Annotated in this window: 915 protein-coding genes, 21 tRNA genes, 1 other RNA gene and 7 pseudogenes (1 of these 944 running past the window's edge); 473 read left to right on the top strand and 471 right to left on the bottom strand. The window is 66.4% G+C overall.

Going from position 1 to position 884657, the window contains the following annotated elements; translation table 11 throughout:
* Positions 1 to 1235 precede the first annotated feature (1235 nt).
* Positions 1236 to 1727, top strand: a complete 492-nt coding sequence (locus EOHIBHHM_RS05635; RefSeq protein ID WP_497255440.1) for an ERCC4 domain-containing protein — start codon at positions 1236 to 1238, stop codon at positions 1725 to 1727.
* 48 nt (positions 1728 to 1775) lie between these two features.
* Here EOHIBHHM_RS05635 and EOHIBHHM_RS05630 read toward each other — a convergent pair whose 3' ends face one another.
* The 11 genes from EOHIBHHM_RS05630 to EOHIBHHM_RS05580 all read right to left on the bottom strand — a co-directional run bounded on the left by EOHIBHHM_RS05630 (position 1776) and on the right by EOHIBHHM_RS05580 (position 16352).
* The gene (locus EOHIBHHM_RS05630) at positions 1776 to 2153 is read right to left on the bottom strand and encodes a MarR family transcriptional regulator (protein WP_497255438.1); all 378 of its coding nucleotides are present in this window, start codon (positions 2151 to 2153) and stop codon (positions 1776 to 1778) included.
* Positions 2154 to 2301: 148 nt separating this feature from the next.
* Positions 2302 to 2976 carry a hypothetical protein gene (locus EOHIBHHM_RS05625; protein WP_497255436.1) on the bottom strand — a complete coding sequence of 225 codons (675 nt, stop codon included), beginning with the start codon at positions 2974 to 2976 and terminating at the stop codon, positions 2302 to 2304.
* 218 nt (positions 2977 to 3194) lie between these two features.
* On the bottom strand, positions 3195 to 4094 hold the full coding sequence (locus EOHIBHHM_RS05620) for a phage NrS-1 polymerase family protein (RefSeq protein ID WP_497255434.1): 900 nt from the start codon (positions 4092 to 4094) through the stop codon (positions 3195 to 3197).
* A complete protein-coding gene (locus tag EOHIBHHM_RS05615; RefSeq protein WP_497255432.1) occupies positions 4091 to 4627 on the bottom strand; it encodes a hypothetical protein in 537 nt (178 codons plus the stop codon). Before EOHIBHHM_RS05615 ends, EOHIBHHM_RS05620 begins: the two co-directional genes overlap by 4 nt.
* 712 nt (positions 4628 to 5339) lie before the next feature.
* On the bottom strand, positions 5340 to 6137 hold the full coding sequence (locus tag EOHIBHHM_RS05610) for a hypothetical protein (protein WP_497255430.1): 798 nt from the start codon (positions 6135 to 6137) through the stop codon (positions 5340 to 5342).
* Positions 6138 to 7185: 1048 nt separating this feature from the next.
* Positions 7186 to 7584, bottom strand: a complete 399-nt coding sequence (locus tag EOHIBHHM_RS05605) for a DUF8076 family protein (protein WP_497255428.1) — start codon at positions 7582 to 7584, stop codon at positions 7186 to 7188.
* 69 nt (positions 7585 to 7653) lie between these two features.
* Positions 7654 to 10329: a DUF1156 domain-containing protein gene (locus EOHIBHHM_RS05600; protein ID WP_497255426.1), complete on the bottom strand. Its 2676-nt coding sequence runs from the start codon at positions 10327 to 10329 to the stop codon at positions 7654 to 7656.
* A gap of 2 nt (positions 10330 to 10331) precedes the next feature.
* Positions 10332 to 11222, bottom strand: a complete 891-nt coding sequence (locus EOHIBHHM_RS05595) for an alkaline phosphatase (protein WP_497255424.1) — start codon at positions 11220 to 11222, stop codon at positions 10332 to 10334.
* Positions 11206 to 13728: a DUF499 family protein gene (locus tag EOHIBHHM_RS05590; RefSeq protein ID WP_497255422.1), complete on the bottom strand. Its 2523-nt coding sequence runs from the start codon at positions 13726 to 13728 to the stop codon at positions 11206 to 11208. Before EOHIBHHM_RS05590 ends, EOHIBHHM_RS05595 begins: the two co-directional genes overlap by 17 nt.
* Before the next feature lie 870 nt (positions 13729 to 14598).
* The gene (locus EOHIBHHM_RS05585) at positions 14599 to 15075 is read right to left on the bottom strand and encodes a cupin domain-containing protein (protein ID WP_497255419.1); all 477 of its coding nucleotides are present in this window, start codon (positions 15073 to 15075) and stop codon (positions 14599 to 14601) included.
* 89 nt (positions 15076 to 15164) lie between these two features.
* Positions 15165 to 16352, bottom strand: a complete 1188-nt coding sequence (locus EOHIBHHM_RS05580) for a M50 family metallopeptidase (protein ID WP_497255417.1) — start codon at positions 16350 to 16352, stop codon at positions 15165 to 15167.
* 96 nt (positions 16353 to 16448) lie between these two features.
* Here EOHIBHHM_RS05580 and EOHIBHHM_RS05575 point away from each other — a divergent pair, with 96 nt between their 5' ends.
* Positions 16449 to 16829, top strand: coding sequence for a cupin domain-containing protein (locus EOHIBHHM_RS05575; protein WP_497255415.1), 381 nt, complete (start codon positions 16449 to 16451; stop codon positions 16827 to 16829).
* Here EOHIBHHM_RS05575 and EOHIBHHM_RS05570 read toward each other — a convergent pair whose 3' ends face one another.
* Positions 16830 to 17033, bottom strand: a complete 204-nt coding sequence (locus EOHIBHHM_RS05570; RefSeq protein WP_497255413.1) for a DUF8106 domain-containing protein — start codon at positions 17031 to 17033, stop codon at positions 16830 to 16832.
* Between the two features lie 189 nt (positions 17034 to 17222).
* Between EOHIBHHM_RS05570 and EOHIBHHM_RS05565 the strand changes: the two genes are divergently transcribed.
* From EOHIBHHM_RS05565 to EOHIBHHM_RS05545, 5 genes are all read left to right on the top strand, one after another.
* Complete coding sequence (locus tag EOHIBHHM_RS05565) at positions 17223 to 19334, top strand: DEAD/DEAH box helicase (RefSeq protein ID WP_497255411.1); 2112 nt, start codon at positions 17223 to 17225, stop codon at positions 19332 to 19334.
* A 119-nt stretch (positions 19335 to 19453) separates the two neighbouring features.
* Positions 19454 to 20968, top strand: coding sequence for an aldehyde dehydrogenase family protein (locus EOHIBHHM_RS05560; RefSeq protein ID WP_497255408.1), 1515 nt, complete (start codon positions 19454 to 19456; stop codon positions 20966 to 20968).
* Between the two features lie 139 nt (positions 20969 to 21107).
* Positions 21108 to 22961, top strand: coding sequence for an SLC13 family permease (locus tag EOHIBHHM_RS05555; protein ID WP_497256920.1), 1854 nt, complete (start codon positions 21108 to 21110; stop codon positions 22959 to 22961).
* 57 nt (positions 22962 to 23018) lie between these two features.
* A tRNA-Pro gene (locus EOHIBHHM_RS05550) sits at positions 23019 to 23091 on the top strand.
* A gap of 217 nt (positions 23092 to 23308) precedes the next feature.
* Positions 23309 to 24811 (top strand): glycosyltransferase family 2 protein, encoded by a 1503-nt coding sequence (locus EOHIBHHM_RS05545; RefSeq protein WP_497255406.1) that lies wholly within the window; start codon positions 23309 to 23311, stop codon positions 24809 to 24811.
* On the opposite strand, the gene EOHIBHHM_RS05540 is transcribed toward EOHIBHHM_RS05545, so the two are convergent.
* Both EOHIBHHM_RS05540 and EOHIBHHM_RS05535 read right to left on the bottom strand, forming a co-directional pair.
* Positions 24812 to 25591 carry a hypothetical protein gene (locus EOHIBHHM_RS05540; protein WP_497255405.1) on the bottom strand — a complete coding sequence of 260 codons (780 nt, stop codon included), beginning with the start codon at positions 25589 to 25591 and terminating at the stop codon, positions 24812 to 24814.
* A 137-nt stretch (positions 25592 to 25728) separates the two neighbouring features.
* Complete coding sequence (locus EOHIBHHM_RS05535; protein WP_497255403.1) at positions 25729 to 26562, bottom strand: CHRD domain-containing protein; 834 nt, start codon at positions 26560 to 26562, stop codon at positions 25729 to 25731.
* Positions 26563 to 26896: 334 nt separating this feature from the next.
* Between EOHIBHHM_RS05535 and EOHIBHHM_RS05530 the strand changes: the two genes are divergently transcribed.
* The 7 genes from EOHIBHHM_RS05530 (at position 26897) to EOHIBHHM_RS05500 (ending at position 34431) form a co-directional block, all read left to right on the top strand.
* Positions 26897 to 30586 carry an LAGLIDADG family homing endonuclease gene (locus EOHIBHHM_RS05530; protein WP_497255401.1) on the top strand — a complete coding sequence of 1230 codons (3690 nt, stop codon included), beginning with the start codon at positions 26897 to 26899 and terminating at the stop codon, positions 30584 to 30586.
* 8 nt (positions 30587 to 30594) lie between these two features.
* Positions 30595 to 30873 (top strand): DUF7854 family protein, encoded by a 279-nt coding sequence (locus EOHIBHHM_RS05525; RefSeq protein WP_497255399.1) that lies wholly within the window; start codon positions 30595 to 30597, stop codon positions 30871 to 30873.
* A gap of 99 nt (positions 30874 to 30972) precedes the next feature.
* Complete coding sequence (locus EOHIBHHM_RS05520) at positions 30973 to 31593, top strand: DUF7504 family protein (RefSeq protein ID WP_497255397.1); 621 nt, start codon at positions 30973 to 30975, stop codon at positions 31591 to 31593.
* A gap of 41 nt (positions 31594 to 31634) precedes the next feature.
* Entirely contained in the window at positions 31635 to 31973 is a 339-nt protein-coding gene (locus EOHIBHHM_RS05515; RefSeq protein ID WP_497255395.1) for a DUF7855 family protein, read from the top strand.
* A complete protein-coding gene (locus EOHIBHHM_RS05510) occupies positions 31970 to 32860 on the top strand; it encodes a DUF7856 family protein (RefSeq protein WP_497255392.1) in 891 nt (296 codons plus the stop codon). Before EOHIBHHM_RS05515 ends, EOHIBHHM_RS05510 begins: the two co-directional genes overlap by 4 nt.
* A gap of 30 nt (positions 32861 to 32890) precedes the next feature.
* Positions 32891 to 33751: a DUF7857 domain-containing protein gene (locus tag EOHIBHHM_RS05505; RefSeq protein WP_497255390.1), complete on the top strand. Its 861-nt coding sequence runs from the start codon at positions 32891 to 32893 to the stop codon at positions 33749 to 33751.
* On the top strand, positions 33748 to 34431 hold the full coding sequence (locus EOHIBHHM_RS05500; protein ID WP_497255388.1) for a MinD/ParA family ATP-binding protein: 684 nt from the start codon (positions 33748 to 33750) through the stop codon (positions 34429 to 34431). The genes EOHIBHHM_RS05505 and EOHIBHHM_RS05500 overlap by 4 nt, the downstream gene beginning before the upstream one ends.
* On the opposite strand, the gene EOHIBHHM_RS05495 is transcribed toward EOHIBHHM_RS05500, so the two are convergent.
* Entirely contained in the window at positions 34410 to 35273 is an 864-nt protein-coding gene (locus EOHIBHHM_RS05495; protein ID WP_497255386.1) for a transcription initiation factor IIB, read from the bottom strand. The two genes, EOHIBHHM_RS05500 and EOHIBHHM_RS05495, sit on opposite strands and share 22 nt — an antisense overlap.
* A 171-nt stretch (positions 35274 to 35444) precedes the next feature.
* On the opposite strand from EOHIBHHM_RS05495, the gene EOHIBHHM_RS05490 reads away from it, so the two are divergent.
* A complete protein-coding gene (locus EOHIBHHM_RS05490) occupies positions 35445 to 35960 on the top strand; it encodes a DUF7858 family protein (protein ID WP_497255384.1) in 516 nt (171 codons plus the stop codon).
* 144 nt (positions 35961 to 36104) lie between these two features.
* On the opposite strand, the gene EOHIBHHM_RS05485 is transcribed toward EOHIBHHM_RS05490, so the two are convergent.
* The 4 genes from EOHIBHHM_RS05485 to EOHIBHHM_RS05470 form a co-directional block, all read right to left on the bottom strand.
* Complete coding sequence (locus tag EOHIBHHM_RS05485) at positions 36105 to 36857, bottom strand: AAA family ATPase (protein WP_497255382.1); 753 nt, start codon at positions 36855 to 36857, stop codon at positions 36105 to 36107.
* A 53-nt stretch (positions 36858 to 36910) separates the two neighbouring features.
* Positions 36911 to 37333 carry an HIT family protein gene (locus tag EOHIBHHM_RS05480; RefSeq protein ID WP_497255380.1) on the bottom strand — a complete coding sequence of 141 codons (423 nt, stop codon included), beginning with the start codon at positions 37331 to 37333 and terminating at the stop codon, positions 36911 to 36913.
* A gap of 114 nt (positions 37334 to 37447) precedes the next feature.
* The gene (locus EOHIBHHM_RS05475; RefSeq protein WP_497255378.1) at positions 37448 to 38095 is read right to left on the bottom strand and encodes a uracil-DNA glycosylase; all 648 of its coding nucleotides are present in this window, start codon (positions 38093 to 38095) and stop codon (positions 37448 to 37450) included.
* Between the two features lie 14 nt (positions 38096 to 38109).
* The gene (locus EOHIBHHM_RS05470) at positions 38110 to 38340 is read right to left on the bottom strand and encodes a DUF7860 family protein (protein WP_497255376.1); all 231 of its coding nucleotides are present in this window, start codon (positions 38338 to 38340) and stop codon (positions 38110 to 38112) included.
* A gap of 79 nt (positions 38341 to 38419) precedes the next feature.
* Between EOHIBHHM_RS05470 and EOHIBHHM_RS05465 the strand changes: the two genes are divergently transcribed.
* On the top strand, positions 38420 to 38677 hold the full coding sequence (locus EOHIBHHM_RS05465; RefSeq protein ID WP_497255374.1) for a DUF8151 family protein: 258 nt from the start codon (positions 38420 to 38422) through the stop codon (positions 38675 to 38677).
* A gap of 32 nt (positions 38678 to 38709) precedes the next feature.
* On the opposite strand, the gene EOHIBHHM_RS05460 is transcribed toward EOHIBHHM_RS05465, so the two are convergent.
* The 4 genes from EOHIBHHM_RS05460 to EOHIBHHM_RS05445 all read right to left on the bottom strand — a co-directional run bounded on the left by EOHIBHHM_RS05460 (position 38710) and on the right by EOHIBHHM_RS05445 (position 41254).
* Positions 38710 to 38937 carry a DUF7860 family protein gene (locus EOHIBHHM_RS05460; RefSeq protein WP_497255371.1) on the bottom strand — a complete coding sequence of 76 codons (228 nt, stop codon included), beginning with the start codon at positions 38935 to 38937 and terminating at the stop codon, positions 38710 to 38712.
* Between the two features lie 58 nt (positions 38938 to 38995).
* Positions 38996 to 39856 carry a ribose-phosphate diphosphokinase gene (gene prs / locus EOHIBHHM_RS05455; RefSeq protein WP_497255368.1) on the bottom strand — a complete coding sequence of 287 codons (861 nt, stop codon included), beginning with the start codon at positions 39854 to 39856 and terminating at the stop codon, positions 38996 to 38998.
* Between the two features lie 60 nt (positions 39857 to 39916).
* On the bottom strand, positions 39917 to 40828 hold the full coding sequence (locus tag EOHIBHHM_RS05450; RefSeq protein ID WP_497255365.1) for an HVO_0234 family beta-propeller protein: 912 nt from the start codon (positions 40826 to 40828) through the stop codon (positions 39917 to 39919).
* Between the two features lie 72 nt (positions 40829 to 40900).
* A complete protein-coding gene (locus EOHIBHHM_RS05445) occupies positions 40901 to 41254 on the bottom strand; it encodes a hypothetical protein (RefSeq protein WP_497255363.1) in 354 nt (117 codons plus the stop codon).
* Between the two features lie 123 nt (positions 41255 to 41377).
* On the opposite strand from EOHIBHHM_RS05445, the gene EOHIBHHM_RS05440 reads away from it, so the two are divergent.
* The 3 genes from EOHIBHHM_RS05440 (at position 41378) to EOHIBHHM_RS05430 (ending at position 44744) form a co-directional block, all read left to right on the top strand.
* A complete protein-coding gene (locus EOHIBHHM_RS05440) occupies positions 41378 to 42505 on the top strand; it encodes a tRNA (guanine(26)-N(2))-dimethyltransferase (RefSeq protein ID WP_497255361.1) in 1128 nt (375 codons plus the stop codon).
* Positions 42506 to 42589: 84 nt separating this feature from the next.
* The gene (locus EOHIBHHM_RS05435; protein ID WP_497256918.1) at positions 42590 to 43831 is read left to right on the top strand and encodes a YihY/virulence factor BrkB family protein; all 1242 of its coding nucleotides are present in this window, start codon (positions 42590 to 42592) and stop codon (positions 43829 to 43831) included.
* Between the two features lie 22 nt (positions 43832 to 43853).
* Positions 43854 to 44744 (top strand): phosphatase PAP2 family protein, encoded by an 891-nt coding sequence (locus tag EOHIBHHM_RS05430; protein ID WP_497255359.1) that lies wholly within the window; start codon positions 43854 to 43856, stop codon positions 44742 to 44744.
* A gap of 29 nt (positions 44745 to 44773) precedes the next feature.
* Here EOHIBHHM_RS05430 and glnA read toward each other — a convergent pair whose 3' ends face one another.
* Positions 44774 to 46138, bottom strand: a complete 1365-nt coding sequence (glnA, locus tag EOHIBHHM_RS05425) for a type I glutamate--ammonia ligase (RefSeq protein WP_497255357.1) — start codon at positions 46136 to 46138, stop codon at positions 44774 to 44776.
* 126 nt (positions 46139 to 46264) lie between these two features.
* On the opposite strand from glnA, the gene lrp reads away from it, so the two are divergent.
* Positions 46265 to 46723 carry an HTH-type transcriptional regulator Lrp gene (gene lrp / locus EOHIBHHM_RS05420; RefSeq protein ID WP_497255355.1) on the top strand — a complete coding sequence of 153 codons (459 nt, stop codon included), beginning with the start codon at positions 46265 to 46267 and terminating at the stop codon, positions 46721 to 46723.
* Positions 46724 to 46765: 42 nt separating this feature from the next.
* Here lrp and EOHIBHHM_RS05415 read toward each other — a convergent pair whose 3' ends face one another.
* Entirely contained in the window at positions 46766 to 46918 is a 153-nt protein-coding gene (locus tag EOHIBHHM_RS05415; RefSeq protein ID WP_497255353.1) for a hypothetical protein, read from the bottom strand.
* A gap of 89 nt (positions 46919 to 47007) precedes the next feature.
* On the opposite strand from EOHIBHHM_RS05415, the gene EOHIBHHM_RS05410 reads away from it, so the two are divergent.
* Entirely contained in the window at positions 47008 to 47457 is a 450-nt protein-coding gene (locus EOHIBHHM_RS05410) for a hypothetical protein (protein WP_497255351.1), read from the top strand.
* A gap of 15 nt (positions 47458 to 47472) precedes the next feature.
* On the opposite strand, the gene EOHIBHHM_RS05405 is transcribed toward EOHIBHHM_RS05410, so the two are convergent.
* Positions 47473 to 48558, bottom strand: coding sequence for an aminopeptidase (locus EOHIBHHM_RS05405; protein WP_497255349.1), 1086 nt, complete (start codon positions 48556 to 48558; stop codon positions 47473 to 47475).
* Positions 48559 to 48681: 123 nt separating this feature from the next.
* On the opposite strand from EOHIBHHM_RS05405, the gene EOHIBHHM_RS05400 reads away from it, so the two are divergent.
* The gene (locus EOHIBHHM_RS05400) at positions 48682 to 49557 is read left to right on the top strand and encodes a DUF3267 domain-containing protein (RefSeq protein ID WP_497256916.1); all 876 of its coding nucleotides are present in this window, start codon (positions 48682 to 48684) and stop codon (positions 49555 to 49557) included.
* Positions 49558 to 49621: 64 nt separating this feature from the next.
* On the top strand, positions 49622 to 50641 hold the full coding sequence (gene ltaE, locus EOHIBHHM_RS05395) for a low-specificity L-threonine aldolase (protein ID WP_497255347.1): 1020 nt from the start codon (positions 49622 to 49624) through the stop codon (positions 50639 to 50641).
* Between the two features lie 15 nt (positions 50642 to 50656).
* On the opposite strand, the gene EOHIBHHM_RS05390 is transcribed toward ltaE, so the two are convergent.
* Both EOHIBHHM_RS05390 and EOHIBHHM_RS05385 read right to left on the bottom strand, forming a co-directional pair.
* A complete protein-coding gene (locus tag EOHIBHHM_RS05390) occupies positions 50657 to 51169 on the bottom strand; it encodes a TspO/MBR family protein (RefSeq protein WP_497255345.1) in 513 nt (170 codons plus the stop codon).
* Positions 51170 to 51210: 41 nt separating this feature from the next.
* Positions 51211 to 53067, bottom strand: a complete 1857-nt coding sequence (locus tag EOHIBHHM_RS05385) for an ATP-binding protein (RefSeq protein WP_497255343.1) — start codon at positions 53065 to 53067, stop codon at positions 51211 to 51213.
* A gap of 131 nt (positions 53068 to 53198) precedes the next feature.
* Between EOHIBHHM_RS05385 and alaS the strand changes: the two genes are divergently transcribed.
* The 6 genes from alaS (at position 53199) to EOHIBHHM_RS05355 (ending at position 60148) form a co-directional block, all read left to right on the top strand.
* Positions 53199 to 55967 carry an alanine--tRNA ligase gene (gene alaS, locus EOHIBHHM_RS05380; protein WP_497255341.1) on the top strand — a complete coding sequence of 923 codons (2769 nt, stop codon included), beginning with the start codon at positions 53199 to 53201 and terminating at the stop codon, positions 55965 to 55967.
* Between the two features lie 220 nt (positions 55968 to 56187).
* Positions 56188 to 56733, top strand: coding sequence for a DoxX family membrane protein (locus EOHIBHHM_RS05375; protein WP_497255339.1), 546 nt, complete (start codon positions 56188 to 56190; stop codon positions 56731 to 56733).
* Between the two features lie 78 nt (positions 56734 to 56811).
* Complete coding sequence (locus tag EOHIBHHM_RS05370; RefSeq protein WP_497255337.1) at positions 56812 to 57588, top strand: alpha/beta fold hydrolase; 777 nt, start codon at positions 56812 to 56814, stop codon at positions 57586 to 57588.
* A 121-nt stretch (positions 57589 to 57709) separates the two neighbouring features.
* On the top strand, positions 57710 to 58414 hold the full coding sequence (locus EOHIBHHM_RS05365; protein WP_497255335.1) for a type 1 glutamine amidotransferase: 705 nt from the start codon (positions 57710 to 57712) through the stop codon (positions 58412 to 58414).
* A gap of 52 nt (positions 58415 to 58466) precedes the next feature.
* Positions 58467 to 59630, top strand: a complete 1164-nt coding sequence (locus EOHIBHHM_RS05360) for an acyl-CoA dehydrogenase family protein (RefSeq protein WP_497255333.1) — start codon at positions 58467 to 58469, stop codon at positions 59628 to 59630.
* 230 nt (positions 59631 to 59860) lie between these two features.
* Complete coding sequence (locus tag EOHIBHHM_RS05355) at positions 59861 to 60148, top strand: DUF7853 family protein (protein WP_497255331.1); 288 nt, start codon at positions 59861 to 59863, stop codon at positions 60146 to 60148.
* Between the two features lie 28 nt (positions 60149 to 60176).
* On the opposite strand, the gene EOHIBHHM_RS05350 is transcribed toward EOHIBHHM_RS05355, so the two are convergent.
* Both EOHIBHHM_RS05350 and EOHIBHHM_RS05345 read right to left on the bottom strand, forming a co-directional pair.
* Positions 60177 to 60575 carry a thiol-disulfide oxidoreductase DCC family protein gene (locus EOHIBHHM_RS05350; RefSeq protein WP_497255329.1) on the bottom strand — a complete coding sequence of 133 codons (399 nt, stop codon included), beginning with the start codon at positions 60573 to 60575 and terminating at the stop codon, positions 60177 to 60179.
* A gap of 49 nt (positions 60576 to 60624) precedes the next feature.
* Positions 60625 to 61107: a cupin domain-containing protein gene (locus EOHIBHHM_RS05345; RefSeq protein WP_497255327.1), complete on the bottom strand. Its 483-nt coding sequence runs from the start codon at positions 61105 to 61107 to the stop codon at positions 60625 to 60627.
* A 92-nt stretch (positions 61108 to 61199) separates the two neighbouring features.
* Between EOHIBHHM_RS05345 and EOHIBHHM_RS05340 the strand changes: the two genes are divergently transcribed.
* The 3 genes from EOHIBHHM_RS05340 (at position 61200) to EOHIBHHM_RS05330 (ending at position 62668) form a co-directional block, all read left to right on the top strand.
* Entirely contained in the window at positions 61200 to 61517 is a 318-nt protein-coding gene (locus EOHIBHHM_RS05340) for a 4Fe-4S dicluster domain-containing protein (protein WP_089822401.1), read from the top strand.
* A 92-nt stretch (positions 61518 to 61609) separates the two neighbouring features.
* The gene (locus EOHIBHHM_RS05335; protein WP_497255325.1) at positions 61610 to 62119 is read left to right on the top strand and encodes a hypothetical protein; all 510 of its coding nucleotides are present in this window, start codon (positions 61610 to 61612) and stop codon (positions 62117 to 62119) included.
* Positions 62120 to 62212: 93 nt separating this feature from the next.
* Positions 62213 to 62668, top strand: a complete 456-nt coding sequence (locus tag EOHIBHHM_RS05330; RefSeq protein ID WP_497255323.1) for a ferritin-like domain-containing protein — start codon at positions 62213 to 62215, stop codon at positions 62666 to 62668.
* Between the two features lie 60 nt (positions 62669 to 62728).
* Here EOHIBHHM_RS05330 and EOHIBHHM_RS05325 read toward each other — a convergent pair whose 3' ends face one another.
* From EOHIBHHM_RS05325 to EOHIBHHM_RS05310, 4 genes are all read right to left on the bottom strand, one after another.
* On the bottom strand, positions 62729 to 64894 hold the full coding sequence (locus EOHIBHHM_RS05325) for a heterodisulfide reductase-related iron-sulfur binding cluster (protein WP_497255321.1): 2166 nt from the start codon (positions 64892 to 64894) through the stop codon (positions 62729 to 62731).
* A gap of 84 nt (positions 64895 to 64978) precedes the next feature.
* Positions 64979 to 65683 carry an energy-coupling factor transporter transmembrane component T family protein gene (locus EOHIBHHM_RS05320; protein WP_497255319.1) on the bottom strand — a complete coding sequence of 235 codons (705 nt, stop codon included), beginning with the start codon at positions 65681 to 65683 and terminating at the stop codon, positions 64979 to 64981.
* Positions 65684 to 65692: 9 nt separating this feature from the next.
* On the bottom strand, positions 65693 to 66442 hold the full coding sequence (locus EOHIBHHM_RS05315) for an energy-coupling factor ABC transporter ATP-binding protein (protein ID WP_497255317.1): 750 nt from the start codon (positions 66440 to 66442) through the stop codon (positions 65693 to 65695).
* Between the two features lie 26 nt (positions 66443 to 66468).
* Entirely contained in the window at positions 66469 to 67050 is a 582-nt protein-coding gene (locus EOHIBHHM_RS05310) for a biotin transporter BioY (protein WP_497255315.1), read from the bottom strand.
* A gap of 113 nt (positions 67051 to 67163) precedes the next feature.
* On the opposite strand from EOHIBHHM_RS05310, the gene EOHIBHHM_RS05305 reads away from it, so the two are divergent.
* Complete coding sequence (locus EOHIBHHM_RS05305) at positions 67164 to 67763, top strand: conditioned medium-induced protein 4 (RefSeq protein ID WP_497255313.1); 600 nt, start codon at positions 67164 to 67166, stop codon at positions 67761 to 67763.
* A 114-nt stretch (positions 67764 to 67877) separates the two neighbouring features.
* Positions 67878 to 68552 (top strand): CRISPR-associated protein Cas4, encoded by a 675-nt coding sequence (locus EOHIBHHM_RS05300; RefSeq protein ID WP_497255311.1) that lies wholly within the window; start codon positions 67878 to 67880, stop codon positions 68550 to 68552.
* A gap of 39 nt (positions 68553 to 68591) precedes the next feature.
* On the opposite strand, the gene EOHIBHHM_RS05295 is transcribed toward EOHIBHHM_RS05300, so the two are convergent.
* The 3 genes from EOHIBHHM_RS05295 to EOHIBHHM_RS05285 are packed head-to-tail and all read right to left on the bottom strand — an operon-like array spanning position 68592 to position 69999.
* Positions 68592 to 69179, bottom strand: coding sequence for an L-threonylcarbamoyladenylate synthase (locus EOHIBHHM_RS05295; protein WP_497255309.1), 588 nt, complete (start codon positions 69177 to 69179; stop codon positions 68592 to 68594).
* A gap of 47 nt (positions 69180 to 69226) precedes the next feature.
* On the bottom strand, positions 69227 to 69736 hold the full coding sequence (locus EOHIBHHM_RS05290) for a redoxin domain-containing protein (RefSeq protein WP_497255307.1): 510 nt from the start codon (positions 69734 to 69736) through the stop codon (positions 69227 to 69229).
* Positions 69736 to 69999, bottom strand: a complete 264-nt coding sequence (locus EOHIBHHM_RS05285) for a glutathione S-transferase N-terminal domain-containing protein (RefSeq protein ID WP_497255305.1) — start codon at positions 69997 to 69999, stop codon at positions 69736 to 69738. Before EOHIBHHM_RS05285 ends, EOHIBHHM_RS05290 begins: the two co-directional genes overlap by 1 nt.
* A gap of 138 nt (positions 70000 to 70137) precedes the next feature.
* Between EOHIBHHM_RS05285 and EOHIBHHM_RS05280 the strand changes: the two are divergent.
* Positions 70138 to 71519 (top strand): annotated as a pseudogene (locus EOHIBHHM_RS05280) (hemolysin family protein).
* A gap of 205 nt (positions 71520 to 71724) precedes the next feature.
* Here EOHIBHHM_RS05280 and EOHIBHHM_RS05275 read toward each other — a convergent pair.
* Entirely contained in the window at positions 71725 to 72918 is a 1194-nt protein-coding gene (locus EOHIBHHM_RS05275) for an inorganic phosphate transporter (RefSeq protein ID WP_497255303.1), read from the bottom strand.
* A 66-nt stretch (positions 72919 to 72984) separates the two neighbouring features.
* On the bottom strand, positions 72985 to 73152 hold the full coding sequence (locus EOHIBHHM_RS05270; protein ID WP_497255301.1) for a DUF7859 family protein: 168 nt from the start codon (positions 73150 to 73152) through the stop codon (positions 72985 to 72987).
* 83 nt (positions 73153 to 73235) lie between these two features.
* Here EOHIBHHM_RS05270 and EOHIBHHM_RS05265 point away from each other — a divergent pair, with 83 nt between their 5' ends.
* Entirely contained in the window at positions 73236 to 74174 is a 939-nt protein-coding gene (locus EOHIBHHM_RS05265; RefSeq protein WP_497255299.1) for an ArsR/SmtB family transcription factor, read from the top strand.
* A gap of 266 nt (positions 74175 to 74440) precedes the next feature.
* On the opposite strand, the gene EOHIBHHM_RS05260 is transcribed toward EOHIBHHM_RS05265, so the two are convergent.
* A complete protein-coding gene (locus EOHIBHHM_RS05260) occupies positions 74441 to 74956 on the bottom strand; it encodes a metallophosphoesterase (RefSeq protein WP_497255297.1) in 516 nt (171 codons plus the stop codon).
* Positions 74957 to 75069: 113 nt separating this feature from the next.
* Between EOHIBHHM_RS05260 and EOHIBHHM_RS05255 the strand changes: the two genes are divergently transcribed.
* Positions 75070 to 76035, top strand: a complete 966-nt coding sequence (locus EOHIBHHM_RS05255) for a cation diffusion facilitator family transporter (RefSeq protein WP_497255295.1) — start codon at positions 75070 to 75072, stop codon at positions 76033 to 76035.
* 104 nt (positions 76036 to 76139) lie between these two features.
* Here EOHIBHHM_RS05255 and EOHIBHHM_RS05250 read toward each other — a convergent pair whose 3' ends face one another.
* Entirely contained in the window at positions 76140 to 76517 is a 378-nt protein-coding gene (locus EOHIBHHM_RS05250) for a hypothetical protein (protein ID WP_497255293.1), read from the bottom strand.
* A 51-nt stretch (positions 76518 to 76568) separates the two neighbouring features.
* Positions 76569 to 77540 (bottom strand): replication factor C small subunit, encoded by a 972-nt coding sequence (locus tag EOHIBHHM_RS05245; protein ID WP_497255291.1) that lies wholly within the window; start codon positions 77538 to 77540, stop codon positions 76569 to 76571.
* Between the two features lie 126 nt (positions 77541 to 77666).
* On the opposite strand from EOHIBHHM_RS05245, the gene samp2 reads away from it, so the two are divergent.
* Both samp2 and EOHIBHHM_RS05235 read left to right on the top strand, forming a co-directional pair.
* Positions 77667 to 77906, top strand: a complete 240-nt coding sequence (gene samp2, locus EOHIBHHM_RS05240) for a ubiquitin-like small modifier protein SAMP2 (protein WP_497255289.1) — start codon at positions 77667 to 77669, stop codon at positions 77904 to 77906.
* The gene (locus EOHIBHHM_RS05235) at positions 77906 to 78340 is read left to right on the top strand and encodes a GNAT family N-acetyltransferase (RefSeq protein ID WP_497255287.1); all 435 of its coding nucleotides are present in this window, start codon (positions 77906 to 77908) and stop codon (positions 78338 to 78340) included. Before samp2 ends, EOHIBHHM_RS05235 begins: the two co-directional genes overlap by 1 nt.
* Here EOHIBHHM_RS05235 and EOHIBHHM_RS05230 read toward each other — a convergent pair.
* A complete protein-coding gene (locus EOHIBHHM_RS05230) occupies positions 78324 to 79697 on the bottom strand; it encodes a phosphoglucomutase/phosphomannomutase family protein (RefSeq protein ID WP_497255285.1) in 1374 nt (457 codons plus the stop codon). The two genes, EOHIBHHM_RS05235 and EOHIBHHM_RS05230, sit on opposite strands and share 17 nt — an antisense overlap.
* A 118-nt stretch (positions 79698 to 79815) precedes the next feature.
* On the opposite strand from EOHIBHHM_RS05230, the gene EOHIBHHM_RS05225 reads away from it, so the two are divergent.
* Entirely contained in the window at positions 79816 to 80376 is a 561-nt protein-coding gene (locus tag EOHIBHHM_RS05225) for an NADPH-dependent FMN reductase (RefSeq protein WP_497255283.1), read from the top strand.
* 37 nt (positions 80377 to 80413) lie between these two features.
* Here EOHIBHHM_RS05225 and EOHIBHHM_RS05220 read toward each other — a convergent pair whose 3' ends face one another.
* The 3 genes from EOHIBHHM_RS05220 to larB all read right to left on the bottom strand — a co-directional run bounded on the left by EOHIBHHM_RS05220 (position 80414) and on the right by larB (position 81895).
* Positions 80414 to 80668: a GIY-YIG nuclease family protein gene (locus EOHIBHHM_RS05220; protein WP_497255281.1), complete on the bottom strand. Its 255-nt coding sequence runs from the start codon at positions 80666 to 80668 to the stop codon at positions 80414 to 80416.
* Between the two features lie 114 nt (positions 80669 to 80782).
* Positions 80783 to 80929 (bottom strand): DUF7563 family protein, encoded by a 147-nt coding sequence (locus EOHIBHHM_RS05215; protein WP_009366865.1) that lies wholly within the window; start codon positions 80927 to 80929, stop codon positions 80783 to 80785.
* A 204-nt stretch (positions 80930 to 81133) separates the two neighbouring features.
* A complete protein-coding gene (gene larB / locus EOHIBHHM_RS05210; protein ID WP_497255279.1) occupies positions 81134 to 81895 on the bottom strand; it encodes a nickel pincer cofactor biosynthesis protein LarB in 762 nt (253 codons plus the stop codon).
* Positions 81896 to 82166: 271 nt separating this feature from the next.
* Here larB and EOHIBHHM_RS05205 point away from each other — a divergent pair, with 271 nt between their 5' ends.
* Complete coding sequence (locus EOHIBHHM_RS05205; protein WP_089822357.1) at positions 82167 to 82334, top strand: DUF1931 family protein; 168 nt, start codon at positions 82167 to 82169, stop codon at positions 82332 to 82334.
* A gap of 46 nt (positions 82335 to 82380) precedes the next feature.
* Here the strand turns inward: EOHIBHHM_RS05205 and rpiA are convergent, their stop codons facing one another.
* A complete protein-coding gene (gene rpiA, locus EOHIBHHM_RS05200; protein ID WP_497255277.1) occupies positions 82381 to 83070 on the bottom strand; it encodes a ribose-5-phosphate isomerase RpiA in 690 nt (229 codons plus the stop codon).
* A gap of 154 nt (positions 83071 to 83224) precedes the next feature.
* On the opposite strand from rpiA, the gene EOHIBHHM_RS05195 reads away from it, so the two are divergent.
* From EOHIBHHM_RS05195 to EOHIBHHM_RS05185, 3 genes are read left to right on the top strand one after another with little or no spacing between them, the layout of a single operon-like run.
* Complete coding sequence (locus tag EOHIBHHM_RS05195) at positions 83225 to 83671, top strand: hypothetical protein (RefSeq protein WP_497255275.1); 447 nt, start codon at positions 83225 to 83227, stop codon at positions 83669 to 83671.
* A complete protein-coding gene (locus EOHIBHHM_RS05190) occupies positions 83664 to 84269 on the top strand; it encodes a DUF7965 family protein (protein WP_497255273.1) in 606 nt (201 codons plus the stop codon). The genes EOHIBHHM_RS05195 and EOHIBHHM_RS05190 overlap by 8 nt, the downstream gene beginning before the upstream one ends.
* Before the next feature lie 49 nt (positions 84270 to 84318).
* Positions 84319 to 85008: an SDR family NAD(P)-dependent oxidoreductase gene (locus EOHIBHHM_RS05185; protein WP_497255271.1), complete on the top strand. Its 690-nt coding sequence runs from the start codon at positions 84319 to 84321 to the stop codon at positions 85006 to 85008.
* Positions 85009 to 85021: 13 nt separating this feature from the next.
* Here EOHIBHHM_RS05185 and EOHIBHHM_RS05180 read toward each other — a convergent pair whose 3' ends face one another.
* The 3 genes from EOHIBHHM_RS05180 to EOHIBHHM_RS05170 all read right to left on the bottom strand — a co-directional run bounded on the left by EOHIBHHM_RS05180 (position 85022) and on the right by EOHIBHHM_RS05170 (position 87735).
* Entirely contained in the window at positions 85022 to 86146 is a 1125-nt protein-coding gene (locus tag EOHIBHHM_RS05180; protein ID WP_497255269.1) for an ORC1-type DNA replication protein, read from the bottom strand.
* Between the two features lie 127 nt (positions 86147 to 86273).
* Positions 86274 to 86432: a DUF1059 domain-containing protein gene (locus EOHIBHHM_RS05175; protein ID WP_497255267.1), complete on the bottom strand. Its 159-nt coding sequence runs from the start codon at positions 86430 to 86432 to the stop codon at positions 86274 to 86276.
* 307 nt (positions 86433 to 86739) lie between these two features.
* Complete coding sequence (locus EOHIBHHM_RS05170) at positions 86740 to 87735, bottom strand: radical SAM protein (protein ID WP_497255265.1); 996 nt, start codon at positions 87733 to 87735, stop codon at positions 86740 to 86742.
* Between the two features lie 172 nt (positions 87736 to 87907).
* Between EOHIBHHM_RS05170 and EOHIBHHM_RS05165 the strand changes: the two genes are divergently transcribed.
* Positions 87908 to 89059: a DUF373 family protein gene (locus EOHIBHHM_RS05165; protein ID WP_497255263.1), complete on the top strand. Its 1152-nt coding sequence runs from the start codon at positions 87908 to 87910 to the stop codon at positions 89057 to 89059.
* Positions 89060 to 89390: 331 nt separating this feature from the next.
* Positions 89391 to 89858 (top strand): GNAT family N-acetyltransferase, encoded by a 468-nt coding sequence (locus EOHIBHHM_RS05160; protein WP_497255261.1) that lies wholly within the window; start codon positions 89391 to 89393, stop codon positions 89856 to 89858.
* Between the two features lie 46 nt (positions 89859 to 89904).
* Here EOHIBHHM_RS05160 and EOHIBHHM_RS05155 read toward each other — a convergent pair whose 3' ends face one another.
* Positions 89905 to 90747: a polyprenyl synthetase family protein gene (locus tag EOHIBHHM_RS05155; protein ID WP_497255259.1), complete on the bottom strand. Its 843-nt coding sequence runs from the start codon at positions 90745 to 90747 to the stop codon at positions 89905 to 89907.
* Positions 90748 to 90936: 189 nt separating this feature from the next.
* On the opposite strand from EOHIBHHM_RS05155, the gene EOHIBHHM_RS05150 reads away from it, so the two are divergent.
* Positions 90937 to 91911 (top strand): WD40/YVTN/BNR-like repeat-containing protein, encoded by a 975-nt coding sequence (locus tag EOHIBHHM_RS05150; protein ID WP_497255257.1) that lies wholly within the window; start codon positions 90937 to 90939, stop codon positions 91909 to 91911.
* A gap of 290 nt (positions 91912 to 92201) precedes the next feature.
* On the opposite strand, the gene EOHIBHHM_RS05145 is transcribed toward EOHIBHHM_RS05150, so the two are convergent.
* The 3 genes from EOHIBHHM_RS05145 to EOHIBHHM_RS05135 form a co-directional block, all read right to left on the bottom strand.
* Positions 92202 to 93155 carry an electron transfer flavoprotein subunit alpha/FixB family protein gene (locus EOHIBHHM_RS05145; protein WP_497255255.1) on the bottom strand — a complete coding sequence of 318 codons (954 nt, stop codon included), beginning with the start codon at positions 93153 to 93155 and terminating at the stop codon, positions 92202 to 92204.
* Positions 93152 to 93952 carry an electron transfer flavoprotein subunit beta/FixA family protein gene (locus tag EOHIBHHM_RS05140; protein ID WP_497255253.1) on the bottom strand — a complete coding sequence of 267 codons (801 nt, stop codon included), beginning with the start codon at positions 93950 to 93952 and terminating at the stop codon, positions 93152 to 93154. Before EOHIBHHM_RS05140 ends, EOHIBHHM_RS05145 begins: the two co-directional genes overlap by 4 nt.
* A gap of 87 nt (positions 93953 to 94039) precedes the next feature.
* Positions 94040 to 95167 (bottom strand): DUF7345 domain-containing protein, encoded by a 1128-nt coding sequence (locus EOHIBHHM_RS05135; RefSeq protein WP_497255251.1) that lies wholly within the window; start codon positions 95165 to 95167, stop codon positions 94040 to 94042.
* Between the two features lie 141 nt (positions 95168 to 95308).
* Between EOHIBHHM_RS05135 and EOHIBHHM_RS05130 the strand changes: the two genes are divergently transcribed.
* Both EOHIBHHM_RS05130 and EOHIBHHM_RS05125 read left to right on the top strand, forming a co-directional pair.
* Positions 95309 to 96667: a DUF7096 domain-containing protein gene (locus EOHIBHHM_RS05130; RefSeq protein ID WP_497255249.1), complete on the top strand. Its 1359-nt coding sequence runs from the start codon at positions 95309 to 95311 to the stop codon at positions 96665 to 96667.
* A 66-nt stretch (positions 96668 to 96733) separates the two neighbouring features.
* Positions 96734 to 97204 (top strand): archaellin/type IV pilin N-terminal domain-containing protein, encoded by a 471-nt coding sequence (locus tag EOHIBHHM_RS05125; protein ID WP_497255247.1) that lies wholly within the window; start codon positions 96734 to 96736, stop codon positions 97202 to 97204.
* A gap of 25 nt (positions 97205 to 97229) precedes the next feature.
* Here the strand turns inward: EOHIBHHM_RS05125 and EOHIBHHM_RS05120 are convergent, their stop codons facing one another.
* Both EOHIBHHM_RS05120 and EOHIBHHM_RS05115 read right to left on the bottom strand, forming a co-directional pair.
* Positions 97230 to 97853, bottom strand: a complete 624-nt coding sequence (locus EOHIBHHM_RS05120; RefSeq protein WP_497255245.1) for a methyltransferase domain-containing protein — start codon at positions 97851 to 97853, stop codon at positions 97230 to 97232.
* A gap of 64 nt (positions 97854 to 97917) precedes the next feature.
* Positions 97918 to 98721, bottom strand: a complete 804-nt coding sequence (locus EOHIBHHM_RS05115; RefSeq protein WP_497255243.1) for a helix-turn-helix transcriptional regulator — start codon at positions 98719 to 98721, stop codon at positions 97918 to 97920.
* A 145-nt stretch (positions 98722 to 98866) separates the two neighbouring features.
* Between EOHIBHHM_RS05115 and ahaH the strand changes: the two genes are divergently transcribed.
* The 12 genes from ahaH to EOHIBHHM_RS05055 all read left to right on the top strand — a co-directional run bounded on the left by ahaH (position 98867) and on the right by EOHIBHHM_RS05055 (position 108939).
* Positions 98867 to 99199: an ATP synthase archaeal subunit H gene (ahaH, locus tag EOHIBHHM_RS05110; protein ID WP_497255241.1), complete on the top strand. Its 333-nt coding sequence runs from the start codon at positions 98867 to 98869 to the stop codon at positions 99197 to 99199.
* Positions 99186 to 101348 (top strand): V-type ATP synthase subunit I, encoded by a 2163-nt coding sequence (locus EOHIBHHM_RS05105; protein ID WP_497255239.1) that lies wholly within the window; start codon positions 99186 to 99188, stop codon positions 101346 to 101348. Before ahaH ends, EOHIBHHM_RS05105 begins: the two co-directional genes overlap by 14 nt.
* A gap of 199 nt (positions 101349 to 101547) precedes the next feature.
* On the top strand, positions 101548 to 101799 hold the full coding sequence (locus EOHIBHHM_RS05100) for an ATP synthase subunit C-like protein (protein ID WP_089822319.1): 252 nt from the start codon (positions 101548 to 101550) through the stop codon (positions 101797 to 101799).
* A gap of 22 nt (positions 101800 to 101821) precedes the next feature.
* Positions 101822 to 102403 (top strand): V-type ATP synthase subunit E, encoded by a 582-nt coding sequence (locus tag EOHIBHHM_RS05095; RefSeq protein WP_497255237.1) that lies wholly within the window; start codon positions 101822 to 101824, stop codon positions 102401 to 102403.
* On the top strand, positions 102400 to 103446 hold the full coding sequence (locus tag EOHIBHHM_RS05090) for a V-type ATP synthase subunit C (RefSeq protein WP_497255235.1): 1047 nt from the start codon (positions 102400 to 102402) through the stop codon (positions 103444 to 103446). Before EOHIBHHM_RS05095 ends, EOHIBHHM_RS05090 begins: the two co-directional genes overlap by 4 nt.
* Positions 103443 to 103763 carry a V-type ATP synthase subunit F gene (locus EOHIBHHM_RS05085; protein ID WP_497255233.1) on the top strand — a complete coding sequence of 107 codons (321 nt, stop codon included), beginning with the start codon at positions 103443 to 103445 and terminating at the stop codon, positions 103761 to 103763. Before EOHIBHHM_RS05090 ends, EOHIBHHM_RS05085 begins: the two co-directional genes overlap by 4 nt.
* Before the next feature lie 2 nt (positions 103764 to 103765).
* Positions 103766 to 105529, top strand: a complete 1764-nt coding sequence (locus EOHIBHHM_RS05080; RefSeq protein WP_497255231.1) for an ATP synthase subunit A — start codon at positions 103766 to 103768, stop codon at positions 105527 to 105529.
* Positions 105529 to 106941, top strand: a complete 1413-nt coding sequence (locus tag EOHIBHHM_RS05075) for an ATP synthase subunit B (protein ID WP_497255229.1) — start codon at positions 105529 to 105531, stop codon at positions 106939 to 106941. The genes EOHIBHHM_RS05080 and EOHIBHHM_RS05075 overlap by 1 nt, the downstream gene beginning before the upstream one ends.
* Before the next feature lie 29 nt (positions 106942 to 106970).
* Positions 106971 to 107666 (top strand): V-type ATP synthase subunit D, encoded by a 696-nt coding sequence (locus EOHIBHHM_RS05070; RefSeq protein WP_497255227.1) that lies wholly within the window; start codon positions 106971 to 106973, stop codon positions 107664 to 107666.
* A 21-nt stretch (positions 107667 to 107687) separates the two neighbouring features.
* Complete coding sequence (locus tag EOHIBHHM_RS05065; RefSeq protein WP_497255225.1) at positions 107688 to 108074, top strand: DUF6276 family protein; 387 nt, start codon at positions 107688 to 107690, stop codon at positions 108072 to 108074.
* Positions 108075 to 108182: 108 nt separating this feature from the next.
* Positions 108183 to 108725 carry a DUF7344 domain-containing protein gene (locus EOHIBHHM_RS05060; protein WP_497255223.1) on the top strand — a complete coding sequence of 181 codons (543 nt, stop codon included), beginning with the start codon at positions 108183 to 108185 and terminating at the stop codon, positions 108723 to 108725.
* 64 nt (positions 108726 to 108789) lie between these two features.
* On the top strand, positions 108790 to 108939 hold the full coding sequence (locus EOHIBHHM_RS05055; protein ID WP_497255221.1) for a hypothetical protein: 150 nt from the start codon (positions 108790 to 108792) through the stop codon (positions 108937 to 108939).
* A 23-nt stretch (positions 108940 to 108962) separates the two neighbouring features.
* Here EOHIBHHM_RS05055 and prf1 read toward each other — a convergent pair whose 3' ends face one another.
* Positions 108963 to 110213, bottom strand: a complete 1251-nt coding sequence (prf1, locus tag EOHIBHHM_RS05050; protein ID WP_497255219.1) for a peptide chain release factor aRF-1 — start codon at positions 110211 to 110213, stop codon at positions 108963 to 108965.
* Positions 110214 to 110383: 170 nt separating this feature from the next.
* Between prf1 and EOHIBHHM_RS05045 the strand changes: the two genes are divergently transcribed.
* Complete coding sequence (locus EOHIBHHM_RS05045; RefSeq protein ID WP_497255217.1) at positions 110384 to 111661, top strand: nucleotide-binding protein; 1278 nt, start codon at positions 110384 to 110386, stop codon at positions 111659 to 111661.
* A 194-nt stretch (positions 111662 to 111855) separates the two neighbouring features.
* Here EOHIBHHM_RS05045 and argS read toward each other — a convergent pair whose 3' ends face one another.
* Positions 111856 to 113616, bottom strand: a complete 1761-nt coding sequence (gene argS / locus EOHIBHHM_RS05040) for an arginine--tRNA ligase (RefSeq protein ID WP_497255215.1) — start codon at positions 113614 to 113616, stop codon at positions 111856 to 111858.
* Between the two features lie 284 nt (positions 113617 to 113900).
* Between argS and EOHIBHHM_RS05035 the strand changes: the two genes are divergently transcribed.
* A complete protein-coding gene (locus EOHIBHHM_RS05035) occupies positions 113901 to 114611 on the top strand; it encodes a DUF120 domain-containing protein (RefSeq protein WP_497255213.1) in 711 nt (236 codons plus the stop codon).
* A complete protein-coding gene (gene ribB, locus EOHIBHHM_RS05030; RefSeq protein ID WP_497255211.1) occupies positions 114608 to 115315 on the top strand; it encodes a 3,4-dihydroxy-2-butanone-4-phosphate synthase in 708 nt (235 codons plus the stop codon). Before EOHIBHHM_RS05035 ends, ribB begins: the two co-directional genes overlap by 4 nt.
* 3 nt (positions 115316 to 115318) lie before the next feature.
* On the opposite strand, the gene EOHIBHHM_RS05025 is transcribed toward ribB, so the two are convergent.
* Both EOHIBHHM_RS05025 and EOHIBHHM_RS05020 read right to left on the bottom strand, forming a co-directional pair.
* Positions 115319 to 115570, bottom strand: coding sequence for an AN1-type zinc finger domain-containing protein (locus EOHIBHHM_RS05025; protein ID WP_497255209.1), 252 nt, complete (start codon positions 115568 to 115570; stop codon positions 115319 to 115321).
* A 48-nt stretch (positions 115571 to 115618) separates the two neighbouring features.
* Complete coding sequence (locus tag EOHIBHHM_RS05020; protein WP_497255207.1) at positions 115619 to 116527, bottom strand: NAD-dependent epimerase/dehydratase family protein; 909 nt, start codon at positions 116525 to 116527, stop codon at positions 115619 to 115621.
* A gap of 90 nt (positions 116528 to 116617) precedes the next feature.
* Between EOHIBHHM_RS05020 and EOHIBHHM_RS05015 the strand changes: the two genes are divergently transcribed.
* Positions 116618 to 117541 carry a branched-chain amino acid transaminase gene (locus EOHIBHHM_RS05015; protein ID WP_497255205.1) on the top strand — a complete coding sequence of 308 codons (924 nt, stop codon included), beginning with the start codon at positions 116618 to 116620 and terminating at the stop codon, positions 117539 to 117541.
* Between the two features lie 162 nt (positions 117542 to 117703).
* Here the strand turns inward: EOHIBHHM_RS05015 and EOHIBHHM_RS05010 are convergent, their stop codons facing one another.
* Both EOHIBHHM_RS05010 and EOHIBHHM_RS05005 read right to left on the bottom strand, forming a co-directional pair.
* Entirely contained in the window at positions 117704 to 118342 is a 639-nt protein-coding gene (locus EOHIBHHM_RS05010) for a DUF502 domain-containing protein (RefSeq protein ID WP_497255203.1), read from the bottom strand.
* Between the two features lie 139 nt (positions 118343 to 118481).
* Positions 118482 to 119321: a proline dehydrogenase family protein gene (locus tag EOHIBHHM_RS05005; protein ID WP_497255201.1), complete on the bottom strand. Its 840-nt coding sequence runs from the start codon at positions 119319 to 119321 to the stop codon at positions 118482 to 118484.
* 185 nt (positions 119322 to 119506) lie between these two features.
* On the opposite strand from EOHIBHHM_RS05005, the gene EOHIBHHM_RS05000 reads away from it, so the two are divergent.
* The 7 genes from EOHIBHHM_RS05000 (at position 119507) to EOHIBHHM_RS04970 (ending at position 126783) form a co-directional block, all read left to right on the top strand.
* Positions 119507 to 120049: a CDP-2,3-bis-(O-geranylgeranyl)-sn-glycerol synthase gene (locus EOHIBHHM_RS05000; protein WP_497255199.1), complete on the top strand. Its 543-nt coding sequence runs from the start codon at positions 119507 to 119509 to the stop codon at positions 120047 to 120049.
* A 387-nt stretch (positions 120050 to 120436) separates the two neighbouring features.
* A complete protein-coding gene (pyrE, locus tag EOHIBHHM_RS04995) occupies positions 120437 to 120958 on the top strand; it encodes an orotate phosphoribosyltransferase (protein ID WP_497255197.1) in 522 nt (173 codons plus the stop codon).
* Positions 120959 to 121109: 151 nt separating this feature from the next.
* Positions 121110 to 121835 carry a phosphoribosyltransferase family protein gene (locus EOHIBHHM_RS04990; protein ID WP_089822281.1) on the top strand — a complete coding sequence of 242 codons (726 nt, stop codon included), beginning with the start codon at positions 121110 to 121112 and terminating at the stop codon, positions 121833 to 121835.
* A 95-nt stretch (positions 121836 to 121930) separates the two neighbouring features.
* Positions 121931 to 123349, top strand: coding sequence for an NCS2 family permease (locus EOHIBHHM_RS04985; protein ID WP_497255195.1), 1419 nt, complete (start codon positions 121931 to 121933; stop codon positions 123347 to 123349).
* 158 nt (positions 123350 to 123507) lie between these two features.
* Complete coding sequence (locus EOHIBHHM_RS04980; RefSeq protein ID WP_497255193.1) at positions 123508 to 124902, top strand: NCS2 family permease; 1395 nt, start codon at positions 123508 to 123510, stop codon at positions 124900 to 124902.
* Positions 124903 to 124965: 63 nt separating this feature from the next.
* Positions 124966 to 126357, top strand: a complete 1392-nt coding sequence (locus tag EOHIBHHM_RS04975; protein ID WP_497255191.1) for an aryl-sulfate sulfotransferase — start codon at positions 124966 to 124968, stop codon at positions 126355 to 126357.
* Between the two features lie 168 nt (positions 126358 to 126525).
* A complete protein-coding gene (locus EOHIBHHM_RS04970; protein ID WP_497255189.1) occupies positions 126526 to 126783 on the top strand; it encodes a glutathione S-transferase N-terminal domain-containing protein in 258 nt (85 codons plus the stop codon).
* Between the two features lie 8 nt (positions 126784 to 126791).
* Here EOHIBHHM_RS04970 and EOHIBHHM_RS04965 read toward each other — a convergent pair whose 3' ends face one another.
* Together EOHIBHHM_RS04965 and EOHIBHHM_RS04960 are read right to left on the bottom strand one after the other, a co-directional pair.
* On the bottom strand, positions 126792 to 127121 hold the full coding sequence (locus EOHIBHHM_RS04965) for a hypothetical protein (RefSeq protein WP_497255187.1): 330 nt from the start codon (positions 127119 to 127121) through the stop codon (positions 126792 to 126794).
* 37 nt (positions 127122 to 127158) lie between these two features.
* Entirely contained in the window at positions 127159 to 128130 is a 972-nt protein-coding gene (locus EOHIBHHM_RS04960) for a transcriptional regulator (RefSeq protein WP_497255185.1), read from the bottom strand.
* Positions 128131 to 128277: 147 nt separating this feature from the next.
* Between EOHIBHHM_RS04960 and EOHIBHHM_RS04955 the strand changes: the two genes are divergently transcribed.
* Positions 128278 to 129567 carry a TiaS agmantine-binding domain-containing protein gene (locus EOHIBHHM_RS04955; RefSeq protein ID WP_497255183.1) on the top strand — a complete coding sequence of 430 codons (1290 nt, stop codon included), beginning with the start codon at positions 128278 to 128280 and terminating at the stop codon, positions 129565 to 129567.
* 250 nt (positions 129568 to 129817) lie between these two features.
* Positions 129818 to 130039, top strand: coding sequence for a DUF7511 domain-containing protein (locus tag EOHIBHHM_RS04950; RefSeq protein ID WP_089822268.1), 222 nt, complete (start codon positions 129818 to 129820; stop codon positions 130037 to 130039).
* A gap of 154 nt (positions 130040 to 130193) precedes the next feature.
* On the opposite strand, the gene EOHIBHHM_RS04945 is transcribed toward EOHIBHHM_RS04950, so the two are convergent.
* The 3 genes from EOHIBHHM_RS04945 to EOHIBHHM_RS04935 all read right to left on the bottom strand — a co-directional run bounded on the left by EOHIBHHM_RS04945 (position 130194) and on the right by EOHIBHHM_RS04935 (position 133064).
* Positions 130194 to 131270 (bottom strand): pyridoxal-phosphate dependent enzyme, encoded by a 1077-nt coding sequence (locus tag EOHIBHHM_RS04945; protein WP_497255181.1) that lies wholly within the window; start codon positions 131268 to 131270, stop codon positions 130194 to 130196.
* A gap of 77 nt (positions 131271 to 131347) precedes the next feature.
* Positions 131348 to 132040 (bottom strand): DNA methyltransferase, encoded by a 693-nt coding sequence (locus tag EOHIBHHM_RS04940; protein WP_497255179.1) that lies wholly within the window; start codon positions 132038 to 132040, stop codon positions 131348 to 131350.
* A gap of 67 nt (positions 132041 to 132107) precedes the next feature.
* The gene (locus EOHIBHHM_RS04935) at positions 132108 to 133064 is read right to left on the bottom strand and encodes a succinylglutamate desuccinylase/aspartoacylase family protein (RefSeq protein ID WP_497255177.1); all 957 of its coding nucleotides are present in this window, start codon (positions 133062 to 133064) and stop codon (positions 132108 to 132110) included.
* 196 nt (positions 133065 to 133260) lie between these two features.
* On the opposite strand from EOHIBHHM_RS04935, the gene EOHIBHHM_RS04930 reads away from it, so the two are divergent.
* Positions 133261 to 135381: a caspase family protein gene (locus tag EOHIBHHM_RS04930; protein WP_497255175.1), complete on the top strand. Its 2121-nt coding sequence runs from the start codon at positions 133261 to 133263 to the stop codon at positions 135379 to 135381.
* Here the strand turns inward: EOHIBHHM_RS04930 and EOHIBHHM_RS04925 are convergent.
* On the bottom strand, positions 135378 to 135509 hold the full coding sequence (locus EOHIBHHM_RS04925; RefSeq protein ID WP_280141159.1) for a DUF7503 family protein: 132 nt from the start codon (positions 135507 to 135509) through the stop codon (positions 135378 to 135380). The two genes, EOHIBHHM_RS04930 and EOHIBHHM_RS04925, sit on opposite strands and share 4 nt — an antisense overlap.
* Before the next feature lie 179 nt (positions 135510 to 135688).
* Here EOHIBHHM_RS04925 and EOHIBHHM_RS04920 point away from each other — a divergent pair, with 179 nt between their 5' ends.
* Positions 135689 to 137008, top strand: a complete 1320-nt coding sequence (locus EOHIBHHM_RS04920) for an MFS transporter (RefSeq protein ID WP_497255173.1) — start codon at positions 135689 to 135691, stop codon at positions 137006 to 137008.
* Between the two features lie 520 nt (positions 137009 to 137528).
* Here the strand turns inward: EOHIBHHM_RS04920 and EOHIBHHM_RS04915 are convergent.
* Positions 137529 to 138047, bottom strand: a complete 519-nt coding sequence (locus tag EOHIBHHM_RS04915) for a monooxygenase family protein (RefSeq protein ID WP_497255171.1) — start codon at positions 138045 to 138047, stop codon at positions 137529 to 137531.
* Between the two features lie 177 nt (positions 138048 to 138224).
* On the opposite strand from EOHIBHHM_RS04915, the gene EOHIBHHM_RS04910 reads away from it, so the two are divergent.
* A complete protein-coding gene (locus EOHIBHHM_RS04910) occupies positions 138225 to 138515 on the top strand; it encodes a DUF7536 family protein (protein WP_497255169.1) in 291 nt (96 codons plus the stop codon).
* Positions 138516 to 138521: 6 nt separating this feature from the next.
* Here EOHIBHHM_RS04910 and EOHIBHHM_RS04905 read toward each other — a convergent pair whose 3' ends face one another.
* Entirely contained in the window at positions 138522 to 139730 is a 1209-nt protein-coding gene (locus EOHIBHHM_RS04905) for a potassium channel family protein (protein ID WP_497255167.1), read from the bottom strand.
* 188 nt (positions 139731 to 139918) lie between these two features.
* Between EOHIBHHM_RS04905 and citZ the strand changes: the two genes are divergently transcribed.
* A complete protein-coding gene (citZ, locus tag EOHIBHHM_RS04900) occupies positions 139919 to 141058 on the top strand; it encodes a citrate synthase (protein WP_497255165.1) in 1140 nt (379 codons plus the stop codon).
* A gap of 119 nt (positions 141059 to 141177) precedes the next feature.
* Complete coding sequence (locus EOHIBHHM_RS04895; RefSeq protein ID WP_497255163.1) at positions 141178 to 141504, top strand: hypothetical protein; 327 nt, start codon at positions 141178 to 141180, stop codon at positions 141502 to 141504.
* Positions 141505 to 141561: 57 nt separating this feature from the next.
* Here EOHIBHHM_RS04895 and EOHIBHHM_RS04890 read toward each other — a convergent pair whose 3' ends face one another.
* Positions 141562 to 142893, bottom strand: a complete 1332-nt coding sequence (locus tag EOHIBHHM_RS04890; RefSeq protein ID WP_497256914.1) for an MATE family efflux transporter — start codon at positions 142891 to 142893, stop codon at positions 141562 to 141564.
* A gap of 203 nt (positions 142894 to 143096) precedes the next feature.
* Between EOHIBHHM_RS04890 and EOHIBHHM_RS04885 the strand changes: the two genes are divergently transcribed.
* The gene (locus EOHIBHHM_RS04885; RefSeq protein ID WP_497255161.1) at positions 143097 to 143504 is read left to right on the top strand and encodes a gamma-glutamylcyclotransferase; all 408 of its coding nucleotides are present in this window, start codon (positions 143097 to 143099) and stop codon (positions 143502 to 143504) included.
* A gap of 239 nt (positions 143505 to 143743) precedes the next feature.
* On the top strand, positions 143744 to 144955 hold the full coding sequence (gene ilvA / locus EOHIBHHM_RS04880) for a threonine ammonia-lyase (RefSeq protein WP_497255159.1): 1212 nt from the start codon (positions 143744 to 143746) through the stop codon (positions 144953 to 144955).
* 6 nt (positions 144956 to 144961) lie between these two features.
* On the opposite strand, the gene EOHIBHHM_RS04875 is transcribed toward ilvA, so the two are convergent.
* Complete coding sequence (locus EOHIBHHM_RS04875; RefSeq protein ID WP_497255157.1) at positions 144962 to 145981, bottom strand: patatin-like phospholipase family protein; 1020 nt, start codon at positions 145979 to 145981, stop codon at positions 144962 to 144964.
* Positions 145982 to 146129: 148 nt separating this feature from the next.
* Between EOHIBHHM_RS04875 and EOHIBHHM_RS04870 the strand changes: the two genes are divergently transcribed.
* The 7 genes from EOHIBHHM_RS04870 (at position 146130) to thsB (ending at position 149983) form a co-directional block, all read left to right on the top strand.
* Complete coding sequence (locus EOHIBHHM_RS04870) at positions 146130 to 146510, top strand: Rid family detoxifying hydrolase (protein ID WP_497255155.1); 381 nt, start codon at positions 146130 to 146132, stop codon at positions 146508 to 146510.
* Positions 146511 to 146516: 6 nt separating this feature from the next.
* Complete coding sequence (locus EOHIBHHM_RS04865) at positions 146517 to 146723, top strand: DUF7981 family protein (protein ID WP_497255153.1); 207 nt, start codon at positions 146517 to 146519, stop codon at positions 146721 to 146723.
* A gap of 29 nt (positions 146724 to 146752) precedes the next feature.
* Positions 146753 to 146833 (top strand) — tRNA-Ser (locus tag EOHIBHHM_RS04860).
* Positions 146834 to 147167: 334 nt separating this feature from the next.
* Positions 147168 to 147350: a hypothetical protein gene (locus tag EOHIBHHM_RS04855; protein ID WP_497255151.1), complete on the top strand. Its 183-nt coding sequence runs from the start codon at positions 147168 to 147170 to the stop codon at positions 147348 to 147350.
* Between the two features lie 63 nt (positions 147351 to 147413).
* Positions 147414 to 147806, top strand: a complete 393-nt coding sequence (locus EOHIBHHM_RS04850) for a DUF7383 domain-containing protein (protein WP_497255149.1) — start codon at positions 147414 to 147416, stop codon at positions 147804 to 147806.
* A gap of 65 nt (positions 147807 to 147871) precedes the next feature.
* The gene (locus EOHIBHHM_RS04845) at positions 147872 to 148018 is read left to right on the top strand and encodes a hypothetical protein (RefSeq protein WP_497255147.1); all 147 of its coding nucleotides are present in this window, start codon (positions 147872 to 147874) and stop codon (positions 148016 to 148018) included.
* A gap of 327 nt (positions 148019 to 148345) precedes the next feature.
* Complete coding sequence (gene thsB / locus EOHIBHHM_RS04840) at positions 148346 to 149983, top strand: thermosome subunit beta (RefSeq protein WP_497256912.1); 1638 nt, start codon at positions 148346 to 148348, stop codon at positions 149981 to 149983.
* 190 nt (positions 149984 to 150173) lie between these two features.
* Here thsB and EOHIBHHM_RS04835 read toward each other — a convergent pair whose 3' ends face one another.
* A complete protein-coding gene (locus EOHIBHHM_RS04835) occupies positions 150174 to 150992 on the bottom strand; it encodes a cupredoxin domain-containing protein (RefSeq protein WP_497255145.1) in 819 nt (272 codons plus the stop codon).
* 159 nt (positions 150993 to 151151) lie between these two features.
* Here EOHIBHHM_RS04835 and EOHIBHHM_RS04830 point away from each other — a divergent pair, with 159 nt between their 5' ends.
* Positions 151152 to 152144: an ornithine cyclodeaminase family protein gene (locus EOHIBHHM_RS04830; RefSeq protein ID WP_497255143.1), complete on the top strand. Its 993-nt coding sequence runs from the start codon at positions 151152 to 151154 to the stop codon at positions 152142 to 152144.
* Positions 152145 to 152168: 24 nt separating this feature from the next.
* Here the strand turns inward: EOHIBHHM_RS04830 and EOHIBHHM_RS04825 are convergent, their stop codons facing one another.
* Both EOHIBHHM_RS04825 and leuS read right to left on the bottom strand, forming a co-directional pair.
* Entirely contained in the window at positions 152169 to 152399 is a 231-nt protein-coding gene (locus tag EOHIBHHM_RS04825; RefSeq protein ID WP_497255141.1) for a DUF7535 family protein, read from the bottom strand.
* An 81-nt stretch (positions 152400 to 152480) separates the two neighbouring features.
* Positions 152481 to 155420 (bottom strand): leucine--tRNA ligase, encoded by a 2940-nt coding sequence (gene leuS / locus EOHIBHHM_RS04820; protein WP_497255139.1) that lies wholly within the window; start codon positions 155418 to 155420, stop codon positions 152481 to 152483.
* 149 nt (positions 155421 to 155569) lie between these two features.
* On the opposite strand from leuS, the gene EOHIBHHM_RS04815 reads away from it, so the two are divergent.
* On the top strand, positions 155570 to 156028 hold the full coding sequence (locus EOHIBHHM_RS04815; RefSeq protein ID WP_497255137.1) for a hypothetical protein: 459 nt from the start codon (positions 155570 to 155572) through the stop codon (positions 156026 to 156028).
* Positions 156029 to 156078: 50 nt separating this feature from the next.
* Here the strand turns inward: EOHIBHHM_RS04815 and EOHIBHHM_RS04810 are convergent, their stop codons facing one another.
* The 5 genes from EOHIBHHM_RS04810 to hisH all read right to left on the bottom strand — a co-directional run bounded on the left by EOHIBHHM_RS04810 (position 156079) and on the right by hisH (position 159948).
* Complete coding sequence (locus tag EOHIBHHM_RS04810; protein WP_497255135.1) at positions 156079 to 156555, bottom strand: Hsp20/alpha crystallin family protein; 477 nt, start codon at positions 156553 to 156555, stop codon at positions 156079 to 156081.
* A 177-nt stretch (positions 156556 to 156732) separates the two neighbouring features.
* Entirely contained in the window at positions 156733 to 157143 is a 411-nt protein-coding gene (locus EOHIBHHM_RS04805) for an Hsp20/alpha crystallin family protein (protein ID WP_497255133.1), read from the bottom strand.
* A gap of 98 nt (positions 157144 to 157241) precedes the next feature.
* Positions 157242 to 158048 (bottom strand): prephenate dehydratase, encoded by an 807-nt coding sequence (gene pheA / locus EOHIBHHM_RS04800; protein ID WP_497255131.1) that lies wholly within the window; start codon positions 158046 to 158048, stop codon positions 157242 to 157244.
* 140 nt (positions 158049 to 158188) lie between these two features.
* Entirely contained in the window at positions 158189 to 159055 is an 867-nt protein-coding gene (locus tag EOHIBHHM_RS04795) for a winged helix-turn-helix domain-containing protein (RefSeq protein WP_497255129.1), read from the bottom strand.
* A 233-nt stretch (positions 159056 to 159288) separates the two neighbouring features.
* Positions 159289 to 159948 carry an imidazole glycerol phosphate synthase subunit HisH gene (gene hisH, locus EOHIBHHM_RS04790; protein ID WP_497255127.1) on the bottom strand — a complete coding sequence of 220 codons (660 nt, stop codon included), beginning with the start codon at positions 159946 to 159948 and terminating at the stop codon, positions 159289 to 159291.
* Between the two features lie 217 nt (positions 159949 to 160165).
* Here hisH and phnD point away from each other — a divergent pair, with 217 nt between their 5' ends.
* From phnD to phnE, 3 genes are all read left to right on the top strand, one after another.
* Positions 160166 to 161209, top strand: coding sequence for a phosphate/phosphite/phosphonate ABC transporter substrate-binding protein (gene phnD / locus EOHIBHHM_RS04785; protein ID WP_497255126.1), 1044 nt, complete (start codon positions 160166 to 160168; stop codon positions 161207 to 161209).
* An 87-nt stretch (positions 161210 to 161296) separates the two neighbouring features.
* A complete protein-coding gene (phnC, locus tag EOHIBHHM_RS04780) occupies positions 161297 to 162094 on the top strand; it encodes a phosphonate ABC transporter ATP-binding protein (protein ID WP_497255124.1) in 798 nt (265 codons plus the stop codon).
* A complete protein-coding gene (gene phnE / locus EOHIBHHM_RS04775; RefSeq protein WP_497255122.1) occupies positions 162084 to 163049 on the top strand; it encodes a phosphonate ABC transporter, permease protein PhnE in 966 nt (321 codons plus the stop codon). Before phnC ends, phnE begins: the two co-directional genes overlap by 11 nt.
* Before the next feature lie 41 nt (positions 163050 to 163090).
* Here the strand turns inward: phnE and EOHIBHHM_RS04770 are convergent, their stop codons facing one another.
* The 3 genes from EOHIBHHM_RS04770 to EOHIBHHM_RS04760 are packed head-to-tail and all read right to left on the bottom strand — an operon-like array spanning position 163091 to position 164473.
* Positions 163091 to 163687, bottom strand: a complete 597-nt coding sequence (locus tag EOHIBHHM_RS04770; protein WP_497255120.1) for a uracil-DNA glycosylase — start codon at positions 163685 to 163687, stop codon at positions 163091 to 163093.
* Between the two features lie 24 nt (positions 163688 to 163711).
* Entirely contained in the window at positions 163712 to 164287 is a 576-nt protein-coding gene (locus EOHIBHHM_RS04765; RefSeq protein WP_497255118.1) for an endonuclease dU, read from the bottom strand.
* Positions 164288 to 164473, bottom strand: a complete 186-nt coding sequence (locus EOHIBHHM_RS04760; RefSeq protein ID WP_497255116.1) for a DUF5786 family protein — start codon at positions 164471 to 164473, stop codon at positions 164288 to 164290.
* A 118-nt stretch (positions 164474 to 164591) separates the two neighbouring features.
* On the opposite strand from EOHIBHHM_RS04760, the gene EOHIBHHM_RS04755 reads away from it, so the two are divergent.
* Together EOHIBHHM_RS04755 and EOHIBHHM_RS04750 are read left to right on the top strand one after the other, a co-directional pair.
* Positions 164592 to 165218, top strand: coding sequence for an MBL fold metallo-hydrolase (locus EOHIBHHM_RS04755; protein WP_497255114.1), 627 nt, complete (start codon positions 164592 to 164594; stop codon positions 165216 to 165218).
* Between the two features lie 49 nt (positions 165219 to 165267).
* Positions 165268 to 165660, top strand: coding sequence for a DUF7475 family protein (locus EOHIBHHM_RS04750; protein ID WP_497255112.1), 393 nt, complete (start codon positions 165268 to 165270; stop codon positions 165658 to 165660).
* 6 nt (positions 165661 to 165666) lie between these two features.
* Here EOHIBHHM_RS04750 and EOHIBHHM_RS04745 read toward each other — a convergent pair whose 3' ends face one another.
* The 4 genes from EOHIBHHM_RS04745 to EOHIBHHM_RS04730 all read right to left on the bottom strand — a co-directional run bounded on the left by EOHIBHHM_RS04745 (position 165667) and on the right by EOHIBHHM_RS04730 (position 167623).
* A complete protein-coding gene (locus EOHIBHHM_RS04745; RefSeq protein ID WP_089822200.1) occupies positions 165667 to 165816 on the bottom strand; it encodes a 50S ribosomal protein L40e in 150 nt (49 codons plus the stop codon).
* Positions 165817 to 165892: 76 nt separating this feature from the next.
* The gene (hisE, locus tag EOHIBHHM_RS04740; protein ID WP_497255110.1) at positions 165893 to 166192 is read right to left on the bottom strand and encodes a phosphoribosyl-ATP diphosphatase; all 300 of its coding nucleotides are present in this window, start codon (positions 166190 to 166192) and stop codon (positions 165893 to 165895) included.
* A 519-nt stretch (positions 166193 to 166711) separates the two neighbouring features.
* A complete protein-coding gene (gene pdxT, locus EOHIBHHM_RS04735) occupies positions 166712 to 167314 on the bottom strand; it encodes a pyridoxal 5'-phosphate synthase glutaminase subunit PdxT (RefSeq protein ID WP_497255108.1) in 603 nt (200 codons plus the stop codon).
* A 144-nt stretch (positions 167315 to 167458) separates the two neighbouring features.
* Complete coding sequence (locus EOHIBHHM_RS04730) at positions 167459 to 167623, bottom strand: preprotein translocase subunit Sec61beta (RefSeq protein WP_497255106.1); 165 nt, start codon at positions 167621 to 167623, stop codon at positions 167459 to 167461.
* A gap of 163 nt (positions 167624 to 167786) precedes the next feature.
* Here EOHIBHHM_RS04730 and EOHIBHHM_RS04725 point away from each other — a divergent pair, with 163 nt between their 5' ends.
* Positions 167787 to 168053, top strand: coding sequence for a thioredoxin family protein (locus EOHIBHHM_RS04725; protein ID WP_089822192.1), 267 nt, complete (start codon positions 167787 to 167789; stop codon positions 168051 to 168053).
* A 3-nt stretch (positions 168054 to 168056) separates the two neighbouring features.
* Here EOHIBHHM_RS04725 and EOHIBHHM_RS04720 read toward each other — a convergent pair whose 3' ends face one another.
* Positions 168057 to 168491, bottom strand: coding sequence for a hypothetical protein (locus EOHIBHHM_RS04720; RefSeq protein WP_497255104.1), 435 nt, complete (start codon positions 168489 to 168491; stop codon positions 168057 to 168059).
* A gap of 24 nt (positions 168492 to 168515) precedes the next feature.
* Positions 168516 to 169184 carry an NADPH-dependent F420 reductase gene (npdG, locus tag EOHIBHHM_RS04715; RefSeq protein WP_497255102.1) on the bottom strand — a complete coding sequence of 223 codons (669 nt, stop codon included), beginning with the start codon at positions 169182 to 169184 and terminating at the stop codon, positions 168516 to 168518.
* Between the two features lie 182 nt (positions 169185 to 169366).
* Between npdG and EOHIBHHM_RS04710 the strand changes: the two genes are divergently transcribed.
* Positions 169367 to 169852: a hypothetical protein gene (locus EOHIBHHM_RS04710; protein WP_497255100.1), complete on the top strand. Its 486-nt coding sequence runs from the start codon at positions 169367 to 169369 to the stop codon at positions 169850 to 169852.
* Positions 169853 to 169868: 16 nt separating this feature from the next.
* Here EOHIBHHM_RS04710 and EOHIBHHM_RS04705 read toward each other — a convergent pair whose 3' ends face one another.
* Genes EOHIBHHM_RS04705 through EOHIBHHM_RS04695 form a run of 3 tightly spaced genes read right to left on the bottom strand, consistent with a single transcriptional unit; the run spans position 169869 to position 171406 of the window.
* A complete protein-coding gene (locus tag EOHIBHHM_RS04705) occupies positions 169869 to 170102 on the bottom strand; it encodes a DUF7534 family protein (protein WP_497255098.1) in 234 nt (77 codons plus the stop codon).
* Positions 170099 to 170962 (bottom strand): TIGR01548 family HAD-type hydrolase, encoded by an 864-nt coding sequence (locus EOHIBHHM_RS04700; protein WP_497255096.1) that lies wholly within the window; start codon positions 170960 to 170962, stop codon positions 170099 to 170101. Before EOHIBHHM_RS04700 ends, EOHIBHHM_RS04705 begins: the two co-directional genes overlap by 4 nt.
* A gap of 39 nt (positions 170963 to 171001) precedes the next feature.
* Complete coding sequence (locus EOHIBHHM_RS04695; protein WP_497255094.1) at positions 171002 to 171406, bottom strand: UPF0146 family protein; 405 nt, start codon at positions 171404 to 171406, stop codon at positions 171002 to 171004.
* Between the two features lie 39 nt (positions 171407 to 171445).
* On the opposite strand from EOHIBHHM_RS04695, the gene EOHIBHHM_RS04690 reads away from it, so the two are divergent.
* From EOHIBHHM_RS04690 to EOHIBHHM_RS04680, 3 genes are all read left to right on the top strand, one after another.
* Entirely contained in the window at positions 171446 to 171967 is a 522-nt protein-coding gene (locus tag EOHIBHHM_RS04690; RefSeq protein ID WP_497255092.1) for an archaemetzincin family Zn-dependent metalloprotease, read from the top strand.
* A gap of 108 nt (positions 171968 to 172075) precedes the next feature.
* Complete coding sequence (locus tag EOHIBHHM_RS04685) at positions 172076 to 173254, top strand: CBS domain-containing protein (RefSeq protein WP_497255090.1); 1179 nt, start codon at positions 172076 to 172078, stop codon at positions 173252 to 173254.
* A 152-nt stretch (positions 173255 to 173406) separates the two neighbouring features.
* Positions 173407 to 173862: a universal stress protein gene (locus EOHIBHHM_RS04680; protein ID WP_497255088.1), complete on the top strand. Its 456-nt coding sequence runs from the start codon at positions 173407 to 173409 to the stop codon at positions 173860 to 173862.
* Between the two features lie 9 nt (positions 173863 to 173871).
* On the opposite strand, the gene EOHIBHHM_RS04675 is transcribed toward EOHIBHHM_RS04680, so the two are convergent.
* The 4 genes from EOHIBHHM_RS04675 to EOHIBHHM_RS04660 form a co-directional block, all read right to left on the bottom strand.
* The gene (locus tag EOHIBHHM_RS04675; protein WP_497256910.1) at positions 173872 to 174519 is read right to left on the bottom strand and encodes a dienelactone hydrolase family protein; all 648 of its coding nucleotides are present in this window, start codon (positions 174517 to 174519) and stop codon (positions 173872 to 173874) included.
* 94 nt (positions 174520 to 174613) lie between these two features.
* Positions 174614 to 175603, bottom strand: a complete 990-nt coding sequence (locus EOHIBHHM_RS04670; protein WP_497255086.1) for a DUF7972 family membrane protein — start codon at positions 175601 to 175603, stop codon at positions 174614 to 174616.
* A gap of 88 nt (positions 175604 to 175691) precedes the next feature.
* Entirely contained in the window at positions 175692 to 177512 is a 1821-nt protein-coding gene (locus EOHIBHHM_RS04665) for a ribosome biogenesis/translation initiation ATPase RLI (protein WP_497255084.1), read from the bottom strand.
* A gap of 1 nt (position 177513) precedes the next feature.
* The gene (locus EOHIBHHM_RS04660) at positions 177514 to 177828 is read right to left on the bottom strand and encodes an EMC6-like membrane protein (protein WP_089822163.1); all 315 of its coding nucleotides are present in this window, start codon (positions 177826 to 177828) and stop codon (positions 177514 to 177516) included.
* A gap of 231 nt (positions 177829 to 178059) precedes the next feature.
* Here EOHIBHHM_RS04660 and EOHIBHHM_RS04655 point away from each other — a divergent pair, with 231 nt between their 5' ends.
* Positions 178060 to 178335: a MarR family transcriptional regulator gene (locus EOHIBHHM_RS04655; RefSeq protein ID WP_089822161.1), complete on the top strand. Its 276-nt coding sequence runs from the start codon at positions 178060 to 178062 to the stop codon at positions 178333 to 178335.
* 141 nt (positions 178336 to 178476) lie between these two features.
* Here the strand turns inward: EOHIBHHM_RS04655 and EOHIBHHM_RS04650 are convergent, their stop codons facing one another.
* A complete protein-coding gene (locus EOHIBHHM_RS04650; protein ID WP_497255082.1) occupies positions 178477 to 179118 on the bottom strand; it encodes a helix-hairpin-helix domain-containing protein in 642 nt (213 codons plus the stop codon).
* A 183-nt stretch (positions 179119 to 179301) separates the two neighbouring features.
* Here EOHIBHHM_RS04650 and EOHIBHHM_RS04645 point away from each other — a divergent pair, with 183 nt between their 5' ends.
* On the top strand, positions 179302 to 180054 hold the full coding sequence (locus tag EOHIBHHM_RS04645) for a 2-phosphosulfolactate phosphatase (RefSeq protein ID WP_497255080.1): 753 nt from the start codon (positions 179302 to 179304) through the stop codon (positions 180052 to 180054).
* A 774-nt stretch (positions 180055 to 180828) separates the two neighbouring features.
* On the opposite strand, the gene EOHIBHHM_RS04640 is transcribed toward EOHIBHHM_RS04645, so the two are convergent.
* Positions 180829 to 181827 carry an IS110 family RNA-guided transposase gene (locus tag EOHIBHHM_RS04640; protein ID WP_497250541.1) on the bottom strand — a complete coding sequence of 333 codons (999 nt, stop codon included), beginning with the start codon at positions 181825 to 181827 and terminating at the stop codon, positions 180829 to 180831.
* A gap of 373 nt (positions 181828 to 182200) precedes the next feature.
* Between EOHIBHHM_RS04640 and EOHIBHHM_RS04635 the strand changes: the two genes are divergently transcribed.
* Positions 182201 to 182431 carry an AbrB/MazE/SpoVT family DNA-binding domain-containing protein gene (locus EOHIBHHM_RS04635; RefSeq protein WP_497255078.1) on the top strand — a complete coding sequence of 77 codons (231 nt, stop codon included), beginning with the start codon at positions 182201 to 182203 and terminating at the stop codon, positions 182429 to 182431.
* A complete protein-coding gene (locus EOHIBHHM_RS04630; protein ID WP_497255076.1) occupies positions 182432 to 182806 on the top strand; it encodes a PIN domain-containing protein in 375 nt (124 codons plus the stop codon).
* A gap of 457 nt (positions 182807 to 183263) precedes the next feature.
* Here EOHIBHHM_RS04630 and EOHIBHHM_RS04625 read toward each other — a convergent pair whose 3' ends face one another.
* Positions 183264 to 185144, bottom strand: coding sequence for a PINc/VapC family ATPase (locus tag EOHIBHHM_RS04625; RefSeq protein ID WP_497255074.1), 1881 nt, complete (start codon positions 185142 to 185144; stop codon positions 183264 to 183266).
* A 57-nt stretch (positions 185145 to 185201) separates the two neighbouring features.
* Positions 185202 to 186269, bottom strand: coding sequence for a PAS domain S-box protein (locus tag EOHIBHHM_RS04620; protein WP_497255072.1), 1068 nt, complete (start codon positions 186267 to 186269; stop codon positions 185202 to 185204).
* A gap of 107 nt (positions 186270 to 186376) precedes the next feature.
* Here EOHIBHHM_RS04620 and EOHIBHHM_RS04615 point away from each other — a divergent pair, with 107 nt between their 5' ends.
* From EOHIBHHM_RS04615 to EOHIBHHM_RS04605, 3 genes are all read left to right on the top strand, one after another.
* Positions 186377 to 187507 carry a M20 family metallopeptidase gene (locus tag EOHIBHHM_RS04615; RefSeq protein WP_497255070.1) on the top strand — a complete coding sequence of 377 codons (1131 nt, stop codon included), beginning with the start codon at positions 186377 to 186379 and terminating at the stop codon, positions 187505 to 187507.
* Entirely contained in the window at positions 187500 to 188123 is a 624-nt protein-coding gene (locus tag EOHIBHHM_RS04610) for an NUDIX hydrolase (protein ID WP_497255068.1), read from the top strand. Before EOHIBHHM_RS04615 ends, EOHIBHHM_RS04610 begins: the two co-directional genes overlap by 8 nt.
* A gap of 72 nt (positions 188124 to 188195) precedes the next feature.
* On the top strand, positions 188196 to 189722 hold the full coding sequence (locus EOHIBHHM_RS04605) for a carboxypeptidase M32 (protein ID WP_497255066.1): 1527 nt from the start codon (positions 188196 to 188198) through the stop codon (positions 189720 to 189722).
* A gap of 15 nt (positions 189723 to 189737) precedes the next feature.
* On the opposite strand, the gene EOHIBHHM_RS04600 is transcribed toward EOHIBHHM_RS04605, so the two are convergent.
* Positions 189738 to 190181, bottom strand: a complete 444-nt coding sequence (locus tag EOHIBHHM_RS04600; protein WP_497255064.1) for a pyridoxamine 5'-phosphate oxidase family protein — start codon at positions 190179 to 190181, stop codon at positions 189738 to 189740.
* Positions 190182 to 190328: 147 nt separating this feature from the next.
* On the opposite strand from EOHIBHHM_RS04600, the gene EOHIBHHM_RS04595 reads away from it, so the two are divergent.
* The 4 genes from EOHIBHHM_RS04595 (at position 190329) to EOHIBHHM_RS04580 (ending at position 193818) form a co-directional block, all read left to right on the top strand.
* Positions 190329 to 190511, top strand: coding sequence for an HVO_0416 family zinc finger protein (locus tag EOHIBHHM_RS04595; protein ID WP_497255062.1), 183 nt, complete (start codon positions 190329 to 190331; stop codon positions 190509 to 190511).
* Positions 190512 to 190591: 80 nt separating this feature from the next.
* Entirely contained in the window at positions 190592 to 190750 is a 159-nt protein-coding gene (locus EOHIBHHM_RS04590) for a DUF7563 family protein (RefSeq protein WP_497255060.1), read from the top strand.
* A 109-nt stretch (positions 190751 to 190859) separates the two neighbouring features.
* Positions 190860 to 192704 carry a UvrD-helicase domain-containing protein gene (locus EOHIBHHM_RS04585; protein ID WP_497255058.1) on the top strand — a complete coding sequence of 615 codons (1845 nt, stop codon included), beginning with the start codon at positions 190860 to 190862 and terminating at the stop codon, positions 192702 to 192704.
* 7 nt (positions 192705 to 192711) lie between these two features.
* Positions 192712 to 193818: a M24 family metallopeptidase gene (locus tag EOHIBHHM_RS04580; protein ID WP_497255056.1), complete on the top strand. Its 1107-nt coding sequence runs from the start codon at positions 192712 to 192714 to the stop codon at positions 193816 to 193818.
* Here the strand turns inward: EOHIBHHM_RS04580 and EOHIBHHM_RS04575 are convergent.
* Positions 193815 to 194066, bottom strand: coding sequence for a DUF7533 family protein (locus tag EOHIBHHM_RS04575; RefSeq protein WP_497255054.1), 252 nt, complete (start codon positions 194064 to 194066; stop codon positions 193815 to 193817). The two genes, EOHIBHHM_RS04580 and EOHIBHHM_RS04575, sit on opposite strands and share 4 nt — an antisense overlap.
* Before the next feature lie 120 nt (positions 194067 to 194186).
* Between EOHIBHHM_RS04575 and EOHIBHHM_RS04570 the strand changes: the two genes are divergently transcribed.
* Positions 194187 to 196055 carry an SLC13 family permease gene (locus EOHIBHHM_RS04570; RefSeq protein ID WP_497255052.1) on the top strand — a complete coding sequence of 623 codons (1869 nt, stop codon included), beginning with the start codon at positions 194187 to 194189 and terminating at the stop codon, positions 196053 to 196055.
* A 28-nt stretch (positions 196056 to 196083) separates the two neighbouring features.
* Here the strand turns inward: EOHIBHHM_RS04570 and EOHIBHHM_RS04565 are convergent, their stop codons facing one another.
* Positions 196084 to 196725 carry a DUF502 domain-containing protein gene (locus EOHIBHHM_RS04565; RefSeq protein ID WP_497255050.1) on the bottom strand — a complete coding sequence of 214 codons (642 nt, stop codon included), beginning with the start codon at positions 196723 to 196725 and terminating at the stop codon, positions 196084 to 196086.
* A 97-nt stretch (positions 196726 to 196822) separates the two neighbouring features.
* Between EOHIBHHM_RS04565 and EOHIBHHM_RS04560 the strand changes: the two genes are divergently transcribed.
* The 4 genes from EOHIBHHM_RS04560 to EOHIBHHM_RS04545 all read left to right on the top strand — a co-directional run bounded on the left by EOHIBHHM_RS04560 (position 196823) and on the right by EOHIBHHM_RS04545 (position 199475).
* Positions 196823 to 197410, top strand: a complete 588-nt coding sequence (locus tag EOHIBHHM_RS04560; RefSeq protein WP_497255048.1) for a riboflavin synthase — start codon at positions 196823 to 196825, stop codon at positions 197408 to 197410.
* A gap of 303 nt (positions 197411 to 197713) precedes the next feature.
* On the top strand, positions 197714 to 198982 hold the full coding sequence (tuf, locus tag EOHIBHHM_RS04555) for a translation elongation factor EF-1 subunit alpha (RefSeq protein ID WP_497255046.1): 1269 nt from the start codon (positions 197714 to 197716) through the stop codon (positions 198980 to 198982).
* Entirely contained in the window at positions 198979 to 199290 is a 312-nt protein-coding gene (gene rpsJ / locus EOHIBHHM_RS04550) for a 30S ribosomal protein S10 (protein WP_394327959.1), read from the top strand. Before tuf ends, rpsJ begins: the two co-directional genes overlap by 4 nt.
* A 113-nt stretch (positions 199291 to 199403) precedes the next feature.
* Positions 199404 to 199475: transfer RNA gene (locus EOHIBHHM_RS04545), tRNA-Ala, on the top strand.
* A gap of 41 nt (positions 199476 to 199516) precedes the next feature.
* Here EOHIBHHM_RS04545 and EOHIBHHM_RS04540 read toward each other — a convergent pair.
* From EOHIBHHM_RS04540 to EOHIBHHM_RS04520, 5 genes are all read right to left on the bottom strand, one after another.
* Positions 199517 to 199987 (bottom strand): YbaK/EbsC family protein, encoded by a 471-nt coding sequence (locus tag EOHIBHHM_RS04540; protein WP_497255045.1) that lies wholly within the window; start codon positions 199985 to 199987, stop codon positions 199517 to 199519.
* A 56-nt stretch (positions 199988 to 200043) separates the two neighbouring features.
* Entirely contained in the window at positions 200044 to 201414 is a 1371-nt protein-coding gene (locus EOHIBHHM_RS04535; RefSeq protein ID WP_497255043.1) for a serpin family protein, read from the bottom strand.
* A 183-nt stretch (positions 201415 to 201597) separates the two neighbouring features.
* A complete protein-coding gene (locus tag EOHIBHHM_RS04530; protein WP_497255041.1) occupies positions 201598 to 202917 on the bottom strand; it encodes an RNB domain-containing ribonuclease in 1320 nt (439 codons plus the stop codon).
* A 45-nt stretch (positions 202918 to 202962) separates the two neighbouring features.
* Positions 202963 to 203778: a GIDE domain-containing protein gene (locus EOHIBHHM_RS04525; protein WP_497255039.1), complete on the bottom strand. Its 816-nt coding sequence runs from the start codon at positions 203776 to 203778 to the stop codon at positions 202963 to 202965.
* 39 nt (positions 203779 to 203817) lie between these two features.
* The gene (locus EOHIBHHM_RS04520; RefSeq protein WP_497255037.1) at positions 203818 to 204126 is read right to left on the bottom strand and encodes a DUF7562 family protein; all 309 of its coding nucleotides are present in this window, start codon (positions 204124 to 204126) and stop codon (positions 203818 to 203820) included.
* A 137-nt stretch (positions 204127 to 204263) separates the two neighbouring features.
* Between EOHIBHHM_RS04520 and EOHIBHHM_RS04515 the strand changes: the two genes are divergently transcribed.
* Complete coding sequence (locus EOHIBHHM_RS04515) at positions 204264 to 204743, top strand: RNA-binding protein (protein ID WP_497255036.1); 480 nt, start codon at positions 204264 to 204266, stop codon at positions 204741 to 204743.
* Between the two features lie 38 nt (positions 204744 to 204781).
* Here the strand turns inward: EOHIBHHM_RS04515 and EOHIBHHM_RS04510 are convergent, their stop codons facing one another.
* Positions 204782 to 205465 (bottom strand): DUF1028 domain-containing protein, encoded by a 684-nt coding sequence (locus EOHIBHHM_RS04510; RefSeq protein WP_497255033.1) that lies wholly within the window; start codon positions 205463 to 205465, stop codon positions 204782 to 204784.
* A 137-nt stretch (positions 205466 to 205602) separates the two neighbouring features.
* Between EOHIBHHM_RS04510 and EOHIBHHM_RS04505 the strand changes: the two genes are divergently transcribed.
* From EOHIBHHM_RS04505 to EOHIBHHM_RS04485, 5 genes are all read left to right on the top strand, one after another.
* Positions 205603 to 205956, top strand: a complete 354-nt coding sequence (locus EOHIBHHM_RS04505) for a cell division protein SepF (protein WP_497255031.1) — start codon at positions 205603 to 205605, stop codon at positions 205954 to 205956.
* 152 nt (positions 205957 to 206108) lie between these two features.
* Positions 206109 to 209069 carry an excinuclease ABC subunit UvrA gene (gene uvrA / locus EOHIBHHM_RS04500; protein WP_497255030.1) on the top strand — a complete coding sequence of 987 codons (2961 nt, stop codon included), beginning with the start codon at positions 206109 to 206111 and terminating at the stop codon, positions 209067 to 209069.
* A 51-nt stretch (positions 209070 to 209120) separates the two neighbouring features.
* A complete protein-coding gene (locus tag EOHIBHHM_RS04495; RefSeq protein ID WP_497255028.1) occupies positions 209121 to 210128 on the top strand; it encodes a WD40/YVTN/BNR-like repeat-containing protein in 1008 nt (335 codons plus the stop codon).
* Positions 210129 to 210331: 203 nt separating this feature from the next.
* Positions 210332 to 215038, top strand: a complete 4707-nt coding sequence (locus tag EOHIBHHM_RS04490; protein WP_497255026.1) for a multicopper oxidase domain-containing protein — start codon at positions 210332 to 210334, stop codon at positions 215036 to 215038.
* Positions 215039 to 215162: 124 nt separating this feature from the next.
* Positions 215163 to 216248: a geranylgeranyl reductase family protein gene (locus EOHIBHHM_RS04485; RefSeq protein ID WP_497255024.1), complete on the top strand. Its 1086-nt coding sequence runs from the start codon at positions 215163 to 215165 to the stop codon at positions 216246 to 216248.
* A gap of 40 nt (positions 216249 to 216288) precedes the next feature.
* On the opposite strand, the gene ygfZ is transcribed toward EOHIBHHM_RS04485, so the two are convergent.
* Both ygfZ and EOHIBHHM_RS04475 read right to left on the bottom strand, forming a co-directional pair.
* On the bottom strand, positions 216289 to 217377 hold the full coding sequence (ygfZ, locus tag EOHIBHHM_RS04480) for a CAF17-like 4Fe-4S cluster assembly/insertion protein YgfZ (RefSeq protein WP_497255022.1): 1089 nt from the start codon (positions 217375 to 217377) through the stop codon (positions 216289 to 216291).
* A gap of 89 nt (positions 217378 to 217466) precedes the next feature.
* Positions 217467 to 217766, bottom strand: a complete 300-nt coding sequence (locus EOHIBHHM_RS04475) for a DUF6432 family protein (protein WP_497255020.1) — start codon at positions 217764 to 217766, stop codon at positions 217467 to 217469.
* Positions 217767 to 217894: 128 nt separating this feature from the next.
* Here EOHIBHHM_RS04475 and EOHIBHHM_RS04470 point away from each other — a divergent pair, with 128 nt between their 5' ends.
* Both EOHIBHHM_RS04470 and EOHIBHHM_RS04465 read left to right on the top strand, forming a co-directional pair.
* Complete coding sequence (locus EOHIBHHM_RS04470) at positions 217895 to 218815, top strand: DUF7093 family protein (protein ID WP_497255018.1); 921 nt, start codon at positions 217895 to 217897, stop codon at positions 218813 to 218815.
* Positions 218816 to 218973: 158 nt separating this feature from the next.
* The gene (locus EOHIBHHM_RS04465; RefSeq protein ID WP_089822088.1) at positions 218974 to 219357 is read left to right on the top strand and encodes a DUF5611 family protein; all 384 of its coding nucleotides are present in this window, start codon (positions 218974 to 218976) and stop codon (positions 219355 to 219357) included.
* A gap of 163 nt (positions 219358 to 219520) precedes the next feature.
* Here EOHIBHHM_RS04465 and EOHIBHHM_RS04460 read toward each other — a convergent pair whose 3' ends face one another.
* Entirely contained in the window at positions 219521 to 220261 is a 741-nt protein-coding gene (locus EOHIBHHM_RS04460) for an SDR family NAD(P)-dependent oxidoreductase (RefSeq protein ID WP_497255016.1), read from the bottom strand.
* 169 nt (positions 220262 to 220430) lie between these two features.
* On the opposite strand from EOHIBHHM_RS04460, the gene EOHIBHHM_RS04455 reads away from it, so the two are divergent.
* The gene (locus tag EOHIBHHM_RS04455) at positions 220431 to 220889 is read left to right on the top strand and encodes a universal stress protein (protein WP_497255014.1); all 459 of its coding nucleotides are present in this window, start codon (positions 220431 to 220433) and stop codon (positions 220887 to 220889) included.
* A 13-nt stretch (positions 220890 to 220902) separates the two neighbouring features.
* Here EOHIBHHM_RS04455 and EOHIBHHM_RS04450 read toward each other — a convergent pair whose 3' ends face one another.
* On the bottom strand, positions 220903 to 221301 hold the full coding sequence (locus EOHIBHHM_RS04450) for a hypothetical protein (RefSeq protein ID WP_497255012.1): 399 nt from the start codon (positions 221299 to 221301) through the stop codon (positions 220903 to 220905).
* A gap of 87 nt (positions 221302 to 221388) precedes the next feature.
* Here EOHIBHHM_RS04450 and EOHIBHHM_RS04445 point away from each other — a divergent pair, with 87 nt between their 5' ends.
* The 6 genes from EOHIBHHM_RS04445 to EOHIBHHM_RS04420 all read left to right on the top strand — a co-directional run bounded on the left by EOHIBHHM_RS04445 (position 221389) and on the right by EOHIBHHM_RS04420 (position 226606).
* Positions 221389 to 222072, top strand: a complete 684-nt coding sequence (locus tag EOHIBHHM_RS04445; protein ID WP_497255010.1) for a TIGR00266 family protein — start codon at positions 221389 to 221391, stop codon at positions 222070 to 222072.
* 108 nt (positions 222073 to 222180) lie between these two features.
* Positions 222181 to 223149, top strand: a complete 969-nt coding sequence (locus EOHIBHHM_RS04440; RefSeq protein ID WP_497255008.1) for an ROK family protein — start codon at positions 222181 to 222183, stop codon at positions 223147 to 223149.
* A 193-nt stretch (positions 223150 to 223342) separates the two neighbouring features.
* On the top strand, positions 223343 to 224779 hold the full coding sequence (locus tag EOHIBHHM_RS04435) for an LVIVD repeat-containing protein (RefSeq protein ID WP_497255006.1): 1437 nt from the start codon (positions 223343 to 223345) through the stop codon (positions 224777 to 224779).
* Positions 224780 to 224871: 92 nt separating this feature from the next.
* Entirely contained in the window at positions 224872 to 225201 is a 330-nt protein-coding gene (locus tag EOHIBHHM_RS04430; protein WP_497255004.1) for a NifU family protein, read from the top strand.
* Between the two features lie 207 nt (positions 225202 to 225408).
* The gene (locus tag EOHIBHHM_RS04425) at positions 225409 to 226035 is read left to right on the top strand and encodes an ABC transporter permease (RefSeq protein ID WP_497255002.1); all 627 of its coding nucleotides are present in this window, start codon (positions 225409 to 225411) and stop codon (positions 226033 to 226035) included.
* A gap of 49 nt (positions 226036 to 226084) precedes the next feature.
* Positions 226085 to 226606 (top strand): hypothetical protein, encoded by a 522-nt coding sequence (locus tag EOHIBHHM_RS04420; RefSeq protein WP_497255000.1) that lies wholly within the window; start codon positions 226085 to 226087, stop codon positions 226604 to 226606.
* A 34-nt stretch (positions 226607 to 226640) separates the two neighbouring features.
* Here the strand turns inward: EOHIBHHM_RS04420 and EOHIBHHM_RS04415 are convergent, their stop codons facing one another.
* The gene (locus EOHIBHHM_RS04415) at positions 226641 to 228053 is read right to left on the bottom strand and encodes a ribonuclease FAU-1 family protein (protein WP_497254998.1); all 1413 of its coding nucleotides are present in this window, start codon (positions 228051 to 228053) and stop codon (positions 226641 to 226643) included.
* The gene (locus EOHIBHHM_RS04410) at positions 228050 to 228424 is read right to left on the bottom strand and encodes a DUF7532 family protein (protein WP_497254996.1); all 375 of its coding nucleotides are present in this window, start codon (positions 228422 to 228424) and stop codon (positions 228050 to 228052) included. The genes EOHIBHHM_RS04415 and EOHIBHHM_RS04410 overlap by 4 nt, the downstream gene beginning before the upstream one ends.
* A gap of 166 nt (positions 228425 to 228590) precedes the next feature.
* Between EOHIBHHM_RS04410 and EOHIBHHM_RS04405 the strand changes: the two genes are divergently transcribed.
* On the top strand, positions 228591 to 229595 hold the full coding sequence (locus tag EOHIBHHM_RS04405; RefSeq protein WP_497254994.1) for a PrsW family intramembrane metalloprotease: 1005 nt from the start codon (positions 228591 to 228593) through the stop codon (positions 229593 to 229595).
* Positions 229596 to 229621: 26 nt separating this feature from the next.
* On the opposite strand, the gene EOHIBHHM_RS04400 is transcribed toward EOHIBHHM_RS04405, so the two are convergent.
* On the bottom strand, positions 229622 to 230569 hold the full coding sequence (locus EOHIBHHM_RS04400) for a homoserine dehydrogenase (RefSeq protein ID WP_497254992.1): 948 nt from the start codon (positions 230567 to 230569) through the stop codon (positions 229622 to 229624).
* The gene (locus EOHIBHHM_RS04395) at positions 230566 to 231126 is read right to left on the bottom strand and encodes an amino acid-binding protein (protein ID WP_497254990.1); all 561 of its coding nucleotides are present in this window, start codon (positions 231124 to 231126) and stop codon (positions 230566 to 230568) included. The genes EOHIBHHM_RS04400 and EOHIBHHM_RS04395 overlap by 4 nt, the downstream gene beginning before the upstream one ends.
* Positions 231127 to 231453: 327 nt before the next feature.
* Here EOHIBHHM_RS04395 and EOHIBHHM_RS04390 point away from each other — a divergent pair, with 327 nt between their 5' ends.
* Together EOHIBHHM_RS04390 and EOHIBHHM_RS04385 are read left to right on the top strand one after the other, a co-directional pair.
* Positions 231454 to 232245 carry an NAD-dependent epimerase/dehydratase family protein gene (locus EOHIBHHM_RS04390; protein ID WP_497254988.1) on the top strand — a complete coding sequence of 264 codons (792 nt, stop codon included), beginning with the start codon at positions 231454 to 231456 and terminating at the stop codon, positions 232243 to 232245.
* A 169-nt stretch (positions 232246 to 232414) separates the two neighbouring features.
* The gene (locus EOHIBHHM_RS04385) at positions 232415 to 234466 is read left to right on the top strand and encodes a glycoside hydrolase family 15 protein (RefSeq protein ID WP_497254986.1); all 2052 of its coding nucleotides are present in this window, start codon (positions 232415 to 232417) and stop codon (positions 234464 to 234466) included.
* Between the two features lie 106 nt (positions 234467 to 234572).
* On the opposite strand, the gene EOHIBHHM_RS04380 is transcribed toward EOHIBHHM_RS04385, so the two are convergent.
* Positions 234573 to 236756, bottom strand: a complete 2184-nt coding sequence (locus EOHIBHHM_RS04380; protein WP_497254984.1) for an elongation factor EF-2 — start codon at positions 236754 to 236756, stop codon at positions 234573 to 234575.
* Between the two features lie 161 nt (positions 236757 to 236917).
* Between EOHIBHHM_RS04380 and EOHIBHHM_RS04375 the strand changes: the two genes are divergently transcribed.
* Complete coding sequence (locus EOHIBHHM_RS04375; protein WP_497254982.1) at positions 236918 to 237679, top strand: DUF5781 family protein; 762 nt, start codon at positions 236918 to 236920, stop codon at positions 237677 to 237679.
* Here the strand turns inward: EOHIBHHM_RS04375 and EOHIBHHM_RS04370 are convergent.
* The 10 genes from EOHIBHHM_RS04370 to EOHIBHHM_RS04325 all read right to left on the bottom strand — a co-directional run bounded on the left by EOHIBHHM_RS04370 (position 237649) and on the right by EOHIBHHM_RS04325 (position 248997).
* Positions 237649 to 238908, bottom strand: a complete 1260-nt coding sequence (locus EOHIBHHM_RS04370) for an MFS transporter (RefSeq protein WP_497254980.1) — start codon at positions 238906 to 238908, stop codon at positions 237649 to 237651. The two genes, EOHIBHHM_RS04375 and EOHIBHHM_RS04370, sit on opposite strands and share 31 nt — an antisense overlap.
* 98 nt (positions 238909 to 239006) lie before the next feature.
* Entirely contained in the window at positions 239007 to 239621 is a 615-nt protein-coding gene (locus EOHIBHHM_RS04365; protein WP_497254978.1) for a 30S ribosomal protein S7, read from the bottom strand.
* Positions 239621 to 240049: a 30S ribosomal protein S12 gene (locus EOHIBHHM_RS04360; protein WP_089693839.1), complete on the bottom strand. Its 429-nt coding sequence runs from the start codon at positions 240047 to 240049 to the stop codon at positions 239621 to 239623. The genes EOHIBHHM_RS04365 and EOHIBHHM_RS04360 overlap by 1 nt, the downstream gene beginning before the upstream one ends.
* Positions 240050 to 240374: 325 nt before the next feature.
* The gene (locus EOHIBHHM_RS04355; RefSeq protein WP_170864726.1) at positions 240375 to 240545 is read right to left on the bottom strand and encodes a hypothetical protein; all 171 of its coding nucleotides are present in this window, start codon (positions 240543 to 240545) and stop codon (positions 240375 to 240377) included.
* Between the two features lie 195 nt (positions 240546 to 240740).
* A complete protein-coding gene (locus EOHIBHHM_RS04350) occupies positions 240741 to 241160 on the bottom strand; it encodes a NusA-like transcription termination signal-binding factor (RefSeq protein ID WP_497254975.1) in 420 nt (139 codons plus the stop codon).
* A complete protein-coding gene (rpoA2, locus tag EOHIBHHM_RS04345) occupies positions 241161 to 242429 on the bottom strand; it encodes a DNA-directed RNA polymerase subunit A'' (RefSeq protein ID WP_497254973.1) in 1269 nt (422 codons plus the stop codon). It abuts the gene before it with no gap.
* Positions 242422 to 245349, bottom strand: a complete 2928-nt coding sequence (locus tag EOHIBHHM_RS04340; RefSeq protein ID WP_497256908.1) for a DNA-directed RNA polymerase subunit A' — start codon at positions 245347 to 245349, stop codon at positions 242422 to 242424. The genes rpoA2 and EOHIBHHM_RS04340 overlap by 8 nt, the downstream gene beginning before the upstream one ends.
* A gap of 21 nt (positions 245350 to 245370) precedes the next feature.
* Positions 245371 to 247197, bottom strand: coding sequence for a DNA-directed RNA polymerase subunit B (gene rpoB, locus EOHIBHHM_RS04335; protein WP_497254971.1), 1827 nt, complete (start codon positions 247195 to 247197; stop codon positions 245371 to 245373).
* A 1-nt stretch (position 247198) separates the two neighbouring features.
* Positions 247199 to 248764 (bottom strand): DNA-directed RNA polymerase subunit B'', encoded by a 1566-nt coding sequence (locus EOHIBHHM_RS04330; protein ID WP_497254969.1) that lies wholly within the window; start codon positions 248762 to 248764, stop codon positions 247199 to 247201.
* The gene (locus EOHIBHHM_RS04325) at positions 248764 to 248997 is read right to left on the bottom strand and encodes a DNA-directed RNA polymerase subunit H (RefSeq protein WP_089822041.1); all 234 of its coding nucleotides are present in this window, start codon (positions 248995 to 248997) and stop codon (positions 248764 to 248766) included. The genes EOHIBHHM_RS04330 and EOHIBHHM_RS04325 overlap by 1 nt, the downstream gene beginning before the upstream one ends.
* A 259-nt stretch (positions 248998 to 249256) precedes the next feature.
* Here EOHIBHHM_RS04325 and EOHIBHHM_RS04320 point away from each other — a divergent pair.
* The 4 genes from EOHIBHHM_RS04320 to EOHIBHHM_RS04305 all read left to right on the top strand — a co-directional run bounded on the left by EOHIBHHM_RS04320 (position 249257) and on the right by EOHIBHHM_RS04305 (position 250316).
* Positions 249257 to 249329, top strand: a tRNA-Asp gene (locus EOHIBHHM_RS04320).
* Between the two features lie 284 nt (positions 249330 to 249613).
* Positions 249614 to 250027 (top strand): group I intron-associated PD-(D/E)XK endonuclease, encoded by a 414-nt coding sequence (locus EOHIBHHM_RS04315; RefSeq protein WP_497254967.1) that lies wholly within the window; start codon positions 249614 to 249616, stop codon positions 250025 to 250027.
* A gap of 98 nt (positions 250028 to 250125) precedes the next feature.
* Positions 250126 to 250198, top strand: a tRNA-Asp gene (locus EOHIBHHM_RS04310).
* Between the two features lie 45 nt (positions 250199 to 250243).
* Positions 250244 to 250316: transfer RNA gene (locus EOHIBHHM_RS04305), tRNA-Asp, on the top strand.
* Positions 250317 to 250373: 57 nt separating this feature from the next.
* On the opposite strand, the gene EOHIBHHM_RS04300 is transcribed toward EOHIBHHM_RS04305, so the two are convergent.
* Positions 250374 to 251450 carry an ATP-binding protein gene (locus EOHIBHHM_RS04300; protein WP_497254965.1) on the bottom strand — a complete coding sequence of 359 codons (1077 nt, stop codon included), beginning with the start codon at positions 251448 to 251450 and terminating at the stop codon, positions 250374 to 250376.
* Positions 251451 to 251555: 105 nt separating this feature from the next.
* On the opposite strand from EOHIBHHM_RS04300, the gene EOHIBHHM_RS04295 reads away from it, so the two are divergent.
* Positions 251556 to 252026: a carboxypeptidase-like regulatory domain-containing protein gene (locus tag EOHIBHHM_RS04295; protein ID WP_497254963.1), complete on the top strand. Its 471-nt coding sequence runs from the start codon at positions 251556 to 251558 to the stop codon at positions 252024 to 252026.
* 27 nt (positions 252027 to 252053) lie between these two features.
* On the opposite strand, the gene EOHIBHHM_RS04290 is transcribed toward EOHIBHHM_RS04295, so the two are convergent.
* The 4 genes from EOHIBHHM_RS04290 to EOHIBHHM_RS04275 all read right to left on the bottom strand — a co-directional run bounded on the left by EOHIBHHM_RS04290 (position 252054) and on the right by EOHIBHHM_RS04275 (position 255274).
* Complete coding sequence (locus tag EOHIBHHM_RS04290) at positions 252054 to 252818, bottom strand: protein-L-isoaspartate O-methyltransferase family protein (protein ID WP_497254961.1); 765 nt, start codon at positions 252816 to 252818, stop codon at positions 252054 to 252056.
* An 84-nt stretch (positions 252819 to 252902) separates the two neighbouring features.
* On the bottom strand, positions 252903 to 253886 hold the full coding sequence (locus tag EOHIBHHM_RS04285; protein ID WP_497254959.1) for a methyltransferase domain-containing protein: 984 nt from the start codon (positions 253884 to 253886) through the stop codon (positions 252903 to 252905).
* Positions 253887 to 253934: 48 nt separating this feature from the next.
* Positions 253935 to 254600: a protein-L-isoaspartate(D-aspartate) O-methyltransferase gene (locus EOHIBHHM_RS04280; RefSeq protein ID WP_497254957.1), complete on the bottom strand. Its 666-nt coding sequence runs from the start codon at positions 254598 to 254600 to the stop codon at positions 253935 to 253937.
* A gap of 11 nt (positions 254601 to 254611) precedes the next feature.
* Positions 254612 to 255274, bottom strand: a complete 663-nt coding sequence (locus EOHIBHHM_RS04275; protein ID WP_497254955.1) for an HVO_0476 family zinc finger protein — start codon at positions 255272 to 255274, stop codon at positions 254612 to 254614.
* Between the two features lie 127 nt (positions 255275 to 255401).
* Between EOHIBHHM_RS04275 and EOHIBHHM_RS04270 the strand changes: the two genes are divergently transcribed.
* On the top strand, positions 255402 to 255608 hold the full coding sequence (locus EOHIBHHM_RS04270) for a hypothetical protein (RefSeq protein ID WP_497254953.1): 207 nt from the start codon (positions 255402 to 255404) through the stop codon (positions 255606 to 255608).
* 79 nt (positions 255609 to 255687) lie between these two features.
* Here EOHIBHHM_RS04270 and EOHIBHHM_RS04265 read toward each other — a convergent pair whose 3' ends face one another.
* Positions 255688 to 256656: an aminopeptidase gene (locus EOHIBHHM_RS04265; RefSeq protein ID WP_497254951.1), complete on the bottom strand. Its 969-nt coding sequence runs from the start codon at positions 256654 to 256656 to the stop codon at positions 255688 to 255690.
* 192 nt (positions 256657 to 256848) lie between these two features.
* Here EOHIBHHM_RS04265 and EOHIBHHM_RS04260 point away from each other — a divergent pair, with 192 nt between their 5' ends.
* Positions 256849 to 257928, top strand: coding sequence for a type II glyceraldehyde-3-phosphate dehydrogenase (locus EOHIBHHM_RS04260; RefSeq protein WP_497254949.1), 1080 nt, complete (start codon positions 256849 to 256851; stop codon positions 257926 to 257928).
* Between the two features lie 59 nt (positions 257929 to 257987).
* On the opposite strand, the gene EOHIBHHM_RS04255 is transcribed toward EOHIBHHM_RS04260, so the two are convergent.
* The 3 genes from EOHIBHHM_RS04255 to gap form a co-directional block, all read right to left on the bottom strand.
* Positions 257988 to 258479, bottom strand: a complete 492-nt coding sequence (locus tag EOHIBHHM_RS04255; protein WP_497254947.1) for a metallophosphoesterase — start codon at positions 258477 to 258479, stop codon at positions 257988 to 257990.
* 125 nt (positions 258480 to 258604) lie between these two features.
* Entirely contained in the window at positions 258605 to 259813 is a 1209-nt protein-coding gene (locus tag EOHIBHHM_RS04250; RefSeq protein ID WP_497254945.1) for a phosphoglycerate kinase, read from the bottom strand.
* 144 nt (positions 259814 to 259957) lie between these two features.
* Entirely contained in the window at positions 259958 to 261007 is a 1050-nt protein-coding gene (gap, locus tag EOHIBHHM_RS04245) for a type I glyceraldehyde-3-phosphate dehydrogenase (protein ID WP_497254943.1), read from the bottom strand.
* A 252-nt stretch (positions 261008 to 261259) separates the two neighbouring features.
* Here gap and EOHIBHHM_RS04240 point away from each other — a divergent pair, with 252 nt between their 5' ends.
* A complete protein-coding gene (locus EOHIBHHM_RS04240; protein WP_089827408.1) occupies positions 261260 to 261631 on the top strand; it encodes an Hsp20/alpha crystallin family protein in 372 nt (123 codons plus the stop codon).
* Between the two features lie 65 nt (positions 261632 to 261696).
* On the opposite strand, the gene EOHIBHHM_RS04235 is transcribed toward EOHIBHHM_RS04240, so the two are convergent.
* Positions 261697 to 262572, bottom strand: a complete 876-nt coding sequence (locus EOHIBHHM_RS04235; RefSeq protein ID WP_497254941.1) for an ATP-grasp domain-containing protein — start codon at positions 262570 to 262572, stop codon at positions 261697 to 261699.
* A gap of 46 nt (positions 262573 to 262618) precedes the next feature.
* Positions 262619 to 263149, bottom strand: a complete 531-nt coding sequence (locus EOHIBHHM_RS04230) for a 50S ribosomal protein L16 (protein ID WP_089827410.1) — start codon at positions 263147 to 263149, stop codon at positions 262619 to 262621.
* Positions 263150 to 263417: 268 nt separating this feature from the next.
* Here EOHIBHHM_RS04230 and EOHIBHHM_RS04225 point away from each other — a divergent pair, with 268 nt between their 5' ends.
* Positions 263418 to 264065, top strand: a complete 648-nt coding sequence (locus EOHIBHHM_RS04225) for a type 1 glutamine amidotransferase (RefSeq protein WP_497256906.1) — start codon at positions 263418 to 263420, stop codon at positions 264063 to 264065.
* Here EOHIBHHM_RS04225 and nucS read toward each other — a convergent pair.
* Positions 264054 to 264863 carry an endonuclease NucS gene (gene nucS, locus EOHIBHHM_RS04220; RefSeq protein WP_497254939.1) on the bottom strand — a complete coding sequence of 270 codons (810 nt, stop codon included), beginning with the start codon at positions 264861 to 264863 and terminating at the stop codon, positions 264054 to 264056. The two genes, EOHIBHHM_RS04225 and nucS, sit on opposite strands and share 12 nt — an antisense overlap.
* A 230-nt stretch (positions 264864 to 265093) precedes the next feature.
* On the opposite strand from nucS, the gene EOHIBHHM_RS04215 reads away from it, so the two are divergent.
* The 3 genes from EOHIBHHM_RS04215 to EOHIBHHM_RS04205 all read left to right on the top strand — a co-directional run bounded on the left by EOHIBHHM_RS04215 (position 265094) and on the right by EOHIBHHM_RS04205 (position 267092).
* Positions 265094 to 265546, top strand: a complete 453-nt coding sequence (locus tag EOHIBHHM_RS04215; RefSeq protein ID WP_497254937.1) for a pyridoxamine 5'-phosphate oxidase family protein — start codon at positions 265094 to 265096, stop codon at positions 265544 to 265546.
* A gap of 64 nt (positions 265547 to 265610) precedes the next feature.
* Complete coding sequence (locus tag EOHIBHHM_RS04210; protein WP_497254935.1) at positions 265611 to 266276, top strand: VOC family protein; 666 nt, start codon at positions 265611 to 265613, stop codon at positions 266274 to 266276.
* 462 nt (positions 266277 to 266738) lie between these two features.
* Complete coding sequence (locus tag EOHIBHHM_RS04205; protein ID WP_497254933.1) at positions 266739 to 267092, top strand: YgaP family membrane protein; 354 nt, start codon at positions 266739 to 266741, stop codon at positions 267090 to 267092.
* A gap of 76 nt (positions 267093 to 267168) precedes the next feature.
* Here EOHIBHHM_RS04205 and EOHIBHHM_RS04200 read toward each other — a convergent pair.
* Together EOHIBHHM_RS04200 and EOHIBHHM_RS04195 are read right to left on the bottom strand one after the other, a co-directional pair.
* A tRNA-Phe gene (locus tag EOHIBHHM_RS04200) sits at positions 267169 to 267242 on the bottom strand.
* 59 nt (positions 267243 to 267301) lie between these two features.
* Positions 267302 to 267868 (bottom strand): hypothetical protein, encoded by a 567-nt coding sequence (locus EOHIBHHM_RS04195; protein WP_497254931.1) that lies wholly within the window; start codon positions 267866 to 267868, stop codon positions 267302 to 267304.
* 312 nt (positions 267869 to 268180) lie between these two features.
* On the opposite strand from EOHIBHHM_RS04195, the gene EOHIBHHM_RS04190 reads away from it, so the two are divergent.
* The 3 genes from EOHIBHHM_RS04190 to arsM all read left to right on the top strand — a co-directional run bounded on the left by EOHIBHHM_RS04190 (position 268181) and on the right by arsM (position 270101).
* Positions 268181 to 268615, top strand: coding sequence for a CBS domain-containing protein (locus EOHIBHHM_RS04190; RefSeq protein ID WP_497254929.1), 435 nt, complete (start codon positions 268181 to 268183; stop codon positions 268613 to 268615).
* Positions 268616 to 268924: 309 nt separating this feature from the next.
* Positions 268925 to 269287 (top strand): ArsR/SmtB family transcription factor, encoded by a 363-nt coding sequence (locus tag EOHIBHHM_RS04185; RefSeq protein ID WP_497254927.1) that lies wholly within the window; start codon positions 268925 to 268927, stop codon positions 269285 to 269287.
* Positions 269280 to 270101 carry an arsenite methyltransferase gene (arsM, locus tag EOHIBHHM_RS04180; protein WP_497254925.1) on the top strand — a complete coding sequence of 274 codons (822 nt, stop codon included), beginning with the start codon at positions 269280 to 269282 and terminating at the stop codon, positions 270099 to 270101. Before EOHIBHHM_RS04185 ends, arsM begins: the two co-directional genes overlap by 8 nt.
* Before the next feature lie 219 nt (positions 270102 to 270320).
* Here the strand turns inward: arsM and EOHIBHHM_RS04175 are convergent.
* From EOHIBHHM_RS04175 to EOHIBHHM_RS04165, 3 genes are all read right to left on the bottom strand, one after another.
* A tRNA-Ile gene (locus tag EOHIBHHM_RS04175) sits at positions 270321 to 270395 on the bottom strand.
* A 103-nt stretch (positions 270396 to 270498) separates the two neighbouring features.
* Positions 270499 to 270571, bottom strand: a tRNA-Asn gene (locus EOHIBHHM_RS04170).
* A 212-nt stretch (positions 270572 to 270783) separates the two neighbouring features.
* A tRNA-Asn gene (locus EOHIBHHM_RS04165) sits at positions 270784 to 270856 on the bottom strand.
* A 124-nt stretch (positions 270857 to 270980) separates the two neighbouring features.
* Here EOHIBHHM_RS04165 and cca point away from each other — a divergent pair.
* On the top strand, positions 270981 to 272378 hold the full coding sequence (cca, locus tag EOHIBHHM_RS04160) for a CCA tRNA nucleotidyltransferase (protein WP_497254923.1): 1398 nt from the start codon (positions 270981 to 270983) through the stop codon (positions 272376 to 272378).
* On the opposite strand, the gene EOHIBHHM_RS04155 is transcribed toward cca, so the two are convergent.
* From EOHIBHHM_RS04155 to EOHIBHHM_RS04140, 4 genes are all read right to left on the bottom strand, one after another.
* Positions 272357 to 273370 carry a histone deacetylase family protein gene (locus EOHIBHHM_RS04155; protein WP_497254921.1) on the bottom strand — a complete coding sequence of 338 codons (1014 nt, stop codon included), beginning with the start codon at positions 273368 to 273370 and terminating at the stop codon, positions 272357 to 272359. The two genes, cca and EOHIBHHM_RS04155, sit on opposite strands and share 22 nt — an antisense overlap.
* Positions 273370 to 273801, bottom strand: a complete 432-nt coding sequence (locus tag EOHIBHHM_RS04150; protein WP_497254919.1) for a histone — start codon at positions 273799 to 273801, stop codon at positions 273370 to 273372. The genes EOHIBHHM_RS04155 and EOHIBHHM_RS04150 overlap by 1 nt, the downstream gene beginning before the upstream one ends.
* Positions 273802 to 273921: 120 nt before the next feature.
* Entirely contained in the window at positions 273922 to 275403 is a 1482-nt protein-coding gene (locus tag EOHIBHHM_RS04145; RefSeq protein WP_497254917.1) for a single-stranded DNA binding protein, read from the bottom strand.
* A 200-nt stretch (positions 275404 to 275603) separates the two neighbouring features.
* Positions 275604 to 276203, bottom strand: a complete 600-nt coding sequence (locus tag EOHIBHHM_RS04140; protein WP_497254915.1) for a hypothetical protein — start codon at positions 276201 to 276203, stop codon at positions 275604 to 275606.
* Positions 276204 to 276437: 234 nt separating this feature from the next.
* On the opposite strand from EOHIBHHM_RS04140, the gene EOHIBHHM_RS04135 reads away from it, so the two are divergent.
* Positions 276438 to 276510, top strand: a tRNA-Arg gene (locus tag EOHIBHHM_RS04135).
* A 298-nt stretch (positions 276511 to 276808) separates the two neighbouring features.
* Here EOHIBHHM_RS04135 and EOHIBHHM_RS04130 read toward each other — a convergent pair.
* Entirely contained in the window at positions 276809 to 277054 is a 246-nt protein-coding gene (locus EOHIBHHM_RS04130; protein WP_497254913.1) for a DUF7564 family protein, read from the bottom strand.
* Between the two features lie 174 nt (positions 277055 to 277228).
* Here EOHIBHHM_RS04130 and EOHIBHHM_RS04125 point away from each other — a divergent pair, with 174 nt between their 5' ends.
* Positions 277229 to 277843 carry a DUF309 domain-containing protein gene (locus EOHIBHHM_RS04125; protein ID WP_497254911.1) on the top strand — a complete coding sequence of 205 codons (615 nt, stop codon included), beginning with the start codon at positions 277229 to 277231 and terminating at the stop codon, positions 277841 to 277843.
* 4 nt (positions 277844 to 277847) lie between these two features.
* Here EOHIBHHM_RS04125 and azf read toward each other — a convergent pair whose 3' ends face one another.
* Positions 277848 to 278627, bottom strand: coding sequence for an NAD-dependent glucose-6-phosphate dehydrogenase Azf (gene azf, locus EOHIBHHM_RS04120; protein WP_497254910.1), 780 nt, complete (start codon positions 278625 to 278627; stop codon positions 277848 to 277850).
* A gap of 93 nt (positions 278628 to 278720) precedes the next feature.
* Here azf and EOHIBHHM_RS04115 point away from each other — a divergent pair, with 93 nt between their 5' ends.
* Together EOHIBHHM_RS04115 and EOHIBHHM_RS04110 are read left to right on the top strand one after the other, a co-directional pair.
* Positions 278721 to 279065 carry a dihydroneopterin aldolase family protein gene (locus tag EOHIBHHM_RS04115; RefSeq protein WP_497254909.1) on the top strand — a complete coding sequence of 115 codons (345 nt, stop codon included), beginning with the start codon at positions 278721 to 278723 and terminating at the stop codon, positions 279063 to 279065.
* 95 nt (positions 279066 to 279160) lie between these two features.
* Positions 279161 to 279706: a DUF5790 family protein gene (locus tag EOHIBHHM_RS04110; protein ID WP_497254908.1), complete on the top strand. Its 546-nt coding sequence runs from the start codon at positions 279161 to 279163 to the stop codon at positions 279704 to 279706.
* A gap of 6 nt (positions 279707 to 279712) precedes the next feature.
* Here the strand turns inward: EOHIBHHM_RS04110 and EOHIBHHM_RS04105 are convergent, their stop codons facing one another.
* Positions 279713 to 280450, bottom strand: coding sequence for a creatininase family protein (locus tag EOHIBHHM_RS04105; protein WP_497254907.1), 738 nt, complete (start codon positions 280448 to 280450; stop codon positions 279713 to 279715).
* 89 nt (positions 280451 to 280539) lie between these two features.
* Here EOHIBHHM_RS04105 and EOHIBHHM_RS04100 point away from each other — a divergent pair, with 89 nt between their 5' ends.
* On the top strand, positions 280540 to 280869 hold the full coding sequence (locus EOHIBHHM_RS04100; protein WP_497254905.1) for a DUF5789 family protein: 330 nt from the start codon (positions 280540 to 280542) through the stop codon (positions 280867 to 280869).
* 159 nt (positions 280870 to 281028) lie between these two features.
* Here the strand turns inward: EOHIBHHM_RS04100 and EOHIBHHM_RS04095 are convergent, their stop codons facing one another.
* From EOHIBHHM_RS04095 to EOHIBHHM_RS04080, 4 genes are all read right to left on the bottom strand, one after another.
* A complete protein-coding gene (locus EOHIBHHM_RS04095) occupies positions 281029 to 282972 on the bottom strand; it encodes an ABC transporter ATP-binding protein (protein WP_497254903.1) in 1944 nt (647 codons plus the stop codon).
* 134 nt (positions 282973 to 283106) lie between these two features.
* Positions 283107 to 283256, bottom strand: a complete 150-nt coding sequence (locus EOHIBHHM_RS04090) for a hypothetical protein (protein ID WP_497254901.1) — start codon at positions 283254 to 283256, stop codon at positions 283107 to 283109.
* 140 nt (positions 283257 to 283396) lie between these two features.
* Entirely contained in the window at positions 283397 to 283663 is a 267-nt protein-coding gene (locus EOHIBHHM_RS04085; RefSeq protein WP_497254899.1) for a DUF7538 family protein, read from the bottom strand.
* 42 nt (positions 283664 to 283705) lie between these two features.
* Positions 283706 to 284188, bottom strand: a complete 483-nt coding sequence (locus EOHIBHHM_RS04080; RefSeq protein WP_497254897.1) for a DUF192 domain-containing protein — start codon at positions 284186 to 284188, stop codon at positions 283706 to 283708.
* A gap of 84 nt (positions 284189 to 284272) precedes the next feature.
* Here EOHIBHHM_RS04080 and EOHIBHHM_RS04075 point away from each other — a divergent pair.
* Positions 284273 to 284346: transfer RNA gene (locus EOHIBHHM_RS04075), tRNA-Val, on the top strand.
* A 486-nt stretch (positions 284347 to 284832) separates the two neighbouring features.
* On the opposite strand, the gene EOHIBHHM_RS04070 is transcribed toward EOHIBHHM_RS04075, so the two are convergent.
* The 3 genes from EOHIBHHM_RS04070 to EOHIBHHM_RS04060 form a co-directional block, all read right to left on the bottom strand.
* On the bottom strand, positions 284833 to 285027 hold the full coding sequence (locus EOHIBHHM_RS04070) for a cold-shock protein (RefSeq protein WP_497254895.1): 195 nt from the start codon (positions 285025 to 285027) through the stop codon (positions 284833 to 284835).
* A 228-nt stretch (positions 285028 to 285255) separates the two neighbouring features.
* The gene (locus EOHIBHHM_RS04065; protein ID WP_497254893.1) at positions 285256 to 285681 is read right to left on the bottom strand and encodes an arsenate-mycothiol transferase ArsC; all 426 of its coding nucleotides are present in this window, start codon (positions 285679 to 285681) and stop codon (positions 285256 to 285258) included.
* A gap of 151 nt (positions 285682 to 285832) precedes the next feature.
* Positions 285833 to 286186, bottom strand: a complete 354-nt coding sequence (locus EOHIBHHM_RS04060) for an SHOCT domain-containing protein (RefSeq protein WP_497254891.1) — start codon at positions 286184 to 286186, stop codon at positions 285833 to 285835.
* A gap of 219 nt (positions 286187 to 286405) precedes the next feature.
* On the opposite strand from EOHIBHHM_RS04060, the gene EOHIBHHM_RS04055 reads away from it, so the two are divergent.
* Positions 286406 to 286669 carry a hypothetical protein gene (locus EOHIBHHM_RS04055; protein WP_497254889.1) on the top strand — a complete coding sequence of 88 codons (264 nt, stop codon included), beginning with the start codon at positions 286406 to 286408 and terminating at the stop codon, positions 286667 to 286669.
* Positions 286670 to 286698: 29 nt separating this feature from the next.
* Here the strand turns inward: EOHIBHHM_RS04055 and EOHIBHHM_RS04050 are convergent, their stop codons facing one another.
* The 4 genes from EOHIBHHM_RS04050 to EOHIBHHM_RS04035 form a co-directional block, all read right to left on the bottom strand.
* Positions 286699 to 287427, bottom strand: coding sequence for a DUF8116 family protein (locus EOHIBHHM_RS04050; RefSeq protein ID WP_497254887.1), 729 nt, complete (start codon positions 287425 to 287427; stop codon positions 286699 to 286701).
* Positions 287428 to 287507: 80 nt separating this feature from the next.
* Positions 287508 to 288704 carry an AI-2E family transporter gene (locus tag EOHIBHHM_RS04045; RefSeq protein ID WP_497254885.1) on the bottom strand — a complete coding sequence of 399 codons (1197 nt, stop codon included), beginning with the start codon at positions 288702 to 288704 and terminating at the stop codon, positions 287508 to 287510.
* A complete protein-coding gene (locus EOHIBHHM_RS04040) occupies positions 288701 to 289258 on the bottom strand; it encodes a DUF8054 family protein (protein WP_497254883.1) in 558 nt (185 codons plus the stop codon). The genes EOHIBHHM_RS04045 and EOHIBHHM_RS04040 overlap by 4 nt, the downstream gene beginning before the upstream one ends.
* Positions 289255 to 290028 (bottom strand): nucleotide-binding protein, encoded by a 774-nt coding sequence (locus EOHIBHHM_RS04035; RefSeq protein ID WP_497254881.1) that lies wholly within the window; start codon positions 290026 to 290028, stop codon positions 289255 to 289257. The genes EOHIBHHM_RS04040 and EOHIBHHM_RS04035 overlap by 4 nt, the downstream gene beginning before the upstream one ends.
* Before the next feature lie 104 nt (positions 290029 to 290132).
* On the opposite strand from EOHIBHHM_RS04035, the gene EOHIBHHM_RS04030 reads away from it, so the two are divergent.
* From EOHIBHHM_RS04030 to fdhF (EOHIBHHM_RS04020), 3 genes are all read left to right on the top strand, one after another.
* Complete coding sequence (locus EOHIBHHM_RS04030; protein ID WP_497254879.1) at positions 290133 to 290291, top strand: hypothetical protein; 159 nt, start codon at positions 290133 to 290135, stop codon at positions 290289 to 290291.
* Between the two features lie 103 nt (positions 290292 to 290394).
* Entirely contained in the window at positions 290395 to 291999 is a 1605-nt protein-coding gene (locus EOHIBHHM_RS04025) for an NADH-ubiquinone oxidoreductase-F iron-sulfur binding region domain-containing protein (protein WP_497254877.1), read from the top strand.
* A 1-nt stretch (position 292000) separates the two neighbouring features.
* Positions 292001 to 295303: a formate dehydrogenase subunit alpha gene (gene fdhF, locus EOHIBHHM_RS04020; RefSeq protein ID WP_497254875.1), complete on the top strand. Its 3303-nt coding sequence runs from the start codon at positions 292001 to 292003 to the stop codon at positions 295301 to 295303.
* Between the two features lie 86 nt (positions 295304 to 295389).
* Here the strand turns inward: fdhF (EOHIBHHM_RS04020) and fdhF (EOHIBHHM_RS04015) are convergent, their stop codons facing one another.
* Positions 295390 to 297474, bottom strand: coding sequence for a formate dehydrogenase subunit alpha (gene fdhF, locus EOHIBHHM_RS04015; protein WP_497254873.1), 2085 nt, complete (start codon positions 297472 to 297474; stop codon positions 295390 to 295392).
* Between the two features lie 282 nt (positions 297475 to 297756).
* Here fdhF (EOHIBHHM_RS04015) and EOHIBHHM_RS04010 point away from each other — a divergent pair, with 282 nt between their 5' ends.
* The 3 genes from EOHIBHHM_RS04010 to mobA all read left to right on the top strand — a co-directional run bounded on the left by EOHIBHHM_RS04010 (position 297757) and on the right by mobA (position 299828).
* Entirely contained in the window at positions 297757 to 298323 is a 567-nt protein-coding gene (locus tag EOHIBHHM_RS04010) for a hypothetical protein (protein WP_497254871.1), read from the top strand.
* 89 nt (positions 298324 to 298412) lie between these two features.
* The gene (locus EOHIBHHM_RS04005) at positions 298413 to 299174 is read left to right on the top strand and encodes a class I SAM-dependent methyltransferase (RefSeq protein ID WP_497254869.1); all 762 of its coding nucleotides are present in this window, start codon (positions 298413 to 298415) and stop codon (positions 299172 to 299174) included.
* A gap of 39 nt (positions 299175 to 299213) precedes the next feature.
* A complete protein-coding gene (gene mobA / locus EOHIBHHM_RS04000; RefSeq protein WP_497254867.1) occupies positions 299214 to 299828 on the top strand; it encodes a molybdenum cofactor guanylyltransferase in 615 nt (204 codons plus the stop codon).
* 23 nt (positions 299829 to 299851) lie between these two features.
* On the opposite strand, the gene EOHIBHHM_RS03995 is transcribed toward mobA, so the two are convergent.
* The 3 genes from EOHIBHHM_RS03995 to EOHIBHHM_RS03985 form a co-directional block, all read right to left on the bottom strand.
* Positions 299852 to 299992 carry a hypothetical protein gene (locus EOHIBHHM_RS03995; RefSeq protein ID WP_497254865.1) on the bottom strand — a complete coding sequence of 47 codons (141 nt, stop codon included), beginning with the start codon at positions 299990 to 299992 and terminating at the stop codon, positions 299852 to 299854.
* A 112-nt stretch (positions 299993 to 300104) separates the two neighbouring features.
* The gene (gene yqeC / locus EOHIBHHM_RS03990; protein WP_497254863.1) at positions 300105 to 300833 is read right to left on the bottom strand and encodes a selenium cofactor biosynthesis protein YqeC; all 729 of its coding nucleotides are present in this window, start codon (positions 300831 to 300833) and stop codon (positions 300105 to 300107) included.
* Positions 300834 to 300914: 81 nt separating this feature from the next.
* Positions 300915 to 302606, bottom strand: a complete 1692-nt coding sequence (locus tag EOHIBHHM_RS03985; protein WP_497254861.1) for a cobyric acid synthase — start codon at positions 302604 to 302606, stop codon at positions 300915 to 300917.
* A 104-nt stretch (positions 302607 to 302710) separates the two neighbouring features.
* Here EOHIBHHM_RS03985 and EOHIBHHM_RS03980 point away from each other — a divergent pair, with 104 nt between their 5' ends.
* Complete coding sequence (locus EOHIBHHM_RS03980) at positions 302711 to 303442, top strand: GNAT family N-acetyltransferase (protein WP_497254859.1); 732 nt, start codon at positions 302711 to 302713, stop codon at positions 303440 to 303442.
* 1 nt (position 303443) lies between these two features.
* Here the strand turns inward: EOHIBHHM_RS03980 and EOHIBHHM_RS03975 are convergent, their stop codons facing one another.
* Genes EOHIBHHM_RS03975 through EOHIBHHM_RS03925 form a run of 11 tightly spaced genes read right to left on the bottom strand, consistent with a single transcriptional unit; the run spans position 303444 to position 313689 of the window.
* Positions 303444 to 304169, bottom strand: a complete 726-nt coding sequence (locus EOHIBHHM_RS03975; RefSeq protein ID WP_497254857.1) for a cob(I)yrinic acid a,c-diamide adenosyltransferase — start codon at positions 304167 to 304169, stop codon at positions 303444 to 303446.
* Positions 304162 to 305424: an amylo-alpha-1,6-glucosidase gene (locus EOHIBHHM_RS03970; protein WP_497254855.1), complete on the bottom strand. Its 1263-nt coding sequence runs from the start codon at positions 305422 to 305424 to the stop codon at positions 304162 to 304164. The genes EOHIBHHM_RS03975 and EOHIBHHM_RS03970 overlap by 8 nt, the downstream gene beginning before the upstream one ends.
* A gap of 49 nt (positions 305425 to 305473) precedes the next feature.
* Positions 305474 to 306919, bottom strand: a complete 1446-nt coding sequence (locus EOHIBHHM_RS03965) for a cobyrinic acid a,c-diamide synthase CobB (RefSeq protein ID WP_497254853.1) — start codon at positions 306917 to 306919, stop codon at positions 305474 to 305476.
* 46 nt (positions 306920 to 306965) lie between these two features.
* A complete protein-coding gene (locus EOHIBHHM_RS03960; RefSeq protein ID WP_497254851.1) occupies positions 306966 to 307691 on the bottom strand; it encodes an adenosylcobinamide amidohydrolase in 726 nt (241 codons plus the stop codon).
* 5 nt (positions 307692 to 307696) lie between these two features.
* Positions 307697 to 308707, bottom strand: coding sequence for a threonine-phosphate decarboxylase CobD (cobD, locus tag EOHIBHHM_RS03955; protein ID WP_497254849.1), 1011 nt, complete (start codon positions 308705 to 308707; stop codon positions 307697 to 307699).
* Positions 308697 to 309689: a nicotinate-nucleotide--dimethylbenzimidazole phosphoribosyltransferase gene (locus tag EOHIBHHM_RS03950; protein WP_497254847.1), complete on the bottom strand. Its 993-nt coding sequence runs from the start codon at positions 309687 to 309689 to the stop codon at positions 308697 to 308699. The genes cobD and EOHIBHHM_RS03950 overlap by 11 nt, the downstream gene beginning before the upstream one ends.
* Positions 309680 to 310285, bottom strand: coding sequence for an NTP transferase domain-containing protein (locus EOHIBHHM_RS03945; RefSeq protein ID WP_497254845.1), 606 nt, complete (start codon positions 310283 to 310285; stop codon positions 309680 to 309682). The genes EOHIBHHM_RS03950 and EOHIBHHM_RS03945 overlap by 10 nt, the downstream gene beginning before the upstream one ends.
* A complete protein-coding gene (gene cobS, locus EOHIBHHM_RS03940) occupies positions 310270 to 311067 on the bottom strand; it encodes an adenosylcobinamide-GDP ribazoletransferase (protein ID WP_497254843.1) in 798 nt (265 codons plus the stop codon). Before cobS ends, EOHIBHHM_RS03945 begins: the two co-directional genes overlap by 16 nt.
* Positions 311058 to 311960: an adenosylcobinamide-phosphate synthase CbiB gene (gene cbiB, locus EOHIBHHM_RS03935; protein WP_497256904.1), complete on the bottom strand. Its 903-nt coding sequence runs from the start codon at positions 311958 to 311960 to the stop codon at positions 311058 to 311060. The genes cobS and cbiB overlap by 10 nt, the downstream gene beginning before the upstream one ends.
* Positions 311951 to 312586 (bottom strand): HAD family hydrolase, encoded by a 636-nt coding sequence (locus tag EOHIBHHM_RS03930; protein WP_497254841.1) that lies wholly within the window; start codon positions 312584 to 312586, stop codon positions 311951 to 311953. Before EOHIBHHM_RS03930 ends, cbiB begins: the two co-directional genes overlap by 10 nt.
* 50 nt (positions 312587 to 312636) lie before the next feature.
* Complete coding sequence (locus tag EOHIBHHM_RS03925; protein WP_497254839.1) at positions 312637 to 313689, bottom strand: dipeptidase; 1053 nt, start codon at positions 313687 to 313689, stop codon at positions 312637 to 312639.
* Between the two features lie 250 nt (positions 313690 to 313939).
* Here EOHIBHHM_RS03925 and EOHIBHHM_RS03920 point away from each other — a divergent pair, with 250 nt between their 5' ends.
* Complete coding sequence (locus EOHIBHHM_RS03920; protein ID WP_497254837.1) at positions 313940 to 315076, top strand: polysaccharide deacetylase family protein; 1137 nt, start codon at positions 313940 to 313942, stop codon at positions 315074 to 315076.
* A 196-nt stretch (positions 315077 to 315272) separates the two neighbouring features.
* Here the strand turns inward: EOHIBHHM_RS03920 and EOHIBHHM_RS03915 are convergent, their stop codons facing one another.
* Positions 315273 to 315686 carry a DUF5789 family protein gene (locus tag EOHIBHHM_RS03915; protein WP_497254835.1) on the bottom strand — a complete coding sequence of 138 codons (414 nt, stop codon included), beginning with the start codon at positions 315684 to 315686 and terminating at the stop codon, positions 315273 to 315275.
* 128 nt (positions 315687 to 315814) lie between these two features.
* Positions 315815 to 316423: a translation initiation factor IF-2 subunit beta gene (locus EOHIBHHM_RS03910; protein ID WP_497254833.1), complete on the bottom strand. Its 609-nt coding sequence runs from the start codon at positions 316421 to 316423 to the stop codon at positions 315815 to 315817.
* A gap of 178 nt (positions 316424 to 316601) precedes the next feature.
* On the opposite strand from EOHIBHHM_RS03910, the gene EOHIBHHM_RS03905 reads away from it, so the two are divergent.
* Positions 316602 to 318218 (top strand): polysaccharide deacetylase family protein, encoded by a 1617-nt coding sequence (locus EOHIBHHM_RS03905; RefSeq protein ID WP_497254831.1) that lies wholly within the window; start codon positions 316602 to 316604, stop codon positions 318216 to 318218.
* Between the two features lie 92 nt (positions 318219 to 318310).
* Here EOHIBHHM_RS03905 and EOHIBHHM_RS03900 read toward each other — a convergent pair whose 3' ends face one another.
* Positions 318311 to 319300, bottom strand: coding sequence for an aldo/keto reductase (locus tag EOHIBHHM_RS03900; RefSeq protein WP_497254829.1), 990 nt, complete (start codon positions 319298 to 319300; stop codon positions 318311 to 318313).
* A 241-nt stretch (positions 319301 to 319541) separates the two neighbouring features.
* Positions 319542 to 319615 (bottom strand) — tRNA-Tyr (locus EOHIBHHM_RS03895).
* Positions 319616 to 319735: 120 nt separating this feature from the next.
* Here EOHIBHHM_RS03895 and EOHIBHHM_RS03890 point away from each other — a divergent pair.
* From EOHIBHHM_RS03890 to EOHIBHHM_RS03875, 4 genes are all read left to right on the top strand, one after another.
* Complete coding sequence (locus EOHIBHHM_RS03890; protein WP_497254827.1) at positions 319736 to 320284, top strand: double zinc ribbon domain-containing protein; 549 nt, start codon at positions 319736 to 319738, stop codon at positions 320282 to 320284.
* Between the two features lie 213 nt (positions 320285 to 320497).
* Complete coding sequence (cdrS, locus tag EOHIBHHM_RS03885) at positions 320498 to 320686, top strand: transcriptional regulator CdrS (RefSeq protein ID WP_089821953.1); 189 nt, start codon at positions 320498 to 320500, stop codon at positions 320684 to 320686.
* Between the two features lie 2 nt (positions 320687 to 320688).
* Positions 320689 to 321858, top strand: coding sequence for a cell division protein FtsZ (gene ftsZ / locus EOHIBHHM_RS03880; RefSeq protein ID WP_497254825.1), 1170 nt, complete (start codon positions 320689 to 320691; stop codon positions 321856 to 321858).
* A 199-nt stretch (positions 321859 to 322057) separates the two neighbouring features.
* Entirely contained in the window at positions 322058 to 322660 is a 603-nt protein-coding gene (locus tag EOHIBHHM_RS03875) for a class I SAM-dependent DNA methyltransferase (protein WP_497254823.1), read from the top strand.
* Between the two features lie 52 nt (positions 322661 to 322712).
* Here the strand turns inward: EOHIBHHM_RS03875 and ncsA are convergent, their stop codons facing one another.
* Complete coding sequence (gene ncsA, locus EOHIBHHM_RS03870) at positions 322713 to 323681, bottom strand: tRNA 2-thiolation protein NcsA (protein WP_497256902.1); 969 nt, start codon at positions 323679 to 323681, stop codon at positions 322713 to 322715.
* Positions 323682 to 323813: 132 nt separating this feature from the next.
* Between ncsA and EOHIBHHM_RS03865 the strand changes: the two genes are divergently transcribed.
* A complete protein-coding gene (locus EOHIBHHM_RS03865) occupies positions 323814 to 324464 on the top strand; it encodes a DUF7095 family protein (protein WP_497254821.1) in 651 nt (216 codons plus the stop codon).
* A 25-nt stretch (positions 324465 to 324489) separates the two neighbouring features.
* Here EOHIBHHM_RS03865 and EOHIBHHM_RS03860 read toward each other — a convergent pair whose 3' ends face one another.
* The 7 genes from EOHIBHHM_RS03860 to EOHIBHHM_RS03830 form a co-directional block, all read right to left on the bottom strand.
* On the bottom strand, positions 324490 to 325725 hold the full coding sequence (locus EOHIBHHM_RS03860) for an orc1/cdc6 family replication initiation protein (protein ID WP_497254819.1): 1236 nt from the start codon (positions 325723 to 325725) through the stop codon (positions 324490 to 324492).
* Positions 325726 to 326568: 843 nt separating this feature from the next.
* Positions 326569 to 327366, bottom strand: coding sequence for a class I SAM-dependent methyltransferase (locus tag EOHIBHHM_RS03855; RefSeq protein ID WP_497254817.1), 798 nt, complete (start codon positions 327364 to 327366; stop codon positions 326569 to 326571).
* A 5-nt stretch (positions 327367 to 327371) separates the two neighbouring features.
* Entirely contained in the window at positions 327372 to 328835 is a 1464-nt protein-coding gene (locus EOHIBHHM_RS03850; RefSeq protein WP_497254815.1) for an endonuclease/exonuclease/phosphatase family protein, read from the bottom strand.
* Positions 328836 to 329090: 255 nt separating this feature from the next.
* The gene (locus EOHIBHHM_RS03845) at positions 329091 to 330755 is read right to left on the bottom strand and encodes a bacterio-opsin activator domain-containing protein (protein ID WP_497254813.1); all 1665 of its coding nucleotides are present in this window, start codon (positions 330753 to 330755) and stop codon (positions 329091 to 329093) included.
* A 159-nt stretch (positions 330756 to 330914) separates the two neighbouring features.
* Positions 330915 to 331826, bottom strand: a complete 912-nt coding sequence (locus EOHIBHHM_RS03840) for a metal ABC transporter permease (RefSeq protein ID WP_497254811.1) — start codon at positions 331824 to 331826, stop codon at positions 330915 to 330917.
* The gene (locus tag EOHIBHHM_RS03835) at positions 331819 to 332622 is read right to left on the bottom strand and encodes a metal ABC transporter ATP-binding protein (RefSeq protein ID WP_497254809.1); all 804 of its coding nucleotides are present in this window, start codon (positions 332620 to 332622) and stop codon (positions 331819 to 331821) included. Before EOHIBHHM_RS03835 ends, EOHIBHHM_RS03840 begins: the two co-directional genes overlap by 8 nt.
* Positions 332619 to 333680 (bottom strand): metal ABC transporter substrate-binding protein, encoded by a 1062-nt coding sequence (locus tag EOHIBHHM_RS03830; RefSeq protein WP_497254807.1) that lies wholly within the window; start codon positions 333678 to 333680, stop codon positions 332619 to 332621. The genes EOHIBHHM_RS03835 and EOHIBHHM_RS03830 overlap by 4 nt, the downstream gene beginning before the upstream one ends.
* A gap of 110 nt (positions 333681 to 333790) precedes the next feature.
* On the opposite strand from EOHIBHHM_RS03830, the gene EOHIBHHM_RS03825 reads away from it, so the two are divergent.
* The 6 genes from EOHIBHHM_RS03825 to EOHIBHHM_RS03800 all read left to right on the top strand — a co-directional run bounded on the left by EOHIBHHM_RS03825 (position 333791) and on the right by EOHIBHHM_RS03800 (position 341588).
* Positions 333791 to 334606 carry a lipoate--protein ligase family protein gene (locus tag EOHIBHHM_RS03825; RefSeq protein WP_497254805.1) on the top strand — a complete coding sequence of 272 codons (816 nt, stop codon included), beginning with the start codon at positions 333791 to 333793 and terminating at the stop codon, positions 334604 to 334606.
* A gap of 77 nt (positions 334607 to 334683) precedes the next feature.
* A complete protein-coding gene (locus EOHIBHHM_RS03820; RefSeq protein ID WP_497254803.1) occupies positions 334684 to 335553 on the top strand; it encodes a deoxyribonuclease IV in 870 nt (289 codons plus the stop codon).
* Between the two features lie 245 nt (positions 335554 to 335798).
* Positions 335799 to 337142 (top strand): polysaccharide deacetylase family protein, encoded by a 1344-nt coding sequence (locus tag EOHIBHHM_RS03815; protein WP_497254801.1) that lies wholly within the window; start codon positions 335799 to 335801, stop codon positions 337140 to 337142.
* A gap of 60 nt (positions 337143 to 337202) precedes the next feature.
* Positions 337203 to 337793, top strand: coding sequence for a GNAT family N-acetyltransferase (locus tag EOHIBHHM_RS03810; RefSeq protein WP_497254799.1), 591 nt, complete (start codon positions 337203 to 337205; stop codon positions 337791 to 337793).
* Between the two features lie 217 nt (positions 337794 to 338010).
* Entirely contained in the window at positions 338011 to 338925 is a 915-nt protein-coding gene (locus EOHIBHHM_RS03805; protein ID WP_497254797.1) for a serine/threonine-protein kinase RIO2, read from the top strand.
* A gap of 290 nt (positions 338926 to 339215) precedes the next feature.
* Positions 339216 to 341588, top strand: a complete 2373-nt coding sequence (locus EOHIBHHM_RS03800; protein WP_497254795.1) for a hypothetical protein — start codon at positions 339216 to 339218, stop codon at positions 341586 to 341588.
* Between the two features lie 330 nt (positions 341589 to 341918).
* Here EOHIBHHM_RS03800 and EOHIBHHM_RS03795 read toward each other — a convergent pair whose 3' ends face one another.
* A complete protein-coding gene (locus EOHIBHHM_RS03795; RefSeq protein ID WP_497254793.1) occupies positions 341919 to 343040 on the bottom strand; it encodes a TrmB family transcriptional regulator in 1122 nt (373 codons plus the stop codon).
* Positions 343041 to 343215: 175 nt separating this feature from the next.
* Here EOHIBHHM_RS03795 and EOHIBHHM_RS03790 point away from each other — a divergent pair, with 175 nt between their 5' ends.
* On the top strand, positions 343216 to 345396 hold the full coding sequence (locus EOHIBHHM_RS03790) for a DUF7997 domain-containing protein (protein WP_497254791.1): 2181 nt from the start codon (positions 343216 to 343218) through the stop codon (positions 345394 to 345396).
* A gap of 141 nt (positions 345397 to 345537) precedes the next feature.
* Here EOHIBHHM_RS03790 and EOHIBHHM_RS03785 read toward each other — a convergent pair whose 3' ends face one another.
* The gene (locus EOHIBHHM_RS03785; protein ID WP_497254789.1) at positions 345538 to 346668 is read right to left on the bottom strand and encodes an ABC transporter ATP-binding protein; all 1131 of its coding nucleotides are present in this window, start codon (positions 346666 to 346668) and stop codon (positions 345538 to 345540) included.
* Between the two features lie 261 nt (positions 346669 to 346929).
* Between EOHIBHHM_RS03785 and EOHIBHHM_RS03780 the strand changes: the two genes are divergently transcribed.
* Genes EOHIBHHM_RS03780 through EOHIBHHM_RS03770 form a run of 3 tightly spaced genes read left to right on the top strand, consistent with a single transcriptional unit; the run spans position 346930 to position 350402 of the window.
* Entirely contained in the window at positions 346930 to 348225 is a 1296-nt protein-coding gene (locus tag EOHIBHHM_RS03780) for an extracellular solute-binding protein (RefSeq protein ID WP_497254787.1), read from the top strand.
* Between the two features lie 12 nt (positions 348226 to 348237).
* Complete coding sequence (locus tag EOHIBHHM_RS03775; RefSeq protein ID WP_497254785.1) at positions 348238 to 349257, top strand: carbohydrate ABC transporter permease; 1020 nt, start codon at positions 348238 to 348240, stop codon at positions 349255 to 349257.
* Entirely contained in the window at positions 349254 to 350402 is a 1149-nt protein-coding gene (locus EOHIBHHM_RS03770; protein WP_497254783.1) for a sugar ABC transporter permease, read from the top strand. The genes EOHIBHHM_RS03775 and EOHIBHHM_RS03770 overlap by 4 nt, the downstream gene beginning before the upstream one ends.
* 26 nt (positions 350403 to 350428) lie before the next feature.
* Here the strand turns inward: EOHIBHHM_RS03770 and EOHIBHHM_RS03765 are convergent, their stop codons facing one another.
* Positions 350429 to 351358: a DUF7351 domain-containing protein gene (locus EOHIBHHM_RS03765; RefSeq protein ID WP_497254781.1), complete on the bottom strand. Its 930-nt coding sequence runs from the start codon at positions 351356 to 351358 to the stop codon at positions 350429 to 350431.
* A 215-nt stretch (positions 351359 to 351573) separates the two neighbouring features.
* Between EOHIBHHM_RS03765 and EOHIBHHM_RS03760 the strand changes: the two genes are divergently transcribed.
* Positions 351574 to 353664 (top strand): alpha-amylase family glycosyl hydrolase, encoded by a 2091-nt coding sequence (locus EOHIBHHM_RS03760; protein WP_497254779.1) that lies wholly within the window; start codon positions 351574 to 351576, stop codon positions 353662 to 353664.
* On the opposite strand, the gene EOHIBHHM_RS03755 is transcribed toward EOHIBHHM_RS03760, so the two are convergent.
* A complete protein-coding gene (locus EOHIBHHM_RS03755; protein WP_497254777.1) occupies positions 353661 to 354476 on the bottom strand; it encodes an alpha/beta hydrolase in 816 nt (271 codons plus the stop codon). The genes EOHIBHHM_RS03760 and EOHIBHHM_RS03755 overlap by 4 nt on opposite strands.
* Positions 354477 to 354592: 116 nt before the next feature.
* Here EOHIBHHM_RS03755 and sp36 point away from each other — a divergent pair, with 116 nt between their 5' ends.
* The 3 genes from sp36 to EOHIBHHM_RS03740 all read left to right on the top strand — a co-directional run bounded on the left by sp36 (position 354593) and on the right by EOHIBHHM_RS03740 (position 356686).
* On the top strand, positions 354593 to 354793 hold the full coding sequence (sp36, locus tag EOHIBHHM_RS03750) for a Sp36 family protein (RefSeq protein WP_497254775.1): 201 nt from the start codon (positions 354593 to 354595) through the stop codon (positions 354791 to 354793).
* A gap of 8 nt (positions 354794 to 354801) precedes the next feature.
* Positions 354802 to 355866 (top strand): DUF7972 family membrane protein, encoded by a 1065-nt coding sequence (locus tag EOHIBHHM_RS03745; protein WP_497254773.1) that lies wholly within the window; start codon positions 354802 to 354804, stop codon positions 355864 to 355866.
* Between the two features lie 229 nt (positions 355867 to 356095).
* Complete coding sequence (locus EOHIBHHM_RS03740; RefSeq protein WP_497254771.1) at positions 356096 to 356686, top strand: 50S ribosomal protein L15e; 591 nt, start codon at positions 356096 to 356098, stop codon at positions 356684 to 356686.
* Positions 356687 to 356811: 125 nt separating this feature from the next.
* On the opposite strand, the gene EOHIBHHM_RS03735 is transcribed toward EOHIBHHM_RS03740, so the two are convergent.
* Together EOHIBHHM_RS03735 and EOHIBHHM_RS03730 are read right to left on the bottom strand one after the other, a co-directional pair.
* On the bottom strand, positions 356812 to 357255 hold the full coding sequence (locus EOHIBHHM_RS03735; protein WP_497254769.1) for a DoxX family membrane protein: 444 nt from the start codon (positions 357253 to 357255) through the stop codon (positions 356812 to 356814).
* 97 nt (positions 357256 to 357352) lie between these two features.
* Entirely contained in the window at positions 357353 to 357676 is a 324-nt protein-coding gene (locus EOHIBHHM_RS03730) for a rhodanese-like domain-containing protein (RefSeq protein WP_497254767.1), read from the bottom strand.
* A gap of 119 nt (positions 357677 to 357795) precedes the next feature.
* Between EOHIBHHM_RS03730 and EOHIBHHM_RS03725 the strand changes: the two genes are divergently transcribed.
* The gene (locus tag EOHIBHHM_RS03725; protein ID WP_497254765.1) at positions 357796 to 358407 is read left to right on the top strand and encodes a GNAT family N-acetyltransferase; all 612 of its coding nucleotides are present in this window, start codon (positions 357796 to 357798) and stop codon (positions 358405 to 358407) included.
* A gap of 9 nt (positions 358408 to 358416) precedes the next feature.
* On the opposite strand, the gene EOHIBHHM_RS03720 is transcribed toward EOHIBHHM_RS03725, so the two are convergent.
* The 3 genes from EOHIBHHM_RS03720 to EOHIBHHM_RS03710 form a co-directional block, all read right to left on the bottom strand.
* Positions 358417 to 358740 carry a rhodanese-like domain-containing protein gene (locus EOHIBHHM_RS03720; protein ID WP_497254763.1) on the bottom strand — a complete coding sequence of 108 codons (324 nt, stop codon included), beginning with the start codon at positions 358738 to 358740 and terminating at the stop codon, positions 358417 to 358419.
* Between the two features lie 2 nt (positions 358741 to 358742).
* Positions 358743 to 359042: a sulfurtransferase TusA family protein gene (locus EOHIBHHM_RS03715; protein ID WP_497254761.1), complete on the bottom strand. Its 300-nt coding sequence runs from the start codon at positions 359040 to 359042 to the stop codon at positions 358743 to 358745.
* 78 nt (positions 359043 to 359120) lie between these two features.
* On the bottom strand, positions 359121 to 360296 hold the full coding sequence (locus tag EOHIBHHM_RS03710; protein WP_497254759.1) for a YeeE/YedE family protein: 1176 nt from the start codon (positions 360294 to 360296) through the stop codon (positions 359121 to 359123).
* Between the two features lie 237 nt (positions 360297 to 360533).
* On the opposite strand from EOHIBHHM_RS03710, the gene ubaA reads away from it, so the two are divergent.
* On the top strand, positions 360534 to 361343 hold the full coding sequence (gene ubaA, locus EOHIBHHM_RS03705) for an SAMP-activating enzyme E1 (protein ID WP_497254757.1): 810 nt from the start codon (positions 360534 to 360536) through the stop codon (positions 361341 to 361343).
* A 102-nt stretch (positions 361344 to 361445) separates the two neighbouring features.
* Entirely contained in the window at positions 361446 to 362081 is a 636-nt protein-coding gene (locus EOHIBHHM_RS03700; RefSeq protein WP_497254755.1) for an MBL fold metallo-hydrolase, read from the top strand.
* Positions 362082 to 362126: 45 nt separating this feature from the next.
* Here EOHIBHHM_RS03700 and EOHIBHHM_RS03695 read toward each other — a convergent pair whose 3' ends face one another.
* Positions 362127 to 363488, bottom strand: a complete 1362-nt coding sequence (locus EOHIBHHM_RS03695) for a GntP family permease (protein WP_497254753.1) — start codon at positions 363486 to 363488, stop codon at positions 362127 to 362129.
* A gap of 197 nt (positions 363489 to 363685) precedes the next feature.
* On the opposite strand from EOHIBHHM_RS03695, the gene EOHIBHHM_RS03690 reads away from it, so the two are divergent.
* The 5 genes from EOHIBHHM_RS03690 (at position 363686) to EOHIBHHM_RS03670 (ending at position 372736) form a co-directional block, all read left to right on the top strand.
* A complete protein-coding gene (locus EOHIBHHM_RS03690) occupies positions 363686 to 364135 on the top strand; it encodes a PaaI family thioesterase (protein ID WP_497254751.1) in 450 nt (149 codons plus the stop codon).
* Between the two features lie 67 nt (positions 364136 to 364202).
* Positions 364203 to 364556, top strand: coding sequence for a winged helix-turn-helix transcriptional regulator (locus EOHIBHHM_RS03685; RefSeq protein ID WP_497254749.1), 354 nt, complete (start codon positions 364203 to 364205; stop codon positions 364554 to 364556).
* A gap of 385 nt (positions 364557 to 364941) precedes the next feature.
* Complete coding sequence (locus EOHIBHHM_RS03680; RefSeq protein WP_497254747.1) at positions 364942 to 365628, top strand: HNH endonuclease; 687 nt, start codon at positions 364942 to 364944, stop codon at positions 365626 to 365628.
* A gap of 93 nt (positions 365629 to 365721) precedes the next feature.
* The gene (locus EOHIBHHM_RS03675; protein ID WP_497254745.1) at positions 365722 to 369024 is read left to right on the top strand and encodes a PD-(D/E)XK nuclease family protein; all 3303 of its coding nucleotides are present in this window, start codon (positions 365722 to 365724) and stop codon (positions 369022 to 369024) included.
* 1 nt (position 369025) lies between these two features.
* Positions 369026 to 372736 carry a UvrD-helicase domain-containing protein gene (locus EOHIBHHM_RS03670; RefSeq protein ID WP_497254743.1) on the top strand — a complete coding sequence of 1237 codons (3711 nt, stop codon included), beginning with the start codon at positions 369026 to 369028 and terminating at the stop codon, positions 372734 to 372736.
* A 54-nt stretch (positions 372737 to 372790) separates the two neighbouring features.
* Here the strand turns inward: EOHIBHHM_RS03670 and EOHIBHHM_RS03665 are convergent.
* The 3 pseudogenes from EOHIBHHM_RS03665 to EOHIBHHM_RS03655 form a co-directional block, all read right to left on the bottom strand.
* A pseudogene (locus EOHIBHHM_RS03665) lies at positions 372791 to 373210 on the bottom strand (DsbA family oxidoreductase); the annotation flags it as partial.
* 32 nt (positions 373211 to 373242) lie between these two features.
* A pseudogene (locus EOHIBHHM_RS03660) lies at positions 373243 to 374073 on the bottom strand (IS5 family transposase).
* Between the two features lie 76 nt (positions 374074 to 374149).
* A pseudogene (locus tag EOHIBHHM_RS03655) lies at positions 374150 to 374371 on the bottom strand (DsbA family oxidoreductase); the annotation flags it as partial.
* Between the two features lie 190 nt (positions 374372 to 374561).
* Between EOHIBHHM_RS03655 and EOHIBHHM_RS03650 the strand changes: the two are divergent.
* Complete coding sequence (locus EOHIBHHM_RS03650; RefSeq protein WP_497254741.1) at positions 374562 to 375167, top strand: MaoC family dehydratase; 606 nt, start codon at positions 374562 to 374564, stop codon at positions 375165 to 375167.
* Positions 375168 to 375197: 30 nt separating this feature from the next.
* Here the strand turns inward: EOHIBHHM_RS03650 and EOHIBHHM_RS03645 are convergent, their stop codons facing one another.
* Together EOHIBHHM_RS03645 and EOHIBHHM_RS03640 are read right to left on the bottom strand one after the other, a co-directional pair.
* Positions 375198 to 376955: a cbb3-type cytochrome c oxidase subunit I gene (locus tag EOHIBHHM_RS03645; RefSeq protein WP_497254739.1), complete on the bottom strand. Its 1758-nt coding sequence runs from the start codon at positions 376953 to 376955 to the stop codon at positions 375198 to 375200.
* A gap of 84 nt (positions 376956 to 377039) precedes the next feature.
* The gene (locus EOHIBHHM_RS03640; protein WP_497254737.1) at positions 377040 to 377561 is read right to left on the bottom strand and encodes a DUF6789 family protein; all 522 of its coding nucleotides are present in this window, start codon (positions 377559 to 377561) and stop codon (positions 377040 to 377042) included.
* 151 nt (positions 377562 to 377712) lie between these two features.
* On the opposite strand from EOHIBHHM_RS03640, the gene EOHIBHHM_RS03635 reads away from it, so the two are divergent.
* The 9 genes from EOHIBHHM_RS03635 to mutL all read left to right on the top strand — a co-directional run bounded on the left by EOHIBHHM_RS03635 (position 377713) and on the right by mutL (position 390292).
* Complete coding sequence (locus EOHIBHHM_RS03635; protein ID WP_497254735.1) at positions 377713 to 378753, top strand: AIR synthase family protein; 1041 nt, start codon at positions 377713 to 377715, stop codon at positions 378751 to 378753.
* On the top strand, positions 378753 to 380162 hold the full coding sequence (thiD, locus tag EOHIBHHM_RS03630) for a bifunctional hydroxymethylpyrimidine kinase/phosphomethylpyrimidine kinase (RefSeq protein WP_497254733.1): 1410 nt from the start codon (positions 378753 to 378755) through the stop codon (positions 380160 to 380162). Before EOHIBHHM_RS03635 ends, thiD begins: the two co-directional genes overlap by 1 nt.
* A 66-nt stretch (positions 380163 to 380228) precedes the next feature.
* Positions 380229 to 380894: a hypothetical protein gene (locus tag EOHIBHHM_RS03625; RefSeq protein WP_497254731.1), complete on the top strand. Its 666-nt coding sequence runs from the start codon at positions 380229 to 380231 to the stop codon at positions 380892 to 380894.
* Positions 380895 to 381079: 185 nt separating this feature from the next.
* Positions 381080 to 383770 carry a DNA mismatch repair protein MutS gene (gene mutS, locus EOHIBHHM_RS03620; RefSeq protein WP_497254729.1) on the top strand — a complete coding sequence of 897 codons (2691 nt, stop codon included), beginning with the start codon at positions 381080 to 381082 and terminating at the stop codon, positions 383768 to 383770.
* 194 nt (positions 383771 to 383964) lie between these two features.
* Positions 383965 to 384153, top strand: a complete 189-nt coding sequence (locus EOHIBHHM_RS03615; RefSeq protein WP_497254727.1) for a hypothetical protein — start codon at positions 383965 to 383967, stop codon at positions 384151 to 384153.
* Between the two features lie 486 nt (positions 384154 to 384639).
* A complete protein-coding gene (locus EOHIBHHM_RS03610) occupies positions 384640 to 386829 on the top strand; it encodes a glycoside hydrolase family 3 N-terminal domain-containing protein (RefSeq protein ID WP_497254725.1) in 2190 nt (729 codons plus the stop codon).
* A gap of 258 nt (positions 386830 to 387087) precedes the next feature.
* On the top strand, positions 387088 to 387504 hold the full coding sequence (locus EOHIBHHM_RS03605) for an NUDIX hydrolase (protein ID WP_497254723.1): 417 nt from the start codon (positions 387088 to 387090) through the stop codon (positions 387502 to 387504).
* Positions 387501 to 387905, top strand: coding sequence for an NUDIX hydrolase (locus EOHIBHHM_RS03600; RefSeq protein ID WP_497254721.1), 405 nt, complete (start codon positions 387501 to 387503; stop codon positions 387903 to 387905). Before EOHIBHHM_RS03605 ends, EOHIBHHM_RS03600 begins: the two co-directional genes overlap by 4 nt.
* The gene (gene mutL / locus EOHIBHHM_RS03595) at positions 387902 to 390292 is read left to right on the top strand and encodes a DNA mismatch repair endonuclease MutL (RefSeq protein ID WP_497254719.1); all 2391 of its coding nucleotides are present in this window, start codon (positions 387902 to 387904) and stop codon (positions 390290 to 390292) included. The genes EOHIBHHM_RS03600 and mutL overlap by 4 nt, the downstream gene beginning before the upstream one ends.
* Positions 390293 to 390315: 23 nt before the next feature.
* Here the strand turns inward: mutL and EOHIBHHM_RS03590 are convergent, their stop codons facing one another.
* The 3 genes from EOHIBHHM_RS03590 to EOHIBHHM_RS03580 all read right to left on the bottom strand — a co-directional run bounded on the left by EOHIBHHM_RS03590 (position 390316) and on the right by EOHIBHHM_RS03580 (position 393098).
* Positions 390316 to 390684, bottom strand: a complete 369-nt coding sequence (locus EOHIBHHM_RS03590; RefSeq protein WP_497254717.1) for a response regulator — start codon at positions 390682 to 390684, stop codon at positions 390316 to 390318.
* Positions 390677 to 392173, bottom strand: coding sequence for an ATPase domain-containing protein (locus EOHIBHHM_RS03585; protein WP_497254715.1), 1497 nt, complete (start codon positions 392171 to 392173; stop codon positions 390677 to 390679). Before EOHIBHHM_RS03585 ends, EOHIBHHM_RS03590 begins: the two co-directional genes overlap by 8 nt.
* Before the next feature lie 142 nt (positions 392174 to 392315).
* Positions 392316 to 393098, bottom strand: coding sequence for a winged helix-turn-helix transcriptional regulator (locus EOHIBHHM_RS03580; protein ID WP_497254713.1), 783 nt, complete (start codon positions 393096 to 393098; stop codon positions 392316 to 392318).
* A 251-nt stretch (positions 393099 to 393349) separates the two neighbouring features.
* Here EOHIBHHM_RS03580 and kdgK1 point away from each other — a divergent pair, with 251 nt between their 5' ends.
* From kdgK1 to arcD, 6 genes are all read left to right on the top strand, one after another.
* Entirely contained in the window at positions 393350 to 394309 is a 960-nt protein-coding gene (gene kdgK1 / locus EOHIBHHM_RS03575; RefSeq protein ID WP_497254711.1) for a bifunctional 2-dehydro-3-deoxygluconokinase/2-dehydro-3-deoxygalactonokinase, read from the top strand.
* A gap of 118 nt (positions 394310 to 394427) precedes the next feature.
* The gene (locus tag EOHIBHHM_RS03570) at positions 394428 to 395651 is read left to right on the top strand and encodes a PGF-CTERM sorting domain-containing protein (protein ID WP_497254709.1); all 1224 of its coding nucleotides are present in this window, start codon (positions 394428 to 394430) and stop codon (positions 395649 to 395651) included.
* A 101-nt stretch (positions 395652 to 395752) separates the two neighbouring features.
* Positions 395753 to 397186, top strand: coding sequence for a dihydrolipoyl dehydrogenase family protein (locus EOHIBHHM_RS03565; protein ID WP_497254707.1), 1434 nt, complete (start codon positions 395753 to 395755; stop codon positions 397184 to 397186).
* A gap of 76 nt (positions 397187 to 397262) precedes the next feature.
* The gene (locus tag EOHIBHHM_RS03560; protein ID WP_497254705.1) at positions 397263 to 397796 is read left to right on the top strand and encodes a VIT1/CCC1 transporter family protein; all 534 of its coding nucleotides are present in this window, start codon (positions 397263 to 397265) and stop codon (positions 397794 to 397796) included.
* Between the two features lie 57 nt (positions 397797 to 397853).
* On the top strand, positions 397854 to 398732 hold the full coding sequence (locus tag EOHIBHHM_RS03555; RefSeq protein WP_497254703.1) for a universal stress protein: 879 nt from the start codon (positions 397854 to 397856) through the stop codon (positions 398730 to 398732).
* Positions 398733 to 398832: 100 nt separating this feature from the next.
* A complete protein-coding gene (gene arcD / locus EOHIBHHM_RS03550) occupies positions 398833 to 400338 on the top strand; it encodes an arginine/ornithine antiporter ArcD (RefSeq protein WP_497254701.1) in 1506 nt (501 codons plus the stop codon).
* A gap of 113 nt (positions 400339 to 400451) precedes the next feature.
* On the opposite strand, the gene EOHIBHHM_RS03545 is transcribed toward arcD, so the two are convergent.
* Positions 400452 to 401774, bottom strand: coding sequence for a hemolysin family protein (locus tag EOHIBHHM_RS03545; RefSeq protein WP_497254699.1), 1323 nt, complete (start codon positions 401772 to 401774; stop codon positions 400452 to 400454).
* 92 nt (positions 401775 to 401866) lie between these two features.
* Between EOHIBHHM_RS03545 and EOHIBHHM_RS03540 the strand changes: the two genes are divergently transcribed.
* From EOHIBHHM_RS03540 to EOHIBHHM_RS03530, 3 genes are all read left to right on the top strand, one after another.
* Entirely contained in the window at positions 401867 to 402481 is a 615-nt protein-coding gene (locus tag EOHIBHHM_RS03540; protein ID WP_497254697.1) for a DUF6663 family protein, read from the top strand.
* A 160-nt stretch (positions 402482 to 402641) separates the two neighbouring features.
* Positions 402642 to 403001: a DUF7344 domain-containing protein gene (locus EOHIBHHM_RS03535; RefSeq protein WP_497254695.1), complete on the top strand. Its 360-nt coding sequence runs from the start codon at positions 402642 to 402644 to the stop codon at positions 402999 to 403001.
* Positions 403002 to 403195: 194 nt separating this feature from the next.
* Entirely contained in the window at positions 403196 to 404635 is a 1440-nt protein-coding gene (locus EOHIBHHM_RS03530) for a short-chain fatty acid transporter (RefSeq protein ID WP_497254693.1), read from the top strand.
* On the opposite strand, the gene EOHIBHHM_RS03525 is transcribed toward EOHIBHHM_RS03530, so the two are convergent.
* A complete protein-coding gene (locus tag EOHIBHHM_RS03525; RefSeq protein ID WP_497254691.1) occupies positions 404636 to 405505 on the bottom strand; it encodes an SDR family oxidoreductase in 870 nt (289 codons plus the stop codon).
* Positions 405506 to 405611: 106 nt separating this feature from the next.
* Between EOHIBHHM_RS03525 and EOHIBHHM_RS03520 the strand changes: the two genes are divergently transcribed.
* Positions 405612 to 406337: a helix-turn-helix domain-containing protein gene (locus EOHIBHHM_RS03520; protein WP_497254689.1), complete on the top strand. Its 726-nt coding sequence runs from the start codon at positions 405612 to 405614 to the stop codon at positions 406335 to 406337.
* A gap of 5 nt (positions 406338 to 406342) precedes the next feature.
* Here EOHIBHHM_RS03520 and EOHIBHHM_RS03515 read toward each other — a convergent pair whose 3' ends face one another.
* The 8 genes from EOHIBHHM_RS03515 to EOHIBHHM_RS03480 all read right to left on the bottom strand — a co-directional run bounded on the left by EOHIBHHM_RS03515 (position 406343) and on the right by EOHIBHHM_RS03480 (position 412370).
* On the bottom strand, positions 406343 to 406660 hold the full coding sequence (locus EOHIBHHM_RS03515) for a DUF7521 family protein (protein ID WP_497254687.1): 318 nt from the start codon (positions 406658 to 406660) through the stop codon (positions 406343 to 406345).
* 1 nt (position 406661) lies between these two features.
* Positions 406662 to 407033 (bottom strand): ArsR/SmtB family transcription factor, encoded by a 372-nt coding sequence (locus EOHIBHHM_RS03510; protein ID WP_497254685.1) that lies wholly within the window; start codon positions 407031 to 407033, stop codon positions 406662 to 406664.
* A gap of 303 nt (positions 407034 to 407336) precedes the next feature.
* Positions 407337 to 408524, bottom strand: coding sequence for a LolA family protein (locus EOHIBHHM_RS03505; RefSeq protein ID WP_497254683.1), 1188 nt, complete (start codon positions 408522 to 408524; stop codon positions 407337 to 407339).
* A gap of 226 nt (positions 408525 to 408750) precedes the next feature.
* Positions 408751 to 408906 (bottom strand): hypothetical protein, encoded by a 156-nt coding sequence (locus EOHIBHHM_RS03500; protein WP_497254681.1) that lies wholly within the window; start codon positions 408904 to 408906, stop codon positions 408751 to 408753.
* Between the two features lie 107 nt (positions 408907 to 409013).
* Positions 409014 to 409460 (bottom strand): hypothetical protein, encoded by a 447-nt coding sequence (locus tag EOHIBHHM_RS03495; RefSeq protein ID WP_497254679.1) that lies wholly within the window; start codon positions 409458 to 409460, stop codon positions 409014 to 409016.
* Positions 409460 to 411022, bottom strand: coding sequence for a sodium:solute symporter family transporter (locus tag EOHIBHHM_RS03490; RefSeq protein ID WP_497254677.1), 1563 nt, complete (start codon positions 411020 to 411022; stop codon positions 409460 to 409462). Before EOHIBHHM_RS03490 ends, EOHIBHHM_RS03495 begins: the two co-directional genes overlap by 1 nt.
* Positions 411019 to 411510, bottom strand: a complete 492-nt coding sequence (locus EOHIBHHM_RS03485; RefSeq protein WP_497254675.1) for a hypothetical protein — start codon at positions 411508 to 411510, stop codon at positions 411019 to 411021. The genes EOHIBHHM_RS03490 and EOHIBHHM_RS03485 overlap by 4 nt, the downstream gene beginning before the upstream one ends.
* A gap of 95 nt (positions 411511 to 411605) precedes the next feature.
* Positions 411606 to 412370 carry a sugar phosphate isomerase/epimerase family protein gene (locus tag EOHIBHHM_RS03480; RefSeq protein ID WP_497254673.1) on the bottom strand — a complete coding sequence of 255 codons (765 nt, stop codon included), beginning with the start codon at positions 412368 to 412370 and terminating at the stop codon, positions 411606 to 411608.
* A 244-nt stretch (positions 412371 to 412614) separates the two neighbouring features.
* On the opposite strand from EOHIBHHM_RS03480, the gene EOHIBHHM_RS03475 reads away from it, so the two are divergent.
* The 5 genes from EOHIBHHM_RS03475 (at position 412615) to EOHIBHHM_RS03455 (ending at position 416490) form a co-directional block, all read left to right on the top strand.
* Positions 412615 to 413121 (top strand): hypothetical protein, encoded by a 507-nt coding sequence (locus tag EOHIBHHM_RS03475; protein WP_497254671.1) that lies wholly within the window; start codon positions 412615 to 412617, stop codon positions 413119 to 413121.
* A gap of 141 nt (positions 413122 to 413262) precedes the next feature.
* Positions 413263 to 414348 carry a metal ABC transporter substrate-binding protein gene (locus EOHIBHHM_RS03470; protein WP_497254669.1) on the top strand — a complete coding sequence of 362 codons (1086 nt, stop codon included), beginning with the start codon at positions 413263 to 413265 and terminating at the stop codon, positions 414346 to 414348.
* The gene (locus EOHIBHHM_RS03465; protein WP_497254667.1) at positions 414345 to 415127 is read left to right on the top strand and encodes a metal ABC transporter ATP-binding protein; all 783 of its coding nucleotides are present in this window, start codon (positions 414345 to 414347) and stop codon (positions 415125 to 415127) included. Before EOHIBHHM_RS03470 ends, EOHIBHHM_RS03465 begins: the two co-directional genes overlap by 4 nt.
* Positions 415124 to 416134, top strand: coding sequence for a metal ABC transporter permease (locus EOHIBHHM_RS03460; RefSeq protein WP_497254665.1), 1011 nt, complete (start codon positions 415124 to 415126; stop codon positions 416132 to 416134). The genes EOHIBHHM_RS03465 and EOHIBHHM_RS03460 overlap by 4 nt, the downstream gene beginning before the upstream one ends.
* Positions 416134 to 416490: a metal-dependent transcriptional regulator gene (locus EOHIBHHM_RS03455; protein WP_497254663.1), complete on the top strand. Its 357-nt coding sequence runs from the start codon at positions 416134 to 416136 to the stop codon at positions 416488 to 416490. The genes EOHIBHHM_RS03460 and EOHIBHHM_RS03455 overlap by 1 nt, the downstream gene beginning before the upstream one ends.
* A gap of 91 nt (positions 416491 to 416581) precedes the next feature.
* Here the strand turns inward: EOHIBHHM_RS03455 and EOHIBHHM_RS03450 are convergent, their stop codons facing one another.
* Positions 416582 to 417535 (bottom strand): DMT family transporter, encoded by a 954-nt coding sequence (locus EOHIBHHM_RS03450; protein ID WP_497254661.1) that lies wholly within the window; start codon positions 417533 to 417535, stop codon positions 416582 to 416584.
* A 215-nt stretch (positions 417536 to 417750) separates the two neighbouring features.
* On the opposite strand from EOHIBHHM_RS03450, the gene EOHIBHHM_RS03445 reads away from it, so the two are divergent.
* The 5 genes from EOHIBHHM_RS03445 to EOHIBHHM_RS03425 all read left to right on the top strand — a co-directional run bounded on the left by EOHIBHHM_RS03445 (position 417751) and on the right by EOHIBHHM_RS03425 (position 421369).
* Positions 417751 to 418539, top strand: a complete 789-nt coding sequence (locus tag EOHIBHHM_RS03445; RefSeq protein WP_497254659.1) for a helix-turn-helix transcriptional regulator — start codon at positions 417751 to 417753, stop codon at positions 418537 to 418539.
* A 150-nt stretch (positions 418540 to 418689) separates the two neighbouring features.
* On the top strand, positions 418690 to 419025 hold the full coding sequence (locus EOHIBHHM_RS03440) for a HalOD1 output domain-containing protein (protein ID WP_497254657.1): 336 nt from the start codon (positions 418690 to 418692) through the stop codon (positions 419023 to 419025).
* A gap of 54 nt (positions 419026 to 419079) precedes the next feature.
* Positions 419080 to 419229 (top strand): hypothetical protein, encoded by a 150-nt coding sequence (locus EOHIBHHM_RS03435; RefSeq protein ID WP_497254655.1) that lies wholly within the window; start codon positions 419080 to 419082, stop codon positions 419227 to 419229.
* Positions 419230 to 419328: 99 nt separating this feature from the next.
* A complete protein-coding gene (locus EOHIBHHM_RS03430; RefSeq protein WP_497254653.1) occupies positions 419329 to 419541 on the top strand; it encodes a hypothetical protein in 213 nt (70 codons plus the stop codon).
* Between the two features lie 223 nt (positions 419542 to 419764).
* A complete protein-coding gene (locus EOHIBHHM_RS03425) occupies positions 419765 to 421369 on the top strand; it encodes a Na+/H+ antiporter NhaC family protein (RefSeq protein ID WP_497254651.1) in 1605 nt (534 codons plus the stop codon).
* Between the two features lie 71 nt (positions 421370 to 421440).
* On the opposite strand, the gene EOHIBHHM_RS03420 is transcribed toward EOHIBHHM_RS03425, so the two are convergent.
* From EOHIBHHM_RS03420 to EOHIBHHM_RS03385, 8 genes are all read right to left on the bottom strand, one after another.
* Positions 421441 to 421986, bottom strand: a complete 546-nt coding sequence (locus EOHIBHHM_RS03420; protein ID WP_497254649.1) for a DUF7261 family protein — start codon at positions 421984 to 421986, stop codon at positions 421441 to 421443.
* The gene (locus EOHIBHHM_RS03415) at positions 421983 to 422393 is read right to left on the bottom strand and encodes a DUF7262 family protein (protein WP_497254647.1); all 411 of its coding nucleotides are present in this window, start codon (positions 422391 to 422393) and stop codon (positions 421983 to 421985) included. The genes EOHIBHHM_RS03420 and EOHIBHHM_RS03415 overlap by 4 nt, the downstream gene beginning before the upstream one ends.
* Positions 422386 to 423087: a DUF7263 family protein gene (locus tag EOHIBHHM_RS03410; RefSeq protein WP_497254645.1), complete on the bottom strand. Its 702-nt coding sequence runs from the start codon at positions 423085 to 423087 to the stop codon at positions 422386 to 422388. The genes EOHIBHHM_RS03415 and EOHIBHHM_RS03410 overlap by 8 nt, the downstream gene beginning before the upstream one ends.
* Entirely contained in the window at positions 423084 to 423548 is a 465-nt protein-coding gene (locus EOHIBHHM_RS03405; protein WP_497254643.1) for a DUF7266 family protein, read from the bottom strand. Before EOHIBHHM_RS03405 ends, EOHIBHHM_RS03410 begins: the two co-directional genes overlap by 4 nt.
* A complete protein-coding gene (locus tag EOHIBHHM_RS03400) occupies positions 423541 to 424272 on the bottom strand; it encodes a DUF7289 family protein (RefSeq protein WP_497254641.1) in 732 nt (243 codons plus the stop codon). Before EOHIBHHM_RS03400 ends, EOHIBHHM_RS03405 begins: the two co-directional genes overlap by 8 nt.
* Positions 424269 to 426221 carry a type II secretion system F family protein gene (locus EOHIBHHM_RS03395; protein WP_497254639.1) on the bottom strand — a complete coding sequence of 651 codons (1953 nt, stop codon included), beginning with the start codon at positions 426219 to 426221 and terminating at the stop codon, positions 424269 to 424271. Before EOHIBHHM_RS03395 ends, EOHIBHHM_RS03400 begins: the two co-directional genes overlap by 4 nt.
* Positions 426218 to 428518 carry a type II/IV secretion system ATPase subunit gene (locus EOHIBHHM_RS03390; protein ID WP_497254637.1) on the bottom strand — a complete coding sequence of 767 codons (2301 nt, stop codon included), beginning with the start codon at positions 428516 to 428518 and terminating at the stop codon, positions 426218 to 426220. The genes EOHIBHHM_RS03395 and EOHIBHHM_RS03390 overlap by 4 nt, the downstream gene beginning before the upstream one ends.
* 242 nt (positions 428519 to 428760) lie before the next feature.
* Positions 428761 to 429300 carry an NTPase gene (locus tag EOHIBHHM_RS03385; protein WP_497254635.1) on the bottom strand — a complete coding sequence of 180 codons (540 nt, stop codon included), beginning with the start codon at positions 429298 to 429300 and terminating at the stop codon, positions 428761 to 428763.
* A gap of 94 nt (positions 429301 to 429394) precedes the next feature.
* Between EOHIBHHM_RS03385 and EOHIBHHM_RS03380 the strand changes: the two genes are divergently transcribed.
* From EOHIBHHM_RS03380 to EOHIBHHM_RS03365, 4 genes are read left to right on the top strand one after another with little or no spacing between them, the layout of a single operon-like run.
* Positions 429395 to 430408 carry a DUF4129 domain-containing protein gene (locus tag EOHIBHHM_RS03380; RefSeq protein WP_497254633.1) on the top strand — a complete coding sequence of 338 codons (1014 nt, stop codon included), beginning with the start codon at positions 429395 to 429397 and terminating at the stop codon, positions 430406 to 430408.
* Positions 430405 to 430968, top strand: coding sequence for a DUF7269 family protein (locus EOHIBHHM_RS03375; protein ID WP_497254631.1), 564 nt, complete (start codon positions 430405 to 430407; stop codon positions 430966 to 430968). Before EOHIBHHM_RS03380 ends, EOHIBHHM_RS03375 begins: the two co-directional genes overlap by 4 nt.
* Positions 430965 to 432371, top strand: a complete 1407-nt coding sequence (locus EOHIBHHM_RS03370) for a DUF58 domain-containing protein (RefSeq protein WP_497254629.1) — start codon at positions 430965 to 430967, stop codon at positions 432369 to 432371. The genes EOHIBHHM_RS03375 and EOHIBHHM_RS03370 overlap by 4 nt, the downstream gene beginning before the upstream one ends.
* Positions 432368 to 432865, top strand: a complete 498-nt coding sequence (locus tag EOHIBHHM_RS03365; protein WP_497254627.1) for a DUF7519 family protein — start codon at positions 432368 to 432370, stop codon at positions 432863 to 432865. Before EOHIBHHM_RS03370 ends, EOHIBHHM_RS03365 begins: the two co-directional genes overlap by 4 nt.
* A gap of 261 nt (positions 432866 to 433126) precedes the next feature.
* Here EOHIBHHM_RS03365 and EOHIBHHM_RS03360 read toward each other — a convergent pair whose 3' ends face one another.
* A complete protein-coding gene (locus EOHIBHHM_RS03360) occupies positions 433127 to 434077 on the bottom strand; it encodes an AAA family ATPase (RefSeq protein ID WP_497254625.1) in 951 nt (316 codons plus the stop codon).
* A 120-nt stretch (positions 434078 to 434197) separates the two neighbouring features.
* Between EOHIBHHM_RS03360 and EOHIBHHM_RS03355 the strand changes: the two genes are divergently transcribed.
* Positions 434198 to 434283, top strand: a tRNA-Ser gene (locus EOHIBHHM_RS03355).
* A gap of 161 nt (positions 434284 to 434444) precedes the next feature.
* The gene (locus EOHIBHHM_RS03350; RefSeq protein ID WP_497254623.1) at positions 434445 to 434627 is read left to right on the top strand and encodes a hypothetical protein; all 183 of its coding nucleotides are present in this window, start codon (positions 434445 to 434447) and stop codon (positions 434625 to 434627) included.
* An 11-nt stretch (positions 434628 to 434638) separates the two neighbouring features.
* On the opposite strand, the gene EOHIBHHM_RS03345 is transcribed toward EOHIBHHM_RS03350, so the two are convergent.
* The 5 genes from EOHIBHHM_RS03345 to EOHIBHHM_RS03325 all read right to left on the bottom strand — a co-directional run bounded on the left by EOHIBHHM_RS03345 (position 434639) and on the right by EOHIBHHM_RS03325 (position 441077).
* Positions 434639 to 434959 (bottom strand): DUF8081 domain-containing protein, encoded by a 321-nt coding sequence (locus EOHIBHHM_RS03345; RefSeq protein WP_497254621.1) that lies wholly within the window; start codon positions 434957 to 434959, stop codon positions 434639 to 434641.
* Between the two features lie 222 nt (positions 434960 to 435181).
* The gene (locus tag EOHIBHHM_RS03340) at positions 435182 to 436717 is read right to left on the bottom strand and encodes a (R)-citramalate synthase (RefSeq protein WP_497254619.1); all 1536 of its coding nucleotides are present in this window, start codon (positions 436715 to 436717) and stop codon (positions 435182 to 435184) included.
* Positions 436718 to 436900: 183 nt separating this feature from the next.
* The gene (locus EOHIBHHM_RS03335; protein ID WP_497254617.1) at positions 436901 to 437260 is read right to left on the bottom strand and encodes a DUF192 domain-containing protein; all 360 of its coding nucleotides are present in this window, start codon (positions 437258 to 437260) and stop codon (positions 436901 to 436903) included.
* Between the two features lie 58 nt (positions 437261 to 437318).
* Positions 437319 to 440063, bottom strand: coding sequence for a PEP/pyruvate-binding domain-containing protein (locus EOHIBHHM_RS03330; RefSeq protein WP_497254615.1), 2745 nt, complete (start codon positions 440061 to 440063; stop codon positions 437319 to 437321).
* A 144-nt stretch (positions 440064 to 440207) separates the two neighbouring features.
* Complete coding sequence (locus EOHIBHHM_RS03325; protein WP_497254613.1) at positions 440208 to 441077, bottom strand: DUF5995 family protein; 870 nt, start codon at positions 441075 to 441077, stop codon at positions 440208 to 440210.
* An 81-nt stretch (positions 441078 to 441158) separates the two neighbouring features.
* On the opposite strand from EOHIBHHM_RS03325, the gene EOHIBHHM_RS03320 reads away from it, so the two are divergent.
* From EOHIBHHM_RS03320 to EOHIBHHM_RS03310, 3 genes are all read left to right on the top strand, one after another.
* Entirely contained in the window at positions 441159 to 441686 is a 528-nt protein-coding gene (locus EOHIBHHM_RS03320) for a DUF7097 family protein (RefSeq protein ID WP_497254611.1), read from the top strand.
* 122 nt (positions 441687 to 441808) lie between these two features.
* A complete protein-coding gene (locus tag EOHIBHHM_RS03315; protein WP_497254609.1) occupies positions 441809 to 442360 on the top strand; it encodes a GMP synthase subunit A in 552 nt (183 codons plus the stop codon).
* Positions 442361 to 442506: 146 nt separating this feature from the next.
* Positions 442507 to 444504, top strand: a complete 1998-nt coding sequence (locus EOHIBHHM_RS03310; protein WP_497254607.1) for a DUF2070 family protein — start codon at positions 442507 to 442509, stop codon at positions 444502 to 444504.
* A gap of 66 nt (positions 444505 to 444570) precedes the next feature.
* Here the strand turns inward: EOHIBHHM_RS03310 and EOHIBHHM_RS03305 are convergent, their stop codons facing one another.
* The 7 genes from EOHIBHHM_RS03305 to EOHIBHHM_RS03275 all read right to left on the bottom strand — a co-directional run bounded on the left by EOHIBHHM_RS03305 (position 444571) and on the right by EOHIBHHM_RS03275 (position 446899).
* Positions 444571 to 444774: an HVO_0649 family zinc finger protein gene (locus EOHIBHHM_RS03305; RefSeq protein WP_497254605.1), complete on the bottom strand. Its 204-nt coding sequence runs from the start codon at positions 444772 to 444774 to the stop codon at positions 444571 to 444573.
* A 70-nt stretch (positions 444775 to 444844) separates the two neighbouring features.
* On the bottom strand, positions 444845 to 445093 hold the full coding sequence (locus tag EOHIBHHM_RS03300; protein WP_497254603.1) for a DUF3194 domain-containing protein: 249 nt from the start codon (positions 445091 to 445093) through the stop codon (positions 444845 to 444847).
* Positions 445094 to 445106: 13 nt separating this feature from the next.
* Positions 445107 to 445496 carry a prefoldin subunit beta gene (locus tag EOHIBHHM_RS03295; protein ID WP_497254601.1) on the bottom strand — a complete coding sequence of 130 codons (390 nt, stop codon included), beginning with the start codon at positions 445494 to 445496 and terminating at the stop codon, positions 445107 to 445109.
* A 211-nt stretch (positions 445497 to 445707) separates the two neighbouring features.
* A complete protein-coding gene (locus tag EOHIBHHM_RS03290) occupies positions 445708 to 446172 on the bottom strand; it encodes a halocyanin domain-containing protein (RefSeq protein WP_497254599.1) in 465 nt (154 codons plus the stop codon).
* A 7-nt stretch (positions 446173 to 446179) separates the two neighbouring features.
* Positions 446180 to 446491, bottom strand: coding sequence for a KEOPS complex subunit Pcc1 (locus tag EOHIBHHM_RS03285; protein ID WP_497254597.1), 312 nt, complete (start codon positions 446489 to 446491; stop codon positions 446180 to 446182).
* Between the two features lie 4 nt (positions 446492 to 446495).
* Entirely contained in the window at positions 446496 to 446630 is a 135-nt protein-coding gene (locus EOHIBHHM_RS03280) for a DNA-directed RNA polymerase subunit P (RefSeq protein WP_089821766.1), read from the bottom strand.
* Positions 446630 to 446899: a 50S ribosomal protein L37ae gene (locus tag EOHIBHHM_RS03275; protein WP_497254595.1), complete on the bottom strand. Its 270-nt coding sequence runs from the start codon at positions 446897 to 446899 to the stop codon at positions 446630 to 446632. The genes EOHIBHHM_RS03280 and EOHIBHHM_RS03275 overlap by 1 nt, the downstream gene beginning before the upstream one ends.
* 162 nt (positions 446900 to 447061) lie before the next feature.
* Here EOHIBHHM_RS03275 and EOHIBHHM_RS03270 point away from each other — a divergent pair, with 162 nt between their 5' ends.
* On the top strand, positions 447062 to 447742 hold the full coding sequence (locus tag EOHIBHHM_RS03270; protein ID WP_497254593.1) for a helix-turn-helix domain-containing protein: 681 nt from the start codon (positions 447062 to 447064) through the stop codon (positions 447740 to 447742).
* Between the two features lie 4 nt (positions 447743 to 447746).
* On the opposite strand, the gene EOHIBHHM_RS03265 is transcribed toward EOHIBHHM_RS03270, so the two are convergent.
* Complete coding sequence (locus tag EOHIBHHM_RS03265) at positions 447747 to 448502, bottom strand: DUF2103 domain-containing protein (protein WP_497254591.1); 756 nt, start codon at positions 448500 to 448502, stop codon at positions 447747 to 447749.
* Positions 448503 to 448617: 115 nt separating this feature from the next.
* On the opposite strand from EOHIBHHM_RS03265, the gene EOHIBHHM_RS03260 reads away from it, so the two are divergent.
* A complete protein-coding gene (locus EOHIBHHM_RS03260; protein WP_497254589.1) occupies positions 448618 to 450021 on the top strand; it encodes a hypothetical protein in 1404 nt (467 codons plus the stop codon).
* Between the two features lie 14 nt (positions 450022 to 450035).
* On the opposite strand, the gene truD is transcribed toward EOHIBHHM_RS03260, so the two are convergent.
* Positions 450036 to 451376, bottom strand: a complete 1341-nt coding sequence (truD, locus tag EOHIBHHM_RS03255; RefSeq protein WP_497254587.1) for a tRNA pseudouridine(13) synthase TruD — start codon at positions 451374 to 451376, stop codon at positions 450036 to 450038.
* Positions 451377 to 451518: 142 nt separating this feature from the next.
* Between truD and EOHIBHHM_RS03250 the strand changes: the two genes are divergently transcribed.
* The gene (locus EOHIBHHM_RS03250) at positions 451519 to 451905 is read left to right on the top strand and encodes a DUF8048 family protein (RefSeq protein ID WP_497254585.1); all 387 of its coding nucleotides are present in this window, start codon (positions 451519 to 451521) and stop codon (positions 451903 to 451905) included.
* Positions 451906 to 451911: 6 nt separating this feature from the next.
* Here EOHIBHHM_RS03250 and pth2 read toward each other — a convergent pair whose 3' ends face one another.
* Positions 451912 to 452250: a peptidyl-tRNA hydrolase Pth2 gene (gene pth2, locus EOHIBHHM_RS03245; protein ID WP_089821754.1), complete on the bottom strand. Its 339-nt coding sequence runs from the start codon at positions 452248 to 452250 to the stop codon at positions 451912 to 451914.
* A gap of 378 nt (positions 452251 to 452628) precedes the next feature.
* Here pth2 and dcd point away from each other — a divergent pair, with 378 nt between their 5' ends.
* Genes dcd through EOHIBHHM_RS03225 form a run of 4 tightly spaced genes read left to right on the top strand, consistent with a single transcriptional unit; the run spans position 452629 to position 455742 of the window.
* Positions 452629 to 453210 (top strand): dCTP deaminase, encoded by a 582-nt coding sequence (gene dcd / locus EOHIBHHM_RS03240; protein WP_089821752.1) that lies wholly within the window; start codon positions 452629 to 452631, stop codon positions 453208 to 453210.
* Complete coding sequence (locus tag EOHIBHHM_RS03235) at positions 453207 to 454109, top strand: thiamine-phosphate synthase family protein (protein WP_497254582.1); 903 nt, start codon at positions 453207 to 453209, stop codon at positions 454107 to 454109. Before dcd ends, EOHIBHHM_RS03235 begins: the two co-directional genes overlap by 4 nt.
* 6 nt (positions 454110 to 454115) lie before the next feature.
* Entirely contained in the window at positions 454116 to 454796 is a 681-nt protein-coding gene (locus EOHIBHHM_RS03230) for a class I SAM-dependent methyltransferase (RefSeq protein ID WP_497254580.1), read from the top strand.
* Between the two features lie 52 nt (positions 454797 to 454848).
* Positions 454849 to 455742, top strand: a complete 894-nt coding sequence (locus EOHIBHHM_RS03225; RefSeq protein ID WP_497254578.1) for an SDR family oxidoreductase — start codon at positions 454849 to 454851, stop codon at positions 455740 to 455742.
* A gap of 35 nt (positions 455743 to 455777) precedes the next feature.
* On the opposite strand, the gene EOHIBHHM_RS03220 is transcribed toward EOHIBHHM_RS03225, so the two are convergent.
* Positions 455778 to 456704 (bottom strand): sulfide-dependent adenosine diphosphate thiazole synthase, encoded by a 927-nt coding sequence (locus EOHIBHHM_RS03220; protein ID WP_497254576.1) that lies wholly within the window; start codon positions 456702 to 456704, stop codon positions 455778 to 455780.
* Positions 456705 to 456795: 91 nt separating this feature from the next.
* Here EOHIBHHM_RS03220 and EOHIBHHM_RS03215 point away from each other — a divergent pair, with 91 nt between their 5' ends.
* Positions 456796 to 458601, top strand: coding sequence for a 2-oxo acid dehydrogenase subunit E2 (locus EOHIBHHM_RS03215; RefSeq protein ID WP_497254574.1), 1806 nt, complete (start codon positions 456796 to 456798; stop codon positions 458599 to 458601).
* Positions 458602 to 458664: 63 nt separating this feature from the next.
* On the opposite strand, the gene EOHIBHHM_RS03210 is transcribed toward EOHIBHHM_RS03215, so the two are convergent.
* From EOHIBHHM_RS03210 to EOHIBHHM_RS03195, 4 genes are all read right to left on the bottom strand, one after another.
* Positions 458665 to 458928, bottom strand: a complete 264-nt coding sequence (locus EOHIBHHM_RS03210) for a hypothetical protein (RefSeq protein ID WP_497254572.1) — start codon at positions 458926 to 458928, stop codon at positions 458665 to 458667.
* Positions 458929 to 459111: 183 nt separating this feature from the next.
* Positions 459112 to 460152, bottom strand: coding sequence for an NAD(+)/NADH kinase (locus tag EOHIBHHM_RS03205; RefSeq protein ID WP_497254570.1), 1041 nt, complete (start codon positions 460150 to 460152; stop codon positions 459112 to 459114).
* Entirely contained in the window at positions 460149 to 461159 is a 1011-nt protein-coding gene (locus EOHIBHHM_RS03200; protein ID WP_497254568.1) for an alpha-ketoacid dehydrogenase subunit beta, read from the bottom strand. Before EOHIBHHM_RS03200 ends, EOHIBHHM_RS03205 begins: the two co-directional genes overlap by 4 nt.
* Positions 461156 to 462190 (bottom strand): thiamine pyrophosphate-dependent dehydrogenase E1 component subunit alpha, encoded by a 1035-nt coding sequence (locus tag EOHIBHHM_RS03195; protein WP_497254566.1) that lies wholly within the window; start codon positions 462188 to 462190, stop codon positions 461156 to 461158. Before EOHIBHHM_RS03195 ends, EOHIBHHM_RS03200 begins: the two co-directional genes overlap by 4 nt.
* Positions 462191 to 462370: 180 nt before the next feature.
* On the opposite strand from EOHIBHHM_RS03195, the gene EOHIBHHM_RS03190 reads away from it, so the two are divergent.
* The gene (locus EOHIBHHM_RS03190) at positions 462371 to 463342 is read left to right on the top strand and encodes a glutathione S-transferase family protein (RefSeq protein ID WP_497254564.1); all 972 of its coding nucleotides are present in this window, start codon (positions 462371 to 462373) and stop codon (positions 463340 to 463342) included.
* A gap of 21 nt (positions 463343 to 463363) precedes the next feature.
* Here the strand turns inward: EOHIBHHM_RS03190 and EOHIBHHM_RS03185 are convergent, their stop codons facing one another.
* On the bottom strand, positions 463364 to 463891 hold the full coding sequence (locus EOHIBHHM_RS03185; protein ID WP_497254562.1) for a hypothetical protein: 528 nt from the start codon (positions 463889 to 463891) through the stop codon (positions 463364 to 463366).
* Between the two features lie 120 nt (positions 463892 to 464011).
* Between EOHIBHHM_RS03185 and EOHIBHHM_RS03180 the strand changes: the two genes are divergently transcribed.
* Positions 464012 to 464677 (top strand): hypothetical protein, encoded by a 666-nt coding sequence (locus EOHIBHHM_RS03180; RefSeq protein WP_497254560.1) that lies wholly within the window; start codon positions 464012 to 464014, stop codon positions 464675 to 464677.
* Positions 464678 to 464746: 69 nt separating this feature from the next.
* The gene (locus EOHIBHHM_RS03175; protein ID WP_497254558.1) at positions 464747 to 465832 is read left to right on the top strand and encodes a molybdopterin-dependent oxidoreductase; all 1086 of its coding nucleotides are present in this window, start codon (positions 464747 to 464749) and stop codon (positions 465830 to 465832) included.
* A 6-nt stretch (positions 465833 to 465838) separates the two neighbouring features.
* On the opposite strand, the gene EOHIBHHM_RS03170 is transcribed toward EOHIBHHM_RS03175, so the two are convergent.
* The 5 genes from EOHIBHHM_RS03170 to aspS all read right to left on the bottom strand — a co-directional run bounded on the left by EOHIBHHM_RS03170 (position 465839) and on the right by aspS (position 470135).
* The gene (locus tag EOHIBHHM_RS03170; RefSeq protein ID WP_497254556.1) at positions 465839 to 466594 is read right to left on the bottom strand and encodes a 4-phosphopantoate--beta-alanine ligase; all 756 of its coding nucleotides are present in this window, start codon (positions 466592 to 466594) and stop codon (positions 465839 to 465841) included.
* A gap of 55 nt (positions 466595 to 466649) precedes the next feature.
* Positions 466650 to 467480, bottom strand: coding sequence for a pantoate kinase (locus EOHIBHHM_RS03165; RefSeq protein ID WP_497254554.1), 831 nt, complete (start codon positions 467478 to 467480; stop codon positions 466650 to 466652).
* Between the two features lie 113 nt (positions 467481 to 467593).
* Complete coding sequence (locus EOHIBHHM_RS03160; RefSeq protein ID WP_497254552.1) at positions 467594 to 468178, bottom strand: hypothetical protein; 585 nt, start codon at positions 468176 to 468178, stop codon at positions 467594 to 467596.
* A 74-nt stretch (positions 468179 to 468252) separates the two neighbouring features.
* Positions 468253 to 468672 carry an SHOCT domain-containing protein gene (locus EOHIBHHM_RS03155; protein ID WP_497254550.1) on the bottom strand — a complete coding sequence of 140 codons (420 nt, stop codon included), beginning with the start codon at positions 468670 to 468672 and terminating at the stop codon, positions 468253 to 468255.
* Positions 468673 to 468830: 158 nt separating this feature from the next.
* On the bottom strand, positions 468831 to 470135 hold the full coding sequence (gene aspS / locus EOHIBHHM_RS03150) for an aspartate--tRNA(Asn) ligase (RefSeq protein ID WP_497254548.1): 1305 nt from the start codon (positions 470133 to 470135) through the stop codon (positions 468831 to 468833).
* Between the two features lie 258 nt (positions 470136 to 470393).
* On the opposite strand from aspS, the gene EOHIBHHM_RS03145 reads away from it, so the two are divergent.
* Both EOHIBHHM_RS03145 and EOHIBHHM_RS03140 read left to right on the top strand, forming a co-directional pair.
* Positions 470394 to 472619: an amino acid permease gene (locus tag EOHIBHHM_RS03145; protein ID WP_497254546.1), complete on the top strand. Its 2226-nt coding sequence runs from the start codon at positions 470394 to 470396 to the stop codon at positions 472617 to 472619.
* A gap of 41 nt (positions 472620 to 472660) precedes the next feature.
* A complete protein-coding gene (locus tag EOHIBHHM_RS03140) occupies positions 472661 to 473182 on the top strand; it encodes an Lrp/AsnC family transcriptional regulator (protein WP_497254544.1) in 522 nt (173 codons plus the stop codon).
* 70 nt (positions 473183 to 473252) lie between these two features.
* Here EOHIBHHM_RS03140 and EOHIBHHM_RS03135 read toward each other — a convergent pair whose 3' ends face one another.
* The 4 genes from EOHIBHHM_RS03135 to EOHIBHHM_RS03120 all read right to left on the bottom strand — a co-directional run bounded on the left by EOHIBHHM_RS03135 (position 473253) and on the right by EOHIBHHM_RS03120 (position 477814).
* Positions 473253 to 473975 carry a phosphoglycerol geranylgeranyltransferase gene (locus tag EOHIBHHM_RS03135; protein WP_497254542.1) on the bottom strand — a complete coding sequence of 241 codons (723 nt, stop codon included), beginning with the start codon at positions 473973 to 473975 and terminating at the stop codon, positions 473253 to 473255.
* Positions 473976 to 474040: 65 nt separating this feature from the next.
* Positions 474041 to 474463 (bottom strand): HNH endonuclease, encoded by a 423-nt coding sequence (locus EOHIBHHM_RS03130; RefSeq protein ID WP_497254540.1) that lies wholly within the window; start codon positions 474461 to 474463, stop codon positions 474041 to 474043.
* A complete protein-coding gene (locus EOHIBHHM_RS03125) occupies positions 474460 to 475050 on the bottom strand; it encodes a hypothetical protein (RefSeq protein ID WP_497254538.1) in 591 nt (196 codons plus the stop codon). The genes EOHIBHHM_RS03130 and EOHIBHHM_RS03125 overlap by 4 nt, the downstream gene beginning before the upstream one ends.
* 265 nt (positions 475051 to 475315) lie before the next feature.
* A complete protein-coding gene (locus EOHIBHHM_RS03120) occupies positions 475316 to 477814 on the bottom strand; it encodes a DNA topoisomerase I (RefSeq protein WP_497254536.1) in 2499 nt (832 codons plus the stop codon).
* A 194-nt stretch (positions 477815 to 478008) separates the two neighbouring features.
* Between EOHIBHHM_RS03120 and EOHIBHHM_RS03115 the strand changes: the two genes are divergently transcribed.
* Positions 478009 to 478941 (top strand): diacylglycerol/lipid kinase family protein, encoded by a 933-nt coding sequence (locus EOHIBHHM_RS03115; protein ID WP_497254534.1) that lies wholly within the window; start codon positions 478009 to 478011, stop codon positions 478939 to 478941.
* 38 nt (positions 478942 to 478979) lie between these two features.
* On the opposite strand, the gene EOHIBHHM_RS03110 is transcribed toward EOHIBHHM_RS03115, so the two are convergent.
* Positions 478980 to 479264 carry a hypothetical protein gene (locus EOHIBHHM_RS03110; protein WP_497254532.1) on the bottom strand — a complete coding sequence of 95 codons (285 nt, stop codon included), beginning with the start codon at positions 479262 to 479264 and terminating at the stop codon, positions 478980 to 478982.
* A 103-nt stretch (positions 479265 to 479367) separates the two neighbouring features.
* On the opposite strand from EOHIBHHM_RS03110, the gene EOHIBHHM_RS03105 reads away from it, so the two are divergent.
* Positions 479368 to 479556 (top strand): hypothetical protein, encoded by a 189-nt coding sequence (locus EOHIBHHM_RS03105; protein WP_497254530.1) that lies wholly within the window; start codon positions 479368 to 479370, stop codon positions 479554 to 479556.
* A gap of 27 nt (positions 479557 to 479583) precedes the next feature.
* Here the strand turns inward: EOHIBHHM_RS03105 and gatB are convergent, their stop codons facing one another.
* Entirely contained in the window at positions 479584 to 481074 is a 1491-nt protein-coding gene (gene gatB, locus EOHIBHHM_RS03100; protein WP_497254528.1) for an Asp-tRNA(Asn)/Glu-tRNA(Gln) amidotransferase subunit GatB, read from the bottom strand.
* Positions 481075 to 481175: 101 nt separating this feature from the next.
* Between gatB and EOHIBHHM_RS03095 the strand changes: the two genes are divergently transcribed.
* The 5 genes from EOHIBHHM_RS03095 to EOHIBHHM_RS03075 all read left to right on the top strand — a co-directional run bounded on the left by EOHIBHHM_RS03095 (position 481176) and on the right by EOHIBHHM_RS03075 (position 486949).
* Entirely contained in the window at positions 481176 to 481463 is a 288-nt protein-coding gene (locus EOHIBHHM_RS03095) for a DUF211 domain-containing protein (RefSeq protein WP_497254526.1), read from the top strand.
* A gap of 7 nt (positions 481464 to 481470) precedes the next feature.
* Positions 481471 to 482052 carry a VIT1/CCC1 transporter family protein gene (locus tag EOHIBHHM_RS03090; protein ID WP_497254524.1) on the top strand — a complete coding sequence of 194 codons (582 nt, stop codon included), beginning with the start codon at positions 481471 to 481473 and terminating at the stop codon, positions 482050 to 482052.
* A gap of 105 nt (positions 482053 to 482157) precedes the next feature.
* Positions 482158 to 482418: a DUF7518 family protein gene (locus EOHIBHHM_RS03085; RefSeq protein ID WP_497254522.1), complete on the top strand. Its 261-nt coding sequence runs from the start codon at positions 482158 to 482160 to the stop codon at positions 482416 to 482418.
* Positions 482419 to 482448: 30 nt separating this feature from the next.
* Entirely contained in the window at positions 482449 to 486027 is a 3579-nt protein-coding gene (gene smc / locus EOHIBHHM_RS03080; RefSeq protein WP_497254520.1) for a chromosome segregation protein SMC, read from the top strand.
* Positions 486020 to 486949, top strand: a complete 930-nt coding sequence (locus EOHIBHHM_RS03075) for a segregation/condensation protein A (protein WP_497254518.1) — start codon at positions 486020 to 486022, stop codon at positions 486947 to 486949. Before smc ends, EOHIBHHM_RS03075 begins: the two co-directional genes overlap by 8 nt.
* A gap of 27 nt (positions 486950 to 486976) precedes the next feature.
* Here EOHIBHHM_RS03075 and EOHIBHHM_RS03070 read toward each other — a convergent pair whose 3' ends face one another.
* Both EOHIBHHM_RS03070 and mtnP read right to left on the bottom strand, forming a co-directional pair.
* Positions 486977 to 487696 carry a DUF7504 family protein gene (locus EOHIBHHM_RS03070; protein WP_497254516.1) on the bottom strand — a complete coding sequence of 240 codons (720 nt, stop codon included), beginning with the start codon at positions 487694 to 487696 and terminating at the stop codon, positions 486977 to 486979.
* Positions 487697 to 487901: 205 nt separating this feature from the next.
* Positions 487902 to 488765 (bottom strand): S-methyl-5'-thioadenosine phosphorylase, encoded by an 864-nt coding sequence (mtnP, locus tag EOHIBHHM_RS03065; RefSeq protein ID WP_497254514.1) that lies wholly within the window; start codon positions 488763 to 488765, stop codon positions 487902 to 487904.
* A 209-nt stretch (positions 488766 to 488974) separates the two neighbouring features.
* Here mtnP and EOHIBHHM_RS03060 point away from each other — a divergent pair, with 209 nt between their 5' ends.
* Both EOHIBHHM_RS03060 and EOHIBHHM_RS03055 read left to right on the top strand, forming a co-directional pair.
* The gene (locus EOHIBHHM_RS03060) at positions 488975 to 490369 is read left to right on the top strand and encodes an MATE family efflux transporter (RefSeq protein ID WP_497256900.1); all 1395 of its coding nucleotides are present in this window, start codon (positions 488975 to 488977) and stop codon (positions 490367 to 490369) included.
* A 108-nt stretch (positions 490370 to 490477) separates the two neighbouring features.
* Complete coding sequence (locus EOHIBHHM_RS03055) at positions 490478 to 490657, top strand: AN1-type zinc finger domain-containing protein (protein ID WP_497254512.1); 180 nt, start codon at positions 490478 to 490480, stop codon at positions 490655 to 490657.
* Here the strand turns inward: EOHIBHHM_RS03055 and EOHIBHHM_RS03050 are convergent.
* From EOHIBHHM_RS03050 to EOHIBHHM_RS03040, 3 genes are all read right to left on the bottom strand, one after another.
* The gene (locus tag EOHIBHHM_RS03050; RefSeq protein WP_497254510.1) at positions 490654 to 491610 is read right to left on the bottom strand and encodes an AEC family transporter; all 957 of its coding nucleotides are present in this window, start codon (positions 491608 to 491610) and stop codon (positions 490654 to 490656) included. The two genes, EOHIBHHM_RS03055 and EOHIBHHM_RS03050, sit on opposite strands and share 4 nt — an antisense overlap.
* A gap of 53 nt (positions 491611 to 491663) precedes the next feature.
* Complete coding sequence (locus EOHIBHHM_RS03045; protein ID WP_497254508.1) at positions 491664 to 492377, bottom strand: phosphoribosyltransferase; 714 nt, start codon at positions 492375 to 492377, stop codon at positions 491664 to 491666.
* 98 nt (positions 492378 to 492475) lie between these two features.
* On the bottom strand, positions 492476 to 493801 hold the full coding sequence (locus EOHIBHHM_RS03040; RefSeq protein ID WP_497254506.1) for an MFS transporter: 1326 nt from the start codon (positions 493799 to 493801) through the stop codon (positions 492476 to 492478).
* A gap of 453 nt (positions 493802 to 494254) precedes the next feature.
* On the opposite strand from EOHIBHHM_RS03040, the gene EOHIBHHM_RS03035 reads away from it, so the two are divergent.
* From EOHIBHHM_RS03035 to metG, 8 genes are all read left to right on the top strand, one after another.
* A complete protein-coding gene (locus EOHIBHHM_RS03035; protein WP_497254504.1) occupies positions 494255 to 494725 on the top strand; it encodes a nucleoside deaminase in 471 nt (156 codons plus the stop codon).
* 49 nt (positions 494726 to 494774) lie between these two features.
* A complete protein-coding gene (locus EOHIBHHM_RS03030) occupies positions 494775 to 495734 on the top strand; it encodes a PhzF family phenazine biosynthesis protein (protein ID WP_497254502.1) in 960 nt (319 codons plus the stop codon).
* A gap of 114 nt (positions 495735 to 495848) precedes the next feature.
* Entirely contained in the window at positions 495849 to 498146 is a 2298-nt protein-coding gene (gene ppsA, locus EOHIBHHM_RS03025) for a phosphoenolpyruvate synthase (protein ID WP_497254500.1), read from the top strand.
* 87 nt (positions 498147 to 498233) lie between these two features.
* Entirely contained in the window at positions 498234 to 498983 is a 750-nt protein-coding gene (locus tag EOHIBHHM_RS03020; protein ID WP_497254498.1) for a CPBP family intramembrane glutamic endopeptidase, read from the top strand.
* A gap of 104 nt (positions 498984 to 499087) precedes the next feature.
* The gene (gene mfnA, locus EOHIBHHM_RS03015) at positions 499088 to 500173 is read left to right on the top strand and encodes a tyrosine decarboxylase MfnA (protein WP_497254496.1); all 1086 of its coding nucleotides are present in this window, start codon (positions 499088 to 499090) and stop codon (positions 500171 to 500173) included.
* A gap of 97 nt (positions 500174 to 500270) precedes the next feature.
* A complete protein-coding gene (locus EOHIBHHM_RS03010) occupies positions 500271 to 500819 on the top strand; it encodes a YqaA family protein (protein ID WP_497256898.1) in 549 nt (182 codons plus the stop codon).
* 66 nt (positions 500820 to 500885) lie between these two features.
* The gene (locus tag EOHIBHHM_RS03005) at positions 500886 to 501563 is read left to right on the top strand and encodes a LiaF transmembrane domain-containing protein (RefSeq protein WP_497254494.1); all 678 of its coding nucleotides are present in this window, start codon (positions 500886 to 500888) and stop codon (positions 501561 to 501563) included.
* A 256-nt stretch (positions 501564 to 501819) separates the two neighbouring features.
* Positions 501820 to 503916 (top strand): methionine--tRNA ligase, encoded by a 2097-nt coding sequence (metG, locus tag EOHIBHHM_RS03000; protein WP_497254492.1) that lies wholly within the window; start codon positions 501820 to 501822, stop codon positions 503914 to 503916.
* A 36-nt stretch (positions 503917 to 503952) separates the two neighbouring features.
* Here metG and EOHIBHHM_RS02995 read toward each other — a convergent pair whose 3' ends face one another.
* A complete protein-coding gene (locus tag EOHIBHHM_RS02995; protein WP_497254490.1) occupies positions 503953 to 504336 on the bottom strand; it encodes a DUF2267 domain-containing protein in 384 nt (127 codons plus the stop codon).
* 64 nt (positions 504337 to 504400) lie between these two features.
* The gene (locus tag EOHIBHHM_RS02990; protein ID WP_497254488.1) at positions 504401 to 504631 is read right to left on the bottom strand and encodes a DUF8593 domain-containing protein; all 231 of its coding nucleotides are present in this window, start codon (positions 504629 to 504631) and stop codon (positions 504401 to 504403) included.
* A 178-nt stretch (positions 504632 to 504809) separates the two neighbouring features.
* On the opposite strand from EOHIBHHM_RS02990, the gene pyk reads away from it, so the two are divergent.
* The 6 genes from pyk to EOHIBHHM_RS02960 all read left to right on the top strand — a co-directional run bounded on the left by pyk (position 504810) and on the right by EOHIBHHM_RS02960 (position 510527).
* Positions 504810 to 506564, top strand: coding sequence for a pyruvate kinase (gene pyk, locus EOHIBHHM_RS02985; protein WP_497254486.1), 1755 nt, complete (start codon positions 504810 to 504812; stop codon positions 506562 to 506564).
* Positions 506565 to 506642: 78 nt separating this feature from the next.
* The gene (locus tag EOHIBHHM_RS02980; protein WP_497254484.1) at positions 506643 to 506840 is read left to right on the top strand and encodes a DUF7312 domain-containing protein; all 198 of its coding nucleotides are present in this window, start codon (positions 506643 to 506645) and stop codon (positions 506838 to 506840) included.
* Between the two features lie 41 nt (positions 506841 to 506881).
* A complete protein-coding gene (locus tag EOHIBHHM_RS02975) occupies positions 506882 to 507469 on the top strand; it encodes an NfeD family protein (RefSeq protein WP_497256896.1) in 588 nt (195 codons plus the stop codon).
* A 92-nt stretch (positions 507470 to 507561) separates the two neighbouring features.
* Positions 507562 to 508767, top strand: coding sequence for an SPFH domain-containing protein (locus tag EOHIBHHM_RS02970; protein WP_497254482.1), 1206 nt, complete (start codon positions 507562 to 507564; stop codon positions 508765 to 508767).
* 53 nt (positions 508768 to 508820) lie between these two features.
* A complete protein-coding gene (locus EOHIBHHM_RS02965; protein WP_497254480.1) occupies positions 508821 to 509429 on the top strand; it encodes a winged helix-turn-helix transcriptional regulator in 609 nt (202 codons plus the stop codon).
* A 51-nt stretch (positions 509430 to 509480) separates the two neighbouring features.
* Complete coding sequence (locus EOHIBHHM_RS02960; protein WP_497254478.1) at positions 509481 to 510527, top strand: NAD-dependent epimerase/dehydratase family protein; 1047 nt, start codon at positions 509481 to 509483, stop codon at positions 510525 to 510527.
* Here the strand turns inward: EOHIBHHM_RS02960 and EOHIBHHM_RS02955 are convergent.
* Complete coding sequence (locus EOHIBHHM_RS02955; RefSeq protein ID WP_497254476.1) at positions 510524 to 510760, bottom strand: DUF7123 family protein; 237 nt, start codon at positions 510758 to 510760, stop codon at positions 510524 to 510526. The two genes, EOHIBHHM_RS02960 and EOHIBHHM_RS02955, sit on opposite strands and share 4 nt — an antisense overlap.
* A gap of 277 nt (positions 510761 to 511037) precedes the next feature.
* Here EOHIBHHM_RS02955 and EOHIBHHM_RS02950 point away from each other — a divergent pair, with 277 nt between their 5' ends.
* Complete coding sequence (locus tag EOHIBHHM_RS02950) at positions 511038 to 512915, top strand: flippase-like domain-containing protein (protein ID WP_497254474.1); 1878 nt, start codon at positions 511038 to 511040, stop codon at positions 512913 to 512915.
* 74 nt (positions 512916 to 512989) lie between these two features.
* Here the strand turns inward: EOHIBHHM_RS02950 and yjjX are convergent, their stop codons facing one another.
* Together yjjX and EOHIBHHM_RS02940 are read right to left on the bottom strand one after the other, a co-directional pair.
* Positions 512990 to 513508 carry an inosine/xanthosine triphosphatase gene (yjjX, locus tag EOHIBHHM_RS02945; protein WP_497254472.1) on the bottom strand — a complete coding sequence of 173 codons (519 nt, stop codon included), beginning with the start codon at positions 513506 to 513508 and terminating at the stop codon, positions 512990 to 512992.
* Positions 513509 to 513530: 22 nt separating this feature from the next.
* A complete protein-coding gene (locus EOHIBHHM_RS02940) occupies positions 513531 to 514217 on the bottom strand; it encodes a helical backbone metal receptor (RefSeq protein ID WP_497256894.1) in 687 nt (228 codons plus the stop codon).
* 277 nt (positions 514218 to 514494) lie between these two features.
* Between EOHIBHHM_RS02940 and EOHIBHHM_RS02935 the strand changes: the two genes are divergently transcribed.
* The 4 genes from EOHIBHHM_RS02935 to EOHIBHHM_RS02920 all read left to right on the top strand — a co-directional run bounded on the left by EOHIBHHM_RS02935 (position 514495) and on the right by EOHIBHHM_RS02920 (position 517928).
* On the top strand, positions 514495 to 515454 hold the full coding sequence (locus EOHIBHHM_RS02935) for a transcription initiation factor IIB (protein ID WP_497254470.1): 960 nt from the start codon (positions 514495 to 514497) through the stop codon (positions 515452 to 515454).
* A 97-nt stretch (positions 515455 to 515551) separates the two neighbouring features.
* Positions 515552 to 516727 (top strand): DNA-methyltransferase, encoded by a 1176-nt coding sequence (locus EOHIBHHM_RS02930; protein ID WP_497256892.1) that lies wholly within the window; start codon positions 515552 to 515554, stop codon positions 516725 to 516727.
* Between the two features lie 49 nt (positions 516728 to 516776).
* A complete protein-coding gene (locus tag EOHIBHHM_RS02925) occupies positions 516777 to 517475 on the top strand; it encodes a type I 3-dehydroquinate dehydratase (protein WP_497254468.1) in 699 nt (232 codons plus the stop codon).
* A gap of 30 nt (positions 517476 to 517505) precedes the next feature.
* Positions 517506 to 517928: a DUF7575 domain-containing protein gene (locus tag EOHIBHHM_RS02920; RefSeq protein ID WP_497254466.1), complete on the top strand. Its 423-nt coding sequence runs from the start codon at positions 517506 to 517508 to the stop codon at positions 517926 to 517928.
* A 196-nt stretch (positions 517929 to 518124) separates the two neighbouring features.
* On the opposite strand, the gene EOHIBHHM_RS02915 is transcribed toward EOHIBHHM_RS02920, so the two are convergent.
* The 8 genes from EOHIBHHM_RS02915 to trpC form a co-directional block, all read right to left on the bottom strand.
* Positions 518125 to 519117, bottom strand: a complete 993-nt coding sequence (locus EOHIBHHM_RS02915; protein WP_497254464.1) for a DUF7972 family membrane protein — start codon at positions 519115 to 519117, stop codon at positions 518125 to 518127.
* Between the two features lie 391 nt (positions 519118 to 519508).
* Positions 519509 to 520705 (bottom strand): 3-dehydroquinate synthase II, encoded by a 1197-nt coding sequence (locus EOHIBHHM_RS02910; protein WP_497254462.1) that lies wholly within the window; start codon positions 520703 to 520705, stop codon positions 519509 to 519511.
* Positions 520706 to 520824: 119 nt separating this feature from the next.
* The gene (locus EOHIBHHM_RS02905; protein ID WP_497254460.1) at positions 520825 to 520974 is read right to left on the bottom strand and encodes a hypothetical protein; all 150 of its coding nucleotides are present in this window, start codon (positions 520972 to 520974) and stop codon (positions 520825 to 520827) included.
* A gap of 3 nt (positions 520975 to 520977) precedes the next feature.
* Complete coding sequence (locus EOHIBHHM_RS02900; protein ID WP_497254458.1) at positions 520978 to 521460, bottom strand: DUF2243 domain-containing protein; 483 nt, start codon at positions 521458 to 521460, stop codon at positions 520978 to 520980.
* 71 nt (positions 521461 to 521531) lie between these two features.
* The gene (locus EOHIBHHM_RS02895; protein WP_497254456.1) at positions 521532 to 522326 is read right to left on the bottom strand and encodes a 2-amino-3,7-dideoxy-D-threo-hept-6-ulosonate synthase; all 795 of its coding nucleotides are present in this window, start codon (positions 522324 to 522326) and stop codon (positions 521532 to 521534) included.
* Between the two features lie 32 nt (positions 522327 to 522358).
* Entirely contained in the window at positions 522359 to 523195 is an 837-nt protein-coding gene (gene trpA / locus EOHIBHHM_RS02890) for a tryptophan synthase subunit alpha (RefSeq protein WP_497254454.1), read from the bottom strand.
* Positions 523196 to 524440, bottom strand: coding sequence for a tryptophan synthase subunit beta (gene trpB / locus EOHIBHHM_RS02885; RefSeq protein WP_497254452.1), 1245 nt, complete (start codon positions 524438 to 524440; stop codon positions 523196 to 523198). It abuts the gene before it with no gap.
* Positions 524437 to 525207 (bottom strand): indole-3-glycerol phosphate synthase, encoded by a 771-nt coding sequence (gene trpC, locus EOHIBHHM_RS02880; RefSeq protein ID WP_497256890.1) that lies wholly within the window; start codon positions 525205 to 525207, stop codon positions 524437 to 524439. The genes trpB and trpC overlap by 4 nt, the downstream gene beginning before the upstream one ends.
* An 84-nt stretch (positions 525208 to 525291) precedes the next feature.
* On the opposite strand from trpC, the gene EOHIBHHM_RS02875 reads away from it, so the two are divergent.
* Positions 525292 to 525744: a methylated-DNA--[protein]-cysteine S-methyltransferase gene (locus EOHIBHHM_RS02875; RefSeq protein WP_497254450.1), complete on the top strand. Its 453-nt coding sequence runs from the start codon at positions 525292 to 525294 to the stop codon at positions 525742 to 525744.
* A 21-nt stretch (positions 525745 to 525765) separates the two neighbouring features.
* Here the strand turns inward: EOHIBHHM_RS02875 and EOHIBHHM_RS02870 are convergent, their stop codons facing one another.
* From EOHIBHHM_RS02870 to lonB, 4 genes are read right to left on the bottom strand one after another with little or no spacing between them, the layout of a single operon-like run.
* The gene (locus EOHIBHHM_RS02870) at positions 525766 to 526107 is read right to left on the bottom strand and encodes a hypothetical protein (protein WP_497254448.1); all 342 of its coding nucleotides are present in this window, start codon (positions 526105 to 526107) and stop codon (positions 525766 to 525768) included.
* A 44-nt stretch (positions 526108 to 526151) separates the two neighbouring features.
* Entirely contained in the window at positions 526152 to 526544 is a 393-nt protein-coding gene (locus EOHIBHHM_RS02865) for a hypothetical protein (RefSeq protein ID WP_497254446.1), read from the bottom strand.
* Positions 526545 to 526575: 31 nt separating this feature from the next.
* A complete protein-coding gene (locus EOHIBHHM_RS02860) occupies positions 526576 to 527460 on the bottom strand; it encodes a CPBP family intramembrane glutamic endopeptidase (protein WP_497254444.1) in 885 nt (294 codons plus the stop codon).
* Positions 527461 to 529593, bottom strand: a complete 2133-nt coding sequence (gene lonB, locus EOHIBHHM_RS02855; RefSeq protein WP_497254442.1) for an ATP-dependent protease LonB — start codon at positions 529591 to 529593, stop codon at positions 527461 to 527463.
* A gap of 166 nt (positions 529594 to 529759) precedes the next feature.
* Between lonB and EOHIBHHM_RS02850 the strand changes: the two genes are divergently transcribed.
* The 4 genes from EOHIBHHM_RS02850 to EOHIBHHM_RS02835 are packed head-to-tail and all read left to right on the top strand — an operon-like array spanning position 529760 to position 532265.
* Complete coding sequence (locus tag EOHIBHHM_RS02850) at positions 529760 to 530293, top strand: nicotinamide-nucleotide adenylyltransferase (protein WP_497254440.1); 534 nt, start codon at positions 529760 to 529762, stop codon at positions 530291 to 530293.
* 6 nt (positions 530294 to 530299) lie between these two features.
* Positions 530300 to 531091, top strand: coding sequence for an SAM hydrolase/SAM-dependent halogenase family protein (locus tag EOHIBHHM_RS02845; protein WP_497254438.1), 792 nt, complete (start codon positions 530300 to 530302; stop codon positions 531089 to 531091).
* Positions 531091 to 531696, top strand: a complete 606-nt coding sequence (locus EOHIBHHM_RS02840) for a trimeric intracellular cation channel family protein (protein ID WP_497254436.1) — start codon at positions 531091 to 531093, stop codon at positions 531694 to 531696. Before EOHIBHHM_RS02845 ends, EOHIBHHM_RS02840 begins: the two co-directional genes overlap by 1 nt.
* A 41-nt stretch (positions 531697 to 531737) precedes the next feature.
* Positions 531738 to 532265, top strand: coding sequence for a 2'-5' RNA ligase family protein (locus EOHIBHHM_RS02835; protein ID WP_497254434.1), 528 nt, complete (start codon positions 531738 to 531740; stop codon positions 532263 to 532265).
* Between the two features lie 99 nt (positions 532266 to 532364).
* Here the strand turns inward: EOHIBHHM_RS02835 and thsA are convergent, their stop codons facing one another.
* Positions 532365 to 533924, bottom strand: coding sequence for a thermosome subunit alpha (thsA, locus tag EOHIBHHM_RS02830; protein WP_497256888.1), 1560 nt, complete (start codon positions 533922 to 533924; stop codon positions 532365 to 532367).
* Positions 533925 to 534098: 174 nt separating this feature from the next.
* On the opposite strand from thsA, the gene EOHIBHHM_RS02825 reads away from it, so the two are divergent.
* Positions 534099 to 534926 carry an amidohydrolase family protein gene (locus EOHIBHHM_RS02825; RefSeq protein ID WP_497254432.1) on the top strand — a complete coding sequence of 276 codons (828 nt, stop codon included), beginning with the start codon at positions 534099 to 534101 and terminating at the stop codon, positions 534924 to 534926.
* A gap of 4 nt (positions 534927 to 534930) precedes the next feature.
* Here EOHIBHHM_RS02825 and EOHIBHHM_RS02820 read toward each other — a convergent pair whose 3' ends face one another.
* The 3 genes from EOHIBHHM_RS02820 to EOHIBHHM_RS02810 all read right to left on the bottom strand — a co-directional run bounded on the left by EOHIBHHM_RS02820 (position 534931) and on the right by EOHIBHHM_RS02810 (position 536614).
* Positions 534931 to 535833 (bottom strand): glycosyltransferase family 2 protein, encoded by a 903-nt coding sequence (locus EOHIBHHM_RS02820; RefSeq protein WP_497254430.1) that lies wholly within the window; start codon positions 535831 to 535833, stop codon positions 534931 to 534933.
* A 147-nt stretch (positions 535834 to 535980) separates the two neighbouring features.
* A complete protein-coding gene (locus EOHIBHHM_RS02815) occupies positions 535981 to 536253 on the bottom strand; it encodes a winged helix-turn-helix domain-containing protein (protein WP_089821606.1) in 273 nt (90 codons plus the stop codon).
* A gap of 196 nt (positions 536254 to 536449) precedes the next feature.
* Positions 536450 to 536614, bottom strand: coding sequence for a hypothetical protein (locus EOHIBHHM_RS02810; RefSeq protein ID WP_497254428.1), 165 nt, complete (start codon positions 536612 to 536614; stop codon positions 536450 to 536452).
* A 94-nt stretch (positions 536615 to 536708) separates the two neighbouring features.
* Between EOHIBHHM_RS02810 and EOHIBHHM_RS02805 the strand changes: the two genes are divergently transcribed.
* Positions 536709 to 537416, top strand: a complete 708-nt coding sequence (locus tag EOHIBHHM_RS02805; RefSeq protein WP_497254426.1) for a class I SAM-dependent methyltransferase — start codon at positions 536709 to 536711, stop codon at positions 537414 to 537416.
* 121 nt (positions 537417 to 537537) lie between these two features.
* Here EOHIBHHM_RS02805 and EOHIBHHM_RS02800 read toward each other — a convergent pair whose 3' ends face one another.
* The 5 genes from EOHIBHHM_RS02800 to EOHIBHHM_RS02780 all read right to left on the bottom strand — a co-directional run bounded on the left by EOHIBHHM_RS02800 (position 537538) and on the right by EOHIBHHM_RS02780 (position 542386).
* Positions 537538 to 537933 (bottom strand): TRAM domain-containing protein, encoded by a 396-nt coding sequence (locus tag EOHIBHHM_RS02800; RefSeq protein WP_497254424.1) that lies wholly within the window; start codon positions 537931 to 537933, stop codon positions 537538 to 537540.
* Between the two features lie 106 nt (positions 537934 to 538039).
* Positions 538040 to 538750, bottom strand: a complete 711-nt coding sequence (locus tag EOHIBHHM_RS02795) for a YkgJ family cysteine cluster protein (protein WP_497254422.1) — start codon at positions 538748 to 538750, stop codon at positions 538040 to 538042.
* A gap of 47 nt (positions 538751 to 538797) precedes the next feature.
* Positions 538798 to 539646 (bottom strand): MBL fold metallo-hydrolase, encoded by an 849-nt coding sequence (locus EOHIBHHM_RS02790; RefSeq protein ID WP_497254420.1) that lies wholly within the window; start codon positions 539644 to 539646, stop codon positions 538798 to 538800.
* Positions 539647 to 539695: 49 nt separating this feature from the next.
* Positions 539696 to 541405 (bottom strand): radical SAM protein, encoded by a 1710-nt coding sequence (locus tag EOHIBHHM_RS02785; protein WP_497254418.1) that lies wholly within the window; start codon positions 541403 to 541405, stop codon positions 539696 to 539698.
* 90 nt (positions 541406 to 541495) lie between these two features.
* Positions 541496 to 542386 (bottom strand): DUF429 domain-containing protein, encoded by an 891-nt coding sequence (locus EOHIBHHM_RS02780; RefSeq protein WP_497254416.1) that lies wholly within the window; start codon positions 542384 to 542386, stop codon positions 541496 to 541498.
* A gap of 90 nt (positions 542387 to 542476) precedes the next feature.
* Here EOHIBHHM_RS02780 and EOHIBHHM_RS02775 point away from each other — a divergent pair, with 90 nt between their 5' ends.
* Both EOHIBHHM_RS02775 and EOHIBHHM_RS02770 read left to right on the top strand, forming a co-directional pair.
* Entirely contained in the window at positions 542477 to 542635 is a 159-nt protein-coding gene (locus EOHIBHHM_RS02775; RefSeq protein WP_497254414.1) for a DUF7559 family protein, read from the top strand.
* Positions 542632 to 543177 carry an Hsp20/alpha crystallin family protein gene (locus EOHIBHHM_RS02770; protein WP_497254412.1) on the top strand — a complete coding sequence of 182 codons (546 nt, stop codon included), beginning with the start codon at positions 542632 to 542634 and terminating at the stop codon, positions 543175 to 543177. Before EOHIBHHM_RS02775 ends, EOHIBHHM_RS02770 begins: the two co-directional genes overlap by 4 nt.
* Positions 543178 to 543228: 51 nt before the next feature.
* Here the strand turns inward: EOHIBHHM_RS02770 and EOHIBHHM_RS02765 are convergent, their stop codons facing one another.
* Positions 543229 to 544338, bottom strand: a complete 1110-nt coding sequence (locus EOHIBHHM_RS02765) for an NAD(P)/FAD-dependent oxidoreductase (protein ID WP_497254410.1) — start codon at positions 544336 to 544338, stop codon at positions 543229 to 543231.
* 118 nt (positions 544339 to 544456) lie between these two features.
* Positions 544457 to 545239 (bottom strand): DUF7388 family protein, encoded by a 783-nt coding sequence (locus tag EOHIBHHM_RS02760; RefSeq protein ID WP_497254408.1) that lies wholly within the window; start codon positions 545237 to 545239, stop codon positions 544457 to 544459.
* Positions 545240 to 545422: 183 nt separating this feature from the next.
* Between EOHIBHHM_RS02760 and EOHIBHHM_RS02755 the strand changes: the two genes are divergently transcribed.
* Positions 545423 to 545626 (top strand): hypothetical protein, encoded by a 204-nt coding sequence (locus EOHIBHHM_RS02755; protein ID WP_497254406.1) that lies wholly within the window; start codon positions 545423 to 545425, stop codon positions 545624 to 545626.
* A 419-nt stretch (positions 545627 to 546045) separates the two neighbouring features.
* Here EOHIBHHM_RS02755 and EOHIBHHM_RS02750 read toward each other — a convergent pair whose 3' ends face one another.
* The 4 genes from EOHIBHHM_RS02750 to EOHIBHHM_RS02735 form a co-directional block, all read right to left on the bottom strand.
* Complete coding sequence (locus EOHIBHHM_RS02750; RefSeq protein WP_497256886.1) at positions 546046 to 546645, bottom strand: NUDIX hydrolase; 600 nt, start codon at positions 546643 to 546645, stop codon at positions 546046 to 546048.
* A 5-nt stretch (positions 546646 to 546650) separates the two neighbouring features.
* On the bottom strand, positions 546651 to 547166 hold the full coding sequence (locus tag EOHIBHHM_RS02745) for a DUF7109 family protein (RefSeq protein WP_497254404.1): 516 nt from the start codon (positions 547164 to 547166) through the stop codon (positions 546651 to 546653).
* Positions 547163 to 548254 carry a glycosyltransferase family protein gene (locus EOHIBHHM_RS02740; protein WP_497254402.1) on the bottom strand — a complete coding sequence of 364 codons (1092 nt, stop codon included), beginning with the start codon at positions 548252 to 548254 and terminating at the stop codon, positions 547163 to 547165. Before EOHIBHHM_RS02740 ends, EOHIBHHM_RS02745 begins: the two co-directional genes overlap by 4 nt.
* Before the next feature lie 88 nt (positions 548255 to 548342).
* Complete coding sequence (locus tag EOHIBHHM_RS02735) at positions 548343 to 549500, bottom strand: MFS transporter (RefSeq protein WP_497254400.1); 1158 nt, start codon at positions 549498 to 549500, stop codon at positions 548343 to 548345.
* Positions 549501 to 549625: 125 nt separating this feature from the next.
* Between EOHIBHHM_RS02735 and EOHIBHHM_RS02730 the strand changes: the two genes are divergently transcribed.
* Positions 549626 to 549796, top strand: coding sequence for an HVO_0758 family zinc finger protein (locus tag EOHIBHHM_RS02730; protein ID WP_497254398.1), 171 nt, complete (start codon positions 549626 to 549628; stop codon positions 549794 to 549796).
* Position 549797: 1 nt separating this feature from the next.
* On the opposite strand, the gene EOHIBHHM_RS02725 is transcribed toward EOHIBHHM_RS02730, so the two are convergent.
* The 12 genes from EOHIBHHM_RS02725 to EOHIBHHM_RS02670 all read right to left on the bottom strand — a co-directional run bounded on the left by EOHIBHHM_RS02725 (position 549798) and on the right by EOHIBHHM_RS02670 (position 563382).
* Positions 549798 to 550886, bottom strand: a complete 1089-nt coding sequence (locus tag EOHIBHHM_RS02725) for an aldo/keto reductase (RefSeq protein WP_497254396.1) — start codon at positions 550884 to 550886, stop codon at positions 549798 to 549800.
* 72 nt (positions 550887 to 550958) lie between these two features.
* Positions 550959 to 552137, bottom strand: coding sequence for a DHH family phosphoesterase (locus EOHIBHHM_RS02720; RefSeq protein ID WP_497254394.1), 1179 nt, complete (start codon positions 552135 to 552137; stop codon positions 550959 to 550961).
* A gap of 85 nt (positions 552138 to 552222) precedes the next feature.
* Complete coding sequence (locus EOHIBHHM_RS02715; RefSeq protein WP_497254392.1) at positions 552223 to 553122, bottom strand: SDR family oxidoreductase; 900 nt, start codon at positions 553120 to 553122, stop codon at positions 552223 to 552225.
* Positions 553122 to 553553 (bottom strand): DUF5791 family protein, encoded by a 432-nt coding sequence (locus EOHIBHHM_RS02710; RefSeq protein WP_497254390.1) that lies wholly within the window; start codon positions 553551 to 553553, stop codon positions 553122 to 553124. Before EOHIBHHM_RS02710 ends, EOHIBHHM_RS02715 begins: the two co-directional genes overlap by 1 nt.
* 77 nt (positions 553554 to 553630) lie before the next feature.
* Complete coding sequence (locus tag EOHIBHHM_RS02705; protein ID WP_497254388.1) at positions 553631 to 556777, bottom strand: DUF7286 family protein; 3147 nt, start codon at positions 556775 to 556777, stop codon at positions 553631 to 553633.
* Positions 556774 to 557685, bottom strand: a complete 912-nt coding sequence (locus EOHIBHHM_RS02700) for a DUF7284 family protein (protein WP_497254386.1) — start codon at positions 557683 to 557685, stop codon at positions 556774 to 556776. Before EOHIBHHM_RS02700 ends, EOHIBHHM_RS02705 begins: the two co-directional genes overlap by 4 nt.
* On the bottom strand, positions 557682 to 558173 hold the full coding sequence (locus EOHIBHHM_RS02695) for a DUF7285 family protein (RefSeq protein WP_497254384.1): 492 nt from the start codon (positions 558171 to 558173) through the stop codon (positions 557682 to 557684). The genes EOHIBHHM_RS02700 and EOHIBHHM_RS02695 overlap by 4 nt, the downstream gene beginning before the upstream one ends.
* Positions 558151 to 558621 (bottom strand): DUF7283 family protein, encoded by a 471-nt coding sequence (locus EOHIBHHM_RS02690; protein ID WP_497254382.1) that lies wholly within the window; start codon positions 558619 to 558621, stop codon positions 558151 to 558153. Before EOHIBHHM_RS02690 ends, EOHIBHHM_RS02695 begins: the two co-directional genes overlap by 23 nt.
* A 52-nt stretch (positions 558622 to 558673) precedes the next feature.
* Positions 558674 to 560455: a type II secretion system protein gene (locus tag EOHIBHHM_RS02685; protein WP_497254380.1), complete on the bottom strand. Its 1782-nt coding sequence runs from the start codon at positions 560453 to 560455 to the stop codon at positions 558674 to 558676.
* Positions 560455 to 562434, bottom strand: a complete 1980-nt coding sequence (locus EOHIBHHM_RS02680) for an ATPase, T2SS/T4P/T4SS family (RefSeq protein ID WP_497254378.1) — start codon at positions 562432 to 562434, stop codon at positions 560455 to 560457. The genes EOHIBHHM_RS02685 and EOHIBHHM_RS02680 overlap by 1 nt, the downstream gene beginning before the upstream one ends.
* 73 nt (positions 562435 to 562507) lie before the next feature.
* Entirely contained in the window at positions 562508 to 562972 is a 465-nt protein-coding gene (locus EOHIBHHM_RS02675) for a DUF7311 family protein (RefSeq protein WP_497254376.1), read from the bottom strand.
* Positions 562969 to 563382 carry a DUF7310 family coiled-coil domain-containing protein gene (locus tag EOHIBHHM_RS02670; RefSeq protein ID WP_497254374.1) on the bottom strand — a complete coding sequence of 138 codons (414 nt, stop codon included), beginning with the start codon at positions 563380 to 563382 and terminating at the stop codon, positions 562969 to 562971. The genes EOHIBHHM_RS02675 and EOHIBHHM_RS02670 overlap by 4 nt, the downstream gene beginning before the upstream one ends.
* Positions 563383 to 563459: 77 nt before the next feature.
* Here EOHIBHHM_RS02670 and EOHIBHHM_RS02665 point away from each other — a divergent pair, with 77 nt between their 5' ends.
* On the top strand, positions 563460 to 564545 hold the full coding sequence (locus tag EOHIBHHM_RS02665; RefSeq protein WP_497254372.1) for a tubulin/FtsZ family protein: 1086 nt from the start codon (positions 563460 to 563462) through the stop codon (positions 564543 to 564545).
* Between the two features lie 71 nt (positions 564546 to 564616).
* Here the strand turns inward: EOHIBHHM_RS02665 and EOHIBHHM_RS02660 are convergent, their stop codons facing one another.
* Positions 564617 to 565966 (bottom strand): alkaline phosphatase family protein, encoded by a 1350-nt coding sequence (locus EOHIBHHM_RS02660; protein ID WP_497254370.1) that lies wholly within the window; start codon positions 565964 to 565966, stop codon positions 564617 to 564619.
* A 591-nt stretch (positions 565967 to 566557) separates the two neighbouring features.
* Here EOHIBHHM_RS02660 and EOHIBHHM_RS02655 point away from each other — a divergent pair.
* The 3 genes from EOHIBHHM_RS02655 to EOHIBHHM_RS02645 are packed head-to-tail and all read left to right on the top strand — an operon-like array spanning position 566558 to position 569222.
* Positions 566558 to 566995, top strand: a complete 438-nt coding sequence (locus tag EOHIBHHM_RS02655; protein WP_497254368.1) for a DUF5788 family protein — start codon at positions 566558 to 566560, stop codon at positions 566993 to 566995.
* The gene (gene polX, locus EOHIBHHM_RS02650; protein ID WP_497254366.1) at positions 566992 to 568743 is read left to right on the top strand and encodes a DNA polymerase/3'-5' exonuclease PolX; all 1752 of its coding nucleotides are present in this window, start codon (positions 566992 to 566994) and stop codon (positions 568741 to 568743) included. The genes EOHIBHHM_RS02655 and polX overlap by 4 nt, the downstream gene beginning before the upstream one ends.
* Complete coding sequence (locus EOHIBHHM_RS02645) at positions 568743 to 569222, top strand: Mut7-C RNAse domain-containing protein (protein ID WP_497254364.1); 480 nt, start codon at positions 568743 to 568745, stop codon at positions 569220 to 569222. The genes polX and EOHIBHHM_RS02645 overlap by 1 nt, the downstream gene beginning before the upstream one ends.
* A gap of 7 nt (positions 569223 to 569229) precedes the next feature.
* Here EOHIBHHM_RS02645 and EOHIBHHM_RS02640 read toward each other — a convergent pair whose 3' ends face one another.
* Positions 569230 to 570132: a cell division protein CdpA domain-containing protein gene (locus EOHIBHHM_RS02640; RefSeq protein ID WP_497254362.1), complete on the bottom strand. Its 903-nt coding sequence runs from the start codon at positions 570130 to 570132 to the stop codon at positions 569230 to 569232.
* A gap of 125 nt (positions 570133 to 570257) precedes the next feature.
* Between EOHIBHHM_RS02640 and EOHIBHHM_RS02635 the strand changes: the two genes are divergently transcribed.
* Together EOHIBHHM_RS02635 and EOHIBHHM_RS02630 are read left to right on the top strand one after the other, a co-directional pair.
* Positions 570258 to 570545: a DUF5789 family protein gene (locus EOHIBHHM_RS02635; RefSeq protein ID WP_497254360.1), complete on the top strand. Its 288-nt coding sequence runs from the start codon at positions 570258 to 570260 to the stop codon at positions 570543 to 570545.
* A 93-nt stretch (positions 570546 to 570638) separates the two neighbouring features.
* Complete coding sequence (locus tag EOHIBHHM_RS02630) at positions 570639 to 571091, top strand: DUF302 domain-containing protein (RefSeq protein ID WP_497254358.1); 453 nt, start codon at positions 570639 to 570641, stop codon at positions 571089 to 571091.
* Between the two features lie 45 nt (positions 571092 to 571136).
* Here EOHIBHHM_RS02630 and nreA read toward each other — a convergent pair whose 3' ends face one another.
* On the bottom strand, positions 571137 to 572411 hold the full coding sequence (gene nreA, locus EOHIBHHM_RS02625) for a DNA repair protein NreA (protein WP_497254356.1): 1275 nt from the start codon (positions 572409 to 572411) through the stop codon (positions 571137 to 571139).
* Positions 572412 to 572625: 214 nt separating this feature from the next.
* Positions 572626 to 573603: a transcription initiation factor IIB gene (locus tag EOHIBHHM_RS02620; protein WP_497254354.1), complete on the bottom strand. Its 978-nt coding sequence runs from the start codon at positions 573601 to 573603 to the stop codon at positions 572626 to 572628.
* A gap of 101 nt (positions 573604 to 573704) precedes the next feature.
* Here EOHIBHHM_RS02620 and rnhA point away from each other — a divergent pair, with 101 nt between their 5' ends.
* Together rnhA and EOHIBHHM_RS02610 are read left to right on the top strand one after the other, a co-directional pair.
* Positions 573705 to 574301 carry a ribonuclease HI gene (rnhA, locus tag EOHIBHHM_RS02615; protein ID WP_497254352.1) on the top strand — a complete coding sequence of 199 codons (597 nt, stop codon included), beginning with the start codon at positions 573705 to 573707 and terminating at the stop codon, positions 574299 to 574301.
* Positions 574294 to 574860, top strand: coding sequence for a DUF7108 domain-containing protein (locus EOHIBHHM_RS02610; protein ID WP_497254350.1), 567 nt, complete (start codon positions 574294 to 574296; stop codon positions 574858 to 574860). Before rnhA ends, EOHIBHHM_RS02610 begins: the two co-directional genes overlap by 8 nt.
* A gap of 15 nt (positions 574861 to 574875) precedes the next feature.
* Here the strand turns inward: EOHIBHHM_RS02610 and EOHIBHHM_RS02605 are convergent, their stop codons facing one another.
* Positions 574876 to 575235 carry a PadR family transcriptional regulator gene (locus tag EOHIBHHM_RS02605; protein WP_497254348.1) on the bottom strand — a complete coding sequence of 120 codons (360 nt, stop codon included), beginning with the start codon at positions 575233 to 575235 and terminating at the stop codon, positions 574876 to 574878.
* A 322-nt stretch (positions 575236 to 575557) separates the two neighbouring features.
* On the opposite strand from EOHIBHHM_RS02605, the gene EOHIBHHM_RS02600 reads away from it, so the two are divergent.
* The 4 genes from EOHIBHHM_RS02600 to EOHIBHHM_RS02585 all read left to right on the top strand — a co-directional run bounded on the left by EOHIBHHM_RS02600 (position 575558) and on the right by EOHIBHHM_RS02585 (position 579153).
* Entirely contained in the window at positions 575558 to 576091 is a 534-nt protein-coding gene (locus tag EOHIBHHM_RS02600) for an inorganic diphosphatase (protein WP_497254346.1), read from the top strand.
* Positions 576092 to 576589: 498 nt separating this feature from the next.
* On the top strand, positions 576590 to 577492 hold the full coding sequence (locus EOHIBHHM_RS02595; RefSeq protein WP_497254344.1) for a rhomboid family intramembrane serine protease: 903 nt from the start codon (positions 576590 to 576592) through the stop codon (positions 577490 to 577492).
* The gene (locus tag EOHIBHHM_RS02590; RefSeq protein ID WP_497254342.1) at positions 577492 to 578280 is read left to right on the top strand and encodes an endonuclease V; all 789 of its coding nucleotides are present in this window, start codon (positions 577492 to 577494) and stop codon (positions 578278 to 578280) included. The genes EOHIBHHM_RS02595 and EOHIBHHM_RS02590 overlap by 1 nt, the downstream gene beginning before the upstream one ends.
* A 24-nt stretch (positions 578281 to 578304) precedes the next feature.
* Positions 578305 to 579153 (top strand): SDR family oxidoreductase, encoded by an 849-nt coding sequence (locus EOHIBHHM_RS02585; RefSeq protein ID WP_497254340.1) that lies wholly within the window; start codon positions 578305 to 578307, stop codon positions 579151 to 579153.
* 9 nt (positions 579154 to 579162) lie between these two features.
* On the opposite strand, the gene EOHIBHHM_RS02580 is transcribed toward EOHIBHHM_RS02585, so the two are convergent.
* Positions 579163 to 580302: an ArsA family ATPase gene (locus EOHIBHHM_RS02580; RefSeq protein ID WP_497254338.1), complete on the bottom strand. Its 1140-nt coding sequence runs from the start codon at positions 580300 to 580302 to the stop codon at positions 579163 to 579165.
* 58 nt (positions 580303 to 580360) lie between these two features.
* Positions 580361 to 581458, bottom strand: coding sequence for a pyridoxal phosphate-dependent aminotransferase (locus EOHIBHHM_RS02575; RefSeq protein WP_497254336.1), 1098 nt, complete (start codon positions 581456 to 581458; stop codon positions 580361 to 580363).
* A 124-nt stretch (positions 581459 to 581582) separates the two neighbouring features.
* Between EOHIBHHM_RS02575 and EOHIBHHM_RS02570 the strand changes: the two genes are divergently transcribed.
* Together EOHIBHHM_RS02570 and EOHIBHHM_RS02565 are read left to right on the top strand one after the other, a co-directional pair.
* A complete protein-coding gene (locus EOHIBHHM_RS02570) occupies positions 581583 to 582104 on the top strand; it encodes a CinA family protein (RefSeq protein WP_497254334.1) in 522 nt (173 codons plus the stop codon).
* A 72-nt stretch (positions 582105 to 582176) separates the two neighbouring features.
* Positions 582177 to 582671 carry a metal-dependent hydrolase gene (locus tag EOHIBHHM_RS02565; protein ID WP_497254332.1) on the top strand — a complete coding sequence of 165 codons (495 nt, stop codon included), beginning with the start codon at positions 582177 to 582179 and terminating at the stop codon, positions 582669 to 582671.
* 3 nt (positions 582672 to 582674) lie between these two features.
* Here the strand turns inward: EOHIBHHM_RS02565 and EOHIBHHM_RS02560 are convergent, their stop codons facing one another.
* Complete coding sequence (locus tag EOHIBHHM_RS02560) at positions 582675 to 583409, bottom strand: PHP-associated domain-containing protein (RefSeq protein ID WP_497256884.1); 735 nt, start codon at positions 583407 to 583409, stop codon at positions 582675 to 582677.
* Between the two features lie 129 nt (positions 583410 to 583538).
* On the opposite strand from EOHIBHHM_RS02560, the gene EOHIBHHM_RS02555 reads away from it, so the two are divergent.
* Both EOHIBHHM_RS02555 and EOHIBHHM_RS02550 read left to right on the top strand, forming a co-directional pair.
* On the top strand, positions 583539 to 583841 hold the full coding sequence (locus tag EOHIBHHM_RS02555) for a DUF7565 family protein (protein ID WP_497254330.1): 303 nt from the start codon (positions 583539 to 583541) through the stop codon (positions 583839 to 583841).
* 144 nt (positions 583842 to 583985) lie between these two features.
* Positions 583986 to 584249 (top strand): hypothetical protein, encoded by a 264-nt coding sequence (locus tag EOHIBHHM_RS02550; protein ID WP_497254328.1) that lies wholly within the window; start codon positions 583986 to 583988, stop codon positions 584247 to 584249.
* A gap of 88 nt (positions 584250 to 584337) precedes the next feature.
* On the opposite strand, the gene EOHIBHHM_RS02545 is transcribed toward EOHIBHHM_RS02550, so the two are convergent.
* The 5 genes from EOHIBHHM_RS02545 to EOHIBHHM_RS02525 all read right to left on the bottom strand — a co-directional run bounded on the left by EOHIBHHM_RS02545 (position 584338) and on the right by EOHIBHHM_RS02525 (position 589198).
* Positions 584338 to 584775, bottom strand: a complete 438-nt coding sequence (locus tag EOHIBHHM_RS02545; RefSeq protein WP_497254326.1) for a transcription elongation factor Spt5 — start codon at positions 584773 to 584775, stop codon at positions 584338 to 584340.
* 4 nt (positions 584776 to 584779) lie between these two features.
* On the bottom strand, positions 584780 to 584956 hold the full coding sequence (locus tag EOHIBHHM_RS02540; RefSeq protein WP_497254324.1) for a protein translocase SEC61 complex subunit gamma: 177 nt from the start codon (positions 584954 to 584956) through the stop codon (positions 584780 to 584782).
* A gap of 147 nt (positions 584957 to 585103) precedes the next feature.
* Entirely contained in the window at positions 585104 to 586258 is a 1155-nt protein-coding gene (ftsZ, locus tag EOHIBHHM_RS02535; RefSeq protein ID WP_497254322.1) for a cell division protein FtsZ, read from the bottom strand.
* A gap of 174 nt (positions 586259 to 586432) precedes the next feature.
* Positions 586433 to 587782 carry a D-aminoacyl-tRNA deacylase gene (locus EOHIBHHM_RS02530; protein ID WP_497254320.1) on the bottom strand — a complete coding sequence of 450 codons (1350 nt, stop codon included), beginning with the start codon at positions 587780 to 587782 and terminating at the stop codon, positions 586433 to 586435.
* A 78-nt stretch (positions 587783 to 587860) separates the two neighbouring features.
* Positions 587861 to 589198, bottom strand: a complete 1338-nt coding sequence (locus EOHIBHHM_RS02525) for a calcium:cation antiporter family protein (RefSeq protein ID WP_497254318.1) — start codon at positions 589196 to 589198, stop codon at positions 587861 to 587863.
* A gap of 159 nt (positions 589199 to 589357) precedes the next feature.
* Between EOHIBHHM_RS02525 and EOHIBHHM_RS02520 the strand changes: the two genes are divergently transcribed.
* The 6 genes from EOHIBHHM_RS02520 to EOHIBHHM_RS02495 all read left to right on the top strand — a co-directional run bounded on the left by EOHIBHHM_RS02520 (position 589358) and on the right by EOHIBHHM_RS02495 (position 594881).
* Positions 589358 to 590194: a shikimate dehydrogenase gene (locus EOHIBHHM_RS02520; RefSeq protein ID WP_497254316.1), complete on the top strand. Its 837-nt coding sequence runs from the start codon at positions 589358 to 589360 to the stop codon at positions 590192 to 590194.
* 45 nt (positions 590195 to 590239) lie between these two features.
* The gene (locus tag EOHIBHHM_RS02515; protein WP_497254314.1) at positions 590240 to 591250 is read left to right on the top strand and encodes a helix-hairpin-helix domain-containing protein; all 1011 of its coding nucleotides are present in this window, start codon (positions 590240 to 590242) and stop codon (positions 591248 to 591250) included.
* An 85-nt stretch (positions 591251 to 591335) separates the two neighbouring features.
* The gene (gene pabB, locus EOHIBHHM_RS02510; protein ID WP_497254312.1) at positions 591336 to 592889 is read left to right on the top strand and encodes an aminodeoxychorismate synthase, component I; all 1554 of its coding nucleotides are present in this window, start codon (positions 591336 to 591338) and stop codon (positions 592887 to 592889) included.
* Positions 592886 to 593473 carry an anthranilate synthase component II gene (locus EOHIBHHM_RS02505; protein ID WP_497254310.1) on the top strand — a complete coding sequence of 196 codons (588 nt, stop codon included), beginning with the start codon at positions 592886 to 592888 and terminating at the stop codon, positions 593471 to 593473. Before pabB ends, EOHIBHHM_RS02505 begins: the two co-directional genes overlap by 4 nt.
* 75 nt (positions 593474 to 593548) lie before the next feature.
* Positions 593549 to 594406 carry an aminotransferase class IV gene (locus EOHIBHHM_RS02500; protein ID WP_497254308.1) on the top strand — a complete coding sequence of 286 codons (858 nt, stop codon included), beginning with the start codon at positions 593549 to 593551 and terminating at the stop codon, positions 594404 to 594406.
* Between the two features lie 49 nt (positions 594407 to 594455).
* A complete protein-coding gene (locus EOHIBHHM_RS02495; RefSeq protein WP_497254306.1) occupies positions 594456 to 594881 on the top strand; it encodes a Rieske (2Fe-2S) protein in 426 nt (141 codons plus the stop codon).
* Between the two features lie 9 nt (positions 594882 to 594890).
* Here EOHIBHHM_RS02495 and EOHIBHHM_RS02490 read toward each other — a convergent pair whose 3' ends face one another.
* Positions 594891 to 595055, bottom strand: a complete 165-nt coding sequence (locus EOHIBHHM_RS02490; RefSeq protein ID WP_497254304.1) for a hypothetical protein — start codon at positions 595053 to 595055, stop codon at positions 594891 to 594893.
* A gap of 102 nt (positions 595056 to 595157) precedes the next feature.
* On the opposite strand from EOHIBHHM_RS02490, the gene EOHIBHHM_RS02485 reads away from it, so the two are divergent.
* From EOHIBHHM_RS02485 to EOHIBHHM_RS02470, 4 genes are all read left to right on the top strand, one after another.
* A complete protein-coding gene (locus tag EOHIBHHM_RS02485) occupies positions 595158 to 596177 on the top strand; it encodes a hypothetical protein (RefSeq protein ID WP_497254302.1) in 1020 nt (339 codons plus the stop codon).
* Complete coding sequence (locus tag EOHIBHHM_RS02480; RefSeq protein ID WP_497254300.1) at positions 596171 to 597010, top strand: mechanosensitive ion channel family protein; 840 nt, start codon at positions 596171 to 596173, stop codon at positions 597008 to 597010. The genes EOHIBHHM_RS02485 and EOHIBHHM_RS02480 overlap by 7 nt, the downstream gene beginning before the upstream one ends.
* Before the next feature lie 280 nt (positions 597011 to 597290).
* On the top strand, positions 597291 to 597716 hold the full coding sequence (locus tag EOHIBHHM_RS02475; protein ID WP_497254298.1) for a plastocyanin/azurin family copper-binding protein: 426 nt from the start codon (positions 597291 to 597293) through the stop codon (positions 597714 to 597716).
* Between the two features lie 58 nt (positions 597717 to 597774).
* Positions 597775 to 598824: a hypothetical protein gene (locus EOHIBHHM_RS02470; RefSeq protein WP_497254296.1), complete on the top strand. Its 1050-nt coding sequence runs from the start codon at positions 597775 to 597777 to the stop codon at positions 598822 to 598824.
* Between the two features lie 442 nt (positions 598825 to 599266).
* On the opposite strand, the gene EOHIBHHM_RS02465 is transcribed toward EOHIBHHM_RS02470, so the two are convergent.
* The 3 genes from EOHIBHHM_RS02465 to EOHIBHHM_RS02455 form a co-directional block, all read right to left on the bottom strand.
* Positions 599267 to 599341: transfer RNA gene (locus tag EOHIBHHM_RS02465), tRNA-Met, on the bottom strand.
* Between the two features lie 80 nt (positions 599342 to 599421).
* A complete protein-coding gene (locus EOHIBHHM_RS02460; protein ID WP_497254294.1) occupies positions 599422 to 599868 on the bottom strand; it encodes a GtrA family protein in 447 nt (148 codons plus the stop codon).
* Entirely contained in the window at positions 599861 to 600646 is a 786-nt protein-coding gene (locus EOHIBHHM_RS02455) for a glycosyltransferase (RefSeq protein ID WP_497254292.1), read from the bottom strand. Before EOHIBHHM_RS02455 ends, EOHIBHHM_RS02460 begins: the two co-directional genes overlap by 8 nt.
* 119 nt (positions 600647 to 600765) lie before the next feature.
* On the opposite strand from EOHIBHHM_RS02455, the gene EOHIBHHM_RS02450 reads away from it, so the two are divergent.
* Entirely contained in the window at positions 600766 to 603120 is a 2355-nt protein-coding gene (locus tag EOHIBHHM_RS02450) for a DUF2298 domain-containing protein (protein ID WP_497254290.1), read from the top strand.
* 37 nt (positions 603121 to 603157) lie between these two features.
* On the opposite strand, the gene EOHIBHHM_RS02445 is transcribed toward EOHIBHHM_RS02450, so the two are convergent.
* The gene (locus EOHIBHHM_RS02445; protein ID WP_497254288.1) at positions 603158 to 603424 is read right to left on the bottom strand and encodes an HAH_0734 family protein; all 267 of its coding nucleotides are present in this window, start codon (positions 603422 to 603424) and stop codon (positions 603158 to 603160) included.
* Positions 603425 to 603697: 273 nt separating this feature from the next.
* Here EOHIBHHM_RS02445 and EOHIBHHM_RS02440 point away from each other — a divergent pair, with 273 nt between their 5' ends.
* From EOHIBHHM_RS02440 to EOHIBHHM_RS02415, 6 genes are all read left to right on the top strand, one after another.
* Entirely contained in the window at positions 603698 to 603979 is a 282-nt protein-coding gene (locus tag EOHIBHHM_RS02440) for a 50S ribosomal protein L44e (protein ID WP_089821490.1), read from the top strand.
* A gap of 4 nt (positions 603980 to 603983) precedes the next feature.
* Entirely contained in the window at positions 603984 to 604157 is a 174-nt protein-coding gene (locus EOHIBHHM_RS02435; protein WP_497254286.1) for a 30S ribosomal protein S27e, read from the top strand.
* An 18-nt stretch (positions 604158 to 604175) separates the two neighbouring features.
* Positions 604176 to 604976 carry a translation initiation factor IF-2 subunit alpha gene (locus tag EOHIBHHM_RS02430; protein WP_497254284.1) on the top strand — a complete coding sequence of 267 codons (801 nt, stop codon included), beginning with the start codon at positions 604176 to 604178 and terminating at the stop codon, positions 604974 to 604976.
* Complete coding sequence (locus EOHIBHHM_RS02425; protein WP_497254282.1) at positions 604977 to 605162, top strand: RNA-protein complex protein Nop10; 186 nt, start codon at positions 604977 to 604979, stop codon at positions 605160 to 605162.
* A gap of 124 nt (positions 605163 to 605286) precedes the next feature.
* The gene (locus tag EOHIBHHM_RS02420) at positions 605287 to 606045 is read left to right on the top strand and encodes a proteasome assembly chaperone family protein (RefSeq protein WP_497254280.1); all 759 of its coding nucleotides are present in this window, start codon (positions 605287 to 605289) and stop codon (positions 606043 to 606045) included.
* A 75-nt stretch (positions 606046 to 606120) separates the two neighbouring features.
* Positions 606121 to 607032, top strand: coding sequence for a mechanosensitive ion channel family protein (locus tag EOHIBHHM_RS02415; RefSeq protein ID WP_497254278.1), 912 nt, complete (start codon positions 606121 to 606123; stop codon positions 607030 to 607032).
* 145 nt (positions 607033 to 607177) lie between these two features.
* On the opposite strand, the gene EOHIBHHM_RS02410 is transcribed toward EOHIBHHM_RS02415, so the two are convergent.
* On the bottom strand, positions 607178 to 607774 hold the full coding sequence (locus tag EOHIBHHM_RS02410; protein WP_497254276.1) for a DUF420 domain-containing protein: 597 nt from the start codon (positions 607772 to 607774) through the stop codon (positions 607178 to 607180).
* Positions 607775 to 607894: 120 nt separating this feature from the next.
* Here EOHIBHHM_RS02410 and EOHIBHHM_RS02405 point away from each other — a divergent pair, with 120 nt between their 5' ends.
* The 7 genes from EOHIBHHM_RS02405 (at position 607895) to EOHIBHHM_RS02375 (ending at position 614534) form a co-directional block, all read left to right on the top strand.
* Entirely contained in the window at positions 607895 to 609079 is a 1185-nt protein-coding gene (locus EOHIBHHM_RS02405) for a threonine synthase (protein ID WP_497254274.1), read from the top strand.
* A 242-nt stretch (positions 609080 to 609321) separates the two neighbouring features.
* Positions 609322 to 609837, top strand: a complete 516-nt coding sequence (locus EOHIBHHM_RS02400; protein ID WP_497254272.1) for an Lrp/AsnC family transcriptional regulator — start codon at positions 609322 to 609324, stop codon at positions 609835 to 609837.
* Between the two features lie 1170 nt (positions 609838 to 611007).
* A complete protein-coding gene (locus EOHIBHHM_RS02395) occupies positions 611008 to 611709 on the top strand; it encodes a metal-dependent transcriptional regulator (RefSeq protein ID WP_497254270.1) in 702 nt (233 codons plus the stop codon).
* On the top strand, positions 611706 to 612416 hold the full coding sequence (locus EOHIBHHM_RS02390) for a TMEM165/GDT1 family protein (RefSeq protein ID WP_497254268.1): 711 nt from the start codon (positions 611706 to 611708) through the stop codon (positions 612414 to 612416). Before EOHIBHHM_RS02395 ends, EOHIBHHM_RS02390 begins: the two co-directional genes overlap by 4 nt.
* 58 nt (positions 612417 to 612474) lie before the next feature.
* Complete coding sequence (locus tag EOHIBHHM_RS02385) at positions 612475 to 613179, top strand: LysE family translocator (RefSeq protein ID WP_497254266.1); 705 nt, start codon at positions 612475 to 612477, stop codon at positions 613177 to 613179.
* Between the two features lie 41 nt (positions 613180 to 613220).
* A complete protein-coding gene (locus tag EOHIBHHM_RS02380) occupies positions 613221 to 613343 on the top strand; it encodes a hypothetical protein (RefSeq protein ID WP_280141155.1) in 123 nt (40 codons plus the stop codon).
* Between the two features lie 138 nt (positions 613344 to 613481).
* The gene (locus tag EOHIBHHM_RS02375; RefSeq protein ID WP_497254264.1) at positions 613482 to 614534 is read left to right on the top strand and encodes an NAD(P)-dependent glycerol-1-phosphate dehydrogenase; all 1053 of its coding nucleotides are present in this window, start codon (positions 613482 to 613484) and stop codon (positions 614532 to 614534) included.
* Positions 614535 to 614543: 9 nt separating this feature from the next.
* Here the strand turns inward: EOHIBHHM_RS02375 and EOHIBHHM_RS02370 are convergent, their stop codons facing one another.
* Both EOHIBHHM_RS02370 and EOHIBHHM_RS02365 read right to left on the bottom strand, forming a co-directional pair.
* On the bottom strand, positions 614544 to 615092 hold the full coding sequence (locus EOHIBHHM_RS02370; protein WP_497254262.1) for an NUDIX hydrolase: 549 nt from the start codon (positions 615090 to 615092) through the stop codon (positions 614544 to 614546).
* A gap of 24 nt (positions 615093 to 615116) precedes the next feature.
* Positions 615117 to 615824: a M48 family metallopeptidase gene (locus EOHIBHHM_RS02365; RefSeq protein ID WP_497254260.1), complete on the bottom strand. Its 708-nt coding sequence runs from the start codon at positions 615822 to 615824 to the stop codon at positions 615117 to 615119.
* Between the two features lie 127 nt (positions 615825 to 615951).
* On the opposite strand from EOHIBHHM_RS02365, the gene EOHIBHHM_RS02360 reads away from it, so the two are divergent.
* On the top strand, positions 615952 to 617229 hold the full coding sequence (locus tag EOHIBHHM_RS02360) for an NAD(P)/FAD-dependent oxidoreductase (protein WP_497254258.1): 1278 nt from the start codon (positions 615952 to 615954) through the stop codon (positions 617227 to 617229).
* On the opposite strand, the gene EOHIBHHM_RS02355 is transcribed toward EOHIBHHM_RS02360, so the two are convergent.
* The gene (locus tag EOHIBHHM_RS02355) at positions 617213 to 617989 is read right to left on the bottom strand and encodes a YihY/virulence factor BrkB family protein (protein WP_497254256.1); all 777 of its coding nucleotides are present in this window, start codon (positions 617987 to 617989) and stop codon (positions 617213 to 617215) included. The genes EOHIBHHM_RS02360 and EOHIBHHM_RS02355 overlap by 17 nt on opposite strands.
* A gap of 143 nt (positions 617990 to 618132) precedes the next feature.
* On the opposite strand from EOHIBHHM_RS02355, the gene EOHIBHHM_RS02350 reads away from it, so the two are divergent.
* Both EOHIBHHM_RS02350 and EOHIBHHM_RS02345 read left to right on the top strand, forming a co-directional pair.
* Positions 618133 to 619311, top strand: a complete 1179-nt coding sequence (locus EOHIBHHM_RS02350; RefSeq protein ID WP_497254254.1) for an ABC transporter substrate-binding protein — start codon at positions 618133 to 618135, stop codon at positions 619309 to 619311.
* A 1-nt stretch (position 619312) separates the two neighbouring features.
* On the top strand, positions 619313 to 620302 hold the full coding sequence (locus EOHIBHHM_RS02345) for an FAD-dependent monooxygenase (RefSeq protein WP_497254252.1): 990 nt from the start codon (positions 619313 to 619315) through the stop codon (positions 620300 to 620302).
* Positions 620303 to 620307: 5 nt separating this feature from the next.
* On the opposite strand, the gene pdhA is transcribed toward EOHIBHHM_RS02345, so the two are convergent.
* Both pdhA and EOHIBHHM_RS02335 read right to left on the bottom strand, forming a co-directional pair.
* On the bottom strand, positions 620308 to 621399 hold the full coding sequence (pdhA, locus tag EOHIBHHM_RS02340; RefSeq protein ID WP_497254250.1) for a pyruvate dehydrogenase (acetyl-transferring) E1 component subunit alpha: 1092 nt from the start codon (positions 621397 to 621399) through the stop codon (positions 620308 to 620310).
* A 96-nt stretch (positions 621400 to 621495) separates the two neighbouring features.
* Positions 621496 to 622536 (bottom strand): NAD(P)-dependent alcohol dehydrogenase, encoded by a 1041-nt coding sequence (locus EOHIBHHM_RS02335; RefSeq protein ID WP_497254248.1) that lies wholly within the window; start codon positions 622534 to 622536, stop codon positions 621496 to 621498.
* 104 nt (positions 622537 to 622640) lie between these two features.
* Between EOHIBHHM_RS02335 and EOHIBHHM_RS02330 the strand changes: the two genes are divergently transcribed.
* A complete protein-coding gene (locus EOHIBHHM_RS02330; RefSeq protein ID WP_497254246.1) occupies positions 622641 to 623702 on the top strand; it encodes an amidohydrolase family protein in 1062 nt (353 codons plus the stop codon).
* Positions 623702 to 624529: a metal-sulfur cluster assembly factor gene (locus tag EOHIBHHM_RS02325; RefSeq protein ID WP_497254244.1), complete on the top strand. Its 828-nt coding sequence runs from the start codon at positions 623702 to 623704 to the stop codon at positions 624527 to 624529. Before EOHIBHHM_RS02330 ends, EOHIBHHM_RS02325 begins: the two co-directional genes overlap by 1 nt.
* Positions 624530 to 624596: 67 nt before the next feature.
* Here EOHIBHHM_RS02325 and EOHIBHHM_RS02320 read toward each other — a convergent pair whose 3' ends face one another.
* Together EOHIBHHM_RS02320 and EOHIBHHM_RS02315 are read right to left on the bottom strand one after the other, a co-directional pair.
* Complete coding sequence (locus EOHIBHHM_RS02320) at positions 624597 to 627869, bottom strand: nitric-oxide reductase large subunit (RefSeq protein WP_497254242.1); 3273 nt, start codon at positions 627867 to 627869, stop codon at positions 624597 to 624599.
* Positions 627870 to 627956: 87 nt separating this feature from the next.
* Positions 627957 to 628649, bottom strand: a complete 693-nt coding sequence (locus EOHIBHHM_RS02315; protein ID WP_497254240.1) for a metallophosphoesterase — start codon at positions 628647 to 628649, stop codon at positions 627957 to 627959.
* Between the two features lie 77 nt (positions 628650 to 628726).
* Between EOHIBHHM_RS02315 and EOHIBHHM_RS02310 the strand changes: the two genes are divergently transcribed.
* Complete coding sequence (locus EOHIBHHM_RS02310) at positions 628727 to 629506, top strand: DUF7839 domain-containing protein (RefSeq protein ID WP_497254238.1); 780 nt, start codon at positions 628727 to 628729, stop codon at positions 629504 to 629506.
* On the opposite strand, the gene EOHIBHHM_RS02305 is transcribed toward EOHIBHHM_RS02310, so the two are convergent.
* Together EOHIBHHM_RS02305 and EOHIBHHM_RS02300 are read right to left on the bottom strand one after the other, a co-directional pair.
* Positions 629503 to 630105: a J domain-containing protein gene (locus EOHIBHHM_RS02305; RefSeq protein ID WP_497254236.1), complete on the bottom strand. Its 603-nt coding sequence runs from the start codon at positions 630103 to 630105 to the stop codon at positions 629503 to 629505. The genes EOHIBHHM_RS02310 and EOHIBHHM_RS02305 overlap by 4 nt on opposite strands.
* Positions 630106 to 630225: 120 nt before the next feature.
* Positions 630226 to 630489: an MTH865 family protein gene (locus EOHIBHHM_RS02300; protein ID WP_497254234.1), complete on the bottom strand. Its 264-nt coding sequence runs from the start codon at positions 630487 to 630489 to the stop codon at positions 630226 to 630228.
* Between the two features lie 114 nt (positions 630490 to 630603).
* On the opposite strand from EOHIBHHM_RS02300, the gene EOHIBHHM_RS02295 reads away from it, so the two are divergent.
* Both EOHIBHHM_RS02295 and EOHIBHHM_RS02290 read left to right on the top strand, forming a co-directional pair.
* Positions 630604 to 631650: a M42 family metallopeptidase gene (locus EOHIBHHM_RS02295; RefSeq protein WP_497254232.1), complete on the top strand. Its 1047-nt coding sequence runs from the start codon at positions 630604 to 630606 to the stop codon at positions 631648 to 631650.
* Between the two features lie 113 nt (positions 631651 to 631763).
* Positions 631764 to 632510: a plastocyanin/azurin family copper-binding protein gene (locus EOHIBHHM_RS02290; RefSeq protein ID WP_497254230.1), complete on the top strand. Its 747-nt coding sequence runs from the start codon at positions 631764 to 631766 to the stop codon at positions 632508 to 632510.
* A 90-nt stretch (positions 632511 to 632600) separates the two neighbouring features.
* On the opposite strand, the gene EOHIBHHM_RS02285 is transcribed toward EOHIBHHM_RS02290, so the two are convergent.
* Positions 632601 to 633656: a glycosyltransferase gene (locus EOHIBHHM_RS02285; protein WP_497254228.1), complete on the bottom strand. Its 1056-nt coding sequence runs from the start codon at positions 633654 to 633656 to the stop codon at positions 632601 to 632603.
* A 167-nt stretch (positions 633657 to 633823) separates the two neighbouring features.
* Here EOHIBHHM_RS02285 and EOHIBHHM_RS02280 point away from each other — a divergent pair, with 167 nt between their 5' ends.
* Both EOHIBHHM_RS02280 and EOHIBHHM_RS02275 read left to right on the top strand, forming a co-directional pair.
* Positions 633824 to 635626 (top strand): S9 family peptidase, encoded by a 1803-nt coding sequence (locus EOHIBHHM_RS02280; RefSeq protein ID WP_497254226.1) that lies wholly within the window; start codon positions 633824 to 633826, stop codon positions 635624 to 635626.
* A gap of 65 nt (positions 635627 to 635691) precedes the next feature.
* Positions 635692 to 636114 carry a universal stress protein gene (locus EOHIBHHM_RS02275; RefSeq protein WP_497254224.1) on the top strand — a complete coding sequence of 141 codons (423 nt, stop codon included), beginning with the start codon at positions 635692 to 635694 and terminating at the stop codon, positions 636112 to 636114.
* A 24-nt stretch (positions 636115 to 636138) separates the two neighbouring features.
* Here the strand turns inward: EOHIBHHM_RS02275 and EOHIBHHM_RS02270 are convergent, their stop codons facing one another.
* Entirely contained in the window at positions 636139 to 637746 is a 1608-nt protein-coding gene (locus EOHIBHHM_RS02270; protein ID WP_497254222.1) for a hypothetical protein, read from the bottom strand.
* Positions 637747 to 637953: 207 nt separating this feature from the next.
* Here EOHIBHHM_RS02270 and EOHIBHHM_RS02265 point away from each other — a divergent pair, with 207 nt between their 5' ends.
* The 3 genes from EOHIBHHM_RS02265 to EOHIBHHM_RS02255 all read left to right on the top strand — a co-directional run bounded on the left by EOHIBHHM_RS02265 (position 637954) and on the right by EOHIBHHM_RS02255 (position 640599).
* A complete protein-coding gene (locus EOHIBHHM_RS02265; RefSeq protein ID WP_497254220.1) occupies positions 637954 to 638373 on the top strand; it encodes a cobalamin B12-binding domain-containing protein in 420 nt (139 codons plus the stop codon).
* Between the two features lie 160 nt (positions 638374 to 638533).
* Entirely contained in the window at positions 638534 to 639589 is a 1056-nt protein-coding gene (meaB, locus tag EOHIBHHM_RS02260) for a methylmalonyl Co-A mutase-associated GTPase MeaB (RefSeq protein ID WP_497254218.1), read from the top strand.
* Between the two features lie 77 nt (positions 639590 to 639666).
* The gene (locus EOHIBHHM_RS02255) at positions 639667 to 640599 is read left to right on the top strand and encodes an alpha/beta fold hydrolase (RefSeq protein ID WP_497254216.1); all 933 of its coding nucleotides are present in this window, start codon (positions 639667 to 639669) and stop codon (positions 640597 to 640599) included.
* A 549-nt stretch (positions 640600 to 641148) separates the two neighbouring features.
* Here the strand turns inward: EOHIBHHM_RS02255 and EOHIBHHM_RS02250 are convergent.
* Both EOHIBHHM_RS02250 and EOHIBHHM_RS02245 read right to left on the bottom strand, forming a co-directional pair.
* Positions 641149 to 641523 (bottom strand): Zn-ribbon domain-containing OB-fold protein, encoded by a 375-nt coding sequence (locus tag EOHIBHHM_RS02250; protein WP_497254214.1) that lies wholly within the window; start codon positions 641521 to 641523, stop codon positions 641149 to 641151.
* A complete protein-coding gene (locus EOHIBHHM_RS02245; RefSeq protein WP_497254212.1) occupies positions 641520 to 642686 on the bottom strand; it encodes a thiolase domain-containing protein in 1167 nt (388 codons plus the stop codon). The genes EOHIBHHM_RS02250 and EOHIBHHM_RS02245 overlap by 4 nt, the downstream gene beginning before the upstream one ends.
* 129 nt (positions 642687 to 642815) lie before the next feature.
* Between EOHIBHHM_RS02245 and minD the strand changes: the two genes are divergently transcribed.
* Complete coding sequence (gene minD, locus EOHIBHHM_RS02240; RefSeq protein ID WP_497254210.1) at positions 642816 to 644021, top strand: cell division ATPase MinD; 1206 nt, start codon at positions 642816 to 642818, stop codon at positions 644019 to 644021.
* 1 nt (position 644022) lies between these two features.
* On the opposite strand, the gene EOHIBHHM_RS02235 is transcribed toward minD, so the two are convergent.
* Positions 644023 to 645633, bottom strand: a complete 1611-nt coding sequence (locus EOHIBHHM_RS02235) for a long-chain-fatty-acid--CoA ligase (protein WP_497254208.1) — start codon at positions 645631 to 645633, stop codon at positions 644023 to 644025.
* 180 nt (positions 645634 to 645813) lie between these two features.
* Here EOHIBHHM_RS02235 and EOHIBHHM_RS02230 point away from each other — a divergent pair, with 180 nt between their 5' ends.
* Both EOHIBHHM_RS02230 and EOHIBHHM_RS02225 read left to right on the top strand, forming a co-directional pair.
* On the top strand, positions 645814 to 646062 hold the full coding sequence (locus EOHIBHHM_RS02230; RefSeq protein ID WP_497254206.1) for a DUF7576 family protein: 249 nt from the start codon (positions 645814 to 645816) through the stop codon (positions 646060 to 646062).
* 80 nt (positions 646063 to 646142) lie between these two features.
* Positions 646143 to 647678, top strand: a complete 1536-nt coding sequence (locus EOHIBHHM_RS02225) for a sodium:solute symporter family transporter (protein WP_497254204.1) — start codon at positions 646143 to 646145, stop codon at positions 647676 to 647678.
* A 19-nt stretch (positions 647679 to 647697) separates the two neighbouring features.
* Here EOHIBHHM_RS02225 and acs read toward each other — a convergent pair whose 3' ends face one another.
* The 3 genes from acs to EOHIBHHM_RS02210 form a co-directional block, all read right to left on the bottom strand.
* The gene (gene acs, locus EOHIBHHM_RS02220; RefSeq protein WP_497254202.1) at positions 647698 to 649683 is read right to left on the bottom strand and encodes an acetate--CoA ligase; all 1986 of its coding nucleotides are present in this window, start codon (positions 649681 to 649683) and stop codon (positions 647698 to 647700) included.
* A gap of 93 nt (positions 649684 to 649776) precedes the next feature.
* On the bottom strand, positions 649777 to 651477 hold the full coding sequence (locus tag EOHIBHHM_RS02215; RefSeq protein ID WP_497254200.1) for a methylmalonyl-CoA mutase family protein: 1701 nt from the start codon (positions 651475 to 651477) through the stop codon (positions 649777 to 649779).
* Positions 651478 to 651587: 110 nt separating this feature from the next.
* Entirely contained in the window at positions 651588 to 652535 is a 948-nt protein-coding gene (locus EOHIBHHM_RS02210; RefSeq protein ID WP_497254198.1) for a hypothetical protein, read from the bottom strand.
* Between the two features lie 146 nt (positions 652536 to 652681).
* On the opposite strand from EOHIBHHM_RS02210, the gene EOHIBHHM_RS02205 reads away from it, so the two are divergent.
* Positions 652682 to 653791 (top strand): hypothetical protein, encoded by a 1110-nt coding sequence (locus EOHIBHHM_RS02205; protein WP_497254196.1) that lies wholly within the window; start codon positions 652682 to 652684, stop codon positions 653789 to 653791.
* A 3-nt stretch (positions 653792 to 653794) separates the two neighbouring features.
* On the opposite strand, the gene EOHIBHHM_RS02200 is transcribed toward EOHIBHHM_RS02205, so the two are convergent.
* Positions 653795 to 654433 carry an FAD-dependent oxidoreductase gene (locus EOHIBHHM_RS02200; RefSeq protein WP_497254194.1) on the bottom strand — a complete coding sequence of 213 codons (639 nt, stop codon included), beginning with the start codon at positions 654431 to 654433 and terminating at the stop codon, positions 653795 to 653797.
* A 161-nt stretch (positions 654434 to 654594) separates the two neighbouring features.
* Here EOHIBHHM_RS02200 and EOHIBHHM_RS02195 point away from each other — a divergent pair, with 161 nt between their 5' ends.
* Positions 654595 to 656340, top strand: a complete 1746-nt coding sequence (locus tag EOHIBHHM_RS02195; protein WP_497254192.1) for a 2-oxoacid:acceptor oxidoreductase subunit alpha — start codon at positions 654595 to 654597, stop codon at positions 656338 to 656340.
* Complete coding sequence (locus tag EOHIBHHM_RS02190) at positions 656337 to 657200, top strand: 2-oxoacid:ferredoxin oxidoreductase subunit beta (RefSeq protein WP_089821403.1); 864 nt, start codon at positions 656337 to 656339, stop codon at positions 657198 to 657200. The genes EOHIBHHM_RS02195 and EOHIBHHM_RS02190 overlap by 4 nt, the downstream gene beginning before the upstream one ends.
* Positions 657201 to 657526: 326 nt before the next feature.
* Here EOHIBHHM_RS02190 and EOHIBHHM_RS02185 read toward each other — a convergent pair whose 3' ends face one another.
* Together EOHIBHHM_RS02185 and EOHIBHHM_RS02180 are read right to left on the bottom strand one after the other, a co-directional pair.
* Positions 657527 to 657853, bottom strand: a complete 327-nt coding sequence (locus EOHIBHHM_RS02185; protein WP_497254190.1) for a hypothetical protein — start codon at positions 657851 to 657853, stop codon at positions 657527 to 657529.
* Between the two features lie 19 nt (positions 657854 to 657872).
* Positions 657873 to 658067 (bottom strand): hypothetical protein, encoded by a 195-nt coding sequence (locus EOHIBHHM_RS02180; protein WP_497254188.1) that lies wholly within the window; start codon positions 658065 to 658067, stop codon positions 657873 to 657875.
* Positions 658068 to 658467: 400 nt separating this feature from the next.
* Between EOHIBHHM_RS02180 and EOHIBHHM_RS02175 the strand changes: the two genes are divergently transcribed.
* Positions 658468 to 659838, top strand: coding sequence for a S8 family peptidase (locus EOHIBHHM_RS02175; RefSeq protein WP_497254186.1), 1371 nt, complete (start codon positions 658468 to 658470; stop codon positions 659836 to 659838).
* Between the two features lie 96 nt (positions 659839 to 659934).
* Here EOHIBHHM_RS02175 and EOHIBHHM_RS02170 read toward each other — a convergent pair whose 3' ends face one another.
* Positions 659935 to 660132 (bottom strand): hypothetical protein, encoded by a 198-nt coding sequence (locus tag EOHIBHHM_RS02170; RefSeq protein WP_497254184.1) that lies wholly within the window; start codon positions 660130 to 660132, stop codon positions 659935 to 659937.
* A gap of 60 nt (positions 660133 to 660192) precedes the next feature.
* Complete coding sequence (locus tag EOHIBHHM_RS02165) at positions 660193 to 660396, bottom strand: DUF8027 family protein (protein WP_497254182.1); 204 nt, start codon at positions 660394 to 660396, stop codon at positions 660193 to 660195.
* A gap of 244 nt (positions 660397 to 660640) precedes the next feature.
* On the opposite strand from EOHIBHHM_RS02165, the gene EOHIBHHM_RS02160 reads away from it, so the two are divergent.
* The gene (locus EOHIBHHM_RS02160; protein WP_497254180.1) at positions 660641 to 661105 is read left to right on the top strand and encodes a hypothetical protein; all 465 of its coding nucleotides are present in this window, start codon (positions 660641 to 660643) and stop codon (positions 661103 to 661105) included.
* A gap of 71 nt (positions 661106 to 661176) precedes the next feature.
* On the opposite strand, the gene EOHIBHHM_RS02155 is transcribed toward EOHIBHHM_RS02160, so the two are convergent.
* Positions 661177 to 661500: an ASCH domain-containing protein gene (locus EOHIBHHM_RS02155; RefSeq protein WP_497254178.1), complete on the bottom strand. Its 324-nt coding sequence runs from the start codon at positions 661498 to 661500 to the stop codon at positions 661177 to 661179.
* 164 nt (positions 661501 to 661664) lie between these two features.
* Between EOHIBHHM_RS02155 and EOHIBHHM_RS02150 the strand changes: the two genes are divergently transcribed.
* Positions 661665 to 662138 (top strand): redoxin domain-containing protein, encoded by a 474-nt coding sequence (locus EOHIBHHM_RS02150; protein ID WP_497254176.1) that lies wholly within the window; start codon positions 661665 to 661667, stop codon positions 662136 to 662138.
* Between the two features lie 183 nt (positions 662139 to 662321).
* Here EOHIBHHM_RS02150 and EOHIBHHM_RS02145 read toward each other — a convergent pair whose 3' ends face one another.
* A complete protein-coding gene (locus EOHIBHHM_RS02145) occupies positions 662322 to 662744 on the bottom strand; it encodes a CoA-binding protein (RefSeq protein WP_497256882.1) in 423 nt (140 codons plus the stop codon).
* A gap of 230 nt (positions 662745 to 662974) precedes the next feature.
* Here EOHIBHHM_RS02145 and EOHIBHHM_RS02140 point away from each other — a divergent pair, with 230 nt between their 5' ends.
* From EOHIBHHM_RS02140 to EOHIBHHM_RS02130, 3 genes are all read left to right on the top strand, one after another.
* A complete protein-coding gene (locus EOHIBHHM_RS02140; protein ID WP_497254174.1) occupies positions 662975 to 663805 on the top strand; it encodes an aldo/keto reductase in 831 nt (276 codons plus the stop codon).
* An 81-nt stretch (positions 663806 to 663886) separates the two neighbouring features.
* The gene (locus EOHIBHHM_RS02135; RefSeq protein ID WP_497254172.1) at positions 663887 to 664627 is read left to right on the top strand and encodes a hypothetical protein; all 741 of its coding nucleotides are present in this window, start codon (positions 663887 to 663889) and stop codon (positions 664625 to 664627) included.
* Positions 664628 to 664701: 74 nt separating this feature from the next.
* On the top strand, positions 664702 to 664806 hold the full coding sequence (locus EOHIBHHM_RS02130) for a DUF7333 family protein (RefSeq protein WP_497254170.1): 105 nt from the start codon (positions 664702 to 664704) through the stop codon (positions 664804 to 664806).
* 29 nt (positions 664807 to 664835) lie between these two features.
* On the opposite strand, the gene EOHIBHHM_RS02125 is transcribed toward EOHIBHHM_RS02130, so the two are convergent.
* The 4 genes from EOHIBHHM_RS02125 to EOHIBHHM_RS02110 form a co-directional block, all read right to left on the bottom strand.
* Positions 664836 to 665312 (bottom strand): hypothetical protein, encoded by a 477-nt coding sequence (locus tag EOHIBHHM_RS02125; protein WP_497254168.1) that lies wholly within the window; start codon positions 665310 to 665312, stop codon positions 664836 to 664838.
* 54 nt (positions 665313 to 665366) lie between these two features.
* On the bottom strand, positions 665367 to 666476 hold the full coding sequence (locus EOHIBHHM_RS02120) for a DUF373 family protein (protein ID WP_497254166.1): 1110 nt from the start codon (positions 666474 to 666476) through the stop codon (positions 665367 to 665369).
* A gap of 43 nt (positions 666477 to 666519) precedes the next feature.
* A complete protein-coding gene (gene sppA, locus EOHIBHHM_RS02115; RefSeq protein ID WP_497254164.1) occupies positions 666520 to 667518 on the bottom strand; it encodes a signal peptide peptidase SppA in 999 nt (332 codons plus the stop codon).
* A gap of 81 nt (positions 667519 to 667599) precedes the next feature.
* Positions 667600 to 668511 (bottom strand): coiled-coil protein, encoded by a 912-nt coding sequence (locus tag EOHIBHHM_RS02110; protein WP_497254162.1) that lies wholly within the window; start codon positions 668509 to 668511, stop codon positions 667600 to 667602.
* A gap of 326 nt (positions 668512 to 668837) precedes the next feature.
* On the opposite strand from EOHIBHHM_RS02110, the gene EOHIBHHM_RS02105 reads away from it, so the two are divergent.
* On the top strand, positions 668838 to 669251 hold the full coding sequence (locus EOHIBHHM_RS02105) for a DUF371 domain-containing protein (protein WP_497254160.1): 414 nt from the start codon (positions 668838 to 668840) through the stop codon (positions 669249 to 669251).
* A 58-nt stretch (positions 669252 to 669309) separates the two neighbouring features.
* The gene (locus EOHIBHHM_RS02100; RefSeq protein WP_497254158.1) at positions 669310 to 670107 is read left to right on the top strand and encodes an endonuclease III domain-containing protein; all 798 of its coding nucleotides are present in this window, start codon (positions 669310 to 669312) and stop codon (positions 670105 to 670107) included.
* A 6-nt stretch (positions 670108 to 670113) separates the two neighbouring features.
* Here the strand turns inward: EOHIBHHM_RS02100 and mgsA are convergent, their stop codons facing one another.
* The 4 genes from mgsA to EOHIBHHM_RS02080 form a co-directional block, all read right to left on the bottom strand.
* On the bottom strand, positions 670114 to 670479 hold the full coding sequence (mgsA, locus tag EOHIBHHM_RS02095) for a methylglyoxal synthase (protein ID WP_497254156.1): 366 nt from the start codon (positions 670477 to 670479) through the stop codon (positions 670114 to 670116).
* A 73-nt stretch (positions 670480 to 670552) separates the two neighbouring features.
* Positions 670553 to 670711, bottom strand: a complete 159-nt coding sequence (locus EOHIBHHM_RS02090; RefSeq protein WP_497254154.1) for a DUF7563 family protein — start codon at positions 670709 to 670711, stop codon at positions 670553 to 670555.
* Positions 670712 to 671161 (bottom strand): hypothetical protein, encoded by a 450-nt coding sequence (locus tag EOHIBHHM_RS02085; protein ID WP_497254152.1) that lies wholly within the window; start codon positions 671159 to 671161, stop codon positions 670712 to 670714.
* 159 nt (positions 671162 to 671320) lie between these two features.
* Positions 671321 to 672040 carry a winged helix-turn-helix transcriptional regulator gene (locus tag EOHIBHHM_RS02080; protein ID WP_497254150.1) on the bottom strand — a complete coding sequence of 240 codons (720 nt, stop codon included), beginning with the start codon at positions 672038 to 672040 and terminating at the stop codon, positions 671321 to 671323.
* Positions 672041 to 672224: 184 nt separating this feature from the next.
* On the opposite strand from EOHIBHHM_RS02080, the gene EOHIBHHM_RS02075 reads away from it, so the two are divergent.
* Positions 672225 to 672545: a hypothetical protein gene (locus tag EOHIBHHM_RS02075; RefSeq protein ID WP_497254148.1), complete on the top strand. Its 321-nt coding sequence runs from the start codon at positions 672225 to 672227 to the stop codon at positions 672543 to 672545.
* Positions 672546 to 672588: 43 nt separating this feature from the next.
* Here EOHIBHHM_RS02075 and EOHIBHHM_RS02070 read toward each other — a convergent pair whose 3' ends face one another.
* Positions 672589 to 674514, bottom strand: coding sequence for a beta-CASP ribonuclease aCPSF1 (locus tag EOHIBHHM_RS02070; protein ID WP_497254146.1), 1926 nt, complete (start codon positions 674512 to 674514; stop codon positions 672589 to 672591).
* Positions 674515 to 674772: 258 nt separating this feature from the next.
* On the opposite strand from EOHIBHHM_RS02070, the gene EOHIBHHM_RS02065 reads away from it, so the two are divergent.
* Positions 674773 to 675309 (top strand): DUF7984 family protein, encoded by a 537-nt coding sequence (locus EOHIBHHM_RS02065; RefSeq protein ID WP_497254144.1) that lies wholly within the window; start codon positions 674773 to 674775, stop codon positions 675307 to 675309.
* Here the strand turns inward: EOHIBHHM_RS02065 and EOHIBHHM_RS02060 are convergent.
* Positions 675242 to 675799 (bottom strand): HTH domain-containing protein, encoded by a 558-nt coding sequence (locus tag EOHIBHHM_RS02060; protein WP_497254142.1) that lies wholly within the window; start codon positions 675797 to 675799, stop codon positions 675242 to 675244. The two genes, EOHIBHHM_RS02065 and EOHIBHHM_RS02060, sit on opposite strands and share 68 nt — an antisense overlap.
* 151 nt (positions 675800 to 675950) lie before the next feature.
* Between EOHIBHHM_RS02060 and proS the strand changes: the two genes are divergently transcribed.
* The 9 genes from proS to EOHIBHHM_RS02015 all read left to right on the top strand — a co-directional run bounded on the left by proS (position 675951) and on the right by EOHIBHHM_RS02015 (position 690422).
* Complete coding sequence (gene proS, locus EOHIBHHM_RS02055; protein ID WP_497254140.1) at positions 675951 to 677429, top strand: proline--tRNA ligase; 1479 nt, start codon at positions 675951 to 675953, stop codon at positions 677427 to 677429.
* A gap of 206 nt (positions 677430 to 677635) precedes the next feature.
* Complete coding sequence (gene gltB / locus EOHIBHHM_RS02050) at positions 677636 to 682177, top strand: glutamate synthase large subunit (RefSeq protein WP_497254138.1); 4542 nt, start codon at positions 677636 to 677638, stop codon at positions 682175 to 682177.
* A gap of 199 nt (positions 682178 to 682376) precedes the next feature.
* On the top strand, positions 682377 to 683180 hold the full coding sequence (locus EOHIBHHM_RS02045) for a ZIP family metal transporter (RefSeq protein WP_497254136.1): 804 nt from the start codon (positions 682377 to 682379) through the stop codon (positions 683178 to 683180).
* Positions 683181 to 683371: 191 nt separating this feature from the next.
* Positions 683372 to 683647, top strand: a complete 276-nt coding sequence (locus tag EOHIBHHM_RS02040; protein ID WP_497254134.1) for a hypothetical protein — start codon at positions 683372 to 683374, stop codon at positions 683645 to 683647.
* Positions 683648 to 683764: 117 nt separating this feature from the next.
* Positions 683765 to 685717: an asparagine synthase-related protein gene (locus EOHIBHHM_RS02035; RefSeq protein WP_497254132.1), complete on the top strand. Its 1953-nt coding sequence runs from the start codon at positions 683765 to 683767 to the stop codon at positions 685715 to 685717.
* A 180-nt stretch (positions 685718 to 685897) separates the two neighbouring features.
* The gene (locus EOHIBHHM_RS02030; RefSeq protein ID WP_497254130.1) at positions 685898 to 687781 is read left to right on the top strand and encodes an asparagine synthase-related protein; all 1884 of its coding nucleotides are present in this window, start codon (positions 685898 to 685900) and stop codon (positions 687779 to 687781) included.
* Positions 687782 to 687870: 89 nt separating this feature from the next.
* The gene (locus tag EOHIBHHM_RS02025) at positions 687871 to 689175 is read left to right on the top strand and encodes a M28 family peptidase (RefSeq protein ID WP_497254128.1); all 1305 of its coding nucleotides are present in this window, start codon (positions 687871 to 687873) and stop codon (positions 689173 to 689175) included.
* Positions 689176 to 689248: 73 nt separating this feature from the next.
* On the top strand, positions 689249 to 689938 hold the full coding sequence (locus EOHIBHHM_RS02020) for an NAD(+)/NADH kinase (RefSeq protein WP_497254126.1): 690 nt from the start codon (positions 689249 to 689251) through the stop codon (positions 689936 to 689938).
* Positions 689939 to 689978: 40 nt separating this feature from the next.
* Positions 689979 to 690422: a DUF7313 family protein gene (locus EOHIBHHM_RS02015; RefSeq protein ID WP_497254124.1), complete on the top strand. Its 444-nt coding sequence runs from the start codon at positions 689979 to 689981 to the stop codon at positions 690420 to 690422.
* Between the two features lie 552 nt (positions 690423 to 690974).
* Here EOHIBHHM_RS02015 and EOHIBHHM_RS02010 read toward each other — a convergent pair.
* From EOHIBHHM_RS02010 to EOHIBHHM_RS01980, 7 genes are all read right to left on the bottom strand, one after another.
* On the bottom strand, positions 690975 to 691247 hold the full coding sequence (locus EOHIBHHM_RS02010; protein ID WP_497254122.1) for a DUF7314 family protein: 273 nt from the start codon (positions 691245 to 691247) through the stop codon (positions 690975 to 690977).
* Positions 691240 to 691683 (bottom strand): DUF7315 family membrane protein, encoded by a 444-nt coding sequence (locus EOHIBHHM_RS02005; protein ID WP_497254120.1) that lies wholly within the window; start codon positions 691681 to 691683, stop codon positions 691240 to 691242. Before EOHIBHHM_RS02005 ends, EOHIBHHM_RS02010 begins: the two co-directional genes overlap by 8 nt.
* A gap of 19 nt (positions 691684 to 691702) precedes the next feature.
* Positions 691703 to 692470 (bottom strand): cytochrome bc complex cytochrome b subunit, encoded by a 768-nt coding sequence (locus EOHIBHHM_RS02000; protein ID WP_497254118.1) that lies wholly within the window; start codon positions 692468 to 692470, stop codon positions 691703 to 691705.
* A 4-nt stretch (positions 692471 to 692474) separates the two neighbouring features.
* Positions 692475 to 693275, bottom strand: coding sequence for a cytochrome b (locus EOHIBHHM_RS01995; protein WP_089821326.1), 801 nt, complete (start codon positions 693273 to 693275; stop codon positions 692475 to 692477).
* A 3-nt stretch (positions 693276 to 693278) separates the two neighbouring features.
* Positions 693279 to 693668 (bottom strand): DUF7318 family protein, encoded by a 390-nt coding sequence (locus tag EOHIBHHM_RS01990; protein WP_497254116.1) that lies wholly within the window; start codon positions 693666 to 693668, stop codon positions 693279 to 693281.
* Positions 693669 to 694259: a plastocyanin/azurin family copper-binding protein gene (locus EOHIBHHM_RS01985; RefSeq protein WP_497254114.1), complete on the bottom strand. Its 591-nt coding sequence runs from the start codon at positions 694257 to 694259 to the stop codon at positions 693669 to 693671.
* 84 nt (positions 694260 to 694343) lie between these two features.
* Positions 694344 to 695135: a DUF7319 domain-containing protein gene (locus EOHIBHHM_RS01980; protein ID WP_497254112.1), complete on the bottom strand. Its 792-nt coding sequence runs from the start codon at positions 695133 to 695135 to the stop codon at positions 694344 to 694346.
* Between the two features lie 104 nt (positions 695136 to 695239).
* Here EOHIBHHM_RS01980 and EOHIBHHM_RS01975 point away from each other — a divergent pair, with 104 nt between their 5' ends.
* Positions 695240 to 695719, top strand: coding sequence for a DUF7321 family protein (locus EOHIBHHM_RS01975; protein ID WP_497254110.1), 480 nt, complete (start codon positions 695240 to 695242; stop codon positions 695717 to 695719).
* A gap of 32 nt (positions 695720 to 695751) precedes the next feature.
* On the opposite strand, the gene EOHIBHHM_RS01970 is transcribed toward EOHIBHHM_RS01975, so the two are convergent.
* Positions 695752 to 695985, bottom strand: coding sequence for a hypothetical protein (locus EOHIBHHM_RS01970; RefSeq protein ID WP_497254108.1), 234 nt, complete (start codon positions 695983 to 695985; stop codon positions 695752 to 695754).
* 70 nt (positions 695986 to 696055) lie between these two features.
* Positions 696056 to 696742, bottom strand: a complete 687-nt coding sequence (gene nth, locus EOHIBHHM_RS01965; RefSeq protein ID WP_497254106.1) for an endonuclease III — start codon at positions 696740 to 696742, stop codon at positions 696056 to 696058.
* 289 nt (positions 696743 to 697031) lie between these two features.
* Between nth and EOHIBHHM_RS01960 the strand changes: the two genes are divergently transcribed.
* The gene (locus EOHIBHHM_RS01960; protein ID WP_497254104.1) at positions 697032 to 697169 is read left to right on the top strand and encodes a hypothetical protein; all 138 of its coding nucleotides are present in this window, start codon (positions 697032 to 697034) and stop codon (positions 697167 to 697169) included.
* A gap of 57 nt (positions 697170 to 697226) precedes the next feature.
* Here the strand turns inward: EOHIBHHM_RS01960 and pan1 are convergent, their stop codons facing one another.
* Entirely contained in the window at positions 697227 to 698444 is a 1218-nt protein-coding gene (gene pan1, locus EOHIBHHM_RS01955; protein ID WP_497254102.1) for a proteasome-activating nucleotidase Pan1, read from the bottom strand.
* A gap of 139 nt (positions 698445 to 698583) precedes the next feature.
* Here pan1 and EOHIBHHM_RS01950 point away from each other — a divergent pair, with 139 nt between their 5' ends.
* From EOHIBHHM_RS01950 to rad50, 4 genes are all read left to right on the top strand, one after another.
* Positions 698584 to 698844 (top strand): MarR family transcriptional regulator, encoded by a 261-nt coding sequence (locus tag EOHIBHHM_RS01950; RefSeq protein ID WP_089821311.1) that lies wholly within the window; start codon positions 698584 to 698586, stop codon positions 698842 to 698844.
* Positions 698845 to 698967: 123 nt separating this feature from the next.
* Complete coding sequence (locus EOHIBHHM_RS01945; protein ID WP_497254099.1) at positions 698968 to 699315, top strand: DUF7966 family protein; 348 nt, start codon at positions 698968 to 698970, stop codon at positions 699313 to 699315.
* Positions 699312 to 700673: a DNA double-strand break repair protein Mre11 gene (mre11, locus tag EOHIBHHM_RS01940; protein WP_497254097.1), complete on the top strand. Its 1362-nt coding sequence runs from the start codon at positions 699312 to 699314 to the stop codon at positions 700671 to 700673. The genes EOHIBHHM_RS01945 and mre11 overlap by 4 nt, the downstream gene beginning before the upstream one ends.
* Entirely contained in the window at positions 700670 to 703366 is a 2697-nt protein-coding gene (gene rad50, locus EOHIBHHM_RS01935) for a DNA double-strand break repair ATPase Rad50 (protein ID WP_497254095.1), read from the top strand. Before mre11 ends, rad50 begins: the two co-directional genes overlap by 4 nt.
* A gap of 24 nt (positions 703367 to 703390) precedes the next feature.
* Here rad50 and EOHIBHHM_RS01930 read toward each other — a convergent pair whose 3' ends face one another.
* From EOHIBHHM_RS01930 to EOHIBHHM_RS01915, 4 genes are all read right to left on the bottom strand, one after another.
* Positions 703391 to 703813 (bottom strand): DUF7346 family protein, encoded by a 423-nt coding sequence (locus EOHIBHHM_RS01930; protein ID WP_497254093.1) that lies wholly within the window; start codon positions 703811 to 703813, stop codon positions 703391 to 703393.
* Positions 703814 to 703838: 25 nt separating this feature from the next.
* Positions 703839 to 704375 (bottom strand): DUF7322 domain-containing protein, encoded by a 537-nt coding sequence (locus EOHIBHHM_RS01925; protein WP_497254091.1) that lies wholly within the window; start codon positions 704373 to 704375, stop codon positions 703839 to 703841.
* A gap of 48 nt (positions 704376 to 704423) precedes the next feature.
* Positions 704424 to 704609 (bottom strand): DUF7331 family protein, encoded by a 186-nt coding sequence (locus EOHIBHHM_RS01920; RefSeq protein WP_497254089.1) that lies wholly within the window; start codon positions 704607 to 704609, stop codon positions 704424 to 704426.
* 61 nt (positions 704610 to 704670) lie between these two features.
* Positions 704671 to 705345 carry a helix-turn-helix domain-containing protein gene (locus EOHIBHHM_RS01915; RefSeq protein WP_497254087.1) on the bottom strand — a complete coding sequence of 225 codons (675 nt, stop codon included), beginning with the start codon at positions 705343 to 705345 and terminating at the stop codon, positions 704671 to 704673.
* A gap of 144 nt (positions 705346 to 705489) precedes the next feature.
* On the opposite strand from EOHIBHHM_RS01915, the gene EOHIBHHM_RS01910 reads away from it, so the two are divergent.
* The 4 genes from EOHIBHHM_RS01910 to sufD all read left to right on the top strand — a co-directional run bounded on the left by EOHIBHHM_RS01910 (position 705490) and on the right by sufD (position 711951).
* Positions 705490 to 708180: a DNA-directed DNA polymerase gene (locus EOHIBHHM_RS01910; RefSeq protein WP_497254085.1), complete on the top strand. Its 2691-nt coding sequence runs from the start codon at positions 705490 to 705492 to the stop codon at positions 708178 to 708180.
* A 183-nt stretch (positions 708181 to 708363) separates the two neighbouring features.
* A complete protein-coding gene (locus EOHIBHHM_RS01905; RefSeq protein WP_497254083.1) occupies positions 708364 to 709278 on the top strand; it encodes an ABC transporter ATP-binding protein in 915 nt (304 codons plus the stop codon).
* A 26-nt stretch (positions 709279 to 709304) separates the two neighbouring features.
* Positions 709305 to 710735 carry a Fe-S cluster assembly protein SufB gene (gene sufB, locus EOHIBHHM_RS01900; RefSeq protein ID WP_497254081.1) on the top strand — a complete coding sequence of 477 codons (1431 nt, stop codon included), beginning with the start codon at positions 709305 to 709307 and terminating at the stop codon, positions 710733 to 710735.
* Position 710736: 1 nt separating this feature from the next.
* Positions 710737 to 711951 carry a Fe-S cluster assembly protein SufD gene (gene sufD, locus EOHIBHHM_RS01895; protein ID WP_497254079.1) on the top strand — a complete coding sequence of 405 codons (1215 nt, stop codon included), beginning with the start codon at positions 710737 to 710739 and terminating at the stop codon, positions 711949 to 711951.
* Between the two features lie 76 nt (positions 711952 to 712027).
* Here sufD and EOHIBHHM_RS01890 read toward each other — a convergent pair whose 3' ends face one another.
* Entirely contained in the window at positions 712028 to 712420 is a 393-nt protein-coding gene (locus EOHIBHHM_RS01890; RefSeq protein ID WP_497254077.1) for a DUF7979 domain-containing protein, read from the bottom strand.
* 276 nt (positions 712421 to 712696) lie between these two features.
* On the opposite strand from EOHIBHHM_RS01890, the gene EOHIBHHM_RS01885 reads away from it, so the two are divergent.
* From EOHIBHHM_RS01885 to EOHIBHHM_RS01870, 4 genes are all read left to right on the top strand, one after another.
* Positions 712697 to 713194 carry a ferritin-like domain-containing protein gene (locus tag EOHIBHHM_RS01885; protein ID WP_497256880.1) on the top strand — a complete coding sequence of 166 codons (498 nt, stop codon included), beginning with the start codon at positions 712697 to 712699 and terminating at the stop codon, positions 713192 to 713194.
* Between the two features lie 13 nt (positions 713195 to 713207).
* Positions 713208 to 713642 (top strand): metal-dependent transcriptional regulator, encoded by a 435-nt coding sequence (locus EOHIBHHM_RS01880; RefSeq protein WP_497254075.1) that lies wholly within the window; start codon positions 713208 to 713210, stop codon positions 713640 to 713642.
* A gap of 54 nt (positions 713643 to 713696) precedes the next feature.
* Positions 713697 to 713861 carry a hypothetical protein gene (locus EOHIBHHM_RS01875; RefSeq protein ID WP_497254073.1) on the top strand — a complete coding sequence of 55 codons (165 nt, stop codon included), beginning with the start codon at positions 713697 to 713699 and terminating at the stop codon, positions 713859 to 713861.
* Positions 713862 to 714247: 386 nt separating this feature from the next.
* Positions 714248 to 714320 (top strand) — tRNA-Gln (locus EOHIBHHM_RS01870).
* A 215-nt stretch (positions 714321 to 714535) separates the two neighbouring features.
* Here the strand turns inward: EOHIBHHM_RS01870 and EOHIBHHM_RS01865 are convergent.
* Entirely contained in the window at positions 714536 to 714844 is a 309-nt protein-coding gene (locus EOHIBHHM_RS01865; protein WP_497254071.1) for a non-histone chromosomal MC1 family protein, read from the bottom strand.
* Positions 714845 to 714951: 107 nt separating this feature from the next.
* Between EOHIBHHM_RS01865 and EOHIBHHM_RS01860 the strand changes: the two genes are divergently transcribed.
* Entirely contained in the window at positions 714952 to 715737 is a 786-nt protein-coding gene (locus EOHIBHHM_RS01860) for an FkbM family methyltransferase (protein WP_497254069.1), read from the top strand.
* A 247-nt stretch (positions 715738 to 715984) separates the two neighbouring features.
* A complete protein-coding gene (locus EOHIBHHM_RS01855) occupies positions 715985 to 716674 on the top strand; it encodes an HD domain-containing protein (RefSeq protein ID WP_497254067.1) in 690 nt (229 codons plus the stop codon).
* 45 nt (positions 716675 to 716719) lie between these two features.
* Here the strand turns inward: EOHIBHHM_RS01855 and EOHIBHHM_RS01850 are convergent, their stop codons facing one another.
* From EOHIBHHM_RS01850 to EOHIBHHM_RS01835, 4 genes are all read right to left on the bottom strand, one after another.
* Positions 716720 to 717709 (bottom strand): NAD-dependent epimerase/dehydratase family protein, encoded by a 990-nt coding sequence (locus EOHIBHHM_RS01850; protein ID WP_497254065.1) that lies wholly within the window; start codon positions 717707 to 717709, stop codon positions 716720 to 716722.
* A 111-nt stretch (positions 717710 to 717820) separates the two neighbouring features.
* Positions 717821 to 718573, bottom strand: coding sequence for a GNAT family N-acetyltransferase (locus EOHIBHHM_RS01845; RefSeq protein ID WP_497254063.1), 753 nt, complete (start codon positions 718571 to 718573; stop codon positions 717821 to 717823).
* Between the two features lie 127 nt (positions 718574 to 718700).
* The gene (locus EOHIBHHM_RS01840; protein WP_497254061.1) at positions 718701 to 719102 is read right to left on the bottom strand and encodes a universal stress protein; all 402 of its coding nucleotides are present in this window, start codon (positions 719100 to 719102) and stop codon (positions 718701 to 718703) included.
* A 25-nt stretch (positions 719103 to 719127) separates the two neighbouring features.
* The gene (locus tag EOHIBHHM_RS01835) at positions 719128 to 719403 is read right to left on the bottom strand and encodes a DUF7520 family protein (RefSeq protein WP_497254059.1); all 276 of its coding nucleotides are present in this window, start codon (positions 719401 to 719403) and stop codon (positions 719128 to 719130) included.
* A gap of 42 nt (positions 719404 to 719445) precedes the next feature.
* On the opposite strand from EOHIBHHM_RS01835, the gene EOHIBHHM_RS01830 reads away from it, so the two are divergent.
* Entirely contained in the window at positions 719446 to 719604 is a 159-nt protein-coding gene (locus tag EOHIBHHM_RS01830; RefSeq protein WP_497254057.1) for a hypothetical protein, read from the top strand.
* A gap of 301 nt (positions 719605 to 719905) precedes the next feature.
* Here EOHIBHHM_RS01830 and EOHIBHHM_RS01825 read toward each other — a convergent pair whose 3' ends face one another.
* The 4 genes from EOHIBHHM_RS01825 to EOHIBHHM_RS01810 form a co-directional block, all read right to left on the bottom strand.
* Positions 719906 to 721648, bottom strand: coding sequence for a cbb3-type cytochrome c oxidase subunit I (locus EOHIBHHM_RS01825; protein ID WP_497254055.1), 1743 nt, complete (start codon positions 721646 to 721648; stop codon positions 719906 to 719908).
* A gap of 48 nt (positions 721649 to 721696) precedes the next feature.
* A complete protein-coding gene (locus EOHIBHHM_RS01820; RefSeq protein WP_497254053.1) occupies positions 721697 to 722080 on the bottom strand; it encodes a DUF6684 family protein in 384 nt (127 codons plus the stop codon).
* 98 nt (positions 722081 to 722178) lie between these two features.
* Complete coding sequence (locus tag EOHIBHHM_RS01815) at positions 722179 to 722562, bottom strand: DUF7541 family protein (RefSeq protein ID WP_497254051.1); 384 nt, start codon at positions 722560 to 722562, stop codon at positions 722179 to 722181.
* 54 nt (positions 722563 to 722616) lie between these two features.
* Complete coding sequence (locus EOHIBHHM_RS01810) at positions 722617 to 722820, bottom strand: VNG_1110C family protein (protein WP_497254049.1); 204 nt, start codon at positions 722818 to 722820, stop codon at positions 722617 to 722619.
* Between the two features lie 142 nt (positions 722821 to 722962).
* On the opposite strand from EOHIBHHM_RS01810, the gene EOHIBHHM_RS01805 reads away from it, so the two are divergent.
* Both EOHIBHHM_RS01805 and EOHIBHHM_RS01800 read left to right on the top strand, forming a co-directional pair.
* Entirely contained in the window at positions 722963 to 724072 is a 1110-nt protein-coding gene (locus EOHIBHHM_RS01805; protein WP_497254047.1) for an OBG GTPase family GTP-binding protein, read from the top strand.
* The gene (locus EOHIBHHM_RS01800; protein ID WP_497254045.1) at positions 724069 to 724587 is read left to right on the top strand and encodes a TIGR04206 family protein; all 519 of its coding nucleotides are present in this window, start codon (positions 724069 to 724071) and stop codon (positions 724585 to 724587) included. Before EOHIBHHM_RS01805 ends, EOHIBHHM_RS01800 begins: the two co-directional genes overlap by 4 nt.
* Before the next feature lie 69 nt (positions 724588 to 724656).
* On the opposite strand, the gene EOHIBHHM_RS01795 is transcribed toward EOHIBHHM_RS01800, so the two are convergent.
* A complete protein-coding gene (locus EOHIBHHM_RS01795; protein WP_497254043.1) occupies positions 724657 to 726093 on the bottom strand; it encodes an MATE family efflux transporter in 1437 nt (478 codons plus the stop codon).
* Positions 726094 to 726218: 125 nt separating this feature from the next.
* Here EOHIBHHM_RS01795 and EOHIBHHM_RS01790 point away from each other — a divergent pair, with 125 nt between their 5' ends.
* Positions 726219 to 727013 carry a VOC family protein gene (locus EOHIBHHM_RS01790; RefSeq protein WP_497254041.1) on the top strand — a complete coding sequence of 265 codons (795 nt, stop codon included), beginning with the start codon at positions 726219 to 726221 and terminating at the stop codon, positions 727011 to 727013.
* Positions 727014 to 728134: 1121 nt separating this feature from the next.
* Entirely contained in the window at positions 728135 to 730231 is a 2097-nt protein-coding gene (locus EOHIBHHM_RS01785; protein WP_497254039.1) for a BGTF surface domain-containing protein, read from the top strand.
* A gap of 211 nt (positions 730232 to 730442) precedes the next feature.
* Here the strand turns inward: EOHIBHHM_RS01785 and EOHIBHHM_RS01780 are convergent, their stop codons facing one another.
* Entirely contained in the window at positions 730443 to 730622 is a 180-nt protein-coding gene (locus EOHIBHHM_RS01780; protein ID WP_497254037.1) for a hypothetical protein, read from the bottom strand.
* A 211-nt stretch (positions 730623 to 730833) separates the two neighbouring features.
* Here EOHIBHHM_RS01780 and EOHIBHHM_RS01775 point away from each other — a divergent pair, with 211 nt between their 5' ends.
* From EOHIBHHM_RS01775 to artA, 5 genes are all read left to right on the top strand, one after another.
* Positions 730834 to 730989 carry a hypothetical protein gene (locus EOHIBHHM_RS01775; protein ID WP_497254035.1) on the top strand — a complete coding sequence of 52 codons (156 nt, stop codon included), beginning with the start codon at positions 730834 to 730836 and terminating at the stop codon, positions 730987 to 730989.
* Positions 730986 to 731846, top strand: coding sequence for a hypothetical protein (locus tag EOHIBHHM_RS01770; protein ID WP_497254033.1), 861 nt, complete (start codon positions 730986 to 730988; stop codon positions 731844 to 731846). The genes EOHIBHHM_RS01775 and EOHIBHHM_RS01770 overlap by 4 nt, the downstream gene beginning before the upstream one ends.
* On the top strand, positions 731843 to 732583 hold the full coding sequence (locus EOHIBHHM_RS01765) for a DUF8168 family protein (protein WP_497254031.1): 741 nt from the start codon (positions 731843 to 731845) through the stop codon (positions 732581 to 732583). The genes EOHIBHHM_RS01770 and EOHIBHHM_RS01765 overlap by 4 nt, the downstream gene beginning before the upstream one ends.
* Positions 732580 to 733482: a hypothetical protein gene (locus EOHIBHHM_RS01760; protein ID WP_497254029.1), complete on the top strand. Its 903-nt coding sequence runs from the start codon at positions 732580 to 732582 to the stop codon at positions 733480 to 733482. Before EOHIBHHM_RS01765 ends, EOHIBHHM_RS01760 begins: the two co-directional genes overlap by 4 nt.
* A gap of 139 nt (positions 733483 to 733621) precedes the next feature.
* On the top strand, positions 733622 to 734584 hold the full coding sequence (artA, locus tag EOHIBHHM_RS01755) for an archaeosortase A (protein ID WP_497254027.1): 963 nt from the start codon (positions 733622 to 733624) through the stop codon (positions 734582 to 734584).
* A gap of 186 nt (positions 734585 to 734770) precedes the next feature.
* On the opposite strand, the gene dph5 is transcribed toward artA, so the two are convergent.
* On the bottom strand, positions 734771 to 735544 hold the full coding sequence (dph5, locus tag EOHIBHHM_RS01750; protein ID WP_497254025.1) for a diphthine synthase: 774 nt from the start codon (positions 735542 to 735544) through the stop codon (positions 734771 to 734773).
* Between the two features lie 113 nt (positions 735545 to 735657).
* Between dph5 and EOHIBHHM_RS01745 the strand changes: the two genes are divergently transcribed.
* The gene (locus EOHIBHHM_RS01745) at positions 735658 to 736401 is read left to right on the top strand and encodes a hypothetical protein (protein ID WP_497254023.1); all 744 of its coding nucleotides are present in this window, start codon (positions 735658 to 735660) and stop codon (positions 736399 to 736401) included.
* 610 nt (positions 736402 to 737011) lie between these two features.
* On the opposite strand, the gene EOHIBHHM_RS01740 is transcribed toward EOHIBHHM_RS01745, so the two are convergent.
* Together EOHIBHHM_RS01740 and EOHIBHHM_RS01735 are read right to left on the bottom strand one after the other, a co-directional pair.
* On the bottom strand, positions 737012 to 737236 hold the full coding sequence (locus EOHIBHHM_RS01740; RefSeq protein WP_497254021.1) for a hypothetical protein: 225 nt from the start codon (positions 737234 to 737236) through the stop codon (positions 737012 to 737014).
* A gap of 75 nt (positions 737237 to 737311) precedes the next feature.
* Positions 737312 to 737443: a hypothetical protein gene (locus tag EOHIBHHM_RS01735; protein WP_497254019.1), complete on the bottom strand. Its 132-nt coding sequence runs from the start codon at positions 737441 to 737443 to the stop codon at positions 737312 to 737314.
* 174 nt (positions 737444 to 737617) lie between these two features.
* Here EOHIBHHM_RS01735 and EOHIBHHM_RS01730 point away from each other — a divergent pair, with 174 nt between their 5' ends.
* The 3 genes from EOHIBHHM_RS01730 to EOHIBHHM_RS01720 all read left to right on the top strand — a co-directional run bounded on the left by EOHIBHHM_RS01730 (position 737618) and on the right by EOHIBHHM_RS01720 (position 739192).
* Positions 737618 to 738010, top strand: a complete 393-nt coding sequence (locus tag EOHIBHHM_RS01730) for a fluoride efflux transporter FluC (protein ID WP_497254017.1) — start codon at positions 737618 to 737620, stop codon at positions 738008 to 738010.
* Complete coding sequence (gene crcB, locus EOHIBHHM_RS01725; protein WP_497254015.1) at positions 738010 to 738372, top strand: fluoride efflux transporter CrcB; 363 nt, start codon at positions 738010 to 738012, stop codon at positions 738370 to 738372. The genes EOHIBHHM_RS01730 and crcB overlap by 1 nt, the downstream gene beginning before the upstream one ends.
* A 142-nt stretch (positions 738373 to 738514) precedes the next feature.
* Entirely contained in the window at positions 738515 to 739192 is a 678-nt protein-coding gene (locus EOHIBHHM_RS01720) for a helix-turn-helix domain-containing protein (RefSeq protein WP_497254013.1), read from the top strand.
* A gap of 485 nt (positions 739193 to 739677) precedes the next feature.
* Here the strand turns inward: EOHIBHHM_RS01720 and EOHIBHHM_RS01715 are convergent.
* The 6 genes from EOHIBHHM_RS01715 to btuC form a co-directional block, all read right to left on the bottom strand.
* Positions 739678 to 739750, bottom strand: a tRNA-Thr gene (locus tag EOHIBHHM_RS01715).
* Between the two features lie 96 nt (positions 739751 to 739846).
* The gene (locus EOHIBHHM_RS01710; protein WP_497254011.1) at positions 739847 to 740833 is read right to left on the bottom strand and encodes a class I SAM-dependent methyltransferase; all 987 of its coding nucleotides are present in this window, start codon (positions 740831 to 740833) and stop codon (positions 739847 to 739849) included.
* Positions 740834 to 740880: 47 nt separating this feature from the next.
* Entirely contained in the window at positions 740881 to 741414 is a 534-nt protein-coding gene (locus tag EOHIBHHM_RS01705) for a DUF7344 domain-containing protein (protein ID WP_497254009.1), read from the bottom strand.
* A gap of 135 nt (positions 741415 to 741549) precedes the next feature.
* A complete protein-coding gene (locus tag EOHIBHHM_RS01700; RefSeq protein WP_497254007.1) occupies positions 741550 to 742809 on the bottom strand; it encodes an FtsZ/tubulin family protein in 1260 nt (419 codons plus the stop codon).
* 204 nt (positions 742810 to 743013) lie between these two features.
* Positions 743014 to 744309 carry a heme ABC transporter ATP-binding protein gene (locus tag EOHIBHHM_RS01695; protein ID WP_497254005.1) on the bottom strand — a complete coding sequence of 432 codons (1296 nt, stop codon included), beginning with the start codon at positions 744307 to 744309 and terminating at the stop codon, positions 743014 to 743016.
* Positions 744306 to 745412 carry a vitamin B12 ABC transporter permease BtuC gene (gene btuC, locus EOHIBHHM_RS01690; RefSeq protein WP_497254003.1) on the bottom strand — a complete coding sequence of 369 codons (1107 nt, stop codon included), beginning with the start codon at positions 745410 to 745412 and terminating at the stop codon, positions 744306 to 744308. The genes EOHIBHHM_RS01695 and btuC overlap by 4 nt, the downstream gene beginning before the upstream one ends.
* A 59-nt stretch (positions 745413 to 745471) precedes the next feature.
* Between btuC and EOHIBHHM_RS01685 the strand changes: the two genes are divergently transcribed.
* The 5 genes from EOHIBHHM_RS01685 (at position 745472) to EOHIBHHM_RS01665 (ending at position 749261) form a co-directional block, all read left to right on the top strand.
* Positions 745472 to 746644: a PGF-CTERM-anchored ABC transporter substrate-binding protein gene (locus tag EOHIBHHM_RS01685; protein ID WP_497254001.1), complete on the top strand. Its 1173-nt coding sequence runs from the start codon at positions 745472 to 745474 to the stop codon at positions 746642 to 746644.
* Positions 746645 to 746757: 113 nt separating this feature from the next.
* Entirely contained in the window at positions 746758 to 747036 is a 279-nt protein-coding gene (srp19, locus tag EOHIBHHM_RS01680) for a signal recognition particle subunit SRP19 (protein ID WP_497253999.1), read from the top strand.
* Positions 747036 to 747263 (top strand): H/ACA ribonucleoprotein complex subunit GAR1, encoded by a 228-nt coding sequence (locus EOHIBHHM_RS01675; protein WP_497253997.1) that lies wholly within the window; start codon positions 747036 to 747038, stop codon positions 747261 to 747263. The genes srp19 and EOHIBHHM_RS01675 overlap by 1 nt, the downstream gene beginning before the upstream one ends.
* A gap of 132 nt (positions 747264 to 747395) precedes the next feature.
* Positions 747396 to 748082 (top strand): helix-turn-helix domain-containing protein, encoded by a 687-nt coding sequence (locus EOHIBHHM_RS01670; RefSeq protein WP_497253995.1) that lies wholly within the window; start codon positions 747396 to 747398, stop codon positions 748080 to 748082.
* A gap of 99 nt (positions 748083 to 748181) precedes the next feature.
* A complete protein-coding gene (locus tag EOHIBHHM_RS01665) occupies positions 748182 to 749261 on the top strand; it encodes a presenilin family intramembrane aspartyl protease PSH (protein WP_497253993.1) in 1080 nt (359 codons plus the stop codon).
* Between the two features lie 42 nt (positions 749262 to 749303).
* Here EOHIBHHM_RS01665 and EOHIBHHM_RS01660 read toward each other — a convergent pair whose 3' ends face one another.
* The 3 genes from EOHIBHHM_RS01660 to EOHIBHHM_RS01650 all read right to left on the bottom strand — a co-directional run bounded on the left by EOHIBHHM_RS01660 (position 749304) and on the right by EOHIBHHM_RS01650 (position 751062).
* Positions 749304 to 749912 carry a hypothetical protein gene (locus tag EOHIBHHM_RS01660; RefSeq protein ID WP_497253991.1) on the bottom strand — a complete coding sequence of 203 codons (609 nt, stop codon included), beginning with the start codon at positions 749910 to 749912 and terminating at the stop codon, positions 749304 to 749306.
* An 86-nt stretch (positions 749913 to 749998) separates the two neighbouring features.
* Positions 749999 to 750472, bottom strand: coding sequence for a PUA domain-containing protein (locus EOHIBHHM_RS01655; RefSeq protein WP_497253989.1), 474 nt, complete (start codon positions 750470 to 750472; stop codon positions 749999 to 750001).
* Positions 750473 to 750564: 92 nt separating this feature from the next.
* Positions 750565 to 751062 (bottom strand): LabA-like NYN domain-containing protein, encoded by a 498-nt coding sequence (locus EOHIBHHM_RS01650; RefSeq protein ID WP_497256878.1) that lies wholly within the window; start codon positions 751060 to 751062, stop codon positions 750565 to 750567.
* A 342-nt stretch (positions 751063 to 751404) separates the two neighbouring features.
* On the opposite strand from EOHIBHHM_RS01650, the gene EOHIBHHM_RS01645 reads away from it, so the two are divergent.
* From EOHIBHHM_RS01645 to EOHIBHHM_RS01615, 7 genes are all read left to right on the top strand, one after another.
* Complete coding sequence (locus EOHIBHHM_RS01645; protein ID WP_497253987.1) at positions 751405 to 752610, top strand: PKD domain-containing protein; 1206 nt, start codon at positions 751405 to 751407, stop codon at positions 752608 to 752610.
* A gap of 330 nt (positions 752611 to 752940) precedes the next feature.
* Entirely contained in the window at positions 752941 to 753852 is a 912-nt protein-coding gene (gene dapA / locus EOHIBHHM_RS01640) for a 4-hydroxy-tetrahydrodipicolinate synthase (RefSeq protein WP_497253985.1), read from the top strand.
* A complete protein-coding gene (gene dapB / locus EOHIBHHM_RS01635; RefSeq protein ID WP_497253983.1) occupies positions 753849 to 754613 on the top strand; it encodes a 4-hydroxy-tetrahydrodipicolinate reductase in 765 nt (254 codons plus the stop codon). The genes dapA and dapB overlap by 4 nt, the downstream gene beginning before the upstream one ends.
* Before the next feature lie 21 nt (positions 754614 to 754634).
* Positions 754635 to 755480, top strand: coding sequence for a 2,3,4,5-tetrahydropyridine-2,6-dicarboxylate N-succinyltransferase (locus tag EOHIBHHM_RS01630; RefSeq protein ID WP_497253981.1), 846 nt, complete (start codon positions 754635 to 754637; stop codon positions 755478 to 755480).
* Positions 755481 to 755486: 6 nt separating this feature from the next.
* Positions 755487 to 756716 carry a diaminopimelate decarboxylase gene (lysA, locus tag EOHIBHHM_RS01625; RefSeq protein WP_497253979.1) on the top strand — a complete coding sequence of 410 codons (1230 nt, stop codon included), beginning with the start codon at positions 755487 to 755489 and terminating at the stop codon, positions 756714 to 756716.
* The gene (gene dapF, locus EOHIBHHM_RS01620) at positions 756713 to 757606 is read left to right on the top strand and encodes a diaminopimelate epimerase (RefSeq protein WP_497253977.1); all 894 of its coding nucleotides are present in this window, start codon (positions 756713 to 756715) and stop codon (positions 757604 to 757606) included. Before lysA ends, dapF begins: the two co-directional genes overlap by 4 nt.
* The gene (locus EOHIBHHM_RS01615) at positions 757603 to 758703 is read left to right on the top strand and encodes a M20 family metallopeptidase (RefSeq protein WP_497253975.1); all 1101 of its coding nucleotides are present in this window, start codon (positions 757603 to 757605) and stop codon (positions 758701 to 758703) included. The genes dapF and EOHIBHHM_RS01615 overlap by 4 nt, the downstream gene beginning before the upstream one ends.
* 16 nt (positions 758704 to 758719) lie before the next feature.
* Here the strand turns inward: EOHIBHHM_RS01615 and EOHIBHHM_RS01610 are convergent, their stop codons facing one another.
* The 7 genes from EOHIBHHM_RS01610 to EOHIBHHM_RS01580 form a co-directional block, all read right to left on the bottom strand.
* Entirely contained in the window at positions 758720 to 758965 is a 246-nt protein-coding gene (locus EOHIBHHM_RS01610; protein ID WP_497253973.1) for a zinc ribbon domain-containing protein, read from the bottom strand.
* A 43-nt stretch (positions 758966 to 759008) separates the two neighbouring features.
* Positions 759009 to 759152, bottom strand: coding sequence for a DUF7563 family protein (locus EOHIBHHM_RS01605; protein ID WP_497253971.1), 144 nt, complete (start codon positions 759150 to 759152; stop codon positions 759009 to 759011).
* Positions 759153 to 759374: 222 nt separating this feature from the next.
* Positions 759375 to 760166 (bottom strand): helix-turn-helix transcriptional regulator, encoded by a 792-nt coding sequence (locus EOHIBHHM_RS01600; protein WP_497253969.1) that lies wholly within the window; start codon positions 760164 to 760166, stop codon positions 759375 to 759377.
* A 75-nt stretch (positions 760167 to 760241) separates the two neighbouring features.
* Positions 760242 to 761315, bottom strand: coding sequence for a halocyanin domain-containing protein (locus tag EOHIBHHM_RS01595; RefSeq protein WP_497253967.1), 1074 nt, complete (start codon positions 761313 to 761315; stop codon positions 760242 to 760244).
* The gene (locus EOHIBHHM_RS01590) at positions 761312 to 762463 is read right to left on the bottom strand and encodes a multicopper oxidase domain-containing protein (protein ID WP_497253965.1); all 1152 of its coding nucleotides are present in this window, start codon (positions 762461 to 762463) and stop codon (positions 761312 to 761314) included. Before EOHIBHHM_RS01590 ends, EOHIBHHM_RS01595 begins: the two co-directional genes overlap by 4 nt.
* 192 nt (positions 762464 to 762655) lie before the next feature.
* Positions 762656 to 764044 (bottom strand): adenylosuccinate lyase, encoded by a 1389-nt coding sequence (gene purB, locus EOHIBHHM_RS01585; RefSeq protein ID WP_497253963.1) that lies wholly within the window; start codon positions 764042 to 764044, stop codon positions 762656 to 762658.
* A 163-nt stretch (positions 764045 to 764207) separates the two neighbouring features.
* Positions 764208 to 764375: a hypothetical protein gene (locus tag EOHIBHHM_RS01580; protein WP_497253961.1), complete on the bottom strand. Its 168-nt coding sequence runs from the start codon at positions 764373 to 764375 to the stop codon at positions 764208 to 764210.
* Positions 764376 to 764432: 57 nt separating this feature from the next.
* Here EOHIBHHM_RS01580 and EOHIBHHM_RS01575 point away from each other — a divergent pair, with 57 nt between their 5' ends.
* From EOHIBHHM_RS01575 to EOHIBHHM_RS01565, 3 genes are read left to right on the top strand one after another with little or no spacing between them, the layout of a single operon-like run.
* The gene (locus EOHIBHHM_RS01575; RefSeq protein WP_497253959.1) at positions 764433 to 764606 is read left to right on the top strand and encodes a hypothetical protein; all 174 of its coding nucleotides are present in this window, start codon (positions 764433 to 764435) and stop codon (positions 764604 to 764606) included.
* Positions 764607 to 764834: a hypothetical protein gene (locus EOHIBHHM_RS01570; RefSeq protein ID WP_497253957.1), complete on the top strand. Its 228-nt coding sequence runs from the start codon at positions 764607 to 764609 to the stop codon at positions 764832 to 764834.
* A complete protein-coding gene (locus EOHIBHHM_RS01565) occupies positions 764795 to 765331 on the top strand; it encodes a hypothetical protein (RefSeq protein WP_497253955.1) in 537 nt (178 codons plus the stop codon). Before EOHIBHHM_RS01570 ends, EOHIBHHM_RS01565 begins: the two co-directional genes overlap by 40 nt.
* Before the next feature lie 79 nt (positions 765332 to 765410).
* Here the strand turns inward: EOHIBHHM_RS01565 and EOHIBHHM_RS01560 are convergent, their stop codons facing one another.
* The 3 genes from EOHIBHHM_RS01560 to EOHIBHHM_RS01550 form a co-directional block, all read right to left on the bottom strand.
* Entirely contained in the window at positions 765411 to 766457 is a 1047-nt protein-coding gene (locus tag EOHIBHHM_RS01560) for a signal peptidase I (protein ID WP_497253953.1), read from the bottom strand.
* On the bottom strand, positions 766454 to 766639 hold the full coding sequence (locus tag EOHIBHHM_RS01555; RefSeq protein ID WP_497253951.1) for a hypothetical protein: 186 nt from the start codon (positions 766637 to 766639) through the stop codon (positions 766454 to 766456). The genes EOHIBHHM_RS01560 and EOHIBHHM_RS01555 overlap by 4 nt, the downstream gene beginning before the upstream one ends.
* A gap of 117 nt (positions 766640 to 766756) precedes the next feature.
* Positions 766757 to 767635 carry a SipW-dependent-type signal peptide-containing protein gene (locus EOHIBHHM_RS01550; protein WP_497253949.1) on the bottom strand — a complete coding sequence of 293 codons (879 nt, stop codon included), beginning with the start codon at positions 767633 to 767635 and terminating at the stop codon, positions 766757 to 766759.
* Positions 767636 to 767950: 315 nt separating this feature from the next.
* Here EOHIBHHM_RS01550 and EOHIBHHM_RS01545 point away from each other — a divergent pair, with 315 nt between their 5' ends.
* The 3 genes from EOHIBHHM_RS01545 (at position 767951) to purH (ending at position 771144) form a co-directional block, all read left to right on the top strand.
* Positions 767951 to 768481, top strand: coding sequence for a DUF7344 domain-containing protein (locus tag EOHIBHHM_RS01545; protein ID WP_497253947.1), 531 nt, complete (start codon positions 767951 to 767953; stop codon positions 768479 to 768481).
* A 65-nt stretch (positions 768482 to 768546) separates the two neighbouring features.
* Entirely contained in the window at positions 768547 to 769371 is an 825-nt protein-coding gene (locus EOHIBHHM_RS01540; protein WP_497256876.1) for an IS5 family transposase, read from the top strand.
* A gap of 186 nt (positions 769372 to 769557) precedes the next feature.
* Positions 769558 to 771144, top strand: coding sequence for a bifunctional phosphoribosylaminoimidazolecarboxamide formyltransferase/IMP cyclohydrolase (purH, locus tag EOHIBHHM_RS01535; RefSeq protein WP_497253945.1), 1587 nt, complete (start codon positions 769558 to 769560; stop codon positions 771142 to 771144).
* Between the two features lie 255 nt (positions 771145 to 771399).
* Here the strand turns inward: purH and EOHIBHHM_RS01530 are convergent, their stop codons facing one another.
* Together EOHIBHHM_RS01530 and EOHIBHHM_RS01525 are read right to left on the bottom strand one after the other, a co-directional pair.
* Positions 771400 to 771732: a hypothetical protein gene (locus tag EOHIBHHM_RS01530; protein ID WP_497253943.1), complete on the bottom strand. Its 333-nt coding sequence runs from the start codon at positions 771730 to 771732 to the stop codon at positions 771400 to 771402.
* Between the two features lie 85 nt (positions 771733 to 771817).
* Positions 771818 to 772033 carry a hypothetical protein gene (locus EOHIBHHM_RS01525; protein WP_497253941.1) on the bottom strand — a complete coding sequence of 72 codons (216 nt, stop codon included), beginning with the start codon at positions 772031 to 772033 and terminating at the stop codon, positions 771818 to 771820.
* Between the two features lie 115 nt (positions 772034 to 772148).
* Between EOHIBHHM_RS01525 and EOHIBHHM_RS01520 the strand changes: the two genes are divergently transcribed.
* From EOHIBHHM_RS01520 to folP, 3 genes are read left to right on the top strand one after another with little or no spacing between them, the layout of a single operon-like run.
* Positions 772149 to 772595, top strand: a complete 447-nt coding sequence (locus EOHIBHHM_RS01520) for a VOC family protein (RefSeq protein ID WP_497253939.1) — start codon at positions 772149 to 772151, stop codon at positions 772593 to 772595.
* 52 nt (positions 772596 to 772647) lie between these two features.
* Complete coding sequence (locus EOHIBHHM_RS01515; protein ID WP_497253937.1) at positions 772648 to 773478, top strand: trypsin-like peptidase domain-containing protein; 831 nt, start codon at positions 772648 to 772650, stop codon at positions 773476 to 773478.
* A 54-nt stretch (positions 773479 to 773532) separates the two neighbouring features.
* Positions 773533 to 775983 carry a dihydropteroate synthase gene (gene folP / locus EOHIBHHM_RS01510; RefSeq protein ID WP_497253935.1) on the top strand — a complete coding sequence of 817 codons (2451 nt, stop codon included), beginning with the start codon at positions 773533 to 773535 and terminating at the stop codon, positions 775981 to 775983.
* Positions 775984 to 776005: 22 nt separating this feature from the next.
* Here the strand turns inward: folP and EOHIBHHM_RS01505 are convergent, their stop codons facing one another.
* The 17 genes and pseudogenes from EOHIBHHM_RS01505 to EOHIBHHM_RS01425 all read right to left on the bottom strand — a co-directional run bounded on the left by EOHIBHHM_RS01505 (position 776006) and on the right by EOHIBHHM_RS01425 (position 793974).
* Positions 776006 to 776689, bottom strand: coding sequence for a type 1 glutamine amidotransferase domain-containing protein (locus EOHIBHHM_RS01505; protein WP_497253933.1), 684 nt, complete (start codon positions 776687 to 776689; stop codon positions 776006 to 776008).
* 179 nt (positions 776690 to 776868) lie between these two features.
* Positions 776869 to 777438 carry a hypoxanthine/guanine phosphoribosyltransferase gene (gene hpt / locus EOHIBHHM_RS01500; RefSeq protein ID WP_497253931.1) on the bottom strand — a complete coding sequence of 190 codons (570 nt, stop codon included), beginning with the start codon at positions 777436 to 777438 and terminating at the stop codon, positions 776869 to 776871.
* Between the two features lie 111 nt (positions 777439 to 777549).
* Positions 777550 to 779310, bottom strand: a complete 1761-nt coding sequence (locus EOHIBHHM_RS01495) for a Na(+)/H(+) antiporter subunit D (RefSeq protein WP_497253929.1) — start codon at positions 779308 to 779310, stop codon at positions 777550 to 777552.
* On the bottom strand, positions 779310 to 781160 hold the full coding sequence (locus EOHIBHHM_RS01490; protein ID WP_497253927.1) for a proton-conducting transporter transmembrane domain-containing protein: 1851 nt from the start codon (positions 781158 to 781160) through the stop codon (positions 779310 to 779312). The genes EOHIBHHM_RS01495 and EOHIBHHM_RS01490 overlap by 1 nt, the downstream gene beginning before the upstream one ends.
* Positions 781157 to 782698 (bottom strand): monovalent cation/H+ antiporter subunit D family protein, encoded by a 1542-nt coding sequence (locus EOHIBHHM_RS01485; RefSeq protein WP_497253925.1) that lies wholly within the window; start codon positions 782696 to 782698, stop codon positions 781157 to 781159. Before EOHIBHHM_RS01485 ends, EOHIBHHM_RS01490 begins: the two co-directional genes overlap by 4 nt.
* Entirely contained in the window at positions 782691 to 783059 is a 369-nt protein-coding gene (locus tag EOHIBHHM_RS01480) for a cation:proton antiporter subunit C (RefSeq protein ID WP_497253923.1), read from the bottom strand. Before EOHIBHHM_RS01480 ends, EOHIBHHM_RS01485 begins: the two co-directional genes overlap by 8 nt.
* Positions 783056 to 783577 (bottom strand): MnhB domain-containing protein, encoded by a 522-nt coding sequence (locus tag EOHIBHHM_RS01475; protein ID WP_497253921.1) that lies wholly within the window; start codon positions 783575 to 783577, stop codon positions 783056 to 783058. The genes EOHIBHHM_RS01480 and EOHIBHHM_RS01475 overlap by 4 nt, the downstream gene beginning before the upstream one ends.
* Positions 783574 to 784107, bottom strand: coding sequence for a DUF4040 domain-containing protein (locus EOHIBHHM_RS01470; protein WP_497253919.1), 534 nt, complete (start codon positions 784105 to 784107; stop codon positions 783574 to 783576). Before EOHIBHHM_RS01470 ends, EOHIBHHM_RS01475 begins: the two co-directional genes overlap by 4 nt.
* 101 nt (positions 784108 to 784208) lie before the next feature.
* A pseudogene (gene mnhG, locus EOHIBHHM_RS01465) lies at positions 784209 to 784517 on the bottom strand (monovalent cation/H(+) antiporter subunit G); the annotation flags it as partial.
* On the bottom strand, positions 784514 to 784807 hold the full coding sequence (locus EOHIBHHM_RS01460; protein WP_497253917.1) for a cation:proton antiporter: 294 nt from the start codon (positions 784805 to 784807) through the stop codon (positions 784514 to 784516). The gene EOHIBHHM_RS01460 and the pseudogene mnhG, both read right to left, overlap by 4 nt.
* On the bottom strand, positions 784804 to 785934 hold the full coding sequence (locus tag EOHIBHHM_RS01455) for a monovalent cation/H+ antiporter subunit E (RefSeq protein WP_497253915.1): 1131 nt from the start codon (positions 785932 to 785934) through the stop codon (positions 784804 to 784806). Before EOHIBHHM_RS01455 ends, EOHIBHHM_RS01460 begins: the two co-directional genes overlap by 4 nt.
* A 326-nt stretch (positions 785935 to 786260) precedes the next feature.
* Positions 786261 to 787478: a bifunctional phosphopantothenoylcysteine decarboxylase/phosphopantothenate--cysteine ligase CoaBC gene (gene coaBC / locus EOHIBHHM_RS01450; RefSeq protein WP_497256874.1), complete on the bottom strand. Its 1218-nt coding sequence runs from the start codon at positions 787476 to 787478 to the stop codon at positions 786261 to 786263.
* Between the two features lie 142 nt (positions 787479 to 787620).
* Positions 787621 to 788880 (bottom strand): Cdc6/Cdc18 family protein, encoded by a 1260-nt coding sequence (locus EOHIBHHM_RS01445; protein WP_497253913.1) that lies wholly within the window; start codon positions 788878 to 788880, stop codon positions 787621 to 787623.
* Between the two features lie 712 nt (positions 788881 to 789592).
* Complete coding sequence (locus EOHIBHHM_RS01440; protein WP_497253911.1) at positions 789593 to 790474, bottom strand: FAD-binding protein; 882 nt, start codon at positions 790472 to 790474, stop codon at positions 789593 to 789595.
* A 164-nt stretch (positions 790475 to 790638) separates the two neighbouring features.
* On the bottom strand, positions 790639 to 791514 hold the full coding sequence (locus EOHIBHHM_RS01435; RefSeq protein ID WP_497253909.1) for an ABC transporter ATP-binding protein: 876 nt from the start codon (positions 791512 to 791514) through the stop codon (positions 790639 to 790641).
* Positions 791511 to 792668 (bottom strand): FecCD family ABC transporter permease, encoded by a 1158-nt coding sequence (locus EOHIBHHM_RS01430; RefSeq protein WP_497253907.1) that lies wholly within the window; start codon positions 792666 to 792668, stop codon positions 791511 to 791513. The genes EOHIBHHM_RS01435 and EOHIBHHM_RS01430 overlap by 4 nt, the downstream gene beginning before the upstream one ends.
* 139 nt (positions 792669 to 792807) lie before the next feature.
* Positions 792808 to 793974, bottom strand: coding sequence for an ABC transporter substrate-binding protein (locus tag EOHIBHHM_RS01425; protein ID WP_497253905.1), 1167 nt, complete (start codon positions 793972 to 793974; stop codon positions 792808 to 792810).
* A 236-nt stretch (positions 793975 to 794210) separates the two neighbouring features.
* On the opposite strand from EOHIBHHM_RS01425, the pseudogene EOHIBHHM_RS01420 reads away from it, so the two are divergent.
* Positions 794211 to 794758: pseudogene (locus EOHIBHHM_RS01420) on the top strand (type II toxin-antitoxin system RatA family toxin).
* A 58-nt stretch (positions 794759 to 794816) separates the two neighbouring features.
* Here EOHIBHHM_RS01420 and tnpA read toward each other — a convergent pair.
* Positions 794817 to 795231 (bottom strand): annotated as a pseudogene (gene tnpA, locus EOHIBHHM_RS01415) (IS200/IS605 family transposase).
* Positions 795232 to 795274: 43 nt separating this feature from the next.
* Between tnpA and EOHIBHHM_RS01410 the strand changes: the two are divergent.
* The 3 genes from EOHIBHHM_RS01410 (at position 795275) to EOHIBHHM_RS01400 (ending at position 799811) form a co-directional block, all read left to right on the top strand.
* Positions 795275 to 796591, top strand: coding sequence for an RNA-guided endonuclease TnpB family protein (locus EOHIBHHM_RS01410; RefSeq protein WP_497253903.1), 1317 nt, complete (start codon positions 795275 to 795277; stop codon positions 796589 to 796591).
* 165 nt (positions 796592 to 796756) lie between these two features.
* Positions 796757 to 798094 carry a Trk system potassium transporter TrkA gene (gene trkA / locus EOHIBHHM_RS01405; protein WP_497253901.1) on the top strand — a complete coding sequence of 446 codons (1338 nt, stop codon included), beginning with the start codon at positions 796757 to 796759 and terminating at the stop codon, positions 798092 to 798094.
* Between the two features lie 112 nt (positions 798095 to 798206).
* Positions 798207 to 799811, top strand: a complete 1605-nt coding sequence (locus EOHIBHHM_RS01400) for a TrkH family potassium uptake protein (RefSeq protein WP_497253899.1) — start codon at positions 798207 to 798209, stop codon at positions 799809 to 799811.
* 95 nt (positions 799812 to 799906) lie between these two features.
* On the opposite strand, the gene EOHIBHHM_RS01395 is transcribed toward EOHIBHHM_RS01400, so the two are convergent.
* From EOHIBHHM_RS01395 to gatC, 3 genes are all read right to left on the bottom strand, one after another.
* Positions 799907 to 801451, bottom strand: coding sequence for a TrkH family potassium uptake protein (locus tag EOHIBHHM_RS01395; protein WP_497253897.1), 1545 nt, complete (start codon positions 801449 to 801451; stop codon positions 799907 to 799909).
* Between the two features lie 435 nt (positions 801452 to 801886).
* Positions 801887 to 803161 (bottom strand): Asp-tRNA(Asn)/Glu-tRNA(Gln) amidotransferase subunit GatA, encoded by a 1275-nt coding sequence (gene gatA, locus EOHIBHHM_RS01390; RefSeq protein WP_497253895.1) that lies wholly within the window; start codon positions 803159 to 803161, stop codon positions 801887 to 801889.
* Complete coding sequence (gene gatC, locus EOHIBHHM_RS01385; protein WP_497253893.1) at positions 803158 to 803436, bottom strand: Asp-tRNA(Asn)/Glu-tRNA(Gln) amidotransferase subunit GatC; 279 nt, start codon at positions 803434 to 803436, stop codon at positions 803158 to 803160. Before gatC ends, gatA begins: the two co-directional genes overlap by 4 nt.
* A gap of 266 nt (positions 803437 to 803702) precedes the next feature.
* Between gatC and EOHIBHHM_RS01380 the strand changes: the two genes are divergently transcribed.
* On the top strand, positions 803703 to 804686 hold the full coding sequence (locus EOHIBHHM_RS01380) for a transcription initiation factor IIB (RefSeq protein WP_497253891.1): 984 nt from the start codon (positions 803703 to 803705) through the stop codon (positions 804684 to 804686).
* Between the two features lie 129 nt (positions 804687 to 804815).
* Positions 804816 to 805295: an NUDIX hydrolase gene (locus tag EOHIBHHM_RS01375; RefSeq protein WP_497253889.1), complete on the top strand. Its 480-nt coding sequence runs from the start codon at positions 804816 to 804818 to the stop codon at positions 805293 to 805295.
* Positions 805296 to 805441: 146 nt separating this feature from the next.
* On the opposite strand, the gene EOHIBHHM_RS01370 is transcribed toward EOHIBHHM_RS01375, so the two are convergent.
* The 3 genes from EOHIBHHM_RS01370 to EOHIBHHM_RS01360 all read right to left on the bottom strand — a co-directional run bounded on the left by EOHIBHHM_RS01370 (position 805442) and on the right by EOHIBHHM_RS01360 (position 807521).
* Complete coding sequence (locus tag EOHIBHHM_RS01370) at positions 805442 to 806518, bottom strand: asparagine synthase C-terminal domain-containing protein (protein WP_497253887.1); 1077 nt, start codon at positions 806516 to 806518, stop codon at positions 805442 to 805444.
* Positions 806518 to 807201, bottom strand: a complete 684-nt coding sequence (locus EOHIBHHM_RS01365; RefSeq protein WP_497253885.1) for a PHP domain-containing protein — start codon at positions 807199 to 807201, stop codon at positions 806518 to 806520. The genes EOHIBHHM_RS01370 and EOHIBHHM_RS01365 overlap by 1 nt, the downstream gene beginning before the upstream one ends.
* Before the next feature lie 122 nt (positions 807202 to 807323).
* Positions 807324 to 807521, bottom strand: a complete 198-nt coding sequence (locus EOHIBHHM_RS01360; RefSeq protein ID WP_497253883.1) for a hypothetical protein — start codon at positions 807519 to 807521, stop codon at positions 807324 to 807326.
* 179 nt (positions 807522 to 807700) lie between these two features.
* Between EOHIBHHM_RS01360 and purL the strand changes: the two genes are divergently transcribed.
* Positions 807701 to 809824: a phosphoribosylformylglycinamidine synthase subunit PurL gene (purL, locus tag EOHIBHHM_RS01355; protein ID WP_497253881.1), complete on the top strand. Its 2124-nt coding sequence runs from the start codon at positions 807701 to 807703 to the stop codon at positions 809822 to 809824.
* 79 nt (positions 809825 to 809903) lie between these two features.
* Here the strand turns inward: purL and EOHIBHHM_RS01350 are convergent, their stop codons facing one another.
* Entirely contained in the window at positions 809904 to 810074 is a 171-nt protein-coding gene (locus EOHIBHHM_RS01350; RefSeq protein ID WP_497253879.1) for a DUF7550 family protein, read from the bottom strand.
* A 63-nt stretch (positions 810075 to 810137) separates the two neighbouring features.
* On the opposite strand from EOHIBHHM_RS01350, the gene EOHIBHHM_RS01345 reads away from it, so the two are divergent.
* The 4 genes from EOHIBHHM_RS01345 to EOHIBHHM_RS01330 all read left to right on the top strand — a co-directional run bounded on the left by EOHIBHHM_RS01345 (position 810138) and on the right by EOHIBHHM_RS01330 (position 815690).
* On the top strand, positions 810138 to 811913 hold the full coding sequence (locus tag EOHIBHHM_RS01345; protein WP_497253877.1) for a glycoside hydrolase family 13 protein: 1776 nt from the start codon (positions 810138 to 810140) through the stop codon (positions 811911 to 811913).
* Between the two features lie 86 nt (positions 811914 to 811999).
* On the top strand, positions 812000 to 813730 hold the full coding sequence (locus EOHIBHHM_RS01340; RefSeq protein ID WP_497253875.1) for a glycoside hydrolase family 13 protein: 1731 nt from the start codon (positions 812000 to 812002) through the stop codon (positions 813728 to 813730).
* Between the two features lie 517 nt (positions 813731 to 814247).
* Positions 814248 to 815060, top strand: coding sequence for an imidazole glycerol phosphate synthase subunit HisF (gene hisF / locus EOHIBHHM_RS01335; protein ID WP_497253873.1), 813 nt, complete (start codon positions 814248 to 814250; stop codon positions 815058 to 815060).
* 75 nt (positions 815061 to 815135) lie between these two features.
* A complete protein-coding gene (locus EOHIBHHM_RS01330) occupies positions 815136 to 815690 on the top strand; it encodes a DUF1684 domain-containing protein (protein ID WP_497253871.1) in 555 nt (184 codons plus the stop codon).
* 60 nt (positions 815691 to 815750) lie between these two features.
* On the opposite strand, the gene EOHIBHHM_RS01325 is transcribed toward EOHIBHHM_RS01330, so the two are convergent.
* The 3 genes from EOHIBHHM_RS01325 to EOHIBHHM_RS01315 all read right to left on the bottom strand — a co-directional run bounded on the left by EOHIBHHM_RS01325 (position 815751) and on the right by EOHIBHHM_RS01315 (position 817543).
* Complete coding sequence (locus EOHIBHHM_RS01325; protein ID WP_497253869.1) at positions 815751 to 816770, bottom strand: lysylphosphatidylglycerol synthase transmembrane domain-containing protein; 1020 nt, start codon at positions 816768 to 816770, stop codon at positions 815751 to 815753.
* Between the two features lie 110 nt (positions 816771 to 816880).
* Positions 816881 to 817162: a DNA-directed RNA polymerase subunit L gene (locus tag EOHIBHHM_RS01320; protein WP_497253867.1), complete on the bottom strand. Its 282-nt coding sequence runs from the start codon at positions 817160 to 817162 to the stop codon at positions 816881 to 816883.
* A gap of 96 nt (positions 817163 to 817258) precedes the next feature.
* Positions 817259 to 817543 (bottom strand): transcriptional regulator, encoded by a 285-nt coding sequence (locus EOHIBHHM_RS01315; protein WP_497253865.1) that lies wholly within the window; start codon positions 817541 to 817543, stop codon positions 817259 to 817261.
* A gap of 103 nt (positions 817544 to 817646) precedes the next feature.
* Here EOHIBHHM_RS01315 and EOHIBHHM_RS01310 point away from each other — a divergent pair, with 103 nt between their 5' ends.
* Positions 817647 to 818618 carry a nucleotidyltransferase family protein gene (locus EOHIBHHM_RS01310; protein ID WP_497253863.1) on the top strand — a complete coding sequence of 324 codons (972 nt, stop codon included), beginning with the start codon at positions 817647 to 817649 and terminating at the stop codon, positions 818616 to 818618.
* Between the two features lie 91 nt (positions 818619 to 818709).
* Here EOHIBHHM_RS01310 and EOHIBHHM_RS01305 read toward each other — a convergent pair whose 3' ends face one another.
* The 7 genes from EOHIBHHM_RS01305 to EOHIBHHM_RS01275 all read right to left on the bottom strand — a co-directional run bounded on the left by EOHIBHHM_RS01305 (position 818710) and on the right by EOHIBHHM_RS01275 (position 824803).
* On the bottom strand, positions 818710 to 819420 hold the full coding sequence (locus EOHIBHHM_RS01305) for a diphthine--ammonia ligase (RefSeq protein WP_497253861.1): 711 nt from the start codon (positions 819418 to 819420) through the stop codon (positions 818710 to 818712).
* A gap of 356 nt (positions 819421 to 819776) precedes the next feature.
* On the bottom strand, positions 819777 to 820727 hold the full coding sequence (locus EOHIBHHM_RS01300) for a phosphoadenosine phosphosulfate reductase family protein (protein ID WP_497253859.1): 951 nt from the start codon (positions 820725 to 820727) through the stop codon (positions 819777 to 819779).
* Positions 820728 to 820847: 120 nt separating this feature from the next.
* Positions 820848 to 821819 carry a phosphoadenosine phosphosulfate reductase family protein gene (locus EOHIBHHM_RS01295; RefSeq protein ID WP_497253857.1) on the bottom strand — a complete coding sequence of 324 codons (972 nt, stop codon included), beginning with the start codon at positions 821817 to 821819 and terminating at the stop codon, positions 820848 to 820850.
* A 162-nt stretch (positions 821820 to 821981) separates the two neighbouring features.
* On the bottom strand, positions 821982 to 822548 hold the full coding sequence (locus tag EOHIBHHM_RS01290) for a DUF7110 family protein (protein WP_497253855.1): 567 nt from the start codon (positions 822546 to 822548) through the stop codon (positions 821982 to 821984).
* A 123-nt stretch (positions 822549 to 822671) separates the two neighbouring features.
* The gene (locus EOHIBHHM_RS01285) at positions 822672 to 823016 is read right to left on the bottom strand and encodes a glutaredoxin family protein (protein WP_497253853.1); all 345 of its coding nucleotides are present in this window, start codon (positions 823014 to 823016) and stop codon (positions 822672 to 822674) included.
* Between the two features lie 73 nt (positions 823017 to 823089).
* Complete coding sequence (gene gfcR, locus EOHIBHHM_RS01280) at positions 823090 to 823740, bottom strand: transcriptional regulator GfcR (RefSeq protein ID WP_497253851.1); 651 nt, start codon at positions 823738 to 823740, stop codon at positions 823090 to 823092.
* Positions 823727 to 824803, bottom strand: coding sequence for a glucose 1-dehydrogenase (locus tag EOHIBHHM_RS01275; RefSeq protein ID WP_497253849.1), 1077 nt, complete (start codon positions 824801 to 824803; stop codon positions 823727 to 823729). The genes gfcR and EOHIBHHM_RS01275 overlap by 14 nt, the downstream gene beginning before the upstream one ends.
* Positions 824804 to 825055: 252 nt before the next feature.
* Between EOHIBHHM_RS01275 and EOHIBHHM_RS01270 the strand changes: the two genes are divergently transcribed.
* The 4 genes from EOHIBHHM_RS01270 to psmA are packed head-to-tail and all read left to right on the top strand — an operon-like array spanning position 825056 to position 827659.
* Complete coding sequence (locus EOHIBHHM_RS01270) at positions 825056 to 825748, top strand: RNase P subunit p30 family protein (RefSeq protein ID WP_497253847.1); 693 nt, start codon at positions 825056 to 825058, stop codon at positions 825746 to 825748.
* Positions 825732 to 826406 carry a class I SAM-dependent methyltransferase gene (locus EOHIBHHM_RS01265; RefSeq protein WP_497253845.1) on the top strand — a complete coding sequence of 225 codons (675 nt, stop codon included), beginning with the start codon at positions 825732 to 825734 and terminating at the stop codon, positions 826404 to 826406. The genes EOHIBHHM_RS01270 and EOHIBHHM_RS01265 overlap by 17 nt, the downstream gene beginning before the upstream one ends.
* Complete coding sequence (locus tag EOHIBHHM_RS01260; RefSeq protein WP_497253843.1) at positions 826403 to 826882, top strand: Rpp14/Pop5 family protein; 480 nt, start codon at positions 826403 to 826405, stop codon at positions 826880 to 826882. Before EOHIBHHM_RS01265 ends, EOHIBHHM_RS01260 begins: the two co-directional genes overlap by 4 nt.
* Positions 826883 to 826888: 6 nt before the next feature.
* The gene (gene psmA, locus EOHIBHHM_RS01255; protein WP_497253841.1) at positions 826889 to 827659 is read left to right on the top strand and encodes an archaeal proteasome endopeptidase complex subunit alpha; all 771 of its coding nucleotides are present in this window, start codon (positions 826889 to 826891) and stop codon (positions 827657 to 827659) included.
* A 611-nt stretch (positions 827660 to 828270) separates the two neighbouring features.
* Here the strand turns inward: psmA and EOHIBHHM_RS01250 are convergent.
* The 5 genes from EOHIBHHM_RS01250 to gvpA form a co-directional block, all read right to left on the bottom strand.
* A complete protein-coding gene (locus tag EOHIBHHM_RS01250) occupies positions 828271 to 828624 on the bottom strand; it encodes a helix-turn-helix transcriptional regulator (RefSeq protein ID WP_497253839.1) in 354 nt (117 codons plus the stop codon).
* 57 nt (positions 828625 to 828681) lie between these two features.
* A complete protein-coding gene (locus EOHIBHHM_RS01245; RefSeq protein WP_497253837.1) occupies positions 828682 to 829434 on the bottom strand; it encodes an NRDE family protein in 753 nt (250 codons plus the stop codon).
* Between the two features lie 76 nt (positions 829435 to 829510).
* Complete coding sequence (locus EOHIBHHM_RS01240) at positions 829511 to 830491, bottom strand: MBL fold metallo-hydrolase (RefSeq protein ID WP_497253835.1); 981 nt, start codon at positions 830489 to 830491, stop codon at positions 829511 to 829513.
* 72 nt (positions 830492 to 830563) lie between these two features.
* Positions 830564 to 831205, bottom strand: coding sequence for a gas vesicle protein GvpO (gene gvpO / locus EOHIBHHM_RS01235; protein ID WP_497253833.1), 642 nt, complete (start codon positions 831203 to 831205; stop codon positions 830564 to 830566).
* Positions 831206 to 831248: 43 nt separating this feature from the next.
* A complete protein-coding gene (gvpA, locus tag EOHIBHHM_RS01230) occupies positions 831249 to 831563 on the bottom strand; it encodes a gas vesicle protein GvpA (protein ID WP_497253831.1) in 315 nt (104 codons plus the stop codon).
* A 118-nt stretch (positions 831564 to 831681) separates the two neighbouring features.
* Here gvpA and EOHIBHHM_RS01225 point away from each other — a divergent pair, with 118 nt between their 5' ends.
* The 11 genes from EOHIBHHM_RS01225 to EOHIBHHM_RS01175 all read left to right on the top strand — a co-directional run bounded on the left by EOHIBHHM_RS01225 (position 831682) and on the right by EOHIBHHM_RS01175 (position 838871).
* Positions 831682 to 832308, top strand: coding sequence for a GvpL/GvpF family gas vesicle protein (locus EOHIBHHM_RS01225; RefSeq protein WP_497253829.1), 627 nt, complete (start codon positions 831682 to 831684; stop codon positions 832306 to 832308).
* Position 832309: 1 nt separating this feature from the next.
* The gene (gene gvpG, locus EOHIBHHM_RS01220; RefSeq protein ID WP_089821087.1) at positions 832310 to 832561 is read left to right on the top strand and encodes a gas vesicle protein GvpG; all 252 of its coding nucleotides are present in this window, start codon (positions 832310 to 832312) and stop codon (positions 832559 to 832561) included.
* Positions 832558 to 833034 (top strand): gas vesicle protein GvpH, encoded by a 477-nt coding sequence (gvpH, locus tag EOHIBHHM_RS01215; protein ID WP_497253827.1) that lies wholly within the window; start codon positions 832558 to 832560, stop codon positions 833032 to 833034. Before gvpG ends, gvpH begins: the two co-directional genes overlap by 4 nt.
* Positions 833027 to 834214: a hypothetical protein gene (locus tag EOHIBHHM_RS01210; protein WP_497253825.1), complete on the top strand. Its 1188-nt coding sequence runs from the start codon at positions 833027 to 833029 to the stop codon at positions 834212 to 834214. The genes gvpH and EOHIBHHM_RS01210 overlap by 8 nt, the downstream gene beginning before the upstream one ends.
* On the top strand, positions 834207 to 834728 hold the full coding sequence (gene gvpJ / locus EOHIBHHM_RS01205) for a gas vesicle protein GvpJ (protein WP_497253823.1): 522 nt from the start codon (positions 834207 to 834209) through the stop codon (positions 834726 to 834728). Before EOHIBHHM_RS01210 ends, gvpJ begins: the two co-directional genes overlap by 8 nt.
* Positions 834725 to 835051 carry a gas vesicle protein GvpK gene (gene gvpK / locus EOHIBHHM_RS01200; protein ID WP_497253821.1) on the top strand — a complete coding sequence of 109 codons (327 nt, stop codon included), beginning with the start codon at positions 834725 to 834727 and terminating at the stop codon, positions 835049 to 835051. The genes gvpJ and gvpK overlap by 4 nt, the downstream gene beginning before the upstream one ends.
* Positions 835044 to 835874 carry a gas vesicle protein GvpL gene (gene gvpL, locus EOHIBHHM_RS01195; RefSeq protein ID WP_497253819.1) on the top strand — a complete coding sequence of 277 codons (831 nt, stop codon included), beginning with the start codon at positions 835044 to 835046 and terminating at the stop codon, positions 835872 to 835874. Before gvpK ends, gvpL begins: the two co-directional genes overlap by 8 nt.
* Positions 835855 to 836094: a gas vesicle protein GvpM gene (gene gvpM, locus EOHIBHHM_RS01190; RefSeq protein ID WP_089821081.1), complete on the top strand. Its 240-nt coding sequence runs from the start codon at positions 835855 to 835857 to the stop codon at positions 836092 to 836094. Before gvpL ends, gvpM begins: the two co-directional genes overlap by 20 nt.
* Positions 836095 to 836259: 165 nt before the next feature.
* Positions 836260 to 837264, top strand: a complete 1005-nt coding sequence (locus tag EOHIBHHM_RS01185; RefSeq protein WP_497253817.1) for a DnaJ domain-containing protein — start codon at positions 836260 to 836262, stop codon at positions 837262 to 837264.
* Positions 837265 to 837297: 33 nt separating this feature from the next.
* Entirely contained in the window at positions 837298 to 837963 is a 666-nt protein-coding gene (locus tag EOHIBHHM_RS01180) for an MBL fold metallo-hydrolase (RefSeq protein WP_497253815.1), read from the top strand.
* A gap of 62 nt (positions 837964 to 838025) precedes the next feature.
* Positions 838026 to 838871 (top strand): DUF4097 family beta strand repeat-containing protein, encoded by an 846-nt coding sequence (locus tag EOHIBHHM_RS01175; RefSeq protein ID WP_497253813.1) that lies wholly within the window; start codon positions 838026 to 838028, stop codon positions 838869 to 838871.
* Positions 838872 to 838881: 10 nt separating this feature from the next.
* Here the strand turns inward: EOHIBHHM_RS01175 and EOHIBHHM_RS01170 are convergent, their stop codons facing one another.
* Positions 838882 to 840795, bottom strand: coding sequence for an ABC transporter ATP-binding protein (locus EOHIBHHM_RS01170; protein WP_497253811.1), 1914 nt, complete (start codon positions 840793 to 840795; stop codon positions 838882 to 838884).
* Positions 840796 to 840880: 85 nt separating this feature from the next.
* Here EOHIBHHM_RS01170 and EOHIBHHM_RS01165 point away from each other — a divergent pair, with 85 nt between their 5' ends.
* Positions 840881 to 842548, top strand: a complete 1668-nt coding sequence (locus EOHIBHHM_RS01165) for an acetate--CoA ligase (protein WP_497253809.1) — start codon at positions 840881 to 840883, stop codon at positions 842546 to 842548.
* A gap of 358 nt (positions 842549 to 842906) precedes the next feature.
* On the opposite strand, the gene EOHIBHHM_RS01160 is transcribed toward EOHIBHHM_RS01165, so the two are convergent.
* Together EOHIBHHM_RS01160 and EOHIBHHM_RS01155 are read right to left on the bottom strand one after the other, a co-directional pair.
* Positions 842907 to 843539: a uracil-DNA glycosylase family protein gene (locus EOHIBHHM_RS01160; protein WP_497253807.1), complete on the bottom strand. Its 633-nt coding sequence runs from the start codon at positions 843537 to 843539 to the stop codon at positions 842907 to 842909.
* A gap of 79 nt (positions 843540 to 843618) precedes the next feature.
* A complete protein-coding gene (locus EOHIBHHM_RS01155) occupies positions 843619 to 844092 on the bottom strand; it encodes a DUF5793 family protein (protein ID WP_497253805.1) in 474 nt (157 codons plus the stop codon).
* Between the two features lie 203 nt (positions 844093 to 844295).
* Between EOHIBHHM_RS01155 and EOHIBHHM_RS01150 the strand changes: the two genes are divergently transcribed.
* The 8 genes from EOHIBHHM_RS01150 (at position 844296) to EOHIBHHM_RS01115 (ending at position 852981) form a co-directional block, all read left to right on the top strand.
* On the top strand, positions 844296 to 845951 hold the full coding sequence (locus EOHIBHHM_RS01150; protein ID WP_497253803.1) for a type II/IV secretion system ATPase subunit: 1656 nt from the start codon (positions 844296 to 844298) through the stop codon (positions 845949 to 845951).
* On the top strand, positions 845951 to 848050 hold the full coding sequence (locus tag EOHIBHHM_RS01145) for a type II secretion system F family protein (protein WP_497253801.1): 2100 nt from the start codon (positions 845951 to 845953) through the stop codon (positions 848048 to 848050). Before EOHIBHHM_RS01150 ends, EOHIBHHM_RS01145 begins: the two co-directional genes overlap by 1 nt.
* A gap of 53 nt (positions 848051 to 848103) precedes the next feature.
* On the top strand, positions 848104 to 848736 hold the full coding sequence (locus EOHIBHHM_RS01140; protein ID WP_497253799.1) for a class I SAM-dependent methyltransferase: 633 nt from the start codon (positions 848104 to 848106) through the stop codon (positions 848734 to 848736).
* Positions 848737 to 848904: 168 nt separating this feature from the next.
* Positions 848905 to 849132, top strand: coding sequence for a class I SAM-dependent methyltransferase (locus EOHIBHHM_RS01135; RefSeq protein WP_497256872.1), 228 nt, complete (start codon positions 848905 to 848907; stop codon positions 849130 to 849132).
* A gap of 40 nt (positions 849133 to 849172) precedes the next feature.
* Complete coding sequence (locus tag EOHIBHHM_RS01130; RefSeq protein ID WP_497253797.1) at positions 849173 to 849445, top strand: hypothetical protein; 273 nt, start codon at positions 849173 to 849175, stop codon at positions 849443 to 849445.
* Between the two features lie 1447 nt (positions 849446 to 850892).
* Positions 850893 to 851921, top strand: a complete 1029-nt coding sequence (locus tag EOHIBHHM_RS01125) for an NAD(P)/FAD-dependent oxidoreductase (protein WP_497253795.1) — start codon at positions 850893 to 850895, stop codon at positions 851919 to 851921.
* Between the two features lie 51 nt (positions 851922 to 851972).
* Positions 851973 to 852043: transfer RNA gene (locus EOHIBHHM_RS01120), tRNA-Gly, on the top strand.
* Between the two features lie 176 nt (positions 852044 to 852219).
* Positions 852220 to 852981, top strand: coding sequence for an SDR family oxidoreductase (locus EOHIBHHM_RS01115; protein WP_497253793.1), 762 nt, complete (start codon positions 852220 to 852222; stop codon positions 852979 to 852981).
* A gap of 366 nt (positions 852982 to 853347) precedes the next feature.
* Here EOHIBHHM_RS01115 and EOHIBHHM_RS01110 read toward each other — a convergent pair whose 3' ends face one another.
* Complete coding sequence (locus tag EOHIBHHM_RS01110) at positions 853348 to 853782, bottom strand: DUF488 family protein, N3 subclade (RefSeq protein WP_497253791.1); 435 nt, start codon at positions 853780 to 853782, stop codon at positions 853348 to 853350.
* Positions 853783 to 853937: 155 nt separating this feature from the next.
* Here EOHIBHHM_RS01110 and EOHIBHHM_RS01105 point away from each other — a divergent pair, with 155 nt between their 5' ends.
* Positions 853938 to 854240, top strand: a complete 303-nt coding sequence (locus EOHIBHHM_RS01105) for a Sec-independent protein translocase subunit TatA/TatB (protein WP_497253789.1) — start codon at positions 853938 to 853940, stop codon at positions 854238 to 854240.
* A 22-nt stretch (positions 854241 to 854262) separates the two neighbouring features.
* On the opposite strand, the gene EOHIBHHM_RS01100 is transcribed toward EOHIBHHM_RS01105, so the two are convergent.
* From EOHIBHHM_RS01100 to EOHIBHHM_RS01090, 3 genes are all read right to left on the bottom strand, one after another.
* Entirely contained in the window at positions 854263 to 855558 is a 1296-nt protein-coding gene (locus tag EOHIBHHM_RS01100; RefSeq protein WP_497253787.1) for an MFS transporter, read from the bottom strand.
* Between the two features lie 107 nt (positions 855559 to 855665).
* Positions 855666 to 856496, bottom strand: a complete 831-nt coding sequence (locus EOHIBHHM_RS01095; RefSeq protein ID WP_497253785.1) for an HD domain-containing protein — start codon at positions 856494 to 856496, stop codon at positions 855666 to 855668.
* 45 nt (positions 856497 to 856541) lie between these two features.
* Positions 856542 to 857042, bottom strand: coding sequence for a redoxin domain-containing protein (locus EOHIBHHM_RS01090; protein WP_497253783.1), 501 nt, complete (start codon positions 857040 to 857042; stop codon positions 856542 to 856544).
* A gap of 160 nt (positions 857043 to 857202) precedes the next feature.
* On the opposite strand from EOHIBHHM_RS01090, the gene EOHIBHHM_RS01085 reads away from it, so the two are divergent.
* From EOHIBHHM_RS01085 to EOHIBHHM_RS01045, 9 genes are all read left to right on the top strand, one after another.
* Positions 857203 to 857538: a Sec-independent protein translocase subunit TatA/TatB gene (locus EOHIBHHM_RS01085; RefSeq protein ID WP_497253781.1), complete on the top strand. Its 336-nt coding sequence runs from the start codon at positions 857203 to 857205 to the stop codon at positions 857536 to 857538.
* Between the two features lie 82 nt (positions 857539 to 857620).
* Positions 857621 to 857693, top strand: a tRNA-Arg gene (locus EOHIBHHM_RS01080).
* Positions 857694 to 858124: 431 nt separating this feature from the next.
* On the top strand, positions 858125 to 861058 hold the full coding sequence (locus EOHIBHHM_RS01075; protein ID WP_497253779.1) for a type II/IV secretion system ATPase subunit: 2934 nt from the start codon (positions 858125 to 858127) through the stop codon (positions 861056 to 861058).
* Positions 861055 to 863097: a type II secretion system F family protein gene (locus EOHIBHHM_RS01070; RefSeq protein ID WP_497253777.1), complete on the top strand. Its 2043-nt coding sequence runs from the start codon at positions 861055 to 861057 to the stop codon at positions 863095 to 863097. The genes EOHIBHHM_RS01075 and EOHIBHHM_RS01070 overlap by 4 nt, the downstream gene beginning before the upstream one ends.
* Positions 863094 to 863663, top strand: coding sequence for a DUF7287 family protein (locus EOHIBHHM_RS01065; RefSeq protein WP_497253775.1), 570 nt, complete (start codon positions 863094 to 863096; stop codon positions 863661 to 863663). The genes EOHIBHHM_RS01070 and EOHIBHHM_RS01065 overlap by 4 nt, the downstream gene beginning before the upstream one ends.
* A gap of 73 nt (positions 863664 to 863736) precedes the next feature.
* Positions 863737 to 864369 carry a DUF7288 family protein gene (locus EOHIBHHM_RS01060; protein ID WP_497253773.1) on the top strand — a complete coding sequence of 211 codons (633 nt, stop codon included), beginning with the start codon at positions 863737 to 863739 and terminating at the stop codon, positions 864367 to 864369.
* Positions 864357 to 865328: a DUF7261 family protein gene (locus EOHIBHHM_RS01055; protein WP_497253771.1), complete on the top strand. Its 972-nt coding sequence runs from the start codon at positions 864357 to 864359 to the stop codon at positions 865326 to 865328. The genes EOHIBHHM_RS01060 and EOHIBHHM_RS01055 overlap by 13 nt, the downstream gene beginning before the upstream one ends.
* Positions 865321 to 865791 (top strand): DUF7266 family protein, encoded by a 471-nt coding sequence (locus EOHIBHHM_RS01050; protein WP_497253769.1) that lies wholly within the window; start codon positions 865321 to 865323, stop codon positions 865789 to 865791. Before EOHIBHHM_RS01055 ends, EOHIBHHM_RS01050 begins: the two co-directional genes overlap by 8 nt.
* Positions 865784 to 866623 (top strand): DUF7289 family protein, encoded by an 840-nt coding sequence (locus EOHIBHHM_RS01045; protein WP_497253767.1) that lies wholly within the window; start codon positions 865784 to 865786, stop codon positions 866621 to 866623. Before EOHIBHHM_RS01050 ends, EOHIBHHM_RS01045 begins: the two co-directional genes overlap by 8 nt.
* A 22-nt stretch (positions 866624 to 866645) precedes the next feature.
* On the opposite strand, the gene EOHIBHHM_RS01040 is transcribed toward EOHIBHHM_RS01045, so the two are convergent.
* On the bottom strand, positions 866646 to 868211 hold the full coding sequence (locus tag EOHIBHHM_RS01040; RefSeq protein ID WP_497253765.1) for a DUF7289 family protein: 1566 nt from the start codon (positions 868209 to 868211) through the stop codon (positions 866646 to 866648).
* A gap of 256 nt (positions 868212 to 868467) precedes the next feature.
* Positions 868468 to 868539 (bottom strand) — tRNA-Ala (locus tag EOHIBHHM_RS01035).
* A gap of 140 nt (positions 868540 to 868679) precedes the next feature.
* Here EOHIBHHM_RS01035 and EOHIBHHM_RS01030 point away from each other — a divergent pair.
* Both EOHIBHHM_RS01030 and eif1A read left to right on the top strand, forming a co-directional pair.
* Positions 868680 to 869081 carry a GNAT family N-acetyltransferase gene (locus EOHIBHHM_RS01030; protein WP_497253763.1) on the top strand — a complete coding sequence of 134 codons (402 nt, stop codon included), beginning with the start codon at positions 868680 to 868682 and terminating at the stop codon, positions 869079 to 869081.
* A gap of 84 nt (positions 869082 to 869165) precedes the next feature.
* A complete protein-coding gene (eif1A, locus tag EOHIBHHM_RS01025; RefSeq protein ID WP_089694995.1) occupies positions 869166 to 869453 on the top strand; it encodes a translation initiation factor eIF-1A in 288 nt (95 codons plus the stop codon).
* Between the two features lie 75 nt (positions 869454 to 869528).
* On the opposite strand, the gene EOHIBHHM_RS01020 is transcribed toward eif1A, so the two are convergent.
* Complete coding sequence (locus tag EOHIBHHM_RS01020; protein WP_497253761.1) at positions 869529 to 870437, bottom strand: HNH endonuclease; 909 nt, start codon at positions 870435 to 870437, stop codon at positions 869529 to 869531.
* A 265-nt stretch (positions 870438 to 870702) separates the two neighbouring features.
* A tRNA-Ala gene (locus tag EOHIBHHM_RS01015) sits at positions 870703 to 870774 on the bottom strand.
* Positions 870775 to 870997: 223 nt separating this feature from the next.
* On the opposite strand from EOHIBHHM_RS01015, the gene EOHIBHHM_RS01010 reads away from it, so the two are divergent.
* Genes EOHIBHHM_RS01010 through EOHIBHHM_RS00995 form a run of 4 tightly spaced genes read left to right on the top strand, consistent with a single transcriptional unit; the run spans position 870998 to position 873536 of the window.
* The gene (locus EOHIBHHM_RS01010) at positions 870998 to 871462 is read left to right on the top strand and encodes a 30S ribosomal protein S15 (RefSeq protein WP_497253759.1); all 465 of its coding nucleotides are present in this window, start codon (positions 870998 to 871000) and stop codon (positions 871460 to 871462) included.
* A 9-nt stretch (positions 871463 to 871471) separates the two neighbouring features.
* Positions 871472 to 872659 (top strand): exonuclease RecJ, encoded by a 1188-nt coding sequence (locus tag EOHIBHHM_RS01005; RefSeq protein WP_497253757.1) that lies wholly within the window; start codon positions 871472 to 871474, stop codon positions 872657 to 872659.
* A complete protein-coding gene (locus EOHIBHHM_RS01000; RefSeq protein WP_497253755.1) occupies positions 872656 to 872886 on the top strand; it encodes a KEOPS complex subunit Pcc1 in 231 nt (76 codons plus the stop codon). The genes EOHIBHHM_RS01005 and EOHIBHHM_RS01000 overlap by 4 nt, the downstream gene beginning before the upstream one ends.
* Positions 872883 to 873536: a 30S ribosomal protein S3ae gene (locus EOHIBHHM_RS00995; protein WP_497253753.1), complete on the top strand. Its 654-nt coding sequence runs from the start codon at positions 872883 to 872885 to the stop codon at positions 873534 to 873536. Before EOHIBHHM_RS01000 ends, EOHIBHHM_RS00995 begins: the two co-directional genes overlap by 4 nt.
* A 44-nt stretch (positions 873537 to 873580) precedes the next feature.
* Here EOHIBHHM_RS00995 and EOHIBHHM_RS00990 read toward each other — a convergent pair whose 3' ends face one another.
* Positions 873581 to 873988 carry a cupredoxin domain-containing protein gene (locus tag EOHIBHHM_RS00990; RefSeq protein ID WP_497253752.1) on the bottom strand — a complete coding sequence of 136 codons (408 nt, stop codon included), beginning with the start codon at positions 873986 to 873988 and terminating at the stop codon, positions 873581 to 873583.
* A gap of 137 nt (positions 873989 to 874125) precedes the next feature.
* Between EOHIBHHM_RS00990 and EOHIBHHM_RS00985 the strand changes: the two genes are divergently transcribed.
* Positions 874126 to 874800 (top strand): protein sorting system archaetidylserine synthase, encoded by a 675-nt coding sequence (locus EOHIBHHM_RS00985; protein ID WP_497253750.1) that lies wholly within the window; start codon positions 874126 to 874128, stop codon positions 874798 to 874800.
* A 434-nt stretch (positions 874801 to 875234) separates the two neighbouring features.
* Here EOHIBHHM_RS00985 and EOHIBHHM_RS00980 read toward each other — a convergent pair whose 3' ends face one another.
* The 3 genes from EOHIBHHM_RS00980 to EOHIBHHM_RS00970 form a co-directional block, all read right to left on the bottom strand.
* Entirely contained in the window at positions 875235 to 875516 is a 282-nt protein-coding gene (locus EOHIBHHM_RS00980; RefSeq protein WP_497253748.1) for a DUF7111 family protein, read from the bottom strand.
* 54 nt (positions 875517 to 875570) lie between these two features.
* Positions 875571 to 875885: signal recognition particle sRNA (gene ffs / locus EOHIBHHM_RS00975), an RNA gene on the bottom strand.
* A gap of 91 nt (positions 875886 to 875976) precedes the next feature.
* The gene (locus tag EOHIBHHM_RS00970; RefSeq protein ID WP_497253746.1) at positions 875977 to 876396 is read right to left on the bottom strand and encodes a DUF7548 family protein; all 420 of its coding nucleotides are present in this window, start codon (positions 876394 to 876396) and stop codon (positions 875977 to 875979) included.
* 95 nt (positions 876397 to 876491) lie between these two features.
* On the opposite strand from EOHIBHHM_RS00970, the gene EOHIBHHM_RS00965 reads away from it, so the two are divergent.
* Positions 876492 to 877643 (top strand): thiolase family protein, encoded by a 1152-nt coding sequence (locus EOHIBHHM_RS00965; RefSeq protein WP_497253744.1) that lies wholly within the window; start codon positions 876492 to 876494, stop codon positions 877641 to 877643.
* Complete coding sequence (locus EOHIBHHM_RS00960) at positions 877643 to 878017, top strand: OB-fold domain-containing protein (protein ID WP_497253742.1); 375 nt, start codon at positions 877643 to 877645, stop codon at positions 878015 to 878017. The genes EOHIBHHM_RS00965 and EOHIBHHM_RS00960 overlap by 1 nt, the downstream gene beginning before the upstream one ends.
* 243 nt (positions 878018 to 878260) lie before the next feature.
* Here the strand turns inward: EOHIBHHM_RS00960 and EOHIBHHM_RS00955 are convergent, their stop codons facing one another.
* A complete protein-coding gene (locus EOHIBHHM_RS00955; protein WP_497253740.1) occupies positions 878261 to 878971 on the bottom strand; it encodes a DUF7547 family protein in 711 nt (236 codons plus the stop codon).
* Between the two features lie 50 nt (positions 878972 to 879021).
* The gene (locus tag EOHIBHHM_RS00950; RefSeq protein ID WP_497253738.1) at positions 879022 to 880104 is read right to left on the bottom strand and encodes an NADH:flavin oxidoreductase/NADH oxidase; all 1083 of its coding nucleotides are present in this window, start codon (positions 880102 to 880104) and stop codon (positions 879022 to 879024) included.
* Positions 880105 to 880232: 128 nt separating this feature from the next.
* On the opposite strand from EOHIBHHM_RS00950, the gene EOHIBHHM_RS00945 reads away from it, so the two are divergent.
* Positions 880233 to 880916: a DUF7504 family protein gene (locus EOHIBHHM_RS00945; RefSeq protein WP_497253736.1), complete on the top strand. Its 684-nt coding sequence runs from the start codon at positions 880233 to 880235 to the stop codon at positions 880914 to 880916.
* An 86-nt stretch (positions 880917 to 881002) separates the two neighbouring features.
* Positions 881003 to 881176 (top strand): hypothetical protein, encoded by a 174-nt coding sequence (locus EOHIBHHM_RS00940; protein WP_497253734.1) that lies wholly within the window; start codon positions 881003 to 881005, stop codon positions 881174 to 881176.
* 78 nt (positions 881177 to 881254) lie between these two features.
* Here the strand turns inward: EOHIBHHM_RS00940 and dpsA are convergent, their stop codons facing one another.
* Together dpsA and EOHIBHHM_RS00930 are read right to left on the bottom strand one after the other, a co-directional pair.
* Positions 881255 to 881803, bottom strand: coding sequence for a DNA starvation/stationary phase protection protein DpsA (dpsA, locus tag EOHIBHHM_RS00935; RefSeq protein WP_497253732.1), 549 nt, complete (start codon positions 881801 to 881803; stop codon positions 881255 to 881257).
* Between the two features lie 191 nt (positions 881804 to 881994).
* Positions 881995 to 882768 (bottom strand): carbon-nitrogen hydrolase family protein, encoded by a 774-nt coding sequence (locus EOHIBHHM_RS00930; protein ID WP_497253730.1) that lies wholly within the window; start codon positions 882766 to 882768, stop codon positions 881995 to 881997.
* A 241-nt stretch (positions 882769 to 883009) separates the two neighbouring features.
* Here EOHIBHHM_RS00930 and EOHIBHHM_RS00925 point away from each other — a divergent pair, with 241 nt between their 5' ends.
* Both EOHIBHHM_RS00925 and EOHIBHHM_RS00920 read left to right on the top strand, forming a co-directional pair.
* Complete coding sequence (locus tag EOHIBHHM_RS00925; protein ID WP_497253728.1) at positions 883010 to 884284, top strand: HEAT repeat domain-containing protein; 1275 nt, start codon at positions 883010 to 883012, stop codon at positions 884282 to 884284.
* A 96-nt stretch (positions 884285 to 884380) separates the two neighbouring features.
* Positions 884381 to 884657, top strand: partial view of a phospholipase D-like domain-containing protein gene (locus tag EOHIBHHM_RS00920; RefSeq protein WP_497253726.1) — the beginning only. Its footprint extends 1454 nt past the window's final position; the window shows 277 of its 1731 coding nt (coding positions 1–277); the start codon lies at positions 884381 to 884383; the stop codon falls past the right edge of the window.

Here is an 884657-nt window from a genome sequence, read left to right as displayed (position 1 = left end):
GTAAGCGGGTTGGCATGGTCGATGTCGACCAGGATCTCACGTGCTCTACAGAGCAAATGCGCGATCTACTCGGGCTCTAATTGAAAAACTCGTTGAGAGATTTTTTCAAGAATCCATTCTTACGATATTACTGGCGTACGCCACAGCGGTACCCACAGGTGGGGGGAAATTATAACCATTCCAAGCCATTGACTAACCTGACTTATAATAGATGTTGTCAAAAGAATTCAGACAGTTACTCTTTCTACTCTCAGCGGGTTGTCAGAAGCGTCGTGCAACATACAGAGGGTGAGTTTGGCAAACAGTTCACTCACGAGGCACAGGCCAACTCCCACAAATAGAAATTGTCATAGTATGAAAATCATGAATTCAGAGGCAAGAATCGTGGTAAGGCCAATAGTAGCAAAAGATTGAAAGATTTTCGACCAAGAGCGGTTTGCAAATAGATATCCGAGTGTCCCAGATATCAGAAATATCAGGCCCAATGTTGGGTAATCGAAGGGGAAGATTAGCCGATTGAGGATTCCAAGGACGATCCCGAAAACTAAACCTGTCTGGACTGGTGATTCTGTGAATTCAAATCGACGCTCCTCAGATGTAGTCGCCCCCATGAATTCTGAGATACATTGGCTATTTAAAAATAACCCGGTACTAAAAGAACCAATGAAAATAATATGTTTTGACTCTGACCGACTTGCGCCCTCTATTCAGCACGTCGATTTCAGCAGATCGGAAACATGTGACGTTGAAGTGTACGAAGACTTCCGCTAATCGCTAAATAACACGCACTCATCATTCATTATTGTAATTGGGGTAATTCTTGAGATCGAAGGCATAGTCGGGCCACTTCTCACTATCCTCTTTTCCGTACCGCTCATTCATGTGCTCCGTTGCTCGGTGAAGTCTATGTGCCTGTGAGAGACGCTCGTCATCACCAGTGACTGCCCAGTACGGTTCCTTGTGTCGAACGAGGTCACGCTCGTTCAATCGCGACAGAAGAGGTTCGATGTCCTCTCGTACGACATCGGTCTAAAACTCGAGAAACTCAGTCGCATAGAACCATCCATAGCCGAGTGAGTATCTATGGTTGCCCAAACCCAATTAATGCATGAACGTGCTTAGAAAAGCTTATTTACGTGATACTATTACAAGAAATTAATCACTATAGGCCAACAGCTCGCCTTTCTTCGACTGACGGTGTACCGTCTCAAAATCTCAGTTCTATCTGTCTAACTATGTGCGAAACTAACTCCGAAACCGACGCCGACGAACGCCAACCCGACTTCGATGACCGTCCCATGGTCGTCGACACGCGTGAACAGAAACCCTACACATTCGACTCGTACGACGTCAACGTCGTGTCCGACACGCTCGAGACTGGCGACTATTCGATTCGCGGGTACGAAGATGCGTTCGCAGTCGAACGCAAATCGCCACACGACTTCCTCAACTCAATCGGTCGCGATCGTGACCGATTCAAGCGAGAAGTGCAGCGTGCTGAATCGTTTGACATCCCGATGGCAATCGTCATCGAAGCACCGCGATCAGAGCTAGAAAACGGCTTCGACGGACGCGACGTCGGATCGAACCAAATCGAGGGAACTATCGATGCATGGGAACGCCGATACAACATCGACTGGTACTTCGCAGATGACCGCAGTGACGCAGAACAACTGACGCACGATCTTCTACGGATCCGTCGCTCGATAATGAGACTCGAGGAGTAGGTTACGAACTAAAACGGCAGTCAACGCCGTTCAACCTCTCTCTGCACATCAACCTGCGTCCTTGGTCGGATGTGGTTCGTCAGGTGTGTGTGCAGCCCACTCATCTCTGTCTTCAGTCCCGTATTGCTCGTTCAACCGTTCAGTTGCTCGATGGAGCATATACGCCTGAGAAAGCCGTTCAGTGTCACCCGTGATCGCCCAGTAAGGTTCCTTGTGTCGAACGAGACCACGTTCCTCCAACCGTGACAGGACAGCGTCAACTCGCTCTTGTCCCACCTCTGTCTCGTTTGCAATACGGGTTGTTGTGTATGCGTGGTCATCGTTCGCGGAAAGGAAGTCCACCACCCATTCTACGTCGGTACGGTTTTGAAACGCGTCGTCGTCGTCGGCTCGCTCGAAGGTGTCGATGTCAATTGAATCGTGCATGTGTCTGCCACGCGATCAAGCATGTTAACAGTAGAGATGCGGACGAAAGGACACTACTCAACAATGCGCCCCGATTTGGGGCACGTCAATCGGTACAAGTGACTCTCATGAATCAAGCGTCACAGCGATACCCACAGGTGGGGGGAGATTACAACCACTCGAATTGATCTCGCAGTGACCGCTTAATATTCGAGAGGCCCTTCTTCGAGAGTTCGTATTGCTCAAGTTGCTCGGTGAGCCGCTCAGACTTCTTTTCCTTCACCTCCATCCATTCCTCTCTTTCCTTATCCCTACATTCGTCTGACAAATGCGACCAGTCCATCGGTCTTTCATCACGCTGTAGAATAAGAGACGCCAATCCGATTGCTACCTCTTCGATGCTATACGCGTTGAGCGCGCCATCAGTGAAGTCAACGGATGCGATCAAGCCAACGACAGTCTCCCTTTGATTCCGATTGACGAGATCTTTGACTACGGCATCGGCAACACGGAGCTTGAACTCGAATTGTCTCTCTTTTTTATTTTGATCGGAGATTACACGTGATTGATGGGGGACATGATAGTCGTTCTGATGCTTGTAGAGACGGTCGTAGAACTTCTCTTGGTACGTGTGTGATTTTCTAAAAGTTATGCCGTTGGCGTCTCGTGCTTTAAAGTAAGTAGCGGGGCTATACGGTGACAGATCGAATGGTGTCCATCCAGGCGTCTGCTCGGGGAATTTCGTTGCAGTCTCTGTAGAGTGACAATCTTGTTGACTCAGAGAACCGCATCCTGGTCGACAACGAAGGTGGGACGATTCGGGGCGATATTCAGAGGGTGTCATTTAAATAGGGGGGTGTGGGGATATTATTATTAATGAAGGGACATGGTGAGACGACCGCATCGAGTTACTCGAGTAGTTCTCGATCGGGTGAGCCTGCTTCGCGGGCCTGCAGTCGATCTCGTGATTTGGGGCGTCTCCCCCGACGGAAACACCACAGCGTTAACCACAGGTGGTGGGGGGACACTAACCCACAAGCAGACCGAAGCCAGCACCGACCGTTACTCGGTGCTTCCCTCATAATTTGGGTCGTACAGGTTCTCGTTCTTCTTGATTGCATTCTTGATTGTCATGTCACCGTACGTTTGGTCGCCTCGGAGACTGTCCCATTTTGGTCGCATCCGTTTCGATTTTCGAAATATTCGATCGATGCGTGATTTGTCCTCTCTCGTCCAATAGGCAAGCATGGCACAGAGAGCCATGTCCGCTTCACTCGGACTTGGATGACCAACATCTGCACCGTTCCATAGTCGCGTGAACTTCTCGCCGTTGGCTGCGTTTTTCGCCTTTTCAATCAGCTCCTCATCCGAGAGTCCGACTCTATCGTCCGAGGTTTGCCTCTGTTTTTGTGGCTTCGCTGTTTCGGAACCGTCTCGGTCGTTTGCTGCGAGATACTCATCGTAGATGGAACGGACTTCTTCCGCTCTTGTCTCCACAGTCTTTGGTGTTCCTTCGACGTGCTTGCCAGTGACCGTCACATAGCCGTTGGAATCATACACTTCAATTCCACCGCCACGGCAGCGAGAGCCTGGTTTCTCACCGAAGACAGGCAGGTGAAAACCATTGTCAGATGGGCTGTACTCCGTGTAGGAATCGAGTCTGTCAATGAGTGCTTGCTCAGAGGCGTCGACAGTTCCATCCTCTCTTACGCAGTCGTCGAAATCGAATACAGTGAGGCAATCGCTATCAGAGAGAACGATGCCGAGTCCATCTGCCGACATCTCGTCTCCGCTGTACGCATCGTAGGCGGTCTGAAAATCGGTTCCGACATTCGGGTCGGTTGGATCGACCTTTCTTCCCGTACGTGAGTCACATGGCGGTTTCTTGCCCTCTACCTCCTCCCAACAGATCCATCGGTTGATATCTTTGAGCGATTGCGGGATGTCGTCGGGACTGATCATTCGAGTCTCTCCTCCCAATCGGCGAGGAACTCGGCTGTAGAATCGAGTTGGGTGTTTTTCACTTCGCTTGCTACTTCATTCACTAGTGGGAGGTGCAGATTTCCGACGAGCTTGAACGTCACACTATCGAAGAGAGACGTTTGTTCTTCCGTGCGTGCGACTTCATCCGCAACTATCTCGTGGGGACAGCTTTTGTCCCCACGCATGTATTTGACAGCATCTTCGTTGTCGCAGTAGACCATCACCGACTGCATTTCAGGGAATCTAGCGTACTCTGACAGCCGTATCGACCCCTTCCGAATTGCATGAAGTGTTGCCATTGAGCTGATGCCTCTCTTCGCCCGCCCACCGACCATCTCGATTCGTCCTCCGTACTCTGCGGACCGCGAAAATAGTCGCTTGTCGTGTGCGTCGGGGAGCGTTATGCTGAAACAGTAGTTTCCGTTCCTGCTCGTGCAACGCAGCTCTAAGTCGTGCTCCTTGTCCGTCTTCGGCGGGATTCTCATCGCCGCCTCGTCTTCTGTTTCTGTCATGCTGCACCCAAGCATTCAGACCGATCTGAATTAATTCTTATGGCCAAACTAGACAAACAAATTATTCCTCGCCAAATTACTGTGGAATAATGCCTAAATTTGGCTCAGAGGTTGAAAATTTGGATAAAATTGCAGGGGTGGTTGGGGTCGTGCCGTTTGAGGCCCAAAATCAGAGCCAATGAGGGAAACCAAGACCTATCGTATCATTTGTACCTTGCTTTTGGGTAGAATAGCTACGTGGCAAAAAAGGTGTTCATAGGGGGTGTACTGCCCATTGTACGGGATTAGTGCTCCGAGACAAAACGTTCAACTTTTTGGTATATTTGTTCATGTCTGATTTATGATTTGTGATACTTGGGGTGTTGGTGGTACTGTATTTGCAAATTATTACTATCGGTTATGGGTGGATAGAGCATGAGGTTGAATTATTATTTGACGTATGTGCCGTATTGTATGGTAATTATACAATATGTGAGTAGCATATTGAACAGGCTTTGCAGATTTGGGGTGATTTTGACTAGAACATAGGGTATCTACCAAAAATAGGTCTGTATTCACGAAAATAAGCAAATTTCACGTGAATCGACTCTGCGGGAGGAGTGAGTGAATAGTAGGGGTCCGCAAAAGGATTCGGACAGTCGTTCTGTCTACTCTCGAAGTCTTGTCAGAATCGGCGTGCTGAATAGAGAGAATAGATTTGGTGATCGACGATTCAGTCTGAATCTGGGTCCACTTCACTGTATAATGCTACAAGCACCATGAGTCCGCCCCAAATGTATGGAATTGCTGAAAGCACAGAGTGAGGCGTTATAATGGGAAGTTCGAATAGTAAAAGACCATAATAGACCGCGAAAACAGGACCAGAGAGTACCACAAAGAACGCGCCCATGGTAAACGAAGTCACAAACCAATCATTTAGCACACTACCGAGGTCGTCAGTTGGAATTGATTCGTGCGCCCATAGCGAATATTCCACTTTATATATGAGAATTGCCGCCATAAAGTAAAAATACCATTTTGGATGTAATCCACTTTTGAAAATCCACCAGCTAAATAGAACACTGAGTTCATCTTGTAACCAATTTATTGGTGAAACATATATCATGGACGTCAATATCAGTGGTATTCCCACAGAAGAAGCTCTTCTCAAGGCTATGAGAAATCCATTAATAATACTAGTATCGGAACTTGAAACCACGGAAATACGGATATGCATTGCTAATACTGATAGTGCTAGAAACGGCAAACCACCAAAGATCAGTAATGCTGCAATCTGAGTCATCCTATTATCCAACGTGAGAGTCATTTGAATTCCTATTCCCATTCCTCCGATCAAAATAGCGCTAAATCCAAGGAATAAAATCTGTATTTCTACCGGTATATCTCTACTTTCCTGAAGATCATCTATACCTCCATGGAATCTAATTAGAAGTTCAATGAGTATCGCTAACGCAGGAGTGATTAGCCCGACAAATTGTATGAGTTGTAATAAAGTAGATTGTTGGACCATCTGTGAGTTTATCTCTAACTATTAGTTTTAATTGATTGGGATATCGATCTCGATATCTATCCCGTAGATACTCGCTCCGAGTTCAGCACGTAAATTTCGGCAGGTAGGAAACGTCTGACGTTGAAAAGTATGGAGACCTCCGCTAATCGCTATAAGATTCGCCTAATACTTATCTCATAACAAGATGTATCCATTATTGACAGACATGGATGGCCAAGGGAATTCTGAGCAGAATATTGTTAAATCACTTGAAAACATTCACAGTCTCGAATTAGAAGCCCTACGTCGGGCTGGTGTCGCTAAAGAAAAACGAGAAGGACTTCGGATCGAATCGACTGAAGCTCTCCGCCTATTCCGTGAGGCAACTGGCTACCTCCTTCGATTACGTGAACTGCGCAGAGATATGGAATACGATCTGCATGGCGATAATACACCTCATCCTGAGCGAACAATTGGATATCTTGATGACTACAACCGAATCCTTAGAGACATTCGCAAGAACCAGTCGTTCGAGGCTTGTGTAGGAAGTTTTAATGAAATCACATATGACCAATTCAGTGGTCAGAACATGGGATACCGCGTGTTCATCGAGGATCGGACGGAGAGAATAACGCGTACTTCATCAAGAGGCTTCGGCTCTAACTCCTCCGTAACCAAGGACTTTGTTCTTCCTCGCGTATCGCGACTCACGAAAGACGTTGAGAACTCTCTGATAGGTCGATGTGCCTCAGGAAAGAGACCCTAAAGCAGGCAGTATTCATCTGTGGCGACTTGAATCGGCCAGTTCCTTGTAGGTCGAAAATGAGGTTGCTGCCCAACCGCTTGAGAGATCAGTTAATCTCTCATCCGATACTACATAGTACCGTCTCACACACGGGATTTTCTCGCAAAAATGTAGCACTCCAACTCCGACCGAGTCTCTAATTACTCTTTAAAAAATGGGAGCGCAGCCATCGCACCGAAAGTCTCACGTATTCGAATTACTGGTATGAAGTCCTTGAGCCAACAGTTCAGGCTGAGTGACGTAGTTGGCAGATGCCGTCCTTTACTATGAGGTCACATTCAGATTGCTTGAGAACCATCCTGCTCCCTCTTGGTCAAGTCCTCCATTGAAAATCGTATTTAAACGAATTCGGCCGTCGTCATCAAGGAGAACTGGTTCACCCCAATACTCCAAATCGTGGACGACAAACTGAACGATCAGGTTCCTGTTCACCAAGTAGTTCACTCGCTCGGAGAGAATTTGGTGGATATATTGACAGACAAGCTCGGGTTCCTCAGCACCACGCAGATAACTGTCTAACCCATAGACAGTAACGTCGTATGGGATCTCTTCCATGCTTTCGACGCGACGGAGGAACTCGACGATGCTCATCTCGTCGCTAAACATTTCTCCTTCTTTTAGGGCATCGCGAGAGACGACGTGGTAGCCAAAGCCGAAGTTCATTCTGTCATCCTATACTGTGTCGTCATTTGACTTAAACTTCAGCGAGCTGGCTTGTGATTTCCTACTTCATTAGCTGAAGTCTCCGAGATCGAGTTGTGTATCGGAGCGTTCTTCGACGTAGTTTGCGATGTCAGCGTAGTCCTCTTCGTTCTCAATCTCGGCTAGTCGGCGGAGTGCAGCAACTGACCCCGCATCAGTCCATTTGCCGAACTTCTGAGCGAGTTGGTCAGTCTCGAACAGATAGTAGAGGTAGTGGGCGTTGTCGATAGCGATCGAGTCACGCTTCCCCTCGATTCGCTCAGCACGCTTGAGCGGTCCGAGAACGTGTAATTGGTCTCCCTCCCGTTCGAGGAGGCCTTCTTGGATTAACTCTGTGACGTCGACACCTCGGGTCTGTAGCTCTTTGTTGAGCGTATTGAATGCGATGCTGTCGCCGCGACCAAGAACATACGTCAAATAGATAGCGCTGAGAGTGTCCATCTCGTCGCTCATGATCTGAACACGCTCGGCCATCAACTGTTCGTCGACAATGTCACGAATTGTCTCAAGTGCCTCATCTACTGACACCTTTCCGTCCTCGCCAGTAACATTCGGGTAGTGCTCGGAGTAGACCTCAAGGCACTTCCCCATCGTGACGGCGAAGATGTCTCCTTGCGTGAGACGCGAGCCGCTCTCCTCAAGGCGATTGATCTCTTCGCTGGCACGGAAGTAGATGTCATCCTCGAGCGACCGCCAGCTGACATTCTCGGGGTCCTCATCACGGTCTCGGCAGACTACAATCATGTCGTACTCAATGTTCGCCTTATCGTGGATGTGGGTACTTCCCCGCATCTCGCCGCGAATCGGATAGAGTGCGGTGACGTAGAATCCTGCCTCGAGAACTGACTTGAGTACCGTACTCCATCCCGATGTCTCCTTGTGATGGAAGGTGAAGGCCATGATACCGCTGTCCTTGAGTTTCTGATTTGCTTGGTCAAAGACGTTCGTCAGTCCCGTTACGAAGTGATCCTCGTCACGGTAGGTGTCGACGTTCTTTGCAGGGTCACTGACGACTTCACTGACCTTCGGGGTTAGCTCAGCGGTGAAGTGTTCATATTCGTCTTCGAGTATCTGCTTGAGCCAAACGTAGAAGAAGTCCGCTGTCTCAGCGTACATCACGTTGTCGAAGTATGGTGGATCTGTGATGACGGCGTCTACGCTATCGTCCTTGACAGGGAGGTATTCAGACGTACCACAGCGAAGGTAGACATTTCCGCTCTGTCCCAATTCTGAGGGTTCATCGACGATATGTCCCTCGATTTTCCCGATCCCGTCCTTCTGTTTCGTCTCTCCGTCCTCGACATATTTCTCGTACGGGTTCTGACAGAACTCCTTGCCCGCTCGCATCTTGTCGAACTCACCCGAGAACGTCCCTCGACCATACTTCGTACCCCATATATTGTTCTCGATTGGTTGATGTCTCGAGAGTATCGTATGTCGCTTGTAGACTCCTTCAAGCTTGTTTGCCGTGCGGTTGTACTCACACAGCATGTTGTTGAACTCTGTCGCGCTTGAGAACGCCAGTAGAGCGAACTCCTTCACATTCTGATTGTCAATTTCGTCGATAACGTTGAGTAGTTTGGAGAGACACAGGAGTTGACGTGAGTTGAACATCTGATGGTAGAACTCGTAACCATGATTACGAGCACGATCGGAACTACCTCGATATCGCTCCTGCTGAGGGATGGGGAGATCATCCCACATCTCTTCGAGTTCTTCTTCCGCCTGTTTGACTAATTCGTGGTCAAAATCCTCAGCGCTCTTGTATCCCTTTTCATCCGACTTCGGGCAGTAGTACTCAACCGCAAAGAGTTCCTCATCGGGCTTACCGAATCGTTCGACACTCTCGATGATATTCATCTCAGGGTGCTCATCACAATGGGGACAGGTATACGACTTACCTGAGACGTGGCCTGTATCGTACGGGATGAACTCGCAATTACAGTCAGGGCACTCTGTATCCGACCGATAGTCGTCGGTTGGGAAGATGTTCCAACAGTCAGGACAGACGACGTTGTAGTAACTGTCCTTCGACGAGCGGGAACTTGCCAAGCGATAGTCCTTAAATAGGGGAACGTCCTCTCCACAATTCCGACACGGGAGCTTCTTAATCCAAAAATGGTACATTGAGTCCGCGTGGTGGTCATCACAGTGCGGACACTCTGTTCGGTAGTACTCTTGTATCTCTTGACCGACTTTCTCCTCTATTTCCTCGAATGCAGCATCAAGGTCGTCCAAGTCCACTGGTTCGACTTCCTTCTTCTCGACGAACCAAGCAACGGGATTCAACTCGCTCCCGATGGCGTTACAGCCCATACGAAGTGATTCTACGATACTCGTACCTCCGCCTGCGAAGGGATCAAGGACGGTCTTGCCTCCGAAATCGACATCCTCGAGGTAGTACTCCCATAGTGCATCGGGGTTGTCCCAATCGATTTCGGGAAGTCCCTCGTTCTCGCCGAACGTCGACTGGCGCTCACCGTCAATAGACATCTCCTCGTCAGCTAGTGAGTAGAGTATCATCGTACGGAAGACCGATCCCAGGCGACGTGCCCACCACTTGTGCATCGTATAGACAGGACGGTAGTACCGTTTCGCGTGGGCCTCCTTTTCTGCGATTTCGTTCACCTGATCGATCGGGAACGAGATTTCAATCGGTCGGCGTCGCTGGCTGTCTTCACTCGGTGTTGAGAATTCTTCGGACATCGTTAGAGAGTTACCTCGATTCGGGGGGTGATGCACTCAGGGAGACTGAGGCCGCCGTGTTGGAACGTCGAATATTTCCCGCGTGCGGGCCACGTGTAGCGACCGATGGGCATGTAGTACCCGTCAGCCTCTACGACCAATCCATCATCGACTAAGTCGTCGGCGTTCACGTCACCGACGCTCTCGAAGCGCCCACTGAAGGTCTGTTGGAGGCGCTTCTTGTCGTTGTCTGAGGTGTGGAACGTATGACCCGAATCTAATCGGGCGTAGCCGTGATCAGACCCGATGACGACGCGTTCAGCATCAAGTTGGTCAAGAACACGAAAGAACGTGGTCTCTGTCTTCTCGTACATCTCTTCGATGGACGAGAGCTTTGTCTTGCCCTCTTGGATGTTCTCGACCAGGGCATCGGGGAAGCGACACCAGACAAGATGCTCGTCGCCGTCGAGTGACGGCTCCTGACTCTTGACGTTCGCGGTCTTGTATTCTTTTTTCAGATCGTTGTAGCCCACTCGCTCGCGGTAGGGTGTCGTCTCTGAGGGAACGGTGGAGAACGAATAACCGACAGCGGGATCATATCCGCCTTCTTTGAGTTGATCAACAAACAACGCGGCTTCACGGACGCTCATTCCGTCCATAACGACGAACGCACCATCGTCGGGAATCTCGATGGAAGCATCGTTGACGCACCGATTTGGGAGCACCTCGGTGTAGAACTCGCTGTAGACCTCGAGGAGCAACTGCTCATAATTGACCAACTGCTTCTCGCGATTGTAGTGCGAGGTAACGTCGTCTGCCGAGGGGGACCAAATTCCCCATATTGCATCCCAAACAGTGTCGACAGGATTCTCGTCGTCCACCAGCCGTGTTAGCACTTCATTCTCGAACTTCACGTTCCATCACCACCGTTGCTTCAATGTGGTTTCCGCTCGGGAGTTGTTCGAGGAACTCAATCAGCTCATCCTTGGAGAGGTCGTCGACGTCGTACGAGAGGTCGATGTGCGTCACCGTATCTGTGTCCCCGTTCACGCGAGCCTCAGCATTGCTTCGCAAGACACGGGCCGCGGGACCCTCCAACGTAACTGTCTTCGTCTCGGTTTGCGTTGCGGTTGTCCCACCTCCTCCACTATTCGGCGGGTTCGTTGTGGTGCTCCCGTTTCCACCACCGCCGTTGCTGGTGGTTATGTCATCCCCCCCACCTGTGGTTATTGCTGTGCTGTCGTTGGGGTCACTCACCTCCACAGTAGTCGATTTCGTCTTGGTATAGACGGACTCGTCGAGGTTGCTCGGATGGTGAATCGTCAGTTCTCCTTCTAGTTCGGGAAGAGCATCTCCCTTCTGTTTGGCGTAGAATTTCGCACGATCGCTCTCAAGAACAACTTTTTTGTCCCGATATAGCTGGCCTAGTGCAGAGTAGAATACGCTCTCGTCGAGAAGAACGGGCATCCGACGGAACTGGCGGAAGTCGTTAAGCATCGAGGCGACTGTGATACCATTCTGTGCCTCTTTTACCTCGTCGACAATTCTCTCGCCGACGTAGTTCTTGTCACGTCCGACCTTCGACTTCACATCTTCGACGTCAGCGATAACTGTCTTCTTCCGCATCCGAACGCCACCGCTCGGATCTTCGCTCCATTTCACCCAACTTCCGTATCGGTTCGCTAATTCGTTCCGAAGTTCCCTCCGCTCGTCGCGGATAATATTCTCGAGTTCACCTTGTTCATCGTCAACCTTTCCGCGCAAGTTTTCCGCGCCAAGCACGCGAGCGGTCTTCTTGATGACATCGTCGTCTTCTCGAACCTTCTGCTTCGGCGTGACGATTAGGACCGTGTTCTGATAGGTCCGTCCCTCGAAGAAGTCGTTGAGTTTTGCTGTCAACGCCCCATTTGAGAGATTATCAAGCGTTACCACCACCGAGAGGTCCTTTGAGTCGCTTACTTCCTCATCGGGATACACAGAGACGTCGCCGTCCCAAACATCGTCGCGAACAACCTCAACGAGTTTTGACTCGATGGCTGTATGGTCTCCGTTGAGCACTCGCTCTTGTTCCCGAGTGACGAGTGCCGTAAGCTTGGGATCCTCGGTAATGTAGTAGTTCTCTTTCTGTGCGTCACGGTCGAGATAGTGGGCGGTCCCGTACAGACTACCCAAAGACATGTCCAATTTCGACACAGACGTCTTCTTTGGTTTGTAAGTGCCGAGAAGACACTGCGTGACTGAAGCCATCTGCGACCGTTCGTCAAGCGTATAGAGGAGGATCGTTTTGAGAAGACTCTCTCCATATTCGATATCCTTGACGGCGTCTGTATCAGAAACGTAGCGGTTGAACAGCGTCTGATTGATGCCACGGAACGCCGCTGCTTCGATGTCAGAGGTGATAATGAGATCTGTCTCGTCGTAGAGCCGACGTACTGTATCTGCGAGAACGTTCATCGCACCTCGAACACTCTGTCGCTCCCGTCCCCCTTCGTAGAGACTGTCGAGAAGGTCAAGCAATTCAGGATGGAATGGATAGGTTTCCACCATTCGGTTCTCGAAGCGTTTCTCCTCATCAATCTCGATGGGGTAGGTGTAATTATCTACGTATCTCTTTACGATCTCTCGCACCGCGTTTTCATCAAGCTCATCCCGTGAAGTCTCGAACAAGCGATGGAGGATGATCTGTTCACGATCTCCTGTCGAGTTAAGATCGACCGCGTAGGGATTCGTTCGGTTCAGGATACGCTTGAGGTCTTGACTCTTGTCGAGGAGTGTAATGAAAACGAATAGTTGTTCATCGGGATCATTTGCGACCTCTAGCAGATTCTGAATAAAGAACTCGTTACGGTTGAGCAGCTCTTCGTCAGCCTCGTCATCGAAAGATTCCCACCACGTCTCGATTTCGTCGAAGAAGATGGCAGCAGGTTCGTTATCGACGAGTTCTTCGATGTGGTCAGTCGTTGGATAGCGTTCGACGTCATCGAGAATTTCTCCCTTGCCAAGCTCGTTGAAAATCGGTTCCCAAATGAAGTCAGCGTCAGTCTTACTCGTAGAAAGGATGGATGCACGGGCCGAGTCAGGAAGGTTGAGAGGGATTTCCCACTCATTGAGCCAGTCTTGCGCAATGTCGGGCCTATTGAACAGATGGTACAGAGTGAGCAGCCCGTGAGATTTACCCGCCCCGTATGGCCCTGACAGCATGATACCGCCTTGACTGTCACGACCTTGGAGCTTGTTGTCGACGTGTTCGAACCCCGTTCGTAGTGCGTTAGAAGGATACGTCGTTGAGAGTAACCGACGTGGATCGTTCTCAAGCCGATCATTGGACGAAGAATCACCAACTTTGTGAGCCTGAAGAACTCCTTGGAATTTCCCCTCAATCACCTCTCCCCGTGGCGTGAGGAGATTCGAGATAGTCATGATGTCCCTCTGCGTAGGTGACATACTTCAGAGTTTCCACGACGTCGTGCAGGGCCGCTGACCACCCCAACCTGTGGTTATCAATAACATCCAACCCCGTCCAATTGCATAACAATTGTCAGATTGTTCTCTCATGTTCCTTGTGTCGGGCGTACGCACGTAACCCCACAAAAAGATGAATCCGTGGGAAGAATGTTGCCTCGGGGAAAATGTCATCTGTAACGCATAGCCGTCACATTCTGTCCACCTTGTCTTCATCCGATGTTACACTGAACATGCGATGCCCTATGGGGCTGACACACGAGGACTTATACTGGTCGCCCCACGTAATCTGTGGTAGAGCGAGTGAAAATCGGTTCAGCGCAATTCGTCGGCGGTTGGGGTAGTGGACCATCCTTCAGCCTTGTGGAGGCTGAGACGCGGGTTCGATTCTCGCACCTGGACCTTCTTCCGAACGTCACACAGTGAGCGTGTGCTCGCGGTAGCGAGCACCGCAAGTAGACAGCAAGTGAGGAGAAGTCCATACTAAGAGAATTGAAGTAGACCGAGGTTCTTCGCGAACGCAGGTTCTCGGACGTAGTTCGATTCTCGTAGCGTGACGTTCCAGAGACTACTCTCTCCTTCGATCGTTCTACGTCTGTTCTCCACCGGTTGTCACCGTTGAAGACGGATGAACAACACGACTATGCCGAGCATACATCCGGCGAAGACCAGTGGCAGTAGCGATTCAAATCCGACAATGACCGTATCTGCGGAACTCACACCCCTGTCGATGTGGTTACGTGGTATAAGCACGACCCAGCAGCCGTGCACGGAGTCCAGTTGAGAGTACTGTCATCTTCGGTTCTCGCGCCTGCTCGTCTCTCGATGTCACCACTCCTCCCGTGGCGGCGGGTTCTCTAGTAGACGGCCACACTCCGGACACCGGAGGTTGTCACCCTCGTCACCGGCGACGACGCGCATCTCTCTGTGGTCACATTTCGGACACTCCTTTGGGACGCGGATGTCGGTGGTCCCCCGTGGCGCGCCTACCGCGAACAGGACGACGTCGTCGTCCGAAGCGTTCTTTCCCGACTGGAACTCACCGGGAGCGAACCGAATCGCTCCGCCGTCGTCGACGACGACGTCTCCAGTCTCCGTCTCGAAGGTGAGTTCGCCGTCGACGACGACGAACACCTCCTCTTGGTCGGCATGGGCGTGCAGCCCGGTCGAGAGCCGCTGCCCGGGTGCGAGTCGATAGCGGTTGAGTGCGAACCCGGTCGTTCCCAGCGGGTCGGACAAGCCGCGTCGGTCGAGGTCGGTCTCGAACGAGGTCGAGGGAACGTCGTCGATAGCGATCTTCTTCACGTCCACCCGGTCGTCCGAGGAGAACAAATGCGTTCGGCCGCTGTCACCGCGAACAAGAGCGGAAGACGAGTTCGCTACCCCAGTCGCTTCTACCGCGCTTCGAACGGCGACGACCGTTCGCCCACGCCGTCGGTCGCGCGAGTCGCGTTCAGCGCCCCGGTCGTCTGGATGATGTTCAGCGCGGTCATCAGGTCGGTTCGGGAGACGAGTCCGACGAGCTCGCCGTCGACGTCGACGACGGGGAGGCGGCCGACGTTGTGTTGCTGCATCGTCGACAACGCCTCCATCGCCCCGGCGTCGGGAGTGATGCTGGTGACGTCGTCGGCCATCACGTCCTCGACGCGGTAGGCGTCGCGTTCGACCTCGTTGACGCCGCGGGCGTCGTTGAGCGTCACCATCCCGACGAGCGCGCCGTTGCGCATCACCGGGTAGCCGGTGTGGCGCTCGCGGAACATCCGCTCCATCAGTTCGGCGACGGTGGTCTGTTCGGTGACCGTGTGGAGGTCCTCGCGACCGGTCATGATGTCGCGGACGACGACGTTCTCGAAGGCGGCCTTCATCACCGTCTGTTGGGCCTCGCTGGAGGCTCCGATGTAGATGAAGAACGCCAGGGCGACGAGAAACAGGTTCGCGAACAGGCCGAAGATGCCGAGCATGAAGGCGAACGCTTTGCCGACCTCGGCGGCGATCTGGGTCGCTCTCGCGTGAGGGCGGTTACGTGCCAGGAGCGCCCGGAGGACGCGGCCACCGTCCATCGGGAAGCCCGGAAGCATGTTGAAGACGGCGAGCGCGACGTTCGTCATCGCGAGATAGCCGAGCACGAACTTGACGGCCGCCTGGCTCTCCGGAACCGCGAGGAAGCCGACGTAGGAGACGACGCCGACGAGGACGCTGACGATGGGGCCGGCGACGGCGATGTAGAACTCCTGTTTCCAGTCTTCGGGTATCTCGACGAAGCGGGCGACGCCGCCGAACAGCCAGAGCGTGATCGACTCGATCTCGAAGCCGAACTTCCGAGCGACGAGCGAGTGGCCGAACTCGTGGAGGAGGACGCCGAGGAACAGCCCGAGGGCGGCGGCGACGCCGACGATCCACGACATCGACCCGCTCGTGAGCGGACCGACGGCGATGCTGGTGCCGAAGAGGTCGTTCATCACCCCGGTGAGGTTGGCGACGTCCGCCCCGATGAGGTAGGCGAAGAACGGCAACACCAGGAGGAACGTGAAGTCGAGTTTGATGGGAATGCCGAACGCGCTCCCGATCCGAATGCCTCGCATACCTCCCTCTAGTCGGGGCGGACTCTTAAGTTCGGGCACGACAGCGACGGTTCCGTCGGGGACAACGCTTACCCGACCGACCCCGTAGACGACTCTATGAGCGATCCGACTCCTCATCCGGTCGTCAAGCGCGCGAGCGACGTCGAGTACGAGACGGTCGGTGCGGCCGACGGGATGCAGAAGGGCGTCCTCCTCGACGACTCCGACGGCGCACCACAGTTCGCGATCCGGCGGTTCACACTCGCGCCGGGCGCGTCGGTGCCGAAACACACCAACGAGGTCGAACACGAACAGTACGTGCTCGCTGGTGAGTACACGGTCGGAATGGGCGACGAGGAGTACACCGTCGCCGCGGGCGACTCGCTTCTCATCCCGGCGGGGACGGTCCACTGGTATCGAAACGAGAGTGAACTGGAGGGCGCGTTCCTGTGTGCCGTCCCGAACGGCGACGACAGTATCGACCTCGTAGAGGACTGACTACTCTCCGAGACCGGACGTCGGTCGCCGCGTCACGACCGACGAACAGCGCGGACAGACGTACGCCGTCGACGTCGCTGACTCGTCTTCTCGCGTCTCGAGTCTCCAGTCGCCGGACAGTGGACTCTCGTGGCCGCAGGAGGGGCAGATGAGAACCGTCTTCGGTGGACGGGCGGTCGGGGTTCGTTCGTCAATGCTCGACATTCGATTCGTCGTCCGGGACAAAAGCGTAAATAGTTGACTATCTAATGGATTTTGTGTATCGTTCGTGTTGGTACTGGTTGGTTTGGCACGTGGTTCCACAGAACTCGGGCTCGTCGACGGTCCGTGTCCGACTCGGCGTGTGCCGACGCTACCGTGTCCCTGAAATACCCCGTGCTCGTAACGTAACTCGTGTCTCAGCAGGTCGCACAGGTGGACACCCTGTTCCTCCACGAACTCGGCGATAGATTCCAGGTCGTGGTCACCCGCGACGGCGAGCGCGTCTTCCGTGGCGTGCTCGAACTGAAGGAGACGAACGCGGGTCCCCGTCCGGGCAAGTTCCGGAAGAAAGACGGTTCGAGCGAGAAGCCGCGCAGCCCCGACGAGTTCGTCGAACTCGCACGGAACGCCAAGCGAATCCGTATCTCCGATCACACCTCTCAGACGGGCCGCGACGAGCTCCGCGAGATGCTCGACGGCTACCAGCTGGAGGCGCTCGTCGTCCGGACCTGTCGGTACTGCGCCGGCAGCGGCCGATACTCGCCGATCACCGAGGACACCGCGATCAAGGCCGACCGCGACTACATCTGTCCCGACTGTGCGACCCGCGAACTCGAACGCGAACTGTCGTTCAAGGGTGGACTCACTGGGGCTGCCCAGGACCGATTGGAGGACCTGCTACTCGACGTGCAGGATCTCGACCGTATCACGAACCTCCTGAAGGGCGACCTCGACCCCGACCTGACGAAGTTCGACGAGATCGGCGCAACCGTCGACGACGTGAACCCCGTCCGGACTGCAGACCTCGATCTCCACCCGAAGCTCCAGCAGCAGGTGGAAAGCAGGTTCGAGACGCTGCTGCCCGTCCAGAGCCTCTCGGTCCGAAACGGTCTGTTCGAGAGCGTAGAACGGAGTTCTACGGACGACGCGAGCGGGCGAAGCCCGCGAGCGGGTGGCGACGACCAACTCGTCGTGAGTGCGACGGCGACCGGGAAGACGCTGGTCGGCGAACTCGCCGGCGTCGACCGCGCGCTGAAGGGCAACGGGAAGCTCCTGTTTCTGGTTCCGCTCGTCGCGCTCGCCAACCAGAAACACGAGGACTTCAAAGAGCGGTACAGCGACCTCGGCTTGAACGTCACCATCCGCGTCGGCGCGAGTCGTATCAACGACGACGGCAATCGGTTCGACCCCAACGCCGACATCATCGTCGGCACCTACGAGGGTATCGACCACGCCCTGCGGACGGGGAAAGATCTCGGCGACGTCGGCACCGTCGTCATCGACGAGGTCCACACGCTGAAGGAGGACGAACGCGGCCACCGCCTCGACGGGATGATCTCCCGGCTGAAGTACTACTGCGAGGAGCGCGCGAAGCGGCGCGACAGCTACGACGGCGCACAGTACATCTACCTCTCGGCGACCGTCGGCAACCCCGAGTGGCTGGCCAAGCGCCTGCGGGCGACGCTCATCGAGTTCGAGGAGCGGCCCGTCCCCATCGAACGTCACCTCACCTTCGTCGACGGCCAGGAGAAAGCCCGCATCGAGAACCGACTGGTCAAACGGGAGTTCGACCGCAAGTCGTCGAAGGATTTCAGGGGACAGACGATCATCTTCACCAACTCCCGGCGACGCTGCCACGAGATCTCCCGCAAACTGGAGTACTCCTCTGCTCCCTACCACGCCGGGCTCGACTACGGTCGCCGGAAGCAGGTCGAGCGACAGTTCGGCGACCAGGAACTCGCCGCCGTCGTCACCACCGCCGCCCTCGCCGCCGGGGTCGACTTCCCGGCCTCGCAGGTCGTCTTCGACTCGCTGGCGATGGGGATCGAGTGGCTCTCCGTCCAGGAGTTCAGCCAGATGCTCGGCCGCGCCGGCCGTCCCGACTTCCACGACCGCGGTATCGTCTACATGCTCGTCGAACCCGACTGCCGCTACCACGGCAGTATGGACATGACCGAAGACGAGGTAGCGATCAAACTCTTGAAGGGCGAGATGGAGGACGTCCTGACGCGCTACACGGAGTCGGCCGCCGTCGAGGAGACGCTCGCGAACATCACCGTCGCGGGCAAACGCGCCAAGCGACTCAACGACCGGATGCTCGGCGAGATCGACACGAAGCGGGCGCTCGGCCGCCTCCTGGAGTGGAAGTTCATCGACGGCTTCCAGCCGACGCCGCTGGGTCGCGTCGTCACCCGACACTTCCTCTCGCCGAAGGACGCGTTCCGCATCCTCGACGGCATCCGGTCGGGGTTAGAGCCGTACGACATCGTCGCCGAGATGGAGCTGGCCGACGAAGAGGACTAGAGGGCGCCTCGGCCCGAAGGCACTTCACCGGTCGTTCGACGGCCAAAAACCGCACGTTCACCCTCCGAATCACCGTCTCCAGACGCCTCTTCTTTCCGACTCCCCAACCACGAAGTACGATGTCCGAACACTCCGAGTCGACGGTCGCACTCGACCCCGAGGACGACTGGACGACGCTCTACGTCGACGGCGAACGCGACGCCGACAGCGAGACGATCCCGGTCGCGAACCCGGCGACCCGCGAGGCGTTCGCCGAGGTCCCGCGGGGGACGACCGAGGACGTCGACGAGGCGTACGAGACGGCCGCCGAGGCGCAGGCGGCGTGGGCCGATCGGTCGCCGGCGGAACGGACAGCGGTGATCTCGGCGGCGGTAGACGTGATGCGCGAGCACCGCGAGGAGATCCTCGACCTCTTGGCCGTCGAAGCGGGCAGCAGCCAGCTGAAAGGACAGATCGAGTTCCAGTCCGCCGTCGGCATCACGAGCGAGGCGGCGAGCTTCCCGGCCCGGATGGGTGGCGACTACAAGGATTCGAACGTCGCGGGGAAGGAGAACCTCGTCAAGCGCGAACCGATGGGCGTCGTCGGCGTCATCTCGCCGTGGAACTTCCCGCTGCATCTGTCGATCCGGGCGGTCGCGCCCGCGCTAGCGACCGGCAACTCGGTCGTCCTCAAACCCGCCTCGAACACGCCCATCACCGGGGGGCTACTCCTCGCCCGGCTCTTCGAGGCCGCGGGACTCCCCGAGGGCGTCCTGAACGTCGTCACCGGCGAGGGGTCGGAGATCGGCGACCGGATGGCCGGCCATCCCGAGGCGAGCGTCGTCGCGTTCACCGGGTCGACGCCGGTCGGCCGACGGGTCGCCAAACAGGCCGTCGACAACCTCGCGCTCCCGGCGATGGAACTGGGCGGCAACGGTCCACACGTCGTCCTCGAGGACGCCGACGTCGAGCAGGCGGTCGCAGCCGGCGCGTTCGGGACGTTCCTCCACCAGGGGCAGATCTGTATCTCCATCAACCGCCACCTCGTCCACGAGTCGATCTACGACGAGTACGTCGAGCAGTTGGCCGAGAAGGCGGCGTCGCTGCCGATCGGCGACCCCCGCGACGAGGAGACGGTCGTCGGGCCCATCATCGACGAGTCGCAGCGCGACGAGATGCTGGAGTACGTCGCGGAGACGGTCGACGCGGGTGCGACGCTCGAGACGGGCGGCGAGTCGGTCGTCCCCGACGGTGTCGACGTCGATGACGCCGACAGCCTGTTCGTCGAACCGACGGTGCTCTCGGGGGCGACCAACGAGATGGCCGCCGCGTGCAACGAACATTTCGGCCCGATCGCGCCCGTCATCCCCTTTTCGGACGACGAGGAGGCCGTCGAACTGGCCAACGACACCGAATACGGGCTGGCGGCGTCGGTGTTCTCGGAGAGCCGCGAACGGGCCGAGACGGTCGCCGACGGCGTCGACGCCGGGATGGTCCACCTGAACGACATGCCGGTGAACGACGAACCGCACGTCCCGTTCGGCGGAACGAAGGCCTCGGGTATCGGCCGGTTCAACGGCGAACACGTGCTGGAGGAGTTCACGCAGCCGAAGTGGATCGGCGTCCAGCGCGACCCCCGAGAGTACCCGTTCTGACCGCTCGCGTCCACACCGAATCCCCTCTCGCCGACCCGACCACCGACCCGACCGTCGAGTGACGGTTTCGACGCCGATTTCCCACATCCTTTTGCCGACCGGTGCCGTCGCAGACGACGTGGTCGCGATAACGCCGGGGATGGTCGTCGTCTTCGCCATCATCCTCCTCGCACTGTTGTTCTTCGCGACGGAACCCGTCCCGGTCGACATCACCGCCATCGGCGTGATGGTTGCGCTCATGCTCGTTCCGCCCGTCTCGGAACTGCTGGTGTCGGTCGGTCTCCTCGGAGCGCCGATCGAGACGATCACGCCCGAACAGGGGATCTCGGGGTTCTCGAGTGCGGCGACGATCACCGTCCTCGCGATGTTCATCCTCAGTGAGGGCGTCCAGCGAACCGGCGTCATCCAGATCCTCGGCGCGAAGGTCTCGTCGCTGACGGGCGACGACGAGTCGAAACAGCTCGGAGCGATAATCGGTCTCGTCGCCCCAATCTCGGGGTTCATCAACAACACCGCCGCTGTCGCCATCCTCCTGCCGATGGTGACGGACCTCGCCGAGCGCGGGAAGACGTCGCCGTCGAAGCTGCTGATGCCGCTGTCGTTCGCGTCGATGTTCGGCGGGATGCTCACACTCATCGGCACGTCGACGAACATCCTCGCCTCCCAGCTCTCGGAGCGACTCGGGCAGGAGTATCCCGGAACGGGCCTCGACGCCTTCTCGATGTTCGAGTTCACCCAACTGGGGCTCGTCGTCTCGCTGGTCGGGACGGTGTATCTCCTCACCGTCGGCCGGTATCTCCTCCCCGAGCGAATCAAACCGCAGATCGACCTGACCGAGGAGTTCGAGATGGCGGAGTATCTCACCGAGGTGACCGTCCGCGAAGACTCCCCGCTCGTCGGCCAGCAGGTCCAGACGGCGCTCGTGGAGACGGAGTTCGACGTCGACCTGATCCAACTCGTCCGCGACGAGGAAGTGTTTCTCGAACCGCTCGGGCCGAAACAGATCCAGGTCGGCGACGTCTTCGCCCTCCGGACGGACCGCGACACGCTCGTCGAACTCCTGGACGTCGAAGGGCTCGACCTCGTGCCGGAGGTCGTCGTCGACGAGGCGGAGTTGGAAGCCGCCGCCGGCGGGCAGAACCTCGTCGAGGTCGTCGTCGCTCCCGGCTCGTCACTCGTCGGCGAGTCGCTCGCCTCGGCGTCGTTCCGCCAGCGCTACGACGCGACCGTCCTCGCACTCCGACGCGGCGGCGAACTCATTCGGCGGCGGATGGACAACATCCCGCTGCGCGTCGGCGACACGCTGCTCGTGCAGGCGACGACCCAGAGCATCGAACGACTCGACCAGAACCGCGATTTCATCGTCGCCCAGGAGATCGAACGCCACGACTACCGCGAGTCGAAGATCGTCGTCGCCGTCGGTATCGTCGCCGTCGTCGTCGGCCTCGCCGCACTCGACTTCGTCCCCATCGTCGTCTCGGCGCTCGCCGGTGCGCTGGCGATGGTCGCGACCGGGTGTCTGAAACCGACAGAGGTGTACGACGCGGTCCAGTGGGACGTCGTCTTCCTCCTCGCGGGCGTCATCCCCCTCGGCATCGCCATGGAACAGACGGGCGCGGCCGCGCTGCTGGCGGCGTTCGTCGTGATGACCGGAGAGTTCCTCCCCCTGCTGGCGGTGCTCGGCGTGTTCTACGTCGTCACGGCGCTCCTGACGAACGTCATCAGCAACAACGCGAGCGTCGTGTTGATGATCCCCGTCGCCTTCGAGGCGGCACGAACGCTCGGCGCGAACGCCTTCGCGTTCATCCTCGCCGTCACGTTCGCGGCGAGCACGGCGTTCATGACGCCCGTCGGCTACCAGACGAACCTGTTCGTCTACGGTCCCGGCGGCTACCGGTTCACGGACTACATGCGCGTCGGCGCGCCGCTCCAACTGCTGTTCGCCGTCGTGACGACGCTCGGCATCGCGTTCTTCTTCGGACTCCGGCCCTGAGCGTGATGAACTGGGGAACGAAACGCTTTACAAGCGGTCGGGTATTGATGTACATGCGGGACCGTGGGTTAGCCTGGTATACTTCGGGCCTTGGGTGCCCGTGACCCCGGTTCAAATCCGGGCGGTCCCATCCGTACTAATCTTCACGAGTCGCCAATCAGTCAGATAGCGGGATCTACAGCTGTCGATAACTCGCCCTGAGTGATCGTCGCGACGATCCGGAAGAAGCGGCCGACGCGACGAGCGAGTCGCTCGGGCCACTCGGAGACGACGTGGCGTTTCGAAACTGAGCGGGACTGGAATCACACCCCCATCTCTTTAACTGTCGACGAGTAATAGATAGTTCAGTGACACCTTCGAGTCCGCTGCTTCGCCCGCGGGCACACGTCGCCGTCATCAGTTGCGTCTGGGTACTCCTGGTGGTCGTCGAGTGGTGGCTCGTCGCCCCGAGTACGGTGGTCGACTACGGCTACTACGGACTCGCAGCGGTTGCGTTCCTCCCGTTCGCGCTGCTCCTCACGAACTTCGTCTACCACTTCGCGTATTCGGGCGAGACGCTTCCCAGGGAGTCCGTCGGCGACGATCGCCCCCGGGTCGCCGTCCTCTATACGACGTACAACGACGTGATTCCGTTGTGCGTCGAGCGGACCGAGGAGGCGGTGAGTTACCCCGTCGATCTCTGGATCCTCTCGGACAGCGACGACCCGGACGCCATCGCCGCGGAGCGGAACTTCGAGGAGTGGCGGCACTACACGCGTGACACCTCGCGCGGCGGGAAGTCGGGGATCGTCAACGACTGGCTCACCGACTACGGAGACGAGTACGAGTCCTTTCTCACGCTCGACGCCGACACGATGCTCGCTCCGGGAAACGTGACGCGCCTCGTGGAGCACGCCGAACACCCCGAGAACGACGACATCGGTATCTTCCAGCTACTCAAAGAGGTCCACCCGGAGCTGGCGACGACGCCGTTCGCGCGGATCGTCGGTCGCGGCGTGAAGTGGTCGACGCGCATCTCGCCTCCGGTGATGAAACTCGTCTACGGACAGAATACCTACTGGGGGTCGGGCGGGTTGATCCGCACGGACGCAGTTCGTGACGCCGGCGGGTACGACGAACAGCTGATCTGCGAGGATTTCGTGCTCACGGTGAAGTTCGACAAGGCGGGTTGGCGATCGGTCGTCGTGGACGAGCTCTCGTACGAGGGCTTCCCACTGGACCTCCACGCACTGCGGGTTCGGACCATGCGGTGGGTGCGAGCGAACCGGCAGATGCTCCCGCTGTTGGCCGACCCCGACGTCTCCACGGGAACGCGACTGAACTGCCTCATCCCGATCATGTTCTACACGGTGACGCCGATCCTCCTGAGTATGGTGCTGCTCGCGGCCGTGGAGTCGCGGGTCGCCGCCGCCGCCGTTCCCAACGTCGCCTTCGCGGCCGCGGTCTTCGCCTTCATCTTCCTTCACCGGAGCGTCGTCGCCTACCGGGAGATCGGTCGCTTCCTCGTCACTGCGGTCTTGGAGACGCTCGTCGTCCTCGGGATGAGCCTCCGGGTTACGGTCGCGCTCCTGTTCGGCGCGATGGTCTGGACTCCCTCCCGGAAGACGGCCCGGGAGTTCGGCTGGCGCGAGAGCGTCACCGAGACGCTTCCGGAGATCGGTGTGGGACTCTTCCTCGTCGGCTCGCTCGTCTTCCACCGCAACGGCCCGAGCGTCGGCTTGCTCGTCGGGCTGTGGGCGGTGTCGTTTCTCTCGACGCCGTTCATTCTCCGGTACACGTCGACGGTCACCGACGGATCATCTCCCAGAAAGACTTCCCACGAGCCGAGTCCGGAAGCCGGCGGCGATTAACTACCGCCCGGGGTCGACCAACGACGTTTCTGGCGGACGAATCACTCGGTCCCCGGTCGGTCCCCAGAAGTCGAGGTAGCCGGGCGTGACTCCGTAGTCGAACTCGGTGCTCGTAACGCGCCATCCCGCGGTCGCAAAGACCGAACTCACGGCCGCCGCCGCTTCGTCGAACTCGCCTCCGACGTGGTCGGTGACGGTACCGATGTCCGTGTGCGCTTGTGCAGCGACGCCGACGAGGTCGCCGTCGCTGTAGACCGGCCAGAGATAGAGATGGTAGCCGATCCGCGGACCGAGAGGATCGAGCAGCTTCCGATAGTTACCGACCGGCGGAACGAGTCGCCTCGACTCCCTGCACCAGACTTCGGCCGGTTTCGCGTCCTTGGTCGGCCAGAACTCACCGATGGCTGCGACGACCTGCGTCCACCCGTCGCCGACGCCGATGCCGTTCTGTACGTCCGTCAGATCGTACGCCGAGTCGGCGAGATCGAAGCGGAGGTTCACCGGCATCGTGACGTCGTACTCGCCGGTGCGGTTATTGTAGGTCACCAGGGGAAACAGGGTCGCCTCGTCCCGTTCGGTCACGACGGGTGGTACACTCCCATCGCGGACCTCGGAGGTCGTCTCGGCGGCGGCTTCGACGTCCTGTTCGGCCGGGGTGCGAAGCCCGTGCTCTCGGACGCGTCCACCGACCACGCCGGCCGTGACGACCGCGCCGCCCGTGACGACAGCGCCGAGACCCACGAGAAGTTCGCGACGTCCGTACTCCGATCGTTCTGGCACGCTATCTCAACTACGGTGAGAAGTGAGATAACGACGCCGCTCGGGCCGGGTCGGAAATCTCCACAGAAGCGACACAGAGGACTCTAGGGAAGCATCGTGGACTCGCTATCAGCGACTCGAGACGACGCCGAACAGTCCTACGACGGGTTACCGCTCCCGCTGTCGTCGTCCGTCTCCGGCGGCTCGGACGTCTCCGGCGGCTCGGACGTCTCCGGCGGTTCCGTCGTCTCGAGCGGTTCAGGGGTCTCCGGTGGCTCTGGCGTGTCGTCCGTCCCGGACGTCTCCGTCGTCTGTTGTCCGTCCCCGACGCCAGTCCTGCTCTGCTCGCTGACCCGGATGGTCGCGACCCGTCTTGCGGCGACGCCGATCCCCTCGCCCGCCTCGATCCGTTCGGTCTCGGTCAGCTCGATGGTGACCTGACTCACCCGGCCGAGTTGGCCGCGGATCTCTCCGCTCGGCACCGCCTCGGTGTGGACGTTCACGTAGGTGTTCCCGTTGTCCATCTCGTCGACGAGATCCGCGAGCGACGCCCCCGCGAGCGGTCCGACGAGGTCGTCGGCCGTGACGGTTCCCTCCGCGAGCACGCCGTTCTCGGTGACGCCCTGTTCCAGTGCCTCGACCGGGGTTCCGTCTTCGTCTTCGCGGCCGAAGAGGAACGCCACGACCGGCCCGTTCTCGTCCGCTGCTCCGAGGTGGATGTGTGCCTGCGTGACGTCCTCGATGCGAGCGACGAGGAGGACGTAGTGGAGCGCCTCGCCGTCGTCGCTCACGCGGACCAACGTCGCTCCCGTCCCTTTGGTCTCGACCGGTGGCACTTCCGCGTCGCCGCCGAGCGTCCCCGCGCTGTAGAACCGCGGCGACCGCTGTGAACCGGCGCTGTCGTCGACCTGTAGTGTTCCTGCGGCGGAGCCGACCCCCGCGAGGACAGCCATTCCCGCGCCGAGCCTGAGTACGTCGCGCCTGCGTGTCATACCCTGAAACTGTCCACGTATCGACCGATAGGTACTCGTCAACTAACCTGCGACTGTCGGGATTTGTTCTCTGTTTATCGAACAGTACCAGCCACCTCGACGGCGTCACAAGCCGACGACCGGACGCCCTCGTCGGCGACGTCCTCGGGAAACAGTACCTCGCGACGGACTCTCTCCCGATCGGCAGCTCCCACCCGACTACGACGGTCCTCTTCGTCCACGGCGGACAGACGTGACGCTGCGGCGTCACGACGGCTCCGGGTGGCGGTTTCCGCCAGACCACTTCCGCTCCAAGGCGACAGTTCTTACACGATGAGGCCATAACTCCGCCTCAATGGCTCAGGCACAGAACCAAGAGCTGACCGAGCGGTTCATCCAGTTCTACCGCAACTACTATCGGGACGCCATCGGTCAACTCGCTCAGAACTACCCCAACGAGCAGCGGTCGCTCTACGTCGACTACGAGGACCTCTATCGGTTCGACACGGACCTCGCGGACGACTATCTCAACCAGCCCGACCAGCTGCGCGAGTACGCCGAGGAGGCCCTCCGACTCTACGACCTCCCGGCCGACGTCAAACTCGGGAAGGCACACGTCCGACTCCGCAACATCGACCGCAACGTCGACATCCGATCGATCCGCGTCCACGACGACCACATCGGGAAACTGATCTCGGTGTCGGGGATCGTCCGGAAGGCGACCGACGTCCGCCCGAAGATCACGGAAGCGGCCTTCGAGTGCCAACGCTGCGGGACGATGACCTACATCCCCCAGAGCGACGGCAACTTCCAGGAACCACACGAGTGTCAGGGGTGCGAGCGACAGGGACCGTTCCGGGTCAACTTCGACCAGTCGGAGTTCATCGACTCCCAGAAGATTCGCGTCCAAGAGAGCCCCGAGGGACTCCGCGGCGGCGAGACCCCCCAGTCCATCGACGTGAACATGGAAGACGACGTCACGGGCAAGGTGACTGCCGGCGACCACGTCACCGTCACGGGCGTCCTCCACATCGAACAGCAGCAGAGCGGCCAGGAGAAGTCCGCCATCTTCGATCTCTACATGGACGGTGTCGCCATCGACATCGAAGACGAGGAGTTCGAGGACATGGAGATCACCAAGGAGGACAAACAGCAGATCGTCGAACTCTCCGAGCGCGACACCATCTACGAGGACATGGTCGCCTCCGTCGCGCCGGCCATCTACGGCTACGACCAGGAGAAACTCGCGATGATCCTCCAGCTCTTTTCCGGCGTGACCAAACATCTCCCCGACGGATCGCGGATCCGTGGCGACCTCCACATGCTCCTGATCGGGGACCCCGGTACGGGGAAGTGTGTCGACGGCGACACGCTCGTCACCCTCGCTGACGGGTCGGAAGTACCGATCCGAAAACTCGTCGAGGAGAATCTCGACGACCCGAAACCCGTCGACGACGGCGTCTGGGACGACGTCGACTTCGCGGTTCCGTCGCTCACAGCTGACGGGTCGTTAGTCAAGCAACGCGCGACGAAGGTGTGGAAACGCGAAACGCCCGAATCGATGTATCGGATCGAAACAGCCAGCGGAACGGAAATCACGGTTACGCCGTCGCATCCACTGTTCGTCCAATCCGAAGGACGGTTCGACGCAGTTCGAGCGGACGAACTCAGCGACGGGCAGTTCGTCGCCGTCCCGCAGCGCGTTCCTACAGAGTCGTACGACGCGATCGACGTTCGATTCCGGCAGTCGAAGTCCTACAACGCCGTGAGGCTGGAGCTCCCCGACGAGTGGACGGCGTCGCTCGCTCGGCTGGTCGGATACATCATCGGGGAAGGGTACGTCGAACAACGTCCCGATAACACGGGATACGTCTCCGTCACGAACGACGACCGTGAGATCCTCGACGACGTGGCCGAGGCGCTCTCTGAACTCGGTCTGAACTACACGGAACGTGCATCGCACGAGGGGAAGTCCGCAAAAGAGATTTACTCTGGGTCCGGGGAGTTCGTCGACTTCCTTGCCAACCTCGAACCCGCGATACTAGATGCGTCGGCGGACCAACGCGTTCCGAGCGCGATATTCCGGGCTGGACCTCGCATCCGCGCCGAGTTCGTCCGCGCGTACGTCGACAGTGAAGTCCACGTCTCGACTACGGAACGTGAGCTGACGATTTCGTCGATGAGTCCCGAACTACTCCGTGGCGTCAGAAGCCTCCTCCTCTCGCTCGGAATCCGGTCTCAGTTCATGCCGAAAGAGCCCGACGAGTATCGTCTCCGTCTCTCTGGTGAGAACTTCGTCCGGTACGTCAAGCGTGTGGGTTTCATCACAGACAGAAAGACGACGGCGGCCAGAGAGTTCGAGAGCGTAGCGCGAAACACGAACGTCGAAGTCGTCCCCGACGTCGGGACAGAACTTCGACGACTTCGTGAAGCACTCGGTCTGACGCAGGTCGACTGCAACGTTCCGCGCACGACCTATCAGCACTACGAGCGGGGGGACCGTAACCCGAGCAGGAAGAACTTCCACAGAGTATTGTCAGCGTTCGAGGACCGGATCGAGGAGCTTCAACGCCTCAAATCGAGGATCGAAGAGGGGAGCTGGTCGGCGGTCGTCGATGCGCGTGAGGCGCTCGGCATCTCCCAGCACGATCTCGCAGAAGGAATGGACGTCACCCAAACAGCGGTCAGTTATTACGAGCGCGAAGAAGTCGTTCCGGACGGGGGGAAAGTCGACGACGCCTCGGACGTGATCCTCGATCGCCTCGGAGAGGGAATCGCGGCACGGAAAGACGTTGAGGCACTACGATCGCTCGCTACTGACGATATTGCATGGGATCGGATCGAATCCATCGAACTCGCCGAGCCGACCGAGGAGTGGGTTTACGATCTCGAGGTCGAAGGGACGCACAACTACCTGACGAACGGAGTCATCTCTCACAACTCTCAGATGATTTCGTACATTCAGAATATTGCACCAAGGTCTGTCTATACTTCGGGAAAGGGTTCGTCCTCGGCCGGTCTGACTGCGGCCGCCGTTCGCGACGACTTCGGCGACGGCCAGCAGTGGACGCTCGAAGCGGGGGCGCTCGTCCTCGCCGACAAGGGAATCGCCGCGGTCGACGAATTAGATAAGATGCGCTCGGAAGATCGGTCGGCCATGCACGAGGCGCTCGAACAGCAGAAGATCTCTATCTCGAAAGCCGGCATCAACGCGACGCTGAAGTCCCGCTGTTCGCTGCTCGGCGCGGCCAACCCCAAATACGGGCGATTCGACCAGTACGAACCGATCGGCGAGCAGATCGACCTCGAACCCGCGCTCATCTCGCGGTTCGACCTCATCTTCACCGTCACCGACCAGCCGGACCCCGAACACGACGGGAAACTCGCAGACCACATCCTCAAAACCAACTACGCGGGCGAGTTGAACACCCAGCGGACGCGCGTGCCGACGTCGAACTTCACCGAGGAGGAGGTCGACTCCGTCACCGAGGAGGTCGCCCCCGAGATCGACGCCGAACTCCTCCGGAAGTACATCGCCTTCTCGAAGCGCAACTGCTTCCCGACGATGACCGAGGACGCGAAGCAGGCGATCCGCGAGTTCTACGTCGACCTGCGGGCGAAGGGGGCCGACGAGGACGCCCCCGTCCCGGTCACCGCCCGGAAACTCGAGGCGCTCGTCCGACTGGCCGAGGCGAGCGCGCGGGTTCGCCTCTCCGACGAGGTGTCCGCCGAGGACGCCAACCGCGTCATCGAGATCGTCCGGTCGTGTCTCCAGGATATCGGCGTCGACCCCGAGACGGGGCAGTTCGACGCCGACGTCGTCGAGACCGGTACCTCGAAGAGCCAGCGCGACCGCATCAAGACGCTCAAACAGCTGATCAGCGAGATCGAAGAGGAGTTCGAGGAGGGCGCACCCATCGACGAGGTGCTCGACCGCGCCGACGAGATCGGGATGGGGCGCGACAAGGCCGACGGAGAGATCGAGAAACTCCGCCGGAAGGGCGAAGTGTACGAACCGAAGACCGACCACCTCCGGACCACGTAACTCCAGCGATGGACCGAATCTCCGCGCTCAGAAACGTCGAAGACGCGCTCAGAGCGTTCGAAGACGGCGAGACGGACCTCGCGACGACCGAACGACGCGTGGCGACGGTGCTGCGGACGTACGCCACCGAGTTCGACGACGACCCACGGACGACGTACCGGGCGACCGGCGACGACGCGGTCGACGGGACGGTCGTCGTCGCGAGCACCGAACCGGAGGCTCGCGAGCGCGTTCGCGCGTTCCGAGACGTCGACGACGTCTCGTTCGACCTCGAACGCCTCGGGTGACCGCTGCCGACCGCGATCCACTCGCCGAAATCCGTGGAAGGTAAACGCTTTTGTCGACAGACCGAGAAGTATCGACAACCAGCGGTGGGGTGATCCAGGGTGACAGCTAACAGACGACAGTTCACTGGTGTCGACGCCCTCGAGGAGGCGTCGAGCGTGCTCCTCCTCTCGCCGTCGCTCTCGGACGACGAGGAAGCGTGCTGTACCGACCTGCTCCGCCCGACCGACGATCCCCCGGGGAACCTCCTCTGGGTGGCGTACACCCGCTCTCCGGACAGTCGGCTCCGACGGTGGCGGACGCACAGTCACGGCCGACCGGCGAACCTCGGGATCGTGAGCGTCGGCGAGTCGCCTCGGTCTGCGACGGCCGCTCGCCCGCAGAAGAGTCGACCGTCCGGCCCGATCGAGACGGTCGCCAACCCGACCGACCTCACCGGGCTCGGCATCCGCATCAACGACTACCTCCGACGGTGGGACGACAACGACTACCCGACGACCGTCTGTCTCGACTCGCTGACGGCGATGCTCCAGTACGTCGACGTCGAGACCGTCTACCAGTTCCTCCACGTCCTCTCGGGGAGATTCTACGCCGCCGGTGCGCGGGCGCACTTCCACCTCGACCCGGGTGTCCACGACGAACAGACGGTCGAACGACTCGTCTCGCTGTGCGACGTAGCGGTCGACCTCTCGGACGAGGAGTGGACCGTCCGCTCTCGGTAGCTGACGATAGATTTAATTCAATTAACTCGATAGCAGATTGCGTGCTGTTGGTCGTCACGTACTCGCAGGCCGCCCGTGGCACGCTCCGCAACGTCTGTCGCACCCACGAGGAGACGGTCGTCCGGCGGTTCGGTCGCGCAGCACTGTTCGAGGAGACGGGGTTCGGCGCGTTCTTGGCGCTCCGACTCCGGGCGAAACACGGCGGCGACGTGCAGATCGAGCGAACCGAGCCGTTCAACGAGTTCGCGGCCGTCGACGACGAGGTCCGCGAGGCCGCCGTCGCGTACGAGAACCGCGACACGCCGAGCACGCCCTACGACAAGTTCGCTGCCGGTACCCACCACCCCGACCCGACGACGCTGCGCGACCGCGAGCTATGAGCGTCGTCGTCGAAACCACAGACGCGGTGTACGAGGGACCCGCAGTCGACCTGCGTGAGACGCCGCTGTCGGCCGAGACGGTCGTCGCTGCGGTTCGAACCGAGAACGTTCGCGACGGCGGCGTCCGTCGCTCTCCCGACGAGTGCGACGTGAGGGTGAACTGTCCGCCGGCGACGTCGCCGCACGACGTGCTCGGACACGTCGACGACGGCGAGCGGTCGCTCCGTGCGTCTCTCGCCGCGGCGGCGCGATCCCGGGGGCGGACGGCCCCACAGCGGCCACGGTACGACGCCGTCGTCGAGCGGTTGGCGGAGCTGGACGTCCCGCAGGTGGACGTCGAGACGGCCCGGAGACGGGTCGCCGACGCGGGGGCCGAGGAGGACCGACTCCGCGAGCGGATGGCGACGCTGCGCGGGCGACTGGCCGCACGCCGCGAGACGGGTGCCGAGACGGACGCCGTCGCGAGCGACCTCGCCGAGACCGCCGAACGACTCTCGGAGGTCGAGACCGAGCGGATCGCGGCCGAGCAGGCGCTCGACCGACGCGAACGTCGCGCCGCCGAGGCCCGGGAGACGAGAGAGCGCCGACTCGAACTGGAGGACTGCGCGGCCAACCTCGAACGCCGGATGCGGGCGTCGTTGGCCGAGGCGGTCTACCCGGCGTTCGTCGACGCGCTGGACGCGCTAGATGCGCTGGATGAACCGGGCACGACCGCCGCTGTGTCTCCCGGCGCGAAACCGAGCGACTTCGCCGGCGACGGCCTGACGGCACGGCTCGGTGCCGTCCGCCTCGCCGACCTCGACGCGCCCGTCGTGGTGTCGGCTTCGGTGTTCGAGTCCGCGACGGCGGCGGCGCGGCGACTCGACGCCGACGTGCTCCTGCTGTGATTTAAATCCGAATCCGCGGCCAGACGGCGTGTGCAACTCGACTACGAGACGACGTCGCTCGACGCGGTGACGCTGGTCGCCGCACGCCTCGCCAACGACGCCCCGGTCGCCCGCCGCGTGCGACTGCGGAACCGCCTCGACGGACCGGTGCTCCCGCCGCGAACGGCGGGCGTCCCCGAAGCGGGGTGGGACGAAACGGGGTACGAGACAGTCGTCCCCGCGGAGTCGACTGTCGCCGTCGGCTACGCCTGTCCGGCCCCGGAGTGTGACCCCCCACTCGCCGTCGTCGTCGACGAGCGAGCGACCGAGAACCGCGGAGAGCGAGCGGGGCGAACGGAACGAGCGAGCCGAGCCGGCCGAGCGGGGCAGTTCGACCCCCCGTCTCCCGAGTCGGTCGTCCGTCGACTGGGTCGGTCGGAACCGCCTCGCGACGCCGTCCCGACCGGTGGCGACGACTTCGGCACTGACCGTTCGAGAGAGATAACGTCGTCGTGTGGTCTCTTCCGTTCGGAAGCCGCCGAAGACGGCACAGACGAGTCGGCCGTCGCGTCGGCGTCGACTGGAGAACCGTCGGCCGAGGAGCCGTCGACCGAGGAGCCGCCGGCCCGGAGCGCGTCGACTCCCGGAGTCGGCCTCTCGGACTCGCTCGCCGATCGGCTCCGAGAGGCGGAGCGGCGAATCGACCGCGCGGAGCGGCTGACCGACCCCTCGGTGTCGACGGCGACGACGGTGCTCGCCGAGCTCGGTGGGTTGGACGCCGTCGACGGGTTACAGTCGGCGGTCGACGCCGACGCCGAACGGCTTCGGATCCTCGCGGACCGAGCGGAGACGCTCGCCGACCGCGCCGAGGCGACGGACGTCTCGCTGGCGGCGCTGCGGAGGCTGGCGTGATCGTCGCCGTCACCGGCGGGAAGGGTGGCGTCGGGAAGTCGACGGTCGCCTACAACCTCGGTGCGGCGCTCGACGCGGTCGTCGTCGACGCCGACCTCGGGATGGCCGACCTCCCCTCCCACCGCGGCCCGGACCTCCACGACGTGCTGGCTGGGCGTGCCGACCCCTCGGAGGCGGTTCGGCCAGTTCCGTCGGCCGCCGGCGGCTCGACCGTCAGGCTGCTGCCCTGCGGGCGGTCGCTCGCGGGTGCGCGGGCCGCCGACGTGACCGAACTGGCCGGCGCCCTTCGGAGCGTCGACCGAGCGTTCGGCGACGTCGTCGTCGACTGTCCGGCCGGGATGCGCGCCGACGCGGGTGTGCCGCTCGCCGTCGCCGACTGTGCAGTCCTCGTCGCCTCTCCCCGTCCGTTCGCGCTCGCCGACGCGGTGCGGACGCGAGCACTCGCCCGCGAACTCGACGCGCCGCTGGCCGGCGTGGTGGTCAACCGCGTCGTCGAGGACCCACCGACGGAGTCGATCGCGGAGACGCTGGGTGCGCCCGTGACGACGATTCCGGCGGACCCGCGGGTCGGCGAGTCGATCGCAGAGAACAGGCCGGTCGTCGACGCGGCGGCCGGGAGTCGGGCGGCAGCGGGAATCGGCGAACTCGCGGCGGCGGTTCAGTCCTGTAAGTCGGTGTAGGTATTTCGAAGCGTCACGGGCGTGACGCCCGCGACGTCGGCGGCCTCGTGCTGGGTGAGCTCCTCGTCGGCCTCGCGGGCGGCCGTGTAGAGACAGGCGGCGGCGACGCCGCTCGGGTTGCGTCCCGTCGAGATTCCCTCCTCTCGCGCCCGTTCGGCGAGTGCTCGTGCGCGGCGCTCGGCGGTCGACTCGACGTCGAGCTTGCTCGCGAACCGCGGGATGTACTCCACCGGGTCGATGGGGCCGACCGGCAGACCGAGTTCGCGGTTGAGCGCGTCGTAGGCCGCCTGCTGTTCGTCGGCGTCGGCGCGGGCGACCGCGGTCACCTCGTCGACGGTGCGGGAGACGCCGGCGACGCGGCAGGCGGCGTACACCGACGCGGCGGCGAACCCCTCGAGCGACCGTCCGCGGACGATGTCCTCGCTCTGCGCGGAGCGGACGAGCGAACAGGCGTGGTCGCGAACCTGCTCGGGCAGCGAGAGCCGGCTCACGAGCCGTCGGATCTCGGTGAAGGCGTAGACCTGGTTGCGCTCGCGCTTCGAGGAGATGCGGGCGCGGTTGTGCTGGCGGCGGAGTCGCGCCATCTGCCGCCGCTTCCGTCCCTTCAGTCGCGTCGACCGGCCGATCTCGGTCGACAGGCCGCGGTCGTGTCGCGAGCGGGTCAGCGGTGCGCCGGTGCGTTCGGGGTTGGTGTCGTCGTCCGCGAAGGAGCGCCACTCGGGGCCGTGGTCGATGCGGTCCTCGGCGACGACGAGTCCGCACTCGCCGCAGACCGTCTCGTCGCCGTGGGCGTTCAGTCGTCCATCACATTCCGGACAGTTCGGAGAGCGTGCGTGGCTCATCACATCTCGAACTTGGTCCCGATGGGACATTTAAAGACGGGAGAGATCGACGAGGATCGGCCGACTACGGCGGGTCGAGCGTACCGGTGACCGGTACGCTCTCCGCTGGTCGGAGTTCGGAACTGTCCACATCCAGTAATCTTTAGTTAGATGAGGTTTCAAACGCGTGTCATGGGATTGGAGGAGATCGCGGCAGGAATCGAGGTGACGACCGAGCAGTGCGACCGCGGGTTGGCGACCGTCGACGACACCGACGCCGAGCTAGTCACGCGCTTCGAGCCGCACGCCGAGGTGTTCCCGTGTACCCCCGAGGCGGCGGCGACGGTCGTCGAGACGCACACGACCGGTACGAGCGTCGGCGAGAGCGCCCGCGAGGCGGGCGTCGCGCCGATGACGGCCGCGAAGGTGTTGCACCGCTGCGGCGTCGCGGGCGTCACCCCGTTGTCGCCGATGGCCCGAGAGGTGCTCAGAGACTGGCTGGCCGGAGAACTCTCGCGTGCGGACGCGCTCGCGTTGACCGACGCGACACCCGCCGAGTTCGCGCTGGCGACGTACGTCGAGACGCACGACGCCGTCCCGGCGCTGGAGGAGGCCGTCGAGGGGTCGCTCGCGCCGGAGACGAACGCGACGGTGGCGAAGCGCGACGCGTTGGGCGAGACGATGAGCGATTCGGGGTCGCTCCGGTGACGTCGGTCGGCGCATCTGCTATAGTAACGAGTGCACGTCATCACACACCCGACTGGCCGCTGTCGTGCGGTCGGGTGTGCAGACAGTTGCACGAGCTACTATAGATTCGCCAGTCGCGACCCGACGTCGCTTCGCTGACGACGCTCAGCCTCGCCGCTCGGCGACGTACGACTCGACGGTCTCCAATAGCGTTCCGTCCTCGAACGTCAGCGACAGCGTCTCGTCGACGGCGACTTCGGCCGCCGCAGCGACGGCGGCGGCGAACTCGCCGTCCGCGTCGAGACACGCGGGTGCGTCGTCGGGCGCGACCACGTCGCTCTCGGGGACGACGGCGTCGGCGTCGACTATCTCTCCGCGCGTCGACAGCGTCGCGTCCGCGGCGACACCGACGTCGCGGAGACGGGCGCGCAGTCGCTGGAGCGCGTCGGCCCCGCGCTGCGTTCCCGGCGTGACGGGAACCACGCGGTCGACGGCGGTGACGGCGGCGACCGACTGGTTCGCCGCGACCGGCGGCGTGTCGACGAACACGTGGTCGAACGTCTCGGCGGCCTCGTCGATGCGGTCTTCCAGTCGCTGGGCGGCCTCGGGCGTCTTCGCGCGGGCCAACCGTTCGAACGGTGCGGCCGCCGGACAGCAGGCGACGCGGCCGTCGACGTCCGAGAGGTCGAGGTCGACGAGACCAGCGTCGAGCGAGTCCTCGCAGTCGGTGACGAGCGTCGTCAGGTCGGGGTCGAGTCGACCGTCGACGTACTGGGACAGTCCCTGTGTCGCGTAGGCGGCGTCGAGGACGGCGACGTCGCGACCGTCGCGTGCGAGCGTGGCCGCGAGTTCGACCGCCGTACGGGTCACACCCGTGCCGCCGGTCGCGCCGACGAGCGCAGTAGTCGTTCCGGACATGGGGTGAGATGCCCCGCTCTTGGGATTAAAATTCTTCGTCGAGCGACGGAATCTTACGACCCGGCGATGGCCGCCTCGATCTCGTCTAACTCCTCGTCGCTCAGGTCGGGGCGGTCGCCCGCGACGGCGTGGATGGGGTGGCCGCCGTCGCCGTCGAACCGCGGGACGATGTGGGCGTGGACGTGCGGCACCTCCTGTCCCGCAGCCTCGCCGTCGTTGATGCCGACGGTCGTCGCGTCGGCGTCGACGGCGTCCTCGACGCGCGAGACGAGGTCGTGGACGTCGCCGAACAGGTCGGCGGCGACGTCGTCCGGCAGGTCGTCGAGTCGCGCGTGGTGGTCCTTCGGGATGACGAGCGTGTGCCCCGGCGCGAGCGGGTTGGCGTCGAGGAAGGCGAGCGTCGTCTCCGTCTCGCGGACGATCCGACCGGGGATGTCGCCGTCGACGATGGCACAGAAGATGCAGTCTTCGGACATGGGTCGAGCGTCGGCCGCGACCGGTAAGAAGATTTCCCGCGTCCGCGAGGGCTCACGCGCTCGCGACGGTCGTCCGAACGCTCGCGACGGTCGTGATCGCCACCGAGCGCACCGTCACGGCAAGCGGGCGGCGACGGCGTCGCGGTACTCCTCGGCGGTGTAGCCGAGTCGCGAGAGCCACACCTCCTGATACGAGGGGTGGAGGATCGGCAGGAGCGTCACGCCGAGCGACGGGCAGTCGACCGGGTCGAGGACGGTGTCCAGAAAGCCCTCGACTTCCCTCCCCTCGAAGGCGAGCATCGTCTCGGTGGCGTGCTTGCCGGTGGCGACGACGACCGCCGGGTCGACCTGCGCGAGCTCGGTCTCGAGGTGACGACGGCAGCTGTCGAGTTCCTCGCGTGTCGGCTCCCGGTTCGACCCCTCGCCGTCGCTCGGGAAGCACTTCACCGCGTTCGTGTAGTACGTCCGGTCGTCGTAGCCCACCGCCTCGAACAGCGAGCGGACGCGACGGCCGGAGTGCCGCGACGTGTAGGCGAGTCCCGTGTGGTTGCCGCCCTTCCACGTCTCCGCGTCGGGGTCGCCCGCGCCGGGTGCCTCACCGACGACCACGACGTCCGCCGCTTCCGGCGGCAGCGGCTCGCCACCGTCGTCGACGGGGAGCGTCCCCCACGAGATGCACGTCCGAGACTCGACGAGCGCCGGACAGCGGGCACAGCCCGGTTCGAGCGCGTTGCGCGCCTCCGGTGGTGGATGCCGTGGCATGGAAAGGGCGGGGACTACTCCGTCAGCGGCAGCACGATGCCGAAGACGATCGGCGAGAAGAACGCGATGAGGAGGCCGAGTATCTCCATGTCGGTCAGGAGCACCGACTCCCAGCCCGGGAGCGGGCCGAAGAACGCGCTGCCGGCGAGGTGGCCGAGCGCGCCGAGTGCGAACAGCGCGACGCCGAACGCGAAACTGGTCTTCGTCAGTCGGGGGTAGTCGAGGTTGCCGTAGCGGCCTGCCATGCTCGGTAGTAGTTCGGCGGTGGCTGAAACCACTTTCGAGAGCGAAAGACTCACAACTCAGTACCGGGCTGTTCGGTGTATGTACGAACTGCTGGTCGAGACGGTGCCGGAATTCGCCGCCATCCTGTTTTTCGCCGTCGGGTCGAGTGCGCTCTCGACGCTCGGCGTCTACCTCGAAGAACTCGCACTGCAGACGCTCGCGACCGGCGAGACGTTCCTCGCGCTCTGGTTCGCCGCGTTCGGGCTGCTGGCCTTCTACTTCGGGCTGTATCTGTTCGGGTACTCCGAACTGCTCCCCCGTCTGAGCAGCTATCTGGGCTCCGAGACGGCGCAGTAGCCGACGGCCCCCTCTCTCAGTTCTCGACGACGCTACTCCGTGAGCGGCAGTACGATGCCGAAGACGAACGGGGCGGCGAAGGCGATGGCGACGCCGACCAGTTCGACGTCGACCAGCAGGGTCTCCCACCCCGTCAGTTCGCCGAACACCGCCTCGACGACGACCCTGCCGACGGCCGCGACGACGAAGAGCGCGACGCCGAAGGCGACGCTCCGCTTCGTCAGCCGGTGGTAGTCGACGTCGCCGTAGCGACCGGACATGTTCCGTCCTGTGGTCCTTCGTTCGAGGACAAAACGGTTGTGGGTGTGGGAACGTCGCCTACAGCTCCGCCGCGAGGGCGTCGGCGACGCTGACCGCCGAGACGTCGCGTTCGATGGTGTCGGTGCCGTAGATGGCTTCGACGCCCGCCGCCGCGAGCTTCGTTCGGGCGTTGGCCGCCAAGAGCGGGTGGACGCACGTGACGTACACGCCGCCGACGCCCCGGTCGTGGAGCACGCCGATCGACTCGCTCATCGTCGACCCGGTGGCGACGATGTCGTCGACGAGCACGACGTCTCTGTCCGCGACGGCGGCGTCGCTCGGACTGACCTCGACGTCGCCGGTGTCGTAGTCGCGTTCCTTCTCGAAGTAGTCGACGTCGCCCGCGCCGTAGGCGTCGCGGACGGTTTCGGCGAGGTCGATGGCTCCCGAGTCCGGCGAGAGGAACAGCGGGTCGGCGAGCCCCGCGGGGAGCGGGTCGGCGAGCGCGGGCGCGGCGTCGACAGTCTCACAGGGGACGTCGAAGAACGCCGCGATCGCCTCCTCGTGGGGGTTGACCAGCAGCACGCGGTCGGTTCCGCTGCTCACGGCCTTGGCGATAGCACGGGCGGAGACGGGTTGGCCGGGTTTGAACGCCGAGTCCTGCCGGGCGTACCCCATGTACGGGATAACTGTGACGACCTCGTCGACGCCGGCCTCGCGGGCGGCGTCCTGCAGTTGGAGCAGTTCGAGGTGGGCGTCGCTCGTGGTCGTCGAGGCGACGACGACGGCTCGCTCGGGGGTCTCCTCGGCGAGCGCGTCGGCCGTGAGGAGCCGTTCGCCGTCCGGGAACGTTCGGTAGTCGACGGTCGCGAGCGGTTCGCCCGTGACGTCTGCCAGCGTCGCCGCGAGCGCCTGTGAGGTGGAGCCGGGCAGTATCATATGCGAGGCCACTACGTTCGGCGTTAAACCGGTTTTCGTTGGGTTCGGGTGCGCGGACGACTACCGCACGGCCAGCCCGGCCACGCCGCGGACGCCCAGCTCCTGGCTCTGCCAGCCGTCGCCGGCGTCGACGAGGAGGGTCCCGGCCTCGGTGACGGCGAAGACGGCGTCGGTCGCGTACGCGACGCCGACGACCGGGTCGGAGGTCGGGAGGTCGACCACCTGCCACTCGCCGTCGGCAGAGTCCGACGAGCCGCCACTCGCGTCACTCGCGGAGACGCCGGCCTCGCGGGCGTAGAGCGTCGTCGCCGCGACAGCGTGGGCACGGGCCGCGCCGTCGCCGGTGACCGCCCGGAAGTTCCCCTCCAGGACGTCGATCCAGCCGTTGCCCAGACTGTACAGCGCTTCGCCGGTCGCCGCCAGCGGGACGCCGCGCCCGACCACGTCGCGGACGTCGTCGAGCCCCGTGTGGGTCACCCCGTCCTCGTCGATGCGGTAGACGCCGTCGGCGGCGGCGACGAGCGGGCCGTCGATCGCTCGGACGGTGTCGATGCGACCCAGCGTCTTCCAGGCCAGCGTCTCGGCGACGTCGGCGTCCGCCGCGTCGAGCTCGGTCAGGTCGACGTCGCCCTCGGCGGCGTCGGGGTCGTAGCGGGCGATCCAGCCGTCCTCGTTGGCGGCGACGAGTTGGCCGTCCCAGAAGCCGATGGCGACGGCCGGGCCGAACCCGGTCGGTTCGAACTCGGTGTCACCGACCGCGAGATCGATGTCCTCGTCGGTGGCGACGGCGACCTGCTCGCCCGCGGCCGCGACGTCGCGGGCGGTACAGCGGTGGTCGAGGCCGAACTCGCCGACCCGGTCGCCGGAGACGTCGACGGCGACGACTCCGAGTTCGGTGGCGACGAACACCTCCACCTTGCCCGCTCGGTCGCTGTAGACGCGTTTCTCCTCGATGCTGTCGTCCGTACTCATCTCAGCGTACGGTTCTCGCGGTCGGTGCGAAAGTGTTGCGGGAGGAGCGCACGTCGAGGCGGTCGCCGGAGCCTACAGGAACTCCCGAACCTCGGAGTACCACATGTCGTGGTGGTCCACCTCGTCGAGCGCCTCGGCGATGTCGACGGCGAGCACGTGCCAGCAGCGCTGGTCGGGGTCTTCGGGGTCCAGGTTGTACGAGCTGTCTTTGCAGGTACAGCCGCCGTCCTCGACGACGTACTCGTCGTCGTAACCGACGACGACGGTGAAGTCGCGGTACTGTTTCACGCGGTGCTCCGAGACGGCCTCGATGGCGCGCAGGCCGCGGTCGCCGTGGGTCGAGACGATGGTCTCGGCTACCGACGCGGTGAGTCGCCCCGCGTCTTCGAGCGCCGCTCGCCAGTCTGCGCCCTCCTCGTCGCTCACGTCTCGTGCTTTCGGGGGGCCGGACAAAACAGGTTCGATGCGCTGTACGGCGACGCTGACCGAACCGACCGACCACAGCGACTAATCGGGCGACTTTTCGCCGTCGCCGTCCGACGCCGTCACATGGATATCAGCGAGGGTGGCGTCGACGTGGAGGTCCAATCCTCCCGCGACGGAGCCAGCGAGGGCGCAGGCGACGGGGTGTTCTTCAACCCCACACAGGAACTGAACCGCGACGTGACCGTCGCGGCGCTCCGTGCCTACGAAGAGCGCGAACCGCGCGTCGAGACGTATCTGGACGCGATGGCCGCGAGCGGAGTCCGCGGCGTCCGCGCCGCCGCCGAGGGCTACGACGTCACCTGCGCGGACATCGACGCCGACGCCGTCTCCCTGGCCGAGTCGAACCTCGCGCGCAACGACCTCCCCGGCCGCGCGGTTCGGAAAGACGCCAACGTGCTCGTGCACGAGGAACTGTTCGACGTCATCGACATCGACCCGTTCGGCACGCCGATGCCGTTCGCCGACGCCGCCCTCGCCAACGCCCGCAACCTCGTCTGCGTCACCGCCACCGACACCGCGCCGCTCTGCGGGGCGCACCAGAAGAGCGGCATTCGCAAGTACTCGACCGTTCCACAGAACACCGACTACCACGCCGAGATGGGGCTCAGAGTGCTCGTCTCCGCGCTCGTCCGCACCGCCGCCCGCCACGACGTCGCCGCGGTCCCCATCCTCTCGCACGTCTCGCGTCACTACGCCCGGACGTACCTCGAACTCGACCACCGGGCGACCCGCGCCGACGCCGCCATCGAGCAGCTGGGCCACGTCTACCACTGCGAGGACTGTCTCTTCCGCGACCACGAGTTCGGCCTCCACTCTCGTCCCCTCGACAGCTGTCCGAACTGCGACGGCAGCCGGATGCTGACGGCCGGGCCGATCTGGCTCGGTCCGATCGCCGACTCGGCGTTCGCACGCGCCGTCCGCGAGCAGGTGACCGACGACATGGGCGAGGCGAAGAAGGCTCGAAGACTGCTCGACACCGTCGCCGACGAACTCGACACGCCGACCCACTACGACCAACACCGCCTGTGCAAGCAGTGGAACGTCCCCGCGAACGCGATGGACGAATTCCTCGCGGATCTCCGAGATGCGGGCTACGAGGCCAGCCACGCCCACTACACCGGGACGTCGTTCAAGACCGACGCGGACGTCGCCGAGATCCGCGAAGCGGCCGAACCCGAAACGGACAGCTAACCCGTCGAGAGTGCCGTCGGTTACTTATAACAACCGTCCGAACGCTCTGGCGTGTCATCAGTAGCCGTCTCAGGACCGGGAGACCTGGTTACCGTCGGACGGAGCGTGCTCCAGACGATCAAGGAGCGCGACGTGACGTTCATGGCGGCCAGCATCTCCTACTACGCCTTCGTATCGCTGATTCCACTGTTAGTGCTCGCCATCGTCGTCGCGCTCTTTCTCGGAGGAGATCCCCTGCGACAGGACATTCTCACCTTCGCCGAGACGAACCTCCCGGAGGCGAGCTTCGGACTCATCGAGGACACGCTCGAGGCGGAGAACGCCCAGAGCGGTCTCGGCGTCGTGAGTTTCGTGCTCACCCTCTGGGGGGCGCTGAAGATCTTCCGCGGCGTCGACGTCGCGTTCTCGCGCATCTACGGCTCCGAGGCCGGCGGCCTGCTCGACCAGGTACGCGACGGGCTCGTCGTCCTCGTCGCCATCGGGCTGGGCGTCGTCGGCATCGGCGCGGTCACGTCGGTGATGACGCTCGTGCAGCTCCCCTTCATCGGCCTCATCAGTCCGCTCGTACTGCTCGCGACGCTCTGTGCGGCGTTCTTCCCGTTCTACTACGTCCTGCCGGACGTCGACGCCAGCCCGCGGGAGGCGCTCCCCGGGACGCTGTTCGCCGCCGTCGGCTGGACCATCCTCGGTGCCGGGTTCGGTATCTACGCGAGTGCGTCGACCTCCGACGGCTCCGGCGGCGCGGCCGCCGTCGGCGCTATCCTCCTGCTTCTCACCTACTTCTACTTCTCCGGGATGTTACTCCTCACGGGCGCAGTCGTCAACGCCGTGATGAGTGGACGGGTGACGGACCGGCAGCTACAACAGCCCGCGGGCCGACAGTTCGCCCAGACGGACATGAGCGAGGACCGAACAGACGAGACGACGCGCCGAAGCGTCGAGCCGGCGGGGGCACCGGACATCAACGAACTCGAAGACCGCGTCGAGGAACTCCGTGCCGACCTGGACTCCTTCGAGCACGACGTCGACGAACGGACGGTGAAGAAGCCCGAACTCGAACGGGAGATGAAGCGGTACGTCCGCGCGAAGATGCGCCGCGGCCACGCCCGCGGCTGGGGGCCGTACCTCGTGCTCCTCTACGGGACGGTGCTGACGCTGGGCGCGTTCTTCACGTTCGAGAGCGGCCTGCTCGCCATCGCCGCGATGCTCATCATCTTCCTCTCGACGCTCGGGCTCTACGCGCTGTTCGTGATGGTCGGGCTGAGCTTCAACCTCCTCAGCGTCCCGGCGAAGGCCGCCGGGAAGGTCCGCGAGAAGCGACAGTAACCGGCCCGATGAGACGATGGTGATGCGTGGCTTCGGACTCTCCGAACTCGTCGCGACGGCCGCCGAAAGCGTGCTGTTCCTGTTCGCCGTCCTCACCCAACTCGGCGACGTCTGGTTCCTGCTCGTCTCGGTGACGCTGCTCTACTGGCTCGGCAGCGAGCGCCTCGCCGACGATCCTCGACGGACGGGCGCGTTCCTCGTCGCGCTCGCGCTCGGCGGGTTCGTGCTGACGATCGGTCTCAAGAGCAGTTTCGCGCTCTCGCGACCGCCGGGTGCGGCGTCTGCGACGCCCCCGACGTGGCTCCCGGCGGTCGCCGTCCCCGTCTTCCGCAACATCGCCACCGGGACGGGGTTCGGCTTCCCGAGCGGCCACGCCATCGCGACGGCCGTCGTCTACGGCGCTCTCGCGGCGCTGCTCGACGTCTGGACCCGTCGACGGCGAGCGCTCGTGGCGGCCGCGCTCGTCGCCCTCGTGAGTTTCGCGCGGATCGCGCTGGGCGTCCACTATCTCGTCGACGTCACCGTCGGCGCCGTCGTCGGCCTCACCTTCCTCGCGGTCGTGCTCCGCGTCGCCGACGGCCGGCCGCTCCGGGCGTTCGCCATCACCACTGTGGTCGCCGCGCTCTCGGCCGTCGCCGCCGCCGTCGGCGGCCACCCGATCGAACTCCGCGAGTCGCTCGCGGGGCTGAGTGCGTCGGTCGGCGGCCTCCTCGCGTGGCACCGCGTCGGCGTCACCGACGCGCCCGTCTCGCCGCCGCTGGCCGCCGTCGGCCTCGTGGTCGCCGGCGGGCTCTGGGTCGGCGCACGGCAGGCGACTGCCGTCTTCCCGTCGGCCGCGACGCTCGTCGTCTACGCGGGAGCGGCCGCGCTCATCGTCGCGTACCCGCGGCTCGTCGCGGCAGTTCGGCGATAAAGAGAGAGTCGGACCGGTGACCGGCCGAGTTAGAACTTCTCGAGGTACTGGTCGAGTTCCCACTGGGAGACGTCGATGCGGTACTCGTCGTACTCCTGGGTCTTCGCCTCGACGAACTTCTCGTAGACGTGCTCGCCGAGTGCGTCTTGGACGACTTCGTCCTCTTCGAGCGCCTCGATGGCCTCGCCGAGGTTCGACGGCAGCGTCTCGATACCGTACTCTTCGCGCTTCTCTTCGTCGAACTCGTAGATGTTCTCGCGGACCGGGTCGGGCGCTTCCAGATCCTTCTCGATGCCGTCGAGACCGGCGTGGATGAGCACTGCGAGTCCGAGGTACGGGTTACACGACGGGTCGGGGAAGCGTGCCTCGATACGGCTCGCGGCCGGGACGCGGGCGGCCGGCTTGCGGATGAGCGCCGAGCGGTTGCGGTCGGACCACGCGATGTAGACCGGTGCCTCGTAGCCGGGCACCAGCCGTTTGTAGCTGTTGACGGTCGGGTTGTTGACGGCGGCGAGGGCGGGGGCGTGTTCGAGGATGCCCGCGAGGAAGGAGTGGGCCGTCTCCGACAGGTTGAACTCGTCGTCGTCGTCGTGGAACGCGTTCTCGCCGTCCTCGGTGAAGAGCGAGATGTGAGTGTGCATCCCCGAGCCGTTGACGCGCGGGATGGGTTTGGGCATGAACGTCGCGTGCAGGTCGTGCTGGGCGGCGATCGCGCGGACGACCGTGCGGAAGGTTCCGACGTTGTCGGCCGTGGTCAGCGCGTCGTCGTATTCGAAGTTGATCTCGTGTTGCCCTTCGGCGACCTCGTGGTGGGAGGCTTCGATCTCGAAGTCCATCTGTTCGAGGCCGTAGATGATGTCACGACGGACGTCGGAGGCGAGGTCCTTCGGCGCGAGGTCGAAGTAGCCACCGACGTCGTTGGTCTTCGTGGTCGCGCGACCCTCCTCGTCCTCCTCGAAGAGGAAGAACTCGGGTTCGGGGGCGGCGTTGACCATGTACCCCATCTCGTGGGCGCGGTCGATAGCCTGCTTCAGGATGGTCCGCGGGTCGCCCTCGAACGGCTCGCCCGTCGAGGTGTTGACGACGTCACAGATGAGACGCGCGGAGCGGCCGTCGCGCCACGGCAGGATCGCGAACGTCGAGGGGTCGGGCGTCAGGCGCATGTCCGACTCCTGGATGCGCACGAAGCCTTCGATAGACGACCCGTCGAAGTAGATCCCCTCGGCGAACGCCTTCTCGGCCTGCGAGGCCGGAACGGCGACGTTCTTGACGGTGCCGAGGATGTCGGTAAACTGGAGGCGGAGGAAGTCGACTTCTTTGTCTTCGATCTCGTCGACGACGGCCTGGGCTTCCGCTGTCAAGCCGCCATCGGGCGTGGTGTTTTCGTCCGTCATGTTCTGGACACTCGTTACCGAATACACCCAGTATAAAGATTTTATCGGCTGGTGCAAACGTGGTCGCTCCAGACTAGAACTGGATATTCGTAAAATTCTAATGCCCCCAGGGAGACCGTTGGTGTAATGACGTACGAAAACCTCGACGCGAAACTCATCAATGCACTGCTCGGCGACGGTCGCGCGAGTCTCCGAAGCCTCGCGGAGGAACTCGACGTCTCGGTGACGACCGTCTCGAATCACCTCCGCGACCTCGAAGACGAGGGCGTCATCGAGGGGTACACGCCGAAGGTCAACTACGAGGCGCTGGGATACGACGTGACGGCCGTCCTCCAGCTGAAGGTGGAGGGGAGCAAACTCCCGGACATCACCGAACGACTCAAACAGGAGAAACAGATGATCTCGGTCTACGAGGTCACCGGCGACTACGACGTCATCGCCATCGGCAAGTTCAGAGACACCGACGGGATGAACCGTCAGATCAAGACGCTGCTCACGGACTCGGACATCCGCGAGTCCAACACGAGCGTCGTGCTCAACGCCGTCGTCGAGAACCAGCAGTTCGAACTCGACATCGACCAGTAGTCCGCCGTTCTCACACCCTTTTCCGCTCGTCCCGAGCGACGACTACGCCAAGTGCTCGGCGACGTTCTCCACGTCGGTCCGACAGAACGGACACCGGTATCGCGTGCTGAAGCCGCCGGACTGCGCGGTCGTCTTCGCCTGCAGTTCGTGCATCCCGATCTCTCGACCGCAGTCCGGACAGTGCAGTTTGGGCATACTATATACGAGACGAACTCCGAATTAAATCCTTCGACGAATCATATGAGAAGATATATTCTCGTCTCGGTCGAGAGTGTCTCTCGTACGTGGACCCCCGGACTCGCTCGGTCGTCGTCGCCGGCGGTGGACTCTGCTCCAGCCTCGCTGCGGCCGTGTACAGTTGGCAGACGCTCTCGACAGCGACGGCGGGACCGCGGGGCGACGGTTTCGTCGCGGGTCTCCTCGCCGCGTTCGGCCTCGCGCTCGGACTCTCGGCGGTCGTCGTCGCGGTCGACGCCGTCGCGCTCGCCGCGTGCGAACGCTTCGCCCGACTCGGCGCGCGCCAGCGACTCCTCTTGCAGGTCGGGTGCGGGCTGGCCACGCTCGGACACGCGGTGCTCGCTCTCCCGTGGGGGTCGTTGGAGTACGACCTCGTCCTGTACGAGTACGGGGGGTGGCTCGGACTCGTCGCGCTGGGGACGACGCTCACGCTCGTCGGCGGACTGTGGGTCGTCGCGGGCGCGACGAGACGCCGGTCACTCGCAAAACGCGGATGAAAAGCCCGCAGACAGCTACTCGAAGTCGTCCTCGAAGACGAACGTCCCATTGCGCTGGACGACTTCACCGTCGACTTCGATGACGGAGTCCTCGGACATGTCGACGATCATGTCGACGTGTTCGGCCGACTCGTTGGTCTCGTTCTCCTCGCCGACCGTCTCGCCGTAGGCGCTGCCGACGGCCATGTGGACGGTGTCGCCCATCTTCTCGTCGAACAGCATGTTGTAGGTGAACTGGTCGATGGCGCGGTTCATCCCGATGCCGAGTTCGCCGAGGTAGCGCGCGCCCTCGTCGGTGTCGAGGATGCCCGTCAAGAGCTCCTCGTTGCGCTCGGCGCTGTGGGCGACGACCTTTCCCTCCTCGAAGGTGAGGCGGACACCCTCGATCTCGCGTCCGTAGCGGTACAGCGGCATGTCGAAGTAGACCTCGCCCTCGACGCTGTCCTTGACGGGCGCGGTGAACACCTCGCCGCCGGGGAGGTTCTTCTCGCCGTAGTCGTTGAGCGTCGAGTTGCCCGCGACCGACATCGTCAGGTCGGTCTCGTCGCCGCTCACGATGTGGACCTCGTCGGCGTCGTCGAGGATCTCGACCATCTGCGACTGGAACTCGCGCTGTTCGTCCCAGTCCTTGTTGACGGCGTCCCAGACGAAGTTCTCGTAGCCCTCGGTGCTCATCCCCGCCAACTGGGCGTACCCCCCGGTGGGGAACTGCGTGAGACACCAGCGCGTCGAGAGTCGCTCCTTCTGGACCGGCTGGTAGGCGCGACGCCACGCGGCGTTGGTCTCCGGGGCGACGTCGCTCTTCTCGGAGGGGTTCGGCCCCGCGCGGGCGAGGATGACGACGTCGGCCTCCTCGTACATCGCCAGGTGGTGACTCGGCGTGTCGAAGTCGTCTTCGCGTGCGCGGAGGAACGCACGGTCGGCGCGGTCCGAGTAGTTCAGATAGAGCGGGTTGGCACCACGGTCGCCGATGAGCTCGTGGAGCGCGACGCCGAGGTCCTCGGCCTCCGACGGCAGGTAGACGACGACGTTGTCGCCCGCCTGGACGTCCGTCGAGTGGTCGACGATGATCTCTGCGTGCTCACGGATTCGTGCATCCATACCGATTGTTCATACAGCTGTCGGATACCCCTTTCGGGTTTCTCGCGACGTCCGTGGCTGTCGGGAGAGGACACTGCTCACAGTAGGATTATCTCTCGAGCGAACGACAGCTCTCCTGTGGCAATGTCTTCGCGTTCCCGTACACCCCTCACCACGTTCACCGTCTCCCGGCAGACCGCCGTCGAGTGGACCGGTCTCGGGACGGCCGGGTTCGTCGTCGCGCTGTTCGTCCTCGGTGGCCTCTACACGGCGGTCACGGGCCGACTCGACCTCGCCGTCTCGGTCGACGCCGAGAGACTCGGCAGCGCCGCCGTCGGTGGACTGGTCGTGCTCCTGCTGTCGGCTGGCACCATCGTCGTCCACGAACTCCTCCACGGCGTCGCGATGAAGCGCTACGGCGGGGACCCACGCTACGGCGCAGGCGTCGCCCACTTCGTCCTCCCGTACGCCTACGCGACGACCGACACCGAGTTCACGCGCAACCAGTTCATCGTGATCGCGCTGACGCCGCTCGTCGTCATCACGGCCGTCGGCGTCCCGCTCATGCTGCTCTTCGGCCTCCCCGCGCTCGTCGTCCCGCTCGCGCTGAACGTCGGCGGTGCCGTCGGCGACCTCTGGATGGTGCGCCTCCTGCTCCGCTACCCGGCGGACGTCACCGTCGTCGACGACGTGACCGGCCTCCGGGTCTTCGGCGACGCCGAGCACGCGCCCGTCGACAGCCCCCGCACCGTCCTCCGCAGCAGTCTCGTCGGCTTCGGCGTCGCCGTCGGCCTCTGTTTCCTCGCGGCGATGCTCGCGCCGATGGTCCTCGACATCGCCGGCGTGACGTCGCTGACGCTCGGCCCGGCAGGGACCCCGTGGAACATCCTGCAGTTCGAGAGCGGTCCCGACGGCTTCTCCAGCTCCATCGGTCTCGGCGGGATACTCGGGCTGAGCGCCGTCGTCGGGCTGGCGTACGGGCTGCTCACCGGTGGCCGTGACCGCAGTCGCACCGCCTGAACGCCCCTCCTCTTTCTCCGCCGGGACCACGAGTTCTTTCACCCCGCCACCGCATCGAGTGGGTATGATCGACCTTCGCAGCGACACCGTCACCCGCCCGAGCGACGCCATGCGCGAGGCCGCCCGCGACGCCGACGTCGGCGACGACGTCTACGGCGACGATCCGACCGTGAACGAACTCGAACGCCGCGCGGCCGACCTCGTCGGGATGGAGGCGGCGCTCTACGTCCCGACCGGGACGATGGGCAACCAGATCGCCGCCCGAACGCACACCGACCGAGGCCAAGAGATCCTCGTCGACGACCAGGCGCACGTCGTCAAGTGGGAACTCGGCGGGCTCGCGCAACTGTCGGGACTGCAGGTCCGCACCGTCGACTGCGGCGAGCGCGCGGTGCCGACGGCCGAGCAGGTCCGGGCGAACCTGGTCGACGAGGACCTCCACCGCCCCGGGACGGGGCTGCTCTCGCTGGAGAACACGCACAACAGTCGCGGTGGCGTGGCGGTCCCGGTCGCCCACGTCGAAACCGCCGCCGAGGCTGCCCGCGACCACGACGTTTCGGTCCACCTCGACGGTGCACGCGTGTTCAACGCTGCGGTCGCCCTCGACGTCGACCCGGCCGACCTCGTCGCGCCCGTCGACAGCGTCATGTTCTGTCTCTCGAAGGGACTCGGCGCACCGGTCGGGTCGATGCTCGCGGGGTCCGAGGAGTTCGTCGCCCGCGCGCGCCGCACGCGAAAGCTCCTCGGCGGCGGGATGCGACAGGCCGGAATGATCGCCGCACCCGGCCTCTGCGCGCTCGACAACGTCGACCGCCTCGCCGACGACCACGCCAACGCCCGGGCGCTCGCCGACGGACTGGACGGGATAGGGGGGCTCTCGGTGCCGACGCCCGACACGAACGTCGTCGTCGTCGACAGTCGCGAGGCGGGGCTCACCGGCGACGAGTTCGCCGACCGCTGTACCGACGTGGGCGTCGGCTGTGGCGCGTTCGGCGCGTACACCACGCGCTTCTGTACGAACTGGGACGTCTCGCGCGACGACGTCGACGAGGCCGTCGACCGCATCGCGTCGGTCGTCGAGTAGTCAGTAGCGCCTCTCTCAGAACAGTGCGTACCCGTTCAGCTGGACGATAGTGTAGTTCAACACCGCCGCGAAACAGCCCCACAGCAGGTAGGGGACGAGCAGCGCGGCGGCTCGTCGGTCGACGCGAGCGAAGGCGACGATGGTGCCGACGACGGCGACGACGAGCGCGACGATGATCCAGAACGCGGCGGCCGGTCGCTGGAGCGCGAAGAACACCGGCGTCCACGCCACGTTGAAGGCGAACTGGAGGGCGAACGCGCCGAACGCGAGGCGCACACCTCCGTGGTCGGTGCCGCGACGCCAGACCAGCCACAGCGCGACGCCCATCAGCGTGAACAACAGCGTCCAGACGATGCCGAACGTCGCCGGCGGCGGGTAGAACCACGGCTTCTGCAACGCCGCGAACCACGCGCTGTTCGGCCCGCCGAGCACCGCCGGCACCGCGCCGACGACGTTGACCAGGACGACGAAGCCGACGAGCGCCACCCAGTCGCGCCGCTCTCTCGGTGCGTTTCGTGTGAGTTCCATAACCTACTCTTCGGCCGCCGAGGGCCTGAACGTTCCGCCGGTCACAGCGAGAACTCGAAGCGCGCGCCCCCGTCGACGCCGTCGGTCACGGCGACGCGCCAGCCGTGAGCCTCGGCGATTCGCCGGACGATGGCGAGTCCGAACCCGGTGCCGTCGTCGTCGGTGGTGTACCCGATCTCGAACACCGACTCGCGGTCCGCCTCGGCGATGCCGGGACCGTCGTCTTCGACGGCGAATCCGTCGTCGGTGGTCTCGACGCGGACAGTCGTCACTTCGTCGTCGGACTTCGTCCGACTGCTCGTGGAGCCATGCTCCACGCTGTTCCGAAACAGGTTCTCCAGCAGGTCGACCAGTCGGTCGTGGTCGGCGTCGACCGTCTCGTCCGCCGGGAGCGACAGCACCAACTCGACGTCCGCCGTCTCGACGTTCCCCCACGCCTCCGTCGCGACCGCTCGCAGGTCGACCGGCGTCGTCTCGCCGACGATCCGTCCCTTGCGGGCGAGTCGGAGGAGGTTCTCGACGAGTCGCTCCATCCGGCCGAGTGCGGCGTCGACCTTCTCGAGGTTCGGGTCGTCGTCCGCCTCGCGAGCGAGATCGAGGTAGCCGTTGGCGACGGTCAACGGGTTGCGCAGGTCGTGTGAGACGACGCTCGCGAACTCGTCGAGTCGTTCGTTCTGCCGGCGGAGTTCACGCTCGCGCTGCTTCTGGTCGGTGACGTCCGTGTAGATGGCGTAGCCGCCCCCGTTCGCCTCGTCGAGTCGGATCGGAACGACGTGCAGGAGGAAGTCCCGGACGCCGGTCGCCGTCGCCCGCTGGACCTCCGCCCGGAGGTTCGTCCCCGCCTGCAGTTTCTCGTTGAACGCCGCGGCCTCCGCGTCGTGTTCCGGCGGGACGACGAACTCGTCGACGTTCTCGCCGACGACGTCGGCGACCGCGTAGCCGAACACCTGTTCGAACGCCGAGTTGACCCGCTGCACGACGGGTCGGCCGTCGTCGAACTCGAAGGCGATGGCGGCGTCGGGGACGTTCTCGAACAGCGCGTCGAGGCGGTCGCGCTCGTCGCGCAGTCGCGACTCGGCGTCGAGACGCTTCAGCGCCGCCGTCACGTGCGAGACGAGCAACTCGGCGAGTTCGAGGTCGGTCTCGTCGAACCCGTCGGGACGGCGCGCGACCGCCTGGAAGACCCCGTACTCACCGATGGCGACGCTGATGCCCGAGCGGTACTCCGGCCGGGCGGGGTTCGCCTCGGCGTCGGTGACGCGACGCACCAGCTGGGACGTCCCCGTTCGGTACGTCTTCCCGGCGATTCCCTCGTCGACGTGCATCCGCCGTGCACCGTCGGCGGGCGAGTCGGCCGAGACGGCCTTCGGCACGATCTCCTCGCCCTCGACGACGCCGACGTAACAGATGTCGAACGAGAGGACGTCGTCCGCGACGTCGACGGTCGATCGATACAGCTCGTCGCGCGTCTTGGCGACGAACAGTCGCGTCGCGGCGTCGTGGAGCGCCGTGACTCGGTCGGTGCTGTGACGGAGTTGCTGGCGGGTCTCCTGGCTCGTCACCCAGACGAGCTCGTCGACCAGTCGGCGAGCGGGGTCGTCGCCGTCGTCGCTGCGGACGTAGCCGGCGACCCACTCCCGTGTGACGAGCGTCTCGATCGCGGCGTCGGTGTAGGCGACGACCGGGACGCCCCGACGGTCGACTGCGTCGACGGTCGCCGGATCGAGGTCGTCGAGGTCGTCGACGAGGAGGCAGTCGGGGTCGAGGGCGACGAGTGCGGCCGACAGCTCTGCAGGGGACCGTTCGACGACCGTGACGGCGTCGCTGTCGGCGAGGAGCTCCGAGACCGTCGGTCCGTCGGCGACGACGAGCACGTGGAGGGGAGCTGACGTGGTCATCTGGCGACGTACCCGAATACCGGACAGTTGCCAACAGCAGCCAAAAACGTTGTGGTGAAGGCGACTGTCGGCGGTCTCGGAACTGGGTGTTGCGGAACTGTTTTACCCGGGCATCGGCCAGATAACAGGTAATGAGCGAACTCGAGTCGGAGTATCGCCTCGATTACTTCGAGGAGAACGACTTCGTGCGAAAGGAGTGTCCTTCCTGCGGGGCGCACTTCTGGACGCGCGACCACGATCGAGAGACGTGCGGTGAGCCACCGTGTGACGACTACAGCTTCATCGACGACCCCGGGTTCGACGAGGCCTACACGATGGAGGAGATGCGGGAGGCGTTCCTCTCCTTCTTCGAGGACAACGACCACGCCCGGATCGACCCGTACCCGGTCGCCGCCAACCGCTGGCGCGACGACGTGCTCCTGACGCAGGCGTCGATCTACGACTTCCAGCCGCTCGTCACCTCGGGCGAGACGCCGCCGCCGGCGAACCCCCTCTGTATCTCTCAGCCGTGCATCCGGATGCAGGACATCGATAACGTCGGCCGGACGGGCCGACACACGATGGCGTTCGAGATGATGGCCCACCACGCGTTCAACGCCCGCGAGGAGGCCGAAGACGAGTACGCCTACTCCGGCGAGGTCTACTGGAAGAACGACACCGTCCGCTACTGCGACGAACTGTTCCAGTCGATGGGAGCGAACCTCGACGAGATCGTCTACATCGAGGACCCGTGGGTCGGCGGCGGCAACGCCGGTCCCGCCATCGAGGTCATCTACAAGGGTGCCGAGTTGGCGACGCTCGTCTTCATGTCGCTGAAGCAGGACCCCGACGGCGAGTACGAACTGAAGGACGGCAACCGCTACTCGCCGATGGACACGTACATCGTCGACACCGGCTACGGGCTGGAACGCTGGACGTGGATGAGCCAGGGGACGCCGACCGTCTACGAGGCGGTCTACCCCGAGATGATCGCCTTCCTCAAGGAGAACGCCGGTATCGAGCACTCCGAGGAGGAAGAGCGACTCATCCATCGCGCCGCGAAACTCGCCGGCCACATGGACATCGACGAGGCCGAGGACATGGACGTCGCCCGCGACAACATCGCGGACAAACTCGACGTCAACGTCTCCGAGCTGACGACGCTGATGCGGCCGCTGGAGGACATCTACGCCATCGCGGACCACTGCCGTGCGCTCGCGTACATGTTCGGCGACGGCATCGTCCCGTCGAACGTGGGTACGGGCTATCTCGCCCGGATGGTGCTGCGCCGGACGAAGCGCCTCGTCGACAACGTCGGCATCGACGCGCCGCTTGACGAACTCGTCGACATGCAGGCGAAGCGCCTCGACTACGACAACCGCGACACGATCCGCGACATCGTCCGCACCGAGGAGGCGAAGTACCGCAAGACGCTCGAACGCGGCAGTCGCCGCATCGAGCAACTCGCCGACGAGTACGCCGGGACCGGCGAGACCATCCCCACTGACGAACTGCTCGAACTGTACGACTCCCACGGCATCCAGCCGGACATGGTCAAGGAGATCGCCGAGGAGCGCGGGGCCGAGGTCGACGTCCCCGACGACTTCTACTCGCTCGTGGCCGCCCGCCACGACACCGAGCAGGCGTTCAAGGACAAAGACGAGCGCGACGACCGGCTCTCGGAGCTTCCGGACACGGAGAAGCTCTACTACGAGGACCAACAGCGCACGGAGTTCGAGGCGGTCGTCCTCGACGTCTTCGAACGCGAAGAGGGGTACGACGTCGTCCTCGACCAGACGATGTTCTACCCCGAGGGTGGTGGCCAGCCGGCCGACAAGGGGACGCTGACCAGCGATGATCTGACGGCCGAGGTCACGGACGTCCAGATCCGCGACGGTGTCGTCCTCCACCGGACGGACCGCGACCCCGGCAAGGGCGAGTTCGTCCGCGGGCAGGTCGACGTGAAGCGTCGTCGTCGGCTGATGCGACACCACACGGCGACACACGTCGTCGGCTACGCCGCCCGGCAGGTGCTCGGCGACCACATCCGACAGGCCGGCGCACAGAAGGGGACCACCAGCTCTCGCTTCGACATCACCCACTACGAGCGCATCACGCGCGAGGAGGTCAAGGAGATCGAGCGCGTCGCCAACGAGATCGTGATGGAGAACCATCCGGTCAAACAGGAGTGGCCCCACCGCCACCAGGCCGAGGAGAAGCACGGCTTCGACCTCTACCAAGGTGGGATCCCGCCGGGGACCAACATCCGACTCATCCACGTCGCCGACGACGTGCAGGCCTGCGGCGGCACCCACGTCAAGCGGACGGGCGACATCGGCTGTGTCAAGATCCTGACTACCGAACCCGTTCAGGACGGCATCGAACGCATCGTCTTCGCCGCAGGCGACGCCGCCATCTCGGCGACCCAGCGCACCGAGGACGCGCTGTACGACGCCGCCGAGGTGCTCGACGTGACGCCGCAGGAGGTACCGGACACCGCCGAGCGCTTCTTCACCGAGTGGAAGGAGCGCGGCAAGACGATCGACCGCCTCAAGAGCGAACTCGCCGAGGCGCGCGCGGCGGCTGGCGGCGACGAGCTCGACATCGACGGCACGCCCGTCGTCGTCCAGCGACTCGACGGCGACACCGACGAACTCCGGAAGATGGCCAACGCCTTCGTCGACGAGGGGAAGGTGGCCGTCCTCGGCAGCGCGGCGGGCGGCAGCGCCACGTTCGTCGTCGGCGTCCCCGACGACGTCGACGTCAACGCGGGCGACCTCGTCGGCCAGTTGGCCCAGAAGGTCGGCGGCGGCGGCGGCGGTCCGCCGGACTTCGCACAGGGCGGCGGTCCCGACGTCGACAAACTCGACGACGCGCTCGACGAGGCGCCAGATCTGTTGAAGAGCGTGTTGAACGCGTAGGCCCGGAGCGACGTCACACGGGCGACCCTCCGTGGTCGCCGACGTGCTGTCGCGGAGGTGCGGCCTGAGACGGCGTCGTCTGCGCGACCCTCCGTGGTCGCGGACGCGCCGTCTCGACCTCGCTCCCCTCTCACCGTCTTGCGTTCGTTTTCAGTCACTGGGAACCGCGTTCCCGTTATACGTGGTCGGCGGTACGACGTTTACGTGTGAGGTGACCACGATGGCGACAACACAGACGACGACGGAGGCGACGACTGAGTGGTTCGGTGACGCGGTCGAGTTCGACTACGCGGAGGGTGTCGCCGGGTACGTGACGGTGCTCGTCCGTCTCCTGACCGGCTGGTGGTTCTTCCACGCCGGGTTCGGCAAACTGACGGGGGCGGAGCCGTTCGACGCCGCCGGGTGGCTGGTTCAGGGGACGCAGGGCGCGCCCATCCACGGCTTCCTCGCGTGGGTCGGTCAGACGCCGTTGCTCCTGGAGTTCACGAACGTCGCGGTACCGGTCGGTGAACTGCTCATCGGCCTCGGGCTGCTGGTCGGTGCGCTCACCCGACTCGCCGCGTTCTTCGGCGGCGTCCTGATGGTGTTCTTCTACCTGGGGAACGCCGATTGGGCCAACGGCTACGTCAACGGCGACCTGTTCGGACTGCTGATGTTCGTGGTCGTCGGCGTCTTCGCCGCGGGCCGCATCTTCGGGGTCGACGGCTACCTGGAGGAGACCGAGTTCGTCCAGAACCGGCCGAGACTCCGATATCTGCTCGGCTGACTCCCCGGCGCTCTCTCCGCGTTCGACGGAATCCGTCGAATCGGTGGGTTGAACCGATTTCTTCGAGTACGTTCTCCCATGCCAACTGCACGCAACGGCGACGTCTCGCTCTTCTACGACACCGACGGCGAGGGCGAGACCGTCGCGTTCGTCGGCGACGTCGGCTACGGGGCCTGGCAGTGGGGGTGGCAACACGCCGCCGTCGCCGGGCCGTACGAGAGTCTCGTGATGGATCTCCGGGGGACCGGGCAGTCCGACGCGCCCGACGGCCCGTACACGGTCGGCGAACTCGTCCGGGACCTCGACGTCGTCCTCGCGGACCACGGCGTCCGCAAGGCGCACCTCGTCGGTGCCGGCCTCGGCGGGATGGTTGCGCTTCAGACGGCACTCTCCTCGTCGCGGGCGAAGAGCCTCACGCTCCTCGGTACTGCGGCCTCCGGCGACGGCCTCGACCTCTCGCCGCTCTACGCCGTGCCGACGAATCCGCCGGAACTCCGTGCCTCGCTCGACGCAGCCCTCTCGCGAGCGTTCTTCGAGGAGCAACCGGACGTCGTCGACCAGATCGTCGCGTGGCGGCGCGAGGAGGACGCCACGCGGCCCGCGTGGGAGGCACAGGTCGCCGCCGTCGAGCGGTTCGACGTCACCGACCGGCTGTACGAGGTGACGACGCCGGCGCTCGTACTCCACGGCTCGGACGACGCCGTCTGGCCGGTCAAACGCGGCCGCGAACTGGCCGAGGGACTCCCACGAGGGTCGTTCAGCCTCGTCGACGGCGCGGGACATCTCGCCCACGTCGAGCACTCGCGGGTCGTCAACGACCTGCTGCTCGACTTCCTCGCCGCGCAGAGCGAGTGACGGCGGGCGAAGCGACCAGCGACAGACGGTCGTCACCGGAGCAGACCGACGGGTCGCAGAGACCGGCAGAACCCCGCGCCGAACGTAAGGCCTTTTCCCACCCATCTCCTGTCGGGAGACAATGAGACGACTGCGGGTGGCCTTTCTCGACGCCTCACACGACGAACCGACCACGAGACGGAACTTCCGACGCGAACTCGACGCCGACCTCGTCGAGTTCGACGCCAGCGGTGGACAGCTCCCCGACCACTACGACTTCGACGCCGTCGTCGTCAGCGGGTCGAGTTCCTCGGTCTACTGGGACGACGAGTGGATCACCGACCTCGTCGACTGGGTCGCCGAGGCGACCGACCGAGACCTGCCCATCCTGGGCGTCTGTTTCGGTCATCAGGTGGTGGCGGCGGCGCTCGGCGGCACCGTCGAACCGATGGGGTCGTTCGAACTCGGCTACAGCGAGGTCGAACACACCGGCGACGACCCGTTGTTCGAGGGCGTCGGCGACCGTTTCACCGTCTTCACGAGCCACGGCGACGCCGTAACCGAACTCCCGCCGGGCGCTCACCCCATCGCCGAGAACGAGTACGGCAACCACGGGTTCCGCAAGGGCCACTGTTTCGGCGTCCAGTTCCACCCCGAGTACGACACGGAGACCGCCGAGAAGATCGCCAAGAGCAAGGGAGAGTTCCTCGGCGACGACCGTATCCAGTCGGTGCTGGAGGGCATCACGCCGGCGAACTACGAGGCGGCCTGCGAGGCGAAACAGCTGTTCGAGAACTTCGTGCGGTACGCAGCGCAGGTCCGAGACGAGTCGAAGGCGGCGGCGTAGAAGCAGCTAACGCTTGCGAACGCTTTTCACCGAACCGTGCCGAGAGTCTGTCATGCTCGATTACGTAGAACTGGAGGCCGACCTCGACGCCGAAGAGCGACTGATTCGCGACACCGCCCGCGAGTTCGTCGCAGAGGAGGTTCGCCCGGAGATCGGCGACCACTACCTGGAGGGGACGTTCCCGACGGAACTCATCCCGCAGATGGGTGAACTGGGCTTCTACGCGCCGAATCTCGACGGCTACGGGCTCCCGAACGTCAGCGAGACGGCCTACGGCCTCCTGATGCAGGAGTTGGAGGCCTGCGACTCGGGGCTGCGTTCGATGGCGAGCGTGCAGGGTGCGCTCGTGATGTACCCCATCCACGCCTTCGGGAGCGACGAACAGAAGGAGGAGTGGCTGCCGAAACTCGGGGCCGGCGAGGCGGTGGGCTGTTTCGGCCTGACGGAGCCGGAGCACGGATCTGACCCCTCGTCGATGGAGACCCGCGCGGAGCGCGACGGCGACAGCTACGTCCTCAACGGGTCGAAGACGTGGATTACCAACTCACCCATCGCCGACGTCGCGGTCGTCTGGGCGCGCGACGCGTCGACCGAGGGGACGCCAGTCCGGGGGTTCCTCGTCGAGACCGACCGCGACGGCGTCTCGACGAACGAGATCCACGAGAAGCTCTCTCTTCGCGCCTCCATCACGGGCGAGATCGGTCTCGACGACGTCGTCGTCCCGAAGGAGAACGTCCTCCCCGGCGTCACCGGGATGAAGGGACCGCTCTCGTGTCTCACGCAGGCTCGGTTCGGCATCGCGTGGGGTGCCGTCGGTGCCGCCCGCGACTGCTTCGAGACGGCCCGCGACTACGCGACCGACCGCGAGCAGTTCGGCGGCCCGATCGCTCGGTTCCAGCTCCAACAGGAGAAACTCGCGGAGATGGCCACCCAGATCACGACCGCCCAACTGCTCGCGCACCGACTCGCCGACCTGAAGGAGCGCGGCGACCTCCGCCCGCAGCAGGTGTCGATGGCCAAGCGCAACAACGTCCGGATGGCCCGCGACCAAGCCCGCGTCGCCCGCGAGATACTCGGCGGCAACGGTATCACCGTCGACTACCCGCCGATGCGCCACCTCTCGAACATGGAGACCGTCTACACCTACGAGGGCACCCACGACATCCACACGTTGGTGTTGGGGCAGGATCTGACCGGGTTCTCCGCGTTCGAGTGAGAGAGAGAGTGTGAAACCGGAGAACGCGGTCAGCGAGCGGGTTCTCCGCGTTCGAGTAAGGCTCGAGTGAGAGAGAGTGAGACCGGAGAACGCGGTCAGCGAGCAGGTTCTCCGCGTTCGAGTGAGGCTTTCGAAGACGAGTGGAGAATCCGGTGTTGTGCGTGTCGAATGCCAGCGAGAAACATCGTTAAAGGCGTACCGTTCGTACGTGTAACTGGAGTCACAATAACATGACCGAAACGGCCCACGGCGACCCTGTGACCCTCGACCTCTCGCCCGAAGAGGCGTGGGTGGTACACGCGGCCGTCCTCGCTGCCGTCGAACGCGCGGTCGAGGACGACCAGCGTGTCGACTGTACGTCGAACCTCCTCGAGACGGTGGAAGGGGAGCGAGTGTTCACGCCGGACGAACTGCGGTTGCTCCGTGATGCGCTGCGGCACTACTTCGACGGGGCACCCGCCCGGGACCGCGAGCGGGTCGTCTCGGTGCTCGACGCCGTCGACGCCGCGCTCGGGTGACGCGGGTCGTTCGCCGTCGGAATCGCCTTCAGAGGGAGTCGCATCGGACGACCTTCCCCCACAGCGCGCGCCGGTCGGCCACCCAGCGGTAGGCTCGCTCCCGTCGCTTCGCGTACCCCGGCACTCCCCGGAGGAGTTCGAACGTCTGCCGCGCCGTCGGGTCGAGTCGCGCCAGGACCTGTTCTGTCGCCTCGCCGCAGGAGTACACGTCGCCGTCGACGAGGAGATGCGCACAGCTCTCGTAGTTCGCCGGAAGCCGGACCTTCTCGGCTCGCGTCAACTCCGAGAACCCGACGAGTTCGAACTCGCCGTGGCGGTCTGCGAAGGCCGCAGCCCACGTACAGAACCCACAATCGTCGTCGTAGACGATGCGTGGAGTCGTCTCTGCAGCGTCTCCTCGCTCCCCGTCGGTCGCCTGACGCGTCATGGCCGACCGTTGGGACCGACCGGGGAAAAGCCCCGCTCTTCGGTGGCCCTCACTCCTCGCCGTCCCAGTAGTCGACGTCGTCGTCGAGGCGGTAGTAACCCTGAAGCGTCCGCGGGTCGTCGCTCCCCGGCGGCGACCCCGCGAAGACGCCGAACTTTCCGGAGTCGGGGTAGACCGACACGTCCGGTTCGCTCATCGTCGAGACGGCGAGATACCGCAACGTCCCCTCACCGTCGTTGACGACGCGGTGACCGCCCTCCTCGCCGACGGGGAGCGCGACGAAGTCGCCGGCGCGGAGCGGCTGTGTCCCGTCGTCGGCTCGGAGCGTCCCCTCGCCGTCGAGCACGTAGAGCGCCTCCTCGTTGCCGGTGTGGTAGTGGTACGGCCACGACTTCGCATCCGACGGGAGTTCGTAGAGGCTACAGCCGAGTCGCTCGCTCCCGGCGGCCGCACCCAGTTTCTTCCGTCGGAACCGCGTCTCGCCGTGGTCGGTCTCGCTCCACTCGAGGTCGGACTCGTTCGTCTTCGACATGACGGCACGTCGACGCCATCCGTCTTGAACGCTCCGTCGACCCGTCGCCCGCTTTCGATTCTTTTTACCGCATCCTCGCTGGAGAGTCTCCAATGGCTATCGACCCGAACTTCGAGCAGAGCCGCGAGCAGGTGGGCGAAGAGAACGGCGTCACGGTCTGGGGACCCGTCGACCCGCCGGAGCAGTTGGGTATCCACGGCACGCACGTCGCCGTCGACTACGACATCTGCATCGCCGACGGCGTCTGTCTGGAGAACTGCCCGGTCGACGTGTTCACGTGGGTCGACACGCCCGACCACCCCGAGAGCGACCGGAAGGTCGAACCGACCCGCGAGGACCAGTGTATCGACTGTATGCTCTGTGTCGACGTCTGCCCGGTCGACGCCATCGACGTCGACGCGAGCCGGTAGTCTCCTCGACCTGCCGTCGTCACCCGTTTCGAGAGTTGTTTTCGACGACTGCGCCAGACGGACTTTGTCCGACCGAGGAGTGCGCACACGTGGTGACCCGAACACCACAGTCTCTGACGACACGAAGCGGGCGGCGAACGTTTCTGCAGGCTCTCGGTGGTCTCGCCGCTCTCGGCGGAGCCACGTCCGCCTTCGCCGGTACCGCGGCCGCTCACTTCCCGTCTGATCTCGACGTCGACGTCGCACCGTCTCGCGACGACCGACCGCTCCCCCGACACGACCGCGGACAGATCCGCGTCGCCGTCACCAACGTCGACGCCGTCGACGCGACCGCCGACGCGACGCGTTACCGGTTCGGCGCACCCGACGTCGTCGCCGACGGTGGCGGTGCCGAGGCGACGCGAGCGCGCCGCGTCCGCGACGTCGACGACGACGGACGCGACGACCTCGTGCTCCGGTTCCGCCTCGCCGACGCCGGTTTCTCGGACGAGGAGGAGCAGGCCGAACTCCGGTGGGACCGCGACGAGAGTCGGGAGCACGGCCTCTCCGGGGTCGACGACGTCTCGTTCCGCCGTCGACACGGCGAACGGCGATGCGACTGACGGGGCGACACGTCGCTCCGAGCGCTCGATCACCGCGCCACGTCTTGCTCCGGCGGTTACCTTCTTGTCCGTGGCGAGAGAAGTACAGATGCAATGACCTCTCAGGAAGTCACCGATCTGCTGAAGAAGGCGTACGGCGACGAGATCGAGACCGTCATGAACTACATGACGAACTCCATCGTCCTCGACGGCATCCACGCCGAGGAGATCAAAGAGTCCCTGCAGGCGGACATTCAGGAGGAACTCGACCACGCTCAGATGATCGGCCAGCGCCTGAAGCAACTCGACGAGCGCCCGCCGGGGTCGGCCGACTTCACCGCCCACCAGGACAGCCTCCAGCCGCCGGAGGACACGACTGACGTGCTCTCGGTGATCGACGGCGTGCTCGACGCCGAGGAAGACGCCATCGAGACCTACCGTTCGCTCGTCGACGCAGCCGAAGAGGCGGGCGACCCCGTCACCGAGGACCTCGCGGTGACCATCCTCGCGGACGAGGAAGCCCACCGCACGGAGTTCCGCGGGTTCAAGAAAGAGTACGACGACAGCTAACTCGGCTTCCCCTCGACGCTCGGTTCTTCATTTTTCGGCCGTCGCCGTCCGACTCTCGACTCAGTCGTCCGCAGTCGCGGGTCCGCCGCTGCCGACCTCGTCCGGGTTCGAATCACTCGTCCCGGTACGAGCCCGGGCGTCTCTCGCTTCGAACGCTTCGACGAGCAGTTCGGTGACGTCGACGATTTCGACGTCGTCCTCGAAGTCGCCGGTCTTCCGTCCGTCCTCGTACATCGTCCCGCACATCGGACAGGCGACGACGAACTTCTCGACTGCGGCACCCGCATCGGTGTCCTCCAGCGCCTCGCGGAGTCGCTCCTCGCTGGGTTTCGACTCCTCTTCGAGATCCATCCAGAGGCCGCCGCCGCCGCCGCCACAGCAGAACGAGTCGTCGCGGTTCCGCGGCATCTCCGCGAGGTCGACGCCCGTCGCGCGGATGACCTCGCGCGGCGCCTCGTACTCACCGTTGTACCGCCCGAGATGACACGGGTCGTGGTAGGTGACGCTGTAGTCGAGTTCGGTGCCGTCGAGCCCCAACCGTCCGGCGTTCACCAGCTCTTCGACCACCTGCGTGTAGTGGTACACCGGGTAGTCGAAGTCGTCGACCATCTCGGGATACTCGTTCGTGAACGTGTTGTACGAGTGAGGGTCCGTACAGACGATCTTCTCGAACTCGCACTGCTCGAAGGCGGCGGCGTTGTCCTCGACGAGCATCTCGTAGAGGCCCTCCTCGCCGACCCGGCGGACGTCGTTGCCGTCGTGTTTCTCGTCCTCGTAGAGGATGCCGTAGGAGACGTTCGCCTCGTGGAGGACGCGGGCCATCGAGCGGGCGACGCGCTGGTTGCGCTCGTCGTACGAGGGGTAGTCGCCGACGTACCAGAGGAACTCCACCGCCTCCTCGCGGGCGTCGGGCACCTCGAACTCCAGTTCGTCGGTCCAGTCGCCGCGTTTGCGCTCGGGTTCGCCGAACGTGTTGCCGTTCTGGAAGACGTTCATCATCGTCTCCTGGACAGACTCCTTCATCTGACCGGTCTCGGTCAGCCGGCGGTTCATCTCCGTGAAGTGGTTCAAGTGCTCGATCTCGACCGGACAGGCGTCCATACAGGCCATACAGGCCATACAGGACTCCATCGTCTCCGAGTCGACGACCGACGTCCCGCCGTCGGCGACGATGTCGATCGACTCGGTGCGGCCGGCGTCGCGGTCGTCGCGGTACTGTTTCAGGTCGAGGATGACGTCCCGCGGGTCGAGCGGGCGACCCGAGGCCTTCGCCGGACAGACGGCCGAACACCGGCCACACTTCGTGCAGGCGTCCATGTCGAGCATCTGCTTCCACGAGAAGTCCTCGACGGACGTGTAGCCGATGTCGTCGGGTGCGAGATCGGCCGGGACGCCCGGGAGGCGCTGACCGGCCTTCTCGTCGCGGGTGACGACGTTGGCGAACGAGGAGATCATGTGGAACGGTTTGGCGTAGGGGACGAGCGCGACGAACCCGAGCGCGAGCAGGGCGTGGGACCACCAGCCCCACCAGTAGAGCGTCTCGGCCTGCCCGGCGGACATCCCGGCGGCGTCGAAGACGAGCGCGCCGAAGTAGCCGACGAAGCTCACCGTCTCGAAGGAGGGGAAGCCGGTGCCGACGATGCGGAGCGCCTCGATCACGTAGCCGCCGACGCCGAGCAGGAACAGCGTCCAGATGAACGCGTCGTCCTCCAGCGACGTGTGTTTGCCCCACAGCCGGTGGTTACGGACGACGTAGCGGCGGTAGATCGCCATGCCGACGCCGACGACGAACAGCAACCCCATCGCGTCCATCACCAGCGAGTAGGAGAGATAGAAGTCGCCGACGAAGAACGACTGCTCCTCGCCGGTCAAAAGCGCCGTGAGGAGCCGGTAGCCGTCGATGTCGACGGCGAGGATGGTCGTCCCGATGAGCAGAGTGAGAAAGCCCCAGAGGACGAACGCGTGCATGATTCCTCCATACAGATCCCGGTCGAACTGCTTCTCGTTCGAGAGCACGATCCTCGCCGAGGAGACGATCCGAGTGCCGACGTCGTCGAGTCGCTCGAACCAGTCGTCGGTCCCCCTCGTGTACCGGGCGAACCGCTCGTAGACGCCGTAGAGGAAGACGAGGACGGCGGCGGCCGCGAGGAAGTAGAACGCGGCCTTGCCGACCGGACCGATAGTCCAGAACGTTTCCCGCGTGACTGTCGATTGCAGGAATATCATACTCAATCACCCGAATAGTGGACGGTTAAATCTTGTCACCGGAGGCGGGTCGTCTCGGCCGCTCGCCCCCTCGCCGCCCTGGATTCAGAGCAGCGCGCCGGCCGCAAGAACTGCCGCCAGCGCAATCGCCGGCGCGTCGAGTCGCGAGAACCGTAACTCCGGAAGCGTCGGGTTCCACGCGAGACAGCGCGCCTGCAGCGCGAGTGCGAGCGTGTCGGCGCGGCGGAACGCGCGGTTCAACCCCGCGGTCGCGACCAACTGCATCCGCTCTCGCACCGGTCGTTCGTCGCCGAGACGGGCGGCCATCGCCTCGCGAATCCGGCCGAGGTCCGACTGGAGTACCGGCAGAAAGCGGAAGACGAGCGCGACGCCCATCCCGAGGAACTGTCCCGCTCTCCCTGGTATCGTGCGTTGGATGGCCGCCCGCGACTCACGCGGCGACGTCGTCCGGACGTAGACGGCGCTGACGAGCAGCGCGAGGACGACCCGGTAGCTCGCGAGCGCCGTCTCCACCGCCTCGCTCACGACGAACCACGGCGCGCCGAGCGTCGCCCCGGCGACGAGCGGCCCGGCGACGAGCAGCGGCAGCGCGTAGCGGAACTCCCAGAGCGTCGTCCGCAGCGAGACTCGCGAGAGCGCGAGCATCCCCCCGGTCAGGAGGGTGAGCACGGCGAGACCGCGCGGCGTCGTGTGGGCGAACGCGGCCCCGACGAAGGCGATCTGGAGGAGGAGCTTCGTCCGCGGGTCGAGGCGGTGTGCGAGCGAATCACCGGGTGTGTAAGTCAGCATGTGGACGAGTCAGTCGAGGCCGGGTTCTGAGTCGACTGCGTCGCCGACGGAGGCGACCGACTCGGGGACGCGGACGTTCAGTCCGGCCAAGTCGTCGAGTGCGCGTCCGGGGTCGGCGTCGACGGCGACGCGGCCGTCGGCCATCGCCACGACTCGGTCGGCGAGCGCGACGACGTCCCGCAGGTCGTGTGTGACGACGACGACGCCCGTCCCCGCGGCGTGGAGTGCTTCGAGGCGGTCGAGCACCGAGCGACGGGCCGGTTCGTCGAGGCCGGTGAACGGTTCGTCGAGCACGAGGTGGTCCGGTTCCATCGCCAGCGCACCGGCGACGGCGACGCGCTCGCGTTCGCCGCCGGAGAGTTCGTGGACGCTCTCGCCCGCCCGACCGTCGAGGTTGACCGCGGTCAACGCCGCCGAGACGCGGCGGTCGATCTCCTCGCGGGGAAGCCCGAGGTTCTCCGGGCCGAAGGCGACGTCGCCGCCGACGGTGGCGGCGACGAGCTGGTCGCGCGGGTCCTGAAACACCATCCCGACTGCGGTCCGGGCGGCGACGAGGTCGTCGCCGACGGGGACGCCGTTGACGAACACGTCGCCCGCGTCGGGGTCGAGCAGGCCGTTGAAGTGGCGGACGAGCGTCGTCTTCCCGGAGCCGTTGGCCCCGACGAGGACGAGGAACTCGCCGTCGGGAACCGTCAGCGAGACGTCGTCGACGGCGACCGTCTCGCCGTAGCGGTGGGTGAGGTTGCGGGTTCGGATCATCGTCTCCTCCTCGTCGTTTCCAGCATCTACGCCGCCGCGATGGCGTCCGAGCGGACGATGCCGACGGCGGCGGCGATCTTGAACGCCTCGGCGGGGATGAACGCGGCCGCCCCGGCCATGAACGCCTCGACGGGGCCGAGTCCCAGCACCGCCATCAGTCCGGCGATGCCGAGCGCGTAGATGACGACCGTGCCGAGCACCATCGCCGCGACGAGCACCGGGACGCTGGTGTCACGGTAGTCGCCGAGCGACCCGCGGTGGACGACGAGTCCGACGACGGCGGCGGCGACGGGGTACGACCAGAGGTAGCCCAGCGTCGGTTCCGCGAGGAGGACGCCGAGTCCCGCCGCTCCGCCGGCGAAGACGGGCGCACCGACGGCACCCGCGGCCAGATAGAGCGACAGCGCGGCAGCGCCCCACAGCGGGCCGAGCATGATGCCCGCGAGGAAGACGCCCAGTACCTGCAGGGTTATCGGGGCCGGTGAGACGGGGTTCGGGAAGGAGACGAAGGCGAACGCGCCCATCAACGCGGCGAACAGCACCGCCCGAGCGAGGTTGCCGACGGCTTCGTCGCCGACCAGTTCCACGGAGTCGGTCGAGGTTTCCATACCCCTCCTCGTGTGTAAACTGTGTTGAACGCTTTGGTTGACGAGGACCCTCTCGCCGCCCCCGCTATTTTGGGAACAGGCTTTAGTACGTCCACGGAGTGTAATCCGTACCAATGGACGAGAAGACTGCCGAACTCCGTGATATCTTCATCGACACCACGGGGTCAGACACGGTGACCGAGAGCCAAGAAGAGGCTCGCGGGTCGCTCACCGAGACCGGCGGACAGACCGACGCACGGGTCACCGAGATCGTCGGGACGATGCGCGAGAAGTACACGTTCGTCTCGGGGCTCGACGACGACGACCTCCGTACGGTCGTCGAGCACTTCTACGAGGACGAGTCGGACGCCGACATCGCTGCGGCAGTCGGCGTCGACGAGGACACCGTCTTCGACGCGCGGATGGACCTCCACCTCGTACGCGAAACCGACCGCGATGCCCCCTTCGACCTCGACGAGCTCCGCCGACTACTCGTCGACGAGACGCCGATCGAGGAGCGGGCCGCCACCCTCGACACCGACGAGAGGGTCGTCGCCCACTACAGCGAAGTCGTCGAGGCCGACCTCGAGTCCACGCGGGCAAACGACCGCTTCCGCGACGAGTTCGAGGAACTGTTCACCGACTCGGCGCTCACGAACCGCATGGCGAGCGACGCCCGCGAGGACGGCCTCCGTGAGGCGACCGAGGACCTCGAGACCGACGTCTCGTTCTGACTCCATTCTTTCGACGTCTCGGTCCCCGTGAGCGACGCGTCTCTCTGTCGACGGGAGGTCGATCCCTGCAGTCGGTCCGACGGTTCAAGTGCGATGCCACGACCACTCCGTCCCGTGTCTTCACACGTACCGTTCAGCGACCTCGCCCGCGCGGCGTACTGTCCGCGACAGCTCTACTACGCTCGACGGGACGACGACCGAGGCCCCCCGGCCGACGTCGCCGAACGTCGCTCGCTCGCCTTCCGCTACCGCGAACTCCGGGACGCCGACGACGCGACGCTCTCGGGGCTCCCCGTCGACGTCAGTCCCGAGGAGTACCGGACGGCGATCGACCGACTCGCCGTCCGCGACGACTTCGACGCGCTCTGTGACCCCGCCGAGCGTGACGTGCTCCTCACCGGGAAGGACTGTCGCGGCGTCGTCCACAAACTGCTCGGGGGCGACGCGGAGCAGCCACCGACGCCGGTGCTCGTCTCGCCCGGCGACCCGCCCGACCGAGGCGTCTGGGAGCCGCAGGCGGTGCGAGCCGTCGCGGCGGCGAAGGCGCTGTCGTGGGTGCACGAACGCGAGGTTCCGCGAGCAGTCGTCGAGTACCCCACCCACGGCGTCGTCCGGACGGTCCGACTGACGACGCGGAAGAAGGCGGTCTACCGCGCGGCGCTCCGGACGGTCCGTGGGTTGGACGGGCCGCCGCCGCGACTCCGGGGAAGCGACAAGTGCGACAGCTGTGAGTACCGCGGTCGGTGCGGGGTGAAGACCCGCTCGTTGCGGTCGCTGCTGGGGTTGTAGCTCTCGGCGACCCCGAGACGAGACGCCCGCTGGCTGCGTTCAGGCGCGATCGGTCAACCACGCCTCGATCTCGTCGGCCCGCGCGCCGCGGCGGTGGATCACGCCGGACCCGGGGTCGACGACGGTGCTCTCGGTGCCGGGCGTCTCGCCCCCGTCGACGACGGCCCCGACGCCGTCGCGGATGCGCTCGTCGAGGTCGGCAAGTCGGGTGACGCTCGGCGACCCGCTGACGTTGGCGCTCGTCGCCGTCAGCGGGCCGGTCCCCGAGAGCAGCTCGCGGGCGATCTCGTGGTCGGGGACGCGGACGCCGACGCGACGCTTCCCGGAGGTCAGTACGTCGGGGACCTGCTCGCCACGTTCGACGACGACCGTGACGGGGCCCGGGAGGAACTCGCGCATGAACGCCTCCTCGCTCGGCGTCGGGTAGGTGTACTGGAGCGCGGTGTCGACGTCGGCGACGCCGAGCGAGAGCGGCTTGTCGTGGCTCCGTCGCTTCAGTTCGAAGACGCGCTCGATCGCGTCGGCGTCGAGTGCGTCCGCTCCGAGTCCGTACACCGTCTCCGTCGGGTAGACGACCGCTTCGCCGCGTGCCACGGCGTCGACGGCCGCGCTGACGTCTGCTCGCATAGTTGTCTGTGGGTGCCGTCCCCTCGAAAAGGCTCTGAATCCGTGGTCTACGCCCGCGACCGGACGGCCTCTTCGACCTCGTCGTAGTCGGGGAACTCCGGCCACTCGCTTGCGACCCAGGCGTACTCGACGGTTCGGTCCTCGTCGAGGAGGAAGATCGCCGGTCGAGGTTCGCTGATGCCCGCCATCCCGTCGAGTTCGTGGTCGATGCCGTACTCGCGGGCGATCTCGGCGCTCGGGTCCGAGAAGAGTCGGTAGCTCATCTCTCGCTCGCCGATGAACCGCTTGTGCGTGTAGGGGTCGGAGATCGAACAGCCGACGACGGTGACGTGTTCACCCAACTCCCGGTCGCGGAGTTCGTTCCAGATGTACGTCGAAGGGAACGCCCCGTCCATCGGGTGGAAGACGAGCAGTACCGGTCCCTCGTCCGTGAGTTCCGAGAGCGCGACGTTCTGCCAGTACTCGCCGTTGACGAGCGGGCGGACGAAGTCGGGGGCGGTCTCGCCGACGTCCACGTGGTCGGCCTCCTCGAGTTCGACCACGTCGAAGTCGACCATCAGGCGACCCCCCCGTAGGTCTTCTCGAGGTAGTCGACGATGTTGGCCGACTCCGACATCGTCACGCCGGTGTTCTCGTCGACGATGGCGGGGACGCTCCGTTTGCCACTGAGACGCTTGACGACGTTACGGTCGGAGTGCATCGGTTCGACGAACCGCGAGCGGTAGTCGAGGTCGTACTCCTGTAGTTTCCGCACGACGCGTTCGCAGTAGGGACACGCCTGAAGCCGGTAGAGCGTGATCGGTGGCTGGTCGTCCGACATGGACGACTCTTGGGTCGTTTCCCGCCTAAGCCCTTCGCTCGCGGGGATCCGTGTCGGGGGTCGACGACCGCTCGTTCCGCTCGAGCGGGTCTCTGAGGGTAACTCTTAATCCGTGCCCCCGTCAAGATGAGGTGTTACATGGGTTTGCCGCTGCCAGTCATCACTCTCGCCGCCTCCGGACTTGTCGCGCAACTGCTGCAGGCGTTGCCGACCGACGACCGCTCTATCACGATCGCTGGCGTCCTCGCCATCGCCATCCTCATCGGTCTCTCGGCGTTCTTCTCCTCGTCGGAGATTGCGATGTTCTCCCTCGCGAAGCATCGCGTCGACTCGCTGGTCAACGAGGGTGTCCCCGGTGCCGAGGCGGTCAAAGACCTGAAAGAGGACCCGCACCGACTGCTCGTCACCATCCTCGTCGGCAACAACATCGTCAACATCGCGATGTCGGCGCTGGCGACGGGGCTGCTCGCGGTGCTCGACTTCTCGCCGGGACAGTCCGTGCTCATCTCCACGCTGGGCATCACGACGCTCGTCCTGCTGTTCGGCGAGAGCGCGCCGAAGTCCTACGCGGTCGAGAACACCGAGTCGTGGGCGCTGCGGATCGCCCGCCCGCTGAAGATCTCCGAGTACGTCCTCCTGCCGCTCGTCGTCGTCTTCGACTACCTCACCCGCGTCATCAACAAGGTGACCGGCGGCCGGTCGGCGATCGAGACGTCGTACGTCACCCGCGACGAGATCCAGAACATGATTCAGACGGGCGAGCGCGAGGGGGTCATCGAGGAAGACGAACGCGAGATGCTCCAGCGCATCTTCCGGTTCAACTCCACCATCGCCAAGGAGGTGATGACGCCGCGTCTCGACATGACCGCCGTCCCGAAGGACGCCACTATCGACGAGGCCATCGAGACCTGCGTCCAGTCGGACCACGAGCGCATCCCCGTCTACGACGGCAACCTCGACAACATCATCGGCATCGTCAACGTCCGCGACCTCGTCCGCCAGAAGTACTACGGCGAGGGCGAGGGGACGCTCGTCGACACCGTCCAACCGACGCTACACGTCCCCGAGTCGAAGAACGTCGACGAACTGCTGACCGAGATTCAGGACAACCGGATGCAGATGGTCATCGTCATCGACGAGTTCGGGACGACGAGGGTCTCATCACGCTCGAAGACATGGTCGAGGAGATCGTCGGCGACATCCTCGAGGGCGACGAGGAAGAGCCGTTCGAACTCGTCGACGACGACACCACGCTCGTCCGCGGCGAGGTCAACATCGACGAAGTCAACGAGATGCTCGGACTCGACCTTCCGGAGGGCGAGGAGTTCGAGACGCTCGCGGGGTTCATCTTCAACCGCGCGGGCCGCCTCGTCGAGGAGGGCGAAGAGATCTCCTACGACAACGTCGTCATCCGCATCGAACAGGTCGACAACACTCGCATCATGAAAGCTCGCATCACGAAACAGGAGATCGAGGACGTCGACGAGGAACCCGAAGCGGAAGTCGAGAGCGGGAACTGACGCGCCGAACACGACTCTGGCCGACGGCACCGATCACTCTGTCCGTCGACTCCTCTAATAACGAGTGTCCGTCATCACACACTCGACCGGCCGCTGTCGTCCGGTCGGCTGGGGAGACAGCTGCACGAGCTCCTATAGATCCGATGCCATCGAACGGAGAGCGACCGCGCCCGCTCGGTGCCGGGTACCGGCGTGACGGCCGCAGTCAGACGAGCGAGTCGACGCCCGTGAACACCGCGTAGCTCACCCCGAGCGCGAGCGCCAGTGAACCGACCCACGCGAGCACCGTGTAGAGCATCTTCTGTCGGCTGACGCCCGCGCCGCCGGCGGCGTACCCGCTGCCGACGATGGCCGAGACGATGATCTCGTTGAACGAGACGGGGACGCCGAGAGCGACCGCCGCCTGTGCGATGGCGAAAGAGGGGATGAGCGCCGCGATCGAGCGGCGGGGGCCGAGCGAGGAGTAGTCCTGCGCCAGCGCCTTGATCATCCGTGGGGCACCCGTCCACGACCCGACGAGCAGGCCGACGCCACCGCCGACGAGCAGCGCCGTGAGCGGGACGGTGACCTCCTCCAGCAGCGGGACGAGCGGACCGATGGCGAGGCCGACCTGGCTCCCGCCAGCGGAGAAGGCGACGAGTCCCCCGAGCGCGAGCAGGAAGCGCCGTTGCCCGCGGGCCTCGTCCCGCCGCATCTCGTAGGCCAACGCGCCGGCCGCGAGCGAGGCGAGGAGCAGCATCGCGACGATGGGGCCGGCGTCGACGCCGGCGACGACCGGGAGCGGGATCCGGGCACCGACGACCTGCGCGATGGAACGCGGACCCGCTGGCCCGCCGAGCAGTGCGAACTGGATCGTCGCCACGAGCACGCCGACGACGCCGGCGAGCAGCGGGACGGCCACCCGTTCCGGGACGCGCTGGCTCCGGAGCGTCCGGGCCGTCGCGTAGGCGATGCCGCCGCCGACGAAGGGGGTGAGCACCCACAGCGTCGCGATCTGCTGGTACTTCGCCCACGCGGGGTCGCCGCCGAGCGCCAACCCGACGCCGACGACGGCCCCCGTGACGGTGAACGCGGTGGCGATGGGGTAGCCGGTGAAGACGCCGATCGCGACGAGTCCGGCCGCGGTGAGCAACCCGACGACGGCCGCCGTCGCCGTCAGCGACTGGCCGACGATGAGTTCGGTGCCGACGGCGTTGGTGACGTTCTGTCCCTGCAGGACGGCCCCGAAGAAGCCGAGGAGGCCGACGACGAAGCCGGCCCGCATCACCGAGATGGCGTTCGCACCGACCGCGGGGGCGAACGGCGTCGACCCCGAGGAGCCGGCACCGATGGCCCACGCCATGAACAGACTGGCGAGCGCGGCGACGCCGAACGTGCCGAGCGTGACGGCGTCGACCATCAGTGTCCCCCTCGCTTCCCGAGTCGCCCGTTCGGCGTCGTCGACACGGTCCGTCGCATCCGCACGTCAGTTCCCACGACGACCCCGGTCGTACCCCTCGCGGAGTCCCGTCAACGTCCGTCTGACGAACAGATACGAGAAGAAGACGAACACCAACATGACGACCAGGAGACCGGTGAAGACGGGGTTCTGGGCGAGAAAGTCGACAACCCCCTGCAGCACGAGCGAAGACATATCCGCCCTTTCCGGCGGACGCTCCAAAGCCGTTTCGGCGAGAGGGGGAACACTCATACTGCCACGTCGGAAATCCGCGACCGATGGCCGATCTGCTGCCCTCCACGTCCGACGCCGCGGGCCCCGGTAGCGACGACCCGCGCGTCGTCGGCCTCGACAGCGACGACGCCGACGACCTGCTGTCTGCGCTCTCCTCTCGGACCGCCCGCCGTATCCTCGCGGAACTCCACGAGGAGCCGGCCTCGCCTTCGGCGCTCGCGGACCGTATCGACTCCTCGCTGCAGAACACCCAGTACCACCTCGAGCGACTCGAAGACGCCGGCCTCGTCGAGGTCGGCGACACCGTCTACTCCGAGAAGGGCCGCGAGATGAAGGTGTACGTCCCGGCGGACCGCGCGCTCGTCGTCGTCGCCGGCCGCGAGGAGGAGACGACGGGGTTGAAGGCGACGCTCCGCCGACTGCTCGGCGGGGTGGGCGTGCTCGGCGTCGCCAGTCTCGTCGTCGACCGCGTGCTCGGCGGGCCGACGACGCGACTGTTCGCGACCGGCGGTGCCGACGGCGGTGGCGCAGGTGGCGCGGGTGGGGGGACGGACGGCGGCGCGGCACCCACGAGCGGCGGCGACGCCGGCAGCGGGTCCGGTGGGAACGCGAGCGGCGACGCGGGCGGCACACCGGCGGCCGACGTCGACTACCAGAGTGGGGACGCGGGGAACGCGACGGTCACCGAGGACGCCGTCGAGACGACCCGTGTGGCGGGAGACGCCGCGTCGACCGCGGAACCGACCGCCGTCCCGACGTCGACGCAGGTGGCCGAGTCGACCGAGACGGCCGCCGACGGCGTCGCTTCGACGTCCACGCCGACGCTGGACGCGGAGACGACCCGCACGGCGACGGAGACCGCCGTCGACGCCGCCGACCCGACGATGGTGGACGCGGTGGCGGCGTCGCCCGGCCTCCTCTTCTTCCTCGGGGGGTTGACGGTGCTGCTGTTCGTGCTCGCGGTGCGGTCGGCTAGTAGGTAAAACAGCTCTTTGAGCCTACCAAGTGTATTTGATAGCAGGCGACGTAGCTACGGCTGCGACCGCCCGCTTCGGCCCTCCCACACGCTTCGACGACTGCACTCCGTCGGAGGCGACTCCCCGTCTCGACCACCTCGTCGGTCTGCGACCACCCCTCGTTCGGAGCGGGCGGCGTGTCCCTCCCGTCGCTCCCGCTGCGTTCGGCCCTCCACCGTACCCGACCGTTCCACGAGCACGGCGACGGCCCCCGCGCACCCTCTTCTCCGCGCTCACTCTCGCTTTCGGATCGTGAACTCCTCGAACACCTCGCCGTCGGGCGTGCAGAGCCGTCCCCGGAGGCCGCCCGTCGTCTCCTCCAGTTCGGCGTGTGCCGCCCGGTAACCGCGTGGCTGTGCGTGGCTCCCGGGGTTCAACAGCGCGAGCGGTCCCGTCGCGTCGAACGTCGGGCGGTGGCTGTGGCCGAAGACGACCGCGTCGGCGTCGCGCTCGCGCCCGAACAGCGTCAGCGCCGTCGCCCCACCGCTGCGGGTGTGGGTGACCGCGAGGCGGACGCCGCCGTACTCGACGGTTCTGACCTCGGGGATCCGACTGCGGATCGCGGCGTCGTCGTTGTTGCCGAAGACGGCCCGGAGTGTGTCGGCCTCGTCGTAGAACGCGTCCAACACCGACTCCGTCATGAAGTCGCCGGCGTGGACGACCAGCTCCGCCTCGCGGACGGCCTCCAGCGTTCGACCGGTGAGTCGGTGACCCGCGGTGCTGTGCGTGTCGGAGACGACGGTGAGCATACGCCCCGTTCGGCCGGGAGGTACAGAAACCTGCCGTCGTATCGGCCGACGGCGACCCGATTCGAGCGAGCGGGGCGGAATCGTTAACCGGCCCCCTCGTGAACCGGACGTTCATGGCTGGTAGCAAGTCGGTCGTCATCGCGGCGCTCATCGCCAACGGGGCGATTGCGGTGTTGAAGTTCTTCGCGTTCCTCTTGACCGGCAGTCCCTCGATGCTCTCGGAGACGTACCACTCGATCTCGGACACGGGCAACCAGGTGTTCCTCCTCGTCGGCATTCGGTACAGCGGGAAGGATCCCGACCGCTCGCACCCGTTCGGCTACGGGAAGGCGCAGTTCTTCTACAGCTTCCTCGTCTCGGTGCTGCTGTTCGGTATCGCCGGCTGGGAGTCGCTGAAACACGGCTACGACAAGCTGGTCCACGGTGGCCACGCCGGGTCGACGGACCAGGCGGTCGAGTTCCTCGGGGTCACCTTCGACCCGAACCTCCCGTTCGACCCCATCTGGGTCAGCGTCGCCGTGCTGCTCGGTGCCATCGCCTTCGAGACGTACGCGTTCGTGAAAGCGAACGCCGAACTCCAGCGACAGATCGGCGAGTACGGCTGGTCGGGCATCCCCGAGGCGTTCCGTAAGACGAGCGACGTGACGACGCTCACCGCGTTCACCGAGGACGCGATCGCCCTCGGCGGGGCGGCGATCGCCCTCGGCGGCATCCTCCTCTCGCGGTTCCTCGACAACCCGGCGTACGACGCGGCGGCCGCGATGCTCATCGGGCTCTTGCTGATGGGGTTCGCGCTGGCGCTGGCGTGGGAGAACAAGCGACTCATCCTCGGCGAGAGCTTCGCCGCCGACGTCGAGACCGAACTCCGCGAGGTCATCCGCGACCACCCCGGCGTCACTCACGTCGACGGCTTTCGGACGATGTTCATCGGGCCGGGGAAGGCGCTGGTCGCCGCCGACGTCAGTTTCGACAAGGAGCTCGTCACCGGCGACATCGACGCGGACATCAGACAGATCGAAGAGAAGCTCAAACGGGCCGACAGCCGGGTGAAGACGATTTACATCGAACCGGAGCTGTGAGCCCGTAAGCGCGTTTCTCGGCACCTACTCCGTCCTCTCGACGACAACACCGCCGCTCGTGTCGAGTACGTAGCCACCCTTGGTGGGTCGTTCGTCGTCACTGTTCAGTCGATGTGTTGTCGTCGCTGATAGACGTAGTAGCTGAGTGCTGGAATCGAGACCAAGTACGTCATCCAGAGAACGACCCCGAAGAGGTGCAAGAGTCCAGCGAACCCGTACACGAACGTGTTTGGTGCCCACTCTCCGCTCTTCCTGAGCGCACGAGCGTCGAGGGCAACCGTGGCCAGAACAACCAGTGCGAAGATGACTGCGACCCATTGACTGAGGACACTCAAGACGAACCCAGCGAGAAAGCTCCACAACTCCTCGTTCATCGCCGAGAGCATCGTTCTCGACCCGACGTACGAGGCGACCGTCAGCAGCGGGACGAGCGGAAACGCGTAGACGCCGTAGCGCCACGAGGAGTTGGAGGGCGTGGACACACCGCGGGAGTCAGTCGCCGCCGAAATATGTCTGTCGGGTCGCCGACAGGCTCACTCGTCCAGCGCCAGCGACGCCAGAAGCGCCTCCAACTGCACCTGTTCGTTCGCGCCCTCCGTGATCCGATAGTCGGCCTCGCCGATGCGTTCCATCAGGCGGACCGTCGCCCGCTGGTCGATGTCGAACTCCCAGACGCTGCGGTGGAGTTGGTCGATGATGTCGCCGCCGGCCATTCCCGTGTCGGTGAGGAGGGTGTCGAGCGTCGAGCGGGCCTGCGCGAAGTCGCCGTCGATGGCGGCGGTCACCATCGACTCGATCTCCTCGGGACGGGCGGTGCTCGTGATCAGGTAGACCGCCTCCTCGTCGACGACCTCGCCCGTCGTCGCGGCGGCCTGCAGCGAGTTGATCGCGCGGCGCATGTCGCCGTCGGCGGCGTAGACCAGCGCGTCGAGTCCCTCGTCCGTGATCTCGATCCCCTCCTCGTCGGCGATCTTTCGGATCTGTCCGGCGACCGCGTCGTCCGAGAGCGGCGCGAAGCGGAACACCGCACACCGCGACTGGATGGGGTCGATGATCTTCGAGGAGTAGTTACACGAGAGGATGAAGCGCGTGTTGTCGGAGAACTGCTCCATCGTCCGGCGGAGCGCCGACTGCGCATCGGAGGTCAGCGAGTCGGCCTCGTCGAGGAAGATGATCCGATAGTCGTGGCCGCCGAAGGAGGCACGTGCGAAGTTCTTGATGCGGTCGCGGACGACGTCGATCCCGCGTTCGTCGGAGGCGTTGAGTTCGAGGAAGTTGCCGCGCCAGTCGTCGCCGTAGACCTCGCGGGCGATGGCGGTGGCGCAGGTGGTCTTGCCGATGCCCGCCGGTCCCGCAAAGAGGAGGTGGGGGAGGTCGTGCTGGGCGATGTAGCTCTCCAGCCGGTCGACGATGTCCTCCTGCCCGTAGACGTCGTCGAGCGTCTGCGGTCGGTACTTCTCGATCCAGATCTCTCGGCCCGGCGACGAACTCTCGGCCTCGCTCATACCCGTTGTAGGTGCGGGTCTCCTGATAAACTCCCCGAGAGCGAGCGGTCGGCGGGTCGAGATCGACCCCGGCGAATCGTCACCGGGGACGGCAACGCTGAAACGCACGCGGCACCGACGGCGGGTATGGACGTCACCGTCGAAGTCGTCGGCGAGCAGCGCCACGAGGTCAGCGTCGACCCGGAGGGGACCTACGCCGACCTCGTGGCCGCGGTCGGACTCAGCCCTCACCAGGTGTCGGTGCTCGTCGACGGCCGCCCCGTCCCCGAGGATCAGCCCGTCGAGACGGACCACGTGAAGGTGCTTCGACTCATCAAAGGCGGTCGACGGGAGTCGACGAGCGCCCCCGCCGCCGACCGCGAGTGATGGACGCGAACCACGGCTTCGACGTCCGACCCGCCACCGCGGACGACCTCGTCGCGGTCATGCGCCTGCTCGACGCGGCGGTGCTCGAAGCCGACGCAGCAGTCGTGAGCGACCGCATCGACGAGGGTGCCGTCCTCGTCGCCGACGGCGACGGTCGCGTCGTCGGTGCGCTCGTCCTCGACGCCGACGTCGACACCGCCCACGTCGACGCCGTCGCCGTCCAGACGGAGCGTCGCGGACGCGGCGTCGGGAGCGCGCTCGTCGAGGCCGCCGCCGCGAGCGTCGACGGCGACCTCACGGCCGAGTTCGACGAGCGCGTCCGACCGTTCTACGAGTCGCTGGGGTTCGAGCTCTCCGTGGTGGACGAGCACGTCGAGAACGGCGAAAACAGCGACCGGACGCGGCTCCGCGGCCGACTCAGAGGAAGCCGCTGACGAGTTTGCGACCGTCTTCCAGCAACGCCTCGACTCGCTCTTCGCTGCTCGCCTCGGCGTAGACGCGCATCGCGGGTTCCGTCCCCGAGGGACGGACGAGCAGCCACGACCCGTCGTCCAAGAGGAGCTTGAACCCGTCGAGCGTGACGACCTTCGCCACCTCGCGGCCGGCGACCGTGTCGGGGATCTCGCTCTCCAACTCCGAGAGCACGGCCGACTTCTTCTCGTCGGGACACTCCAGGCTGATCTTGTCGGCGACGATGTCGCCGTGTTCCGCGAGCAGACGGTCGACGCGGTCGTCGATCGCCTCCTCGCTCGCCGCCGCGCCGGCGACGAGCGACATCAGGACGCCGTCCTTCTCGCGGATGTGCCCGCGGACGGAGAAGCCGCCGGACTCCTCGCCGCCTATCAGCGCGTCGTGCTCGCCCATCCCCTGGGCGACCCACTTGAAGCCGACGGGGGTCTCGAACACCTCTTCGCCGTGCGCTTCGGCGATGCGGTCGATGAGGAACGTCGTCGACACGGTGCGGACCGCGGGGCCGCTGTCGGACTCGAGCAGGTAGTCGTAGACGGCGGCGAAGAAGAGGTTCTCGTCGAGGAAGCCGCGGTCGGGCGTGACGAGCGCGAGACGGTCGGCGTCGCCGTCGTTGGCGACGCCGAAGTCGGCGTCCCGCTCGCGGACCGTCTCGATCAGCTCTCGGAGGTTCTCGGCGCTCGGTTCCGGCGAGGAGCCGCCGAAGGTGGGGTCGCGGTCGGTCCGGAGGGTGACGACCTCCGCGCCGGCGGACTCGAGCAGTTCGTCGGTCACGCCGCGGCCGCTGCCGTGCATCGCGTCGTAGACGACGGTGAGTCCCGAGAGGTCGGCGTCGGCGAGGTCTCGCGCGTGGTCGGCGTGGTCGGCGACGAGGTCGACGCGTTCGACGGACCCCCGTTCGCCCTCCGGTCGGAACTGGGGCTCTCGGAGGTTCGCTTCGATCTGTTCTGTCACCTCGGGGAGCGCGGGTGCGCCGTCCTCGGGGATGAACTTCACGCCGTTGTACTCCGGCGGGTTGTGCGAGGCCGTCACCATGAGCGCACCGGCACACTCGCGGGAGACGATCGCCCACGCGGCGACGGGCGTCGGGCAGTCACGCTCGGGGAGAATCACGTCGAACCCGTTGCCGGCCAGCACTTCTGCGAGGCTCTCGGCGAACCCCTCGGAGGTGTCGCGGGCGTCGTAGCCGACGACGACCGGTTCGTCGTGGCCCTCTTCGTGGAGATAGTCGGCGACGGCCTGGCCGACGATGCGGACGCGGTCGTCGGTGAACGTGTCGAGCGTCGCGCGCCAGCCGTCGGTTCCGAAGGAGATCTGGTCCATACCCGTCTCTCCCGCTCTCGTCTCAAAAAACCACTCCCCGCCGCTGATCGTGTCGGGTGGATTCCGACTCCCACGCCGATGCGACGAGTTTTACCCCGTCGGTCCCCGAGCACGACCGATGACAACCGTCGTCGCAGTCTGTGGCAGCCGTCGCGACGGCAGCCACACCAAGACCGCACTCGAACACGTCCTCGCGGCGGCCGAACGCGCCGGTGCCGACACCGACCTTATCGACCTCGGCGCGGTCGACCTCCCGCTGTACCACCCCGACGAGGACGCACAGGGCGACTCCGCCGCCCTCGTCCGCCGCGTCCGCGAGGCCGACGGTGTCGTCCTCGGCTCGCCAGTCTACCACGGGTCGTACTCCTCGACGCTGAAGAACTTCCACGACTACTGCTCCGGCGACGACTACGAGAGCACCGTCGTCGGACTGCTCGCCGTCGCCGGCGGTGCCTCCTACGGCGCGACGCTGGAACACATGCGCAGCACCGCTCGGAACGTCCACGGGTGGGTGCTCCCGCAGCAGCTAGGCATCCCCCGCGTCTCCAGTCAGTTCGAGGACGGCGAGTTCGTCGACGACGACCTACGGGAACGGGCCGAGACGCTCGGTCGCCTGGTCGCCGACCACGCCGCCGCGATGGGCGAACGACAGACGCCGATGGCCGCCTGCGACGACTGACTCGCGGACGGCACCGACTCTCCCACGCCGACCGGCCTCACGCAGTCGCCGACCCGTCGTCGACCAGCTGTTCTTTCTCCCGGCGCGTCAGCTGTTTGATGGCGTACTCGCGGCTCATCGCCGTTGACTTCGAGTCGAACGACTCCGTGTAGACGAGGTCGACCGGCGTCCGACCGCGCGTGTACTTCGCACCCGTCCCGTCGTTGTGTTCGGAGACGCGTCGCTCGACGTCGGTGGTGTAGCCGGTGTAGTAGCTCCCGTCGTGACACTCGACGATGTAGACGTAGTGCACGGCCGGAAGAGGGGTGTGACGCTCATAAGGCGTCCGGAACCCTCGGCCGTACAGCGGTGGATCGAGTTTGGCTTCGCGTGGTGGTCGTGTACGTTGCGTTACCTGACTCAGTGATTATGCGCGTGCACGCTGTCGAGCGACTTCCGCGATACCCGCGTTCGCCGAGCAGTTTGGACAGGCGAAGACTCGCCCCGTCGCGTCGGCAAACACGCGTGCGAACCGCTCTGATACGTGCGACCCGCAGTGGTCGCAACTTGGCATAGTTGTCCGGCATCCACCGTTGCCGGTGTCCTCGTCTATGGGTCGCATCCCCATAATGGTTGCCCACGCGCGCACACGTATGCGCGCGGAAGGGGTCTAATCGGGACTAATCGGGACGAACCTATCGGGACTAATCGGGACTAATCGGGACGAACATCGTGGTGGCGTGTCGCGGTCGCCGACGACGGTCTCGGGGCGTGGCGGTCACTCGGAGCGAGCGTCGTCGACCGCGCGGGCGACGAGTCCCGCCTGCGCGCCGGCAACGAACCCCGCGCCGATGTTGACCACCGAGAGAATCGTACACGACTGGAGCATCCCGTCGAGCGCCGCCTCCCCTCTGCCACCCGCGCCGTACCCCGTCGGGACGGGCAGTCCGACGACCGGCGTGTCGACGAGTCCCGCGACGACGGTCGGCAACGCGCCCTCGCGGCCGGCCGCGACGACGAGGACGTCCGCCTCCCGGAGCGTGTCGAGGTGGTCGAGGACTCGCCCGAGGTGAGCGACGCCGACGTCCTCGACGAACTCGACGGTCGCACCCATCTCGCGGGCGATGACCGCCGCCTCGCCGCCGACGGCGGCGTCGGAGGTGCCGCCGGTGACGACGCCGACCGTGGCGTCGAGCGTCGGCGGGTCGAACGCCTCCCCGTGGACGGTGACGGTCTTCGCCCGGTGGTCGTGGTCGACCGTCGCCGGGGTGTCGCCGAACTCGTCGGAGATCGCGGCGACGACGTCGGCGTCGACCCGCGTGACGACCGCTCGTCCCGTCGTCTCGACTGCCGTCGCGGCGAGGTCCGCGACCTCGGTCGGCGTCTTCTCGTCGGCGAGGATCGCCTCGGGGACGCCGCGACGCTGTTCGCGGGCGGCGTCGAACCGTCCGGCGTCTGTCGTCGCGTAGCCGCGTAGCTGTACCTCCGCCTCGGCGGGTGAGAGGTCGCCGGCGGCGACCCGATCCAGTATCTCGCGCATGGACATCTACTCGCTCCCGCGGCTACTCGTAGATGTCGTTTCCGTCCGTCGCCATCGCCGTCTCGGCGAGGCGTCGACGAGACTCCACCATCGTTTCCGATACATCATCGACGCGAAACGACCGCCGACAGCGCCTTTCTCGGCCGAGTGGGCCTTCAGAACGGCCGCACGTATATATTCGTTGGCTGTAAAAGGCGATATTGTACTGCCAGAGCGTCTTACGGTACGATTCAGGAAATCTTATTAATAAGGCCTCGGTAGACGAGGCTGCATGGCAGACCTCATTGTCAAAGCAGCAGTCAAGGAGTACCTCGACGACAAGAACGTTGCGTCCGACTTCTACGACGCACTCGACGAGGAAGTCAAGGAACTGCTCGAGGACGCTGCACGTCGCGCAGAAGAGAACGACCGCAAGACGGTCCAGCCGCGCGACCTGTAAACTCGGCTTCCAACACTTCTCTCTTTATTCGCCCGCCGAGCGACGGCTACGGCAGTTCGCGGACGGTGACGCCGTCGTCGGTGCCGACGTGGACCTCGTCTGCGACGCCGACGAACAGGCCGTGCTCGACGACGCCCGGCGTCTCCGAGAGCGTCGCTGCGAGCGCCGACGGCGCGTCGATGGGGCCGAACTCGCAGTCGAGCACGAGGTTGCCGTTGTCGGTGACGACGGGGCCGTCCTTGCGTTCGGCGCGCCGGAGCGTCGGGTCGCCACCCGCCGAGCGGACGGCGGCGGCGACCGTCTCGCGGGCCGCGGGCAGCACCTCGACCGGGATGGCGCGGTCGAGTCGGTCGGCCTCCTTCGAGGGGTCGGCGACGACGACGAACCGGTCGGCCGCGACGTCGACGATCTTCTCCCGTGCGTGCGCCGCGCCGCCTCCCTTGACCAGGTCGCCGTCGGCGATCTGGTCCGCCCCGTCGATCGCGAGGTCGATGCCGTTCACTTCGTCGAGGTCGGCGAGCGGAATCCCGGCCTCACGTGCGAGCTGCCGCGAGGCGAAGGAGGTCGCCACGCCGCTGACGTCGAGACCGCCGTCGACGGCCCGCCCGATGGCTCGGATGGCGTGGGCGGCGGTGCTCCCCGTCCCGAGGCCGACGACCATCCCGTCGGTCACGAGGTCGGCGGCGCTCTCCCCGGCGTTGCGCTTCGCGGCGTCACTTCCGCCTGTCGTCTTCATACTCGTGTCTCCCCGTCGGAGGGCAAAAACCGCCCGGTGCCGGACGCGGCGCTGTCTCGACTTCCCGTCCGGCGTCGACGCCGCGTCACCGACGACATCGCCTGTCGCTCCCGACAGCGCGTGTCGTTTTGGGGGTGACGGGCGAACGGTCGGTATGGTCCTCCCGCTTTCGGCCCTCTCGCAGCTCGCCGTCCGCTGGCTCCACGTCCTCGGGATGGCGGTGACGGTGGGCGGGGCGCTCTTCGCGTGGGTACTGCTCCGAGACGACACTCCGTCGACGACGGCGCTCGTCGTCGCGGCGGCCTACGAACGGCTGTTCTGGGGGGCGATGGGACTGCTCGTGATGACGGGCGTCGGCAACCTCGGCGCGCTCGCGCCGTCGGTTCCGGGCGGGACGTGGGGGACGGCGCTGTCGGCGAAGCTCCTCCTCGTCGCACTGCTGCTGTTCGGATCGCTCCTCCGCAGTCTGCTCGTCGTCGACGCCCGCCGTCGGCCGGACGCCGAGGCTGTCGGAACCGCCGCGCTCCGGGTCGGTTACGCCGCGACGGCGCTCGTACTCGGGGGAGTCGTCGTCTTCGCGGAGGTGCTCGCGCATGGCTGAGACGTCGACGCGTTCGGCCGCCGACTCGGTCGGTGACTCCGACTCGGCCGCTGACCCCGACGCGACCGACGGGTCGGATTCGGCCGACGACGGGACTCGAATCGGCGATCCGGACCCGCTGCTCGGCTGGTGTCTCGCGGCGTACCACACCGCGCTCTTCACGCTCGTCCCCGTCGTCGGTCTCCACTGGACGGGAGCGCTCGGCGACCTGCTCGGCGGCCTCTCGACGACCGTCGGTCTCGCGCTCTATCTCCTGCTGTGGGCGACGACGTGGTGGACGAACCGACGACTGCTCGCGACGACGCCGTTCGAGCGCTCGGCGTGGCGGGAGATCCTGACGGGCGGTGCGAAGTGGGGCGGCGTGACGGGGAGCTGCTTCCTCCTCGAACTCGTCGTCGTCGCCGTCGCGCAGGTCGCCGTCGACGGCGGCCTCGGAGTTCCGGACGTCGCGTCGGTGCTCCCGCTGCTGCTGTTTCTCGCACTCGGCGTGGCGGTCGCGTTCGTCGTCGGCGGACTCGTCGGCGTGGTGCAGGCCGTCCTCGACCTCCTCGCTCTCGGCGTCGCCGACGCGGTGGCGAGATCGGAGCCGGGCGACTGAACGTCCGACTCGGATCAACCGTTATCCGTCTCCCCGCCGACGACCGGGTATGCCACGAACCGCAGTCGTCGCCGGCGTCGGTCCGGGACTCGGTGCCTCGATCGCCCGCAAACTCGCCAGCGAAGGGTGTCGGGTCGCGCTCTTGGCCCGCTCGGAGAGCTATCTCGAGGAACTCGCCGCGGAGTTGGGCGAGAACGGACTCGCCGTGCCGACGGACCTCGCCGACCCCGACCAGATCGCCGACGCGTTCGAGACCGTCCGCGAGACGCTCGGCCCGGTCGACGTCCTCGTCAACCACGCCAGCGGGGCGACGTGGAAGGGACTCCGGGAGCTCTCGGTCGAGGAGTTCCAGGAGTCGTGGACGGTCGCCGCCCGCGGCGGGTTCTGTTGCTCGAAAGAGGCCGTCACGGACATGCTCGACGGCGACGGCGGGACGATCATCTTCACCGGTGCAACCTCGTCCGTCCGGGGTCGCGACGGGGCGCTCGGCTTCTCGAGTGCGAAGTTCGCGGTGCGCGGGATGGCCCAGTCGATGGCGCGGGAACTCGGCCCCGAGGGCGTCCACGTCGCCCACGCAGTGCTCGACGGTGGCATCCTGCCGCCGGACCGAGACGTCGAGAACCCCGAGGAGTATCTCGACCCCGACGCCATCGCCGAGAGCTACTGGCAGCTGATCGAACAGGACGAGAGTGCGTGGACGCTCGAACTCGATCTGCGGCCACACGTCGAGGAGTTCTGAACCGCTTCGGGTCCTACAGCCGCGTCAACACGGCTTCGGGGTCGTAGGCCAGAGAGAGCGAACGCGAGCGGCCGCGTCCGCCGACGTCGGTGTAGTCGGCTTCGATGACGCCGAGCTGGTCGAGTTTGTTGACGATCTCGGAGTAGCGCGTGTAGCCGAGGCCGGTCTCCTCGTGGAAGACGTCGTAGACGGCGCCGGCCTGCTCGCCGTCGTGTTCGGCGATCACCCGGACGAGCGCCTGCTCGGAGTCCGAGAGCCCCCGGAGGCTGCGCGAGAGGTGGACGTACTTCGACTTGTCGTAGGCCTCCTCGACGTCGTCGACGCTGACCGTCCGACTGGCGCGCATCTCGGCGTTCAGCCCGGCACGTCGGAGCAGGTCGATCCCGACCCGCAGGTCGCCTTTCTCGGCGGTCAACTCGGCGACGCGGTCGAGTTCGGGCGCGCCGACGACGTCCTCGTGGAACCCGCGTTTGACCCGCTCGCGGAGGATGTCGACGATGTCGCTCTCGTCGTACACCGGGAAGTACACCTCCTCGGGTCGGAACACGCTCTGGACGCGCGTGTCGAGTTCGTCGATGACGTCCAAGGAGAGATCCGAGGAGACGACGATGACGCCGATGCGAGCACCGGAGTGAGCCTCGTGTGCCCGCAACAGCGAGTAGAGCGTGTCGGAGGCCTCGTTCTCGTAGAACAGGTAGTTCACGTCGTCGAGCGCGACGACGAGCACCTCGTCGTCCTCGACGAGACGGTCGGTGATCTGGCCGAACAGTTTCTTGAACGAGATCCCCGACGACGGCGGTTCGTAGTCGAAGATCCCCTGGAAGATCCGCGAGAAGACGGCGTAGCGCGTCGAGTCGACCTGACAGTTGACTCGGACGGTTCGGACGTCGGTCTGGGCGGTGAGTTCCCCGAAGAGTTTCTGGACGGCGGTCGTCTTGCCCGTCCCGGGTGGGCCGCTGACGATGGTGTTGAGGGGGCGAGAGCCGCGCACCGCGGGGCGAAGTGCGTACTTGAGACTCTGCATCTGGCTCTCGCGATGCTTGAACGTCTCCGGGACGTAGTCGATCTCGAAGACGTGCTCGTCACGGAACACCGACTCGTCCCACGACAGCATCCCCTCTTCGGGGTCGTCTGGCATCACTTTCACCACGCCCCGGCGACTACTTAACCGTTTGCCACGGGTGAAGCGAAACTGAAACGCGTCGCTTCAGGGGTGTGGTGACCGGAAAAAGTCGGGTCGTCGTCGACAGCGCAGACGCGGCCTCTCAGGCGGTGGCCATCCCCTTGCGGACGTCCTTGTCGCTGATGGACATCCCGTGTTTGTCCTGGGCGTGCTCGCGGACGATGTGGATGACTTCACCCTCGTCGTTGGCCCGTATCATGAAGTCACAGTCTTCCATGGTGCACTCGAACTGTTTTGCCATATCAAATCACCGCCTACTAGAACGACCTCCGACAGCATAATAGTCGTGCTGAGTCCTCCGAATTCGAGAGTCTCGGGCGACACAGAACGTGTCGCTCCCGGCGACTCAAGCCAGCGGCGTCCGCTCGACGACGGTGCCGTCTACCGTCGGATACTGTTCGGACGCGACGTTTTACGCTGCGTTCGGTCGCGTCGACAGCGCACGCGCTGTCTCGCTCTCTCACTCGGTAAAACGTCGATCAAAAGCCAGCGTCGACCCCGTCGGGGTCTCCTCGGCCCGCTCGCTCCGTACCGTCGCTCCCGACGACTCAAGCCAGCGGCGTCCGCTCGACGACGGTGCCGTCTACCGTCGGATACTGCTCGACGATCTCCCCCTTCTCGACGTCGCCTTCGGTGACCATCTCCTCCAGCAGCCACCACGCGAGTTCGACGTGTTCGGACTTGACCGTGTAGAACTCCTCGGGGACGCCCAGCTCCTGCAGGCGACGCTCGGTCACCCAGGTCTTCCCGTAGACGATGGTGCCGTCGTCGGTGATGTCGTCGAACTCCCGGCGGATGTTCCGAGCCATGCGTTTCAGGCGGTTGCGATGCTGGGCGGCGTCCTTGAACACGCTCGTACAGAAGTAGACGCGCTCGTGGTCCCCCATCGCGTCGAGGATGGCTTCTTTCGATCCGTCGACGGCCGACATGTGTCCCTCCTGCAGTTCGTAGCCCTCCTCTTGCATCCGCCGGTAGTTGCCGTCCGACATCTCGAACTCGTTGATGTTACAGAAGTCGGCGGCCCCCTCGTCGAGGAAGTCGAGGAACTCCTGTTCGGCGCGGATGCCCGGAATCTCGAACGCCGGCGTGAGTCCCTCCTCGCGGGCGATGTAGAGGATCTCCTCCCACTCGGTGCCGTGCATGTCGCCCCACAGTTCGTACGGCGGGTGGAAACGGATCTCGTCGAGACCGGCCTCCGAGAGGCGGCGCATGTTCTCGCGCCCGCCCGTGATGCCCGTGTAGAGGTGGGTGTGGTGGTCCTCGCCGAACTCCTCTTTCAGGAGCGAGAGGTAGCGACAGGTCTTGTCCATCGCCTCCTGCGGTTCGCCACCGGTGATGGAGGTGCCGAGCGCGTCCATCCGCTTGGCCTCGGCGACGACGTCCTCGTCGGACTCGACGAGGCGCTCGTTGGCGTAGACGTCGGTGACGTTCTTTCGGTTCTCACCGAGGGGGCAGTAGAAGCAGTCCCGCTGGTCGCAGTAGCCGTAGACGAACAGGACCATCTTGCCTCCCATGGCGCACTGTTCACAACCCTTCGAAATCATTCGTTGTCTCTTCTCTACTGGGAGCAGACCCAAAAGCAGTACGACTTGCGATACGGTCAGTGCGGGTCGCTCACAGTGCTTCCGAGACGGCGACGACGGCGGTGCCGTCGTCCGGTCGTCGACCCCCCGCGCTCCCGAAAACAAATATAGCCCGACGTCATAGGTTCGCCCGATGCTCCTGGTCCTCTGTGTCGACCTCGACGACGACCTCGGCCGCAAGACGGGGATGCGGACGCCCGTCCTCGGTCGAGACGACGTCGAGGAGGCTGCGGTCGCTCTCGCCACCGCCGACCCGGAGGACTCGGACGTGAACGTGCTCTTCCAGGGGATCAACGTCTACGAGGAGATCGCCGCGGAGGGCGGCGAGGAGGTCGAGGTCGCGGCCGTCACCGGCGTCAACGGCAGCGACGTCAAGGCCAACCGCGTCGTCGGCGAGGAGGTCGACACCGTCCTCGCCAGCCTCCAGACCGGCGAGAACGTCCGCGCAATCGTCATCACCGACGGCGCGCAGGACGAGTCGGTGCTCCCCGTCATCCGCTCTCGCGTCCCCATCGACGGCGTCCGGCGGGTCGTCGTCCGGCAGGCACAGGACTTAGAGTCGATCTACTACACGATGAAGCAGGTGCTCGCGGACCCCGAGACCAGAGGGACGATCCTCGTCCCGCTCGGCATCCTGCTTCTCATCTACCCGTTCGTCGTCGTCGCCAGCCTGTTTCAGGTGCCGGGGACGACGGTGCTGGGGCTCATCTCGGCTCTCTTGGGTCTCTACACGCTCTTTCGCGGCCTCGGGTTGGAGTCCGTCGTCGACGACACCGCCGACCACCTGCGGAACGTGCTCTACGCCGGTCGGGTGACGCTCATCACCTACATCGTCGCCGCGGCGCTGCTCGTCGTCGGCGGGTTACAGGGGCTGGAGACGCTGCGTGCGGTACAGGCCGCGCTCGGCGGTGAGTTGCCGCCCGGCATCGTGCTCGCGTCGCTGGTCCACGGCGCAGTCCAGTGGTTCGCCGTCGCCGGCATCACGAGCAGCCTCGGGCAGGTGACCGACGAGTACCTCGCCGATCGGTTCAAGTGGCGCTATCTGAACGCGCCGTTCTACGTCGTCGCCATCGCGCTCGTGCTCTACGCCGTCTCCGGGTTCTTCCTCTCGGACGTGGTCGGCCTCGGGTCGATGCAGACCGGCGAGGTGACGGTTCGCGCCATCGGGCTGACCGACCTGGCCGTCGCGCTGACCGTCGGAACGCTGCTGGGCGTATTCAGCACGGTCGCCTTCGCGATCGCGGAGTCGCGGTTTCCCACGGGGATAGAGGCAGACGCGGCGTGAGTCGCGAACCCACGGGCCTTTTCGAGCGACCGATAGTAGCTCGTGCAACTGTCCACTCGCCCGCACGCTGTCGTGCGGTCGGGTGAGTGATGACTTGCACTCGTTACTATAGACGGCGTTCCAGTCACCGACCACACTCGAACTGTCCGGTCGATGCGACGCCGCCTCCGACGAACCGCTCGGTGGAGAGGTGCCGTCTCTCGGCCAGGCGGTGACGGCGAACGGACGTGTAGCCAACCCGTCCCCGGTTTATCGCCGTCCGAGCCACAGCGTGTGACAGCGTACAACACACCGGGCGAAGCCTCAATAGCAAGTGCCGGGGAGTCCCCGTATGGAACTCGTCGAAGCCACCGCTGACGACCTCGACGCGCTTCTCGACCGCTGGTACGCGCTCGCAACGACGATGGAGGACTACTCCGAGCTGAACGAACTCGCCTCCGCGGACGTCGACGAGGTTTCCGTCGACGGTTTCCGCGCTCATCTCGACGACGAGCACGTCACCGACTACCTCGTCGTCCACGAAGGCGAGACGATCGGCTTCGTCACGCTCCGCGAGGGCCACCACCCGTCCCGGAAGTACTCGCAGTATCTTCGCATCGTGAACCTCGCAATCGACGACGCCCACCGAGGGCGGGGCCACGGCACAGAGGTCGTCGAACGGGTGAAAAGACGGGCTCGCGAGCGGGGGTGCGACCACCTCAAGGTCTCCTGTGAGTGGGAAAACGAGGACGCACGCCGGTTCTACCGCGACACGAACTTCCGGCCGAAGCAGGTCGACTACGCACAGCCACTGAAGTAAGCCACACGCCGCTGTGAACGTTCGGGGGTCGCCGAAGCGCGACCGTCTACCGCTCGCGGACGACGACGAACTCAGCGAGGTCGCGGAGATACTCCCGTGCCTCCGAGTCGTCGACGTTCGCCGCGTCGAGCGCCGCCAACGCCTGGTCGGCCTGGTCGCGGGCGCGCTGGTTGGCCTCCTCGGACGTGAGGTTCGTCACCTGCACGAGCGACGGGCGATCCATCTCGGCGTCCTGGCCGGTCGGTTTGCCCAGCGCGTCGGCGTCGGCAGTCGCGTCGAGCACGTCGTCGCGGATCTGGAAGGCGACGCCGACGCGCTCTGCGTACTCGCCGAACGACTCGATGGTGAAGGCGTCGGCACCGGCGGCGATCGCACCCAGCTCGGCGGCCGCGCGGAACAGCGCGCCCGTCTTCCGGCGGGCGAGCTCCATGTACTCCTCTTCGTTCGTCGGGCGAGCGACCAGTTCCGTCGCCTCGCCCTCGCCGAGTTCGACCATCGACTCGGCGACCACCTGCATCGCCTGTTCGTTCGCCGAGAAGAGCGCGAACGCCTCCCCGAGCAGGCCGTCACTGGCGACGATCGCCGGCCCGTAGCCGTACTCGGCCCAGGCGCTCTCGGTGCCGCGGCGGATGTCCGAGCGGTCGATGATGTCGTCGATGACGAGCGAGGCGTTGTGGACGAGTTCGATGCCGACCGCGAAGTCGACCGCGTCGTCGGGCGTACCGCCGGCCGCTTCACAGGAGAGAATCGTCACTGCGGGGCGGACGCGCTTGCCACCGGCGAGCGCGACGTGCGCGAGTTCGTCGGATAGCTCGTCGGGTTCGACTGCCTCGACGACGGCCTCGAGGCGGTCGTTCACGAGGGCGACCCGGCGCTCCAGATACTCCATTGTCGGTGTCGTAGGGGCGGTCAGGGAAGTACGTACCGGAATACCGGGAAAAGCGAACGACCGGACGACACCCTCTCGCCCCACGGGACGGTCGTCTCCGACGCTCCCGCCGCCCGGCGGCCACGCGAGAGCGCCGCCGAAACTGTCGGGCTGCCAACTGCTAAGTGGCTCGTGTTCGAGTGTCCACGTATGCTCATCGCAGGCAGCGACGACGGCGTGTACACCGTTACCGGCGTCGGCGAACCGGACGCGACGACGGAGAAGGTGCTCGACGCGGGGCGAGTGTTTCGGCTCGAGCAGTTCGACGCGCTCCCCGGACTGTTCGCGGCGTCGACGACCGGACTGTACCACTCGCCCGACGGCACCGACTGGACGGCGGTTCCGCTCCCGGTCGAGGAAGCCTACGCGGTCGCCGCCGACCCGGCGGGCAGTCGACTCTACGTCGGCACGCGCCCGTCGCGACTGTTCGTCGCCGACTGCGACACCGGCGTTCCCACCGTCGAGCGAGCGTGGCGACCGCTCTCGGCGTTCGACGACCTGCGCGAGGAGAGCGACTGGGGGCTCCCCCGTCACGACGGCGTCTCGCAGATCCGGAGCGTCTGTACGCACTCCGCCGCCCCCGACCGCCTCGCCCTCGGCGTCGAGGTCGGCGGCGTCCACGTCAGCGACGACCGCGGGCGGACGTGGACCGACCGGTCGATTCGCGGCTTCGACGCCCCCCACACCGACGACGTCCACCACCTCACGCTGGCGGACGGCGAGACGCTCGTCGCCTCGACCGGCAGCGGCCTGTACCGCTCGCCGGACCTCGGAGAGACGTGGACCCGACTGGACACGGACCACAGTCAGCGCTACTTCCGCGAGGCGCTCGCGCACGACGACGTCGTGTACGCCGGGGGCGCGCCGGGTCCCTCGCCGACGTGGGACGACGGCGGTCACGCACTGTTCGAGTGTCACGACGGCGAGACGCTCGACGCGGTGCCGTCGCCGACGCCGGACGAACACGCCGTCGGCTGGTGTGCAACCGACGAGGACGTTCTCGCCGTGACGCACCGAGGGACGCTGCTGCGACGCCGACGCGGGGACTGGAAGACGGTCGGGGCGGTGCCGACGCCCGGCGACCTCCGAGGTCGGTATCTACCGCTGATGTGGGACGAGCGCTGAGCGGTGTCGCTACTGGTCGTCTTCGAGCGGTTCGGACAGGGTACTGTACCGCGAGCGAGACCGAAGGAGGAGTGAGCGGGCCGACGAACGGGTGGAAGCGCGGCTCGTCGCGCTGAAACGCGTGATGAGTGCTTTTCGTGAACGTTTTGCCGAGGGCGGCCGCAGGCCGCCCGCAGAGCAAAAGGTTCTACTCGAACTGCTCGATGAGCGCCGGCACCACCTGCGACCACCTTTTTCCCGACCTCGCTCCGCTCGGCCGGCAAAAATCTGGACCAAAAAGGTCCGAAGAGCTACTCGAACTGCTCGATGAGCGCCGGCACTACCTCGAACAGGTCGCCGACGATACCGTAGTCGGCGATGTCGAAGATGGGGGCGTTCGGGTCGGTGTTGATGGCGATGATCGTCTCGGCGCCTTTCATCCCGGCGACGTGCTGGACGGCCCCCGAGATCCCGACCGCGAGGTAGATCTTCGGCGTGACGACCTTCCCGGACTGGCCGACCTGCCGGTTCTTCGGCAGCCAGCCGGCGTCGACGATGGGACGCGAGGAGGACAGCGTCGCACCGAGAGCGTCGGCGAGTCGCTCGACGAGTTCGAGGTTCTCCTCCTCTTCGATCCCGCGACCGACCGAGACGAGCACCTCGGCCTCGGAGATGTCGACGTCGCCGGAGCCGACCTCCTCGAAGCCGGTGACGCGGGAGCGGACCGCTCCCTCGTCGACGTCGACGTCGAACGCGGAGACGTCGGCGTCGCCGATCTCCTCTGGGACGGGCCACTCGCCGCCGCGGATCGTGACGGCGACGCGCTCGGCGTCGACCTCGACGGTCGTCTCGACCTTCGAACCGTACATCTCGCGGGTCGCCGTCAGTGCGCCGTCCCACTCGAAGGCGACGGCGTCGGTGACCAGCGGCAGGCCGAGCCCGTTGGCGACGGCGGGGGCGTAGTCGAGTCCGTTGACGCTGTTCGGCATGAGGAGGACGGACGGCGAGAGGTCGTCGTACAGCGCCTCGACGACCTGTGCGTACACGTCGTGGTTGAACTCCTCGCCGTAGTCGACGGTGTGGATGTGGTCGACGCCCTCGCGGTTGAGCTCCTCGGCGAAGTCGTCGACGTCGCCGGAGATGATCGCCAGATGCAGGTCGCCGCCGGTCGCGTCGGCCAGTTCGCGGCCCGCGGAGACAAGCTCGAAGCTCACGTCGCGGAGGTCGCCGCGACGGTGCTCGGCGACTGCTAGAATATCAGTCATTCTGCCCCCACCCCCTTCTCACGGAGGACCTGCGCAAGCTGTCCGGCGGTCTCCTCGGCGCCCCCCTCGAAGATCGTCGCGTCGGACTCGCTCTCCGGTTCGTACATCTCCGTCAACACGAGTTGGGACTCGACGGCTTCGGCGCCAACGCCGAGGTCGTCGAGGCTCTGTTCGTCGATCTCTTTCGACTGTGCCTGCCGGATGCCGCGGAGACTCGCGTAGCGCGGTTCGTTGATACCGGTCTGGATGGTGAGGACGGCCGGGAGGTCGACCTCGGTGAGTTCCTCGACGCCGCCCTCCAGTTCGCGGTGGACGTTCGCGACGTTCTCGGCGAGGAGCGCGTCGACGTCCAGCGCGTTGACGACGGCGGCCCACTCGTAGCCGATCGCGTCGGCCAGCGAGACGCCGGTCGCGCCGAAACTGTCGTCGTTCGCCTGCACGCCCGTGAGGACGAGATCCGGCTCCTCGGCCTCGACGACCGCCTGCAGGATGCGGGTCTTGGCGGCGACGTCCAGCAGTTCGGCGTCCTCGAGCGTCTCGTCCCAGACGCGGATGGCGCGGTCGACTCCCTTCGCCAACGCCATCCGGATCGTCTCCTCGCTCCGCTCGGGGCCGACGGTGACGCTGACGACCTCGACCTCCTCGCCGGCCTCCTGGATCTGGACGGCCTCTTCGACGGCGTAGTCGTCCCACTCGTTGAGGTCGTACTCGAGGAACTGCTCGGCGATCGCTGTTCCCTCGATCTCGAAGTCGTCTTCGACTTCGGCTACCTCTTTGACGGTCACGAGAACCTTCATGATTGACCACTACTTCTAGGCGGCTGTAAACGTTTTCGGAAGAAGTCCCGTCGAGACTCGCCGCTCCAGCAGTTCGACCCGCGTCGACTACTCGTCGCCGTTCGTCTCGTGACCCTCGTTCGGCAACGAGATGAGGTTCTCGCGGCCGATACGGAGCTTGTTCACGCGTCCCTCGTCGGCCATCGCCGACAGGAGCTGTGAGACCTTCGCGTCGGACCACCCGGTCTGCTTGACGATGTCCGCCTGTCGCATCCGGCCACCCCGCTGTTCGAGGAGATACTCCACCCGCTCCTCGTCCGAGAGCAGCGAGAGGTCGACGTCGTCGCCGTCGTCGGGATCGCCGCCGTCGCCACCGTCGGGACCGTCGCCGCCGCGGTCGTCGGGCGACCGGTCGACGACCGCTCCGCTCGCGGGTCCGGTGTCGGACTGTGGGACGGTCTCCTCCTGTTGGCGGAGGTACAGCACGCCGGCGACGACGAGCAGCAACATCGCTCCGACGCCGGCGACGAGCTCCAGCGACAGCGGGTCGGGCGGCTCCGGCCCCGGCGTCGCCTCGTAGACGACGTAGATCGGCTGCTCACGGAGGTCCATCGGCCCCGTCGCGACGACGGAGCCCTCTCTGATCCCGCTGAAACTGTTCTGGACTTCGTGGCTCGGCGGCGTCTCGATGACGAGCTGTTGGCCCTCGGCGAGCCACGGGAACCACGTCCCGCCGTCGGGTGTGGTGAAGGCGTCGCCGACGCGGAGTCCGCCGTCGTCGGTGCGTTCGGCGAAGTTGGTCCACGTGAACGACATCGTCAGTACGCCCGTCGTTCCGTCGTCGGTGACTGTCCCGTTGTAGCTCACGTCGACGATCTCCATCTCTCGCCCGGTGGACTCGGCGGCGAGTTCCGCGTAGTTGCGGAACATCCCCTCGTCGAGGCTGCTGTTGGCCTCGCCGCGCTGCAGTTCGTCGACGAGCTGCTCGAACGCGCGGGCGTCCTCGCTGGACTGGAGTGTGTGTCGCGTGCGTACCTTCCAGGTCGCGTTTGTGTCCGAGTGGACGTCGACGACGATGGTCGTCCGCGCCGAATCGTCCTGAGCGAGTTGGGCGGTCTGCGCCGTGGGGACAGCGAGCCCAGCCGCTGTGTCCGCGCCGGCGTCAGCCACGACCGGTGGGGCGAATCCACCGACTACGAGGATGAGGAGGGCAAGTACGATGGCGGCGTACCGCATATGCTGTCTGAGTCACTTTCTGGACTGAAAACGCTTTCCATCGGGCGACAAATCGGCCGTTTCGGCCGCCTCAGCGCCTGAATCTGTGGTCTCGACTCCCCTCCGACCACTTTTAGTACGTGGATGCAGAAGGTCGCGCTGATGAGACCCCGCGCCGTGCTGCTCGCAGTACTCCTCCTCGTCTCGTCGGTCACGGGGACGGCGACGCTCCCCGGACTCGCCGCCTCTCCGACCGACGTCGACGACGTCGTCGACGGCTCTACCGACGACGTCTCCTCGACCGTCGTCGCACAGAACCGGACGCAGACGAACGTGCTGACGCTCGCGGAGAGCGACGTCCGACGGACGAACTTCAGCCAGCCGGGGCCGAACGCGAGCGCGGCGCTCGCCGTCCGCGACACTCGCCTCTCCCGACAGCTCGCGAGCGAACGGACCGAGACGCGACTCGCCGCGCTCGAGACCGACGCGGAGAAGCAGGCGTACATCCGCCGTGCGCTGACCGAAGTCGAGATCCGGACGAGCGAACTCCGTCAGCAGGAGCGCGACGCGTTCGTCCGCCACAGCACCGGTGGGCTCAGTACGACCGGGTTGGTCGTCCAACTCGCTCGCATCCACACCGCCTCCGAACAGCTCTCGCAGAACGCGACGCGGCTGGGTCGCGCCGCCGAGGAGATCGACGGGTTCAGCGTCCAGACCCGGATCGACGCGATCCAGCTCGAACTCCAGACGCTTCGGGGACCGGTCCGCGACCACGCGAACGGGGTCCTCCGGGGGGAGGCTCCTCCGACCCGGATGTACGTCGAGACCACGACGACCGGCGTCTCCCTGTCGACGATCGCCGACGACACCTACGTCAGGGAGGTGTACGACGGGTCGCGTCGCGTGCCGACGTCGAACTCACAGCTCACCCCCGAGGAGGTCGACGCGCTGGTTCGGGAGAGCTACCCGTCGCTCTGGGAGCGCTGGGACTCCCAAGGGGGGTCGGCCCGCGAGAGCGACGTCTGGATCTCGACGATCCAGTACCGCCGGGGAGACCTCACGGCCTTCATCGACAAGGACAAGCCGGGAAGCGTCTTCAAAGAGCAGCGCACCCTGCGGCTCAACCGGACGCCACCGACCCAACGGCTGAACAGCAGTCGCGTCGGGCTCCGGCTCTCGGTCTACCCCTCCCACCCCGGCGGGCCGATGCTCGTCACCGTCGAGAACGCTCGGACGGGTGAGCCGGTCCGCGCCGACGTGAGCCTCATCACTCCGCCACAGAGCAACAGCGAACCGGTTCAGGTGGGGACGACGAACAGCACGGGCGCGCTGTGGGTCGTCTCCCCGGAGGAGAACTTCACCGTCCAGGCGATCAAGGTCGGCACGCAGTCCGTCGTCGACATGCGCGTCGAACCGACCGAACCGAGACGGGTCGGCGAAGCGAACAACTCGACGACCGGATCGGGGGAGACGGAGTCGGTGTCGGCGTCGCTCGCCGGACCGCCAGCCCGCGGCTTCTGACGACCGCCGTCGTTCGTCCCCTCCTCGTCCTGAACTTTTTATCGAAGACCGTACCCACTTCGGCGCGTGCCGGACCGTGCCGTCTCCTCCACTGTCGGCCTCGCGCTGCTCCTGCTCGTGACCGTCGCGCTCGCGGCGACCGTCGGGAGCGTCGCGCTCGCGTCGGTACCGGCGGAGACGGCGACGCCGACCCCGGTCGCACTCGCGGTGTCGGCGTCCGACGCGGACGACCGACTGACGTTCACCCACCGAGCGGGGCCGACGCTCGCCGTCGACGGGCTCGCGGTCCGCGTCAGCGTCGACGGGACGCCGCTGGACCACCAGCCGCCGGTGCCGTTCTTCTCGGCGACGGGGTTCCGCCCGGGGCCGACGGGCCCGTTCAACGTCGCCAGCGACGGACAGTGGTCGGCGGGTGAGACGACGAGTCTCCGCCTCGCGTCGACGAACGGCCCCGCACTCGAACCCGGTGCTCGGGTGACCGTCCGGGTCGCGGTCGACGGGACCGTGGTCACACAGCTCTCGACGACGGTTTCGTGACAGAGAGAAGTGCGGATTGGGAGACTTACTCTTCGGGCGCTCGAGCGACCGTCGTGATGGCGCGAGGGCTGCCCGGACTCCGCTGTTGGATGTGGTGTTCGACGTCGACGAAGCCGGCCGCCTCGAACATCCGCTGGGCCTCCTCCTCGTCGTAGAACAGCATGATCGCGTCGGCGACCTTCTGGAAGACGCTCGAGTTGGGGTAGTCGGGACCGACGACGAGCACCTGGTGGCCGGGTTTGACGACGCGGCGGAACTCTTCGAGCGCGTCGACGGGGTTCGGCCAGTACTCGATCGACCCCGATGACCAGATGACGTCGAACGAGTCGTCTCTGAACGGGAGTCGCTCGGCGTCGCCGCGGTAGAACCGCACCTGATCGTGTTTGCCGAGCTTCTCCCACGCCTTCTCCATCTGGTGGACGCTCTGGTCGAGGCCGTGGACGTCCTCGGAGTACTGCAGGAGCCCCTCGGTGCCGAACCCGGTGCCGCAGCCGACGTCGAGCACGCGGTCGTCGCGCTGGATATCCAGCAGTTCGAGGGCCTCGTCGCGCATCTCCTCGTTCCAGATGAACGGGTTGACCTGGTCGTACACCTTCGAGAGGTACTTGTAGAACAGCCGCGCCCGTGCTTTGTTCTCGAGGACTCCCATTTCCTCGCGCTTCGGCGTCGGGGGGCATAACGGTGCGGATTCCGTGCGACGAGCGGGCGACGCGCTACCCGCCTCGACCGAAGGGGAGGCCGGAAGTGGGGTCGACCCGCGTGCTCGACGAGCGATAGCGGTCGTACGTCGTCTCCGCCCACGCGACGAACTCGGGGTCGTCGCCCGAGACGCAGGCTCGGAGTTGCCCGTCGTCGTCGTAGGCGTTGACGACCGCCCAGTCGTCGCCGAGCGTGAGTCCCAGGGCGACGTCGTCGGGGTAGCGGTAGAGTCGGAAGCCGTCGACGCGGAGGACGAACGCGAACTCGATGGGGTTCAGCGAGCGGGCCGTCTCGACGGTCTCCGCAGCGAGGACGAGGTCGGTGTCGACGCCCCGGAGGACGTGGTCGGCGTGGACGCGGTGGAACTGTCGGCTGAGGACGGGCGAGAGCATCCGGATGCGACTGCTCGACCGCGAGTCGAGCACGTCGAGATAGTGGTCGACGGCCGCCTGCGGGTACGTCGCCGTCGCCACCGTCCCGTCGACGTCGCAGAGCAACTCCGGGTCGGGGGTGTGGTCGGCGTCGGGGAGGTGGCCGAAGAACTGTTCGTACTCACAGAGCGTGTCGAGGGTGTCGAGGTAGGCGGCGTGACGCTCGGCGACCAGTTCCCCGACCGTCGTCAGCGCGTAGACGCCGCGACGTTTCTCGGCGAGGCCGCGGTCGACGAGTTCCGCGAGGTTCCGCTGGACGCTCCGGTGGGAGCTGTCGAGTGCGTCGGCGACGTCGCTCGGCGTGCCCGGCCTCGTCCGGAGTCGGGCGAGCAGCCGCCTCCGGTCCGGAGAGCCGGCGAGGAACCGTGCCAACTCGTCTGCGTCCATCGCCACGCCGGTTCACGGGGCGGCAAGTTAACTCTCACTCTCGTCGCCGACTCCCCGCGGTGAGGCGGTTCGAGCGACGATTCGCTGAGAGCGTTCCGCAAACACCTTATACGCCGCTTACGCTACTTCCCAGTGATTAGTGAGTATGCCGAGACCAGAGGTTCTCGAACGGATTAAAACGGCCGAGGAAGAGGCCGACGAGATTATCGAATCCGCCAAAGCGGAGCGCGAAGAGCGCATCGCCGAGGCGCGAGAGGAGGCGGACCAGATCCGCGAGGAGGCCCGCCAGGAGGCCGACGAGTTAGAGGAGAAACGCCTCGCGGAGGCGGAGACGGAGACCGAAGCCCGCCGCGAGGAGATCCTCGAAGAGGGTATCCGGGCCCGCGAGGAACTGGTCGCACAGGCCGAGTCCAACGTCGACTCGGCGGTCGACTACGTCTTGACACAGTTCGAGGAGGCGGTGGATGCTCAGACCTGAACAGATGAGCAAGGTCTCGGTGACGGGGTCCAAGCAGTTCATGGACGACGTCATCGAGACGGTCCACGACCTCCACCTGCTGGACGTCACCGATTACGACGGCAGTTGGGAGCAGTTCCAGCCGGGCGACCCGATGGAGGGCGCAGAGACGGCCTCCGACAAACTCGTCACGGTGCGCTCCATCGAGAGCATCCTCGACGTCAACGCCGACGACGCGGGTCCGTCCCGCATCGTCACCGACGACGCGCTCGAGGAGGAACTCGAAGACGTCCGCGCCCGTGTGAACGAACTCGACGACCGGCGCGACGAACTCCGGACAGAGATCCGCGAGGTCGACGAGCGCATCGACGCGATGTCGCCGTTCGCCGCGCTCGGCATCGACCTCGATCTCCTCTCCGGCTACGACACCCTACAGGTCGAGGTCGGCCGCGGCAAGCGCGACGCCGTCGACGCGGCGCTGGCTCGCGCCGACGAGATCGAGCAGTACGAGCTCTTCGGCGAGGGGAACGTCATCGCGGTCTTCGCCCGCCCCGCCGACAGCGCCGACGAGGACGCCCTCGCGGACGCGCTCGTCGGCACCGAGTTCGCCACGCTCGAGGTGCCGGAGGCCGACACCTCCCCAGAGGAGTACGTCGACGAACTCCGACACCGCAAACAGCAGCTCCGCTCGGAGCTCGATTCGGTCGAGGACGACCTCGAGGAGCTGAAACTCGACGCCGCGGGCTTCCTGCTGGCCGCCGAGGAGAAGCTCTCGATCGACGTCCAGAAGACGGAGGCGCCGCTCTCCTTCGCGACGACCGAGAACGCGTTCGTCGCCGAGGGGTGGATCCCCACCACGAAGTTCGGCGAGTTCGCGAGCGCGCTCGACTCGGAGGTCGGCAGCCACGTCGAGGTCGAGGAGCTCGAACGCGCGAGCTTCAAGAGCACGGGTCACGAGTCCGTCCGCGAACCGGTCGGCGACACCGGTTCGGGCGTCGCCGCCGACGGTGGGACGGACGTCGTGATGCAGAAAGACGACCCGCCGGTCGTCCAGAACAACCCGGGCGTCATCAAGCCGTTCGAGGTGCTCGTCAACGCGGTCGGTCGACCCAACTACCGCGAGTTCGACCCCTCGATCGTCCTGTTTCTGACGTTCCCGGCGTTCTTCGGGTTCATGATCGGTGACCTCGGCTACGGACTCATCTACGCCGCCATCGGCTACTTCCTCTACGCGAACTTCGACAGTCAGGGGATCAAGAGCATGGGCGGCGTCACCATCTTCGCCGGCATCTTCACCGCGCTGTTCGGGATCCTCTACGGCGAGATCTTCGGCTTGCACCTCATCTCGACGTACTTCTGGGAAGGCGCGCTGGGGATGTCGCACGCGCCGATGTTGAAGGGGCTCGCGCCCGCAGAGAAGGACTGGGCGCTCGGCTGGCTCACCGTGAGCGTGCTGCTCGGCATCCTCCACCTGAACGTCGGGTGGATCTTCGACTTCGTCGAGAACCTCGAACTGCACGACTTCAAGCACGCCATGTACGAGAGCGCCTCGTGGCTCCTGATGATGAACGGCCTGTGGGTGTGGATCCTCAGCGACGTCACGAAGGGGACCGCCCCGCAGTTCCTGTTCACGACGTTCTCCGCGGAGGGCGTCATCCCGCTGGGCTTCAACGGGTTCCCGGCTATCGTCGGCTGGGCGGGACTGGCCGTCTTCTTCGTCGGCCTCGGCCTGCTGGCCGTCGGTGAACCGGCGGAGCTCCCCGAGTTCCTGAACGTGCTCGTCAACGTGCTGTCGTACACCCGGATCGCCGCGGTGCTGCTGGCGAAGGCGGGGATGGCGTTCACCGTCAACCTGCTGTTCTTCGGGGCATACAGCCACGACGGCGAGTTCCACTTCATGCTCGACCACGGTCCGCAGTGGGTCATCGACCACTACGGCGCAGAGGCCATCATGTTCGGCGGGCTCATGCACGGCGGTGCGGCGAGCATCGTCGGCGGCCTGCTCGTGTTGGTGCTCGGCCACCTCCTCGTGCTCGTGCTCGGCGTGACGAGCGCCGGCCTGCAGACGGTGCGTCTCGAGTACGTGGAGTTCTTCGGCAAGTTCTACGACGGTGGCGGTCGCGAGTACACGCCGTTCGGCTACGACCGGCGGTACACGACCGAAGACTGAGCGGTATCCGACACCACCTCGTCTCTCTCGGTTTTTTCAACTCGACGAGCGGTTGCACCGAGTTCACACACCGCTCGTTGCGGCCATATTCGCCTCTGTCGACCTGCTTCCCGTCAAACGCTTTGGGAAGCTTTATGACTTCCCTGTGGACACATACGAACGTTCGGAGACGACCAATACGGCTATAGAGGACCTAACAATGTACGAACTCGCCAACATCGTCATGCAGGAAAGTGCAGCAAGTGGACCGGCTATCGGCGCACCCGCCGCCGCGGCGCTCGCCGTCGGTGCCGCCGCCCTCGGTGCAGGATACGCTGAGCGTGGAATCGGTGCCGCGGCCGTCGGCGCCGTCGCCGAGAACGAGGACCTCTTCGTGCGTGGACTGATTCTGACAGTCCTCCCGGAGACGCTCGTCATTCTCGCGCTCGTCGTCGTGTTCCTGGTCGGTTAAACGTCTTCTCTCCCCTTTCACAATGAGTTTGGATACTGTCGTTGAGGACATTCGAGACGAAGCCCGCGCGCGTGCGGAAGAGATTCGCAGCGAGGGTGAGGCCCGCGCCGAGGAGATCATCGCGGACGCCGAAGCGGACGCCGAGCGCATCGTCGAAGAGCGCGAGACGGCCGTCGAGAAGCAGATCGCCCAGGAGCGCGAACAGACGCTCTCCTCGGCGAAGCTCGAGGCCAAACAGCAGCGTCTGGAGGCACGTCGCGACGTGCTCCAGCAGGTGCGCGAGCAGGCCGAAGCGGAACTCGCTGCGTTGAGCGGTCAGAAGCGCGAAGCCCTCACCCGGAGTCTGCTCGACGCCGCCAGCGAGGAGTTCGACGAGGGCGCGACGGTACAGGTGTACGGTCGCGCCACCGACGAGACGCTCCTCACGAAGATCCTCGCCGACTACGACGGGTACAGCTTCGCCGGCGAGTACGACTGTCTCGGCGGCGTCGTCGTCGAGAGTACGTCCTCGCGCGTCCGTGTGAACAACACCTTCGACTCCGTCCTCGAAGACGTCTGGGAGGAGAACCTGAAGGAACTGAGCACCCGACTGTTCGACCAATGAGTACGTCCGGAAGCGCGAACCCGGAGTACGTCAACGCCCGCGTCCGTGCACGACGCGGCGCCCTGTTCAGCGACGAGGAGTACCGCAAGCTGACCCGCATGGGTCCGGCCGAGATCGCCCGCTTCATGGAGGAGTCGGAGTACGAAGAGGAGATCAACGCGCTCGGGAGCAGATACTCCGGCGTCGACCTCATCGAGTACGCGCTGAACCGCAACCTCGCGAAGCAGTTCGACGACATCCTCGACTGGGCAGAGGGTCGGCTGTACGACCTCATCGCTCGGTACCTCCGGAAGTTCGACGCGTGGAACGTCAAGACGATCATCCGTGGCATCTACGCCGACATCGACCGCGAGTCGATCGACGTGGACCTGATCCGCGCCGGCGAGTTCGACGACCGCTTCCTCGAACGCCTGCTCGATGCGAGCACCATCGAGGAGGTCGTCACGATGCTGCAGGGGACGATCTTCGGCGACCTACTGTCGGACGCCTACGAGGACTACGAGGAGACGGACGTGCTCGTCCCCCTCGAGAACGCCGTCGACCGCGCGTTCTACGAGCGACTGCTCGAAGGGCTCGTCGTCGACGAGGCGACACAGCAGTACCGCGAGTTCCTCGAAGCGGAGATCGACTTCCGGAACGCACGGAACGCGCTCCGACTCGCTCGCAGCGGTGCCGACATCGACCCCTCGGAGTACTACATCGAGGGTGGCAAACTGTTCAGCGCGACCGAACTGTCGCAGCTCGCGGCCAACCCCGACGAGCTGGTGACGCGCATCCGAGAGAGTACGTACGGCGACGAACTGTCCGTCGCGCTCAACGAACTCGAGGAGGCAGACAGCCTCATCGGCTTCGAACGCGCCCTCGAAGCGGCGTTGTTGGAGTACTCCGACACGCTCGGTTCTATCTTCCCGCTGTCGATCGGGCCGATCATCTCGTATATCCTCGCCAAGGAGCGTGAGGTAGAGAACATCCGTGCGATCGCCCGTGGCCGCGAGGCCGGGCTCGACGAGAACGAGATCGAACAGGAGCTGGTGATACTATGAGTCAGGAGATCGCCGTCATCGGCAGCCCCGACTTCACCACCGGGTTCCGCCTCGCGGGCGTTCGGAAGTTCGAGAACGTCCCCGAGGAGGAGAAAGACGAGCAGCTCGACGACGCCGTCGAGCGAACGCTCGCGAACGAGGACGTCGGCATCGTCGTGATGCAGGCGTCGGATCTCGACCATCTCTCCCGGACGGTCCGGAAGTCGGTCGAGACGAGTATCGAGCCGACGCTCGTCACCCTCGGCGGTGACGCGGGCAGCAGCGGCCTGCGCGAGCAGATCAAGCGAGCAATCGGTATCGACCTAATGGACGAATAACTATGAGTCAGGCAACACAGCAAGAGACCGTTCGTGAGGACGGTGTCATTCAGAGTGTGAGTGGTCCGGTCGTGACCGCCCGCGACCTTGACGCCCGGATGAACGACGTCGTGTACGTCGGTGACGAAGGGCTGATGGGCGAGGTCATCGAGATCGAGGGCGACCTCACGACCATTCAGGTGTACGAGGAGACTTCCGGCGTCGGCCCCAGCGAACCCGTCGAGAACACGGGCGAACCGCTGACGGTCGACCTCGGTCCCGGACTGCTGGACAGCATCTACGACGGTGTCCAGCGCCCGCTGGACGTGCTGGAAGAGAAGATGAACAGTCCGTATCTCGACCGCGGTGTCGACGCACCCGGCATCGAGATGGACAAGCAGTGGGAGTTCGTCCCCACCGTCGAGGAGGGCGACGAGGTCGCCCCCGGTGACGTCATCGGCACCGTTCCGGAGACGGTCACCATCGAGCACAAGGTGCTCGTCCCGCCGACGTTCGAAGGCGGCGAGATCACCTCCATCGAGGCAGGCGAGTTCACCGTCAAAGAGGTCGTCGCGGAACTCGACACCGGCGAAGAGATCACGATGCACCAGGAGTGGCCGGTGCGCGAGGCGCGTCCGTCGGAGACGAAGATGACGCCCCGCGAACCGCTCGTCTCCGGGCAGCGCATCCTCGACGGGCTGTTCCCCATCGCGAAGGGCGGGACGGCCGCCATCCCCGGTCCGTTCGGGTCGGGCAAGACCGTTACGCAGCACCAGCTCGCGAAGTACGCCGACGCCGACATCATCGTCTACGTCGGCTGTGGTGAGCGTGGCAACGAGATGACCGAGGTCATCGAGGACTTCCCGGAACTCGAAGACCCGACGACCGGCAACCCGCTGATGGCCCGGACGTCGCTCATCGCCAACACGTCGAACATGCCCGTCGCCGCCCGCGAGTCCTGTATCTACACGGGGATCACCATCGCGGAGTACTACCGCGACATGGGCTACGACGTCGCACTGATGGCCGACTCCACCTCGCGGTGGGCAGAGGCCATGCGCGAGATCTCCTCGCGTCTCGAAGAGATGCCCGGCGAGGAGGGCTACCCCGCCTACCTCTCGGCACGTCTCTCCGAGTTCTACGAGCGCGCCGGCTACTTCGAGAACATCAACGGGACCGAGGGGTCGGTCTCCGCGATCGGTGCCGTGTCGCCGCCGGGCGGCGACTTCTCGGAGCCGGTCACCCAGAACACGCTGCGCATCGTCAAGACGTTCTGGGCGCTCGACGCCGACCTCGCAGAGCGTCGGCACTTCCCGGCGATCAACTGGAACGAGTCGTACTCGCTCTACCGGAACCAACTCGACCCGTGGTTCATCGAGAACGTCCGCGACGACTGGCCCGAGGAGCGCCAGTGGGCGGTCGACATCCTCGACGAGGAGGACGAACTGCAGGAGATCGTCCAGCTCGTCGGGAAGGACGCCCTGCCGGAGGACCAGCAGCTCACCCTCGAGGTGGCCCGCTACCTCCGTGAGGCGTACCTCCAGCAGAACGCGTTCCACCCGACGGACACCTTCTGTCCGCCGGAGAAGACGTACCTCATCCTGACGGCGATCCACACGTTCAACGACGAGGCGAAGAAGGCACTCGACGCGGGCGTCCCCGTCGAGGAGCTCATCGCCATCGAGGCCGCGCCGCGGCTGAACCGTATCGGCGTCCAGGAGGACTACGAGGCGTACGTCGCGGAACTCAAAGACGAGATCACCGAGCAGCTTCGGGAGCTCTACTAATGAAAGAGTACCAGACCATCACCGAGATCAGCGGTCCGCTGGTGTTCGCCGAAGTCGACGAGGCGATCGGTTACGACGAGATCGTCGAAATCGAGACGCCGAACGGCGAGACCAAGCGTGGCCAGGTGCTCGAATCCTCGGAGGGCGTCGTCGCCATCCAGGTGTTCGAGGGCACCACCGGTATCGACCGAAACGCGTCCGTCAAGTTCCTTGGCGAGACGCTGAAGATGCCCGTCACCGAGGACCTCCTCGGGCGGGTCCTCGACGGGTCGGGTCAGCCGATCGACGGCGGCCCGGAGATCGTCCCCGACGAACGACACGACATCGTCGGCGCCGCGATCAACCCGTACTCCCGAGAGTACCCCGAGGAGTTCATCCAGACGGGCGTCTCGGCCATCGACGGCATGAACACGCTCGTTCGCGGACAGAAACTGCCGATCTTCTCGGCGTCGGGGCTCCCGCACAACGATCTGGCACTTCAGGTCGCCCGTCAGGCGACGGTGCCGGAGGACGAGAAGGGTGACGACGACGAGGACAGCGAGTTCGCCGTCATCTTCGGCGCGATGGGGATCACGGCCGAAGAGGCGAACGAGTTCATGGAGGACTTCGAACGCACCGGTGCACTCGAGCGCTCTGTCGTCTTCATGAACCTCGCGGACGACCCCGCAGTCGAGCGGACTGTCACGCCGCGTCTCGCGCTCACCACGGCCGAGTACCTCGCCTTCGAGAAGGACTACCACGTGCTCGTCATCCTGACGGACATGACCAACTACTGTGAGGCGCTCCGCGAGATCGGTGCCGCACGTGAGGAGGTGCCGGGTCGTCGTGGCTACCCCGGCTACATGTACACCGACCTGGCACAGCTCTACGAGCGCGCCGGTCGTATCGAGGGACGTGAGGGCTCTGTCACGCAGATCCCCATCCTCACCATGCCCGGTGACGACGACACCCACCCGATCCCCGACCTGACGGGGTACATCACCGAGGGGCAGATCTACATCGACCGCGCACTCAACAGCCAGGGGATCGAACCTCCGATCAACCCGCTGCCCAGCCTCTCGCGGCTGATGGACGACGGGATCGGCGAGGGGCTCACCCGCGAGGACCACGCCGACGTCTCCGACCAGATGTACGCCGCGTACGCAGAGGGTGAGGACCTCCGCGACCTGGTGAACATCGTCGGTCGCGAAGCACTCAGCGAGCGTGACAACATCTACCTCGACTTCGCCGAGCGCTTCGAGGAAGAGTTCGTCGACCAGGGGTTCGACACGGACCGGACCATCGACGAGACGCTCGACATCGGCTGGGAACTACTCTCGATGTTCCCGAAGTCGGAGCTCAACCGCGTCGACGAGGAGCTCATCGAGAAGTACTACCACGAGGAGAAAGAGACGGTCGAGGCGGAGGCTTAAACGCCTTCGCCCACTAGGAGGACCAAAGCATGGCCAAAGACGTCAAACCAACCCGCAAGGAACTGATGGAGATCGAGGATCGTATCGACCTCTCCGAGCGGGGCCACGACACGCTCGAACAGAAGCGTGACGGCCTCATTATGGAGTTCATGGACATCCTCGACCAGGCACAGGACGTGCGGGCGGGGCTGAGTCAGAACTACGAGGAGGCCCAGCGGACGCTCAACATGGCACGCGCCATGGAGGGTGACGTCGCGGTCCGCGGTGCTGCCGCCGCGCTCAAGGAGCATCCGGAGATCACGACGCAGTCGAAGAACATCATGGGCGTCGTCGTGCCGGAGATCGAGTCCAGCCGGGTCAGAAAGAGCCTCGACCAGCGTGGCTACGGGCTGCTCGGAACGAGCGCACGCATCGACGAGGCCGCCGAAGCCTACGAGGAACTGCTGGAGAGCATCATCCTCGCGGCGGAGGTCGAGACGGCGATGAAGAAGATGCTCGAGGAGATCGAGACGACGAAGCGTCGTGTCAACGCCCTCGAGTTCAAGCTCCTGCCCGAGCTGTACGAGAACCAGGAGTACATCGAGCAGAAGCTCGAAGAGCAGGAACGCGAGGAGATCTTCCGGCTGAAGAAGATCAAAGCGAAGAAGGAAGAAGAGGAGAAGGCCGACAAAGAGGCCGAAGCAGCCGAGACGGCGGACGTCGAAGCCGTCACGGCCGACGACTAGTCGCTTCACTCGCTTTTGGCGATGCACTGTCCCCACTGTTCTGTCGAGACTGTCGCGTTCGCCGTTCCGCCGTCGCTCCGCGAGTACGCCCCAGAGACGTCTCCCGCGGCGACCGTCTGTCCGCGCTGTCTCCGAGTCACGGCCGCCGAGACGGGTCCGGCGGACCCATCGTTCGACGCGCTCTCGCCGTCGTTCCCGAGCGGCGACGCCGGGGTCGCACTCGCGCTCCTCTGCGGGTTGCTCGACTCGCTGGCGCTCAACCGACGGGCCATCGAGGCGGTCGCCGAGGAGGCCGAACGGCACGGTGCCGACGTGTTCCTGACGCTCGATCGGCTCTCCGGAACCGTTCCGGAGCCGTACGTCGACCTCGACCGACGGCGCGACCAGCTCTCTCAGCTCCTCGAGTGAGCGACGGTCTTGTTAATCTAGAAATACTTTTACCGGAGCGGTCACCTTCTGAGCCACCCGTTCAGGCGTCGACGTAATGGTAGTCAGCGACGCAGACGGAGACAGGAGATGTCGACCGTCACGACCCGTTCCGACACGCTCGAGCGTACAGAGATCCACGACATCCTTCGCAACGACCGCCGCCGCCACGTCATCGAATCGCTGTGTGACCAGGGCGAACCGCTGTCGGTCCGTGACCTCTCGGAGACCATCGCGACCGCCGAGACGGGCGAACGGCCCGCGCCGCGGAACGTCCGTCAGAGCGTCTACGTCTCGCTCCACCAGACGCACCTCCCGAAGTTGGAGGAGTTGGGCGTCGTCGACTACGACGACGAGACGAAGGAGATCAGTCTGGCGGCGGCCGTCGACGACGTCACCGTCTACATGGAGGTGGTCCCGGAGAACGACATCTCGTGGGCGGAGTTCTATCTCGGACTCGGTGTGCTCGGCCTGTTGCTCGTCGTCGCGCACTCGCTGGGCGTTCCGACGGTCAGTGCGGTCGACGCCGCGGTCTGGACGACGGCCGTCCTCGTCGCGTTCGTCGTCTCGGCGACCTACCACCTCGCGACCCAGTCATCCGCGTTCACCGAGCGACTCTCGCAACTGCGGTGACGATCTCGTCGAACGTCGAGATTAATCGGCAATTAGCTTAGGCACCGTTCCCCGTATCGGAGGTATGGTTCGCACACGACCGCGCTGGACAGCCATCTCAGTTCCGCTCTGCCGGTACGTTCCCGGCCTGTACGTCGGGACGCCGAGACGGAACACGCTGGTCACGCTGGCGTATCTCGTGGCGCTCCTGACGGTTCTCTCTGCTCTCCTGTAGCGTCAGGCGAGCGATCGGCGGCTTTAGACGCCGGTCGAGTACCGGAGGATCCCCGCGATGCCACCGAAGGCGTCCATCAGCTGTTCGCCCTTCTCGAAGTCCGTGCTGATGAACTTCGTCTCGGTACCGCGCTGTTCGGCGATGCTCATCAGATGTTCGATCACGTCCTCGCGTTCGCGCATCTCGGTCGGTTCGCCGCACTCCGAACAGGTGTGGTCCGGCGTCTTGTGGCGGCTGTCGACGACCTCGAACTCCTCGTGCCCGTTCGGACAGTCGTAGACGACGACGTCGCTTCGCAGGTCCTCCGAGAGCAAGAGCCGGTCGACAGAGCCCATGACGAGGTTCTTCCGGGTCGGCTCGAACCCGTAGGTGGCCTCGTTGCCCTGGTGGAGCTTCTCGAAGAACTCCTCCATCTGGGATTTGTCCTTCATCACCTCCTGGTCGGCGAGCACCTCCTGTGCGGCGTCGACGAGGTCGTAGAGCCCGGACTCGTCGGTGTAGGAGATGTCGAACTTGCCGACGACCTTGTCTTGGAGCTCGTGGTGGAGATAGCCGCCGTCGAGGAACTCGTCTTTCGTCGGCGACGGGCCGCCGACGAGGATGCCGTCGAGTTCGTGGCGCTTCGCGACCATCAGGTCGTCGGCCATCTCGGCGACCTCCTGATAGAAGTTGTCGATGGCCTCCAGTCGCAGACGGGCGAAACGCTGGGCGGACTGACCACCTTTCCGCTGTTTGCCGGGGACGAGCGACGAGGCCGACTTGACGGGCTCGACGCGCTTGCCCTTCAGCCACCCGACGTTTGCCTCGCGGCGGTCGAGGACGATGAGGCCGAACAGTCCCTTGTCGGCCAGCATCTCCTCGAGCGGCTCCGTGAGGAACGCCGAGTCACAGTGATATCGGAACGACTCGACGGGCTGTGGCGGACTCTCCATCGTCCTCGTCACCATCTCGGTCTGCCCGCCGCCGCTGTCGACGGCACCGGAGAAGATGATGATGCCGTTCTCGGGGGGGAACGTGTCGTAGTAGCGGAGACGGTCTTTGATGCTCGTCAGTGCGTCCTGGACGTTCGTCCTCGTCTGTTTGGACTTGATGTTCGCCGCCTCGCTGTGCTCTTGGGTCACGTGGGCGACGACGTCGGAGATCTGTTTGTCCTCGGGGATGTAGATGGTGACGAGCTGGGTGCCGGAGCCCTCGTACTCCTGCAACTCCTCGATGACCTTCCGGAACTCGTACTTCCGTCGGTCCTCGCCCGCATCCTCGGCGTCACTACTCATTGTCGATACTAGCCCGGCCAGTGGCTAAGTAACCTTTGACTGTCGTCGCTCGTGACGGTGAAGCGCGCCGACCGCACCAAATCATCTCTCGAAGAGACTTTCTTTGTATCATGTCACTCTGTAAAAACTACATTTATATGCACGTCGTGGGACTCACAGATAACTCAACTATGGCTCGGGTAATCGCAGTCGCCAGCGCGAAAGGTGGCGTCGGCAAGACGACGACGACGGCGGCGCTCGGAACGACGCTCGCGGCGGCGGGGTACGACGTCGTCGCCGTCGACACGGATCTCGGGATGGCGAACCTCGGAGCGACGCTCGGTGTCGACGCCGACGGGGCGACCGTCCACGACCTCCTCGCGGGACGGGCGGACGCCGCGGCGGCGACCGTCGAGGGACCCGCCGGGCTCTCGGTCGTCCCCGGCGACACCGATCTGACGGCGTTTCCCGACGCCGACCTCGCGAGGCTCCGCACCGTCCTCGAGGCGTTCGCGGACGCCGACTACGTGCTGTTGGATACGGGTGCCGGACTGAGCCACGACACGGTGCTCCCGCTCGGTCTCGCGGACGACGTGCTCTTGGTCACCGACACGACGCCGAACGCCGTCGGCGACACGGAGAAGACGCGTCAGGTCGTCGACCGCCTCGACGGCTCCGTCGTCGGCCTCGTGGTCACGCAGGTCGACGCCGACGTCCCGGACGCCGATCTCCCGACAGACGGCGTCGACGCACCCCTGCTCGCGACGGTGCCGACCAGTCCGGTCGTCGCCGAGGCGACCGCGACCGGCGACGCGCTCGTCGAGAGCGACCCGGCGAGCCCGGTCGCGGCGGCGTACCGACGACTCGCTCGCGCAGTGACCGACGAACCGATCCCCGAACCGGACGTCGAGTCGCCCGAGACGACCGAGACGGACGTGGTCGACGAATCGGCGACCGGCGGCTCGGCGGTCGACGCAGGAGGCGCAGTCGACCGCGTGGAGACCGACACCGGTAGCGAGGCGGAGACCGCCGTTGCCGACGACGCGGCGGCCGGCGTGGACGGCGACGTTCCCGAGTCGGACGCCACAGAGGTCGGCGACGTTCCCGAGTCGGACGCCGATACGGTCGACTCCGCGGGAACCGACGAGAGCGAGGACGACTCGGACGTCGAAGCCGTCCCGTTCGCGGACGACGGCGACGCGGCGGACGACGAGGAGACGCTCGTCCCCGACGCCGAGGACGGGTCGTCGCCGACGGTGGACGGCGAGGCCGACGCCCCCGACGACGGTGTCTACACGACGTCGCTCGTCGACGAGGCGGAGGCGTCTTCGACCGAGGCGACCGACGAGGGAGCGGACGAGGTGACGGTCGAAGCGGAGTCTGAGGAGGCGGCGGCCGACGAGACGGGATCGGACGAAGACGAGGGCGACGACGACCGCTCGGGCTTCTTGGGTCGCCTGCTGGGGTGAACTCGCTCGCGCTCCCGCGTGCTGAAACGGGAAGTTCTTTTAGCCGTGTGGTCGGATTGCCGGTATGGCTAACAACGAATCGGTCTCGTTCTGGTGGATCGCACTGTTTCTGCTGCTCGCGCTCGGACTCGGTGCCGCCATGGTCTACGCCGTCGGCGGGAGCCTCATCGTCGCGTAGTCCGGACGAGCCGTTCTCACATCGAGTCGGGCGCTGCCACGCCGAGTAGCGACAGCGCGTTGGCGACGGTGTGCCGCGACGCGTCGACGAGTGCGAGGCGGGCACGCTTGGTGGCCTCGTCGTCGGCGTTCAGGACGGAGCACTCGCGGTAGAAGCCGTTGAACGCCTCGGCGAACTCCCGGGTGTAGGTGGCGACGGTGTGCGGTTCGAGATCGTCGGCGGCCCCCTCGACGACGGCGGGGAAGCGCGCGATGGTCCGCAGCAGCTCCTCCTCGGCCTCCGTCGACAGCACCGCGGGGTCGACGTCGGTCGGTTCGACGCCCGCCGCCTCGGCCTCGTCGAGGATGCCGCAACAGCGGGCGTGGACGTACTGGACGTACGGCGCGGACTGCGCCTCGAAGTCGAGCGCGCGGTCCCACTCGAAGGTGATCGCCTTCGTCGGCTGTTTGGAGACGATGTCGTACCGAACCGCGCCGATCCCGACCTGGTGGGCGATGCGCTCGATGTCGTCTTCGTCCAACTCGTCGTCGCGGATGCGCGAGTCGAGGCGTTTCTCCACCTCGTCGCGGGCGCGGTCGACCGCCTCGTCGAGCAGGTCGTCGAGGTCGACGCCCGTCCCCGCGCGGGTCGACATCTTCCCCTCCGGGAGGTTGACGTACGAGTAGATGGCGTGGTCGAGCTTGTCGACGTCGTTGCCGAGGATCTCGAGGGCGGCTTTGAGCTGTTCGGCCTGCAGTTTGTGGTCCTCGCCCAGTACGGTCACCGCCCGGTCGAAGTTCTCGAACTTCCACTCGTGGTGGGCGAGGTCACGCGTCGTATAGAGGGAGGTACCGTCAGAGCGCAGGAAGACGAGCTTCTTCTCGATGTCCCACTCGTCGAGTTCGAGCTGCCACGCCTCCTCCTCGAGGACGGCGTACTCGCTGTCTTTCAGGCGCTGAGCCACCTCCTGGGTGGAGCCGTCGAACATGAACGTCGTCTCCTTCACGAACTCGTCGAACTCGGCGGGGAGACGGGCGAGACACTCCTTCATCCCCGAGAGCACCTGATCGACGACGGTCTCGACGCGGGCGTACGTCTCCTCGTCGCCCTCCTCGAGCCCCTGGAGGATCTCGGCGATCTCGGCCTCGGCGGCCTCGACCTCCTCGGGGTCGCCCTCCTCCAGTACCTGATTCCCCTTGCGGTAGTAGCGCACGAGGTCGTATTCGACGCGGTCGCGCTCGGGTTCCGAGTCGAGGTCCTCCTCGTCGAAGGTCTCGTAGGCCCACGTGAAGACGGCCATCTGACGGCCGGCGTCGTTGACGTAGTAGTGGCGTTCGACGTCGTAGCCGGCGAAGTCGACGACGTTGGCGACGGCGTCGCCCAGGATCGGGTTGCGCGCGCGGCCGACGTGAACCGGACCAGTGGGGTTGGCGCTGGTGTGTTCGACGACGACGGACTCCCCCTTGTCGGGGAGTCGGCCGTACTCGTCGTCGCCGGCGGCGGCGAGCGTGTCGGCCAGATACTTCTCCGTGGTGTGGAAGTTGACGTACGGCCCGCCGGTGTCGACGTGGTCGATGTAGTCGTACTCCGCGACGGAGACGTGGTCGGCGATGTCGACGGCGATCTTCGGCGGCGGTGCGCCGACCTCGCTGGCGAGGCGGAACGCCACGCTGGATGCGAGTGTCGCCGGGACGTCTTCTGGCGGCTCCTCCACGCCGAGGTCGTCGGTCGGCAGCTCCATCGCCGACAGCGCGTCGGCGAGGGCGGCCTCGACCTCGTTACGGAACGCTCTGAACATGGAGTGTGCTTTTCGAGCGTCGGGTAAATGGGTTTCTAAGGGCTGTTGGTTCGTGTCACGGCGTGGCGAACCCGACGAGTCGTGGACCGCATCCCACGAACGAGCCGACCGCCGCGACCGACGCACTTAGATGGGAGACGGCCATAGCGGAGTTACCAACCGCGTCGTCGCCGTCCCGCTGGTCACGTCGACCGTCTCCCTCCTCTCCCCTCCCTCCCCATCTCATTTCTGTTACGCGTCTCAGTTCCGGTATGCTTATCACGAGCGGGGACGACGTGTCGCGTATGGCAGAAACGGCAGCAGCGACAGCCGTCGGACACGACGAACTCGCCGCCCTGAAGCTCGTCGCCCTCGACGGCGGACTCGCCGGTCCGGTGAAAGTCTCCTGTTCGACCCTTGCCGAGCGCCTCGACGCCTCCAGTCAGACCGCCTCGCGTCGCCTCCAACGACTCGACGAGGCGGGTTACGTCGAGCGCGACATCGTCAGCGACGGCCAGTGGGTCGACGTCACCGACGCGGGCGAGGCCGCGCTCCGCAAGGAGTACGCCGACTACCGGCGCATCTTCGAGGAGGAGGCCTCCGTCACGCTCACCGGCACCGTCACCGGCGGGATGGGCGAGGGCCGTCACTACATCTCGCTTCCGGGCTACATGGAGCAGTTCGTCGAGCGACTCGGCTACGAACCGTTCCCGGGGACGCTGAACGTCGATCTCACCGAGGAGAGCGTCCGCGCCCGCGCCGGGATGAGTTCGCTCGACGCCGTCCCCATCGACGGCTGGGAGGACGAGGAACGGACGTTCGGTCCCGCGTCGTGCTACGCGGCGACCGTCGAGTACGACGGCGCATCCTACGAGACAGCCCACATCATCGTCCCCGAGCGCACCCACCACGACGAGACGCAGTTGGAGATCATCGCACCGGATCGCCTGCGCGACCAACTCGGTCTCGAGGACGGCGACACCGTCTCCGTCCGCGTCGAGGAGGTTTCGCGATGAGCGGCCGGACGGGTGACCTCGCCGGAAGCGACGAGGAGCGAGAAGACGACGCCGTCGACCGCGCGCTCGCGGCGTTCCGGGACGGTCTCCCCGTGCTCGTCCACGACTTCGACGACCGCGAGGGCGAGACCGACATCGTCTACCCGGCCGGTGCAGTCACGGCCGACGCGGTCGCCCGTCTCCGGAACGACGCCGGCGGACTGGTCTGTACCGCGCTCTCGCACGACGCGGCGACGGCGATGGAGCTGCCGTTCCTCGACGACACCATCGACCACCCGAGCGCCGGCAGCCACGAACTCGGCTACGACGACCGCTCGTCGTTCTCGCTTCCTGTGAACCACCGCGACACGTTCACCGGCATCCCGGACGACGACCGGGCGCTGACCATCACGGAACTCGCTTCCGCGGCAGAGGCGGCCGTCGCCGGCGACTACGACGCCGCGGACTTCGCCGCCGACTTCCGCTCGCCCGGTCACGTCAACGTGCTCCGCGCCGCCCCCGGCCTCCTCGCGGACCGACAGGGTCACACCGAACTCGGCCTCGCGCTCGCCGCCGAGGCGGGACTTCCCCCCGCAGTCGTCGTCTGCGAGATGCTCGACGACGAGACGGGACGGGCGCTCTCGAAGGCGGCCGCCCGCGACTACGCGACCCGTCACGGCTTCGTCTTCGTCGACGGCGACCGACTCGTCGAACGCTTGGGCTAACCGTCACCCGAACAGTGACTTGATCGCCCGGACCGGGCGTCTGACAGTCCGACGCAGGCGCGTGGTGAGATTCGGCCTCTTCGACGACGAGTCGCTGTCGTCTCTCGTCTCCTGTCCGAACCGAATTCGGTCGGACGCGAGGCCCGGACACTGGTGCGCTTCGGGGAGGCGGTGATCACTGCAGAGTTTCTGCCCGCACTCGTTACAGGTGAACGGGAGGTCCTGCTGTGCGCCGCACATCTCACACTGAGCCATTTCGACCCTCGTACGCTCCAGAACTGCAAAACTCGTCCGGCCGTCACCTCACCTCGCCGATTCGTCCCGCCAACTTCGTTCCGCTTCCCACCCCACCCGTTCTCGCGCCTTCGTCGTGTCGACCAGGCTCTCGTAGCCGTCGAACCCCCCCGTTTCCACTCGAACGTCGACGTCGGGGTACTCTTCGGCGACGAGCTCCGCGGTCGGCAGGTCGACTGTCGTGTCGGGCGCGGCGGCCCAGAACGTCTCGTGGCCCTCGAAGTCGGCCTCGAGACATCGCCGAAAGAGTTCGGCGAGATCGGCGAGGTGGACGTAGGCGAACAGCGTGTTTCGGACGGAGTGGTAGTACGGAGCCTCGCGAATCGCGTCGAGCGAACGGTCGGCGTCGACGAGCGTCTCCGAAACCCACTCGTCGTCGACGACGATGGGGAAGCGGAGCGTGCTCACGGTCGGCCCGCCGTTCCGTCGCCCGACGCCCTCTGCGGTGACCTCCAGGACGCGCTTGCCGAGCGCGTAGGGGTCCCGCGGGTCGCTCGGATGCTCCTCGTCGACCGGGAGGTAGTCGAGTCGGACGGGGTCGGGGTCGTACCCCGCGCCGAGCGCGCTCATGCTGGAGGCGACCGCGACGCTGTCGATACCGAGGTTCTCGACGGCTTCCAACACGTGGTAGGTCGTCATCACGTTGCTCTCGAAGGTGACGTGACCGGGGCTGCCCTCGGGGTTGGGGACCATCCCGAGGTGGACGACGGCGTCGGCGTCGCAGGCGGCCAGCGATCCGTACACCTCGCCCGCGTCGAGCAGGTCGGTCCGGCGGTAGCCGTCGGCGACGTCCTCGCGTCGACTGCTGCGCGAGAGGTTGACCGTTCGGTAGCCGTGGTCGGCGAGTTCGCGGAGGACGCCGCGGCCGACCTGTCCGTTGCCGCCGGTGACGGCGACCGTGGTTCGTGGCGATGACATGGTTCTCCCGTCGTGGCCTCCGTTCAAAAAGCCGCACACGACCGAGTCGTTCCTCATGAATTTATAGCGGTCCCCGCCGATGGCCCGACTATGGGATTTGACGACATGGACGTCGACACCATCTGGATGGACGGCGAGTTCGTGGACTGGCAGGATGCACAGATCCACGTCCTGACCCACGGACTCCACTACGGTACCGGCGTCTTCGAGGGCGTCCGCTGCTACGACACCGAGAACGGTCCGGCCATCTTCCGCTGGGAGGAGCACCTCGAACGGTTCTACAACTCCACGAAACCCTACGACATGGAGATCCCGTTCGAACCGGACGAGTTGACCGAGGCGACGCTGGAACTCGTCGAGCGACAGGACCTCGAATCCTGCTACATCCGCCCCATCGCCTTCTACGGCTACGACACGCTCGGCGTCTCGCCCGGCGACTGTCCGACGAAGGTCGCCATCGCCGCGTGGCCGTGGGGCACCTACCTCGGCGAGGACGCCCTCGAGAACGGCATCAAGGTGATGGTCTCCTCGTGGCGCAAGCACGCTTCCAGTCAGATTCCGACGAACGCCAAGACGACCGGGCTCTACGTGAACTCCATGCTCGCCGGCGAGGAAGCCCGCCGCAACGGTTACCGCGAGGCGATCGTGCTCAACAAGGAGGGGAACGTCGCCGAGGGTCCCGGCGAGAACATCTTCCTCGTCCGCGACGGCGAGATCTTCACGCCCGGCCTCTCGGAGAGCATCCTCGACGGCATCACGCGCAACACGGTCATCACGCTGGCCGAGGAACGCGGCTACGAGGTCCACGACGACGTCTCCATCAGCCGCGGTGAACTCCACACCGCCGACGAACTGTTCTTCACCGGCAGCGCCGCGGAGGTCACGCCTATCCGGCAGGTCGACAACGTCGAGGTCGGCGAGCGCGGTCCGGTGACCGAGGAACTCCAACAGGCGTTCTTCGATCTCGTCGAACGACGCACCGAGGACCACGACGAGTGGTTCACCTACGTCTGAGCGGTCCGCTGAGCGGTTGAGACGCGCTGCTGTCTCACTCTCTCTCTCTCTCCTCGATCCCGTTCTCTCCGACATCCCCCGATCACCCCTTCGACCGACGACACCGACGCTCGGACGGAGTGGCGTGTCGTCGCGGTCGGCGACGGACGAACGGACCGACTGTCAGTTCATCCGGCCGAGGTCCTCGATCCCGCTCTCGTCGGTGACGTCGATGTCGACGCCCTCGTTGGTCTCGGCGAACCCGGCCGAGAGGATGCGCGTCAGCGCCTCTTCGACCTTCTCGTTCGTCTCCTCGATGCGGTGCGGTTCGACCTCCATCACGAACCCGGTGGTGATGTTGGGTGCCGTCGGCATGAAGAGCACCACACGGCCGTCGGAGGTGGTTTTGCCCGTCTTGAACGCGGTCATCCGGATGCCGGTCCACACTTCGAGTTGCACGGGTTTCTGGAGGTCCTCGGTCCCCGTCAACGCCGTCTCGACGGCGAGTTTGGAGGCGTTGTAGACGACCCGGACGACCGGGACGCGGTTGATGACGTTGTCGATGGCACCCTCCCCGAGTCGACCGATGGTGGTCCGCATCAGGTAGCCCACGGCCAGCGTCAGCATCGCGAAGACGACGAGGACGATGAGCACTCGGACGACCGGGACGTAGTCGGCGGGAACGTAGTCCGGGAGACCGATTTTGTCCATGAACGGCAGGGCGACGAGCTTCTGGTAGAGCCAGCTGACGACGAACGCGAGGACGACGAGAGGGATGAGGACGACGAGACCGCTCGCGATGTCGCGTTTCCACGTAGACATTCGTTGTCGGGGTATGCGAGGGCCGCCCTTATCAGCGCTTCTACCTCGCGCGCCGTTGTGTTTTCTGAGAGTGGGGTGAAGGAAATTCTGAGAGTGGGGTGAAGGAAACGCTCGGACGGTCCGTCGCCCGGCGCTCCGGCTACTGACCGACGACGGCCCGGAGCGCGAACAGCGCGTTCTCCTTCCGTTCGCGAACGCGCCGGGAGAAGTAGGAGAACCACTTGCCACCGTAGGGGGCGTACTGCCAGACCTCGTAGCCGTCGGCCGCCAACTCGCGTTGGGCGTCCTCGCGAACCCCCATCAGCATCTGGATCTCGAAGTCGGTGCCGTACTCCTCGTGGAGGTCGACGGCGAGATCGATCATCTCGGGGTCGTGGCTGCCGACGGCGATGCCGCCGTCGAACTGTTCGAACATGTACTCGAGGTACTCGCGGTACGCGGCGTTGACTTTCGACTTCTCCTTGTAGGCGACCTCGCGTGGTTCGTCGTAGGCTCCCTTCACCAGTCGAATCTTCCCGGGGACGTCGGCGAGGCGTTCGAGATCCTCTTTCGTCCGCTTGAGGTTCGCCTGCACGCAGAGGCCGACGCCGCCCTCGAACTCGCGGGCGAACTCCTCGAAGGCGTCGAGCGTGACGTCGGTCGTCGTGTAGTCCTCCATGTCGCACCAGACGAACACGTCGTGGTGGTCGCCCGCCTCGACGACGGCACGGAAGTTCTCGCGGAACACGTCGTCGCCGGCGTCCAGCCCGATCTGGGAGGGTTTCACCGAGACGCAGGCGTCGAGGTCGGTGCCGCCGATGTCCCGGATCAGTTGGACGTAGGTCGCTGTGTCCTGGTCTGCCTCGGCGCGGTTGTCGTAGTGTTCGCCGAGGAGGTTGAGAATGACCTTCACGCCGTCCTCGTTCGTCTGTCGGACGTGGTCGAACGCCGCCGCCGGCGTCTCACCCGCGACGAACCGACTGGCGATGGGGGGGATCATACGACGGAACTTCCGGTCCGGTATTTAAATCCGTTATCGTTCTCGCCTCACACGTCGTGGACGCAGTCGTCGTGCCGTCGTTCGTCGACGGACGTCTGTCGCGACCCTCGTCTCACCGCGGGTCGTCCAACCGCGCAGTCGACCGAAACGCAGGGGATTATATCCTCCCCCCGACACCTCCCCCTATGTTGCGTACACTCGTCCTACAGGCGTTCTGGACGATGCTCCCGGCGTACGTCCCGAACAACGTCGCGGTGCTCGCCGGCGGCGACAAGCCGATCGACGGCGGACTGACGTGGAACGGCAACCGACTGCTCGGCGACGGGAAGACCTGGCGCGGGACCCTCGTGGGGACGCTCGCCGGCGTGGTTCTGGCGCTCCTCCTCGACGTGGCTCGCGAGTCGATCGAGACGCGACTGGACGTGACGCTGCCAGTCTTCTCGGTGAAGTCGGCGTTCGCGCTCTCCTTCGGCGCGATGCTCGGCGACATCGGTGCGTCGTTCGTCAAGCGCCGCAGCGGTCGCGAGCGCGGGGCGGCGTTCCCCGGCCTCGATCAACTCGACTTCGTCGTCGGCTCGCTCGGCCTGACGGCCGCCGTCGCGCCGACGTGGTTCCGGACGGTGTTTCGGATTCCCGTGCTCGTGGTCGTCGTCGTGATGACGCCCGTGCTGCACGTCGTGACGAACATGGTCGCGTACGTGTTGGGGTTGAAGGACGAACCCTGGTAGCTCCGTTTTAGACCGGGTCCTGTTGCTCTCCGGGTTCGGGACCGACAGCACTCGACGACGGCTCGAACGACCCGGTGGAAAAGATCAGGCTCCCCGGAGACGGGTCAACTTCGACAGGCTGGACAGTTTCCGTCTCGGATATACTCTGCGAGCGCACGGTTGCCACAGTGCGGGCACTGCTCGTATCGGTGCTTCGATCGTCTGGGTTTCGGTGACGTCTCGACCACGTCGAGTCAACTCCGTTCCAACCGTTGTCAACAACTACCAAACAGGTCGTGGTTGTTATGACGCCCTCTTTATCAACGAGCTGAGCTCGCTCGGGAGCGTCTCCGTTCCATCGACGGCCAACCACCCCGTTTATACCCTTCCACCGTTCCACAACGAGTAATGGCGAACCAGGAACTCATCCAGGCGCTGCGCGACGCCGACGCCGTCCAGTTCGGCGAGTTCGAACTCTCCCACGGCGGCACCAGCGAGTACTACGTCGACAAGTACCTCTTCGAGACCGACCCCCACTGTCTCGAACTGATCGCCGAGGCGTTCGCCGAGCGACTCGACGACACCAAACTCGCCGGTGTCGCTCTCGGTGCGGTCCCGCTCGTCGCCGTCACGAGCGTCGAGACGGGCAACCCCTACGTCATCGCCCGGAAGAAAGCCAAGGAGTACGGGACGGCCAAGCGTATCGAAGGGCGACTGGAGGAAGGCGAGGAGGTCGTCATCCTGGAAGACATCGCGACGACCGGTCAGAGCGCCGTCGACGCCGCGGAGGCGCTCCGCGACGCCGGTGCGAACGTCTCCCGCGTGATCGTCGTCGTCGACCGCCAGGAGGGGGCCGACGAACTGCTGGCGGAACACGACCTCGAACTCGACTCGCTGCTCTCGGCCTCGGAGCTGCTGGCCGATCGATAGCCGCTCGTCTCTCTGTTCTCGCCCGTCGCCGAGTCGTCTCCCTCGCTCCCCCGTACCGCCGCCGTGTGATGCAGTCCCACACAACTGTGTGTATCTCAGCACTCCTCTGATATCGAAGTGTTCATGCTTGCGCAAACGCGAGTACTACGGCATGAACCGAGCAGAGAAGGCCGCCCTGCAGTTGCAGGCGGTCGCCGTCCTGCGGATGCTCAAAGAGACGCGGACCTACGACGAACTCTCGGAGGTGACAGGCCTCCCGGCGGGGGACCTCAACCGCTACGTCAACGGTCACGTCCTCCCCGGCACCGACCGCGCCCGCGAAGTCGTGGAGGGGATCGGTCGCGACGCGCTCTCGACCGAACTGGAGGCGCGCGTCGAGTTCGACGACGAGGGCTACGTCGACAACTCCGGCGTCGTCTTCGACCAGTCGTTCCTCGACCTGGTCGCTCCCATCGCCGCCAACGCCTTCGGTTTCGAACGTCCCGACGTGGTGTTGACCGCGGCGACCGACGGGATCACCCTCGGGGCGGCGATGGCCAGCTACTTCGACGCCCGTCTCGCCTACGCCAAGAAGTCCAAGGAGACGGCCGTCGAGGAGTTCATCGAGTCCCGTCAGCGACTCGCCTCGGGCATCGAACTCACCTACTACCTCCCGGCGAGTGCGCTCACCTCGGGGCAGCGCGTGCTCGTCGTCGACGACCTCATCCGCTCGGGCGAGACGCAGGAACTGCTCCTCGACATCGCCCTGCAGGCCGACGCCGACGTCACCGGCGTCTTCACGCTCATCGCCGTCGGCGACGAGGGCACCTCGCGCGCCGAGGAGATCACCGACGCCCCCGTCGGGGCGCTGACGACGTTCGAGTCGTCGACTCGCTGAAGAAACGCGCCGACTGCGTGGCGGTGTTTCGCACACGACTCCCGAATCGGCGGGCTTAAGCGACTGTTTCTGTTCCCCGAGAGAGGAACCAGTACATGGGAGTTCGCGACTTCTTCGACCTCGACGCCCACGGAACAGACGTCCGAACGGAGGCGCTCGCCGGGCTGACCACCTTCCTGACGATGAGTTACATCGTCGTGGTCAACCCGGCCATCCTCGCGGCGGTGCCCGGCGAGGACGGCAAACCGGGTATCGCCGTCGCGAACGCAGCACCTGGCGAGGTGTTGCAGATGCTCGCGGTCGTGACTATCCTCGCCGCGGCGACGGGGACGCTCGTCATGGCGCTGTACGCCAACCTCCCGTTCGGCCAAGCGCCCGGGATGGGACTGAACGCCTTCTTCGCGTTCACCGTCGTCGGCGCGCTCGGCGTCTCGTGGCAGACGGCGCTCGCCGCCGTCGTCGCCGAGGGAGTCCTGTTCGTCCTGCTCACGGCTATCGGTGCGCGCGAGTACGTCATCCGACTCTTCCCCGAACCGGTGAAGTTCGCCGTCGGCTCCGGTATCGGGCTCTTTCTCGCCATCGTCGGTCTCCAGGAGATGCGGCTCGTCGTCGCCGACTCCGCGACGTTGGTCACGCTCGGCGACGTCGCATCCGACCCGGTGGCGATGCTCTCCGTGGTCGGCCTGTTTCTCACTTTCGCGCTCTACGCCCGTGGGATCCGCGGCTCTATCGTCGTCGGCATCCTCGCGACGACGCTGCTCGGCGGTCTCGCGACGTACCTCGGTCTCGTCGACTCCGGCGTGCTCGCGATCGACGCGGTCAGAGAGGGTACTATCGCGCTCTCCGAACTCCCCGGTGTAACCTACGACGTCTCGCCGCTGGCGTTCGCGTTCGTCGACGGTCTCTCCCGCGTCGATCCGGCGACGTTCGCGCTCGTCGTCTTCATGCTGTTCTTCGTTGACTTCTTCAACACCGCGGGCGCGCTCGTCGGCGTCGGACAGGTCGGCGACTTCCTCGACGACGACGGCAACTTCCCCGACGTCGACAAGCCACTGATGGCCGACGCCGTCGGCACGACGGTCGGCGGAATGCTCGGGACGTCGACAGTCACCACCTACATCGAGTCCGCGACCGGTGTCGAGGAGGGCGGTCGAACCGGTCTGACGGCCCTCGTCGTCGCCGGACTGTTCCTCGCCGCACTCCTCGTCGTTCCGCTGGCGGCGGCGATTCCGCTCTACGCTTCCCACATCGCTGTCGTCGTCATCGGTGTCGTCATGCTCCAGAACGTCGTCGACATCGACTGGAACGACATCACCCACGCCATCCCCGCGGGCCTCACGATCCTCGTGATGCCGTTCACCTACTCCATCGCCTACGGTATCGCCGCGGGTATCGTCTCCTACCCGCTCGTGAAGGCTGCCGCCGGCGACTACGACGACCTCCGGGCGGGCCACCTCGTGCTCGCGGGGACGTTCGTCGTCTACTTCGCCGTCCGGATGAGTGCTGTCAGCTGACGGCGACGGCGGCCGAGCCCGCTCCAGCCGTATGTGTGCACACCCATGCCATATACGGATTTTCGACCGGCGTCTATACGAAGAAAATATGCATCTATGTGCACACATGCCTGCCGCCGATAACAACGCTTAAATGCATAATCACGGCTATGCACTATATGGGGCTCACAGAGTACTTCGACCTCGACGCACACGACACGACTGTGCGGACCGAGGTCATCGCAGGCATCACCACGTTCCTGACGATGAGTTACATCGTCGTGGTCAACCCGGCCATCCTCGCCGGCATCCCGGGGACGAAACCGGGCATCGTCATCGACGGTTTCTCGCCGACGCAGGTCCGGTCGATGCTCGCGGTCGTGACCATCGTCGCCGCGGCGACGGCGACGACCATCATGGCGTTCTACGCGAACCGCCCGTTCGCGCAAGCGCCCGGGCTCGGACTGAACGCCTTCTTCGCGTTCACCGTCGTCGGCGCGCTCGGCATCCCGTGGCAGACCGCGCTCGCCGCCGTCGTCGTCGAGGGCGTACTGTTCATCCTGCTCACCGCCGTCGGCGCTCGCGAGTACGTCATCAAACTGTTCCCGAAACCCGTGAAGTTCGCCGTCGGCACCGGTATCGGGCTGTTCCTCGCCATCATCGGCCTCCAAGAGATGGGGATCGTCGTCGCCGACAGCGCGACGCTCGTCACGATGGGGCAGGTCGCCTCGAACCCCGTCGCCGTCCTCTCGGTGGTCGGTCTCTTCCTGACGTTCGTCCTCTACGCCCGCGGTATCAAGGGTGCGATCATCCTCGGCGTCCTCGTCACGACGGTGCTGGGGTGGCTGGTCACACAGGCCGGACTGGTCGCTCCCGACGCCGGTCTCGTCGCCGAGTCGACCAGCGCGACCTACGACATCACGCCGCTCGCCGGCTCCTTCCTCGAGAGGCTCGGAGACATCGAGGGGTTCGCCTTCGCGCTCGTCGTCTTCACGTTCTTCTTCGTCGACTTCTTCGACACCGCCGGCACGCTGGTCGGAGTCGGACAGGCGGGTGACTTCCTCGACGACGAGGGGAACCTCCCGGACGTCGACAAGCCGCTGATGGCCGACGCCGTCGGCACGACGGTCGGCGGGATGCTCGGCACCTCGACGGTCACGACCTACATCGAATCCGCGACGGGCGTCGAGGAGGGCGGTCGGACCGGCCTCACGGCACTCGTCACCGCCGGGCTGTTCCTCGCCTCGCTCGCGCTCGTCCCGCTGGCGGCGGCGATCCCGCTGTACGCCTCCCACATCGCGCTCGTCGTCATCGGCGTCGTGATGCTCAGCAACGTCGTCGACATCGACTGGAACGACATCACGCAGACCGTCCCGGCCGGGATGACCATCCTCGTGATGCCCTTTACCTACTCGATCGCCTACGGCATCGCCGCGGGCATCATCTCCTACCCGCTCGTGAAGGTCGCCGCCGGCGAGTACACCGACCTCCGGGCGGGCCACCTCGCGCTCGCGGGCGCGTTCGTCGTCTACTTCTTCGTCCGGACGAGCGGGCTGCTGGCCAGTTCGGTCTGAGCGACGGCTCCGCCGCGCCGCCGACCACAAAGCGTTTCAACACCCGCTACACCTGCTTCTACTGTGAACGACGCCCTCCCATCCCGGCGATGGCTCGCACGTGGGGCCGTGATACTCGTCGTCCTCTCGCTCCTCGCGCCAGCAGGCATCGCCGCGGTCACCGGAACCGACGACAGCACAGATCTCGCCAGCGGAACGGTGACCGACCCGGCCAACGGATCGACGGTCGTCGGCATCCAGGGGTTCCACTTCAAGGACCGGGGTGCCGAGAAGAAACCCGCGCGGCTCGTCTCGGCCGACGAGAACGCCGACACCGAGTGGGTTCACACGGGCATCGAGGACGACGTCTCGTGGTTCTACGACGTCGACCCGCTGGACAACGGCAACCTGCTCGTCGTCTCGACGAAACCCGCACACACGCTCGTCTACGAGTTCGACCCCGACACCGAGGAAGCCGTCTGGGTCGAACGACTCGACACCGACGACACCCACGACGTCGACATGATGGAGAACGGCGACCTCGTCGTCGCCGACATGCGCAACTGGGAGAACGGCACCACCGAGGACCGTATCTTCATCTACAACCGGACCACAGACGAGATCACGTGGGAGTGGCAGTTCAAGAACCACTACCCCGAGAACACCGACGGCGGCTACAACGAGGACTGGACGCACGTCAACGACGTCGACGTCATCGACGAGCATCGCCTGCTGCTCTCGCCGCGGAACTTCGACCAGGTCGTCGTCCTGAACCGGACGACCGGCCAGATCGAGGACCGCCTCGGCAGCGACGGCGACCACGACACGCTGTTCGAGCAGCACAATCCCGACTATCTGGAGTCGGAGAACGGCACGCCCACCATCCTCGTCGCCGACAGCGAGAACGACCGCATCGTCGAGTACGCCAAACAGGGTAGCAACTGGACGCTGACGTGGGAACTCGGCGGCCCGGGACAGCTCAACTGGCCGCGTGACGCCGACCGCCTCCCCAACGGCAACACGCTCGTCACCGACTCGCTGAACCACCGCGTCATCGAGGTGACGCCCGAGGGCGAGATCGTCTGGGAGTACTACGCGACGTGGGGGCCGTACGACGCCGAGCGCGTCGCCCACGGCGGGTCGTCGAACGGGCCGACCATCGCCGACATGAACGCCAGCGGGAGCTACGACGTCACCGGCAGCGCCGGCCTCCAACCTGGAACGGGCGAGGGGAAGACGTTCGCGGCGCAAGTCGAGTCGACGTTCGCCAGCACCCCGCTGGCCGACTCCGCCTCGGAGTTCGCCGCGACGTGGTCGCACGTCACTCCGTGGGTCCGTCCGACCTGGATGTCCGGGTGGGACCTCTTCTTCACCGCTCTCGCCGCGCTGGCGCTTCTTGGCTGGGGAATCGCCGAGATCGTCTATCAGCGCCGCCGCATCGTCGGTCGCGCTCGGTCGCTGACCGGCAGTCGCTGACCGACGTCACTCGAACACGGTCTGTCCTTCTCTCCGCTCTCTGGCCCCGTCTTCCACGCCTGACTCCGTGTGGCGTTTCGGGGACACACCTCCACGCCCGACTGCGTGTGGCGTTTCGGGAACACACCACCACCGTGTTCTTAAGTCCCCGTTTCTAACGTGGAGTCGATGGCAAACCTCGAACTCTACGAACTCGAAGGCTGTCCGTACTGCGCGAAGGTCAAGAACAAGCTCGCCGACCTCGGCCTCGAGTACGAGTCACATCTGGTGCCGCGCTCGCACTCGGAGCGAACCGAAGTGAAGGAGGTCAGCGGACAGACCGGCGTGCCGGTGCTCGTCGACGAGGAACACGGCGTCGAGGGGATGCCCGAGAGCGACGACATCATCGAGTATCTGGAGGAGACGTACGGCTCCAGCGCGAGCTGATCGTCGACTCACACCGCGGCAGCGTCGTAGCTCTTTCTCACGGCTGGAAACAGCGTGTCGACGTCGTCGGCCGTCACCGCCACCGTCGTCCACGAGGCGACGGCGCGCCCGTTCGCGACGAACGGCGACACCCGGTGTGTCGCCGCCAGCCGTCGGCGGTCCTCGTCCGGGAGTCGCGTCAACGAGACTCCCTGGTCGCTCACGACGGCGAAGAGTTCGCTCTCGACGAGATACGACGGCCAGCCGAACGTCGTGTGACTCGACACGGCCGGCCACGTCAACACCTCTCGCTCGAACGCCGCTCGGAGCGACGAGAACGACTCGGAGAACTTGTCCACCCTCGTGGTAGGCCCGACAGAGAGATAACGTCGCCGTCTAGCTCTCGGCGGGTTCGCGGGCCCGTTCGCGGAGGAGGTCGCGGATCTCGTCGGGGTCGTCGATCGACGCGAGCTCCTCGCAGCTGACGATGGCGGTTCCGTCGACCGACTCGCGCTTCGAGCGCTCCTCGGTGAAGTAGACCGAACGGGTGCGGGTCACCTCCCCGATGGAGGACATGATGCGGGCGCGCTTCTCGGCGCTTCTCGTGAACGCCGAGTGCCCCGTCAACATGTTCCCCTCGCGGTGGTCGCTGTCCTCGCTGACCGCCTTGAACGGTGCGCGAGCGGTCGGGTGGACGGTAAAGCCCGCGCGGGTCAACACGGAGAGTACGTGCTCGTCGTCGGGGTCGACCTGCGGGTCTTCGGGCGTCGGGTCGGCGTCGCGCACCTCCTCGGCACCCTCCATCACGTTGACGGGGCTGCTGAACGGCTTGCCGAACAGCTCCTCGAGTTGGATCGCCACCTCGACGCTCGCGTTCATGCCGTCTTCGTACTTCGAGACGGTGCGGCGGGAGACGCCGAGTTCGGTCGCGAGCCGTCCGAGACTCCAGCCGCGACGCTCGCGTTCGTCGGCGATGACGTTGCCGTCGATGTTGACGTACAGCCCGCCCGGTGCTGCGTAGATGAGCGGCGGCACCTCCTCGACGAACAGATCCATCGCCGTGTCGGGGTTGAGTACCGGGACGCCGTGGCGGAAGTACACCACGCCGGGTTTCAGATCCTCGTCGCGGGTGCGAAGCCCGATGACCATCGGCGTCGCGTCCAGATAGGTGCCGAGTCGTCGCATCTCCGCGCCCGTCTCTGCGTCGAACGCGTCGATGTTGCCCAGAATCTTCACGAGGACGAGGTCCTCACCTCGCCGGGCCGCGAGGTCGAAACTCTTCGGTCGGATCGCACAGCGGTCGCTCACGACGAATCCGGCGTCGTGGAGCATCGCCGTGAGGTTGTCGACCAAAACTGCCCGGGACATAGGGGGGAATAGGAGATTCTCGACATATAACGGTTGTGTCCCTCACCCGTCCCCCGTCTTTCGATTCACTCCCGGTCTTTCCGGTGCAATTATATAGCAGTTCACGACGCGAAAACGGCTTTACCGTCCTCTGATTACGCCTCTGCGATGACCGTCATCGGCCTCGACGACACCGACTCCCGCGAACAGGGGATGTGTACGACCTACCTCGCGGCGCTCGTCGCCGACGCTATCGAGGCGGCCGGTGGCACCGTCTTCGAGCGCCTTCTCGTCCGACTCAACCCCGCCGTGAAGCACAAGACACGGGGCAACGCCGCGCTCGCGCTCCACACCGACGTCGACGTCGCCACCGCCACCGCCGTCGTTCGCGACCGTCTCGACCCGCTGGCCGTCGTCGACGACCCGCGGACGAGTCCCGGCCTCGTCGTCGCCCCGGGCGACCCGGCCGACGTCCCGGACCGCGTCGCCGAGTTCGCCCGCGACGCGCTCCGAGACCACCACGCCATCGCCGACGCCGTCGCCCTCGCCGACGAGGTGGGCTACCACCACGAGGGGTGGAAGGAGGGCCGCGGCCGGATCGGCGCGCTCGCGGCGGTGGGCGCACACGCCGCCTTCGACGAGTGGACCTACGAACACGTCTCCTACCGGGCGTTCGACCGCTGTGGGACGCCCCGCGAGGTCGACGACGACTCGGTGTTCGCCGCCGCCGACGCGGGCTATCCCGCCGTCTGGGACACCGTCGACCGCGAGGAGGGAGGGGCCGTCTGCGTCCCGCACGCGCCCGGCCCCATCCTCTACGGGATCCGCGGCGACGACCCCGCGGCCGTCCGCGACGTCGCCGCCCGGATCGACGGCGAACGCGTCGACCGGACGGCGCTGTTCCGGACGAACCAGGGGACCGACGCCCACCTTCGATCGGGAGACGGAGACCTCCCGGACGACGACCTCGCAGACGGCGCGGCCTACCGACTCGACGGCGCGGTGGTCTCGTCGCCGGAGACGCGACCGGGCGGCCACGTGTTCTTCGACCTCGAACGCGAGCGCGACGACGGCCGAACGCTCCCGTGTGTGGCGTTCGAACCGACGAAGCGGTTTCGCGACCGAGTGCGCGCTCTCCGAGTCGGCGACCGACTGACGGTCTGTGGCGAACTGTCGGACGGGACGCTCAAACTCGAGAAGTTCGCCGTCCGCGGGTTGCTCCGAACCGAACGCGTCACGCCCGACTGCCCCGACTGCGGGCGGTCGATGAAGAGCGCGGGGCGGAACCAGGGGTATCGCTGCCGGGACTGTGGGACGACCGAACCCGGAAAGGTGACCGTTCCGCTCGCCCGCGACCTGGAGACGGGGTGGTACGAGGTGCCTCCCTGCGCCCGAAGACACGTCGCAAAGCCGCTCGTCCGCGGCGGGTTCGACGCTCAGGTCCACCCAGAGCGGTGAGACGGCGACCGGAAACCACCGGTTTCGGAAGTGTGCGACCCCACTGCCGCCCACCTCGATCAGACACCGTCCGCCGCCGGTTTGCCACGTGCTAACCGTCGGTTTCTCGGAACAAACGTGTGCTTAGACTGGAAATAAGCCAGCCTGTGGCTCGTTTAACCGGGCCATAGCAAAGGGGGTCTCGGACGAAGGAGAGAGTGTAGCGCAGCGCCCCCAGGTGGTCTCCACCGGGGCAGACAGGAGCAATCACATGAGCACTCCCGACAACTCCACCGAGGCTGAATCGTCCGCACCGCGTCGTGCCGGGCTCAACCGGTGGCCCGTCTTCGACGTCGAGTACGTCATCGAATCGAGCGAGACCGGCCACGATCAGTGCACCCTCTATCCACGAGAGGTCGACGACGACGACATCGTCGGCGCGTGGATCGCCGCAGACGAGGGTTCCTACGTCAGCCTCGCGGAGACGCGCTGACGACGTCGCCCGCTGTCTTCCCCCGATCCTCGTTCGACGTTCACGCGTGAGGCGTCTCCCGGACGCACTCCACGCGTTCTTCCCCCTCGAAACCGAACTGCCGAGTGACCACGCCGCTCCGCACGTTCGAGTGTCCAACGCCGCCAGTTCCCGCTCAGCCTTTCAGTCCGCTGCCGGTCAGCGGGACCACGACGTCGCTGTCGGCGTCGAGCACTCCCCGTTCTCGATACGCCCGAAGCGCGGCGGGCGCGACTGCACACGTCGGTTCGGTGTAGAAGCCTCGTTCGTGCAACCGTTCGAGTTCCCGCTCGACGGCGTCCGCGTCGAGCGCGATGGCGTCGCCGTCGGTCTCGACGACCGCCTCCAGTATCTCTTCGCGGCGCACCGGGTCGCGGATCTGGATGCCGTCGGCGACGTCGTTCGTCCCCTCCGACGCCCCGTGTAGCTCCTCGGCGATCGGCGCGTAGCCGTTGGCCTGTGCGCCGAGCAGTCGCGGCATCCGGTCGGTCCACCCCGCCTCCAGCAGCGCGCGGAACCCCCGATACGCGCCGAGGAAGAGCGTCCCGTGTCCGAGCGGCGTCACGACGGCGTCCGGTACCTGCCAGTCGCGTTGGCGGGCGATCTCGTAGGCGACGGTGGCGGTGCCGGCGAAGAACGCGGGGTTCCACGCGTGGCTGGCGTACCAGCCGTCGCCCGACGAGACGGCGTCGAGACAGGCGTCGGTGACGTCCTCGCGGGAGCCTTCGACGCGGACCGGCGTCGCGCCCGCCCGCTCGATGGCCCGGAGTTTCGACGCCTTCACCGACGCGGGAACGTAGATGTCGGCGTCGATGTCCGCACGGGCGGCGTACGTGGCGATGGCGGCACCCGCGTTGCCCGAAGAGTCTTCGACGACTTTCTCGACGCCCAACTCGGCCGCTCGCGACAGCGTCGTCGTCGCGCCGCGGTCCTTGAAACTCCCTGTCGGGAAGACGTACTCCAGTTTGAACTGTGCGTCCCACTCGGGAGCGTCGACGAGCGGTGTCGCCCCCTCGCCGAGCGTCACCTCGCGGTCGACGGGGAGGAACTCCGCGAACGACCAGAGACCGCGTCGGCCGTCGAACGCCGCGGGATCCGGTGCGGGGCCGTCCGGGAGCGGCGTCTCGGCGAACTCCAGCGGGTGGCCGCACTCACAGCGCCAGCGGTCGGGGTAGCCGGTCCCGCAGTCGGGACAGACGAGAGCGGATGGCATGGTCGGGTGGACGGAGGGCGGCGACCAGTAGCTGACGGTTCCCGCGTCGTCGCCGATGTATGAGTGTGCGACGCCGTTCACCGCGCTCCGCCGGCGACGTCGTAGACGAGACAGTAGCTGTGGTCGTAGCCGTGGCCGTACGCGTCGGTTCGGTCGTCCGACTCCTCGTGCTCCCACACGACCACCGTCTCGCCGCGGAACTCGGCCCGGTCGACACGCTCCGTGATCCGTCGACCGACGTCCCACGCGAGGGTGAACGTCCCCTGGTCGTTCTTCAGGTTCGCGACGTCGACGACGAGCGTCGAGTCGGCCGCCATCCACCCCGTGATCCGGCCGAAGAGCCGTTCGACGTCGTCGAGGTAGCGCTCGTAGTTCGTCCGGCTCTCGACGTCGTAGCTCCGGAACGGGTCGACGCCCTCTTCCCAGGCGATGAAGGGCGGGGAGGTGTGACACAGGTCGAGAGGAGGGAACTCGCTCCCGTCGAGTTCGAAGACGTCACCGTGGACGACGTGGTCGTCGTGGCTCACGCGCTCGCGGACGAACGCGGCGCGCTCCGCGTCGAGTTCGACGCCGTAAGGGGTCCGGTCCAATCGTTCGGCGACGGCGAGGGTCGTTCCGAACCCCGCGAAGGGGTCGAGCACCGTCTCACCGGGGTCGGTGTACGTCTCGACGACGCGCTCGACGAGCGTCTCCGGCGTCCAGTCGTCGCCTTCGATGTCGTCCGGGATGGCGTCGGGTCGCTCGTAGGGAACGGTGAGGTACGTCTGCACGGCCGACTGCACAGGCGAGCGGCGGAAAAGTGTTCGTGTGGTGGGACCCGCGGCGACGAACGACGGCTCAGTACGTGTCGACGTTCGTCCCGACCGAACAGACGTACTCGCCGGTCGCGACCTGTGGAAGTCGGCGCGAACGCCAGAAGATGCCGCTGTTGTCGGCGGTGACGCGGGCCTTCAGCTTGCCGAAGACGTCTGTCACCTCGAACAGCGTGTCGCCGGGGCTGACGCGGGTGCCGAGGTCCTTCTCGAAGCTCACGAGGCCGCCGGCGGGCGACCCGTACTGATCGAAGCTCTTCGCGCGGGTCTGTCGCTGTAGGTCGGCGTCGTCGTCGAGGAAGTCGTAGTGGCGGAGAACGTTGAAGACGCCGCGGACGCCGAGTCGGATGCTCTCGTCGTCCCAGCCGACACAGCCGCCGAGTTCGGGGTCGATGGTGGGGACACCCTCGTCGGGGCCGGCGCGGGCGAGTTGGCCGTCGGGTCCCTTCTGGTCGAGCACGTAGCCGATGCCGAACGCCTTGGCGAGTTCGAGACACTCGCGGTGCAGCCGGTGCCGGCGGCCACAGCGGACGCGGACCTCGTTTATCATCCGACTGGTCGACCCCTGGTGGAGGTCGAGGATCAGGTCGGCCCGACGGGCGACGTCGAACGTGGCGGCGGCGATGCGCTCGCTCGACGTCCCGTTCTCGTCGCCCGGGTAGGCACGGTTCATCTTCGTGTCGTCGACCGGGTTCCGGTGTTGAGCGATCTGGAACGCGTGGTAGTTGACGATGCCGACCACGAGAATCGTTCCGCTCAACTCTGCCGGGTCGAGTTGCGGGACGACCTGTTGGATGACGCCGACGCCGTTGAGTTCGTCGCCGTCGCTCGCAGCCTGCATGTAGAGCGTCTGTCCGTCGCGTGCGCCGTTGATGACGGCGACCGGAAGGCCGACCGTACTGCCGTCGCGGGTCTCTCCGACTTCGAGCCGCCCGGTGTCGAACTCGCCGGGGGCCGCGCTCGCGGTGCCGAGCGTGGTCATTGTCCGATGGTGGGTCGCACCACTCTTTAGGGGTTCGGTCCGTCGGAGCGTCGCTGGGTGACGGTTCCGTAGTCACACCGCTCCGATTCCCGCGAAACGTTTATTCCACCCTGTCAGGAACAAAACGTGCAATGCGAAGCGGGGAACCCGACCGTCGCTGCGACGGCCGACCGGTGTCCGTCGGGAGGCGTCCGTCGTGACGCTCCGGTTCGAGTCGACCGGCCCGACGACGTTCCGCGTCGTCGACGACATCGAACACAGCCAGTTCGAACTCCGCACGCCCGCCCCGGTCTCGCCCCGGGAGGCTCCGTCGGATCGGTTTCGGTTCCCCGTCGACGGGGCGGTCGCCGTCGAGACGGCGACGCTCCGACTGCCGAAGCTCACCGGGATGGTCGTCCGCGGTCCCGACGGACGGACCGTCGCCCAGTCGTCGAACCGCGACGGCCTGTCGCTGCCGCACGACCGGTACGACCTCGAGGTGACGACCGCTCCGATGAAACTGTACGTCGCCGTCGAGTCGTCGCTCACCGTCTCGTACGGTGCCGGCGAGACGCGCCTCTCGTTCGGGTCGACTACCGACGTGGCGGTCGGTGCACGGTCGTTCCACGAACGTCCGGCGGGGACGGTGACGACGACCGGTGAACCCGAGATGATGATGCAGGCGATCGCCACGCTGGGGTCGTCGCTCCAGACGTACTCGCCCGAGCGGTCGTTCCCGACGCTTCGGGGCCACCCACCGTTCCTCGAACTGGGCGAAGAGTTCGCCGTTCCGGCCACCGTCGACCCGCCCGACACCGGGTTGACGCTCGTCCTCCCGCCGGAGTTGCCAGCGGTGTTCACGGCGGCCCCGCTCGCCTACTACCTCGGCGCGGACGTCGTCCCTGACTGTGACCCCCGTCTCGAGGGCGACGGCTGGTCGCACTCGCTGACGGTTGACGACTGTCTCGAGACCGGTCTCGCACGGACGCTTCGGCAGGTGTTCTTCCTCGACTGCCTGACGCGCACCGAGGGCTTCTACCCCGTCGACCTCCACGAACGACGCACCGTCGAGTCCGCGCTCGAGCTCGACTTCCCCGCGCTCTACGAGCTCCCGCTCGACGAGCAGGTCGGTGCCTACCTCGACGTCCCCTTCGACGACCTCGAACCGTACCTGCCGACGTGGACGCTGACGACCGACATCCAGCCGCGAGCGAGCAACGTCGAGATGTTGCCGTTCGTCGCGAACGACCTCTCGCTCGTACGGTGTCCGACGGCGACGTGCACCGAGACGGTCAGCGCCGAGCGCGACGCCGTCTCGGACTTCTTCCGCAACGACCCGCTGCCCGCGGGCGAGTTCGTCCGCGGGGGGACGGCCGCCGAGGGTGCGTCGGGGCAGCCTCGCGGGTCGTCGTCGTCGACGGAGATCGTCGAACCGGACCCGGTCGACACCGTCGAACACGCCTGGGTGGGCGACGGCTACCCGCTCGGCGCGAGCAAGGCGACGCCGACCGCCTACCGGCGACGACTCGACCGCGACGCCGTCGAGCGCACCAGCATCGAGATCACCGTCGTCTGCAACGACGACGAGATGCGCGAGGAGGACGTCGTCGCGGACCTCTACGGCCTCCGCGACCTGCTGCAGTTCGACATCGAGGTCCGCTACGACCTCACGCGGGACCGACTCGTGGAGGTGTTGCGGTCGCCGACGAACTTCCTCCACTACATCGGTCACGTCGACGAACGTGGCCTCCAGTGTGCCGACGGCTTCCTCGACGTGACGACGCTCGACGGGGAGGTGGCCGTCGAGTCGTTCCTGCTGAACGCCTGCAGTTCTTACGAGCAGGGCGAGGCGCTCATCGACCGCGGGAGCTACGGCGGCGTCGTCACGCTCTCGGAGGTGCCCAACCGCGCCGCCACCGAGTTCGGCCGGACGCTGGCGCGACTGCTCAACTGCGGGTTCACGCTTCGGTCGGCGCTGTCGATCGCGCAAGACGACTTGGTCGTCGGCTATCGGTACATCGCGATGGGTGATGGAGGGATGACGCTGTGTCAGGCGGAGAGTGGAACACCTATGTTGGGCCGTATCTCAGACACTGCCACTCCTGACGAAATTGAGATCGAACTCGATTATTATCCATCTCCTAGCTATGGGGTTGGTTCAATCATCATTCCATACATCAATGACGAATCCATCTACTATCTATCAGGAGATACAATAGACACGTTCTATGTCTCTGTGGACGAATTATTCTCGTTCCTCGAATTAGAGACAATTCCAGTTATCGTTGACGACTGTCTGCGATGGAGCGACGAACTGGATCGGTGTTTCTTCGATTAAGGGCCGTTGATTGCACCAGAGTTGTTCGCCAACGCCGTCCCCGCCTGCGACAACAGCAGGAGCATCGTGAACAGGACGCCGGTCATTCGTGGGTGCTGCTTCAGGTAGGCTGCCATCGTTTCGTTCATCTACACTCGATTAATTCCGAGGATGCGAAAAGAAATTAATTAATGAAATTTGGCAACTCAATCATGGATTTTTCTTGACCTATCGACGAGTATGCCCACAATACTGCTTCGTTGAACACTGACGTGCAGCTTTGGCGTTTCTCCAGTACGATTTTGTCGGCTCCCTTCCACGGTCCGATATGAACGACGAGGACGTCGGCGCGTTCACCACGTTCAGGCGGTTCTTCGCGCTCCAGGGCGACGTGCTCGTGCTCTCCGTGGCGATGTTCGCGTTCAGCCTCGGCTTTCAGATGACCGGGCGGTACATGCCGCGGTACATGAGCGTTCTCGGTGCCGGGAGCGTCGCCATCGGGCTGTACGGGAGCTTCGGCAACCTCGTCAGCGCCGTCTACCCCTACCCTGGCGGCGCGCTGTCGGACCGCATCGGGTCGCGGACGGCGCTGACACTGTTCGGGTTGGCCTCGACGGTCGGGTTCGTCGTCTGGCTGTTCGCACCCGCCTTCGGCTTTCTGACGCTCCCGAGCGTCCAGTTCGGCCCGCTGGCGATCGAGGCGGTCACCCTGCCGGTCGGCATCTTCCTCGGTCTCCTGCTTTCGCAGGCGTGGAAGTCGTTCGGGCTCGGGGCGACGTTCGCCATCGTCAAGCAGAGCGTCCCGCCCGAGCGCCTCGCCAGCGGGTTCGCCAGTACGGAGACGTTTCGCCGGACGGCGTTCCTCCTCGGGCCGCTCCTGGCCGCTGGCTTACTCGCGGCCTACGAGTTCCAGATCGGCTTCCGGTACGTGCTCGTCCTCGCAGCCGGGTTCGGACTCGTCGCGACCGTCCTCCAGCACTGGCTCTACGACGCCGCCGAGGACTCGCTGGGCAAGTCCTTCGCGGGGCTGCGCGCCGTCGTCGACGACGTCCGCCAGATGCCCGACCCGTTGCGCCCGCTGCTCGTCGGCGACACGCTCGTCCGGTTCGCCAACGGGATGGTGTACGCCTTCTTCGTCATCGTCGTCGTCGAGTTTCTCGGAGTCGGCGCGACGCTCCCCGTCGTCGGCCGCGTCAACCCCGACGCCTACTTCGGAGTGCTCCTCGCGATCGAGATGGCCGTCGCGCTGCTCGTGATGGCTCCCGTCGCGGCGCTGGCGCGTCGTGTGGGACTCAAACCGGTCGTCGCGCTGGGGTTCGCCGTCTACGCCGTCTTCCCGCTGCTTCTCATCACCGCGCCGCCGAACGCGCTCGTGTTGGCACTCCTGTTTGCGTTCTCCGGCCTGCGGTTCGCCGGGTTGCCGGCACACAAGGCGCTCATCGTCGGCCCCGCCGGGGAGAATACGGGCGGAAGAGTCGTCGGGACGTACTACCTCCTGCGGAACGTCGTCGTCATCCCGAGCGCTGCACTCGGTGGCTGGCTCTACTCCTCGTCGCCGGAAGTCGCGTTCGGCGTGGCGACCGTGGTGGGTGGAGTCGGGACGGCGTACTTCCTCGTCTTCGGCGAGGAGTTCGAGGCGTACGCGTAAGTTACCCATGACTGAAGTCATGTGCTTTCCCCCGCAAGGGGTTTCGGCCCACATGGTTCGGAAGACGCACCGCGTCTTCCGTCATCACGAGACGGCGACGCTGTCTCGGACGACTCCGTCCGCCGTCACAGGCGAGCTACACGGCAGAAGGTCGGTCACACGGAGGGGTTTCCTGCGTGGTTTTCCGACCTGTGGTCTGCGTCCGAATCTGCCTCACACCCTTTAATTATCGGTGGACTCCCATCGCGTCATGGTCAGGGAATCCGACCAGAGAGGCGCTGTGTCATCTGTCCCCGATTTCAGGGCGTACCTACGGACGCCCCTCCACAGTCAACACATTTGGCTGACTGGGAGTGTACTACAAATATGTAACTATTGACACGTAACTCCTCGGGTGGCGAAACCAGCCGTGCTATCGATGGTGAGTTACGAGAAATAGTCGGGTTCCTCCCACAACTAAAGTCGTGGGCTTCCACCTCGAACTATGGGAAACGGCACCAGCGTCGGGACGGCGTCAGGTCTAACTCTCGGCGGACTCTTCGGTAGCAGTTGCGCTCCGGGTGCTCCCATCGGGTGAGAGTCCCAGTCGTCGCTCGTGTTCGTCCATCGGAACCATCTTCGCGAACTTCCCAACTCCGATCGGTGGGACGTTCCGGAAGAACGTCTCGAAAGAGTCGCCGTCTACGACGTACAGCTCCGCCCAGAACCCGAGCCCTCCGTCGGGGTCGACGGTCTCGTTGTACCACTTCCAAGCCGAGAGGTGAGAGCCGTTCGAATCGGTTGCAAACCGCTGGAGGTCTTCGAGTGACCGCCAATACTGCATCGCCGCCCCCTTCCGGAGTCCGAGGAAGATGGGTGTGTAGCCGAGGAACCCGCTGTCGGGGTCTGCCTCCAACTCTCTGAACATCTTCGCGACCTTCCAGTTGGCCAACAACCAGTGTGGGAGCGCTCGCAACTTGTTGAGCCGCATCCCGTTGATGTAGATCACGAACCCGTCGTCCATCTCCGCGGCCATCCGCTCTCTGAATATCGGTGCCATCGGGCAGTTTCTACGCGACCGGAGATATTAAGCCAGTCAGACGTTTTGGCGACGAAGTCCGGTCGTACCCTCTGCAACCACGACCGGGGTCGTCTTTCGCGAGAGTCGATACCCTTCGACCACTCGTCACACCACAGAGACGACGAGGCTTTGTCCCCCCACTTCTCAGGTACACGCGTGAGCGACGACGCCCCCGAACGGCCGCCCTCGGGCGGACTCGTGCAGGCACTAAACGTCCCCCGGAACGCCAAAGCTGGCGTCGCCGTGGGACTTCTGTTGGCCGTCTCCGTCTACCTCGTCCGCGTGTTCGAACTTCTCGGCCCCGTCCTCGGCACGCGCGAGTATCCGTTTCTCGGTCCGGAGGGGTGGTTCCTCTTTCTCGCCTTCGTGCTCGCGACGACGAGTGCGATGCTCGTCACGGCGCTTTTGACATTCGTCTCGGCGTACAGACTGGCGCGAGAACTGTAACTGTAGTCAGTCGTCGAACTCCTGTGGGTCGCCCGCGAGTTCGCTCAGCTGTTCGGCGGCCGCACGGGTTCCCTTCGCGATGATGACGTCGCCCGGCGTGAGCTTCGTCGTCGGGCCGGGCGAGACCACCCACTCGCCACCGTCCGGTCGACGGACGGCGATGACGCGCATCCCCGTCTCCGTCCGAACCATCGTGTCGCCCAGCGTCGCGTTCGCGAGGTGGCTCCCCGGACCGACGGTGAACCGGACGATGATCTCGTCGGACTCCTCGACGGCGGCGGCGACGACGGGGTGGGTATCTAATCCTCGGAGGACGCCCTCGCTGATCTCGAGGGCGGCGTCGCTGATCACTTCCGTCGCGCCAGCGAGATGCATCAGCCCGCGCAGCGAGATGGGGTCGTCGACGCGACTCGCCGCCCGGAGCGTCCACGCCTCGAACCGCGACTCCAGGGCGTCGACCTCGGCTTCGAGCTCCGACACCTCCTCTGCGACGCCCTCGCTGTCGAACAGCACCGACCCGTAGGCGAGGTCGACGGCGAGTTCGCTCATGTTCTTCATCAGCACGATGGAGTCGACCGCGCGTTCGAGGTCTTCGATGGTGGGTTCGGGGACCGTCGGCGGTTCGTACGGTGCGCCCGTCAGCTCCCGCGAGACGGTTCTGAGCCCGTCGTCCAGCCCGCGGAGCAGCACCACGTCCTCGGCCTCGAGCGTCGTCTCGTGGTCGGGGTTGGTGATCCAGTCGCCCTGTCGGCGGATGGCGATGACCCGAACGCCCGTCTCGGTCTCCATGTTGATGTCGGCGAGCGTCCGGCCCACGTAGGAGGAGTCGGGGATGACGACGCTGCGGACGACCGTCTCGACCGCCTCGGGGAGCGCTGCGCGCATCGCGTCGGGGAGGCCGATGTCTTCGAGGACGATCTTCGCGATGTCGCCGGCGGCGTCGGAGATCTTCTCGGCCGCGCCGACGACCCCCAACACGGGTGCGAGCGCCTCGGCGTCGTCCGGCGTGCGTGCGGCCATGAGCAGGCTCATCCGTGCCCGCAGTTGGAGGACGTCCATCCGCTCTTCGAGCGCGAGCACCTCCTCTGCGATGTCGTCGCTGCCGTGGAGTACCGCCGAGTACGAGAGGTCGATGAGCAGCTCTGCGGTGTCTTTCATCTCCGCGAGCACCGCCTTCACACTGACTGGTTCGTACTCGACGTCCCCGGGATCCATACCCGGCCGTTTACCCCCCGACCGGAAAAGGGTTGCTCGCCTCCCGTCGCCTCCGCAGGCACGAGGAGTCGGAGACGGCGACGTGTTCATCGCCGTCGCCGTGACCGTCCGTCGACTCGTGTGGGTCGTGGTGGCACGAAACGAGCAAACGATAACGCTTTTTTGAGACGGTCGGGAACCATTGGGGTATGTCAGACGATCTGAAGCGGGGGCTGGAAGGCGTGCTCGTCGCCGAATCCGAACTCAGCTACATCGATGGCGACGCCGGCAGGCTCATCTACCGAGGCTACCCCATCGAGGACCTCGCGCGCGACGCGAGCTACGAGGAGGTCGTCTACCTCCTCTGGCACGGCGAGTTGCCGACACGGGAGCAACTCGAGTCGTTCCGCGAGCGGATGGCCGCCGAGCGAGAACTCGAAGACGGCGTCCACGAGACGGTCCGCGAACTCGCCGAGACCGACGAGAACCCGATGGCGGCGCTTCGGACCGTCGTCTCGAACCTCTCGGCGTACGACGAGGACGCGGGGTTCGACGACGTCACCGACCACGAGGCGAACGTCCGGAAGGGCTGTCGCATCACCGCGAAGATCCCCACCGCGCTGGCCGCGTTCCAGCGTATCCGGCAGGGTGACGACCCGGTCACGCCACGCGAGGACCTGAGCCACGCCGCGAACTTCCTCTACATGCTCAACGACGAGGAACCCGACGACGTGCTCGCCGAGACGTTCGACATGGCGCTCGTCCTCCACGCCGACCACGGGCTGAACGCCTCGACGTTCTCGGCGATGGTGACCTCTTCGACGCTGTCGGACCTCCACAGCGCCATCACCAGCGCCGTCGGCACGCTCGCTGGTGGCCTCCACGGTGGGGCCAACCAGAACGTGATGAAGATGCTCGAGGAGGTCGACGACGCCGATATGGAACCCACCGAGTGGGTCGTGAAGGCGCTCGACGAGGGTCGCCGCGTCCCCGGCTTCGGCCACCGCGTCTACAACGTCAAAGATCCGCGGGCGAAGATCCTCGGCGAGAAGTCCGAGGAGCTCGGCGAGGCCGCAGGCGACACGAAGTGGTACGAGATGAGCGTCGCCATCGAGGAGTACATCATGGAGGAGAAAGGCCTCGCGCCCAACGTCGACTTCTACTCCGCGTCGACGTACTACCAGATGGGCATCCCCATCGACATCTACACGCCCATCTTCGCGATGTCGCGCGTCGGCGGCTGGATCGCCCACGTCCTCGAACAGTACGAGGACAACCGCCTCATCCGTCCGCGCGCCCGCTACGTCGGCCCCGAGGACCAGACGTTCGTCCCGCTCGACGAGCGGTAACCCCGCTCGCCGGTCGCCGGTCGCTCCGTCCGGTCGGGTCGGCTCCTCGCTCGCCAGACCGGTGGCTCACCCGTCGAGCCCGACGCTAACCTTTTGCTGACAGCCATCCATAGTATGGTATGGCACCGTATGGCCTCCGACGACCGAGTGGCGACGACGTCAACGCTCTCAAAGAGATCCCTGCACAGCGAATCCGCGAACGATACCCCGGCAGCGAGCGGTACGCGCGCCGCGTCAGTGAGATGATGCGCGACGCGGCGATGACCGCCCGCGAGTCCGACGAGTACCACCACCTCGGCGACGTGATGCTCGACTCGATGGCGCGGTACTTCCCCGAAGAGTACCAGGCGCGCCGGCGCAGTCTCATGATGAAGTCGTTCGCCGCGGGCGCCGCCGCGGGCGGCATCGCCGTCGGCTACCTCGCGCGCCGTCTCTGGTCGAACTGAGTCGGCCCCACCCCCGTTTTTTGACCTCCGACCGTTTCCCGGAGAGCGTCGCCGCCGTCACTCGACCGCGGTCCCGCGTTCGGCCATCATCGACGCCGCGCGCGTCGCCCAGTCGCTCCGCCAGAAACTCACGGCGACGACGCCGGCCATCCAGACGTACGAGAGCGCGATCCCGGCGTACGCGCCGACGACACCGTAGTCGAGGACGACGCCGACGAGGTAGGTGAAGCCGACCATGAACCCGAACAGGCCGGTGGTGCGTGCGAGGAAGGGGAGTCGCGTCTCGCTTGCGCCGCGGAGCGCACCCTGCAGCACCGTGAAGGCCACGAGGAACGCCGCCGTCACGCCGTAGATGCGGGCGAAGTCGACCGCGTAGCGGGCCGTCTCGGGATCCTCGGTGAACGCTCGAACGAACGGGTCGGCGACGACGACGAGCAGCAGACCGACCACGCCGACGGTCGCGAGCCCGAGACCGACGGTCGCCCATCCGTCGTACCGTGCACTCGCCGGGTCGCCGTCGCCGAGCGCCTGCCCGACGACGATGCTCGCCGCGACGTTGTAGCCGCGCGAGAGCGGTCCCGTCACCTGCTGGTAGATGCGTCGGCCGATCTGGAACGCCGCGTTCACCTCGGTGCCGAAGCCGAGCAGGATGCTGTTGAGCGGGAACTCCGCGAGCGTCGAGGCGAGCCCCTCCGCGACGGAGGGGGCACTGACGAGGACGAGCTGTTTGGCCACGACGGGATCGGTCGGTCGGACCAGCGAGGCGTCGGTCCACTCGCTGCGGAGCGCCGCGAGGAGCGCGAGCGCCGTGACGACGTTCGCGACCGCGGTGGCGACACCGACGCCGACGACGCCCGTGACGGTGACGCCGAACAGTTCGACTCCGGCCGTCCCGAGCAGTCCGAGACCGAGCACGACGCTGCCGACGATGTTGAGCAGGTTGGCGACGACGTTGACGTACATCGGCGTCTCGGTGTCGCCCGTCCCCTGTAGCGACCGGGCCGCGACGAGCGCGACCTGTCTGGCCGGAGCCGTCGCGAAGACGACGCCGAGATAGAGCCCACCGACGTCGGCGACGGCGGCGGGTGCACCGAGGAGGGCGATGGCGTCGCGGCCGAACAGGAGGCCGAAGGCGGCGAAGGGGACGCCGAGCAGCGCGCCGAGGAGGACGGCGATGCTGATCGCCTGATCGCGGTTGGCGTCGGCACCGCTGCCCGTGTCCTGACTGGAGAGGGCGATGGCCCCGCCGCCGGTGCCGAGGCCGACCCAGAGCGGGAACCGCGCGTAGAGGTCCGCGAGGCCGATCGCGGCGACCGCCACCGGCGAGATGGTCGCCGTGACGAGGATGTCGGTCGTCCGCATCAGCGTCCGGAAGGTCTGTTCGGCCATCACCGGCCACGCGAGTCCGAAGATCCGTTTCCAGACGCCGAGGAGTCGTCCGTCGCGCACAGTCTCTCTCCGGAGCCCTCGACTTTCACCGTACCGGAATCTGAGGGGGTGGCCGATCTGTGGCCGTCGATGTGAGCGGTGTGGGCGGTGTGGGCGGATTCCGCGGTACGTACGTTCAACTGCCTGTACGCCGAAGCGACCCCATGGACGTCTTCGTCTACGGGACGCTCACCAACCCAACGCAGGTCGCGCAGGTCGTCGACTCGTACACCTTCGTCGGGGCGGCGGTACTGGACGGGTTACACCCCGTGGAGGGGAACTATCCCACGCTCGCGCCGGGCGGGTCGACCGGGGGTCGCGTGCTCCGGACCGACGACGTCTCGGCTCTCGACGCTTACGAAGGAGTCGACCGAGGGCTCTACGTCCGGGTGTCGGTGCCGTGGGACGAGACGGCCGAACCGCTCGGCGACGACGCGGTCGCCGTCTACGTCGGCGACCCCGACCGTCTCGCCGTCGCCGACGCCGTGTCGTGGCCCGGAGGGGGGTCGTTCGACGACCGCGTCGAACGGTACGTCGCGACCAACGCGGTGACCGTCAGACCCGCCGACTGACGTCGGCGGACGGAGGGACGACGGGCGTCTGACACCCGTTTCGTCTCGTCGCCGTCTTGCGGTTTCACTTTCACTGCGGGTGGCGGACGTTTATGTACTTTCGGGGTGATAGTCCGCTTGCGCGTCACGCGCACCTAATTCCCCCTTCGAGACGACCCGCCGAGCGGCGGCGTCGTGCGGACTCGGCCGCTCGTCATCACTGATAAACAATTAACAACTCCGGTAGAGTAGTCACTCGTATGCTCTCGCTCTCTGACGTTCTCGACGCACGCGGGCGCGTCGCCGAAGTCGCGCGACACACACCGCTCGAGTACTCACACACGTTCTCCGACATGACCGGCGCGGAGGTCCACCTCAAACTGGAGAACTTCCAGCGGACGGGGTCGTTCAAGATCCGTGGCGCGATGAACCGGATCACGACGCTCACCGAGGAGGAGAAGGCGGCGGGGGTCGTCACCGCCAGCGCCGGCAACCACGCACAGGGCGTCGCGCTCGCGGCGACGCGTGCGGGCGTCGACTCGACGATCGTCATGCCCGAACACGCACCCATCACGAAGGTGAAGGCGACCGAACGCTACGGTGGACGCGTCGTCCTCGCTGGCGCAGACTACAACGAGGCACAGGACAGAGCCCACGAGATAGAAGAGGCGGAGGGCCGCGTCTACGTCCACGCGTTCGACGACGAGTCCGTCATGGCTGGACAGGGGACCATCGGTCTCGAGATCGCCGAGGACTGTCCCGACCTCGACACGGTGGTCGTCCCCATCGGCGGTGGCGGCCTCATCTCCGGCATCGCGACGGCGATCAAAGAGCAGGTCCCCGACGCTCGCGTCGTCGGCGTCCAGGCCGAAGGCGCCTCCAGCGTCGCCGACTCGCTACAGAAGGGCGCGATCCAGGCGCTGGACTCGGTCGACACCATCGCCGACGGCATCGCCACCCGTCACGTCGGCACGCGACCGTTCGAGGTCATCCAGGAACGCGTCGACGAGGTGGTCACCGTCTCCGACGAGGAGATCGCGGTGGCGCTCACCTACCTGCTCGAGCGGAGCAAGACGCTGGTCGAGGGGGCGGGGGCGGTCGCACTCGCGGCGCTGCTGTTCGACAAGTTCGACTACGAGGACGACGAGGTGATCGTCCCCGCGCTCTGCGGCGGCAACATCGACATGAACGTGCTGACGACGGTCATCATGCGCGGGCTCGTCGAGACCGGACGGTATCTGAAGGTCCAGACCGTCCTCAAGGACCGACCGGGAGCACTGGAGCGACTCATCGAGGTCATCGCCGACCACCAGGCGAACATCTACGCCATCCGCCACGACCGGACCTCCCGAAACATCGCGATGAACGCCGCCGAGGTCGAGTTGGACCTCGAAACCCGCGGAGAGGACCACGTCGAGGAGTTACTCGACGGACTCCGCGAGCACGGCTACGAGGTCGACGTTCTGGTCTGAGGTGGGCTACGTCTCCGTCCGGTCGACGTTCTGTTCCTCGAAGAGCGCGTCCGCCCGCGACTCGCCGTAGCTCATCAACTCTCGGACGAACGCGGGACTTCGGTCAAGCTGTGTCGAGTAGTGGAGATCCTTGTCCAGCTCGAGCCGACGCACGGTGACGGATCGGTAGACGTCCTTCGGGAGGTGGCCCGCCTCGAGCCATTCGTTGACCTGGTTGATGAACCCGATCTCCTGGTTGAGCGAGAGGTTCCCCGCCAACTCGCTGCGTCGGTCGGCGATCTCCGCGAGCGACCGCGGTTCGCCCTCGCGTCGCTGTGGGTTGATCTGGACGATCCAGATCTCGTCGGGCTTCTGCTCTACGGGCCCCTGGAGAAAGTCTTTGACGGGGGGGTTCTGCGAGAACACTCCGTCCCAGTGGTAGTGACCGTGTATCTCGACCGCCTCGAAGAGCGTCGGGACGGCTGCGGAAGCGAGTACGGCGTCGACAGTCACCGCCTCGTCGACGAACGTCTCGAACTCGCCGCCGTTGATGTCCACCGTCCCAACGATCAGCTTCGGGGCGTCGCGGGTACACAGCGAACCCAACTCGTCGAAGTCGACGTGTCGTTCGACCACCTGCCGGAGTCGGTGTTTTCCCAGAGCCGTTCCGGGGACGTCGTAGGGGCTGAACGTGGGAAGGGCGACGCCGCTGCTCCGGACGCGCGCCCCCCAGACCAGCCACTCGTTGGTCGCGGCGTCGACCGGCGACCGCGCGGAGAGATCGGTCCAGAACTCCCCCAGCGCCTCGCGGGCCGCCTCGGGTCCGTCGGTGACGAAGTTGTACCACGCAACGAGCGCGCAGAACGCGCCGCCGGAGGTTCCACTGACTCCGACGAGTCGGTCCGCGTCGTCCCAGTCGTCGAAGAGTCCACGGAGGACGCCCGCCGTGAACGCGGTGTGGCTGCCGCCACCTTGACAGGCGATCGCGACGTTCCGTCCGTCCTCGATGTCGGCCTCGGCACCGTTCGCCGGATCTCGGTCACTCATTGCGGAGTCGCCTGATCGTCGTCGTCGGGGACCGGTGCGTCGACGTCGGTCTGCGTTGACATGCTAACACGAGGATCGATCGGCGCCTGTATCAATCTATGCCGACGTGACTCGACGTTTTAAGGCCCGTCCGGTCGACGCCTCGGATATGAAGCGAATCATCAGCACCGACGACGCCCCCGCAGCGGTGGGCGCGTACAGTCAGGCGACGACCGACGGCGACCTCCTGTTCACCGCGGGGCAGATCCCACTCACGCCCGACGGCGACCTCCTCGACGACGCCGACATCGCCACGCAGACCGAGCAGTCGCTGGACAACGTGTTGGCCATCCTCGCCGAGGAGGGGGCCGACGCCGAAGACGTGCTGAAGGTGACGGTGCTGCTCGACGACATCGACGAGTTCGAGGCGATGAACGAGACGTACGAGACGTACTTCGACGACGAGCCGCCGGCCCGCAGCGCCTTCGAGGTGGCGAACCTCCCGAAGGGCGTCGGTGTCGAGATCGAGGCCATCGCCTCGCTGGAGTAGTCGCACGTGCGGCCACGCCTCAAGTCGAGCGTCCTCTGGGGTGCGGTGGGAGCGTTCGCCTTCCTCGCGCTCACGCAGGGGTACGTCCTCGTCGGCGGTCGACTGCCGCTGTCGTTTCTGGCACGTCTCGGCGTCGCCGTCGTCCTCGGCGTCGTCGTCGCCGGAGTGGCCTACGTCACCGAGTATCGCGTCGCGCAGAAAGGAAGGACTTAAACTTCCCACCACGGTACGTTGGGATACGAGCCAGGATGGCTGAGTGGTAAAGCGCACGCCTGGAAAGCGTGTTCCCTCTGGGATCCAGGGTTCAAATCCCTGTCCTGGCGTCTTTCTGTCGCACACTTCCCGGCGAGCACCTCGTGTGCTCGCCGACGACGTGGGCGACTGTGTCGCCAACGAGAGGGGTTTGAATCAGGGAGCGACTGAAAGGAGCGACCGTGGTTCAAATCCCTGTCCTGGCGTCTTTCTGCCGAACTCACACGTCGACGAGGACGCCTCGTCGCCGAGCAACTGCCGAGTTCGGCGTCACCCCTCGCAGGGAACTGAACCGCTCGTTCTCGGTGCAACTCCACTGAAAGACTGGCTTTCATCTGTCCCACAGACCTGATATTTTAATTATAAAAACATTCATCAAGCTCCACGGCTTTTCCTTGCATGACAATGCCTGACACGAAGAGTGGTCGAGAGAAGAAGGGGCTCAACAAGGAAGCGCAACTCGAAGCCGAACTCACTCGACGTGAACTGCGGGCAGAGGGGCAAGAGGAACCACCGCAGGGGGCCGAAGAGGAGGTCGACTCGGAGTTCCTCGCGGACCCCTCGGAAGTGGAGGAGCTGACCGACTGACGTCGCGGCCCTATCGCCGCCTCGGGCGTCGCGTTTTTATCACCCCACCGAGTAGCCGCGAGCGTGCACACCCGTGCGAACTACGCCACCGTCTACATCGGCGCACAGCTTGCGCCCGACGACGGCGGTCTCGACCTCGACTGGGCGACGACTGCCGGCGACGCGACCGAGGAGTTCGAGTTCACCGTCACGACCGACGACCCCATCGACGCCTACGTCGGTCTGCAGGCGTTCGACGTCGCCGAGTACGGTCACGAGATCCTCGTCAACGGGGAGTCGCTCGGTGGGTTCGACATCCCGCCGAACGAGGGCTGGCAGTACTGGGTCGACACGCTCTCCGGTGCGTCGCTTCACGAGGGGACGAACACCATCAAGTTCTGTCGCGACACTACCACCGACGACGCGTTCGCCGTCGGGACGGTGACGGTCCACTGGAAAGAGCGGGTCGACGAGTGAGCGACACCGAATCACCGGATTCGAAACGGGTATCTCTCCGACGCTCTGCTCTCTAGGCAGGTCACATGGTGGACGAAACTTACGACGCCGAACTCCGTGGACGGTACGAAGCGCTCGTCTCCGACGACGGCTTCGTCGAGATCTACGACACGAGAGACGAGTTCGCGTGGATCCGCGCGGACAACGCGGTCGAACTCGCCCGAACACGATAACCTCCCCTCCCGACCGTCGTCCGTCGCTTCTCTCCGCTCCGACGCCGACGAGCGACTGCGATGCGTCCTCACTCGCCACACGTCGACGACGCGCTCGGAGCAGTCGAGTCCTATTTAAAACACCCCGAGATCGGAGATCGAGCAACGGGTCGGAGCGTGGTAACGAGACACACGATCGCCGCACGAGCGTCGAGCAGTCTGGTGGTTTATCGGACGCGGACGCGTGACGACAGACGACACGCGTTCGGACCGAACCGAAGCCCTTATATAGAATCACAAACAATCAGGCGATGAACCATGAGTCAGCGAATGCAACAGGGTCAGCCGATGATCATTCTCGGAGAGGATTCCCAGCGCGTCAAGGACCGTGACGCGCAGGAGTACAACATTCGTGCTGCCCGTGCGGTCGCCGAGGCAGTACGTTCCACACTCGGCCCGAAAGGGATGGACAAGATGCTCGTCGACTCGATGGGCGACGTCACCATCACGAACGACGGCGTCACCATCCTCAAGGAGATGGACATCGACAACCCGACGGCCGAGATGATCATCGAGGTCGCCGAGACGCAGGAGGACGAAGCAGGTGACGGGACGACGACCGCCGTCGCAATCGCCGGTGAACTCCTCAAGAACGCCGAGGACCTCCTCGAACAGGACATCCACCCGACGGCGGTCATCAAGGGCTTCCACCTCGCCAGCGAGAAGGCCCGCGAGGAGATCGGCAACGTCGCCGAGTCCGTCGACCCCGACGACGAGGAGCTGCTGAAGAAGGTCGCCGAGACCTCCATGACGGGGAAGGGCACCGAGCTCAACAAGGACGTGCTCGCCCAGCTCGTCGTCGACGCCGTCCGGCAGGTCACCGTCGAGGCGAACGACGGTTCGCACGTCGTCGACCTCGAGAACGTCAAGCTCGAGACCCAGACCGGCCGCTCGGCCTCCGAGTCCGAGCTGCTGACGGGTGCGGTCATCGACAAGGACCCGGTCCACGACAACATGCCCACCGAGGCGGAGGACGCGGACGTCCTCCTGCTCAACGAGGCGATCGAGGTCGAGGAGGCCTCCGCGGACACGAACGTCTCCATCGACAGCCCGGACCAGCTCCAGCAGTTCCTCGACCAGGAGGAGAAGCAGCTGAAACAGAAGGTCCAGCAGATCGTCGACTCCGGTGCCGACGTCGTCTTCTGTCAGAAAGGCATCGACGACCTCGCACAGCACTACCTCGCGAAGGAAGGCATCCTCGCCGTCCGCCGCGTGAAGAAGTCCGACATCAAGTTCCTCAAGAACGTCGTCGGCGGCTCCATCGTCTCCGACCTCGACAGTCTCGAGGAGGCCGACCTCGGTCACGGCTCGGTCAGCCGTGACGACGAGGACGAGCTGTTCTACGTCGAGGGCGACGACGCCCACGGCGTCACCATCCTCCTCCGCGGCTCCACCGACCACGTCGTCGACGAACTCGAGCGCGGCATCCAGGACGCCCTGGACGTCGTCTCCACGACCGTCTCCGACGGCCGCGTCGTCGCCGGTGGCGGTGCCATCGAGGTCGAACTCGCCTCGCGACTCCGCGACTACGCTGACTCCGTCTCCGGTCGCGAGCAGCTCGCCGTCGAGGCGTTCGCCGACGCGCTCGAACTCGTCCCGCGCGTCCTCGCGGAGAACGCCGGTCTCGACTCCATCGACACGCTCGTCGACCTCCGCGCAGCCCACGAGGAAGGCAACGTCCGCGCCGGTCTGAACGTCTTCACGGGCGAGGTCGTCGACACCTTCGACGCAGGTGTCGTCGAACCGGCCCACTCCAAAGAGCAGGCCATCTCCTCGGCCACCGAGGCTGCGAACCTCGTCCTCAAGATCGACGACATCATCGCCGCTGGTGATCTCTCCACCAAGGGCGACGGTGACGACGAGGGCGGCGCACCCGGCGGCATGGGTGGCATGGGCGGCATGGGCGGTATGGGCGGCGCGATGTGAAAAGAGGCGAACGTCTCTTTCCCACGCGCGGCTGAGGTTTCCGCAGCCAGCGCGACGTGAAGTTCGGCGTAGACCCTTCACTCCCCCAACCGACCACCGCACCGCTCGACGAACGACCTTCTCGTATTTTCGACCGCGTAGCTGCCGGACTCGACACATCGAAACACCGAAAAACCCGGAGTCGCCGGGACTACTCCTCGCCGCAGGGTGGGAACCCCTCGATGCGCACGAACAGTCGCTTGCTCTCCGGGTCGAGGTCCTCCCAGGGCCGTCTCCCCTCGCGGACGATACATCTGGGTGAGAGAGCGTCGTCGGTGAGGACGGTGTACGCCGTGAACTCGGGGGTACGGAGTTCGGGTGCGCCGCCCTCGCCGCTCTCCCCGTCGCCGCTGTCGCCGTGGTCACCACTGTCGCCTTCGCTCGACGGCCTGCCCGCACAGAGGTCGGGCAACGGCTCGAACCGCTTCGGCGACCCACAGACGATGCGGCCGACGTGGCCGAAGATCTCGTGAGGACCGCAGTGGTAGTCGTAGACGCCCTCTTTCTCGAAGGTGTAGAGCCAGTAGCCGCCCTGTGGCATCATCGGTGACGAGAACGGCGGCACGCCCTTCGGAACGCGCCGTCGGAAGCCGAATCCGGGGTGGTACGCCGAGACGGTGTGGTGGCCGGTGACGAAGCTCCACTTCACCGTGTCGCCCGGTTCGACGTAGAGGCCCGTCGGTTCGAAGAAGAACTCCGGGAGCGGTGCGCCCTCGCGTGGACGGATGATCACGCTGATCTCGTGGTCCGGTTCGAGGGGCGGTTCAACGTCGCTCGAGGCGGCTGGGAAGCCGTACTGCGGGTGGACGTCGGCCGCGGACGTCTCGTCGTCGGCGTCGTACAGTCGACTCCCCACACTCGCGCTCGCGACGCCGCTCGTCGCCGCGAGTGCGGTCCCGGCTCCCAGCGCCCGGAGGACGTTCCGCCGCGCGGCGTCGATGCTGCCTCTCTCCGTCTCTGAATCGTTCATCGGTGTGACACCGTTTCACAGACGAGACGCACGTCGTATTTAGTATACCCCGGCTAACGCTCTGTTTCCGTAGTGTAACCTTCCGTTAGTGGTGATCGGAGAGACACGTTCCCTCGGCGTTTAGCATGAACTAAATACGGCCCCGCAATATTTGCCCGCATGCAGACGCTGCTCCTCAACAGCGACGACGTCCACGCCAACTGCCGGATGAGCGAACTCATCCCGGCCGTCGAAGACGCCTTCGCCGCCTACGAGACGGGTGACGCACAGATGCCGCCGAAGTCCTACATCGACCTGCCGCAGTACAACGGCGACTTTCGCTCGATGCCCGCCTATCTGGACGCGGGCGACTGGGACGCCGCCGGCATCAAGTGGGTCAACGTCCACCCCGACAACGGCGAGAAGTTCGACCTCCCCACCGTGATGGGGACGATGATCTACTCGGACCCCGAGAACGCCTTCCCGCTCGCCGTGATGGACGGCACCGAACTGACGATGTTGCGGACGGGTGCGGCCGCCGCCGTCGCCACCGACCACCTCGCCGTCGCAGACGCCTCCAGCATGGGTATCATCGGCGCCGGCGTCCAGTCGTACACGCAACTGCGCGCCATCTCGGAGATCCGCGACATCGAAGAGGTCGTCGTCTCGGACCTCTCGGAGGAGCGCGTCGCCGACTTCATCGACACCTTCGAGGACGACTTCGACGTCCGCGCCGGCTCCATCGAGGAGGCCGCCGGCTGTGACGTCCTCTCGACGGTGACGCCCGTCGAGGACCCCATCGTTCCCCGAGATGCGGTCGGCGACCACACGCACATCAACGCGATGGGTGCCGACGCCGAAGGGAAACACGAACTCGGCGACGACGTGCTCCTGGACGCCAAGCTCGTCATCGACGACTTCGACCAGACGACGCACTCGGGCGAGATCAACGTCCCGTACCACGAGGGCGTGCTCTCCGACTCGGACATCTACGGCGCCATCGGCGAGATCGTCGTCGGTGAGAAGGAGGGTCGTACGGCCGAAGACGGTATCACCGTCTTCGACTCCACCGGACTCGCGATTCAGGACGTCGCCGCCGCCCACGTCGCCTACGAACACGCCGACGAGAACGACAACGGCTACGAGTTCGACCTGCTCGGTCTCGCCGAGTAAGACCGCTTCTCGTCCGTTACGGTTTCACTCTTCTTCACCACTCCCCGTCTGTGCGGCGAGGAACTCGAGGAACTTGCTGATCGCCCACACGAGGACGATGAACGGCAGGAGTGGCACGAGGAGGACGACGAGTATCAGGAAGTACGTCAGTCCGATGACGTTCATCTCGGCGTCCGGTCGACTTCGGTACCCCGGGGTGACGGTTCGGTACGTCTTCTTCAGCACACCCTCTGATTCGTCTGGTTCACTGCTCATAGCCGTTCGTAGCACTGCAGCGCGGATAAGAGTTGGTCAGACAACAACAACGGGCCGGATCGTCTCCGGTTGTCTCGTCGACTACTCGAGGTGGACGGCCGGGCGGAACGGCGTCGCCTTCTCGGCGCGGTCGGCGGGGTCGTAGACGTCCTCGCTCCCCTCGACGTAGATCTCGACGTCGGCGTCGAACTCGCGACGGAGGAAGCCGGTCGCGTCCTCGTAGACGGCCGCCTCGTCCATCTCGCGCATCGCCTCGATTGCCTCGTCGTCCAGCCCGCGGACGACGTCGACGAGGTCCTGGACGAGTTGGTTCACCTCGTTGCCGCGCTCACGGAGGCTCTCGTGTTGCATCACCTGGCTCATCACCTGGCCGACGTTCGTGCCGACGTCGGCGACGGTGTCGAACACGAGGTTCTTCCAGTCGGCGGCGACGTACACCCGGATCGTCTCGGGGTCGGTCTCGGTGACGTCGATGATGTCGTGGACGTCCTCGGTTAGCCGCTCGACCTGTCGCTCCTCGACTTCGACGACGGTGCTCTCGTACTCGGGGTCGACCGCCGGCCACGGGGCGTCCTCGGCGGGCGTCCCCGTCAACTGCTCGTGGAGCTCGTTCGTCAGGAACGGGACGAACGGTGCGAGCAGGCGTAGGCGGGTCTCCAGTACGTGCCGGAGCGTCCACCGTGCACCGGGCCGGTCGAGGTCCGCACGGCGACGGTACCAGCGGAGCTGCTCCTCGAAGCCGTAGAAGGCGGCCTGACTGGCCGACCGCGTCTCGGAGTTCTCCATCGACTCGGTGACGGTACGGACGGTGTCCTGTAGCTTCGACAGCAGCCAACGGTCGACGTGCTGCAGTTCGTCTTCGTCGCCCTCGTCGCCCTCGATGAGATCCTGCGCCCGGTTCCAGAAGCGGTCGAGTTGGTCGCGGACGCTCTCGACCTGGTCGGCACGCCAGTCGAAGTCTTGCCACGGTTCGGCGGAGTTGAGCAGGAAGAACCGAGCGGTGTCGGCGCCGTACTTCTCGATCGCCTCGCCCGGCAGGACCACGTGACCCTTCGAGGAGGACATCTTCTCGCCCTCGAGCAAGCCCATCCCCATGACGACGATCCCCTGCGGCCAGTTCGGCTGGTCGAACAGGTCGGCGTGGTGGAACAGGTAGAACGTCAGGTGGTTACTGATGAGGTCGTTGGCGGAGAACCGGTAGTCGACCGGATACCAGTAGTCCCACTCCTCGCGCAGTTGCAGCGCGCGCTCGTCGGGGTCCTCGACGGCGTCCGCGCCCTGGAACAGCGCGTCGAAGAACTCGCGGTCTAAGTCCTCGACGGGGACGTCCTGCAGGCGGTGAGCGATGGTGTAGTACGCCATGTAGATCGTCGAGTCGGACAGCGGTTCGATGACGAAGTCCTCGTCCCACGGCAGGCGCGTCCCCAGTCCGTAGTTTCGGATGCAGGGCCACTCGTTCAGCCAGTCGATGGTGTGGTCGTACTCGCCGCGGGTGTTCTCCGGGATGGCGTCCATCCCGTCGACGACCTCGTGGGCCATCCGCTTCCAGTCCTCGTCGTTGTAGGTCAGGAACCACGTGTCCTGTTCGGCGACGACGACGTCGCCGCCACAGCGACAGACGACCTCCTCGGAGAACTCCTGCATCAGATCGAACGCGCCGGAGTCGGCGTTGTCCTCCTTGAACTTGTCGCGAGCGTCCTTGACGAGTTCGCCGGCGTACTCGCCGTACATCTCCTTCAGGTGACCGGCGTGGAACTCCTTGTTGTAGAGGTCCTTGGTTGCCTTCTTCAGCGCCGGATCGTCGGACGACTCGATGCCGTTGGACTCGACGGCGTGCTGTGCGGGGATTTCGCCCCAGTCCTCCTCGTCGTCCTCGATGTCCAGAATCGGAACGGGTTCGATGTCGGCGACGTCGGCGGGGTCGATGCCGAACGACTCCAGATAGTCGGTGTCGGCCTTCGCCTCCTGCAGCGCGACGTAGTCGTCCGGCGAGTGGGCGGGGACGGACATGACGACGCCCGTCGCGTTGTCGGCGTCGACGAAGTCGGCGGGCAGGACGAGCACCTCGTCGCCCGTGACGGGGTTCGTGACGCGCTGACCGACGAGTTCGCTCCCCTCGTACTTCTCGAGCACCTCGACCTCGTGGGCCTGCAGACGCAGCTTCTCGGCTGCCTGCGTGGAGACGAACCAGCGTTCGCCGTCGACGTCGGCGACGGCGTAGTCGGCCTCGGGGTCGATGTAGGCGTTCGTGACCCCGTACACCGTCTCGGGGCGGAGGGTGGCCATGGGGACTATCACCTCGCGCGGTTCGTCACTGCGCGAGTGATCGCTTGACTCGCCCTCGCGGTTCCACCCGAACCGAACCAGCGTGTACTCCTGGAACTCGGCCTCCTCGCCCTCCAGCAGGTCGTGGGTGGTGACCGGTTGTTCCTCGTCGGTGCAGTACTTGACGGGGTGGAGACCCTTCTCCAGTCGGCCGTGGTCGCGCAGCGTCTCGTACTGCCAGGTGATGAACTTCGAGTAGCGCTCGTCGTTCGTGTTGAACTCGCGTCGCCAGTCGACCGACAGCCCCAGCGACTTCATCCCCTTCTTGTAGTGTTCCTCGATGAAGTGGTTGGCGAACCCCATCGGGGTCTCCAACTCCGAGAGAGTGTCTTCGGGGACGTTGTAGGTGTCTCGGAGGACCGACAGCTGCTTCTCCTCGCGCTTCTTCAGGCGCTCGACCGCGCCGATGATGGGCGTGCCGGTGACGTGCCAGGCGATGGGAAACAGCACGTTGTCGCCCTGCTGACGCCGGTAGCGGGCGTAGACGTCGGGGACGGTATACGTGCGGGCGTGGCCGATGTGCATCCCGCCGCTCGGATACGGGTACGGGACGGTGATGAAGGTGGGTTCCTCCTCCTCACCGTCGGCGGCCTCGGCGCCGTCGGCGGGCGTGTCCACGGGGTCGGCCTCGTACCGACCGCTCTCGGCCCAGCGCTCTCGCCAGCGCTGTTCGAGTTCCTGCGGGTCGTAGTCCATAGTCGTGTGTGTCGGGTCAGACCCTAAAATACTCCTATACCTGACGTGCTCGCTGTCCGATCGAATGTGGGACGGAGCCACACGCGACGCGAGCCTCACGGCGACCGTTGAGGGAAACGTTCAGGGGCGTCCTCGCCGAGCTCCAGCTCGTGGTGACTGCTGCGACCCGCGTGCAACGACGCCTTCGAGAGACGCTCGCCGACTGTCGGTCACAGTTCTCGTGGACGACGGAGTACCGGGTCGGTAGCACCCCCGTCGACGTCGCAGGTGAACGAGACCGAGAACTGGTGCTCGTCGAGTTGGAGTGGCGGCGGGCCGACCCCGCCGACAACACCGCGAAGCTGTTCCGCCATCTCGCGAGCGAGACGCTCGACGCCGATCGGGTTCACGTTCGACAGCTCTTTACGACCTACTACGACCTCGCTTCGGGTGGTGTCTCCTCGAAGCGCGAGAACGCCGAGTTCGTGGGTGAACGCGTCGCCGCGGCGTTCGACCACGTCGACTACGAGGGGGTCACGCTTCCGCTCGACCCACCGAAACGAGGCGGGGACCTCCCGACCGACTGGGAACGGACGCTCGACGAGGCAGCGGCGTCGCTGACGTGGTGAGTGGACGATAGAAAAACGGGGTTCTGAAGTCGATTCGACCACCCGACGACTTACTCGACGTCGATGTGGTGTGAGTCGTCGTCCTCGTCGATCTGGATCTTCGGGAGCGTGACCGTCAGTACGCCGTTCCGGTAGGTCGCGTTCGCGCCCTCCTCGTCGACCTCGACGGGGAGGCGGATGCTCCGTCGGACGGACTGGCTGCGTCGCTCGCGGCGGATGAACTGTTCCTGTTCTTCCTCACCGGATTCGGACGCCGACTCCATCTCGTGGTCGGCGACGACCGTCAGCACCTGGCCGGCGATCTTCAGGTCGATATCTTCCTTCTCGAACCCGGGCAGGTCGGCGACGACGACGATGTCGTCGTCGCGTTCGGTGACGTCGACGGCCATCCCGCGGTGGGCGACTATCTGGTCGACGCCGCCCTCCCACGAGCCGAGTTGGCGGTTCATCTCGTCGAACTGGCGGCTCATGCGTTCGAACATGCTCTCGAAGTCACTGAAGTCGAATGGGTTGGTACGTCGCATCATGAATGTCTCCGGCATCCAGATACGCCGTTCGAGAGCTTAACGTTTGTCGGACCAGAGCTACCTAATCGCACGCTACAGACGCTCTCGGCGTCGTCCACCGGCGTTCACGGGGGGCGGTGTGTCGCACCAGGAGAGGTGTATCGCTCTGGGAGTCGGCGCGTGGCTTCTCCGACGGAGTCACTGGACGTCGATGTCGAACCCGTCGTCTTCGGTCGTCTCCCGCTTCGGGAGGACGATCGTCAACACGCCGTTGTGGTACGACGCGCTCGACGCCGACTCGTCGATGTCGGCCGGGAGCGAGAGGCTCCGACGGACCTCTCGGTGGGTCCGCTCTCGACGGTGGTAGCGCGCGTCCGTCCCCTCGGTCGTCCGGTCTCGCTGCGCGCGGATGGTGAGTCGATTGTCGTCGACGGTGACGTCGATGTCGGACTTCTCGTAGCCGGGGAGGTCGGCGTTGACGACGACCTCGTCGTCGGTCTCGGAGACGTCGACGGCGACGTCGTGAGCGAGGCCGCTCGGTTCGAGGCCGCGACCCATCCGGTCGAACAACTCCTCGATGTCTTTGAACGGGTTGGAACGGTTCGGCATCGTACCTGTACTGTCGGTCCGTTTATCACTTCAACATTGTTGCCGCGGGGGCGACAGGAACGGTCGACGGTCCCCGTGATCCCTCTCGACGGCTCGTCTCAGTACAGGACGTGTCGCGTGTCGTAGGAGCCGAGGCGGCGGACCCACCCCTTGCGGGCGATCTCCTCGACGTCGGCGAGCGCCTCCTGGGCGCGCTCCTCGTACAGGCCGGCCTCGAAGTCGACGTGGAAGAGGTAGTCGCCGAGGCGGTCGCCACTGGGGCGCGACTCGATGCGCGAGAGGTTGATGTCTCGCTCGGCGAACGCTTCGAGCAGTTCGAGCAGCAGTCCGGGGTAGTTGGCGTTGGGGTAGACGACGACCGACGACTTCCCGCCCGCGTCGGAGCGTTCGCTCGGCGGCGCGACGACGAAGAAGCGCGTCGCGTTCGACTTGCGGTCCTGAATGTCCTCGGCGACGATTTCGAGGTCCTCACCCGCGTTGTCGGGGTGGCCGATACCCGCCACCGTCGGGTCGTTGCGGGCGCGCTCGACGCCGCGGGCGGTGCTGGCGACGGCCTCCAGCGAGACGTGGGGATACTGGTCTTCGAGATAGGTGCGACACTGCGCGAGCGCCTGCGAGTGGCTGGCGACGGTGTCGAAGTTGCCGCTCTGGGCGAGCAGCGCGTGGCGGATGGGGGTGACGATCTCCTCGGTGACGGCGATCTCCCGGTTCGAGAGCGCGTCGAGCGTCTCGGTGACGCTTCCCTCGATGCTGTTCTCGATGGGGACGACGCCGCGTTCGTACTCGCCGTCGGCGACGGCGTCGACGATTGCGGTGACCGACTCGCGGAACTCTACCTCGTCTGCGACGGCGCGAGCGGCGCGGTGGGAGTACGTGCCCGCGGGACCGAGCGTGACGGCTTTCATTATAGGTGGCAGTTTTTCGGTTACGGGCAAAAGGGCGTCGGGTCAGGAGGATAGTGAGAGAAATAGGTCTGTTGACATGTGCTGTGCGGATGTTTATAGAAACCGTGCTGAAGAGAGTGCGAGTGTCGCAACCGCATCGCTCACTCGATAGTGATCGACTCGACTTTGACGTTCGAGTCCACGATTGCTACGAGAGTCTCGTTGCTGAGGGAGAATCGAATTCGAGCTCGAGCCGGCTCGTCACTCACCAGTTCCGTGCTGATGTCATCTTTCCCTGTGGAGTGCTGCCAGCTGGGGTCGTTGACCACATCGACGCCGTGGTCGGCGAAATACTCGATTGCTTCGACCTGAAACATGAGCGGGAGGGCGGGAGAGGTCTGGACGGTGTCTCCACATCGTTCGCAGTCGTAGCGTGCCCGCACGGGCATCGGGTGTTCCAGGTCGTCGATTAGTTTCCCATCAACGCGTCCCCCACAGTTCGAGCAGAAACCATACACGACTTTCGAGACCGTGGCCCGCATCCAGCGATCGAACGCGCGTGGCAGTTCTTCACGTGTAAATTGCTCGAGGGTTGCTGGTGGGAACGAGAACTCGTTGCGCCACATCTCGCAGTCGTCACAGTACATCTTCGCACGCTCGTCAGCGAACCCAGCGACGAGATGCTCTACACCACACATCGGACAGGACCCCTCAAACTCGAAGGGTTCTATCTCGGCCTCAGTCGTGTACGCGCCCGAGATGATTGCACCGTACACTTTCCGGCCCGCAAGAGAGAGCCGATAGCCGTCGTCATCGTGAACGACAAGATGTCCGACGAGCTTCCCCAAATGATAGTTGAACTTCCCAGAGTCGCATTCGTCGACGGCCTTGCGGAGTCGTGAGAACGCTATGGGTTCACCTGCCTTGCTGAGAGCTTGGAGTATGCGCACTCGAAGGTCGTTCGACAGTAGCTCGAACGCCGCCTCTGGAGACTGGCGTTCGACAGTCACTCTATTCTTCTTTGACACATATGCCTACGAGTTGTACCAAACTATATTTGTGTCGCCTGAGGTACCAGATTCTGACAAAACTGCTCGCTGTGCGCTTCGCTCGTTTCACTCGCTCCAGTGCTTGCGTCGCAGAGGTTCGCCGGGAACCCGAGGGGTTTGCCGAGTAGCCGTGGCAGTAGATGGTACTTTGAAGAACCGCCAAACTCCGTGTTTAGCTACAGTAACCGAGCACCGATCCTCGGTCTCCGGGACTACCGCTCAGCGCAGTATTCGACGAAGTTCCGAAGGATCCGCAGTCCCGTCTCGCCGCTCTTCTCGGGGTGGAACTGCGTCCCCATCACGTTGCCCTCCTCGTTCGCCAACATCGCGGGGAAGTCGACGCCGTAGTCGGTCGTCGCGAGGACGGCGTCTTCGTCGTCGGGTTTGGCGTAGTAGGAGTGGACGAAGTAGGCGTACTCGCCGTCGACCCCCGCCACGAGCGGGTGGTCGCGCTGAACGTCGAGTTCGTTCCAACCCATGTGCGGCACCTTCTGGCCCTCCTTGAACCGGACGTTCGTGCCGGGGATGAGGTCGAGTCCTTCGACGTCACCCTGGCCGGCGCGGTCGGCCTCTTCGGAGGACGTGAGGAGCATCTGCATGCCGAGACAGATCCCCAGCAGGGGGACGCCGTCGTCGGCCGCCTCGACGAGCGCCTCGCGGAACGGCCCGGCGTTCTCCATCCCGTCGCCGAACGCGCCGACGCCGGGGAGGACGATACCGTCGGCCTCGTCGATGCTGTCTGGATCGTCCGAAATCGTCACGTTCGCGCCAGCCCGTTCCAGACCGCGCGTGGCGCTCCGGAGGTTGCCGAGCCCGTAGTCCACCACGACGACGTCGGCCAGTGCCTCCTCCTGAGGGTGGGTCGTACTCATATCCGATGCTACACGCGGGCGACGCAAGTCAGTTTCCGTTCGGGCGAACGCCGTCTCCACGGGACGCCGTCTCCCCACGCCGCCGGCGACTTCCGTCGGTGATCGTCCACTTTTCACCGGTGTTGATTCATTCTCTAGTACCTCTCACTCTTACTGTTCGTTCAATAGAAAAAATAGGAATCCTTAACTCTCCGCTATCGAAGCCCTTGACAACCCGATGGCAAACCGACGAAACTTTCTCAAGAGGGCCGGTGCGGTTGGTGCCGCCGGTCTGACGGGGCTGAGTGGGTGTACCGGTGACTCGAACGGCGACGGTTCCGACGGGGCGGAGAACGGGTCGGGGTCGCCGTCGTCGACGTCGGAGGGGGCGACGGCGGGCAGCAGCGACGGAGCCCAGACGCTCACGTTCGCACTGACACCCGCCGAGTCCGACGTCGACATCGAAGAGCAGTACAAGCCGCTCTTCAGCTACCTCGAATCGGAGGCGAACGTCTCGGTCGAGTCGACCGTCGCGGCCGACTACGCCGCCGTGCTGCAGGCACTGAAGAGCGGACGGGCGGACGTCGCCGACGCCGCCCCCGCCATCGCCATCCAGGGTGCCAACGAGGACGTGACGCAGGTCGTCGGTATCCGTATCGCGTACGGTGCCTCGCGGTACTTCTCGCTCGTCACGACGCCCGCCGACAGCGACGTCGAGTCGCTCGAGGACCTCCAGGGCGAGACGGTCGCCTTCGCCGACCGCCTCTCGACGAGCGGGTCGCTGTTCCCGCTGTACATGCTCAGTCAGGCCGGCCTCGACACGGGCGGTGCACCCGACGGGACGCCCGAGGACTTCACCGGCCAGTGGTCGGACCACGCGACCGCCCGCGAGACGACGATCAACCGTCCCGACGTGATGGCGGCGGGCACGGGTGCGTTCTCGACGGCCCCACACGTTCCGAAGGAGCAGTTCCCCCAGGAGTTTCTCGACGTGTCGGCGGAGAACGACGGCGACCTCGGCACCGAGGAGCCGCAACTCGACCTGCTGGCGACGTCGGATCCGATCCCCCGCGCACCGATCCTCGCCCGCACGGACATGGACCAGGACGTCTACGGCGACGTCGAGTCGGCCCTGCTGAACGTCTCGGAGGACGACCTTGTCAACGAGGAGCTAAACGACGACCAGCAGCTCTGGTTCACGGGCGTCGCCGAAGGCTCCGCCGAGGACTACCAGCCCGTCCAGAACGTGCTCGACGAACTCGGCGTGACGCTCGGGCAGTAGCTCCGCGTGACCCGCACCGTCTTCGCAGACGAACCGGACGACCGACCACCAGCGATTCGGCACGCAGCGTGCCGGTGACCACGACACATGAGCACGATAGAAGTAACGAACCTCAGCAAGTCCTACGGGGACGTCCAGGCGCTACGGGACGTCTCGTTTACCATCCCAGACGGCGAGTTCGTGGTTCTCTTGGGGGAGTCGGGGGCAGGCAAGTCGACGCTGCTCCGCTGTCTCAACGGGATCACGACGCCCACGTCCGGCTCGATCACCATCGACGACGAACCGGTGGAAGGGCCGCGCACCGACGTCGCGATGATCTTCCAACGACACTACATCCTCGAACAGATGAGCGCCTACAGCAACGCGCTGACGGGGGCGCTCGGCCGCACCTCGTTCCTGCAGAGCCTGTTCGGGCGGTACTCCGAGGACGACAAACGCGAGGCGCTCCGCGCGCTCGAGACGGTCGGCCTCCTCGACCAGGCCACCCAGCGAGCGGGCAACATGAGCGGCGGCCAGCAACAGCGCGTCGGTATCGCCCGTGCGCTGGTCCAGAACCCGAATCTCCTCCTCGCCGACGAGCCCGTCGCGAGTCTCGACCCCGCGAGCGCAGAGACGGTGATGCGCTACATCCGGCAGGCAGCCTCGGAACGCGACCTCTCGACGGTCGCGAGTCTCCACCAGGTGAACATCGCCCGCGAGTTCGGCGAACGCTTCCTCGGGATGAAAGACGGGGAACTCGTCTTCGACGGCTACCGCGAGGAGTTCACCGTCGACGTCATCGACGAGATCTACGGCGACATCGAGACCGAAGCGATCCGCGAGGAGCGGACGAGCGGGACGAACGACCGAACGACGCAGAGTGGTGCACGAGCACATGAGTACTGACGCCGACCGTCTCCAGCAGCGACTCTCGGCCATCCAGTTCCACAAGCGAGTCCGACTCGTCTTCTCGCTGGTGCTGGTGGCCGTCTTCGTCTTCTTCTTCCAGAGTGCGCTCTCGGAGGTCGGCTTCTCGGTCGGCGAGATCGTGGAGTACTGGCCGGACTTCACCGCCGCACTCGGCGAGTTCTTCCCGCCGGGCGAACTGTTCGGCTTCCTCCCCTTCGTCGACCTCGGCGCGTACTGGTCGTTCATCCGGGACCGGAACCTCCTCCTGGCGTTCGAGAACGGCACCCCCGTTCTCGGCGCGGTGTTCGTCACGTTCGCGATGGGGTTCGCCGGCACCGTCCTCGGCGTCCCCGGTGCCCTGCTGCTCGGCGTCCTCGGTTCCGAGCGCGTGACCCCGTACCCGTTCAACTTCCTCTTCCGCGGGACGATGAGCGTCATCCGCGCCATCCCGGCGCTCGTGTGGGCGCTCATCTACATCCCGCTCGGCGGCGTCTCGCCGTTCACGGCGACGCTCGCCATCGGGACGGACACGATGGGGAACCTCGGTCGGCTGTTCACCGACGCGCTCGAGGAGGTCGAGGACGGCCCCATCGAGGCCATCGAGAGCACCGGGGCGAACGGCCCGCAGAAAGTCGTCTTCGGGATGCTCAGCCAGGTGTTCACGCCCTTCATCGCGTGGACGTTCTACATCCTCGAGATCAACGTCCGCATCGCCGTCACCATGGGACTCATCGGTGGCGGTGGGCTCGGTCAAGTGCTCCAGACCCAGCGCGGCCTGTTCAGGTACACCAACATGATGGCGACCATCCTCGTCATCTTCCTCTTGGTCATCTCCGTCGAGGTGTTCAGCCAGCGCGTCCGGTCGTACATCCGCGGCAACGACGAGGGTCGGAGCCTCATCGGCCTCGTCGCCTCCTTCCCACAGCGGATGGCCGAGTCGATCTGGCGATAACACCCGCTCGACTCCGTTTCGACTCCCGTTCGACGCACCGGTCAGTAGTCGCCGAGTCGCGACTGGCCGCTCGACCCGTCGCCCGTGCCCGCCAACTCGGCAGCCTGTCGGATCGTCTCTGTGAACGTCTCCTCCTGACTCCGGTCGTACAGCGTCGCCGCCGGATGGACACAGACGAGCACCCGTCTCGAGGCGTCGCCGAGGCGTGCGTCGACGACGTCGCCCGCCTCCTTCGTCACCGCCACCGACCGATCGAGCAGATGTTCGCTGGGGACCTTCCCGAGCGTCACGATCACCTCGGGGTCGACCAGTTCGATCTCGTGTTCGAGGTAGCCGCGACAGTTCGACAACTCCTCTTTCGTCGGATCGCGGTTCTCGGGCGGTCGACAGCGGACGCAGTTGGTGATGCGCACGTCGGCGCGAGCGAGGCCGACGTCGCGGAGCGCGTCGTCGAGCACCGTGCCCGACCGACCGACGAACGGTTCGCCCTGTTCGTCCTCGTTGGCACCGGGGCCCTCGCCGACGAAGAGCAGGTCGGCGTCTTCGGGGCCGCCCCCGTTGACGATCTGACTCCGCGACTCGACGAGTTCGGGACAGCGCTCGCAGTCGACGACGCAGAGCCCTTCCATGTTCTCCATACGCCACCCGGGGTCGGCAACGGCTTAACTGACCGGGCTTCGGTCGTCCGCTTCGACGAACTCCCGTCCGGCGCGTGCGAGGAGACGCGCGACCCGGAGCGGTTCGGGGCGGCCGCCCTCGGGCGTGAACGCCCGGACGACGTCGCGAGCCTCGGCGTCGGCGACGCCGACGGCGCGGACGAACACGGTCTCGTCGTCGACTGCGACGCGCTGGCGCGAGGGGAGCGACTCGTAGACGGCCAGCCGTCGGTCCAACGCCTCGCCTTCGAACTGCTCGCGGAGCGCCGACGTCAGCCCCTCGCTGGCCTCGAACGACACCGAGAGGACGGGTCTGTCGGTCGCCTCGTGGACGGCGTGGAGGTCGTAGAGGTTGAACCACGCGGGGGCGATCCCCGACAGCAGGAGGTACTGGACGTCTTCGCGGCCGAGCGTGGAAAAAAGTCGAGCGACGGCGTCGGTCGAGTCGGTGCCGCCGACGGTACACTCCCGAAAGGCACAGCCGTCGACGACGCGGTCGGCGCGGACGAGCGCGCCGCACAGGGTACTTCGGGTGTCGCCGTCCGAGGCGGCGACACCGAGCGCTCTGGTGCCTCGCTTCACCTAGCTCTCTCCGTCCGATTTGATGTCCTGCAACCGGTTGAGCAGTTCGTCGTTCGACGCACCGTTCTCGAACTCCATGCTGCCTTGGTGGTCGTTCTCGCGGGACGTTACCCCGTCGTTTTCGTCGAGATCAGCGTCGTACTCCTGGTTCTCCTGCTCTGACTCGTCGTAGCTCCCAAATCCCATACATGCTATCGTTACTGTTTCCGGGTAAAAAATCCGGCGGAGTATCAGATTTCTGTCTGTTACCGGGGAATCGGCCGCTTCCCCGTCCGTTTTTCAGTCCCGACGACGACTCACCGGTATGGAAGTTTTCAACGTCACCGCCGACGCCGAGCAGTTCACCTGCAACGCGTACCTGCTCACGGGCGAACGGACGGTGCTCGTCGACGTCGGGTCGATGCCCGGCGTCGCCGACGTCGTGGCCGACCACGTCGACCACCTCGACGCGATCGTGCTCACCCACCAGCACTCGGACCACGTCGACCAACTCGAGGCGGTGCTCGACCGCTTCGACGCGGACGTCTACGCCTACGCCGAACACCCCCACCGGACACACGCGCTCGAAGCGGACGACACGGTCGCGATGGGCGACGAGACGTTCGAGGTCGTCTACACGCCCGGCCACGCCGCCGACCACGTCTCGCTCGTCGGCGAGACGGTGCTGTTCAGCGGCGACGTCGTCGTCTACAACGACGGCGCGTACGACGACGGCAGTTTCGGCCGCACCGACCTCCCCGGCCAGTCGCGCGAACGACTCATCCAGAGTCTCCGCGACCTGCTCGACCATCTCCCCGACTCCGTGACGACGCTGTACGCCGGCCACGGCGACGCCTTCACCGCCGACTCCGCCGGCGACAGCGTCCGCGACGTCGTCGAACGCGCGCTCGCCCGCGCCGAGGAACGACAGCCGAAGTACCCCGAGGAGTAGCCGCCGGCCTCCCACAGACGTTATTCTCCCTCGACACGAACCGTGTGGTATGGCAACAGACACCTCCCCGTCGACGACCGACGACGTCGGCCTCGACACCGCCTCGCTGACGCGCCTCCACTATCTCGGCGTCGCCCTGGCGGTCGTCACCGGCGTGATCCACCTCGTCCTCGGCGTCGGCTTCCTCCCCTCGCCGCTGGCGGTCAGTTTCGTCCTCGCCGGACTCGGCTTCTTCGGCGGGGTCGCGCTCTTCCTGTTCGGCGTCCGGCGACGGCAGGTCGTGGCCGTCGGCATCCCGTTCACGCTGCTGCAGTTCTTCGCGTACTTCGCGTTCAACTGGCCGGACGTCGTCTCGCCGGTCGGGCTGTTCGACAAAGTCGTCCAGCTGGCGCTCGTCGGCGTGTTGGTGGCGGTGTATCGCGCGGAGAGCGCGGAGAACTGAGTGCGCTTACGCGGTACGGCGTTCCTTCGACTTCGGGCGAAGGTGTTTGTAACCGCACTTCCGGCACTGCGTGGCCTTCTGCGGGTTGCGTGCGTTACAGCGCATGCAGATCTGTTTCTCCAGGGTTCGCTTGACGGCGGCGTCGAAACTGGGCATATAGCGTCCTCTTGCCGGCCCGGTTGTATAATGCTTGCGAGACGACCCCGTGTGCGAACCGCCGCTCTCGTCGCCGTCAGTGGCCGCCGAACCGCTCGTCGAGTTCGGCGCGCAGGTCGTCGAGCGTCACGTCTTTCATCGACAGCAGGACGAGGAAGTGGTAGACGAGGTCCGCACCCTCGGCTCTCATCTCGGCCGTGTCGTCGTCTTTCGCCGCCAGGATGAGCTCCGTCGTCTCCTCGCCGAGCTTCTCCAAGACGGCGTTCTCGCCTTTCTCGTGGGTGAAAAGCGACGTCGTGTACGACCCCTCCGGCAACTCAGCCTTGCGCTCCTCGATGAGTTCGAACAGTTCGTCGAGGATGTCCTCGTCGCTCATACTCGTTGTGGACACCCGCGACGTGAAAAGCGTGTGTTTCCGTCTCGGTCCGGTCTCGTCGGGAGTACGGGAGTTCACGGAGAAGGTTCCTGTGCGTTTAGCGCAGGGTGGAGGCCGACGCTCGGTGAGCCCTCCCGCAGCCAGTACTGAAGAGAAAGTGCGCCCCGGCAAAGAGAGACCACACCTGCAGCGTTGCTGACGGTGTGAGGCCGTCTCTGACCTTCCGATCTCGTGCAGGGTACTGCAGAGGTGGACGGCACAGAGACGGACACCGACGGCGAACTCAGGATAGGCCCACCGTGAGTGGGCCTGCGCCTGAGCTTCGACATTCCGGGTCGACCCATGGAATCTCCCATGGGTAGGCACTCTGCGCACTATGACACTATAAGTTAGTGTGAGTGCAGTGATAGCAGAGTCGATACGAAGGAGACAGCGGTGCGATCTGTCGATGGTCGGCCACGTTCACTCCGAGTTCGGCACGTGACCGGTGTCAGAGCGTGGGTTGTCTCCCCCTTCGCCCTACTCGGCTTCGACGGACGCCGTCGCCGACTCGAAGAACGCCAGTCGGTGGAGTCGGACGTCGTCGGTGAGCTCCGGATGGAACGACGTGCCGACGACCGGCCCGTCGCGAACGGCGACCGGGTCGTCGTCCCACCGGGCGAGCACCTCGACGTCGCCCGCGTCGTCGATGAGCGGCGCACGGATGAAGACGGCGGGGAACGGGTCGTCGAGGCCGTCGACGTCCAGCGGGGCCTCGAAGCTGTCCTTCTGGCGGCCGAACGCGTTGCGGTCGACCGTCACGTCGACGAGGCCGAGCGGGTCGACGCGGTCGTCCTTGGCGTCCGTCGAGGCGACGATGAGTCCCGCGCAGGTCGCGAGCACGGGTTTCTCCGCCTCGACGTGGGCCCGAATCTCCTCGGCGATCCCCTCGCCGTGGAGCAGTCGAGAGATCGTCGTCGACTCCCCGCCGGGGAGGAGCAAGACGTCGCAGTCGGGGACGACCCCGGACTGTCGGATCTCGACGACCTCGGCCTCCTCGCCGTGGCGTCGTGCGGCGCGCTCGATCGCCGCGGCGTGTTCGCTCACGTCTCCCTGTACGGCGACGACGCCTGCACGTAGCATGGGCGACTGTCGGGAGCGGGTCGATAAAAAAGACGCGACCGGCGGCCGCGGTCGTCCAGCGAGTCGGCGGTCGAGCGTCTCGACTCGGTCGGTCGTCCGAAGCCACGGCTGTTCGAGAAGTCGCGTCGTCGAGACGGAGGGGCCTCAGAGGGCGATGATGTTCAGGACCTGGATACCGACACCGAAGAGGATCCCGAACGCGACGACGGTCTTGGGGTCGACTCGGATCGCGTTGCGGTCCTCCGCGTCGAAGTACCGGACGAGTCCGGCACTCGACATCAAGCCACCGCTGTTCTGTCCACTGCTCATACTGTTCCTCTGCGCTCTTTGAGGCCGTAAACGTTTCGACTCGCCGGACGGTTTTGCCGGAGAGCGCACCGTCCGACGTTCGGTGTCCGCGACCTGTCTGCATCGAAAACATCCACCTTGGAAACCCTTTTACGAACTCGTAGGCTACCCGGAGAAGGGAACAATGACTGTCCGACTCAAAGACTTCTACGCCGACTGGTGTGGCCCGTGTAAGACGCAGGACCCGATCCTCGAGGAGATCGAGGGCGACTACCCCGACGTCTCGTTCGAGAAGGTCGACGTCGACGAGGAACAGGAGATCGCCAACCAGTATCAGGTCCGCTCGCTGCCCACGCTCATCGTCGAGAACGACGACGGCGTCGTCGACCGCTTCGTCGGCGTCACGCAGCGCGAGGACATCGAAGCGGCGCTGAAGCAGGCCGGCGCGTAAGTCTCACGACCGCCTGGACTCGACTGCCCTGTTTCTGCCCCACCGAACTGCGACGCCGAGCGCGTAGACGACGCTGCCAGCGACCGCCGCGGCGGCACAGAGCGCGAGGTAGAGGAGCCACGTCGGCGAGTCGGTGCTCGGTCCGAAGACGACCCAGTGGAGCACGAGAAACGCACCGAGGCCGACGAGCGGCCCGGCGAGGACGGTGGCGGCCGCTCGTAGACCGCGCCCCGCGAGCGCCTGCCAGCCGATCGTACTCAGCGTGCCGACGGCGACGACGGCGAGGACGAGACGGGCGACGGGTTCGACGCCGACGCCGAGGACGACGCGGACGTCCGCGAGTTCCCAGAGAAACCGCTCGACGGTCGTCGCGAGAAACGTGACGACGGCGAACGCGAGGGCGAGGAGGCGGACCGAGGGAGGGCGGAAGGAGGACACGTCGAACGAGTTCTGTGGCGTCGACTACTGGAACCGCACGCCGAGGTCGTGCATCCCGTCGTTGTTCGTCGCGACGTTGATGAGAAGCGGCGTCACCGCCTCGACCTCCGAGGCGTTGGCGAGACCGCCGGCGTCGAGCGCCCGCAGTCCCTCGATCCCCTCGGCGAGCATCCGCACCGTCTCCTTCGCGTCGAGGTCGTCGGCGACGAGCAGAGTGTCGATCCCCAACTCCGCGTCGAGGTCGGCGAGGCGACCCGCCGCGAGGTTGTGGAACGCGCCGACGACGGCGACGTCGTCGGGTGCGGCGTCGGCGACGAGCTGCGTCACGCTCCCCGCGCTCGGTGGGTGGTAGTGGAAGCCGTCGTCGTCGCGTTTGATGCCCGCTGCGGGCGTAACGAGCACGTCGCCCTCGTCGAGTTTGTCGGCGACGGCCTCGACGGTGTCGGCGACGTGGTACGGCGGCACCGAGAGGACGACGACGTCGGCGCGGTCCGCCGCCATCGGGTTCTCGAAGCCGTTGATCTTTCGGTCGACGCCGCGGCTGTCGAGTTCGGTCTCGTACTCCTCGGCCTTCTGTCGCGCCTTCTCGGGGTCACGAGAGCCGATGATGACGTCGTGGTTCGTGTGGAACGCCCACCGCAGCGCCAACCCTTCGCCGATGTCGCCGGTGCCGCCGAGTAGTGCGATTCGCATACGCTGACTGTGGAGGGACGGGAGGTAATACTGTCGACTGTCCGCACACGACGGGTTTCGACACCTCGAGATGTCGCATGTCGTCACGAGGGGACAGCCGACAGTACGAGCGTGCGCAAACGGCCAGTCCATCCGGTGTCGTCGGCCGAACGCCTTTCTGCCGGCGGAGAGAGACGGCGCGTATGGACGACCCCCGCAGCTACGACGTCCTCCTCCGTCCGACGGCCGACGACCGCGCTCGACCGGGACGGGCGTTCCTCACGGACGGCGTGCTCCTCCTCGCACCGTCTCGACACGGGCGTCTCGCACGTCTCGTCGGCGACGCGGCCAACGGTCTGTTCGGCCAGCTCCCCGAGTCGCTGGGGCTGTACGACCCGCACGCGGTCACCCGCACCGAGGCGACGCACGACCCGGAGACGTTGCGGGTTCGCTACGCCGACCTCCGGGCGCTCGCACCGTTCGTCCGTCCGACCGGGTTCTCGCTGCATCTCCGCGTCGACGGCCGCTCCGACGACGTCCGACTCGCGTTCCGCTCGGCGGACGAGCGACGCGAGACGGTCGAACTCGCCCGCGAACTCCGAGGGCGAGCGAGCGAAGCGGGCGTCGAGGTGGACTACTTCGACCCCGGCGGCCGGACGCGACTGCTCCCGCTGGACGGAGACAGGTGAGCAGGCGAGTCCGTCCTCAGTCGTCGCGCTCGCCGTTCTCGCCCTCGCCCGCGTCCTCGACCTCGACGTCGGGTCGAGAGACCCACTCGCCGTAGACGAGTCGCCGCGCGACGAACGGGGCGACCAGCAGAACGGGGACCAGGGCGGCCAACTGCGTCAGCGAGTTCGCGGGGGTGAGAAGGGCGACGACGGCGTAGCCGACGCCGTCGATGACGAGCATCGTCACGAGAAAGCGCCCGTACTGGCTCATTCCAGTAGCTCGGGCAGGTCGTTGACGGAGTCGACGACGGCCGCCGCGCCGGCGGCCTCGTACTTCCGGCGACCCTCCTCGCCCGTCAGCCCGCCCGTCAGGACGCCGATGCCGTAGTACTCCCGATCGGGGTCCGTCTCGGCGGCGTTGACGGCGGTCTCGACGTCGTCGAGCGTGTCGCCGGTGAACGTCACCGCGTGGGCGTCGAACCGCTCTGCGAGCGTGACGAGCGCGTGGGGGTGGGGTTTCCCCTCCTCCCAGTCGTCCATCGTGAAGCGGTGTTCGTCGGGGACGTCGAGGCCGACGCGGTCGAGCGCGATGTCGGCTTCGGCGGCGGGGCGGCCGGTGACGACGCCGACGTCGAACCTGTCCGTCAGGTCGTCGATGGTCTCCGGTTCGACGATGACCGGTTCGTCGTGGATGTAGCCGGGGGCGTCGAACGGCGGGTCGCCGCCTTCGAGCTCGCGGTAGAGGTCGCTGCCGAGATAGAGCGTCTGGAACACGTCGCGGAGGCGTTCTCTGTCCCACTTGTCGCGGACCCGCGCCTGCGAGATGCTGGGCATCTCGGCGGCGACGGTGCGGGCCGCCTCCAGTCCACCCCCGCGTTCGGCGACGGCGTCGGTGAACTCTGCGACGTTCGTTCGGAGTCCCTCACGGCGTGCGAGGACGAACAGCGCGGCGGCGTAGGTGAGTTCCCAGTCGTTGTTGAAGCCGCCGGCGTCCTTGAACTGCTGGATATCCTCGATGTCGATGGTCTTGCCGTACACTCGGTCGACCGACTCGACGATGGCCCGCCGGTAGGAGTCGGCGACGTCGACGAGCACGCCGTCGATGTCGAGGACGACTGCGTCCGCATGCATAGGTTTCGTGCGGAACGCACGTGGTAAAATTCTTCCGTCTCACCGGTCGACGGCGGTGTACAGCGTCTCTCTGCCCACCGTCTCGCGTCGGACCGGGATCGTCGGCTCCTCGTAGCCCAGCGTCGTGAAGACGAACTCGGCGTCGACGCGACGGGCGACGTCGCGGGTCGGACGCTGCAGTTCGGCCGGGAGGTTCAACGCGTAGATGGCGTCGACACAGTAGAGCGACCCGAGCTCGGAGCGCTCGCTCCGGGCGACGACGTCGTCGCGGACGAACCGCACACCGTCGGGGACGTCGACCTCGTCGACGTCCGTTGCGGTGACCGTCTTGCCGGCGGCGGCGAGCGCCGCGGCGACGTCCGGGTTGCGGCCGACACCCACCTCGAGGAGCGTGTCGTAGCGGGTGAGGCGGGCGGCCAGCGCGTCGCGGGGAAAGCTCTCCACGTCGGGATATTTATGAGAGACGGCCGCTTAACACCTTTCATGCTTGTCGACATCGTGCCCATCGGGGACGTTCCGGCACAGGTCAAGCGCGAGGCCTCGGCCGCCTTGCGTTCGGTCTACGACCTCGACGTGACCGTCCACGACGAGCAGACGATCCCCGAGGGCGCGTTCGATCGCGGTCGCAACCAGTACCGAGCCGAGGAGTTCATCGAACTCGCGAGTCGGGTCGGTAGCGGTGACAAGAACATCGGTATCACGCCCCAGGACCTCTTCTATCGCCGTCGCAACTACGTGTTCGGTCTCGCCTACCTCAACGGCAACGGCTCGGTCATCTCGACGTACCGCCTCCAGACCTCCTCGGACGGTGGGATCTCGACGAAGCCGCAAAGCGAGGTGTTCGCCGACCGCGTCCGCAAGGAGGTCGTCCACGAGATCGGCCACACGTTCGGACTCGAACACTGCGACAACTCCAAGTGCGTGATGAGCTTCTCTCCGACCGTCCGCGAAGTCGACGTCAAAGAGGAGAACCTCTGCGGCACCTGTAGCCGGTTCTACCGGTAGCTACCGACCGTCGTCCCCGACTTAACCCGTTCGGTCGTTCTTTCTGTCGTACAACTGTCCCACTGCTTCATCCCCGTGGGAGTCCTACACACGACTGGAGGTCTCTCGATGAACATCTCACAAATCGTCTCCCAGGAGTTCCGTACTCTCGACGCCGACGCGCCCGTCTCGAAGCTGACCGGCGCGTTCGACGATCCGACGCTGAAGGCCGTCGTCGTCACCGGCAGCGCCGACTACGAGGGGGTGGTGACGCAGCGGCAACTGCTCGCGTCGCACCGAAAGCCGACGGCGAAGGTCGGCACGCTCGTCTACCACGTCCCCACGATCGACGAGACCACCGACGTGCGGGAGGCCGCGCGGCTGATGGTCGAGTCGCGGTCGATGGTGTTGCCCGTCCTCGCGGGCGACACGCTCCAGGGCGTCGTCCACGCGAACGACCTCCTCGAGCTGGTCCAGTCGTCGCTCTCGGCGCTCGACGTCGAGGACGTCGCCACGGACGACCTCTGTACCGTCGCGCCGACGGACACGCTGGGGTCGGCGCTGAACCAGTTCCGCGAGCGTCGCATCACCCACCTGCCGGTCGTCGACGACCGCGACCTCGTCGGCATCCTCAGCGCCTCGGACGTCGTCGAGTTCACCACCCGCGAGATGTCGAAGAGCAAGGGTGGCGACCCCGGACTCGCGACCGGCCGCTCTCACGGCGGGTTCGGCGCCCGCGAGGGCGACACCGACCGGATGCTCGATCTGCCGGTCCGCGATCTGATGACGTCGCCGGTCGACAGCATCACGCCCGACGCGACGCTCGAGACCGCCGTCGACCGGATGCTCGACGTCGGCTGTTCGTCGCTCGTCGTCGTCGACGAGGCGGAGACGCCGACCGGCATCGTCACCAAGACCGACGTGCTGCGGTCGCTGACGTGGACGCCGAAGGGCCACCGCGGCGTGCAGGTCGTCGGCATCGGGTTGCTGGAGGACATGTCCTACGCGGACGTGGCGACGCTCGTCGACGACCTCGTCAGCAAGGACGGCGAGCTGACGCTGCTGGACGCGACCATCCACCTCCACCGCCACGACGAGAAGCTCCGCGGGACGCCGCTCGTGCTCGCTCGCATCCGACTGTTCACCGACAAGGGGCTCTTCGTCGCCTCCGGCGAGGGCTACGGTGCCCGGCACGCGCTCACTGAGGCGCGCGACGTCGTCGACCGTCAGATCCGCGACCGGAAGACCTACGCACAGAGCAAGAAGCATCCCGACGACGACACCCGGACTCACCTCCGGGGGTACTGACGGTCCCGTGTCCGATCGTGGCTGACGCCGCCTGAACGGCCGTTCCCAGCACCCGTCGGGCGGCTCCCTCGCTCGGTACGCGAGCGGCCGTTCTCCTCTCGGCACGCGAACAGCTATCGGCACGGCGAACGTAGTGTACTCGGTGACTCCCCGTGAAGTTCCTCGTCGCAGTCGACGGTTCGAAAGAGAGTACGCGCGCACTCGACTACGCCATCACGATCGCCGACGGACTCGGCGCCTCGCTGACCGTGGTCCACGCAGTCGAACCGGAGGTGTACTCGGAGGGCGGTGACGCCCCCATCACGAGTCTCTCCGAGGCCGAACGACGCCTCGTCGTCGAGGCGGTGACGGACGCCGAGGACCGCGCGCAGCGAGTCCTCGACGACGCGGAGGCCCGGGTCGCCGACGCCGACGCCGGCGTCGACGTCGAGAGCGAGTTGCTCTACGGCGATCCGATGGCCGTCCTCCCCTCGTACCTCGAACGGGTCCCGTTCGACGGCGTCTTCGTCGGCCACCGTGGCTACTCGAAGCGGTACGAGGGGCTGCTCGGCAGCGTCGCGAAGGGACTCGTCGAACGGTCGCCGGTACCGGTGACCGTGGTTCGCTGACCGACTCTCCTACGTCTCGGCGCTCTCCTCCGTCTCGGCGAGATGCTGTGCGAACCACGTCGCCGCGTGTTCGGCGACGGCGTCGAGCGTCCCCGGCTCTTCGAACAGATGTCCCGCACCCGGGACGATCTCCAACTCCTTCGTACAGGTGAGCTTCGAGAACGCCGCCTCGTTGAGCGCGAGGACGTCCGTGTCCGCCTCGCCGACGACGAACAGCGTCGGTGCGGTCACGTCCGCGAGCGCGTCGCTGGCGAGGTCGACGCGACCGCCGCGGGAGACGACCGCGCCGATCTGGTCGCCGAGTTCCGCGGCCGCCCGTAACGCCGACGCCGCCCCCGTGCTCGACCCGAAGTAGCCGATCCGGAGGTCGGCCGTCTCGTCTCCCTCGGCGACCCACGCGGTGACGTCGACGAGTCGCCGCGTCAGGAGGTCGACGTCGAACCGAGTCTCGTACGTCTCGTCTTCCGCCTCGGTCAGGAGGTCGAAGAGGAGCGTGGCGAGTCCGTGTCGTCTGGCGACCTCCGCGACGAAGTTGTTGCGTGGACTGTGTCGACTGCTGCCGCTGCCGTGGCTGAACACGACGATCCCCGTCGCGTCGTCTGGGACGACGAGCGCCCCGTCGAGCGTGACGTCGTCCAACTCGATGTCGACGATCATCCCGAGTTCGTTCTCCCGACCTGCGTCTCCCGAACGATCGATGCTCATCCGTAGAGAGACGCGTGCCAGTCACATCGCTGTTTGCCTCCCTCGCTCAGTCGCTCGACGTCGTGATCTGCTCTTCGGGCGGGACGAACGACCCCACGGAGGCGGTGTAGAGCGCGATCGTCGCCACCCGGAGGAGGTAGACCACGAGGAAGACGAGCGGGGCGAACAGGATCGGCGTCGTGAGGACGACGACGAGAGGGAGCTGAGCGGGCGAGATCGTCGTCGGGATACTCGACGAGCTCGTGTACACCGTCGTCAGCGCGTAGTTCGTGACGACCGCGAGCACCCCGGTGTAGATGATGCGTCGCGACAGGATGGCCAGATCCTGCTGGATCGCGAGCGTCTTGAAGAACTGTCTGATGGTGGCGACGGCCTTCAGCAGCTCGAAGATCGCCTCGAGATCGTCGTTCGACCCCGTCGAGATGTGGTTGCCGTACAGCGACCGGAGTTCGCGGACCCGATCCATGTGGTAGGCGTACCTGCTGCCGATCATGATGTCGAGCACCTTGAACGTCTCGTCACCCTCTCTGACCTGACCGAGATGTTGGGCGTAGGAGACGAGTTCCTGCGTGTACTCGGCGAACTCGTCGGCGTAGTCGGCCTCCGAGTCGTCGATCGTCCGTTCGAGGTTGGCCGCCCGCCGCTCGATCGTCTCGGCGACGAGTCCGAGGAACGACGCCGGGTCGTTCGGACTCGTCCGGACGTCGGCGATCGCCTCGACGTTGCGACGGAACTCGAAGTTCCCCTCGAGTCGATCGGTGAGCCCCGACGGCGACCCGAAGACGCGAGAGAGAATGAGCTGGTTGATGGAGAGACTCACCGTGATGAGCGAGAGCAGTCCCGAGAGCATCCCGCTGGCGAGAAGCGAGAGCATCGAACTCCCGGGGCCGACGTACATGATCCCCGTCTCGACGAGCACGCCGGTGACGACGAGGAGACAGAGCAGGACAATACCGGCCAATCTCGGCCGACTACCGGTGAGAAGATACCACTCTTTGAGACGGTTGAGGTGGTCTGGGCTGTCTTGATTCGTCATAGAGAGCTTCGTCCGACGGTGCTCGTGGCGACGGCAAAAGTCGAGTGGCCAACCCCGAGCAACCTGCGGAGGACGGTCGAGCCCGCGTCTACGGGGCGTAGTAGTACTCGCCCTGCTTCTTCTGTTGGCGGTCCAGCTGCGAGCCGGGCTTGTTGATGCGGGGACGACCCGTCCGCTCGTCGCGGCGGAAGGTGATGTCGAGGTCGGCGAGGAAGTCGTTCATCCCCGCGCGCATCTCCTGCGGTTTCGAGGCGTGGCCGTGCTGGGCGGGTTCGCCGTCGAACACCATCAGACGGTCGGCCAGCAGGTCGATCATGTAGATGTCGTGGTCGATGACCATCACCGTCGCGTCGTGGTTCTCGGCGTAGCGACGGATGGCCGAGGTCGCCTGCACCCGCTGTTCGACGTCGAGGTGTGCCGACGGCTCGTCGAGCAGGTAGAGGTCGGCGTCCTTCGACAGGCAGGCCGCGATGGCGACCCGCTGACGCTCGCCGCCCGAGAGGTCGGTGAGCTGTTGCTCCATGATACGGTTGAGCTGGAGCGGCTGGGCGACTTCGGTGTTCCAGTAGGAGCTCCCGAAGTCGTCCGTGATAGAGGAGAGGAACGTGTCGACGCGCATCGGCTGGTCGATCTCGATGTACTGCGGTTTGTAGGAGATGTCCAGCCGGAAGTCGAGATCGCCCTCGTCGGGTTCGAGCGCACCCGTGAACAGCTGTGCGAGCGTCGACTTCCCGATCCCGTTGGGACCGACGATGCCGAGCACCTCGCTCTTGTGGATCGAGCCCCCCTCGACCTCGAGAGAGAACTCGCCTTCGCCGTAGGACTTCGCGATGTCGGGGTAGTCGACGAGCACGTCGCCCTTGGCGGTCTCACGCGGGGCGTGCTCCTCGAAGGTGATCGACTCCGGACGGATCCGCATGTTCTCGTTCGTGAGATACCCCTTCAGGTACTCGTTGATACCGTTGCGGACCGACTTGGGGTCGGTGACGACACCGAACGCGCCGGGTTCACCGTAGGCGACGTGGAGCGTGTCGGTCAGCAGGTCGAGGATCGCGAGGTCGTGTTCGACGACGAGCATCGAGCGGTCGGCCTCGTCGTCCTCGGCCAACTCCTGGACGAGACGGGCGGCCTTGACGCGCTGACCGATGTCGAGATAGGGGGTGATCTCGTCGAGGAAGTAGAAGTCGGCGTCGCGGGCGAGCGTGGCCGCCAGTGCGACGCGCTGGAGCTCCCCGCCGGAGATTGAGTCGATGTCCTGGTCCATCACCGGCCGGATCGACAGCTCGTCGACGAGGTAGTCGAGCGCCCCGCGCTCGTCGGTGCGTTCGAGCAACTCGCGCGTGTTGCCGTCGAACTGTTTCGGGATCTGGTCGACGTACTGCGGTTTCTTCGCCACCGTCAGTTCGCCGTCCAGCAGCCGTTCGATGTAGTTCTGGAGCTCGGTGCCGCGATACCGCTCGAGGACGGCGTCCCAGCCCGGTTCCTCGGCGTAGTTGCCGAGGTTCGGGGTGATCTCGCCGGCGAGCGCCCGAACCGCGGTCGACTTCCCGATCCCGTTGGGGCCGAGGATACCGGTCACTTTCCCTGGCTCCGGGACGGGGAGCCCGTAGAGGGCGAAGGCGTTCTCGCCGTAGCGGTGGATGGGGTCCTCGGTGAGCTCCGAGGGGAGGTTGATGATCTCGATCGCGTCGAACGGACACTTCTCGACGCAGATACCGCAGGTCTCGCCGAGACAGATCTCCTCGCTGATTCTCACTTGGTCCGGGTCGCCTTCCTCGGTGTCCTCGCCGCGGAGCGTGATGCACTCCTTGCCCGTCCGGTTCGGCGGGCAGAAGTTCGAACACTCGTAGTTACAGCGGTCCGGCGAACACCGATCGAGGTCGACGACGGCGATGCTGTCGTCGGACATCTCAGAACGTGACCTCTGCGGTCAGCATGATGCCGTAGGAGATGAACCAGAGGGTGAACGTCATGAAGGCGACGTACAGATAGTCCTTCACGCCGAACCCCTCGACGTCGATACCGACGACCCGCAGCAGGGGGAACTGCCCGAGGATGAACGCCCCGAGGATACCCACAGAGAGGGTCTGCTGGGCGGCCTCGGCGCTCGTGCCGACGACGTAGCCGGACGTGAGCGCGGCGGCGACGCCGGCCAGACACGCGAGCGTCGTGACCGTCACCCCCCGCATGTGGTCGGAGAAGTCGGTTGCCGTTTCCGTAGCCATGCCTCATGGTCCGGTATCAGGAATGAAAAGGTGTTCGTTTGCCCGCTGGCTCCGACTGTGCCCACCATGCTGATATGACTCGGGACCCAACTCGGAGACAGGTGTGTATGACTGCCCAAGTCACCAGCGATCGCTTTAGGCCGCTCAACGCCTGAAACGTCGACACGTTGGCGTTTCTGCCGGACGTCGGCCATCAACCTTTATGCCGCTGGCGGCTTTCGAATCGTAATGATGGCTGGAACTGACGAGGAGAATCTCGACGATCTCCCACCGAGCGCGAAACTGGTGTTCAAGGTGCTCGAATACAACGGTCCACTCACGCAGAAAGGCATCGTGCAGGAGTCGATGCTGTCGGCGCGGACCGTCCGCTACGCGCTCGAACGACTGGAAGGGATCGGGATGGTCGACGAAGACGTCTACTTCGCCGACGCCCGACAGAACCTCTATCAGCTCAACGAGCTGAAGGCGGAAGCGGACGGCGGCAAAGAGGCCTGCTGCGCAGAGTGACGATTCGTTCCGGGCACTGACGTCTCACTACTCTCCGTTCTCCGACTGACGACACCGACCCGACAGTCACGTCGTTATCCGACCTGACAGTCACGCCGCTACCGACGAGACTCGACGTGCGAGCGACGACGCCGTCCGTCGTCAGTCCGTCGTCTCCTGTCGCTCCTCGTCGGCGGACTCCTCTGTCGACGTCCGGTCCGACTCTTCTGTCGACGCCTGCTCCGACTCCCCGCTCGCCGTTCGTTCCCGGTCGTCCGTCTCTCGTTCTCCTCGCGCCGTCCTCGTGGCGTCGATCCACTCGGCGGCACGCTCCTCGGAGACGCCAGTCGTCGCCGCGACGTCGACGACGTCGGCCGCCCGGAGCGCCCTGAACGTCGTGATCCCCGCCGCAGTCAGCCGTTCGGCGTACTTCGGGCCGATACCGTCGATCACCGTGAGATTCTCCGGCTCTCCCTCCTCGGACTCGGCCGTCTCGGACTCGGTCGTCGCGGTCCGCTCGGCCGTGAGTTCGGATACCTGCGCTTCGAGCGCTGCGACCTGCGACTCGAGTTCGTCGATCCGTCGCTGCCGTTCCTCGTCCGGGGTGGAGACGAACGCGACGGTTCCGTCCCCGCGTTCGTCCTCTCCGAGCGCGTCGTCGGGGAGCACGACCCGCAGTCGGTCGTGCGGGACGAACCCGACGACGTGCTTGCGATTCGGGTCCTCGGTCAGCACCAACCCCGTGTCGAGCGCCTTGTAGCCGCCGCAGTCGATCACCGTGCCGTCTTCGAGTACTACCTTCATTGTGGACCTCCAGGACGAGAGCGAGGACGGCCCGCCGCGTCGGCGGTCACTCGTCCACGCTCCCTTCCTCAGACTGCGTCTGTTCGTGCGCAGCGCATACAGAGCTGTCGGCGCGACGTGTCGTCTATCGACCGAATCCGCCCGGCAGAAAGCGTTAAGTTCGCGATAACGTATAACGAGTCGATGGAAACGCTCGCCTCGCGAGTCATCGAACGCTGTGAGGAGATCCCCGCCGACCCCGCCCCGGGCAACTACGTCGTCGTCGACGTCATCTTCTTCTCGACCACCGTCGTCGAACTGTTCGAGAACGGCGCGGCGTCGCTACACGTGGTCGACGAGAAACCGCAGACGCTCGAACGCAAAGCGGAGAACCCCGACGTCTGCGCCGGTGGTAATCGGACAGCGGAGTACGAGGCCGCCGGCGACTACGACTTCTTCAACTCGCCGAGCTTCGTCCAGACGCTCGACGTCGAGGGCCGGCCGGTCGCCATGACCTCGACGAACGGCGGCCGGGCGATCAACGCGCTGCTCGCGACCGACCCCGACCCCGACGACGTCGACGTCTTCGTCGGGTCGACGACGAACGCGGCGGCGCTCGCAGCCCACCTCCGCGCTCGCGACGACGACCGACCGACCTACCTCGTCAGCTCGGGCACCCGCGGCGACGTCGCCACCGAGGACCACATCGGTGCGACGCTCGTCGGCCGGCACCTCGAGGGCCACCCGCCCACGGAGGTCGAACGCGAGATCTTCCGCCAACATCTGCCGACCGCGAAGGGGGAAGCCTACCTCGCGGACGCCCATCCGACGCGACGGCGCGACCTCACCGAGTACATCACCGCGTTCGACGAACGGACCGCGGTGCCGAAGCTCGAAGACGGCGCGTTCGTCGACGTGAGCGACCGACTGGCGACCGCCGCAGCGGCAACGAACTGAGAGGGGTTAACAAAAGGCATGGAGTCCCCGGCCTAGTAGGTAGCTACTGGTTCCGAGTGCAAACGTCACGAGTAGTGTAATCGGGAGTGCCTCAAAGAAGACGAGGAACCAAGGTAGCTCGATCGGGCAAACATAACTGGTGCTTGCTCCTCTCCCAGCTGCCGCAAGCGTGGCCGAACACGCGCTGAAATAGTGGGGGAATGACGCCCCAAACACCAGTGACCACGTCGCAATCAAGCCGCCATTCAGATATGCGACGACACTGCCGAGAAGGGTTGCAGTAAAGACAACTACGTAGATCGTCGCACTCCGACCGAACAGATAGAATGCGGGTGACAAATTGAACGCGACAGTCGCAAAGAACAGAACCGACAGTACCAATCCGCTCACAGTCACGGGACGCGAAAATCCGACAAACCAGCGTCTGTTGAGAAAGCCGTCCATTAGATACGTGTAAACGGATCTTCTATTTAAGCGGTTGTGAGTCTACTTTTGAGCGTTGAGACGCCCGAATTGAAATCTGGTATGACCGACATGCGCGCTGAGTTCACCTATGGAAATTCTGCTGGCTCAACTAACCACCGCTGGCGATAAAGTTGTTCGCACGATCTCACGTCTCTCGCTCTTCAACGGCGCGAAACCACTAGGCTGCGTGGTGATTGAGACCTCCACAACCGGTAGGCGGTCGGAACGAGTTCCGCTATAGCTGTCGCTCACGCTGGCTCCACCCGGCCACTGAGGGACGCCGGTCCGGCGTCCCTCAGGTTCCCTTTCTCAGGCGCTCACCCCCGGTGGGTCGTAGACTTCCTCCCGGTCAAGCATGTGGTAAATCGATACCAGTAGCTTCCGCGCGGTTGCCACGATTGCTTTCTTGGAACTCTTGCGACTTGCCAAGCGGTCGTAGAACCGACGCAAGTACTCGTCGTTACAGGTGTGAACTGCGACGTACGTACACTGGACGAGGATCCATCGTACCCGTCCGGATCCTCGCTTTGAGATGCCACCCTCGAACCGCGAGTCGCCAGACTCGCGGATCACCGGGTTCAATCCCACGTAACTCACGACTTGTTTATCCTCGTCGAACCGCTCGATCTCGCCAAGTTCAGCGTAGATCGTTAACGCTGAGTAGTAGCTGACACCAGGAATCGTCATCAGCAGCTGGGTCTCCTTCAGAGACCCAGCGCGTTCCTCGATCTCCAGTTCGAGCGACTCGATTTCAGCGGTGAGCGTTTCGATTATCGTCACGTAGGAGTCCAGTAACGAGTCCCACGGTGTCGGGAGCGAGAGTTCCCGCAGGAACTCTCGTCCCTCCACACTCAGCGGTTTCACGTCTTCGGTGATGCCGTGCTCAGAAAGCAACCCGTGAACTTTGTTCGCGTAGCTGGTTCGATTTTCGACCAACTTCTGTCGCCCGCGCACGAGTGCGCGGGCTTTCCGAACCTCATCGGTAGGAACGTAACTCTCGGGGATGGAATTGAGCCGTACCATCCGCGCGAGCTGTTTCGCATCAACGCGGTCGGTTTTCTTGTCTGAGTGAGCGATGAGCTTCAGTTTGCCAGGGTTGGCGACAACCACGTCCAAGTACTCTGAAAGAGTATCATGGACGTGGTAGTAATTGCTGGTTGCCTCGATCGCTGCTGTGGCTCCAGCGTAGCGCTGGGCGAGGTCGTCGAGGTTCGCGTTTTTGACGCGAACCTCTTCGACAAGCTCACCAGCCTGATCGATTACTGCCACTTGCGCGTACCGCTTGTGTAAGTCGATTCCGAGGTACATGGTTTGTTCCTCCGGGATGGGACGCCGGTGCGTGAACAGAAATTCACCTATGCGGGCTTTCCCGGATGCCGCCGAGCGGCATCCGGGCTGTCTCGCCCAAGTCTCGGCTTCCTGCGCACTCGGACCAGTCAGCACGACGTGCTCTCGGGCACGGAACTCAGCTCGGTCTCTTGCGCCCCATACTTTGTTCACGCGCTCTATGGGTAGCAGAATTTCCATCGAGTCAGCACGACCGCAGAAACCTTACAGAACGATGTCAGAAGTACCGTGCAACACTCAGAGGGTGTATGCAGCAAACGAGAGAAACTCACCTGAGTGGGTGGACTAACAATATGTGGGAAAATACTTGTAGCCACCCACCGTAGGTGAGAGTATGTCCGAGGCAACGCTGGACGGTCGTGGACGCCTCACACTCCCCAAAGAGATTCGAGAGCGGTACGGTGAACACTACCATATCGTCCAACTGCACGATGGTATCAAGCTCGTTCCAATCGAAGACGACCCACTCGATGCCCTCCGTTCCGAGTTCGCGGACGTCGAGAAGACGGCCGAAGAACTCCGCGAGCAAGCACGTAACGCAGCGCTAGACGAGGCTGGACGCTGAATGTACGCGGAAACCGACTTCCTTCTGGCACTGATCAAGGACGAAGACTGGCTTGGTGACGCCGCAGAGGTTGTTTACCGCAACCGTCAGGACGAACTGTGGACATCTCAGTTTACACTCATTGAACTCCTCATGGTTGCATACCGTGAAGGACGGAATACTGAACGAGTCATCACCAATGCGGCTGCTCTCCTGGAAGTCCGCGGTGACGTGGATACAGTCGTCGCAGCTGCGACTTACGTCGAAGATCACGGGTTCACACCCTTTGATGCACTCCATCTCGTCGAATCCGATGGTGACGCTATCGTCTCGAGTGACGAAACGTACGAATCGTTTGCCCCACGACTTGACCTGAAAACAGTCCAAGACGAGTGACGGCGGTTCGTCGAACATAGTTACTCCAAGAAACAGCAGTGGGGTTCTCGGCGTTTCTCGAATAGAAACTGTACGGCAGTTCCGCTATACAGAACACCAAAGCCCAGTTGGTTGCGTGACAGATACGCTCTCCTCAGCACGACCGTCGAAACCTCCTCAGCCCCTGTCAGAGTTCGTGTGTAACACTCAGAGGGATGTATTCAGCACCAGTATCCGCGCGAGCGGAGCGAGCGCGGTTCCCGGACGGCGAGGCCGGAGGCCGAGCAGTTCGCCTTTTTCATCGACGTTTTTGCGCCGAGTGGTTCGCCGGAGGCGAACCCGAGGCGGAAAAGGTCGCGCGCTACATTCAACACGCAGATGTTAGCAGGTAAGACGCTTCTGGCGTTGAAGCGTACGAGAACTCCCGTTGATCGCTATGCGAAGAACGGAAGAGAGCCGAGCGTCGATTCGGCCGTCGTCAGGCCGTGACGACGGTGATCTGTTTCTTCCGGTCGATGGCGTCCTCCAGTTCGTCGGCGATGGCGCTGCCGCGGGACACCTGGATGTCCCCGCCGCGACCGACCGTCGCCGTGAACAGGTAGTCGCCGTCGGCGCGGACCTCGACCGTCTCGCCGACGTGTTCGTCCATCCGGATGACGACGTGTCGCGAGGTGATCTCGGGGGTGACGATCTCTCCCTCGCGGAGCTGTCCGCCGCCGTCCGCGCCGCCGGTGCTGGCAGTGCTCGGACCGCCGGCGCTGTCACCCATCTTGGGGTTCTCCTCGTGGGTGCGGACGTCGATGTCGATGCCGAGCCGTTCCTCGACGTCGTTGATGCGACCGCCGCCTTTCCCGATGACGTAGGAGATGTCGTCCTCTTCGACGTAGACGACCGCCTTGTCTTGCCCCTGCAGTTGAACGTCGACGTGACCGCGGGCGATCGAGCGGATCTCGCGTTCGATCTCCTGACGAGCGATGCGGCCGACGCCGGACTCCTCTTTCCCGCCCTCGTCCTCGTCGAGCGGCACCGTGACGACCTGCCGGTTGAAGGTGTAGATCTCGTAGGCGGGTTGCTGCGTCTCGAAGTCCCGCACCTGGATCACCGGTCGGGCGAGGTCCTCGGCGGTCATCCCCGCGGGGACCTTCACCTCGGTCGTCACGTCGTAGACGGTGTGAATCTCACCGGCCTCGATGTAGACGACGGTGTCGACGACCTGCGGGATCATCCCGAGTTCGACGCGGCCGACCAGCCGCTGGAGCGCGTCGATGGCGCGAGTGGCGTGGACGACGCCGACCATCCCGACGCCCGCCAGACGCATGTCGGCGAAGACGCCGAAGTCGTCGGTCTTGCGCACCTCGTCGTAGATGGTGTAGTCCGGCCGGACCAAGAGCAGCGAGTCGGCCGTCTTCGCCATCTCTCCGCCGAGGGCGGTGTACTGGGTGATCTCGGGACCGACCTGCAGGTCACGCGGCTTCTCCATCGTCTTGACCGCGTAGTCGCTGTCGTTGAGGAACTCCGCGACCGCCTGTGCGAACGTCGACTTCCCGGCACCCGGTGCGCCGGAGATGAGCACGCCGCGCTGGCGCTCTGCGAGGCGGTCTTTGAGCTCGTCGGCGAACTCGTAGTCCTCGATGTCGGTCTTCGCGATGGGGCGGACGGCGGTGATCTCGAGGGCGTCCGCGAAGGGCGGACGGGCGACGGCGATCCGGTAGTCGTGGAACTGGACGATGGTCATCCCCGGCTCCTGCAGTTCGACGAACCCCTCGGGGCTGGAGCGGGCGCTCTCCTCGATGTCGTGGGCCCACTCTTTCAGATCCGCTTCGGTCGAGACCTCCTCGCTGATGGCCTCGTAGTGCATGTCCGCGAGCTCGCCGCGCTTGGCCTTCGGCTTCGTCCCTACCTTCAGGTGGACGCTCATCGTCTGGTCGTCGAAGAACTCCTCGATGACGAGATGCTCCTTTCCCCTCCCTCTGGGTTCGACGTACTCGACGTCGAGCCCCTTCGCCTTCGCGACCTCCGCCTGGACGCCGTCGCTCGTCAGGAGCGTGGCGTCGTGTTCGTCCGCGAGATCGCGGATGAGCGCGTCGATGTCGCCCTCGTGGGCGGCCGTCTGTTCGTCGCTGCTCGGCCGGCGGCCGACGTACTCGACGGTGATCGCCCCGTCGTCGGCGAAGTTCGTCAGCCGCTGGAGTTCTTCGAGGCCCTCCCAGCCGCTGTCGTGACCGGCGTTGGCCTGCGATTCGAGCTCGCCGACGACCGCCTCGGGGACGAGGACGGCCGCGCCCTCGTACGCTCCCGAGTCGATCCGCTCGGACACGCGGCCGTCGATGACCGCGCTCGTGTCCGGCACTACGTTCATGTCCCCTGGTTGGGTCGGCGCGTTGATAAGGGTATATACTGGACGAGGGCCGCAGGTTTATTCTTCCTCAGGAGCGGTGCCGACGTCGAACTCGAACCGGAGGCCGCCGGCTCGACCTGGCCCCACCGTCGCCCGCCAGCCGTGACCCTCGGCGATGGCGTTGACGATCTTCATCCCCAGCCCCTCTATCGTCTCGGTCCGGTCGAGATACTCGCCGAGCGGCGTCGGTTCGACGAGATCCGGCACCCCCGGACCGTCGTCCTCGACGGAGAACCCCTCGCCGGTCTCGAACTGGCGGACGGTGACGGTGACGCCCTCGCCGCCGTGCTCGACACTGTTGCGAAAGAGGTTCTCGAACAGCTGCTGGAGGCGGACGCGGTCGGCGACGACGGTCTCGAGGTCGGTGCCGACGTCGAACGTCGCGTCGCCCGTCTCGACCGACTGCCAGGCCGCGTACGCCGCGGTGACGAGCGCGACCGGCTCCTTCGGACCGATGGCGTGGCCGCGTCGGGCGAGGAGCAGGAGACTGTCGACGAGTTCCTCCATCCGGCCGTGGGCGGCGTCGACCTTCGCGAGCAGCGACAGGTCACCCGTCTCGTGTGCGAGGTCGGTGTACCCCCGTGCGACTGCCAGCGGGTTCCGGAGGTCGTGTGAGAGCACGCTCGCCAGCGACTCCAACTGGCGGTTCTTCGCGGCGAGCTCGCGCTGCCGTCTGTCGATCTCCGTGACGTCTTCGACCGTGGCGACCGCGTAGACGATCTCGCCGTCACCGTCGCGGATCGGTGCCGTGTTGAGACGCAGGACGGCCCGTTCGCCGTCGGGGAGCGCGACCGTGAGCCGTCGTCCGTAGGTCGCCTCGCCCTCGAAGGCCAGCGAGAACGGGTTCTCCTCGGGGGGGATCGGGTCGCCGTCGACGTCGGTCGGGTCCCACTCCGGTGCGAAGACGTTCTGACCGACGATCGTCTCGGTCTCGCTGTCGAACACCGCGGCGATGCGCTCGTTGGCGAGCGTGACCGTCCCGGAACGGTCCGCGACGACGATGCCGATCGGACTCGTCTCCAGCACCTGCTCGAGCACGTGCTCGGAGAGGCTCTCGTACGTCAGCTCGTCTCTCCGTGTAGTCACGTCTGGAATATGTAACGTATTTATATAAAAATGTCTGTCAGTCTCGACGCCCGGTCCGTTCCGCCGTGGACCGACCCATTAAGACGGACGCGGGCGACCCTCGAACCATGTCCGAGGTCGTCGATCTGACCCGCGAACTCGTCGCACTCGCCAGTCACGAAGACGAAACCGCCGCTGGCGACGCCATCGAGACGTGGCTCCGCCGGGAGACCGACGCGGTCGTCCGGCGAGACGAGGCGGGCAACGTCGTCGCTCGGCGATCGGCGGGCCGTCGGACGGTCTCCTCGGACGCCGCACGGCGCGCAGACACCTCCTTGGCGCTCGTCGGCCACCACGACGTCGTCCCGCCCGCGGACCGACAGGTCGACGACGCGGGGGAGTACGTCGTCACGGAGCGCGAGGGGCGACTCTACGGCCGCGGGACGGCGGACATGAAAGGCTCCGTCGCGGCCGCGATGTGTGCGTTCCGCGACGCCGACCCGGTCTGCGAACTCGTGTTCGCGAGTTTCGTCGGCGAGGAGATCGGCGGCGTCGGCGCTCGTGCGGCCATCGACGACGGGTTCGCTCCGGACTACGCACTCGTCGGCGAGGGGTCGACCAACTACTCCGGCGACGACGTGACGGACGTCGTCGTCGCCCACAAGGGGCGTCGCGGGAGCACCGTCGTCGCCCACGGCGAGTCGACGCACGCGAGCGTCCCCGAGTCGGGGGTCAACGCCGTCTACCGCGCCTGCGACGCGGTCGACCTCGTCCGCGAGATGGCGTTCCCGGAGGCGGAGGTGTTCGGCGAGCGACTCCGCGGCAGCGTCGCAGTCACCGGGATCGACGGCGGGTCGGCGTGGAACGTCGTCCCCGACCGCTGTGAGGTGACCGTCGACGAGCGGACCGTCCCCGGCGAGCGCGTCGCACTGGAGGCCGTCGAGGAGATCGAGGGCGTCGAGTGGACCGTCGACCAGGACCTCCCGCCGATGGAGTGCGACGACGGGGCATTCGCCGACGCGGTGCTCGCGGCCGCCCGCGACGCGCAGGACGGCGACCCGAAACTGACGACGAAACCGCACGCGACCGACGCGGGGTGGCTCTCGCAGGCCGGGACGACCTGCGTCGTCTGCGGCGCCTCCGAACCGGGCGAGGCCCACACCGAGACCGAGAGCGTCGGCATCGACGTGCTGGAACGCTGTTACCGCATCTACCGGAACGCCGCCGAACGCGTCGGTGCGGAGCGCATCGATGGCTGACGAGACCGCCGAGGGCGAGGACCAACCGGACGCCCTCGCGTTCCTCGACGAACTCCGAGCCATCGCACAGAACGGTCTCGAATACGCCGAGAACCCCTACGACCGTGAGCGATACGACCGCCTGCTCACCCTCGCGAGCGAGGGGTACGGCGACCTGCTGGAACTTCCCGCTGAGACGGTCCGCGAGCAGTTCGCCGCCGAAGTCGGCCACGCGACCGCGAAGGTCGGCGGCGGGGCGGCCGTCTTCGACGACGAGGGGCGACTCCTGCTCGTCGAACGCGCCGACGACGGCACGTGGGGGCTTCCCGGCGGCTACGTCGACCCCGGCGAATCGCCCGCCGAGACCGCGGTTCGAGAGACCCGAGAGGAGACGGGACTCGACGTCGAAGTCACCGAACTCGTCGACGTCTACCACCGGCCACCGGGACGCCTCGGCCCGCACTCGCTGGTCAGCGTCCGCTACCTCTGTGAGCGGCGGGGCGGCGAACCCGTCACTTCACACGAGACGACGGACGTCCGGTACTGGCCGCTCGACGAGGTACCCGTGTGGCACAAAGACCACGAACGGGCCGCTCGCGACGCGGTCGAGGCGTGGCGGGAACACCGAGAGCGGTAGTCGGCCGGACGGTCGGGTGTCTCAGTCGCCGAAAACACCGCCTTGATAACCCGAGGGGTCGACCGTGAGGGTATGTCGACAGAGGCCTCCACCGCCGAAGCGCCCGACGCCTACCAGACGCTCTTGGAGAAGATCCAGCGCATCTCGAACGTCCAGAACGCCGCCGGCGTCCTCTCGTGGGACCAGCAGGTGATGATGCCCGACGAGGGGACGCCCGCCCGCTCGAAACAGCTCTCGGCGCTCTCTGCGGTCTCGCACGACCTGCTCGTCGACGACGAGATCGGCGACCTGCTCGACGAACTCGAGGAGAGCGACCTCGACGACGAGCAGACCGCCGTCGTCCGCGAGATTCGTCGCGAGTACGAACGGGAGGTCCGCGTCCCCACCGACCTCGTCGAAGAGATCTCCGCCACTTCCTCGGAGGCGCTGCCGGCGTGGAAGGAGGCGAAAGCCGAGGACGACTTCTCGAAGTTCGCACCCACGCTGGAGAAGTTGGTCGACCTGAAACAGCAGTACGCCGAACATATCGACCCCGACCGCGATCCCTACGAGGTGCTGTTCGAGGACTTCGAGCCGTGTCTCCCGCTCTCGCAGGCCGAGGAGATCCTCGAGGAAGTCAAGGAGACGCTCGTCCCGATGATCGACGAGATCCGCGAGAGCGACGTCGACCTCGCCGTCGACGCCTTCGAGGGCACCTTCCCCGAGGACGAACAGGACGAACTCGTCCGCGACGCGCTGGACACGCTCGGCTACCCGTGGGAGCGCGGCCGCCTCGACGTCGCCCCGCACCCGTTCTCGACGGGGACGACGTTCGACGCCCGCGTGACGACTCGATTCGACGAGTCCGACCCGCTGGGCGCGCTGTTCTCGACGATCCACGAGTTCGGCCACGCCACCTACACGCTCGGCCTCCCGGACGAACACTACGGGACGCCGCTCGGCCAGTCGCGGGACCTCTCGGTCCACGAGTCGCAGTCGCGGCTCTGGGAGAACCACGTCGGTCGCTCGCGGGCCTTCTGGAAGCTGTTCCTGCCGACGTTCACCGACCACTTCCCGGAGACCGAGGGCGTGTCCGTCGAGGACGCCTACGAGGCGGCCAACCAGGTCTACGAGGACAACCTCATCCGCGTCGAGGCCGACGAGTTGACCTACCACCTCCACATCGTCATCCGCTTCGAGATCGAGCGCGAACTCGTCTCCGGCGACCTCGACGTCGAAGACGTCCCCGAGACGTGGAACGACAAGTACGAGCAGTATCTCGGCATCCGTCCTGAAACAGATACCGAGGGCTGTCTACAGGACATCCACTGGAGCTACGGCAACTTCGGCTACTTCCCGACCTACTCGCTCGGAAGCGTGATGGCCGCTCAGCTCTACGCCGCCGCCGAAGACGACATCAGTGACCTCGACGGCCAGATCAGCGAGGGCGACTTCGACGCGCTCCACGAGTGGCTGACCGAGAACGTCCACCGCCACGGCCAGCGCTACGAGACCAACGAGTTGGTGACGCAGGCGACCGGCGAGGAGTTCACGGCCGACTACTTCCTCGACTACGTCACCGAGAAGTACGGCGCGCTCTACGACCTCGAGTCGGCCTGACGCCGAGTCCGACTGTCAACCGAGATTGACCGGGCCGCAGGACCGTCGCCCGCCGACGTCCCAGATCTCCATCCGGTAGACGACCGGGACGACGTCCTCGACCGGTTCGTCGAACAGTCGGACCGGCGCGAACCACTCGTTGAGCGTCTCGTCGGCGACGTCGTCGACGGCGACGAGCGGGCCGCGGACGACGACGCTCCACGCCTCCTCGCTCGTCTCGCCGCCCGTGACGACGAAGCTCGCTCGGTCCGTCGCGTCGACGACGTCCGACTTCCCCCGACCCGGTCGCTCGCAGAGTCGGAGATACAGCCGTTCGCCGTCGTAGTGGTGCGCGACCGGAATGCCGAACGCGTCGTCGCCGTCCACCAACGAGAGCACGCCCATCTCTCGGGCGCGAAGGCGCTCTGCTAACTCTTCGTCTCCCATCCCCTCGGTGTACGTGTACTCGATGTGGCGCATGGCTCCTCCACAGTGTCTCGTAGGTCGTCGCCCCCTATTACGATAATGATTGTTAACACAGGACATACACGTAGAGAGCGTCTAAGGTGACTGTTCGGCCTGTCGAGCCACCACATTGAAATAGTGGTATGCCATACCATGACCTGTATGGCCTCAGCACCGAGCGACACCGACGAACTGTTCGACCAGTTCCTCACCGACCGTGGACACGAGCCGGAGCCCCAGCGATGGGAGCAGTCGTACAACAAGAAACAGTGTCCCGACTGTGGCGGCTTACACGACGACGCCGCGACAGAGTGCTCGGTCTGCGGCTGGTATCCCGACGCCTGAGCGCTCGTTCGGTCACGAACTTCTGCGAAGTTTCGGTAGAACTATAGGAAGCAGTTTTACACACTCTACCGGAGAAAGAAATGCCCGAATGCCAGAACTGCGGTTCCTTCGTCACTGTGGATTACGTCCGCGTCTTCGCTCCGGACGGGCTCGACAAACCTCGCGTCTGTCCGCACTGTGAGGATATGATCCGTGACGGCGGGTCGGTTCGAGAGGCCCGCTCGACCAGACGAACGTAGTCCGTCGCACTGCCCTCCAATCATCGGTTTCTTTCGGTCTCTCCGCTCCGCTGACACCGCCGAGCGCAAGCCACGCTTTTTATCACGTGGCAGGGCGTGAGCGTGGATAATGAGCGATTCGGACTCCCACATCACCCGGCTGTTCGGCGGTCCGGGGAGCGGGAAAACGACTGCGCTCCTCGACCGCGTCGAGGAGATCCTCGAACAGGACGACGTCGACTTCCGCGACATCCTCGTCGTCTCCTACACGCGTGCCGCGGCCGCCGAGGTCCGCGAACGACTCGCAGAGCGACTCGACGTCTCCCCTCGGGCGCTGCAGGGGAACGTCTGTACCATGCACGCGAAGGCCTACGAGCTGCTCAACCTCTCGCGCGGCGACGTCGTCGGCGAGAAGCACAAGAAGGAGTTCTGTGAGGACTTCGGCATCGAGTACGAAGACGAGTACGGCGGTGCCGGTCGTCGAACGGCCCGCTCGACCACGCTCGGCAACAAGATCATCGCGACGAGCCAGTGGCTCCAGCGCACCCGTCGCGACGTCGCCGACTGGTACGACGTCCCGTTCCAGTGGAACGTCGAGGAGGTCCGTCTCCCCCCGGAGATCGACCCCAACGCCCAGGAGGGCAACAAGTACACCCCGACGTGGCCGAGTTCGGACGACCGCCTCGACATCCCCGAGGCCATCCGCGGTTGGCGCGCCTACAAGGGCGAGAACGACCTCGTCGGCTTCGCCGACATGCTCGTCCGCGTGAAACAGCGCTCGCTGCTGCCGAACGTCGACTACCTCGTCATCGACGAGTTCCAGGACATCACCTCGCTGCAGTACGACGTCTACGAGGAGTGGAAACCGCACATGGAGGGCGTGCTCATCGCCGGCGACGACGACCAGGTCGTCTACGCGTGGCAGGGGGCCGACCCCAACCTCCTCTTGGACGCCGAACGTCAGGAGGACGTCGTCCTCCCGAACTCCTACCGACTGCCGTCGAACGTGCTCAACGTCGTCAACCGGGAGATCCGCCACATCGACAAACGTCAGGAGAAGGACCTCAAACCGCGCAAGGAGGGCGGCACCGTCGAGGGTGTCAACAGCCCCTCGATGTTAGATCTCGTCCGTAACGTCCGCTACACGGTCCAGCAGGACGAAGGGAGCATCATGGTGCTGTTCCGGGCGCGCTACCAGATGTTCCAGTTCATCGACGAGTACATCGGCGAGGGGATGCCGTTCAAGGTGCTCACCGACCAGCGGATGTGGACCGACCGCCTCACGCAGTACGTCCGCGCCGTCGAGCGGATGGAGCGCGGCGAGCACGTGACGGGACTGCAGGCCCGCCGACTCGCCGACATGCTGCAGGATTCGGCGTTCGGGTCGAACGAGCGCGACGACCTCTACGACCTCATCGACGACCGCGAGGAGGCCGCCGACGCCGACGACCTCGCGGAGATCGAAATCGCACCCGAGGACGTGAAGAACTTCGCGCCGTTCATGCCCGACGGCAACTCGGCGTCTGACATGGTGCGGAAGGTGACGAGTTTCCAGCGCAAGACGATCAAGGCGTACTTCGCGGGCGACTACGAGGGGATGGACCCCAGTCGCGTCCGCGTCGGTACCATCCACTCCGCGAAGGGTCGCGAGGCCGACCACGTGTTCGTGGCGACCGACCTCACCGAGAAGGTCGTCGAGCAGATGGCCGCCATCGTCGACGACGAGGACGTCACCGGCGTCGAGGAGTTCACCAAGACGACGAACCCCGTCCCCATCCTGACGGACAACGAACGACGCGTCTTCTACGTCGGTATGTCGCGTGCCCGCGAGCGCCTCGTCCTGCTCGAAAACCTCGTCGACGGCGCCCCGACGCTCCCCGTCAGCGTCCTCCTGCACAACGAGGTTCGCGACGAACCGCTGGAGGAGATGCTCGCCGAGGCGCAGGAACCGCTCGCCCCCGAACCGGAACCCTGAACTCGCCGTGAGCGCCGACGAACCGACCCCCGACTACGGCTTCCTCGCCGACGCGCTCGACGCGGCGGACGCCGACGCGTTCGTCCACGTCGGCGACGCCGACGCCGACCTGCGGTATCTCTCTCGTCTCTCCACGCTGACTGCCGAGTACGGGTTCGTCTACGCAGACGGCGAGGCGACGCTCTGCGCGCCGGTGGACGCAACCGCCGACGGCGTCGACGACGTCGCCGACTGGTGCGACGTCCGTCGCGACGCAACCGCCGACCCGGTCGGCACGCGCGTCGTCGACACGCTCGCCGACCGCGACGTGGCCGACGGCGCGACCGTCCTCGTCCCGCGACAGCTCCCGCACGACGCGGCGGTCTATCTCGAGTCGGCCGGCTACGACCTCGCGTCGACGCCGGCAGTCCGCGAGGCGCGAGCGGTGAAGTCCGAGCGGGAACTCGACCGACTGCGGACCGTCCAGCGGGCGGCGGTCAGGGGGATGGAGCGTGCGCGGTCGATTCTGGCTGCGGCGACTGCGGTCGACGGGACGCTCCACTGGCAGGACGCGCCGCTGTCGACCGAACGGCTCCGCCGACAGGTGAACGCGACGCTCGCGGGCGAGGGCGTCGTCGACGTCGCCCACACCCGGGTACGGGTCGGCACGGCGACCGGCCGGTCGGCGGTCGAACTGTCGGCGGGAACGCCGCTGGTCGTCTCGCTCGCACCGCGCGGTCCGCACGGCTACCACGGCACGCTCGTCCGGACGTTCGTCGTCGACAGCGACGGCGGGTGGGAACGACGGGCGCACGTCGGCGTCGAGTCGGCCCGCCGGGTCGCACTCGGCGAACTCGAACCGGGCGAGTCGCTGCGGTGGGTTCACTCCGAGGCCGTCGCCGAGGCGTCGTCGTTCGGACTGACGGCGACCGAGGGCGACCGGGTCTACGGCGTCGGGTTGAGGCGACGCGAGGGGCCGTCGCTCGACGACGAGGCGACGGCCGGCAACGTCGTCGCCGTCCGCCCGAGCGCGACGGACGAGGAGCGAGGGACGGTGGCGCTCGCGGATCTCGCGGTCGTCACTGAGGAGGGGAGTGAACTGCTCGTCGACTGCTCGACGTCGCTCGTTCCTTAATCCTGCTCGTCGTCGGGCGTCTTGACCGCCTTGCCGACGGCCTTGCCCGCGATCTTCTGGGGGACGTCCATCGGCGTCGTGAGTTTCTGCGGGAGCAGCACCATCAGCGCGGCGACGACGAGGAGCCCCCCGCCGAGGAGCGTCTGACCGTCGAGGAGTCGGTTCATCCCGAAGATTCCGACCGGGAGGGCGAAGACGAGCGAGGCGGCCAACCCGACCGTATCCATGAGTCCCATCGATGCTCGCATCGTCGGGGGTAGGCGGCTTCGGGATTTAACTCCCGCGAGTCGCCGAGCGAGGGAGGTCACCGGCCGGGCTCTTGGACGACACGCACGAACCACTAAGCCGTCCGGTGCTCTCTGAAGCGCATGGTCGTCTTCGGACTCCCCACGGGGACGGTTCTCGTCTTCGCGCTCGTCGTCGTCGTCGTCGCCCTCTTCGTCTCCGAGCGACTGCCGCCGGACGTCGTCGCCATCGGCGTCGTCGTCGCGCTCGTGGTCCTCGGGCCGTGGACCGGCGTCTCTCCGGAGGAAGGGTTGGCCGGCTTCTCGAACCCCGCGACGGTGACGATCATCGCGATGTTCATCCTCTCGCGAGGGATCCAGGAGACGGGCGTCGTCCGCCGGTTGGGCGTCGAGGTGGCGCGACTCACTCGCGGGAGCGAGAACCGCTTGTTGGCGGCGGTCGTCGGTCTCACCGGCCCCATCGCGGGCGTCGTCAACAACACGCCCGTGGTGGCGGTGTTCATCCCGATGGTGACGGAGTTGGCCGACGACGCCGGGATCTCCCCGTCGAAACTGCTCATCCCGCTGTCCTACGCGTCGATGCTCGGAGGGACGCTCACGCTCGTCGGGACCGCGACCAACCTCGTCGCCAGCGACCTCGTCGCCCAGCTCGGACGGGAGAACCCCGAGACCGGGCTCCACGCCTTCTCGATGTTCGAGTTCACTCATCTCGGTGCGCTGGTGCTCGTCGTCGGCGGGATCTACCTGCTCACGGTCGGCCGTGTGCTCATCCCGGCGCGCGTCCCGCCGGGCGACCGGACGTCCCGGTTCGAGGTCGAGCCGTACCTCGCGCGGGTGCTCGTGACGCAACGGTCGCCGCTGGTCGGCACCGCGGCCTCCGAGCTCATCGCCGACGCACACCGCGATCTCGACATCGACGTCCTCGACGTCGTCCGCGGCGACCAACACTTCATCGCTACCGAGACAGACCGGACGATCGAACCGCGGGACATCCTCACCGTCCGCGGCGACCCCGAGACGATCCAGCGGTTCTGTACGCTCGCCGACCTCCGACTTCTCCCGCGGGCGACGGTGACCGACGCGGAACTCGACAACCCCGAGCGGACGACGCTCGTCGAACTCGTCCTCCCGCGGTCGTCTTCGCTCGTCGGCGAGACGATCGGGAGCACTCGACTGCGGGAGCGGTACGACGCGACGGTGCTCGCCGTCCGCCGGACGGGCGGCGAACTGATCCGCGCGGGACTGGGGTCGGTCGAACTCGAGGCTGGCGACTCGCTGCTCCTGCAGACGACGGAGGAGACCGCCGACTACCTCGCCGAGACCGACGACTTCCTCGTCACCGGCGAACTCGTCGAGGAGATGCTCGAGCGGGAGCGGGAACGTGGGCTGAGTCCGACGACGGTGCCCGCGCTCGCCATTCTCGGCAGCGTCATCGCGCTGGCGGCGCTCGGCGTCGTCCCCATCGTCATCGCGGCGCTCGGCGGCATCGTGGCGATGGTCGTCACGGGCGTCCTGTCGCCGAACGAGGCCTACGACGCCGTCGACTGGAACGTCGTCTTCCTCCTGGCGGGGATCATCCCGCTCGGGCACGCCATGCAGGAGACCGGCGGTGCGGCGGTGATCGCGCAGGCCGTCGTGGGCGGTGCCGAAGGGCTCCCGGTGCCGCTCGTGCTCGCGCTGTTCTACCTGTTGACCGGCCTCCTCGCGAACGTCGTCACGCCCGTCGCGAGCGTGGTCCTCCTGATGCCCGTCGCCGTCGACACCGCGATACGGGTCGGTGCCGACGCCTTCGCGTTCGCCCTCGCCGTCACGTTCGCGGCGAGCACGGCGTTCATGACGCCGGTCGGCTACCAGACGAACCTGATGGTGTACAGTCCGGGCGGCTATCGGTTCACGGACTACGTACGGGTTGGTGCGCCGCTACAGCTGTTGCTCGCGGCCGTGACGACCCTCGGCATCTGGCTCTTCTGGGGGTTCGCGCCGCCGACGTAGGCGGGCGAGACGACCCCTGCCTCTCTCCCTAGTCGCTGACCACCCCGGTCGGAAGTTCCTCCTCGTCGACCGTCAGCCCCGTCGTAACGACGAGTCGGAGTCCGCGGCTCACCGACATGTCGACCTCGTACAGCTGGTCGGGGGCGACCATCACCAGCGCGCCGGCCGTCGGGTTCGGACTGTGCGGGAGGAAGACGGCGACGGTGTCCACGCCCGTCGCGGCGTCGAACGCCGACGGACTGTCGCTCGTGACGAAGCCGAGTCGGTAGACGCCCGCCCGGGGGTACTCGACGAGGACGACGCGCTCGAAGCGGTCGTCGCGCTTCGTCAGCGACTCCGAGACCTGCCGGACGCCGAAGTAGACCGTCCGGACGACGGGGACGAGACCGACGGCGCGCTCGAAACTCCCGAACAGTCGCTGGCCGAGGCTCCAGGAGGCGAGAAAGCCGAGGAGCGTGATGACGACCGCGATGAGTACCGCCGCGAGCAGTTGGGCGACGATCTCGATGTTGGCCGTGTAGTCGGTCAGTCGTGTCGCACCGACCACTGGGTCGAGTATCCCGGTGAGTCGGACGAAGACGAACTGGAGGACGAAGATAGTGACCGCCAGCGGCGTGACGAGTATCAGCCCGGCGACAAAACTGTTGCGAGCGCGCCCGAGGAGACTCATGCGCTCATCTGTGGCGGAGCGGTGCAAAAAACCGCGCGACTCGATTCCAGAACTGAGAGACACAACACTTTCGAGTGGACGACTGTAAGGGCGAGTTATGTTCACCGGTATCGTCGAGGAGACGGGCGCGGTCGTCGACGTCACCGACGCCGACGGCGGCCGTCGCCTCCGGATCCGCACGACGTTCGACGACCTCCACCACGGCCAGTCGGTCAGCGTGAGCGGCGTCTGTCTCACGGTCGAGGAGTACGGCGACGACTGGTTCGAGGTGTTCTTAGCATCTGAGACCGTCGAGAAGACCTACCTCGGCACCGTCGAGGTCGGCGACGCGGTCAACCTCGAGCGCGCGCTCCGTGCGGACGGTCGGTTCGACGGCCACATCGTCCAGGGCCACGTCGACACGACGGCCGCGGTCACGGCGGTCGAGCAGGTCGGCGAGGACTGGTTCTTCGAGTTCACGCTCCCCGAGGCGGTCGCACAGTACGTCGTCGACAAGGGGTCGGTGACGGTCGACGGTATCAGCCTCACGGTCGCCGAGAAGCGCGACGACCGGTTCGCCGTCGCCATCATCCCGACGACCTACGAACTGACCGCGCTCTCGACGAAGGCGGTGGGCGACCCGGTCCACCTGGAGGTCGACGTCGTCGCGAAGTACGTCGAGAGTATGCTCGAGGGGTATCGGTGACGGTCGGTCGACGCTGTCTCGCCGGTCGGACTCTCTTTTCTCGTCGCGCGCGCAGTCGGCCTCGCCGCGCGGTCGGCACCGTGAGAGAGAACACCGTTCCCGTCACGTGATTGTTCCGTCCGACGGGGAGTTCGCCGCCCGAGCGACACCCGCCGCTCGACCCGGCATGTCGGTTCACCACATGGCACATAATCCCAATAACCGCACGACGGCGACGGGGTGTCTCGGCCCGCGTATCGAAATGGTTTTAGGGGAATCATCCGAAAGAAGCCCCACGAAGCGCCTTAGCGCGTGAACTCAACCATGAGCGAAGACAAACCCCACCAGAACCTGGCCATCATCGGCCACGTCGACCACGGTAAGAGTACGCTCGTGGGCCGACTCCTGTTCGAGACAGGATCCGTCCCCGAGCACGTCATCGAGCAGCACCGCGAGGAAGCAGAAGAGAAGGGCAAGGGCGGCTTCGAGTTCGCCTACGTCATGGACAACCTCGCCGAAGAGCGCGAGCGTGGTGTCACCATCGACATCGCCCACCAGGAGTTCGACACCGACGAGTACTACTTCACCATCGTCGACTGCCCGGGCCACCGTGACTTCGTGAAGAACATGATCACGGGTGCCTCCCAGGCAGACAACGCCGTCCTCGTCGTCGCCGCAGACGACGGTGTCGCGCCGCAGACCCGCGAGCACGTGTTCCTGGCCCGCACGCTGGGTATCAACGAGCTCATCATCGGCGTGAACAAGATGGACGTCGTCGACTACAGCGAGGACAAGTACAAGGAGGTCAAGGAGCAGGTCCAGAACCTCCTCAAGCAGGTCCGTTTCAACGCGGACGACGCGACGTTCATCCCGATCTCCGCGTTCGAGGGTGACAACATCGCAGAGAAGTCGGACAACACCCCCTGGTACGACGGTCCGCACCTGGTCAAGGCGCTCAACGACCTCCCCGAGGTCGAGCCGCCGACGGACGCGCCGCTGCGTCTCCCCATCCAGGACGTCTACACCATCTCCGGTATCGGGACGGTGCCGGTCGGCCGCGTCGAGACCGGCATCCTCGAGACGGGCGCGAACGTCTCCTTCCAGCCGTCGGACGTCGGCGGCGAAGTGAAGACCGTCGAGATGCACCACGAGGAAGTGCCGCGCGCAGAGCCCGGTGACAACGTCGGGTTCAACGTCCGCGGCATCGGCAAGGACGACATCCGTCGCGGTGACGTCTGTGGTCCGGCCGACGACCCGCCGAAGGTCGCCGAGACGTTCAAGGCGCAGCTCGTCGTCATGCAGCACCCGTCGGTCATCACCGCGGGTTACACGCCGGTCTTCCACGCCCACACGGCGCAGGTCGCGTGTACCATCGAGGCGATCGACCAGAAGCTCGACCCCAAGTCGGGCGAGGTCGCCGAGGAGAACCCGGACTTCATCAAGTCCGGCGACGCTGCCGTCGTGACGGTCCGACCGCAGAAGCCGCTCAGCATCGAGCCGTCGGGTGAGATTCCGGAACTCGGTTCCTTCGCTGTCCGTGACATGGGTCAGACCATCGCGGCCGGGAAGGTCCTCGAAGTCAACGAGCGATAATGCAGCAGGCTCGCGTTCGGCTCGCCGGGACCAGCCCGGAGGACCTCGACGACATCTGCGACGACGTCCGCGAGATCGCGGACAAGACGGGCGTCGCCCTCAGCGGTCCGATTCCGCTGCCGACGAAGACGCTCGAGGTGCCCGCCCGGAAGTCCCCCGACGGCGAGGGGACCGCGACCTGGGAGCACTGGGAGATGCGCGTCCACAAGCGTCTCATCGACATCGACGCCGACGAACGCGCACTGCGCCAGCTCATGCGCATCCAGGTGCCCAACGACGTCAGCATCGAGATCGTTCTCGAAGACTGACGCACGGGACCGGCGCTAAGGCGTTTGCGCCGCCGCAGTTCCGCTCTCTCTTTCGGGAGAGAACGAGCAGAAACAGAAGACACTAAGTACGCACGCAGGCTTCGTCCTGATGCGGGCTCGTAGATCAGTGGCAGATCGCTTCCTTCGCAAGGAAGAGGCCCCGGGTTCAAATCCCGGCGAGTCCATAATTCTCTGTCGCTCACGACAGTGAGCGGCTGTGACATCTTCACTCGGCGACGTCGACGACCGCCGCGTCGCTCATCTCGACTAACTCCTCGGGCGACACCGCGAACACCGCCGTCGGCGTCCCTGCTGCGGCCCACACCGTCTCGAACCCCGTCAGCGTCTCGTCGAAGACGACCGGCAGCGACGTCGCGTGACAGACCGGCGGGACGCCGCCGATCGACCACCCCGTCGCCGCTTTCACCTCGTCGGCGTCGGCCATCCGCGCAGCGTCGGCCCCGACAGTAGCGGCCACCTTCTCCAGGTCGGCGCGGTTCGCCCCCGACGTGACCGAGACGACGACCTCGCCGTCGGCGACGAGGACGATACTGCTCGCGATCTGTGCGACCTGACAGCCGACGGCGTCGGCGGCGTCGGCGGCGGTCTTCGTCCCCTCGGGGAACTCCTCGACGACCGGGTCGAACCCGTAGCGGTCGCCGGCCTCCGCGACGAACCGCTCGGCGCTGGGATGCATGGTCGGTGTGACCGAGCGAGTCGAGAAAAAGCTACGCGTGGCTGCGAGTGCTGCGCTCACTCCTGTGCCGCCGCAGCGTCGACGACCCGCCCGAGGAACAGCACCGCGTCGGTCCGACGGTGACGAATCGCGAACAGGAACGGTCGGTCGACGGTCATCTCGAACGGCTTCGGCGGATTCACCTCCGCAGACGTTAGCTCCATCGTCACCGCCGTCGCCGCGGCGGCCTCCGTCCCCTTCTCGTCGACACCGACGAACGATTTGTGGATCACGTCGCCGATAAACAGCTTCCCTGCCTCCGGATCAGCCATCCCGGAGAAGTCCGCGTCGTTCTGGTCGAACGCGACCGGCATCCCGAGATCCGAGAGCGTCTGCTTCAGACTCGTCGCCGACTCGAAGGTGAACTTCGGGAGTCGGAGCGTCCCCTCGCGCTCCTCGAGTTCCCCGAGCAGCGTCGACAGTCGCGCGGCGTCGAGGCGCTGCTCGAACTGTTCGAACCGGCCGTCACGCGGCACGACGACGACCATGCTCACCTCGCCGCCGACGTAAGGGAGTTCGACGAGTTGGTGACCGTCGACGGCCGCGTACTGGAAGTCCTCGGTCACCTCCATCGTCGGTACCTCCGCGGTCGACCCGTCGAGCGCAGTGAACTCCCGCGATGTCGTCTTCTCCTCGTCGAACTCGTGCTGCCAGTTCGCTTTGAAGTAGATCGCGTTGGTGAGCACGAGTCGTGTCAGGCCGTGAACCGACCCTTTCGGGAGGAGGTTCCGAATCCGGTCTTCGGTCCGGTCGGCGACCCACGAGTTGATCGTCTGGCGGGCCGCCTCGGCGTCTGACGCGAAGTCGACTGCGTGCAACCCGGCGCCGTAGTTCGCTTCCACCGTCGCGAGGTAGGCGTCGCGCCACGGATACCCCTCCTGTCCCCAGAGCGCGTTCGCCCCGGCCAGCGTGAAGGGACGCGGTTCGCTGCCGTCACTCTCGGCGTCGCCAGCGCCACCGCCCTCGGTGTCGCCGTCGGTCTCTCCGTTGACCTGCCCCCGGAGCGCGTGGAACGCCGGATGCAGTTGCCCGCGGGGGAGCGAGAACCGGAGCGTCTCTGCCATCTCCCGGCGCGTCTCGCCGCGCGCGCCGGCGTAGGTCATCGCCAGCGCGACCGAGACGCTGTACGGCGAGACGAAGCGGTTGGCGTTCGGGTCGGCCTCGGCGAGCGTGCCGTGCAGGTCGAGTGCGGAGTCGGTGGTGTCGGCGACGAGACGTTGGAGCACGTCGTCTCCGACGTCGTCCGGTGTGACGGGGCTCTCGTCGCTCTCGACTGTGTCGACCGCGACCGTGTCGTCTCCCTGGACGGGGCCGAGACAGCCGGCGAGTACGCCGCCGGTAGCGAGCGTTCCCGCCAAGGCGAGGAGGTCGCGTCGATTCGGGGACATACCGACAACTGCGCGAGGACGCGATAAACGCCTTCTGTAGAGTCAAAGAGTCCTTTGAGTGACGGTCGAGGACGCTCTCGACACTACCGGACATGCCAGCCGCGATACTCGGGGACACGACGCTGTGAGTCAGTCACCCCGGAGGCGACGGGACAGAGCGAGGAAGGAACGGGTCGACGGGGTTCAGTACTCGACGTCGCCGTCGATCTCGTCGTCGTCGACGACCTCGACGCCGCGGTTGTTGACGTCGTAGGGGTTGAGTCCGATCTCCTCCATGAACTGCTTGTAGAGTCGCTCGGCCGTCTCGGCGTCCTTCTGCTTGTCCGAGGCACGGTCACAGAGTTCGATGAGGTCCTCCGGGACGTCGTTCTCGTGGACGATCCAGTGGTTGATGAGGTCCGACAGCCGTCGGATGGGGGAGGTGAAGTGACCGTAGATGTCGAAGTTCAGCGCGTAGTGACCGCCGAAGGGGTCGTTCATGTACTTCGCACGCGGCATCACCTTCAACACGGCGCGTTGAACCTTGTTGAGGTTCCGGCCGTCGGCGCTCTCAAGCGCCTGGTTGACCGCCTTCCGGGGGTCGTCCCACGCGGCACCCGACATGTTGACGCCGTCGAGTTCGGCGATCTCCTTGAGGGCTTTGTCCCACTGGTCGGGCGTCGGCTGGGGGTGGACACGGTACATCGCCTCGACGCCGCGGTTCCACATCAGTTCGTGCGTGACGGCCTTGTTCGCCTTCAGCATGCACTCCTCGATGATGGTGTGAGCGCGGTCGCGACTCGGGTTGAGCACGAGCGAGCCGTCCTCTTTGCGCTGTTCGTGGAGCTGTTCGGCGAGGTCGTAGACGAGGACGTTCTCCTCGTGGAGCGGGAGGTCGGGGTCGTCGAGGCGGCGCTCACACTGCGTGTAGGTGAGTCGCTCGTCGGAGTGGATGACGGACTTGTAGATCTCGATGTTCTCGAACGAGAGCGTGTCCTTCTTGATCGCCATCTCCACCGTGTGCGCGAGGCGGTCCTCGTTGGGGACCAGCGAACAGACCGTCTCGGCGAGCGCCGGCGGGAGCATGTGGATGGTGTAGGCGGGGAGATAGACGGTGTTGCCGCGTTTGACCGCCTCGGCCCACATCTCCGAGCCGGGGTGGACGTAGTGGGTCACGTCGGCGATGTGGACCCACAGCCGGTAGTGTTCCTCCTCCTCTGCGATGCTGATGGCGTCGTCGAAGTCCTGGGCGTCGACGGGGTCGGTCGTCCACGTCGTCAGCTCGCGGAGGTCCTGTCGGTGGTCGAGTTCGTCTTGGATCTCCTGTTGGACGTCGCTGGTTCGCTCTTTGGCCTCCTCCAGCACCGCCGAGGGGAACTTGTCGCGGATCTCGAACTCCTCGAACAGCTCCTCGCGTTTGTTCGCCAGATGGCGGTCGATCTCCTCGGAGATGCGGACCGGCCCCTGTCCCTCCGCCGTCCCCGCGTGGGCCTGCTCGTCTCTGTCCGTCGTTTCGTCTGACATAGTTTCGACAAAGGTAGAGAGGTAGTTATGCGTGTCGGGGTGCGGTCAGGGGGCGAAGGCGAAAAACGGGCCGCCGAGCAACAACAGCAACCCGACGCCGACGAACAGGCCGCCGAACAGGAGCGGGAGGAACGACCCTCCGAGGAGACGCACGGTGGCCGACCACGGGTCCGTGTCGACGACGACGAACGGCGACCCGCCGTCGACGACGGCGTTCACTCGTCCGACCTCGCCGCGGGCGGGACGGGGCGTCCCGAGCACGGTGACCTCGTCGTCCACCTCGAGACGGTACTCGACGTACTTCCGGTCGCGCCCCGTCGAGAGGCGGATCGGACCGACGTCGAACCCGGTCGCCTCGGAGTCGACGCGGTCGTTGGTCTCGACGAACGACCGGATGCGCTCCGGCGGCCGCCGACCGCCGGCGACGCGGGTCGACTCGTCGACGCCGAGAGAGAACTGTGCGTCGGCCGGGTCGACGCGGACGCTCGCGGTGTCGTCCGCGAGGACGAACGGGACGCCCGCCCACCCTTCGTCGATGGTCTTCCACGTCCGTCGAGTGGTGTTCGTGTTCGCGTCGTGGCTGGTCCGCTCCTCTCTCACCTCGTAGCCGACGACGACCGCCGGCCGTCCGGAGAACGGTCCCACGAGCGGGTCGTGGTCCGAGACGCCTTCGACCGTTCCGACGAGCGTCAGCTGTCGACCGGTCTCCTCCATCAACTCGCGGACGGGAACGCGACCGGTGCGGAGGAGGCGGACGGCGAGGAGCGCGGACTCGGTCGACCGGAAGACGACGTAGCCGCCGACGGCGACGAAGGCGACGGCGACGAGCGTCCGAACCGTGAGGAGAGTGCCGAACTGCATGGCTCGAGATGGGAGGCGGCGGAGAAAACGGCTGCGTGACTACCGTTCGCGCTCCTCTCGGCTCTCGGGACCGTATCGGGCCTCGACTTCGGCGAGGTAGCGTCGGAGGAACTCCTCCTGGGAGAGGCCGTGCTCCTCGATGTCGCCGAGGAGCGCCTCGAGTTCGTTCCGAGGTTGATGACAGAGCCCGCGGTAGCACGCCTTACAGAGGTGTTCGAACTCCTTGCCGTGTCGTTCCCAGCGGTTGCCCTCCTTGTCGTACTCGCGGGCGTCCGCGCGGCTGAGTGAACTCCCACAGGCGATGCAGACCACCGTCTTCCCGTCCCGGTTGCTCCGGGAGCGCCACATGGGACTGACATTGCACTTCGGTCACTTAGCGTTTATCACATTGTCAATAGTTAGCACGTAGCGTGGCGGGTGGCGTCTCCGGACCGACACCGACACGGAACGGGCGATTTATTCACCGTGCGGCGTATCGTGGGTGTATGAAGGTCAAATCCCGCCACCACCTGCGCAGCGACGACGTCGCCGAGATCGAAGACACGATGGCCGAGAGCCTCGGCGTCGACCTCGACGGCGACAGCTACGAACTGGTCGAACTGGCCGACTCGGAGTTCGACGTCGTGCTCGTCGACGGCGAACCGCTCGTCCTCTACGTCGACGACGAACCGTTCCTCACGGTCCGCGGTGCGAACGAGCATCCGCCGTCGAAAGGCGTCGTCACGGTCGACGCCGGCGCCATCTCCTTCGTCAGCAACGGGGCGGACGTGATGCGTCCCGGCATCGTCGAGGCCGACGCCGACGTCGCCGAGGGGGACCTCGTCGTCATCCAGGAGGAGACCCACGGGAAGGTGCTCGCCGTCGGACGCGCGCTCGTCGCAGGCGACGAGATGGTCGGTGACTCGGGGAAGGTCGTCGAGTCGGTCCACCACGTCGGCGACGAACTGTACGAGTTCAGCGTCTGAGCCGGCCGCCCGCCTCGTCGCCGGCGACGATCCGACGTTCACTCGTCGCCGGTGGCGTACTTCTCTAGCGCCAGCTCGTAGCCGCGTCTCGCCTCGTGGAACGTCTCACGGAGCTCGCGCATCGGCGTCTCCGTCGCGTCGACACGGAGGTCGTTGTAGTACGGTTCGAACTCCTGGTCCTCGGTCGACGCGACGACCAGCGCCGCGCTCTGGACGGGAAGGTCCTCGCGTCTGTCCCCGCCCTCGGCGTCGCCCGCGGCCAGCGCGTCGATCAGTCGCTTCGCGAGCGGTTCCTCGCGGTCGCTCCCCTCGTAGGCGGCGGCGGTCGCCTCGACGACCGCCTCGCCAGCGAGCAGGTTGCCCGCGACGGTGACGTTCTCGCCCTCGTAGTGGCCGTACCAGTCGCGGCACTCGTCGCCGGAGAAGGCGAACGTCGACCCACGGCCGACGCCGTGGAGCTGGCGCTTCTCCCGCCCGTCGTCGGCGTTCAGCAGTGCCTGCAGCGCGTCGTCGACGGCGAGTCCGTCGGCGAGGTAGTCGAGTCCTCTGCGTCCCAGTTCGACGTTGGTGTAGCTCTGCGTGGCGACGGCTCCGTCCTCGCTCGCGAACGGACAGAGCGCTCCCACGCCGGGCAGTCGGGTGGTGACGCCGACCCCGAACCGGAACTGGTCGGCGCCGTCGTCGTCGACGTACTCCTCGCGGACACAGATACTGAAGGTCACAGTCGGCAGTCGGCTTCCGGTCGCAAAAAGCTCTCTATGTGGTCTCTCACGTCCGCTACCTGCCGGTCTGTCCCACCGCCGTGTCAGCCCGTCGTCTGACGTAAGAACTAATGGGGCGAGAGTGAGATGTACATCGCATGGGCATCATGGATAAACTCCTCACTGGTGGCGAGAACCACACCACTGAGGACTACGTCGAACTGGATCTCGACGACTTCGACACCGCCCGCGGCGAGGCGGGGACGACGGTCCACATCGCCGAGATCAGCGGCCAGCAGGACGTCGTCGCCATCAAGGACGCCGTCTACGACGGCGACTTCGTCATCGCCGACATCACGCGCCTCCGGACGCAGGACCGGACGGTCGAACACATCATCGACGAACTGCAGCAGGTCGCCCACGAGGTCGACGGCGACATCGTCCAGAAGGGCGACGACCAACTCATCGTCACCCCGACGGGGATCTCGATCTCCCGACAGAAACTGAGCTGAGACGACGTCTCTCCCCGCCGCTCTCGCGAGCAGCCGACCCCTCGCTTCCCGTTCGTTCCCTCTCCCTTCCCCTTGTCACGGCGTGACAGTGTCGTTCGCGACCTTCGGGAACCGACGAGTTTTCAGGCGTCCTCCCCTTACGAGAGTTCCAGATGAGCAAAGACTACATCGAGGTCCGAGGGGCCGAGGAGCACAACCTCAAGGACCTCGACGTCGCCATCCCACGAGAGCAGTTCACCGTCGTCACCGGCCTGTCCGGGTCGGGGAAGTCGTCGCTCGCCTTCGAGACGATCTACGCCGAGGGCCAGCGTCGCTACATCGAGTCGTTGAGTGCCTACGCACGGAACTTCCTCGGACAGATGGACAAACCGCAGGTCGAGTCGGTCGAGGGGCTCTCCCCCGCCATCTCCATCGACCAGAAGAACGCCGCCAACAACCCCCGCTCGACGGTCGGGACCGTCACCGAACTCCACGACTACCTCCGTCTTCTTTACGCGCGCGTGGGGACGCCGCACTGTCCGGAGTGTGGCCGCGAAGTCGGCGAGCAGAGCGCCCAGCAGATGGTCCGGCGCATCTTCAACCTCCCCGAGGGGACGAAGGCGAAGATCGCCGCGCCCGTCGTCCGCGACCAGAAGGGGGCGTTCGAGGACCTGTTCGACGACCTCGTCGCCGACGGCTACGCCCGCGTCGAGGTCGACGGCGAGCAGTACGACCTGACGACAGACCGGCCGGAGTTAGACGAGAACTACGACCACACGGTCGACGTCGTCGTCGACCGCATCAAGGTCGCCGAGGAGGCGCGCTCGCGCATCACCGACAGCGTCGAGACGGCGCTCGAGCGGGCCGACGGCGTGCTGAAGCTGATCGTCCCGGACCCGAGCGAGGAGGCCGAGACCGCCCTCGGCGGGTCGACGGCCCGCGCGACGGGCGACCTCGCAGGAGAGGGCGACGGTCGACTGGTCGTCGAGTTCTCCGAGGAACTCGCCTGTACGCACTGTGGCATCGACTTCTCGGAGATCGAGACGCGGTCGTTCTCGTTTAACTCGCCACACGGGGCCTGTCCGGCGTGTGAGGGGATCGGCAACACGAAGGAGATCGACGAGGCGCTCGTCGTCCAAGACCCCAGCAAGCCGCTGAAAGACGTCTTCGAGCCGTGGAGCTACAAACGCTCGTACTACCGCACCCGGATCAAGTCCGTGGCGAAACATTTCGGCGTGAGCGTCCAGACCCACTGGGAGAACCTCGACGACGACGTCCAGCGACAGTTCCTCTACGGCACCGACGAGGAGGTCGTCTTCGAGCGGTCGACGAAGAACGGCACCCGCCGCAAGGAGAAGCGCTTCGAGGGGGTCATCCCGAACCTCGAACGCCGCCACGTCGAGACCGAGTCGAAGAGCACGCGCGAGCACATCGAGGATTACATGGCCGTGACGACGTGTCCGGCCTGTGACGGCACGCGTCTCAAACCGCAGTCCCGGTCGGTGCTCGTCGACGGCACCGCCATCACCGAGGTCAACCGCCTGAGCATCGGCGACGCGCTCGCCCACTTCGAGGGGATGGAGGCGGACCTCACCGACCGCCAGCGCACCATCGCCGAGGAGATCTTGAAGGAGATCCGCGCCCGACTCGGCTTCATGACGGAGGTCGGCCTCGAGTATCTCACGCTGGACCGCGAGGCGGCGACGCTCTCGGGCGGCGAGTCCCAGCGCATCCGACTCGCCACGCAGGTCGGGTCGGGGCTCGTCGGCGTGCTCTACGTGCTCGACGAGCCCTCGATCGGGCTCCACCAGCGGGACAACGACCGTCTGCTGAACACGCTCGAAGGGCTGCGTGACCTCGGCAACACGCTCATCGTCGTCGAACACGACGAGGAGACGATGCGCCGGGCGGACAACATCATCGACATGGGTCCCGGCCCGGGGAAACGCGGCGGCGAAATCGTCGTCCAGGGCGACTTCGACGACGTCTGTGCGGCGGAGGACTCGATCACCGGGGACTACCTCTCGGGACGACGGGAGATTCCGGTCCCCGAGGAACGCCGAGAGTCGGAGGGCGAACTCGTCGTCAAGGGCGCACGCCAGCACAACCTCAAGGACCTCGACGTCCCCATCCCGGTCGGCCAGTTCACGGCCGTCACCGGCGTCTCGGGGTCGGGGAAGTCGACGCTGATGCACGACATCCTCTACAAGGGGCTCGCCCGGCAGATGAACGACAACACGAGCGTCGACCCCGGCGAACACGACGCTATCGAGGGGCTCGACGGGATCGAGACGGTGCGACTCATCGACCAGTCGCCGATCGGCCGGACGCCCCGGTCGAACCCCGCCACCTACACCGGCGTCTTCGACTACATCCGCGAGCTGTTCGCCGAGACGAAGTTGGCCAAACAGCGCGGCTACGAGAAGGGTCGCTTCTCGTTCAACGTCAAAGGCGGCCGCTGTGAGGAGTGTGGCGGACAGGGGACCGTCAAGATCGAGATGAACTTCCTTTCGGACGTCTACGTCCCGTGTGAGGAGTGTGGCGGCGCGCGCTACAACGACGAGACGCTCGACGTCACCTACAAGGGTGCGACCATCGCCGACGTCCTCGACATGGAGGTCGACGAGGCACACGAGTTCTTCGAGGCGAACTCTCAGATCCGTCGTCGCCTCGAACTGCTGAAAGACGTCGGTCTCGGCTACATGTCGCTCGGACAGCCCTCGACGACGCTGTCGGGCGGCGAGGCTCAGCGCGTCAAACTCGCCGAAGAGTTGGGGAAGAAACAGACCGGCGAGACGCTCTACCTGCTGGACGAACCGACGACGGGTCTCCACAAGGAAGACGAGCGCAAACTCATCGACGTGCTCCAGCGACTGACCGACAACGGCAACACCATCGTCGTCGTCGAGCACGAACTCGACCTCGTGAAGAACGCGGACAACGTCGTCGACCTCGGCCCCGAAGGCGGCGAGAACGGTGGCGAGGTCGTCGCCACCGGCACGCCGGAGGAGGTCGCCCGCACCGAGGAGAGTTACACCGGACAGTATCTGCGCGACCTGCTCCCCGACGTCGACGCGGAGGGGCCGCGTGCGGACAAGCGGCAGCCTGCCAAGCCGATCAGCGACGACGACTGAAACGACCCCCTCGACGGAGCCTTTTCCCGCTTCCTGCACCTACCGTACCCCATGGTAACGCTCTACGTGGCGACGAGAGACGCCCTCCTCGTCGTCGACGGCGGTCCCGGCGACTGGCAGCCCTCGACGCGACTCGCCGAGCACGAACCCGAGTGTCTCGCGGTCCACCCCGCCCGACCGGACCGACTCTTCTGCGGCACGTTCGACGCCGGCGTGCTCCGGAGCGACGACGGCGGCGACAGTTGGCGCCGGGTCGGCGAGAGCGTCGTCGACAGCGACGCGGTCACGGCGCTGGCGACGAACCCCGACGACTCCGAGGAGGTGTGGGTCGGAACGGAACCGAGCGCCGTCTACCACTCGACCGACGGCGGCGACAGCTGGACCGAGAAGACCGGGCTGACCGACCTCCCCTCCGCCTCGGGTTGGTCGTTCCCGCCGCGGCCCGAGACGCACCACGTCAGGTGGATCGAGGTCGACCCCGTCGATCCGGCGCATCTCTACGTCGCCGTCGAGGCGGGGGCGCTCGTCCAGACACACGACCGCGGAGAGACGTGGGAGGACCGCGTCGACTCGTCGCGCATCGACACCCACAGCATGGCCACGCACCCCGACGCACCGGGTCGTGCGTGGGCCGCCGCGGGAGACGGGTACGCCGAGACCCGAGACGGCGGTGAGACGTGGCAGTATCCACAAGAGGGGTTAAGCCACCGTTACTGCTGGAGCGTCGCCGTCGACGACGCCGATCCCGAGACGGTGCTCGTCTCGTCGGCGTCGGGGGCGTACGCGGCGCACACGCCCTCGCGGGCGGAGACGTACGTCTATCGGAAACAGCGAGACCGAGAGCAGTGGGAGCGGCTCGACGGCCGCGGACTGCCGACGGGCGACGGCGTGACGCGGGCGGTGCTCGCCGCGGGCGACGCGGGCGGCGAGTTCTACGCCGCGAACGACCGAGGGCTGTTCCACACCGCTGACGCGGGCGACTCGTGGCGACGACTCGCCGTCGAGTGGCCGGAGTCCTTCGAATCCGAGCCGATCCGCGGGTTCCTCGTCGTCGACTGAGCGGAACTATCGCCGTCGACGACGCTTGTGTTCTGCTAACGTACCACATCTAGAGAGATATTTTTCGACCAGATAATCGTTGTAAAATCTCACCGAACACTTACTTGTTAAAATGTAAGTCGACGTTACTCGAAAAACCAGTAGTTATGATATTCTTAGATTATCAATAACAAATACAGTCACGATGTTTTGACAGACCGTCGATGAAACACGACGAGTCGAACCACGGAGAGAATCCGACGAGACGAGGTGGCGAGCCGGAGGACGCCCGGCTTGGCGACGAGCTGACGACGTCGCGACGGTCGTTCCTCGCTGCGGGCGGTGCGCTCGCCGCCGGTGCGGGTCTTCCCACCAGCACCGACGGTTCCGGCGAGCTGCCGACCAACGAGGAATCGGTCCCCGAGGAGCCCGACGAGGGTGGGAAGGTCAGACACTTCGACGTCCACGCGATCGACGTCGACATCGTCTACAACCGCTACGGCCTCCACCAGCCGATCGGCGTGATGTACGCCCTGGAGGACGACCTGGACGAGATCAACGAACTCTCGGGGAAGGTCCCCTGCGGCCACAACAGCGTCTTCGAAGACGAGGACGCGGAGGTGTTCTGCGAGGACATCCCGGAGGAGAAGCGCGCCGACGGCGACACGCGGCTCATCCAGCCGCTCACCCTGCGGGCGAACAAGGGCGACCTCATCGAGATCGAGTTCCACAACGACCTCGACCGCTGTGCCTCGATGCACCAGACGGGACTCCCGTACGACGTTCAGGAGAGCGACGGGATGGAGGTCGGCGAGAACCCGAGCACCATCGTCCCGCCCGGCGAGAGCCGCACCTATCGGTGGTACGCCAGCGAGTACGGCGGTCACTTCTTCCTCGACGGGGCGAACCAGTCGTACTTCAGCAGCGAGGAGGACTCGCCGCAGGAGACGAACCTGTTCGCCCGCGGACTGTTCGGTACCGTCGTCGTCCACCCGCAGGGGACGACGTGGACCGACCCCTACACGGGCGAGGAAGTACAGGGTCGGGTACAGGCCGACATCCACCACCCCGAGAGTCTCTCGCAGGAGGCCAAGGACTTCGGTCTCGTCCCCGGACTGAGCTACCGCCAGTTCCTCGTCCACTACCACACCCCGGAGGGGATCGAGACGGCCGACGGCGAAGACCTCACCCTTCCCGGCAGCGACGAACTGCAGACCTCCCACGCCATCAACTACCGGTCCGACCCCACGGGGAACCGTTTCGCGGAGGCCGAGCTCGGAACCCTCAGCGAGGACGCCGCGCCGTTCTACAGTTCGTGGTCTCACGGCGACCCCGGCGGCGGCGACAACGTCTACCCGATGTACGTCGGCGACCCGGTGATGGCAATCCCGGTCGGGGCCTCCGTCGAGGAGAACCACGTCCACCACCTCCACGGCCACCGTTGGAAGGAGGTGCCCGGACGGGAGACCTCCGACACCATCGACTCACAGACCCTCGGTAACGGTGCGGTGTACGAGAGTCCCTACAACGTCGCGTTCGGTACGCCCGAAGCGGGCATCACTGACTTCACCTCCATCCGTCCGGACATGTCGTTCGACGATGCGTTCGAGGTCGGCGCGGGTGGCGCCCACGGCTCCGTCGGCGACGTGCTGTTCCACTGCCACCTCTTCCCGCACTACGGCGAGGGGATGTGGGGGATCATGCGCGTCCTCGACAAGGAACGCGACTGTCTGCAGAAGCTCCCCTGCAACGACCCGCCGCTCCCGAAGGAGAGCGACATCCCGGGCTTCCCCGAGTTCATCCCCGGCGAGTTCGACGAGACGCCGCCGTACCCGCCCTACGGTGCCGCCGGACTCGACGAGTTCCGCGACCCGGAACCCGAGGAGGAGCGGGCGCTCACCCGGAAGGGCGAGATCAAACCCGGCGCGCCGTACTCCGACCCCTGTGAACCGGAGCTCGACGAGTACGAACCGGCGTTCGAGGGCGAAAAACGCGAGTACACCATCGTCGCCCTGCCGGCGGACATCGTCTACAACGACGCCGGCGACCACGACCCCAACGGCATCGTCTACGTGCTCGAGGAGCACGCCGACCTGGTGCGCGAGGGGAAGATGAACCCCGAACCGCTGGTCATCCGCGCGAACGTCGGCGACTGTATCGACATCACGTTCAAGAACGAGGTGACCGACGAGAACGTCGCCGCGCTGCCCGGCGACCGGTTCCCCGAGAACCCGGAGGGACAGGACGGCGGCGCGGAGAGCGTCCCCATCGAGGCGGGCGGCAAGTCCACGCACATCCACTTCGTCTCCTACGACCTGCTCGGGTCCGACTCGCTCGGAACCGGCTTCAACTACCGACAGGGGACGGAAGCCGGTGCCACGGGCCACTACCGCTGGTACGCCGACGAGGAGGGGACCATCTTCTTCCACGACCACATCACCGGCATCGACGACGTGATGCACGGGTCGTTCGCGTCGCTCGTGGTCGAACCGCCGAACTCGCGGTGGCTCGACCCCTACAGTGGCGACCCCATCCGGAGCGGGACCCAGGCGATCATCCAGCAGGACGACGGCCCCGACTACCGCGAGTTCTGTGTCGCCTACCAGGACTTCGCGCAACTGGTCGACCGGGACGGCGAACTCGTCAACCCGCAGGTGGAACACGGCGAGAACGCGGGGGTGATGGCGCTCAACTACCGCAACGCGCCGTACTACCACCGCGACGACGCCGACCCGGCGTACGTCCACTCCTCGTACGTCCACGGTGACCCCTCGACACCGGTGTTCGAGGCGTACGAGGGCGACCCGGTCCGGTTCCGCCTCTGGCAGGCCGCCTACGAGGAGCAGCACAACTTCTCCATCCACGGCCGGCAGTTCCCCACCGTCGGCGTCGACCCGCAGGACGCCACCACGCAGATCATCGGAACCTCGGAGGCGTACACGATGGACCTCGAACCCGAAGAGGAGTTCGAGGACCTCGAGGACATCTTCGAGAACCTCGAGGAGAACCCGGCGGGGCTCCCGATCAGAGACTACATGTACGGCTCGACGGTCGTCGACGACCTCTGGGACGGGATGTGGGGGCTGTTCCGCGAGATCGGCGCGGAGGTCGACCACATCGAACCGCTGCCGGACCGCGGTGCGCCGGACGGCTCCATCTCCAAGCGGGAGCTTCGGAAGATGGGTCACCCCGCAGCGCACTCTGACTTCGACTGGAGCGAGTGCGGTCAGCTCGCCCGACTCCTCTACTGTGAGGGCGACTCCAAGGACTTCCCGCCGGACAAGGACGCTCGGCAGAACAGCGCCATCGACGGCAACCCGCCGCCGAAGGCGCCGATCCCCGGCGACCCGTGTCCCGAGGACGCGACGGTCCAGGAGTTCAAGGTCTCGGCGTTCGACACCGAGATCGAGTACAACGAGTACGGCGACTACGACCCGTACGGCATCGCTTACGCTCTCACTTCGGACGTCGATGCCATCAAGCGCGGCGACCTGCCGTTGACGCCGCTGACGCTGTGGTCGAGAGAGAACGAGTGCATCGAGGTCACGCTGACCAACGACATCGACTTCGACGCCATCGACGAGGACCACCCGCACCCCGAGATGCAGGGGCCGGACCAGGACTGGGAGCGCTCGAAGCGCATCTCGCTGCACCCCAAGCGCGTCCAGATGGACGTGCTCGCGTCCGACGGGACGACCGCAGGCTTCAACTGGGACCAGACGATCGGGCCCGGTGAGAGCATCACCTACCGCTGGTACGCCAACGGCGAGATCGGTTCGGCCGTCCTCCACGACCACGCGGACGTCAGGAGCAACCGTCACCACGGCGCCTACGGTCGACTCGTCATCGGCGAGGAGGGCGTCGAGTATCTCGACGCCACCACGGGCGAACCCGCACCACAGGGTCGCAACGACTCGGTCATCGCGAAGGTACCGAACGGCGACGACTACCGCAGTTACGCGCTCGCGTTCGCCGACGGACAGTACATCGTCAACAGAAAGGACAGAGACGACTGCGTCGTCCCGCCGGGCGACGACGAGGAGTTCGATCCGGACGCGCCGTGTAACCAGCTCGGCGACGCCGAGGACCACGGGTTCGCGGCCGTCAACTACCGTTCGGAACCGTTCTCCCGTCGGTTCGAGGAGGACGACGACCCGTGGGACGTCTACGATTCGGGCGCTCACGGCGACCCGGTGACGCCGATCCTGCGGGCGATGCTCGGCGACCCGATCCGTCTCGACGTCCACAAGACGGCCGACAAGGCCGACGGACTCGTGTTCCACCTCGCGGCCCACCAGTGGAACCGACTCCGGAACATCGAGCAGTCCAAGAACATCGGCGTCGACGACCAGACCAGCGTCACCAAGAGCGACATCGTCGAACCGAAAGGTGGGGCCGGCGGACTCGCTGGGAGCACCGGCGACTTCATCTACCAGGAGATGAGACAGCGACTCAAACTCGAGGCTGGCGAGTGGGGGTTCCTCCGCGTCGGCGACAAACAGCGCGACTTCGAGAAACCCGTCCAGCCGCTGCCGGACCGCACTGCGACGCCCATCGACCGCCGTCCCGGGTGGAACGTCACCCGCGGCGACCTGACCGGCGACGGGACGATCGACGTCCTCATCGGCGTCCCGTGGAGCGCCCAGGAAGCCACCGAGGCGGGTGCAGCCTATCTGTTCACCGGCCCGGTCGACACCAGCCAGATCACCGATCTGACCGGCGCTGACGCCCGGTTCGTCGGGACGAAGGCGTGCGAGCGGGCGGGTCAGTCGGTCGAGATCCGCGACGCCAGCGAGGGGAGCGGCTCCTGTCTCGTCGTCGACTCGGAGTGCGCACGGTACGAGGTGCCGTGGTCGGCCATCGCCGAGGGCGAACATCTCCGCGTCCGGAGCGTCCACCTCACCGACGAGTTCGACACGAGCAGCCACTGAACGAACGGCACCACGGTCTCTTCTTTCGAGTCGTACGCGAGACGTCGTCCCGGCCCGTACCCAGGCAGACCGTACCCGACAGAAACCGGGAACGTATTTATCGCACGCCCCGTCACACCGGCGTATGTACGACTTCGTCGTGGTCGGCGTCGGTCCCGCCGGCGCCCGGTTCGCTCGCCGCGCCGCCGAGGCCGGATACGACGTGCTCGCGCTGGAGAAAGGCGAGGTGGGGACGCCGCTGGCCTGCTCCGGCCACGTCAGCACCGACATCTGGTCCTACGTCCCCGACGACGCCCAAGACCGCCTCCTGCAGAACCGCGTCTACGGCGCGAACTTCCACGTCGGGGGCCCCGAGAGCGACGCCAACCGCTTCTACAAGACCGAGGAGGTGTCGAACGTGATCGACCGCGTCGAACTCGACCGGACGCTCGCCGCCGCCGCCCGCGACGCCGGTGCCGACGTCTGCGAGGGGCACACCGTCACCGCGGTCGACGAACACGCGACGCACGTCACCGTGACGGCGAGCGTCGGTGGCGAGAGCCGAGAGTTCGAAGCGAAGATGGTCGCCGGCAGCGACGGGCCGATCTCCCGGGTCCGGCGAGAGGTCGGACTCCCCGAACCCGCCGAGAAGCTCCACGGCGTGCTCGCGTTCACCGACGAACCGGACTTCGGCGACGACGTCGCCGTCCACCTCACCGTCCCGCGGTTCTTCGCGTGGCGCATCCCCCGGGGCGACGCGGGCGTCGAGTACGGTCTCGCCGCGCCGCCGGGCAAGGAGGTCAACGAGCTGTTCGACGTGCTCACCGCGGCGTACGACGTCGAGACCGACCGGTTCTGCTCGGGGGTCATCCCCATCGGCCCGCCGGAGACGGTGACGACGCGACGGGTGTTCCTGCTCGGCGACGCGGCCGCCCAGACGAAACCGTTCACCGGTGGCGGCATCCTCTACGGGATGACCGCCGCCGACCACGCCGTCGCCGAGATCGACCCCGACCACCCGCGGACGCTGGCCGACTACGAACGGGCGTGGCGGGACGCGCTCTCCCGCGAGATCAAGTTGGGCCACCTCGTCCGACGGGCGTACTCGCTGCCCGAACCGGTCCAACGACTCGGCTTAGGTGCGCTCGCGGGCGAGATCGGCGTCCACATGGACAGACCTTCCTCGTTCTTCTCGCGGGAACATCTCCGGACGCTGCTCTCGCGGTCGTAGTCCGACTCCGGACCCATCCGGCCGCCGGTCGCCTCGACGTTCAGCGATACGTTGGGAGTCGGCCGGACCGGTCGCTCCCCTCGACGAACGGGAGTTCGACCCGCTCTGCGAGCACCTCGTCGCCGTCGACGCGCACCGTGAGCGCCGCGTCGGCGTCGAGGTCGTAGTCGACGAGCGCGAGCGCGGCGGGCCCGTCGAGACTCGGGCTGTCGACGGCGCGGGTCACCTCGCCGACGGCGGCGTCGTCCGCGAAGACGGCCGCCTCGCCGGCCGGCAGCGACTCGGGTCGCAACCCGACGAGTCGCTGACTCGGCTGCCCGCGGTTCTCGACCTTCGAGACGACCTCTTGGCCGACGTAACAGCCCTTGTCGAAGTCGAGCGCGTTCCGGAGGCCGAGCACGTTCGGCAGTCGTCCGGCCAGTTCCGTCTCGAACAGCGGCGTCCCCGCCTCCAGCGTCAGCGACTCCCAGGTAGCGTGGCCGAAGGGGGCCGACGCGTTGCCGTAGGTGAGCAGTGCGTCGAACAGCGTCTCGGCCTCGTCGGCCGAACAGACGATCTCGTACCCCTCCTCGCCGGTGAGTCCGTCGCTGGCGACGACGGTGACGCCGACGTCGGCGATCGAACCGCGGACGAACGAGAGGTGGGGTTCGGGCGCGCCGGCGTGGTTGAGGACGCTCGCGACCTTCTCGGTCGACTGCGGGCCGTGGACGCCGAAGACGGCGAAGTCCTCGGAGGCGTCGCGGATCTCGACGTCCTGAATGAACACGTTCTCCCGCCAGTCGGTGACGAGCGGTTCGGCCTGCGCCGGCGGCGTGAAGAGAAGCAGGCGCTCGCCGGCGTTGTAGACGTACATGTCGGTCTCGATGCGACCCTGCGGATCCAAGAGAAGCGCGTAACAGCCCTCGCCGTCGGTCGTCGGGACGCGGTTCGACACCGCGTTGTCGACGAACTCGACGCGGTCGTCGCCCTCGACGAGGACGACGCCGTAACCCATCTCGATCGCGCCGACCCCGTTTCGGACGGCCCGATGTGCGACTGCCGGGCGGCCGTAGTCGCGAACGACCGCTCGGCCGCCACGCTCTTCGAACGTCGCGCCGTGGTCCGCGTGGAAGTCGCGTAGCACAGTCATCGCTCGGTCGTACGGGGGCGATGGATAAAACGTCCCGTCATCGTCGCCGACGTTCGTCGAGAGGAGGTTCGCTCGTTCGTCGCGCCGGCTCAGAGTCCGAACTTCTCGCGGACGACGTCGAGAATCCCCTGTTCGTCGTCCTGTCGCTCCTCCGGGTCGGGGACGACACGGTCGTCCGGGCGGATACGGATGCGCTCGTTGGCGTTCTCGACGTTGATGAGGTTGTCGTCCTTGAGTTCGCCTAGCGCCGCTTCGATCGTGTCGATGTCGGCGTCGACTGCCGCACGGAGCTCGAAGACGGTCATCCCCTCCTCCGCGCGGTCGACGAGTGCATCGAGGACGGCGACCTCGACGTCGCCGCGGTCCCGATACTCCCGCTTCGCTCTCATACCCACCCCAACGAGCGCGGCGGTTTTACGCTTACCGGCGTGAGCGGCGCCTGTCGGCCGGGGGCGTCTGACGCTCGGCAGACGGAGAGGAGGTAGGTTTTAGTCTTGGACCTCGGAAGGTGCGTGCAATGGGACTCAGGTGTCTACTCGGGCACGATTTCGCCGACCCCGAGATCGAGCGCGAACGAGAGGAGGAGGGTGAGGAGATGGTCGTCACCGTCCGCGAGGTGAAGACCTGCACGCGGTGTGGACAGACACGGATCATCAGCGAGAACAAGGAGGTGACCTCGATCCGACCGGCCTCGGAGGTGCCGGGGTTCGAAGACAGCGAGACGACAGCCACCGAACCGGAGACGCAGGCGGAGGCCCCGACCGCCGAGGAGTCGGAGTGGTCCGAGCCGAACCCCCACCCGGCCACCGAGGGGACGTCCGACGACCCCACGACCGTCGACTCGTCGTTCGGAGCCGAGACGGAGTCGTTCGAGGCCGACGCGGAGTCGTTCGACCCCCCAGAGAGCGCCGAGGAGGACGACGGTATCATCCTCGACGAGGAGGAGGAGCCGGCCGAACGCCAACCCGGCGAGTGGCCCGACGCGGACGACGTCGACCGCGGCGACGGTCGGATGCCGACGCTCGAAGAGGTCGAGGGCGAACTCGACGCGGACGGAGACGAGAGCGAGTCGCGTGCGTGGCCGGAGCAACAGGGCGAAGACGAGGGGTTCGCGGCCGAACCGCACGCCGACGACGAGGGTGTCGAGGTCGACTTCGGCGACAAACTCGCCCCCGAACTCTCGGAGGACGACACCGTCGAGGAGGGGTACGACGCGGAGTTCATCGGCAACGCGGAAGACGAATCCACCGGGAGCGGCGGGACCTCGGGTGGGTTCACGCGTGCGGAGACGCTCTCGCGAACCGACGCGTCGGAGGTACCGACGGAGTACTTCTGTCCCGCCTGCGAGATGACGCGCGCCGCATCCCAGTCGTCGATGCGTGCTGGCGACATCTGCCCCGAGTGTAAACACGGCTACATCACCGAGCGCGAACGGTAACCGGCCACCGTGCGGAGACGTGTCGCTCACCCACCGCGGTTCCAGTAGCAACCTTTTTGTACGAAACCGCTGCTGACGCCGGTTTCGACGGCTGACAACAGCCTGCACGCGATTCGAACGACGAAACAGGTAAACCATCCCCTACCGAACGGCCTGTCATGAAGGAGTACAAGATGCGCCGCGGTGAGACGCTCGACGAACGAATGCCCGACCTCGAAGCGAGTATCGAGGAGTACTTCGGCCCCATCACGGGCACCGACGAGTACCGCGGCAGCGACCTGTTCGTCGTCGGCGAACCGAAGAACCCCGTCTTCACGAAGATCGTCGCCGGCGCAGTCGAGTACAGCGGCAAGAAGGACAAACTCGCCGTTCACTTCGAGGAGCGCTCGGCCGAGGAGGTCATCGCCGAGGGGCTCGCCGACCACGCCGCCGACGCCGTCAACGTCAAAAACGAGTTCCTGCTGGAGGCGACCGGTCGTGACGCGAAGTCGCGCCGCGACTCGATGAAACGCGCCGTCGAGGACGACGCGCCGGATTACTGAACCTCGACCTTTTTTCAACGCGGGGAATCGCAGGCCTTCGGCCTGCTCAACCCCGTTAAAAAAGCTCGGCCAAAAGACCCGCTCGCGAGGCTCACTTCGCTCCCTCGCGTACAACGTTCTTTGACTTTCCAGCGACCGCACCGCGGCAGCGACGGCCCTACCGCTACAACCGCTCGGGCTGCCACCCGCCGTCGATCTCGACGTTCTCGCCGCTGATGTAGTCGCTGTCCTCGTCGAGGAAGAACAGCAGCGCCTGCCGGAGGTCTTCGAACCGCGCCCACCGACCACGAGGGGCGTCCGCGGGGAACTCGTCGGAGTTCTCGACGACGTACGGCGAGACGGCGTTGACCGTGATGCCGTCGTTCTGCGTGTCCGTCGCCAGCATCCGCGTGAACATGAGCACGCCCGTCTTGGCGACGAAGTACGGGAAGTTCTTCGGGTGGACGAGCGCCTTCTCGCTGCCGGCGTAGCCGACGTTGACGATCCGCCCCCACCCCTGTTCGCGCATCGCGGGGAGCGCGCGCTTCGAGCAGAGGTAGGTGCCGTTGAAGTTCGTCTCCAGCACCGTGTTCCACGTCTCGAAGTCGATCTCCTCCCAGTGTGAGGGGGCGAACGCGCCGACGTTGTTGACGAGCACGTCGACCGGGCCGAGATCCTTCTCGACGGCGTCGAACATGGCGTCGACGGCGTCCGGCTCGGTGACGTTGCCACGAACCGTCGTCGTCTCCGGCGCGCCGCGCTCTGCGGCCGCCGCGGCGGTCTCTTTCGCTTCCTCGGCGCTCGTGTGGTAGTGGACGGCGACGGACGCTCCCGCCTCGGCGGTCGCGAGCAGCAGTTCGCGACCGATCCCCTTCGCACTCCCCGTCACCAGCACCGTCCGTCCCGTCAGATCGGGCGACAACATGTCTCTCCTCTCACTCGCGTCTCCCAAAGCCCTCCCGGTCGGGAAAAGCTACAAGTAGTGTGAGGGAGTCTCTCGTGACGAGTGGTAACGCACCTTCTCGTCAAATGTTTATTCAGTACCGAGTAAACCTCCCGCCACGTTTAAGAAGGAGAGGCGTCAATCGGGTCGTATGTCACTCGACACGATTCTGCTCGCCATCGGTCCGAGCGACAGCGACCGCATCGACCGACTCGCCGAAGAGACGATCGACGTCGCCGGCCCCGCCGGTTCGACGGTCGTCCTCGGCCACGTCTTCACCAGGTCCGAGTACGACGACGCACTCGACAAACTGGAGTTCGACACGACGGCCGACGAGGTCTCGCCGGACGACGTCGCTGCCCGCCACGCGACCATCCGCGAACTGACGAAACGGCTCGACGACGCCGGCGTCGACTACGAGGTCCGCGGTGCCGTCGGTGACCACGGGAAGGCCATCGTCGACCTCGCCGAGGCGGTCGACGCCGACCGCGTCGTCGTCGGCGGTCGCAAGCGTTCGCCGACCGGGAAGGCCGTCTTCGGCAGCGTCGCCCAAGAGGTCATGCTCTCGGCGCCGTGTCCCGTCACGTTCGTCCGCGCCGACACGAAGTAGCGTAGCGACGTCGCTACCGACGGGCGCGTTCGCGCCACGCTCTCTCCTGTGCTCGCTCTGCGACGTGTCGGTCCCCGTCGGTGACGCTGTCGCGAGCGACGCGCTCGAACTCGGTGAGCGGCGCCAGAAACGACCCTTGGAACTCCTCGACGACGCTGTAGGACCAGCGGTCGTCCGCCGTCACACCGCGCGGGAGGAGGTCGTCGCGGATGTGATCCGCGAGTGTCGTGTACTCGGCCGCTCGGAGCTCTGTCTCGGCGACGTCGAGGTGGTCCATCCCGTGTCCGATGGCGTGGTGGAACGCGAGCAGATGGCCCTGCGCCCGGAGCATCCACTCGAGGCCGACCTCGACCTCGTGCATCGCGGTCTGTTCTTCGGCCGTCAGGTCGGTCGACGTGCTGGTGTCCGACATATGTCAACGTTGGACACGGCACTCCATAGCCCTTCTCGTCGTTCGGTTCGAGCGAGCAGTTATATGCCGTTCGTGTGACCCCAGGGTATGGAACACGAGATCGACTACCGTCCCTCCTTCGCCCTCCTGACGATCCACCTCGACGCCGAGGAGCGCCTCCGCACCGAGGCGGGGTCGATGGTGAGCCACACGCCGGGTCTCGATGTCGAGACCAACGCCGACGGTGGCATCCTGGGGTCGCTGAAACGGAGCGTCCTCGGCGGCGAGAGCTTCTTCCAGAACACCTACACTGCCCGCGAGGCGGGCCACATCACGCTCGCGCCGCCGCTCCCGGGCGACGTCGTCCGTCACGATATCGACGACGAGACGCTGCTCGTCCAGTCGGGGTCGTTCCTCGCCGCTGACGACGCCGTCGCACTCGACACGGAGTTCGGCGGCGGTCGCACCTTCTTCGGCGGCGAGGGCCTCTTCTTGCTGCGGCTGACGGGCACCGGGCCGACGTTCCTCTCTAGCTACGGGGCGATCCACGAGGTCGAACTCGCCGCAGGAGAGCAGTACGTGGTCGACACCGGCCACATCGTCGCCTTCGAGCAGTCGACGACGTTCGACGTCCGGCGCGTCGGGGGGCTGAAGTCGACGCTGTTCAGCGGCGAGGGACTCGTCTGTGAGTTCACCGGCCCCGGAACCGTGTGGCTCCAGTCGCGCAGTCAGGACGCCTTCCTCGCGTGGCTCGTGCCGAAACTACCGTCGAACACGTCCAACGGGCAGTGAGTTAGGGGGACGGTAGCACGCTTCTCCCGGCCGATTTCCGGGTTAGACAGTCGCACAAAGAATTTAGAACGCGTGTAGTTAAGTGCCGGGGACGTGCCTACATAGACAATGGCCTACTACGTGGGCGTCGACCTGGGGGCGACGAACGTCCGGGCGGCCGTCGCCGACGAGAACGCAGAGATCCTTGGAGTCAGCAAGCGCGGGACGCCGCGCGGCCCGACCGGTATCGCGGTCACCGAGGCCGTGCTGGCAGTCACCCGCGGTGCGTTCGAGGAAGCGGGCGTCGACCCCGAGCAGGCTGTCGCCGCCGGTATCGGTTCGATCGGACCGCTCGATCTCGCGGAGGGCGTCGTCGAGAACCCCGCGAACCTCCCCGACACCATCGACCGCATCCCGCTGACCGGTCCGCTCTCGAAACTCCTCGACACCGACCGCATCTATCTCCACAACGACACCGCCGCCGGCGTCATCGGCGAGCGCTTCTACAGCGACCGCAACCCCGACGACATGGTCTACATCACGATCTCCTCCGGTATTGGTGCCGGCGTCTGCGTCGACGGCAACGTCCTCTCGGGGTGGGACGGCAACGCCGGCGAGGTCGGCCACATGACGGTCGACCCGAACGGCGAGATGCGCTGTGGCTGTGGCCGCGACGGCCACTGGGAGGCGTACTGTTCCGGGAACAATATCCCCCAGTACGCCGAGTACATCTACCACGAGGACACCGTCGACACCGACCTCCCCATCGAGGACCCAGACTTCGACGCCATCGACGTCTTCGAACACGCCGGCGAGGACGACTTCGCCGACTACGTCATCGACCAAGTGAACCACTGGAACACGATGGGCGTCGCCAACGTCATCCAGGCGTACGCGCCGCTCGTCATCTTCATCGGCGGTGCGGTCGCCACCAACAACCCCGAACTCATCCTCGAACCGATCAAGGAGAAGATCGACGACATGGTGTTCATCAACGTCCCCGACATCCAACTGACGACGCTCGGCGACGAGGTCGTGCTGAAGGGTGCCGTCGCGAGCGCACTGACCGGAGGAACGGGCGACCGATCGCGGCTGTAGGGCGCGATAGCTCGGTCGTTTTTCCGCAGATGGAACGGGCGACCGGTCGCGGCTGTAGGCACGACGAAGCGGTGGTCTCTCGCAGAGCGGGATCACGCTGGTTTCCCGCCACGCCTCGGCCGTTCTCGTGTCGGTGTCGACGACGGCACCGCAAGCCACGTCGCTTATCACTGCCCGACACTTGCCTCGTGATATGCGACGACGTGACGTGCTGCGTACTGGACTTGCCGGACTGGGGCTGGCAGTTCTCGGCAGTAGTCACACCGCCGCCCACCCCGGTTCCTACCGACCCTACGGAAGCGTCGCGGTCGACGGCGCGAAGGAGGCCGTCGTCGGCCCGGACGGTCGGTACGTCTTCGTCGCCGCGACCGACGGGTACGCCGTCGTCGACGTCTCCGTGGCCGACCGCCCGAAGGTCGTCGCCGAGCGCCGAGGTCTCCTCTCGGAGCGCGACGGCGGTCCGCTGCGCATGATCTACGACGTCAAAGTCGACGGCGACCGACTGCTCGTCGTCGGTCCCGCCAACCCGCTTCCCGGCGCGCTCGCGGGGATGCTCGTCGCGGACGTGAGCGATCCGACGACCCCCGAGACGGTCGGGTTCTTCGAGACGGACTACCCAATCCACAACTGCTTTCTCGACGGCGACCACGCGTATCTGACCGCCAACGACGGCGGCGAGAACCCCCTCGTCGTCGTCGACGTCGCGGGCAACGAACCGGAAGAGGTCGCCCGCTGGTCGCTCCTCGGGTACGACGAAGCGTGGCGCGACGTGCCGGCGTGGCTCCGATCGACGCACGACGTGTGGGTGCAAGACGGCGTCGCCTACCTCGCCCAGTGGGACGCCGGCACGTGGCTCGTCGACGTAAGCGATCCGACCGCGCCGACGCACGTCGCGCACTTCGGCGGCGTCCCGCGGTCGGAGCTGGTCGACCTCTCGGAGCGCGAGGTGCAGCGACAGGGGACGACCCCGCCGGGGAACCACCACTACGTCGCCGTCGACGAGGACGCGACCCTCCTGGGCGTCGGCCGCGAGACGTGGGCACGGCGGACCGACGACGGCGAACTCGTCGGCGGGCCCGGCGGCATCGACCTCTGGGACGTCGCCGATCCGACCGCGCCGGAGCGACTGGCGACCGTCGAGCCGCCGACGACGGACGACCCGACGCGGGGTGGCGTCTGGACCACCGCCCACAACTTCCAGTTCCGCGACGGCCGACTCTACTCCTCGTGGTATCGGGGCGGCGTCAAGCGACACGACGTCTCGGACCCGTCGAACCCCGAGCAGCTGACTTGGTGGCGTGACCCTTCGTCGGCGAGTTTCTGGACCGCCCGGCTCGCCGTCCCCGGCGAGACGTTCGTCGCCAGCGACATGGGCGTCCCCCGCAACGAGGGGGCCGAACTCTACGTCTTCCCCGACCACGCGGGCGACCAGCGGAACCCGCCGCCGCTCGGCAACGAGACGGCGTCCGACGGCTCGGACGGGTCGAGCGTCATCACCGCGTCGCCGACGCCGACCGGAGCGTCAGCGACCGAGACGAGCGAGGTCGACGCCCCCGGATTCGGCGTCGGTACCGGTCTCGCCGCACTCGGCGTCGCCGGCTGGCGACTTGCGGCCCGCCGTCGGGACTGACTCGCATCCCTCACGATTCTGGATCTCTCACGGTTCTCGTCTCCTTGTGGAAACCACAACATACCCATAGCTGCAGTCCGAAGGGGAGAACAATGACCGACGAGAGCCTCCAGGAGCGCATCGAAAGCTGGATGGTCGGGCAGATGCCGATCATCCAGATGCACGGCGGGACGAGCGTCGTACGCGAGGCGAACCCCGAGACCGGCGAGGTCACCGTCGAACTCGGCGGCACCTGCTCCGGCTGTGGCATCAGCAACATCACCGCCCAGAACATCAAACGCGACCTCATCCTCGACTTCGAGGAGGTCGAAGACGTCACCGTCCGCGTGCCGAGCACCGGCGACACCCAGAGCGGGAGCACCGTCGAAGGTGGCCGCGGCGGCGACCTCCAGTTCTCCAACGAGTCCGCCGAGCACTTCTAACCCGACGCAGAAAAACGTCGTCTTCGCGGTGAAATCACGAAGGCCAGAGAGACGCGAAGCGTCTTTCGCTGATGAAGAAAGTATCAGCCGCCGCTGTTCACGACCGTCGACGCGACGACGCTCGGCGACGAGTGTCTCTCCGGTCCGGTCGAGAGCTGTTCGGGGACGTTCGCTCACCCGCTCGGTACCGACAAACTCGGCCGCGACGTGCTTCTCACGACCGTCGCCGGGATGCAGGTTGCACTGCAGGTGTCGCTGGTCGCGGCGGCCATCATCGTCCCCGTCGCCGTCACCGTCGGAACCGTCGCTGGGTCGTTCGGTGGCCGCGTCGACTCGACGCTGATGCGCTACGTCGACGTCCAACAGACCGTCCCGGCGCTTCTCGTGTTCTTCATCCTCTCGTTTCTCTACGGCCGCGGACTGTTCCTCTTCGTCGTCGTCTTCGGGCTACTGAACTGGGGTGGTGTCGCCCGCGTCGTCCGAAGCGAGGTCCGGAAACGTCGGGACGAACCGTTCGTCGAGGCCGCCGAAGGGTTCGGTGCCAGTCGATGGGGCGTCCTGCGCCGTCATCTCCTCCCGGCTGTCTCGGGCACCGTCGTTACGGCGCTCTCTCAGCAGCTCCCCGTGTTCGTCCTGACGGAGGCGGCCATCTCGTTCATGGAGCTGAACGGCGGCAACCGAGCCTCGTGGGGAGAGACAATCGTCAACGGGCTTCGGTCGTTCCCCGACGCCTGGTGGATCTCGACGGTTCCCGTCGCTACACTCTGTCTTACCGTCGTCTCGATGGTCGTGCTCGGCGACGCGCTCAGAGACGTGTTCGACGTCCGGACGTAGCGTCTCGGCCACACGTTTTTCTCCTCGAACGGAGTATCTCTCTCGAATCATGCGTCACCTACTGGTCGTCCTCTGCTGCGTCTCGCTTCTCGTCCTCACCGGCTGCACCGCGCCCACCACGGACGAACCACCGACGTCGGACGTCCGACTCTCGCTCGACAACGCCGACGCCCAACGGTACGAGGTGACCGTCGCCGTCGTCCCCACCACCGTCGACACCCTCCGCATCACCGGCGTCGACGGCGAGACGCGGACCTACCGCGACGTCCGTGGTCTCGACGCCGTCCCGTCGGCCGTGCTCGGCAACGCCACGGGGTTCACCGCGAGCGGACCGGGCGTCACGACCGAGCGCTACGTCCTCGAACCGGGGACCGGTATCGGCGACGAACTCGCGGACACGCCGCAGAACGCGACGGTGATCTACCTCGTCACGCAACCCGACGGTGCCGACCCGACCCGGTCGTGGGGGGCGGCGACCTGCGGGGGGAGCGAGTTCGCGGAGCTGACGATCCGTATCGCCGACGGCGGTTCGCTCTCGACGGCCACTCACTGCGGGTCGCTCGCGAACTGACGGAGGCGACGACCCCCAGCGTCGATGCGCCCGCTCAGAGCGCCCGCTCCAACGCGGTGGCGACGTTCCGAGCCTTCTCGGCCAGTTCCTCGGACAACTCTCCCGCTTCGACCGCCTCGTCGAGTTCGTCGTCGTCGACCCGCTCGACTCGGCCGTCGGCGTGTTTCACCACGTCGACGTGGAGGTCGACGTACCGGATCGTCTCCGGGAAGCACTCGACGGGCGTACAGACGTTGACGTAGGTCCCCTTCCGCTCGCCCTCGGCGTCGCGGTAGACCGTCGGATACCACCAGCGGCCCTCGCGGAACTTCGTCAGGGCGGTGTCGCCGGACTCGCGGGGGACGCCGAGCGCGTCGTAGCTCCCGCCGGGCGACATCTGTCGTTCGACCGACAGCGTCCCCTCCGCGCCGTCGTAGTCGACGACTTCGCCGCTGCCGAGCAGGATGAGTCGCCCGTCGGGTTTCCCGTGTCCGATACGGACCGTGTCGCCTTCGACGGGGCCGAACTGCCGGGTGACGACGCCGAACGGGAACGCGGCGTCCCCGTCCATCTCGCACAGCGCCTCCGCGAAGTCGACGCCGGCGCTGGCCGACTCGTGGGACGCCTTGATGCGGTGGTGGCCGGGCATCGTCGCCGTCACCGCCCGGCGGTGTTCGTCGAGCGCGAACCGCGACTCGCGGCCGAACCAACACCAGGCCGTCTCGGTGGGTGCGACCAGTCGGCCCGGGTCGCCGACGTCGGCTCCGAGCACCTCGTCGAGTGTCGCCGCCCGTGCTGCGGCCCGTTCGAGCGCGCCGTCCAGCGCGTCCATACTCGCGTCGGTGGCCGAGTGGGACCACCGGACGCCCCACCCCTCCGGAACCTTCGCGCCGAGGAGGTCGGTCATCCCGGCGAGTTCGCGCCCGGCGGCGTCGTCGCGGGTGTCGACGCGCGTCCCCTCCTGTCCGGGGACCAGCGTCGCGAGGCCGGCGAACGCCCTCAGTTCGGTGTCGAGGAGCGGCCGGTCGTCGTCCCACGGCGGCGCAGCCTCCGTCACCTGCACGCGAACGGCGTCGTCGTCGCCGATGTGGTTCGTCGCGTTGCGGAACGGGAGAAACCCCTCGCCGCCGTCGCCGAGGTCGACGACCGCGCCGCTGCCGAGCGTCTCGCGAACGACGCCGTCGAAGACGGCTCCCGTCGGCGCGGGTTCCTGCCAGACGAGCGTGTCGACGCCGACGTCGTGGAGGAGTGAACGCATCGTCTCGACCGCCGCCGGGTCGCCCTCGACGCCGACGCCCTGTCGGTCGTCGGTCGTCGCGAGTTCGACGTCGTGGTCCTCGTCGGGGAGGCGGGCGTCGAACCGCTCGCGGATGGGGTCGGACGCTTGAACGACGTCGTGGCCCGCCTCCAACAGGAGGTGGGTCAGCGACGTGGTGTAGATGCCGCGGACGCGGACCCGGACGCTCATAGGGCGTCTCTGTCGCGGGCGAACCGCACGCGGGCGTCGACGGTCGGTCCCAGTCGGAGTTCGACTTTCTCGTCGCTCAGCACGCGGCCGTCCTCGACCGGGACGCCCCAGGAGTCGAACCGGAGGTACCCCCGCAGCTCCGCGCCGTGGGTGAACAGATCGAGGTACTCGACCTCGTGTTCCTGAACGTCGGTCGCGCTGTGTGCCATCTCCATGTCCGAGTAGAACGTTCCGCCGTCCTCGAAGAACGCCGTCAACTGCTCGGCGTCGCGCTGGACGGCCTCGGTGACGAGCTTCGACGCCTTTCGGAGCTCCTCGCGGCCGAGACCGACCTCTCGCAGCGCCTGCTGCGTGCGTTGGTCGAAGTGCATACGCTCCCTTCGAGTGCCGGGGTTTTCAGCCTACCTCGTCTGCCGCGGACGCTCGACCTGCGGGTGGTCGTCGCAGCGGCGACTCGCCGCCCTCGGCCGGTCTCTCCGGCGAGGTCGCCGCCTCGGGGCCCCGTCAGTTATTCCCCTCCCGTGTGTAGTGGCTGTCATGGCAGAGAGACGGGACGCAGTCGAGGAAGAGACCGACGGCTCGGTCGACCTCTACGACATCTCGACGTGGGAGGAACGGACGTCGCTGGACGGACTCGCGGTCGCGCTGTATCGACTTCTCGCGTGGTCCGCGCGGTTCGTCGTCGTCGTCTCGGCGTTTCTCATCCTCTTGGGTATCGGTGGACTGGCCGCACTGACCGACCTCCAGACGGGGGTACTCACGTTGCTGTCGGCGATCCCCGCGCTCGGACTCGCGGCGTACGTCTACTACAGCGACGTCACCACGGGCGAACCGCTCTCGTTGCTCGTCGCGACGTTCCTGCTCGGCGTGTTGACGGCGAACTTCGCGGCCGTGTTGAACAGCCTGTTCGGCCCGATGTTCCGGTCGATCGCCGTCGTGGGGTCGGTGCTGTTCTTCTTCCTCGTCGTCGCACCGATCGAAGAGACGGTGAAACTGCTCGCCGTCCGGCTCTACGCCTACCGGAGCAGCCGGTTCGACGCCGTCGTCGACGGGGCGGTCTACGGCGCGATGGCCGGGCTCGGCTTCGCGACCATCGAGAACTCGCTCTACATCGCCCAACAGCTCGGCGAGAACGTCGACTTCGGACTCGGACTCATCGGCGCGGGCGACGGTATCGCGGTCGTCCGCGCGCTGGCCGGTCCGGGACACGTCATCTACTCGGCGTTCGCGGGCTACTATCTCGGTCTCGCGAAGTTCAACCGCGAGAACGCCGGACCGATCGTCATCAAGGGGCTCATCATCGCGGCGTTCATCCACGCCACCTACAACTCCACGGTCGGCATCGCCTCGAATGCGATCGCAGCGATAACAGGGCTGCCGGGGATCGTCGCGTTCATCGTCTACATCGTCGTCTACGACGGCTTCTTCGCTCTGCTGCTCTTCCGGAAGATCCGTCGCTACACGAAGGCCTACCGGGCGGCCCACGAGAGCGACCACGACGTCGACCGGGTTGTCCGCTCGGAGACGACCGAGTTCGAGTAGTCGGGAGAGAAACGAGACGGGGAAGCTCAGTCCAGTCGGCTGACGTCCGAGAGGACGGCCGTCGCCGTCTCCGGCCCGCCGGCACCGCGGCCGCTGAGGTTGAGGTTCCCGGCGTACTCCGTCTCCAACTGGACGATGTTGCGCGTGCCGCTCACCGCGAGCGTCCCGTTCTGGGGGACGAGCCGCGGCCCGACCCGGACGCCGTCGGGCGTCGCCTCGCCGATGAGTCGGACCGTCCGACCGTCTTCGGCCGCGAGGTCGAGCGCGCTGCCGGGGATGCTCTGGATTCCCTCCACCTCTGCGTCGGCGAGGCTGTAGCCGCCGTCGCCGAGTACGTTCGCGAGGATGACGAACTTCAGCGCGGCGTCGGTCCCCTCCACGTCGAAGGAGGGGTCGGCCTCCGCGACGCCGAGGTCCTGTGCCTCCGCGAGCACGTGCTCGTAGCCGAGTCCCTCGGCGGCCATCCGCGAGAGGATGAAGTTGGCCGTCCCGTTGAGCACGCCGCGTGCGGCGGTGATGTGCGTCGACCCGAAGTCCGCGACGGTCGAGAGCACGGGGATCGCGCCGCCGACGGCGGCCTCGAACTGGACCGTCCCCGCGCTCTCGGCTTCGAGCGCGCGGAGGTCGTCGTAGCGTTCGGCGACGGGTCCCTTGTTCGCCAGCACGACGTGTCGGTCGGTCTCGAGCGCGTGGCGGACGTGCGAGAACCCCGGTTCGGCGTCGCCGAGCGTCGTCGGCGTCGCCTCGACGAGAACGTCGTACTCGGCGGAGAGCGCCGCCTCGACGTCGAGGTCGCCGACGACGCCCTCTCGTTCCTTGCGGTCGAGCACCGTCGCCGGGTCGAGGCCGTCGGCGTCGACCGCTGCACTCGACGAGTCGGCGACGGCCGTGACGACGTGGCCGTACTCGCCGGCGAGTTCGACCACCGACCGGCCGACCGCGCCCGCACCGAGGACGGCGATACGGAGGCTCATGCGGCCACCTCCGTGAGCGGTTCGACGACGTGTAACTCCTTCTCGTCGGCCACGTCGCGGACGGCCGCGAGTACCTCTTCGGTCTTGCCGGCGCGCGTCGCCAGTCGGAGTCGGGCGCTGGAGACGTCGTCGGTCCCCTGGGGTGCCGAAAGCGAGAAGTCGGTCACGGTCGCGTCCGTACAGCTCTGGATGCGCCGGAGCGTATCCGAGAGGTCCGTGTCGATGAGGTGGCCGACGAGCAGGATGCTCAGCTCCTCGCCGTAGCGCTCCGCGCCGGCCTGGATGACGTTGACGCCGTTGTCCCGCAGCGCCTCGACGATGGTCTCGAAGCGCTCCGGCGGACACTCGAGGTCCACCTCCACCGGGATGCGGCCGCGCGGCGTGAGGTTCCCCCGCTCGTGGAAGATCGACAGGAGGTTCCCGCCGTTCTCGGAGATGGGCGCGAGCGCCGCCAGCAGCTGTCCGGGTTCGTCGACCAGTTCCAGTCGGATCGTGTGAGCGTGTGGCTGTTCGCCGCCGTCCGTCTCGGCGACCTCCTCGTTCGCCTCGTCGCTCATCGGCCACCCTCCGTGGCACGCGTCGCCACTGTTGTTGTCGGCAGGAATCGAGCGTGTCGTTGTTCCGTGCCGATGCAGGTCGGGTGATGCGTGCCCCGTTGCATGTTGTACACCACTCGTTGCTCTCGGTATAAGCCTTCGTCGGTCGCAACTCTCTCCGCCGTCGCGCGACTGTTATCACGTGACGAACTCCTCGGGAAGCCACCTCGGGACTCCGGTATCGTATCCATCACTTCGAGACAGTCACGTCAGACAGATGAATGGATGGGCCGTCCCGATGACGTGGCCACCACGTATGTAGTTCACCCGGACGAACCGACAGCTGAGATGACACACGTCGCAATCACCGGCGCGGCCGGCAACGTCGGCGAAGTCGCCGTCGACGCGTTCGCCGAGACGTCCCACGACCTCACCCTGTTCACGCACAGCGAGCACGACGACCTCGACAGCACCCTCCTCGACGTCACCGAACGGGAGGCGTTCGTCGAGAAACTCCCGGACGACGCCGACGTCCTCGTCCACCTCGCCGCCAACCCCTCGCCGTACGCCGAGTGGGACGAAGTGAGCGAGGTGAACGTCGACGGCGTCTACAACGCCTACCACGCGGCCGTCGAGAACGGGCTCTCGCGGGTCGTCTACGCCAGTTCGAACCACGCGGTCAACGCGTCGGGAGTCGCCGACCCGACCGAACCGGAGACGCTCACCGCCGACGCGTCGGCGACGTACCCGGACGACGACACCGCACCGGACTCCTACTACGGCGTCACCAAGGTCGCCGGCGAGGCGATGGGGAAGTTCTACGCCCACCGCCACGGCCTCGAGGTCGTGAACCTCCGCATCGGCTGGCTCCTGTCCGAGTCACAGCTCCGCGAGACGGTCGACGACCCACCCTCCTCGGAGTACGACGAGGAGGCCGTCCGCTTCGCGCGGGCGATGTGGCTCAGTCCGCGCGACTGCCGGGACGCGATCCGAACGTCGGCGACGGCCGACCTCTCGGAGACGCCGGTGACGGCGCACGCCATCTCGGAGAACGCCGATCGGACGCTCTCGCTGACCGAGACGCGCCGGACGCTCGGCTACGACCCCCGCGACGACGCGGCACGGGTGCTCGACGACTGACCGAGCGGCGAGACCGACTCCGGCGTGAACGGCCACCGCGTTTAACGTTGCTTCGCGCGTACGAGACCGTGAGGGCACGTGCCGTCGTGCCCGTCCGAAGTGCTCGAGATTGGCCCCCGGTTATCCACGACGCCCGTACTGAGATACGACTGTTCGCCCTCCCGCAGCCATGTTGACCGAAGACCATCTTCCCAGCGACAAAGACGCGATAGTCAGTGCACCGAACGGCGACGGCGGTCACGTCCTCGCCACCGTCAACCAGTACCCGTCCAGCACCGACGCCGACTGGCACGGCGCGCTCGTCGAGGAACCGACTGCCTTCCGCTCGGACGTCCTGCAGGCGACGGACCTGCACACGCTGCTGTGGGACGCCGAACTCGAACAGACGCTCGACGTGCGCAACGACGCCGTCGACAGCGACGTCGCGTACGAGTCGAGTCGCGTCCCCGAGGTGCACATCCACAACGCCTTCGAGTTCGCAGACGATTCGACTGCCGACCTCGAACAGGACGTCCTCGTCAGCGCGGAGACGGCCGCCCTGCTCGTCCGCAGCGACGTCTCCTTCGAGCAGGCACACGGCCACACCGCCTACACCGTCCTCAACTCGGCGATCCACTCCAGCGAGGCCGACGCCGACGGCGAGGCGGCGGCCGTGACGACGGCCGACGGCTACGATTGCGTCGTCGCCCACGACGCAGAGGACGAACGCTACGTCGCCCTGGCACAGCGTCGGCCCGAGACCGACCAGACCGGTTTCGACGGCCGGCGCGTCGGCCTCGTCGACACCGACGAGGGTCCGGACAAGAGCGCCTGGGCAGACATCTACCAGGAGAACGACGGCCGGATCGACGACAACGACGGAAACGAGGGGCACGTCGACGTCGGTGTCGGACTGTTCCTCGACGACGACGCGTCGGCGACGTGGCTGACGGCCGTCGGCTTCGGGCGGAGCGAAGCAGAGGCCCTCGAGGCCGCGACGACGGTGCTCGACAACGGCTACGAGGCCGAACGCGAGGCGTTCGCCGACGCCTGGGAGGCGTGGCACGAGTCGACCGACGGCTCGCCACTCGACGACGACACCGTCACCGGGATGTACGAGCGGTCGCTGACGAGCATGAAGTGTGCCCAGGACCCCCGCGGGCCGATGATCGCCGGCGCGTTCGCTCCCAACGAACAGGGGTATCGATACGTCTGGCCGCGCGACCAGGTGATCCTCGTTCAGGCCGCGTTGGCGGCGGGGGCGACCGAGGAGGCCAGCGCCGCCCTCGAGTGGCTCGAGGGAGCGCAGATCACCGACGACGTGACCGACGACCGCGGCATCGACCGGAAGGGGACGTGGTGGCAGAACTACCGGACCGACGGCGAGGCCCACTGGACGGCGCTCCAACTCGACCAGATCGGCGGCCCCATCTACGCCCACTGGCTGCTCTGGCAGGAGACCGGCGACGACGACGTCGTCGACGCCCACTACGAGATGAGCGAGCGGGCCGCGGCGTTCCTGCTCGAGTACGACAACGGCCACGGCTTCCCGGGCAAGCATCAAGACCCGTGGGAGGAAGTGTGGGGGTACAGCACCGAGGGCGTCGCCGCCGGCATCGCTGGCCTGCGGGCGATGGCCGCGCTCGCCGACGAGAAGGGCGACGAGGCGTTCGCCGAGGAGTGTCGCGAGCACGCCGCGACGTGGGCGGGGAACTTCGACGACTACTGCTTCCACCCGGACGCCTACCTCGGCGACCACTACGTCACCGCCGACAGCCCCGAGCGCGACGACGACGTCTCGCCGAACGAGCGGCCCGACGCCGCCGCGTTCGTGGCCTACTGGCCGTGGAACGTCGCGGCGGTCGACAGCGACGAGCTGGGTTCGACGCTCGCCGCCGCAGACGACGAGTCGTGGACGTCGCCCGGCGCGCGGTGTCTCGCCCGCTACCCCGAGGACGACTACACGCCGACGGGCGAACCCGAGGACGGCGGGTGGCCGCTCTGTGAGGCCTACGCCGACGTCGCCCGCTGGCAGCGCGGACACGACGACGACGCCGTCGCCGACTACGTCTTCGAGCACGCGCCCGAGTGGACGACGGCGGCGGGGCTCCTCCCCGAACAGGTCGACGGCGAGGGCGACGTCCGCTGGAACAGCAACCTCCAGTGGAGTCAGGCGATGTACATTCTGCTGACGGAGAGCCACGCACGCGGCGAACCGTACGGGTTCGCACCCGACGCGTAGCCGTCGGTCTCCGACGCGTCGTATCGGCGTCGTTTCCATCGAGGTGGCCGACGCTGGCCGACGCGGAGAAAAGAACCGCAGAAGACGGAAACGAGTGCGTCGTCTCTTAGATGTAGTCGACGGCGGGCGAGAGTTCGAGCTTCATGCCCTTGCGCTCTCGGATCTCCATGATCTTGTCCGTCTGGAGACTGTCGGACATGACGCGGAAGCCGGCGTTCTCCGTGTTCCAGGAGGCGCGGCCCTCGGTCGCCGAGCGGACGTCCGAGGAGAAGCCGATCATCTCTTCGACGGGTGCGATACCTTCGATGACCATGAGGTCACCCTCCTGGTACATGTCGTCGACGCGGCCGCGACGACCCTGGATCTCGCCGGAGGCCGAACCCATGTAGTCCGAGGGAACGTCGATGCGGACGTTCTGGATGGGTTCGAGCAGCTTCACCTTCGCGTCGATGAGCGCTCGGTGGACAGCCTCGCGAGCGGCGGGGATGACCTGTGCGGGACCGCGGTGGATGGTGTCCTCGTGGAGCTTCGCGTCGTGGAGGCGGAGGAGTGCACCCTGGACCGGCTCTGCGGCGAGCGGGCCGTCGTTGAGCGCCTCCTCCATCCCCTCGATGACGAGTTCCATCGTCTCGTTGAGGTGCTGGATACCCTTCGTCTCGTCGAGCAGGACGTTCGTCCCGAAGATGTGCTCGAAGTTCTGGGAGGCGTCCTTGTCCATGCCAGCCTCCTGCAGCGCCTCGCGGCGCTCCAGTTCGGGCATGTCGTTTGCGATGTTCCCCATCTTGATGTCGTCGACGATGTCCTGCGAGAGCGGCTCGACGGAGATGTAGAACTTGTTGTGGCGGTTCGGGGAGACGCCCTCGACCTCGCGGGAGCTCTGTGTCGGGGCCTCGCGGTAGACGACGATCGGCTCACCGGTGTGGACCGGGATACCCTGGTTCTTCTGAATACGCTGCGTGATGACCTCGAGGTGGAGCTCGCCCTGTCCGCTAATGAGGTGTTCGCCGGTGTCCTCGTTGATCTCCACACGGATGGTCGGGTCCTCCTTCGCGACCTGCTGGAGCGTCTGGATGAGCTTCGGCAGGTCGTCCATGTTCGTCGCCTCGACGGACTTCGTGATGACCGGCTCGGAGATGTGCTCGATCGACTCGAACGGCGTCATCTCGACGGAGGAGACGGTCGAACCGGCGATGGCGTCGCGCAGACCGGTGACGGCGGCGATGTTGCCTGCGGGGACGCCACGGTCGAGGTCCTCGCGCTCGCCACCCATGAAGATACCAACCGACTGGACGCGGTTCTTCTTGGCGGTGCCGGAGACGTAGAGTTCTTGACCCTTCTTGATGGTCCCCGAGAACAGGCGACCGGTCGCGATCTCGCCCGCGTGGGGGTCCATCGAGATGTCGGTCACCATGAAGACGACGTCGCCGTCGTCGTCGACCTCGCGCATCTGCCTCGCGATGTCCGATTCGGCGTCACCACGCCAGACGGCGGGGATACGGCGGGGCTGGGCGTCGAGCGGGTTCGGGAAGTGCTCGGCGACCATGTCCAGCACGACGTCCGAGAGCGGCGTCCGCTCGTGGAGCTCCTGCCGCTTGTCGTTCTGCTCCATCTCGATGATGTCGCCGAACGAGATGCCGGTCTCCTGCATCGACGGCATCGAGACGCCCCACTTGTAGAGGGCGGACCCGAAGGCGACGGTGCCGTCCTCGACGGAGACCGTCCAGTCGTAGTCCTTCTCCTCGGTCATGCCACGGATGAGCTCGTTGACGTCGGAGATGACGTCGAAGAGCCGCTCCTGCATCTCCTGGGGCCCTTCCTGGAGCTCGTTGATGAGGCGGTCGACCTTGTTGATGAACAGTGCGGGCTTGACGCCCTCGCGGAGCGCCTGCCGGAGCACCGTCTCCGTCTGGGGCATCGCGCCCTCGACGGCGTCGACGACCACGAGCGCGCCGTCGACGGCACGCATCGCACGGGTCACGTCGCCACCGAAGTCGACGTGGCCCGGTGTGTCGATGAGGTTGATGAGGTGGTTCTCGTCCTCGTACTCGTGAGTCATCGAGACGTTCGCCGCGTCGATGGTGATCCCACGTTCCTGCTCGTCTTCCTTCGTGTCCATGGCGAGCTGCTGGCCGGCCGTCTCGTCCGAGATCATGCCGGCGCCCGCGAGGAGGTTGTCCGAGAGGGTCGTCTTTCCGTGGTCGACGTGAGCGGCGATGGCGATGTTCCGGATCTGCTCCGGCTTGTCCATCAGTTTCTCACATTCTTGAACAATCTTCTTTCGTCGGCCCATTATACTGATTCCTTCCGGTAGGAGGGTCAAAAGGGTAGTGTTTCCGCCGAGCGAGCGTCACGGTGACACATTCCGCGCAAACCGAACGGAGAGCCCCCCGATTCGGGGGTAGGCCATCGGGCACAAGAGTCATACCCCCGTACCACTTGATACCACTACACATGGACGTGCGCGTGCTGGGGGCCGCCGCCCCCGACCCGTTTCTCAGCGCGGCAGACCTGTTCGAGACCGAGTACGACCTCGAGTGGCCGGTTCGCGTCCGCGTCAGGGACGACCCCGACGAACGGACGTGGGCGGCCCACTACGACGGTCACCACGTGTTGAACATCTCTCGACAGGCCGCCACGAGCGTCATGGCACGCGAACTCGCCCTCCACGAGTTCGCCCACATGGCCCGATACGAGGAGTCTCACCCCTCACACACCCAGTCCATCGACGAGGTGCTCTTCCTCGCGCTCACCGGACGGTCGGTCGAGCGCCGCAAACTGGCCCACTGCTATCAGATCGCGAACCACATGAAGGACATCTACGCCGACGACATCACGCTCTCGTTGGCGCCGGCGACCAAGCTCCTGACCTTCCTCGAGTCGCAACTCGCCACCGCCGTCGCCGACCGGTCGTCTGCGGCCGGTCGGACCGACTGGACGCGGCTGACGGCCGCCGCCGACCCCGACATCACCGCCGTCAACGCCGCCTTCGCGCTGGCGCTCGTCGAGCGACACGACCTCGTCGACCCGACCCACCCGCTCTACGACTTTGCGGCGGTCGCCGGCGACGACGCCCCCGACGTCGACGTCGACGCGTTCAAACGCCGGTTCAAGTCGCTCGTCGCCGACCCCTCCGAGAGCGACTACCGCAAGGCGCTCGTCGACGTCACCCGCGCCTACGCGGTTCACTCGGGGTCGTCACCGGCGGCCGACTGAGTCGCCTGTGCTCGCGACGCCACACGCTTAGCGTCGCCGACCGTCCGCACTCCCCACACGATCGCTGCAGCCACGAGGAACACCCCACCGAGCACTGCGACGGACGTCGTCTCGCCGTACACGTCACCGACGACGCCCGCCAACACCGCCAGCGGAATCCGGGCCAGTCGGGTCACCATCGAGAACGCCGACAGCGTCGTCGCCCGCCCGACTGTCTCTATCTGCCCGTTCAGAAACCCGTTGACGAGCGGCGACAAGAGCGTCGTCGACCCGCGCAGTGCGACGAACATCGGCAGCGACGCGAGAAGGATCCACTGCGGGAGGAGAAAGAGTCCCGCCGTCCCGAGCGAGACGACGAGCAGCGCGTCCCGGAACCCGAGTGTCGCTTCCAGCGTCCCTGCGTGATAACTCGCCACGGCGGAGACGCCGGTGAACGCCGCATAGAGAACACCGAGGAGGACACTCTCGGGAAGTGCTCCGAGCCCACTCACACCCGACGAGAGCGTCCGCTCGAAGAGCGTTCTCGCCACGGGCTGGATGTAGGTGTCTCCGGTGCTGACGACGGCGAAGAAGAGACTCGCGTAGAGCACGACCGACAGCATCGGCTGTCGCGTGAACCGCTTGCGGACGACGGTGAGAGTATCGGTCGCGGTGACGTGCCCACTGGCCGCCGCCCGGTCGGGACTCGGAAAGCTTGCCAGCACGACCAGACCCAGCGCGTTGAGTGCGACCGACGCGACGAACGGGAACCTCGGGTCGAGGGTGTACAACACGCCACCGGCGAGCATCGTCGCGACGGACGTCGTTCGCATCACCGACTCGCCTCGGCCCCGAACGCGGGTGAACGCCGAGGGGTCGGTCTGCTCTTCCAGCCGTTCGTACAGCCACGCGTCGGCGCTCCCGGAGACGAAGGTCTGAGCGAGCGCCCACAACACGTAGAGGACCGCGTACGCGACGAACGACTGGAACACGACGAACCCGGCGAGCGAGAGCACCGTGAACACGACCGACAGGACGAGACTCGCCCGCCGACCGAGTCGGTCGGCCACGTATCCGGTCGGAACCTCGCTGAGCACGACCACCGCCGACGAGAGTGCGCCGAGCAGTCCGACCTCCGTGAACGAGAGCGTCCGGAGGAGAAACAGGGTGAACACCGGGTAGATGAACCCGGCCGACCGCGTCGCCTGATACAGGTAGTAGCGAGTGACGAGACGCCCGCCCGCGGTCATACGCGACGGTTCGGCGACTGAACGGAAAAGTACTCGCTGAAGCGAATTTCAGTGCCGCCGCTCGCGGGAGTCGGCGTCGAAAGAGAGAGAAGAACTGCTTAGCGGGCCGCGGCGGCGACGCGTTCGCGCTCTTCCTTCTGGGAGATGGCGTACGTCTGGACGTCGTAGTTGGCGGCACCGACGAGCTGCTGGGCGAGCGCCTCGGCGGCGCTCGTCTTCGACTTGAACGAACCGGACTGGGTTCCCTCTGCGAGGTAGCGCAGGGCCTGGTCGACGCGACGCTGCGGGGCGACGTCGACGGCCTTCGGGACGGAGATGCCACCGTACTTCAGGCGGACGGTCTCCTCGCGCGGTGCGGCGTTCTCGATGGCCGTCACGAGCACCTGCACCGGGTTCTCCTCGGTGCGCTCGTGGACGATCTCGAAGGCGTCGCGGACGATCTGCAGCGTCTTCTGCTTCTTGCCCGTGTTGTCCTCCGTCTGCATCAGACGGTTGACGAGGCGCTCGACGACGCTGATCTCGGACTTCTTGAACTGCTTGGAGGCGTGACGGCCCATCGTGTGCGCGATGGGGGTCACGTTCAGGTAGCGCTGGGTGCTCGGGTCGGCGTACTCGATCTCCGAGACGTCCCAGACGCCGAAGAGCTGTGCGTTCGACTCCGCTTCGTCGCTGTCGGCCGGGGACTCCGGCTCGGGGGCTTCGCTCTCGGACATTATCGGACAGGCTTCTCCGCGTTACCGCGCACGAGTTCGATCATCGACACACCGTTGACCTTCTCGACTTTGTAGTTGACACCCGAGAGGTCGCCCATCGCGCGACCCTTCGCGCCACCGATCCCGGCGATGGTGACCTCGTCGTGTTCGTCGATGAAGGAGATCGCACCGTCACCCGGACAGAAGGCGGTGACCTGCTTACCGTTCTTGATAAGCTGGACACGGACGCACTTTCGGATCGCCGAGTTGGGCTGCTTTGCTTCGATTCCGACCTTCTCGAGGACGATACCGCGGGCCTGCGGTGCACCCTCCAGCGGGTCGGACTTCTTGCGAAGGCCGCGCTCACGGCGCGCGTACTTCGAGTCGGACCATCGGTGACTCTGACGGTCCTGTTTGAGTTTGCGTGCTGCGTACTTACCGTTCGCCATAGTGAACGTGAGTTCCGGATGGAGCTACTTAAGCCTCCCTTTTCGCGCCGGGAGAAACGGCCTCAGATTCCTTCTTTCACCCCGCTACTCGGTTCTGAGGGCGTCTCAGCGATTCGAGTTACGACCGCTCAGGAGAGTAGAGGGAACGAACGGCCTGCACAGGCCGTGATACGAACCGTCGTGAGTCGCTCGGGTCGTTCGTCGGCGCAGGGTCGACGAACACCGCTATCGTCGCTCGTGCAACTGTCCCCACACCCGACCGCACGACGGCAGCCGGTCGGGGTGTGATGACGTGCACTCGTTACTATCGGCTCCGACAACCCGCTCACTCGAGATAGAACAGCACCTCGAACTCCGCGGCACAGTGCTCGCAGGTGACCGGTTCGCCGTAGAGGGTGTCGCCGAGTTCGGGACTTCCCCCGTCGGCCACCGCGAGCGTCGCCGGCAGGTCGACGTCGCACGAGGGACACGAGATGGGGACTGGAGGCTGTGACATACCCCGCAGAACGCTCTATATCGGTTTAGTTATCAGTTAGATAAACGTTCGACGGCCGCGCGCCGGTAAGCGGTCGTTTTCGACCGCGTCGCGCCGAGTTTCGTCGGTTAGGATGTCCTTACCCGGCGATTCACTCGGTTGCGAGTGTCGTCTTGCACCGGAACGAACGGCGGTTCGCAGTCGGACGGACCGCCGTCACGTCAGTTGGATGTCGTCGATGTCGTAGTGCCGACGGGCCAACGTGCGGGCGGTCTGGATGTTCGCGCCACCCTTCCCGATGGCGACGCCGCGGTCGGCCTCCTCGACCTCGACGTAGGCGACACGGTCGTCCTGCTCGGAGATCGTGACGTGTCGAATCGCGGCCGGTGCGAGCGCGCTGGCGACGAACGCCTCCGGCGTGTCGGCGTCCTCGACCAGTTCGACGGTCTTGCCGACGCGCTCTTCGAACCGTTTGACCGTCTTCCCGGCCGGTCCGATCGCCTTCCCCATCTCGCCGGCGGGGACGAGGATGACCACCCGGTCGTCGTCGACGAGGCAGTCCTTGGCGCTGACCTCCGCCAACTCGTCGAAGAGGCCGATGAGCCGCATCGCTTCGTCCGACAGCGTGACCTTCATCTAGTCGTCCGACGTCGCGCTGAACGACCCCATCTTCAGGTCGACGTCGCCCGTGCCGATGGCGACGGGTTTGCCGACGATGACGTTCTCGATGACGCCGTCCAGATCGTCGCTCTCGCCGTGGATGGCGGCGTCGAGCAGGTGGTTGACGGTGACCTCGAACGCCGCACGTGCCAGCACCGAGTCCTTGCTGCCGGAGATTCCGTGACGGCCGATGGATTCGATGGTACCGCGGTTCGTCATGATGTCCGCGACGAGCATCAGATGGCGGATGTTCACGTCGTCGAGCCCCTGCTCGCGCAGCGTGTCCATCGTCTCTTCGATGATCGCCTCGCGGGCGGCCTCGACGCCGAGTTCGCGGTACACCTCGTGGATGTTGTTACACGTCGTCCGCGAGGCGTCGACACCCTCGATGGTGAGCACGTCGCCGAACGCCGATCCCTCGGTGTAGAGGACGAACTCCTCGTCGCCGTCGTCGGTCTTCTCTTTCCGGATGACGACGCGACTGATCTCTTCGATCCCCTTGAACGTGATCTCGCGGAGCTGTTCGACCAGCTGGAGCAGCTGGCGGTAGCTCGGCTGATCCGGGCCGAACTCGATGACGGTGCCGTCCTGTCGGGTCTTCACACCGAGAGCGTCCTCGATGGTCTCTGCGATCTCCTGGGCGACCTCGGTGACGTTGTTCGCACGCGGCCACCGCTCGGCCAGCGTGTCGTCGTTGAGGTCGATCTGGACGAGCATGTCGGCGACGTTCGTCGACACGTCACCGAGTGCGAGAATCTTCGTCGCCTCGATGTCCCAGACGACTTCGTGGGCTCGTTCGCGGTCCGTCGCGTAGGGAACGTCCGCCTCGTTCTGCTCGGCGGACTCGAGGTGGACGGTCATCATCGGCGTGTCCGGCGTCTTCCGGGCGTCGACCAGTTCGATGAGCCGGGGGAGCCCCTGCGTGACGTCGATCTCGGCCACACCGGCGTAGTGGAACGTGTTCATCGTCATCTGCGTCCCCGGTTCGCCGATCGACTGCGCGGAGACGGTGCCGACGGGGTCGAGCGGATCGACGCGGGTGTCGATGTACCGGTTCTCGACCGCCTCGGCGATCTCGTTTGCCTGCTCGGGCGTCACGAGCCCCTCGCGACTCTCGATGGTCTTGTAGACGCGCGTCTTCAGCCGGCGCGGCAGTTCGGTGTCTTCGACCACGAGCGCGATATCCTCGGTCACGTGCTCGTACTCTCCGACCAGCTGATTGACGCTTTTTGCGTCTTCAGTCATCGGACTCCACCTCCGTCCCCATCGCCTTGTTCCGACCGGGACCGGCGTGCTCCGAGAGGTTCGTCGGCGGCTCGCGTCGGCCGAGGAACCGCTCTTTCTGTGCCTCGCTGTCGAACTCCGACTCGATGATGCGGTCGGCGATCTGCTCGACGTCGACGTCGCCGTCCTCGCTCGAGGAGACTTTCACCGGGCTCGTCCCGTCCTCACCGAACTCGAACTGGACGATGGTGCCCGACGTGTCGCGCACCGAGCCGTCGTACTGCGCTTCGAGCTCCGAGAGCGCGTTGATGAGCCGACGCTGCAGGTAGCCGGATTTCGAGGTACGGACTGCCGTGTCGACCAGCCCTTCGCGGCCACCCATCGCGTGGAAGAAGAACTCACGCGGCGTCAGCCCGCCACGGTAGGAGTTTTCGACGAACCCGTGTGCCTCCGCCGAGAGGTCGTTCTTCTTGTAGTGGCTGAGCGTTCGGTCCTCGTATCCGCGGTTGATGCGCTCGCCCCGAACTGCCTGCTGGCCGACACAGCCGGCCATCTGCGTCAGGTTGAGCATCGATCCACGGGCACCCGAGCGAGCCATGATGACCGCCGGGTTGTCGTCGCCGAAGTGGTCGTCGGCGATCTCACCCGCGGAGTCGCGGGCCTTCCCGAGCGTCTGCATGATCTTCATCTCGAGCGTCTCGTCGACGGTCCGACCCGGCAGCGACTCGAGTTCGTTCGCCTCGTACGTCGAGATGAGTTCCTGGATCCGCTCGTAGGCGTTCTCGATCGCCTCGTCGACCTGCTCGTTGGCCTCCGGCGGGATGGACTCGTCGTCGATCCCGATGGAGAATCCGAAGTGCATGATGGCACGCATCGCCAGCGAGGCGATCTCGTTGACGAAGATGCGAGCGCGCGTCTCCGAGTAGACTTTCGTGATGGTGTCGACGATCTCCCCGCCGAACGCTCCGACCGCGTCCTCGTCGATCGTCCCCTCGACGAGCTGGCCGTCGACGATCTTGACGTCGTCGCCGGTCGAACTCGTGAAGTCGAGCGAGAGGTCGTCGGGCAAGAGCTCCGAGAAGATGGAGTGACCCGTCCAGTACGGTTCGCCCCCTTCCTCGCCGTCCGGGTCGGGGAGCGTGTCGACGCTCGTCGCACGCAGCAGGTCAAGCGCCTGCGTCTCCGTGAAGTGCGGGTTCTCGTGCGTGAGGAGGTACGTCCCGCTGATGTGGTCCTGGATCGCGCCGATGATGTTCTCACCGAAGCGCGGCGAGAGGATCTGTTCCTGCACGCGCATGAGGACGCGCGCTTCCGCGCGAGCCTCCTCGTTCTGCAGCGCGTGCATGTTCATCTCGTCGCCGTCGAAGTCTGCGTTGTACGGCGGGCAGACGACGGTGTTCAGTCGGAACGTCTTGTACGGCATCACGACGACCTCGTGCGCCATGATCGACATCCGGTGCAGCGACGGCTGCCGGTTGAAGATGACGATGTCGCCGTCGACGAGATGGCGGTTGACCTCCCAGCCGAGTTCGACCTTCTCTGCGAGCTCTTCGCAGTTCTTCTCGGTCACCTTCAGGCGGCGACCGTCGGGTCGTTTCACGTAGTTGGCGCCGGGGTGGCCCTCGGGGCCGTTACGGACGTACTGCTGGGCCTCCTCGATGTTGCGCTCGGTGACGTTCATCGTCTGCGTCATCTCCCGTGCGACGCGCTCGGGGACGCCGACCTCGTTCAGGCTGAGCGTCGGGTCCGGCGAGATGACGGTCCGCGCCGAGAAGTTGACACGCTTCCCCGAGAGTGAGCCACGGAAGCGACCCTCTTTGCCCTTCAGGCGCTGAGAGAGCGTCTTCAGCGGGCGACCGGAGCGGTGACGTGCCGGCGGCGTCCCGGAGATCTCGTTGTCGATGAACGTGGTGACGTGGTACTGCAACAGCTCCCACAGGTCCTCGATGATCAGCTGGGGCGCACCGGCCTCGCGGTTCTCCATGAACCGCTGGTTGATGCGGATGATGTCGACCAGCTTGTGGGTCAGGTCGTCCTCGGAGCGCTGGCCGTTGTCCAGCGTGATCGACGGACGGGCCGTCACCGGCGGCACCGGCAGGACGGTCAGGATCATCCACTCCGGCCGGGACCGACTCGGGTCGATACCGAGCGAAGAGAGGTCCTCGTCCGGGATGTCCTCGAACCAGTCGCGGATGTCCGAGGGCATCAGCTTGTTCATGTCCTCCTCGGTCAGGTCGACGTCGAGCGCCTTCTCCAGCGCCTTGCGGTCGTCCTTCCGCGGACGGAACGACCCGGACATGATCTCGTTGACGCGCTGCAGGTCGATGCCGGTCTTCTCGGCGAGCGCCTGCGGCGACATCCCCTCGTCGTCCTCGTCGTCGGGGTCCGGCTGCATCGCCTGTGCGATGAGCTCCGAGTAGTCGCCCGAGAGGACGTCCTGGACCTCGTAGTAGGTGGTCGGCTTCTCGTGTTTGATGTCGTGCTGCGGCGAGCCGCAGTAGGGACATCGCTTGGCCTTGCGGGCCTGCCGGACTGCAGCCTTCATCACGTCGCTCCAGTCCTCGCCGAGCTCTTTCGTCCGCTGGAGCTTCTCGTGGTACTCCTCCTGCTCCTCCGCCGTCAGTGCGAGTCGACCGCAGTCGCGGCAGGTCGACCGCAGCAGGCGACGGATGAGCTTCGTGAAGCCGACGTGGATCACCGGGGCGGCGAGTTCGATGTGGCCGAAGTGGCCGTTACACGACCCCGAGTGCTGCCCGCAGGTGCGGCACTCCAGCCCCGGGTCGATGACGCCCAGCCGCGGGTCCATCAACCCCATGTCGATTGGGTAGCCGTCGTCGTCGTACGTGTCCGCCGTGATGACCTTCGTGGCGGACATGTCGCGATACGTCTCCGGGTCCATCAACCCGAACTGGATGCCGCCGATCTCTTTGGGTGTCTGCATTGACATTCGTGATACCTCCGCTTAGACTGCGTCCTCCAGTTCGATCTTCGGTCGGATGCCGAGCGCCTTCATCTCGTCGAGCAGGAGTTTGAACGCGTAGCTGACCTCGATCTTGTGGATGTTGTCCTCGTCCCCGGTGATGGGGTCGTAGATCCGGCGCTGCTCTCTGTCTTCGACCGCCACCATCCCGGTGTCGGCGCTGACGTACACCTCTTCGCGGTCCGAGGAGTCGAGCAGCCGCTCCTTGAGGGCCATCGCCGCACCGTGACCGATGAGCACCTCACGCTCCATCTCACCCACACGGAGCCCACCCTCGCGGGCGCGCCCCTCGGTGGGCTGGCGAGTGAGCACCTGCACCGGCCCGCGCGAACGGGCGTGCAGCTTGTTGCTCACCATGTGGTACAGCTTGTGGTAGAAGATGATGCCGAGGAAGATCTGCGCCTCGACCTTCTCGCCGGTCACGCCGGAGTACATGACCTCCTTCCCGGCGGAGTTGAACCCGTGGTCTTCGAGCGCGTCACGGAGCTCTTCCTCCGATTCGCCCTGGAAGGCGGTCCCGTCGACGCGGCGCCCCTCGAGGGCACCGACCTTGCCGCCGAGCATCTCCAGCACGTGACCGACCGTCATCCGCGACGGCAGCGCGTGCGGGTTGATGACCAGGTCGGGGACGACGCCCTGTTCGGTGAACGGCATGTCCTCCTGGGGTGCCAGGTGACCGACGACACCCTTCTGACCGTGTCGCGACGCGAACTTGTCTCCGAGTTCGGGGATCCGTTCGTCGCGGACGCTCACCTTCGAGAGCTTCGAGCCGTCCTCGCCCTCCATCAGCGTGACGGTGTCGACGACGCCGTCCTCGCCGGAGCGCATCGTGACGGACGTCTCGCGACGTTTCTGCGGCGAGAGCCCGCCCATGTCGTCCGGCTCCTCGAGGAACCGCGGCGGCGACGTCTTGCCGAGGAGGACGGAGTTCTCGTCGACGACGGTCTCGGGGTTCACGAGGCCGTCGTCGTCGAGATGCGTGTACGCGTCTTCGCCGCGTGCACCGCGGACGTCCTGACTCGGGATCTCGAAGCGGTCTTCCTGCCCACCGGGGTAGCGACGTTCCTCGCCCTCGTAGGTCCGGAAGAAGTGCGAGCGAGCCATCGCGCGCTCGACCGACCCCTTGTTCATGACGAGTGCGTCCTCGATGTTGAACCCCTCGTAGGACATGACCGCGACGACGAAGTTCTGTGCCGCGGGGCGCTCGTCGAAGCCGATCTGCTCGGTCGTCTGCGTCTTCACCATCGACAGCTGCGGGTAGTGCAGCAGGTGCTGACGCGTGTCCGGGCGGATACGGTAGTTCGCCGAGGGGAGTCCGAGCGACTGCTTCATCATCCCTGCGCCCATCGTAATGCGGGGCGAGGCGTTGTGCTCGGGGTAGGGGATCATCCCGGCACCGATACCGAAGATGAGCTGCGGGTCGATCTCGAGGTGCGTGTGGTCCTCGGAGACCTCGTCTTCGTCGACGGCGACGTAGATGTCCTCTTCCTCTTCGGCGTCGATGAACTCGACGTAGCCGCGTTCGACGAGGTCCTCGAACTCCAGTTCGCCGTTGTCGACGGCCTCGATCTCCTCGTCACCGAGCAGCGGCTGGCCCTCTTCGACGACGATGAGCGGTCGGCGAGCACGGCCCGCGTCGGCGTTGACGATGACTTCGCGGGTGCGCTCTTTGACCGAGACGTTCACCATCTGACTGACGTCGCCGCGACGTCGTGCTTCTCGAATCTGTGCTGCGAGCTCGTTCGGGTCCGGATGCGTCCCGACCAAGCTCCCGTTGACGTAGACTTTCGCCTCTCGTGCCTGAGCCATGTTAGTCGTCTGCCGGTTGTGGTTCGACGCCTTCGAGACCGGGGATACCCTCGACTCCCATCGACGCCAGTTCGCGTTTCAGTGCCTGTTCGTCCTCGATGTTCTGTGAGAGCTCCATCGCCTGCGCGAAGTTCTTCACGAGCCCACAGTTCGGTCCCTCCGGGGTCTCGGAGGGACAGATGCGACCCCACTGGGTCGCGTGCAGGTCACGCGCCTCGAAGTGGGGCTGGCTGCGCGACAGCGGCGAACGGAGCCGACGCAGGTGCGACAGCACGCCCATGTAGTCGGTTCGGTCGACCAACTGGGAGACGCCGGAGCGGCCGCCGACCCAGTTGCCCGTCGCGATCGGGTGTTCGAGCCGTTCGGTCAGCACGTCCGAGCGAACCACGGTGTTGACGGTGAGGTTCCGGTTCCGCATGTTCGCGCGTTCGAGCTGGTACTTCACGTCGCGTGCGAGTTTGTTCAGCGCCGTCCGGAACAGGTCCTTCATCAGGTCGCCCGAGACCTTCAGGCGCTTGTTGGCGTAGTGGTCCTTGTCGTCGGAGTCGCGGCGGCCGAGCGCGAGCTCGAAACACGCCTCGGCCATCCGACAGAGGTAGAACGCCTTGTTGCTGCGGACCTCTTCCTCCTCGACGCCCTCCTCGTGGAGATGCGGCAGGAGATAGCGGTCGATGACGTAGTTCGCGCGCTTCAGCTGGTAGTTCTTGCCCTGACCGCTGGCGACGCGTTTGCCGAGCGTCTCGATCGCCTCCTCCTGGGTCTGGACTTCGGCCATCTCCAGGTTCTCGAGCATGAACTTCACGATCTCCGGATCGTCGGAGACGCGGTGGACGATCTCCTCGTCGGACTCGAGACCGAGCGCACGGACGAGCGTGACGAAGTTGACGCTCCCCGAGACGGAGGGGAACGACACTTCCAGGATCCCCTCACGGTTGCGTTCGCAGAGTACGAGCGCACGGTAGCCACGACGCTGCGAGAAGGTCTTTGCGACCTGGATCTCGTCGCCGTACTTCGTGTCGTACTCCGCGAGGATCTTGTTGGGGGCGAGGTCCTCCGAGGTCATGAGCACGCGCTCGGAGCCGTTGACGATGAAGTAGCCGCCGGGGTCGACGGGGTCCTCGCCGATCTCGACGAGCTCCTCGTCGGAGAACCCCGAGATGTTACACTTGCTCGAGCCGACCATGATGGGCATCCGGCCCACCTTGGTCTCCGCGGAGTCGACGACGACCTCCTCTTCCTCCTCGCCGCCGCGGATGATGGACATCTCCATGAACACCGGCGCGGCGTAGGTGATGTTGCGCAGGCGTGCTTCCTGCGGGTAGAGGAGTTCTTCCGAGCCGTCGGCCTCTCGCACCCGCGGGGTGACGACGCGAACGTCACCGAGTTCGACGTAGACGGGCTCTTCGCCCTCCTTGTCGCCGATGTCGGTCTCGATCGTCTCCTTCTCGGCGACGACCTCCTGCATCCCCCGTTCCATGAAGTTGTTGAACGAGCGGAAGTGATGTTCTGCGAGCCGTTCCTGCGAGAAGTACTCGCGTGATACCGTTCGTCGGGCTTGTCGGTCCATTACTCGACCACCAGTCGATAGACGACCGCTTGATCAGTCGTTCGAGAGTCTCGGACGATCTCGACGACGTCACCGGGTTCCGCGTCGGTGTCGCGGAGTGCCGGGTCCTTGCGCTTGATCTTCGGCAGGTTTGTTTTCTCCACGTTGTACTCTTCGAGTACCTCCTCGACGCGCTCCGGCTCGTCGAGGACAGTATGCTCCGGAACCAGATTGTGTTGGCTTACGTCTACCATGTTGGATGGGGTTGGCTGTGGGGAGAAGCTATCACGAGATACTACAGCGGCGTAAACGGCCCATCCATTTAGTCCTTGCTAACCGCCGCTGACGCGCCGCTCTCCGGCCGTGGAGGGCGGCCGACGAGACTCTGTTACGCCCACTCACGGTGGCCGATGATATAGTCGTTGTGCCCCTCCTGATCGCGGTACGAGCACCCACGGGGCGAAGAGATGAGAAGCCTTATCTCCCTCTCCGGAAAAGCACTGAGTGCAGCAAGCCCGGGTGGTGTAGTGGCCCATCATACAACCCTGTCACGGTTGTGACGCGGGTTCAAATCCCGCCTCGGGCGTCTTCTACCGGAGCCAACGACTGAGCGAGGAGTCTCGTCTCCGAGCAGAGTTGATCCGGTAATAGCAGTCACAAATGGATTTGAAGCAGGGAGCGACTGGACGGAGCGACCGTGGTTCACATCCCGTCTCGGGCGCTTCTCTGATTCTCAGTCTCGAGCAAAGCATCTTATCGCCGAGTGACCGATTTCGTTGATCAACTGATCTGGGTGTCTGAACTCACAGGTCAACGACTGCTCCGGAGGTAACGTTAGGTTTCACCCGTCCGACCGTTCAATGCACTCGGATGAAAAACACGAAAGATGCCGGTGACGAGACTGAGGCAAGGGTTCTCTCCGAGTTGATTGCGAATGGCTACAGTGTATCCGTGCCGTTCGGTGACAACGACAAGTACGACCTCGTTGTCGACACTGGCAAGTGCCTCTATCGAGTTCAATGTAAGACTGCCTGGCAGAACAAAGAGGAGACAATTCGATTCAATACCCACTCGCAGACGACGAAAGGCGGAGAATATCACGAGCATACGTATCACGGCGAGATCGATGCGTTCCTCGTTCGGTATCCCGAAACGGAGACGTTGTACTGGATCGGAATCGACGACGCGACTGAGCAGAAGATGGAACTTCGATTCGAAGGTAAAATCGACCATCCCTCGATCAACTGGGCCCGTGAATACGAATTCACTGGCGAGGTCTCATAACTCCGATCTGTCGACGATGTGGTTCGGTATTTAGTGCCATCCGCAACGATAGATGGCAACTCTTATTTAATACATCGGCAAATACCAGAGTGTAGCAAGCCCGGGTGGTGTAGTGGCCCATCATACAACCCTGTCACGGTTGTGACGCGGGTTCAAATCCCGCCTCGGGCGCTTGCTGAATTCGTGGTGCGGGCGTCACCTTCACCACGCTTGTGTGCCCGGGTGGTGTAGTGGCCCATCATACAACCCTGTCACGGTTGTGACGCGGGTTCAAATCCCGCCTCGGGCGTTCTTCTCATTTCAACTCCTTAGCGAGACATATCTCTTCTCTCCGACGCCGACCTCACTATCGAACGGACCGTTCGTCTGCAGCGACATCGCTCGCCCGAGCGCTCGACCCACCGTGTGGCGTAGCACGTTCACGGACGGAGACGGCGTGTACGGACTCGGTAGCGTCGTCGACGACGAGGGCGTCGCCCGTTTCGGTCGGGAGACGACTTGCCAGCGACTCGCCGAGATAGGTCGGCTGGGCCGCCGCCAACGCGGTCACGTCCGACTCCGCAGTCAGTCGGTGCGAGACGAGCAGGTCGGCTTGTGAGACCGCCACCTCGGGGAGCGCGCTCGGTCGCTGGGTGGCGGCGACGAGGCTGACACCGGGCGCACGCCCACGTGTCAGCAGCGTCCGCAGTGCGGCGGCGGCGACGCCGTCGAAGAAGGCGTGCGCCTCGTCGACGAGGAGCCACGGGAGGCGGTCGACCCGGTCCGCGACTCGGGCGTCGTACAGACCGCGAGCGACGGCGGCGCAGACGGCGTTCATCGCGGCGGGCTGTGTCCCCGACAGTTCGAGGACGGTCGCCTCGCCGCCTGCGAGCGCCCCCGGCGTCAGTCCCTCGCCGTCGAAGACGCCCCACGACTCGGCGAGTCGGAGGTGGTTTCGTGCGGCACGGCGGACCGTCGGTTCGACGTCTGCGCCGGCAACGTAGCTCTGCATCCCGGCGAGCGATGCCGTCTCGCTGGCGGCTTCCCAGACGAGGGTGCCGGTCGCGTCGGTCGCCTCGAGTCCGAGAAGCGACGGCCACACCGCGGACGGCAGTGCGTCGGCACGGATTCCCGGATCGGTGACGACGCTCGCCGGGACGGAGTCGTCGCCGCGCGCCAGTCCCGCGAAGACGCCCATCGGATCGACGACGACGGGGGCGACGCCGGTCGCCCGGGCCGCCGCCTCGGCGAGGACGCCTAACGTGTAGGACTTCCCCGACCCGCGCTTGCCGAGGACGAGCGCGGCGTGCGGGCGGTCGAAGTCGACGCCGACGGCCGCGCCGGCGCTGCCGTCCCGTGCGCGGTAGGTGCCGAGCAGCCCGGTCGGCCCGTCGGACTCGTCATCGCTCGCGGTTCCCGTCTCGGAACGGCCGAGGACGTGCATGGTCGGGGCTGGTCGCGTCTCCCTCTATCAACGTTCGGACGCTCAGACGGACTCGAACACACGCGAGCCGAGGGTTTATCACCGAGAGCGGGGCCATCGCGGCCTATGTTCGACAGATTCCACGGGACCCGTCGATGCCAGAGCTTTCAGACGGACGACCGCGCCATCGAGGGACTCCCGATCAGACTCGTCATCGCGCTCGTCGTCGGCGTCGCGAGCCTCTCGGTGATGATGAACATGCTCGGCGGGTTGCAGGGACTCTCTGTCACCGAACTCGACACACGGCCGTCGCCCGAGGTCGTCACGCCCGACGAGCAGTCGATCACGTTGACCGTCGTCGGGGCCGACGGCGACCCGGTGTCGGACGCGACGGTCGTCGTTACGGGCGGTACCGCCGACATCGACGGCGTGAAGACCGCGACGACGGGGAGCGACGGGAGAGCGTCGGTCCGAGTCGATCCCTCGTTGCGACCGAACCAGGAGGACGGGACGCTCGTCGTCGACATCAAACCCCCCGCAGGAAGCGAGTTCGCAGACGAGCGGAGCAACACGGAGATACTGGTCGTGAGCGAGTGACCGTCGGAGCGACGTCGGCGACGCCGGTCACCGACCGTCGAGTCGTTCGTCCCAGTCGACCCACTCGTACTCCCAACCCGAGGGAGCGAAGTAGCCCTGCTGAGCGAACTCGCGGTCCTCGCGTTCCATCCGGTTCCGCGAGAGACCGCCCGCCTGTTCCCCGTCGACGAGAAGCGGGTTGAACGCCGTGGGGCCGTACTCGCCGACGACGTCGAACCCGTCCCCGCCGACGTCGTCGAGTTCGACCGCCACGAGCGTCTGTTCGGGACCGCCCATCGGCATGACGAGTCGTCCGTCCGGCGCGAGCTGATCGAGGAGCGCACGCGGTGGACGGACGGCGGCGGCCTCGACGAGGATGCGGTCGAAGGGGGCGTACTCGGGGAACCCGTCTGCGCCGTCACGACAGTCGACGAGCACGGCGTCACAGCCCGCCTCGCGGAGGTTCTCTCGAGCGTCGACGACGGCCCCTCGATTGATGTCGACGGCGTGGACGTGCCGGTCGCCGACGAGATCGGCGACGACGGCGGCGGTGTAGCCGACGCCCGCACCGACGACGAGCACGTCGTGGCCGGGTTCGGCCTCGAGCCCGGAGAGCATCCGGGCGACGGTGCCGGGTGCGAGCACGCGCGTCCCCCCGCGTTCGCTGGCGCGGTTCTCGTAGGTGCGGTCGGCGACGAACTCGTGGCGCGGGACGGTGCGCATCGCCAGGGCGACGTCCTCGTCGACCAACTCGGAGGAGAGCGCCTCCTCTAAGCCGTCGACCATGTCGTCGCGGAGCACGGCGGGGTCCATGCGTTCGCCTCGGGGATGCGCACTAATCAACTGTACGCTTGCCGGCGGCGGCGATCGACGCCGCGATGAGAGCCCGGGGACTGCTCACTCGCTGCCGGTCGGTACGTGTCCGACGACGGCGCTTCGGTCCGGTCCGGGAACAGAACGGAGGGCGACGCCGACCAGACCGGCGTCCTCGAACCAGGCCCGAACGGTTCTCTCGTCGTGAAGACCTCCCTCTCCCGTCGCCAGTGTCTCGACGGCGACGCGGACCGTCTCCGCGGCGTCTGCGCGCTGTCCATCGAACACGTCGACGAGCACCAACGTCCCGCCCGGTGCGAGGACGTCGGCCGCCTCGGCGACGAGCGACTCGTTCTCCCGCGCGGCGAACCGTCGAAGGACGTCGACGCCGAAGGCGAGATCGACCTGCCCGACGGGAGACGGAGCGCCGTCGCTACCGAGATCAGTGAGCGACGGGAGGTCGGTCGGGACGAGGTCGATCGGCGTCGGTGCGAGCAGCGGCGAGACGACGTCGACGGTCTCTCGGTCGTCGACGAGTGTGACGTCGAACCCGCGGGCGACGAACTCTCGGGCGTAGACGCCCGACCCCCCAGCGACGTCGAGGACGCGCGCCGGCGGGGTTCCGTCGTGCTCGCGGACGGCAGCGGTCACGCAGGCACGGACGTCAGCCTCGTCGGTGGCAGCGTGCGCACCGAGTCGGTTCCGAGTCCAGTTCGGCGGTCTCTCGGGGGACGAACCGCTCGCCATCGTCTCCGGTAGCTCCGCCGAGAGGTCGAGCAGATCGAGTGCGTGCGGGAGTCGTCCGATCGACCGGACGTCCCGCTTCGCGAGGAAGCCGAGCGCACGGTTGGTGATCTCGTACTCCGCGCCGACCTGTTTGAGGAAGTCGAGATCTTCGAGTGCGTTGACAGTCACGCGGGCGGCGTGCTGGGTGACGTCGGCCGTCTCGGCGACGTCGGCGGGCGTCCCCGAACTCTCCAGCAGCGCGTCGAGAACGCCGCTCCGGCGGGCGGCCCAGAGGAGCAGCAACTGTTCGGTCGGGAGGCCCTCGCGGTCTTGAGTGGGCATAGCTCCGACGTGGACGGCCGTCGCCAAAAACAACGTAGAAATCGGCAGTCAGTCCGACTGCATCGGGACGAACCGGACGCCGCCGTGGTTCTCCCGTTCGACAGATCCGTCGGGCCGCCGTCGGAGACGGACGAGCCGTTGGCGACCCGCCCCTCCGACGGGACCGACGACGACGCCCTCGGGTCTGACCTGTTCGACGACCGCGCGGGGTATCTCGGCGGGCGCACAGGTCAGATACGCCGCGTCGTACGGGGCGTGCTCCGGCCACCCGTCGTGGCCGTCGCCGACGCGGACGGACACCTCGTAGCCGAGACGGTCGAGTCGTCGGCGTGCCTGCTCGGCCAACTCCTCGTGGTACTCGACGGAGAACACCTCGCCACCCGACGTCCGGTCGTTGTCGTCGCCGGCCGTCGCGCCGACGACCTCGGCGGTGACGGCGGCGTGGTAGCCACACCCCGTCCCGATCTCGAGGACGCGGTCGCCGGGCGACAGTTCGAGGAGGTCGGTCATCATTGCGACCATGTGTGGCGCGCTGACAGTCTGGTCGGCGGCGATGGGCAGCGGCCGGTCGACGTACGCTCGGTCGCGGCGCTCCTCGGGGAGGAACTCGTGACGAGGAACGGTCCGCAACGCGTCGGCCGTGGCGTCGCGGTCGACCGCGCCGCGACTCACGAGCCCGTCGACCAGTCGCCGGCGTGCGGCGGTGGTGTCCATGTTCTCTCTCGTTACCAGGCCGACCACGCGGAGGTGGTCTCGTCTCGACCGTAGACGCGCTTGACGTCCTTGGCGTACACCATGTCGCCCTCGCGGTCGAACTGTTCGAACCGGTAGTTGCTCGCGTCGTCGCGGACCTGGATCGACTTGACGTAGAACTTCTCGTCGCCGAACTCCTCGGTCTCGCCGACGCGGAACTCGAAGTCGCCGGGCACCTGCACCTTCAGGCTCCGGGTGTCGTCGCGGCTGCCGTCTTTCGGGTTGACGGTGACGTTGACGGTGACGTTGTCGACGACGCGGGTCCAGACGGTGTCGACGTCCTCCACCGACGCCTCGTCGGCGCGCTGCTCCTCGCCGACCTCGATCGAGGTGATACGCACCTGCATGATCGCCTCGGGCGTGTCGACGATGAACTCCTCGCCGACGGCGAGCGTCTCGTCTTCCGGGACGTCGACGGTCGTCCGGATGGAGTCACCCTCCTGAGAGACGATGACGTCCGTCTCGATCTCCTTCTCGATCTGGAGTTTCTCCTTGTGGACGTGGCTGCACTCGGTACACCGGACGGTCACCTGACCGCCGGGTTTCAACACCTCGTGGACGGTCGCCTCGAAGGGCGAACACGACGGACACGAGAGGGCGACGCGTTCGCCGGCGTCGGGTCCTGGATGGCTCATGAACGTGCATACCCGGTCGCGCCGTAAAAACCCGCGTCTTTGCGCGTCGGTGCGGGTCGGGGTGGCACGGGGTTCGCGCGAGTGAGTCCACGAACGTTGAAGAGAGTGTTGGACGACAGTAAGACCGATGAATAGTTCGTACGACGGTTCTCGGCGGCGGCAGGCGTTGATTGCTGCTGCGTTTCTCGCTGGGGGGTCACAGGCCGTCAGGATCGCCGTCGGCGAAGGAGGAGTCGCGTCGATACTGTTTCTCGTGCTCGGCGTCTCGACGGTGTGGCAACTATATCGAACCCGGTGCGAGGCACCAGCAGTCGAATCTGCCGATCTCCAGTAGCCGTCTCCTCGAAAACCCGCGTTCGCCGGTCCCCGGTTCTACGGTCTCGGCAACTCCACTTCCTCCCCGTCTCACGGTTTCACCGCTCGACAGTTGGGAGATCTACGACCTCCCCGTCCGCGTACACCGTCGGTTCCGTGATGATGCCGTCGAGATGGAGCGGCGCGTCCGTGTCGCCGCCGATGCCGGCGTCGTCGCCGATGGCGATGTGAACCGTCCCCGCCGCCTTCTCGTCGAGGAGGACCGAGCCGACGAGTTCGTCGACGCCGACGTTCGTGCCGATGCCGAGCTCCGCGAGGTTGTAGGCGTCCTGTCCGACTTCTTCTGCCGCTGTCTCGACCTGCTCGCGCACCTCGTCGTCGCTGATCTCGGTGACGTAGCCGTCTTCGACCTCGAAGCGGAGTTCCTGGCCCTCCTCGAGCAGGCCGTAAGGCATCATCGTCCCGTCGACGACGTAGGTGCCGTTCACGTCCTCGGGGCTCACGAACACCTCGCCGGCGGGGAGGTTCGAGAACTGTCCCGGTTCGTGAACCATCCCGGTGTCGGCGAACCACTCGCGGTCGCCGGGCCTGAAGGTGATGTCCGTTCCCTTCGGCGTCGTGACGCGAATCTCCTCGGCGGCTTCGACCTGTGCGAGCACGTCGTCGCAGTGCTGTTCGATCGTGCCGTAGTCGGCGTCGAGCCCGACGACCATCACCTCCTCGGTGATGCCGGGGAGCGTCGCGCCGCGAGCACCCGCCTCGTTTGCGTCCCCGCGGGCACGGGTGTGGCTCAGGCTCTTCGTCGTCGGCGCGAGAAACACGTCGGCGTGCTTCATCGCGGCGGCCACGGGTGCAGGCGGTTCTTCGCCGTGTTGGCTTCCCGGCGGGTAGCGGACGATTACTGCGTCGTCCGTGACCTCGCTGGCTCCCTCGTACAGCGCCTCGCCGATGGACCGACGCTTGTCGTCGGTGACGACGACACAGCTCTCGTCGCTCCCGAGGTCCATACACTGCCGGATGGCGGTCTCGGCGGCCTCGCGGAGCGCCGCCGCGGAGTGGTCGCTCATACCGGTCGGATGTGTGCGATGGGATTAGGCTGTTCCGCCTCGCTTCCGTTCGTGTGCTGCGCGTTAACGTGACGTTCGACGCACTCTTACCCGCATTCGTAAAAAATCACGCTCGTTACTCGGTGCAGAGTTAATTTCTGCGCACTTAGGTCCGGAATAACTATCTATCTCGGTGCTCCAGATTCGGATGAAATGATCAAGGTCGGCGTAAACGGATACGGGACGATCGGGAAACGAGTCGCAGACGCCGTCCGGGCCCAGCCCGACATGAAGCTCGTCGGCGTCGCGAAGACCCGCCCGAACTACGAAGCCGAAGCCGCCGTTCGCAAGGGATACCCGCTCTACGCGGCCATCCCCGAGAAATCCGACGCCTTCCGCCAGGCCGGTATCGACCTCGCCGGAGAGATCGACGACCTCGTGATGCAGTCGGACGTCGTCGTCGACTGCACGCCCTCCGGTATCGGCGAACAGAACCGCGAACTGTACGAACGCTACGACACCCGCGCGCTGTTCCAGGGTGGCGAGGACGCCGACGTCGTCGACGCGAGCTTCAACGCCCGAGCGAACTACGACACCGCCCGCGACGACGACGTCCGGTTCGCCCGCGTCGTCTCCTGTAACACCACAGGGCTCTCCCGGCTCATGGCTCCGCTCGACGAGGCCTTCGGCGTCGAGAAGGCGCGCATCACCCTCATTCGGCGCGGTGGCGACCCCGCCGACGCCAGTCGCGGCCCGATCAACGACATCCTCCCCGACCCGGTCACCGTCCCCTCCCACCACGGTCCCGACGTCAACACCATCTTCCCCGATCTGAACATCGACACCGTCGGCGTGAAGGTGCCCGCGACGCTGATGCACCTCCACAGCGTCAACGTCACGCTCTCGGAGACGCCGACCGTCGCGGACGTCCGCGACCTCCTCCACGAGGAGTCGCGGCTGTTCCTCGTCCCCGACGTCGCCGGCATCGACGGCACGGGGCAGTTGAAGGAGTTCGCGATGGACACGGGCCGCCCGCGCGGCGACCTCTGGGAGAACTGCATCTGGGACGAGTCGATCTCCGTCGAGGGCGACGACCTGTATCTCTTCCAGTCGATCCACCAGGAGTCCGACGTCATCCCGGAGAACGTCGACGCCATCCGCGCGATCACCGACGCCGCCGACCAACGCGAGAGCATGCGTGCGACCGACGAGAACCTCGGCGTCGGCCTCGAGAGCGTCTTCGGCGGCGTCCGCAAGCGCATCACGCCGCGGGACCTCAACGCCGACGACTGAATCCGCTCGCCTCGGTCGCTTCTCTCTCCTCGTTTCTCTTCTCCTCTGTCTCCGCTCGCCTATCCCATCCGCTGGAACTCGACTTCGCCCGTTTCGGTGTCGAGCGTCGCGACGGAGTACTCGTCGTCCGCCCCCGGGATGGGGAGCCCACCCGGGTTGACGTGGACCGTTCCCTCTCGCTCCTCGTGGACCCGTTCGTGGGTGTGTCCCCGGAAGACGTAGTCGTAGTCGCCACAGCCGAGCAGGGCGTCGACGACGTCCTCGCTCGTCCCGTGGTAGACGGCGATGTCGACACCGTCGAACTCCAGGACCCCCATCTCGCCGAGGTAGGTGCCGAACTCCGCGATCGCGCTCTGCAGGTTCCACTCGCCGTCGTTGTTGCCGCGGACGGCGAAGAAGTCGAAGGGAGCGTCGAACGGCGTCGCCGAGAACGGCGCGACGATGTCGCCGCAGTGGACGACGGCGTCGACGTCCTGTTCGGTGAAGTAGTCGACCGCGGCGGTTACGAGGTCGAGGTTGTCGTGGGTGTCCGAGCAGATGCCGACGAGCATGCACCGTACTTCATTCGGATTGGTAATCAACACGTCGCCGAAGCGACCGGAAGAGTCAGGGGTCGCCGCTCGGCACGTGCCGACGGACTCGAAAAAAAAACGACCTCACCCCACGACTGACCCGCTCAGTTCTCCTGCAACAGTTCGACGGCCGGCAGCGACTCGCCGGTCAGCGCGCGGATGTAGGCACCGCCCGCGATGGAGACGTGCGAGAAGTCGTCCTCGCTCATCCCGTACATCTCGATGGCGCGGGAGGTGTCGCCGCCGCCGACGACCGAGAAGCAGTCGGTCTCGGCGATGGCCTCCAGGACACCCGTGGTGCCGACGGCGAACCGCTCGTCCTCGAACAGGCCGAGTGCGCCCTTCACGAAGACGGCCTCGGAGTCGTGGATGTACGGCGTGTACGTCGCCACCGTGTCGCTGCCGACGTCGAGGTAGGCGGTGTCCTTTTCGGTGATGTTGGCGACAGGGATTTCAGAACGCTCGTCGTTCTCGTCCTCGTAGGCGAGGTCCGTCGCGAGTTGGATCTGGTCGCCCTTCTCGTCGATGAGGTTCCGGATGGTCTCCTCGTTTTGCTCCCACTGGTCGTCGAAGAGGGCCATGTCGCCGACGTCGTAGCCGACCTCGTGGCCCGCGGCGCGGAGGAACAGTTCGCCCGCGATCCCGCCGAGCAGGAACTGGTCGACCTTCTCGTCGAGGGCGTTCATCACGCCGATGACGTCGGTGGCCTTCGTCCCGCCGACGACCATCGTCACGTCGCCGTCGAACTCCCGCGTCGCGATCGAGGAGTTGGCCTCGTACTCGGACTCCATCACGCGCCCTGCATAGCTGGGAAGAACGAGCGGGAAGCCGACGAGCGAGGCGTGCTTGCGGTGGGCGGCGGAGTAGGCGTCGTTGACGTAGGCGTCGAACTCCTCGGCGAGCGTCTTCACGAACTCGGTGTCGGCTTTGACTTCGGGGTCCTCCTCGGGCAGCTCCTCGTCGACCATCCGGGTGTTCTCCAAGAGGAGCACCTCGCCGGCCTCCAGCGAGCGGATGGCGTCGAGAGCGTCCTCGCCGTAGGTGTCGGCGACGAACTGCACGTCTATCCCGATGTGACCTGCGAGGATGTCGGCGTGCTGCTCCAGCGAGACGAAGTCGTCGTCGCCGGGGCGTCCCTGGTGGGCCATCAACACGACTCTGTGGTCGTTCTCGGCGAGTTCCTCGACCGTCGTCGCGTGACGGTCGAACCGACGGTTGTCCTGTACTTCGCCGTCCTCGACGGGAGAGTTGAGATCGAGGCGCACGAGGACGCGCTGTCCGGGTTCGAGGTCGTCGAGCGTCTTGAACGTCATCACGCGGCGAGACGCGGGCGACTCACTTAGTGGTGTACGAAGCGGGGAAGCGTCGCCCGCCGCGGACGAGAGAGCAGTCGCTCGGCGGCCGAGAAAAGCGGGAGATGTACCGACGCGGACGCGGTCGACGCGAGTCGAACGACGTTACTCGGCGGAGACGAACGCGGCCATGTCGAGCATGCGGTTCGAGAAGCCGTACTCGTTGTCGTACCACGTGAGAATCTTCGCCATCTCGCCGTCGTTGACGACGTTCGTCGACTGGAGGTCCACGGTCGAGGAGAACGGCCACCCGACGATGTCCGAGGAGACGACCTCGTCGTCGGTGTAACCCAGGACGCCCGCCAGTTCGTCGTCGGCGGCCTCGCGGAACGCTTCGTTGATCTCCTCGGCGCTCGGGTTGCCCTCGAGGTCGACGACCAGTTCCGTGATCGAGCCGTTCGGAACCGGCACGCGAATCGCCATCCCGTCGAGTTTGCCGTCGAGTTCCGGCAGGATCTCCGTGGCGGCCTGCGCGGCGCCGGTCGTCGTCGGGACGATGTTCTCGGCGGCGGCGCGGCCGCGGCGCTTCTTGCCCTTCGGGCCGTCGATGAGGTTCTGGCTGCCCGTGTAGGCGTGGACCGTCGTCAGCAGACCGGTGTTGATGCCGAAGCTCTCCTCGAGCACTTTCGCGACCGGCGTCACGCTGTTGGTCGTACACGAGGCGTTCGAGACGACGTCCTCGCCGTCGTACTCCTCGTGGTTGACGCCGTAGACGAGCTGTTTGACCGGCTTGTCACCCTTCGGCGGTGCCGAGATGACGACCTTGTCGGCGCCGCCCTTCAGGTGCTCGCTGGCGTCGTCCTTCGTCCGGAAGATGCCCGTACACTCCAGGGCGACGTCGACGTCCAGTTCGTCCCACGGCAGTTCGGCGGGACTCTGTTCGTTGTACAGCGGTACCGACGTCCCACCGATGGTGAGGTGGTCCTCTTCGAGTTCGACGCCGTCGAGGTGACCCATGACGGTGTCGTACTTCGCGAGGTACGCCATGTCCTCGAAGTCCATCACGTCGTTGACGCCCGCCAGTTCGACGCGCGGGTCGTCCATGACCGCGCGGAAGACGTTGCGCCCGATACGTCCGAAACCGTTCAGGCCGACCCGGACGACCTCCTCCTCGGCTACCTCGTCGCCCGCGTTCAGGTACGATTTTTCACTCATATGTGAGTTAGTTGCGTTCAAACTATTAAAATCCGCCCGTTTATCGCTTTCGGAACACTCAATCGAGAAGGACTGTCGTCACGGTTCCACAGCGTCGCTACGGCGAGAAGTCGGGAAGGGCTTTCGACGGAACGGCGACGCCGAAAGGCGGTCGTACGTCGGCGAGTCGGTCACGCACGACCGCCGTATGCTATCCGTGCACAGACACCATGCTTCAGAAAGCTTTTGAGCGAGAGTGACATACCGTGGCACATGGATAGAGACGACCGCGACGACCCGTTCGACAACATCTTCAACGAGATCGAACGGATGATGAACGGAATGACCGGTGGCGCGCGCGACCAGAGCGGGTTCGCCACCGAGACCCACGTCGACGTGTTCGACGAGGGTGACGTCATTCGACTCGTCGCGGACCTCCCCGGTGTCGAGAAGGACGCCATCGAACTGAAGTGCGACGGCGAAGTGCTGACCATCAGCGCCGCCTCCGACCGCCGCGAGTACGACGAGCGCATCCGACTCCCCGCGCGCGTCGACGAACACTCCGCGAAGGCGTCGTTCAACAACGGCGTCCTGCAGGTGACGCTCGACCGCGTCGAGGACTCGGCCGCGATCGACGTCGAGTAACACCCACGCAGTCCTCCTCTTTTCGTCCACACGGCGAGCGGACGCGCTGGCCCGCGCTCGACCTCTCAGCGCTCGACTTGCTTTCGGACCAGCGCCGCGAGGCGGTCGTAGAACCCCGGTTCGTACTTCGTCGCCGCATCGATCGTCGGGCGGGCGTTCGTCTCGGTGACGACGAGTCGGTCGTCGGTCTCCAGAAGGTCGACGCCGAGATAGGGGACGTCGAGCACCTCGGCCGCTCGCTCGGCCAGCCGTCGGTGTTCGTCGGGGAGGTCGACGCCAACGGCTTCCGCGCCGCGGTGAACGTTGTGCTTCCACCGCCCCTCGGCGAGCGCGTCGGCGGGGAGGCGACGTTCGACGGCCCCGACGAACGTGCCGTCGACGACCATCGCCCGGTAGTCGCGAGCGTCCGGCAGGTACTCCTGCAGGAGATACGAGCGGTCACCCGTCGCCTTGTAGTCGTGCAGCAGGTTCAGATAGTCGACGACGCCGAGCACCGAGTCGACGTCGGACGCCTTCGCGATGCCGACGCCGCGAGTGGTGGAGTTCGGTTTGACGACCACCGGCCGGTCGAACGCCTCGAGCGCCGAGACGACCGTCGTCTCGTCGACCGGGTTCGACACCAGCGTCGTCTGCGGAACCGGGACCCCCGCTTGCGACAGCGCCGCGACGACGCCCGCTTTGTTCCGCGAGGCGAGGATCGCCTCCCGGTCGTTCACCCAGGGGACGTCGAGGAGGGCGTCGACGGCACCGCCCTCCATCGGTCGCGACGGGTAGACGAACCCGACGTCGACGTCGCCGACGCCGGAGAGCGGGTCGGCGTCGGTCAGCGGGAGCGTCCGCTCTTTCGCCTGGACGTGGACGACCTCGATACCTCTGTCGGCGAGAGGGTCGCGCATCCGTTCGAACGTCTCCGCGCGGGTGGTGACCGCGAGGCGTAGCATACGCTACGGGAGGAGTGGAGGGAGAAAAACGGGACGGGTTTCCGGTCTACGAGACGAGCAGCTCTTCGCCCTTCTCGACGACGATGCGGCACGGCGGCGTCATCTTGTTGTAGGCGCGGCGGAACGCGTCCTTGACGACCTCCGCATCCTCGGGGTTGCAGTAGGCCGTGAAGATGGCGTCGTTACGCGGAACGCGGGCGGCGGTGCCAACCGGTTTCCCGAACGCCTGGCGCATCCCGTCGGAGACACGGTCCGCACCCGCACCGGTCGCCTGCTTGTTCTCACGCAGGACGTGGTGGGGGAACTTGCGGAGCACCATCTTGTAGTTCTCCTGTCCGACGTGCTTCAGGAGCAGTCGGTTCGCCGACAGGCGCGCCGCCTCGAGCGAGCCGTGACGGATCTGACACTGTTCCTCGATGCGGAGGCTGATCTGGACCGGGTAGTCCTCGGGACCAGTCTGGAGGTTACCCATGTTGTGCTGTGCGATCTTCGATCCGGGAATCCCCGTGATGTACTCCCGTCGCGTGTACGGGCGAGTATCGATATCCCGGTACATAGAGGCCGGCTTGTCTGACATGGTTACTTGTTCGGGAAAACGCCGACTCCGTGAATAAAGCCTTCGATACTGTCCCTCGCCGTCGCGCCCTGTGACGGCCTCACACCCGGGTTTGGCTCCGGGCGGTCGTCGCTCGCGTCGCACGGTCGCAGCGATGGGAGACGAGCGACCGCCGGGGGGAGACGAGCGACCGCCGGGGGGAGACGAGCGACCGCCGGGGGGAGACGAGCGACCGCTGCGCGTCGACCCGTCACGAGAGTTTATCAGGCCCCGTCGCCAACTCGGAGCGATGCTCCTCGTGTTGGAGAACGAGGTCGACAGAGACAAGCGGTACTTCGTCCCCGAGATCGCTCGCTACCTCCCCGAGCACCGCGTTCACGACGTCGCTCACGGCGACGTCCCTGCGATCACCGACGTCGCCGGTCGCGTCGACGGCGTCGTCCTCAGCGGGAGCACCGCCGGCGTCTACGAGTCTGCCGACTACCCGTGGATGGACGACCTCCGGCAGCTCGTCTCCGATCTCGTCGCCCACGAGGTGCCGACGCTCGGCATCTGTTTCGGGCACCAGCTCGTCAACGACGCGCTCGGCGGCACGGTCGAACACCGGGGACTCACCGCGGAACTCGTCGACGTCGACCTCGCGGACGACCCCCTGTTCGCGGGCGTCTCGCCGACCGTTCCGATGGTCCACGGCGACCACGTCACCGACCTCGGCGACGGGATGGAACCGATCGCCTCGGCCGACTACTACCCCTCCCTCGCGAGTCGCCACGGGGACGCGCCGCTCTGGACCGTCCAGTACCATCCGGAGTTCACCGACCGGCTCTTCCCCCGTATCGCCACCGATTTCGGGTGGGAGGGGTCGAGAGACTTTTCGACCGTCACCGTCGAACGCACCTTCGAGAACTTCGCCCGACTCGCCGGGTCAGAGAGCTGAATCGGCGTCGTCGGCATCGGAGGCGTCTCCACCGGTTGCATCTTCGTCTGCCGCCTCTGAATCCGACTCGGGCGGTCGTCCCGTGTCGGGGTCGAGCGCGACGAACTCCAACCCCTCTTCGTCGAGCAGCGCGCTCGTCCGGTCGGTGACGGACGGGGCAATCAGAATCCCGCGCACCTCAGATTCGTCGCCCAGTTCACGATGGAGTGCCTCGACGTATCGCTGGAGTTGGCTCGCCGCCGAGGGGCCGACACGGCGGCGCTTCAACTCGACGACGACGGGGATGCCGTCGCCGTCCTCGCCGTAGATGTCCATCGGTCCAGCCGTACTCTCGCGCTCCGTCGCCAACGGGGTGAACCCGCTCTCGACCAGCGAGGGATCGTCGAGGATGTGCTGACGCAGGTCTTCTTCGCTCCCGTGGAGATCGAGATCGCGTCCACCGGTGACCGAGAGCGCCGAGAACTGGTGGACCTGCTCGAAGTGGACGTCGAGCGTCTCCGCGGGGTTCCGACGCGTCCCGCGAACCCGGAGACGGCCGTCGCGGACGCTGGCGTGGTGTTCGCTGCCCGGTGGCTGCCAGTTGACCGGCGTACGCTTCTCGTCGGTGTGCACCAGCGTCGACCCGTCGGGTTTGAGGATGACGAGTCGGTTGCCGGGACCCAGCGTACTCGTCGCCCGTCCGTCGTAGTCGACGGTACAGCGGCCGAAGACGGTGACGAGGTCACCGCGCTCGAACGCCTCTTCCAGTTCCCAGAGCGTCTCGCGGTGCGTCGGCCGATGGAGCGTCGTCGCGTGCATGCGGAGTGCCGTCGAGCCGTTGGGGACGAGGAGGTAAAAACGGCGCGTCCGACCGACTGCACGCCGGCTGAGATTATCGCACCGCGAACACGTCACAACTCAGTCGATAGTATCGCGTGCACGTCACAACTCAGTCGACCACACGACAGCAGAATAGGCGGGTGTGTGGACAGTTGCACGAGCTACTAGAGAGGACGATGATTATGGTCTCTGAACACGTACGACTGTCCATGGAACGGGACCGTTTTGCCGAACTACAGGGGATCGAGATGAGCGACGAGGAAGCCGACCGCTTCCTCCGTCAGCAGGGGTTCGGCGTGCTCTCGCTGGCCCGCGAGAACGAGGCGTACGGCATTCCTATCTCGTTTGGATACGACGAAGGGAACCTCTACTTCGTCTTCCTCCGGCCGGGCGAACAGAGCAAGAAGGAGTCGTTCGTCCGCGAGACGGAGACCGCGAGCTTCCTCGTCTACGACGTCGACGACAAACACGACTGGCGGAGCGTCGTCGTCACGGGCAGGGTCGAACCGGTCGACGACGACGAGTGGCCGGCGCTCCGAGACGCCCTCGAGGGGAACGCCTGGTTCCCGAGTCTGTTCTCCGAGACGCAACCCATGCAGGACCTCCTCGGCTGGCGGTTCGTCGTCGACGAGCTGACGGGGCAGAAAAGTCACGAGACGTAGTCGAGTCGGCCTCCAACGCTCCTCCGACCGCGAACGTTTTCTATCGGTGAGATGACTGCTCGCCATGGACTCGACACGGCGAGCAGCGTCGCACTCACCGGCGGCACGGCTCTTTCACCTCCACTACAACACTCCCGACGTCGACGGACTCGAAGCCGCACTCGCCGACGTCGGACTCCCCTTACACCGTCGGTTCGGCTGGAACGACGGGGAGTTCACGTCGCTCGGCCCCGACGAACGGCGACCGGCGGCGTGGAGACTCCGACTCGAGACGCTCCGACGGGGGGCGGTCGACCTCACGCTCGCTCCCGGACGGCGGTTCCGGTTCGACCACCTCGGCGTCGTCACCTCGGAGTTCGACGCCGTCGTGGACCGTGTGCATCGTGCCGACGCAGCGGGGTGGAGCGTCCGCGACAGCGACGGCCGTCGCCCGTTCGTGATGACGCCGTGGGAGTTCCGTGTGGAAGTTCACCGCGACGACGGCGAGGTCGCCGCGGAACTCGGCGCGTGGGAGACCGCTCGTCTCGTCGACGCTCGCCTCGTCGTCCCCGAGGGAGCGGCCGAGACGATCCGAGCCGGACTCGAAGCGGTGTTCGGACCGATCTCCGGACTCACCGTCGTGGGCGGCGACGTCGACCGGGCGACGGTTCCGACGTTCACACTCGGTGGCGACGCTCTCTCGACACCGACCGTCGTCGACGTCGCGTCGCTCGCTGCGACGAGCGACTAAGTGGGACTCTCGTAGGAGTCCACAGACTCTCCCCGTACCGATCCACGACGGGAGCCAGCTAGGGTTCGCCGTGTCTCCGATCGACAACGAGCCCCTACGAGCGTCTCGACTCGTCCTCTCTCGAACGGCTTCTCGACGTCTCTACGCCGGTTTGTCGAACGGGTGCTTATAAAACGCTTGAAGATACAACCACATCTGGTATCCTCGCTTCGGGAGTACGTTCGACTGTAATGCTCGCTACACTCCGTTCGTTCGCGCAGGAAGCGATCAGTCTCGTCATCGCGATCATCACGTTCCCGCTCCGATTGCTCCGGTCGCTCCTGTAGCAGCGACAGACGTCCTCGCCCCTTCTCCGACGACCACAGAGACGACCAGCGCGACGTCGCGCACTCGACGACCGACGTCCCCTCGCGTGTCGCCGAAACGAGAGAACTACATGTACGTGGGTCACCATCACTACACATGGAGTTAGCTACCATCCTCGACGACCGCGACCGACTCACTCGCACACTGCTCGCCGGCACGCTGGCTGTCGTCTCGCTTCGCTCGTTTCGGAAGAAGAACCGTCTCCTCGGCGTGCTGGCGGGCGCTGGCGCGGTCGGACTCGGCTACACTGCTGCGGTCCGTTCCTCCGACGTGACCGGGGAGAGCGAGGAGAGCGACGAAAGCGACGCGGCGGACGGACCGGAGCGCGACGCCGAGACGTCCGGCGAGGACGGCGGGATGCGCTGTCCGGCCTGCAACGAACCGATCGTCGTGGGCGAGTCCCGACGACCGAACGTGGACAACCAGATCGTCCACGAGCGCTGTCTGTAGCCGACGAACGAGCGACGAACACTGTCTCCGCGACCACGGTTCGGTCGCGTCACTCCGTTATTCGTTCGCAGGGAAATGCCGCCTCCCGGATTTGAACCGGGGACAGCTCGATCTTCAGTCGAGTGCTCTCCCAGTCTGAGCTAAGGCGGCTTACACTCCAATCGATGGCTGACTGGTGCAAAAGGATTTCGGAATTGAACCGCCGCGCCCTATGCGACTTTTCGCCGTTCGGTGAACGACTGTTCGCCGCCGTCCCACGTCACGGTCGTCTCGATGCGAATCTCGCCGCCGTTCTGTTTGACCTTCGCCGCGTCGAGATAGCCGAGGTTCACGCGCTTGGTGCGCGTCTTCGTCTCCGCCGACTCGACCGCAGGGAACGACTCACTGGCCGACCAGATCTCGTCGCCGCCGGTGTAGATCGAGGTACTCACCTCCACGTTCGTCGCCGTGTCGTTCATGGTGTTCGTCAGCGCCACGGTCACGTCGCGACAGGTCTGTCCGCAACTGTCGATGTTTCGGACGTCGAATCGGAACTCCGCCTCGGCAGCACTTCCGTCGTCGGAACTGCCGGTGGAGTCACCGCCCTCTGCCTCCTCGCTGTCGGCCGTCGAAGACCCGTCGTGGTCACCGCCGTTCGCGTCGGCGTCCGTCTCCGTCTCGTCGAACACCGAGTCCACGAGCGGCGCTGCCGGCCCGAGACCGACCACCAGCGCACCGACGACGACACTCGCGACGGCGAGCGAGACGACGGCGATGCCGACGTTCCGACCGCTCATCCTCGACTCCTCTCTCGAGTACGGCCCTGTCGTCTGCTCATACGTCGAATCACAACTCTGTGCTGATATGTCTGTTGCCACTGGATGTTCGCACCGAAGTAGCGCTACGGTTACGAGGAGAGAGCCAGGCGTTTCAGCCGGACTGTCGCCTCTATTGGCTCTTCGACCTTTCGTACGGGACCGGGACACTGAACCGGACAGGATGCCACTGTACCGTCTCTCCGACGGAGTGATGCAAGACATTATCACTCACTCTAGCGAACAGACGACTGCGACTGGTGAGCGACCGTCAGTCCAGTCGCGGTGAGTCCCATGCCCGAAATCAGATCGATCGTTCGCGAGACAGTAGTGAGCGCGTCCCCGGAGACCTCTCTTACCGAGGTAGCTCGACTGATGGACGAGGAGACCGTCGGGAGCGTCGTGATCGTCGCCGACGAGCGGCCCCGAGGGATCGTCACGGACCGTGACCTCGCGATCGAAGTCGTCGCACGCGGTACAGATGCCTCGTCACAGACCGCTGCCGACGTGATGAGCGACCGTGTCGAGACAGTGGACGTCGACAGCGGCATCTTCGACGTCCTCCGCGTGATGGCAGACGCGAACGTCCGGCGGATACCGGCCGTCGACTCGGACGGGAAACTCGCGGGAATCGTCACGTTCGACGACTTCGTCGTTCTCCTCGGCCGTGAGCTCAAACTGCTGGGTGAGGTGGTCGAAGCCGAGATTCCACCGTACGACCACGCCTGACCGAGAGGTCTGGAGGGTGTGTCGGCAACGACACCCTCTCCGCTAGTTCGGTGTGCGACGCTACCGGGTACACGCTGTTTCTGACGGCTACTACGATCTGCCCGACTCCCGTCGGAAGTGGTGTGCCGAGCGACGATTCTTGCACAAGGGATGCTACCGAGTGCGGAGTAGTCCCGACAGGATAGACCGATCGAGTCTCCCGAAGTGCACGGGACACGGGATAGATCGCTCGCTGCGTACAGTCACGAGTCGTCGGTGGATCGTGCGAAACATATATATTAGTGAGTGCTAATATTAGCAATTACTAAAATGACTCAGAACTCGTCGTCGACACACCAACTCGAGACATCCGAGGCGTGCTGTACGGCAGAACACACGCTGACCGAATCAGAACTCGCCGCAGACGTACAGGTGCTGTCTGCGATGGGGAACGACACGCGCTACGAGGCGCTCAGACTCATCGCCGAAGCAGACGGAGACGTGTGCGTCTGTGAACTCGAACCCGCACTCGGCGTGAGTCAGAGTGCTGTCAGTCAGGCACTCTCTCGGTTGTACACCGCTGGGCTCGTCACGCGACGGAAAGACGGTCGGTGGCGGTACTACGCCGCAACTCCGGAGGCAGAGCGCATTCTCGACGCGCTCGGCGAGATTCGGAGGCAGACCGATGAGTGAACACGCTCGACCTTCGGACTCGAAGACGGACGGACTCTCACCTGACGAACAGCGTCGTACGGTCCGCCGACGCTATGCCCGAATCGCGACCGACGAATCGAGCTGCTGTGAGCGTTCCGACTGTGGAACAGACGACCGTGAGGAGTTGAACAGCAAACTCGGCTACGCTGAAGAGGACGAGTCCACCGTTGCAGCGGGAGCGAATCTTGGACTCGGCTGTGGCAATCCGAACGCGATCGCTGCACTGGAACCCGGTGAAACAGTACTCGATCTCGGATCGGGCGCTGGATTCGACTGCTTCCTCGCAGCGCAGGAAGTCGGAGACTCGGGACGTGTCGTCGGCGTCGACATGACGCCAGAGATGATCGAGAAAGCCCGCGAGAACGTGACGAAGAACGACGCGACGAACGTGGAGTTCCGCCTCGGCGAGATCGAACACCTCCCCGTCGCTGACGGGACGGTCGACGTCATCATCTCGAACTGTGTCGTGAATCTCTCGCCGGACAAACAGCAGGTGTTCCACGAAGCGAATCGGGTGCTTCGACCCGGTGGTCGACTCGCGATCTCCGACGTCGTGTTGACTGCGCAACTCCCGAGCGACGTCCACGCCGACCCCGAGTCAGTCGCCTCCTGTGTCGCCGGTGCGTCTCGTATTCCAGCGATCGAGACGATGCTGTCGAACGCCGGGTTCGAGCAGATCCGAATCGAGCCGAAAACCGAGAGTGAGGAATTCATTCGAGAGTGGGACGACGAACGTGACGTCAGTGATTACGTCGTCTCCGCGACCATCGAGGCGAGAAAGGCCTCACAGTGACGACTGCAGCCTCGTGAGGACCACGACTTGTGCGCTGTTTTCAGAGATTAGAAGCCTTGGAGACAACTCGGCTGTCAGAGTTCCAGAAGAAATCCTGCCCAGATCGAGGGGTTGGGTCCCTGTCGGATTCGAACCACGGTCACTCCGCTTCGCTTCGTTCCCTACTTCGAACCGATAGAGCGTGAAGCTCGCCGCTCGCTGTCGCTCGCGGATGAGTTATGGGCCCTATCGGATTCGAACCAATGACCACTCGGTTATGAGCCGAGCGCTCTAACCAGACTGAGCTAAGGGCCCTCGTACGGTGCTATCCTCGGATACCCCTTTAGCGTTGCTTTGTCGGGTCACTCCGACACCGACGGACGGCACTCACACTACTCACGGAAGCGAGTCACGAGAACGCCGTCGCCAGGACTCGAACCTGGGACCACCTCGTTAACAGCGAGGTGCTCTACCATCTGAGCTACGACGGCTTACTGTAGTTTCCTCTATCCGGGAGAGTTTGAAAGCGGTTTCGTTTCGGTCGGTCGGCTGACTAGTGATAGCACGCGACATCGACATCTCTGGTATCGGATCTCGACGACCGGTCGAAGGAGACGGGCTGCCGGCGCCGATCGACAGACGAAGCTGGTCATCGGAAGTCCCAGTACGCCGCTTTCGGATGTGAGCCACGAAAGAAGGGGGACGCCGTCGCCAGGGCTCGAACCTGGGACCACCTCGTTAACAGCGAGGTGCTCTACCATCTGAGCTACGACGGCTCGGTGCATCTCCACGTATTCGAGGTTATTTGAAAGTGTTTTCGCTTTCAGTCGTCGTCTGCCGGTCTCACTCGGCGCAGCCGACACCGACATCCTTTCGCCGTCGCCCGGGGAAATCCGGGATATGACCACCGAGGAGGACGTCGAAGACCTCGCGACCGTCGTCGCCCGCGTCCGCGAGCGCATCGACCCCGACCCCGCGGAGCGCGAGCGGCTCGCGGCGGCGGCGGCCGCCCTCTCAGAGCGCGTCCGGGAGGCGCTCGCGGACCGTCCCGTGACGGCCGACGTCGTGCAGGTCGGGAGTACCGCTCGGGGGACGTGGCTCGCGGGCGACCGCGACATCGACCTCTTCGTCCGCTTCCCGCCGGAGCTCTCTCGCGAGGAACTGGAGCGGTTCGGACTCGACGTCGGTCGGGAGGTGCTCCCGGACGGCCACGAGGAGTTCGCCGAACACCCCTACGTCAAAGGCGAATTCGAGGGGTTCGACGTCGACCTCGTCCCCTGCTACGACGTCCCCGCCGCGACCGACATCCGCTCTGCGGTCGACAGAACGCCCTTTCACAACGCCTACCTCCTCGACCGACTCGACGACGACCTCGCCGCCGACGTCCGCGTGTTCAAACGGTTCCTGAAGGGGATCGGTGCCTACGGCAGCGACCTCCGGACCAAGGGGTTCTCGGGCTACCTCGCGGAGCTGCTCGTCCTCGAGTACGGCGGGTTCGAACCGCTCGTCGCGGCCGCCGCCGACTGGCATCCCCCCGTCGAGTGCGACCCCGAAGGCCACGGCCGTCGATCGTTCTCCGACCCGCTCGTCGTCGTCGACCCGACCGACCCCGAGCGCAACGTCGCCGCCGTGCTCTCGGCGGAGAACGTCGCTCGCCTCCAACACTACGCCCGCGAGTTGCTCGCCGACCCTCGTGAGGAGTTGTTCTTCCCGCCCGAACGCCCTCCGATGACTACCGAGGAACTCAGGGCACAACTCGACCGTCGTCGGACCACCCCCGTCGCCGTCGCCTTCGACGCGCCGGCCGTCGTCGAAGATCAACTCTACCCGCAGTTAGAGAAGTCGCTCGACGGCGTCGTCTCCGAACTCGACCGTCGAGGGTTCGAACCGCTGCGAGCGACGGCGTTCGCCAGCGAAACCGGAGACGAAGGCGAGACTGCGTTCGGCCGCGCGGTACTCTTCGTCGAGCTCGGCGTCGACACGCTTCCGGCGATACAGCGACACGACGGCCCGCCCGTCCACGTCCGACAGCACGCGACGGGGTTCTACGAGAAGTACGCCGACGCCGACGTCTACGGCCCGTTTCTCGACGGCGGTCGCTACGTCGTCGAACGCGAACGCGAGTTCACCACGCCGCGAGCGTTCCTCGAGAGCGACGCGCTGTTCGACGTCGCGCTCGGCGCACAGATCGAAGGGCAGCTAGAAGATGCGTACACAGTTCTCGTCGACGAAGACGTCGTCGTGCTCGCCGAGGAGTTCGCTGCGGAGCTTCGAGCCTACTTCGAGCCGAGACCGTGAGTCGACCGGAGCTCCGCGACCAGCTCCTCCGTGTTCTCGTCGGGCGAGTCGTCGGGCTCCATCGGTTCGCGACCGTCGAACGTCTCGTGGACCGTCGCGACGCCCTCTGAGAGCGTGTCGAGTCCGTAGCCCCCCTCGAGCACGAAACACAGTGCGGCGTCGATCTCGTCGGCGAGACGGCGAACCCGGTCGGTCATCAGTGCGTAGCCCTCCGTCGAGACGCGCATTCGGGAGATAGGGTCGTGTCGGTGGGCGTCGAACCCGGCCGAGACGACGAGCAGATCGGGGTCGAACCGGTCGAGTGCGGGCGCGAGCAGGTCGTCGATGGTGAAGAGGTAGTCCGCGTCGCCCTTCCCGGCGGGAAGCGGCACGTTCAGCGTCGTCCCCTCGCCGTCGCCGTCGCCGATCTCGTCGGCCTCGCCCGTCCCGGGGTAGAGGCCGTCCTCGTGGATCGAGGCGTAGAAGACGTCGCTGCGGTCGTAGAAGATGTCCTGTGTCCCGTTGCCGTGGTGGACGTCCCAGTCGAAGATGGCGACGCGCTCGGCCAGGCCGTCGTCGAGGACGTCCTGTGCGGCGACGGCGGCGTTGTTGAAGAAACAGAAGCCCATCGCGTCGTCGCCGACGGCGTGGTGTCCCGGCGGCCGACCGAGTGCGAAGGGGGTCTGCCGCCCCGTGTTCCCGTCGAGGGCCTCGCGGGCCGCCCACTGTGAGAGCCCCGCGCTCTGGAGTGCGGCGTCCCACGTCTCGTCGCTGGCGACGGTGTCGGGGTCCCAGTTGCCGCCACCGCTCGCGCAGAACTGCTTGACCTCCTCGACGTAGTCTGCGTCGTGGACGGCGGCTACAGCGTCCTCCGTGGCCGGGTCAGCGTCGACGTACTCGACGCCGTGGCGTTTCGCCAGCCCACGCTTGATCGCCCGCAGTCGGTCGGCCGTCTCCGGATGTCGGGCACCGGTGTCGTGTTCGAGACAGGTGTCGCTGTAGCCGAAGCGCATTATTCGAAGAGGGAGAAGTACGTCTCGATGTCTTCGGCCTGGATGGTTCTCCGGTCGGCGTGGTGGGCGAGTTTGGCGGCCGCGCTGGCGACGTTGTCGGCGTAATCTTCGAGGATGTCCGCCAGCGCGATGCGCGCACTCATCGACACGCGGTACCGGTCGTCGATCTCGAGGCGGGCGATCCGGTCGACCGGCGCGATGGGGAGTTCGAGGTCCGCGCGCTCGACGACCTGTTCGACGCCGAAGTCCTCGGCCATCAGCGTCTTTCGACCGTCGTCGGTCGCGTGTACTGCGGCGTCCTTCGCGAGGACCGCGCCGTGTTGCTGAATGCGACGCGCGAGCTCCTCGGCAGCGTCCGCACTGACCCGGAGATTGCCGGCGTTGCGCCGGATGATAGTGTCCACCGGGGCGAACGGCAGCTCAACACTCATACCCACATACCGGTCCGTGCGCTGTATAATCCTTTCCGTTAAGGCCCTTTCCGCAGTCGAGACGCGGGCTGCTCAGCCCTCGCCGCGTCGTTGGGCAGTCGAAGGCGGGACGGGGCCGACTCAGAACACGTCGTCGGCGTCGATGGTACCGTCGCGGAGCGTCCCGCGGACGGTGATCTCCTCGCCGAGTCGAAGCCGCGCGTCCGTCCGAACGCTGCGCGTCTTCGTCCCGTTGTCGAGGACGACCGGACTCCCCGCCTGGACGACCGTCCCGGTGAACTCGACGGTCTCGCCGTCCGCGTCGTCGGCCTTCGTCGCGACCGCCGCGGCCGTGCCGGAGCCGGTCGTGCTCGCGCTCTCGGCGGTCGTCGTCTCGGCGTCACCGTCCGTCTCGGACGCGTCGTCGGACCCGCCGAAGGCGTCGAGCCCCTGTTCGCTCCGCCCGGCTGCGGCGGTCGAGTCGTTTCCACCGTCGGCGTCGCCGTCGCCGACGCTGTCGCGCGTGACGCTCACCGTCGAGCGCCAGCCCGCGGAGGCCTCGAGGTCGTCCTGCCAACCGTCTTTGATCTCGACGTCCGTGAAGACGACGTGATCCGCGAGATCGACGTCGGTGTCGGCCTTCTCGCCCCAGAGCGCGACGCGGATCTCGCCCGTCTCGTCTTTGACGCGGACGTTCCGCACCTGTCCCTGCGAGCCGTCGTCGCGGTCGAACGTGCGCTTGGGGTCGGTCCCGATGACGCCGCCGGCGATGTCGACCGTCTGTCCGATCTCCAGCGACCCGATGTCGGCGGTGTCGGGGACGTACTGGACCTTCTCCTCGAGTTCCTCGACCGCGCCGCGCGAGCCGACGTGGAGTTCGAGCGACCCGTCCCGTTCGCGGACGTAGCCGTCGACGACCTCGACCGTCCCGTCGGCGTCGAGTTCGTCGGCACGGTCGGCCTGCTCGTCCCAGAGCGTCACCCGCACGCGACCCGTCTCGTCACCGACCGTCAAGTTGGCGACGCGGCCCTCCGAGCCGTCGTCGCGGTCGAACGTCCGGATCTCGGAGGTGTCGAGCACCTTCCCCTTGAGGTTGACGTCGGAGAGGCCGAGCGAGAGGTCCTCGACCTGGTAGCTGTCGAGCACCTGGACGTCGACCTCCTCGTCGGGGGCGGGTTCGGCCTTGTCGACGCTGACCTCGACGCCGTTGAACCCGTCTTTCGGACGGCCGGCGACGCGGAGCACTTCGCCCACCTCGAGGCTGTCGACGACGTCCACCGCCATCTCGTCCCAGAAGGAGACGCGGAGTCGACCGGTCTCGTCGGCGACCTCGACGTTGACCACGCGGCCGTCCTCGTCCTCGCCGTCGCGCTCGAACGTTCGCAGTTCGCCGATGCTGACCACCTTCGCGAGGAACTTCACCTCGTCCATGCCCGGTTCGACGTCGGCGATGCCGCTCACCTCGCCACCCTGGTCTGTCAGTTCGTGGGCGATGAGCATCGCCGCCGTCTCGTCGTCCGCGAGCCCCCCCATCTGTTCGACTTTCTCCTCGACTGCCGCCTCGAACTCCTCGAAAGAAACCTCCGTTTCGAGGTCCTCGTAGACGTCCTCTATCGCGCCCATAATCGTGTAGCCAAGCAAGGTGAGCGCGCGCTTAAGCGTTGTCCTTGTCGAGACGACTCGTCGCCGTCTGGCGGTTTTTGCTGCCGTCTACGTGGACTGTCCGGTGTCGTGACCATACCGCGTCTGGCCGCGAACTCGCTCAAAAAGGTTCGGACGGTGCTCCCGACGAGCGCGAGGTGACTACCATCGCTCCCGAACGGCTACTGGTCGGCCGTAGCGACGGTCGTCCGCTCGCCCATGCTCTCGTGGACGACGTCGACCGTCGCCGGCAGGTCGCCCTCGAAACTCACCGTCGCCTCGTAGCCGCGCTGGACGAGCGCCTGCGTGCAGACGTCGCCACCCTGTTCTTCCGTGGTGACGACGACCGTCAGCGTGTCTCCGTCCATCGTGACGTCGCCGAGGACGGGCTGGTGACAGCCGTTCGGCCCCTGGATACAGCCGGTGACGACGACGTCGGGCGACTCGAAGGCGACGCTCGCCGTCCCCACCTCCGAGCAGTCGCCGGTGGCCTCGAGGCTGCTCGACGCGACCGACCCCGGTTTCTCCGTCGACGTGGGGGTGTCTGTGGGTTCGTCGGTCGTCGGCTCGTCGGTCGGGGGTTCGGACGTCGACCCGTCCGTCTCAGTGCCCGGAGTCGTCCCGTCTGCCGGCGTCTCAGACGGCGTGTCGGTCGGTTCGTCCGTCTCAGTACCCGTGTTCGACCCGTCGCCGCCCGGTGCGTCCCCGTTCGCGAGACAGCCAGCGATCGACCCGACGCCCAGCGTCGCCGTTGCCGTTCGCAGGAACGTTCGACGTTTCATACTCCACCTTCGATGGGTGATTTCAAAGACCTTCTGTAGAGTCAAAAAACTCTTTGTGCCTCCGCTGGCCCGTTCACTGTCTCGCGCTCGTCCCGCCGCTCGAGCACGACGCCGTCGTGCGATTCTCTCCCGTGCGTACGTGCTGACACACGGCGTCTATACCGGGGGGCTTAAGTAAGTGGGTCGAATTGGTAGAGTTGCAGACGCAGTGCGAGACTGCGTGAAAGCACACATGTCCTGGTAGGGTAGTGGACTATCCTCTTGGCTTGCGGAGCCAGGGACCGGAGTTCAAATCTCCGTCAGGACGTTCACTTCGTTCGCGACCTGACTTGCCCCACGCTCGCGTCCGCTCGCGTGGGACTCCGTCAGGACGTTTCTCTCGGAAAACTACACTCGCGAGAGACCTCCGTGTCTCTCGTACGATTCTGTTTCCCGTACGAACTCAACACGGAGATTCGAGCAGGGAGCGGCTTCGCCGCGAGCGGGAGCCTCGGTCCTGTACGGTCGAGATACGATTCGTTCAGGGCGAGTCGGAGGGACGTACAGCCCTCGCTAACCGGGTCAACGGGTAGTCGAATCGACGACTCGGTGGAGGGGCGAGCGGCTCAGTCCTCTCGGACGCGGGGACGAGAGACGTCTCGTTCGGGTGGACGGCGGGTGACGCTGGGGCGCGTTGAACGCGTCGACCGCTTGGGGGGGCGACTCGACAGGCGGAGCCGACGGCTACGCTTCGGGGCGGGTCGCTGTTTGCCGAGCCACGCCTGGTGGCAGGTCGGACAGTAGTAGCCGTGGTAACCGTTCGTGCTCAGATACGTTGCTCCGCAGTCGATGCAGGTCGGATGGAGGTTCATCGACCGACACCCGGACGAGTCGTTCGAAGGGCGATGCTTGCCATGTGGTATCACACAGGATGCTGTCGGTCGCGCAGCGATATATGTATTCTCGTCGTGTCCGTCTGGTAGCTCTCTCCTAACGGCCGAGAGCGCTTCGCGAACCGTTTTAGGTCGCTGCCGAGAAGGGAGAGTATGGACGACATCCTCCGGGCGGGTGTCGCCGTCTACAACGCCGGCGAGCACCACGCCGCCCACGACGCCTGGGAGGCTCACTGGCTCGAACTGGAGCGGGGGAGCGACGACGAACGGTTCCTCCACGGACTCATCCAGTTCACCGCCGCCGTCTACCACGCGCGGCGGGGCAACTGGTCGGGTGCGACGGGACTCGCCGAGAGCGCACGCGAGTATCTCGCCGTTCTCCCGGGGACCTACCGCGGCGTCGACGTCGACGCGGTTCGGACCGCGCTCGCGTCGCTTCAGATCGACCCCGAACGGATCGAGCGGGCGCGACCGCCGTCGCTGACGATCGACGGCGACGTGCTGACACCCCGCGATCTGGAGTTCGAGGCCGCTTCGGTCGCCGCGGAGGTGCTCGCAGACGAGTACGACCAGTACGACGAGGCCGTCGTCGCCGCCGGTGTCGAGTTCGCACGCGAGGAGTTGGGGAGCGCACGGACGCGGTTCATCACCTTCGTGATGGACTTCGCGGCCGACGAGACCCACCGCGACGTCATCTACCAGCGGCTGTCGGAACACGTCGAGCGACGACGACAGAAGGCGAGCGACGTCACCGGGCTGTTCGACTGAGAGGTCACTGGTTCTTCGGGTGCTGTTCGAACTCCGCGGAGTTGTCGACGGGGTCGTAGCCGAGCACTTTGCGCGCGCGGTCGATAGAGTAGTACTTGCGCTCGTTGTCGCTGATGCCGTAGACGACCTCGTAGCCGTAATCAGCCTGGAGACAGCGGTCGAAGAGATGCGCACAGTCGCGGTAGGAGAGCCACATCGCCTGGCCGCGCTCGTAGTTCCACGGCGGGTGGCCGCGCGTGAGGTTGCCGATGCGGACGCAGACGACCGAGAGGTCGTGGTTGTCGTGGTAGTAGCGACCGAGTATCTCGCCCGACGCCTTGCTCACGCCGTACAGGTTGCTTGGACGGGGGGCTTCGGTCCCGTCGAGACGGTACTCGTCGTGCGGGCGGTACAGGTCGGGCGTGCGGTCGTCGGTCTCGTAGGCACCGACTGCGTGGTTCGACGAGGCGAACGCGACCTTCTCGACGCCCGCTTCGACGGCGGCCGCGAAGATCGTGTGCGTGCCGTCGATGTTGTTGCGGAGCACGCTGTCCCACGGTGCTTCGGGACGCGGGTCGCCCGCGAGGTGGATGATCCCGCCGACGCCGTCGACGGCCTCCAGCACGGCGTCGTCGTCGGTGACGTCTGCGACGTAGACGGCGTCGTCGCCGACGCTCTCGGGGATCTTCTCGCGCGGAAGCGGTTCGCGGTCCAGCAGTCGCCAGTCGTAGTCGTCGGCGAGATCGCGCAGGATGGCCTGGCCAACGCGTCCGCCGGCACCCGTGAGCAGAACCGGGTCGTCCATTCAGGAGCATATTGGAGAGTCAGAGGCTAAGTAACGTCCGGTTCTGTCCTGCGACTCGACAGAATTTAGCGACGTGGCACCGACTCGACAGCCATGCCGACAGACGCACACGAGGCGTGTTTCGAGGCGGGCATCAAGTTCGGGACCCTCTATCACCAGTTCGCGGGCACGCCGGTCAGCCCCGCCTCTGCTCGCAGTCTGGAGACGGCGATGGCCGAGGCGATCGAGAACCAACCGCACTGTGCGGCCGTCGACGTCGACATCCTCGACGACGTCCTCGCAGAGGCGCTCGCCGCCCAGTCGGCCGACTACACCGAACTCACGGGGCGGTTCATGGAGGTCCGGATGCGCGTCGAGTACGAGGGCGTCACCGTCCACACCGAGATGGAGATGGAGGGCGACTACCCGCTGATGAAACTCGTGTCTGTCGACGAATAGGTGCGACGAGTTCGACTATCTGGACGGGCGACTCCCCCGATTTCACTTTCACTTTCGGGCGCGTTTTTAAATGGGGGAAGGACAAAAAGAGGGCTATGAGTAGTCAGTCGACGCTCGAGAACGACGATCTGTTCGGCGAAGCAGCGGCCGAGATGCGCGCGGACGTCGAGACGCATCTCCAGCAGGCGTGGGCGGAGCTGCCGGACAGCGACGAAATCTGGAACACGGAGGCTGACAACGTCCTCGGCGTCCTCAACGGACTGCGCTCGGGACTCGACGCCGGCGACGCCGAGGAGCACCTCCGACAGGCGAAGAAGTGGTACACGATGGGCGAGCGGGCGGACGCCTTCGAGGACGCAGACGACCTCGTCGAGGAGATTCAGGCCGTCGAGGAGGTCATCGAGATGCTCGAGGACGCCCGTGAGCAGGTCGGCGGACTGACGAGCACGATGCCCCAACTCCGCGGTGCACTCGACGAGGCAGACGAGGCACGCGAGGCACGCGAGGCACGCGAGGACGCGACGGGCGACGCGGACGAGGAGAGCGAGGAGGACGCGGCGGCGGCAGACGACGAGTCGGAGACCGACGACGCGGACGAGACCGACGAAGAAGACGAAGCGGACGAAGAAGACGAAGAGTAGCGCGGTTCAGCGGTGTTCGGGTCGAGTGACGTCCCGCGTCGCGACGGTCTCGAGCAGCCGCACGAGTGACTCCTGTGCGAGCGTCAGCAACGTCTCTCCGCGGTCGGCGTCGCCGTCGGCAGGGTCGCCGACGACGCCGTTGTTGGTGAACTCCGCCGAGTCGTGCGCGAGGTTGACGTAGGAGGTCCACTCGCCCCACCCGTCGGAAGCGCCCGCGCGGGCCTCCTCGATGCGATCCTCGTGGACGGTCTCCGGTGCGAGGTGGCGGAGCATCGCCGTCTCCAGCGGGCCGCCGTGACCCATGTCACTGGAGTGGTCGCCGACTGCCTCGAACCAGGTGAAGGCGACGGCGTAAGCGTCGTCGTGACGTGAGACGGTCCCCGTGATCTCCTCGAGTGCGTCGACGTTTCCGCCGTGGCCGTTGACGACGATCACCCGGTCGAACCCGTGGCTGGCGAGGCTCTGGACCGTCTCGCGGACGTACGAGCGGAAGGTGTCCGGTGAGACCCACAGCGTCCCCGTGAACTGGCGGTGCTCTTCGGCGACGCCGACGGGGATGGCGGGGGCGACGACGACCTCGCCGTCGTAGGCGTCGGCGGCGGCGTCGGCGACGGCGGTCGCGGTGACGGTGTCCGTGCCGAGCGGTGCGTGCGGGCCGTGCTGTTCGGTACTGCCGACCGGGAGGAGCGCGAGGTCGGTGTCGCAGTCGTCGACGTCGGTCCAGGTGGCCGCTGCGAGCTGCATACCGACCGCAGAAGAGCGAGCGACTTGTAAGCCGCGGTGCGGACGACGGCCACAGGCTGTTTCAACTCCGGCGGCGTAGCTGAGGCTGCATGACCGACAGCGATTCCGACGACCGCGAGCATGGTGTCGACTTCGGCGACCTCGACGACGAGCTGGACTCCCACGACTACCCCGCGTCGAAGGACGACCTCGTCGCGGAGTACGGTGACCGCGAACTCGACCTCCCGAAGGGCGAGATGACGTTCGAGGAGGCCCTCGAGGGGTACGAACCGACCGACGGAGAGTTCCAGGACGCCGACGACGTCCGATCGGCGGTGAAGAACATGGTCGACACCGAGGCCGTCGGACGGGAAGGGTACAGCGACCGCGGCGTCGAGAGCGAGACGACCGACGAGACCGACACCAACGAGTCGGTCTGACTGACGGGATCGGACTCTTCTCGACCGTCTCGGACCGAGCGTCACAGACCGTCTCGGGTCAGAGGGGTTATCGTCGCGGTTCGTCGATTCTCTTCCTGAGAATCGAACCTGTGGCCCACCGGTGATCACTCGTCTTCTGGCCGACGACGATAACCCCTCTCAGTCGTCGCTCTCGGCTTCGGTTCGGGCCTGTCGACGACTCGCGCGTTCGATGAACTCCTCGGGAAGTTCGTCGATCTCGCCGGCCTGCACGCCCCAGAGGTGGGCGTAGAGACCGTCCTCCGACAACAGGTCGTCGTGACTCCCGCGTTCGACGATGCGGCCGTCCTCGAGGACGACGATCTGGTCGGCGTCTTTGATCGTCGAGAGGCGGTGGGCGATGGCGAACGTCGTCCGGTCCTCGGTGAGTCGGTCCAGCGAGCGCTGGATGAGCATCTCCGTCTCCGTGTCGACGTCGGAGGTCGCCTCGTCGAGCACGAGGATCTCGGGGTCTTTCAGGATGGCACGGGCGATGGAGAGTCGCTGACGCTGCCCGCCGGAGAGTTTCACGCCGCGTTCGCCGATCTCCGTGTCGTAGCCGTCGGGGAGGTTCCGAATGAAGTCGTGAGCTTCGGCGGCTTTGGCGGCCTCGACTATCTCCTCCTCGCTGGCGTCGAACGTGCCGTAGGCGATGTTCTCCTCGACCGTCCCGTAGAACATGAACGTCTCCTGGCTGACGTAGCCGACGGCCTGGCGGAGACTCGGGATCGTCACGTCGCGGAGGTCCTGACCGTCGACGGTGATCGCCCCCTCGTCGACGTCGTACATTCGGAGGAGGAGCTTCAGGACGGTCGACTTTCCCGCACCTGTCGGTCCGACCAGCGCGAGCGTCTCGCCGCCCTCGACGGTGAACGAGACGTCCTCGACGATCGTCTCGCTCTCGTCGTAGCCGAAGGTGACGTCGTCGTACTCGACGCGCCCCTCGGAGACGACGAGGTCGTCGGCGTCCGGTTCCTCGACGATGCGCGACGGTTCGTCCATCAGCCCGAAGATGCGGGCGCTGGAGGCGCGAGCGCGCTGGTACATGTTGATAATCTGTCCGAACTGCGCCATCGGCCAGACGAACTGCTGGGTGAGCAGGATGAACGTCGCGAACTCCCCGATCTCGAGCGTTCCGGTGAACGGGCCGGGGCCCTCGCCGGTGAGCACCCAGAGTCCGCCGACGAGGAACGTGGCGGCGAAACCGATACCGGCGATGATCCGCAGAGCGGGGAAGAACTTGATGCGGGTGTTGATCGCCCCCCAGTTGGCGTCGAAGTAGTCCATCGAGGCGTCGTCGACGCGGTCGGACTCGAACGTCTCCGTGTTCGAGGTCTTGATCACCTGGATGCCGCCGAGGTTGTTCTCCAGTCGCGAGTTCATCTGTCCGACCGAGGAGCGCACGTCGCTGTACTTCGGCTGGATGATCTCGATGAACTTCCAGGTGAACAGCGCGATGACCGGCACCGGGAGCAGGGCGACGAGTGCCAACTGCCAGTTGTAGGACATCAGGATGGCCGCGATGGCGACGACCATCACCGACAGCCGGAAGAAGGAGTTCATCCCGTCGTTGAGAAAGCGTTCCAGACGGTTGACGTCGTTCGAGAGGATGGACATCATCTCGCCGGTCTGTTTGTCGGCGAAGAAGTCCATGTTCAGCCGCTGCATCTTGTCGTACGTGTCGGTACGGATGTCGTGTTGGATCTCCTGTGCGAAGGAGTTCCAGCCCCAGTTTCGCACCCAGTGAAACGCCGCCCCGCCGAAGAAGCCGACGCCGATGAGTCCGACCGCGAAGAAGAACTGGCCGGTCTTGTCGGCGGGGACGTACGGCGCGATCCACGCCTCCGGGACGAGCGGGAACCCGCCGGCGAACGACTTCGTGTCCCGGAAGATGGCGTCGATCGCCAGCCCGAGGATGACGGGAGGAAAGAGGTCGAGGACGCGAGCGGCGATACTCGCGACGACGCCGACGACGAACTGGAAGGCGTTGTCGCCGCCGTAGACCGTGAACAACCGACGCATCGGGTTCTCGGCCCGTTCGCGTTGTTCCTCGAAGGGGTCGTCTTCGTCGGAGGAGAGACTCATTGTACTGTCGCCGGGCCGAGCGAACAAAAGTGGTTCCCTACGAATCGAAACTCCGTCTCTTCGAGGAGCGTCGAACCGAGTGCACTCGGCGAGAAATTCTCGGTGGCTCCGCTCGCGGAGCGACGGTCGCGTTCTCAGGCGTCGCGTTTGACGATCGGAGTGAGCGTCAACGCGTAGACGGCGTCACAGCCGGAGCAGCGAACGCGCGTCGTGATCTCCTCGTCGTCTCCCCGCGTGAAGTCTGAAACCTGTTCCCCACACCCACAGTCGAACTGAAACTCCATCTATGCACCCACTCGATCTTCTCATCGAATCATCATATCACTTTCGTCTCCGAGGGCTGTCACCAGCGGTCGCTGGCGGCGCGACGGGATCGGTGAAGTGGCCGCGGCCGACGAGGAGACAGGGACGCTCCGGTCGACGGCTACAGCACTCGCGACTCGATCTCCGGGTCGATATCCGCGTCGGCGAGGTCCCGTCGGATCCGCTCGCGGAGGGGTTCCGGGACCGTGTCGCGGCCGACGGGGACTGCGGTCTCCCCGTCGTCTTTCACCTTCCAGTAGAGGACGCAGTCGCTGGGCGCGTAGTACTCGACACTGTATCGGTCGTCGGCACCCCGGTAGTGGACGCGTGCCGCGAACCCTTCGGCGTGCCATCCGTCGAGAGTAGAGAGAGCGTCGACGCTATCCATATCTTCTCTCTGTCTCCCGGGGGACGAGGCGGTTTCGGTCCCTCACTCGTCGACGCGGACGTGGTCGCCGACCTCGATGCCGTTGTCGCGGGTGTAGTTGTACGGGACCTCGAGCACGTACTTCCCGGTCCCCTCGTACCGAGTCAGCTGTCCGTCGTTCGCGTCTTCGACCGGCGCGTGGTGGATCGCCGTGATGGTGCCGTTGGCGTCGACGAAGACGATGTCGATGGGGAACGCCATCTCCCGCATGACGTAGGTTCGCTGGCTCTCCGAGTCGTGGACGAACAGCATCCCTTCGTCCGCGTCCAGCGACTCGGTGTCGCTCAGCCCGGTGTATCGCTTCTCGAAGGTGTCGGAGACGCGGGCGTCGACCGTCGCCAGCGTGTCGCACGTCCCGTCCTCGACGACGGTGACGGTCGTCCGTTCGTACTCGCCGTCGGCGAGATAGCCGAGATCGTACGCTGCGACGCCGCCGACGGTGAGGAGGAGGACGGCAGCGATCGCGACGAGGCTCCGAGAGGACATGAACGACAGAACGGGCGACACGGGAGTAAGCGTTCCGGGACAGAAAGTAACCGTTATGGGTGCGGCCCGGATTTGTCGGGGTACGGGCTCGTGGTCTAGCTGGTTATGACGCGGCCTTTACAAGGCCGAAATCGGTGGTTCGAATCCGCCCGAGCCCATGTGAGTGTCTCGAGCGACAGCGAGGGGCCGAACTTCCACGCGAGAAGGATTCGAACTAGAGAGCGAACGGAGTGAGCGACCGTGGTTCGAATCCGCCCGAGCCCACTTCTGACGGCACGACACGACGAACGGAGTGAGGAGTCTGTGCTGCCCGAGTGGGCGACGTGGATTCCGAACTCAGCGAGACGAACGAAGTGAGCTCGCCCCAGTTCGAATCCGCCCGAGCCCACTCCAATCCGCGAGCGACAGCGAGCGGTGTTTCGTGTACTGAGGGCGGTTCGAAGCAGGGAGCGAACGAAGTGAGCGACCGTGGTTCGAATCCGCCCGAGCCCACTCCAATCCGCGAGCAGTAAGCGCCGAATCGAGTCCCGAGGAGAGAACTGGACGACCGAAGACACACCCGCGAACAGCGGTCGCTCGGGGGAGTGACTCGGCTCGAAAAACGAAGTCACGTCGAGTCGCCGTGTGGCGACGGGACGAAACAGTTACTGGCGAACGACGTTCGTCGCGCGCGGGCCCTTCGGGGCCTGTTCGATGTCGAACTCGATCTCGGTTCCTTCCGTGAGGTCCTCGCCGCCAACGTCTTCCATGTGGAAGAACACGTCGTCGTCTGCGTCGTCCGTCGAGATGAAACCGTAACCGCCTGTGTCGTTGAAGAAGTCGACCTTACCGTTTGCCATTGCGACTGAACACAGACCGACGCGACGGATAAGGGTTTGCATTCGTCTACAAAAGACGAGATCTACTTTACGAAAATCTAAACGACCCTCTTGGTCGTGTTCAAACGTCTAAATCAGACGTTCTGCGCTGATACGGTGGTCACGTCGTCACAACGACGGCGAACTTCCGTGGTATCGGCAGTTCTCACTGCGAGCGACCCCAGGTGATCTCGTCCGTCAACTGTGGACTTACGCTCTGTCGGCCCGATCGAGCAGTTCGTCGAACAGGTCGGACACTCGACGTTCGATCTCGTCGCGGATCGCTCGAACCGCTTCGAGGTCCCGTCCGTCGGGGTCGTCGAGACCCCAGTCGCGGTTCTCGCCGCTCCAAGTCGCCGGACAGACGTCCTGCGCCGAACAGCCCATCGTGACGACGTAGTCGGTCTCTGCGAGTTCCGCGGGCGTGATCTCGCGGGGCGTCCGCTCGGCGAGGTCGACGTCGACCTCCCGCATCACCCGGACGACCTCGTCGTGAACGTGGTCCGCCGGTCGCGTGCCGCCGGTGAGAACCTCGATCTCGTCTTCGACACGCCGTCGTTCCCGCTCTCGTTCGGCGAACGCGGTGGCCATCTGACTCCGCCCCGCGTTCTGCACACAGACGAATGCGACTTTCACGGGAACCGTTCTCGCGAGGACCGACAAATCGGTTGCGCTCAGAATCTATCGAGCGAGACGTTGTCACAGAGAGATTCCCGAACGTGACGGACGGGCGAACGTGTGGTCGGCGGAGCGAGCACGTGGCCGGAGTTCGGCGCCGGAGGCGTCGTCACCGGTCGTCGCGCTGGAGGCGTTCCTTCCGGCGCTCGAACTCCTCTTCGTCAAGCTCGCCGCGGGCGAACGCCGTCCGGAGTTCCTCCATCGCTGTGTCGGTCTGCGCGCCGGTGAGTGCCCTGTACCCGAGGTAGCCGAGTCCGACGACGAGCGCGACCACCAGGAGCTGCCCGAGGAGCCCGACGAACAGCATCCACCCGGGGGTGTTCGCGCCGTACATCCACCCCATCATCGGTCCGCCGAACCCCATCATCCGACCGCCCATGAACAGGCCGGGGAGGAAGACGAGCAGTGCGAGCGCAATCAGCGCGGCGACGATCAGTCTGTTAGTCGTTGTCGTTGTAGCCATCGTAGCTCACCACCCGGAGACGACTGACGGTCGTCTCCTCGTCTCTAGATACGGGGTGGACGTTTACCCCACTTTTCGTTGGGATTCCAGTCTCTTCTGCCCGCGATACTTTCGAAACCGAGGTGAGACGGGACGCTCGCTCCCCCTCGACGAACCGGACGTACCCGTCGAACGAAGCGAAGTCGACAACGGTTTTCGCCTGGGGGTCACAGCGGCGGTATGGTCGGGTCACGGACGCTCACTGCACTCGCCGGACTTCTCGCGAGTCTGATCGTCAGCGTCGTCGCCTACGTCTACTTCGATACGTTCCTGTTGTTCCTGTTTCTCCCGTTCGTCCCGTTTCTGTTCCGCCGACGCGGTAGCACCGGCCGCTCTCCACGTGTGAAGGAGTGTCCCGTCTGCGGGTTCCGCACTCGGGACCCCGAGTACCACAACTGTCCGCGCGACGGGACCGAACTCAACGACGCGACCGAGAGCCGGTGACGGCCGCCGGGACGCCTCGGCACGACCGCTCACGCCGTCGCGGTCAACCGCTCGCGTTCGGTCCGCAGGATGTGCTCCCAGACACCGAACAGCGCGCTGTTCAGCCCGTAGGCGTCGTCGATGTCGCGAACCCACGCGTCGTCGGCGAACAGTAGTCCCTGGAACCGTCTGACGTCCGCCGAGAGCGTCTCTCGCCGCCCGGTGTAGTAGGCGACCGTCTCCTCGCGGGTCCGTTCGACCAGCGAGGCCGGAACGTCGATCCCCGAGTGACGGGCGACGTAGACGAACCACTCCAGGTGGATGAGCGCGTCCGCGAGGACGAACCGGTCGACGAAGCCGTCGACGGTCGAGAGCGGCGAGCGCCCCCCGACGTAGACGTCACGTGGGCGGCTGAACCGCGGGACCGAGAGGTGGTCGAGTTCCGCCGCGTACTCGCGGGCGACCGCGCGCAGTCGGTAGTCGGCGAACTGGACGAACGGGGCGAGCGCGAGTTCGTACCACAGCGGCATCCACTCGCAGAACGGGTCGGAGAAGACGGCGTCGGCGAGGAGGTCGGCGGCGACGGAGCGGGCGAGTTCGGGCCGGAGGTCGGTGTCGCCGGCACGCATCGCGTCGGTCGCTTCGCGGGCGTCGGCCGCGAACGTGCCGGTGTCGAACCCCATCCCCGTCGAGACGGTGTGGACGTACTCCGCGCCGATACGGTACCAGTCGGCGAACTCCGAAGGCGAGTCGAGTTCGAGAAGCGAGAGGACAGACACACGAGCCGGTTCGGACTCGACGGAGGTATCGCTGTCGGCGGCGGTCGACCAGCGTCGCCGCCGAGGGCGACGCCGACCGTTCAGTCGTCCGCGCCCGTCTCGGTCTTCGGGTCGCTCCCGAGCGCCGTCGCACCCGACGCCTGCGGGTTCAGCGACTCGCCGCGGATCAAGTTTCCGAAGACGACGTTGGCGAACTGGACGACGAGGACGGCGGCCAGCGGGCCGAGAAAGAGCCCGTACCAGCCGAACAGCGCCGTCCCGAGCACGTACGCGAAGAGGATGAGCCCCCGGTGGAGCGTCTGCCCCGAGATGATGGGTCGCAACACCGCCTGCGGGAGGAAGTCGAGGACGACGAACGCGACGACGACGAAGACGACCGGAAACCAGAGGACGCCGCTCGCGTCGGACTGCATCGCCTGAATCCCCAGCCACGCCGCGACTGGGAGGTAGACGACCTTCCCGACGACGAGCGGGATGAACGTCGCCAGCCCCGTGAGGACGGCCAGCAGCGTGGGGAACGGCACCGACAGCGACTCCGGCGAGACGTAGGCGAGTCCGTTGTAGACGACGACCGAGACGACCGTGACGAGCAGCACCGTCAACACGTTGCCGAAGTAGACGGTCTCGAGGTCGCGGTCGACGGCCGTGAGGTAGGCGTAGGCGGGCGTGTGTTCGCCGCCGACCTCCGCGCGGAACCACTGTTCCAGTCGGTCGCCGTCGCGGAAGAGGAAGAACGCGAACGTCAACGCGAGCGTGAGATGGAGCAGTCCGGTGCCGACGGCACCGAGCGTCTTGAGAGCCGTGTCGACGCCGCTCTGGAGCTGCGGGAGCTGTCCCAGTTGGCCGACGAACTGCATCGGTTGTTGCAACGCAGCCGCCAGCGACTGGGAGTTCCCCGGCAGTCGCTGGACGACGGCGTCGACCGCGCTCGGCCCGGCCACCGCACTGAACTCCTGAAAGGCGACGTATCCGGTGTAGCCGAGGAGCGCGAGGACGGGGACGACGAGACACAGGAGCGTGAACGTCGCTGCGAGCCCGTCGGACAGCCGGCGCTCGAGTCGGACGTAGATCGGTCGCGCGCCGTAGTAGACGAACAGCCCGAGTACGAACGTTCCGACGAACGAGTAGAGGAAGAACGACAGCGTCCCGAAGAGCGCCACTCCGACGATCCACCAACCGACGCGTCTGCGCTCGAGGTCGAACGGCAGGCGCTCGTGCATGTCCGAGGCGACGTCGCCCGGTTTCTTGTACCTACTGCCCGATTCGGCCGACGTCACCGACGTTCGCTGACAGTTTCCCCGTCGAACTGCTCCGTGAGCCCCCACTCGGCGGCCCGCCGCTCGGCCTCCTCGCGGGCTTCCTCTCGGATCGCGTCGATCTTCTCCTCGTCGGCGAGAAACGCCTCCACCGCAGTCCGGTCGGTGTCGTCGTCGCGGTCGGCGGGGGCGAGCGCGCGCGTCCGCTCGACCAACTCGGGGTCTGCGGCGAGTTCCTCGGCGGGTCGTTCCGGCGGCACGCACAGTTCGGGCGTGTCGTGGGCCGTCGCGAGTGCGTCCGACGGTACCTCGTACAGTTCAACCCGGTACGGGCCGGGGACGGCGAGGTCGCCGAGCGCCTCGACGCCGCCGCGGTCCGACGCGCCGTCGTACGCGAGGACGGGGATCCCGTCGTCGAACGTCAGCACCGCGCGGCGGTCGCCACCGAGTAGGAGCGCGTCCTGTGGCCGTAACACCGCATAGCCCGTCAGCCGTCGGTCGAGTGCGGTCGAGAGCGCAACACCGGGGTCGGCGACGACCCGCGACCGGACGAGGTCGCCCTCGGGGAGTCTCATGGCGACTCGGGGACGACCGCACTCCGGAAGCGCGCGGCGACGTCGTCGCCGTCGCCGTCACGGACGTCGATCGCGGCGGCGGCCTCCCGGTAGGCGTTCGCCGCCGCCGACTCGGGGGCGTGTGCGAGAAGCGGCTCGCCGGCCCGACGGGCCGCCCGGACGACGTCGCTGTCGGGGACGGTCGCCAGCGTCTCCCCGCCGAAGTAGCGGGCTGCCTGGTCGGCGACGCGGTCGATCCGGTCGTCGTCGTGGACTTTGTTGAACAGCGCGCCGGCCGTGTCGGTGCCGTAGGACTGCGCGTACTCCTGGACCTTCAGCCCGTCCGACAGCGAGGGGATCGTCGGCTGGAGGACGACGACGACCCGGTCTGCGAGCACGACCGGGAGGACGGCGCTCTTGGACCCGAGCGCCGCCGGCGAGTCCAGGAGGACGACGTCGGTGTCGGCGGCGAGATCCGCGACGACGCCCTTCAACCGCTCGGGGTCGGCGGCCTCGAACGCGGCGAGGCTCGTCCCGCAGGGGACGACTGACATGCCGAACCGGTCGTAGACGGCCTCGTCGACGGCGGTGCCGGTCTCCTCGATCAGCAGGTCGTGGAGCGTCACCTCGACGTCGTCGAGGCCGGCGTGAAAGAGGAGGTTCGCCATCCCGGTGTCGGCGTCGATCACCGTCACGTCGTGGTCGGCCGCGAGCGCCATCCCGAGTGCGAGCGTACTCGTCGTCTTCCCCGTCCCACCTTTCCCGCTCGCGACCGCGAACGCCTCGACCATGGCGTTGGTAGCCTCGTCGACCGATTTAAAACTTGGGAGAGACGAGCGAAAAGAATCGCCGGCCCGCCGGAAGGGCTAACTGGCCGACGACGGTAGTGAGACCGATGAACGAGCAGTCGCCCGACCCGCGGAACTCGCACGACTCCTCGGAGACCTCTCGCGCGCGCAAACTCGCGGCCGTCGCCGTCGCGGCGATGGTGGTCCTCTCGTTCCTGCTCGGCCAGCGCCACGACCGGCCGCCGGGTCTCGAACCGCCGTTCTGATCCGCTGGCCGCCGTCGGTCGGCCGTCGTGACCGAAAACGCGATCGTAAACGTGTTAGCAGATGCCACAACGTTTTCCACCGACCCGCTCACACCCTCAGAAGATGACCGAGACGAACGGGGCGACTGCGGCGGCGCACGTCGTCCGAATCTGTACTGGATCGGAGACGCTGGAGCGAGCCCGTTCGCTCGCGACTGCCGCCCGCGACGAGGCGACCGCGGCGTCGGTCCGCGAGGTCGGCTCCGCCGGCGTCGGTGACCTCGACCCGCTAGTTCTGGTGACACACGGGGGCCGGACCGCGTTCCACGCCGCACCGTCGGCCGACGCGGTCCGGCGACTGGTCCGGGCGGTCGAAGACGGCGACGTCGCGGTCGACGAGGCGGACGCGGTCGTCGACCACGACCCCGAGACGCGGACGCTCCCCGCGCCCGAGACGGGACCGCTCGACGTCGGTCGCCGACGCGTGCTCGCCCGGGCGGGGTGGGTCGTCCCCGGCCGCCTCGCCGCCGACGACCGCCTCGCGATCGACGTCGCCCGCGACGACCCCGAGGCCGTAGACGACCGCGTCCGAGCGGTCGGGCTGCTCGGGCGGGGACGTGGCGACGGGAGCACCGACGACCCCGTCGTCGACGAGTGGGGCCGCGCCCGCGAGACGATCGAGTCCGGCGGCGACGACCCGGTGCTCGTCGTCAACGGCAACGAGAGCGACGAGCGCAACCGGACGGACCGCACGCTGCTCGAGGCGGATCCGACCGCCGTCGTCGACGGCGCGCTCGCGGTGGCCGCCCTCCTCGACGTCGAGGACGTCGTGTTCTACTGCAACGAGTCCGATCGACTCGCACGCGAGCGACTCCGGACGGCCGTCGACGCCGTCTGCGAGCGCGTCGACCTCCCGAAGCGGCCACAGGTCGTCGCCGGCCCCGACCAGTACATCGCCGGCGAGATGACGATGGCGCTGGAGGCGATGGAGGGCAACGACCGACTGGAGGCGCGCCTCCGACCGCCGACGCCCGCCCAGCACGGGCTCTACGGTCGGCCGACCGTGATTCACACGCCGCGGACGGTCGCACAGCTCCGAGAGCTGCTCGTCGACCCCGATGCGTTCGACGCCGCCGACGCCGATCCGGGGACGCGACTCGTCACCGTCTCCGGCGACGTTGCTGCGCCCGCGACGGTCGAACTCTCGACCGGCGGGTCGCTCGCGGCGGTTCGCGAGGCGGTGACGTTCGGCGGGTCGTTCAAGATGGCCTGCGTCGGCGGGCAGTTCGGCGGGCTCACCCGCGCGCTCGACCACCCGCCGAGCGCACCCGGGCTGTCAGGTGCGGGACTCGGCACCGACGGCGCGGTCGAACTGTTCGACGACGCTCGCTGTGCGGTCGCCACCGCCGGCAAGCGCGCCCGCTTCGCCGAGGAGTCGAACTGCGGTCGCTGTGTCCCCTGTCGTGAGGGGTCGACGCAGTTGACCGACCTGCTCAGAGACGTCTACGGCGGCGACTACAAGGACGACATGCTCCGGGAGTTGACCCGCGTGATGGGGACGACGAGCACCTGCGCGTTCGGACGAAGTGCGGCCCGGCCGGTCCGAACGGCAATGGAGAACTTCGAGACGGAGTTCCGCGCACACGCCGAGGGACGGTGTCCCAGCGGCGAGTGCGAGACGGCGCAGAGAGAGACAGAACGCGCGGCACAGACGACCGAGGCGAGCTAAGATGAGTACGGACGACCCCTCAGGCGAAGGCGAATCGGCACCCGCATCGGCGATGCCGGGGATACCGGATCTCGACGATCCGCGCCCCAGCACGCCGTTGACGGAGGATTTCAACACCGGCACGGCGAACGACCCCGACGTCGGGACGCGCGGCGAGGAGATGACCCACCTCACGGTCGACGGACAGTCCATCGCCGTCCCGCCGGGGTCGACGCTGATCGAGGCGATGGAGGCGGTCGACACCGAAGAGGACGTTCCGGCGCTCTGTTACTACGATCGCGACACCGAACAGGGGGACAACGTCGGGCCGCGCAGCGAGTGTCGGACCTGCATGGTCGAGACCGACGAGTACGGACTCGTCCCCTCCTGTAGCTTCCCCGCGGAGGAGGATCTGACCGTCCGCACCGACGACGCGGACGCCGCCGAGGCCCGCGACGTCAACCTCGATCTCGTCCTCTCGAACCACAACCTCCGCTGTACCACCTGCGGGAAGAACGGCCGCTGTGAACTGCAGGACACCTCGATCGAGCACGGCGTCGAGGAGCCGAGATACGGCGTCTTCGAGGAGCGCGACGAGTACGAACCGCTCGACGACACCTCCTCGGTCATCCAGATCGACCGCAACAAGTGTATCCTCTGTAACCGCTGTGTGGAGGCCTGCAACGACGTGCAGGTCGAGGGCGTCCTCCGCATCGAGGGGCAGGGGCAGGACACGCGGATCGGCTTCCAGTCCGACGTCGATACGATGCAGGAGTCGACCTGCGTCTCTTGTGGCCACTGTGCGACCGTCTGTCCGACCGGGTCGCTCGTCGAACAGGGACTCGTCGACAGCGCGACCATCCCGCTGCCGGGGTTCAACCAGGAGAACTCCATCGGGAAGGTCGTCGAAGGAGAACGCGCAGAGACGGTCGACGAGGCGGACGTCCCCAACTGGGGACAGTCGTCCGCGGAACGGGCGAGCGAAGTCGACGTCGACGCCGACCAGTCGGGCGTCGCTCGGTTCATGGCGAAGGCCAAACAGCGCGCCAAAGACGCGGGCGACCGACTCGTCGACGAGTCGCTGAAACAGGCCGAACACGTCTCCGAGAAGATGGCCTCCGAGACGCTCACCATCGGCCAGATGTTCGACATCGCCGAGGTCGTCAGCGACGCCCGTCTCGGTCGCATCACCAAGGCAGAGACGACCTGCAACTACTGTGCGGTCGGCTGTCGGTTCGAACTGTACGGGAAGGACGGCGACGTGCTCGGCGTCCGCCCGGCGGACCCGGAGGCGACGCCCGCAAACGACTTCTCGACCTGCGTGAAGGGGAAGTTCGGCTACGACTTCGTCGACAGCGACGACCGCCTGACGACGCCCCTGATCCGAGAGGGTGAGGAGTTCCGCGAGGCGAGTTGGGAGGAGGCGTACGACCGCATCTACGAGGAACTCTCCGCCATCCGCGAGGAGCACGGCGGGGACGCAGTCGCCGTCACCTCCTCCTCGAAGTGTACGAACGAGGAGAACTTCCTCAACCAGAAGTTCGCCCGACAGGTGTTGAACACGCCGCACGTCGACAACTGCGCACGCCTCTGTCACTCGTCGACGGTGACGGGTCTGCAGCAGACCGTCGGCTACGGTGCGATGACCAACCGCATCAACGAGGACATCGGCGAGACCGACTGCTATCTCGTCACCGGGTCGAACACCACCGAGAGCCACCCGGTGTTGGCGACGCGCATCAAGCAGAACGTCCGCGACGGCGCGGACCTGTTCGTCTTCGACCCACGGAAGGTCGGCCTCGCGGAGCACGCCACGCAGTACACCCGGACGAACCCCGGCGAGGACATCGCGTGGATCAACGGGATGATCCGGTACATCATCGAACAGGACCTCCACGACGTCGAGTTCATCGAGGAGCGGACGAACCACTTCGACGACCTCGAAGAGAAGGTCGACCCGTTCACCCCGGAGAAGGTCGAGGAGCTCGCGGGCGTCTCCCCGGAGGAACTGACGACCGCCGCCGAGACGATCGCGGAAGCCGACACCTGCATCTTCGGGTGGGCGATGGGGATGACCCAGCACGCCCACGGCACGCGCAACGTGCTCGCGCTGGCCAACCTCGCGCTCGTGACGGGCCACATCGGCAAACCAGGGGCCGGACTCTCGCCGTTCCGCGGCCAGAACAACGTGCAGGGCGGCGGCGGCGACATGGGTCCGGCCCCGCACAACCTGCCGGGGTATCAGGACCAACTCGACGACGAGGTCGCCGACAAGTTCGCCGACGTGTGGGGCGAACGGCCGCCCCAGGAGATCGGCCTGCGCCTCCCCGAACAGTACGACGCCATCGTCGAGGGCGACATCGAGGGGATGTACATCATGGGCGAGAACCCGGTGCTGTCGGAACCGGACATCCGTGGCGCCGAACACGCCCTCGAAGACCTCGACTTCCTCGCGGTGCAGGATATCTTCCTCACCGAGACCGCGGAGTTCGCCGACGTCGTCCTACCGGCGGCGTCGGCCGCCGAGAAGAGCGGCACGTTCACCAACACCGAGCGGCGTATCCAGCGGGTCCGTCCCGCCATCGAACCGCCGGGCGAGGCCAGAAGCGACCTGCGCATCCTCTGTGAGCTGGCCGAGCGCTTCGGCTACGAGTGGGAGTACGACTCGCCGGCCGACGTGATGGACGAGATCGCCGAACTCGTCCCCATCTACGGGGGGGTCAGCTACGACCGCCTCGACGAACACACCGACGGGATACAGTGGCCCTGCGAGGACGCGGACGACCCGGGGACGCCGTATCTCTACGAGGAGGAGTTCAACTTCGACGACGGGAAGGCGCGGTTCGTCCCGGCGGACTACGCTGGCCCGGTGGAGATGCCCGACGAGGAGTACCCGCTGATGCTCACCTCCGGGCGGGTGCTCTATCACTGGCACACGGGGACGATGACCCGCCGGACGCAGGTCTCGATGGACCACGTCCCGGAGAGCTACGTCACCATCCACCCGGAGATGGCCGAGCAGCTGGGTGTCGAGAACGACGAGTACGTCCGCGTCAGCTCCCGCCGTGGCGACATCGTCGTCAAGGCGAACGTCGAGGACGTCTCGGACCCCGGCGTCGTGTTCATCCCGATGCACTTCGCGCAGGGGGCGATCAACGAACTCACCCAGCACGAACTCGACCCCGACTCGTTCATCCCCGAGTACAAGGTGACGAGCGTCCGCATCGAACCGCTCGGTCCCGACCCGGACGCCGATCCGCTCCCGGTCGAACCGCCGACCGGCGAGATCGAGGGGCGACCGGACGAGGGAACGGCAGACGACTGAGAGGGGTTCTCGTCGTCGGCCGCGAGACGAGAACAGCGGCGGCTCCTCGAACGCTCGGGTACAAAAAACCGACCACCAGCTGGCTGTCAGTCGTCGCCGGGTTGAGCCGTCGGTTCGACGTCCACGTCGACTCTCGCGGCCGACGCCTTGTACTCCGGAATCTTGGCGACGGGGTCGAGCACGTCGTTCGTCAGCTGGTTGATCGGCGAGTCGGCGAAGTGGGGGGTCGACCAGAGGATTCCCTGCTTCACGTTCTCGTTGACGTGCGCCTTGACGACGACCTCCCCACGCCGCGAGACGAGCTTCACGTACTGTTCGTCCTCGATGCCGAGTCGGTCGGCGTCCTCGGGGTGGACGTCGACGAAGTTCTCGGGCGTCCGCCGCTTCAGCGTGGGCGAGCGCGTACTCATCGTGCCGGTGTTGTAGTGTTCCTCCAGCCGGGCCGTCGTGAGCACGAACGGGTACTCCTCGTCGGCCACCTCCTTGGGCGGTTGGTGCTCGACGCCCCGCAGCTTCCCCAGCCCGTTCGCCGTCTCGAACGTCTTCTGGTAGAGATACGGGTCGCCCTCGTCGTCCTCGTCGTAGCAGGGCCACTGCACTCCCTCCAGTCCGAGACGGTCGTAAGTCATCCCGTGGTAGATGGGCATCACCTGCCGAATCTCCTCGAAGACCGCTTCCGGCGTGTCGAACTCGAAGCCGTCGCCGAACAGGCGGGTGCCGACCTCCGTCAGGATGTCCAGGTCGTGTCGGGTGTTGCCGGGGACGCGCGTCGCCGCACGCATCCGCTGGACGCGGCGGTCGGTGTTGGTGACGGTGCCACCCCGCTCGGCCCACGACGTGGCGGGCAGCACGACGTCGGCCAGTTCGGCGGTCTCGGACATGAAGATGTCCTGGACGACGATGAACTCGAGCTGTTCGAGTCGCCGTTTGACCTCGTTGGCGTTCGGCTCGCTGATGATCGGGTTCTCACCCATGACGTAGAGGCCGTGGACTGTCTCGCCCGCGGCCTTCGAGATCTCCACGTTGGACAGCCCCGGCGTCGTCGGCAACTCGAACCCCCACACCTCCTCGACCTCCTCCCGTTTCTCGTCGTCGTCGATGGGGATGTACCCCGGGAAGGTGTTGTACATCGTGCCGACGTCGCAGGTTCCCTGGACGTTGTTCTGTCCTCGGAGCGGGTTCACCCCGGTTCCGGGGCGGCCGAGGTTCCCCGTCGCGAGTGCGAGGTTGATGAGGTTCTGGACGTTGTCGGTGCCGCAGGCGTGCTGGCTCATCCCCATGCCGGTGAAGATGGCAGCGTTCTCCGCAGTGGCGTACTCCTCGGCCGCCCGCTGGATGTCCTCGAGTGGGACGCCGCAGATCTCGGCCGCCTCCTCGCTGTCGAACTCGTCGAGCGTCTCGACGAGGTCCTCGTACCCCTCGGTCCGCGCTTCGACGAACTCCTCGTCGACCCAGTCGTTGTCGAGAATCGTCTTGAGGACGACGTTCAGAAGCGGGATGTCGGTCCCGGGTTTCAGCTGCAGATGCAGGTCCGCGTCGCGAGAGGTCTTGTTCACGTGGGGGTCGACCTGCACGACGAACGCATCGTCCAAGATCGCCTGCCGGAAGTACTGACTGTGGGCGATGGGATGCTGTTCGGCAGGGTTGGCTCCCTGAATCCAGAACACGTCGGCGGCCTCTCGCAGGTCCTGCATGCTGTTCGTCATCGCACCCATACCGAGGCTCTGTCTGAGCGCGGCGACCGTCGACGCGTGACACATGCGGGTACAGTTGTCGACGTTGTTGGTGCCGTATCGACGGGCCAACTTCTGGAGCAGATAGTTCTCCTCGTTCGTGCACTTCGAGGACCCGAAGAACCCCATCGCGTCGGGGCCACGCTCGTCACGGATCCGCTGCATCTCGTCGGTGATCCGTTCGAGCGCCTCCTCCCAGGTCGCTTCACGGAACTCGCCGTCCTCGCGAATCAGCGGGTCCACGAGGCGCTCCTCGTGATCGACCACCTCTGTCGCTGCGCCCCCCTTGATGCAGAGAGCACCCTTGTTGACCGGCGCTTCGAACCACGGCTTGATGTTTACGTCCCCTTGCTCGTCTCCTTCGTGAAGTTTCAGTCCGCACCCGACACCACAGTACGGACAGATCGTGTTGACGCCCTCCTCGGATTTCTCACTCATAGTTTTCGTGTCATCCTCAGCTCGTTTGCGGCATTTTCCATCCCAGATTCGACGGTCGGTGGAACCATCGAACCGAACGTCGTTACTCGTGGTAACAGTTAACAACTGGCGCGCGACGAGTTGAAGGTTACGCCGAACCTCGCCGAGCGGGAACGACATCGGTTCCGGCGATCTCTCCTTTATGTGGTCTCGGACGCTATATCGGCCCGGACGGGGAACGACGGAGCCGAGGTGAGCGGTGCCGACTGCCCTCGCCACTCCGGACGGCGTCCGAACCAAGAGATGAAACTGGATAGAGAGCTCGTACTCGAGAAGAGTCGCGAGTACGAACGGCACGAACCCCTGTATCTGGTCGAACAGGAACGGCTCGAAACGTTGCCCGACGCGTTCGAGAGTGGGACCGTCGTGTGGAAGGACGTAGAGTGGGTCGTCCGGTGGTACTACCGGCGGTATCTCGGCGCGTTCTCACACCGGACGCGCGAGTCGGTCGAGCGTCGGTTCAAGCAGAACGACTGGGAAGTCGTCAGAGAGACGCTCGAGTCGGTCGCCGAGACGTCGGACACCACGGAGCGAGTTCGACGGCTGACGGAATTGTCCGGCGTGTCGGTGCCGGTCGCGTCCGCGTTTCTCCAGTATACGAATCCGACCGAGTACGTCGTGGTCGACGACCGCGTCTGGTCGGTGCTCCATCGGGCGGAGACCCTCCGGGACCCGTACCCCGACCCACCGTCGGTGGCAGCGTATCTCACGTACCTCGAGCAGTGTCGGTCGTTAGCTGCCGACTTCGACGTCGACCTCCAGACCCTGTATCGTGCGCTGTGGCGACTGGCGAAAGAACGGCCGGAGTGACGACCACGGGCGCACCGACTCTCCGCTCGGCGTGTCGGGAGATATCACACCACCGACACGCTCTTTTCGTCACCCGCCGTCGCTCGGTTATGAGCGACACCGACGACGCGGCAGCCGTCGACTACTACGACGTGTGGGCGGAGTTCTACGACGCCGAGCATCGGGAGTTGCAGAACGACATCGACTTCTACGTCGACCTCGCGACCGAGGTGGACGGTCCTGTGCTCGAAGTCGGGTGTGGCACCGGCCGGGTCTACCTCGAACTGCTCCGGGCGGGCGTGGACGCCGACGGCATCGACCTCTCGGCGGGGATGCTCGAGCGACTCCGCGGGAAGGCGCGAAGTGAGAACCTCGACCCGAGCGTCCGACGGGCCGACGTCACCGACTTCGACGCCGACCGCGAGTACGCGCTGGTCGTCGTCCCCTTCCGCGCGTTGCTCCACCTGACGAGTCTCGACGAGCAGCGAGCGGCGCTCGGGTGCATTCGAGAGGCGCTCGCGCCGGACGGCCGACTCGCGTTCAACGTGTTCGCGCCGGACTTCGACGTCATCTGCGAGTACGACGAACCACAGGAGACGACGTTCGAGCACGACGGCGAGGAGTACCGGATGGTCTCGGAGACGACGTTCGTCGACGAGATCGAGTGCATCACCCGCGAGCACCGCCGACTGTACGACGAGGACGACGAACTGGTCGCCGAACAGTCGTTCGATCTCCACGTCGCCTTCGAGCGCGAGCTCGAACTCCTCTTGGAGGTGGCGGGGTTCTCCGAGTGGACCGTCTACGGCGGGTTCGACTACGACCCGCTCGAGTCGACCGACCAGGAGATGGTCTGGGTCGTCGAGCGGTAGGGCAGAGGCTACTTTTCCTCCCCGCCCGAACTCCCGTCCATGCGCTCAGCAGTCGTCATCGCCGGGGGGCGCTCGACCCGCTTCGGCGACGCCGACAAGGCCGTCGCCCACCTGGCGGGGACGCCGATGATTCGCCGTGTCGCAGACCGTCTCGCGACCGTCGTCGACGAACTCGTCGTCAACTGTCGGGCCGACCAGCGGGCGGCTATCGAGGCGGCGATGGCCGACTACCCGCTGCCCGTCCGGTTCGCGCTCGACGACGACACCGACGAGGGGCCGATGGCCGGAATCGGCACTGGCCTCGCCGCCTGCGAGGGAGCGTACGCCGTCGTCGTCGCCTGCGACATGCCGTTCGTCGACCCCGACGTGGTCACGTATCTGTTCGAGCGGGCGGAAGACGAGGGCGTCGACGCCGCGGTGCCGAAGCTCGACGACGGCTGGTATCAGACGACGCAGGCGGTGTATCGAACGGAGGCGATGGCGACCGCCTGCGAGAACGCCCTCGCCCGCGGCGACCGAAAGGTGATCGCGCCGCTCGAAGAACTGGAGTGGCTCGTCGTCGACGAGACAGCGATCGACGCACACGGGAGCCTCGACACGTTCGAGAACCTCAACACGCGCGAGGAGTTCGCCGACGCACAGTCGCGGTTCTGAGTCGGGCCGTCTCGACGTTCCGACTACTGCTCGCGTCGCTCGTTGTACTCGACTTGGTGACCCGTCTCTTCGTGATGATCGAGCGCCTGCGAAGACATCTCGGCGACGTCGTCCGTCGTCACCGTCCACGTGCACTCTTGACAATCGTAGCCAGTGGTTGACACACGTGATACATCCGCACGGACCCGATTAAGAGCCGTGCCCAAAAGGATTGGGTGTCGATCTGTCGACACTGTGGCGCGAGCGGCGCGAACGCCCTCGAACGGCTCGCTCGAGCTACTGGACTACGTCGACCAGCGGGTCGTCGGCGTTCATCTGCGCGAGCACGACCCGCGGGACGTCGGCGCGTTCGTGGACGCCGGCGGCGATCTCGCGGCCGACCGCCTCCAACTCGTCGTCGTCGACCATGTTGACGAGCGGGACGACCGTCGCACGCGGCGGCACCTTCTTCCGACCGCCCTCGCGACTCGCCAGCACCGCGGCGACGTCGTCGGCCTCGACGGTGTCGCCGACGTCGAGACCCGTGACGGCCGCGACGCGTTCGGGGCGGTGGACGTACTCCTCGGTGAGCGGTTGACCGACGACCTTCGCGCTGGCGATGGGGAGCACCGTGTCGGCCATCGCGGGGATCCGGGGTTCGCGCTCGTTCGGCGCCTTCAGCCATCGCGTGCGGGCACCGTCGGCCTTCACGAACACGGCGTCGGCGTGGCCGCTGGCACGGATCGCCGTCACGAGCGCCGGGTCGTAGCCGCGATAGCGGTCGTCGCGTTCCTGTTCGGGGACGAGACCGAGCGGCCAGGCGTCGTTCGCTCGGAGCGCCTCGACCGGTTCGTCGGTGACGACGACGCGTGCGACCTGCTCGTCGAAGATGGGGATACGGACCGTGGCGGTGACGACGCCGCGCGGGACTCGTCCCGCCAGCGAGTAGAGCGTCGTCTTCTTGCCACCCGCGCCGACGACGCAGACCATCCCCGACTCCGCGGCGAGTGCCTCGACGATGTCCATGCGTGGACCACTCTCCGAGCGGGCAAAAAGGGTCGCGTGTCGGAGGGTCGGACAGTCCGCGCAGGTAGTCGTCGCGGGCGGTCAGCCCTGTTCGAGTCCGAGTCCCAGCGCGTCGAGGTCGACGTGTTCTGCGACGAGGGCGGCCGCGCGATCGTACGGCGACCCGGCTGCCTCGGAGCGGTCCGTCGGACGCGCGCGACCGGCCGCCGCGAACGTCGCGTCGAGGAACGCGTCGCGAGCGACGCGGTTCTCGAACAGACCGTGGAGGTACGTCCCGAGGACGTCTCCCGCCGCCGCGCCGAGCGCCGCGGTCTTCCTCGTCGCTGTCGCCGCCGTGTCGTCGTCGCCACTGTGGCCTCCGTCGCCGTCGTGGCCTCCGTCGTCGCTGTCGTCGCTGTCGTCGCTGGGGCGGCGAGCGAACGGCGTCGCGACCGCCGCCGTCGCTCGCGTCCGCCCGGCGTGGATCTCGTAGCCGTCGACCAAGCCGCGGGCACCCGCGAGCGGCCCGCTCCCGTCGAGCGTCCACGTCGCCTCGGTGACGCGCTTGGTCGGGTCGAACCGCGTCTCGACTGGGAGGAGGCCGAACCCGTCGACCGTCTCGTCTGTCCCCGTCCCCTCGACGGCGGCGTTCGTGAGGCGCTCGCCGAGGAACTGATAGCCGCCGCAGAGGCCGACGACCGGCCCGTCGAACGCGCGGAGCGTCTCGTCGAGTCCGGCGTCGCGGCACGCCAGCAGGTCGTCGACGGTGTTCTTCGTCCCCGGGAGGACGACGGCGTCGGCGTCTCGGAGGTCGGAGTCGAGCGGGACGTAGGCGACGTGGACGCCCGGTTCGGCGGCCAGCGGGTCGAGGTCGGTGAAGTTCGAGATGCGCGGGAGTCGAGGGACGGCGACGGTCACCGCCTCTTCGGCCGGGACGCCGTCGTCGCCGACGCCCGACCGCTCGCCGACCGGCGGGAGCGAGACGCTGTCCTCCGCGGGGAGGCCGGGGTCGTCGTAGGGGAGCACGCCGAGGACGGGGACGCCGGTTCGCTCCTCGAAGGCGTCCAGCCCCGGTTCCAGGAGCGAGGCGTCGCCGCGGAACTTGTTGATCACCGCGCCGACCACCTGCTCGCGGAGATCCGCGGGGAGCAGTTCGAGCGTGCCGACGAGGCTGGCGAAGACGCCGCCGCGTTCGATGTCGGCGACGAGGAGGATGCCGACGTCGGCGCTCCGCGAGTTCGTCGCTCCGCCGCGAGTCGACGACGAGTCGCGCGAGAACCGTGCGGTCTCGACGTTCGCCAGGTCGCGGTCGTGGAGGTTGATCTCGGCGATCGAGCCCGCACCCTCCGCGACGACGACGTCGTGGTCGGCCGCGAGTCGAGCGTGGGCGGCCGTCGCCGCCTCGTGCGCGTCGTGCCAGTGGTCGTCGTAGTAGCGCCCCGCCTCGAACTGTCCCACCGCGACGCCGTCGACGACGAGTTGTGACTCGCCGTCGCCCCGCGGCTTCAGGAGGACCGGGTTGTGGTCGGTGGTCGGCCGAACCCGTGCGGCCCGTGCCTGGACGTACTGAGAGACGCCCACTTCGCCGAACGCGGGCGACTCCTCTGTGCCGTCTCCGTCGCTGTCGACGACAGCGGACGCACGCGGCACCGCCCGAGCGTTGTTGCTCATGTTCTGGGCCTTGAACGGTGTGGCCGAGACGCCCCGGTCGGCGAGATGTCGACAGAGCCCTGCGACGACGGTACTCTTGCCGACGTGGCTGGCGGTGCCGGCGACGAGAAGCGTCTTCGTCATCACCTCGGAGTCGGACGGCTACCTATCTAAAGACGTTCGTCGGCGTTTGTGTGTAATGCTACCAACACACATGGATAAGTGAATGCGACGGGAACTAGCTACGCATGAAAGCCCGAGAGAAACCGAAGTTCGAGTCCACGGTGGGAAAGCAGATCTACGACTACGTCGAGCGCAACGGGGCGGTGAAAGCGACGGAGATCGACGACTACGTCAACACGAACCCCGAGGAGTTCCGTCACCAGTTGGCGCTGTTGAAGCGCGACGGCTACCTCGAGGAACACGAGGGGAAACTCCGCCTCGCACTCGAAACGGGGACCGCAGAGCAGTACGCGACTGACGATCTCGACTTCGTCATCCGGCCGGCCCGCGAGGAGGATCTGTCGGGTATCATCGGCGCCATCCGGCAGGTCGCCGCCGAGCGAACGTACATCGTCGCCGAGAGCGTCGCCGAAGCGCTCGACCACGAGGGAGCGCTGCTCAGACACAACGAACGGGAGTCGCGGGTGTTCTTCGTCGCAACCGTCGACGACGAGGTGGTCGGGTGGGCACACCTCACCGTCCCCGAGTTCGAGAAGCTCAGACACACCGCCGAGCTCACCGTCGGGGTACTCGAGGACTACCGCGGCAACGGTATCGGTAGCCACCTCGTGCAGCGCGGTCTCGAGTGGGCGCGAAGCAACGGATTCGAGAAGGTCTACCAGAGTCTCCCCGCCACCAACCAGGACGCCGTCAGCTTCCTCGAGTCACAGGGGTGGGAGACGGAGGCGATCCGGCAGAAACACTACAAGATCGGCGACGACTACGTCGCAGAACAGATGATGGCGTACCTGTTTTGATTTAGAACTCCGTCCCCTTCCGAGCGCGCTGGCCCGTCTCGAAGGGGTGCTTCTCCTTCTCGACCTGTGTGACGAGATCCGCGACGTCGTCGAGGTAGTCGGGTCGGTCGTGGCTCCCGGTGAGAACCAGTTCGAGACCGTCGGGCTTCGACCGGATCAGGTCGAGCACGTCCGCCTCGTCGAGCAGACCCATCGAGACGGCGTAGAGCAGCTCGTCGAGGATCAGCATGTGGACGCCGTCTTCGGGGTCGCCGTCGAGCGCGAGCGGTTTCGTCAACTCCGCCTCGCCCGCCGCGGCGACGAGTTGCCGTGCCCGCTCGAAGCCGGCGGCGGCCTGTGCGGCGTGGTCGTCCTCGTCGCTCCCGTCGCGCATTCCGGCCCACCCGTAGTGGCCGAGGTTCTCGTAGCTGATGCCCGGGACTGCGGCGATGGCGTTGTACTCGCCGCGGACGTCCTCGACGCTGTCCGCCCCACCCTTCATGAACTGCAGCAGGTGGACGCGATAGCCGTGACCGGCGGCGCGAAAGCCCATGCCGAGTGCGGCCGTCGTCTTCCCCTTGCCGCCGCCCCACCACGCCTGCACGAGACCGAACGCCTCGGGCGCGGCGGGTTCGATGGCGCGGGCGTCGGGTCTACGCCCCTTGCCGGGCGTGTTCCGGCGAACGTCGTCCGGGGTTTGGTGATCGTCTGTCGGTGCGTCGTCGGTCGTCGAGTCGTCGTCACTCATGGGTTGTCCAGTCGAGGTAGAGCGCGGCGCTCCACGAGAAGCGGTCGCTCCCGCGGCCCGCACCCGTCTCGGGGTTGAAGTACTCGCGGAACCCCTCGCGTTCGAGGAGTTCGAGGCTGTCACCTTCGATCCGGTCGGCGAGGTCGACCGCGCCGTAGCGCCGCAGGCCGTCGGCGAGCAGCCAGTTGACGTTCGTCCACACCGGGCCGCGCCAGTAGCGGTCGTAGTCCATCTCGGGGCCGACGTAGGAGGGACAGGCGTAGTCGTACGTGAGGAAGTTCTCGCGCAGGTTCTCCCGGAGGCGGGCGAACTGCTCGTTCGTCGGAACCGCGCCGAAGACGCCGACCAGTCCCGCCACGGAGTTCACTCGGAGCGGCCGGTCGCCGACGCGGTCGTAGGAGACGAACGTCCCCAGCTCCTGGTCCCACAGTCGCTCGCGCATCCCGGCGCGACTGTGTTCGGCCTGTCGCCGCCACTCGTCGGCCTTCCGCTGGTCTCCCGCACTCGCGTAGAGCGTGGCGAGGTCGTCGCAGGCGCGGACGAAGATCGCGTTCGTCAGTGCGTCCTCAACGAGGAACGGACACGCCTCGCGGAGACGCGCCTCGTCCCAGCCGAGCGCCCTCCCCTGGCGGACGAGCGCGACGTAGCGGTCGTAGTCCCAGTCGGTCGGTCGCTGCTCGGAGAGGTCGGCGGACTTGCGGTCCTCGCGGACGTAGTCGAGGTCGTCGGTTATCTCCTCGGGGGCGAACGACTCGAGGACGGGCACCCACGCCGGCGAGTCGTCCATCCCCGTCGCCCACGGGTGGCGGACGTAGACGGTGTCGCCGTCGAACGACCGCTCGTCGACCCACCACGAGAGATGTCGGTCCAGCCGGGGGAGCAGTTCGTCGCGGAACGCGTCGTCGCCGGTGGTCTCGTAGACGTGGCGGGCCGCGGGGACGAGCATCGGCGGTTGGGTGATCCCACTCGTCTGCACCGCGTCGGTGCCGGCGTCCCACTCCTCGGGGCCGGGGAAGTAGCCCTCGGCGTCGGCCCAGAAGGCGATCTGCGGTACCATCCCGTCGGGCCACATCGCGTCGAGTAGCGTTCGTAGCTCCCGTTTCGCCGCGGCCGGGTCGACGTGGGCGAGTCCGACGGCGACGAACGCCGAGTCCCAGTTCCACTGGTAGGGGTAGAGCGTCGCCGAGGGGATGGTGTACCCCCCGTGACGGTTCTGTCGGAGCACGTCGACGGCCTCCTCTCGTCGGTCGGTCATGGGACTCTCTGGCACGCAACGCCAGTTCGTCTTTTCGGTCGGTGGCGCATCACAGCTCCGCGACGAAGCGGTCGAACGCGCCGCTCGCGGCGTGGACGTGGGCGTAGGTCCCTAGCGTCCGGTACTCGGTGAGACCGTCGCGCTCGCCGTCGACCCCCTTCCCACGCACCACGTCGAAGGCGAACCGGGCGTCGGCGCCGACGTCGGCCTCGGAGTAGTGGAACTCGTGACCCCGGAGCGTCGTCCCCGCGTCGGCGGTGAGCGTCCCATCTCGACTCGTCAACTCGACGTGGTCGAGCGCCTGATGCCGGTCCGTCATCCGGACGTCGGCCGGGAGCACGCCCGCCATCTCGACCGTCTCGCCGTCGGCCGTCGTCAGCGACTCGGCCAGCGCCATCAGTCCGCCGCACTCGCCGAGGACCGGGAGCCCTTCGGCGGCCCGGTCGGCGAGCGTCGCGAGCGCCGGGCTCGACGCCAGCGTCTCGGCGTGGAGTTCGGGGTAGCCGCCGGGGAAGTAGACGCCGTCGCAGTCGGGCAGGTCGTCGCCCGCAGTCGGCGCGAAGGGGACGACGGTCGCCCGCGCCCGGAGTCGCTCGCGCGTCGCCGGATAGACGAACCGGAAAGCCGCGTCGTCGGCGACGGCGACGCGGGGACGGGCGTCCGCGTCGCTTCCGCTCTCGCTCTCGCGCCCCTGTCGACGGGAGTCGCTCGTCGGGACGCCGTCGGGTGTGGTCGCCTCCCGCGAGGCGTCGAGCAGGCGGTCGACGTCGAGACAGTCGGCCGCCGCGTCGAGCGCGTCGGGCGTCGGCGACGACTCCTCGCCGAGCACGAGTCCGAGATGGCGCTCCGGGATGGTCAGCTCCTCGCGCGGCGGGATGCGACCGAAGTACGTCAGCCCGTCGGGGAGTGCCGACGCGATCCCCTGCTCGTGTCGCCCTCCGTGGACGCGAGTCGCGATCACGCCGGCGACGTCGACGTCGTGGCCCGTGTGGGCGGCGTAGCGCGCGAACCCGACCGCGGTGGCGGCGACGCTCTCCATCCCGGCGCTGCCGTCGACGACGAGTACGACCGGGAGGTCGAGTAGTTCGGCGACGCGGGCGGTCGACGTATCGGACTGACGACCGTCGGCGACGCGGGCGGTCGACGTATCGGACTGACGACCGCCGGCGACGCGGGCGGTCGACGTATCGAGTTGCGGATCCGCCTCGCGGTCCCCGGAGCCGTCGTACAGCCCCATCATCCCCTCGACGACGCAGACGTCGCCGTCGCCGCGGGCGTAGTTCTCGCGGAGCCCGTCGGCCCCCTGCAGCCACGGGTCGAGCGTCCGCGACGCGCGCCACGTGGTGGCGGTGTGGTGACTCGGGTCGATGAAGTCGGGGCCGGCCTTCGCCGGTTGGACGGTCCGGCCCTCCCGCTGGAGCGCGCGACAGAGCGCGAGCGTCGCGACGGTCTTGCCGACGCCCGAAGCGGTGCCGGCGACGACGAGACCCCTCACTGTCTCACCTCGAATATCATTGCAGATTGGTTACTGCAACTGTACTTTAATTCGACGGTCCGACTCGCGACACCGCCGCTCGGTCGTCGGTGACGACGCCGTACTCGGCGTCGGCGACGGAGTCCGGCGGATCGACCTCGGCGTACCGCGAGTCCAGCGACGCTGCCAGCGCGTCGCGGACGCAGGCCCGCACGGCGGCCCCGACCTCGGTCGCGCTCCCGGAGAAGGCGGCCTGCTCGCCCGCGGGGTCGCAGGCGGCGACGACGGCGTCGGTGGTCGTCCCGGTGAACCCCGTCGTCGCCAGCAACGTGGCCGTCTTCGTCTCCGCGGCGACGGTGAGGAGGTTCGCGAGCGCGCCGGGGGCGAGCGATCGGGTGGTGCCGACGACGACGTTGACGGTGCCGACGGGTCGGTCGTCTCGTGGCGAACTCTCCGGCGCGTCGTCGGTCGCGGCGGTGTCGGGCTCCAGCGGCAGCGTCGCCGGGTTGGAGACGCCGGCCGTCACGACCGCCTCGACGGGGCCGAGTCGGGCGCGGCGTGCGTGTCGCTGGTCGACGCCCGTCAGCAGCGTCGGCCCCGGCTCGTCGAACCCCGCCCGGCGGCGGCGCTCGCGGACGTACTCGTCGAGGTCGGTCTCGGGCCACCCCTCGGGGACGGTGACGTTGTAGGCGGCGGGACCGCCTGACTTCCCGCCCGCGTATCCAGTCGAGAGCCACCGCGTCCCCGCACGGGAGAGGCGGCAGACGCCGTCGCGCACCGTCGTCTCGAACACGGTTCCTAGACGTCCCGCAGGGCGTCGAGCAGTCTGTCGTTCTCCTCGGCGCGCTTGACGGCGACGCGGACGTGCGAGTCCAGCCCGCGGAACGTGGTCGCGTCGCGGATGGCGACGCCGCGTTCACGGGTCGTCTCGACGACGGTGCAGACGTCGCGGTCGCCGACGTCCAGCAGGAGGAACGGCGCGCCCGACTCCCGGACGTCGAACTCGTGGGAGAGGACGTCCCGCATCCGGGTGCGTTCGCGTTCGATCCGCTCGCGCGTCTCGGCGACGAACTCCTCTTGCTGCATGCAGTAGGCTCCCACGTCGGCGGCGGGGGTGCTGAGCCCCCACGCCGGGCGGGCGGTCTCCAGTCGCTCCCGCAGGTCGTCGCTCGCGACGGCGTAACCCGCCCGGAGCCCGGGCAGTCCGAACATCTTCGTCAGCGACCGGGCGACGACGACGCCGCGCATCCCGCCGATGGAGGGCGAGTCGGTGAAGTCGAGGAACGCCTCGTCGACGAGCAGCGTCGTATCTGATCGTCTACATCTCTGGGCGAACCACTGCAGTTCGCCGGGGTCGTAGAGCTTCCCGGTCGGGTTGTTCGGGTTGCAGACGACGACGACCGAGTGCGGTTCGGGGTCGACGTCGAGCACCGAGTCGGCGTCGACGAACTCGACCTCGCCGCCCTGCAGTCGCACCTCGCGGGCGTACTCGCCGAAACTCGGGGCCGGGACGGCCACCGAGTCGCCCGGGGAGACGGTGACGCCGAGCGCCAGTCGGATGGCGATGAGCCCGCCCGCCGTCGGGACGACGTGTGCCGGATCACAGCCCGAGTACTCCGCCGCGGCCGTGCGGTACTCTGTGTAGTCGTCGGTGTGGTACCGACTCGACGCGGCGAACGCGGCGTCGTACACCGCCGTCACACCCCGCGGACGTGCGGGGTTGATGTTGGCGCTGAAGTCCAGTATCCGGGCGTCTGCGACCCCGCCGTGAGGAACGTGTTCGACGTCGGGGAGGGCTTCAGGGTCCATTGTGCGCAGAGAGACGGGCGATTGATTCAAGCGTTGTGGCTGCAACGTCGGTTAGCACGCCAGCACGGTCGGCGAGCGCGAGCGCACCGCCCATCCCGGCCCCCTCCTTCGCGACCCCGGCGGCGTACTCGGACAGCCCCGCGTGGTCGACGGCGTCGAACCCGGGGTCGCTGACGGTCACGTCGAGGTCGAGTTCCCCCGCCGCGACCCGCAGATCTGGGACGCTGTCGGCGACGTAACTGGTCGTCGCCAGCGAGAGCGGCGCCTCGAAACCGGCGTGGCGGACGAGCGCGGCGGCCGCGATCATCTGCGTCCCGCCGCCGAGGACGACCCGCGTCCCCGACTCCAGCGCTCCGACGGTGAGCCCCGAGACGACGGCGAGCACCGGGTCGCCCACTCGCCGGACGGCAGTCTTCGGTTCGTTCGCCGCGTCGCCCGGTCGGAGACCGCTCGCTTCGAGTCCGTCGACGACGACCTCCTCTTTCAGCGCCAGCGGGTTCTCCGGCAGCGACGAGGAGACCGACCACTCCTCGCCGAGCGCGCGGAGGACACCGAGTGCGGTCGTCGTCCCGCCGGGGACGGTCTCGCCGAGGACGACCTCTTCGTCCGGAAGCTTTCGGCCGTACTGGCGGGCCGCCTCGAACGACCCCGGCGCGGAGGGGACGGGGTCCCGTTCGCGGATGTCGTCACCGGGACGAGCGCCGACGGTCACGGTCGGCGCACCGGTCGGGACGCGCAGGCCCCCGTCGACGGTGACGACGTCGAAACCCACGAGTTCGCGGGCCGCACGGGTGACGAGCGCCGGCGTCGGACAGCCGTTCGGACTCGTCGGCACCTCGGGTGCGCGCACCACGTCGCCGTAGGTGAGCAGTTCGGCGTCCGCGCCCGGCGTGTGGACGAGCAGGTCGTTGTCCGCACCGGCGGCGCTGATGCCGTCTATCTCGGCCGTCGCCGTCGATCCGGCGACGAGGATCAGTCGCACAGCGCCTCCGCTAGCTCTCTGTCCGCAGGTCGGTTCACGTTCACACTGAGTCGGACGTCGTGACTGAGGTACAAGTGGTCGTCGCTTCCCGCGACGATGTTCAACCCGGTCGGTGCGAGTTCCCGTCCCTCGCGGTCGAACGACGTGTCGACGCTCGCACCGAGCCGGCGTTTGACGACCGCGGGGACGCAGACGGTGAGCGAGGGCGGGTCGTCGCCGTCGCGCTCGCTGCAGGCCGCCTCGAACTCCGCCAACACTCGGTCGACCACCCCGGGTGCGAGCAACGGGAGGTCGGCGACGACGGTCAGGACGGGCGCGTCGCAGCCGACCCGGTCGAGCGCCTCTCCGAGGTCGGCGACGTACCCCTCGCCCGCCGCGTCGACGACCGACTCGTCGCTCCCGAGGCGGTCGACGAGACGTCCCCGCGTCGCCGGTGTGTGCGGGGAGACGACGGGATGTATCTGCCCAGTGGGACTGTCCTCGAGCGCGTCGAGCACGCGCTCGACCATCGACACGCCGTCGACCTCGACCAGCGGCTTCTCGACGTCGCCGCCGAGTCGCGTCCCGCGGCCGCCACACATCAGAAGTACGTCCACCCGACCACCCCCGCGTGCAGCGCGACGACTCTGGCGAGTTCGTTGGCGGTCCCGAGCACGTCGCCGGAGACGCCGCCGAGCGTCCGGGTGGCCCACCACCCGACGCCGAGCGCGACGAACGGGGCGACGGCGACCGCGGCCAGCGCACTCGGCGCGGCCGGACCGGGGACGAGCACGACCGGCAGCGAGAGCGTGAGAACGGGGACGATCCACCAGCCGTCGACCCCCTCGACCAGCTGCGAGCCGAGCCCCTCGTGGGGAGCGCTGCCGACGCAGACCAGGAGCGCCATCGCGGTCTTGGCGGCGACTTCGGCGGCGACGACGACTCTGACTGCCGGGAGCGCACCCCACCCGCTCGTGGGGAGACCGAGCGCACCCAGCGCGAGCGCGACGACGACGAGGACGACGGCGAGCGTGCCGCCGACGCCGGTCTCGGAGTCTTTGAGGACCGCCATCCGCCGGTCGGCGTCGCCGTGGACCGAGACGGCGTCGCCGACGTCCGCGAGCCCGTCGGCGTGGGTGATCCCCGTCACCGCGTAGAGCGCGAGCAGGTAGCCCGCGACGGCGGCGTTGAGCGGTAGCGGCGGGACTCGCGGGAGGACCGGGAGCGCCGATAGGAGGGTCGGACCGAAGAGCGGGAGCGCCGCGAGCGAGCCCACCAGATACCCCACGAGCGGGAAGACGACCGGCGTCCGGCGGAAGGCGTCCCAGCACGTCTCGTCGCCGCCGACGGGGAGACGCGTGAGGAACGCGACGCCGCCGCGGAGCGCGCTCAGAACCACGCGACCACCCCGGCGAGCGCGACGGCCAGCACGCCCGCGCCGGCGACGATCCGGACGCCGCGTTCGGCGTCGGCGACGGTCGGTAAGGGGTTACCGGCGTTCAGTCGGTAGTGACCGGCCTTCTCCAGTCGGACGTCGAGAGCGACGGCCAGCGTCGCCATCGGCCACCCGGAGTTCGGCGAACTCGGAACGCGGGCGTCCTCACGGGCGCGGACGAGCGCCGTCGGCGCACCCGCCGCGAGCGCGACGAGGAGCGCGCTCAGTCGTGCCGGGAGCCACATCACCGCGTCGTCGAGGCGGGCGGGCGCCCAGCCGACGGGTTTCGAGCGGTAGCCGAGCATCGAGTCGAGCGTGTTGACCGCCTTCACCCACGCCGCCGCGCCCGCGGCGAGCGACAGCGACAGGGGGGCGAGGAGTGCGAACCCGAACAGCGGGGCGACGAGGCCGTCGGCGAGGTTCTCAGCGAGGCTCTCGACGGCGGCACTCCGGACCTCGCCCGTCGACAGCGCGGCGGCGTCTCGCCCCGCCAGCGCACGGAGCTCGTGTCGGGCCGCGGCGAGATCCCGCTCGGTCAGGGTGACGACCTCGCGGGCGGCGTCGAGCAGCATCCGCAGGCTCGTCGTCGCAAAGAGGACGAGTCCGGCGAGCACCGTCGCGACGAACGGGTGGAGGGCGGCCGCCGCGTCGACGACGCTCCAGACGACGAACGCCGCGAGGAAGGGAAGACCGAGGGCGACGGCGAGGCTCATCACTCGGGGGTTCGCCCACTCCGCGTCGAACGGTTCGACGAGCCGTCCGAACCAGACGACCGGATGCAGTCGGGCTGGCGGCTCCGCGAGGAGTGAGTCGAGCCCCGCACCGAGGACGACCGCGACGGTCGCCGTCAGCGGCATCGACCCCCCCGCGTCGCCAGCCACTCGGGGAACGCGGTCGGTGGAACGTCGGCGACGTCGACGAACGTGCCGCCACAGTCGGCGACGCCGCCGTCCGTCTCGGGGTCGTCGCCGACGTGGATCAGGTCCTCGACGGCCACGCCGAGCGCGCCCGCGACCGTCGCGAACGCGTCCGGGTGTGGTTTGCGCCAGCCGCAGGCGACGCTCGTGGTGATCGCATCGAAGTCGTCGCGGCCGACGTCGGCGCGGACGAGCGTCCGCCCGACCAGTTCCGGGACGGAGCAGTTCGAGAGGAGGCCGACCGGACCGTGGGCTGCGGCCGCGTCGACCGCCTCGCGTGCGCCGGGCCGCGTCGTCACCTCGGGGTCGAACGCCGCGACGACGGCGTGACGGGGGGCGTTGTTCGGCGCGTCGACGTCGCGACTCGCGAGGGCGGCGCTGACGTGGGCGGGGAGGGGAACTTCGGCCCCGTCGGGCGCGTCGATGTGGACCTCACGGTAGGCGTCGTCCCAGTCGGCCGGGACGGGGACGCCACGGGCCTCGAGTTCGGCGGCGACTGCGGCCGCGGGGTCGTCGGGGTACGACACGTCGACGAGCGTTCCGAACAGGTCGAACGAGACTGCCACTGTCCTGTGATTAGTCAAAGTGGACTTGAAGATAGTGGTCGTCGGACCGCTCAGGCCGTCAGCGTCTCCTCGAGGACGCGGAACCAGTTGTCGTAGGCGATAGCCTCCAGTTCCGTCTCGTCGAACCCCCGAGATCGAAGTTCGTCGAACAGGGCGGGGAGGCCACGGACGTCGCCCAGCGAGTCGGGGATCGTCGCGCCGTCGAAGTCGGAGCCGAGCGCGACGTGCTCGGGGCCGAGGCGGTCGGCGACGTACTCGACGTGATCGGCGAGCACCGACAGCGGCGCGTCGGGGTCGAACGCGCCGTCCGGCCGGAGCGCGCTCACGCCGAAGGTGATACCGACGACGCCGCCGGCGTCGGCGACGGCGTCGAGTTGGTCGTCGGTCAGGTTCCGCGAGGAGGGACAGAGCGCGTGGGCGGCAGTGTGGGTGACGACGAGCGGCGCGTCCGACAGGTCGGCGACGTCCCAGAACCCCCGTTCGGTGAGGTGTGCGCAGTCGACGACGATGCCGAGGTCGTTGCAGGCGCGGACGAGGTCGCGGCCGGCGTCGGTCAACCCCGGACCGATGTCCGGCGAGGCGGGGTAGCGGAACGGGACGCCGTGACCGAAGGCGTTCTCGCGACTCCAGACGAGGCCGATGGAGCGGACGCCGGCGTCGTAGAGGTCGGTGAGGTTCGAGAGGTCGGGGCGGACGGCCTCGGCCCCCTCCAGATGGGGGAGCGCGACGAGCGACCCCGCCTCGAAGCAGTCGCGGAGTTCGGCCGCCGTCCGAGCGACGCGGACCGTCCCTGCGGCGTCGGACTCGATGGTCGCGAGGAGAGCGAGCAGTTCGTCGGTGACGGCGGCGGCGTAGTCGGGGCGGACCGGCGGCGAGTAGGGGACCTCGTAGCCGTCGTCGGTCGGGACCGGATCGAGGTCGCCCTCGCCGGGGACGAACAGCGCGAAGAAGCCGCCGCCGAACCCGGCCTCCTGCGCCCGCGGGAGGTCGAGGTGGCCCCGCTCGCTCGCCTCGAAGAACGACCGGTCGCCGCTCCGGTCGTTCAGCAGATCGAGTAGCGTGTCGTTGTGGCCGTCGAAGACGAGCGGTGAGGTGCGTACCATGGGAGACGAAGCGCTACCGCTCTCTGGGGTCGACAGCCACCTCAACGTTCCGTCCGCCGGGTCGGCTCTTCGGCCCATCGAGGACGTGGCGACGGGTGACGGGGACGGTTACGGCGCGCCTCGCCGCTGTCGACGCCACCGACCCACAGAAGCACAATATCGGTTGAAAATCAAACTTTCAGAAACGTATAAGATGGAATATGTAAATTTAGCCACAAGAAATAAATTCAATCCGTTTACATATCTTCCCATGCCAACTCGAAGAACGGCAATGAAGACCGGAGCGGCAGTCATCGGACTCGGTACCATTCCAACCTCGATTCAGGCGCTCCCGACGGACGGGGATGGTGGAAAATGCGTGTTCATCTACGACGACAGTCACAAGAAGGACCTCACGAAGACGTTGCCCGTCCACCGGGAACTCGACGCACCCGCCTGTCTCGCTGCCGTGCCGGGCTACCTCAGCCCGAGCGGCGACTACCTGGCCGAGGAGGATCTCCAGGAGTTCCTCGACGCGGACTGGGAAATCCTCTCGCACATGCACTACCACCGACCGGTCGGGCAGCGAGCGCTCACCGAAGACGTCGAAGAGGGAGATACCGAACTCGAGGTCGTCTCCACGTTCCACGGGCGGTTCGAGGGAGATCCGCTCGAAGTGGTCGACGACGACGGCAACGCGATCCGTGTGACGGTCGATGGTCGCGACGTCGACGACGACGTCATCTACATCAAAGAACCGGCCTCGGGATCGATCTCCGCGGACGCAGATGGCCGCGTTCGGTTCCCCGAGTCGTTCCTTCGGGAGAAACTGCGCACATCCAAGGAAGAGCTCCAAGCACTCGGCGCACAGGCACGAGGCTTCATCGCACCGTTCGCTGTCTACGACGAGTGGGCCGCCGATCTGGTTTCCGACTACTACGAAGCCTGTGGGAACGGACGGCTCGGCACCGGCATCAACGCCGACATCGACCCGTACTGGATAAATCGGACACAGTACGACGACCTCTCTGCGGATGAACTCGATAGCCTCGCCGAAGAGGCCGCCGACGAAGACGCCATCCTCGTCCTCGGTTCCCACTCGTGGGAGGAGGACCTCACCGAGTCGAAGATCCGCGAGGCCATCAACGCCGCCCGGAACCACGACCTCGAGATCACGACGCTCCACGAGGCGCTCGTCTCGGCTGGCGCGGTCGAGGGGTCCTCGGACGAGGAGGACGAATCGGAGAAGCCGGACGAGGAGGACGAATCGGAGAAGCCGGACGAGGAGGACGAATCGGAGAAGCCGGACGAGGAGGACGAATCGAAGAAGCCGGACGAGGAGGACGAATCGAAGAAACCCGACGAGGAGGACGAATCGGAGAAACCCGACGAACCGCACACCTGTTAACTTCACAGAGGTAAGCACCGTATTCGTGTTCGATCTCGTCGGCGACCCCATCTAGCCAAACGTGCGGAGCGTCGACTCGCGGGTCGACGTCGGCGAGGTGCTCAGAGAGACGTTCTCCGACGTCGGTATCGCTGGCGAACACGATAACGTGACGATGAAAACTGCCGTTCGGGCGTTTCGCCGACGACGAAGGTGTTCAGGAACGGTCCGGTCGCGTCTCGTCTTCCGCCTCGGCGACGTCCTCGAGCGCCCGTTCGTCGTTGTACTCGTTTTTGGTCTGGCTATCGGCGCTGCCCGTGAGTTCGTTGTAGAGCGCCTCGCGGACCTCCTCCGAGGAGTCGAACTCGTCGTAGTCGGTCATGCGGTCGAAGACGCTGCCGAGCGACTCGGTCTCGTTGGTGAGATCCAGCGGCTGGTCGGCGTACTCGGTGGCGAGCTCCTCCGTCGTCACGGGGAACTTCTGGTCGCGGAGCAGCGTTTCGGTCTCGTCGAGGACGTGTTCGACCTGTCCGGCACGGGCGCTCTTTCGGGACTCCGCACGGTCCGTGACGCTGTCGTGTTCCTCGGCGTTGTCGACGCTCGGGGCGGTGGCGTCGTGGTCCTCGGTCATGTCCGGAGCTTCGACTGCGAACCGTAAGGATGTGGTGGCCCACCGTCTCGACGTGACCGCGTGCATCCAGCCGTCGCTGCCGGCTGTCGGTCGGGGAGAGAAGTCGGAGTACGGCCTTGAGAGTGTGTTCAGGCCAGTCGAGCGAACGCGAGCGTACCGCTGACGTTCTCGATGTAGATGTTCACCACGTCACCCTCCTGTGCGCCGGGGACGAAGATGGTGTACTTGCCCTTCTCGGCGACGCCGTCGCCCTTGCGGCCGGTGCCGGTGATCTTGACCTCGTAGGTCTTGCCCTCTTCGACGTCCGGCGCGTTCGTGCGTTGACTGGAGCGCTTGCGTTTTGCGACCGGACGGAAGGCACCACACGCCTCGCATCGGAGCATCTGGTTGCGGTTCTCCATGACGAGTCGCGTGTCGGGGAGGCCACACTCCGAACAGATGACGTACTCTTCGATGTAGCTGCTGATGGCGGCGTCGAAGTCCTGTGCGGTGAAACTCCCGTTGTACCGCGCACGACCCTCGGAGTACTGTCCGGCGGTCCCCAGTTCGCGCTGGATCGCGGAGTGGAGATGTTCGGGGTCGCGCGACAGTGCGTCGGCGATCGACGAGAGGTTGGTCAGTCGGGTGAACGCCCCGTCTTTCTGCACTTGCGGGTCGGGGACCGAGAGACGCTCGTCGGACCCACCGAGGTCCGGCACGGCGTCGAGAGCCCGGTCGAGACTGGCTTGATAGTCCATAGAGGTTGGTGGAACAGGACACGTATAGGCGTTCCGAGAGAACGACTCTCGAATCCCCTGAACGGCACCGCCCGAGGAAAGTCAAGAACTATTGAAATTATACGTTCCAGTAACGTATAGTCTGGAATATGTAAAATAGGCCACAAGAAGTATATTCATCCAGACAACATGTCATTCTATGCCAACTCGACGGTCTGCGATGAAGGCCGGAGCGGCGGTCGCGACACTCAGTGCCCTCCCCCCTTCGATTCGTGCTCTCTCGACAGACGAAGCGAGTGGATCGTGCGTGTTCATCTACGACGACGGACACGACACAGATCTCACGAAGACGTTGCCCGTCCACCGGGAACTCGACGCACCCGCCTGTCTGGCCACTGTGTCGGGGTATCTCAGCCCGACGGGAGACTACCTCTCCGAGGACGACATCCAGGAGTTCCTCGACGCGGACTGGGAGATCCTCTCGCACACGGACTACCACCGACCGGTCGGGCAGATCTCGCTCACCGACGACGTCGAAGCGGGCGATACGGAACTCGAAGTCGAGACGTCGTTCCACGGTCGAATCACCGGCGACCCGCTGGAAGTCGTCGACGACGACGGCAACGCGATCCGTGTGGTCGTCGACGACCGCGACGACGGCGTCATCACGCTGCAAGAACCCGCCCCCGGTCCGGTCTCCGCGAGCGCGGACGGACGAGTCCGGTTTCCGGCAGAGTTCACCCGCGAGAAACTACGGGAGTCGAAAGAAGAGCTCCGGGAGATCGGCGGTCAAGCGCGCGGCTTCGTCGCTCCGTTCGGCGTCTACGACGAGTGGGCCGCCCAGTTGGTCGCCGAGGAGTTCGAGGCCTGTGGCAACGGGCGGTTTGGCGGCGGTATCAACGAGGACGTGCGTCCGTACTGGATGCGACGCGTTCAGTACGAGGAGATGTCGTTCGACGAACTCGACGAACTCGCCGCGGAGGCTGCAGAGAGGAACGCTATCCTCGTCCTCGGCTCTCACTCCTGGGACGAAGAACTCACGGAGTCCGACATCGAAAACGCGGTCGAGGCCGCCCGAGACAACGGGTTAGCGATCCGGACGCTCCACGACGCGCTCGTCGCCGCCGGTGCCATCGAAGACTCGTCGGAAGAGGACGACGAATCTGAGGAGACGCCGACCGAGACGCCCGAAGAGACGCCGACGGAAACTCCCGAACAGACACCGACTGAGACCCCCGAGGAAACACCGACCGAGACGCCTGAAGAGACGCCGACTGAGACCCCCGAGGAAACACCGACCGAGACGCCTGAAGAGACGCCGACGGAAACTCCCGAAGAGACGCCGACCGAGACGCCTGAAGAGACACCGACGGAAACTCCCGAAGAGACGCCCGACGAGGACGAGTCCGGCGAGAACGACGAACCCGAAGAGACGCCCGCTGAGACGCCGGAGCCGCCGTCGACGGCGCCGCCAGCACCGCCCGATGCGGACGACTCGTCTCCGCCACCGGACTCCTCCGAGCGGTCGGAGCCGCCGGACGCACCGGAACCCGAAGAGACGGCGACGCCCACTCCGACGACGACAGTCACCTCGACGCCGACACCGTCCCCGACACCCTCGTCGGCGGAGACGCCGCCACCCGAGACGGCGACGCCGACCGCGACGGCGACGGAAGACCCGTCGGACGCTGGCTCCGAGGCCACGCCGGCTGGCACGCCGAAACCCACGACGACCTCTCGGCGGCCCAACTCGTCCGGTCGGATCCCCCTCCTCAGCGACCTGTTCGACTGGCTCGCCAAGCTGTTGTCGCTCTGATCGAGTCGCGCGGGGCCGTCCCGCGTTCGCGCACCCACGCGTAGAAGAAGAGGCGAGAGATCCGAAGTGCGAGAGAATCGAAGTTAGTCCCGTTACCAGCGCTGGTGGACGTGTTCTCGAACGTAGTCGTCGTAGACGTCGGCGACCCGCTGGTACTGATCGGCCGATAGCGGCGGGAGATCGGCGGCCGCGACGTTCGCTTCGATGTGTTCGGGCGACGTCGACCCCGGGATGACGGTGCTCACGGCGTCGAACGAGAGGATCCATCGGAGCGTGAACTGCGCCAGCGACGTCCCCTCGGGAACGGCCGGACGGAGGGCGTCGACGGCGTCGAGTCCAGCCTCGAGGGGGACGCCCGCGAACGTCTCGCCGACGTCGAACGCTTCGCCCTCGCGGTTGTAGTTGCGATGGTCGTCCTCCGGGAACTCCGTGTCGCGGTCGATCTGGCCGGTCAAGAGTCCCGAGGCCAGCGGCACGCGGACGACGACGCCGACGTCGCGGCGTTTCGCTTCGCGGAAGAACAGTTCGGCCGGTCGCTGTCGGAACGGGTTGAAGATGAGCTGCACCGTCTCGACGCCGGGGAACTCGATAGCTTTCAACCCCTCCTCGACCTTCTCGACGCTGACGCCGTAGGCGTCGAGTTTGCCGGCCGCCTTCAGGTCGTCGAGTGCCTCGAACGTCTCCGGCTGGTAGTACACCTCGGTCGGCGGACAGTGCAACTGGAGGAGATCGAGCGCGTCGACGCCGAGGTTCTCTCGACTCCGGTCGACGAACCGCTCGAGGTGCTCGCGGTCGTAGCCCGCGGATTCGTGTGAATCGAGTCGCCGACCGGCCTTCGTGGCGACCGTCACGTCGGCGTACGCGTCGCGCTCCTCGAGCACCTCTCCGATGTTGCGCTCGCTCTTGCCGTCGCCGTAGACGTCGGCGGTGTCGAGGAAGTCGACGCCGGCGTCGAGTGCGGTCCGAACGGCCTCGCGTCCCTCCTCGTCGCTCACGTCGCCCCAGTCGCTGCCGATGTTCCAGGTTCCGAGGCCGACTTCGGTGACGCGGTAGCCCGTCGTGCCGAGTGTCCGTCTGTCCATGCGCTTCGTTCGGGACGGGTACGTGTAAGTCTCCGTGAACCGGTCGGTCGCGCTGCGTCTAGTCGCTCCGCTCGTTCACGTTACGCCGAGAGAATCGAGTCCGCTCTCCCCGATTTGAATCCACTCGCTCCCGTTCGCTCGCGGTGCTCGCTCACCTCCCGCTCCCTATTCAAATCGAGTCGAGAACTCCCTCACATTCAACACCGCTCGCTACGCTCACGGATGTTGAAGAGAAGTGCAGTCCGCTCTCCCCGATTTGAACGGGGGGCAAGCCGATCTACAGTCGGCTGCTCTGCCAGGCTGAGCTAAGAGCGGTCACTGCCACCTTCCGGACACTGCAGTTTAACCATTACTGTTCGAGACGCTCGTGCACTACGTGACCGCTCGACATGAAGCAAGATTGAAATAGCCCCGCTCGAATTGGCCTGACGAACGATGAGCAAGATAACGTTCCGCGCGGACGACGACCTCGTCGAGCGACTGGAGACGCTCGACGCCTCGAAGAGCGAGGTCATGCGCGAGGCGCTTCGTGCGTATCTCGACGGCGCGGGACGACGCGAGTCCACATCGGCCACCGACCAGTCGGTGGACGACGCACTCGCGGCGCGAGTCGACGACCTGATCGCAGCGCGACTCGACGACGCACTCGACCGACGGACGCGTCGGACGGACGGCCTCTCCGTCACCGTCACCGTCGACGACGTCGCGTCGAGCGACACGACGACAGTTCGAGCGGCGAAATCGACAGACGGCGTCCGTAAGACACCGACCGACGAGACTCCGGACGACGCCACGGCCCGAACGACGAACTGTGGGCAGTGCGGCGAGTCGATCGACGCCGACCACGTCTACTGTCCGAACTGTGGTGAGAAATCCTCCCACCGCGCGTTCTGTGAGTGTGGCGACGAGATCCGGTCCGACTGGGCGTTCTGTCCGAACTGTGGTCGTCGGACGCCAGCTGCCGACGTACTCGATCGGTCGTAGACGCGCTGAGCGGTCCGTATACGGCGAGCTGCTCGGTATGTCTTACAAAGCGTCGGTACTTTTATAAACTGTGCCTCTGTGCATACTGTCGCGTAAGACGGTTGTCTTACACCGCCTGCCGCGGGATGGGATGCGTACTCCCGTCGTGCGGTTTTGGTGTGTATGACGTCCGCACGGGCCGCGCGCCCACCGTCTTACCGGGGGAATACAAGCATGGAGCGTGTGACACTACGAATTCCGAAGCAGCAGATAGAAGAGGTCGAACAGATGGTCGAAACGGGTCAGTTCCCGAATCGAAGCGAAGCGATCCGGTCGGCGGTTCGCGAGATGCTCAACGAGCAGGGCGAGAGCCGTGACTCGGGCAAGAAGAAGACCACCAAGCGCAGCTGGGCGAGGGTGTAACGATGCAAGACATCGTCCAGGATGCACTGGATAACGCGGAAGCGGAACAGCGTGAGATGGCGTCGGCCGACGACGACGACGAGTTCGGCGAGCCGCGTATCGTCATCGTCGGCTGTGGTGGCGCCGGTAACAACACGATCAACCGGCTGTACAACATCGGCGTCGACGGCGCCGACACCGTCGCGATCAACACCGACAAGCAGCACCTGAAGATGATCGAAGCCGACACGAAGATCCTCGTCGGCAAGTCGCTGACGCAGGGGCTGGGTGCCGGTGGCGACCCTTCGATGGGGGAGCGTGCGACGGAGATGGCGCAGGGAACGATCAAGGAGGTTCTCGGCAACGCCGACCTCGTGTTCGTCACCGCGGGAATGGGTGGCGGCACCGGCACCGGCGCCGCACCCGTCGTCGCGAAGATCGCCAAGGAGCAGGGTGCGATCGTCGTCGGGATGGTCTCGACGCCGTTCAACGTCGAGCGTGCCCGGACGGTCAAAGCCGAGGAGGGACTGGAGAAGCTCCGCAACGAAGCGGACTCCATCATCGTCCTCGACAACAACCGGCTTCTCGACTACGTCCCGAACCTCCCGATCGGCAAGGCGTTCTCCGTGATGGACCAGATCATCGCCGAGACGGTCAAGGGGATCTCCGAGACGATCACCCAGCCCTCGCTCATCAACCTCGACTACGCCGACATGTCCACCATCATGAACCAGGGTGGCGTCGCGGTGATGCTCGTCGGCGAGACACAGGACAAGAACAAGACCCAGGAAGTGGTCAACGACGCGATGAACCACCCGCTTCTCGACGTCGACTACCGGGGTGCTTCCGGTGGGCTCGTCCACATCACGGGTGGCCCGGACCTCACGCTCAAGGAGGCCGAGGGCATCGCGGACAACATCACCGAACGCCTCGAAGCGAGCGCGAACGTCATCTGGGGCGCGCGTATCCACGAGGAGTACAAGGGGAAGGTCCGCGTCATGGCCATCATGACCGGCGTCCAGAGCGCGCAGGTGCTCGGCCCGACGACGCAGAAGCAGGCCGACAAGTCGCGTGCGAGTATCAACGGACAGGCTTCGGAGTTCGACTCGAAACAGCGAACGGGCGAGGCGTGGCAGTCTGACGGCGGTCGCGACGAGGTCGAGAAGAACAACGGCCTCGACGTCATCCGCTAACCACCCGACACCCACCTCTCGAACGATAGTAACGAGTGCCAGTCCTCACTTACCCGACCGCACAACAGCGTGCGGGCAAGTGACCAGTTGCACGAGCTACTATCTCGCCTCGTTTTCTTCGCTCTCCGATCGACGACCAGCGACAGCCGTCACCGTCGCCGGACGCGAGTTTATCCGTCATTCGGACGTCGTCTCTCGTATGACCGACCCCGACACCGTCGACACCTACCAGGCGGTCGCCGAGGAGTATCGTCACCAGAACCGCGACCGGTCGGTCGTCGAGCATCTGGTCGAGCGATTTCTCACTGCACTCGAAGAGGTGACCGACGAGCGACCTGCTCGCGTCGCCGACGTCGGCTGTGGACCCGGGTGGGAGTCGGCCACGTTCGCTGCGGCCGGCCACGACGTCGTCGCCGTCGATCTGACGCCCGCCTTCCTCCGACTCGCTCGGGAGGAGGCCCCCGACGCCGACGTCGCCCGGATGGACATGCGGACGCTCGGCCTCGCGAGCGACCGATTCGACGGACTGTGGGTGTGCGCCTCGTTCATCCACGTTCCCCGCGAGGACGCACCGGAGACGCTGGCGGAGTTCCATCGCGTGCTCCGGGCAGGAGGCGTGCTCCTACTCTCGGTGCAGGTCGGCACGGGCGAACGGGTCGGCGGCCTGTACGACGGCGATACGCGCCGGTTCACGCTGTATCGGCCCGCCGAACTGCGGGAACTGATCGAGACTGTCGGCTTCGAGGTTCAGTCACTCGCCGTCGACGACGAGCGGTGGGTTCGACTGGTGGCGCGGGCGTGACCGCTCTACCGCCGAGCGGGGCGAGCGTCTCGGCGCTTCTCTCCGAGGTACGTCACACCGCCTCGATCGCCTCGACGAGCTTGCACTTTCGACAGACGTCCCGCGCCGTCGTCGACCCGCAGCGTTCGCACTCGTTGAGTTCGACGCCTTCCTCGTCGCCGCGATACCGCTCGGCGGCCAGCTGTGCCAGTTCCTCGTAGCCGGCCATGATAGAGTGACGCGTCCCGGGGTGGTCCTCCTCCAACTCGAGCATCAGTTCCTGGATCTCGCCGCGGAACGCCTCGCTGGCGTGGGGACACTCGGTGATGTGTGCGGGGAGCTCTTTCAGGTGCGCGTAGAGCGCGACCTCCTTCTCGGGGACGTCCCGCAGCGGTTTCGCCCGCGGGACGAACTCCTCCTGTTCGTTGCGGTCGTCGAAGCCACCGATGCTGGCGTCGAAGTGCTTCGCGATCTGCTTGACGTCGCCTTCGAGGAAGTTCATCAGCGCCGTCTCCGCCTCGTCGTCGAGGTTGTGGCCGGTCAGCAGTTTGTCTGCGCCGTACTCGTCGGCGAAGCGTTCGAGCAGGTCGCGGCGGAACACCCCACAGTAGGCACAGGGGGCCATCTCCATCGGGTCCTTCTCGGCGACGTCGTCCATCCGGACGCCCAACTCCTCCTCGTAGGTGACGAGTTCGTGGCGCATCTCGAGGTCGGTGGCCAACTCGACGCAGGCGTCGACGCTCTCGTCGCGGTACCCCTCGATCCCCTCGTGGATCGTGAGGGCGATCATCTCGATGCGGGGGTCCTTTCCAAAGGTTTCGTCGAGGATGTGGGTGAGCACGACGCTGTCTTTCCCGCCCGAGAGGCCGATGACCCACGTCTCGGGGTCCTCGGGTGTCGCGTCGGACGGAAGCATACTGTCCTCGCGGATGCGGCGGCGGACGCGTTTGTCGACCGAGGCGCAGAAGTGGTTCTCACAGAGATGTGCCCCGGAGTAGCCCGCGTGCATCACCGCGTCGCGGTCGCACTTGTCGCACTCCATTACCGGCCCCTTACCGACCGGCGGCCATGACCGTTTCGTCTCGGCTACCTCGGCCGCTCCGTCGGGGAGGATGTCGTCTCGGTGCATCTCGTGAGGAAACCGTTTTGCGCGACGAGCGGCAAGAGGGCGGCAATGGACCGAACCGCCGCCCTCGACCGCGTCGAGACCATCGTCGACGCCGTCGACTCCGAGACGATGCCCGTCCCTGTCCGCGAAGTGTGGGTGTACGGCGACGTCGCGCTCGGCCTCGACCCGATCGACCGGTTGGACGTCTATCTGACCAAGGACATGCTCCTTCGCGGTGACGGGAGCGACGAACAGGAACGCTACTTCGAAGAGGAGTACGGCGTGAAGGGCGTCGGCAAGAGCGTCTCCGCCGAGTGGGCCGAACAGTACCCCGAACGGCTGCGCGCCAACGACAGCGGTCACGCCGCCCCCGAGAAGTGTCTCGCCGCCCACCTCGTCGACGGCGAGGACCCGATCCACCTCGAAGTCTGCAACGCGAGTTTCGACGACAACGTCACCCAGCGACTGCGCGGCGCGATGGCCCGCGACGCCTACGAACAGATCCTCGACCCGCGCGGCGTCTGTCTGTGGGTCGACGGAACCTACGCCGAGGAGACGATGGCGAAGCTTCGCGGCGGGGAGCTGCCGTTCCCGACGCTCTCGGGGTCGCTGGAGATGCTCGGTCTCGACGAGGAGACCGCCCACGAGGCCGCCAGCGCGGTGGAGCAGCATCGCGCCGAACAGACCGGGTCGACCGTCCGTGGCGACGTCGTCTGACGGGGGTTTCGCGCGTTGTCGTCGGTTAGTTCACTTGGTCGAACACCGCATCGCGCTGGATCGCCTGTCGGACGGTCTCGGGTTCTTCGAGTAGATAGAACTTCATCACGCTCCCGCGAGCGCGCCCTCGCCCTTCGAACTCCTGGCCGAGGATGTCGAGGAACGCCTGCTCGCGCAGGAGATCGTACACCCGACGCTGCGACAGTTGGTTGACGTCGAGCGCGGTCGTGAGTTCGCAGTACTTGTCGTAGATGTCGTTCGACTCGATCTTCGACTCCCGCCGAGCGGCGGTGAGTTCGGCGACGGCGAGGACGGTGAGCTTCGCCTGTGTCGGTTGCCCCTGCAGGAGGTCGCGGAACCGGTTGACGTCGGCGAGGCTACGGGCGTCGCGGACGTGCTCCTCGCGGACGCGCTCGTCGTCGCGTTCCTCCGCGATCTCGCCGGCGTGACGGAGGATGTCCAGCGCCTTCCGCGCGTCGCCGTGTTCGCTCGCCGCGAAGGCGGCCGACAGCGGGATGACGTCGCTCGTCAGCACGTCGGGTTTGAACGCGTCCTCGCGGTTCTCCATGATGAGTCGCAGCTGCTCGGCGTCGTACGGCGGGAAGATGAACTCCCGTTCCTGCAGGCTACTCTTGACTCGCTGTTCGAGTTTGTCCTGGTAGCTGATCTTGTTCGAGATGGCGATGATGCCGATCTTACAGGAGCCGAGCTTTCCGGCCTCGCCGGCCCGCGAGAGCTGCATCAGGATCTCGTCGTTGCCGAGCTTGTCGATCTCGTCGAGGATGATGATGGCGACGTCGAAGCGTGCGTCGAGGATGCGCCAGAACCGCGCGTAGTAGTCGTCGGTGGCGATACCTGTCGGCGGAATCTTCACCTCCGTCTCGGCGACGTCGTTGAGCTGCGTCGCCAGCGTGGAGATGGCGCGCGTCTCGGTGTTCGACTGCGCACAGTCGATGTACGCCGTGCCGACGGTCGTCCCGTGGTTCTCGGCGGCGCGTTTGGCACGCTGAGTGACGTGCTTGGCGACCAGCGACTTCCCCGTCCCGGTCTTCCCGTAGACGATCATGTTCCGGGGCGACCCGCCGGCGATGGCGGGGTTCAGCGCGTTGGCGACCTTCTTGATCTGCTCGTCGCGGCCGACGATCCGCTCCTCGTTCGGGATGTGCTCGATCTCGAGCAGCTCTTTCCGGGTGAAGATGGGGCTGTCGACGCGGAACAGCGGGTCCGTCCCCCCGTTGGCGTCGTTCCCGTCGTCTGGCATACCACCGGCTTCAGAGGGGTCTTCCTTAACCGTGTATATCCTGGTCACCCCGCGTTTCGAGCGTAAGGCCGGTAAATCGGCGAGCGCAGCCGTTCGTGTCTCCGTGTCGGGTTTTCGACCACCAACCGAGTTTCGAGCGTAACCGAGCTTCTCGGTGTCCGCACGACAGCCGTCAGACGCGCGGTCGAGACGACCCCACGTTTCGAGCGTAAACGTCCGAAAACGTCGGGTAAATCGTTTTATACGGGTGTGATACAGTTAACCACACTACCCCACGTTTCGAGCGTAAATCGTCGCCGCCCCGCCCTCCTCGCGTCGATGACCGAGTCCACAATTCGCCGACATCTGTCCGGCGGTCGTCGTCCGACGGGAGCCGTCGGGCGTCGACCGGCGGTCGAACGACACACACACCCCGGGTTTCGAGCGTAAACGGGAGAGACCGTGTAGGAGCGGAGTCGAACCGGTGGTTCCGAGACGACCCGTCCTCTCGGAGTGGCCGAGATCGAGACAGTCGAGGTCGAATGCGTCCCGATCAGCGACCCGCTCGCTGGGTTCGCGAAGTCGATTCTTACTGGCGCGAGAGAACAGTTCGCGTCGAACACGGGAGAACGACGACGTTCTCCCTCTAATTCGACGAATCGAGCCTACGGAACCTTACCGACGTATAGTATAAAAAAACGCCCGGTAGCCGTCAGAACACGATCCGGGAGCAGGAGGCGGATACTCGACCGACGGGTTCTCGAGAGCGGCCAGTTCGGCGTCTCTCCACCTCCCCTACGATGGTTTACGCTCGAAACACGGGGTGTGCCCCCCGTCGAGAGGGGAGACGTCTCGCCGAGGTGATTACACCCGACCGACGGTCACGTCGAACGGGACGACTTCGGCCCGTCGGTACGCTCCGTCCCGTATCTGATCGACGACCGTTCGGCCCATCTCGCGCCACGCCCGCCGGAGGTCGTCGTAGGCCGTCGTCGACAGCGCTCGACGGAGTTCGGTCTCGTGGTCTGCGAGACCGGCACCGCTGGCCTTCCGAGCGGCGTCCCGAAGGTCGGCCTCATCGTACGGCTGTTCGACGGTCTTCTGGTGGTAGTAGCGACGCGAGCGGATGTCCGTCAGCCCACACTCGTGGAACGTCTCTGTCACCCGGTCGCCGGGGGCGACGTCGGTCTCGACGCCCGCGAGATACGCCTCTCGCACTCGCCGTTCGAGCGAGACCTCGTCGTCGACGGTCGAGTCGACGCTCACGTCGGCGTTGTCGGGTTCGACGGCCGCGACGAGCTCCGAGGAGACGCGGGCGAACTCCGCGACGGCGGCCGCAGGGTCGGGGAGGTTCACCAACAGCGCCTGACAGACAACCAGGTCGAAGGTGTCGTCGTCGAACGGGAGACGCGTCGCATCGCCGGCGACGGTCGGGAGGCCGGTCTCCTCGCGGGCGACGTCGAGGAGGACGACGTCGGCGTCGACACAGACCACGTCGGCGTCGCTCTCGGCGGCGAGCACCCGTGAGAGTTCACCCGTCCCACAGCCGACGTCGAGGACGCGACGCCGCGAGTCGAGTTCGAGGTCGACGAGTGCCGCGCGGGAGTCGTCCCACATCCCCTCGCGCGTCCGCCGGAGATACTCGGCTGAGAACCTGCGCACGCCGCTCACTTCTCGGGTGGTCGTGAAAAGCGAGTCGACTCGGACGCTCGGCGTCGCCGCAGCAGTCCGACGGCGACGGCCCCGAGTGCGAACAGTCCGGCGACGAGGCCGAACCCCGGCGCGTCGACGTCCGACGACCTGGTGGCGTCGGCCGTCACCCCATCGTCGGCCGTCACCCCATCGTCGGCCGTCACCCCATCGTCACCGGCCGCGTCGTCGCCGGCCGAGTCGACTCTCGACTCCCGCCGTGTTCCCGACTGCGACGTCGTTTCGTCACTCGCCCCGTCCGGTTCCAACTGCAGCGTCGCGACGACGCCCGCGTGGTCCGAGGGCCACAGCCGCCGGTGTTCGCCGTCGACGACGGCCGAGACGCGGTCGCTCCGATCGGTACCGACGCGGTCGGCGGCCGTCACCGGCCCGACGCCACGGAGGAGCACCAGATCGAGCCGCTTGCTGAGCTCCGACCGTCGGCGCTGTAGTCGGGGCTGTCGACAACAGGTGTAGCCAGGGTTGCCGGGAACCGCCTCCGCGTACGCGTCGGTGAAGAACTGCGTCAACAGGTCGTACGTCACCGTCTCGCTGCCGTCGGCCGGACTGTTGAAGTCGCCGACGAGGACGATCGGCCGGTCGAGCGCCGCGAGGTCGACGACGAGTTCCCGCGCCTGATCCAACTGTGTCGCCGCCGAGACGCTGTCGAGGTGGGTGTTGACGAAGGTAAACGGCGTCCCGTCGCGTTCGACGTCGACCGCACAGTAGCCGCGCGTGAGTGGGAACTCGACGCCGTCCGGCAACGGGACCGTGAGCGTCGCGTCGTACGTTCGACGGGTGGTCTCTCCCGTCTTCAGCTCGCTGCGGGCGAGAATCACGTCCCGGTCGGTGAACCGGACGTCGACCGATCCGGCGTCGAGCGCCGCCGGTAGTTCGACGTCCGTGTTGCTGATCGAACTGACGGCGTCGTAGGCGACCCCTCTCTCGGCCAGGCGCTCCTGGAGGAGCGACAGGAAGTCGAGGTGGTACTCGCCGGCGTTCGTCCGACCGGGGTCGGCGGCGTAGTCGCCGGGGAGTTGGAGTCTGAGCAGCGTCACCTCCTGGAGACCGACGAGGTCGGGACGGACCGTCGCGATGGCGTCGGCGATCGCCTCTACCCTCGCGTCGAACCGACTGGCCTCGATGTCGGCGAGGAGCGTCGCGACCGCCGTCGATAGTTCCTCGTCGGACCCCGCGAGCAACTTCCGCAGGTCCGTGCCGACGTAGAGGTTCCACGTCATCACGGTCAGCGTCGACTCGGCCTCTGCGTCGACCGACTCGGTGTCGACGTTGCCGTCGATCGACTCTGCGTCCGCGCCGTTCTCGACGCGTACAGTCGCCGTTCGTGACGCCTCACTCAGACCCGGTACGACCAGTAACCCGCCGGCTACTCCCTGGAGGACGTCGCGTCGAGAGATCGGCTGTTCAGTCTGTTCGTTCACGTCGGTGGTTCCCCCGTAGGTGGTGGCTCGCGGGACCGCCCCCGCCGCGCTATAGTCGCTCGTGCACCTGTCTCCACACCCGACCGCACGACAACGGTCGGTCGGGTGTGTGATGACGTGCATTCGGTACTAGAGGACGACGGACGCACAACGGCGACACCGTCTGGCCGCTGGCGCTGCTCCCGTCGGTGCGGTCGCCTGTTACAGACTAGTCGACGGCAATCCTAATGAACTTTCTAGCGGAGCGCCGTCGTCTCAGCTCTCGCGCTCGAACAGCATCGTGAGCAGCTTCCCGAGACCGATCCGGGTGTGTTCGTGGAAGGTCGCAGCCGAGAGATCGAAGGAGGCGGCGACCTCCTCGCCCGAACTCTCGCGCGGCCACTCGAAGAAGCCGGCGTGGTACGCCGCTTGGAGCATCGACAGTTGGCGGTCGGTGAGTCGCTCCGTCAACTCGTCCCAATACTCACTGAGCGTCTGCGCCTCGCGTTCGACCTCGCGTTTCGCGATCAGTTCGGCGTTCGCGAACTCCGACTGGACGGCCTCGATGATCTCCCGAACGTCCGCGTTCGACACCGCCTCGGCGAGGACGTCGACGTCGCCCCCAGTCGCCGTCGCGGTGTGGACGTTGACGCCGTACTCGGCGAGCAACGAGACGAGCGAGGTGTCGCTGACGGCGTACTCGAGACGGACCCCGCCGTCGTGTCTCGAGATGATGCTGACGTTCTCGACGCTGTCGACGTCCGCCGCGACGGCCTCGATGGTCGCCGGGTCGGTGCCTTCGACGGTCGCGTACTGCAGCACTGCGTCGTCCGTGAGCGGGACGAACCCGGTCAGTTCGACCGTACAGTCGGCGCGGGCCGAGAGCGACGTCAGGAACGAGTCGGGATCGCTGACGACGAACTCCAGTTCGGTGACGAAGTCGGCGTACAGGAGTCGGCGGTTCTCGATGGCGCTGCTCGCGTGACCGAGCGTCTCACCGAGCACCTCGAAGGCGGCGCACTCCCACTCGCTGAACGTCTTCTCGGCCTTCGAGTGGACGACCAGCACGCCGTACCGAGCGTCGCGATGGCGGAGCGGGACGGCGACGTACGACCGAAAGCCGTGGTCGAGCGCCAGCGACTGTATCGCCCCGGCGGCGTCGCCGGTCGCACGCACGACGTCCGAGCGCTCGGCGTTCCGCGCCGACTGGAGCCCCGTTCGGTCCACCGCGTCGGCGGGGAGTCCGTCGATCGCCTCGGAGAACTCCGGCGGCATCCCGGCGTCGGTCCGAACCGACACGGTCTGCGCCTGGTTGTCGACGTCTGCGATCCACGCCGCCTCGTAGTGCGTCGACTCGGCGAGGCGCTGGCAGACGATCGCCTCCAGTTCGCCGCGCGTCTCGACTTCGAGCAACGACTGGATGATCTCGCGGATGAGGACGTTGATGCTGTTGACCGTCCGAAGCTGTGTGTTCTGTCGTTCGGCGTCCAGCTCCGACAGCTTCCGCTCGGTGACGTCGAGGTGGAGGAGGAGCGCGAACCGGTGGTCGTCGTGACGGAACCGGATGGCACGCATGACGAACCAGCGGCGTTCGTCGGGGCTGTGACACGGGTACTCCAGAGAGAACTCGTGGCGCTCGCCGTCGAGCACCGACCGGATCCCTCGCCCTGCCTCGACGGCGTCGGCTCCCATACTCGAATCGCACACCGACAGGTAGTTGGTGCCCAGCATCTCCGGCGCCCCCTCGAAGTCGTTGTCGCGGGCGAACTGGTGCCACGCCTGGTTGGTGTAGACGATCTCACCCTCGCCGTTGACGATCGCCACCTGCGTCGGTAATGCGTCGAGACTCGCCTTGGCGAACGGGTGCGTCTCGAACTCTTCTGCAGTCGGCGGACCGTCGGGGCCGTTCGTCCCCGGCGGTCCCTCGGTTGTCTTCTCCATCTAATTTTGACCCGGATTGACCGCTTCACCGTATTCAACGTCCATAGCGACAAAAGCCTGTCCACAGCGGAACCGTGGCATCTCCGCGCTACGGACGCGTCGAGAACGACTTCACGGTTCCTCCGTCTCGCACGCTCACTGTTCCTCCGTCTCGCACGCTCACTGTTCCGCTGTCGCGTACTGCGTCGCCACCGCGAGACCGTAGCCGCCGATGGCGACGAGGACGATGGTCCCGCCGGCGGCCAGTCCGTACGTGTACGAGAGCACGACACCGACGACGACCGCGAGTTCGGCGGCGACGACCGAGACGAGCACCGACTCCCGGAAGCTCCGCCCGAGTTGTGCGGCCGTCGCCACCGGGACGACGAGCATCGCCGCGACGAGGATGACGCCCATGATCTGCATCGCCGCGACGACGACGAACGCGGTGAGAACGACGAGGAGACGCGTCGTCTGCGTCACGTCGACGCCGGCCACCTGCGCGGCCGTCTCATCGAACGTGACGGCGAGGAACTGCCGGTAGTACCGCCAGACGACGCCGACCACGACGAGACTCAAGAGGGTGAGGACGAGCGCGTCTTCCCGGCGGACGGTCGAGAGGCTGCCGAACAGATACTGGTTGATGCTCACCGCGATCCCGCCGTCGGTCAGACTGACGAGCACCGTTCCCAGCGCGAACCCGCCGGAGAGGACGATCGCCATGGAGACGTCGCCGTAGGCGTCGGTCCGCTCGGCGATGAGTTGGACGAGCAGCGCCGCGAGGACGGCGACGACGAGTGCCGTCACCGTCGGCGACACCGGTAGGGCGACCGCCGAGCCGAGAAACAGCCCGACTGCGACGCCGGCGAACGCCGCGTGCGCCAAGGTGTCGCCGATGAGTGCGAGTTCCCGATGGACGAGAAACGAGCCGACGAGCGGCGCGACGACGCCGACGCAGACGCCCGCGAGCAGCGCCCGCTGCATGAACGGGTAGCAGACGAGGTCGACGCCGAGCGGGGCCAACAGCCGGCAGAGCAGGCCGCCGACGAACGTCAGCGCGGCGGTGAACGCCGCGAGCACTCCGTCAATCATGGTCGTGGTAGACGACGCGCTGGTTGGCACCGTACGCCCGCGTGAGTGCGTCGCTCTCGGTGAACCGGTCGGCGTCGCCGTGGAAGTACAGCTTCCGGTTCAGACACGCCACCCGCGTCGCGTAGGTCGTGACGACGCCGATGTCGTGTTCGACGAGGACGACCGTCATCCCCTCGCGGTTGAGCGACGCCAGCAGGTCGAAGAACGCCTCTCGGGAGTTGGCGTCGACGCCGACGGTCGGTTCGTCGAGGACGAGTAGCTCGGCCTCAGTCGCCAGCGCCCGCGCGATGAACACCCGCTGGCGCTGGCCGCCGGAGAGTTCGCCGAGTCGACGGTGCTCGAGGTCGGCCACGCCGACTGTCGCGAGTGCGTCGTCGACCGCCGCCCGGTCCTCGCTCCGGAACCGACCGTGCGGGACGTGCGGATACCGACCCATCCGGACCACCTCGCGGACGGTGACGGGCATCTTCCGACCGGACGACGCGGCAGTCTGGGCGACGTAGCCGACCCGCGTCCCCGTCTCCGCGGCGTGGGCGGACTCGCCGAACAGTCGGACCTCGCCCGCGTCCGGCCGAACCAGTCCGAGCAGGAGGCGGACGAGCGTGCTCTTGCCCGACCCGTTGGGGCCGACGAGACCCAAGAACTCGCCGCCTTCGATGGCGAAGGAGACGTCTTCGACGACGGGCGTTCCGCCGTAGCCGAAGGTGACGCCGTCGAACTCGGCGACGGGGTCGTGAGCGTCGTTCCTGCTTTCGTTCCCGTCCTCGTTCTCGCTCCCGTTTCCGAGCTCGCTCACTGTGCCCCCAGCGCCGTCGACAGCGAGTCGAGGTTCACCTCGCGCATCACGTCGAGATACCCCCACCCGCGGTCGTCCCACTCGGGTTTGATCGTCGGGATGGGGGTGACGGGGAGCACCTCCTTCGCGCCCGTCTCCGCGACCAGTTGCCGCGCGGCCCGGTCCGACTCGAACACCGGCGCGAGCACGTGCTCGATGCCGTGTTCCTCGACGACCTGCTGGGCCTCGCGGACCGCCTTCGGCGAGGGGGTCGCGTCCGGCGCGAGGCCGCTCAGCGCGTGGACCTCGAACTCGTATCGATGGCCGAGATACTGGAACGCGTTGTGGCCGGCGACGAGCACGACGTCGCGACTTCGGTCGGCGAGCGCCTCCTCGAACTCGGCGTCGAGCGCGTCGAGGTCGGCCACGAGCGACTCGGCGTTCGCGTCGTAGTGGTCGGCGTTGTCCGGATCGACCTCGGCGAACCCGGCCCGGACGTTCTCGACTGCGGTCTTCGTCCGCGTCGGATCGAGCCAGAAGTGCGGGTCCGCCGTACCGTGGTCGTGATCGTCGGACTGGTCGCTCTGGTGCGTCTCGTCCTCGTGGTCGTCGGCGCTGTCGTGACCGTCGTCGCTCTGGTGCGTCTCGTCTCCCCCGTGGTCGCGTTCGCTCTCCGCCCCCGGGGCGGGCAGCAGGTCGACGCCCGATCGAATCGCGATCACGGCGACGTCGGGTGCGTCCGTCCGGAGGTTGGCGACGACGTCGTCGGCCCACGGCTGGAACCCTTCGCCGACGTAGACGAAACTGTCGGCGTCGGCGGCCTTCCGCTGGACGTCCGGTCCGGGTTCCCAGCCGTGACCGTGCTGCCCGAACGGGACGAGGTCTTCGACAACGGCCGTGTCACCGGCGACGCTCCGGGCGATGTCGCCGCCGACGAAGAACGAGGACTGGACGGTGCGGTCGCCGTCCGACTGGCCGCCGTCCGACGGCGAGGCTTCTCCGAGACAACCGGCACTTCCGACGAGCGCCGCACCGAGACTGGAGGCGAGAAACGTGCGCCGCGTACGTGGCTGTAGCATGGGTTAACAACATGGTCGAGAATATTAATAACTACTGCTATCTCTCTGGCGTCTCTTGCTAACGGGAGCGACGTCGCAACCGCTTTGCCGCCCCGTGACAACTCGGTGGCATGGACGACACCGACGTACACGACATGGAGTGGCGCTTGATCCGCGAAGAGTCGTGGTCGGGGGCCATGAACATGGCGCTCGACGAGATCGCCGCCGAGACCGCCGCCGACGGCGGACCGCGGACGGTTCGCGTCTACCGCTGGGAACCGAGCACGCTCTCGCTGGGCTACCGGCAGGACCCCGACACCGTCGACTGGGCGTTCTGCGAGCGCGAGGGGATCGACGTCACCCGTCGACAGACCGGTGGCGGCGGCATCTACCACGACAACTACGGCGACGTCTCCTACTCCATCGTCGCGCCGAAGGCCGAACTGCCGTCGAGTCTCATGGACTGCTATCATCTGCTCTGTACGCCGGTGCTCGACGCGTTCGACCGGATGGACGTCGACGCCGACTTCGCCGCGGAGGAACTGCCCGAGATCTACCACCCCGCCTGCTACCTCCGTGAGCTCCACCCCGCCCACGACGTCGTCGCCACCGGTCGGAAGATCAGCGGCAACGCCCAGTATCGGCGCAAGGACGCCGTCATTCAACACGGCTCGTTGACGTACTCGGTGCAGGCCGACCGCCACCTCTCGACGTTCGCGAACCCCGAGACCACAGCCGAGACGTTCCGTGAGCGCGTCACCGGTGTCGACGAGGAGAGCGAGACGAGTCGCAGCGAGGCTGTTGCCGCCGTCGAGTCCGCTCTGACGGAGTGGGCCGCGGCAGCGGAGGGGTCGTGGACGGACGACGAACTCGAACGGGCGCGCGAACGGGCCGACGAGAAGTACGCGGCCGACGAGTGGGTCCGACGGCGGCCGGACGAGCGGTAAGACCGGATCCAGACCGACGCCCACGCCGTGACACCGACTCCGAAGTCCCTTTTACGACCCGTCGCTTCCCCACGGGCATGCAGGTCGGAGCACACGTATCCATCTCCAGTTCGAAGGTCTCCAGCGACGACGAGACGCCGCCGCACGGCAACATCGCCAACGCGGTCCACCGGCAGGTCGCCTTCGGCGGCAACTGCGGGCAGATCTTCACCACCTCGCCGCAGGTGTGGCGCGACCCCGACATCAGCGACGAGGCGGCCGAGCTGTTCAGAGCCGAGACCGAGGCGAAACTCGACGGCCCGTGGGTCATCCACGCCTCCTACCTCGTCAATCTCTGTACGCCCAAAGACGACCTCCGCGAGAAGTCGATCGCGTCGATGCAGACCGAGGTCGACACGGCGGCGAAACTCGACATCCCGTACGTCAACGTCCACCTCGGCGCGCACACGGGGGCCGGCGTCGAGGGCGGGCTGGAGAACGCGGCGAGCGCGCTCGACGAACTCGACGTCCCCGAGGGCGTGACGGTGCTCGTCGAGAGCGACGCCGGCAGCGGCACCAAACTCGGCGGCGACTTCGAGCATCTCGCGACCGTCCTCGAGGCGTCCGAGCAGGACCTCGAGATCTGTCTCGACACCGCTCACGCCTTCGCGGCGGGCTACGACCTCTCGACCGCGGAGGGTGTCGAGGAGACCGTCGCCGAACTCGACGACGTGGTCGGTCTCGAGAACCTCGCGTACGTCCACCTCAACGACTCGAAACACGAGTGCGGGACGAACAAGGACGAACACGCGCTCATCGGCGAGGGGCTCATCGGCGAGGAGGGGATGCGCGCGTTCGTCAACCATCCGGAGCTCGCGGACGTCCCGATGGCGCTCGAGACGCCGACCGAGGACGGCAAGGGGTTCGCCTGGAACATCCAGCGCGTCCGCGAACTCCGCGAGGAGTGACCGGACGGTAACCACCCGTTACGGACGTATCGAATGCCACAACAGTCGTGTAACGACGAATTAATCTCTTCGTGATACGTTTCTACGACCGATCAGTCGTTCGACGCGTCTCTCTCTGATTCAGCTCCCCGCTTTCCGTCGTCTGGCCGCTGAAGCTAGTAACTGCCGGTTATCGTAGCTATCCACATCGCTAACATTCTCTTAGCATTGAAATAGGAATTACCTGACAGTTCGTAGCCGATCGTATGTCGACTCACCGATTCCGGGCGACCCGGCGACAGGCACTGAAGGCCGGTGTCGGGGCTCTCGCCGCCTCCGGGTTCGCCGGAACCGTCTCTGCGAGCACCGACGCGAGTTGTGTTCTCATCTACGACGACAGCCCGGGTCACGACTACACGAAGACGTTCCCGGTCCACCGGGAGGAAGACGCGCCCGGCTGTCTCGGCTGTGTCTCCGACTACGTCCGGACGCCGGGCGGTCTCGACCCCGACCAGCTCGTCGAGATGGCCGACGAGGGGTTCGAGATCCTCTCGCATACGGCTCACCACCATCCGGTCGGCTCGGTCGGTCTCGCGGCCGACGTCGACGCGGGCGACACGGAACTGGAGGCGAGCTTCGGCGTCCACGCGCGGTTCGCGGGCGCACCGCTCCGCGTCAGCGACGACACCGGGACGTCGTTCACTGCGACCGTCGCCCCGCGCGCCGACGACCAAGAGGGGAGCGTCGTCCGCCTCGACACGCCGGCCGAGGCGACCGTCCGAGTGGACGAGAACGCCCGCGTGAGGCTGGCAGACGACTTCCTCCACGAGTCGCTGGCCGAGTCGAAGGAGGTTCTGGAGGGGTACGACGTCGACGTCGATCACTTCATCGCTCCGTACCAGATCTACGACGAGCACGCGGCGACCGTCGTGGCCGACCACTACGACGCCGTCGGCAACGGCGTACTCGGGTCGGGACTGAACGACGACCCCGACCCGTACTGGCTCGACCGGGGGACGATGGCCGAGCAGTCGAAGTCGAGCGTCCGACGCCTCGCCCGCCGCGCGGCCGAGGACGACGGACTGTTACTCCTCGGGTCGCACTCGTGGAACGAGCGACTCACGCAGTCGCAGATCCGGATGATCATCCGGGCCGTCCGTGCGGAGGGACTCACGGTGAAGACGCTCGACGAGGCGCTCTCCGACCACGACGTCCTCGACGAGTCTGTCGAGTCGACGCCGGAGTCCACTCCGACGGCGACGCCCGAACCAACTCCGACGGCGACGCCCGATCCGACCCCGACGGCGACGCCCGATCCGACCCCGACGGCGACGCCCGATCCGACCCCGACGGCGACGCCCGATCCGACCCCGACGGCGACGCCTGAACCCACTCCGACGGCGACCCCCGATCCGACGCCAGCCGGTGCCTCCGCGGAGGGGTCGACGCCGACGGCCGTCCAGACGCCGACGGCCGTGCCGGAGTCCGGGTCGAAGCCGGCGCGAGCCTCGCGCGTCTCTGACCCGACCGACCCGATCTCGGCCAGTCTCGACTGGGCGAACGACTTCTTCGGCTCCGTCGTTCGGGACGCTCGTCTCCTGTTCCGTTGATCGTCGGACGCCAACAGAAGCATCCTTGCCGTGCGAGTCGAACGGTCGACTGTGACCCGTGTGACGCTCAGACTCGCCACCGAGACCGACGCAGCGGCCGTCCAGCGTATCTACGCATCGTACGTCGAAGACACCGCCGTCACCTTCGAGTTGGAACCGCCGTCGACGGCCGAGCTTCGTGACCGCATCCGCGACACGCTCGCCGACTACCCGTGGGTCGTCTGCGAGGTCGAGGGCGACGTCGTCGGCTACGCCTACGCCGGTCCGGTCCGGAAGCGCGAGGCCTACCAGTGGGCCGTCGAGAGTTCGGTGTACGTCGACTCGGCGTACCACCGAAACGGCGTCGCCCGGGGTCTGTACGAGTCGCTCCTCGCATTGCTCGAACTGCAGGGCTACGTCACCGTCTACGCGGTGGCGACGCTCCCGAACCCGGCGAGCGTCGCGTTCCACCAGTCGTTCGGCTTCGAGCAGGACGCCGCCTTCGAGAAGATGGGCTACAAAGGCGGCGAGTGGCACGACGTCGGATGGTGGTCGCACACGCTCCGTGACCACCCCGACGACCCGGATCCACCGTCATCGCTGTCGGCGGCACGAGAGTTCGATGGGTGGGAAGACGCGCTGCACGCCGGCGAGTCGTCGGTTCGACTGTAGCTCCCCTGCGACGGTGAAGCGATCGGGAGTGGCTCGACGTGGACTCCGACTCCTCCTCGCTTAGTGCCAACCGCCGAGTGACTCCCGAGCGTAGCCCCGACCGGGAGACTGTACCCCGGCGATACGGCGAAGCAGGGATTTCGTATAGCACGATGTGATACATTCACGGTGGATACGGACTCGCGGCCCTTTTACCCGCACGCCGCGACAGTCCGGTATGGTTCGGAACATCGCGAGCGTGATGGCCGAGCTCGAACCCGAGGACTTCTATCTGCTCTCCGGGGTCGAACACGGCATGCGCTTCAGCAAGTGGGTCAACCGGGAGAAGCTCCCGGACTACGCCAACTTGACCAGCGAGGAGGTCGACTACCGCATCGACCGCTGTATGAAGCGGGATCTCGTCACCCGCAAGACGATCCAGTACGAGGGCTACCAGTTGGAGTTCGAAGGGTACGACGCGCTGGCGCTGCGGACGTTCTCCCAGCGAGACACCGTGGAGGGTGTCGGTGCGCCGCTCGGTGTCGGCAAGGAGAGCGACGTCTACGAGGTACAGTCGTTCAAGCCGATGGCACTGAAGTTCCACCGCGAGGGGTACACCAACTTCCGGAAGGTCGACCGCGAGCGAGACTACACCTCCGACAAGAACCACGTCTCGTGGCTCTACACCGCCCGGAAGGCGGCCGAACGCGAGTACGAGGCCTTGGAGACGCTGTATCCTGACGTCTCGGTTCCGCGCCCGGTCGACCACAACCGCCACGCCCTCGTAATGGCGAAGTTCGACGGCGTCGAACTCGCTCGCGCGAGGCTCGAGTCCGAACAGGTGGTCGGCGTCCTCGATCTCGTCCTCCGGGAGATGGCGACCGCCTACGCCGAGGGCTACGTCCACGCCGACATGAGCGAGTACAACGTCGCCATCAGCGAGAACGGGATCACGGTGTTCGACTGGCCGCAGGCGGTGCCGACGGACCACGACAACGCCCGCGAACTCCTCGAACGCGACGTGAAGAACATCGTCGGCTACTTCCGACGGAAGTACCCCGCCGAGACGCCGGAGTCGGTCGACGTCGAGGGGCTCGCTGCCGCACTCGCCGCCGACGAGTTCGACTCGGTCCACGCGTTCACAGCGCGATAAACGCCATACCGGGATACCGAATCGCTCGCTTTCTTGCCTGCTCTCTTCCCCCCGAGCGTCTCGCTCGGAACCCTGGGTGACGCCGTCACAGTCGGCGCTCTCGCCCGTCGGGCCCAGTCGCGGGTCGAATGGAATACGGTGATAATTGGGGTCGAATCGGCCGATCTCGGAGGTTTCGTGCTGCCACTTACCTGCGGGTGAGCGAGGTTTCCAGGCGGTAACCGACCCCAGTTACCCCAATGTTAGATTGTTGTTAAGTACGGAAAGAAAGAGAGTCTGTAGTAGACTCCATGCCTGAGAACGCAGCCCTCGACGACGCGACAACCACCTCCCGACGCGGATTCCTCAAAGCGACGGCGAGCCTCGGACTCGCCGGCAGTGCGGTAGCAGCCACCAGCGAGCCCGTCGCCGCGGCGAGCCGCGACAGCTATCAGATCCTCGAAAATACGATCTACGAGACGACGGTCTACGTCTACGACTCTGGCGTCGACGGCCCGACGACGTTCATCACCGGCGGCCTCCACGGTGACGAACGTAGCGGCTATCTCGCCGCCGAGGAGATCACCGAGTGGACCGTCGACCACGGGAAGCTCGTCGTCCTCCCTCGGGCGAACGTCCCCGCCATCGAAGACGACACGCGCAACGGCCCGCACGGCGACATGAACCGACAGTTCCCGCCCCGAAGCGGTATCTGTGAGACCGAGGCCGCCCGCGCGATCTGGGACGAAGTGGTCCGACACGACCCCGACTGGGCGTTCGACCTGCACTCGGCGCGCGGCATCTACAAGTCCGGCGACGGCAGCGTCGGGCAGGCGCTGTTCCCGACGTGGACCTCGCCCGCCCGCGACTACGGGGAGAACACGGTCGCCGACCTCAACGACGAGTTCGGCCTCACGGGCGACATGGCCTACCTGATGGGCAACACTCTCGACGCCGACCGGGACATGCTCATGCACCGCGTCGCCGGCTTCCTCGACGTTCCCGGCTTCCTCTGTGAGACGACCGAGAAGGCCGACTCGCTGGACGAGCAGATCCAGTGGCACCTCTACACGGTCGAGCATCTGATGGACCAGTACGGTCAGTCGCCGAACGTCGACGGCAGCAGTTCCAGCAGCTCCGGCGGATCCGACACCCAAGAGATCCACATTGAGGGAACCGGCCCGGTGACGCGCTTCGAGTTCTCCGTCTCCGGAACCGTCGAGAACGCGGGCACGCTCGAAGACACCGACACGGTGTACGACAGTCGCGTCCTCGGCCAGGTCTCTTCGCAGGACGACCGCTTCGCGTTCACCGGCGACCTCGAACAGTTCGTCGTCACCGAGGGCAGCGCCGCGGACATCAACGTCTACGTCGACGGAGAGGAGATCAGCGTCGGCGAACAGACCGACGAACGCGAGATCCACATCGAGGGGACCGGCCCGGTGACGCGCTTCGAGTTCTCCGTCTCCGGAACCGTCGAGAACGCCGGGACGCTGGAAGACAGCGACACTGTCTACAGCGACCGCGTGGAGGGGCAGGTCTCTTCGCAGGACGACCGCTTCGCGTTCACCGGCGACCTCGAACAGTTCGTCGTCACCGAGGGGGACAAAGACGACGTCAACGTCTACGTCGACGGCCAGCAGATCAGCGTCGATGAGGAGAACCCCGAGAAGATCATCCACATCGGCGGCACCGGTCCGGTGACGCGCTTCGAGTTCGAGGTGACGGGGTCGCTGCGAAACACCGGCACGCTCGAAGACACCGACACGGTGTACGACAGTCGTGTCGAGGGACAGGTGTCCTCGCAGGACGACGAGTTCGCCTACACCGGCGAGTTAGAGCACTTCACGGTCACCGACGGCGAGAAGGAGGACGTCGTCGTCACTGTCGACGGCGAGGAGATTTCGGTCCAAGAGGAGAACCCCGAGAAGATCATCCACATCGGCGGCACCGGTCCGGTCACCCGCTTCGAGTTCGAGGTGACGGGGTCGCTGCGGAACACGGGGACGCTCGAGAGCACCGATACGGTGTACGACGACCGCGTCGTCGGTCAGGTGTCCACGCAGGACGACGAGTTCGCCTACACCGGCGAGTTAGAGCACTTCACGGTCATCGACGGCGAGAAAGAGGACGTCGTCGTCACCGTCGACGGCGACCGAATCTCGGTGCAGGAGGAGAACCCCGAGAAGATCATCCACATCGGCGGCACCGGCCCGGTCACCCGCTTCGAGTTCGAAGTGAGCGGTTCGCTGCGGAACACGGGGACGCTCGAGAGCACCGACACGGTGTACGACGACCGCGTCGTCGGCCAGGTGTCCACCCAGGATGACGAGTTCGCCTACACCGGCGAGTTAGAGCACTTCACCGTCATCGAGGGGAGCAAAGACGACGTCGTCGTCACCGTCGACGGCGACCGAATCTCGGTGCAAGAGGAGAGCCACCTCATCGAGATCCGCGGCACCGGTCCGGTGACGCGCTTCGAGTTCGCCGTCTCGGGGAGCCTCGAGAACGCGGGCACCCTCGAGAGCACCGACACGGTGTACGACAGTCGGGTGGAAGGACAGGTCTCGACGCTCGACGACGCCTTCCGGTACACGGGTAAACTGGAGTACTTCACGGTCACCGAGGGCGACGCCGACGATGTCGTCGTCGTCGTCGACGGCGAGGAGATCAGCGTCGCGTAGGCGACGCTCCGACGATCCGGTCCCCACGAGACGGACCGGCGATGACTCCCTGGCAAGGGGACGAGCCACTTGCGTCTCGACCCGACGCAGCAGTCGACGTGCGTTCCGACCCGGCGTTCTCAGGCACGCCGGACACGGGCGTCACGTCACCCGCACAGTCTGACACTCCATACACGCCGTCGGCGGAGGCGGGCCCGCGACCCGAGCTATCGGTCGCGGGCTCCCGGTTCCGTTCGACGAACACCGTCCCCGACGCTTCGGCTCTCGATGTTCGTTTTCCGGCGCTTCGACTCTCGACTCTTGCGACCCGGCTTCCCAGACGTCGAGTGACTACGTCTCGCGTGTCCCGTCCTCGTCCTCGTGTTCCTGTTCGTGCTCGTTGCCCCCATCTTCGTCCGTCTCGGCGGCGACAGAGAGCTCCACCTCGTCTGCCTCGAAATCCTCGACGAAAGCGCCGCTGCCGCCGACCATGTAGCTGTCGTCGTCGGTCTCGACGACGAGCGCGTTCTGGACCGGGAAGTCGTTGTTGACGGGTGCGATCATCCCCTGTCGCACCTCGACGACGCGCCCGTCGAGTTCCGTCGAACCGTCGTCGCTGTGAACGGGTCGCCCCCGCACGCGGGCGCGAAGCGGGGTACCGGCGCGGAGGTGGAGCGTCGCCTGCAGGACGGCGTTGCGGAAGTCCCGGTAGGTCCCCGGTAGTTCGTCGGGTTCCGTGACGTACACCTCGGTGGCGCTGGGCCAGTAGTTGCCGAAGAACGACCCGACCATGACAGGCGAGAGCTGTTCCTGCGTGAACGAGATCGCCTGCTTGCCGCTGTTCGACCGAGAGATCATCTCGGTCGGGGCGATGAGACTGGAGACGCGGTCGGCCGTCACCATCGTCGGCATCAGTTCGCGCCACGCGCGGGCGACGCTGGCGACGCCGTCGAGGTCGAACTCGACCTCCGGGTCGACGCCCGTGACGACGAGCAGGACGAACACGCCGCGGTCGACCGCCCCGCGGAGTTCGTCGGCGACCTCCGGCAGCTGTTCGTACGGCAGCGAGAGGCTGAGTTCGTTCTCGGCCTCTCTGATCAACGACTTGATTCGCTTTATCACCGTCACGCGGGATTTGACGACCTCGAACTGGTCGGCCTGCGGGGCCGCCTGCGAGTACCGCGCCTCCAGCTCGGGACGCATCCGGTCGAGGTTCCCCGAGAGCGTCTCGATGACCGACTCGGGGGGGTTCGCCCGGATCGTCGTCGGGACGACGTGGTCGTTGACGGAGACGAACCCGCGCTCTTCGAGCTTCTCGCTGATGCTGTAGACGTAGCGCTTGGAGACGCCGGCGGCCTCGGCGATGGTGCTGGCTTTCGCCTCGCCGTGTTCGAGAAGTGTGAGATACGTGTCGACCTCCTTGTCCGAGAGGCCGAACTGCCGAAGCAGCTCCGCGAGCGTGGGGTCGTCCATGTTGCTACTGATGGTCACGGCCCCTACTTACATCCCCCGGATAGCGCTCGTGGCGCCGTCTCACACCCGTTCGCCCGCTCTGTGCCCGTCGTCCCCTCTGAACGACCCGATCTGTGAATCTATGAACGACAATTACACCAAAACTTCTTAACACGTGCTCACGTCGCATTCGCCAATGCAACTCCGCGACGCGCTCGACGACTACAAGCATCACAGCGACCACAGGACGCGGTTCCCGGGCGAACGGCGTTCGACCGAGGGGCTGTTCTCAGGCCGGGACGGGCGACTCGTCCACGTCACTCCGAACGGCGTCCTCCGCGACTACGGCTACCCGCTGACTGGACAGACCGGTATCGAGCGCTCCCGTCTCGGGATTCGTCGCGACGGCGAGGTCACGTGGTTCGACGACTGCGAGACGCGCTCGCAGTCGTACCACGACGAGACGGCACTCGTCGTGACGGAACACGCACTCTCCGACGGCGTCGCGACCCAGTACGACCTGACGCTCGGCGACGCCCACCTGACGCACGTGACGCTCGACGTCGACGGGACGGGACGGACCACGTCGGCGACCGACGATCCAGACGCGGAGCTCGTCGCGTTCGTCGGGTTCGCCCCCGACGGACAGGACACTCGCATCGGCCAACTCCACCACGACGACGCCATCGAAGTGTACCACGCCGCCGAACACGACTTCGTCACGAGTTCGACCGGGATCGCGGAGTTCCGTGGACAGGTGCCTGCAAAGTTCGCGGAGGTTCTCGACGCCGACCCCGTCGACCTCCCTCGTGCCGTCTCCGACGAACGGTACGAGGAGGAACGACTCTCTGGGAACCTCGTCTGCTTCCTCCCCTTCGAGGACGGTGCGACGACGCTCGCGACGCTCCTGACCGACCGGACGGAGACGCCGCGCGACGAGGCGCGTGCCCGACTCGTCGAACTCGCGACGACCTACACTGACGTCGAGGCGCTCGAACGCGCCGCCGGAGCGCAGGTCGACGTCTCGGTCGCGGCCGACGTGCCGCACGCTGAAGCGATGGCCGCGGACCTCCGCGTCCTCTCGGTGCTCTCGTCGGAGACGGGGCTCCGCATCGCGGGCCCGGACTTCGACCCGTACTACGCCTACTCCGGCGGGTACGGCTACACCTGGTTCCGCGACGACGCCGAGATCTCGCTGTTCTGTCTGGAGGCCGCCGAACGGTTCGACCTCGAGCTCGACGCGTGGCACGCTCGGAGCGCGCGCGCCTACTGCGAGACGCAGCGCGCGGACGGGTCGTGGCCCCACCGCGTCTGGCCGCGCAACGGGAGTCTCGCCCCCGGCTGGGCGAACGGTCGACTCGAAGCGGGCACGGACGTCGACTACCAGGCCGACCAGACGGGGAGCGTCATCGCCTTCCTCGCGAGCGTCCGCGACAGCCTCGACGACGAGGCGCTCGTCGCACGGGTCGACGAGACGCTCGACCGGGCGCTGGCCGGACTCGACGAGACGCTCGCCGCCGACGACCGTCCCGTCGCCTGCCAGAACGCCTGGGAGGACATGACCGGCCGGTTCGCGCACACGACGGCGACGTTCCTCGAGGCGTACGCGACGCTCGGTGCGGCCGACGTCGAGGGAAGCGACCACGCCGCTGCCCAGGCGACTCGCGTCTACGACGCCGTCGACGATCTCTGGGTCGCAGAGCGAGGGATCTACGCGTTGCGGGAGTTCAGCGAGGACGCCGACCCCGAGGAGACGGCGGAGCAGAAGACAGAGAACTCGGAACCGAAGTCGGCGATCGGAGCCGACCCGAAGGCGATCGTCGAGGCGAAAGAGCCCACCGACTACGAGGCGGGCGACCTCGACGACCGCTGTGACTCGGCCACCCTCGGCCTCGTCGCCGCCCACCGCGCCTACGACCGTCTCGACGGCGTCGACGAAGAGCGTCTGAACCGCCTCGTCTCACACGTCGAGACGGTCGTCGAGACGCTCCGACGGACGCCCGCCGAGGGCGTCGACGGGTTGTACCGCTACGAGGGTGACAGTTGGCGCGTGCGCGAACAGACCGACGAGAAGATCTGGTCGGTGTCGACGGCGTGGGGTGCTCACGCGGCCGCGAACCTCGCCGCTCTCTTGGTCGACCGCGACGACGACCGCGCCGCCGAGTTCGCCGCGTTGGCACGAGAGCTCCTCTCGCTGTGTCTCCCGGGAGGCGCGCTCTGTCTGGAGAGCGGCTACCTCCCCGAACAGCTGTTCGACGACGGCACGCCCGACAGCGCGACGCCGCTCGGGTGGCCACACGCGCTCCGGCTGGCGACCGTCGCCCTGATGGACGAGTACGGGATGCTCCGCGAGGAGACCGTCGTCGCCGACGACTGAGCGGCACGGCGTTCGGCTCGTCGGCTCCGGTTCGAGGTGATTCGGTCCGGTTCGACGCTCCTGTCTGCACTCGGGAGTGAGAGGTGAGCGGAACGCAGTGAGCGGTGCGGTTCTGTGACGGCGGCGGGGAGAGAGCCTCCGCTACGGCGTCGGCGAAACTTCTTCATGCGTGCGCGCGAGGAGCGACTCGCCGGTCGCGCCGTCGAACAGGTGGAGGTCCGACTGGTCGAACGAGACTCTGACGACGTCGCCGGTCGCGGGTTCGACGTCCGAGTCGACGCGGGCGATGAAGTCGGGGGCGACGTCGAGGTGGAGATAGTTGTCGCTGCCGATCGGTTCGACGACGCCGACGGTCGTCTCGACGGCGTTCGGCCCGCCGTCGACGACCTCGACGTCCTCGGGTCGGACGCCGAGCGTGAACTCGGAGACGTCGGCGTCGCGGACGCGGGCGGCGACGTCGCCGGAGAGCCGGTAGTCGAGCGGTCCCTCGGCCTGCGTGAGTCGGACGGCGTCTCCGGTGTGCTCGACGGCGACGTCGAGGAAGTTCATGCTCGGGCTGCCGACGAAGCCGCCGACGAACTCGTTGGTCGGGGCGTTGTAGACGTCCTTTGGTGCGCCGAGCTGCTGGAGTTCGCCGCCGTCGAGGATGGCGATGCGGTCGCCCATCGTCATCGCCTCTTCCTGGTCGTGCGTGACGTAGATGGCGGTGATGCCGAGTTCGTTCTGGAGCCGCTGGATCTCCGTCCGCATCGTCGTTCGGAGTTTGGCGTCCAGGTTGGAGAGCGGCTCGTCGAACAGGAACACGTCGGGTTCGCGCACGATGGCGCGGCCGAGCGCGACGCGCTGTTTCTGGCCGCCGGAGAGCTCGTCGGGTTTGTCGTCCAGCAGCTCCTCGATCCCCATCATCTCGGCCGTCTCGCGGACGCGCTCGCGACGCGCCTCCTTCGAGAGATCCGTGCTCATCCGCAGTCCGAACGCCATGTTCTGTTCGACCGTCTTGTGCGGGTAGAGCGCGTAGTTCTGGAACACCATCGCGACGTCGCGCTTGCGCGCGTGGACGTCCGTCACGTCCTCGTCGCCGATGTGGATGCTCCCGCTCGTCGGCGTCTCCAGCCCGGCGAGCATCCGCAGCGTCGTCGACTTCCCACAGCCCGAGGGACCGACGACCGTGATGAACTCTCCGTCGTCGACCTGCATCGAGACGTCGTCGACGGCCACGATGCGACCGTTGTCGAACTCCTTTCTGAGATTATCGAGCGTTACAGTTGCCATTATCGCCATGCGTAGTGGTCACAGGGTATAGTTCTTGCCCTCTGAGTGGAATATGTGATGCACAATTTCGTAGTATTTTAACGGCGGTCGGCGACCGACGACTCGCACCAGTCGTCGAACTGTCCGACATCCAGATTCATGCCTGTTCGAGCCAGTAGTTGGGCGAATCAGTCGGTCCGTGTGAGGATATACTCCGATGAACAATAGTGTCGTATCCGAATGATTTAAGGTGTGAACGACTTATTCATCCAATATTCATCCATGGCAATGGACCGCAGAACGGTACTCAAGAACCTCGGTGTCGCAGGAACGATCGGTGCGCTGGCCGGCTGTGTCGGCGTCCAGGAACAGGATTCGTCGGGCGGTGGCGACGGCGGTGACGGCGGTGACGGCGGCGACGGCAGCGACGGCGGATCGGACGGGACGGGGTCCGGCGGTCCGGCCGGGACGGCGAAGGCGTGGTACGCGCTCTCGGATACGGAGCTGCCGACCCGGAAGGAGAACATCCAGGCGTTCAACGACGAGTCGAAGCACACCATCGAGGGTGCGGACATCTCGGACATGCGCAAGAAGACGACCAGCGCCATCCCGGCGGGTCAGGGACCGAAGACGTTCGAGTGGGCGCACGACCTCGCGGGCGACTATCTCGACCGCGGGTTCATCGTCGGCAAGGGCGACTCGCTGAACGTCAGCCTCGACGAGTTCACCGACAACGCGGCGGCGGCCGCGCAGTTCGACGGCAACGTCGTCGGTCTCCCGCACACCGCAGAGACCGTCGCGCTCATCTACAACAAGGAGTACGTCGACGAACCCCCGGAGACCGTCGCCGACATGAAGTCGGTGATGGAGGAGGTCCACGACCCCGGCAACAACACGTACGGCCTCGGCATGCCCTACGCCGACCCGTACTTCCTGAGCGCGTGGGCGCACGCCTTCGGCGGCTACTACTTCGACGCCGAGAAGGACGACCAACTCGGCGTCGCCAAGGCCGAGACCGTCGAGGGGATCCAGTTCACCGTCGACAACTTCGTCCCCTACATGCCGAACGACCCCGCGTACGAACCGCAGGCGTCGGCGTTCGCCGAGGGCAACGCCGCCTTCGCCATCAACGGTCCGTGGTACCTCAACACGCTCAACGAGAAGGGCGTCGACTACGGCGTCGTCAAACTGCCGAAGCCCGAGGGGGGGTCGCCGAAGCCGTACTCGGGCATCACGCTCTGGTACTTCTCGAAGGCGATGGAAAAGGACGACGCCGCCACGGCGGCCGCGCAGTCGTTCATCGAGTGGTACGTCACCAACGAGGAGATTCAGCGGACGGCCGCCGAGGAGACGGGGAGCATCCCCGTCCTCAAGAGTCTCGCCGAGGGCGACGAACTCTCGGGCGACATCCAGGGGTTCGCCAACGCCGTCGAGCAGGGCTCTCCGATGCCGGCGAACCCGAAGGTGAACCAGGTGTGGGACCCCGTGAAGGCGGCGCTCAGCAAGGCGTTCAACGGCAAAGACGTCGAGTCGGCGATGCAGACCGCCGCCGACGAGATCCGCAGCAACTGGGAGTAAGGACGTCCACCAATGAGTACCGCATCACGTGTCGCCCGCCGGGTCGAGGAGATCCCGTTCCTCGACGAGCGAGACGCTTCGCTCCTCTTCGTCCTGCCGGGGCTGTTCGTCTTCTCGGCGTTCATGCTCTTTCCGGTCATCTACCTGGTCGGCATCTCTTTCACCGACGCCGCCCCGGCGAACCTGTTCGCCGGTGAGGGCGCGCTGTCGGTGCTGACCTTCGGCGAGGCGACGTTCATCGGCCTGCAGAACTACACGGACGTGCTGTTCGGCGGCACGTTCGACGTCGTACTGTTCGGCGAGACGCTGGTCACGCTTCCCATCAACGGGCAGTTCTGGAACTCCTTCGGGGTCACGTGGCTGTTCGTCGCGACGAGCGTGACGCTGAAGATCGCGTTCAGCATCGGTATCGCGCTCGTCGTCACCGCAGAGCGCGTCCGCGGCAAGCGCTTCATGCGCTCGCTGATCATCCTCCCGATGGGGCTGCCCGCCATCTTCACCATCACGGTGTGGCGCGGCATCTTCAGCTCGGCGCAGTTCGGTCTGGCGAACCAGATACTGAGCTCGCTCGGCTTCGAGACCGTCTCCTGGCTGAGCGAACGCTGGATGGCGTTTCTCGCCTACAACGTGACGGAGATGTGGCTGGCGTACCCGTTCATGGTCATCATCACCGTGAGCGCGCTCCAGGACGTCCCGGACGAACTGCACGAGGCGGCGATGGTCGACGGCGCGAGCTACGTCTCGCGGTTCTTCCACGTCACGCTCCCCTCGATCAAGCGTCCGGTGCTGTTCGCCACCATCCTGACCGCGGCGGCGTCGTTCCAGCAGTTCCTCATCCCGTTCGTCTTCAACGAGGGCGGCCCAGCCCGGCAGAACGAACTCATCGTCGTCTACGGCTACCGTGAGGCGCTGTCGTTCTCCGAGTACGGCCGTGGAGCGGCGATCAGCATCATCGCGCTGCTGTTCATCGGCGCGTTCATGTGGCTGAACGTCAAGCGCGGACGACTCGCAGACGGGGTGAACGACGCGTGAGCCTCTTCGACGGCGTCGGTGCCAAACTGAAAGAGGACACGCGTAACGTCGTCACCGCACCCATCGAGACCGCTCGCGACGTCCGCTACACCGCAAGCGCGGTCCGTCGCGGCGAACTGTCGCCGGTGAAACCGCTGAAGACGCTGGGTTCGACGCTCGGTGCGCTGGTGCTCGTCTCGCTGCTGCTCTTTCCCATCTACTGGATTCTCATCGCGGCGCTGTCGGGCACCGGCGGGTCGATCTACTCGTCGAGCGGGCTGCGACTGTTTCCCGAACAGCCGTCGTTCGTCCCGTTCCTGTGGGTCGTCGGCGACCTGATTCTCCCGGCGTACGACATCAGCGTCAACGTGCCGTTGACGGAACTCGCCGTCGTGTTCAGCACGCCACAGCTCACGTTCCTCGACGTGAGCGCGATCCAACCGGGGACTGTCGGCCGCATCGCGCTCGGATCGGTCGAACTGTTCCCGGGGTTCGAGGTCGGCCCGGTCGAGAACCCCTCGACGTTCAAGCAGTTCTTCGCTAACAGCCTCACCGTGGCGATCCCGACGGTGATCATCGCGATGTCCCTCATCGTCCCGGCGGCGTACGCGCTGTCGCGCCGCGAGTTCATCTTCCGGCGGAAGATCCTGTTCGTCTACGTGCTGTTGACGCAGGTCGGCGGCGGCCTCGGCATCGCGCTGCTGATCGGGCTGTACACCGTCTACGTCCAACTCGGCATCAACGACAACAAACTCGCGCTCGCCGTCTACTACGCGGCGACGGCGGTGCCGTTCAACACCTGGCTGTTGAAGACCTACATGGACGGCATCCCCGTCTCCTACGAGGAGGCGGCCGTCGTCGACGGCGCGCCGCCGTGGCGCGTCGTCACCGAGGTCATCCTGCCGCTGTCGGCGGCGGGACTCGCGACGGTGTTCATCTTCACCTTCCTGACGGGGTGGACGGAGTTCGTCGTCGCCCAGACGCTACTCGGCACCGACAACTACACGCTGCCGGTGGGGCTGTACTCGCTCATCAGCGAGTACTCCATCCCGTGGGCGCGCTTCTCGGCGTTCGCGCTCACGTTCGCCTCGCCGATCATGATCGTCTACCTGTTCGCCCAGCGGTACATCGAGGGCGGACTCTCCTTCGGCGGCGTCGAGGGCTAACCGACACTCCGGTTCTGCGGCTCTTTTTAGCGACGCGTCGTCCGCGTCGTCTCGACGACTGCACCAGTGTCGTCGACGGTGACGCGGAGCGTCTCGTCGCCTCGCTCGATGGGGACGACGACGCGGAGCGGGTCGTCGGCGACGACCGACACCGGCCCGTCGTCGATGCAGAACTCGAACTCCCAGAACGGCCGGTCGTCGACGCCGACGCCGTGGTCGGAGAGGAACGCGACGACTGCGGGGTCCGCGAGGAGTCGCAGTCCGACCGCCGTCGCGATCTCCGCCCCGCAGTCGCGGCAGTCGCTGACGGCGGGGTAGTGGAGGTGGTGATCGGAGTCGCGTTCGACGCGGGTCTCCGTCCGGCCGCTGCAGTAGGGACAGACGCCCCGGTCGGCGAGCGTGAACTCCCGCCAGAGGCGTTTGCCGTACGCCTCGAACAGGTCGTCGGCGTCGCGGGTCGTCCGCCCGCGCGGCGGGAAGTAGCCGTAGTGGACGAGCACCGAGCAGTCGGAACAGGCGATCTCGACGTTCTCGTCCTCGTACCGGGCACGCAGTCCGGCCCCGCACTCCGGGCAGTCGGCGTCGGTCGGCCGGTCGACGGGGGCGGGCGACTCGCCGAACCGCTCGTCGGTGACGACGTCGACTGCCTTCGCGCCGGCCGCCCGGAGGTCGTACCCCCGGTCGCTCTTCTGGACGAACCGGCCGACCAGTTTGTCGAGGTGGTAGTTGAACCGACCGCTGTCCTTGAACCCCGCGGCGGCCTGCAGGTCGACGAACGACCGCGGACCGTCCTCTCGAAGCGCCAGCAGGATGGCGATTCGGTCCTCGTCGGCCAGCGACCCCAGCGCCGACGCCGCTCGTTCGGTGTCGACGTCGGCCGTGTCGGCCATCTCGACCCCATCAGACGGGTCGGTCGTGTCGACCTCGTCGAGCGGGTCGGCGTCGTCCTCGTCCATACCCGACCACGAGCGCCGAGTGCGGGAAAAACTGTCTCCTCACGACCGAAGAAATCTTCACACGTGGGGTCGTGTCCGCGCGGCCGACCGCTCGGATGCGAACGGTGCCGGCCCCGCGAGCGGACGACCGACCGTCGACCGGCGACGTCCACGTTCGCGAACAGAAGATCCCTTCTGAGGAGCTTTATCCGCCTCGCGGCACTCCGATAGCCACGATGCACCATCCAGGTCCGCCCCGCTTCACGGGCGTCGGCGAGTCGGTCGAGCTGGCACCCCGAGACCCCGACCCCGACGGCCACTACCGCTGGCGACTGCGCTCCGCACCGGCCGACAGCGACGTCGAACTCGGCGACGGCCCGGTCGTCCACCTCGAACCGGACGTCGAGGGGACGTACACCGCCGAACTCGACGCGCCCGACGGGACTCACGCCCAGACCGTCCGTGCGTTCCCCGTCTCCCGGCGGTCGGCACGGTTCTCCGTCTCTGCCGACGAGGTCGACGGCGACCTCGACGGCGTCGAGTCGGCCTCCGTCATCGGCCCGTTCAACGACTTCGTGATGGGGAGCCACCGCGTCGAACGCGACGGCGACGAGTGGGGCCTCGACGTCGAACTCCCGCCGGGCGACCACGACGCGATCTTCGCCTTCGAGGACGGGTTCGACCCCTACGCGAACGACGAGGTCACGGTCGAGGGGGCGGGCCGCCCCCGCATCCGACTCGACGGCCGACGCGAGGCCGAGGCGGTCGTCGTCACCGCCACCGCGAACCCGGCACCCGCGGGCGACGACCCCGAGGTGGAGTTCCACCTCGACGACCGCGACGACCTCGACGAGTCCGACGTCACCGTCGACGGCGACGAACTCCGCGTGCCGGTCGACTCCCTCCCGGTTCTCTCCCGAGTGCACGCCGTCGCCGTCGCCGAACGCCCGAGCATCGCCGACACGCTGACCGTTCGGGTAGACGAGGGGGAGGACGAACGGGCGGGAGAGACCGTCACCTTCGACCGCCCGGCCGACGCGCCGGCGTGGGTTCGCGACGCGACCGTCTATCAGATCTTCGTCCGGCAGTTCGCCGGCGAGAAACTGGAGTCGACGTTCGCGGAGATCGAGCGTCGCGTCTCGTACCTCGAGTCGCTCGGGGTCGACGCCGTCTGGTTCACGCCCGTCTGTGCGAGTCCCACCCGCCACGGCTACCACATCACCGACCTGTTCGATACGGCCACGGACCTCGGTACACGGGAGGAGTTCGAGGCGCTCGTCGACCGGCTCCAGGAGGCAGGGATCAGAGTGCTGTTCGACCTCGTGATCAACCACACCTCGCGGGACCACCCGGCGTTTCAGCTGCACCGAGCGGGCGTCCCCGAGTACGAGGACCACTACGAGCGCATCCCGCGTGAGCAGGACACGACCGGCGTCGACTGGGCCGGTGACGACTCGCCCGGCCACTACTTCAACTGGGCGTCGATTCCGAACGTGAACTACGACTCGCTGGCCGTCCGGCGGTGGATGCTCGACGTGGTCGACTCGTGGGCACCGGTCGTCGACGGGTTCCGCTGTGACGTCGCGTGGGGCGTCCCCCACGGCTTCTGGAAGGAGGTCCGCGAGCGCGTGAAGGCCGAGGACCCCGAGTTTCTCCTCCTCGACGAGACCGTCCCCCGTCGCGTCGGCTTCCGCGAGAACGAGTTCGACCTCCACTACGACACCGACCTCTACTACGCGCTTCGCGACGTCGGCACCGGCGACGCGCCCGCCTCGAAACTCCTCGACGCGCTGGTCGACTCGGCGCGGCTGGGGTTCCCCGACGAGGCGGTCCACATGCGCTACGTCGAGAACCACGACGAGGAACGCTACGCGACCGAGTGCGACGAGGGGACGTTGCGTCCGGCCGTCGCGGCGACGTTCACCCTCCCCGGCGCGCCGCTGGTCTACTACGGGCAGGAGCGCGGCGTCCCCGAACAGCGCGGGCCGATGCGGTGGCACGACGGCGACGCCGCGTTGACGACGTTCCACCGCGACCTCGTCGCGCTCCGTGACGACCTGCCCGCGCTCCGCGCGCCGGGCGTCGACCGGGTCGTCTGCGAGGTGCACGACGGAGCGGACGACAGCGTCGTGGCCTACGAGCGGTCGGCCGAAGCGGGTGCGGACGGAGACGACGCCGTGGTCGTCGTCCTCAACTTCGAGCAGTCGCCGGCGACGGTCGAACTCGATCGGTCGGTCGACGCGCACGACCTGCTCACCGATGCGGACGTGAGCGGTGACGACGACGCTGTCGTCGTCGACGACGTGGTCGTGCTCCGACCCCGTTAACCGAGCAGGAACCGCATCGCGTCGGGGAACCGCTCGGCCCACGCCGACTCGCGGTGTCTCGCGTCCTCGTCGACGACGAACCGGAGCCGCTCGTCGCCGTAGCCCTGTTCTCGCAGTTGATCGACCATCCGTTCTGCGTCCCGGAGATACGCCTCGTTCAGTTCGGGATCGTCGGGCGACTCGTTACCGCCGACGTCGACGTAGAGTCGGCCGTCCGTCCGTGGCTGGGCGGCGACGTCCTCGAACAGCGGTTCGCCCGGCCACCAGAACGCCGGACTCAACACGCCCGCGAAGCCGACCTGCTCGGGATACTCGAAGAAGCCGTAGAGGCTGACGACGCCACCGAGCGACGATCCGGCGAGCCCGGTGTGGTCGCGGCCGGGACGCGTCCGGAACGTCTCGTCGACGAGCGGTTTGACCGTCTCGAACAGGAACTCGAGGTACGTATCGGCGTCGCCGCCGCCGTGGTCGGGGTGGGGGTGCGGCGTGTACTCGTCGCCGCGTGCGTCGCCGGCGTTCGGGACGCCGACGACGATGGCCTCGATGCCCTCCGCGCTCAGTCGCTGCATCGTCTCGTCGACGCGCCACTCGCCGGAGTAGCTCTCGCCCTCGTCGAAGAGGTTCTGCCCGTCGTGCATGTAGACGACGGGGTAGGAGGACTCGGACTCGGCGTAGGAGGGAGGCAGATACGCGAGGAGACGGCGGTCGGCGTTGAGGGCCGGTGCGTCGAGGGTCTCGGAGACGCGCACGTCGCCGACGACGGTGTGGTCGTCGCCGGGCGCGTACGGTCGCCAGTCGGTGGCTGCGGTCATCGTCTCCCTGTCTCGGTGGTCGGAGATAACGCTGACGTGTCACGGAGCGAGTCTGCCGCTTCTCGGCGTCGAGACGGCGAGTAACTTTACCCCCCGGTCGCTCCTATCCTGCGTACATGACAGAGGACACCCGCTGGGAGTATCGCACGCTGCAACCGCCGAAGGGACCGACGCACAAAGAGGCGGCCGACCCGGCGGCGGAGTTGAACGAACTCGGCGACGCGGGCTGGGAGTTCGTCGACACCATCGAGTACGTCGGCGGCGGGACGAAGCTTCTCGTCTTCAAACGGCCGAAGCGCGGTGAGTCGAGCGAATGACGTCGGGGATGGACGACGACATCGAGGCCGACGCCGAATCGGAGACCGAGTTGGACACGAAGGGTGACGAGGACATCAGCACCGCCAACACGATGCGCGAGCGGGCCGACGAGAGTCGGCTGAAGCTCAAGATCCTCCTCAGCGCCAACCGGCTGTTGATCACTGGCGTGCTGGCGCTCCTGTTTTTCATCGCGTTCATGATACTTGGACAGCTCTACTACCCGTCGTTGCAGACCGACCTCCAGACGGGCGACACCATCGAGACGTTGTTCTCGACGATGCTCGGCGCGATCATCACCGGGACGACGCTCATCGTCACCATCAGTCAGCTGGTCATCTCTCAGGAGAACGGCCCGCTCGGTGACCAACACGAGCGGATGAGCAGCGCGATGGACTTCCGGACGTACGCGTCGGAGCTCCTCGGCCAACCCGTCCCGGTCGATCCCTCGGCGTTCCTCCGTGCGCTCGTCAAGGCGACACAGCGACGGGCCAGCGCGCTCCGCGACGCCGTCTCCGAGAGCGAAGACGACGACCTCCGTCACGAGGTCGACGAGTTCACCGGCAGTCTGACTGGCAACGCCGACGAAGTTCGGGACCAACTCGAAGGGGCGCGGTTCGGGAGCTTCGACGTGCTGTTCGCCGCGCTCAACTTCAACTACGGGTGGAAGATCTTCCAGGTCGAACGGCTCGTCCACGAGCACGACGACGACCTCTCCGACGAAGAGCGACAGCTCTTAGAGGAGCTGAAGACGACGCTGTCGATGTTCGGCCCCGCCCGCGAGCACATCAAGACGCTCTACTTCCAGTGGGCGCTGATCGACCTCTCGCAGCTCATCCTCTACGTCTCCCTCCCGGCGCTCGTCGTCACCGGCGGGATGCTCGCCTTCGTCGGCGACAGTACCTTCACGGGGGTCACGCTCGGCATCGAGAACATCCTGTGGATCGTCGACGCAGCGTTCACGATCTCCCTGCTCCCGTTCCTCCTCTTGGTCGCCTACATCGCCCGGATCGCGACCATCGCGAAGCGAACGCTCGCCATCGGCCCGCTCATCCTGCGGGACTCCCAGCGGTGATCGCCGTCACGGTCTCCGAAAGTCACGCGAGCGCCTGACACACCGCCCAGCCTATCGAAGTGGTTAAAGGTCGAGACGGGGAAGGAGAGAGTAACTCGCTGGACGACGGGCCGCCAGCGGGCACCCGTGACCCGTCAGGGAACGGGACGAAATGTGGTTGCGCGGCGACGGCGACGACGTGTCGTCGGTCGCTGGCGGAACTGAATCGCAAGCGTCCGTGGTGATTACAATGGCACGAAGCTTCTACTCTCACATCAAGGAAGCCTGGCGGAGTCCCGGTGACGGGAAACTCGCCGAGCTGCAGTGGCAGCGCAAACAGGAGTGGCGCCGACAGGGCGCGATCGAGCGCATCGAGCGTCCGACGCGTCTCGACAAGGCCCGCGAGCTCGGCTACAAGGCCAAGCAGGGTATCGTCGTCGCACGCGTCTCCGTCCGCAAGGGGACCGCGCGCAAGCAGCGCCACAAGGCGGGTCGACGCTCGAAGCGACAGGGTGTCAACCGCATCTCGCGGCGCAAGAGCATCCACCGGATCGGCGAAGAGCGCGTCTCCCGGAAGTACCCCAACCTGCGCGTCCTCAACTCCTACTGGGTCGGCGAGGACGGATCGCAGAAGTGGTTCGAAGTGATTCTCGTGGACCCGGAGCATCCGGCCATCGAGAACGACGACGACCTCAACTGGATCTGCTCGGACAAGCACAAGGGCCGTGCGTTCCGCGGTCTCACGAACGCCGGCACCGACAACCGTGGGCTCAACAACCGCGGCAAGGGGTCGGAGCACGTCCGCCCGAGCGTCTCGAGCGGTCAGGGTCGCGGCAAGTAGCTACGGAACCGACGCGTTCCACCCGAACTTCTGTCTTTTTCGCTCGCCGAGCGACGACGCCGTCGCTCGGAGCGGTGAGTCGCCGATAAGAGAGAGTCGGAACGGACGGCGAGTCGATCTGTCGTTCAGTCCCGTCGCGCCTTGATGAGGAACGCGATCGCGCCGCCGAGCAGGGAGACGTTCTTCACGAAGTGGGTCCGCTCGGCCTGCTTCTGGTCTTCGTCGGCCTCCCAGAAGCGGTGCATCTGGGGCGTGACACCCGCGAGGAACGCCGCGACCGCACCCGCGGCGAGCGTCGGGAGTCGCCAGAGGGCGATGCCGAGGCTGCCGAACGACAGCATGCCGACGGAGAAGGGGACCAACTTCTCGGCGTTCGGGACGCCCATCGCCTCGGCGTAGCCGATCGTCCCCTCCATGTCCTGCCAGTGGGTCCACGCCGTGTAGCCGAGCGGGACGGCGAAGAGCAGTCGGGCGAGCAAGAACAGCACGCCCCCGCTGTCGTCGCTCGGAGTGGTCGAATCACTCGTCTGTTCGTCTTCGATGTCGATGGTGACGGTATCTTCGCTCATGAAATCGATCGCGCTCGTGCGAGCGTCTACTCTCAGTAACGGTCGCAACGTGTTTAGCTCTAACAGAGACGGCAGAGGGTTCCGGCAGTACGTCGGGCTACCGCGACGCCGGTCGGCCGCGGTCGACCGCACCCTCCCAGCCGTCGAACCCGCCACGGAGGCTCGCCACGTCGGCCTCGAGGTTGGCGTCGAGCACCTGCGCGACGCGCTTGGAGCTCTTGCCGACGTAACAGGAGACGACCACCTCGTCGGGCCACTCCTCCTCGAACACCGAAGCGTCGAGCCCCCGGGCAGGGCGGTTCTCCGATCCGGGGATGTGGCCGTCGGCGAACGACTCCGGGTCGCGGATGTCGAGCAGGGCGACGTCGGCGTCGGCGTCCAATCTCTCCTGTAGCTCCGTCGGCGACAGCTCCGTGACCATAGCCGGGGTTGTCGCGAGCCGTGGAAATGCTCGTCGGTCCGGGACGACAGTGCGAGTCGGGTGCCCCGCGGTGACGACGAACCCGAACAGAGATACGAACGGCGACAGTTCCCGTGTGCATGCCAGGTGCACGCGTCGCGAGCGGCGACCGGGTCACGCTCCGGACGGTCGAGACCGAGGACGTCCCGTTCCTCCAGCGGGCGGGCGCGAACCCCGAGATCCGGTATCCGCTCGGCAACCCGCTGCGGAACCGCGAGCAGTACGAGGTCTCCGAGGAGCGAAACGCTCCCGACCGGTTTCTCGTCTGTCTCGAACCCGAGGGGACGCCGGAACTGCTGGGCGACGACTTCGAAGACCACGACCTGCGTCGAATCGGCCAGGTGAGCGTCGCAGACGCCCACTACAAACGTCCGGAACTCGGCTACTGGCTCGTCCCCGAAGTCCACGGAGAGGGCTACGGGACGGAGTCGGTCGCACTCGCCGTCGACTACGTCTTCCGACAGTACGACACGCCCGCCGTGGGCGCGGGTGCGTTCGACCACAACGACGCCTCTCGGGGGCTGCTGGAGTCGCTCGGCTTCGTCGAGGAGGGACGTCGCCGCAAGTTCACGTTCGTCGACGGCGCGCACCGCGACATGGTGCAGTACGGGCTGTTGCGGGAGGAGTGGGCCGAGGCGGTCGATGCGACCGACACCACCGATGCGACCGACACTACCGACTCGGCGAACTGACCCGGCCGGTCAGTCGGTCGGCGGCGTCGCGGTCGTCTCGACGACCCCGGTCCACGCCTCGAACCCGCCGGTCATGCTGGTCACCTCGGCGTCGGTGTAGTGGTCGAGGAACCGGGCGGCCTGCTTCGACGTCTCGCCGACGTAGCAGGTGACGACCACCTCGTCGCCCCACTCTCGCTCTTCGACGACGGCTTCGAGGTCGTCGAACGGGACGTTGACCGACTCGGAGATGTGTCCCTCGCGGTAGTCGTCGGGGTCGCGGATGTCGACGACCTCCAGATTCGGGGCGTCGAGGTCGGCGGCGACGGTCTCGGGTGTGACTTCCTCGACCATGGCTATCGCTTCCGGAGGAAGACGCGATAGCGGCCGTCGCCGCTCCGCCAGACGGTCGCGTCCGCGAGGTCGGAGACGGCCTCGGGGACGTTCTCCGTCGAGGGGACGTGGTCGGTCTCCTGCAGGAGGAGGTCGCCCGAATCGAGCCGTTGGACGGCCTTCTTCGCCTCCAACTGCGGGTACGGACAGACCTCGCCGGTCATGTCCTGCGTCTCGACGGCCTGGTCTGCGAGCTCTGCTGCGGTCTCGTCGTCGACCTCGTCGGGCATGTCGACGAAGTCGTCGAGTGAAGGTCCGGTCATGGTGTGCGTAGTGAGTGTGTCTTCTCGCTGCGTGGGTGGTTCGCGGGCGATACGAGTTCGCTGCGTCGCGTGTGTCGCTCAGATGGCACAGCCGACGTCGCGGTACTGCCAGTGGGTCATCGCGTAGACGCCGGCGACGATGCCGACGGTGGCGACGAACGAGTGGACCGACAGTTCGGCGAGTCCGGAGTAGATGTTGCCGATGTTGCATCCCGGTGCCAGCCGCGACCCGGCACCCATCAGGAGGCCGCCGAAGACGGCGTTCGGGAGGCGACGACGCTTCGGCACGCGGATCGAGAAGTCGCCGCTCCACACCGCAGCGAGGAACGCACCGCCGACGACGGCACCGATCATCAGCATGTCGACGGTGACGCCGACGCCCTGCCCCTGAAAGAGCACCGACCCCCAGTACTCGTAGCTCCCGGCGTCGACGCCGACCTGTTCGAGGAGGAACCCCGTCCAGCGCGCCTCGGGACCGGTGACGCCGACGATGGAGACCTGCGTGAACCACAGCACCGCGAGCGCGGTGATGCCGAGGGCGGCGGTCCTCGGGTCCCAGGGTCGCTTCGAGGCGGCCCTCCAGTCGTCGACGTCGGCGAGGCCACGGACGTAGGCTCTGCTCCCGGCGGCGAACCGTCGGAGACCGACCATCGTCGCCGAGAGGGGGTTCGTCCGTCCGCCGTCGGTTGCGACGGCTTGCCCTTCGGGGTTCTCCTCGCGGCCGACCGCGCGGCCGACCACGGTGGCGTAGACGAGGACGACGGCGACGGCGACGGCGAGCGCCAACGCGGGTGCCGGCACCGGCGACAGTCGGAACAGCGTCGTCCCAGCGCCGAACGTCAGCGGTTCGAAGTACGCCGACTCCAGCGTCGGGAACGCCAGCGTGAACGCGACGTAGCCGACGCCCATGAACAGCAGGGTGAGCCAGAAGTGCAGGTAGCCCTGTCCGGCGCGGTAGAGCGTCCCCGACGCGCACCCACCCGCGTAGGTCATCCCGACACCGAAGACGAAGCCGCCGACGAGTCCGGTCAGCCCCCACCCCGGCGTCCAGAAGCCCTGGTAGAAGCCGAGGGCGTAGGCGATGCTCCAGAACACCATCGTCAACGTCGTCGCCAACAGGACGGCTTTCGTCGTCCGCGAGTCCTTCATCGCGAAGAAGTCGCGGAAGGCGTGGACGAAGCAGAAGCGACCCTTCTGCAGGAACACGCCGATCCCGAGCCCGACGACGACGGCGACCAGTGCGTTCGATACCATTCGCGTCCTCGCTTGTCGAGTCGGAGGGAAAAGCGACGCTCTCGGGGGAGGTGCTGCCGTCGGCGACGACGCCGGTTCGACGCGGTGAACGGACGTATCGGCGACGAGTGACCGCGTACGGGCCGTTCGCGTTCGAACCGTCTGCCGTCCGGGGGTCGCCGTGCGTCACAGGAGCCAGAGAGCGTTGCCGCGACCGCCGGAGCCGGGTTTATGGGTCGTCGTCGCCAACTTCCGGCAATGAGCCTCGCACTCGACGCGACCCAGTTAGACAGGTACTCCCGGCACATCATCATGGACGAGGTCGGCCCCGAAGGCCAACAGCGACTGCTCGAGGGGAGCGCCCTCGTCGTCGGCGCGGGCGGTCTCGGCGCGCCCGTCGTCCAGTATCTCGCCGCCGCCGGCGTCGGCCGACTCGGCGTCGTCGACGACGACGTCGTCGAGCGGTCGAACCTCCAGCGGCAGGTGATCCACGCCGACGCCGACGTCGGCGTCCCGAAGGTCGAGAGCGCGCGGAAGTTCGTCGAACGACTGAACCCAGACGTGACCGTCGAGACGTACGAGACGCGGCTCGACACCGACAACGTGGAGGAGCTCGTCGCCGACTACGACGTCGTCGTCGACGCCTCCGACAACTTCCCGACGCGCTACATGGTCAACGACGCCGCCCGCATCCACGACGTCCCGGTGGCACACGGCGCGATCTACAAGTTCGAGGGCCAGGTGACGACGCTCACGCCCGAGGGGCCGTGTTACCGCTGTCTGTTCCCGGAGGCACCCGAACCGGGCACCGTCCCCGACTGTGCGACGACGGGCGTGCTCGGCGTCCTCCCCGGGACGGTGGGCTGTATCCAGGCGACCGAGGCCGTGAAACTCCTCTTGGAGAAGGGCGAGGTGCTGGAGGGACGGCTGCTGTTCTATGACGCGATGGACATGACGTTCGAGACGGTGCCGTACCGTCGGAACCCCGACTGTCCGGCCTGCGGCGAGAACCCGATCGACTCCGTCGAGGGCGTCGAGTACAGCGGCGGCTGCACCATCGCCGACTGAGCCGTCAGTCTCGTTCGCCCCGTCGCTGCTCGACTCACCGCACCGAACCGCACGCTGGCCGCGAGCCTGTCGCTTATCTCACTTCGCTCCGTTTGCTCAGCTATGCCCGACGAGATACTCCCCGGCGTCCACGACGTCACCGTGCTGGAGGGCGAGGGCCGACGACTCCGCGCGTACCTGTTCGAAGCTCCCGTCCCGACGCTCGTCGACACCGGTCTCGAAGCGACGACCGAGGCGCTGTTCGACGGGCTCGACCGGATCGGCGTCGACCCCGAGCGCGTCGTCGTCACGCACAACGACGGCGACCACACGGGTGGGCTTCCCGCCGTCGTCGACCGGTACGACCCCGAGGTGTACGTCCCCGAACAGACGGCCGCCGACGCGCTCGGCGGCGTCGACCCGGACGTCCGCTACGGCGACGGCGACGCAGTCGGCGACTTCGAGGCGGTCCACGTCCCCGGTCACGAGCGGGACAACCACGCGCTCGTCGACGAATCTCGGAGCGTCGTCGTCGCGGGCGACGCCGTCTCCGGGTCCGACCAGCGCGGGTTGCCCGCGGGTTATCTCCTGTTGCCGCCGGCGGTCTACTCCGACGACCTGAACGAGGCGGAGGAGAACCTCGAACGGCTGCTCGACTTCGAGTTCGACGCCGTCCTCGTCTTCCACGGCTCGTCGGTGCTGGAGGACGGGAGGGTGAAACTCGACCGGTTCGTGAACTTCCCCGGCAAGCCGTCGTAGTCGAGGAGTCGACTGCGGCGTGTTCTCCGAGACGGACGGAGCCGACTACGCCACCAGTCGGACGGCGTTCCGCAGGATGAAGATCCAGACGATGCTGACGACGCCGAGCGCCAGCGTCGCGAGCGTCCACGCCTGGTAGGCGGTCGCCGTCTCCATGTCGGAGAACTCGGTGATGATCCAGAAGTACGAGTCGTTGGCGTGGCTGACCGTCATGCTCCCCGCGCCGATGGCGAGGACGGCGAACACCGACCCCCACTGGGAGGCGAGGCCGAGCGACCCCAAGAGCGGGGCGACGAGACTCGACGTGGTGAGGATGGCGACCGTCGACGAGCCGAGGGCGGTCTTGAGTGCCGCCGCGACGACGAACGCGGCGAACAGACCGAGACCGAGTCCGCTGAACGTGTTTCCGATGAACTCCTCGAGTGGGAGCGCTCCGAGCACGCTGCCGAACGCGCCGCCCGCGCCCGTTACCGCGAGGATGACGGCGGCGTCGGTGAGTCCGTCGCTGACCCACTCGTCGATGACGTCCTCGGAGAACGACGGGACGATGGTGAAACTGAGGAACGCGCCGCCGAGCAGCGCCACGGCCGGGTCGCCGACGAACAGCAGCCAACTCTGCAGCGTCCCCTCGACGAACGCCGGGTCGTCGGCGCTGGGGTAGGCGGCGACGCTCCCGATCGAGATGAGGACGATGGGGACGAGAAGCGGCGCGAACGCCTGCCCGCGGGAGGGGAGACTCCCGTACTCGGCTTTGATGTCCGCCATCGTCACCTCCGGGTCGGGGTCGATGTGGAACCGCGAGGCGACGTAACTCGCCCACTTGGCGGCGACGAGCGTCACCGGGACGCTCACCACGATGCCTGCGAGCATGACGAGGCCGACGTCGGCGCCGAGGATGCCCGCCGCGGCGATGGGGCCGGGCGTCGGCGGGACGAAGACGTGCGTCACGTAGAGACCGCCAGCCAGCGCGACGCTCAAGGTCGCGAGCGAGAGTTTCGAGCGCTCGGCCAGCGACCGACTCAGCCCCGAGAGGATGACGTATCCCGAGTCACAGAAGACGGGGATGCTGACGAGACTCCCCGTGATCGCCATCACCTCCGGCGTGTGTTCCTCGCCGATGAGATCGAGGATCGTCTCGGCGATGACGATCGCGGCCCCCGACCGTTCGAGGACGATGCCGATGATCGTCCCCGCGAGGATGACGATGCCGATGTAGCCGAGCACGCTCCCGAACCCGTCGGTGACGAGCGTCGCGACCCGCTGGGGGTCGACGCCGGCGAGCACGCCGGTGCCGTAGGCCGCGAGCAGGAGCGTCAGGAACGCGTGGAGGTTCACCTTCGCCGTCGCGACGATGATGAACCCCACCGCCACGGCGAGCAGTCCGATCAGTGCGAAACCATCTAACATGCGAGTCAGTCTCTACGAGTCACTTAAAAGAGGGTGCCGTCTTTCACAAATATTACTAGCAGAAACGGTTGCCGCAACGTGAACTCTCTAGTGGAACTACTCGACTGCTACGGAGTCGACGCGACGGATCACTCGTCGACGGACCGACCCGGCGGGTTGCGGCAACCGTTTTCACACCGCCGCCTGTACGGACGGCAATGAGTTTAGAGGAGATTCTGACGCGGATGCCGTTCGCCGACCACCTCGACATCGAGGTGACCGAGGCGGCGGACGGCCGCGCGCGGGCGACGCTCGCCCTCTCGGACTACCACTCGTCGGTCCCCGGTCGGTCGGTCGCGCACGGCGGCGTCGCCTACGCGCTTGCCGACACCGTCGGCGGTGCGGCCGTCATCTCGCTGCACTACACGGCGACGCCGACGATCGACATGCGGATGGACTATCTCGCACCGGCGACGACCGACCTCGTCGCCGAGGCGGAGGTGGTCCGCGACGGCGGGAGCGTCGCCGTCGCCGACGTCAGCGTCTCCGACACCGACGGGACGAGCGTCGCGACCGCCCGGGGGACGTACAAGACGAGCGGCGCGGCCGAGGAGACCGCGTGGGGAAACGGCGAGCGTGGGAGTCTCCCCGGTCGGGACGGCGAGTGAGTGCAGAGCGGAACCAGGTTCGATTCCGAACCGGTATATACGCGGGCGACGTGAGTCCGACCCAGAGATGGTCGCGAACACCGACACCGAGGGAGAGCAACTCGACGGCCCCTGCTTCGTCATCGACTCGCTGAAACAGATCGGCTCGCAGTGGCGACTCATCGTCCTCCACGACCTGCAGGACGGCGAGAAGCGGTTCAACGAACTCAAGCGGTCGACCGACGCGAGCTCGCGGACGCTGTCGCGCGTGCTGGACGACCTCCAGGAGACCGGGCTCGTGAGCCGCCGCCTCGAGGAGGACGCGCCGGTCGCGACGTACTACAGTCTCACCGAGAAGGGAGCGTCGCTCTGTCCCGTCTTCGAGGAGATCGAAGCGTGGGCCGAGGAGTGGCTGGGCGAGTCGGTCGCCGCGCAGTCGTAGCCGTCTATCGAGAAGTAGCGCGGCCGTCGCTCGTTCTCGGCGCGTGAGACCCGAGCCAACGGTTAACTCCGTCGACGACGATCAATCGTTATGGAGAAACACGAGGCGTTCGACGGGATGGTGGCGTGGTACGAGTGCCCCCACTGCGGGTTCAGACCCATCGTGACCGAGGATCGGCACGACTGTCCGCGGTGTGAACTGCCGTTGTAGTCTCTTTTCGGATGTTCCCCGTCGCACCGACGTCTCTCGACCCGAAGGTACATCAGTCCTCTTGAATATACAGCCGTTCTGAGAGAATGGTGCGGAACTCACCGTCGAAGTCGCTACTCGAGGAACCACACACGACGAACGCGGCACACCCTCTCGCTCGGAGACGACGATCACGATGACCACCTGGAAACAGCTCGTCCGGACCGGACTGATTCGATACCACGAACAGACGGGACGAACAGACGTCACACTGGAGGAAGTGTACAACTACACCGTCGAACGCGCGAGAGCGGAGTTCCCGAACAACGACCACCCGAACGCGAAGGTCCGGCAGGTGCTCCAGACGTTACGGGCGGAGGACGAACTCGCGTTCGTCGTCGACGGCGAGTACCGACTCGGGGAGTCGCTACTCGCGACGGACACGGGAGCACAATCGCCCGACTCTACCGAAGACGAGTTCTCGGCAGACACGTACGAGACGACGACGGTCGCCCGATCCGTCGACCCGGAGTTCCGCGAGACGGTGCTACGTCGATACGACAGTACGTGTCCGGTCTCCGGCGTCGACCACCCCGGCCTCCTCGACGTCGCGCACGTCCTCCCGTGGCGGTCGTATCCCGACCACCGGACCGACCTCTCGAACGTCCTCCCGCTCGACAAACTCCACCACGCCGCCTTCGACCGGGGGCTGTTCACCATCGACCGCGAGTACCGACTCCGGGTGAACCCCTCGTTCGAGACGCAGAGCGACCTGCTCGCACGAACGCTCGTCGACCGAGACGGAGAGCAGGTCGCTCTCCTCGAAGGAAGCCTCGACCCCGACTACCTCCGACGACACAACTCGTCGCTGGCGTGGCTCTGATCCGCTCGCCACCGTCGATTATTCGACCTTCCAATCAGTTCGACTCCGCTACATCTTCCCAACCTTCTTGATCGTCTCCGCCGACTTCCGCCCATGACACTCCGGCAGCTGTACGCCGGGCCTCAGTATCCCGCCCTCGAGACTGTGGCCTTCGACCGTCTCTCCTCGACCGTGGACGACGCGCCGCGGAGTCTCCTCTACGTCGCCCGAAGCGACCACACCGAGCGACGGACACGCGACCGCTGGTGTGACCACGGCGCTCCGCTCTCGCTCTCTGTGGAGACGTTCGACGGCATCGTCGGCGACTGCTACGAACGAGAGCAGTTCGCGGGGCCGAACACGTACGTCGACCAACCGCTCCGGGACCGACTCGTCGAGTCGGCCGTCGAGCGACTCGACGACCCGCAGAATCCACTCGTCGTCTCGGATCGGAAGCCGTCCGCAGGGCTCTGTCAGCAGGTCGAAGACCTGCTCTCGCTCGTGGAGTTCGCCGACCTCCACTCGCCAGAAGCGATCCGCGAGCGGTTCGAGTCGCTCGGACTCGACCTGCAGGCCGAGGTCGTGAGTGCGGTCACTGCAGCGTTCGAGTCAGTACGTGACGACGTGGGACTGTCGGACCGGCGGACGCTCCGCGCTGAACGCTACCGTCACGTTTTGGCCTCCGACACACCGCTCGAAGCGTCGTTCCCCTCTGTCGACGCCGTCGTCCTCGGCGGATTTACGCTGTTCTCTCCGCTCGAGCGTCGCCTCGTCGAACGACTCGCAGAGACGTGGCCGACGGTTGCACTCCTCCCCCAACTCACAGACTCGACCACTCCCGTCGGCGTCGACCGTGGGGCCGAGCGAGCGTTGCGAGCCTACCGCGACCTCGGCTTCGACCGCGAGTACGTCGACGCCGAGACACCCGGCCTCGACGTCGCTCGACAGTTGTATCGTCCTGCCGCGACGGCCTCCGACGTCGACTCCGAGACACTGGACGAACGACTCGCCAGCCGTTCGCCCGAGACCGTGCCACAGGAACTCCGGTACGTTGCCCGCGACGTCCGAGATCGTCTCGCGGAGGGAACGCCAGCAGACGAGATCGGCGTCGTGCTCACCGACCCGCAAGCGTATCACGAACGCCTCGTCGAGACGTTCGACCAGTACGACGTCCCGGCGACGCTGACAGTCGAACGCCCGTTCGGCGACACCGCGCTCGGTGAAGTCGTCACCGAACTCACGACGCTCGCTCGCGACGACCCGGCGCTCGAATCCATCACGGCACTGGTCGCCAACCCACTGGTGAGGCGCATCGACGATGAGCGGAGCATCGACCCTGCGGAACTCGGACGGGTGGCCAGTCGACTGACGTCACGACGGCTCGAAACGGCGTACGACCACCTCGACGACGGTGACGCGACTGCGATTCGCTCGCTCGTCGACGACGCCGAAGCGCTGTCTGACGGTTCGCTCGCCGACCTTCCGGAACGAGTCGAGACGATACTCGAGCGACTCGGCGTCTCGGAGGCCATCGAGACGGTACCGAACACACCCCGTGGCCGAACCGAGCGGACGGCAGCAGACCGACTGGAGCGGACGCTCGAGACGTTGGCACAGACCGAGTCAGTCGCTAACCTCGACAAAGCTGACCCAGTGGACCGCTTGGAGCGGGCTCTATCCGGCGTCACACTCGACGCAGGAACCGCTCGCGAGGACGACCACGTGCTCGTCTGTGGACTCGACGAGGCCGCTCCGCGCGAGTTCGACCACGTGTACGTGCTCGGGCTGACGATGGCACAGTTCCCGTCGAACCCGGAGCGTCTCTCCTTCACTCGTCCCATCAACGAAGCCCACGAGGACTTCGCCCAGGCCGACATCCAGCAGGGTGCGCGGTACGACTTCGGACTCTTGCTCGCCAGCGACGCCTCGCTCACGCTCTCGGTTCCCGAACGCGACCTCGAAGGTGACCCGTACGTCGAGGCCGACGTGCTCACCGAACTGCGCCGGGTAACCGGTCTCGACCCCGAGGTCGTCGCCCCCGAGGACGCACCACCCGGGTCGCGCGAGGACGTCCAGCGGTCGCTCGCTCGGACGTTCGCCCACGACGACGTCGAGGAGTACGAATCGCTCGTCGACGCGGCGGCCGCCGTCGGTACGTTCGACGAGTCGCGGCGCGAGCGCCTCCAACGGGGGGTCGCGTGTGCGGCAGCCCGCGCGAGCCCCGAACTGACGGCCTACGACGGTCAGCTGAGCCGCGAGACCGTCTCGACGCTCCACGGCCCGGCCGATCGCGAGCCGTACAGCCCCAGTCGGCTGGAGCGGTACGCGACCTGCGGGTTCGCGTACTACGCCGACCGCGTGCTCGACCTCGACGACCCCGACGAGATCGGCCTCGAACCCGACGCTCGCGAGCGTGGCGGGTTCGTCCACGACGTCCTTGAACACTACTACGCCGACCTCCAGGAGCGGCCGGGCGACCCCGTCGACATCCGCGGCGACCGCGACGTTCGTGAGGCACACCTGCTCGCCGTCGCGCTCCGGAGTCTCGACGAGCGATTCGACGACGACCCGACAGCGTTCCAGCGCGAGTGGCTCACGAAGCTGTTCGCCGGACTCGGCAGCCCGGACGACAACCCCTACCACGGCGGGGACGGCTTCGGGTCGCCGGAGCGAGGGCTGTTCGTCCGGTTCCTCGACCACGAGTTCGACGAAGTGTCGAACGCGACCGCGCTCCCCGCCTGGTTCGAAGCGCGGGTCGGCGACCCCTACGGCGACGAGACAGTCCTTCGCGAGGACCCCGTTCAGGTCGACACGCCGACTGGCCCGGTCCCGCTCACGGGGATGATAGACCGCGTCGACGCGGTTCCGGACACCGACCCGACCCAACTCGTCGTCCGCGACTACAAGACGGGCGGCACGCCGAGCGAGGCGGATACGCTCTCCGGGCTAGCGTTCCAACTTCCGCTGTACGCGCTGCTCGCGGAGGGTGTCCTCGACGACGTCGAGACCGTCGGCGGGTCGTACTACCAGGTCAAACCGCCGACGAGCGTGCACAACCGGAAGGGAGTCGTTGCGTCACAGGAGCACGCGAGTTACTACCGGTCCGGCGGAACGCCGCTCCTCCGTGCTCGGTATCCGACGTTCGAGACCCACGACGCCTTCCGGCAGTTCGTCGAGCGCGAGATTCCGGCCCGACTGGGCCGACTCGCCGACGGAATCGCTTCGGGGCACTACCAGCCAGCAGTGGTGGACCCGAACGACGCCGGCTGTCGGTACTGTGGGTACAGCGACGTCTGTGACGTCAGACCCCACCGACGGGGGGCGGTCGTCGACGAGATCGACGAGACGGGCGATGGGCCGTACGTCCCGCTCGCGGCGAGAGACGTCGACCCCGAGGACGCACTGGAGGTGAACTGAGATGGTCGACTTCGAAGACCTGACCGACGAGCAGCAGGCGGCCGCCGACGCTCTCGACCGGAACGTATCGCTCACTGCCGGTGCGGGGACGGGGAAGACGACGACGCTGACGGTTCGCTACATGCGGATGCTCGAACGCGGTCTCGAGAACGACGCTCCGGCCGACGGCGAGTCGCCGCTGCTCCCCGAAGAGATCGTCACGACGACGTTCACCGAACGGGCAGCCAACGAACTCGAGAAGAGCGTCCGCGAGGCCATCACGGAACGGGTCGCGGAGACGGACGCCGAAACCTACGCCGCGTGGCGCGAGGTAGCCGACGGCCTCGAAGAGGGGTACATCCACACGCTCCACGGGTTCTGCTCGCGCCTCCTTCGCGAACACGCCCTGCGTATCGACGAGATCGACCCCGGGTTCGACACGCTCGACGAGGGCGAGACGGCCGCGTTGCTCGACGAGACGGTCGCGACACTGCTGGAGACGCACGACGACCACGAGACCGTCCAGGCGCTCGCTCGGAGATACGACCGCGCCGCGCTCCAGGACGTCGTCACCGACCTGTTGACCGAACGCCCCGGCGGTGTCGAGTGGGCCGACAGATGGGCCGACGCCACCCGGGCGGAGTATCTCGACTACGTCACGACCGAACTGCATCCGGTGTCCCCGGAGCTCGCCGCCGAGCGACTCGCCGACCCGACGTTCGTCGCCGCCGCCGAGACACTCCGCGAGATTATCGAGTCGCCACCGACCGCCGTCGACACCGGCGGCCGGGCGTGGAACCTCGCGAAAGGGGTGGTCGACCAGCTGCGGGACGTGCCGTACGACGACCCCGCTCCGTCGATCGAGAAACGGGAGCGGTTCGTCGCACTGTGTACGCAGCTCACGACGGACGGGAGTCGGTACGCCGAGTCGAGTTACACCGCGGCCAAGACACGCTGGAAGGGAGCCGAAGCCGAAAAAGAGCGGTTCGACGAGGCGATACTGGCGCTCGTCGACGTGCTCGAACCCGAAGAACACCTCTTCTCGGCGTCGATCGCGGCCGACGAGAACAGTTTCCCGTTCGTCCAGGCGCTCGCCCGTCTGACGCAGTTGGCCCACGAGGAGTACACCGACCGGAAACGACGCCGGAACGTCGTCGACTTCACCGACCAGATCGAGTTCGCTCTCGACTTTCTGAAACACACGTCCGACGCACGACGGGCAGCGCTCCGCGACCGGTTCGCGTACGTGATGGTCGACGAGTTTCAGGACACCGACCCGCGTCAGTGGGAGCTCATCGCACACCTCACTGCCGAGAACCCCGAGGCGTTCGACGCCCGAAACGTGTTCGTCGTCGGCGACGTCAAACAGAGCATCTACCGGTTCCGAAACGCCGACGTGACGCAGTTCGCCGAGACCGCACGCGAACTGGCGAGGGCGAACCCCTCCGAGTCGACGGTCGACGAGAGTGACCGGCTCTCGACCAACTTCCGGACGCTCCCGGACGTGCTCGCGTTCGTCAACGCCCTGTTCGACGAGGTGTTCGACCCCGACGGCGAACCGTACGAGGCGGGACCACAGCCGCTCGACCCGTATCGCGACGACCCCGAGGGTCTCGCCAGCGTCGAGTATCTCGCGGTTCCGACCGACGCCGAGTACCGTGCACGTCGGTTCCCCGACGACGACCCGTTCGCCACCGCCACCCCACAGCACGACGCCGAACTCGAGACGACGGCGCTCGCCGCGCGACTCACCCAGTTGTTCGACGACGCCACGCAGGTGTACGAGGAGGACGGTGACGTCGACGACTCGGAGGCGCGTGACGTCGCTCCCGAAGACGTGGCCGTCCTCCTCCGGAGTCGGACCCACCTCAAGACGTACGAGCGTGCACTCGAAGACGCCGACGTCCCGTTCACCGTCGCCTCGGGGCTCGGTTTCTACGAGACGCCCGAGGTGACGGCGCTGCTGAACCTCTTTCGGGCGCTCGCAGACCCGAGCGACGAGCGAGCGCTGTACGGTGCACTTCGGTCGCCCTTGTTCGGACTCACCGACGACACGCTCGCAATGCTGAAACGGGACGACGAGTCGCTGTGGCACGCGCTCACCGAGTCCGACCACGACGCACTCCGAGACGCCGCCGACCTGCTACAGACGTGGCGCGACCACCTCGGTGTCGCCCCCGAGTCGACGCCGCGTCTCGACGGATCGTGGGCCGACTTCCTCACACGCGTCGTCGACGACACGGGGTATCTCGCGAGCGTCAGTGCGGACGAGCGGCCGCGACAGGCCGTCGCGAACGTCGAGAAATTCCGCGAGCAGTTACGCGGTTACAGCGACGAGGGGGTGACCAGTCTTTCGACACTCGTGCGCCGCATCGAGCGACGGCGGTCGCTCAGTGACCGCGAGGGTGAAGCGACGATTCAGGGCGGTGGCGACGGTGTCCGGATTCTCACGGTCCACGACGCCAAGGGGATGGAGTTCCCGGTCGTCGTCGTCCCGGGTGTCGGTCGCGGGTTCAACATGCAAGCCGCCGTCGGCAACGGTCGCGTGGAGTTCGAACAGATCGACGGGGCGTACGCGGTCGGACTCGACGCACCGGACCCGGACGACCCGTTCGAGACGTCGACGACTGTCGCCCGTGAAGCACTCAAGCGCCGTCGAAAAGCAGAGGAACGCGCCGAAGAGAAGCGGGTTCTCTACGTCGCCTGCACTCGGGCGCGTGATCGTCTGCTCCTCACGGGCCTCCACGATCTCGACAGCGACGGCGACCCCACGATGAGCGACGTGGAGGGGGCCGACCCGGAGGAGGCGGCGAGTTGGCGCGACTGGGTCCAGCCACACGTCCTCACCGACGACACGCTCGCCGCTCTCGAGGAGCACGACCGCGTCACCGGGACGCTCGGGGACGCCTCGTTCACCGTGTCGCTGCCGACACCAGCCGTCGACTGGGTCGACGACACGACCGTGCCCGACCCCGGACTCGAACGGTTGGCAGCACCGCCACGGCCCGACCGGCGGTTCAGTCTCTCGCCGACGGCCCTCGCGTCGCTGGTCGACGGCCAGGGGTCGCTCGCTCTCGACGAACGAACCAACACCGTGCGCTTCGAGGACGAGAGCCGAGAGGGGACCGACGACAAGAGTGACGACGCGAGCGACGGACGAGAGACGAAGGGTCTCGCGGGGACCACGTTCGGAGAGATCGTCCACCGACTCTGTGAACTCCGACCACCGGTCGACCGCTGGCAGGACGTCGTCGACCAAGTGTACGATGCGGAGACCGGGCGGCGAGCGGAACCGCTCACGCCCTCCCAGCGGGACCGTATCGTCGACCACGTCGAACGCTCGCTGGCCTACGTCGACGAACTCCACGAACGGTGTGACGTCGAGCACACGTACGACGAACTGGCCGTCGCTGCGGAGTTCGCGCGTGGCGAGATTTCGGGGTTCGTCGACCATCTGGTCGTGACGCCCGACGCGTACCATCTCGTCGACTACAAGACGAACGACGTCGACGCCGACGAGATTCCGGAGAAGGCAGACTACTACCGGACGCAGATGGAAGCGTACGCGATCGCCCTCCACCAACAGGCACCCGACCGGCGGGTGACTGCGACGCTGTACTTCACGACACCCGGTGAACCCTCCCGATTCGACTGGCGTCCCGACGAACTCGACGATCTCGAATCCCGGGTCGAAGCCGAGATTCACGAAGCGATGGACGCGATAGACCAGTAAGGGTCGACTCACACGAGCCCCCTTCTCTCGGTCGAGCGACCGACGTTCGCTCGCTCAGGTCCCCTCGACGAGGCGCTTCAACTGCTCCGGTGGGACGGCACCCCGGGCCGCGTAACCCTCGTAAGCGAACGTCGGCACACCTGTCACACCCTGTTGCTGGGCCTCCGTGAACTGCTCGCGGACCTCCTCGCGGAGCGTCTCGTCGTCGAGCGCCGCGCGGATCTCGTCGCCGTCGACTCCGACGTCTTCGGCGAGGTCGACGAGTAACTCCTCGTCGCCGATGTCTCTCCCCTCTTGCCACAGTGCCTCGAAGACGGCGACGTCGAAGTCGAGCCACGTCTCGTGGTCGTAGTGTCCCTTGACGTAGTAGGAGGCGATCTGCGCGGGCAGCGAGTCGACGTCCGTGGCGATGTCGAGCTCCATCTCGACGTCGTACTTCTCCTGCAGTCGGCGGACGTTCTCTTTGGCCTGTTCGGCTCTGTTGAATCGCCATACAGCGTACGATTTTACTGTTTAATGAGTCGCTTGATGTTGTAGACGACACACATCAGCGTGATTTCACGGAACTCTCGATACCAGTCACGCGCTCGCACGGCGTAGCCGAGCGAGCGCTTCACAGCCGAATTCACAGTTTCAGTCATTGAGCGCTGTGCGTAGCGATCTTAGTCAATTCGAGCGTTGTGTGCATGGTCGTACGGTGCGAAGACGCGATGTTTGATGAGCGGGCGAATCCCGAGTTCCCGCAACGCTTCTCTGAGCGCCTTCTTGTCGTAGCCTTTGTCTGCGGCGAGTGACTGCAGATCGCCCGCGTTCCGGCGGGCGATCTGCTCACAGAGGTCAGCATCACTTCCTTTTCGGGTCGTCGAACAGTGTACGTCAAGGATCGCCTGGCTGTCTGTATCGACGAGTTTCGTGACTTTGAGCTTCTGCACGCGGTAGTTCGTTCGATTGCAGTAGTGGCGGCTTGCTGTATCTCGTTCGTAGAACGTGGCATCGACCGCTCCGTGCTTCGAAGGGTCGTGCAGCTGCGCCGAGTGGCGCAGCAGCACTCGACAGACGCTCATGCTGAATCGGTCGAACGCCTTACACAACGTAGATGGTGAGGGGAGATCGGCCGCTTCGAGGCCGATCTCCCCGATTATTTGCGGCATCTCTTTGAGCAGGTCGATCGTCATGCGGTAGGACGTATCGAGGTAAATCCGCAGACAATGGAGGGAAACGAGGGCATAGTCAGCGAATCCGCCGCCACCTTCCGGGGCGGCGGATTCGTCTCCATCGCCAGTAACCCTTTGAGCAAGCGGCACAATCTCACCAGTGAAGCGGGAGATTTGTGTCATAGGCAACCGAATCTCTCCGCTTCAACTCCTTTGATTTAGCGACCCATCTCGACGCTGTCTAGTGATTCAACACAGCCGCCTGTTCGTAGTAGTCGTCGTCCTTCCCGTCGTCGACCGAGTGGTCGATGGTACCGTCGGAGTTGCGCTTTCCGCTCCGCAGGTCGAACGGACGCCAGTCGACGGCGAGTTCCTCCTCGCGGGTTTCCTGATACTGCTGCAGCGAGTGCCGACCGAGGTAGCAGAACGGACAGACGTAGTCCGAGTACACGGTGATCCGTTCGGGATGCTCCTGACTCATCGTGTCTCGACGGTCGGCCGGGAGGGAGAAGAGCGTTGGTCGGGTGTGCGACCCCCGCGGGCGGGCGAGTCCGCCGTCCGACGACTGTCGTGACTTTTCGCGCTTGACGTTAACACGTCTCTAAGCACCGCCGTCAGCGACGCTTATCCCCTGAATAATAATGCAGAAGACGGGAGTAGCGAGCGACGAGATGGCCAGTCGAACTCCAGACGCCCAGGCGGACGCGACGAGAGCGACGAACGTAGACGAGCAGTCGGCGGGCGGACGCGACCCCGGTGTCGCCTACGACGACGAGGCGTGGACCGCGACGCGGACGGTCGAACGACGGGAGAACCTCGCCGTCGGCGACTCGGTCGTCTTCGAGAAGTCCGTCTCCGCGGACGACGTCGACACGTTCGCCCGCACCAGCGGCGACACCAACCGGCTCCACCTCGACGGCGAGTTCGCGGGCGAGACGCGGTTCGGCGGGCGCATCGCCCACGGGACGCTCGTCTCGGGACTCGTCAGCGCGGCGCTCGCTCGCCTCCCGGGCGTGACGGTCTATCTGTCGCAGGAGACGTCGTTTCACGCGCCGGCGACGATGGGCGGGCGGTTTACCGCCGAGTGCGAGGTCGTCGAAGACCTCGGCGACTGGCAGTACCGACTGACGACCGTCGTCACCGACGAGGAGGGGACCGAACTGATCGACGGCGAGGCGGTCGTCCTCGTCGACGAACTGCCGGAGCAGAACGTGGCGTCGGCGGTCGACGGGTCGCCGTCGGCCGAGAACGGACCGACCGACCCGCGAGAAGAGTGAGCGGCGCTCGGCCGTCGCGGTCAGCGACGCTCAGCGCGTCTTCGTCCGCTCTTCGATCCGCTCTTCGAACCACTGCCACTCGCGGGTGAACTGCCCCGACTCCTTGAGGTTCCACGGGTCGGGGTCGGTGACGATCGAGCCCAGTCGGTACGACTGGAGCATGTTGACCACCCAGAGGATCGCCGCGAAGCCGAGGAGGAACGCGCCGGCGGTGGCGACCTGCTGGAGCAGTTCGAACTGGACGGGGTACTGCGCCGACCGGCGCGGCAGCCCCATCTGTCCCATGATCATCATCGGCGTGAACGTCACGATGACGCCGACGATGCTCAGATACGCCTGTGTCCGCGCGAGCGTCTTGTTGTACATCCGCCCCGTGAGGATGGGGAACCAGTAGTAGCTCGCGGCGAACCCGGCGAAGGCGATGATCCCCATCACGATGAAGTGGAAGTGACCGACGACGTAGTAGGTGTCGTGCAGGAGGACGTCGACCGGGATCGACGCGAGGAAGATGCCGGTCACCCCGCCGATGACGAACAGCCCGATGCCGCCGACGCAGAAGATCATCGGTGCGGTGAGGCGGATCCGTCCCGTCCACATCGTCGTCATCCAGTTGAACGTCTTCACCGCAGAGGGGATGGCGATGGCGAGCGTGACGACCATGAACGACGCCCGCAGGCGCGGGTCGATGCCGGTCGCGAACATGTGGTGTGCCCAGACGCCGAACGAGAGCACGCCGATGGCGAGCGTCGAGTAGACGACGAACTTGAACCCGAACAGCCGCCGCCCGGAGAACTTCGGGAGGATGAGGCTGACGAGGCCGAACGCCGGCAACACGAGGATGTACACTTCGGGGTGGCCGAAGAACCAGAACAGATGTTGCCAGAGGATGGGCCCACCGCCCTCGACGACGAAGAACGTCGTCCCGAAGTTCCGGTCGAGCAGCAGCATCAGAACCGCGCTCCCGAGCATCGGGAACGCGAAGATGATGATGCCGCTCGTGGTCAGCATCGTCCACGTGAAGATGTCGAGGTTGCTCCAGCCGACGCCCTCGCCGCGTTCGGTGAACACCGTGACGAGGATGTTGATCGCGCCCATGATCGTCGCGAGCCCGCTCAGATGGAGTCCGAGCAGGAGGATGTCGACCTGCGGGTTCGCCAGCTGCGTCGCCAACGGTGTGTAGAGCGTCCACCCCGTCGTCGGCGGTTCGAGTGCGAAGAGGACCTCGCTGCGGACGCCGACAGTGAGCAGCATCTTCGCCATGATTTCGGTGATGAGTCCCGCTCGCACCATGAAGAACGCCGGCGGCAGCAGCCAGAAGGCGATGGCGTTGATGCGGGGGAACGCCATGTCGTCGGCGTCGAGCAGGATGGGGAGGAAGTAGTTGGCGAACCCGGTGAACACGGGCGTCACGAAGAAGAACAGCATCGTGAACCCGTGGGTGGTGAACAGCGCGTTGTACGTCTCGGCGGTCCAGACGTCGGTCGTCGCGGTGAACAGTTCGGTACGGATCATCATCCCGTCGGTCCCGCCCCAGAGGGCGGCGACGGTCCCGAACAGGAGATACAGGATGCCGATGTCCTTGTGATCGACGGTCGTCAACCAGCGGAACACGCCGAGCGGCTTCTCGGTTCGGACGCGCGTCCCGCGCAAGAACCCTCCGTCGGCGGCGGCGGTGTCGGCGGCGGTGTCGCTTCCACCGTCTCGACGAATTCGGTGGACGACCGCTCCGACGGCGAGGGTCGTGAGAACGAGTGTCACGAGAACCAGCCCGGATGCGAACGCTACCACGGGTACCACGTCCCAGTACAGGGGGTCCCGACGAGCATATCCCCCCTTAGGACGGGGAGGCCAAATAGCTACCCGCCGCAGGAACTACCGTGATGTTTCGACCGAGGGCGTCTCGTCGATTCGGTCAGCCGTCGTCCCGGTGAGCCGTCCGTACACCGCGCCGAGGACGAACCCGTAGGCGAGATGCGAGAGGAGCGTGAAGACGGCGTAGATGACGAGCAGCGGGCCGCCGAGGTCGCCGCGCCCGAGGATGAGGAAGGCGACCCAGAGCGCCGTCGCGAACACCGCCCCGCGGGTGGCCGGGTCCGGCCCCGTCGGAATGTACTCTTCGAGCGCCAAGAACAGCAGCGGCCACGCGAGCCCGCCGGCCACGAGGAACAGGACGAACCCGAGCGAGACGTTCCCCGGCTGGCCGGCGAAGCGGGCGACCGCTTCGAAGACGCCGATCCGTTCGCGTGTCTCGACCTCCAAGAGGAGCAACAGGAGACTCATCACCGCCATCCCGGCGACGCCGCCGGCGACGGCGCTCACCGGGTGGCGAAGGTTCCGTAGCGCGTACTCCAGATACCCCTCGTCGCTGCCTCCGTCGGTCCGCGGCGTCTGCATGGGCCACGCTACACGGCCTTCCCTGAATAAGACTCCGGCTATCACATTCCGAGCGTCCATCCCGTGCAACCCCCGGTCGTCGGCCGGAGCGACCCTCCAGGCGCTCGCTCCGGGGCACACAACTTAGTACAACCAAATAATACCACCACCTATGTCCGAACTCGGCAAGATAGACAGGGCGTTCTTCGACGAGTACGTGTACCCGAACCTGGGTGCCGACCGCGACGACGTCCGCCTGCCACCGCAGCACGGCGTCGACTTCGGCGTCGTCGACGTCGGCGACCGTGCGGTCGCGCTGGCGACCGACCCCGTCTTCGTGATGCCCTCGCTCGGCTTCGAGCGCGCGGCGTGGTTCGCCTTCCACATCCTCGTCAGCGACGTCGCGGTCTCCGGGTTGCCGCCGACGCATCTGGCGGTCGACTTCAACCTCCCGCCGGAGATCACCGACGACCAGCTCCGGACGCTGCTGGAGACGTTCGACGCCGAGGCCCGCGAGTTGGACGTCGGCATCGTCACGGGTCACACCGCCCGCTACGCCGGCTGTAACTACCCGATGGTCGGCGGCGCGACGAGCGTCGCCGTCGGTGACCCCGCCGACCTCGTGCGGCCCGACGGCGCGCGCGTCGGCGACGCCGTCGTCGTCACCAAGGGACCGGCCGTCGAGGCGACCGGCCTCCTGAGCCTCCAGTTCGACCCGCTCATGCGGGAGGGCGGCCTCGACGACGCGACCGTCGACGCGGCACAGGACCGCTTCGACGACATGAGCCCGGTCAGAGACGCGATGGTCGCTGCGGCGGCGGGCGACGTCACCGCGATGCACGACGCGACCGAGTGCGGCGTCTACGGCGGCCTCTACGAACTGGCCCGCGCGGCGGGCGTCGGCATCGACGTCGACCGCGACGCGATCCCCGTCCTCCCGGGCGTCCGCGAGGCCTGCGAGTTCTTCGGCATCGACCCGTGGCACGCCATCAGCGAGGGGACGCTCCTCGTGACGGTCCCACCGGACGAGGCCGACGCCGTCCTCGGCGCGCTCGACCGGGAGGGCATCCCGGCGGCCGCCGTCGGCGAGGTGGTCGAGGGGTCCGGACTCCGCGTCGACGGCGAGGAGGTCCCCCATCCGGAGGTCGACCCGTTCTGGGGGGCGTTCGAGGAGTACATGGCCGAGCTGCAGGCACGGGAGGGCGAAGAGTGATGCGCCGACCCGCACCTGCCTCGCCGCCCGTCGCGCTCACCGTCGCCGGCAGCGACTCCGGCGGCGGCGCGGGAATCCAGGCCGACCTGAAGACGATGGAGGCCCACGGCGTGTTCGGGACGTCCGTGGTGACCGCCGTGACCGCACAGAACACCCGCGGCGTGTCGTCCTCGCACGTGTTGCCGACGAGCGAGATCGAGGCCCAGTTCGACGCCGTCGTCGACGACTTCGAGCTCGGGGCGGTGAAGACGGGGATGCTCGCCACCGCCGACGTCGTCGAGACGGTGACCGAGCGACTCGCCGCCGTCGACGCGCCGGTCGTCGTCGACCCGGTGATGGTCGCGACGAGCGGCGACCGTCTGCTCTCGTCGGACGCCGAGTCGGCCTACGAGGCGCTCGTCGCCGCCGCCACGCTCGTCACGCCGAACGTCGACGAGGCCGAAGTGCTCACCGGCGTCGACGTCACCGACGACGAGAGCGCACGCGAAGCGGCCGAGGGGCTGATCGAGATGGGGGCAAAGGCGGCGCTCGTGAAGGGCGGCCATCTCGACGGCGACACCGTCGTCGACACGCTGGTCGTCTCGGACCGAATCCGCGAAGGTCACACCGACGGCGCACCGGGCGGTCTCGGCACCCATCGGTTCGAACACCCCCGCGTCGACACCGAGGCGACCCACGGGTCGGGGTGTGCGCTGTCGAGCGCCGTCGCCGCCACCCTCGCTCGCGGCGACTCGCTGGTCGAGTCGATGAGGGGAGCCACCGACTTCCTCCAGCGAGCGGTCAGATACGGACTCGACGTCGGCGAGGGGCCCGGGTCGGTTCACCACCTCGTCGGCCTCCGCGAACGGGCCGACCAGCAGGTGACGGTCGAGGAGGTGGCCGCCGTCGTCGAACGGTTCGTCGACCGCGACGTCTCGCTGCTCGTCCCCGAGGTCGGGATGAACGTCGTCGGCGCGACGCCGTACGCCGAGTCGCCGGACGAGACGGCGGCCGTCGAGGGTCGCATCACCCGGACGCTCTCGGGGGTTCACCCCAATCGAGGGGTCCGACTCGGCGCGTCGAGCCACGTCGCGCGCTTCCTGCTGGCCGCCCGCGAGGTCGACCCGACCCTCCGATTCGCCGTGAACTGCCGGTTCGCCGACGACGTGGAGGCCGCGTTGGCGACGCTCGACGGCGCCGTCGCCGAGTTCGACCGCGCGGCCGAACCGGACGACTCCGCGGCGGTCGAGGGGAACACGATGCAGTGGGGTGCGCGCCGCGCCTTCGAGTCGGCCGGCGAGACGCCCGTCGCCGTCGTCGACCGCGGCGCCCACGGGAAGGAACCGATCGTGAAACTGCTCGCGGCCGACGCCGAGACGGTGGTCGAGCGGACGCTGACGCTCCAGGAGGCGGTCGAGGCCGAACAGTAGCCCGAGAAGGCGAACGGCCCACCGGTCCGGCGCAAACGATTTCGCCGCCGGGCCCGTCTGCCGACCATGGACACCCGCCTCTCCGCGACCGCGGCGCTCGCCGTCCTCCTGCTCCTGTCGGGGTGTGCGACCGTGACTGTCGAGTCTGACGTCGCCGCCGACGGCACAATCGACCGCTACGAACTGGACCTGAACACGTCGACGACCGTCTACGACCTCCTGAATCAGGCCGCCGTCGACGAGGGGTACGAGTCGCTGGCCGGCCAACTCCGGGCGAACATCAACACCTCGAACGCCGACAACGTCAGCGTCAGCCAGTCGCTCGACGGCGACCGCGCCTCGGTGACGCTCGTCGTCACCGGCTGGGACCCCGCCGACGCCGAACGCCTGAACGTCACTCGCACCGACGGGACGGTCGTCTACGAGGACACCACGTTCTACAACGCCTCGGTCGGCGACGCGGGCGGCGGCGTCGACGTCACCGACTTCGAACTCCGCTACGTGGTGAACATGCCGGGCGACGTCCAGCGCGCCGAGGGAGCCTCCTCGGTGAACGGGTCGACGGTGACCTACGAGGCCAGCGGCCGAAGCGCGTTCACGACCACCCGCGTCTACGTCGAGAGCGACGCACCGACCGGCGTGTTAAGTCCCGGATTCGGCGTCGTCCCCGCCGTGGTCGCGGCGCTCGTGGCGACGCTCGCGGTGGCGCTCCTCGCTCGCCGCTCCCAGTGAACGACGAGTTCGATCGTGTCTGACGGTCGTCTGACAGGCCGAAACCTACACTTTTCCCCCGCCGAACCACTCACACGTCGCGTCGGTCGCACCGCACGGACAGGGTAGGGACGGCCCGTGTGGAGCGACCTGCGACACACCGGAAACCCACAGCGCTTTAGCCGCTGTCTCCCCCAGCACTGTCTATGACTGCAACGGGTATCGTCGGGGAGTTTCTCGCCCTCAAGGAGGAGACGGACGCCGATATTCTGGCGATGCAGTGCGGCGACTTCTACGAGTTCTTCGCCGACGACGCCGAGTTGGTCGCGAAGGAACTCGACCTGAAGGTGTCACAGAAGTCCTCGCACGGTTCTTCCTACCCGATGGCGGGCGTCCCGCTCGACGACCTCACACCCTACCTCAAGGCGCTGGTCGAACGCGGCTACCGGGTCGCCGTCGCCGACCAGTACGAGACGGAGTCCGGCCACGCCCGCGAGATCCGTCGTCTCGTCACGCCCGGCACCCTACTGGAGACGACGGACGCCGACGCGCAGTACCTCGCGGCGCTCGTCCGCGACGACGAGGGGTTCGGCCTCGCCTTCGCCGACGTCACCACGGGGCGCTTTCTCGTCACCGAGGTCGACGACGCGGCCGACGCCCACGCCGAACTCTATCGCTTCGCCCCCGCCGAGGTGCTGCCGGGGCCGGACCTTCGGAGCGACGACGACTTCCTCGCGAGTCTGCGGGACGGCACCGACGCCTCGCTGTCGTTACACGAGGCCGAAGCGTTCGCACCGGGGCGCGCCCGCCACCGCGTCCGCGAGCAGTTCGGCGAGGCGGCGCTCGCGAGCGTCGGTCTCGACTCCGAACGCGCCGTCCGGGCTGCGGGGGCCGTCCTCGCCTACGTCGACGAGACGGGCGCGGGCGTCCTCCAGTCGATGACGCGCCTGCAGGCGTACCACGCCCGCGACCATCTCGAACTCGACGCGACGACCCAGCGGAACCTCGAACTCACCGAGACGATGCAGGGGCGACGCGACGGGTCGTTGCTCGACACGCTCGATCACACCGTGACGAGTCCGGGCGGACGACTGCTCCGCGAGTGGCTGACCCGCCCGCGCCGCGACCCCGACGAGTTGGAACGCCGCCAGGCCTGCGTCTCGGCGCTCGCCTCGGAGGCGCTCGCCCGCGAGCAGGTCCGCGACGTCCTCGACGGCGCGTACGACCTCGAACGCCTCGCCAGTCGCTCGGCCAGCGGGAGCGCGGGCGCGCGAGAACTGCTGTCGGTCCGCGACACGCTCGCCGTTCTCCCTGACCTCGTCGACGCCATCGACGGCAGTCGGTTGGCCGACTCGCCGCTCGGCGACGTCGTCGACCGACCGGACCGCGAGGCGGCGGCGGCGCTCCACGGCGAACTGGCCGACGCACTCGCCGACGACCCGCCGAAGACAGTGACGCAAGGAGGGTTGTTCCAGCGCGGCTACGACGCCGAACTGGACGACCTCATCGAGCGTCACGAGGCCGCAGAGCAGTGGCTCGACGAACTCGCCCCCCGCGAGAAGCGCGAACACGGAATCCAGCACCTCCAGGTCGACCGCAACAAGACCGACGGCTACTACATCCAGGTCGGCAAGTCCAACACCGACCGCGTCCCCGACCACTACCGCCAGATCAAGACGCTCAAGAACTCCAAACGCTACGTCACCGAGGAGTTAGAGGAGAAGGAACGCGAGGTCCTCCGCCTCGAGGAGGTCCGCGGCGACCTCGAGTACGAACTGTTCGAAGAGCTGCGCGACCGCGTCGCCGAGCGGGCCGAACTGCTGCAGGACGTCGGCCGCGCGCTCGCCGAGGTGGACACGTTGTCGTCGCTGGCGACGCACGCCGCCGGCAACGACTGGGTCAGCCCCGAGTTGGACGAGGGCGACGCGCTCGAGATCGAGGCCGGTCGCCACCCCGTCGTCGAGCAGACCACCGACTTCGTCCCGAACGACCTCCGACTCGACCGCGAGCGCGGCTTTCTCGTCGTCACCGGCCCGAACATGTCCGGGAAGTCGACCTACATGCGACAGGCCGCGCTGATTACCCTCCTGGCGCAGGTCGGCAGTTTCGTCCCCGCCCGCAGCGCGACGGTCGGCGTCGTCGACGGCATCTACACCCGCGTGGGGGCGCTCGACGAGTTGGCGCAGGGACGCTCGACGTTCATGGTCGAGATGCAGGAGTTGTCGAACATCCTCCACAGCGCCACCGAGGACTCGCTCGTCATCCTCGACGAAGTCGGCCGCGGAACCGCCACCTACGACGGCATCTCCATCGCGTGGGCCGCCACGGAGTATCTCCACAACGAGGTGCGCGCGAAGACGCTCTTTGCGACCCACTACCACGAACTGACGAGTCTCGCCGACCACCTCCCACGTGTCGAGAACGTCCACGTCGCGGCCGATGAGCGCGATGGTGACGTGACCTTCCTCCGAACCGTCGTCGACGGGCCGACCGACCGCTCCTACGGGATTCACGTCGCCGACCTCGCGGGCGTGCCGCGCCCGGTCGTCGACCGCGCGACGGACGTGCTCGACCGCCTGCGCGACGAGAAGGCGATCGAGGCCAAGGGTGGCGACGGCGGCGGCGAACCCGTCCAGGCCGTCTTCGACCTCGGGTCGGGGCAGTTCTCGGGTGAGAGCGGGTCGGCAGACGCAAGCGAGTCGTCGGGAGCGTCCGGCGACGAAGGTACTGCGGCCGTCGCCGCGACGAACGGTCGTGCCGACGCCGACGCGTCCCAACTCGACGCCGAGACCGAGGCAGTGCTCGACGAACTCCGTTCGACGGACGTCAACGAGACGTCGCCGGTCGAGTTGATGGCGAAAGTCCAGCAGTGGCAGGAGACACTTCACGACGAGTGAGACGAGCGATCCGACACGGCTGAAACCGACAGTCCGTTCTTGTATACATGGTAACACTTACTCCCGGGCGACGAACTGTCGAGTATGGCTGCACCTCGACAGACGGAGAGCCACGCGGAGGGTGAGCGGAACACGAGCGGCCGACGGCGGTATCTTCGACTGCTGGGGCTCGCTGCGACGGGTGGCCTGACGGGTTGTCTCGCCACCGTGTCGGCCGACGAACCCGGTGGCGCCCTGCGAACGACCGACACCGGGACGGACCGTTCCGGGTTGTCACCATCCGCCACTCCACCCCGCCCGCCTCGTTCGTCGACCTCCGCACCGACTACGACCTCCGCACCGACTACGACCTCCGCACCGACCTCGACCCCCTCACCGACTAGAACTCCATCACCCACTCCGACCCCGACAGCCTCGTCGACACCGACACCCCCACCGATCCCGACGCAGCCGTGTCGAAACGAGCTACAGCGGTTCACGTTTCGTCGGTGTATCGCCACCGTCTGTTTCACGTGTACGGAGTTCTCGATCCAGGTCGACCCGGCCGACGTCGACTACTATCTCGCACTGCGCTATCTGGACACGTCGACCGACACTCGGTATCGGTTCATCGCAGGACCGCTCGACGGTCGAATCACGGACCCCTTCGGTGAAACCAGCTTTCGCCTCTCGGAGGCCGAGATACGAGTTCCGGGCGAACAGTCTGTCGCGGTTTACCACCCACGGGACTGCCTCACAGCGGCGACCGCTACCGAGTGATCCGCGCGTGCGTCGTACGCCTCGGGCCACGAGAGCGGCACGTCCACCGCGCCTCCCGTCGCTCGCCCCATCCCCCACACTCAATACGGCGTCGTGGTATCGCCATACGTATGAACACAGACGACGCCGACTCGCGCGTCGACGACCTGCTCGCGGAGATGACGCTCCGCGAGAAGGCAGCCCAACTCGCCGGCACGTTCGTCGGCAAGGTCGACCGGACGCAGACGCTCGACGACGTAGAGGAACTCGTCTGCGACCCTGGCATCGGCTTCGCCACCCCGTTCGGCTTCGGCGGGTCGCCGCACACCGGGTCGCGGGAGGTCGCCGACATCGCCAACCGACTCCAACGGGCCGCCGTCGAGGAGACGCGACTCGGAATCCCGCTCTTGATCCCCGTCGACACCATCCACGGCCACGCCTACGTGCAGGACGCGACGGTGTTCCCCCACAATCTCGGTCTGGCGGCGACCCGCGACCGCGACCTGCTCGAACGAGTCGGGCGGACGACGGCGCGGGAGGTCGCCGCGACCGGCGCACGACTCGCCTACGGCCCGACCTGCGACGTCGCCCGCGACCCGCGGTGGGGCCGGACGTTCGAGACGTTCGGCGAGTCGCCGCTGCTCTGCGGCGAACTCGCCGCCGCGAAGTCCCGCGGCGTCCACGACGCCGACGTCGACGTCGCGACGATGGCCAAACACTTCCCGGCGTACGGCGAACCCGAACGCGGCGAGGACACCGCCCCCGTCGATCGCTCGCTCTCCTCGCTCCGCCGCGACTTCGTCCGCGCGTTCGAGCCGATTCTGGACGAGGGCCTCGAGGGGATCATGCCCAGCTACAACTCCATCAACGGCGAGCCGTCCCACGGCTCTGCCTACTGGCTGACGGACGTGCTCCGCGACGAACTGGGGTTCGACGGCTACGTCGCCTCCGACTGGGGCGGCGTCCGGATGCTCCACGAGGACCACCGCGTCGCCGACTCGATGCGCGAGGCGGTCCGGCGGTCGATGGCCGCGGGCGTCGACGTCCACTCGCTCGGCGGCGCCGACCACGTCGACCACGTCGTCGACCTCGTCGAGGCGGGCGACTTAGACGAGTCCGTCGTCGACGAGTCGGTCCGTCGCGTGCTCGAACTGAAGGAGGAACTCGGGCTGTTCGAGGACCCCTACGTCGACGCCGACGCGGTTGGAGACGTCCTCGGCACCGACGACAGCCGCGAGGTCGCCATCGAGGCGGCCCGCGAGTCGGTGACGCTCCTCCAGAACGACGACGACCTGCTCCCGCTCGACCCCGACGTCGGCGAGGTGTTCGTCACCGGGCCGAACGCTGACGCGCTCTCGCATCAGGTCGGCGGGTGGAGCGTGAGCGAGGACGACGACCTCACCGGGATCAGCGTCCGCGACGGCGTCGAGTCCGTCGTCGGCGACGACACCCGCGTCACCTACGAGCAGGGGGCCGAAATCGACGACCCGGCCGACGTCGAGGCGGCCGTCGACGCCGCCGAGTCCGCAGACGCCGCCGTCGTCGTCCTCGGCGAGAACTGGTACATCCACGAGTTCGGAATGCAGGAGATTACCGGGCCGACCGACCGCTTCCCCAAGCGGACGCAGCTCTCGCTGCCCGACGCACAGCGGGAACTCCTCGAAGCGGTCGTCGCCACCGACACGCCGACCGCGCTCGTCTTCGTCACCGGGCGGCCGCTGGCGACGCCGTGGGCGAAAGAGAACGTCCCGGCCATCCTGCAGGCGTACTACCCCGGTGCCGACGGTGGGCAGGCGGTCGCCGAAGCCCTGTTCGGCGAGATCAACCCCAGCGGGACGCTCCCCATCTCCGTCCCGAAGTCGACCGGCCACCTCCCGGTTCGGCACAACTACCTCCCGAACCCGGCCCCCATCGGTGCGGACGAACACGAACCGAGCTACGATCCGCTGTGGGCGTTCGGCCACGGTCTCTCCTACACCGACTTCGAGTACCGCGAGCTGTCGCTGTCGGCGGAGTCGGTCGCCCCCGACGGGAGCGTCACCGTCGCCGTCGAGGTGGCGAACGTCGGCGACCGCGCCGGCGACGAGGCCGTCCAGCTGTTCGGCCGTCGAGAGTACAGTTCGACCGTCACGCCGGTGTGCGAACTCGTCGGCTTCGAGCGGGTCGGCCTCGAGGCGGGTGAGTCCGCCACCGTCGAGTTCGACCTCTCTGCGTCGGCGTTCGCCGTCTTCCGACCGGACGGCAGTCGCCTCGTCGAACCGGGGACAGTGACCGTCGAGTGCGACTCGCTCGACGCGTCGCTGGACGTCGTCGCCGAGTAAGCAGAGCCACCGGACGGTGAGGCCGACGCTGGCGTCGTGGCGGCCGTTCCGTCTCTCCGACCCACTGTCAGTCGTTCCCACGACAACATTGGATTGATACGTGTCTCCCGTGTCGTGGTGAGTAATGCCTCCGAGCGACTCTCTCTGCGGACGCCGCGTTCTCTTCGACGGTAGTCAGCCACGTCCAGCGCCGTCGACGTCACTCGCGTCGTGCGGTACGAACGTTCAACACCACCAAGCCCCACTTGCAAACGAACCATGAGCGACGAACATCTGCGGGCGACGATCAGCCAGAAGGCGGCGCTGTTCGGGCCGGACGGCGACGTGCTTCTGCTCTCTCGGGCGGCGACCGACGGATGGGAACTCCCCGGCGGCCGCATCGGGACGACCGAGGGCGTCGTCCCTGGACTTCGCCGCGAGGTCCGCGAGGAGACCGGTCTGGACGTCGCCGTCGAGGACCCAGTCTACACGGACGCGTGGACGACCGAGGACGGTGAGGGTCGCTACGCGGTCGTCTACCGCTGTAGGACCGACGAGCGTGCGGTCTCGCTGAGCGACGAACACGACGACTGGCAGTGGATCGACCCCGACGTGGCAGTCGACGACGTTCTCTCTCCCTCGGCGCTCTGTACTGCTCTCGAGCGAGCGGTGGAACACCGGGCGGTGAGCCGGTGACCGACGAACCGCTCCGGGCGACGGTGAGCCAACGAGCCGTCCTGTTCGGCCCCGACGGCGACGTGCTCGTCGTGCGCCGGACGGCCGACGGCGGGTGGGAACTCCCCGGCGGGCGACTCGACGTCGGCGAGTCGGCAGTCGAGGGTGTCTGCCGTGAGATCCGCGAGGAGACCGGTCTCGACGCGACGGTTCGCCGACCGATACACACCGCGACGTGGCGCAACGACCGCGACAACGGTCGGTTCGCGGTCTACTACTACTGCACGACCGGACGTCGCTCGATCTCGCTCAGCCCCGAACACACCGACTACGAGTGGTTGTCGCCGTCGGCCGCGGTGAGTCGCCTGAGCGACACGCAGGGCGAGGCGGTCGACCGCACGCGGGAGGTCCACGACCGATGAGCGAGGAGCCGGATGAGAGAGACGAGACGAGTGGAGCAGGTGAGACAACCGACGAGCGACCGACCATTCGGGCGCTCGATCAGACGACCGTCCAGCGAATCGCCGCCGGCGAGGTGGTCGAACGCCCCGCCAGCGTCGTGAAGGAACTCGTCGAGAACAGCCTCGACGCCGACGCCTCGCGGGTCTCCGTCGCCGTCTGGAACGGCGGGAAGGACGGCGTGCGCGTCCGTGACGACGGCGTCGGCATGACCGAGGAGGAACTCGCCGTCGCCGTCGAGGAGCACACGACGAGCAAGATCTCGGACATCGACGACCTCGAGACCGGCGTCGCCACGCTCGGGTTCCGCGGCGAGGCGCTGCACACCATCGGTGCCGTCTCGCGGACGACCGTCCGGTCGAAACCCCGCGGCGCGGCCGGTGCCGGCGCGGAGCTGACCGTCGAGGGCGGCGACGTCGGCGAGGTCCGACCCGCCGGCTGTCCGGCCGGGACGACCATCGAGGTCGACGACCTCTTCTTCAACACCCCCGCGCGGAAGAAGTTCCTCAAGACCGACGCGACGGAGTTCGACCACGTGAACACCGTCGTCACGCAGTACGCGCTGGCGAACCCCGACGTCGCCGTCTCCTTGGAGCACAACGACCGTGAGGTGTTCGCCACCGAAGGGCGAGGAAGCCTCGAGTCGACGATTCTCTCGGTGTACGGCCGGGAGGTCGCCGAGGCGATGACGCGCGTCGACGCGGACCCCGACGGCGACACGGTCGACTCGGTGTCGGGACTCGTCAGCCACCCCGAGACGACCCGCGCCGGGCGAGAGTATCTCTCGACGTTCGTCAACGGCCGGTACGTCACTGCCGGCACCCTCCGCGAGGCGGTGCTCGACGCCTACGGCGGCCAACTCGCCCCCGACCGCTACCCCTTCGCCGTCCTCTTTCTCGACGTGCCGGCGAACTCCGTCGACGTCAACGTCCACCCGCGAAAGATGGAGGTCCGCTTCGACGACGAGTCGGGCGTGAAGTCGGCCGTCGAGGCGGCCGTCGAGTCGGCGCTGCTGGACGAGGGGTTGATCCGGTCGTCCGCGCCGCGAGGTCGCTCGGCACCCGACGAGACGCAGGTCGCCCCGGAGCGACCGGACGACGGCCCGTCGGGGGACGTCGCAGGTGGAGACGACGGAGACGGCAGAGACGGCGCCGCCGAGGAACCGACGGCGGCGACCTCGTCGAACCCGGACGGAGACGGAGCGACGGCCGAGTCGTCGTCGGCGACGACGGTCGACTCCGCGGACGACGTGGCGACGGGTCCCGCCGACGCGACTGCGAACCCCGCCGACCCGACTACGGATACCGACTCCGAGTCGCCGCCGTCCGGGGGGTCCGACGACGCAGGGACGGACGACGCAGGGACGGACGACGAGGCGTGGGTCGTCGACAACGCGCGGTCGTCGCAGTCGGGCTCCGAGACGGTCGACCCGACCGCAGACGACGCGACGCCGGACTTCGAGGCCGCCACCGCCGAGTGGGAGTTCCCCGAGCAGCGAGAGCGAGCGCGGACGGACCCCCCAGAGCCGGAGCGCCCCGACGTCGACGCCGGCGACCACGACGCCGACAGCCGTCCGTCACCCCGGTCGTGGCAACAGTCGTCGCTCGGCGAGGGTCGAGACGGAGACGGCCCCGGGGAGACCGAGCAGTCGGCCGCGTTCACCGTCGCCGGCCCGACGAGCCAGCGGACGCTCGACGGCGAGGCGGCGACCGCCGGCGGCGAGTTCGACTCGCTGCCCTCGCTGCGGGTGCTCGGACAGCTGTTCGACACCTACCTCGTCGCCGAGACGGCCGACGGGTTGGTGCTCGTCGACCAGCACGCCGCCGACGAACGGGTGAACTACGAGCGACTCCGCCGGGAGCTTCGCGGCGACACGCCGACCCAGGGGCTCGCCGAACCGGTCGAGCTGGAACTCACCGCCCGTGAGGCGGCGCTGTTCGCGGAGTACGCCGACGCGCTCGCCGATCTCGGGTTCGACGCCGAGCGGACCGACGAGCGAACCGTCGAAGTGCGCTCCGTCCCCGCCGTCTTCGACGCGGCGCTCGACCCGGAACTGCTGCGCGACGCGCTGACGGCGTTCGTCGCCGAGTCCGACGACGGCGGCCGAGAGACGGTCGACGCCGTCGTCGACTCGTTGCTCGCCGACCTCGCCTGCTACCCGTCGATCACGGGCAACACGTCGCTGACCGAGGGGTCGGTAGTGGAACTGCTGGAGGCGCTTGACGACTGTGACAACCCCTACGCCTGTCCGCACGGCCGCCCCGTCGTCATCGAGTTCGACCGCGGCGAGATCGAAGACCGGTTCGAGCGGGACTATCCGGGACACGCCGGACGGCGACGCGAGGAGTGACACCTACGGTCGAGGAGTGACACCTACGGTCGAGGAGTCGGCGGGAGCAGCAGCCGCACGCGGTGGGTGAGTTCGCCTCTGGAGACCGGTTTCTCGAGGACGACGAGCGCACCGGCGTCCATCGCTCGCCGACGGAGGACGGAGGAGACCCGTCGCGAGACGACGACCACGGGCGTCCCCAGCGTGTGGAACGACTCGACCACCGAGAGCACCGAGCGATCGAACCCGTCGACGTCGACGACGGCCAGTCCGATCCCGTCGTCGAGTCGTCTCTCGACGCACGAGAGGTCGGAGAACCCCTCGACGGTGTAGCCGTCGTCCAGCGCCGCCGCGAGCAGCTCCCGGTTCCGGGGGTTCGCAGCGAGAATGACCACCGTCCGGTGGTCACTCACCGTCCGTCGCTCCTCGATACGCGCTCTCGATGGTGCCGCGGCCGTGAGCGACGACCTCCTCGGGCGTCCCCGTGAGCACGCCGCGGAGGCCGGAGAGCGACTCGCCGACCGCGATGCCGTGTTCGGTGATGCGGAACTCCCGCAGTTGGCGTTCGTAGTCGCTCGTCCGCTTCTTCAGCACGCCGATCGCCTTCCGCATCTCGCCGCGACGTTCGAGATGTCGGAGGAAGACGATGTTGTCGGCGAGATAGCTGATGCCCGCGTTCGTCGCCCGGAACTCGCCGGTGATCTGGTCGACCTCGTCGGCGAGGATCACCGTCACGCCCATGTTCTTGAGGTAGCGACACAGCGCGTGCAGTTTCTGCGTGAGCACGTCGTCGGTCTCGCGGAGCGAGAGGCGGTAGCCGTCGATGCCGTCGATCATCACGATGCTCGCGTCGCGCTCCTCGACCTCCCGTCGCACTTGCGTCGCAAACGCCTCGGCCGACTGGTTCAGCGCCTCGATCTCCTCGGCGTTCAACTGACCCCCGTCGACCATCTCGGTGATGGGGATGTTGACCGCCTCCGACCGTTCGTAGAACGTCTCGCGGCCCTCCTCGAACAGGTAGATGACCGACCGTTCGCCGCGGCCGGCGGCGGCCTTCGCGAACTGTGTGCCGAGGGTCGTCTTGCCGACGCCGGTCGGCCCGCTGATGACGGTGATCGTCCCGCGTTCGATGCCACCGTCGAGCAACGTGTCGATCTCGGGCACCCCCGAGGAGATGGCCTCCGACGTGAACTCTCGGACGTGCGTCTCCGGGCGGAGTTCGGGAAACACCGTCATCCCGCCCTCCCGGATCACGACGCCGTGTCGCCCGGATTCGACGGCCGACCCGCGGAACTTCGGGACGGTCAGCGTCCGTCCGCGGAGTCCGTGTGAGAGGTCGAGGGTTCCGTCGCCGAGATATCTGAGGTCGTCGTCGGGTTCCTTCGAGAGGTCCTGCGTCGTGAAGAGTACCGTCCCGCCCTGCTGTTCGAGGTAGTCGACGAGGCCGACGACGTTCTTCCGGAACTGGTAGTCGCCGGCGAACAGGTGGCGGAGCCGAGTGATCGGGTCGACGAGTACGCGCGTCGGTTCGAGGTCGGCGATACGGGCCGCGATGACCTCCTTGACCGTCTCCTGTTCGACCTCCTCGGGTCCGAAGACGTCGTAGTCGTTCGTCGTGAACACGTCCGAACTCGGCGAGAGGTCCAGAAACTCGACGCCGTCGAGGTCGAAACCGACCGACCGGGCGTGCCGGCGGATCTTCGCCTCGGACTCCTCGAGGTTGACGAACAACACCGGTTCGTCGGCGTCGACGCCCGCTCGGAGAAAGTGAAGGCCGAGCAGCGTCTTTCCGGTTCCGGGTTCGCCGCGTATCAGGTAGGCGTCGCCCTCGAGGTAGCCGCCGTTGAGCACGTCGTCGAGGCCGTCGATACCGGTCGAGAGTCTGGGGATCGTCTCAGTCATGGCTGGAGAGGTGAGCGAAGTGGGACGAGCGGGACGGCCACGTCGACGTAGACGCCCGAACTGTGATCCACTACGCGAGCTACACAAATACAGCTACATAATTTTTCTCTCAAACGCGTCGAATGGTTGGCGCTCGGAGGGATCAGTCGACCGATTCGGGCACGTCACCGTCGGTCTCGACGACCGCCTCGACCGTCGGCGTCAGCGCGGTGAGCACCTCGCGACCGCGACGTTCGCGAGTCACCAACCCGGCGTCGTCGAGTCGTTTGAGGTGGTGCGAGACGGTGCTGTCGGCGAGCCCGAGTTCGGCGGCCAGCTTCGAGACGGTCACCGGGCCCAATCGGTCGACGCCGTAGATGATGCGTGCGGTCGACTCCTCGTCGAGCGCGGCCGACAGCGTCGGATCGGTCCCGTCGACCGGATACAGCCGGTGTTTCCCGCTCGACTCGACGACCGTCACGGCGTGGTCGTTCTCCAGGATCCGCGCGTGATACCGGACGGTCGACACGGAGAGCCCGAACTCCGAGGCGAGTTCGCTGAGGTACGTCCCCGGCGACTCGCAGACGGCCTCGTAGAGTGCCTTGCGAGTGTCGTTCTCCGGCGCCGTCGACTCCGAGCGGCGATTCACGCCGGCAGCCACCAGCAGTTCGGGGACGACGATCTCGAGCGGCGACTCCTCGACGAACTGCGCGAGACTCCCCGGCAGTTCGCCGCCGACGGTCGTTCCAGAGCGGTCGGACCCGAACGGCGTCTCCGAGAACGACGTCGCCTCGGCAGTCGCCGTCGCCTGTGCAGCCGCGTGTTTCGCCGTCACGTCGGACGGTGTGTTCGTGGGCTGTGCAGCGGTCGTAGCCACGGCAGTCGGGGTGCTGACGAGGATGCCGACGACTACGAGCAGTGTGATACGCCGAATGAGACGAGACATGGATGTGAGTCAGGGTGGAGGTGGCCGCCGCAGTGTGTGTTTGCTGGGCCGTCCGTGAGCGGTCGCGTGGTCGTGCAGTCGTCACGCGCCGACGGTCCGACGACGTCGTCGGACCGTTCTCGCTGCCTGATATGACCAGTCTGCGGTTAAGAGTGGCGGCCATCTATCGAACGACTGACTGCTCTGTGACGCCCGGCGAGTTCCGACGGAACGACCGGAACTTATGTGCGCCGACGTCAGACTCTCTCGGTATGCCAGATATCGTCACCTTCGGGGAGACGATGCTTCGACTCTCTCCCCCCCGAGGCGACCGATTGGAACGGACTCGCGAACTCGACGTGCAGGCCGGGGGCGCAGAGAGCAACGTCGCAACCGCTGCGGCGAAGCTCGGCTGTGAGGCGACGTGGCTCTCGAAGCTTCCGGCGTCGCCGCTCGGTCGCCGCATCGTCGCCGAACTGGAGAGCTACGGCGTCGAGACGGGGGTCGCGTGGGACGACGGCGACGACGCCCGAGTCGGCACCTACTATCTCGAGTACGGCGGCGAACCCCGCGGGACGAACGTCATCTACGACCGGACGGACGCCGCCATCACGACGGCGACCGTCGAGGAGCTCCCGGCCGACGCCGTCGACGAAGCCGAGGTGTTCTACACGAGCGGCATCACGCCCGCGCTCTCGGAGACGGCCGCGGAGACGACGAAGGCGCTGCTGAAGCGTGCCCGAGCGGCGGGGACGGAGACGGCGTTCGACCTGAACTACCGGACGAAACTCTGGTCGCCTGCCGAGGCCGCCGCGGGATACCGCGAGCTCTTCCCTCACGTCGACGTGCTCGTCGCCCCCGAGAGCGACGCGCGGACGTGTCTCGATCTCGACGGGTCGGCCGTCGAGACGGCTCGCCACCTCGCGTCGACCCACGACTTCGAGACGGTCGTGGTCACGTGCGGCGACGAGGGCGCGGTGGCGCTGCACGACGACGAGATCTACGAGCAGGCGGTGTTCTCGGCCGACACCTACGACGCCATCGGCACCGGCGACGCCTTCGTCGGCGGCTTCCTCTCGAAGCGCATCGAGGGCGGAACCATGGACGAGTCGCTGGCGTACGGGGCGGCGACCGCGTCCCTGAAGCGGACGATCAGCGGCGACGTCGCGCTCGTCACGCGCGAGGAGGTCGAGCGGGTCGTCGCCGACGAGGGCGACGCCATCTCGCGGTGAAACCGACGACCGGCAGATAATCGCTGGACGGCGAACGATGGACGGCGGCCGAACGCCGGTTCCCGACCCTCGAGGCCACAAGATTATAGACCGGACCCGGAGTAGCGTTCGCGTACTCATGCGTATTCTCGCGGTGGTAGCGACGGTACTGCTCGTCACGTCGGCGACGGCCGGGGTCGCCTCGGTCGCCGGTGCACAGAACGCCCCAGCGTACGAGGGGGCGCACGTCACGTTCGGAACGCAGTCCGACGCGCTGACGGACTACCGGGTCGACGGGACGACCTTCTTCGACTCCGTGCGTGTCCAGTCGAAGGAGACCGCCGAGACCGAGGGACTCCTCGAGGTCGGTGGCGACGTCGGCTCCGTCGCCTCGCTCTCGGGGAGCGGGCTGACGGTCGACTCGCGGACGACGACGAACGCGACGGTCACCGCCGGCAGCGGCGCGACCATCGACGTCCACGACAACCCTCACGGGATCATGGTCGTCGAGAGCACGAACGCGACGCAGTACGTCCAGTTGAACGTCAGCGAGAAGGGGGAGGCGGGCTACTGGGGTGACGCGACGGCGGTCATCGAGACCGACGGAGGCCCCGAGGCCGCCGCGTTCGTCGTCGGGAACGGGACAGTCGGCGTCAACGACGACGGCGACGTCGTCGCGGAGGTCGGCGAGGACGGCTATCTCGTCGTCCGCACGTACGACCGCCGGCGGGGCACCGACGACAGGAACCAGGAGAGTCTCATCGCCGACGGCGTCGCCACCGCGGAGGCGTACGTGATGCAGCAGGACGGCGAGCGCGTCGTCGACACCGTCACGTACGGCGAGACGACGTCGCTGCGAGCGACCGAACGGAGCGCAGACCGCGTCGAACTGGCGGTCGATCGCCCGACTCAAGACGGGACGGTCCTCCTCGCGAGCGTCTCGCACGAGGCGCTCGACGGCGCGAACGACATCTCCGTGACCGTCGACGGCGAGACGGCCGCGAGGGCGACGGCGTACAGCGAACTGCCGATGGCCGCCGACGGCGGGCAGCGCTCGAAGTATCTGGTGCAACCGAGCAGTTCCGTCGACTCGACGACCGAAGTCGCCGTCGCAGTCAACCACTTCTCAGAGCGAACGGTGGCGCTGCAGGGCGGGCAGTCCAACGGCGCTGCGGCGAACACCACGAACGAGACGACCACCGCCGGCGACTCGGCGTCGACCGCCGGGAGTGACGCAGACGCCGAGACGGAGACGACCACGCAGACCGAGACGTCGAGTCCCGGCTTCGGTCTCGTCGCCGCCGTCGGCGCGCTCGCTGCCCTCGTCGTCGCCTCGGTCGTCCGCTCCCGTCGACGCGACTGAACGTCGACTGGGGTCGGCGACCCTCTCTCGCCGTCATCTACGTCGTCGTCGGGCAGTTCGCTCGACACAACACCTAATCCGCTCCGCTCTGATGGCCGAGTATGCACGTCGTCATCATCGGTGCCTACGGAAGCGCGGGCGTCGCCGTCGCCGAGACGCTCTCGGAGCACGTCGGCGAGACCGTCGACCGCCTGACGCTCGTCGACAACGGGAACCCGGGCGGAGGGCTCTGTATCCTGCGCGGCTGTATGCCCTCGAAGGAGGTGCTGTCGGCGGCGGCCCATCGGTATCAGGCGCGTCACGACGACCGTCTCGACGGGGAACCGCCGACGCTCGACCTCGAGGAGACGGTCGCCACGAAGGACGACCACGTCCTCGGGTTCGCCGAACACCGCCGCGCGGCGGTCCACCGGCTGGCCGGTCGCGAGAACGTCGAATTCCTCCACGGCACCGCCGCGTTCGTCGACGACCACACGGTACGCGTCTCCGACGTCGACGGCGAACCCGACGACCGTCGGATCGACGCCGACTACGTCGTCGTCGCCACCGGGTCGTCGGTCAACGTCCCCGACCTCGACGGCATCGACGAGGTCGACTACATGACCTCCGCCGACGTGCTCGACGCCACCGAACTCCCGGACTCGGGCGTCGTGATGGGGTTCGGCTACGTCGGGCTGGAGCTCGTCCCGTATCTCACAGAGGCGGGCGTCTCCGACCTCACCGTGATCGAGCACGACGACCGGCCGCTCGACGAGGCTGATCCCGAGTTCGGCGACGAACTGCTGGAGCTCTATCGCGAGGAGTTCGGCGTCGACGTGCTGACGAACACCTCCGAGCAGTCCGTCGAGCGAACCGCGGACGGCGGCGTCCGTCTCCACGTCGAGCGAGACGGCGAGTCGGACGTCGTCGAGGCCGAGCAGCTCTTTCTGTTCACGGGTCGTCGGCCGTCGCTCGACGGGCTCGGACTGGAGAACACGTCGCTCTCGGTCGACGAGGGATGGGTCGACGACACGATGCAGAGCCGCGACGACGACCGGGTGTTCGTCGTCGGCGACGTCAACGGGAAGGAGCAGATCCTCCACGTCGCCAAAGAGCAGGGGTACGTCGCCGGCGACAACATCCTCGCGCACGCCCGCGACGAGGAACTAGAAACGTACGAGAACGTCCACCACCACGTCGTCTTCTCGGGAGCGGCGGTCTATCCCTACGCTCGCGTCGGCTACTCGCGGTTCGCCGCCGACGAGGCCGGACTGGACTACCACGCCGTCATCCGCGAGGCGAGCGACGACGGCGTGTTCAAGACGAAGGCCGTGCCTCGCGGCCGGGCGGAACTCGTCGTCGACGCCGACGACGGCACCGTGTTGGGCTATCAGGGGCTCCACTACCACGCCGACGTGATGGCCAAGACGATGCAGGTCGCCGTCGAGATGGGGTTGGACGTCCGCGACCTGCCGGACCGCGCGTACCACCCGACGACGCCCGAGATACTCGACGGCCTGTTTCGGGCGGCGACGGAGAAACTGGAGCAGCGGTAGTCGTGCAGCGATCGCCGTCGCCGTCGCGGTTCCGCAACCACTAAACTCGTAGTGCCTCGCCGACGTAGGAGACGCCATGCTGGAGACGTTACTCGGCGACGAGGTTCACCCCTCGGGCAAGTACATCGCCGAGGTCATCTACGGCGCGAACGACGGGATCGTCACGACGTTCGCGGTCGTCGCCGGCGTCGCCGGGGCGGCGCTGGACCCGACGATCGTGCTCGTCCTCGGCGCGGCGAACCTGTTCGCAGACGGGTTCTCGATGGGGATGAGCAACTTTCTCAGTCGTCGCTCGGAGGCCGACTACGAGGCCGCACAGGGGAACCACGTCGACGACGACGGGAAGAGTCCAGCCCGGACGGCGGCCGTCACCTTTCTCGCGTTCGTCGTCGCCGGCGCGCTCCCGCTGGTGCCCTACGTGTTCGTACTCACGCCGCTGTTCCCGACGTCGATCCTGTTCACCGGCGTCGCCTTCTTCGTCGTCGGCGCGGGTCGGAGCTTCGTCACCGCACGGCACTGGTTCGTCAACGGCGGTGAGATGTTCGCCGTCGGGATGCTCGCGGCGGCGGTGGCGTTCGTCGTCGGCACGCTGCTGAAAGGCGTCGCCTGATCGCCTCGCTCGCTACGACGCCACAAACTGCATCGCACTCGGCCGCGTAGTAGTCGTATGACCGACTTCGAGACGGTTCTCCTCGCGACCGACGGGAGCGACGGAGCGACCGCGGCCGCCGACCACGCGCTCTCGCTCGCCGCCGTCTTCGACGCGACGCTCCACGTCGTCGCGGTCGTCCCGCCGTACGAGGGTCCCGACGACGAGGAGACGAGAGAACACGTCCAGAGCTCCGTACGCCGCCGCGCCGAGGCGTTCGTCGAGACGGTCGCCAACCGCGCACGGGGACGCGGCGTCGACGTCGTGAGCAGCGTCGAGTCCGGGGTCGTCCACCGGACGCTGCTCGACTACGCCGACCGCAACGCCGTCGACCTCCTCGTCGTTGGCAGTCACGGCCGCGGGGGGCTCGCGGAGACGCTGTTCGGCAGCACGGCCTCCCGACTCGTCTCGAGTGCGTCGATACCGGTGTTCGTCGCGGGCGGACGCCACATCAAGCATCCGAGCTACGAGTCGATCGTGTTGACGACCGACGGCAGTACGGGGGCGGACGCGGTCGTCGCCCACGCCCAGCAGGTGGCGACGGCGTTCGACGCGACCGTCCACGTCCTCTACGTGGTCGACGTCACTCTCTACGATCCCGACCTGGTGGTCGACCTCATCGGCGGGTTCGACCGACTCGGATCGCGCGTCACCGCCGAGGTCGGCGCACGACTGACGAAGGCCGGCGTCGACGTGGAGACGGCGGTTCGGCGGGGACGTCCGGCGCGGACGATCCTCGACTACGCGGCAGAGGTCGACGCCGACCTCGTGGCGATGGGTACACAGGGGACGACCGGTCTGGAACTGACGCTGCTCGGCAGCACGACCGAGCGCGTCCTTCGAGCGGCCGAACGACCGGTTCTGACGGTTCGTGCGTCGCCTGCGTCCGTCACCTAACGCAGGCAATAATTGCGAGAGAGACACAGCCATGCCAAGAGATGCCTAGGGCGCATACAAACCGCAGATACATATGCGCTAACGGAATACCGTCGCCCACATGGCGACACTATCGTTCGAACCGCTGACATACGACGACATCCCGGCCGACGAGCGGCCCACGCTGCTGCAGGCGCTGGTGCCCGTCGTCGGGATGCTGTTGTTCCTGAGCGTCGGGGCCATCGGGTTAGGGCTCGACGCGCACTTCCCGCTCGTGTGGGGGATGGTGCTCACGGGGCTGGTCGGTCGCTACTGGATCGGCGTCTCCTGGCAGCGGATGTACGAGGGCATCGTCGACGGCCTGCGAATGGGGATGCAGGCGATACTCATCATCTTCGTCATCTACATCCTCATCGCCGTCTGGACCGGCGCGGGGACGATTCCGGCGCTCATCTACTACGGACTCGACGTCCTCTCGCCGCAGATCTTCCTGCCGGCGGCGGCCCTGCTCGCGACGCTCGTCGCGTTCGCCGTCGGGTCGTCGTGGACCACGGCGGGGACGCTCGGCGTCGCGTTCATCGGCATCGGGGCCGGACTCGGCATCCCCGAACCGATGACGGCCGGTGCGGTACTGACCGGTGCCTACACCGGTGACAAGATCTCACCGCTCTCGGACACGACGAACCTCGCGGCAGCGGTGACCAACACCGACCTCATGACCCACATCCGGACGATGCGGGTCGGGACGGGGCTGGCGCTCGCCATCTCGGTCGTCGGCTACGCGGTGCTCGGGCTATCCGCGACGGGCGGGACGCCCGCCGGTCGCGTCAACGAGATCCAGAGCGCCATCGCCGGCGCGTACAGCGTGTCGCCGCTGGTGTTCATCCCGCTCGTCGTCACGTTCGGACTCGCGCTGCGCGGCTACCCGGCGCTCCCGGCGCTCGCGGCGGGGATCTTCGTCGGTGCGTTCACGCAGATCTTCGTCCAGGGCCCCGCCAGCGTCGAGGGGTTCGTCACCGCCTGGGAGGTCGCCCAGAACGGCACCGCCCCCGAGACGAACGTCGAACTCGTCAACAGCCTCCTGAACACGGGCGGTCTCATCGGGTCGGCGTGGACCATCACCATCGTCGTCGCCGCGCTCTCGCTCGGCGGTCTGCTCGAACGGACGGGCGTGCTCGCGGTGATCGCACACGCGGTCGGCAAACTCATCTCGTCGGTCGCGGGTCTCACGGTCGGCACCGCCGCCTCCGCCATCGGGATGAACGTCCTCGCGGCCGAACAGTACATGTCTATCGTCGTCCCCGGGATGAGCCTCCGCGGGCTCTACGACGAGTACGACCTCGACTCGCGGAACCTCTCGCGCGGCGTCGAGGCCGCCGGGACGACGACGAGCGCGCTCATCCCGTGGAACGCGGGCGGCGTCTACATGGCCGGCGTGCTCGGCGTCCCGGTCTGGGCCGGTGACTGGGGACTCGCGGGCTACGCGCCGTACTACTTCCTCGGGTTCCTCTCGCCGGCCATCCTCGTCCTGATGGGCGTCACCGGGTGGCGCATCACGGCGCAGGAAGCGGAGACGCAGGCGGGCATCAAGGGCGCGGTCAAGTCCATCGCCGACGACGACGACTGACGCCTCACACGTCGGCGACGACGCGCTCCGTTCGTTTCGCAGTTCTTCGTCGCTCTCGTCACACAGTTCGTCTCGTCCTCTCTCGCCGCGCATCCGACGAGCGAGCGGCGGCGCTACTCTCCCGTCTCCGCGTCCGTGTTCGCATCTGTGTCCACGTCTCCCTCCTCGTCCGACGTCACGTCTTCGAGTCGCTCGACGCGCACTCGACTGATGCGGTTGCCGTCGACGCGCTCGACCGTCAGCGAGACGTCCGCCACCTCGACGGTGTCGCCGACGTCGCCGATGCGACCCAGTTCGGTGTTGATGAGTCCCGCGACCGTCTCGAAGTCGCCTTCGCGGGGGAGCGAGACGTCGAGGAAGTCGTTGACCTCGCCGACGGTCACCTCACCTTTCACCAGCAAGCCGTCGGCGGTCGGGCGGATGAACCGTTCTTCGCCCACCTCGAAGATCTCGCCGACGATCTCCTCTAAGATGTCTTCGACGGTGAGGATCCCCTCCATCTCGCCGAACTCGTCGCGGACGACCACCATCGGGACGCGCTTCTCCTGCATCTCGGTGAGGAGGTTGTCGATCTCACGGCTGTCGGGCACCTGCAGCGTCGGCAGCAGCACGTCTCGAAGGCTCAGCCCCTCGCGGGCGGCGCGTTCGACGTCGCGGATGTCGGCGATGCCGACCATCTGTTCGAGCGTCCCCTCGTAGACGGGGAGTCGAGTGAGACGGTTCGTCGAGCAGATCTCGAGCACCTCCTCCAGCGGCGTCTCGACGTCGACGCCGACGACGTTCACCCGCGGCACCATCACCTCGCGGGCGCTGGTCGAACTGAGGTCGAAGACGCCCTGAACCATCTCGTGTTCCGCCTCCTCGATGGCCCCGATCCGTTCGCCCGTCGTCAGCAGCGCCTCGATCTCCTCGCGGGTGACGTACGGGCGTTCGATGTCCTGTCCGCCGCCGGTGACGCGGTTGATGCCGCTCGTGACCAGATCGAAGAAGAGGACGACCGGATACAGCGCCTTCTGGACCAGTTCGAGCGGGCGGGCCACCGACAGTGCCACCGACTCGGCGTTGGCGACGCCGTAGGACTTGGGCGAGATCTCGCCGAAGACGAGGACGAGGCCGCTGACGACGACCGTCGAGACGACCGCACCCGTCGTCGGGTCGAAGATACGAGCGACGACGGCGGTGGCGATGCTGGCCATCGCGACGTTGACGACGGTGTTGCCGACGAGGATGGTGACGAGCAGGCGGTGTGGGTCGTCGCGGAGTCGTCGCAGCGGGGCGACGCGACTGTCGGTCTCGCGCTGGAAGAGCGCGCTCAGCCGGTGGCGTTCGAGCGAGAACACGGCGATCTCGCTTCCGGAGAAGAACGCACTACAGACCAGAAGTACTGCGACTGTCGCGACGCCGACTATCGTCGTCACGTCGAAGACCTGCACCATGCCACCTCATTCGGAGAGCGTGACATAGTTCCTTGCCTAACGGTCGAGGCTGGACCGCCCGGCTTAAGCGGCCGCGACGGTTACCGGCAGCTATGGAACTGACCACGAGCGGCCGGTTCCGCGTCCTCGACAGCCCCCGCGAGCGACCGGAGCTGCTGCTCATCGACCTCGAGACGTTCGAGCCGACGTACGTCCGCACCGACGGCGACGGCGACCTCGCGGGCGGCGACGACACCACCGTCGACGACCTCCGCCCCGGCTACGTCGTCGACGCGTCGCTCGCCTGGGACGACGGAACGGCCCGGTTCGCGTCGGTCGACGTCGACAGTCGGAGCCGCATCGAGTTCGTCGACGACGTCACCGGCGTCTTCGAGGCCGCCCGCGAGACGTGGCAGACCGCCGAAGCCGAGGGTGAAGGGATGAACTCCCGCGTCACCTACGACACCGACGGCGCGGCCAACGGCGTCCTCTACGTCTTCGCGAAGCAGTCCGGCGCACGCGACCTGTTCGAGGAGTTCCGCAGCGGCACCCGTCCGCTGGAACCCCTCGTCCAGCGCGTGAACGAGAACCGCGACGACGAAGGCCCCCGCGAGGTGTTCGTGATGCGCCCCGCCGACGAGCCGTTCGTGCTCGTCTACATCGTCTTCCGGGCAGAGGGGATCCTCGCGGAGACCGTCCGCGACACGTACGACTGCCCGCGGGAGTGAGTTCGTCGTCCTGCGGGAGGTGAGTGAGAGGGAGGAGTATTTAAAACGAGTCACCGAAACCCACCGAACAGCGTTCTACAGCCGTGATTCGACCGCCTCCGATTTCGCACCTATCTGTTTTGGCAAACACGCTATACCTACTCCGCGTATGCCACCATGTATGAGCGTTGAAGACAGAGGAAGCACGTTCACCATCGCAACGACCGACGACGACCCCGACGCGGACATCCCCGCCGAGACCGCAAGCGACGTGTTCGCCGACGCCCGCCGCCGCGCCGTGCTGACGTGTCTGCGCCGCCGTGACTCGGCAGTGGAGCTGGACGAGCTGGCCGAAGCCGTCGCCGCCGAGGAGTTCGGCACGAGCCGCGAGGAAGTGCCCGAAGACCGCTTCGAGCGCGTTCTCGTCTCGCTGCACCACACCCACCTGCCGAAGCTGGCCGACGCGAGCATCGTCTCGGTCACGCAGACCAACGGCGTGCACGTGACCGGAAACGCAGCCGCATTCGAGGCTCTCGCATAACCCGCACCACGACTTCTCCGGCCATCCACACCAGCGAGTGACGACGTCGGCGGACGCGAACCGGGCAACGGGTCGTCGTCACCAGAGCCATCTGTCTTCGTCCATCCCGTCGGCGACGTCGTGCGGTTTTGGCGTCGTTCACGCGACACCATCCCGTATTTTTATGAACGAGTGCGCGACAGCTATCCGCATCCATGGCAAACATCGTCCGACGGATGGCGGAGGGGAGTTCGCGGCTGGTCGAACGGTTCCTCCCCGAAGCGTTCCTGTTCGCGATCCTGTTGACGTTCGTCACCTACGGGATGGCGTTCGCGTTCGTCGAGCCACAGGGGTCGACGCTCGGGCACGCCCGGTCGATCCTCACGACCGGCTGGTACGGCGGGTTCTGGAACCTGCTCTCCTTCGCGATGCAGATGACGCTCGTCCTGACGACCGGGTACGCCCTCGCGCAGACGAGCGTCGTCGACGGTCTTCTCGCTCGGCTCGCGACGCTCCCGTCGAGCGAGCGGAGCGCCGCCGCGTTCGTCCCGGTCGTCGCCGCGACCGCCTCGTTCGTCCACTGGGGACTCGGCCTCGTGGTCGGCGGGCTCTTCGCACAGAAGGTCGCCAACGAACTGCGTGGCATCGACTTCCCCATCGTCGTCGCCGGCGCGTACTCCGGGTTCGTCGTCTGGCACGGCGGACTCGCTGGGTCGATCCCGCTCGTCTTGAACTCCAGTCCCGACGACGGTAACTTCCTGCTGGAAGCGGGGGTCTTGGAGTCGACGATCGGCACCGCCGCGACGATCTTCACGCCGCTGAACCTCGTGCTCTTCGCGGTTGTCTCGTTTCTGTTTCTGCCGGCGCTGTTCGCGCTGATGTACCCCACGCGCGACGACGAGAAGACGCCGATCGACCCCGCCGACCTCGACACCGCCGCCGACGGCGGCGAGACGGCGACCCCGCCGCCCGCGTCGACGGCAGACGCGACGGTCGCCGACCGCATCGAACGGTCGACTGCCCTCGGCGTCGTCGTCGGGCTCGTGGGACTGACGGCGGTCGTCCTCTACTTCCTCACCGGTGTCGCCGACGGCGTCATGCCGTGGAACAACCTCGATCTGAACATCGTCAACTTCACACTGCTCTTCCTCGGTCTCCTGCTCCACGGGTCGGCCGCCGCCTACATCGAGGCCGTCAAGGAGGCCGTCGAGAACGTCTGGGGGATCATCCTCCAGTTCCCGTTCTACGCGGGGATCATGGGAATCATGGCCTACGCGCCCGAGGGGTCGACGAGTCTCGCGACGCAGATCGCAGAGGGGATAGTCCAGCTGTCGCCGGAGGGCTTCTTCCTCCCCGCCATCGCCTTCCTCACGGCCGGCGTCGTTAACGTGTTCGTCCCCAGCGGCGGCGGCGAGTGGGCCGTCATCGGCGAGACGCTCGTGACGGCCGCGAAAGCCAGCGACACCAGCGTCCCCCGCGTCGCGATGGCCGCAGCGTGGGGCGACGCCTGGACGAACATGATTCAGCCGTTCTGGGCGATCCCCCTGTTGGCGATCAGCGGGCTCTCCGTCCGCGACATCATGGGTTACTGCGTGTTGGTGCTGTTGGGCGTCGGCGGCATCGTCCTCGTCGGCGTGACGTTCCTACCGATGTGACTACTCGTAGGTGAACGTCATCCCGCCGTCGAACGTCAGGTCGCCGCCGTTCAGGTGTTTCCCGTGCTTCGAGAAGCCGAAGACGAACAGGTTGCCGACCTCGACTGGCGTCATCATCTCCTTCGTGCGCGACTGACCGAGCATCACGTCCTCGACGACCTCGTCGACGCTGATGCCTCGCTGCTCTGCGGTGTCGGGGATCTGGTTCGTGACGAGCGGCGTCTTCACGTAGCCCGTGCTGACGGAGAACGCCCGGAGGTCGCCGTCGCCCTCGGCGGCGATGGACTGCGTGAGCCCGCGCAGCCCGAACTTCGAGACGTTGTAGGCGACCTTGTCGGCGGTGACGTAGTGGCCGTGGACCGACGCCATGTTGCCGATCGCGCCGACGCCGTCGTCGGTCTCGCGGACGTGCGGGACGACGAGCTGTGAGAGCTTCAGCGGCGCTCGGACCATCACGTCGTGCATCAGATCGTACTGCTCCATCGGGAACTCGTCGATGGGGTCGATATGCTGGATGCCGGCGACGTTCGCCAGATAGCGGACGTCGCCGAACGTGGCCGCCTCCTCGACGATCCCCTCGACCTCCTCGTCGTCGGTCAGGTCGGCGGTGACCGTCTCGACCGTCCCGGCGAGGTCGAACTCGGCGGCCGTCTCGACGGTGCCGTCGAGTCCCCCGTCGTCGACGTCGGTGGCGACGACCGTCAGCCCGTTCGTCGCCAGCGCGAGCGCGGTCGCGCGGCCGATGCCGGAGCCGCCGCCCGTGACGACGGCGACGGTGTCGGCCGTGAAGTGGTCGTCGTCAACGACGAGGACGTCGTCGGGGTCGAACGTCGGTGCGGTGAGGTGCTCGGAGTCGGTGTCGTCGGCCATACTCGAGAGAGGTGACGAACGGGCGAAAAACGGGGGGTTGATATGTTAAGCCCCGTGGCACGTACCACACGATTAATTACGCATTGTGAGTGAGTAGCACGTAGCTATGATCTCTCTGACGATGGATATGGTGCAGTACGACTGCCCGTACATCGCCGTCACCGACGACGTCGACGTCTCCTTCTACACGATGCACTGGGACTTCAACGCCGCTCGGGAGACGTTGGAGACGCGCATCCTCGTCGAGGGAGACGACCGGGGCGCGCTGACGAACGGACTGGGCGCGCTGGGCGACCAGAGAGGGATGCGCGAGTTCGACCTCCTCTCCCGACAGGGGGAGTCGGCGGTCATCAAATCCGACATCGAGCAGACGAACGCGATGAAGGTCATCCGCGAGAACGACGGCTACATCACCGGGCCGTTCCGCATCCGCGAGGGGAGCGAGTTGTGGAACGTCGGCTTCGACACGGGCGAGGCTGCCGACGACGCACTTGCGGAACTCGAACGCGAGAACGACTTCTCCGTCGAGGCGCGCAACGCGACCTCGCTGGACGACTATCTCGACATCGTCCAGAACGTCGACCCGGCGAAGGAGCTGCTCGACGGCTGTCGGGCGCTCTCGGAGGTGGAACGGCGGACGCTCGAACGCGCCGTCGAGGGGGGTTACTTCCAGACGCCGCGAGACGCGACGCTCGGCACGCTCGCCGAGGAGTTCGACGTCTCGAAGACCGCCGCCTCGAAGAACCTGCGCCGGAGCGAACAGAAGGTGTTGGAGCGGGTCGTCTCGGCGACGGCGAGTCTCGACGAGACGGCGGTGACCGAACGGGAATGAGCGGACTATCCTCGCGAGTGTAACGAGTAGGCGATCAGCAGGACGCCGAGGAACTGGAACAGTCTCGTGACGAGCGTGAGCAGTTGCTGGTACTGGAGGCCGAGATACCCCTGACGGAGGAGTAGCGAGCCGAGGAAGGCGATGCCGAACGCGACGGCCGTGAGGAGAAACAGCCCCGCGGAGAGCGCCTGCATCGGTCGGCTGTCGTGGCGACGATATCCGCGATAGGCCTGGTATCCGACGTAGCTACCGACGAGCGTCGAACCGAGGGCGAGCGCGACGATGACCCAGTCGACGACGGCGGCCACGGGAACGGGAGCCATCTCAGAGGTCCTCCCACATCTTCGTGAAGCGGTCGGCGGTGTCGCTCTCCTCCTCTCCGGGGAACGCGTCGCCGTCGGTGCGCGTCACGGCCGCCTCGAAGGACCCAGTGTCCAACTCGATAGAGAACTCCGAGAGCGTCGCCGTGTATACGCTGTAGTGGTTGTTGCTGGTCCGAACCTTGGTCTGTTCGTCGAGGAGCCCGTACGCTCGTAGCTGTTCCACCCGACGGTAGACCGTCGGTTTGGACATCTCACATTCGTCGGCGAGCTGTTGTGCGGACATTGGTTTGATACTCGTCGCTGCGAGGATGTCCCGGGCGTACTCGTCGCTGAGGACGTCGAGCATCTCACCCAGCGCCGGATCCTCACTCACGGTTCGGTCGAACGACTGCCTGTCGGGTTAATATGCCCACGGATTCCGAACACGAACGGTCGCGGCGACCGGTTCGGGACGGGAGTACGGCGGGCGGTCGGAGCGATGCGGCGATACCCTGGAGGGGCTGATGCGTCAGCAGTGACCACAATGGGGCACAGTGTGTTGTCAGAGTGCACGTTACGCTACTACCGGGATGGGCAGCGCGTCTTCGGCTCGGCGAGGCCCCATTGCAGCTCGACCGACGGACCGACGGATGATATAAAAAGGGGGCGAGTTTCTGACCCAGAAGTTCGCGGGGTCTCAGGCTCGACAACCCACCGATCGGGCGACTTCGGTCAAGCGCTCCGACTCGACGCCGGTTCCCCGGACGGTGTAGCCGTAGCCGTCACAGTTCCACGAGAGCGAGGTGGTTGGCCCGTAGTCGAAGGTCGCCGGCCGACCATCGATCGTCACGTCGCGCTCGTCGGGGTCGATGTCGAGCGTGTAGCTGAACTTCGCGACCGTGAGATAGCGTCCGTCGGCGGCGTATCGCAGTCCGACCCCGTCGATGCGGCCGGTCGTTCGTGTGGCGTAGACCAGTTCGAACGCGGGCGGTACAGTCGGGTCCGGCACCGAGATCGAACTCTTCGCCTCCAGGTCGGCGCTGCTCCGGTACCACTCCGTGTCGGGAGTGTCCGGTCGCCGTACCGTCGTGTCGGCGTCTACCTCGGGGCGGAACGCGTCCGCCGACACCTGGGCGTCGAACGTGACGTTCGTGTACGTGGTCATCACCGACCGTCGGGTGCCGTCGTCGGTCCACGCCGTCTGCTGACGCAGTGGGTAGAACCGTTCGGCGTCGACCCACAGCCGCTGTCGGTAGCGAGCCTCGCTCCGGTTGGTCGCAGTGGAGACGTCGAGCACGTACGCGTCTCGCCCGCCGACGGTATCGGTTTCGACGAACTCGACGGCATAACTACCGTTCGCGTCGGCTTGGGGGGCGACGCCGGTGTGTCGCGGCAAGGTGGGCAGCGGCGACACACCGACCGATTGCGGTCGGCCCGCGTCGTCGGCCAGCCCCGCAGCCGCGACGAGCTGTTGGAGTCGGGTAGCCGTTCGCGAATCGGTCGGCGGTCCGGTCAACTCGATGGCGGTCACGGCGTCTCGGTCGGTGTCGTGGAGCCAGAGCGTCGACCCGTTCGAGACCTGCAGTTCGTACTGCCGGTCTGATGCGTCCCGGAAACGGACCCGTTTTCGGTCGGTGCCCGGGACGAGCGTGACGTCGGCGACGTTCCGGGACGTGACGGTGCCGTTCGTTCGCACCACGACCGTCCGTGTTCCAGTGAGCGCGTCGACGGAGCGGTAACGCTCTGTCACGTTCGCGTCGACCGAGGGGCTGGTGTCTCCCCCTATCGCACCCCCCGACGCCCAGAGGACTGCGGGGAGTGCGACGCCGAGAAGCACGAGCGCGACGAGTGTGCGTCGGTCGAATCGGAGTGGAGGGCGAATCATACTAGTAGCACGTTGGGTGGGGGTTCGACTGCGTGTCGGATAACTGGCTGGTAAAGAGTTCCGGATACCCAGCAGTCGAATCCTGCCGGAACTCCGTGAGGGCGGGACCAGAAACGAGCTACTTCCGAAACAGCTCTCCCCGCAGCCGCTGGAACCGACCAGTTCTGTGAGACGTCGGGTGCTGAGAGACCGACGGTCAGTAGCGACGAAGAACGTACTGGACGACTCAAGAACGGTACAGATAGAGAACGACAAGTAAGAACAACAGCAGTGGAACGAACGGTGCTGCAGCTTCGAACGGGACCAGGAGCAGCACGACGACGGCGACGACGACGAACTCGAGTACGACCAGAAGGCTGACGACCTCGGAAGAGTCGGCCATGTATCGATCACTCCCCTTCTGAGGACGCTGTCGTCGAGACGTAATCAAAGTAGTGTCACTCGCACCGAACGTCCGCTCTCGGAGACGCGACGAGACGGAACCGGTGCTCAGAACAGGCTGCGCTGCTCTTCGACGTCGACGTCGACGTGCGCCACCCGCTCGTCGGCCGCCAGCGACTCGACGACGTCGCGCTGGCTGTCGCCGTCGCTCGTGTTCGAGAGCGTCCACGACTGCTCTCCGCCGTCGCCTTCCCACGTCAGCGTCAGCGACGCTCGTCGGAAGCGCGACCCCTCGTCGAGTTCGATACTACGAACGTCTGCCAGCGGAACCGCGAAGTTCTCCTCGTTCAGCGCGAGCAACTCGCCCGACTCCCGCCGGTCGATCTCGCGGCGGCCGGTCTCGCCGACGTCCGCCCGAAGCAGCAGCGAGGAGAACGACTCGCCCACGAAACACCAGACGAGTCGCTCGTCGGTGACGACCACCTCCCAGAACTCCAGGGAGGTCGGCCGCTGTCTGAACCACTGCGTGAACCGGGCGAGTCGTTCCTCGGGCATCAGCGTTCGAGGAGGACGGCGATGTCCTTCGGCACTGTCTGGCCCTCCTGCGTCGCCAGCGACACGCCGACGAAGAGGACGATAGTGACGAGCAGTGCGACCGTTCCGACCGGGAAGCCGGAGGTGAACGGGTAGAACGCCATGACGCTCTCGGCGACGCCCGGGAGCCCGGCGACGTCGGCGATGCGCGGCACCGCGCTGAACAGGAGGTTGATGGCGAGTCCGCCGACGATGGCGACGACCGCACCCTCTTTCGTCGCTCCTTTCCAGTTCAGCCCGAGCGCCGCGATGGCGACGAAGGCGGCCGCGAAGAACCCCCAGCCGATGGTACCGAGGATGCCGACGAGCGTCTCCGAGTAGAAGACGATGAGCGTCGACATCACCGTCAGCCCGGCGAGCGCTCCCTGCGTCACGCGGAGTTCGGTCCGGTCGTCCTCGATGGGGCGGCCGAGCGCCCGCGGGATGTCTCGGGAGATGGCCGCCGCCCCGATGTTGAGGAAGGAGTCGCTGGTGCTCATGATCGCCGCCAGCAGTGCGGCGAGGATGAGCCCCGCGACGACGCCGGGAGTGTGTTCGAGGACGAACACCGGGCCGACGACGGACGCGCTCTTCGGTGCGGCGGTCTGGCCCGCCTCGACCATCGCCCGCATCGACAGGCCGGTCGAGAACGCCAGCAGACTGGAGACGGCGTAGGTGACCGCCGCGATGGGCGCGCCCCAGCGGAGGATTTTGAGGTTCTTACTCATGTAGAACTTCGTGATGAGGTGGGGCTGTCCCGCCGCACCGAGCGAGAACAGGATCCACCAGCCGAGGCCGACGAACACGGCCGCGACGGGTTCGCCGAGCGCGCCGAACGGCGAGATGAGCGCCGGGTCGGCGCTGGCGAGGTTCCGCGAGATGGTCTCCATCCCGCCGCCGAACCCGAGCGCGAACGCGAACACGAGCACCGAGCCGACGATCATCGTGATCGCCTGCACGAAGTCGGTCCAGACGCCGGCGATCATCCCGCCGAGCATACTGTAGAGCAAGAGGATCGCCGCGCCGATGAACAGTCCCCAGATGACGGGGAGACCGAAGATGGCACGCATCACGTACTGCAGCGCCGCGAGGTTGGTCGCGAGGTAGGCGACGACGCCGACGACGACCGCGACGCCCGTCAGCCCTCGGACCGCGTCGCTCTCGTAGCGGACGTACATTCCGTCGGCGAGCGTCATCACGTTCCTGATGTCCGCGAGGATGCGCATCCGCTTGGCCAGCAGCACCCACGTGACGACGAACCCCAGCGGCGCGGTGAAGAAGATCCACAGCGCCGTCGTCCCGAACGAGTAGACGAGTTCGGGGCCGCCGACGAAGCCGAACCCCGACTGGATGACCGAGAACGCCGTGAGCGCGAGCACCCACGTCCCGATCGACTTGCCGGTGATGAGGAAGTCGCTCGTGGACTCGGTCTGCATGTAGCCCCAGACGCCGATGCCGAGGACGAGAAGCATGTAGAGGCCGCCGAAGATGAGGACGAACGGGCTGTCGGCGATGGGGATCGCCTGCAGGACGGTCGACGTCACTGGTCGTCACCTCCGTCCGCCTCGACGCGGGTCGAAAGCGGGAGGCTCCGTCCCCGCTGTGCCTCGCGTGCGTCGTCCATGATGCCGTCGACGACGTCGTCGTCGCCGATCCGGGCGAAGACGAACGCGTAGTAGAACGCTCCGAGGATGGGGAGCAGCCAGATACAGACGACGTAGACGAGCGTCGCCGTCGGCAGTCCCAGCACGTAGCTGTACGACGTCACCGAGGGGTTCCACAGCAGCCAGATGCCCGTGAAACCAACCGCGAACACGATCGCCCACCCGACGACCAACCCGTTGTACGGGGCGACGTTCAGTTCGCTCGCGTTGCGTTCGATCGAGGCGACTGCGATCGACCCGACCAGCAGTCCGACCGCCAGATACGAGAAGATTCGATACGCCTGTACCGCAGCGGCGACCAGCAACGCCGCGGCGAGCAGGGCGAGGACGCCCATCAGCGTGTTTCGTGTGTCACGTGTTTCCACCATGCCTACTTGGAACAGGGTAGCGAGCGGCGAAAAACGGGCGGTTGATATGTAAACGACTGCTCCGTCGGTGTGCCGTTCCGTCCGATCTCCTTCGGTCACTCGCTGCGGACGCAGCGTTCGACGTCGGCGAGCGACTTCATCTCGAGGACGTTGTACTCGGCGCCGATCGTCGCGGCCACCTCCCGAAACGTCGGTAGGGGGTCGTGGGCGTCGCCGGTGCCGTCGTTGTCGTGGAGGTGGGCGACGCGGATACGGTCGCCGAAGCGGTCGACGAACGCCTGGGAGTCGACTCCGGTCGCCTTCGCGTGGCCGACGTCGAGCGTGACGCCGAGCGCGGTGGCGTCGGCACCGACGTCGTCGAGGAGGGCGGCGAGTCGCTCCGGCGTCGACGTGTGTCGCCGTCGACGCGTCGTCTCGCGTTGGTTCTCGAGACACAGGGGGACGCCGACGTCGGCGGCGTGAGCCGCACACTCGCGGAGTGACCGGACGGCCTGCTCGCGAGCGTACGCCCGCACTCGCCGGGGGTACCGCTTCGGCACGTCGCCGCCGTGGACGACGACCGCTCCCGCGCCGGCCGCGGCGGCGTCGTTCAGCGTCTCGACGACCGAGGCGACGCTCCCACGCCGCAGTTGCTCGTTGAGGTTCCCGAGGTTGCTGTCGAGGTGAGGCGCGTGAAACGTGTACGTCACGTCGTAGGCGTCGGCGAGGTCACGGAGGTCGGCCGGCGTCGGCGCGTCCGGAGCGACGTCGAGATAGCCACGCCTGATCTCGACGTGCGAGAGTCCCAGCGTGCGGAGAAACAGGACGAACTCCTCGACCGACTCCTCGAACCGCAGATCGAGTGACGCGCCGTAGTGCATCGTCGTGTGTCCGACCGACGGTTGGTCGGGCGAGGAGATAGCGCTATCCTCCTCGCTGTCGTCGCAACTGGTCGTGATCGGCGGGTCACGAGCACTCGACGACTACGTGTCGAGACACCAGAATCTGCTACGGAGACCCACAGACGCGCGTCAGACAACGGCCCGAAGACACTTATCGGCGTTTCACGTCCTTCCCATCTGACTGGTCGTCACGACCGACAGTCAGTTTAGAGGCACCCGATTCATGACTTCGACTCGACGTACGCTCTTGACTCGCATCGGACTCGCAACCAGTGGCGCTGTCGCCCTCGCCGGCTGTTCCGGACTTTCCGGTGACGACAGCGACGACGGCGGCGACAGCGCGGCCGGTAACACCACTTCGGCCTCCAGCACGTCCACCGAGTCCGGCGGCAGCGACGTCGACACCAGTTCCTACGAGAGCGAGGTGGAGAACACGCTGCAGGGCGCAGTCGAACTCGTCTCACACGAGGCCGCCATCGACGACGGCAGTCTCGTCGTCCGGGCTTCGGTGAAGGTGACCGACGCCGACGCGGTCGACGGCGACATCTATCTCCGCAGCGACGTGAGCTACAGCCAGATCACCGTCGGCAACGACGTCGACATCCTCAGCGAGTACGAGTCCGGCCAGAGCTACGACCTCGTGGCGCAGTTCCCGGACGTCGACCCTGCGAAGGTCAAGAAGTACACGGTCACGCTCGAAGCCGTCCCGAACGAACAGCCGCAGAACTGAACCCGCCCGTCCCCTTCCGCCTTCTCTCTCACTCCGCGTCTCCCGAGCGACCGCCGAGTATCGCGCCATGAATTAGACACGTCTAATCTACAGATTCGACCAGTAGTACTATTACATTAGAGTCAGCATCTTCGGTCGAACATGAACGACACGTCCGGTCCAGCGGTGAGCGAGAGGATCTCGCGACGACAGGCGTTGGTCGCCGGTTCCGGCCTTCTGACGACCGGCCTGGCGGGGTGTCTCGCCAGCGGTGACGAGAACAGTGGAAGTACCGAGCGCACGCAGAGCGACGAGTCCCGCGACGGACCAGTCGCCGTCGCGTCGTTCTTCAGTTTCTACGACTTCGGACGAAAGATCGCACGCGACACCCCGGTTCGGGTCAGAAACCTCGTTCCGACCGGTCTCCACGGTCACGGTTGGGAACCGAACGCGAGCGTCACGAGAGACATCATCGAGGCGGACGCGTTCGTCCACGTCGGAGAGGACTTCCAGCCGTGGGCCGACCGCGCGATTCAGACACTGAAAGACGACGAGGTGGGGACGCAACTCATAAACGTCCGCGAGGGGGTCGAACTCGTCGACCTCGCCGCCAGTCTCGACAGAGACGAGGAGGGCGTCGGCGAGGGGAGAGGGAAAGACCCCCACTTCTGGCTCGACCCCCGACGAGCGAAGACGTCGGTCGACAACATCACCGAGGGGTTCGTCGAACTCGCCCCAGACCACGAGGAGACGTTCCGAGCGAACGCCTCGGCATACAAGACGGACGTCCTCGACCGCATCGACCGCGACTACCAGCGGATCTTCGACGAGGCGTCGAAGAGCGTCGTCCAACTGGCCGCACACAACGCGTTCCAGTACATCGGTGCACGGTACGGCGTCGAGATGCGACCGCTCGTGTTCAATCTCGCGGCGAGCGGCGACGTCAAACCGTCCGACATCACGAAGGCGAAAGAGACCATCCAGACGAACGACATCAGATACATCGGTGCCGGCGTCTTCGAGACACGGAAGCCGGCGAAACAGCTGCTCGCCGAGACGTCCGTCGAGGGCTACTTCCCTGTGACGCCGTACGCCGGCGTCCGGAAGGAGTGGGTCGAGAACGAGTGGGGGTACGAAGAGATCGCCGACAACATCAACATGCCTACCTTCGAGGTCGTCCTCGGCAACGAGACACCCGAAGAAGTCGGTCCCGACGGGTGGGCCGAGCAGTGGAGGAACTTCGAATGAGCCTCACCGGCGAACGAGCGCGCCGCAACGGTGCCACTACCGACGCACCGGTCGTCTCGCTCACCGACGTGACGTTCGGCTACACCGCCACGCCGGTCGTCGAAGACGTCTCGCTCCGCATCACTCCCGGCGAGTACGTCGCCGTCGTCGGTCCGAACGGCTCCGGGAAGTCGACGCTGATGAAGCTCATGCTCGGTCTCCTCACGCCCGACGAAGGGACGGCCCGGCTGTTCGGCGACGCGTCGCACCGGTTCGACGACGGTGCCCGCATCGGCTACGTCGCTCAGCACGCCAGCGCGTCGAAGGAGATGCCCATCACCGTCCGCGAGGTCGTGAAGATGGGCCGGTTCCCGCACGTCGGCTTCGGGCGACTCTCCGCAGAGGATCGCGCGATCGTCGACCGCGCACTCGACACGGTCGGAATGAGTTCGTTCGCGGACCGTCGCGTGACACAGCTCTCCGGCGGGCAGCGACAGCGGGCGTTCATCGCTCGGGCGCTCGCCGGCGAGGCCGACCTGCTCGTCCTCGACGAACCGACGGTCGGTGTCGACGCCGAGTCCGTCGAGGCGTTCTACGACCTGCTCGACGCGCTCAACGCGGCGGGGATCACGATTCTGCTCATCGAACACGACCTGAGCGCCGTCACCCAACAGGCCGAGCGGGTCGTCTGTCTCAACCGCGAGGTCTACTTCGACGGCCCGACCGCGGAGTTCGTCGAGAGCGACGCGCTCGCTCGGGCCTTCGGCACGGCGGCGAACTTCGTAGGTGAGAACCGATGACGGGACTGCTCGCGGTGGCGCTGCAGGGCAGTCCGCTGGACCCCGTCTTCGCTCCGCTGTACTGGCTGCTCGGCATCTGGTCGGAGCTGCTGTTCTGGCTCGCCGGCGTGACCGGACTCGAACTGCTCGGATACCAGTTCATGCACCGGGCTATCCTGGTTGGACTCTGTATCGGGGTGATGGCCCCACTCATCGGGACGTTCCTCGTCCATCGCCAACTCGCGCTCATCGGCGACGCGCTCGCACACACCGCCTTCGCGGGGGTCGCGGTCGGTCTGTTCATCAACGCCGTCCTCGATCTGAACGTCTCGCCGTATCTGACGGCGGTCGTCGTCGCGATGATTGCGGCGTTGCTCATCGAACTCATCTCGGAGGCGACCGACGCCTACAACGACGTCTCGATGGCCATCGTGCTCTCGACCGGGTTCGCACTCGGATCGACGCTCATCAGCATCAACGCCGGCGGACTGGCGGTCGGCGTCAACCAGTTCCTGTTCGGCAATCTCTCGACAGTCTCGGCGGAGAACGCGGCCATCCTCCTCGTGTTGTTCGGCATCATCGTCGGGACGGTCGCGCTCACCCGGAACCAACTGCTCTACGTGACGTTCGACGAGACGGCCGCTGCGGTGTCCGGTCTCTCGGTGAGTTGGTACAACCGAATCATGGTGATGTTGACCGCGCTGGTCGTCGTGGGTGCGATGCAGATCATGGGAGTCATCCTCGTCGCGGCGATGCTCGTCGTCCCCGTCGCGGGCGCGGCGCAGGTGTCGCGGAGCTTCTCCGAGTCGCTTCTCGTCTCGGTCGTCCTCGCGGAACTCGCCGTGCTGCTCGGCATCGGCGTGGCCTACTACGGTGAGGCGACCGCTGGCGGCGTCATCGTCCTCGTCGCCGTGGCCATCTACGTCGTCACCGTCGCCCTCGGGAAGGTGCTCGGGTCGCTCGGCGAGGACACCCCGCTGGAGGTCGGGAGCATCACCGCAGAGGAGGCCGAGGCACACTCGGATTGATGACGTCGCCGGACACCGAAACGTCGTCGCCGCCACGAGCGTCCGTCACACCCGCGATGGAAGACGCGCTCCGCCACATCTACCGGCTGGCCAGGGACGGTGACGGCTGGGTGTCGAACGCGGCCGTCGCCGACCGACTCGGCGTCACGCGGGCGACCGCGACGAGCACGTTCGACGCACTCGCCGCGCGTGGACCCGTCGACCGAGAGAAACACCGTCCCGTTCGCCTCACAGACGAAGGACGCGCCGCCGCACTCGACGTGGTGCGCAGACACCGACTCACAGAGACGCTGCTCGTCGAACTGTTCGGGGAACCCTGTTCGCTGAAGCCACGAGGTAGCGGGACCTCTCGGTAGGGCCATCGCTCGTCACCTCGATTCCATCCGGTAGGATGCACGCGGTTCTAACTGAACATTACTGAATATTTTCGACCAGTTCGAGCTGCAATCAGACGACGTCGTTCGCCTGCCACCGCGTCGAGGCGGCGGCGTAGGCGCGCCGGAGTTCGCTCACCAGCGACTCCCCGCCGAGGACGGCGAAGCCGGCGAAGATGGTCGCGAAGCCGACCAGCGTGAGCGCCGAGATGGACTCGCCGAGCAGCACCGACCCGCCGAGCGTGGCGACGATGGGGACCACGTAGAAGACGAGGTTCCCCTGAATCGCCCCGACGTCGTCGAGGAGGCCGAAGTAGGTGATGTAGGCCGCTGCCCCGGCGAAGACGCCGACGTAGCCGAGCGCGAGGAGCGCCGTCGGCGTCCACGTCACCGCCGCCAGCGACTCGCCGCTGACGCCGCTGAGTGTGTGTGTGAGGCCCGCGCTGACCGGAAGCGCCCACGCCGTCCGTGCGGTGCTCGACAGGTCGGTGTCGGCCCACCGGACGAGGACGCTCCCGAGCGCGCCGCTGACCGCCCCCAGGAACACGATCCCCTTCCCGAGCGCGCCGCCGCCGAGCAGCGTCGCCGGGTCGGGTTGGACGACGAGGGCGACGCCGAGCAGTCCGACGACCATCCCGACCGCCCCCCGGCGCGAGAGTCGTTCGTCCGCGAGCAGCACCGCCGCGAACACCGGCGTCAGGATGGGGTTGAGGCTGAAGATGATCGATCCCACGGCGCTCGAGACGTACTGCTGACCGACGAAGAGGAAGGCGTTGGCGAGTCCGATGACGAACACGCCGGTCGCCAGCACCCCGACGACGTCGCGGGCCGTCCGGGGGAGCAACTCCTCGCGCGGCGTCGTCGCGACGGCGTATCCGAGGAGGACGACGGCGGCGATGTCGAACCGGAAGGCGACGAACAGCAGCGGCGGGAAGTAGTCGAGCCCCGCCTTCGCCGCCACGAACGTCCCGCCGAAGAAGACGCTCGTCAGCAGGAACAGCACGAGTCGACGGCGCGTTCCGTTCACTGTCCACCTCCGCCGACGGCGTCGACCGCGAGGACCGATCCGTCGTCAGTCTGCGAGTGTGGTCTCATTACTCTTCGGTACGCACGCCGGGGTTAAACATTTATTCAGAAATAAATTCACGGTAAGAAATGTGGCCATCGCCTGCCCGTAATTCACTCTGTGAAACTATTTCACGACACGAAAACCGTATCCCGGTGCGGCTCGACAGCTTCGGTATGGAGTCTGCGCTCGCGGAGATCGAGTTTCTCGCGCTCTCGCCGAACCGGGTCGAGACGTTGCGGTTACTGGCCGACCGGCCGCACACGCGGCGCGAACTGGTCGCGGAGACCGGCGCGTCACAGCCGACGGTGGGGCGGATTCTCAGCGACTTCGAGGAGCGGTCGTGGGTCGTCCGCGACGGCGGCGAGTATCGGGCGACGGCGACTGGGACGCTGGTCGCCCGGGGGTTCGACGACCTGCTCTCGATCGTCGACACCGAGGAGAAACTCCGGCCGGTCGTCCGGTGGCTTCCGACCGACGCCATCGGGTTCGACCTCGAACGGCTGGCCGACGCGACGATCACCACCCCGAGTCAGGTGCGGCCGAACGCGCCGGTCAAGCGGGCACTCGACCTCCTGGGCGACGCCGAGGAGGTCCGCATCTTCTCCTACGCGTTCAACGAACAGAGTCTCGACGTCATCACCGACCGGACGGCCGACGGCCGCCAGCGGTTCGAAGGCGTCTTCTCGTCGTCGGCCATCGACGCCATCGCCGACGACTCGCGACTGCGACAGCAGCTCCACGAACTGCTCACCGCCGACCACGCCTCGATCCGCATCACGGACGAGGAGATCCCGATCGCGGCGACGGTCGCAGACTCGGTCGTCCACCTGTTCTTGCGCGACGACCGGGGACTGTTGCAAGCCTCGCTCGACGTCGACGACCCCGCCGTCCTCGCGTGGGCCGACGAGACGTTCGGCCGGTACTGGGAGACGGCGACGCCGCTCGACCCCGAACAGCTGTAGGCGTCGACATCCTGTCCGGCGACGCGTCGGTCGATCTCCTGCCGCGGTCGATCTCCAGTACGGCCTCCGATAGTACGTCTCGACGTCTCTGTAACATTATCCACGGAATGTGAACATTTTAGTAGGGCGAACAGTATGGCTGTACTACCTATGAGTGACACGGTCTGTTTTCGACTCGAAAACGAGACGTCGAGGGAGTCTCTGAGCACCGTCCTCTTTGATGCCCTCGCGGAGGCCCGCGGCGTCGAGCCGAGCGATCTGGATCTGTGTGTCTATCACTACGTCGACCCGAGTGCACTGGACGGGCTGTTCGACTCGTCGACGCCGGGTATCTGTCGACAGGGGACGATCTCCTTCCCCGTCGAGACGTTTCAGGTAACGATCTCGGTCGAGACCGACGGAACCGCAGAGGTCCGCGTCGACCCCCACTCGACGGTCTCCGAGGAGCGTTCGAACCCCACCGTCGCCTCCGCGAACGCCCCCTGATTCCGGCCGCCCGTCGATGGCACCGCCGAACGAGGCTCCCAGAGACACCCCTCGATGGACCACCCCAACACCCACTCTCACGCCGACGGTTCGACGAGACTCACCGAGTACGAGGATCGCTACGGCACTGTCGTCCTGCTCGAGGACCCGACGCGAGCGAACGCGTGGCTCCTCTCGACGTACTCGGTCCCCGTCGAACGCTAGACCGTGTGTCGCCCGCTGACCGACGCCCCCGGAACGCGACCACTCGGGGCCACTACTCAGGCCGTATATTCATGGTGGATGACGTCACAGTAGTACGTGATGCGAGCCACCGACACGCCACTCACGGGACTCGAAACCGACGCGTTCGAGCGCATCCGTCGCCGTGCGACCCGAACGGACGGTGAGTTGACGCGCACGGAGGTGCTCGGTGTCATCGACGAAGGAGACACCGACGACGCGGCTCACCTCCTCGAACGGTTGCTCCTGAAGGGCTATCTCTACGAGGTCGACGGCGTCGTCCGAGTGACCTGAACGCCGCGACCACGTTCGCCGTCGCCAGCCGTGAGACGGAGTCCGACAGACGCCCGCCCGCCGTCGTGAGCGTCGTCCGACGGAGGGCCGTCGAACGATCTGGTGATGTTCTCTTCCCGCTTTCTTTCTGCTCTCTTCCCGGCGAGCGGCTGTTCGGTTCCGCGACGAGTGACAACAGAACGGCAAAAAGCGCTTTGACCCATGATGTGTGTACTCGTGTAACATGCCATCCGAGTTCGGCGCGCTGTCACTGGTCCCGCCGCTGTTGGCGATCGCACTGGCGATCGTGACGCGTCGGGCGATGCTGTCGCTCTTCCTCGGCGTCTGGGTCGGCGGAGTCATCTACTCCGGCGGGCTCGGCGTCGGCCAGCTGTACCAGTGGGTCGTCTCCTCCATCGGGGAGAGTACCTTCAACGCGAAGATCCTCGTCTTCACGCTCCAGATCGGGGCCGGTATCGCCCTCGTCTGGCGGCTGGGCGGGGCGATCGCGATCACTCGGTTCGCGACCGAACGGATCGACTCCCACCGGAAGATCGGGATCTCGACGTGGCTGCTCGGCCTCCTCTGGAACTTCGACGACTACGCCAACAACGCGATCGTCGGCAGTTCGATGAAGACGCTCGCCGACGAGATGCGGATGTCCCGCGAGAAGCTCGCGTACCTCCTCGACTCGACGGCCGCACCCGTGGCGACGATCGGTCTCTCGAGTTGGGTCGCCTTCGAGATCGGACTCATCGCCAACCAGTACCAAGAGCTCGGGATCGTCGGACAGACGCCGTCCGCGGCCGCGACGTTCATCCAGAGCATTCCGTACAACGTGTACTCGATCCTGGCCATCGCGATGGTCGGGATCGTCGTCGTCACGCAACGGGACTTCGGCGAGATGCTCGACGCCGAAGAGCGCGCCCAGCGAACGGGTGCGGTCATCCGCGAGGACGCCCAACCGCTCCAGGAGATCAAAGGCGAGTTGGGCGAACCGGTCACCGACGACGCACCGCTTCGCGTGTTCGTCGTCCCCGTCGTCGCGCTCGTCGCCGTGGTGGTCGGCGGTGCGGCCACGATGGGGTACGCTCCCGGCCGGACGTTCGTCGAGATGATAAACAACACCGAGGTCGCGACCGCGCTCGTCTGGGGGTCGTTCGCGATGGTCGCGGCGGGCGTCGTGGTGGGACTCGCCGAGGGGCTGCTCTCGCTCGGCGAGGCGATGGAGACGGTCCTCGACGGCTTCGCGACGATGCTGCCGGCACTCAGCATCCTCGTCCTCGCCTGGTCGATCGGTGCCGTCGCGACCGCGCTCGGCACCGGCGCCTACGTCACGCAGTTCGCGACCGGCGTCGTCTCGCCGCTTCTCGTCCCAGTGGTCGTCTTCGTCACGTCGGCGTTCATCGCGTTCGCCATCGGCACCTCCTGGGGGACGATGTCGATCATGACGCCCATCGTGATCCCGCTGGCGTGGGAGATCGGCGGTAGCTCACCCCAGTTCGTCGCGGTCGCCATCGGCGCGATGTTCAGCGGCGCGATCTTCGGCGACAACTGCTCGCCCATCTCCGACACCACCGTCCTCGCCTCGACGTTCGCGGGGTCGGACCACATCGACCACGTCAGAACGCAGATGTACTACGCGTTCACCGTTCTGCTCGCGACGATCGTCGTCTACCTCCTGTACGGCGTGACGAACCTCTCGCCGCTGGTGTTGCTACCGGTGGGCGTCCTGACGCTGGTCGGACTCGTCTACGGCCTCTCGGAACTCGACGCCCGACGGAAGGACGTCCCGGCGAAACCGGCGGCGACGCAGACGTCGGTCCGGGGGACGACCGGCGACGACTGAGACGCAGCCGGTCCCGACGACGATGCGGTTCGATCCGCAACTCGGGTCGTCCTCTTCGCGTCCGTTCCTCTTCAGCGACCACCCACGCCCCGGAACACGAACGTCACGTCCGTCGTCCCGTCGTCGCTCGTCACGCGGACGTCGAACGCCACCGCGAGTACGTCTGTTTCGCCGGCCCGCTCCTGAACGACGACACCGCCACGAGTCTCACACGGGCCGAACTCCCGGTTCGGTCCGCTGGGGCAGTTCCGTCCGGCCCACGTCGTCGCCGCCGACCCGTTCTGGGCGACTTCGTAGACGACGCCCGCCTCCAGCCGCGACTGCTCGATCTGTCGGACGAACGGTTCCAGCGACCGGTTGACGCCGTCGGCGGCGAACGTCCGCTGGGACCAAGTGTACTCGCCGCGAGCGTCGGCCGTCGCGTTGTGGACGGCTCGGTCGAGGACCCGCTCGGCGTTCGAGGCGGGCTGGTGGTACTCGGCGCTCGCGGCGACGTCGGCGTGGTACCCCAACTGGAGGTAGGCGACGACCATCGGGACCAGCGCGATGGCGACGATACCGGCCGCGACGAGCACGAGCTGTCCACGGCCGCGTTCGTCGCTCTCTCGCGCTCTCACGCGTACCACACCCAGATCGTGACCTCTCCGTGGAGCGTGGTCACGGTCGACTGCCCGACGGGGACGCCGGTCGGACGATGGTAGCCGACGCTCCCGTGTGGCGTCCGGAGTCGAAACATGAGGTTCGCCGGAAGGATGCGGTCGACCCGGCGTTCCAGCGCGTCGCTCTCGCGGGCGAAACTCTCCGCCGAGCGCGCCACCTCCGAGAGACGCGTCGCCCCCGCGTGGCGAGGCGCCTCTCGCGAGAGAACCGTCGTCGCGTCGGTTGCGTACGCGTCGAGTTGTGCCTCCTGCGTCTCGGGTTGCGGGAGACCGAGTCCGAACCCGGCGGCGACGGCGAGGACGAACACGACGCCGACGCCGGCCTCGATAGCCGACAGCGACAGCTGTGCGCGCGCCTCACGCATCCGCCGTCACCGCCAGTACCGCCTTCGTCGTCTCGGCGGGGTAGTAGGTCACCGACACCGTTCCGTTGCGACCCCCCGACGTCTCGAACGCCAACGTAGTCGTCTCGTATCGCGAGGTCCGGACGGTCGTCGGCCCGCCACTGGTGAGTCCCTCGTCGTCGTGGAGGACGACTCGGTCGTTCGCCCGGACAGTTCGAATCGTGGTGTCGCCACCGGTGTCGAGGTCGAGTCGGACCCGACTCGTCCGGCGAGGGAGCGTCACCGTCGTCGCCGTCGAGAAGTCGACGGACCGACGCTCGGTCGCTCGGGTCGAGACGAGGACGACGCGGCGGACGGTCACGCCGTCCGACGGCGTCCCGTGGTCGACGAGCGTCTCGTCGCCGAGTCGGACGCGGAGTGACGCGTCCCGAGCGGGCGGGGCGAGTCGCTCCAGCGCCGTCGCGTTCAGCGACTCGACGCTGGTCTCGTTCAACACGTTCGCGCGGACTGCCACGGTGGAGTCGGCGGCGACGAGTCGGTCCGCGACGGCGTTCGCCACCCGCCGGTCGCCGGGGTCGCGGTCGGCGGAGCCGAGCGCCCCGTCCGCGAAGGCGACGCTCACCGCAGTGACAGTCGTCAGGAGTACGAGTGCGACCGCGAGCACGGGGAGGTTCGCCTGTCCGCGGGCCGTCCTGCCGTTCTGAGTTCCGGTCACGGCGACCCCTCCAGTTCGACGGCGAGTCCGCGGTCGGTCGACTCGACGACGACGAGCAGGTCGCCGCCGCTCCGCCACGACCCCGAGACGTCGACCACGGCGTCCGGGAGCGCGAGCGGTGTCCGACCGGCGATCTCGACGCGGGGATGGGCGAGCACGAGCGTCCCGTTCGACGTCCGGAGTGCGTACTGGTCGCCACGGATGGTCCGCGGGAGATCGACACGACGCTCGCTGTGGACGGCCGTCGCGTTCGGCGGGACGGCCGTCTCGATGCGCTCGGCGGCGGCAGCGAGCGTCCGGTCGCCGACCTCGGCACCCGCAGTCGTCCGGTAGTCGGGGACGACGCCGCCGTACAGCGTGGTCGTCAGGAGGCCGACGAACATCACGACGAGACCGAGTTCGAGCGTCTTACCGACGACCGCCGAGACGGCGCGGTCGCGACCGGCGCTCCCGTCACCCATGCGTCACCTCCAGTCGGAGGTCGTGGACGACGAGGTAGGTGGTCCGCTCACCCGGATAGTCGGCGACGACGCTCGTCACGCCGTCGTCGTCGAAGTCGCGTCTCGTCGTCGTCGCCTCCACTCGCGAGAAGCGTCGCTCCCACGCGACGGGCGTCTCGGTCTCGACGGCGACGCGGTAGGAGTCGTTCCCCAGCGCCTGTCGGCGGTGGGTGACGTTCGTCCGCAGCGTGACGTGACGATTCGACCCCCCGACGGCGTCTGCCCCCGAGGCGTTCAACCGCGCGACGCCGACGAGCAGGACGTTCGCGGACGTCGAGAACGGCGGGTCGGTGACGAGGCGTGCGTTCTCCCCCGTGTTGCGGACGACCGCGCCCGCGACGAACGCGACGCGGTGGTGGTCGTTGGTGTAGACCAACCCGCCGACCGACTGTCGCTCGACGACGCCCGAGTCGTTCAGCAGTCTGACGGTCCGGTCGACGCGACGGAGGTTCCCGTCGGTGAAGGCGACCGACCCGCGGCCCGGCCCCGTCGCGGAGACGGGGTCGAGTGCCGCGTCGAGGTCGGTTGCGACCCGTCCGGCGTCGGCGGTCGCGGCGTTGCTCTGGACGACCGTACCGATGCTGGCGGTCAACACGCCGAGACTGAGCATCGTCACGCCGAGCAGGAGTGCGACGCCGACGACGGTGGACTGTGCGCGTCGGCCGTCGTCTCGCTCGGCGCTCATACCAGCCCCGCCCCCGCGAAGACGACGTGACAGACGACGACCAGCGCACCCGAGTGCAGCAGCGCCTCGTACCGGCCTCTGCTGGCCGTCCCGGCGAACCACCCCGAGGCGAGCATCGTCGCCTGCGTGACGACGTAGAACCGGAAGCGGTCGCGTGCCGGGTCGACCGCATTCGGATCGAAGGTGAACCCCGACCCGCCGGACAGCGACGACAACTGGGCGAACCCGTCGAGGACGTAACTGTTGACTGCGACGGTGATGCCGACGACGAGCAGCGCGGTGGTCCACCCGACGGCGACGTACACCAACAGGTTCGAGCGGAGTGCCTTCTTCTCGTGGTAGAGCCGCCCGATCTCCGTCTGGAGCGTCTCGAACACCGCCTCGGTGTCGCTGCCGGCGTCGAGCGCGCCGGTGACGAGCCCCATCGACTGAGCCGCCAGCGGCGTCCCGACCCGGTCGACGAACCGATCGAGGGCGGCCGACCGAAGCCCGTCGTCGGCCGACCGCTCCGACGCCGAGGCCCCGTCGACCTCGCCGGGCGTCGTCAGCGTCAGGTTGAACGCGAGATCCGAGACGTCGGGGTCCAGCGCGCCGAGTTCGACGTCGCGGGCGACCACCGCGACGGCCCCGGGGAACGGCCGGCCGAGACTGACGTGGCCGGAGACGGCGTGGACGAAGTCCTCGATCTCGCGGTCCTTCGCGTCGTCGAGTCGCGCGCGTCGAACCGAGACGACGCCGACCGGCACCGCGTAGGCGACGTAGCCGAGCAGCGCGACGTCGACCGGGTGATAGCCCGCGTTCGAGAGGAGCGCCGCGACGAGCGTCGCGGGAACCGCCACGACGACTGCGGCGCTGGCGGGGTTCGTCCCCGCGGTCCGGAGCGTCGCTCCCACGCTCGCCGGCCGGGTGTACGTCGTCGACTGGTCTGTCGGGCGGATGTTGCCGACGAGGGCGCTCGCGGCGACGCCGACGAGGAGCACGAACGCGGCGCTCCCGTAGACGATGGCCGCACGCACGGACAGCGACCCGAGCGGCGTCCGGATCGGCGCCGAGAGGCCGGGCGCGAGGACGCTCATCACCGTCAGCACGATGACGAGCAGCGACGGCATCACGAGCAACACGATGAACAGTTCGGCGAGGAGTTCGAGGAACCCCTCTGCACGTTCGCGCGCCCGCGCCTGTCGATGACCGAGCATCCGACTCTCCATCTGCAGATAGTTCGCGAGTTCGTCGGAGCCCTGATCGGCGTGTTCGCGGAACTTGAGCAGGAACGGTGCGAGCGCGTCCCGAGAGGGCGTGTCGCGAGCGACGCGTCGAAGCCCCTCGTTGACGCTCCCGGTCAGTGCGGCCGTGTTCAGCGCCTTCCGGAGCGAGACGGCCGTCTCGCCGTAGGCGTCGCTGTCGGCGACCTTCCGTAACATCGCCCGCTGGTCGTCGCTCCCCGAGGAGAGCGCGTGCAGATACCGCACCGCGCCGGGGAGCGTCCGCTCGATGTCCGACCGTCGGGCGGCGGCGAGCCAGCGGAGTTGGAGGCCACCCAGACGGACGACGGCCCACTTGCCCGCGGCGGCGACGAGCAGCGAGACGCCGACGGCGACGTACAGCCGCGGCATCGCCGGGACGCCGACCTGTTCGACGACGGGGACGCCCGCTTCGAGGAACGCGGCGACGGCGGCGAGCGTCGACGCCGGGACTGCGACGGCGACGAGGAACGTCGGGACGACGAGGAGGGCGAACGTCAGCCACGAGACCCCGTACACCCGAGCCAGGTAGACGTCGAAACTCGTCCGCAGATCCGTCCCGCGGTAGTGGCGGCGGTCGCTCGCGTGGCGCTCCGCGTCGGCGTGACGAGCGAACAGCGCGTAGAGCGCGCGGTCGGGGACGGAGAGCGACCGCGCGGTCGAACCGGTGGCGGTCGCCTCCGAACTCGAGGTGGTCCCGAGACTCATCCCGTCCCTCCGTCGGTGACCGTCCGGCCGTCCGACGCCGACTCGGTCTGCCCGATCGGATCGGTCCGTTCGGTCCCTCCGGCCTGGTCGTCCCGGTCGGCGCGTTCGAGGCGGCGACTGACGCGTTCGACCGTCGCCGCCTCGTCGGTCCGGAGATCCGCGAGGAAGTCGAAGAGCGCCGACACGTCCGAGACGCCCTCACGGACCAGATACTGGACGTACCGATGCTTCCGGTGGAACTCGGCCTCGACGGCCTCGACGTCGCGGTCGGTCCGGCTGGCGAGTCGGTCGAACGTCTGCAGGCCGACCCGGCGACGGTCGTCTCCGAGCTGTGGGTGGTCGTAGTCGAGGTGGAACTCTCCGCTCGTGTCGCGCCAGGCGACGGTGTTCCAGTGGATCTCCGCCCCGTGTTTCTCGACGACGCCACACCGACCCGTGACGTCTTCGTAAGCCGCTGCCGAGAGCAGTTCGACCACCTCGCCGACGTAGCGCTCGCCGTCGACGCGACGGGGGAACACGACGAGGTCGAGCTCTCGGAGGAGATACGGCGGGAGTCCCTGTTCGACGACCCGGTTGACCAGCGTCTCGACGTCCTCGGCGTGGGTCGTCCCGACGACGCCGTGACCCGTGTTGAGCGTCTCGGCGAACGTCTCGAAGCTCGCGGGCGTGTTGATCTCGGCGATCACCTCGACGTCGGGGTTGAGGTAGTTGGTCTCGGTCATCAGGTCGGCCATCGTGACGCGCTTGTACTCGTTCTCGTGGTCGCGCGTCGTGAGCGAGACGCCCGTCTCGTGGGGGAGTTTGACCTCTCGGGACCCCTCGTCGATGCTGATCGGACGGTCGTCGTACGGGATGAAGGGCATGTGTGCGTTCATCAGCGTCGTCTTCCCCACGCCGGTCCGTCCGGAGAACAGCACGATGCCGTGGTACTCGTAGAGCAACCAGAGGAGCGTCACGAGCTCCGTCGAGAGCGCGCCGCCCTCGACGAGGTCGACGGGCGTCATCGCGTCGGCCGACTGCTTACGGATGGAGACGTGCGGTCCGTCCTCGCTGATGACCGGCAGCGCGACCGCACATCGGATCGTCTCGTCGACCGCCGGTGGGTCGAGGTTCACCTTCGCGCTCGGCGTACTCGCGTTCAGTTCGGTGCCGTCGCTGGCGGCCAGTTGGGTGACGACGTTGACGAACGTCGTCTCCGTCTCGAACGAGAGATTCGTCGGGACGCGACCGTCGCCGCCGTCGCCGACGACGTCGGTCCGGGGGACGACCTTCACCCGTTCGCCGACGCGGTTGGCCTCGACGTCTTCGAGGTGGGGGTCGCGGATGGGGACGGTGAGGATGTGTTCGCCGACGTAATCTCTGAGAACGTAGTAGACCAGGTCGTCCAGTCGATCCTCGGCGAACCGGCTGTCGACGGGTGGCACCGCAAGGTCGTACTCGGCCAGCGCGCGCTTCAGTCGGTAGGTCACCGCGTCGACCCAGGCGCGGGTGTTGCGGGCGGTGAGTCGCCGCGAGAGGAACTGCTGGGCGCGGTCGCCGACGAACGCCCGCGGGTCCTCGACGACGCGCTCGACGTTGGTCTCCCAGATACGCGATTTGCACTCCTCGATGAGCGCCTCGTCGCCGGGGAGGAGGTCGGGTTCGAGGACGGCGTACTTCGTCGTGAACCGGTCGCTCCCGAGGAGATGCTCGCGGTAGACGACGACGTCGACGCCGAACCCGCAGAACGGGACAGTGTAGCTGGTGAGTCGTTCGCCGGCGACCCGGCCGACGAAGTCGGCGTCGGCGGCGAAGTCGGTCGTCGCGGGCGCGAAGTTCTCGGTGTGAACGACGAGCGGCGTCCCATCGACCGCGCCGGCGTCGTCGCCGGCATCGTCACCAGCGTCGACGACGTCGATCCGGTCGTCGAGCGCGAGCGGCGTCAACTCCTCTAAGACGCGGAGTTCACAGAGCGCGTGATAGTCTACTCGTCGTCGAGTCGCCGTCGAGACGTCGAGCAGTCGGTCGAGCACCCGCTCGTACTTCGGTTCGACCCCGCCCTCGGCGCGTTCGACCGCGCCCTCTCGTGTCAGGGGTCGGCGCCGACCCGCCGCGTCGAAGTGGTCCCGAACCCGCGCCATCGCCGCCTCGCCGCTCGCGCCGAGAACCGGCTCTCGGATCTCGTAGTCGAAACCAGTCTCCGTCTCGCGTATCGTCGCTACGACGTCAGCGTGTACCTCGTACTGTGCCCGGACGTCCGGGGCGTACCACGCGTCGGGGTCGTCCGGCGGGAGCGGCGCGGGGACGTCTCCCGTCATCGACTGGCGACCTCCAACGGTCCGTCGCTGAACATGACTGCGTTTCGTCGCCTTTTGGAATTTAAATTTTGTGAAAAATGATATGTCTGGTGGAGCGTGAGACGGCGAGGTTCCACCGGAAGCAGGCGAACGAGCGGCCGACGGGGTCCAGACGACGACGCTCCTCTCTCGACGGAGACGTGTCGGTTCGACGGTGGATCAGGTCGCGACGTCGAGCGAGGCTCGCAGCGGCGTGCCGTCTCTCACTCCAGACACTCGCGTACGAGCGCGGCGATTCGACCCGGAAGCGCCTCCCGCGTCTGTGCGCTCACCGCGAACAGTTCGACGTCGTCGCGGCGTTTCACCTCGCCGACGAACCCGTCGGTGGAGCGCTCGTGGATCGCCGCGACGAGCGGTTTCTCGTCGTCGAGCGCCGCCTCGACGCGACGGACGAACACGTCGCTGTGGACCTCCATCGGTGCGATCTCGTCGACGACGAGCACGTCCGCCTCGGCGGACGCACGCGAGAACGCCCGTTCGCAGAGTTCGTCGACCTCCTGGACGGCGACGCGGTACTTGCCGACCGACGGCCCCCAGTCGCGGTCGACGTGTGCGAGCGTCCGCGTCTCGCCGTTCAGTACGTCTTCGATCTCGAACCCCACGCGCTCCCCGTGGAGACGGACCTCGGGGCAGAAGACGCCGCCGACGACGAGCCCGTTCGAGCGCAGCAGTTCGACCGTCTTCTGGACGACGGTGGTCTTTCCGCTCCGTGGCTGGCCGGTGACGAGGAAGTTGTTCGGCATGGGCTAGCCTCCACGGTAGAGAGACGGTGACGAGCGACCTAAACGTACGTTCCACCTCGAAACGCCTTTACCTCGTTTCATGCTACCCTGTGTCGTGAATCGAAACACTGCCCTGACAGTTGTCCTCGCCCTCCTCGCCGTCGTCGCCCTCTCGGTCGCCGCCGCGACGCTGGACACGGCGACGACGTCGGAGGGAGGGGGGAGTCTCGGTGCCGGCCCGAACGAGGAGTCGGGCATCGGCGACGACGCGTCCAGCGACGGCGACCTCGGAAACGAAGGGTCGATGCTCGGCGGGTCGACCGACATCTCGCTGCCGTGTTTTCCGTTCCTGAACGACCCACTGGTGATCACGGCGGCGGTCTTGGGTGTGGCGCTCCTCGTCGGTGAGGTCTACCGTCGGACCCGTTCGCCGATCGTCTCCGGCGGCGTGCTGTTCAGCGTCGGTCCGCCGCTGCTCCTCCTCCACGCCCTCTTCACGACGTGTCTCGTTCCCCCAGAGTCGGGCGAGTCGTCACCGCTCCCGCTGCCGACGAACGGGTCGAGTCTCGTCCCGGCGGCGAGCGGCGCGACCGGGCTGAACCAGTCCGGACAGGTGCTGTCGACGCCCTCCGCCCTCCTCGGCGTGGTGCTCGTCGTCGCCGTCGTCGGCAGCGTCCTCCTGTTGTTTCTGTCGACGGGTGACTCGGCGGAGGAGGTCCCCGACCCGGACGCCGAGGTCGACGAGTCGCGCCCGGACGTCGCCGCCATCGGCCGCGCCGCCGGCGACGCCGCAGACCGCATCGAGGGCGACGCCGACCTGGAGAACGAGGTGTACCGTGCGTGGGGCGAGATGACGCGACTGCTCGACGTGCCGCGGCCGCAGTCGAGTACCGCCGGCGAGTTCGCGGCGGCCGCCGTCGACGCCGGGATGGCCCGCGAGGACGTCGAGGAACTCACGGCGCTCTTCGAGGACGTCCGGTACGGCGGGGCCGAGGCGACGCCCGAACGCGAGCGACGTGCGGTGGACGCGTTACGTCGTATCGAGTCGGCCTACGCGAGCGTCGGCGACGGCGACGACGGAGTGGACGCCGAGGACACCGACGCGAGCGCGACAGGGAGTGACCGATGAGTCGGACGAGAGCGGTCGTCGCGGCCGTCGGCCTCGGGGCGGTCGGGCTCGGCCTCGCGAGCGTCGCCCTGCGGGAGACGTTCGGTTTCTCGCTGAGCTACACGTTCGTCACGCTCGTCGGCGCGCTGGCGATCGCACAGGGTGTCCGCGCCGTCGGCGGCCGCCGACAGGTCGAGTACGCGGAGACGGAGACGGACGACCCCGAACGGCGGTTTCGGGTTCCGACGCCGGGCGACGAGTTCGACGAACAGGTCGCGAGCGGCGTCGGGTGGTCGCTCCGGAACGTCTCGGCGCAGCGCGACGTGCGCGACCGACTCCAGCAGACGACCGTCGATACGCTCGTCGTCCACGAGAACTGCTCGGTCGGTGAGGCGGAAGAGCGCGTGGCGGCCGGGACGTGGACCGACGACGCCGTCGCCGCGCGGTTCCTCTCTGACGCTGCACCGGCGCTCCCGTTGCGGACGCGAGTGCGGGCGCTGTTCCGACGCGAGTCGCGGTTCCGCAGTCAGGTACGGCGCACCGTCGCCGCCCTCGCGCGACTCCAGGAGGGTGGTCGATGACGGCGTCGGAACCGTCGGCGTCGTCGAAGTCGTCGTCGGCGTCGTCGGACCGGCCGACGAGGGACGCCACGGGGACGACGGCGGTGGCCGACACCACGGAGGCGGCCGACACGACAGACACGACGCCGACGACGGCCGGACGCGCCTTCGACACGAACCGCTGGGTCGGCGTCGGCACCGTCGCCCTGCTCGCGGTGGGCGTCGCCGTCGTCTTCGGTCGTCGGGAGGGACTCCTGTTGACGGCGGTCGTCGGCATCGCCTACGCGGCCTACGCTCGCGGCGGTGAGGCACCCGTCCCCGAGCTCCGGATCGAGCGCGAGCTGAGCACGACGACGCCCGCCGTGGACGACGAGGTCCGGGTGACCGTCCGCGTGACGAACGTCGGCGAGTCGACGCTGCCGGACCTGCGGCTGGTCGACGGCGTTCCGCCGGCACTGTCCGTCAGCGACGGCTCGCCGCGACACGCCACGGCGCTCCGTCCCGGCAAGCGGGCCACGTTCGGCTACGTCGTCACGGCCGTCCGTGGCGACCACGAGTGGGAGCCGGCGACGGTCGTCACGCGCGACGCCAGCGGGTCGCGCGAGCGCCGTTCGGAGGTGGACTGCGAGACGTCGCTTCGCTGTCTGCCGACGCTGGACGCGACGGCCGACCTCCCGCTGCGCGGGTTGACGACGCAGTACACCGGTCGCATCGCGACCGACGTCGGTGGGTCGGGGCTGGAGTTCCACTCGACGCGCGAGTACCGCCACGGCGACCCGCTGAAGCGCGTCGACTGGCGGCGGTTGGCCCGCAGCGGCGACCTCGCCACGCTGGAGTTCCGCGAGGAGCGGGCGGCGACGGTGGTGCTCGTCGTCGACGCCCGGACGGAGGCGTACCTCGCAGGCGACGAGGAGGAGAACGCGGTCGAGCGGAGCGTCGACGCGGCGAGTCAGGCGTTCACCTCGCTGCTCGACAGCGGCGACCGCGTCGGCATCGCCGCCTTCGGCCCCGAGGAGTGTTGGCTCGCGCCCGGCGCGGGAAACGACCACCGTGCTCGGGCGCGAGAGCTGTTGGCGACGCATCCCGCGCTGTCGTCGACGCCGAGCGACGGGAAGTTCTTCCCCTCGATCCGACTGCGGCGACTGCTCAGACGGCTGCCGAGTGACGCGCAGATACTGCTGTTCTCGCCGCTAGCCGACGACTACCCGGCCTCGATCGCGCGGCGACTCGACGCGACCGGCCACCCGGTGACGGTCGTCAGTCCCGACCCGACGGCCGACGACACGCCCGGCCACCGTCTCGCTCGCATCGAGCGACGGAACCGCGCGAGCCGACTCCGACAGGCCGGTCTCCGGGTCGTCGACTGGCGGGAGGGGTCGCTGGCGCCGGCGCTCACACGGGCGGCCACGAGGTGGTCGACGTGACCGAGATCGACCGGTCGCCCGCCGTCGTGAGTACGGCGATCGCGGTCGGGGCCGGTGTGACGAGTCTGGTCGGGTCGGCGGTCGGATCGGTCGGCGGTGCGATCCCGGCGGCGGTCGGACTCGCCGTCCTCGGTCTCGGCGTGGTCCGGGCGTCTCGTGCGGCGGTCACCGCGGGGGCGGGGCTGCTGTTCGCCGGCGTCCTGTTCGCGGGAGCCTCCGGCGCCGGTCCCGAACCGCTCTTGGTCGGGACGACCGGCGCCGTCGTCGCCTGGGACGTCGGCGAGAACGGGATCGGCATCGGCGCGCAGTTGGGGCGTGCGGCCGACACGCGGCGTGCGGAACTCGTCCACGCGGCGTCGAGTCTCGTCGTCGGCGCGGTCACCGCCGGACTCGGCTACGGCGTCTACCGCGGTGCGACCGGCGGCCAACCGTTGACGGCGCTCGTCTTCCTCCTCGTCGGCGCAGTCGTCCTCGTCTCCGCGCTCGGCCGATGACCGAGCAGATCCCCTCTCCTTCAGGAACTCGATACATTATATCTATCTGAGGATAGTTTTATGGCGGGAGGCGATGAACTAAGGCGTGGATGGAGTTACACTCCCGCTCCGCCTACCATGTGTGAATACAACACGGACTGCACTCGACCCCCCGGTGTCGTCGTCACTGTCGGTCCCGGCGAATCGGTACTCGACTGCTGCGGTGTCGTCGTCGGATCGTCGTTCGCCGAGTCCACCAACGAGACGGCGTCGCCGTAGTTTTCACTCGACGGTCGGAACGGCGACCTCCGAGAGGACGTCCTCGACGACGTCGGTTTTCGAGACGTCGTTGACCTTCGCGTCCGGCGTCAACACCAGTCTGTGGGCGAGCACCGGCTGGCAGATCCGTTTGACGTCGTCGGGGGTGACGAACTCACGACCGCGGAGCACCGCCTGCGACCGGACGGACTCGAGCAGTCGCTGGGTCCCGCGGGGGGAGACGCCGATGGCGACTCGGCGGTCGCGTCGCGTCGCCTGGGCGATCTCGGCCATGTAGGTGAGCAGATCGTCGTCGACGCGGACCGTCTCGGGGGCGCGCCGGATGTCCAACACGGCGTCCTCCGAGAGCACCTGTTCGACCGACGGGCTGCGGGCCTCGCGGCTCACTCGGCGGCGGAGGAGTTCGACCTCGCCGTCGAGGTCGGGGTAGCCGATGGCCGTCTTGACGATGAAGCGGTCGACCTGCGCCTCGGGGAGGGGGAACGTCCCCTCCTGTTCGACGGGGTTCTGCGTCGCGATGACGAAGAACGGTTTCGGCAGTTGGTAGGTGTCGCCGTCGACGGTCACCTGCGCTTCCTCCATCGCCTCGAGCAGCGCCGCCTGCGTCTTCGGCGGCGCGCGGTTGATCTCGTCGGCCAACACGACGTTCGCGAAGATGGGGCCGTGTGAGAACTCGAAGCTACTCTCCTGTTCGTTGAAGACGTTCGTCCCGGTGACGTCGGAGGGGAGGAGGTCGGGCGTGAACTGGATGCGGGAGAACGACAACCCGAGCGCTTTCGCGATGCTGCGGGCAGTCAGCGTCTTCCCCGTACCGGGGACGTCCTCCAAGAGGACGTGACCGCGCGACAGGACGCCGAGCATGACGCGTTCGAGGAACTCGTCTTCGGCGATGACGGCGCCGCGGACGGTCTCGAACACGTCTTCGCAGGCGTTACTTGCCTCTGCGATGTCCATGCGCGAACGGAGATGACCCCCGCACTTATGTCGTCCGGTCCCACGTCACACACCTGTCACTCTCATAGCTCCCGAAAACCGAAACCGATTAAACGGACCACGGCACAGTTGTTGGTGGAAGCCGAGATAGCCTAGCCCGGCCAAGGCGGTAGATTCGAAATCTACTGTCCATTTCGGACACGTGAGTTCAAATCTCACTCTCGGCGCTTCTCACGGACACCACTCCACGAGCGACGGCCGCGTCGCTCGCTGTGCGAACTCGTCTCGCTGCATCGTGTCACTCACAGCCACAGAACTCCGCCGTCCGACAGTTTCACTTTCACCCTACTAGGATGAGCTACAAGTCCGTTCCCCCGCATCCTCGGATATGGACATCCTGCACACCACCAGTCCGACCGCGGCCGCGACGACGGGCCACCGGCGCATCGACGTCACCGAGATGGACGCCGCGACGCTCGCCGAGTACGTCGACGACGAACTCGCCGACGCGACCGTCCGCCTCGAACGACGGGCGAACCGGACGTATCTCGTGGCGGACGGCGTCAACTGACCCGTTCGGGACTATCGGGCGTCGTACGTGCCGAGGTCGGTCTGGTCGACCGACGGAGCGCGCAGTCGGCGGCGGCGTTTGTCGTACGCGCCGTCGAGCGCCGGTCGGGGATACCGACCGACGAGGTAGGCGTCCGCGGCCGACCGGTCGTCGGGGTCGGCCCGACGGATCCAGACGCGTCCGTCGCCGCGTTCCGAGAGGTCGCTCGCCCACGCCTCGGCGTCCGTCCGACCGTCGAACCGTCGGCGCGACCCCGTCCGACAGACGGCGACGCCGACGGCACCGTTCGTTCGCCTGGCGGACGGTTTCACGTCGACGACGTAGTCGCTCACGCGCTGTCGTAGTCGACCGAGGCACATGAACCGGTCGACATGCCGCTGCGTGAGGCTACCGCTGCGACGCGACGGAATCGCACCGCACGCGGCCACGCCTTTCTCGCACACCTCGGGCCGCGTGCCGGTGTCTGTGACGCGAGTCCACAGCAACGCGACAGACTCGACTACGTGCGTGTCGTGGTAAAGCGCGAAGACGGCTACGTCCCGGCCGTCAGTCGGTCAGTCGTCGGCGGGTGTCGGTGCCGGGTCCGCGGCGAGCAGGCGGTCGAGCGCGTCGACCATCGAGACCACGCTCGCGCGGGTGATGTCGGAGTCGGAGGCGGCGACGGTCACCGTCCGGTCGTCGCGGGTCATCTGTACCTCGACGGTCACCATCGCGTCGGTGCCGCCGGTGATGGCGTCGACGTGGTAGGAGTCCAACTGTGCGTTCGCGCTCGCACCGAGCGCCGAGCGGACGGCCTCGACGGCGGCGTCGACGGGACCGCTGCCGGTGCCCGAGGCCACGCGTTCCTCGCCGTCGACGAGGAGGCGGACGCTCGCGGTCGGCGTCCCGCCGCCGCTGGCGGCGGTGAGGTCTTTGAGTTCGACCCGACGCTCGCGCTCGCGACCCTGGACCTCCTCGGCGATGGTGAGCAGGTCGGCGTCCGTCACGCGCTTGCCGCGGTCGCCGAGCGTCTTGACGCGCTCGACGACTGTCGACAGATCGTCGCCGTCGACGTCGACGCCGTGTTCTTCGAGTGCGGCGCGGACGCCGGCGCGCCCGGCGTGTTTGCCGAGGACGAGACGCCGCTCGCGGCCGACCGTCTCCGGCGGGTACGGTTCGTACATCGAGTCGTCCTTGAGCGTCCCGTCGGTGTGGATGCCGCTCTCGTGGGTGAACGCGTTTTGACCGACGACTGCCTTGTTTGGCGCGAGATCGACGCCGGTCGACCGGGCGACCAACTGCGCGAGGTCGTACACCTCGTCGAGTTTCACCGTCTCGACGTCGTAACAGTGATCGAGCGCGATGGCGACCTCCTCGAGCGCGACGTTGCCCGCGCGCTCGCCGATGCCGTTGACGGTCGTGTGGACCATGTCGGCGCCGGCCGCGAGACTGGCGTAGACGTTCGTCATCGCCAGGCCGAGGTCGTCGTGCGTGTGCGTGCTCGTCGGGCCGAGTGCGGCGAGGCGAGAGACCGCCTCGTAGGTGTGCTCGGGGCTGGTGTGGCCGACCGTGTCGGCGAAGCACGAGCGGTCGGCACCGGCGTCGAGGCCGGCGGCGGCGAGCCGTTCGAGGAAGTCCAGATCTGCTCGCGAGCCGTCCTCGCCGAGGATCTCGACCCAGAGCCCGTGGTCCTTCGCGTAAGAGACGAGCTCTTCGGTCTTCGCGACGACGTCGTCGCGGGTCGTCCCGACCTTCGTCTCGACGTGGCGGTCGCTGGCGGGCACCACGATCGTGACGCCGTCGACGTCGCAGTCGAGCGCGAGGTCGATGTCGTTCTGCACGCCGCGGGCGAAACTCGTCACCTTCGCGTCGAGACCGAGCTCCGTCACGCGACGGATCGTCTCGCGCTCGCCCGCGCCCGTGCAGGCGCTGCCGGCCTCGATGACGGAGACGTTCGCGCGGTCGAGCGCACGCGCGATGTCGGCTTTCTCCGCCGGCGTCAGCGAGACCCCCGGTGCCTGCTCGCCGTCGCGGAGTGTGGTGTCGAGAAGCTGTACATGTCTGTCAGAAGTGAGGGGAACCTCGGGAGAACCCCGGAATAACTCGGTCACGGTGTGGTCTGAAGCGTTAGTCGACTCGGAGAATTTCACGGCCAGCCGCCTCGCGGCGACTTACTCTATCCTCGTCTGTCGGGGTGTGTTCCGACATTGTACTCGCCACCATGCGTTCGGGTGGCATAAAGGAGCGGGTTCGAACAGCATTTGGTGTCAACCTCCACAGTCGTCCATCGCGGGTCAGATCTGTTCGTCCGACTCGAGGACGACGGTGTCGCCGACTGTGACGCCTGCTGCGGCTCCCGCGGGGAGTTCGTAGACGACGTCTGCGGTGCCCCACCCCAGTCCGGTCCACGCCGCGAGTCGTTTCGTCTTCACCACCTCGTCGTCGACGACCCAGAGCGCGTCGATGGGAAACGGGACGAACAGCATGTGGAGGCTGCGCGTCCCCGGATTATCGAACGGGAACGCCAGCGCGTAGTCGTCGGGAATCGAGCGTCGGAACATCAATCCTCGCGCCTGGGCGAGAAATCCGTCGGCGACGTCGACGTCGCTGGCGAGCACTCGGGCACCCTCCTTCGACTCGTGGATGAGCTGCACGGGTCTACCCTGTCGTCACCGCGGCAAAAACTATCCGGACGAAGCGACCTCTCCGACGTCAGGAGTCCTCCAGTATCTCGACGGTGCCCCGCGAGCCGTCGATGCGGAGCCGTTGTCCCGTCTGGATCCGCCTGGTGGCACCGTGGACGGAGACGACGGCTGGGAGGCCGTACTCGCGAGCGACGAGCGCTCCGTGGCTGACCGGCCCCCCGACTTCGACGACCATGCCCGCGGCGTTCAGAAACAGCGGCGTCCACCCCGGGTCCGAGGAGGGAGCGACGAGTATCTCGCCCGGTTCGACCGTCGCCTCGGTCGGATCGCGGACGACGCGGGCGCGCCCCTCGACGACGCCCGCGGAGACGCCCGTGCCGACGAGTGCCCCGTCGGGGACGTCGGTCCGGTCGAACCGCCCGCGGATCGTCTCGCCCTCGCTCGTCAGTACCGGCGGCGCGTCCAGCGCGGCGTGTCGGCCGAACTCCCGTCTCCGAGCGGCGACGTCCACGTCGACCGCCTCGCCGTCGAGCGCGGCGAACAGTTCGTCCGCGCGGAGGAACCAGACGTCGTCCGGATCGTCGAGTCGTCCCGCGTCGACGAGATGGCGCCCGGCGTCGAGCAGTGCCTCCCGCCACGTCGTGAACGCGCGGGCGGCCTCGTGTTTGGGATACTCCCGCGTGTAGACGGTGTTGCGGTACGTCTGGACGAGTAGACGGACGAACCGCCTTCGCAGCGGTCCGAGCGGTCCGTGGTCGGCCCGTCGTTCGAGACGGGTCGCCGCCGCCTCGGCCTCCGCCGCGAGTCGCCGGATACGGTCGCGGTGGTCGCCCGCCTCCTCGTGTGCGAGGTTCGCGCGGACGATCGCGAGCAGCCCCGAGGGGTCCTCGCGCCAGCGCGGCCGACTGAGGTCGAGTTCGCCGGTCGCGCGGTGGCCGAACTCCGCGAGAAACGACTCGAAGGCGTCGACGAAGACGTCGCCGCCGTCGACGGCTCTGATCTCGTCGAGCGAGCGCCGTTCGCGGAGTGCGTCGGCGACGTCCGGCTGCTCGCGGGCGACGTCCGCGAGGTCGCCGAGTCCGAGATTGATCCGGGTGACGACATCGCGCTCGAAGCCGCTCCCGACGGCGTTGACGTCCGCCTGTGCCTCCGGAAACGCCCGCTTGAGCCAGCCACCGATACCGAAGGCGACGTACAGCGGGGCGACCTCCGAGTACATCTCGGCGACGATGCCCGTGACGTCGATGCCGGAGAACACTGCGCGAGCGCGCTCGGTGGGCGTCTCCGCACGGGCGACCTCCGCGGTGAACTGCTCGCCCAGATCGCCCCACGTCTCCTCGAGGTCCGCTCTCGTCGGCGCGTCGGTGAACGCGCGGACGACACCGCTGGCGATACCGGGGACGACTGCGACGGCGAGCGTCGACACCCGCCACGCCGGCTTCGCGAACTTCGGGAGCGAGGAGAGCGTGACACCCGTCCCCTCGAACGCGCCGGCCCGCCGCGTCGTCAGGTCGTCCAGACCGGTGGACGCCGGTTCGCTGATGGCCCCGAGTCCGTCGATCAGGTCGTCGCGGAACGCGTCGCTCCGGACGAACGGCGTCACGTCGACGTAGACGCGGCTTCCGGCCTCGACTGCCGGTGCGGGCACGAAGGCGGCGAGACCGAATGCGGTCATCGCCGAGTCGACCCAGTCTCGCCAGAAGTCGCAGACGAGCGGCGGCAGCGCCTCCGGCATCGCCTGCATGTGGCCCATGCTGAGATAGACGTGGAGGCTGTCGTCGTCGGGCAGCGGCGACGGCAGCGGGAACAGCGCGGTGATCGGTCGCGACTGCAGGAGGACGAACGCCCCGTCTACCAGTGCCCACTCGACGTCCTGCGGCGTGCCGAACAGCGTCTGGACGCGCTCGCCGAGTCCGACGAGCGTTCGGAGCCGTTCGTCCGAGAGGACGCGTCGCTCGCGCTCCTTCGACGATAGCTCGACCGTCTCGACGCCGGTCGTGTCGACGCCGGGCGTGTCGTCCGTCGTGGCGCTCTCGCCCCCGTCGACTCCGCGGGGACGAACGGCGACGTCCTTGGTGGCGACGTCGTACGCGAGGACCTCTCCGGTCTCCGTGTCGACCCGCGCGTGGTCCGGGGTGACGTCGCCGGCGACGACCGCCTCGCCGAGACCGAAGCTCGCGTCGACGGTGCTCACGCCTCGGTTCCCCGTCTCCGGGTCGGCGGTGAAGAGCACACCGGCGGCCGCTGCCTCGACCATCGGCTGGACGACGACTGCCATCGCGACGTCGCCGTGGGAGACGTCGTCGTGCGCTCGATACGAGACGGCGCGGTCGGTGAAGAGACTCGCCATGCACTCGCGGACGCGGTCGGGGACGTCCGCCGCGTCGACGCCCAAAAACGTCTCGTGCTGCCCGGCGAACGACGCGGTCGACGAGTCCTCGGCCGTCGCACTCGACCGGACGGCGTACGCCTCCGCCGGACCGACGGCGTCCAGTGCAGCCGAGATCTCGGCTCGCGTCGACGCGGCGAACTCCTGTGCTCGGATGGCCGACCGGAGCTCCGCCGCCGCAGTCGCGAGCGCGTCACTCTCGGCGGCGCCGAGCCGTTCCAGTCGGGCGAGTGCCTCGCGGACGGCCGGAGCGTCGACCAGCGACCGGTAGACGTCGGTCGTGACCACGACCCCCCGTGGCACCGGAAGTCCGGCCCGGAGCAGTTCACCGAGGTTCGCCCCCTTCCCGCCGACCAGCGGGCGGTCCGCGCCTCCGACCGCGTCGAGCCACCGAACGTCGTCCGATTCTGTGTGTGAGTTCATCGGGAGAGAGCCCCGCCTTCGCGTCCGCCGCCCGACAGACGAACGAACGCGAGGGACGCCGGATACTGACGCCCCAGCTACAAGTCCGTTACTGCGACCTCTCGGGCTGTCGGATCCGAGGCGTGACTGCATCCTGTCGCACGACTACGTCCCCTCGCGCGACGGGGGCGACGATTCGAGCGCCGACACCGACTCGTGGACCGTCGCGTCGGCGTGCGAGGCGAGAATCGCGTGTGCGACGCCTGTCGACGTGACGCCGTTGACCCATCGCGCCAGTCGCCGTCGGACGGCGAACCGGGACTGCGTCGCGACGGCCGTCCGCCAGGCGCTGTCGCGGCACTCGTCGATGGAGAACACGATCAGCCACTCGTCGACCCGGCCGAGCGAGTCGTCCAGCGTCTCCAGTCCGGGGGCGTCGCGTGCGGCGAGGGTGTCTTGCGCTTCGTCGACGACGGCTCTGACGACGTCGGTGACGCGCTCGTGGTCGGCGTATCGCCGTCGCCGGTCCGGGTCGATGCCGACACGCTCCAACGCGACGGCCAGGTCGTAGTTGATGTGGGCGTTCACGCCCAACGCCGCGTCCTGGACGACGAGCGAGTCGCCGCGTTCGGCCGCCTCGAACGCGAGTCGCCAGGGTTCGGCGAGCAGGTCGTGATCCCCAGTCTCGTACGCGTAGACCGCCTCCCGATAGAGGTTCGCGAACGTGACCAGATACGCTCCGACCCACTCGGGGTCGTCGAAGTCGCCACGGTCGAGGCGGTCGGCGACCGCTTCGGTCATGCGTGCGTACACCGAGAGAAACACCGCTCGGCGGTCGTCCCGTGCTTCGAAGGTCGTACGAAGTTCCGTCAGTCGCCGGTGCGTCTCGTCGACACTCGTATACGGGTCACACACCAGCGAGCGCAGTTCGGGATCTCGTCGTCGACGAGTGGGCGTCGTGCGTCCGCGGCGGACCCCGTCGACCGCCATCCGCAACTGCGTGCGACGTCGCGTCCCCACAGAAGTGGGTTTCATACGCCCTCTCGTTCTCGGGAGACGGCATAACCGTTCGCCCGTCAGAGGAGGATTGAAACGCGCACGGACGCAACCGACCGCATGGAGAAGACGCCCACTGGAACGCCGGTCGGCGTAGACGACCCCTACGAGGTGGCTGGACGCTGCGACCACCTGACGGACGACGGCCGGTGTCGCTACGCGCTCCAGTACGCCGGTAACGACCCCGAGTTCGCCGCCGCCCGTCGCGCCGACGACTACGCCTGTCTGGTCGGCGAGGAGGGCTGTGACTGGCGGGACTGTCCGCACTACCGGGCGACCACCGACGGCGAGTCGTGTGTCAGATGCGGGCTCGAAGAGGTCCGGATGGCACACGAGTCGACCCGACCGCTCCTCGAGGAACACCACCTCTCGTACGGGAGCAGTGCGTCCGACGACGAGGCGGTGAGCCACGAGATCACCGTCGCGCTCTGCCGGTGGTGTCACGCGAAGGTCCACGATTCGTTCGCTCGCATCGACGACGACGCCAGCCCGGACCCGGAAGCGATCGCCGCCCGCGAGGAGCGTCGCAGTAAGGAGATCCAGGAGTTCGGCTTCCAGTCGGCGCGTGACCGGTTCGACGACGAATGAGCAGCGTAAACGCTCCGACCTGTCGACGACGACGCTCCCGACTGACGCGGGAGTGATGCACGGGGATGCGTAAAACGTCCCGAGTTCGATTGACTTTTAGGCGCGTCCGTCCAACCCGTTGTATGACCAGAATCGTCGTCATCGACAACCACGGACAGTTCACGCATCTGGAGGGGCGCGCGCTGCGCGATCTGGGGGTCGACACCGAGATCGTCGACAACACCACGCCGCCCGCGGAGATCGAAGCCGACGGGATCGTGCTCTCCGGCGGTCCGGACATGGACCGTATCGGCCGCTGTGCGGAGTACATCGACATGGACGTCCCGGTGCTCGGAATCTGTCTCGGGCTGCAGGTCATCGCGACGGAGCTCGGCGGGACCGTCGGCTCCGGCGACTACGGCGGCTACGCCGACGTGACCGTCGAGATACTCGACGAGACGGACCCGCTCATCGGGTCGCTGGCACCGGAGACTCGCGTCTGGGCGAGTCACGCCGACGAGGTGAAAGAGCTCCCCGAGGGGTTCACGCACACCGCGACGAGCGACGTCTGCGGGATCGAGGCGATGAGCAACGCCGAGGAGGATCTCTACGGCGTCCAGTGGCATCCGGAGGTCGCCCACACCGCCGAGGGTGAGGAACTGTTCGAGAACTTCGTCGACGTCTGTTCGCAGTAGCGTCGCTTCGCGTTCGGTCGCGTCGCTTCGCGTTCGGTCGCGTCGCTTCGCGTTCGGTCGCGTCGCTTCGCGTTCGGTAGTGGCCGACGGTACTGGCTTCGAGAAAGTGCGAGAGTTTTAGACGGAGGCCGAGAAAAGACGCGCCAATGACAGCGACGCAGAGCAATCTCGCTGGGCTGTCGCGGTTCATCTTCCGTGCGCCGAGATGGTACTCCAGTCTCGCGTTCGCCCTCCTCGTCGCCGCGATGGCCGGCGTCGCAGCCTTCGAGTCGGGCGTCCCAGAGCGGACGTGGTCGGGGCTCTTCTTGCTCGGGCGGGACGCCTGGGAGGGGATCTTCTTCATCGGCGTGCCGACGGTGATCGCCGCCTTCGGAACGACCGGCGTCGACCGGTTCGTCGGCGGCCGACTCACACCGAACCGCTCGTCGTTGCTCGCGCTCGCGTGTGAGGTCATCATCGTCGCCGTCGTCACAGTCGCGGCCATCGCGTCGGTGTTCCTCCCGCTCGGTCAGGGGTTCGTCTTCAACGCCCTCGTCGTCGCGCTCGCGTCGGTGTTCGCGCTTCGCCTGCTGGTCATCATGGCCGTCTCGCGGTCGTCGATGCTGGTCGCGTCGGTCCCGGCGAGCATCCAGACGGTCGCCTCGGCCGCCCTACTGTTCATCTACAGCGGCACGCTCCGCCTCTTCGAGTTCGGCGGGTCGATCATCGACGCGTATCTCATTCCCTACGTCGGACAGTACCTCGCTCGCTCCGATCAGGCACCCGCCGCGCTCTCTGCGGTTCAGCCGAGCCACTTCGGACTGCTCGGCATCATGTGTGTGATCTACGCCATCGCAGTCTACGTCTTCCTCTACGTCGTCGACCGGCCGTGGCGTAACAGCCTCGGCGTCTCCGTCCTCGACTTCATCCGAGGGTTCATCGGCCACATCGCCGAGGGGTCGCGCGAACTGGAGGACTTCTTCGAACAGTTGGGACAGGAGGCGGTCGTCCCTGTCACCGTCCTCTCGTTCCGTCGCGCCGACACCGACGTCGACGCCGACACCGACGTCGAGGAGAAGGCGCGGTTCGTCCTCCCGATGATCCACCCCGGGCCGATGGGCGAGATCGGCGGTGGCAACTTCCCCGAACGGGCCGCACGCCGCTCGGAGGGACTGGCGTTTCCGCCGCACGCGACCGCCGGCCACGACTTCAACCTCGTCACCGAACGCGAGGTCGACACCATCCTCGACGCCGTCGACGACGCCGCCGAACGCATCGAGTACACGAGCGAGGCGACCGCGAGCGTCCGAACCGAGTCGGGCGAGGCGAAGATGCTCGGACAGGGGTTCGGCGACGACGCGGTGCTCGTCTCCAGTTACGCGCCGGCGTTCGCCGACGACGTCGAGTACGGGGTCGGACTCACCGCTGCGACGGAGGCCCGGACGCACGGGCTGGACGACGTGCTGCTCGTCGACGCCCACAACTCGAACAACGGGCTGGACGGCCCGGACCTGGGTCACGTCACCCCCGGAAGCAGACGCTCGTTCGACATGATTCGCGCTGCGGGACTCGCCGGGGAGGCGATCGACGACGCTCGACGCGGAGACCTCTCGCTCGGCACCGCCTGGGACCGGACCGAGTGGACGCCGCGGGAGGGGATCGGGCCGCTCGGCCTCCGCGTCGCCGTCACCGAGGTCGCCGGCCAGACGACGGCGTACGTGCTCGTCGACGGCAACAACATGGAGCCGGGGCTCCGAGACCGTATCGTCACTGCGCTCACCGACGAGTCGGCCGCACCGACGGCCACGGGACGAGCCGTCGCCGCCGACGGCGCGGCCCCCCGAACCGTCGACGCGGTCGAGGTGATGACCACCGACACGCACATCGTCAACACGGTCGAGGCGGACAACCAGGTGGGTGCCGCACTCGACCAGGAGGAACTGCTCGACCGCATCGCCGACCTCGTCGCCGAGGCGCGTGCCGACTGCGAACCGGTCACCGCGGGGATGGCCGTCGAGGAGGTCACCGTCACCATCTTCGGCAACGACCGCACCGAGACGCTCGCCAGTCACGCGAACGTCGCCGTCTCGATGGGTGGGGCGTTCGCCGCTGCGGTGATCCTCTCGGCGATGGTCGTCAGCGTGCTCATCTTCTTCCTCGCCTGAGCGCACCACCGCGTCACTGTTCGTGACGGGGACGATCGCTCTCGACGACGTCGAGAATAGTGGCAGTCAGTCGAGTTTGATCGACCGCCGACGGATCGCCCCACAGCTCGGACACAGATGCTGGTAGTCGACCCGGTTGCCGCTCATCTCGCTGCGCCAGCTCCCGTCTGTGTCCTCGTACCCGCACTTCGGACAGGTCATGTCGACGTTGTCGTAGTGCGTTCTGAGCCGGTCCAGCGGCGTCGTTCCCGCTCCTCGTTCGGCTGCCATGTGATAACAGTTCACACTCGGGGTGGTTAAACCTTGCCTCGAAGGGGGCGAGAAACGAGACGGGAAAACGCTACTCCGCCTCGGTAAACAGGTCGTCGACGGCGTCCTGTGCCGTCCGTGCGGCCTCGTCGGCCACCGCGTCGGGGTCGACCTCGTCACCCGGCGCGTTCAGATAGACGTCGACGTCTAACACGCCGTCTTCGAACGAGACGGTGACGTCGAAGTCCTTGACGTCGGACTGTTTGTAGTGCTTGAAGATGACGCCCTCCGCGGCTTCAGCCGCGGTCTGGACGACCTCTTCGTCCGTTGGCTCGCTCATCGACTGGGTGCGCTTACGCGCCGCCGGCGCCGCCGGGGCCCATCGGGCCGCCGCCTGCACCGCCCTGGAGCATCTGCTGAAGCTCCTCTTGGAGCTCCTCGAACTGACTCTGGATGCGCTCTTCCTGTTTGTCGAGCTGCTCGACGCGGATCTCGAGGCTGTCGACCTTCTCCTCGAGGGAGTCGTGTGCCTGCTCGTAGTCCGTCTCGACGAACAGTTCGCCGACCTCGCGGTACATGGTCGTGTCCTCGTCGATGTCGTCGAGTGCCTCGAGGGCGCTCTGGGACTCCGAGAGCGTCGTCTCGGCCTGCTGCTTCTGGGCGGACAGCTGCTGAGCCGTCTCCTGAAGGTCCTGCAGTTCCTCGATCTTCTCCTGTGCGTCCGGCGGTAGGTTACCCTGCATGGTCTGACGGATGTGTCCCGGAGTGAAAAAGCCCCGTATTCCGTCTCGTGAGCGCACCCCCCGGCGTCGTCGTGTCGACCGAAGGGCGATCCGCCGACGAGCCGCCGGTGACGGGGACGCGACGGCCGTTTTCGGCGTCGCGAGGCGAGCAGACTACTCGGAGTCACGGCGACTCGCTGTCGCGGCGATTCGGTGACGCGAACAGTCCTGACTACTCGACGACCCGAACCGCGCCCTTCATCCCCATCCCGAGGTGGGGTTTGCAGTAGTAGGTGTAGGTGCCCGTCTCCGCGAACGTGTGTTCGAACGTCGCCCCCTCCTTCGTGGCGTAGTCGCTCTGGAAACTCCCGTCGTCGGCGACGACGTTGTGCGTCCCGCCCGCACCGGTCCACTCCCAGACGACGGTCGTCCCCGTGGACACCTCGACTGCGGCCGGGCCGAACCCGTTGCCGCCACCGTTGGCCCGCGTCCCGACCTTCACGGTCACCTCGTCCTGCCCCGTCCGGTCGACGGTCCCGTCGTAGTTCGATACGTTGTCGAACCAGCCGTCGTACTCGCCCGAACCGCCCGAGTCGCCGGAACTCCCCGACGAAGACTGAGCACTGCCGCCGCCGAGACAGCCGGCGACGCCGACGGTTCCGACGGTGAGCGTCGTGAGGAAGGCGCGTCGTTGCATACGTGCGCTAGCGAGTCGACCGAGACGTGCCTTTCGATTCGGCGGCGACGGCGACGTCCTCGGCGACGCCGACCATCCGCGTCCAGGAGTTGACGCCGGCGCGGAGTGCGACGAGGTCGCTCGCCCGAACCGTCACCGTGACGGTGTCGTCCTCGCGGGCGACCGTCGCCCCCGAGCGAGCGTCGTCGATGTCGCCGACCTCGACGGCGACGCTCCGTTCGACGACCCGTGCGCGCCGCTCGTCGGCGTAGTCGAAAGAGAGAGAAGCAGTGTGGGCACGCGACCCGTCGCGGCCCGACTGTGCGTCGTGGTGCTCCACGCGGCTACTGGACGTCGACTTCCTTGATGTCGCCGCCGCGCTCTTTCAGGAGGACGCGGTGACCACAGTACGGACAGCGGACGCCGCCGTACTCGTCAAGTTCTACGTCGCGCTTGCACCGGGAGCACTTGTAACTCATTATTCCTCGTCGGTCGAGAGCGCTGCGCGGATCGAGCGCTTGACGGTGCGGCCACCGGGGGTCTCGGGGCGGTAGGCGCCGCCGGTGAACTTCTCGCCGGTCTTCTCGTTCACCCAGATGCCTGCGCCGAGGCGCTTGACGTCGTCGCCGTCGACCGTGGCGTTACGCATGTTCGATTCGATGTCGGAGACGCGTTTCCGTGCGACACGCCCGTAGCGGGCGCCGAACCGGCCGGAGCTCCCGGTCTTTCGTGCCTTCTTGTCGGCCATAGTACTGCGAGTTACCGCCAGCGGACACAAAAAGGCTACGAGTCGCCCCCGGTCCTGCCGGTCGTTCCCACGGTCCCGACGGTTTCGACGGTCGTAGTTACTGCCTCTCTGATGGGTGGCCCGCAGGGTTTTATTCGAGCCAACCGAGGTTCCGAACCAACCGTGATCACCGCCGACCTGCGTCTCGACACCCCGCTTCTCGCGACGGTCTTCGAGACTGTCCCGGACGTCGTAGTCGCTGTCGACCGGATGTACGCGACGGACGGCGAGTCCGTCCTACTGCACTGTCGCGTCACCGCCGACGCGTTCGAGCGGTTCGAGCGGGCGCTGACCGAGGCCGACGACGTCTCGGCGTTCGCCGCTCTCACGACCGACTCCGACAGCCGCCGCTACCGGATCAGTCTCGTCCCCGCCGCCGCCCACACGTCGACGTACTGGGGATGGGTCGGATGTGACGGGATGCTCCTCGACGCCCGCCGAAGCGACGAGGAGTGGACGTTCCGGCTGGCGCTCCCCTCTCGCGAGGCGCTCTGCTCGTTCCGCGACTACTGTGCCGAACACGACCTCGGGATGGACCTCCGCGGACTCTCCTCGTACGACGCGATGAACGAGGAGAACCAGTTCGGACTCACCGAACCACAGCGCGACATCCTCCTGCAGGCGATCGACCTCGGTTACTTCGACATCCCCCGGAGCGCGTCGCTGGCGGAACTCGGCGAGTCGCTGGGGATCACGGGACAGGCGGCCTCGGAACGACTCCGCCGGGCGTTGAAGTCGCTGCTCGAGACGTCGCTCGACGAGGACCGACCGGTCGACGGTACCGCGGCGGCGGCCGAAGGCTAAGCGCCTACTCCTGCAGCTCCGCCTCCGCGAGCGCCTCGTTCAGGTCGTCGCGCACCCACTCACCGGTCTCGCGGTCCATCGCCGTCGTCACCACGCGGTTCTCCTGGACGCTCGACCCGTCGCGGAGCAACAGACGGACGTTGCCGTTGTCGTCGGCGCGGGTCACCTTCGCGCGCAACCCCGTCCGCGACCCCGTCCCCCCGGCGTCGATGGGACCGGGGATGATCTTCTTCACGTGCGGGTGGTCGGCGACGAGCGCGATCGCCTTCCGTCCCTTCCGACCGCCGATGAGCGTGCTGTGGGTGCCGCCGATCTTCTCACGCGGTGGCGTCTCGACGACTTCGAGCGAGCGCTCGCCGCGACGGTCGAGGACGCTCCCGACGACGTCGTCGCCGGTCACCCGGTAGAACTCGTAGTGTAACTGGGCTTTCGTCTCGCGGAGGGCGTCGCGAGCGTCGTACCGCGTCCCGGCGTCGTCGCCGCGACTGGCGGCCGCGTACACCGTCTCGGGACGCTTGCGCTGTATCTCGTCGGCGACGCGCCCCGCGAAGTTCCGCAGTTCGACGCCACCGCGCTCCTCGTCGGGTTCGGGGAGCGTCGTCACGACGGTCTCCCCGATCAGCTCCTCGCCGTCGAGCATCGTCAGCGTCGCACGGTCGCGCTGGAACTCGACGACGACGGCGTCGCAGTTGGCGGTGTTGCAGGTGAGACAGTAGTCACCTGGTTTCTCTAACGGAGACTCACACCGCCCACAGTTCATATCCGAACCTGGCCGTCGCCGTGGATAAGTCCGTTTATTCCGCGCGGCGGACGGCGGGTTCCGCGGCCGTCCTGTCCGTCGAAAGATACATTCCGGGACACCGAGAGGTGGAGGCATGGTCCCTCCGCGTCGCCGACGCGACTCGACCGTCGGCATCGTCCTCCTCGCGCTGCTCGCGAGCGTCGTCGCGTCTGCCGCTGCACCCGCTCTCGCCGCCCCGCCGCCACGACCCCTCTGTGACGGCTGTGGCGACTCCTTCGCCGAGGCCGCCGCCGAACGCGACGTCGACGTCACCGTCCAGCACAGCACCGCCACGGTTCGCGTCCACGAGAACGGCAGCGCGACGTGGGTCGTCCGCAACCGTCTCGCCGACGACGCCGGGGCGGACCGACTCCGCTCGGACGCCGGTCTCCGCACTGCCGTCGCGGACCGCGCGATGTGGAACGCGGACCTGCTGTCGACGGCGGCGACCGACGACGGCGTCGTCGCCCGCTACCGCGACGACGACTTCGCCGAGCGGACGCCGGGCGGCGCGCTCCGCTCGGACGCGTTCACCGAGAGCTACAGCCTCCGCAACCTCGCCGGTCTCGGCGCGGACGAACTCACCGTCGTCGCCCCCGACGGGATGCGCGTCGCCGCGACGGTGTCCGGGTCGACGCGTTCGGACGACGGAGCCCGAATGACGCTCACCGAGTTCACCGAGAAGCAGGAGGGGGAGTTCGTCACGTTCGTCCCGCGCGACTCGGCGGCCGGGCCGCTCTTGAGCCTCGTCGCCGTCGGCAGCGCCGTCTGGCTGGTCGCCGCCGTGAACGCCGTCGTGTTCCTCGCGCTCCCGACGGCCGCGTTCGCGCTCCTCGTCGCGACACTCCTGGGTGGGCTCTCGTGGGCGAGAGCACGGTCGACCCGACCGCTCTCCCGCCTCGGCGAGCGCGCGGGTGGGGTACTCACGGTCGTCGGCGTCCTCGTCACGCTCGGGTCGCTGCTCGCCGGGGGGGTCTCGCTGCTCGGCAGTTCCGCCGCACCGGCGGTCGGAGCGGGCGTGGCGACGACGCTCGTCGGCGTCGCGCTCTCGCAGTCCGCCGTCCGAGACCGCCTGCGCTACCGGACGCTGCTCGTCGTCGCGGCGACCGCGGTGCTCCTCGCGGCGGCCGTGGCGGTCGCCGCAGCCGTCGCACTGCGACAGAACGGCGTGACGCGGTCGCTACTCTCGAGTCTGTGGTTCCTCGTCGCCCTCTTCGCGCTCCTCCCGACGGGCTACGCGGCCGGCCGGGGGGACCGCCGTCTCGCCCTCGCGACGGCGGTCTCCGGGTTCCTCGTCACGATACTGCCGCTCGTCCCCCTCACGACGCCGGCACTCGGCAACGGGCTGCTCGTCGTTCTGCTGGCGCTCGTCGGGGGCACCGCCGTCGCCCTCGTCGGCAGCCCGCTGCTCGTCGTCGGTGCGTCGCTCGCGGCCGACTCCTCGACCTGCTCGGCGGAGACGACGGAGACGGCGGAGACGACGCGGACCGCCGACTGAGCGCCGGGCGAGAGTCAGAGCTCCAGCGGCCCCGACTTCAGATACTCCCGCATCACCACCGTCGCGTAGGACCCCGACGGGAGCGCGAAGGAGAACGACAGCGGGTCGCGCTCGACCTCCATCCCGGTCCGCAGGAGGATCGCTCGGCGCGTCCCCGACGAGTCGAAGTTCCCCGGCAGCGAGAAGTCGGCCGGTTCGAGGTCCAACTCGTCGAGCACGTCACGTTCGACGTCGCCCTGTCTTCCACCCGCCAACTCCGTCTCCGTGCCGACGAGCGGCGCGGTGACGAACGCTCGGCCGCGCTCGCAGTGGCGAGCCATCACGTCGACGCGGCGACCCGTCGCCTCCTGCAGTCGGTCGACGTCGGGCATCACGAGTTCGTCGGGCGCGTCGCGGTCGGCGAAACAGACCACGTCGCCCTCGACGGGTCTGTCGAAGGGGAGCCCCCGTTCTAGACGCTCGCTCAGGATGCGGTTGAAGGCGTAGGACTGCGCGGCGTTGACGAACAGTCGCTGGAGGTTCGAGGGGACGGCCTCGAGCGCGTGTCGCCAGTTCTCCGGAGTCTGGTCGCCGTCCTGGTGCAGTCGGTGGAGCATCGACCGCTCGTAGCGCAGGCGGTTCGGCATCCGCGCTAACGCCGCTTGCCAGTCGGGGTCGTCGCTCGCCGCCTCCTCGTCGACGAACCGGCGCGCCGCCTGCGTGTCGTCGGGTTCGGTCTCGCCCGGGTTGCCGACGTAGGCGAGGACGGCCTCGCGCCACTCCTCGCGGACGACGTGGAGACCGACCGTATGCGTCACCGGCCGTCGGCTGCCGAACCGCTGTTGACCGAAGTAGTTCGGGACGCCGACGTGTCCGTCGGAGCCGGCGAACTCGCGGAGTTGGTCGGTGATGGCGTCGACGTGCTCCGGACGCTCGGGGTCGCGGACGCGGATGGTGAACGCGTTGCCCGCGAGGTCGCCGAACTGCAGCCCGCGGCCCGCACGGCCGACGACGTCGATGTCGGCGTTGTTGACCTCGGGCACGTCCTCGGGGTCGGCCTGCTTGACGGTGAACAGCTGGGTCGTCACGGCGTGTTTGTCCTTCGTCCCGGCCCAGGAGACGCGCTCGCGACTGATACCCAGCTGGTTCGTGAGTTGGCGGACGAAGTCGTTGGTGTCCCACCCGCGCAGGGTCACTCGTAGCACGAGGTGACCGAAGTCGCCGGGGTCGGCGTCGACCGGGTGGGTGTCGAATCGCTCGAGTTCCCGTACCTGGAAGTCCTCGGGGGCGACGCGGAGTCGCCCGCCGATTCCGTCGGCGTCGCTCACGTAGCGGGCGATTCCGACCTGTCGTTCGATGGGGTGGGCCTCACGCATCGTCGACGTCCTCCGTCGCGGGAACTCTCGTCATCGGTCGTCCTTTCGCGAGGACGCGGATAAACGCTCCACTCTCGGTTCGCGGGTCCGGCGGCGGCCACAGCCCTGAAACGACCCGTGCCCCTCTCTGGAGACGAGAGCCATGTCAGACGAGTCCACCGAAGCGCTCCGTGAAGCGCCGATCGACGAACGCGTCGTCGAAGAAGCGGCAGCAGAACGCGACCTCGAGACCGACGACGTCGCCGACGCGCTCGTCGTGATCGACGCCGAACTCCGCGGCCACCACTCCGACTTCGAGCGCGGTGACTACGTCACCGTCGACGGCCGCCGGGCGTACGCCGTGTCGACGGACGACTGGACCGCAGCGACGGAGACGGTCGACGTCAGAGAGCCGCTCGTGGCTGCCGCACGCGAGGCACACACCCGACAGGCGAAACTGCTGTTCGACTCGGCCGTCGAGAGCGTGCAGTTCGACGAGGGGACGGTCGGCGTCGTCGTCGGCGTCGACACCGCAGAAGAGATGGTCTGAGCGGGCTCAGTACAGCGAGAGGTCGCCGGTCACCTTGTCGACGAGGTTGTCCGGTCCGGGGCCGACCGCGAGGGCGGTCACCGTGCCGGGCTCTAACTGGGTGTGGCCGGCGTCACGGATGATGGCGTTCGGCAGCCCCTCGCGTTCGGCGAGGTCGGCTAGCTCGAACAGCGCCTTCTCGCCGCTGGCCTTCAGGACGACCTTCTTCTGTCCCTCTCCCTTCCACTTCTTGCGCGTGCGGTCGTCGGCGTCCTCGTAGGCCGACAGCGACGCGTGAGCGACCTGCGCGGCGAGCTTTCCACGACCCATCCCGATGTCCGTGCGGGCGACGATTGCCTGTTTCATACCTGTCGTCGCCGGGCCGTCGGTAAATCACCTGCCATCGCCGTCCGTCCAGCACCGCCGCTAGGGAGTCGTCGGCGGCGGTCGGAGCAAGGGAAACGTCACGTCTGGGGAACTGACGTGACGGGGGTGGAACTGCCAGACGGTGACCGATCGCCGACTGTCTGCCGGTCGGCGGTGTGTACGTGCAGACACACCCGGCCTGTTCTGCGGGTGTCGTTCACCCGTGAGACGATATACGCTCGTTACAGATAATCTGCCCCCCTGAGCACTCAGGCCGACAGTCAGTCGCTCGGGAGAGACACTCCGCCGATCCGACGCCGTTCCACGGTCGAGGTCGCTGACGGGGAGTTTTTACCCCCTCCGGCGTACCCTCCGCATATGATACTCTCGGACGCCGACCTGCTGAAACGGCTCGAGGAGGGCGACCTCGTCGTCGACCCGCTCGAGGACATCGACATGCAGGTCCAGCCGGCCAGCATCGACCTCCGACTCGGCTCGGAGTTCCTGGAGTTCCAGCGGACCAACATCTCCTGTATCCACCCGAACCGCGAGGACGAGGTGTCGACGTACATCCGCGAGACGACCGTCGCGGAGGGCGACGAGTTCATCCTCCACCCCGGCGACTTCGTGCTCGGCACCACCGCCGAACGCGTCGAGATTCCGCCGGACCTCGTCGCCCACGTCGAGGGTCGCTCGTCGCTCGGCCGACTCGCGGTCGTGGTCCACGCCACGGCCGGCCTGTGCGATCCGGGGTACCAGGGGCAGATCACGCTCGAACTGTCGAACCTCGGTTCCGCACCCGTCGCGCTCACGCCGGGGATGCGCATCTCGCAGTTGACGTTCACGAAACTCACGTCGCCCGCTGCCCGCCCGTACGGCGAGGAGCGCGGGTCGAAGTACCAGGACCAGGCGGGACCGCAGGCGTCCCGGATCGGCAACGACCCCGAGTTCAGCAAATGAAGTTCATCGAAGAGGTCGTCGTCGAGGAGTTCCTGCCGACGTTCCGGTCGATGCTCGCGAGCGAACTCCGCGAGCGCGGGTTCACCCAACACGAGGTCGCCGAGGCGCTCGGCATCAGTCAGAGCGCCGTCTCGAAGTACGCTCACGGCAGCGTCGCCCAGCGACAGGAGGTGCTCGACGACGAGCGGGTGTTGGACCTCGTCGAGCGCGTCGCCGACGGCCTCGCCGCCGGCGACGTGTCGAGCGTGCAGGCGCTCGTCGAAGCCGAGGTGCTCATCCGGCAGTTGGAGGACGGCGACCTGCTGGCGACGCTCCACGAGGAGTCGATGCCCGAACTCGCCGACTACGAGGGCGACTTCAACATCCACGACCCCGAGAGCAGTCTCAGGACGACCGAACGGGTGCTCTCGTCGGTCCGTCGCGGCGTCCGGACGCTCACGAGCGCCAGCGGCTTCGCGAACCTCATCCCGAACGTCGGGTCGAACCTCGCGGAGTGTCTCCCCGACGCCCAGGGGATCGAGGACGTCGCGGCCATCCCCGGCCGCATCTTCGACGTCAAGGGCCGAGCGACGGTGCCGAGCGACCCCGAGTTCGGCGTCAGCGAGCACGTCGCGGGCGTCCTGCTGTCGGCGCGCGAGGCCGACACCGACGTCCGCGCCGCGATCAACCTCCGCTACGACGCCGACCTCGTCCAGCGGTTCGCCGACGCCGGCTACGAGACCGTCGAGTTCGACCCCGAAGCGCCGACCGACCCCATCGTCGCGGCGCTGGAGGGAGCGGACCACGACGAGACGTTCGTGCTCTATCAGACCGGCGGCTACGGCATCGAAGCCATCACGTACGTGCTGGCTCCCGACGCGGCGACGGCCGCAAGCGTCGTCCGTGAGGTCCTCCTCTAGGGAGGCATGACCGAGGGCACCTCCGGCGTCGCCGAGACACAGCAGTTCTACACCCGCTGGGCGGGGTTGTACGACACACTCGCGAGTCACACGCCCGGGCTCGGCGGTCTCCGCGAACGGGCCATCACCCGCCTCGCGCCGAACCCCGGCGACACGGTGGTCGAGATGGGCTGTGGGACGGGCGCGAACTTCCCCTACCTCCGCGACCGCGTCGGCGACGAGGGCGCCGTCGTCGGCGTCGACCTCACTGGCGGGATGCTCGCCGAGGCACGGAACCGCATCGAGCGCGCGGGCTGGGAGAACGTCCACGTCGTCGCCGGCGACGCCGCCCGCCCGCCCGTCGCCGACGCCGACGCCGTCTTCGCCTCGTTCGTCTCGGGGATGCTCACCGACCCCGCCGCCGCGGTCGACGACTGGGCCGACCTCGTCGGCGAGGGCGGGCGACTCGGTCTGCTCGACCTCGCGCGGAGTACGGAACCGACGGGACGACCGCTCAACTCGCTCTTCTCGGGGCTGGTGTTCGCCGGCCTCCCCTCGAAGCGCCGGCGCGACGTCGCCGACGCGCCCCGCCTCCTCGACGACCGGGTGGCCGCGGCCCAGCGGGCGCTGCGCGACCGCTGCGAGGACGCCCACTACTCGACGCACGCGCTGGGGTTCGCGCGGATGGCCGCCGGGACGGTCGAGTAGCGCTCTCAGAGCGCACTCGGGTTTATCCCCTCGCCGCGAGTAGTCCGCGGACATGACCTCCTCCGGCAGTCTCGACGGAACGGTCGTCCTCCTCACCGGCGGCACCAGTGGTCTCGGTGCCGAGACCGCCCGCACGCTCGCCGACCGCGGTGCCTCCCTGGCCGTCGTCGGCCGCGACCGGGCTCGCGGCGAGGCCGTGGCCGACGACCTCGCCGCGCGCAACGGCGACGGCTGGGTCGAGTTCTACCGCGCGGACCTCGCCTCACAGGCGAGCGTCCGCCGACTCGCCGACCGCTTCCGCGAGCGACACGACCGACTCGACGTGCTCGTCAACAACGCGGGAATCCACCGGAGTCGACGAACCGAGACCGACGACGACGTCGAGTCGACGCTCGCCGTCAACCACCTCGCGCCGTACCTCCTGACGCACGACCTCGTCGACCTGCTGGTCGAGAGTTCCCCCGCGCGGGTCGTCACCGTCTCCTCGGGGCTCCACAGACGAGTGTCGATGGACTTCGCGAACCTGCAGGGCGAACGCGGGTACGACGGGATGGAGGCCTACGGCCGTTCGAAGTTGGCGAACGTGCTCTTCACGCGGATGCTCGCCGACCGCCTCGACGGGACGGGCGTCGTCGCCAACGCCGTCGACCCGGGGTTCGTCCCGAGTACGGGACTCACGCGCGAGGTGTCGCTCCGGACCCGACTGTTGTTCGGCGCGTTCGAACGACTCCCGCTGCCGTTCACGAAGGACGTCGAGGCGGGCGCGGAGACGTTGATCCGTGCGGCTGCGGATCCGGCGTTCGCCGACGTGACGGGGGCGTATCTCGCCGACGGCGAGGTCGGGGAGGCGGCCGTCGAGGCGGACGACGCCGAGACAGAACGACGACTGTGGGACGTGAGCGCGGGTCTCGTCGGCGTCTCGCCCGACTGGAACGTCGAGCGGTAGGGAGCAGGAAAGCCGGGGGACAGAGGGTTCGAACGTCAGTCGTCAGCGGGAACCGGCCGGGTCAGGTCGACGGGGTCGGCGTCGATCTCGAGTTCGTCGAGGGCGACCTGCGCGGCGCGCTTCCCGGAGAGCAGCATCGCGCCGAACGTCGGTCCCATCCGGGGTAGCCCGTGGGTCGTCGCCGTCGCCAGCCCCGTCGCGACGAGTCCGTCGTGGACCTTCCCGGTGTAGTCGACGACCTTGTCCTCGCTCTCTGTGACCCACATCGAGTCGTGACCCGGCGAGTCGTGGCCGGGGGCGCCGTACTGGCCGTCCTCGGTCTGGTCCATCCCGGTGTTGTGTTCGCGGGCGTGTTCGATGCCGGGCGCGTCGAGGACGCCGCGCTCCTGCAACTTGGAGACGACGACGGCGTCGTGACCCGTCGCGTCGACGACGAGGTCGGACTCGACGGCGATGGGGTCGACGCAGGTCAGCTCGCGGGGGAGCGCGTGGACCGGCGTCCAGTTCATCACGACGCCCGAGACGCGGTGGTTCTCGCGGACGACGACGTCGGTGAACTCGGTCATGTTCTGTACCTTCACGCCGGCGTCGCAGGCGGCGGCGACGAGCGCCGAACAGGCGTGCGGCCCTGTCGCGGTGTAGAGCCCGTCGACCTCCTCGCTCTTCCGGTACGGGACGCCGAGCTCGTCGAGCACCTCCTGGGCGGGGTCGCGAACCGTCACCGTGTTCATCAGGAACCCGCCGAGCCAGAAGCCGCCGCCGAGGTAGTTGTTCTTCTCGACGACCATCGTCTTCACGCCGCGCTCGGCGAGCTCCTTGGCCGCGACGAGCCCCGACGGGCCGCCGCCGACGACGATGACGTCGCTCTCGGTGAAGTCGAGGAACTCGTCGCCCCACTCGTTGGCGATGGCGCGTGTGACCTGTGCCTCGTCCGCGTCGCTGAAGCCGGTGAATGCCGACATACTACCTAGTGATATTACTGGGTAGTTAAACCTTGGGTCACGTCACCTCTACCGTAGCGATTTATCACGGACGACCGTGTGGTGTTATGTCATGGGATACATCGTCAAGATGCCGAAACTCGGGATGGAGATGAAGTCGGGGACCATCACGCAGTGGGTCGTCGACGAGGGAGAGTCGGTCGAGGAGGGAGACGTGTTGGCGGAGATCGAGTCCGAGAAGACGGCCGCCGAGATCGAGGCACGCGAGGACGGCGTACTCCGACGGCGATATCTGGACGAGGGGGACGCGACGGCACCGGGTGGCGTCCTCGGCATCGTCGCCGCGGCCGACGAGGACATCGCGACGCTCGAAGCGGAGGCCGGCGAGTCGGGAGCGGTCGAGACCGAGGCCGAGGCCGGAGAACCCGCCGAGGCGAGTGCGCAGGCCGCGTCGTCCGAACGGTCGTCGTCCGTCACACGCCGGAGCGACAGCAGGTCGTCGGGTGACGTGAAGGCGTCGCCGCGGGCGAGGCGGCGGGCCGACGACCTCGATGTCGACCTCGTGACCGTCGAGGGAACCGGACCGCAGGGGTCGATCACCGAACAGGACGTCGTCGCGGCCGCCGAGGGTGTCGGCGACTCCGTCTCGACGAGCGACGTCCGCGCCTCGCCGCGGGCGAAGAAGCGCGCCGAGGACCTCGGCGTCGACCTGACGGGCGTCGAGGGGACCGGGCCGCAGGGGTCGATCACCGAGGATGACGTCGAGACGGCGGCCGAGTCGGGGGCGCCGAGTGCTCCCGCCGGACGGACGACCGAGCGCCCGCTGTCGGGGATGCGTCGGACTATCGCCGACCGCCTCGGGCAGAGCTACCGCGAGGCCGTCCACGTCACCGAACACCGGACGGCCGACGCGGAGGCGCTGCTCGCGGCGGCCGACGCCGCGAGCGAGACGTTCTCCGCCGACGTCTCCGTCACCGACGTCCTCCTCCGCGCGCTCTCGGCGGCGCTCACCGACCACCCCGAGTTCAACGCGACGTTCGAGGACGACGTCCACCGTCTCCACGAGGACCACAACCTCTGTGTCGCCGTCGACGTCGAGGCGGGACTCATCGCGCCGGTCGTCCGGGACGTCGGGTCGGACCACGTCGTCGACGTCGCCGAGAAGCGCGCCGAGGTGACCGAGCGGGCGCTCTCGGGCGACTACACCATGGACGACCTCTCGGGCGGCACGTTCACCGTCACCAACCTCGGCGTGCTCGGCGTCGAGTCGTTCGACCCGGTGATCAACCCGCCGCAGGTCGCCATCCTCGGCGTCAACGCCATCAGCGAGCGGCCGACCAAGGGCGACGACGGCAGCGTCGTCTTCCGGCGTACGCTCCCGCTGGACCTCTCGTTCGACCACCGCATCGTCGACGGCGCGGACGCGGCGCGGTTCCTCGACACGCTCGTCGGCAACCTCGAGGACCCCTGGCCGCTACTCGAAGGCGTCGACCGACGAGAGGCGACGCCGGTCGAACTCCCCGAGGGACACGTCTCGGCGTCGGTCGACGCCGACTTCGACGGCTCGATCTCTGCGGGGTCGTTCGACTACGAGTTCGGCGTCACCGAGCAGTTCGGCGGCAGCGGCGGCGCGCCGACGCCGGTCGACTTCTTCCTCGGGTCGCTGGCGGCGTGTCTCTCCTCCAGCATCGGCGTGCAGGCGAACATGCGCGACGTCGAGTTCGACGACATCACCGTCGACGTCGAGGCGACGCCACCGGAGGGCTCCGTCGAGTCGCTCGCGGTCCACGTCGGCGTCGCCACCGACGCCGACGACGCCATCGTCGACCGCATCGTCACCAACGGCGAGCGCACCTGCCACGTCGCCGAACTGCTGCGCGAGGACCTCCCGGTGGAGGTGACGTGGGACAGAGGGTGACAGAGGCGACCCGCTCGGCGCCGATTCGCTCGGCGAAGAGCCGGCGACTCCCTCGTCGGCGACTCACTCGTCGGCCAGTTGGATCCCACGTGCGACGACGTACAGCAGGACGACGCCGCCTCCGACGGCGAGGACGAACTGTGCCACCAGCGTGAACAGCGCCCCGACCAGCGAGTTGCCGGCGAACAGCAACACGAGGAGGTAGGGGACGAGCGCCAGTGCGCCGAACAACACGACCAGTCCCGCGAGCGGGGCCGCCTCCTGCCAGATGCGACCGGTGTCCAGCGATCTCGTCTCGCTATCGACGAACGGGGGAAGCGAGTCCATCGGAGCGTCGGTTCAGTCCTCACACAGATAGCTCTGCTGGAGGATCGCTATAGTAACGCGTGCACGTCATCACACACCCGACCGGCCGCTGTCGTGCGTCGGGTGTGGAGACAGGTGCACGAGCTACTGTAGAAGCGGGAGACGGCCCCCTGGCCGTCGGAGAACGGCGGGCTCCGGACGGAGTCACTCGGGGGTCGGGCGCTCGACGCGGAACAGCCCCGTCTCCGCACCCCGTTCGACGACCTCCTCGATGCGGACGAACCGCGGGCCGTCGGCGACGGGGCGGACGTGGACCGTCGCGTCCCGCACCGCCAGTTCGCGTTCGCCGTCGACGCTGACGACGCCGCGGTCGACCTCGAAGACGTACGCCTCCTCGTCGTCGAGGACGCGGTAGTCGTCGACGCCGACCGTCGAGAGCACGCCCGGGACGGTGATCGAGCGGACGCATCGGGTCGCCTCCCGCGGCGGGACCAGCCGGAAGCCGACCCCGCCCGGGTCGTCCGGACGGTGGGTGAGGAACCCGCCGGGGATACCCGAGAGACCGATCTCGGTCGACGAGGCCCGCGAGACCACCCCGCCGACCACGTCGTCGGGGTCGAGGATCGCTCTGGTACCGACGAACGGGCGGTCGAGGATTCCGAGCGTCGCCAGCCCGCGGATCGACTCGACGCCGTCACCGTCGCTCGCGTCCTCGCGCTCGACTCGGGCCTCGACCGTCCCGTGGCGGTACGTCACCTCGTCGACCGGTACCGCGCCCGACCCGACGAGCGCCGCCGCCGTGCCCGCGACGGTTCCGTCGACGGGCGTGGGGACGACGTTGTTCGTCCCGGTCGAGACGCTGACGACGGGGACGTCGCCGATGCCGCCGGCGAGATCGCGGTTGGTGCCGTCGCCGCCGAGGACGACCGCGACGTCGGCCTCGTCGGCGAAGCGTTCGGCCGCCCGCTGGGTGTCGCGTCCGGACGCCGTCACCGTCATGTCGAGGAGTTCGACGTCGAGGTCGGCGGGCGCGTCGTCGACGAGCGCGTTCGCCAGTCCGGTGGTGTCGGGCATCAGCGACACGCGGACGTCGTCGACGACGGTGAGTCCTTCGAGGACGCACTCGGCCGTCCGGCGCTTGGCGTAGTTGTCGCTGACGCTCGCACCGCCGGTCAGTCGGCGGATGTCGCGGCCGGCGGCCGGGTTGACGACGAGTCCGACCGTGGTCTGTGCGCTCCCGGTCACACGATCCGCCGGATGGCCGCCTCGACGTCACTCCCGTGCGGCAGCACCTCGTTCTCCAGTTCCGGACTGAACGGGATGTGGACGTCGGCGACGCCGACCCGTTGGATCGGCGCGTCGAGGCTGAAGAACGCGTTCTCCATCACGCGCGTCGCGACCTCGGCGTGCGTCCCGTACGAGAGCGGACTCTCGTCGGCGATCACCAGCCGTCCGGTCTTCTTCACGCTCTCGACGAGCGTGTCCGTGTCCAGCGGGTAGAGCGACCGGAGGTCGATGACCTCGGCGCTGACGTCGCCTTCGAGCTCCTCGGCCAGGTCGAGCGACTCGCCGACCATCCGCTGGGTGGCGACGACGGTGACGTCTGACCCCTCGCGTTCGACCTTCGCCTGGCCGAGCGGGATGGTGTAGTCCTCGTCGAGCGGCACCTCGCCCGTCTGCTCGTAGATCATCTTGTTCTCGAAGACGAACACCGGGTCGTTCGAGCGGATGGCGGACTTCAGGAGTCCCTTGGCCGCTCGGGGCGTGCCGGGCGCGACGGCCATCACGCCGGGGAAGTGGGCGAACCAGGTGTGGAGCGTCCCCGAGTGCTGGCTGGCCGCGCCCATCCCGCCGCCCTCCGTCGTCCGGACGGTGACGGGCATCTCGGTCTTGCCCCCGAACATGTAGCGGTTCTTCGCCATCTGGTTGATGATCTGCTCCGAACAGACGCCCATGAAGTCCGAGAACATGATCTCGACGACCGGGCGCGTCCCCGTCGCTGCGGCACCGACGGCCGCACCCATGAACCCCGCCTCGCTGATGGGGGTGTCGCGGACGCGCTTCTCGCCGAACTCCTCGACGAGGCCGCCGGTGACCTCGAAGACGCCGCCGAACTCGCCGACGTCTTCGCCCATGACGAAGACGTCCTCGTCGCGTTCGAGCTCCTCGCGGAGTGCGAGACGGATCGCCTCGCGTACCGTCATCTCCTCTGTCTGTGCCGGGCTGGAACCTGCTCTGCTTTCGGTGCTCATTGTCGGTCACCTCCGTCGGTCCGCATCTGCGCCGCGAACTGGTTGATCTCCGGGACTGTCGCGCTGAACATGTCCTCGTACGCTTCGCTCGGGTCGGGGTAGGAGGCCTCTTTGGCCTCAGCGGCCGCCTGCTCGATCTGGTCGTCGATCTCCGACTCCAGCTCGTCGAACTCCTCTTCGGTGATGGTGCCCGCCTCGATCAGTCGCTGCTTGAACGACTCGATGGCGTCGCGGTCCTGCCAGACGGCGACGTCCTCCTCCGTCCGGTAGGGCTGTTGGTCGCCCTCGAAGTGACCGCGGTACCGGTACGTGTCGGCCTCGATGAACGTCGGCCCCTCGCCGTCGCGGGCGCGTTTTCTGGCCTCGCGAACCGCCTCGAAGACGGCCGTCACGTCCATCCCGTCGACGGTGAACCCGGGGATGTTGTACGCCTCTGCGGTCTCGCTGAGGTTCTGGACGTTGTGCTGTTTCTCGACCGGCGTTCCCTCCCCGAACTGGTTGTTCTCGACGAGGAACACCGCCGGCAGGTCCCACGTCGCCGCGAGGTTGATCGCCTCGTGGATCTGTCCCTGTGCCACCGCACCGTCGCCGAAGAACGCCAGCGAGACGCCGTCGTCTCCCTTCAGGTGGGCAGTGAGCGCCGCGCCCGTCGCCAGCGGCGGCCCCGCGCCGACGATGCCGTTGGCGCCGAGCATCCCGGCGTCGACGTCTGCGATGTGCATGGACCCACCTTTGCCGTTGCAGTAACCGTCTCGCTTCCCGTACAGTTCGGCCATCATCTCGTCGGGGTCGAGCCCCTTCGCGATACAGTGGCCGTGCCCCCGGTGGGTGCTCGTGATGTAGTCGTCCTCCTCCAACGCCGCACACGCACCGACCGCGACGGCCTCCTCGCCGATGTAGAGGTGAACGAACCCCGGCAGTTCGCCGTCGCCGAACAACTCGCCCGCCTTCGTGTCGAACGCTCGGATCGTCAACATCCGGCGGAGCGCCTCGCGCTGCCCTTCGGGTGACTCTATGTCTATTGCTACCATGACTCGTGTGTCTATCACGATTATCAAGCATCATTGTTTCGGGAAACCTCACGAAGATGACACAGTACGTCCGGAGCGGACGTCGGCTGCAGCAACCCACGCACGACCCCCGAACTCTTTTCGAGCGGCGGCCGCTATCTCCGCCGTGAACGACCGATTCGTCTACTGGGAGGGGAGCGCATGAACATGCTCGTCGACGGCGAGTGGCGGACCGACGCCTACGAGACCACCGACGAGGACGGCGAGTTCGACCGACAGGAGACCTCGTTCCGCAACTGGATCGACGAGGACGGCTTCCCCGCCGAGGCCGGTCGCTACCACCTCTACATCTGCCGTGCGTGTCCGTGGGCCCACCGGACGGCGATGATGCGGACGCTGAAGGGGCTCGAACACGCCGTCTCGCTGTCGCTCGTCGAACCCGTCCGCATCGACGACGGCTGGGAGTTCTCCGAGCAGTATCCCGACCCCCTCTACGGGAAGGAGTACCTCCGCGATATCTACGTGAAGGCCGACGAGGAGTTCACCGGCCGCGTCACCGTGCCGGTGCTCTGGGACGAGGAGCGCGAGACCATCGTCAACAACGAGTCCGAGGAGATCATGCGGATGCTCGACACCGAGTTCGACGACCTCGCCGAACACGACGTCGACCTGTACCCGGAGGGCCACCGCGACGAGGTCGACCGACTGATCGACGACATCTACGACCCCATCAACAACGGCGTCTACCGGGCGGGGTTCGCCGAGTCACAGGACGCCTACGACCAAGCGGTCGGCGAACTCTTCGACGCGTTGGACCACTACGAGAACGTCCTCTCGGAGCAGCGTTACCTCGCCGGCGACGTACTCACGGAGGCCGACCTCGCGATGTTCGCGACGCTCGTCAGGTTCGACCACGTCTACCACACCCACTTCAAGTGCAATCGGCGAGCAATCCACGAGTATCCGAACCTCTGGAACTACACGAAGGAGCTCTATCAGCTCCCCGGTATCGCCCAGACCGTCAACGTAGAGCACATCGTCGAGCACTACTACCGGAGCCACGGCGACGTCAACCCCAAACGACTGGTTCCGGTCGGCCCGGAGATCGACTTCAGCGCCGAACACGACCGCGACCGACTGCCGGGCGGACCGCCAGACGCGCTGTTCGAATAGTCCGACGTGTAGCCCGGACGCTCACTCGGTGAGTTTCGCCGGATAGACGAACGCCTCGGGGTTCGTCCGCGGTCGGACGACGACCCGCTTTCTCTTCCGTGCGTCCGTCAGCAACGCGTCGGCCGTCCGCCGGTCGACGCCCGCGATCGCCCCCAGCGCTCGCAGGAGTTCGTCGCGGCTGACGTCGTGACCGAGTTGCCGCCGCATCGTGCCGACCAGCCCTCGGAGTCCGCCCGCCTCGTACTGGTCGTGCCAACTCGCCGGGTAGGCGCTGACGTGGTCACCGACACGGTAGTAGACGTCGGCGGACCGCCAGTCGGCGTCGTCGACCAGTTTCGCCTCGACGTCGGCGTGCGACCGCTCGACGTCGTACCCCAGCCGTTCGGCGTAGGCGTCGAACAGCGTCAGCGGGATGCCCGGATGCGTCTCCGGATGGTGGCGTTCGATTCCACGGATCAGATGCGGCCCGTGCCACGTCTCGTGCGTCCGCAACTCGGCGAGAACGGCGTCGTCGACGACGTCCGGCCCGGGTGTGTCAGTGCTCACCATGACAGAGAGTACGACGGCAGGCGGTATAACGAGTCGGCCGAACGGCCGAACCACGGGCCGGGAGAACGGCGGACGGCCGAAACGTTTGGGAGGGTGACACTCGAAGGGTGGCGTATATCGATGAACACGACAGACGACGACAACATCGCGACGGCAGTGCTGAACGAGGAGATGGACGTCGCGAGCGCCGTCGAGGCGCTCGGCGAGATGACCGACGCGGAGCTCAAACGCGAACTGCTCTCGGCAGCTATCGTCGGCGGGGCCACCCTGCTCGAACGCCGACGGAGCTCCTCGGACGACGAGAGCGAGAGCGGGGCCGCCGACGCAACCGCGAACGCCGACCGGTCGACGGCCGTCGACGTCGAGGCGGTCGAAGGCGAGTCGGCCGACACCGACGCCAGCCCCGACTCGGCGGACGAGGAGGACGCCGACTCGGGGTCCAGACTGGTGACGCTCCCCCGCTTGGCACTCGTCGGCGTCGCCGCCGGTGGCGCGTACGCCGCGATGAAGTACCGCCGTCGCAGCCAGTCCGACACGAGCCAGGCGACCTTCGAGGACGTGACCGACGACGTCGACGAGGAGACCGACGCCGGTGGCCACGAGGCGGACGTCGACGACGAGACCGACGAGAGCAGTAAGACAGACGAGAGCAGTGAGAGCGACGAGAGCGACGCCGGCGGAAACGAGGCCGGTCTCGACGCCGACGCCGACGATACGGATACGGACACGGACGAGGACGACACGGAGACCGAGACCGACGAAGACGACGACGAAGACGAGCAGTAACCCAACTGCAGCCGCCGAACGTCTCTTTCTTCGCGATGCAGTCATAGGCGTCGAGCCACTAGTTCGACTGTGACGAACCGACTGCGACGGTGGTTCGCCGGAGCGACGCCGTCGGCCCGCCTCGTCGACTGGACGCTCCTCGTCCTCGTCGGCTTCCTGGTCGGGTCGGGACTGCTGAGTCTCACGGTCGGCGACCCGTCGGGTGCGGTCGTCTTCTGGGCGCACGGCGTCGCCGGCGTGGCGCTCGTCGCCGTGGTCGGTCTCAAACTCTGGCGCGTCCGTGATCGACTCACCGACCGCCGACTGCGAACGAGCGCGACGTGGCTGTCGGTCGGACTCACCGTCGTCACCGTCGGCGCGCTGGCGACGGGGCTGTTCTGGGTGTTCGGCGGCGACTTCCGACTGCTGTACTGGGGCGCGCTGAACGTCCACATCCTGTTCGGACTGCTCGTCGTCCCGTCGCTCCTCGCGCATCTCTGGACGCGTCGGACGCTCCCCGGCTTTCGCCGCCCGCGGCGGACCGACGTCGACGGCCGCCGCGACGCGCTCCGGTACACCGGCCTGTTCGTCGGCGGCGCGCTGCTCTGGCGTGGCCAACAGGTCGTCAACCAGGCGTTCGAGACCACGGGTGCGACGCGGCGGTTCACCGGGTCGAAACCGGTCGAGGGACCGACGTTCCCGGTCACGAGTTGGGTCGCCGACGACCCCGACCCGGTCGACCGCGAGGCGTGGCGACTCCGCGTCGACGGTCTCGTCGCCGACCCGCTCGAACTACGGATGGAAGAACTCGACGGCGGGAGCGAACGCCGGGCGCTGTTGGACTGTACGAGCGGGTGGTACACCGTCCAAGACTGGCGTGGCGTCCGCGTCGGCGACCTACTGGACGAGGCCGGTGTCGACGAGACGGGGCGGTGGGTGCGGTTCCGATCGGTGACGGGCTATCGGTGGAGTCTCCCGCTCGCGGAGGCCCGCGACGCCCTGCTCGCGACTCACGTCGCGGGCGAGCGACTGAGCCACGGTCACGGCGCGCCGCTGCGACTCGTCGCCCCGGGCCGACGGGGGTTCCAGTGGGTCAAGTGGGTCGAGGCCGTCGAGGTCAGAGACCGACGCGACCCGGCACAGTGGGTCGTGACGCTGATCTCTGGCTTCGACTGAGGTTCCTCACCCGTCTCGTCCCCCACCGTCACGAATCGCACGCTCGGCGGCCGCGAGCGCCGCCTCGCGGTCGAACTCGTCGACGATCCGCTGTAACTCCTCGCGGGACGCGTCGGCGAGTTCGCGGGCGTGCCGGGTCACGTTCGGCACGGCACGGACGATGTTGTCGACGATGGGGACGTCGGCGGCCTGCGCCGACCGCGACATCGGGTTGAGGTCGACGACGATCTCGACTTTCCCCATCGCCGCCAGCGCCTCCGCGCGGTCGCCGTCCTCCAGCGGGACGAGGACGACGTCGGCGTCGCCGATGCCGTCGCTGTCGACCTTCGCGCGCTCGTGCGAGAGGTTCGGGATGCGACCGTCGGCGGTGAGCCCCTTCACCTCGTCGGCACCGTGCTCGCGCAGGTGGTCGACGATGGCCTGCATCCGTTCGTCGGTCCGGTTGAAGAGGTTCACCTCGAGCGCCGCGCCGGTCGCCTCGGCCAGTTCGACCAGCTCGCCGGGGACGAGCGCGGCGACGTTGCCGTTCACCGAGAGCACTGCGTGCTCGGCCAGCAGCAGTTGGGCGGCGGCCGCCCGTTCGGCGGCGTCGGCGCTCGGGATGGTTCGCTCGCCGAGCAGGTAGTCGAACGCCTCGCCGCGACCCTGCGCGATGAGTCCCTGTCGACTGGTGATGCCCTTCTCCACGCCGTCTTCGATACGGTGTCGGGTGAGCAACGACTCGTATCGCGGGTGGTCTTCGGGGACGTCGATGTCGCTCATACCCCGAGTGAGACGCCGGGACTGAAAAAGCCGCAGGAACCCTCGCTTCCCGTCGTCACCGGAGCGTCGCACCCGCCGGGTGGGCTCGACAGGAGACCGCGTCGTAACCCGCATCCGAGAGGCCCGACCCGAACGCGAACACGGTTCGGCCGAGCATCGCCATCGACGCCTCGCCGCCGGTGTCGCTGACCGCGCGGATCGCCTCGGTCACCTCGTCGGTCAGGAGACCGGCCTCGCGGGCGAACCGTCGGGAGGCGTACATGAACTGCGTGAGAGTCGGTTCGCGGACGAGCCGGGCGAGCGCGTCCTCTCCGGCGGCCGACAGTCGATCGGTGTCACCCGAGAGCACGTCTTCGGTCGAGAGTTCGCCGAACGTGACGTACTCGACGGCGGGTCGGGCGGGGACGCCGTCGAGTCGCCCGTAGCCGGGTGCGCCGGGGTCGAGCCGGATGGGGACGCCCCCGCGGGCCTGTGCGACGACGTCGCCGAGCCCCGTCCCCGACTGCACCTCCGCGACGTGTGCGAGCGCCGTAAGTTCGTTCTCCGAGCGGCCGCAGTCGAAGACGACGTTGGCGGCCAGCGCCGTCCCGAGCGCCATCGCGCCCGAGACGCCGAACCCCGCGCCGAGCGGGAGCGACGTCTCGGCGCGGACGGCGGCGTCGACGCCGAGTGCGTCGAGGACGCGTTCGACGGGCGGCATCGAGACGGCGTCGCCGTCGAGTTCCAGTGCGGTCGCCCCGTCGCTCGGCCGGACAGTCACCTCGACGCCGTGTGAGAGCGTCACGCCCGCGCCACGGGAACCCGCCTTCACCGGTTCGTCGGCCGGATGGGCGCTGAAGAAGCCGGTGACGTGGCCGGGGACGAACGCCGTGGCTTCGTCGGTCATCGTCGACAAGGAGTAGAGGGGACCGATTAACGGTTGTTATCTCCGCCCGAGCAGAGGGCAGCGTTCGTGGGTCGCCGAGGCTCCTCGGTCGTCTGCTGTCGCGTCGTAGAGGGTCACTCGCCGACGAGATGGACGCGGGCGTTGGGGTGTTGGTCGGCCGATTCGGCGACGACCCCCTCCTCGCGGAGGTCGGCCAGTCGCGCCCGTGCCTCGCGCCACCGGAGGTCGCTCAGGACGCTCGCCGCGTTCACCAGCAGCGTCTCGGGGACGCCGGTGTCGGGACCGCCGCTGTCGAACTCCCGGTTATCGTCGAGGTCGGCGGCGATCAGTTCGAGATAGCGCGTCAGATCGGTCTCCCCGGCGAGTTCGTCGTGCCAGTACGCCGGGAGGACGCTCACGCGCCCGTCGCCGACGTCGTAGAGCGTGCCGGAGCCGAACCAGGTCCCGCTCGTCGTCGCGTCGGCCGCCCAGCGGTAGCTGTCGGTCAGCCGCTCTTCGATGGCGGGTCGGATCTTCTCCGGTTTCACGGGGGCGTCCTGCGCGGCCAGTTTCTCGGCGTACGCCTCGACCCGGTCGACGGCGACGCCGCGACCGACGTCGGCGTCGTGGCGCTCGATGAGGAGGACGAGATCGTCGACGAGCAGTTTCTCTCCGCGGTCTCCCGCCTCCGCGAGCACGTGGTCGTTGAACTCGGACATACCCGACGTAGGGACCAAGACGGAAAAAGCGACGTGGCCGTCGAAACGGCGGAGTCGACGGGCCGTCGGCGCTTTTAGACCTGCTCTCGCTCTCGTTCGCGCTCGCGAGCGACGTGTTCGCTCGCGTCGGCGACGCTCTCGGTCTCGAGCAGTCGCTCCAGTCGCCGCTCGAACTCCGCCTCGTCGAGCTCGCCGCGGGCGTACCGAGCGCGGAGCGTCGCCAGCGCGTCGGAACGCTCGTCGGGGACGTCGACCGCGTCGGCGTCGCTCGTCTCCCGCCTGCGTTCGTACAGTTTCGTGAGCGCGAGCGCCGCGGGGAGCACGCCGGCGAACCCGACGGGGAAGGCGATCCAGAACCACGGGTAGCCGACCGCCAACAGGCCGAAGCCGACGAGGAAGACGAGGGCGACGACGACGCCGGCGACGAGTTCCTGCAGCGGCGTGTCGTCGTCCGGTCCGCCGTCGGCACGGAGGGGGGACGGTCCTCGATGCATACGCGTAGTGTCGGCCGTGAGAAGCATAAACGCACCGCGGCGGTGCGACCGTTCGTCGGTCTGTCGCCTCACGGCGACAGGCGCTGATGGTCCCGCGGGAACTCGGTCGCAAATCGGCGATTTGCTCCCTGTTCCCACTCGAGTACAGCGGCCTCGCCTTACGGCGAGAGCCGCTGACGGTCTCGCGGGAACAACACGGCCTCGCGGATGTTGCCGAGGCCGAGCATCGTCATGATGAGCCGCTCGCCACCGAGGCCGAAGCCGGCGTGCGGGGGCATCCCGTACTTGAACATCTTCGTGTAGTAGTCGAACGACTCGGGGTCGAGCCCCTGCTGCTCGAAGCCTTCGACGAGCTGTTCGTAGCGGTGCTCACGCTGACCGCCCGAGACGAGCTCCATCGTCGGGTGCATCATGTCGAACCCCGTCGAGAGCTGCTCGTCGTCGTCGTGGTCCTTGATGTAGAACGGCTTGATCTCGCTGGGCCAGTCGGTGATGAAGTAGTGACTGCCGACGTCGTCACCGAGCGCCTTCTCGCCCTCGGTCGGGAGGTCGTCGCCCCAGACGAGCTGTTCGTCGAGCTCGCCCGTCGCGTTGATGCGCTCGATGGCCTCCTCGTAGCTGAGACGCGGGAACTCGCCCTCGGGAACCTCGAACTCGTCTTGCAGGTCGAGCGCCTCCAGCTCTTCCTCGCAGTTCTCGGCGACTGCCTCGTAGGCCGCCTTGACGACGGCCTCACAGACGTCCATCGCTTCCTGGTGGTCGGCGAACGCCGACTCGAAGTCGATGGAGGTCGCCTCGTTGAGATGTCGCGGCGTGTTGTGCTCCTCGGCGCGGAAGATCGGACCGATCTCGAAGACGCGTTCGAGCCCGGAGCCGACCATCAGCTGCTTGAACAGCTGCGGCGACTGGTTCATGAACGCTTCCTTGCCGAAGTAGGTGATGGGGAACAGCTCGGTGCCGCCCTCGGTCCCCGTGGCGACGATCTTCGGCGTGTTGATCTCGGTCGCGTACTGGCTGCGGAACTCCTCGCGGGCGGCGCGGAGCACCTCCGCGCGGATCTCGAAGATCGCCTTCACCTCGTCCTTCCGGAGGTCGAGCGTCCGGTTGTCGAGTCGCGTCGAGAGTTCGGCGTCGACCTTCCCGGAGGGGTCGAGCGGGAGTTCGGGGTCGGCGTCGGCGAGCACCTCGACCGACTCGGGCGTGACCTCGACGCCCGTCGGCGCGCGAGGCTCCTCTTCGACGCCGCCCTCGACGACGACGACGCTCTCGCGGTGGACGCCGAGTCCCGTCTCGACGAGTTCCTCGTCCATCTCGTCTTTCTCGAACTTGACCTGGATCTTCCCCGACTTGTCTCGGAGGATCAAGAAGGCGATGCCGCCGAGGTCGCGGATCTCGTGGACCCAGCCGGCGACTTTGACGTGGTCACCGGGTTCGGCGTCTGCGGTGTACGTTCGGTCCTGCATGTGTGCTCGTTTCATCGTACGGGGCTTAAAAACGGTCGATTCGACGGCGTTGCGCTCTCCGGACTCATTCATCAACGTTCGTTACGGAGAGGACAATTACGCAACGAGACCGGCTACTTTATCTTGATTCAGCAGATAAAATCCAGTAGAGAGTCGATTCGTTATGAATCACGACAGAGCCCTCGACGACGGGAGGACAGTCACCACATCACTCGCCCCGGCGTTCGGAGAGCCGCCAGAGCGGGGAGGTGAGACGTAGTGCCGAAGAGCCTCGAACGCGACCTGGGGCTGTTCTCGGTGCTCGCGATCAGCATCGGTGCGATGATCGGCAGCGGCATCTTCATCCTCCCGGCGCTCGCCGCCGACATCGCCGGGCCGGCGGTGGTGCTCGCGTATCTCATCGCCGGACTGCTGGTGGTGCCGGCGGCGCTCTCGAAGGCCGAGATGGCGACCGCCATGCCCGAGTCGGGCGGCACGTACCTGTTCATCGAACGTGGGATGGGACCGTTGCTGGGAACGGTCGCCGGTGCGGGGACGTGGTTCGCGCTGTCGTTCAAGGGCGCGTTGGCGCTCGTCGGCGGCGTCCCGTATCTCATCTATCTGTTCGACGTCCCACAGAGCATCACGACGCCGCTGGCGTTGGCGCTCGCAGCGCTGCTCGTCGTCGTCAACGTCTTCGGCGCGAAGCAGACCGGCCAGTTGCAGGTCGCCATCGTCGCCGTGATGCTCGTCGCGCTGGGGTGGTTCGCGGTCGGCGGCGTCCCGAGCGTCGAGACGGCGTACTACGACGGCTTCTTCGACAGCGGTGTCGGCGGCATCCTCGAGGCGACGGGGCTGGTGTTCGTCTCCTACGCGGGCGTCACGAAGGTGGCGAGCGTCGCCGAAGAGATCGAAGACCCCGGCAAAAACATCCCGCTCGGCATCCTCGGGTCGCTCGCCTTCACGACGGTGCTGTACGTGCTCATCGTGTTCGTGATGCTGGGCGTCACCGAACCGGGGTCGCTCAGCGACTCCAGCGCACCGATGGCGGTGGCGGCCGACGCGGCCCTCGGGACGGTCGGCGTCCTCGCCGTCGTCGTCGCCGCGCTGCTCGCACTCGTGAGCACGGCCAACGCGGGCGTGCTCTCCTCCTCGCGGTACCCCTTCGCGATGAGTCGGGACAACCTCGCACCGCCGTCGCTCGGTGAGATCAGCGACCGGTTCGGCACCCCCAGTGCCTCCATCACCGTCACCGGTGTGGTGCTCCTCCTGCTCATCGCGTTCGTCCCCATCGCGGACATCGCGAAGTTGGCGAGCGCGTTCCAGATCCTCGTGTTCGTCCTCGTCAACGTCGCACTTATCGCGTTCCGCCGCGGCGCGATGAAGTACGAACCCGAGTTCCACGCGCCGCTGTACCCGTGGGTCCAACTGTTCGGCGTCGGCAGCGGCCTCATCCTGCTCACGCAGATGGGGACGGTCCCGCTCGTCGGTGCCCTCGTCATCACCGTCGTCGGCGTCGCGTGGTATCTCGCGTACGGGCGGAGTCGCGTCGACCGCGAGGGGGCCGCCGTCGACGCCATCCGGCGCGAACTCGGCAGTCAGGCCGTCGAACGCACTCGTGAGGCGGTCACGCCCGCGACCGGCGGCTACGAGGTGCTGGTCGCCGTCCCCGAAGAGATGACCCGCTCGAACGAGCGGACGCTCGTCGAGGTCGCGGCGGACCTCGCTCGCCCGCAACACGGGAGCGTCTCCGTGGTTCGGTTCGACCACGTCGCAGACCAGGTGCCGCTCGACGCCGCGACGGCGCAGTCGCCCGAGGACGTCGAGTTCGAGGAACGGACCGACGCGATGACGGACGACTTCGACGTCCCCGTTCGCGTGAGCGAGGTCGTCAGCCACGACACCCGACACGCGCTGGCCCACCACGTCGAGTCGACCGACGTCGACGTGCTGGTGATGGAGACCGAACCCGACGGGCTCCGGGAGCGACTGTTCGGCTCCGACGTCGAGTGGGTGCTCGCACACACCGACTGCGACGCGGTGATCGTCGACGCCGCTGGCTCGACCGACGCCAGCGACCTGTCGACGAACGGCGAACTCGACGTCGACGACGTCGGTCTCGGTCGGGTCGACGTCGTCTCGGTCGTCACCGACGAGGGGCCGTACGACTCGGCGAAGGTGGCGATCGCGGACGCGATCGCGACCGCACACGACGCGGAGGTCCGCTTCGAGTACGTCGTCGACGAGTTCGGCTCAGACGGGCAGCGACGGGCCATCGACGACTACCACGCGGAGATCGCGAGTCTCTGTTCGTCGCCCGTCCGGACCGGGTTCCTCCGCCCCGACGGTGGCGCCTCCGATCTCGAGACCGGCGAGACCGACCTCTTGGTCACGGGAAGCGACTCCGTCTCCGTCGCCGTCGACTGCCCCTCGGTGCTCGTCCGTCCCCGCGAGGAGACGACGCCGGGGTGGCTCGGCCGCAGACTCGAACGAAAGCTGCTCTAGGGAACGCAAACGCTTTCAGCGACCGGGCCACCTGACAGGGTATGCCGAACCGCGAGTTGGACGAACTCGACCGGTACATCGTGTACCGCCTCCAGCAGGACGCACGGAGTACGTCGGCCGCAGAGATCGCAGAGGACTACGGCGTGTCGCCGAGCACGGTTCGGAACCGGATCGGCCGCCTCGAGAGCGACGGCGTCATCCAGGGGACGCATCTCGACATCGACTACGAACTCGTCGGCTACCAGCTGTTCACGATCATCTTCTGTACCGCGCCGATCCCGAAGCGCGAGCAGCTCGCACGCGAGGCGATGGACGTCCCCGGCGTCGTCTCCGTCCGCGAACTGATGACCGGCGAGGAGAACCTCCACGTCGTCGCCGTCGGCCGCGACAGCGACGACCTCAGCCGCATCGGACGCGACCTCTCGAAACTCGGCCTCGAGATCGTCGAAGAGGAGTTGGTCCACAACGAGTACACCTGTCCGTTCTACTGGTTCGGACAGGACGAGGACTCGACGTCGCCCGGAGAGCAACCGGAGTCGGGTCCGGACTCGAACGGCGCGTAGCGAACGCGAACTGACCCTGGCTCGGGACTCCTCTCGGGAGTCGGCGACGTGGCCGACGATCGACCGCCGCTCAGGGTTCGGCCAGTTCCGCGTGGGCGTCGGTGACGCCCTCGACCGTCTCTCGGACCGCGTCGACGCCCTCGTCGTGCAGGAGGTTGCCGACGACGACGACGTCCGCGTTGCTTCCCATCTCGTAGGCCGTCTCGTAGTCGTGGATGCCGCCGCCGTAGAACAGCGTCGACTCCTCCAGCGCGTCGTGGGCGGCCCCGACCTTCTCGGGGTCGCCGTAGGTACCGGAGTACTCGACGTAGACGATCTCCTGACCGAACATCTTCTCGGCGACGCGGGCGAAGGAGGCGACGTCGTCGGCGTTCTGGTCGCAGTCGGCCTCGGTGTACTCGGCGACCGAGGAGTCGGGGTTGAGCACGATGTACGCCTCGGTGTGGGTGCGGTCCCAGTCGAGACCGTCCTCGATACGGACCCACTCTTTGTGCGCGCCGGTGACCCAGAAGGAGTCCTTGGCGTTGAACACCGTCGGGATGAGATAGCCGTCGAGGGCGTCGTCGTCGATGACGACGCCGGGGTTCGACGGCTCCTGATAGATGGGGACGTCGTACTTCGCGCAGGCGTCGACGACGCGTTCCATCTTCTCTTCGGTCATGTCGAGCGTGCCGCCGATCTCGAGGGCGTCGGTGCCGGTCGCACAGACGTCCTCGAACGTCTCGCCCTCCACGAGCGACTTGTCCGGGTCGATCTTGGTGATGTGGTCCCAGTCTGTCCAGGGAGTAGTCATTGGGGGCTATACTCCGTGAGGGGATGAAAAAGGGTGCGAATCGGTGAGTGGTGCGGTAGCGACGCTCAGTCGGCAGAGAAGCCGTGGAGTGCGCGGTGTTCTCGCAGGAACAGCCGAGCCGGGTGTAACGTCTCACGGTTCGGGAGGTACAGGTCGCGGTCTTGGAGCTGGACGAACTCCTCGTAGCCGGGTTGGTCAGGTTCGTCACGGACAAGTACCTCGTACTGGTCACGGATCGACAGCCACCCGTTGTCGAACGCCCAGTGGTGGAGTTTGCAGAGAGCGAGCCCGTTTCTGATGTCTTCGCGGCCGTTCTCGCTTCGGGGGTAGATGTGCGCCGCCTCGACCTCCGGGTAGCCCGTCGGTGACCGACGCTCGGCCCCACAGATCGCGCAGTGGTAATCGTAGGCTTGCTTGACTCCCTTCCGGAACGCCGACGAGCGCGCCCGTCGATACGTCTCGGTGTATTGGGTGTTGTCCTCTCTCAACTCTGGTGTCTCGTGCGCTCGCTGGTAGAGGTGGCTCTCGGCGTCGTCGTAGCCGGTCGACTGTCCGTCGATCTCGTAGTGTCGACGTACTCCAGCACGCTCCCGTACTCGTGTTTGATGCTCCGCTTTCCAGTGTCGTTCAACCGCATGAAGTTCTGCGGATGCCCACGACTGTGACCGGCATGTTCGTGATGGAGATTCGTGCTGTCGATGTCGACCTCCCGTACATCCGAGAGATACATCACGTACGGCCACAGGTCGTCCATGTTGTTGCGGAGCGAAAGGTCGTAGTCGGTCCACAGGGCTGCCGCGAGGTTCGGGTTGCGCTCGGTCGTCAGAACCGTCGCAGCATACTGGTACCGGTGGTCGCCAGTGTAGAAGAGAATTACGTCACCGTGGCGCATCTGTGAGACGTATTTTTCGCCACCGGGCGATACTCCCCAGATAGCAACGCGGTCGCCGAAGTCCTTCTCGGTGAACGGCCGATAGAGCGACTGGTCAACACCGTCGATGACCGTGTCCCGGAGATGTTTCTGTGCGTGTGTGTTGCTACACGGAGCCAAGAACACGTTTCCCACGTCACTCATCAATGGTACGATTGATACTCAGAGTATTGTTAATTCTTATGTTAGAGAAGCATGTTCCACCAGCGTTGGTGGCCGATTTCGTCTTGGCGCGAACTGCGTATGCGTGGGGATGAGCGACCGAACGTAGCGAGTGAGCGAATCGGTTGGAGAGAATGTGGCTGTGGTGGAACTTTCGTGTATGCTCTGGCAGTTGCACAGAAGTGTTACAAAAGGTGTACGATAAGCCAACAATGGCGAAGCAGGCTACCGACTCAGATTCGTCTCCTCAATCCGCACTCGCCTGCCACTTCCGCACCGTGTCCGCCCCCACGCCGTCGACCTTCGCCGCGAGGTCGTCGGCGTCGGTCTCCTTCAGACCGGCGACGTCCTCGACGCCGGCCGCCTTCAGTTTCTCGGCGGTCTTCTCGCCGATCCCCTGGATCGACTCCAGCTCCGACCCACCCGCTTGACGGGCCTGATACTCGCGGTAGTTGCAGATGGGACAGCCGAGCTCCCACGGCTCGTCACCCGAGTGGACGACGAGATGCGGCAGCCCGTGTTCCTCACACTCCTCGTCGGTGACTTCGATCTCGCCGCGCCGGGGCAGCGGCAGCGAGTAGTCGCAGTCGGGGTAGCGCGTACAGCCCACGAGCCGCGACCCCGAACGAAGTTGCTTGATCGCCAACTCGCCGCCGTGTTCTTCGCCACACTCGGGACAGACGCCGATCACCTCGTCCTCCTGTTCGTCGGCCTCGTCGGCCTTGCACTGCGGACAGCCGTGAGTGAACGTCTTCCGCCCGGCGAGCATCTTCACCTCGTGGAGGTCGTGCTCCTCACAGACGTCGTCGAGGATGAGCGGCTTGCCGGTCGACGGCAGCGGGAGGGTGTAGGTGCAGTCGGGGTAGCCGTCACAGCCGACGAAGTACGAGCCGTGTCGGGACTTCCGAATGAGGAGGTCCTCGCCACACTCCGGACACGGCCCGAGCGTCTTGTCCGCCTTCAGCGACTCCTTGAGCTGCGACCCCAGCTCCTCGCTGTTCTCCATCAGTCCCTCGAACACCTGCTGGAGCATCTCGCGGGACTCGTCGGTGACGTCCTCGTAGTCGGCCTCGCCGTCGGCGATGGCGAGCATGTCCTCTTCGAGTTGGGCGGTCATCTCCTCGCTGACGATGAGGTCGGCGAAGTCCTCGCCGGCCTCGACGACGGCCCGCGCCAACCGCGTCGGCTTCGGCGGATCCGACTCGATGTAGCCGCGGTCGTAGAGCTTCTGGATGACGTCGTGACGGGTCGCCTTCGTCCCGATCCCCATCTGTTCCATCGTCTCGATGAGTCGCGACTGACCGTAACGCCGCGGCGGCTGGGTCTGCTTGGCCTCGATGCGGGTGTCGGTGACCGCGAGCTCCTCTCCCTCCTCGACGTCCGGCACGAAGCTCTCGGTGTTGTTGAAGTACGGGTAGACGGCGTGGTAGCCCTCCTCGATGAGGCGTTTCCCGTTCGCCTTCAACGAGAGACCGGCGACGTCGCCGACGACGCGCAGATGTTCCCACTTCGCGGCCTCCGCGACCGTCGCGAAGAAGCGCCGGACGACGAGTTCGTACACTTCGCGTTCGTCCTCCGAGAGGTCGGAGGCCGAGGGAAGTTCGCCGGTCGGGTGGATCGGGGGGTGGTCGGTGGTCTCCTTCTCGCCCGTGGTCGGTTCGATCTCCTCCTGTTCGAGCAGCGACTCGGCGTCCTCACCGAACTGCCGACTCCCGGTGAACGCGTCGAGCAGTTCCCGCGGGTCGAGGTCCTCGGGGTAGTGCGTGTTGTCCGTCCGCGGGTAGGTGACGTAGCCGGCCGTGTAGAGGTCTTCGGCGATGCTCATCGCCCGCTGGGCGGAGTAGCCGATAGAGCCGGCGGCGCGGATGAACTGCGTCGTGTTGAACGGCGCGGGCGGTTCGTCCGTCCGCGTCCGTCGACGGACGGAGGTGACCGTCGCAGTCGACTCGCTCTGGAGCGTCTCGTAGGCCTCCTGTGCGGCGTCTTCGTCCCAGACGCGTTCGGCCTCGTTGCCGTCCTCGTCGAGATAGAAGTACTGCGCCTCGAACGATTCTTGGTCCTTCTGCAGGTCGGCGAACAGTTCCCAGTAGTCCTCTGGGTCGAACGCGTCGATCTCCCGCTCGCGGTCGACGATGAGCTTCAGCGTCGGTCCCTGTACCCGTCCGACCGAGATGAAGTCGTTGCCGAGCTGCCGGGCCGACAGCGAGAGGAAGCGCGTGAGCGCCGCCCCCCACACGAGGTCGATCACCTGTCGTGCCTCGCCAGCAGCGGCCAGATCGAAGTCGAGGTCGTCGGGGTTCTCGAACGCCTCGGTCACCTCGCGCTTCGTGATCGAGGAGAACCGTACGCGGTCGACGGGGACCTCCTCGTTGACCTCGCGGACGAGTTCGTACGCCTCCTTGCCGATCAACTCGCCCTCGCGGTCGTAGTCGGTCGCGATGACGACCCGTCCCGCCTTCCGTGCGAGTCGTCGGAGCGCGGCGACGATGTTCTCCTGCGTCGGCTGTTTGTCGATGGGGGCGTCGATGAGTTCGACCGGTTCGACGTCCCGCCAGTCGTTGTACTCCGGCGGGAAGTCGACGCCGACGACGTGGCCGGACAGGCCGATACAGCGCTTTCCACCCCACTTGTAGACGTTGACGCCGTTCATCCGCTCGGCTTCGGCGGACTCGCCGCTGAGGATGTCGGCGATGCGTCTCGCCGCGTTGTCTTTCTCCGTGATGATCAGTTCGGGACCTCGACTCATTGGCCAGCGATAGGCGAAGCGACGGCCTAAATCTTTCGTGCTACGAGCGAGAAAACCGCAAGACAGCGGCGACCCAACGTGCGCGAGCGAGCGTGCATTATGCGTACGGACGTGTGCGGGTGCAACAGGTGTCGTAGATGTCGTCCCGCCGTGTGTGTCGTCCCGTCGTCTCCTCCACGGCGGCCGGTACACCAATGACCTCGGCGGACGCCACTCCGTACGTGTACGACCGCTGGCTCGTCCTCAACCCGACGAGTGGGACCGCCGACCACGTCGACCGCGTCCGTTCGCTCGCCGCCGAGCGAGGCTACCGCGTCGAGGAGACGGAGGCGGAGGGACACGCGGTCGAACTCGCGGCGATGGCCGCCGACCACGACGTCGACGTCCTCGGCGTCGCCGGCGGCGACGGAACGCTCAACGAGGTCGTTCGCGGTCTCGTCGCCGGCGACGGCCTCGACGACGTGACGGTCGGCGTCGTCCCGACGGGCACCGAGAACCTGTTCGCGCGAAACGTCGGCGTCACCGACGTCGAGCAAGCGTTCGACGTGCTCGACGGGGGCGAGCAGCGGCGAATCGACCTCGGCGTCGCCGACGACACACCGTTCCTCATCTCCTGTGTCGCCGGGCTGACCGCGGAGGCGAGCATCTCGACGTCCAGCGAGTTGAAAGAGCGGTTCGGGTCGCTGGCGTTCGCCATCACTGGCGTCCAGGAGGCGACGGACTTCGACGGCCTCCACATCGACCTCACGGCCGTCTCGAACGGCGAGGAACGGACGTGGGAGGGGGAGGCGCTGGGTGCGCTCGTCGGCAACGTCCGTCGGTTCGCGAGAGAGGGCGGCCAGGCGAACGTCGAAGACGGTCTGTTCGAGGTGGTCGTCATCGAGCAGATGCCGCCGAGTCGCGCGGTCGCGGAGGCCGCCGCCCACCGCGTGTTCGGCCAGGACACGGAGCACGTCCACCACTTTCAGGCGAGTCAGCTGACGCTCGATGCGCTCGACGACGACCCTATCAACTTCAGCGTCGACGGCGAACCGAGTCGACATGACCGACTCGTGTTGCACGACCGGCCGAAGACGCTCTCGGTCTGCGTCGGGCCCGACTACGACCCCGACCCGAGCGACGAGTGAGCGGACGGTAGACGTCGACGTGCTCGGGTCCGGTCCAGCTAGTCGTCTTCGAGGGTCGACGACCGCTCGTCCGCCAACCGAGCGGCGACACGACGGTCGATCGTCTCCTCGAACCACTGTCGAAGCGCGTGGACCATCCACGTCACGACGACGAGCACGCCGGCGAGGAAACAGAGCGCGAGGACGACGAGGTCGGTACCCGACACGTGTTCGAAGATCTCGGTGTCACCCTGTGTGAAGGCGACGGCGGCGGCGAGGAGGAGGACGAACGCGAAGGCGAGAAACAGCGGGAGCGGGGACTCGTTCTCGGGCATCGTAGACACGTGACTGGAGTCGAACAGTGAACCGAAAAACGTGTCGCGTTCGAACATAGCCGCTCGCAACGACACGCCAACAGTGATACACACGCTCGGCGTATGTCGACACATGTCTCACGTTCCCGAACGCGTTGAACTGTTCGTCTGTGCGAGCTGTCAGTCAGCCTACGCAGGCTCGCCCGTGAAGACGGAGACTGGTCACAGCTACGAAGCACCCGACGTGTGCTCAGGATGCGACGGCGAGGAGTTCGTCGCCATCGAGCAGTGGCCGCACTACGAGTCAGAGACGAACCAGTAGTCGTCCGAGCAGGCGGCCGAGCGAGCGTTACTCGTCCAGTCGCTCGCGGAGCAGTTCGTTGACCGTCCCCGGGTCGGCAGAGCCGCGGGACTTCTGCATCACCTGTCCGACGAGGAAGTTGAGCGCGCCGCCCTCGCCGGCGTGGTAGTCGTCGACGGCGTCGGGGTTCTCCTCGATAGCTTCGTCGACGAAGCCGCCGATCTCGTCGTCGTCGGCCTTTCCTAACCCTTCTTCCTCGATGACGCTGTCGGGGTCGACGTCGTCGTCGAGCATCCGCCGGAGGACGACCTCCTCGGCGTTCTTCGTCGTGATGTCGTCTTCGGCGACGAGTGCGACGAGTCGCTTGAACTCGTCGAGACGGTGGGTGATCTCCGTGATCTCCATGTCGCGGTAGTTGAGTTCTCCCAGGAGATTGTCGGCGACCCACGTCGCCGCCAGATCGGGGTCGAACGACTCGGCGACGTCCTCGTAGAAGTCCGCCACCTCCTTCGTCGACGTGAGTTTCGAGGCGGACTCCTCGTCGAGGCCGTACTCCTCGCGGAACCGCTCGCGGCGGGCGTCGGGGAGCTCGGGGATCGGGATCTGCTCTTTCCAGTCCGAAACCTGCAGCGGCGGCAGGTCGGCCTCGCGGAAGTAGCGGTAGTCTTTCTCCTCCTCCTTCGAGCGCATCGAGACGGTGATGCCGCGAGACTCGTCCCAGTGGCGCGTCTCCTGTTCGACGGCACGGCCGCGTTGGATGGCGTTCTTCTGGCGGGTGACCTCGTAGGCCAGCGCCTTCTCCGCACCCTTGTGACTGGAGATGTTCTTGACCTCGGTGCGGTTCGCCGACTCGAGCGTCTCGACGGCGACGTCGCCGTCGTCGTCGACCTCGTCGGCCGGCACCATCGAGATGTTGGCGTCGATACGGAGCGACCCGTCGCGGGTGGAGTCGAAGACGCCGAGATACTCGAGCACCTCTTCGAGTTTCGCGAGGAAGTTCCGCACCTCCTTGGGGCTCCGGAAGTCGGGGTCGGTGACGATCTCCATCAGCGGCGTCCCCGCGCGGTTGTAGTTGACGAGCGTGTAGTCGGCGGTGTCGATGCTGCCACCCTTGTGCTGGAGGCTGCCGGGGTCCTCTTCGAGGTGAGCGCGTCGGATATTGATGACGCGCCGCTCGTCGCGGATGTCGACCGCCAGTCGGCCGTCCTGACAGATGGGGGCGTCGTACTGGGTGATCTGGAAGTTCTTCGGCAGGTCGGGGTAGTAGTAGTTCTTCCGGTGGAACGTCGTCTCTTCGGGGATGTCGGCGTCGAGGGCTTTGCCGATCTTGACGGCCGCCTCGACCGCCCCCTCGTTGAGCACGGGCAGCGCACCGGGGAGTCCGAGACAGACGGGACAGGTCCGGCTGTTGGGCTCTTCGTCGGCCACCGCCGCGGTGGAACAACCGCAGAAGATCTTCGTCGCCGTCTCGAGTTGGACGTGGACTTCCAGCCCGATGACGGAGGCGAGGTCTCGCTGTTCGAGCGCCTGAGCAGTCATTGTCCGGGGTTTGCGTGCCGATGGCTAAAGGCTAACGGGACTGCGGTCGAGAGAACTGACGGCCCCGTATCCTTTTGCTTCCGTCCGTCCACGTTCTCCCCATGGAACCCGTCAGGCGACTCGTCGTCGACCTCCTGAAGCCCCACGACCCCGACATCGTCACGCTCACTCGCCACGTCGCCGCCTGCGACGGCGTCTCGGGCGTGAACGCGGCGCTCGTCGAGACCGACCGCGAGGTCCAGAACCTGAAACTCACCGTCGCGGGCGACGACGTCAACGAGACCGCTGTCTTCGGAACCATCGAGGAGAGCGGCGCGACGGTCCACTCCGTCGACCAGGTCGTCTGCGGGGACGTCGTCGTCGAAGAGAGCGCGACGCCGCAGGACTGACGCGCCGATGCGTCGTCTCGTCTCCCAGTTCCGGTCGCTCCTGCAGGACGAGGAGGTCCGGTCGATCTCCCGGCGCTACTTCATCTCCAACGGGTTCGACGGGACGCTGACGAGCATCGGCGTCGTCGTCGGGTCGCTGCTCTCGGGCGTCCCCGACGGGGCGACGGTCGTCGCCGTCGGCCTCGGGGCCGCCGTCGGCCTGGCCACGTCGGGCGTCTGGAGCGTCTGGGAGATCGAACGCGCCGAGACGCAGGCGGCGATCCTCCGTCTGGAGCGGGCGATGTTGACCGACCTCGACGACACGGCTATCCAGCGGCGGAAGGCCAGCGCTCGGTTGGTCCACGCCGTGATGAGCGGTCTCGGCCCCGTCGTCGGCGTCCTCTTGCCGCTTCTTCCGTTCCTCTTCGAGGGACGAGGGCTGACGATGCTGCAGGCGACCGTCGTCGGCGTCGCAGTCGGCGTCGCCGTCCTGTTCACGTTCGGCGCCTATCTGAGTACGATCTCCCGACAACGGTGGTACGTCGCGGGCGCGCGGATGGGGCTGGCGGGACTCGTCGTCGCGGCCGTCAACTACCTGTTGCCGGGGTGAGCCGACTGCAGAGACGGCTCCGTGGCCGGTCGTGTGACGACGTATCATACATCCCTACTTAACGTCTGACGTACCTTTATACGGCCGGCGACAGGCAGTAGCCCCATGAGCAACCGGGTGGAGGAACTCGAATCGACGGTGAAGGAGCTACAGGCAGCAGTCAACGGGCTGACCGAAGAGCTCGTCGAGACGAAAGAGCGCGTTCGGCAGCTCGAAGAGGAGGTCGGCGTCGACGTCGCGCCGAGTCGACGCGAGCAGCTCGAACAGACGGCCGACGACAGAGAGGTCGAAGAGGATAAAGCCGACGACGCCAAGGAAGGAGACGACGAGGAGGAGTCCAGCGGAAGCGACATCATCGTCGCGTAAGCTCGCGACTTCTCCCCTCGCGAGCAACCAATGCACATCAAAGAGCTCGTCCTCGACGACTTCAAGAGCTTCGGGCGGAAGACCCGAATCCCGTTCTACGAGGACTTCACGGTAGTTACCGGACCGAACGGTTCGGGAAAGTCTAACATCATCGACGGGGTCCTCTTCGCGCTCGGACTCGCCCGTACCCGCGGGATTCGCGCAGAGAAGCTGACCGACCTCATCTACAACCCGGGCTACGACGACGGCGAGGAGCCGCCGGGGACGAAGGAGGCCAGCGTCACCGTCGTCCTCGACAACGGCGACCGGACGCTCGAGCGGTCGCAGGTGGTCAACGCCGCCGGCACGGACAACGTTGGCGACGTCGACGAGATCACCATCAAGCGCCGGGTGAAGGAGACGGAGGACAACTACTACTCGTACTACTATCTGAACGAACGCTCGGTCAACCTCTCGGACATCCAGGACCTGCTGGCGCAGGCCGGCGTCACGCCCGAGGGGTACAACGTCGTCATGCAGGGCGACGTCACCGAGATCATCAACATGACGCCCTACCAGCGACGGGGCATCATCGACGAGATCGCCGGCGTCGCCGAGTTCGACGCGAAGAAGGAGGACGCCTTCGGCGAACTCGAGACCGTCGAAGAGCGCATCGGCGAGGCCGACCTCCGCATCGCCGAGAAGGAAGAGCGGCTCGACCAGTTGCAGGACGAACGTGAGACGGCCCTGGAGTACAAGTCGCTCCGCGAGGAGCGAGAGGAGTACGAGGGCTATCTCAAGGCCGCCGAACTCGAAGACAAGCGCGCGGACCTCGAACGGACGACGACGAAACTCGAGACGAAGGAGTCGGAGCTCGACGAGCTGCAGTCGGTGCTCGACGAGAAACAGGGTCGCGTCACCCGCCTCGACGACGAGCTCGAGGAGCTCAACCGCGAGATCGAGCGGAAGGGCGAGGACGAACAGCTCCGCATCAAATCGGAGATCGAGGAGGTCAAAGGCGAGATCAGCCGTCTCGAGGGCAAGATCGAGACGGCCGAAGAGCGCATCGAGGAGGCCGAGAGCGAGCGCCGACAGGCGTTCGTCGGCATCGACCGCAAGGAGGAGCAGGTCGAGGAGTACGAAGACGAGATCCGCTCCGTCAAAGTCGAGAAGGCCTCCGTCAAGAGCGACGTCCAGTCGAAACAGGTCGAACTCGCCGAGGTCCAAGCCGAGATCGAGAGCGTCGACACCGAGTTCGACGAACTCAAAGACGAACTCGCCGACCGAAAAGCGACGCTGGAGGAGCTGAAGACCGAGAAGAACGACCTCCAGCGCGAGAAAGACCGCCTGCTGGACGACGCGCGGCGGCGCTCCAACGAGATCAGCGAGACGCGCGAGGAGATCGAGACCGCCCGCGAACGCATCCCCGAACTGAAGGCCAAACTGTCGGAGCTCCACAGCGAACTCGACAAGGCCGAGAAGAACAAATCGAAGGTCCAGGGGATCGTCAACGACCTCCGCGACGAGCGCAAGGAGCTCAAAGACGAACTCTCCGACGTCGAAGAGACGATCCGGCGCAAGCAGAGCCAGTACGCCGAGTTGGAGTCGCGTTCGGACGACGGTGGCAACTCCTGGCCGCGTGCGGTGACGACGATCATCAACGCCGAGATGAGCGGCGTCCACGGCGCGGTCGGTCAACTGGGAAGCGTCCCGGGCGAGTACGCCACCGCCTGTGAGACGGCCGCCGGCGGCCGACTGGCGAACGTCGTCGTCGACGACGACGGCGTCGGCTCGAACTGTATCGACTACCTGAAGCGTCGCAACGCGGGTCGGGCGACGTTCCTCCCCATCACGAAGATGGACAACCGGAGTCTCCCGCGGAAACCCAACAGACCGGGCGTCGTCGACTTCGCGTACAACCTCGTCGACTTCGACGGTCGGTACGCGAGCGTCTTCTCTTACGTCCTCGGGTCGACGCTCGTCGTCGAGGACATGGACACCGCCCGCGACCTGATGGGCGACTACCGGATGGTGACGCTCGACGGCGACCTCGTCGAGCGCTCCGGCGCGATGACCGGCGGCTCCGGCGGCGGGTCGCGCTACTCCTTCTCGAAGTCCGGCGAGGGCCAGCTCGAACGCCTCGCCACGGAGATCTCCGACCTCGAGGACCGTCGACAGACGCTGCAGTCGGAAGTAGAGGACGTCGAGGGACGCATCGACGACGTCCGCGACCGACAGGCCGACGCCACCGAGAAGGTCCGCTCGATTCAAGGCGACATCGACCGCGTCGAGTCGGACGTCGAGGAGGCGGAGGCGGAGATCGAGTCGCTCGAGGACCGCCTCGCGGAGCTACAGGACGAACGCGAGGACGTCGACGCCGAGATGCAGTCGCTCGACGAGCAGATCTCGGCGAAGGCCGAGACCATCGCCGACGTCGAGAGCGACGTCGAGGAGTTGGAGACCGAGCTGAAAGACTCGAAGATCCCGGAACTCACCCAGCAGGCCGACGAGATCCGCGACACGGTCGACGAGTTGGAAGAGCGGATGGACGACCTCGACGGCCGACTCAACGAACTCCAGTTGGAGAAACAGTACGCCGAGGACGCCGTCGACGACCTCCACGACACGGTCGAGTCCGCCCAGAACCGCAAGGCGGCCGCCGAAGAGGACATCGAGGGGTACGAGGCGGCGATCGAGGAGCAGGAGGCCGTCCTCGAGGAGAAACGCGAGGCGGTCTCCGACCTCGAAGACGAACTCGCGGAGCTCAAAGGGGAACGCAGCGAGCTGAAGGAGGAACTGCGCGAGGCCAAGAGCGAACGCGACGCCCAGAAGGAGAAGGTCTCCACCGTCGAGTCGCGACGCTCCAGTCTCGAGAGCGCCGTCGAACGGCTGGAGTGGGAGATCGACGAACTCGAGACCGAGGTCGGCGACTACGACCCCGAGAACGTCCCCGACCACGACGAGGTGCAGTCGACCATCGAGCGGCTCACCGAGCAGATGGAGGCGCTCGAACCGGTCAACATGCTCGCCATCGACGAGTACGACGAGGTCAGAGACGACCTCGAGACGCTCCAGGAGGGTCGCGACACGCTCGTCGAGGAGCGAGACGGCATCCGAGAGCGCATCGAGTCCTACGAGTCCCAGAAGAAACAGACGTTCATGACGGCGTTCGACGCCATCAACGACCACTTCCAGGACATCTTCGAGCGACTCTCGGCGGGGACGGGCGAACTCGTCCTCGAGAACCCCGAGGACCCGTTCGAGGACGGGTTGACGATGAAGGCCCAACCCGGCGACAAACCGGTCCAGCGGCTCGACGCGATGTCCGGCGGCGAGAAGTCGCTGACGGCGCTGGCGTTCATCTTCGCCATCCAGCGGCACAACCCGGCGCCGTTCTACGCGCTCGACGAGGTCGACGCCTTCCTCGACGCGGTCAACGCCGAACGCGTCGGCCAGATGGTCGACGACCTCGCGGGCGAGGCGCAGTTCGTCGTCGTCTCCCACCGCTCGGCGCTGCTCGAACGCTCCGAGCGCGCCATCGGCGTGACGATGCAGGAGGACAACGTCAGCGCCGTCACGGGTATCCAGTTGAGCGACCTCGAGAGTACGGAGGTCAGCGCGGATGACTGATCCCCGCGAGAACGGCGACGAGCGGACGAACGGGGCGAACGGTCTCCTCCCCGACGACGTCACCGACGACCTCGCGACCGAGGGTGAGGGCGACGCCGACGCCGACGACGACGAGGTCGAACCGGTCGAACTCCTCGTCCAACTGGCCGAGGAGGGCGAGATCGAACCGTGGGACATCGACATCGTCGCCGTCACCGACGCCTTCCTCGAACGGCTGGACGCGACTGATCTGCGGACCTCCGGTCGCGCGCTGTTCTACGCGAGCGTCCTCCTGCGGATGAAGAGCGACGAACTGCTCTCGCCGGACGACCCCGAACCGGACGAACCGGAGTTGGAACCCTGGGAGATGGCGATGCAGGGCGGCGACCCCGTCGACGACGGCCCTGCGACGAACGGCGACGGGGTCGATCCGGTCGACGCGCTGGAGGCGGAGATGGACCGCCGGCTCGAACGGAAACGCGCCCGCGGGTCGCCGGAGACGCTGGACGAACTCGTCCGCGAACTCCGCGAGGCCGAACGCGGGTCGTGGTGGAAGGAGTCCCGCGAGTACGACACCTCCGACTCCCCGAGCGGGTTCGGGCGGGGGACGCAGACGCTCGACTACCACGCGGCCGACGACTTCCGCCGAGAGGGCGAACCCGACGAGGCAGACGTGACGGGGACCGCCCACGAGGAGGACATCGAGGCGACCATCGACGACGTCGAGGCGGCGCTGGCGACGCAGTACGACGAGGACCGCGACGAGGTGCTGTTCGCCGAGATCCGCGACGCCGGCGGGCGAGCGTTCCAGACGTTTCTCGCGCTCTTGTTTCTCGCTCACCGCGGAGCGGTCCGACTCGAACAGGACGAACTGTTCGGCGACCTCTGGATACAGGATCCGACTGCCGCCGAACGAGACGAGCTCGAAGCGATCGCCGACTGAGCGACCGTTTCGAGACGGCGCTCCTGGTCAGCCCAGCTGTAACCAGTCGGTCTGTATTCCCGGTTCGTGTAACGTCCAGCGCTGTTGCGGACCGGACACCGCCGGGCGCGTCTCGACCCTCGCGTCGAACAGCCGTTCGAAGTCGGCGTCGATCTGCCGACCGACCGACGCCGAGAGGTGGTAGTGGCCGATGCCGTGGGCGGCACGGACGCGCGTGGTCACGACGTGGAGGAACCGGTGTAGCCGCGGATAGGCGACGTCGTCGACGAGCGGATCAAGCGAGTCGAAACAGACGCGGATCTCGCCGGGGTCGGGGTCAGCCGCCTCGAACCGCGTCAGGTGGTCGTGGAGGTGTCGAGCGAGCGTCGACAGCGACGGCTCCGGTCGTGGCTCCAGGCGACTGAACCAGTCGGGCGCGTCGACGGCCGACGCCGTCCCGTGCGGCGTCTGCGGTTCGACGGCCCGCGCGTCCGCCGGCCGGTCGTCCCCGAGAGCGGTGTCGGCGAGCGCCGTCCGCGTCTCGGTACCGGGAACCTCGAGCAGTCCGAATCGGGTCGGGTCGGCGTCGGGTTCCACCCGTTCGTCTCCGTACGTTCTGACGAGGAGTCGGCGGCGGAGCATCGACTCCGACCCCAGCAGCTGGCTGCAGACGGTCGTCTCAGAGGGGTCTGTGAGCACGAGGACGTTCGCACCGCGTCGCTTGAGCGACTGCAGATGTGCATCGAGTCGCTCGACGTCTCCCTCCATCGGCAGATGGTTCTGCGGCCGACTATATAGAACTTCGGAGCGTCCGAAATAATGTCGTGTCGGGCGTCGTCGGCTCCGAGGTCCGTGGAGACGACCGGATACTCAGAGGGAGTATCGTCGGAGTTCAGAGACTCCTCGTCCGGGAACCGATCCACACGAGTCGTGAGGCTAAACGGAGGACTGCGATTGGCTCCGATAACCCCAATCAGTCGTCGAGGTAGTCGCCGACCAGCAGGTCGACGCGCTCGCGGGTCTCCTCGGGGATGGCGTCGGCGGGAGTGTTGACGGTGCCTTCGAGCGACGAGTGTGCGGCGCACTCGTGGTCCTCGGGGAGCGTCCGGATCGCCTCCTCGACGGTCCGTTTGATCGCCTCCTGGTTCCGCTCGGCGTTCTCCAGCACCTCTTCGAGCGTCACCTCGTGGTCCTGTTTCCAGACGTCGTAGTCGGTGACGCCCGCCACGGTCGCGTAGGCGATCTCGGCCTCGCGGGCGAGTTTCGCCTCGGGGACGGCGGTCATGCCGACGACGTCCCACCCCTGCTCGCGGTAGAACTCGCTCTCGGCGCGCGTGGAGTACTGCGGCCCCTCGATGCAGACGTAGGTGCCGCCCCGCTGGACGTCCGCGTCGGTCGCCTCTCCGGCCGCTTCGGTGAGGTGGTCGACGAGTTCGGGCGCGTACGGTTCCGTGATCGGCTGATGGACGACGATACCGTCGCCGAAGAACGTCGACGTCCGGTGTTTGGTCCGGTCGAAGATCTGGTCCGGGACGACGAGCGTCCCCGGCGACAGCTCCTCTTTGAGGCTGCCGACGGCGTTGCTGGCGAGGATGTGGGTGACGCCGAGCTTCTTGAACGCGTAGATGTTCGCGCGGTACGGGAGGTTCGTCGGCGAGCGCCCGTGTTCCGACCCGTGTCGGGGGAGGAAGGCGACCTCTTTGCCTGTGTCACCGAACTCGCCGATCGTGACCGGTGCGCTCGGGTCGCCGTACGGGGTGTCGATCTCCTCTTCGCGAGTGTTCTCCAGCGGGAGCGCCTCGTAGATGCCGCTGCCGCCGATGAAGCCGATCGTCATGCGAGCAGATGTGGCCAGCAGCCACCTAAATCGTCCGCTTCTGGCGGCGCTCACGGCGCGTCCTCGGCGACACTCCGCGTCCCCCTCCTCGCCTTCGTGTCAGCTGATACCACACGTCGGGAGCGTTGAAGTACCCCCAGCGTGTCCCGTCTGTAGTGACCGCCTCGTCCTCCACTTCGACGCTCACGGAGGGCGACCTCGTTCGCCCGATGTTGAACCTCGCGTGGCCGATGGTCGCCATCCAACTGCTGCAGGTCGCCTACAACGTCGCCGACACCTTCTGGCTGGGTGCGCTCTCGGCGGACGCGGTGGGCGCGCTGAGCCTCGCGTTCCCGCTCATCTTCCTCCTCATCTCGGTCGGCGGCGGGTTCACGACGGCGGGGACGATCCTCGTCGCACAGCACATGGGTGCGGACAGCGAGCGAGCGGCGGGCCACATCGCCGGGCAGACGCTCTCGTTCGTCACCGTCGTCGCCGTCGGCATCGCAGTCGCCGGCTTCCTGCTGACGGACTCGATGCTCGGTCTGCTCCCCGCCGACGCAGCGACGGCGAGACAGATCGTCCCGCTGGCGGCCGACTACATGCGGCTGTTCTTCCTCGGGATGCCCGCGCTGTTCGGCTTCTTCATCTTCACGTCCCTCATGCGCGGTTACGGCAACACGCGGACGCCGCTCGTCGTCATGCTCGTCAGCGTCGTCGTCAACGTCGGCCTCGACCCCTTCCTCATCTTCGGCTGGGGGCCGTTCCCGGCGATGGGGATCGAGGGTGCGGCCGTCGCGACGGTGTTCTCGCGAGTCGTCGCGACGCTCATCGGCGTCTACGTCCTGTTCGGGACGACGGCGGGGCCGACGATCGCCGCGCCGGACCTCGTCCCGCGACTCGACGACGTCCGCGACATCGTCCGACTGGGCGTCCCGAGCGCGCTGGAGCAGTCGACGAGTTCGATGGCGATGATCCTGCTGACGGGGATGGTGGCGACGTTCCCGCCCGCCGTCGTCGCGGCGTACGGCCTCGGCAACCGCCTCATCTCGCTGGCGTTCCTGCCGGCGATGGGGATGAGTCAGGCGATCGACACCGTCGTCGGTCAAAATCTCGGTGCCGGGCGACCCGACCGCGCACAGCGGGCGTCGTATCTGGCGATGAAACTCGTCGCGGGCGTGATGGTCGGCGTCGCCGTCGTCGCGTGGCTCTTCCCCGAACCGATCGTCGGCGTGTTCATCAGCACGAACACGGCGCAGGCCGCAGCCACCATCGCCCACGCCAGCGACTACCTCCGAACCGTCGCCGTGATGTTCGCCTTCATGGGCGTGCTGCAGGTCGCGCTGGGGACGTTCCGTGGGGCCGGCAACACCCGGACGGCGCTGGCGTTCTCGCTCGTCACGCTCTGGGTGGGCCGCCTCCCGGCGACGTACTACCTCGTCTTCGTCGAGGGGTGGGGGCCGACCGGGATCTGGATCGCCGTCGCGGTCGGCGACGTCGTCGGCTGTCTCGCCGCCGTCGCGTGGCTCTCGCGAGGGACGTGGAAGGAGTCCATCGTCGACGACGACACCGACGCCGACTGTGAGGCCGACGACGGCTGCGCCCATCCGCCGGCCGACGACTGACGCCGCGAACCGTTGAGAGCCGTCTTCGACGCCAGCGTCGTCCTCGCTCCTGTCAATCAGTTCTTATTTATAATGAACAATTATGTGGGATGCGCCTCGACACTAGGTATGGTCTCGTGTAACCGGTGTGGAGAGACACTCCTCGACGCGCGTCCCTGTGCCTACTGTGGGGCGCAGTTCTGTGCCGACCATCGGCTGCCGGAGCGACACGACTGTGCCGGCGTCGAGGGGTGGGACCGGCGTGGCGACCGGTTCGACAGCGGGTTCGACGACAGCGCCTCTGCCTAGAAGATCATCCCGGCGTCGAGGAGTGCGATGAACACCGTCAGGAGCGGTACGCTCACGAGCGTCGTCGTCAGGACGACGGTGCTGACGTACTCGGCGACTTCGACGCCGCCGACCCGTTCGCCGCCGGCGAACTCGGCGACGAGGATGAGCGGCGTGACGGCCGCGGGCATCGCAGACTCGAGGGCGAACGTCTTCGCGACGGTCGGGTTCTCGAACCCCATCGCCAGCGCGACGCCGATGCCGACGACGGGCGCGACGACCATCTTCAGCACGTTCGCCGTCCCCGCACGCCGGAGCGCCGCCCCGTAGTCGGTCTGTGCGAGTTGGAGCCCGAGGATGAGCAGCATCACCGGGATCGAGGAGTCGCCGACGAGTTTCAGCGTCGACAGCGCGGCCGACCCCTCCGGCGGGACGAGACCGAGGTAGCGAACCGCGAGCGCCGCGATGACGGCGTACACGAGCGGGATCTTCACGGCGCGCTTGAGACCGGCGAGTCCGCCGGAGCCGCCGCTCCGCGAGGCGATGTAGACGCCGACGGTGTAGATGAGGACACTCTGAGCCGTGAGAAAGAGGACGGCCGTACTCCGCCCCGTCTCGCCGAACGCGAACTCCGAGACGGGCAGCCCGTAGTTGCCCGTGTTGGGGAACGCACTCACGAGGACGAGCGCCGAGAGCAACGGGTCGCCGGTGCCGAACAGTCGGCCGACGGTCTCCGCGACGAGCACCATCGCGATCGTGTAGACGGCGACGCCGCCGACGACGCGGACGAGCGTCCCGCCGCCGAGCGTCGTGGTCGCGAGGCTGTGGAAGACGAGCGCCGGTGCGAGCACGTAGACGACGATCGTGTTCAGCGGGCCGGGGTCGACGGTCTTCACCCGGCCGAGCAGGAAGCCGATACCCGCGAGCGCGACGATCGGGAGGATGGCCGTCGCGAAGATAGAGAGCAGACTCACGACGTCACCGCTCGCTGAGTGTCACGGCCGCGACAGCGTCGGACACTGTCGGCTTAGGCACCGACCCCGTCGTTCTCGAGGAGTCGCCACGCGCCGTCGCCGGTCGACTCCACGTAGCCGCGTCGCTCCATCTCGGTCATGACCTCCATCAGTCGGCCGGGCTGGGCGATCTCCATCTCGATGCGGTCGACGTCGTGGAACTCGCTGAGGTAGTGGCGGACGTCGGCGCGCTCGAACGTCTCCTCGTCGGCCTTCTCCATCACGCCCGTGATGAGGTCGATCATGTCCTCGATGAAGTTCCACGGGTAGACGACCCACGCCCACTCCTCGAGGCGCTCGCCGACGTAGTCGGGTTCGAACTCGCTCGTCTGGAGCAGTTGGAGCGTCGCGGTGCGAACCTCGCCCGCCTCACGCTCGTTGACGTACTCGTCGGCGTGCCTGATCGATCCGCCGGTGTCGGCGATGTCGTCGATGATGAGCACGTCCTTCCCCTCGACGCTCCCTTCCGGCATCGGGTAGCGAACTTCGGGCTCGTCGGACTTCTGGGCCGTCCCCACGTAGTGTTCCATCTTCAGACTCGTCAGGTCGTCCATCCCGAGGAAGTCGCAGATACAACGCCCGGCGAACCAGCCACCGCGGGCCAACGCGACGACGACGTCCGGCTCGAAGTCGTCGCGTTTGACCTGGTTGCTGACACCCCGACAGAGATCGTAGATGTAGTCCCAGTTGGTGATCGTGCATTTGAACTCGTCCGGGAGGTCGCTCATTCCGTCCTGTGAGTGGAGTGGCTCGACACATAAGGGTTTACAGGCTGTCTCGCGGAGTCGACTCGCTGAGGCGTTAGCGTCTCACGACGGTCGGGCGGTCACTCGTCGCGACTCGCCGACGGGGTCACGTCGAACGCCGCCGGGTCGGCGTCCCCGACGGCGGGGAGACGGCGGAGTCGCGGACGTGCGAGGACGTACAGCCCCGTGAAGCCGAAGCCGAACGCGGCCAACCCCATCGTCGTCGTCGGTCCGAGCAGTTCGGCGACGACGCCGCCGATCAGCGACCCCACGGGCAGCGTGGCTCCCGAAGCGGTCCCCTTGATCGACGACACGCGACCGAGGAGGTCGGCGGGGAACACGGTCTGGTTCAGCGTCGACGTGAGCACCCCACTGGCGCCTGCAGGTACCCACGCGACCCCGAACAGGACGACGGTGAGCGTCGTCGACGGCGCGTACACCGCGGCGACCCAGCAACACGCGGCCACCGAGTTGCCGACGAGCAGCACTCGTCCGTACGCGACGTCTTCGAGATACGGCGCGACGAGCGAACCGACCAGGCGACCGACGCCGAGCGCACCGAGCAACAGTCCGTAGACGGCGGGGCCGCCGACGCCGTCGCCGAACGCCGGGAGGATCGCGAGCGTCACGCCGGTCGCGAAGTTGGCTACCGCCGTCGTGAGCACCAGTTCGACGAAGACGGTCCCGCGGAGCACGTCGATCCCGTCCCGCAGGTCGGCGACGTACGATCCGAGCACCGACTCGTCGCCGCCCTCCGGCGTCTCCTCGCTCTCGCCATCGCCGTCTTTCCCTCTATCGACGGCGCTGGACGGCGGGACGGCGATACCGGCGAACAACAGCCCCGCGACTGCGAAGGTGACCGAGTCGAACAGGAACAGCGTCGTCGCGCCGAAGACGGCGATGAACGCGCCACCGAGCGCGTCGAACACCATGTCCAATCCGAGCGTGACGGTCGCGAGCGCGGAGTTGGCCCGCGACAGCCGCTCGTCGGGGACGATTCGGGGGACGAGCGTCGCCTGCATCGGCGACATCAGCAGCGTCGCGAGCGTCAGTACCGGAACGACCGCGAGCAGGACGACGACGCTCAGCCGTCCCGTCGCCGCGGCGAGCGGCAGCACGAGAACGACGACGCCCTGGAGGAGTTGCGACCCGACGAGGACGGGTCTGAGCGGGAGGCGGTCCACGACCGGGCCGGCGAGTATCTGCAGGAGCCACGGGAGGAGCAACGTCGCGTTCGCGACTCCCGTGAGGACGGTCGAGCCGCTGAGTTCGAAGACGAGCCACAGGACGGCGACGGTGTAGAGGCTGTCGCCGGCGTTCGTTACGAACTGACCGGCGAAGAACCGCCGGAAGTCACGGTTCCGCCACAGCGACGGCTCCGTCCTCGCCGCGTCGGTCGCGGTCATCGGCGACTACCTCCGGTGGTGGGTGGCCGTCCGAGTAGGTGAGATGACCGCGGGCCGAGCGGTCGGTGCGAGTGCGGGCGAGACGACTGTCGTTCGAGCGGCGATGCGTGGTCGGACGAGTCCCGGCTCTGTGCCGGCGACTCGGGAGAGATCGGCATATGCGTGTGTGTTCGATGGAGACGCTGCGGCTACGGAACGTAGCGAGACGAACCCGAGTGCTGCGGCTATCGGGCCCGTCTCGCGGCGGGGGGCGCGAGCGGATCGAACACCGGACGACACGCGAGCCGGCGAGTCATAGGACGCTTCACCCCGACTGTCGGGGGGCTGATGTATAGTTCTGGCGACGGTGTGACACGTCGGCGCGGACCCCTGTCCTCCCGCATCCGGTCGTCGACGTCTCGTCGCTCGCCGCGACCCGAAGCCTCTGCACCGTCGCTCCCGAACACACCACCCATGACCGACACCACCGTCTCGGACGACGTCGACCACGACCACCTCCGACACGCTCTCGACCTCGCCCGCGAGGCCGCCGCCGCGGGCGACGAACCGTTCGGCTCGATCCTCGTCCGGGACGACGAGATCGTCGCCGAGTCGCGCAACACCGTTCACACCGACGACGACGTGACCGCCCACCCCGAACTGAAACTCGCGCGGTGGGCCGCCCGCGAACTCGACGAGTCAGCACTCGCGGAGACGACGATGTACACGAGCACCGAACCGTGTCCGATGTGTGCGGGCGCGATGTACCACGCCGGCCTCCGGCGCGTCGTGTTCAGCACGCCCGCAGCGACGGTCGGCGAGGTCGCCGGCGCGGGGCTGGTGATGCCCTCCAGCGAGGTGTTCGCCCGCGGCGCGGAGTCCGTCGCGGTCGTCGGCCCGGTGCTGGAGGACGAGGGCCGCGAGATCCACGAGTCGTTCTGGTAGCGTCTCGGCTTCTCCCGGATTTATCAACCCGCACGCCGACGACGCCGCCATGGACTCCCGACGCGCCCTGCTCGTCGACGCCTTCACGACCGACCCGCTGGCAGGAAACGCCGCCGGCGTCGTCCCGGACGCCGACGGGCTCTCGGAGACGCAGATGCAGGCGATCGCCCGCGAACTCTCGGTCAGCGAGACGGTGTTCGTCCGCGCGCCCGAGGACGACGGCGACTACCGCGTCCGGTACTTCACGCCGACGCAGGAGATCGACCTCTGCGGGCACGCCACCGTCGCCCTGCACGCGCACCTGTTCGCGGACGGCGCGGTCGACGCCGGGACCCACGCGATGGAGACGAACGTCGGGACGCTCGACGTCGACGTCGACGATGACGGCGTCGTCTGGATGACGCAGGCCGAACCGACGGTCGAGACAGTCGACGTCGACGAGGAACGTGTCGCCGACGCGCTCGGCGTCGACGTCGCAACCCTGCGCGACGTCGGTGCGGACCTCCCGATGGCCGTCGCCTCGACCGGACTGTCGTTTCTCGTCGTCCCGATCAACTTCCTGGAACACCTCGGCAACGCCGCCCCCGACATGGAGGCCGTCGAGTCGCTCACCGCCGAGTACGAGGTCACCGGCGTCTACGCGTTCACCTTCGACGCGCTCGACGGCGACTCGACGCTTCACGGACGGATGTTCGCTCCCGGTGCAGGGATCCCCGAAGACCCCGTGACCGGCATGGCGAGCGGGGCGTGTGGGGCGTACCTGCGGGAGGTCGGCGCCTTCGAGGACAGCGAGACGCAACGCGTCTCGGAAGGAGCGAGCGAGGAGCGTAGCGACTCGCGAGCACTCCCCGAGGAGATGCGGTTCGAGCAGGGGCACTTCGTCGACCGGCCGGGACTCGTCCGCGTGCGCGTCGGTGACACGGTGCAGGTCGGCGGACGCGCGACGGCGTCGTTCGACGGAACCCTCCACGTCCCCGAAGACGAGGACGACGACATCGTCGAGGCCTGATTTCGTCGCCCCGGACTGTTCACGAAAAGGCTAACTCGGCTCCGAGTCAGTAATTTACGCCGTTGCGCGGGTCGGAAACTTCTTTAGCGCGAGTGGTGTCGTTCCAAACGCGAAATGGCTCTACTTTGGCTGGACGACGTGAGGGCTGCGGACCTCGAGACAGTCGGTGGCAAAGGCGCCTCGCTGGGGGAACTCACCGCCGCGGGGCTTCCCGTCCCACCGGGATTCGTCGTGACGGCGGGTACGTACCGCGAGTTCATCGAGGAGTCCGGTATCGACGACGACCTGTTCGCTGCGATGGAGATCGACTCCGAGGACTCCAAGGCGCTCGCCGGAGCGCAGGAGCGCGCACACGAACTCATCATGGGGACGCCGATGCCCGAGGAGGTGCGCGAGGAGATCATCGAGGCGTACCGCTCGATCGGCGGCGACGAGGAGGCGTTCGTCGCCGTCCGCTCGTCGGCGACCGCCGAGGACCTCCCCGACGCCTCCTTCGCGGGGCAACAGGAGACGTTCCTCAACGTCACCGAGAAGGACCTCCTCGAACGCGTCAAGGAGTGTTGGGCCTCGCTGTTCTCCCAGCGCGCCATCTACTACCGCAACCAGAAGGGGTTCCCGCACCACGAGGTCGACATCGCCGTCGTCGTCCAGCAGATGGTCGACGCCGAGAAGTCCGGCGTGATGTTCACCTCCCACCCCTCGACGGGCGAACCCCGCGCCATCATCGAGTCGGCGTGGGGACTCGGCGAGGCGGTCGTCTCGGGGTCGGTCTCCCCCGACAACTACGTCGTCGACCGCAGGACGGGCGAGGTCGTCGACGTCACCGTCGCCGACAAGAAGGTGATGCACGTCAAAGACGAAGAGACGGGCGAGACCGTCGAGGTCGACGTCCCCGACGAGAAACGCGAGGAGCGCGTGCTCTCCGACGAGGAGATCGCCGCGCTCGTCGAGGTCGGCGAGCAGGTCGAAGACCACTACGAGACGCCGCAGGACGTCGAGTGGGCCATCGTCGACGGAGAGATCTACATGCTCCAGTCGCGACCGATCACGACGATCAGCGACGACGACACCGGCGTCGAGGAGGCCGCAGGCGAAGCCGTCGCCAACGGCGGCCAGTCCCTCGAAGAGGCGGGCAGCGGCGACGTCCTCCTGCGCGGGCTGGGTGCCAGCCCCGGAGTCGTCTCCGGGAGCGTGCGCATCGTCACGAAGCTCGATCAACTCGACAAGGTCTCGGACGGAGACATCATCGTCACCGAGATGACGATGCCCGACATGGTGCCCGCGATGAAGCGCGCGGCTGGCATCGTCACCGACGAGGGCGGGATGACCTCCCACGCCGCCATCGTCTCTCGCGAACTCGGCGTGCCGGCCGTCGTCGGCTGTAGCAGCGCCACGCGCGAACTCACCGACGACCAGATCGTCACCATCGACGGCGACAAGGGGACCATCCGCGAGGGCAGAGAGACGAAAGACGTCGAGGAGCGCGAACCGGTCGAGGAGGTACGACCGAAGACGCCGGTCAAACCGATGACCGCCACCGAGGTCAAGGTCAACGTCTCCATCCCCGAGGCCGCCGAGCGCGCCGCCGCGACCGGTGCCGACGGCGTCGGCCTGCTGCGCATCGAACATATGGTGCTCTCCCTGGGGATGACCCCCGAGCGATACATCCAAGAGAACGGCGAGCGCGCCTACGTCGACGAGATCGTCGAGGGCGTCCGCACGGTCGCCGAGGAGTTCTACCCGCGGCCGGTCCGCGTCCGGACGCTCGACGCACCGACCGACGAGTTCCGCCAACTGCCCGGCGGTGAGGACGAACCCAAAGAGCACAACCCGATGCTCGGCTACCGCGGCATCCGCCGGAGCCTCGACAAACCCGACGTGTTCGCCCACGAACTGGAGGCGTTCCGCCGTCTGTTCGACATGGGCTACGACAACGTCGAGATCATGTTCCCGCTGGTCAACGACGCCGAGGACGTCTACCGCGTGAAGAAGCTGATGCGCGAGGCCGGCATCGACCCCGACAAACAGGACTGGGGCGTGATGATCGAGACGCCCGCGAGCGCGCTCGGCATCCGCGAACTCGCCGAGGCGGGCATCGACTTCGCCTCCTTCGGCACGAACGACCTCACCCAGTACACCCTCGCCGTGGACCGCAACAACGAGAACGTCGCCGACCGCTTCGACGAACTCCATCCCGCCGTGTTGGAGCTCATCGGCTCGACGATCGAGACCTGCCGCGAACTCGGCGTGAAGACGAGCATCTGCGGCCAGGCCGGCTCGAAGCCGAAGATGGTGCAGTTCCTCGTCAACGAGGGCGTCACCTCCATCTCGGCGAACATCGACGCCGTCCGCGACGTCCAACACGAGGTCAAACGCGTCGAGCAGAAACTCGTCCTCGACTCCGTCCGGTAGTCGACCAGCCGCGTCTTCTTCCCTGCGTCACCGTCTCAGCCCCGCATTGATACGCTCTCGGCGCGTACCTGTCTGTGGGAACACACCATGTCGCAGACAGTCTCCACCTCGCCGACCGACCAGTCCGGCCGACTTCCGTCTCGCGTCCGGGCGGTGCTCGTCGCCGCCGGTCTCGTCGCCGCCGCCGTCCTCCTCAGTCTCGTCGTCGGCGTCGCGGTCGCGCTCCCCCTGCTTCTGGGTGGGTTCGACCCCACCTCCGGCGTCGTCCTCGTCGCCTCGCTTCTGGCCACGCAGCTCTCGTTCGCCGTCGTCGCCGCCCTCTATCTGTGGCGGCGCGAGTGGGGCGTCGCGTGGAGCGTGCCGACCGGTCGCGACCTCCTGTGGGTCGGCGGCGGCGTCGTCGTCACCGTCACCGCGGCGCTGGGGCTGCTCGCCCTCTCGGAACGGCTCGGCGTCGAACCGGTCGAGAGCGTCGTCGAAGCGCCCGTCCTCGCGGACCCCACGCTCCTCTTGGTGCTCGCCGGCCTCTCTCTCGTCCTCGTCGCACCCGTCGAGGAGCTACTCTTTCGCGGCGTCGTCCAGGGGCGACTCCGCCGGACGTTCGGCGCGCCCGTCGCCGTCGCCGTCGCGAGTCTCCTCTTCGCCTCGATCCACCTGCTGAACCTCGTGACGGTCGGCGTCGGCGCGGTCGTGATGGTCGCCGTCATCTTCGTCGTCGGTGCGGTGCTGGGCGTCGCCTACGAACGCACCGACAACCTCCTCGTGCCGGTGCTCGTCCACGGCGTCTACAACACGACGCTGTTCGCGCTCACCTACGTCTCGCTCGCCGGTCTCTGAGGTCGGCGGCGAGTCCCGTCGACGACGCCACGGACGGTCCGACGCCCGTGACAGTCCGGACCAGAGCGGAACGGATAAACCCGGTCAGGGGTAACGTGGCCGACATGCAGCGTCTCGCCCGGGAACCGCAGCAGTTCGACCGCGTCCTCTCGTCGATGTGTACGGAGCCACACCCCGCCGCCCGGGAGGCCGCCATGCGATTTCTCGCGACGAACCCCGGCGACCCGGCGACGTACCAGGAGGTCGCGACCCTCGAAACGCGGGCCGTCGACGCGCTCGGCGACGTCGCCGGGCTAGCCGACCCCCACGGCTACGTCGCCAGCGGCGGCACGGAGGCGAACGTCCAGGCGGTCCGGGCCGCACGCAACCTCGCCCGCGAGGAGGGCGGCCCCCCCGGGAAGACCGACTCCCCAGCGGTGGTCGCCCCCGAGAGCGTCCACTTCAGTTTCCAGAAGGCCGCCGACGTTCTCGGCGTCGAACTTCGGACGGTTCCCGTCGACGACGACTTTCGGGCGGACGTCGAGGCCGTCGAGGCCGCCGTCGACGACGACACGGTGCTCGTCGTCGGCGTCGCCGGTACGACCGAGTACGGTCGGGTCGACCCGATCCCCGCCCTCGCCGACGTCGCCCACGACAACGGCGCACTGCTCCACGTCGACGCCGCGTGGGGCGGGTTCTGTCTCCCCTTCACCGACCACGACTGGAACTTCGCCCACGCCGACGTCGACACGATGACCATCGACCCCCACAAGATGGGTCGGGCGGTCGTCCCCGCCGGTGGACTGCTCGCTCGCGACGCCGCGACGCTCGACGCGCTCGCCGTCGACACTCCTTACTTGGAATCGACGTCGCAGGCGACGCTGACGGGGACGCGGAGCGGTGCGGGCGTGGCGGGTGCGGCGGCCGTCCTCGAGGAACTGTGGCCCGGTGGCTACCGCGAGCAGTTCGAGAGATCGATGGCGGACGCCGAGTGGCTGGCCGCGGCGCTCACAGAGCGCGGATTCGACGTCGTCGACCCGGAGCTCCCGCTCGTCGCCGCCCGACTGCCGGACGACCTGTTCGCGGCACTGCGGGCGGCAGACTGGCGCATCTCGCGGACCGCGTCGGGCGAACTCCGCGTGGTGTGTATGCCGCACGTGACCCGCGAGACGCTCCGCGCGTTCGTCGCCGACGTCGACGCGCTGGCCTGACGCAGCCCGTCCTGACGCTCGGGCGACAGCTCCTGATTGCTCGGAAACCTCAACACTTACGTCCACGTACCGGCGAGTGTCCAACGTGTCACTCGGTCTGTCCCTCCTCGATTTCGCCGCCGTCGGCGGCGTCGACTTCGCGTGGCTCGAACATCTCGTCGAGCGGGCGACGGGGTGGGGCGGACTCGTCATCATCTGGATCTACTCGTTTCTCATCGCCTTCGCGCTCCCGGGCGTGAGCGAGGTCGTCCTCGCCGCACCGCTGAACCTCGGACTCAGCGGCGCGGCGACGACGACGCTCATCATCTTCGTCAGCGCCTTCGGCAAGGCCGCCGGCAGCGTCTTCGCCTTCCACATCGGCCAGGAGGCCAAGGAGTCCGGTCGCATCATCGGGTTCCTCCGCCGCTCGCGGTTCGACATCGTCGAGTGGTCGGAGCGGCAGACGGTGAAGATCGCCCAGAAGTGGGGGTACGCGGGCCTCGCGCTCGCGCTCTGCGTGCCGGGGTTCCCCGACACGATCTCCATCTACGCGTTCTCCGTCCTCGAGGAGGACTACGCGAAGTTCGCGCTGGCGACGTTCGTCGGCAGCGCCGGTCGACTCGTCGTCTGGCTGGCGGGCGCGGAGGCCGTGCTCTCGGTGGTCTGACCTCCGATTCTCATCGATCGGGAGTCACGGATCCGGGTTATCTCCTCGGCACGCGTCTCCTCACACATGGCCTACAGACGCATCTCGAACCAGTCGCTCGTCGGTGTCCTCGTCGCCCTCGTCGGCGTCGTCCTCCTCGTGAACACGACAGGGCTCTACGACACTCGACCGCTCCTCACCTACGTTCCGTCGCTGTTCGTCCTGGTCGGACTCTACGCCATCGTGAGTAGCGACTTTCGGAACGTCGGCGGACCGCTCGTCCTCGTCACCCTCGCGAGTGCGTGGCAACTCGTCGCCCTCGACCTCCTGTCGGTCGAGCGGGCGCTGAGTTTCTGGCCGCTGCTGCTCGTCCTCTTCGGTCTCTCGATCGCGCTCGGCCGGGTTCGTCCCTCGGCCGCCGCCGTCGACGACGACCGACTCGACCTCGTCGCCGCCTTCGGCGGTCTCGACCGGCGGGCGACGTCCAAGACGTTCACCGGCGGCACCGTCACCGTCGTGTTCGGTGGTGGTGAACTCGACCTCCGGGACGTCGACGTAGCCGCGCCCCCCGCCCGGTTGAACGTCGTCTCGCTGTTCGGCGGCGTCGACGTCGTCGTCCCCCGTGACTGGAACGTCCGACTCGACGTGATCCCGATCCTCGGTGCGGCCGAAGACGACCGCCCGCGCCGGGAGTCCGAACACGACGAGGTCGACCTCGTCGTCACCGGGTTCTGCGCGTTCGGCGGCGTGAGCGTGAAGAACTGACCGCTGTGCCTCTACGCCGTGACCTTTAACCGTCGGCGACGTCTCTGCTCGTCTGTGAACTCGGTCCACCCGACGCCGATGCGGATGCGCACGCGACTCTTCTAGCCACGGGTGGACCCCTCCTGCGGCGGCCGGTCGGTAACGCGACGCGGCCACCGCGGGCGGCGAACCCCGCGGACGTCGACCGGGACGTATCGACGCACGACCGACCGAAACCAGCGGGCTTTAGGCCCGTTTCCGAGATACAAGAACCAAGATGAGTCACGAGGACTTCCCCACCGAGAACCCGGCGGTGGTCACCTGTGGGTTGCCGTACGCCAACGGCGACCTCCACGTCGGCCACCTCCGAACCTACGTCGGCGGCGACGTGTTCGCCCGGTCGCTCCGCAAGCTGGGCCAACAGACCGCGTTCGTCTCCGGCTCGGACATGCACGGCACCCCGGTCGCGGTCAACGCCGCGAAGGAGGGCGTCACCCCCGAGGAGTTCGCCCTCGAGTGGCACGAGACGTACGAGGCGACGTTCCCGAAGTTCAACGTCGAGTTCGACAACTACGGCCACACCCACGACGAGACCAACACCCAGCTAACGCAAGAGATCGTCCGCACGCTGGACGACAACGGCCACGTCTACGAGGACGAGGTGATGGTCGGCTACGACCCCGAGGCCGACCAGTGGCTCCCCGACCGCTACGTCGAGGGGACGTGTCCCTACTGCGGTGCCCACGCCCGTGGCGACGAGTGCGACGAGGGCTGTCAGCGCCACCTCGAACCCGGCGAGATCGAAGACCCGGTGTCGACGCTCACCGGAAACCCCGCCGAGTACCGCGAGCGGACGCACAAGTTCTTCCGCGTCTCCGAGTTCCAGGAGTACCTCCAGGAGTTCATCGACCGACTGGAGGGGACGTCGAACGCGAAGAACCAGCCGCGGGAGTGGATCGAGGGCGACCTGCAGGACTGGTGTATCACCCGCGACATGGACTGGGGGATCGACTACCCCGGTGAGGAGGGCGAAGACCTGGTGCTCTACGTCTGGGTCGACGCCCCTATCGAGTACGTCTCCTCGACGAAGCAGTACACCGAGCGCGTCGGTGCCGACGTCTACGACTGGGAACAGCCGTGGAAGGACGAGGGCGAGATCGTCCACATCATCGGCCGCGACATCATCCAGCACCACACCGTCTTCTGGCCGGCGATGCTGAAGGGCGCGGGCTACAACGAACCGCGCGCCGTCATGGCCAGCGGGTTCGTCACGCTCGGCGGCAAGGGGTTCTCGACGAGTCGGAACCGCGCTGTCTGGGCCGACGAGTATCTCGACGAGGGGTTCCACCCCGACCTGCTGCGCTACTACATCGCCACCAACGGCGGCTTCCAGCAGGACGTCGACTTCTCGTGGGAGAAGTTCCGCGACCGCGTGAACAGCGAACTCGTCGGCACCGTCGGCAACTTCCTCTACCGGTCGCTGCTCTTCGCGTACCGGAACTACGAGGGGACGCCGGACGCTCCCCTGTCGGACGAGGTGCGCCAGCGCATCGAACAGGCCCAGTCGGAGTTCGGCGAGGCCGTCAACGACTACAACGTCCGCGAGGCGGGCAACGCCGCCGTCCGACTGGCGCAGTTCGGCAACGAGTACATCCAGCGCAACGAACCCTGGAAGCTCACCGACGAGAGCCCCGAGGAGGCCGCACGGGTCATCCGCGACTGCGTCCAGATCGCGAAGGCCATCGCCGTCCTCTTCGAACCGATCGCCCCCGAGAAGTGCCAGCGGCTCTGGGACGGGCTGAACGAGACGGGCGACGTCGCGGCCGCCGAACTCGGTGCCGCGCTCGAAGCGCCCGCCGCCTCCTTCGACGAACCGACGGAGCTGTTCGAGAAGATCGAAGACGAGCGCGTCGAGGAGCTCAACGAGAAGCTCGAATCGCGCGTCGCCGAGGCGACCGCCGACGACGAGGACGAAACCGAGGAAGAAACCGAAACTGACGACTCCGCCGAGTCGAGTGACGAGGACGTGACTACAGAACTCGAACCGCTCGCGGACGAGCGGATCAGTTTCGACGACTTCCAGGCGCTCGACATCCGCGTCGGCGAGATTCTCGCCGCCGAAGGCATCGAGGGAGCCGACAAACTCGCGAAGCTCACGGTCGACATCGGCCTCGAAGAACGGCAGATCGTCGCCGGTATCAAACAGCTCCACGACCTCGAGGGGCTCGTCGGCGAACGGATCGTCGTCGTCGCCAACCTCGAGAAGGCGGAGCTGTTCGGTGTCGAGTCCAACGGGATGCTGCTGGCCGCGGGCGACCAGGCAGATCTCCTGACCACCCACGACGACGCCGAACCCGGGACGAAAGTTCAGTAACCGACCCCGTCGCAGACGGCGCTTTCTCTCCGTCTTCTAAGCTTCGTACAGCCGTCGGTAGTCTTCGGGCAACTGCGCGAGCGCGTCGTCCCACTGGTCGTCGGTGGCCTCCATGAGACCCACCAGTACCGACCGGACGTGCGTCGGGGCGTCGTTGCCGTCGAGTTCCTCCCGTTCGTCCTCGCGCCGTCGGACCCGCTGGACGAACTCGTCGGCGTCGAACGCCTCGGCGTCGCCGTCGGCCTGCGTCACCGCGTCGGCGAGGTTGGCCGGAAGCGCCTCCGCGAGCTCCTGCGTCTGTCCCTCGCTCAGTCGCTCGCTCAGCACCGCCAGTACCGACTCGGCGGCGGCCGAGACGCGCGCTTCGTCGCTGAGATCGCTCTGTGCCTGCACCGTTCGGACGAACTCGTCGTGGTTCATCGGTGTCTTCGTAGTAGTCACGGATAGAGGGTGTTCGACTGGGTTGTCGGTTCAGGTTCGACGGTCAGACGTCGGCGTCCACTCTGATCGTGTTGTCCGACACCGACTCGATCTGTTCGGCGTCGAGCGCGAGTCGGTCGTTCTCGTCGGTGAGCGCCGCCTCGATGGTCGCGGAGAGACCGGTCTGTCCCTTGAGGACCGCTTTGTCGTCCTCGACGGCAGTCACCTTGCCGATGTCCTCGCCGCTCGGGCCGACGACGTGCTTGCCGACCAGTTCGTCGGTGATGTGCTCCATTGCATCCCGGCGGTTCGCCCGGCCGTTGGTTAGGGCTTATTGCCGACCGACCGAGATATCAGTCAGACGAAAGCCGGAGCGGCCACTATATACCGGTCCGGAGGGCTCCGCAGAGATCGTTACTCGGAGAGGAGTTGTATCGGCGGGGTTTTTCAACACGACTCCCGTATCGAGGCGCATGAGAAACGCGAAGATCGTCTGCACTCTCGGTCCGGCATCGGACGACCGGACGACGATCCGCGAGCTCGTCGACGCCGGGATGTCGGTGGCGCGGCTCAACGCCAGCCACGGGACGCCCGACCACCGCGCGGAGGTCATCGACCGCGTCCGCGCCGTCGACGAAGCCACGGAGAAACCGGTCGCCGCGATGGTCGACCTGCAGGGTCCAGAAGTCCGTACCGCACCGCTCGACGAACCGATCTTCCTCGAAACCGGCTCGGAGGTCCGCTTCGTCGAGGGCGAGGAGGCGACGCCCGAGGAGGTCGGCCTGTCGTACTCCATCACCGCAGCCGAGCCGGGTGACACCATCCTGCTCGACGACGGCCGGATCGAGGCGACCGTCGTCGACGTCGACGACGACACCGTCGTCGCACACGTCGACTCCGGCGGCGAACTCAGTGGGCGGAAAGGGGTCAACCTCCCCGGCGTCGACCTCGACATCGACCTCATCACCGACGGCGACCGTCGAGAGTTGGAAGTCGCCGCCGAGAAGAACGCCGACTTCGTCGCGGCGAGTTTCGTCCGGTCGGCGGGCGACGTCTACGCCATCAGCGACGCGCTCGACGAACTCGGCGCGGACATCCCCATCGTCGCCAAGATCGAGCGCGCCGGCGCGGTCGACAACCTCGACGAGATCATCGAGGCCGCCTACGGCGTGATGGTCGCCCGCGGCGACCTCGGCGTCGAGTGTCCGCTGGAGGACGTGCCGATGATCCAGAAGCGAATCATCCGCAAGTGTATCGACGCGGGCGTCCCCGTCATCACGGCGACGGAGATGCTCGACTCGATGGTTCACTCGCGCCGTCCGACGCGCGCGGAGGCCTCCGACGTCGCAAACGCCGTCCTCGACGGTACCGACGCGGTGATGCTGTCGGGCGAGACTGCCATCGGTGACAACCCGGTGCGCGTCGTCGAGACGATGGACCGTATCGTCCGACAGGTCGAGTCCAGCGCGGAGTACGGCGAGAGTCAGGAACAGCGCGTGCCGACGGCCGACGAGGACTCCCGGACGGAGGCGCTGGCGCGGTCGGCTCGGTATCTCGCCCGCGACATCGACGCCGCCGCCATCGTCGCGGCCTCCGAGTCCGGCTACACCGCCCGCAAGACCGCGAAGTTCCGCTCCGGCGTCCCGGTCGTCGCGACGACACCGAACGACCGTGTCCGTCGCCAGCTCGCGCTCTCGTGGGGCGTCAACGCCGAGTACGCCGAGTACAGCGAGGGCGTCGACTCCATCATCGAGAACGGGGTCTCGGCCGCCCTCGACGCCGGCGTCGCCGAGAGCGGCGACACGGTGGTCGTCCTCTCGGGGATGATGACCGAACTGGAGGGGACGAACACGACGAACATGCTGAAGGTCCACGTCGCCGCCGAGGCGGTGGCCACGGGCCGGAAGGTCGTCGGCGGTCGCGCCGCCGGACCGCTGTTCCGGGTCGGCGACGGCGACCTCGACGACGCTCCCGACGGGGCGATACTCGTCGTCCCCGCGTCGTTCGAGGGCGAGTTCACCGGCGACGTCCAGCGAGTCGCGGGGATCGTCGACGCTCGCGCCGGGATGACCGGCTACCCGGCGCTCGTCGCCCGCGAACTCGACATCCCGATGATATCGGGCGCGCCGTTGCCCGACGCGCTCCCGGACGGCGAGACGATCACCCTCCACGCCGAGCGCGGCGTCGTCTACGAGGGCGACATCATCAGACACCAGAAGCAGCGCTGAACCGTCGGTCACGACCGCTCTCTCGGACCGTTCTCGAACGGCGGTAGCCCTTTGAATCCCCGCCCCCTAGCAGTACGTATGCACTCCCCCTCCGACGACCCATCGGCCGACGACGACACGGAGTGGCAGTTCGGGCTCGACGAGGTCGGTGAGGACGCCGAGACGACCGACGAACCGGAGTTACCACCGCTCGAACCCGGCGATCCCTCGCTCGAGAACGCGATGTTCGTCCTCCTCGGCGTCGTGGGGACGCTCCTCATCTTCGTGTCGCTGTGAGCTCGCTCGTCTCGGACCGGCCGCTCGGGTTCGCCGCGGGACTGCCGCTCGTCGCCCTCCAGTTGGACCCCATCGACCCAGCGGTGCTGCCGCTGCTCTTGGTCGTCGCAGGGATCGGACTGTCGCTCGCGGAGGCGTTAGCGCCGGGTGCGCACTTCGTCGTCCTCGGCGTCGCACTGCTCGCGGCCGGGGTGGTCGGGTTGCTCCTCGGCCCGCTGGCCAGTCCGATCGTCCTCGCCCTGATGGTGTTCCTGTTCGGCGGCCTCGCGCTGTACGGCTACCGCGAGCTCGACATCTACGGCGGGAAGGGAACGCAACAGACCTCCGACTCCGAGTCGCTGACGGGGAAGACCGGCCGTGTCATCCAGCGCGTCACTCCCTCGGACGGTGAGATCAAACTCGACAGCGGCGGATTCAACCCCTACTACGCCGCGCGGTCGGTCCACGGCGAGATCCCCGAGGGGGCAGAGGTGATGGTCGTCGACCCCGGCGGCGGCAACGTCGTGACGGTCGAGGCGATCGACTCCATCGAGGAAGACGAGATCGACCGCGAACTCCGGAAGGGTCGAGAGGCCCGGAGACGACGGCAACGCGAAAGTGAGATCGAAGAGGAGACCGAGCGAGCCTGACCGCCGATCCGACCGATCGTCCACACCGATACTGTCGTTCCGTTGCCCGATTTGTGCAAAGCCTTATTTAACCAACATCCGAAGCGTCGGGTATGGACCCCGTGTTGCTCCAGGTGAACATCCTAGGTGGAGCCGCCGTGTTCGTCGGCCTCCTCCTGTTGCTACTCGCCATCGTCGTCGTCTACTCGATGGTGGAGATCGTCAACGCGTACGAGAAGCGTGCGCTGACGGTCTTCGGCGAGTACCGCAAACTGCTCGAACCAGGTATCAACTTCGTCCCGCCGTTCGTGTCTCGGACGTATCCGTTCGACATGCGGACGCAGACGCTGGACGTCCCCCGACAGGAAGCGATCACGAAAGACAACTCGCCGGTCACCGCCGACGCCGTCGTCTACATCAAGGTGATGGACGCGAAGAAGGCGTTCCTCGAGGTCGAGGACTACAAGACCGCCGTCTCCAACCTCGCCCAGACGACGCTGCGGGCCGTTCTCGGCGACATGGAGCTCGACGACACGCTCAACAAGCGCCAGGAGATCAACGCTCGCATCCGTCGCGAACTCGACGAACCCACCGACGAGTGGGGGATCCGCGTCGAGAGCGTCGAGGTCCGGGAGGTCAACCCGAGCGCCGACGTCCAACAGGCGATGGAACAGCAGACCTCCGCCGAGCGTCGTCGCCGTGCGATGATCCTCGAAGCGCAGGGTGAACGCCGCAGCGCCGTCGAACAGGCCGAAGGTGAGAAGCAGTCGAACATCATCCGCGCCCAGGGTGAGAAGCAGTCGCAGATCCTCGAAGCGCAGGGTGACGCCATCTCGACCGTGCTCCGTGCGAAGTCCGCCGAGTCGATGGGCGAGCGCGCCATTATCGACAAGGGGATGGAGACGCTGGAGAAGATCGGGCAGGGCGAGTCGACGACGTTCGTCCTCCCCCAGGAGCTGACCTCGCTGGTCGGTCGCTACGGCAAGCAGTTGTCCGGTAGCGACGTCCAGGACAAAGAGGGGCTCAGCTCGATGGAGTTCGACGAGGAGACCCGCGAACTCATCGGTCTCGACGACATCGAGGAGATCCTCGGACAGATCGACGACGCCGCCGAGATGGACGTCCAACAGCTCGAACAGGAGGCCGAAGCGATCAAGGCCGGCGAAGGTGTCGACATGAAGAGCGCCGAAGAGGTCATCTCGGAGGCGAACGAGGAGGAGTCGTCGACGGCCGCCGACCAGACTGACACCGATTCGTCGTCGACGTCGCAGAAGGACGGTCAGCGCCCCGACGACGAGGAGATGGAACTCGACAAGTAGCTCGCCGGACCAAGCGAAGCCTTTTCTTTCCCTAACCCCGTAACACATAACAGATGTCCGACAGAGTCGACGAGGAGAAGCGGGCGACGCTCCGTCGCTTCGCCGCACTCGGCGCGGCCACGCCTTTCGTGGGCGGCCGTCGAGACAGCGAGGAGGACACCCGCAGCGACGCCCGCGACGCCATCGTCGGCTACCTGGGTGCGACGCCCGGCGCGCACTTCTCGAAGCTCCGTGACGACCTCAAACTCGGGACGGGCGAGACGCAACACCACCTCAAGCGCCTGCTCGCCGACGGCGTCGTCGAGTCGCGTCGCGACGGCGACTACCGTCGCCTCTTCCCGGCGGGTCGCTTCTCCGAGTTCGAGCAGGTCGCACTCGGCTACCTCCGACGGCGGACGCCGCGGGGGATGCTCGTCGAACTGCTTCGGAACCCCGACGCGACGGGCAGCGACCTCGCGAAGACGCTCGACGTCTCGCGTGCCACCGTGAGCAACTACGCGAAGGAACTGGAGGCGGCCGACCTGCTCTCCCGCGAAGACGGCTACGCCGTCGAGTCGCCGGAGACGGTCATCACGTTGCTACTGCGGTACGCCGACTCGTTCGACGAGGACGCCGCCGCCTTCGCCTCCGAAGCCGACTCGCTCATCCGGTTCGACCCCTGAGCCACGCCGAGCGAGCGACAGGTTATCTCCGCTGGCGACGACCGAGTAGGTATGCAGACGTTCGTGACCGGCGGCACTGGCTTCCTCGGCAACAACCTCGTCCGGCGACTCGTCGCCGACGGCCACGAGGTGACCGCACTCGTCCGCTCGACGGAGAAGGCGGAGCGACTCCTCGGCGACCTCGACGTGAGGGTCGTCGAGGGGGATCTGCGTGACGTCGACGGGTTCGCCGACCACCTCGTCGGATGTGACGTACTCTTCCACACGGCGGCGTACTTCAGGGAGTACTACCGACACGGCGACCACGACGTCCACGCCGACTCGCTTCGAGCGATCAACGTCGACGGGACGGTCGACCTTCTGGAGGCGGCGGACGCCGCCGACGTCGGGCGAGTCGTCTACGTCAGTTCTGCGGGCGTCGTCGGGACGAAACCCGACGGTTCTCCGGGCGACGAGTCGACGCCGCCGGGCGAGATCACACGGACGAACGGCTACTTCCGGAGCAAGGTCGAGGCCGACCGCGCGGTCGAGCGGTTCTGTCGAAGCCACGACGTGCCGGTCGTCACCGTCCTCCCCGGCTGGATGTTCGGTCCGGGAGACGCCGCACCGACCGACGCGGGTCGGGTCGTGATCGACCTCGTCACGGGGTCGTTGCCGGCCGTGTTCGACGGTGGGAGCGTCGCCGTCGACGTCCGGGACGTCGCAGACGCCATGCTCGCCGCGGCCGAACGCGGTCGGCCGGGCGAGCGGTACATCGTCGGTGGAGCGTACACGGAGTTGGCCGAGGTCGCCGCCACGCTCTCGGCACTGACGGGGAGTCGCGTTCCCCGGCGACTGCCGTACCGGGCGGTGCTGGCGTTCGCGACGATATCAGAGGTGATCGCGAGGCTGCGAGGGCGGGAGACGACGACGACACGGCGGGGCGTCTCGACGCTCGCTGCGAGACAGTTCGTCGACTCGAGCAAGGCGGAACGCGAACTGGGGGTGACGTTCCGGCCGCTCTCGGAGACGCTGCGCGACGAGGTCGCGTGGTTCCGCGACGAGGGGTATCTCCCGGCGGAGGGGCCGACGGCGACGACCGCGACGGTGGACGCTTAGACGCAGACCTTCCAGGTCGTCCCCGAGGAGTAGCCCCACTTCTCGACGGCGACGTCGTACTCGCCCGAGAGGATGGCGCGCATGTTGGCTCCGACCTCCTTGGCGGTGAGACCGAGATCGTCGGCGATGAGCCGCGACTTGAAGTAGGTCTTCGTCTGTCCCTCCTCACGGAGGTACTGCAGGATGCGCTGTTGTTTGTCGGTGAGGTCGGTGCCGGCGGCGGTGGCGCTCATATCTCACAGATAGTCGGTTCGACTAATAGGGGATTTGGTACAGCCGGTTAACACGCCGCTGTCGTGCGATTTTCGGCATCGAGTGCCGTGTGGAACTCGTCTCGCGACGCCGCCCGGGTACAGTTACCTAACAGCCGGCCCCTCGATCGGCCCCGCAGACAGTCCCACCCGCTCAGATCCCGTGTGAGACGTTGGCGTGGCAACGAGTGCTGCTAGCTATCACCGAAGAGAGAGGTGGTCAGAAAGTTCATACGGCCGGATATCGCACCAGTATCTAATGAGTAGCTCGCGCCAGGCGAGTCCTGTCGTCACCTCTACACGCACCCCCGAGGTGAGTGTGGTCCTTCCTGCGTACAACGAGGAGAAGACCATCGAGGAGACCGTCCGAACGACGCTCGAGACGCTCTCGGGGTTCCTCCCGGAGGGCGCCTACGAGGTTCTCGTCGCCGAGGACGGCTGTGACGACCGGACACCAGAGATCGCAGACCGACTCGCGGCCGAAGATCCGCGGGTACGCCACTTCCACAGCGACGAACGACTCGGGCGCGGCGGTGCGCTCGAGCGTGCGTTCGAGGCCGCAGACGGCGACGTGCTCGTCTACTTCGACACGGACCTCGCGACCGACATGAGCCATCTCGAAGAGCTCGTCGAGCGCGTCCGCTCGGGAGAGTACGACGTCGCCACCGGGTCGCGGTGGATGAGCGAGAACGTCGCCGACCGACCCGCGAAACGCGGCGTCCCGAGTCGGTTCTACAACCTCTTCGTCCGCTTCTTCCTCCGGTCGGAGCTTCGCGACCACCAGTGTGGGTTCAAGGCGTTCAGCCGCGAGGCGTTCAACCTCCTGCGCTACGACGTCAAGGACAACCACTGGTTCTGGGACACCGAGATGCTGGTCCGGGCGCAGCGTTCGGGGCTCCGCGTCGCCGAGTTCCCCGTCGACTGGGAGCCGAAGGGCGACACGAAGGTCGACCTCGTCCGCGACGTCTTCGGGATGGGGAGTCAGATCCTCCGGACCTGGTGGGAGCTGTCGGTCGAGCCCCGAATCGACCGCAAGGTGTCGATGGCCGCCGGCGTGCTGATGACGCTCGTCGCGCTCGCCCTGATGACCGTCTACATCGACTTCGAGCAGGTGCTGGCCCGGATGGCCGATGCCGACCCAACGCTCGTCGGCGGGGCGGCGCTCGTCTACCTGCTCTCGTGGCCGCTGCGCGGGCTTCGCTACCGTGACATCCTCGCAGAGCTGGGGTATCCGAGCAGTCCGAAGTTCCTGACTGGGGCCATCTTCATCAGTCAGACCGGGAACCTCGTCTTCCCGGCACGGGCAGGTGACGCGGTCCGCGCGTACGTCGTGAAGGCGCGACGCGGCATCCCGTACCCATCCGGGTTCGCGTCGCTCGCCGCAGAGCGCGTCTTCGACCTGCTGTCGCTGGTCGCGCTCGCGGGGACCGTCCTCGTGGGGCTCACCCTGACGGGCGGGGCGGCCGACCTCGTCGAAGGCATCTTCGCCAGCGGCACGGTCGGCACGGTCGACCGCGGTGCCGCTCGGGTCGCGACCGGTGTCGCGGCGGGTGTCGGCGTCGCCGCGATCGTCGCCGTCGCCGCGATCGTCGCCAGCGCGCGCTCGGACTCGCAGCTCATCCGCCGCAGCATCGCGCGGGTCAGCACCGACTCGTACGCCGACTCAGTCGCGAGTATCGTCGAACGGTTCGTCGGCGACCTCCAGCGGGCCGCAGGGACACGCCGGGCGTTCGCCCGCGTCGGTCTCTCCAGTCTCGCCATCTGGGTACTCGACGTCGTCACGGCGCTGCTCGTGTTGCTCGCGCTCGGCGCGAACGTCGGCGGCAGCGGCGTCTCGTTCGTGTCGCTCGTCGCCGTGTCGTTCTTCGCGGTGAGCGTCGGTAACCTCGCGAAGGTGCTCCCGCTCTCGCCGGGCGGGATCGGCCTCTACGAGGCGGCGTTCACGGTGCTCGTGGTGGCGCTGACGCCCATCGCCGCACCCGTCGCGCTCGGCGCGGCGTTCCTCGACCACGCGGTGAAGAACCTCGTCACCGCCGCCGGCGGCGTCGTCTCGATGGCGTCGCTCAACGTCTCGCTGACGACCGCTGTCGAGGAGTCTTCCGACATCCACGACGCGGCCGAACCGACGCAGGACTGACCGCAGAACACGTCTCTTCTCGTCTGTCTTTCCCCCTCGCCTCGTCGCGTTCCGGCACGCTTCGTCTCTCTCTTTCAGCCGTCTGCTCCGTACAGCGCCGTCTCGAACGGGCCGAACGCGCCCGCGAGCGCCGCACCGAGCGCCTCCGTGCGGTCGACGCGCCCGCCGGAAAGCACGCCCGCCGCACCCGCCTTCTTCGCGACGTCGGTCGTCCCGAGGACGTCGTCCATGACGGGGCCGAGCTCCTCGCCGTCTCTCACTCGGGCGGCGACGTCGGCCGGAAGTTCGAGACTCGGCCCGGCCCCGCGTCCGACGGTCTCGCCGTCGGTGACGGCCGCCCACATGATCAAGAACAGTCCCTCCGTCCCGTCGAACGTCGCGACGCCACCCTCGAGGCCGACGCCGTAGTCGAACGCGTCGGCCGCGAGGACGTTGCGGGCGCGGTTCTCCGCTCCTCGAACCGTCTCCGCGTGACCCGTCGGCTGTTCGCTCACGCCGGAGTCGACGCTGACTGCCGTCACCGTCGCCTCCGGCACCGTCCGCTCGACCGCTCGCCGCTTCACGGGGTTTCCGCTCCCGACACCGATGTGCATACGACCTCTGTCGCGTCGGAACCTATCGGCCTGTCGGAAGCGGGCCGTGGAACAGTTCGGCGAGCGTCTCGACCCCGTCGAGGAGTCGCGGACTCGGCTGGTTGAGGAGCGCGTCGTCGACGACGTGGACCGCGGCGTCGAGCTCCCAGCCGCGGTCGGCGACGACGCCAGGGTCGACCCGGTCGCCGCGACCGCAGACGTGGAGGACGACGTGGTCCGGGTCGGCGGCGGTCACGGTCGCCTCCGAGACCTCCCGGGAGCGGTCGCCGGCGTCGACGAAGGGGCACGTCCCACCGGCGGCCGCGACAGCGTCGGGCACCCAGTTGCCGGCGGCCATCGGCGGGTCCGACCACTCCTCGCAGTAGACGACGGGTCGTTCGCGGCCGTCGACGTGGGTGGCGATCCGGTCGAGCCGCCGGCGGGCGTCCGCCTCGAGGCGTCTCCCCGCCTCCGGTCGACCGACCGCACGACCGAGCGTCTCGAACGTTTTGAGCGTCTCTGTCAGCGTGGTCGGGGCGGTGTGGACCACCTCGTACCCCCGGTCGCGGAGGTCGTCTCGGATCTCCGTCTGCAGGTCGTCGCAGGTGCAGACTACGTCGGGATCGAGGTCCGCGAGGCGGTCGAACTCCGGGTTGAGCCAGCCGCCGACTGCCGGTCGATCGAGTTCACAGTGCGTCGTGACCCCGACGAGGAGGTCGGCGGCGTCCATCGCAGCGAGCGTCGCCGTCGCGCTCGGGGCGAGCGAGACGACTCGCGGTTCGTCTGTCACGTCGACTTGTCGGACTGGCAGCGACAAATATCCGGCGCGACAGTCTCGATATTTAACCCTTGCTACGAATTAGAATCAGGTCCGTTATATCGTCCAAATTCGGCGGTTTTTTGACTCGTAACCGCAGCATTTATATGTTTGGTGTCCTTTTGTGGCATAAGGACCGCACCGGGTTTTTTCAGGCAGTTCGCCCCCGGGAGCGCCCGCCGTCCCATACATGAGTGAAAAGACGCACACCCGAACGCAGACGAGCGAGCAGACGACATCGAACGGCGAGACGCTTCGGTGTCCAGAGTGCGACGGAAACGTCGTCTCCGACGAGGGGCACGGTGAGACAGTCTGTGCGGACTGTGGGCTCGTCGTCTCGGAGGACTCGGTCGACCGCGGCCCGGAGTGGCGCGCGTTCAACGCCAGCGAGAAGGACCAGAAGTCCCGCGTCGGGGCACCGACGACCAACACGATGCACGACAAGGGGCTGTCGACGAACATCGACTGGCGGAACAAAGACGCCTACGGCAACTCGCTCGGGTCCCGCCAGCGACAGAAGATGCAACGGCTCCGAAAGTGGAACGAGCGGTTCCGCACCCGCGACTCCAAGGAGCGCAACCTCAAGCAGGCGCTCGGCGAGATCGACCGCATGGCGAGTGCCCTGGGACTTCCGACGAACGTCCGCGAGACGGCGTCGGTGATCTACCGTCGCGCGCTCGACGACAACCTCCTCCCGGGACGCTCCATCGAGGGCGTCTCGACCGCTTGCGTCTACGCCGCCGCCCGGATGGCCGGCGTCCCCCGGAGCCTCGACGAGATCACCGACGTCTCCCGCGTCGAGAAGAGCGAGGTCGCCCGGACGTACCGCTACGTCGTCCGCGAACTCAAACTCGAGGTACGTCCCGCAGACCCCGAGAGCTACGTCCCCCGCTTCGCCTCGTCGCTCGACCTCTCCGAGGAGACCGAACGACGCGCCCGCCAACTGCTGAAGAACGCCAAGGAACAGGGCGTCCACAGCGGGAAGTCGCCGGTGGGCCTCGCCGCGGCCGCCGTCTACGCCGCCGCCCTCCTGACCAACGAGAAGACGACGCAGGCGGCCGTCAGCGAGGTGGCCGACATCAGCGAGGTCACCATCCGCAACCGCTATCACGAACTGCTGGAAGCGGAGGAAGGCCTCGGCGTCGTCTGAGGCTGACGCACGAACTCTCGTTTCCAGCGTGACTGGACCGGCGTCGGCAACCGCGAGACCCCAAACTACAACTTTCAGACCTGTGCACATGTACCGAGTGCACACCAACCACGTCCTCCGCGCGGCCGACGCGACAGACATGAGCCACGTCGCCGACGAGTCGGTCGACCTGGTGGTCACCTCGCCTCCCTACCCGATGATCGAGATGTGGGACGAGCTGTTCACCGCGCGGGACCCGGCGATCGCCGACGCCCTCGCCGACGGTGACGGCGACGCCGCCTTCGAGCGGATGCACGCCCAACTGGACGCCGTCTGGGACGAGGTCGCTCGCGTCGTCGCACCCGGCGGCATCGTCTGTGTGAACGTCGGCGACGCCGTCCGGTCGTTCGACGACGGGTTCCGACAGTTCCCGAACCACGCGCGGGTCATCGAGGCGTTCGACGACCGCGGCCTCCGGTCGCTACCGGACATCCTCTGGCGCAAGCCGACGAACCGGCTCACGAAGTTCATGGGGTCGGGGATGCTCCCGCCCAGCGCCTACGTCACGCTCGAACACGAGTACGTGCTCGTCTTCCGCAAGGGGGAGGCGCGGGAGTTCCCGCCGAGCGACCCCGAGCGCTACGCGAGCGCCTTCTTCTGGGAGGAGCGCAACGAGTGGTTCTCCGACCTCTGGTCGTTCACGGGGACCGACCAGACGATGGAGGCGACGGCGACCGACGACCGAGAGCGGTCGGCGGCGTTCCCGCTCGAACTCCCGCTTCGACTCGTCCGGATGTACTCCACCTACGGCGACACCGTCCTCGATCCCTTTGCCGGGACGGGGACGACGACGCTCGCGGCGATGCACGCCGGTCGCGACTCCGTCGGCTACGAACTCGACGTCGACCTCGTCGAAGGGTTCGACGAGCGAACGACGGACCTCCCGGCGCGGTCACGGCGGCAGGCCCACGAGCGACTCGAGCGTCACCGGACGTTCGTCGCCGACCGCGACCCGGACTACGAGGCGGTCCACTACGACGTTCCGGTCGTGACACGCCAGGAGCGTCAGATACGGCTCTACGCCGTCACGGACGTCTCGAGAGCGACCGTCGGCGCAGACGGAGGCGACGACGTCACCGCCGAGCGCGCCGTGCCGGACGGGCAGGGCGGCGAGGGTTCTCACGGCGACGAACGCCCGTACGACGAGACGCCGGCCGACTGTCACACCGTCCGCTACCGTCTCTCTCACGCGCCACTAGACGAACTCGACGAGTCCGACGTCGACCACGGCTGACGTGGCGCCGAACGGGCAACGTTTACTCCGTCGCGTCAGAGCACTCGGTATGGACTTCGACCGCTTCGTGCTCACAGCAAGCACTGCGGATCTCTCTGCGGAGCCGGCGGCACGCGACCACGCCGACGCCGTCGAGTTTCGGATGGATCTCGCGGACGACCCACTGGCGGCACTCGACGCGTACGACGGCGAACTCCCGCTTCTGGTCACCAACCGTGCCGTCTGGGAAGGAGGAGAGGCACCCGAGGAGGACCGACTCGCCACGCTGGCGACGGCCGTCGAACACGACGCCGTCGAAGCCGTCGACGTCGAACTCCGGGCGCTCACCGGGACGGCGGAGACGGCCGCTCGCGACGCGGCCGCGCTCCGCGAGCACGCCCGCGACCACGACGCCGCCGTCGTCGTCTCCGTCCACGACTTCGAGACGACGCCGCCCGCGTCCGAACTCCGGGAGCTGCTCACCGACGCGACCCGCGAGGGGGACGTCGGCAAGCTCGCGGTGACGGCGACCGACCGCGCCGACACGCTCGCGCTCCTGTCGGCGACGTACGAGGCGACGGCGGCCGGCGAGACGGTGGCGACGATGGCGATGGGAGAGGCGGGCCGCCACACGCGGGCGGTCGCGCCGCTCTACGGCTCTCGGATCGGCTACGCGCCGGTCGACCCGGCCGACGCGACCGCGCCGGGACAGTACGATCTCGCGACGCTCGCCCACCTGGTCGCGCGACTCGACACATCCGAGGCTTAATGGTAATCGAACAAGACATTCGGAGTAATCATGGGAGATACGGGACGGCGCGCACTCGTCGCGGCGCTGCTGGGCGCACTCGGCGCCTCGCTCGGCATCGCCGGTGTCGGCCACGCCTACCTGCGAGAGTGGCGACGCGCCGTCGCGTGGTTCACGTTCGTCCTCGGATCGATGCTCGTCTTGGTGTCGGTGTTCTCCGACCCGTCGAGAGTGACGGCGGACGTCGACTCGCTCCCGCTGACGGTCGTCGCCCCGATTCTCCTCTTGCTCTCGCTGAGCACCTTCGACGCCTACTATCTCGCCCGTCGCGGCCCGATCGGCCACTCGGGTCCGAACGCGGTCGTCTGTCCTCACTGCGGCGGTGAAGTCGACCCCGACCTCCAGTTCTGTCACTGGTGCTCCGAACCGCTCTCGACGCACCAGTCGTCGGACCGACGGACGCAGAGCCGATAGAGAGCGGTAGACGAACCCAGAACTTCCGATCGAGACGCTCTCCGAGTGCCGCCGGAGGTAGATAGCGGGCGCGAATGTAACACAGCAGAGCGTGATCAACGAACGGATCGAACGTTCAGGACAGCAGCAAGCTGACGTGGTTCGACCAACCAAGGACCGTGGACCGAGCGGGAATGAAACGTGACGTTGCGAAGAGTCATTCCTCCCAGTCGAAGAGAGGCGCTCGCTCTGATTCGTGGAGGATGAACGGGCCGATAGCCCCCGACTCTTTCGCGATCGAGGCCGTCCGAAGGACGTGCGCAGTGAAGATAAAGAACGGAATCAACGCAAGCGTTACTCCGACGTTGATGAGCCAGACGAGGACGGGGACGCTGAGTACCGTTCCCGACACGGTCTCCGGTTTCAGATAAAGCGCGGCAGATACCGAGAAGATGAGCGCCGGGATCCCCGTAAAGAGGATCCGTCGAGACAAATTAACCAGCTCCCACTGGAGATAGTGTGCCTTGAAAAACTCCTCTGCCGGGCCAAACAACTCCAAGACATCTACGAGATCACCGATCGCCTCCTGTGCATCTTCGCTCAAACTCTCTTGGTGCACCCAGTACAGTCGACGAACGAGGTAGATCTTCCAGGAGTAATTGTACGAAAGAGCGGCCCGCATGATTGTGAACTCTCCGAATGATGCGTCTTCTAATTCATCGGTAATCCCGTCGGCACTCGTGGCAATCCGGTCGACCAGCTGATCGACTCGGTCCCGAAGGAGTCGGTCAGAACTCCCTTTCACGGCCTCCTGAACCGTCTCAGCCCGATCGACGCTCGTACTGATGAGCGTACTGAGGAACCGCTCCGGTTCTGGAGGACCAGTCCATTGAAACTCTCGCTCAGAGTCCTTCCTGAACGCCATCGACTTCTCCATCCGCTCGCGTTGTCGGCCCAGTGACCCGAACTCTTCGGAGAGCACGAGCTGATTGATCGACACGACGAGCGTCATCCCAGTGATAAGGACACCGACGAGGGTTTGAAACAGCGTCTCGATCGTGTCCCCCTGGCTCAGTATCGACAGATAAGGAACATCGAGCGTGCCGAAGACCGTGAGGCAACCGAAGCAAGTGAGCGCCAGTATACCTGTAACGGTTAATCGATTCCCACTGAACAGAAACCAGTCCTTGAGGGATCGTTCACGATCCATTATATTCTGGAGACAGGAACGACTTTGGTGGGACGGATGGTTCGAGACTCACCATTCGAGCGGGGAAACGCCGCACAGAGAGATAAAACGTGGGACTGTTGGTCGCTTCCACCGAAACCGTCCGAACTTTCCGTGTCGGAAATCAGACCAGAGAGCTACTCGGGACGCGTATCTACCGGACAGTCATTCAGCGACGACTGTTCGGAACGAACGAAACTAGTTTGCTGAATCCGTTCTCTCTCTTCGGCACGCGGATTTCAGGAGGTGAGAGTCGTGCGACGTCGAAGGGTACGGGGACTTTCGCTAACCGCTACGAGAACAAGACCAGGCCAGGGAACGCGCGAACGACCGGACGCGACGACGACGTAAACGCCGCCGCGCGAGCGCGACGCTACTTCTCGATGATGCTCTCTTCGACAGCCTCGCCGAAGTGGCGGGCGGTGTCCTCGTAGTAGACGAGCATCTCGTCGCCGACCTGCAGGTCGGTGACGGCCGTCCGGCCCTCGCTCGTCGGCACCTTGATCGTCTCCGCGTTCTGCAGCAGCGTCTCGATGCGGTCCTCGCCCGACTCGGTCTGAATGCGAGCCTCGACGCGGAACATCGGGCGCTTCTCGATCTTCACGCGGCCGACGATGGCCTCGCGGGTGTTGCCCTGGGTGTCGACGACCTGCACCTCGTCGCCGCTCTTGAGCTCCGAGAGGTACTTCGTCTCGCCGCCGGGCGTGCGGACGTAGGCGTGGACGGCTCCGGCGTTCACGCGGAACGGCCGGGAGGCGACGTACGGCGACTCGGCGGTCTCGGCGTGGACGAAGAACAGCCCGCGGCCCATGCTGCCGACGAGCATCCCCTCGTCGTGTTCGAGCAGGCTCCCCGTGTCGACGCAGACGCGGTCGGCCATCCCGGTTCGCTCGACAGCGGTCACCTCGGCCCAGGTGAGGTCGAGCGACTCGCGCTCGGCGGCGTCACGCACCTCGACGGTCTTTCGGATCTCGTCGGGGCTGTCGGTGTCGAGGAGGACGCCGTCGGCACCGAGTTCGAGCGTCTCGAAGGCCGTCTTGGCCTCCTCGGCCGTGGTCACGCCGGTGACGAGTTCGGTCTCGTCGCCGATGCGGGCGATGAGATTCTCCAGTGGGATGATCTGCCAGTTCTCGCCGACGACGAGCGTGAACTCCGCGTCGTGGGCGGCCTCCTCGGCGAACGACTCGTAGTCCTGATCGAAGATGCGGACGTACGCACCCTGTGCGCGGTCGTCGTCGCGACGGAGCGTCGTCAGATCCGCAGAGCCGGAGAAGTCGGAGGGGAGATCGACGGTGCCGTCGCCCTCGCCGTCCTTGCCGACGACGTAGGCGTCGGCGCGGCCTTCGTGGCCGCCGTCGTTCTCGGCGTCCTCGGCGTCGAGGACGTACGCCTCGGTGTCCTGCAGGAACGCCGCGATCTTCACGTCGCCGAGCTCGCGGACGCGAGCGACGTCGCTCTCGTCGACGAGCACCCAGTCGACGCCGGACTCGAGACCGGCCGTGATCCGTTTCTTCCGTGTCTCCCAGTCGCCGACGGTGTCGTCGGCCTTCAGCCAGACGCTGCGTGTCATTACCGGACTCTTCCCGGGACGGTGGCTTGAACGTGGCGGATACCACAGCCCTTGTCGGGGTCCGCCGCCGCGGACGGGGGACGCTCACCGAACGGCGGGCGGTCGTCGAGTGCGGTCGGTCAGTCGGCCAACACGAGGCCGAACAGTCTGTCGCTGGCGACGACGCCGGCGACGACGACCGCGCCGAACAGCGCCACGCCGAGGAACAGCAACAGCCAGTGTGGCAGCGCCGTCTCGACGCCGACACCGGCGGGACCGACGTGCAGCATCGGCTACGCCTCCGCCTCCGACCGGACGGGGTCCCCTCCGGCGTGTCGGTACAGATACGCGCCCGCGCCGACGATGAGCAGGCTGACGACGACCCAGTGGGGGTCGTAGATCCCCGCCCCGCTGTGAGTCGCGTGGTGGAGCCCGAGCAGCATGTGGTCGACGACGACGTCGAGCAGGTCGAACAGTCCGACGCCGAGCACCGTCGCTCCCGCCAACGGCTTCAACCGGAGCGGCGCGGCCGCACGTCGCTCTGCGGCCCACACCAGACCGCCCCCGACGCCGGCCACCGCGAGCATGGTGAGCGAGAACAGTCCGTCCGCGAAGATGTTCATCCGAAGCCCCGACATCGTCGAGGGGTCGTAGACGTTCGAGACGAGGTGGTGCAACTGCAGGACGTGATGGAGGAAGAGGACGTCGACGAGTCCACTGAGTCCGAACCCGAAGACGACCGCCCCGACGACGCTCTGAGTGGCGATCCGATTCATGGCTCTCGGTACAGCGGCCGCTCCTGTATGCGTTGTTGCCGAAAGAAGCAGCTATTTCGACGGACCGCGGGCTACTCGTCGGGGGCGAGCGCCGCCAGTTCGAGCGCCTCCTCGGCGCTGCGGTCGTCGTGGATGATGGCGGAGACGGCGCGCGCGATGGCCTCGGGGTCGTCGTGCTGGAAGATGCTGCGACCCATCGAGACGCCGGCCGCACCGGCGTCCATCGTCCCGCGGACCATCTCGACGGTCTGGCGGTTCGTCCCCCTACTTCCGCCGGCGATGACGACCGGCAGGCGCGTCGATTCCACCACGTGACGGAAACTGTCGGCGTCGCCGCTGTAGCCCGTCTTGACGACGTCCGCACCGAGTTCTTCGGCGAGTCGGACGGCGTGGCCGATCGCCTCGGGGTCGTCGCCGGCGACGTCCGGGCCGCGGGCGTACGCCATCGCGAGCACCGGGATGCCGAAGCGGTGTGCCTTCTCGGTCACCTCGCCGAGTTGGGTCATCTGCGTCGGTTCGTAGTTGCTGCCGACGTTGATGTGGAAGGAGACGGCGTCGGCACCGACGCGGATGGCCTCCTCGACGCTACTGGTGAGTCGCTTGTCGTCCTCGTCGGGGCCGATGACCGTCGACCCGTTGAGGTGGACGATGAACCCCTTCGCGTTCTTGTTCGGGTGGACGCGCGGCGCGACCCCCTTCTGCGTCAGTACCGCGTCGGCGCCACCGCGGGTGATGGCGTCGACGGTCGATTCGATGTCCTTCAGCCCCTTCACCGGGCCGAGCGTCACTCCGTGGTCCATCGGGACGATGAGGTATCGTCCGTCTGTACCGATGCGTTCGAGTCGAGACTGTAAGCCTGCGTCCATAGTCAGTTATGTGAATCTGTGTCAATCCGCCCTTATTGCCGTTCCGGATGCGGTACACGTTGCTCGGCGCCCCGCAGTGCGCCCTCTTTCAGTTCGCGCGCCTTCGTTTCGAGACGGTCGGCCACCTCGGCGGCGCTGTCGCCGTTCTCGTAGCCTTCAGCGACGATGTCCACGAGCGCGCTGCCGACGATGATGCCGTCCGCGCCGCCGGCGACGATGTTCGCCGCGTGTTCGCCCATCTTGATACCGAAGCCGACTGCCTTCGGGACGTCCCACTGCGAGAGTCGATCGAGACTCTGGCCGGTCTGGTCGGAGACGTCGTCCTGTGCGCCGGTGACGCCGAGACGCGCCTGTACGTAGACGTACCCCGACACCCGGTCCATGATGCGTTCGAGGCGCTCCCCGCGCGTCGTCGGCGCGACGATGAACACGAGGTCGCGGTCGAACTCGTCACACGCCTCACGGAGCGGGTCGGCCTCCTCGGCGGGGAGATCCGGGACGACGAAGCCGTCGATGCCGACTTCGGCGGCCTTCTCGACGAAAGGACGTGGCCCGGGTTCCTCACCGAACTGGTAGATGAGGTTGTAGTACGTCATGCAGACCAGCGGCACGTCGACGTCCGACTCCTCGACGAACTCGAAGAACCGCGTCGGCGTCATCCCGCCCTCCAGCGACCGGACGACCGCCGACTGGATGGTCGGCCCCTCCGCGATCGGTTCGGAGAACGGCAGGCCGAGTTCGATCAGGTCGGCACCGCCGCGTTCGAGCGCCTCGACGTACGCCAGCGAGGACTCGTAGTCCGGGTCGCCGACGGCGAGATAGGGGACGAACGCGGGGCCGTCCGCGAACGCCTCCGAAATTCGGCTCATTCAGAGCCCTCCCTGGAAGGCGTCCATGTCGGGGGCGTTCGGGATGTCGCGCTTGCTGGTCTCTTCGATGACCGACTCGAGGTCCTTGTCGCCGCGGCCGGAGACGTTGACGACGACCCTCTCGCCCAACTGCTCGGACTCCTCGTGGAGATACGCGAAGGCGTGGGCCGTCTCCAACGCCGGGATGACGCCCTCCTCCTGGGAGAGTCGGTGGAACGCCGCCAGCGCCGCGTCGTCGTCGACGTTGACGGGCGTGACGCGTCCCTCGTCGACGAGGTGGGCGAGCTCGGGGCCGACGCCCGCGTAGTCGAGTCCCGAGGAGACGCTGTGGGACTCCATGATCTGCCCGTCGCGGTCCTGCAGGAGTTTCGTGCGAGCGCCGTGGAGCACGCCCTCGTCGCCGGTCGACAGCGACGCGGAGTTGGGGGCGACGCCGGCCTCCTCGTCGACTTCGAGGCTGCTGCCGCCCGCCTCGACGGCGTAGAGGTCGACCCCCTCGTCGTCGACGAAGTTCGCGAACGCGCCCATCGTGTTCGACCCGCCGCCCGCGCAGGCGAGCACCGAGTCCGGCAGACCGCCGAACTGCTTCTCGGACTGTCGGCGCGCCTCTTCGGAGATGACCGCCTGGAAGTCCCGCACCATACTCGGGAACGGGTGGGGTCCGACGACGCTCCCGATGACGTAGTGGGTCGTCTCGACCGTCGTCGCCCAGTCGCGCATCGTCTCGGAGATGGCCTCCTTGAGCGTTCCGCGGCCGACCGTGACGGGGTTCACGTCGGCCCCGTTGATGCGCATCCGGAACACGTTGGGTCGCTGGCGGTTGATGTCGCGCGTGCCCATGTAGATCTCGCAGGGCACGTCGAGGTGGGCGGCCGCCATCGCCGTCGCGGTACCGTGCTGGCCCGCGCCGGTCTCGGCGACGATGCGCTCTTTGCCCATGTACTTCGCGAGCAGCACCTGTCCGAGCGCGTTGTTCAGTTTGTGCGCGCCGCCGTGGACGAGATCCTCGCGCTTCAGGTAGATCTCCCGACCGTAGCGTTCCGAGAGGCGGTCCGCGCGCTGCAGCGGCGTCGGTCGGCCGCCGAAGTCACGCAGCCGCCGTCGGAACTCGTCCATAAAGCCGTCCTCGTTGTTCAGAACGTACCGTTCGTAGGCGTCGTCCAGTTCCTCGATGGCCGGCATCAACGCCTCGGGTACGTACTGTCCGCCGTAGTCGCCGAATTTGCCGTCTGTGTTCGTGCTCATGTCGTCTCCTGTGTCGCGGTGGTCAGGCGTCGGACGTTCTCGGTCACGTCGCCGTCCATGATCGCCGTCCCGACGAGTAGCGCGTCCGCACCGGCCGCGCGCATCCGCCGCACGTCGTCGACGGTCGACACGCCGCTCTCTGCGATGAGTGTCACGTCGTCGGGGACGCCCGTCGCGACCTCCTCGAACGTCGCGAGGTCTACCTCCAACTTGGCGAGGTCGCGGTTATTGATTCCGATGAGGGACGCGTCTGCCGCGAGCGCCGCCTCCAACTCGGCGGCGTCGTGGACCTCCACCAGCGCCTGGAACCCGCGTGACTCGGCCGCCTCGACGAGTCCGGCGAGGTCGTCGACGAACCGGGCGATGAGCAAGACGACGTCCGACGCGACGACGTCGAGTTGGTCCTCGCGCACGACGAAGTCCTTCCGCAGGACGGGGACGTCGACCGCCTCGCGGATCCGGCGGAGGTTCGCCGGCGACCCGCCGAAATGTTCCGGTTCGGTGAGCACCGACAGGGCGGCGGCCCCGCCTTCGACCATCTGCTCGGCCAGTTCGACCGGGTCGTCGTCGCGCGTCCCCTCCGTCGTCGGACTCGTCGGCTTGACCTCCGCGACGATCGGCACGCGACCGTCGGCCTCGACTGCCGCGAAGGCGTCCGGGAGCGACCGCGCGTCGACGGCGAGTCGCTCCGTCCCGCCCTCGCGTTCCCGCGCCGCGGCGAGAATAGAGCGCACCGCCGGCGCGATCTCGTCCTCATTAGCGTTCATCATTGTACACTAGCGCACTCATTTGTACAAAAGGCTTGCGCCACTGGCTCAACTTTCAAGTCCGGGTCGGTCCTCCGAGGTGGTATGGAGGACGCCGGAATCTACGCACGCGAGTTCGACGCGCTGGACACCGTGATCCAGTTGGGTGTGGCAGGCGGGAACGTCATCGACGTCTCGTTCCCCGCGCACGTCGCCGACGACGCCGAGGGCGACCATCCGTTGCTCGACCGCATCGACGACTACCTCGCCGGCGCAGAGGACCACTTCGACGACGTCCCCGTGGCGCTGACGGTGCCGACGGAGCAGCGCCGAGTGCTCGACGCGCTCAGAAAGCTCCCCTACGGCGAGACGGTCTCCGTCGACCGCGTCGCGCGACTGGCGGGGTTCGACGACGGGGACGACGAGGAGATGGCGACGGTGCGGAACGCGCTCCGCGAGAACCCGACACCGATCTTCGTCCCGGACCACCGCGTCGAGGGCGCACGGGGAGCGACGCCGCCAGACGTCGGAAAGCGACTGCGAGCGGTCGAACGCTGAGCGGGTTCTCCCTCTCTCACTTCACCGACTCTTCAGCCGTCCGTACAGATACAGGAGGAGGCCGGCGAGCAACAGCAGGTTCGACGTCGTCTCCGCCGTCGGCCACCCAGTGACGAGCGCGATCGCCTGCGCGACGCCGGAGCCGACGAACGCGACGCCGGTCGTCACGCCCAGCGTCTGTCCGCCGCTGTTGACGAGCACGAGATAGCCGACGACGACGATGGCGACGCTGAAGACGACGTCGACGACCAGCGAGACGAGCGGGTCGCCCGTGGCGATGGAGACGAGCACGAGCAACACGTAGCCGAGGAGGAACGCGCGCAGCAGGTTCTGCTGTCGTTGGGTGATCTCGGAGGCGGCCATACGCATTCTGGGTGCGTGGGGTACTTCACTCCGGCGTCGCTCCCTCAATGACCCGTACTGCGCGACGTCCCGAGCGACTCGACGACTCCTTTCCCGCCCACGACGCCCGCGACGAGTAGTGAGACAACGGCGACGGGCATCAGTGGTCCCTCCGGGTTCGTGTACGCGGCGGCGACCATCGCACACACCGCGACCGTCAGGAATCCGACCGTGAGACGCCGCTCGCGGAGTGCGAGGCGTCGGAGGAACACCCCGTACAACGACCCGAACACGAAGAGGTTGACACCGAACCCGAAGTCAGTAGGCCAGAAGTCAGTACCGACGATTCGGTCGAGGATGGCGAGGCTCCCGAAGAGCACACAACAGCCGAGCCCGACGGCGGCGACGACGTCCGTCGCGTCAAGGTCACGCCGGCCGTCGAACGGGGAGGGGACCATACGTCCGATTCAGCTGGGGTCGTGATAAGCGCTACACCCAGTCGATACCGAGCCCCTCGTGGACTACGAACTCCAGGGCGTTGACGAGGTAGTGCGCGACGACGACGACCAGCAGACTCTCGGTCAGCACGAACGCCGCCGCGAGCACGAACCCCAGCATCCCCGTGACGAGGATTCCGCCCGGCCCCTGCGCACCGTGGCCGAGCGCGAAGGCGACCGAGGAGAGCGCCGCGAGCAGCCACGGCGAGACGCCGAACCCCGCGGCGACGACGCCGACGAGCGCCGCCCGGAACAGCAGTTCCTCGAAGCCAGCGATCACCGGAAGCACGAGAAACAGGAGCACCGCCCATCCGCCCGCAGAGTCGGGTGCGAGCGCCTCGCGCAACTCCTCGGAGTTGCCGACGCCGAGTCGTTCGCCGAAGGCCGCGCCGACTTCGTTGACCGCGTAGAGTCCGACGCCGAGTCCGACGCCGAGCGCCAACGCGAGGAGGCTCACGCCGTCGTCGCCGAGTCCGAGCGCGTCGAGCGGGATCTCGGTGTACCACGCACCGACGACGAGGAACGCGCCGAACAGCCCCTGTGAGAGCGCGACGTTGACGAGCAGCGACGCCGTCGACAGCTCGTAGCCGCCTCCTGCGTGCGGCCCGTGTCGGTAGTGGCGGTCGACGTCGAGCGCCTCCCAGCCACCGTCAGAGTCGCCGGTAAGGGCGTCGACGTCCCTCGTGACGCCACCGTCCGGCGTCGTCCCGTCGGGTCGGTCGCGACGACGGCGCTTCAACGGCCGCTCCGGGTCGAACGCGAGCCGTCGCTCGTCGTTAGAACCGTCAGTAAAAACCGCCTTCGAGGCGTGTGCGAGCAAGAGAAGCAAGCCGAGGACGACGCCCGCGAACCCCGCGAACGCCGCCCAGTTGGTCATCTACTGCGGACTGGGGCTGCTCGGACCCTTGTTGACGCTCTTGCCCTGCTGCTTGTCGAGCGTCGATCCGGTGATGCTCTTGAGGCGGTCGATGAGCGAGTCCTTCTCGGGTTCGCCCTCGAGCGCCACGTCGAGCACCTCGCTGATGTGCGAGACGGGGATGATGTCGACCATCTCCTTGTACTCGTCTTCGATCATGACGTCCTGCATGTTCGCCGCCGGGATGATGACGGTGTCCATGCCGGCCTTCGCGGCCGCCTCGATCTTGTGGGTGACCCCACCGACCGGGAGCACGTCGCCACGAACGGACAGCGACCCGGTCATGGCGATGTTCTGTGCGACCCCGACGTTCTCCAGCGCGCTGATGACGGCGGTCGCCACCGTGACGGAGGCGGAGTCGCCGTCGACGCCCTCGTAGGCCTGGACGAACTGGATGTGGACGTCTTTCTCGCTGAGGTCCTCGTCGGAGAACTTCTTGATGATGGCCGAGACGTTCTGCACCGACTCCTCGGCGATCTCCTGGAGCTTCCCGGTGGCGATGACCTGTCCGGGCCCCTGCGAGGGAGCCACCTCGGCCATCACGGGCATCACGATACCGGAGTCTTCGCCCATGACGGCGAGGCCGTTGACCCGCCCCGTGACGAAGCCGTCGTTGACGGAGAGCTCGTAGTCCTTGCGGCGCTGGATGTAGTCGTCGGCGATCTGCTGTTCGATGCTGCGCGAGCGGCGCTTGGCCTGCAGGACGTGGTCCCGCGTGACCATCTCTGCGCCCTCCGCACGAGCGATGTCGCCGGCGACGCGCACCAGTCCACCGAGGTTCCGGAACTCCAGCGTGAGGTGTCCCTTCCGGCCCGCACGGCGGCGGGCTTCGAGGATGACCTCTTCCATGGCTTCACGGTCGTAGCTCGGGAGGCGACCGTCCTTGGCGACCTCTTGGGCGACGAACCGCGCGTACTTACGCCGCATCTCCGGCGTGTCCTCGATGGTGTCGTCCATGTACACCTCGTACCCGTACCCCTTGATACGGGAGCGGAGCGCGGGGTGCATGTTCTCCATCGCGTCGAGGTTCCCCGCAGCCACCATGACGAAGTCCGTCGGGACCGGTTCCGTCTGGACCATCGCACCCGAGGAGCGCTCGGACTGCCCGGTAATGCCGAACGCGCCCTCCTGAATGGCGGTCATGAGATGCTGCTGGGAGCGGATGTCGAGCGTGTTGATCTCGTCGACGAACAGCACGCCCTTGTTCGCCTTGTGGATCGCGCCGGGTTCGACGCGGTCGTGGCTCGGCGTCTCCATCCCGCCGGACTGGAACGGGTCGTGGCGGACGTCGCCGAGCAGTGCCCCGGCGTGTGCGCCCGTCGCGTCCTCGAACGGCGCCGTCTTCGTGTCGGCGTTGTTGACCAGCAGGTTCGGAATCATCGCGTCGCCGCTGCGAGAGCCGTAGCGGAACGCCAGATAGATGATACCCGCCGCGAGGATGCCGAGCAGGATCTGCCCGGCGATGATGAGCGAGTAGCCGAGGACGACGGCGATGATGATCCACATGAGGAACGAGCGCATCTGGTTGCGCTTGCGCGCCTCCTCTTTGTGGGCCTCGACGATCTGTTCACCCTTGCCGGCCGGCACCGTTCGCACCTTCGGCTGGTTACCGTCGTCGGGGTTGTGGTAGACGAGAACGTCCTGCAGTTCCTCCTTCGGCAGGAGTTCGGCCATCGCCTTCGCGAGCATCGACTTCCCCGTCCCCGGGGAGCCGATCATCATCACGTGACGGCGCTGCTTCGCCGCCTTCATGACGACGTCGCGAGCGTGCTCCTGTCCGATGACCTGGTCGACGAGTCGGTCGGGAACCTCGATCTCGTCCGTCGAGTCGATGAGGAGTCCGCCGAGGAGGTCGTCCTCGTCGACGTTCTCCGCGATGTCGGCGTTGACCTCGACGCTGCTGCCGAGGTCGTCTATCGACCCGCTCTCCGTCCCCTCGGGGTCGGGGTGGTGACCCCGCTCACGGCTGCCGTCCGTCGGCTGGCCCCCGGACGTCGGGACCTGCTCCTGCTCGGGGTCCGACTGCTCGGACCGCTCGGAGTCGTGGGCCCCTTGCTCCGGGTGCCTGTCGTCGTTGTCCATGTCGTTGCTCATAGAACTATGTCGCTGTATAGACCGTAGGGTGCGCGATTGATATACTTTCTCCCCGCGGGTCGGCGCGACGCATCACCGTATCCGGGTTTTGACGCCCGTTACGCCCCGTTTCGGTCGTAATCGCCGACTCGTCGGGTTTATAAATGTTCGGTCGAAACTGAGGGGCATGCGGGGGTTCTACATCGGTCGCTTCCAGCCGTATCACAACGGCCACCACCACATGGTGAAAGAGATCGCAACGGAGGTCGACGAACTCGTTCTCGGCATCGGGAGCGCGGGCGACTCGCACTCGACGCGCAACCCCTTTACCGCCGGCGAGCGCGTCATGATGATCACTAAGTCGGTCGCCGAGTTCGACCTCACCACCTACGTGGTCCCCATCGAGGACCTCGACCGGAACTCCGTCTGGGTGAGCCACGTCCAGAGCATGTCGCCGAAGTTCGACGTCGCCTACTCGAACAACCCGCTCGTCATCCAACTGTTCAACGAGGCCGGCGTCGAGGTCCGCCAGTCGCCGATGTTCCGCCGCGAGGTGCTCGAAGGCACCGAACTCCGCCAGCGGATGATCGACGACGAGGACTGGCGGCATCTCGTCCCCGACCCCGCGGTCGACGTCGTCGACGAGATCGACGGCATCGAGCGCATCCAGAAGGTCAGCGACAGCGACTCCAACGGCACCCCCAACGCCCACTCCGAGTAACCGACGATGCTCACGCTCGCCTCCGACTTCGGGAGTCCCTACCCGGCCGCGATGAAAGGTGTCCTCCTCGACCGCCTCGGCGACGTGACGCTGGTCGACGTCGCCCACGACTTCCCGCGACAGGACGTCCGCGCCGCCGCCTTCTGGCTCCGAGAGACGCTCCCCTACTTCCCGCCCGCCGTCCACCTCGCCGTCGTCGACCCCGGCGTCGGCACCGACCGCGCGGCGCTCGCCGTCCGCGTCGGTGACCACGCGCTCGTCGGCCCCGACAACGGGCTGCTCCTGCCGCCGGCGAGACGACTCGCAGCGCGGCAGGAAGCGACACTCGAGGTGTTCGACGTCGCCTACGACGACCCCGACTCACGCACCTTCCACGGGCGCGACGTCTTCGCCCCCGCCGCGGCCGACGTCCACGCGGTCGGCGTCGACGCGCTCGACGGGATCGACCGCCTCACACCCCTCGGCGACGGCGACTACGTCGATCTCACGTTCCCCGAGGCGACGGTCGAGCGATCCGGAAGCGACGGCAGAGCGACCGTCGCCACCGGCGAGGTGCTCGTCGTCGACGACTTCGGCAACGCCATCACCAACGTCCCCGGCGACGTCCTCGCCGACTGCGACGAGGCGACCGTGAGCGGCGAGCGCGTCCCCGTCGGCGACTCCTTCGCCGCCGTCCCCGAGGGTGACCGACTGCTCACCGTCGGCAGCCACGGCTACGTCGAGTGCGACGTGAACCAGGGACGCGGCGACGAGGCGTTCGGACTCGCCACTGGCGACCCGGTCCACCTCGAGTTCTGATGGACGCCTTCGAGTTGATGAACGTCGTCGGTCTCGTCGCGTTCGCGATGGTCGGATCGCTGAAGGCCGCCGACGCCGACCTCGATCTCTTCGGCGTCACAGTTCTGGGTGTCCTCACCGCTCTCGGCGGCGGAACGATGCGCGACGTGCTCGTCGGTCGGACGCCCGCCTCGCTGCAGTCCGTCGGCGAGATGAGCGTCGCGTTCGTCGGCGTCGGACTCGCCGTCGTCCTCACGCGGGCGATCCCCGACCGACTGCGCGACCACCCGGCCGTCCTCCTCCCCGACGCGGTCGGACTCGCCGCCTTCGCCGCGACGGGGGCGCTCGTGGGGTCGCAGGCCGGACTCTCACCCTACGGCGTCGTCATCCTCGCCACGTTGACCGCCGTCGGTGGCGGAAGTCTCGCCGATCTGCTGCTCACGCGCGTCCCCGTCGTCCTGCGCGAGGACTTCTACGCGACGCCGGCGCTCGTCGGCGGTGTCGTCTTCTGGCTACTGCTTCGGCTGGGCGTGACGGGCGACACGGCCGCACTCGTCTGTGCCGGACTCGTGTTCTCGGTTCGCGTGCTCGCGCTCCGCTACGAGTGGGAGCTGCCGCGCGTCTGAGCGTTCACAACAGATTTGACAGACGCCCGTGAGTTCCGACCGTGAGCATCATCGTCGGCCCCACGCTCCCCGAACCGCACTACAGCACCGTGAAGGAGGTCTGGGCGAAGCTCGACGCCGAGTTCGGCTTCGGCAGCATGGTCAACCCGTTTCCGCACTTCACGCTCTACGGCCTCGACGACGCCGACCTCGACGCCGTCGAACGAGTCGTCGCGGCCGTCGCTGCGAACCACGAGCCGTTCTCCGTCCGTACCGACGGCCTCGGCGTCTTTCCGGGCAACCACGTCTACGTCCCGGTGACTCACTCCCGGGCGTTGGGCGAGCTCCACCACGAGATGGTCGCCGAACTCCGTGCGCTCGGTGAGCCGCTGATGCCGTTCTACGAACCCGGGAGCTGGTTTCCGCACGTCGGACTCGCTCTCGGCGTCGACGACGAGCAGGTTGGCGAGGTCGTGTCGTTCCTCCTCGACTACGACTTCGCGTGGGAGTTCACCATCGACAACGTGGAGGTCGAGTACTTGAGTGACGAGGCGAGTCAGTTCGAGCGCGTCGCGTCGGTCGAACTCTGAACGGTTGCGCGCGGCGTCGGACTGTCGTCCCTGTTCGCCGAACTGACGGAACAGAAACCTCAAAAAACCCAAAGAGCTCGATTCGACTCGACTTCGACCTTACTCCGCCGCGATGACGTCGTCGATGCGGACGATCATCGTCGCGGCTTCGGTCGCAGACTCGACCGCCTCACGCTTCACTGCGGCGGGGTCGATGATGCCGTACTCCACGGGGTCGGCGATCTCGCCGGTGCGACCCGTCGAGATGATGCCGGCGCGGCCCTCCTTGTCGAACATGGCGCGGAGGTCGACGATGGCGTCGATGGGGTCCATCCCGCAGTTCTCGGCGAGCGTGCGGGGCAGCGAGTCGACCGCGTCGGCGAACGCCTCGACGGCGAGCTGCTTGCGCCCCTCGATACCCGCGGCCTCGGCGCGGATGTGGTCCGAGATGGCGACCTCGGTGCAGCCGGCACCGGGGACGACGCCACCCTTGTCGAGCGCGGCGATGACGACGTCGACGGCGTCGTTCATCGCGCGTTCGAGTTCGTCGACGACGTGTTCGGTGCCGCCGCGGAGGAACAGCGTCACGGACTTCGCCGCGTCGCCGCCCTCGATGAAGGTGAGTTCGTCGTCGCCGAACTTCTCGACGTGAACCGTGTCGACGTGGCCGAAGTCCGACTCGTCGACGTCGCCGAGCGAGCCGAGACGCTTCGCGCCGGTCGCGCGGGCCAGCGCCTTCGCGTCCTTCGACTTGACGTTCTTGAACGCGAGGATGCCCGCGTCCGCGAGGTAGCCCGCGACGCGGTCGTCGATCTTCTTCGTGCAGAAGACGACGTCGACGCCGGCCTCGGAGAGCGTCTTCGCGTAGCCGCGGAGCTCTCGGTCTTCGGCCTCGATGGCGGCGTTGAGCTGGTCGACGGAGGTGATGTTGTACTCCGCCTTCGACTCTCCCTTACGAACTTCGAGCTTCATGTCGAGGACGGCGACGGTCGCGTCTTCGACGCGCTTGGGCATGTTGTCGTTCGCGCGCTCCTTGTCGATGACGACGCCCTCGACGAACTCCGTCGCCGACGAGGAGGCCCCCGTGCGGGTGAGCACGCGGATGTTGTCGCGGTCGATCTTCTCGCCGTCGGCGACGTGGCGGACCGCCTCGACGACGAGCTTCGCGAGGGCGTCGGCGGTGACGTCGCCGGTCCCCTTGCCGGTCATCGAGGATTCGGCGACCTGCTGGAGCGTCTCGTCGTCGCCGAGGTCGAGATCGAGCACCATCCCGTCGATGGCCTCCTGTGCGAGACGGGCACCCTCGTGGTACCCCTCGACGACGACCGTCGGGTGGAGATCGGCGTCCAAGAGATCCTCCGCCTGCGCGAGCAACTCGCCCGTGAGGACGGCGGCCGTCGTCGTCCCGTCACCGACCTCCTCCTCCTGCGTCTGGGCGACTTCGACGATCATCTGTGCGGCGGGGTGCTCGATGTCCATCTCCTCGAGGATGGTCGCGCCGTCGTTCGTGATGACGACGGTGCCCGAGGAGTCGACGAGCATCTTGTCCATCCCTCGCGGACCGAGTGTGGTCCGTACCGCGTTGGCGACGGCCTTTCCGGCGCGGATGTTGGAGTCTTGGGCGGCCTGCCCGCGGGTCCGCTGGCTCCCTTCCGAGAGAATGAACATCGGTTGCTGCATGCGACTTGCCATGATGAGTAAACCTCAGCAGTCCCATGGTTAGCGGTTCTATATATACGTTTCTATCCGGACCGAAGGAATCGCACGACAGCGTCGGGGTACACTGCGAGCTGCTGGCACACCTCCCACATCGGTATCGACAGGAACATAACGGACGATACGGAGATGTGGACGATGCTGGAGTTGGAACACGGCTTTCGAGTCGTGGACGTGAACGCACGGCTCGATCCGGACTCGGGTGCGGTCGCCACCCGAGGACGCGAGATCACCCCCGAGCGCCTCGAACGCGAGATGCACCAGGCGGGCGTCGTCCGGTCGGTCGTCGCACCCAGCGTACGCCCCCGTTCGGAGGGGTATCTCCGCGCGAACAACGCCGTCGCGCGACTGAGCGTCGACCGGCCGTTCCTCGCGTTCGCTCGCCTCAACGGGGTTCGCGACGTCGCCAGCGGCGCGGCCTCCCGTCTCCGCAACCTCACGGCCGCCCGGAAGGAGCACCACGTCTCGCCGGAAGACGTCGAACAGTACGCCTACGACGGCCGGTTCCACGGGTTCGTGCTCGACCCCGCCCGCGACGGACTCCCCGACGACGCGGTGCTCGACCGACTCGACGACGTCGACCTCCCCGTCCTCGTCTACGCGGGCGAGGCGTTCCCTCCGAGCGCCGTCGCCGACCACCTGCTGGACCGCTCCTTCCCGGTCGTCCTGACGAGTTTCGGCGGCTTCCCCCTCAACCGCGAGTTGATGGGCGCGGCGATCGACCTGCTCGACGACGAGGACGGTCTCTATCTGGAGACGAGTTTCGTGCGCTACCGTGCCGTGCTGGAACGCGCACTCAGAGAACATCCCGACCGCGTGCTGTTCGGCAGCGGCGCACCCGAGACACACCCGGACGTCGGCGTGATGGAGCTGTTGACGCTCGACGTCTCGGAGGACGCGATGCGACGTGCCTTCTCGAAGAACCCCTCACGCGTCGTTCCCGAACTCGGTCCCGGCGGCGACTGAACCCTCACCGCCAGTCGTACCGTGCGACCGCCCGGTCGGCGCGCTTCGACAGCCCGTGAGGGTTGCGTGACCGGTCCCGGTCGCGTGCGCGGGCGACCAGTCCGTCGGAGGTGCCCGTCGAGATACCGCCGACGACGTCGCGGCCGTTACCGAACCACCCCGTCGGTGTCCCCTCGCCGCCGACGACGTCGCGGGCGGCCGAGGCGGCGTCGCCGACGGCGTGAGCGAGCGTCCGACGGACGACCGTCGGACGGAGTCCGTAGTTCTTCACCAGTCGGTAGGCGAGTGCGCGGTACTTCCACCGCCAGTCGCGCTGCTCGACGCCGCCGTCGGCCTCGTACTCCCGGCGGACGCACATCTCCGGCGTCCAACTGACGTCGGCGTCGAGTCCACCGAGTCGGTGGGCAGTGTCGCGTGCGCCGCCGGTCTCGAGATACTCGTCGAAGCCGTCGAGGTCGTGGAGCGTCCGGCGGCGAAAAGCGACGTTCCGGCCGTTGAAGTAGGTGACGTGACGGTTCGCGATGTCACGCTCTTCGGCCTCCTCGGTCGTCATCCCCCCCTGCAGCGTCTGGTGCGTCGGGCCGGTGACGACGTGGGCGTCCTCCAGGCCCCTACGGAGCGCGTCGAACCAGGACTCCTCGACGACGAGATCCTGCCCGAGGAAGGCGACGCCGTCCCCGTCGGCTACTTCGATGCCCGCGTTCCGAGCGACGTTGAGTGTCCGCGCCGAGATCTCGACGAGCACGTCGACGTCGTCGCGTTCGCGAACCATCCCGGTCGTCCCGTCCGCGGAGGGACCGTTGACGACGATCACCTCCGCGTCCGGTGCGTGCGCTGCCAGCGAGTCGAGGCTGGCGGCCAGCTGGTCCCGCCCGTTCAAGGTCGGGACGACGACCGAGACGTCCATACCAGCCATCAGTACGACACGACACTTAAAGTGACGCATCTCGCGGAGACGAGGTCGGAAGGAAGTGGGTGCAGCCGGAGACGGCTTGGTCAGGTGTCTCCGGCCTGTCGTGGGTCGTGTCGACCCGTCAGCTGTCCGTTCGGGTCGTCAGCAGTTCAGGTAGTACACCTGCTTGCGTGCGTCCTTGAAGCTGTAACGCGACCCGACGAGGTCCGAGTCCTCGAGCCGGTTCAGCGCGTAGCGGACCGTCCGGTCGGGGAGGAGCGACTCCTCGGCGAGCTGGCCCTGCGAGAGCGGTGCGTCGCTCTCGAGGACTTTGGCGACGAGTTTCGCACTGGGCGGCAGTTCGCGGAGACGGTCGCGGAACTCGGTCTCCGAGAGCAGGTCTTCGCTGCTGGCTTCTGCGGTACTGGTGCTCATACTACACGGTCGGACGTCGCCAGTGGTAAAGGTTGGCTACATATAGAACAAAAGCCTTGACACACCTTAAGGTCCTAATATCTATGGGGTAGTCGTATCGCAGTCTCGCGGTTTTTCCGGTCCCGAGCGATTGTTCGTTCGGGTTCTCGCCCGGTCTCGCGGAGGGTTCGTTCCAGTGAGATACCGATGGGTGCAACTACGCGTCCCGCAGGCGGTCGACCTCGGGGCGGTCGCCGTGACGGCGGTACCGTCCCATCAGACACTCGCACGTCGGACAGTGGACGAGCAGGACGCCTCGGTGGTCGTGACGGACGAGTTCGTCGACCTCGTGGTCGCTCTCGCAGCGATGACAGACTGGCATACGGGGACTATGGTATCGAGTGACAAAGCTCTTCCACCGAGCGACGACCGCATCCAATACGACTTTACAGTTCGGGTGAGCAGTCACGAGTAGTGTGAAAGGGAAGGAGTGGTACCAGGCCGACGAAGTGGCCCAGGAGTACGACGCCAAGCGGTTCTCCGACGGCGGCCGACTCATCGACCGGCGCGAGAAGGAGGCGGTGCTGGAGGCGCTCGGTCCCGTCGAGGGGAAGGACGTTCTCGAGATCGCCTGCGGCACCGGTCGGTTCACCGTCATGCTCGCAGAGCGCGGTGCGAACATCGTCGGACTCGACATCTCTTCGGCCATGATGGCACAGGGTCGTCAGAAAGCCAAGAGCGCCGGCGTCGACGGACTCGTCGAGTTCATGCGCGGCGACGCCGCCCGCTTGCCGTTTCCGGACGACCACTTCGACGCGGTGTTCGCCATGCGGTTCTTCCATCTGGCGGACACGCCGGCGAAGTTCCTCGCGGAGATGTGTCGCGTCTCGAAGGACCAGGTGTTCTTCGACACGTTCAACCGGTACAGCACGCGGAGCGTCTACACGTGGCTCCTCCCGATGGGGTCGCGACTCTACTCGCGGGTCGAAGTCGAGAACCTGCTCTACGGTGCGGGGCTGGAACTCGTCTCGGACGCCCACGACTTCGTCCTCCCGTTCGGCTTCTACCGGGAGATCCCCAACGAGGTCGCCGGCCGGGTCCGAGAGCTGGACACGAAGCTCCGTGGCAGCGGTCTCGGCGAGAAACTCGCCTCGGTGTCGTACTGGAACGCCCAGGTTCGGTGAGCGGGAGCGCGAGTCACCCGCTCACCGGGGTTCTCGTCTCGTTCGGAGACTCTTCTCCGTGTGAGAATCGACTGTCGCTCGTCGGGGATCACTGGTCCCCCGGCGGACGACGACAACCCCCTCAGAAGTCGTCTTCGATGATCTCGCCGACCGCGAAGTTCGACTTCACTTCCGTGATCTCGACTTTCACCCGCTCGCCGATCTCCGCGTCGGGGACGATGATGACGTAGCCACGCTCGACGCGTGCGATGCCGTCGCCCTGTTTGCCGATGTCCTCGATCTCGACGTACCGGAGTTCGCCAGTCTCGACCGGCGGCTGCGGTTCGCTGGACGTCCGGGTCTCACCACCCTCGGACTCGACCGTCTCCTCGCGGGAGATGAGCGCGACCCGGTAGATCTCGTCGACGTCGACGGAACCGGTCTCGATCTCGCGGCGGGGGACCTCGACGATGTATTTGTCGTCTTCCTCGCGAACTTCGGCATTGAACAGACACAGGAGCTTATCTGAGATTTCCAAGGTGTAGACCTCCAGTTCGACTGTGCAGTGGGTCGCCGGCGTTAAAGAGGTACCGCCGGCCCGTTCGACGCTCTCGTGGGTCGGTTCTGGCCGCGTCGTCGCCCGGCTACCGCGGCGTCCCGTCGCGCCGCTTCGCCCCCTCGGAGTCGTGGACGACGACCTCGCCGTCGGCCTCGACCGGCCGGTAGCTGTCGCGAACGCCGATGGCCTCCTCCAACTCGCGGACGGCACGCTCTTTCAAGGCTCCTGCGAGCTCCTCGGCCGCTTCGCGGGAGATGTCGCGGCCGAGCCCCTCACACTCGTGGGCGTGGAGCATCCCCTCCTCGTCGCCGGTTTCACCGGCTACCCGTTGCGCTGGCAGCGCAACGCTCTCCACCGCCTCGCCCATCGGTTGGCTCGTCCCGCCGAGGGCGACGCTGAACGGGTAGGTCTCACAGATGAGCGGGCGGTCGTCGTGGACCTGACACGCCCCCTTCCCCTCGTCGTCTTCGGTGTAGAAGGTACAGTCGCCGCAGGCGCCCGTCTGGAGCGCCCACTCGAACGTCTCCCCCTCGGGGCCGTCCTCACCGTCGACGAGACCGTAGGGCATCGGACGGGCGACGTCCCGCCACTCCCGACCCGTCGCCTCCTCCAACTCCCGCACCTCGTCGGGAAAGACGGTCGCCGTGTGCGGCTCTCGCTCGCCGTCCTCGCCGTCGTATCCCTTACAGCAGGCTCCACAGCGCGTGCACTCGAAGCCGATCGTCTCGATGGCGTCTGCCAACGCCGAGACGTCGAGCGCTCGCGCCCTGCGGAGTTCGGCTTCGAGCGTCTCCATGGCTGGTCGTCGGCGGTGGCGACACAAAACCCCGTCGGGACGGGGCGCTACTCGGTCCGTTCGGGACGGTCGGGCCGGTCGGACTGGTCGGTTCCGTCGAACTGGTCGGTCCGTTCGGCGGGAGCGACTCGCTCGCTCGCAGCGTCCCACTCGACGCGCCCCTCCTCGGCCAACTTCTCGACGTGTGCGACGACCGTCGCTCGCGCGAGGTCGCGCACGCCCGACAGATCCTTGTCGTAGGCGGCGTCGAGGACGGCGTCGACGTCGCGTGCACCGTCCGCGACGGCGTCGAACACGCGTTGTTCGCGGGCGAGTCGGTGGTCGACGAGGCGAGCGAGCACGGCGTTCGGCTCTCTGATGGCGGGGCCGTGTCCCGGGAGGAGCCGGTCGGGAGCGCGGGCCTGCAGGCGGAGGAGCGCGAGGACGTAGGCGATCATGTCCCCCTCCGGCGCGCCGACGACGACGCTGCCCTCCGCGACCGCGAGGTCGCCGCTGACGACGTCGTCGTCGACGGCGAAGGCGACGTGGTCCGGCGCGTGGCCGGGCGTGTCGAGGACGGCCACCTCGCGGCCGTCGACGGGGAGACGCGTCCCTTCGCCGAGCGTCCGGTCCGGCGTGCGGCCCGTCGCGTCCTCGAATCGCTCGACGTGGTCCTCGTGCGCCCAGACGGTCGCTCCCGTCACGTCGGCGTAGTGTGCCACCGCGCCGACGTGGTCGGGGTGGGCGTGCGTGACGGCGACGTGTGCGACGTCTCGCTCGGCGACGAGCGCGTCCAACCGCTCGCTCCGGCCGGCGGGGTCGACCAGGAGCGCGTCGGTGCTCCCGAGAAGATAGGCGTACGTCTGCCCGGTAGGAGCGCGTGTATCGACGGAGACAGACACGCGAGCGATATCCATACCCACTCGGTGACGGCGGCGGAAGAAAAAACTGCCTCAGTCTGACGGGTCAGTCCGAGGAGACGCCGGTGAACTTCGAGAGGTCGACGTCGCCGGCGACCTCTCCGACCGACTCGTACGGTCGGTTGACGATGATGTTGCCCGCCGTCTGCTTGCCGACGCCCGGAATCGACGTCAGCTCGTCCATGCTGGCCGCGTTCAGGTCCAGCGGGAACGGAACGCCCGTCACCGACCGGAAGCCATAGTCGACGACGGAGACGTCGACGGTCCGACCGAGCTCTCGCTCGCCCGGGATGCCCACCAGGAGCGGGTAGGTGCCGAGTTGGCGGCCGAACGTCTTCCCGTCCTGGTGGTACTCCAGGTGGACGTCTTCGAGGACGGTTCCGGGCGGGGCGACCCGTCGCAGCATCGGCCGGTCGATCTCCTCGCGGACCTCCCGTTTGTACTTCTTGAACAGCTTCTTGTGGTCCTCGGCGATCTGCGCGCCGGTGTCGGACATGTCGGTTCCGTCGAACGCCATCACCTGCCGGATGTTGATGCGGCGGACCATCAGCCCCTCGTCGTAGACGCGCTGGAGGAACTGCTTGTTGTGCTCGAACGTCTCCTCGCGTTCGCCCTTCAACCCGTGCAGGAGGTTGATACCGGGGAGGAGTTTGGGGAGTCTGTCGGGCGCCTCCTCGTCGAACGTCGGCGCGTCCTCGGGGTCCTCGCCGGGACGCCACCCGCCGGCCTCGTTGACGATGCGGACCGCCTCGAAACACTCCTCGGCGCTGACGTTGAGGTTGTTCTCCTCCTGCACCAGCGGGTCGGCGGATTCGAGACCGAAGGCGGCGGTGTCGCCGGGCGTGTTGTGTTCGGCGATGATGCGGATCCCCTCTCTGGACTTCTCGGGCCACTTCGCGATGGTGATGGGGTTCATGTTGTCGAGGTGGAGCGTCCCGAGGTCGGGGGCCACCTCGCGGATACCGCCGTACAGTCGCCGCAGGGCGTCGGGGTTCGGTGCCTCGCCGTCGCCGCCGAACGCGAGGATGTCGGCCTGTCGGCCGAGACGGAAGTGTCGCGCGCCGCGCTCGTAGAGGCGCTCGACCTCCTTCACGACGGAGTCGGCGGTGCGGAACGCGGGGTTGCCGTACAGCGGTTCCGTACAGAACGAACAGCGGTAAGCGCACCCCCGAGAGGTCTCCATCTCACAGATGAGGTACTCCGGGTGATTCGGGTGTTGTTCGACGACGAACGCCCCCTCGGCGGCCCAGCGGTCGAGTTCGTCGTTGTCGCGCATCCGATTGCCGAACCCCTCGAGTCCAGAGTCGACGAGGTCGTAGACGGCCGCCTCGACGTCGCCCTTCGCGACGAAGTCGTAGTCGAGGTCCTTCCGCTCCATCTCCATCCCGCCGGCGTTCTCGTCCCCGACGCCGAAGCGGATGGGGCCGCCCATCAGCGACGTCCCCTCGGCGACCCACGCCAGTTCGCGCACCTCGTCCGGTTCGGCGGGCGTGCCGCCGACGTACTTGCCGGGGACGGTCATCCCGCCGATGTAGATCATGAGGTCGGCGTCGGCGACGTCGGCCCAGTTCTGACGGTCGTCGCGGAGTTCGTCGATGGTGTGGTAGGTGATCTGCGATTCGGGGACGCCGGCGTCGACGAGCGCGCCGGCCGTAAAGCGGGGGTACGTCGAGATGTACGGCGGCACGCCGAAGTGTGCCGGTTCGTCGACGTACCCGTCGACGAGCGTCACGGACAACTCGGCCGGGTCAGTCATGTGCCCGGTTTTGCGACCGAGCGGTAAAACGGTGCGGTTCCGGCGTCGCGTCGGTGCGTCGGCGTCACGATGCGACGGCCCGACGCCCGTTCACACGTAGATGTAGCCCTCGACTGCCCGTCGCTCGTCGGTCGCACAGAGCGTCCCGGCGTCCCGCGTGTTGCGGTAGGCGGCGACGGCGGCGACGACTGCGTCGAGCGCGTCGTCGGCGTCGCGGGTGTCGAGGATGCCGCCGGTGTTGCCGACCACCCGGCTTCGGACCGTTTCGTCGACGGCGACGCCGTACTCGACCAGTCCGTCGAGGACCGACTCGCGTCGCTCCCGGTCCGCCTCGGCGTCGGTCCCGGCAGGCACGCCGTCGAGTCCCAGATCCGCGAGCGTCCCGGCCGGATACACCTCGAGCAGCGACGGCTTCGTCGAGTCGGGCGACTGCATCGGGTGGACCCGAATCAGGTCGGCGGTGACGAGCGGACGGAGAACGTCCCGGACGCCGTAGAAGGTCCGAGCGGCGAGGTGAGGGTCGTACGGCGACAGCGCGCTCAGCGGTTCGTCCGTCTCTCGAACCAGTCTCGTCTCCACCCCGCCGTCGACCAGTTTCGCCAGTTCGACGCAGCGTCGACTGAACTGCTCCGGCGAGGTGAACCGACTCGGGAAGCGGTGGACGAACGTCTCCCAGTCGTCGGCACCGACGAGCGACGCGGGGACGCCGAACGGGAAGTCGACGCCGACGACTGCGTCGCCGTCGAGTCCGCCGAGGAACGCCGCGAGCGCCGGGAGGAGCGCCTCGCGGTCGGACGGACAGTCGAACCGCTCCGTGGCCGGGCGGCAGTCGACGAGGCGGAGGCCGGCCCCGTCGAACCCCTCTCCACCGTCGCAGGCGGGGTCGACCACTCCCTCGGCGACCCAGACCGCGTCGTCGGCGTCGTCGGCCCCGCGGAAGTCTACGCCGTACACCCGAGACGGTGGTTCGAAGCCGTTCATACCGTCCTCTCGCCGGTTCGACAGATAAGGGCTCCGGCGGGAACGGCCGCCCCCGCGCCACTTATCAGGGTGGGACCACTATCCTCTCGCATGCCTGCCACCCTCGAAGTCAAGTGCACGAGCGCTGACTGCGAACTCGACATGTTCGAACTGCACTACACGTACGACATGCCGGACGACGTGGGGGTCGCAGACTTCGTCTGTCCGTACTGCCGGGAGAGCGAGACGCTGGAGGCCATCGAACTATGAGCGGGTTGCGGGAGTTCGGCAAGAGCGCGTTCAACGCCGTCCTCGACCGGGCCGGACGGGGGATGAGCAAGGTACAGGAACGAAAACCGCTCTCCTACGACCTGCTGGAGAGCGACGACGCCTACCTCGTCGTCTTCGACGCCCCCGGCGCGACGCAGAGCGACCTGCAGGTCCGCTTCCTCGACGGCGAGGTCCAGGTCCGCATCGACCGCTTCCGCGACTTCTACGAGGGGTTCGAGATGCGCTTCCCGGGGCGTGGCCTGTCGCTCGACGGCTCGGCACAGCTCCCCGACGACGCCGACGTCGACCCCGGCCGCTCCTCGGCGACGCTGACGAAGACCGGCACGCTGCAGGTCCGCATCCCCAAGAGCGAGACGGCACGCGACGTCCAGGTACGGGAAGAGGGCGACGACGGCGAACGGATCGGTTTCGACGACGAAGACGAGGGCGAGATCGAGCTCGAGGACGCCGAGAACGAGGAGCCGGTCGACTTCGACGCCGAACCGTCCGACGACAGCGACGACGAGAGACGGGACGACTGACGCGTCTCTCGACTCCGCTGCGTCTCTCGACTCCGCTCTTTCTTGCCGCGCTTACTCCTCGACGGTCATCCCCTGGAAGATGGCGAACTCCTCGTCGCCGTCGAACCGGGTCGGCTCGAAGGGTTCGATACCCGCCTCGCCGCGGATCTGTGCGGCGATAGCCTCCGCCGTCGCCGGCGCGCGCATGAACCCGTGGCCCTGCCAGCCGGCGGCGACGTAGACGTCCTCGGCGACCTCGCCGAGCAGCGGGTCGCCGTCGGGTGTCGCCGTACAGAGTCCCGCCCACGCTCGCTCGACGTCGACTGCGTGGTCGGCGCGAGTGCGGAGTTCCGCCGTCAACTCGTCGACGAACCACTCGTCGGCCTCGCGGTTCCACTCGTCGGGGTCTGCCTCGACGGGTTCGGTGCCGTCGCCGCCGAGCAGCCCCGTCGGATGCGGGCGGAAGTAGACGTCCGCGGAGGCGTCGAAACACATCGGCCCGTCGTAGGCTGTCCGAGACGTGAGCGCCTGCACGCGGTACGGTTTGAGCGCGATGGGGACGCCCGCCTCGGCGAACAGTCGCTTCGTGTGTGCGCCGACGGCGACGAGCACCGCGTCGAACCGTTCGACCGCCGCGCCGACGACGACGCCCGGCGGATCGGTGTGGAGACCGACTGCGCGGCCGGTGCGGAACTCGACGCCCGCGGCCCGTGCGCGGTCGGCCATCGTCGCCACGTAGCTCGCGGGGTCGGCCCGCCCGGCGTCCGCGGCGACGGCGGCCACGGCGACGTCGTCGACGACGAGGTGGTCGCCGAACCGCGCGGCCAGTTCCTCGGGGGAGAGCACCTCGACGTCCCGCCCGTGGTGGCGCATCCGGTCGACGCTGCCGACGATGGCTTCGGCGACCTTCTCGTCGCCTTCCCGGGCGAGAAAGACGTACGGGCAGTCGACGAACGCGAAGTCGCCGGTGCCGGAGAGGCGACGGAAGCGTTCGACCGACCGTGCGGCGAGTTCGGCGTCGATATCCTCGGCGTAGGCGTCGTAGACGATCCCCGCGGCGCGGCCGGAGCTGCCGTTACCGGGTTCGCCTCGGTCGAAGAGGGTGACGTCGGCACCCGCGACGGCGAGCTCCGTCGCGGCGGTGACGCCGACCGCACCCGCTCCGACGACTGCGACGTGCATACCCAGGCGTCGCTCTCGAGGCACTTAGCTTGGGGGCGAAAGTTCTTCTCGTCGTCGAGTCGGTCGACGTCGAGGTCGGGGCGTCCGAGGCGTCAGAACTCACCCCGATGTGTCGGAGTCAGTCGAGGAACTCGTCGACGCCGCGGGCGGGGTAGCCGGCGACGACGTCGACGCCGAGCGCTTTCAGCTCTCGGACACGACGGCCGACCTCCTCGGGCGTGCCGACGAGCGTGTAGTCCCGGCTGGCCTTCGAGAGGACCTCGCGCGCACGGCCCGTCGCGCTGCTGTCGGTCGGTGCGTCCTCGGGGAGCGCCCGCCGGACGGGGCCACGTCGCGAGACGTAGCCGCCGACGGCGTCGAGGATCTCGTCCTCGTCGTCCGAGCAGACGGTCGGCGCGTAGAGCGCGATCGTCTCCTCGAACCCGGCGGCGCGGAGCGCCCGCACGTCGCGGTCGGTGGTCCGGGAGAGCAGTTCGTACTGCGGGCCGCCGGCGGCGAGCGCGACGCGTTCGACGCCCTCGGTGCCGACCCACGCGTCGGCGTTCCGTTCGCGGGCCGCCCCCAGTCGCGGCGCGATGGCCCGCGAGCGCTCGGCGTCGGTGAGGTACGCCGGGTGACCGGCGACGAACACGGGGTCGACCTCCGCCGGCAGGGTGTCGTAGAGGCTGTCGTCGCCGAGCGGGTCGAACCCGTCGGCACGGACGGGCGTCGTCACGAACACGCGCTTCTCGGCGGCGAGTTCGGACAGTAGCTCCGTCGACGGAAGCCGCTCGCGACCCTCGTAGTCGATGGCGACGGTGTCGAACGGGAGCTCTAACGCCCGCCGGACGTCGCACTCGGCGGGCTTCAGCGCCGCGACGTCGAGACCCGTCTTCGAGACTGTGCGCTCACCGGTCAACATGTGGAATCACTACTCATAGAGAGAAGGTGGTCAGTGGCGTCGCGGAACGCGACCCATCGTCTGTGCGACCATGTACCTGCTCGTTCCGTGGTTTCGGCAATAAGCCTGTCGTTGACGACGGTGTTTTGCGACGGCGCTCGCTCCGGCCGAATCTTTTTGTACGGACGGGCGGTTTCCGAGGTCGTGGTCGTCTCCACCGACTCGCTGTGGGAGTACCTCACCGAACTGTTCGAACAGGAGTACCGGGAGGCCGTCGTCTACGCCGACGCCGACCGAGAGACGGTGCTCCACGAGGGGCCGGTCCGGGTGCTCGCGACGGGGTGGGTCGAACTGCCGAGCGGGCGGCTGCTGTCGCCCGCGGCGGTGCATCACATCGACACGGAGTGAGTGCGTAGCCTTTTGTTCACGCCGGTTTCAGTCGTCGATATGTCCCTGTCTCGGTCCGACGTCGTCCAACTGTTGACGCTGTGGTTCGCGGTGTTGATCTTCCTGCAGACGGGTTCTGGTGGTTCGGGAGCGTTCTTCACCGTGGCAGCGCTCGTCGCAGTTTCCCTCCTGTGGGTCATCCCGTTGTATCTCTTCGTCGAGGCTGTGCTCTACCTCTTCGTCGAGACACCTGTACTTCGCGCGCAGGGAGCGTGTTCTCTCTCTGCGTTCGTTCGCTCATCCCCCGACAGAGCACGCTCTATCTTGCTCTCGTTTACGAGAGCCTCATACGAGTGTACGTGCCGACAAGACGGCGTGAAGCCACGCATCACATCAGAGGCTACGCGATCGCCATCACCGCCAAAAAAGTCGTGTCGCTCCTACACCGGGTAGTCAGCATCGGGGTCGACGACCCGGTCGGCCTCCGGCGGCATCCGCCAGTCGGTGGTCAGTTCCAACAGTTGCACGAGTATTCTCCCCGTTGCACCCCAGACGGTGTAGCCGTCGACGTGGAAGAAGTGCAGGCGGATGTCGCCGTAGTGGGGGTGGTCGCGGCGCTCGGACTCGTAGTTGTCGAGGTCGGTCAGGTCAGCGACCGAGAGGACCGCGATCTCGGCTACCTCTCGCTCGTCGGGCGTGAACGCCATGTCGGGCACGCGACCGACGAACGGGCGCACCGAGTAGTCGGTGATCGTCTCGATGTCGTCGAGGCGGCCGACGACCTGTGCCTGGGTGGGCGGGAGACCGATCTCCTCTTCGGCCTCGCGGAGCGCCGTCGCCTGCAGGTCCGCGTCGCTCGGTTCCTCGCCGCCGCCGGGGAAGCTCATCTGGCCGGCGTGTTCGCCGAGGTGGTCCGCGCGCTTCGTGAACAGCAGGTGTGGCTCCCCGCCACGGTCGAGGACGGGCGCGAGGACGGCCGCGCGCCGCGTCGCACCCTCGACGGCGGTGGGTTCGTGGCGGGTCACCCCCGAGAGGTCCATACCCATCACTGACGCCCGGCGCTCTTATCTTGCAGGGCTTCGTCCAGCCGCGCTCGCGCGTCGGCGACCTCGACCGGGGCCCACGCCTCGAGGTCGTAGCTGACGTCGAGCAGATGGTCGACGCGCTCGCCGTCGCCGGCATTCACGGCCCGCGCGGCGTCGCCGAGCAGTCGTTCGTGAACCTGCTCGCCGAGCGTCTCGCGGTCGACCACGCGGCGCTCGACGTCGAGGATGTGCGGGAGGTCCTCGGCGTTCGGTGGCAGGGTCGGAAAGGCGACGGGACCGACCGTCAGGAACGTCGCGTCGGCGGTGCCGTCGCCGTCGACCGCCTCGCCGCCGCACTCGACGAGGTAGTACTCCGCGACGGCGTCCTCGACGGCCGCCGACAGCGCCGTCTCGTCGGTCTCTCGTCCCTGTTTGTACGCCAACTCCACGAGTGCGCGTCGCAGTTCCTCGCGGGTCAGCGCTCCGAAGAGGTCGACCACGCCCGCCAGTTCGTCGTACGTCTCACGTTCGCTCATCTCGTCTCTTTCAGATCCTCCGTTGCCGCATCGAAGACGGCCTCCGGGGTAAGTGATACGGCATCCCACGCGGGGAGTCGCGTGTCCGTACCGGGTTCGCGGAGCGCCGTCGCGTACGACTCGATCTGTTCGGTCTCCGCCTCACGGTCGTAGTCGAGGCCGTTGAACGCCGCGTCGACGGCGTACTGCCCGACGAACCGCTCGGCGACCTCGCGGTACTGCTCGGGGAGCGTCGCGTAGTCGACGTCGACGCCGTGCTCTTCGAGCGCCCGGAACAGCGTCGCGCCGACGGCGCCGCTCATCTCCGAGAGGCCGGTCGGGCCGCCGACGGAGCGGTGGTCGTGTTCGTATGCGCCGAGGTCGACCTGTGCGCTCCCCTCGAAGCCGACGGCGTCGAACGCGTCGCAGAGCGTGCTCACCTCCACCCCCCACGTCCGAGCGACACGCAGCTGTCGGGCGACGTCGCTCGTCGCCGCGAACTCGCCGGCCAGCGCGTACCGGAAGGCGTCGAGATACCGGAGCAGCGGCGCGTCGTGCCCGTCGCTGAGCGTCCGCACCAACGGGGCGTAGAAGAGTCGGAACAGCCGCCCGTAGAGTCTGTTGTCCTCGACGCGGGCGTAGTAGCCCTTCGAGAACCCGTGGCCGTGCGTCAACGGGAAGAGCAGACGCGGGACGTACGACCGCGAGTAGGTCTTCGTGTCGGCGTCGTGGACGACGACGAACTCCTCGGAGGCGGCGCGGCCGAGCGCCAACCAGACGTCCCGTCCCTTCCCGTGCTCGCCGTCCAGTCCGTGGTCGGCGAGCAGGTCGGCGAGCCGAGGGCCACCGCACCACAGCACCTCTACCGGCAGCTCGAACGAGGTGAGCCAGTCGGCGAAGGGGCCGACCTGCTCGGTGGAGGCGCGGAGCGGCACGACGACTCGGGCGGGGTCGACGGCTTCGAGTTCCGAGAGCACCCGCTCGACCGCGAGACCGTCGTACTCTCGCTCCGTCATCGGGACGACGACGGCGGTCCGGTCGGTCGGCGCGTCGGGCGTCGGGTTCCGGAGGTCGTGGAGCGTCGTCACCCGCTCCTGTACGTACTCCATCGGACGAGACTGTGGACTCCGACGGCAAAAGCCGGCCGGTTGCGTCGCGGGAGGGCACCGGGTAGCGGCGAACGCGGGGGCAGAGCGCTCACGTCGGGAGCCGACCCGCCAGCCGAAGTCCGGTGAGCACGACGACCAGCACGCCGAGCCCGGTCGCGAAGCCGCCGAAGATCGTGTCGTAGGCGAGTCCACCCTCGGCGAGCGTCCCGACGGCGACCGACCCCATCGCCTGGATGACCATCATCCCGCCGCTGTAGACGGCGTAGGCGCTCGCGCGGTTCTCGTCCGGCAGCGTGTCGAGCAGGTAGGTGTCGAGCGCGGGGAAGAGACTGTGGATGACGTAGCCGAGAACCGCGGTGACGGCGACGACCGGGAGGACCCCCTCGATGCGGGTTAGAACGAACAGGCAGCCGACGAACGCGGCGACGATGCCGAGCAGGTAGGGGACGTGCGGGAGGCGGTCGGCGAGCCGACCGCTGACGACGAACGCCGGAACGCCCGCGGCGAAGACGACGGTCAGGAGATTCTTCGCCGTCGTCTCGTCGAGCCCCTTCTGTACCATGTAGAGCTCGTAGAAGTTGAACAACCCCTGCCAGACGAACCCGGTGAACCCGAGGACGGCGACGCCGAGCAGGATGATCCGCCACTGCTGCCGTGCCGCACCGACGACGTCGCGGTCCGCGGTGCCGGCCGCCGGGAGGTCGGTCCGACGTGCGGTCACGTAGAGCGCGAGCGTGACGAGCGCCGCGGCGACGCCGATGGCGACGAACGCGAGTCGCCAGTCGTAGAGCAGCGCGAGCGTGACGAACGGGGCGGCGACGACGGCGGCGATCTGGCTGGCCGTCCCGTGGATGCCGAGTGCGCGACCGACGCGCTCGGGGTACAGTTCGCTCACGAGCGGGTTGGCGGCGACGAAGTACGCGCCCGACGCCAGCCCCATGAGCAGCGCGCCGACGGCGAGCATCGGTACCGAGTTCGCCCCCGCCGTGAAGGCGGCCGCAGCCGTGAGCACGACGCCCGTCCCGAGAACGACTCTGTGGCGGGCGACGCGGGTGAGCAGCCACCCTGTCGGCACGCGGAGCGCCGCGCTGCCGACCCAGACGAGCGTCGCGATGAGCCCCGCCGTCCCTTCACCCATCGAGAAGACCGAGATGAGCTCCTTCAGCAACGGTGCGAAGACGACGCGCCCGAGGTTCACCAAGAGGACGAGCGAGCAGAGCGTACCGAACAGCCGACCACGGGACACGGAGAGCGGTTCCACGTCCCCCGTGTCAAACGTTCCGGAACCGACACGCTCGTCGAAGATGTATCGGATACACCGACATTCACCACCGGAGAGCTTTTGCTCCCGGCTCCGAAACGCGGGGCACGATGAAATCGACTCGCAAGGGGCTTCGAGAGGGCGAACTCGCCAAGGACACCTACGACCGACTGAGCTGTGCGGACTGCGAGGAGACGCTCAAGAAGCGCAACGACCCCGACGAAGTGTTCTCGGTGCGGACCTGCCCGGACTGTGGGGCCGAGTGGAAGGAGCTCCGCTAGTTCACTCGAAGACGGCGTCGAACGCCTGCGCCCCGAGCGGGTCGAACGTGCCGGCCGCGACGTTCTCGGCCAGATGGCTCTGACGACTGGTCCCGACCAGCGCACAGGTTACCCCTGGGGCGCTCCGTGCGAAGTTGATCGCTCGTTGGACTGTCGAGTCGCCCGCGAGCTCTGCGGCGATCGCCTCCGGCAGCTCCCGAGCGAGCTCGCCCTGTGCGATGCTCGCGCTCGTGAACACCGACAACCCCTGTTCGTGGGCGTACTCCAGTGCGCTCGCCGGACCGTCGTCGGTCGGATGCGACCGAACGGTGAACGCGTCGGCCATCACGACGTTGAAGGGGAGCTGGATCGCCGTCAGCCCCGACTCCTCGTTGCCGGCCGTCGCGGCCGCCGCCTCTGCGCGGGCGACGACCTCGGGGAGCGAGAGATACTGCTCGTGGTCCTCGGGGACGCGGAAGGCGTTCCACGAGGCGACGCCGTAGCCGCCGATATCGCCCTCCGTCCGTCGCTTCTCCAGCCGGGTGAACGCCGCCTCCAACTGGTCGTAGACGGCCTCGCGCGACCGAACCGCCAGTTGCGTCTCGGGGTTGTGGACGTAGTAGCAGTCGACCGCGTCGAGATCGAGGTTGTCGAGCGACCGGTCGAGCAGTTCGTCGAGCACGTCGGGTGCGATGCAGTGGCTCCCGCGTGCGAGGTCGTCGGTGTCGACGAGGCCGGTGTCGACGAACCGCTCCTGAACGTATCGACCGGGGTTCTCGGGCCGTGAGCCGTCGAACGGGAGGAACCCCCCTTTCGTGGCGACGACGACCTCCGAACGCTCGACGTCGGCGTCGCGCAGCGCGCGGCCGACGACGCGTTCGCTGCGCTGACAGCGGTAGTTGATCGCCGTGTCGACGACGTTGACGCCGCTCTCGAACGCCGTCACGAGCGCGTCGTGGTAGCGGTCGTCGACGGCGGCGGTCGGGTCGCCGAGGTAGGTGCCGACGCCGACGCTGGAGACCACGCCGGGGCCGAACCGCCGGAAGTAGGTGCGCCCGAAGCTGTCGCCGAAGCGGTCGCGGTAGCCCCAGGTGCCCTGGTGAGTCGCCATGGGCGACGTACGGGCGGTCCGTTGAAATGCTCCTCGTTCTGGGAGCCGAGAGATAGCCGCGACGACTCGCGCTCAGATGTCGCCGGACATCGAGCGGAACAGGCGGTCGATCAGTTCCGGTCGCGCCACCGACTCGGGCAGTTCCTCACCGCCGTTCGGGAGGGCGACGCGCTCGCGAATCTGGCCGCCGCCCATCCGAGCGTGTCCACCGGCCGACGAGTTCGGGACGTTCTCGACGGCGGCCTCCAGCGCCCGTCCCATGTGGACCCGGTCGTCCCGCGAGCGTCCCGAGAGGTAGATCGTCCCCTCGCGCTCGCCGCAGACGACGACGGCGGTGACGCCCTCCAGCTGGATGAGCTCGTCGGCGGCCTGCGGGATGGCGTCGACGTTCGAGAGCTGGCCGACGTCGCTCACGGCGAACGACCCCTTGATCTGGCGGCCGGCGATGGCGCGGGCCTTGATCTCGAGCACCTCGGCGCTCACTTGCGGGTTGGCGATCCGGTCGAGCAGGTCCTCGTCGACGCCGGTCGAGAGATAGGAACACGCGCGAAAATCAGCCGCCGAACTGCCCGCAGTCAGATGTTTGGTATCCGCGAGGATACCGTAGAGCAACCCTGTCGCGACCGTCGACGGCAGGGTGTAGTCGGCGTCGATCTCGCTCGCGTGCTGGTCCGGCGGGACGGGTTTGGCGCCGATGTCCTGGAAGTACTCCGCGACGATGCTCGAACACGCTCCGTAGTCGGTTCGGACGTCCGTGTACTCCTCGCCCGCTCCCTCGCCGGGGTGGTGGTCGACGACGGCGAAGGGGAGGACGGCGCTCGCCCCGGCGAACCCGCGAGGCGTGTTGTGATCGACGAGGGCGACGTGCTCGGCGGCGAGATCCGAGACGTGGTCGATGCAGTCCAGATCGAGGTCGAGGACGGTTCGGAACGCCCGGTTCTCTTGGTGGCGGATCTGTCCGGTGAACTGGAGGCTGCTCTCGGTGCCGACCTGCTCGGCGAGGCAGGCGACGCCGACGGCCGCCGCCATCGCGTCGGGGTCGGGGTTCGGATGCATCAGGACGGCGAGCTCCTCTCGGTTCGCCAGCGTCTCGCGGAACCGCGACCCCATCGGCCGCCGGAGGCGGTGGAGGGCGTGGAGACCGAACGTGAGCGTCAGCACGCCGACGACCAGCGCGACGACTACCGTCGAGTTCGCGAGCACGGCCGACTCGATCTGCTCGAGTAGCCCTGGGTCGACGGGTACAGGCATACTCCCCCTGTTTGGGCCGACTGGCAAGAATGTTCCCCATATTTTATCGTGGCGTTCGAAGCAGGAAACGAGGAGGACGCGCCGTTCACGCGGAGCGTCCGTCTCGATACGCCTCGACGGCGACGCGGTACCCCTCCCGGTAGGTCGGATACCGGAGGTCGTAGCCGAGTTCGCGGAGATGAGCGTTCGAGCACCGTTTGCTCGTCAGGATCCGCCGCCGGGCGGCCTCCGAGAGGTCGCCCTCGCTCAGGCGCTCTTCTTTGGTCTGTTTCGGCGGAGAGGAACGCCCGCACTGCTCGGCCAGCCAGTCGGCGAACGTCCACTTGTCGGCGGGTTCGTCGTCGGCGACGAGCACCACCTCGTCGCGCGCGAGGTCCGATTCGAGGAGGTACGCGACCGCCCCGGCGGCGTCGTCGCGGTGGATCATGTTCAGATACCCCTCGGTGACGGGCCCCTCCAGATATCGGTCGAGGCGGTACCGACCGGGACCGTACAGCCCGGCGAAGCGGGCGACCGTCCCGTCGATTCCGTGGTCGGCGGCGACCTCGCGGGCGACGCGCTCGGCCTCCGCGAGGACGCGCGTCTTCTCCGTCGTGGGGTCCAGCGGCGTCGACTCGTCGACGAAGCCGCCGTCGTGGTCGCCGTAGACGCCCGTACTCGACGTGTACGCCAGTCGATCGGGCGCATCTTCGCGCGCGGCGAACTGTTCGATTGCCGTCCGAAGCCCGTCGACGAACACGCGCTCGGCGGCGTCTGCGCCGCGACCGCCCGAACTCGCGGCGAAGACGAGCCAGTCGACGTCCGGCACCGCCGACAGCGACGCGGCGTCTGTGACGTCGGCGCGCACCGCGTCGAAGCCGGCGTCTTCGACGGCCGCGAACCCCTCGTCGGAGCGACGGACGCCGACGACGTCGTGGCCCGCCGCCGTCAGTTGGCGACCGAGTTCGAGCCCGACGTAGCCACAGCCGAGGATCGCGACGCGCATTAGCGGTCCTTGCGCTCGGCGATCAGCCGATGGATCGCGGCGAACTCCGCGAGCGTCATCGGCGTCCGTCCCTCGATGGCCTGCTGGACCTCCTGGCCGGTGAGGTCGACGTCGACGTTGGCGGCGATGGTATCGACGTCGAGGACGGCGGTCGTCATCCCCATCAGGAGGTGGTCGCGCACCTCGAGGACGATACCGCGCTGGTCGGGGTAGTCCGGCGAGACGGCGAGGACGGCGGCCGCCTCCTCGAGCGTGAGGTCGGCGACGTCGCCGGCGACGACGGCGTCGACCGTCTCGCGGGCGAGGTCGGTCTCCGCGACGACCGTGTCGGCCCCGACGTCGTCGACGACGGCCTGCAGTTCGCTCGCGTACGTCGTCAACAGCTCGTCGGTCGAGAGCGTCTCGGGTTCGTCGGCTGCGTCGTAGAGCATCGTTTCTCCCTCGCGTCCCTGCGGGCAAAACGGTTGTCACCTGCTGTCGCCCTCGTCGACGGCGTGTCCGACCATCGTCAGTCAGTCCGACAGTCGTCGGCGGCCACCGGCGTCGACGTCGGCGACGTTGCCGACGTTGCCGACGTTGCTGACGCACCACTCCCGACGCAACCCGGTCCGTCGGCCCACCCCGCCGACCGCTCGTCGGCGTCGCCGTCGACGTCGCCGACCCACCGCCCGCCCGGAACCGCAGTGACGGCGACGGCCGTCGTCTCGAACGAGAGGCGTTCGCTCCGGCCCAGCCGTTCCGTCTCGCCGTCTCCATCGACGTCGAGCGCGACGGACGACCCGTCGCGGACGTACTGGAGCGTCGCCCCGCTCCCGTCGGAGGGGCCACTGTACGCTCGGACCGTGAAGCGCAGGTATTCGCCACGGACCGTCACGTGCCAGACGTTGGCCGTCGCGTACCAGTAGCCGGGGGCAGGCGCGACGGGGACGCCAGCGGGGACGCCCTCGACCGTCTCGTTGAGCACGCGCCGGGCGGCCCGCTTGCCTGCACGCTCCGAGAGACGCGCGGCGCCGTCGGTGACGTACTTCTTCACCGTCGCGTCGGCGTACTCGCGGACGACCCGGGCGGTCGCGTTCGTCTCCTCCTGTGGCACCTTCGTCTCGCTCCCCTGCGTCGCCCGACCGACGTCGACGCGGAGACGGGTCCCGAGTCGGTCCGCCGCCCGCGCGTCGAGGTCGGCGCGAGCGCGGACCTCGGCAGTGAGCGCACGCGCGAACGACCCGTTCGCCGCCGCCAGCGCGCGGTGACCGGCACCGTCCCACCGGGCGAACGCCGCGTCGACGGCCGCGCGATGTTCGCGCCGAGTGAGCGAGGTCTCCCGGACGACCGGGCGTCGCGTCTCCCGTCCGACGGTCGAGAGCGACTCGCCGACCGACCGCCGAAGGACGTCCCGTCGCTGGCGGAGGCTCCGGTTGTCGGTGCGGGCGAGCGTCCGGTTGGCGGCGACGAGCGTACTCCCGGCGGTCCGGAGGTCGACCGTCCGGTCGGTCGCGAACAGCGACAGCACGCCGTCGGTGGCGTCGCCGTACGGGACGGCGAACACGTTGAGGTTTCGGGCGGTCAGCGGTCGGTAGCGCCGGTTCTCGGGGACCGCCTCGACGTGCTCCTCGGAGACGGTCGACAGCGTCAGATAGCCCGGCGACCCGTCGGGGACGAGTGCGACGTCCCCACCCGGAGCCGACTCGTCGGTTCCGAGACGGCGGTACCGTGGCTCGCTCGTCTCCGAACCGGCGGCGACGGCCGCCGCGAGACGGTCGGTCGATCCGACGCCCGCCTCCGAGAGCGCCTCGTCGAGCACGTCCGTCGACTCGTGTCGCGCCGCCGCACGTTCGTCGAGCCGAGCGACGACGCGATCGAGGTAGGCCCGCCGTGCGGCGACGCGTGCCCTGTCGGCGACGCCGTCGTACGTCGGCGGTGCGTCGACGAGTCGCGCACGCCGGTCGCGGAGTCGGTCGGCGAGACGTGCCGGCGGGTTCACTCTCCCGGTCGCGACGGCGCGGGCGTCGACGTTGACCGAGATGTTCCGGACGCGCTCGCGGAGTCGAGCCAGGTCGTGGTAGACCCACTTCGCGAGTCCGTCGGGTCGTCGCCCGGAGACGACGGTCGAGTCGTCGACGTCGCCGTCGACGGCCCGGACGGCGACGGTGTCGCGGTTCGTCTCGAGCAGGCGGTCGGTCGCTCGCGCGGGGACGTCGGCGAGGTTCGGCCCGTCGAGCGCGCCGCCTCGTTCGTAGGTTGGTCGAACTGACCGAGCGGGTGCCGCTCCGACCGGGTCGTACTCGCCGCCGACGGCGACGCTCACGCGGTACTCGTCTCGCCACCGATGGACTCGACGGCGCGTCTCGTTGCCCCGTCGCCAGAGACGGACGACGCGGCTGTGACGAGTGACGTGTCGTCCGAACGTGGTGAACCGCTCGTCGCCGACGTCGAGGGACTCCGGCGTCGCCGGGTCGACCTCGACGGAGTCGCGCGTTCGCTCGTCGACGAGCGACCAGTTCTCGCCCGGCGGCCGTCGCTCGGGACGCTCCTCGTCGACGACGTGGTCGACGTCGGTGGCGAGGCGTGCCGTCGTCCGGTACGACCCCCGTAGCGTCCGTTCGAGCGATTCCGAATCGCGGTCGGAGAGCAGCGTCGCGAACGCGACGTCCGCGGTACGGTCGACGCCGACCGACAGCGTCCGGTTCGCTCGCTCGGGTCCCGTCTGACCTCGCTCGGCGAGTCGCGGCGGCGCACCGTCCCCCGTGAGGCTGATCGGCGAGGGCGGATACGTCCGGTTCAGTCGACCTCTGAGCGCACTCGCCGACCCGGCGTGGAGGTCCTGTAACCTGACGTGTGTCGTGGCTCGGTGGAGGCCACGTCGCGCACGCGGGTCGTCGCGACCGAAGGTGGCCCGCTGAGTCCCGAGCACACCTCCGTTCGCGGCGAGTTCGACGTGGCGGTTCCCGAGGACGTTCGAGATCGGCATCCCGCTGTACTGGCCGGCGCTCCGCGCCCAGACGACGGGGGCGAGTCGACCGGTCAACCGCTGGCCGAGCCCCCGCCCCTCAAGCGGACCGCGGTTCAGCCGCCGCTCGTACACCCTCGTCCGGTCGTGAGCGAGCAACACCGGCGTCGAGACGGTCAGCGTCACCGCCTCGGTGTCGCGGGCGACGACGCGACCGTCTCGGCGAGCAGTCGTGGTCACGTCGCGGACGGTCACCCGAATCGCCGTCCCGTTCGCTGCCCGTTCGACGGCGACGCGCCGTTTGGCGTCTGCGAGCTCCGAGACGTTCGTCACCGGTGGAAGCGAGACGTCTGCGACGACGTCGTTCCGACGGTGGTCGACCCTCTCGAACCGGTCCCGTGCGACGAGATAGATGCGAAGCCGCAGCGCGTCGCGGAACGGCGTCGAGTCGTCGAGCACCCGACCGGCGGGCGTGTCGGCGGCGACCGTCACCGGGTCGCGAGCGGCGTCCCGGGCGGCCTCCTTCGCTGCCGAGCGGAGTGCGGGACCGACGTTCGCCTCGACGCGGTCCATCGCGGTGTCGACGCTGTCGTCGTGTCGAACTGGTCCGCCCGCCGAGAGCGTCGTCGCGTAGGTCGCGCTACCGACGAGTAGCAGCACCCCGAGGAGGGCGAACGGCACTCGCGCCCGTCTGTCGTTCGCGAGTCTCACGCGGACCACGTCCTGACGACGATCCGAACCTCGGCGACGCGGACGCTCGTGGCGGCCTCCTCGGGGCTGTCGAACGCCGTTCGGAGGTCACGCTCGACGGCGTCTGCGACCGCGCCGGTCAGTCGATCGTTCGCGTCGGTCGGTCGAACCTCGCCGTCGTCGCCGTCGTCGCCGTCGTCGCTGCCGCTCTCTCCACCGTCGACGGCGACGCCGTACGCCTCACCGGCGCGGCGGTATCGGTACTCGGCGAACCGGGAGACGGGGTAGTCGCCGCGGAGCGCGAACCGGAGGTCGTCCGGCGGGAACAGCCCCGAGACGACGCGGTCGGCGACGACGCGGGCGACGCCTTCGTAACCGGACTCCGCTGCCGCCGAACGCGCGTCGTCCCGTGCAGCAGGCAGTCCGCTCGGCACCGAGACGGTCGCCGCGTGGACCGTCGCCGACGGCGGCGGCGACGACCCGGCGGTCAGCCGGCTGTCGAGGTGCGAGCCGCGATACGGTTCCCACCGGACGATCAGTTGGGTGCCGTCGTCTGCGACGTCCCGTTCGACCCGTTCGCGGACGGCCTCCCGGAACCCGTCGTCGGTGTGTGTCAGCGGTTCGTTTGCGACGGTGACAGTGCCGACGGCGGCGTCGGCCAGCAGTCCGGCGAGCGTCCCGTGCGTCGACCGCTCGAACTCGGGACCCGACGTCGTCGGAAACGCGACGAGGTCGTCGTCCGCGCGTCTCGCACCGGCCGCGAGGCTGTAGTTCACCGTCGCGGTGCTCGTCGTGAGCGTCGTCGCGACCGCGTCGGCACGGTCGCCGTCGACGTCGCCGTCGACCGCGTCGGGGACCGTCACCAGCGTCACCGCCGCCGCGCTGACGAGGAGCAGACAGAGCGCCACGTCGAGGACGGCGCTCGTCACGACCAGACCACCGCCCGAAGGCGGCCGTGACGAACGCGACCCGGACCGAGACGGACGCCGACCGACCGGGCGGCGCTGTCGACCGTCCCCTCGGCGGACGTCGCGGTGGGAGTCGGTGGTCCCGCCTCCCACTCCCTCGCTGCCGCCCGCACGCTGAGATTCGCCTCGTAGCCGTCGGGAGCGACGGAGCGAGCGTCCTCCAGCGAACTCGGGTCGAGGACGCCGGCGGTGGTCGTCGCCTCGTGGACGCGTTCGAGCGTCGGGGTGGCGACGTCCCGGTCGACGCCGACAGTCGCCGAGACGTCGTCGAGGACGCCCGCGTAGAGGCTCACGCCGAGCGAGACGGCGAACAGCGCGACGAGCGCGACGAGCGGGTCGGTCTGTCCGCGCTGGCCGTCGGGGAAGTCGCTCCGCGCTCGTCCGTCGCGTCGGGCGATCCCGTCGCGCCCACCGCCGTCGTGGTCGCTACGCATCGACGAGGACGGCATCGACCCCCTCCCACGAGACGCGTCGGACCACGAGCGTCCGGTCGACCGGCCGCCACGTCGGTTCGGCCGTCCGGGCCTCGACGAGCGCCTGCTGGAAGGCGCGCCGGGAGTCGAACACGTCTGTCGGCGGACGGCCGTAGAGCACCTGTTGGAGCTTCGACCCCTCCGAGACCGGCGTCACTGGCCCGAAGGCGTACGACGCGTGGGTGGTGCCGCCGTCGTTCCGGAGGCTCACGCGGTGCGGGCCGAGTCTGACCGCCGTCGCCTCGAGTGGCTGTTCGGCGGTCGTCGGGTGGTCGCTCGCGGCGACGCGGTCGACCGTGTTCGCGACGGCCGTCGCGTCCGGGGGGGCCGTCGTCGGTACGGCGGTGACGACGCCGAGCAGCGCGAGACTCGCGAACGAGAGGCCGATCCAACTGTACCACGCTTCGAGCGGAACGTCGAACATGGGCCGGGGTGGTCGCCTCTCCGTACTTAAACGCTCGCGACGACCGACGGAGTCAGACGAGCAGTCCCGCCGCCACGACGGCGGCGAGGTAGGTCGCCGTCGCCGACAGCAGCGCGAGCCCGACGCGGTAGCCCACCAGCGCGCGGTCCAGCCCGTGTTCGAGGCCGACGGCGAGCGTCGTCAACAGCGCCGCGAGGAGCAAGACGTAGACGCCGACGGCCGGGCCGAGCGACGCCGTGGCGAGTGCGTCGCCACCGCCGAGGCTGTTACCGCTAGACGCGACGGCCGTCGCTGCGTGCGTCGACTCGGACCCGCTCACCCCCTCTGCGGTCGCCATCCGGTCGGCCAGCGCCACTGTCGCCCCACCGACCAGCGGCGCGAACAGCGCGGCCGTGTTCGCGAGCGTCTCCGTCACCGTCGCCAGCTCTCGACGGGCCTCCCGTTCGACCTCGCGCAGCGAGTCGAGCTGATCGGCCATCGCGACGATGGCGCTCCCGGCGGGTGCTCCCTGTGTCGCCGCGAGCGCGAGGAGACCGGCCGTCCCCCGGACTCGGTCGCTCGGGACGTCCGAGAGCACCCCGTAGCGTCCGAAGAAGGCCGCCCGCACGCCGACGCGGAGGTTGCGCTGGACGCGGACGGCGTCGGCGAGCAACGCACCGGTCGCGCCCGTCGTCTCCTCGCTCGCGCGAGCGAGCGCCGTCTCGACGGCCGTCCCCTCGGCGACGCGGCGACCGACGAGGTAGAGCGCGTCGGGGAGTCCGTCCTCGATCGCCCGCACCCGGTCGCGGACCGCCTTCACGGGTCGGTAGCGAACCACCAGCGCCACGCCCGACCCGAACCCGACCGCGGCGAGCGGCCCGGCCCAGGGGACGAGCGTCGACGCGACGAGCCAGCCTCCGGCGGCCGCGACGCCCCCTGCAGCGACTTCGCGCCGGGGCGTCGTCGGGACGTCGGGGTGGTCGCTCCCGACGCGCGGCGGCGGGAAGGCGACCGGCCGACGCAGGAGGAGCCAGCCGCAGGCGACCAGGAGTCCGGTCGGGAGGAGCACGTCGTAGAGCAGGACGAACGCCGGAAGCGACACCGGCAAGCCGGCGACACGCGCCGCGGGGAGGACGCCGACGAGGGCGAGCGGGAGCAGCACACCGAAGGCGTAGAGCGCGGTCGCCGGTCCGCGGATCGACGCCGCGAACGTCGCCATCCGACTCCGAGTCCCCTCGAGCACCGCCGCGAGCGCCCGATCGAGCGACCGTCCCCGTTCGTCGTCGGTCGCGACGGCGCTCGCCGCGAGCAGGGAGACGGCGCGGTCGAGTTCGGGGAACCACTCGCGCCACTCCGTGGCGAACCCGTCGAACCCGCTCTCGGGCGTCCCAGTGGCGCGACGGACGTGCTCGCCGAGACTGTCGGCGAGCGGTCCGTCGCCGGTTCGGGCGGCGAACCGTGCGGCCCGTTCGACCGTCGGTTCGATGCGCATCCGCAGCACCGCCCGTCCGACGAGTCCCGTCGTGGCACCGAGCGCTCGCGTCCGTCTGGCGTCCGAGCGGACGACCGGCAGTCGATGGACGCCGTGGGCAGTCCCGAGCGCGACGGCGAGTGCGCCGGGAACGGCGACCGCGAGAGACCCCGTGAGGACGACCACGGCGACGAGACAGCCAGCCGCGGCGACGACCGCCGCGCCGTACCCGGCACGGACGACGGTGTCCGCGTCGACGTCGCTGCCGAGGTAAGCGAGCGCCCGATCCAGTTCGACGCTCGAGTCGACGGCCCACGGATAGAGTCGAGCGAGCGACGTCGCGAGTGTCGCAGCGCGGTCGGGTTGAGGGTCGGAGTCGACCATCAGTCCGCGCTCCGTCCCCGCCGTCGTTCCCGATACGCTCGGACGACGTCGGCCGGGCGGGTCCGGTCTGTCGTCGCCAGTTCGGCCAGCCGTCGCTCGCGCTCGCCGAGCACCGCCCGGAGGTCCGCGTAGCTCTCGTCCGGGCGCGTGAGGTCTGCGAGGAGCGTGCTGTTACCGCGAGCGAGCGTGCCGGTCGGGGCGAGTCCGTCGTCCCCCTCGCCGGTCCGTGCGAACAGCGGTTCGAACCGGACGCCGTCGTCGGTCGACCGCACCTCCTCGACGCTTGCGACGTGTCTGGAGTCGCCGGCGGCGAGCGTGACGACGAGATCGGTCGCGCCGAACGACGACTCCGGAACGCCGAGGTCCGAGACGACGCGTTCGCGGACCGCCGCGCCGCCGTCGCCGTGGATGGTCCCGAGGACGGCGCTCCCGCTGGCACCGACGCGCATCGCCTCGTACAGCGTCGCGGTCTCCTCGCCGCGCACCTCGCCGACGACGAGTGCGCCCTCCCCGAGTCGGAGCGCCGTCCGGAGCGCCTCCGTCGGGGAGAGCGCGTCGCTCGCGTCGGTACCGGCGTAGAGCGGTTGGACGTCCCGACCGTGACGCTGGAGCGTCTCGACCGGGAGTTCCGGCGTGTCTTCGATGGTGACCGTCCGCGTCGCCGCGGGCAACTCCCACAGCAGCGCCCCGAGCAGCGTCGTCTTCCCCGCGCCGCGCGTCCCGGCGACGAGTCCCGCCGCCGACCGCTCGACGGCGACCGAGAGGAGCGCGGCGGCGTCTGCCGGGAGAGTGTCGTTGGCGACGAGTCCGGGGAGCGTCCACGCGTCGCCGTCGTGACGGCGGAAGGCGAACCCGACGCCGTCGCTCGCGGGGTCGCTCACGCCCGCGACGCGGACGCTCCCGTCGACGCCGGCCTCGACGATGGCGTCGATGGTCGGCGACGCCCGCGAGAACGGGCGGCCGCTCGTCCGCCGGAACCGCGAGGCGAGGGCGGCGGCACCGCCCGGCGTGAGTCGGACGTTCGTCCGCATCCGCTCGCCGTCGACCGAGACGCGCACGGGGTTCGCCGTCACGGGTGCGGACACGAAGGCGTCGGAGACGCGCGGGTCGGCGAAGCAGTCGTCGAGGACGCCGTGGCCGCGCGTGTACTTCGTCAGTTCACGCGTGAGCAGTTCGACCGGGTCGTCGCCGTCGGCGACCTGCCGGACCGCTCTGCCCGGAGCACGTCGGCCGCCGTCGACGCCGCCCGTGGCGAGTCGCTCCTCCGCGGCCGCCAGCGTCGACGTCGCGTCGACGTCGAGCGTGTGTGCGATCGGTTCGAGCTGGTACCACGGGAGGTCGCCGTCAGTGTCGTAGATTCGGACCGTCGCGCCCGTCTCCAAGGACCAGCGGTCGACGAGTCGAGCGTCCGGCGGGGGCGTGAGTCGGACGCGAGAGCGGGCGACGGTCGGGCCGACGAACGGGTCGAGGATGCGACGGTACGCACCGCGGCCGGAGCCGCTGTCGCCGCACCCGTCGGCTTCGGAGGGGACGGCGAGCCCGTCGACCACGGCCGCCAACCCGGTCTCGGCGGCGACCGTCGCCGTGGCGTCGGCCCGTCCCGTCGCCTCGTGTGCGGCACCGAGCGGGTCGCGGCGGGCGCGGTCTGCCAGTCGGTCGTCGTGAAACGACGCGCGCTCGACGAACTTCCCCGCCGCGAGCAGGAGCGCCGCTGCACCGTCGGCGTAGATGCGTTCCCGCCCGTCGCTGCGGGTCCGGACGACGTCGGCGTCGCGGTCGGCGAGCGCGTCGACGACGGTGGCTCGACAGGCGGCGGCGACGGCGAGATCGCCGCCGCCCGAACAGTCGTCGCTGTCGACGACGCACTCGACGCGGTCGTCGACGCCGGTGCCGGTCGGTTCGTCGAACGAGACCGAGCACCGACAGCCGTCGGCTCGCTCGTTGGCGCGGAGGTCGGTCAGTCGGTCTACGAGTCGCATGGGCCGCGGTGGTCGCCTCCCGGTACTTGAACGCTCGGCTCGTGCCGTCTCACCGCCATCTGTCTCCGGTTCGTCACCGGCGACGAACGACGACGGCCGACTCGTCGCCGTCGCGCACGAGCGATAGCACCAGTCGGTGCGTCCCACTGCCCCGCAAGACGACGGGCCCGTCCGGGGTGCGAAGCGGCACGTCGAGTCGAACGCGTCGCTGGCGGCCGTTCTGTAGGGTGTAGCTCACCGCCGCCGACGTCGTCGACTCGTCGGCACCGTCTGGCTGACCGGCCACGGTGACGCTGTCGACGGCGGTCGTCGTCCACGACGGCCGGGGAACGGCGACAGCGACGACGCGACGAGCACCGGCGACGTCGCGGCGTGTCGGCGCGTCCCGGTCGACGAGCGTCGTCGCCGCCGCAGTGAGGCGCGCGACGTCGGCGTCGAGTCCGGCAGCCGTTCGGTCGGCGCGGGCGCTCTCGACCGCCGGGAGCGACGCCGACAAGAGGGCGGTCGCGAGCGCGACGGCGAGGACGACCCGGATCACAGGGCGTCGCGCAGACGGTCGACGAGGTCGGCGTCGCCGCTCTCCGTGTCCTCTCCAGCCCTGTCGCCGGAGACAGCTCCGTCACCCGTTTCGGCACACACCGCCTCGAACGCTGCGTCGTCGGGAGTTTCGTCCAGCGTCTCGGCGAGCGACTCCACGCCGGCGAGTGCGGCGTCCGCGCGACGTTCGACGTCCCGGTTCACCGCCCGGACGCCGCCGACGTAGCCGCGGAGCGCCTGCGTCGCCGCTTCGAGTTCGGTCACCCGGTCGTCGAGCTCTGCGGCCCGCGTCTCGAGTGCGGCGAGTCGCTCCTCGGCGTCGGCTGCGTCCGACAGCGACGCGACGTCCGTGTCGCCGTCGGTCAGACTGCGCTCGACCGCGTCGAGACGCTCCGAGAGGTCGTCGGTCATACGGCGTCGTGGTCGTTCTTTCTTTCATAAATCTTCGCAGGGGAACGTTCAAGAGGGGGCCAGTCATGGTGTCAGCTATGAAGACCGTCCTGATCGGTGTCGGCCAGGCCGGCGGCAAGCTCGCGACCGAACTCGTCGAGTTCGACGACCGGATGGGGTTCGGCGCAGTCACCGGCGCGCTGGCCGTCAACAGTGCGAAGGCGGACCTCCAACCGCTCCCACTCGAGACGGTGCTGGTCGGCCAGGACCGCGTGAACGGCCACGGCGTCGGCGGCGACAACGAACTCGGTGCGGAACTGATGCAGTCGGACGCCCGCGAGGTCATGTCGGCGCTCGACGGCAGTATCACCGCCGAAGCGGAGTCGATCGTGGTCGTGGCGGGACTCGGTGGTGGCACCGGCTCCGGCGGCGCACCCGTCCTCGCGAAGGAGCTCAAGCGCGTCTACGACGTCCCCGTCTACGTCCTCGGCGTTCTCCCCGGCGAGGGTGAGGGAGCGATGTACCAGGTCAACGCGGGTCGTTCGCTGAAGACGGCCGCACGTGAGGCCGACTCGGTGCTCCTCGTCGACAACGACGCCTGGCGTTCCACCGGCGAGAGCATGGAGGAGGGGTACGACGCCATCAACGAGGCCATCGCCAAGCGCGTCGGGTTGCTGCTCGCTTCGGGTGAAGCAGTCGAGGGCGTCGCGGAGAGCGTCGTCGACTCCAGCGAGATCATCAACACGCTCCGCTCGGGCGGGATCTCCGCGCTCGGCTACGCCAGCGCCGAGGCGGCCCCCGACCCCGAGGAGAACATCAACACGGTGATGAGCACGACACGGCAGGCGCTCCTGACGGGGACGAGTCTCCCGGACGCGACGACGGCCGACTCCGCGCTCGTCGTCGTCGCCGCCGACGCCGACCGTATCCCCCGGAAGGGCGTCGAACGCGCCCGCCACTGGGTCGAAGAGGAGACCGGCAGTCTGCAGGTCCGCGGCGGCGACTTCCCGCTCGGCAGCGAGCGCATCGCGACGCTGGTCCTCCTCGGCGGCGTCGAACGGTCGGACCGCGTTCAACGGTTCATGAAGCGCGCGAAGGAGGCACAGGAGGCAGAAGAAGCGAAGGACGAACGACCGGACCCGGTCAGCGCCTTCGACAACGACGAGATAGACTCGTTGCTCTGAGGCGTCGCTGTTCAGTTCGTGACTCCTTCTGAAAAGCTGAAAGACCGTTCGTCCGTCGAATCGGTACTCGCTTACCGCGACAGCAGACAACCGCCGTCGAACTCGGAGCGCTGGTACTCGACCTCCATCAGGTCGAGGATGGTCGGCGCGATGTCGAACAGGTCGGCGTCTTCGATGCTCGCCTCGGGGTCGTCGACGTAGAGCGAGGCGTTGTCGAAACTGTGCATCCCGTTGCGCGGGCCGGTACCGAAGACGTCCTCGTGGCCCTTGAAGCCGGCCTTCAGGTCGAAGCCGTGGTTCGGGACGACGACGAGGTCCGGGGCGATGTCGTCGTGCTCGCCGCGGAACGCCTCCTCCTTCTCGACGACGCGGGCGGCCACCTTGTTGCCGTCGGGGCCTTCGAGGTTCTCGAGCGCTTGTTTCAACTCTGCGCGCTTCGTCTCGTACTCGTCTTCGGGGACCGAACCGCGCGGTTCGCGGCCTTCGAGGTTGAGGTAGAACCGGCCGGGGATGAGCGAGTAGGCCTCGGTGTCGTCGGCGATGTCGCCGAGTTCCGAGTGGTCGTCGCTCTCGTAGGAGAGCCACCCCTCCTGTTCGAGCCAGGTGTTGAAGTGGACCTCGTAGTCCAGCGAGGTGAACCCGTGGTCGGAGGCGACGACGAGGGTGACGTCCTCCGGGAGCATCTCGCGGATCTTCCCGATGTACTCGTCGACCTTGCGATAGAACTCCATGAACGCCTCCTTGTTCTCGCCGTCGCGCTCGTAGTCCTTGAACAGGAAGTGGTTGACCCGGTCGGTCGTCATGAAGACACCGAAGAAGAGGTCCCAGTCGTCCTCCTGGATGTAGTGTTCGAACGCCTCGAACCGCTTGTCGAGCGTGTCGTGGGCGTCCTCGACGAAGTCGGACTTGTCGTCTTTGTGGCCGAGCTTGGCGTTGACGTCGATCTTGTAGTCGATGTCCTGGAGGTAGTCGCGGAACTCGTCGGGGTAGGCGGCTTTGTCGACGCCCGGCGAGAGGAACCCCGAGACCATCCGCTGGACGTTGCGCTGCGGCGGGAACGTGACGGGGACGTTCATCACCGTCGCGTTCATGCCGGCCTCGCCGACGCGGTCCCAGAGCCGTTTGGCCTGGACGTCCCGCCCCATCGGAACGTACGTGTCGTAGCTGCCGACCTCTCGGTCCTGGAAGCCGTAGACGCCGGTCTCACCGGGGTTGACGCCCGTGGTGAGCGCGGGCCAGCAGGCGCTGGACTCCGGCGGGACGATGCTGTCGATGGCGCCGGCGCTGCCTTCCTCGGCGAGGGCGGCGAAGTTGGGGAACTCGTCGCGGTGCTCGTTGAGGAGGCTAAACGGCACCCCGTCGATGCCGATGAAGGCGACGCGCGGGTTGTCGTTGCCGCGCAGTCGGTCGAACAATCCCATAGGACCGCTTACCCTCGAAGGCCATAAAGAACCTTCCATAGATGCCGGTTCTGTCGGTGTCTGTGACGGTGGAGTGCTCTGTTTGGGTTTGTGAAGGGTCTCTCTGCGAACGGGCGTCCAGCGACTTCGCGACGGTTTACCCGCTCTCAGGTGGATTCTACATCGGCAGTTGCAGAGGGAGTCAGAAGCCAGTAGTGACACGGCCCGCGACTGCTTGCGCGACGAGACGCCACACCCTCCCCAATCGACTGCGCTCCTCGCGTCACTTCGTTCTGCTTCGGTGTTCGTTCCTCGCGTGCGTGGTTCGCGACAACGCAAGAGCCTGCGGCTCTTGCTGGCCTCCGCTCGGTTCCCTCGCGGCGCCACTGAGCTTCGCTCAGTGAGCGACTTGCAAAGGGCGAGTGCTCTCAGGGAAGCACGGCGATGTAAGCACCGCAGCGAAGCGAGGAGCGCAACGAGACGCGCGACCTGAGAGCGCGAGGGCTTTGCGGAGCAAGAGTCACTGCATCGTGGTCTGTGAGTCAACACCCGGTTCCAACTCACGTTACTAGCGGCGAAGGAGCAAAGTGCGAACCACGCCAACAGCGTCCCGTGAAAGAGTTCCAGCGGAAGCAGCTCCTGGAGCGCGTCAACCGGGAGGGCGCGACCATCGGGGCGACCATCCCCGACGAGATCGAGGTTCAGGGAGAGACCCTCGACCTCCAGGAGTTCGTCTTCGAGATCAAACGCCGCGACACCATCCCGTCGGGCGAGCGCGACCGCGTCGACCGGGCGAAGCGGAACCTCCGCCGGGAACGCATCGAACGCCTCGAGAAGATCGAGGAGAACGAAGTGAGCTACGAGGAGGGCGAGCGGCTGGTCGAGAGCATCGTCGGCATCGACCGGGCGCTGAACGCGCTCGAACAGCTCGAACCCGTCGACCTCGAACAGGAGGCGCAGGTCCAGGAGGCCGCCGACAAGAAACGGTGGATGAGCTTCCTGAACAAGGTGCTCGGCCGCGACAGCGACAACAAGGGGATCCGCCGATGAGTCGGAGCCGAAACGACGAGATCGCGACGCTGCTCGAGGAGTTCGCCGACCTCCTCGATGCGAAACGCGTCGAGTACAAACCCCGGTCGTACCGCCGAGCGGCGGAGAACATCCGCGAGTTCCCCCAGCCCATCGAGGACCTCGCCGCCGAGGGACAGGACGCCGTCGAGGAGATCCAGGGCGTCGGCGACGCCATCTCCAGCAAGGTCCTCGAGTACTTCGAGACCGGCGAGATAGGGGAGTTGGACGAACTCCGCGAGGACCTCCCCGTCGACATGCGAGAGTTGACGAACGTCGAGGGCGTCGGCCCGAAGACGGTCGGCGACCTCTACGAGGCGCTCGGCATCACGACGCTCGACGAGCTCGAAGCGGCCGCCGAAGCGGGCGAGATACAGGAGATCAAGGGGTACGGCCCGAAGACCGAGGAGAACATCCTCGAGAACATCCCCTTCGCCCGCGAGTCACAGGAACGCGAACTGCTCGGCGACGCCCGCCCGCTCGCCGACTCGGTGCTCGACTACCTCGGCGGTGTCGACGCCGTCGAACGCGCCGACGTCGCGGGGTCGATCCGCAGGTGGAAAGAGACGATCGGCGACGTGGACGTGCTCGTCGCCAGCGAGGCGGGCGAGTCCGTCGTCGACGCTTTCACCGACTGGCCCGCGGCCGACTCGGTCGTCGAAGCCGGCACCGGGAAGGCGAGTGTCCGCGCCGACGGGATCAGAGTCGACCTCCGGGTCGTCGTCCCCGCGGAGTTCGGATCGGCGCTCCAGTACTTCACGGGGAGTAAAGAGCACAACGTCCACCTTCGGAACGTCGCCATCGAGCGCGACCTGAAGATGAACGAGTACGGCATCTTCGACGTCTCGGACGTCGAGGACGCGAGCGACCAACGCGCCGGACGGCGCGTCGGCGGCGAGACCGAGGCGGAGATGTACGCTGCACTCGACCTCCCCCTCATCCCGCCGGAGTTGCGGGAGGACACGGGCGAGATCGAGGCCGCCGCGGACGACGAACTCCCCGACCTGCTGGAACTCGACGCCATCCGCGGCGACCTCCACACCCACACCGACTGGTCCGACGGCGACAACACCATCGCGGAGATGGTCGCCGGGGCGGCGGAACGCGGCTACGAGTATCACGTCGTCTCGGACCACGCGACCGGACCGGGGATGGTCGGCGGCGTCGGCCTCGACGACGACGAGTTACGGGAACAGATGGACGCCGTCGCCGAGGTCGCCGCCGAGGCCGACATCGCTGTCCTCCACGGGGTCGAAGCCAACGTCGACGCCGAGGGTGGCATCTCCGTCGCCGACGACCTGCTCGACGAACTGGACGTCGTCGTCGCCTCGCCGCACAGCGCGCTCGGACAGGACCGCGAGACGGCGACCGAACGCCTCGTCCGCGCCATCGAACATCCGTCGGTCGACGTGCTCGGCCACCCGACGGGACGACTCATTCACACCCGACCCGGACTCGAACTCGACTACGAACGCGTCGCCCGGGCGGCCGTCGAACACGGAACGGCGCTGGAGGTCAACGCCAACCCGCACCGACTCGACCTGAACGACGCCGGCGTCCGTGCCGCCGTCGAGGCGGGTGCGACCATCGCCGTCGACACCGACGCCCACTCACCCGCTACGCTCGACTACATGCGGTACGGCGTCCACACCGCTCGTCGCGGCTGGGCCGAAGAGACGGACGTGTTGAACACGCGGGACGTCGAGGGGCTCCGCGAGTTCCTCCACTGATGGCGCGTCCGGACGACGACCGACCGCGGCTCCTCCTCGACGTGATGCTCGGTAAACTCGCGACGTACCTTCGGATGTGTGGTTACGACGCGGCGTACGCACTCGACGACGGAGTCGAGGACGACGACCGGCTACTCGACGTCGCGCGCGAGGAAGGGCGAGTGCTCCTCACCCGCGACCGCCAGTTGGCGAGCCGGGCGACCGAGTCGGTGCTCCTGACCGAACGCGACGTGAAAGAGCAACTACGCGAACTCCGGTCCGAGGGGTTCGCGCTCTCGCTGGACGACGAACCGAGGTTCTGCGGACGGTGCAACGGCCGAGTCGCTCCGGTCGACGACGCGGACGACGGCGACGCCGACGAACCGCGCCCCGACTACGTTCCCGACGATACACCGCTCTGGCGGTGTCGTCAGTGCGGGCAGTACTTCTGGCGAGGGAGCCACTGGGACGACGTCGACGCGCGGTTGAACGAGTTGTGAGCGACCGTCAGTTCTGCGGAGTCCACTCCCGACAGGCGGTCATGTCGTCCATCGCCTCACTGTGGTAGCCGCAGTAGGGGACCATCCCGTCGTCGGTGCGGACGTACTGGAAGTGTGCACAGCTACCGCAGTAGGCGTCGCCGCGACTCGGCGCGTTCGGGGATGCGGCGGACGAGTCGGTCAGCACCTCGGCACCGTCGGTGTCCGAGGGGTTCGGCGTCGTCTCTCCCGCCGGCGACGACGCGTCCGTCGGCGAACGGACGTCGGTGTCCGCCGCGCCGCCGTCGCTGACGGTCGTGTTCCGTCCGTTCGTCTGCGTCTCGACGTTCCCGTCGGGCGTATCGCCGAGGAGGCCGACGCCGCCGAACGAGCGGGCCTGTGCGGCGGGCACCTCGATGACTCGCGTCTCGCCCTGCCGAGTCACCTCCATCTTCACCGTACCGCCGGGGTCGTTTCGCGTCTTGAAGTTCGCGACGCCGGCGAACAGACACCAGAACGTGGTGATCGTGCCAAGGAAGTAGACGCCGACCGTCGGGAGGGTGAGGTCCGTGTGAGTCCCGCGACAGACGGCCCCGATCCAGCCGCAGGGGTAGGCGTGCCAGAAGAGCGCGACGCCGAGAAGAGAGATGCTCGCGCCGACGACGGCCGCAGCGCGCGTCTTTCGTGCCGCCGGGAGGACGGTGAACACGCCCAGAAACACCGCCGGGACGCCGACGCCCGCGAGAACACCGCCGTACAGGCGGGCGGTGACGAACCCGCCGTTCTCCGGGCGGAGAACGTTCGTCGTCGTGACGACGATGCCCGCGATGACCAGGAGCGCACCGACGAGAAACAGCGTCACGCCGAGGTAGAGCCGCCGGGGGGTACTCTGCCCCGCCGCGCTGGTGTACGCCTCGGAGAGACTAGTCATGGCGGCGAGTATGTAACCACACCACAAAAACGATGCGTCAGACACACGCATGACGGGTCGCGACTGTCTCTCGGTACCGACGTCGGTCCGAAGGGATTAATGTCGGCGCTCGCAAATCGACGGATATGGCTGACGAGGAAGCGGAAGACGAGGCTCCTGCGGTCGAACTCGGTGAAGGCGAGACCGTCGAGGGCGCGCCGCTCGCGCAGGTCGCCTCTCGACTCACGTGGCCCCAGGAGAAGAGCTTGATCGAACGGAAGGAGGGCGACGCAGTCGTTCGGACCCCCGACGGCCCACAGACGCTCTCGGACGTCCTCACGGAGATCGACGTGACCTACTTCGACACCCGACAGTCGTTCGTCGAGGCCGTCCACGGCGTCGTCGGCACCGGCCCCGTCGAGACCGAGAGCTAGCGACGATCCGTTCTCTGCGGCAGGTCTCCCGACACCCTTCTGCGCCTATCCGTCCCCGGTAGCTTTTCCGCCTCTGCAGGCGAACGGACAGCTATGGCGCTGCCTATCGATCCGACGGTACTCGAAAGTGGAGACATCGGCGAGGAGCGTGCGACGCTGCAGATGGAGCACGAGGAGGCCATCGAACACGTCCGCGAGGCGTTCACCGACGCCGGGTTCGGCGTCGCCACCGAGTTCTCTCCCTCGGAACTGCTCAACGAGAAGGTCGACGCCGGTCGCGACCCCTACTACGTCCTCGGCGCGTGCAACCCCGAGATTGCCGACGAGGTGCTCACCGTCTCGGACAACAAGATGGGCGCGCTGTTCCCCTGTAACGTCGTCATCTGGGAGGAGGAGCCGGGCGTCCAGACCGTCTACCACGTGAGCATCATGCGCATCGGTCGCCTCGTCGGTCTCGCGCCCGACGACGACGAGATGGCCGAGATCATCGCCCAGACTGGCGAACTCGTCGACGAGGCGTTCGCGAACCTCGACACTGACGAGTAGGAACACGAAGACGACGGCGCGATTCGACGGTTCAGTTCTGTGCGCTCAGACGAAGTCCGTCAGGTTCGCCTGGAGCCCGGACACCATCGTCGACTTCCGGCGCAGATCCGCCAGCGACACGGGTAGCTGCGTCGTCACCTCGCGGACGGCGTCGCCGAACGTCTCCGCCTCGCCGTGGTCGCCGTCGAACGCGTGACGGATCGCCTCGCGGATCTGCCAGACGCCGACCGGCCCCCAGTAGTCGTCGGAGACGTGTCGCAACACGAGCACCTTCGCCTGTCGACCCATCTCGGAGAGCTGTTCGAGCACGGCCAACCGGGCGGCGTAGTAGGCGCCGGCGGTCTCTTCGACGTAGCTCGTCCGGCCCTCGAACCCTTCGCGGTCGCTTGCGAGCCACAGCCTCTCTCCGTCGGGGTTCCAGATGCTCCCCGGCGCTTTCATCTCGGTGAGCTCGAACTCCCAGCGACCGGGAGCGAGGACGACCCAGAAGGCGTTGCCGAGATACTCGTTGCGCCAGACCTGCACGGTGTCGACGCTCGGTGCGTCCCTGATCGTTCCGCGGAGGTACTGGCCGACGGTGTCGTCGACGGCGGTGATCGACCACCGCGTCGGCACGAGTCGTCGATGTTCGGCCTGCCCCAGCGCGCCCGCCGAGAGGATCGTGTTGATGTCGTATACGTCGAACCCACGACGGTAGAGGTAGTTCATCGCCCCCTGTGCCTGCCAGTCGTCGTCTTCGAGCGTCTTCTTCACCGGCTTGGGGACGTGTGGGTTCTCGCCCAAGTCCGCAGAGCGCGCCCGCGCTCGTGGACCGGTCGGCGTGGCGACGTCCGCCCGCGAGACGTCGAAGTCGAGCTCCGGGCTGCCCTCGAGACCGATTTCGACGCTCACCGGACGGTCGGCGATGGCGACCTCCCGCTGGGTGCCGACGAACCCGTCCCACGCGTCGTGGACGTTCGCCTCGTGGCCGAGGTCGACGCTGGCCGACCGGTTGGAGTTGAGCAGGCTCGTCCGCCGCTGGAACACGTCGTCGATGCTGACGCCCTCCTCGTACCAGGCGGCGCTGGTCTCGAAGCGGGCGGCGTCGTCCTCGTGGCCCACCGGCGAGAGGATGCCCGTCGAGACGTTGGGGTAGTTCGACCGTCCGACGAAGATGGAGGGCGAGACGCTGCCGACGACGGCGTCGCCCTGCACGGCGTCGTCGAAGCGGTGCTGGAACGCTTCGAGTTCGTCGAGGATCGCGTAGGATTTCTCCTTCGCTAAGCGTCGTCGGTCGGCCGCCTCGTCGGCCTCCATCTCGATGTAGTCGTCGAGCCGCATTCGACCGCACTAACGGCTCTGGCGGCATGAAGCTTCGGAGACGGGAGTTCGGCGAACAGGCGACACGCCGTCGGGACCACGGGCCGGTGTGTCGCACGATCGCTGCCGGCCCGTGGGTCGGAGTCAGTGCATGGACCGTGGTGGTCACCCTCCCGGAGAAAAAGGTTCGGCGGCACGACGGGCGTGAGGCCCGGCGAGCGCGTGGTCGACCCGCTCAGCCGTGGATGCCCATCGCTTCGATCTGTTCCTGATAGCGGTTGCGGATGGTGACTTCGGTCACCTGCGACACCTCGGCGACCTCCCGTTGAGTCTTCTTCTCGTTGCAGAGCAACGAAGCGGCGTAGATGGCGGCGGCGGCGAACCCCGTCGGCGACTTCCCCGACAGCAGCCCCTTCTCGGCTGTCGTCTCGATGATCTCCGTCGCCTTCGACTGCACCTCCTTGCTGAGGTCGAGCTCGCTCGTGAACCGCGGCACGTACTTCGTCGGGTCGACGGGTTCGAGTTCGAGACCGAGTTCCTGGGAGACGTACCGATACGTCCGGCCGATCTCCTTTCGCTCGACCCGCGAGACCTCCGAGATCTCCTCCAGCGAACGCGGCAGCCCCTCCTGACGGCAGGCGGCGTAGAGCGCGCTCGTGGCGACGCCCTCGATGGAGCGCCCCCGGATGAGATCTTCGCTCAGTGCGCGGCGGTAGATGACGGAGGCGACTTCCCGTACAGAGCGTGGGACGCCCAGCGCGGAGGCCATCCGATCGATCTCCGACAGCGCGAACTGCAGGTTGCGTTCGCCGGCGTCCTTCGTCCGGATGCGCTCCTGCCACTTGCGCAACCGGTGCATCTGACTTCGCTTCTCCGAGGAGAGCGACCGCCCGTAGGCGTCTTTGTCCTTCCAGTCGATCTGGGTGGTCAACCCCTTGTCGTGCATCGTCTGCGTCGTCGGCGCGCCGACCCGGGACTTCGACTGCCGTTCGGAGTGGTTGAACGCGCGCCACTCCGGTCCTCGGTCGATCTGATCTTCCTCGACGACGAGCCCGGTCTCCTCGTGGATCAGCTCCCCGTCGGCCGTCCGAACCAGGTCTTCGGGGTCGAGGTCGTCGGGGTCGAGGTCGGCCGTCTCGTCCGCGGTGGTTTCGTCGCCCTGCCACGTCCGCTGCCGGTCGGTGTGCTCCCGTTGGCGGGTGGGCCGTGTCATCGCATTTTTATAGTCTCACGACGAGAGAATATAACTCTGCGGGCCGGTCGCTGGTTCGACGGAACGAACCGGCTTTACGTCTCCCGTCGGTCGGTTCCGATATGCCGACTATCGAGTGCGACACGGACGAGGCGCGCGAGGCGCTCCGTGCCGCCGGGGTGGAGATTCGGCCCGGAAACACCGACCACGAGGAGTGGCGTGCCGAACGCGGAGACGCGATCGCCGTCGCTTACGACGGAAAGGTCGTGGTACAGGGGGGCAACCCCACCGACATCACGCTGTTGTTGCAGGAGGGGTCGGCCACGCGGGGACACGTCTACTTCGACGGGGCCAGTCGTGGTAACCCGGGGCCGGCGGCCATCGGGTGGGCGATCGTCACGAGCGACGGCATCGTCGCCGAGGGGTCCGAGCGCATCGGCCGGACGACGAACAACCGCGCCGAGTACGCGGCGCTCGTCCGGGCGCTGGAGGCGGCCAGCGAGTACGGGCTTCGGGAGGTCGACCTCCGCGGCGACTCCCAGCTCGTGGTCAAACAGGTCCGCGGCGAGTGGAACACGAACGACCCCGACCTCCGGGAGCGACGAGTGAGGGTTCGCGAACTGCTGACCGAGTTCGACCGCTGGTCCATCGCCCACGTTCCGCGAGAGATAAACGAGCGCGCCGACACCCTAGCGAACGAGGCACTCGACAATGAGTGAGCGCGAACTTCCCGACGACGTCACCGACGAAGCGGAGCGACTGACGCGACTCGCACGTAACGCAGTCGACGACGACGAGACGACCGCCTATGAGAGCCACCGCGAGGACCTGCTCTCGGAGCACGAGTTCACCGCGCGGATCCGCGAGGAGGACGACGTGCTCGTCCTCCACCCCGACGAGTGGGTCGAAGACGGGACGATCCGCGTCGAACGCATCGACGACACGGACCGTGCGGTCGAGATCCCGCTCTCCGCACCGGGCGACGAAGACGACTGGGAGGCGGTGGAGGCACACAACGCCGCCCTCGTCGAGTCGGTCGCCGACGCACACGGTCCGGTTCACGCCGCAAACTGTCGGGCGTTCGTGGACTTTCTGGGGAACCACTACGTCCGCCGCGTCGAGGACGCGACCGCTGCCGAGATCGACGTGTTTCTTTCCGAGTACTATCCGCGGAACGCGTGGCCGAGCGACGACCAGCGCGACGTGATAGAGCAGTCGCTAGAGCTACTGTTCGGAGCAGTGGACGCGGACGTGCCCGGTCGTCCGCGCAAAAAGTGATCGGCGGTTCTACCCTTACAGGCGTGTGTCGACGAGTTCGCGGACCTCTTCACCGCGCGTCTCGTCCGTGACGAACTTCGACAGCATCCAGTTGAGCCGGTCGAGGACGGCGTCGTGGCCCTCTTCGGTCAGCTCGTACTGGTTCGTTCGCTTGTCGAGTTCACTCTTCTCGACGAGTCCCATCTCGACGAGGTCGTCGAGGTTGGGGTACAGTCGCCCGTGGTTGACCTCGGTCCCGTAGTAGCTCTCGAGGTTTCGCTTGATCGCGAGCCCGTACATCGGTTCCTCCGAGAGGATCACGAGGATGTTCTGTTGGAACGCGGTCAGGTCGCGTGCAATGCCTGCTTCGTCGTCAATTGTTTGTGCCTCTGACATAGTTATTGAAATGTCACCGTGCTATTTAACCCTTCTCAACTTTCTATTTGTTTCCGGGTTTTGCACGGGTATTCCGGCGTGTCTCAACCTGTGAGACATCTGCCGACGCGACGAAAACTGCCCGTTTCCACCGGTCGATTCCGGCCCTCCGAGTCGCCGGCGTGGCCGACGTACCGTCGCGGTATTCTTCACGTGCCGGTCGCAGATGCTGTTGAGATTCGCACGCGAATAGTCTCCCCCCTAACAAATGAACTTTTTGGCATTGGGGTGATCGCAGGCGATGCCGAAAACCCTTTGCACCGTTTCGGAGAACTACGAACGCATGACGAACCTCTGGGAAGACCTGGAAACCGGCCCGAACCCGCCGGAGACCATCTACGCGGTCGTCGAATGTCTCAAAGGCGAACGGAACAAGTACGAGTACGACAAGGACATCCCCGGCGTCGTTCTCGATCGGGTTCTTCACAGCAACGTTCACTACCCCTCCGACTACGGGTTCATCCCGCAGTCGTACTACGACGACGGAGACCCCTTCGACGTGCTCGTGCTCGTCGAGGACCAGACCTTCCCCGGCTGTGTCATCGAAGCCCGTCCGGTCGCGCTCATGAAGATGGACGACGACGGCGAGCAGGACGACAAGGTCATCGCCGTCCCGACCGAGGACCCCCGGTTCGCCCACATCGGCGACCTCGAAGACATCCCCCAGCAGCGACTCAACGAGATCGACGAGTTCTTCAAGACCTACAAGAACCTCGAGAAGGGCAAAGAGGTCGAGACGCTCGGATGGGAGGACAAGCAGGCGGCGATGGACGCCATCGAGCACGCCCAGGAACTCTACGACGAGCAGTTCGACTGAACCTCACGCGACCTCGCGGATCTTCTCTCGACGCCGATCGGCCGACAGCGGCGGCGTTCATATAGTAACGGGTGCACGTCGTCACACACCCGACCGGCCGCTGTCGTGCGGTCGGGTGTGGAGACAGGTGCACGTATACCTCCCACGTATCAGCGACCGCCCCGCCGATAATTTATGCGCATGGGTAATTATTTGGGGATGAGACCGCAACGACTACTCGATGGCAGCGAAACACCCGCGGCTCGGTCTGAACCACCTGACGGTCGTCCCGGCGAACTTCGAGAAAGGGACCGAAGACGCCGACGTCACGGACGAGACGGTCGACGAGTAGTCCGTTCGTCCGCCGACGAGTAGTCTTCGCCACGCGGGACCGGGGGGAGCGGCAATCGGTCCTACCAGTCGTCACCCCGTCTCGACCGTGGAAACGGCCAGCCGTTTGCGTGTTCTGGACACACCGGAGCCAAACCCCTTTTACCGACTGGCTACTACCCTGCGGTAATGGCCGAATGCGACGAGTGCGGCAGGTACGAGAACCTGCCGTACCAGTGTCGACGTTGTGGGCAGACGTTCTGTGCGGAGCATCGACTCCCGGAGAACCACTCCTGTCCCGGCTTGTCGGAGTGGGACGACCCGAGCGGCGTCTTCGACAGCGGGTTCGACGACAGCGTGGACAACAGAGGCGGGCAGTCGAGCGGTATCATCGAGCGTGCGACGAGTACGGGCGGGTTCTTCGGCTACTTCCGCGGAAACCTGACCTACCTCTTCCTCGGACTGATGTGGGTGACGTTCCTCGCACAGGTGGTCCTGGAATCGATCGGGCTGGCCCAGCTGTCGGCGTCGCTGTTCATCCTCCGGTCGACGCACGTCGAGTACGTCTGGACGTGGGTCACGTCCGTCTTCGCTCACGGCGGGTTCCAGCACATCGCGTTCAACTCCATCGCGCTGTACTTCTTCGGTCCGCCGGTCGAACAGCGACTCCGCTCGAAGAAGTACGCGGCGCTGTTCCTCGGCGGCGGCATCCTCGCTGGCCTCGCCCAGATCGGGTTCAGCTTCGCCCTCGGTGACCCAATCACCGGCGTCGTCGGTGCCAGCGGAGCCATCATGGCGATCATGGGCGTGCTCACCGTCCTGAATCCGAACCTGAAGGTGTATCTGTACTTCGTCATCCCGATGCCGCTTTGGGTGCTCACCTTCGGCTTCGCGGCGCTGAGCCTCGTCGCCGGCTTCGGGACGCTGAACGGCGGTGGCGGCTTCCTCGGCGGCAACGTCGCCCACATCGCACATCTCGCGGGACTGGTGATCGGACTCGTCTACGGCTCGCAGATCAAGGGGAGCCAACAGGCGCCGCAGTCGCTGCGCTTCGGCGGCGGTGGCGGCGGTCCGGGGCGCGGTCGGTTCTGATGCGGCCGGCCCGCCCGGAGTTCGTCCCCGACGCCTCGCTCTCCCGCGAGGAGATGGAGACGCTCCAGCGCGAGGTCGCCGCCGCCGCGACGTTCGACGACGACCTCTCGTTCGACCCCGCGAACGTCTCGCTTGCGTCCTCGTCGCTCGTCCCCGACGAGAAACGGCCGCTCGTCGCCGGCGTCGACCAGGCGTTCCTCGACGACCACGCCGTGAGCGCCATCGTCGTCCTCCGTGGCGGTGAGGTGGTCGAGCGCACACACGCGGTGACGGAGCTGTCCATCCCGTACGTTCCCGGACTGCTCTCCTTTCGCGAGGGCGGTCCCATCCTCGACGCCTTCGCCGAGTTGGCGTGTGACCCCGACCTCGTCGTCTTCGACGGGAGCGGCCGCATCCACTTCCGGCAGGCCGGACTGGCGACCCACATGGGCGTCACGCTCGACGTGCCCGCCGTCGGCGTCGCCAAGAGCCTCCTCTGTGGTCGTCCCCGCGAGTCCGTCGACGAACGGCCCGAGGGGTGGCGGACGCCCATCGAGGCGGCCGACGGCGTCGAACCACGTGACGTCGACGACCCCGAGGGGTTCGCCGACACCGTCGTCGGCTACGCCTACCAGTCACGGCAGTACCCCAACGCCAAGAAGATCAACCCGCTCTACGTCAGCCCCGGCCACCGCGTCTCTGCGGAGACGACGGTCGACCTCGTCGCGCGACTCGGCGGCGAGTACAAACTTCCGGAGCCGACGCGCCTCGCCGACGCCTACGCAGACGACTGCAAGAGGGAGTATTAACTGCCCGCCGTTCGTCTCGCCGATGTGAAACCCGACACCGTACTCATCACCGGCTGTTCGTCCGGTATCGGCCGCGCGACGGCTCGTGCCTTCCTCGCCGAAGACTGGAAGGTCTACGCAACTGCGCGCAACCCTGCCGACATCGAGACGCTCGGCGACGAGGGCTGTGAACTCGCGACGCTCGACGTCACAGACCAGGGGGACGTCGACCGCGTCGTCGACCGTATCCTCGACGAGGAGGGCCACATCCAGTGTCTGGTCAACAACGCCGGCTTCGGCCAACTCGGTCCGATCGAGGACGTCCCGACCGAACAGGTCCACCGCCAGTTCGACGTCAACGTCTACGGTCCGCACCGACTCACCCGCGCCGTGCTCCCGCACATGCGCGAGCAGGGCGACGGCACGATCGTCAACGTCTCCAGCGTCATCGGTCGGGTCTCCATTCCGGGGATGGGCGTCTACGCGGGCTCGAAGTTCGCCGTCGAGGCGATGACCGACGCGCTCCGCGGCGAGGTCGAAGAGTACGGTGTCGACGCGGTGCTCGTCGAACCCGGCCCGGTCGACACGCGGTTTCAGGACCGCGTCGACGACGAGGTTAACGGCGACGACGAGAAGGAGATCCAGGGTGTCGAACGCTCCGGGGCCTACGAGTCGTTCTACAAGGCGTTCTCGGACACGCAGGCGCTCGGCGGCGGCGGTCCCGGTGCCGTCGCACCGGAGCGCGTCGCCGAGGACATCGTCAACGCGGCGAGCGCGACGAAACCGGCGGCGCGCTACCCGGTCGGGACGCTCGCACAGATCGGCGTGCTCGCCCGGTTCCTCCCGGACGGCGTCCGCGACAAACTCGTCGGCCTGATGGACAGGCTGGCCTAGTCGTAGTCGTCAGTCGAGACAGGCGGCGACCACGCGAAGCGCCGCCTCTCCCTGTACCTCGTCGGCGAGCAGCGGGACGCGCTTGACGTCGCGGCCGCGGAACAGCTCCGTCGACTGCTGCAGCGCGTCCTGTTGGACCTGCCACCGACGCTGACAGAACTCACACTCCTCGAGGTTGGGTGAGACCATCCACTCGGGGTCGACGTCGGCTACGTCGCCGAGGTTCTCCATCACGCGGTTGACGACGAGCGTCTGCACCGGGATCTCGAACTCGCCGAGGCGGGAGACGAGGCGTTCGGACTCGACGACGCTCATCTCCTCGGGGATCATCACGACCCGGAAGTCCGTCTTCTCGGGGTCCTGCAGCACGCTTCGGAGGCGCTCGATGCGCTCCTGTAACTCGTCGAGGTCGCCCATGCCGGGCGCGTCGTCGGAGCCGCCGCCGAATATCCCCTTGACGCCCTCCATCATCCCGCTGAACTGCTGGCGGAGCTTCATCATCCGGCCGACCATCGAGTCCATCATCTCCGGCAGCTGGAGCAGTCGCAGCGTGTGACCCGTCGGCGCGGTGTCGACGACGACGCGGTCGAACCGCGGGTCGTCGAGGTACTCGAGCAGTTGGCGCATCGCGGCGGCCTCGTCGGCACCGGGCATCGTCCCGCCCATCATCGGGTTCATTCCGACCTCCTCGCCGAACATCTCGCCCATCTGCCCCATCCCGCCGAGGGGGTTCTCGCCGCCCATCTCCTCGCCACCCTGCCCGAACAGTCCGTCGTTCATCGCCTCGTCGGGGTCGATCTCGGCGGCGTACAGCGGCATGTCCTCCCGGATCTGAGTCGGACGCGGCGGCACCATCGCCTCCAGCGTGTCCGAAAGCGAGTGGGCGGGGTCCGTCGAGACGACGAGCGTCGAGACGCCGCCGGCCGCGCTCGCCAGCGCCGTCGCCGCGGCCATCGTCGTCTTGCCGACGCCGCCCTTCCCACCGTAGAGGACGTACTCCGGCGCGTCGACGCCCTCCGGCAGTCGTTCGCCCTCCGTCGCCTGCACCTCGACCTCGGTGGATCCGTCGCGTTCGTGCGTCTCGGACCCGGTCGACTCGTCGGACTCGTCTTCGACCGAATCGACGGCTTCGACGTCGATGTTTGACATACCGGGAGGTGGACGCCGACGACTTGTGTACTTCTCGGTCCGGGAACTGTCCGACGAGTTAGAAGTAGTCGGCCAGTCGCGCCGCCGCCTCCTCCGCCCGCGGCGTCACGAGCGCGAACCGGATCCACTCCTCGCGGGACTCGCCGAACGCCTCACCGGGCATCCCCGCGACGCCCGCCTCGTCGATGAGCGTGTAGACGTTGTCGAGCGTGCCGGGAAAGTCCTCGAACCGCGCCATCACGTAGAACGCGCCGTCGGGGCGGGAGTACTCCGCACCTGCCGCGTCGAGCGCGTCGGTGAACGCGTCGATGCGCCCGCTGAGCATCTCGCGGGTCTCCGCGTAGTAGTCTGCATCCGTGTTCCGTAGCGCGTGGAGGACGGCTTGCTGGGAGGGTCGACTGGTGGCGACGTTGACGAGCATGTGGCGGGTCTTGGCTGCCTGGACGAGCGACTCCGGGAAGACGGCGTAGCCGACGCGGTAGCCCGTAATCGCCATCGACTTCGAGTAGGCGGTGGTGACGATCCGGTGGTCGCTGTCGATGGTGAGCGCGCTCTCGAAGCGGCCGGAGAAGTCGAAGTGGTCGTACACCTCGTCGGCGACGAGCAGCGCGTCGTGTTCCTCGGCGATCCCGACCAGTTCCTCCATCGTCTCGCGGTCGTAGACGGCCCCGGTCGGGTTGTTCGGCGTGTTGACGACGATGCAGGCCGTGTCGTCGCCGGCGGCGTCGCGCACCTTCGCCGGGTCGAGCGAGCCGTCTCGCTCCGTCGGGACGAGTTTCGATCGACCGCCGAGCATCGTCGTCTTGCCGGGGTAGTAGGGGTAGACCGGGTCGGTGAGGATCACCTCGTCGCCGGCGTCCCGCTCCAACGCACGGGCCATCGCGAGATAGTTCGCCTCGCCCGCCCCGTTGGTGACGACCACCTGCTTGACGTCGACGTTGCGGCGCTGGGCAATCTCCTCGCGGAGTTCCCACAGCCCCTCGCTGGGCGGGTACTGGAACTCGTCGGGGGAGGCGTCGGCGTACTCCCGGAGCCCCTCGCGAAGCGCCGCGGGCGGTTCCCAGTCGGGGTTGCCGCTCACCATGTCGACGACGTCGCGGTCGGCGTCGGCTGCGTACTGCATCACCCGGAAGAACAGTGGCTCGTCGTACTCCATGCTCGTGTGCTTTTGCCGGGGTAACGTGTGTCTTTCGTCCTCGTGTCACCGAGCCGCACGAGTCACACGAGTCGCGTGCGTGGAACTCACGCACCTTCTTGACCCCTCTCCCCAAACTCCGACCATGACACTCCTCGACGACGGCAGAGCCGTCTCCGACCGACTCGGTAAGACGCTCCGCGAAACCGGCGCGACCGTCGCCGCCGCCGAATCCTGCACGGGCGGGCTGATCGGGTCGCTTCTGACCGACGTCGCCGGCTCCTCCGACTACTTCGACCGCTCGCTGGTCACCTACTCCTACGACGCCAAACGCGCCCAACTCGCCGTCTCTCGCGAGGCGCTGGACGACCACGGCGCGGTCAGCGAACCCGTCGCCCGCGAGATGGCACAGGGAATCAGAGACGTCGCCGACACGACGTGGGGCGTGGCGACGACGGGCATCGCCGGGCCGACCGGCGGAACGCCCGAGAAGCCGGTCGGGACCGTCTTCGTCGGCGTCGCCTACGCCGGCGAGTGGGGGTCCGGCGAGTCGTTCTCGACGGTGGATCGTCACCAGTTCGACGGGTCGCGGACCGAGATCAAAGCGAAGATCGCGAAGCAGGCGCTGGAGGACGTGCTGGAGGCAGTCGATGCGCGACGGAAGTGACCGTCCGAGCGATCGTCCGACGCACACCGCCTTGGAAACGTTTGTATCGTCGGCCGCGGCATCTCTCCGTAGATGAACAAGAAAGGGCACGTGCTGAACGCCGTCCTCCTGAGTATCGGCCTCGGCTACGTCCTCGAACCCTCCGGCGACGTCGAGACGTTCGTCAAGATCGCCCAGATCTCCGTTCCGATCGTCCTCGGTGCGCTCTTCCCGGACGTCGACACCGCCTTCGGCCGCCACCGGAAGACGCTCCACAACCTCGCCGTCCTCGGAATCGTCGCCGCCTACCCGCTCGTCTTCGACAACCTCCACTTCGTCTGGGTCGGCGTCCTGACGCACTACGTCCTCGACATGGTCGGGAGCAAACGCGGCATCGCGCTGTTCTACCCGTGGGACGAGGAGTTCGCGCTCCCCGTCGGCGTCGCCACCCACTCGAAGTACGCCGACCTCGTGACGGTACTCATCACTGGCTTCGAAGTCGCGGCGTTCGCGGCGGTCCACTTCTACGTCGTCTCCCTGGACATCGACGTCGCCGCGTTGGCGGCGGCGTTCGGCGTCGGGCTCTGAGGGTCAGTAGACGCTGACGTCGTCGAACCGTCCGTCGTAGGCGACCTGTCGCGGATGCGTCGGTTCCATCCCCGACAGCAGCAGGCGGTCGAACTTCCCCCACGAGTTCTCGAAACCGAGGTGGGAGAACTCGACCAGACTGCGCACGCGATGTGAGAGACCGGGGCGGTGGAGCACGCGTCGGGAGACCCCGTCTCTGAGCGCGTCGACGAGGTCGGACGCGTCGTCGACGACGGTGTCGAACTGCGTCCACGCTTCGCCGACGGTCCCCCGGAGGTGGGCGTACGACGACCCGAAGTTCGGGACGTCGAGCGCGGCCGCGATCCGTTGCCCGCGACGGTTCTGGTACGGCCGACACTTCGCGTTGTAGGTCTCGATCGCGTCGATGGCCGTCCGGTTCTTCGCGACGTCCTCGTGGCCCATACTGACGTTCATCAGCTCCGGGTGGGGGACGACGACCGCCGCGTCCTGTCGGTCGAACTCGCGGAGTGCGCCGTCGAGCGTGATGAAGTCCGGGACGGGGTCGGTGAGGCCGACCGCGAGCAGATGTCGTCGATTCCGCCACGACCCGGTGAACACCTCGCGGGCCGGGACGACGAGCAACTCGTCGTCGGAGAAACGCGCCGCGGTCGCTCTGATCTCCGGCAGTCGCACGAAGTGAGGTGCGTAGACGAGAACGTCCAGTCCACGTCGCTTCGCTCGGCGGACCACGTGCTCGTCGAGCGTCTTTACGTGCATGTCGACCCGCGTCGCGTCGGCCTCGGTCACACAGGTGTGTCGACGGACGGGACAATTAGTGATTGCTATCCTCGCGTCGCCGCCCCCGGAGTGAAAACGGTTTTGTCCTCACGGTGTAATCGACGCCACATGTCCCTCTGGAGGTGCGGAATCGGCGACTGTGACGCAAGGTTCCGAGACGTCGAAGCGGCCATCGTCCACCAGACGAACGAACACGAGCGTCACGAGTGTCGGGTGTGTGGGACCGTCGTCCCCGAGGGCTACTTCGCGATCCGTCACGCGTTCGACGAACACACACGCGCGGAGTACGTCCGGGCCTACGACGCGGACTCCTCGGCCGTCCGCGAACGTGAAGCGGTCAAAGAGGCCGTCGAGTCGACCGTCGACCTCCAGTCCGTCGTCGACCGACTAGATCTCGAACGCCCCGTCTGACCGTCGTTTTCGACCCGGTGCCGGACGGTCGCCGAACTCGACCTCCGACAGCCCGCCGTCGTCTTCTCGTCGTACTGGTATGACATGTTATCCGAGGAATACGTTTACAACGGTGCCGGTTCAACGGTTTGTTGAGGTGATGACATGAGAGGAGACGCTAGCTTTCGACCCGTGCAGTCGGTCCGAGAGACGTCGTGGAGTCGTCTCGCGAGTTTACTCAGCGCCCGCAACCTCCTCGGTGTCGCGACGGCCGTCGCGGTGCTCCTCGTTCTCACGACGGGCGACCGGTCGGTGGTCTACCCGGTGTTCGGGGCCGCCTGTCTCCTCTGGGGACTGCAGACCGCCGTGACGGCGTCGCTCACGTCGAGTGCGCGAATCGAGATGGAGTCGTCGAAGCCGGACGAGTAGTCCGGCGGAGATCCGTCTTGGAGAGAAGTCCCCACCGAGCGGCGGGGCTCTCACGAACGGCGAGAGGGCAGAGGAGAGAGCGGAGGCGTTAGCGCTCGTCGCTGTCGAGGACGCGGATCTGGTCGCCGCGCACCGTCACCGGAATTGGGACGGTCGCCTCGTACAGTTCGACCGTCACCTGGTCTTTGCCTTCGTCGATCCGCTGGACGCGTGCTTTCTCGCCTTTGAACGGCCCGGCGATGAGTTCGACGATGTCCCCCTCCGCGATCCCCTCCACGTCGGGCGTCGGCGACAGGAAGTGTTCGACTTCCGCCATCGACGACGTACCGGGGACGATGCTGCGGGCGTGAGGGATCTCCTCGAGCAGCCGTTCGAGGACGGCCGTCCCGTCGGATTCGACCATCACGTAGCTCGTGAGCTGGTCGGGAGCGAGCACGGCGTGGATCTCCGGCTCCTCCTTGCTCGCGAGCATGTCGGCGACCGTCCGCTCCTGGCTCGCGGTGGTCTTGACGGCGAAGATGGGCATCTGTTCAGACGCCTCCCGGCGGGATGAAGCTCATGACCGCGAAGATGAGAAAGCCGAGCAGTCCGACGAGGAAGATGCCGACACCGGCGATCATGGCGATCTGAGAGAACTCGTCCCACGAGGGCGTGCTGGCGAGCTTCAGCACTCGCACGTAGCTCGTGAGGTCGTATTTAACGTCCATAGTTACCCTCTCTTAGCACGTCCCACCATTTCTATCTATTGAATACGAAGCGTCACACGCGAACCGGAGTCGGAGCGGGAGCGACGGCGGGCGCTGGGCGGAGACGGGAGTCGAGAAGGGGACGTCGCCGTGGCGACCCTGTCGAGCTCAGTCGATGAAGTCGATGTCCTCGCCGCGGCCGTCCGTCTGTGCCTCGACGGTCTCGTTGCGGCCGTAGATCTGCGGCGACTCGACGCCCGTGACGACGATCATCGTCCGCATCTCGCCTTCCAGTTCCTCGTCGACGGAGGTGCCCCAGATGATGCGTGCGTCGGGGTCGATACGGTCGTAGATCTCCTCGACGACGCCCTCGGCCTCCTCGATGCTCATGTCCGACCCGCCGGTGACGTTGACCAGCGCGGAGTTGGCGCTGGAGATGTCGACGTCCAGCAGCGGCGAGCGGAGCGCAGACTTCACGGAGTCTTGGGCCTTCGACTCGGAGTCGGACTCGCCCAGGCCGATCATCGCGACGCCGCCCTTCTCCATGACGGTGCGGACGTCGGCGAAGTCGAGGTTGACCAGCCCGGGCTTGGTGATGAGTTCGGTGATCCCCTTCACCGAGCGCATCAGCACCTCGTCGGAGACCTTGAACGCTTGGCGGACGGGGAGTTTGCCGACCGCGTCCAAGAGACGGTCGTTCGGCACGACGATGACGGTGTCGGCGACGTCGCGGAGGCGTTCGAGTCCGGCCTCGGCGTTCGTCCGGCGGACCTCACCTTCGGCAGTAAAGGGCGTCGTGACGATGGCGATGGTGAGTGCACCCGACTCGCGGGCGGCCTTGGCGACGACGGGAGCGGACCCCGTCCCCGTCCCGCCGCCGAGACCGGCGGTGACGAACACCATGTCGGAGCCCTCGATCGAGTCGTGGATCTCCTCTTGGCTCTCGATGGCGGCCTCCTCGCCGACCTGCGGCAGCGACCCGGCCCCCCGACCCTGGGTCTTCTGCTGGCCCATCAGGATCTTCGTGTCGGCCTCGATGTTGACGAGATGTTGGACGTCCGTGTTGGCCGCGACCAGTTTCGCGCCGTGGATGCCCTCCTCGGCCATCCGGTTGACCGTGTTCCCGCCCGCGCCGCCACAGCCGACGACGGTGATGTTCGTCTGCAGGTCCTGCAGGATGTCCTGCAGTTCGTCGTCGGTCATCTTCCCCGTCTGCCCCGGTTGGGTGTCGACGTTCGTCTCGGACGACCCGGCCCCGTTCTGAGCCGGCCCATCCTCTGTTTCCTCGGCCTCACTGATCGCATCCTCGACGAGAGAGTCCATATTTATGCGCAGGGTTTGTCGAGGCACCCTAATTATCTTTCTCCCTCTCGTCAGACGGATGTATGACGATCGTTCCTGAAGGGATCGGTGTGCAGATATCTGGAGAGCTATCTGGATAGCTATTCAGAGCTCTAGTATCGACGATCGAGAGAGCGTCTGAACCGGCGGACGCGTTCAGACGGGGAACCGGTGGGTGCGTTCGGTCCGGACCGACTCGGGCGGGATGCGGTCGCCGCCGACCTCGACCGGTTCGCCGGCGGCGAGTTTGCCGAACGCGGGCCCCTCCGGTACGCCGAGCGTCGCGGCCTTCCCAGGGTCGAAGGCGGTCTCGTGGGCGACGACGACGTCGCCGTCGCGTTTGACCCGGTCGTACTTCTCGGCGAGCAGGTCGGCGAGCGACGCGACCAGCGACTCGTACGCGTCGTCGCGGATGGCCGCCCGGCCCGCGGCGCGCGCGCCGTTCTGGTCGGTCTCGAACGCGACGGTGTGGGCTTCGACGGCGTCGCGCGTCCTCTCGGGGTCGACGCCCTGCGCTTCTCCGAGCAGTTCGCTCGGGAGGTCGGCGACGGTGAACTCCGCAGTCTCGAAGCTCCCCGCTCCGAACCGGAGCCCGTCGTCGACCGTCGACAGCGCCGCCTCCAGTTCCGAGACGAGCGCCAGCGGTCTGTCGTCGACCTCCCGGACCCACGTCTCGCTGACGACGCGGTAGCCGAGTTCCTCGACGACCGCTTCGAGCTCCGGCTTGTCGCCGTCGACGACGGCGAACTCGGCCGCGCTCTGCTCGAACACCTGTGCGACGACGTCGCGGCCCGCCTCGACGTCGCCGAGTTCGGCCAGCTGCCAGTCGGCGGCGATGTGGCCGACGCCCCACGCCGTCTCGCGGACGAGTCGGGTCGGCCGGGGGACGTAGTGGCCGCCGCCGAAGCCGGCGAGGTGGCGGTCGCCCCCTGCGAGGTCGGCGTCGACTCCGTCGACGGCGAGGACGGCACGAGCGACGGCGCGGGCACCCTCGGGGTCCTCCCACTCGGCCTCGCTACTGCCCAACTCGACGAACATCGACGGGACGCCGACCTCACTCGGGCCGTGGTGGGTACACTCGATACCGACGTCGTAACGGTCGGGGGCGTACTCCTCGAACGCCGAGACGACGGCCTTCTGCGCACCGGGACAGGCGCGGGCGAGTCGGCCGTTCTCACCGCCGTACTTCGCTTCGCCGAAGTTGCCGGTGAAGTGAGCGGTCAGGAGCGGCCCGGTGTCGCCGGAGTGGCGCGAGGCGAAAAAGAGCAGGTCGGGGTCGTCGAACGCCGCGTCGACGCCGTCGAGTTCGACGTGGATGCGCTCGAACGTCCGCAGTTCGAAGGCGGGTGCGCCTGTGCCGTCGTCTCCGGTGCGGTAGACCGTGCCGCCGCCGTCGGCGTCGGGACGGCTGTCGTCTCTGTGTTCGGTCCAGTCGGCGAGTTCGAGCAACTGCTCGCCGATGTGTTCCGATGCGACGTCGGCGCGACTGACGACGATGGCGATCACGTCCGAGAGTAGGGGCGTCGAGGCGCTAAAACGAGTCGATGTCGCCCGGTCTCTCGCGCGAGACGGGAGTGGACCCCCTCAGTCGTCGCTCTGTTCGGCCTCCGGCGTCCCGGTACGGGCCTGGCGGATCGTCGTGGCCGTCAGCCGCGTCACCTCCCGGACATCGTCGAGTCGGGTGAGGAACATCGCCAGTCCGAGGACGACGTAGACGACCGTGTAGGCGATCAGTATCTGGTACGTGTCGAACCCCGGCATCGTCCGGATGAAGTAGAACTCGACGAGCACCTGCGAGGCGAACAGCACGAGGATGGCGATCGACTCGCGGACGCTGATGCGGAAGTTGATGAGCACCGCGAGCGCGAAGAAGCTCTGTGCGGCGGTGATCCAGATCTCGCCCGCCTGCTTCTGGTCGAACGGGAGGACGCCGTACCGGCCGAGCGCGATGCTGTAGACGACGACGAGCGTCCCGATGAGCAGCGTCCACTGGTTGAGCTTCGAGGAGATGAGCGCGTTGAACGCCGCCGTCGACCGCGCCTTGTTGACGAGGTAGGCGACGACGATGAGTTCCGGACTCTCACTCGCCAGCGGGGCGATCCACTGGATCATGAAGAACGGTGGGATGCCGATCCCCTGTCCTAACTCTTCGAGCCCGTGGGCGAACGGTTCGACTGCGGTGAAGATGAGGAAGCCGGAGAACGCAAAGAGCGTCAGCACGGTTGCGATCCGGGGAAGCTTCGAGAGCTGCTGGAGGTAGCCGGGGACGCCGACGTGCGCCTCCGTCTCGTCGACGTCGCCGCGGATGATGATGGCGATGTAGGTGACGTAGATGCCGACGAGCACCAGCATGTCCACCCCGTCGATGCCGTTACCGAGCGGGACGAGAAAGGCGTAGAGCGTCGCGGCGGTGAGAAACAGGATCTCGGTCGCGATGCTCCGATCCAGTTTCACCGCGTCGGCGAGGAAGCCGGGGTTCTTCTCGACGGCCATGTCGTTGGTCGTCTGTGCGCGCCAGATGGAGAACAGGGCGATACCCGACCAGCCGAGGCCGATGAGGATGCGGTTCGCGCCGGTCATGTTGGCGACCGCGAGGTTCGCGGCCTCCCGTCCAGCGGGTGTCCCGTGCTGCGCGCCCGCTTGCCAGGCGAACAGCGCGTCGACGGCGTACTCGGGTGCGACGGCGAGCACCGCCAACACGGCGAGTGCGAACGCCCGCGGGACGTCCTTCTCGGCCGTCTCGGCCCCCCACGCGAGCAGGAACGACGCGCCGAGCACCGCCAGTCCGCTGACGCCGACGACGGCGAGGGTGCTGGTCGACGGGGCGTGGTGTCTCCCAGTGACGTAGAACACTAGCCACGGGAGGGTCAAGACGGCCGCTCCAGCCAACGCCGAGAGCGGATGTCGAAGCACGGAACTCATAGCCTTGCCGACTCCAGCGAGACAGGTATCTTTTCCGCTTCGAGCGGTCGGCGACGGCCGACAGACTCATGACCCCGATGGGCCGTGGAACGGCAGTAGCCTGAGACGTCGCGTGCGGCAGACGGGTCGTTTATACTCGCCGCCCTCTTGCACCGCGGTATGCAGGTCTTCGGTCTCGTCGGCAACCCCGTCGGGCACTCGCTGTCGCCGCCGATGCACGAGGCGGCCTACGAGTCGCTCGAGATGGACGCCCGCTACGTCACCTTCGAACCGACCCACGAGTCGCTGGCTGACGCGATCCGTGGCGCGGACGCGCTCGGTATCGCCGGGCTGAACGTCACCATCCCGTTCAAACAGGACCTCCTCGAGCAGGGGCTCGTCGACCCCGACCCGCTGGCCGCTCGCATCGGCGCCGTCAACACGGTCGACTTCTCCGACGACGGCGACACTCCCCGTGGGTACAACACGGACGCCGCGGGCGCGCGTCGCGCGCTCGAACGCCACGACGTCGCCCTCGACGGCGCGGACGCCGTCGTCGTCGGCGCGGGTGGCGCCGGCCGGGCGATCGCGTTCGTGCTCGCCGAGGCGGGTGCGTCGGTCCACGTCGCAAACCGGACGGAGGCGACCGCCGACGAGCTCGCGGCGGCCGTCGCCGACTCGACGGACGTCGCTGCCGACGCGGTGACCGCGGGCGGCCTCGACTCGTTGGCCCCCACCGTCCCTGGGGCCGACGTGCTCGTCAACGCCACGAGCGTCGGGATGGACTCCGAGGAGACGCCGGTGCCCGCGGAACTGCTCCACGCCGACCTCGCCGTCATGGACGCGGTGTACAGCCCGCTGGAGACGCGTCTCCTCGAAGACGCGCGGCGGGCAGGGGCGACCACCGTCGACGGGGCGTGGATGCTGCTGTATCAGGGGGTCGAGGCGTTCGAGCGGTGGACCGGACGGGAGGCACCGGTCGAAGAGATGAACACGGCGCTTCGGTCGCGGCTCTGAGTCTGTCGTTGGCCTTTAAATACCGGGCACTCTTACAGTCGCTCAATGTCACTACTCGACAAGCTAAAGTCGGTGCTCGGGATGGGCGGGTCGTCCTCGGAGCGAGAGCGTCGAGATTCCAGCGTTACGGTCGAACGCGACACGCGAGCGGACCGGGCGGACGCCGACGCCGAGAGCGAGGCGGCAGCCAAGGGCACAGAGGAACCGACGCCCGACGAGGCGGAGGAGACGGACGCGGACGAGGAACCGGTCGCGGAGGAGACGGACGCGACGGCCTCGACCGAGTCGATGGTCGACGAGGACGTCGAAGACGAGGAGGCGGCCGAACCCGCGGAGGCTGCGGGTCCGGAGTCCGAAGACGTCGAGACGGAGGCCGCGGAGGCGGCCGAGGACGTCGAAGCGGCCGAACCGGCCGACGAGGACGCCGACGTAGAGGGAGAACCGGCCGCCGAAGACACGGACGCGACGGCGTCGACGGGGTCGATGGTCGACGAAGAGGCCGAAGACGAGGAAGCGGCTGAACCCTCCGAGGCCGCGGGTCCGGAGTCCGAGGAGCGGGAGCTGTCGGCCGACACCGAAGCCGAGAGCGACGCGACCGCGACCGAAGGCGAAGCGGACGAAGCGACCGCCGCCGAGGAGACGGACGCGACGGCCTCGACCGAGTCGATGGTCGACGAGGCGGCCGAAGACGAGGAGGCCGCCGAGCCCGGTGAAGCGGCCGGGCCGGAGTCCGAAGACGTCACGACCGACGTCGACGAGGTCGAACTCGACGAAGCGGAGGAGGACGTCGACATGGAGACGGAGGCGGCCGAAGAACGCGAACCGGAGACGGCAGAGGAGCCGGAGACGGCCGCGGAGTCACCCGAGAGTGAAGACGACTCGCCCTCAGTCGACACGGTGAAGGGGATCGGTCCGGCCTACGCCGACCGACTCGAGGAGGCGGGGATCCACACGGTCCACGACCTCGCGACCGCCGACGCCGCAGAGCTCGCAGAGCAGATTTCGGTCTCCGAGAAGCGCGTCGGTCGCTGGATCGACCGCGTGAAAGAGGAGTAGTCGCCCCAGACAGTCGTCGAACCGTCCTGTCGTCTCCGTCGGGCGTCACGAAACCGTTACTTGTCCCCACCGCCACCCCACAGGTATGGCTGTCCCCACCGTCGTCACCGACCGTTCGACCTTCCGTGCGCTCGCCGCCGAGGCGCCGGTCGGCGGCCGCGTCCCCGTGGAGGTCCGGACGGCGGTGGCCGACCCCTTCGTGGCCTACCGACGGGTGCGCGACGGTCCCGGTGGGGTGTATCTCGAGACAACCGGCGGTCGGGACGGATGGGGCTACTTCGCGGTCGACCCGGTCGAACGGCTGCAGGTGAGCGCCGACGCCGTCCTCGCGGACCGTGACGCGCCGGGCCACGACGACTTCGCTCGTCCGTCGCCGTCGCTGGCGGCACTCGACGGACTGCTCGCCGGCGAGACGCTGGTCCGCGGCGACTGCGACGTCCCGTACCCCTGCGGCGCGTTCGGGTGGCTCTCCTACGACGTCGCCCGCGAACTCGAGTCGCTCCCGGACCACACCGTCGACGACCGACTGCTCCCCCGACTGCAGATCGGCGTCTACGACTGTGTCGCCGCGTGGCGGGAACCGAGCGACGGCGAGACGACGCTGCGAATCACCTGCTGTCCACGCATCCCGGACGACGCCGACCGCGACGCGCTCGACGCCGTCTACGACGACGCGCTCGAACGGGCAACTGCGCTCGCCGAAGCGACGACCGAGGGCGATTCAGCGGTCGGTGCCCCGCCAGTCGACGCCGCCGAGGCCGAGTTCGTTAGCGACTGCGGCCGCGAGGCGTACGCCGACCGCGTCCGGCGGGTGAAGGAGTACATCCGCGACGGCGACACCTTCCAGGCGAACGTCGCCCAGCGACTCGTCGCGCCCGCTGCGGTCCACCCGGTCGACGCCTACGCGGCGTTGCGTCGCGTCAACCCCGCGCCGTACTCGGGACTGGTCGAGTTCTCGGGTCCCGGCTGGGTCGGTGGCGTCGACCTCGTGAGCGCGAGCCCCGAACTCCTGTTGGAGCGCGACGGCGACCGACTCGTCACCGAACCGATCGCCGGGACGCGTCCCCGGGGATCGACGTCCGAGGAAGACGACGCTCTCGAAGCCGACCTCCTCGGCGACGAGAAGGAGCGGGCCGAACACGCGATGTTGGTCGACCTCGAACGCAACGACCTCGGGAAGGTTTCGGCGTACGGCAGCGTCGAGGTGACCGACTACCGCCGGGTCGACCGCTACTCGGAGGTGATGCATCTCGTCTCGCTCGTCGAGGGCCGACTCCGCGAGGACGCAACCCTCGCGGACGCCGTCGCCGCGACGTTCCCCGGTGGGACCATCACCGGCGCACCCAAGCCGCGGACGATGGAGATAATCGACGAACTCGAAGCCACACGTCGCGGCCCCTACACCGGGAGTATGGCCGTCTTCGGCTTCGACGGCCGAGCGACGCTCAACATCGTCATCCGGACGCTCGTCCGCTGGCGCGAGGAGTACCACCTCCGGGTCGGCGCGGGCATCGTCCACGACTCCGACCCCGACAGCGAGTACGACGAGACGCTGGCGAAGGGCAGAGCCCTCGTCAACGCTATCGACGAGGCGCTCGGCGAGCGCGGCGACCTCCGGGTCGAGGAGGCCGAGCAGTGATCCTCGTCGTCGACAACTACGACTCGTTCGCCTACAACCTCGTGCAGTACGTCGGCGAGTTCGCAGACGAGGTGGTCGTCCGCCGCAACGACGCCGTCGACGTCGCCGGGGTCAGGGAACTGGCCCCCGACGGCGTCGTCGTCTCGCCCGGTCCCGGCACGCCCGACGAAGCCGGAGTCTCGATTCCGGCGTTCGCGGAGCTCGAGTATCCGACGCTCGGCGTCTGTCTCGGTCACCAGGCGCTCTGTGCCGCTCTCGGCGCACCCGTCGGCCACGCCCCGGACGTCGTCCACGGCAAACCCTCCACCGTCGTCCACGACGGCGAGGGGCTCTTTCGTGGCCTTCCAGAGCGGTTCGAGGTGGGTCGCTACCACTCGCTGGCCGTCGAACGCGACGACCTTCCCGACTCACTGGTCGAGACGGCCTGGACCGACGACGAGCGGCGCGTCGTGATGGGCGTCCGCCACCGGACGAAGCCACACGTCGGCGTCCAGTTCCACCCCGAGAGCATCCTCACCGAGGGTGGCAAGGCGATGATACGGAACTTCGTCGCGTGGGCGGGATGCCCCGACCCCGAGGCGTAGTCGAGAGCGCACCTGCTCTGGAGAGGTAGGCTCGAAGGGGACACTACTTTGTCGTCGCCCACCTCGAACAAGCCGATGCAGTACCACGTCGACGGCGAACTCCACGACGCCGACGAGGCGACCGTGAACGTCCGCGACCGGGGGTTTCTCTACGGCGACGCCGCCTTCGAGACCCTGCGGGCCTACGGCGGTGAGATATTCGAGTGGGAGGCCCACGCCCAGCGGTTACGAGAGACCTGCGAGATTCTCGAACTCGACCACGACCTGACGGACGACGACCTCCGCAGACGTATCGACGAGACGCTGGCCGCGAACGACCTCGCGGACGCCTACGTCCGACTGTCGGTGACCCGTGGCGTCCAACCCGGCAAACTCACCCCGAGCGAGGACGTCGATCCGACGGTCGTCGTCATCGTCAAAGACCTCCCGCGAGGCGGTCGCGAGGGGACGCCCGTCTGGGACGGGCCGGCGACGCTCCAGACCGTCCGGACCCAGCGCGTGGCGGATCGGGCGATCCCCGCGAAGGCGAAGACGCACAACTATCTGAACGGTATCCTCGCGCGACTCGAACTGCGGGCGACGGGTGCCGACGAGGCGCTGATGCTCGACGCCGACGGTCACCTCGCAGAGGGGGCGACGAGCAACCTCTTCTTCGCTGACGGGCAGGCGCTGAAGACGCCGAGTCTCGACGGCCCGGTGTTGCCCGGTGTCACTCGATCGGTCGTCGTCGACCTCGCCCGTTCGGAGGAGATCCCGGTCGAGGAGGGGACGTACACGCTCGACGACGTCCGCAACGCCGACGAGGTGTTTCTCACCAACACGACGTGGGAGATTCGCCCGGTCGAGACGGTCGACGGCCTCGACGTCGCAGGCGGACCGGTGACGACGCTTCTCTCGAAACTGTACGACGAGCGGGTCGAGCGGTTCTACTGACGAGCGAGAAACTGCACAGCTAAATGTCGTCACCCACTACCGGCCACTGATGGATGCAGACCGCCGCATCACGACGGTCGAGGAGGTCCCCGACGAGAGTACGTTTCTCTTCACCGTCCGCGACGTCGAGAGCGACGAAGAGCGGGAGGCGATCCTCGTCGAGGCCAACGGCGACGGCGACGTCGCCGCGTGGCTCAACTACTGTCAGCACTTCACGCACATCAAACTCGACAAGGGGTCGGGCGCGCCGATGCGCAACGGCGAGGTCGTCTGTGCGAACCACGGCGCGTACTTCGCGTCGGAGTCGGGGCTGTGTACGTTCGGTCCCTGCGAGGGTGCGTATCTCAACGGCCTCGACGTCACGATCGAAGAGGGCGACGTCTATCTCGCCGACGAGCGATACGAGTTCGTGGCGTCGGGCGCGATAGAGTCCGACCCCGTCGATCTGTCCTCGAAGTCGAACGTGGAGTTCTGAGGCGAGCGGCTACGCGAACTCCTCGTAGTACCGCTCGATGAACGCCGCGAGTTCGTGTTTCGTGTGGTCACCCCGAAGGTGGTCGACGAGCGTCGCCTCCGCGTCGACCGGGTGGTGACAGAGCGGACACTCGACCGGCAGGCGCGTCGCATCTTCCGTTCGCTCTCTGGGCATATCCTGGTAGAGGCGCTCCGACGACAAAACGGGAGTGCCGTCGGAGAGAGCGAACAGTGAGTATCGTTATGTCATCCGGTCACCATTCACGACGCGACTCCCGTGACCGAGACGACCGCCGCAGTCGACGCCACCGGGTTCGGCGACGAACTCGCGGCGCTCGACGACGTGTTGGATCGCTTCGAGACGAGTGACGACGCCGACGTCGCTCGCGTCGGCCACGTCGCCGTCGTCTCGGACCCGTTCGGGGGCCGCGAGACGGTGCTCGACCACGCGGCGACGTGGGCCGCCGACGTCGACCGACGCTCTCTGTCGCCGACGACCGACAGCGTGACCCTCGACGGATCGTCGGCCGTCGTCGTCCTCGACGACTGCCACCACCTCTTCACGCGGCAGATCGGCGGGTTCGATAGACTCGACCAGTTTCTCGACGAGGTGGTCGCCTTCGACGGACTCGTCGTCTCGTCGTGGAACCGGTTCGCCTGGAAGTATCTCGACGCCGTGAAGGGGGTCGGCCGCTCGTTCCCGAACCGGATCGACGTCTCGCCGCTCTCGGAGGCGGACCTGCGGTCGTCGCTCACGGACGAGCGGTCGGGGTCGCTTCCGCGGTTCGTCCCCACGGCGCGGGAGAACCGGGAACGGCCGTTCCGGTGGACGTCCCGCACCGTCGGACTGTGGGGCGACCGGACGGTCACGCTCTCGCTGCCGACCCCGAACGCGGAGTACGTCCACCACCGGTTGGGGCGGCGAGAGCTGGAGGTACTGGAGGACGTGGTGTTCGACCGTCTGACGCAACTCTCGGACGGGAATCCGGGCGTCGCACGCGACCTCTGGGACCGCACCGTCGACGGCGACGAACTCCGACTGGACGACCTCGAAGCGCCGATCGAGACGCTCGACGTCGACGGCCTGACGGGCTACGTGCTGGCGCTCGTCGTCACCAAGGAGCGACTCGACCGGGCGGAACTCGACGCAGTCGTCGACGACCCGCTGCTCGACCGGAGTCTCGGCGAACTCGCCGACGCGGGCGTCGTCGACGTCGACGGGACGGCGGTGGCGCTCACACCGATCGGCCTGCAACCCGGCGTCGAGTACCTCCAGCGGAGGCGACTGCTGTGGTGACGCTCCAACTGACGTTCGGCGTCGCCGACGTTGTGGGTGCGCTCGTCGTCTTCGTCGTCGCCTACGTGTTCGTCCGTGTGCTGGGCTACACCCTGTCCCAGCTCTCGGAGCGCTCCATCGAGCACCGCATCGCCATCAAGATGCTCATCCCGGTGGTGAAGACGCTCGTCTACGCCGGGGCGCTGTACTACGTTCTCGGTCCTCTGTTCGCCCTCACGTCGGCGCAGCTACTGGCGGTCTCGGGGCTGCTGGGGGCCGCACTCGGCTTCGGCCTCAAGGACCTCTTCGCCGACGTCGTCGGCGGTCTCGTGATGATCGTCGAACGACCGTACCAGGTGGGCGACAAGGTCGAGATCGGCGACTACTACGGCGAGGTGACCGACATCGGGCTCCGAGCGACGCGCCTCCAGACGCCCGACGACTCGCTGGTGTCGGTGCCGAACTACGTGCTCTTCACCGACTCGCTCGCGAACGCGAACGCGGGCCACCCGGAGATGCTCGTCGTCGTCGAGTTCGCCGTCGCCGTCGACGCCGACCTGGATCGCGCGACGACGATCGTCGAGGAGGCGCTCGTCACCTCGCGTTACGCCTACGTCACTCCGGACCGCCAGTACACCGTCCTCGTCGAGGACGGCCCCTACTATCTCACGGTCCGCGGGAAGGCCTACGTCGGCGACATCAGACACGAGTTCGCGTTCAAATCCGACGTCACGACCCGCGTGCTCCGGGAGTTCGAGCGTGCCGGGGTCGAGAAACCGCCGGTCGGCGTCGGGGCGGTGTGTGACGCGGCGACCGAGACCGAGTCGGTCGACGGACGGGGAGAGCAGCGATGAGTGAGGGGACGTCTCTCGTCGGAGGTGGTGGAACGCTTCGTGGTTTCGACGTCGTAGATTCGCCGCCGACCGAAATCTGGGTGCCGAGTAGAGGGGGTGTGTTCGATCCGATTCCACGAGTTGTCTGTCGTATCCACGGTCAAACCCCTGAATAGCTGTGGCCGAGAACTACTGTATCACACCCTCTGAGAGTACCGTTCCGCCCCCGTATTCGGACAGACCCATACCACTATTGGGATCCACCCAGAACGGTCCGATAGTGCGATACACGAGACGACAGATGCTCGTGTCTGTCGGAGCGACGACGACGCTCGCAGGCTGCCTCCAATCGTCGATACGGCGGGTCGCAGAGGAGACTGACACCGAGACGTCCGCGGGGCCGACGGTTCGAGACACCGACTCCGTGACCGTCGCAGTCGGGTCGAGCGACGACGGACTCGGCTTCCGACCGGGCTCTGAGACAACGGTTCGAGTCCGCTCCGGAACGACCGTCGTCTTCGTCTGGCGGACCGACACTCACAACATCGTCGTCGCCGCTCAACCCGAGTCGGCAGACTGGCAGGGGACGAGAGGTGGCGCTGGGACGACGTACGATGCCGGCCACCGCCACGAGCACACGTTCACTGTTCCCGGCCGGTACGAATTCTACTGCACCCCACACGAGACGCTGTTTCCGCACGCGGTTCTGGAAGTCGTCGACGACTGATCTCCAAGACCAGTTGCCGAAACGACACTATTAGGTCGTCTGACCGAGAGATCAGCCCATGCCCTCCTCTCGGTCTCGTCTCGTCGACGCACTGCGCCACGAGTCAGCGACGAACTGGGTCGAAGTCACCTTCGCCGTCGGGTTGCTTGCAGTGTCGCTAATCACTGCCAGCATCCGATACTTCCGCCTCCTCGTCGGCAGAACCGAGATACATCCCGACGCCCGACTCTCGTGGCGGCCGCTCGCGACCGCCGTCCTCGACGGCGTCCCTCTCTACCTCCCGCCGGCTACAGACAACAAACCGCCACTGTTCGAGTTCGTCAACGTCCTCGTGATGGGGACGGGGTCGTACGTGTTCGTCTTTCTCGTCCTCGTCTCGCTTCTCAACGGACTATCCGCGGTGCTGTTGTTCCGATTCTTCGCCCAGAAGGACCGTCAGGCGGTCGGTGCCGTCGCCGCCGCCGTCTTCCTCGTCGCCGTCCCAGTCGTGCGGGGCCACAGCATCAACGTGAGATCGTTCGCAGTCTGTGGGTTCCTCGCCGCGCTCTGTCTCCCCCGTCCGTCGCACCGCGGTGGCGCACTCGCGGCAGGCACGCTGTGTTCACAGTACCTCGTCTTCGGCGTCCCCTTCGTCGTCTACGACAGCCTCCACTCGGGTCGGTCGCTCCGAACGAGTCTGCGCGGTGTCGTCGCCGCCGGTTCGGCCGTCGTCGCCGTCACGTACGGGGCACTGCTCGCTGTGTGGGGCTGGCCGTCGCTCCGTGAGAGTCTCTACTGGAGTGCCGGCGTCGCCGGCGAGTACTTCACCGCGTACGGCCCCTCGGTCTGGATCGGTGAACGGGCGTGGGTCACCTACACGTCGTCGATGCTCGGACGGACGTGGCCGCTCCTCGTCGTCGCCGCCGTCGGAGCGGTCGTTCTCGGCTCACGTCTCGCTCGCGGGGAAGCGAGCTACGAGGAACGGTTCACGCTCGGTGCGACGTTCGTCTTCGGGTCGTTGCTGCTCGTTCGCCCGTACACGACGTACTGGATGTACTCGTTACCGTGGGTCGCTGCTCTCGCGGCTTTCGGCATCCAGCGGTGCTGTTTCCCGGTCCAGTGGTCCTGAGCGCACAGATCGCCGAGGCTCCTCGTCGACTCGCGACGACAGTCACGCAGTCGTTCGGGAGTCGGCTCTTGGAGAATAGTGGGAGGTAGCTACTAGCTATTTTCACAGAAATCCGCCGTATGCGACGCGATGAGACGCGTCGCTTGGGAGTCGATCTCTGGAAAATAGCGGGAGGTAGATTTGAACCGCGGTCACTCCACTTCGTTCCGTTCCCTGGTTCAAATCTCCTCGTCTGACTTGCAGCGACAGTCACGGAGTCGCTCGGCGATGAAACGCTTCCCTCGGTGGGTAACTGTCGCAGAGAAGTAGTGGGAGGTAGATTTGAACCGCAGTCGTTCCCTTCGGTCACTCCCTGGTTCAAATCTACTACTAGCTATTTTCACAGAAATCTACCGTATGCGACGCGATGACACGCGTCGCTTGGGAGTCGATTTCTGGAAAATAGCGGGAGGTAGATTTGAACTACCGGTCTCCGGGTTATGAGCCCGGCGGAATCTCCTGGCTATCCCATCCCGCTATCAGTCACAACTCGCGGCTGACTGTTAAGGGTTGTGTTTCCACCGCCGTATGTGAGTTTTCGACTCGTTCGCACGCCGCTCAGTCGTCGGCGACGCGCCAGGTGAACAGGCTCTCGGCGACGTAGTTGAAGAACATCGACGCCGCGATGGCGATGGGGAAGGGGATGATCGTCCAGAGGTCGAACCCGGCGACGACCACCGAGACGTCGACCGTCCGCAGCCCGCGGACGATGAGAAACTGGACGACCAGGCCGCCGCTCCTGACGAGGTTCGACTTCACGAGTCGTTTGAGAGCGTTGAACCGTCCGCGGGTGCCGTGGTCGGCGAACGTCCAGTTGTCGTTGATGAAGAACATCACGACGATGGCGACCTCGGCGCCGACGAGTTTCGCGTACTCGGGGAGGACGTCGAAGAACACCGTCAGCACCGTGCTCACCGTGAGGTCGAACACCGCACCGACGGCCCCGACGGAGGCGAACTTGCCGAACCGAACTCCCGAGACGAGTTCGTCGACGCTGCTACTCATCGAACGCCTCCGCCGCGAGGCGGTCGACGAGCGACTGCGGGCCGTTCCGGCGCGACTCGAGGAGCGTGTGGAGGTCGTCGTCCGCGAGCAGTTTCGCTCGGTGGCGGGCGACGAGGAGGCCGCGACCGAGTCGAAGCGTCGTCCGGACGGGCGAGACGGTCGACCCCGGTTGGTCCTCCCAGACGACGGGCACCTCGGCGATGCGTGCGCCGAGCGCGGCGGCGACGGCGACGAGTTCGATGTCCCAGGCGAAGCCGGGTTCGTACAGATGGTGACGGACCGCCCGCCACGTCTCGCGGGTCATCGCCTTCGCGCCGCACTGGTAGTCGTAGAGCTTCGCGTCGAGGAGCTGTCGGGCCAGCCACGCGAAGCCGTCGCCGAGGTAGCGGCGGGCGAACGTCTGGTGGGAGGCGACCGTCGCGTCTGGATGCCGGCGAGAGCCGACCGAGAGGTCCGCCTCGCCGTCGTGCACGGGCGCGAGCACGTCGGCGATGGAGTCGGCGGGCGTGCTGCCGTCGGCGTCGGCGAAGGCGAGCACGTCGGTGTCGAGCGCCTCGAACCCCGCCGTGACGGCGGTCCCCTTCCCGCGACGGTACCGGACGGCGTTGACCTCCGCGGGGAGGTCGGCGAGCGCCTCGACCACGTCGGCGGTGGCCGCGTCGAGTTCGATACGGACGACGTCGGGGGAGAGGCGGTCGGTCAGCGCTCGGACGTAATCCTCGAGGAGAGCGACGTCCGGGCGATAGGCGGGGATCACCACCCCGACGGTGCGCGTCATATCCTCGCGTTCCACACACGTGTTAAAAAAGCGTTTGACTCCAGACCGGGAACGTCCGCGCCGCCTGCGTATCCGAACCCAAAAAGCGTTTACCGCCACCCCGCCGTCAGTTTCGGTAGATGGAACTCGTCCCGCTCGTTCTGTGGCTCTTGCTCTACGCGCTGCTCGCCGGGGCGGGGGTCCCGCTCGCCCTGCGCCTGTTCGCGCCGCTGCCGACTCGTGGCGTCGGGTTCGCACTGCCGGTCGCGGTGGTCGTCCTCACCACCGTCGGCTACTGGGTCGGCCACCTCTCGTTCGGTGTCGTCGCACCCGTCGCCGGACTACTCGTTCTGCTCGCGCTCTCCGCAGTGGCCGGCCTCGACCGTGACGCGCTCCGAGAGCGCCGTCTCGAACTCGCCGACGACCTCGGATTCGACCGATCGGCCGCCGTCGACAGCGCGGCGGTCTTCCTCGTCGCCTTCGGACTGCTCGTCCTCGTTCGGGCGGCCGACCCCGCGGTCCACGCGGGCGGCGGCGAGAAGTTCCTCGACTTCGGTCTCCTGCAGTCGCTGATGCTGTCGCCGACGCTGCCGCCGGAGGATATGTGGTTCGCGGGCGAACCCGTCCGTTACTACTACGGCGGCCACCTGACGACCGCACTCGTCGCGAAACTCTCCGGCGTCGCCCCCGCGTACGCGTACAACCTCTCGCTCGCGGGCTTCTACGCGATGCTCGTCACTGCCGCGTTCGACCTCGCGGGTTCGATCAGCGCCGGCCGCGGCGGTCCGCGACGGCTCGCCGGCCTCCTCGCCGCCTTCTTCGTCGGCTTCGCCAGCAATCTCGTCACGGCCGGTCGGCTGGTACTTCCACTCCTCCCGGACCCGCTTCGGACGCAGGTGGCGACGGCCGTCGCCGAGCAGTCGCGCTACTCTGCGAGCGAGTTGCTCGCGGGCGTCTCGTCGTTCAGCTACTGGTCGGCGAGCCGCGTCATCCCGGGGACGATAAACGAGTTCCCGCTGTTCGCGTGGCTCAACGGCGACCTCCACGCTCACATGATGGGGACGGTGTTTCTCCTCCTCGCGGCGGCCATCTGCTACAGCTACTTTCGGACTCCGGCGGCGAACCGACGTCGGCGCTGGACGCTCGTCTTCGTCGTTCTCCCGGTCCTCGGGAGCTTCCAGGTGTACACCGACACGTGGAGCTTCCCCTCGATCTTCGGGCTGCTCTTTCTCACGCTGACGTTCGCACCGACCCACCCGCTCTCGGCCGTCTCCGACGACCTCGCGACGCGGGTCGGCGGGTGGGCCGAGCGGTCGTGGCTCGGCGGAGAACTCCTGCGGACGGCGAGTGCGTTCGTCGTCACCGCCAGCGCGGGCGGGTTGGCCGTGCTGCTCAGTCTCCCCTTCCTGCTCTCGGCCGGTGCCAGCCGCGAGGTCGCGTTCCTGACGCTGGAGATGCGCAGCACGCTCGGTCCGCTGTTTCTCGTCCACGGAGCGTTCGTCGTCGCGTTCGCCGTCTACCTCTATCGCCGACTGGGCGTCGACAGCCGACTGCTCCTCGTCGTCGCGCTGGCGGCCGTCGGCGTCGTCAGCACGCTCCAACAGTTCGCCGTCCTGTTTCTGGTGGGGCCGCTGCTCGTCTTCGGCTGGCTCGCACTTCGGATGGACCGCGACGTCGGCTACGAGACGGTGCTGATCGTCGCCGGAACCGGACTCGTGCTCCTCGTGGAGTTCATCTACGTGAAAGAGCAGGCCGGTCCGGGGCGGATGAACACCGTCTTCAAGACCTACATGCAGGTGTGGGTGCTGTGGGCGACGGCGATGGGTGCGGTGCTGACGAGCCTGCTCTCGGGGTCGGGGGTCACCGCGTCGACCCCGACGTTCAGCCCGCAGACGGGCCGGTCGGTCGGCGGCGTCGTCCTCGTGGTGTTCCTCGTCGCTTCGACGTCCGTATACGGCGGTCTCGCGCTCTCGCAGCACTTCGAGCAGAACTCGGCCTCGACGCTGGACGCGACGGCGTTCGCGACGGAGCGACATCCGGCGGAGGCCGAGGCCATCCGGTGGCTCGACGAGCGGGCGACGTCGGAGACGACGATCATCTCCGCGCCCGCGACGAGCATCTACCCGGACGCGACGAGCGGGTCGTACCCGTACCCGCCGGGGATGTACAGCTGGGACTCCAGCCCGGCGGCCAGCCTGACCGGCGTCCCGACGGTCGCCGGCTGGCACCACGAGGTCGGGTATCGCGGCTACGACGCCTACTACGAACGGGTCCGCGCCGTCGACGCGGCGTACACCGGGTCGCCCGAGGAGTTCCGTTCGGTCGTCGACACGTACGACGTCGAGTACGTCTGGGTCGGACCGGCGGAGCGCGCTCGCTACGGGGACGAGATAACTGTCGAACAACGGGCGCAGGAGCTGTCGGGTGTGGAAGTCGCCTACGAAACCGACGCCGTGACAGTCTACCGAGTGCAGCCTGCAGAGCTGTCCGACTGAGAGGAGAAAAGCCGCTTCAGGGTCTGGTTCTTCGGATTCAGACCGCCATGTCGCCTTTGCCCTTGACGACGTCGAGCGCGTCGGCGTCGATGGTGTCGACGTCGAGCCAGTGGGGGACGTACTCGCGTTTCTCGAACGCTTCGCGCTCGTCTTCGGTGCCGATGACGCACCACAGCTGGACCTCCTCGGGTCCGTGGTAGTCGCCCTGGCGCTGGATGGAGAAGCAGATCTGCTCGGTGTCGTCGTAGTTGATGATGGCGTCCTTGCGGATACCGGGATCCCCTTGCACGATGAGGTGCTTCATGACCGACGGTTGGCACAGTCGCCGCTTAACGGCTTCGGAACGGAGTGTCAGAGTGGCTATCGTCGCCGGCCGGCAGACCAGCCATCCGCAGCGAGCCACAGGGTGCAATTCTCACGGAGAGAATCGACGAACTGCGACGATAACCCCTCTCAGCACCTCCCGCGGTCGCCCCGTCCGACACCGACGGTTCGCCGACGATTCGCCGGCGAACGGCTCTCGGAAACCAAACTCGTTTTAACGTCCGACGTCAAACTTCGCGTAAGGTAGATATCTATGCAGATGCCTCGCCGATTCAACACGTACTGTCCGCACTGTAAGGCACACCACGAACACGAAGTCGAGAAGGTCCGTACGGGCCGTCCGACGGGAATGAAGTGGAACGCGCGTCAGCAGAAGCGCGGGAAGAAGGTCATCGGGAACGCCGGGAAGTTCTCGAAGGTGCCCGGTGGCGACAAGCCGACGAAGAAGACCCACCTGAAGTACCGCTGCAGCGACTGTGGCAAGGCCCACATGCGCGAAGGCTGGCGCGCAGGCCGACTGGAGTTCCAGGAGTAAACAGATGGCAGGAAGCTTCTACAAGGTCACGTGTCCGGACTGTGAGAACGAACAGGTCGTCTTCGGCAAAGCCTCGACGGTCGTCAACTGCGCCGTCTGTGGCACCGTCCTCGCCCGCCCGACCGGCGGCAACGCCGCCTTCGAGGGTGAGGTTACCGAGACCGTCGAGGCACGGTAACCCCCTGGAGGACCCAACATGAAGTACAGTGGTTGGCCCGACAAAGGTGACCTCGTCGTCGGCAAGGTCGACGAGATCACCGACTTCGGCGTCTTCATCGACCTCGAAGAGTACGAGAACAAACGCGGCCTCGTCCACATCAGCGAAGTCGCCAGCGGCTGGATCAAGAACGTCCGCGACCACGTCCGCGAGGGACAGACGGTCGTCGCCAAGGTGCTCGACATCGACGAGAGCTCACAGCAGATCGACCTCTCGATCAAGGACGTCAACGAGCACCAGCGCAAGGACAAGATCCAAGACTGGAAGAACGAGCAGAAGGCCGACAAGTGGATGGCCATCGCGTTCGGCGAGGACGTCTCCGACGAGCAGTACGGCGCCGTCGCCAACGCACTGCTCGCCGAGTACGACTCGCTGTACGACAGCTTCGAGCAGTCCGCCATCCACGGGATGGAGGCGCTCGAGGACGTCGACCTCGAGGAGGAGGAGAAGCAGGCCATCGTCCAGACGGCCCGCGAGAACGTCTCGGTCCCCTACGTCAACGTCACCGGCTACATCGACCTCCGATGTCCGACGGCTGACGGCGTCGACGACATCAAGGAGGCGCTGCAGGCCGCCGAGGGCAACGGCGAGATTCCCGAGGAGGTCGAACTGACCGTCGCCTACGTGGGGTCGCCCGAGTACCGCATCAAGGTGAAGGCACCCGACTACAAGACGGCCGAGTCGGAGCTGGAGGCGAGCGCCGCACGCGCTCGCGAGGCTATCGAGGCCGTCGGTGGCTCCGCCGAGTACCACCGCGAGCGGACGGAAGACGACGAGTAGATGCACTCGGACATCCGGGTCTGTTCGGCGTGGCGCGACAGTCACCCACGGCCGGTGTACACGCTCTCGGACAGTTGCCCGGAGTGCGGTGCCGACGCCGTCAACAGTGCGCCCGCACCGTTCAACCCGGAGGATCCCTACGGCGAGTACCGACGTGCGGCGAAACGCCGACGCGAATCTGAGTAGCGCACTCGAAGGCACTCACCGTCGGTGGGACGCGTTCTCTCGTCCGTCAGACCGATGAGCGACGGCGCTCTCGCGGAGGCCAGTCTTCAAACTTATTAAGACAGCAGGTCCCGAGGGTACGAACATGGAAGACATCGAGATCGACGAACTCGCCGATCCGGAACTCGACGACCCGGTCTTCATCGAGGGGTTGCCGGGCGTCGGCCACGTGGGAAAACTCGCTGCGGAGTATCTGCTTGAGGAGTTCGACGCCGAACTCGTCCGCCGCGTCTACGCCGACGAGTTCCCGCCGCAGGTCAACATCGACGAGGACGGCGTCGCCGAACTCACCTGCGCGGAGTTTCACGCCGTGGACGTCGACGGCACCGACCTGCTCGTGCTCACGGGCGACCACCAGGCACAGTCGAACGAGGGACACTACCACCTCACCGACGTCTTCCTCGACGTCGCCGAGGAGTTCGGTGCGACCCGCGCGTTCGCCCTCGGGGGCGTCCCGACCGGCGAACTCATCGAGGAGTACACCGTCCTCGGCGCGGTGACCGAGGCGTCGCTCGTCGACGACCTCGAGGAGGCCGACGTCGAGTTCCGCGAGGACGAACCCGCGGGCGGCATCGTCGGCGTCAGCGGTCTCGTACTCGGACTCGGCGGCCGTCGCGGCTTCGAGGCGGCCTGTCTGATGGGCGAGACCAGCGGCTACCTCGTCGACCCCAAGAGCGCCCGCGCCGTGCTGGAGGTGCTCGAGGCGGTCGTCGGCTTCGAGGTCGACTACGCCGGACTGGAGGAGCGCGCCGAGGAGATGGAGGAGGTCGTCGGGAAGATCCAGGAGATGCAGAACCAACAGCAGGGGATGCCGACCGGCGACGATCTGCGGTACATCGGGTAGCCCACTCGGCGGTGTCGCCCGCCGTCTCCGTCTCGGCGACCGGACTTTTGTGACTGCTGGACGTGCGTAGGGTACATGCGTCACTACCTCGGGACCCTCCCTCGAGCGGGGGCTGCCGTCGTCACTCCCGGTCCGGAGGCCCTCGCAGACTACTGGCCGACTGTCGTTCGCGCGGCGTGGTTCGCCGCGGGTCTCCTCGTCGTACTGTTGCTCGGGTTGTACGTCGTCGAGCCGCTCCTCGCTCGGGCCGTCCGCAACCGGAACCGCAACAACCCTACGCTCCAGGAGGCCGTCTCGCGATACTTTCAACTGGTCGTCCTCGTCATCGCCGTCTACGTCGGTGCCGGCGTCGCCGGCTACAGCAGTTTTCTGACGAACTCCGCGCTCGTCGTCGCCGCCGCCACCCTCGCGGTCGGCGTCGCGGCGCAGACGGTCATCGGGTCGCTCATCAGCGGGTTGGTGCTCGTCGCCGACCCGGAGTTCAACGTCGGCGACTACGTCCAGTGGACCGACGGCGAAGGGACGGTTCGGTCCATCACGCTCCGGGTCACGCGCGTCCAGACGCCGAGTGGCGCGCTGGTGACGGTGCCGAACACGGTGTTGACGGGACAGCACATCACTCGCCCCTACCGACACGGCCGCCATCAGGTCGTCGAACGGGTCCAGTTCGCCTACGACGACGACGAGGCGGCGGCGTTGCATCATCTCACACAGGCTGCCGTCGAGACGGAACACGTCCTCGACGCCCCGGACCCGAGCGCCTACGTCGAGGAGTTTGGGAGCGACGCCGTCGTCGCCCGCGTCCACTACTGGATCGACAACCCGATCCGGCGCGACGTGCTCGGGGTCCGGTCGGCCTACCTGCAGTCGGCGAAGGCCCGCTTCGAAGCGGCCGGGCTCACCATCAGCCCGGCCTCGAAGCGCGACCTGGAGGGTCGGATCGACGTCGAGACGACCGACGCCGACGTCGACGTGCGGGGGGAGTGACGCCAGCGGCGCCGTGAGCGGCGACTCGCCGGAGGATGGTTCTGCGCTCGCGAGAACACTTGAAAACCGCTGTCGGAAGACGCGAGCATCCGAGGGCGACCGAGTCTCCGGCGTTCGAGTCCGGGCGATGACGTCTCTGTCTGTCTCAGGCGGCGAACTCGTAGCTGTACATCCAGTTGAGCATGACGTAGGTGACGACGCCGAGCGAGAGCGACAGGATCCACGACCCCGCCGCGATGCGACCGATCCGCTTGTGCGGCGTCTCGGTTCGGAGCTCCGCCGGCGTGTGAGTGATACCGAGGATGAGGGCGTAGAGCACCACAGGGACGGCGACGATCGAGAGGACGATGTGGATCGCGAGCATCGCCAGATAGGCGTAGTACACCAGCTGTGGTGCGCCGACCATCTCCTTCGTCCCGCCGCCGCCGATCTTCGTGAGGTAGAGCACGAGAAACACGAGGATGAGGCCGAACGCCGACGCCATCGCGGCGGCGTGTTTCTCCACCTCGTCGTTCCGGATCCACCGCCACCCCAGAATCAGGAGCACCGTCGCGACGGTGTTGACGCCGGCGATGGCGTGCGAGAGGAGGTTCACCTGCTGGAGCGAGAGGTCCGGGAACACCGACTGGGGGACGAGACCGGCGAACGTGCCGAGCACGAGTCCGTAACCGACGACCGAGAGCACCGCCGTCGCCGCTGCCGGATGCTCCCTCATCGGACCGCTGACGCTGGCTGTAGCCATAGCTCGAAGTTGGGAACGACCCGATATGTCGTTTCGGATTCCGGGCCGGGTTTCGAGGGTCGCTCGCGAACGCGGAACGGAGACGGGAAGCGATTAGTCGTTCGCGTCGAAGCCTCACGTATGAACACGACGGAGGCGTTCGCCGGACTCGACTGTACGGACTGCGGGGCGACGTTCGACGCGACCGAACCCGGGCGCTGTCCCGACTGCGGTGGGCCGCTCGATGCGACCTACGACTACGACGCCGTCGAGGTCGACCGAGAGGCGCTCTCGGCGCGACCCCACGAGGGGCTGTGGCGGTTCGACGCGCTGCTCCCGTTCCCGGCGTCGACGGCGATCTCGACCGCCGAAGGGGCGACGCCGCTCGTCGAGGCCCCGCGGTTCACCGACGAACTCGCCGTCGGGCGCGTCGTCGTCAAGGACGACGGACGGAACCCGACCGGGACGACGCTCGACCGCGGCTTCTCCGTGGCGATGACCGCAGCCGCACAGTCGAACGCCGAGGACGTCACTATCGCCTCGCCGGGCAACGGGGCACAGTCGCTGGCGGCGTACGCCGGACGGGCGAACGTGCGCCACCACTCCTTCGTCCCGTCGCGGTCGACGTTCCACAACAAGGCGATGACGAACGTCCACGGCGGCGACATGCGGGTCGTCGGCGGCCGGTACCCGGACGCCGTCGAAGAGAAGACCGAAGACGTGCTCGACGGCTGGCTCGACCTCCAAGAGTTCACGACGCCGTACCGCCACGAGGGCGTGAAGACGCTCGCCTACGAGGTCGCGGCGGGGCTCGACTGGGAGGTCCCCGACGCCGTCGTCGTCCCGACGGGGACCGGTGAGGTGCTCGTCGGCGTCGAGAAGGGCTTTCGCGAACTCCAGCGACTGGGACTCGTCGACGACGTGCCGCGACTCGTCGCCGCCCAACCGGAGGGCTGCGCCCCCATTGCGACGGCGTGGGAGCGCGGTCTCGACGCGCCCGAACCGTGGTCCGGCCCGGACACCATCTGCGGCGAACTGGAGATCACCGACCCCGCCGGCGGCGAACTCGCGCTCCGGGCGCTCGCCGAGACCGACGGCACCGCCGTCACCGTCGCCGACGACGACGCGCTGGAGAGCGCGTACTCGGCCGCCCGTTACGAGGGCGTCGAGATGGGAGCCAACGCCGGCGTCGCCGCCGCGGGTGCGTGGAAGCTCGCCGACGAGGGCGAGTTCGCCCCGGACGCGACGGTCGTGCTCCTCAACACCGAGGCGGGCGGCAAGAGTTCGGACCTGCTGCGGAGTCACCTGATGGGACAGGGGATCTGATAGCGATTGGCGGAAGTCTTCGTACACTTCGAGGTCACACGCTTCCTCCCTGCTGAAATCGGCGTGCTGAATAGCGGGCGCGAGTCGGTCACTACTCTCCTGGCGGCTGACGAAGAGCGAGATTGTTTGATTTGTTGAGGTTCCTACGAGAGAATCCTCGGTCACGTTCCGCAAACGTGGGGTCACGAGAGATTCGTCCGGTGAGAAACACGTTTAGTACCTCTCACGACGTCATTCACATTATGGGACGAGAGTTGGACGACGTGGACCGGAGTATCCTCTACTTGCTCCAGAAGGACGCGCGTAACACGACAGCACAGGAGATCGCCGACAAGGCTGGTGTCTCAGCTAGTACCGTTCGCAATCGAATTGACCAACTTGAAGCGGACGGCATCATCAAAGGCTACCATCCGGAGATCGACTACGAAGCGGCCAATCTCCCCTTGCAACTGACATTTATTGTCACTGTCCCACCTAAAGAGATCAAAACACACTCCGAGAAGATTCGGTCGGTTCAGGGTGTTATCGACGTCCGCGAGATGCTCACGGGACGTCGCAATCTCCATGTAGATGTCGTGGGGACGAGCACGGGTGACATCACTCGAATCACCGATGCGATCCACGACGCTGGTGTGGAGATCGAGAGTTCAGAGATGGTGAGACAGCACCACGTCCAGCCGTTCAATCACTTCTTCTTACAAGGGACTGACAAGGTAAGTGCGTCCGAGGATGACCAAGTGGATAAAGACCCCTCGTGACGTGTGAGAGAGTCGTTTGGTTCCGGAATCCACAGGAATAGAGGGGTAGAATTGGCATACCCACATTAGCTTTTCCGAAATCCGGAGTGATAGGGGCCCTTATCTGTGAAAACACGAATTGGTCAGATAGTGTGGCCAACACGGTTATCCGCCGGAGAGGAGACTCTACTTACCGAAAGAGCGGAGCGGGTTGGACGGACTGTTCGCAAGCCCACATGTGGCAGCGCCGAAAAATCACGACCAAACATGGACGACTTCTCAGAGAGAACATGACCCCTAGAGATACGACACAGAATGGCGAGAGAGCACAATCTTGGAGTGACGAATTACCCCCTCCTCAAACTGAGGACGGACACTACCTCTGTTATCGGGAGTGCGAGGACGAGACGCCGTGTCAGAGAATCACACACTCTCCTCGGAGCGCCTGTTATCAGCACTTCGACCAACCTCCGATGGAGACAGAACAAGAGGGGGATAGTCGAACCGAGAGACATGGTATCTGACACGATTTATAGATGTAGTGATGGGAACTATTATGGAGGCGTCGACTTGTGGAGTCGCTTCGAATCAGGCGTTTGGAAACCCTGTTGGTGGGATACGAACTCCATGGAGGAGTGGGTAGAGACACACCGAGGAGAGTTACTCGTTCTTGTCCCGATCTCCCGCAGTTCGTTGCCTGAGGAAGTCCAAACCGAATGCGTTACCGGAGGCATCAGTGTCTCTCATTCCGGTGGGGAAGCAGAGTAGCCCGGTCGAAAGGAAGGAGAACCTGCTCGATACAACTCTCGCTTCAGAAGTCCCCACCCCGAATCTCGGACATCTCTCTCGACTCGTCGAAAACGAAGAGGAGGTGTTCGACTGACGCACACAGTTACGCAGTTGTCGGCACCTCGATCGACTCCTCTCTCCGACGGTCGTGTCACATGCAGGCCACCTATCGCCTGTTTCAATCAGTTCTATCGGAATCGGATGCACTCTCCGTGCTGGACTCACCCTCTCTATTCAGCCCCCATCCTGACAATCCGCCGAGATGATACCTGGTGACTGTCTGAACCCTCTTGTCGACCCTGACGAACGGTGGTCGCGCGGCGACACAGCGACGGGAGAGACGGCCGCCGCACGGCACTTCGACCCATCAACTATTTGCGTTCGACGCGTCTAATTCGAGACATGCTGAGCGACGTGATGGAGGACTACCTGAAGGCGATCTACACTTTGCAGGGCGAACACGGACCGCCCGTCTCGACGTCGGACATCGCCGACTATCTCGACAAGACGCCGCCGACCGTGACCAGCATGCTCGGAAAGCTCGAGGAGCGAGGGCTGGTCGACCGCGAGAAGTACAAGGGCGTCGAACTGACCCCCGAGGGGGAGACGGTCGCACTCGAGGTGCTTCGCCACCACCGGCTCCTGGAGGCGTATCTCACGGAGCATCTCGACTACTCGTGGAGCGAGGTCCACGACGAGGCGGACACGCTCGAACACCACATCAGCGAGGAGTTCGAGCGCCGCGTCGCCGACCTGCTCGACAACCCGACGGTCGATCCGCACGGCGACCCGATTCCGGGTGCCGACCTCGAACCGCTGGAACAGGACGATACGACGCGTCTCAGCGACCACGACGTCGGCGAGCGGGTCGTCGTCGCTCGTGTCAGCGACCGCGACGAGGAGGAGTTGGAGTATCTCGAAGCCGCCGGTGTCACCCCGGGGACGACGCTCGAAATCGTCGATATCGCGCCGTTCGGGATGGTGACCGTCCACGTCGGCGAGACGACGCGCGAACAGAGCCTCCCCGAGGCGGTCGCTCAATCGATCCGTGTCAGATCGCCACGGGCCGACGAGACGGCACAGACGGGTGCTAACGGCGCGTGACCGGCTTCGCCGAGATCGTCGTCGTCGCCTTCGTCGCGCAACTCGCCGTCCTCCCGGGCGAGAAAGTCCAGTTCATCATCGCTGGCCTGTCGACGCGGTACAACCCGCTCGTCGTCGTCAGCGCCGCCGGTGCCGCCTTCGCCGGATGGACCGCCCTCGAGATCTGGTTCGGACAGGCGCTGAAGTCCGCACTCCCGCCTCTCGTCCTCGACGGCATCTCCGTCGTCCTGTTCAGCGTGTTCGCCGTCCTGCTCTGGCGTTCCGCTCCCAACCAGCACGCCACGCCCGAGGACGTCGCCACGGAGACCGACGGCGGGTTGGCGGCGTCGCCCGACGTCGACCTGCCGACGGTGGCGGGGTACGACCTGTCGTCGGCGTTCGGCGGCTTCCTGCCCATCTTCGTCATGATGGCGGTCGGCGAGTTCGGCGACAAGACCCAACTCGTCACCATCGGACTCGCCGTCCAGTACGGTGCGACCCCGGCCATCTGGGTCGGCGAGATGCTCGCCATCGTCCCGGTGAGCCTCGCGAACGCGTACCTCTTTCACCGGTTCTCCCATCGGTTCGACGTCCGGCGGGCCCACCAGTTCGCGGCGGGGCTGTTCGCCTTCTTCGCCGTCGACACGCTGCTCGCCATCCTCACCGGGTTCTCCGTGTGGGAGACAGTCGTGGGTACCGTCTCCGATGCGGTACTCGCGGTGATGTGAGGCGGCGAGACACAGTACCGAGTCGTTTTTCACGGTTCCTGTCGTTCCGAACACGTACATGGTCGGACTACTCGGGTCGGCGGTGGCCGGCGTCGTCTTCGGACTCGCGCTGGCGGCTCCGCCCGGACCGATGAACGCCGTCATCGCCGAGGAGAGCGTCGTCCGTGGCTGGAACGCCGGGTTCCGCGCGGGACTCGGTGCGTTCACCGCCGACGCGACGTTCTTCGTCCTCGCCTTCCTCGGCGTCGTCGCCTTCGTCGAGCAGTTCCCGACGTTGCAGGCCGTCATGGTGGGCGTCGGCGGCCTGCTCATGCTGTACTTCGCCTACGGGGCCGCACAGGAAGTCGAAGGGTCGTTCCGCCCCGACGGCGGCCGACCCGACGGACGGAGCGACGGCGGCGTCGACGACAGTACGGGCTTTCGGAAGGCGTTCGTGCTCGCGCTGACGAACCCCTACCAGATCCTGTTCTGGCTCACCATCGGCGTGGGACTGCTCGAACCCGGCCGCGTCGACGTACTCGCGGAGACGCCCTACGTCGGTTCGGAACTCGCGGGACTACTCGTCGTCCAGACGGGGAGTCCGGCGCTCATCGCCGGCTTCTTCGCCGGCATCCTGCTCTGGGCGAGCGGCTTCCCGGCGGCACTCGTCACCGCCGAACGGCGCGTGGAGTCGTTCGCTCCCGCCGTCGCTGCCCTGAGCGCACTGGTGCTCGGCGGGTTCGGCGTGCTGTTCCTCTGGGACGCGGTGACGACGTTCGTCTGACCGACCGACACGCTCTTGTGGTGTGATACCGAGTGTCATCTATGAGCTCGCTGTTCCGACGACTGTTCAGAGTCATCCGCATCGCCGACGACATCAGGAGCATCCTGCGTGCGTTCAAACTGCTGCGGAAGGCGATCCGGAAGCTCGGGCGGCCGACGCTGTAGCTGGATCGCCGGATCGGATCGTCCGGGCGGTCGTCTGTGATCGTCCGGGCGACCGTCTCCGGCCCGTTCGCACGCGGGACCGACGAGCCGACGGCGACGACGGGAAAGGGTTTCAACGCCCGCACGAGAGTTCCGACTATGTTCGACAAAACGACGTGGATCAAACTCCCGCGGAACGTCCTCGTGGGCCACGGCGTCCTCGACCAGTTGGGCGAGGCGGTCGACGAGTTGTATCTCACCGGGCGGCCGCTGGTCGTCACCAGTCCGACGCCGAACGACCTGGCGGGCGACCACGTGAGAGAGCAGTTCGCGGACGCCGACCCCGCAACCGTCGTCGTCGAGACGGCGAGTTTCGAGTCCATCGAGCGCGTCATCGACACCGCGGAACGCGAGGACGCCGGCTTCCTCGTCGCGCTCGGCGGCGGCAAACCGATCGACATCGCGAAGATGGCCTCCGACCATCTGAACCTCGGGTTCGTCGCAGTACCGACGGCCGCGAGCCACGACGGCATCGTCTCCGGGCGGTCGTCGATTCCGGAGGGTGACAGCCGCCACAGCGTCGCCGCCGACCCGCCGCTGGCCGTCGTCGCCGACACCGAGATCCTCGCGAAGGCCCCGTGGGAGCTGACCACCGCCGGCTGTGCGGACATCATCTCGAACTACACCGCCGTCAAGGACTGGCGACTCGCCAACCGCCTGAAGAACGTCGAGTACTCCGAGTACGCCGGCGCGCTGTCTGAACTCACGGCGGAGATGCTCGTCGACAGCGCCGACTCCATCAAGAAGGGCCACGAGGAGTCGGCGTGGATCGTCGTCAAGGCGCTCGTCTCCTCGGGCGTCGCGATGTCCATCGCGGGGTCCTCGCGGCCGGCCAGCGGGGCCGAACATCTCTTCTCGCACCAGCTCGATCGCATCGCTCCCGGCGAGGCCATCCACGGCCACCAGGTCGGCGTCGGCTCGATCATGACGGAGTACCTCCACACCGGCGCGAAGGGGCAGTGGGCGGACATCCGCGACGCGCTGGCGCGCATCGACGCGCCGACGACGGCCGCGGAGTTGGGGATCGCGGACGAGGTGGTCGTCGAGGCGCTGACGACGGCACACGCGATCCGCGACCGCTACACCATCCTCGGCGACGGCATCACTGAGGAGGCGGCCGTCGAAGTGGCGACGCGGACGGGCGTCATCTGAGGCGGCCGCTCAGAGCGGGAACGCAGCGAGCTCCGGATACAGGAGCACCTCGGGCAGTTCGGTCACCCACTTCGCCGCCGCGATCTCCCCGTCGCGCGGACGGAGCTCACCGCCCTCGTACGTCGCTTCGAAGACGACGATGAGGCGGTAGAGTGGGTCGTACTCGTCGCCGCTCCCCCACTCGTCGCTGTCTGTTTCGCAGACGGTCTCGACGACGTGCGCCTGCACGACGCCGTCGAGAGTACAGTCGACGCCCGCCTCCTCGCGGGTCTCTCGCCGTGCCGTCTCCTCCAGACTCTCGCCCGGTTCGTGCTTCCCACCGGGGTCGGACCACGACCGCTCGCCCTCGTGGCGAACCATCACCGCTCGACCCTCGTCGTCTCGGACCCACGCGCCCGCGCCGCCGACGGTTCCGGCCTCGAACCGCTCGCGAGTGGCCTCGTAGGCGTCGACGTCGACGGTCCACGTCTTCTCGACGAGTTCGAACTCGCCGTACTCCCCACGGAGTCGAGCGAGTTCGTCGTCGACAGCACGGCGGGTACGCCGGGTGAGTGTCATACCGGACGCTCTCGTGTCGGTCACTTAGGGCTCCGGGTACGGAGAGTCGGTACTACCTCGTCGCGTCGACATCGCCGAGCGCAGTCGGTCGACACGTACGCGGAGCGTCGGATGGCGGGCGAGCAGTCGTCGCACTCTCGACTCGTCCCGTCGGAGGTAGCCCGCCCCATCCAGTCGGTCGAGCGCGTCCGCGAGCGCCGCGCCGTCGGCGTGGTGGGCGACGTAGTCGTCAGCGTCGAACTCGGTCCAGCGCGAGGTAGCGAAGGAGGCGAGCGTGAGTGGGACGACCAGGAGGAGGCCGCCGAGGAACGCGCCGGCGACGTCAGCGCTGACCGCCGCGGCCCAGGCGACGACGAACGCGGTCGGCAGCCCGAGGCGTGGGAAGACGTGGTAGCGACGGAGGTGGCCGACTTCGTGCGCGACGACGCCCGCGAGTTCGACCGGGGTGAGCAGATCGAGGAGTTGCTCGGTCACGCAGACGTACCGGTGGCCGGGGACGACACCGACGGCGAAGGCGGTCGGCACTCCCTCGGGGCGGGCGACGACGCGGACGCAGTCGACGGGGACGCCGCAGGCGGCGAGCGCCCGCCGCTCGGACGGCGAGAGTCGGCGGACGCCGACCGACGCCGTGAGAAGCGACGGGCCGGCGACGACGCCGACCACGCCGAGGACGATGAGCGCCGTGAGGTACGGCCAGTCTCGGAGGAACGTCTCGACTGCGGCGAGGAGCATCGTCCGGTGGATACCGACCGTCCCGTTGTAGTCTTTCTGTGCGTTCGACCGTCGGTCGCGGCCGCGCGTGACCCGCGAGTCTGCCGTTTCCCGCCGAGTTTAGTAGGCCGCGTCCGAAGGGGTGGCTATGCAGGACGAATCCGTCGTCGTGGTCGGTGCCGGACTCGCAGGGCTCGTCGCCGCTCGACGACTCGCGGCCGCCGACGTCGACGTGACGGTGTGTGAGCGCCGCGACGAGGTCGGCGGTCGGGTGCGGACGGAGCGTCGCGACGGCTACCGTCTCGACCGCGGGTTCCAGGTGCTGTTCACCGCCTACCCGATGGTACGGGCCGAGTTGGACCTCGAGGCGCTCAACCTCCGGCGGTTCAAACCCGGCGCGATCATCGCTCGACCCGGCGAACGGTCCGTCCTCTCGGACCCGCTTCGGGACCCGGGGGCGCTCCTCTCGTCGCTCCGGACCGACGAGGTGACGACGAGCGACAAACTGCGGACGCTCGCGCTTCGGCAGCACGTCACCGCGAAGCGGGAAGACGAGTTCTTCACTGGACGCGACGCGACCATCCGCGAGTACCTCAAGGAGTGGGGGTTCTCCCGCGACTACGTCGAGCACTTCGTCGCCCCCTTCTACGGCGGGATCACGCTCGATCGGTCGCTGTCGACGTCGAAGCACGTCTTCGAGTACACGTTCGGTGCACTCTCGGAGGGAGAGATCGCTGTTCCGGCCGAGGGGATGCAGGCCATCCCCGAGCAGTTGGCCGACACCGCCCGCGAGGCGGGTGCAGCGCTCCGACTGGGCGAACCGGTCGAGGCGGTCGACGACGACGGCGACGGCGTGACGGTGACGACCAGCGAGGAAGTCATCGAGGCGGACGCCGTCGTCGTCGCGGCCGACCCGAAGCGAGCGCGGGAGTTGACCGGCGTCGACGCCATCCCGACCGAAGCGCGAAGCTGTGTCACGCAGCACTATCGGCTCCCGGCGAGAGAAGCACCCGACACGGGGAAACGGCTCCTGCTCAACGCCGGCGACGAGTCGCCGAACACCGTGGTCAACGTGACCGCGGTCGCCCCCGAGTACGCGCCCGGCGACACCGACCTCCTGAACGCGACGTTCCTCGGGGAGGAGCCGCAGGACGTCCCCGCCGAGGAGCTCGAAGCCCGGACTCGTAACGCACTCGAGTCGTGGTACCCCGAGCGAACGTTCGAGGCGTTGGAACGAGTCGAGACCCACCGTATCCCGTTCGCGCAGTTTGCCCAACCGCCGGGCGTCTTCGACGACCTCCCGGACACCCGCGCCGCCGGTGGCCGCGTCTACCTCGCGGGCGACTACGTCCGGTGGTCGTCGATTCAGGGAGCGATGCGGAGCGGTCGCGACGCCGCCGAGGCGCTCGTCACCGACCTGTTCTGAACGCGACGAGTTCGGCGTTGACGACGATGCCGGTGAGGAGGGCCGACGTCGCCAGATAGAGGCTCGTGAGCACGATGACGATCCCACTCAGCACACCGTAGATCGCGTACTGCCCGGCGTTGACGGAGTAGAAGTGGAGGAAGGTGTGAAGCACGGTCCAGGCCAACGCGGTGACGACCGCACCGGGGAGCGCCGCCGTCGGCGACGTCACCGCTCGCGACGGGACGTAGTACAGCGGGACGAACGTGACCGCGAGCGTGAGCCACAGCCCGAGGAACGCCGCGACTTCGACGGCGAGGCCGGCAGGCGGCAGAGTAAAGAGGATGCTCGTCGCGACGATCGCGACCGCCGCCAGCCCGGTGCTCCCGAGGATGACGACGGCGTCGCGGAGCCACCCTCTCAGACCTCTCTCCTCGTCCCCCTCGATCCGGTCGACGACCGTCCGGACGTCGCCGACGAAGTTCGCACTGCTCCACCCGATGACGAGGACGGCCAGCAGTCCCGCCCCGGTTCGACCGTTCGCCGTCGTCACCGACTGGTAGACCAACTCCCGCACCGGCGGCGTCAGAAACTGCGGTGCAGTCCGCGACAGTTCCACCGCGAGTCGTTCGCCGACGACGGCGAACACGAGCATCAAGAGCGGGACGAACGAGACGAACGCGTAGTAGGCGAGCGCGGCCGCCGGATACCGTATCTTCTTCTCGATGGCGGTCCGGGCGACGGCCGCGAGAACGCTGACGCCCCCGGCGAATCTGGTCATGCCGGCGCTTCGTCCTCGTGGCTGAAATATCCCAGATAGTCCAGTCGACGGAGCTTTCGGGCAGTCCCCCTTTCCACGACGATGGAATTTAGGCCAGCCAAAAAACCGAAACCGCTTTAGTGTTTTAGGCGAGCCAAAATCTCATGGAGCACGACGAGCGGGAGACCGCGACGGCGGGTAGACGAGCGTATCTGAGGTACGGAGCAGTCGTCTGCGGCGGGCTGCTCGCTGGTTGTACCGGGAGCAGTTCGACCGGTTCGGAGGCGTCCGAGACGGGGACGTCCTCGACGACGTCGACCACGCAGACCGGGAGCGGCGACAGCGAAGACGGGACGTACACCGTCTCGATGGAACCGGTCGGCGAGGTCACCTTCGAGGAGGTTCCGGAGACGTGGGTCGCGAACAACGGCAGTTGGGCGGACATGGGCGTCGCGCTGGGGCTCGAACCGCCGAAGGCCGTCTGGCTCACCGACCGATACCACACCCAGTACTACGACGAGATCGACGGCGTCTCGGTCGACAAGAGCGACATGGTCTCGCTGTATCAGGACGGCGTCAGCAAGGAACTGTTCTACGAACTCGACGCCGACGTCCACGTGATGGACCCGAACTTCCTGTTGAACCGGTTCGAGGGGTGGAAGCGGGCCGACGTCGACGAGATCGCGGAACGGGTCGGACCGCTGTTCGGCAACTGCATCTACGCTCAACACTATCCGTGGCACGAGAGCTATCGGTACTACAGTCTCTACGAGGGGTTCGAGAAACTCGCACAGGTCTTCCAGCGTACCGACCGCTACGAGGCGTTCTCGACACTTCACGAGGAGTTCCAGTCGAACGTCGAGTCGGTCGTCCCCGCCGAGGACGAACGTCCCGCCGTCGCCGTCCTCTGGGGCGTCGGCGACCAGCCGGAGGAGTTCTACCCCTACGTCGTCGGCGACGGCACCGGGTTCAAGCATCTGACCGACCTCGGCGTCACCGACGCGCTGGCGAACTCCGACGTCGAGGACTTCCACGGCAGTCGCGCGGCTATCGACCTGGAGACGGTGCTCGAAGTCGACCCCGGGGTACTCATGCTTCGCGGCTACGAGTCGATGTCCCGCGAGGAGTTCCGGCGGACGGTGGTCGCATCCCTGGAGAACCACGAGACGGCGAGCGCGCTCACCGCCGTCGAGAACGGCGACGTCTACCGCGCTGGCGGTCTCTACCAGGGACCGATCACGAATCTCGTGCTCACCCAGCGCACCGCGGAACGGCTCTACGACGTCGAGGAACCGCTCTACGACGGCCAGCGCGTCGCCGACGTCGTCGCCGGGGAGTTCTGAGATGGCGTCCGAGAACGACGAGGTCGAACCGACCGACGAGGTCGGTACTGACTCCGGCCGCGACGGCGACACCGACTACGACGTCGTCGTCGTCGGCGGCGGTCCCTCGGGCTGTTCTGCGGCCGTGTTCACCGGGCGCTACGGACTCGACACCGTCGTCTTCGACCGCGGGAAGGCCGCCCTCGAGCGCGCCGCGTACGTCGAGAACTACCTCGGCTTCCCCGCGGGCGTCGGCACCGACACGCTCTACGGGCTGATGCACGACCACGTCGCCGAGGCGGGGGGTGAGTACGTCGCCGACCTCGTCGAGTCGGTCGAACGGCGTGTGACTGGTGACGAGAACGAGGAGACTCGCGGGTTCGTCGTCGAGACGCAGGAGGGCCGAACCGTGACGACGCAGTACGTCGTCGCGGCGTCGTGGTACGACGGCGAGTATCTCCGACCGCTCGGCGGCGACGCGATGTTCGAGAGACACGACCACGGGGAGGGGGAACGCGAACAGTTCGACCCCGACTACGCCGCCGACGACGGCCGGACGCCGATCGACGGCCTCTACGTCGTCGCCCCGGCCGGCGAGCGCAACGCACAGGCGATCGTCGCCGCCGGGCAGGGTGCCTACGTCGCTCGGTGTCTGCTCGAAGACCACCGACACGCCCAGGGGTATCCCGACGGGGTCGACAGCTACTACGACTGGATCCGACCGGACGCGGAGTTCGCGGGCGAGTGGGGCGACCGCGACCGCTGGCGCGAGTGGTTTCACGGCCGCATCCCCGACGAGTACGCCGCCAGCGACGAGCGGGTGGCCGAACTGCGAGAACGGTACATCGACCGCGCGTTCGAGACGAAACTCACCGAGGAGCAGGTCGAGCGGCGGGAGCGACGGGGCCAGCGGCGACTGCTCGACCACCTGGACGACGATCTGATTCTCGAACGTGCCCGCGAACTCGAAGCGGGCCGACCGAGAGACGACACAGTCGACACGACCGACTGACCGACCTACTCCCGCAGGAACGCCTCGTCGCCGTGTCGCTCGCGCAACCGGCGCAGTTCGTCGCGCTGTGCTTCGAGATGCGCAGGCAACTCCGCGTAGGTGTACTCGAACATGTCGTCGGGGTCCGGTTCGAGGTCCTCGATAGTGGCGAGGACGTCGGCGACGTGCTCGCGAACCTCCGTCTCGATAGCGTCGACACGGTCGTCGTCGAGACGACCCGTCTCGCGGAGGAACCTCTCCAGTCGCCGAATCGGGTCCCACCGTCTCCACTCGTCGATCTCGGCGTCGTCGCGGTAGGCGGTCGGGTCGTCTGCGGTGGTGTGCGCGCCGTAGCGGTACTGGACGGCCTCGACGAGCGTCGGCCGCGGCGCGTCGCTCTCGCCGTCCCGCGCTCGGTCGACCGCCTCCCTCGTCACTTGGTACGTCGCCAGCGGGTCCATCCCGTCGACGCGGACCCCCTCGAAGCCGTAGGCGGTCGCCTTCTCGGCGAACGTCGCGCTCGCGGTCTGCTTCTCGGTCGGAACCGAGATGGCCCACTGGTTGTTGTGACAGAGGAAGACGCTCGGCGTGTCGAAGACGCCCGCGAAGTTCAACCCCTCGTGGAAGTCGCCCTCGCTCGTCGCGCCGTCGCCGAAGTGACAGAGGAACGCCTTCGACTCGCCTTTCAGTTTCGACGCCCACGCCATCCCGACTGCGTGAGGAATGTGGTCGGCGATGGTGATGTTGAGCGGGAAGACGTTGGCGTCGGCGATGTCGGCGTTGCCCTGCTCGTACCCGACCCAGTAGGGGAGGTACGCCTCCAGCGCGTCGCGGACGACGACCGCGCCGTGCTCGCGGTACTGATACAGGATCCAGTCTCGCTCCTCGAGCGCGTACGTCGACCCGATCTGTGACCCTTCCTGTCCAGCGAGCGGGGCGTACGTGCCGATTCGGCCCTGTCGTTGGAGGCTGACCGCCCGTTCGTCGAAGTGCCGCGAGAGTCGCATATCCCGATACATCCCGACCAACTGCTCGTCCGACAGCGCCGGGTCCTCCCGGCCGTCGACGAGGTGGCCGTCGGCGTCGAGCACCCGGACGAGACCGTCGTCCATGTCCATGCACCAGACTCTCACGCACGTCCCCAAAGTTCCACGCGTCGGAGCAACCGCTGCAGATCGATTGAAAAAACGGGAAGAGGGTGTCGTCGTCGCTGTCTACGGCGTGATGACGGCGCGACCTTCGATCTCGCCGTGTTCGAGTCGTTCGGCGACGGTGTTGATGTCGTCTAAGTCGTAGCGGCTCGTCCGCAGTTCGACGTCGCCCCGGTCGACGAGCGCGACGAGTTCCTGCAGTTCGGGATAGCGCCCGACGAGCGTCCCCTTGTAGGCGAACTCGCCGTTGACGAGCGACTGGGAGGGTTCGTGGACGTGACCGCCGTAGCCGACGATGTGGTGGTCGCCGCCGCCGGCGACGATGTCCGGCGCGAGCGCCGTCGTCTCGTCGCGCCCGACGAAGTCGATTACCTGCTGGGCACCCGTGCCGTCGGTGATATCGTCGACCACGCTGGCGACGTCCTCCGAGGAGGGGTCGACCGTGTGGTGTGCGCCGAGTTCCTCGGCGAGCTCCCGAGCCTCCTCCTTGATGTCGAGGGCGGTGATGGTCGTCGCGCTCGTCGCGTCGAGACACTGCAGGCCGATGTGGCCCAGCCCGCCGACGCCGATGACGACGGCGTGGTCGCCGGGGTTGAGCTGTCTCGTCGCCTTCTTCACCGCGTGGTAGGCCGTGATGCCGGCGTCGGCGTGCGGCGCGATGTCGGTCGTATCGACGCCGTCGGGGAGTTTGATCACCGACCGCTCGGCGGTCAGGAGTTCCTCGGCGAACCCGCCGTCCGTCGTGAGGCCGGGGAACGAGAGGTTCTCACAGTGCATGTCCTCGCCGAGTCGGCAGGGACGACACTTCCCGCAGGTCATCACTGGGTGGCAGATGACCTTGTCACCTTCCTCGACGAGCGTCACCTCCTCGCCCGTCTCGACGACGGTGCCGGCGTTCTCGTGGCCGAGCGTCATCGGGAGCGTCTGCTCGACGTAGTCGGTCCACATCCCCTCGACGATGTGGTTGTCCGTCTGGCACCAGCCCGCACCCTCTACCTCGACGACGACGCCGTCCGAGCGTGTGATCTCCGGGCGGTCGACGTCGTCGATCGACAGTGCGTGTGACATATCCTCGGTGTACTCGTGGAGTCTCGCAGCTTGCATGGTGTGCTACTAGTCAGCAAAGCACGACTAAACGGTTAGGAAACAGGAAAATTGATGAAGGATTACGAAAAATCATTAATGATACGGGCTACCACAGATCTACCATGTACCGACACAAGGGCGAAGACGTGTTCGTCGTCGACGGACACGTCCACCACTGGGACGCGAGCAAAGAGAACGTCAAGAGCGAGGGCGGCGAGCAGTTCATCCAGTGTTTCTACGACTACCACACCGGGTTCACGCCCGAAGAGAGACAGTGGACGCTGGAGGAGTACCGGAAGTACGACACCGACCGGATGGTGGAGGATCTGTTCGGTAGCGGCTACGTCGACGTCGCGATCACGCAACCGACGCACCTCCACGAGTTCTACCACGAGGGGTTCAACACCGTCGACACCAACGCCGAGCTCGCCGAGCAGTATCCCGACCGGTTCATCGCCAACGGGCGGTTCGACCCCCGTGAGGGGGAGGCCGGGCTGAAGGAACTCGAACGGCAGAAGGAGGAGTACGACGTCACGGGGGTGAAGCTCTACACCGCCGAGTGGCGCGGCGACTCGAAGGGGTGGCGACTGGACTCCGAGGAGTCCTTCGAGTTCCTCCAGAAGTGCGTCGACCTCGGCATCGAGAACGTCCACCCCCACAAGGGGCCGACGATCCGCCCGCTGAACAAAGACGCCTTCGATGTCGCCGACGTCGACGACGCGGCCACCTCCTTCCCCGAACTCAACTTCGTCGTCGAGCACATCGGACTCCCCCGACTGGACGACTTCTGCTGGATCGCCGCTCAGGAGCCGAACGTCTACGGCGGTCTCGCCGTCGCGGCCCCGTTCGCGGAGGTGCGCCCGAAGAAGTTCGGCGAGATCATGGGCGAACTGCTGTTCTGGCTCGGCGAGGACCGCATCCTCTTCGGCAGCGACTACGCCATCTGGGAACCCGAGTGGCTCGTCGAGGCGGTGATGAACGCCGAACTCACACCCGAACAACGGCAGGAGTACGGCGTCGAGTTCGACCTCGAGACGAAGAAGAAGGTGATGGGGCAGAACGCGGCCGAACTGTACGACATCGACATCCCGGAGCGCGCGGACACGCTGCAGGACGACGCCATCAGCCAGCAGTTCGGCCTCACTGGGGGCGACATCGGCCCCGAGGAGGGGGCTGCAGACTGATGGACGGAGCCGTCACGCCCGTCACGGAGGAGGCCGTCCGGTCTCGTCTCGACCGCGTCACCGACCCCGAACTCGACCGATCTATCGTCGCGCTCGGCTACGTCGAGTCGGTCGCTATCGACCTTCCCGAGGTTCACGTGACGTTCAGCCTGCCGACCGCGTGGTGTTCGCCCGCCTTCGCGTGGATGATGGCGACCGACGCTCGCCGCGAGGTCGAGACGCTCGCGGGCGTCGACCGCGCCGTCGTCGAACTCCGCGACCACATGCACGACGCGGAGATCAACCGCGGCGTCAACGAGGGACTGTCGTTCGAGGCGAGCTTCCCCGACGCGGACGGCGAGGTCGACGACGTCCGGCGGGAACTCGACGAGAAGGCGCTGCTGTCGCGACAGTACGACGCCGTCTCGACGCTGCTCGACGCCGGGCTGACGCCCGAACAGGTCACCCGGCTGACGCCCGCCCGACTGGGACTCGACTCGGCGGCGGACGATCCGAAGGCGGCCGCAGACGACGCATCCGACGCACCCGACACGGCGACCGTGTTCGTCCGCGAGGGCGCCGTCGGCGTCACCGTCCCGCTGGACCCGGTCCGCTCGTATCTCGCCAAGGCCCGCCCGCTCGGCGTCGTCACCGACTCCGAGGAGCCGCTGTTCCGGTCGCCCGATGGCGACCTGCTCACGACGGAGAACTTCGAGCGCGTCCACCACCGGACGCGACTGACGGCGACGAACATGGACGGACAGGGCGGCATCTGTGCGTACCTCCACGAGGCACGGCAGGGGCGAGACGGCGACGCCGACCCGGTCGAGGCGGAGTTCCCCTCCTGACGTTCTCGTCTGCCCGAGCCACGGAGGCTCGACCCGCTCACGTCGAAAAAAACGGACTGGAGGACGGTTACCCGGTCACTCGCTGCTCTCGTCGCGCGGCGAGGAGGTGACGGACCGCCCCGACGGTGAAGGCCAGAGCACCGAGGATCATCGGAGTGTCACCCAGCGTCCGAGCCCACAACAGCGTCTGGACGTGGTCCTGTTCGTAGAACTCGAGACTCCGCGCCGCAGCGTAGCCGTCCTGGAAGGCAGTCTGTAGCTGGAGGAAGCCGAGCGGTAACAGCGACACGAAGGTCATCACTGCCAGTCCGACGTTCGTCAGCCAGAACGCACCGCGGAACCAGCCGGGTTCCCACGCCGCCTCGGGGGTGACGACCCGGAGAACGTACGTACCGAGCCCGAGCGCGAGCAGGCCGAACGCGCCGAAGGTGGCCGCGTGGCCGTGCGCGACGGTCAGGTAGGTCCCGTGTTCGTAGTAGTTGATCACGGGCAAGTTGATGAAGAAGCCGAGCACGCCGCCGCCGACGAAGTTCCAGACGCTCGACCCGACGATGAACAACAGCGGGAGGGTGTAGGGGAACGACTCGCCTTGCGCTTGCAGCGTGCGGTACTCGCCGAAGCTCTGATAGAGGATGAACAGCAGTGGGACGAACTCGAGCGTCGAGAACGTCGTTCCGATCGGCACCCAGACGTCGGGGAGACCGACCCACCAGTAGTGGTGGGAGACGCCGACGATCCCGGCCCCCATGATGGCGAACACCTCGAAGAGGATCGCCTTCTCGGCGTCTCCCTGCTCGAGAAGCTCCATCGAGACCAGTGCGACCGAGACGACGGCGGTGACGAAGAACTCGAAGACGCCCTCGACCCACATGTGGACGACCCACCACCGCCAGAACTCCGTGACGGCGATGTTGGTGTCGGGGGTGTAGAGCATGCTCGCGGCGAACATCAGTGCGATCGAGCCACCCGCGTAGGTCATGAAGTGGCCGAGGCCGGTCGGCGGTTCGTCCATCAGGCGAACGCTCCGTAACACGAGTCCCGTCCAGCCGACGAAGCCGACGAGCAACAGCACTTTCCACAGTCGGCCGACCTCGAGATACTCCAGTCCCTCGGAGCCGAGCAGCCACCAGAGTTCGCTCTCGGCGGGCGAGTCGAACGCTCCCTGCGAACTGAGCCAGACGCCCGCGAACGCACCGACGGTCGTCGCGACGAGGACGGCGAGCAGTCCGGTCGCGGCCGCGGCCTGCAGGGGCGGGTCGCGGTCGGTGAACAACCCGGGAAGGAAGAGCCCACCGGCGAGCCACAGCGCCGTGATCCAGAGGATGGCGAGGTTGATGTGCCAGGCGCGGCCCACCGAGAACGGCAGCAGCGAGACGACGTCGACCCCCAACACGTCGCCGACGCCGTAGAACCCGGTCCGCTCGACGTAGTAGTGAGCCAGCAACGCGCCGACGAGGGTCTGGGCGACGAACAGCGCACCGGCGACGGGGACGTACCACGCCGCGGCGTACTGGGTCGGCGTGACCGACACCGAATCCGGTGAGGGGACGTCGACGACCTCGGTCGCCGGTTCGGCGAAGTCGAACGCGTGGTAGGCCCATGCGCCCGCGCCGCCGCCGGCGATGAGCAGGACCATGCTGATCGTGCTCCAGACGAGCACCTGTCCAGTCGGTCGGTTCCCGGTCCCCGGGACGTAGGGCCAGTCGTTCGTGTAAGAGTGATCCGAGTCGGGACGGTCGGTGTGAGCCATCCACGCCGTCCAGCACGCGAAGTCGGCGATCCGTTCGGCTTGCTCGGCCGAGTCGACGAACCCCTCCGGAACGCCGCGGTCTGGGTCGCCACCGTGGTAGCGGTCGACGTACTCCTCGCGGATCCGTCGGTGTGCGTACGCCTCGGCCGCCGAGTAGCGAGCGAACGGTCCCTCGGGGGCGTCGGTGTCGAACTCCTGTTCGACCCGATCCGCGACGGCCGCTCGCTCGTCCGCATCGAGATCTTCTACGGAGTCGACGCCCCGCTCGTGAGCGTAGTACTCGCGGATGTACTCGGCTTTCAGCTCCAGCGCGTCCGCAGTCAGATCGACGCCGAAGTACGAGCCGTTGCCCAGGATCGAACCGTGGTTCATCAGGCCGTTGGCCTGGAACGCCTTCTTCCCCAGTCGTATCTGGTCGGCCGTGACGACTGTCTCCCCGTCAGGGTCGCGTATCTCTTCGGGGATCGGCGGCGCCTTCTCCCGGGAGAGCCACGCGCCGACGCTCATCGCGACGAGGTTGGCGACGAACAGCGCGACGAGTGCCTTCGCTCCCGTCGACCTCGACCGAAGCGACGGGAGTTCGACGCCGCCCGCGTCGGCAGCTGTCAGCGAACTCGAGAGTAGTTCGAGGAGTCGCCACCCGAGGGCACCGTCACCGAGACTGTCCCCGCTCTCTCCCACCCCCGAGACCAGGAGCGGGAGCAACCGGGCGAGTGCCCGCCCGTCTCCGACGCCGTCCGAGACGAGCGTCGCCGCCAGTGCCGCTGCAGTCGCCACCGAGGCGGACCCCGCAGTCGCGTCCGGGTCGGTACCGCTGGAACCCGCAGCGAGACCCGGTTCCGGTAGGACCGTCGGGTCGACGTCCGCGCTCTGAGTGCGCCCAGCCGTCGATCCCGACCCGGCCCGTGACTCCTCGAGCACTGGCGAGAACTCGTCGACTGCCCGTTCGAGCGCCCGGGCGACGGCGACGGCGTCTCGACTCAGCACGTCCTCGAGGACTCGATTCGGCGATCGGTCCGTCTCGAGATCCAGCGTCGCACAGAACTCCGCGTACGCGTCCGCAGACGCGTCGGCGACGGCAGTCGCCGTGTCGCTCGAACGTGTCTGCGAACCCGGTTTCGACGCGGACTCCTCGGCGTCGCCGGCGACGTGTTCGAGCAACGCTTCGGCCGTGAGGTCGGCCTCGGAAGCGGCCCGACCGCGGATCGCTGCCAGCGTCTCCTCGTCCAGCCGCGTCGCGTCGAGTCGGTACCGACGCAGGAACGTCTCGAGCCCCCGGTCCGAGGTCGCGTCGCGATCCGCCTCGCGTCGTGTGCGGAGGTCGTCGGTGGAGCGACCGACGACGCGTCTGCACGCTTCGTCGGCCACACGACCGAGGATTCGGTCACGAAGTTCGTCACCGGAGTTCGACCGATCGGAGAGTTCGTCTCTCCCCTCGTCGACGGCGGCGGCGACCTGCTCGCCGGCGACCCGACGAACCTGTGTCGAGGCGGTGGCGACGAACTCCCTTCCGTTTTTGAGACGTGCAGCGGCGGATTCCAGTCGATCGGTTCCACTCGCGTCGTCGAGTATCGTGTTCACGAGACCCATGGTTCATGAGATCATCCACCAAGAACATCGAGTTCGAATTAATTGTAAGTTCGCACTGATGTTACTCTCGGGGTTTTCGGACGCGACCTACAACAGCCGCCGGAACTCCCCGAGCGGCGGGAACCGAAGCGTCTCGTGGCTGTCCTCGTCGTAGACGACGGGCCGAAAGGCGTCGGCGTCGGTGACGAACGGCGACTGGAAGTCGCTCGTCTGCATCCCGTTGACCGGGACGCCCGCCGCGAGACGGTTGAACGCCGGGAGCATCAACACGTCCGTCTCGCGGTAGACGCCCTCGCCGAACAGATAGCAGGGGCGACGCTGTCCCTCGATCTCGATGGCGGGGTGGTCGTGGCCGACGACGTAGCGCGTCGCCGGGTCGTCGACTGCCTCGTGACCGTGACAGACCACCGTCCCGTCACCGAGTCGGTAGCTGTCGTGGACGGGGCCGTCCCACACCGCCGAGAGGAGCGTGTCGTGGTTGCCGGCGACGAGCACCAGTCGTGCGTCCGCGTCGTGACAGCAACCGGCTAGTTCGTACAGACTCGCCTCGATCGAGGGGGCGACGTGAGAGAAACTGTGGAGTACGTCGCCGGCGACGACGACCTCCGCAGGCTCGTAGTGCGCGAGTAGCCTGTCGAGTCGCTCGTGGAGATCAGACCGCTCGCCGAGCGGGAACTCCACGCCTGAGGCCTCGTCGCGGCCGACGTGGAGGTCCGCGACGACGAGCGCGTCCGGTCCCGGGAGGAACACGGCGCGGTCGCGAAACGACAGGTCGTGCACGGTAGAGCAGTGTGTGCCGAGCGATAAATCGCTACCGTCCCACGTGGGTTTATACGCTGGCCGTCCAACTCCGTCCTATGAGCGGAGCCCTGGAGGACAAACGCACCGCGACGCGCTTTCGCATCCTCGTCGAGATCGCCGACCGACAGCCAGCGGTGAGTCAGGGCGAGATCGCCGACGCCGTCGGCGTCACGAGTCAGGCCGTCAGCGAGTACATCCGCGACCTCGTCGACGAGGGCCTCGTCGAGAAGGAGGGTCGCTCCCGCTACCGCGTCACGAAGGAGGGCGTGGACTGGCTGTTCAAGGAGGCCGCCGCTATCCGGCGGTTCGCCGACCACGTCACCGAGGACGTCTTAGAGAGCGTCCAGGAGGACGCCGCCGTCGCCACCGCCGACATCAAGACCGGCGAGACGGTGACGCTGACGCTCCGAGAGGGGCTACTCCACGCCACGCCGGGCGACGACGGGCCGGCGATCGGCGTCGCGACGACGGACGCCGAGGCGGGGACGGACGTCAGCGTCACCGGGTTCGAGGGCGTCATCGACTTCACGCCCGGCAGCGTCACCGTCTACCAGGTGCCGCCGGTCCGCGACGGCGGGAGTCGGAGCGTCGACCGGGAGGCGCTCGCCGCCGCCGTCGCAGACGCCGAACTGGTCGTCGCGGCGGGCGTCGAAGCGGTCGTCGCACTCCGGTCGCTGGGCCGCGACCCCGCCGTCGTCGTCGCCGCCGGGGCCGTCGCCGCCGAGGCCGCCGCTCGGGGCGAGGACGTCGTCGTCGTCGCGACCACCGACGCCGTCGGCCGCGTCACCGACGAACTCCGCGACGGCGACGTCTCCTACGAGGTCGCCGACGCCTAACGCTCCTCGGCGTGTCCCTTCGCCGTCGTGTACGCCTCGCGCAGTCGCTTGAACTCCGACTGGTCGCCGCCGTGGTCCGGATGCGTCTCTTTCACCTGTGAGCGGTACGCCGTCTTGACCTCGTCGCGACTCGCCGTCGCTGGCAGTCCGAGCCGGTCGAACGCGGCCACCACGGGGTCGTCGAGCTCCGCTTCCGGAGACTCGAACTCGGGCACTTCGAAGGGGAGCCGTCGACCGAGCTGTGACCCCGGCATCTCGTGTTCACAGAGGACGGCGTACGTTCCGGCACGCTCGATGTGGAAGTACGCCTGTGCGTCGAAGGTGATGGCGACCCCGCGACTGGGGAGGTAGAACGCGACCGTGTGACCGTGGACCGGGTGGTCTTCGGCGAACGGTTCGCCGATCGTGCGGAGGTAGTCGCGGATCTCGGTGCGCCGTCGCGTCGTCCCGTCGAACCGCTGTGAGGGATCGATGGGTGCCGTCGGGTAGAGCCGGTCGGCGGCGACGAAGATACCGGCGACGACGACGGAGGTGGCGACACCGACGCCGAGCCCCGTGAGGAGCCACGGCGGGAAGATCGAGAGCCACTCGGGCAGCACTACAGGCTGCTTGGGCGCGGGAGCTAAAGAACCTCTCGCCGCCGACGGTCGTCTGCGATCGGTGGTCGGCGGTCGACCGGCCGTCGGCAGCGAGGCGAGAACGGTGTGCGAGTCGACCGTCTACAGAATCCCTTCCGCACGGAGCCCTTCCATCACGTCGTCGACGAGCTCCTCGGCGGAGTCGTACGGGAACTCCTGGTGACTGCCGAGCTTCGCGGCCATCTCCATCGCGGTGAAACTGGTGTCGCCGGCCTCGAAGCGCGTCCCCGGCCCGTTCGGGAGCGCGGGGACGAGGTCCATCTGGTTGCTGACGGGGTAGTCGGCATCGCTGAACGCCTCCAGGAGCTGTGAGCGGATCTCGGCTGCGGTCTCGTCGTTCGACATACCCGTTCATGCACACAACGGGCGCAAAAGCGTTCCGGAACCACACTAAACGTATTTGAAGTTTTGTCGGCGACGACTGGGAGGACTTTTGCGGCGACTCCGCCAAGCGTGGACATGGCTCTCGACTTCGACCTGCTGAAGGAGTTGACCGAGACGAGCGGCGTCCCGGGCTACGAGGACCGCCTCCGCGACGTCGTCCGCCGCGAGTTCGACGGCGTCGTCGACGAGATGCGCTCGGACGCGATGGGGAACCTCGTCGGCACCGTCGAGGGGGCGAGCGACTACGAGGTCGTCGTCGCCGCCCACATGGACGAGATCGGGTTCATGGTCAAACACGTCACCGACGAGGGGTTCCTCCAACTGGACGCGCTCGGCGGGTGGGACCCGCGAATCCTGAAGGCCCAGCGCGTGACCGTCCTCACCGAGGAGGGCGACCTCCCGGGCGTCATCGGGTCGGTACCCCCGCACACGCTCACCGAGGAGCAGAAGGAGAAGGAACCGAAAGTCGAGGACGTCTACGTCGACCTCGGGTTGCCGAGCGAGACTGTCGAGGAGCGCGTCTCCGTCGGCGACCTCGTGACCACCGCCCAGACGACCGTCGAGATGGGCGACCATCTCACCGGGAAGGCGCTGGACAACCGCGTGTCGGTGTTCGCGATGCTCGAGGCCGCTCGGCGACTCGACGATCCCGACGCGACCGTCCACTTCGTCGCGACCGTCCAGGAGGAGGTCGGACTCCGCGGGGCGGAGGCGATCGGCGTCGACCTCGACCCGGAGCTCGCTCTCGCGCTGGACACGACCGTCGCCAACGACGTCCCGTCGTTCGACGCGGCGGAGTACGTGACGGAACTCGGCGACGGTGCGGCGATCAAACTCAAAGACTCGAGCGTCATCACGAACCGGAAGGTCCACCGTCGGCTGCGCGACGTCGCCGAGGCCGAGGAGATCGACTACCAACTCGAGATTCTCCCCGCCGGTGGGACGGATACGGGCGGACTCCAGCGATCCCACGGCGCGAAACCCGCCGGTGCGATCTCGGTGCCGACGCGCTATCTCCACACGCCGACCGAGAGCGTCCACCGCGACGACGTCGCCGCTGTCGTCGACCTCCTGACTGCCTTCCTCGACAGCGAGAGCGGCGAACACGACTACACGCTCTGATCGCCGACTATCGTCCGTCGCAGACTCTCGGCGTCGGCGACGACTCACACCGTTGAGACGTGAGCGCGGGCGGAACCAAAGTATTCACTATGGACGACTCCCAACGGCCGACAATGACCGACGGCAACGCAGATCTCTCGCGGCGTGCCTTCCTGACGGCAGCGGGGACCGCAGTGGCGGCGGCCGGCACTGCGGCCGCCCAGCAAGAGGGCAACGGGACCGCGACGGGGAACGAGACGACGACTGCGAGCGGCGGAAACGCGACCACGACGGCGGCCGGCAACGAATCGTCCGGCAACGAATCGTCGGGGAACGCGTCTGCCGGCAACGAGTCCTCTGGCAACGAATCGTCGGGTAACGAGTCGTCGGGCAACGAGTCCGGTGGTGGCGGTGGCGGCGGCGGGATGTCGAAGACGGTCACCGTCGGGCCGGAGGGCGAACTCGTCTTCGACCCTGCAGAGGTCGAGATCACGCCCGGTTCGACGATCACGTGGGTCTGGGAGTCGGACAACCACAACGTCGTCCCCTCGTCGGTTCCGGAGGGTGCTTCCTGGAAGGGAAGCGAAGGCGGCGACAGCAAGACCTACGACACGGGTCACGAGTACTCCTACACCTTCGAGACGGAGGGGACCTACGAGTACTACTGTTCGCCGCACGAGAGCGCCGGGATGACCGGGACGATCAGCGTCACCCCGGACGCCGGCGGCGGTGGCGGCGGTGGCGGCGGCGGGTCGAGCGTCCCGACCGTCCCCGACAGCGCGAAGTCCCTCGGCGTCGCGACGTCGTTCTCGATGGTCGCGACGCTCGGGCTGGCGTACTTCTTCATGAAGTACGGCGGCGACTACGGGACCGAACAGTAGTACGCAGGAGTCGGCAACCCTCGCTCTCTCTTTCCTCTCGGTTCTCTCGTCGAACGTCGAGTGCCACGCTCGCCGTCTCGTCGGTCGGTCCTAGAAGAAGCCGTGGTCGTCGACGACGTCGCGATAACAGTCCAGATAGCGTTCGAGCACCTCGCGGTGGTCGAACGCGGCGAACGACTCGTCGTACGTCTGCCGTTCCAACTCGCCGGCGGCGACGATCTCGTCGGCCAGCTCCTGTGGGTTCGTCACGAGCGTGCCGCGCTCGCGCCCCTCGACGAGTTCGTGGGCGCTCGACCCCGCCTGGTACTCGACGATGCCGACACAACCGGCGGCGAGTCCCCACAGGAGGTTCGTCGGGAACGCCTCGCGGGTCGCAGTCTGGGCGAACACGTGGGCGCCCTTCAACACCGAGACGCGCTCCTCGAGCGGCAGGTGACCGAGGAAGTCGACGCGGTCGTCGATGCGGAGGTCGCGAGCGGTCCGCTCCGCCCGGTCGCGCTCGGGGCCGTCGCCGACGACGGCCGCGCGCCAGTCGCGGTCCCGCAACTCGGCCAGCGCGAGCAGGAACCCCTCGACGTTGGCCGCCTCGTCGAGTGCTCGCGCGTAGACGACGTCGGCGCGGTCGTCGACCGGCGCCTCCCGGACCAGCGAGAGGTCGACGCTCTCGGGGATCACCCGGACGTCGTCCGCGGCGGCCCCGTACTCGCGGACCTGCGTCCGGACGGTCTCGGAAGGGGTGACGACCGCGTCGGCCTTCGTGGCGGCGCGGCGGTAGTTCGACGCCGACCCGACGCCCTCGCCCCACCAGTCGACGACGACCGGGACCCGGAGCAGGCGAGCAGTGGTCGTCGTGGCGACGACGGCCGACGGTGGCGTGACGGCCGCGTGGACGACGTCGGGCGAGCGGCGTCGCAGCGCGAGCGGGAGTTTCGAGGCGAACGCCTTCGCCGACGGGTCGGCGGTGACCGCGCGGTACGAGACGTCCTCGTGTTCGAACTCTCGGACGTCGCCGTCCCACCAGCGCGCACAGAGTACGGTGACGTCGTGGCCTCGCGCGGCGAGGTGGCGGGCGATCCGTCGCGTCCGCAGCGTCGCCGGCGTCTCCTCGTGATACGCCGTGACCATCGCAACGAACGCGACTCGCATAGTCCGCCGTTCGTGTCGCACGATAAAAATCCACGTCTTTCCGAACTGACTCGCCTCCCGACAGGTCTTCGACCTCACCGCACGACGTCGACGGAGCGGGAGATCGGCGTCGCAGGGGACGGTACGGCACCCAAAACCGTTTGTCCCCTGCGGTGGAACTCCGGGACATGTACGACATCGAACGCTATCTCAACATCCGCAGCGCCTACGGCGCCTCCTTCTCGCCGAGCGGCGAGACGCTCTCGTTCCTGATGGACACGACGGGCACCGCCCAGGTGTGGAGCGTCGACGGCCCCGGCGAGTGGCCCGACCAACACACGTTCTACGACGAGCGAGTCACCTTCGGGTCGTGGTCGCCCGAACGACGCGAACTCGCCTTCGGGATGGACGAGGGCGGCAACGAGCGTGACCAGCTCTACCTGCTCGGTCCCGATTCGGGCGAGATCACGAACCTGACGCAGCGCCCGGACGCCAAACACTGGTGGGGCGGGTGGAGTCACGAAGGCGAACGGTTCGCGTTCACCTCCAACCGCCGCGACAACTCGGTGTTCGACGTCTACGTGCAGGCCCGCGACGCCGTCGGCAACGACGCCGAACTCGTCTACGAGGGCGACGGCTGGCTCAACGTCGGCGGCTGGAGCCCGGACGACAGCCGCCTCGTCGTCACCGAGGCCTACTCGAACTTCGATCAGGACGTCTACGTCCTCGACATCGACTCCGGAGAGTTGACCCACCTCACGCCCCACGAAGACACGATCCGCTATCAGAGCGTCACGTGGGGGCCGAAGGGAGAGAACCTGTATCTCGTCACCGACGACGGTGCGGACACGCTCTATCTCGCTCGGCTGCACGTCGAGACGCGGGAGCTCACGACCGTCGAGGAGGGCGGCGACTGGGAACTCGACGGCGTCGCCATCGACCACGACACCGGCCGACTCGTCTACTCGCAGAACGTCGACGGCTACACCGAGCTGACGACGGGGACGCTCACGGACCCCGACACCGTCGACACGTTCCCACAGCCGGCGCTCCCCGAGGGCGTCGCCGGCAGCGTCAGTTTCGGCCCCGACGCCGAGCGGTTCGCGCTCACGGTGACGGGGAGCGCCGACAACACCAACGTCTACGTGATCGAGATGGAGACCGGCGAGGTCCAGCGGTGGACGCGGGCGGCGACGGCGGGCATCCCCCGCGAGACGTTCGTCGAACCGGAGCTCGTCCACTATCCGACGTTCGACGGCCGACAGATCCCGGCGTTCTTCACGCTGCCGGCGACCGACACCGGCCACGGTGAGACGCCCGTCATCGTCGACATCCACGGTGGTCCCGAATCGCAGCGTCGTCCCTCCTTCAGCGGTGTCAAGCAGTATCTCGTCCAGAACGGCTACGCCGTCTTCGAACCGAACGTCCGCGGGTCGGCGGGCTACGGGAAGGCCTACGGCCACCTCGACGACGTCGAGAAGCGGATGGATTCAGTGAGAGATATCCAGGCGGGCGTCGAGTGGCTCCACGACCACCCCGCCGTCGACCCCGACCGCATCGTCGCGATGGGCGGTTCCTACGGCGGGTTCATGGTGCTCGCCGCGCTCACGGAGTATCCGGAACTGTGGGCCGCCGGCGTCGACATCGTCGGCATCGCCAACTTCGTCACGTTCCTCGAGAACACCGGCGACTGGCGGCGCGAACTCCGCGAGGCGGAGTACGGGAGTCTGGCGGACGACCGCGAGTTCCTCGAGTCGATCTCACCGATCAACAACATCGACGCCATCGAGGCGCCGCTTTTCGTGCTCCACGGCGAGAACGACCCGCGCGTCCCGGTCGGCGAGGCCGAACAGATCGTCGAGGAGGCCCGCGAGCAGGGGGTGCCGGTCCGCAAACTGATCTTCGACGACGAGGGCCACGGCTTCTCGAAGCTCGAGAACCGCGTGCAGGCGTACACCGAGATCGTCGACTTCCTCGAAGAACACGTCTGAGCGTCTCCCGACCTCCCCCTCCCCCGTGGCAAACGTCATTTTGTCACGGCACGTACGTTTCGGGGATGTACACGAACATCCTGCTTCCGACGGACGGGACGAGGGGAACCGAGCGCGCCGCCGACCACGCGGTCGAACTCGCCGCGACGCACGGGGCGACGCTCCACGTACTGTACGTCGTCGACACCGGCCAGATGGGGTTCGTCGCGACGCCAGACGACATCGGCGAGACCAAACAGCGACTCCGGAAGCGAGGCGAGGAGGTGATCGAGCGCGTCGTCGTCGACGCCGAGGCCGCCGGCGTCGACTGCGTCACCGACATCGCGTCGGGGATCCCCGACGAGGTGATACTGGAGTACGTCGACGAACACGGGATCGACCTCGTCGTCATGGGGAAACGCGGGCTGCTCGACCCGGATCGCCACTTCCTCGGCAGTACGACCGATCGCGTCCTCAAGCGGACGGACGTCCCGGTTCACGCGGTCTGAGGCGTCGAGTAGTCCGAGACCGCCTCACGCCTCGAAGACGAGGTAGCCCACTTCCTCCTCGCCGTGGGTTCGGTCGAGGTCCGCGCTGTCCTCCTCCTCGACGAACACGTCGACGCCCGACGAGGTGAGGTTCTTGTAGCGGAGCCCGCAGGGCTCACTGTCGTTGAGCGTCTGGATGCCGGCGACGAACACGGGGTCGTCGTAGCTCCGTTCGAAGTCGATGTGGTGCCACGAACTGCGGACGTCGCGTTCGACGTTCGCCTCGAAGTTCGTCCCGTTCATGACGCCCGTGCCGCGCTCGATGGCGATCCAGCCCACGAGTTCCTCGCCGTGGGACTGTCCCGTCTTCGACTCTTCCATCTGAAGGTACACCTCGAACCCGTCTGTCCACGGCCCGCGGATGCGGGTGACGACCGGCGTCGAGTCGTTGCACGTCTGCGTCTGTGCGAGCACGATCGGCTGGTACTCGAACCGCTCGTCGAACCGGACGACCGTCTTCTCGGTGTCGGCCATCACCGTCCCGACCTCCATGCGGGTCCCGTCGCCGAGCGTATAGCTACCGGGATCGATGGCGAACGCGCCGGTCTGTTCGGCGTAGTGTCTGCCGTTCTCGCTGGCCCACTCCTCGACGCGCGCCTCGAACTCCGTGTGGCCGACGCGGCGGAGCCGCGGGTGACACGGGTCGTCGCCGACGATCGAGAGCGGTTTGGCGATGACGATCGGGTCGTCGTAGCGGTCGCCGAGGCTGTACTGCTGCCACGGGTCGTCGAGCGTGAGGTTCGTCGCGCTGAACGCCGGGTCCGTCGAGAGCGACGACGAGGCGGAGACTCGGTGCTGGCCGTACTGACGCATCACGTGTTCGACCGTGTAGAGATGCCACTGGACTCCGTCTTCGAGCGGCGCCTTCTCGGTCACCTCGCAGATGTAGCCCGGGCGGTCGAGCATACCGGCGACGCGGTGCATGAGCATGTCGCGGTCGGCGTCGACGGTGTTGCCCATCAGGTAGGCCATGTCGCCCGTGAGGCCGAACTCGTCGTTGAGGTCGGCGACGACGTTCTCCCCGTAACTACGAGAGGGTGACGTCCACGTCGGGAACAGCGCCTGTCCGACGCTGCCGTCGCCGGATTTGTAGATGCCGCGCGCCGAGTGCAGGTCGAACACCCAGTCGGGGTCGTGTCGGACGACCTCGTTCCAGATCCCCTCCGCGAGCGGATGGGTGCAGTCGCCGCCGAGCGGCGGGAACTCGCGGTTCAGGTCCGTCCCGTCGACGTATCGGCTGTCGTTCGCGATGGCGACCACGTTGCTGCGGGGGAGGACGACGAGCTTCCCGCAGTCGACGGTCCACTCGGCGATCTCGTCGGCGGCGAGATAGCCGGCCCGCTCGTCGCCGTGGATCCCTCCGACGACCATCGTCGTCGGTCCACTCTGCCCCGAGTCGTAGACGTAGACCGTCGTCTCGTACTCGGTTCCGGTCATCATCCGGTAGCTGGAGCGGTCCGTGGCCGCCGCGGCCGACGAGGAGAGACCGGGCAGCGCCGCGAGTCCGACGCCGAGCGCCGCCGCACCGCGGAGGAACGACCGCCGTCCGACCGAGTCCACACCGTCTGCCGCCGAATCTGTGTATCGAGTCATGATATTACAGCAGAGAGTCTGTCAATCCAATATATGATGGCTCGCTAACAGTGAAGTAATCCAGACAGGTAACCGATCTGAAACCACAGAACCTCGAGAGTGGAGAATCCGTGGAGTCACTGGTGTCTCCACGGCGGCCGACGTCACCGGACGGTCGTTCAGGAACATCCGTTAGAATCAAAGCGACCGACGGCGAACCACCGAGGTATGAGTGCAGACCAGGAACAGCGAGCGATCCGGTGTCTCGTCGCGAAGGTAGGGTTAGACGGTCACGACCGCGGGGCACACGTCATCGCTCGGGCCTTCCGCGATGCGGGGTTCGAGGTCATCTACTCGGGACTCCACCGTGCGCCCGACGAGATCGTCCAGGCGACGGTGCAAGAGGACGTCGACGTCCTCGGCATCTCCATCCTCTCGGGCGCGCACAACACGCTCGTCCCGAAAGTCATCGACGGCCTGAAAGAGTACGACGCCTTCGAGGACACGCTCATCATCGTCGGCGGCATCATCCCCGACGACGACAAGGAGAAACTGCGAGAACTCGGCGTCGCCGAGATCTTCGGGCCGGGGACGCCGATGAAAGAGACCATCGAGTTCGTGCGAGAGAACGTTCGCGAACGAGAATGATGCCACGGCACGTCGCCAGCCGTGGCAGTACGAGAATGATGCCACGGCACGTCGCCAGCCGTGGCAGTACGAGAATGATGCCACGGCACGTCGCCAGCCGTGGCAGTACGAGAACGATGCCACGGCACGTCGCCAGCCGTGGCAGTAGAGAGGTATCCACATGAGTCACGCCGCACAGAGCGACCTCGTCGACGACCTCCTCGACGGGAAACACCGTGCGCTCGCACGGGTCATCACGAAGATCGAGAACCGCTCGCCGGGCTACCGCGACGTCGTCTCGGCGCTCCACGAGCACACCGGCCACGCCGACGTGATCGGCATCACCGGCAGTCCGGGAGCCGGCAAGTCGACGCTGGTCGACAAACTCGCCCGGACCTACCGCGACGAGGGACTGACGGTCGGCGTCATCGCGGTCGACCCGTCTTCGCCCTTTACCGGTGGGGCCGTCCTCGGCGACCGCATCCGGATGGCGTCGAACGTCGGCGACATGGAGGTGTTCTTCCGGTCGATGAGCGCCCGCGGCCAACTCGGGGGGTTGTCGACGGCGACGTCGGACGCGGTGAAGGCGCTCGACGCCTTCGGGAAGGACAAGATCATCATCGAGACGGTCGGTGCCGGACAGAACGAGGTCGACATCGTCCGCACGGCCGACACGGTGACCGTGCTCGTCCAACCCGGCAGCGGCGACGACGTCCAGATGCTGAAGGCGGGCATCCTGGAGATCGGCGACGTCTTCGTCGTCAACAAGGCCGACATGCCGAGCGCCGACCGCACCGTCGCCGAACTGGAGGAGATGATCCACATGCGAAACGATCCGACTGCGAACCTCGACCTCGGCCACCACGGGTTCGAGGAACCGGAGCAGCCGTCCGCCGGAGACGACGAAGACGAAGACGACAGTTGGACCCCAGAGGTGGTCAAGACCGTCGCCAAGGACGGCGAGGGGATCGACGGACTCGTCGACCTGCTGGCCGAACACCGGACGTACCTCGAAGAGACGGGTCGGCTGGCGGCGAAGGCGCGGATGCGCTACGCCGAGGAGATTCGCCAACTCCTGCGCGAGGACACCGCCCACCTGCTGGAGGAGGAACTCGACCGACGAGGGGGGATCGAGGCGTACGCCGCGGCCGTCTACGACCGCGAGACGGACCCCTACACTGTCGCCGACGAGCTCATCCAACCTATCGCCGACTGCGTCGACGAGCGGCGGGAGTAGGCCGATATAACTCTTTTCGCCGGACGGCGACGACCGCGAGGTCAGGGTATAAGTTCGGCCCGAGCGACAGAGAGGGTATGAAGCTCAGTCGCGCACTCGGCGTCGCCGCCGTCGGCGTCGGGGCCACCGCCGTAGTCAACCGGACGCTCAGAAAGCGGGCCGGGGAACTCGACCCCGCACTGCCCGGAGACCAACGGACCTACCGCTGGCGCGGGATGGACGTCGCCTACACGGAGGCGGGGAGTCCGGAGAACCCAGATTTGGTTCTCCTGCACGGCATCAACGCCGCCGGCTCCAGCGGCGAGTTCCGCGAGATCTTCTCGGATCTCGCCGAGGACTACCACGTCGTCGCGCCCGACCTCCCCGGGTTCGGGCGGTCGGACCGCCCGCCGCTGCGGTACTCGGCGGCGCTCTACGAGGACTTCGTCGCCGACTTCGTCGGCGAGTTCGACGACCCGATGGTCGTCGCGTCGTCGCTGACCGCGGCCTACGTCGCCGCCGTCGCCGACGCCGTCGACGTCTCGCGGCTCGTGTTCGTCTGCCCGACGGCGAAGGCCGGTCCCGAACAGAAACAGGCGATCCGAGAGCTGCTGCGTGCGCCGCTCGTCGGCGAGACGGCGTTCAACGCGCTGACGTCGAAACCGGCGATCCGGTACTTCAACGCCGACCACGGCTACTACGACCCCGCCGCGGCGAGCGACGAGTGGACCGACTACGAGTGGCGGACGAGCCACCAGCGGAACGCGCGGTTCGCCCCGGCGTCGTTCGTCAGCGGCTATCTCAACTCCGAGGTCGACCTCGCGGCGACGCTCGGCGAACTGGACGTCCCGGTCACGCTCGTCTGGGGGCGTGAAGCCGACATCACGCCGCTCTCGGACGGACGCGACCTGGCCGACGAGGCCGACGCCCGCCTGGTCGTCTTCGACGACGCGAAACTCCTCCCGCACGTCGAACACGCCGAGGCGTTCGTCGAGACGCTCCGACAGGAACTGACGACCGACACGTCGTAGCCTTCGAACGTCTCGAGCGGTCAGGCGGACCGGACGCCGATCGTCATCGACGCGGCGGTCCACGACAGCGACCCGACCACGACCAGCCAGAGCGTCGACTCGTCGAGCCTCCCCCCGACCGCGACGGCGGCGAACGCGCCGGCACCGACCGCGACGAGAAGGAGGACCAGCAGTCTGTCGTACTTCTCGTCGTACTCCCAGTGGGCGACTCGCGCCCACGTGTTCGTCTCGGGGTCGTCGTCGTACGTCGGCAGTCTGCGTCAGATCCCGTCGTCTGTTCGGACGGCGTGGAAGACGGACTCTGACGAGAGCGAGCACGAGTCCGATCCATCCACCCGCTCTCGCCCCGTCTGTGAACGCCTCGAAGCCACCGAGGAGTGCCGCACTGAGACCGAACAGGAGAGCAGGGAGGACGAGGAGAGCGAGACTCTCTGCGACGTCGAGCGCGACCAATCGCGGTTCGCGCCGGAAAACCGTATCGAGGACCATCGCTACGCCGGGGTTCGTCACCACTGTTCAAAAGAACTCGCCGTCCGATACCGCCGTCGCTCAGCGGAGGCGGAACCGAACCATCCGGTTCTCGCTCGTCGGGTTGACGGCGGCGCCGGGTTCGACCGTCGACCCGACTTCCACGTCGTCGACGACGTCGCCACCGACGACGCCCGTCAGGCGGACGTCCCCGAAGTCGGCGACGACCGTCGCGTAGGGTGCCTGGTCGGCGAAACTCGGCGCGGGGACGTGGACGACGGTGAACGTCTCGACGGTCCCCGTCTCGGGGAGCGGTTCCTCCGAGAGCTCGGGCGACCCGCAGTGCGGACAGACGCGCCGCGGCGGGAGCGATCCGTGTCCCTTCTCGCAGGCGAGGTAGTAACCCTCGCCGTCGCCCAGCGCGTCCAGCCACTCGTCGTAGCCGGCGTCGGTCATCGGTGAACCTCCAGAACGTGGACGACCGCACTCGCGACGGTGCCACCCGCGTTGTGGGTGAGACCGACTTCCGCGTCCGCGACGGCGTCGCTGTTGGGGTGGTCGCCGCGGAGGAGGCGCGTCATCTCGACCAGTTGGCTGCCGCCGGTCGCGCCGACGGGGTGACCTTTCGCCTTCAGCCCCCCCGAGAGGTTGATCGGTCGGTCGCCGTCGACGGTCGTCTCGCCGCGGCGGGCGGCGCCGACCGCTTCGCCCGGTTCGTAGAAGCCGAGCGACTCGAGCGCCATCACCTCGGCGATGGTGAAACAGTCGTGGACCTCTGCGACTTCCACGTCCTGGGGACCCACGCCGGCGTCGTCGTAGGCTTCCTCGGCCGCCTCCGTCGCGGCGGGCGTCCGCGCGAGATGCTCGCGGTCCTGCAGCGCCATCTTGTCCGCCCCTTGTCCCGTCCCGGTGATCGAGACGGGAGCGTCGACGTCGTGCTCCTCGGCGTACTCGTCGCTGACGAGGACGAGCGCGCTCGCGCCGTCGGTGATGGGACAGGCGTCGTACAGGTGGAGCGGCGAAGCGACCGGCGGTGCGTCCAGCGCGTCCTCGAGGGTGATCTCCTTCTGGTACTGCGCGTACTCGTTGTCGAGAGCGTGGCGGTGGTTCTTGACGGCGACGTGCGCGAGGTCCTCGCGCGACCCACCGAACGCCTCGAAGTAGGCCTGTGCCATCAGCGCGTAGGCACCGGGGAACGTCATCCCCGAGCGGACCTCGTGGAGTTCGTCGGCGGCGACGGCGAGCGCCTCCGTCGCGCCGTCGGTGTCCATGTTCGTCATCCGCTCCATCCCGCCGGCGAGCATCACGTCGTTCTCGCCCGAGCGGATGCTCTTGACGGCCTCGCGGACGGCGACGCCCGCGGAGGCACACGCCTCTTCGTAGCGGGTGGCAGGACAAGCGAGTCCGGCCGCCTCGGCCATGAGGGGACCCTGGTGACCCTGCCGCTCGGCGAGGGCACCCATGAAGTTGCCGTAGTTCAGATGTTCGATGTGGTCGCGGGGGACGTCTGCATCTTCACGCGCCGCGAGGGCGGCCTCGGCGAAGAGGTCCCGACCGGTCCGGTCGGGGTGACTCCCGAAGTGCGTGAGGCCGACTCCGGCGACTCGTACGCCAGTCATACACGAACGTCAATGAGGGTGAGCGTGAAAGACTTGCCGGATACGGCGACGGCTGCACCACCTCCTCCCTGCTCGCGAACACGTCGATATTACAGATATTTTTAATATGGACGCTGTCACAGTGTCGTCATGGCCAGGGGAGCGGTCTACGCTGTCGCAGGGGCGAAGGGTGGCGTCGGCAAGACGACGACGAGTCTCAACCTCGGGGCGGCGCTGGCGGCCGCCGGACGCTCGGTGGTCGTCGTCGAACTCGATCTCGCGATGGCGAACGTCGCGGACTTCCTCGCGCTCGACGTCGACCCGGAGACCGACACGACGCTCCACGACGTGCTCGCGGGCGACGCGCCGGTCTCCGAAGCGGTCTACGAGGCCGACGACGGGTTCGCCGTCGTCCCCAGCGGGACCACGCTCGACGGGTTCGCGGGCGTCGACGTCGACCGCGTCGGCGACGTCCTCGCGACGCTCCGCGGACGGTACGACGTGCTGTTGCTCGACACGGGCGCCGGACTGAGCCACGAGACGCTGCTGCCGCTGGCGCTGGCCGCCGAGACGGTGCTCGTCTCCTCGCCGCGGGTCGCCTCCGTCCGCGACGTCGAGAAGACCAAACAGTTGACCGAGCGCGTCGGCGGCACCGTCGCCGGTGCGGTGTTCGTCCGTTCGGGGACGGGGACCTCCCCGCCCGTCGACCGCATCGCGACGTTCCTCGACGTCCCGTTGCTCGGCCACGTGCCGGAGGACGACGCCGTCCCCGCCTCGCAGGACGTCGGTCGCCCCGTCGTCGCACAGTCGCCGGACAGTCCCGCCGCCGAGGCGTATCGGTCGATCGCGCGTCGCCTCGACGACCGCGACGTCGCTGTCCCCGACGAGACGCAAGTCGCCTCGAACGCCGTTCGCGCACGCGCGGAGACGGCGAAACACCGTGGTGGGTTCGTGTTCCCCGGACGCGACGAGTCGGACGACGACTCGACGGCAGAAGGTGACGAGTCAGACGCAATAGACGAGACGGACGCGACAGAGTCGACCGAAGCGACCGCTCGAAGCGAAGCAGAGCCGACCAACGGCGAGAGCGACGAAGACGGGTCTAGTGACGTCGACGAGAGCGACGAGGACGAGAGCGACGAAGACGAATCGACCGCAGTCGAAGCGCCGTCGACGGCCGAGGTGTCGAGACAGGACGACACCGCGGACGCCAGCGGCGAGGAGGGTCGATCGACGTCACCGACCGACCCGACCGCACGCGACCGTGGCGACCGGATCGGCGGTGAAGACGAGAACGAGGAGGGGATCCGCGGACGACTCGGCGCGGTCGTCCGGGCGGTTCGCGGACCGTTCTGAGTTAGCCTTCGCCGACCATCCGGTCTTCGTCCTCCCACTCCTGTTCGCGCAGTTCGTACTTCTGGATCTTTCCGGTCGCCGTCTTCGGCAGTTCGGCGACGAACTCCACCTCGCCGGGCACCTTGTAGGAGGCGATGCGCTCGCGGCAGAACGCCCTGATCTCCTCGCTCGTCACACCGGGGTCGTCCGGGTCGCCGTTGGCCGGGACGAGGAACGCCTTCGGCGTCTCGCCCCACTCGTCGGAAGGAGCCGGGATGACGGCGACGTCGGCGACGGCGTCGTGTTCGAACAGCGTGTCCTCGAGTTCGATGCTGGAGATGTTCTCACCCCCGGAGATGATGATGTCTTTCTTGCGGTCTTGAATGGTGACGAACCCCTTCTCGTCGACGGTGGCCAGATCACCCATGTGGTAGTAACCCTCCAGCCGGTCGTTGAACGCCTCCTCGGTCTCCTCGGGTTTCTCCCAGTAGCCGTCCATCACCTGATTCCCGCGGACGACGATCTCACCGATGGTCTTCCCGTCCGGTTCGACGTCGTCGCCGTCCTCGTCGACGACGCGCACCTCCGTCCCGAGGTAGCCGATCCCCTGCTGTTTCTTCACGGCGAAGCGGTCGTCGGACTCCTGGTCGAAGAACCGCCGCGCGTCGGAGGTGGTGATGAGCGGTCCCGTCTCGGTCGCGCCGTAGACGTGTTTGAGATACCACCCGAACTCGTCCTCGACGGCTCTGATGCTCGCCTCCGGCGGGGCGGCACCGGCCGTCGCGACCCGCACGGGGTTCTCGCCCGTCGTCGCCGGGTCGTGTTCCTCGTAGTACTCCTTGAGCATGTTGAGCACGGTCGGCGCGGCACAGAAGTACGAGACGCCCTCGCTCTGGACGCGGTCGAAGATCTCTCCCGCGTCGATGCCGCGGGTGCAGATGTGTCGCGCACCTGCTCCCGTGACGGCGTAGATGTGACCCCAACCGTTGACGTGGAACATCGGGAGCGTCCACAGGTAGACGTCGTCGTCCCCGATCTCCTGGTGGATGCTGATGAGGTAGGCGTGCAGCGACTCCGTCCGGTGGGTCCGACAGACGCCCTTCGGGTCGCCGGTCGTCCCCGAGGTGTAGTTGATGGTGATGACCTCGTCCTCGGCCATCTCGGGACGGTCGTAGTCGGTCGACTCGGCGACGAGGTCGTCGAACGACTCCCACTCGCCCTCGACGGCGTCGACGTCGTCCGTGATGAACACCTCCGTCGGCACGTCGTCACGGATCTCCTGTATCTTGTCGGCGAACTTGGCGTCGGCGTAGATCGCCTTCACTCTGGCGTCGTTCAGCATGTACTCGAAGTCGCTGGCCACCAGTCGATAGTTCAGCGGCGTGTGGATGGCCCCGATCTGCATCGACCCGTACGCCGCCTCGAGGTGGTAGTGCGTGTTCGGGTCCAACACGGCCACGCGGTCGCCCTTCTCGATACCACGTGCCTGGAGGGCCGCCGAGAAGCCGTCGACTCGCTCGCCGAGTTCGTCGTACGTGTACCGTTCGCCCGTCGTCGCGAGCACCGCCTCTTCGTCACCGTAGTGTCGTCGAGCCCTGTCGAGGAACTCCGTCGTGAGGAGCGGTTTCTCCATACGCATTTCTCAATGAAGGTTCGTGATATAGATTGCGGGATGGTGGCAAAGTACACGTCAATCGGTAGACGACATCCCACTCTGGAGTGCTCCCGGCGCTCGTGGTGTTCCGGACTGGGAAAATATCTCTATATACCGCTCCCCAGGAAACGACATGGTGTTCCGTCCGAATCGTCGCGTATGGGGCTCTCGAAGTACGTCGGACGGACGCCACGGGACTACGAGGGAGAGAAGACCGTCGAACGCGTCGCCTCACATCGCCGCTGGGACGTCGACGTCGAACGACGCGGCGACTGCAGTCACTGCGGAGCAGAGTTGGAGCTCCGGGAGCGACACCTCCTCGTGACGTTGACGGGACGGTCCGGGAACGACGGCGAACGCCACTACCTGTGTGGCCAGTCGTGTCTCGACGAGTGGTTCGACAGTTAAACCACCGGGTAGTATTACAAAGATATATCTCGGTAGGGACGTTGTCCACGGGTAGAGATGACCGACAGGAGGATCCGACCGTGAACGAGCAGTCCGCCGTCTTCGGCGTCGTGCTCGTCACGCTCTTCGGCTTCGCAGCACTGGGCGCGTGGCACGCTCGCGGACGAATCGGCTCCGTCGAGGACTTCATCTCGGCGCGGGACTCCGCGGGGACTCCGACGCTGACGGCGACCGTCGTCGCCTCCAGCATGGGCGCGTGGATCCTGTTCAGTCCCGCGGAGGCCGGGGCCGCCTTCGGTGGCGTCACGGCCGTCGTCGGCTACGCGGTCGGGTCGGCGCTCCCCCTGGCCTGCTACTCGTGGCTCGGCCCGCGCATCAGACGACTCATTCCCGAGGGTCACTCGCTGACGGAGTACGCCCACGCCCGCTACGGCCCCGTGATGTACGTCTACGTCCTCGTCGTCTCCGTCGCCTACATGAGCGTGTTTCTCGCCGCCGAGTTCACCGGCATCGCACTCGTGATGGAACGGCTCGCCGGCGTCCCGGGGTGGCAGACCGCGACGCTGGTCGGCGTGACGGTGCTTTCGTACACGGCCTACGGCGGCCTCCGAGCGAGCATGATGACCGACCGACTGCAGACGCTCGTCGTCCTCCCGCTGCTGTTCGTGGGCGTCGCCGTCGCGCTCGACGCACTCGGCGGACCGACCGCGGCGGCGACGTCGGTCGCGACCACCCGACCCGAACTGCTCTCGCTCGGCTATCTCCCGGGGCTGGAGTTCGGGGCGTACGTCGCCGTCGCGATCCTCGGTGCGGAACTGCTGAACCAGGCGTGGTGGCAGCGCGTCTACGCAGGCCGCGACGACCGGACGGTGGCCCGGTCGTTCCGACTGGCCGCCGTCTGCGTCGTCCCGATGGTGCTTCTCGTCGGCCTGTTCGGGCCGGTCGCGGCGGGTCGGGGGCTCGTCGCCGACCCCGCCGACGCCAGCGTGGCACTCTTCCTGGTCGTCGAGCGCGCCCTGCCCGCGTGGGCGACGCTGGTGTTCGCCCTGCTGGCGCTGTTGCTCGTGATCAGCAGCGCGGACACGCTGTTCAACGCCATCGCGAGCGTCGTCACCGCCGATCTCCCCCGGCTGGTCGACGTCCCGACCGACCGACTGACTGCGGTCGCCCGTCTGTTCACCGGCGTCGTCGCCGCCGTCGCCATCTTCGTCGGCGCGCAGGGGTACAGCGTGCTGACGCTGTTCCTCCTCGCCGACCTCCTGGCGGCGGCGACGTTTGGCCCGCTGCTGCTCGGCCTCTACTCGGAGCGGGCCGGGAGTCGCGGCGTCCTCGCCGCGAGTGCGCTGGGACTCGCCGTCGGGCTGGCTTTCTTCCCGCCTGCACGGGCCGCGCTGCCGACGGTGGGACTCCCCGCCCCCTCCTTCTTCGTCTCGTTCGTCGCCGCGGCGGGCGTCTCCTGCGGCCTCGCGGCGCTCTCGACGCGCGTCGGCGACGACAGATACGACCTCGACCGACTCGCCCGAACCGTCCGCCGGTTCGACGACACGTCACGGACGGTCACCGACGGTGGAGGGGTCGACGGGTCGCAGTCGACCGACGTCGACGACGGAAGGTAGATAACTCGTCGGCGCTCGCCTACTGCTGGACCTGCTTCTGAATCTCCTCGACGATCTCGGGGTTCCGCAGCGTCGTGGTGTCGCCGAGTTCCTCCTCGCCGTTGGCGATCTCCTCGAGCAGGCGACGCATGATCTTCCCCGAGCGCGTCTTGGGGAGTTCGGGGGTGAAGACGACCTGTTCGGGACGGGCGATCGGGCCGATCCCGCCTTCGACGCCCTCGACGATGCGCTCGCGCATCTCGTCGTCGCCGTCGTAGCCGTCCTCGAGGATGACGTAGGCGTAGACGGCCTCGCCCTTCACGTCGTGCTCACCGCCGACGACGGCGGCCTCGGCGACGCCCTCGACGCCGACGATCGCCGACTCGATCTCCATCGTCCCCAGTCGGTGACCGGAGACGTTGATCACGTCGTCGACGCGACCGAGGATGGTGATGTAACCGTCCTCGTCGATCTTCGCGCCGTCCTCGGGGAAGTACACCCAGTCGTCGGGGTCGTCGCTGTCGACGTCCGAGTACTCTCGCCAGTACTCGTCGATGAACCGTTCGTCGTTGTTGTACAGCGTCCGGAGCATCCCCGGCCACGGCTTGTTCACCGTGAGATAGCCCGCTCGGCCCGCCTCGACGGGTTCGCCCTTCGTGTCGACGACCGTCGCGTCGACACCGGGGAGCGGCGGCCCCGCAGAGCCCGGCTTCATCGTGCCGACGCCCGGGAGCGTCGTGATCATCATGCCGCCGGTCTCGGTCTGCCACCACGTGTCGACGACGGGGCACTCCTCCTCGCCGACGTGCTTGTAGTACCACTTCCACGCCCGCGGGTTGATCGGTTCGCCCACAGTACCGAGCAGGCGCAGGCTGGAGAGGTCACGTCGCTCGGGGAACTTGCTCCCCCACTTCATGAACGCGCGGATCGCCGTCGGCGCGGTGTAGAAGATGTCGACGCTGTACTTCTCGACGAGTTCCCAGAGGCGGTCGCGCTCCGGGTAGTCCGGCGTCCCTTCGTACATCAGCGTCGTCGTCCCGAGCGCCAACGGGCCGTAGACGATGTAGGAGTGGCCCGTGATCCACCCGATGTCGGCCGCACACCAGTAGGTGTCTCGCGGTTTCACGTCGAGGACGGCGTGGGCGGTCCACGCCGCGTAGGCGAGATAGCCGCCGGTGGTGTGTTTGACCCCCTTCGGCTGGCCGGTCGTCCCCGAGGTGTACATCAAGAAGAGCATGTCCTCGGCACCGCGCTCGACGGGGTCGACGCGGTTGCCGCTCTGCTCGGCGACGAGTTCGGCGTAGTCGTGTTGGTTCTCGCCCAGTCCGTGGCCGTGACCCGCGTCGCCGAGGCGGTCGACGACGACCGTTTCGACGTCGCGGTCGAGACTCTCCAGCCCCTCGTTGGCCTTCGCGAGGTGGTCGAGCGCGTCGCCGCGGCGGTAGTAGCCGTCACAGGTGACGAGATACGCCGAGTCCGCAGACCGCATCCGAGTCGCCAGCGCCTCCGCGGAGAACCCCGCGAACACCACCGAGTGCGGTGCGCCGATGCGGGCACACGCCAACATGGCGACGGGCAGTTCCGGCACCATCGGCATGTACAGCGTGACGACGTCGTCCTCCTCGACGCCCAGGTCGCGGAGCGCCGCCGCGAACTCGTTCACCTCGCGATAGAGGTCTTGATACGTGTACGTGCGCGTGTCGCCGAGTTCGCCCTCCCACTTGATCGCCACGCGGTTCTTGTCGCCGTTCTCGACGTGGCGGTCGACGCAGTTGTACGCCGCGTTCAGCGTCCCGTCGGCGAACCACTCGTAGAACGGCGGGTTCGAGTCGTCGAGGATCTCCTCGTACCGGGTGTCCCAATCGAGGAGTTTTCCGGCGCGGTCCCAACAGTCGGGCCAGTTCTCTTCGAACTCCTCGTAGATCCCCTCGTCGGTGACGTTCGCCTGCGCGACGAACTCCTCGGAGGGGTCGAACGCCTCCTGCTCTGCGAGTCGTGCTTCGAGTTCTCCGTCACCGTCTGTCATGTGGTATGCTACCGAACACTACACGATAAACCTAGTCCGCCCGCCGCCGGTCCGGACCTCGTTCGCCCGCCGACCCGAAACGCGATACGGCGTTCAGGCCAGTCCGATCTTCTCGCGGTACGCGCCGTACTTCGCCTCGAAGACGTCCATAATCTCGCCCATCGTGGCGTAGGCCTTCACGGCGTCGACGAGGACGGGCATGACGTTCTCCTCGTTCTCGATGGTCTCGCGGAGCTCGTCGAGCGCGGCTTCGACGGCCTCGTCGTCGCGTTCGGCTTTGACCTCGTCGAGACGAGCGAGTTGGCGCTCCTGTACTTCGTCGGAGACGTGCAGCAGGTCGGTCTCCGTGTCCTCGTCGCTACTGTACTTGTTGACGCCGACGACGACCTCCTCGCCCTCCTCGACGCGCTCTTGGTACTCGTAGGAGGCCTCCTGGATCTCGCGGTGGAAGTACCCCTCCTCGATGCCGGCGAGCACGCCGTCGCGGACGGAGCCGTCGCCCATCTCCTTGATCTCCTCGATGTAGGCCATCGTCTCGGCCTCCACCTCGTCGGTGAGCGACTCGACCATGAAACTGCCCGCCAGCGGGTCGACGCTGTCGGCCGCCCCCGACTCCTCGGCGATGATCTGTTGGGTGCGCAGGGCGACGCGGACCGCCTCCTCGCTGGGGAGCGCCATCGCCTCGTCGAAGGAGTTGGTGTGCAGCGACTGGGTGCCGCCGAGGACGCCCGCCAGCGCCTGGATCGTCACCCGGACGACGTTGTTCAGCGGTTGCTGGGCCGTCAGCGACTGTCCCGCCGTCTGGGTGTGGAACTTCAGCTGCTTCGAGCGCTCGTCTTCGGCTCCGTACCACTCGTCCATCACGCGGGCGTAGATGCGTCGGGCCGCGCGGAACTTCGCGACCTCCTCGAAGATGGAGTTGTGCGAGTTGAAGAAGAAGGAGAGCTGCGGGGCGAACTCGTCGACGTCCATCCCCCGCTCGACCGCGTCCTCGACGTAGGCAAAGCTATCAGAAAGGGTAAAGGCGAGCTCCTGTACCGCCGTCGACCCGGCCTCGCGGATGTGGTAGCCGGAGACGGAGATCGGTCGGATGCGCGGTGTCTCCGCGGCGGCGAACTCGACGGTGTCGGTGACTAACTTCAGAGATGGCTCCGGCGGGATGACCCACTCCTTCTGAGCGATGAACTCCTTCAGCATGTCGTTCTGGAAGGTGCCGCCGATCTGCTCGCGCGAGACGCCGCGCTGGTCGGCGAGCGCGACGTACATCGCGTAGACGACGGGCGCGGAGGGGTTGATGGTAAAAGAAGTAGTAACCTCGCCGATGTCGATGCCGTCGAAGAGGATCTCCATGTCGCGGAGCGTGTCGACGGCGACGCCCTCCTTCCCCACTTCGCCGTCCGAGAGCGGGTCGTCGGAGTCTTTCCCCATCAGCGAGGGCATGTCGAACGCCGTCGACAGCCCTGTTTGTCCGTTTTCGACGAGGAAGTGGAAGCGTTCGTTCGTCTCCTCGGCCGTCCCGAACCCGGCGAACTGCCGCATCGTCCACGTCCGCCCGCGGTACATCGTCGGGTAGACGCCGCGGGTGTAGGGGAACTCGCCGGGGAAGCCGAGGTCGTCCTCGTAGTCGAGGTCGGCGACGTCGTTCGGGGTGTAGAGGTCGTCTATCTGGAGGTTCGAGACAGTGGCGAATCGCTCTTTTCGCTCGCCGTGGCGGTCGAGAAGCGGGTCGCGGGTCTCCGACTCCCACTCGTCTCGGGACTCACGGATCGCCGCGAGGTCGTCCTCGTCGTACATGACGTGTAAGTTTTGCCGGACTATTGATTAAGGATTCGGGTCCGCGGACGACGCCGTCGAGAGTCGCATCACGAGCAGGGAGAAGAGGAGAAGAGCGGTGGAGAACGGAGCTATCGGCGCAGCGAGTAGACGAGTTGGTAGACGACGGTCGAGAGGACGAGTCCGCCGAGGAACACGCCCGCGAGGAGCGCCGGCGTGTTCAGCAGTTGGGCCAGTCGGCCGTCGGTGAGACTCGACGGGAGCAGGTCGGCCGATCCGCCCGTCGCGTCGTCACCCGAGGCGGTCGGCGAGCGCTCGCTCGTCGTGGTGTCGGTTGTGCCATCCGTCTCGGTGGTCTCGTTCGCCTGCACCGATCCCTCCGAGACGGTCACCGTCGTCGCGTCGCTCAGTCCCACGCGTTCGCCGTCGGCGCGGAGTTCGGCGTAGGCGCGGTAGTCGCCGGGTTCGAGGCCGGTCGTCGCGGTGTAGTTCCCCCCTTCCGACGCGGAGGCGTTCACCCGCGTGACGCCGTCGTCGCCGCGGACGACGACCACGACGTCGTCCGCGGCGGGCGCGTCCGCACGCTGGGTCGCGTTCACCGTGAAGGTGGTCGCGGTTCCGTTCTCGGCCCCGGCGTCCGCGGACGCGGTGCTCGCGGAGAGCGAGGTGTCGTAGGCGGTGACGACCAACGGCTTGGCGGCGTCGAAGTTCCCCTCGGCGTCGTGCGTCGCGAGGACGTACTCCCCGGGCGAGCGGTTCGCCGTCGCGAACGTCGCCGGTTCGCCGACGCCGACCGGGTACTCAACGAGGAGCGTCCCGTCGGTGTCGTAGAGGTGGACGTAAGTGGCCGAAGCGTTTCTGACGTCGACGGAGAGTTCGTCGCCGGCGCTCACGCGCGCGGTCTCCGAGACGGTGTAGTTCTCCTCGAAGAGCGTGACTGTCCGCGTCTCCGTCTCGACGGCGTCGTCGACGACGATCGACTGTCCGTCGCCGTCGGCGAGGACGACGCCCAGCGAGAGGGCCGTCAGGGTACACAGCGTCAGCACGAAGACGGCGACTCGTGTCGGCGGTCGGTTCATGGGTCGACCACCTCCAGCGCGCGGTATAGTCTTTTCATTCTCCACGCCGAATCTAGTCTCAATCTGGTATTCTGACTGAGTAATCTGCGAGACAGAGTGGTCAGGAGAACAGAAAGTACTTGGTGCGTTCTCGACTCCGTGGCGACATGCCACACACTCGACGGGACGCCCTCCTCGCCGTCGCCGGCGGTCTGTCGTTCGCCCTCTCCGGCTGCGTCTCCCGTGCTGCCAGCACCGGCGCTCGCGCCTACGACCGGACGACGGGCCCCTACGAACGCGGTCCGCGACAGGGCCGGGCCGACCCGCTGACGCTCGAAGAGACGGTCGTCGTCGACGACCCGGAGCTCGACTATCTCCCCGAGAGGAACGCCGTCCGGTTCCCGTCGCTGGTGAACGAGTCGGGCGTCGTCGCGACCGACACGATGCCGTTCGACCGGTGGTCACAGCTCCAGTGCGCCGAGGCAGCCCTCGATCCGGCGTGGCGCGTCGTCGAGGGACGTCTCGACAGCGACCCCGAACGACTCGGCCGGGGTGTCACTTCGAGCTTTCCGGGAATGGTCGTCGAGTTCTCACACACGACGACCGTCGACGACGAGGGAGCCGTCGTCTCCGCGCCGCCCGTCACCTTCGACCAACTCCTCGATCTCACTCCGAGGTCGGTGACGGCGACCGTCTCACTCGACGGCGAGACGGCGACGCACACGGTTCCGGTGCAGGTCATCGGGGTACGGACGCCGGAGGGACAGGAGTTCGACCTCGACCTCGAACAGCGAGAGATCGAGGTCGCATCGGAGAACGAGACGGAGCGAGCGGGTGGTTCGGAGTCGTCTGCACAGACAGTTCGAGGGCGCGCACCAGTCGTCACCGCCGAGAACCCGACCGTGGTGCACCGTTCGGCAGTCAGTTTCGACGGCGGCGAGACGACGCTCCGGTCGTGGGCCGAAGACGAGTGCGTCGACGTCGCCCTCGACGCCGCGCGAGCGGTGGTCGGCCAGCGACTCGGGGGGACCGACGGCGTCGTCTGGGGCACGACTGCAGCGGGTATCCAGGTCGAACTCGTCCGGGGAGTCGACCGAAACGGAACCGTCGTCTCGGAACCGGCGCACGAGGTGCAGGACGTGCTGGACGTGACGCCGAGCGCGGTACGAGTTCCGGTACGGTTCGCTGGCGGTAACGAGGAACTGGCCGAGCGAGAAGAGACGTTCACGGTTCCGGTGCGAGTACAGACCCGCATCGCCACGGCGTCGTGGGTCTGAGGGTCAGCCGAAGTTCTCGACTTTCGTGCCGTCGACGTCGCCGCCGGCGGCCTCCAGCGCCTCTAGCGCCTCGTCGACGAAGGCGGCGAAGCCGTAGACGAACACCTGCTCACCCTCTGCACCCGTGACCGCCTCGGCGACGGCGTCGGTGATGTCGCCGTCGGTGACGACGACGTCGGCGTCGGCGGCTTCGAGCGCCGTGAGTCGCTCCTCGTGGGCCGGGTCGCCGTCTTTGTAGACGACGGCCGCCTCGTGACCGTCGGCGAGCGCACGCTCTGCGATGGCGACGGCGGGACCGACGCCCGGGCCGCCCGCGAGGACGACGACGCGGGACTCGCCCTCGTAGTGGTCCGACCCGTAGGGACCGGACATCGCCACCTCGTCGCCCTCGCCGAGGTCGGCGAGGAACTCGCTGAACGGTCCGCCTTCCTCGGAGTCGATGCCGACGGTGACCTCGAAGGTGTCCGAGACGTCCGGCGATGAGAGCGTGTAGAAGCGAGCGTACCCTTCGCCGTCGATGGTGGCGGAGAGTTTGACGAACTGACCGGGTTCGGCGTCGAACCCCTGGGGCGACTCGAACTCGATGGCGACGGTGTCGGGCCCGACGGGGTTGGCGGCAGTGACAGTGACGGTAGCGTCCATACGCCGACCTTCTCGCGGGTGACCAAAGGGCCTTCTCATCGCGTGTCGGCGTGGCACGTCACGGTCTGGCAGGCACGTCACAGAACTGACCGTTCGTCCACCGGCAGGCGACCGGCTTTTTCAGAAGGCTTTTCATCCGACAAGGGGTACCTCCGAGACACATGCCTGCGGACTTCAACTGGGCCATCGGCGGGGAAGCCGGCGATGGAATCGACTCCACAGGGAAGATCTTCGCTCAGGCACTTTCGAGGGCTGGCCGGCACGTGTTCACGTCGAAGGACTTCGCCTCCCGTATCCGCGGCGGATACACGGCGTACAAAGTCCGCACGTCCGTCGACCAGGTCCAAAGTGTCGTGGACCGACTCGACGTTCTCATCGCGCTGACACCGCGTACCATCGAAGAGAACCTCGACGAGCTGCACGAGGGTAGCGTCATCATCTACGACGGTGAGCGCACTTCGATGCAGAACGTCGAGATCCCCGAGGGGATGATCGGGCTGGACGTCCCCCTCAAGAGCCTTGCCGAGGAGGCCGGTGGTGCCATCATGCGCAACGTCGTCGCCCTCGGTGCGGCCTGTGAGGTGACAGACTTCCCCATCGAGAACCTCGACAGCGCACTCGAGAAGCGCTTCGGGAGCAAGGGACAGAAACTCGTCGACAACAACAAAGAGGCTGCTCGCGCGGGGCAGAACTACGTCGCCGACGAGTTCGACCACGAGTTCGACTACGACCTCGAGACGACCGACAACGACTACGTCCTCCTGAACGGCGACGAGGCCATCGGGATGGGCGCCATCGCCGCCGGCTGTCGGTTCTACGCCGGCTACCCGATCACGCCCGCGACGAACGTGATGGAGTACCTGACGGGTCGGATCGAGCAGTACGGCGGTCACGTCATCCAGGCCGAGGACGAACTCTCCGCCATCAACATCGCGCTCGGTGCCGCACGCGCCGGTGCGCGGTCGATGACGGCGACGTCCGGCCCGGGGATCGACCTCATGGCCGAGACGTTCGGCCTCATCGCGACGTCGGAGACCCCGCTCGTCATCTGTGACGTCATGCGCTCGGGCCCCTCGACGGGGATGCCGACGAAACAGGAGCAGGGCGACCTCAACATGGCGCTGTTCGGCGGCCACGGCGAGATTCCGCGGTTCGTCCTCGCGCCGACCTCGGTCTCGGAGTGCTTCTGGAAGACCGTCGAGGCGTTCAACCTCGCCGAGAAGTACCAGACGCCGGTCTACATCCTCTCGGACCTCGCGATGGCGGTCACCGAGCAGACGTTCCCGCCGGAGGCGTTCGACATGGACGCAGTCGAGATCGAACGCGGCAACGTCGTCGACGACGACACCATCGACGAGTGGCAGAACGAGAAGGGGCAGTTCCAACCGCACGCGCTCGCAGAGGACGGTATCAGCCCGCGTGCCTTCCCCGGCACGTCGGGCGGGGCCCACATGAGTACGGGTCTCGAACACGACGAACTCGGTCGTCGGACCGAAGACACCGAGATGCGCGTCAAACAGGTCGACAAGCGCAACAAGAAGGTCGAGACGGCGAAGGAACGTGAGGACTGGAGCCCGCGCGAGTTCGGCAACCCCGACTCCGACCAGCTCGTCATCACGTGGGGGTCCAACGAGGGGACCATCGTGGAGGCGATGGGGTTCTTAGAGGAGGAGGGCGTCGACATCCGTCTCCTCTCGGTACCGTATCTCTTCCCGCGTCCCGACCTCTCCGAGGAGATCAACGACGCCGACGACGTCGTCGTCGTCGAGTGTAACGAGAGCGGACAGTTCGCGGACGTCCTCGAACACGACGCCCTGCGTCGCGTCAAGCGCGTGAACAAGTACAACGGCGTGCAGTTCAAGGCCGACGAACTCGCAGAGAACATCAAGGAGACGCTCCAAGCATGAGCTCGGAAGTCAGATTCACCGATTTCAAATCGGACAAGCAGCCGACGTGGTGCCCCGGATGTGGGGACTTCGGCACGATGAACGGGATGATGAAGGCGCTCGCCGAGACCGGCAACGACCCCGACAACACGTTTGTCGTGGCCGGGATCGGCTGTTCCGGCAAGATCGGGACCTACATGCACTCCTACGCGCTTCACGGCGTCCACGGGCGTGCGCTCCCGGTCGGTACGGGCGTCAAACTCGCCAACCCCGACCTCGAAGTGATGGTCGCCGGTGGCGACGGTGACGGCTACTCCATCGGTGCCGGACACTTCGTCCACGCCGTTCGCCGCAACGTCGACATGACCTACGTCGTCATGGACAACCGGATCTACGGCCTCACGAAGGGGCAGGCCTCGCCGACCTCGCGCGAGGACTTCCAGACGTCGACGACGCCGGAAGGCCCCAAACAGCCGCCGGTCAACCCGATGGCGCTCGCGCTGGCCGCCGGCGCGACGTTCATCGCCCAGTCGTTCTCCTCGGACGCCCTGCGTCACCAGGAGATCATCCAGAAGGCGATCGAACACGACGGGTTCGGCTTCGTCAACACGTTCAGTCCGTGTGTGACGTTCAACGATGTCGACACCTACGACTACTTCCGCGACTCGCTCGTGGATCTGCAGGAGACGGACCACGACTCCTCGGACTTCGACGCCGCCAAGGACAAGATTCTGGACTCCTCGAAGGAGTACATGGGCGTCATCTACCAAGAGGAGGACTCGGTCTCCTACGAACAGCAGCACGGCGTGACCGAGAACATGTCGGAGATCCCGGACGGCGCGCCCGAGGACGCGATGGATCTCGTCCGCGAGTTCTACTAACCGACCTTTTTCTCCGGGGGTCCTCAGAAACGCCAGGCGTTTCTGGGATCACGAGACGGCAGAGCCGTCTCGAACGACATCAGCCGCCTTCGGCGGTCACGAGACGCTTCGCGTCTCGCGAGCCAACCAGAACGCTCCGCGTTCTGGTGACGGCCTCAACCCCCGGTAAAAAGCTCTCTTTGCGGTTTCACCGCGAAGGCTTGGAAGACACTTCGTGTCTTCCCGTGGAGCAAAAAGGCCGCGAGGCTCGCTTCACTCGCCTCGCGGTACAACACGCTGGAGAGCGACGGCAAACCGCAGAGCGGCGCACAGTCTGACGTCGGTATTCATCTCCTCGGAACAACTGTCACCGCCATTCCGACAAAGAGGAGAATCAGCGCGAACTCGACGCCGAGCAGCGGCAGCGCGCGCACGTAGCCGTCTCCGAACCCGTCGCCAAACCCTTTGCCGAAGATGAAGCCGAAGGTGAGCGCGGTGGAACCGAACGCAACCACCGACGTCACTGATCCGGCGGCCAACGTCCACCCCGTCGACCGTCGGCGTTGCAGATCCGAAATCCCTGCTCCACGGAGACGGAAGAGTAGCCAGAGGGCCAGCGGAAGTGAAAACAGGGTCAAGAGGAGGCCGAGACCGGGACCGGGTGGAGTACTCATCGGTCGAGGTTACGTGGCGTCAGTTGTAGGTTTTCTGCCACCACGGTGAGCGCGTTACGACCGACTGCAGCGTCGACACGAAGAGGACGACGCTCGCGAACTCGACGGTGACGAGGGGGAGTGCGGGACCGTAGCCGTCGCCGAAGGTGTTCGACCATCCGAACCCAGAGAGGAAGCCGTAGAGGAGCAGTCCGTGTCCCAGAATTAGACTCACAGCGACCAGTCCGGCGAGACTCACCACGAGTCGACGCCGGCTGTATCTCCACTTCCGGCGTCGGATTCGGACGTACCACGGGAGGGCCAACGTGAGACAGAGACTCGCGAGAGCCACGTGTATCACGAGGGAGGGTGGCGTCGTCATACGACGATTGCGCTCGAATCCTTTATGTATCTCTTGTCTGTCATGCTGCCGACTCCCGCTGTCTCGATGCAGCGAACACCTCGTTTCGAGTTCTGATTTCGACGATAGCGCTCTTCAACCAGCGAACGGAACGACTTCACTCATCGTCTGTAGATATTGTTCTTCTTTCCATTACTATTAATAGTAACTCTTTTACCTGTGAGACAGTTGTCTCGTGGTACTCGCTCACACCGAACGTGGGTGATGATTCCACATGAATCTCAACAGACGAAACTTCGTGAAAGCTGTCGCAGGCGCCGGACTGTCGCTCTCGGTCGTCGGGACTGCCTCCGCCGAGTCGCGGGCGCGGTACGTCGCCACCGGTGGAAGCAACGTCGCACAGAAGATCGAGCGTGCGGGTTACGACGTCGTCACCGAACTCGCCGGCGGTCGGGTCGTCGTCGTCGACGGCGACGAGGGCGTCGCCGCCGTCGACGGCGTGAAGTCGGCAGTACCGGACCTGAAACTCGCACTCGACGGCCCGGTCCGACAGGCGGCCGCCGAGACGACAGACGAGGAGTTGTACGACCTCCAGTGGGACAAGCAGACGACGAACGTCCCCGAGGCACACGAGACGGCGACCGGTTCGGGGTCGTCCGTCGCCGTCATCGACACCGGCGTCGACGTCGACCATCCCGACCTCGAACCGAACCTGAACCTGGCTGCCAGTCGCCTGTTCCGCGAAGGGAAAGTGCTCGACGGCGAGGACGAGATCGTCCTCCCGAGCGGCGAGCGGACGACTCGGCACGTCGTCGACGACGTCGCGGGTCACGGCTCGCACGTCTCCGGGATCGCCGCGGGCAGCAACGACGGGACGACCGGTATCGTCGGCACCGCCCCCGACGCCGAACTCGTCGGTCTGCGCGTGTTCTACTACGCGACGTACGAGAACGCGGACGGCGAGGAGGTGTTCGGGATGGTGACGACGACCGCCGACATCCTCGCCGCCATCGACTACGCCGCGAACCTCGGCGTCGACGCGATGAACATGAGCATCGGGACGCCACCGCAACCCCCACAGAACAACAGTGAAGGGTATCGCGTCGCCTACCGGACGGTCATCAGCGAAGCCAACAACCAGGGGAGCGTGGTCGTCGTCAGCGCCGGTAACTCCAGTGCCGATCTACAGCACGGGGGGACGTTCACGACGCCGAACAGCGTCAGCGGGGCGCTGAGCGTCAGCGCCACCGGCCCGAACGACGAGCTCGTCTTCTATTCGAACTACGGCACGAACGAGATCGCCGTGGGTGCGCCGGGTGGCGGCTACGAGACGCTAGAGAAGACGCTTGACACGGACGCCGACAGCGACGGCGACCCCGCGTGGCCGTATCCGACCAACCTCGTCCTCTCGTCGGTGCCGCCCGAACTCTACGGGGGAGATGCGTACGCCTACTTCGCCGGGACGTCGATGGCGGCACCGCAGGTGACTGGCGTCGCGGCGCTTGTTCGTGAGGCGGCCCCCGACGCGAACGTCGACCAGGTCGAACAGGCGATCCAGCAGGGTGCGACCGGTGCGAACGGACGGGGAAGTACCGAAGTCGGTGCGGGTGTGCTCGACGCCGCGGGCGCACTCGACAGTCTCTGATCCGTCGTCGGACGCCGCTCTCCACGTCTTCGGTCACGGCTCCCCGTGTTCGGCCCGTCCGACGTCCGACCAGTCGACGGGAAGCCGCGACGCCGGTCACCCGTCGTCGTCGCCGACCGGTTCGACCGTCAACCGATACTGCGTCTCGCAGTCGAGACACCTCGCCTCGGGCTGCTCGATGAGTGCGGTGACGAGTACTTCGCCGTACTCGCAGTTCGGACAGTCGTAGGTGAGCGAGTCACCAGCGATGCGGTGTGCCAGCGCGTTCGTGTTCTCGGGAGTCAGGGTTTCCATGTGTGCTCCTCGTTTGGGGGGTGTTCACGATCGTTCGGTGAACGGTCTGGGCGAACTGGTTCAGTCCGTCGGCTGTGTCGACTCTCGGTCTTCGAGGGCGAGGAGTCGCTCGATGTCTTCGCTGTCGAGGACGTCGACGAGACTCTCTCCCTCCTTCACTCGTTTCTGCTCGTCGTCGGTCAGAAACTCCTCGTGACCGTGTTCGGCGAGACGTTCAGCGAGCGTCTGTTCGAGGTCGTCGGGATCGTAACCGGAGATCGGCATACCGGCAATACGATCCGTGTTACCTTATACCACTAGCCATCGGCTCTCGACTCTCGGTATCGCAGTCGGCGTGTCGTCAGAACTGAAAGGCGGAACGGACCACCCAACGTGCGTAAATCGAATAGTGCGATATCAAAATAGAACAGCTGAAGTTAGGCACGTCAGAAATAATCGGTTGGATAAGCCTCAGAATTATACCTTGAACTCCAGAAAGTACTTCCAAGTGATAATCTAAGGAAGTGTAATGACCCTTAGCCCTTCCAGACGGAACTTCCTACGAAGCCTCAGTACTATTTCAGTTGCGGGTTTAGCGGGATGCTCCACACTTGAGATTGGCGAAGACAGCGGTCTTGTAGTAGGCGACATTTCTATTCGGAACGCTCACCCGAATGAGCATACGGTCAGAGTTGAACTCAAGCGTGATAGTGAAATTATCCATGAAACGACAGTCACGGTCGGCGGCGATGGTGGAGTAGAGCGAATTGGAGTATCGTGGCCCTCTACACCTGCTGTATATACGCTCCAGTATGTTGTTTTTGGACCAAACGAGGAGCCCGACATTCGCACGCAAATGTTAACAGCAGATGACAAACAAACCAAGGGCCACGACTGTACTGTTGCGGTTATCACCATAGGGTTCCCAGATGAAAGTCATCCCTATGTGACCGTTGGCACACCGGACTCGTTAGGAGGAAACTGCCCCGAGTAAGAATGAATCTACTACTGAGTTCGACTGCGACGGACGTGACGCGGTGGTCGAGTGTCCAGCCGGTGCCGGACTCAGCGCTGTCGCTCGAACCGGTACGTCAGCACCTCGTCGCTGTCGTCCCACTCGAAATCGCCTCGGTGGACGCGCTCCATCCGCTCTTTGTACGCCGCCAGCGACTCTGACCCCTCTCTCCGTGCGTCCTCGTCGGTGAACTCACCGAGCGTTCGCCGTTCGACGCTCGCCACCTCGAACGTCTCGCCTTCGATAGTGAAGACGTCTCCCTCCTCGGCGTAGCGGTTGCTCGCACCGCGGGTGAGTTGCGTGATATCGCCCTCCAGTACGGACTGTTTCACGCGTGCGTTCGGGAGCAGGCTGTCGACGTCGATCTCGGTCATACCGTCTCTCGGGACGGACGAGACAAAAAGGTCACCTCGCCGGCGATCCCGAGGCGAAGAGCGGGTGAATCTCACGGGTTTCGTTCAGCAACAAAAGGCCCACGCCTCCGGAGAACTCGTCTGTCAACCACCCTTTTAGACGGCTTCGACACCAAGATAGGGGTATGCCAGCGACAGGCGACAGCGCACCTGACTTCACGAACAAGGTCGCGAACGGAGACGTCGAGGAGTTCACCCTCTCGGAGCACACCGGTGACGGGCCGGTCGTCCTGGCGTTCTTCCCCGGTGCGTTCACGCCGCCGTGCTCGAACGAGATGGTCGCCCTCGAGGATCATCTCGACGAGTTCGAAGACGCCGGCGCGTCGGTGTACGGGGTGAGCGCCGACTCGCCGTTCAGTCTCAACGCGTTCCGCGACGAACACGACCTCTCGTTCCCGCTCGTCAGCGACATGAGCCGCGAGACCATCGGAGCGTACGAACTGGAGACCGACATCGCGGACCTGGGACTGTACGGCGTCGCCAACCGCGCCGTCTACGTCCTCGACGACGACGGCACCGTCACCTACGAGTGGGTCGCCGACAGCCCGGAGAACGAACCGGACTACGACGAACTCGTCGACGCCGTCCAGTCGGCGTAACCCACTACTTTCGGGCTCGCGACCGACGGTCACCGATACTCCGTCTTTCTCCAACCGATCCGGCGAGCGACAGCGACCACTCTCCCGTGTCGGTTCCCGTTTTCGCCCGGAGCGTAACCGTCGACAGCTCCAGTCGTTCCGGCGGCGGTTCTCTGGTTCCGATCGGTGTCGGTACGCGGCGGCTCAGTCCATCGGGTTGCGAATCAGCTGGCCGTGTTCTACCTTCATACACCGGTCGTAGACGACGTCGAGACCCGCCGCCTCCGCCTCGCGTGCTGCCTCGTCGTTCCGAGTTCCGGGCTGCATCCAGACCGCCTCGACGTCGTTACGGGCGAGCGCCTGCTCGACGATCTCCGGGGCCTCCTCGCTCGGCCGAAAGATCTCGACGACGTCGACGGCCTCCGAGACGGCGGCGAGCGAGTCGGCCGCCGACTCGCCGAGTATCTCGTCTGCGTTCGGGTTGACCGGTCGAAGCTCGTACCCGTGACGCTGGAGATACGCCGGCACGATGTGAGACGCTTTCTCGTACGACGTCGACGCGCCGACCACTGCGACCCGGTCGTACCCCAGAATCCGACGGAGTCCGTCGGCGTCTTCGATTGGCAGACAGTCGAATCGAGGAGGGAGAAAATCAGTGTACCGTCAGATCGGACGAACCACACTCGAGGACGCCTACACCGCTGCTCCGAGAGGACGTACAACCCTATTTGCTATCGCAGCTATTGGTTTATCGGGTGTTACCTGTCTCGTGGTACCTGTTTCGTGGTACCACGCCGGAAGCGGCAGGATACTACCCGGTCGCAACCCCTTTTCGGCTTACGTCCCTCCTGTCGTGTATGTCGCAACGAGAACTCTCGGCCGACACCGTCGAGCGCGCGAACGGGATGCCGATGCTCGGCCTCGGAACGTGGGAGAACACCGAGGACGGCCAGTGTGCGGAGTCCGTACAGACCGCACTAGAGATGGGTTACCGTCACATCGACACCGCGCAGGCGTATGGCAACGAGGAGCAGGTCGGCGAGGGGATCGCCGCCGCCGACGTCGACCGGGAGGAGATCTTCCTCGCGACGAAGGTCTGGATCGACCATCTCGACCACGACGGCGTCGTCGAGACGACGAAGGAGAGTCTCGACAAACTCGGCGTCGACAAGGTCGACCTCCTCTACGTCCACTGGCCGTCGCGGACGTACGACCCCGAGGAGACGCTCGGCGCGTTCAACGAACTCGTCGACGAGGGGCTCGTCGACCGGATCGGTATCAGCAACTTCCAGCCCGAACAGATGGAAGAGGCCGTCGACGTCTCCGAGGAACCGATCTTCGCCAACCAGGTCGAACTCCACCCGCTGCTTCCGCAGGATGAGATCCGCGCGAAGGCCGACGAGCTCGACATCGAGGTCGTCGCGTACTCGCCGCTCGCCCGCGGAGAGATCTTCGAGAACGAGACCATCCATGAGGTCGCCGAGAAACACGACGCCAGCGCCGCACAGGTGAGTCTGGCGTGGCTCCGTGAGAAGGGCGTCACCGCCATCCCGAAGGCGACGAGCGAGGACCACATCCACAACAACTGGGAGTCGCTCGCGGTCGACCTCGACGACGAAGACATCGAGAAGATCGACGCGATCGACGAGACCAACCGTCGCGTCGACCCCGACTTCGCTCCCTGGTAGCGCGACGCGCCGACGAACACGACCGCTCTTTCGTTTCGGAAAAGCATACATTTACGTTATCCGACCAGACACTCCTGGTCGATGGAGTCGACACGGCCGGGCATCCTCGGTGCGATCCGGATCGATCTCGCACGTCTCCACGCGACGTGGATGGAGCTACTCTTCCCGCGACAGCTCGATCCGAGTCGCGTGCTGGGGAAGTGGCACCCCGAGACGACAGCGGAGAAGACGGGCTACGTCGGCTGGGCGACGATCGGCCTCCCGCTCGTCGTCTTCGGTTATCCGCTGCTCCTCGCGGGGATGCTGATACGGTTCCACGCGCGCCGCCTCGACAGCGCCGGCGCGCGTCTCGGCGTCCTCGGCGTCGGGCTCCTCTCGCTGGTCGTCTGGGGTGGACTCACCGTGATCGCTCACCTGCGGTTCTCACAGAGCGGCTTTCTGGCGGTGTTCGCCGCGAGCGTCGTCGCCACGGTGGCGGCCGCACTCGCCGTCGTCTTCGGCCGGGTCGGCGGTCGAGCCACGAGCGTGCTCCTCGCGTATCCGACCGGGACGACAGCACTGTTCCTCCCACCAGTAGTCGCCGCACTCTACTCCCCGTCGGTGGCGAGTGTGATCTTCCCGAACAGCCAGTCGCTGGCTGTCTGGCTCCTCGACACCGTGCTCTCCGTCGGCGGGTTCGACGTCCTGCTCCGCCAGCGGTTCGATCTCCGGGGCGTCGCCTACGTCGCGATGTGGTTCGGGCTCGCCGTCCCGCTGGGGTGGCTGTTCGGCGTCGTCGTCACGCTCGCAGACGTGGTTCGCCCGCGAACCGGCCGGCTCTGACGGGAGCGACAGGCTCTGCCCGCACAAGGCTTACTCTCGTTGCTCGTCATCGTCGGCGGAACTGTCACCAGCCGATGCCACAGGGCGTAAGCATCGGCGTCAGCGTCGGCATTGCGCTGTTCGGCGTGCTCGCGCTCGTCGTCGGCATCAAACACGGCGAGTACCGCGCGACTCGCTGAACTGCCTCGTCGACGACACATCGACGGTGTCACCGACGCCGTCGCTGCAGCCGACGGACGGCGTCGACGAGTTCCTCCGGCCGCCTCGACCCGACGACGAGCCGTCGGGTCTCACCGTAGACGAGTTCGACGCCTTCCTCGCCGCCGACGTTGTACGACCGGGGCGAACCGAGTCCGACGTGGACTCCCCAGCGACCGAGCGGCGTCGCCGGACGGTAGACGTGACGCTCGACGTGTCGGATCTCGTCGAGAGAGATCCGCTTCCGGCGCGTGAACGGGGGGAAACTGACGGTCACTTCCTCGTCGGTCACCTCGGTCGTCAACCGCGTCGCTCCGAAACCGGCGACGAGTACGACTGCGACGGCGACACAGAGTAGTCGTGTGGCGAGCGTCTGTGCCTCGCTCACGCCGAACGCGAGAAAGACGGACGCCGTCGCGACGACGAGAAGCCAGAGCGACGGCTGGCGGAACCGCTGCACTTCCCGGTACACCGTCTCCGACGTCACGTGTTAACAGAGGTCACCGACCGGCAAAAGCCGCGCGGACGTACAGTCGGCCGCTCACTGGTCGACGACGTCGTCGAGCGTCTCGTCGCTCATCCGCGCGGTGACGCTGACGCCGATCAGACTGACGACGAGCCCGGAGACGACGAAGACGGCGAGCCGTTCGGTCGGCGAGAGGACGAGTCCGTTCGGCAGTCGGAGCTGTGCCAGGACCGACTCCTGTTCGAGGAAGTACCCCGAGAACCCGCGGACGACCAGGCCGACCGCGACGACGCCGAACGGGAGATTGAGGTAGGGAGCTCTCGCGCCCTCCGACTGGATGAACTCGTCGAGCAGTCGTCCCGTGCTCGCAGTGAGGGCGGCGAGCGCTAGCCACGGGACGCTCCGGTACGCGAACAGGAGCACCTGAACGTACTCGGCGTCGATCCCTACCCCCTGGGCGGCGAGCGCGCCGAGGAAGACGCCGACGAGCGCCAGCCCCGCCGCGACGACGTAGGTGACGATCGACACCTGACCCGAGTAGAGCGCGTCTCGGCCGCGTTCGACGGCCGTCGCGAGCCGGTCGTCGATCGCCAGTCCCTTGTAGAGGAGGACGGCCCCGAGCAGCGACGCGAGCGCCGCGAGCGCGACCTCCGGGCCGAACTGTAGGAGGAGCAGCGGCAGGAGTAAGAGACCGATGCCGAGCGGGACCAGTACGGTCGAGCGGAGCTCTTCGTCGCCGAGAAACTGCTTCAGCAAGTAGTAGGTCGACTCGATGTCGTGCGCCTGCCGGACGACGACGCGGTCGACCGAGTCGACGGTGAGTCGACTCTCCACGATGGGGACCACCCGTTCGTCCTGTGCGCTGTCGATGACGACGATCGCCGAGTCGAGATCGTACGTCTCGACGAGCTGGTCCAGCTGGCCGGCGACTGATCGGTCCGTGCCGACGAGCGAGTCACCGACCCCGCCGACGACGGCGACGACGGCGTCCTCCTGTTCGTCTCGGAGGTCGCGTGCGACGCGGAGCGACTCGAGCAGACAGTTGACGCTCGAATCCTCCGGATCTGCTAGCCCGACGTCCGTCACCAGTGCGTGGACCGCCTCCCACCCCGCGACCGGCAGTTCGAGGCCGGTCTTCTGACTGATGTCGTTCGATCGGTCGACACAGACGACCAGCGTGGTCACGTCTGTGGCGTGGTCGGCACGTGTGAAAACCCTCCCGGTCGGTTCACAGGCGGAAGTCGAACCCGTCGTCCGGGCGCACGGCGCTCGCGACGCCGGCACCGAGCGCGAAGGCGACGGTCGCAGCGCCGCCGCGGAGCCGATCGGTCAACCCCCGCTGTGGTTCGAACGCCGAGACCGACACCTCCTCGCCGAGCAGCTCCTCGACTCGCCGCTCGACGTCGTCGCGCGTTCCGAGCTGGTCGACCAGTCCGAGTTCGAGCGCCTCCTCACCGAGGTAGACGCGCGCCTCCGTATCGCGGATCGCCGCGGGGTCCATGTCGCGTCCCTCCGCGACGCGCTCGACGAAGTTCTCGTAGTAGTCGTCGATGATCCCCTGGAGATACGCCCGTTCGTCCTCGGAGAGTTCCTTCAGCGGCTGACCCGCATCCTTGTACTTCCCGGCGGCGAACCGTTCGTAGGACACGCCCAGTTGGTCTGCGAGCTCCGAGACGTTCGGGCGCGAGCCGATGACGCCGATACTGCCGACGATGCTCGCGTCGCGCGCCCACAGTTCGTCACAGCCGCTGGCGATCCAGTAGCCGCCGCTCGCACAGACGTCCGTCGTGTACGCGATCGTCGGGCCGTCGAACGCCGCCGCGGCGTGTCGGATGTCGTCGCTCGGGACGACCGCCCCACCCGGCGTGTCGAGTTTGACGAGTAGCGCCTCCGCGTGAGGGTCGTCGTCGGCCGACTCGACGAGGTCGACGACCTCGTCCGCGCTCGCGCCGCCAGGACGCGTCGGGAACGACCCGGGACTCCCGTCGCGGGAGATCGGCCCCTCGACGGCGACTTCGGCGACGTTGTAGTCCGGGAATCGCTGGCTGGCGATCCGACTCCCGAGTCTGACGCCGTAGAGGACGGTCCCGACGACCAAGAGGACGCCGAACAGCTCGGCCAGATCGGTCGGGAAGCCGACGAACAGCACCCAGCCGACGACGCCCGCGACGACCGCCGCCGCGAGGACGACCAGCACTCTCCCGACGCGCGTCGCTCCGTCAGCCACGACAGCTCACCTGTGTACTCATGGCTACCGCTCGGGGCGCGGGCGGTATAAAACTAAAAGCGAGAGACGAAAACGTCGAACTTAGAGCAGCCCCGTCTTCTGGAGCTTCATCAGGTCCTCGGTGTCGAGGGTTTCGCCTTCCTTGAACTTCTGGTAGATCTCTTCGGCCTCGGCCTTGGCCTCTTCGCGCTTCTCGGCGCGCTCGTCCTTCCGCTCTTCTTCCTCCTGCTTGTCGAGTTCGCGGAGGCGCTTCTGGACGCGGACGAAGTCCTCGTGGTGGCGGTCGGCGGCTTCCTGTGCCTGCACGAACAGCTCGTGCATCTCGTCGGCCTTGTCACGGATGTCGTCGGCCTCGCGGTAGGCCTCGATCATCTGGTTGTGGTGTTCCTGGGCCTTGTCGGCGAGCTCCGTCACCTTCTGGTGGTGCTGGGACGCCTCCGAACGGACCTCCTCGGCCTCCTCGACGAGCTCCTCGAGTTCACCGCTGTCGTCGACCTTCTCCTTCTTCTGCTGGTACTGCTCGCGCTTGTTCTCGATCTTCTCGATGAGTTCGCGCTCGTCTTCGGTCGAGAGAACCTCGGTCTGCTGGCGGAACTCGAGCTGCTCGATCTCCTCTTTGAGCTCTTCGAGCCCCTTCCCGTCGTCGAGCTCGAGGTCGCCTTTCATCTCCTCGACCTGGTCGAAGAGTTCGTTGGCCTTCGCGTTGAGCTCGTTGCGGCTCTCTTTGTGTTCCTGGACCTGCTCGTTGAGCTCGTCGCGCTTCTCGCGGTGCTCCTGGGCCTCGTCGACCTTTTCGCGCGTCTTGGCGTTCAGGTCGTCGCGCTTGGAGGCGCGCTCGGAGGCCATCTGGTTGAGCTCGTTTCGTCGGTCGCGGAGCTGACCGGCGAGCTTGATGAGTTTTCCTTTAGAACCGCTTTCGAGCTGTTCGTCTGTGAGTTCGACGTTTTTCGACTCGTCGAGTTCCTCGATGTCGAATTCTTCTACTACTGCCATGCTTAATCAAACCTCGATACCATCACCGCTCCGGTGGCGGCGGCTACTCGTCGGAGTGCGACCGGCCGATTATAAGAATTCCCGATCATTCTGCGTGCGATGCCGCCGGAACGCCGGAGGCGCTCTGGTACCCGTACATATACACGACCGACATATAAATACTTCGGTGAGAGCGGTGGGTGAAAATGGCTACCACGCCGCTCGACACGGCCATGTGGGACGTTGACACTATGTCGGTGTGGTATATAAACTCCCGAGCGTCCGTCCCCCCCCCCCCACCAACACGGAACGTCACCCCTTTGCCCACGACCCTCCCTCCTTCGAACATGGAAGAAGTCGTCCACGCGCGCGGACACGAACACGTCTCCGCACAGCACGCGAGTACGTTCGAGGTAACGAGCGACGACTGGCTCACGCCGGCCGGCGACTGTATCCTCGCCGTCGACGCCGACCGCACTCCCGCAGACTTCGACGACGCGTTCGTCGACGCCTGTCGAGACGAGGAGGCGACGATCACTGCCACGTTCGAGGTCGCCGATCTGACGGAGACCGTCGTCGGCCGCGGCCACCCGGAGCTCTCATTCGAGAACGACCGCAGCATGGTCGGCCGCACGAGCGACCACACCGACGACCGGACGTTCATGATCCGGGCCGACGCCGCCGCCGAAGGGTTCGACCGCGAACTCGTCGCCGCGCTCGCCGACGGTGCGGCGCTGACGCTGACCGTCTCGGTCGAGTAACGTCCGCTGACGATCCCTCGCCAGCGCACTTTTGCGGTCGCCGACCGCACACACGGCTATGTCCGAAGAACCCGCCGAGAACATCAGCGGCGGCGTCGGTAGTGGCGGCGTCGACACCGAGTTCGCACCCGAAGACGCCGACAGCCGCGCGGCGGCCGTCGTCGACGCGCTCGGTGAACTGTACTGGCAGAAAGCCTACGGCGGACAGGACGCGTTCACCTGTCTCGTGCGGACGATCCTCAGCCAGAACACGAGCGACAAGGCCAGCCAGCCCGCCCACGACAGCCTGCTGAACCGCTACGGCGGCGGCGACTTCGCGGCGACGCTCGCGGACGCCGAGCAGTCCGAGTTGGCCGAGACCATCCAGTCTGCGGGGTTGTACAACCAGAAGTCCGAGATGATCGTCGGCGCGGCCGAGGAGATCGTCGCGGAGTTCGGCGGAGCCGAGGGGTTCGACGCGTTCGTCCGGGAGGAAGACCCCGAGACGGTCCGGGACCGCCTCCTCGAGATCCACGGCGTCGGCCCGAAGACGGCCGACTGCGTGTTGCTGTTCTCGGGGGGGCGCGGCGGCGTCTTCCCCGTCGACACTCACGTCCACCGCATCGCCCGACGGATGGGGTTGGCTCCGGCGGACGCCGACCACGAGGAAGTGCGGGAACGTCTCGAACGCGACGTCCCACCGGAGAAATGCGGCTTCGGCCACACGGCGATGATCCAGTTCGGACGGGAGTACTGTTCGGCACGGAAGCCGGCCTGCCTCGACGGGCCGGAGGCCTGTCCGCTGTACGACTACTGTGATCGGGTCGGCGTCGACGAGGTCGACGAGACCGTCGTCGACCCCGCGAAAGCCGACTGACCGACCTCAGTCGGAGATCTTCGCCAGCACCGCGTCGGCGCTCGTCAGGTTCGTCGCCAGCGGGACGTCGTGGACGTCGCAGATGCGCAGCAGCGCGGAGATGTCGGGTTCGTGTGGCTGGGCCGTCAGCGGGTCGCGCAGGAAGATGACGGCCTCGCACTCGCCGTCGGCGATCTCCGCGCCGATCTGCATGTCGCCGCCCAGCGGCCCCGACGCCTTGCGTTCGACGTCGAGTCCGGTCGCCTCCATCAGTTTCTTCCCCGTCGTCCCGGTCGCGATGATGTCGAACGCCTCGAGGAGGTGGCTGTGTTCCTGCGCGAACTCCATGAGTTCCGGCTTCTTCTCGTCGTGAGCGATGAGCGCGAGTTTCATGGGAAGTGACTCGCGGTGCGTCGTATTGAAACCCCGTGTGGTCGAACGCCTCGGCGGCGTCCGACGGTTTCACTCAGTCCGACCGGGACGAGCGGGCCTCGCGGATGGTCCCCCCGTCGCGGAGTTTGTCTTCACAGTGAGGACACACGCGGGGGTTCTCGAACCCCTCGGGCGCGAACACGCGTACGTACCGCACCGAGACGTCCGAACCGCAGTTTCGACACGAGCGCATTCACACCACCACCCGACGGTCGGACGTGTCGGTTCGGTGGTCGGAGGCGTCGGTTCGACCGTGGTCCCGTCCGGTCGTCTCCTCGGCGGAAGAGGGGTGAGCGTCCTCGTACCAGGTCCGGACGAGGCGACCCAGTTCGTGACGCGACAGCGGTTTCCGGTAGCCGCGGACGGGACGGGACACCTCGTAGCCGATGCCGCTGCCGGCGGCGTTCGCCTCGGGGTCGTAGTACCGCTCGCTGACCGAGAGGACGAGCTCGTCGTCCGCCCCGGCCGTCGGGTCGACGCGGATCGTGTGTTCCAACCACAGTGGCCGGTGGTTCGGCGTCGACACCGCTCGGTAGGCGGTGAAGACGTGTTCGTCGGCTTCGCGCGCGGTGTGCGTCGGTTCGGCGACGAAACTGGCGCGACGGTGTCGAATGCTGGTTCGGCGCGTCGTTGGGCTTGTCATCTGTGTCGTGTTGTGGGGTCACAGCGGTGTTGTCTAGCTCGTGCAGTTCTCTCACCGGTCGAGAGGGTCGTCGGAGTCGCCCTCCCCAGGTGAACGGTTCGGCGAGAGGACAAAGTCGGTTCTGACCGGTTCGTCAAAACAGGTGACCGACGGTGAACGTCAGTCGCGGGCGGGACCGGCGAGCGTGTTCATCACTGTGTTACCGACCCGCTCGCGCTCGACCAGCCCTTCCGACTCCAGTCGGTCGAGGTGGTGCGACACCGTCCCGGGCGTCCGGTCGATCTCGTCGGCGAGGTCGGACACGGTCACTGGCATCGTCCGGCGGAGCGCGTCGAGGACGGTCGCCGTCGCCTCGTCGGTGTACGCAGCCGCGAGCGTGGTGTCGGCGTCGTCTCCCGACGCGACGTACCGTTGCTTGCCGTGCACCGCCTCGCTCGTCACGAGTCCGGCGTCTTCGAGCACGCGCAGGTGGTAGCGCACCGTCGAACGTGGGATCGACGTCCGCTCGACGAGTCGCGCGACGTACGTCCCGGGTGCCCGTTCGACGGTCTCGTAGATGCGTCGTCGCGTGTCGTTCGCGAGCGGGTCGGCCTCGCTCGACTGGACGGCACCCTGCTGGACGGACACGGCGACCGGCCTCAGCGCGTGCCGAACCGGGGCGACGACGTCGGACGTCGTCGACATCAGCGGCGTCGTGGCGAGCATCGACCCGGTCCAGTCGCCGGCCGCCTGTAGGTCGACTACCTCCGTGTCGACGTCGTGGTCGACGTCCGGAGACGCGGAGGCGGCGTGCGGTTCGAGCGCGAACAGCAACGGGCAGGAGCCGAGGACGAGAAGAGTCACGCTCACGACGGCGGCGAGTTCGAGACGTCTGGTCATGGTGGGGGGTTCGACGCGTCCGAGACGCGGCGGTTCGGTCTGTCCGTTCGGGGGTCACGTAGAAAGGTCTCGTGGTTCAGTTCCCGTACCGGAGTGTCAGCCGACCGAGTTCCCGTTCGCGACTCGGGGACAGCAGCGACGACCGGCCCGCAGACTGAAGCGGCAGGCGGGCGAACGCCGGGACATGTCGATGGAGACGTACACCGTCGAGATCGCAGAGACCGAGAGCAACGAGGGAATCTCCGCCGACGTGTACGACGACGACGGGTTGGTCGTGGAGTCCACCCACGTCGCCTACGCCGACTACGGCGTGGCCGCCGTCCGCGACGACTGGGAACCGGACGTCGTCGAACGGGAACTCACCGCCGACGTGACGACGCTTGACGTGCAGGTGTCTCGCGGGAACGACGAGTTCGAGTTCCGTCTCCTCGGCGACCGCGAGGAGCTGCTTCGCGAGCGACTGACCGACTCGGACCTGCAGTTGGCCTACGTCGGCGAGGAGTAGAGGAGAGACGGACGCGCGTTCGGCGCGCTTCGACGACGATCGACTACTTGAATCGGAACGTCTCGAGGTTCTTGGGGGCGAACGTGCGCATGTTGAAGTCGTGGTAGAGCGACGAGCTCAGGTCCTGTACGGAGCGTTCGTCGCCGTGGACACAGAGCACCTTCTCGGGTCGGGGGTTCATCGTCTTCACGAAGTTCACGAGTCCGTTGCGGTCGGCGTGACCGGAGAAGCCGTCGACCGTCTCGACGCCCATCTTGAGCGTGAGCGTGCTCGACCGACCGGGGTCGTTGGGGTCCGAGACGGGGATCTCGTCCCAGCCGTTCTGGATGCGACGGCCGAGCGTCCCCTGTGCCTGGTAGCCGACGAAGACGAGCGTCGAGTCGGGGTCGGTGCCGAGGTGGCGGAGCCACGACATGATGGGACCGCCGGTGACCATCCCGGAGGTCGAGAGGATGATCGCCGGGCCGTCGTCGGTGACCTCCTGGCGCTCCTCCTCGCCGCCGTCGATGTGGTTGAACTCCTCGGCGAGGAAGGGGTTCTCGTCCTCGTGGAAGATGCGGTCTCGGAGGTCGTCGCGGAGGTACTCGGGGTAGGTAGTGTGGATGGCCGTGGCCTCCCAGATCATCCCGTCGAGGTGGACCGGCATGCTGGGGATCTTCCCGGAGCGCATCGCCTCCTCGAGGACGAGCATGATCTCCTGTGAGCGGCCGACGGCGAACGCCGGAATGAGTACCTTCCCGCCCTCATCGTGAGTCTGGTTGATGATGTCGACGAGACTCTGCTCGGAGTCCTCCTGGTCGGTCTGGTAGTCGTTTCGACCGCCGTAGGTCGACTCGAGGACGAGCGTCTCGACGCGCGGGAAGTCGTTGACCGCGCCGTTGAACAGGCGAGTGTCCTTGTAGTGGATGTCACCCGAGAACGCGACGTTGTAGAGGCCGTCGCCGATGTGGAAGTGCGAGACGGCCGATCCGAGGATGTGGCCCGCGTTGTGGAAGGTGAGCTTCACGTCGGGGGCGATGTCGGTAACGTCGCCGTACTCCAGCGGGATACAGTGTTTGATCGCCTCGCGCACCATCTCCGACTCGTACGGCGGCGTGCGGCCCTCTTTGGCCGCGACGTCGAGATAGTCGAGCGTCAGCAGTCCCATCAGGTCGCGGGTCGGCTCCGTACAGTAGATGGGACCGTCGTAGCCGTACTTGAACAGCAGCGGGATGAGCGCGGAGTGGTCGAGGTGAGCGTGCGTCAGGACGACGGCGTCGATGGTGTTCGCGCCGCCACCCAGCGCCTCGGGGACGTGGAGATACGGCACCTCGCCCTCGGCACCCGGCTTGTCCCCACAGTCGATGAGGACGCGCGTCTCGGGCGTCGAGAGGATGAAGCTCGCCCGCCCGACCTCGCGACAGCAGCCGAGGGTGGTGATGCGGACCCACTCGTCTTGCGACATCTCCTCGCGGTGGATCTGCCGACCGACGCGCTCGAGGATGTCCCGACGTTCCTCGCGCTCCTGTTTGAGGAAGTTCCGGACGTTCGAGACCGTCGACGACTCGATGGGCGGCGTGCGGACGACCTCGGGCGTCCAGCCGACCTCCTGGGTGATCTGCCGGAGCGTCGACCCGTGGCGGCCGATGACCATGCCGGGTTTCGCGGCCTCGATGACGACCTCGCCGGTGTCGGCGTGGAAGTCGAGGTCGGTGACGCCAGCCTCCTCGGGGATGACGTCCATGATGCGCTCCTCGGCCTTTCGGGGGTCGGAGAGAACGTCGGGGTCGGGGCGGACCGTGATTCGCTTGCGAAGTTTGCTCGCCAGTTTCCGGATGAGGTCGCCGTTCCGGGCGAACTCCTTCGGGTGGCGCGTGTAGACGACCAGTTCGGGTCCTTCGTACTTGACGTCGGACACCGTGATGTCGCTCGGTAGTTCGCTCTCGATCTCTGCTTTCAGTTGTTCAAGTTGCTTGTCTACTGAACTCATATGTCGAAACTTCCCGTCCGGTTCGTCGTGTGATAGGTCGGGGTTCTGCCCCCTCGAAACAGTTCGGGTCGGACGGGGACCCTCGAACGGTCGCAGCGAGTTCGTGACCGGCCGTCTGAGAGAGCATACTGTTCCAATACGCTTGGATAGGCGCTCAACTGCGGGAAGAGGCAGTGAAAACCCGCTTAGTCGGCAGTATAACCCCATTATTATAAAAGCCTTCGCAAAACGCAAGGCGCGTCGCCCCGTCGTCAAGGTATGAAGGTCACTCCCGACACCGTCGCGGCCGAGCGGCAGTGGGTTCTCGACCGGACACCGGTCGTCGTCGACGTCGTCAACGAGACGCGCGCACATCTGGGCGAACTGTTCGAGACCGAGGTCGACGCAGTCACCGAGACGCAGCTCCGGCGCGAGGTCGACGTCGTGTTCGCCGACGGCGACGTCGCGGTCAACGTCGCGGGCTACGTCGGACTCCTCCGAGAGCTCGACGTCGACGGCGACTACCCCGGGTTCGTCGTCGACGAGACGCTCGGCCGCGAGCTCGCGGCGACCATCGCGGGCGGGCAACCGCTCGCGCTGCTCGCGCAGGCGACGTTCCACGTCGCCGACGTCCACACCCACGGCGACGACGACGAGCCGGCCGGCGTCGACGACCTCGACGCGGCGCTCGCGGCGGGGTTTCAGACGCGGCTTCCGGGGTGGTCGTGGAAAGAAGAGCGAAGTCCGTTCAGCGTAGGCGACGGACCAACCGCGTCCAGCGAGACGGACGAGTCAGCGCCGGGACGGGACCGGTAGCTGCGTCCGGTTCCGTCGTCGTCGCTGTCGACGGCGGCGAATCGGTCAGTGTCGCGTCGTCCGCCGTCGATTCGAGCGTCTCGAGTCGTTCGACGACGTGCTCGGCACCGCCCGAACAGGGTGTGACCTGTTCGAGGTCGTCGTCGACGTACTCGGCGAGGAGGACGGGCGGGAGATGCTCCGCGGTGTACTCCGGTCCCATCCGTCCGACGCCGGCCGTGACGCGGTCACCGAGACCGGCGACGCTGCAGTCGTTCTCCTGTGCCCACTGTTTGAACGCCGCGATGCGCTCGCGGGCGAGTTGGTCCTCCGCGGAGCGGAGTCGGTCGCTCGAGACGTCGAGGTCGTGGCCCCAGTGGTAGACGACGTAGTCGTCGATGGTCCCCGCCGCCTCCAGTCGGTCGAGATGGTCGACCAGCAGCTCGTAGCCGGAGTCGGCGGGGGCGTTCACCCACAGTTCAGCCCGTCGTTCGTCCGTCGTGTGTGTCATCACTCTCCACCGAGTGAAGAGACGCGCCCCACGCTCATCTACTCTCGTGATAGTTCTCACGCCGTGGGACTGTCCGCCCGCGACGACCGTCGGGACGACCGTTCGCACACCTTCGGGTGCTTTAAGAGTTCAGTGTGGAAAGAGACCGACAATGAGCGACGACCAGGCACTCGGGATAACCGAGTCGAAGGAGTACAACACCGGCGAGTGGTACGCCGAGGTGGTTCAGAAGGCCGGCCTCGCGAACTACGGACCCGAGGGGATGAGCGGGTTCATCGTCACCCGTCCCCGCGGCTACGCGCTGTGGGAGGCCATCCAGAACAGCCTCGACAGTGCGTTCAAGGCGACGGGCGTCCAGAACGCCTACTTCCCGATGTTCATCCCCGAGAGCTATCTCGAACGGGAGAAAGACATCGTCGAGGGGTTCGACCCCGAGGTCGCGTGGGTCACCCACGGCGGCCACAACGAGTTGGAAGAGCGCCTCGCGGTCCGCCCGACCAGCGAGTCGATCATCGCCCCGTACATGGCCCAGTGGATCCGGAGTCACCGCGACCTGCCGCTTCGGGTCAACCAGTGGTGTTCCGTCGTGCGCTGGGAGGCGACGGACACGAAGCCGTTCTTCCGCACGAAGGAGTTCCTCTGGCAGGAGGGGCACACGGCTCACGAGACGGAGGCGGAGGCGTACGACGAGACGATGACCCGGCTCGGCCAGTACCGCTCGCTGTACGAGGACGACCTCGCGATCCCGGTGATGGAGGGGAAGAAGCCCGAACACGACAAGTTCCCCGGCGCGCACACGACGACGACCGTCGAGGCGCTGATGCCCGACGGCAAGTCCGTCCAGGCCGGCACCAGCCACTACCTCGGCACCTCCTTCGCCGCCGCGTTCGACATCACGTTCTCGGACGAAGACGAGGAGGAGCGGCCCGCCCACACGACGTCGTGGGGGCTGTCGTGGCGCTCGCTCGGCGCGCTCATCATGACCCACAGCGACGACCAGGGGCTCGTCGTCCCGCCGACCGTCGCGCCCGAACAGGTCGTTATCGTCCCCATCTGGCAGGAGGACACCGAGGAGAAGGTGCTCGACTACGCGCGGGAGCTCCGCGACGAGCTGGCGGCGGCTGGCGTCCGCGTCGAACTCGACGACCGCGACGAGCGCAACCCCGGCTTCAAGTTCAACGAGTGGGAGCTGAAGGGCGTCCCCGTCCGCTTCGAGATCGGGCCGAACGAGGTCGACGACGAGGAGGTCACCGTCGTCCACCGCCCCGACGGCGAGCAGGTCGTCGAAGAGCGGAGCGGGATCGTCGACGCCGTCGAGGACCACTTCGACGAAGTGTACGCGAAGCTGTACGCCCGTGCGGAGGAGAACCTCGACGAGAACGTCCGCGACGCGGAGGACCGCGCCGGCATCCTCGGCACCATCGGTCAGCACGGCGGCTACGTCCGCGCGCCGTGGTGTGGGAAGGAGGAGTGTGAGACCGAGATCAAAGAGACCATCGCCGCCGAGATCGTGATGGTGCCGTTCGAGGACGACGACGAGCGGAAACTCGACGCCGTCGCCGACGGCTGTGAGTGTGCCATCTGTGACGACGAGGCCACCGAGACGGCCTTCTTCGCGAAGTCGTACTGAACGCGATCGCGGTCCGGTCGACGTTCCGACTTCCGGTTACGTCGAGCTATCCCGGACGCGATGATGTCAGGTATTGTAGATATTCTACCGCAGACTGTAATGTTCTTCCATTCCGATACAATTCCTTAATACATATTAATATGGCATTATTACACCCTTATCCTATCAGGGGTACGCTGATAAGTGGGAAGTTCTAGCATTCCCCTATGACCAAGCCACATTCAGACACCCATGTCGGGCTCGCCGACCCGACTGACGAACGGGCCAACTGCGGGGTCGGTGCCGTAATCGACCTCGACGGTGACGCGAGTCACGAGACCGTCGCGGACGGACTCTCGCTGCTGAAGAACCTCGAACACCGCGGGACGACCGGGGCGGAGAGCAACACCGGAGACGGCGCGGGCGTGCTCGTCCAGCGTCCCGACGACTTCTTCGACGCCGTCCTCGACGTCGAACTCCCGGAGACGTACGCCGTCGGTTCGGTCTTCATGCCGACCGACGACGACGCCCGCGAGACCGTCACCGACCTCTTCGAGGCGGCGCTCGCCGACCACGACCTCGACGTCTTCCACTGGCGGGACGTCCCGACGGACAACACCGACCTCGGGGCGACCGCACTCGAATCCGAACCGGACGTCGTTCAGGTGTTCGTCGCGCCCGCCGACTCCGACGCTTCGACCGACGAGTTCGACCGCGCGCTCTACGTCGCTCGTCGCGCCGCCGAGAACGCCGTCGGCGACGCCGACGTCCCCGGCTCCGGTCGGTTCTACGTCTGCTCGCTGCACCGCAAGACGCTCGTCTACAAGGGGCTACTGAAGGGCGAACAGGTCCCGTCGTACTACCCCGACCTGACCGACGAGCGGCTGAAGTCGACGCTGACGCTCGTCCACGAGCGCTTCTCGACGAACACGCTCGGGGCGTGGCATCTCGCTCACCCGTACCGCAACATCGTCCACAACGGCGAGATCAACACCATCCGGGGCAACGTCAACTGGATGCGCGCCCGTCAGACCGACCTCGAACCCACCGAGGAGTCGCCGCTGACCGAGGCGGACGTCGAGACGATCAAACCCGTCACGGTCGCCGACCAGTCGGACACGGCCTCCGTCGACAACGCGGTCGAACTGCTGTTGCAGTCGGGACGCGAACTGCCGCACGTCCTCCGGATGCTCGTCCCCGAGGCGTTCGAGGGCGACGACCGGATGGACGCTCAGCGGAAAGACTGGTACGACTACCACGCCAGCCTCGTCGAGCCGTGGGACGGGCCCGCACTCGTCGCCGCGACCGACGGCGACCGCGTCGCCGCCGTCCTCGACCGGAACGGACTCCGTCCGTGTCGGTACGACGTGACGACCGACAACCGACTCGTCATGGCCAGCGAGGTCGGCGCGCTCGACACCGACCCCGCGGACATCGAGGCGCGCGGCCGTCTCCAACCGGGTGAGATCTTCATGGCCGACCCCGAGGAGGGGCGCGTCATCCCCGACGAAGAGGTGTTCGACGACCTCGTCGACACCAAGTACACCGAGTGGGTGCAGGAGGAACAGCAGCAACTCTCGGAGCTCGCCGACGGCGACGACTACGCGACCCGCGGCCGCGTCGAGACCCTCCGCGCCCACCAGGCGGCGTTCGGCTACACGCACGACCAGCTCAACCACCTCATCGAACCGATGGCGAAGCAGGGGAAAGACCCCGTCGGGTCGATGGGCGACGACACGCCGCTCTCCGTCCTCTCGGACTTCAACCGGTCGCTCTTCACCTACTTCAAGCAGCTGTTCGCGCAGGTGACGAACCCGCCACTGGACTACATCCGCGAGGAGCTCGTCACGTCGCTGGAGTCGCGACTCGGCTACCAGCGCAACCTGCTCGACGAGACGCCCGAACACGCCCGCCAACTCGTCCTCGACTCGCCCGTCCTGACCGACGCGCAGGCGGAGGCGATCAAAGGGATGGACGGCGATATCTCGGCGACCGTCGTCGACACGACCTACGAGAAGGGGACGTCGCTCGAAGCCGCCATCGAGACTCTCCGCGAGGACGCACGCGACGCCATCGAAGATGGTGCGGACGTCGTCGTGCTCTCGGACCGCAACGTGGGCGGAGACCGCGTCGCGATTCCGAGTTTGCTCGCGACGGGCGGCGTTCACCACAGTCTCGTCCGAAACGGGCTGCGAAACCACGCCGGACTCGTCCTCGAGTCGGGCGACCCACGGGAGGTCCACCACGTCGCGACGCTCGTCGGCTACGGCGCGGACGCGGTCAACCCCTACCTCGCCTACCAGACCATCGAAGACATCGTCGCCGGTCCCGACGGCGCAGACGAGGAGGAGGCCATCGCAGCCTACAAGAAGGCGCTCGAAGACGGCCTGCTGAAGACGATGGCGAAGATGGGCATCTCGACGGTCGAGAGCTACCAGGGCGCCCAGATCTTCGAGGCGGTCGGCCTCGACTCGGGACTCGTCCGCGAGTACTTCGAGGGGACCGAGATTCGCACCGAGGGGATCGGGCTGCCGCAGATCGAAGACGATCTGCTCACGCGACACGTGGTCGCCTTCGGCAGCGCCGAGGACCCGACGCTCGAACGTCACGGCGAGTTCGAGAACCGCTCGGACGGCATCCACCACGGGTGGAACCCCCAGACGGTCGGGACGCTCCAGCAGGCGGTCCGTTCGGGCAGCTACGAGAAGTACCAAGAGTTCGCCGACATCGTCAACGACCAGACCGAGGAGCTGCAGTCGCTCCGCGGCCTGCTCGAGTTCCAGAGCGACCGCGACCCGGTCGACCTCGACGAGGTCGAGCCCGTCTCGGAGATCGTCCAACGCTTCTCGACGGCCGCGATGAGTCTCGGGAGCCTCTCGCCGGAGGCCCACGAGAACAACTCAATCGCGATGAACCGCATCGGCGGTAAGTCCAACTCCGGAGAGGGTGGCGAACCGCCCGAACGGTTCGGCACGGAGAAGGAGTGTACCGTCAAGCAGGTCGCCTCCGGCCGCTTCGGCGTCACCTCCGAGTATCTCACCTCGGCCGACGAGATCCAGATCAAGATGGCACAGGGGTCGAAGCCCGGCGAGGGCGGCCACCTGCCCGGCAAGAAGGTCAACGAGATGATCGCACACGTCCGCTACTCCACGCCGGGCGTCGGCCTCATCTCGCCGCCGCCGCTGCACGACATCTACTCCATCGAGGACCTGAAACAGCTCATCCACGACCTGAAGACGGCGAACCCCGACGCCGACGTCAACGTGAAGCTCGTCTCGGAGGCCGGCATCGGCACCATCGCCGCCGGCGTCGCGAAGGCCAACGCCGACGTGGTCCACATCTCGGGCTACGACGGCGGGACGGGTGCGTCGCCGAAGACCTCGATCAAGAACGCGGGGCTCCCGTGGGAACTCGGACTCGCCGAGGCGAACCAGATGCTCCGTGCGACGAACCTCAGAGACCGCATCCGCGTCACTACCGACGGTGGGATGAAGACCGGCCGCGACGTCGCCGTCGCTGCCCTGCTCGGTGCCGAGGAGTACGTCTTCGGGACGGCCTCGTTGGTCACGTCGGGCTGTGTGATGGCCCGGCAGTGCCACGAGAACACCTGTCCGGTCGGCGTCGCGACGCAGGACGAGAACCTCCGCCAGCGGTTCCCCGGCCAACCGGATCACGTCATCAACTACATGACGTTCATGGCCCAGGAGCTACGCGAGATCATGGCCGAGCTCGGCTACACCTCCGTCGAGGAGATGATCGGTCGGCCCGAGCATCTGCGTCAGCGCGAGACGGACCATCCGAAGGCGAAGCATCTCGACCTCTCGGACGTCGTCGCCCAGCCGGCGGGCGACCAGCGCACCAAGACGCAGGAGCAAGCCCACAGCGACCTGGAGACTCAGTTGGACCACGACCTCATCGAGGCGGCCGAACCCGCACTCGAAGGCGGGGAGTCGGTCCACGTCTCCGAGGAGATCTCGAACGTCGACCGCGCGGTCGGCGCGATGCTCTCGAACCGCATCTCGAAGGCTTACGGCGGTGAGGGGCTCGCGGACGACACTATCACCTGCGAGTTCGACGGCGTCGCCGGCCAGTCGTTCGGCGCGTTCCTCGCCCGCGGCGTCACGATGGAGCTCACGGGAGCCTCCAACGACTACGTGGGGAAGGGACTCTCCGGCGGCAAGGTCGTCGTCAAGACCCCCGAGACGGCGAACTACGCGGCCGACGAGAACATCCTCATCGGCAACGTCGCGCTCTACGGCGCGACGCAGGGCGAGGCCTACATCAACGGCGTCGCGGGCGAGCGTTTCGCCGTTCGCAACTCCGGCGTGAAGGCCGTCGTCGAGGGCGTCGGCGATCACGGCTGTGAGTACATGACCGGTGGCGTCGTCGCCGTCCTCGGCGACACGGGGCGGAACTTCGCCGCCGGGATGTCCGGCGGCGTCGCCTACGTCCACGACCCCGACGGCGACTTCGACGAGCGCCTCAACACCGGGATGGTGACGCTCCACGAAGAGCTCTCGGAGAAGGACGAGGCGATGCTCCATCGGCTGGTCCAGAACCACGCCGAGTACGCCGACAGCGACCGTGCGACCGACCTGCTCGACGACTGGGCGGGCGAGGTCGTCAACTTCGTGAAGGTGATGCCCGACGCCTACGCCGAAGTCATCGCCGAGGAGGACCGCGAGGACGTCCGCGACACGCTGCCCGAGGCGGCCAGCGCCGTGACGAGCGCACGGTTGAAGGGTGAAGTCGCGTCGGGCGATGACTAATCCGCGGCACCTGACTAGTGCGCGTCTCGTCGCGCACGACGGAGAAGCCGCGGATTTGTGACGACTACTCCGCGGCACCTGACTAGTGCGCGTCTCGTCACGTGCGAGTCGAACACCGCCCGTCGAGCGAGTAACCACCCATTACCGGGTCGAACAGTCAGAGATAGATACATCTGTGGTCCACACACACACAACAGCCATGAGCCTGTTCTCGGAGCTTTTCCTCGGACTCGCCGGCCCGAACCCCGTGATGCAGGGGTTGTTGGGTGGTGTCGTCATCGCCTTCTTGAACCTCCTCGGAGCGATGCTCGTCCTCGTCTGGCGTGACCCCTCCGACAGGGCGCTCGACACGATGCTCGGATTCGCCGCGGGCGTGATGCTGGCGGCGAGTTTCACGAGTCTCATCATCCCCGGCATCGACGCGGGCGGCGTCCTCCCGGTGATCGTCGGCATCGTCGTCGGCGTTCTCATCCTCGACCGTGCGGACCGCTGGGTACCGCACGTCCACGTGCTCGTCACCGGCCGGACGAGGCCCGACACGCCCGCGACGGAGGGACGGACCGCGTCCGTGATGCTGTTCATCGTCGCCATCACCATCCACAACATGCCCGAGGGGCTCGCCGTCGGCGTCGGCTTCGGCTCCGGCAACGTCGGCGACGCGCTCGCGTTGATGCTCGCCATCGGCATCCAGAACATCCCGGAGGGGCTCGCCGTCTCCATCGCCGCCATCAACGCGGGGTTCGACCGACTGTTCTACGCGGCGCTGGCCGGTATCCGCGCTGGGCTGGTCGAGATTCCGCTCGCCGTCTTCGGGGCCGTCGCGGTGACGGTTGCGACGCCGCTGCTGCCGTACGCGATGGGGTTCGCCGCCGGCGCGATGCTGTTCGTCATCAGCGACGAGATCATGCCCGAGACACACGCCCGGGGCCACGAGCGAGCGGCGACGCTGGGGACGATGCTCGGCGTCGTCGTGATGCTATATCTGGACGTGACGCTGGGGTGAGCCTCAGCGACGTTCTGCCGAACCGTCGACCCGCCCGTCGGTCGGAGACGTCGTGGCAAGCGGGACATCGCTCCGTCGGGTCGACACCGAGACACCGAATACCGACGCTCCGACCGTTCTGTCGGTGGCAGATAGTGGAAAAAGCTATCAATCTACAATTTACAATATGGTTGATAATACATTCTGGTTTCATGACCGGAATCTGTGGCGTCGTCGGTGACGTCTCGTCGCTCGGCGACCTCGCGGAGGAGCGCATCGAGTCGCTGCCGTTCCTCAGTTGGGAGGGCGTCCAGCGGAGTCTCCGTGCACACGAGTCCGGCGAGAACCGGATGAGAGAGCTCTACACGCTCGTCACGTTCCTCCAGATGCCACTGCTCGACCGATTAGACGACGGAGACGACACCGAACGCAGTTCGGAGACTCGCCTCACTGCTCCGGTCTCGAGCGACCCGCTCGTGAACGACTGAGCAACTCTCGATCGACAGCGCGCTCGACGTAACTCTCGAGCGTGCTTCGACCCCACGTGAATGTTACACAATGGTAATCTACCGTTTACTATGTTACTCTAGATACACTCTGTCTCTATGACTGGAATCTGTGGTGCCGTCGGTGACACGCCCTCCCTCGACGTGCTCGCAGAGGACTTGGCCTACAACGGCGACGAGCAGATCGACACGTTCCGCACGAACGACGTCGGTCTCGCGAGCATCAGCCACCCCGGGACGCGGAGTCGACGGCCGGAGAGGGACGGAGACGTCGTCGTCCGCGTGTGGGGATCCATCTGGGGCGACGACACCGACGAGGGGTACACCGTCGTCGACGAGGACGCCGAGATCTACTGTGCACGCCGCTACCGAGCAGTCGGGCTCGACTTCCTCGAGGGACTGAACGGGAACTTCGCCGGCGCGCTCTACGACGCCGAGGCGGGGACGCTCTCGCTCTTCACCGACCGGATGGGGACGCGACCCATCCACTACTACCGCGGCGACTCTGCGGAGTCGGACGCCACCGACGTCACGACCCCGGAAGACTCCCCGTTCGTGTTCTCGACGAGCATCCAGTCGCTGCCGCTGCATCCGGCCGTCTCGACGGACTTCGACGAGGACTACCTCACCGAATATTTCGCCCTCAAGCGCCCGTTCGGACTCGAGACGCCGCTGACGGGTGTCGAGAAACTCCACCCGGGGAGCGTGTTGACCGTCGACCTCGAAGACGGGTCGACGACCACCGAGCGCTACTGGACGCCGCACTACGACCCCGTCGACGCCCCACGCGAGCAGTTCGTCGAACGACTCGCCGAGACGATGAAGCGCGTCGTCGCCGACCGAACCCGCGAGGACGCGACCCACGGCCTGCTGCTCAGCGGCGGGAGCGACTCGCGGCTCGTGTTGGCCGCCTTCGACGCTCTCGACGAACCGGTCCGAACCTACCACCTCAACGAGTGGGAGAACCGCGAGGCGCGGGTCGCAGAGCGTGCCGCCGACGTCGTCGGCGCGGAACACACGCTGCTGGAACGTGACGAGGGGTACCAGTCCCGCTCGCTCGCCACGGCACCCCAGCTCTCGAACTTCGTCGGCTACTTCAACCAGCACCACGCCGGCGGGTTCGCCGAGACGTTCCGCGCGGAGTGTGACTACCTGTTCACGGGTCACTACGGCGATATGCTGTTCAAGGGGAACCACCTCCGAACGCCGTCAGTCGATCTCGGCCCGCTGGGATCGTTCGATCTCCCGACGGGACGGCCCGTCCGGGGGCTCGACGACTTCGTGAGCGAACGGGTCGCCCCCAAACCGACGTACCTGACGACGTCACGAAGTCCCGAGGACGTCTACTACGACAACGTCGTCCAGCGGGGCCGAACCGTCGTCGACCACGGCGTCGAGTACCCCTCCATCCGCGAGGCGACCGTCTGTAGCCGATATCCGATCACGAACGGCACCTCGCAGTTCTTCTACTACGCGACCGCCCAGATGCTCCCCGCGGGAACACCGTTCCTCGACAACCGCCTCGTCGACCTGTTCCTGAGGATCCCGCCGAAGCAACTCCTGCGAGGCGACCTCATCAACCGGGCGACCGAGCGACTCTCGCCGGAACTGGCGGCGATCCCGCACGGAAGCGGGCTCGTCCCGATCAGCTACCCGTTCGCCGCCCAGTGGACGAGCGAACTCGCCCGCGGCCTCGTCACCCGGTTCCGACCCGACGAGTCGACACAGCGCTCGGACGGGCCGTGGAGCGACCACCACACCCTCATCCGCGAGCACTCGTTCGTCCACGACGTCGTCGACGCCAACGAAGCGCGAATCAAGTCACTACCGTTCCTCAGTTGGGAGGGCGTCCAGCGGTGTCTCCGTGCCCACCAGACGGGCGAGAACCGGATGAAAGAGCTCTACACGCTCGTCACCTTCCTCCAGATGCCGCTGCTCGATCGATTGGGATACGACGCCGACGGACACGAACGGACGTCACGGGGCAGGTCCTTCGTCTCGGGAGACGCGATTCCCGGGGCGAGTTCGAGCAGTCGACTCGCGAACGACTGACCGGGACGGCCGACTCCGGCGGGCGTACGTGCCGCTGTACCGTGTGAGTCGGTGACGCTGCCGTCGAGCGGAGATTCGGTGTGTATGCCCCCTCTAAGTATCCGATGAGTGACCGTTTTTCGATGTGCAAGAGAGCTTAGCACCTGTTTTACTATCTGCTTCCGGCACTTCGACATCAGTATGACCGGACTCTGTGGTGCGGTGGGGGCCACCGCATCGCATCTCGACGCTCTCGTAGACGATCTACAACACAACGGCGACGAGCGTGCTGACTCGTTCACCGATCGTCGCCTCGGAGTCGCCAGCGTTCGCCATCCGGGAGTGGCGAACGAAGAGGCGGCAGCGACAGTAGACGGCGACGTCGTCGTGCGGCTGTGGGGGTCCGTCTGGGGCGACGACACCGACGACGGCTACGTGACCGTCGACGACGGCGCGGCGGCGTACTGCGCCGAACGCTACCGAGCGGTCGGACTGGAGTTCCTCGAGGGACTGAACGGGAACTTCGCCGGCGCGCTCTACGACGCCGAGGCAGGGACGTTCTCACTCTTCACCGACCGGCTGTCGACCCGACCGATCTATCTCTACGACGGCGACACGCTGGTGTTCTCGACGAGTCTGCAGTCGTTACCGCTGCATCCGGCGGTGTCGACCGACCTCGACCTCGACTATCTCACCGAGTACTTCGCGCTCAAACGACCCTACGGCGTCAAGACGCCGCTGGAAGACGTCGAGGCGCTCCACCCGGGAAGCGTGCTGACCGTCGATGTCGACGACGGGACGTCGACCACCGAGCGCTACTGGACGCCACAGTACGACCCCGTCGACGCCCCACGCGAGCAGTTCGCCGCGAAACTGGCCGAGACGATGAAGACCGTCGTCGACGAGCGGACGGACCCCGAGGAGACGACCGGGCTGTTGCTCAGCGGCGGGAGCGACTCGCGGCTCGTGTTGGCCGCCTTCGACGCCCTCGACCAACCGGTTCGGACCTACCACCTCAACGAGTGGGAGAACCGCGAGGCGAAGATCGCTCGCCGTGCGGCGGAGGTCGTCGACGCGGAGTACGAGTTCCTCCAGCGCGACGAGACGTACCAGGCTCGGTCGCTCGAGTCGTCGCCGAAGCTGGCGAACTTCGACGGCTACTTCAACCAACATCACGCTGGCGGGTTCACCGAGAAACTCAGAGCGGAGTGTGACTTCCTGTTCACGGGCCACTACGGCGACACGCTGTTCAAGGCGACCCACCTCCGGACGCCCACCGTCGACCTCGGCGGACTGGGGTCGTTCGAACTCCCGATCGAACGCCCCATCCGCGGGCTCGACGAGTACGTCGCGGATCGAGTCGAACCCGCACCAGAGTATCTGACGTCGTCGCGGAGCCCCGAGGACATCTACTACGACAACGTCGTCCAGCGGGGCCGAACCGTCGTCGACCACGGCGTCGAGTACCCCTCGCTGCGGGAGGCGACCGTCTGCAGTCGGTATCCGCTCTCGAACAGCACGTCGGGGTTCTTCTACCACGCGACCACGCAGATGCTCCCCGCGGGGACGCCGTTCATCGACAACCGCCTCATCGACCTGTTCCTGAAGATTCCGCCGAAGCATCTGGTCCGCGGCAACCTCATCAACCGCGCGACGAAACTGCTGTGTCCGGAGCTCGCCGACCTTCCGCACGGTCGGAGTCTCGTCCCCGTCCACTACCCGTTCGTGCTCCAGTGGGCGACCGAACTCGGGCGCGACTTCGTCGGCCGCCATCTCGGCGGCGACGACGGCCAGTCCCACTGGTCGGACGGACCGTGGACCAACCACGGCGAGCTCGTCCGACAGCATCCGTTCGTCCGCGAGGTCATCGACGACAACGAGGAACGCATCAAGTCGTTACCGTTCCTCAGTTGGGAGGGCGTCCAGCAGTGCTACCGGGCGCACGAACGGGGCGAAGACCGGATGAAGGACCTCTACACGCTCGTCACGTTCCTCCAGATGCCGCTTCTCGACCGACTGGAGGAGGCGGACGAAGACGCGGAGGACGACGCCACCGCCAGACTGGCGAGCGGCGTCGTCGAATGATCGACAGCGTCGCCGAGTGACCGCCGCGACGGTCGACCACGAGGCGGGTGACCGAAATCGTTACCCGACGACCCCTCCCAGAGGGGGTCATGACCGACTGGATCGGCGACAGCTTCACGAGCGACGTCGGCTGGAACCATCTCGAACGACTCGTCGACATCGGCGATCGGATGGCGGGGTCGCCGGGCGAACGCGAGGCGCTCGAAGCGACGCGCGACGCGCTCGCCGCCGCCGGCGCGCGCGACGCCACCATCGACTCCTTCGAGATTCAGGGGTGGGAGCGCGGCGACAGCGCCGTCCGTGCCGGCGAGACGACCCAAGACTGCATCGCGCTCCCGCGTAGTCCGGCGGCGAGCGTCGAGGGCGACCTCGTCGACCTCGGCTACGGCCTCCCCGAGGACTTCGAGGAGACGGACGTCGGAGACCGGATCGTCGTCGTCTCCTCCAGCGTCCCCGACCACTACCACCGTGACGTCCACCGCCGCGAGAAGTACTACTACGCCGTCGAGAACGGCGCGACGGGGTTCGTCTTCGCCAACAACGCCGCGGGCGGCCTCCCGATCACCGGCAGCGTCGGCACGGCCGACGCCCCCATCGGCGATGTCCCGGCGGTCGGCGTGAGCAAGGAGGTCGGTGACCGCCTCACGCGGCGCTTCGCGGGCCAGACGGTCACCGTCGAAGTCGACTGTGAGACGTCGCAGGCGACGAGCGGGAACGTCCACGCCGAACTCGGCCCCGACACCGACGACGAGCTGCTCGTCACGGGTCACGTCGACGCCCACGACATCTCCGAGGGTGCGACCGACAACGGCACCGGGACGGCCACCGTCGTCGAACTCGCTCGCACGCTCGCCGCCCGCGAGGACGAACTGGAGACGAAGGTTCGTCTCGTCTGCTTCGGATCGGAGGAGGTCGGCCTCGTCGGGTCGAGCCACGAAGCCGAGCGGTGCGACCGCGAGCGGATCGAGGCCGTCGTCAACGTCGACTGTACGGTCCGCGGACGGACGCTGCAGTTCGACACACACGGGTTCGACGTGCTCGAAGACGCCGCCGAGACCGTCGCCGACCGGTTCGGCCATCCGGTCAGCACGAACCCGAAACTCGTCCCGCACAGCGACCACTGGCCGTTCGTCCGGTGGGGCGTGCCGGGGTACATGGTCTCCGCCGAGAAGGAGACGAAGGGTCGCGGGTGGGCGCACACGGCCGCCGACACGCTCGACAAACTCGAGAAGCGGACGTTCCGCGAGCAGGCGATCCTGCTGACCGAACTGGTGGTCGAACTCGCCGGCGACGACGTCGAGCCGACGCACAAGTCGCCCGAGGAGATGGCGTCGACGCTCGAAGCAGAGGACCTCGCCGAGGGGATGAAGGTCACCGGAGACTGGCCGTACTGACGACCGAATCACGCAGTCTTTTACCCCCGCGGCCGGTACGTCCGATGATGAACGAGAGACGGGAGGAGGCACCGTGAAGGTCGCCGTGGTGGGTGACGTCGGAGTCGCCCGGACGGTCGACGCCGCGGGAGCGACGCTCGTCGACGTCGAGACGGCCGACCTCGTCCTCCCGGTCGGCGAAGCGCGGTTCGCCGACGTCGCTCGCGAGGGGCCAGACGCGCCGATTCTCCCCGTCGACGCCGCGCTCGGTCCGTACTCGCTGCCCCGCGAAGCTCTCGAGACTGGCGTCGACTCGGTCGTCGCGGGCGACGGGTCGTCGAGCACCCATCCAATCTTCGCGGCGACCACTGGCGAGACGACGGTCGCCCGCGGCGTCCTCGACGCGATGCTGGTCACGAGCGAACCGGCGCGTATCTCCGAGTACGAGGTCGCCTTCGACGGCGAGCGCGTGAACCGGTTCCGCTCCGACGGCGTCGTCGCCGCGACGCCGCTCGGGAGCCGCGGCTACGCACGTGCCGCCGGCGGACCAATACTCGAACCGGGGACCGGCCTCTCTGTCGTCCCGATCTCGCCGTTCTCGACGCAGTCGGACACCTGGGTCGCCGGCGGCGACGTCACGCTGACCGTCGCCCGCGACGACGGTCCGGTCGAGTTGGTCGTCGACGGCGAGACCGTCCGGTCGATCGACCCCCACCAGCCGGTGCAGCTGACCGCCGTCGACCACGTCGACCTGTGGCGACTGCCGTCGATGCGGTGGGAGTGATTGGAAAAACTCTAATGAGTCCTCGTCCGAAGACTCTACTATGCAACCGTTACAGTTCCTCGTCCCCATCGACGCGCTCGCGGCGGTCGAGGGTCTGCTGAAGGCCGCCATCCTGGTGCTGGTGCTCGCCAACATGGTCACCCGGATCGTCGCGCACAACAAACACCAGAAGCAGGCCGACGGCGGCGACGACAGCGACCTCTCGCGATGGCTACCGCACTCGGTGACGTCGATCCTGCTGGTCTTGGCGTCGTTCGCGTTCCTGATCGTCGAACCGCACGGCGGGATGGTGATGTCGGTGCTCGTCCTCGGGATGTTCCTCGCCGACTTCTTCGAGTTCGAGGCTCGGAAGGTCGAAGCCCGCAACGGACTCGAGTTCGAACGACCCAAATCCGCCATCGTCGCGTCGGTCGTCGTGCTGCTCTACGCGGCGTTCCAGAGTGTCTTCTTCCTCGTGAGCGACTACTGGAACCTCGTCGTCTGACGACAGCTACACTCTTTCTCACACCGACTGACGGCACTGCCCGAGAGACGTCCCGTTCGAGACCGATCCTGGAGACGGAGCACGGTTCTTTCACGCACCATCGGGCGTCGTCCGCCCGGAGCGCCGAGCGACCCGTTTCGGTGGTTCGAGTCGACGGCGTCGGCGCTGCGGTCTCCGCGACGTGCGAGTCCCCACTGTCCCGTTCTTGGTTCGTCTCGCGGTACGCATTCGGGTGTGCGCCGGGTCGCAGTAGCGCCCGGACAGAACCCCAGAACCGCACGGACGTCGCGGGAGCCCGTCGAGAGCATGACGTCGTACGCGTGCCGCCGTGGCGGGGGGTGGAGAACGACTCGCGGTCGTGACCACGACTGACGGGACTGGCGGGTCGTGACCGACGACCCTGTGGCGGCCCGGGCCGACAGCTGTGTCTGCGGATTGGGCACGTCGAGGACAACGTGACGACGAGCGGCTCGCGGCGACGCTTCGGCGACTCGGCTTCGAGACGAGGGCGTCGCTCGACGGCGACGGAGAGAGTGAAAAGCGGGTCTGCGGTCAGTTCGAGCGTCGGTCGCGGTACGCCGTCCGTGCCTGTCGGCCCGCCGGGATGAGCACCCAGAAGGTGAGTGCACCGAGCAGTGCGAACCACAGGAACACGTCGATCATCCCGATGGCGAGCGCGTCGAACAGGTTCGACGGCTCGGGCGGTGCAGCGATGAGTTGGCGGGTACTCCCGAACGAGGGGGTCTGGAACCACGACGCCAGCACCATCCACGCGAGACCGGCGCCCGTCAAGATACCGAGCCCCTTGATGAACTCGTCAGCCATTGTCTGAGTCTTCGTCGGAGTCCTCTTGAGACTTTCCCATTCCGCGGGCACGGAAGCGCGTACCGACGATGTAGACGCCAGCGCCGAAGGCGATGACGCTCAGGCCGAGCAGCGCGAGCACCGCGGTCAGCACGTCGTCGGCGACGCCGACGCCCAGCGCGCCGAGGAGGCCGACGAGAGCTCGACGGAGGAAGCTGATCGACAGCGTTGCCGCGTCCAGCAGGACGAACCCCACGACGACCGAGACGACTGCGATGAGCGTCGAGAAGACGGTGATCGTCTTGTAGAGCCGCATCGGGACGACGATGTCCCGACCACCGCCGCTGTCGTCGATCGGGCTGTCGGCCGGATCGTTCGCACCGCTGTCGTCGACGGCCGGGTCTGGACCGTTCCCACCGCTGTCGGACGGACGCTCTGCTGTGTCGGGATCAGACATAGAGAGAAAGAGAGAGCCGTTACTTCGGCGGTCGGAGCCGGTAGTAGCGGCGGTTGAGGTCGTACATGTACCCTTCGCGCATCGTCTTCAGCACCGCGTAGGTGACGAAGCCGATGGCGAGCGGCAGGAGGAACGTCAGGTCGAACAGCAGGTCGACGTTCATCGGCATCAGGTTCTTCACTGCCAGCAGGCTGAGCGTCAGTGCGAAGACGACGCCGCCGGCCCCGATGGCGGCCCAGAACGGCTGCTCGACGGGACGTCGTGCGCTCCCCTTGTTGAGGAAGGGGACGATGGCGATCGCGCCGACGACGACGCCGTTCGCGAGCACGCCGTACGTGCGGTCGGCCATCAGCTTCTGCCCGCCGAGGATGGCCAGCTCGGGGTTCAGGGGGTTGAGCTTCAGCAGGCCGAACGACCAGTAGAGATACCAGTCGGGCAGGATGATCGCCGGCGTACTGCTGGGGTTCGCCGGTTCGCCGATGTGCGGCGGCATCGTCGCCGAGAGGAAGAAGATCATCCCGACGAAGAACGCGGCGATAGAGAGGTTCCGAACCGTCTCGTGGGGCCACGTCGGAAAGCCGAGCACGTCGCGTTCGACGTAGTCGGACTCCATCCGGAGGTCCTGGTCCTCGCGACGGGACCGTTCGAAGTACTCGTAGGTCAGTCGCGAGAGACCGGTCTTGCGTTCTTTGCGCTCGCGCCACGTCGGCGTCTCGTCGTCCGGTGCGACGATGCCGGTGCCGTCGGTGCGAATCTCTTCGTCGTCGGTGTGTTCGTTGTCGGTCATGATCTTAGTGGGGTTCTGCGATGCCCTGCACCCACACGATACCGATGTGAATCGCGATGAGCGTCGTCACCACGAAGGGTAACAGGAACACGTGGATGATGTACATCCGCTGAAGCGTCGCTTGACTCAACGTGAAGCCCCCGAACAGGAGCTGTGCGACCCACTCGCCGGCGAGCGGGATGGAGAGCGACATCTCGACGCCGATCTGTCCGGCCCAGAAGGCCAGCTGGTCCCACGGCAGCAGGTAGCCGGTGTACCCGAACACCATCGTCAGGCTGATGAGGACGATGCCGAGGATCCAGTTCAGTTCGCGCGGTTCCTTGTACGAGCCGGTGAAGTAGACCCGGAGCATGTGGAGGAACACCGCCGCGACCATCACCTGTGCCGACCACCGGTGGACGGAACGGAGCATGAACCCGAACTGGAGGTCCTGCATGATGAACGCGATACTGTTGTACGCGACGGTCGCCTCCTCGGGGTTCCCCTGTGCGGGCGAGTAGTAGAACCCGAGCAACGCGCCGCTGACGGCGGCGACGATGTAGGCCAACGTCGAGAACAACCCGAGTGTGTACAGCGGGTACCAGTACCAGAACTTGTTGTCGAGGTTGTACTGTTCGGTGTGGCTCTTCGGCATCTGGAGGTTGACTCGGTAGTAGAGCGTCTCGAGGATCTCCAGATAGTCGACGATGCGAAGCCGCTTGTCGAGCCAGATGAGCGTCGTCAGGAACGTCTTCTCGACGGGCGACAGATCCTTCGTCTTCATCCAGCCCTTGTGGTCGTAGTCGTCTTTCTTCTCTAAACTCATTGATTACCTCTTGTAGTAGGGGTAAACCGCGCGCTTGACGGTGTCCCACGCGTCGGATCCGCCGAGTTCGACGCCGCCGGCCTGATCGCTCCGGACGTAGAGGTCCTCCCACTTGCGCCGACGTTTCTTGACGATCATCACGTCGGGGAGGAACTCCTTGCGGTACAGCGCGAGGATGAACGCGAGGTCGATGAAGATCACCGCGAGGACGGTCCCGAGGAACATGTTCCCGGTGTCGGTCAGCGCCCATCCGGAGACGAACCCGTAGGTGAACAGGAACACGAAGACGACTTCGATGATCGTCAGGAGGACGATCGCGATGGCCGCCGCCGTGCTCTCACGCGCCGGTTCGTAGCGGTGGATGTCACCGTACGTACTGCCTGTGGAACTCATCTATTCCCCACCTCCGGTGTTGCCGGTGTTGGCCGACTCGCCGTACTTCAGGATGTAGAAGGTGTACACGATGGTGACGATGATCCCGAGGATCGTCGATGCGCCGACCCAGTGAGCCTGGATGGGCACACCGAGTTCGTGGAGCTCCTTCTCCCCGCCGCCGCTGCCGGGGTTCTCGGTCACCGTGATGGCTCCCTCCATCCCAGCCGACTTGTGAGGTGCGCAGAAGTATTCGTACGTGCCGAGCGTCTCGAACGTGTGCGAGTAGGTGTGGCCGGTGTCGTAGGTCTCGCTCTCCGGGCCGGTGCCCTCCCAGGATGCACCCTCGGGGACTGACTCCGGAACGACGTTGTGCGTGTCTGACTCCCAGACGAACTCGACAGTCGTGCCGGGAGCGATCGACAGCTCCGCGGGTTCGAACACGAGCGAGTTACCCGGACCGACAGCGACGGTCTTCGAACCGCCACCCCCGCCGCCACCGCCACCGCTACTCTCGTTCCCTCCGCCTTCCTGTGCGGCGGCGGACTGAGCCGTAGCGGCTGCGGCTGCGGCAGAACCACCTGCCGCTCTCAGAAATTCCCGCCTATTCATACAGGTTGGACTCAGGATGGAGTGCGCTTAAACCCACCGACTATCCGTCGTCCGCGACACGGCTCAGGACTCTTCTACGCCGGGTTATCGGTCGTCTCGCGGAGTCGACTCCGACTCGTCGTCGAGCGGTAAAAAGTCCGGTCGCTCCTCGCCCTCGAGTCGGACCGCGCGCAACCGGTTCCGATACTCCTCGGCGCGGAACCGGTCGGAGAGTCGTGCGTTCGCGACTGTCGCGAAGAGGAACAGGCCGACGAGGACGAACACGAACCCCACGGTCGGCGCGATGATGGAGGTGATGAGCTGGAATAACCACGCGCCGATCAACCCCACCCCAGCGAGGATCTGGATGGCTGCGACGGCCTGCAGCATGTTGTTGCCGAGTTGCCCGGTCCCTTCCGGGACGTCCTCCGGATCCGGCAACGAGACGTCCTCCGGCGGCTCTTGGACCTCGTACTCCTCCATCGAACAGAGCGCTACCGTCGGCTTCACGTCCCGGAGGACAGTTCCGCGTCCCTCGACGCTCCCGTCGGGGTAGACGACGGCGTACCCCTCGTCGGAGTAGGCGACGAGCACGTTCTCTCCGTCGCGGGTGTGACGCTCGACGACCGCGAAGACGTCGCGACGGGCGATCTGATTCTCGAGGTCCTTCTCGACCCGTTCGAGCAGCTCCTCGCCGACGACCCACGAGTCGGCGTCGAAGACGGCCTCCCACTCCTCGAGAGACATCTCCGCCATGTCGTCCGGTCCGAAATCGTCGAAGTCGTACTTCTCTTCGACCTGCGCGCGCAGCGCCGCCAACTCGGCGTCTTCGCTCGCACCGTCCGGCGACCGCTCCTCGTCGCCCGACTCGGTCGGTGCGGATGACGGGTCTGCCATTGGCTCTCCTTGGTGACGACGACAGTAAACGCTTTCCGACCGCGTCGCCCGCTGGTCCGGACAGAGTCGGGTCCTTTACCCCAACCCCCTCCCTAGGACGACCGATGGTAAGCGACACAGCCATCGCGACGGTGGCGACGCTGATGGTGACGGCGAGTTTCCCCTTCTATCTCTACGGAGCGTGGGTCATGATCGACGCCGAGACGGTGACCTGGGACGTCCTCGTCTACCACCTCAAGTTCATCGTCGTCGGCCTGACGCTCAACACGATCCCGGTGGTGACGTGGATGGTACCGCGGCTACTCGAACAGTTCAGTGGGCTCTCGGCGCTTCACGCGGTGCTCGGGTTGCAGGCGTACGCGATGCTCGTCTTCGCACTCACGGGGATCGTCCGCATCTTCCAGGCCAAACGCGCGGCCAACCTCTATCGAGACCCCGGTCAGGACGTCGACCTCGACGACCTCCACGAACATATGGGTGCGTGGCGGGGTCGCCTCCGTCTCGGCGTCGTCGGCTACGTCCTGTTCTGGATCGGCGCCTACCTGCTGGGTCTCTACCGCTATCTCACCGGTTACGTGCTCTGAAAAAGGTGATCGCCCGACGTCACGAGGGGAAGCTAGCTCTGGAACGGTTCGTCGTCGCGGTGGTTGTCGGGGTTCTCCTGTTTCTCCGCCTCCCACTCGCGTTCCTCCGAGCGCTCTTCGACCTCCTGCTCGCGACGCTCCTCTTCGGCCTCTTCGATCTCCTCCTCGCGCTCTTCGTCGGCCTCTTCTTTGCCCTCGGCGTCGTCGCCCTGCACGTCGAGGTCGGTGTCCTCTTCGAGGTCGATACCGTGCTCGTCTTTGGGCATACTGCCACGTTGGGCGCTCAGCCAAAAAGGGGTTCCGGCCGTTCCTCCCGGTGACGCTCTCCAGCGGTCGTCAGGTCCACGAGTCGCCGCTGGCGAGGTCGACCTCGTGGTCGAGCTTCGACGACGGACAGAGGTCCTCGAGCACGCAGTCCGGACAGTCGGGGTTGATCGCGGTACAGGTCGCTCGTCCGTGGCTGATGAAGAGGTGGGTGAACTGCTGCCAGTCGGCCTCGGGGACGACGGTCATCAGGTCCTGTTCGATCTTCTCCGGATACTCCTCCTCGGTGATGCCGAGTCGACGGGAGATGCGCTGGACGTGCGTGTCGACGACGATCCCCTCGACGACGTCGTGGGCGTGCTGGAGGACGACGTTCGCCGTCTTCCGACCGACGCCGGTCAGGTCGGTCAACGCTTCCATCGTGTCGGGAACCTCGCCGTCGTGTTCGTCGATGATAGTCCGACACGCCGACTGGATCCACTTCGATTTGTTGTTGTAGTAGGTGATCGAGGAGATGTCCTCGGCCAGTTCTTCCTGCGGGACGTTCACGTAGTCCTCCGGCGAGTGGTACTTCTCGAAGAGGTCGGCAGTCACCTTGTTCACGCGCTCGTCGGTGCACTGCGCGGAGAGCATCACCGCGACGAGGAGTTCGAGTCGGGACGAGAAGTTCAGCGAGATGGTCGTATCCGGATAGGCGTCGTAGAGCCGGTCGAGGACTTCGACCACCTGTTCTCCTCGTGTATCGAGTGGGGTTCCCATGACTACGTGGTCGGGGGTTGGTGTGTTGAGTGGTTCGGAGTCGGCACGAGAACGTGCTCGACGCCGTTCGATTTGGGTCGTCGCTCTCGAGAACGGTCTCTGATAGGGGTTATCGGAGGATCACGTAGACGTTCTCCAGGAGAATCGAACCCTGTGGGTCGCCGATGATTGCTGGTCTTCCGGTTGGCGACGATAACCTCTCTGAGTTGCCCGAGGCGTCGCACTGGTCGGCGTCCCGGGGTCGTTTGTGGTGAAAACAGTTAACGCGCCTCCGACGGACGCATCGAGTATGAGCCTTCGAGAGACTATCGACCACGACTCGTGGCGCACCGTCGCCGGAACCGGAGTCGGCTACGGACTGGTTCTCCTCGTGTTGTTCGTCGCACTGTTCGTCCTGCCGTACCTCGTCTTCGTCGCACTGGGCTGAGGAGAGATAGCGCGGTCGCTCTCGGAGCGTGAAAACGGAAAGAACGGTTGACGTCGCTTACGCGAACGCGCGGGAGGCGTCGGGGTCCTCGTCGGACTCGGCCTGGATCTTCTCCCAGGCGTCGACGAAGTCCTGCATGTAGATCTCCGTCCGGTCGTCGCGGATGGCGAACATCCCGGCTTCCGTACAGATCGCCTTGATCTCCGCACCCGACGCGTCGTCGGCGAGTGCGGCGAGTTCCGCGAAGTCGACGTCGTCGGCGACGTTCATGTTGCGGGTGTGGATCTGGAAGATGATCTCACGGCCCTCCTCGTTCGGCTTGGGCACCTCGATGAGGCGGTCGAAGCGTCCCGGCCGGAGGATCGCCTCGTCGAGCATGTCGAAGCGGTTGGTCGCGGCGATGATGCGGATCTCGCCACGCTCGTCGAAGCCGTCCATCTCGGCGAGCAGCTGCATCATCGTCCGCTGGACCTCGGCGTCGCCGGAGGTCTTCGAGTCGGTGCGCTTCGACGCGATGGCGTCGATCTCGTCGATGAAGAGCACTGCCGGCTCGTTCTCGCGGGCGACCTCGAAGAGGTCGCGGACGAGCTTCGCCCCTTCACCGATGAACTTGTGGACCAGCTCCGAGCCGGCCATCTTGATGAAGGTGGCGTCGGTCTGGTTGGCGACGGCCTTCGCGAGCATCGTCTTCCCGGTGCCCGGCGGGCCGTAGAGGAGGACGCCCGACGGCGGGTCGATGCCGACCTCGGAGAACATCTCGGGGCGGTCGAGCGGCATCTCGACCGTCTCGCGGATCTCCTGCATCTGTTCTTCCAGGCCACCGATGTCCTCGTACGTGACGTCGGGGCTGTGGTCGACCTGCATCACGCGGGCGCGGACGTCGGTCTCGTTGTCGAGCTTCTTGACGATAGACAGAGAGTTGTTCACCGCGACGCGGCAGTCGGGCTCGAGTTCCTCCCGCATCTCGTCCGTGACCTCCGTGAGGGCCTCCTGGTTGTTACCGTGCTGTTTGATGATGACCCCATCGTCCGAGATCTCCTGGACGGTCGCGACGAACAACGGCGACTGCTTGAGCTTCTTGTTCTCGTGGGTGAGCCGCTCAAGCTTCTGTTGGAACTTGTTGTTCTCCGCGTTAGCGTCGAGGAGTTTGTCGCGCATCTCCTCGTTTTGGGATTCCAGGATCTCCAGACGTTCCTGAAGGGCCTCGATCTTCTCCTGCTGCGACGTCGACTCTTCCTCGTAGGGCATATCGACGTCGTCCACAGTATCGCTCATCACGCTTTCTAAGGCACTGCCGGATAAGAGGCTTCGGGTCGGGGCCCAGCTCGCCGGTCGTCGTCACTGGAGTATGCTCAACAGTAATAGAGAGCGATAGAAATTATTATTATGCTGTATGCCTCAGAGTGAGCCAAGAATGAGTAGTTCCGAGGCAGTCGCTGCGGACGAGGTAGCGGATCGCTGGGAACCGGTGCGCGATCTCCCACCGAGTGCGAAACTGGTCGCGAAGGTACTCGACTACAACGACACGTTGACGCAGAGTCAGTTGAGCGAGGAGACGCTCCTCCCGTCGCGGACGGTCCGGTACGCGCTCACTCGGCTCGAGGAAGAGGACGTCGTCGAGTCACGCTTCTCCTTTTCGGACGCTCGTAAGCGACTCTACCGCCTGTCGCTCTAAGCGACGGGCCGGCGTCCGCGCCGCGTCGTTCGTGCCGGACAGTTCGTCAGGTACCCGTCGAGACCTCGCAAGGCCGTCGAGCCGAACGTTTATCATCGGATCCGCGACCAGCCACTGTCACCGATGGCCGACCCGACCGCGGTCAAGCGCGCCCTCCGAGCCCTCGCGTACGGTTCCGAGACGGAGCCGTCGTCGCACCGCCGCTGTATCGACCGTGCCGCGGACGCACTCGCGTCCGTCGACGACGCGGCAGCGTTCTGTACGTCGACCGGCGTGAGTCGGCTTCGGGCGGCGGTTCGACAGGCCGACGAACGGGGAGAGACGAGAGTCGCCGAGCGCGGCCACGAGGCGGTGGCGACGCTAGAGGCGTACCGACGCGCTGCCGCGGGAGAGCGACCGGACGACGAACACCACTTTCACTCCGGTCGCGGAACGCCTTTACCGGGTGCTGGCCAAGGAGGTGACAGATGACACGGGTGATACACACCGGCGACACCCACGTCGGGTATCAGCAGTACCACTCGCCGGAGCGGCGCCGAGACTTCCTCGACGCGTTCGAGCAGGTGGTGGAGGACGCCGTCGCGGCCGACGTCGACGCCGTCGTCCACGCGGGCGACCTCTTCCACGACCGTCGTCCCGACCTGCAGGACCTCCTCGGCACGCTCTCGGTGCTCCGAACGCTCGCCGATGCGGACATCCCCTTCCTCGCCGTGGTCGGCAACCACGAGTCGACTCGCGGCGGCCAGTGGCTCGACCTCTTCGAGAACCTCGGGTTGGCCGTCCGTCTCGGAGCGGAACCGTACGTCCTCGGCGACACGGCGTTCTACGGGTTGGACCACGTCCCCGAGTCGCGCCGCGACGAGTTGGAGTACCAGTTTGCCTCCCACGACGCCGACTTCGCGGCGCTCGTCAGTCACGGACTCTTTACTCCTTTCGCGCACGCGAACTGGGACACCGAGACGGTGCTGACCGAGTCGAACGTCGACTTCGACGCCGTCCTCCTCGGCGACAACCACGAGGCCGACGAGGCGCAGGTCGACGGAACGTGGGTCACCTACTGCGGGTCGACCGAGCGCGCGAGCGCGAGCGAAGAACTGGGACGCGGCTACAACGTCGTCGAGTTCGGCCCCGACGTAGACATCCGACGGCGGGCGCTGGAGACGCGTCCGTTCGCCTTCGTGAACGTCGACCTCGCCGAAGGGGAAGGGATCGAACGCGTGCGCGAACAGCTCCGTCAACACGATTTGACCGACGCCGTGGCGATCGTCGAAATCGCCGGTGAGGGTGACCCGGTGACGCCCGCGAGCGTCGAGGAGTTCGCCACCGACCGGGGGGCGCTCGTCGCCCGCGTGAAGGACCGCCGCGAACTCGAAGGGAGCGAGACGGAGCTGTCGGTGAGTTTCGCCGACCCCGACGACGCCGTCCGCGAGCGGATCTCCGAGCTCGGTCTCTCGCAGGCCGCACTCGACGTCGACGAGACCATCCGTGCGAGCAAGACCCCCGACAGCAAGGTTCGGGAGGAAGTGAGATCCCGCGTAGAGGCGCTCGTCGAGGACGAAGGCGCGTTCACACGGACGTCCGACGCCGACGACAGCAGTTCCGCCCCCGACGACTCCATCGTCGACGACGCCGACAGCGACGACGCCGACGTCGACAGCAGTTCCGACCCCGACGACGCAGACGTCGACAGCGACGACGACACTGTCGAGTCTGTCACCGACGACGAGGACGGGGCCAGCGGCGTCGACGACGACCCCGAAGACGGACCGAACGACGGCACAGGCGAGACGACGAGCGACGGCCAGATCTCAATGGAGGACTATCTGTGAGGTTCGACCGCATCCGCCTCGAGAACTTCAAACCGTACGCCGACGCCGACCTCCGACTCGACGACGGCGTGACGGTCATCCACGGGTTGAACGGGAGCGGGAAGTCCTCGCTCCTGGACGCCTGTTTCTTCGCCCTCTACGGCGCGAAGGCGCTCGACGAGACGCTCGACGACGTCGTCACTAACGGTGAGGAAGACGCCGAGATCGAACTCTGGTTCACCCACGACGGTGTCTCCTATCACGTCGAGCGGCGACTCCGGTCGTCCGGCGAACGGACCCTGACGGCCAAATGCGTCCTCGACGGTCCCGACGTCACGGTCGACGGCTCTCGAGACGTTCGACGGTTCGTCACCGACCTCCTGCGGATGGATGCGGAAGCGTTCGTCAACTGCGCGTACGTCCGACAGGGCGAGGTGAACAAGCTCATCAACGCGACGCCTCGGCAGCGACAGGATATGATCGACGACCTCCTCCAGTTGGGCAAGTTAGAGGAGTACCGCGAACGGGCGGGAAAGGCCCGACTCGGCGTCGAAGACGTCTTAGAGAACAAACGCGGTGCGCTCGGCGAACTCGACGCCCAGATTCAGGAGCGGGAGGACCAGAACCTCCACGAACGGCTCAACGAGTTGGAGAGCGAGCTCAAGAACGTCGACGACGACCTCGAACGCTACCGCGAGAACAGAGACCGAGCCCGACAGAGTCGCGACGACGCACAGGAGACGCTCGACAGCTACGAGGAGAAGCGCGAGCGACTCGAGGCGTTGGCCGAGGAGATCGACGCGTTGGAGTCGAAGATCTCCGAGACGGAGCGCGAACGCGACAGTCTCCGTGACCAGATTCGCGAGACGCGCGACCGGAAAGACGAACTCGAATCGACGGTCTCGGCGGTGCTCGCGCAGACGACGCTGGAGACGGCAACGGAGACGGCCATCGAGACCCGACTCGACGACCTCGACGAGCGCGAGTCTGGGCTCTCCGACGAACTGAACGAGGCGCAGATGCAGGCACAGGCGCTCGACAACCAGTCGACGAACCTCGGCGACAAGGCCGACGACCGCCAGTCGCGCGCAGACGACAAGCGGGAACGGGCCGACGAACTCGACGCCGAAGTCGAACGCGCGACCGAGGACCTCGACGACCTCCGCGCGAAACTCGACGGGATGGACGACGAGATCGAGTCGCTCGAAGAGCGGTTCGACGAGGCCGAGGTGGACGTCGCCGTCGGCGACGCGTCGACGCATCTCGCGGAGCTACGCGAGGAACGGTCGTCGCTGCGCGACGACGTCGAGGAGGTGCGGACGGAGCTTCGAACCGTCCGGAACCGCGTCGAGGAGGCCGAACGCCTCCTCGAGGAGGGGAAATGTCCCGAGTGTGGCCAGCCAGTCGACGAGTCGCCCCACGTCGACACGATCGACGAGGACCGCGCCCGCGTCGCAGAGCTGGAAGCCGAGCTCGCCGATCTACAGGAGGAGCGCGAGTCGCTGGCGACGGCGATCGACCGCGCGGAGGAGCTCGTCGACACCGAATCAGAGATCGAGTCGCTCCGAACGAACCGAACGAACGTCGAGCAACTCCTCGAACAGAAGGCCGAGACGCTCGAGGAGAAGCGCACAGAGGCCGAGACGCTCCGCGAGGAGGCCGAGGAGTTGGCGACGCAGGCAGAGAACACCCGCGACGTCGCCGAACAGAAAGCGACGGAGGCAGAAGACGCCCGTGAGACGGTCGCAGAACTCGAATCGCGACTCGAAACCGTCGAGACGAAACGCGAGAACGTCGAACGCCTCGCAGATCTCGGCGAACAGATCGAAGACGCCGAGTCGACGGCCGAACGCCTCCGTGAGAAGCGGACCGACCTCGCCGATCTGAACGACGAGCGTCGGGAGCATCTCGCCGACAAGCGCTCACAGCGCGACGAGCTGCAAGCGGCGGTCGACGACGACCAGCTCGAACAGGCCCGCTCGCAGAAGCAGAACGCGGTCGACTACCTCGAGAAAGTCGAAGCCGAACTCGAGCGCCTGACCGAGCGGCGCGACGAACTTCAGAACGCTATCGGGAGCGTGAGCAACGCTATCGAGCAGTTAGAGCAACTCCGCGAGCAGCGCGCGGCGGTCGCCGAGCGCGTGACTGCGCTCGAATCGCTGCACGAAGAGACCGAGGAGTTGGAGGGGCTGTACGGCGACCTGCGCGCGGACCTGCGGCAGCGCAACGTCGAGAGCCTCGAACGGATGCTCAACGAGACGTTCGACCTCGTCTACGGCAACGACGCCTACTCGACCATCCGACTCGACGGCGAGTACGAACTCACCGTCTTCCAGAAGGACGGGCAGGCGCTCGACCCCGAACAGCTCTCGGGCGGCGAGCGGGCGCTGTTCAACCTGAGCCTCCGCTGTGCCATCTACCGGTTGCTGGCGGAGGGGATCGAGGGGACCGCACCGCTTCCCCCGCTCATCCTCGACGAACCGACCGTGTTTCTCGACTCGGGGCACGTCTCCCGACTCGTCGACCTCGTCGAGGAGATGCGCTCGCTCGGCGTCCGACAGATCATCATCGTCAGCCACGACGACGAACTCGTCGGCGCGGCCGACGATCTGGTGACCGTCGAGAAGAACAGCACCACCAACCGTTCGACCGTCGAGCGGGAGGACGCGACATCGCTGGCGGCAGTCGAGTCGCTGGCGAGTCCCGACGACTGAGACTGCCCTGACCGGACGTCGGCGTCAGTCCCGAAGCGCGCCGACGCCGTCTCTGGCGAGGTTGGTCGCGTCGTATCCCCGTTCGCCGAAGACGGTCGCCTCCTCGACGAGACCGGCGGCGCGGAACTCGGTTAGCAGTCCGTGGAGATCCGACTCACAGAGGTCGTAGCTGTCCAACAGGTCGACGATGGGGACCGGCCCGCGGTCGGCGAGTTCGACGAGGAGCCCGAGCGCTCGTTCGTTCGGGACGGCGGTGAGCAGGCGACGGACGGCCGGGTCGACGCCCGCGGCGGCGGTGACGAGCGGCGACTCGCCGTCGACGAGGTCGAGTTCGTCGTTGTCGACGTACCGTTCCTCGCCCGTCTCGGGGTCTCGGACGCGACTGGCGTCGCTCGACTGCTTGACGAGGAGGAGCCGTCTGCCGGCGGCGTCGCGGACGGTGCGCATAGACGGGTCGAGGGTCGTCGGCGGGTTAGGGGTTGCGTTCGGGGGCGACGTCCGACTCCGTCGCCGTCTCGGTGTCGACGCGTTCGCCGTCGCGAGATGCGTCGGCGGCGGGGCCGTCTCCGTCGCTGTCACGGTCGGAGCCGCCGTCGTCGCGGTCGGCCTCACCGTCGTCACCCTCGTCGCTGCCGTCGTTCTCTCCCCGTTCGGCGGAGCGTTTGAACTGCCGGTAGAGGTGGTACGTCCGGCCGAGTGCGAGCGTCCCCCCGGCGACGAGTCCGAGGCCGATCAGCCACTCGCCGCGGAAGAAGATGAGCATCGGCCCGAGACTCAGTGCGAAGACGGCGAGGTTGACGAGCACGACGCTCGCCCAGAACGGGCCGGAGACGGCGCTGTCGACGGCGGCGGCCGAGAGTTCCGGCTCCGAGGGTTCCGGGATGGTGATCCGCTCGACGAGTTCCGTCTCCGGATCCCCCCACCGGGCTTCCGGATCGGCTTCGGGGTCCCCCCACCGATCCTCCGGGTCGAACTCGTCGGGTTCGTCGGGCCACGGGTCGGTCGGCACGGCTAGTCGGACGCGACAGGTGAGGAAAAGAATTCGGCTTCTCGCCGCTCAGGCGACCTCTTCGAGGAGGACCGTCGCCGACGCCTGGAGCCACGCGAGCGGGTTCTCCGAGTCGTAGAAGACGACGCCGTTGTCGGTGTCGTACGTCTCGATTGTCTCGACCCCGTCAGTCTCTACTTCTGGATGCGAGGCATCCGGACTGTCCCACTGCTCGTCGTTGGCGTGGTCGGACATGGTGTGGACTGTGGTATGCCATATCATGGTATAGGTCTTGTGGATGCGGTCAACCTGCGCACTACCGCAAGACGCCGTTGTCCTGCGTGCCGATGACGAGCGCGTTCTCGACGAGTCGACCGTGGCCTCGCCGCAGTCGTTCCGAGAGCGCCTGGTGGGAGATACCGAGTTCGTCGGCGACCTCCGTGAGCGTCGCGCCTCGCGGCACCTCGTAGTAGCCCTGTTCGGACGCCGTGATCAACGACTCGAGTTGGTTGGCCGTGAGTCCGAACTGTCCGCTCCGGCGCTGGTCCAGTTCGTAGATACTCGTCACCTCCACCGAGACCCCCGTCTGCTCGCAGAAGTCGTACGAGCGCGACAGCGAGTCGCGGTCGGGAAACAGCACTCTGAGAAGCCATCTGTCGCTTTCGCCGAACGCCGTCAACACGGTCGCGTGCTCCTCGCTGAGGACGTGCACGAGGAAGTCGATCGCTTCGATCCAGTCCATCCGGTAGAGCCACTCGCCGTCGAGGTCGGTCAGCAGTTCGACCTGATCGACGCTCGGGTCGTCTCGGAGCGCCTCGTCGAGTGCGTCGCGGCCGCTCTCGTCGGCGGTGACCCACGTGAACGGGAGCAGTCGGTCGCGGTCGTAGGCAGCGACCCGCTCGACCTCGAACTCCGCGTCGGGGACGGCGTCGAACGTCGCCGAGAGCGCGAACTCTGCGGCGGGTATCTGCAGTTCGGCTATCGTACTCATCTCCTACCCGGGGAAACTGCGTCCACGGGTATAGCCGCTGTGGCGACCCACCCGTCGTGCAGCAACCGTTGTTATCGTTCGCGCTCGCCCCGTCGCCACCGACACCGCGGGGGTTTTTAGGTACGCAGGCGAACCACCAGCAACATGAAACAGAGCGGACTCGTGGACTTCGAGGGGGGTGACGACGACGAGGACCGACCCAGCGCGGAGGCTGCTGCCGTCGCGGGCAACGGCGGACAGGCCGTCAGCGACGTCGTCGACACCGCCGACATGAAGTTCCCCGACGCCGAGGGGAGCGTCGACATCTCCGTCACCCAGGTGGACTACACCATCGAAGGGTCGGGTGCCGACGAGTACCCCGTCGTCCACCTCTTCGGACGGACCACGGACAACGAGACCGAACACGTCCGCGTGCTCGGCTTTCGACCGTACTTCTACGCGCCGACCGACTCGCTGACCGACGAGAAACTCGACCGCGACACGATCACCGGCACCGAGGAGGGGTTCGAGAGTATCCGCGGCGACGAGTTGACGAAGATCTTCGGCCGGACGCCCCGGGACGTCGGGCAGATGCGAGACGAGTTCGACCACTACGAGGCCGACATCCTCTTTCCCAACCGCTTTCTCATCGACAAGGACATCGGCAGCGGCGTCCGCGTCGCCGAACGCCGGCTCGACGACGGGACGCTACAGGTCCCCCACACCGAGGTCGAACCGGTCGACGTCGACGCCGACCTCCGGGTCAACGTCTTCGACATCGAGGTCGACGACCGAAACGGGTTCCCCGAGGAGGGCGAGGAGCCGATCGTCTGTCTCACCAGCTACGACTCCTACCGCGACGAGTACGTCGCGTGGCACTACGTCGCTCCCGACGGCGAGGGGAAGCGTCCCGACGCGCTGCCCGACTACGACCCGCTCCGCGAGGGCCCCGACGTCGACGTGCGGACATTCGACGCCGAAGACGAGATGCTCGACGCGTTCGTCGCGTACGTCGAGGAGACCGACCCGGACGTCCTGAGCGGCTGGAACTTCGAGGACTTCGACGCGCCGTACTTCCTCGACCGGCTCGACGTGCTGAACCCGACGAGCGACTACGACCTCTCGGCCGACCGGCTCTCACGCGTCGACGAAGTGTGGCGCAGCGGGTGGGGCGGTCCCGACATCAAGGGCCGCGTCGTCTTCGACCTGCTGTACGCCTACAAGCGGACGCAGTTCACCGAACTGGAGTCGTACCGCCTCGACGCCGTCGGCGAACTCGAACTCGACGTCGGCAAGGAGCGCTACTCGGGCGACATCGGCGACCTCTGGGAGCAGAACCCCGAGCGGTTGCTGGAGTACAACCTCCGCGACGTCGAACTCTGCGTCGAGATCGACCGGAAGCAGGAGGTCGTCCCCTTCTGGGACGAGGTGCGGACGTTCGTCGGCTGTCTGCTCGAAGACGCGCCGACGCCGGGCGACGCCGTCGACATCTACGTCCTGCACAAGGTCCACGGGAACTTCGCGCTCCCCTCGAAGGGACAGGCGGAGTCCGAGGACTACGAAGGTGGGGCCGTCTTCGACCCCATCACGGGCGTCAAGGAGAACGTCACCGTCCTCGACCTGAAGTCGCTGTACCCGATGTGTATGGTGACGACGAACGCGAGTCCGGAGACGAAGGTCGACCCCGAGACGTACGACGGCGAGACGTTCCGTGCACCCAACGGGACGCACTTCCGGAAGGAACCGGACGGCATCATCCGGTCGATGGTCGACGAGCTGCTCACCGAACGCGAGGAGAAGAAGGCGCTCCGGAACGAACACGACCCCGGTAGCTCCGCGTACGAGCAGTTCGACCGACAGCAGGGAGCTGTCAAGGTTATCATGAACTCGCTATACGGGGTCTTGGGCTGGGACCGGTTCCGCCTCTACGACAAGGAGATGGGAGCGGCCGTAACCGCCACAGGGAGAGAGGTGATCAATTTCACCGAGAAGGCGGCCAACGAGATCGGGTACGAGGTAGCCTACGGAGATACGGATTCAGTCATGTTGGAACTTGGACAAGAAGTGTCCAAGGAGCAGGCTATCGAGCAGTCGTTCGAGATTGAGGAACACATCAACGCCGCGTACGACGACTTCGCGCGCGAGGAGCTCGGGGCCGACGAGCACCGCTTCCAGATCGAGTTCGAGAAGCTCTACCGGCGGTTCTTCCAAGCGGGCAAGAAGAAGCGCTACGCCGGCCACATCGTCTGGAAGGAAGGAAAAGAGGTCGACGACGTCGACATCACCGGGTTCGAGTACAAACGCTCGGACATCGCCCCAATCACGAAGGAGGTTCAGAAAGACGTCCTGGAGATGATCGTCCACGGGGAGGACACCGACGTCGTGAAAGACTACGTCCACGACGTCATCACCGACTTCCTCGAGGGGAACATGGCGTACGACCGCATCGGTATCCCCGGTGGCATCGGCAAGCGGTTGGAGAACTACGACACCGACACGGCGCAGGTCCGCGGCGCGAAGTACGCGAACCTCATGCTCGGCACCAACTTCCAACGCGGGTCGAAGCCGAAGCGACTGTACCTGAAGAAGGTCCACCCCTCCTTCTTCCGTCGGATGGAGTCCGAAGCGGGGCTCGACCCCCAGCACGACTATCTGTACGCCGAGTTCAAGCGGAACCCGGACGTCATCTGTTTCGAGTACGCAGATCAGATCCCCGACGAGTTCGAGGTCGACTGGGACAAGATGCTCGACAAGACGCTGAAAGGCCCCATCGAACGCGTCATCGAGGCGTTGGGCGTGTCGTGGGACGAGGTGAAGTCCGGACAGGAGCAGACGGGACTCGGGAGCTTCATGTAGCGGTCGGCGAGTGACCGGAGGTCGTTCACGCCGAGTACGACGAGTGGAGAATCTGACCGACGCCGACAGACGCTTTTCACATTCAGAAAATAAATTTCCCCACCAAAAAACTCGGAGGGGGTGAATGCGTAAGCATTATGGGTGGCACTCCCCACCTTTCGCACACGAGGAAACGAACCAACAATGGCAACACTCGAAATCAAAAACCTCCACGCAGAGGTCGCAGAGGAGGACGGTGAACAGATTCTCCGGGGCGTCGATCTGACGGTTCGTTCCGGCGAGATCCACGCTCTCATGGGTCCCAACGGGTCCGGAAAGTCGACGACGTCGAAGGTCATCGCCGGCCACCCGGCGTACAGAGTTACCGAGGGAGAGGTTCTTCTCCGGCTCGAAGACGGCGACTTCGGCGACGACTTCGACATCCCCGAGGACAAACTGACGTGGGACCTCCTCGAACTCGAACCCAACGAGCGGGCCGCACTGGGTATCTTCCTCGCCTTCCAGTACCCCGCCGAGATCGAGGGCGTCACCATGACCAACTTCCTGCGGACGGCGCTCAACGCCAAACTCGAGGAGCGCGAAGAGCTCTTCGAGGACGACGAGGGCGACGAGACCGAGGAAGAAGAGGAGTCGGGGTACGACACCTCCCCGATGGAGGGCAACGTCGACGAGGGCGAAGTCGGCGTCGCCGAGTTCCAGCAGATCCTCAAGGAGAAGATGGAGCTGCTCGACATGGACGAGAAGTTCGCTCAGCGCTACCTGAACGCTGGCTTCTCCGGCGGGGAGAAGAAGCAGAACGAGGTGCTGCAGGCAGCCATCCTCGAACCGTCCATCGCGGTGCTCGACGAGATCGACTCCGGGCTGGACATCGACCGGCTGCAGGACGTCTCGAACGGGATCAACGCGCTGCGCGACGAACAGGGAACGGGTATCCTCCAGATCACCCACTACCAGCGGATCCTCGACTACGTCGAACCCGACCACGTCCACATCATGCTCGACGGCAAGGTCGTCAAGAGCGGTGACGCCAGCCTCGCCGAGGAGCTCGAGGACAAGGGGTACGACTGGGTCCGTCAGGAAGTTTACGAGACAGCGTAATACGTCTGCAACCACGAACACAACATATGAGCTCAGATCAAGACCACCTCAAAGAGACCGACACGGAAGCTCGCTTCGAGTTCAAGAAGGAGCAGAAGTCGTCGTTCCAGGCCGACAAAGGCCTCACCGAAGAGACCATTCGGGTCATCTCCGAGGACAAGGACGAACCCGAGTGGATGCTCCAGCGTCGCCTGCGCGCGCTGAAGCAGTTCCAGAAGATGCCGATGCCGACCGACTGGCCCGGCCAGCCGGACCTGTCGGAGGTCGACGTCAACGAGATCGTCCCGTACATCCGACCCGACGTCGAGACCCGCGGCGGCGTCGACGACTGGACCGACCTGCCGGACGACATCAAGGACACGTTCGACAAACTCGGCATCCCGGAAGCCGAGAAGAACGCGCTCTCTGGTGTCGGCGCGCAGTACGAGTCGGAAGTCGTCTACCAGAACATGCAGGAGCGCTGGGAGGAGAAGGGCGTCGTCTTCATGAACATGGACCAGGCGGTCCAGGAGCACGAAGACATCGTCAAGGAGTACTTCATGACGAAGTGCGTCCCCCCGAGCGACAACAAGTTCGCCGCGCTTCACGGCGCCATCTGGTCCGGCGGGTCGTTCGTCTACGTCCCCGAAGACACGACGGTCGACATGCCCGTCCAGGCGTACTTCCGGATGAACTCCGAGGGGATGGGCCAGTTCGAGCACACGCTCATCGTCGCCGAGAAGGGCAGCGAAGTCCACTACATCGAGGGCTGCAGCGCGCCGAAGTACTCGGCGTTCAACCTGCACTCCGGCGGTGTCGAGGTCTTCGTGGGTGAGGACGCTCACGTCCAGTACTCCACGGTGCAAAACTGGTCGAAGAACACCTACAACCTCAACACCAAGCGCGCCATCGTCGAGAAGGGCGGCCGCATGGAGTGGATCTCCGGCAGCATGGGCTCGAAAGCGACCATGCTCTACCCGGCCTCGATCCTGAAGGGCCGCGGTGCCTCGGACAACCACATCACCATCGCCTTCGCGGGCGAGGGCCAGAACATCGACACCGGCGCGAAGGTCTACCACAACGCGCCGGAGACGAAGTCGACCATCGAGTCCAAGAGTATCAGCAAGGACGGCGGTCGGACGAACTACCGCGGGCTCGTCCACATCGCCAACGGCGCGAAGAACTCCTCGACCTCCGTCGAGTGTGACGCGCTCATGTTCGACAACGAGTCCACGTCGGACACGATGCCGTACATGGAGATCAACGAGTCCACCGTCGACGTCGCCCACGAGGCAACTGTGGGTAAGATCGGCGACGAGGACGTCTTCTACCTCCAGAGCCGGGGCCTCGACGACGACGACGCCAAGCAGATGATCGTCTCTGGCTTCATCGAGCCGATCACGGAAGAGCTGCCGATCGAGTACGCGGTCGAACTCAACCGCCTCGTCGAACTCGAGATGGAGGGGAGCCTCGGGTAACATGTCGAGCAAGGCACTTCCCGCGGACCTTTCCGAGGAGACCGTCCGCACGATCTCCGAGGAGCGAGACGAACCCGAGTGGCTCCTCGAGGCTCGACTCGAGGCGCTCGACTCACTCGACGACCTCGAGCTGCCGGACGTCATCCAGACGCCCGGTCGTCGATGGACGAACCTCGAAGCGCTCGACTTCGAGGAGCTCGTCGACCCGCTGAACGCGGCCGACACCACGGAGCGTGTCACCGCCGAGGGTATCGAGGTGCTCTCGTTCACCGAGGCGCTCGACAGCCACGAGGAGGTCGTCGAGGAGGCGTTCGGTTCGACCATCGCCCCCGACACGAACTACCTGACTGCGCTGTCGGCAGCGTTGTTCACCACCGGTACGCTGATCTACGTCCCCGAGGACGTCGACGCCGAGGACGTGAAGATCCGCGCCGAGATGAACTCGAAGTCGCTGTTCAGCCACACGCTCGTCGTCACCGAGGAGTCGTCGTCGGTGACGATCCTCGAAGCGATCGAGAGCGGCGAGAGCGACGTCGAGGGCGAGCGGTACTTCTCGAACCTCGTCGAGATCGTCGCGGGCGAGAACTCCTACGTCCAGTACGGATCGCTGCAGAATCTGGACGAGGACACGTACACGTACACGCTAAAGCGTGGCGACGCCGGCGTCTACTCGACGATCAACTGGATCGAGGGGAACCTCGGTTCGCGGCTCACCCGCAGCGACATCGAGACGGAACTCAACGGCGACTCCTCGGAGACGAAGATCGTCGGGGCGTTCTTCGGTCACGACGACCAGCATCTCGACGTCAACGCGCGCGTCTGGCACAAGGCCGAGCACACGACGGCCGACCTCGTCACCCGCGGCGTCCTCGACGACGAGGCACGCTCGGTGTACGAGGGTGTCCAGGACGTCGGTCGCGACGCCTGGGACACGAACTCCTACCAGCGCGAGAACACGCTGATGCTCTCCGACCAGTCTGAGGCAGACGCCTCCCCGAAGCTCATCATCAACAACCACGACACCGAAGCCTCCCACGCGGCGACGGTCGGACAGGTCGACGAGGAGGACCTGTTCTACATGAAGTCGCGCTCCATCCCACAGGAGCAGGCGCGTAACATGCTCGTGGAGGGCTTCTTCGTCCCCGTCCTCGAGGAGATCGAGGTCGACGAGTTCCGCGAGGATCTACAGGAACTCATCGCTGCGCGTCTGCACTGAGACGCGCGCTCTGCGGTTCGGTTTCTCTCTCTTTCGGTCGTCGGGAGCGACTGCTCGGTCCAAACCGAGTCACGCGTCAGCAGGTCGCAGCCACGACTTCGGAGTACGCGCCGTCGTGTTCGACGACCGTCGGCGCACTCCACCGGTCGGGGAGCGTCTCGAGTTCTACTCTCCCGTTCGCCAGCAGTCGGTCGAACTCGTCTCGGCGTGCGTCGGTGAGATTCTCGTAGGTGACGACGCGGTCGGACTGCTCGACGTCTGTCTCGGTGACGGTGTCGACCGAGAGGTAGTACGGGCAGTCGGCGTACGAGGTTGTCGCGCCGGTCGTCGTCTGAGTTGGTGTCGACGTCGTCTGAGCTGGTGTCGACGTTGTCGTCGGCGTGGGGCCGTCGCCGGCAGGTGCACCGCCGAGACAGCCGCTCGTGACGACGAGGAGAGCGAGGAAGGTGATCGTACTGCGGGAACCCATAGCCGAACCTGGACAGCGGAGTCGCAAATGCTTTGTCCAGGAGCCGGTGGCTGGTGGCTGTGTGTTCCTGACCCGACACTGCCCCGCGAGCGACCGAAGGGAACGAGCGGGCCGACGACTGAACGGAGCGAAGCGAAGTGAACGAGGAGTGCGTTTGATCCATCTTTTGCTCTGCGCTCGCTACGCTCGTTCGGCAAAAGGTGGAGGTGTTAAGTCGGTGCCACCCAGACGATGGTGTATGAACGAGGTATCGCGCTCGAACCAGAGGTGTCTCGCGTGAGCGTCGGCAACCAGGTCACCTCCGACCACCAACTCGCTCGCCTGCTCCAGATCGGCATCGTGCTGGAGGAGGTCGTCGAGGCGCGCGCCTACCACCACTACCAGTCGCTCGCCGAGGAGGACCGCCACCTCGACGAGGAGTTAGAGGGTCTGCTCGAACACGCCGCCGAGGAGTCCGCCGACCACCGCAAGCGCCTGGAGCGGGTCATCGATGACCTCGACGCCGAGAGCATCCCGTTCGAGGACATCGAGACGCTGGTCGAAGCGAAGTACGGAAAGACCAAACCGGAGGACTTCGACGGCGTCCTCTACGACCAACTGTGCAACGAGGAGACGGCCTACAAGTTCTACGACGACCTCATCGACGGGATCGAGTCGAGCGAGGCTGAGTTCTCCATCGACCGCGAGCAGCTGCTCACCGTCCTCCGTGAGATTCGAGAGGAGGAGGCGCAGGGCGTCGAAGAGGTGACGAAGATCATGGAGACGCGGGAATGAGCGAGGTGAACCAATGAACACGGCAGATCAGTACGTCAAGGCGATCTACCTCCTCCAGCAGATGGAGGACGGACCGGCATCGACAGGTGCGCTCGCGGATATGCTCGACGTGAGTCCGGCGAGCGCCAACGAAATGATCGGTAAACTCGAATCGCGCGGACTCGCCGAGCACGAGAAGTACAAGGGCGTCACCCTGAGCGACGAGGGGATCGTCCGTGCGCGTGACGCGCTCCAGACGTACTGCATCATCGAACGGTTCCTCGCGAACGTGCTGGACGTCGAGGAGTTCCGTGCGGAGGCGCGCGAGCTCGAGAGCGTCATCGACGACACGGTCGCCGAGCGACTCGACACGATCATCGACCGCAACGCCGAGTGTCCGGACTGCTTCGACCCCGAAACCGACGCCTGTGAGTATCTGGAACTGGAGAGCGAGAAACCCGCGGACTGACGCGTTCGGTCGAATCCCCGCATGATTATATGAGTGGACTGTGAGGCACTGTCTATGAGTGGGACGAAACAGCGATTCAGCCGTCTCAGACGATTCATGGGGCTCTCCCACGACGAACTGCCGGCGTACCGTTGTCACGGCTGCGGTACCGCGTTCGAACTCCAGTATCACGTGTGCCCCGACTGCGGGGGCTACTCCGTCGAACCCGTCCGCGAGTAGCACGCGAGGTCGGTCAGTTCTCCCGGTTGTGTCTCGACGCTCCACGGTCGAAAAAATATATTGTGGATGCCGTGGTAGTTACTATCACAGCCATGGGGGAGACAAACTCGTGCCTCACGTGTGAATCGTGCGGGGCAAAGCTCAGCTGGCCCGTCGTCCGGGGGTTGACGGCGAAGCGAGAGGGTAGTTCCGCGGCGCTGTACTGCCCGGCGTGTCGGTCGCCGATGGACCAGGTGGACGTACGTGCGGTCCAACCCTGACCGGGCGTGCGAAGAGCAGACTGTTCTTTCGGGGAACGAGACCACCGACGGACGCTGGAGCGTCGTCGCCGAGACGAACCGAAACCCGAAGTTTTTCTACGGTAACCGACGGAGCAGTAGGTGCAGAGTCCCGTGGTGTAGTGGCCAATCATCTGGGCCTTTGGAGCCCAGGACAGCGGTTCGAATCCGCTCGGGACTATGTTCTGGGAGCGAAAGCGAGCAGTAGTCGTCTGACGGCGGATTCGACGCCCAGAAGACGAGCGAATGTGAGTCTTCGCGGTTCGAATCCGCTTTCGGAGCCGATCGGAACGACTGCCGAACCACGTCGTGAGCGACAACCGTTCCCCGCCGACGCTCAGTCGGCGACACCTACCGCTCTGCACCGTCGAGAGAACGCCGAAAAACCGCGACGTCTCAGTCGAGGTGTTCGATTCCCTCTTTCGAGACGTTCGCTCGCGTGACGACGTCCGGCATCCAGTCGGGGCCGTCACTCGGTTTCTCTTCCTTCCACGCCCATCCGTTGTAGATGTGGACCTTGTCGGTGCCTTTCTCCCGGAGGCGAAGTTCCGCACGACCGTCGACCTCCTCCTCGCTCGGGGCCGGTGGGAGTCGACGCGCTGCTTTCAGTGCCGCCTGCCGCGGGGTGCTCCCGCTGAAGACGCTGTCCTCGGTGCCGTTCTCTTCCCGGAGCACGAAGTTTCGTTTGCCGTCTTGTCGTACCATTGGTCTGCCCTCGACTATCGTCACTCGGCCAATCACTAAATAACCACCCCACGGAATCGGGGTTCGACCCCCGAAACGACGAAGAGGCTGCTGGTCGAGTGACCGGTATGGTGTCTCCACGCCGGGTCGCGAGAGCGATCTTTCGCGCCGGTCGGTATCTCGTCTTCTCGGCGTACTACGCGGCGGTCGCCGCGAACCACCGTCACGAACTGTTCGCTCCGCCGAAACGCGTCGACGGCGCGCGCTTCCGGAGCTACGAACTCGTCAACAAACACGGCCGAGACGTCCTCCTGCGACGGTTGCTCGCCCGCTGTGGCCCCGGTGAGACGGTGTTCGACGTGGGGGCGAACACCGGCGTCTACGCACTCGCCGTCGCCGCGGCCGAACCGACCGCGCGGGTGGTCGCCTTCGAACCGAACCCGGTCGTCTGCGAGCAGTTGCGGGCGAACGTCGCACGCAACGGGTTCGGAGACCGAATCGACGTCCGAGCGGTCGGCGCGGGCGACGACGCCGGCGTCCGGTCGTTCTACCGGTCGACGTACGACGAGCTGGGGTCGTTCGACGCCGACAACGCGAGCGCCTGGGAGGCGCGCATCCGCGACGAAGTGAGAGTCCCCGTCGTCCGACTGGACGACCTCGTCGCCGACGGCGACGTCCCGCCGCCGGATCACCTGAAGGTCGACGTCGAAGGGTTCGGCTACGACGTCCTTCGTGGGGCCGAGACGACGCTACGCCGTCACCGGCCGGTCGTCTACTTCGAACCACACGCCGTCGCCGACGGCGACCGCGACGCCGACGCCGTGGCGACGTTTCTCCGTTCGCTCGGCTATCGGATCCGGATCCGAGACGACGCGTGGGTGTGTGACCCCGACGCGGACCGCTCGGGGGCGTGAACCGCCGCAGGGGTGTAGTTCGAGACGCCTTCAGCGTCGCCTCAGCTGTCGGAGCGGAAACGGTCGAGGACGACGCGTCTTCGGCGAGAACGCTCTGCTCGCCCGTCGAATCCACGAGTCGCCGATCGATCGGAGCTTCGAACCAAGATTCGGCCAGAGAACAAAAACCTGTCGTAACGCCTAAGACCGGAACGACCCTCTTCTTCGATAACAATGAGTAAGGAACGTTGCCTCCGGGGGTGGCCTCGTGGGCGTTGAGATCAAGGAGTCCTCCGTCTCCGACGACGAGTTCGCGGAGATGAAGCGGTTTGTCTACGATTATCTCGCTGCGAGCGTCGAGAACGAAGAGGACGGCGGCAGGATGCGGTGGTACCCGTGGCACAGCGCCGACTACCGGTTCAACCACATCCTCAACGTGGTCGACATCGCGACTCACATCGCGAAGCGCGAAGGTGCGGACGTCGACGTCGTCAGAGTGGCCGCGCTGTTCCACGACATCGCCAAACTCGACGCCGACCAGGACGTCCACGCCGAGGAGGGCGCTCGCGTCGCCCGCGAGTATCTGTCGGCACGCGGCGGGTTCCCGGAGTCGTTCATCGATCAGGTGTGTCAGTCGATCACCGACCACTCCTATCAGGGGCCGCTCTCGGACGTCTCCCTGGAGACGCAGTGTCTCATCGAGGCCGACATCCTCGACAAGGTCGGTGCCAACGGGACGGCGCTGATGCTCCTCCGGATGGGCTACGAGGCCCGGACCCACATGGACGCCGCCGAGATGGTCCAGCGCGTCCTCGAACGTGGGAAAGACCACTCCACGCGGATCGTCAGCGACACCGCCGAGAGCATCGCCCACCAGCGGCTCAAACGCGTCAAGTGGTTCCGCGAGTGGCTCGAAGAGGAGGTCGCCGAGATGAACCGGTACGGAGACGACGTCTGAGAGAGCTCGATTCGCTCGGATCGGTCGACGGGTAGATCGTCTCCCTCAGAACGTCTCCAGCACGCCGAGCACCCGCTCTTCGGCGTCGCGTCCGGGGTCGTGCTCCGCGCCGTCCCGGTCGCTCCGTCGGTGTTCCGCGACTGTCCGTGTCATCGCCTCCGCGAGCGGCGTCGACTCCCAGCCGAGACTCGCGAGTTTGTTCGTATCGAAGACGTGCGGATACTCCCGATAGAGGACGAACTCCGACGGTTCGAGACCGCCAGCGGCGAGTTCGCGCTGGCCCGCGTGGACCACCTCGATCTCGGTGTCCATCGTGTCGGCGGCGAGGGTCAACAGCTCTTCGAGCGTGACGAGTCGACGGTCGCCGACGTTGTAGGCCTCGCCCGGAGTCCCCTCCTCGGCGACGACGCGGAGCGCGCTGGCGACGTCCTCGACGTAGGCGCGGTGCCAGAGGTTCTGGCCGTCGCCCGGGACGACGACTCGGTCGTAGTTGTCGACGCGGCCGAGCCAGTAGTCCAGCCGCTCGGTGTAGTCGTGCGGACCGTAGACGATACACGGGCGAACGCTCATCGCAGCGACGCCGTTCTCGGCCGCTGCGGCGACGACGCGGTCACCCTCGGCCTTCCGGTGTCCATACGTCTCGTTCGACTCGTCGTCGGCCTGCTCGGCGCTACACGGTCGCAGCGGCGTCTCGCCTTCGCGCTTGGGAATCTCCTCGCGACCGTAGGCGTCGCCGCTGGAGACGTAGACGTAGGCGTCGACGTCGGCGAACACCTCGACGGCGCGCTCGACTTCACCCGGTTTGTACGCGACGCAGTCGATCACGACGTCGGGACGGGCGGCGAGCGAGGCAGTCTGGAGATCCGTGTCGTCGGTGCGGTCTCCCTGAATGTGGTCGACGCGGTCGTCGTCGGCGAAGGGATCGTCGTGGTTCCCGCGGTTGAAGATGGTGACGTCGTAGTCGTGTGCGAGCAGTTCGTCGACGGTGTGCCGACCGATGAAGCGCGTTCCGCCGATGACGAGCGCGTGGGTCATACCGGAGGATGTGACCGCGTCGAAAAAAGTGTGGCAGTCTCGCGGGCGGACGACGCCAACGGGGGGCCACCAGAGAGCGGTCGAATCGGCTCTCCGAGAGAGGCCGCCGGGCTAGAGGTACGACGCGTCCCACCGCGACGGCCGTCGCTTGTTGCCGCAGTCGTTGCAGACGACGCGACCCATCGCGTCCATCGACACCTCGAAGCTCTCACAGTGCCCACAGAAGTAGCCGTAGCGCTCCGCGCGGTTCTCGTCGAGGTAGGCGACGTAGAGCGGCGCGACCGACCCGCGGTCGCTCTCGTCGAAGGCGACGTAGACCGTGGTATCGTCGATCTGCCGGGGGTCCAGCGGTGCCTGCGGTTCGCCCTCGGCGCCGGGGAACTTCAGATAGGTCCGCTCCTTGAACGACTCCGCCCCGAGGTCGATCTTCCGGGTGTCTCCCTCCTCGTAGCCGTGTCCCTCGTAGAACTCCGCCCCGCCTTTGTTGACGGTGAGCACCTTCCCCGTGAGTCGGGTCGCACCCCGGTCGACGAGCTCCTCCTCGGTCCGAGTGAGGAGTCGCGCCCCGAGACCCTCGCCGCGGGCGGTCGGCGAGACGTGGAGCCAGTTGATCTCGCCGGTCGTCCCCTCTTTCCCCCGCAGGTAGCTCTGTGAGAACCCGACGACGGTTCCGTCGTCGTCGGCGACGAGGTACACTGCGTCGTCACGGGCGAACTCGTCGGCGAGCGTTTCGCCGTACCACTCGTCGACCGACTCGTCGATGACCGACTCGTCCAGTGCGTGGCTGTACGACTCCATCAGCGAATCGTGCGCAACTTGTCGGATACTGTCGATATCGTCGGTCGTCGCCTCACGGATCTCCATACCACTCCGTGCGACTGCGTCACATAAAATACTCTCGGCGTGGAGAGGTTCCGAGACGCGGCCGGGCGTGCTCGACCGCGACGAAGCGGTCGCTGCCACGTCGGGACCGTTCGAACCGGCGGCGCTCTCAGGCTTCCTTCGTCACGCCGGTCACCATCACCGGCCGCTCGGCGTTGAGGATCACCGTCTGCGTGACGCTGCCGAACAGTGCCTTCCCGGCCGGCGAGCGTTTGCGTCCGCCGACGACGACGAGGTCGGCGTCGACGTCGCCGGCGACGTCGATAATTCCCTCCGCCGGATCGCCGCTGGACTCTTCGACGTCGTACTCGACGCCGGCGGCCTCGAAGACGTCGCTCGCCTCGCGGACCGAAGCGACCTGTGTCGCCGACGCGCCGCTGGGGTTGTCGCTGAAACTGTGGATGATCGTCACTCGTTTCTCCGTTCCCGCTCCCGGGAGGTCGACGATCTCCTGTGCACACTGACGGGCGTGTACCTCGTCGTCGTCGACACCGAGTACCACGTGATACATACGCACAGACACCCGGTCAGACGGCTTAGTTTTTCGGGGAGACGGCGTCGGGGTCGTCGACGTACTGGGAGACGTAGACGACGAGCAACAGCGGAACGCCGAGCACGGTCGCGAGCGTGAGCGCGCCGTAGGCGGCGAAGCCGAGTTGGGTCGGTGGGAACTCGACGAGGAACAGATACGCTGGCGGTCGGAGGTCGTCGACGAACGTCGCCGTCAGGTAGCCTGCGGCACCGCCGACGCTGACGAGCGCGAGATAGAGCCCCAAGACGAACCGTCGGCCGCGGAAGCCTCGTTGTGGCACGTTCGAAACGCGGGGCTGATTCCGATTAGCCCTTTCGGGAACGTGTCGGGGGTCGACGGGAGAACCGCGGACCACGAGTATCGACGGGTCTTTGTCGACGCAGTCCCGAGTGCAGGTATGACCGACAAGGACCTCCTCGGCATCGTGCTCGCGGGCGTCGCACTGCTGATGTTCGCGACGGGCGTCATCCTCGCAGTCTGAGCAGCGCGCTCGGTCCCAACTCGTCTCCGTTTTTCTGACGCGTCGACAGCGAGAGCGCTCGCAGTCCTCCGTCGCTCGCGACACTGGCGACGAGCATCGCCCGTAGACGACACCGGAAGCGAGAGCGCCGTCGCTCGGGCTCGGGCGTGTGAACACAGAGAGATGAGAAGACAAACCCAGACGTCACCGAAGCGGAACGCGTTCCGGAGCGTTTAGGCGTCGTGTCGTCCGTTTCCTGACCGCCGTCGGTGGCGACTTCCTGCTCTTCCCCATCACCAGAACTCTTCGAGTTCTGGTTTGCTCACGAATCGTCTTCGTCCGATTCGTGACCGCCGTCCGTGATCTTCGTCTGCAGTTTGCGGTCGAACCAGTCCCACTCGGCGGTGTAGAGACCGTCCTCTTTCAGGTTCCACGGGTCGCCGTCCTCGATGACCGGCCCTTCGAGCCACGAGATGACGAAGTTGTACGTCCAGATGAACCCGCCGACGAGCAACAGCAGTGCGCCGACCGTCGCGACCTGGTGGAGCGTCATGAACTCCGGCAGGTAGGTCGCGTAGCGACGGGGCATGCCGCCGTAGCCCAGCAGGATCATCGCGAAGAACGTCACGTTCGTCCCGATCATCCAGAGCCAGAAGTGCCACTTGCCGAGTTTCCGCTGGTACATCCGCCCGGTGAAGATGGGGTACCAGTAGTAGAGCCCGGCGAATCCGGCGAAGGCGATGGCCCCCATGACGATGTAGTGGAAGTGACCGACGACGTAGTAGGTGTCGTGAAGCACGAGGTCGATCGGGATCGACGCGAGGAAGACGCCGGTGACGCCGCCGATGATGAAGTTCGAGACGAAGCCGATACAGAACAGCATCGGCGTGGTGAGTCGGATGCGGCCGTTCCACATCGTCGTGATCCAGTTGAACGTCTTCACTGCGGAGGGGATCGCGATCGCCAACGACACCGCCATGAACGACGCACGGAGTCGCGGGTCGATGCCGGTCGCGAACATGTGGTGTGCCCAGACGCCGAACGAGAGCACGCCGATGGCGAGCGTCGAGTAGACGACGAACTTGAACCCGAACAGCCGCCGCCCGGAGAACCGCGGCAGCACGTAGCTGACGATCCCCATCGGCGGCAGCACGAGGATGTACACTTCGGGGTGACCGAAGAACCAAAACAGGTGTTGCCAGAGGATGTTACCGCCCTCGCCCGCGAAGAAGACAGTCCCGAGGTTGCGGTCGAGCAGCAGCATGACCATCGCGCTGCCCAGAAGCGGGAACGCGAAGAGGATGAGTCCCGACTGGGTGAGGATCGTCCACGAGAAGATGTCGAGGTTCGCCCAGGTGACCTCCTCGGCGCGTTCGGTGAAGATGGTCGCGATGAAGTTGATCGACCCCATCGTCGCCGAGACGCCGGAGAGATGCAGGCCGAGGAGCATCAAGTCGACGCCGGCGTTGGCCTGGTTGCCCTGTCCGACGCCGGCCGACAGCGGCGTGTACATCGTCCAGGCGGTCTGCGCCGGGATGATGTCGCTCGTCGGGATGAGGAAGCCGGCCCAGATGAGGAGCGCGGCGGGCGGCAGCAGCCAGAAGGCGATGGCGTTGATGCGGGGGAACGCCATGTCGTCTGCACCGATGACGAGCGGGATGAAGTAGTTCGAGAACGCCGCGAGGATCGGCGTCCCGAAGAGAAACAGCATCGTGATCCCGTGACTCGTCAGCAGCGAGTTGTAGAACGAGTTCGAGATGAGCGTCATCCCGGGGTCGGCGAGTTCCAGTCGCATGACGACGACCATCAGCCCACCGACGACGAAGGCGATGACGCCGTACAGTCCGTACAGCATCCCGATGTCCTTGTGGTCGACGGTCGTCAGCCAGCGGATGAGTCCGCCCGGTTTCTCGTGTGCGTGCCCACTCTCCTGTCCGTACGCGCCTCCACCACTGGCGAGCGGTGTGTAGGAGCGCCAGTTCTCCACCCGGGTGAGCCAGGCGGCGACGGCCACGAGGAAAACCCCCATGAGCACCGTCAGTGCTAACTGTCCGTTAATCTCCATGGGAGCCACTGAGGAGTGGAAGGTAAAGAAAGATTCGGGTGACAGCCGTCAGTCGTCGTTCTCGGCGGTAGATTCCTGTTCGGTGGCGCTGGACTCCTGTTCGGCGAGCTGGGCTCGCTCTTCGTCGGAGAGTTCGGCCTCCTCCTCGTACTCTTCGAGCGTCTTCGATCCGGGAACGGTCGCCTGCCCGGCGAGGAACACTTCCGAGCGCTTCTCGTCGCCGGCGATGGCCTTCCCCGAAAGGTAGGTCAGCACACCCAGTGCGAGCAGTGGGACGATGAGCAGACCGTACGAGATGGTCGTCGCCAGGAAGTCGAACCCGAAGGGGTTGAGGAGAGCGAAGAGGACCATGAAGAACACGATGATCCCCAGCGGGATGATGTTCACCGTCAGGTCGAGGATGGTCTCCTTGTCGAAGATTTTGGCTGCCATGGTTGGCTGTTACAGACGCCCATCAAATAGATTGTTGGTTCACGTTCGTTCCCGCCGGTTCGGCCGAAGGACGTGTCGTGAGCGGGTACGGCGGGGGCTCAGGCCGGACTGGACTTCTGGACGAACGTCGTCCCGACGATACTCCCGAGCAGCAGCAGTCCGCCGGCGACGATGACCGCGTAGCCGCGGGCGACGAACCGGATCCCTTCGGCCGTCGACACCGTGTCGGCGTACAGTAGCAGACCGCCGAACGCGAACAGCAGCACCGAACAGACGGCGAGCGCTCGCCACGGCGTCTTCGCGTAGCCCGCCTCCTTGGCCATCCCGGCGACGCTCCCACAGAGCAACAGCAGGCCGCCGACCGAGAGGGCGGCGAGGTCGAAGAGGATACCGATCTCCGCGATCGGGATCCCGAGTGCGATGAACAGTGGCCACGGGCTCGCCATCCGGTATTGGTCGCTCAATCCGGGGTTCTCGTCCATACGCCCCGTAGAGACCGGAGCCTACAAAGCGCTTCGGAAGGGACGCCGGCTCGGCTACGGGAGGCTGACGCCGTGGCGCGCCAGATAGTCGTTGACGGCTTTGATCTCGACGGGACTCCCGACGATGCGACACTGCGCTTCGCTCCGGGAGAACACCGACACCGTGAACTCGGCTTCGAGTTCGTCTCGAAGCCCGTCGAGCGAACCACAGGGGAGGACGATCTCCGTGCTGTCGCGGAGGTGGGCGGGATCGGGCATGGGGTATTTTTCCACACAGTTGGTCGACGGATAATCGTGTCGAAGTGACGCTCTATACCTACTACGTGCGTAGCGTGCGTACGCGGGTGCAGAGAGACGTGAAGGAAAGGGTTTTTCGAGTGACGCGGCGGAACTGTAGGTAATGGGTCTCGAGGAGGAGATAGACGAACTCCGCGAGGAGATCGCCAACACGCCCTACAACAAGTCCACGGAGGCACACATCGGGCGCCTGAAGGCGAAGCTCGCGGAGAAGAAAGAGAAACTGGAGAACCAGTCCTCCGCCGGCGGCGGCGTCGGCTACGCCGTCGAGAAGACCGGCGACGCAACGATCGCGCTCGTCGGCTTCCCGAGCGTCGGCAAGTCGACGCTCATCAACGCCATCACCAACGCCGACAGCGAGACCGGCGAGTACGAGTTCACGACGCTCGACGTCAACCCCGGAATGCTGCAGTACCGCGGTGCCAACATCCAGGTGCTCGACGTACCGGGGCTCATCGAGGGCGCGGCGGGCGGTCGCGGCGGCGGCAAGGAGGTGCTCTCGGTCGTCCGCACGGCCGACCTCGTCGTCTTCATGCTCTCGGTGTTCGAGATCGAGAAGTACGAGCGGCTGCGAGAGGAACTGTACAACAACAAGATCCGCCTCGACACCGAGCGACCGAGCGTCTTCATCACGAAGAAGGGTCGCGGCGGCATCCGTGTGACGAAGACCGACGACGTCCGACTCGACGAGGAGACGATCAAGGGGATCCTCCGCGAACACGGCTACGTCAACGCCGAGGTGACTGTCCGCGGCGACATCACCGTCGACGAACTGATCGACGGTATCATGGACAACCGCATCTACCTCCCCTCGATCGTCGCCGCCAACAAGGCCGACCTCATCGACCGCGACTACCTGCCGACCGTCGAGGAGGAACTCCGGGATATCGGTCTCGACCCCGAGGAGGTCGTGTTCATCAGCGCCGTCGAGGAGAAGGGACTCGACGCGCTCAAAGAGAAGATCTGGAACGCGCTCGGACTCATCCGCATCTACATGGACAAGCCGGGCCGCGGCGTCGACTACGAGGAACCGCTCGTACTCATGGAGGGTGACACCGTCGGCACTGCCTGCAAGAAACTCGGCAAGAAGTTCGAAGACCGCTTCCGCTTCGCTCGGGTGTCCGGCCCGAGCGCGAAACACGACGACCAGCAGGTCGGCAAGGACCACGAACTCGCCGACGAGGACGTCCTCCGCATCGTCGCCCAGCGGTGAGCGGGCCCGCACCGGCCTCACCTGACTCGCCCGACGCGCCCGTCACACCGGACTCGGCGTCTCGACGCTCGTCCGCGACACGGCGCCGACTGCTCGCCGTCCTCGTTCTCGCCGTCGTCCCGTGGTCGGTTCAGACGTTCGTCGGCGGCGGCGCGACGTTCGTCTTCCCGTGGGGGTTGCTCACCGTCGACCCGCTGCACGTGACGACGCTCGCGGACTTCCTGCTGTTCACGCAGGGGTTGCCGGACTACATTCTCGCGTGGCCGCTCGGCGTGGCCTGCTATCTCGTCGCCGTCGGCAGCGTCGTCGGCGGCGTGGTGACGGATCGCGAGGATCGGCGACTCACCGCCGTCGCGCTCGCGTTGGCCGGGGTCACACAGCTCGAACTCGCCCGTGGGTTCTCGGCGCAGCCGGGACGGGTCGCGTGGCCGCTCGGGACGCTGCTGCTGTGGGGCGTCGCGTGGTACGTCTATCGAGTGAGTCCAGCGTCCGGCGATGGCGACGGTGGATCGTGAGCCGTCGGGTCGAGCGTTCGTCGACACGGCTGCCGAGTCGGGCCCAGTCGCATCGAGCGACCGAAGACGTCAGTCGTCGGCCGGGGCGCTGGGGCGGTAGCTCCGACTGACCTTCTTCCACGTTCCCGTGTCGAACCGGTAGTAGTTGAGCACTGCCGGTATCGTCGTCTCCGCCAGGAACGCGAGGTAGAGCCCGGTGAGGCCGATCGCCGGCACCGCCGCGCCGAGACCGGCCAGCAGTATCGACCCGGCCATCCCGAGGAACTGGCTGCCGAACGCCCAGCGCGTGTCGCCGCTGGCGTCGAGCGGCCCCGCCGCGCCGCCGGAGACGCCCTGTAGGACGACGGCGACGCAGGCGACGTAGACGAGCGAGACCGTGATCGGGTAGGCCTCCGCCGAGGGGTTGAACAGCGAGACGATGGGCTCGGCGAACAGGCCGACGAGGACGGCCGAGACGAGGTAGGTCGCCACGGCGAAGCGGATCACCTCGCGGCCGTAGGTCTCTGCGGTGTCCTCGTCGCCCGTGCCGAGCGCCTGCCCGACGAGGCTGGAGGAGGCCAGACCGAACCCCCAGCCGGGCGTGTTCATGATGCCCCAGATGCGGCGGGCGACGACGAACGCCGCGACGACCGGCTGGCCCATACTACTGAGGATGGCGAGCATCGGGAACTCCGCGACGGTCCAGACGAGGTTCCGCCCCATCACGGGGAGGCCGATGGAGACGAGGTCGCGCAGCGTGTCGAGGTCGAAGTACGTGCCGACCGGGTCGATGCGGACCGGGAACGCGCCGATGCCGGGGAGGTGGCCGCGCGTCAGCCCGAGGGCGAAGGCGGCGGTGACGACGACGTTCGAGAGGACGGTGCCGAGTGCGGCCCCGGCGACGTCCAGTCCGAGGCCGAAGATGAGCACGGCGTTGACGGCGACGTTGATCACGGCCCCGCTCCCGCGGAGCACCATCGCGACGTAGGCGTCGTCGCTGCCGACGAGCACGCGACTGCCGACGAGGTTCAGCCCCGCGAAGGGGACGCCGAAGCCGACGATGCGGAGGTAGGTCGCGCCGTACTCGACGACCTGCGGGTCGCCGTTGATGAGCGAGACGAGGTCGGTCGCGAAAAACGCGAAGGCGAGCGTGACGGGGACGGTCGCGACGACGACGAGCGCAGTGCTGGCGCGGACCGCAAGGTCGATGCCCTCGCCGTCGTCCGCGCCGAAGCGTTGGGAGACGAGCGCGATGGTGCCGGCGGCGATCCCGCCGCCGAGCGAGAAGGCGAGCCCCCAGTAGGGGCCGGCGATGCCGACGCCGGTGATGGCCGCGGTGCCGGCGGCGACCCCGACCATCGCCACGTCGACGGCGTTCTTCGACATGCGAGCGATACCGGTGACGATGCGGGGCCACGCGAGGTCGGCCGTCCGGATCGCACGGGCGCGGTCGAGGAGGCCGAGTCGGGAGAGCGCGAGACCGATGGAGACGATCAGCAGTCGAAACGGGTTCGGCAGCGAGGACACGGTGTCGGAAGTTCGGTCGCGCCCTACTTACGGGCGTCGTCACGTCGTCGCTGCGGCGGGTGTGAACGGTCCCCAGCGGTGCCGCCTCCGGCACGCTTTTTGACGCAGCGGCCGACAGTTCGGGTATGTCCGGTACGCTCGACCACGTGATGATGCGCGTCGAAGATTTAGAGGAGTCCCTCGACTGGTACACGACCCACCTGAACTACGAGGAGAAAGACCGTTGGGAGGCCGACACGTTCACCAACGTCTATCTCGGGCCCGAGGAGATGCACGAGGAGGGTGCGATGCTCGAACTCACCTACAACCACGGCGACAACAGCTACGAGCTGGGCGACGCCTGGGGGCACATCGCCGTGCGCGTGCCCGAAGGTGAACTCGAAGAGTCCTATCAGGAGCTGATGGACGCCGGCGTCGAGGACTACCGGGACCCCGAGTCGTGTGACTACAACTACGCGTTCGTGAAGGACCCCGACGGCCACGAGGTCGAGATCGTCAAGCGCGACCCCGAGCAGGGCGCGAAGTGGAGCATCGACCACACGATGATCCGCGTCGAGGACGCCGACGAGGCGCTGGGCTTCTGGACCCGCAAGTTCGAGTACGAGCACACGGGTCGCTGGGAGTCCGACTCCTTCGCGAACTACTTCATGAAGCCCGAGGGGGCGGCCGACGAGGCGATGGCCGTCGAGCTGACGTACAACTACGACGGGCGGAGCTACGAGCTGGGCGACGCCTGGGGGCACCTGGCCGTACGCGCCGACGACCTGAACGACTACTGGGAGACGCTCTCCGAGCGTGAAGTCGAACAGTACCGCACGCCCGAGGAGTGCGACGACAAGTACGCGTTCACGAAGGACCAGGACGGCCACGAGATCGAAGTGCTGGAGCGGGAGTTCGAGGGGTCGCTGTTCCCGAACTGATAATTTTCGGTAATACGACTTCTTTGTTCGGTCCAGTTGAGACTATCATCGCTTAGCTCACACTGACGAGTTGTTCCGCTTCAAGCGGCGGTTGCATATCGGTTCGTGCTGCGGGTGGATTCACAGTACCGATCTGCGCTGTAAAAGACTCGAAAGCGCGTGTTAGGGCTTCTCCATCCATAATCGGCAATTCACAATACCCGTTATCGTCCGAAAGACAGTGTCTCAAATCGGTGTTGTGAAATCGAAGCGGGGGTTGTGAGTCTTTCAACGACCACTCGGCAATTCGAACGATATTGCCCGAAGTCGCACGCTCGAAGGCTGTCTCCAGCCGAATACACATTCGCAGCAAGAGAACGGGGTGCGACGAATAGTCGCAGTTTGATTCACACTACCGAAAATCGAGAGACGAGACGGTACTGTGAAAGTGGTCGTTCCAGCCTGACGTCGAAAAGTAGGGACTTGACTACGCGCGAAGACAGCCCAGCGTGATCCGACAAACGCTGAGAAGACACTGTTAGAAGACGCGAATCTGCGAAAGAGATCATCACCACCGCAACTTAGCGTCACCCCCGAAGCGCGCGAGCACCTGTCTCATCTCATCACACCCTTCCGTCCTTCCGGACTCACAGCGGTATTGTGAGTAGCCCACGACGGCTCAGTTGGGCGAGAGAGACTCTCTCGATACCGTACAATTTGTCGCTTTGACTGTGAACGTTCGCTCGCGCAGGCAGTCCACTACAGCAGCCACTCTGCACAAACAGTCCGTTATTCCGAGCGAAATGAACAGTAGCTTCAGACAGAGATATCAGAGAGTCTGTCGTACCACTGTCTGACACAGGTCCGACAGCGAACCTCTTTTTGCACAAAGTATTTACGTGTCGAATTCGGCGAGAGAGCTTCTACCGCCCGAATTTGGGCGTGAGAGAGGATGTCACAATACCCTATTTACCACAAAGCATTTATAACGAGAGGCTTACGTATTCGTTGTACCCCTACCCATGGTGGACGTAGCGAGTACCCCAGCCCAAGTCCGGCGCGCCGACGTGGCGTCGCTGGGCGCCTTCGGTCTCTAGGGTGGGAAAAAGGTGCATCCGCCGACCCGACAACCAACCAAAACCATGACAAACACTAACAAAAAGATCCGCGGCCTGCTTCTGGCTGCGCTGATGGTTACGTCTGTTTTCGCAGGCACCATCGCGTTCGCTGGAACGGCTGCAGCGGCTAACGTCGACGACGGCGACGCTGACGTGCGTGCTGGCAGCCAGACTGCCTTCTACGCAGGTCAGGTCGTTGCGTTCGGCGGCTACTCCGAAGGCGATTCCGTTGACGTATATGCTACGAACGATGACGACCAACGTACGGTCCTCGCCACGCAGGTGAGTGCTGACGCCGACGGCGACGCAGTCGTCGACACAGGCGACCTCGAAGCTGGTGAGACGTACCAGATCGAGGACCCGAGCGGTGACTCCTACAGTACGTTCACCGTCGTTGAGCAGAACTTCGACGTCGACTTCGACGACAGCACCGTCACGAACGGTGACACGAGCGACGCCGAGACCGAACTCGACGTCATCTCGTCGAACCGCGCGGGCAACTTCACAGCTGAAGTCTCCGCAGACGGTCTCGACTCGGACGACCTCGAAACCATCTTCCAGAACTACGACGTCACGAACGTCGACGAGGAAGACGACGTCATCACGGTCACGCTCAACAAGGGTACGACCAACAACGTCGTCTTCACCGACGTCAGTGACGGCGACTACGAGCTGAACTTCTCCGTTACGGACACCACGGCGACTGCATCCGACTCGATCACCGTCTCCGACGCTGGTGACGAGTCTGCTTCCTTCGCGGACAGCAGCGTTGCAGTCGAGCAGGGTGACGCAGGCGAGATTCAGGTCAACCTCCAGAACGCTGAGTCGGCCTACATCCAGGTCGGCGACCAGGATGACGACGGCTACGAGGCTGTCGCGCAGATCACCGACGGTAACGACGACGGCGTCGTCAACGTCACCGTCGACACGTATAACACGAACAACAGCAGCGCCGGTCTGAGCATCGCTGACGCAGACGACACCGAAGACAGCATCGACGTTCTGTCCGACCCGTCTGGCATCGAGGGTCCGCTCGACACCGGTAGCTACGACTTCTACGTGGCAACTGGCGGCGAGAGTGAACTCGAGAACCCGGACGACATCGGTACGCTCTCCGTTGTCGAACGCAACACCGGTAGCGCTCAGTCGTGGACCGCAGCGGCTAACGCTGACGACATCGACAGCGACATGAGTGACGAGGACGTCCTTGCCGCAGTCGAGGACGGCGTCATCACGCAGGACAGCTCGATCGCGAGCTCCGACTACGCAGTCATCCAGTTCACGGAGACCTCCGGTATCTACGGAGCACTCGAAGCTGGTACGGACGACGTTGACGTCACGCTAACTGAAGTCAACCCCGGACAGAATCAGGAAGCTGAAGAGATTGATCTCCTGAACACTGAGGGTATTCAGGTTGTCCCCTCGGACGAGACCAACAACCTGTTCATCATCTTCCAGACCAGTGAAGAACTCGAAGGCGAGTGGAACGCGACGCTCACCGTGAACGAGGGCGACCTCGCTGAGGACGACGAGACCGCATCCACCGAATTCGAAGTCGTCGAACGTGACGCTTCGCTCGACACGAACGACGACGGTGTCGTCGAAGTGACGGCAGAGGAGAACGCGTCCATCACGGGCGAGACCTCCATCGCACCTGGCTCGGAGATCTCGGTCCGCATCCAGTCCGAGTCCGGCGCTGACAACCCGTTCGTCAACCGCCAGACGGTCAACGTCTCTGACGACGGTACGTTCGAGGCTCAGTTCGACACGTCCGAGCTCGAAGCAGGCACGAACTTCACTGCCTCCGTCTCGGCCAGCCCCGGCCTGAGCGGTGACGCGGAAGACTACGAGTACGACGCGACCATCGTCGAAGGTGGCGACGAGACGACGACCACCAACGAGACGACGACTGGTACGGCAGAGACGCCCGGCACCGACGAGACGCCTGGTACGGACGAGACGCCTGGTACGGACGAGACGCCTGGTACGGACGAGACGCCGACCGACCAGACGCCCGGTGACGACACGACGACCACCGAGACCACCTCGCCCGGCTTCGGTGTCGCCGTCGCTCTCATCGCACTCGCCGGCGCTGCGCTCCTCGCAGTCCGCCGCGACTAACGACTGAACCACCGGCTCACGCCGGCCCCTTGCAGTAATTTTTCTTTGCGACGCTACACCGGCCAGCGACAGCTATTTTCACAATTGGAATCCAAATCACTGGCCACAGAGCAACGTGGGTCAGGTGGACAGAAAATCGCAAATCTCACGATTGTCGCTCAGTTTGAGACTGCACACGGGTAGTAGAGAATACGAGGCAGAAGACAGCAGCTCAGTCTTCGCACACTACGTCGCGGAGTTCTTCGAGCAGATCAGGATGATGCTGCTCCAAGACTTCTACATCGGTTTCTAACTCCTCAATTCGGCTTCTAACACGAGAGATGGCCTGATATCGCTTCGAGTCGGAAACTTTGACCTCGCCACTAATTCGCTTCCGGTCGGTTGTTGTCATGATAGCACGGTATTTTCCCACGCACAGAGTACTGGGTGGGAGACACTTCTACGTTAGCACCTATGCCCACAACATAGTTAGTACATATGCTAATGTTTGCTTTGGTGCTAACCTATAAGATAGTGTAGACTGTAGTAGGAGTACGCACAGGACGGCGCAAGAAGCGTCGGGGGTGCTGGAACACCCCTCGACTGTGCTGGAGTGAACCAGCATGACGAACGGCGAACTCAACAGTGAAAACGACAGTGGTACTGATCTGTCAGCAGCAGTCAATATCGGCACAGAATATCGAGTGAATACACTCGCCTCCGGATCTCCCATGGCACTGGAAGCGACGTTCGAAACGCGCTGGAACGGAATTGCATGATGGTGTCTAAGTTCCGTGACGTGTTTGTCCGAATCCAGTCTGATTTGCTTGTCATCGACGATAGCATCATGACAGACCGCCACCACGCCTCGAACGGGAACTACGAAGATACCGACCCACAGAACCAGATCAGTGGCATCATTCCGTCATTCACCCTCTCGGGATGGCTTCGCCATGGGATGGAAAAAGTCGTTCAGGAACGCGATGGTACTGCCTGCCACCCCGGAGAGGCCAATGCCAACTTCCGCAAGGAAGACGTGTACTCCCGCGACCTCGACGCCGGGTATCACCCGAAAGGGGACTGTCTCGAAGGTAAAGAGAGCGATGGGTGCGTGATTCACGACCTCTTCGGTGGCTTTGCGAATCACCCTGGCAAGGTGATGCGCCGGCCGATCAAGTTCTCACCTGTCCGTTCCAGCGTGGACTACACTCGAGGACAGGCTGAAGGCCACTATCGACGGCTGAACCGGAATATCGTCTCTCGAAGCCGTGAGGACAATCGTGAACCGCTCCGCAACACAGAGGTCGACGCAGTAGCGAACCTCGACGGAGCGTGGCATCTGTCGTTCCGTGAGGTTAAGCCGGAGTTTCTTGCTTTGCTTGCGGAAGCTATCGAGTATCTGGATAGCCACCAAACCGACTTCATGCATCAGCTCGGCGGTGCTCGCAATTTCGGAGGGGGAATCGTAGACTGTGAACTCGTGAACCCCCTCTACAATGACACTGAATTCCGGACTGTGTTCAACCGAAGTCGGTCGCGAACACAGACGATGGAGCAGAAAGACGAAGACTGGCAATCCGAGTACTTGTCAGAGTTCAAATCTGCTCTCGATGAGCGGGTTGGAGACGTGAAATGAGCGAGACATTACTCAGGGCCTACCGCCACGACGTACACAAGTTCATCGGAGAGAGCCATGGCAACGCCAGCGAGACGTTCGCTGGAGTTTCAGTAAATCAGCCCGTCCCTGAAGGAGCGGATGGTGATGCGGCAGCACTCTCGCGGCCAATGGGTGAACAGCGACCAACCGTCCCGACTCACACTACTCACTATCGGTTGTCTCTTCTCACTGGAGAGACCGCCTACAATCCAGATAGCTACTCTCAGCAGACAATGAACCGTGAGGTGTCAGAACTCATCGTCACAGAGGATGCACAGACGGCCCACGAACGGTGGCTGAGATCCGACGTGGCCACCGCGTTCAACGAGTCGGGGTATCATCCATACACATCGCTGAAATATCACACTCTCCTCGTAGCGGCGCTGTTGGACAACTACCGCACTGGCAATGAGTTCTCTGAAATTCGACTGGTAGTTGATTCGGGAGCCGAGATTGTCCCATTCAGAACCGTATTCTTAGGGGAAGGGTTTGGACTCCGTCTCGACACCGATGATGGAGGTCGTCCATCTGCTCGGCTTGGAAGCCATCCCTGGCGATCGTGGTCATCAGTGTGGAACCGGTTGACGGCACATCCACTCGATGTTGACGAGAATAAATACGATATGACGCTAGATGCCAATCTGCGGCGTATTTGGTCGTGGAGTACTGCGCTCCAGTACATCGAAGACTACGCTGCCTGGAGGCCCGACCGATGACCCGTATCCAGCAAGTTCTCTGGGAGCTACAGATGGACTACATTGGTCATCCATACTACGTTTCAGGGAATGCGATTCTCCACGCGCTCGGCCAGCACCTTGAGCGAAACACACACCAGTCACTAGCGTCCAGCCACGGGGTATTCGTCCCTGGTCAATTTGGAACCTATCCTGAAGAACACAGTCTGTCAGGCGTTCATCCGTATCTCGGGAGCGGCCTCCACGATGTCGAAGCCTACGACGACCTGTTCATCCAACGGCAGGCATCGCACTCGTGGCTTCTCGACTCCCGTGCTCGAGACGCATTAAACACTCACGACCTCCGTGTTCACGGCGGCCACCCAACGCTTTCTCATGAAACCATCATGGGACGGCGAATCGACCAACGGAACAACCGCAAAACAACGAAGTGGTACGTTCATGCGTATTTACACGCTGACGATCCGACGACGCTTCCAGTCGGTGAAAACGTACTGGATGACATCCAGTTCGGTGGGAAGCGAAACTACGGATACGGAGTGGTTTCGCTCAAAGACACCCAGCTAGTTGACCTAGATGGACTCGACTACTCTCGGCTGGAAGACTCCGAGATGTTCATCATCGAGGTGATGACTCCGTTCGTCCTCGAGTCTGAGTATCCAGCGGCGAACAATTGCGCTATCCCGTGGTGGTGGGCTGAGAACCGCCATGATCTCCGACTTCGGGAGGAGAAGATACTCGAACAGCGTGAAGTCTTTCATCTTCAAACGGTTGATCATGGACAGGTTGTGAAGTATTGTGGTGACCGCCCAGTGGAAACGGCGAGGAACGGCCTTCTACGAGTTGGATCCCACTCGCGATACGGCTTCGGAGAACTCCGAGTGAAACCAGTCGAATCTCAGTGTCAGCAAGCAGTATGAAAGAGGAGGCTACTTTGGGTGAACAACAGGCAAACATGAGGTGGTCCGTGGCTGACCGTGAGGAAGGCTAAATGAAGAAATCGGATTGAGAACAATTTCAACGACAAGGGATTTATTCTATCGAACCGTTACGTCTCCTATGCCCGGTCCCCTCTCCGACGCCCTCGCGTGGGCGGTCATCCTGCTGTTCGGTGCGGGCGTCCTGCTCGACCGCTACGACGAGCGGGTCGCACGCACCACGACCGCCGGCGCGTGGGTGCTGTTCGCCCTCTTTTGGTTACAGCTGATCCCGCACTTCGTCTTCGAGCACAAGAGCTACGTCGAGGGCTTTCTGACCATCGTGGCCGTCCCGGCCAGCGTCTACGCCGGGTGGCTGCTCTACCGCGGCCGCGAGACGCTGTTGGTGCTCTCGCGAGCCGTCGCCGTGATGGGGTTGATCTACCTGCCGTTCGAGACCATCCCGGCCATCGTGATCGGCGGGCTCACCATCCCCGCGCCGCGGCAGTTCCTCATCCAAGCCGTCGCCGACCAGACGGGGTTCCTGATGGGGCTGTTCGGCTACCACCCCGAGGTGGTGATGGGCACCGAGAGCGGCTACCCCAGTGCGTTCCTGTTTGAGACGCCCGAGGGCCACCGTCTGCACTTCGAGATCGTGCTGGCGTGTACCGGCCTCGGCAGCATCGCCATCTTCGCGGGGCTCATCGGCGCGGTGAAAGCGCCGCTGGAGCGCAAACTCCGCGCGCTGGCCATCGCCGTGCCGGTCATCTACGCGCTGAACCTCGCGCGGACGACGTTCATCGGCATCACCTTCGGCAACCAGTCGCTGCAGTTCTTCGTCGACGAGGTGCTGTTCATGTTCGGCTCCTCGGACCCCTACATGGTGTCGTGGTTCATCTCCGACCGCATCATCAGCCAGGTGCTGGCCGTGTTCGTCCTCGTCGGGTTGACCTACGTCGTCGTCCGCGAACTCCCCGAACTGCTGACGGTGATCGAGGACGTCCTCTACATGGCGACGAAGAAGGAATACGACCTGCAGGACGCACTCGACCTGCGCGTGCCGCGAGCCGACGGCGGCGAGCGCGTCGAACGGTTCGAGCGGTAGGTCGCCGACGCGTCGGTGTCGCCGTCGACATCGGCGTCGGCGTCGGCATCTCCGTCGTCGTCGCTGTCGACAGCGCACGAGTCGACGAGCGACCGAGAGAACCAGTCGCAGTCAGTTCCGTTCTCGTCCCGTTCGACAGTGCTGCGTACTTCTGCACTTTTACACTTTTGCGCCCCGAAAGACGTTCTACAGCGGGTCGAGCAGTTCGGCGGGACAGTCGCCGAGCGTCTCCAGCGCCTCCGCCTCGACGTGGTGGAGGTCGCCCGGAATCACGAGCATGTGCAGCGGGTCGCCGAACTCGCGGTCGGCGAGCGCGGAGAGTCGGTCGGCGGCGACGAGCGGGTCGGGGCTCCCCGCGCGGGCGACGACGACCGCGAGTCGGTCCTCCCAGCCGTCGGCGAGCATCCCGGCCGCGGTCGAGGCGGTCATGTACTCCTCGCGATGAGCCTTGATGTCGAGATAGACCAGCGTGTGGAGGCCGCGTTCGAGGTTCGCCTCGACGCTGTCGACGACGCTCTGCGGGACGTCGTCGCCGCCGTGCGCGTAGGGGAACGGGAGCGTGACCGCCTTCCCGAAGCGGTAGTTCTGCAGTCCCGTCAGTCCGGACGCCGCCGACTGGGCGGTGACGCCGTGGACGACGCGCGTCTCGATGCCGCGCTCGACCGCCCGAAGCCGCAGGTCGACGTGGGTGGTCGAGATCATCGTGTCGCCGGCAGTGAGGAAGACGACGTCCTCCTCCTCGGCGGCGTCGAGGATGGGCGTCGGATCCTGTTCGGTGCCGGCGCGGTCGCGGACTTCGACGTCGACGCCGTGGTGCTCGGAGAGTTCCTCGACGGTTGTCCCGATGAGCTTGCTGGTGTAGAACTCCGCGAAGGCGCGGTCCGCCGCCCGGAGTGCGTCGCGGCCTTCGACGGTGATCGAGCGTTCGTCGTAGAGCCCGAGTCCGATGAACGTGAGCATACCCGGGAGTCGTCGGGGCGACTGTATAAGGAGCGCGTTCGAGCGACGTTCGCCGATCCAACGAGACAACGATAAGTAGTCCAGTCGGTAACTGCACATCAGGTGACCCACCCGTGGACGTCGATCACGACCTGTATCTCGCGAAGACGATCGCCTCCCACGCAGAGGTCGAGACGTTAGACACCTACGAGGAACAGCTCCCGCGATACGAGTCGCTCGGTATCAGCTACGTGCCGATTCCGACGGCCGACCGATACTACGACCGTACAGAGGGCGAACTGCGCGAACTCGCCGCCGAGCAGTATCTCGACCCGACGGCTACCATCACCGAGGCACTCCACCGTCTCCAGCGACGTCCCTTTCTCCTGATCGAACCGAGTCCGGACGACCCCGACGGAGACGACGGGACCGACGAGGACGCCCGACGCTACCGGATAATCACGCTCGCCGATCTGAACCGCCGGGAGGTCAAGAGCATGCTCTACACGCTCGTCGCCGAACTGGAGAGCCGACTCGCCCGACGCATCCGTCGGGTCCACGAGTCGACGGACCTCCTCGACGTGGTGAGCGACGACACGGTCGACTACTGGGAGTCCGACCGCGAGGACGGCCTCGAGATCCACATCGTCGACCGGATGTATCTCAACGAGATGAAGCAGGTGTACCGGAACTCCGATCGCCTCGTCGCCCAGTCGTCGTTCGACTCCGGCAACCAGTTCCAACAGCAGCTCCGCGGTCTCGTCGACCTCCGACACAAGGTGATGCATCCGGCCCAGACGCTCGTTCGGAACCGACAGGACGTCGAACGACTGGCCGGACGCGTCGACCGCATCGAACGGGCGATCCAGCGAGTGTAGTCGACGAGCGGAGCCGATCGGGACCGGCGACGGCCGACGCTCGTTCGAGACTAGTGAAACGAAGACGAGCAGCCGGATAAAACGACCCGTGCCACGCAATATCTGACACGGGACAAACGGTATTCAACTAAGGAGGTGTTGTTGGAGACGCTTCCGACGGGCTGTCTGTCATCCCCATTCCACCCTGCCGGAAGTGCGGTCCCGCGACGCATCGGGGTGCCAACTGATTGCGTCGCGGGGCCGTCGACCCCCGAACGACCGACGAGCGACGGCCAACGACGTAACAGCAACAGCGACGCCGACGATACTGACGCCGTCGCCGACCGTGCGTTACACATAATCAAGGAGAAAGCCCATGACTGTAGTCGTGGGATGAATCCGACACTGACCAAAACAGCCATGTCGGGTCGCTTCGTGGGTCATGCTACCGAGTCCGAGGTGAGGATATGCACCGTTCATCGGTTGAGCGGGTAAATGAAGCCCACTATCTCGGTCGGGGGTCGTACTGACTCGACCCATAACCCAACCCTCTCGGACGAGTTGGGAACCTCTCGAAGTCGGGGCACGGTCTGTGACCGTGGAACCCCACAACTTCAGTCGTGGGAGGAAGTCAGTGGTGTCTGCTCCGATACCGATGGAGATCGGTCGCCTCGTCGGGCGGGACGGTCACCCACTCGTCGTCGCCGACGTGGACCTGCACCATCCCCTCCGGGACGTCTGCGTCGACCTCTCGTGTGTGGGCCTCGACGAGATGCGAGAGATACTGCTCTCTGGCGAGTCGTGGCGACGGGGCGAACGTCTGCCACCCACACCCAGACCGTGAACACTGTTTCATACTCTGTGCGCTGGGCGGAGGCGACTGACGTGTAAAACGCTTCTGAATCCGTCCGTCTCGCGGCGACGGATTCCGTCAGGCGAACTGCGAGCCGCACTTCGGACAGTCGTCGGGATACTTCCGGCCGTCGAACGCGGGCAGTCCGAACTCCGACTCGGCAGGTTCCGTGCGTCGAACCGTCGTCCCGCACTCCGAACAGGATTTCATCCTGTGTGGAGTGGTAACGAGGGTATAAGAATACCACGGACGAACGGGTGCGCCTCGACGGCGCACTCCAGAGGGACTTTACCGGCCGCCGTCGTCCTCCCGGCCGACCGGGTAACGGAGTCTGTCCACTCGATCGCCGACTCGTCGGCCGACGACTCCTGCTGGACGCAGACCATGTCAGAGACGAGAACACATCCGTTCGTTCGAGTAGAGTCGCTCGCCCTGATCGCGATCGGCGGGTTCGCCGGCTCGAACCTCCGATACTTCGTCGATCTCTTCCTCCCGGGACTGTACGCGACGGTGGCGGTGAACGCACTCGGGAGCTTCGCGCTCGGCTGCATCTTCTACGCGACGCTCTACTCGGGCGTCCTCGCGGACGAGACGCGGGCCGTCGTCGCCACCGGCTTCCTCTCGTCGTTCACCACCTACAGCACGTTCGCGCTGCAGTCGGCTCAGTCGTCGCCGCCGTGGCTGGTCGCGAACGTCGTCGCGAACTACGCGCTCGGATTCGCGGGCGTGTTGCTCGGGCGGTCGCTCGCTCGGGCGCTCGACCGGAGGTGGTCGTAGTGGTCCAACTCGACCCAGCGCACGTCGTCGGCACGGGCGGCGCGCTCGGCGCGCTGCTCAGACACTACGTGAGCCGACTGGTCGACGTCGAGGCGTACCCGGCCGGGACGTTCGCCGTGAACGTCCTCGGCAGTTTCCTCCTCGGAGTCGTCACGTTCCTCGGCGTCGACGAGACGCTTCTGTTGCTCTTTGGAACCGGTGTCTGCGGGTCGTTCACCACGTTCTCGTCGTTCTCGGTCGAGACGGTCCGCCTCTGGGAGACGGGCGAACCGGCGCGGGCGGTGGCGAACGCCGGAGCCAACCTCGTCGGTGCGGGCGTCGCACTCGGCCTCGCGTGGGGACTCGTCCGACTCCTCGGCTGATGCGGGTCGGTCGGATTCGGTCCGTCGCCCTCGTCGACTCGGAGGCACCACGATCGAGACGATCGAGACCGAAGATCTGTGTACTCGGAACGTTGTTCATTACTGAAGTAACACACTTTGCGTGCGAGAGCCAAACGCCCCCATGAGCGTCATCGGCGAGTTCACGGTTCCCTCGGAGTCGTTCCTGCTCGGCCAGACGCTGGCAGAGGTTCCCGAGATGGTCGTCGAACTCCAACGCGTCGTAGCACACTCCCACAACCGACTCGTCCCGTTCTTCTGGGTGCACTACGGTGACAAAGAGCGATTCGACGCGTTGCTTCGAGACGACCCCACGCTCGACGACATCGTCCAGTTGGACGAGTTCGACCGAGGCACGTCGTACCGTGGCGTGTGGACGAAACACGCGGAGGGAGTGGCGTACGCGTACATCGAACAGGGAGGTGCGATCCTCGAAGCGACCGGCCAGGACGACACGTGGACGCTCCGGATCCGGTTCGACGACGACGAGTCGGTGTCGGAGTTCCACAGCTACTGCCAGAGAGAGGAGATCCCCTTCGTCCTCGACCGCCTGTATCGCCCCTCACAACCGAAGGGTGGCGGACAGTACGGCCTCACGCCCACCCAGCGAGAGACGCTCGTCGAAGCGTACAAACGCGGCTACTACGACGTGCCCCGAGCGGTCAACATGACTGACCTCGCAGACGACCTCGAGACGACACAACAGAGCCTCTCGAAACAGTTCCGACGATCCTACGCGAGTCTGATAGAGAACACGCTCGTCGTGAGTGACGAAGAGCAGATGTGCCCTGACGAATCCTGATATAAATGGGTGTGATAACGCCCAGTCGGAATATTGTGCCCGATGTGCTCGTTCGAGATGCCCGCGCCACCAGTTGGCGTGGGTAGATGCCGGAATGCCGCGCTCGGGTGTGGGCACGCTCACTGCCTATCCCGAGTCGACGGGTGGATCGCGTTCCGGAGCGCTCCTCTATAGTGGCCGGTGCAACGGGTCACTATAGCGTGGGAGACTTCGGAACACCACCTTCGGAGTCGGGTGACGACTCCTGCACTCGCGGTGTCAGTTCGACCGAAGGGGAGTGAGGGGAGTCGACGTACGGTCGCTCTCTGATCTCCCGGGGTGACTCCCTCGCGGCGCTGGCGGCGTGGACCGCCGCGTCGCTCCTCGTCGTTATTGTGTCAAAAGAGCGGTGGAGGAATTGTGAACTACGCTCGGACTCGCTTCGCTCGCCCGGTTTAGTTCAAATCAACCGGTAGCCCTTGCTGTTCACGTTGTTCACAGCAGAAAGCCGGTGGAGGGATTTGAACCCTCGGCCTATTCCTTACGAAGGAATCGCTCTGCCAGCTGAGCTACACCGGCGCGTGCATCGCGTCGGCCGTTCCAACGCACTCCTACCTACCGCCAATACCTCAATAAGGGTTCCGGAATCACGCCACCGTGCGTCGGTGCGCCATGTCACTCACGACGCGTCAACCGGACGTCGAGACAGACGTTGTACTCGTGTGGCGCGTAGGAACGGACGACCCGTTCTTCCAGCACCTCCACGTCGTACTCGGGGTCGGCCGCGGCGCGGACGGCCGCCAGTCCGGGGCCGAACGGGTCGTCCTCGTGTTGGATGTCGTAGAGGTGGAGCACGCAGTCGTCGCCGGCGACGGCGACGGCGGTGTCGAGGAACTCGTCGGCGCTGTGGGGGAGGTTCATCACGACGCGGTCGGCCCAGTCGGTGTAGTCGGCGGCGACGTCGCGGACGTCGCCGTGGATCGCCGTCACGCGGTCCGCGACGCCGTTGCGCTCGGCGTTCGCCCGCAGATAGTCGACCGCCGCCTCGTTGAGATCGACGCCGACGACCTCCGCGCCGCGGGCGGCACACGGGACGGCGAACGGGCCCACGCCGGCGAACATGTCGAAGACGCGTTCTCCTGGCTGGACCTGCTCGACGACGCGGTGGCGTTCGGTGGCGAGTCGCGGCGAGAAGTAGACCGTCGAGATGTCGAGGAGGAACTCGAAGCCGTACTCGCGGTGGACCGTCTCGGTGTCGTCGCCGACGAGCACGTCCCAGTCGCGGACGCGGAGTTCGCCTTTGATCTTCGAGGCGCGGTTGACCACCGTCTCGGCGCGGATGTCCGACTCGACGAGCGCCTCGGCGATAGCCCGGGCGCGCTCGGGGTCGTCCTCGTCGACGATGACGATGTCGCCGAGCCGTTCGTAGCTGGGCTCGAAGCCGAGGACGTCCGCGGGGAGTCGACGTTCCTCGCGCGCGGGCACGTCGTGGTCGACGACGTCGTAGCCGTCGGGAACCCGCGCGACGTCGACGACCGGGATGTAGAGCACGTCCGCGTCGACCACGATGTCGTAGCCGTGATCGAGGAGGTCGGCGTCGGCGAGCGCCTGCCGAGTCGCCTCCCCCTCCTCGCGCGGAACGCGCACACAGGGCACGTTCATATCTCAGCCACGCTACGACCCCGAGTAAGGGTGACGTTTTCGCCCGCTCAGTGCCGGACGGTCCGGGCGTGGACGAGCGCCGTGACGAACAAGACGAGAGAGAGGATCGTCGCGTACGCCAGCCCCGGGAGGAGCGAGAAGGGGTAGAGCCCGATCCACGCGACCCCGGTCACCGCGAGTCCGACGCTCGCGAAGCCGAAGTAGTAGTTCGACCACTCCGACGTCGAGCGCTCGCCGTCGAGGTAGGCGTCCAGTTCCCGGGCCCGCGGGGTGAGCGTGATCCCCTCCCACGTGCGGGCGGCCTCGATGAGCCCCGCGTCTTCGAGCGCCGGCAGATGCGTCTGGTGCAGCGACGTGTACACCCGCTTGCGTTGTTTGTAGGTGACCGCTTCGGGTGTCGTGTCGTTCTCCCAGGCGGCGATCCGCTCGGCGAGCTCGCGGATACCGGCCGGCTCGTCGGACGCACGGAGGAGCCGTAGGACGTCCCTACGGCGCGCGTTCGAGAGAACGGTGAACTTCACGTCTCGAGAGAGTTCGCTGTTCTGTTCCGTGTGAATATTCACCGTGGTTGACGTGCTCATACGTCATACATTCTGTCTGTGGTACAGTATGTATGGGGATGCTGAACGCTGGTACGTGGCGATTACCAGCCCGTTAGGTCGCGTGTACCGTCGGAGCGGCGTCTTCCGGTTTCGGGCTCGCGCGTCGATAATCACTCAGAAAAGCGGGTCGAACGTTCGGTCCCGCCACTCCGGCGGGTCGCTCGAGCGCCGGTCGCGTCTGCCGCGACTCTCAGGGGACGCGACTGCCCGTTCCCACAGTCTCGTCAACTGCCGGACCGTCCGGACGCCCGAGAGCACCACCGTCACCGTCAGCGGGCCGTCGTCCGTGACCACCGTCCGACCACCGACCACGTCCGCACCGGTCGCACTACGGAGCCACTCGCGAGCGCGGTGGACGCCGCGTTCCGACCGCGAGAGCGTCCGCCGCGACCCCGCGACGACGACCCACGCCCCCGCTGCTCGGGAGACGTCACCTCCCGTCCCGCCGGTGGCGGCCGCCCGGACGGTTCGGACGAAGTCGTCGCTCGCCTCGACTGCCGTCGGTTGCCTCGAAAGCTGCCGGATTCGATCGACGAGGCGAGGCTGTCTCGGCGGTGCCACGGCGTATCCGAGCGTCGAGAGCGTCCCCGCTCCGAGGACGGTCTCCAGCGTGACGTCGGCGGCGTCCGACGCGGGAGCGGTGTCGGTGTCCGCTCCGAGCGCGGCGTCGGCGTCCGACGCGGGAACGACGTCGTCACGTTCGTCGTGCGCCGCGTTCGCGTCCGCTCGCTCGTCTGTCCCGGTGGACGCCCGCGACGGTTCCGGCGGACGACCGCCGAACACTGCGTTGACGCTCCAGTCGGTCCCGAAGACCGCCACGAGCCGTCGAGCGAGTTCGGTCACGTCGGTCCGCCCCCGTCGGTCGTCGCCCGCGACGAGCAGGAGGTTGTCGACCTCGCGGACGAACGTGACCAGCGAGCGGACGCTCCGTCGTGCGGTCGCGTCGTCCGCGTCGACGCCCGGGAGGACGCCGAGTCCGTACACCGGCCGCGCGAAGAGCCGACGGAGCTCGCGGGCGACCACCGGTGCACCACCGCCGCCGATCCCGCCGCCGAGCGCCGCGACGATCAGGAAGGCGTCGACGTGGTGAGAGGGGAGGTAGTCGACGCCGGCGAGCACCCGGTCGATGTCCTCGGCGACGATGCTCGCCCCGAGTTCGCTGTCGCCGTCGACGCCGTCGCGACAGGGGTAGGCCGCCCCGACGACGACTCGGGTCGAACGGGAGACGGCGCGGAGGCTCGCCAGGTCCGCAGGTGCCGTGTCGACCGCGACGGTGCCGGCGACGACGCCGCCGTCGAACAGTCGGTCGTACGCCGCGAGACTGTCGACGACGGCACCGCCAACCCGCCCGACGCCGATGAGCGCGAGTTGCAATCGGGTCCCCTCGATAGAGAGAAAGCGAGAGACGGCGATGAGTACTCGCCACCTACCCGGAGAACCACTCGTTTATCGGTGTGTTACAGCGCGTGCCGGGGAGAGCCGGAATCGAAACCGGTGGCAGCGTCCGAACCGAGCGTACGAGCGAGGAGGCGGTCGACACGGCGCTGTTGGCGGCGACTACCCCGAGTTACGCGTCGGCTATCGGGCCGGATCGCTCGGCGACCGAGAACGTACGCGGGCGACGGCGTCGGTGACTGCACCCACCACCTCGTCGGGCGTGGCGACCGTCGCCCGCGAGCGGATCCCGTCGTACATCCGGGCGGCCGTCTCGCCGGCGTAGTTCCGCTCGGCGAACGGTCGCGTCTCGACGAGCACCACCTCGTCGGCCGCCCGGACGGCCTCCAGATTCGCGAGGTTGCCCTCGCCGACCTCGACGTCGGCGACGAGCGTGACGTCCGCCCGTTCGATGCGCTCTCTCACCGTCTCGCGGGTCGCCGGGTCGACCGGCGCAAAGGGGTCGACCGTCACCGCGTCGAGCCCGAGCTGCCGCGCCGTCTCGGTGTCGGAGTCCCCCTCGTTGAGCGCGCCCACAGAGACCTCGTAACCCGCCGCCGAGAGGAGATAGAGGGAACGCGCCGCGCTCCCACCGCCGCCGACGACGTGGACGCGCCCCTCCGCGTCGCCGCCGGTCGGTCGGTCGGGGAGTGCAGTGACGTACACCGACCCCGTCACGGGGTGTCTGGAGACTACGGCGTTCGCCCCGAAGGCGCGTTCGAGCGTCGCCTCCGTCAACACCGACTCGGGTGCGCCCGAGGCGAGGATGCGCCCGTCGCCGAGCAACAGGAGGTCGTCGCAGTAGTGCGCCGCGAGGTTGAGATCGTGGATGGCGGCGACGACCGTCTTGCCGTCGTCGACGAGATCACGGACGAGTTCGAGCGTCCGCACCTGGTGGTTGATGTCGAGACTCGCCGTCGGTTCGTCCAAGAGCAACAGCGGCGTGTCCTGTGCGAGCGCCCGTGCGAGCAACACGCGCTGGCGCTCGCCGCCGGAGATCTCGGTGATCGAGCGATCGGCGAACTGTTCGACCGTCGTCCGGGCCATCGCTCGCTCGACCGTCTCCTGGTCTCGGGGGCGCATCCCGCCGAACCGCGAGAGGTACGGCGTCCGCCCCATTTCGACGGTTTGGCGGACGCTGAAGTCGAACGAGAGACTGGTGTCCTGCGGCACCGTCGCCACGAGTCGGCCCACCTCCTTCGCCGACAGGCCGGAGACGTCCGCGCCGTCGATCCGGACGGTCCCCCGCTCGGGAGTGAGTGCGGCGTTCAGCGTGCGGAGCAGCGTCGTCTTCCCCGCGCCGTTCGGTCCGACAAGCCCGACGAAGGTCCCCGCGTCGGCCGACGCGTTCACGCCGTCGAGGACGCGGACGCCGCCGAGCGAGACGGCGACGTCGTCGACGGAGAGCAGCGGGGCGTCGGCCGGAGTCTCGCCGCTCATAGCTGGTGGACCTCCTGTCGCCGCAGCAGATAGAGGAAGAACGGTGCACCGAGTGCGGCCGTGACGATGCCGACGGGGAGTTCGGCCGTCCCCGACCGGGCGATGGTGTCGGTGGCGACGAGGAACGACGCCCCCGCCAGCGCCGACGTCGGGAGGAGGATGCGGTGGTCCGGACCGACGACCAGTCGGAGCATGTGCGGGACGATGAGGCCGACGAACCCGATGACGCCGGAGACGGAGACGGCCGCGGCGGTGACGACGCTCGCCACCGCCAGCAGCAGTTTCTTCGTGCGGGCGACCTCGATGCCGAGGCTGTGGGCGTCCTCCTCGCCCAGGAGGAGGACGTTCAGATCCCGCGTGTAGACGAGCAGGACGACGAACAGCGGCGAGACGACGGCGGCGGCGACGAGCACCTCGTTCCACGACGTGTTGTCGAGATGTCCCATCAGCCAGTAGACCACCTGGCGGAGACTCTCGCCGCTGTGCAGCAGCATGAACGAGGTGACCGCGCCGAGCAGCGTCTGGACGGCGACTCCCGCGAGCAACAGCGTCGCGACGGGCGTCTTGCCGCCCTCGGTGGCGACGAGGTAGACGCCGAACGCCGTGAGCACCGCGCCGAGGAACGCCGCGCCCTGCAGTTCGAGGCCGAACGGGAGCGCGAACGGGGCGACGATCGAGAGCACCGCGCCGGCGGCCGCTCCCGAGGAGACGCCGATGATAGAGGGGTCGGCCATCGGGTTGCGGAAGAACCCCTGCATCACGACCCCCGCGGCGGCCAGCGCGAAGCCGACGACGGCACCGAGCGCGATGCGCGGGAGTCGGATCTTCGTCACGATGGTCGTGTGGCTGTCCTTCACGTCGAACGCGAAGGGGTGGACGGTGCCGACCTCCGGCGACGGGAGCGGCAGCGTCGTCCCGGCGACGGGGACGCCGGTCGGCGAGAACCCGACCGACGTCGGGACGGCGACGGCGTTCAGCATCGTCTTCGCGACCGTCGACGCCGGGATCGAGACGGGGCCGACGCCGGCGCTGACGAGGACAACGAGCACTAGGAGGATGACCAGCCCGGCGGACCAGGCGGCGGTCTTCGTCGTCGTCTGCATGAAGTAAACCCCACTTTCATTAGGCAAATACTTATTGGGTTAGTGAGTCCGGTCGGACGATGCGAACCACTCGGTCGATCCGTTCGACAGTTCTCGTGTTTCTCGTGACGCTCACCGTCGTCGGTGCCGGTGTGACTCCGGTCGCGGCGGCCGGGAGCGGAGGAACAGTGGCACAGACGCAGACGCAGTGTAGCTTCCCCTTCAGCGCGACCGACGCGACGGGGACCGAAGTGACCGTCGAGGAGCGCCCCGAGCGCGTGACGACGCTCGCGCCGAGCGCCGCTCAGACGATGTGGGAGATCGGCGGTCGCGACCAGGTCGTCGGCGTCTCGCAGTTCGCCAGCTATCTCGACGGGGCGGACTCCCGGACGAACGTCTCTGCGGCCGGGTTCGGCGTCGACGTCGAGAAGGTCGTCGGCACGGAGCCGGATCTCGTGCTCGCGCCGAACACCATCGGCAACGAGACGGTGACGGCGCTCCGCGACGCCGGGCTGACCGTCTACCGCTTCGAGGCGGCGACGTCTATCGAGGACATCGAGGCGAAGACGACGCTCATCGGCCAGCTCACCGGCAACTGTGAGGGCGCGGCGACGGCGAACGCGTGGATGAACCAGAACGTCGAGGCCGCCCAGTCGGCCAGCGAGAGTGCGGACGGCCCGCGAGTCGTCTACCCGCTCGGTGGCGGCTACGTCGCCGGCGAGGAGACGTTCATCGACGCGATGATCACGGCCTCCGGCGGCACCAACGTCGTCGCCGAGGAGGGGCTGAGCGGCTACCCGCAGCTGAGCGACGAGAAGGTGATCGAACTCGCGCCGGAGGTCGTCCTGATCACGTCGCCCGAGGGCGCGGCGATCCTCGACTCCGAGCCGTACGCCAGCACGCCCGCGGCCGAGAACGACAGCACAGTGATGCTCGAAGTGAACTACCTCAACCAGCCCGCGCCCCGGAGCGTCGCCTACACGGTCAGCAACATGACCGCCGGCTTCCACCCCGACGCCTACGGCGAGGAGCAGTTCGTGACGAAGTCCGAGGTGTCGGCGCAGTCGAACGACACTGCCACGGCGGGTGAGGGGACGGCAGCGAACGAGACGGCCGATGTCGCCGCCGACGGTGGCGAGACCGCCGACGTGACGGAGACCACCGAGACGAGCGCCGACAGTCCCGGCTTCGGTCTCACTGCGGCCGTCGTCGCCCTCGCCGCGACGACGCTGCTCGCCCGTCGCCGCCGGTAACGACGGCACTCGCTTCGTTCTCTTCGACGTCGTCTGCGTCCTCCGTCTCGCCGGACGCGATCGCGACACCCGAGGACCACAACCGTATTACGGCCGGACCGCGCCCTTCCGGTATGGTCGAGAACGTCATCTACCCCGCGTACATCGACGCCGGGAAGACGCGGTCGGAGGGGCGACGGGTCCCCCTGAAGGACGCCGTCGAGGAACCGACCGTCGAGGAGATCGCGAAGGCCGTCCAGCAGGTGGGCTACGACGCCGTCGTCGAACGGGACAAGTCCTACTCCCGCGAGTTCGAACAGCGCGGTCGGGTGTTGGTCCAGGGTGCCGACGACTCGAGCAAGAACGACCTCGTGGCCGCCGTCGCAGCCTACGTCGGCATCCTCCGGGACTGATGCAGCGCGTCGGCAGCGTCTCGCGGACGGCACAGAACCTCGCGATCGTCCACTGCGAGGACGAGGGCCACCCCGACATCGGGACGGCCGTCGTCGACGAGTCGCTCTCGCGGGTCGGCCGCGTCGTCGACGTCTTCGGTCCGGTCGACCGTCCCTACGTCGCTATCGCGACCGACAGCGGCGTCCGACTGACCGACCTCGTCGGCCAGAAGCTGTACACTCGGTGAACGAGCACACCACGGTCGACACGCCCCTCCGATCCCCGACGTTCGCCTCTGCGTTACGTTGTCGACGGCGACACTGTCTTACTCGCGAGCCATCAGGTCTTTCTAGCCCCGCTAGAGTGAGTACGTATACCGATGCCAATCGTCGAGTTTACGTCCGAGACGCCCATCTTCCGCCGGGCGCTCGAAGAAGCCCCGTCGACGACCGTGACGGTCATCGACGACCGGATGCCGCCCGACGGCGCGATGAAGCTCATCTTCAGAGCCGAGGGACCGGTGCTCGACAGCTTCGAGGACGGACTCGACGTCGACCCGACGATCGCGACAGTCCGGCGACTCGACGGCGCGGACGGTGGACGACTGTTCCGCGTCAGTTACACGACGCAGGGGATCCGACAGAGCATCACGTCGGTCATCACCGACGAGGACGCCACACTCTCCGATGCGGTCGTCACCGACGACGGCGTCTGGTACCGCATCTGGTTTCCCGACCGGAACTCGCTCAGACGGATCCGAGAGTGGTCGCGGGAGCGCGACCGGTTGTTCCGGGTCGAGAAGATCTACAACGCCGAACCGGCGGAGACGGGGACGCCGTACGGACTCACCGACGCCCAACTGGAGGCGATCCGCCACTGTTTTCGTGACGGCTACTTCCAGGTCCCCCGACAGACCACCTGTACCGACGTCGCCGAGAAACTCGGAATCAGCTCGCAGTCGGTCTCCGAGCGGCTGCGACGCGGGTTGGCGACAGTCATCGAGGAGACGGGGCTGGTGCGGGACGGCACGCTGACCGGGAGTGAGGAGCGCCCGAGCGGCGAGTAGTCGCCGACCTGCGCCGCCGACGTGAGCCGACGTCGCTGTGAGTCGACTCCCTACGCGACATCCACAACTGCAAAGCATCACCACCGCCGAGAGGCGAGCATGAACTCCCGCGCCTACTGGGGTGCCGCGCTCGCGGCGCTCATCTTCCTCCTCGTCCAACTGGGTGCGCTGGCGCTCATCCCGACGTTCGACGCCGCCGGCTACCAGACCATCGAAGACCCCTCCGACCCGACGAACAGCCTGCTCTACATCGGTGCCATCCTCGTGATGACGGCGCTGATGCTCGCGGCGTTCAAGTACAACCTCGATCAGGTCATCCGCGGCATCATCGTCCTGACGAGCGGGATGCTCGCGTGGTACGTCTTCAGCGTCGTCGTCCCCCCGGTCGTCGCCGTCGGCCTCGCGGCGCTCGTGTCGCTGGCGCTGCTCGTCTACCCCGAGTGGTACGTCATCGACACGGCGGGCGTCCTGATGGGCGCGGGTGCGGCGGGGCTGTTCGGTATCAGCTTCGGTCTCCTGCCCGCGGTGGTCCTCCTGACGCTGTTGGCCGTCTACGACGCCATCAGCGTCTACGGCACCGAACACATGCTCGATCTCGCGGAGGGCGTGATGGATCTCAACATCCCGGTCGTGCTCGTCGTCCCGCTGACGCTGTCGTACTCGCTGCTCGACGACGGTGCGGCCGAGACGAGCGGTTCCGAGAGCGGCACCGCCACCGACGGCGGCGGGAAGGGCGCGTCGACGGAGCAAACTGACGACGCAGTCGGGACGACCGAGGTGGCGGAGACAGACGCCGAGGTGGCGGAAACGGACGCCGAGACGACCGAGACCGACGAGTCCCGCGGCGAGGCAGTCTCGCCCGACGCCGCCGACCGCGACGCCTTCTTCATCGGCCTCGGCGACGCGGTGATGCCGACCGTGATGGTCGCCAGCGCGGCGTTCTTCCTCGACGCCGGCAACCTCGGCCTCGCGGTCCTCCCGGCGCTGAACCTCGCCGCGTTGCTCGCGATGGTCGGGACGTTCGTCGGTCTCGGCGTCCTGCTGTGGCTGGTGATGAAGGGTCGCGCCCACGCCGGTCTGCCGCTGTTGAACGGCGGAGCCATCGGCGGCTACCTGCTCGGGGCGGTGCTCTCGGGCGTCTCGCTGATAGAGGCGCTCGGACTCGGCCCGTACCTCTGATAGGGGTTCTCGTCGGAGTTCAGCGATTCGGAGGGGGGAGAATCAGCCTACGTGGTTGCCCGGCGGTCCCCGGTCCTCCGGCTGGCGACGAGAATCCCGCTGAGCGGTCACTCTCTCTGCCCGGACTGCTTCGTAGACGTAGCCACCCACTGCGCCGAGAGGGAGCGTCAACCAGAAGGTCAAGAGGAGAGCGACGACGCCGAAAAGAACGCCACCACCGACGGCACCTGTCAGCTGACCCTCGAGCGGCGTTCCAGCGATATAACTCTGCGGCCGGAGCAGCACGAGGATCACGCCGAGCGTCGCAACGGGGTAGGTCAAGAGCGCGACGAGTAACCCGGCAACGGCACCGGCGAGCGGTGACCCGACCGGGACGGACCGCCACGTGAGCCACCCCAAGCCGAACGCGACCGGGACGACGAGCGGGTACGCGGCGAGGGCGAGGATGCCGAATCCGATCACGTCGCTCGTACCCATCCCCGGTATCGCGCTGACGACGAGCGTGAGGAGGACGAACGCCGACGTCGCGAGGAACGCCGCCGACGCGCACGTGTAACCCGCACCGACGGCGTGTCGGTCGGCTCCCGGTAACCGACCGGGACCGAACCGTTTGCACGCGCGGCCGACACCGGCGACGAGAGGTCGACTCATGTATGAGTATCGCTCCGTCTCCTGAAGAACCCCGCTGGTGAGAGGAGTTCAGCTCGGTCGCCACCGCAGAGAGCGAACTGCGAACGCTACTTCTCGTCTGCGCCCTCGCGGACCTTCACGGCCATCCCCGTCTGGAAGTCGAGGATGGCGTCCGCCGAGAGTTCTGCGCGACCGACGCCGAGCAGGTCGCCGTCGACGTGGACGACCGCCACCTCGTCGCCGGGGCGGATCGCCGGGTCGACGCCGTCGACGAACTTCGCGAAGACGTTCTTCCCGTCGCGGACGAACGGTTCGCTCTCGTCGCCGACGACGACGCGGTTCGCGGGAGTTTCTCGGGCCTCGACGAGTCGACGGCCGCCGGCGACGCCGAGCGTGAACCGGCCGTCGGTGCCGTAGGAGACGAGTCGCCCGTCGTCCGCGTGGATCTGTCGTGGGCGACCGCTCGTCGACCGCGAGATCCGAAGCTCTTCGTCCGTCGGGAACAGCGCGTCGCCGGCGCTCGCCCCGAACTGGTAGTCCGCAACGATCCGCAGATCCGCCAGCTCCTCCGCGTCACTCATAGCTTGGCGTTGCCGACGCGCCGGGAAAGCGGCTTCGGATGGCGTCTGACGGGCGTGATGGCGTTCGACGACGCCGACGCCGAGGGAAGCGACTACAGCAGGAACGTCTCTTCACGTTCGGTCATGTCGACGAAGGAGTCTGCGGCCTCGACGAGTTCGTCGGCCGTCGAGTTGCCGAACGCGAGCACCTCGATGCGGACGCCCTCGTGACGGAGATGCGAGCAGAGCCGCGCGAAGTCGCCGTCGCCGGAACAGAGGACGACCGTGTCGACGTGGTTCGCGAGCGTCACCGCGTCGAGGGCGATACCGAGGTCCCAGTCGGCCTTCTTCGACCCGTCGCCGAACGTCTTGATGTCCTTGATCTTCGTCTCGAACCCGATGTCGACGAGCGCGTCGAAGAACCGCTCTTCGTCCGGCGAGTCCGCACGGATGACGTAGGCGATCGCTCGCGTCAACTCGCGTCCCTGCACCGACTTCTCCAAGAGCGACGAGTAGTCGATGTTCCGCGAGTAGAGACTCTGAGAGGTGTGATAGAGGTTCTGCGCGTCCGCCAGCACGGCGACGCGCTGGTTCGGGTGGATGTCGGCCATTACCGGGGAGACCGCCTGGAGCGGCATAGAAGCTTCGTCCGGCCGCGCGACCGGCGCGTCGTCGACGTCGGTCGACGACCGCGGCCCCCGAACGACCAGCGTTCCCGACGACGTCCCCGCCGACGACCACCGCATCCGTCGCCCTCGACGGCGATTCGCCGCCGATTAGTCGTAAAATATGAACGTCTGTTTATCTGTTGAATCGGGGCGTGTGCCATTTCTCTACTGCCATCACCCATATAACTCCATCTGTTTCGAACCGTGTCACTGTTTCAGACGGGTCGAAACGGCAATATTACGGTACGTATAGCAAACACCGACATTCGAGAAGTGAAGGTCGAAATGGTTGAACACGAACCGACGCGGCGAGCGTTCCTCGCCACGACGGGTGTAGCGTTTGCAGGACTCGGCGCGTCGACCGTCGCCGGCGACTCGGGCTCCGTCACGAACGGCTCGTTCTCGATCTTGGAGGGGACGGCCGCGGAGACGGCCGTCCACGTCACGACGGTCGACGCCGACGGCCCGACCGTGGTGGTGGTCGGTGGACTGCACGGCGACGAGGAGGGCGGCTACCGGGCCGCCGCCAACATCGCCGAGTGGGAGATCGAGTCGGGACAGCTCGTCGTGATTCCGCGAGCGAACGCTCGCGCCATCGAGCGAGGGACGCGAACCGCCGCCGACGGCGTCGACCTGAACCGCGAGTTCCCGACCGGTCGTGACCCGACGTACGAACTGGCACAGGCCATCTGGAGCGTCATCACCGAGTACGACCCGGACGTCTTCGTCGATCTGCAGGAGTCGTTCCGACTCTACGACGGCGACGCGAGCGACGGCGTCGGCCAGGCGATCTTCCGCTCTCTGGACGTGGAGGCAGCAGCCAAGGCCGGCGAGGCCGTCAGACACGTGAACGGAAACTACGTCGACAACGACACGAACGACTTCGAGATCGGCTACTTCTCGGCTCCGGAGGTGAAACCCGACGGACTCCTCGCACACAAGGTCGCTCGCGACCTCGACAGCCTCGGGTTCCTCGTCGAGACGCTCTCGAGCGGGCCAGCACTCGAGACGCGAATCGAGTGGCACGAGGTGGTCGTCCGCAAACTCACCGAGGAGGAACTGTTCGACGGTGACGCCGACGCACCCGAAGACGACGAGGGCGAACAGCCGCCGGCGGAGGACGACCAACAGCCACCCGAAGACGAGAACGAAGACGTGCCCACCGACGACGAGGACGAGGACGACCCGTCCGAGGAGCCCCCGAACGAGAAGCCGACGCCCGTCATCGAGACGACGCCGTCGAAGGCCGAGACGCTCGACCTCGCTCGCGGCGACACGGTGACGTTCACGGCGTCGGCCTCGACGGACACGGACGGCGAGATCGACAGCTACGAGTGGGACCTCGACGGCGACGGCCGGTTCGAGCAGACGGGCGACACCGCCGAGCTGACGCTGAACGCCTGCGGTGACTACCCGGTCACGCTCCGCGTCACCGACGACGAGGGCGCGACACAGACGACCGGACTCACCGTCTCGACGGAGGGCGAGTAGTCGCGTCGGCTCGGAGACGTCGGCCCACTCTGCCCTCTCCCCACCCAGTCTGACATCCCATCCGCCCTCCTCGCGTCTGTCCCCGCTCCGTTCGCTGCTCGTCTGGCAGAACTCGCTATCGACGTAAGCTATATGATTCAGAACGACAGTACACTAAACGTGACACACGCTGCTGTTGCAACGGGTACGCCCGCCACGACAGCGGCGGCGTTCGCTTTTCTGAAAAAACGTCCGTAACCTCGCTCGTTGCAGGAGTGGCGATCCTGTCTCGGGTGAACCCCCGACCGAGGTACGGACGACGACCGACAGTTCACGACAGACACAGCACACATGACAGGTACACACTTCAGCGGGGTCTACCCCGCGATGACGACGCCGTTCACCCCCGAGGGCGACATCGACTTCGAACAGCTGCGGACGGACGCACGACGACTCGTCGACGCCGGCGTCGACGGACTCGTCCCCGTCGGTTCGACCGGCGAGAGCGCGACGCTCACCCACGACGAACACGTCGAGGTGGTCGAGACCGTCGTCGACGAGGTCGACGAGGTCCCGATCGTCGCCGGCTCCGGGTCGAACTCGACGCACGAGGCGCTGGAACTCTCGCAGCGCTCGGCGGACGCCGGCGCAGATGGCCTCCTGCTCATCTCCCCGTACTACAACAAGCCCGAACCGGCCGGGATGCTCGAACACTACCGCACCATCGCCGACGCGGTCGACGTCCCGCAGATCGTCTACAACGTCCCCTCGCGGACGGGCCGGAACGTCGACGTCGACACCGTCGTCGAACTCGCGAACCACGAGAACGTCGCGGGCTACAAGGCCGCTAGCGGCGACCTCAACCGCATCTCCGAGGTCGTCGAGCGCACGCGAGACGAGGCGTTCGACGTGCTCTCGGGCGACGACGGCATGACGCTCCCCGTCCTCTCGGTCGGCGGGGCGGGAACGATCAGCGTCGTCGCCAACGTCGAACCGGAGCGCACCACCGCGCTCGTCCACGCGGCGCTCGACGGCGACTTCGAGCGCGCGCGCGAACTCCACCACGAACTCGGCCCGCTGACCCGACAGCTGTTCGTCGAGACCAACCCCATCCCGGTGAAGGAGGCGATGGAGATGCGCGGCCACGGCACCGCACGCATGCGGCCGCCGCTGTCGCGACTCTCCGAACAGCACCGTGACCGACTCCGCGAACTGCTCGCGGACCTCGACGGCGAGCGGGTCGGACTGGAGGCCGACCGATGATCCGCCTCGCGGTCACCGGCGCCGGCGGGCGCATGGGCCGCGAGGTCGTCGAGGCGGCCGACGGACGCGACGACGTCGAGGTCGTCCTCGCGGTCAACCGCAGCGACTGTGACCCCGTCGCCGGCGTCGACGTCGACGACGCGGCCGACTTCCCGACGCTCCTGACCGACCGCGACCCGGACGTCGTCGTCGACTTCACTGGACCCGAGTCGAGCGTCGAGTACGTCGCCGCCTGCGCGGAGGCGGACGTCGCCGCCGTCGTCGGCACCACCGGGTTCGACCCCGAGGGTGAGGCCGCACTCGACGACGCGGCCGAGGAGATCCCGCTGCTGAAGGCCGCGAACTTCGCTCGCGGCGTCGCGGCGCTCCGACAGGCCGTCCGCGAGGCGGTCGGCGCGCTCCCGGGGTACGACGTCGAGGTGACCGAGACCCACCACAACGGGAAGCGCGACGCCCCCTCCGGGACCGCAAACAGCATCCTCGACGACGTCGAGGAGGTTCGCTCGGATCTCACCCACCGGACGCACGGCCGCGAGGGCGAGCAACCACGCGAGGACGGGGAGATCGGCGTCCACGCCCGCCGTGCGGGTGACGTCACCGGCGAGCACGAGGTGCTCGTCGCGGGCAACCACGAACTCCTCGAACTCACGCACCGCGCGGAGTCGCGAGGCGTCTTCGCCGAGGGCGCACTCGACGCAGCAGTGTGGACGACCGGCCGCGACGCCGGTCGCTACGACTTCTTCGACGTAATCAACAGCTAACCGCTAATCACTACCCGACACATGAGTTTACAATCTGACATCGACGACCTGTGGCAGCAGTACCGGACGAACGACGTCGACGCCGACAGTGCCGAGACGGCCGACCTCGACGTGCTCGAGGAGTTCCTCGCCGCCCTCGAGGCGGGCGAGATCCGCGCCGCCGAGAACGACGGCGGCACCGGCCCCGACGCGTGGTCGGTCAACGAGTGGGTCAAGCAGGGGATCCTCCTGAACTTCGGTCTGCGACACACCGAACCGCGCGAGTACGGCGACGTCCGCTACCACGACGTGCTACCGCTGCGCGACACCGACGACCTCGCGGAGCGTGGAACGCGCAACACTCCCGACGGGACTACGATTCGCCGCGGGGCCTACCTCGGCGAGGACTGCATCATGATGAGCCCCTCGTTCGTCAACGTCGGCGCGTACGTCGGCGACGGGACGCTCGTCGACTCCTGTGACACCGTCGGCTCGTGTGCGCAGATCGGCGAAGGCGTGAAGTTGGGTGCGAACACGCTCGTCGGCGGCGTGCTCGAACCCGTCGAGGACGCGCCGGTCATCGTCGAGGACGGCGTCTCGCTCGGTGCCGGCTGTCGCGTGACGTCGGGGTTCGTCGTCGGCGAGAACTCCATCGTCGGCGAGAACACGCTGCTCACGCCGCGCATCCCCGTCTACGACCTCGTCGAGGAGGAGGTGCTCTACGGCGAACTCCCGGCCGAGCGCCGCGCGTTCACCCGGTTCGTCGAGTCCTCGCTCGGCGACCACGACCTGTTCGCCGGCGGCGCGTACAAGCCCGCCGTCGTCGCCCTCGACGTCGAGGAGGAGACCATCGACGCGACCCGCCGCGAGGAAGCCCTCCGCGACTGATCGGAGATGACCGCCAACCCCGACATCCGACGGCTGGCCGACTGGGACGCCGAGACGCTGGACTCGCTCGCCGACGACCACGGGACGCCGCTGTACGTGATCGACCTCGATCGCGTCCGCGAGAACTGTGAACGTCTCCGGGCGGCGTTCCCCGACGGAGAGGTGCGCTACGCTGTGAAGGCTCACACCGGCCGTGCGGTGCTCGAGACCGTCCGCGAGGCGGGCCTCGCCGCCGAGTGTGCCTCCGCGGGCGAGGTGATGCGCGCGTTCGACGCCGGCTACGACGGTTCAGACGTCCAGTACACCGCCGTCAACCCGCCAGCCGAGGATCTCGACTACGTGGTCGACGCGTGGCGGGACGAACACCCCGAGCTGACCGTCACCGTCGGCGCGGCCGACACGGTCGACCGCCTGCGCGAACGCGGCTTCGACGGCCGACTCTGTGTTCGGGTCAATCCGGGCGTCGGAGCGGGCCACCACGAGAAGGTCCAGACCGGCGCGAACGCCAAGTTCGGCGTCCCCTACGACCGGGTGCCGGAGCTCCTGGCGTCCGCACGCGAGGAGTTCGACGTCGTCGGCATCCACGCCCACGCCGGGAGCGGCATCTCCGGCGACGACCTGGAGAACCACCGCGAACTCGTCCGGCGGATGGGCGAACTGGCCCGCGAAGTCGGCGAGTTAGAGTTCGTCGACGTCGGCGGCGGGTTCGGCGTCCCGTACCACGAGGACGAACCGCCGCTCGACCTCGAGGCCGTCGCGGAGGCGACGCGGGAGGCCATCGGCGACGTCGACGCGACGCTCGCCGTCGAACCCGGCCGCTACGTCGTCGCCGACGCCGGCGTGTTGCTGACGCGGGTGAACACCGTCAAGGAGACCCCCGACACCACCGTCGTCGGCGTCGACGCGGGGATGACGACCCTGCTCCGGCCGGCGATGTACGACTCCTACCACGCGCTCTCGAACCTGACTGGAAGCGACCGGGTGGCAACATCTGTCACCGTCACCGGCCCTATCTGTGAGAGTGCAGACGTACTGTGTGAAGACCGACCACTGCCGCGTCCCGAACGCGGCGACCTGCTCGCGATCGGCAACGCAGGTGCCTACGGCTACGAGATGGCAAGCACCTACAACTCGCGGCCGCGGCCTGCGGAAGTCGCGCTGGACGACGACGACGCGCGACTCGTCCGCCGACGTGAGCAGCTACACGATCTGACCAAGCTGGAGGACGAAGCATGAGCCTACAAGCAAACCGAACCGTATCTTACGAGAAGTACCACGGAACCAGCAACGACTTCATCATCATCGACGCCGCCGACTTCATCCCGAACCGCTACTCCTTCGCGACGGCGTACTGCGACCGCGAGACCGGCGTCGGCGTCGACCTCGATCTCGACGTCGAGGACCACGTCGGCGCGGACGGCGTGCTCTTTCTCGCTCTCGAAGCGAAGTACTCGCCGCCGCGCGTCATCATGACGCTCGTCCAGCCCGACGGCTCGACGGCCGCGATGTGCGGCAACGGCGCGCGCTGTGCCGCCGCGTGGGCCGCCGAGCGCACCGGCAGCGACGAGGTGATGGTCGACACGCAGGCGGGCACCCGCCACGCCACCGTCAACGACGACGGCAGCGTCACGATCGAAATGGGCGTCCCGGCGTTCGACCCGCGCGACGTCCCGCTGGCCCGGGACGACCCGCTCGTCGAGGAGGAGTTAGAGGGGCATCCCGTCACGGCCGTCAACACCGGCGTCCCCCACGTCGTCGTCTTCGTCGACGATCTCGACGCGGTCGACCTCGAGTCGGTCGGCCCGACGCTCCGCTACGCCGACGTCTTCCCCGAGGGAGCGAACGTGACGTTCGCAGCCGAGAAGGAGCACGGCGACGGGTTCGACCAGCGAACCTACGAACGCGGCGTCGAGGGCGAGACGCAGTCTTGCGGCACCGGCGCGGTCGCCGTCGTCGCCGCGGCGAAGCGACTCGGCCTCGTCGACGACGCCGAGTCGGTCACCGTCAGCCCGCCGGGCGGCGACCTCGAGATTTCGGTGCCGGACGACGCCCCGGCGACGCTGCGCGGGGACGTCGCCCACGAGTACGCGGGCGAACTCGCCCGCGAACCGCCGGCACAGTCGTGAGCTTCGACCCCGTCGACTTCCTCGACGCCGCCGTCCGTATCGAGTCACACGAAGACGTCTCGGCGATGCGGGCGTTCCTCGTCGAGACGCTGGCGAACCACGGCGTCGCGGCGACCGTCGACGACGCGGGCAACACCGTCGCCAGCAGGGGGACGGGGTCGCCACACGTCGTCCTCAACACGCACGTCGACACCGTCACGCCGCACGTCCCCTACGAGCGCGACGACGAGGCGGGCGTCGTCCACGGTCGCGGTTCTTGTGACGCGAAGGGGCCGCTCGCCGCACTGCTCTCGGGCTTCCTCGCCGTCGATCCCGGCGAGTCGGGAACGCTGACGCTCGCGGTGACGCCGGACGAGGAGGTGCTGTCGACCGGGGCGGCCGCTCTCGACCTCGACGGCGACTGCTACGTCGTCGGCGAACCGACCGGGCTCGACGTCTGCAACGCCGCTAAGGGGCGGTTCCAGGGGACAGTTACGCTCTCGGGCGTCAGCGCGCACGCCGCCGAACCCGACTCCGGCGCGAACGCCGTCTTCGCGCTCGAACAGGTGTTGAACGTCCTTCGCACGTTCGACGCCGACCGCGAGGTCCACCCCTCGCTCGGGACGGCGACGTTGACGCCGACGACCGTCGACGGGGGGTCGGCGACGAACCAGATCCCCGCCGACTGTCGACTCGTCGTCGACCGCCGAACCATCCCGCCGGAGACGGCCGCGGGGTTCCGCGAGTCGCTCGCGGCGCGACTCCGCACGGCGGTGCCGGACGACGTCGACGTCGCCTTCGAGTTGACCGAGCGGCCGACGCCGTTTCTCGAGGCGTTCGCGACCGACCCCGACCACCCGCTCGTGGCGACGCTCGCCGCGGCCGCGAGCGACGCGAGCGGCGGAACGGGCGGTGCGGTGCGTCCGTTCACCGCCGCGACCGAGGCGTCGTACTTCGCGCCCGCGCCGACGGTCGTCTTCGGACCGGGCGACCTCGCCGACGACGAGGGCGCGGTGGCACACTCCGAACGCGAGTACGTCCGACTCGAGGAGGTCCGGACGGCCGCCGAGGCGGTGGAGACGTCGCTCCGCAAGTTGCTCGAGCCTGAAAAAGCGTGAAAGTGGACGACGGCGCTCAGCCGAGGAAGACGTCGACGACGTCGTTCGTCGACTGTCCGCGGTAGAGTTCCGAGTAGCCGCAGTTGGTACACGAGACGACCGTGAACTTCCGGTTCTGGATGTCGAACATCTTCGAGAGACCGCCGCCGGTCGTCGCGATGGAGTCGATCTCGGTGTCGGTGTGACCACACTTCGGACAGCCGCGCTCGTCGCCGAAGTCGTGTGCGTCGGTGTCGGTGTTGGTGTCGGTTGGAGGGCTCATGCGCTCGCCGAGAGACGCGACACGTCGAAAAAGCTATCGCTGGTCAGACTGGGACGCTGCCGTCCCCCTGTTGGAGTTCGGCCATGCTTCGGCACTGCATACAGCCGAAGACCCGGTCGTCGTTGTCTCCGAACACACGTGCGAACTGCCGTGTGACGTCGGCGCCACAGGCGTTACATCGCTGCATCGGTCCTTCCCTGTCTCCGCTGAGTGCGCTTGTTGGGAGCCATCTCGTCCTCTCGTAGTCGGCCACTCGCAACGGACCGGGGAGTGACGTTCCCTCGCACCCTCTCTCGAAGGCGTCTGTCCCGTGTCCGCCGAGCGCCTGACTGTCTTCATGTATCGTCACGTGAGTTATCAACTCACGCGATGTTCGAGCGACAGGGTGTGAACGTCGGTCTCTACGTGGTCACTCCGAAAGCGTCGAGCGGTCGACCCGCCGGGACTCCCGAGCGAACTCCTCGATCGTCGTCACCGCCCACGAGACGACGGCGTCGTCGCTCGTCTCGACGAACGCTCGCGGCAGTCCAGCGTCGTCGGTGAGCAGCAGTCCGACCGCGTCGTCGGCGACGCCGAGGGCGTAGGGGATCTGACCGTCGTAGACCGTGAGTTCGGCGCCGCGGTCCAGCAGTGTCTCGAGAGTGGCGACCGATTCGGCGTCCGCGACGACCTCGTCGAGCGTCTCCGCCTCGAGGACGACGGAGAGCGTCTGCCCGTCGCGCGTCACAGCCTCGCAGTGGGCCGTCAGGAGCTCCGGCGGCAGTGAATGAGTGAGTTCGCGCACTCGGTCGGCGGCGGTCACCGTCGCCAGTGCGCGACGGAACGGAGCGTAGGGGTTGTTCCGCGTCGGCAGCGTGACGTCGGCGTCGACGAGTCGCAGCAGGTCGACGTCGAGCCCGTCGTCCGGAAGCCACCGGACGACGTCCTGCAGCCGGTTGGCCGCCCGCATCGCCTCGAAGAACGAGGCGAACTCCCGTTCGACGAAGTCCCCGAGTGCTGTCGTCTCGTAGCGCCGTCCCGACCGCGTCACCCAGCCACGGTCCGTGAAGTCGTCGAGGATGCGCTTCGCCGTGACCCGAGAGATACCCGTCGCCGCCTCCAACTCCGCACGCTCGTGCGGAGCCTCGGCCAGCGCCGCGAGGACGTCGACGCGGTTCGCAGACCGGGCGAGAAAGGCGACGTCGTCGAGCGCAGTGGGCACTGTTCTGTTGTCTAAGTTAGATGTGCGGTAGTATAAATCCACCAGCGACCGCGACGGCGGCCGGGGCGGAGATGGTCAGACCGACCGCGACCGCTCGCCCGAGGCGTCGTCTAAGCCGACGTCTACCTTCTCCGTCGGGTAGTAGACGCGGCCGCCGCCCCGCTCGTCGTCGCCCGTCCCTCGGAGCAGGAGGAACGCGAACAGGGCCAGCGGCGAGAACGCCGCCGCCACCAGTCCGCCACCGAGGAGGTGGGTGCCGGTCAACTGCCCCGACGCCGGGCCGCCGGCGGCCGCCGCGTCGCCGACGAGGAGCGCACCCTTCATCCCCATCGCGGCGTGCGGTTCGCAGGCGTAGGTGGTGACGCCGCGACCCTCGACGACGTGCTCGAAGACGTGGCCGTCGTCGCCGCTCATCTCGCTGGCGAAGGAGTCGTCGCTCGCGACGACGTTGTGGAACCCGCCCTCGCCGGACCACACCCAGCGCACCGTCGTTCCCGGATCGACCTGGACTGCGGCCGGTTCGAAGCCGAACGCGCCGCCGTTGCCTGCTGCGCCGACCTCGACCGTGACGACGTCCTCGCCGCGGGCGTCGACGGTGCCCGCGAAGTTGTCGACGTCGGCGAACCAGTCGCCGTAGACGGCCGCCGGGTCGCCCTCGTCGTCTCCGGCGGCGGCGCTGGCCTCGACGCCGGGCACCTCGCCGACGACCACGACCCCCTTCATCCCCATCGCGGCGTGGGGTTCGCAGGCGTACCTGACGACGCCCTCGGCGTCGGCGACGTGCTCGAACGTCTCACCCTCGTCACTCAGGAACTCGCTGGCGAACGACCCGTCGTCGGCGGCGACGTTGTGGACGCCGCCCTCGCCGGTCCACACCCAGCGGACCGTCGTCCCGGGGTCGACCTGCACGGCGGCCGGACCGAACCCGAACGCGCCGCCGTTGGCCTGGGTGCCGACCTCGACCGTGACGGTCGACTCGCCGCGAGCGTCGACGACGCCGTCGTAGTTGTCGACGCCGTCGAGCCAGCCGTCGAACGTCTGCGTTGGACTCTCCTGGGCGGCGACCGTGCCGACCGCCGGCGTCGCCGCGGCCGCGAGACCGACGGCCGCGCCCGCACGGAGGAAGTTGCGTCGACTGACGTCGTTCATAGCTCGTACCCCGCCTTGTCCATCACCTGACGGAAGATCTCGGTGTCCATCGCCTCGGTGTAGACCGTCGCGGTGAGCATCCCGCCGGGGTAGGAGTTGCCGTTGCGGACGTGGTCGACCTTGTGGCAGTGGATCGGGTAGATGCCGGGGTCGGCGTCGGCGACGTACTCGATGGTGTAGCGTTCGGCGGGGGCGACGTTGACGACGTCCTGGAGATACTGGAGCGGTTCGGGCATCGGGCTGCCGTCCTTCTCGACGACCTTGAACCGGTGGTTGTGGACGTGCATCGGGTGGCTCATGAACCCCGCGTTGACGAAGTGGATGCGGACGGTGTCGCCCGCGTCGACGATGACGGGCGACCCCATCTCGGGGTGGAGCGTGTAGGGGGCCGACCGGCCGTTGATCGTGAAGACGTCGCCCATCCGGTCGGTGAGCGAGTACTTCACGTTCTCGCCGCCGTACTGCCGCGACAGGCGGGAGTCCCACTCCTTGACGGTCATGAAGTACTCCTTGTCGGCCTCCTCGTACCCCTCGGGATCGACGCGGAGGATGCCGTACATCCCCATGTCCATGTGGAACGGGGTGTTGAAGTGACAGTGGTAGAGATGCGTCCCGGCGACGTTCGCGGGGATGGTGTACGTGTGTGTCTCGCCCGGCATGACGGTGATACCCGTCGTCGTCGGCACGCCGTCGTTCATCCACGTCTTGCGCACGCCGTGGAAGTGCAGCGTGTGCGGGTGCATGTTGTCCGAGTTGTCGAGCGTGATCTTCAGTTCGGTCCCCTCGGTACAGCGGAGGATGGGGCCGGGGACGGAGGGGGTGCCGTCGTCGGCCTGGAACGCCCAGACCTGCGGGAGGACGACCGGACCGTTCATGCTCTCGCCGGGGTGGACGTCGTGACGAGCGGTGACGGAGCGAAGCGTCACCTCACCGCCGCGCTCGTCGAGGTCGACGACCTCCGGGCGACCGGTGAGCGGGAGGTCGGTCTGCGTCGTCGAGAGCGGCCCGCCAGCGGAGGAGGAGACCTGCTGTGCCATCGGAGCCTGCGCACAGCCGGCGACCGCGACGGCGCCGCCCGCGCCGGTCGCCTTCAGGAAGTCGCGTCGTGAGATGCCGGTTCCGGGTGCACCGATTCTGTCGGCGTTCATACTACACCGGATGCCCCAGCTTTCGATATAACCTGAACCCCGTTCTCGGGCGGTGAGAAACGTCGGCTGCCGCGTGGTAGCACGCGCCAGCTATAGTCGCTCGTGCACCTGTCTACACACCCGACCGCACGACAGCGGCCGGGCGGGCGTGTGATGACGTGCGCTCGTTACGATAGGTCGACAGAGCGGTCGTCACTCCAGTTCGTCGACCAGATCGTCGGCGACGCCGGTGTAGCCGCTCGGCGTCAGGGCGAGCAGTTCCTCGCGGACGCCCTCGTCGACGTCGAGGTCGGCGAAGAGGTCGTGGAAGTCCTCGAGCGTGACGCGCTGGCCGCGGGTCAGCTCCTTCACGCGCTCGTAGGCGTCGGTGTCGCCCTCGCGTCGGAGGATGGTCTGGACGGCCTCTCCGATGATCTCCGGCGTCGACTCGAGTTCCTCGCGCATCACCTGCTCGTTCGGGACGACCTTGTCGAGTCCCGTCGCCGTCTTGCCGTAGCCGACGAGACAGTGGGCGAACGCCGCGCCGATGTTGCGCTTGACCGTCGAGTCCGAGAGGTCACGCTGGAGGCGCGAGGTGGTGACGTAGTCGGCGAGGAACGTCAGGTCGGAGTTGGCCTTCGAGAGGTTCCCCTCGCTGTTCTCGAAGTCGATGGGATTGACCTTGTGCGGCATCGTCGAACTCCCGGTCTCGCCGTCGACCGTCCGCTGGCCGAGATAGCGGTCGGAGATGTAGAGCCACATGTCCCGGTCGAGGTCGACGAGCACGTTGTTGACGCCGCGGAGCGCGTCGAAGAGTTCGGCGAGGTCGTCACACGGGTTGACCTGCGTCGAAAGCGCCGTGTGTCGGAGCCCGAGCGAGGCGACGAACGCTTCGGAGAACGCTCGCCAGTCGACGTCGGGGTAGGCGGCGACGTGGGCGGCGTAGGTCCCCGACGCACCCGCGAGTTTGCCGGCGAGGCCGTCGGTCGCCCCCTTCAGTCGGCCCAGCCCTTTCCCGAGGCGGGCGGCGTAGACGGCCATCTCCTTGCCGAACGTCGTCGGCGTCGCGGGTTGGCCGTGCGTGCGTGCGAGCATCGGCAGGCCGCGGTTGTCCTGTGCCAACTCGGTGAGTTCGTCGCGCACCTCTTCGACGGCGGGGACGAGCACCTCCTCGACGGCGGGTTTCACGAGCAGACGCTGAGCGAGGTTGTTCACGTCCTCGCTGGTCAGCCCGAAGTGGATCCACGGGTAGACCGACTCGTCGGTCGCCGTCCGGATGAAGTACTCGACGGCCTTCACGTCGTGGTTGGTCGCTGAGAACTCCTCGGTCCCCTCCACCTCGATCTGCTTGACGAGACGGGCGTCGTCGGCGTCGAACTCCTCGTACAGCGCGCGCAGGTCGGCGCGTTCGCCGTCGTCGAGTGCGAGCGGCGTCGCATCGAGGTCCGCGAGCGCGAGGAGATACTCGACTTCGACGCGGACGCGAGCGCGCACGAGCGCCGACTCGCTGGCGTAGGGACTGAGCGGCGCTGTTCGGCGGGCGTATCGGCCGTCGAGCGGCGAGACGGCGGCGAGGGGGTCGCTCCGCGGCAGGTCGGTCATACCCTGTGGTGTCGGTGGTGAGCGCAAAAGCGTGTCGATGGCAGATACTCAAGTACATGTACAGTATAGCTGAGACGGTGTGTCTCTCAGCGCGATTCGACGCACGTGTGTGTATTACTCACCGAAAAGGTCGATGCCGAGAGGAAGATTCACTCCTGGCGTGTCAGACGAGGAGGGTGACGGCGATACTCAGCAGGAAGAGGTAGGCGAGCACGACGAGCGTGTTGCGCTTTGGCGAGCGGACCGTCATCCCGGGAACGTGAGAGACGAAGCTTCTAGCGACCGAGAACACTCGATCACTGAACGTCACGCGCTGCATCGACTCACTCACCTCCCATCGAAGTCGTCGAAGCGGAACTGTTCGTCGACGCCGTGGAGCCGTCGATCGGTGTCTCTGTCGATGTTGGCGTCGGCGTGGGCGTCGGTGTTGCAGTCGGCGTCGGTGTTGCAGTCGCAGTCGGTGTCGCTGTCGCAGTCGGTGTCGCTGTCGCTGTCGGTGTCGCTGTCGCTGTCGGCGTGGGCGTCGGTGTTGCAGTCGCTGTCGGCGTCTCCGTTGGCGTAGATGTCGCAGTCGGCGTCGGCGTGGGTGTCGGTGTTGGTGTCGGCGTGGGTGTCGATGTTGGTGTCGGTGTTGGTGTCGGCGTCGGTGTCGGTGTTGGTGTCGGCGTCGGTGTCGGTGTTGGTGTCGGCGTCGGTGTTGCGGTCGCGGTCGACGTTGGAGTCGCTGTCGCAGTCGGCGTTGGGGTCGCCGTGGGTGTCGCAGTCGGCGTTGGGGTCGGTGTCGCTGTAGATGTCGCAGTCGGCGTCGACGTCGATGCCGGTACGGACAGAGAGGTGGCGTGCGACGTCGGAGCCGACGTCGTTGTCGACGTCACAGTAGGCGTCGGTGTCGCGGTCGGCGTCACTGTCGCTGTCGTGGGTGACGTCGGGGTCTCCGTTGCTGGCGGCGTCGACGTCGATCCGGTGGTGATCGTCGGTCCGGATACAGTCGACGCGCTGCTCGTCGGTCCCTCAGTCGACGTCCGCTTGTCACTCCGATCCGTGTCGTCGCTCTCGGTGGAGCCGTCGTCGGCACCGCTGGGGGTGGACGTCGTCGTGGTCGGCGACGGCGGTGTCGAACCCGAGTCTGTCGTCTGTGCGGTCGTGGTCGACGTCGACGTGACGTCGCTCCCGGTGACGGTCTCGGTCGGGGTCGGCGTCTCGGTCGTCCCCGTCGTCGGGAAGTTGCTCGCTGCGGTCATTCCAATGCCGACCGCTTCGGTGTCGGTGAGCGACGCGGCGGTGTAGTAGCCACCGCCGGCGCCGGCGAGTATCACGACGACGACCGAGAGGACGACCACCGGTCGCGTCACCGAGATCTTCTCGCTCATTCGACGTCACCTCCGTCGCCCGTCTCGGTGGTGTCGTGGTCGGCGTCGTGGACGAACACCGTCTCGTCCAGCGGGAGGACGTACGACCCGTGGGTCCAGTAGACCGGCCGGTCCGACGCCCGCGCCAACTCCAGAAACGAGTCGAGCGAGTCGACCGCGACGGTGTACTCTCTCTCCGTCAGCGCCGTCGGCGGTGCCGTCTCGCTGACGTCGAGCGCACCGTCCGAACGGACGTGGGTGGGTTCTTCGTTCGGAGCCGGAGCGTCGACGCCCGCCTCCGGAGCGGCGTGTGCGGCCGCCGCGCCGAGCAACAGCAGTCCGAGCCCTGCGACGAACCCGGTGACCGCCCACGCCGACTGGACGAGGTAGAGGACGAAACCGGCGTACACGGTCGAGACGAACAGGACGCTGAGCGTCCCCCGGAGGTCCGTCTTGGTGATCGTGATCGTGTCGTCGTCGGACTCCGCCCCCCGGTCGGCGGACGGAGCGGGGGTAGCGACGGTCGACGGATCGACGTCGCTCCCCTCCTCGGACTCACCGCTGGAGCGGGCGAACGCGAGCGCCTCCGAGACGAGGAGCAACAGGATCGGGACTCCGACGAGAAGCAGTGCACCGAGTGGGTCGTTACCGAACATGACGACGTGGCCGACGAACGGGATGTCGTGGTTCACGACGCCGAGGACGTTGCTCGAACGGACGACGCCCCCGTCTCTGTCCTCGTTGGCGTCACCCTTCGTGACGAACGCCCGCTCGCCGTCGGTTTCTCTGACCTCGACGACGCGATGAGTGATCGGTCGTTGATCCGCCTCCTGCGTGAACGTGATGACGTCACCCTCTTCGATCTCCGAACTGGGAGTCTCGTCCACGAGGACGACGTCGCCCGGCGCGATCGTCGGTTCCATGCTTCCCGAGACGACGACGAAGCTCTGGTCGGCACCGATGGTCTGCGGGACCGCGTAGACGACGAACGGCGAGACGGCGGCGACGAGCACGAGCAGACCGACGACGTGTGCCGCACGCATGCCGATCTCTGGAACGTTCACGTCGTCCACCTCCGACAGGCAAAACTGAGGTCGAGTTCGTTCGTGAGGCCCTCGCTGTCAGGCTCGATGTCGATGTCGTTCTGGTAGACGCCCGTCCCCGGCCCCGAACCGAGGAATGCGAGGTGGACCTCCCTGAATACGTCGAGGCGTTTCCGTCGCGACAATGCGTAGTGGTTTGACATTTGATGTCTCCTGTTGTGAAGAACCCACCGGAGGAGTCGAACCCCCGTGTGCCAGCGTGGGTCGGGAATGAAGGGGTCGGGGAGGGCTACAGTGCTAGAGAGCCTGCGTTCGGTGGTTTAGGAGGCCGTCGTCTCCTCAGAGGACTCAGCGCTTATCTCCTCGGAAGACTCGGCGCTATTGTCCTTCTTGAAGGGGTTCATCCCCCTCGGATTCGTGTGGCGGCACTGGACGGCACCGAACTTGAGGTTGAACTCGAGTTTGTCCGTCTGAATCTCGTTACCGGTCTCATAGGGGATCCACCAGGCGAAGCCGTAGCAGTAGGTAGTGTCTCCCTTGAAGCACTTGCTCTTCTTCTTGTTCTTCGATTTTCCGTCGAGGAGGTGCCCATTGTGAAGCTTCTTCTCGCAGAGGTCTTTGAGAGTCGTCACGAAGATCTTGTCAGCCGAACCGAAGGTCCGGTCTCCTTCGAGCGAGGACATCATACCCCCTCGGTAACTGGAGGTGTCACTCCCGGATGCCTGCGCATTGGCTCTCTTGACGATGGGATATCGGAGGAGTGCGACCTTGATGTTCTCCGCGAGATCGGGGTACTTGTCCTTGTCAGCCTTCTTCTCGGGGTCGGTCGTTTTCTTCCCTTCCCACTCTTTGAGGTCACAGCCAGCCCACACGTACGCAGGGTTGCCTTTGATCTGAATACAGATCAGACCACAGCCGTAGTCACCCGGCTTGGCGTCTTTGATCTCGAACATCGGACCGTGGCTGCCTTTTCGCTTCCCCTTGGGTGGCTTCCAGCCCTTCTCCTTCCCCTGGTAGTACCGCTGCCACCAGTCGAGCTTCAGGTCGAGCTTGCCGGCCGTGACGGTGTTCTTGTTGATGTATTCGTTGTCGCTGAAGTACGCGCTCGTACCCATACCTGCGCCTGCCGATGCGATACCGATCGTGCCGAGCCCGGCGAGCATGTTGCGCCGAGACAGTTCGAGTTTCTTGTCGGACATTGGTCGTGCTCCCATCCGATGTCCACCCGTCGGGGGTGGGTCGGACGTGATTCGTCCATGGGGGGATACCCCCTTAGCTAACAGCGGAGAGACACGACAAACGTGGGATTCGAACGAATCGAACCGTCCGTTTGACAGGTTGAACGAGCCAATATATGATCTCAGAAACACGTTCAGTGAGCGATGCAGCCGTTCGAGGTGCCGATTCCGGCCGAATCAGCTGCTCGGACGGGGAAACCTCCCATTTCTTATGTTGCTTTCCCCCACACAATCGGCCGCTGGCCGAGACGAGATCGGTCGGCGGGGAGATTCACAATGCAGCAGCAGATCACTCGGCGTTCGGAGATTTCGGAGGGAGAGATTCACGAGATTCTGCGGAACTCGCGACGGCGACGCGTGCTGAAGCATCTCCAAGAGTGCGTCGGCGCGGTGACAGTTCGCGGGCTCTCGGAGGTGATCGCCGAGATGGAGACCGGCGAATCGCCGCCACCACGGAACATCCGTGACAGCGTCTACAACTCGCTTCATCAGACACATCTGCCGAAGCTCGACGCCTACGGCGTCATCGACTACGACCAGGACCGCAAGACCGTTGCACTCCAGCGGGAGGCACGACAGGTCGACCTCTACATGGAGGTCGTCACCCGATACGGGATCACGTGGGCGCAGTTCTACCAACGACTCATGCTGTTGGCGCTGCTCGTCGTCCTGGCGGCACAACGCGACGTGTTCCTCTTCGCCACCGTCCCGCCGACGCTCTGGACGAGTCTCTTTCTCTTCCTCCTCGCGGTCTCCGTCGCCATCCAGCTCTGGTCGCGGCGATGGGTCTATCTCCTGCTGTGTTGAATAGACAGACGGCGTCGGGATAGACCGTCAAATCAGTAAGGATGAAGCCGAGGAGGTCGGGTATGGTGGAAGTCGATCTCCTCGACTTCGTTGAGTGGTTCAAGCGTCTAGCCAAACAAGCCTTGGGAAAGCACGCGGGCGAGCCCGCCACCGGCGGGTTCGCCCGCTGGAAGCACGTCGTTATTCACGGGTTTCGGCTCGAAGAGGAGCACAGCTTCCGAGAAACCGCAAATCGGCTGAAGTACATGGGTGACATACGGGACGTCCTTGAGTTGAACAGGAGCGACGTCCCAGATTACACGACGCTGAACAAGTCGTTCGATCGGTTCAAGATGTGGGTGTGGCGGGCGTTGCTGCGCGTTTCAGCGCAGCAACACCCGCAGTCTGGATTCGCCGCTCTCGACAGCACGTTTTTTGATCGAGGCCACGCCTCTGCGCATTATCTCGATCGGTCGAACCAGACGGTTGAGACGATGAAAGTGACGACATTGACCGATACAGCGTCACTCGCTGTTCTTGACGTGCAGTGCCACGCGCAGTGGCCACATGATACGAAATCAGGGCCGCAGGTCGTCCGCCGGAACGCGGACGACCTGCATACAGTCGCTGCTGATAACGGCTTCCAGGATTGGCACTCTGAATACGAGTTCTACAGCCTCAGCGTGGAACCGTTGATTCACTACCGTGGATCGTCTGCGAACGCGCTCAGCAACAACGCGCTCATTCGAGAGCGTGGCTACACCCAGCGTTGGATGGCTGAAACGTCGTATTCGTCCGTGAAGCGCTCGCTCGGCGATGCCGTGCGAGCGCAAACCTGGTATCGAGAGTTCCGTGAAATCGTCCTGATGTTCGCCATCATCAACATCGAACAACTCTGTGATCCGCTCTGATCCCTACGCCGTACCCCTATTCAACACAGCACTATCTCCAGCAACTGTTAGAGCGAGACGAGTAGACACGAATGTGCCCATACGCGGGCGATAGATCCGGAAGTGGCCTCGCGCTATAACACATTCGTGTATAATTCCGCTGTCGCAACCGCAACTGTTTTTCTTCCGGGCGCGGGTCACTCACGTATGCTCAAGATCGCCGGTCTCGCGAGCAACCGTGGACGGAACCTACTGCACATCGCCGATCAGGCCCCTGGCGGGGCAGAACTCGGCGTCGTCCTCACCAACGAGGAGGGCGCACCCGTACTCGAAGGGGCCTCCGAGCGCGGCATCCCGACGGAGGTCGTCGCCCGCGACGACGACGAGTCCCGCGAGGACCACGAGCGACGCGTGCTCGACCGTCTCGACGGCTACGACTTCGACATCGTCTGTCTCGACGGCTACATGCGCGTGCTCACCGACGAGTTCGTCGACCATGCGCCGACGACGCTCAACGTCCACCCCTCCCTGCTCCCGTCGTTCCCGGGGATGGACGCCCACGAGCAGGTGCTCGACGCTGGCGTCCGGATGACCGGCTGCACGGTCCACGTCGTCGACGAGGAGGTCGACGGCGGCCCCATCGTCACGCAGGAGGCCGTCCCGGTCTACGAGGACGACGACGAGGCGAGTCTCAAAGAGCGCGTGCTCCACGAGGCGGAGTTCACGGCGTACCCCCGCGCAGTTCGCTGGTTCGCCGAGGACCGCGTGACCGTCGAGGACGAGACGGTCCAGGTCGACGGCGACGAGGGCGGCGAGTTCCCCGAGCGACGACTCGTCTCGAACGACCTCGAAGCGTCGCTCCGCTACGGCGAGAACCCGCATCAGGACGCGGCCGTCTACGTCGACGCCGCCTGCGACGAGGCGAGCGTCGTCCACGCCGACCAGTTGAACGAGGGGGCGAAGGCGCTCTCGTACAACAACTACAACGACGCCGACGGCGCACTCAACCTGATAAAGGAGTTCGACGAACCCGCCGCCGCAGTCATCAAACACACCAACCCCGCCGGCTGTGCGACGGCCGACACTCTCGCCGACGCCTACGAGGCCGCGCTCTCGACGGACCCGATGAGCGCATTTGGAGGGATTGTCGCGCTCAACCGCGAGTGTGACGCCGCCACCGCCGAGCAGATCGTCGATTCGTTCAAGGAGGTCGTCGTCGCACCCGACTACACAGACGCCGCACTCGACGTCCTCACCGAGAAGAAGAACCTCCGCGTGCTCGACGTCGGTGACGCCGACGACCTCGGCGAGATCAGCGAGCGGTTCACCGAGAAGCCGATCGTCGGCGGCCGACTGGTGCAGGAACGCGACACGTGGTCGCCGACGGTCGACGACCTGGAGGTCGTCACCGAGCGCGAACCCAGCGAGGAGGAGCTGGAGACGATGCTGTTCTCGTGGAAGGTGTTGAAACACGTGAAGTCCAACGGCATCCTCTTCGCGAAGGGGACCGAAACTGTCGGCGTCGGGATGGGACAGGTCTCCCGTGTCGACGCAGTCCGACTCGCCGCGATGAAGGCAGACGAACACGCCGAGGGGAAAGACGCCGAGGGTGCCGTGATGGCCTCGGACGCCTTCTTCCCGTTCCCGGACGGCATCGAAGAGGCTGCGAACGCAGGCATCACGGCGGTCGTCCAGCCCGGCGGATCGGTCAACGACGAGGACGTCATCGAAGCCGCAGACGAACACGACATCGCGATGGCGTTCACCGGGCGTCGGTGTTTCCGGCACGACTGAGTGAAGCGGGAGAACGCCGAAAGCCAGCAAACGAACTGAAGCGAGTTTGCTGGGTTTCCGACGCGACCGAGTGAAACGCCGATGTCCGGTACACTGACCTCCGAGAGAACACTGCTCTCTCCACCTGTCCATTCATATTTATGCGAATATTTGCAGAGATGTTCACAGATATGTCGGCAGATATCTCTGCGAATAGGTTGAGACGTCTCTCTATATTCGAGCCGAATATAGAGAGAAGAGCGTGCGAACGCTCGCTCAGTCGCCGAGGTTATCGTTCGGGAAGCACTCCGCGAGGTCGTGGATCATCTCGATCGTCTCGGCTTTCGTCTCCGGATCGATGTCGTCGATCGTCTCGAGTTCGTCGATCGCACGTCGCAGGAGCGGGAGACTCAGTCGCTGGTCGACGTGGGCGACCGGGATGAGCAGATCGTCGAAGTCCTCCGGTGGGATGCCGGAGGTCGACAGCAGGAAGTAGTCGTCGAGGTCCGCGATGTCGTCCATCGGGAAGTCTTCCTCCTCGTACGGCAGATCAGGCGAGTTGGTCGTCACACCGCGGATCGACGGCACGTGCAGCGTGTAGTCCGACATTACGTCCCGACAGACGCGCGGACGACTGAAAGTCGTTGTTGCCGACTGTACCTCACGAACCCCTCTCGACCCGGCGTCGACACACTCAGGGCGACTTGCTGAGGTGTTCGTCGCCGGGTCGACCGCCACCGGCGTTCTCGTCGTCGTCGTCGATCTCCTCTTTCACCGCGGATTTCGTCTTCTTCTTGAACGCGGCGTATCCGGCTGCACCGCCTGCGCCGGCGACTACCGCGCCCGGAACGCCGAACTTCTTGTACCCGTACTTTGCCGCCTTCTTACCGATGGAGAATGCACCGAACATCGTGTCTCTACCGACGGGCCGACCACGGAACCCTCGCCTGCCTGTATACACAGCGGGTTCTTGTGGGGGCGGACGGCGGCGGTGGTTTCATCACCACCGGCGACGTCGACGGTCCATGAGCTCCGACGAATCGCCCCGTTGCTCGGATCAGACACCTATCGCTGGCCTCGGCGAGATCGCCCTCCGCGTCGACGACCTCGAACGGATGACCGCCTTCTACGCCGACGTCGTCGGCCTCCCCCTCCTCGGCGAGTTCGAGACGAGCACGTTCTTCGATATCGCCCCCGGCGTCGACGGTCACACGCAGATTCTCGCGCTGTTCGACCGCTCGGGGAGCGACGACTACACGCCGCCGGACGCCGCGCGCTCGACCGTCGACCACGTCGCCTTCGGCATCCCACGTGACGCCTACGAGAGCGAGCGGCAGCGACTTCAGTCGCACGGGCTCGACGTCGACACCGCCGTCCACGAGTGGGTCGGGTGGCGATCGCTGTACGTCACCGACCCCGAGGGCAACCGGGTCGAGCTCGTCTGTCACGACGACCGTCTCGACAGCGACTGACACGCCGACTGTCGGCCGCCACGTACATACCTGTCGAGTCCTGAGACCGGATATGGCGACACGACGCGGGTTCCTCGGCATGCTCACCGGGTTCGCCGGGGGAACCGCACTGGCGACGTACACGTCGATCCCCGACCGGTATCTCCCGCCCCGCGAACAGCTCCCTCCAGCCGTCCGTCCGAGTGCGACGGAGACGGACCCCCGGCCGTCGTCGGTGACGCGGCCGGAGGACTCCGCGTTCGACGAAGAGACCAGCGAGCGCGCCCGCGAGGTCGGACTCGCGACGCGCGAGGCGGTCGTCTACCTCGAACTCCGGGCCGGAAACCGGTTCTCGGTCGGAACGGGGTGGATACTGGACGACGAACACGTCGTGACCAACGGGCACGTCGTCTCGCAGGGCGGCGAGGTGACGTGTTACACCGTCGACGGCGACACCCTCGACCTCGAACTGGTCGAAGCCTCCCGCGACCCCGACGTCGCCGTGCTCCGAACCGACGACGAGGTGCCGGCGACGCTCTCGACGGGGGCTGCGGAGCGTCTCGACCGTGACCAACCGCTCGTGCAGGTCGGCCACCCGGGGAGCGTCGGCAACTGGATCATCTCGCTCGGCCGGTTCGGCGGACGAACGGGCGTCCTCGGGTCGGGCGACACGCTTCGCTCGTCCGTCCCGAGCGCACAGGGCAACAGTGGGTCGCCGCTCGTCACCCTCGACGGCGACGTCGTCGGACTCACCTACGCGAGCACGATGGGACAGGGCCGGTTCCCCGGGTCGACGCCCGAACCGAGCGACGACCGGGTCCGCGAGTCGTTCGCGTCGAACTCCTCGGCGTTGCACGTGCCGGTGGAGACAGTCGAGGAACTCGTCGGCCGCTGGACCGGATGACCCGGCCCCCCGAGCCTTCGACAATCTAAAGCGGCCGCCGACTGAGATGCGGATATGGACTACCACGAGGCAGCGAACTTCCTGTTCGATCTCCGCCGGTTTCAGGTGAAACCCGGCACGGAGTCGGTTCGGGAGCTGCTCGCGCACCTCGGCGACCCCCACGAGGACGTTCAGTTCGTTCAGGTCGCGGGGTCGAACGGAAAGGGGAGTACGGCGAAGATGGTCGAGTCGATCCTCCGCGAGGCCGGCCTCCGCGTCGGACTCTACACCTCACCCCACTTCGACGACGTCCGCGAACGGATCCGCGTCGACGGGCGAAAGATCCCCGAGAAGGCACTCTGTACGTTCGTCGACGAGGCGAAGCCCTACCTCGTCGAACGGGCGGCCGAGGGCGAGCCGCTGACGTTCTTCGAGGTCGTGACGGCGATGGGCATCTGGCAGTTCGGACGCAGCGACGTCGACGTCAGTGTGCTCGAAGTCGGCATGGGCGGGCGACTCGACGCGACGAGCGTCGTCGACCCCGTCGCCAGCGCGGTGACGAACGTCTCGCTGGAGCACACGTCCGTGCTCGGCGACACCGTCGAGGAGATCGCGACGAAGAAGGCGGCCGTCGCCCCGGCGGACGCACCGCTCGTGACGGCCGCGACCGGCGAGGCGCTCGCGGTGATCCGTCGCGAGGCGGGCGACGTCGTCACCGTCGGCGACGCAGACGACGGCGTGGACGTGACGGCCCGCTCGGGCGGCCCGGTGAACCACACCGAGTCGACGGTCACCGTCGACGGCGCCGACTGGCACGTCGAGTCCCGACTGCCGCTGCTCGGTGCGTATCAGGCGACGAACGCGGGCGTCGCCTGTACGCTCGCCCGACTGGTCGCCGACGTCGACGAACCGACGCTGGCCCGCGGCCTACGGAACGCCCACTGGCCCGGCCGGTTCGAGGTGATGGAGCGCGACCCGATGGTCGTCCTCGACGGCGCACACAACCCCGACGCCTGCGCCCAACTCGCGACGACGCTCGACGAGTTCGCCGACGAGTACGACGACCTCCACCTCGTCTTCGCCGCGATGCACGACAAGGACCACCGCGAGATGGCCGGGGCGCTCCCGACGCCGGACTCGGTCGTCACCTGCAAGCCGAACCTCTCGCGTGCCGAGGACCCCGAGGTGCTCGCCCGCGTGTTCGAGAACGTCGGCGTCGACGACGTCCACGCGGGGTTCTCGGTCGCCGGGTCGCTGGCGAAGGTTCGCGAACGCGCCGAACCGAGCGACTGCATCCTCGTCACCGGGTCGCTGTTCTGCGTCGCGGAGGCGCGGACGACGTGGACCCGACTGGAGGTTCCGAAGCGGGTTCGGGATCTCGACGACGCCGAGACGGTGCTCCGCGACGCCCACGTCACCGAACCGGGCGTCTGGCGGATGCGCGGGAAGGCGGTCCACCGGTCGCTGAAGCTCCGCGTCGAGCGCCGACAGGCGCAGTATCTCAAAGAGGAGATGCTGAGTCTCGGCGGCGAGTGTGCCACCTCCGGTCATCTGACCGACGGTGAACTCTCCGCTGTCGTGTTGCTGGGGACGCTCTCGCAGTTCAACCGCCTCGTCGACAAACTCGAGGGCCAGCCGTTCGGTCTCGAGGCGCTCGGAGAGGACATCCGTCGGCGACTCGGCATCCGCGTCGAGAAGCCCGCTCGCGGCTATCCGTGGGAGGACGGCACCGCGGTGATGGGTATCCTGAACGTGACGCCCGACAGCTTCCACGACGGCGGGGAGTTCTTCGATCGGGACGCCGCCGTCGCGCAGGCGCAGGCGATGATCGACGCCGGCGTCGACATCATCGACGTCGGCGGCGAGAGCACGCGACCCGGCGCCGAGGAGGTCCCCGTCGAAGACGAGATCGACCGCGTCGTCCCGGTCGTCGAGGCGCTCGCCGACCTCGACGTCCACCTCTCTATCGACACGCGGAAAGCCGCCGTCGGCCGTGCCGCGCTCGACGCCGGTGCCGACATCCTCAACGACGTCACCGGCCTCGAGGACCCGGAGATGCGTTTCCTGGCGGCCGAGCGTGACGTCCCCGTCATCGTGATGCACAGTCTCGACGCCCCGGTCGACCCCGACCGGGAGGTCGAGTACGACGACGTCGTCGAGGACGTCGTCGACGAGTTGGCAGAGCGCGTCCTCTTGGCCGAGAAAGCGGGCATCCCGCGCGAGAACGTCGTCGTCGACCCGGGTCTCGGCTTCGCCAAGTCGAAGGCCGAGAACTTCGAACTGCTCGGCCGACTCGACGAGTTCGACGCGCTCGGCTGTCCGATCCTCGTCGGTCACTCCCACAAGTCGATGTTCGAACTCGTCGGCCAGAAGGGAGGCGACAACCTCGATGCGACGGTCGCGGCGACGGCCGTCGCCGTCGACCGCGGTGCGGACATCGTCCGCGTCCACGACGTCGAAGAGAACGTCGCCGCAGTACGCGTCGCGCAGGCGGCGCGCTCGCCGGCGCAGTTCTCAGAAGAGTAACCGAAAGCGGTCGCTGTCGCTCTTAGGCGTCGATACCGAGTTCGTCCAGCAGCGTCTGCGCCGCCGCGGAACTGGACTCGGGACCGCGCGCCGTGAGCAGGTCGCCGTCGACGGTGACGCTGGTGTCCGCGTCGAGTTCGGCGTCCCAGTTGCCGCCCGCGGCCTTCACCTCGTCTTCGACCCAGTAGGGGAGTTTGCGCCCGTCGATGTTGTCGTGCTCGTCGACGATCCCCTCCTCCCACTCGTTCGGGAAGCCGGTGACGTCGCGGTCCTGGACGAGCGGCGACCCGTCGGCCTCACGGGTGAACCCGAGGATGCCGACAGCGTGACAGACGACGAGCGCCTTCCCCTCGTCGCCGGCGACGGCCGTGAGCAGCGCCTGTCGCGCGTGACGGTCCTGGTTGACGTCCCACTCGGTCCCGTGACCGCCGGGGAAGACGACTGCGTCGTAGTCGTCGGCGTCGACCGTGGCGATGGGTTCCGGGTCGTTCAGGCGGTCGTCGGACTCGTGGACGTCGCGGAGGCGTTCGGCCTCCTCCTCGCCGACGTCGTCGGGGTCGAGCGAGCGCTCGTCGACGACTGGCGGGTTGCCGGACGGCGTGGCGACGGTGACGTCGACGCCGGCCGAATCGAGCGTGGTGAGCGGTTCGATGCACTCCTCGGCCCAGTACCCCTCCTCGCTGACGATAAACAGTGCGGATGGCATACACGCCTAGTTCGCGCTCGGGCTGAAAAAGGCGTCCGGCCGCGGAACGTCCGGCCGCGACCGGTGTGCGAACGTGGGCCAGTCAGTTCGTCGACCGGTGTGCGAACCGAGAGGGCACTCGTACGCGTCGCTCGTGGCGAAGGTTCGTCGGGAAGAGCGGGCGGTCGGCGTCGCGTCGGCTACCCGTCGCCGTACTCGTCGACGATGACGACCTCGCCGTCCTCGACGGTGACGTTGATGAGCGTCTTCACGTCGTAGTCGGTGTCGTCGAGCTCGTTCGGGCCGGCCTTCTTGATGACGGCGACGACGTCGACGACGTCCGCGCCGACGTCGTTCTTCAGTGCGCCGAGGATCGCCTTCATCGTCCCGCCGGTCGAGAGCACGTCGTCGAGGACGAGCACGCGGTCGCCCTCCTCGACGTCGTTGATGTACATCTCCGACTCGGAGTAGCCCGTCTGCTGGAAGAGCGGTACCTCGCCCTCCAGTCCGTACTGGCGCTTGCGGATGACGACCAGCGGGATGTCCGTCATCAGCGAGACGGCCGTCGAGATGTGGATCCCCATCGCCGCGGGCGTGACGATCTTGTCGACGTTCTCCAACTCGGCCTTGCGGATGATCTTGATGACGATCTCGCGGAGCAGGCCCGGTTCGAGCATCGGAACGCCGTCACTGATCGGATGGACGAAGTACTCGTACTCTCCTTTCTCGATGATCGGAGCGTCAAGCAGCGACTGCCGCAGTTGGTCCATGACGACAATTTCTGCCGGCAGGGATAAATGGTTGTGATTCGGGGGCCGTTCGTGCTGCTGTCTCACGGCGGGACGTCACGAAAGCGACCCACTGAGACGGGACAGACGCGTCTACGCGACGACCAACAGCGCGATGCCGACCGTCGTGACCGCGACCAACAGGAGGATGCTCGTCCCGATACCCGCCTGCAGCGAGACGGGCCACGCGGACTCGTCGTTGGTCGCGTCAGTCTCCGTTCGACCGGCGACCTGCCGGACGACCGCCTTGGGGTTTTGGAGCGTCTGGGTGACGCCGGCCGCGGAGGCGACCGCCGCGCGGTCGACGGCCGCGTACGTCTCGGTGACGCCGCGAACCAGCGCTCGCGTCCCGTAGAACGCGAGCGGGTTGTAGACGGCGTCGACGTCCGGGACGCGCCCAATGCGGTCCAGCGGCTTCTTCAGGATCGCAAAGCCGACGACACCCAGGGCGGCCAGGATCAGCCCCTCTTGAACGTGACCGACCGTGTACGTGGTGTAGTCGAACCCACCCTCGTTGCCGGGGAGGAGGGCGAACAGCGCGTCGGGGAACAGTCCGTAGACGATACAGAGCACCGCGACGCTGACCATCGCGACCTGCTGGAGGCGGTTGGCGTCGGACACCTCCCCGTCGTAGCTCCCCTCGTAGAAGGCGTACCAGCCGAGTTTGATGAACGAGAGGAACGTGCCGACCCCGCCGGCCAAGAGGAGATACCAGAGCACGTCGAGATGTTTGTAGTGGGCTTCGGCGATGATCATCCCCTTGCTGACGAACCCGTTGAAGCCGGGGAAGCCGGCGATAGAGAGCGCCGCGACGACGAACGCCCCCGTCGTGACCGGCATGTCACGGGCGAGGCCGCCGACGTACTTCAGGCTCTCCTCGCCGGTGCGGTAGATGACGACGCCGACGGTCATGAACAGGAGGCTCTTGTAGAGGATGTGGTTGAACACGTGACCGAACGCGCCGGCGGTCGCGATCGTCGACCCGATGCCGACGCCGGCGATCATGTAGCCGACCTGCGACTGGATGTGATACGAGAGCAGTCGGCGCATGTCCTTCTGGAGGACGGCCATCGTCGCGCCGAAGACGGCCATCGCCCCGCCCATGTAGGCGATCCAGAGGTGACCCTCCGGGAACGCCCGGTACATCGCGTAGACGCCGGTCTTCGTGGTGTAGACGCAGAGGAAGACGCTGGCGGCGACGTGCGGCCGCGGGTAGGTGTCCGGCAGCCACGCGTGCAGCCCGACGAAGCCGACGTTGACGCCGATGCCGACGGCGGCCAGCGCGAGCACCGCGGGGCCGCCGCCGACGATGCCCGTCGAGGCGCTGAAGAGGAACGACCCCACTTCGGCGTAGTGCCAGACGATCGCCGCGAGCACGAGACTGCCGCCGATACCGTGTAGCACGGCGTAGCGGAAGCCTGCGCGGACGGCCTTCCCGCCGTAGTCCCAGACGAGGAGCGTGCTCGTGACGGCCATCAGCTCCCAAAAGAACACGAGCGTCAGCCAGTCACCCGCGAACACGGCACCGACGCTGGTGCCGACGTAGGTGAGCGCGTAGGCGGTCTGCTCGTTCGACGCCTCCGTCGCGGAGGAGTAGAGGACGGCGACGGCCCCGATGAAGCCGAAGATGATCCCCATCAGCCGGGAGAACTCGTCGACGTTGAACAGCACGACGTCGAAGCTGAACAGCTGCACCGCCCAGTGGGTCCCTGCGGGCGCGAGGAACGCGATGGGGACGACGGCGGCGGTGGCGAGTGCGCCGAGGGCGTGGCCGACTCGGCGCGGCACGAACGGCAACAGCAGTGCTGCGACGAGCACGTAGACGAACGGCGGGATCGCGGTCAACGCCTCCATCAGGCGAACACCCCCACGACCGTCGCCGCCGAGACGACGTACTCGACGAGTTGCAGGAAGACCGCCCGCCCGGGGACGAGACCCAGGACGACCGATCCGGTCGCCGCGGTCAGGATGGGTGCGACGACGAACCACGACCCCTCACCACCGAGCCAACTGCGACGCTCCCACCCACCGGCGGGTGGCCCGCCGTGATGGTGGTAGTCGTGGTCGGTGTGGTCGGCGTGGTCGTCGTGGTGGCCGTCGGCGCGTTCCTCGTGCTCGCGGTCGAGCGTCTCGCCGGCGTCCGTCTCGAACTCGCCGGGACGGGTGTGGTCGCTCGGGTTCCGGTCGACGGCGTACTCGCCCTCGGAGTCGGCGGTCGACGTGCCGCTGGTCGCACCCTGTCGGTTCGACCCACCGTTACGCTCGCCGCCGTCGGCGGCGACGGCCGAGCGGCCGCCGAGCGGGTTCTCGATGAGCGGTTTGCGGTCGTGGCCGTCGGGCGTCTCGCTCTCGAAGAACGCCTGGTAGACGACGGGCCAGAAGTACGCGATGTTGAGCACGCCGGAGACCAACAGCGCGGCGGCGAACGCGACTGCGCCGCCGGAGGCGGTGCCGATGAGCAGGTAGAACTTGCTGACGAAGCCGGCGACGAGCGGGATGCCGGCCATGCCGGCCGCCGCGACGCCGAAGGCGGCCATCGTCAGCGGCATCCGCTTGCCGATACCCGCCATGTCGCTGATGTCGTCGGTGTGGGTCTCGACGTGGATCGCCCCCGCACAGAAGAACAGCGTGAGCTTCATGAACGCGTGGGCGGGGATGTGGAGTAATCCGCCGATAAGTGCGTATCTCGCGGCGTCGCCACCCATCGACGCGCCGATCCCCAGTCCGAGCACGATGTACGACAGTTGGCTCACCGTCGAGTAGGCGAGTCGGCGCTTGAGGTTGTCCTGTCGGAGCGCGATGACGCTCGCCGCCAGGAGCGTGAACGCCGCGACGGCGGCCAGCGGGACGCCGACGCCGAGGTTCGAGACGGTGTCCGGCCCGAACACCTCGAGGACGACCCGCGCGATGCCGAAGACGCCGGACTTGACGACGGCGACGGCGTGCAGCAGCCCCGAGACGGGCGTCGGCGCGACCATCGCGTCCGGCAGCCACGAGTGGACTGGCATCAGCGCCGCCTTGACGCCGAACCCGGTGGCCAGGAGCGCGAACGCCGCACGACCGAGCGTCGGGTCGGCCGTGGCGAGCCCTTCGATACCGCCGGGCGTGAACGAGACGCTCCCGGCGAGCACGTAGACGAGGACGGTCCCCGCGAGGACGGCGACGCCGCCGCCGAACGTGTACGCGAGGTACTTCCGGCCGGCGGCGCGCGCCTCCGCCGTCTCGTCGTGCGAGACGAGCGGGTAGGTCGCCACCGTCAGCAGTTCGTAGAAGACGAACAGGACGAGGAGGTTCGACGCGAGCGCGACGCCGACGGCGCTGGCGACGCTGGCGGCGAACGAGGCGAAGTAGCGTGTCTGTGCGTGTTCGTCGAGGCCGCGCATGTAGCCGATGCTGTAGAAGCTGGTGACGAGCCAGAGGAGACTCGCCAGCAGGCCGAACAGCAGGCCGAGCGCGTCGGCCTGCACGACGAAGTCGACGCTCCCGTTTCCGAGCGGGACGAACGCCCCGAGGTCGGTGACGTACGTGTCGCCGGCGAGGACGCCGGGAACCATGCTCGCGACGAGGGCGAGCGTCGATGCGGCGGCCAGGATCGTCCACCCTTCACGGACGTTCGGGCGGCGGCCCGACGCGAGGATGGCGACGGCGGCGAGCGCCGGGACGGCGACCGCCGCGAGCGGTCTGAGTGATTGAATCTCTGTCATTGCTGGAGTAGGAGTTCGAGGGTCGGTTCGAGCAGCGGTTCGAAGGTCGAGACGAGCGGACCGAGCGTCACCGCGAGCAGCGCCGCGACGACGACGACGGCGATCATCCCCGGCGAGGGGCGGGCGAGCCCGTCGTCGGCCGGGTCGTCGGTGGTCGCGTCGTCACCGCCGTCCGCGACGGCGGCCGTCCCCGTCTCCGTCGCCGACGACGAGGTGGTCTCCGTCGTCGTCGACGTGCGGAAGTACATCCGCTCGACGAGACGCAGGAAGTACGCGAGCGTCAGCAGCGTGCTCACGAGGATGACGACGGCGATCGGCCACGATTCGGCTTGTATCGCGCCGAGCGCGATGTACCACTTGCCGACGAAGCCGACCGCCGGCGGGACGCCGACCATCGACAGCGACAGGACGGCGAAGGCGGCGCTGAGAAGCGGCGCGCGCGCGCCGAGGCCGTCGTACTCGTCGACGGTACGCGCGCCAGCGACGGTCGCCAGCGCGCCCGCGGCGAGGAACAGCCCACCCTTCATCACCGCGTGGCCGACGAGGTGGACGATACTCCCCGTGAACGCCGCCTCGTTGGCGATGGCGACGCCGGCGACGACGAGGCCGAACTGCGACACCGACGAGTAGGCGAGCATCCGCTTGATTTCGGTCTGCATCACCGCGAGGACGCTGCCGGCGACGATGCTGAGCGCGGCGAGCGCGAGCAGGAACTCCTGGGCGAACGCCGAGGAGCGGAGGAAGTCGACGGTGTAGACGCTGAAGGTGACGCGCGCGAGCGCGTACGCGGAGACCGTCGAGACGAGCGCCGCGACGAGCCCGCTGACGCTGTCCGGTGCACTGGCGTACGCCTCCGGCTGCCACGTGTGCAGCGGGAACAGCGCCGTCTTCACGGCCAGCCCCGTCGCGACGAGCGCGAACGACGCGCCGACGAGCGTCGGGTCGGCCGTGGCGAGCTTCGTCGCCAGGTCCGCCATGTTGAGCGTCCCCGTCGCGATGAACGCGTAGCCGATCCCGAGGAGGAACAGCGACGCGCCGACGGTGCCGACGAGGAGGTACTTCAGCGCGCCGACCGCCGCGCGGCCGTCGTCGCCGGTCGCGACGAGTGCGTAGGCAGCCAGTCCGGTAATCTCGAGGAAGACGTAGAGGTTGAACATGTCGCCCGTGATGGTCATCCCCGAGAGCCCCGCCAGCAGCAGCAGGTAGCCGGTGTAGAACGGCACCGAGTGCGGGCCGGCGCGGCGCGCGTAGACGAGCACGCCGACGGCGACCGCCGAGACGAGCACGATGACGGCCGCGTTGAACCCGTCGACGACGAGTTCGATGCCGAACGGTGGTGCGAAGCCGCCGACGCCGTGGTCGAGCGGCGACCCACCGGCGTAGACGGTCGCCGCGATCGCCGTCGCCAGCCCCGCGTGGGCGAGCGACGTCAGGAAGCAGAGCGGCCACCCGATTCGCTCGAAGGCGAACCCGGCCGCGAGCGTGAGCGCGGCTCCGAGGAGGGGGATGGCGACCAAGAGCGGAAGCAGCTCATTCATCGGCACGCACCTCCCGGAGGACGTGCTCGTCGAGCGTCCCGTACTCGGAGTAGATGCGGACGACGAGCGCCAGCGCCACCGCCGTGAGACTCACCCCGACGACGATGGCCGTCAGGATGAGCACGTGTGGTAGCGGGCTGACGTACGTCGTCCCTTCGCCGCCGTGGCCGACGAGCGGCGGCGACCCCCCGGTTCGGTACGCCGAGGTGATGAAGAACAGGAAGATACCGGACTGGAAGATGTTCATTCCGATGACCTTCTTGACGAGGTTCGGCGTCTCGACGAGCATGTACGCACCGGTGGTCAACAGCAACGCGACGACGATGTAGTTGTAGTGGGTAAAGAGGATGTTCGCGTTCATTGGTCGTCCTCCATCGGGTCGTTCGTGTCGAACCCGGCGGCGAGGAGGAAGAACAGCCCGGTGATGATGCCGGCGACGACCGCGCCGATGCCGAGTTCGACCAGTTCGATGCCGTACTTGCTGGCGTGCGAGATGGGGTAGGCGGTGTACTGGAGGAACGACCCGCCGAACAGCAGTCCCCCGAACCCGACGAGGAGGAACGTCAGCAGACCCACGGTGACGAGTCCGAGCAACCGGGCGGCGTCGAGCCAGTCGCGAACCGGTTCGATCCCGAACGCGAACGCCAACAGCAACACGACGGTGCCGGCGATGACACCGCCCTGGAACCCGCCACCCGCCGAGTCAGCCCCGTGGAACATCACGAACAGTCCGAGCGTGAGGATGAACGGGACGACTACCCGGACGGTGGTCATGATGATGGTACTCTCGACGTACGGCGTCTGGTCCTCCGTGCGGAAGACGCGGTTGTTCGACGGCGTGCGGACCGTCCCGCCGTCCGTCTGTTCGTCGTGGCTCATACGAACGCCTCCCGTCGAAGGGCGAGCAGTACCGCGACGCCGGCGGTGAAGACGACTGCCGCCTCGCCGAGGGTGTCGAACCCACGGTAGGCGGCGAGCACCGCCGTCACGGCGTTCCCGACCTCGGTCTCCTCGTACGCGTTGTCGAGGTAGTAGTTCGTCACCTCGCCGTCGACGACCGGCGACCCGGCGTCGCCGACGGCGGGGAGCGCCGGCACCGTCACCAGCATCACCCCGAAGAAACAGGCGAGCACCACGAACGTCCGTGGTCGGATCCGCTCGAACAGTTTGTCGGTCGAGGGGTTCACCGTCTTCGCGACGGTCAACAGGAACAGCAGTGTCATGATACCGGCACCGACGGCGGCCTCCGTGAGCGCCACGTCGGGCGCCTGCAGCAGCACCCAGAGGATGGCGATACCGAGGCTGTAGGCGGCCGACGCGATGATGACTGCGAGGATGTCGCGCAACACGGCCGTCGCCAGCGCACAGCCAATGACGAACACGAGGATGGTCGCCTCGATCGGCGTCATCGGTCACCTCCCGTGGCGACGCCGGCGCCGTCGGTGGCGACGGAACCGGTCTCGTCCGTCTCGTCGGGCCGCGAGGCTTCCGAGGTCGCCGTCGCGTCCCGGTCGGCATCCTCCTCGGTCCACGGTTCGATCCCCTGGTCGTAGGCGGCCCGCGCGATGGCGTGGGCGGCCGTCGGGTTCGTCACGAACATGAACACGACGAGGAACACCGCCTTCACCGTCGCGGTGTCGGCCCCGAACACGAGTGCGACCGCGGCGAGACTCAACACCGCTCCGAGCGTGTCGCTCTTCGAGGCCGCGTGCGCACGCGTGTAGAGGTCCGGAAGCCGGAGCACACCGACCGCCGCGACGAAGCCGAAGAAGACGCCGCCGGCGGCGAGCGCGATTATCAGTAGCTCGACGGGCGTCATATGACTCCACCTCGCTCGACCGTGAACTTCGAGATGGCGATGCTCATCAGGAAGTTCAACAGCGCGTAGACGAGCGCCACGTCGAGGTAGCCGGGTTCACCGAACGCGGCGGCGATCAGCGCGAGGATCACCACCGTGTTCGACCCGATGACGTTGACCGCGATGACGCGGTCCTGCATCGTCGGCCCCTTGACCACGCGGTAGAGGACCACGACGGCGAGCGCGACGAACGCACCCGCGGCGCCGAGCAGCGCGTCCGCGACGAGCGGCGACGTCGACGCGGCGCTCATTCCTCACCCTCCTCGCCTGCGGCGGGCGTCGCCGAGTCGGGGTGTGGCTGTGCCGACTGCGGGTCTTCGCGCTCGGCTTCCCGCTCTCGCGGACTCGGGATGCGCGCGGCCGCGCGACCGTAGAAGACGAACCGGACGGCTCGTTCGAGCGCACCGTCGAGGAGGTCGCGGCGGGCCGAGCGGGTCAGCGAGTGGATGAAGAACTCCCGCTGGCTGACCTCGACGGTGAGCGTCCCGGGCGTGAGCGTGATACTGTTCGCGAGCGTCGTCGCCGGGAGGTCGTTCCAGACGGCCGCTCTGAACTGGACCATCTTCGGGTCGATCGGGAGTCGCGGGTGGAGGATGACGTACGCCAGCGTGACGTTCGCCTTCGCGATCTCCCAGACGAGATAGGGAATGTAGAGCAGGAAACGACCGAGTTCGCCGGGGATCCCTTTCAGGTCGGGGCGCCCCTTCAGCGAGATCTGCCCGAGGACGAGCGTGACGATGCCGGCGCTTATCGCACCGGTCACGAGATCGAACGTCCCGCTGAACCCACCCAGCGTGAGGTAGAACAGGTAGGACGTCCCGAACACGATGAGATACTGGCTGAGACTCTCGCGACCGACGAGCACGCCTCGCCGCGCCGGCCGTTCGACCGGCGCCTCTTCGACGAAGAGGTCGCTCCGAGACAGTTCGAACTCCAGCGGACGGAGCATCGGTGCGTTGCCGCCGGGCTGGTACTCCGGGTCGACGACGACGCGGTCGAGTCCGTGTTCGTTCGCGTAGGCGACGATGACACGGGCGAAGTCGGCCGGACTGAACAGGTACTCGTCGCTGCCGACGACCGCCGTCTCGACGTCGACGGCCGGTTCGACGTCCCGGTCCTCCGTCTCTTCGTCGTCGCCGAGGTCCTCCTCGGCCCACAGTTCGACGCGCTCCAACAGCTCTTCGGCGCGTTCGAACTTCTCTGCGCGGGTCGGCTCTACCGCCCGCCACACCGCGGGGTAGACGAAGTGGACGGTCGCTGCTTCGCCCGTCTCCTCGGCGCGTTCGCGGGCGGTCTGGACGGCGTAGGCGACGGTGTTACGGAGCGTCGGTGACTCGCCGACCGGGACGAGTACGTGTGCGCTCGCTTCATCCGCCACGGGGTTTCCACCTCGTTTGGTGACTGTCCGGGGGTCGACAGTCCCTCGGCTCTGTTCGACTCCACATAGTAACTAATCGTTTGGAGCGAGTAGCTATTGACGCAAAACTATTCTCATCTCTCGCCGGTGGTTGTGGGTACAGTATCAGACGGACAGAAGCGGAAACGATTCCCGAACGAACAGCCAAAAGCACGGACGCTTGAGGAACGAACGGAAGTGCGGACGCTCGAGGGACGAACGGAACCACGGCCGGCGTGGGAACGGAACCGCGGTCGCCCGACGCCGAACGGCACCGTGTCGGTCGCCGGAGGAGAACGCCGCGGACCCTACGCCTCGTCGAGTTCGCGGCCCAGTTCGGCCGCGACGCGTTCGCCGAGTGCGGCTTTGCTCCCGGCGAACTCCTCAGTCGAGTCACCACGGACGAACAGCGTACGCGTCTCGTCGCCACCCATCACGGAGGCGTCGTTGGCGACGACGAACGCCAGTCCGACGCGGTCGAGGATGCGTCGGGCCTCCTCGACCATCGCCTCGTCGTCGCCGGTGGTTTCGGCTTTGAAGCCGACGATCGAGAGGTTCGGATACTCCTCGCGGACCGTATCGATCAGTTTCGGGGTCGGGACGAGCTCGAGCGTCCGGGGTTCGCCCGAACGGATCTTCTCGTCGCTCGCGTCGACGGTAAAGTCGCTGATGGCGGCGGCCGAGACCAGCGCGTCGGCGTCGCGGCAGGCGGCCTCGACCGCGGCGAGCATCTCCGCGCTCGTCTCTGCTCGCCGGACGTCGGCGTAGTGGACGTCGGGTCCGTCGTGGACGAGCGTCACGTCCGCCCCGTAGACGTGACAGGCACGGGCGACGGCACGCCCCGTCTTCCCCGAAGAGCGGTTGGTGAGGACGCGAACCGGGTCGATCGGCTCGCTCGTCGCGCCAGCGGTGACGACCACCTTCGTCCCCGCCAGTGGCTTCTCGGTGGTCGCGCTCGCGACGCCGGTGACGATAGCCGCCTCGGTGGCGATCTTGGCCTTTCCTTCCTCGACGCGCGGGTCGACGAAGTCGACACCCCACTCCTCCAGGCGGGCGATGGCGTCCAGCACGCCCGGATGGTCGTACATCGGTTCGTGCATCGCGGGGGCGACGACGACCGGCACGTCGGCACCGAGGGCGGTGGTCGCGCAGGTCGTCACGGGCGTGTCGTCGACGGCGGCGGCGATCTTCCCGACCGTGTTCGCCGTCGCCGGTGCGAGCAACAGGACGTCGGCCCAGCCGTCGCGACCGCAGAGTTCGACGTGCTCGACGCGACCCGTCAACTCCGTCACCACGTCGTGTTCGGTGGCGAACTCGACGGCCCACGGGTGAACGATACCCTGTGCGCTCTGGGTCATCACTCCGCGGACCGAAGCCCCGTGTCGCCGGAGTTCGTGGGCCAGTTCGACCACCTTTACGGCGGCGATGCTGCCCGACACCCCGAGGGCGACGTTCACTCCTTCCAGCATTCGTTCGTGGTTCTGTTCGGTGTGGTTTAACGGTGTCTCTCCGAGGGGTCGCGCGATCGACTGATCCGGGGGGTCGGCGGGGGCGACGTCGGTCTGACCCGGCCAGGACACCGATCTGCAAGTGCTATCCGGAGAGAACGCCTGTGACGGCGTGAGACCTCGACCCAGACAGCGGCTTTCAAATGCTCCCGGCGGAGAGCTACAGACGCTGCTGAATCTGGAAGGACTGCCACGAGAGCCCCATCTGTTCGAACGCCTCGCTGACCTTCTTCGAGTCGACCTCGTCGCTGAACTCGAACTCGTAGTACTGGCCGCCTTTGATGCCCTCGTTGTTGTCGTGGGAGGTGAGGAAGCCGAGCATTGCCAGTTTCGTGAGGTGGTTGTACATCCCCCGCTGGCTCAGCGGGTCTGCGCCGTAGGCGCTGGCGACGTGTTCGTAGGTCCGATGGACCTCCTTGACGCGCGCCGGCGTCCGGTCGGCCTGCGAGAGATGGGCGACGGCCGCGAGGATGTACTGCTTGTGTGCGTCCTGATCGGTGATGGAGTCGACCATGTCGCCGTACTCGAGGTCGTCTTTCGCCTGGTGGACGTGTCGCTCCGTGATGCTGGTCGTGCCGGTGTTCTCGGCGATCTCGCCGGCCCGCCGGAGGAGGTTGATCGCCTTCCGTGCACTGCCGGAGGATTCGCGGGTCGCGAGCGCCGCACAGAGCGCGATGACGTCCTCGGTGTAGGTGCCGTCGTGGAGCGCGCGCGAGGCGCGGTCGTGGAGGATCTCCCGGAGCTGGTTCGCGTTGTAGGCGGGGAACTTCAACTCGGTCTCACAGAGCGTGTCTTTCACCTTCGGCGAGAGGTTGGTGCGGAACGTGTAGTCGTTCGAGATGCCCACGAGACCGATACGGGCGTTCTCGATCTTCTCGTTGGCACGGGCACGCGGCAGTTCGTAGAGGATTGTGTCGTCGCCGCCGATGCGGTCGACCTCGTCCAAGATGATGAGGACGGTCCCGCCGAGTTCGTCGATCTCGTCGTACAGCATCGAGTAGACCGCCTGCGGGGCGTACCCCGTCGAGGCGATCATGTCTTTCGGCGACCGGAGTTCGTTGACGAGGGCGATGGCGACCTGATACGAGGAGGTTTCTTCGCCAGTGGAAGTGAGGTTCTGACAGTTCACCTTGACGATGGTGAGGTTGATCGGCTCGTCGGCCTCCTCGTTCTTCTGGACGATGTCGCGTTCGAGCTGGTTCGTGAGGTGGTTGGTGACCGCCGTCTTCCCGACTCCCGTATCGCCGTAGAGAAACGCGTTCTGCGGCGGTCGCCCCTTGTAGATCGGTTTGAGGACGTTGATGTACTCGCTCATGGCCTCGTCGCGGCAGAGGATGGTCTCGGGGGTGTAGTCCTCCTCGAGGACCTCGATGTTCCTGAAGACCTCGGCCTCGTCCTCGAAAATAGAATCCGGTGCCATGTACTTCGACGCTCCCGTGCGCCCTACTTATCTTTTTTCAAGTGCTTCACGTGTTTCAAATGCTCTTCCCGAGCCCGGTGACCCTCTCACAGCAGTTTGCAAATGTTCCGAGCGCGAGAGCGGGGGAGGGGGAGGGACCACCCTCCCACACCAGTTTGCAAATGCTCTGTGTGTGACGAGGGAGTGGGGGAGGTCGGACGTCCTTCTGTCACGTCTCGTCGTCGACGTCGATCCCTCCGGATCGGCAATCTCGAATCAGATGTCCTCGAATCAGATATCTTCGTGTGAGATCGTGTTCGATATTCCCGAGTCCGACGTCTTCGTGTCGGGTGATTCCCGTGTCGGCTATGTCACTCTTCGAGCCTTCTCTCTGTCGGTGCTCCCGTCTCCTCTCTTCACTCGCATCTACAGATAAGCAAGGCGAGTGCCTCGGGGCTTGACCCCGAGGTACTTCACTGTTCTTCGTCTCGTCTCTGCTCTGCCTAGTTTGTTATACTAATATATACTTTACTGTATGAGATATTATTACCGATTAGGTATAGAGTGAGAATCAACCGACTAGAGCCGATTGTAACACTTGAAAACTGGTGTGTCTGCTCGGGAGCGCGCATTCTTTTATATACTCAGTCTACGACTGCGACCTACCCCACCCCTCTCTCCACGACTGGAGCATTTGCAAACTGGTGTGGGAGAGTCACCGACTACGACTCCGTCACTCGTCGGGGAGGCGACCGAGTTCGTCGTCGACGAGGCTGGGATGGGTTCGTTGGGGTTCCGGATGCGGCTCCGCGAAGTACTCCTGCATCGCCGCGATCGACTCCCGTTCGCGGGCCTGCCGTTCGGTCTCCGATATCTCCTCGCAGCCGGGCGGTACCTCGCGGCCGCGGTCGGTGAAGTAACCCTCCGGAGCGACCCAGTCGTGGTAGTAGGGCGTCTCGGAGTCGTGGATCAGGGTGATGGCGACCTCCGCGCCGTGACCGGCGGCGACGATCGCCTGGTGGTAGCGTTCGGCGAGTCGTCCGGCGACGTAGACGCCGTCGACGTTCGTCCGGCCGAGGCCGTCGTCGTCGACGTAGCGTTTGCTTCCCGCGTCGCGGACGTCGACGTCGAGTCCGTCGAGGTAGTCGGCGTCGGCCCACGAGGCGGCGACGACGAACCGCGCGGCGAGCTCCGTGTCGTCCGACTCGTCGGTAGCGACGGTAGCGACGAACCGCGCGTCGCCTTCGAGCGTCTCATCTCCTGCGCCGTCTTCGACACGCCGAACCGCCGTCACTCGACCGTCACGGTGGTCTGCACCGCTCCGCGTCGACTGCGCCTCGAGCATGTCGGTGAAGAGGTTCGAGTTCACACCCGCCGGAAAGCCGGGAAAGTTCTCGAGGTGGGCGTTCCGCCGGAGGATCGACTCGCCGTCGTCGACGACGACGGTTCCGAGTCCGGCGCGAGCGGTGAACACGCTGGCCGTCGACCCGGCGACCCCGCCCCCGACGACGAGGACGTCGTACGGTTCGTCTGCGCTCTCGGTCCGGTCGGCCGTCAAGGTGGATTCCGCGTCCGTAGACGATTCGGTCGTTCCTTCGTCTGTCTGCATCGTCATACCTCAGTACTCTCCGGAGGAACAGATGACTGTTCGGAGTTTGACTCCCTACGACCGCCGTCCCGAGTACGATCACCACCGCAATCCGATCCTCGACGCCGGCGTGACCACCACCGCATTCTGACCCTCGACCCCACAGCCATTGACGACGTCCGGTCGTCGCCCTACTCGTCGAGCGCGCGGTGCGGCGAGATGTGTGGGCCGGTCGGATGGTCGGCGTCCACGTCGGCGTCGACGCGGAACACGTCCCGCAGTAACTCTTCGGAGACGACCTTCCGCGGCGGCCCCCAGTCGTACAGTCCGCCGTCCTTCATGGCGATGAGGTTGTCCGCGAACCGGGCGGCCTGTCCGATGTCGTGGAGGACGACGGCGACGGTGACGTCGCGTTCGCGGTTCAGCGTCCGGATCACCTCCATCACGCGCAGTTGGTGGTGCAAGTCGAGATACGTCGTCGGTTCGTCCAAGAGGAGGACGTCGGTCTCCTGGGCGAGCACCATCGCGATCCACGCCAGCTGCTTCTGCCCGCCGCTCAGGTTGCCGACCTCGTCATCGCGGAGGTGGTCGACGCCCGCCAGGTCGAGCGCTCGCTCGACGGCCTGTTCGTCGTCCTCACCGACCGACTCGAAGAAGCCACGGTGCGGGTAGCGGCCGTGGTAGACGAGGTCCTCGACCGTGAGGCTCCCCGGAGCCTCGTTCTCCTGCGACAGGAGCCCGAGTCGACGAGCGAGCTCCTTCGTCCCGAGGTCGCGGACCTCCGCCCCGTCGAGGAGAACGTGGCCTCGGTCGGCGTCTAACTGCTTCGCCATCGTCTTCAGGAGCGTACTCTTGCCCGACCCGTTCGGCCCGACGAGCGCCGTCACCTCTCCGGCGGGAATGTCGACGCGCTCGCACTCGACGACGGGGTTCTCGGTAGTCGGATAGCTGATGGCGAGCCCCTCGCCGCGGAGATGCGTCGCGGCGGTGCCGCGCTCGGTCGGTTCGTCCGGCTCGCCGTTCGACCGCTCGCGACCGACCGACGACTCCAGCGATTCGTCGCTCATAGTTCACCCAACCGTTCTTTCTTGCGCATGAGATACAGGAAGTACGGCCCGCCGACGAGTCCGGTGACGATGCCGACGGGGATCTGTGTCGGGCTCAGCGCCAGTCGTGCGCCGACGTCGGCGGCGACCATCAGCGCCGGGCCGGCGAACAGACAGCCGACGACGAGTCGCTTGTAGTCGCTGCCGACGATGTTACGGACGACGTGCGGGACGATGAGACCGACGAAACCGACGATTCCGGCCACCGAGATGGCGGCGCTCGCGGCGAGGATGGCGACGCCCGAGAGCGCGAATCGGACGCGCTCGACGGACATCCCCAGCGCCTTCGCCGTCTTCTCGCCGAGCAGGAGCACGTTCAGCTGTCGGGAGGCGACGAGCGACAGCGGTACCGTCGCGAACAGCGTCCACGGGAGGATCATCCGAACCTGCTCCCAGTCGGTGCCGGTGAGCGACCCGGTCGTCCACGCGATCGCGCTCTGGACGACGCTGATGTCGCTCGCCAGCAGGTACATCGCCGTCTGCAGCGACCCGAAGATCGTCGACACGATGACGCCCGCGAGGACGAGTCGGACCGGACTCGTCCCGTTCTTCCACGCGATGGCGTAGACGATGATGAACGCCACCGTGCCGCCGAGCGCGGCGAAGACGGGGAGGAACGACGCGAAGCCGGTGAACACGACGAGCGTGAGCAGGATGGCGAGGCCGGCACCGGAGCTCACGCCGAGGATGTACGGGCTGGCGAGTTCGTTTCGGGTCACTGCCTGAAAGATCGCTCCCGAGACGGCGAGGTTCATCCCAACGAGGGCACCGACCACGACGCGCGGGAGTCGGATGTTCCAGACGATGAGCGTCTCCTTCGAGAGGTCGACGCTCGCCGTCGACAGTCCGGCGAGGTTCGCGATGACCGTCGCGACGCCCTCGCCGAAGAAGAACTGCAGGAGGACGTAGGGGTTCGACCACACGACGGGGTCGAACACCGCACGCCACGCCTGCTCGATGGACATGGTGAACGCGCCGAAACTCACCTGGACGAGTGTCGAGCAGAGGACGACGAGGCAGCTGCCGACCGCGAGGGTGAGAAGCGACCCGTCGAACCACGACAGCCATCGTCGCGTCTCCGAGTTGACGCGGGACTGGCTGGTGTCACTCGCCATCGTGTCCTCTCGGGTCGAGTACCTGTCTGATCGACTCTCGGCGTAGAACGTCCATATCGTGTACCCCGCAGTTGTGACCGAAAAACACTTCGATTTTTAGGATTGCCTAAACCCCCTCCTCTTTTCGTTCGCACCGGCGTTAGTTGTTGCCGTTGACGATGTCTGCGACGCGCTGTGGGTCGTACAGCTGCTCTTCGACGTCGTAGATCTGCTCTGCGGCGCGCTGCGTGACGACGAAGTTCGTAATCGGCCCCTGGTAGAGCGGACCGCCACGGTAGACGTCGCCGTTTTCGACTGCGGTGAGCGCACTCGCAGTCTTGTGGTTCTTCATGAACGAGACGACGGTGTTCTGGAACTCTTTGGCGGTCTGGTTCTCGTGGCCACGACAGAGGAGGACGTCGGGATCGATCTCGAGTAGGGTCTCGTAGTCGATCTCTCCACGGTTGGCGTGGAAGTCGCGCACGTCCGTCTCGGCGAAGGCGTCGCGGACCTTCAGGTCCCGCCACTGTTTGAAGCTGGTCCCTTCGCTGATGAGATACGGTGAGAACTTCTCGGGGTTGTTGCTGGCGGCCCACATGATAGCGACGGTCGGTCGCTCGGACTTCGAAGACGGGACGACGTTGCTCACCTTCGACTGGAACTCGTCGTGGAGACTGTTGAACGCCTCGTAGCGTTCGGTCTGCTGGTAAAGCTGTGCCATCTTCTCGAAGGCCTCGTAGAGCGTGTAGTAGGGGTAGTCCTCGTGCCACGAGTAGCCTCGGGAAAAGATGCTGTTTCCGAAGAACGGACCGACCTGCTCTGCGATCTCGTCGATGTCTTGCTGCTCCCACCCTTTGAATCGGTTCATCAGGAAGTTCGGGTCCATCACGTGGACGTCGGCGTCAAGTTCGTAGAGTGTCTCCTTACTCACACTGCCGTTCTGAGAGAGCGAGACCATGTCGCTCTTGTCGACGGAGAACCCGGGAATCTCGTCGTAATACTGCGTGTGGTACCGCTCGGTCAGCCAGACCCCTTTCGGCGGTTCCGCGCCGAGAGCGACACCCATGTCGGCCCAACTGCCGTTGTTGGCGACCCAGCTCTCCGGGACGCTCTCGAAGGAGACCTCGCCGACCGGTTTCATCGAGACCGTGTACGACCCGGAACTCGACTCCGACGTCGTCTCCGAGCCGTTCGTCGTCTCGTTCGTCGCGCCTGTGGACGTGCTGGTGTTTCCGGAGCCGCCGGAGTCGCCAGACCCGCTCGCACACCCTGCCAGTGCCGTCGTCAGTGCACCGGCACCGATTCCGAGAAGTTCGCGTCGTTGCATACTGGTTTCGGCACACCTAAAACACAAAAAGACACCGGTTTTTAGGTTCGCCAAAATACAGGTGAAAGCTGTACTGCATGCTCGTCTCGATGTCTTTGCCGCCGGGTCAGAGAAAACAGCGTGAGTTCCACGGGCTCACCCGGAGCTGTGTCCCTCCGAGAGAGGTGCACGAAAGCGGAACGGACGGTACGCCGTGAGCCCACAAACCTTAGGTGACACGCGCCGAACCGGGAGGCGTGGACGAAATCGTCGTTACCACTGTCGTCTACGTACCACCCGAGGAGGTGTACGATTTCCTCTTGGACTTCTCGCGGTATCCGGGCTACTCGAAGCACCTGAAGGAGGTCCGCAGCCACGGCGACGGCGGGCCGGGCACGGAGTACGAGTTCCGACTCGCGTGGTGGAAGCTCACCTACACGGCACGGTCGGAGGTGACGGAGTTGACGCCCCCCGATCGCATCGATTGGAAGATCGTCAAGGACATCCACGCCCACGGCTGTTGGCGGATCGAGGAACTCGGCGACCTCCCGGCGGACGCCCCAGCCGACGCCGCCTGCTCGATAGCGCCTGTCGGGTCTGGTTCGAGATCCGCTTCGACGCCGACTCCGCGAACTCGAACGCGCTCGATCTCCCCCGGTTCATCTCGTTCGACCGCGTGCTCGACAAGGTGAAACCGGTCGTCGTCAAGGAGGCCGAACGCATCGTCGAGCGCATCGTCGCCGATCTCGAAGGGAACCGTCGTCGGGTCGAGTTGACCATCGAGAACCGACCGAGCGAACTCTAAAGAAAACAGCGAGAATTCCACGGGTCACCTGACCCGTGGGTGAATCGCGTACGCTCGCCTAATGTTCAGTATCCTCAATGTACCGGCGAACCACATCCTCGGACACCGCACCAGTCGTCCCGACGTAGTAGCCGTGCTTCCACAGACCACTTCCCCAGAAGTACTGCTGTTTGATTTCTGGGTGGCGTTTCAGGATTGTTCGACCTGAATAGCCCTTGAATTGCTTGGCAATCTCGGCAGGACTCCACTTCGGGTCGGTCTCTACGAACAAGTGAACGTGGTCAGTAGCAATCTCCATCGACACAATCTCGTGACCGAACCGTTCAGCAGTCCCTCGGAACAACTCCGCAAGTTCGTCTCGAACTAACTCCAACATCTCATGTCGGTACTTCGGGCACCACACGAAATAACACTCACACGAAATAACACTCACACGAACTAATTGAATATGCATGACTCCGGTACTCTTCCATCCTAATACCTACTTTTATTATCACTTGGTTCGATAGTCAATGTATGGGTATCGAAGAAGTCACGAAGACCGCACGCACTCGACTCTGCATAGAGTCTGGTGAGCGGTCGTGGCTCAAAGATGCCCGCTTCACCGCACGAGACATCTCCAACGACACACTCCGACTCAAACAAAACGGCTACTCACGCACCGAGATTCAGAAGAAAGTTGACCGCGATGACTTCCTGCGGAACAACAAGTGCGCGGTTGTCGGGAAAGCCCTGCAAGCGTGGGATTCCTACCAAGAACTCCTCAACTGGTGGTACGACCAAGACGACACCAACGTCGGAAAGCCGTCGCCACCAGCCACAGATAAGAAAGGAGCCTACCCACTCGTCATGGCGCACACCGAAGGCTACCGACTTACATACAGCGACAAGGATGACCGCGTAGCGTTCCGTGTGAGTCCGAAGCCGTACAAGAAGGTGAAAGGACACCTTCGAGGACGACCGGAAGACCTCAACCTCATAGAGTCAGCCTTGACAGAAGATGAGTGGTCGTTGGGACAGGCTGAACTTCTGTACCGAGATGGCGTGTACTACCTACACGTCACGGTCAAAACAGAACTCGAAGTGCCTGAATCCGAAGACGCCGACACACTCGTCGGCGTCGATATTAACGAGCGCAACGTCGCTCTCACAGCTCTTAACCGTGAGACGATGGACACGCTCGGAACACTCGTGCTTGATTACGGCTCCGTGAAAGCCGAACGCCAACGCTACCACACTATCACGAAACGCTGTCAGGAACACGGCCAACATTCCATCCACCACCAACTCGGAGAGAAAGAAGAACGCTACACCGAGTGGATTCTTCACCGTATGTCTCGAGTCGTGGTGGAGTTCGCCCAACAGTTCCCGAACCCGGTCATCGTGTTCGAGGACTTGAGTGGGATTCGTGACACCATCAAGTACGGCACGTACATGAATCGGCGTCTGCACAAACTGCCGTTCCACAAGTTCGAGCAACAGGTTCGTTACAAGGCGACGTGGGATCAGATTCCGTGTGAGACGGTCGAGTCGCCGTACAACTCGAAGTCGTGTTCGTGCTGTGGACACCGTGGCTACCGTCAGGGACGACGGTTCCGGTGTACGAATGATTCGTGTGAGGTTCAGCAAGACCATGCTGACCGGAACGCGAGTGTGAATGTGGCGTGGCGAGCGTGGGCGAAACACGCTGGCGTAGATGTTGAATCGGTTAATTACCAGACTCGCAAAACACAACCGAGTGTTCGGAAGGTGAGCCTGTCTGGGTCGGGGCGCTCTGTAAACCGCCCATCCTCATCCCGCGAAATCGCTTCGCGTGGAGTGCTTACGACATAGGCTGAGGGAACAAGAAAGGCCACGGGTCACCCGACCCGTGGTCGTTTACCCGCTCGAGCAGACGCGAAGAGGCTGCAGCACACCGTTCTCCCGTCGAACCGCAAGGGAAATAGTGATACGACCCGCGAGAGTACGGCGGGCCATGAACAGAGGGGCGATCGGACCGTGCGCGTGATCATCATCGGGGCCGGACAGGTCGGGTCGAGCATCGCGGCCGACCTCGAAGACACCCACGAGGTCATCGTCATCGAACGCGACCCTGCACGGGTCGAGGAGTTGAACTACTCGCTGGACGTGCTGGCGATTCAGGGCGACGGAACCGCCGTCGCGACGCTCGAGGAGGCCGGCGTCGACAGCGCCGGGATGGTCATCGCGTCGACCGACGACGACGAGACCAACATCGTCGCCTGCTCGACGGTGAAGGCGATCAGCGACGGGTTCACCATCGCCCGCATCAAGAACACCGAGTATCTGCGGACGTGGGAGCGCTCGGAGAAGGCGTTCGGCATCGACTTCATGGTCTGTACGAACCTCCTGACCGCGGAGGCGATCGTCCGCATCGTCGGCCTGCCCGCGGCGCTCGACGTCGACCCCTTCGCGGGGGGACAGGTCCAGATGGCCGAGTTCGAAATCCCCGACGGCAGCCCGATCTCCAACCAGACGGTCCAGGAGGCCGACCGCTTCGACTCGCTGACGTTCGCGGCGATCCTCCGCGACGGGACCATCGAGATCCCCCGCGGGGAGACGGTGATCCGTCCGGACGACCGCGTGGTCGTCATCGGCAGCCCGAAGAGCGTCCAGGAGTTCGCACAGACGATCGCCCCCGACGAGTCGCCCGGAGCGGCAGAGGAGGTCGTCGTCGTCGGCGGCAGCGAGATCGGCTACCACGTCGCCCGACTGCTCGAAGAGCGGGGGTTCCGCCCACGCCTCGTCGAGCAGGATCACGACCGGGCGCGCCAGCTCGCCGAGGATCTTCCCGATACGGTCGTGATGGAGTCCGACGCGACCGACATGGCGTTTCTCGAACGCGAACACATCGGCGACGCCGACATGGTCGTCGCCGCCCTCGACTCCGACGAGAAGAACCTGCTCGTGACGCTGCTCGCGCAGCGACTCGGCACCGAGCGGACGGTTGCAGTGATCGACACCACCTCCTACCTCGAACTGTTCGAGACGGTCGGCGTCGACGTCGCGATCAGCCCCCGCGAGGTGGTCGCAGAGGAGATCACCCGGTTCACTCGCGAGGGCGGTGCGGAGAACATCGCGCTCATCGAGTCGAACAAAGCCGAGGTGCTGGAGATCGAGATCGACGACGCCAGCGTCCTCTCCGGACGGGCCATCCGCGACGCCGTCGGCGAACTGCCGACCGGCGTCGTCATCGGCGCGATCACACGTGACCGCGAGTTCATCGTCCCGCGTGGTGACACCGTCGTCGAGTCCGGCGACCACGTCGTCGTCTTCGCCGACGCGGCCGTCGTCGACGAGGTCACCGCGAAGCTCTGAGCGTCGCCGAACCTTCCACGTCACTGACTCACCGGGTCGCTCCGGAACAGTATCTTCATATCTGCGAAGTTCGACGCACGTCTGTGTTCCGAACGAAGGAGCGTGTCGGGCCGTGAGACTGCGTGTCGACTACCGTGCCAGTCTCAGCCTCGTCGGCACCGTGTTGAAGTATCTGATCGCGCCACTGGCGTTTCCGGTGTTCGTCGCCCTGATATACGGCGAGACGATCGTCCCGTTCCTCGTGACGATGGTCGTCACCGCCGCACTCGGGTTCGGACTCGAGCGACTCCGACCAGACCCGGACATCCGCGCCCGCGAGGGGTTCCTGATGGTCGGCGTCACCTGGCTCGCGGTGGCGATGGTCGGTGCCGTCCCCTACCTCGTCGAGGCCCACGGCATCCCGCTCGTCTTCGACCCGATTCACCCCGAGTCGACGCTCGCGAACCCGGCGAACGCGCTCTTCGAGAGCATGTCGGGGTTCACGACCACCGGCGCGACCGTCCTGGGCGACATCTCCTACGACTCACACACGCGCGGAATCATGATGTGGCGGCAGTTGACCCAGTGGCTCGGCGGGATGGGGATCGTCGTCCTCGCGGTCGCGATCCTCCCCGAACTCTCCGTCGGCGGGGCGCAGCTGATGGACGCCGAGGCACCCGGCCCCGGCATCGAGAAGCTCACCCCGCGAATCGCCGAGACGGCGCGTGCGCTCTGGGGAGCGTATCTCGGCTTCACGGTCCTCGAGATCCTGCTGCTCTACGGGCTCAACCTCGCCGGCATCGACCCGGCGATGACCGCCTACAACGCCGTCGCTCACGGCTTGACGACGATGCCGACCGGCGGGTTCTCGCCCGAGGCACGGAGCATCGAGGCGTTCTCGGCGGCCGCCCAGTGGATCATCATCCCGTTCATGATCGCCGCGGGGACCAACTTCGCGCTGTTCTGGCACGCGCTCACCGGCGACCTCGACCGCCTGTTCGAAGACACGGAGTTTCGGTTCTACCTCGGCGTGATGGCGTCGCTGACGGCGGTACTCGCGGGGCTGCTGTTCGTCGGTGCCGGCTTCGTCGGGCAGGTGCCCGCCGGCGAGACGTACGACGCAGCCTACCTCGCGGAGTACACCGACCGTGTCGTCATGCAGTTCGAACCGTCGGTTCGGCAGGCCGCCTTCCAGGTCGTCTCCATCGTGACGACGACGGGGTACGCCAGCATGGACTTCAACGCCTGGAGCGCGCCGGCGCAGTACCTGCTCCTGTTTGCGATGTTCGTCGGTGGGTCGGCCGGGTCCACCGGTGGCGCAGTGAAGGTCGTCCGCTGGTACGTCATCTTGAAATCCGTCCGTCGAGAGCTGTTCACGACCGCTCACCCCGACGCAGTGCGCCCTGTCCGACTCGGCGGTCGGGCACTCGACGAGCGCGCCGTTCGCGGCATTTACGCGTTCACGCTGCTGTATCTGGTGTTGTTCTTCCTCTCGGTCGGCGTGCTGTTTCTCGACGCCGCTCGCGTCGACCTCGGGCTCTCGGTGCTCGAAACGATGAGCGCGACCGCAGCGACGCTCGGGAACGTCGGTCCGGGGTTCGGCGTGGTCGGTCCAATGGGGAGCTACCTCCCCTTCTCGAACGCCTCGATGGTGTTCATGACCTTCCTAATGTGGATCGGTCGGCTGGAGATTCTCCCCGTCTTGGTCCTCCTCACACCGGAGTACTGGCGCCGGTGACGTCCTCTCTGCTGTAAACTGCGGGGTCTCCTCGTGCTGGAGAGGCTACCGACCCACAGACGCAAAGAGAGCGTGGCTCGGTTCGGGAGTCGCGCTCACGGTCGCCAGTACGACGGCGTGAAGATGACGAGCACCGAGAGGATCTCTAGTCGGCCGATCCACATCAGAAACACCATGTAGAGCTTCGCCGCGTTGGAGAACGGCAGGAAGTTGTTCATCGGGCCGACGATCCCGACACCGGGTCCGATGTTGCCGAGCGTCGCGATGGCGGCGCTCACCGCCTCGATGGCCGACAGTTCGACCCCGGTTCGGAGTCCGTCGAGGTAGAGGACGACCGCGGAGGCGGCGAAGATGAGGAGGAACGTCATCGTGAAGACGAACAGGCCGCGGACGGTGCCCTCGTCGACCACGTCGTCCGAGAGCCTGAGCGGGCGGACGGCGTCGGGGTGGACCGTCGTGAACAGCTCACGGACGATCGTCTTCTGGATCAGATACCAGCGGATGATCTTGATGGACCCCGCCGCCGACCCGGCGGACCCGCCGAGAAACATCGCGAAGAGGAGGATCAACTGCGTCGACTGGTCCCACGTGTTGAAGTCCATGCTGGCGTACCCCGTCGTCGTCACGATTGCGGCCGTCTGGAACGCAGCCTGTCGGAGCGAGTGTTCGAGGTTCCCCGGAATCTGCCCGACGTTCGTCGGCGTCGTCTGGAGACCGATCCCGACGAACAGCAGCGTCGTCAGCACCGTCCCGACGACACCCATCGCCAGGAGGTACGAGCGGAACTCCGTGTTCCCCGTCAGTCGACTTGGTTCGCCCTTCAGGACGTACCAGAACAGTGCGAAGTTGGTCCCGGCGACGATCATGAAGACGGTGATCGCCCACTGGATCGCCGGTGAGAACGCCTCGGCACTCCGCGCCTCGGGGGAGAACCCGCCGGTCGGCAGCGTCGTCAACGCGTGGGCGACCGCGTTGTAGAAGTCCATGTTCGGAGCCACCCCGGCGAGATGCAGACCGTAGTAGACCGCGAGTGCCGCGACGGTGAAGCCGATGTAGATCCGCCAGAGTGCCTGTGCGGTGTCCCGGATTCGCGGCGTCAGTTTCTCGAGGGACGGCCCCGGCGCCTCCGCGTCCATCACCTGTGCGCCACCGACGGAGAGTTCGGGGAGGACGGCGACCATCAGGACGATGATCCCCATCCCGCCGAGCCACTGGGTCAACTGCCGCCACATCAGTATCGACCGCGAGTGACGCTCGAACGAGATCTCGCCGAGGACGGTCGCGCCGGTGGTCGTGAACCCCGACATGCTCTCGAAGAGCGCGTTCACCGGATGGGCGACGGTTCCCTCTCCCGCGACGAGGTACGGAACCGCCCCGACGATGGGGATAACCAACCAGGTCAGACTCACCAGCAAGAACCCCTCGCGGTGACCGAGGTCGGGTTCGGAGCGAAGCCGTTCCAGACCGACGCCGACTCCGAGCATCACCCCCAGCGTCACGACGAAGGGAACGAGGCTCTCGCCGTAGTAGAGCGCGACGGCGATGGGAACCGCCAGCGGGACCGCCATGTACTTGATGACGGACCCCAGAAATCCGAGACTCGCCCGGTAGTCTACGTATCTCGATAGATTCGCGTTCATCTGTTCGGTACGAGCAAGAAAACCCAGCAGACATAAGACTCCTTAGATACACGAAGGTCAGCAGACGAACGACGGAGACGGTAGCGTCCGACGTCCTCCGTCCGACCTCCTGTTTCCACGTGCGCCAAACCGTCCCGTTCGGCATCGTCGAGGACGGTTCGACGCTCCACGGTCGTCGCACCGTCCCGCCGACCGGCGTCGGCCGTGTCGGGGGCCGTCAGCCTTATGTATATTGCGCTGCTTGCCCAATACGACGCTTCGTTCTTGGAGGGCCGAAGCGTCAGCGGGGACCAGGGCGACCGGCTGAGTTTTCAGCCATCGTCGCCATTCTCTCACCGACTCTCACTCATCGGCGAGCGACGGCGACGGCTCTCTCGCCGAACGTGTTGCACAGAAGTAAACAACACTGCAGGAGACGTTCCGGATCGTTCGACCTTACCGTTCGACGGCACTTGCCGCGCGGACGATCCGTTCCTCGCCGAACTTCGGTCCGATGAGCTGCAGTCCGACGGGGAGCCCCTCGGTTTCGCCCGCGGGGACCGAGATGGCGGGGAGGTTCGCGAGGTTCACCGGGACGGTGTTCGCGTCGGCGAGATACATCTGCAGCGGATCGTCGAGACTCTCGCCGAGTTCGAACGGCGGTACCGGCATCGTCGGCGAGGCGAGCACGTCGACGTCGGCGAACGCCTCGTCGAAGTCCTGTTTCACCCATGCGCGTGCGTCCTGTGCCTTCGCGTAGTACTTGTCGTGGTACCCCGCCGAGAGTGCGTAAGTACCGAGGAGGACGCGTCGCTTGACCTCCGCGCCGAACCCTTCCTCGCGGGCGTCGGCGAACGACTCGTTCCAGTTGCCCTCGTAGCCGCCGGACTTGCCGTAGCGTACGCCGTCGAAGCGAGCGAGGTTCGAGGAGGCCTCGGACATCGCGACGACGTAGTACGCCTGCACCGCGTGCTCCACAGAGGGGAGCGAGACCTCCTCGTACTCTGCGCCCTGCGTCTCGAGGTCGTCGACGGCGTCCCAGAACGTCTCGACGACGCCCTCGTCGGCCCCGTCGAGCAGTTCGGTCGGGACGCCGACGGTCAGACCGTCGACGTCGCCGTCGGCGGCAGCGGCGTAGTCCGAGTCGGCCCCCTCCTCGCGGGTCGTCCCGTCTCGACCGTCCGGCCCGGCGATGACGTCGAGCAGTTGGGCGGCCTCCTCGACGGTGGGCGCGATCGGGCCGATCTGTTCGAGCGAGTTGGCGTACGCGACGAGGCCGTACCGGGAGACGAGTCCGTAGGTCGGCTTGATGCCGACGACGCCGCAGAACGCGGCCGGACAGCGGACGGAACCGCCCGTGTCGGAGCCGAGTGCGAGGTCGGCCTCGCCGGCGGCGACGGCCGCCGCACTGCCGCCGGAGGAGCCGCCGGGGACGCGCGACTCGTCGACCGGGTTCTTCGTCGGGCCGTAGGCCGACGTCTCCGTCGTCGTCCCCATCCCGAACTCGTCCATGTTGGCCTTGCCGGCGATGGCGGCGCCGGCCTCCTTCAGGCGTTCGACGACCGTCGCGTCGTAAGGCGGGACGTAGTCCTCCAGCATCGCAGAGCCACAGGTCGTCCGGAGCCCCTTCGTGCTGATGTTGTCCTTGACGGCGACCGACTTGCCGGCGAGCGGTCCGTCGCCCTCGCCGTCGATCGTCTCCTCGGTGATGAAGGCGTTCAGACCGCTCATGACACCCGCGGCCCCTTGAAGAAGCCGTCCTCCGTCTCGGCCGCGTTCGCGAGGGCCTCCTCCTGTGAGAGCCCCTCGCGGACCTCGTCGGGACGCATCACGTTCACGAGGTCGGACTCGCGGTCGACCGCCGGTACCTCGTCGAGCGCGTCGAAATACTCCAGAATGTCGGCGAACTGCGTGGCGAACTCCTCGACTTCCTCGTCGTCGAGGTTCACCCGCGCCAGCTCGGCGACGTGACGCACTTCGGCTGCGTCAACGCGGGATTGGCTCATACTTCGAGGGTGCCACGGGCCGGGAGTAAGGGTTTCGGTGCGACGCTGCCGACGCTCGCTCTCCGGTCGCTCTCTCCCCGCTCGGTTCCACGTCGCTCTCGTGTGAGTCGGCCGCCGCTCTGAGGCCGAGATCGGAAGACGGCGCGGTCCTCCACTGCCCGCCACGGGATTGTTTCACACGATTGGTCACCAGACTTAAGTTGCTCAGGACCCAACAGATGAGTGCATCGAACCAGAGAGACCCTTCTCTCCCACCCCATCCCACAATGACTGAAAGTGTCCGAAGTTACACGGGCGAGCGTGCCCGTTCGCGTGAGGAAGAGACAGAGTCCGAGTCCGACCCCTCGGAAGAACTACGCTGCCCGGAGTGCGGAGGACAGTTGAACGCAGACACGTCGCACGGTGAGACGGTCTGTCAGGACTGTGGCCTCGTCGTCGACGAGGACGAGATCGACCACGGCCCCGAGTGGCGGGCGTTCGACTCCAAAGAGAAAGACCAGAAGTCCCGCGTCGGTGCCCCGACGACCAACATGATGCACGACAAGGGGCTGTCGACGAACATCGGCTGGCAGGACAAAGACGCCTACGGCAACTCGCTGTCCAGCCGCCAGCGCGAGAAGATGCAGCGACTGCGGACGTGGAACGAGCGGTTCCGCACCCGCGACTCCAAGGAGCGCAACCTCAAGCAGGCGCTCGGCGAGATCGACCGCATGGCCTCCGCGCTCGGTCTGCCGGAGAACGTCCGCGAGACGGCGTCGGTCATCTACCGCCGCGCGCTGAGCGACGACCTGCTGCCCGGTCGCTCGATCGAAGGCGTCGCGACGAGTTCCCTCTACGCGGCCGCACGACAGGCGGGGACGCCCCGCTCGCTCGACGAGATCGCGAGCGTCTCCCGCGTCGACAAAGACGAGATCGCCCGAACGTACCGCTACGTCGTCCGCGAGCTGAAACTGGAGATCCAGCCCGCAGACCCCGGCAGCTACGTGCCGCGGTTCGCCAGCGACCTCGAACTCTCCGACGAGTCCGAACGGCGCGCCCGCCAGCTGCTGAAGAACGCCAAAGAGGAGGGCGTCCACAGCGGGAAGTCGCCGGTCGGCCTCGCCGCGGCCGCCGTCTACGCCGCCTCGCTGTTGACCAACGAGAAAGTCACACAGAGCGAGGTATCGGACGTCGCCAACATCAGCGAAGTCACCATCCGCAACCGGTATCACGAACTGCTCGAAGCCGAAGAGCAGGTTCAGATGCCCTGACGGGTAACTGGGTCTCTTCTCCACGCGACGCCTTTCGGGCACTGTCTTTCTGTCGCTGTCACCGCCCGATCGGGTGAGTTCTTCGTCACGAGTCGGAATCGGCAAGTCTCCCGCCTGACAGAGGGCGGTATGGAGACGACGCGCCACTTCACCGCGACCGTATACATCGTCAACGACGGTGCGACCGCCCTCCACCACCACCGCCGACTCGGAATCCGCGTCCCTCCCGGCGGCCACGTCGACCGCGACGAACTGCCCCACGAGGCCGGCCTCCGGGAGGTCCGCGAGGAGACCGGTCTCGACGCGACGCTGGTCGCCGACGTCGCCGACGTCGACGCCCCCGCCGGCGACCCGCTCCCCCAACCGGCACACATGATGCTCTACGACATCAACGTCCACGGAGACGGGACGGTCGGTCACCAACACGTCGACCACGTCTACTTCGCCCGCGTCGACAGTCGCGATATCGACCCCGACGGCGACGACGAGGTCGCGTCGGAGAGCTGGAACTGGTACGGCGTCGACGAACTCCGCACCGGCGACGTCGACCCCGACACGGTGCAGATCGGCATCGAGGCCATCGAAGCGGTCGGTGAACGATACGGTTAGCGGGCTCTTCTCCGCGTAGCTTTAACTACGAGAACGAAGCCAGAGCCGCCGTGCGCTGACGAGCGACCGCGTGGCGACGCCGCGACCGTGCGACACACCGCCACGCGTCTTCGAGGCCCGCCGCGTGTCGCCTGCTCGCCATCCGCTCACTCTTCGCAGAGCGAGCGGACGTACTGGCCGACGTGGTCGTCCATCCGTCGCTTGAACCCGTCCTGTCGCGCGAGCCGATCCAGTTCCCGTGCGGCGTAGGTTCCGTACTGGACCGCCTTCTTCTCGGCCGTCCGAACCGACTCCGGAAGGACGTCCGCTGCGGCTCGTCGGAGCGCGACTTTCCGTTCGTCCTCCGTGGCCAGCAACTCCGCCGGCAGTCGAAGCGCAGCGTCGACGACGTGGTCGTGCAACAGCGGTGCGACCGGTTCGACGCCGGCCGCCCGCAACGCGAGGACGTCACGCTCCAACTGGTCCGGGAGCGTCGCGATCACCTCGCGCGTCGCTCCGCGAACCGTGTCGGCGTCGACGCGGTGGTCGGCGGCGGGGTCGACTACCTTCGAGTAGCCGCCGAACAGCTCGTCGGCACCCTGCCCGACGGCGAGTCGGTCGTAGCCGTCGGCCGCCGCCCGCTCCGCAGTGAGATACAGCGGGAGAGCTATCTGGATATCCATCGGGTTATCTCGCCCGATAGCCGAGACCAGCTTCGGCACCGCACGCTTCAGATCCGCGTGTGTGAACTCGACGACGCGGAGTTCGCGGTCCATCGCGTCGGCCGCTGCGGTCGCGGCGTCGACGTCGTGGCTTCCCTCGAAGCCGGCGACGTAGAGCGGTGCGTCGGGGACGCCCGTGGCGACGAGTCCGGAGTCGAGCCCACCGGAGAACGCGACCGCGAGGCCGTCGTCGTCGACGTCGCGGACGCTCGCCAACACCGCGTCGCGGACCGCGTCGACCGCGTCGTCGGCGTCGACGACGGGTGGATCGGGGAGCCTCCACACCACTTCGTCGCCGTCGTCGTCGCGGGCGACACCCGCCGGAACGCGCCGTGGGTCGTCAAGGTCCGTCCGGTCGCCGCTCCACCGACGGTGGTCGCCGCGTTCGGAGAAGAGCGGTTGTCGGCCGAGCACGTCGCGGACGAGACGGCCGTCGACCTCGCCCGCGAACCCCGCCGTCCCCGGTAGCGGGTCGCCGGTGTCGAGCGCGTCGCGAACGACCGACTCGTCTGGGCCGCGCATCACAGCAGGTCGGAGATGCCGTGTTTCATCCGTCGCTTCGCGCCGCCCGCGGCCTGTCGGAAACTGATGTGCCACGGCGTTCGCGATCCGACGTAGCTGGTGCGTCCCTCGACGATGGCGTCGAGGATCGCCTCTTGGTTACGTTCGTCCACGGCGACTTCGGTAATCGCCTGTCCGACCATCTCGCTGATGTGCGCGTCGCTGCCGGCGGTCATCGGCAGCCCTCGGTCGGCGGCGAACCGCTCGGCTTTCCGGTTCGCGAGTCCGGTCAGGAGACGGGAGTTGTACACTTCGATGGCGTCGGCGCTCGCTAACTGCTCGCGAGTGACGTGCGGGGCGACGCCGTGACGGGACTTCTGGAAGGGGTGAGGGACGACCGCGACGCCGCCCTGCTCGCGGATTCGGTCGAGCGTCTCGTCGAACGACAGACCGGCCGGAACGGGGTCGTCGATGCCGAACGCGAGGACGTGTCCCGCGGCGCTCGTGACCTCCATCCCGGAGATGCCGACGAGCCCGTAGTCGGGCGCTCGCTCGACGGCTTCGAGGCTGGCGTCGAGTTCGTCGTGGTCGGTGATGGCGATGGCGTCGAGATCCACTGCGGCCGCCTGTTCAAGCAGTAGATCGACCGGGTCACGCCCGTCGTACGACAGCGACGAGTGCGTGTGCAGCTCGACCGATAACACGGACGTGCGTTGGCACTACCCGTAAAAAAGCTCCGCGGTCCGACCGTCTCTCACGTCAGTCGACTGGCGAGAGTCGTCGACTCGATTCCCTCGGCGACGAGGGCAGCGACGCGCCGAGCGGCTTACTTCTCGGCGACGACGCTCGGGACGACGATGAGGATCGTCAGGACGACTGCGGCGGCGACGCCGATCCCGTAGAGCACCATCGGACTACCGAACCCACCGTGCTGGAGTTCCGTGAGCAACTCCGGTGCGATAATTCCGAGTCCCACGACGGCCAACAGGACGCCGAGTCCACCCCAGATGACTGATTCGTTCATTGGTGAACTCTGAAACGACCGACCGTGTTATGTGTACCGGATTGATGAGACGCGACGACCCGTAGATCTCCGGTGAAGACGCCACCGTACTCGTGGTATGTGCGCCTCACACCGGGAACTATATGCATGGGTGTGCATATAGAAAAGCATTAACGGCCCCTCTTTCAACAGGAAGGTGAATGAGCTTACCCGACACGGACCACGACCTCATCCGGGACGAACTCGGTCGGGACCCGACGCCCGCCGAGGGTGCGCTGTTCGAGAACCTCTGGAGCGAACACTGCGCGTATCGCTCCTCGCGTCCGCTGCTCTCGGCGTTCGACTCCGAGAGCGACCAGGTCGTCGTCGGTCCGGGAGACGACGCCGCGGTCGTCGCCGTCCCGCTCCACGAGGGCGACGACGAGACCTACGTCACGTTCGGCATCGAGAGCCACAACCACCCCTCCTACGTCGACCCGTTCGACGGCGCGGCGACGGGCGTCGGCGGCATCGTCCGCGACACGCTCTCGATGGGTGCGTACCCCATCGCGCTCGCAGATTCGCTGTACTTCGGCGACTTCGATCGCGAACACTCGCGCTATCTCTTCGAGGGCGTCGTCGAGGGGATCAGCCACTACGGCAACTGTATCGGTGTGCCCACGGTCGCCGGCAGCGTCGACTTCCACGAGGGGTACGTCGGCAACCCGCTCGTCAACGTCGCCTGCGTCGGCCTGACGACACCCGACCGCCTCGTCACCGCCGAAGCACAGGAGGCCGGGAACAAACTCGTCCTCGTCGGCAACGCCACCGGCCGCGACGGGCTCGGCGGTGCCTCCTTCGCGAGCGAGGACCTCGCCGAGGACGCCGAGACCGAAGACCGCCCGGCGGTCCAGGTCGGCGACCCGTACACGGAGAAACTGCTCATCGAAGCCAACGAGGACCTCGTCGACGAGGGGCTGATTCTCTCCGCGCGCGACCTCGGCGCGGCGGGACTGGGCGGTGCCTCCAGCGAACTCGTCGCCAAGGGCGGCTTCGGCGCCGAGATCGACCTCGACCGCGTCCACCAGCGCGAACCCGAGATGTCGGCGCTCGAGATCCTGCTCGCGGAGTCCCAAGAGCGGATGTGCTACGAGGTCAGGCCGGAGGACGTCGACCGCGTCGCCGAGATCGCCGAGACGTACGACCTCGGCTGTTCGGTCATCGGCGAGGTCGCCGAGGGCAACTACGTCTGCACGTTCGACGGCGAGGTCGTCGTCGACGTTCCTCCCCACTTTCTCGCCGACGGCGCGCCGATGAACGACCTCGACGCCGTCGCACCCGAACCGCAGGAGCGCGACCTCCCGGAGGCGGATCTCGCGGCAGCGTTCGAGGCCGTCGTCGGCAGTCCGACCACGGCGAGCAAGCGCTGGGTCTACCGCCAGTACGACCACGAGGTCGGCGTCCGGACGAGCGTCGGTCCGGGCGACGACGCGGCGATCGTCGCCCTCCGCGAGGCGGGGACGGGTCTCGCCCTCTCCTCCGGGGCGAACCCCAACTGGACGAGCGCGAACCCCTACGAGGGCGCCCGCGCGGTCGCACTGGAGAACGCCACCAATCTCGCGGCGAAAGGGGCGACGCCGCTCGCCGCCGTCGACTGTCTCAACGGCGGAAACCCCGAGAAACCCGACGTCTACGGCGGGTTCAAAGGGATCGTCGACGGACTGGCCGACATGTGCCGGACCCTCTCGACTCCCGTCGTCGGCGGCAACGTCTCGCTCTACAACGACTCCGTCTCCGGGCCGATTCCGCCCACGCCGACGCTGGCGATGCTCGGCACGAAGGCCGGCTACGGCGCCCCGCCCGCCGCATTCGCGGGCGAGGGAACGTTGCTGCTCGTCGGCGAGTCGGGCGGTGCGCTCGGCGGGTCGGAGTATCTCGCTCGGATGGGCGGCACCGACCGCTTCCCGGCGCTCCCGGCGAACCCCGGAGAACTCGTCTCGGCGCTCGCGACCGTCGCCGACGACGAGTCGACGCTCGCCGTCCACGACGTGAGCCACGGCGGCCTCGCCGTGTCACTGGCCGAGATGGTCACCGACACCGCCGGTGCCGACGTCGAACTGGCGGACGCCGTCGCGCTGTTCGACGAGACGCCCGGTCGCGCAGTCGTCGAGACGACGAACCCCGAGGCCGTCTTCGAGGCGTTCGAGGGCGTCGCACCCGTCACCGAACTCGGGTCGGCGACGACCGACGGGACGCTCTCGCTCTCGGTCGGAGAAGCGGAACTCGCCTACGACGTCGACGCGATCGCCGACCTGCGGGACGTCATCGAGCGCGAATTGGAGTAAGGCCACGACGAGTTCGCTTCTTCGTCACAGTCGCTCGTGTGTCGAGTGCGAGGCTGAGAGAATCGAACGAAGGAGTGTTTCAGCCCAGAAGTAGCGGAACGCCGAACACCAGCACGAGACCGACGAGCGTGACGGCGACGCCCGTGCCGACCTGGCTCATCGTGAACGCCTGCATCGGGGACGTGACGCGGCCCGCTTCGTTTCCGCCGTGGTCGAGGCTGTCGTGTTCGCCGGTGTGTGAGTCGTCCATGTCTCTCCGTGAGTTTCGCCGCTACTAAAATACAACTATACCACCGGCGCGTGAGCACCAGCCATGGACAGCGCAGACATCGACCGCCAGTGGTGGAAAGAGGCGGTCGTCTATCAGATCTATCCGCGCAGTTTCAACGACACCGACGGTGACGGCGTCGGCGACATCCCCGGTATCGTCGAACGCCTCGACTATCTCGAGGAACTCGGCGTCGACGTCGTCTGGCTCAACCCCGTCTACGAGTCGCCGAACGCGGACAACGGCTACGACATCGCCGACTACCGCTCGATCATGGACGAGTTCGGCACGATGGCCGACTGGGAGGAGCTGCTGGACGGACTCCACGACAGAGGGATCAAGCTCATCATGGACCTCGTCGTCAACCACACCTCCGACGAACACGAGTGGTTCGTGAAGTCCCGTGCGGGCGACGAGGACTACCGCGACTACTACTTCTGGCGACACGGGCGGACCGACGTCGACGGCTGGACCGGTCACCACGGACCCGACGGTGAGGCCCCACCGAACGAGTGGGGGTCGTTCTTCGGCGGTCCCGCCTGGAGCTACGACGAGGAGGTCGGCGAGTGGTACATGCATCTGTTCGACACGAAACAGCCCGACCTCAACTGGGAGAACGAGGCGGTTCGGGAGGAAGTGTTCGACATGATGGAGTGGTGGTTGGAGAAGGGGATCGACGGCTTCCGGATGGACGTCATCAACCTCATCTCGAAGCCGCCGAGCGTCACCGACAACGACCCGCCGACTCCCGACGGGTTCGACGCGACGTTCGACGGACCGAAGATCCACGAGTACGTCGGCGAGATGGGCGACCGCGTCCTCTCGGAGGACCTGCTCTCGGTCGGCGAGATGGTCGGCGACGTGTCGATGGACGACGCTCGGCAGTACGTCGGCCGCGACGGCGACGGCCTCAGCATGCTCTTTCACTTCGATCACGTCCTGCTCGACCGCGGTGGCGACATCTGGGAGTACCACGGCTACGACCTGACCGACCTGAAGGACGTCTTCCGCCACTGGCAGAAGGGGCTGGAGGGCGAGGGGTGGAACAGCAACTACCTCAACAACCACGACCAACCGCGGATGGTCTCCCGGTACGGTGACGACGGGGAGTACCGCGTCGAGTCGGCGAAACTGCTCGGGACGCTGCTGCACACGCTCCACGGGACGCCGTACGTCTATCAGGGCGAGGAACTCGGGATGACGAACTACCCCTTCGAGAGCCTCGACGACTTCGAGGACGTCGACACGCTCAACCCGGTCCGGAACGCCTTGGAGGAAGGCGTCGTCGACAGCTTCGAGTCCGTCTGCGACTCGGTCGCCATGCTGAGCCGCGACAACGCGCGGACGCCGATGCAGTGGACCGACGGGGAGCACGCCGGCTTCACCGACGGCGAGCCGTGGCTGGCGGTGAACCCCAACCACGAGGAGATCAACGTCGAGGCCGCCCGCGAGGACGAGAACTCGGTGTTCCACTACTACCGCGAGCTCATCGATCTCCGCGGCGACTACGACGTGCTCGTCTACGGCAGCTACGACGACCTCTGGCCGAGTCACACCGACCTGTGGGCGTACACCCGGACGCTCGACGACGAACGGCTGCTCGTCGTGTTGAACTTCACGAGCGAGGAACAGCAGTTCCGACTCCCGCGCGAGGACGAGGCGCACGCGACGGCCGACTACGCCGACGAGCTGCCGTTGCACGCCGGTGAGGTCGACACCCTCGAGACCGAACTGCTCATCGCCAACTACGACGACGTCGGCACGGACCCGACGGCGTTCGACCTCCGACCGTGGGAGGCACGGGTCTACCGGCTCTCCTGAGACCGCCGTCCTCGCGACTCTGTTTCTCACTGTCATACGTTTAGAGAACCGATGAATCAAAGGAAACGTAGCGGCGAGTGTCGCTAATGACCGGGCCAGACACAGATATCGACCGCCAGTGGTGGAAGGAGGCTGTCGTCTATCAGATCTATCCGCGGAGCTTCAACGATACGGACGGGAACGGCGTCGGGGATCTCCCCGGCGTCGTCGAGAAGATGGACTATCTCGACGACCTCGGGGTCGACGTCGTCTGGCTCAACCCTGTCTACGAGTCTCCCGGTGCCGACAACGGCTACGACATCGCCGACTACCGCGCCATCGACGACGAGTTCGGGTCGATGAGCGACTGGGAGGATCTGCTGGAGGGACTGCACGACCGCGACATCAAACTCATCATGGACCTCGTGGTCAACCACACCTCCGACGAACACGCGTGGTTCCAGGAGTCCCGGAAGTCGAAGGACAACGAGTACCGCGACTACTACATCTGGCGCGAAGGCCGACAGGTCGACGGCGAGGGCGGTCCTCGCGGGCCGAGCGGCGAGGCACCGCCGAACAACTGGGAGTCGTTCTTCGGCGGTCCCGCGTGGAGCTACGACGAGGAGACCGGCGAGTGGTATCTCCACATCTTCGACCGGAAACAGCCGGATCTCAACTGGGAGAATCCGGCGGTCCGCGAAGAGATCTACGACATGATGGAGTGGTGGTTGGAGAAGGGGATCGACGGCTTCCGGATGGACGTCATCAACCTCCTGTCGAAACCCGAGGGGCTGCCGGACAGCGAGGACGAGGACGCGCTCGTCGTCGGCGCCGACCACTTCATGAACGGCCCGCGCATCCACGACTACCTCTCGGAGATGCACGAGGAGGTCATCGAGAAGTACGACGCGATGACGGTCGGCGAGATGGCGGCGATCGACGCCGAACAGGCGCAGGCGTACGCCGACGACGGGATGTCGATGGCGTTCACCTTCGACCACCTGCGGCTCGACTTCGGCCCGAACGGCCGGTGGAGCCACGGAACGTTTAGCCTCCCGGAACTGAAGCAGGCGATGAGCTACTGGCAGCAGGGGCTCGGCGACCAGGGGTGGAACGCGATCTTCTTCGGCAACCACGACGAGCCGCGCATCCTCTCGCGGTTCGGCAACGACGGCGTCTACCGCGCCGAGTCGGCGAAGCTGCTGGCGACGCTACTCATGACGCTGCAGGGGACGCCGTACGTCTTCCAGGGCGACGAACTCGGAATGACCAACTACCCCTTCGACAGTCTCGACCAGGTGCGCGACGTCGACACGCTGAAGAACGTTCGGCTGGCCCGCGAGAACGGTCGGTTCTCGGACGAAGCCGAACTGCTGGACGTCGTCCGGCGTCGCAGTCGCGACAACGCGCGGACGCCGATGCAGTGGAACACCGAGGAGTACGCCGGCTTCACCGACGGCGAGCCGTGGATGCCGGCCAACCCGAACTACGAGGCGGTCAACGTCGAGACCGAACGCGACGACTACGACTCGGTGTGGCACTACTACCGAGGGCTGGTCGATCTCCGACACGACAGCGAGGTGCTCGTCTACGGCGACTACGACCTGTACCTCCCGGAACACGAGGATCTGTGGGTGTTCACGCGCACGCTCGGCGACGAACAGGCGCTCGTCGTGCTCAACATGTCGGACACGTCGACGCAGTTCGAACCGCCGGCCTCGGTCGCCGGTGCCGACGCCGACCTCCTCGCTGCGAACTACGACGACATCGACGACGTCGACAGCGTCGACCCGACCGACCTCCAGCCGTGGGAGGCGCGGGTGTACAAGGTGGCCTGAACGTCTCCGCTCGGCCCTCGTTCCCGCGGAGATCGCTCGCTACTGCCGACGAGGTCGAACGGTTCGAGACGAACGACTGTGTGGGTCGTATGCTATATCACTCGCACGCCTCGTGGGACAAAGTGCCATGATCGTGGTCTGCCGGTTCCGAGACGGCCAACTAGGTTATACCTGTCGAGGTCGATCGTTCTGATGCGACCCACTGACGTACACGAACGGCGGGTCGCACGTCAGAGGTGCTCATCCATCCCACGAACGGGTGATGCGGGGCAGATACGCAGCCTGTCGGTGAGCGGTCGTCGTCGGCCGTGATCCCGACGGACGGCGTTCCCGACACCTCGTCAGGCAGTGCACGCATCACCCTCGAAACGTCACCTCCGGGCAAGCGGAGACGTACGGCTGCCTGACACTCCCGTTCTCTCGACCGCCGAGACGTGGCTCCGTCCGTCGGGTGGGGTGCCGACCTGCCGTAGTCGAAACCGTCAAACCCGCAACTGACGAAGCCTCACGCACTCAAATGCTGACGAAGCGCATCATCCCCTGTATCGACGTCGACTTAGACGAGGACGGCAACCCCGCGGTCTACACCGGTGTCAACTTCGAGGACCTGCAGTACACCGGCGACCCCGTCGAGATGGCCAAGCGGTACAACGAGGCCGGGGCCGACGAGTTCGTCTTCCTCGACATCACCGCCTCTGCAGAGGGGCGAGCGACGATGCTGGATACGGTCTCACAGGTCGCAGACGAGGTGTTCATCCCGCTGACCGTCGGCGGCGGCATCCGCACGAAGGAGGACATCAAGGAGACGCTCCGTGCCGGCGCGGACAAGGTCTCCATCAACACCGCCGCGCTCCAGCGTCCCGAACTCGTCGAGGAGGGCGCGAAGGCGTTCGGCAACCAGTGTATCGTCATCTCCGTCGACGCCCGCCGCCGCTTCGACGAGGAGGGCGAGTTCTACGCCGACGTCGACGGCGAGTCCTGCTGGTTCGAGTGTACGGTCAAGGGTGGCCGCGAGGGAACCGGCGTCGACGTCGTCGAGTGGGCCCGCGAGGCCGAGTCCCGCGGTGCGGGCGAACTGTTCGTCAACTCCATCGACGCCGACGGGACGAAAGACGGCTACGACATCCCGCTCACCAAGGCCGTCTGCGACAACGTTTCGACGCCCGTCATCGCCTCCTCGGGCTGTGGTGGCCCCGAGGACATGTACGAAGTGTTCACCGAAGCTGGCGCGGACGCCGGTCTCGCGGCCTCCATCTTCCACTTCGACGAGTACTCGATCCAGGACGTCAAGGAGTACTTGGACGAGCGCGACGTGCCGGTCAGACTGTAGGGAATCGTCGACGCTGGGAGCGTCCACTTCCGCGCCGAACGTTCAAGCCGCCTGCTCCCGTACGACTCGTCCACCATGAGCGCACCCGACGGCTGGCTGGACGCGTTGAAACAGCACCGCGCCGACAAAGACGAGTTCTTCCGCGACCATCCACACTCGCCGCTCCCGGCCGACCAGCGCGAGGGGTTCGAGGGCCTGTCGTACTTCGACCCGGACCCCGACTATCGCTTCGCGGTCGAACTCCGAGAACACGAGACGAAAGAGTCGATCACCGTCGCGACGACGACCGAGGGCGAACGCGAGTACGTCGAGTGGGGCGAGTTCGACTTCACCGTCGACGGCGACGACTGCACGCTGCAGGTCTACAGCCGCGACGCAGGCGACGACGGGTTCTGGCTTCCGTTCCGCGACGAGACGAGCGGCGAGGAGACGTACGGGGCGGGTCGCTATCTCGAACTCGACGCCGAGGACCGCACCGACGACGGTCGGTGGATCGTCGACTTCAACCGCGCGTACAGCCCCTTCTGCGCCTACAACGAGGCCTACGAGTGTCCACTCGTTCCGATGGCCAACTGGCTCGACGTCGAGATCCGCGCGGGCGAGAAGACGTACGAACCGCCGACGAACTGACCCCACGAACCGCCGACGAACGAGCCCGAGGGCGCTCCTCGGTCGTTCCGTGTGCGGCGTTCAGTGGGTGTAGATCTCGTAGAGCGCGGCGATCCCGCTGAGACCGAGCACGTACCAGTAACTCGCGACGCGATAGACGAGCGCGATGGCGGCGGCGGTCGCCGTGTTGACCGGCGTGAGCGCGACCAACAGGCCGACGATGGCGACTTCGACGCCGCCGAGGCCGCCGGGCGTTGGCGCGACGCCGGCGAGCGTGCTGGCCGGGACGATGAACAGGACGAGCGTCGGGTCGATGTCGACGCCGATCGTCTGGCCCGCCAGGAACAGCGGCGCAGCGAAGAACAGCCAGCCGACGTAGGAGTACGCGAGCGTGATGGCGAGTTCCTTCGGGTGGGCGGCGATGCGGTCGAGACGGTCGTAGAACTCGTCGACGCGGTCTTTGAGCGAGTCCACGTCGACACGGCTGGTGCGGGCGGCGACCGGTCGCGAGAGGCCGACGACGAGTCGCTCGACCACCTGGCGGTGTCGCCAGCCGAGGTAGACGGCCACCGGGATGCCGAACGCCAGGAGGGCGAGTCCACCGACGAGCGGTTCCGCTCGCGGCGGGACGGACCCCTGGACGAACAGCGCGACGAAGCCGAACCCGGCGAACGTGAAGAACGGCAGCATGTTGAGCAGATCCGCGATGACGACGCCGGCGAGGCTCTCCTGGTAGGAGACACGACCGTCAGTCGAGAGGATGTAGGCGATGAACGGTCCGCCGCCCGCCTTCCCGAACGGCGTCACGTAGTCGGCGAACGTCCCCGCGAAGTAGGTCGGCACGAGCGCACTGAGGGGGATGTCGACGTCGACGGCCCCGAAGATGACGTCCCACGACTTCGCCCAGATGACGAGACAGAGCGTCGACGACAGACAGGCAACCACCAGCCACTCGAGTTTCGCTCCCCTGAGCGTCGCGAGGATCTCGCCCCACCCGACGACGGTGCCGAAGAAGTACAGCAAGACGCTGGCAGCAGCGAAACTCGCGAAGACTTTTACACCGGTTTCTCGATCGACCGTCGTACGTGCAACCTGAGACATCCTGAAGGCGTTCCTCGTTGGCAGTCGCTCACCGGCGACGAAAGGCGGTGAGGTCCCGCTTCTAAGAGAGACGAACAGCGGGAGAGGGTTGTGTCTATCGGCCGCTCGGACTACGCGGCGGTGAACGCATCGCGGAAGGAGTCGGTCATGTCCCGGACGCTCCGTGCGCCGTCGGCGACGGCGTCGAGCGGGTCGACGCCCGACTCGGTCTTGACGGAGAGGATGGGGTCGGTCTGTCCACCGGACTGTTCGGGGTTCACGTCGTACGTCGCGGCGGCGACGCCCTCCGTCTCCAACAGTGCGCCCTTGAGCACGTTCATGAACGTGTGATCCTCGCCGGCGATCTCGATGCGGAGTTCCTCGTCGGTCTTCTCGATGACCCGCAGTTCCATGCCTCTGGTTTCTCTCGTCGCGTGTTTCAACTTGTCGATAGCGTGGTGTCCACGCCTTCGAGCGCGCCGGGACCGACGGACAGGTGGACCGAGAGGCTACTCGATCTTGAACACGGCCTCTTCGATGCTCTCGCTGCGACAGTCCGGACACCGCGAGGGGTAGTTCACCGGGTCGTCGAAGGCGCTGAACCCGCAGTTGCGGCACTCCGGCGGTGCGACCAGAAACTGCTCGTCGGTGCCGTCGAGCGACTGGGCGACGTGGGGGAGATGCTCGTACACCGACGACCGGGGGACGCCGACCGTCTGGGAGAGGTCACTCGCCGTCGCGGGGTTCTCGCGGAGCGTCTCGGCGATTCGCTGTCGCGTCGTCGTCGCGTCCATCGGGAGACAGTAGTGGCCGGTGGGACAAACCGTTTCCTGTTGTGCGATTGCGCTATTCGTCGCGGGGGAAAGAACCATACCACCGGGGCGAAAGTGGACAGACATGAAAGCCGTAGTGCTAGCCGGCGGGTACGCGACCCGGCTGTGGCCCATCACGAAGCACCGCCCGAAGATGCTGCTGCCGGTCGGTGAGGATACGGTCATCGACATCATCTTCGAGGACCTCGAGGAGGACGACCGCGTCGACGAGGTGTTCGTCAGCACCAACGAGGCGTTCGCCGAGGAGTTCGAGGAGTACCTCGCCGACAGCGAGTACGAGAAACCCACGCTCTCGGTCGAAGAGACGCGCGCGGAAGACGAGAAGTTCGGCGTCGTCGGCGCCATCGAGGAGCTCATCGAACGCGAGGGCGTCGACGACGACCTGTTGGTCGTCGCCGGCGACAACCTCCTGAGCTTCGAGATGTCGGAGTTCATCGACTACTTCGAGTCCAAGGGGACGCCCGCACTCGCCGCGTACGACGTCGGTTCCTACGACAAGGCGAAGTCGTACGGCCTCGTCGAACTCGACGGCGAGCGCGTCGTCGACTTCCAGGAGAAACCCGAGGACCCCAAGAGCACGCTCGTCTCCATCGCCTGCTACGCGTTCCGCCGTGAGGACCTCCCGAAGTTCTCCGACTATCTCGAAGACGGCAACAACCCCGACGAACCCGGCTGGTTCATCCAGTGGCTCCAGTCACAAGAGGACGTCCACGCCTTCACGTTCGACGGCGCGTGGTTCGACATCGGGACACCGGACAGCTATCTCGACGCGGTCGCGTGGAAACTCGGCGGCGAGAACTTCGTCGACGAGACCGCGACCGTCGAGAACTCCGAACTCGGCGAGAACGTCCACGTGATGGCCGGCGCGTCCGTCACCGACTCCGCACTCGACGACACTATCGTCTTCTCCGATACGACCATCGTCGACTCCGACATCAAACGCTCCATCATCGACGAAGGCACCCGCATCGAGGGGCTGGAGTTCGCCGGCGCGCTCATCGGTGCGCACACGAAGATCACCGACGACGTCGTCTAGCACCTTTTACGCTGCGCTCGTGGCTCTCCGAGCCACTCGGCAAATGCTGTCTTTTCGCGGTTTCAGTCGCGGTACAACGTCCTGACGAGGGTCACTCCAACCGTGCGTCCGTGATCCGAATCCGCCCGCGAGTCCCGTCCCACTCGGTGTCGTACTCTAGTTCGATCCGCTGCTCCATATGCGGGCCGTCCACGACGAACGTCTCGAACTCGCCGCCCTCGCCGAGGATGTGCACGCCGTACTTCTCGTTCAGTTCCTCCAACTCGGCCAGCGCCGCCTCGTCCAGCGTCCGACCGAGCCAGGACTCGTCTAGCCCACCCGCGGCGACCTGGACGATCACGATCTCGAAGCCGGCGTCGAGCATCGCGTCGGCGAGTTCGCGCGGGTCTTCCTGCCACAGCGGCGCGAAGAGGTCGATACCGAGTCGGTCACACATCCCCTGAATCCGGTTGGTCTGGAACTCGCTCTCGACGGCACCGGCGGTGACGCCCGCGAGGTCGAGTTCCTCGGCCAACTCGGTCAGCGCGGCTTCGAGCGGTTCGAGTTCGGCGTCGCCCTGAGCGCCGGAGTCCTCGGCGGACTCGGCCTCGAAGTCCTCGGGTTCGACTTCGACGAGGCCGATGCCGACGCTCTCGGCGACGAGGCGCGCGAGGCGCGTCTCCGGGACGTGGTACATGTACGAGTCGCCGTCGGGGTGGACGGTCAAGAGTCGCGAGACGTTCAGCCCCGCTTCGAGTGCCCGGTACAGCGCCCACGCGGAGTCCTTGCCGCCGGAGAAGAGACTCACCCAGTCGTCGGTCATTGGGTCGGAGTAGGCGGCGATCCCGTTAAACAGTCTGCGATTACGTCGGCAGCGACGTGAACACTTGCAAACCGGTGTGTGGTTGTCGGTACTGAGTAGCCGCGGAGGCGGTCGTAGTCAGTTCGTTGTACCGCGCCGAACGAGCGTAAGCGAGTGAGGTGCGGAGCGGGTTTTTTGCTCCATGGGAAGACGCTTCGCGTCTTCCAAGCCTTCGCGGTAAAACCGCGAAGAGAGCTTTTTTAGCCGGGTTGAGCACACCGGAGTTCCCGCGAGCCGTAGGCGAGCGGGAGCACGGCAGAGCTTTGCTCTGCCGGAGACGTGCGACGCCCGGCGTTGAAAAAGGTCGAAGGTGGGGTCTACATGTAGCCCAGATCGCGCAGTTGTGCCATCAGATTTTCCTTGTCCTGAGCACGGCCCTCGCGCTCGGTCGTGTTGTCGAGGTCCTGCAGCCACGCGGGGCGGTCGTCGCTCTTGCCCGACCCCGACTCCGTCCCGAGCGAGCGAAACCCCTCGAAATACTTCGGACTCACTGGCACGTCGCGTGCGGTGAGGCCGTTCGGGAGGTCGTCGGCGCTCTCAGGGACGTGGCCGGTCGGGTAGCCCTCGACGGTGTCGGGGACCACGAAGTGCCAGAAGGCGTCCCAGACGTCGCCCTCGTCGAACTGGAGGATGGAGTGGACGCGGTCGTGCGGCGGGTACTTCTCGGAGTCGTGGCGGGGCGAGAAGAACGTCTCCGTGGCGCGGGACTCCTGTTCGTCCCAGCGGACGCCCGAGAAGATGCCGTCGAAGCCGTGTTCCGTGACGACGTCGTTGAGCGCGACCGTCTTCAGCAGGTGGTTCCCCTCGAAGGAGTCGGCGTCGAGCGTGAACTCGTCGCCTTCGTAGCCGAGGCGGGCGAGCTCGCGGCGGTTCGTCTCGTTGAGGTCGGCGACGGGGACGGACTCGCCGGGCGCGACGCCGAGTCGGCGGAAGTCCTCGTTTGCGGCCCAGACGAGATCGAGATCCCACTCGTCGGCCCAGTCGCGGACGAACTGCTCGACCTCGTCGAAGTGTTCGAAGTGATCGAGGAAGACGACGGGCGGCACCTCGAAACCGTGCTCGCGGGCGACTTCGCGGACGACGTAGAGGACGAGCGTCGAGTCCTTCCCGCCAGTCCACATCACCGCGGGCTTGCGGTACTGCTGGAGCGCGGCGAGCGTCACCTCGGTGGCCTTCGCCATCTTGTCGAGGAGGGAGGGGTAGTCCGCGGCCGTCTGGCTGGTGCCGGCCGTGTAGTCAAGGTCGAGATACTCGGGGAAGGTGGTCATATCACACTACGAATCGTTCGCAGAGAGCATCACGTTTGCGTCGCCACTGCGTAGCAGTGCCACGGCTCGTCGGTGGTGAAAACGGGAGGAGACAGCTGTCGCCGTGTTACGCGGCCGACTTCACATGTAACCGAGGTCGCGCAGGCGCTCCATCAGGTCCTCTTTGTCCTGGGCGCGGCCGGCGCGTTCGGTCGTGTTGTCGAGGTCCTGCAGCCAGGCGGGCTCGGAGTCGGCTTTGTCCGTCGAGATCTCGCTGCCGAGCGAGCGGAATCCCTCGAAGTACTTCGGGGAGACCGGGATGTCCTCGTGGGTGAGACCGTTCGGCAGGTCGTCGTAGTCCTGCGGGACGTAGCCGTCGTCCGGGAACTCCTCGACCGTCTCCGGCACCACGAAGTGCCAGAAGGCCTCCCAGACGTCGGCCTCGTCGAACTGCAGGATCGGCTGGATGCGGTCGTGCGGCGGGTAGATCTCGGGGTCGTGACGCGGACTGAAGAACGTCTCGTCGGCACGAGCCTCCTGCTCGTCCCAGCGGATGCCGGAGATGATGCCGTCGATGTCGTGCGTCTCGAGCGCGTCGTTGAGCGCGACCGTCTTCAGCAGGTGGTTGCCGACGTAGGTGTCGAGCAGGAACGGGAAGGTGTCCTCCTCGTACTCGAGGATGTTGCGGACGTGGTGCTGGTTGTGCTCCGAGAGGTCCTCGATCGGGATGTCGTCGCCGGGCGTGAGGCCGTTCTCCTCGACGTAGTCGCCGATGTCCGTGTTCCGCGCGTAGACGACTTCGAGGTCCCACTCGTCAGCCCAGTGCTCGACGAAGTCCATCAGCTCGTCGAAGTGCTGGAAGTGGTCGATGAACACCGTCGGCGGCAGTTCGAGGTCGTAGCGCTCCGCGACCTCCTTCACGAAGTAGAGCGTGAGCGTCGAGTCCTTGCCACCGGTCCACATCACGGCCGGGTTCTCGTACTGTTCGAGACCCTGCTTCGTGACCTCGATGGCCTTCTCGAGTTTGTGGTTGATGCTCGGATAGTCCTCGGGCGTCTCGCCCTCGCCGTCGCTGTAGTCGACGTCGAGGTAGTCCGGGAAGTTCGCTGCCATCGTGTAATGAGATATAATTAGCAGCCTAAAGTGCTTTTTGCCCAACGAGCTGATTGACGAATGATACCGCCACACACGGCTCAGCGGGTCGTTGTGGTCGGACGTCGCAACGGACTGAACCGGATGGACGTGAAGAACACGGGCGTCGCTCGTGTCGGAGCGCTAGCTGATGAACTTGTTGTCGCGCCAGTTGACACCGTTTCCGCTGCTGGAGTCTTTCGAGGGAGTCTCGACGACTTCGATGCTCGCCGGCCGTTCGTCGCCTTCGACGATGCGAGTCGCCTGCAGCTCGCCGTCAAGTTCGGTGATCGCCGTCAACGTCCCCTTCTCGGCCTGCCGTGCGATGTCGCGGAGGACGAGAAACATCGGGTACTGCAGCGCCGTGTTCTGGAGCACCGTCTCGCGGTCGCCCTTGAAACAGGCGAACTCGACGAGTTCCGAGGGGATCTCCTCTTCTTCTTCCTGTCCCCACTGTGGGCCGCCCGGACGTGGGGGCTCCTCCTCGTAGACACGCGTCTCGGTGACGCTCGCCTTCAACTGCGCCGTCGGGGTGTACTTGCTCAGGCTCTCGTCGGCTGCAACCGCCTTGATGATGAGTGTGTTGTTCCGCCTCGTGATGTCGATGTCAGCGATCTCCGGCGGGAGGTCTGGGTCGTTCTCGAAGTAGGTTTCGACGTCTTCGAGAGGCAGTTCGAGTGTCGAGTGGAGTCGATATACACGGCCTGACATGGGTTACTGGAAGTGGTTGATTGCAACGCCCGCGACGCTAATCCAACTGCACCTACCCGTCTGTTGGGGCCGTAGGCTTATTAGACCTACTCTTTGCTTCGGCTCGATCCCCGGAGACGAGAATCAGTTTCCGGCAAGCGTTTCTTCTAGCTCGCCGCGCTCGTCGAGTTCCTCGAGGATGTCGCTCCCGCCGACGAACTCGCCGTCGACGTAGGTCTGCGGGATCGTCTCCCACCCGCTGTGTCCTTCGAGTGCGGCACGGTAGTGGTCGAGCGCCGGCAGCACGTCGATCGTCTCGAACTCCTCTTCGTACTGGCCGATGTGTTCGACCGCCTTCATCGAGTAGCCACACTGCGGCATCAGCCGGTTGCCCTTCATGAACAGGACGATGTGGTTGTTCTCGATGGCGTCGTCGACGCGCTCCTGTACCTCTTCGGCGCTGAGGTCGCTCCCCGGTTGGAAGGTCATACGGACCCGTAGGGGAGCGACTGACAAAGGGGTTGCGTCACCGTTCGACCCGAGGTCGGTCGCGAGGAACGAGCTATTCGTCGTCGCCGACGCGAACGACGTTGATGAGCGAGTGGACCGGGACGCCGTCGACCTGCTCGACGCCCTGCTTGTCGACGACGACCGCGCAGGCGACCGGGTTGCCACCCTCTTCGCGGACGGCCTCGATGGTCTCTCTCATCGTCGTCCCGCTCGTGATGGTGTCGTCGACGATGTAGCAGTCGCGGTTGCGGATCTGGGCGAAGTTCCGTGAGAAGCTCCCACCGAGGTCCTCGATGTCCCCCTCCTCCCACTGATGTTTGCGCGGGGCGTACGCGCCGAGGTCCGTGTCGAGCTCCCGTGAGACGACCGTCGCGATCGGGACGCCAGCCTTCTCGATGCCGACGGTGAGGTCGACCTCCTCGCCCTCCTTCGACAGCAGGTCGGCCATCGCCTGACCGAGATACGTCAGTCGGGTGCTGTCGCGACCGAGCGCACTCCAGTCGACGTGGATGTCGTAGGGGCCGCCGGACTGCTCGGTCGTCTCGTCGTTCGACAGGTTGGGCGTGCTCGACGCGCCGCTGCGTTCGACGAGCCAACTCGCCGTCTCCCGCGAGACGTTCAACTCGTCTGCGATCTCACCTTTCGACAGCCCTCGCTCGGCCAACTCGGCGGCACTCGCGATGAGGTCGTCAACGTTCTTCATACGCGCTGAATTGGACGGCGGTTTTTATAATGGTGTCCCCATCGTCGAACGCCCGCTCGAACTCGTCGAGTCCGTACACCCCAGTGACGAGTTCGTCGAGGAACCAGTCGGGAACCGTCGTCAGCGTCCGCGAGGCGGCCTCGAAGTGTCGGACGTTGGAGTTGACGCTGCCGACCATCGCCTTGTTGTGCAGCACCATCTCCTCGTGGAACTCCCCGCCGTCGACCTCGAACTCCCACGAACTCGGGACGCCGAGCAGCGCGGCCACACCGTTCGGCGCGAGCGCGTGGACCGACTCGAACGCGTGTTTCGCGTAGCCCGTCGCCTCGTAGACGAAGTCCACGTCCTCGTGTGCGTCGGGAATCTCGTCGACCGGCGTCTCGCGGGAGTCGACGTACGTTGCGCCCAACTCCTCGATGATGTCGATCGTCGGGTCGGGGCGGTCCCGACGGCCGAGACAGTAGAGTCGCTCGTAGTTCTCGTCGTCGTCGAGCATCGCCAGCGTCAGCAGGCCGAGACTCCCGTTGCCGAGTACGAGCGCCGACTCGGGCTCCCAGGTGAACGACGACCGCGACGCCTCGGCCAGTTCGACGGCCTTCTCCGTGATCGAGATCGGTTCGACGAGGAACCCCAGCTCCGCCTGCGACGGCGGGATCCGGACGAGCGCGTCGACGGGGCTGGTGAAATACTCCGCCATGAACCCGTGTTCGCCGACGATGCCGCGTTCGTGATACTGGCCCGCGGGCGCCATGTCGGGTTCGCCGCGCTCGAAGTACTCGTTGGTCCCGTTCGGCGGCCGCCGGACCGTCGGGACGACGACCTCACCCTCGTGGAACTCGGTCCCGTTCGGGTCCTCGACGACGCCGACTGCCTCGTGGCCCAAGACGAGATGATCCTCTCCCTCCGGGAACCCACCGTGGCCGCCGCTGATGACCTCGTGGTCGGTGCCGTCGACGCCGACGCGGAGCGTCCGCACGAGTACCTCTCCCTCCTGCGGCTCCGGAACGGGCTTGTCGACGACTACCGGAGTGTTCGTTCCTTCACGAACTGCAATGGCTTTCATACCTCCCTCTGTGAAGTCCACCACCAAAACATTTATTCTCTTTCGAGTAAAGAATCAAACGTCGGTGAGCATCCGAACGCGTGCTGTCCAGCCCCAGTCGCGTTCGTCCGCGCATGTACCAGCCAGCCACCACGGTGCTCACCGCACCCGTGCCACTCTCTGACTCCCCTCTGCTTCGAGCGACCGCGTTCGTTCCGACCGTTCGCTTCTCGAACCGTAATCACCAAACCCCAGAGTCGCCATCGTCTCCCCATGTACGAGGCGGTCTACGCGTACCCCGACGGTCAGAGTACGGCAGCCCGGTTCGCCGACACGGCCGCCCGCTACGGCTACGAAGGGGTCGTCGTCCGCGCTCGCGAGGCGACGCCCGACTACGCCACGCTCCGCGACGCCGGCTACGACGTCGTCGACGGCGTCGAAGTCGTCGCCGACACGCCCGACCAGGCCAGCGGCGGCATCGGCAACTACCGACCCAAGACGACGCTCTTGCTACTCCGCGGGGGGACGAACGCCCTCAACCGGTTCGCCGTCGAACAGGAACGAGTCGACGTGCTCACCCGACCGATGGCCGACGACGGGGACTTCAACCACGTTCTCGCGCGGGCGGCCAACGAGAACGGCGTTCGCGTCGAGTTCGACCTCGGCCCCGTGCTCCGGCTCGACGGCGGCCACCGCGTCCAGGCGATCCGTGACCTCCGGAAGCTGCGTGAACTCGTCGAGCAGTACGACGCCCCCTACGTCGTCAGCGCGACGCCCGAATCGCACCTGCAACTCCGCGCGCCGCGGGAACTCGTCGCCGTCGGCGAGACGATCGGCTTCTCGGCCGAGCAGCTCCGCGAGGGACTCGCCGAGTGGGGCCGACTCGCCGAGCGAAACCGCCGACTGACGTCCGAGTCGTTCATTGCCCCGGGTGTCGAACGGGGCAGATATGAAGAAGACGATTGAGGAACACGCCGACCGCTTCTCGGAGATCGCCGCCGACTACGACGACTCCCAGTCGAGCGACGAGTACGAGGCCTGCGCCTCGCTCGTCGTCGACTACGCCGACCCCGGGCCGGAGGACGTCGTCCTCGACCTCGGGACGGGGACGGGAGCCATCGCGCTCGCGCTCGCGCCGAACGCGAAGCGCGTCGTCGGCCGCGACATCAGCGAGGGGATGCTGGAACAGGCTCGGAAGAAAGCAGCCGAACACGGTATCCAGAACGTCGAGTTCGGCGAGGGACGCTTCCGCGACCCGAACTACGACGGCCCTGTCGACAACGAGTCGTCGGAGACGCCTCGAGCAGACGCTCGCGATGCTCGCGTCGACATCGTCGTCTCGAACTTCGCGATGCACCACCTCTCGGACGAGGAGAAACGCGAGGCCATCCAGGTCGTCGCCGACCTCGGTCCTCGCAGATTCGTCCTCGGCGACGTGATGTTCTTCGGCGAACCGAACCCCGACGACCCGTTCTATAGCCCCGAGGTCGACGACCCGGCGACCGTCGGAACGCTCGCCGACGCACTCACGGACGCCGGGTTCGCACTCACGGCGGTCGAGTCCGTCCACGACCAGGTGGGCGTGCTCGTTGCCGAACGAACTGCACAGACCGACGCCGAATGAAGCACCTCCCGAAACACATCCGACCGCGGTGGCGGTATCTCGCCGTCGAGCTCGAGACGTGGCCGGACGCCGACCTCTCCCGTGGGGCGTTCCAGCGCGAACTCTGGTTCGCCGCGCAGAACCTCGTCGGCGACGCCGGAAGCGCCGACGCCGACCTGACGGTGCTGGATTTCCACTTCTCGGGCTGCGTCGGCGAGACGGTCGTCAGAGCGCGTCGCGGACACGTCTCGGAGGCGCGCGCGGCGCTGGCCTGCATCGACGAGGTCAGCGGACAGCCGGTCGGCCTCCGGGTGCGCGGCGTCTCGGGCACGGTACGTGCCTGTGAAGAAAGGTATTTACGACGCCCGGCCGGAGTTCCCGAGGAGAGAAGCGTCGTGTTCGCGAACGCCGACCGGACCGCCCTGGCACGGGATACGGTCCTCGACGTGCGTCTGCCGTCGGGGTTCGTGGGAGCGACGGAACTCGATTTCGAGTGATACTCTATGCAGGGACAAGCGCAACAGCAAGCGTACGACCGCGGCATCACCATCTTCTCGCCCGACGGACGCCTCTACCAGGTCGAGTACGCGCGTGAGGCGGTCAAGCGAGGGACAGCGAGCATCGGCATCCGGACGGCGGACGGCGTCGTCCTCGCGGCGGACAAACGCAGTGGGTCGCCGCTGATGGAGCCGTCCAGCGTCGAGAAGATCCACAAGGCCGACGACCACATCGGCGTCGCGAGCGCCGGCCACGTCGCCGACGCCCGCCAACTCATCGACTTCGCCCGTCGGCAGGCGCAGGTCAACCGCCTCCGCTACGGTGAGGCCATCGGTATCGAGACGCTCACCAAGGAGATCACCGACCACATCCAGCAGTACACGCAGGTCGGTGGCGCTCGTCCGTTCGGCGTCGCCCTCCTCATCGCCGGCGTCGAGAAGGGGACCCCCCGGCTCTACGAGACGGACCCCTCCGGCACGCCCTACGAGTGGAAAGCCGTCTCCATCGGTGCGGACCGCGCCGAGATCCGCGACTACCTCGAGGAGCACTACCGCGAGGACATGGACCTCGACGCCGGAATCGGGCTCGCCGTCGAGGCGCTCGGTGAGGTCAACGAGGAGGGACTCTCCCCCACCGGCATCGGCGTCGCCACCGTCGACGTCGAGACCGAGCAGTTCAGCCAGCCCTCCGAGGAGGAACTCGAAGAGATCCTCGCCGAGCACGACGTGCTCGCCAGCGAGGACGACGCCGACGACGAGCCCGAGGAAGAAGAGTAAGTCCCGCCGACCCGTTCTTTCGTTTTCGGTATCTCAGCAAACGGTAGCGCGGAGCCTCCTTTCTCAACGAGCGTCGAAGACGCGAGTAGGGAGGAGAGGAAGCGCGTTCGAAAACAGTTAACATACTTGACAATATGCTCCGTTTTACTGTCGCCCTCGCACAAGTTGGGGACGATAGGCGTCGCCAGTAAACCGACGCCTGTGGCGCGATACCAACGCGTCCTGTACTCGGGAACGACGACCGCAAGCGGGTTCGACTCCCGCCCCTTACTTGAGGGCAGAGCGCGAGAACACCGAGAATTAAATCGACGGGACAATCCATGCGGACGGTCGAAGGTGGGCCTGAAAGCCCCTGCCCGAAGCGTGGACGGTAATAGGAAGTCGGGCCGTGTCCATGCATGGGGAGCAGGGTACAATGTCGTTGTGGGAAAAGCCCTGTCCTCAAGGAGTGACCGACCGTCGCAAGACGGGCGAGAGCGAGTAGGGCAGGGTAGTTTACTAGCCGAGCGACCGCCGTGTGAGGATCGCGACGAGCGACGGCACCTGCTGTCGCTCTCTCGTCTGGTCTCCCGACGAAAACGGAGGACGGCCGTTCGAACAGAACTGCGGCGTCAGTAGTCGTCGTACGCGAGATTCATCAGCCACTGCGAGAAGGCGTCGCTGTTGGCGTTGATCTCCTCCTCGCCGATGAACGGCGAGAGCATGTCGCCCGCCATCAGGAGCGAGAAGTCGAGATCCTTCGCCGCCGGCTGGAGGTAGAAGGTGTTGTGTCCGTTGTAGACCGTCTCCTCGCGCTCGATGAGTCCGGTCGAGGCCAGCGCCTCGGCGATCCGACTCCCCTTCCGGGAGGAGACGTCCAACTCCTTCCAGAAGTCGCTCTGGTGGATGCCGCCGGACTGGCGGATGAGTTCGAGTCCGGCACGCTCGTCCGCCGAGAGCTCGGCTTCCGTCTCGGAGGCGCTCACGCGGACCACCCCGACGTCGTGTGCTCGCTCATACTCTTACAAGGAAGTGGCCCCTCCTTATATTTGGCTTTCCACCGGCAGATAGTCCGTCTCGCAGGGCGGTCCGGGCGCGAACCGATAGCTCGCCCGGAGCGTCCCGTCGTCGTCGCGCCCGAGTCTGACGAGCGACGACGAGCGCGTCCCGTACCGCTCGGCGTGGATGCAGACGCCGTACTCGTGGTCTCCGAGGACGTCGGCCGCGCGGTCGAGCCACACATCGGCCGTCTCGCCCGCCTCGGGACGGAGCGCGTCGCGGACGGCGCGGGCGTTCGCCGCCTGTCGTCGTCCGATCTCCGGCCGGCGGTCCGGCACGAAAAAGGAGTCGTCGGTGCCGACGTTGACGACGACGTGGACGCCGGGGTCGTACTGGCGGACGTGCAGGTGGCCGTCCCACTCCAGGAGGTACGCCGCGTCGGCATCGGCGACGACGAGGTTGAACCCCTCGTACTCGTGGGCGTCGACGGCGTCCGCGACGAGGTCGAGCGCCGCCTCGGCGCTCTCCTGTCTGAGCGCGTCACGGACGAGCAGGCCGCGCGACCGCTCGCTCGTGAGTCCCGTCACCCAGCGATTGGTGATGCCGACGAACAGTCCGTACTCGTTGTAACCGACCCACGTTCCGCCCGCATCGACGTCGCGCGGGGCGACGACCGCGGGGTCGTCCTCGATCCTCGTGGGCGGCTCCGACGGTCGGTCGAGCGCCTCGTCGCGGTTGGCGGCGACGACGACGGGCGCGTCCTCGAAGGCCTGCCACGCGATGGTGAGTGTGCACACGGGGGCAGGTAGGGGTGGCGCGAAAATAACAATGAGTGGTGAACTGGGGCGAGTCGGACGAGGAGCTGTGCCCCGCTCAGCGCTCGACGGTCGGAAACAGCGCGTCGACGTCGACCGTCTCGTCGACCAGTTCGTACTCGCGGCCGTCGCGCTCGACGACGCCGTGGCGGGCGAGATGGTCGAGGTGGGCGTACGCCTCGCCGGGACCGTGGAGGATGTGGATCGCCTCGAGGTCGCCGAACAGGTGGGCGCTGACGGTCCAGGTGTCGCAGGGCCCGTGTTCGGCGAGGACGCCGACGACGTTCTCGGTGCGTTCGCGGTGGTGGTCGAGGATGGTCAGCGCGCGGGCCGCCGGGTCGTCGATGACGTCGCGGTGGCCGGGCCACGCGCGAGACAGGTCGAGGTCGACGAGTCGCAGCAGGCTGTCGACGTACTGCGCCAGCGGCGAGTCGACGCGGAGGTCCGCGCCGCCGACGTTCGGGGTGTACTTCGGGAGGATGGCGTCGCCGACGAACGCCTCGCGACCGGAGTCGCCGTCGAAGGCGAACGCCGAGAGCCCGGCGGCGTGCCCCGGGAGGTGGACCGCCTCGAACGTCCGTCCGTTGACGTCGAACGTCTCGCCGTCGGTGAACGGAGTGACGTCGACGTCCTCGCCGGCGAGTTCGTCGTGAGAGCCGAGAAACGACAGCAGCTGTTCGCGCGACTCGGCGGGCATCCCCCAGTCGTCGAGCGCCCGCTGGAGCCGCTCGTCGTCGGCGTTCGCCGCGGTCTCGTCGCCCGCGACGAGCGGTGCGTCCGCCTCGTGTATATGGACGACTGCACCGCTCTCTCGCTGGAGTTCACCTGCGAGTCCGGCGTGGTCGTGGTGCCAGTGCGTGAGAAAGATCTCGTCGACGTCGGCGACGGTCAGGTCGTGGACGGCGAGCCCGTCGCGTAACTGGTCGCGCACGTCCGGGAGGGAGACGCCGGCGTCGACGAGGACAGTTCGGTCACCGTCGAGCAGGTAGACGTCGTTCTTCCCCTCGAAGACGGTGTTGCCGAGTTGGATGCGCTTCATACGCTCGTGGCTCGGCGCGCAGAACTATGAGGGTTCCTCATTCCACGTCGGAAGAGCGACGGGAGGAGAGGATCAGAACTCGTCGGGGTTCGACTCGTTGCGCCGGTAGCGGTTGACGCGACGATATCCAACCAGCGTCCCCGCCTCGTCGAACTCGATCTCGTACCGACCGAGGATGTCCTGCGTGTCCGGCACGGACTTCCGTTCGATCATCTCGACGACCGACACCCACTGGTCGCCGCGTTGCGTCACCTCGATGATCCCGTCGAGGTCTCGGTTGATGAGGTCGGGCGCCAGCTCGACGGTCTGGTTGCGGATGTCGAGCAAGCCGACCGATCCCGTCGACGTTCCGTCGGCGGTCGTATCGTCGGTAGTGTCGTCTGCCACGTCTTCGTCGTCACCTTCGGTCTCGGCGTCGGTCTCCGTCTCCGAGTCACTTTCGGATTCGTCTTCGTCCGCGTCGTCCTCGTCCGCTGTCTCGGCAGCGTCTTCTCGGGCCTCGTCGTCTCCGTCCGACACGTCCCCGTCGACGAGCGAGAGGAGCTGTGACGCCGTCGCCGCGCCGATCCCCTCGATGTCGTACAGTTCGCTCTGGTCGATCGAGCGCAGGTCTCCGATCGTCTCGACGCCTGCGTCTGTCAGTGCCTCCGCTGTCTTCGGCCCGATGCCGTCGATTGATTCGATATCTGCCGATTCGTCCATGTCCGTTGTCACGAAACTAAACCTCGGTTTGGTGAGTGGTCAGCAGGTGACGCCGTTAGGACGACGCTTCGACGCCTGCTCGGCTCTTCTCGACCTTCTGCTCGTGTTTCCGGGCCGAGGTCGTCTCGATCTCGAGGTCGCGGATGTCGTCCAGGTCGCCAGTCTGGGTGGCTTGCTCTATCTTCGATATTTCGGAGGCGTACGTCAGGAACGTGTCGACCGACGCGGCGACGACACGCGCCTCGATCGTCAGGATCTCGATACCGACGACGGAGATCCGTGCCCAAACGTCGATGACGATCCCCTTGTCGAGGATGCGGTCGAGCACTTCCGCGAGGCTTGACGAGTTTGGTGATGCTGATGCGGGCATACTAGGGCCGTCTCCTGCCTCCCTGTTAACTACACCGGCCGTTTCCGCCTACTGTCTCCGTCGCCGGCCGAAAGCCATACCCGTGCGCTGGGAGAAGCTACACCGATAGCGTGGCCCCATGAGTGGAAATCATCTCTACACCTACGGCGTCGTCGACGACGAGGAGTTCGAACTGGACGTCACCGGCGTCGACGACGGGACGCCGATTCGGACGGTCCAGTACCGGACGCTGTCGGCCGTCGTCAGCGACATCGACGACCTCGAACCCGAACGGTCGGACGAGAACGTCCGCGCACACGACGAGGTGCTCCGCGAGGTCATCGAGGCCGGCGACGGCCGCACCGTCGTCCCGATGCAGTTCGGGATGGTGTTCAAGACCGGACGGACGCTCAAGAGCGTCCTCCGGAGCGGCCGTCGCGCGTTCCGGAAGGCGCTGCTCGACGTCGACGGGATGGTCGAACTCGGCGTCAAGGTCGTCGTCGACGAGGGCGAGACCGTTGACGAGGAGGTCCTCCAGGGCGTCGCCGACCGACTCACCGCGGCCGCAGAGCGTGACGTCAAGAACGACCTCTTCAGCGACCGGCTCGTGTTGAACCGGGCGTACCTCGTCGACTACGACGAACAGGAGGCGTTCTCGGAAGTCGTCCAGGCAATTCGCGACGACTACGAGGACCTCTCGATCCAGTACAGCGGCCCGTGGGCGCCGTACAACTTCGTCGACATCGAGATCGGGGCGACACAGTGAGATGCTCCTCGTCGACGACCTCCTCCTCAAGCCGTTCGTCTCGCTGCTCAACACCATCCACTCGATGGCGGTCGAAGAGATCCACGACCTCGACGCGATCCGCGACGAGCTCAAGGAGAACCAACTGCTCTACGAACTCGGCGAGCGCTCCGAGGCCGAGTACCGCGAGCGACGAACCGAACTGGAGGAACGACTGGAGGTCGCCGAAGCGGCTCACGAGAACCTCCAGGGGAGAGTCGAGGTGAAACGATGACGAACGACACGCCCGACAGATCGGACGACGACCGCCCCGAGCGCGAAAGCGGGATCCTCGGCTCGCTCCGTCGCTTCCTGGAGACGCTTCAGGAGATGGAACAGCAGGGCGAGTCGACCCGACACGGACGCGTGAGCTCCGACCGCGGCGTCGCCGACTACTCCATCCACGTCGGTCCCGCCCGTCGTGACGAGATGGACGAGCGGACCCCACGCCCGGAAGTGTCGCCCGACTCGCCGACGACCATCCGCGAGACGGAGGAGGGGTTCATCGTCCATCTGGATCTGCCAGAGGCCGAAGGCAACACGGTCGTCACCGGCGTCGACGGGCGAACGCTCGTCGTCGGCACGGACGACACCGTCTTCAGACGCGTCGACGTGCCGCGTAGCGGACTGACGGTCGTCGCGGGCGCGTACCGAAACGGCGTACTCGAACTCCACCTCGAAGCCGAGGAGGACCAGACCCATGAGTGAAGATACCACCGACGACGCGCAGCCGGAAGAGGAAGAGACCGCCGAAGAGACGACGGAGGCGGAGTCTGGAGCGGAAGAGACGACCGAGCAAGAAGCGACGACCGAAGCGGAGTCGGGAGAGTCGGAGGAGGCCTCGGACGAGGAGACGACGGACGGAGACGGCGTCACCGACGTCGTCACCGTCGAACACGCCCCGGACGCCGTCGAGGAGGCCACCGACGTCGCCGCCGACAGCGTCGGCGACGCGAGTGACCTCGTCGAGGAGACGGAGTCGCTCCTGCGCGAACTGCTCGCCCTCGACGACGACCCCGAGTCGCAGCAACGCGCCGCGGAGATCTTCGAGGACCTCCGCGTCGTCGCCGACGAGGCCGAGGAGTTGCTCGGGACGGTCGACTTCGAGGAGCTCCCCGACGCGGTCGACGCGAGCGAACTCCCGGACACCGTCGACGCGAGCGAACTCCCGGACGCCGTCGCCAGCGGCGACCCGAAGCAGGCGGTCGAACTGCGGAACCTCAACGAGCTCGTCGAACTCACCGACCTCTGGGACGCGGTCGACGTCCGGGAGTTCTGGCGGAACAAACGCGAGTTCGACGACGCCGTCGAGGACCTGTTCGAGCAGGAGTCAGACGACGCTGCCGACGACGAGTCGGACGACGGACTGCTCGACGACGCTGCCGACCTCGTAGACGACGGGAGCGACGACGCTGCGGACGCCGCGGACGAGGACGACGGCCTCCTCGATCGCGAGAGCGGCCTCTTCGGCGACGAGGAGGAAGAGGCGACCGACGCTGCGGACGCCGCGGACGCCGCGGACGAGGACGACGGACTGTCGAAACCCGAACTCGGGATGCTCGAGACCGACGAGTCGAAGCAGGCAGCCATCCAGAAGAAGATCAGCAACTCCGTCGGAGAGTTCCGCGGGAGCATCCTCGACGCCCGTGAGCGACTCGAGAAGATCGTCGAGAAGAACCAGGAACGAACCGAGCCGGCGGGACAGCCGGACTCGCGGAACCCGACCGCCGTGTCGACGATGCCCACGTCGCGGGCGGACTTCGGCGGGTCGACCCGCTTCTCGACGGTACCCGAGGAGACGCGCTACTCGAACGCGCCGAACCGCCCGCGCATCTACGGCCAGCGGTTCGACGACGCGAACGAACGGAGAGAGAACGACGATGACTAACGGAACAGCCCCAACCCGACAGAAGGACAGCCTCGCCGACGTCGTGGAGATGCTCCTCGACAAAGGCGTCGTCATCAACGCCGACATCGCCGTCTCGGTCGGACAGACGGAGCTGCTCGGCATCAAACTCCGGGCAGCGATCGCATCGTTCGAGACGGCTTCGCAGTACGGTCTGGAGTTCCCCGAGGGGACCGACATGGAACGCGTCGAGGAGGCGTCCCAGCGGCGCGACCTCCGCAAGCCGCCCGAGCGCGGCCTGTCGACGCGCGTCGGTACCGTCGACCCCGAGGAAGAGGAAGACGACGAGACGACCGACGACGAGACGGCCGTCGAGATCGACACAACCGACGCCGATACCGACGCCGGCGACGAAGCGGAGTCACCCGACGGCGGAACCGACGCAGACGAGGAGACAGAACCCACTGACGACACAGACGGGAGCGAAGACGACGAGGCGACGGACGAACGGGCCGCCGAGCAGCCGACGGAGACAGACGGCACCGACGACCGATGACGACGATAGACATCGACGGCGACGAGGCGACAAACGGGTTGACGACGCTCGTCGTCACCGTCGTCGAACTGCTGGTCGACGCGCTCGAACGGGAGGCGATCCGCCGGATGGAGTCGGGGTCGCTCACGGACGAGGAGATCGAGCGCCTCGGCCAGCAACTGGCGGCGATGGAGGACGAACTGGAGCGGCTCAAAGAGGAAGAAGGGATCGACGACGACGTCGACCGCCTGCGCGGCGACCTCGACTCGCTCGTCTCCGACGCCGTTCAACAGATGGACCACGACCGCCGCGGCGCGGTGCTGGGGGAGATGACCCGTGAGTGAGCCCGAGACCGCGTTCGACGAGGGGCGATACCTCTACTGTGTCGTCACCGACGGCGACGGGTCGCTGTCGACGACGGGACTCGAGGACGAGCCGGTCCGCGTGATCCGCGAGGCGGGCCTCGCCGCCGTCGTCCACGACTGCAGCTCCCTCTACGACTCGGACTCCGCGACGGAGATCCAGCGGTGGATCCTCGCCCACCAGTCGGTCGTCGACGACGCGGGCGAGGCGTTCGGGACGCCGCTGCCGTTCCAGTTCGACACCATCGTCCGCGGTGACGACGAGGCGGTCCGGTCGTGGCTCCGCGAGGAGGAGGCGACGCTGACCGACCACCTCGACGCGCTCGCCGGGCGCTGGGAGTACCGCATCGAGGTCGTCTGGGACGAGGACGCCGCACGCGAGGAGCTCGAGGCGGCCGACGACGAACTGCAGGAGCTCGCCGAGCGCCGGGACGCCGCCGACGAGGGGACGGGGTTCCTCCTGAACAAACAGTACGAGACGCGGCTCGACCAACTGCTGAGCGAACAGCGCCGCGCGGAGGCGGCCGACCTCGCCGAGCGCATCGGCAGCGAGGTGACGGAGCTCGTCGACCTCGGCGAGCGCTCGACGGTCGGCCTCGACGTCGGCGGGGCCGACGAGGAGGTCGACGTGCTGGCGCGCTTCGCCGTCCTCGCGACCGACGACGAACAGGAGGCCGTCGGACTGCTGCTCGACGACGTCGCCGCCGACCCCGGCATCGAGGTCCGATTCACCGGTCCGTGGCCGCCGTACACGTTCACACCCGAACTCGGAGAGGAGGGACCCGATGCGTCCGACGAAGTCTGACGACGACGCGCTCGTCGACCTCGTCGACGTCATCCTCCGGAAGGGGGCAGTCATCGAGGCCGACGTCGTCATCGCCGTCGCCGACATCCCGCTGGTCGGCCTCAAACTCCGCGCGGCGCTCGCCGGGATGACGACGATGACGGAGTACGGCATCTTCGAGGACTGGGACGAGGCCCAGCGGCTCAGAAACCGCGAGACGGCCGGTCAACGGTTGGAGTAGCCGCTCACGTCCTCACGTGGTCGCTCGTCTCTCGGTTCTCTCTCGATTCTGAGCTCTCGCCTCTCGATGGCGAGACGCTCGTTCGGCGAGCGTCCAGCGTTGATTTTGCTCGGTTTCCCGATACATTGAAAACGTGGCATGTCGTAGCCGTCCTCGTCACAGGGTATGCCCGAAAACTTCTACGACCTGCTCGGCGTCGACGAGGACGCGACGGAGGACGAACTCAAGCGCGCGTACCGACAGCGTGCCCGCGAGTACCATCCGGACGTCAACGCCGACGCCCGCGCCGGAACGCAGTTCAAGACGGTTCGCCGCGCGTACGACGTGCTCCGGGACGAGACGGAGCGGTCGGCCTACGACCGCCTCGGTCACGAGACGTACGTTCGAGAGCGGATGAAAGGGCTGCCCACGTCGTCGCCGTCGTCTCCATCCTCTCCTGCGGACTCCGGCGACTCGACGACCGCTTCGGGCTCGCAGACCGGCTCGACGTCACAGACCTCCTCGACCGCGACGGCGTCTTCGAGCGCGACGAACGACCGGTCGACCGCCTCCGGATCGACTCGGTCCACGTCGTCCGCACGCTCCACGACGTCGTCGTCGACGGCGGCGAACCGTTCGACTGCCGACGGGACGAGGACGACCCGAACCGCACGTTCGTCGCAGACGACGGGACGACGGTACCAACCACAGGAGTCGACGACGCCGTCGGATCGGCGGCGGCGCCTGCGGAACCGGTGGGTGGCCGTCTTCGTCGCCGTCGGCGTCTACGTCGCCGGCCTCGCGCAGTTCGCGCTGGCCAGCGGCGCCGCTCTCGAGTCGTTCCTCGCCCGGCTGGCCGCCGACCCCGCGGCAGCGCTGACGACCGGGTGGGGGCTCGGGTCGCCGACGGCGGTCGTCCAGTCGCTGGCGGCCGACCCCTCGCTCGTACTGCTGTTCCCGCTCGGGGCGCTCCTCCTACCGGCCGCCCTCGTGACGACGGTCGTCGAGTTCGGCCGCGGGACGGCGTGGCTGTATCTGTTCGGTGCGCTCGGTCCGCTCGCCGGCCTCGCCGTCGGGGCGCTGTCGCCGACGGTGGCCGGCGTCGACCTCGCGCTGTTCGTCCTCCTCCCCGTCGCCGCGGCGCTCGTCTTCCTCGGTGACGTCGGGCGATATCTCGTGGCGACACGCTAACCTCTTTCACCCCGGGCGTCACCGTATGAACGTATGGGACTTCCGCCGAACCACGTCTGGCGAATGCGGTTGCGTGGCGTCAACGCCTATCTCGTCGACGCCGACGTGCTGACGCTCGTGGACGCCGGGACGCCGTGGGACGCAGAGCGCATCCGGACGCGTATCGAGAACGTCGGTCACGACGTGGCGGACATCGACCGCGTGCTGCTCACGCACTACGACCTCGACCACGTCGGCACGCTCGGGAAACTCGACCTCGACGCCGAAGTCTATCTCGCTGCCCCCGACGCCGACTACTTCCGTCGAACCGAGTCGCCGCCGCTGACGAATCACAAGGGGTTGTTCCAGCGGTTGACCGGACTGCTCCTCTCGGAACCGACGTTCCCCGTCCACACCGTCGACGACGGCCAGCGGATCGGCCCGTTCGTCGCCCACCACACGCCCGGCCACACGCCCGGCCACACGGCTTACGTCCACGACGAGTACGACGTTGCGTTCGTCGGCGACCTCGTCCGCACCATCGACGGCGAACTCCACCCCTCCCCGTGGGTGCTCTCGTACAGCCTCCGCGACGTCAAGCGGAGCATCCGGAAGTTGGCCGACCACGCTCCCGATACCGAGGTGCTCGCAGTCGGCCACGGCAACCCTGTCCGCGCAAACGGCGGGATCGCGCTTCGACAGTTGGCCGATAGACTCTGAACCGCTCGGCCATCCAGTCGGTCGAGATACACTTTTGTCGCTGTCCCGTCTGACTTCTGGTGATGCCCCGTTTTCCCAGCTCTCCCCGTACCTTTTCGGCCCACTCCCGACGCGCCTTCCTCGCACTCGGTGCGGCGGCCACCACGGCGCTCGCCGGTTGCAACGCCGCGTCGGTCGAAGCGCGCGAGCAGACGACCGACACCGTCGACGTCGCCGACGCGACCGACCTCGTCGTCACCAACCGCAACGGGTCGGTGACCGTCGAGACGGCGGACCGCGAGACCGTCGAACTCACCGCCACCAAGCGGAGTCTCGTCGGACGCGACGCCTTCGACGACGCGACCGTCCAAACGGAGGTCGCCGACGGAACGCTCTCGGTCGGCGTCGACTACGCCACCGACCGGGCACGTCGCGTCGCGGTCGACCTCGATCTTCGCGTCCCGGCGTCGCTCTCGGTCTCCGGCGTCGAGACGCAGAACGGCTCCGTCGACGTGGCGGGGACGAGCGGCGACGCGACGATCACGAGTCAGAACGGGACGGTCACCGCCACCGACGTCGACGGGTTCGTCACGCTCACGACGAACAACGGCACCGTCGAGTCGACCGGCTGTACGGGCGTCGACGGCGTCCGAACTGCCAACGGCACCGTCGACGTCGAGGTGCTCGACATCCGGCGGGACGTCGACGTCTCCGCCGCCAACGGCTCCGTCGAGGTGTCCGTCCCCGCCTCACTCGACGCCGAGGTAGAGCTCACGGCGGGCAACGGCACCGTCGACGTCGAGGGGTTGGACCTCGCGAACCTCGAACGGACGTCTCGCCGGCTCACGGGGCGGCTGGGCGACGGCGGCAACCGCCTCCGGCTGTCGGTCTCCAACGGGTCGGCCGACCTCGTCGCGCTCGACGGGTAGCCCGCTCGCCTCACCGGTCGGTCGACTCGTCGACCCTATCGTCCCCGTCACCGTCGGTCCGGATCTCCGCTGCCCGTCCCCGGACGCGTGCGACGAACTCCGGCGGGAGGTCGTCGATCTGTCCGGCCTGCACCGCCCAGAGGTTGGCGTAGAGCCCGTCGCGCGCGAGCAGTTCCTCGTGAGTTCCTCGCTCGACGACCCGCCCGTCGTCGAGGACGACGATGCTGTCCGCGTGCCGAACCGTCGAGAGGCGGTGAGCGATGACGACGGTGGTCCGCTCGGCGGTGAGGTCGGCGATCGACTGTTGGATCAGGAGTTCCGTCTCGGTGTCGACGGCGGACGTCGCCTCGTCGAACACGAACACGTCGGGATCGGCGAGCACTGCCCGCGCGATGGAGATGCGCTGGCGCTGCCCGCCGGAGAGTTTCACGCCGCGTTCGCCGACGAGCGTGTCGTAGCCGTCCGGGAGGTTCCGGACGAACTCGTGGGCGTTGGCCCGCCGAGCGGCGTCTTCGACCTCCCGCTCGCTCGCGTCGGGGCGGGCGTAGGCGATGTTCTCTCGGACGGTCCCGTAGAACAGAAAGGGGTCCTGACTGACGTAGCCGACCGCCGACCGGAGGCTGTCGAGCGTCACCGTCCGGAGGTCCTGGCCGTCGATGCGCACCGCTCCGGAGTCGGGGTCGTACATCCGGACGAGCAGTTCGACGACGGTCGACTTCCCCGCCCCCGTCGGGCCGACGATGCCGAGCGTCGTCCCGCCGGGAACCGTGACGTCGACGTCGCGGAGCACCGTCCCGCGACCGTACCCGAACGAGACGTCGTCGTACTCGACCGTGCCGCGCGTCACCTGTAGCGGTTCGGCGTCGTCGGCGTCGCGGACGGCCGCCTGCGTGTCTGCGAGGTCGAAGACGCGCCGTGCGGAGGCTTTCGCCCGCTGGTAGAGGTTGATGATCTCGCCGAACTCCGAGACGGGCCAGACGAGCGTCTGCGTGAGGAAGATGAACGTGACGAACGTCCCGACCGTCAGCGATCCAGGGACGCCGACGACCGACCCCTGTAGGACCCACAGTCCACCGGCCAGGAAGGTGAGGACGAAGCCGACGCCGGCGATGACGCGGAGCGACGGGAAGAACGTCGTGCTGATGCGGATGGCCGCCCAGTTCTTCTCGAAGTAGTCCCACGAGGCGTGGGCGACGCGGTCGCGTTCGTACGTCTCGGCGGTGCTCGTCTTGATGATGCGGACGCCGCCGAGGTTGTTCTCGAGACGGGAGTAGAGGTCGGCGAGACTCTCCCGCACCGCGGCGTACGTCGGTTGGTAGATGCCGACGTAGCGGTAGGTGAAGTAGGCGACGAACGGCACGGGCGCGAGGGCGACGAGCGCGAGCGACGCGTCGAGCGCCAGCAGGATGACGACGATGCCGCCGACCATCACGCCGAGACGGGACGCGCCGTCGACGCCGCCGTTGAGGAACTGTTCGAGGTTGTTGACGTCGTTCGAGAGGATGCTCATCAGTTCGCCCGTCTGTCGACTGTCGAAGAACGCCGAGTCGAGTCGCTGCAGTCGGTCGTAGCTGTCGACCCGGAGGTCGTGTTGGATGCGCTGGGCGAAGCGGTTGAGCGCCCGGCCGCGCAGGAGGTGGAACGCCGAACTCGTGAGAAACGAGAGGGCGACGAGCCCGCCGACGAGGAGGAACTGCGCCGCGGGCGTCGCCGGAAGCCACGCCGTCGGGGCGCCCGGGAGACCGAACGCTCGCTCGTCGAGCAACACCGTGTCGACGGCGAGTCCCAAGAGCAGTGGTGGCATCAGGTCGGCGACGCGCGCGACGAGACTCGCGAGGAGTCCGAGCGCGAGCGCGTGCCAGTGGTCACGCCCGTAGGTCCGCAGGAGGCGACCCATCGGGTTCCGTGACTGCCGTGGTTCCATCCTCTCTCTCAGGCGCCCGAGGAGCAAAACGTTGCCCCGCCGGACGGCCGAGAGTTTATGACCCGCCTTTCCGTCATGTTCGTTGATGTCAGAACACAACCTCCACTCCTACGAGGAGACCTACGAGTCGTTCGACTGGGACGACCTCTACGCGGAAGCCGACTGGGACGCCCCCGACCGACTGAACATCGCGCACGAGGTCTGCGACCGCCACGCCGCCGACGGCGAGAACGTGGCGCTGCGGTACGTCGGCACCGACGGCGAACGCGACTCGCTGACGTTCGCGGAACTGAAGCGGCAGTCGAACCGCTTCGCGAACGTCCTCGAGTCGCTTGACGTCGACCGCGGCGACCGCGTGTTCTCCTACATGCCGCGCGTCCCCGAACACTACGTCGCGCTCGTCGGGGCGCTCAAGCGGGGTGCCGTCTGGGGGAGCGTCAACGAGCGGTTCGGTCCCGACGGCATCGCCTACCGCCTCGACGACTGTGACGCGAAACTCGTCGTGACCACGGCCGAGAACGAGGAGACGGTCGAACGCGCGCTCGACGACGCCCCCAGCGTCGAGACGGTGATCGTCCTCGGCGCGGACGAGGCCCGCGGCGACGAGCGGCACGACGACGTCGACTTCGAGCGGGCGATGGCGAACGCGAGCGACGAGTACCGGGCCGCCGAGACCGGCGGCGAGGACGACGCGTTACTGTACTACACCAGCGGGACGACCGGGTTGGCGAAGGGCGTACTCCACAAACACCGGTGGGTCGCCGGCGTCGCCGCCACCCAGCGGTACGCCGCCGACCTCCAAGAGGGCGACCTCTACTGGTCGACGGCCGACCTCGGCTGGCTGACCGGCCCCATCAACACGCTCGGCGCGTGGTTCTGGGGGACGACGCTCTTCACCTACGAGGGCGAGTTCGACCCCGCGACGTGGGCCGACCTGCTCGACGAGTATCCCATCTCCGTGCTGTTCAGCGTCCCGACCGCCTACCGGATGCTGCGGGCCAACGAGGAGGTGCTCGCCGGCACCGATCTCGATCTACGACACGCGCTGTCCATCGGCGAACCGCTCTCGGCGGGCGTCGTCGACTGGGGCGAAAAGCGGCTGGGCGTCACCATCCACGACACCTACGGCCAGACCGAGACGGGCAACATGGTCGTCAACAACTATCCGACGATGGAGATCAGACCGGGGAGTATGGGCAAACCGCTCCCGGGCGTCACGTCGGCCATCGTCGACCCCGAGACGGGCGAGGAGTTGCCGCGCGGCGAGACGGGCGAGATCGCCCACCGTGGCGACTTCCCGTGTTTCTTCGCGGAGTACTGGCAGAAACCGGAGCAGACGCGGGACTGTTTCGTGAACGACTGGTATCTCTCGGGTGACCTCGCGCGGATGGACGAGGACGGCTACATCTGGTTCGAGGGCCGCGCGGACGACGTCATCCTCTCGTCGGGTTACCGAATCGGTCCGTTCGAGGTCGAGTCGTCGCTCGGCGAACACGAGGCCGTCGCCGAGGCGGCCGTCGTCCCCAAACCGCACCCCGAACGCGGGAACATCGTCAAGGCGTACGTCGTCCTCACCGAGGACTACGAGGAGAGCGACGAGCTGGCCGAGGAGATCAAACAGCACGTCCGCAACGAGCTGTCGGCCCACGAGTACCCCCGCGAGATCGAGTTCGTCGACGACCTGCCGAAGACGGTCACCGGAAAGATCCGACGGACGGAGCTCCGCGACCGGACGGCCGACCCGACGGCGTAGGCTATCGTCCGGACGAGAGATCCCTCTCAGAGGTTCGAGTGACAGCAGACCCGCGTAGAGCGCGGGTCTGTGACTGACCAAGCCAACTGCGAAGAGCACCAGTCTCGCAGTTACCCGGCGCGCATCGGCGGTCTGTCGTTCCACACCACGCGCGCCAGTATCCTCTTGGACGGATGCTGTAAAAAGTGCTACGTTCCTACCAATACCGGCCAGCCGGTGCAATATTTTCACTCGCTTGGAAATCAATCACGCCCACGAAGCGAACAAAATGCGAATACCATAAATGTCTCAGAGATTTTACTGGACGGTTGCACAATCCCGCTGGAAATCGCGGAACAATCACAATTGTTAGCGACAGTTACCGGACGAAGTACGGGTCGTCGCCGGCGAGGAAGCGCCCGAGGTCGGCCTCGCGGCGGAAGTCGGTCGAACGAAGCGTCTGCAGCGCGTCGACGAGCCTCTCGTGGTCACCGTCGTCCCACTCGCTCGGGTCCCGGATCGGGACGACGAGGAAGCCGCTCCCGCGGAGTTCGGTCGCGTGGAGCGTCTCCATGTCGACGGTCGTCTTGTGCGCCCGTGCGGTGTAGTTCTCGAGGACGTACCGCGTCGCCCGCTCGCCCACCGGGAGGAGGACGTGCGCGGCGATGGCGCGGAGTTCGGCGTCGAAGAAGCGCTCCATGTCGCCGTACGACGACTCGCTAGGGTCGCCCTCGCCGTCGGGGAGACACATGTGCAGATACGAGAAGAACGTGCGGCGCATCCCCGGTTCGGTTCCGACGCTGCGTAGCAGGCCGCCGTCGGCGAGCGCCCGCTGGAGTCGGAACCCGCTCTCGCCGGTGAACGGGACGCCGCTGTCGACGCCGCCGTGACGACCCGGATGGTCGCCGACGACGTGGAAGTCCGCGTTGGCGTCGCCGTACCCCGGGACGAACTGCTCGCAGGACGGGCGCATTCCGAAGGGGTTGCTCGTGCGGTCGGTGACGTTTCTCACGGGCGTGTGTACGTCTCTGTGAGGTTTTAGGTGACGTGGTTTCGGCCGATACTGCGTCGCCGAGAGGCCACGAGGACGTTCAGAGTTCGACGCCGGAGGGGATGAGACTCTTCGCGCGGAGCAGACTCCCGTCGGCGTCGTAGACGAGGAAGGTACGCTTCTCGTAGGCGACGAGCGGTTCGTCGTCGACGGTGATCTCGACCCGGTATCGACCGTCGTCGACGTCCGTCGACGCGCCGTACTCGCGGGCGGCGCGGATGAACTTCAGGACGTCGTCGGCGTCCTCGTTCAGTTCGAGGACGAAGTCCCCGGTGATGCGGTTGGTGACGCCGACCACGCCCGTCGCGTCGGGATCGTCCAGCGACGCCTGTAGACGGAAGGCGACGTCGGTCTCGCCGGCGGAGAGCAGATCGTCCTCGGCACCCGTGAGGCGCTCTCGGAGCAACTCCTCCGGTCCGTGGAAGTCGATGCGGACGAGTGGCTTCTCCGGGTCCGCACCGCGGTCGACCCAGTCGATGTGTTCGACAGTCAGTTCGAAGTAGTCACGCCTCATTCCGTACACGGGTCTTGGATAGCCCAGCGTATGAACGTAACGCCCCCGACAGTCGGTGACACGCACGTAGGCGACGCTACAGCCTCTACGTTGTTAATTGAACGAATTTCTACATTGTACTATTCTGGCAGTCCGTCCGTCAGTCCCGTGCTCGGTTTTAAGTACTGGCATCCAGTAGAGAGGTCCAGTTGAGTCGGAGTCACATGTCACGAGACGAACCCCGGTCGAAGGCGCAGACGCAGACGGAAGAGGGGTCGCTTTCGACACTCCGACGACACGTGGTTCGCGCGATGGAGGTGCTACGCGGGTCGACCGTCGAGGGCCGGCCGTTCCGGCCGGGCGAAGACGGCACGCTCTCGACGTTCACGACGCCGGCGGGACACGAGGAGGTCGACCGCTACTGGGTGAACGCGCCGTTCGCCTACGCCGTCGTCACCTACGACGGAGAGGCCAGCGAACACCACTACCACGTCGTCGAACCCGACGTCGGCGAGTTCACGGCGACGCTCATAGACCGCGTCGTCGTCGACATCCGCGACCCGCTTCTGTACCGCCCGCCGGAGACCGACGCCGACGACGTGGTCGGCGAGTCGGTGCTCCGCGAGGAGCTGACGGCGCTCCTCCAGCAGTACGGCGTCGACGTCGACGCGACGACGTATCACACCGTCCTCTACTACCTCTATCGGGACTTCGTCGGCTACGGGAAGATCGACGCGCTCCTCCACGACGCCCACATCGAGGACGTCTCGTGTGACGGCTACGACCTCCCCATCTTCGTCTACCACGACGAGTACACCGACGTCGAGACGAACGTCGTCTTCTCCGGCGAGGAGCTCGACGACTACGTCGTCCGTCTCGCCCAGCGGTCGGGCCGCCACGTCAGCGTCGGCGACCCCGTCGTCTCCACGACGCTCCCCGACGGGTCGCGGGCGGAGCTCTCGCTCGGCCGGGAGGTGACGCCGCGCGGGTCGGCGTTCACCATCCGACAGTACGCCGACGAACCGTTCACGCCGATCGACCTGATCGAGTACGGGACGTTCTCCGTCGAGACGATGGCCTACCTGTGGCTCTGTATCGAGCACAACAAGTCGCTCATCTTCGCCGGCGGGACGGCCTCCGGGAAGACCACCGCGATGAACGCGGTGTCGATGTTCATCCCGCCGCGGGCGAAGGTGCTCACCATCGAGGACACCCGCGAACTCTCCCTCCACCACGACAACTGGCTCGCCAGCGTGACCCGCGAACAGCTCCACGACGGCACCGACATCGACATGTACGACCTGCTGCGGTCGGCGCTCCGACACCGCCCCGAGTACATCGTCGTCGGCGAGGTCCGCGGCGAGGAGGCGGTGACGCTGTTTCAGGCGATGAACACCGGCCACACGACGTTCTCGACGATGCACGCCGACAGCATCGAGACGGTGATCAACCGGTTGGAGAACGAACCGATCAACGTGCCGCGGGCGATGGTCCAGTCGCTCGATCTCCTCTCGGTGCAGACGCTCACCCGACTCGAGGGCGAGCGCGTCCGACGCTCGAAGGTCGTCGGCGAGATCGGTGGCATCGACCAGCGGACCGGCGAACTCGACTACTCCTCGGCGTTCCGGTGGGACGCCCAGACCGACACGTTCAGCCGGAGCGACAGCGACCTGCTGGCGGAGATCCAGGCCGAACGCGGCTGGTCGCGGTCCGAACTGCTCGCGGAGGTCCGCCGACGGGAGCGGTTCCTCGAGACGCTGCACGAACGCGGCGTCAGCGACTACCGTCGGTTCACCGCGCTGATCAACGAGTACTACGCCGACCCCGAGGCGGCGACCGCTCGACTCGCCGACGGCCTCGAAGCCACGGGGCGGAGCTGATGCTCTGGTCGGTCCCGCTCGGGTTCGTCGGCGTGGTCTGTCTCGTCGTCGCGCTGGATCACACCGACGACCGCGTCCGCCTCGCCGTCACCCGCCTCGGGTTGGCGCTCTTCGGCGACTACGTCGAGACGGCCGACGGCGCGCAGCGCCAGCGACGGCGGATGCACGCCGCACACGTCGGCGTCACCCACCGGGTGTACGCGTCGCGGACGCTGCTGTACAGCACGCTGTTCGGCGTCGTCGGGAGCGTCCTCGGCGTCTACCTCGCTGCGGGCGTCGTGTCGGCGCTGTCGGTCTCGGCAGCCGAGATCCGCGCGTCGCTCCCCGCCGTCCTCGGCTTTCTCGGCGACCTCGCGGCGCTCCCGTCGCTCGCGCTCGGCGAACTGTTCGGGCTGTTGCTGTTCGCGAGCGCCACCGTCGGGACGGTGCTCGCGGTCGGGTCGTACTGGGCGCGGTGGCTGTACCTCGATCAGTTGGCCGTCGCTCGGGCCAGCGCCATCGAGGCGACGCTCCCTCGGACCGTCGCGTTCGTCTACGCGCTCTCGCGCAGCGGGATGGCCGTTCCGACCGTGCTCGCGACGCTCGTCGACAACCGCGCGGTGTACGGGGCCGCGGCCGACGAGGTGGGCGTCGCCGTCCGGGACATGGACGCCTTCGGCACCGACGTGCTGACCGCGCTCCGACGGGTCGCCCGCCGGACGCCCAGCGAGCAGCTGGGTGAGTTCGCTGAGAACCTCGCGAGCGTCCTCTCCAGCGGGCGGAACCTCTCGACGTTTCTCCACGGGCAGTACGAACGGTATCAGGAGGAGGCACGGGCCCGACAGGAGCAGTATCTCGAACTGCTCGCGACGTTCGCGGAGGTGTACGTCACCGTCCTCGTCGCCGGTCCGCTCTTCTTCATCACCATCCTCGTCGTCGTCGGTCTCGTCATCCAGGACACGCTCGGGATCGTCCGGTTCGTCAGCTACGTCGCCATCCCGCTCGGGACCGCCGGGTTCGTCGTCTACGTCGACAGCGTGACTCAGACGCCGGGGTCGGGCGACGGCAGCCACCTCGTCGAACCGGGGGAGGGCGCTCGCCGGTTCGTCGCCGACGGCGGAGCCGTCTCCGGCGCGTCGACTGCGAACGAGGCGTCGACCGCGAACCACCAGCGCCTGCGTGCGTACGACAGACTTCGCCCGCTCCGGCGCTGGTTCGACGACCCCTGGGAGACGGCGTTCGGACGCCCCGAGCGGTCGCTCGTGCTCACCGTCCCGCTCGGCCTGCTGTGGGTCGCCTGGCGCGTCGACTGGTCGGCCCAGTTACCCCCACTCGCTCGTTTCGATCTCGCAGCGGTGTTCGCTGCTGTCGACGAACCGCTCGTCCAGGCGACGATCGTCGTCCTCGGCACCTTCGCCCTCGCCTACGAGGTCCGGAAGCGTCGCCTCCGGACGATGGAGGCCGCCGTCCCCGACTTCCTCGACCGGATGGCCAGCGTCAACGAGGCGGGCGTGACCGTCGTTCAGAGCCTCCAGCGGGTGGCTCAGAGCGACCTCGGCGGGTTGACGCCGGAGGTCGAACGGACGTGGCGGGACGTCCAGTGGGGGGCCGACGCGGAGACGGCGCTCCGCCGGATGGCCGTCCGGACGTCGTCGCCGACGGTCGCGCGCGCGGTGACGCTCGTCACGAACGCGATGCGGGCGACCGACGACGTCGCTCCCGTCCTCCGCATCGCCGCCGACGAGGCGCAGGCGAGTCGGCGACTCCGCCGAGAGCGACGCACCGAGATGGTGACCTACCTGCTCGTCATCTACATCTCCTTCTTCGTCTTCTTGGGCATCGTCGCCGCCCTGTCGGTGTCGTTCCTGCCGGCCGTCGAGGCGACCCAGACGGTCGGCGGCGGGTCGGCCGCGGGCAGTCTCCCCACGGGGAGCGTCTTCGGCGGCATCGACGACGTCGACACCGACGCCTACCGACTGCTGTTCTTCCACGCGTCGGCCGTCCAGGCGGTCTGCTCGGGACTCGTCGCCGGCCAACTCGGCGAGGGGTCGGTCGCCGACGGCGTGAAACACGCGGCCGTCCTCCTCGTCGTCGCCTACGCCGTGTTCCTCGTCGTCTGAATCGACGCCCGTCGAGTCGGCGGGCCTTTATCCGACCGTCCCGACCTCCCCGCATGGACGCGGACCCACAGGCGACGTACGACCGCATCGCCGCGCACTTCGCGTCGACCCGCGAGTACGCCTGGCCGGAGGTCGAGCAGTTCGCCGACGAGTGGGGGAGCGACCGCCGGCGGGCGCTCGACCTCGGCTGTGGCAACGGCCGGCACGCGGAACTGCTCGCCGACCACGTCGACCGGGTCGTCGGACTCGACGTCAGTCGCGGCCTGCTCGCGGAGGCTCGAACGCGGGCCGCCGACCGGGAGTTCTCGGTCGACCTCGTCCACGGCGACGCCGCCCGACTGCCGTTCGTCGCAGACGGGTTCGACCTCGCGGTGTACGTCGCGACGCTCCACCACCTCCGGCCGCGCGAGACGCGCGTCGCCAGCCTCTCGGAGCTCGCCCGCGTGCTGACGCCCGACGGCCGGGCGGTCGTGAGCGTCTGGAGCACCGAACACGACACCTTCGACGCCGACACCGGTTTCGACACCACCGTCGACTGGACGCTCCCCGGCGGCGAGACGGTGCCGCGGTACTACCACATCTACGACCTCGCGGAGTTCCGCGCCGACCTCGAGACGAGCGACCTCGCCGTCGTCGAGACGTTCGTCTCCAGCGGCAACTGTTACGCCGTCGTCGGCGGGCGGTGACTCTTCTCCGATGGCGCCTCCACCCGACTCGAACCCGTTCGACGGTATCGAAGCGTACTATGCCGACTACCGACCACGGTACGGTGACACGGCCATCGACTATCTCCGAGAGCGGTTCGCCCTTGACGAGTCGTCCCTGATCTCGGCTGTGGTGCGGGCCAACTCGCCATCCCGCTGGCCCCACACGTTGGCGAGATCGTCGGGATGGATCCGAACACGGAGATGTTCCGACACGCCCGCCGGATCGCGTCGGAGGCCGGCCGTGAGAACGTCCGGTGGGTCGTCGAGTCCGACGCCGACCTCCACGAGGGGCTCGGACCGCTCAGGCTCACGACGATGGGGCGGTCGTTCCAATGGATGGACCAACCGCGGACCTCGACCGACTCGCCGCCCTGACCGAACCCGACGGCGGTGTCGCACTCGTCACCGACCGTGAGTGGCTGACCAAGGGACCGACGCGTGGCAGGAGAGCGTCTACGACCCCGCTACCGCTTACGTCGAGGACGTCCCCGACCGAGTTGATCCGACGACCGTCAAGTACGACGACCCGTGGGACAAGTTGCTCGTCGACCACGGTTTCGGCGACGTCGAGACAGTGACGTTCGCCGTCGAACGCGAGTGGACCGTCGTGCATGTCCGCCATTGGCGGTGGTACCGAGACGTCAGTGCTTCAACGCCAGCAGCGGCATGGCTCTCACCCAGTTGCTAACCAGGTATTCACAACACCCGTTCGGCCATCTGTATGCTCGTGAGTGGATATCGACGTGGCTCGCAGCGTAATTGGTCATGCCCATTACCGGAAGAGGTCCGGAAGCGTACTGTGGTCAACGACGACGAATGACTGATCTGCCCACTGCACGGTGATCGATGGATGATGCTGTCGGCAGTAGTAATTCGAGTGAAATTCTCGTGTTCCAGCCGTCGAGACGTCGCTGTGCGGGTTGCAGGGTAAACAGTATACCATTGAAACAGGAAGCTGCATCGTCCCACTCAGCGGTCAAAAATCGCATGACTGCGTGGTACTGTGAAAATCCGGTCGACCACCGGCACAGAGGGGCGAGCAAGCGGTTTCGACGTTGATTACCGAGCGTAAGTTCCATCCGTGAATCGCCGCTAGACAGGCGTCTCGAGCCTGATTTCCGTCGAATCGACAATTAGGTATCTTATCAACTAAGTGTCTTGTTCGTCGACGTCGCTACCCGATCGAAGACGATTCACAGTACCAAAAATCGCGAGACGGAACGGTTCTGTGAAAATTCTTGGGTGGATTGCGGACGTCGAGTCGCCTTGACGCAGTCAGTCGCCGACTCGACCCTCGTTCCGTGCTCGAGGTGGTGTCTCTGTGGGCAACACGTGACTGTCTCCGTGGCGTACCGAGCCGAACATGCTCGCAGCGTCGTCAGGCAGCTTGTATCCTTACGTGGAAGTACTCTTACGATAATGCCCGGAAGGTAACTGAGACGCGGTTGATCTCCACTGTCGTCGAGCATCGCTTCGATGTTGCTGCTGTCGTGCGCTCAACCCGTCTTCTCTCGACGACGCCCACACAGCCTCCTCACACGGGTGTTACTCCGGCCACCACCCGGCGCTGTGAACGCTCTTCTGCGCCCTGACAGTCAGCAAGGCAGCCTCTTAACGCCTCTCTGTACGCGGTTTCTGCTGTGAACGACCGCCAGCACATCATCCCATCGGTTCGGATACCTTCCGAGGCTATTCGGCAATCGGCCAGCATCCATCTAAAGTTGGCACACGACCATCAACCAGTTTGGGTGAGGATAGGAGTACCGGCTGGTTGGCACAGCTGACCACTCGACGGATGCCGATACGCAGTCGCCATCCACAGAGTGACGGCACCCAACGAGTGAAATCGTTGGCTTTCTCGGCTAATCTCCGTAACAACAAGAATTTTGTTTCGACCTCTCGCCGGTTAACGAAGCGCTGCAAACTTTTCGGGAGCGACCCACCTTGGGGTCAAACCTACAGGCACTCACTTTGGTCATGACTTCGTCAAAGTGTGTCTTTGAGTACAACTGTTCGTCGGTCCGTCTTGTTACTACTATACCGATATGACCAATGTCACCATACAGCGGGCTGATGAAGCTTGCGCACAGGAGCTATGCACTTAACTCCCGTCAGCGGTAAAGTCGGGGTAGACAATGTCCGAGACGGAAGCAGCCGACACTGTCGAGTACGAGGTCGTCGTCGTCGGCGGCGGCCCGGCGGGGCTGACGACTGCGTTGTACACGACACGACTGGGGCACGACACTGCGGTCGTCGACCGCGGTGGCGGGCGAGCGGCGATGATGCTGGAGACGCACAACGTCATCGGGATCACCGAAGACGTCTCCGGCAACGAGTTCCTGGAGACCGCACGCGAGCAGGTCGCCGAGTACGGAGCGACCTTCCACCGAGACTTCGTCACCGAGGTCGAGCGACTCGAGGACGGTCGGTTCCGGGTGAGCGGGAACGACGGCGAGTACCTCACCGAGCGCGTCGTCCTCGCGACCGGGTTCTCAGACGAACGTCCGGACCCGCCGCTCCCGCGGACGGGTCGTGGTCTCCACTACTGTCTGCACTGCGACGCCTACATGTTCGTCGATGAGTCGGTCTACGTGATGGGTCACGGCGAGAGCGCCGCCCACGTCGCGATGATCATGCTCAACTTCACCGACGAGGTCGACCTGCTGCTCCGCGGAAAGGAGCCTGAGTGGAGCGACGAGACTGACGAACAGCTCCGCGCCCACCCCGTCGACGTCGTCGAGGAGGAGATCGCAGGGATGACGAAGGGCGAAGACGGCTGGCTGGAGAGCTTCGAGTTCGAGGACGGGACCGTCCGCGAGTACCGCGGCGGCTTCCCGATGTACGGCTCGAACTACAACAACGGCCTCGCAGACCAACTCGGCTGTGACATCAACGACGACGGCACCGTCGCGGTCGACGACCACGGTCGCACCAGCGTCGACGGCGTCGTCGCCGTCGGCGATCTCGTCCCCGGCCACAACCAGATCCCGGTCGCGATGGGACAGGGTGCAAAGGCGGGCATCGGCATCCACTACGACCTCCGAGAGTTCCCGAAGAGCCTCGACGAGATCCGAGAGTCGGGTCCCGTCGGTGCCGAGGAGACGCCCGCCATCTCGCCGTCGCTGCGAGAGGCGGCCCGCGCGTTCAGCCTCGGCGACGACTGAAAAGAGTAACATCCTTAACGGGGTAGCAGAAAGACAGGTGTGCAAGCGAGCGCACCGGTGGTCTAATGGCATGACTTTGGCCTTCCAAGCCAACGATCTGGGTTCAACTCCCGGCCGGTGCATTTCTCTGAACTCCACGCGACAAGTAGCGTGCTCTGTCGCGAGTCACTACAATTGAACTGACTCGAACCGTCTCGTCTGACACGATTACCGGCCGAATCCGCCCCGACCGACAGTGCCGGTCAGTGTCTCCCCCAGCGGACCCCTCTTTCCCACGACCGACCAAGGCAGAGATCCGATGAACGCGATCACCGAGAACCTCGACGGCAAGGCTGCACTCGTCACAGGCGCATCTTCCGGTATCGGCGAGTCGACCGCAGAGGCGTTGGCAGAGGCGGGTGCGAGCGTCGCGCTCGCCGCCCGACGCGAGGACGAACTCGAACAGCTCGCCGACCGCATCGAGTCCGACGGCGGCGAGGCGCTCGTCGTCCCGACCGACGTCACGGACGAAGCCGAGAGACAGGAGATGGTCGACCGGACGTACGAGGAGTTCGGTAGTCTCGATATCCTCGTCAACAACGCCGGGGTGATGCTGCTCGAGCGCGTCGAAGACGCCGACACCGACAACTTCCGGCAGATGGTCGAGGTGAACCTCCTCGGTCTGATGAACGTGACGCACACTGCACTTCCCATCATGCAACAGCAGGGCGAGGGCCACGTCGTCAACGTCTCCTCCGTCGCCGGTCGGAAGGCGTACGCCGGGTCGAGCGGCTACAACGCGACGAAGTTCGGCGTCAACGGCTTCTCCGAGGCGCTCCGCGAGGAGGTCACTGGCGAGAACGACATCCGCGTGACGCTCATCGAACCCGGCTTCGTCGACACCGAACTCGCCGAACACATCCCGGACGACGAGCAGCAAGAACAGGCGGAAGAAGCACTCAAGGCGATGGACGCACTCACCCCCGACGACATCGCCCGGTCGATCGTCTACGCCGTGGGCCAGCCGTCGCACGTCGACGTCAACGAGATCCTCATCCGGCCGACCGATCAAGAACTGTAGACGCCGAGTCTCCCGTCGGCGCTGCTGTTCTTCGCGCTGTACTAGCGTATTGAGCCGTTTCCAACGGCGCAGCTCAGGGCGCTCGCGCTGTTCGACGCCGTCCAGGGCGAAGCGATTCAGATCTACGGACTCAGAGCGTTCGTCTTGGGGCTCGTCGTCGGCTGAGTCGTCGGTTCCGAACTGCTCGGCGATGACGACCGTGCGCTTCGCGTCGGGTCGGTCCTCCTCGGCGTCGCGGCGGGAGCACTGTCGGCGTACCTGCTCGCCAACGGGCTGGTGCTCTTCTCTGTCGAGGGAACGTTCGCTCTCTTCGTCTCGCGAGCCCTGTCGGACGCGCTCGTCGGCGTCAACCCGTTCCGGTGAGACTCACTCGACTCGTTCGAGTCGGTCTCGGAGTATCGTCCGGTGGCTCCGCCGGTTCTCCGAGGGTTCGTCGGTGACGAGGAGGAGCGACTGTCCTGCCCCGAGTCGGTGTCGGAGTCGGTCGAGGGCGTCGCTCGCGGCCGCGTCGGTCTCGAGGTGTTCGCGGTATCGGTCGTCGACGCCGACGTCTTCCCACGCGGCGTTGTGCGCGCCTTCGTCGCACAACCCCCCGCGTTTGAACGCGTCGCGGCGGCGCTCGAACGTCTCTACCACCTCGGCCGGCGGCGCGAGCACCGGTTCACACTCGTCGACGACGGCGCGCAACGCGCTCGACGGGTGGCGGACGACGCCGACGACGGACTCGTCTGCCGAACGGTCGACCAGCCCGTGTCGGAGCGCGGTGAGCGTCGTGTCTCGGACGCTGTCGTCGGGTGTCATCGTTCCTCGTTCGTCTCCGACCGGCAAAACAGTCCGGGCTCTGCGAGTCGAAGACCTCGGTCACCGCACGTCGCCTCGGAGACACCGTCGACGACGGATCCTGTCCGACGACCGACAGCGAAGTTCATCTCGTCTGCAAGCGTACTGTGTCTGTCATGTACGACAGCGTCCCGCTGTTCGGACCCATCCCAGGCGGTCCCGAACTGCTCGTCATCTTGGCCGTGATCGTCCTCCTGTTCGGCGCGAACAGGCTTCCGGAACTCGCCCACGCGAGCGGGCGAGCGATGGGCGAGTTCCGCCGCGGTCGCGAGGAGATCGAACAGGAGATCCGAGCGGCAGCGAACGCGGAGCGCGATACTGCTGTCGGCTCCGACGCCGGGACCGTCGGTGTAGACGGCGTCGCCACCGGCGCAGACGGTGCGGACACCGAGACGGCGACGAGCCGAAACGCCGTGTGACCGACTCGAAGCTTCCCGTCGGTCAGTCTCCCACCGTCGAGACGGTGGCCGTCGGCTGCCGTGCCCGCGCTTGGACGACGGTGAACACCGTGGTCGCGACGACGATGAACCCGGCCGCGGTGAGGAACGCCGCGGTCGTCGAGACGAGGTCGATGATGACCCCGACCACGGCCGGTCCGACCACCTGCCCGACCTTCCACGAGATCGACCGGAGCGACATGCTGCTGGCGACGGAGTCGAACCGTTCGCCCTCGTCGACGAACAGCGACATACTCGCCGGCAACCGGAGACTGTCGGCGACGCCGAGCAGCCCGTACGCGGCGAACAGCGCGAAGAACGCACCGCCGAGTTCGACCGTGCGGCCGGCGAATCCGACCGTCACCGGATCGAGCGTCCCTTCCGCGACGTACGAGAGGGGAATCGCCGCGGTCCCGACTCCGTAGAGGAGTGCGCCCGCCGCGACGAAGTACGGCTTTCGACCGATTCGGTCGGTCAACTCGCCCGTGTACCCCTGGAGTACCGACTTCGTTAGCTTTCCGCCGGCCAGAATCCAGCCGATGGCGAAGGCGCTGATCCCGAACTCGGTGCGGGCGAGGATGGGGAGGAAGATGATGACCGCCATCTTTCCGAAACTGAACGTGAGGCGGAAGGAGACGAGCGCTCGTACCATCGGCCGTTCGAGGAGCGTCCGGAACGTCTCGACGCTCGTCGCTTCCTCGGGGTCCGTCTTCCCGCCGGGGTTGTCCCGGAGGAACGTGAAGACGAGGACGAACGCGCCGAGGGTCACGAGCGAGAGGACGAGATACGTGAGCCGGAAGTCGTAGGCGTAGAGCAGGTAGCCGCCGACGACGTCCCCAGCGAGACTGGAGAACGCGGCGACCTGGTTGTACGATCCGAGCCAGCGGCCGCTCTCGTCGTCGGGGCTGATCTCGCCGACGACCGTCGACCCGGTGATCCAGAGGACGCTCGCGCCGACGCCCTGTGCGACACGCATCAGGACGACGTGCGTCGCGTTCTCGACGAGAGCGAAGCCGCAGAAGACGGCGACGTTCACCACGAGTCCCGCGAGGAGGAAGCGCTTCGCGTTGCCGGTGTCTATCTTCCGACCGAGCGGCAGGACGATGAGCAGCTGGGCCAGTGCGAACGACGTTCCGAACAGCCCCTCAACGAACCCCGTCGTGCCGAACTGTTCGGCGTACAGCGCGAGTGCGATGAGCACCGTCGAGTACGCCTGACTGCGGGCGAACGCCGTCCCTGCGAGTGCGGCGAACTCGCGGTCACGAAACAGTGCTACGGAGCGACCCAGCCCTGACGACACGGTTGTTTACAGGGACGGTCTTCGGCCTGAAAAACGGCGCTTTCACCGACGCGTTCGCCGCAGTCGTAACCGTCACTGGCGACGCGTCTCCGGACTCGGTCGCCTCCTCAGAGTTCGATCCGTTCGACCAGCTGATCGTCCGCCTTGGTGTTGACTGCGACAATGCGGATGTCGTCTTCCAGCCGCGACTTGTGGAGCTTCGCCTTCAGGAGGTTGTCGACCTGGTAGACGCCGGCGGCGTTGACCATCTCGATCTCGACGAGCACCGGCACTCCCTCGCCGGGTTTCAGCGTGACGCTCCTGATCGCCTGACTCGAGAGCGTGTTGATGCCGCGACCGCCCTTCTCGTAGGGGATGCGCGAGCGACCTCGTTCCATGTCGAGGGCGTCGGCGACGCGGATGACGCCGGCCTCCGTCGTCAGCGGGTCCTCCTCGGTGTGGTGACAGAGGATCGCGTGGAGCACCTCCGCCTTCATGCGGACGACCTCCTCGGTGTCGTAGAACTGCGGGAGGAACCGATCGAGCAGGTCCGCCGCGAGCGGGATGGAGTAGTAGGCGTGGCTGTCGCGGTGGACGACGTGACCGATGTCGTGGATCGTCGCCGCCAGCGCGACGATGACCGCTTCGTCCGCCTCTTCGAGATGTTGATCCTGTGCGCCGTTGAACTCGACGTTGCCCGCCTTGAGCAGATCGTAGAGCCGCAGTGCCCGGTTCCGCACGATCTCGATGTGTTTCGGACCGTGGTCGTTGTAACCTTTCCGCGTCACCGCGTTGACGTTCTGGGCTTTGAGATAGGTCGTGATCTCGACGTCGTTCTCGATGGCGGGGAGGACCTCGTTCAGTTTCTCGTCGGGGAAGGCGTGTTCCTCGTCGGGGTCGTAGCTTCGCGCGCCGTTGGTCTCCTCGACGTCGCCGACGTCCTCTGTGTCGCTACTCATGGCTACGGCTTGACGGTCCGGTGAGAAAAAGTCCTCGGGGTTCGGTTAGTTCGTTGACGCGCGCTGTCCTGCGGCGTTGGCGGCGGCCGCCTCGACCTCGTCGTAGTCGGGTTCGACGCCGGGATCGTCGCTGACCCACTCGTACGTCACCTCGCCGTCGCCGTTCACGACGAAGACGGCGCGCTTGGCGACGCCGTAGTAACCGACGTCGTCGAAGTCCATCTCGACGTCGTAGTCGGCGACGATCTCCTTGTTCGTGTCGCTGACGAGACCGAACGAGAGGTCGTGCTGTTCTTTGAACTCCTGGAGCGCGAAGGGAGTGTCGACGCTGATTCCGTAGATGGTGGCGCCGACGTCGTCGAACGCGGCGAGTTCGGACTCGAAGGTGCACAGCTCGTCCGTGCAGACGGCGGTGAACGCGCCGGGGAAGAACGCTAACACGACGGGTGCTTCCTCGTCGAGCACGTCCGAGAGCGTCTTCGGGCCGATCTCGTCGGTCACGAACGGTGCGGTGAAGTCGGGAGCGTCGTCGCCTACGTCTACCATGATTCGGCGTACAGTCGCTTCGAAGATGACGTTTGTGCTCTCGACACCGATCGGGAGTGATACTCACACGAGGGTGACGACGGTGGGGTGTCAGCTCAGTTTCTGACGACCGCGACGAGCAAAAAGCCTATAATCGACACATGGTTAGGCAGGGGTAGAGATGATTGACACCGTGATTCCACTGTTCGGACCGATCCCCGGCGGGCCGGAGCTCCTCATCATCCTCCTCGTGCTCGTCTTGCTGTTCGGCGCGAACAAGATTCCGAAGCTCGCCCGTTCGACGGGGCAGGCGATGGGTGAGTTCCAGAAGGGCCGCGAAGAGGTCGAAGACGAACTCGAGCAGATGCGGCAGGGCAAAGGCTCGCGAGACGACGACGAGGACGAACCGACGCCCGACATCGGTGCCGACGACACCGACACCGAGCGCGACACTGTCACCGAGCGCGACACCGTCACCGAGCGCGACCGCGAGACCGAAACCGAGCGGAACAACTAACCCCCTTCTGCCCGACCGGGTCGGGCCGACTCTTTCCGGTCAGAAGCGCACGCTTTTTGTGTGCGCTTTCGTACCTCCGCCGGGGCGTGTGGCCTAGTGGACAGGGCGAGAGGTTCCTAACCTCTCGATCGCGGGTTCGAATCCCGTCACGCCCGTTATCGTGACGAGCGGAGCGAGTCCGATAACGAACCGTGCGGGATTCGGATCAGGGAGGTCGCGCGCAGCGAAGCGAGCACGTCTGACCGAGGTTCGAATCCCGCCACGTCCGTCTCGTTCGTTTCACTCGCTCGCGGGAGTCCCGTCACGCCCGTAGACTGTGTTGCGAGCGAAGCGAGCAACCAGTTGGGTACCGTATGGGATTCGAACCTCGGTCGCTCACTAGCGTTCGCTCCCGGCTTCGAATCCCGCCACGTCCGCTGTTCTCTGAGTAACGGCGGCACGTCGCGAGCGACTTCGTATCTCCCCGGCGTTCTCTCGTACTGTGGCTCGTCGCCTACCCACGTACATCTCTAGTATTTTAACAGACTTCCTTTCAACACTTTCTCCGGGAGAAGACTTTTTTAACTCTACCAGCCTGTTGTTGACAATGGCTACAGACGGGGTCGACGGTTCCGCCACGGAGTTGGAGGGGGCCGTCGACACAGAGCAGTCGTCGGGGGAGAACGAGGAGGGAGCGACTGCGCCGAAGACGGCCGTCGTCGGTTCGTACACGTGGCGAGACTACCTCGAGGAGTACGGTCCCGAGGGGTCTGCAGACGAACTCTACGCCGACGTCGGTCCCGCACCGGGCAGCGATCGGTGGGACGCGGACGACGAGACACACACACCGACTGCGGAAGACTGGGAACGCGTCGACGTCGACCCGGCGGCTCATCTGGGGTTCCATCCGGACGAGCTCGAACCGCGACTCGCCGACGGCGGGGGCAACGCGGCCCGACTCCACGAGGCGTTCGAGGCGTTCTGCGACCCGGAGACGACGCCGGTCGTCAAAGACGAGTGGCTGTGGGAACATCACAAGCGCCTCTACTACTACGAGGAAGACGGCTCCGCTCCGCAGGACGCCGAAGGCGAGAAGGTCCCGTTCGACCGCTCGGAGTATCTTGACTACGAACACGGGACGCTCGACGAGACGCTCTCGCGACTCCACGACCGTGGCGAAGAGTTGACGGCACTCGTCGACGAGCGAACCGTCGACGTCGTCGAGGACATCGACGAGGACGCGTTCTTCCACACCGCAGAGGGGGCGACGACCGTCGCCAACCGCTACGACCTGGAGAAGGCCGTCCCGATGCCGAAGAAGACGCACTTCCGAGAGGTCGAACGCTACTGGGTGAACGAACCCCACGCGTTCGTCGTCGTCTTCCACTCGAGGAAGGAGAACGAGAAGAAGTACTACGTCGTCGAACCGTACCTCAACGAGATCGAGGTCGACCTGAAGGAGTTCCTCACCGGGAAACTCCGGACGGCGATCAAGTACTCCGAGACGGACGTCGTCGCGGCGGGCGACGACAGTCGCCGGGACGTCATCGAACGCGAGACGTACCGTTTGCTCGACCGCTACGACCTCTACAGCCGCGACGACGACGGCGGGTTCGCCAACTCTGTCGCAGACCGACTGGACCTCGACGTCGACGACGACGGTCCAGTGAGTCGCGCCCTCCGCCTGTTCGGCTACCGCGACCCGCCCGACAAGACGGCGAACCTCGACGGCATCGCCGCCAGACCCGAACCGGCCGTCCTCGCCGAGGACGCCCGGACGCTCACCGAATATCAGGTGAACAAACTGCTGTACTACCTGACGCGGGATTTCATCGGCTACGAACGGATCGACGCCATCAAACACGACATCAACGTTGAGGACATCTCCTGTGACGGCTACAACTCACCGGTGTTCGTTTACCACGGCGAGTACGAACAGATCATCTCGAACGTGCTCCACGGCGAGACGGAACTCGACGAGTTCGTCGTCAAACTCGCCCAGCGATCGGGAAAAGGGATCTCGAAGCGGCAGCCACAGGTCGACGCAACGCTCCCCGACGGCTCTCGTGCGCAGTTGACGCTGGGTCGAGAGGTGTCGGACCATGGGACGAACTACACCATCCGCCAGTTCAAGGACGTCCCGTTCACACCGCTTGATCTCATCAACTGGAAGACGTTCTCGCTGGACGAGATGGCGTTCCTGTGGCTCTGCATCGAGAACAACAAGTCGCTCATCTTCGCCGGCGGGACGGCCTCCGGGAAGACGACGTCGCTGAACGCCGTCTCGCTTTTCATCCCCTCGAGTTCGAAGATCGTCTCAATCGAGGACACCCGCGAGGTCGAGTTGCCTCAGCGCAACTGGATCGCCTCGGTCACGCGGCCGTCGTTCTCCGAGGACGACAAGGGCGACGTCGACGAGTTCGACCTCCTGGAGGCCGCTCTCCGACAGCGCCCCGACTACATCGTCATGGGTGAGATCCGGGGTGAGGAGGGACGGACGCTCTTCCAGGTTATGTCGACCGGCCACACCACCTACACCACGTTCCACGCCGATTCGGTCGGTGAGGTACTCAAGCGCTTCACCACAGAACCGATCAACGTCTCGAAGACGATGTTCTCGGCGCTAGATCTCGTCTCCATCCAGACGTCGACGCGCGTCCACGGGCGGAAAGTCCGCCGGAACAAGTCGCTCACTGAGATCAACCACTACGACGCCGAGAACGACGAGATCAACGTCCAAGACGTCTACCAGTGGCAGGCCGAGACTGACGAGTTCCTCCACATGGGCGACTCGAACACGCTCGACGAGATCATGTTCGACCGCGGGTGGAACCGGGCGACGCTCGACGAGGAGCTGTTCCAGCGACAGGTCGTTCTCGCGTATCTCATCGTCGAGGGGTTGAACACGTACACGCAGGTCGCCGCCACGTTCCAGGCGTTCATCAACGACCCCGACACCATCCTCTCGTTGATGGCGACCGACGACCTCGAGCGGAGTCTCGAGGATCTCCGCGAGATGGAGTCGGTGCTCATCGACATCGACCCCGACAAGGAGGAGATGGTGCCGCGGCCGGAGCCGACCGACGAGATTCTCGCCGAGGCGAACGAGCTCCTTCGTCGGGCCGAAGAGGAGTTGTTCCCCGAGTACCGCGGTGTCGGCCAAGGGAGTGTGGCGGACGCACTCGCCGACCTGGAGTCGGCGACAGATCTCACGGACGTCGGTTCGCTCTCGTGGCCCGACGAGGACGTCCCGTCACTCGATGACGGAGACCGAACCCCCACACTCGGAGCGGGTGGCTCCCCCCCGAACGAACTCGACGGTGAGGAACCGACGGCCGCCCTCGACGGCGACGTCTCTCAGCCGGACGGTCTCGAGGGTGACGGCGGCGAGGTCGACGAGTCCGATGGATCCGGCGAGGGAGTGGACGACGATGAGGGCGTCGACGACACCGACAACGACGGAGTCGACGACACCACCGACGAGAAGTCGGCGTCGTCCGGCGGCTGGCAGTTCGGGGCCGACGAGACGGAGGACGAATGAGCCTCGACTCCAAGGGCGGCGTCGGGGTGAGTTCGGGGCTGCTGAGCGACGCGTTCTACCCGCTTTTCAGTCGCCTGTTCGACGCCGACGGCGAGTTCGTCGCCGACGTCGAAGAGAAACTGGCTCAGGCGCGGATGGCCGAGACGGTCGAACTGTACCTCTCGCGAGCGCTCGCCGTCGGGACGCTGACCGGTGGCGTGCTGTGGCTCGTCGGGACGCTGCTAGCCTATGCGGTCTTCTCGTTTGGGCTGCTCTCCGCCGAGTCACTGTCGCTCGGAGCACGCATCCCCAACCAGACGCTCTACGACCTCGTCGTCGCGGCGAAGGTGCCGGCAGCCATCGGCCTCGCCGGACTGGTGTTCGGGTCGATCGGGTTCGCACTCGGGTTCGGGTCGCTCGTCGCCATCCCCTACTCGAAGGCCAGTGCCCGTAAGCGCGAGATCAACATGCTGCTCTCGGACTCCGTCTCGTTCATGTACGCGCTGTCGGTAGGGGGACTCAACCAACTGGAGGTGCTGGAGTCGATGGCGAAAGCCGAAGACACCTACGGTGAGGTCGCAAAGGAGTTCCAGAGCATCGTCCAGGAGACGGAGTACTTCGGTGTCGACTACCGGACGGCCATCCGCAACCAGGCGATGGAGACGCCGAGTGACGAGCTCTCGCAGTTCCTCACCGACATGCTCTCGATCGTCAACTCCGGTGGCAACATGCAGCAGTTCCTCGACGACAAGAAGGACAAGTACATGCGGACGGCCAAACAGCAACAGGAGCTGACGCTGGAGACGCTGGAGCTGTTCGGCGAGATGTACATGACGCTCTCGCTGTTTCCCCTGCTTCTCATTATCATTCTCGTCATCATGAGTATGCTCGGCAATGCCGACGACGTGATGCTCTATGCGACGGTTTACGGGCTCATCCCCATCACGGGGGCGGGCTTTCTCGTCCTCGTTTCGACGGTCAAACAGGACGAGATCGGCGACGGCTATCTCAGCCCTGCCGACTCCAGCGCCCGTCTCGACGACAGCCGAAAAGAGGGGCTTCTCCACCTCGGGTTCGTCGAGAGCTTCGTCGGCGACCACGGCGTGTTCGACCGCATCAAATCCCGCGAGGGAACCTACAAGACGAAAGAGTTGTTGCGTCGCCCGCATCACTTCTTCCGCGACTTCCCGCTCTTTACGCTCTTTCTCACCGTCCCGGCCGCAGTCGTCCTAATCGGTCTCGCAGTCGCGACTGGGTCGGCTCCGACCACCTGGGACGGGATGGTCGACGCGCCCGTCTGGGGGACGTTCATCTGGGTGTACGTCCCCATGTACGTCGTCGCGATCCCGCTTGCCGTCTTCCACACGTGGAACGTCCGCTCGCGGACCGCCATCGTCGGGAAACTCTCGGACAACCTCCGCAAACTCTCGAGTGCGAACGATACGGGGCAGACGCTGCTCGAATCGATCAAGACCGTCTCGGACACCTCCTCGGGAAAACTCGCCGACGAGTTCGCCGTGATGCACGGAAAGGTCAACTACGGGATGAGCCTCAAGGAGGCGCTCGTTGAGTTCAACAACAAGTACCACATCCCGCGACTCGCCCGGACGGTCAAACTCATCACCAAGGCGCAGGAGGCCTCCAGCCAGATCACGGACGTGCTCAGTACGGCCGCACAGGCCTCCGAGAACCAAGACGACATCGACCGCGAGCGGAAGTCACGCACACGGATGCAGGTCGTGATCATCGTGATGACTTACCTCACGCTCCTGGCCGTGATGGCCATCTTGAAGACGCAGTTCCTCGACGTGATGGCCGGGTTGACCGATCAAGCGAGTTCCGGTGGCGGTGGGGGCGCGGGCGGCGGCAGCGGGATGGACTTCGGCGGCGGCGTCGACCCGAACCTCCTCTCCGTGTTGTTCTTCCACGCCGTCACACTGCAGGCGATCCTCTCGGGGTTCATATCGGGCTACCTCACGGACGCTGACATTGTCTCGGGCGTCAAGTTCGTCGTCGTCCTGCAGACCATCGCGTTGCTCGTGTGGATGGTGGTCGGATGAGCGCGCAATATCGACGTTCGAACACTTCGACCGACATCCGTGGGCAGACGACTATCGACTTCGGTATCGGAGCCGGTGTGTTTCTCATCGTTGTTGTATTCGTCTTCGCGTTCATTCCAACGATGATGGAGCCGTTCGAAGCGGGATCGCAGGAGGAGACGGTCGGTGCCGACCGGGTCGCCAATACCCTCGTCGGTGGACTGCTCAGTGAGTCCTCATCTCCGACGTTTCTCGACCCGACGTGTACAGCCGCGTTCTTCGATGGCTCCGACGGTGATACCGGCTGCAGCTTCGATGACGGTGCCTCGTTTCGAACCCAGCTCGGGGTCGACGACCACACCGACCTCGCGGTCAGCATCACTGGCGACGCTGACGCTGACGGCACCGCCGACACGCTCTGTCTCGACTCCAATGGCTTTGTCGTCGAGTCGACCCTGGACACCTGCGACACCGAGTTCGACCGACGCGTCGCCGACCCACCGACCGGAGACGGCTCCGTCGTGACTGCCCGTCGAACCGTTGCGATTGGTGGTGTCCGAGGGACGCTGTTCGTACGGATGTGGTGACATGGACGGAAAATTATCCACTACACATAGGGGTGACATGGACGGAAAATTATCCACTACACATAGGGGTGACATGGACGGAAAATTATCCACTACACATAGGGAGTTGTCGAGCGCGCGCGCGCAAGCTCACACGCTCGAAGCGGTAGTCGCGGGACTGATACTCGTCGCGAGCTTGGTGTTTGCCCTCCAGGTGACCGCTGTGACCCCATTGACGGCGAGCACATCTAGCCAACACATTGAGAATCAGCAGGCTGCGTCGTCGGAAGGAGCGCTCGAGATTGCGGCCGAGAGCGGCGCTCTCAAGCGCGCGGTGCTGTACTGGGACGACTCACAGGGTCGGTTCCACGACAGCGGCTTGCGAGAGTTCTATGTGAGCGACGGCCAGATAGAACAGTTCACCTTCGGCGAGTTGCTGGTCGAGGAGAACAGCGCTCGAGGCGTCGCCTTCAACGTCTACATCCACTACCAGCTTTCGGACGGGGGTGTCCGAAGCGAGCGATTCATCTATCGTGGAGAGCCGAGCGACAACGCCGTCTCTACCTCGCGGTGGGTTGCCATCTACGAGAGCGACGTGGTCTACGACGCGGACGAGCAACCGACTGGAACAACCGTCACTGGCTCAGCGCGCTTCTACGCATCGAATGTCGGGGACGACGAGCTCTACAACCTCGTCGAGGTGGAGGTGGTGACGTGGCGGATGTAACGGGCGGCGGGGATGCATCCGACCGCGGACAGCTGTTCCTCGTTGGGGGGCTCTCCCTGGCGGTGGTACTCGTCGTGCTCGCGGTGACGCTCAACTCCGCGATCTACACTGAAAACCTCGCCACACGTGGCAGTGATACCGCGAGCACCAACGCCGTCGTTCAGGCTCGAGAGGACGTCAAGCGCGGTGTCGGCGGTGTGATGGAACACGCCATCGACACCCACTCGGAGTCGTACGTCGACCAGCAGGCGGCCGCCAAGAGCGGTGTGGCTGATTTGCAAATCTTCAGCCGGCGGTACGCCGCTCGAAACGGCCGGCTCGTCGATCTCACGTACCAGTCGGACACAGGAGGCACTCGGATCGCACGCGAAAGCGACGGCGACTTTCAGGAGGGTGAAGAGGACAACAACGACCCGAACAACTGGAACGTTGCCAGCGATATATCGTCGATCCGTCAGTTCCGGATGGACGTGATTCAGTCAGATTTGAGTGACGATGAAACACTCTCAAATGTGTTTCATGTCACATTTAGTCCAACCAACGGTGACTCTGACTGGACCGTCTACGTCCATCGGTCGGACTCGGGGGACCAGACCGTCGTCACCGTCCACAATGGCGGCTCTCTGGTCGGGTCCTGTAGCTACGGCGACGACGGGAGTGGCCGGGCCGTCATCGACGTTACCGGCGCGACTGTTGGCGGGTCGTACTGTCCTCACCTTACGTTCTTCGACGAGTTCGACTCATCATACGATATCCAATACGGTAACGGTGGTGCTGCGCGCGGGACGTACGAGCTGACCGTCGACAAGACGAGCATCACCAACGAACCGTACGACGGGACGGACGCGCCGACGAAGAACCCCGCGCTCTACGACACGACAGTTCGGTTCTACTTTGAGTCCGAGCGGTTCGTCTACGAAACGGAGCTCCGGGTCGCACCGGGTGAGCCGAATGCGTGATCGACGTGCGGTGTCGACGGCGCTCGGCTACGTGCTGAATCTGGGCATCGCGACACTCATCGTCACCAGCCTCCTCTTCGCGGGCGGGAGCTACGTCGACAGCGAGCGCGAACAAACGATTCGGACCGAACTCGGTGTCGTCGGTCAGCAGCTCGCCGGCGACATCGAGACGGTCGACCGACTCGGGCGGTCCACCGACGGCGACGACAACCAGACCGTGCTGCGCCGCATGCTCCCCTCGCGGGTCGTCGACGTCTCGTACTCGGTGACGGTCGACGACGGCAGCGGTGACCCATATCTTGAACTCTCGACGACAAACCCCGACGTGACGGTTCGCGTTGAGTTAGCCACGATGACGCCCGTTGCTGTCGGGACGGTCCGCGGCGGCAGCATCCGAGTCGTGTACGACTCGAAGGGTACCGAAGTCCCGGACGACGACGAGGTGGTGGTTACCGATGACTGATCGAGCCGTGAGCGACGTGCTCGGCTTCGTTCTCATTTTCTCGCTGATCACACTGACCGTAGGCGTCGTCACAGTCGTCGGCTTCGGTGGACTTGAGGACACTCGTGATTTCGAACGCGTTAACAACGCAGAGCGGGCGTTCGACATTCTCGCGGACAACCTCGACGATATCCATACCCACCGCGCCCCCTCTCGCTCAACCGAGCTAAAACTGGCTGATGCAACGCTGAGGCGGGGCGAGACCACGACCATGCGAGCGACCATCGAAAACGCACAATCGCCGAGTCCGCGGTTCAGCGTCGACACCGACCCCATCGTCTACGATGCCGACACCGGGACACGCATTGTCTACGAGGCGGGCGCGGTCTTCTGGGAGAACGGGGAGGGTGCAGTGATGCTCCGCGAACCGGACATGAGGTTCCGGAAGAACGGTGGAGATACGACGGCCATCGTGCCGTTCATCCAACTCCGGATTGAACGAGGGTCGAGCGTCGGCGGATCGGCGACGGTTCTCGTACGAGGAGAACACGTCATCTCGGAGGTGCTGGTCGACGACCTCGATGGTGACGGAACTGTCGATACGGACGCGGACACCAACGGCGCGGCCACCGACCTCGACAGCGACGGTGACAAGGAGTATGACGTTCGCCTCTCCGTGCAGACGACGTCGAAACGGGCGGAACTTTGGGACCAGTATCTCGACGCGCAACTGGAACCGATGACGGGCGATGCCGACAGCTGTACGGTCTCCGGTGGCACCGTCGAATGTCAGTTCGTCGCGGACCACCTCTACGTTACAGCTACGCGAATCGACGTCAGCTTCGAGAACTGAACTCCTGTCGGATGACGCCTGGCTAGTTGAACCGCACTTCGATGCCGTTCTCGGTCACGTGAAGGTAAGTGACGAACTTGCTCGACCCATCGTAGTCGATCGTCCCCGAGGATGCGGCCTCGTTGACGGTGTCGGAGTTCTTGTCGTCGACTGTCAGGTCTATCGAGGGTCCCATCAGTCCGAAGTAGTGATTTAATAGTCTGTCGATGGTTTCTGTCTCACCCGAACTGTACGTCTTCGGCTCCCAGCCGACGTTGCTCTGGTGTTCGTCGAACGTCGGTGAATCGGTAGAATCGGCCAAGTTCCCGTTCGGATTGAAGTGGTTGAGTTGACTGTTGGAGAGCGATCCATAAACGAGTGCGGGATCACCACTTTCGACGTCGTCGTAGATGTCGTCGCCATCCTCGTCGTCAACGAACGACGCGTCGAGTTTGACGTTCCCGTCAGCGTCACAGGAGCCGACGTAGGCGTCGTCGTCGTACCATCCGTGGTACGTGTCTCCACCGTCGTCGGAGTAATAGACGCTGAGTGAAGCGACGACCGGGTCGTCACAGTCCTTTCTACCTCCGTTCTGTCGAAGGTATATCTCAAACTGCTGGTCGCCGCTCTCGGCATACCACGACCACATGAGGTTCGAGAAATCGGCGCTGTCGGTGTCGTCCGGACGGAGAGTGACACCGAACTCCTTGAGCGAGTGGTCCCCTTCCAGCCCACGGACCGACACCGACCCCCCGTCGCCAGGAACGACGAATCCACCTTTTTGACCCGTTGTCACGAGTTCCACCCTGACCGTCTCGGTCACATCGTCGTACTCCACGTCGCCGTCGGTTCGTTGCTCGAAGTAGTCTCCCCACGCGCGGTAGTAACGACTCTGGACGGTGATGTGGATCGCACCTTCCTCGGTCGGGTTGCTGAACGAATCGCCGTCTGGGTCCGGATAGTTGTCACCCGAGTTAGGGAATACCTTGTTCCCGCTCATCGAACGCGTGATTACCGCGGTCGGAGAGCCGCTCCCACTCGTTCCGTCGGTGACGCGAATCACGGGGAGCGTCAGCGTCGCACCTCGGTAATGAAACTCCGGCGGAGACAGCATCGTACTGCCGGTCCCGTCGCCGCGTTGCCAGACACCGCCGCCTTGGTATGCGATAGTCGTCTCGCCGTTGACGTAGGTCACGGTTCCTAGCGGTTCCTCGTAGATCGTGTGGTCGTTGTCCCCTGACCCATCGTCAACGGAATTGTCGTCGGCGTCAGTACTGGTGTAATCCGCATGCGTGATGGTGATATGTCCCTCGTTTGGGTCAGTTCGATAGGCTCCCTCATATCCGCCGAAATCGACCGACCGAACGTTGGAGTCACCCAGAGCGACGGTCGCGGCATTGGCATCGAACAGCGTCATACTGTGACCTGCCCGTTCGTCCTGCGACTGCGTCTGGACGCTGTCGATGGCCGACGAACCGAATGCGACAACGAGGGTGGTGCTCATAACGACGAGCGCCAGCAACAGGACGACACCGATCGTCTCCGCTTGTCCGCGTCGGTCACATTTCAGGCTCTCCGACCGAGACGCTCGGGTCCCGGTATTATTCATTGCTTACCAGAATGTCTTGTAAGTATAAAAATTCAGCCCAACTATAAGCAGTTACCACGACGACAGTTCACCCTCAAAGCTAGTTTGACGAAGTATATTTAATCCTATATCTAATAGATAAAATAAACTTCAGAGAAATTTGAAACCACCGTCGCGAGCGATAGAGAACCATAGACCCGCCCAGAGTCCGCGAGCGAAGCGAGTGGAACTCAGGCGAGATCACTGAATGAGTCAAGCGAAGCGAGACGAAGAGAAGTGGACTCGCCGGGATTTGAACCCGGGGCCTCTCCCATGCCAAGGGAGTGATCTACCCCTGATCTACGAGCCCTCGAACGCATCCACATCTTCTGTGGTTCCCTTAATAAGGGCTTCGACTTCCGGAGTCGAGGGAGAAACGCTGTCACGGATCGAACCCCCGACTGCACGCCGATATACACACCTAACTATTCGCCGGCTGACGACCGAACGATGTCCTACGCACTCCGCGAGAGCCTCCCGACACCGAAAGAGTTCGTCGCCCTTCGCGAGGCTGCGGGAATGACGCCACGGACGCTCGAAGCCGCCGAACGCGGGCTCCCGAACAGCTGCTACGGTGTCACCGTCGTCCACGACGGCGACGTCGTCGGCATGGGGCGCATCGTCGGCGACGGTGCGACCGTCCTCCAACTCACCGACATCGCCGTCCACCCCGACCACCAAGGACGAGGACTCGGTACCGAGATCACGCAGGTCCTCGTCGACTGGCTCCACCAGAACGCCCCGTCGTCGGCGTACGTGAACCTCCTGGCCGACGTCGACGGGTTCTACGAGCGGTTCGGATTCGAACCGACCGCGCCCGCCTCGAAGGGGATGTCTCTCCGTATCGAGTGACCTGTCGGTCTCCCGACTGCGGTCGAACCCATCTTCGAACCGGAGAATGCTACGATTTAATTGGGCCGACGACAACTTCGAACTATGAGCGAAGAATCTGGGCGCCGGAACCTTCGCATGCCCGACGATGACGAGCTGTTCGCCGTCGTAACCAATATGCAGGGCCACGGCCGCGTCACGCTCCGCTGCAACGACGGGAAAGAACGAATGGGTCGGATCCCCGGCCGGATGCGCAAACGGATCTGGATCCGCGAGGACGACATCGTCCTCTGCGAGCCGTGGGACTGGCAGGACGAGAAAGCCGACGTCACGTGGCGCTACGAGAAGTCCGAGGCCGACCAGCTCCGCCGCGAAGGTCACATCAACGTCTGAACGATCGAGTCACGACGTGTTCTCTCCGATACGCCGTTCCCGAGCGGCGGCGCTGGGTGTAACAGCGGTGGTCGTTCAGAAGTCGTGGTGCTTCCGGTGTGCTTCGAAGTACAACCGGTGGGGAAGCACATCAGGATTATCGGGAAACACGAGTGTCTCGCCCTCTAACTGTTTGAACTCGTAGTAGCCCTCTCGTTCGGGGACGTCTTTGACTAGCAGTTCGTAGTCGTCGCTGACTGCGAGCCAGCCGTTGTCGAACGCCCAGTGGTGGAGTTTGCACAGCGCGAGTCCGTTCCTCGGGTCGTCGGCACCGTTCTCCGACCGAGGATAGATGTGCGCCGCCTCGACTTCGGGAGTACCGTCCGGTGTTTCTCTGCTCTCGCCACAGACGGCACACGTCTCGTCGTAGTTCTCCTTGACGAGTCCCGCAAACGCACTGTCTCGAACTCGCCGCTGGTGGTCGGTGAACTCCGTCGCCTCCGCTGTGAGTTCCGGTGGAGAATTGAGCTGGGTTTCTAGTCGTTCTTGCTCTACTCGGCTGTCCTCGTCTTCTGTAACACCTGTTTCGGGGTCTCGGTGTTCCATCGTGAACACGAGAATCTCTCGACTGTTTCGTCGTCGCGACTCCCACCCGAGCACGTCGACGAGTCCCTGATACTCCCATCCAGCGAGGTCTGACTGCTGGTAGAAGAAATGAATCGGAAAGTCACTGTCGACGGCGTCGACGAGAACCGAGTTCCCCGGCGACGTCTCACTTTGATCGCCGCGGAGTCCCTCGCCGACGTACTCGAAGCGCCCCTGTGTGACCGAATCGTTGTACGGGCCGTCCTCGTTGGCGAACAGCAGCACGTACCGTTCGTCTTGGTCACTCCGTCGCGGATTGATTCCCGAGATCTGGTAGCCGAACCCAGTGTCGAACATCTCCTCGATCTCGTCCTGTGTGTAGCGAGTACCGACCACGAGACTCGCTGGAGACGTCTGCATCGTTGTCTCGTTGCTCTCTCACCTGTCTTATGATTCTTGTGTAGTTGACTATCTTCGTCGCAGACACTGTGTGGACTCGCCGGGAGTTCCGCGAGCGAAGCGAGTGGGACTCAAATCCCGTCTCGTGTCAGAGTTACAGTCGCTCGCTGTCACGAGCGACAGAGAATCAAAAGGACTCGCCGGGACTCCCGCGAGCGAACGCAGTGAGCGAGGGGGAGTTAGGCGAGGCCACTGAACGAGTCGAGCGCAGCGAGACGAAGTGAAGTGGACTCGCCGGGATTTGAACCCGGGGCCTCTCCCATGCCAAGGGAGTGATCTACCCCTGATCTACGAGCCCGCACCGTCTCTTAGCCCGAGGTGCCTAAAGGCCGCTTCGGTTTTCGCCTCGCTGAAGTCGAAACGGTTTAATCCGAGACGCGAGGATGTAAAGACGGGAACAGCACGGCCGTAACTCTGACTCGCCTGTGTTTGCAGGCTTGGGATTACGGAGGTGCGCCGAGAGCCGTTCGTAGCGGCTCTGGGACACGCTTTCTGCGGTCTGTGCGTTCCAACTCACAACAATGGCACGAATGCACACCCGCCGCCGTGGCTCGTCCGCTTCGGACAAGCCGGTGGCAGACGAAGCCCCCGAGTGGAGTGACGTCGACGCCGACGCCGTCGAAGCGCGCGTCGTCGAACTGGCAGAGCAGGGTCACGACCCCGCTCAGATCGGTCTGAAGCTTCGCGACGAAGGCGTGAAGGGCACGCCCGTCCCGAACGTGAAGCTCGTCACCGACAAGAGCGTCACCGACATCCTCGAAGACAACGACGCCGCACCCGAGATTCCGGAGGACCTCCGGAACCTCATGGAGCGCGCGATCCGCCTGCGCCGACACGTCGAGGCGAACCAGCAGGACGCGCAGAACAAGCGCGCACTCCAGAACACGGAGTCGAAGATCCGACGGCTCGTCGACTACTACCAGGGCGACAAGCTCGACGACGACTTCAAATACAGCTACGAGAACGCCGTCGAGCTTCTCGAGTAAGCACAGTTCATGTCGACCGCGCGCTCCACAGCCGAGGACGCCCCCGCCGCCGACGTCGCCGCGGCGCTCCGCGAGACCCCGTTCGTCCGGGTCGTCGCGAGCGCGGACGGTGACTCGCTGGCAGCCAGTGGCATCCTCGCCGCCGCCTGTCGGAGCGTCGGAACCGCCTTCCACGTCAGAACGACAGCCGCTCTCGCAGCCGACACCGAAGTCGCCGCCGCCGACGGACTCGCCGTCGCCGTCGGCCTGACCGGTGGCGACGTCGCACTCGTCGGTGCGAATCGTCCAGCGAGCGTGACCGCCTTCGAGGTCGCCCGGGAACTCGGCGTCGAACCCGACCCGATTCTCGGCCTCGCGGGCGTCGTCGCCGCCGAATCGACCGTCGGAGCAGACGGCAGCGGCACGATGCTCGACGCGGCCGAGCGCCGCGGGGCGGTCGAACGCCGACCGGGACTCGCGGTGCCGACCGCCGACGTCAGCGACGGCATCGCCCACTCGACGCTCGTTCACACGCCCAGTTCGGGCGAGGTCGAACGCGTCCGGGCGATGCTCGCGGAGATGGACCTCCCGGCCGAACTCGACGAGGAGGCCCACCGCCGACTCGCCTCCGTCGTCGCCATCGACGCGACGGCCGACGAGGCGACCGCTCGGGCCGCCGAGGCAGTCGAACGGGCACTCCGCCCGTACGCGACACCCGACGGGACGTTCGAGACGGTCGGTGGCTACGCCGACGTGCTCGACGCCGTCGCGCGCGAACAGCCCGGAACCGGCGTAGCGCTCGCACTCGGCCACGGCGACGTGGCGCGGGCCGCCGCACTCGACGCGTGGCGCGCGCACGCCGTCGCCGCTCACCGACTCCTTCGGGAGGCGACGACCGGCCGGTACGACGGCGTGTTCGTCGCTCGCGTCGACGCCGACGCGGAGTCGGCGACGGCGTTGCCGACGGTCGCACGACTGCTCCGGGACTTCCGCTCGCCGGAACCCGTCGCACTCGTCGTCACCGACGGAGTCGACGACGAGGGTCGTGCGGCCGCCGCGAGCGTCGAAGACCGGGACCTCGGCACCGCGATGGCCGAGGCGGCAGCGTCGTTCGAAGGGACGGGACGCGGCACCGACACGCGTGGCGAAGCGCGGTTCGACACAGAGACCGACACGACCGAGTTCATCACGGCGGTTCGGGAGGCGCTGGCGCGATGAGACGGGCACGACTCGAGACGGAACACGAGCACGCCCGTCTCCTCGCCGAGGCGGTGACTCCGGACAACACCGACTCGATGACGACGACGGTGGAGGGCGACTCCGTCGTCACGGTCATCGAGCGGGAGACGACCGGCGGCCTGCAGGCCACGGTCGACGACTACGTGGTGAACCTGACCGTCGCAGAGACGGTCGCAGACAACGCAACACGACACAGCAACTCATGAGCGAACGATCAGTATCCAAGCAGAAGAAAGGCAAGCGATGGTACAGCATTCTCGCGCCCGAGCAGTTCGACCGGGCCGAGCTCGGCGAGACCTTCGCCGACGAAGTCGAACAGATCAACGGCCGCACGATCGAGGTCACCCTCGGTGAACTCACGGGCGACGCCGGCGCAAACAACACGAAGCTCACGTTCAAGATCACGGACGTCGGCAGCGACTCGGCGTACACCGAGTTCGTCAAGCACGAACTGACCCGTGACTACCTGCGCAGCCTCGTGCGCCGCGGCGCGTCGAAGATCGACGTGAACGTCACCGTCCTGACGAAGGACGACTACCGCGTGCAGGTTCAGCCCGTCGCCCTCACGACGAAGAAGGCCGACAACAGCCAGGAGAAGGCCATCCGCAAGGTCATGATCGACCTCGTCGAAGAGGCCGCAGAGGACCACACCTTCGAGGAACTCGTCGATAGCGTCGTCGAAGGTCGACTCTCGTCGGCCATCTACGGCGAGGCCAAGACGATCTACCCGCTGCGCCGCGTCGAGATCCAGAAGCTCGACCTCGAAGCCCGACCCGAAGAGGTCGCCGCCGAGGAAGAGGCCGCAGTCGACGTCGACGAGGAAGACGTCGCGGTCGACGAAGCCGCAGAAGAGTAACGCCGTCGCGGTCGACTCTCGACACCGACTCTCCGACTTTTTCGCTACTCCTCGACGACGATAGTGCCGACCATCCCACCCTGCTCGTGGGGGATGCAGACATACTCGTACTCGCCGGGGACCTCGAAGGTGTAGCTGTAGCTCTCGCCGCTCGTGATCCCGCCGTTACCGTTCTTCCACGCCGCTCGTGCGGCCGCCTCGTCCTCGTAGCCACCGCTCGCGAAGTACGCCGCCTCCTCGGGGATGGCGTTCCCGTAGGCGGTGACAGTGTGGAGTCGAGTGCTCCCGTTGTACCAGGTGACGGTGTCGCCGACCTCGGCAGTGAACTCGAAGGGGTCGAAGGCGGTCGCGCGCATCAGTACGTCGCCCTCGGACCCGCCGACGCTCGCACAGCCGGCGACGGCCGTCAGTCCGGCCGTCCCGACGCTCGCGAGAAACGCCCTGCGTTGCATATCGGACCTTCGGGACGCGACGGATAAATGCGGCGTGGTTCGCCCGTCGAAACGGTCTCATCCCCGTCCGTCTGTCGGCGTCCGTTCCGGCGGCAGGGATATAAACACGTAAACCGGTCCTATCCGACTGCCGAGACATGAAACCGCGGTTCGTCGGCCACTTCGGAGTCGCCGACTACGTCACCGTCAGCAACGCGGCGCTCGGCTTCCTCGCCGCCGTCGCCGCGCTGGTGGATCCGACGCTCGCGGCCCGCGTCGTCCTCCTCGGTGCCGTCGCCGACGGTCTCGACGGCGTCCTCGCCCGGCAGTTCGGCGGCTCCGAGGCGGGACCGTATCTCGACTCGCTGGCCGACGTCGCCTCCTTCTGTGTCGCTCCCGCGGTGCTCGTCGTGAGCGTCGTCCAGGCGACCTGGGGGTTCGACCCGCTCCGGTCGTGGGCCGCCGCCGGACTCTGTGCGCTGTTCGTCGCGATGGGGGTCACTCGACTCGGCCTCTACACCGCCTACGACAGCAAGTCGGACTCGACGGAGGGGGTGCCGACGACGCTCGCGGCGACGATCCTCTCGGCGGGAGTGCTCGCCGGGTTCGCCGACCCGGTCGTCCTCGTCCCGCTCGTCGGCGTGCTCTCGGTGATGATGGTGACGACGATCAACTATCCGGACCTCCACTGGCAGGACGCGCTCGTGATGGGCGTCGTCCAGGCGCTGGCGATTCTCCTCACGGGGTACCCCGGCGAAGTGTTCGCTTTCGGCCTGCTGTTCTTGGCGTTGGCGTATCTCTTCCTCGGGCCGCGGTTCTACTGGCGGAAGTAACTCACAGAAGTTCAAGGAGGAAGCCCACGGCTTTAGCCGTGGGAGGAATCCGACAGTCCCTTGAAATCCACCGCCGATTGCACGGCTGGTTTCGCTACCCCGAGGAGCCAAGTGTCAATGGTTCCATGTCTGTGATACACTCCCAGTCAGCCAAACGTGTTGACTGTGGAGGGGCGTCCGTAGGTACGCCCTGAAATCGGGGACGAATGACACCAAACCGCTCTCGTCGGATTACCCGACGATGAAGTTCGGGGAGTCCACCGATAATTAAAGTGGTGTGAGGCAGATTCGGACGGCGACCACGGGTCGGAAAACCACGCAGGAAACCCCTCCGTGTGACCGACCTTCTGTCGTGCAACCCGCCGACGACACTCATTGAAGCGTGGGCCGAAACCCCGTGCGGGGGAAAGCCTACGACTGAAGTCGTGGGTAACTTACATCCCCATGTCGGCGGCGTCGTCGGGGATCGGCAGGTCGTGGACGTCGACGCCGAGCAGCTCGGCGGCGTGGTCCAGCGCCATCTCGAACCCGTAGTAGCGCTCGAGTTCGTCGCCGTCGACGGTGGGCCGCACTTTCAACATGGCGTACCCCTCGACGTTCTGGGCGACGACTGCCGTCCGTCCGTCGCGATCGAACGTCAGCAGTCGCTCGCCGTCCCTCTCGTCGTAGCGGGCGGTAATCCCGTTCGCAGTGGTCGCTGCGGTAGCTTCGGGCATAGCAGTCGCTTCGGAACGGGGACAGTCGAAGCTATCGATTGTAATGAAGTATGAATGCGGACGGGACGGGGTTGCCCGGCGTTCCGAGCACGGGTAATCCCGGTTGCCTCCTCCACCCCGCGACCCTACGAGCGACGCACGTCCGGCGGTGGGCTGCTCGCTTCCGCGCCTGACCCAGTGCCACCGACGAACGACGAGTCGACGTCCCTGCGGACGTGTTTCGTCGAGCCGCTGTCCCCGCAGGACGAGGTTTCTACGTTGGCTTGTGGGGCCCGTGCCGGTCAGACCGGACGCGCCCGTCGTTCGGTCCCCGCTAAAGACTCTATTGCGGGAAGTGAGCAGGGCCTAACTGCCCGACCTAGTCCACTTCATCGTAGCCGCCGGCCTCATAAGGGCCTTTCGACTTCGCCCCGAACGTCGGGGGACGACGGGACTGTCTCTGTACCTCTTCGGGCGCTCCTCACCGCCAGAGGACGCCGCGAGCGTAGCCAGCGGCGGCGAGGGGGACGAGCGCAGCGAGTGCGACGACGACCCAGCGGTGGTTCGCGACCCACGCGGCCGACGGCGGGAAGCTGAACAGGACGGTCGGGTCGACCGAGACCGCCCAGAGGACCGCGAGCGCGAAGGTGACGACGCCGAGAACGAGCGCGATGCCGGCGACGAGATCCGGCTCCGCCGTCCCGCGCGTCCCCGAGAGCAACACGACGATGGTGAGAAGCGACATGAAGACGATGCCGCCGCTGCCGACGGGACCCGAGGCGTAGTACGCCCCGAGCGTCGGCCCCGCGTCGGTGATTGCGACGTACGGTACGCCGAGCGCGACGAGCAGTGCGACGCAGGCACCGACCCCGACGGTCGGTGCAACGTCTTCCAGGTCCATGTGTCCAGTCCGAACGGTCGGAAGATAAAGAGTCCGAGACAGGTCTCGGTTGTCAGAGGGGAAAACTGTAAAGCGTTCCGTTGCGCGGGTCCCGTATGGAACGCGTAGCAATCATTGGCGCGTCGATGACCCAGTTCGGGCAACGCGACGCGTGGATCCGCGAACTGCTCGCGCAGGCTGGACAGGAGTGTCTCGACGACGCTGGTGTCTCGCCCGACGCGATCGACCACCTCTACGTCTCGAACATGGCCAGCGGCGAGTTCGAGGGGCAGACGGGCGTGCCGAACGCCCTCGCCCACGACCTCGCAGCGATGCCCGCGTACACGGCCCGCATCGACCAGACCTCGTCCTCGGGTGGCGCGGGCGTCTACGCCGCCTGGCAGTCGGTCGCCAGCGGCGCCAGCGAGATGACGATGCTCGTCGGGGGCGAGAAGATGACTCACCGGACGACCGCGGAGTCGACGGACGTCATCGCCTCCCTGACCCACCCCGTCGAGTACAAACAGGGCGTGACGCTCCCGAGTTTCGCCGGCCTCACGGCACGACTCTATCTGCACACCTACGACGCCCCGCGAGAGAGCCTCGGGAAGGTCGCCGTCAAGAACCACAAGAACGGCGTCGACAACCCCCACGCGCAGTTCCAGAAGGAGGTCGACCTCGAGACGGTGCTCGACTCACCCATCGTCGCCGACCCGCTTCGCCTCTACGACTTCTGTCCCATCACGGACGGGAGCGCAGCACTCATGTTCTGTCCCGAGTCCGTCGCTCGCGAGTACACCGACGACTACGCCGTCGTCTCCGGCATCGGCGGCGCGACCGACACCCACGTCGTCCACGAGCGCTCGGACCCGACGACGATGGGCGGCGTCGTCAACTCCAGCGAGATCGCCTACGAGATGGCCGACCTCGGCCCCGACGACGTCGACGTCGCCGAACTCCACGACATGTTCACCATCCTCGAGTTCCTCCAGTCGGAGGACCTCGGCTTCTTCGAGAAAGGCGAAGGCTGGAAGGCGGTCGAAGAGGGCGTCACCGACCGCGACGGCGAACTCCCCATCAACACCTCCGGCGGGCTGAAGTCGAAAGGTCACCCGCTCGGTGCGTCGGGCGTCGCACAGGTGTACGAGATCTACAAACAGGTGCTCGGTGACGCCGGTCCACGGCAGGTCGACGCTGACGTCGGCCTCGCCTGCAACGTCGGCGGCTTCGGGAACTGTGTCACGACCACTATCTTGGAGGGCAACTGATGAGCGACGAATCACCCATGGAGGCGTACCGCTACCCCGACGGGAGCATCACCTACCCCGGTCACCCGATCGGTCCCGACGGCGAGGAGTCCGTCGGCACCGTCGACCTCAGCGAGTACACCGCGGAGGTCGTCACGTGGACGACGTCGACGGCGACGCCGCCGGGCGTCCGCCAGCCGAACACGCTCGCCATCGTCGAGTTCGACGTCGACGGCGAACCCGTCCGCGCGCTCGGCCAGATGACGACCGACGAGGTCGACATCGGCGACGAAGTGAAACCCGTCTACTGCGAGGAACTCCGCGAACCCGGTGCCGGCATCCGGGAGCCGGAGAGCCAGGAGTGGGACGGGTACCGATTCGAGCCGACCCAGTAGGCGCGTTTCATCGCGCCGACGTGGGGTCGTGTCGGAGGTTTGAACCAGTCCAGTAGCGCGCTCCGTCGCGCGGAAACTGGTTCAGAACGAAGGTTCGAGCCGACCCAGTAGGCGCGTTTCATCGCGCCGACGTGGGGTCGTGTCGGTGGTCCGTACCGACCTGCTCACAGATTCGTCCGATGGAGTCGATTCGAAGAGTGACTTTGCTCGTGTTACGACGTCGAAAACGGCACGAAGTGACGCTCAGTGGTCGTCTCGGCGTTGGTCGTCGTCGACGTCGTCCAGCTCGTCTTTGATCGACTGGAGTTCGGACTCGACGTCGATCTCGTCGTCGACGGACACCGGTTCGTCCGTCTCGACGTCCTGCCCGCCGTCGGGTTCCTCGTCGACGGCGATCTCGACGGGGCCGGAGCGTCCGCTGCGGTCGCTCCGCTGTGACGACCCGCCGCGGCTCCCCGCCCGGGAACGACTGCGCGAACGACTCCGCGACCGCGTACGCGACCCGGAGCGACTCTCCTCGATGCGACGCTCGATCTCGTCGGTCAGGCTCCGAGCGTCTTCGACGATGTTCCGCGACTCGGGGTCGTCCGGGAGGTCCGCCTCGGTGAGCGCGCGCTGGAGTTCCGAGAGCGCACGGTCGAGACCGTCGACGGCGTCGTCGCGGGCGGTCCGGACGCGGCGGCGCGTCTCGTCGCTCCCCTCCCGGAGCGTCCCCTCGGGGTTGGCCAGGCGGAGGAGTTTCTGGAGCAGTTCGAGCGCGCGGATGTTCACCTCGAGGATCGTGATGACCGTCGGAATGGTGTACTCGTCTGTGAACCGGAGAATCTCGCTCGGTGTCGGCGGTCGGAACGTCCGGCGGGCCTCGGGACGTCGCTGCAGTTCGTCCCGGAGGTCGCCGAGCGTCAGTTCGAGGTCGTCGAGCAGGTCGACGAGGTCGTCGTCACGGGAACTCATACCCGGCCGTTCGACGGGCACAGGCAAAAGGGTTGGTCGCGCTCGGGCCCTTACTCGAACCCGCGGCGATACTGCACCGGGAGGTCGACGTCGGCACCGAGTTCCTGTGCCGCGTGGAGCGTGAAGTACGGGTCACGCAGATGTTCGCGGCCGACGACGGCGAGGTCGGCGCGACCGTTGCGGATCAGTTGGTCGGCCTGTTCGGCCTCGGTGATGCCGCCGACCGCGCCGACGGCCAACTCCGTGTTCTCCTTGATCGTCTCGGCGTAGGGGATCTGATAGCCCGGTCCCGCGTTCGGTATCTGCTGGTCGGGGTGGATCCCGCCCGCGCTGACGTCGACGAGATCAGCGCCCGCCTCCGCGAGCAGTGGCGCGAGGCGGACCGACTGGTCGATATCCCACGACTCCCGGTCCGGGAGCCAGTCGGTCGCGGAGATGCGGACGAAGACGGGTTTGTCGTCGGGCCAGACCTCACGGACGGCCGCCGTCACCTCGCGGACGAGTCGAGTGCGGTTCTCGAAGCTGCCGCCGTACTCGTCGTCGCGGTCGTTGGTGACCGGCGAGAGGAACTCGTGGAGCAGATAGCCGTGGGCGGCGTGGACTTCCGCGATCTCGAAGCCGGCGTCGTCGGCGCGCTGCGCCGCTTTCACGAACGCCTGTGTGACCTCCTCGACGTCCTCTGCCGTCATCGCACGCTGTGCCGGTGAGTCGCCGTCGTAGGGATACGGCTCTGCCGACGGCGCGACCGTCTCCCAGCCGCCGTCGTCCGTAGCGAGCGGTCTGCTCCCCTCCCACGGTCGACTTTTCGACGCCTTCCGACCGGCGTGAGCGAGTTGGATTGCCGGAACGCTCCCCTGCGAGCGGACGAACTCCGCGACCGGTGCGAGCGCGTCGGCGTGCTCCTGGCTCCAGATGCCGAGGTCGTGCGGCGAGATGCGACCGCGTGCTTCGACCGCCGTCGCCTCCGTCATGACGACGCCCGCCCCGCCGACCGCGCGACTGCCGAGGTGGACGAGATGCCAGTCGGTGGCGACGCCGTCTGCCGTCGAGTACTGACACATCGGTGATACCATCACTCGATTCGGGACAGTCGTCTCTCGAAGCGACAGCGGACTGAAAAGCGACTCTGTCATCGTCGGTCGTTGGTGGCGACGGCTGAAACCCCTGTTGACACCGGAGAAGGAGACCCCCACTCGCTCGGAAGCGAGTCACTATCGTCCCCGCAACACTTATTATCTAAGGTGACAATCATAAGAAAGTAATGGGGAGCGCTGGTGATAGGAACGACTCGTTCGCTCGGTCACTGCAGGGACTCAAACGGCGCGGGAGCAACCTCCTCGTCGTCGGGTCGCCCGCAGAGCAGGCCCGAGACGCAGCGACCCGTCGACTCCTCGGGGATGGAGTGACCGAGACGCGTCGTCGGTTGTTCGTCTTCACCGACGCAACCCACGCAGACGCCAGAATCGGACACGGTGCCATCGGTCCCGAGACCGTTCGAGTCGTCGACCGAACGACACAGACGAGAACCACGGCTGCCGCCGCCCCGTCGGCGTCGACGCCCGATCGGATCGCGCGGCGGCAACTGGAGACGACACGACTGGGTTCGCTGGCGTGGGCGATCCAAGAGGAGATCGAGACGTTCGAACGCCACGCTGGGGGACTGTCGAGCGGCGAACTCCGCCTCTGTTTCGACTCGCTCGCTCCGCTGCTCTCGGAGCACGACGTCACGGCAGTACGCCGGTTCGTCCAGACCGTCGGCAACCGCGTCCGTGCGTCGAATGGGATGGCACACTACCACCTCCCGCTGTCGCGCTCCGAACCCACCGTCGAGACGCTCGCACCCCTCTTCGACGCCGTCATCCAACTGCGCGTCCGCGACGGCCTTCCCGAACACCGCTGGACGCTCCGAGACGGCGAACTCGAGAGTTCGTGGATACCGCTCTGAGACCGTCGACGCCGTTCCGACCGACGCCCGAACTCGTTTTAGGGCAACCAAAACGTATTTGTCTTTAGGTTCGCCTAACTTCGTGCATGGAAGTCACCGACGGCCGTGACGGCGCCGAGCAGTTGGCCGACACCGACATCGACCCCTCACGAGCAACGATCTCCGTCCACCAGTCGTCTCCGGACCGATTCGTCTTCACCGAGGAGAACAACACCGACGGATGGATCGCGACGGATCTCGCAGTCGACCTCGAGCGGTAGTTCTACGCAACCCCTCCGGCGTCAGCGCAAAAACCGAGTAGCGGGCTGTCGCGGACTCGTCTTCTCGGTCGTCTCCGATCAGTGAGTCGCTTCTTCGAGCACGAGCGTGTCGTCTTCGAGGTAGTGCTCGATGTGGTGGGCGTACTCCTCGAGTTCGACGAGGTGGAGACGGAGCATCTCGGCGGTGGCGTGGTCGCCGAGGTTCGTCGCCAGTTCGATATGTTCGCGGACGGTCTCGATGATGTCGCCGTAGATCTCCATGTCGTTCGACAGCGACGTCCGGACGTCGTAGACGTCGTTGTCCTCGGGCGAGACGGGTGCCGCCTCCTGGAGGTCTTTCATCCCCGAGATGGGGACGCCGCCGAGCGCCTGGACGCGCTCGGCGAGTTCGTCTGCCGCCTCTTCTGCCTCGTCGGCGGCCTCGCCGAGGAACTCGTGGACCTCGAGGAACTCCGCACCCTCGACGTTCCAGTGGTGCTTCTTGAGCTGGTGGTACAGCACGTACGTCGCCGCGAGATCCGTGTTCAGCGCGTCGACGAGCTGTTCGGCCTTCTCCTGGTCGAGTCGGAGCGCCGGACTCGCCTCGACTGTACCCGCCTTCTGCTGGACGTTCTTCTGGGTGCTCATTACACTCCCCCCTTGGTGCGCGAGCCACATAAACGTTGACGCTGGGGAAACCAATCTTTGGTTTACCTAAACCATTCTTCTCGATTGGCGACAGCAGTGTCACGTGCCAGTGTATCACGTGTTTTCGATGCGCACGGACGGACCGACAACTACCGACGAGTTGTCGACCGACGTCGCCGTCGGCGCTCGAACTACTCGATCCGCTCGTCGAAGATCGGGATGAACGCCCGCTGTTCGGCGAGCACCGCCGGGTCGAGCGTGGCGACGAGGTCACGCTCGTCCCGGTTCAACGCGGCGGCGACAGCCCCGTCGGGTCGGACGACCATCGACCGCCCGGCGTACTCTGCGGGTGGCGTCTCCGTCGTCCGATGGGGACCGGTTCGTCCCGCGCCGACGACCCACCGGACGCCGTCGAGCGCCCGCGCCCGGAGGAGGAGCCGCCAGTTCTCGCTGTGAGCAGCGGGCCACGCGCCCGTGACGAACAGCGCGTCGACCCGCTCGCGCGTGAACGCCGCGCTCTCGGCGACGAAGTTCAGATCGTAGCAGGTGAGTATCCCCGTGCGTCCCGCCGGCGTGTCGACGATCACGCGTTCGTCGCCCGCCGTGAGAACGTCGCGTTCGCTCCCCCAGAGGTGACGCTTGCGGTAGACGGTCGTCTCGTCGTCGGGTCGGACGTACGCCGTCGCGTTGTAGTACCGTCCGTCTCCGCGTTCGACGAACCCGACGAGGAGCGCGAGGTCGTTGTCGCGAGCGGTCTCGCGCACGCGGTCGAGGACGGGACCGGCGGCGTCGAGTGCGACGTCGGCCAGTCGGTCGTCGTCGACGAACCCCGTCAGGGCGTACTCGGGGAACAGTGCGACGTCGACGTCGGCCGCGAGTCTGTCAGTTCGTTCGACGATTTCGGCGACGTTCGTCTCGACCGACAGGTCCTCGACGGCGAGTTGTGGTACGGCGACGGTCGGCATACGGGGTCCTCGTCCGGGCGAACGAAAAGCGTCTCGACAGCCGCTAGAGAGATATACCTGGATGACATATGTTACCGTACCGGTCGCGGTTGGTTACCGACACCGGTAGGGCGTCCGCGAACGACGTGGGTTTCGTCATGGTCTCCCACGGAGGTAGGGTGCGGTCGCCCGTCTTCGAACGCACTACCGAGCGGTTCGCAAAGGGAAACGCTCTTTTCACCGTCGCACGGACGTCCAACATATGAGTGACGGGGACGACGCGCCCGACGATTCGGGCGCAGCGGAAGACGAGATCACGGCCGAGAGCCTCGAAGAACGGCTGTCGACCGCCGAAGCGGAACTGGAGGCCGCCGAGACCGAAGACGACCTCGACGCCGTCGAAGCGGAACTCGACGACATCGAGTCGGACCTCGAGGCCGCCGACCTCCCGGAACCGGACGAAGACGAGGACGACGAGGAGAACGTCCGCGAGGAACTGGAGAGTACGCTTTCGGAGCTCCGCGAAGAACTCGAAGCACAGCGCGGCCCCTACGCCGCGGACGTCGTCGAGACGGTCGAGGAGGCCGAGACGAAGATCACCGACACCCGCTGGACCGAACGCGGGGAGACGGAGATCGTCACGGCGGTCGAATCGTTCGCCGACTCGGTGAACGACGTCCTCGACGCCTCCGTGTCCGTCGACGGCACCGACGAGAGCGCGCTGACCGCCGCACTCGACGACGCCACGGCGGCCATCGAAGCCGCGAACCTCGACGCCGACGACGACGCGGAGACGATCGCCGCGCTCGTCGAGGCGGCCGACGAACTCGAATCCGACCTCGAAGACGCCCAGGAGTGGGACGACCTCGAGACCCGCGAGCAGCTCCAGGCACAGGGGTTCTACGACGTACTCGGCCACTACAAGGACTATCCGCCGGAGTGGGCCGCAGTCAAGGGATGGGAGCAGGAGGGGAACGTCGAGATGATCCTGCTCGCGCTCGACAGCCTCCAGTCGGACTTCATGGAGGAGAACTGCCTGGAGTCGCTCATCCGGATGAACGACCAGGCGGCGTTCGACGCGATGCACCAGCGCGCACAGAAGCGCGACAAACCCGCGATCAAGGCGCTCGGAAAGATGCGCGCGACCGACGCCGTGGAGACGCTCGTCGAGTACGTCGACGCCGACAAAGACCCCCAACTGCAGAAGGTGACGTTCAAGGCGCTCGGCGAGATCGGCGACGAACGCGCCACACAGCCGCTGGCGAACAAACTCGTCGTGGACAACGAGAACGTCCGTCCCTACGCGGCCCGCGCGCTCGGTCTCCTCGGCGACACCCGCGCCGTCGACCCGCTCACGGACGTCCTCGCCGACGACGAGAACGACACCGTTCGCGCCAGCGCCGCGTGGGCGCTCCGACAGATCGGCACCGAGAAGGCGCTCGAGGCGGCCGCAGAGTACGGCGACGACCGCTCGTACCTCGTCCAGTCGGAGTCCGAGAAGGCCTCCGACGCGCTCTCGGTCCAGCAGACGGCCTGAACGGAGCTCCCTCGTTCTTTCACCGCCGCGTCCAGAGCGACCGCGCCCCCACTCCGCGCCGAACGTTTTTGTCCGAGGAGGCGACCACCGCTTCGCGTGTCTCGTCGCGCTACGCTCTGTGTACTCGTCGTCCTCTGTGCGGCGGCGAGTCTCCCCGCGGTCGGCGTCGCCTCCGCCGACTCGCCTCCACTCCAGTCGTCGCCGCTGCACGACGAGACGTCCCCGCCACACGACGAGACATCCCCGCCACACGACGACCGAGACGCGTCCGTCGTCTCGCTGTACCCGAACCCGTTCACCGACGGCGACCGTGGCGAGTTCGTCGTCGTCCGCTTTCCTGCCGAGTCTGCCGGAAACTGGACGCTCACGGACG

It is taken from the genome of Halogranum roseipondis, from assembly GCF_059695585.1.
Note: the sequence above shows the minus strand (reverse complement) of the source record. Positions and strands in the feature narration are given on the sequence as shown.

Coding starts and splice junctions, on each gene's coding strand:
- EOHIBHHM_RS05635 (WP_497255440.1), top strand. CDS start 1,236: ATGTGCGAAACTAACTCCGAAACCGACGCCGACGAACGCCAACCCGAC.
- EOHIBHHM_RS05630 (WP_497255438.1), bottom strand. CDS start 2,153: ATGCACGATTCAATTGACATCGACACCTTCGAGCGAGCCGACGACGAC.
- EOHIBHHM_RS05625 (WP_497255436.1), bottom strand. CDS start 2,976: ATGACACCCTCTGAATATCGCCCCGAATCGTCCCACCTTCGTTGTCGA.
- EOHIBHHM_RS05620 (WP_497255434.1), bottom strand. CDS start 4,094: ATGATCAGTCCCGACGACATCCCGCAATCGCTCAAAGATATCAACCGA.
- EOHIBHHM_RS05615 (WP_497255432.1), bottom strand. CDS start 4,627: ATGACAGAAACAGAAGACGAGGCGGCGATGAGAATCCCGCCGAAGACG.
- EOHIBHHM_RS05610 (WP_497255430.1), bottom strand. CDS start 6,137: ATGGTCCAACAATCTACTTTATTACAACTCATACAATTTGTCGGGCTA.
- EOHIBHHM_RS05605 (WP_497255428.1), bottom strand. CDS start 7,584: ATGAACTTCGGCTTTGGCTACCACGTCGTCTCTCGCGATGCCCTAAAA.
- EOHIBHHM_RS05600 (WP_497255426.1), bottom strand. CDS start 10,329: ATGTCCGAAGAATTCTCAACACCGAGTGAAGACAGCCAGCGACGCCGA.
- EOHIBHHM_RS05590 (WP_497255422.1), bottom strand. CDS start 13,728: ATGACTATCTCGAATCTCCTCACGCCACGGGGAGAGGTGATTGAGGGG.
- EOHIBHHM_RS05580 (WP_497255417.1), bottom strand. CDS start 16,352: ATGCGAGGCATTCGGATCGGGAGCGCGTTCGGCATTCCCATCAAACTC.
- EOHIBHHM_RS05575 (WP_497255415.1), top strand. CDS start 16,449: ATGAGCGATCCGACTCCTCATCCGGTCGTCAAGCGCGCGAGCGACGTC.
- EOHIBHHM_RS05570 (WP_497255413.1), bottom strand. CDS start 17,033: ATGTCGAGCATTGACGAACGAACCCCGACCGCCCGTCCACCGAAGACG.
- EOHIBHHM_RS05560 (WP_497255408.1), top strand. CDS start 19,454: ATGTCCGAACACTCCGAGTCGACGGTCGCACTCGACCCCGAGGACGAC.
- EOHIBHHM_RS05555 (WP_497256920.1), top strand. CDS start 21,108: ATGGTCGTCGTCTTCGCCATCATCCTCCTCGCACTGTTGTTCTTCGCG.
- EOHIBHHM_RS05535 (WP_497255403.1), bottom strand. CDS start 26,562: ATGACACGCAGGCGCGACGTACTCAGGCTCGGCGCGGGAATGGCTGTC.
- EOHIBHHM_RS05530 (WP_497255401.1), top strand. CDS start 26,897: ATGGCTCAGGCACAGAACCAAGAGCTGACCGAGCGGTTCATCCAGTTC.
- EOHIBHHM_RS05525 (WP_497255399.1), top strand. CDS start 30,595: ATGGACCGAATCTCCGCGCTCAGAAACGTCGAAGACGCGCTCAGAGCG.
- EOHIBHHM_RS05510 (WP_497255392.1), top strand. CDS start 31,970: ATGAGCGTCGTCGTCGAAACCACAGACGCGGTGTACGAGGGACCCGCA.
- EOHIBHHM_RS05495 (WP_497255386.1), bottom strand. CDS start 35,273: ATGAGCCACGCACGCTCTCCGAACTGTCCGGAATGTGATGGACGACTG.
- EOHIBHHM_RS05490 (WP_497255384.1), top strand. CDS start 35,445: ATGGGATTGGAGGAGATCGCGGCAGGAATCGAGGTGACGACCGAGCAG.
- EOHIBHHM_RS05485 (WP_497255382.1), bottom strand. CDS start 36,857: ATGTCCGGAACGACTACTGCGCTCGTCGGCGCGACCGGCGGCACGGGT.
- EOHIBHHM_RS05480 (WP_497255380.1), bottom strand. CDS start 37,333: ATGTCCGAAGACTGCATCTTCTGTGCCATCGTCGACGGCGACATCCCC.
- EOHIBHHM_RS05475 (WP_497255378.1), bottom strand. CDS start 38,095: ATGCCACGGCATCCACCACCGGAGGCGCGCAACGCGCTCGAACCGGGC.
- EOHIBHHM_RS05470 (WP_497255376.1), bottom strand. CDS start 38,340: ATGGCAGGCCGCTACGGCAACCTCGACTACCCCCGACTGACGAAGACC.
- EOHIBHHM_RS05465 (WP_497255374.1), top strand. CDS start 38,420: ATGTACGAACTGCTGGTCGAGACGGTGCCGGAATTCGCCGCCATCCTG.
- EOHIBHHM_RS05460 (WP_497255371.1), bottom strand. CDS start 38,937: ATGTCCGGTCGCTACGGCGACGTCGACTACCACCGGCTGACGAAGCGG.
- prs (WP_497255368.1), bottom strand. CDS start 39,856: ATGATACTGCCCGGCTCCACCTCACAGGCGCTCGCGGCGACGCTGGCA.
- EOHIBHHM_RS05450 (WP_497255365.1), bottom strand. CDS start 40,828: ATGAGTACGGACGACAGCATCGAGGAGAAACGCGTCTACAGCGACCGA.
- EOHIBHHM_RS05440 (WP_497255361.1), top strand. CDS start 41,378: ATGGATATCAGCGAGGGTGGCGTCGACGTGGAGGTCCAATCCTCCCGC.
- EOHIBHHM_RS05430 (WP_497255359.1), top strand. CDS start 43,854: ATGCGTGGCTTCGGACTCTCCGAACTCGTCGCGACGGCCGCCGAAAGC.
- glnA (WP_497255357.1), bottom strand. CDS start 46,138: ATGACGGACGAAAACACCACGCCCGATGGCGGCTTGACAGCGGAAGCC.
- lrp (WP_497255355.1), top strand. CDS start 46,265: ATGACGTACGAAAACCTCGACGCGAAACTCATCAATGCACTGCTCGGC.
- EOHIBHHM_RS05415 (WP_497255353.1), bottom strand. CDS start 46,918: ATGCCCAAACTGCACTGTCCGGACTGCGGTCGAGAGATCGGGATGCAC.
- EOHIBHHM_RS05405 (WP_497255349.1), bottom strand. CDS start 48,558: ATGGATGCACGAATCCGTGAGCACGCAGAGATCATCGTCGACCACTCG.
- EOHIBHHM_RS05400 (WP_497256916.1), top strand. CDS start 48,682: ATGTCTTCGCGTTCCCGTACACCCCTCACCACGTTCACCGTCTCCCGG.
- ltaE (WP_497255347.1), top strand. CDS start 49,622: ATGATCGACCTTCGCAGCGACACCGTCACCCGCCCGAGCGACGCCATG.
- EOHIBHHM_RS05390 (WP_497255345.1), bottom strand. CDS start 51,169: ATGGAACTCACACGAAACGCACCGAGAGAGCGGCGCGACTGGGTGGCG.
- EOHIBHHM_RS05385 (WP_497255343.1), bottom strand. CDS start 53,067: ATGACCACGTCAGCTCCCCTCCACGTGCTCGTCGTCGCCGACGGACCG.
- alaS (WP_497255341.1), top strand. CDS start 53,199: ATGAGCGAACTCGAGTCGGAGTATCGCCTCGATTACTTCGAGGAGAAC.
- EOHIBHHM_RS05375 (WP_497255339.1), top strand. CDS start 56,188: ATGGCGACAACACAGACGACGACGGAGGCGACGACTGAGTGGTTCGGT.
- EOHIBHHM_RS05370 (WP_497255337.1), top strand. CDS start 56,812: ATGCCAACTGCACGCAACGGCGACGTCTCGCTCTTCTACGACACCGAC.
- EOHIBHHM_RS05365 (WP_497255335.1), top strand. CDS start 57,710: ATGAGACGACTGCGGGTGGCCTTTCTCGACGCCTCACACGACGAACCG.
- EOHIBHHM_RS05360 (WP_497255333.1), top strand. CDS start 58,467: ATGCTCGATTACGTAGAACTGGAGGCCGACCTCGACGCCGAAGAGCGA.
- EOHIBHHM_RS05355 (WP_497255331.1), top strand. CDS start 59,861: ATGACCGAAACGGCCCACGGCGACCCTGTGACCCTCGACCTCTCGCCC.
- EOHIBHHM_RS05350 (WP_497255329.1), bottom strand. CDS start 60,575: ATGACGCGTCAGGCGACCGACGGGGAGCGAGGAGACGCTGCAGAGACG.
- EOHIBHHM_RS05345 (WP_497255327.1), bottom strand. CDS start 61,107: ATGTCGAAGACGAACGAGTCCGACCTCGAGTGGAGCGAGACCGACCAC.
- EOHIBHHM_RS05340 (WP_089822401.1), top strand. CDS start 61,200: ATGGCTATCGACCCGAACTTCGAGCAGAGCCGCGAGCAGGTGGGCGAA.
- EOHIBHHM_RS05330 (WP_497255323.1), top strand. CDS start 62,213: ATGACCTCTCAGGAAGTCACCGATCTGCTGAAGAAGGCGTACGGCGAC.
- EOHIBHHM_RS05325 (WP_497255321.1), bottom strand. CDS start 64,894: ATGATATTCCTGCAATCGACAGTCACGCGGGAAACGTTCTGGACTATC.
- EOHIBHHM_RS05320 (WP_497255319.1), bottom strand. CDS start 65,683: ATGCTGACTTACACACCCGGTGATTCGCTCGCACACCGCCTCGACCCG.
- EOHIBHHM_RS05315 (WP_497255317.1), bottom strand. CDS start 66,442: ATGATCCGAACCCGCAACCTCACCCACCGCTACGGCGAGACGGTCGCC.
- EOHIBHHM_RS05310 (WP_497255315.1), bottom strand. CDS start 67,050: ATGGAAACCTCGACCGACTCCGTGGAACTGGTCGGCGACGAAGCCGTC.
- EOHIBHHM_RS05305 (WP_497255313.1), top strand. CDS start 67,164: ATGGACGAGAAGACTGCCGAACTCCGTGATATCTTCATCGACACCACG.
- EOHIBHHM_RS05295 (WP_497255309.1), bottom strand. CDS start 69,179: ATGCGAGCAGACGTCAGCGCGGCCGTCGACGCCGTGGCACGCGGCGAA.
- EOHIBHHM_RS05290 (WP_497255307.1), bottom strand. CDS start 69,736: ATGGTCGACTTCGACGTGGTCGAACTCGAGGAGGCCGACCACGTGGAC.
- EOHIBHHM_RS05285 (WP_497255305.1), bottom strand. CDS start 69,999: ATGTCGGACGACCAGCCACCGATCACGCTCTACCGGCTTCAGGCGTGT.
- EOHIBHHM_RS05275 (WP_497255303.1), bottom strand. CDS start 72,918: ATGGTCGACGCCGTCACGCTCGGCACGTTCGGCGTCGCCGCGCTCGCC.
- EOHIBHHM_RS05270 (WP_497255301.1), bottom strand. CDS start 73,152: ATGTCTTCGCTCGTGCTGCAGGGGGTTGTCGACTTTCTCGCCCAGAAC.
- EOHIBHHM_RS05265 (WP_497255299.1), top strand. CDS start 73,236: ATGGCCGATCTGCTGCCCTCCACGTCCGACGCCGCGGGCCCCGGTAGC.
- EOHIBHHM_RS05260 (WP_497255297.1), bottom strand. CDS start 74,956: ATGCTCACCGTCGTCTCCGACACGCACAGCACCGCGGGTCACCGACTC.
- EOHIBHHM_RS05255 (WP_497255295.1), top strand. CDS start 75,070: ATGGCTGGTAGCAAGTCGGTCGTCATCGCGGCGCTCATCGCCAACGGG.
- EOHIBHHM_RS05245 (WP_497255291.1), bottom strand. CDS start 77,540: ATGAGCGAGGCCGAGAGTTCGTCGCCGGGCCGAGAGATCTGGATCGAG.
- samp2 (WP_497255289.1), top strand. CDS start 77,667: ATGGACGTCACCGTCGAAGTCGTCGGCGAGCAGCGCCACGAGGTCAGC.
- EOHIBHHM_RS05235 (WP_497255287.1), top strand. CDS start 77,906: ATGGACGCGAACCACGGCTTCGACGTCCGACCCGCCACCGCGGACGAC.
- EOHIBHHM_RS05230 (WP_497255285.1), bottom strand. CDS start 79,697: ATGGACCAGATCTCCTTCGGAACCGACGGCTGGCGCGCGACGCTCGAC.
- EOHIBHHM_RS05225 (WP_497255283.1), top strand. CDS start 79,816: ATGACAACCGTCGTCGCAGTCTGTGGCAGCCGTCGCGACGGCAGCCAC.
- EOHIBHHM_RS05215 (WP_009366865.1), bottom strand. CDS start 80,929: ATGCCAAGTTGCGACCACTGCGGGTCGCACGTATCAGAGCGGTTCGCA.
- larB (WP_497255279.1), bottom strand. CDS start 81,895: ATGCGCGAGATACTGGATCGGGTCGCCGCCGGCGACCTCTCACCCGCC.
- EOHIBHHM_RS05205 (WP_089822357.1), top strand. CDS start 82,167: ATGGCAGACCTCATTGTCAAAGCAGCAGTCAAGGAGTACCTCGACGAC.
- rpiA (WP_497255277.1), bottom strand. CDS start 83,070: ATGAAGACGACAGGCGGAAGTGACGCCGCGAAGCGCAACGCCGGGGAG.
- EOHIBHHM_RS05195 (WP_497255275.1), top strand. CDS start 83,225: ATGGTCCTCCCGCTTTCGGCCCTCTCGCAGCTCGCCGTCCGCTGGCTC.
- EOHIBHHM_RS05190 (WP_497255273.1), top strand. CDS start 83,664: ATGGCTGAGACGTCGACGCGTTCGGCCGCCGACTCGGTCGGTGACTCC.
- EOHIBHHM_RS05185 (WP_497255271.1), top strand. CDS start 84,319: ATGCCACGAACCGCAGTCGTCGCCGGCGTCGGTCCGGGACTCGGTGCC.
- EOHIBHHM_RS05180 (WP_497255269.1), bottom strand. CDS start 86,146: ATGCCAGACGACCCCGAAGAGGGGATGCTGTCGTGGGACGAGTCGGTG.
- EOHIBHHM_RS05175 (WP_497255267.1), bottom strand. CDS start 86,432: ATGGCAAAACAGTTCGAGTGCACCATGGAAGACTGTGACTTCATGATA.
- EOHIBHHM_RS05170 (WP_497255265.1), bottom strand. CDS start 87,735: ATGATTTCGAAGGGTTGTGAACAGTGCGCCATGGGAGGCAAGATGGTC.
- EOHIBHHM_RS05165 (WP_497255263.1), top strand. CDS start 87,908: ATGCTCCTGGTCCTCTGTGTCGACCTCGACGACGACCTCGGCCGCAAG.
- EOHIBHHM_RS05160 (WP_497255261.1), top strand. CDS start 89,391: ATGGAACTCGTCGAAGCCACCGCTGACGACCTCGACGCGCTTCTCGAC.
- EOHIBHHM_RS05155 (WP_497255259.1), bottom strand. CDS start 90,747: ATGGAGTATCTGGAGCGCCGGGTCGCCCTCGTGAACGACCGCCTCGAG.
- EOHIBHHM_RS05150 (WP_497255257.1), top strand. CDS start 90,937: ATGCTCATCGCAGGCAGCGACGACGGCGTGTACACCGTTACCGGCGTC.
- EOHIBHHM_RS05145 (WP_497255255.1), bottom strand. CDS start 93,155: ATGACTGATATTCTAGCAGTCGCCGAGCACCGTCGCGGCGACCTCCGC.
- EOHIBHHM_RS05140 (WP_497255253.1), bottom strand. CDS start 93,952: ATGAAGGTTCTCGTGACCGTCAAAGAGGTAGCCGAAGTCGAAGACGAC.
- EOHIBHHM_RS05135 (WP_497255251.1), bottom strand. CDS start 95,167: ATGCGGTACGCCGCCATCGTACTTGCCCTCCTCATCCTCGTAGTCGGT.
- EOHIBHHM_RS05130 (WP_497255249.1), top strand. CDS start 95,309: ATGAGACCCCGCGCCGTGCTGCTCGCAGTACTCCTCCTCGTCTCGTCG.
- EOHIBHHM_RS05120 (WP_497255245.1), bottom strand. CDS start 97,853: ATGGGAGTCCTCGAGAACAAAGCACGGGCGCGGCTGTTCTACAAGTAC.
- EOHIBHHM_RS05115 (WP_497255243.1), bottom strand. CDS start 98,721: ATGGACGCAGACGAGTTGGCACGGTTCCTCGCCGGCTCTCCGGACCGG.
- ahaH (WP_497255241.1), top strand. CDS start 98,867: ATGCCGAGACCAGAGGTTCTCGAACGGATTAAAACGGCCGAGGAAGAG.
- EOHIBHHM_RS05105 (WP_497255239.1), top strand. CDS start 99,186: ATGCTCAGACCTGAACAGATGAGCAAGGTCTCGGTGACGGGGTCCAAG.
- EOHIBHHM_RS05100 (WP_089822319.1), top strand. CDS start 101,548: ATGTACGAACTCGCCAACATCGTCATGCAGGAAAGTGCAGCAAGTGGA.
- EOHIBHHM_RS05095 (WP_497255237.1), top strand. CDS start 101,822: ATGAGTTTGGATACTGTCGTTGAGGACATTCGAGACGAAGCCCGCGCG.
- EOHIBHHM_RS05090 (WP_497255235.1), top strand. CDS start 102,400: ATGAGTACGTCCGGAAGCGCGAACCCGGAGTACGTCAACGCCCGCGTC.
- EOHIBHHM_RS05085 (WP_497255233.1), top strand. CDS start 103,443: ATGAGTCAGGAGATCGCCGTCATCGGCAGCCCCGACTTCACCACCGGG.
- EOHIBHHM_RS05080 (WP_497255231.1), top strand. CDS start 103,766: ATGAGTCAGGCAACACAGCAAGAGACCGTTCGTGAGGACGGTGTCATT.
- EOHIBHHM_RS05075 (WP_497255229.1), top strand. CDS start 105,529: ATGAAAGAGTACCAGACCATCACCGAGATCAGCGGTCCGCTGGTGTTC.
- EOHIBHHM_RS05070 (WP_497255227.1), top strand. CDS start 106,971: ATGGCCAAAGACGTCAAACCAACCCGCAAGGAACTGATGGAGATCGAG.
- EOHIBHHM_RS05065 (WP_497255225.1), top strand. CDS start 107,688: ATGCACTGTCCCCACTGTTCTGTCGAGACTGTCGCGTTCGCCGTTCCG.
- EOHIBHHM_RS05060 (WP_497255223.1), top strand. CDS start 108,183: ATGTCGACCGTCACGACCCGTTCCGACACGCTCGAGCGTACAGAGATC.
- EOHIBHHM_RS05055 (WP_497255221.1), top strand. CDS start 108,790: ATGGTTCGCACACGACCGCGCTGGACAGCCATCTCAGTTCCGCTCTGC.
- prf1 (WP_497255219.1), bottom strand. CDS start 110,213: ATGAGTAGTGACGCCGAGGATGCGGGCGAGGACCGACGGAAGTACGAG.
- EOHIBHHM_RS05045 (WP_497255217.1), top strand. CDS start 110,384: ATGGCTCGGGTAATCGCAGTCGCCAGCGCGAAAGGTGGCGTCGGCAAG.
- argS (WP_497255215.1), bottom strand. CDS start 113,616: ATGTTCAGAGCGTTCCGTAACGAGGTCGAGGCCGCCCTCGCCGACGCG.
- EOHIBHHM_RS05035 (WP_497255213.1), top strand. CDS start 113,901: ATGGCAGAAACGGCAGCAGCGACAGCCGTCGGACACGACGAACTCGCC.
- ribB (WP_497255211.1), top strand. CDS start 114,608: ATGAGCGGCCGGACGGGTGACCTCGCCGGAAGCGACGAGGAGCGAGAA.
- EOHIBHHM_RS05025 (WP_497255209.1), bottom strand. CDS start 115,570: ATGGCTCAGTGTGAGATGTGCGGCGCACAGCAGGACCTCCCGTTCACC.
- EOHIBHHM_RS05020 (WP_497255207.1), bottom strand. CDS start 116,527: ATGTCATCGCCACGAACCACGGTCGCCGTCACCGGCGGCAACGGACAG.
- EOHIBHHM_RS05015 (WP_497255205.1), top strand. CDS start 116,618: ATGGGATTTGACGACATGGACGTCGACACCATCTGGATGGACGGCGAG.
- EOHIBHHM_RS05010 (WP_497255203.1), bottom strand. CDS start 118,342: ATGTCTACGTGGAAACGCGACATCGCGAGCGGTCTCGTCGTCCTCATC.
- EOHIBHHM_RS05005 (WP_497255201.1), bottom strand. CDS start 119,321: ATGATCCCCCCCATCGCCAGTCGGTTCGTCGCGGGTGAGACGCCGGCG.
- EOHIBHHM_RS05000 (WP_497255199.1), top strand. CDS start 119,507: ATGTTGCGTACACTCGTCCTACAGGCGTTCTGGACGATGCTCCCGGCG.
- pyrE (WP_497255197.1), top strand. CDS start 120,437: ATGGCGAACCAGGAACTCATCCAGGCGCTGCGCGACGCCGACGCCGTC.
- EOHIBHHM_RS04990 (WP_089822281.1), top strand. CDS start 121,110: ATGAACCGAGCAGAGAAGGCCGCCCTGCAGTTGCAGGCGGTCGCCGTC.
- EOHIBHHM_RS04985 (WP_497255195.1), top strand. CDS start 121,931: ATGGGAGTTCGCGACTTCTTCGACCTCGACGCCCACGGAACAGACGTC.
- EOHIBHHM_RS04980 (WP_497255193.1), top strand. CDS start 123,508: ATGGGGCTCACAGAGTACTTCGACCTCGACGCACACGACACGACTGTG.
- EOHIBHHM_RS04970 (WP_497255189.1), top strand. CDS start 126,526: ATGGCAAACCTCGAACTCTACGAACTCGAAGGCTGTCCGTACTGCGCG.
- EOHIBHHM_RS04960 (WP_497255185.1), bottom strand. CDS start 128,130: ATGTCCCGGGCAGTTTTGGTCGACAACCTCACGGCGATGCTCCACGAC.
- EOHIBHHM_RS04955 (WP_497255183.1), top strand. CDS start 128,278: ATGACCGTCATCGGCCTCGACGACACCGACTCCCGCGAACAGGGGATG.
- EOHIBHHM_RS04950 (WP_089822268.1), top strand. CDS start 129,818: ATGAGCACTCCCGACAACTCCACCGAGGCTGAATCGTCCGCACCGCGT.
- EOHIBHHM_RS04945 (WP_497255181.1), bottom strand. CDS start 131,270: ATGCCATCCGCTCTCGTCTGTCCCGACTGCGGGACCGGCTACCCCGAC.
- EOHIBHHM_RS04935 (WP_497255177.1), bottom strand. CDS start 133,064: ATGACCACGCTCGGCACCGCGAGCGCGGCCCCCGGCGAGTTCGACACC.
- EOHIBHHM_RS04925 (WP_280141159.1), bottom strand. CDS start 135,509: ATGAACGAAACGATGGCAGCCTACCTGAAGCAGCACCCACGAATGACC.
- EOHIBHHM_RS04920 (WP_497255173.1), top strand. CDS start 135,689: ATGAACGACGAGGACGTCGGCGCGTTCACCACGTTCAGGCGGTTCTTC.
- EOHIBHHM_RS04915 (WP_497255171.1), bottom strand. CDS start 138,047: ATGGCACCGATATTCAGAGAGCGGATGGCCGCGGAGATGGACGACGGG.
- EOHIBHHM_RS04905 (WP_497255167.1), bottom strand. CDS start 139,730: ATGGATCCCGGGGACGTCGAGTACGAACCAGTCAGTGTGAAGGCGGTG.
- citZ (WP_497255165.1), top strand. CDS start 139,919: ATGTCAGACGATCTGAAGCGGGGGCTGGAAGGCGTGCTCGTCGCCGAA.
- EOHIBHHM_RS04895 (WP_497255163.1), top strand. CDS start 141,178: ATGGCACCGTATGGCCTCCGACGACCGAGTGGCGACGACGTCAACGCT.
- EOHIBHHM_RS04890 (WP_497256914.1), bottom strand. CDS start 142,893: ATGGCCGAACAGACCTTCCGGACGCTGATGCGGACGACCGACATCCTC.
- EOHIBHHM_RS04885 (WP_497255161.1), top strand. CDS start 143,097: ATGGACGTCTTCGTCTACGGGACGCTCACCAACCCAACGCAGGTCGCG.
- ilvA (WP_497255159.1), top strand. CDS start 143,744: ATGCTCTCGCTCTCTGACGTTCTCGACGCACGCGGGCGCGTCGCCGAA.
- EOHIBHHM_RS04875 (WP_497255157.1), bottom strand. CDS start 145,981: ATGAGTGACCGAGATCCGGCGAACGGTGCCGAGGCCGACATCGAGGAC.
- EOHIBHHM_RS04870 (WP_497255155.1), top strand. CDS start 146,130: ATGAAGCGAATCATCAGCACCGACGACGCCCCCGCAGCGGTGGGCGCG.
- EOHIBHHM_RS04855 (WP_497255151.1), top strand. CDS start 147,168: ATGCCTGACACGAAGAGTGGTCGAGAGAAGAAGGGGCTCAACAAGGAA.
- EOHIBHHM_RS04845 (WP_497255147.1), top strand. CDS start 147,872: ATGGTGGACGAAACTTACGACGCCGAACTCCGTGGACGGTACGAAGCG.
- thsB (WP_497256912.1), top strand. CDS start 148,346: ATGATCATTCTCGGAGAGGATTCCCAGCGCGTCAAGGACCGTGACGCG.
- EOHIBHHM_RS04835 (WP_497255145.1), bottom strand. CDS start 150,992: ATGAACGATTCAGAGACGGAGAGAGGCAGCATCGACGCCGCGCGGCGG.
- EOHIBHHM_RS04830 (WP_497255143.1), top strand. CDS start 151,152: ATGCAGACGCTGCTCCTCAACAGCGACGACGTCCACGCCAACTGCCGG.
- EOHIBHHM_RS04825 (WP_497255141.1), bottom strand. CDS start 152,399: ATGAGCAGTGAACCAGACGAATCAGAGGGTGTGCTGAAGAAGACGTAC.
- leuS (WP_497255139.1), bottom strand. CDS start 155,420: ATGGACTACGACCCGCAGGAACTCGAACAGCGCTGGCGAGAGCGCTGG.
- EOHIBHHM_RS04810 (WP_497255135.1), bottom strand. CDS start 156,555: ATGATGCGACGTACCAACCCATTCGACTTCAGTGACTTCGAGAGCATG.
- EOHIBHHM_RS04805 (WP_497255133.1), bottom strand. CDS start 157,143: ATGCCGAACCGTTCCAACCCGTTCAAAGACATCGAGGAGTTGTTCGAC.
- pheA (WP_497255131.1), bottom strand. CDS start 158,048: ATGAAAGCCGTCACGCTCGGTCCCGCGGGCACGTACTCCCACCGCGCC.
- hisH (WP_497255127.1), bottom strand. CDS start 159,948: ATGAGTACGACCCACCCTCAGGAGGAGGCACTGGCCGACGTCGTCGTG.
- phnD (WP_497255126.1), top strand. CDS start 160,166: ATGGCAAACCGACGAAACTTTCTCAAGAGGGCCGGTGCGGTTGGTGCC.
- phnC (WP_497255124.1), top strand. CDS start 161,297: ATGAGCACGATAGAAGTAACGAACCTCAGCAAGTCCTACGGGGACGTC.
- phnE (WP_497255122.1), top strand. CDS start 162,084: ATGAGTACTGACGCCGACCGTCTCCAGCAGCGACTCTCGGCCATCCAG.
- EOHIBHHM_RS04770 (WP_497255120.1), bottom strand. CDS start 163,687: ATGGAGAACATGGAAGGGCTCTGCGTCGTCGACTGCGAGCGCTGTCCC.
- EOHIBHHM_RS04760 (WP_497255116.1), bottom strand. CDS start 164,473: ATGGGATTTGGGAGCTACGACGAGTCAGAGCAGGAGAACCAGGAGTAC.
- EOHIBHHM_RS04755 (WP_497255114.1), top strand. CDS start 164,592: ATGGAAGTTTTCAACGTCACCGCCGACGCCGAGCAGTTCACCTGCAAC.
- EOHIBHHM_RS04750 (WP_497255112.1), top strand. CDS start 165,268: ATGGCAACAGACACCTCCCCGTCGACGACCGACGACGTCGGCCTCGAC.
- EOHIBHHM_RS04745 (WP_089822200.1), bottom strand. CDS start 165,816: ATGCCCAGTTTCGACGCCGCCGTCAAGCGAACCCTGGAGAAACAGATC.
- hisE (WP_497255110.1), bottom strand. CDS start 166,192: ATGAGCGACGAGGACATCCTCGACGAACTGTTCGAACTCATCGAGGAG.
- pdxT (WP_497255108.1), bottom strand. CDS start 167,314: ATGCTACGTGCAGGCGTCGTCGCCGTACAGGGAGACGTGAGCGAACAC.
- EOHIBHHM_RS04730 (WP_497255106.1), bottom strand. CDS start 167,623: ATGAGCAGTGGACAGAACAGCGGTGGCTTGATGTCGAGTGCCGGACTC.
- EOHIBHHM_RS04725 (WP_089822192.1), top strand. CDS start 167,787: ATGACTGTCCGACTCAAAGACTTCTACGCCGACTGGTGTGGCCCGTGT.
- npdG (WP_497255102.1), bottom strand. CDS start 169,184: ATGCGAATCGCACTACTCGGCGGCACCGGCGACATCGGCGAAGGGTTG.
- EOHIBHHM_RS04710 (WP_497255100.1), top strand. CDS start 169,367: ATGGACGACCCCCGCAGCTACGACGTCCTCCTCCGTCCGACGGCCGAC.
- EOHIBHHM_RS04705 (WP_497255098.1), bottom strand. CDS start 170,102: ATGAGCCAGTACGGGCGCTTTCTCGTGACGATGCTCGTCATCGACGGC.
- EOHIBHHM_RS04700 (WP_497255096.1), bottom strand. CDS start 170,962: ATGCATGCGGACGCAGTCGTCCTCGACATCGACGGCGTGCTCGTCGAC.
- EOHIBHHM_RS04690 (WP_497255092.1), top strand. CDS start 171,446: ATGCTTGTCGACATCGTGCCCATCGGGGACGTTCCGGCACAGGTCAAG.
- EOHIBHHM_RS04685 (WP_497255090.1), top strand. CDS start 172,076: ATGAACATCTCACAAATCGTCTCCCAGGAGTTCCGTACTCTCGACGCC.
- EOHIBHHM_RS04675 (WP_497256910.1), bottom strand. CDS start 174,519: ATGATCGTCGACATCGAGTTGGACGACGTCACGCTCGACGGGGCGCTC.
- EOHIBHHM_RS04670 (WP_497255086.1), bottom strand. CDS start 175,603: ATGACGAATCAAGACAGCCCAGACCACCTCAACCGTCTCAAAGAGTGG.
- EOHIBHHM_RS04665 (WP_497255084.1), bottom strand. CDS start 177,512: ATGTCCGACGACAGCATCGCCGTCGTCGACCTCGATCGGTGTTCGCCG.
- EOHIBHHM_RS04660 (WP_089822163.1), bottom strand. CDS start 177,828: ATGGCTACGGAAACGGCAACCGACTTCTCCGACCACATGCGGGGGGTG.
- EOHIBHHM_RS04655 (WP_089822161.1), top strand. CDS start 178,060: ATGGCTGGAACTGACGAGGAGAATCTCGACGATCTCCCACCGAGCGCG.
- EOHIBHHM_RS04650 (WP_497255082.1), bottom strand. CDS start 179,118: ATGAAGGTAGTACTCGAAGACGGCACGGTGATCGACTGCGGCGGCTAC.
- EOHIBHHM_RS04645 (WP_497255080.1), top strand. CDS start 179,302: ATGGAAACGCTCGCCTCGCGAGTCATCGAACGCTGTGAGGAGATCCCC.
- EOHIBHHM_RS04640 (WP_497250541.1), bottom strand. CDS start 181,827: ATGTACCTCGGAATCGACTTACACAAGCGGTACGCGCAAGTGGCAGTA.
- EOHIBHHM_RS04635 (WP_497255078.1), top strand. CDS start 182,201: ATGTCCGAGGCAACGCTGGACGGTCGTGGACGCCTCACACTCCCCAAA.
- EOHIBHHM_RS04630 (WP_497255076.1), top strand. CDS start 182,432: ATGTACGCGGAAACCGACTTCCTTCTGGCACTGATCAAGGACGAAGAC.
- EOHIBHHM_RS04625 (WP_497255074.1), bottom strand. CDS start 185,144: ATGAACGTAGTGCCGGACACGAGCGCGGTCATCGACGGCCGCGTGTCC.
- EOHIBHHM_RS04615 (WP_497255070.1), top strand. CDS start 186,377: ATGTCCGAGGTCGTCGATCTGACCCGCGAACTCGTCGCACTCGCCAGT.
- EOHIBHHM_RS04610 (WP_497255068.1), top strand. CDS start 187,500: ATGGCTGACGAGACCGCCGAGGGCGAGGACCAACCGGACGCCCTCGCG.
- EOHIBHHM_RS04605 (WP_497255066.1), top strand. CDS start 188,196: ATGTCGACAGAGGCCTCCACCGCCGAAGCGCCCGACGCCTACCAGACG.
- EOHIBHHM_RS04600 (WP_497255064.1), bottom strand. CDS start 190,181: ATGCGCCACATCGAGTACACGTACACCGAGGGGATGGGAGACGAAGAG.
- EOHIBHHM_RS04595 (WP_497255062.1), top strand. CDS start 190,329: ATGGCCTCAGCACCGAGCGACACCGACGAACTGTTCGACCAGTTCCTC.
- EOHIBHHM_RS04590 (WP_497255060.1), top strand. CDS start 190,592: ATGCCCGAATGCCAGAACTGCGGTTCCTTCGTCACTGTGGATTACGTC.
- EOHIBHHM_RS04585 (WP_497255058.1), top strand. CDS start 190,860: ATGAGCGATTCGGACTCCCACATCACCCGGCTGTTCGGCGGTCCGGGG.
- EOHIBHHM_RS04575 (WP_497255054.1), bottom strand. CDS start 194,066: ATGCGAGCATCGATGGGACTCATGGATACGGTCGGGTTGGCCGCCTCG.
- EOHIBHHM_RS04570 (WP_497255052.1), top strand. CDS start 194,187: ATGGTCGTCTTCGGACTCCCCACGGGGACGGTTCTCGTCTTCGCGCTC.
- EOHIBHHM_RS04565 (WP_497255050.1), bottom strand. CDS start 196,725: ATGAGTCTCCTCGGGCGCGCTCGCAACAGTTTTGTCGCCGGGCTGATA.
- EOHIBHHM_RS04560 (WP_497255048.1), top strand. CDS start 196,823: ATGTTCACCGGTATCGTCGAGGAGACGGGCGCGGTCGTCGACGTCACC.
- tuf (WP_497255046.1), top strand. CDS start 197,714: ATGAGCGAAGACAAACCCCACCAGAACCTGGCCATCATCGGCCACGTC.
- EOHIBHHM_RS04540 (WP_497255045.1), bottom strand. CDS start 199,987: ATGCATCCCAGCGCCGAGCGGTTCGTCGCGGAGGCCGGCGACCGCTAC.
- EOHIBHHM_RS04535 (WP_497255043.1), bottom strand. CDS start 201,414: ATGTCCCCGAATCGACGCGACCTCCTCGCCTTGGCGGGAACGCTCGCT.
- EOHIBHHM_RS04530 (WP_497255041.1), bottom strand. CDS start 202,917: ATGTCAGACGAAACGACGGACAGAGACGAGCAGGCCCACGCGGGGACG.
- EOHIBHHM_RS04525 (WP_497255039.1), bottom strand. CDS start 203,778: ATGCAGTTCGGCACTCTCCTCACGGTTCGGACGCTCGTCGCCGTCGCC.
- EOHIBHHM_RS04520 (WP_497255037.1), bottom strand. CDS start 204,126: ATGTGGCGCTCCCGGAGCAACCGGGACGGGAAGACGGTGGTCTGCATC.
- EOHIBHHM_RS04515 (WP_497255036.1), top strand. CDS start 204,264: ATGAAGGTCAAATCCCGCCACCACCTGCGCAGCGACGACGTCGCCGAG.
- EOHIBHHM_RS04505 (WP_497255031.1), top strand. CDS start 205,603: ATGGGCATCATGGATAAACTCCTCACTGGTGGCGAGAACCACACCACT.
- uvrA (WP_497255030.1), top strand. CDS start 206,109: ATGAGCAAAGACTACATCGAGGTCCGAGGGGCCGAGGAGCACAACCTC.
- EOHIBHHM_RS04495 (WP_497255028.1), top strand. CDS start 209,121: ATGGTAACGCTCTACGTGGCGACGAGAGACGCCCTCCTCGTCGTCGAC.
- EOHIBHHM_RS04490 (WP_497255026.1), top strand. CDS start 210,332: ATGAAACACGACGAGTCGAACCACGGAGAGAATCCGACGAGACGAGGT.
- EOHIBHHM_RS04485 (WP_497255024.1), top strand. CDS start 215,163: ATGTACGACTTCGTCGTGGTCGGCGTCGGTCCCGCCGGCGCCCGGTTC.
- ygfZ (WP_497255022.1), bottom strand. CDS start 217,377: ATGACTGTGCTACGCGACTTCCACGCGGACCACGGCGCGACGTTCGAA.
- EOHIBHHM_RS04475 (WP_497255020.1), bottom strand. CDS start 217,766: ATGAGAGCGAAGCGGGAGTATCGGGACCGCGGCGACGTCGAGGTCGCC.
- EOHIBHHM_RS04470 (WP_497255018.1), top strand. CDS start 217,895: ATGGGACTCAGGTGTCTACTCGGGCACGATTTCGCCGACCCCGAGATC.
- EOHIBHHM_RS04465 (WP_089822088.1), top strand. CDS start 218,974: ATGAAGGAGTACAAGATGCGCCGCGGTGAGACGCTCGACGAACGAATG.
- EOHIBHHM_RS04460 (WP_497255016.1), bottom strand. CDS start 220,261: ATGTTGTCGCCCGATCTGACGGGACGGACGGTGCTGGTGACGGGGAGT.
- EOHIBHHM_RS04455 (WP_497255014.1), top strand. CDS start 220,431: ATGTCACTCGACACGATTCTGCTCGCCATCGGTCCGAGCGACAGCGAC.
- EOHIBHHM_RS04450 (WP_497255012.1), bottom strand. CDS start 221,301: ATGTCGGACACCAGCACGTCGACCGACCTGACGGCCGAAGAACAGACC.
- EOHIBHHM_RS04445 (WP_497255010.1), top strand. CDS start 221,389: ATGGAACACGAGATCGACTACCGTCCCTCCTTCGCCCTCCTGACGATC.
- EOHIBHHM_RS04440 (WP_497255008.1), top strand. CDS start 222,181: ATGGCCTACTACGTGGGCGTCGACCTGGGGGCGACGAACGTCCGGGCG.
- EOHIBHHM_RS04435 (WP_497255006.1), top strand. CDS start 223,343: ATGCGACGACGTGACGTGCTGCGTACTGGACTTGCCGGACTGGGGCTG.
- EOHIBHHM_RS04430 (WP_497255004.1), top strand. CDS start 224,872: ATGACCGACGAGAGCCTCCAGGAGCGCATCGAAAGCTGGATGGTCGGG.
- EOHIBHHM_RS04420 (WP_497255000.1), top strand. CDS start 226,085: ATGCGTCACCTACTGGTCGTCCTCTGCTGCGTCTCGCTTCTCGTCCTC.
- EOHIBHHM_RS04415 (WP_497254998.1), bottom strand. CDS start 228,053: ATGAGCGTCCGGGTCCGCGTCCGCGGCATCTACACCACGTCGCTGACC.
- EOHIBHHM_RS04410 (WP_497254996.1), bottom strand. CDS start 228,424: ATGCACTTCGACCAACGCACGCAGCAGGCGCTGCGAGAGGTCGGTCTC.
- EOHIBHHM_RS04405 (WP_497254994.1), top strand. CDS start 228,591: ATGGCAGAGAGACGGGACGCAGTCGAGGAAGAGACCGACGGCTCGGTC.
- EOHIBHHM_RS04400 (WP_497254992.1), bottom strand. CDS start 230,569: ATGAGCCTCCGTATCGCCGTCCTCGGTGCGGGCGCGGTCGGCCGGTCG.
- EOHIBHHM_RS04395 (WP_497254990.1), bottom strand. CDS start 231,126: ATGAGCGACGAGGCGAACGAGGAGGTCGCCGAGACGGACGGCGGCGAA.
- EOHIBHHM_RS04390 (WP_497254988.1), top strand. CDS start 231,454: ATGACACACGTCGCAATCACCGGCGCGGCCGGCAACGTCGGCGAAGTC.
- EOHIBHHM_RS04385 (WP_497254986.1), top strand. CDS start 232,415: ATGTTGACCGAAGACCATCTTCCCAGCGACAAAGACGCGATAGTCAGT.
- EOHIBHHM_RS04380 (WP_497254984.1), bottom strand. CDS start 236,756: ATGGGCCGACGAAAGAAGATTGTTCAAGAATGTGAGAAACTGATGGAC.
- EOHIBHHM_RS04375 (WP_497254982.1), top strand. CDS start 236,918: ATGGACGTGCGCGTGCTGGGGGCCGCCGCCCCCGACCCGTTTCTCAGC.
- EOHIBHHM_RS04370 (WP_497254980.1), bottom strand. CDS start 238,908: ATGACCGCGGGCGGGCGTCTCGTCACTCGCTACTACCTGTATCAGGCG.
- EOHIBHHM_RS04365 (WP_497254978.1), bottom strand. CDS start 239,621: ATGTCCGAGAGCGAAGCCCCCGAGCCGGAGTCCCCGGCCGACAGCGAC.
- EOHIBHHM_RS04360 (WP_089693839.1), bottom strand. CDS start 240,049: ATGGCGAACGGTAAGTACGCAGCACGCAAACTCAAACAGGACCGTCAG.
- EOHIBHHM_RS04355 (WP_170864726.1), bottom strand. CDS start 240,545: ATGTCACAGCCTCCAGTCCCCATCTCGTGTCCCTCGTGCGACGTCGAC.
- EOHIBHHM_RS04350 (WP_497254975.1), bottom strand. CDS start 241,160: ATGAAGGTCACGCTGTCGGACGAAGCGATGCGGCTCATCGGCCTCTTC.
- rpoA2 (WP_497254973.1), bottom strand. CDS start 242,429: ATGACTGAAGACGCAAAAAGCGTCAATCAGCTGGTCGGAGAGTACGAG.
- EOHIBHHM_RS04340 (WP_497256908.1), bottom strand. CDS start 245,349: ATGCAGACACCCAAAGAGATCGGCGGCATCCAGTTCGGGTTGATGGAC.
- rpoB (WP_497254971.1), bottom strand. CDS start 247,197: ATGGCTCAGGCACGAGAGGCGAAAGTCTACGTCAACGGGAGCTTGGTC.
- EOHIBHHM_RS04330 (WP_497254969.1), bottom strand. CDS start 248,764: ATGGACCGACAAGCCCGACGAACGGTATCACGCGAGTACTTCTCGCAG.
- EOHIBHHM_RS04325 (WP_089822041.1), bottom strand. CDS start 248,997: ATGGTAGACGTAAGCCAACACAATCTGGTTCCGGAGCATACTGTCCTC.
- EOHIBHHM_RS04315 (WP_497254967.1), top strand. CDS start 249,614: ATGAAAAACACGAAAGATGCCGGTGACGAGACTGAGGCAAGGGTTCTC.
- EOHIBHHM_RS04300 (WP_497254965.1), bottom strand. CDS start 251,450: ATGCACGTCCTCGGCCGTTCCGAGACGGGAACCGCGAGCGATGACGAG.
- EOHIBHHM_RS04295 (WP_497254963.1), top strand. CDS start 251,556: ATGTTCGACAGATTCCACGGGACCCGTCGATGCCAGAGCTTTCAGACG.
- EOHIBHHM_RS04290 (WP_497254961.1), bottom strand. CDS start 252,818: ATGGACCCCGCCGTGCTCCGCGACGACATGGTCGACGGCTTAGAGGAG.
- EOHIBHHM_RS04285 (WP_497254959.1), bottom strand. CDS start 253,886: ATGCCCACTCAAGACCGCGAGGGCCTCCCGACCGAACAGTTGCTGCTC.
- EOHIBHHM_RS04280 (WP_497254957.1), bottom strand. CDS start 254,600: ATGGACACCACCGCCGCACGCCGGCGACTGGTCGACGGGCTCGTGAGT.
- EOHIBHHM_RS04275 (WP_497254955.1), bottom strand. CDS start 255,274: ATGAGCCATCCAGGACCCGACGCCGGCGAACGCGTCGCCCTCTCGTGT.
- EOHIBHHM_RS04270 (WP_497254953.1), top strand. CDS start 255,402: ATGAATAGTTCGTACGACGGTTCTCGGCGGCGGCAGGCGTTGATTGCT.
- EOHIBHHM_RS04265 (WP_497254951.1), bottom strand. CDS start 256,656: ATGAGCGACCACTCCGCGGCGGCGCTCCGCGAGGCCGCCGAGACCGCC.
- EOHIBHHM_RS04260 (WP_497254949.1), top strand. CDS start 256,849: ATGATCAAGGTCGGCGTAAACGGATACGGGACGATCGGGAAACGAGTC.
- EOHIBHHM_RS04255 (WP_497254947.1), bottom strand. CDS start 258,479: ATGCTCGTCGGCATCTGCTCGGACACCCACGACAACCTCGACCTCGTA.
- EOHIBHHM_RS04250 (WP_497254945.1), bottom strand. CDS start 259,813: ATGACGTTCAAGACGCTCGACGACCTCGAACCCGGACAGCGCGTCCTC.
- gap (WP_497254943.1), bottom strand. CDS start 261,007: ATGAGTGAAAAATCGTACCTGAACGCGGGCGACGAGGTAGCCGAGGAG.
- EOHIBHHM_RS04240 (WP_089827408.1), top strand. CDS start 261,260: ATGGATAGAGACGACCGCGACGACCCGTTCGACAACATCTTCAACGAG.
- EOHIBHHM_RS04235 (WP_497254941.1), bottom strand. CDS start 262,572: ATGCTACGCCTCGCGGTCACCACCCGCGCGGAGACGTTCGAACGGATG.
- EOHIBHHM_RS04230 (WP_089827410.1), bottom strand. CDS start 263,149: ATGTCAGACAAGCCGGCCTCTATGTACCGGGATATCGATACTCGCCCG.
- EOHIBHHM_RS04225 (WP_497256906.1), top strand. CDS start 263,418: ATGCTCCTCGTGTTGGAGAACGAGGTCGACAGAGACAAGCGGTACTTC.
- nucS (WP_497254939.1), bottom strand. CDS start 264,863: ATGCACGCGACGACGCTCCATCGGCCGACGCACCGCGAGACGCTCTGG.
- EOHIBHHM_RS04215 (WP_497254937.1), top strand. CDS start 265,094: ATGGAACGGGACCGTTTTGCCGAACTACAGGGGATCGAGATGAGCGAC.
- EOHIBHHM_RS04210 (WP_497254935.1), top strand. CDS start 265,611: ATGGACTCGACACGGCGAGCAGCGTCGCACTCACCGGCGGCACGGCTC.
- EOHIBHHM_RS04205 (WP_497254933.1), top strand. CDS start 266,739: ATGGAGTTAGCTACCATCCTCGACGACCGCGACCGACTCACTCGCACA.
- EOHIBHHM_RS04195 (WP_497254931.1), bottom strand. CDS start 267,868: ATGAGCGGTCGGAACGTCGGCATCGCCGTCGTCTCGCTCGCCGTCGCG.
- EOHIBHHM_RS04190 (WP_497254929.1), top strand. CDS start 268,181: ATGCCCGAAATCAGATCGATCGTTCGCGAGACAGTAGTGAGCGCGTCC.
- EOHIBHHM_RS04185 (WP_497254927.1), top strand. CDS start 268,925: ATGACTCAGAACTCGTCGTCGACACACCAACTCGAGACATCCGAGGCG.
- arsM (WP_497254925.1), top strand. CDS start 269,280: ATGAGTGAACACGCTCGACCTTCGGACTCGAAGACGGACGGACTCTCA.
- cca (WP_497254923.1), top strand. CDS start 270,981: ATGACCACCGAGGAGGACGTCGAAGACCTCGCGACCGTCGTCGCCCGC.
- EOHIBHHM_RS04155 (WP_497254921.1), bottom strand. CDS start 273,370: ATGCGCTTCGGCTACAGCGACACCTGTCTCGAACACGACACCGGTGCC.
- EOHIBHHM_RS04150 (WP_497254919.1), bottom strand. CDS start 273,801: ATGAGTGTTGAGCTGCCGTTCGCCCCGGTGGACACTATCATCCGGCGC.
- EOHIBHHM_RS04145 (WP_497254917.1), bottom strand. CDS start 275,403: ATGGGCGCGATAGAGGACGTCTACGAGGACCTCGAAACGGAGGTTTCT.
- EOHIBHHM_RS04140 (WP_497254915.1), bottom strand. CDS start 276,203: ATGAAACGTCGAACGTTCCTGCGAACGGCAACGGCGACGCTGGGCGTC.
- EOHIBHHM_RS04130 (WP_497254913.1), bottom strand. CDS start 277,054: ATGAACCTCCATCCGACCTGCATCGACTGCGGAGCAACGTATCTGAGC.
- EOHIBHHM_RS04125 (WP_497254911.1), top strand. CDS start 277,229: ATGGACGACATCCTCCGGGCGGGTGTCGCCGTCTACAACGCCGGCGAG.
- azf (WP_497254910.1), bottom strand. CDS start 278,627: ATGGACGACCCGGTTCTGCTCACGGGTGCCGGCGGACGCGTTGGCCAG.
- EOHIBHHM_RS04115 (WP_497254909.1), top strand. CDS start 278,721: ATGCCGACAGACGCACACGAGGCGTGTTTCGAGGCGGGCATCAAGTTC.
- EOHIBHHM_RS04110 (WP_497254908.1), top strand. CDS start 279,161: ATGAGTAGTCAGTCGACGCTCGAGAACGACGATCTGTTCGGCGAAGCA.
- EOHIBHHM_RS04105 (WP_497254907.1), bottom strand. CDS start 280,450: ATGCAGCTCGCAGCGGCCACCTGGACCGACGTCGACGACTGCGACACC.
- EOHIBHHM_RS04100 (WP_497254905.1), top strand. CDS start 280,540: ATGACCGACAGCGATTCCGACGACCGCGAGCATGGTGTCGACTTCGGC.
- EOHIBHHM_RS04095 (WP_497254903.1), bottom strand. CDS start 282,972: ATGAGTCTCTCCTCCGACGAAGACGACCCCTTCGAGGAACAACGCGAA.
- EOHIBHHM_RS04090 (WP_497254901.1), bottom strand. CDS start 283,256: ATGGAGTTTCAGTTCGACTGTGGGTGTGGGGAACAGGTTTCAGACTTC.
- EOHIBHHM_RS04085 (WP_497254899.1), bottom strand. CDS start 283,663: ATGGATAGCGTCGACGCTCTCTCTACTCTCGACGGATGGCACGCCGAA.
- EOHIBHHM_RS04080 (WP_497254897.1), bottom strand. CDS start 284,188: ATGTCCTCTCGGAGCCTCGTCGCGATCGCTGCCGTCCTCCTCCTCACC.
- EOHIBHHM_RS04070 (WP_497254895.1), bottom strand. CDS start 285,027: ATGGCAAACGGTAAGGTCGACTTCTTCAACGACACAGGCGGTTACGGT.
- EOHIBHHM_RS04060 (WP_497254891.1), bottom strand. CDS start 286,186: ATGGCTACAACGACAACGACTAACAGACTGATCGTCGCCGCGCTGATT.
- EOHIBHHM_RS04055 (WP_497254889.1), top strand. CDS start 286,406: ATGGTCGGGTCACGGACGCTCACTGCACTCGCCGGACTTCTCGCGAGT.
- EOHIBHHM_RS04040 (WP_497254883.1), bottom strand. CDS start 289,258: ATGAGACTCCCCGAGGGCGACCTCGTCCGGTCGCGGGTCGTCGCCGAC.
- EOHIBHHM_RS04035 (WP_497254881.1), bottom strand. CDS start 290,028: ATGGTCGAGGCGTTCGCGGTCGCGAGCGGGAAAGGTGGGACGGGGAAG.
- EOHIBHHM_RS04030 (WP_497254879.1), top strand. CDS start 290,133: ATGAACGAGCAGTCGCCCGACCCGCGGAACTCGCACGACTCCTCGGAG.
- EOHIBHHM_RS04025 (WP_497254877.1), top strand. CDS start 290,395: ATGACCGAGACGAACGGGGCGACTGCGGCGGCGCACGTCGTCCGAATC.
- fdhF (WP_497254875.1), top strand. CDS start 292,001: ATGAGTACGGACGACCCCTCAGGCGAAGGCGAATCGGCACCCGCATCG.
- fdhF (WP_497254873.1), bottom strand. CDS start 297,474: ATGAGTGAGAAATCCGAGGAGGGCGTCAACACGATCTGTCCGTACTGT.
- EOHIBHHM_RS04010 (WP_497254871.1), top strand. CDS start 297,757: ATGAAACTGGATAGAGAGCTCGTACTCGAGAAGAGTCGCGAGTACGAA.
- EOHIBHHM_RS04005 (WP_497254869.1), top strand. CDS start 298,413: ATGAGCGACACCGACGACGCGGCAGCCGTCGACTACTACGACGTGTGG.
- mobA (WP_497254867.1), top strand. CDS start 299,214: ATGCGCTCAGCAGTCGTCATCGCCGGGGGGCGCTCGACCCGCTTCGGC.
- yqeC (WP_497254863.1), bottom strand. CDS start 300,833: ATGGACATCGTCGAGGCACTCGCCGCGGAGTCGGGGATGGTCTGCGTC.
- EOHIBHHM_RS03985 (WP_497254861.1), bottom strand. CDS start 302,606: ATGACGAAGACGCTTCTCGTCGCCGGCACCGCCAGCCACGTCGGCAAG.
- EOHIBHHM_RS03980 (WP_497254859.1), top strand. CDS start 302,711: ATGAAAGCCCGAGAGAAACCGAAGTTCGAGTCCACGGTGGGAAAGCAG.
- EOHIBHHM_RS03975 (WP_497254857.1), bottom strand. CDS start 304,169: ATGAGTGACGACGACTCGACGACCGACGACGCACCGACAGACGATCAC.
- EOHIBHHM_RS03970 (WP_497254855.1), bottom strand. CDS start 305,424: ATGACCGACCGACGAGAGGAGGCCGTCGACGTGCTCCGACAGAACCGT.
- cobD (WP_497254849.1), bottom strand. CDS start 308,707: ATGGACCCTGAAGCCCTCCCCGACGTCGAACACGTTCCTCACGGCGGG.
- cbiB (WP_497256904.1), bottom strand. CDS start 311,960: ATGCCGCTGACGGCGACCGTCGCGGTCGTCCTCGGTGCGGGGCTCGAC.
- EOHIBHHM_RS03925 (WP_497254839.1), bottom strand. CDS start 313,689: ATGGTACGCACCTCACCGCTCGTCTTCGACGGCCACAACGACACGCTA.
- EOHIBHHM_RS03920 (WP_497254837.1), top strand. CDS start 313,940: ATGCCAACTCGAAGAACGGCAATGAAGACCGGAGCGGCAGTCATCGGA.
- EOHIBHHM_RS03915 (WP_497254835.1), bottom strand. CDS start 315,686: ATGACCGAGGACCACGACGCCACCGCCCCGAGCGTCGACAACGCCGAG.
- EOHIBHHM_RS03910 (WP_497254833.1), bottom strand. CDS start 316,423: ATGGACTATCAAGCCAGTCTCGACCGGGCTCTCGACGCCGTGCCGGAC.
- EOHIBHHM_RS03905 (WP_497254831.1), top strand. CDS start 316,602: ATGCCAACTCGACGGTCTGCGATGAAGGCCGGAGCGGCGGTCGCGACA.
- EOHIBHHM_RS03900 (WP_497254829.1), bottom strand. CDS start 319,300: ATGGACAGACGGACACTCGGCACGACGGGCTACCGCGTCACCGAAGTC.
- EOHIBHHM_RS03890 (WP_497254827.1), top strand. CDS start 319,736: ATGAGCAAGATAACGTTCCGCGCGGACGACGACCTCGTCGAGCGACTG.
- cdrS (WP_089821953.1), top strand. CDS start 320,498: ATGGAGCGTGTGACACTACGAATTCCGAAGCAGCAGATAGAAGAGGTC.
- ftsZ (WP_497254825.1), top strand. CDS start 320,689: ATGCAAGACATCGTCCAGGATGCACTGGATAACGCGGAAGCGGAACAG.
- EOHIBHHM_RS03875 (WP_497254823.1), top strand. CDS start 322,058: ATGACCGACCCCGACACCGTCGACACCTACCAGGCGGTCGCCGAGGAG.
- ncsA (WP_497256902.1), bottom strand. CDS start 323,681: ATGGAGTGCGACAAGTGCGACCGCGACGCGGTGATGCACGCGGGCTAC.
- EOHIBHHM_RS03865 (WP_497254821.1), top strand. CDS start 323,814: ATGGACCGAACCGCCGCCCTCGACCGCGTCGAGACCATCGTCGACGCC.
- EOHIBHHM_RS03860 (WP_497254819.1), bottom strand. CDS start 325,725: ATGCCAGACGACGGGAACGACGCCAACGGGGGGACGGACCCGCTGTTC.
- EOHIBHHM_RS03845 (WP_497254813.1), bottom strand. CDS start 330,755: ATGGAGAAGACAACCGAGGGACCGCCGGGGACGAACGGCCCCGACGGT.
- EOHIBHHM_RS03840 (WP_497254811.1), bottom strand. CDS start 331,826: ATGATTGACGGAGTGCTCGCGGCGTTCACCGCCGCGCTGACGTTCGTC.
- EOHIBHHM_RS03830 (WP_497254807.1), bottom strand. CDS start 333,680: ATGCTACAGCCACGTACGCGGCGCACGTTTCTCGCCTCCAGTCTCGGT.
- EOHIBHHM_RS03825 (WP_497254805.1), top strand. CDS start 333,791: ATGGACGACACCGACGTACACGACATGGAGTGGCGCTTGATCCGCGAA.
- EOHIBHHM_RS03820 (WP_497254803.1), top strand. CDS start 334,684: ATGCAGGTCGGAGCACACGTATCCATCTCCAGTTCGAAGGTCTCCAGC.
- EOHIBHHM_RS03815 (WP_497254801.1), top strand. CDS start 335,799: ATGTCGACTCACCGATTCCGGGCGACCCGGCGACAGGCACTGAAGGCC.
- EOHIBHHM_RS03805 (WP_497254797.1), top strand. CDS start 338,011: ATGGTTCGGAACATCGCGAGCGTGATGGCCGAGCTCGAACCCGAGGAC.
- EOHIBHHM_RS03800 (WP_497254795.1), top strand. CDS start 339,216: ATGCCTGAGAACGCAGCCCTCGACGACGCGACAACCACCTCCCGACGC.
- EOHIBHHM_RS03795 (WP_497254793.1), bottom strand. CDS start 343,040: ATGGACGACCCCACGCTCGCGGAGCTGCTTCGGCAGTTCGGCCTCTCG.
- EOHIBHHM_RS03790 (WP_497254791.1), top strand. CDS start 343,216: ATGCAACTCCGCGACGCGCTCGACGACTACAAGCATCACAGCGACCAC.
- EOHIBHHM_RS03785 (WP_497254789.1), bottom strand. CDS start 346,668: ATGGCAACTGTAACGCTCGATAATCTCAGAAAGGAGTTCGACAACGGT.
- EOHIBHHM_RS03780 (WP_497254787.1), top strand. CDS start 346,930: ATGGCAATGGACCGCAGAACGGTACTCAAGAACCTCGGTGTCGCAGGA.
- EOHIBHHM_RS03775 (WP_497254785.1), top strand. CDS start 348,238: ATGAGTACCGCATCACGTGTCGCCCGCCGGGTCGAGGAGATCCCGTTC.
- EOHIBHHM_RS03765 (WP_497254781.1), bottom strand. CDS start 351,358: ATGGACGAGGACGACGCCGACCCGCTCGACGAGGTCGACACGACCGAC.
- EOHIBHHM_RS03760 (WP_497254779.1), top strand. CDS start 351,574: ATGCACCATCCAGGTCCGCCCCGCTTCACGGGCGTCGGCGAGTCGGTC.
- EOHIBHHM_RS03755 (WP_497254777.1), bottom strand. CDS start 354,476: ATGACCGCAGCCACCGACTGGCGACCGTACGCGCCCGGCGACGACCAC.
- sp36 (WP_497254775.1), top strand. CDS start 354,593: ATGACAGAGGACACCCGCTGGGAGTATCGCACGCTGCAACCGCCGAAG.
- EOHIBHHM_RS03745 (WP_497254773.1), top strand. CDS start 354,802: ATGGACGACGACATCGAGGCCGACGCCGAATCGGAGACCGAGTTGGAC.
- EOHIBHHM_RS03740 (WP_497254771.1), top strand. CDS start 356,096: ATGGCACGAAGCTTCTACTCTCACATCAAGGAAGCCTGGCGGAGTCCC.
- EOHIBHHM_RS03735 (WP_497254769.1), bottom strand. CDS start 357,255: ATGAGCGAAGATACCGTCACCATCGACATCGAAGACGAACAGACGAGT.
- EOHIBHHM_RS03730 (WP_497254767.1), bottom strand. CDS start 357,676: ATGGTCACGGAGCTGTCGCCGACGGAGCTACAGGAGAGATTGGACGCC.
- EOHIBHHM_RS03725 (WP_497254765.1), top strand. CDS start 357,796: ATGCCAGGTGCACGCGTCGCGAGCGGCGACCGGGTCACGCTCCGGACG.
- EOHIBHHM_RS03720 (WP_497254763.1), bottom strand. CDS start 358,740: ATGGTCGAGGAAGTCACACCCGAGACCGTCGCCGCCGACCTCGACGCC.
- EOHIBHHM_RS03715 (WP_497254761.1), bottom strand. CDS start 359,042: ATGACCGGACCTTCACTCGACGACTTCGTCGACATGCCCGACGAGGTC.
- EOHIBHHM_RS03710 (WP_497254759.1), bottom strand. CDS start 360,296: ATGGTATCGAACGCACTGGTCGCCGTCGTCGTCGGGCTCGGGATCGGC.
- ubaA (WP_497254757.1), top strand. CDS start 360,534: ATGAGCCTCGCACTCGACGCGACCCAGTTAGACAGGTACTCCCGGCAC.
- EOHIBHHM_RS03700 (WP_497254755.1), top strand. CDS start 361,446: ATGCCCGACGAGATACTCCCCGGCGTCCACGACGTCACCGTGCTGGAG.
- EOHIBHHM_RS03695 (WP_497254753.1), bottom strand. CDS start 363,488: ATGTTAGATGGTTTCGCACTGATCGGACTGCTCGCCGTGGCGGTGGGG.
- EOHIBHHM_RS03690 (WP_497254751.1), top strand. CDS start 363,686: ATGAGTTTAGAGGAGATTCTGACGCGGATGCCGTTCGCCGACCACCTC.
- EOHIBHHM_RS03685 (WP_497254749.1), top strand. CDS start 364,203: ATGGTCGCGAACACCGACACCGAGGGAGAGCAACTCGACGGCCCCTGC.
- EOHIBHHM_RS03680 (WP_497254747.1), top strand. CDS start 364,942: ATGACCACCTGGAAACAGCTCGTCCGGACCGGACTGATTCGATACCAC.
- EOHIBHHM_RS03675 (WP_497254745.1), top strand. CDS start 365,722: ATGACACTCCGGCAGCTGTACGCCGGGCCTCAGTATCCCGCCCTCGAG.
- EOHIBHHM_RS03670 (WP_497254743.1), top strand. CDS start 369,026: ATGGTCGACTTCGAAGACCTGACCGACGAGCAGCAGGCGGCCGCCGAC.
- EOHIBHHM_RS03650 (WP_497254741.1), top strand. CDS start 374,562: ATGGCCAGTCGAACTCCAGACGCCCAGGCGGACGCGACGAGAGCGACG.
- EOHIBHHM_RS03640 (WP_497254737.1), bottom strand. CDS start 377,561: ATGCAGACGCCGCGGACCGACGGAGGCAGCGACGAGGGGTATCTGGAG.
- EOHIBHHM_RS03635 (WP_497254735.1), top strand. CDS start 377,713: ATGTCCGAACTCGGCAAGATAGACAGGGCGTTCTTCGACGAGTACGTG.
- thiD (WP_497254733.1), top strand. CDS start 378,753: ATGCGCCGACCCGCACCTGCCTCGCCGCCCGTCGCGCTCACCGTCGCC.
- EOHIBHHM_RS03625 (WP_497254731.1), top strand. CDS start 380,229: ATGGACACCCGCCTCTCCGCGACCGCGGCGCTCGCCGTCCTCCTGCTC.
- mutS (WP_497254729.1), top strand. CDS start 381,080: ATGACTGCAACGGGTATCGTCGGGGAGTTTCTCGCCCTCAAGGAGGAG.
- EOHIBHHM_RS03610 (WP_497254725.1), top strand. CDS start 384,640: ATGAACACAGACGACGCCGACTCGCGCGTCGACGACCTGCTCGCGGAG.
- EOHIBHHM_RS03605 (WP_497254723.1), top strand. CDS start 387,088: ATGAGCGACGAACATCTGCGGGCGACGATCAGCCAGAAGGCGGCGCTG.
- mutL (WP_497254719.1), top strand. CDS start 387,902: ATGAGCGAGGAGCCGGATGAGAGAGACGAGACGAGTGGAGCAGGTGAG.
- EOHIBHHM_RS03585 (WP_497254715.1), bottom strand. CDS start 392,173: ATGACTGAGACGATCCCCAGACTCTCGACCGGTATCGACGGCCTCGAC.
- EOHIBHHM_RS03580 (WP_497254713.1), bottom strand. CDS start 393,098: ATGTCTCGTCTCATTCGGCGTATCACACTGCTCGTAGTCGTCGGCATC.
- kdgK1 (WP_497254711.1), top strand. CDS start 393,350: ATGCCAGATATCGTCACCTTCGGGGAGACGATGCTTCGACTCTCTCCC.
- EOHIBHHM_RS03570 (WP_497254709.1), top strand. CDS start 394,428: ATGCGTATTCTCGCGGTGGTAGCGACGGTACTGCTCGTCACGTCGGCG.
- EOHIBHHM_RS03565 (WP_497254707.1), top strand. CDS start 395,753: ATGCACGTCGTCATCATCGGTGCCTACGGAAGCGCGGGCGTCGCCGTC.
- EOHIBHHM_RS03560 (WP_497254705.1), top strand. CDS start 397,263: ATGCTGGAGACGTTACTCGGCGACGAGGTTCACCCCTCGGGCAAGTAC.
- EOHIBHHM_RS03555 (WP_497254703.1), top strand. CDS start 397,854: ATGACCGACTTCGAGACGGTTCTCCTCGCGACCGACGGGAGCGACGGA.
- arcD (WP_497254701.1), top strand. CDS start 398,833: ATGGCGACACTATCGTTCGAACCGCTGACATACGACGACATCCCGGCC.
- EOHIBHHM_RS03545 (WP_497254699.1), bottom strand. CDS start 401,774: ATGGTGCAGGTCTTCGACGTGACGACGATAGTCGGCGTCGCGACAGTC.
- EOHIBHHM_RS03540 (WP_497254697.1), top strand. CDS start 401,867: ATGGAACTGACCACGAGCGGCCGGTTCCGCGTCCTCGACAGCCCCCGC.
- EOHIBHHM_RS03535 (WP_497254695.1), top strand. CDS start 402,642: ATGAGCGTTGAAGACAGAGGAAGCACGTTCACCATCGCAACGACCGAC.
- EOHIBHHM_RS03530 (WP_497254693.1), top strand. CDS start 403,196: ATGGCAAACATCGTCCGACGGATGGCGGAGGGGAGTTCGCGGCTGGTC.
- EOHIBHHM_RS03525 (WP_497254691.1), bottom strand. CDS start 405,505: ATGGCCGACGACACCGACTCCGAGCACCTCACCGCACCGACGTTCGAC.
- EOHIBHHM_RS03520 (WP_497254689.1), top strand. CDS start 405,612: ATGATCTCTCTGACGATGGATATGGTGCAGTACGACTGCCCGTACATC.
- EOHIBHHM_RS03515 (WP_497254687.1), bottom strand. CDS start 406,660: ATGGCTCCCGTTCCCGTGGCCGCCGTCGTCGACTGGGTCATCGTCGCG.
- EOHIBHHM_RS03505 (WP_497254683.1), bottom strand. CDS start 408,524: ATGATTCGCCCTCCACTCCGATTCGACCGACGCACACTCGTCGCGCTC.
- EOHIBHHM_RS03500 (WP_497254681.1), bottom strand. CDS start 408,906: ATGGCCGACTCTTCCGAGGTCGTCAGCCTTCTGGTCGTACTCGAGTTC.
- EOHIBHHM_RS03495 (WP_497254679.1), bottom strand. CDS start 409,460: ATGCCCGAGGAACGACTCGCCCGGTTCACGCAGTGGTTCAGACAGCGG.
- EOHIBHHM_RS03485 (WP_497254675.1), bottom strand. CDS start 411,510: ATGGTGGAAACACGTGACACACGAAACACGCTGATGGGCGTCCTCGCC.
- EOHIBHHM_RS03480 (WP_497254673.1), bottom strand. CDS start 412,370: ATGCACTACGGCGCGTCACTCGATCTGCGGTTCGAGGAGTCGGTCGAG.
- EOHIBHHM_RS03475 (WP_497254671.1), top strand. CDS start 412,615: ATGACTTCGACTCGACGTACGCTCTTGACTCGCATCGGACTCGCAACC.
- EOHIBHHM_RS03470 (WP_497254669.1), top strand. CDS start 413,263: ATGAACGACACGTCCGGTCCAGCGGTGAGCGAGAGGATCTCGCGACGA.
- EOHIBHHM_RS03465 (WP_497254667.1), top strand. CDS start 414,345: ATGAGCCTCACCGGCGAACGAGCGCGCCGCAACGGTGCCACTACCGAC.
- EOHIBHHM_RS03460 (WP_497254665.1), top strand. CDS start 415,124: ATGACGGGACTGCTCGCGGTGGCGCTGCAGGGCAGTCCGCTGGACCCC.
- EOHIBHHM_RS03455 (WP_497254663.1), top strand. CDS start 416,134: ATGACGTCGCCGGACACCGAAACGTCGTCGCCGCCACGAGCGTCCGTC.
- EOHIBHHM_RS03445 (WP_497254659.1), top strand. CDS start 417,751: ATGGAGTCTGCGCTCGCGGAGATCGAGTTTCTCGCGCTCTCGCCGAAC.
- EOHIBHHM_RS03440 (WP_497254657.1), top strand. CDS start 418,690: ATGAGTGACACGGTCTGTTTTCGACTCGAAAACGAGACGTCGAGGGAG.
- EOHIBHHM_RS03435 (WP_497254655.1), top strand. CDS start 419,080: ATGGACCACCCCAACACCCACTCTCACGCCGACGGTTCGACGAGACTC.
- EOHIBHHM_RS03430 (WP_497254653.1), top strand. CDS start 419,329: ATGCGAGCCACCGACACGCCACTCACGGGACTCGAAACCGACGCGTTC.
- EOHIBHHM_RS03425 (WP_497254651.1), top strand. CDS start 419,765: ATGCCATCCGAGTTCGGCGCGCTGTCACTGGTCCCGCCGCTGTTGGCG.
- EOHIBHHM_RS03415 (WP_497254647.1), bottom strand. CDS start 422,393: ATGCGTGAGGCGCGCGCACAGCTGTCGCTGTCGGCTATCGAGGCCGGC.
- EOHIBHHM_RS03405 (WP_497254643.1), bottom strand. CDS start 423,548: ATGGGTGACGGGAGCGCCGGTCGCGACCGCGCCGTCTCGGCGGTCGTC.
- EOHIBHHM_RS03400 (WP_497254641.1), bottom strand. CDS start 424,272: ATGAGCGCCGAGCGAGACGACGGCCGACGCGCACAGTCCACCGTCGTC.
- EOHIBHHM_RS03395 (WP_497254639.1), bottom strand. CDS start 426,221: ATGAGTCTCGGGACCACCTCGAGTTCGGAGGCGACCGCCACCGGTTCG.
- EOHIBHHM_RS03390 (WP_497254637.1), bottom strand. CDS start 428,518: ATGACGGGAGACGTCCCCGCGCCGCTCCCGCCGGACGACCCCGACGCG.
- EOHIBHHM_RS03385 (WP_497254635.1), bottom strand. CDS start 429,300: ATGCCGAACAACTTCCTCGTCACCGGCCAGCCACGGAGCGGAAAGACC.
- EOHIBHHM_RS03375 (WP_497254631.1), top strand. CDS start 430,405: ATGAGTCGGACGAGAGCGGTCGTCGCGGCCGTCGGCCTCGGGGCGGTC.
- EOHIBHHM_RS03370 (WP_497254629.1), top strand. CDS start 430,965: ATGACGGCGTCGGAACCGTCGGCGTCGTCGAAGTCGTCGTCGGCGTCG.
- EOHIBHHM_RS03360 (WP_497254625.1), bottom strand. CDS start 434,077: ATGGACATCGCAGAGGCAAGTAACGCCTGCGAAGACGTGTTCGAGACC.
- EOHIBHHM_RS03350 (WP_497254623.1), top strand. CDS start 434,445: ATGGACATCCTGCACACCACCAGTCCGACCGCGGCCGCGACGACGGGC.
- EOHIBHHM_RS03330 (WP_497254615.1), bottom strand. CDS start 440,063: ATGAACTCACACACAGAATCGGACGACGTTCGGTGGCTCGACGCGGTC.
- EOHIBHHM_RS03325 (WP_497254613.1), bottom strand. CDS start 441,077: ATGAAACCCACTTCTGTGGGGACGCGACGTCGCACGCAGTTGCGGATG.
- EOHIBHHM_RS03320 (WP_497254611.1), top strand. CDS start 441,159: ATGGAGAAGACGCCCACTGGAACGCCGGTCGGCGTAGACGACCCCTAC.
- EOHIBHHM_RS03315 (WP_497254609.1), top strand. CDS start 441,809: ATGACCAGAATCGTCGTCATCGACAACCACGGACAGTTCACGCATCTG.
- EOHIBHHM_RS03310 (WP_497254607.1), top strand. CDS start 442,507: ATGACAGCGACGCAGAGCAATCTCGCTGGGCTGTCGCGGTTCATCTTC.
- EOHIBHHM_RS03305 (WP_497254605.1), bottom strand. CDS start 444,774: ATGGCAGCCGAACGAGGAGCGGGAACGACGCCGCTGGACCGGCTCAGA.
- EOHIBHHM_RS03300 (WP_497254603.1), bottom strand. CDS start 445,093: ATGAGCGAGCCAACGGACGAAGAGGTCGTCCAGACCGCGGCTGAAGCC.
- EOHIBHHM_RS03295 (WP_497254601.1), bottom strand. CDS start 445,496: ATGCAGGGTAACCTACCGCCGGACGCACAGGAGAAGATCGAGGAACTG.
- EOHIBHHM_RS03290 (WP_497254599.1), bottom strand. CDS start 446,172: ATGCAACGACGCGCCTTCCTCACGACGCTCACCGTCGGAACCGTCGGC.
- EOHIBHHM_RS03280 (WP_089821766.1), bottom strand. CDS start 446,630: ATGAGTTACAAGTGCTCCCGGTGCAAGCGCGACGTAGAACTTGACGAG.
- EOHIBHHM_RS03275 (WP_497254595.1), bottom strand. CDS start 446,899: ATGGCCGACAAGAAGGCACGAAAGACCGGGAGCTCCGGCCGGTTCGGC.
- EOHIBHHM_RS03265 (WP_497254591.1), bottom strand. CDS start 448,502: ATGAACTGTGGGCGGTGTGAGTCTCCGTTAGAGAAACCAGGTGACTAC.
- EOHIBHHM_RS03260 (WP_497254589.1), top strand. CDS start 448,618: ATGGTCCCTCCGCGTCGCCGACGCGACTCGACCGTCGGCATCGTCCTC.
- truD (WP_497254587.1), bottom strand. CDS start 451,376: ATGCGTGAGGCCCACCCCATCGAACGACAGGTCGGAATCGCCCGCTAC.
- EOHIBHHM_RS03250 (WP_497254585.1), top strand. CDS start 451,519: ATGTCAGACGAGTCCACCGAAGCGCTCCGTGAAGCGCCGATCGACGAA.
- pth2 (WP_089821754.1), bottom strand. CDS start 452,250: ATGAAACAGGCAATCGTCGCCCGCACGGACATCGGGATGGGTCGTGGA.
- dcd (WP_089821752.1), top strand. CDS start 452,629: ATGATACTCTCGGACGCCGACCTGCTGAAACGGCTCGAGGAGGGCGAC.
- EOHIBHHM_RS03235 (WP_497254582.1), top strand. CDS start 453,207: ATGAAGTTCATCGAAGAGGTCGTCGTCGAGGAGTTCCTGCCGACGTTC.
- EOHIBHHM_RS03230 (WP_497254580.1), top strand. CDS start 454,116: ATGACCGAGGGCACCTCCGGCGTCGCCGAGACACAGCAGTTCTACACC.
- EOHIBHHM_RS03225 (WP_497254578.1), top strand. CDS start 454,849: ATGACCTCCTCCGGCAGTCTCGACGGAACGGTCGTCCTCCTCACCGGC.
- EOHIBHHM_RS03220 (WP_497254576.1), bottom strand. CDS start 456,704: ATGTCGGCATTCACCGGCTTCAGCGACGCGGACGAGGCACAGGTCACA.
- EOHIBHHM_RS03215 (WP_497254574.1), top strand. CDS start 456,796: ATGGGATACATCGTCAAGATGCCGAAACTCGGGATGGAGATGAAGTCG.
- EOHIBHHM_RS03210 (WP_497254572.1), bottom strand. CDS start 458,928: ATGGACTCGCTTCCCCCGTTCGTCGATAGCGAGACGAGATCGCTGGAC.
- EOHIBHHM_RS03200 (WP_497254568.1), bottom strand. CDS start 461,159: ATGAGCACCGAAAGCAGAGCAGGTTCCAGCCCGGCACAGACAGAGGAG.
- EOHIBHHM_RS03195 (WP_497254566.1), bottom strand. CDS start 462,190: ATGGTAGCAATAGACATAGAGTCACCCGAAGGGCAGCGCGAGGCGCTC.
- EOHIBHHM_RS03190 (WP_497254564.1), top strand. CDS start 462,371: ATGAACATGCTCGTCGACGGCGAGTGGCGGACCGACGCCTACGAGACC.
- EOHIBHHM_RS03185 (WP_497254562.1), bottom strand. CDS start 463,891: ATGGTGAGCACTGACACACCCGGGCCGGACGTCGTCGACGACGCCGTT.
- EOHIBHHM_RS03180 (WP_497254560.1), top strand. CDS start 464,012: ATGAACACGACAGACGACGACAACATCGCGACGGCAGTGCTGAACGAG.
- EOHIBHHM_RS03170 (WP_497254556.1), bottom strand. CDS start 466,594: ATGAGCGACATCGACGTCCCCGAAGACCACCCGCGATACGAGTCGTTG.
- EOHIBHHM_RS03165 (WP_497254554.1), bottom strand. CDS start 467,480: ATGACCGACGAAGCCACGGCGTTCGTCCCCGGCCACGTCACCGGCTTC.
- EOHIBHHM_RS03160 (WP_497254552.1), bottom strand. CDS start 468,178: ATGTCCGAGTTCAACGACCACGTGCTCGCGGAGGCGGGAGACCGCGGA.
- EOHIBHHM_RS03155 (WP_497254550.1), bottom strand. CDS start 468,672: ATGCATCGAGGACCGTCCCCCCTCCGTGCCGACGGCGGACCGGACGAC.
- aspS (WP_497254548.1), bottom strand. CDS start 470,135: ATGCAGGACCGAACGTACACCGCAGACGCCGAACCCGGTGACCACGTC.
- EOHIBHHM_RS03140 (WP_497254544.1), top strand. CDS start 472,661: ATGCCGAACCGCGAGTTGGACGAACTCGACCGGTACATCGTGTACCGC.
- EOHIBHHM_RS03135 (WP_497254542.1), bottom strand. CDS start 473,975: ATGACTACTCCCTGGACAGACTGGGACCACATCACCAAGATCGACCCG.
- EOHIBHHM_RS03125 (WP_497254538.1), bottom strand. CDS start 475,050: ATGAGTGACGTGGGAAACGTGTTCTTGGCTCCGTGTAGCAACACACAC.
- EOHIBHHM_RS03120 (WP_497254536.1), bottom strand. CDS start 477,814: ATGAGTCGAGGTCCCGAACTGATCATCACGGAGAAAGACAACGCGGCG.
- EOHIBHHM_RS03115 (WP_497254534.1), top strand. CDS start 478,009: ATGACCTCGGCGGACGCCACTCCGTACGTGTACGACCGCTGGCTCGTC.
- EOHIBHHM_RS03105 (WP_497254530.1), top strand. CDS start 479,368: ATGTCTCACGTTCCCGAACGCGTTGAACTGTTCGTCTGTGCGAGCTGT.
- gatB (WP_497254528.1), bottom strand. CDS start 481,074: ATGACTGCTCAGGCGCTCGAACAGCGAGACCTCGCCTCCGTCATCGGG.
- EOHIBHHM_RS03095 (WP_497254526.1), top strand. CDS start 481,176: ATGGAACCCGTCAGGCGACTCGTCGTCGACCTCCTGAAGCCCCACGAC.
- EOHIBHHM_RS03090 (WP_497254524.1), top strand. CDS start 481,471: ATGCGTCGTCTCGTCTCCCAGTTCCGGTCGCTCCTGCAGGACGAGGAG.
- EOHIBHHM_RS03085 (WP_497254522.1), top strand. CDS start 482,158: ATGAGCAACCGGGTGGAGGAACTCGAATCGACGGTGAAGGAGCTACAG.
- smc (WP_497254520.1), top strand. CDS start 482,449: ATGCACATCAAAGAGCTCGTCCTCGACGACTTCAAGAGCTTCGGGCGG.
- EOHIBHHM_RS03075 (WP_497254518.1), top strand. CDS start 486,020: ATGACTGATCCCCGCGAGAACGGCGACGAGCGGACGAACGGGGCGAAC.
- EOHIBHHM_RS03070 (WP_497254516.1), bottom strand. CDS start 487,696: ATGGAGGGAGACGTCGAGCGACTCGATGCACATCTGCAGTCGCTCAAG.
- mtnP (WP_497254514.1), bottom strand. CDS start 488,765: ATGACGATCGGCTTCATCGGCGGCAGCGGCATCTACGAGGCGCTCCCG.
- EOHIBHHM_RS03060 (WP_497256900.1), top strand. CDS start 488,975: ATGTTGAACCTCGCGTGGCCGATGGTCGCCATCCAACTGCTGCAGGTC.
- EOHIBHHM_RS03055 (WP_497254512.1), top strand. CDS start 490,478: ATGGTCTCGTGTAACCGGTGTGGAGAGACACTCCTCGACGCGCGTCCC.
- EOHIBHHM_RS03045 (WP_497254508.1), bottom strand. CDS start 492,377: ATGAGCGACCTCCCGGACGAGTTCAAATGCACGATCACCAACTGGGAC.
- EOHIBHHM_RS03040 (WP_497254506.1), bottom strand. CDS start 493,801: ATGACCGCGACCGACGCGGCGAGGACGGAGCCGTCGCTGTGGCGGAAC.
- EOHIBHHM_RS03035 (WP_497254504.1), top strand. CDS start 494,255: ATGACCGACACCACCGTCTCGGACGACGTCGACCACGACCACCTCCGA.
- EOHIBHHM_RS03030 (WP_497254502.1), top strand. CDS start 494,775: ATGGACTCCCGACGCGCCCTGCTCGTCGACGCCTTCACGACCGACCCG.
- ppsA (WP_497254500.1), top strand. CDS start 495,849: ATGGCTCTACTTTGGCTGGACGACGTGAGGGCTGCGGACCTCGAGACA.
- EOHIBHHM_RS03020 (WP_497254498.1), top strand. CDS start 498,234: ATGTCGCAGACAGTCTCCACCTCGCCGACCGACCAGTCCGGCCGACTT.
- mfnA (WP_497254496.1), top strand. CDS start 499,088: ATGCAGCGTCTCGCCCGGGAACCGCAGCAGTTCGACCGCGTCCTCTCG.
- EOHIBHHM_RS03005 (WP_497254494.1), top strand. CDS start 500,886: ATGGCCTACAGACGCATCTCGAACCAGTCGCTCGTCGGTGTCCTCGTC.
- metG (WP_497254492.1), top strand. CDS start 501,820: ATGAGTCACGAGGACTTCCCCACCGAGAACCCGGCGGTGGTCACCTGT.
- EOHIBHHM_RS02995 (WP_497254490.1), bottom strand. CDS start 504,336: ATGAACCACGACGAGTTCGTCCGAACGGTGCAGGCACAGAGCGATCTC.
- EOHIBHHM_RS02990 (WP_497254488.1), bottom strand. CDS start 504,631: ATGGAGCACATCACCGACGAACTGGTCGGCAAGCACGTCGTCGGCCCG.
- pyk (WP_497254486.1), top strand. CDS start 504,810: ATGAGAAACGCGAAGATCGTCTGCACTCTCGGTCCGGCATCGGACGAC.
- EOHIBHHM_RS02980 (WP_497254484.1), top strand. CDS start 506,643: ATGCACTCCCCCTCCGACGACCCATCGGCCGACGACGACACGGAGTGG.
- EOHIBHHM_RS02970 (WP_497254482.1), top strand. CDS start 507,562: ATGGACCCCGTGTTGCTCCAGGTGAACATCCTAGGTGGAGCCGCCGTG.
- EOHIBHHM_RS02965 (WP_497254480.1), top strand. CDS start 508,821: ATGTCCGACAGAGTCGACGAGGAGAAGCGGGCGACGCTCCGTCGCTTC.
- EOHIBHHM_RS02960 (WP_497254478.1), top strand. CDS start 509,481: ATGCAGACGTTCGTGACCGGCGGCACTGGCTTCCTCGGCAACAACCTC.
- EOHIBHHM_RS02955 (WP_497254476.1), bottom strand. CDS start 510,760: ATGAGCGCCACCGCCGCCGGCACCGACCTCACCGACAAACAACAGCGC.
- EOHIBHHM_RS02950 (WP_497254474.1), top strand. CDS start 511,038: ATGAGTAGCTCGCGCCAGGCGAGTCCTGTCGTCACCTCTACACGCACC.
- yjjX (WP_497254472.1), bottom strand. CDS start 513,508: ATGCACATCGGTGTCGGGAGCGGAAACCCCGTGAAGCGGCGAGCGGTC.
- EOHIBHHM_RS02940 (WP_497256894.1), bottom strand. CDS start 514,217: ATGGACGCCGCCGACCTCCTCGTCGGGGTCACGACGCACTGTGAACTC.
- EOHIBHHM_RS02935 (WP_497254470.1), top strand. CDS start 514,495: ATGAGTGAAAAGACGCACACCCGAACGCAGACGAGCGAGCAGACGACA.
- EOHIBHHM_RS02925 (WP_497254468.1), top strand. CDS start 516,777: ATGGACTTCGACCGCTTCGTGCTCACAGCAAGCACTGCGGATCTCTCT.
- EOHIBHHM_RS02920 (WP_497254466.1), top strand. CDS start 517,506: ATGGGAGATACGGGACGGCGCGCACTCGTCGCGGCGCTGCTGGGCGCA.
- EOHIBHHM_RS02915 (WP_497254464.1), bottom strand. CDS start 519,117: ATGGATCGTGAACGATCCCTCAAGGACTGGTTTCTGTTCAGTGGGAAT.
- EOHIBHHM_RS02910 (WP_497254462.1), bottom strand. CDS start 520,705: ATGACACGCAGCGTCTGGCTGAAGGCCGACGACACCGTCGGCGACTGG.
- EOHIBHHM_RS02905 (WP_497254460.1), bottom strand. CDS start 520,974: ATGCTGCACGTCGGTCCCGCCGGTGTCGGCGTCGAGACGGCGCTGCCA.
- EOHIBHHM_RS02900 (WP_497254458.1), bottom strand. CDS start 521,460: ATGAATCGGATCGCCACTCAGAGCGTCGTCGGGGCGGTCGTCTTCGGG.
- EOHIBHHM_RS02895 (WP_497254456.1), bottom strand. CDS start 522,326: ATGGACGCAGGCTTACAGTCTCGACTCGAACGCATCGGTACAGACGGA.
- trpA (WP_497254454.1), bottom strand. CDS start 523,195: ATGAGCCGAATTTCGGAGGCGTTCGCGGACGGCCCCGCGTTCGTCCCC.
- trpB (WP_497254452.1), bottom strand. CDS start 524,440: ATGAGCACGAACACAGACGGCAAATTCGGCGACTACGGCGGACAGTAC.
- trpC (WP_497256890.1), bottom strand. CDS start 525,207: ATGAACGCTAATGAGGACGAGATCGCGCCGGCGGTGCGCTCTATTCTC.
- EOHIBHHM_RS02875 (WP_497254450.1), top strand. CDS start 525,292: ATGGAGGACGCCGGAATCTACGCACGCGAGTTCGACGCGCTGGACACC.
- EOHIBHHM_RS02870 (WP_497254448.1), bottom strand. CDS start 526,107: ATGGCCGCCTCCGAGATCACCCAACGACAGCAGAACCTGCTGCGCGCG.
- EOHIBHHM_RS02865 (WP_497254446.1), bottom strand. CDS start 526,544: ATGGTCCCCTCCCCGTTCGACGGCCGGCGTGACCTTGACGCGACGGAC.
- EOHIBHHM_RS02860 (WP_497254444.1), bottom strand. CDS start 527,460: ATGACCAACTGGGCGGCGTTCGCGGGGTTCGCGGGCGTCGTCCTCGGC.
- lonB (WP_497254442.1), bottom strand. CDS start 529,593: ATGAGCAACGACATGGACAACGACGACAGGCACCCGGAGCAAGGGGCC.
- EOHIBHHM_RS02850 (WP_497254440.1), top strand. CDS start 529,760: ATGCGGGGGTTCTACATCGGTCGCTTCCAGCCGTATCACAACGGCCAC.
- EOHIBHHM_RS02845 (WP_497254438.1), top strand. CDS start 530,300: ATGCTCACGCTCGCCTCCGACTTCGGGAGTCCCTACCCGGCCGCGATG.
- EOHIBHHM_RS02840 (WP_497254436.1), top strand. CDS start 531,091: ATGGACGCCTTCGAGTTGATGAACGTCGTCGGTCTCGTCGCGTTCGCG.
- thsA (WP_497256888.1), bottom strand. CDS start 533,924: ATGCAGCAACCGATGTTCATTCTCTCGGAAGGGAGCCAGCGGACCCGC.
- EOHIBHHM_RS02825 (WP_497254432.1), top strand. CDS start 534,099: ATGCTGGAGTTGGAACACGGCTTTCGAGTCGTGGACGTGAACGCACGG.
- EOHIBHHM_RS02820 (WP_497254430.1), bottom strand. CDS start 535,833: ATGGACGTCTCGGTCGTCGTCCCGACCTTGAACGGGCGGGACCAGCTG.
- EOHIBHHM_RS02815 (WP_089821606.1), bottom strand. CDS start 536,253: ATGAGCACCAGTACCGCAGAAGCCAGCAGCGAAGACCTGCTCTCGGAG.
- EOHIBHHM_RS02810 (WP_497254428.1), bottom strand. CDS start 536,614: ATGCCAGTCTGTCATCGCTGCGAGAGCGACCACGAGGTCGACGAACTC.
- EOHIBHHM_RS02795 (WP_497254422.1), bottom strand. CDS start 538,750: ATGGAGACGCTCGAAGCCGAACTCCGCAGGGCGCGAGCGCTCGACGTC.
- EOHIBHHM_RS02790 (WP_497254420.1), bottom strand. CDS start 539,646: ATGGATATCGCTCGCGTGTCTGTCTCCGTCGATACACGCGCTCCTACC.
- EOHIBHHM_RS02785 (WP_497254418.1), bottom strand. CDS start 541,405: ATGACTGACCCGGCCGAGTTGTCCGTGACGCTCGTCGACGGGTACGTC.
- EOHIBHHM_RS02780 (WP_497254416.1), bottom strand. CDS start 542,386: ATGAACGGCTTCGAACCACCGTCTCGGGTGTACGGCGTAGACTTCCGC.
- EOHIBHHM_RS02775 (WP_497254414.1), top strand. CDS start 542,477: ATGCCTGCCACCCTCGAAGTCAAGTGCACGAGCGCTGACTGCGAACTC.
- EOHIBHHM_RS02770 (WP_497254412.1), top strand. CDS start 542,632: ATGAGCGGGTTGCGGGAGTTCGGCAAGAGCGCGTTCAACGCCGTCCTC.
- EOHIBHHM_RS02765 (WP_497254410.1), bottom strand. CDS start 544,338: ATGCACGTCGCAGTCGTCGGAGCGGGTGCGGTCGGCGTCACCGCCGCG.
- EOHIBHHM_RS02760 (WP_497254408.1), bottom strand. CDS start 545,239: ATGTTGACCGGTGAGCGCACAGTCTCGAAGACGGGTCTCGACGTCGCG.
- EOHIBHHM_RS02750 (WP_497256886.1), bottom strand. CDS start 546,645: ATGGACCTCTCGGGGGTGACCCGCCACGAACCCACCGCCGTCGAGGGT.
- EOHIBHHM_RS02745 (WP_497254404.1), bottom strand. CDS start 547,166: ATGAGCGAACGTGAGACGTACGACGAACTGGCGGGCGTGGTCGACCTC.
- EOHIBHHM_RS02740 (WP_497254402.1), bottom strand. CDS start 548,254: ATGGAGTACGTACAGGAGCGGGTGACGACGCTCCACGACCTCCGGAAC.
- EOHIBHHM_RS02730 (WP_497254398.1), top strand. CDS start 549,626: ATGAAATCGACTCGCAAGGGGCTTCGAGAGGGCGAACTCGCCAAGGAC.
- EOHIBHHM_RS02725 (WP_497254396.1), bottom strand. CDS start 550,886: ATGGCGACTCACCAGGGCACCTGGGGCTACCGCGACCGCTTCGGCGAC.
- EOHIBHHM_RS02720 (WP_497254394.1), bottom strand. CDS start 552,137: ATGCCTGTACCCGTCGACCCAGGGCTACTCGAGCAGATCGAGTCGGCC.
- EOHIBHHM_RS02715 (WP_497254392.1), bottom strand. CDS start 553,122: ATGCGCGTCGCGATCCTCGGCTGTGGCTACGTCGGGCTCGAACTCGGT.
- EOHIBHHM_RS02710 (WP_497254390.1), bottom strand. CDS start 553,553: ATGCTCTACGACGCAGCCGACGAACCCGAGACGCTCTCGACCGACGAG.
- EOHIBHHM_RS02695 (WP_497254384.1), bottom strand. CDS start 558,173: ATGCCGTCCTCGTCGATGCGTAGCGACCACGACGGCGGTGGGCGCGAC.
- EOHIBHHM_RS02690 (WP_497254382.1), bottom strand. CDS start 558,621: ATGTTCGACGTTCCGCTCGAAGCGTGGTACAGTTGGATCGGCCTCTCG.
- EOHIBHHM_RS02685 (WP_497254380.1), bottom strand. CDS start 560,455: ATGGTCGACTCCGACCCTCAACCCGACCGCGCTGCGACACTCGCGACG.
- EOHIBHHM_RS02680 (WP_497254378.1), bottom strand. CDS start 562,434: ATGCGACTCGTAGACCGACTGACCGACCTCCGCGCCAACGAGCGAGCC.
- EOHIBHHM_RS02670 (WP_497254374.1), bottom strand. CDS start 563,382: ATGACCGACGACCTCTCGGAGCGTCTCGACGCGGTCGAGCGCAGTCTG.
- EOHIBHHM_RS02665 (WP_497254372.1), top strand. CDS start 563,460: ATGAAGACCGTCCTGATCGGTGTCGGCCAGGCCGGCGGCAAGCTCGCG.
- EOHIBHHM_RS02660 (WP_497254370.1), bottom strand. CDS start 565,966: ATGGGATTGTTCGACCGACTGCGCGGCAACGACAACCCGCGCGTCGCC.
- polX (WP_497254366.1), top strand. CDS start 566,992: ATGAGTCGGAGCCGAAACGACGAGATCGCGACGCTGCTCGAGGAGTTC.
- EOHIBHHM_RS02645 (WP_497254364.1), top strand. CDS start 568,743: ATGGCGCGTCCGGACGACGACCGACCGCGGCTCCTCCTCGACGTGATG.
- EOHIBHHM_RS02640 (WP_497254362.1), bottom strand. CDS start 570,132: ATGACTAGTCTCTCCGAGGCGTACACCAGCGCGGCGGGGCAGAGTACC.
- EOHIBHHM_RS02635 (WP_497254360.1), top strand. CDS start 570,258: ATGGCTGACGAGGAAGCGGAAGACGAGGCTCCTGCGGTCGAACTCGGT.
- EOHIBHHM_RS02630 (WP_497254358.1), top strand. CDS start 570,639: ATGGCGCTGCCTATCGATCCGACGGTACTCGAAAGTGGAGACATCGGC.
- nreA (WP_497254356.1), bottom strand. CDS start 572,411: ATGCGGCTCGACGACTACATCGAGATGGAGGCCGACGAGGCGGCCGAC.
- EOHIBHHM_RS02620 (WP_497254354.1), bottom strand. CDS start 573,603: ATGACACGGCCCACCCGCCAACGGGAGCACACCGACCGGCAGCGGACG.
- rnhA (WP_497254352.1), top strand. CDS start 573,705: ATGCCGACTATCGAGTGCGACACGGACGAGGCGCGCGAGGCGCTCCGT.
- EOHIBHHM_RS02610 (WP_497254350.1), top strand. CDS start 574,294: ATGAGTGAGCGCGAACTTCCCGACGACGTCACCGACGAAGCGGAGCGA.
- EOHIBHHM_RS02605 (WP_497254348.1), bottom strand. CDS start 575,235: ATGTCAGAGGCACAAACAATTGACGACGAAGCAGGCATTGCACGCGAC.
- EOHIBHHM_RS02600 (WP_497254346.1), top strand. CDS start 575,558: ATGACGAACCTCTGGGAAGACCTGGAAACCGGCCCGAACCCGCCGGAG.
- EOHIBHHM_RS02595 (WP_497254344.1), top strand. CDS start 576,590: ATGGCCGAATGCGACGAGTGCGGCAGGTACGAGAACCTGCCGTACCAG.
- EOHIBHHM_RS02590 (WP_497254342.1), top strand. CDS start 577,492: ATGCGGCCGGCCCGCCCGGAGTTCGTCCCCGACGCCTCGCTCTCCCGC.
- EOHIBHHM_RS02580 (WP_497254338.1), bottom strand. CDS start 580,302: ATGTCAAACATCGACGTCGAAGCCGTCGATTCGGTCGAAGACGAGTCC.
- EOHIBHHM_RS02575 (WP_497254336.1), bottom strand. CDS start 581,458: ATGGAGTACGACGAGCCACTGTTCTTCCGGGTGATGCAGTACGCAGCC.
- EOHIBHHM_RS02570 (WP_497254334.1), top strand. CDS start 581,583: ATGACACTCCTCGACGACGGCAGAGCCGTCTCCGACCGACTCGGTAAG.
- EOHIBHHM_RS02565 (WP_497254332.1), top strand. CDS start 582,177: ATGAACAAGAAAGGGCACGTGCTGAACGCCGTCCTCCTGAGTATCGGC.
- EOHIBHHM_RS02560 (WP_497256884.1), bottom strand. CDS start 583,409: ATGCACGTAAAGACGCTCGACGAGCACGTGGTCCGCCGAGCGAAGCGA.
- EOHIBHHM_RS02555 (WP_497254330.1), top strand. CDS start 583,539: ATGTCCCTCTGGAGGTGCGGAATCGGCGACTGTGACGCAAGGTTCCGA.
- EOHIBHHM_RS02550 (WP_497254328.1), top strand. CDS start 583,986: ATGAGAGGAGACGCTAGCTTTCGACCCGTGCAGTCGGTCCGAGAGACG.
- EOHIBHHM_RS02545 (WP_497254326.1), bottom strand. CDS start 584,775: ATGCCCATCTTCGCCGTCAAGACCACCGCGAGCCAGGAGCGGACGGTC.
- EOHIBHHM_RS02540 (WP_497254324.1), bottom strand. CDS start 584,956: ATGGACGTTAAATACGACCTCACGAGCTACGTGCGAGTGCTGAAGCTC.
- ftsZ (WP_497254322.1), bottom strand. CDS start 586,258: ATGGACTCTCTCGTCGAGGATGCGATCAGTGAGGCCGAGGAAACAGAG.
- EOHIBHHM_RS02525 (WP_497254318.1), bottom strand. CDS start 589,198: ATGAGTTCCGTGCTTCGACATCCGCTCTCGGCGTTGGCTGGAGCGGCC.
- EOHIBHHM_RS02520 (WP_497254316.1), top strand. CDS start 589,358: ATGCAGGTCTTCGGTCTCGTCGGCAACCCCGTCGGGCACTCGCTGTCG.
- EOHIBHHM_RS02515 (WP_497254314.1), top strand. CDS start 590,240: ATGTCACTACTCGACAAGCTAAAGTCGGTGCTCGGGATGGGCGGGTCG.
- pabB (WP_497254312.1), top strand. CDS start 591,336: ATGGCTGTCCCCACCGTCGTCACCGACCGTTCGACCTTCCGTGCGCTC.
- EOHIBHHM_RS02500 (WP_497254308.1), top strand. CDS start 593,549: ATGCAGTACCACGTCGACGGCGAACTCCACGACGCCGACGAGGCGACC.
- EOHIBHHM_RS02495 (WP_497254306.1), top strand. CDS start 594,456: ATGGATGCAGACCGCCGCATCACGACGGTCGAGGAGGTCCCCGACGAG.
- EOHIBHHM_RS02490 (WP_497254304.1), bottom strand. CDS start 595,055: ATGCCCAGAGAGCGAACGGAAGATGCGACGCGCCTGCCGGTCGAGTGT.
- EOHIBHHM_RS02475 (WP_497254298.1), top strand. CDS start 597,291: ATGCTCGTGTCTGTCGGAGCGACGACGACGCTCGCAGGCTGCCTCCAA.
- EOHIBHHM_RS02470 (WP_497254296.1), top strand. CDS start 597,775: ATGCCCTCCTCTCGGTCTCGTCTCGTCGACGCACTGCGCCACGAGTCA.
- EOHIBHHM_RS02460 (WP_497254294.1), bottom strand. CDS start 599,868: ATGAGTAGCAGCGTCGACGAACTCGTCTCGGGAGTTCGGTTCGGCAAG.
- EOHIBHHM_RS02455 (WP_497254292.1), bottom strand. CDS start 600,646: ATGACGCGCACCGTCGGGGTGGTGATCCCCGCCTATCGCCCGGACGTC.
- EOHIBHHM_RS02450 (WP_497254290.1), top strand. CDS start 600,766: ATGGAACTCGTCCCGCTCGTTCTGTGGCTCTTGCTCTACGCGCTGCTC.
- EOHIBHHM_RS02445 (WP_497254288.1), bottom strand. CDS start 603,424: ATGAAGCACCTCATCGTGCAAGGGGATCCCGGTATCCGCAAGGACGCC.
- EOHIBHHM_RS02440 (WP_089821490.1), top strand. CDS start 603,698: ATGCAGATGCCTCGCCGATTCAACACGTACTGTCCGCACTGTAAGGCA.
- EOHIBHHM_RS02435 (WP_497254286.1), top strand. CDS start 603,984: ATGGCAGGAAGCTTCTACAAGGTCACGTGTCCGGACTGTGAGAACGAA.
- EOHIBHHM_RS02430 (WP_497254284.1), top strand. CDS start 604,176: ATGAAGTACAGTGGTTGGCCCGACAAAGGTGACCTCGTCGTCGGCAAG.
- EOHIBHHM_RS02425 (WP_497254282.1), top strand. CDS start 604,977: ATGCACTCGGACATCCGGGTCTGTTCGGCGTGGCGCGACAGTCACCCA.
- EOHIBHHM_RS02420 (WP_497254280.1), top strand. CDS start 605,287: ATGGAAGACATCGAGATCGACGAACTCGCCGATCCGGAACTCGACGAC.
- EOHIBHHM_RS02415 (WP_497254278.1), top strand. CDS start 606,121: ATGCGTCACTACCTCGGGACCCTCCCTCGAGCGGGGGCTGCCGTCGTC.
- EOHIBHHM_RS02410 (WP_497254276.1), bottom strand. CDS start 607,774: ATGGCTACAGCCAGCGTCAGCGGTCCGATGAGGGAGCATCCGGCAGCG.
- EOHIBHHM_RS02405 (WP_497254274.1), top strand. CDS start 607,895: ATGAACACGACGGAGGCGTTCGCCGGACTCGACTGTACGGACTGCGGG.
- EOHIBHHM_RS02400 (WP_497254272.1), top strand. CDS start 609,322: ATGGGACGAGAGTTGGACGACGTGGACCGGAGTATCCTCTACTTGCTC.
- EOHIBHHM_RS02395 (WP_497254270.1), top strand. CDS start 611,008: ATGCTGAGCGACGTGATGGAGGACTACCTGAAGGCGATCTACACTTTG.
- EOHIBHHM_RS02385 (WP_497254266.1), top strand. CDS start 612,475: ATGGTCGGACTACTCGGGTCGGCGGTGGCCGGCGTCGTCTTCGGACTC.
- EOHIBHHM_RS02380 (WP_280141155.1), top strand. CDS start 613,221: ATGAGCTCGCTGTTCCGACGACTGTTCAGAGTCATCCGCATCGCCGAC.
- EOHIBHHM_RS02375 (WP_497254264.1), top strand. CDS start 613,482: ATGTTCGACAAAACGACGTGGATCAAACTCCCGCGGAACGTCCTCGTG.
- EOHIBHHM_RS02370 (WP_497254262.1), bottom strand. CDS start 615,092: ATGACACTCACCCGGCGTACCCGCCGTGCTGTCGACGACGAACTCGCT.
- EOHIBHHM_RS02365 (WP_497254260.1), bottom strand. CDS start 615,824: ATGCTCCTCGCCGCAGTCGAGACGTTCCTCCGAGACTGGCCGTACCTC.
- EOHIBHHM_RS02360 (WP_497254258.1), top strand. CDS start 615,952: ATGCAGGACGAATCCGTCGTCGTGGTCGGTGCCGGACTCGCAGGGCTC.
- EOHIBHHM_RS02355 (WP_497254256.1), bottom strand. CDS start 617,989: ATGACCAGATTCGCCGGGGGCGTCAGCGTTCTCGCGGCCGTCGCCCGG.
- EOHIBHHM_RS02350 (WP_497254254.1), top strand. CDS start 618,133: ATGGAGCACGACGAGCGGGAGACCGCGACGGCGGGTAGACGAGCGTAT.
- EOHIBHHM_RS02345 (WP_497254252.1), top strand. CDS start 619,313: ATGGCGTCCGAGAACGACGAGGTCGAACCGACCGACGAGGTCGGTACT.
- pdhA (WP_497254250.1), bottom strand. CDS start 621,399: ATGGACATGGACGACGGTCTCGTCCGGGTGCTCGACGCCGACGGCCAC.
- EOHIBHHM_RS02335 (WP_497254248.1), bottom strand. CDS start 622,536: ATGCAAGCTGCGAGACTCCACGAGTACACCGAGGATATGTCACACGCA.
- EOHIBHHM_RS02330 (WP_497254246.1), top strand. CDS start 622,641: ATGTACCGACACAAGGGCGAAGACGTGTTCGTCGTCGACGGACACGTC.
- EOHIBHHM_RS02325 (WP_497254244.1), top strand. CDS start 623,702: ATGGACGGAGCCGTCACGCCCGTCACGGAGGAGGCCGTCCGGTCTCGT.
- EOHIBHHM_RS02320 (WP_497254242.1), bottom strand. CDS start 627,869: ATGGGTCTCGTGAACACGATACTCGACGACGCGAGTGGAACCGATCGA.
- EOHIBHHM_RS02310 (WP_497254238.1), top strand. CDS start 628,727: ATGAGCGGAGCCCTGGAGGACAAACGCACCGCGACGCGCTTTCGCATC.
- EOHIBHHM_RS02300 (WP_497254234.1), bottom strand. CDS start 630,489: ATGTCGAACGACGAGACCGCAGCCGAGATCCGCTCACAGCTCCTGGAG.
- EOHIBHHM_RS02295 (WP_497254232.1), top strand. CDS start 630,604: ATGGCTCTCGACTTCGACCTGCTGAAGGAGTTGACCGAGACGAGCGGC.
- EOHIBHHM_RS02290 (WP_497254230.1), top strand. CDS start 631,764: ATGACCGACGGCAACGCAGATCTCTCGCGGCGTGCCTTCCTGACGGCA.
- EOHIBHHM_RS02285 (WP_497254228.1), bottom strand. CDS start 633,656: ATGCGAGTCGCGTTCGTTGCGATGGTCACGGCGTATCACGAGGAGACG.
- EOHIBHHM_RS02280 (WP_497254226.1), top strand. CDS start 633,824: ATGTACGACATCGAACGCTATCTCAACATCCGCAGCGCCTACGGCGCC.
- EOHIBHHM_RS02275 (WP_497254224.1), top strand. CDS start 635,692: ATGTACACGAACATCCTGCTTCCGACGGACGGGACGAGGGGAACCGAG.
- EOHIBHHM_RS02270 (WP_497254222.1), bottom strand. CDS start 637,746: ATGACTCGATACACAGATTCGGCGGCAGACGGTGTGGACTCGGTCGGA.
- EOHIBHHM_RS02265 (WP_497254220.1), top strand. CDS start 637,954: ATGAGTGCAGACCAGGAACAGCGAGCGATCCGGTGTCTCGTCGCGAAG.
- meaB (WP_497254218.1), top strand. CDS start 638,534: ATGAGTCACGCCGCACAGAGCGACCTCGTCGACGACCTCCTCGACGGG.
- EOHIBHHM_RS02255 (WP_497254216.1), top strand. CDS start 639,667: ATGAAGCTCAGTCGCGCACTCGGCGTCGCCGCCGTCGGCGTCGGGGCC.
- EOHIBHHM_RS02250 (WP_497254214.1), bottom strand. CDS start 641,523: ATGACCGACGCCGGCTACGACGAGTGGCTGGACGCGCTGGGCGACGGC.
- EOHIBHHM_RS02245 (WP_497254212.1), bottom strand. CDS start 642,686: ATGACTGGCGTACGAGTCGCCGGAGTCGGCCTCACGCACTTCGGGAGT.
- minD (WP_497254210.1), top strand. CDS start 642,816: ATGGCCAGGGGAGCGGTCTACGCTGTCGCAGGGGCGAAGGGTGGCGTC.
- EOHIBHHM_RS02235 (WP_497254208.1), bottom strand. CDS start 645,633: ATGGAGAAACCGCTCCTCACGACGGAGTTCCTCGACAGGGCTCGACGA.
- EOHIBHHM_RS02230 (WP_497254206.1), top strand. CDS start 645,814: ATGGGGCTCTCGAAGTACGTCGGACGGACGCCACGGGACTACGAGGGA.
- acs (WP_497254202.1), bottom strand. CDS start 649,683: ATGACAGACGGTGACGGAGAACTCGAAGCACGACTCGCAGAGCAGGAG.
- EOHIBHHM_RS02215 (WP_497254200.1), bottom strand. CDS start 651,477: ATGTACGACGAGGACGACCTCGCGGCGATCCGTGAGTCCCGAGACGAG.
- EOHIBHHM_RS02210 (WP_497254198.1), bottom strand. CDS start 652,535: ATGAACCGACCGCCGACACGAGTCGCCGTCTTCGTGCTGACGCTGTGT.
- EOHIBHHM_RS02205 (WP_497254196.1), top strand. CDS start 652,682: ATGCCACACACTCGACGGGACGCCCTCCTCGCCGTCGCCGGCGGTCTG.
- EOHIBHHM_RS02200 (WP_497254194.1), bottom strand. CDS start 654,433: ATGGACGCTACCGTCACTGTCACTGCCGCCAACCCCGTCGGGCCCGAC.
- EOHIBHHM_RS02195 (WP_497254192.1), top strand. CDS start 654,595: ATGCCTGCGGACTTCAACTGGGCCATCGGCGGGGAAGCCGGCGATGGA.
- EOHIBHHM_RS02190 (WP_089821403.1), top strand. CDS start 656,337: ATGAGCTCGGAAGTCAGATTCACCGATTTCAAATCGGACAAGCAGCCG.
- EOHIBHHM_RS02185 (WP_497254190.1), bottom strand. CDS start 657,853: ATGAGTACTCCACCCGGTCCCGGTCTCGGCCTCCTCTTGACCCTGTTT.
- EOHIBHHM_RS02175 (WP_497254186.1), top strand. CDS start 658,468: ATGAATCTCAACAGACGAAACTTCGTGAAAGCTGTCGCAGGCGCCGGA.
- EOHIBHHM_RS02170 (WP_497254184.1), bottom strand. CDS start 660,132: ATGGAAACCCTGACTCCCGAGAACACGAACGCGCTGGCACACCGCATC.
- EOHIBHHM_RS02165 (WP_497254182.1), bottom strand. CDS start 660,396: ATGCCGATCTCCGGTTACGATCCCGACGACCTCGAACAGACGCTCGCT.
- EOHIBHHM_RS02160 (WP_497254180.1), top strand. CDS start 660,641: ATGACCCTTAGCCCTTCCAGACGGAACTTCCTACGAAGCCTCAGTACT.
- EOHIBHHM_RS02155 (WP_497254178.1), bottom strand. CDS start 661,500: ATGACCGAGATCGACGTCGACAGCCTGCTCCCGAACGCACGCGTGAAA.
- EOHIBHHM_RS02150 (WP_497254176.1), top strand. CDS start 661,665: ATGCCAGCGACAGGCGACAGCGCACCTGACTTCACGAACAAGGTCGCG.
- EOHIBHHM_RS02140 (WP_497254174.1), top strand. CDS start 662,975: ATGTCGCAACGAGAACTCTCGGCCGACACCGTCGAGCGCGCGAACGGG.
- EOHIBHHM_RS02135 (WP_497254172.1), top strand. CDS start 663,887: ATGGAGTCGACACGGCCGGGCATCCTCGGTGCGATCCGGATCGATCTC.
- EOHIBHHM_RS02130 (WP_497254170.1), top strand. CDS start 664,702: ATGCCACAGGGCGTAAGCATCGGCGTCAGCGTCGGCATTGCGCTGTTC.
- EOHIBHHM_RS02110 (WP_497254162.1), bottom strand. CDS start 668,511: ATGGCAGTAGTAGAAGAATTCGACATCGAGGAACTCGACGAGTCGAAA.
- EOHIBHHM_RS02105 (WP_497254160.1), top strand. CDS start 668,838: ATGGAAGAAGTCGTCCACGCGCGCGGACACGAACACGTCTCCGCACAG.
- EOHIBHHM_RS02100 (WP_497254158.1), top strand. CDS start 669,310: ATGTCCGAAGAACCCGCCGAGAACATCAGCGGCGGCGTCGGTAGTGGC.
- mgsA (WP_497254156.1), bottom strand. CDS start 670,479: ATGAAACTCGCGCTCATCGCTCACGACGAGAAGAAGCCGGAACTCATG.
- EOHIBHHM_RS02090 (WP_497254154.1), bottom strand. CDS start 670,711: ATGCGCTCGTGTCGAAACTGCGGTTCGGACGTCTCGGTGCGGTACGTA.
- EOHIBHHM_RS02085 (WP_497254152.1), bottom strand. CDS start 671,161: ATGACAAGCCCAACGACGCGCCGAACCAGCATTCGACACCGTCGCGCC.
- EOHIBHHM_RS02080 (WP_497254150.1), bottom strand. CDS start 672,040: ATGACCAGACGTCTCGAACTCGCCGCCGTCGTGAGCGTGACTCTTCTC.
- EOHIBHHM_RS02075 (WP_497254148.1), top strand. CDS start 672,225: ATGTCGATGGAGACGTACACCGTCGAGATCGCAGAGACCGAGAGCAAC.
- EOHIBHHM_RS02070 (WP_497254146.1), bottom strand. CDS start 674,514: ATGAGTTCAGTAGACAAGCAACTTGAACAACTGAAAGCAGAGATCGAG.
- EOHIBHHM_RS02065 (WP_497254144.1), top strand. CDS start 674,773: ATGAAGGTCACTCCCGACACCGTCGCGGCCGAGCGGCAGTGGGTTCTC.
- EOHIBHHM_RS02060 (WP_497254142.1), bottom strand. CDS start 675,799: ATGACACACACGACGGACGAACGACGGGCTGAACTGTGGGTGAACGCC.
- proS (WP_497254140.1), top strand. CDS start 675,951: ATGAGCGACGACCAGGCACTCGGGATAACCGAGTCGAAGGAGTACAAC.
- gltB (WP_497254138.1), top strand. CDS start 677,636: ATGACCAAGCCACATTCAGACACCCATGTCGGGCTCGCCGACCCGACT.
- EOHIBHHM_RS02045 (WP_497254136.1), top strand. CDS start 682,377: ATGAGCCTGTTCTCGGAGCTTTTCCTCGGACTCGCCGGCCCGAACCCC.
- EOHIBHHM_RS02040 (WP_497254134.1), top strand. CDS start 683,372: ATGACCGGAATCTGTGGCGTCGTCGGTGACGTCTCGTCGCTCGGCGAC.
- EOHIBHHM_RS02035 (WP_497254132.1), top strand. CDS start 683,765: ATGACTGGAATCTGTGGTGCCGTCGGTGACACGCCCTCCCTCGACGTG.
- EOHIBHHM_RS02030 (WP_497254130.1), top strand. CDS start 685,898: ATGACCGGACTCTGTGGTGCGGTGGGGGCCACCGCATCGCATCTCGAC.
- EOHIBHHM_RS02025 (WP_497254128.1), top strand. CDS start 687,871: ATGACCGACTGGATCGGCGACAGCTTCACGAGCGACGTCGGCTGGAAC.
- EOHIBHHM_RS02015 (WP_497254124.1), top strand. CDS start 689,979: ATGCAACCGTTACAGTTCCTCGTCCCCATCGACGCGCTCGCGGCGGTC.
- EOHIBHHM_RS02010 (WP_497254122.1), bottom strand. CDS start 691,247: ATGGCTGACGAGTTCATCAAGGGGCTCGGTATCTTGACGGGCGCCGGT.
- EOHIBHHM_RS02005 (WP_497254120.1), bottom strand. CDS start 691,683: ATGTCTGATCCCGACACAGCAGAGCGTCCGTCCGACAGCGGTGGGAAC.
- EOHIBHHM_RS02000 (WP_497254118.1), bottom strand. CDS start 692,470: ATGACCGACAACGAACACACCGACGACGAAGAGATTCGCACCGACGGC.
- EOHIBHHM_RS01995 (WP_089821326.1), bottom strand. CDS start 693,275: ATGAGTTTAGAGAAGAAAGACGACTACGACCACAAGGGCTGGATGAAG.
- EOHIBHHM_RS01990 (WP_497254116.1), bottom strand. CDS start 693,668: ATGAGTTCCACAGGCAGTACGTACGGTGACATCCACCGCTACGAACCG.
- EOHIBHHM_RS01985 (WP_497254114.1), bottom strand. CDS start 694,259: ATGAATAGGCGGGAATTTCTGAGAGCGGCAGGTGGTTCTGCCGCAGCC.
- EOHIBHHM_RS01980 (WP_497254112.1), bottom strand. CDS start 695,135: ATGGCAGACCCGTCATCCGCACCGACCGAGTCGGGCGACGAGGAGCGG.
- EOHIBHHM_RS01975 (WP_497254110.1), top strand. CDS start 695,240: ATGGTAAGCGACACAGCCATCGCGACGGTGGCGACGCTGATGGTGACG.
- EOHIBHHM_RS01970 (WP_497254108.1), bottom strand. CDS start 695,985: ATGCCCAAAGACGAGCACGGTATCGACCTCGAAGAGGACACCGACCTC.
- nth (WP_497254106.1), bottom strand. CDS start 696,742: ATGGGAACCCCACTCGATACACGAGGAGAACAGGTGGTCGAAGTCCTC.
- EOHIBHHM_RS01960 (WP_497254104.1), top strand. CDS start 697,032: ATGAGCCTTCGAGAGACTATCGACCACGACTCGTGGCGCACCGTCGCC.
- pan1 (WP_497254102.1), bottom strand. CDS start 698,444: ATGAGCGATACTGTGGACGACGTCGATATGCCCTACGAGGAAGAGTCG.
- EOHIBHHM_RS01950 (WP_089821311.1), top strand. CDS start 698,584: ATGAGTAGTTCCGAGGCAGTCGCTGCGGACGAGGTAGCGGATCGCTGG.
- EOHIBHHM_RS01945 (WP_497254099.1), top strand. CDS start 698,968: ATGGCCGACCCGACCGCGGTCAAGCGCGCCCTCCGAGCCCTCGCGTAC.
- mre11 (WP_497254097.1), top strand. CDS start 699,312: ATGACACGGGTGATACACACCGGCGACACCCACGTCGGGTATCAGCAG.
- EOHIBHHM_RS01930 (WP_497254093.1), bottom strand. CDS start 703,813: ATGCGCACCGTCCGCGACGCCGCCGGCAGACGGCTCCTCCTCGTCAAG.
- EOHIBHHM_RS01920 (WP_497254089.1), bottom strand. CDS start 704,609: ATGTCCGACCACGCCAACGACGAGCAGTGGGACAGTCCGGATGCCTCG.
- EOHIBHHM_RS01915 (WP_497254087.1), bottom strand. CDS start 705,345: ATGAGTACGATAGCCGAACTGCAGATACCCGCCGCAGAGTTCGCGCTC.
- EOHIBHHM_RS01910 (WP_497254085.1), top strand. CDS start 705,490: ATGAAACAGAGCGGACTCGTGGACTTCGAGGGGGGTGACGACGACGAG.
- EOHIBHHM_RS01905 (WP_497254083.1), top strand. CDS start 708,364: ATGGCAACACTCGAAATCAAAAACCTCCACGCAGAGGTCGCAGAGGAG.
- sufB (WP_497254081.1), top strand. CDS start 709,305: ATGAGCTCAGATCAAGACCACCTCAAAGAGACCGACACGGAAGCTCGC.
- sufD (WP_497254079.1), top strand. CDS start 710,737: ATGTCGAGCAAGGCACTTCCCGCGGACCTTTCCGAGGAGACCGTCCGC.
- EOHIBHHM_RS01890 (WP_497254077.1), bottom strand. CDS start 712,420: ATGGGTTCCCGCAGTACGATCACCTTCCTCGCTCTCCTCGTCGTCACG.
- EOHIBHHM_RS01880 (WP_497254075.1), top strand. CDS start 713,208: ATGAACACGGCAGATCAGTACGTCAAGGCGATCTACCTCCTCCAGCAG.
- EOHIBHHM_RS01875 (WP_497254073.1), top strand. CDS start 713,697: ATGAGTGGGACGAAACAGCGATTCAGCCGTCTCAGACGATTCATGGGG.
- EOHIBHHM_RS01865 (WP_497254071.1), bottom strand. CDS start 714,844: ATGGTACGACAAGACGGCAAACGAAACTTCGTGCTCCGGGAAGAGAAC.
- EOHIBHHM_RS01860 (WP_497254069.1), top strand. CDS start 714,952: ATGGTGTCTCCACGCCGGGTCGCGAGAGCGATCTTTCGCGCCGGTCGG.
- EOHIBHHM_RS01850 (WP_497254065.1), bottom strand. CDS start 717,709: ATGACCCACGCGCTCGTCATCGGCGGAACGCGCTTCATCGGTCGGCAC.
- EOHIBHHM_RS01845 (WP_497254063.1), bottom strand. CDS start 718,573: ATGGAGATCCGTGAGGCGACGACCGACGATATCGACAGTATCCGACAA.
- EOHIBHHM_RS01840 (WP_497254061.1), bottom strand. CDS start 719,102: ATGTATCACGTGGTACTCGGTGTCGACGACGACGAGGTACACGCCCGT.
- EOHIBHHM_RS01825 (WP_497254055.1), bottom strand. CDS start 721,648: ATGGAGATTAACGGACAGTTAGCACTGACGGTGCTCATGGGGGTTTTC.
- EOHIBHHM_RS01820 (WP_497254053.1), bottom strand. CDS start 722,080: ATGGCAGCCAAAATCTTCGACAAGGAGACCATCCTCGACCTGACGGTG.
- EOHIBHHM_RS01815 (WP_497254051.1), bottom strand. CDS start 722,562: ATGGACGAGAACCCCGGATTGAGCGACCAATACCGGATGGCGAGCCCG.
- EOHIBHHM_RS01810 (WP_497254049.1), bottom strand. CDS start 722,820: ATGCCCGATCCCGCCCACCTCCGCGACAGCACGGAGATCGTCCTCCCC.
- EOHIBHHM_RS01805 (WP_497254047.1), top strand. CDS start 722,963: ATGGGTCTCGAGGAGGAGATAGACGAACTCCGCGAGGAGATCGCCAAC.
- EOHIBHHM_RS01790 (WP_497254041.1), top strand. CDS start 726,219: ATGTCCGGTACGCTCGACCACGTGATGATGCGCGTCGAAGATTTAGAG.
- EOHIBHHM_RS01785 (WP_497254039.1), top strand. CDS start 728,135: ATGACAAACACTAACAAAAAGATCCGCGGCCTGCTTCTGGCTGCGCTG.
- EOHIBHHM_RS01780 (WP_497254037.1), bottom strand. CDS start 730,622: ATGACAACAACCGACCGGAAGCGAATTAGTGGCGAGGTCAAAGTTTCC.
- EOHIBHHM_RS01775 (WP_497254035.1), top strand. CDS start 730,834: ATGACGAACGGCGAACTCAACAGTGAAAACGACAGTGGTACTGATCTG.
- EOHIBHHM_RS01770 (WP_497254033.1), top strand. CDS start 730,986: ATGATGGTGTCTAAGTTCCGTGACGTGTTTGTCCGAATCCAGTCTGAT.
- EOHIBHHM_RS01765 (WP_497254031.1), top strand. CDS start 731,843: ATGAGCGAGACATTACTCAGGGCCTACCGCCACGACGTACACAAGTTC.
- EOHIBHHM_RS01760 (WP_497254029.1), top strand. CDS start 732,580: ATGACCCGTATCCAGCAAGTTCTCTGGGAGCTACAGATGGACTACATT.
- artA (WP_497254027.1), top strand. CDS start 733,622: ATGCCCGGTCCCCTCTCCGACGCCCTCGCGTGGGCGGTCATCCTGCTG.
- dph5 (WP_497254025.1), bottom strand. CDS start 735,544: ATGCTCACGTTCATCGGACTCGGGCTCTACGACGAACGCTCGATCACC.
- EOHIBHHM_RS01740 (WP_497254021.1), bottom strand. CDS start 737,236: ATGAAACAGTGTTCACGGTCTGGGTGTGGGTGGCAGACGTTCGCCCCG.
- EOHIBHHM_RS01735 (WP_497254019.1), bottom strand. CDS start 737,443: ATGAAATCCTGTTCGGAGTGCGGGACGACGGTTCGACGCACGGAACCT.
- EOHIBHHM_RS01730 (WP_497254017.1), top strand. CDS start 737,618: ATGTCAGAGACGAGAACACATCCGTTCGTTCGAGTAGAGTCGCTCGCC.
- EOHIBHHM_RS01720 (WP_497254013.1), top strand. CDS start 738,515: ATGAGCGTCATCGGCGAGTTCACGGTTCCCTCGGAGTCGTTCCTGCTC.
- EOHIBHHM_RS01710 (WP_497254011.1), bottom strand. CDS start 740,833: ATGAACGTGCCCTGTGTGCGCGTTCCGCGCGAGGAGGGGGAGGCGACT.
- EOHIBHHM_RS01705 (WP_497254009.1), bottom strand. CDS start 741,414: ATGAGCACGTCAACCACGGTGAATATTCACACGGAACAGAACAGCGAA.
- EOHIBHHM_RS01695 (WP_497254005.1), bottom strand. CDS start 744,309: ATGAGCGGCGAGACTCCGGCCGACGCCCCGCTGCTCTCCGTCGACGAC.
- btuC (WP_497254003.1), bottom strand. CDS start 745,412: ATGCAGACGACGACGAAGACCGCCGCCTGGTCCGCCGGGCTGGTCATC.
- EOHIBHHM_RS01685 (WP_497254001.1), top strand. CDS start 745,472: ATGCGAACCACTCGGTCGATCCGTTCGACAGTTCTCGTGTTTCTCGTG.
- srp19 (WP_497253999.1), top strand. CDS start 746,758: ATGGTCGAGAACGTCATCTACCCCGCGTACATCGACGCCGGGAAGACG.
- EOHIBHHM_RS01675 (WP_497253997.1), top strand. CDS start 747,036: ATGCAGCGCGTCGGCAGCGTCTCGCGGACGGCACAGAACCTCGCGATC.
- EOHIBHHM_RS01670 (WP_497253995.1), top strand. CDS start 747,396: ATGCCAATCGTCGAGTTTACGTCCGAGACGCCCATCTTCCGCCGGGCG.
- EOHIBHHM_RS01665 (WP_497253993.1), top strand. CDS start 748,182: ATGAACTCCCGCGCCTACTGGGGTGCCGCGCTCGCGGCGCTCATCTTC.
- EOHIBHHM_RS01660 (WP_497253991.1), bottom strand. CDS start 749,912: ATGAGTCGACCTCTCGTCGCCGGTGTCGGCCGCGCGTGCAAACGGTTC.
- EOHIBHHM_RS01655 (WP_497253989.1), bottom strand. CDS start 750,472: ATGAGTGACGCGGAGGAGCTGGCGGATCTGCGGATCGTTGCGGACTAC.
- EOHIBHHM_RS01650 (WP_497256878.1), bottom strand. CDS start 751,062: ATGGCCGACATCCACCCGAACCAGCGCGTCGCCGTGCTGGCGGACGCG.
- EOHIBHHM_RS01645 (WP_497253987.1), top strand. CDS start 751,405: ATGGTTGAACACGAACCGACGCGGCGAGCGTTCCTCGCCACGACGGGT.
- dapA (WP_497253985.1), top strand. CDS start 752,941: ATGACAGGTACACACTTCAGCGGGGTCTACCCCGCGATGACGACGCCG.
- dapB (WP_497253983.1), top strand. CDS start 753,849: ATGATCCGCCTCGCGGTCACCGGCGCCGGCGGGCGCATGGGCCGCGAG.
- EOHIBHHM_RS01630 (WP_497253981.1), top strand. CDS start 754,635: ATGAGTTTACAATCTGACATCGACGACCTGTGGCAGCAGTACCGGACG.
- lysA (WP_497253979.1), top strand. CDS start 755,487: ATGACCGCCAACCCCGACATCCGACGGCTGGCCGACTGGGACGCCGAG.
- dapF (WP_497253977.1), top strand. CDS start 756,713: ATGAGCCTACAAGCAAACCGAACCGTATCTTACGAGAAGTACCACGGA.
- EOHIBHHM_RS01610 (WP_497253973.1), bottom strand. CDS start 758,965: ATGAGCCCTCCAACCGACACCAACACCGACACCGACGCACACGACTTC.
- EOHIBHHM_RS01605 (WP_497253971.1), bottom strand. CDS start 759,152: ATGCAGCGATGTAACGCCTGTGGCGCCGACGTCACACGGCAGTTCGCA.
- EOHIBHHM_RS01595 (WP_497253967.1), bottom strand. CDS start 761,315: ATGAACGACGTCAGTCGACGCAACTTCCTCCGTGCGGGCGCGGCCGTC.
- EOHIBHHM_RS01590 (WP_497253965.1), bottom strand. CDS start 762,463: ATGAACGCCGACAGAATCGGTGCACCCGGAACCGGCATCTCACGACGC.
- purB (WP_497253963.1), bottom strand. CDS start 764,044: ATGACCGACCTGCCGCGGAGCGACCCCCTCGCCGCCGTCTCGCCGCTC.
- EOHIBHHM_RS01570 (WP_497253957.1), top strand. CDS start 764,607: ATGTCGCAGTCGGCGTCGGCGTGGGTGTCGGTGTTGGTGTCGGCGTGG.
- EOHIBHHM_RS01555 (WP_497253951.1), bottom strand. CDS start 766,639: ATGTCAAACCACTACGCATTGTCGCGACGGAAACGCCTCGACGTATTC.
- EOHIBHHM_RS01550 (WP_497253949.1), bottom strand. CDS start 767,635: ATGTCCGACAAGAAACTCGAACTGTCTCGGCGCAACATGCTCGCCGGG.
- EOHIBHHM_RS01545 (WP_497253947.1), top strand. CDS start 767,951: ATGCAGCAGCAGATCACTCGGCGTTCGGAGATTTCGGAGGGAGAGATT.
- purH (WP_497253945.1), top strand. CDS start 769,558: ATGCTCAAGATCGCCGGTCTCGCGAGCAACCGTGGACGGAACCTACTG.
- EOHIBHHM_RS01530 (WP_497253943.1), bottom strand. CDS start 771,732: ATGTCGGACTACACGCTGCACGTGCCGTCGATCCGCGGTGTGACGACC.
- EOHIBHHM_RS01525 (WP_497253941.1), bottom strand. CDS start 772,033: ATGTTCGGTGCATTCTCCATCGGTAAGAAGGCGGCAAAGTACGGGTAC.
- EOHIBHHM_RS01520 (WP_497253939.1), top strand. CDS start 772,149: ATGAGCTCCGACGAATCGCCCCGTTGCTCGGATCAGACACCTATCGCT.
- EOHIBHHM_RS01515 (WP_497253937.1), top strand. CDS start 772,648: ATGGCGACACGACGCGGGTTCCTCGGCATGCTCACCGGGTTCGCCGGG.
- folP (WP_497253935.1), top strand. CDS start 773,533: ATGGACTACCACGAGGCAGCGAACTTCCTGTTCGATCTCCGCCGGTTT.
- EOHIBHHM_RS01505 (WP_497253933.1), bottom strand. CDS start 776,689: ATGCCATCCGCACTGTTTATCGTCAGCGAGGAGGGGTACTGGGCCGAG.
- hpt (WP_497253931.1), bottom strand. CDS start 777,438: ATGGACCAACTGCGGCAGTCGCTGCTTGACGCTCCGATCATCGAGAAA.
- EOHIBHHM_RS01495 (WP_497253929.1), bottom strand. CDS start 779,310: ATGGAGGCGTTGACCGCGATCCCGCCGTTCGTCTACGTGCTCGTCGCA.
- EOHIBHHM_RS01490 (WP_497253927.1), bottom strand. CDS start 781,160: ATGACAGAGATTCAATCACTCAGACCGCTCGCGGCGGTCGCCGTCCCG.
- EOHIBHHM_RS01485 (WP_497253925.1), bottom strand. CDS start 782,698: ATGAATGAGCTGCTTCCGCTCTTGGTCGCCATCCCCCTCCTCGGAGCC.
- EOHIBHHM_RS01480 (WP_497253923.1), bottom strand. CDS start 783,059: ATGAACGCGAACATCCTCTTTACCCACTACAACTACATCGTCGTCGCG.
- EOHIBHHM_RS01475 (WP_497253921.1), bottom strand. CDS start 783,577: ATGAGCCACGACGAACAGACGGACGGCGGGACGGTCCGCACGCCGTCG.
- EOHIBHHM_RS01470 (WP_497253919.1), bottom strand. CDS start 784,107: ATGACGCCGATCGAGGCGACCATCCTCGTGTTCGTCATTGGCTGTGCG.
- EOHIBHHM_RS01460 (WP_497253917.1), bottom strand. CDS start 784,807: ATGAGCGCCGCGTCGACGTCGCCGCTCGTCGCGGACGCGCTGCTCGGC.
- EOHIBHHM_RS01445 (WP_497253913.1), bottom strand. CDS start 788,880: ATGGCACCGGATTCTATTTTCGAGGACGAGGCCGAGGTCTTCAGGAAC.
- EOHIBHHM_RS01440 (WP_497253911.1), bottom strand. CDS start 790,474: ATGACGATGCAGACAGACGAAGGAACGACCGAATCGTCTACGGACGCG.
- EOHIBHHM_RS01435 (WP_497253909.1), bottom strand. CDS start 791,514: ATGAGCGACGAATCGCTGGAGTCGTCGGTCGGTCGCGAGCGGTCGAAC.
- EOHIBHHM_RS01430 (WP_497253907.1), bottom strand. CDS start 792,668: ATGGCGAGTGACACCAGCCAGTCCCGCGTCAACTCGGAGACGCGACGA.
- EOHIBHHM_RS01425 (WP_497253905.1), bottom strand. CDS start 793,974: ATGCAACGACGCGAACTTCTCGGAATCGGTGCCGGTGCACTGACGACG.
- EOHIBHHM_RS01410 (WP_497253903.1), top strand. CDS start 795,275: ATGGGTATCGAAGAAGTCACGAAGACCGCACGCACTCGACTCTGCATA.
- EOHIBHHM_RS01395 (WP_497253897.1), bottom strand. CDS start 801,451: ATGAACGCGAATCTATCGAGATACGTAGACTACCGGGCGAGTCTCGGA.
- gatA (WP_497253895.1), bottom strand. CDS start 803,161: ATGAGCGGTCTGAACGCCTTCATCACCGAGGAGACGATCGACGGCGAG.
- gatC (WP_497253893.1), bottom strand. CDS start 803,436: ATGAGCCAATCCCGCGTTGACGCAGCCGAAGTGCGTCACGTCGCCGAG.
- EOHIBHHM_RS01380 (WP_497253891.1), top strand. CDS start 803,703: ATGACTGAAAGTGTCCGAAGTTACACGGGCGAGCGTGCCCGTTCGCGT.
- EOHIBHHM_RS01375 (WP_497253889.1), top strand. CDS start 804,816: ATGGAGACGACGCGCCACTTCACCGCGACCGTATACATCGTCAACGAC.
- EOHIBHHM_RS01370 (WP_497253887.1), bottom strand. CDS start 806,518: ATGCGCGGCCCAGACGAGTCGGTCGTTCGCGACGCGCTCGACACCGGC.
- EOHIBHHM_RS01360 (WP_497253883.1), bottom strand. CDS start 807,521: ATGAACGAATCAGTCATCTGGGGTGGACTCGGCGTCCTGTTGGCCGTC.
- purL (WP_497253881.1), top strand. CDS start 807,701: ATGAGCTTACCCGACACGGACCACGACCTCATCCGGGACGAACTCGGT.
- EOHIBHHM_RS01350 (WP_497253879.1), bottom strand. CDS start 810,074: ATGGACGACTCACACACCGGCGAACACGACAGCCTCGACCACGGCGGA.
- EOHIBHHM_RS01345 (WP_497253877.1), top strand. CDS start 810,138: ATGGACAGCGCAGACATCGACCGCCAGTGGTGGAAAGAGGCGGTCGTC.
- EOHIBHHM_RS01340 (WP_497253875.1), top strand. CDS start 812,000: ATGACCGGGCCAGACACAGATATCGACCGCCAGTGGTGGAAGGAGGCT.
- hisF (WP_497253873.1), top strand. CDS start 814,248: ATGCTGACGAAGCGCATCATCCCCTGTATCGACGTCGACTTAGACGAG.
- EOHIBHHM_RS01330 (WP_497253871.1), top strand. CDS start 815,136: ATGAGCGCACCCGACGGCTGGCTGGACGCGTTGAAACAGCACCGCGCC.
- EOHIBHHM_RS01325 (WP_497253869.1), bottom strand. CDS start 816,770: ATGTCTCAGGTTGCACGTACGACGGTCGATCGAGAAACCGGTGTAAAA.
- EOHIBHHM_RS01320 (WP_497253867.1), bottom strand. CDS start 817,162: ATGGAACTGCGGGTCATCGAGAAGACCGACGAGGAACTCCGCATCGAG.
- EOHIBHHM_RS01315 (WP_497253865.1), bottom strand. CDS start 817,543: ATGGACGCGACGACGACGCGACAGCGAATCGCCGAGACGCTCCGCGAG.
- EOHIBHHM_RS01310 (WP_497253863.1), top strand. CDS start 817,647: ATGAAAGCCGTAGTGCTAGCCGGCGGGTACGCGACCCGGCTGTGGCCC.
- EOHIBHHM_RS01305 (WP_497253861.1), bottom strand. CDS start 819,420: ATGACCGACGACTGGGTGAGTCTCTTCTCCGGCGGCAAGGACTCCGCG.
- EOHIBHHM_RS01300 (WP_497253859.1), bottom strand. CDS start 820,727: ATGACCACCTTCCCCGAGTATCTCGACCTTGACTACACGGCCGGCACC.
- EOHIBHHM_RS01295 (WP_497253857.1), bottom strand. CDS start 821,819: ATGGCAGCGAACTTCCCGGACTACCTCGACGTCGACTACAGCGACGGC.
- EOHIBHHM_RS01290 (WP_497253855.1), bottom strand. CDS start 822,548: ATGTCAGGCCGTGTATATCGACTCCACTCGACACTCGAACTGCCTCTC.
- EOHIBHHM_RS01285 (WP_497253853.1), bottom strand. CDS start 823,016: ATGACCTTCCAACCGGGGAGCGACCTCAGCGCCGAAGAGGTACAGGAG.
- gfcR (WP_497253851.1), bottom strand. CDS start 823,740: ATGAAGAACGTTGACGACCTCATCGCGAGTGCCGCCGAGTTGGCCGAG.
- EOHIBHHM_RS01275 (WP_497253849.1), bottom strand. CDS start 824,803: ATGAAAGCCATTGCAGTTCGTGAAGGAACGAACACTCCGGTAGTCGTC.
- EOHIBHHM_RS01270 (WP_497253847.1), top strand. CDS start 825,056: ATGTACGAGGCGGTCTACGCGTACCCCGACGGTCAGAGTACGGCAGCC.
- EOHIBHHM_RS01265 (WP_497253845.1), top strand. CDS start 825,732: ATGAAGAAGACGATTGAGGAACACGCCGACCGCTTCTCGGAGATCGCC.
- EOHIBHHM_RS01260 (WP_497253843.1), top strand. CDS start 826,403: ATGAAGCACCTCCCGAAACACATCCGACCGCGGTGGCGGTATCTCGCC.
- psmA (WP_497253841.1), top strand. CDS start 826,889: ATGCAGGGACAAGCGCAACAGCAAGCGTACGACCGCGGCATCACCATC.
- EOHIBHHM_RS01240 (WP_497253835.1), bottom strand. CDS start 830,491: ATGAAGCGCATCCAACTCGGCAACACCGTCTTCGAGGGGAAGAACGAC.
- gvpA (WP_497253831.1), bottom strand. CDS start 831,563: ATGCCCGCATCAGCATCACCAAACTCGTCAAGCCTCGCGGAAGTGCTC.
- EOHIBHHM_RS01225 (WP_497253829.1), top strand. CDS start 831,682: ATGAGTGGAAATCATCTCTACACCTACGGCGTCGTCGACGACGAGGAG.
- gvpG (WP_089821087.1), top strand. CDS start 832,310: ATGCTCCTCGTCGACGACCTCCTCCTCAAGCCGTTCGTCTCGCTGCTC.
- gvpH (WP_497253827.1), top strand. CDS start 832,558: ATGACGAACGACACGCCCGACAGATCGGACGACGACCGCCCCGAGCGC.
- EOHIBHHM_RS01210 (WP_497253825.1), top strand. CDS start 833,027: ATGAGTGAAGATACCACCGACGACGCGCAGCCGGAAGAGGAAGAGACC.
- gvpJ (WP_497253823.1), top strand. CDS start 834,207: ATGACTAACGGAACAGCCCCAACCCGACAGAAGGACAGCCTCGCCGAC.
- gvpK (WP_497253821.1), top strand. CDS start 834,725: ATGACGACGATAGACATCGACGGCGACGAGGCGACAAACGGGTTGACG.
- gvpM (WP_089821081.1), top strand. CDS start 835,855: ATGCGTCCGACGAAGTCTGACGACGACGCGCTCGTCGACCTCGTCGAC.
- EOHIBHHM_RS01185 (WP_497253817.1), top strand. CDS start 836,260: ATGCCCGAAAACTTCTACGACCTGCTCGGCGTCGACGAGGACGCGACG.
- EOHIBHHM_RS01180 (WP_497253815.1), top strand. CDS start 837,298: ATGGGACTTCCGCCGAACCACGTCTGGCGAATGCGGTTGCGTGGCGTC.
- EOHIBHHM_RS01175 (WP_497253813.1), top strand. CDS start 838,026: ATGCCCCGTTTTCCCAGCTCTCCCCGTACCTTTTCGGCCCACTCCCGA.
- EOHIBHHM_RS01170 (WP_497253811.1), bottom strand. CDS start 840,795: ATGGAACCACGGCAGTCACGGAACCCGATGGGTCGCCTCCTGCGGACC.
- EOHIBHHM_RS01165 (WP_497253809.1), top strand. CDS start 840,881: ATGTCAGAACACAACCTCCACTCCTACGAGGAGACCTACGAGTCGTTC.
- EOHIBHHM_RS01155 (WP_497253805.1), bottom strand. CDS start 844,092: ATGAGGCGTGACTACTTCGAACTGACTGTCGAACACATCGACTGGGTC.
- EOHIBHHM_RS01150 (WP_497253803.1), top strand. CDS start 844,296: ATGTCACGAGACGAACCCCGGTCGAAGGCGCAGACGCAGACGGAAGAG.
- EOHIBHHM_RS01145 (WP_497253801.1), top strand. CDS start 845,951: ATGCTCTGGTCGGTCCCGCTCGGGTTCGTCGGCGTGGTCTGTCTCGTC.
- EOHIBHHM_RS01140 (WP_497253799.1), top strand. CDS start 848,104: ATGGACGCGGACCCACAGGCGACGTACGACCGCATCGCCGCGCACTTC.
- EOHIBHHM_RS01125 (WP_497253795.1), top strand. CDS start 850,893: ATGTCCGAGACGGAAGCAGCCGACACTGTCGAGTACGAGGTCGTCGTC.
- EOHIBHHM_RS01115 (WP_497253793.1), top strand. CDS start 852,220: ATGAACGCGATCACCGAGAACCTCGACGGCAAGGCTGCACTCGTCACA.
- EOHIBHHM_RS01110 (WP_497253791.1), bottom strand. CDS start 853,782: ATGACACCCGACGACAGCGTCCGAGACACGACGCTCACCGCGCTCCGA.
- EOHIBHHM_RS01105 (WP_497253789.1), top strand. CDS start 853,938: ATGTACGACAGCGTCCCGCTGTTCGGACCCATCCCAGGCGGTCCCGAA.
- EOHIBHHM_RS01095 (WP_497253785.1), bottom strand. CDS start 856,496: ATGAGTAGCGACACAGAGGACGTCGGCGACGTCGAGGAGACCAACGGC.
- EOHIBHHM_RS01090 (WP_497253783.1), bottom strand. CDS start 857,042: ATGGTAGACGTAGGCGACGACGCTCCCGACTTCACCGCACCGTTCGTG.
- EOHIBHHM_RS01085 (WP_497253781.1), top strand. CDS start 857,203: ATGATTGACACCGTGATTCCACTGTTCGGACCGATCCCCGGCGGGCCG.
- EOHIBHHM_RS01075 (WP_497253779.1), top strand. CDS start 858,125: ATGGCTACAGACGGGGTCGACGGTTCCGCCACGGAGTTGGAGGGGGCC.
- EOHIBHHM_RS01070 (WP_497253777.1), top strand. CDS start 861,055: ATGAGCCTCGACTCCAAGGGCGGCGTCGGGGTGAGTTCGGGGCTGCTG.
- EOHIBHHM_RS01065 (WP_497253775.1), top strand. CDS start 863,094: ATGAGCGCGCAATATCGACGTTCGAACACTTCGACCGACATCCGTGGG.
- EOHIBHHM_RS01060 (WP_497253773.1), top strand. CDS start 863,737: ATGGACGGAAAATTATCCACTACACATAGGGAGTTGTCGAGCGCGCGC.
- EOHIBHHM_RS01050 (WP_497253769.1), top strand. CDS start 865,321: ATGCGTGATCGACGTGCGGTGTCGACGGCGCTCGGCTACGTGCTGAAT.
- EOHIBHHM_RS01045 (WP_497253767.1), top strand. CDS start 865,784: ATGACTGATCGAGCCGTGAGCGACGTGCTCGGCTTCGTTCTCATTTTC.
- EOHIBHHM_RS01040 (WP_497253765.1), bottom strand. CDS start 868,211: ATGAATAATACCGGGACCCGAGCGTCTCGGTCGGAGAGCCTGAAATGT.
- EOHIBHHM_RS01030 (WP_497253763.1), top strand. CDS start 868,680: ATGTCCTACGCACTCCGCGAGAGCCTCCCGACACCGAAAGAGTTCGTC.
- eif1A (WP_089694995.1), top strand. CDS start 869,166: ATGAGCGAAGAATCTGGGCGCCGGAACCTTCGCATGCCCGACGATGAC.
- EOHIBHHM_RS01020 (WP_497253761.1), bottom strand. CDS start 870,437: ATGCAGACGTCTCCAGCGAGTCTCGTGGTCGGTACTCGCTACACACAG.
- EOHIBHHM_RS01010 (WP_497253759.1), top strand. CDS start 870,998: ATGGCACGAATGCACACCCGCCGCCGTGGCTCGTCCGCTTCGGACAAG.
- EOHIBHHM_RS01005 (WP_497253757.1), top strand. CDS start 871,472: ATGTCGACCGCGCGCTCCACAGCCGAGGACGCCCCCGCCGCCGACGTC.
- EOHIBHHM_RS01000 (WP_497253755.1), top strand. CDS start 872,656: ATGAGACGGGCACGACTCGAGACGGAACACGAGCACGCCCGTCTCCTC.
- EOHIBHHM_RS00995 (WP_497253753.1), top strand. CDS start 872,883: ATGAGCGAACGATCAGTATCCAAGCAGAAGAAAGGCAAGCGATGGTAC.
- EOHIBHHM_RS00990 (WP_497253752.1), bottom strand. CDS start 873,988: ATGCAACGCAGGGCGTTTCTCGCGAGCGTCGGGACGGCCGGACTGACG.
- EOHIBHHM_RS00985 (WP_497253750.1), top strand. CDS start 874,126: ATGAAACCGCGGTTCGTCGGCCACTTCGGAGTCGCCGACTACGTCACC.
- EOHIBHHM_RS00980 (WP_497253748.1), bottom strand. CDS start 875,516: ATGCCCGAAGCTACCGCAGCGACCACTGCGAACGGGATTACCGCCCGC.
- EOHIBHHM_RS00970 (WP_497253746.1), bottom strand. CDS start 876,396: ATGGACCTGGAAGACGTTGCACCGACCGTCGGGGTCGGTGCCTGCGTC.
- EOHIBHHM_RS00965 (WP_497253744.1), top strand. CDS start 876,492: ATGGAACGCGTAGCAATCATTGGCGCGTCGATGACCCAGTTCGGGCAA.
- EOHIBHHM_RS00960 (WP_497253742.1), top strand. CDS start 877,643: ATGAGCGACGAATCACCCATGGAGGCGTACCGCTACCCCGACGGGAGC.
- EOHIBHHM_RS00955 (WP_497253740.1), bottom strand. CDS start 878,971: ATGAGTTCCCGTGACGACGACCTCGTCGACCTGCTCGACGACCTCGAA.
- EOHIBHHM_RS00950 (WP_497253738.1), bottom strand. CDS start 880,104: ATGACAGAGTCGCTTTTCAGTCCGCTGTCGCTTCGAGAGACGACTGTC.
- EOHIBHHM_RS00945 (WP_497253736.1), top strand. CDS start 880,233: ATGGGGAGCGCTGGTGATAGGAACGACTCGTTCGCTCGGTCACTGCAG.
- EOHIBHHM_RS00940 (WP_497253734.1), top strand. CDS start 881,003: ATGGAAGTCACCGACGGCCGTGACGGCGCCGAGCAGTTGGCCGACACC.
- dpsA (WP_497253732.1), bottom strand. CDS start 881,803: ATGAGCACCCAGAAGAACGTCCAGCAGAAGGCGGGTACAGTCGAGGCG.
- EOHIBHHM_RS00930 (WP_497253730.1), bottom strand. CDS start 882,768: ATGCCGACCGTCGCCGTACCACAACTCGCCGTCGAGGACCTGTCGGTC.
- EOHIBHHM_RS00925 (WP_497253728.1), top strand. CDS start 883,010: ATGAGTGACGGGGACGACGCGCCCGACGATTCGGGCGCAGCGGAAGAC.